At 72.9% G+C, this 915,719-nt stretch carries 852 protein-coding genes, 12 tRNA genes, 1 other RNA gene, 5 pseudogenes and 1 riboswitch; of the genes and pseudogenes, 530 read left to right on the top strand and 340 right to left on the bottom strand.

Going from position 1 to position 915,719, the window contains the following annotated elements:
• The first annotated feature begins 869 nt into the window (after positions 1-869).
• Positions 870-2,059, top strand: a pseudogene (locus ACN27C_RS04350) (alpha/beta hydrolase family protein).
• Here ACN27C_RS04350 and ACN27C_RS04345 read toward each other — a convergent pair.
• Positions 2,032-3,417, bottom strand: a complete 1,386-nt coding sequence (locus tag ACN27C_RS04345) for a helix-turn-helix domain-containing protein (RefSeq protein ID WP_422750481.1) — start codon at positions 3,415-3,417, stop codon at positions 2,032-2,034. The pseudogene ACN27C_RS04350 and the gene ACN27C_RS04345 overlap by 28 nt on opposite strands.
• A gap of 531 nt (positions 3,418-3,948) precedes the next feature.
• Here ACN27C_RS04345 and fxlM point away from each other — a divergent pair.
• The 7 genes from fxlM (at position 3,949) to ACN27C_RS04310 (ending at position 11,106) form a co-directional block, all read left to right on the top strand.
• Positions 3,949-5,190 (top strand): methyltransferase, FxLD system, encoded by a 1,242-nt coding sequence (fxlM, locus tag ACN27C_RS04340; RefSeq protein ID WP_422750480.1) that lies wholly within the window; start codon positions 3,949-3,951, stop codon positions 5,188-5,190.
• A 12-nt stretch (positions 5,191-5,202) separates the two neighbouring features.
• Complete coding sequence (gene fxlA, locus ACN27C_RS04335) at positions 5,203-5,358, top strand: FxLD family lanthipeptide (protein WP_082171195.1); 156 nt, start codon at positions 5,203-5,205, stop codon at positions 5,356-5,358.
• Positions 5,359-5,426: 68 nt separating this feature from the next.
• Positions 5,427-8,174, top strand: a complete 2,748-nt coding sequence (locus tag ACN27C_RS04330) for a lantibiotic dehydratase (protein WP_422750479.1) — start codon at positions 5,427-5,429, stop codon at positions 8,172-8,174.
• A complete protein-coding gene (locus ACN27C_RS04325; protein ID WP_422750478.1) occupies positions 8,171-9,241 on the top strand; it encodes a lanthionine synthetase C family protein in 1,071 nt (356 codons plus the stop codon). Before ACN27C_RS04330 ends, ACN27C_RS04325 begins: the two co-directional genes overlap by 4 nt.
• An 11-nt stretch (positions 9,242-9,252) precedes the next feature.
• On the top strand, positions 9,253-10,035 hold the full coding sequence (locus tag ACN27C_RS04320; RefSeq protein ID WP_120571806.1) for a thiopeptide-type bacteriocin biosynthesis protein: 783 nt from the start codon (positions 9,253-9,255) through the stop codon (positions 10,033-10,035).
• 33 nt (positions 10,036-10,068) lie between these two features.
• A complete protein-coding gene (locus tag ACN27C_RS04315; RefSeq protein WP_120573994.1) occupies positions 10,069-10,503 on the top strand; it encodes an NUDIX hydrolase in 435 nt (144 codons plus the stop codon).
• A gap of 33 nt (positions 10,504-10,536) precedes the next feature.
• Positions 10,537-11,106: a nucleotidyltransferase family protein gene (locus ACN27C_RS04310; protein ID WP_120571805.1), complete on the top strand. Its 570-nt coding sequence runs from the start codon at positions 10,537-10,539 to the stop codon at positions 11,104-11,106.
• Between the two features lie 254 nt (positions 11,107-11,360).
• Here ACN27C_RS04310 and ACN27C_RS04305 read toward each other — a convergent pair whose 3' ends face one another.
• Together ACN27C_RS04305 and ACN27C_RS04300 are read right to left on the bottom strand one after the other, a co-directional pair.
• Positions 11,361-12,965 (bottom strand): UvrD-helicase domain-containing protein, encoded by a 1,605-nt coding sequence (locus ACN27C_RS04305; protein ID WP_422751574.1) that lies wholly within the window; start codon positions 12,963-12,965, stop codon positions 11,361-11,363.
• Positions 12,966-13,018: 53 nt separating this feature from the next.
• The gene (locus ACN27C_RS04300) at positions 13,019-14,941 is read right to left on the bottom strand and encodes an ATP-dependent nuclease (protein ID WP_120571803.1); all 1,923 of its coding nucleotides are present in this window, start codon (positions 14,939-14,941) and stop codon (positions 13,019-13,021) included.
• Between the two features lie 644 nt (positions 14,942-15,585).
• On the opposite strand from ACN27C_RS04300, the gene ACN27C_RS04295 reads away from it, so the two are divergent.
• Positions 15,586-15,658: transfer RNA gene (locus ACN27C_RS04295), tRNA-Arg, on the top strand.
• 225 nt (positions 15,659-15,883) lie between these two features.
• Here the strand turns inward: ACN27C_RS04295 and ACN27C_RS04290 are convergent.
• On the bottom strand, positions 15,884-16,165 hold the full coding sequence (locus tag ACN27C_RS04290) for a hypothetical protein (RefSeq protein WP_422750477.1): 282 nt from the start codon (positions 16,163-16,165) through the stop codon (positions 15,884-15,886).
• A gap of 616 nt (positions 16,166-16,781) precedes the next feature.
• Here ACN27C_RS04290 and ACN27C_RS04285 point away from each other — a divergent pair.
• Positions 16,782-17,123 carry a hypothetical protein gene (locus ACN27C_RS04285; RefSeq protein ID WP_121685159.1) on the top strand — a complete coding sequence of 114 codons (342 nt, stop codon included), beginning with the start codon at positions 16,782-16,784 and terminating at the stop codon, positions 17,121-17,123.
• On the opposite strand, the gene ACN27C_RS04280 is transcribed toward ACN27C_RS04285, so the two are convergent.
• The 6 genes from ACN27C_RS04280 to ACN27C_RS04255 form a co-directional block, all read right to left on the bottom strand.
• Positions 17,111-17,473, bottom strand: coding sequence for a hypothetical protein (locus ACN27C_RS04280; RefSeq protein ID WP_422750476.1), 363 nt, complete (start codon positions 17,471-17,473; stop codon positions 17,111-17,113). The genes ACN27C_RS04285 and ACN27C_RS04280 overlap by 13 nt on opposite strands.
• A gap of 123 nt (positions 17,474-17,596) precedes the next feature.
• Positions 17,597-17,920, bottom strand: coding sequence for a hypothetical protein (locus ACN27C_RS04275; RefSeq protein WP_422750475.1), 324 nt, complete (start codon positions 17,918-17,920; stop codon positions 17,597-17,599).
• Positions 17,911-18,687, bottom strand: a complete 777-nt coding sequence (locus tag ACN27C_RS04270) for an alpha/beta fold hydrolase (protein WP_422750474.1) — start codon at positions 18,685-18,687, stop codon at positions 17,911-17,913. Before ACN27C_RS04270 ends, ACN27C_RS04275 begins: the two co-directional genes overlap by 10 nt.
• Positions 18,688-18,838: 151 nt before the next feature.
• Positions 18,839-19,501, bottom strand: coding sequence for a DUF6882 domain-containing protein (locus ACN27C_RS04265; protein ID WP_422750473.1), 663 nt, complete (start codon positions 19,499-19,501; stop codon positions 18,839-18,841).
• A gap of 74 nt (positions 19,502-19,575) precedes the next feature.
• On the bottom strand, positions 19,576-19,749 hold the full coding sequence (locus ACN27C_RS04260; RefSeq protein ID WP_013283846.1) for a hypothetical protein: 174 nt from the start codon (positions 19,747-19,749) through the stop codon (positions 19,576-19,578).
• Between the two features lie 288 nt (positions 19,750-20,037).
• On the bottom strand, positions 20,038-21,123 hold the full coding sequence (locus tag ACN27C_RS04255; RefSeq protein WP_422750472.1) for a family 43 glycosylhydrolase: 1,086 nt from the start codon (positions 21,121-21,123) through the stop codon (positions 20,038-20,040).
• 229 nt (positions 21,124-21,352) lie between these two features.
• Here ACN27C_RS04255 and ACN27C_RS04250 point away from each other — a divergent pair, with 229 nt between their 5' ends.
• Together ACN27C_RS04250 and ACN27C_RS04245 are read left to right on the top strand one after the other, a co-directional pair.
• A complete protein-coding gene (locus tag ACN27C_RS04250) occupies positions 21,353-22,129 on the top strand; it encodes an HAD-IIB family hydrolase (protein ID WP_064447558.1) in 777 nt (258 codons plus the stop codon).
• Positions 22,130-22,249: 120 nt separating this feature from the next.
• The gene (locus ACN27C_RS04245; protein ID WP_422750471.1) at positions 22,250-24,037 is read left to right on the top strand and encodes an adenylyl cyclase; all 1,788 of its coding nucleotides are present in this window, start codon (positions 22,250-22,252) and stop codon (positions 24,035-24,037) included.
• 47 nt (positions 24,038-24,084) lie between these two features.
• Here ACN27C_RS04245 and ACN27C_RS04240 read toward each other — a convergent pair whose 3' ends face one another.
• The 3 genes from ACN27C_RS04240 to ACN27C_RS04230 all read right to left on the bottom strand — a co-directional run bounded on the left by ACN27C_RS04240 (position 24,085) and on the right by ACN27C_RS04230 (position 26,739).
• The gene (locus tag ACN27C_RS04240; RefSeq protein WP_018788935.1) at positions 24,085-24,675 is read right to left on the bottom strand and encodes an ATP-dependent Clp protease proteolytic subunit; all 591 of its coding nucleotides are present in this window, start codon (positions 24,673-24,675) and stop codon (positions 24,085-24,087) included.
• A 125-nt stretch (positions 24,676-24,800) separates the two neighbouring features.
• On the bottom strand, positions 24,801-25,442 hold the full coding sequence (locus ACN27C_RS04235; RefSeq protein WP_064447751.1) for a helix-turn-helix domain-containing protein: 642 nt from the start codon (positions 25,440-25,442) through the stop codon (positions 24,801-24,803).
• A gap of 106 nt (positions 25,443-25,548) precedes the next feature.
• On the bottom strand, positions 25,549-26,739 hold the full coding sequence (locus ACN27C_RS04230) for a hypothetical protein (RefSeq protein WP_162959174.1): 1,191 nt from the start codon (positions 26,737-26,739) through the stop codon (positions 25,549-25,551).
• Between the two features lie 176 nt (positions 26,740-26,915).
• Between ACN27C_RS04230 and ACN27C_RS04225 the strand changes: the two genes are divergently transcribed.
• Positions 26,916-27,929, top strand: a complete 1,014-nt coding sequence (locus ACN27C_RS04225; protein WP_064447562.1) for a potassium channel family protein — start codon at positions 26,916-26,918, stop codon at positions 27,927-27,929.
• Positions 27,930-27,951: 22 nt separating this feature from the next.
• On the opposite strand, the gene ACN27C_RS04220 is transcribed toward ACN27C_RS04225, so the two are convergent.
• Positions 27,952-28,434, bottom strand: a complete 483-nt coding sequence (locus ACN27C_RS04220) for a MarR family winged helix-turn-helix transcriptional regulator (RefSeq protein WP_231915576.1) — start codon at positions 28,432-28,434, stop codon at positions 27,952-27,954.
• Between the two features lie 86 nt (positions 28,435-28,520).
• Here ACN27C_RS04220 and ACN27C_RS04215 point away from each other — a divergent pair, with 86 nt between their 5' ends.
• Positions 28,521-29,168, top strand: a complete 648-nt coding sequence (locus ACN27C_RS04215; protein ID WP_120571794.1) for an FMN-dependent NADH-azoreductase — start codon at positions 28,521-28,523, stop codon at positions 29,166-29,168.
• A gap of 79 nt (positions 29,169-29,247) precedes the next feature.
• Here ACN27C_RS04215 and ACN27C_RS04210 read toward each other — a convergent pair whose 3' ends face one another.
• From ACN27C_RS04210 to ACN27C_RS04200, 3 genes are all read right to left on the bottom strand, one after another.
• Positions 29,248-30,282, bottom strand: coding sequence for a 2-oxoacid:ferredoxin oxidoreductase subunit beta (locus tag ACN27C_RS04210; protein WP_064447565.1), 1,035 nt, complete (start codon positions 30,280-30,282; stop codon positions 29,248-29,250).
• A complete protein-coding gene (locus ACN27C_RS04205; protein ID WP_064447566.1) occupies positions 30,275-32,122 on the bottom strand; it encodes a 2-oxoacid:acceptor oxidoreductase subunit alpha in 1,848 nt (615 codons plus the stop codon). The genes ACN27C_RS04210 and ACN27C_RS04205 overlap by 8 nt, the downstream gene beginning before the upstream one ends.
• 196 nt (positions 32,123-32,318) lie before the next feature.
• Positions 32,319-33,731: a hypothetical protein gene (locus tag ACN27C_RS04200; protein ID WP_422750470.1), complete on the bottom strand. Its 1,413-nt coding sequence runs from the start codon at positions 33,729-33,731 to the stop codon at positions 32,319-32,321.
• Between the two features lie 124 nt (positions 33,732-33,855).
• Between ACN27C_RS04200 and ACN27C_RS04195 the strand changes: the two genes are divergently transcribed.
• Complete coding sequence (locus ACN27C_RS04195) at positions 33,856-34,233, top strand: NADH-quinone oxidoreductase subunit A (RefSeq protein ID WP_013473888.1); 378 nt, start codon at positions 33,856-33,858, stop codon at positions 34,231-34,233.
• A gap of 18 nt (positions 34,234-34,251) precedes the next feature.
• On the opposite strand, the gene folP is transcribed toward ACN27C_RS04195, so the two are convergent.
• The gene (gene folP / locus ACN27C_RS04190) at positions 34,252-35,121 is read right to left on the bottom strand and encodes a dihydropteroate synthase (protein WP_120573992.1); all 870 of its coding nucleotides are present in this window, start codon (positions 35,119-35,121) and stop codon (positions 34,252-34,254) included.
• A 152-nt stretch (positions 35,122-35,273) separates the two neighbouring features.
• Here folP and ACN27C_RS04185 point away from each other — a divergent pair, with 152 nt between their 5' ends.
• From ACN27C_RS04185 to ACN27C_RS04170, 4 genes are read left to right on the top strand one after another with little or no spacing between them, the layout of a single operon-like run.
• On the top strand, positions 35,274-35,912 hold the full coding sequence (locus ACN27C_RS04185; protein ID WP_421499656.1) for a DivIVA domain-containing protein: 639 nt from the start codon (positions 35,274-35,276) through the stop codon (positions 35,910-35,912).
• Positions 35,909-36,409, top strand: a complete 501-nt coding sequence (locus ACN27C_RS04180) for an SRPBCC family protein (RefSeq protein ID WP_421499657.1) — start codon at positions 35,909-35,911, stop codon at positions 36,407-36,409. The genes ACN27C_RS04185 and ACN27C_RS04180 overlap by 4 nt, the downstream gene beginning before the upstream one ends.
• A gap of 36 nt (positions 36,410-36,445) precedes the next feature.
• Entirely contained in the window at positions 36,446-37,030 is a 585-nt protein-coding gene (locus tag ACN27C_RS04175; RefSeq protein WP_422750469.1) for a DNA-3-methyladenine glycosylase I, read from the top strand.
• Between the two features lie 36 nt (positions 37,031-37,066).
• Entirely contained in the window at positions 37,067-37,690 is a 624-nt protein-coding gene (locus tag ACN27C_RS04170) for a hypothetical protein (RefSeq protein WP_422750468.1), read from the top strand.
• Between the two features lie 22 nt (positions 37,691-37,712).
• Here the strand turns inward: ACN27C_RS04170 and ACN27C_RS04165 are convergent, their stop codons facing one another.
• Positions 37,713-38,504, bottom strand: coding sequence for an enoyl-CoA hydratase/isomerase family protein (locus ACN27C_RS04165; RefSeq protein ID WP_350814541.1), 792 nt, complete (start codon positions 38,502-38,504; stop codon positions 37,713-37,715).
• A 3-nt stretch (positions 38,505-38,507) separates the two neighbouring features.
• Positions 38,508-39,326, bottom strand: coding sequence for a PaaX family transcriptional regulator C-terminal domain-containing protein (locus tag ACN27C_RS04160; RefSeq protein ID WP_121685149.1), 819 nt, complete (start codon positions 39,324-39,326; stop codon positions 38,508-38,510).
• Between the two features lie 190 nt (positions 39,327-39,516).
• Between ACN27C_RS04160 and ACN27C_RS04155 the strand changes: the two genes are divergently transcribed.
• Entirely contained in the window at positions 39,517-39,684 is a 168-nt protein-coding gene (locus ACN27C_RS04155) for a DUF3117 domain-containing protein (protein ID WP_013283866.1), read from the top strand.
• A gap of 145 nt (positions 39,685-39,829) precedes the next feature.
• Complete coding sequence (locus tag ACN27C_RS04150; protein WP_422750467.1) at positions 39,830-41,329, top strand: leucyl aminopeptidase family protein; 1,500 nt, start codon at positions 39,830-39,832, stop codon at positions 41,327-41,329.
• Positions 41,330-41,378: 49 nt separating this feature from the next.
• On the opposite strand, the gene ACN27C_RS04145 is transcribed toward ACN27C_RS04150, so the two are convergent.
• Positions 41,379-42,029, bottom strand: a complete 651-nt coding sequence (locus ACN27C_RS04145; RefSeq protein WP_081636063.1) for an O-methyltransferase — start codon at positions 42,027-42,029, stop codon at positions 41,379-41,381.
• A gap of 212 nt (positions 42,030-42,241) precedes the next feature.
• Between ACN27C_RS04145 and ACN27C_RS04140 the strand changes: the two genes are divergently transcribed.
• Positions 42,242-43,546 carry a S1C family serine protease gene (locus ACN27C_RS04140; protein WP_199733218.1) on the top strand — a complete coding sequence of 435 codons (1,305 nt, stop codon included), beginning with the start codon at positions 42,242-42,244 and terminating at the stop codon, positions 43,544-43,546.
• A gap of 72 nt (positions 43,547-43,618) precedes the next feature.
• Positions 43,619-44,035, top strand: a complete 417-nt coding sequence (locus tag ACN27C_RS04135; RefSeq protein ID WP_252452359.1) for a preprotein translocase subunit TatB — start codon at positions 43,619-43,621, stop codon at positions 44,033-44,035.
• Positions 44,036-44,179: 144 nt separating this feature from the next.
• On the opposite strand, the gene ACN27C_RS04130 is transcribed toward ACN27C_RS04135, so the two are convergent.
• The 3 genes from ACN27C_RS04130 to ACN27C_RS04120 form a co-directional block, all read right to left on the bottom strand.
• Positions 44,180-45,328: an Mrp/NBP35 family ATP-binding protein gene (locus tag ACN27C_RS04130; protein WP_120571781.1), complete on the bottom strand. Its 1,149-nt coding sequence runs from the start codon at positions 45,326-45,328 to the stop codon at positions 44,180-44,182.
• Between the two features lie 72 nt (positions 45,329-45,400).
• Entirely contained in the window at positions 45,401-46,009 is a 609-nt protein-coding gene (locus ACN27C_RS04125) for a DUF1003 domain-containing protein (protein WP_120571780.1), read from the bottom strand.
• On the bottom strand, positions 46,002-47,288 hold the full coding sequence (locus tag ACN27C_RS04120) for a magnesium transporter MgtE N-terminal domain-containing protein (protein WP_120573991.1): 1,287 nt from the start codon (positions 47,286-47,288) through the stop codon (positions 46,002-46,004). Before ACN27C_RS04120 ends, ACN27C_RS04125 begins: the two co-directional genes overlap by 8 nt.
• Before the next feature lie 33 nt (positions 47,289-47,321).
• Here ACN27C_RS04120 and ACN27C_RS04115 point away from each other — a divergent pair, with 33 nt between their 5' ends.
• Together ACN27C_RS04115 and ACN27C_RS04110 are read left to right on the top strand one after the other, a co-directional pair.
• Positions 47,322-48,191, top strand: coding sequence for a PhzF family phenazine biosynthesis protein (locus ACN27C_RS04115; RefSeq protein ID WP_422750466.1), 870 nt, complete (start codon positions 47,322-47,324; stop codon positions 48,189-48,191).
• Between the two features lie 17 nt (positions 48,192-48,208).
• Entirely contained in the window at positions 48,209-48,739 is a 531-nt protein-coding gene (locus tag ACN27C_RS04110; protein WP_422750465.1) for a hypothetical protein, read from the top strand.
• Between the two features lie 100 nt (positions 48,740-48,839).
• Here the strand turns inward: ACN27C_RS04110 and ACN27C_RS04105 are convergent, their stop codons facing one another.
• Positions 48,840-49,535, bottom strand: a complete 696-nt coding sequence (locus tag ACN27C_RS04105) for an HAD family hydrolase (protein WP_422750464.1) — start codon at positions 49,533-49,535, stop codon at positions 48,840-48,842.
• A 108-nt stretch (positions 49,536-49,643) separates the two neighbouring features.
• Between ACN27C_RS04105 and ACN27C_RS04100 the strand changes: the two genes are divergently transcribed.
• Both ACN27C_RS04100 and ACN27C_RS04095 read left to right on the top strand, forming a co-directional pair.
• Complete coding sequence (locus ACN27C_RS04100) at positions 49,644-50,600, top strand: DMT family transporter (RefSeq protein WP_252452354.1); 957 nt, start codon at positions 49,644-49,646, stop codon at positions 50,598-50,600.
• 119 nt (positions 50,601-50,719) lie between these two features.
• Positions 50,720-52,855: an APC family permease gene (locus ACN27C_RS04095; RefSeq protein ID WP_422750463.1), complete on the top strand. Its 2,136-nt coding sequence runs from the start codon at positions 50,720-50,722 to the stop codon at positions 52,853-52,855.
• Positions 52,856-52,858: 3 nt separating this feature from the next.
• Here ACN27C_RS04095 and ACN27C_RS04090 read toward each other — a convergent pair whose 3' ends face one another.
• Positions 52,859-53,146 carry a hypothetical protein gene (locus ACN27C_RS04090; protein ID WP_422750462.1) on the bottom strand — a complete coding sequence of 96 codons (288 nt, stop codon included), beginning with the start codon at positions 53,144-53,146 and terminating at the stop codon, positions 52,859-52,861.
• 17 nt (positions 53,147-53,163) lie between these two features.
• Positions 53,164-53,988 (bottom strand): SDR family NAD(P)-dependent oxidoreductase, encoded by an 825-nt coding sequence (locus tag ACN27C_RS04085; RefSeq protein WP_422750461.1) that lies wholly within the window; start codon positions 53,986-53,988, stop codon positions 53,164-53,166.
• Positions 53,989-54,112: 124 nt separating this feature from the next.
• Here ACN27C_RS04085 and ACN27C_RS04080 point away from each other — a divergent pair, with 124 nt between their 5' ends.
• A complete protein-coding gene (locus ACN27C_RS04080) occupies positions 54,113-55,069 on the top strand; it encodes an HpcH/HpaI aldolase/citrate lyase family protein (protein WP_120571771.1) in 957 nt (318 codons plus the stop codon).
• A 43-nt stretch (positions 55,070-55,112) separates the two neighbouring features.
• Here ACN27C_RS04080 and ACN27C_RS04075 read toward each other — a convergent pair whose 3' ends face one another.
• Positions 55,113-55,655, bottom strand: coding sequence for a DUF4190 domain-containing protein (locus ACN27C_RS04075; protein WP_422750460.1), 543 nt, complete (start codon positions 55,653-55,655; stop codon positions 55,113-55,115).
• A 116-nt stretch (positions 55,656-55,771) separates the two neighbouring features.
• Here ACN27C_RS04075 and ACN27C_RS04070 point away from each other — a divergent pair, with 116 nt between their 5' ends.
• The gene (locus ACN27C_RS04070) at positions 55,772-56,662 is read left to right on the top strand and encodes an SDR family NAD(P)-dependent oxidoreductase (RefSeq protein WP_036311415.1); all 891 of its coding nucleotides are present in this window, start codon (positions 55,772-55,774) and stop codon (positions 56,660-56,662) included.
• A 3-nt stretch (positions 56,663-56,665) separates the two neighbouring features.
• Here ACN27C_RS04070 and ACN27C_RS04065 read toward each other — a convergent pair whose 3' ends face one another.
• Entirely contained in the window at positions 56,666-57,067 is a 402-nt protein-coding gene (locus ACN27C_RS04065; protein ID WP_120571769.1) for a DUF4190 domain-containing protein, read from the bottom strand.
• A gap of 172 nt (positions 57,068-57,239) precedes the next feature.
• Between ACN27C_RS04065 and ACN27C_RS04060 the strand changes: the two genes are divergently transcribed.
• The gene (locus tag ACN27C_RS04060; protein ID WP_120571768.1) at positions 57,240-58,436 is read left to right on the top strand and encodes an acyl-CoA dehydrogenase family protein; all 1,197 of its coding nucleotides are present in this window, start codon (positions 57,240-57,242) and stop codon (positions 58,434-58,436) included.
• A gap of 9 nt (positions 58,437-58,445) precedes the next feature.
• Here ACN27C_RS04060 and ACN27C_RS04055 read toward each other — a convergent pair whose 3' ends face one another.
• Positions 58,446-59,099, bottom strand: coding sequence for a hypothetical protein (locus tag ACN27C_RS04055; RefSeq protein WP_120571767.1), 654 nt, complete (start codon positions 59,097-59,099; stop codon positions 58,446-58,448).
• Between the two features lie 89 nt (positions 59,100-59,188).
• On the opposite strand from ACN27C_RS04055, the gene ACN27C_RS04050 reads away from it, so the two are divergent.
• The gene (locus tag ACN27C_RS04050) at positions 59,189-59,845 is read left to right on the top strand and encodes a TetR/AcrR family transcriptional regulator (RefSeq protein WP_422750459.1); all 657 of its coding nucleotides are present in this window, start codon (positions 59,189-59,191) and stop codon (positions 59,843-59,845) included.
• Here ACN27C_RS04050 and ACN27C_RS04045 read toward each other — a convergent pair.
• From ACN27C_RS04045 to trxA, 3 genes are all read right to left on the bottom strand, one after another.
• Positions 59,802-60,209, bottom strand: a complete 408-nt coding sequence (locus ACN27C_RS04045) for a CoA-binding protein (RefSeq protein ID WP_422750458.1) — start codon at positions 60,207-60,209, stop codon at positions 59,802-59,804. The genes ACN27C_RS04050 and ACN27C_RS04045 overlap by 44 nt on opposite strands.
• A 40-nt stretch (positions 60,210-60,249) precedes the next feature.
• Positions 60,250-62,295 carry an intein-containing Rv2578c family radical SAM protein gene (locus tag ACN27C_RS04040; protein ID WP_422751573.1) on the bottom strand — a complete coding sequence of 682 codons (2,046 nt, stop codon included), beginning with the start codon at positions 62,293-62,295 and terminating at the stop codon, positions 60,250-60,252.
• Between the two features lie 105 nt (positions 62,296-62,400).
• Complete coding sequence (gene trxA / locus ACN27C_RS04035) at positions 62,401-62,763, bottom strand: thioredoxin (protein ID WP_013283893.1); 363 nt, start codon at positions 62,761-62,763, stop codon at positions 62,401-62,403.
• Positions 62,764-63,310: 547 nt separating this feature from the next.
• Here trxA and ACN27C_RS04030 point away from each other — a divergent pair.
• The 11 genes from ACN27C_RS04030 to ACN27C_RS03980 all read left to right on the top strand — a co-directional run bounded on the left by ACN27C_RS04030 (position 63,311) and on the right by ACN27C_RS03980 (position 71,551).
• Complete coding sequence (locus ACN27C_RS04030) at positions 63,311-63,826, top strand: MaoC family dehydratase (protein ID WP_120571765.1); 516 nt, start codon at positions 63,311-63,313, stop codon at positions 63,824-63,826.
• A 94-nt stretch (positions 63,827-63,920) separates the two neighbouring features.
• On the top strand, positions 63,921-64,412 hold the full coding sequence (locus ACN27C_RS04025) for a hypothetical protein (protein ID WP_120573989.1): 492 nt from the start codon (positions 63,921-63,923) through the stop codon (positions 64,410-64,412).
• A gap of 35 nt (positions 64,413-64,447) precedes the next feature.
• Positions 64,448-65,071 (top strand): TrmH family RNA methyltransferase, encoded by a 624-nt coding sequence (locus ACN27C_RS04020; protein WP_252452312.1) that lies wholly within the window; start codon positions 64,448-64,450, stop codon positions 65,069-65,071.
• Positions 65,072-65,162: 91 nt separating this feature from the next.
• Positions 65,163-65,861 (top strand): DUF6758 family protein, encoded by a 699-nt coding sequence (locus ACN27C_RS04015; protein ID WP_422750457.1) that lies wholly within the window; start codon positions 65,163-65,165, stop codon positions 65,859-65,861.
• 118 nt (positions 65,862-65,979) lie between these two features.
• A complete protein-coding gene (locus tag ACN27C_RS04010; protein ID WP_013283898.1) occupies positions 65,980-66,138 on the top strand; it encodes a hypothetical protein in 159 nt (52 codons plus the stop codon).
• 6 nt (positions 66,139-66,144) lie between these two features.
• Positions 66,145-66,996, top strand: coding sequence for a PH domain-containing protein (locus ACN27C_RS04005; RefSeq protein ID WP_120571763.1), 852 nt, complete (start codon positions 66,145-66,147; stop codon positions 66,994-66,996).
• 99 nt (positions 66,997-67,095) lie between these two features.
• Positions 67,096-67,791, top strand: a complete 696-nt coding sequence (locus ACN27C_RS04000) for a SigE family RNA polymerase sigma factor (RefSeq protein ID WP_422750456.1) — start codon at positions 67,096-67,098, stop codon at positions 67,789-67,791.
• Positions 67,792-67,847: 56 nt separating this feature from the next.
• Positions 67,848-69,065 (top strand): hypothetical protein, encoded by a 1,218-nt coding sequence (locus ACN27C_RS03995; RefSeq protein WP_422750455.1) that lies wholly within the window; start codon positions 67,848-67,850, stop codon positions 69,063-69,065.
• Positions 69,066-69,075: 10 nt separating this feature from the next.
• Positions 69,076-69,942, top strand: a complete 867-nt coding sequence (locus ACN27C_RS03990; RefSeq protein ID WP_422750454.1) for a PHP domain-containing protein — start codon at positions 69,076-69,078, stop codon at positions 69,940-69,942.
• Positions 69,943-69,973: 31 nt separating this feature from the next.
• Entirely contained in the window at positions 69,974-70,588 is a 615-nt protein-coding gene (locus ACN27C_RS03985; RefSeq protein ID WP_120571759.1) for a MarC family protein, read from the top strand.
• A gap of 129 nt (positions 70,589-70,717) precedes the next feature.
• Complete coding sequence (locus ACN27C_RS03980) at positions 70,718-71,551, top strand: RecB family exonuclease (protein WP_252452419.1); 834 nt, start codon at positions 70,718-70,720, stop codon at positions 71,549-71,551.
• Between the two features lie 13 nt (positions 71,552-71,564).
• Here ACN27C_RS03980 and ACN27C_RS03975 read toward each other — a convergent pair whose 3' ends face one another.
• Positions 71,565-72,416, bottom strand: a complete 852-nt coding sequence (locus ACN27C_RS03975; protein WP_120571757.1) for an oxygenase MpaB family protein — start codon at positions 72,414-72,416, stop codon at positions 71,565-71,567.
• Positions 72,417-72,481: 65 nt separating this feature from the next.
• Positions 72,482-72,910, bottom strand: coding sequence for a Fur family transcriptional regulator (locus ACN27C_RS03970; RefSeq protein WP_120571756.1), 429 nt, complete (start codon positions 72,908-72,910; stop codon positions 72,482-72,484).
• Positions 72,911-73,071: 161 nt separating this feature from the next.
• On the opposite strand from ACN27C_RS03970, the gene ACN27C_RS03965 reads away from it, so the two are divergent.
• Positions 73,072-73,554 (top strand): DUF2231 domain-containing protein, encoded by a 483-nt coding sequence (locus ACN27C_RS03965; protein WP_121683262.1) that lies wholly within the window; start codon positions 73,072-73,074, stop codon positions 73,552-73,554.
• 1 nt (position 73,555) lies between these two features.
• On the opposite strand, the gene ACN27C_RS03960 is transcribed toward ACN27C_RS03965, so the two are convergent.
• The gene (locus ACN27C_RS03960; RefSeq protein ID WP_422750453.1) at positions 73,556-74,458 is read right to left on the bottom strand and encodes a hypothetical protein; all 903 of its coding nucleotides are present in this window, start codon (positions 74,456-74,458) and stop codon (positions 73,556-73,558) included.
• A gap of 185 nt (positions 74,459-74,643) precedes the next feature.
• Here ACN27C_RS03960 and ACN27C_RS03955 point away from each other — a divergent pair, with 185 nt between their 5' ends.
• The gene (locus ACN27C_RS03955) at positions 74,644-74,817 is read left to right on the top strand and encodes a hypothetical protein (protein WP_422750452.1); all 174 of its coding nucleotides are present in this window, start codon (positions 74,644-74,646) and stop codon (positions 74,815-74,817) included.
• A gap of 233 nt (positions 74,818-75,050) precedes the next feature.
• Here the strand turns inward: ACN27C_RS03955 and ACN27C_RS03950 are convergent, their stop codons facing one another.
• On the bottom strand, positions 75,051-75,527 hold the full coding sequence (locus ACN27C_RS03950) for a flagellar biosynthesis protein FlgA (RefSeq protein WP_421499671.1): 477 nt from the start codon (positions 75,525-75,527) through the stop codon (positions 75,051-75,053).
• Between the two features lie 452 nt (positions 75,528-75,979).
• Here ACN27C_RS03950 and ACN27C_RS03945 point away from each other — a divergent pair, with 452 nt between their 5' ends.
• Positions 75,980-76,165: a hypothetical protein gene (locus ACN27C_RS03945; RefSeq protein ID WP_422751713.1), complete on the top strand. Its 186-nt coding sequence runs from the start codon at positions 75,980-75,982 to the stop codon at positions 76,163-76,165.
• A 219-nt stretch (positions 76,166-76,384) separates the two neighbouring features.
• Here the strand turns inward: ACN27C_RS03945 and ACN27C_RS03940 are convergent, their stop codons facing one another.
• A complete protein-coding gene (locus ACN27C_RS03940; protein WP_393154979.1) occupies positions 76,385-77,032 on the bottom strand; it encodes a 5-formyltetrahydrofolate cyclo-ligase in 648 nt (215 codons plus the stop codon).
• Between the two features lie 82 nt (positions 77,033-77,114).
• Here ACN27C_RS03940 and ACN27C_RS03935 point away from each other — a divergent pair, with 82 nt between their 5' ends.
• The 6 genes from ACN27C_RS03935 (at position 77,115) to ACN27C_RS03910 (ending at position 83,579) form a co-directional block, all read left to right on the top strand.
• The gene (locus ACN27C_RS03935; protein ID WP_422750451.1) at positions 77,115-79,304 is read left to right on the top strand and encodes a diguanylate cyclase; all 2,190 of its coding nucleotides are present in this window, start codon (positions 77,115-77,117) and stop codon (positions 79,302-79,304) included.
• A 9-nt stretch (positions 79,305-79,313) separates the two neighbouring features.
• Positions 79,314-80,303 carry a UTP--glucose-1-phosphate uridylyltransferase gene (locus ACN27C_RS03930; protein WP_422750450.1) on the top strand — a complete coding sequence of 330 codons (990 nt, stop codon included), beginning with the start codon at positions 79,314-79,316 and terminating at the stop codon, positions 80,301-80,303.
• On the top strand, positions 80,300-81,613 hold the full coding sequence (gene glp, locus ACN27C_RS03925) for a gephyrin-like molybdotransferase Glp (RefSeq protein ID WP_120571749.1): 1,314 nt from the start codon (positions 80,300-80,302) through the stop codon (positions 81,611-81,613). The genes ACN27C_RS03930 and glp overlap by 4 nt, the downstream gene beginning before the upstream one ends.
• A gap of 108 nt (positions 81,614-81,721) precedes the next feature.
• Positions 81,722-82,363: a GNAT family N-acetyltransferase gene (locus ACN27C_RS03920; protein WP_091415176.1), complete on the top strand. Its 642-nt coding sequence runs from the start codon at positions 81,722-81,724 to the stop codon at positions 82,361-82,363.
• 169 nt (positions 82,364-82,532) lie between these two features.
• Positions 82,533-83,315: a hypothetical protein gene (locus ACN27C_RS03915; protein WP_175438611.1), complete on the top strand. Its 783-nt coding sequence runs from the start codon at positions 82,533-82,535 to the stop codon at positions 83,313-83,315.
• 190 nt (positions 83,316-83,505) lie between these two features.
• Positions 83,506-83,579: transfer RNA gene (locus tag ACN27C_RS03910), tRNA-Ala, on the top strand.
• 70 nt (positions 83,580-83,649) lie between these two features.
• Here the strand turns inward: ACN27C_RS03910 and ACN27C_RS03905 are convergent.
• The 7 genes from ACN27C_RS03905 to ACN27C_RS03875 form a co-directional block, all read right to left on the bottom strand.
• Entirely contained in the window at positions 83,650-84,345 is a 696-nt protein-coding gene (locus ACN27C_RS03905; protein ID WP_120571748.1) for a proteasome protein, read from the bottom strand.
• 519 nt (positions 84,346-84,864) lie between these two features.
• Positions 84,865-85,374 carry a DUF4760 domain-containing protein gene (locus ACN27C_RS03900; RefSeq protein ID WP_147457827.1) on the bottom strand — a complete coding sequence of 170 codons (510 nt, stop codon included), beginning with the start codon at positions 85,372-85,374 and terminating at the stop codon, positions 84,865-84,867.
• A 520-nt stretch (positions 85,375-85,894) separates the two neighbouring features.
• The gene (locus tag ACN27C_RS03895) at positions 85,895-86,059 is read right to left on the bottom strand and encodes a hypothetical protein (protein ID WP_422750449.1); all 165 of its coding nucleotides are present in this window, start codon (positions 86,057-86,059) and stop codon (positions 85,895-85,897) included.
• 81 nt (positions 86,060-86,140) lie between these two features.
• Positions 86,141-86,923, bottom strand: a complete 783-nt coding sequence (locus tag ACN27C_RS03890; protein ID WP_422750448.1) for a methyltransferase domain-containing protein — start codon at positions 86,921-86,923, stop codon at positions 86,141-86,143.
• Positions 86,924-87,032: 109 nt separating this feature from the next.
• Positions 87,033-87,512, bottom strand: coding sequence for an SRPBCC family protein (locus ACN27C_RS03885; RefSeq protein ID WP_091415186.1), 480 nt, complete (start codon positions 87,510-87,512; stop codon positions 87,033-87,035).
• On the bottom strand, positions 87,509-87,856 hold the full coding sequence (locus ACN27C_RS03880; RefSeq protein WP_013473924.1) for an ArsR/SmtB family transcription factor: 348 nt from the start codon (positions 87,854-87,856) through the stop codon (positions 87,509-87,511). The genes ACN27C_RS03885 and ACN27C_RS03880 overlap by 4 nt, the downstream gene beginning before the upstream one ends.
• A gap of 27 nt (positions 87,857-87,883) precedes the next feature.
• Positions 87,884-88,162 carry a hypothetical protein gene (locus tag ACN27C_RS03875; protein WP_422750447.1) on the bottom strand — a complete coding sequence of 93 codons (279 nt, stop codon included), beginning with the start codon at positions 88,160-88,162 and terminating at the stop codon, positions 87,884-87,886.
• Positions 88,163-88,355: 193 nt separating this feature from the next.
• Here ACN27C_RS03875 and ACN27C_RS03870 point away from each other — a divergent pair, with 193 nt between their 5' ends.
• The gene (locus ACN27C_RS03870; RefSeq protein ID WP_422750446.1) at positions 88,356-89,114 is read left to right on the top strand and encodes a hypothetical protein; all 759 of its coding nucleotides are present in this window, start codon (positions 88,356-88,358) and stop codon (positions 89,112-89,114) included.
• 25 nt (positions 89,115-89,139) lie between these two features.
• Here ACN27C_RS03870 and rox read toward each other — a convergent pair whose 3' ends face one another.
• From rox to ACN27C_RS03855, 3 genes are read right to left on the bottom strand one after another with little or no spacing between them, the layout of a single operon-like run.
• Positions 89,140-90,567, bottom strand: a complete 1,428-nt coding sequence (gene rox, locus ACN27C_RS03865; protein WP_422750445.1) for a rifampin monooxygenase — start codon at positions 90,565-90,567, stop codon at positions 89,140-89,142.
• Positions 90,568-90,587: 20 nt separating this feature from the next.
• Entirely contained in the window at positions 90,588-90,761 is a 174-nt protein-coding gene (locus ACN27C_RS03860) for a hypothetical protein (RefSeq protein WP_422750444.1), read from the bottom strand.
• 51 nt (positions 90,762-90,812) lie between these two features.
• Positions 90,813-91,751: a helix-turn-helix domain-containing protein gene (locus ACN27C_RS03855; RefSeq protein WP_422750443.1), complete on the bottom strand. Its 939-nt coding sequence runs from the start codon at positions 91,749-91,751 to the stop codon at positions 90,813-90,815.
• Between the two features lie 94 nt (positions 91,752-91,845).
• Between ACN27C_RS03855 and ACN27C_RS03850 the strand changes: the two genes are divergently transcribed.
• The 3 genes from ACN27C_RS03850 to ACN27C_RS03840 all read left to right on the top strand — a co-directional run bounded on the left by ACN27C_RS03850 (position 91,846) and on the right by ACN27C_RS03840 (position 96,074).
• The gene (locus tag ACN27C_RS03850) at positions 91,846-92,856 is read left to right on the top strand and encodes a saccharopine dehydrogenase family protein (protein WP_422750442.1); all 1,011 of its coding nucleotides are present in this window, start codon (positions 91,846-91,848) and stop codon (positions 92,854-92,856) included.
• A 124-nt stretch (positions 92,857-92,980) separates the two neighbouring features.
• On the top strand, positions 92,981-95,101 hold the full coding sequence (locus ACN27C_RS03845) for a cellulase family glycosylhydrolase (protein ID WP_120571736.1): 2,121 nt from the start codon (positions 92,981-92,983) through the stop codon (positions 95,099-95,101).
• 109 nt (positions 95,102-95,210) lie between these two features.
• Positions 95,211-96,074: an alpha/beta fold hydrolase gene (locus ACN27C_RS03840; RefSeq protein WP_422750441.1), complete on the top strand. Its 864-nt coding sequence runs from the start codon at positions 95,211-95,213 to the stop codon at positions 96,072-96,074.
• Positions 96,075-96,080: 6 nt separating this feature from the next.
• On the opposite strand, the gene ACN27C_RS03835 is transcribed toward ACN27C_RS03840, so the two are convergent.
• The 5 genes from ACN27C_RS03835 to ACN27C_RS03815 all read right to left on the bottom strand — a co-directional run bounded on the left by ACN27C_RS03835 (position 96,081) and on the right by ACN27C_RS03815 (position 99,711).
• A complete protein-coding gene (locus ACN27C_RS03835) occupies positions 96,081-96,545 on the bottom strand; it encodes a hypothetical protein (protein ID WP_422750440.1) in 465 nt (154 codons plus the stop codon).
• A gap of 114 nt (positions 96,546-96,659) precedes the next feature.
• Positions 96,660-96,851, bottom strand: coding sequence for a general stress protein CsbD (locus ACN27C_RS03830; RefSeq protein WP_120571734.1), 192 nt, complete (start codon positions 96,849-96,851; stop codon positions 96,660-96,662).
• Between the two features lie 125 nt (positions 96,852-96,976).
• Positions 96,977-97,693: a VOC family protein gene (locus ACN27C_RS03825; RefSeq protein ID WP_422750439.1), complete on the bottom strand. Its 717-nt coding sequence runs from the start codon at positions 97,691-97,693 to the stop codon at positions 96,977-96,979.
• Between the two features lie 128 nt (positions 97,694-97,821).
• Complete coding sequence (locus ACN27C_RS03820; RefSeq protein WP_422750438.1) at positions 97,822-98,979, bottom strand: hypothetical protein; 1,158 nt, start codon at positions 98,977-98,979, stop codon at positions 97,822-97,824.
• A 75-nt stretch (positions 98,980-99,054) separates the two neighbouring features.
• Positions 99,055-99,711, bottom strand: a complete 657-nt coding sequence (locus tag ACN27C_RS03815; RefSeq protein WP_357899737.1) for a 4'-phosphopantetheinyl transferase family protein — start codon at positions 99,709-99,711, stop codon at positions 99,055-99,057.
• Positions 99,712-99,838: 127 nt separating this feature from the next.
• On the opposite strand from ACN27C_RS03815, the gene ACN27C_RS03810 reads away from it, so the two are divergent.
• A complete protein-coding gene (locus ACN27C_RS03810; protein ID WP_357899740.1) occupies positions 99,839-100,114 on the top strand; it encodes a hypothetical protein in 276 nt (91 codons plus the stop codon).
• 52 nt (positions 100,115-100,166) lie between these two features.
• On the opposite strand, the gene ACN27C_RS03805 is transcribed toward ACN27C_RS03810, so the two are convergent.
• From ACN27C_RS03805 to ACN27C_RS03795, 3 genes are all read right to left on the bottom strand, one after another.
• Positions 100,167-100,940, bottom strand: coding sequence for a peptidase (locus tag ACN27C_RS03805; RefSeq protein ID WP_121686298.1), 774 nt, complete (start codon positions 100,938-100,940; stop codon positions 100,167-100,169).
• Positions 100,941-100,942: 2 nt separating this feature from the next.
• Entirely contained in the window at positions 100,943-102,235 is a 1,293-nt protein-coding gene (locus ACN27C_RS03800) for a VWA domain-containing protein (protein ID WP_120571729.1), read from the bottom strand.
• 295 nt (positions 102,236-102,530) lie between these two features.
• Positions 102,531-104,201 (bottom strand): dolichyl-phosphate-mannose--protein mannosyltransferase, encoded by a 1,671-nt coding sequence (locus tag ACN27C_RS03795; RefSeq protein WP_120571728.1) that lies wholly within the window; start codon positions 104,199-104,201, stop codon positions 102,531-102,533.
• Between the two features lie 92 nt (positions 104,202-104,293).
• On the opposite strand from ACN27C_RS03795, the gene rsmI reads away from it, so the two are divergent.
• Positions 104,294-105,133 (top strand): 16S rRNA (cytidine(1402)-2'-O)-methyltransferase, encoded by an 840-nt coding sequence (rsmI, locus tag ACN27C_RS03790; RefSeq protein WP_393378243.1) that lies wholly within the window; start codon positions 104,294-104,296, stop codon positions 105,131-105,133.
• A gap of 12 nt (positions 105,134-105,145) precedes the next feature.
• On the opposite strand, the gene ACN27C_RS03785 is transcribed toward rsmI, so the two are convergent.
• A complete protein-coding gene (locus tag ACN27C_RS03785; protein WP_393378245.1) occupies positions 105,146-105,976 on the bottom strand; it encodes a hypothetical protein in 831 nt (276 codons plus the stop codon).
• 127 nt (positions 105,977-106,103) lie between these two features.
• Between ACN27C_RS03785 and metG the strand changes: the two genes are divergently transcribed.
• The gene (metG, locus tag ACN27C_RS03780; RefSeq protein WP_120573982.1) at positions 106,104-107,906 is read left to right on the top strand and encodes a methionine--tRNA ligase; all 1,803 of its coding nucleotides are present in this window, start codon (positions 106,104-106,106) and stop codon (positions 107,904-107,906) included.
• Between the two features lie 57 nt (positions 107,907-107,963).
• Here the strand turns inward: metG and ACN27C_RS03775 are convergent, their stop codons facing one another.
• Positions 107,964-108,815 (bottom strand): alpha/beta fold hydrolase, encoded by an 852-nt coding sequence (locus ACN27C_RS03775; protein ID WP_120571726.1) that lies wholly within the window; start codon positions 108,813-108,815, stop codon positions 107,964-107,966.
• A 61-nt stretch (positions 108,816-108,876) separates the two neighbouring features.
• Complete coding sequence (locus ACN27C_RS03770) at positions 108,877-110,121, bottom strand: hypothetical protein (RefSeq protein WP_422750437.1); 1,245 nt, start codon at positions 110,119-110,121, stop codon at positions 108,877-108,879.
• A gap of 81 nt (positions 110,122-110,202) precedes the next feature.
• Between ACN27C_RS03770 and ACN27C_RS03765 the strand changes: the two genes are divergently transcribed.
• From ACN27C_RS03765 to ACN27C_RS03740, 6 genes are all read left to right on the top strand, one after another.
• Entirely contained in the window at positions 110,203-111,105 is a 903-nt protein-coding gene (locus ACN27C_RS03765; RefSeq protein WP_422751572.1) for a TatD family hydrolase, read from the top strand.
• Between the two features lie 13 nt (positions 111,106-111,118).
• Positions 111,119-111,988 carry a 16S rRNA (adenine(1518)-N(6)/adenine(1519)-N(6))-dimethyltransferase RsmA gene (gene rsmA, locus ACN27C_RS03760; protein ID WP_422750436.1) on the top strand — a complete coding sequence of 290 codons (870 nt, stop codon included), beginning with the start codon at positions 111,119-111,121 and terminating at the stop codon, positions 111,986-111,988.
• Positions 111,989-112,074: 86 nt separating this feature from the next.
• Positions 112,075-113,028 (top strand): 4-(cytidine 5'-diphospho)-2-C-methyl-D-erythritol kinase, encoded by a 954-nt coding sequence (locus ACN27C_RS03755; protein ID WP_422750435.1) that lies wholly within the window; start codon positions 112,075-112,077, stop codon positions 113,026-113,028.
• 65 nt (positions 113,029-113,093) lie between these two features.
• Positions 113,094-114,893 carry an ABC-F family ATP-binding cassette domain-containing protein gene (locus ACN27C_RS03750; protein WP_120571723.1) on the top strand — a complete coding sequence of 600 codons (1,800 nt, stop codon included), beginning with the start codon at positions 113,094-113,096 and terminating at the stop codon, positions 114,891-114,893.
• A 97-nt stretch (positions 114,894-114,990) separates the two neighbouring features.
• Entirely contained in the window at positions 114,991-115,446 is a 456-nt protein-coding gene (locus tag ACN27C_RS03745) for a DUF4383 domain-containing protein (RefSeq protein ID WP_121686220.1), read from the top strand.
• A 115-nt stretch (positions 115,447-115,561) separates the two neighbouring features.
• Positions 115,562-116,035, top strand: coding sequence for a DUF4383 domain-containing protein (locus ACN27C_RS03740; RefSeq protein WP_121686221.1), 474 nt, complete (start codon positions 115,562-115,564; stop codon positions 116,033-116,035).
• 34 nt (positions 116,036-116,069) lie between these two features.
• Here the strand turns inward: ACN27C_RS03740 and ACN27C_RS03735 are convergent, their stop codons facing one another.
• Complete coding sequence (locus tag ACN27C_RS03735) at positions 116,070-116,696, bottom strand: TetR/AcrR family transcriptional regulator (RefSeq protein WP_358176508.1); 627 nt, start codon at positions 116,694-116,696, stop codon at positions 116,070-116,072.
• A gap of 107 nt (positions 116,697-116,803) precedes the next feature.
• Between ACN27C_RS03735 and ACN27C_RS03730 the strand changes: the two genes are divergently transcribed.
• Complete coding sequence (locus ACN27C_RS03730) at positions 116,804-117,262, top strand: ester cyclase (protein ID WP_422750434.1); 459 nt, start codon at positions 116,804-116,806, stop codon at positions 117,260-117,262.
• Positions 117,263-117,296: 34 nt separating this feature from the next.
• On the opposite strand, the gene ACN27C_RS03725 is transcribed toward ACN27C_RS03730, so the two are convergent.
• Positions 117,297-117,962 (bottom strand): TetR/AcrR family transcriptional regulator, encoded by a 666-nt coding sequence (locus ACN27C_RS03725; protein ID WP_121686224.1) that lies wholly within the window; start codon positions 117,960-117,962, stop codon positions 117,297-117,299.
• A 72-nt stretch (positions 117,963-118,034) separates the two neighbouring features.
• On the opposite strand from ACN27C_RS03725, the gene ACN27C_RS03720 reads away from it, so the two are divergent.
• From ACN27C_RS03720 to ACN27C_RS03680, 9 genes and pseudogenes are all read left to right on the top strand, one after another.
• The gene (locus ACN27C_RS03720; protein WP_422750433.1) at positions 118,035-118,901 is read left to right on the top strand and encodes a helix-turn-helix domain-containing protein; all 867 of its coding nucleotides are present in this window, start codon (positions 118,035-118,037) and stop codon (positions 118,899-118,901) included.
• 8 nt (positions 118,902-118,909) lie between these two features.
• Positions 118,910-118,981, top strand: a tRNA-Gln gene (locus tag ACN27C_RS03715).
• Between the two features lie 116 nt (positions 118,982-119,097).
• Positions 119,098-120,621: pseudogene (gene glmU / locus ACN27C_RS03710) on the top strand (bifunctional UDP-N-acetylglucosamine diphosphorylase/glucosamine-1-phosphate N-acetyltransferase GlmU); the annotation flags it as partial.
• A 55-nt stretch (positions 120,622-120,676) separates the two neighbouring features.
• Positions 120,677-121,657: a ribose-phosphate diphosphokinase gene (locus ACN27C_RS03705; RefSeq protein WP_013283956.1), complete on the top strand. Its 981-nt coding sequence runs from the start codon at positions 120,677-120,679 to the stop codon at positions 121,655-121,657.
• A gap of 286 nt (positions 121,658-121,943) precedes the next feature.
• Positions 121,944-122,639 carry a 50S ribosomal protein L25/general stress protein Ctc gene (locus ACN27C_RS03700; RefSeq protein WP_120571717.1) on the top strand — a complete coding sequence of 232 codons (696 nt, stop codon included), beginning with the start codon at positions 121,944-121,946 and terminating at the stop codon, positions 122,637-122,639.
• A gap of 97 nt (positions 122,640-122,736) precedes the next feature.
• A complete protein-coding gene (gene pth, locus ACN27C_RS03695; protein ID WP_116503868.1) occupies positions 122,737-123,327 on the top strand; it encodes an aminoacyl-tRNA hydrolase in 591 nt (196 codons plus the stop codon).
• Positions 123,328-123,392: 65 nt separating this feature from the next.
• On the top strand, positions 123,393-124,226 hold the full coding sequence (locus tag ACN27C_RS03690; protein WP_120571716.1) for an inositol monophosphatase family protein: 834 nt from the start codon (positions 123,393-123,395) through the stop codon (positions 124,224-124,226).
• A gap of 79 nt (positions 124,227-124,305) precedes the next feature.
• Positions 124,306-125,217: a sulfate adenylyltransferase subunit CysD gene (gene cysD, locus ACN27C_RS03685; protein ID WP_120571715.1), complete on the top strand. Its 912-nt coding sequence runs from the start codon at positions 124,306-124,308 to the stop codon at positions 125,215-125,217.
• Positions 125,217-126,518: a sulfate adenylyltransferase subunit 1 gene (locus ACN27C_RS03680; protein WP_120571714.1), complete on the top strand. Its 1,302-nt coding sequence runs from the start codon at positions 125,217-125,219 to the stop codon at positions 126,516-126,518. The genes cysD and ACN27C_RS03680 overlap by 1 nt, the downstream gene beginning before the upstream one ends.
• 48 nt (positions 126,519-126,566) lie before the next feature.
• On the opposite strand, the gene galK is transcribed toward ACN27C_RS03680, so the two are convergent.
• Together galK and galE are read right to left on the bottom strand one after the other, a co-directional pair.
• Positions 126,567-127,721, bottom strand: a complete 1,155-nt coding sequence (gene galK, locus ACN27C_RS03675) for a galactokinase (protein WP_422750432.1) — start codon at positions 127,719-127,721, stop codon at positions 126,567-126,569.
• Positions 127,718-128,704 (bottom strand): UDP-glucose 4-epimerase GalE, encoded by a 987-nt coding sequence (gene galE, locus ACN27C_RS03670; RefSeq protein WP_374668812.1) that lies wholly within the window; start codon positions 128,702-128,704, stop codon positions 127,718-127,720. The genes galK and galE overlap by 4 nt, the downstream gene beginning before the upstream one ends.
• Positions 128,705-128,881: 177 nt before the next feature.
• On the opposite strand from galE, the gene ACN27C_RS03665 reads away from it, so the two are divergent.
• From ACN27C_RS03665 to ACN27C_RS03640, 6 genes are all read left to right on the top strand, one after another.
• Positions 128,882-129,898: a hemolysin family protein gene (locus ACN27C_RS03665; RefSeq protein ID WP_422750431.1), complete on the top strand. Its 1,017-nt coding sequence runs from the start codon at positions 128,882-128,884 to the stop codon at positions 129,896-129,898.
• Between the two features lie 33 nt (positions 129,899-129,931).
• On the top strand, positions 129,932-130,957 hold the full coding sequence (gene trpS, locus ACN27C_RS03660; RefSeq protein WP_120571709.1) for a tryptophan--tRNA ligase: 1,026 nt from the start codon (positions 129,932-129,934) through the stop codon (positions 130,955-130,957).
• Between the two features lie 22 nt (positions 130,958-130,979).
• Positions 130,980-131,567, top strand: coding sequence for a 2'-5' RNA ligase family protein (locus tag ACN27C_RS03655; protein WP_120571708.1), 588 nt, complete (start codon positions 130,980-130,982; stop codon positions 131,565-131,567).
• A 56-nt stretch (positions 131,568-131,623) separates the two neighbouring features.
• The gene (locus tag ACN27C_RS03650; RefSeq protein ID WP_120571707.1) at positions 131,624-132,565 is read left to right on the top strand and encodes a YhjD/YihY/BrkB family envelope integrity protein; all 942 of its coding nucleotides are present in this window, start codon (positions 131,624-131,626) and stop codon (positions 132,563-132,565) included.
• On the top strand, positions 132,562-132,936 hold the full coding sequence (locus ACN27C_RS03645) for a GntR family transcriptional regulator (RefSeq protein WP_120571706.1): 375 nt from the start codon (positions 132,562-132,564) through the stop codon (positions 132,934-132,936). Before ACN27C_RS03650 ends, ACN27C_RS03645 begins: the two co-directional genes overlap by 4 nt.
• A gap of 73 nt (positions 132,937-133,009) precedes the next feature.
• Complete coding sequence (locus ACN27C_RS03640; RefSeq protein ID WP_162959168.1) at positions 133,010-133,453, top strand: hypothetical protein; 444 nt, start codon at positions 133,010-133,012, stop codon at positions 133,451-133,453.
• A 153-nt stretch (positions 133,454-133,606) separates the two neighbouring features.
• Here ACN27C_RS03640 and ACN27C_RS03635 read toward each other — a convergent pair whose 3' ends face one another.
• Both ACN27C_RS03635 and ACN27C_RS03630 read right to left on the bottom strand, forming a co-directional pair.
• Complete coding sequence (locus ACN27C_RS03635) at positions 133,607-135,241, bottom strand: glycoside hydrolase family 13 protein (protein WP_422750430.1); 1,635 nt, start codon at positions 135,239-135,241, stop codon at positions 133,607-133,609.
• 404 nt (positions 135,242-135,645) lie between these two features.
• On the bottom strand, positions 135,646-136,731 hold the full coding sequence (locus tag ACN27C_RS03630) for a LacI family DNA-binding transcriptional regulator (protein ID WP_120571703.1): 1,086 nt from the start codon (positions 136,729-136,731) through the stop codon (positions 135,646-135,648).
• A 199-nt stretch (positions 136,732-136,930) separates the two neighbouring features.
• On the opposite strand from ACN27C_RS03630, the gene ACN27C_RS03625 reads away from it, so the two are divergent.
• The 12 genes from ACN27C_RS03625 (at position 136,931) to ACN27C_RS03570 (ending at position 152,051) form a co-directional block, all read left to right on the top strand.
• Positions 136,931-138,181, top strand: a complete 1,251-nt coding sequence (locus ACN27C_RS03625; RefSeq protein ID WP_120571702.1) for a sugar ABC transporter substrate-binding protein — start codon at positions 136,931-136,933, stop codon at positions 138,179-138,181.
• A complete protein-coding gene (locus ACN27C_RS03620) occupies positions 138,181-139,824 on the top strand; it encodes an ABC transporter permease subunit (RefSeq protein WP_422750429.1) in 1,644 nt (547 codons plus the stop codon). The genes ACN27C_RS03625 and ACN27C_RS03620 overlap by 1 nt, the downstream gene beginning before the upstream one ends.
• Complete coding sequence (locus ACN27C_RS03615; protein WP_422750428.1) at positions 139,821-140,720, top strand: sugar ABC transporter permease; 900 nt, start codon at positions 139,821-139,823, stop codon at positions 140,718-140,720. The genes ACN27C_RS03620 and ACN27C_RS03615 overlap by 4 nt, the downstream gene beginning before the upstream one ends.
• 143 nt (positions 140,721-140,863) lie before the next feature.
• The gene (locus ACN27C_RS03610) at positions 140,864-142,675 is read left to right on the top strand and encodes a glycoside hydrolase family 13 protein (protein ID WP_422750427.1); all 1,812 of its coding nucleotides are present in this window, start codon (positions 140,864-140,866) and stop codon (positions 142,673-142,675) included.
• 219 nt (positions 142,676-142,894) lie between these two features.
• On the top strand, positions 142,895-143,236 hold the full coding sequence (locus tag ACN27C_RS03605; protein ID WP_091415352.1) for a hypothetical protein: 342 nt from the start codon (positions 142,895-142,897) through the stop codon (positions 143,234-143,236).
• A 276-nt stretch (positions 143,237-143,512) separates the two neighbouring features.
• Positions 143,513-144,583 carry a BMP family lipoprotein gene (locus tag ACN27C_RS03600; protein ID WP_162959377.1) on the top strand — a complete coding sequence of 357 codons (1,071 nt, stop codon included), beginning with the start codon at positions 143,513-143,515 and terminating at the stop codon, positions 144,581-144,583.
• A gap of 210 nt (positions 144,584-144,793) precedes the next feature.
• Positions 144,794-146,362, top strand: coding sequence for an ABC transporter ATP-binding protein (locus ACN27C_RS03595; RefSeq protein WP_199733079.1), 1,569 nt, complete (start codon positions 144,794-144,796; stop codon positions 146,360-146,362).
• 173 nt (positions 146,363-146,535) lie between these two features.
• Positions 146,536-147,723, top strand: a complete 1,188-nt coding sequence (locus ACN27C_RS03590; RefSeq protein ID WP_374668855.1) for an ABC transporter permease — start codon at positions 146,536-146,538, stop codon at positions 147,721-147,723.
• A 2-nt stretch (positions 147,724-147,725) separates the two neighbouring features.
• On the top strand, positions 147,726-149,006 hold the full coding sequence (locus ACN27C_RS03585) for an ABC transporter permease (protein ID WP_120571694.1): 1,281 nt from the start codon (positions 147,726-147,728) through the stop codon (positions 149,004-149,006).
• Between the two features lie 105 nt (positions 149,007-149,111).
• Positions 149,112-149,813 (top strand): cytidine deaminase, encoded by a 702-nt coding sequence (locus ACN27C_RS03580; protein WP_120573979.1) that lies wholly within the window; start codon positions 149,112-149,114, stop codon positions 149,811-149,813.
• A gap of 175 nt (positions 149,814-149,988) precedes the next feature.
• On the top strand, positions 149,989-151,269 hold the full coding sequence (locus tag ACN27C_RS03575) for a thymidine phosphorylase (protein WP_358176479.1): 1,281 nt from the start codon (positions 149,989-149,991) through the stop codon (positions 151,267-151,269).
• A gap of 101 nt (positions 151,270-151,370) precedes the next feature.
• Positions 151,371-152,051: a DUF4272 domain-containing protein gene (locus tag ACN27C_RS03570; RefSeq protein WP_128136722.1), complete on the top strand. Its 681-nt coding sequence runs from the start codon at positions 151,371-151,373 to the stop codon at positions 152,049-152,051.
• Positions 152,052-152,057: 6 nt separating this feature from the next.
• Here the strand turns inward: ACN27C_RS03570 and ACN27C_RS03565 are convergent, their stop codons facing one another.
• Complete coding sequence (locus ACN27C_RS03565) at positions 152,058-152,909, bottom strand: putative RNA methyltransferase (RefSeq protein WP_422750426.1); 852 nt, start codon at positions 152,907-152,909, stop codon at positions 152,058-152,060.
• A gap of 3 nt (positions 152,910-152,912) precedes the next feature.
• Positions 152,913-153,401, bottom strand: coding sequence for a MarR family winged helix-turn-helix transcriptional regulator (locus tag ACN27C_RS03560; RefSeq protein WP_121683549.1), 489 nt, complete (start codon positions 153,399-153,401; stop codon positions 152,913-152,915).
• Positions 153,402-153,458: 57 nt separating this feature from the next.
• On the opposite strand from ACN27C_RS03560, the gene ACN27C_RS03555 reads away from it, so the two are divergent.
• Genes ACN27C_RS03555 through ACN27C_RS03540 form a run of 4 tightly spaced genes read left to right on the top strand, consistent with a single transcriptional unit; the run spans position 153,459 to position 156,188 of the window.
• Positions 153,459-154,085, top strand: a complete 627-nt coding sequence (locus tag ACN27C_RS03555; protein WP_422750425.1) for a YczE/YyaS/YitT family protein — start codon at positions 153,459-153,461, stop codon at positions 154,083-154,085.
• The gene (locus tag ACN27C_RS03550; RefSeq protein WP_422750424.1) at positions 154,073-154,642 is read left to right on the top strand and encodes an NADPH-dependent FMN reductase; all 570 of its coding nucleotides are present in this window, start codon (positions 154,073-154,075) and stop codon (positions 154,640-154,642) included. Before ACN27C_RS03555 ends, ACN27C_RS03550 begins: the two co-directional genes overlap by 13 nt.
• Positions 154,639-155,061 carry a PPOX class F420-dependent oxidoreductase gene (locus ACN27C_RS03545; protein ID WP_047892650.1) on the top strand — a complete coding sequence of 141 codons (423 nt, stop codon included), beginning with the start codon at positions 154,639-154,641 and terminating at the stop codon, positions 155,059-155,061. The genes ACN27C_RS03550 and ACN27C_RS03545 overlap by 4 nt, the downstream gene beginning before the upstream one ends.
• Positions 155,062-155,111: 50 nt before the next feature.
• On the top strand, positions 155,112-156,188 hold the full coding sequence (locus ACN27C_RS03540) for an adenosine deaminase (RefSeq protein WP_120571686.1): 1,077 nt from the start codon (positions 155,112-155,114) through the stop codon (positions 156,186-156,188).
• On the opposite strand, the gene ACN27C_RS03535 is transcribed toward ACN27C_RS03540, so the two are convergent.
• Positions 156,189-156,455: a hypothetical protein gene (locus ACN27C_RS03535; RefSeq protein WP_228531240.1), complete on the bottom strand. Its 267-nt coding sequence runs from the start codon at positions 156,453-156,455 to the stop codon at positions 156,189-156,191.
• Positions 156,456-156,987: 532 nt separating this feature from the next.
• Between ACN27C_RS03535 and ACN27C_RS03530 the strand changes: the two genes are divergently transcribed.
• The 4 genes from ACN27C_RS03530 to ACN27C_RS03515 all read left to right on the top strand — a co-directional run bounded on the left by ACN27C_RS03530 (position 156,988) and on the right by ACN27C_RS03515 (position 162,103).
• A complete protein-coding gene (locus tag ACN27C_RS03530; protein WP_120571684.1) occupies positions 156,988-160,632 on the top strand; it encodes a nitrate- and nitrite sensing domain-containing protein in 3,645 nt (1,214 codons plus the stop codon).
• Complete coding sequence (locus ACN27C_RS03525) at positions 160,629-161,033, top strand: roadblock/LC7 domain-containing protein (protein WP_013283992.1); 405 nt, start codon at positions 160,629-160,631, stop codon at positions 161,031-161,033. Before ACN27C_RS03530 ends, ACN27C_RS03525 begins: the two co-directional genes overlap by 4 nt.
• A 100-nt stretch (positions 161,034-161,133) precedes the next feature.
• Positions 161,134-161,508, top strand: coding sequence for a DUF742 domain-containing protein (locus ACN27C_RS03520; protein WP_073827018.1), 375 nt, complete (start codon positions 161,134-161,136; stop codon positions 161,506-161,508).
• Between the two features lies 1 nt (position 161,509).
• Positions 161,510-162,103: a GTP-binding protein gene (locus ACN27C_RS03515; RefSeq protein ID WP_030501201.1), complete on the top strand. Its 594-nt coding sequence runs from the start codon at positions 161,510-161,512 to the stop codon at positions 162,101-162,103.
• A gap of 122 nt (positions 162,104-162,225) precedes the next feature.
• On the opposite strand, the gene ACN27C_RS03510 is transcribed toward ACN27C_RS03515, so the two are convergent.
• From ACN27C_RS03510 to ACN27C_RS03500, 3 genes are all read right to left on the bottom strand, one after another.
• A complete protein-coding gene (locus tag ACN27C_RS03510) occupies positions 162,226-163,446 on the bottom strand; it encodes an ABC transporter substrate-binding protein (protein ID WP_357797910.1) in 1,221 nt (406 codons plus the stop codon).
• Between the two features lie 121 nt (positions 163,447-163,567).
• On the bottom strand, positions 163,568-165,973 hold the full coding sequence (locus ACN27C_RS03505; RefSeq protein WP_422750423.1) for a transposase: 2,406 nt from the start codon (positions 165,971-165,973) through the stop codon (positions 163,568-163,570).
• Between the two features lie 40 nt (positions 165,974-166,013).
• Positions 166,014-166,967, bottom strand: a complete 954-nt coding sequence (locus ACN27C_RS03500; RefSeq protein WP_422750422.1) for a DNA primase — start codon at positions 166,965-166,967, stop codon at positions 166,014-166,016.
• Between the two features lie 145 nt (positions 166,968-167,112).
• Here ACN27C_RS03500 and ACN27C_RS03495 point away from each other — a divergent pair, with 145 nt between their 5' ends.
• Complete coding sequence (locus ACN27C_RS03495) at positions 167,113-167,454, top strand: PadR family transcriptional regulator (protein WP_120571680.1); 342 nt, start codon at positions 167,113-167,115, stop codon at positions 167,452-167,454.
• A 53-nt stretch (positions 167,455-167,507) separates the two neighbouring features.
• Here the strand turns inward: ACN27C_RS03495 and ACN27C_RS03490 are convergent, their stop codons facing one another.
• The 10 genes from ACN27C_RS03490 to deoC form a co-directional block, all read right to left on the bottom strand.
• Complete coding sequence (locus ACN27C_RS03490; protein WP_422750421.1) at positions 167,508-168,191, bottom strand: permease prefix domain 1-containing protein; 684 nt, start codon at positions 168,189-168,191, stop codon at positions 167,508-167,510.
• Between the two features lie 62 nt (positions 168,192-168,253).
• Positions 168,254-170,092, bottom strand: a complete 1,839-nt coding sequence (gene cydC, locus ACN27C_RS03485) for a thiol reductant ABC exporter subunit CydC (RefSeq protein ID WP_422750420.1) — start codon at positions 170,090-170,092, stop codon at positions 168,254-168,256.
• Between the two features lie 34 nt (positions 170,093-170,126).
• Positions 170,127-171,809 (bottom strand): thiol reductant ABC exporter subunit CydD, encoded by a 1,683-nt coding sequence (gene cydD, locus ACN27C_RS03480; protein ID WP_422750419.1) that lies wholly within the window; start codon positions 171,807-171,809, stop codon positions 170,127-170,129.
• Positions 171,806-172,813, bottom strand: a complete 1,008-nt coding sequence (locus tag ACN27C_RS03475; RefSeq protein ID WP_422750418.1) for a cytochrome d ubiquinol oxidase subunit II — start codon at positions 172,811-172,813, stop codon at positions 171,806-171,808. The genes cydD and ACN27C_RS03475 overlap by 4 nt, the downstream gene beginning before the upstream one ends.
• Before the next feature lie 12 nt (positions 172,814-172,825).
• The gene (locus ACN27C_RS03470; RefSeq protein WP_422750417.1) at positions 172,826-174,073 is read right to left on the bottom strand and encodes a cytochrome ubiquinol oxidase subunit I; all 1,248 of its coding nucleotides are present in this window, start codon (positions 174,071-174,073) and stop codon (positions 172,826-172,828) included.
• A 103-nt stretch (positions 174,074-174,176) separates the two neighbouring features.
• Positions 174,177-175,082 carry a M56 family metallopeptidase gene (locus tag ACN27C_RS03465; protein WP_121686509.1) on the bottom strand — a complete coding sequence of 302 codons (906 nt, stop codon included), beginning with the start codon at positions 175,080-175,082 and terminating at the stop codon, positions 174,177-174,179.
• A gap of 10 nt (positions 175,083-175,092) precedes the next feature.
• Positions 175,093-175,539, bottom strand: a complete 447-nt coding sequence (locus ACN27C_RS03460) for a BlaI/MecI/CopY family transcriptional regulator (protein WP_120571673.1) — start codon at positions 175,537-175,539, stop codon at positions 175,093-175,095.
• Between the two features lie 238 nt (positions 175,540-175,777).
• Complete coding sequence (locus ACN27C_RS03455; RefSeq protein WP_422750416.1) at positions 175,778-176,602, bottom strand: aldehyde dehydrogenase family protein; 825 nt, start codon at positions 176,600-176,602, stop codon at positions 175,778-175,780.
• The gene (locus ACN27C_RS03450) at positions 176,595-178,025 is read right to left on the bottom strand and encodes an aldehyde dehydrogenase family protein (RefSeq protein WP_422750415.1); all 1,431 of its coding nucleotides are present in this window, start codon (positions 178,023-178,025) and stop codon (positions 176,595-176,597) included. Before ACN27C_RS03450 ends, ACN27C_RS03455 begins: the two co-directional genes overlap by 8 nt.
• 5 nt (positions 178,026-178,030) lie before the next feature.
• Positions 178,031-178,990 (bottom strand): deoxyribose-phosphate aldolase, encoded by a 960-nt coding sequence (deoC, locus tag ACN27C_RS03445; protein WP_121684342.1) that lies wholly within the window; start codon positions 178,988-178,990, stop codon positions 178,031-178,033.
• A 136-nt stretch (positions 178,991-179,126) separates the two neighbouring features.
• Between deoC and upp the strand changes: the two genes are divergently transcribed.
• Together upp and ACN27C_RS03435 are read left to right on the top strand one after the other, a co-directional pair.
• Positions 179,127-179,759, top strand: coding sequence for a uracil phosphoribosyltransferase (gene upp, locus ACN27C_RS03440; protein WP_120571672.1), 633 nt, complete (start codon positions 179,127-179,129; stop codon positions 179,757-179,759).
• A 158-nt stretch (positions 179,760-179,917) separates the two neighbouring features.
• Complete coding sequence (locus ACN27C_RS03435) at positions 179,918-180,604, top strand: GOLPH3/VPS74 family protein (RefSeq protein ID WP_120571671.1); 687 nt, start codon at positions 179,918-179,920, stop codon at positions 180,602-180,604.
• 55 nt (positions 180,605-180,659) lie between these two features.
• On the opposite strand, the gene ACN27C_RS03430 is transcribed toward ACN27C_RS03435, so the two are convergent.
• Positions 180,660-182,324, bottom strand: coding sequence for a phospho-sugar mutase (locus ACN27C_RS03430; RefSeq protein WP_422750414.1), 1,665 nt, complete (start codon positions 182,322-182,324; stop codon positions 180,660-180,662).
• 49 nt (positions 182,325-182,373) lie between these two features.
• Positions 182,374-184,392 carry a serine/threonine-protein kinase gene (locus tag ACN27C_RS03425; RefSeq protein ID WP_393378277.1) on the bottom strand — a complete coding sequence of 673 codons (2,019 nt, stop codon included), beginning with the start codon at positions 184,390-184,392 and terminating at the stop codon, positions 182,374-182,376.
• Between the two features lie 203 nt (positions 184,393-184,595).
• Between ACN27C_RS03425 and ACN27C_RS03420 the strand changes: the two genes are divergently transcribed.
• Both ACN27C_RS03420 and ACN27C_RS03415 read left to right on the top strand, forming a co-directional pair.
• Positions 184,596-186,179 carry an acyl-CoA mutase large subunit family protein gene (locus tag ACN27C_RS03420; RefSeq protein WP_121684340.1) on the top strand — a complete coding sequence of 528 codons (1,584 nt, stop codon included), beginning with the start codon at positions 184,596-184,598 and terminating at the stop codon, positions 186,177-186,179.
• Positions 186,180-186,650: 471 nt separating this feature from the next.
• On the top strand, positions 186,651-187,910 hold the full coding sequence (locus ACN27C_RS03415; RefSeq protein WP_120571667.1) for an amidohydrolase: 1,260 nt from the start codon (positions 186,651-186,653) through the stop codon (positions 187,908-187,910).
• On the opposite strand, the gene ACN27C_RS03410 is transcribed toward ACN27C_RS03415, so the two are convergent.
• Positions 187,867-188,862: a DUF4349 domain-containing protein gene (locus tag ACN27C_RS03410; RefSeq protein ID WP_121684339.1), complete on the bottom strand. Its 996-nt coding sequence runs from the start codon at positions 188,860-188,862 to the stop codon at positions 187,867-187,869. The two genes, ACN27C_RS03415 and ACN27C_RS03410, sit on opposite strands and share 44 nt — an antisense overlap.
• 124 nt (positions 188,863-188,986) lie before the next feature.
• Here ACN27C_RS03410 and ACN27C_RS03405 point away from each other — a divergent pair, with 124 nt between their 5' ends.
• Genes ACN27C_RS03405 through ACN27C_RS03390 form a run of 4 tightly spaced genes read left to right on the top strand, consistent with a single transcriptional unit; the run spans position 188,987 to position 192,334 of the window.
• Entirely contained in the window at positions 188,987-189,616 is a 630-nt protein-coding gene (locus tag ACN27C_RS03405; RefSeq protein WP_422750413.1) for an MBL fold metallo-hydrolase, read from the top strand.
• 2 nt (positions 189,617-189,618) lie between these two features.
• Positions 189,619-190,545, top strand: coding sequence for a hypothetical protein (locus tag ACN27C_RS03400; protein WP_120571664.1), 927 nt, complete (start codon positions 189,619-189,621; stop codon positions 190,543-190,545).
• 43 nt (positions 190,546-190,588) lie between these two features.
• The gene (locus ACN27C_RS03395; protein ID WP_120571663.1) at positions 190,589-191,329 is read left to right on the top strand and encodes an SCO6745 family protein; all 741 of its coding nucleotides are present in this window, start codon (positions 190,589-190,591) and stop codon (positions 191,327-191,329) included.
• Positions 191,330-191,371: 42 nt separating this feature from the next.
• Positions 191,372-192,334: a GNAT family N-acetyltransferase gene (locus ACN27C_RS03390; protein WP_358169463.1), complete on the top strand. Its 963-nt coding sequence runs from the start codon at positions 191,372-191,374 to the stop codon at positions 192,332-192,334.
• 74 nt (positions 192,335-192,408) lie between these two features.
• Here ACN27C_RS03390 and ACN27C_RS03385 read toward each other — a convergent pair whose 3' ends face one another.
• Positions 192,409-192,864, bottom strand: coding sequence for a gamma-glutamylcyclotransferase (locus ACN27C_RS03385; protein ID WP_013284020.1), 456 nt, complete (start codon positions 192,862-192,864; stop codon positions 192,409-192,411).
• Positions 192,865-193,029: 165 nt separating this feature from the next.
• Here ACN27C_RS03385 and ACN27C_RS03380 point away from each other — a divergent pair, with 165 nt between their 5' ends.
• Positions 193,030-194,433, top strand: coding sequence for an NAD(P)H-quinone dehydrogenase (locus ACN27C_RS03380; protein WP_422750412.1), 1,404 nt, complete (start codon positions 193,030-193,032; stop codon positions 194,431-194,433).
• Positions 194,434-194,459: 26 nt separating this feature from the next.
• Here the strand turns inward: ACN27C_RS03380 and ACN27C_RS03375 are convergent, their stop codons facing one another.
• The 3 genes from ACN27C_RS03375 to ACN27C_RS03365 all read right to left on the bottom strand — a co-directional run bounded on the left by ACN27C_RS03375 (position 194,460) and on the right by ACN27C_RS03365 (position 196,334).
• On the bottom strand, positions 194,460-195,113 hold the full coding sequence (locus tag ACN27C_RS03375; protein ID WP_357898028.1) for a DUF998 domain-containing protein: 654 nt from the start codon (positions 195,111-195,113) through the stop codon (positions 194,460-194,462).
• A gap of 95 nt (positions 195,114-195,208) precedes the next feature.
• The gene (locus ACN27C_RS03370; RefSeq protein ID WP_121684334.1) at positions 195,209-195,541 is read right to left on the bottom strand and encodes a helix-turn-helix domain-containing protein; all 333 of its coding nucleotides are present in this window, start codon (positions 195,539-195,541) and stop codon (positions 195,209-195,211) included.
• Between the two features lie 169 nt (positions 195,542-195,710).
• Complete coding sequence (locus ACN27C_RS03365) at positions 195,711-196,334, bottom strand: DedA family protein (RefSeq protein WP_422750411.1); 624 nt, start codon at positions 196,332-196,334, stop codon at positions 195,711-195,713.
• 501 nt (positions 196,335-196,835) lie between these two features.
• On the opposite strand from ACN27C_RS03365, the gene thrS reads away from it, so the two are divergent.
• Complete coding sequence (gene thrS / locus ACN27C_RS03360; protein WP_422750410.1) at positions 196,836-198,053, top strand: threonine--tRNA ligase; 1,218 nt, start codon at positions 196,836-196,838, stop codon at positions 198,051-198,053.
• A gap of 70 nt (positions 198,054-198,123) precedes the next feature.
• On the opposite strand, the gene ACN27C_RS03355 is transcribed toward thrS, so the two are convergent.
• The 4 genes from ACN27C_RS03355 to ACN27C_RS03340 form a co-directional block, all read right to left on the bottom strand.
• Positions 198,124-200,079 carry an ABC transporter ATP-binding protein gene (locus tag ACN27C_RS03355; RefSeq protein WP_422751571.1) on the bottom strand — a complete coding sequence of 652 codons (1,956 nt, stop codon included), beginning with the start codon at positions 200,077-200,079 and terminating at the stop codon, positions 198,124-198,126.
• A gap of 92 nt (positions 200,080-200,171) precedes the next feature.
• On the bottom strand, positions 200,172-201,905 hold the full coding sequence (locus ACN27C_RS03350; RefSeq protein ID WP_422750409.1) for an ABC transporter ATP-binding protein: 1,734 nt from the start codon (positions 201,903-201,905) through the stop codon (positions 200,172-200,174).
• A complete protein-coding gene (locus tag ACN27C_RS03345; protein ID WP_355111639.1) occupies positions 201,899-202,420 on the bottom strand; it encodes a MarR family winged helix-turn-helix transcriptional regulator in 522 nt (173 codons plus the stop codon). Before ACN27C_RS03345 ends, ACN27C_RS03350 begins: the two co-directional genes overlap by 7 nt.
• 103 nt (positions 202,421-202,523) lie before the next feature.
• A complete protein-coding gene (locus tag ACN27C_RS03340; protein WP_120571655.1) occupies positions 202,524-202,967 on the bottom strand; it encodes a DoxX family protein in 444 nt (147 codons plus the stop codon).
• Between the two features lie 84 nt (positions 202,968-203,051).
• Here ACN27C_RS03340 and ACN27C_RS03335 point away from each other — a divergent pair, with 84 nt between their 5' ends.
• Positions 203,052-203,591 (top strand): TetR/AcrR family transcriptional regulator, encoded by a 540-nt coding sequence (locus tag ACN27C_RS03335; protein WP_120571654.1) that lies wholly within the window; start codon positions 203,052-203,054, stop codon positions 203,589-203,591.
• A gap of 6 nt (positions 203,592-203,597) precedes the next feature.
• Here the strand turns inward: ACN27C_RS03335 and ACN27C_RS03330 are convergent, their stop codons facing one another.
• Entirely contained in the window at positions 203,598-205,037 is a 1,440-nt protein-coding gene (locus ACN27C_RS03330; RefSeq protein ID WP_252453163.1) for a GuaB1 family IMP dehydrogenase-related protein, read from the bottom strand.
• A gap of 70 nt (positions 205,038-205,107) precedes the next feature.
• Positions 205,108-206,859 carry an acetyl/propionyl/methylcrotonyl-CoA carboxylase subunit alpha gene (locus ACN27C_RS03325; protein ID WP_350814608.1) on the bottom strand — a complete coding sequence of 584 codons (1,752 nt, stop codon included), beginning with the start codon at positions 206,857-206,859 and terminating at the stop codon, positions 205,108-205,110.
• Positions 206,860-206,991: 132 nt separating this feature from the next.
• Here ACN27C_RS03325 and ACN27C_RS03320 point away from each other — a divergent pair, with 132 nt between their 5' ends.
• The 4 genes from ACN27C_RS03320 (at position 206,992) to ACN27C_RS03305 (ending at position 210,917) form a co-directional block, all read left to right on the top strand.
• Positions 206,992-207,582, top strand: coding sequence for a PadR family transcriptional regulator (locus tag ACN27C_RS03320; RefSeq protein WP_120571651.1), 591 nt, complete (start codon positions 206,992-206,994; stop codon positions 207,580-207,582).
• A gap of 127 nt (positions 207,583-207,709) precedes the next feature.
• Positions 207,710-208,669, top strand: coding sequence for an ATP-binding cassette domain-containing protein (locus tag ACN27C_RS03315; protein ID WP_120571650.1), 960 nt, complete (start codon positions 207,710-207,712; stop codon positions 208,667-208,669).
• Positions 208,670-208,686: 17 nt separating this feature from the next.
• The gene (locus ACN27C_RS03310; protein ID WP_013284036.1) at positions 208,687-209,442 is read left to right on the top strand and encodes an ABC transporter permease; all 756 of its coding nucleotides are present in this window, start codon (positions 208,687-208,689) and stop codon (positions 209,440-209,442) included.
• 62 nt (positions 209,443-209,504) lie between these two features.
• The gene (locus ACN27C_RS03305; protein WP_421499710.1) at positions 209,505-210,917 is read left to right on the top strand and encodes an MFS transporter; all 1,413 of its coding nucleotides are present in this window, start codon (positions 209,505-209,507) and stop codon (positions 210,915-210,917) included.
• A gap of 77 nt (positions 210,918-210,994) precedes the next feature.
• On the opposite strand, the gene ACN27C_RS03300 is transcribed toward ACN27C_RS03305, so the two are convergent.
• Genes ACN27C_RS03300 through ACN27C_RS03290 form a run of 3 tightly spaced genes read right to left on the bottom strand, consistent with a single transcriptional unit; the run spans position 210,995 to position 213,401 of the window.
• On the bottom strand, positions 210,995-211,648 hold the full coding sequence (locus ACN27C_RS03300) for an O-methyltransferase (RefSeq protein ID WP_422750408.1): 654 nt from the start codon (positions 211,646-211,648) through the stop codon (positions 210,995-210,997).
• 9 nt (positions 211,649-211,657) lie between these two features.
• Positions 211,658-212,314, bottom strand: a complete 657-nt coding sequence (locus ACN27C_RS03295; protein ID WP_128138340.1) for a Maf family protein — start codon at positions 212,312-212,314, stop codon at positions 211,658-211,660.
• 10 nt (positions 212,315-212,324) lie between these two features.
• Positions 212,325-213,401: a S8 family serine peptidase gene (locus ACN27C_RS03290; RefSeq protein ID WP_422751570.1), complete on the bottom strand. Its 1,077-nt coding sequence runs from the start codon at positions 213,399-213,401 to the stop codon at positions 212,325-212,327.
• An 858-nt stretch (positions 213,402-214,259) separates the two neighbouring features.
• Between ACN27C_RS03290 and ACN27C_RS03285 the strand changes: the two genes are divergently transcribed.
• The gene (locus ACN27C_RS03285) at positions 214,260-214,514 is read left to right on the top strand and encodes a hypothetical protein (protein WP_308212780.1); all 255 of its coding nucleotides are present in this window, start codon (positions 214,260-214,262) and stop codon (positions 214,512-214,514) included.
• 292 nt (positions 214,515-214,806) lie between these two features.
• Here the strand turns inward: ACN27C_RS03285 and ACN27C_RS03280 are convergent, their stop codons facing one another.
• Positions 214,807-215,259 carry a hypothetical protein gene (locus ACN27C_RS03280; RefSeq protein WP_121684324.1) on the bottom strand — a complete coding sequence of 151 codons (453 nt, stop codon included), beginning with the start codon at positions 215,257-215,259 and terminating at the stop codon, positions 214,807-214,809.
• A gap of 101 nt (positions 215,260-215,360) precedes the next feature.
• On the bottom strand, positions 215,361-215,573 hold the full coding sequence (locus tag ACN27C_RS03275; RefSeq protein ID WP_422750407.1) for an acyl-CoA carboxylase subunit epsilon: 213 nt from the start codon (positions 215,571-215,573) through the stop codon (positions 215,361-215,363).
• Between the two features lie 92 nt (positions 215,574-215,665).
• Between ACN27C_RS03275 and ACN27C_RS03270 the strand changes: the two genes are divergently transcribed.
• Positions 215,666-217,654, top strand: a complete 1,989-nt coding sequence (locus tag ACN27C_RS03270; protein WP_422750406.1) for a protein kinase domain-containing protein — start codon at positions 215,666-215,668, stop codon at positions 217,652-217,654.
• 88 nt (positions 217,655-217,742) lie between these two features.
• Positions 217,743-217,955 (top strand): hypothetical protein, encoded by a 213-nt coding sequence (locus tag ACN27C_RS03265; protein WP_120571642.1) that lies wholly within the window; start codon positions 217,743-217,745, stop codon positions 217,953-217,955.
• A 64-nt stretch (positions 217,956-218,019) separates the two neighbouring features.
• On the opposite strand, the gene ACN27C_RS03260 is transcribed toward ACN27C_RS03265, so the two are convergent.
• Positions 218,020-218,772, bottom strand: coding sequence for a GH25 family lysozyme (locus ACN27C_RS03260; RefSeq protein ID WP_393155075.1), 753 nt, complete (start codon positions 218,770-218,772; stop codon positions 218,020-218,022).
• Positions 218,773-218,900: 128 nt separating this feature from the next.
• Positions 218,901-219,461, bottom strand: coding sequence for a Uma2 family endonuclease (locus ACN27C_RS03255; protein ID WP_350814615.1), 561 nt, complete (start codon positions 219,459-219,461; stop codon positions 218,901-218,903).
• Positions 219,462-219,560: 99 nt separating this feature from the next.
• On the opposite strand from ACN27C_RS03255, the gene ACN27C_RS03250 reads away from it, so the two are divergent.
• The 4 genes from ACN27C_RS03250 (at position 219,561) to ACN27C_RS03235 (ending at position 222,792) form a co-directional block, all read left to right on the top strand.
• Entirely contained in the window at positions 219,561-220,304 is a 744-nt protein-coding gene (locus ACN27C_RS03250) for a M50 family metallopeptidase (RefSeq protein ID WP_422750405.1), read from the top strand.
• A gap of 61 nt (positions 220,305-220,365) precedes the next feature.
• The gene (locus ACN27C_RS03245; protein WP_422750404.1) at positions 220,366-221,349 is read left to right on the top strand and encodes a ketopantoate reductase family protein; all 984 of its coding nucleotides are present in this window, start codon (positions 220,366-220,368) and stop codon (positions 221,347-221,349) included.
• A 59-nt stretch (positions 221,350-221,408) separates the two neighbouring features.
• Complete coding sequence (locus ACN27C_RS03240; RefSeq protein ID WP_120571637.1) at positions 221,409-221,912, top strand: sigma-70 family RNA polymerase sigma factor; 504 nt, start codon at positions 221,409-221,411, stop codon at positions 221,910-221,912.
• Positions 221,905-222,792, top strand: coding sequence for a hypothetical protein (locus ACN27C_RS03235; RefSeq protein WP_422750403.1), 888 nt, complete (start codon positions 221,905-221,907; stop codon positions 222,790-222,792). The genes ACN27C_RS03240 and ACN27C_RS03235 overlap by 8 nt, the downstream gene beginning before the upstream one ends.
• A 43-nt stretch (positions 222,793-222,835) precedes the next feature.
• Here ACN27C_RS03235 and ACN27C_RS03230 read toward each other — a convergent pair whose 3' ends face one another.
• Entirely contained in the window at positions 222,836-224,419 is a 1,584-nt protein-coding gene (locus ACN27C_RS03230) for an acyl-CoA carboxylase subunit beta (protein WP_120571635.1), read from the bottom strand.
• Between the two features lie 96 nt (positions 224,420-224,515).
• Here ACN27C_RS03230 and ACN27C_RS03225 point away from each other — a divergent pair, with 96 nt between their 5' ends.
• Positions 224,516-225,388 (top strand): biotin--[acetyl-CoA-carboxylase] ligase, encoded by an 873-nt coding sequence (locus tag ACN27C_RS03225; protein WP_120571634.1) that lies wholly within the window; start codon positions 224,516-224,518, stop codon positions 225,386-225,388.
• A gap of 114 nt (positions 225,389-225,502) precedes the next feature.
• Positions 225,503-226,072, top strand: coding sequence for a PH domain-containing protein (locus ACN27C_RS03220; protein ID WP_120571633.1), 570 nt, complete (start codon positions 225,503-225,505; stop codon positions 226,070-226,072).
• A gap of 54 nt (positions 226,073-226,126) precedes the next feature.
• On the opposite strand, the gene ACN27C_RS03215 is transcribed toward ACN27C_RS03220, so the two are convergent.
• Both ACN27C_RS03215 and ACN27C_RS03210 read right to left on the bottom strand, forming a co-directional pair.
• Positions 226,127-226,822 carry a GtrA family protein gene (locus ACN27C_RS03215; RefSeq protein ID WP_120573974.1) on the bottom strand — a complete coding sequence of 232 codons (696 nt, stop codon included), beginning with the start codon at positions 226,820-226,822 and terminating at the stop codon, positions 226,127-226,129.
• Between the two features lie 62 nt (positions 226,823-226,884).
• Positions 226,885-227,421: a GtrA family protein gene (locus tag ACN27C_RS03210; RefSeq protein ID WP_120573973.1), complete on the bottom strand. Its 537-nt coding sequence runs from the start codon at positions 227,419-227,421 to the stop codon at positions 226,885-226,887.
• A gap of 491 nt (positions 227,422-227,912) precedes the next feature.
• Between ACN27C_RS03210 and ACN27C_RS03205 the strand changes: the two genes are divergently transcribed.
• From ACN27C_RS03205 to ACN27C_RS03190, 4 genes are all read left to right on the top strand, one after another.
• Positions 227,913-229,754: a phosphoenolpyruvate carboxykinase (GTP) gene (locus tag ACN27C_RS03205; protein ID WP_120571632.1), complete on the top strand. Its 1,842-nt coding sequence runs from the start codon at positions 227,913-227,915 to the stop codon at positions 229,752-229,754.
• A 40-nt stretch (positions 229,755-229,794) separates the two neighbouring features.
• Complete coding sequence (locus ACN27C_RS03200; RefSeq protein WP_357898010.1) at positions 229,795-230,670, top strand: hypothetical protein; 876 nt, start codon at positions 229,795-229,797, stop codon at positions 230,668-230,670.
• Positions 230,671-230,755: 85 nt separating this feature from the next.
• On the top strand, positions 230,756-231,916 hold the full coding sequence (locus ACN27C_RS03195; protein ID WP_422750402.1) for a geranylgeranyl reductase family protein: 1,161 nt from the start codon (positions 230,756-230,758) through the stop codon (positions 231,914-231,916).
• 31 nt (positions 231,917-231,947) lie between these two features.
• Positions 231,948-232,718, top strand: coding sequence for an isoprenyl transferase (locus ACN27C_RS03190; RefSeq protein ID WP_120571629.1), 771 nt, complete (start codon positions 231,948-231,950; stop codon positions 232,716-232,718).
• Positions 232,719-232,865: 147 nt separating this feature from the next.
• Here ACN27C_RS03190 and otsB read toward each other — a convergent pair whose 3' ends face one another.
• From otsB to ACN27C_RS03175, 3 genes are all read right to left on the bottom strand, one after another.
• Positions 232,866-233,690, bottom strand: a complete 825-nt coding sequence (gene otsB, locus ACN27C_RS03185) for a trehalose-phosphatase (protein ID WP_252453122.1) — start codon at positions 233,688-233,690, stop codon at positions 232,866-232,868.
• A 69-nt stretch (positions 233,691-233,759) separates the two neighbouring features.
• The gene (locus ACN27C_RS03180; RefSeq protein WP_026268070.1) at positions 233,760-234,113 is read right to left on the bottom strand and encodes a hypothetical protein; all 354 of its coding nucleotides are present in this window, start codon (positions 234,111-234,113) and stop codon (positions 233,760-233,762) included.
• A gap of 163 nt (positions 234,114-234,276) precedes the next feature.
• Positions 234,277-234,717, bottom strand: coding sequence for a helix-turn-helix domain-containing protein (locus ACN27C_RS03175; RefSeq protein ID WP_120571627.1), 441 nt, complete (start codon positions 234,715-234,717; stop codon positions 234,277-234,279).
• A gap of 264 nt (positions 234,718-234,981) precedes the next feature.
• Between ACN27C_RS03175 and ACN27C_RS03170 the strand changes: the two genes are divergently transcribed.
• The 6 genes from ACN27C_RS03170 (at position 234,982) to ACN27C_RS03145 (ending at position 240,227) form a co-directional block, all read left to right on the top strand.
• Entirely contained in the window at positions 234,982-235,323 is a 342-nt protein-coding gene (locus ACN27C_RS03170; protein ID WP_064447658.1) for a hypothetical protein, read from the top strand.
• Positions 235,320-235,745 carry a hypothetical protein gene (locus ACN27C_RS03165; RefSeq protein WP_120571626.1) on the top strand — a complete coding sequence of 142 codons (426 nt, stop codon included), beginning with the start codon at positions 235,320-235,322 and terminating at the stop codon, positions 235,743-235,745. The genes ACN27C_RS03170 and ACN27C_RS03165 overlap by 4 nt, the downstream gene beginning before the upstream one ends.
• Positions 235,746-236,062: 317 nt before the next feature.
• Complete coding sequence (locus ACN27C_RS03160) at positions 236,063-237,469, top strand: PhoH family protein (protein ID WP_120571625.1); 1,407 nt, start codon at positions 236,063-236,065, stop codon at positions 237,467-237,469.
• Positions 237,470-237,702: 233 nt separating this feature from the next.
• The gene (locus ACN27C_RS03155; protein ID WP_205775922.1) at positions 237,703-238,395 is read left to right on the top strand and encodes a transglycosylase SLT domain-containing protein; all 693 of its coding nucleotides are present in this window, start codon (positions 237,703-237,705) and stop codon (positions 238,393-238,395) included.
• Positions 238,396-238,498: 103 nt separating this feature from the next.
• Complete coding sequence (locus tag ACN27C_RS03150; protein ID WP_121685217.1) at positions 238,499-239,152, top strand: rhomboid family intramembrane serine protease; 654 nt, start codon at positions 238,499-238,501, stop codon at positions 239,150-239,152.
• Between the two features lie 106 nt (positions 239,153-239,258).
• The gene (locus ACN27C_RS03145; protein ID WP_120571622.1) at positions 239,259-240,227 is read left to right on the top strand and encodes an NAD(P)/FAD-dependent oxidoreductase; all 969 of its coding nucleotides are present in this window, start codon (positions 239,259-239,261) and stop codon (positions 240,225-240,227) included.
• Positions 240,228-240,239: 12 nt separating this feature from the next.
• On the opposite strand, the gene ACN27C_RS03140 is transcribed toward ACN27C_RS03145, so the two are convergent.
• Complete coding sequence (locus ACN27C_RS03140; protein ID WP_422750401.1) at positions 240,240-240,926, bottom strand: TetR/AcrR family transcriptional regulator; 687 nt, start codon at positions 240,924-240,926, stop codon at positions 240,240-240,242.
• A 140-nt stretch (positions 240,927-241,066) separates the two neighbouring features.
• Here ACN27C_RS03140 and ACN27C_RS03135 point away from each other — a divergent pair, with 140 nt between their 5' ends.
• Positions 241,067-242,005: an NAD-dependent epimerase/dehydratase family protein gene (locus ACN27C_RS03135; protein WP_422750400.1), complete on the top strand. Its 939-nt coding sequence runs from the start codon at positions 241,067-241,069 to the stop codon at positions 242,003-242,005.
• Here ACN27C_RS03135 and ACN27C_RS03130 read toward each other — a convergent pair.
• On the bottom strand, positions 242,002-242,886 hold the full coding sequence (locus ACN27C_RS03130; RefSeq protein WP_422751569.1) for a DMT family transporter: 885 nt from the start codon (positions 242,884-242,886) through the stop codon (positions 242,002-242,004). The two genes, ACN27C_RS03135 and ACN27C_RS03130, sit on opposite strands and share 4 nt — an antisense overlap.
• 92 nt (positions 242,887-242,978) lie before the next feature.
• The gene (gene glpX / locus ACN27C_RS03125) at positions 242,979-244,010 is read right to left on the bottom strand and encodes a class II fructose-bisphosphatase (protein ID WP_252453116.1); all 1,032 of its coding nucleotides are present in this window, start codon (positions 244,008-244,010) and stop codon (positions 242,979-242,981) included.
• A 147-nt stretch (positions 244,011-244,157) separates the two neighbouring features.
• Here glpX and ACN27C_RS03120 point away from each other — a divergent pair, with 147 nt between their 5' ends.
• Both ACN27C_RS03120 and ACN27C_RS03115 read left to right on the top strand, forming a co-directional pair.
• On the top strand, positions 244,158-244,847 hold the full coding sequence (locus ACN27C_RS03120; protein WP_422750399.1) for a DUF4245 domain-containing protein: 690 nt from the start codon (positions 244,158-244,160) through the stop codon (positions 244,845-244,847).
• Between the two features lie 92 nt (positions 244,848-244,939).
• Positions 244,940-245,779, top strand: a complete 840-nt coding sequence (locus tag ACN27C_RS03115) for a hypothetical protein (protein ID WP_120571617.1) — start codon at positions 244,940-244,942, stop codon at positions 245,777-245,779.
• A gap of 42 nt (positions 245,780-245,821) precedes the next feature.
• Here ACN27C_RS03115 and ACN27C_RS03110 read toward each other — a convergent pair whose 3' ends face one another.
• Positions 245,822-246,034 (bottom strand): exodeoxyribonuclease VII small subunit, encoded by a 213-nt coding sequence (locus tag ACN27C_RS03110; protein ID WP_422750398.1) that lies wholly within the window; start codon positions 246,032-246,034, stop codon positions 245,822-245,824.
• 13 nt (positions 246,035-246,047) lie between these two features.
• Positions 246,048-247,286 carry an exodeoxyribonuclease VII large subunit gene (gene xseA, locus ACN27C_RS03105; protein WP_422750397.1) on the bottom strand — a complete coding sequence of 413 codons (1,239 nt, stop codon included), beginning with the start codon at positions 247,284-247,286 and terminating at the stop codon, positions 246,048-246,050.
• Between the two features lie 87 nt (positions 247,287-247,373).
• On the opposite strand from xseA, the gene ACN27C_RS03100 reads away from it, so the two are divergent.
• Positions 247,374-248,363 carry a 4-hydroxy-3-methylbut-2-enyl diphosphate reductase gene (locus tag ACN27C_RS03100; RefSeq protein WP_199733183.1) on the top strand — a complete coding sequence of 330 codons (990 nt, stop codon included), beginning with the start codon at positions 247,374-247,376 and terminating at the stop codon, positions 248,361-248,363.
• 38 nt (positions 248,364-248,401) lie between these two features.
• Entirely contained in the window at positions 248,402-248,812 is a 411-nt protein-coding gene (locus tag ACN27C_RS03095; RefSeq protein ID WP_358169503.1) for a hypothetical protein, read from the top strand.
• Between the two features lie 61 nt (positions 248,813-248,873).
• On the opposite strand, the gene ACN27C_RS03090 is transcribed toward ACN27C_RS03095, so the two are convergent.
• Entirely contained in the window at positions 248,874-252,164 is a 3,291-nt protein-coding gene (locus ACN27C_RS03090; RefSeq protein WP_422750396.1) for a S8 family serine peptidase, read from the bottom strand.
• A 149-nt stretch (positions 252,165-252,313) separates the two neighbouring features.
• Positions 252,314-253,492, bottom strand: a complete 1,179-nt coding sequence (locus tag ACN27C_RS03085; RefSeq protein WP_121684786.1) for a DNA recombination protein RmuC — start codon at positions 253,490-253,492, stop codon at positions 252,314-252,316.
• 54 nt (positions 253,493-253,546) lie between these two features.
• On the opposite strand from ACN27C_RS03085, the gene ACN27C_RS03080 reads away from it, so the two are divergent.
• Entirely contained in the window at positions 253,547-254,338 is a 792-nt protein-coding gene (locus tag ACN27C_RS03080; RefSeq protein WP_120571610.1) for a hypothetical protein, read from the top strand.
• A gap of 48 nt (positions 254,339-254,386) precedes the next feature.
• Here ACN27C_RS03080 and ppc read toward each other — a convergent pair whose 3' ends face one another.
• Together ppc and ACN27C_RS03070 are read right to left on the bottom strand one after the other, a co-directional pair.
• Positions 254,387-257,173, bottom strand: a complete 2,787-nt coding sequence (ppc, locus tag ACN27C_RS03075) for a phosphoenolpyruvate carboxylase (protein WP_252453101.1) — start codon at positions 257,171-257,173, stop codon at positions 254,387-254,389.
• Positions 257,174-257,296: 123 nt separating this feature from the next.
• Positions 257,297-258,325 (bottom strand): hypothetical protein, encoded by a 1,029-nt coding sequence (locus ACN27C_RS03070; RefSeq protein ID WP_422750395.1) that lies wholly within the window; start codon positions 258,323-258,325, stop codon positions 257,297-257,299.
• An 84-nt stretch (positions 258,326-258,409) separates the two neighbouring features.
• Here ACN27C_RS03070 and ACN27C_RS03065 point away from each other — a divergent pair, with 84 nt between their 5' ends.
• Positions 258,410-259,450, top strand: coding sequence for a S66 family peptidase (locus tag ACN27C_RS03065; protein ID WP_422750394.1), 1,041 nt, complete (start codon positions 258,410-258,412; stop codon positions 259,448-259,450).
• Positions 259,451-259,543: 93 nt separating this feature from the next.
• On the opposite strand, the gene ACN27C_RS03060 is transcribed toward ACN27C_RS03065, so the two are convergent.
• A complete protein-coding gene (locus tag ACN27C_RS03060; protein WP_422750393.1) occupies positions 259,544-260,452 on the bottom strand; it encodes a cyclase family protein in 909 nt (302 codons plus the stop codon).
• A 156-nt stretch (positions 260,453-260,608) separates the two neighbouring features.
• Between ACN27C_RS03060 and mfd the strand changes: the two genes are divergently transcribed.
• The 4 genes from mfd to ACN27C_RS03040 all read left to right on the top strand — a co-directional run bounded on the left by mfd (position 260,609) and on the right by ACN27C_RS03040 (position 268,073).
• Positions 260,609-264,265, top strand: a complete 3,657-nt coding sequence (gene mfd, locus ACN27C_RS03055) for a transcription-repair coupling factor (protein WP_421499727.1) — start codon at positions 260,609-260,611, stop codon at positions 264,263-264,265.
• Positions 264,266-264,369: 104 nt separating this feature from the next.
• Positions 264,370-265,140, top strand: coding sequence for a hypothetical protein (locus tag ACN27C_RS03050; protein ID WP_422750392.1), 771 nt, complete (start codon positions 264,370-264,372; stop codon positions 265,138-265,140).
• Entirely contained in the window at positions 265,137-266,126 is a 990-nt protein-coding gene (locus ACN27C_RS03045) for a nucleoside triphosphate pyrophosphohydrolase (RefSeq protein WP_422750391.1), read from the top strand. Before ACN27C_RS03050 ends, ACN27C_RS03045 begins: the two co-directional genes overlap by 4 nt.
• 327 nt (positions 266,127-266,453) lie before the next feature.
• Positions 266,454-268,073: a DUF885 domain-containing protein gene (locus ACN27C_RS03040; protein WP_422750390.1), complete on the top strand. Its 1,620-nt coding sequence runs from the start codon at positions 266,454-266,456 to the stop codon at positions 268,071-268,073.
• A gap of 31 nt (positions 268,074-268,104) precedes the next feature.
• Here the strand turns inward: ACN27C_RS03040 and ACN27C_RS03035 are convergent, their stop codons facing one another.
• Both ACN27C_RS03035 and ACN27C_RS03030 read right to left on the bottom strand, forming a co-directional pair.
• Positions 268,105-268,860 carry an NAD(+) diphosphatase gene (locus ACN27C_RS03035; RefSeq protein WP_422750389.1) on the bottom strand — a complete coding sequence of 252 codons (756 nt, stop codon included), beginning with the start codon at positions 268,858-268,860 and terminating at the stop codon, positions 268,105-268,107.
• A 161-nt stretch (positions 268,861-269,021) separates the two neighbouring features.
• Positions 269,022-269,714 (bottom strand): hypothetical protein, encoded by a 693-nt coding sequence (locus ACN27C_RS03030; RefSeq protein ID WP_350814632.1) that lies wholly within the window; start codon positions 269,712-269,714, stop codon positions 269,022-269,024.
• A 212-nt stretch (positions 269,715-269,926) separates the two neighbouring features.
• Between ACN27C_RS03030 and eno the strand changes: the two genes are divergently transcribed.
• The 15 genes from eno to ACN27C_RS02955 all read left to right on the top strand — a co-directional run bounded on the left by eno (position 269,927) and on the right by ACN27C_RS02955 (position 282,836).
• Entirely contained in the window at positions 269,927-271,210 is a 1,284-nt protein-coding gene (gene eno, locus ACN27C_RS03025; RefSeq protein WP_013284093.1) for a phosphopyruvate hydratase, read from the top strand.
• A gap of 28 nt (positions 271,211-271,238) precedes the next feature.
• Positions 271,239-271,874, top strand: coding sequence for an FtsB family cell division protein (locus ACN27C_RS03020; protein WP_358170446.1), 636 nt, complete (start codon positions 271,239-271,241; stop codon positions 271,872-271,874).
• A gap of 23 nt (positions 271,875-271,897) precedes the next feature.
• Complete coding sequence (locus tag ACN27C_RS03015) at positions 271,898-272,455, top strand: DUF501 domain-containing protein (RefSeq protein WP_350814634.1); 558 nt, start codon at positions 271,898-271,900, stop codon at positions 272,453-272,455.
• A gap of 1 nt (position 272,456) precedes the next feature.
• On the top strand, positions 272,457-272,966 hold the full coding sequence (locus ACN27C_RS03010) for an amino-acid N-acetyltransferase (RefSeq protein ID WP_120571601.1): 510 nt from the start codon (positions 272,457-272,459) through the stop codon (positions 272,964-272,966).
• A gap of 42 nt (positions 272,967-273,008) precedes the next feature.
• Entirely contained in the window at positions 273,009-273,938 is a 930-nt protein-coding gene (locus ACN27C_RS03005; protein WP_422751568.1) for an exopolyphosphatase, read from the top strand.
• Positions 273,939-274,099: 161 nt separating this feature from the next.
• Positions 274,100-274,432, top strand: a complete 333-nt coding sequence (locus tag ACN27C_RS03000) for a PadR family transcriptional regulator (RefSeq protein ID WP_041798804.1) — start codon at positions 274,100-274,102, stop codon at positions 274,430-274,432.
• Complete coding sequence (locus ACN27C_RS02995; RefSeq protein ID WP_422750388.1) at positions 274,429-275,376, top strand: HAAS signaling domain-containing protein; 948 nt, start codon at positions 274,429-274,431, stop codon at positions 275,374-275,376. The genes ACN27C_RS03000 and ACN27C_RS02995 overlap by 4 nt, the downstream gene beginning before the upstream one ends.
• Before the next feature lie 235 nt (positions 275,377-275,611).
• Positions 275,612-276,298, top strand: a complete 687-nt coding sequence (locus ACN27C_RS02990) for a dienelactone hydrolase family protein (protein WP_422750387.1) — start codon at positions 275,612-275,614, stop codon at positions 276,296-276,298.
• 19 nt (positions 276,299-276,317) lie between these two features.
• Positions 276,318-277,031, top strand: a complete 714-nt coding sequence (locus tag ACN27C_RS02985; RefSeq protein ID WP_422751567.1) for a uracil-DNA glycosylase — start codon at positions 276,318-276,320, stop codon at positions 277,029-277,031.
• Between the two features lie 20 nt (positions 277,032-277,051).
• Positions 277,052-277,783: a DUF4129 domain-containing protein gene (locus ACN27C_RS02980; protein WP_422750386.1), complete on the top strand. Its 732-nt coding sequence runs from the start codon at positions 277,052-277,054 to the stop codon at positions 277,781-277,783.
• Positions 277,780-278,364 (top strand): hypothetical protein, encoded by a 585-nt coding sequence (locus tag ACN27C_RS02975; protein WP_422750385.1) that lies wholly within the window; start codon positions 277,780-277,782, stop codon positions 278,362-278,364. The genes ACN27C_RS02980 and ACN27C_RS02975 overlap by 4 nt, the downstream gene beginning before the upstream one ends.
• On the top strand, positions 278,364-279,362 hold the full coding sequence (locus tag ACN27C_RS02970) for an AAA family ATPase (protein ID WP_422750384.1): 999 nt from the start codon (positions 278,364-278,366) through the stop codon (positions 279,360-279,362). Before ACN27C_RS02975 ends, ACN27C_RS02970 begins: the two co-directional genes overlap by 1 nt.
• The gene (locus ACN27C_RS02965; RefSeq protein ID WP_421499732.1) at positions 279,362-280,723 is read left to right on the top strand and encodes a DUF58 domain-containing protein; all 1,362 of its coding nucleotides are present in this window, start codon (positions 279,362-279,364) and stop codon (positions 280,721-280,723) included. Before ACN27C_RS02970 ends, ACN27C_RS02965 begins: the two co-directional genes overlap by 1 nt.
• A 114-nt stretch (positions 280,724-280,837) precedes the next feature.
• Positions 280,838-281,401, top strand: a complete 564-nt coding sequence (locus ACN27C_RS02960) for a hypothetical protein (protein ID WP_422750383.1) — start codon at positions 280,838-280,840, stop codon at positions 281,399-281,401.
• A gap of 103 nt (positions 281,402-281,504) precedes the next feature.
• Entirely contained in the window at positions 281,505-282,836 is a 1,332-nt protein-coding gene (locus ACN27C_RS02955; protein WP_047891391.1) for an NAD(P)/FAD-dependent oxidoreductase, read from the top strand.
• A gap of 58 nt (positions 282,837-282,894) precedes the next feature.
• Here ACN27C_RS02955 and ACN27C_RS02950 read toward each other — a convergent pair whose 3' ends face one another.
• A complete protein-coding gene (locus tag ACN27C_RS02950; protein WP_422750382.1) occupies positions 282,895-284,724 on the bottom strand; it encodes a hypothetical protein in 1,830 nt (609 codons plus the stop codon).
• A gap of 90 nt (positions 284,725-284,814) precedes the next feature.
• Here ACN27C_RS02950 and ACN27C_RS02945 point away from each other — a divergent pair.
• The 4 genes from ACN27C_RS02945 to ACN27C_RS02930 all read left to right on the top strand — a co-directional run bounded on the left by ACN27C_RS02945 (position 284,815) and on the right by ACN27C_RS02930 (position 287,119).
• Positions 284,815-284,895 (top strand) — tRNA-Leu (locus tag ACN27C_RS02945).
• Between the two features lie 110 nt (positions 284,896-285,005).
• The gene (locus ACN27C_RS02940; RefSeq protein WP_120571589.1) at positions 285,006-285,863 is read left to right on the top strand and encodes a Bax inhibitor-1/YccA family protein; all 858 of its coding nucleotides are present in this window, start codon (positions 285,006-285,008) and stop codon (positions 285,861-285,863) included.
• Between the two features lie 125 nt (positions 285,864-285,988).
• The gene (locus ACN27C_RS02935; protein ID WP_422750381.1) at positions 285,989-286,747 is read left to right on the top strand and encodes a Bax inhibitor-1/YccA family protein; all 759 of its coding nucleotides are present in this window, start codon (positions 285,989-285,991) and stop codon (positions 286,745-286,747) included.
• 51 nt (positions 286,748-286,798) lie between these two features.
• Entirely contained in the window at positions 286,799-287,119 is a 321-nt protein-coding gene (locus ACN27C_RS02930; RefSeq protein ID WP_393378304.1) for a hypothetical protein, read from the top strand.
• A gap of 102 nt (positions 287,120-287,221) precedes the next feature.
• Here the strand turns inward: ACN27C_RS02930 and ACN27C_RS02925 are convergent, their stop codons facing one another.
• The 4 genes from ACN27C_RS02925 to ACN27C_RS02910 form a co-directional block, all read right to left on the bottom strand.
• Positions 287,222-288,706 carry a CHAD domain-containing protein gene (locus tag ACN27C_RS02925; protein WP_422750380.1) on the bottom strand — a complete coding sequence of 495 codons (1,485 nt, stop codon included), beginning with the start codon at positions 288,704-288,706 and terminating at the stop codon, positions 287,222-287,224.
• A 40-nt stretch (positions 288,707-288,746) separates the two neighbouring features.
• Positions 288,747-290,009, bottom strand: coding sequence for an acetyl-CoA C-acetyltransferase (locus ACN27C_RS02920; RefSeq protein ID WP_422750379.1), 1,263 nt, complete (start codon positions 290,007-290,009; stop codon positions 288,747-288,749).
• A 58-nt stretch (positions 290,010-290,067) separates the two neighbouring features.
• A complete protein-coding gene (locus ACN27C_RS02915; protein ID WP_422750378.1) occupies positions 290,068-290,880 on the bottom strand; it encodes an SGNH/GDSL hydrolase family protein in 813 nt (270 codons plus the stop codon).
• Between the two features lie 111 nt (positions 290,881-290,991).
• Complete coding sequence (locus ACN27C_RS02910) at positions 290,992-292,038, bottom strand: SGNH/GDSL hydrolase family protein (protein WP_422750377.1); 1,047 nt, start codon at positions 292,036-292,038, stop codon at positions 290,992-290,994.
• Positions 292,039-292,178: 140 nt separating this feature from the next.
• Here ACN27C_RS02910 and ACN27C_RS02905 point away from each other — a divergent pair, with 140 nt between their 5' ends.
• Both ACN27C_RS02905 and ACN27C_RS02900 read left to right on the top strand, forming a co-directional pair.
• Entirely contained in the window at positions 292,179-292,535 is a 357-nt protein-coding gene (locus ACN27C_RS02905; RefSeq protein ID WP_120571584.1) for a YkvA family protein, read from the top strand.
• Positions 292,536-292,613: 78 nt separating this feature from the next.
• A complete protein-coding gene (locus tag ACN27C_RS02900) occupies positions 292,614-293,984 on the top strand; it encodes a cystathionine beta-synthase (protein ID WP_422750376.1) in 1,371 nt (456 codons plus the stop codon).
• An 89-nt stretch (positions 293,985-294,073) separates the two neighbouring features.
• Here ACN27C_RS02900 and ACN27C_RS02895 read toward each other — a convergent pair whose 3' ends face one another.
• From ACN27C_RS02895 to ACN27C_RS02875, 5 genes are all read right to left on the bottom strand, one after another.
• Positions 294,074-294,583 carry a GNAT family N-acetyltransferase gene (locus ACN27C_RS02895; RefSeq protein ID WP_396781943.1) on the bottom strand — a complete coding sequence of 170 codons (510 nt, stop codon included), beginning with the start codon at positions 294,581-294,583 and terminating at the stop codon, positions 294,074-294,076.
• Positions 294,580-295,509: a ribonuclease Z gene (locus ACN27C_RS02890; RefSeq protein WP_422750375.1), complete on the bottom strand. Its 930-nt coding sequence runs from the start codon at positions 295,507-295,509 to the stop codon at positions 294,580-294,582. Before ACN27C_RS02890 ends, ACN27C_RS02895 begins: the two co-directional genes overlap by 4 nt.
• 306 nt (positions 295,510-295,815) lie before the next feature.
• Positions 295,816-297,000: an osmoprotectant NAGGN system M42 family peptidase gene (locus ACN27C_RS02885; protein WP_422750374.1), complete on the bottom strand. Its 1,185-nt coding sequence runs from the start codon at positions 296,998-297,000 to the stop codon at positions 295,816-295,818.
• Positions 296,997-298,835 (bottom strand): N-acetylglutaminylglutamine synthetase, encoded by a 1,839-nt coding sequence (gene ngg / locus ACN27C_RS02880; protein WP_120571579.1) that lies wholly within the window; start codon positions 298,833-298,835, stop codon positions 296,997-296,999. Before ngg ends, ACN27C_RS02885 begins: the two co-directional genes overlap by 4 nt.
• Positions 298,836-298,837: 2 nt before the next feature.
• Complete coding sequence (locus ACN27C_RS02875) at positions 298,838-300,628, bottom strand: N-acetylglutaminylglutamine amidotransferase (protein ID WP_252449805.1); 1,791 nt, start codon at positions 300,626-300,628, stop codon at positions 298,838-298,840.
• Positions 300,629-300,833: 205 nt separating this feature from the next.
• Between ACN27C_RS02875 and ACN27C_RS02870 the strand changes: the two genes are divergently transcribed.
• Positions 300,834-301,301 carry a hypothetical protein gene (locus ACN27C_RS02870; RefSeq protein WP_013474063.1) on the top strand — a complete coding sequence of 156 codons (468 nt, stop codon included), beginning with the start codon at positions 300,834-300,836 and terminating at the stop codon, positions 301,299-301,301.
• Complete coding sequence (locus tag ACN27C_RS02865; RefSeq protein ID WP_030271227.1) at positions 301,298-301,651, top strand: hypothetical protein; 354 nt, start codon at positions 301,298-301,300, stop codon at positions 301,649-301,651. Before ACN27C_RS02870 ends, ACN27C_RS02865 begins: the two co-directional genes overlap by 4 nt.
• 66 nt (positions 301,652-301,717) lie before the next feature.
• On the opposite strand, the gene msrA is transcribed toward ACN27C_RS02865, so the two are convergent.
• The 4 genes from msrA to ACN27C_RS02845 form a co-directional block, all read right to left on the bottom strand.
• The gene (gene msrA, locus ACN27C_RS02860; RefSeq protein WP_422750372.1) at positions 301,718-302,377 is read right to left on the bottom strand and encodes a peptide-methionine (S)-S-oxide reductase MsrA; all 660 of its coding nucleotides are present in this window, start codon (positions 302,375-302,377) and stop codon (positions 301,718-301,720) included.
• 76 nt (positions 302,378-302,453) lie between these two features.
• Positions 302,454-302,867, bottom strand: coding sequence for an HIT family protein (locus ACN27C_RS02855; RefSeq protein ID WP_091330180.1), 414 nt, complete (start codon positions 302,865-302,867; stop codon positions 302,454-302,456).
• A 122-nt stretch (positions 302,868-302,989) separates the two neighbouring features.
• Entirely contained in the window at positions 302,990-303,685 is a 696-nt protein-coding gene (locus ACN27C_RS02850; protein WP_422750371.1) for a nucleotidyl transferase AbiEii/AbiGii toxin family protein, read from the bottom strand.
• Entirely contained in the window at positions 303,682-304,011 is a 330-nt protein-coding gene (locus ACN27C_RS02845; protein WP_422750370.1) for a hypothetical protein, read from the bottom strand. Before ACN27C_RS02845 ends, ACN27C_RS02850 begins: the two co-directional genes overlap by 4 nt.
• Positions 304,012-304,106: 95 nt before the next feature.
• Between ACN27C_RS02845 and ACN27C_RS02840 the strand changes: the two genes are divergently transcribed.
• The 4 genes from ACN27C_RS02840 to ilvA all read left to right on the top strand — a co-directional run bounded on the left by ACN27C_RS02840 (position 304,107) and on the right by ilvA (position 308,850).
• Positions 304,107-305,249 carry a cystathionine gamma-synthase gene (locus ACN27C_RS02840; RefSeq protein WP_121684811.1) on the top strand — a complete coding sequence of 381 codons (1,143 nt, stop codon included), beginning with the start codon at positions 304,107-304,109 and terminating at the stop codon, positions 305,247-305,249.
• A gap of 16 nt (positions 305,250-305,265) precedes the next feature.
• A complete protein-coding gene (locus ACN27C_RS02835; protein WP_121684810.1) occupies positions 305,266-306,678 on the top strand; it encodes an amidase in 1,413 nt (470 codons plus the stop codon).
• 148 nt (positions 306,679-306,826) lie between these two features.
• The gene (locus ACN27C_RS02830) at positions 306,827-307,633 is read left to right on the top strand and encodes a DUF4328 domain-containing protein (protein ID WP_358169543.1); all 807 of its coding nucleotides are present in this window, start codon (positions 306,827-306,829) and stop codon (positions 307,631-307,633) included.
• Positions 307,630-308,850, top strand: a complete 1,221-nt coding sequence (gene ilvA, locus ACN27C_RS02825; protein WP_121684808.1) for a threonine ammonia-lyase — start codon at positions 307,630-307,632, stop codon at positions 308,848-308,850. Before ACN27C_RS02830 ends, ilvA begins: the two co-directional genes overlap by 4 nt.
• A 173-nt stretch (positions 308,851-309,023) precedes the next feature.
• On the opposite strand, the gene greA is transcribed toward ilvA, so the two are convergent.
• Together greA and ACN27C_RS02815 are read right to left on the bottom strand one after the other, a co-directional pair.
• Complete coding sequence (gene greA, locus ACN27C_RS02820; protein WP_013284133.1) at positions 309,024-309,524, bottom strand: transcription elongation factor GreA; 501 nt, start codon at positions 309,522-309,524, stop codon at positions 309,024-309,026.
• Between the two features lie 145 nt (positions 309,525-309,669).
• A complete protein-coding gene (locus tag ACN27C_RS02815; RefSeq protein ID WP_121684807.1) occupies positions 309,670-310,104 on the bottom strand; it encodes a DUF4307 domain-containing protein in 435 nt (144 codons plus the stop codon).
• A 242-nt stretch (positions 310,105-310,346) separates the two neighbouring features.
• On the opposite strand from ACN27C_RS02815, the gene mca reads away from it, so the two are divergent.
• From mca to purE, 6 genes are all read left to right on the top strand, one after another.
• Positions 310,347-311,228, top strand: a complete 882-nt coding sequence (gene mca, locus ACN27C_RS02810) for a mycothiol conjugate amidase Mca (RefSeq protein ID WP_120571569.1) — start codon at positions 310,347-310,349, stop codon at positions 311,226-311,228.
• Between the two features lie 48 nt (positions 311,229-311,276).
• Entirely contained in the window at positions 311,277-311,561 is a 285-nt protein-coding gene (locus ACN27C_RS02805) for a hypothetical protein (RefSeq protein ID WP_120571568.1), read from the top strand.
• A gap of 216 nt (positions 311,562-311,777) precedes the next feature.
• Positions 311,778-314,273 (top strand): putative bifunctional diguanylate cyclase/phosphodiesterase, encoded by a 2,496-nt coding sequence (locus ACN27C_RS02800; RefSeq protein ID WP_205776135.1) that lies wholly within the window; start codon positions 311,778-311,780, stop codon positions 314,271-314,273.
• A gap of 50 nt (positions 314,274-314,323) precedes the next feature.
• Positions 314,324-316,360, top strand: coding sequence for a thioredoxin domain-containing protein (locus ACN27C_RS02795; protein WP_422750369.1), 2,037 nt, complete (start codon positions 314,324-314,326; stop codon positions 316,358-316,360).
• 64 nt (positions 316,361-316,424) lie between these two features.
• Entirely contained in the window at positions 316,425-317,585 is a 1,161-nt protein-coding gene (locus ACN27C_RS02790; protein WP_269702106.1) for a 5-(carboxyamino)imidazole ribonucleotide synthase, read from the top strand.
• Positions 317,582-318,073 (top strand): 5-(carboxyamino)imidazole ribonucleotide mutase, encoded by a 492-nt coding sequence (gene purE / locus ACN27C_RS02785; RefSeq protein ID WP_422750368.1) that lies wholly within the window; start codon positions 317,582-317,584, stop codon positions 318,071-318,073. The genes ACN27C_RS02790 and purE overlap by 4 nt, the downstream gene beginning before the upstream one ends.
• A gap of 386 nt (positions 318,074-318,459) precedes the next feature.
• Here the strand turns inward: purE and ACN27C_RS02780 are convergent, their stop codons facing one another.
• Both ACN27C_RS02780 and ACN27C_RS02775 read right to left on the bottom strand, forming a co-directional pair.
• Positions 318,460-323,373 carry an SCO7613 C-terminal domain-containing membrane protein gene (locus ACN27C_RS02780; protein WP_422750367.1) on the bottom strand — a complete coding sequence of 1,638 codons (4,914 nt, stop codon included), beginning with the start codon at positions 323,371-323,373 and terminating at the stop codon, positions 318,460-318,462.
• A gap of 163 nt (positions 323,374-323,536) precedes the next feature.
• Positions 323,537-324,964: a UDP-glucose dehydrogenase family protein gene (locus ACN27C_RS02775; RefSeq protein ID WP_120571563.1), complete on the bottom strand. Its 1,428-nt coding sequence runs from the start codon at positions 324,962-324,964 to the stop codon at positions 323,537-323,539.
• Between the two features lie 246 nt (positions 324,965-325,210).
• On the opposite strand from ACN27C_RS02775, the gene ACN27C_RS02770 reads away from it, so the two are divergent.
• The gene (locus ACN27C_RS02770) at positions 325,211-326,374 is read left to right on the top strand and encodes an acyl-CoA dehydrogenase family protein (RefSeq protein ID WP_120571562.1); all 1,164 of its coding nucleotides are present in this window, start codon (positions 325,211-325,213) and stop codon (positions 326,372-326,374) included.
• Between the two features lie 54 nt (positions 326,375-326,428).
• Here the strand turns inward: ACN27C_RS02770 and ACN27C_RS02765 are convergent, their stop codons facing one another.
• Entirely contained in the window at positions 326,429-327,082 is a 654-nt protein-coding gene (locus ACN27C_RS02765; protein WP_358169552.1) for a hypothetical protein, read from the bottom strand.
• 23 nt (positions 327,083-327,105) lie between these two features.
• Here ACN27C_RS02765 and ACN27C_RS02760 point away from each other — a divergent pair, with 23 nt between their 5' ends.
• Positions 327,106-327,621 carry an acyl-CoA thioesterase gene (locus ACN27C_RS02760; RefSeq protein ID WP_091418577.1) on the top strand — a complete coding sequence of 172 codons (516 nt, stop codon included), beginning with the start codon at positions 327,106-327,108 and terminating at the stop codon, positions 327,619-327,621.
• A gap of 154 nt (positions 327,622-327,775) precedes the next feature.
• Positions 327,776-329,767: an acetoacetate--CoA ligase gene (locus ACN27C_RS02755; RefSeq protein ID WP_422750366.1), complete on the top strand. Its 1,992-nt coding sequence runs from the start codon at positions 327,776-327,778 to the stop codon at positions 329,765-329,767.
• A gap of 89 nt (positions 329,768-329,856) precedes the next feature.
• Here the strand turns inward: ACN27C_RS02755 and ACN27C_RS02750 are convergent, their stop codons facing one another.
• Positions 329,857-330,546 (bottom strand): TIGR03089 family protein, encoded by a 690-nt coding sequence (locus ACN27C_RS02750; RefSeq protein WP_422750365.1) that lies wholly within the window; start codon positions 330,544-330,546, stop codon positions 329,857-329,859.
• Between the two features lie 150 nt (positions 330,547-330,696).
• Between ACN27C_RS02750 and ACN27C_RS02745 the strand changes: the two genes are divergently transcribed.
• Both ACN27C_RS02745 and ACN27C_RS02740 read left to right on the top strand, forming a co-directional pair.
• The gene (locus tag ACN27C_RS02745) at positions 330,697-331,842 is read left to right on the top strand and encodes a glycosyltransferase family 4 protein (RefSeq protein ID WP_091418585.1); all 1,146 of its coding nucleotides are present in this window, start codon (positions 330,697-330,699) and stop codon (positions 331,840-331,842) included.
• A 64-nt stretch (positions 331,843-331,906) separates the two neighbouring features.
• On the top strand, positions 331,907-332,998 hold the full coding sequence (locus ACN27C_RS02740; RefSeq protein WP_252449791.1) for a mannose-1-phosphate guanylyltransferase: 1,092 nt from the start codon (positions 331,907-331,909) through the stop codon (positions 332,996-332,998).
• A 55-nt stretch (positions 332,999-333,053) separates the two neighbouring features.
• On the opposite strand, the gene ACN27C_RS02735 is transcribed toward ACN27C_RS02740, so the two are convergent.
• Positions 333,054-333,623 carry an NUDIX hydrolase gene (locus ACN27C_RS02735; RefSeq protein ID WP_121683628.1) on the bottom strand — a complete coding sequence of 190 codons (570 nt, stop codon included), beginning with the start codon at positions 333,621-333,623 and terminating at the stop codon, positions 333,054-333,056.
• Between the two features lie 39 nt (positions 333,624-333,662).
• Between ACN27C_RS02735 and ACN27C_RS02730 the strand changes: the two genes are divergently transcribed.
• Together ACN27C_RS02730 and ACN27C_RS02725 are read left to right on the top strand one after the other, a co-directional pair.
• Positions 333,663-334,706, top strand: coding sequence for a hypothetical protein (locus ACN27C_RS02730; RefSeq protein WP_422750364.1), 1,044 nt, complete (start codon positions 333,663-333,665; stop codon positions 334,704-334,706).
• A 245-nt stretch (positions 334,707-334,951) separates the two neighbouring features.
• Positions 334,952-335,941, top strand: coding sequence for an ArsR/SmtB family transcription factor (locus tag ACN27C_RS02725; protein ID WP_120571556.1), 990 nt, complete (start codon positions 334,952-334,954; stop codon positions 335,939-335,941).
• Positions 335,942-335,957: 16 nt separating this feature from the next.
• On the opposite strand, the gene ACN27C_RS02720 is transcribed toward ACN27C_RS02725, so the two are convergent.
• The gene (locus ACN27C_RS02720) at positions 335,958-337,043 is read right to left on the bottom strand and encodes a coenzyme F420-0:L-glutamate ligase (protein WP_422750363.1); all 1,086 of its coding nucleotides are present in this window, start codon (positions 337,041-337,043) and stop codon (positions 335,958-335,960) included.
• Positions 337,040-337,987, bottom strand: coding sequence for a 2-phospho-L-lactate transferase (cofD, locus tag ACN27C_RS02715; RefSeq protein ID WP_422750362.1), 948 nt, complete (start codon positions 337,985-337,987; stop codon positions 337,040-337,042). Before cofD ends, ACN27C_RS02720 begins: the two co-directional genes overlap by 4 nt.
• A gap of 99 nt (positions 337,988-338,086) precedes the next feature.
• On the opposite strand from cofD, the gene ACN27C_RS02710 reads away from it, so the two are divergent.
• The 6 genes from ACN27C_RS02710 to ACN27C_RS02685 all read left to right on the top strand — a co-directional run bounded on the left by ACN27C_RS02710 (position 338,087) and on the right by ACN27C_RS02685 (position 344,701).
• Positions 338,087-339,031 carry a hypothetical protein gene (locus ACN27C_RS02710; RefSeq protein ID WP_120571554.1) on the top strand — a complete coding sequence of 315 codons (945 nt, stop codon included), beginning with the start codon at positions 338,087-338,089 and terminating at the stop codon, positions 339,029-339,031.
• Between the two features lie 158 nt (positions 339,032-339,189).
• Complete coding sequence (locus ACN27C_RS02705) at positions 339,190-341,715, top strand: bifunctional FO biosynthesis protein CofGH (RefSeq protein WP_422750361.1); 2,526 nt, start codon at positions 339,190-339,192, stop codon at positions 341,713-341,715.
• A 150-nt stretch (positions 341,716-341,865) separates the two neighbouring features.
• Positions 341,866-342,159 (top strand): hypothetical protein, encoded by a 294-nt coding sequence (locus ACN27C_RS02700; RefSeq protein WP_071096699.1) that lies wholly within the window; start codon positions 341,866-341,868, stop codon positions 342,157-342,159.
• Positions 342,160-342,231: 72 nt separating this feature from the next.
• Positions 342,232-343,629 (top strand): DUF4331 domain-containing protein, encoded by a 1,398-nt coding sequence (locus ACN27C_RS02695; RefSeq protein WP_422750360.1) that lies wholly within the window; start codon positions 342,232-342,234, stop codon positions 343,627-343,629.
• A gap of 13 nt (positions 343,630-343,642) precedes the next feature.
• On the top strand, positions 343,643-343,981 hold the full coding sequence (locus ACN27C_RS02690; RefSeq protein WP_358169561.1) for a phospholipase: 339 nt from the start codon (positions 343,643-343,645) through the stop codon (positions 343,979-343,981).
• Positions 343,982-344,440: 459 nt separating this feature from the next.
• Positions 344,441-344,701: a WhiB family transcriptional regulator gene (locus ACN27C_RS02685; protein ID WP_013284161.1), complete on the top strand. Its 261-nt coding sequence runs from the start codon at positions 344,441-344,443 to the stop codon at positions 344,699-344,701.
• Between the two features lie 102 nt (positions 344,702-344,803).
• Here the strand turns inward: ACN27C_RS02685 and ACN27C_RS02680 are convergent, their stop codons facing one another.
• Positions 344,804-345,253: a metallopeptidase family protein gene (locus ACN27C_RS02680; RefSeq protein ID WP_018787548.1), complete on the bottom strand. Its 450-nt coding sequence runs from the start codon at positions 345,251-345,253 to the stop codon at positions 344,804-344,806.
• A gap of 153 nt (positions 345,254-345,406) precedes the next feature.
• Between ACN27C_RS02680 and ACN27C_RS02675 the strand changes: the two genes are divergently transcribed.
• Positions 345,407-345,775: a DUF3499 domain-containing protein gene (locus ACN27C_RS02675; RefSeq protein ID WP_120571551.1), complete on the top strand. Its 369-nt coding sequence runs from the start codon at positions 345,407-345,409 to the stop codon at positions 345,773-345,775.
• A 299-nt stretch (positions 345,776-346,074) separates the two neighbouring features.
• Here the strand turns inward: ACN27C_RS02675 and ACN27C_RS02670 are convergent, their stop codons facing one another.
• From ACN27C_RS02670 to ACN27C_RS02660, 3 genes are all read right to left on the bottom strand, one after another.
• Positions 346,075-347,454 carry an NAD(P)/FAD-dependent oxidoreductase gene (locus ACN27C_RS02670; protein ID WP_422751566.1) on the bottom strand — a complete coding sequence of 460 codons (1,380 nt, stop codon included), beginning with the start codon at positions 347,452-347,454 and terminating at the stop codon, positions 346,075-346,077.
• A gap of 5 nt (positions 347,455-347,459) precedes the next feature.
• Positions 347,460-348,806, bottom strand: coding sequence for an aspartate aminotransferase family protein (locus tag ACN27C_RS02665; protein WP_135243415.1), 1,347 nt, complete (start codon positions 348,804-348,806; stop codon positions 347,460-347,462).
• Positions 348,807-348,954: 148 nt separating this feature from the next.
• A complete protein-coding gene (locus ACN27C_RS02660; RefSeq protein WP_018787551.1) occupies positions 348,955-349,467 on the bottom strand; it encodes an Lrp/AsnC family transcriptional regulator in 513 nt (170 codons plus the stop codon).
• 205 nt (positions 349,468-349,672) lie between these two features.
• Between ACN27C_RS02660 and ACN27C_RS02655 the strand changes: the two genes are divergently transcribed.
• The 8 genes from ACN27C_RS02655 (at position 349,673) to ACN27C_RS02620 (ending at position 358,586) form a co-directional block, all read left to right on the top strand.
• Complete coding sequence (locus ACN27C_RS02655; protein WP_120571549.1) at positions 349,673-350,857, top strand: polyamine ABC transporter substrate-binding protein; 1,185 nt, start codon at positions 349,673-349,675, stop codon at positions 350,855-350,857.
• Positions 350,854-352,011: an ABC transporter ATP-binding protein gene (locus ACN27C_RS02650; RefSeq protein WP_422750359.1), complete on the top strand. Its 1,158-nt coding sequence runs from the start codon at positions 350,854-350,856 to the stop codon at positions 352,009-352,011. Before ACN27C_RS02655 ends, ACN27C_RS02650 begins: the two co-directional genes overlap by 4 nt.
• A gap of 156 nt (positions 352,012-352,167) precedes the next feature.
• The gene (locus tag ACN27C_RS02645) at positions 352,168-353,076 is read left to right on the top strand and encodes an ABC transporter permease (RefSeq protein WP_350690460.1); all 909 of its coding nucleotides are present in this window, start codon (positions 352,168-352,170) and stop codon (positions 353,074-353,076) included.
• On the top strand, positions 353,076-353,900 hold the full coding sequence (locus tag ACN27C_RS02640) for an ABC transporter permease (RefSeq protein ID WP_422750358.1): 825 nt from the start codon (positions 353,076-353,078) through the stop codon (positions 353,898-353,900). The genes ACN27C_RS02645 and ACN27C_RS02640 overlap by 1 nt, the downstream gene beginning before the upstream one ends.
• Entirely contained in the window at positions 353,897-355,318 is a 1,422-nt protein-coding gene (locus tag ACN27C_RS02635) for an NAD(P)/FAD-dependent oxidoreductase (RefSeq protein WP_422750357.1), read from the top strand. The genes ACN27C_RS02640 and ACN27C_RS02635 overlap by 4 nt, the downstream gene beginning before the upstream one ends.
• On the top strand, positions 355,318-356,520 hold the full coding sequence (locus ACN27C_RS02630) for a saccharopine dehydrogenase family protein (RefSeq protein WP_151012239.1): 1,203 nt from the start codon (positions 355,318-355,320) through the stop codon (positions 356,518-356,520). The genes ACN27C_RS02635 and ACN27C_RS02630 overlap by 1 nt, the downstream gene beginning before the upstream one ends.
• Positions 356,517-357,545, top strand: coding sequence for an agmatinase (speB, locus tag ACN27C_RS02625; protein ID WP_422750356.1), 1,029 nt, complete (start codon positions 356,517-356,519; stop codon positions 357,543-357,545). Before ACN27C_RS02630 ends, speB begins: the two co-directional genes overlap by 4 nt.
• Positions 357,546-357,737: 192 nt before the next feature.
• Positions 357,738-358,586: a DUF559 domain-containing protein gene (locus ACN27C_RS02620; RefSeq protein WP_121682861.1), complete on the top strand. Its 849-nt coding sequence runs from the start codon at positions 357,738-357,740 to the stop codon at positions 358,584-358,586.
• Positions 358,587-358,718: 132 nt separating this feature from the next.
• Here the strand turns inward: ACN27C_RS02620 and ACN27C_RS02615 are convergent, their stop codons facing one another.
• From ACN27C_RS02615 to ACN27C_RS02600, 4 genes are all read right to left on the bottom strand, one after another.
• Positions 358,719-359,168, bottom strand: a complete 450-nt coding sequence (locus ACN27C_RS02615) for a hypothetical protein (protein ID WP_422750355.1) — start codon at positions 359,166-359,168, stop codon at positions 358,719-358,721.
• Between the two features lie 101 nt (positions 359,169-359,269).
• Positions 359,270-359,617: a DUF779 domain-containing protein gene (locus tag ACN27C_RS02610; protein WP_121685212.1), complete on the bottom strand. Its 348-nt coding sequence runs from the start codon at positions 359,615-359,617 to the stop codon at positions 359,270-359,272.
• A complete protein-coding gene (gene adh, locus ACN27C_RS02605) occupies positions 359,617-361,122 on the bottom strand; it encodes an aldehyde dehydrogenase (protein WP_422750354.1) in 1,506 nt (501 codons plus the stop codon). Before adh ends, ACN27C_RS02610 begins: the two co-directional genes overlap by 1 nt.
• A 40-nt stretch (positions 361,123-361,162) precedes the next feature.
• Positions 361,163-362,443: a transcriptional regulator gene (locus ACN27C_RS02600; protein ID WP_357897936.1), complete on the bottom strand. Its 1,281-nt coding sequence runs from the start codon at positions 362,441-362,443 to the stop codon at positions 361,163-361,165.
• Positions 362,444-362,680: 237 nt separating this feature from the next.
• Between ACN27C_RS02600 and ACN27C_RS02595 the strand changes: the two genes are divergently transcribed.
• From ACN27C_RS02595 to ACN27C_RS02570, 6 genes are all read left to right on the top strand, one after another.
• Positions 362,681-363,346 carry a response regulator transcription factor gene (locus tag ACN27C_RS02595; RefSeq protein WP_120571538.1) on the top strand — a complete coding sequence of 222 codons (666 nt, stop codon included), beginning with the start codon at positions 362,681-362,683 and terminating at the stop codon, positions 363,344-363,346.
• On the top strand, positions 363,343-364,395 hold the full coding sequence (locus ACN27C_RS02590; RefSeq protein WP_357897932.1) for a sensor histidine kinase: 1,053 nt from the start codon (positions 363,343-363,345) through the stop codon (positions 364,393-364,395). The genes ACN27C_RS02595 and ACN27C_RS02590 overlap by 4 nt, the downstream gene beginning before the upstream one ends.
• 113 nt (positions 364,396-364,508) lie before the next feature.
• Positions 364,509-366,632: a pyridoxal-phosphate dependent enzyme gene (locus tag ACN27C_RS02585; protein ID WP_422750353.1), complete on the top strand. Its 2,124-nt coding sequence runs from the start codon at positions 364,509-364,511 to the stop codon at positions 366,630-366,632.
• The gene (locus ACN27C_RS02580; protein ID WP_422750352.1) at positions 366,629-367,762 is read left to right on the top strand and encodes a D-alanine--D-alanine ligase family protein; all 1,134 of its coding nucleotides are present in this window, start codon (positions 366,629-366,631) and stop codon (positions 367,760-367,762) included. The genes ACN27C_RS02585 and ACN27C_RS02580 overlap by 4 nt, the downstream gene beginning before the upstream one ends.
• Positions 367,759-368,394, top strand: coding sequence for a M15 family metallopeptidase (locus tag ACN27C_RS02575; RefSeq protein WP_364814853.1), 636 nt, complete (start codon positions 367,759-367,761; stop codon positions 368,392-368,394). The genes ACN27C_RS02580 and ACN27C_RS02575 overlap by 4 nt, the downstream gene beginning before the upstream one ends.
• 75 nt (positions 368,395-368,469) lie before the next feature.
• The gene (locus ACN27C_RS02570) at positions 368,470-369,129 is read left to right on the top strand and encodes a hypothetical protein (RefSeq protein WP_422750351.1); all 660 of its coding nucleotides are present in this window, start codon (positions 368,470-368,472) and stop codon (positions 369,127-369,129) included.
• Positions 369,130-369,196: 67 nt separating this feature from the next.
• On the opposite strand, the gene gabT is transcribed toward ACN27C_RS02570, so the two are convergent.
• Positions 369,197-370,468, bottom strand: a complete 1,272-nt coding sequence (gene gabT / locus ACN27C_RS02565; protein ID WP_422750350.1) for a 4-aminobutyrate--2-oxoglutarate transaminase — start codon at positions 370,466-370,468, stop codon at positions 369,197-369,199.
• 6 nt (positions 370,469-370,474) lie between these two features.
• Complete coding sequence (locus tag ACN27C_RS02560; RefSeq protein WP_350817264.1) at positions 370,475-371,911, bottom strand: gamma-aminobutyraldehyde dehydrogenase; 1,437 nt, start codon at positions 371,909-371,911, stop codon at positions 370,475-370,477.
• Between the two features lie 142 nt (positions 371,912-372,053).
• On the opposite strand from ACN27C_RS02560, the gene ACN27C_RS02555 reads away from it, so the two are divergent.
• Positions 372,054-373,493, top strand: coding sequence for an aldehyde dehydrogenase family protein (locus tag ACN27C_RS02555; protein ID WP_422750349.1), 1,440 nt, complete (start codon positions 372,054-372,056; stop codon positions 373,491-373,493).
• Positions 373,494-373,523: 30 nt separating this feature from the next.
• Here the strand turns inward: ACN27C_RS02555 and ACN27C_RS02550 are convergent, their stop codons facing one another.
• Complete coding sequence (locus tag ACN27C_RS02550) at positions 373,524-374,759, bottom strand: SUKH-3 domain-containing protein (RefSeq protein WP_422750348.1); 1,236 nt, start codon at positions 374,757-374,759, stop codon at positions 373,524-373,526.
• 78 nt (positions 374,760-374,837) lie between these two features.
• On the opposite strand from ACN27C_RS02550, the gene ACN27C_RS02545 reads away from it, so the two are divergent.
• The 14 genes from ACN27C_RS02545 (at position 374,838) to efeB (ending at position 391,294) form a co-directional block, all read left to right on the top strand.
• Entirely contained in the window at positions 374,838-375,251 is a 414-nt protein-coding gene (locus tag ACN27C_RS02545) for a YbaB/EbfC family nucleoid-associated protein (RefSeq protein ID WP_121685202.1), read from the top strand.
• A 3-nt stretch (positions 375,252-375,254) separates the two neighbouring features.
• Positions 375,255-375,611, top strand: a complete 357-nt coding sequence (locus ACN27C_RS02540; RefSeq protein ID WP_121685201.1) for a hypothetical protein — start codon at positions 375,255-375,257, stop codon at positions 375,609-375,611.
• Positions 375,612-375,635: 24 nt separating this feature from the next.
• Positions 375,636-379,853, top strand: coding sequence for a toxin glutamine deamidase domain-containing protein (locus ACN27C_RS02535; protein ID WP_422751565.1), 4,218 nt, complete (start codon positions 375,636-375,638; stop codon positions 379,851-379,853).
• A 4-nt stretch (positions 379,854-379,857) separates the two neighbouring features.
• On the top strand, positions 379,858-380,301 hold the full coding sequence (locus tag ACN27C_RS02530) for a hypothetical protein (protein ID WP_422750347.1): 444 nt from the start codon (positions 379,858-379,860) through the stop codon (positions 380,299-380,301).
• A gap of 17 nt (positions 380,302-380,318) precedes the next feature.
• Complete coding sequence (nfi, locus tag ACN27C_RS02525; RefSeq protein ID WP_358169584.1) at positions 380,319-381,038, top strand: deoxyribonuclease V; 720 nt, start codon at positions 380,319-380,321, stop codon at positions 381,036-381,038.
• 105 nt (positions 381,039-381,143) lie between these two features.
• Positions 381,144-382,136 (top strand): hypothetical protein, encoded by a 993-nt coding sequence (locus tag ACN27C_RS02520; RefSeq protein WP_422750346.1) that lies wholly within the window; start codon positions 381,144-381,146, stop codon positions 382,134-382,136.
• Positions 382,137-382,335: 199 nt separating this feature from the next.
• Complete coding sequence (locus tag ACN27C_RS02515) at positions 382,336-382,542, top strand: Trm112 family protein (protein ID WP_091418686.1); 207 nt, start codon at positions 382,336-382,338, stop codon at positions 382,540-382,542.
• Positions 382,539-383,735, top strand: a complete 1,197-nt coding sequence (locus ACN27C_RS02510; RefSeq protein WP_121685195.1) for an SIS domain-containing protein — start codon at positions 382,539-382,541, stop codon at positions 383,733-383,735. Before ACN27C_RS02515 ends, ACN27C_RS02510 begins: the two co-directional genes overlap by 4 nt.
• A gap of 28 nt (positions 383,736-383,763) precedes the next feature.
• Positions 383,764-384,786, top strand: coding sequence for a cation diffusion facilitator family transporter (locus ACN27C_RS02505; protein WP_422750345.1), 1,023 nt, complete (start codon positions 383,764-383,766; stop codon positions 384,784-384,786).
• Positions 384,787-384,789: 3 nt separating this feature from the next.
• Entirely contained in the window at positions 384,790-385,950 is a 1,161-nt protein-coding gene (gene manA / locus ACN27C_RS02500) for a mannose-6-phosphate isomerase, class I (RefSeq protein ID WP_421499797.1), read from the top strand.
• 288 nt (positions 385,951-386,238) lie between these two features.
• Complete coding sequence (ahcY, locus tag ACN27C_RS02495) at positions 386,239-387,738, top strand: adenosylhomocysteinase (RefSeq protein WP_120571519.1); 1,500 nt, start codon at positions 386,239-386,241, stop codon at positions 387,736-387,738.
• 177 nt (positions 387,739-387,915) lie between these two features.
• Positions 387,916-388,815: an iron uptake transporter permease EfeU gene (efeU, locus tag ACN27C_RS02490; RefSeq protein WP_121685214.1), complete on the top strand. Its 900-nt coding sequence runs from the start codon at positions 387,916-387,918 to the stop codon at positions 388,813-388,815.
• A 29-nt stretch (positions 388,816-388,844) separates the two neighbouring features.
• The gene (efeO, locus tag ACN27C_RS02485) at positions 388,845-389,975 is read left to right on the top strand and encodes an iron uptake system protein EfeO (RefSeq protein ID WP_422750344.1); all 1,131 of its coding nucleotides are present in this window, start codon (positions 388,845-388,847) and stop codon (positions 389,973-389,975) included.
• The gene (gene efeB, locus ACN27C_RS02480) at positions 389,972-391,294 is read left to right on the top strand and encodes an iron uptake transporter deferrochelatase/peroxidase subunit (RefSeq protein WP_120571517.1); all 1,323 of its coding nucleotides are present in this window, start codon (positions 389,972-389,974) and stop codon (positions 391,292-391,294) included. The genes efeO and efeB overlap by 4 nt, the downstream gene beginning before the upstream one ends.
• Before the next feature lie 7 nt (positions 391,295-391,301).
• Here the strand turns inward: efeB and ACN27C_RS02475 are convergent, their stop codons facing one another.
• The gene (locus ACN27C_RS02475) at positions 391,302-392,270 is read right to left on the bottom strand and encodes an RDD family protein (protein WP_244933084.1); all 969 of its coding nucleotides are present in this window, start codon (positions 392,268-392,270) and stop codon (positions 391,302-391,304) included.
• A 41-nt stretch (positions 392,271-392,311) separates the two neighbouring features.
• On the opposite strand from ACN27C_RS02475, the gene ACN27C_RS02470 reads away from it, so the two are divergent.
• The gene (locus ACN27C_RS02470; protein ID WP_120571515.1) at positions 392,312-393,265 is read left to right on the top strand and encodes a stage II sporulation protein M; all 954 of its coding nucleotides are present in this window, start codon (positions 392,312-392,314) and stop codon (positions 393,263-393,265) included.
• Here the strand turns inward: ACN27C_RS02470 and ACN27C_RS02465 are convergent.
• From ACN27C_RS02465 to ACN27C_RS02445, 5 genes are read right to left on the bottom strand one after another with little or no spacing between them, the layout of a single operon-like run.
• The gene (locus ACN27C_RS02465; protein ID WP_422750343.1) at positions 393,243-394,553 is read right to left on the bottom strand and encodes a DUF58 domain-containing protein; all 1,311 of its coding nucleotides are present in this window, start codon (positions 394,551-394,553) and stop codon (positions 393,243-393,245) included. The two genes, ACN27C_RS02470 and ACN27C_RS02465, sit on opposite strands and share 23 nt — an antisense overlap.
• Positions 394,550-395,527 carry an AAA family ATPase gene (locus tag ACN27C_RS02460; protein ID WP_013284206.1) on the bottom strand — a complete coding sequence of 326 codons (978 nt, stop codon included), beginning with the start codon at positions 395,525-395,527 and terminating at the stop codon, positions 394,550-394,552. The genes ACN27C_RS02465 and ACN27C_RS02460 overlap by 4 nt, the downstream gene beginning before the upstream one ends.
• Positions 395,524-396,828: a DUF4350 domain-containing protein gene (locus ACN27C_RS02455; RefSeq protein ID WP_422750342.1), complete on the bottom strand. Its 1,305-nt coding sequence runs from the start codon at positions 396,826-396,828 to the stop codon at positions 395,524-395,526. The genes ACN27C_RS02460 and ACN27C_RS02455 overlap by 4 nt, the downstream gene beginning before the upstream one ends.
• On the bottom strand, positions 396,825-397,424 hold the full coding sequence (locus ACN27C_RS02450) for a DUF4129 domain-containing protein (protein ID WP_350817099.1): 600 nt from the start codon (positions 397,422-397,424) through the stop codon (positions 396,825-396,827). The genes ACN27C_RS02455 and ACN27C_RS02450 overlap by 4 nt, the downstream gene beginning before the upstream one ends.
• Positions 397,421-398,266: a hypothetical protein gene (locus tag ACN27C_RS02445; RefSeq protein ID WP_422750341.1), complete on the bottom strand. Its 846-nt coding sequence runs from the start codon at positions 398,264-398,266 to the stop codon at positions 397,421-397,423. Before ACN27C_RS02445 ends, ACN27C_RS02450 begins: the two co-directional genes overlap by 4 nt.
• Before the next feature lie 215 nt (positions 398,267-398,481).
• Between ACN27C_RS02445 and mtrA the strand changes: the two genes are divergently transcribed.
• The 5 genes from mtrA (at position 398,482) to hpf (ending at position 404,334) form a co-directional block, all read left to right on the top strand.
• Complete coding sequence (gene mtrA, locus ACN27C_RS02440) at positions 398,482-399,171, top strand: MtrAB system response regulator MtrA (RefSeq protein WP_013284210.1); 690 nt, start codon at positions 398,482-398,484, stop codon at positions 399,169-399,171.
• Positions 399,172-399,187: 16 nt separating this feature from the next.
• Entirely contained in the window at positions 399,188-400,933 is a 1,746-nt protein-coding gene (gene mtrB / locus ACN27C_RS02435; RefSeq protein WP_422750340.1) for an MtrAB system histidine kinase MtrB, read from the top strand.
• Positions 400,930-402,729, top strand: a complete 1,800-nt coding sequence (locus ACN27C_RS02430; protein ID WP_120571510.1) for an LpqB family beta-propeller domain-containing protein — start codon at positions 400,930-400,932, stop codon at positions 402,727-402,729. Before mtrB ends, ACN27C_RS02430 begins: the two co-directional genes overlap by 4 nt.
• 4 nt (positions 402,730-402,733) lie before the next feature.
• Positions 402,734-403,438, top strand: a complete 705-nt coding sequence (locus ACN27C_RS02425) for a ComF family protein (RefSeq protein ID WP_422750339.1) — start codon at positions 402,734-402,736, stop codon at positions 403,436-403,438.
• 251 nt (positions 403,439-403,689) lie between these two features.
• Positions 403,690-404,334 (top strand): ribosome hibernation-promoting factor, HPF/YfiA family, encoded by a 645-nt coding sequence (gene hpf / locus ACN27C_RS02420; protein WP_120571508.1) that lies wholly within the window; start codon positions 403,690-403,692, stop codon positions 404,332-404,334.
• A 42-nt stretch (positions 404,335-404,376) separates the two neighbouring features.
• Here hpf and ACN27C_RS02415 read toward each other — a convergent pair whose 3' ends face one another.
• Both ACN27C_RS02415 and ACN27C_RS02410 read right to left on the bottom strand, forming a co-directional pair.
• Positions 404,377-405,483, bottom strand: coding sequence for a GNAT family N-acetyltransferase (locus ACN27C_RS02415; protein WP_422750338.1), 1,107 nt, complete (start codon positions 405,481-405,483; stop codon positions 404,377-404,379).
• Positions 405,480-406,637, bottom strand: coding sequence for a GNAT family N-acetyltransferase (locus ACN27C_RS02410; protein ID WP_422750337.1), 1,158 nt, complete (start codon positions 406,635-406,637; stop codon positions 405,480-405,482). Before ACN27C_RS02410 ends, ACN27C_RS02415 begins: the two co-directional genes overlap by 4 nt.
• Before the next feature lie 169 nt (positions 406,638-406,806).
• Here ACN27C_RS02410 and secA point away from each other — a divergent pair, with 169 nt between their 5' ends.
• The gene (secA, locus tag ACN27C_RS02405) at positions 406,807-409,716 is read left to right on the top strand and encodes a preprotein translocase subunit SecA (protein WP_422750336.1); all 2,910 of its coding nucleotides are present in this window, start codon (positions 406,807-406,809) and stop codon (positions 409,714-409,716) included.
• A 449-nt stretch (positions 409,717-410,165) separates the two neighbouring features.
• Here the strand turns inward: secA and ACN27C_RS02400 are convergent, their stop codons facing one another.
• Both ACN27C_RS02400 and ACN27C_RS02395 read right to left on the bottom strand, forming a co-directional pair.
• The gene (locus tag ACN27C_RS02400) at positions 410,166-410,744 is read right to left on the bottom strand and encodes an Rv3235 family protein (protein WP_120571504.1); all 579 of its coding nucleotides are present in this window, start codon (positions 410,742-410,744) and stop codon (positions 410,166-410,168) included.
• A gap of 95 nt (positions 410,745-410,839) precedes the next feature.
• Complete coding sequence (locus tag ACN27C_RS02395; protein ID WP_422750335.1) at positions 410,840-411,121, bottom strand: helix-turn-helix domain-containing protein; 282 nt, start codon at positions 411,119-411,121, stop codon at positions 410,840-410,842.
• Positions 411,122-411,262: 141 nt separating this feature from the next.
• Between ACN27C_RS02395 and ACN27C_RS02390 the strand changes: the two genes are divergently transcribed.
• The gene (locus ACN27C_RS02390; protein WP_120571502.1) at positions 411,263-411,772 is read left to right on the top strand and encodes a DUF6912 family protein; all 510 of its coding nucleotides are present in this window, start codon (positions 411,263-411,265) and stop codon (positions 411,770-411,772) included.
• 7 nt (positions 411,773-411,779) lie between these two features.
• Here ACN27C_RS02390 and ACN27C_RS02385 read toward each other — a convergent pair whose 3' ends face one another.
• A complete protein-coding gene (locus tag ACN27C_RS02385) occupies positions 411,780-412,805 on the bottom strand; it encodes a hypothetical protein (RefSeq protein WP_422750334.1) in 1,026 nt (341 codons plus the stop codon).
• Between the two features lie 543 nt (positions 412,806-413,348).
• Between ACN27C_RS02385 and pruA the strand changes: the two genes are divergently transcribed.
• From pruA to ACN27C_RS02340, 9 genes are all read left to right on the top strand, one after another.
• Positions 413,349-414,977: an L-glutamate gamma-semialdehyde dehydrogenase gene (gene pruA / locus ACN27C_RS02380; RefSeq protein ID WP_120573959.1), complete on the top strand. Its 1,629-nt coding sequence runs from the start codon at positions 413,349-413,351 to the stop codon at positions 414,975-414,977.
• A gap of 134 nt (positions 414,978-415,111) precedes the next feature.
• Positions 415,112-415,627 carry a PadR family transcriptional regulator gene (locus ACN27C_RS02375; RefSeq protein WP_120571501.1) on the top strand — a complete coding sequence of 172 codons (516 nt, stop codon included), beginning with the start codon at positions 415,112-415,114 and terminating at the stop codon, positions 415,625-415,627.
• Positions 415,628-415,724: 97 nt separating this feature from the next.
• Positions 415,725-416,846, top strand: a complete 1,122-nt coding sequence (gene prfB, locus ACN27C_RS02370) for a peptide chain release factor 2 (protein ID WP_120571500.1) — start codon at positions 415,725-415,727, stop codon at positions 416,844-416,846.
• A 118-nt stretch (positions 416,847-416,964) separates the two neighbouring features.
• Entirely contained in the window at positions 416,965-417,645 is a 681-nt protein-coding gene (gene ftsE / locus ACN27C_RS02365; RefSeq protein ID WP_013284225.1) for a cell division ATP-binding protein FtsE, read from the top strand.
• A gap of 65 nt (positions 417,646-417,710) precedes the next feature.
• On the top strand, positions 417,711-418,586 hold the full coding sequence (gene ftsX / locus ACN27C_RS02360) for a permease-like cell division protein FtsX (RefSeq protein WP_091418746.1): 876 nt from the start codon (positions 417,711-417,713) through the stop codon (positions 418,584-418,586).
• A gap of 133 nt (positions 418,587-418,719) precedes the next feature.
• Positions 418,720-419,199 carry an SsrA-binding protein SmpB gene (smpB, locus tag ACN27C_RS02355; protein ID WP_030271124.1) on the top strand — a complete coding sequence of 160 codons (480 nt, stop codon included), beginning with the start codon at positions 418,720-418,722 and terminating at the stop codon, positions 419,197-419,199.
• Between the two features lie 103 nt (positions 419,200-419,302).
• Positions 419,303-419,678, top strand: a transfer-messenger RNA (tmRNA) gene (gene ssrA / locus ACN27C_RS02350).
• Positions 419,679-419,858: 180 nt separating this feature from the next.
• The gene (locus ACN27C_RS02345; protein WP_357897891.1) at positions 419,859-420,284 is read left to right on the top strand and encodes a hypothetical protein; all 426 of its coding nucleotides are present in this window, start codon (positions 419,859-419,861) and stop codon (positions 420,282-420,284) included.
• A 42-nt stretch (positions 420,285-420,326) separates the two neighbouring features.
• On the top strand, positions 420,327-421,271 hold the full coding sequence (locus tag ACN27C_RS02340; protein WP_422750333.1) for a hypothetical protein: 945 nt from the start codon (positions 420,327-420,329) through the stop codon (positions 421,269-421,271).
• Between the two features lie 3 nt (positions 421,272-421,274).
• Here the strand turns inward: ACN27C_RS02340 and mdlC are convergent, their stop codons facing one another.
• Positions 421,275-422,867 (bottom strand): benzoylformate decarboxylase, encoded by a 1,593-nt coding sequence (gene mdlC, locus ACN27C_RS02335; RefSeq protein ID WP_357897887.1) that lies wholly within the window; start codon positions 422,865-422,867, stop codon positions 421,275-421,277.
• Positions 422,868-422,976: 109 nt separating this feature from the next.
• A complete protein-coding gene (locus ACN27C_RS02330) occupies positions 422,977-423,777 on the bottom strand; it encodes an S-methyl-5'-thioadenosine phosphorylase (RefSeq protein ID WP_422750332.1) in 801 nt (266 codons plus the stop codon).
• Positions 423,778-423,926: 149 nt separating this feature from the next.
• Between ACN27C_RS02330 and ACN27C_RS02325 the strand changes: the two genes are divergently transcribed.
• Both ACN27C_RS02325 and ACN27C_RS02320 read left to right on the top strand, forming a co-directional pair.
• Positions 423,927-424,517, top strand: coding sequence for a YqgE/AlgH family protein (locus ACN27C_RS02325; protein ID WP_091418814.1), 591 nt, complete (start codon positions 423,927-423,929; stop codon positions 424,515-424,517).
• A 90-nt stretch (positions 424,518-424,607) separates the two neighbouring features.
• Positions 424,608-424,680: transfer RNA gene (locus tag ACN27C_RS02320), tRNA-Ala, on the top strand.
• A 112-nt stretch (positions 424,681-424,792) separates the two neighbouring features.
• Here the strand turns inward: ACN27C_RS02320 and ACN27C_RS02315 are convergent.
• Positions 424,793-425,407: a TetR family transcriptional regulator gene (locus ACN27C_RS02315; RefSeq protein ID WP_422750331.1), complete on the bottom strand. Its 615-nt coding sequence runs from the start codon at positions 425,405-425,407 to the stop codon at positions 424,793-424,795.
• Positions 425,408-425,482: 75 nt separating this feature from the next.
• Between ACN27C_RS02315 and ACN27C_RS02310 the strand changes: the two genes are divergently transcribed.
• Complete coding sequence (locus tag ACN27C_RS02310; protein WP_422750330.1) at positions 425,483-425,881, top strand: VOC family protein; 399 nt, start codon at positions 425,483-425,485, stop codon at positions 425,879-425,881.
• 21 nt (positions 425,882-425,902) lie between these two features.
• Here ACN27C_RS02310 and ACN27C_RS02305 read toward each other — a convergent pair whose 3' ends face one another.
• Positions 425,903-426,388, bottom strand: a complete 486-nt coding sequence (locus ACN27C_RS02305; RefSeq protein ID WP_422750329.1) for a DUF1772 domain-containing protein — start codon at positions 426,386-426,388, stop codon at positions 425,903-425,905.
• A gap of 72 nt (positions 426,389-426,460) precedes the next feature.
• Between ACN27C_RS02305 and ACN27C_RS02300 the strand changes: the two genes are divergently transcribed.
• Both ACN27C_RS02300 and ACN27C_RS02295 read left to right on the top strand, forming a co-directional pair.
• Complete coding sequence (locus ACN27C_RS02300) at positions 426,461-427,405, top strand: AraC family transcriptional regulator (protein WP_422750328.1); 945 nt, start codon at positions 426,461-426,463, stop codon at positions 427,403-427,405.
• Positions 427,402-427,743, top strand: coding sequence for a VOC family protein (locus ACN27C_RS02295; RefSeq protein ID WP_120571493.1), 342 nt, complete (start codon positions 427,402-427,404; stop codon positions 427,741-427,743). Before ACN27C_RS02300 ends, ACN27C_RS02295 begins: the two co-directional genes overlap by 4 nt.
• 43 nt (positions 427,744-427,786) lie before the next feature.
• Here ACN27C_RS02295 and ACN27C_RS02290 read toward each other — a convergent pair whose 3' ends face one another.
• Positions 427,787-430,282 (bottom strand): DUF4153 domain-containing protein, encoded by a 2,496-nt coding sequence (locus ACN27C_RS02290; RefSeq protein ID WP_422750327.1) that lies wholly within the window; start codon positions 430,280-430,282, stop codon positions 427,787-427,789.
• 155 nt (positions 430,283-430,437) lie between these two features.
• Between ACN27C_RS02290 and ACN27C_RS02285 the strand changes: the two genes are divergently transcribed.
• Complete coding sequence (locus tag ACN27C_RS02285) at positions 430,438-431,334, top strand: lytic polysaccharide monooxygenase auxiliary activity family 9 protein (RefSeq protein ID WP_421499815.1); 897 nt, start codon at positions 430,438-430,440, stop codon at positions 431,332-431,334.
• 1 nt (position 431,335) lies between these two features.
• On the opposite strand, the gene mgrA is transcribed toward ACN27C_RS02285, so the two are convergent.
• Positions 431,336-432,325, bottom strand: a complete 990-nt coding sequence (mgrA, locus tag ACN27C_RS02280; protein ID WP_121682959.1) for an L-glyceraldehyde 3-phosphate reductase — start codon at positions 432,323-432,325, stop codon at positions 431,336-431,338.
• Positions 432,326-432,382: 57 nt separating this feature from the next.
• On the opposite strand from mgrA, the gene ACN27C_RS02275 reads away from it, so the two are divergent.
• The 5 genes from ACN27C_RS02275 to ACN27C_RS02255 all read left to right on the top strand — a co-directional run bounded on the left by ACN27C_RS02275 (position 432,383) and on the right by ACN27C_RS02255 (position 439,026).
• Entirely contained in the window at positions 432,383-433,351 is a 969-nt protein-coding gene (locus tag ACN27C_RS02275; protein ID WP_422750326.1) for an aldo/keto reductase, read from the top strand.
• 70 nt (positions 433,352-433,421) lie between these two features.
• Positions 433,422-434,927 carry a sigma 54-interacting transcriptional regulator gene (locus ACN27C_RS02270; RefSeq protein WP_422750325.1) on the top strand — a complete coding sequence of 502 codons (1,506 nt, stop codon included), beginning with the start codon at positions 433,422-433,424 and terminating at the stop codon, positions 434,925-434,927.
• A gap of 2 nt (positions 434,928-434,929) precedes the next feature.
• Positions 434,930-436,885 carry a vWA domain-containing protein gene (locus ACN27C_RS02265; RefSeq protein ID WP_422750324.1) on the top strand — a complete coding sequence of 652 codons (1,956 nt, stop codon included), beginning with the start codon at positions 434,930-434,932 and terminating at the stop codon, positions 436,883-436,885.
• A 962-nt stretch (positions 436,886-437,847) separates the two neighbouring features.
• Positions 437,848-438,423, top strand: a complete 576-nt coding sequence (locus ACN27C_RS02260) for a hypothetical protein (RefSeq protein WP_422750323.1) — start codon at positions 437,848-437,850, stop codon at positions 438,421-438,423.
• A gap of 108 nt (positions 438,424-438,531) precedes the next feature.
• Positions 438,532-439,026 (top strand): hypothetical protein, encoded by a 495-nt coding sequence (locus tag ACN27C_RS02255; RefSeq protein WP_013284249.1) that lies wholly within the window; start codon positions 438,532-438,534, stop codon positions 439,024-439,026.
• A 23-nt stretch (positions 439,027-439,049) separates the two neighbouring features.
• Here ACN27C_RS02255 and ACN27C_RS02250 read toward each other — a convergent pair whose 3' ends face one another.
• Positions 439,050-440,105: a GlxA family transcriptional regulator gene (locus tag ACN27C_RS02250; protein WP_422750322.1), complete on the bottom strand. Its 1,056-nt coding sequence runs from the start codon at positions 440,103-440,105 to the stop codon at positions 439,050-439,052.
• Between the two features lie 70 nt (positions 440,106-440,175).
• On the opposite strand from ACN27C_RS02250, the gene ACN27C_RS02245 reads away from it, so the two are divergent.
• Positions 440,176-441,474 carry an MFS transporter gene (locus tag ACN27C_RS02245; RefSeq protein WP_422750321.1) on the top strand — a complete coding sequence of 433 codons (1,299 nt, stop codon included), beginning with the start codon at positions 440,176-440,178 and terminating at the stop codon, positions 441,472-441,474.
• A gap of 4 nt (positions 441,475-441,478) precedes the next feature.
• On the opposite strand, the gene ACN27C_RS02240 is transcribed toward ACN27C_RS02245, so the two are convergent.
• Genes ACN27C_RS02240 through ACN27C_RS02230 form a run of 3 tightly spaced genes read right to left on the bottom strand, consistent with a single transcriptional unit; the run spans position 441,479 to position 443,055 of the window.
• Positions 441,479-442,201 carry an RICIN domain-containing protein gene (locus ACN27C_RS02240; protein ID WP_422750320.1) on the bottom strand — a complete coding sequence of 241 codons (723 nt, stop codon included), beginning with the start codon at positions 442,199-442,201 and terminating at the stop codon, positions 441,479-441,481.
• Between the two features lie 58 nt (positions 442,202-442,259).
• On the bottom strand, positions 442,260-442,544 hold the full coding sequence (locus ACN27C_RS02235; protein WP_422750319.1) for a DUF427 domain-containing protein: 285 nt from the start codon (positions 442,542-442,544) through the stop codon (positions 442,260-442,262).
• Between the two features lie 40 nt (positions 442,545-442,584).
• Complete coding sequence (locus ACN27C_RS02230; RefSeq protein ID WP_422750318.1) at positions 442,585-443,055, bottom strand: aminoacyl-tRNA deacylase; 471 nt, start codon at positions 443,053-443,055, stop codon at positions 442,585-442,587.
• Between the two features lie 91 nt (positions 443,056-443,146).
• Between ACN27C_RS02230 and ACN27C_RS02225 the strand changes: the two genes are divergently transcribed.
• The 8 genes from ACN27C_RS02225 (at position 443,147) to ACN27C_RS02190 (ending at position 450,449) form a co-directional block, all read left to right on the top strand.
• Positions 443,147-444,532 carry an FAD-binding oxidoreductase gene (locus tag ACN27C_RS02225; RefSeq protein WP_422750317.1) on the top strand — a complete coding sequence of 462 codons (1,386 nt, stop codon included), beginning with the start codon at positions 443,147-443,149 and terminating at the stop codon, positions 444,530-444,532.
• Entirely contained in the window at positions 444,529-445,872 is a 1,344-nt protein-coding gene (locus ACN27C_RS02220; protein WP_422750316.1) for a class I SAM-dependent methyltransferase, read from the top strand. Before ACN27C_RS02225 ends, ACN27C_RS02220 begins: the two co-directional genes overlap by 4 nt.
• Positions 445,873-445,963: 91 nt before the next feature.
• On the top strand, positions 445,964-446,524 hold the full coding sequence (locus ACN27C_RS02215; RefSeq protein WP_091418858.1) for a winged helix-turn-helix domain-containing protein: 561 nt from the start codon (positions 445,964-445,966) through the stop codon (positions 446,522-446,524).
• A complete protein-coding gene (locus ACN27C_RS02210) occupies positions 446,517-447,362 on the top strand; it encodes an SRPBCC family protein (RefSeq protein ID WP_252449722.1) in 846 nt (281 codons plus the stop codon). The genes ACN27C_RS02215 and ACN27C_RS02210 overlap by 8 nt, the downstream gene beginning before the upstream one ends.
• Positions 447,363-447,422: 60 nt before the next feature.
• Positions 447,423-447,656 (top strand): zinc-ribbon domain-containing protein, encoded by a 234-nt coding sequence (locus ACN27C_RS02205; protein ID WP_120571482.1) that lies wholly within the window; start codon positions 447,423-447,425, stop codon positions 447,654-447,656.
• A 3-nt stretch (positions 447,657-447,659) separates the two neighbouring features.
• Positions 447,660-447,836 carry a hypothetical protein gene (locus tag ACN27C_RS02200; protein WP_158614778.1) on the top strand — a complete coding sequence of 59 codons (177 nt, stop codon included), beginning with the start codon at positions 447,660-447,662 and terminating at the stop codon, positions 447,834-447,836.
• Positions 447,837-447,867: 31 nt separating this feature from the next.
• The gene (locus ACN27C_RS02195; RefSeq protein ID WP_422750315.1) at positions 447,868-448,947 is read left to right on the top strand and encodes a hypothetical protein; all 1,080 of its coding nucleotides are present in this window, start codon (positions 447,868-447,870) and stop codon (positions 448,945-448,947) included.
• Complete coding sequence (locus ACN27C_RS02190; RefSeq protein WP_422750314.1) at positions 448,944-450,449, top strand: hypothetical protein; 1,506 nt, start codon at positions 448,944-448,946, stop codon at positions 450,447-450,449. The genes ACN27C_RS02195 and ACN27C_RS02190 overlap by 4 nt, the downstream gene beginning before the upstream one ends.
• A gap of 10 nt (positions 450,450-450,459) precedes the next feature.
• Here ACN27C_RS02190 and ACN27C_RS02185 read toward each other — a convergent pair whose 3' ends face one another.
• Positions 450,460-451,413 (bottom strand): S41 family peptidase, encoded by a 954-nt coding sequence (locus ACN27C_RS02185; protein WP_422750313.1) that lies wholly within the window; start codon positions 451,411-451,413, stop codon positions 450,460-450,462.
• Positions 451,414-451,491: 78 nt separating this feature from the next.
• Between ACN27C_RS02185 and ACN27C_RS02180 the strand changes: the two genes are divergently transcribed.
• The 5 genes from ACN27C_RS02180 (at position 451,492) to ACN27C_RS02160 (ending at position 456,339) form a co-directional block, all read left to right on the top strand.
• Positions 451,492-451,989: an ArsR/SmtB family transcription factor gene (locus tag ACN27C_RS02180; protein ID WP_120571478.1), complete on the top strand. Its 498-nt coding sequence runs from the start codon at positions 451,492-451,494 to the stop codon at positions 451,987-451,989.
• A 129-nt stretch (positions 451,990-452,118) separates the two neighbouring features.
• On the top strand, positions 452,119-454,398 hold the full coding sequence (locus ACN27C_RS02175) for a putative bifunctional diguanylate cyclase/phosphodiesterase (RefSeq protein WP_358169666.1): 2,280 nt from the start codon (positions 452,119-452,121) through the stop codon (positions 454,396-454,398).
• A gap of 130 nt (positions 454,399-454,528) precedes the next feature.
• Complete coding sequence (locus ACN27C_RS02170) at positions 454,529-455,161, top strand: hypothetical protein (RefSeq protein WP_120571477.1); 633 nt, start codon at positions 454,529-454,531, stop codon at positions 455,159-455,161.
• A 107-nt stretch (positions 455,162-455,268) separates the two neighbouring features.
• Positions 455,269-456,027 carry a MerR family transcriptional regulator gene (locus ACN27C_RS02165; protein WP_120571476.1) on the top strand — a complete coding sequence of 253 codons (759 nt, stop codon included), beginning with the start codon at positions 455,269-455,271 and terminating at the stop codon, positions 456,025-456,027.
• Positions 456,028-456,054: 27 nt separating this feature from the next.
• Positions 456,055-456,339, top strand: coding sequence for a putative quinol monooxygenase (locus ACN27C_RS02160; RefSeq protein WP_422750312.1), 285 nt, complete (start codon positions 456,055-456,057; stop codon positions 456,337-456,339).
• 7 nt (positions 456,340-456,346) lie between these two features.
• On the opposite strand, the gene ACN27C_RS02155 is transcribed toward ACN27C_RS02160, so the two are convergent.
• Together ACN27C_RS02155 and ACN27C_RS02150 are read right to left on the bottom strand one after the other, a co-directional pair.
• Positions 456,347-457,858 carry an SLC13 family permease gene (locus ACN27C_RS02155; protein WP_120571475.1) on the bottom strand — a complete coding sequence of 504 codons (1,512 nt, stop codon included), beginning with the start codon at positions 457,856-457,858 and terminating at the stop codon, positions 456,347-456,349.
• Positions 457,859-457,904: 46 nt separating this feature from the next.
• A complete protein-coding gene (locus ACN27C_RS02150; RefSeq protein ID WP_422750311.1) occupies positions 457,905-459,446 on the bottom strand; it encodes a gluconokinase in 1,542 nt (513 codons plus the stop codon).
• 266 nt (positions 459,447-459,712) lie between these two features.
• Between ACN27C_RS02150 and ACN27C_RS02145 the strand changes: the two genes are divergently transcribed.
• The gene (locus ACN27C_RS02145; protein WP_422750310.1) at positions 459,713-460,870 is read left to right on the top strand and encodes a hypothetical protein; all 1,158 of its coding nucleotides are present in this window, start codon (positions 459,713-459,715) and stop codon (positions 460,868-460,870) included.
• 6 nt (positions 460,871-460,876) lie between these two features.
• On the opposite strand, the gene ACN27C_RS02140 is transcribed toward ACN27C_RS02145, so the two are convergent.
• Positions 460,877-461,449: a hypothetical protein gene (locus ACN27C_RS02140; RefSeq protein WP_120571472.1), complete on the bottom strand. Its 573-nt coding sequence runs from the start codon at positions 461,447-461,449 to the stop codon at positions 460,877-460,879.
• 108 nt (positions 461,450-461,557) lie between these two features.
• Between ACN27C_RS02140 and ACN27C_RS02135 the strand changes: the two genes are divergently transcribed.
• Positions 461,558-462,772, top strand: coding sequence for a phosphotransferase family protein (locus tag ACN27C_RS02135; RefSeq protein WP_422750309.1), 1,215 nt, complete (start codon positions 461,558-461,560; stop codon positions 462,770-462,772).
• Here the strand turns inward: ACN27C_RS02135 and ACN27C_RS02130 are convergent.
• Positions 462,769-463,629 (bottom strand): AraC family transcriptional regulator, encoded by an 861-nt coding sequence (locus ACN27C_RS02130; protein ID WP_393378373.1) that lies wholly within the window; start codon positions 463,627-463,629, stop codon positions 462,769-462,771. The genes ACN27C_RS02135 and ACN27C_RS02130 overlap by 4 nt on opposite strands.
• 103 nt (positions 463,630-463,732) lie before the next feature.
• Here ACN27C_RS02130 and yidD point away from each other — a divergent pair, with 103 nt between their 5' ends.
• Positions 463,733-464,122, top strand: coding sequence for a membrane protein insertion efficiency factor YidD (yidD, locus tag ACN27C_RS02125; RefSeq protein ID WP_233585732.1), 390 nt, complete (start codon positions 463,733-463,735; stop codon positions 464,120-464,122).
• Between the two features lie 112 nt (positions 464,123-464,234).
• Here yidD and ACN27C_RS02120 read toward each other — a convergent pair whose 3' ends face one another.
• The 4 genes from ACN27C_RS02120 to ACN27C_RS02105 are packed head-to-tail and all read right to left on the bottom strand — an operon-like array spanning position 464,235 to position 466,731.
• Complete coding sequence (locus tag ACN27C_RS02120; RefSeq protein WP_421499833.1) at positions 464,235-464,969, bottom strand: YqjF family protein; 735 nt, start codon at positions 464,967-464,969, stop codon at positions 464,235-464,237.
• 4 nt (positions 464,970-464,973) lie between these two features.
• Complete coding sequence (locus ACN27C_RS02115; RefSeq protein WP_091045928.1) at positions 464,974-465,339, bottom strand: VOC family protein; 366 nt, start codon at positions 465,337-465,339, stop codon at positions 464,974-464,976.
• Positions 465,340-465,385: 46 nt separating this feature from the next.
• Entirely contained in the window at positions 465,386-465,784 is a 399-nt protein-coding gene (locus ACN27C_RS02110; RefSeq protein WP_422750308.1) for a hypothetical protein, read from the bottom strand.
• The gene (locus ACN27C_RS02105) at positions 465,781-466,731 is read right to left on the bottom strand and encodes a hypothetical protein (protein WP_422750307.1); all 951 of its coding nucleotides are present in this window, start codon (positions 466,729-466,731) and stop codon (positions 465,781-465,783) included. The genes ACN27C_RS02110 and ACN27C_RS02105 overlap by 4 nt, the downstream gene beginning before the upstream one ends.
• Before the next feature lie 112 nt (positions 466,732-466,843).
• Here ACN27C_RS02105 and ACN27C_RS02100 point away from each other — a divergent pair, with 112 nt between their 5' ends.
• Positions 466,844-469,003 carry an MMPL family transporter gene (locus tag ACN27C_RS02100; RefSeq protein ID WP_393155249.1) on the top strand — a complete coding sequence of 720 codons (2,160 nt, stop codon included), beginning with the start codon at positions 466,844-466,846 and terminating at the stop codon, positions 469,001-469,003.
• Between the two features lie 22 nt (positions 469,004-469,025).
• Here the strand turns inward: ACN27C_RS02100 and ACN27C_RS02095 are convergent, their stop codons facing one another.
• Positions 469,026-469,688 carry a response regulator gene (locus ACN27C_RS02095; RefSeq protein ID WP_120571467.1) on the bottom strand — a complete coding sequence of 221 codons (663 nt, stop codon included), beginning with the start codon at positions 469,686-469,688 and terminating at the stop codon, positions 469,026-469,028.
• Positions 469,685-470,911, bottom strand: coding sequence for a sensor histidine kinase (locus tag ACN27C_RS02090; RefSeq protein WP_422750306.1), 1,227 nt, complete (start codon positions 470,909-470,911; stop codon positions 469,685-469,687). The genes ACN27C_RS02095 and ACN27C_RS02090 overlap by 4 nt, the downstream gene beginning before the upstream one ends.
• A 227-nt stretch (positions 470,912-471,138) precedes the next feature.
• Between ACN27C_RS02090 and ACN27C_RS02085 the strand changes: the two genes are divergently transcribed.
• Entirely contained in the window at positions 471,139-471,636 is a 498-nt protein-coding gene (locus tag ACN27C_RS02085; RefSeq protein ID WP_422750305.1) for a DUF1772 domain-containing protein, read from the top strand.
• A complete protein-coding gene (locus ACN27C_RS02080) occupies positions 471,633-472,106 on the top strand; it encodes a hypothetical protein (RefSeq protein ID WP_422750304.1) in 474 nt (157 codons plus the stop codon). The genes ACN27C_RS02085 and ACN27C_RS02080 overlap by 4 nt, the downstream gene beginning before the upstream one ends.
• A 25-nt stretch (positions 472,107-472,131) precedes the next feature.
• Here ACN27C_RS02080 and ACN27C_RS02075 read toward each other — a convergent pair whose 3' ends face one another.
• From ACN27C_RS02075 to ACN27C_RS02060, 4 genes are all read right to left on the bottom strand, one after another.
• On the bottom strand, positions 472,132-475,206 hold the full coding sequence (locus ACN27C_RS02075; RefSeq protein WP_422750303.1) for a DUF3427 domain-containing protein: 3,075 nt from the start codon (positions 475,204-475,206) through the stop codon (positions 472,132-472,134).
• Between the two features lie 119 nt (positions 475,207-475,325).
• Positions 475,326-475,874, bottom strand: a complete 549-nt coding sequence (locus ACN27C_RS02070; protein WP_422750302.1) for a GNAT family N-acetyltransferase — start codon at positions 475,872-475,874, stop codon at positions 475,326-475,328.
• A gap of 45 nt (positions 475,875-475,919) precedes the next feature.
• On the bottom strand, positions 475,920-476,819 hold the full coding sequence (locus ACN27C_RS02065) for a phosphotransferase family protein (protein ID WP_422750301.1): 900 nt from the start codon (positions 476,817-476,819) through the stop codon (positions 475,920-475,922).
• Positions 476,816-478,252, bottom strand: a complete 1,437-nt coding sequence (locus ACN27C_RS02060; RefSeq protein WP_422750300.1) for a helix-turn-helix domain-containing protein — start codon at positions 478,250-478,252, stop codon at positions 476,816-476,818. The genes ACN27C_RS02065 and ACN27C_RS02060 overlap by 4 nt, the downstream gene beginning before the upstream one ends.
• 311 nt (positions 478,253-478,563) lie before the next feature.
• Here ACN27C_RS02060 and ACN27C_RS02055 point away from each other — a divergent pair, with 311 nt between their 5' ends.
• The 9 genes from ACN27C_RS02055 to ACN27C_RS02015 all read left to right on the top strand — a co-directional run bounded on the left by ACN27C_RS02055 (position 478,564) and on the right by ACN27C_RS02015 (position 484,676).
• Positions 478,564-478,794 (top strand): hypothetical protein, encoded by a 231-nt coding sequence (locus ACN27C_RS02055; RefSeq protein ID WP_151500045.1) that lies wholly within the window; start codon positions 478,564-478,566, stop codon positions 478,792-478,794.
• On the top strand, positions 478,791-479,033 hold the full coding sequence (locus ACN27C_RS02050; protein WP_422750299.1) for a DivIVA domain-containing protein: 243 nt from the start codon (positions 478,791-478,793) through the stop codon (positions 479,031-479,033). Before ACN27C_RS02055 ends, ACN27C_RS02050 begins: the two co-directional genes overlap by 4 nt.
• A complete protein-coding gene (locus tag ACN27C_RS02045) occupies positions 479,026-479,280 on the top strand; it encodes a hypothetical protein (protein ID WP_422750298.1) in 255 nt (84 codons plus the stop codon). Before ACN27C_RS02050 ends, ACN27C_RS02045 begins: the two co-directional genes overlap by 8 nt.
• Before the next feature lie 140 nt (positions 479,281-479,420).
• Positions 479,421-480,248, top strand: a complete 828-nt coding sequence (locus tag ACN27C_RS02040) for an SAM-dependent methyltransferase (protein ID WP_121684531.1) — start codon at positions 479,421-479,423, stop codon at positions 480,246-480,248.
• A gap of 121 nt (positions 480,249-480,369) precedes the next feature.
• Positions 480,370-481,662 carry an AAA family ATPase gene (locus ACN27C_RS02035; RefSeq protein WP_422750297.1) on the top strand — a complete coding sequence of 431 codons (1,293 nt, stop codon included), beginning with the start codon at positions 480,370-480,372 and terminating at the stop codon, positions 481,660-481,662.
• A gap of 75 nt (positions 481,663-481,737) precedes the next feature.
• On the top strand, positions 481,738-481,992 hold the full coding sequence (locus ACN27C_RS02030; protein ID WP_120571454.1) for a hypothetical protein: 255 nt from the start codon (positions 481,738-481,740) through the stop codon (positions 481,990-481,992).
• Between the two features lie 55 nt (positions 481,993-482,047).
• Positions 482,048-482,353, top strand: coding sequence for a DUF6403 family protein (locus ACN27C_RS02025; RefSeq protein WP_422750296.1), 306 nt, complete (start codon positions 482,048-482,050; stop codon positions 482,351-482,353).
• Positions 482,350-483,699 (top strand): hypothetical protein, encoded by a 1,350-nt coding sequence (locus ACN27C_RS02020; protein ID WP_120573949.1) that lies wholly within the window; start codon positions 482,350-482,352, stop codon positions 483,697-483,699. Before ACN27C_RS02025 ends, ACN27C_RS02020 begins: the two co-directional genes overlap by 4 nt.
• On the top strand, positions 483,696-484,676 hold the full coding sequence (locus tag ACN27C_RS02015; RefSeq protein ID WP_422750295.1) for a hypothetical protein: 981 nt from the start codon (positions 483,696-483,698) through the stop codon (positions 484,674-484,676). The genes ACN27C_RS02020 and ACN27C_RS02015 overlap by 4 nt, the downstream gene beginning before the upstream one ends.
• 27 nt (positions 484,677-484,703) lie before the next feature.
• Here ACN27C_RS02015 and ACN27C_RS02010 read toward each other — a convergent pair whose 3' ends face one another.
• Positions 484,704-485,270, bottom strand: a complete 567-nt coding sequence (locus ACN27C_RS02010) for a snapalysin family zinc-dependent metalloprotease (protein WP_422750294.1) — start codon at positions 485,268-485,270, stop codon at positions 484,704-484,706.
• Positions 485,271-485,337: 67 nt separating this feature from the next.
• The gene (locus ACN27C_RS02005) at positions 485,338-486,108 is read right to left on the bottom strand and encodes an SDR family oxidoreductase (RefSeq protein WP_364808063.1); all 771 of its coding nucleotides are present in this window, start codon (positions 486,106-486,108) and stop codon (positions 485,338-485,340) included.
• A gap of 99 nt (positions 486,109-486,207) precedes the next feature.
• Here ACN27C_RS02005 and ACN27C_RS02000 point away from each other — a divergent pair, with 99 nt between their 5' ends.
• From ACN27C_RS02000 to ACN27C_RS01980, 5 genes are all read left to right on the top strand, one after another.
• Positions 486,208-487,056 carry a helix-turn-helix transcriptional regulator gene (locus tag ACN27C_RS02000; protein ID WP_422750293.1) on the top strand — a complete coding sequence of 283 codons (849 nt, stop codon included), beginning with the start codon at positions 486,208-486,210 and terminating at the stop codon, positions 487,054-487,056.
• 133 nt (positions 487,057-487,189) lie between these two features.
• A complete protein-coding gene (locus ACN27C_RS01995; RefSeq protein ID WP_422750292.1) occupies positions 487,190-487,903 on the top strand; it encodes a hypothetical protein in 714 nt (237 codons plus the stop codon).
• 13 nt (positions 487,904-487,916) lie between these two features.
• Positions 487,917-488,177: a hypothetical protein gene (locus tag ACN27C_RS01990; RefSeq protein ID WP_091418956.1), complete on the top strand. Its 261-nt coding sequence runs from the start codon at positions 487,917-487,919 to the stop codon at positions 488,175-488,177.
• Positions 488,174-488,581: a hypothetical protein gene (locus tag ACN27C_RS01985; protein ID WP_091418959.1), complete on the top strand. Its 408-nt coding sequence runs from the start codon at positions 488,174-488,176 to the stop codon at positions 488,579-488,581. The genes ACN27C_RS01990 and ACN27C_RS01985 overlap by 4 nt, the downstream gene beginning before the upstream one ends.
• Before the next feature lie 44 nt (positions 488,582-488,625).
• Positions 488,626-492,042 (top strand): ATP-binding protein, encoded by a 3,417-nt coding sequence (locus tag ACN27C_RS01980; RefSeq protein WP_422750291.1) that lies wholly within the window; start codon positions 488,626-488,628, stop codon positions 492,040-492,042.
• Between the two features lie 45 nt (positions 492,043-492,087).
• Here ACN27C_RS01980 and ACN27C_RS01975 read toward each other — a convergent pair whose 3' ends face one another.
• The 7 genes from ACN27C_RS01975 to ACN27C_RS01945 form a co-directional block, all read right to left on the bottom strand.
• Positions 492,088-492,942 carry an ABC transporter permease gene (locus ACN27C_RS01975; protein WP_120571449.1) on the bottom strand — a complete coding sequence of 285 codons (855 nt, stop codon included), beginning with the start codon at positions 492,940-492,942 and terminating at the stop codon, positions 492,088-492,090.
• Positions 492,939-493,952: an ATP-binding cassette domain-containing protein gene (locus ACN27C_RS01970; RefSeq protein ID WP_120571448.1), complete on the bottom strand. Its 1,014-nt coding sequence runs from the start codon at positions 493,950-493,952 to the stop codon at positions 492,939-492,941. Before ACN27C_RS01970 ends, ACN27C_RS01975 begins: the two co-directional genes overlap by 4 nt.
• 288 nt (positions 493,953-494,240) lie before the next feature.
• Positions 494,241-495,224, bottom strand: coding sequence for an aldo/keto reductase (locus ACN27C_RS01965; RefSeq protein ID WP_120571446.1), 984 nt, complete (start codon positions 495,222-495,224; stop codon positions 494,241-494,243).
• 109 nt (positions 495,225-495,333) lie between these two features.
• Positions 495,334-496,188, bottom strand: a complete 855-nt coding sequence (locus tag ACN27C_RS01960; protein ID WP_422750290.1) for an aldo/keto reductase — start codon at positions 496,186-496,188, stop codon at positions 495,334-495,336.
• 117 nt (positions 496,189-496,305) lie between these two features.
• Positions 496,306-497,487: an endonuclease gene (locus tag ACN27C_RS01955; RefSeq protein ID WP_422750289.1), complete on the bottom strand. Its 1,182-nt coding sequence runs from the start codon at positions 497,485-497,487 to the stop codon at positions 496,306-496,308.
• A 40-nt stretch (positions 497,488-497,527) separates the two neighbouring features.
• Positions 497,528-498,229: a LysR family substrate-binding domain-containing protein gene (locus tag ACN27C_RS01950; RefSeq protein ID WP_422750288.1), complete on the bottom strand. Its 702-nt coding sequence runs from the start codon at positions 498,227-498,229 to the stop codon at positions 497,528-497,530.
• Entirely contained in the window at positions 498,190-498,504 is a 315-nt protein-coding gene (locus ACN27C_RS01945; RefSeq protein ID WP_422750287.1) for a LysR family transcriptional regulator, read from the bottom strand. The genes ACN27C_RS01950 and ACN27C_RS01945 overlap by 40 nt, the downstream gene beginning before the upstream one ends.
• 38 nt (positions 498,505-498,542) lie before the next feature.
• On the opposite strand from ACN27C_RS01945, the gene ACN27C_RS01940 reads away from it, so the two are divergent.
• Both ACN27C_RS01940 and ACN27C_RS01935 read left to right on the top strand, forming a co-directional pair.
• On the top strand, positions 498,543-499,424 hold the full coding sequence (locus ACN27C_RS01940; RefSeq protein ID WP_422750286.1) for a serine hydrolase: 882 nt from the start codon (positions 498,543-498,545) through the stop codon (positions 499,422-499,424).
• A 141-nt stretch (positions 499,425-499,565) separates the two neighbouring features.
• Positions 499,566-500,567, top strand: a complete 1,002-nt coding sequence (locus tag ACN27C_RS01935) for an MBL fold metallo-hydrolase (protein WP_422750285.1) — start codon at positions 499,566-499,568, stop codon at positions 500,565-500,567.
• Between the two features lie 9 nt (positions 500,568-500,576).
• On the opposite strand, the gene ACN27C_RS01930 is transcribed toward ACN27C_RS01935, so the two are convergent.
• From ACN27C_RS01930 to ACN27C_RS01920, 3 genes are read right to left on the bottom strand one after another with little or no spacing between them, the layout of a single operon-like run.
• The gene (locus tag ACN27C_RS01930; RefSeq protein ID WP_422751710.1) at positions 500,577-501,332 is read right to left on the bottom strand and encodes an FkbM family methyltransferase; all 756 of its coding nucleotides are present in this window, start codon (positions 501,330-501,332) and stop codon (positions 500,577-500,579) included.
• 13 nt (positions 501,333-501,345) lie between these two features.
• Positions 501,346-503,061, bottom strand: coding sequence for a sulfatase (locus tag ACN27C_RS01925; RefSeq protein WP_422750284.1), 1,716 nt, complete (start codon positions 503,059-503,061; stop codon positions 501,346-501,348).
• Complete coding sequence (locus ACN27C_RS01920; protein WP_350814066.1) at positions 503,058-503,873, bottom strand: CDP-alcohol phosphatidyltransferase family protein; 816 nt, start codon at positions 503,871-503,873, stop codon at positions 503,058-503,060. Before ACN27C_RS01920 ends, ACN27C_RS01925 begins: the two co-directional genes overlap by 4 nt.
• Before the next feature lie 158 nt (positions 503,874-504,031).
• Between ACN27C_RS01920 and ACN27C_RS01915 the strand changes: the two genes are divergently transcribed.
• Together ACN27C_RS01915 and ACN27C_RS01910 are read left to right on the top strand one after the other, a co-directional pair.
• Positions 504,032-504,544 (top strand): ArsR/SmtB family transcription factor, encoded by a 513-nt coding sequence (locus ACN27C_RS01915; protein WP_357897798.1) that lies wholly within the window; start codon positions 504,032-504,034, stop codon positions 504,542-504,544.
• A gap of 32 nt (positions 504,545-504,576) precedes the next feature.
• Entirely contained in the window at positions 504,577-505,668 is a 1,092-nt protein-coding gene (locus ACN27C_RS01910; RefSeq protein ID WP_422750283.1) for a serine hydrolase domain-containing protein, read from the top strand.
• 13 nt (positions 505,669-505,681) lie between these two features.
• Here the strand turns inward: ACN27C_RS01910 and ACN27C_RS01905 are convergent, their stop codons facing one another.
• The 4 genes from ACN27C_RS01905 to ACN27C_RS01890 form a co-directional block, all read right to left on the bottom strand.
• Positions 505,682-507,103, bottom strand: coding sequence for an amino acid permease (locus ACN27C_RS01905; RefSeq protein WP_422750282.1), 1,422 nt, complete (start codon positions 507,101-507,103; stop codon positions 505,682-505,684).
• A 120-nt stretch (positions 507,104-507,223) separates the two neighbouring features.
• Positions 507,224-507,928 (bottom strand): YqeB family protein, encoded by a 705-nt coding sequence (locus ACN27C_RS01900; protein WP_120571436.1) that lies wholly within the window; start codon positions 507,926-507,928, stop codon positions 507,224-507,226.
• A 2-nt stretch (positions 507,929-507,930) separates the two neighbouring features.
• Positions 507,931-508,716, bottom strand: a complete 786-nt coding sequence (locus ACN27C_RS01895) for an ABC transporter permease (RefSeq protein ID WP_350814070.1) — start codon at positions 508,714-508,716, stop codon at positions 507,931-507,933.
• Complete coding sequence (locus ACN27C_RS01890) at positions 508,713-509,612, bottom strand: ABC transporter ATP-binding protein (protein WP_121684553.1); 900 nt, start codon at positions 509,610-509,612, stop codon at positions 508,713-508,715. Before ACN27C_RS01890 ends, ACN27C_RS01895 begins: the two co-directional genes overlap by 4 nt.
• 132 nt (positions 509,613-509,744) lie before the next feature.
• On the opposite strand from ACN27C_RS01890, the gene ACN27C_RS01885 reads away from it, so the two are divergent.
• The 3 genes from ACN27C_RS01885 (at position 509,745) to ACN27C_RS01875 (ending at position 512,278) form a co-directional block, all read left to right on the top strand.
• Positions 509,745-510,983, top strand: coding sequence for a sensor histidine kinase (locus tag ACN27C_RS01885; protein ID WP_422750281.1), 1,239 nt, complete (start codon positions 509,745-509,747; stop codon positions 510,981-510,983).
• Positions 510,956-511,651 carry a response regulator gene (locus ACN27C_RS01880; protein WP_422751709.1) on the top strand — a complete coding sequence of 232 codons (696 nt, stop codon included), beginning with the start codon at positions 510,956-510,958 and terminating at the stop codon, positions 511,649-511,651. Before ACN27C_RS01885 ends, ACN27C_RS01880 begins: the two co-directional genes overlap by 28 nt.
• Positions 511,652-511,759: 108 nt before the next feature.
• Complete coding sequence (locus ACN27C_RS01875) at positions 511,760-512,278, top strand: hypothetical protein (protein ID WP_422750280.1); 519 nt, start codon at positions 511,760-511,762, stop codon at positions 512,276-512,278.
• A gap of 182 nt (positions 512,279-512,460) precedes the next feature.
• Here ACN27C_RS01875 and ACN27C_RS01870 read toward each other — a convergent pair whose 3' ends face one another.
• Positions 512,461-513,240, bottom strand: a complete 780-nt coding sequence (locus ACN27C_RS01870) for a D-Ala-D-Ala carboxypeptidase family metallohydrolase (RefSeq protein ID WP_120571431.1) — start codon at positions 513,238-513,240, stop codon at positions 512,461-512,463.
• Positions 513,241-513,497: 257 nt separating this feature from the next.
• On the opposite strand from ACN27C_RS01870, the gene ACN27C_RS01865 reads away from it, so the two are divergent.
• Together ACN27C_RS01865 and ACN27C_RS01860 are read left to right on the top strand one after the other, a co-directional pair.
• Complete coding sequence (locus ACN27C_RS01865) at positions 513,498-514,139, top strand: DUF6642 family protein (protein WP_091419014.1); 642 nt, start codon at positions 513,498-513,500, stop codon at positions 514,137-514,139.
• 32 nt (positions 514,140-514,171) lie between these two features.
• Positions 514,172-514,636, top strand: coding sequence for a PPOX class F420-dependent oxidoreductase (locus ACN27C_RS01860; protein WP_030272926.1), 465 nt, complete (start codon positions 514,172-514,174; stop codon positions 514,634-514,636).
• Positions 514,637-514,652: 16 nt separating this feature from the next.
• On the opposite strand, the gene ACN27C_RS01855 is transcribed toward ACN27C_RS01860, so the two are convergent.
• Entirely contained in the window at positions 514,653-515,294 is a 642-nt protein-coding gene (locus ACN27C_RS01855; RefSeq protein ID WP_120571428.1) for an NAD(P)-dependent oxidoreductase, read from the bottom strand.
• A gap of 55 nt (positions 515,295-515,349) precedes the next feature.
• On the bottom strand, positions 515,350-516,582 hold the full coding sequence (locus ACN27C_RS01850) for a serine hydrolase domain-containing protein (protein ID WP_422750279.1): 1,233 nt from the start codon (positions 516,580-516,582) through the stop codon (positions 515,350-515,352).
• Positions 516,583-516,637: 55 nt separating this feature from the next.
• Between ACN27C_RS01850 and ACN27C_RS01845 the strand changes: the two genes are divergently transcribed.
• The 5 genes from ACN27C_RS01845 (at position 516,638) to ACN27C_RS01825 (ending at position 521,386) form a co-directional block, all read left to right on the top strand.
• On the top strand, positions 516,638-517,231 hold the full coding sequence (locus ACN27C_RS01845; protein ID WP_120571426.1) for a pentapeptide repeat-containing protein: 594 nt from the start codon (positions 516,638-516,640) through the stop codon (positions 517,229-517,231).
• Between the two features lie 54 nt (positions 517,232-517,285).
• Positions 517,286-517,738, top strand: a complete 453-nt coding sequence (locus tag ACN27C_RS01840) for a pyridoxamine 5'-phosphate oxidase family protein (RefSeq protein WP_422750278.1) — start codon at positions 517,286-517,288, stop codon at positions 517,736-517,738.
• 988 nt (positions 517,739-518,726) lie between these two features.
• A complete protein-coding gene (locus tag ACN27C_RS01835) occupies positions 518,727-519,956 on the top strand; it encodes a hypothetical protein (RefSeq protein ID WP_422750277.1) in 1,230 nt (409 codons plus the stop codon).
• A 146-nt stretch (positions 519,957-520,102) separates the two neighbouring features.
• On the top strand, positions 520,103-520,987 hold the full coding sequence (locus ACN27C_RS01830) for a hypothetical protein (protein ID WP_422750276.1): 885 nt from the start codon (positions 520,103-520,105) through the stop codon (positions 520,985-520,987).
• Positions 520,988-521,074: 87 nt separating this feature from the next.
• On the top strand, positions 521,075-521,386 hold the full coding sequence (locus tag ACN27C_RS01825) for a hypothetical protein (protein WP_013284338.1): 312 nt from the start codon (positions 521,075-521,077) through the stop codon (positions 521,384-521,386).
• A 21-nt stretch (positions 521,387-521,407) separates the two neighbouring features.
• On the opposite strand, the gene dacB is transcribed toward ACN27C_RS01825, so the two are convergent.
• On the bottom strand, positions 521,408-522,991 hold the full coding sequence (dacB, locus tag ACN27C_RS01820) for a D-alanyl-D-alanine carboxypeptidase/D-alanyl-D-alanine endopeptidase (protein WP_120571423.1): 1,584 nt from the start codon (positions 522,989-522,991) through the stop codon (positions 521,408-521,410).
• Between the two features lie 316 nt (positions 522,992-523,307).
• Here dacB and ACN27C_RS01815 point away from each other — a divergent pair, with 316 nt between their 5' ends.
• Positions 523,308-523,589: an iron-sulfur cluster biosynthesis family protein gene (locus ACN27C_RS01815; protein WP_422750275.1), complete on the top strand. Its 282-nt coding sequence runs from the start codon at positions 523,308-523,310 to the stop codon at positions 523,587-523,589.
• 2 nt (positions 523,590-523,591) lie between these two features.
• Here ACN27C_RS01815 and ACN27C_RS01810 read toward each other — a convergent pair whose 3' ends face one another.
• The gene (locus ACN27C_RS01810) at positions 523,592-524,608 is read right to left on the bottom strand and encodes a beta family protein (protein ID WP_393155304.1); all 1,017 of its coding nucleotides are present in this window, start codon (positions 524,606-524,608) and stop codon (positions 523,592-523,594) included.
• A 268-nt stretch (positions 524,609-524,876) separates the two neighbouring features.
• Between ACN27C_RS01810 and ACN27C_RS01805 the strand changes: the two genes are divergently transcribed.
• Entirely contained in the window at positions 524,877-525,281 is a 405-nt protein-coding gene (locus ACN27C_RS01805) for a hypothetical protein (RefSeq protein ID WP_121686001.1), read from the top strand.
• A 250-nt stretch (positions 525,282-525,531) separates the two neighbouring features.
• Entirely contained in the window at positions 525,532-525,924 is a 393-nt protein-coding gene (locus ACN27C_RS01800; protein ID WP_013284343.1) for a cupin domain-containing protein, read from the top strand.
• 34 nt (positions 525,925-525,958) lie between these two features.
• On the opposite strand, the gene ACN27C_RS01795 is transcribed toward ACN27C_RS01800, so the two are convergent.
• Together ACN27C_RS01795 and ACN27C_RS01790 are read right to left on the bottom strand one after the other, a co-directional pair.
• Complete coding sequence (locus ACN27C_RS01795; protein ID WP_350814078.1) at positions 525,959-527,140, bottom strand: threonine synthase; 1,182 nt, start codon at positions 527,138-527,140, stop codon at positions 525,959-525,961.
• Between the two features lie 8 nt (positions 527,141-527,148).
• Positions 527,149-528,183 (bottom strand): DNA polymerase ligase N-terminal domain-containing protein, encoded by a 1,035-nt coding sequence (locus ACN27C_RS01790; protein ID WP_357796315.1) that lies wholly within the window; start codon positions 528,181-528,183, stop codon positions 527,149-527,151.
• A gap of 78 nt (positions 528,184-528,261) precedes the next feature.
• Between ACN27C_RS01790 and ACN27C_RS01785 the strand changes: the two genes are divergently transcribed.
• Positions 528,262-529,044, top strand: coding sequence for an aldo/keto reductase (locus tag ACN27C_RS01785; RefSeq protein ID WP_350814080.1), 783 nt, complete (start codon positions 528,262-528,264; stop codon positions 529,042-529,044).
• Positions 529,045-529,104: 60 nt separating this feature from the next.
• Here ACN27C_RS01785 and ACN27C_RS01780 read toward each other — a convergent pair whose 3' ends face one another.
• Entirely contained in the window at positions 529,105-530,253 is a 1,149-nt protein-coding gene (locus ACN27C_RS01780) for a GH12 family glycosyl hydrolase domain-containing protein (RefSeq protein WP_350814081.1), read from the bottom strand.
• 330 nt (positions 530,254-530,583) lie between these two features.
• Here ACN27C_RS01780 and ACN27C_RS01775 point away from each other — a divergent pair, with 330 nt between their 5' ends.
• Both ACN27C_RS01775 and ctaD read left to right on the top strand, forming a co-directional pair.
• On the top strand, positions 530,584-531,690 hold the full coding sequence (locus ACN27C_RS01775) for an FAD-dependent monooxygenase (protein ID WP_120571416.1): 1,107 nt from the start codon (positions 530,584-530,586) through the stop codon (positions 531,688-531,690).
• 127 nt (positions 531,691-531,817) lie between these two features.
• Positions 531,818-533,575, top strand: coding sequence for a cytochrome c oxidase subunit I (gene ctaD / locus ACN27C_RS01770; RefSeq protein ID WP_013284349.1), 1,758 nt, complete (start codon positions 531,818-531,820; stop codon positions 533,573-533,575).
• 683 nt (positions 533,576-534,258) lie between these two features.
• Here the strand turns inward: ctaD and ACN27C_RS01765 are convergent.
• The 4 genes from ACN27C_RS01765 to ACN27C_RS01750 are packed head-to-tail and all read right to left on the bottom strand — an operon-like array spanning position 534,259 to position 540,112.
• The gene (locus ACN27C_RS01765) at positions 534,259-535,500 is read right to left on the bottom strand and encodes an MFS transporter (RefSeq protein WP_422750274.1); all 1,242 of its coding nucleotides are present in this window, start codon (positions 535,498-535,500) and stop codon (positions 534,259-534,261) included.
• A 39-nt stretch (positions 535,501-535,539) separates the two neighbouring features.
• Positions 535,540-536,121: an isochorismatase family protein gene (locus ACN27C_RS01760; RefSeq protein WP_121683031.1), complete on the bottom strand. Its 582-nt coding sequence runs from the start codon at positions 536,119-536,121 to the stop codon at positions 535,540-535,542.
• Between the two features lie 15 nt (positions 536,122-536,136).
• Complete coding sequence (locus ACN27C_RS01755; protein ID WP_422750273.1) at positions 536,137-537,423, bottom strand: nicotinate phosphoribosyltransferase; 1,287 nt, start codon at positions 537,421-537,423, stop codon at positions 536,137-536,139.
• Positions 537,424-537,439: 16 nt separating this feature from the next.
• The gene (locus tag ACN27C_RS01750; RefSeq protein ID WP_422750272.1) at positions 537,440-540,112 is read right to left on the bottom strand and encodes a LuxR C-terminal-related transcriptional regulator; all 2,673 of its coding nucleotides are present in this window, start codon (positions 540,110-540,112) and stop codon (positions 537,440-537,442) included.
• A 193-nt stretch (positions 540,113-540,305) separates the two neighbouring features.
• Between ACN27C_RS01750 and ACN27C_RS01745 the strand changes: the two genes are divergently transcribed.
• From ACN27C_RS01745 to rdgB, 9 genes are all read left to right on the top strand, one after another.
• A complete protein-coding gene (locus tag ACN27C_RS01745; protein WP_422750271.1) occupies positions 540,306-541,847 on the top strand; it encodes a hypothetical protein in 1,542 nt (513 codons plus the stop codon).
• 115 nt (positions 541,848-541,962) lie between these two features.
• Complete coding sequence (clpS, locus tag ACN27C_RS01740) at positions 541,963-542,253, top strand: ATP-dependent Clp protease adapter ClpS (protein WP_018786685.1); 291 nt, start codon at positions 541,963-541,965, stop codon at positions 542,251-542,253.
• Entirely contained in the window at positions 542,250-542,753 is a 504-nt protein-coding gene (locus ACN27C_RS01735; protein ID WP_013284356.1) for a DUF2017 domain-containing protein, read from the top strand. Before clpS ends, ACN27C_RS01735 begins: the two co-directional genes overlap by 4 nt.
• Positions 542,754-542,808: 55 nt before the next feature.
• A complete protein-coding gene (locus tag ACN27C_RS01730) occupies positions 542,809-543,297 on the top strand; it encodes a Mov34/MPN/PAD-1 family protein (protein ID WP_013284357.1) in 489 nt (162 codons plus the stop codon).
• Positions 543,298-543,363: 66 nt separating this feature from the next.
• Positions 543,364-543,702, top strand: coding sequence for a MoaD family protein (locus ACN27C_RS01725; RefSeq protein WP_091329859.1), 339 nt, complete (start codon positions 543,364-543,366; stop codon positions 543,700-543,702).
• Between the two features lie 11 nt (positions 543,703-543,713).
• On the top strand, positions 543,714-544,679 hold the full coding sequence (locus ACN27C_RS01720; RefSeq protein ID WP_091329858.1) for a PLP-dependent cysteine synthase family protein: 966 nt from the start codon (positions 543,714-543,716) through the stop codon (positions 544,677-544,679).
• A gap of 225 nt (positions 544,680-544,904) precedes the next feature.
• Positions 544,905-545,651, top strand: a complete 747-nt coding sequence (locus ACN27C_RS01715; protein ID WP_350814085.1) for an MBL fold metallo-hydrolase — start codon at positions 544,905-544,907, stop codon at positions 545,649-545,651.
• Between the two features lie 73 nt (positions 545,652-545,724).
• Complete coding sequence (rph, locus tag ACN27C_RS01710; RefSeq protein WP_252454143.1) at positions 545,725-546,450, top strand: ribonuclease PH; 726 nt, start codon at positions 545,725-545,727, stop codon at positions 546,448-546,450.
• Complete coding sequence (gene rdgB / locus ACN27C_RS01705; protein ID WP_047892377.1) at positions 546,447-547,064, top strand: RdgB/HAM1 family non-canonical purine NTP pyrophosphatase; 618 nt, start codon at positions 546,447-546,449, stop codon at positions 547,062-547,064. Before rph ends, rdgB begins: the two co-directional genes overlap by 4 nt.
• 64 nt (positions 547,065-547,128) lie before the next feature.
• Here rdgB and hutH read toward each other — a convergent pair whose 3' ends face one another.
• Genes hutH through ACN27C_RS01675 form a run of 6 tightly spaced genes read right to left on the bottom strand, consistent with a single transcriptional unit; the run spans position 547,129 to position 554,900 of the window.
• The gene (hutH, locus tag ACN27C_RS01700) at positions 547,129-548,667 is read right to left on the bottom strand and encodes a histidine ammonia-lyase (protein ID WP_422750270.1); all 1,539 of its coding nucleotides are present in this window, start codon (positions 548,665-548,667) and stop codon (positions 547,129-547,131) included.
• Positions 548,664-549,833, bottom strand: coding sequence for an imidazolonepropionase (gene hutI, locus ACN27C_RS01695; protein WP_422750269.1), 1,170 nt, complete (start codon positions 549,831-549,833; stop codon positions 548,664-548,666). The genes hutH and hutI overlap by 4 nt, the downstream gene beginning before the upstream one ends.
• A complete protein-coding gene (locus ACN27C_RS01690; RefSeq protein WP_422751708.1) occupies positions 549,830-551,194 on the bottom strand; it encodes a formimidoylglutamate deiminase in 1,365 nt (454 codons plus the stop codon). The genes hutI and ACN27C_RS01690 overlap by 4 nt, the downstream gene beginning before the upstream one ends.
• Positions 551,191-552,390: an allantoate amidohydrolase gene (locus ACN27C_RS01685; RefSeq protein ID WP_422750268.1), complete on the bottom strand. Its 1,200-nt coding sequence runs from the start codon at positions 552,388-552,390 to the stop codon at positions 551,191-551,193. The genes ACN27C_RS01690 and ACN27C_RS01685 overlap by 4 nt, the downstream gene beginning before the upstream one ends.
• Positions 552,387-554,042: a urocanate hydratase gene (hutU, locus tag ACN27C_RS01680; RefSeq protein WP_422750267.1), complete on the bottom strand. Its 1,656-nt coding sequence runs from the start codon at positions 554,040-554,042 to the stop codon at positions 552,387-552,389. The genes ACN27C_RS01685 and hutU overlap by 4 nt, the downstream gene beginning before the upstream one ends.
• Before the next feature lie 12 nt (positions 554,043-554,054).
• Positions 554,055-554,900 (bottom strand): MurR/RpiR family transcriptional regulator, encoded by an 846-nt coding sequence (locus ACN27C_RS01675; RefSeq protein WP_121683039.1) that lies wholly within the window; start codon positions 554,898-554,900, stop codon positions 554,055-554,057.
• A 114-nt stretch (positions 554,901-555,014) separates the two neighbouring features.
• On the opposite strand from ACN27C_RS01675, the gene ACN27C_RS01670 reads away from it, so the two are divergent.
• On the top strand, positions 555,015-556,208 hold the full coding sequence (locus ACN27C_RS01670; protein ID WP_422750266.1) for a hypothetical protein: 1,194 nt from the start codon (positions 555,015-555,017) through the stop codon (positions 556,206-556,208).
• A gap of 14 nt (positions 556,209-556,222) precedes the next feature.
• On the opposite strand, the gene ACN27C_RS01665 is transcribed toward ACN27C_RS01670, so the two are convergent.
• Positions 556,223-557,827 carry a hypothetical protein gene (locus ACN27C_RS01665; RefSeq protein WP_162959162.1) on the bottom strand — a complete coding sequence of 535 codons (1,605 nt, stop codon included), beginning with the start codon at positions 557,825-557,827 and terminating at the stop codon, positions 556,223-556,225.
• 161 nt (positions 557,828-557,988) lie between these two features.
• Here ACN27C_RS01665 and ACN27C_RS01660 point away from each other — a divergent pair, with 161 nt between their 5' ends.
• Positions 557,989-559,578, top strand: a complete 1,590-nt coding sequence (locus tag ACN27C_RS01660; protein ID WP_422751707.1) for an O-antigen ligase family protein — start codon at positions 557,989-557,991, stop codon at positions 559,576-559,578.
• Here the strand turns inward: ACN27C_RS01660 and ACN27C_RS01655 are convergent.
• The 8 genes from ACN27C_RS01655 to rfbA all read right to left on the bottom strand — a co-directional run bounded on the left by ACN27C_RS01655 (position 559,575) and on the right by rfbA (position 567,469).
• Positions 559,575-560,867: an acyltransferase family protein gene (locus ACN27C_RS01655; protein ID WP_158614827.1), complete on the bottom strand. Its 1,293-nt coding sequence runs from the start codon at positions 560,865-560,867 to the stop codon at positions 559,575-559,577. The two genes, ACN27C_RS01660 and ACN27C_RS01655, sit on opposite strands and share 4 nt — an antisense overlap.
• A gap of 14 nt (positions 560,868-560,881) precedes the next feature.
• The gene (locus tag ACN27C_RS01650; protein WP_120573943.1) at positions 560,882-561,712 is read right to left on the bottom strand and encodes a glycosyltransferase family 2 protein; all 831 of its coding nucleotides are present in this window, start codon (positions 561,710-561,712) and stop codon (positions 560,882-560,884) included.
• Positions 561,712-562,620 carry a glycosyltransferase family 2 protein gene (locus ACN27C_RS01645; RefSeq protein ID WP_422750265.1) on the bottom strand — a complete coding sequence of 303 codons (909 nt, stop codon included), beginning with the start codon at positions 562,618-562,620 and terminating at the stop codon, positions 561,712-561,714. Before ACN27C_RS01645 ends, ACN27C_RS01650 begins: the two co-directional genes overlap by 1 nt.
• A gap of 65 nt (positions 562,621-562,685) precedes the next feature.
• Positions 562,686-563,762, bottom strand: coding sequence for a glycosyltransferase family 4 protein (locus tag ACN27C_RS01640; RefSeq protein WP_422750264.1), 1,077 nt, complete (start codon positions 563,760-563,762; stop codon positions 562,686-562,688).
• Positions 563,759-564,610 (bottom strand): glycosyltransferase, encoded by an 852-nt coding sequence (locus ACN27C_RS01635; RefSeq protein ID WP_120571398.1) that lies wholly within the window; start codon positions 564,608-564,610, stop codon positions 563,759-563,761. Before ACN27C_RS01635 ends, ACN27C_RS01640 begins: the two co-directional genes overlap by 4 nt.
• A 1-nt stretch (position 564,611) precedes the next feature.
• Positions 564,612-565,880: a hypothetical protein gene (locus ACN27C_RS01630; RefSeq protein ID WP_233586214.1), complete on the bottom strand. Its 1,269-nt coding sequence runs from the start codon at positions 565,878-565,880 to the stop codon at positions 564,612-564,614.
• A 78-nt stretch (positions 565,881-565,958) separates the two neighbouring features.
• A complete protein-coding gene (gene rfbC / locus ACN27C_RS01625) occupies positions 565,959-566,585 on the bottom strand; it encodes a dTDP-4-dehydrorhamnose 3,5-epimerase (RefSeq protein WP_121686464.1) in 627 nt (208 codons plus the stop codon).
• Positions 566,582-567,469, bottom strand: a complete 888-nt coding sequence (gene rfbA, locus ACN27C_RS01620; protein ID WP_120571396.1) for a glucose-1-phosphate thymidylyltransferase RfbA — start codon at positions 567,467-567,469, stop codon at positions 566,582-566,584. The genes rfbC and rfbA overlap by 4 nt, the downstream gene beginning before the upstream one ends.
• Before the next feature lie 86 nt (positions 567,470-567,555).
• Here rfbA and rfbB point away from each other — a divergent pair, with 86 nt between their 5' ends.
• Both rfbB and rfbD read left to right on the top strand, forming a co-directional pair.
• Entirely contained in the window at positions 567,556-568,554 is a 999-nt protein-coding gene (gene rfbB / locus ACN27C_RS01615) for a dTDP-glucose 4,6-dehydratase (RefSeq protein ID WP_422750263.1), read from the top strand.
• The gene (rfbD, locus tag ACN27C_RS01610; RefSeq protein ID WP_422750262.1) at positions 568,554-569,432 is read left to right on the top strand and encodes a dTDP-4-dehydrorhamnose reductase; all 879 of its coding nucleotides are present in this window, start codon (positions 568,554-568,556) and stop codon (positions 569,430-569,432) included. The genes rfbB and rfbD overlap by 1 nt, the downstream gene beginning before the upstream one ends.
• On the opposite strand, the gene ACN27C_RS01605 is transcribed toward rfbD, so the two are convergent.
• Entirely contained in the window at positions 569,401-570,855 is a 1,455-nt protein-coding gene (locus ACN27C_RS01605) for a sugar transferase (protein ID WP_422750261.1), read from the bottom strand. The genes rfbD and ACN27C_RS01605 overlap by 32 nt on opposite strands.
• 109 nt (positions 570,856-570,964) lie before the next feature.
• Positions 570,965-572,032, bottom strand: coding sequence for an LCP family protein (locus tag ACN27C_RS01600; RefSeq protein ID WP_422750260.1), 1,068 nt, complete (start codon positions 572,030-572,032; stop codon positions 570,965-570,967).
• A gap of 165 nt (positions 572,033-572,197) precedes the next feature.
• Here ACN27C_RS01600 and ACN27C_RS01595 point away from each other — a divergent pair, with 165 nt between their 5' ends.
• Together ACN27C_RS01595 and ACN27C_RS01590 are read left to right on the top strand one after the other, a co-directional pair.
• Positions 572,198-572,497: a hypothetical protein gene (locus tag ACN27C_RS01595; RefSeq protein ID WP_357897748.1), complete on the top strand. Its 300-nt coding sequence runs from the start codon at positions 572,198-572,200 to the stop codon at positions 572,495-572,497.
• Between the two features lie 54 nt (positions 572,498-572,551).
• Entirely contained in the window at positions 572,552-573,646 is a 1,095-nt protein-coding gene (locus tag ACN27C_RS01590) for an expansin EXLX1 family cellulose-binding protein (protein ID WP_422750259.1), read from the top strand.
• Between the two features lie 285 nt (positions 573,647-573,931).
• On the opposite strand, the gene ACN27C_RS01585 is transcribed toward ACN27C_RS01590, so the two are convergent.
• The 3 genes from ACN27C_RS01585 to bcp form a co-directional block, all read right to left on the bottom strand.
• A complete protein-coding gene (locus ACN27C_RS01585; RefSeq protein ID WP_422750258.1) occupies positions 573,932-574,459 on the bottom strand; it encodes a GNAT family N-acetyltransferase in 528 nt (175 codons plus the stop codon).
• 64 nt (positions 574,460-574,523) lie between these two features.
• A tRNA-Leu gene (locus tag ACN27C_RS01580) sits at positions 574,524-574,609 on the bottom strand.
• Positions 574,610-574,742: 133 nt separating this feature from the next.
• Positions 574,743-575,213 carry a thioredoxin-dependent thiol peroxidase gene (bcp, locus tag ACN27C_RS01575; protein ID WP_013474255.1) on the bottom strand — a complete coding sequence of 157 codons (471 nt, stop codon included), beginning with the start codon at positions 575,211-575,213 and terminating at the stop codon, positions 574,743-574,745.
• A gap of 123 nt (positions 575,214-575,336) precedes the next feature.
• On the opposite strand from bcp, the gene ACN27C_RS01570 reads away from it, so the two are divergent.
• The 4 genes from ACN27C_RS01570 to ACN27C_RS01555 are packed head-to-tail and all read left to right on the top strand — an operon-like array spanning position 575,337 to position 578,003.
• Entirely contained in the window at positions 575,337-576,056 is a 720-nt protein-coding gene (locus ACN27C_RS01570) for an energy-coupling factor ABC transporter permease (protein ID WP_422750257.1), read from the top strand.
• Positions 576,053-576,472: a PDGLE domain-containing protein gene (locus ACN27C_RS01565; protein ID WP_422750256.1), complete on the top strand. Its 420-nt coding sequence runs from the start codon at positions 576,053-576,055 to the stop codon at positions 576,470-576,472. Before ACN27C_RS01570 ends, ACN27C_RS01565 begins: the two co-directional genes overlap by 4 nt.
• Positions 576,473-576,474: 2 nt before the next feature.
• Complete coding sequence (cbiQ, locus tag ACN27C_RS01560; protein ID WP_421499890.1) at positions 576,475-577,245, top strand: cobalt ECF transporter T component CbiQ; 771 nt, start codon at positions 576,475-576,477, stop codon at positions 577,243-577,245.
• Positions 577,242-578,003 carry an energy-coupling factor ABC transporter ATP-binding protein gene (locus ACN27C_RS01555; RefSeq protein WP_422750255.1) on the top strand — a complete coding sequence of 254 codons (762 nt, stop codon included), beginning with the start codon at positions 577,242-577,244 and terminating at the stop codon, positions 578,001-578,003. Before cbiQ ends, ACN27C_RS01555 begins: the two co-directional genes overlap by 4 nt.
• 412 nt (positions 578,004-578,415) lie before the next feature.
• Here the strand turns inward: ACN27C_RS01555 and ACN27C_RS01550 are convergent, their stop codons facing one another.
• The 4 genes from ACN27C_RS01550 to ACN27C_RS01535 are packed head-to-tail and all read right to left on the bottom strand — an operon-like array spanning position 578,416 to position 581,352.
• Positions 578,416-579,504 carry a hypothetical protein gene (locus tag ACN27C_RS01550; RefSeq protein WP_422750254.1) on the bottom strand — a complete coding sequence of 363 codons (1,089 nt, stop codon included), beginning with the start codon at positions 579,502-579,504 and terminating at the stop codon, positions 578,416-578,418.
• Positions 579,501-580,217: a DsbA family protein gene (locus ACN27C_RS01545; protein ID WP_121684579.1), complete on the bottom strand. Its 717-nt coding sequence runs from the start codon at positions 580,215-580,217 to the stop codon at positions 579,501-579,503. Before ACN27C_RS01545 ends, ACN27C_RS01550 begins: the two co-directional genes overlap by 4 nt.
• Positions 580,210-580,734, bottom strand: coding sequence for a MauE/DoxX family redox-associated membrane protein (locus ACN27C_RS01540; protein WP_120571381.1), 525 nt, complete (start codon positions 580,732-580,734; stop codon positions 580,210-580,212). The genes ACN27C_RS01545 and ACN27C_RS01540 overlap by 8 nt, the downstream gene beginning before the upstream one ends.
• Before the next feature lie 30 nt (positions 580,735-580,764).
• Complete coding sequence (locus tag ACN27C_RS01535) at positions 580,765-581,352, bottom strand: sigma-70 family RNA polymerase sigma factor (protein ID WP_422750253.1); 588 nt, start codon at positions 581,350-581,352, stop codon at positions 580,765-580,767.
• A 222-nt stretch (positions 581,353-581,574) separates the two neighbouring features.
• Here ACN27C_RS01535 and ACN27C_RS01530 point away from each other — a divergent pair, with 222 nt between their 5' ends.
• From ACN27C_RS01530 to ACN27C_RS01520, 3 genes are all read left to right on the top strand, one after another.
• Positions 581,575-583,242 carry a copper resistance CopC/CopD family protein gene (locus ACN27C_RS01530; RefSeq protein ID WP_422750252.1) on the top strand — a complete coding sequence of 556 codons (1,668 nt, stop codon included), beginning with the start codon at positions 581,575-581,577 and terminating at the stop codon, positions 583,240-583,242.
• Positions 583,243-583,258: 16 nt separating this feature from the next.
• Complete coding sequence (locus ACN27C_RS01525) at positions 583,259-583,984, top strand: YcnI family protein (RefSeq protein WP_121684580.1); 726 nt, start codon at positions 583,259-583,261, stop codon at positions 583,982-583,984.
• Positions 583,985-584,124: 140 nt separating this feature from the next.
• Entirely contained in the window at positions 584,125-584,976 is an 852-nt protein-coding gene (locus tag ACN27C_RS01520) for a hypothetical protein (RefSeq protein WP_422750251.1), read from the top strand.
• Between the two features lie 103 nt (positions 584,977-585,079).
• Here the strand turns inward: ACN27C_RS01520 and ACN27C_RS01515 are convergent, their stop codons facing one another.
• On the bottom strand, positions 585,080-586,375 hold the full coding sequence (locus ACN27C_RS01515) for a glycosyltransferase 87 family protein (RefSeq protein WP_120571378.1): 1,296 nt from the start codon (positions 586,373-586,375) through the stop codon (positions 585,080-585,082).
• A gap of 74 nt (positions 586,376-586,449) precedes the next feature.
• Between ACN27C_RS01515 and orn the strand changes: the two genes are divergently transcribed.
• Together orn and ACN27C_RS01505 are read left to right on the top strand one after the other, a co-directional pair.
• A complete protein-coding gene (orn, locus tag ACN27C_RS01510; protein ID WP_013474266.1) occupies positions 586,450-587,040 on the top strand; it encodes an oligoribonuclease in 591 nt (196 codons plus the stop codon).
• Positions 587,041-587,130: 90 nt separating this feature from the next.
• A tRNA-His gene (locus ACN27C_RS01505) sits at positions 587,131-587,206 on the top strand.
• Positions 587,207-587,253: 47 nt separating this feature from the next.
• Here the strand turns inward: ACN27C_RS01505 and ACN27C_RS01500 are convergent.
• Entirely contained in the window at positions 587,254-588,549 is a 1,296-nt protein-coding gene (locus tag ACN27C_RS01500; RefSeq protein WP_120571376.1) for a L,D-transpeptidase, read from the bottom strand.
• Between the two features lie 162 nt (positions 588,550-588,711).
• Positions 588,712-589,986, bottom strand: a complete 1,275-nt coding sequence (locus ACN27C_RS01495) for an Ig-like domain-containing protein (RefSeq protein ID WP_120571375.1) — start codon at positions 589,984-589,986, stop codon at positions 588,712-588,714.
• A 187-nt stretch (positions 589,987-590,173) separates the two neighbouring features.
• On the opposite strand from ACN27C_RS01495, the gene ACN27C_RS01490 reads away from it, so the two are divergent.
• The 8 genes from ACN27C_RS01490 to ACN27C_RS01455 all read left to right on the top strand — a co-directional run bounded on the left by ACN27C_RS01490 (position 590,174) and on the right by ACN27C_RS01455 (position 606,870).
• Positions 590,174-590,249: transfer RNA gene (locus ACN27C_RS01490), tRNA-Lys, on the top strand.
• A 198-nt stretch (positions 590,250-590,447) separates the two neighbouring features.
• A complete protein-coding gene (locus tag ACN27C_RS01485) occupies positions 590,448-590,702 on the top strand; it encodes a hypothetical protein (RefSeq protein ID WP_091329812.1) in 255 nt (84 codons plus the stop codon).
• Positions 590,703-590,740: 38 nt separating this feature from the next.
• Positions 590,741-591,292, top strand: coding sequence for a kinase (locus tag ACN27C_RS01480; protein ID WP_120571374.1), 552 nt, complete (start codon positions 590,741-590,743; stop codon positions 591,290-591,292).
• Positions 591,293-591,339: 47 nt separating this feature from the next.
• Complete coding sequence (locus tag ACN27C_RS01475) at positions 591,340-592,197, top strand: MerR family transcriptional regulator (protein WP_422750250.1); 858 nt, start codon at positions 591,340-591,342, stop codon at positions 592,195-592,197.
• A gap of 694 nt (positions 592,198-592,891) precedes the next feature.
• Positions 592,892-596,086, top strand: a complete 3,195-nt coding sequence (locus ACN27C_RS01470) for a hypothetical protein (protein WP_422750249.1) — start codon at positions 592,892-592,894, stop codon at positions 596,084-596,086.
• Between the two features lie 116 nt (positions 596,087-596,202).
• A complete protein-coding gene (locus tag ACN27C_RS01465; protein ID WP_422751706.1) occupies positions 596,203-599,664 on the top strand; it encodes a LamG-like jellyroll fold domain-containing protein in 3,462 nt (1,153 codons plus the stop codon).
• A gap of 91 nt (positions 599,665-599,755) precedes the next feature.
• A complete protein-coding gene (locus tag ACN27C_RS01460) occupies positions 599,756-606,547 on the top strand; it encodes a polymorphic toxin-type HINT domain-containing protein (protein WP_422750248.1) in 6,792 nt (2,263 codons plus the stop codon).
• A 2-nt stretch (positions 606,548-606,549) separates the two neighbouring features.
• Positions 606,550-606,870: a hypothetical protein gene (locus tag ACN27C_RS01455; RefSeq protein WP_422750247.1), complete on the top strand. Its 321-nt coding sequence runs from the start codon at positions 606,550-606,552 to the stop codon at positions 606,868-606,870.
• Between the two features lie 353 nt (positions 606,871-607,223).
• Here the strand turns inward: ACN27C_RS01455 and ACN27C_RS01450 are convergent.
• The 3 genes and pseudogenes from ACN27C_RS01450 to ACN27C_RS01440 form a co-directional block, all read right to left on the bottom strand.
• A pseudogene (locus ACN27C_RS01450) lies at positions 607,224-607,627 on the bottom strand (GntR family transcriptional regulator); the annotation flags it as partial.
• Positions 607,628-608,390: 763 nt separating this feature from the next.
• Positions 608,391-608,900: an SRPBCC family protein gene (locus tag ACN27C_RS01445; RefSeq protein ID WP_422750246.1), complete on the bottom strand. Its 510-nt coding sequence runs from the start codon at positions 608,898-608,900 to the stop codon at positions 608,391-608,393.
• Complete coding sequence (locus tag ACN27C_RS01440; protein ID WP_162959158.1) at positions 608,890-609,624, bottom strand: class I SAM-dependent methyltransferase; 735 nt, start codon at positions 609,622-609,624, stop codon at positions 608,890-608,892. Before ACN27C_RS01440 ends, ACN27C_RS01445 begins: the two co-directional genes overlap by 11 nt.
• A 281-nt stretch (positions 609,625-609,905) precedes the next feature.
• Between ACN27C_RS01440 and ACN27C_RS01435 the strand changes: the two genes are divergently transcribed.
• Positions 609,906-609,981, top strand: a tRNA-Lys gene (locus tag ACN27C_RS01435).
• A gap of 202 nt (positions 609,982-610,183) precedes the next feature.
• Here ACN27C_RS01435 and ACN27C_RS01430 read toward each other — a convergent pair.
• Entirely contained in the window at positions 610,184-610,906 is a 723-nt protein-coding gene (locus ACN27C_RS01430) for a hypothetical protein (protein WP_244933070.1), read from the bottom strand.
• Between the two features lie 601 nt (positions 610,907-611,507).
• Between ACN27C_RS01430 and ACN27C_RS01425 the strand changes: the two genes are divergently transcribed.
• The 9 genes from ACN27C_RS01425 (at position 611,508) to ACN27C_RS01385 (ending at position 619,960) form a co-directional block, all read left to right on the top strand.
• Positions 611,508-612,866, top strand: a complete 1,359-nt coding sequence (locus ACN27C_RS01425; protein WP_338044221.1) for a hypothetical protein — start codon at positions 611,508-611,510, stop codon at positions 612,864-612,866.
• Positions 612,867-612,873: 7 nt separating this feature from the next.
• Complete coding sequence (locus ACN27C_RS01420) at positions 612,874-613,758, top strand: phosphotransferase (protein ID WP_120571362.1); 885 nt, start codon at positions 612,874-612,876, stop codon at positions 613,756-613,758.
• 442 nt (positions 613,759-614,200) lie between these two features.
• A complete protein-coding gene (gene amcA / locus ACN27C_RS01415; protein WP_162959157.1) occupies positions 614,201-614,365 on the top strand; it encodes a multiple cyclophane-containing RiPP AmcA in 165 nt (54 codons plus the stop codon).
• Positions 614,362-614,703 (top strand): hypothetical protein, encoded by a 342-nt coding sequence (locus ACN27C_RS01410; protein WP_120571361.1) that lies wholly within the window; start codon positions 614,362-614,364, stop codon positions 614,701-614,703. Before amcA (ACN27C_RS01415) ends, ACN27C_RS01410 begins: the two co-directional genes overlap by 4 nt.
• Positions 614,700-615,836 carry a cyclophane-forming radical SAM peptide maturase AmcB gene (gene amcB, locus ACN27C_RS01405; protein WP_120571360.1) on the top strand — a complete coding sequence of 379 codons (1,137 nt, stop codon included), beginning with the start codon at positions 614,700-614,702 and terminating at the stop codon, positions 615,834-615,836. Before ACN27C_RS01410 ends, amcB begins: the two co-directional genes overlap by 4 nt.
• A complete protein-coding gene (gene amcA, locus ACN27C_RS01400; RefSeq protein ID WP_120571359.1) occupies positions 615,833-616,015 on the top strand; it encodes a multiple cyclophane-containing RiPP AmcA in 183 nt (60 codons plus the stop codon). The genes amcB and amcA (ACN27C_RS01400) overlap by 4 nt, the downstream gene beginning before the upstream one ends.
• A gap of 61 nt (positions 616,016-616,076) precedes the next feature.
• Positions 616,077-616,739 (top strand): pentapeptide repeat-containing protein, encoded by a 663-nt coding sequence (locus ACN27C_RS01395; RefSeq protein ID WP_120571358.1) that lies wholly within the window; start codon positions 616,077-616,079, stop codon positions 616,737-616,739.
• A 138-nt stretch (positions 616,740-616,877) separates the two neighbouring features.
• A complete protein-coding gene (locus tag ACN27C_RS01390; protein ID WP_422750245.1) occupies positions 616,878-618,206 on the top strand; it encodes an MFS transporter in 1,329 nt (442 codons plus the stop codon).
• Positions 618,203-619,960, top strand: coding sequence for a glycoside hydrolase family 2 protein (locus ACN27C_RS01385; RefSeq protein WP_422750244.1), 1,758 nt, complete (start codon positions 618,203-618,205; stop codon positions 619,958-619,960). The genes ACN27C_RS01390 and ACN27C_RS01385 overlap by 4 nt, the downstream gene beginning before the upstream one ends.
• Here ACN27C_RS01385 and ACN27C_RS01380 read toward each other — a convergent pair.
• Positions 619,945-620,925 carry a DUF2804 domain-containing protein gene (locus ACN27C_RS01380; protein ID WP_422750243.1) on the bottom strand — a complete coding sequence of 327 codons (981 nt, stop codon included), beginning with the start codon at positions 620,923-620,925 and terminating at the stop codon, positions 619,945-619,947. The two genes, ACN27C_RS01385 and ACN27C_RS01380, sit on opposite strands and share 16 nt — an antisense overlap.
• A gap of 45 nt (positions 620,926-620,970) precedes the next feature.
• Entirely contained in the window at positions 620,971-622,467 is a 1,497-nt protein-coding gene (locus ACN27C_RS01375; protein ID WP_422750242.1) for a sigma-70 family RNA polymerase sigma factor, read from the bottom strand.
• Positions 622,468-622,579: 112 nt separating this feature from the next.
• On the opposite strand from ACN27C_RS01375, the gene ACN27C_RS01370 reads away from it, so the two are divergent.
• Positions 622,580-622,888: a hypothetical protein gene (locus ACN27C_RS01370; RefSeq protein ID WP_252449498.1), complete on the top strand. Its 309-nt coding sequence runs from the start codon at positions 622,580-622,582 to the stop codon at positions 622,886-622,888.
• Positions 622,889-625,543: a DUF4132 domain-containing protein gene (locus ACN27C_RS01365; RefSeq protein WP_422750241.1), complete on the top strand. Its 2,655-nt coding sequence runs from the start codon at positions 622,889-622,891 to the stop codon at positions 625,541-625,543. It abuts the gene before it with no gap.
• Between the two features lie 27 nt (positions 625,544-625,570).
• Here the strand turns inward: ACN27C_RS01365 and ACN27C_RS01360 are convergent, their stop codons facing one another.
• Complete coding sequence (locus ACN27C_RS01360) at positions 625,571-627,280, bottom strand: Na+/H+ antiporter (RefSeq protein WP_120571352.1); 1,710 nt, start codon at positions 627,278-627,280, stop codon at positions 625,571-625,573.
• 64 nt (positions 627,281-627,344) lie between these two features.
• Here ACN27C_RS01360 and ACN27C_RS01355 point away from each other — a divergent pair, with 64 nt between their 5' ends.
• Positions 627,345-628,082 (top strand): Clp protease N-terminal domain-containing protein, encoded by a 738-nt coding sequence (locus ACN27C_RS01355; protein WP_121684623.1) that lies wholly within the window; start codon positions 627,345-627,347, stop codon positions 628,080-628,082.
• A 49-nt stretch (positions 628,083-628,131) separates the two neighbouring features.
• On the opposite strand, the gene ACN27C_RS01350 is transcribed toward ACN27C_RS01355, so the two are convergent.
• Complete coding sequence (locus tag ACN27C_RS01350) at positions 628,132-628,650, bottom strand: hypothetical protein (RefSeq protein ID WP_252449494.1); 519 nt, start codon at positions 628,648-628,650, stop codon at positions 628,132-628,134.
• 108 nt (positions 628,651-628,758) lie between these two features.
• On the bottom strand, positions 628,759-628,944 hold the full coding sequence (locus ACN27C_RS01345) for a DNA repair protein (RefSeq protein ID WP_120573939.1): 186 nt from the start codon (positions 628,942-628,944) through the stop codon (positions 628,759-628,761).
• Between the two features lie 229 nt (positions 628,945-629,173).
• Here ACN27C_RS01345 and ACN27C_RS01340 point away from each other — a divergent pair, with 229 nt between their 5' ends.
• Entirely contained in the window at positions 629,174-629,839 is a 666-nt protein-coding gene (locus tag ACN27C_RS01340) for a GNAT family N-acetyltransferase (protein WP_421499906.1), read from the top strand.
• 182 nt (positions 629,840-630,021) lie between these two features.
• Here ACN27C_RS01340 and ACN27C_RS01335 read toward each other — a convergent pair whose 3' ends face one another.
• From ACN27C_RS01335 to ACN27C_RS01320, 4 genes are all read right to left on the bottom strand, one after another.
• A complete protein-coding gene (locus tag ACN27C_RS01335; protein WP_422750240.1) occupies positions 630,022-630,723 on the bottom strand; it encodes a TetR family transcriptional regulator in 702 nt (233 codons plus the stop codon).
• Positions 630,662-631,144 (bottom strand): thiol-disulfide oxidoreductase DCC family protein, encoded by a 483-nt coding sequence (locus tag ACN27C_RS01330; protein WP_091419207.1) that lies wholly within the window; start codon positions 631,142-631,144, stop codon positions 630,662-630,664. Before ACN27C_RS01330 ends, ACN27C_RS01335 begins: the two co-directional genes overlap by 62 nt.
• Positions 631,141-631,578, bottom strand: a complete 438-nt coding sequence (locus ACN27C_RS01325; RefSeq protein ID WP_422750239.1) for a hypothetical protein — start codon at positions 631,576-631,578, stop codon at positions 631,141-631,143. Before ACN27C_RS01325 ends, ACN27C_RS01330 begins: the two co-directional genes overlap by 4 nt.
• Before the next feature lie 121 nt (positions 631,579-631,699).
• Positions 631,700-633,154 carry a glycoside hydrolase family 3 protein gene (locus tag ACN27C_RS01320; protein WP_422750238.1) on the bottom strand — a complete coding sequence of 485 codons (1,455 nt, stop codon included), beginning with the start codon at positions 633,152-633,154 and terminating at the stop codon, positions 631,700-631,702.
• A gap of 124 nt (positions 633,155-633,278) precedes the next feature.
• Between ACN27C_RS01320 and ACN27C_RS01315 the strand changes: the two genes are divergently transcribed.
• Entirely contained in the window at positions 633,279-634,484 is a 1,206-nt protein-coding gene (locus ACN27C_RS01315; RefSeq protein ID WP_252449490.1) for an ROK family transcriptional regulator, read from the top strand.
• 85 nt (positions 634,485-634,569) lie between these two features.
• Here the strand turns inward: ACN27C_RS01315 and ACN27C_RS01310 are convergent, their stop codons facing one another.
• Positions 634,570-635,580 carry an ABC transporter permease subunit gene (locus ACN27C_RS01310; RefSeq protein ID WP_120571344.1) on the bottom strand — a complete coding sequence of 337 codons (1,011 nt, stop codon included), beginning with the start codon at positions 635,578-635,580 and terminating at the stop codon, positions 634,570-634,572.
• Positions 635,577-636,581: an ABC transporter ATP-binding protein gene (locus tag ACN27C_RS01305; RefSeq protein ID WP_120571343.1), complete on the bottom strand. Its 1,005-nt coding sequence runs from the start codon at positions 636,579-636,581 to the stop codon at positions 635,577-635,579. Before ACN27C_RS01305 ends, ACN27C_RS01310 begins: the two co-directional genes overlap by 4 nt.
• Positions 636,582-636,713: 132 nt before the next feature.
• On the opposite strand from ACN27C_RS01305, the gene ACN27C_RS01300 reads away from it, so the two are divergent.
• Together ACN27C_RS01300 and ACN27C_RS01295 are read left to right on the top strand one after the other, a co-directional pair.
• The gene (locus ACN27C_RS01300) at positions 636,714-637,553 is read left to right on the top strand and encodes an ABC transporter ATP-binding protein (protein ID WP_422750237.1); all 840 of its coding nucleotides are present in this window, start codon (positions 636,714-636,716) and stop codon (positions 637,551-637,553) included.
• Between the two features lie 16 nt (positions 637,554-637,569).
• The gene (locus ACN27C_RS01295; protein WP_120571341.1) at positions 637,570-638,466 is read left to right on the top strand and encodes a ribokinase; all 897 of its coding nucleotides are present in this window, start codon (positions 637,570-637,572) and stop codon (positions 638,464-638,466) included.
• Positions 638,467-638,469: 3 nt separating this feature from the next.
• On the opposite strand, the gene ACN27C_RS01290 is transcribed toward ACN27C_RS01295, so the two are convergent.
• Positions 638,470-639,240, bottom strand: a complete 771-nt coding sequence (locus ACN27C_RS01290; protein WP_121685866.1) for a hypothetical protein — start codon at positions 639,238-639,240, stop codon at positions 638,470-638,472.
• Positions 639,241-639,306: 66 nt separating this feature from the next.
• A complete protein-coding gene (locus ACN27C_RS01285) occupies positions 639,307-639,786 on the bottom strand; it encodes a DUF6232 family protein (protein ID WP_422750236.1) in 480 nt (159 codons plus the stop codon).
• A 59-nt stretch (positions 639,787-639,845) separates the two neighbouring features.
• On the opposite strand from ACN27C_RS01285, the gene ACN27C_RS01280 reads away from it, so the two are divergent.
• Entirely contained in the window at positions 639,846-640,277 is a 432-nt protein-coding gene (locus ACN27C_RS01280; protein ID WP_121685867.1) for a nuclear transport factor 2 family protein, read from the top strand.
• Here the strand turns inward: ACN27C_RS01280 and ACN27C_RS01275 are convergent.
• A complete protein-coding gene (locus ACN27C_RS01275) occupies positions 640,223-640,789 on the bottom strand; it encodes a DUF6232 family protein (RefSeq protein WP_422750235.1) in 567 nt (188 codons plus the stop codon). The two genes, ACN27C_RS01280 and ACN27C_RS01275, sit on opposite strands and share 55 nt — an antisense overlap.
• A 131-nt stretch (positions 640,790-640,920) precedes the next feature.
• On the opposite strand from ACN27C_RS01275, the gene ACN27C_RS01270 reads away from it, so the two are divergent.
• The gene (locus ACN27C_RS01270) at positions 640,921-641,694 is read left to right on the top strand and encodes an enoyl-CoA hydratase/isomerase family protein (RefSeq protein ID WP_120571337.1); all 774 of its coding nucleotides are present in this window, start codon (positions 640,921-640,923) and stop codon (positions 641,692-641,694) included.
• A gap of 70 nt (positions 641,695-641,764) precedes the next feature.
• Positions 641,765-643,387, top strand: a complete 1,623-nt coding sequence (locus ACN27C_RS01265) for an acetolactate synthase (RefSeq protein ID WP_422750234.1) — start codon at positions 641,765-641,767, stop codon at positions 643,385-643,387.
• A 56-nt stretch (positions 643,388-643,443) separates the two neighbouring features.
• Here the strand turns inward: ACN27C_RS01265 and ACN27C_RS01260 are convergent, their stop codons facing one another.
• The 3 genes from ACN27C_RS01260 to ACN27C_RS01250 are packed head-to-tail and all read right to left on the bottom strand — an operon-like array spanning position 643,444 to position 644,554.
• Complete coding sequence (locus ACN27C_RS01260) at positions 643,444-643,845, bottom strand: PLD nuclease N-terminal domain-containing protein (protein ID WP_120571335.1); 402 nt, start codon at positions 643,843-643,845, stop codon at positions 643,444-643,446.
• A gap of 26 nt (positions 643,846-643,871) precedes the next feature.
• On the bottom strand, positions 643,872-644,171 hold the full coding sequence (locus tag ACN27C_RS01255) for a DUF202 domain-containing protein (RefSeq protein ID WP_357799460.1): 300 nt from the start codon (positions 644,169-644,171) through the stop codon (positions 643,872-643,874).
• Positions 644,168-644,554 carry a YidH family protein gene (locus tag ACN27C_RS01250; RefSeq protein ID WP_120571333.1) on the bottom strand — a complete coding sequence of 129 codons (387 nt, stop codon included), beginning with the start codon at positions 644,552-644,554 and terminating at the stop codon, positions 644,168-644,170. The genes ACN27C_RS01255 and ACN27C_RS01250 overlap by 4 nt, the downstream gene beginning before the upstream one ends.
• Before the next feature lie 41 nt (positions 644,555-644,595).
• Here ACN27C_RS01250 and ACN27C_RS01245 point away from each other — a divergent pair, with 41 nt between their 5' ends.
• The 4 genes from ACN27C_RS01245 (at position 644,596) to ACN27C_RS01230 (ending at position 647,727) form a co-directional block, all read left to right on the top strand.
• Complete coding sequence (locus ACN27C_RS01245; protein ID WP_120571332.1) at positions 644,596-645,393, top strand: GNAT family N-acetyltransferase; 798 nt, start codon at positions 644,596-644,598, stop codon at positions 645,391-645,393.
• Positions 645,394-645,395: 2 nt separating this feature from the next.
• Complete coding sequence (locus ACN27C_RS01240) at positions 645,396-645,800, top strand: hypothetical protein (RefSeq protein ID WP_120573938.1); 405 nt, start codon at positions 645,396-645,398, stop codon at positions 645,798-645,800.
• A 176-nt stretch (positions 645,801-645,976) separates the two neighbouring features.
• Complete coding sequence (locus tag ACN27C_RS01235; RefSeq protein ID WP_120571331.1) at positions 645,977-646,756, top strand: electron transfer flavoprotein subunit beta/FixA family protein; 780 nt, start codon at positions 645,977-645,979, stop codon at positions 646,754-646,756.
• An 11-nt stretch (positions 646,757-646,767) separates the two neighbouring features.
• Positions 646,768-647,727 (top strand): electron transfer flavoprotein subunit alpha/FixB family protein, encoded by a 960-nt coding sequence (locus ACN27C_RS01230; RefSeq protein ID WP_120571330.1) that lies wholly within the window; start codon positions 646,768-646,770, stop codon positions 647,725-647,727.
• A 98-nt stretch (positions 647,728-647,825) separates the two neighbouring features.
• Here ACN27C_RS01230 and ACN27C_RS01225 read toward each other — a convergent pair whose 3' ends face one another.
• The gene (locus tag ACN27C_RS01225) at positions 647,826-648,599 is read right to left on the bottom strand and encodes an anti-sigma factor (protein WP_120571329.1); all 774 of its coding nucleotides are present in this window, start codon (positions 648,597-648,599) and stop codon (positions 647,826-647,828) included.
• Positions 648,553-649,158: an RNA polymerase sigma factor gene (locus ACN27C_RS01220; protein WP_120571328.1), complete on the bottom strand. Its 606-nt coding sequence runs from the start codon at positions 649,156-649,158 to the stop codon at positions 648,553-648,555. The genes ACN27C_RS01225 and ACN27C_RS01220 overlap by 47 nt, the downstream gene beginning before the upstream one ends.
• 240 nt (positions 649,159-649,398) lie before the next feature.
• On the opposite strand from ACN27C_RS01220, the gene ACN27C_RS01215 reads away from it, so the two are divergent.
• The 7 genes from ACN27C_RS01215 (at position 649,399) to ACN27C_RS01185 (ending at position 655,786) form a co-directional block, all read left to right on the top strand.
• The gene (locus ACN27C_RS01215) at positions 649,399-650,232 is read left to right on the top strand and encodes a DUF4397 domain-containing protein (RefSeq protein WP_120571327.1); all 834 of its coding nucleotides are present in this window, start codon (positions 649,399-649,401) and stop codon (positions 650,230-650,232) included.
• Entirely contained in the window at positions 650,229-650,894 is a 666-nt protein-coding gene (locus ACN27C_RS01210) for a class F sortase (RefSeq protein ID WP_120571326.1), read from the top strand. Before ACN27C_RS01215 ends, ACN27C_RS01210 begins: the two co-directional genes overlap by 4 nt.
• Before the next feature lie 97 nt (positions 650,895-650,991).
• The gene (locus ACN27C_RS01205; RefSeq protein ID WP_350814137.1) at positions 650,992-652,167 is read left to right on the top strand and encodes a cysteine desulfurase family protein; all 1,176 of its coding nucleotides are present in this window, start codon (positions 650,992-650,994) and stop codon (positions 652,165-652,167) included.
• Positions 652,168-652,204: 37 nt separating this feature from the next.
• Entirely contained in the window at positions 652,205-653,281 is a 1,077-nt protein-coding gene (gene mnmA, locus ACN27C_RS01200) for a tRNA 2-thiouridine(34) synthase MnmA (RefSeq protein ID WP_013284461.1), read from the top strand.
• 30 nt (positions 653,282-653,311) lie between these two features.
• Positions 653,312-654,316: a methionine synthase gene (locus ACN27C_RS01195; protein WP_120571323.1), complete on the top strand. Its 1,005-nt coding sequence runs from the start codon at positions 653,312-653,314 to the stop codon at positions 654,314-654,316.
• Between the two features lie 37 nt (positions 654,317-654,353).
• A complete protein-coding gene (locus ACN27C_RS01190) occupies positions 654,354-654,722 on the top strand; it encodes a VOC family protein (protein WP_205775917.1) in 369 nt (122 codons plus the stop codon).
• 26 nt (positions 654,723-654,748) lie between these two features.
• Positions 654,749-655,786: an ADP-ribosylglycohydrolase family protein gene (locus tag ACN27C_RS01185; RefSeq protein WP_422750233.1), complete on the top strand. Its 1,038-nt coding sequence runs from the start codon at positions 654,749-654,751 to the stop codon at positions 655,784-655,786.
• A 131-nt stretch (positions 655,787-655,917) separates the two neighbouring features.
• On the opposite strand, the gene ACN27C_RS01180 is transcribed toward ACN27C_RS01185, so the two are convergent.
• The gene (locus ACN27C_RS01180; protein WP_120573937.1) at positions 655,918-656,538 is read right to left on the bottom strand and encodes a type II toxin-antitoxin system PemK/MazF family toxin; all 621 of its coding nucleotides are present in this window, start codon (positions 656,536-656,538) and stop codon (positions 655,918-655,920) included.
• Between the two features lie 183 nt (positions 656,539-656,721).
• Between ACN27C_RS01180 and ligA the strand changes: the two genes are divergently transcribed.
• The 7 genes from ligA (at position 656,722) to ACN27C_RS01145 (ending at position 669,007) form a co-directional block, all read left to right on the top strand.
• Positions 656,722-658,875 (top strand): NAD-dependent DNA ligase LigA, encoded by a 2,154-nt coding sequence (ligA, locus tag ACN27C_RS01175; RefSeq protein ID WP_422750232.1) that lies wholly within the window; start codon positions 656,722-656,724, stop codon positions 658,873-658,875.
• A 151-nt stretch (positions 658,876-659,026) separates the two neighbouring features.
• Complete coding sequence (locus ACN27C_RS01170) at positions 659,027-661,591, top strand: putative bifunctional diguanylate cyclase/phosphodiesterase (protein ID WP_422750231.1); 2,565 nt, start codon at positions 659,027-659,029, stop codon at positions 661,589-661,591.
• Positions 661,592-661,696: 105 nt separating this feature from the next.
• A complete protein-coding gene (gene gatC, locus ACN27C_RS01165) occupies positions 661,697-662,002 on the top strand; it encodes an Asp-tRNA(Asn)/Glu-tRNA(Gln) amidotransferase subunit GatC (RefSeq protein ID WP_013284468.1) in 306 nt (101 codons plus the stop codon).
• Positions 662,003-662,078: 76 nt separating this feature from the next.
• Positions 662,079-663,554, top strand: coding sequence for an Asp-tRNA(Asn)/Glu-tRNA(Gln) amidotransferase subunit GatA (gene gatA, locus ACN27C_RS01160; RefSeq protein WP_120571318.1), 1,476 nt, complete (start codon positions 662,079-662,081; stop codon positions 663,552-663,554).
• 253 nt (positions 663,555-663,807) lie between these two features.
• Positions 663,808-664,962 (top strand): putative Ig domain-containing protein, encoded by a 1,155-nt coding sequence (locus tag ACN27C_RS01155; protein ID WP_422750230.1) that lies wholly within the window; start codon positions 663,808-663,810, stop codon positions 664,960-664,962.
• A gap of 97 nt (positions 664,963-665,059) precedes the next feature.
• Entirely contained in the window at positions 665,060-666,553 is a 1,494-nt protein-coding gene (gene gatB, locus ACN27C_RS01150; RefSeq protein WP_422750229.1) for an Asp-tRNA(Asn)/Glu-tRNA(Gln) amidotransferase subunit GatB, read from the top strand.
• A 96-nt stretch (positions 666,554-666,649) separates the two neighbouring features.
• Positions 666,650-669,007, top strand: coding sequence for a transketolase-like TK C-terminal-containing protein (locus ACN27C_RS01145; RefSeq protein WP_422750228.1), 2,358 nt, complete (start codon positions 666,650-666,652; stop codon positions 669,005-669,007).
• A 603-nt stretch (positions 669,008-669,610) separates the two neighbouring features.
• Here the strand turns inward: ACN27C_RS01145 and ACN27C_RS01140 are convergent.
• The 3 genes from ACN27C_RS01140 to ACN27C_RS01130 all read right to left on the bottom strand — a co-directional run bounded on the left by ACN27C_RS01140 (position 669,611) and on the right by ACN27C_RS01130 (position 674,345).
• Positions 669,611-671,224 carry a metallophosphoesterase family protein gene (locus ACN27C_RS01140; protein WP_364804078.1) on the bottom strand — a complete coding sequence of 538 codons (1,614 nt, stop codon included), beginning with the start codon at positions 671,222-671,224 and terminating at the stop codon, positions 669,611-669,613.
• Positions 671,225-671,277: 53 nt separating this feature from the next.
• Positions 671,278-672,453: a PQQ-dependent sugar dehydrogenase gene (locus ACN27C_RS01135; protein WP_120571313.1), complete on the bottom strand. Its 1,176-nt coding sequence runs from the start codon at positions 672,451-672,453 to the stop codon at positions 671,278-671,280.
• Positions 672,454-672,539: 86 nt separating this feature from the next.
• Positions 672,540-674,345: a SpoIIE family protein phosphatase gene (locus ACN27C_RS01130; protein WP_422750227.1), complete on the bottom strand. Its 1,806-nt coding sequence runs from the start codon at positions 674,343-674,345 to the stop codon at positions 672,540-672,542.
• Positions 674,346-674,487: 142 nt separating this feature from the next.
• Between ACN27C_RS01130 and ACN27C_RS01125 the strand changes: the two genes are divergently transcribed.
• Positions 674,488-675,414, top strand: coding sequence for a 2-hydroxyacid dehydrogenase (locus ACN27C_RS01125; RefSeq protein ID WP_422750226.1), 927 nt, complete (start codon positions 674,488-674,490; stop codon positions 675,412-675,414).
• Here the strand turns inward: ACN27C_RS01125 and ACN27C_RS01120 are convergent.
• On the bottom strand, positions 675,408-675,791 hold the full coding sequence (locus tag ACN27C_RS01120) for a PH domain-containing protein (protein ID WP_358170163.1): 384 nt from the start codon (positions 675,789-675,791) through the stop codon (positions 675,408-675,410). The genes ACN27C_RS01125 and ACN27C_RS01120 overlap by 7 nt on opposite strands.
• A 403-nt stretch (positions 675,792-676,194) precedes the next feature.
• On the opposite strand from ACN27C_RS01120, the gene ACN27C_RS01115 reads away from it, so the two are divergent.
• Positions 676,195-678,456 (top strand): EAL domain-containing protein, encoded by a 2,262-nt coding sequence (locus ACN27C_RS01115; protein WP_422751705.1) that lies wholly within the window; start codon positions 676,195-676,197, stop codon positions 678,454-678,456.
• Between the two features lie 11 nt (positions 678,457-678,467).
• On the opposite strand, the gene ACN27C_RS01110 is transcribed toward ACN27C_RS01115, so the two are convergent.
• A complete protein-coding gene (locus tag ACN27C_RS01110; protein ID WP_357796675.1) occupies positions 678,468-679,493 on the bottom strand; it encodes a LacI family DNA-binding transcriptional regulator in 1,026 nt (341 codons plus the stop codon).
• Positions 679,494-679,842: 349 nt separating this feature from the next.
• Between ACN27C_RS01110 and ACN27C_RS01105 the strand changes: the two genes are divergently transcribed.
• The 6 genes from ACN27C_RS01105 (at position 679,843) to ACN27C_RS01080 (ending at position 687,615) form a co-directional block, all read left to right on the top strand.
• Positions 679,843-681,126 (top strand): ABC transporter substrate-binding protein, encoded by a 1,284-nt coding sequence (locus ACN27C_RS01105; protein ID WP_120571309.1) that lies wholly within the window; start codon positions 679,843-679,845, stop codon positions 681,124-681,126.
• Between the two features lie 70 nt (positions 681,127-681,196).
• Positions 681,197-682,210, top strand: a complete 1,014-nt coding sequence (locus ACN27C_RS01100) for a carbohydrate ABC transporter permease (protein ID WP_120571308.1) — start codon at positions 681,197-681,199, stop codon at positions 682,208-682,210.
• Complete coding sequence (locus tag ACN27C_RS01095; RefSeq protein WP_120571307.1) at positions 682,207-683,067, top strand: carbohydrate ABC transporter permease; 861 nt, start codon at positions 682,207-682,209, stop codon at positions 683,065-683,067. Before ACN27C_RS01100 ends, ACN27C_RS01095 begins: the two co-directional genes overlap by 4 nt.
• Complete coding sequence (locus ACN27C_RS01090; protein ID WP_422750225.1) at positions 683,064-685,511, top strand: glycoside hydrolase family 2 protein; 2,448 nt, start codon at positions 683,064-683,066, stop codon at positions 685,509-685,511. The genes ACN27C_RS01095 and ACN27C_RS01090 overlap by 4 nt, the downstream gene beginning before the upstream one ends.
• Before the next feature lie 77 nt (positions 685,512-685,588).
• Complete coding sequence (locus ACN27C_RS01085) at positions 685,589-685,927, top strand: ArsR/SmtB family transcription factor (RefSeq protein ID WP_091419334.1); 339 nt, start codon at positions 685,589-685,591, stop codon at positions 685,925-685,927.
• Positions 685,924-687,615: a SulP family inorganic anion transporter gene (locus ACN27C_RS01080; protein WP_422750224.1), complete on the top strand. Its 1,692-nt coding sequence runs from the start codon at positions 685,924-685,926 to the stop codon at positions 687,613-687,615. The genes ACN27C_RS01085 and ACN27C_RS01080 overlap by 4 nt, the downstream gene beginning before the upstream one ends.
• Here the strand turns inward: ACN27C_RS01080 and ACN27C_RS01075 are convergent.
• Positions 687,612-688,295, bottom strand: coding sequence for a DUF4386 domain-containing protein (locus ACN27C_RS01075; protein ID WP_422750222.1), 684 nt, complete (start codon positions 688,293-688,295; stop codon positions 687,612-687,614). The two genes, ACN27C_RS01080 and ACN27C_RS01075, sit on opposite strands and share 4 nt — an antisense overlap.
• A gap of 87 nt (positions 688,296-688,382) precedes the next feature.
• On the opposite strand from ACN27C_RS01075, the gene ACN27C_RS01070 reads away from it, so the two are divergent.
• Together ACN27C_RS01070 and ACN27C_RS01065 are read left to right on the top strand one after the other, a co-directional pair.
• Entirely contained in the window at positions 688,383-689,078 is a 696-nt protein-coding gene (locus tag ACN27C_RS01070; protein ID WP_422750221.1) for a TetR/AcrR family transcriptional regulator C-terminal domain-containing protein, read from the top strand.
• Between the two features lie 44 nt (positions 689,079-689,122).
• Positions 689,123-689,296, top strand: coding sequence for a hypothetical protein (locus ACN27C_RS01065; protein ID WP_422750220.1), 174 nt, complete (start codon positions 689,123-689,125; stop codon positions 689,294-689,296).
• A 106-nt stretch (positions 689,297-689,402) separates the two neighbouring features.
• Here the strand turns inward: ACN27C_RS01065 and ACN27C_RS01060 are convergent, their stop codons facing one another.
• A complete protein-coding gene (locus tag ACN27C_RS01060) occupies positions 689,403-690,125 on the bottom strand; it encodes a hypothetical protein (RefSeq protein WP_422750219.1) in 723 nt (240 codons plus the stop codon).
• A gap of 61 nt (positions 690,126-690,186) precedes the next feature.
• Positions 690,187-692,073, bottom strand: coding sequence for a dihydroxy-acid dehydratase (gene ilvD, locus ACN27C_RS01055; protein ID WP_120571302.1), 1,887 nt, complete (start codon positions 692,071-692,073; stop codon positions 690,187-690,189).
• Between the two features lie 110 nt (positions 692,074-692,183).
• Here ilvD and ACN27C_RS01050 point away from each other — a divergent pair, with 110 nt between their 5' ends.
• The 5 genes from ACN27C_RS01050 to serA all read left to right on the top strand — a co-directional run bounded on the left by ACN27C_RS01050 (position 692,184) and on the right by serA (position 700,209).
• Entirely contained in the window at positions 692,184-694,631 is a 2,448-nt protein-coding gene (locus tag ACN27C_RS01050) for a putative bifunctional diguanylate cyclase/phosphodiesterase (protein ID WP_422750218.1), read from the top strand.
• Between the two features lie 180 nt (positions 694,632-694,811).
• Positions 694,812-696,707 (top strand): acetolactate synthase large subunit, encoded by a 1,896-nt coding sequence (locus ACN27C_RS01045; RefSeq protein ID WP_422750217.1) that lies wholly within the window; start codon positions 694,812-694,814, stop codon positions 696,705-696,707.
• Complete coding sequence (gene ilvN / locus ACN27C_RS01040; protein WP_030500879.1) at positions 696,707-697,222, top strand: acetolactate synthase small subunit; 516 nt, start codon at positions 696,707-696,709, stop codon at positions 697,220-697,222. Before ACN27C_RS01045 ends, ilvN begins: the two co-directional genes overlap by 1 nt.
• Positions 697,223-697,280: 58 nt before the next feature.
• Entirely contained in the window at positions 697,281-698,294 is a 1,014-nt protein-coding gene (ilvC, locus tag ACN27C_RS01035; RefSeq protein ID WP_120571299.1) for a ketol-acid reductoisomerase, read from the top strand.
• A gap of 316 nt (positions 698,295-698,610) precedes the next feature.
• Complete coding sequence (gene serA / locus ACN27C_RS01030; protein WP_120571297.1) at positions 698,611-700,209, top strand: phosphoglycerate dehydrogenase; 1,599 nt, start codon at positions 698,611-698,613, stop codon at positions 700,207-700,209.
• 60 nt (positions 700,210-700,269) lie between these two features.
• Here serA and ACN27C_RS01025 read toward each other — a convergent pair whose 3' ends face one another.
• Together ACN27C_RS01025 and ACN27C_RS01020 are read right to left on the bottom strand one after the other, a co-directional pair.
• On the bottom strand, positions 700,270-700,626 hold the full coding sequence (locus ACN27C_RS01025) for a hypothetical protein (RefSeq protein WP_205775916.1): 357 nt from the start codon (positions 700,624-700,626) through the stop codon (positions 700,270-700,272).
• 310 nt (positions 700,627-700,936) lie between these two features.
• A complete protein-coding gene (locus ACN27C_RS01020; protein WP_422750216.1) occupies positions 700,937-701,809 on the bottom strand; it encodes an FAD:protein FMN transferase in 873 nt (290 codons plus the stop codon).
• 218 nt (positions 701,810-702,027) lie between these two features.
• Here ACN27C_RS01020 and ACN27C_RS01015 point away from each other — a divergent pair, with 218 nt between their 5' ends.
• Entirely contained in the window at positions 702,028-703,059 is a 1,032-nt protein-coding gene (locus ACN27C_RS01015) for a 3-isopropylmalate dehydrogenase (RefSeq protein ID WP_121686051.1), read from the top strand.
• Between the two features lie 190 nt (positions 703,060-703,249).
• Positions 703,250-704,344, top strand: coding sequence for a branched-chain amino acid aminotransferase (locus ACN27C_RS01010; RefSeq protein WP_121686052.1), 1,095 nt, complete (start codon positions 703,250-703,252; stop codon positions 704,342-704,344).
• Positions 704,345-704,445: 101 nt separating this feature from the next.
• On the opposite strand, the gene ACN27C_RS01005 is transcribed toward ACN27C_RS01010, so the two are convergent.
• From ACN27C_RS01005 to ACN27C_RS00990, 4 genes are all read right to left on the bottom strand, one after another.
• On the bottom strand, positions 704,446-705,186 hold the full coding sequence (locus ACN27C_RS01005; RefSeq protein ID WP_120571232.1) for a tyrosine-protein phosphatase: 741 nt from the start codon (positions 705,184-705,186) through the stop codon (positions 704,446-704,448).
• 51 nt (positions 705,187-705,237) lie between these two features.
• On the bottom strand, positions 705,238-705,702 hold the full coding sequence (locus tag ACN27C_RS01000) for a PRC-barrel domain containing protein (protein WP_120571231.1): 465 nt from the start codon (positions 705,700-705,702) through the stop codon (positions 705,238-705,240).
• A gap of 193 nt (positions 705,703-705,895) precedes the next feature.
• Positions 705,896-706,426, bottom strand: coding sequence for a carboxymuconolactone decarboxylase family protein (locus tag ACN27C_RS00995; protein ID WP_120571230.1), 531 nt, complete (start codon positions 706,424-706,426; stop codon positions 705,896-705,898).
• A gap of 2 nt (positions 706,427-706,428) precedes the next feature.
• On the bottom strand, positions 706,429-706,989 hold the full coding sequence (locus ACN27C_RS00990; protein WP_121686053.1) for a peroxiredoxin: 561 nt from the start codon (positions 706,987-706,989) through the stop codon (positions 706,429-706,431).
• Between the two features lie 315 nt (positions 706,990-707,304).
• Between ACN27C_RS00990 and cimA the strand changes: the two genes are divergently transcribed.
• The gene (gene cimA / locus ACN27C_RS00985) at positions 707,305-708,903 is read left to right on the top strand and encodes a citramalate synthase (RefSeq protein ID WP_120571228.1); all 1,599 of its coding nucleotides are present in this window, start codon (positions 707,305-707,307) and stop codon (positions 708,901-708,903) included.
• A gap of 1 nt (position 708,904) precedes the next feature.
• Here cimA and ACN27C_RS00980 read toward each other — a convergent pair whose 3' ends face one another.
• Positions 708,905-709,897, bottom strand: a complete 993-nt coding sequence (locus ACN27C_RS00980; protein ID WP_422750215.1) for an endonuclease/exonuclease/phosphatase family protein — start codon at positions 709,895-709,897, stop codon at positions 708,905-708,907.
• Between the two features lie 280 nt (positions 709,898-710,177).
• Here ACN27C_RS00980 and ACN27C_RS00975 point away from each other — a divergent pair, with 280 nt between their 5' ends.
• From ACN27C_RS00975 to ACN27C_RS00935, 9 genes are all read left to right on the top strand, one after another.
• Positions 710,178-710,699, top strand: a complete 522-nt coding sequence (locus ACN27C_RS00975) for a hypothetical protein (RefSeq protein WP_120571227.1) — start codon at positions 710,178-710,180, stop codon at positions 710,697-710,699.
• 192 nt (positions 710,700-710,891) lie between these two features.
• Complete coding sequence (locus ACN27C_RS00970) at positions 710,892-711,941, top strand: AAA family ATPase (RefSeq protein ID WP_121686054.1); 1,050 nt, start codon at positions 710,892-710,894, stop codon at positions 711,939-711,941.
• Positions 711,938-712,954: a DUF58 domain-containing protein gene (locus ACN27C_RS00965; protein ID WP_422750214.1), complete on the top strand. Its 1,017-nt coding sequence runs from the start codon at positions 711,938-711,940 to the stop codon at positions 712,952-712,954. The genes ACN27C_RS00970 and ACN27C_RS00965 overlap by 4 nt, the downstream gene beginning before the upstream one ends.
• Positions 712,951-713,910: a VWA domain-containing protein gene (locus ACN27C_RS00960; RefSeq protein ID WP_013284520.1), complete on the top strand. Its 960-nt coding sequence runs from the start codon at positions 712,951-712,953 to the stop codon at positions 713,908-713,910. Before ACN27C_RS00965 ends, ACN27C_RS00960 begins: the two co-directional genes overlap by 4 nt.
• Before the next feature lie 39 nt (positions 713,911-713,949).
• Entirely contained in the window at positions 713,950-714,810 is an 861-nt protein-coding gene (locus tag ACN27C_RS00955) for a S1C family serine protease (protein WP_422750213.1), read from the top strand.
• A 152-nt stretch (positions 714,811-714,962) separates the two neighbouring features.
• The gene (locus tag ACN27C_RS00950) at positions 714,963-715,259 is read left to right on the top strand and encodes a hypothetical protein (RefSeq protein ID WP_013284522.1); all 297 of its coding nucleotides are present in this window, start codon (positions 714,963-714,965) and stop codon (positions 715,257-715,259) included.
• A 9-nt stretch (positions 715,260-715,268) separates the two neighbouring features.
• A complete protein-coding gene (gene arfB / locus ACN27C_RS00945; RefSeq protein ID WP_120571223.1) occupies positions 715,269-715,694 on the top strand; it encodes an alternative ribosome rescue aminoacyl-tRNA hydrolase ArfB in 426 nt (141 codons plus the stop codon).
• A gap of 49 nt (positions 715,695-715,743) precedes the next feature.
• Positions 715,744-716,316, top strand: coding sequence for a GNAT family N-acetyltransferase (locus tag ACN27C_RS00940; RefSeq protein ID WP_422750212.1), 573 nt, complete (start codon positions 715,744-715,746; stop codon positions 716,314-716,316).
• Positions 716,317-716,403: 87 nt separating this feature from the next.
• Positions 716,404-717,543 carry a cellulose binding domain-containing protein gene (locus tag ACN27C_RS00935; protein ID WP_422750211.1) on the top strand — a complete coding sequence of 380 codons (1,140 nt, stop codon included), beginning with the start codon at positions 716,404-716,406 and terminating at the stop codon, positions 717,541-717,543.
• A gap of 24 nt (positions 717,544-717,567) precedes the next feature.
• Here ACN27C_RS00935 and ACN27C_RS00930 read toward each other — a convergent pair whose 3' ends face one another.
• The gene (locus tag ACN27C_RS00930) at positions 717,568-718,452 is read right to left on the bottom strand and encodes a 3-methyladenine DNA glycosylase (protein WP_422750210.1); all 885 of its coding nucleotides are present in this window, start codon (positions 718,450-718,452) and stop codon (positions 717,568-717,570) included.
• Positions 718,453-718,486: 34 nt separating this feature from the next.
• Complete coding sequence (locus ACN27C_RS00925) at positions 718,487-719,956, bottom strand: hypothetical protein (RefSeq protein ID WP_422750209.1); 1,470 nt, start codon at positions 719,954-719,956, stop codon at positions 718,487-718,489.
• Between the two features lie 216 nt (positions 719,957-720,172).
• On the opposite strand from ACN27C_RS00925, the gene ACN27C_RS00920 reads away from it, so the two are divergent.
• The 4 genes from ACN27C_RS00920 (at position 720,173) to ACN27C_RS00905 (ending at position 721,530) form a co-directional block, all read left to right on the top strand.
• Positions 720,173-720,976, top strand: coding sequence for a fumarylacetoacetate hydrolase family protein (locus ACN27C_RS00920; protein WP_120571218.1), 804 nt, complete (start codon positions 720,173-720,175; stop codon positions 720,974-720,976).
• 106 nt (positions 720,977-721,082) lie between these two features.
• Positions 721,083-721,154 (top strand) — tRNA-Gln (locus ACN27C_RS00915).
• A gap of 76 nt (positions 721,155-721,230) precedes the next feature.
• A tRNA-Glu gene (locus ACN27C_RS00910) sits at positions 721,231-721,303 on the top strand.
• A 154-nt stretch (positions 721,304-721,457) separates the two neighbouring features.
• Positions 721,458-721,530: transfer RNA gene (locus ACN27C_RS00905), tRNA-Glu, on the top strand.
• A gap of 194 nt (positions 721,531-721,724) precedes the next feature.
• Here the strand turns inward: ACN27C_RS00905 and ACN27C_RS00900 are convergent.
• Positions 721,725-722,411, bottom strand: coding sequence for an IclR family transcriptional regulator (locus ACN27C_RS00900; RefSeq protein WP_013284529.1), 687 nt, complete (start codon positions 722,409-722,411; stop codon positions 721,725-721,727).
• 49 nt (positions 722,412-722,460) lie between these two features.
• Here ACN27C_RS00900 and leuC point away from each other — a divergent pair, with 49 nt between their 5' ends.
• From leuC to ACN27C_RS00880, 4 genes are all read left to right on the top strand, one after another.
• Positions 722,461-723,903, top strand: a complete 1,443-nt coding sequence (gene leuC, locus ACN27C_RS00895) for a 3-isopropylmalate dehydratase large subunit (RefSeq protein WP_120571217.1) — start codon at positions 722,461-722,463, stop codon at positions 723,901-723,903.
• Positions 723,904-723,919: 16 nt separating this feature from the next.
• Positions 723,920-724,507 (top strand): 3-isopropylmalate dehydratase small subunit, encoded by a 588-nt coding sequence (leuD, locus tag ACN27C_RS00890; protein ID WP_120571216.1) that lies wholly within the window; start codon positions 723,920-723,922, stop codon positions 724,505-724,507.
• 159 nt (positions 724,508-724,666) lie between these two features.
• Positions 724,667-725,272 (top strand): HU family DNA-binding protein, encoded by a 606-nt coding sequence (locus ACN27C_RS00885; protein WP_030270029.1) that lies wholly within the window; start codon positions 724,667-724,669, stop codon positions 725,270-725,272.
• 134 nt (positions 725,273-725,406) lie between these two features.
• The gene (locus ACN27C_RS00880) at positions 725,407-727,386 is read left to right on the top strand and encodes an endonuclease/exonuclease/phosphatase family protein (RefSeq protein WP_422750208.1); all 1,980 of its coding nucleotides are present in this window, start codon (positions 725,407-725,409) and stop codon (positions 727,384-727,386) included.
• Positions 727,387-727,414: 28 nt separating this feature from the next.
• On the opposite strand, the gene ACN27C_RS00875 is transcribed toward ACN27C_RS00880, so the two are convergent.
• From ACN27C_RS00875 to cofC, 3 genes and pseudogenes are all read right to left on the bottom strand, one after another.
• Positions 727,415-728,332, bottom strand: coding sequence for an NUDIX hydrolase (locus ACN27C_RS00875; RefSeq protein ID WP_422750207.1), 918 nt, complete (start codon positions 728,330-728,332; stop codon positions 727,415-727,417).
• Between the two features lie 7 nt (positions 728,333-728,339).
• Entirely contained in the window at positions 728,340-730,646 is a 2,307-nt protein-coding gene (locus ACN27C_RS00870; protein WP_421499947.1) for an RNA degradosome polyphosphate kinase, read from the bottom strand.
• Between the two features lie 276 nt (positions 730,647-730,922).
• Positions 730,923-731,546, bottom strand: a pseudogene (gene cofC, locus ACN27C_RS00865) (2-phospho-L-lactate guanylyltransferase); the annotation flags it as partial.
• Positions 731,547-731,641: 95 nt separating this feature from the next.
• Between cofC and ACN27C_RS00860 the strand changes: the two are divergent.
• From ACN27C_RS00860 to ACN27C_RS00840, 5 genes are all read left to right on the top strand, one after another.
• Entirely contained in the window at positions 731,642-732,367 is a 726-nt protein-coding gene (locus ACN27C_RS00860) for a lysophospholipid acyltransferase family protein (RefSeq protein WP_013474338.1), read from the top strand.
• Complete coding sequence (locus tag ACN27C_RS00855; RefSeq protein WP_120571211.1) at positions 732,364-733,371, top strand: NAD(P)H-dependent glycerol-3-phosphate dehydrogenase; 1,008 nt, start codon at positions 732,364-732,366, stop codon at positions 733,369-733,371. Before ACN27C_RS00860 ends, ACN27C_RS00855 begins: the two co-directional genes overlap by 4 nt.
• 11 nt (positions 733,372-733,382) lie before the next feature.
• Complete coding sequence (locus tag ACN27C_RS00850) at positions 733,383-734,501, top strand: cystathionine gamma-lyase (RefSeq protein ID WP_120573929.1); 1,119 nt, start codon at positions 733,383-733,385, stop codon at positions 734,499-734,501.
• Between the two features lie 172 nt (positions 734,502-734,673).
• Positions 734,674-735,465, top strand: coding sequence for a putative protein N(5)-glutamine methyltransferase (locus tag ACN27C_RS00845; RefSeq protein WP_357827463.1), 792 nt, complete (start codon positions 734,674-734,676; stop codon positions 735,463-735,465).
• A gap of 71 nt (positions 735,466-735,536) precedes the next feature.
• Complete coding sequence (locus ACN27C_RS00840) at positions 735,537-736,586, top strand: ROK family protein (RefSeq protein WP_422750206.1); 1,050 nt, start codon at positions 735,537-735,539, stop codon at positions 736,584-736,586.
• 22 nt (positions 736,587-736,608) lie between these two features.
• Here the strand turns inward: ACN27C_RS00840 and ACN27C_RS00835 are convergent, their stop codons facing one another.
• Entirely contained in the window at positions 736,609-736,809 is a 201-nt protein-coding gene (locus ACN27C_RS00835) for a DUF397 domain-containing protein (RefSeq protein ID WP_121686142.1), read from the bottom strand.
• A 4-nt stretch (positions 736,810-736,813) separates the two neighbouring features.
• Positions 736,814-737,659 carry a helix-turn-helix domain-containing protein gene (locus tag ACN27C_RS00830; RefSeq protein ID WP_013474343.1) on the bottom strand — a complete coding sequence of 282 codons (846 nt, stop codon included), beginning with the start codon at positions 737,657-737,659 and terminating at the stop codon, positions 736,814-736,816.
• A 235-nt stretch (positions 737,660-737,894) separates the two neighbouring features.
• Between ACN27C_RS00830 and ACN27C_RS00825 the strand changes: the two genes are divergently transcribed.
• Together ACN27C_RS00825 and ACN27C_RS00820 are read left to right on the top strand one after the other, a co-directional pair.
• Complete coding sequence (locus ACN27C_RS00825) at positions 737,895-738,119, top strand: hypothetical protein (RefSeq protein ID WP_120571208.1); 225 nt, start codon at positions 737,895-737,897, stop codon at positions 738,117-738,119.
• A 166-nt stretch (positions 738,120-738,285) separates the two neighbouring features.
• On the top strand, positions 738,286-739,389 hold the full coding sequence (locus tag ACN27C_RS00820; RefSeq protein WP_091420221.1) for a D-alanine--D-alanine ligase family protein: 1,104 nt from the start codon (positions 738,286-738,288) through the stop codon (positions 739,387-739,389).
• Between the two features lie 39 nt (positions 739,390-739,428).
• Here the strand turns inward: ACN27C_RS00820 and ACN27C_RS00815 are convergent, their stop codons facing one another.
• Positions 739,429-740,016 (bottom strand): DUF3515 domain-containing protein, encoded by a 588-nt coding sequence (locus tag ACN27C_RS00815; protein WP_120571206.1) that lies wholly within the window; start codon positions 740,014-740,016, stop codon positions 739,429-739,431.
• Positions 740,017-740,250 (bottom strand): Lrp/AsnC ligand binding domain-containing protein, encoded by a 234-nt coding sequence (locus tag ACN27C_RS00810; RefSeq protein WP_013284547.1) that lies wholly within the window; start codon positions 740,248-740,250, stop codon positions 740,017-740,019.
• A 163-nt stretch (positions 740,251-740,413) separates the two neighbouring features.
• On the opposite strand from ACN27C_RS00810, the gene ACN27C_RS00805 reads away from it, so the two are divergent.
• Positions 740,414-741,364 carry a thiamine-phosphate kinase gene (locus ACN27C_RS00805; protein WP_422750205.1) on the top strand — a complete coding sequence of 317 codons (951 nt, stop codon included), beginning with the start codon at positions 740,414-740,416 and terminating at the stop codon, positions 741,362-741,364.
• Positions 741,365-741,452: 88 nt separating this feature from the next.
• Positions 741,453-741,920: a GNAT family N-acetyltransferase gene (locus ACN27C_RS00800; RefSeq protein ID WP_120571204.1), complete on the top strand. Its 468-nt coding sequence runs from the start codon at positions 741,453-741,455 to the stop codon at positions 741,918-741,920.
• Here ACN27C_RS00800 and ACN27C_RS00795 read toward each other — a convergent pair.
• Complete coding sequence (locus ACN27C_RS00795) at positions 741,917-743,173, bottom strand: ATP-grasp domain-containing protein (protein WP_422750204.1); 1,257 nt, start codon at positions 743,171-743,173, stop codon at positions 741,917-741,919. The genes ACN27C_RS00800 and ACN27C_RS00795 overlap by 4 nt on opposite strands.
• Before the next feature lie 209 nt (positions 743,174-743,382).
• Positions 743,383-743,574 (bottom strand): 50S ribosomal protein L28, encoded by a 192-nt coding sequence (gene rpmB / locus ACN27C_RS00790; protein ID WP_013284551.1) that lies wholly within the window; start codon positions 743,572-743,574, stop codon positions 743,383-743,385.
• Between the two features lie 210 nt (positions 743,575-743,784).
• Here rpmB and ACN27C_RS00785 point away from each other — a divergent pair, with 210 nt between their 5' ends.
• From ACN27C_RS00785 to ACN27C_RS00775, 3 genes are all read left to right on the top strand, one after another.
• Complete coding sequence (locus ACN27C_RS00785; protein WP_121686138.1) at positions 743,785-745,398, top strand: DAK2 domain-containing protein; 1,614 nt, start codon at positions 743,785-743,787, stop codon at positions 745,396-745,398.
• Complete coding sequence (recG, locus tag ACN27C_RS00780) at positions 745,395-747,596, top strand: ATP-dependent DNA helicase RecG (RefSeq protein WP_422750203.1); 2,202 nt, start codon at positions 745,395-745,397, stop codon at positions 747,594-747,596. The genes ACN27C_RS00785 and recG overlap by 4 nt, the downstream gene beginning before the upstream one ends.
• A gap of 75 nt (positions 747,597-747,671) precedes the next feature.
• A complete protein-coding gene (locus ACN27C_RS00775; RefSeq protein WP_422750202.1) occupies positions 747,672-748,607 on the top strand; it encodes a serine hydrolase domain-containing protein in 936 nt (311 codons plus the stop codon).
• A 99-nt stretch (positions 748,608-748,706) separates the two neighbouring features.
• Here ACN27C_RS00775 and ACN27C_RS00770 read toward each other — a convergent pair whose 3' ends face one another.
• The gene (locus tag ACN27C_RS00770) at positions 748,707-749,663 is read right to left on the bottom strand and encodes a cell wall anchor protein (protein ID WP_422750201.1); all 957 of its coding nucleotides are present in this window, start codon (positions 749,661-749,663) and stop codon (positions 748,707-748,709) included.
• A gap of 246 nt (positions 749,664-749,909) precedes the next feature.
• Between ACN27C_RS00770 and rsmD the strand changes: the two genes are divergently transcribed.
• From rsmD to ACN27C_RS00720, 10 genes are all read left to right on the top strand, one after another.
• The gene (rsmD, locus tag ACN27C_RS00765; RefSeq protein ID WP_252449427.1) at positions 749,910-750,473 is read left to right on the top strand and encodes a 16S rRNA (guanine(966)-N(2))-methyltransferase RsmD; all 564 of its coding nucleotides are present in this window, start codon (positions 749,910-749,912) and stop codon (positions 750,471-750,473) included.
• A complete protein-coding gene (gene coaD, locus ACN27C_RS00760; protein ID WP_120571198.1) occupies positions 750,470-750,946 on the top strand; it encodes a pantetheine-phosphate adenylyltransferase in 477 nt (158 codons plus the stop codon). The genes rsmD and coaD overlap by 4 nt, the downstream gene beginning before the upstream one ends.
• Positions 750,947-751,194: 248 nt before the next feature.
• A complete protein-coding gene (locus tag ACN27C_RS00755) occupies positions 751,195-751,692 on the top strand; it encodes a hypothetical protein (RefSeq protein ID WP_018786307.1) in 498 nt (165 codons plus the stop codon).
• Between the two features lie 124 nt (positions 751,693-751,816).
• The gene (locus ACN27C_RS00750; protein ID WP_120571197.1) at positions 751,817-752,380 is read left to right on the top strand and encodes a YceD family protein; all 564 of its coding nucleotides are present in this window, start codon (positions 751,817-751,819) and stop codon (positions 752,378-752,380) included.
• 5 nt (positions 752,381-752,385) lie between these two features.
• Positions 752,386-752,559, top strand: coding sequence for a 50S ribosomal protein L32 (rpmF, locus tag ACN27C_RS00745; RefSeq protein WP_030500827.1), 174 nt, complete (start codon positions 752,386-752,388; stop codon positions 752,557-752,559).
• Positions 752,560-752,691: 132 nt separating this feature from the next.
• A complete protein-coding gene (locus ACN27C_RS00740) occupies positions 752,692-753,651 on the top strand; it encodes a phosphate acyltransferase PlsX (protein ID WP_199733247.1) in 960 nt (319 codons plus the stop codon).
• The gene (gene rnc, locus ACN27C_RS00735) at positions 753,648-754,463 is read left to right on the top strand and encodes a ribonuclease III (protein ID WP_120571195.1); all 816 of its coding nucleotides are present in this window, start codon (positions 753,648-753,650) and stop codon (positions 754,461-754,463) included. Before ACN27C_RS00740 ends, rnc begins: the two co-directional genes overlap by 4 nt.
• The gene (gene mutM / locus ACN27C_RS00730; RefSeq protein WP_121685515.1) at positions 754,456-755,313 is read left to right on the top strand and encodes a bifunctional DNA-formamidopyrimidine glycosylase/DNA-(apurinic or apyrimidinic site) lyase; all 858 of its coding nucleotides are present in this window, start codon (positions 754,456-754,458) and stop codon (positions 755,311-755,313) included. Before rnc ends, mutM begins: the two co-directional genes overlap by 8 nt.
• 239 nt (positions 755,314-755,552) lie before the next feature.
• Positions 755,553-757,775, top strand: a complete 2,223-nt coding sequence (locus ACN27C_RS00725) for an MMPL family transporter (RefSeq protein ID WP_422750200.1) — start codon at positions 755,553-755,555, stop codon at positions 757,773-757,775.
• A 188-nt stretch (positions 757,776-757,963) separates the two neighbouring features.
• A complete protein-coding gene (locus ACN27C_RS00720; protein WP_422750199.1) occupies positions 757,964-759,469 on the top strand; it encodes an MFS transporter in 1,506 nt (501 codons plus the stop codon).
• Between the two features lie 48 nt (positions 759,470-759,517).
• Here ACN27C_RS00720 and ACN27C_RS00715 read toward each other — a convergent pair whose 3' ends face one another.
• Positions 759,518-760,387 (bottom strand): endo alpha-1,4 polygalactosaminidase, encoded by an 870-nt coding sequence (locus tag ACN27C_RS00715; protein WP_393379077.1) that lies wholly within the window; start codon positions 760,385-760,387, stop codon positions 759,518-759,520.
• A gap of 77 nt (positions 760,388-760,464) precedes the next feature.
• Positions 760,465-761,700, bottom strand: a complete 1,236-nt coding sequence (locus ACN27C_RS00710; RefSeq protein WP_422750198.1) for a CAP domain-containing protein — start codon at positions 761,698-761,700, stop codon at positions 760,465-760,467.
• A gap of 372 nt (positions 761,701-762,072) precedes the next feature.
• On the opposite strand from ACN27C_RS00710, the gene ACN27C_RS00705 reads away from it, so the two are divergent.
• The 3 genes from ACN27C_RS00705 (at position 762,073) to ACN27C_RS00695 (ending at position 766,796) form a co-directional block, all read left to right on the top strand.
• Positions 762,073-762,267, top strand: coding sequence for a hypothetical protein (locus ACN27C_RS00705; RefSeq protein ID WP_013284566.1), 195 nt, complete (start codon positions 762,073-762,075; stop codon positions 762,265-762,267).
• A 315-nt stretch (positions 762,268-762,582) separates the two neighbouring features.
• On the top strand, positions 762,583-766,182 hold the full coding sequence (smc, locus tag ACN27C_RS00700) for a chromosome segregation protein SMC (RefSeq protein ID WP_252449420.1): 3,600 nt from the start codon (positions 762,583-762,585) through the stop codon (positions 766,180-766,182).
• On the top strand, positions 766,179-766,796 hold the full coding sequence (locus ACN27C_RS00695; RefSeq protein ID WP_120571189.1) for an HAD family hydrolase: 618 nt from the start codon (positions 766,179-766,181) through the stop codon (positions 766,794-766,796). The genes smc and ACN27C_RS00695 overlap by 4 nt, the downstream gene beginning before the upstream one ends.
• Before the next feature lie 6 nt (positions 766,797-766,802).
• Here the strand turns inward: ACN27C_RS00695 and ACN27C_RS00690 are convergent, their stop codons facing one another.
• The 5 genes from ACN27C_RS00690 to ACN27C_RS00670 all read right to left on the bottom strand — a co-directional run bounded on the left by ACN27C_RS00690 (position 766,803) and on the right by ACN27C_RS00670 (position 771,728).
• Positions 766,803-767,333, bottom strand: coding sequence for a DinB family protein (locus tag ACN27C_RS00690; RefSeq protein ID WP_120571188.1), 531 nt, complete (start codon positions 767,331-767,333; stop codon positions 766,803-766,805).
• A 52-nt stretch (positions 767,334-767,385) separates the two neighbouring features.
• Complete coding sequence (locus ACN27C_RS00685) at positions 767,386-767,874, bottom strand: universal stress protein (protein WP_358170202.1); 489 nt, start codon at positions 767,872-767,874, stop codon at positions 767,386-767,388.
• A 2-nt stretch (positions 767,875-767,876) separates the two neighbouring features.
• Positions 767,877-769,466, bottom strand: a complete 1,590-nt coding sequence (locus tag ACN27C_RS00680; RefSeq protein ID WP_121685479.1) for an MDR family MFS transporter — start codon at positions 769,464-769,466, stop codon at positions 767,877-767,879.
• A 110-nt stretch (positions 769,467-769,576) separates the two neighbouring features.
• Positions 769,577-770,002 carry a MarR family winged helix-turn-helix transcriptional regulator gene (locus tag ACN27C_RS00675; protein ID WP_120571185.1) on the bottom strand — a complete coding sequence of 142 codons (426 nt, stop codon included), beginning with the start codon at positions 770,000-770,002 and terminating at the stop codon, positions 769,577-769,579.
• 13 nt (positions 770,003-770,015) lie between these two features.
• Entirely contained in the window at positions 770,016-771,728 is a 1,713-nt protein-coding gene (locus ACN27C_RS00670) for an alkaline phosphatase D family protein (protein ID WP_121685480.1), read from the bottom strand.
• A gap of 148 nt (positions 771,729-771,876) precedes the next feature.
• On the opposite strand from ACN27C_RS00670, the gene ftsY reads away from it, so the two are divergent.
• The 8 genes from ftsY (at position 771,877) to ACN27C_RS00630 (ending at position 781,516) form a co-directional block, all read left to right on the top strand.
• A complete protein-coding gene (gene ftsY / locus ACN27C_RS00665; RefSeq protein WP_120571183.1) occupies positions 771,877-773,067 on the top strand; it encodes a signal recognition particle-docking protein FtsY in 1,191 nt (396 codons plus the stop codon).
• Between the two features lie 8 nt (positions 773,068-773,075).
• Positions 773,076-773,939 carry an aminoglycoside phosphotransferase family protein gene (locus tag ACN27C_RS00660; RefSeq protein WP_174361701.1) on the top strand — a complete coding sequence of 288 codons (864 nt, stop codon included), beginning with the start codon at positions 773,076-773,078 and terminating at the stop codon, positions 773,937-773,939.
• Between the two features lie 166 nt (positions 773,940-774,105).
• Positions 774,106-775,461, top strand: coding sequence for an ammonium transporter (locus tag ACN27C_RS00655; RefSeq protein ID WP_135243751.1), 1,356 nt, complete (start codon positions 774,106-774,108; stop codon positions 775,459-775,461).
• Between the two features lie 25 nt (positions 775,462-775,486).
• Positions 775,487-775,825: a P-II family nitrogen regulator gene (locus ACN27C_RS00650; RefSeq protein ID WP_013284578.1), complete on the top strand. Its 339-nt coding sequence runs from the start codon at positions 775,487-775,489 to the stop codon at positions 775,823-775,825.
• A 17-nt stretch (positions 775,826-775,842) separates the two neighbouring features.
• On the top strand, positions 775,843-778,104 hold the full coding sequence (locus ACN27C_RS00645; RefSeq protein WP_422750197.1) for a [protein-PII] uridylyltransferase: 2,262 nt from the start codon (positions 775,843-775,845) through the stop codon (positions 778,102-778,104).
• A gap of 114 nt (positions 778,105-778,218) precedes the next feature.
• The gene (gene ffh / locus ACN27C_RS00640) at positions 778,219-779,772 is read left to right on the top strand and encodes a signal recognition particle protein (RefSeq protein WP_121685483.1); all 1,554 of its coding nucleotides are present in this window, start codon (positions 778,219-778,221) and stop codon (positions 779,770-779,772) included.
• Positions 779,773-779,839: 67 nt separating this feature from the next.
• Positions 779,840-780,418, top strand: a complete 579-nt coding sequence (locus ACN27C_RS00635) for a Uma2 family endonuclease (RefSeq protein WP_120571180.1) — start codon at positions 779,840-779,842, stop codon at positions 780,416-780,418.
• Between the two features lie 18 nt (positions 780,419-780,436).
• On the top strand, positions 780,437-781,516 hold the full coding sequence (locus ACN27C_RS00630) for an amidohydrolase family protein (protein WP_252449414.1): 1,080 nt from the start codon (positions 780,437-780,439) through the stop codon (positions 781,514-781,516).
• 22 nt (positions 781,517-781,538) lie between these two features.
• On the opposite strand, the gene ACN27C_RS00625 is transcribed toward ACN27C_RS00630, so the two are convergent.
• Positions 781,539-782,132 carry a TetR/AcrR family transcriptional regulator gene (locus ACN27C_RS00625; RefSeq protein ID WP_252449413.1) on the bottom strand — a complete coding sequence of 198 codons (594 nt, stop codon included), beginning with the start codon at positions 782,130-782,132 and terminating at the stop codon, positions 781,539-781,541.
• Positions 782,133-782,157: 25 nt separating this feature from the next.
• Positions 782,158-782,688 carry a hypothetical protein gene (locus ACN27C_RS00620; RefSeq protein ID WP_120571177.1) on the bottom strand — a complete coding sequence of 177 codons (531 nt, stop codon included), beginning with the start codon at positions 782,686-782,688 and terminating at the stop codon, positions 782,158-782,160.
• 69 nt (positions 782,689-782,757) lie between these two features.
• Here ACN27C_RS00620 and proS point away from each other — a divergent pair, with 69 nt between their 5' ends.
• The 12 genes from proS (at position 782,758) to ACN27C_RS00560 (ending at position 791,028) form a co-directional block, all read left to right on the top strand.
• A complete protein-coding gene (gene proS, locus ACN27C_RS00615) occupies positions 782,758-784,164 on the top strand; it encodes a proline--tRNA ligase (protein ID WP_120571176.1) in 1,407 nt (468 codons plus the stop codon).
• Between the two features lies 1 nt (position 784,165).
• The gene (locus ACN27C_RS00610) at positions 784,166-784,834 is read left to right on the top strand and encodes a DUF402 domain-containing protein (RefSeq protein ID WP_422750194.1); all 669 of its coding nucleotides are present in this window, start codon (positions 784,166-784,168) and stop codon (positions 784,832-784,834) included.
• Positions 784,835-785,076: 242 nt separating this feature from the next.
• Entirely contained in the window at positions 785,077-785,523 is a 447-nt protein-coding gene (gene rpsP, locus ACN27C_RS00605; RefSeq protein WP_120571174.1) for a 30S ribosomal protein S16, read from the top strand.
• Positions 785,498-785,758 carry an RNA-binding protein gene (locus ACN27C_RS00600; RefSeq protein WP_026268109.1) on the top strand — a complete coding sequence of 87 codons (261 nt, stop codon included), beginning with the start codon at positions 785,498-785,500 and terminating at the stop codon, positions 785,756-785,758. The genes rpsP and ACN27C_RS00600 overlap by 26 nt, the downstream gene beginning before the upstream one ends.
• Positions 785,758-786,297, top strand: a complete 540-nt coding sequence (gene rimM, locus ACN27C_RS00595) for a ribosome maturation factor RimM (RefSeq protein WP_030269963.1) — start codon at positions 785,758-785,760, stop codon at positions 786,295-786,297. Before ACN27C_RS00600 ends, rimM begins: the two co-directional genes overlap by 1 nt.
• Positions 786,298-786,310: 13 nt before the next feature.
• Entirely contained in the window at positions 786,311-787,099 is a 789-nt protein-coding gene (gene trmD / locus ACN27C_RS00590; RefSeq protein ID WP_030269961.1) for a tRNA (guanosine(37)-N1)-methyltransferase TrmD, read from the top strand.
• Positions 787,100-787,242: 143 nt separating this feature from the next.
• Positions 787,243-787,602, top strand: a complete 360-nt coding sequence (gene rplS, locus ACN27C_RS00585; RefSeq protein ID WP_013284591.1) for a 50S ribosomal protein L19 — start codon at positions 787,243-787,245, stop codon at positions 787,600-787,602.
• Between the two features lie 168 nt (positions 787,603-787,770).
• The gene (gene lepB, locus ACN27C_RS00580) at positions 787,771-788,652 is read left to right on the top strand and encodes a signal peptidase I (RefSeq protein ID WP_151012662.1); all 882 of its coding nucleotides are present in this window, start codon (positions 787,771-787,773) and stop codon (positions 788,650-788,652) included.
• Positions 788,649-789,281, top strand: a complete 633-nt coding sequence (lepB, locus tag ACN27C_RS00575) for a signal peptidase I (RefSeq protein ID WP_030269957.1) — start codon at positions 788,649-788,651, stop codon at positions 789,279-789,281. The genes lepB (ACN27C_RS00580) and lepB (ACN27C_RS00575) overlap by 4 nt, the downstream gene beginning before the upstream one ends.
• Before the next feature lie 90 nt (positions 789,282-789,371).
• Positions 789,372-789,839 (top strand): NUDIX hydrolase, encoded by a 468-nt coding sequence (locus tag ACN27C_RS00570; protein WP_422750190.1) that lies wholly within the window; start codon positions 789,372-789,374, stop codon positions 789,837-789,839.
• Positions 789,833-790,708 carry a ribonuclease HII gene (locus tag ACN27C_RS00565; RefSeq protein ID WP_030269954.1) on the top strand — a complete coding sequence of 292 codons (876 nt, stop codon included), beginning with the start codon at positions 789,833-789,835 and terminating at the stop codon, positions 790,706-790,708. The genes ACN27C_RS00570 and ACN27C_RS00565 overlap by 7 nt, the downstream gene beginning before the upstream one ends.
• Positions 790,705-791,028, top strand: coding sequence for a DUF2469 domain-containing protein (locus ACN27C_RS00560; protein ID WP_011905215.1), 324 nt, complete (start codon positions 790,705-790,707; stop codon positions 791,026-791,028). Before ACN27C_RS00565 ends, ACN27C_RS00560 begins: the two co-directional genes overlap by 4 nt.
• A gap of 24 nt (positions 791,029-791,052) precedes the next feature.
• Here ACN27C_RS00560 and ACN27C_RS00555 read toward each other — a convergent pair whose 3' ends face one another.
• Entirely contained in the window at positions 791,053-792,159 is a 1,107-nt protein-coding gene (locus tag ACN27C_RS00555; protein WP_422750187.1) for a sulfite oxidase, read from the bottom strand.
• Entirely contained in the window at positions 792,156-792,815 is a 660-nt protein-coding gene (locus ACN27C_RS00550; RefSeq protein WP_422750185.1) for a methyltransferase domain-containing protein, read from the bottom strand. Before ACN27C_RS00550 ends, ACN27C_RS00555 begins: the two co-directional genes overlap by 4 nt.
• 228 nt (positions 792,816-793,043) lie before the next feature.
• Here ACN27C_RS00550 and ACN27C_RS00545 point away from each other — a divergent pair, with 228 nt between their 5' ends.
• Positions 793,044-793,691: a murein hydrolase activator EnvC family protein gene (locus tag ACN27C_RS00545; RefSeq protein ID WP_422751704.1), complete on the top strand. Its 648-nt coding sequence runs from the start codon at positions 793,044-793,046 to the stop codon at positions 793,689-793,691.
• Between the two features lie 31 nt (positions 793,692-793,722).
• On the opposite strand, the gene ACN27C_RS00540 is transcribed toward ACN27C_RS00545, so the two are convergent.
• Together ACN27C_RS00540 and ACN27C_RS00535 are read right to left on the bottom strand one after the other, a co-directional pair.
• The gene (locus ACN27C_RS00540) at positions 793,723-794,904 is read right to left on the bottom strand and encodes an aminotransferase class V-fold PLP-dependent enzyme (RefSeq protein WP_121685492.1); all 1,182 of its coding nucleotides are present in this window, start codon (positions 794,902-794,904) and stop codon (positions 793,723-793,725) included.
• An 86-nt stretch (positions 794,905-794,990) separates the two neighbouring features.
• Complete coding sequence (locus ACN27C_RS00535; RefSeq protein ID WP_422751703.1) at positions 794,991-795,980, bottom strand: tyrosine-type recombinase/integrase; 990 nt, start codon at positions 795,978-795,980, stop codon at positions 794,991-794,993.
• Positions 795,981-796,429: 449 nt separating this feature from the next.
• On the opposite strand from ACN27C_RS00535, the gene ACN27C_RS00530 reads away from it, so the two are divergent.
• Complete coding sequence (locus ACN27C_RS00530; RefSeq protein WP_121685494.1) at positions 796,430-796,771, top strand: hypothetical protein; 342 nt, start codon at positions 796,430-796,432, stop codon at positions 796,769-796,771.
• A gap of 5 nt (positions 796,772-796,776) precedes the next feature.
• Here the strand turns inward: ACN27C_RS00530 and ACN27C_RS00525 are convergent, their stop codons facing one another.
• The 3 genes from ACN27C_RS00525 to ACN27C_RS00515 are packed head-to-tail and all read right to left on the bottom strand — an operon-like array spanning position 796,777 to position 799,836.
• Positions 796,777-797,958, bottom strand: coding sequence for a DNA-processing protein DprA (locus ACN27C_RS00525; RefSeq protein WP_422750183.1), 1,182 nt, complete (start codon positions 797,956-797,958; stop codon positions 796,777-796,779).
• Entirely contained in the window at positions 797,955-799,475 is a 1,521-nt protein-coding gene (locus ACN27C_RS00520) for a YifB family Mg chelatase-like AAA ATPase (RefSeq protein ID WP_422750181.1), read from the bottom strand. The genes ACN27C_RS00525 and ACN27C_RS00520 overlap by 4 nt, the downstream gene beginning before the upstream one ends.
• Position 799,476: 1 nt before the next feature.
• Positions 799,477-799,836: a YraN family protein gene (locus ACN27C_RS00515; protein WP_120573924.1), complete on the bottom strand. Its 360-nt coding sequence runs from the start codon at positions 799,834-799,836 to the stop codon at positions 799,477-799,479.
• Between the two features lie 489 nt (positions 799,837-800,325).
• On the opposite strand from ACN27C_RS00515, the gene ACN27C_RS00510 reads away from it, so the two are divergent.
• From ACN27C_RS00510 to ACN27C_RS00460, 11 genes are all read left to right on the top strand, one after another.
• Positions 800,326-803,853 carry a LamG domain-containing protein gene (locus ACN27C_RS00510; protein ID WP_147457910.1) on the top strand — a complete coding sequence of 1,176 codons (3,528 nt, stop codon included), beginning with the start codon at positions 800,326-800,328 and terminating at the stop codon, positions 803,851-803,853.
• A 108-nt stretch (positions 803,854-803,961) separates the two neighbouring features.
• A complete protein-coding gene (locus ACN27C_RS00505; RefSeq protein ID WP_422750178.1) occupies positions 803,962-810,864 on the top strand; it encodes an RHS repeat-associated core domain-containing protein in 6,903 nt (2,300 codons plus the stop codon).
• A complete protein-coding gene (locus ACN27C_RS00500; protein ID WP_199733246.1) occupies positions 810,864-811,361 on the top strand; it encodes a DUF4265 domain-containing protein in 498 nt (165 codons plus the stop codon). Before ACN27C_RS00505 ends, ACN27C_RS00500 begins: the two co-directional genes overlap by 1 nt.
• Positions 811,362-811,758: 397 nt before the next feature.
• The gene (locus tag ACN27C_RS00495; protein ID WP_422750176.1) at positions 811,759-812,823 is read left to right on the top strand and encodes a hypothetical protein; all 1,065 of its coding nucleotides are present in this window, start codon (positions 811,759-811,761) and stop codon (positions 812,821-812,823) included.
• A 373-nt stretch (positions 812,824-813,196) separates the two neighbouring features.
• The gene (gene rpsB, locus ACN27C_RS00490) at positions 813,197-814,072 is read left to right on the top strand and encodes a 30S ribosomal protein S2 (RefSeq protein ID WP_364804239.1); all 876 of its coding nucleotides are present in this window, start codon (positions 813,197-813,199) and stop codon (positions 814,070-814,072) included.
• Positions 814,073-814,199: 127 nt separating this feature from the next.
• The gene (gene tsf / locus ACN27C_RS00485; protein ID WP_013284606.1) at positions 814,200-815,027 is read left to right on the top strand and encodes a translation elongation factor Ts; all 828 of its coding nucleotides are present in this window, start codon (positions 814,200-814,202) and stop codon (positions 815,025-815,027) included.
• A gap of 157 nt (positions 815,028-815,184) precedes the next feature.
• Positions 815,185-815,952: a UMP kinase gene (pyrH, locus tag ACN27C_RS00480; protein ID WP_013284607.1), complete on the top strand. Its 768-nt coding sequence runs from the start codon at positions 815,185-815,187 to the stop codon at positions 815,950-815,952.
• Between the two features lie 86 nt (positions 815,953-816,038).
• A complete protein-coding gene (frr, locus tag ACN27C_RS00475; protein ID WP_013284608.1) occupies positions 816,039-816,596 on the top strand; it encodes a ribosome recycling factor in 558 nt (185 codons plus the stop codon).
• A 255-nt stretch (positions 816,597-816,851) separates the two neighbouring features.
• Positions 816,852-818,207 carry a phosphatidate cytidylyltransferase gene (locus ACN27C_RS00470; protein ID WP_422750172.1) on the top strand — a complete coding sequence of 452 codons (1,356 nt, stop codon included), beginning with the start codon at positions 816,852-816,854 and terminating at the stop codon, positions 818,205-818,207.
• Positions 818,208-818,311: 104 nt separating this feature from the next.
• Positions 818,312-819,457, top strand: a complete 1,146-nt coding sequence (gene rlmN / locus ACN27C_RS00465) for a 23S rRNA (adenine(2503)-C(2))-methyltransferase RlmN (RefSeq protein WP_252449398.1) — start codon at positions 818,312-818,314, stop codon at positions 819,455-819,457.
• Between the two features lie 22 nt (positions 819,458-819,479).
• Positions 819,480-820,709, top strand: coding sequence for a DivIVA domain-containing protein (locus tag ACN27C_RS00460; RefSeq protein WP_252449397.1), 1,230 nt, complete (start codon positions 819,480-819,482; stop codon positions 820,707-820,709).
• Between the two features lie 77 nt (positions 820,710-820,786).
• On the opposite strand, the gene ACN27C_RS00455 is transcribed toward ACN27C_RS00460, so the two are convergent.
• A complete protein-coding gene (locus ACN27C_RS00455) occupies positions 820,787-821,011 on the bottom strand; it encodes a hypothetical protein (protein WP_081635946.1) in 225 nt (74 codons plus the stop codon).
• A gap of 248 nt (positions 821,012-821,259) precedes the next feature.
• Between ACN27C_RS00455 and ACN27C_RS00450 the strand changes: the two genes are divergently transcribed.
• Together ACN27C_RS00450 and ACN27C_RS00445 are read left to right on the top strand one after the other, a co-directional pair.
• Entirely contained in the window at positions 821,260-822,840 is a 1,581-nt protein-coding gene (locus tag ACN27C_RS00450) for a Rieske 2Fe-2S domain-containing protein (RefSeq protein ID WP_358170223.1), read from the top strand.
• A gap of 108 nt (positions 822,841-822,948) precedes the next feature.
• The gene (locus ACN27C_RS00445; protein WP_199733249.1) at positions 822,949-823,587 is read left to right on the top strand and encodes a TMEM175 family protein; all 639 of its coding nucleotides are present in this window, start codon (positions 822,949-822,951) and stop codon (positions 823,585-823,587) included.
• A gap of 4 nt (positions 823,588-823,591) precedes the next feature.
• Here the strand turns inward: ACN27C_RS00445 and ACN27C_RS00440 are convergent, their stop codons facing one another.
• The gene (locus tag ACN27C_RS00440; RefSeq protein ID WP_422751702.1) at positions 823,592-825,190 is read right to left on the bottom strand and encodes a phytoene desaturase family protein; all 1,599 of its coding nucleotides are present in this window, start codon (positions 825,188-825,190) and stop codon (positions 823,592-823,594) included.
• 181 nt (positions 825,191-825,371) lie between these two features.
• Here ACN27C_RS00440 and ACN27C_RS00435 point away from each other — a divergent pair, with 181 nt between their 5' ends.
• Entirely contained in the window at positions 825,372-825,791 is a 420-nt protein-coding gene (locus ACN27C_RS00435) for a 50S ribosomal protein L7/L12 (RefSeq protein ID WP_357827380.1), read from the top strand.
• A gap of 104 nt (positions 825,792-825,895) precedes the next feature.
• A complete protein-coding gene (locus ACN27C_RS00430) occupies positions 825,896-827,065 on the top strand; it encodes an alkaline phosphatase PhoX (protein ID WP_422750168.1) in 1,170 nt (389 codons plus the stop codon).
• Positions 827,066-827,074: 9 nt separating this feature from the next.
• Here ACN27C_RS00430 and ACN27C_RS00425 read toward each other — a convergent pair whose 3' ends face one another.
• On the bottom strand, positions 827,075-827,917 hold the full coding sequence (locus ACN27C_RS00425; protein WP_120571151.1) for a YhjD/YihY/BrkB family envelope integrity protein: 843 nt from the start codon (positions 827,915-827,917) through the stop codon (positions 827,075-827,077).
• Positions 827,918-827,968: 51 nt separating this feature from the next.
• Here ACN27C_RS00425 and ACN27C_RS00420 point away from each other — a divergent pair, with 51 nt between their 5' ends.
• The 7 genes from ACN27C_RS00420 (at position 827,969) to ispG (ending at position 833,323) form a co-directional block, all read left to right on the top strand.
• Positions 827,969-828,514 carry a GNAT family N-acetyltransferase gene (locus ACN27C_RS00420; RefSeq protein WP_422750166.1) on the top strand — a complete coding sequence of 182 codons (546 nt, stop codon included), beginning with the start codon at positions 827,969-827,971 and terminating at the stop codon, positions 828,512-828,514.
• A gap of 136 nt (positions 828,515-828,650) precedes the next feature.
• On the top strand, positions 828,651-828,848 hold the full coding sequence (locus tag ACN27C_RS00415; RefSeq protein WP_120573923.1) for a hypothetical protein: 198 nt from the start codon (positions 828,651-828,653) through the stop codon (positions 828,846-828,848).
• A complete protein-coding gene (locus ACN27C_RS00410; protein WP_422750164.1) occupies positions 828,845-829,249 on the top strand; it encodes a type II toxin-antitoxin system VapC family toxin in 405 nt (134 codons plus the stop codon). The genes ACN27C_RS00415 and ACN27C_RS00410 overlap by 4 nt, the downstream gene beginning before the upstream one ends.
• The gene (locus ACN27C_RS00405; RefSeq protein ID WP_422750162.1) at positions 829,218-829,427 is read left to right on the top strand and encodes a hypothetical protein; all 210 of its coding nucleotides are present in this window, start codon (positions 829,218-829,220) and stop codon (positions 829,425-829,427) included. Before ACN27C_RS00410 ends, ACN27C_RS00405 begins: the two co-directional genes overlap by 32 nt.
• 252 nt (positions 829,428-829,679) lie before the next feature.
• On the top strand, positions 829,680-830,894 hold the full coding sequence (dxr, locus tag ACN27C_RS00400; protein ID WP_357897612.1) for a 1-deoxy-D-xylulose-5-phosphate reductoisomerase: 1,215 nt from the start codon (positions 829,680-829,682) through the stop codon (positions 830,892-830,894).
• The gene (locus ACN27C_RS00395) at positions 830,891-832,138 is read left to right on the top strand and encodes a M50 family metallopeptidase (RefSeq protein WP_358170231.1); all 1,248 of its coding nucleotides are present in this window, start codon (positions 830,891-830,893) and stop codon (positions 832,136-832,138) included. The genes dxr and ACN27C_RS00395 overlap by 4 nt, the downstream gene beginning before the upstream one ends.
• A 9-nt stretch (positions 832,139-832,147) precedes the next feature.
• Positions 832,148-833,323: a flavodoxin-dependent (E)-4-hydroxy-3-methylbut-2-enyl-diphosphate synthase gene (ispG, locus tag ACN27C_RS00390; RefSeq protein WP_030504228.1), complete on the top strand. Its 1,176-nt coding sequence runs from the start codon at positions 832,148-832,150 to the stop codon at positions 833,321-833,323.
• A gap of 115 nt (positions 833,324-833,438) precedes the next feature.
• Here ispG and ACN27C_RS00385 read toward each other — a convergent pair whose 3' ends face one another.
• Positions 833,439-834,026 carry a PadR family transcriptional regulator gene (locus tag ACN27C_RS00385; protein WP_120571145.1) on the bottom strand — a complete coding sequence of 196 codons (588 nt, stop codon included), beginning with the start codon at positions 834,024-834,026 and terminating at the stop codon, positions 833,439-833,441.
• A gap of 119 nt (positions 834,027-834,145) precedes the next feature.
• On the opposite strand from ACN27C_RS00385, the gene ACN27C_RS00380 reads away from it, so the two are divergent.
• From ACN27C_RS00380 to ACN27C_RS00355, 6 genes are all read left to right on the top strand, one after another.
• Positions 834,146-835,372: an MFS transporter gene (locus tag ACN27C_RS00380; RefSeq protein ID WP_422750158.1), complete on the top strand. Its 1,227-nt coding sequence runs from the start codon at positions 834,146-834,148 to the stop codon at positions 835,370-835,372.
• A gap of 64 nt (positions 835,373-835,436) precedes the next feature.
• Positions 835,437-836,276, top strand: coding sequence for a GNAT family N-acetyltransferase (locus tag ACN27C_RS00375; protein WP_422750156.1), 840 nt, complete (start codon positions 835,437-835,439; stop codon positions 836,274-836,276).
• Between the two features lie 93 nt (positions 836,277-836,369).
• Positions 836,370-837,107 (top strand): ATP-binding cassette domain-containing protein, encoded by a 738-nt coding sequence (locus ACN27C_RS00370; protein WP_422750154.1) that lies wholly within the window; start codon positions 836,370-836,372, stop codon positions 837,105-837,107.
• Positions 837,104-839,254 carry a YhgE/Pip family protein gene (locus tag ACN27C_RS00365; protein ID WP_422750152.1) on the top strand — a complete coding sequence of 717 codons (2,151 nt, stop codon included), beginning with the start codon at positions 837,104-837,106 and terminating at the stop codon, positions 839,252-839,254. The genes ACN27C_RS00370 and ACN27C_RS00365 overlap by 4 nt, the downstream gene beginning before the upstream one ends.
• 10 nt (positions 839,255-839,264) lie before the next feature.
• The gene (locus ACN27C_RS00360; protein ID WP_120571140.1) at positions 839,265-839,858 is read left to right on the top strand and encodes a TetR/AcrR family transcriptional regulator; all 594 of its coding nucleotides are present in this window, start codon (positions 839,265-839,267) and stop codon (positions 839,856-839,858) included.
• A gap of 90 nt (positions 839,859-839,948) precedes the next feature.
• Entirely contained in the window at positions 839,949-843,434 is a 3,486-nt protein-coding gene (locus ACN27C_RS00355; protein ID WP_121685511.1) for an ATP-binding cassette domain-containing protein, read from the top strand.
• A 7-nt stretch (positions 843,435-843,441) separates the two neighbouring features.
• On the opposite strand, the gene ACN27C_RS00350 is transcribed toward ACN27C_RS00355, so the two are convergent.
• The 4 genes from ACN27C_RS00350 to ACN27C_RS00335 all read right to left on the bottom strand — a co-directional run bounded on the left by ACN27C_RS00350 (position 843,442) and on the right by ACN27C_RS00335 (position 847,620).
• The gene (locus tag ACN27C_RS00350; RefSeq protein WP_421499981.1) at positions 843,442-844,509 is read right to left on the bottom strand and encodes an NADH:flavin oxidoreductase/NADH oxidase; all 1,068 of its coding nucleotides are present in this window, start codon (positions 844,507-844,509) and stop codon (positions 843,442-843,444) included.
• Between the two features lie 67 nt (positions 844,510-844,576).
• Positions 844,577-845,857 carry a dicarboxylate/amino acid:cation symporter gene (locus ACN27C_RS00345; RefSeq protein WP_181373726.1) on the bottom strand — a complete coding sequence of 427 codons (1,281 nt, stop codon included), beginning with the start codon at positions 845,855-845,857 and terminating at the stop codon, positions 844,577-844,579.
• A gap of 136 nt (positions 845,858-845,993) precedes the next feature.
• Positions 845,994-846,662, bottom strand: coding sequence for a DUF998 domain-containing protein (locus ACN27C_RS00340; RefSeq protein ID WP_422750149.1), 669 nt, complete (start codon positions 846,660-846,662; stop codon positions 845,994-845,996).
• Positions 846,655-847,620, bottom strand: a complete 966-nt coding sequence (locus ACN27C_RS00335) for a glutathione S-transferase family protein (protein ID WP_120571136.1) — start codon at positions 847,618-847,620, stop codon at positions 846,655-846,657. The genes ACN27C_RS00340 and ACN27C_RS00335 overlap by 8 nt, the downstream gene beginning before the upstream one ends.
• Positions 847,621-847,718: 98 nt before the next feature.
• Here ACN27C_RS00335 and pcaF point away from each other — a divergent pair, with 98 nt between their 5' ends.
• From pcaF to ACN27C_RS00305, 6 genes are all read left to right on the top strand, one after another.
• Positions 847,719-848,924 (top strand): 3-oxoadipyl-CoA thiolase, encoded by a 1,206-nt coding sequence (gene pcaF / locus ACN27C_RS00330; protein WP_364814634.1) that lies wholly within the window; start codon positions 847,719-847,721, stop codon positions 848,922-848,924.
• Positions 848,925-849,040: 116 nt separating this feature from the next.
• Positions 849,041-849,859 carry an SAM-dependent methyltransferase gene (locus ACN27C_RS00325; protein ID WP_121686128.1) on the top strand — a complete coding sequence of 273 codons (819 nt, stop codon included), beginning with the start codon at positions 849,041-849,043 and terminating at the stop codon, positions 849,857-849,859.
• A 4-nt stretch (positions 849,860-849,863) separates the two neighbouring features.
• A complete protein-coding gene (locus ACN27C_RS00320; protein ID WP_422750146.1) occupies positions 849,864-852,014 on the top strand; it encodes a putative bifunctional diguanylate cyclase/phosphodiesterase in 2,151 nt (716 codons plus the stop codon).
• Between the two features lie 88 nt (positions 852,015-852,102).
• Positions 852,103-852,603, top strand: a complete 501-nt coding sequence (locus tag ACN27C_RS00315) for a DUF456 domain-containing protein (RefSeq protein ID WP_422750144.1) — start codon at positions 852,103-852,105, stop codon at positions 852,601-852,603.
• Positions 852,604-852,864: 261 nt separating this feature from the next.
• Positions 852,865-854,439 (top strand): amino acid permease, encoded by a 1,575-nt coding sequence (locus ACN27C_RS00310; protein WP_194799766.1) that lies wholly within the window; start codon positions 852,865-852,867, stop codon positions 854,437-854,439.
• Between the two features lie 30 nt (positions 854,440-854,469).
• Positions 854,470-854,847 (top strand): nuclear transport factor 2 family protein, encoded by a 378-nt coding sequence (locus ACN27C_RS00305; RefSeq protein WP_422750142.1) that lies wholly within the window; start codon positions 854,470-854,472, stop codon positions 854,845-854,847.
• Between the two features lie 13 nt (positions 854,848-854,860).
• Here the strand turns inward: ACN27C_RS00305 and ACN27C_RS00300 are convergent, their stop codons facing one another.
• Together ACN27C_RS00300 and ACN27C_RS00295 are read right to left on the bottom strand one after the other, a co-directional pair.
• Complete coding sequence (locus ACN27C_RS00300) at positions 854,861-855,055, bottom strand: DUF397 domain-containing protein (RefSeq protein WP_350814204.1); 195 nt, start codon at positions 855,053-855,055, stop codon at positions 854,861-854,863.
• Positions 855,046-855,846 carry a helix-turn-helix domain-containing protein gene (locus ACN27C_RS00295; protein WP_422750140.1) on the bottom strand — a complete coding sequence of 267 codons (801 nt, stop codon included), beginning with the start codon at positions 855,844-855,846 and terminating at the stop codon, positions 855,046-855,048. The genes ACN27C_RS00300 and ACN27C_RS00295 overlap by 10 nt, the downstream gene beginning before the upstream one ends.
• A 408-nt stretch (positions 855,847-856,254) precedes the next feature.
• Between ACN27C_RS00295 and ACN27C_RS00290 the strand changes: the two genes are divergently transcribed.
• Both ACN27C_RS00290 and ACN27C_RS00285 read left to right on the top strand, forming a co-directional pair.
• A complete protein-coding gene (locus ACN27C_RS00290) occupies positions 856,255-856,548 on the top strand; it encodes a hypothetical protein (RefSeq protein ID WP_422750138.1) in 294 nt (97 codons plus the stop codon).
• A complete protein-coding gene (locus ACN27C_RS00285) occupies positions 856,548-856,796 on the top strand; it encodes a flavin reductase (RefSeq protein WP_422750136.1) in 249 nt (82 codons plus the stop codon). Before ACN27C_RS00290 ends, ACN27C_RS00285 begins: the two co-directional genes overlap by 1 nt.
• Before the next feature lie 31 nt (positions 856,797-856,827).
• On the opposite strand, the gene ACN27C_RS00280 is transcribed toward ACN27C_RS00285, so the two are convergent.
• Positions 856,828-858,006, bottom strand: coding sequence for a PQQ-dependent sugar dehydrogenase (locus tag ACN27C_RS00280; protein WP_422750134.1), 1,179 nt, complete (start codon positions 858,004-858,006; stop codon positions 856,828-856,830).
• 86 nt (positions 858,007-858,092) lie between these two features.
• Here ACN27C_RS00280 and ACN27C_RS00275 point away from each other — a divergent pair, with 86 nt between their 5' ends.
• The 5 genes from ACN27C_RS00275 to ACN27C_RS00255 all read left to right on the top strand — a co-directional run bounded on the left by ACN27C_RS00275 (position 858,093) and on the right by ACN27C_RS00255 (position 866,343).
• Positions 858,093-859,457 (top strand): glutamine synthetase family protein, encoded by a 1,365-nt coding sequence (locus ACN27C_RS00275; protein ID WP_422750132.1) that lies wholly within the window; start codon positions 858,093-858,095, stop codon positions 859,455-859,457.
• 121 nt (positions 859,458-859,578) lie between these two features.
• Complete coding sequence (locus ACN27C_RS00270) at positions 859,579-860,934, top strand: aldehyde dehydrogenase family protein (protein ID WP_422750130.1); 1,356 nt, start codon at positions 859,579-859,581, stop codon at positions 860,932-860,934.
• A gap of 5 nt (positions 860,935-860,939) precedes the next feature.
• The gene (locus ACN27C_RS00265; protein WP_422750128.1) at positions 860,940-861,707 is read left to right on the top strand and encodes a 3-oxoacyl-ACP reductase; all 768 of its coding nucleotides are present in this window, start codon (positions 860,940-860,942) and stop codon (positions 861,705-861,707) included.
• 55 nt (positions 861,708-861,762) lie between these two features.
• Entirely contained in the window at positions 861,763-862,473 is a 711-nt protein-coding gene (locus tag ACN27C_RS00260; RefSeq protein ID WP_422750126.1) for a gamma-glutamyl-gamma-aminobutyrate hydrolase family protein, read from the top strand.
• A gap of 207 nt (positions 862,474-862,680) precedes the next feature.
• Positions 862,681-866,343, top strand: coding sequence for a SpoIIE family protein phosphatase (locus ACN27C_RS00255; protein ID WP_422750124.1), 3,663 nt, complete (start codon positions 862,681-862,683; stop codon positions 866,341-866,343).
• Positions 866,344-866,356: 13 nt separating this feature from the next.
• Here the strand turns inward: ACN27C_RS00255 and ACN27C_RS00250 are convergent, their stop codons facing one another.
• Together ACN27C_RS00250 and ACN27C_RS00245 are read right to left on the bottom strand one after the other, a co-directional pair.
• The gene (locus ACN27C_RS00250) at positions 866,357-866,926 is read right to left on the bottom strand and encodes a GNAT family N-acetyltransferase (protein ID WP_120571125.1); all 570 of its coding nucleotides are present in this window, start codon (positions 866,924-866,926) and stop codon (positions 866,357-866,359) included.
• An 85-nt stretch (positions 866,927-867,011) separates the two neighbouring features.
• Positions 867,012-867,323: an STAS domain-containing protein gene (locus ACN27C_RS00245; RefSeq protein WP_357897583.1), complete on the bottom strand. Its 312-nt coding sequence runs from the start codon at positions 867,321-867,323 to the stop codon at positions 867,012-867,014.
• Between the two features lie 94 nt (positions 867,324-867,417).
• On the opposite strand from ACN27C_RS00245, the gene map reads away from it, so the two are divergent.
• On the top strand, positions 867,418-868,275 hold the full coding sequence (gene map / locus ACN27C_RS00240) for a type I methionyl aminopeptidase (RefSeq protein ID WP_030269849.1): 858 nt from the start codon (positions 867,418-867,420) through the stop codon (positions 868,273-868,275).
• Positions 868,272-868,988 carry a VIT1/CCC1 transporter family protein gene (locus tag ACN27C_RS00235; protein WP_120571123.1) on the top strand — a complete coding sequence of 239 codons (717 nt, stop codon included), beginning with the start codon at positions 868,272-868,274 and terminating at the stop codon, positions 868,986-868,988. The genes map and ACN27C_RS00235 overlap by 4 nt, the downstream gene beginning before the upstream one ends.
• Positions 868,989-869,015: 27 nt before the next feature.
• On the opposite strand, the gene ACN27C_RS00230 is transcribed toward ACN27C_RS00235, so the two are convergent.
• The gene (locus ACN27C_RS00230) at positions 869,016-869,744 is read right to left on the bottom strand and encodes a nucleotidyltransferase domain-containing protein (protein WP_422751701.1); all 729 of its coding nucleotides are present in this window, start codon (positions 869,742-869,744) and stop codon (positions 869,016-869,018) included.
• 67 nt (positions 869,745-869,811) lie between these two features.
• Between ACN27C_RS00230 and ACN27C_RS00225 the strand changes: the two genes are divergently transcribed.
• The gene (locus ACN27C_RS00225; RefSeq protein ID WP_121685890.1) at positions 869,812-870,081 is read left to right on the top strand and encodes a type II toxin-antitoxin system prevent-host-death family antitoxin; all 270 of its coding nucleotides are present in this window, start codon (positions 869,812-869,814) and stop codon (positions 870,079-870,081) included.
• Between the two features lie 32 nt (positions 870,082-870,113).
• The gene (locus ACN27C_RS00220) at positions 870,114-870,359 is read left to right on the top strand and encodes a type II toxin-antitoxin system RelE family toxin (RefSeq protein WP_121685889.1); all 246 of its coding nucleotides are present in this window, start codon (positions 870,114-870,116) and stop codon (positions 870,357-870,359) included.
• A 19-nt stretch (positions 870,360-870,378) separates the two neighbouring features.
• Here the strand turns inward: ACN27C_RS00220 and ACN27C_RS00215 are convergent, their stop codons facing one another.
• The 6 genes from ACN27C_RS00215 to ACN27C_RS00190 all read right to left on the bottom strand — a co-directional run bounded on the left by ACN27C_RS00215 (position 870,379) and on the right by ACN27C_RS00190 (position 876,032).
• On the bottom strand, positions 870,379-870,858 hold the full coding sequence (locus tag ACN27C_RS00215) for a nitroreductase family deazaflavin-dependent oxidoreductase (protein ID WP_121685884.1): 480 nt from the start codon (positions 870,856-870,858) through the stop codon (positions 870,379-870,381).
• A gap of 150 nt (positions 870,859-871,008) precedes the next feature.
• The gene (locus tag ACN27C_RS00210; RefSeq protein ID WP_422750120.1) at positions 871,009-873,690 is read right to left on the bottom strand and encodes an FtsX-like permease family protein; all 2,682 of its coding nucleotides are present in this window, start codon (positions 873,688-873,690) and stop codon (positions 871,009-871,011) included.
• Positions 873,687-874,418, bottom strand: coding sequence for an ABC transporter ATP-binding protein (locus ACN27C_RS00205; RefSeq protein ID WP_121685882.1), 732 nt, complete (start codon positions 874,416-874,418; stop codon positions 873,687-873,689). Before ACN27C_RS00205 ends, ACN27C_RS00210 begins: the two co-directional genes overlap by 4 nt.
• 19 nt (positions 874,419-874,437) lie before the next feature.
• On the bottom strand, positions 874,438-875,019 hold the full coding sequence (locus ACN27C_RS00200) for a PadR family transcriptional regulator (RefSeq protein WP_422750118.1): 582 nt from the start codon (positions 875,017-875,019) through the stop codon (positions 874,438-874,440).
• Between the two features lie 69 nt (positions 875,020-875,088).
• Positions 875,089-875,529, bottom strand: coding sequence for a ferritin-like domain-containing protein (locus ACN27C_RS00195; protein ID WP_302904926.1), 441 nt, complete (start codon positions 875,527-875,529; stop codon positions 875,089-875,091).
• 53 nt (positions 875,530-875,582) lie between these two features.
• Complete coding sequence (locus ACN27C_RS00190; RefSeq protein WP_422751700.1) at positions 875,583-876,032, bottom strand: hypothetical protein; 450 nt, start codon at positions 876,030-876,032, stop codon at positions 875,583-875,585.
• A gap of 264 nt (positions 876,033-876,296) precedes the next feature.
• Between ACN27C_RS00190 and rimP the strand changes: the two genes are divergently transcribed.
• The 12 genes and pseudogenes from rimP to ACN27C_RS00130 all read left to right on the top strand — a co-directional run bounded on the left by rimP (position 876,297) and on the right by ACN27C_RS00130 (position 887,780).
• Positions 876,297-876,947, top strand: a complete 651-nt coding sequence (rimP, locus tag ACN27C_RS00185) for a ribosome maturation factor RimP (protein ID WP_422750116.1) — start codon at positions 876,297-876,299, stop codon at positions 876,945-876,947.
• Complete coding sequence (nusA, locus tag ACN27C_RS00180) at positions 876,944-877,987, top strand: transcription termination factor NusA (RefSeq protein ID WP_120571117.1); 1,044 nt, start codon at positions 876,944-876,946, stop codon at positions 877,985-877,987. Before rimP ends, nusA begins: the two co-directional genes overlap by 4 nt.
• A 15-nt stretch (positions 877,988-878,002) precedes the next feature.
• Positions 878,003-878,339 (top strand): annotated as a pseudogene (locus ACN27C_RS00175) (YlxR family protein).
• Positions 878,340-878,432: 93 nt separating this feature from the next.
• The gene (gene infB / locus ACN27C_RS00170; protein WP_252453937.1) at positions 878,433-881,444 is read left to right on the top strand and encodes a translation initiation factor IF-2; all 3,012 of its coding nucleotides are present in this window, start codon (positions 878,433-878,435) and stop codon (positions 881,442-881,444) included.
• 82 nt (positions 881,445-881,526) lie between these two features.
• Entirely contained in the window at positions 881,527-882,570 is a 1,044-nt protein-coding gene (locus ACN27C_RS00165; RefSeq protein WP_422750113.1) for a TRM11 family SAM-dependent methyltransferase, read from the top strand.
• Between the two features lie 41 nt (positions 882,571-882,611).
• Complete coding sequence (locus ACN27C_RS00160) at positions 882,612-882,905, top strand: DUF503 domain-containing protein (RefSeq protein ID WP_043325814.1); 294 nt, start codon at positions 882,612-882,614, stop codon at positions 882,903-882,905.
• Between the two features lie 181 nt (positions 882,906-883,086).
• A complete protein-coding gene (rbfA, locus tag ACN27C_RS00155; protein ID WP_252453939.1) occupies positions 883,087-883,578 on the top strand; it encodes a 30S ribosome-binding factor RbfA in 492 nt (163 codons plus the stop codon).
• Complete coding sequence (locus ACN27C_RS00150; RefSeq protein WP_358170249.1) at positions 883,575-884,591, top strand: DHH family phosphoesterase; 1,017 nt, start codon at positions 883,575-883,577, stop codon at positions 884,589-884,591. Before rbfA ends, ACN27C_RS00150 begins: the two co-directional genes overlap by 4 nt.
• A 143-nt stretch (positions 884,592-884,734) precedes the next feature.
• Positions 884,735-885,142: a hypothetical protein gene (locus ACN27C_RS00145; RefSeq protein WP_357899785.1), complete on the top strand. Its 408-nt coding sequence runs from the start codon at positions 884,735-884,737 to the stop codon at positions 885,140-885,142.
• Entirely contained in the window at positions 885,142-885,351 is a 210-nt protein-coding gene (locus ACN27C_RS00140; protein WP_030269837.1) for a DUF6186 family protein, read from the top strand. The genes ACN27C_RS00145 and ACN27C_RS00140 overlap by 1 nt, the downstream gene beginning before the upstream one ends.
• Before the next feature lie 549 nt (positions 885,352-885,900).
• Complete coding sequence (locus ACN27C_RS00135; RefSeq protein WP_357899788.1) at positions 885,901-886,410, top strand: adenylate kinase; 510 nt, start codon at positions 885,901-885,903, stop codon at positions 886,408-886,410.
• Positions 886,411-886,457: 47 nt separating this feature from the next.
• Positions 886,458-887,780, top strand: a complete 1,323-nt coding sequence (locus tag ACN27C_RS00130) for an MATE family efflux transporter (protein ID WP_357899791.1) — start codon at positions 886,458-886,460, stop codon at positions 887,778-887,780.
• Between the two features lie 6 nt (positions 887,781-887,786).
• Here the strand turns inward: ACN27C_RS00130 and ACN27C_RS00125 are convergent, their stop codons facing one another.
• Both ACN27C_RS00125 and ACN27C_RS00120 read right to left on the bottom strand, forming a co-directional pair.
• Positions 887,787-888,728: a hypothetical protein gene (locus tag ACN27C_RS00125; RefSeq protein ID WP_422750109.1), complete on the bottom strand. Its 942-nt coding sequence runs from the start codon at positions 888,726-888,728 to the stop codon at positions 887,787-887,789.
• A complete protein-coding gene (locus ACN27C_RS00120; RefSeq protein ID WP_422750107.1) occupies positions 888,722-889,726 on the bottom strand; it encodes a hypothetical protein in 1,005 nt (334 codons plus the stop codon). The genes ACN27C_RS00125 and ACN27C_RS00120 overlap by 7 nt, the downstream gene beginning before the upstream one ends.
• Positions 889,727-889,834: 108 nt before the next feature.
• Between ACN27C_RS00120 and truB the strand changes: the two genes are divergently transcribed.
• The 7 genes from truB (at position 889,835) to ACN27C_RS00085 (ending at position 897,552) form a co-directional block, all read left to right on the top strand.
• Complete coding sequence (gene truB / locus ACN27C_RS00115) at positions 889,835-890,719, top strand: tRNA pseudouridine(55) synthase TruB (RefSeq protein WP_121683007.1); 885 nt, start codon at positions 889,835-889,837, stop codon at positions 890,717-890,719.
• A 29-nt stretch (positions 890,720-890,748) separates the two neighbouring features.
• On the top strand, positions 890,749-891,675 hold the full coding sequence (locus tag ACN27C_RS00110) for a bifunctional riboflavin kinase/FAD synthetase (protein WP_018785906.1): 927 nt from the start codon (positions 890,749-890,751) through the stop codon (positions 891,673-891,675).
• Positions 891,676-891,857: 182 nt separating this feature from the next.
• Positions 891,858-892,127 carry a 30S ribosomal protein S15 gene (rpsO, locus tag ACN27C_RS00105; protein ID WP_013284678.1) on the top strand — a complete coding sequence of 90 codons (270 nt, stop codon included), beginning with the start codon at positions 891,858-891,860 and terminating at the stop codon, positions 892,125-892,127.
• A gap of 219 nt (positions 892,128-892,346) precedes the next feature.
• Positions 892,347-894,713, top strand: a complete 2,367-nt coding sequence (locus ACN27C_RS00100) for a polyribonucleotide nucleotidyltransferase (protein WP_422750105.1) — start codon at positions 892,347-892,349, stop codon at positions 894,711-894,713.
• Positions 894,714-894,867: 154 nt separating this feature from the next.
• Positions 894,868-896,202, top strand: a complete 1,335-nt coding sequence (locus ACN27C_RS00095) for a M16 family metallopeptidase (protein WP_199733035.1) — start codon at positions 894,868-894,870, stop codon at positions 896,200-896,202.
• A 54-nt stretch (positions 896,203-896,256) separates the two neighbouring features.
• Complete coding sequence (gene dapB, locus ACN27C_RS00090) at positions 896,257-897,015, top strand: 4-hydroxy-tetrahydrodipicolinate reductase (protein WP_357799377.1); 759 nt, start codon at positions 896,257-896,259, stop codon at positions 897,013-897,015.
• Between the two features lie 66 nt (positions 897,016-897,081).
• Positions 897,082-897,552, top strand: coding sequence for a GNAT family N-acetyltransferase (locus tag ACN27C_RS00085; RefSeq protein ID WP_393155522.1), 471 nt, complete (start codon positions 897,082-897,084; stop codon positions 897,550-897,552).
• Between the two features lie 214 nt (positions 897,553-897,766).
• On the opposite strand, the gene ACN27C_RS00080 is transcribed toward ACN27C_RS00085, so the two are convergent.
• A complete protein-coding gene (locus ACN27C_RS00080) occupies positions 897,767-898,360 on the bottom strand; it encodes a GNAT family N-acetyltransferase (protein WP_252453954.1) in 594 nt (197 codons plus the stop codon).
• Between the two features lie 35 nt (positions 898,361-898,395).
• Between ACN27C_RS00080 and ACN27C_RS00075 the strand changes: the two genes are divergently transcribed.
• Positions 898,396-899,700, top strand: a complete 1,305-nt coding sequence (locus tag ACN27C_RS00075) for a glycosyltransferase family 87 protein (RefSeq protein ID WP_357899806.1) — start codon at positions 898,396-898,398, stop codon at positions 899,698-899,700.
• Here the strand turns inward: ACN27C_RS00075 and ACN27C_RS00070 are convergent.
• Positions 899,605-900,150: a GNAT family N-acetyltransferase gene (locus ACN27C_RS00070; protein ID WP_422750101.1), complete on the bottom strand. Its 546-nt coding sequence runs from the start codon at positions 900,148-900,150 to the stop codon at positions 899,605-899,607. The genes ACN27C_RS00075 and ACN27C_RS00070 overlap by 96 nt on opposite strands.
• A gap of 97 nt (positions 900,151-900,247) precedes the next feature.
• Here ACN27C_RS00070 and ACN27C_RS00065 point away from each other — a divergent pair, with 97 nt between their 5' ends.
• The 6 genes from ACN27C_RS00065 (at position 900,248) to ACN27C_RS00040 (ending at position 907,447) form a co-directional block, all read left to right on the top strand.
• A complete protein-coding gene (locus ACN27C_RS00065; RefSeq protein WP_422750099.1) occupies positions 900,248-901,477 on the top strand; it encodes a winged helix-turn-helix domain-containing protein in 1,230 nt (409 codons plus the stop codon).
• Entirely contained in the window at positions 901,467-902,150 is a 684-nt protein-coding gene (locus ACN27C_RS00060; protein ID WP_422750097.1) for a DUF2752 domain-containing protein, read from the top strand. Before ACN27C_RS00065 ends, ACN27C_RS00060 begins: the two co-directional genes overlap by 11 nt.
• Before the next feature lie 115 nt (positions 902,151-902,265).
• Complete coding sequence (thyX, locus tag ACN27C_RS00055) at positions 902,266-903,003, top strand: FAD-dependent thymidylate synthase (protein ID WP_120573916.1); 738 nt, start codon at positions 902,266-902,268, stop codon at positions 903,001-903,003.
• Between the two features lie 52 nt (positions 903,004-903,055).
• Positions 903,056-903,982, top strand: coding sequence for a 4-hydroxy-tetrahydrodipicolinate synthase (dapA, locus tag ACN27C_RS00050; protein WP_252453961.1), 927 nt, complete (start codon positions 903,056-903,058; stop codon positions 903,980-903,982).
• Positions 903,983-904,033: 51 nt separating this feature from the next.
• Complete coding sequence (locus ACN27C_RS00045; RefSeq protein WP_120571099.1) at positions 904,034-905,722, top strand: ribonuclease J; 1,689 nt, start codon at positions 904,034-904,036, stop codon at positions 905,720-905,722.
• Positions 905,723-905,896: 174 nt separating this feature from the next.
• On the top strand, positions 905,897-907,447 hold the full coding sequence (locus ACN27C_RS00040; protein ID WP_422750094.1) for a S1 family peptidase: 1,551 nt from the start codon (positions 905,897-905,899) through the stop codon (positions 907,445-907,447).
• A gap of 99 nt (positions 907,448-907,546) precedes the next feature.
• On the opposite strand, the gene ACN27C_RS00035 is transcribed toward ACN27C_RS00040, so the two are convergent.
• Together ACN27C_RS00035 and ACN27C_RS00030 are read right to left on the bottom strand one after the other, a co-directional pair.
• Positions 907,547-909,193 carry a YbjN domain-containing protein gene (locus ACN27C_RS00035; RefSeq protein WP_120571097.1) on the bottom strand — a complete coding sequence of 549 codons (1,647 nt, stop codon included), beginning with the start codon at positions 909,191-909,193 and terminating at the stop codon, positions 907,547-907,549.
• Entirely contained in the window at positions 909,190-909,669 is a 480-nt protein-coding gene (locus ACN27C_RS00030) for a YbjN domain-containing protein (RefSeq protein ID WP_422750092.1), read from the bottom strand. Before ACN27C_RS00030 ends, ACN27C_RS00035 begins: the two co-directional genes overlap by 4 nt.
• 113 nt (positions 909,670-909,782) lie before the next feature.
• Between ACN27C_RS00030 and ACN27C_RS00025 the strand changes: the two genes are divergently transcribed.
• Positions 909,783-912,239 (top strand): FtsK/SpoIIIE family DNA translocase, encoded by a 2,457-nt coding sequence (locus ACN27C_RS00025; RefSeq protein ID WP_120571095.1) that lies wholly within the window; start codon positions 909,783-909,785, stop codon positions 912,237-912,239.
• A gap of 64 nt (positions 912,240-912,303) precedes the next feature.
• Here ACN27C_RS00025 and ACN27C_RS00020 read toward each other — a convergent pair whose 3' ends face one another.
• Together ACN27C_RS00020 and ACN27C_RS00015 are read right to left on the bottom strand one after the other, a co-directional pair.
• Positions 912,304-912,546, bottom strand: a complete 243-nt coding sequence (locus tag ACN27C_RS00020; RefSeq protein WP_120571094.1) for a hypothetical protein — start codon at positions 912,544-912,546, stop codon at positions 912,304-912,306.
• An 86-nt stretch (positions 912,547-912,632) separates the two neighbouring features.
• Positions 912,633-912,947: a DMT family transporter gene (locus tag ACN27C_RS00015; RefSeq protein WP_120571093.1), complete on the bottom strand. Its 315-nt coding sequence runs from the start codon at positions 912,945-912,947 to the stop codon at positions 912,633-912,635.
• A 59-nt stretch (positions 912,948-913,006) separates the two neighbouring features.
• Positions 913,007-913,072, bottom strand: a riboswitch (guanidine-III (ykkC-III) riboswitch).
• Between the two features lie 96 nt (positions 913,073-913,168).
• Between ACN27C_RS00015 and ACN27C_RS00010 the strand changes: the two genes are divergently transcribed.
• Positions 913,169-914,092, top strand: coding sequence for an ornithine cyclodeaminase family protein (locus tag ACN27C_RS00010; RefSeq protein ID WP_422750089.1), 924 nt, complete (start codon positions 913,169-913,171; stop codon positions 914,090-914,092).
• Positions 914,093-914,141: 49 nt separating this feature from the next.
• The gene (gene rimO, locus ACN27C_RS00005) at positions 914,142-915,644 is read left to right on the top strand and encodes a 30S ribosomal protein S12 methylthiotransferase RimO (RefSeq protein WP_422750087.1); all 1,503 of its coding nucleotides are present in this window, start codon (positions 914,142-914,144) and stop codon (positions 915,642-915,644) included.
• Positions 915,645-915,719 lie beyond the last annotated feature (75 nt).

The raw sequence follows: 915,719 nt of genomic DNA, 5'->3' as shown, positions 1-915,719 counted from the left end.
GAACGGGAGCTGTTGTCCGTATCGACTTTGCCCCCAGGGAGAGCGATCGGGCGGAGGCAGTCTGCGGGGCGCGCCCGGGGGCAGGGGCACGGCGCTCGGACGTAGAGTCGACCGTCTAGGCCCGCACACCGGTACGAAAGACCTGGCCGTCCCGGTGTCCCGGCAATCGATTGACTAGACCGCCGTCGTCCGCCCCGCGTGCAGTTGTTCGAGGAGGACCCGTGAGGCCGGCTGACAGGATCGCTGAAGTGTCGGTGGAAGACGCCGTCCGCGCCTCGGTGAGCTACGACCAACTGCGTATGGGTGATGACGCCCTGTACTGGCTGGAGACCCGTCCCGACGCCGGCGGTTGCACGGCGGTGACACGATGGCGGTCCGGCGAGGGCAAGCGTGATGTCAGTCCGAAGGGCTTTGATGTCGCCAGCGGCGTTCACGCCTACGGGGGTGGATCTTTCGCTGCTGCCAAGGGGACGCTGTGGTACGTCGGCCGAGATGGCCTCTACCGGAGTCGTCGTTCCGACGATCAACCCGAATTGATCGCTCATGGATCCTTCGGTGACCTGACGGTCGGCGACGGCGAGTTGCTGGCTGTGCGGGAGTCGGAGCAGGGTGACGAACTCGTCGCGGTGTCGCTCACCGGTGCTCCGACGGTGCGAACTCTCGTCTCATCCCCGGGGTTTCTTGGTGCGCCTCGGCCGGGTCCAGGTTGGTTGGCCTGGACCAGGTGGAGCGAGCGCGACATGCCCTGGGACGCGTGTGAGATATGGGTGGCATCCTACTCGCCGCGTCATCAGGTCGACGGCGCAGTGAGACTGGCCGGCGGTCCGGAGGAGTCTGCGGTAGAGCCGCGGTGGGGACCCGGCGGGGCGTTGTACTTCGTGTCGGACCGCAGCGGTTGGTGGAACCTCTACCGGTGGGACGGCCACAGGGTGGAGGCGGTGGCTCCGATCGCGGGTGAGTGCGCTGCGGAGCCGTGGGAGTTGGGTTACGCGTCGTACGGCTTCCTCGACGATGGTCGGATTGTCTTGGTGGTGCAGGAGGGGCCGCGACACCGCCTTGTCGCCATCGAGCCCGACGGCACTGTCCGCCCGGTCGACCTGCCGTACACGTCGATCAAGCCGTACCTCGCCCCCCGCGGGACGACGGTGGCGTTGATCGGACAATCGCCGACCGTAGCCCCACAGGTCGCGCTCGTAGACCTGGCTGAGGCTGACCCCCAGGTGAAGGTGCTTGCCAGGCCGGAGCACGCCGCACTCGACCGCGCGCGAGTATCGACCCCAACGGAGCTGCGCGTCCGAGTGGCCAGTGGGCGGGAGGTCCATGCCCTGGTGTATCCGCCGACGGGCTCGGCGGCGGACTGGCGGGCACCGGTGATCGTCCGGGCGCATCCCGGGCCGACCGCGTCCTGCCTGCTGCGCCTGGACTGGCAGGCACAATTCTTCACCAGCCGCGGGTTCGCCGTTGTTGATGTCGACTACCTGGGTAGCACCGGGTACGGCCGCGCGTTCCGGGAATCGCTGTACGGCCGGTGGGGCCTGGACGATGTCGGCGACTGCGCGGCGGTGGCGGTTCACCTGCTGTCGACGGGACGGGCGGTGCCGGGGCAGGTGTTCATCCGTGGTGCCAGCGCCGGCGGCTACACCGCGTTGCACGCGGTGGCCCAGGACGGCCCGTTCGCCGCTGCCACGGCCGTGTCGGCGATCGTGGATCCTGACCGGTGGGCGCAGACGGTGCCCCGGTTCCAGCGGGCGCACGCATTGCGGCTGCGAGGTGGTGCCGGCCGGGTCCGTGCCGCTGCTGTCCAACGGCCGGTGCTGCTCATTCATGGCACCGCCGACGAGGTGGCCGTGGTCGAGGATGTCCGTGAACTCGCCGACGAGTTGACGTCTCTCGGCATGGCACCTGAGGTGTTGCTTCTTGCCGATGTCGGCCACTATGTGGCGTCGTCCCGTCGAGCGGGCGCGGCGCTGGAGGCGGAGCTGGGTCACTACCGCTCGGTGATGGCGGATGCGGCCAACGACTAACGGGGGGCTACACGGCGGCCAGCGGTAGTCGGTGACGCAGGTACTCGCCGAACTCGCGGACCTCCGGCTCGCACCGGTAGGGCTCGAGGTCGGCCTGCACCTCGACGATGCGCTGCAGGCAGCGGTGTGAGGTGGTTCGTGCGGCGTGGTCGACTGCCTCGCGTGCGGTGGCGCAGGCTTCGTCGATGCGGCCGGCGGCGGCCAGCGACGAGGCCAGGAGCGCGGTGTCGATGGCGAGTCGCCGGACGTGGGTGGGGCTCAGGGCGGTGAGGGCGTCGCTCAGGTGCCGTTGGGTGTGCTGCGGTCGGCCCAGGTCGTGGAAGCAGTGGGCGATTTCGTCGGCGAGGTACGCCGCGTCGAAGTATCCGATCCACGCCGGCTCGTCCTCGGGCTTGGCACGGGCCAGTTGCCTTTCCGCGATGTCGAGGTGGGTCAGGCAGTCGTCTTCGCGTCCAAGGCGGGCGTGCGTGCGCGCCACCACCGCGTGCAGCGCGGCTGCCACGGCGGGCGTCGTCTGGGTCTCGCTTCCTCTCACCGCCGTCAGCGCCATCCTGCCTGCTGGCTCGGGATGGCCGCAGTGCAGTGCGAGGTGGCCGATGTTCACTGCGAGCAGGTAGCTGCCGTACGGGCGGTCGTCGGCGGCTTCCGTCAGACGTAGAGCGCGGAGGTAGCGGCGCTGGGCGAGGCCATGGGCACCGGTGTCGACCGCCTGGTACCCGCAGAGCTCGAAGAATCCCGCCGCCAGCGTGTAGAGGTGCCGGCCGACAGCCTCGGAGGTGGGAGTGTTCGCCAACAGCCGGTTGAGTTCGCCTTCGACGTACCGCTGCACCTGCGCGTGGACTCGTCCGGCGCCGTGGGTGTGGTCCAACTGCCGGAACATCGCCAGAGCGGTCTCCGCCGCATGAAGATCCTCTTCGTCAACCTGGTCAGGCGATCGGGGTCGTCCGACCACGGGCGGCCGGGGGTCCGCCGCAGCGTTCAGCCAGTCAAGGGCGGCGCGATCGAGGACACCGGGCTGGAAGGGAACACGGACGACCATGCCCGCCACCCCGGGCTTCTCCTCTAAATGGGTGGGCAGCAGGGTGTCTGCGTTGCCAGAACCGCTCGGGGAAGTTGCCCGCATGTTCTCGCTGTTGCGACTTTCCTCGAGAAGAGGTAGCAGGCGGGTTAAGGCCCCTCCGGCTTCCAACGCCCTGTCGCAGGCCTCGACGAATTCCCGGGATGGGAAACGGTCCGCTGTCTCGATCCGACGCACCAGGTCGGCGCTGAAGCGGATCATCGCGCCGAGTCGCGCCTGGGAGAGGTTGGCCCGCTCCCGCAGCCGACGCAGCTCGGCACCGAAGAAGTGGCGCTCGGACAGGGACGGCTGGAGCATCCGCGGGGTCTGGCCCATAGCACCGCCTCCTCGGGACTGTGCGCACCACTATGGCGATGATCAGCGTGACTATCGCGCACATAGGGTCACTCGATGTTCAGCGCGGCGCAACCACGAACACCGAGGTGCGTAGGTACGGGACGCTCACCGGTGCGCACATGCGGACAGCCGCTTCGTCCGCATGCTCGGCATTCACTGCACCGGCTCGACGGGCGAGTGTGGAGACGTGCCGTTGGCTGCTCGTCAGATCCGCCACCGACTTAGCACGGGAGGCTGCAGTGCAGCAGGAGTCCGCTCCGCGCCGCGATCTTGGTACAACGGCTGCGCCCCGGCTTTCCCGCCGCACGAACGATCATGCCCATGGGCATTGGGCGCTTACCCGGGCACCCATGACCGCCAGCAGGACGCGACCTTCGACCGGCACAACATCGACTTGAGATACCCGTGTGACTTGGCGAGTCCAGCGGCTTGACGCTCTGTTGGGCCCGAGAAGAGCGGTACGGCGGACCACCCGATCGGCAGGTCCTGATGGAGAGGGAGAGCACCCGAATGAGTGTCGACACGGCGAGCGGCGAGGACCTCCACGCCGCAATGGTCGATCAGCTAATCGCTGATCACATGGAGAAAGGGCTGGTCATGCGGCCCGAGGTGGAGGCGGCACTACGGTCCGTGCCACGTCATCTGTTCACGCCGGATGCCGCGCTTACGGAGGCGTACCGGGCCGACCAGGCCGTGGTGACCAAGCGGATCGGCGACGAGGCGGTCAGTTCGGTGTCGGCGCCGTGGCTCATCGCGGAGATGCTCGGTCAGGCCGCCGACGCCGTCGACGGTGGGTTGGCCGGTCGGCACGTCCTGGAGATCGGTTCCGGCGGATACAACGCCGCGCTGCTGCGCGAGCTGGTCGGCCCCGAGGGCTCGGTCACGACCATAGACATCGATCGCGAGGTCACTGACCGGGCCACCGCCTGCCTAACCGCGGCGGGTTACGACGACGTGGCCGTGGTGTGCGCGGACGCCGAGCAACCGGTCAACCCGGGCCGCACATACGACCTGATCATCGTCACGGTCGGCGCCTGGGACATCTCACCGGCCTGGACCGCGCAGCTCGCCAAGAACGGAACGCTCGTCGTGCCGCTACGGACGTTCGGGATGACCCGCTCATGGGCGATGCGCCGGACGGGGGACCAGCTGGTCAGCCACAGCCAACGACTGTGCGGGTTCGTATCGATGCAGGGCGCCGGAGCACATCAGGTGCGGTACGTCGACATCGCTGACGGGGCTCACCTGCGCCTCGACGAGCACCAGCAGGTCAACCGCCACGCCGTAGGTGAGCTGTTGGCGGGGCCGCAGACGCAGGCATGGGCCGGGGTGAGCCTGCCCCCTCGTACCGTCCTGGCCGACCTCGACCTGTGGCTGGCGACCCGCATCACCGATGCGGGACAGCAGTTCGTCGTTCTCACGGCCCAGCAGGAGGCCGTGGATGCCGGCGTCGTCGCCCCGGCGTGGCGCTTCGGCACACCGGCCGCCCTCACCGACGCCGCGTTCTGCTACCGCTCGACGCTGCGTTGGAACGACGACGACATGTTTGACCTCGGCGCCTGTGCGCATGGGCCCGACGCCGCGTCGGCGGCCGGTCGGATGGTCGGACAGATGCGCGCGTGGCTGGATTCGGGTAGCCCCGCGCCGGTGCTGCACGTCCTGCCCGCTGGTACTCCCGACGGCGACCTGCCGGCCGGGACGGTGTTGGACAAGCGGCACAGCCGTTTCGTCCTCACCTTCACCCCCGCATAGAAGGGAAAGCACATGAACGACACGGAAACCTCGGAGTTCGTCCTGGACGTCAGCCTGGTCGACGCCGGCCCCACCGCGGGCGGCTACGCCACCGCCACCGACGACGGGTGCGGCTCCGGCAACACCGGCTCCAACGCCTGCACCACGAAGTGCGACGGCGGCAACTGACCCATCCGTTCCTCTCACGATCGGGCCCGGCGTCGCGCACGCCGGGCCCGACGATTCGGTGGTGCCTCATGGTTCCCGCAGATGGTGCGGCGCTGATCAGAATCGCCGCCTACCCCAAGGGCCTCGTTCTGCCGCCCTGGCCCAACATGGCCCACGGTCATCCGGATCAGTGGCGCGAGTGGCTGGACAAGACGTGGACGCTGCCCGGATTCGCGGCAGCCGTTACCGGCGCGGCGCCGCAGCTGGCCGACCAGATCCAACGCGCGCTGAGCGGGGAGCCGGTGCCTCGGCAGCGGCTGCGGCGCCTGGTGCAGTCAGCGGTCCGGTACCTGCTGCGCTGGACCACCCGTGCGACCCCGTTCGGCACGTTCGCCGGTGTCGCCCCGGTCCAGTTCGGCGCTCGCGCGGCGGTCCTCCTGGGCGACGCCCATCGCGCGGTCTCCCGACCCGACGGCCAGTTCATCGCCGAGCACACCGCGCGGGCCGAACACGACCTGGCCACCCTGCGCACCGTCCCCGTCGTGACGAACTCGTTGGGATACCGGCGCGGCGACAGGTGGGTGCTGCCCTGTGCCCACGCCAGCGACGATCGGCGGTGGGACGTCGAGGTCCGCCTAACCAGCCCGATCCGGGCCGCGATCCAGGCGGCGCGGTCCCCGGTCAGGTTCGCCGACCTCGCCGAGACGATCGCTGTACCCGCCAGCATCGCCGACGCCGAGCGGCTGCTGGCCGACCTGGTTCACACCGGGGTGCTGCTGTCGGCTCTCCGCCCGCCCATGACCGCCACCAACCCGGCCGCTCAGGTCGCCCGCCACTGCGTCATTCCGGAGCCGGGCAGCCGGACCGCCGTCGACCTACGTGCCGACATCGCCGTGACCCTGCCCCCGCCGGTCCTGCACGAGGCGGAGCGGGCCGCGTCGACCCTCGTGGCGGTAGCGCCACCACCTACCCCCGGATGGGCCGAGTACCACAACGCATTCATCGAGCGATGGGGTCCAGGAGCGGCTGTCCCCATCCGTGAGGTGCTGAACGTGCTGGGTTTTCCGGCCGGCTACCGGGGATCCACTCGCCGCGCCCCAGCGCTGTTCACCGCCCGCGACCGGGTGCTCGGACAGCTCGCGCAGCAGGCCGCCCTCGACGGCTGCGCCGAAGTGGTGCTCGACGACGCGCTGATCGACCGGCTCCGCGGGAATGACGACCGGCCGCCAATTCCGCACACCGAACTGCGGGCTGCCCTTGCCGCCGACACTCCGCGCGATCTGGACCGCGGCGCGTTCACCCTGACGGTGCTCAGCGGGTCCCGCCACGCCGGGGTCGCCGCGGCCCGGTTCCTGCACCTGCTCACCCCCGCCGAACTCGCCGGATTCCAGCAGGTGTACCGAAATCTGCCGACCGCCCTGCCCGGCGCGGCCCCGCTGCAGCTGTCCGGACCACCCCTTGACACCCGCCTCACCGCAGTAGCCCGGACGCCCGAGCTGCTACCCGTCCTCCCTGTCGGCGACTTCCACCCGGCACCGCCGTACACGCTTGAGGATCTGGCGGTGACCGGCGACGGACGCCGGTTGTGGCTGGTATCGCTGACCACCGGTCAACCCGTCGAGCCGCTGCTGTTCAACAGCGTCCTGCTGCCTACCCTGCAGCAGCCGCTGATGCGGTTCCTGGCCGAGATCTGGACCGCGTGGACGGCACCGTGCAGCCGGTTCGACTGGGGACACGCCAGCGGCCTGCCGTTCCTACCCCGCCTGCGACGGGGACGCACCATCGTGCACCCCGCCCGCTGGATCGTCGACCACACCGCGCTTCCCGCTCAGGGGACAGCATGGGCGCAGTGGTGTGACGCCTGGCGGCGACACCGCCACCAACGGCACATCCCGGAGCAGGTCCTGGTCGGCGAGGACGACATACGCCTACGCCTTGACCTGGACAACCCCGCCCACCTGGCGGTTCTACGCGACCACCTCGACCGGCATCCCCGCACCGTGATCACCGAGGCTCCAGGTCCAGCGGGCTGGATCGACGACCGCCCCGCCGAACTCCTGCTCACACTCACCCACCCCGCGCCGGCCGCTCAATCAGCCCGACCAGCCCGACCAGCCACCACTGTTCAGCACTGGCCAGGGCAGTCACGGTGGATCGAGGCACACCTACACGGTCGGCTCGACGACATCTTGGCCGACCTCGCCGGCCGCCCCGCCAGCCACCTACCAGCCGGCTGGTGGTTCCTGAGGTATCCCCATCCTGAGCCGCACCTGCGGCTACGCATCCCACTTCCGGACACCGACGGGCTCGCCGATACCACCCGCCATCTCGCCGGCTGGGTGCAGCGCCTGCACGATGACGCCGTCGTCCACGATTACAGCCTGCACCCGTACCGCCCCGAAACCCGCCACGGCGCCGCAGCGACCCTCGCCGCCGCCGAGCGGGTGTTCGCCGCCGACTCGCGCGCCGCCCTGCACCGGCTCACCGGCGACCGACAGGCCGCCATCGCCGCCGGGATGATCGCTATCGCCGACAGCTTCACCGGCGACGGGCCGCGCTGGCTCGCAACCCACGTCGCCCACCGGACCGGCCCCCGCCTCGACCCCGCCCAGCTCGAACACGCCCAGCGCCCAGTCCATGACGAGCAACTCGCGGCGGCGCTGGTCGCCTACCGCTCCTTGGTCGCCGATGACGGACTTGACCCCGACGAGGTGCTCGGTGACCTGCTGCACCTGCACCACGCCCGCATGATCGGCGTCGACCCCGCCTCCGAACGGCACTGCCTGCGGCTGGCCCGCACCATCGCCCGCACCACCCTCGCCAGGCTCAAGCCGTGACCACGGGACAGTCCCTCGCCGACGGCGCGGCCGGCATCGCCCTGCTGCACCTCGAAACCGGCAACAGGCCGGCAGCATGCGAGGCACTGCGCGACGCCACCGCCGGTGGCGTGAGCATCAGCGACGGAGCCAGCCTCTTCTACGGCGCTCCCGCACTCGCCTTCGTCCTCGCCATCACCGACCATCCGGGGCTCGCCCAGGCACGAGCGGTCACCGCCGACGGCACCGCCACGGTGGCCCGCCGACGACTCGACACTGCCCACCGTCGCATCGACCGCCACGAGCAGCCGCACTACGCCGAGTACGACCTCATCCGCGGGCTGACCGGGCTCGGCGTCGTCCTGCGCAGGCTCGGCGATCACGACCTGCTCCGTCAGGTCCTGGACTACCTCGTGCGGCTCACCGAACCGTGCGACGAACTGCCCGGCTGGTGGTGCTGGAACGGGTCTGAACGCCGCCAGCCACCGCCCTTCGGTGGTCACGCGAACTTCGGTATGGCGCACGGCATCGCCGGTCCCTTGGCTCTGCTCGCCCTCACCCTCCGCGACGGCATCACCGTCGCCGGACACACCACGGCGATCAACCGCATCAGCCGATGGCTGGACGCCTGGCAGCAGCACACCGACGGCACGATCTGGTGGCCGCAAACCATCACCCTCACCGACCTACACCGCGGAACACCAGCCCAGCGAACCCCGCTGCGGCCGTCCTGGTGCTACGGCACCCCCGGCATAGCCCGCGCTCAGCAACTCGCCGCACAAGCCCTGCACGACACCACTCGGCAGCGCCTCGCCGAGACGGCCTTCACCACCTGCGTCACCGACCCCGAACAACTTCGACGGCTCACCGACCGAAGCCTGTGCCACGGCACCGCCGGACTGCTGGCCACCGCCCGCCGCATCGCTTCCGATGCCCTCACCTTGATACCCCTGGCTGCCGTAGAAGATCTCCACCGGCAGACCGCCCCCACCACCAACGAGCCCGAAGGGCTGCTCGATGGCAGGGCAGGCGCCGACCTCGTCACCGCCGTCGCCACCGCCTGGGACGCCTGTCTCCTCCTCACCTGAAAGAGCCATCCATGGACCACACCCCCTGGTACCAGGTCAACATCAGCTACCCCGGCCAGACCGCCCGGGAGCGCGAGAAACAGGCCGTCGCCCACCTCAGCCGAGTGCTTCCCGCTGCCGAGACTGCCGGCCTGATCTCCTCCTGGTGGTTCATCCGCAAAGGCGCTTGGCGCATCCGTTACCTCCCCGCAGGAAGCCCGGAGAGCGGGGGTCAGTCCCGCCGGCTTCTCACCGAAGGGGTTACCTGGGCCGGTGACATCTACGAACCCGAAACCCACGCGTTCGGCGGCCACGACGCCATGACCACCGCCCACACGCTGTTCCACCACGACAGCCGGCACCTCCTCACCTACCTCCACGAGCACCCCACCACCCGGCGCGAACACTCGCTGATCTTGTGCACCGCCCTGATGCGCGAAGCAGGGCTGGACCTCAACGAGCAAGGCGACGTCTGGGCCCAAGTCGTCGAGCACCGCGCAGCACACCTCAACCAGGCACGCCCAACCGATGCCCCCAGGTGGGAGAGGTTCACCGGAGACGTTCGGAGCCTGCTGCTCGGCGCACCTCGCACCTCCGGCGACTGGCACACCGCATTCGCACACGCCGGCGCAGCTCTACATCGCCAACGGGAAAGGGGCACCCTCACCCGTGGTCTGCGGGCAGTAATCGCCTTGCACGTGATCTTCCACTGGAACAGGCTCGGACTACCCGCCACCACCCAGGCCACCCTCGCCCGAGCGGCTCAGGAAGCCATCTTCGGCCTGCCCGATACGGACCTGCCAGACCCCGGGTAGACGCACCAGAGGAAAGGAGTGGGGGAAGGCGCCGTGCCCGAGAAGGTGTTCACCAAGAAGGTTCTCTGCTATGTCGTGCGGGAAGGTCACTTGCTCGTCTTCCGCCACACCGACTTCAGCTACGAGGAGGTGGGCATCCAGGTGCCCGGCGGCAGCGTTCGCCCCGGTGAGGATCCGGCGGACGCTGCGCTGCGCGAGGCCCGCGAAGAGACCGGACTGACGGGCTTCAGCGTCGTGCGCAAGCTGGGGGAGATCGAGTACGACATCAGCCCGCTCCGCTTTGAGATTCAGCGTCGGCACGTCTTCGAGTTGGCGCTGCACGGGCCGACGCCCGAGCGGTGGGCGAGCCAGGAAGACCACGACGGCGAGCAGGAGCCCACCCGGTTCGAGTGCTTCTGGATACCGTTACGGACCGCGCACGTCCTGCAGTCTGGCCAGGGCGCGCTTGTGGGCCGGTTGTTCGACTGACCAGGAATCCAACAGCGACAATCAGGGGAAACGATGCGAGAAGAAGAACTGCGGGACCTGGTCCTGCGCAGCCCATGGATGATCCGGGCGCTGGGCGTCGTCCGGGACTCCGGCCTGCCGGACGCCTGGATCGGCGCCGGCGCCATCCGCGACCTCGTCTGGGGCGAACGATACGGCGACGGCTTCGACCCGTCATCGGTGCGGGACGTCGACGTCGTCTTCCACGACCCGACGGACCTGAGCCGCGACAACGACGACCGGGCCACCCGGCGGCTGGTGGCGGCCTGGCCGAATCCGCCGTGGGAGGCAAAGAACCAGGCCGCGGTGCACACCTGGTACCCGGCCAAGTTCGGCTGCGGCCCGGTGGCCGCGTTGCACACCATCGCTGACGCGGTCGCCACCTGGCCCGAGTACGCCACCGCCGTGGCCGTACGCCTCGACACGCACGACCAGATCACGGTGTGCGCGCCGCACGGCCTCAACGACCTGCTCGACGGGGTGTGGCGGCGCAACCCGAGCAGGGCCAGCCCCGAGATCTCCTGGCAGCGACTCGCCCGTCACCGCCCCACCGAACGCTGGCCCGGCGTGCGCGTCGTCACCTGAGCCGGCGTTCGAAGCCCGTGGAGGGTTGCCGCCGAGGCCTGCGACCTTGGGTCTGGAGAGTTCCGTACCGAACCCGGTTAGCGTTAGTCGCAACTCCGGCAGCGGCAAGACGACTGCCCGGGTGGACTGTGGCTCGCATGGCACCATCATCGCGGCTAGATGCGCGTACGAGGAAACCCGTTCAACGAGACAAACCGACCCTCGAAACCGTCGGCCTAGCCGGCTGCGGAAGCGCGTGTCGGCGCCCTCCACCGCTAATCCTCCTGAGCAAAGGCCAACAGTCTTGTGTGCGGAGAGCGCCACTCATCCCATCTCCTTGTGGCCGCCTCTGGTCGTTCGCGGCGTTCGGTGTAGGTCATTACGAGATGGCGCTTTGCGCGGGATATCGCCACGAAGAACTCGGACATGACCGTTGTGGTGTCGCTGCCCCAGAAGAGTTGTTCCTCCACACCGAGGACTACGACTTTCTCAAATTCCAAGCCCTTGCATTTGTGGATGGTCAAGAAGCGGATTGCGTCCACTTCAGATAGCCGTCGGAGCGCTTGAACGGCGTCTCCGTCAATGGCAAGTTCTCTGCTGAAAGCATCAAGTGCCTGCTCGATCAGGTCGTCGAGCCGTTTGCCCTGCTGGTACCCGGGTGATAGGGCGGTCAGTACCGGTCGTGACACCAGCTTCAGGAACTCATCGACGAGGTGCCTCCACGCCGCAGGCTGGTCTGCCTTGAACGCGGGATCACGGACGTTCGCGCGGGCTATGTGGAGCGTCCGCTTCAGCTGGCTGTCGAACCGTGCGGCCTCATCCTCGGATGCGCTCATGTGGTTCGCCATCCGCATGAGTTCGGTGTACGCGTCAGGTTGGTGGTCGTCGGCCACTATCCGGATGAAGTTCAATACGAGCGCGGCTGCTGGCTCTGCGGTGAGGTCCTGGCTCTCCTGCTCGTTGCGGAACGGGATACTACGGTTTGTGAGCTCGCCACCAAGTGTCGATGCGACTAGGTGTGGCTGCTGACGCACGAGGACGGCGATCTCGTCCGGTGCTACGCCTTCCTTAAGCCAGCCTTCGATGAGGTCCGCCACGCTCTTTGCTTCGTCGTAGTCGGTGTCGAAGGGGAGTACTTCGATGACGCCGTCGTCGCCAACCAGATCCTCGGCCGGGCTGACCGCCGAGGGATCCATTTGTGCGATCATCCGGTTCTGCATTCGTCGTAGGCGGGGTGCAGATCGGCGATTCTGATAGAGCGGAAGCGGCCTGGCGGAGAAGTCCTCGGCGAAGGTCTTCAGCACTCCGTCCAGCGCACCAGCCCAGACCATGATTCGCTGCTTCGTGTCGCCGACGGCCGTCAGGACAGCCGCTGACTCGCCGAACGCAGCCTTGATTAGTCGATATTGCTGCCCGGTGCAGTCTTGAAACTCGTCGAGGAAGACGTGGCTATATGTCTGGCGGATGCCTCTTCGGGCGTAGGCGTTGGTCTCGACGATCTCCAGCGCTAGCGGCACCAGGTCGGCGAAGGTGATCTGCTTCCGAGCTACGCGGGTGTCAGGATCGATCCGATAGTCCCGGTCCAGAACGTTCTGCCCGGTGAGCGCGGCCCGGAAGTTATCGATCAGACGCTTGGCAAAGGCGTGGAAGGTGAGGCTGTCGAACCGAGCCGCGAATTGTGGGCCGGAACGACCACGGACCCGCTCGCGTAGATTGCGGGCGGCGTCGACCTTGAACGAGACTGCCAGAATGCGGCGCGGGTAGGGGCACTGTCCGGTGCGCAGTACAAAGTCCGCTCGTTGTGCGAGCAGCTCGGTCTTCCCCGCGCCTGGCCCAGCCGTGACAACCACGTTCTCGTCCGACATCGTGGCGGCCGTCATCGCGTTCGGTTCGAGGACCAGGCCGTCGACAGGATGCCACTGCTCGGGCCGCATCATTCCGGCAGCCCGGCAAGGCTCGCGCGCACGTGCTCCACCAGCCGCTGGAGAACCTCGGGCAGCCCCTCCAACAACTCCTCGTCACTCAGATCCGCAAGAGCGGCCAGGTGGGTAGCAGGCTTGCTTGCGAGGTCGAACTTGTCGTGGTAGTCGTCGAAGAGTTGGAGAGCGTCGTCGGGAAGGCGGTTTTCGTTCTTATGGCTCTTTCCGAGCACAGCCACGATGGTCTTCTCGTCCGGGTCGGTCGGATCGATGTCGTAGGCATCGGGGTATGCCTCCAACATCATGAGATCAAGATCAACCGGGTGGGAGAAGAAGACGCCCCGCCGCTCCAGAGACCAGATTGATCCGCGCCCTTCTTTGAAAACGGGGAAGTCGCGGTCGTCGTCCCATTTGGGGAGGGCATCGATCTTGTCCTCGGGGTAGGTCCCTGGCCGAACCTTGTTGAACTGTTTCCGGGCGTTGCGAACCCGACCCCATCCGCCGTGGTAGCGGCCGCTGTCGAGGTCAAGCAGTGTGGCATGTGGGATCTGTAGCTCGTTGAGCAGTCGCCAGAAGTGATTGACGTGCCGGCCACCCAACGGGACCACCGATACGGACGCGTCGTCCTCGGCGATGCCGGCCGCTGCCAGGACTCGGGGCAAGACCACCTGCTCGCTGTCACCCTCGCCGAGCACCACGTACCGAGAGAAGTACAACTCGGGGTATGCCTGAACTGCCTCCCGAACGTACTTGGCGGCGTCCTCGTCGTCGGCGGGAAGGACGATGCGGCGCACGGTCGTTTCCCGGGCCGCGTTCAGCCGCAGGAAACAGATCGAGTGGGGATCGACTCGACGCAGGAGTGTGGGCGCGTGCGTGGCGATGAGTGATTGGACGTCCCCGTGCGAGCTGGCACTGCGCAGTTGACGGATGATCCGACCGAGATACTGCGGTGCGAGGCTGTTCTCGGGTTCCTCTAGGGCGATGACTGTGTGCACAGGCGGACGCAGGCGGTCTGGGTCGAGGGAAGTCTCGGCGCCGCTGAGTACCCGCCTGGCCAGGGACTGCCAGGCGAGCACGAGTGAGATGTAGAGCAAGGACTTCTGTCCGTCGCTCAGCCGCTCGAAGAGTAGCGGCGCTCCGTGGTGTGAGGGCGAGAACGTCACGGTGAGCTGGCGCAGCACCCCCTCCAGATCGCCCTGTCCAAAGGCGATCGACGGATCTTTGAAGTAGGCGCCGTTATGAAGGCCCCGCCACTCGCCGGTCAGCTGAACTCCGACACCGGTCACCGCGGGGTTGGCGGCGAGCGACGCGGTGATCTGATCAGCGAGTTCGCTCAGCGTCTCCCGTTCCGTCGTCCAGTCGGCGGCTCGCAGGATGCGCCCGATGAGCGAGGCCGTCGTGTACGAGATGTGGTCGGCCGGGTCGCGACGGGCAGGCAGATAGTGCACCTCGATGTGCCTGCGGTCATAGCGCGACATCTCGGCTCGCCGGGTGGGCTCACCAGCATCGTCCGCGTCCAGCACGTACTCGATCTTCTCGTCGATGACGCCGTCCGCCGCGAGCGAGGCCGTCAGGCGCACACGGATCCGCGGAACGCCCTCCGCCTTGTCGATCGCCATGTGTGAGAAGTTGGGAGGAACGGAAGCGTGCTGCCCATCGGCCCCCGCTTCTGGAAACTCAACATCGACCTCCAGCCACAGGGCAGGCTCGCCGCTCTGCACCTCGCTCGCGCGTTTGTCGATCGGCACATGAAAGTCCTCGAGGCGAATCTTGCGCTTGGCTTCGAGCGGGCTGAACAAACGTGAAAGCGCTTCAAGGACGGTGGTCTTGCCGGAACCGTTGGGGCCGAGAATATAAGTCAGTTCGCCGAGATCGATCGCCGTCGGTTCCGGACCGAAGGACTGGAAGTTGCTCAACCGCAACGTCGTGATCTTCATCGGCGCTCGTTCGCCTTCCTCGCTGCACCAGTGCTCATGACGGCCCCCGCCGGGTCGCTCTGACGTTGCACGCCGCGCAGCCAAACCGCACGCTCCGCGACGGCGCGCAATATCACCCTGGCATACCGAGCCTTCGATTGCCTTCCGGGGTAGGTGGCCGGGCCACAGCAGTGAGTCGTCGCCGCGCTAGGTCGCGGCTCATCGACCTCGATTCCAGATTCAGTCCGATCAAATTGCCTCGCAAGAACGCCACACCTGGCGCTCCGCTCGACATGACCAAGTGCAGTCAACTCGGCATGAGCGGACGCTCGGCGGGAACCGTTGTAGGCGGTATCACGGCAGAGTCCAAGCGCCCCGGCGTGAGCGCTCCGTGGTCCTCCGGCGGCGACGCCGAAGGTGGGTACATGGACGGAACGTTGTTGATCTCCGATGATGTGCGCGGTGCGTGCTCTCCAGCGGATGCCAACCCGGGTGAACCGGTGCCATCACGGGTCAACGCGGCCGACCGCCAGTCGCAAACCGGGGTTCGTGTGCTCGAGCTGTGGTCCTGGGCTGGGAGAACGGCGGTCCGGGGAACGTGGGTGAACGTGGGCCACTCCCTGCCACCCCAGGTGAACCGCCAGGTCGCTAGACTAGGCGCTCGCGCCCTCGTAGCTCAGGGGATAGAGCATCGGTTTCCTAAACCGTGTGTCGCAGGTTCGAATCCTGCCGGGGGCACCTCGAAGACCAGCCAGAACGCCACCTGAACAGCGGATACGCTCCCGCGTCGATCGATCGGCCGGTTCAGCCGGATGTCACCCGTAGCCGCCGTTTGCAGCCCTCCGTGCAAAATACGTGCAATGATCTTGGGTCCTTGAGCGGCCATGTTTCCCCATCTCAAAGCCGCTGCAACGCGGAAGGGCCGAAGCGTCGCCACGGCCCCGCGCATCCCACCAGCGATCATCATCGGCTCAGCGCCGCCTCGATTCGCTCGTTCATCCTGCTGCGGTCCCCGTCGAGGCACTTCGCGTACACCTTGAGCAGCACGTCGACCGAATGCCTGGCCCGCTGCGCAACCTCCGGCGCCGGCAACCCGGCGTTGAGCCAGAGCTGCCTCCGGCCGGCATCGGCCGGCACGGCGGGCCGATCGTTCGACTGGTCAGCATCGGCGGTGCCATCACCGTAGTTCGGGCGACGTCCGCGGATCGTGAAGGCTCCGGCGTAGCAGGACGGCGTCCAGGGCATCAACGAGGGCGCGCACTTCACTCCCGGCGTGCGGTGGAAGCATCATCACGACGTCTTCGAGCAGGTCGCGGGACCAGCCCGCACCGCAGCAGGAACAGGTGAACTCGGCCTCCCACTGCTTCCACGAACGTCGGATCCGACGTACGTGCACGGACCAGACGTTGATTGCCGCAGCCACGGCCCCTGGCATCAGTCGCGCGCCTTCGAGCTGCCGAATCGCCGCGTTGGTTGCTCCGGACAGGCTGGCAGTGCTGCGATAGCGCACCCACGGTCGTCGCCAGGTCCGCTCCCGCAATCGAAGCGATGCTGGTCTTCTACGCGGCATAGCCCCTTCGAGTAGCGTTCATGTCGACATCCTGTCAGCCGTACACGGCCATCGTCAGGCCGTGACGATCGCGAGGGTGGCTGGACACCGCCGAGGATGGGGCGATCGCTGCCGCGCCGCTTCGCGGTTTGCCATCGGGTACCGGGCGCCAGGTGGGCGGTGAGCCGTACCGCCGGACGACCGCGCGCCCATGCGCAGCCGCGCCAGCTACATGCCAGTAGCCGGTGTTCCAGATGGTCTGCCGGAGGGCATGCGTGTCGACCCGTCAGCGGCCCAGGAGAGAATCGCTCGATGACGATCGTCGAGCCGCCGCAGGTAGTTACAGAGAAGGCCGTCTTGCAACTCCTGCACCTAGCCTTCCTGGAGATCCGGCTCTACACGGCTCCGGTGGACGACGACCAGGCGTTGGAGACCTTGCTGAAGCGGCGTAAACAGATCAACGAACTCGCCGACCTGTGCCATGGGCTACCCGGTTGTGTTGCTCCCGAGCGGCGGCATCTGGTGAGCGACAACTTGAGGTACCTGTGGCGCACCTCCTCTGCTCGGAAGCAGCAGTGGATGCGTTCCCGTTGGGATCACCTCGGCTACGACCACCGTTGGCTCACGGACTCGGATGCACCTCACGAGGACTGAACCTGCGTTTGATGTTTCTGATCCACGCCAATGCACGCGAGGACTGACGCCGCGTCGGCCGCCAGGAGGAGCTGGAAATAGTAGGGAGGGTCGAGCTGCGTCACCCCGCCAAGTCGCACAGGCTGTTCACCAAGCGCATGGAGCGTCTCGACAGCCGCCGCGATCCCGAGCGTCGGAATGCCTCGATCCCTGGTAATCGCCTCCCGCCCTCGGTACGTGGACGCAAGGTTGTTGGCGGGGACCACGCCGTCCCAGATGCGGAACGACGCTCCCCGATCGAGGGCTTCACGACACGCCCTGATGACTGGGCTCTCGTCAGCAAGCAGAGACGTCAACTCATCGCGCTCCACGCAACGACGGTACAGCCGTCCCGTACCGCCGAGCCGTCCCACTGAGTCAGGCCCTGGCCGACAATTGACCAGGAGGAGCGTCATTGCGAGATGACCTGGTGCCGGCTGGCAGAATCTCCGCGGTCAATCTCCGTTGAACAGGATCTGTCGGTGGTGGGGGCGTCGGGGCGCGGCCTCTAGGAGCGATGCGAGCTGAAGTATGGCCTGAGCGGCTGCACGCACGCTGTCATCCGTGGACCGCTCAATGATCGATTGAAGTTCGGTTGTCAGCATGGCCGTCTGGCGGCTGTTGAACCACGTGTCGTCGTAGGGATCGACTCCGCAGAGCAACGGGTAGCGGGACGGCTCCGATGCAGCCAGGGAGCAGAGAGACGCGACGCCGGCGGCGTCCGTAAGTTGCTCTACGACGACACCGCTGTATTCCCGGACCTGCACACTCATTCCCACGGCCTCATCGTGCCGGACAAGAAGGCGCGAACAGTGGCGGCGAACTGTGTTAGGGCGTCGTGATGCACCACATGACCGGCCGGCAGTTCGGCAAGGCGAGCGTGGCCGGCGCGACGGGCGATCATCTCGCGAGCGTGGCCGGCTGCCAGTTCATCGCTACGCGTTCCACGAATCAGGAGAGTCGGGCAGCTCACCGAAACCCAGTCCTTCCAGTGGTCACCGCTGAGTGCCTTCTGAGATCCCACCGTGTCGTCGATGTCGAATGAGAAGCCCCAGCCGTCGTCGGACTGGCGGAAGGAACATTCGAGGTAGGGTGCCGCCGCGCCCAGGGCCGCGGCCAGTGCGTCGCGGGTTGGCGCGTGGCGGGGGAGGCTGGTCGTGAACGACCAATCGACGTCTACGACCGCGCCGGCATCCTCGACGATGAGCGCGGTGACCCGGTCGGGGTACCGCCCGGCGTACTGATAGGCGTTCACTCCGCCGAGCGAGTGGCCCAGCACCGCCGCAGGGCCGACCTTCAAGTGCTGGTGGAACGCGGCGACGTCGGATATGTAGTCGTCACGCTCGTAGCTCTCGGCACGGTCCGACGCTCCGTGTCCGCGCTGATCGAGTGCGATTACCCGCCAGTGGGGTGCCAGCGCCTGGGCCAGCGGGGCGAATGCCGACGCTTCGTTGTAGTGCCCGTGAAGAGCCAGGAGCGGGGCACCCGATCCACCGAAGTCCAGATAGGAGAACCTTCGGCTCTCAATCGCGAAAAACCCACGCATGGCCTGGGATGCTAGCCCCGGTCGTTGTCGGCGGTCGGGGCGGCGTGAGCGGTTGGTCGCTGTGCCCGTTGCGTCCCAGGCGGTAGGTGTGACGGCGGTCAGCTGTTGGGCGTGTGCCAGGTTCGAAGCCTGCCGGGGCGCCGGATTCCGCCTACGGGCTGACCGTTCCCGACAGGTTGCTGACCCGGCCCATCGCGTCGAAGTCGACACGCAGGACCGATCCGCCCCGATCCTGCGCCGTCACCGACATCGGCGCCCGATCCAACCGCCACCCCTGCTGGTGCAGGAACGACTCGACGGCGACGCGGTGTTCCACCGGGAAGGACTGAAGCACCTGCGTCAGTACGGTCAGCACCCGCTCCGGCCGGACCGGCGCGGTGATCTGTGGCGGGGCGTCGTCGAGGTGGAAGAAGACCGCGCCGCCGTCGTACGGCCCGCGGTAGTAGCAGCGGCCGGTCAGGCCGGACGCCAGCAGGGCGAGGCGGTGTCCGTCGGCACGCTGGAGCGGGAACGTGGGCGTGGTGAGTTCGGCGACGCCCTGCCGGTGCCCGTACTCGCGGAGCCAGCCGGCGAGATGGATGAGCGCCGGCGGGAGGTTGCTGGCCCCGTTGGCCCAGGCCCACAGCCAGGTGCCGTCGTCGTGGCTCTCGGTACCGAGGAGCTGGATGCGGTACCGCAGGTCGGTCCCGAACGTCACTGTGCCGTCGGGCAGGTCGAGCTGCCAGTCGCGTTCGCCGAGCAGGTCGGCCAGCGCCAACTGGCGGGCCAGGCCGGTGCCGACATGTTCGGCGAAGAGTCGATCAAACGTCGGCATCGCAGCAGTGTGCCAGACCTTCGGGTACGGGGCGGCCCCGCGTCCGGCCGGAGCCGGAGCGCGGGGCCGGCGGGTCAGCGGACCAGCGCTGCCACCAGCGTCCCGATGCAGGCGACGACGGCGGCGATGATCGGACTGAGCGTCTTGATGTACGCCAGGATGAGCCGGTGCCGGTCGGTCGGCTCGGCAACGGTTTCGTCCTCGTCCTCTGGTGTCTCGAAGTCTGACCCGTGAGGGATTACAGTCAACGTGACTCCTTCCGTTGCAGCGGTGGAGTCGAATGCGGCGTCCGGTGGCAGCCGGGCGCCGCCCTCTGTGTGAGGCGGCGCAGTACCGTTCGACGGTTCGAGCATGCTCCCGGCGGACAGCTAGCACAAGAGTGGGCAATTCACTGTCGGGTACCTGACAAGCAGATGCATCGCATCGAGAAAATTTCGGTGCCATCTCTTGCCAAATGCAATTTTCCGTGAAGCAGTTCAACCGAGCGTGACCACACCGAAGCACATGGTGAGCAGGCGTGCCGTCGGGCGCACCGGCTACGAGACGAGGAAACCGGTGGAGGGGCGGGTCAGGACGCCGGTCATCGGGAAGCGGGTGGAGCCGTTCCACCAGTGCCACACCACGCGCTCGCTTCCGTCGGCGGCGGCGAAGACGTCCATCCCGCCGGGGCCCTGGTGGTTGCCGGGCAGGCCGCGGATCGGGTTGAGGCCGGCGCTGCCGGTGAAGCCGAAGAGGGGCCGGGACACGCCTTCACGGATGGGGGTGCAGCGTGAACCGGGGAGAGGGCTGGCGCCGCAGCGGGCGATGCCGGTGGCGTAGCGCGCGCTGTCCCAGTTGTTGCCCGAGTACATGAGGTACCAGTCCCCGTCGGCGGCCTTCCACATCGACGGGTTCTCCACCACGTGCGTACCGCCGCTGGTCTTGGCGGTGTCCCAGGTGATGTCGGTGCTCTTGAGCATGTCCCGGCGGGTGTCCCAGATCGCGCGGCCCTCGCCGTCGGTGCGGACGGTGGAGATGCCGGTCTCGGCGCCGGAGGCGATGGCGTCGTCCCGGTAGGTGACGTACAGGTTCCCGCCGGCCACGAAGGGGTTGGCGTCGAGCGCCCACCGGCCGGCGTCCGGGCAGGCCCACTCGCCCTGGTTCTGGAAGGGGCCGCGGGCGCTGTCGGAGATCGCTCGTCCGATGCACTTCTGGCCGGTGCCCTTGCGGGAGGCGGTGTAGAACATGAAGAACCGGCTGCCGAACTGCGCGACGCCGGGGGCCCAGACCGCGCCGCCGGGCTCGGCCCAGGCGCCCGGGCCGGACGGCAGGGCGTCGTGCGACGCGCAGTTCGCCATGCCCACGCTGTTGCCGGAGCCGTGGACGAGGACCGGTACGTAAAGCCTGCCGGTCGCGCTGCAGCGCGCGCCGGTCCCGGCGCCGACAGTGGTGCCGTAGGTGACGTACGAGCCGTCCTTCGCCAGCAGGGTGTCCGGGTCGGCCAGCGGGAAGGTGGACGAGTCGGCCAGCGTGGACAGGTCGCCGGTGGGTGCGGCGGCGGCGGGTGCCACCGCCGCCGCGGTGACCACCAGGGAGGCCGCGGCGAGGGTGACGAGCCCTCCGCGCGTTCGAAGGAATTTCACCGGCACTCCTTGATTGATGAAGGTAATTATCAGGGAAACGGTATCGACGGTCAGCGATGCCGTCAACGGGAGAGCGTGGGGGTCTGAGCGCGGGAAGCGGGGTCGCCCGGAGGCCTGCCGCGTTACGCTCCGTCGAGGGGACGTGTCACCCGCCGGGCCCTCAGGCCGGTGCCAGAACCCGTCGGTACCCTGGCAGGTCCTGGCCTGTCCGCGACGACATGAGGTATTCGTGAACGATCTTCGAGTGGTGGCGTTCGATCTCGACGACACCCTGGCGATTTCCAAGTCCCAGATCGATCGTCGGATGGCGGAGTTGCTCGGCCACCTGCTCACCGAGGTGGACGTGCTGGTCATCTCCGGTGGCCGGTTCGAGCAGTTCCAGTCGCAGGTGCTCGCCCACCTCGACCTCACCGAGGAGCAGCGCGACCGGCTGCACCTGATGCCGACCTGCGGCACCCGCTACTACCGCTGGTCCGACGGGGACTGGCGGCAGGTCTACGCGGAGGACCTGACCGAGGCCGACAAGGCCCGTGTCGTCGCCGCGCTGACCGAGTCGGCGCAGGCGCTGGGTCTGTGGGAGGCGAAGACCTGGGGCGACATCATCGAGGACCGGGGCAGCCAGATCACGTTCTCTGCGCTGGGGCAGTCCGCCCCGCCGGCCGAGAAGTACGGCTGGGATCCGGACGGCGACAAGAAGCGGCGGCTGCGGGACGCGGTCGCGGCGAAGCTGCCCGACCTGGAGGTACGCGGCGGCGGGTCGACCTCGATCGACGTGACCCGCAAGGGCGTGGACAAGGCGTACGGCATGCGGAAGCTGCTGGAACACCTGGACCTGAAGATCGACAACGTGCTCTTCGTGGGTGACCGCCTGGACGTGGGTGGCAACGACTACCCGGTCAAGGCGATGGGCATCCGTAGCGTCGCGGTCACCCGCTGGGAGGAGACCGCCGACTACGTCGAGAAGCTCGTCGACGACCTGGTGAGGCAGCGCGCCGAGCGCGCCTGAGCGCAGCTCGACCCAGAGCCCGCCGGTTCCGGAACCGGCGGGCTCTGGCGGTATCGACGGTGATGAGGTAGGAACAGCCGAGAGAGCGCTCTCCCGTCCCATCACCGAACAGGCAGGCAGATGCGATCACCCGACCCCTCCCGCCGCCGTTTCCTCACGCTCACCGCCTCCGCGGCCTCGCTCACCGCCCTCGGCCTCCCGGCCGGCGCCGCCACCGCGTCCCCGGCCGCGCGCCCCGCCCGCGAGCCCGACTTCGGCCCCAACGTCTTCGTGTACGACCCCAGCACGCCGGTCGAGGAGATCCAGTCCACGCTGGACCGGCTGTTCACCGCCCAGGAACGCAACGAGATGGGCTTCGACAGGTACGCCGTGCTGTTCAAGCCCGGCCGCTACGAGGTGGACGCCCGGCTCGGCTACTACACGACAGTCGCCGGTCTCGGCGCGCACCCGGACGACGTGGAGATCCACGGCGCGGTCCGGGTGGTCGGTCAGCCCGACCCGAACTCGCCCGCCGGCATCTCCGCGCTGACCAACTTCTGGCGTTCGGCGGAGAACCTCGCGGTCACCCCGACCGACTGGTCGAACCAATGGGCCGTCTCCCAGGCGTCGCCGATGCGCCGCGTACACGTCAAGGGCGTGCTGTGGCTGGAACCCGGCAACGGCGGCTACTCCAGCGGCGGCTACATCGCCGACTCCAAGGTGGACGGCATCACCATCAACGGCTCCCAGCAGCAGTGGCTCACCCGCGACAGCGAACTCGGCGGCGAGTGGACCAACGGCGTGTGGAACCAGGTCTTCTCCGGCGTGATCGGCGCGCCCGCGCAGGGCTTCCCCGACCCGCCGTACACCACGCTGCCGACCAGCCCGGTGACCCGGGAGAAGCCGTACCTGTTCGTCGACGCCCGCGGGGCCTGGCGGGTGGCCGTACCGCGCCTGCGCCGCGACACCGCCGGCACCACCTGGGCCACCGGGGGCGCGCCGGTGCCGTCGCTGCCGCTGTCCGCGTTCTTCCTGGCCCGGCCCACCGACTCGGCGAAGCGGATCAACGCGGAACTGGCCCGGGGCCGGCACCTGCTGCTCACCCCCGGCGTCTACCACCTGGACCGGGCCCTGCGGGTACGCCGCCCGGACACCGTCGTGCTCGGCCTCGGCATGCCGAGCCTGGTGCCGGACCGCGGGGACGCGGCGCTGCGGATCGAGGACGTGGACGGGGTCCGCATCGCCGGGGTGCTCGTGGACGCCGGGCCGGTCGAGTCGCCGGTGCTGGTCGAGGTCGGTGCGCGGCACTGCCACCGGTCGCACGCCACGAACCCGATCTCGCTCCAGGACGTCTTCTTCCGCATCGGCGGCCCGTACGCCGGGCGCGCGGTGACCAGCCTGGTGGTGAACAGCCGGCACACGCTCGTGGACAACATCTGGGCCTGGCGCGGCGACCACGGCCGGGCCGGCACGATCGGCTGGACCGTGAACACCGCCGCCACCGGCGTGATCGTCAACGGCGACGACGTGACCGCGTACGGGCTGTTCGTCGAGCACTACCAGCGCTGGCAGACGATCTGGAACGGCGAGCGCGGCCGGACCGTGTTCTACCAGAGCGAGCTGCCCTACGACCCGCCGAGCCAGGCGGCCTGGCGCAGCCCGACCGGCAACGGCTGGGCCTCGTACAAGGTGGCCGACCACGTCCGCACGCACGAGGCGTGGGGGCTCGGCGTCTACTCGTACTTCAACCAGGGCGTCGACATCCGCTGCGACCGGGGGATCGAGGCGCCGCGCCGCGCCGGGGTGCGGTTCCACGACGCGATCACCGTGTTCCTGGACGGCAGCGGCGGCATCGAGCGCACGATCAACGAGATCGGCACGCCTGTCGTCGGCTCGTACGGCACCAGCCCGGTGATCAGCTACCCCTGACCGCGAGGGCGGCCCGGCCGGTGCGGGACCGGCCGGGCCGCGCCCGCTCACGCCGCGAGCTGGTCGACGCGGGTGAGCACCTGGTCGACGAGTCCGTACTCGCGGGCCTGCTCGGCGGTGAACCAGCGGTCGCGGTCCCAGTCGCGCTGGATCTCCTCCAGCGTGCGCCCGCTGTGTCGAGCGATCAGCTCCTGCATGGTGCGCTTGACGTGCAGCATGTTCTCGGCCTGGATGGTGATGTCCGCGGCGGTGCCGCCCATCCCGCCGGACGGCTGGTGCATCATGATCCGCGAGTGCGGCAGCGCGAACCGCTTGCCCGCCGCGCCGGCGCAGAGCAGGAACTGTCCCATCGACCCGGCCATCCCGAGCGCCAGCGTCGCCACGTCGTTCTTGACGTACCGCATGGTGTCGTAGACGGCCATGCCCGCGCTGACCGAACCGCCGGGCGAGTTGATGTAGAGGAAGATGTCGCGCTCGGCGTCCTCGGCCGCGAGGAGCAGGATCTGCGCGCAGATCTGGTTGGCCGACGCGTCGGTGACCTCGGTGCCGAGGAAGATGATCCGCTCCTTCAGCAACCGTTCGAAGACCCGGTCGCCGAACGCCGGCTGCCCCTCGTCGAGCATCCAGATGCCACCCATCGCCGCCACCTCCGTGCCGCCGGTGGGCGGGGGACCGCCCGGGAACCCGGCGGTCTCCAGCGTCCGCCGGGCGCACCCGTGCGAACCAGGCTTTCTGCCCGCGGCAGATCCGCCGTGAGCAGAAGCTACGCGGCGACCGGCCGCCGCCGGCCGGCGCGGGCCCGCCGCCGGGCCAGCGTGACGGAGGTACGCGGACGGGGGCGGACGGCCGGGGCGGAGGGAGCCGGCCAGATCCGGATGCCGCCGGCGAACCCGATCGGCGTGGCGGCGTCGAACGCGGGACCGAGCGGCGCCGGCCCGAGATCCACCGGCCGCAGCACGCCGCCCAGCAGCGGCATGGCGGTGACCGGGCGGCGGGCGACGTGCGGCCGGAGCGAGACGGCGGGCCGCCGGGTCACGGGCGGCCGGGGTGACACGGCCGGGCGGCGCGTGACGGACAGCCGGGGAGGGCCGACCCGCAGGTGTGGCCCGGTGCGGGCGGACGGCACCCGGTCGAACCGGGCCGCCGAGATGCCGGGGCCGACCGGGGTCGGACGCTCCCGGCGCAGCTCGTCGCGGGCCTCTTCGAGCAGGTCGGCGAGATGGATGCCGAGCGCGCGGCAGATCGCGGCCAGCACCTCGGAGGAGGCCTCCTTGCGGCCGCGTTCGACCTCGGAGAGATAGGGCAGGGAGACGCCGGCGGCCTGGGCCACCTCGCGCAGCGTGCGGCCCTGGCGCAGGCGGATGCGCCGGAGCACCCCGCCGATCACGCGTCGCAGCAACGACATGCCGGCCTCCTCGCGGTCGGGCGTCCCGGACGTCTCCATCATGCCCCGTCCACGCGCCCGGCACCTGCCCGGTCGGCCCCCGTGGTACCGACCGGGCCGGCGTGGATCAACGCCAGACGACCGCGCGGGAGTGCCAGCTCGGCGAGGTGAAGTAGGCCAGACCGACGATCAGGCCGGGGTCGTTGACGTTGATCGCGATGCTGCTCACCGCCCCGTCCGGCATCGGCAGCAGCTGGGACTCGGCGGTGGGTGAGGGCCAGATCATCGCCCGGCTCGTGGTGCCGTCGGTGCCGATCACCAGGCCCGAGTCGTTCACCGCCTGCGCCGTCGGGGATTCCGCGCCGGTGGCCAGCCGGTGCATCGTCGTACCGTCCCAGAAGAAGGCGGCGAACCGGCCGTCCGCGGTCCAGCTCGTGCCGACCACCTGACCGAGGTCGTTGATGCCGGTCGCGTCGCTCGTGGGTCCGCCCAGGGTGCCCAGCGACCGCAGGACGCCGTCGCGCCAGACGAATGCCTGGTTGACGAAGGGCGGATCGGTCCAGTCCTTGTAGCCGTAGGTGCCCGCGACGGTGCCGGCCTCGTTCACCGCGAGCGCGCTCGCACCCGGCGGGGCGTGGATGGTGATCTCGGTGTTCCCGGTCCGGACGAACGGCCGCCGCCCGGAGAAGCTGTCGGTGACGTGGTAGACGCCGACCACCCGGTCGCCCGCCGTGTCGTACGCGATGGAGAAGATGCCCCCGGTCAGGCCGAGATCCTGGATCTTCCCGTCCACCCAGGCCACGGCATGGCTGCTGCCGTCGGCCGCCTGGGCGGTGCCCACGATGCGCCCCCGCTCGTCGATCGCCTCGGCCTGGCTGTTCGGCCCGCCCAGCGTCCCCAGATCCTCGATCTGCCCGTCCACCCAGCGCACCGCGTGCCAGTAGCCGCTTGCCACCTGCGCCGACCCGACAACCACCCCGGCGCTGTTGACGTCCGACGCCGAGCTGCCCCCGCCGAGTGTCGGCAGCAGCACGGCCGTCCGCTTCGCCGTCGGCATCGGCGCCGGCGTGGTACCGGTGGGCGACGGTGAGGCGGTCGGCGTCGCCGTGGCCGTCGGTGTCGGTACGGCGGTCGGCGTCGGCGAGGCGGTCGGTCGTGGGGAGAAGGTCGGCGAGGGGACGACGGTGGGCTTCGGCCGGGTGGGCCGGGCCGTCCCGGGTGGGCGGTCCCCGGGCCGGTTCGCCACAGCGGGCGGCGCCCCGGCGACCACCATCCCGACTGCCACGGCAAGCGCGGCCAATGCCATGCGTGTACGCATCCGACGTCCCCTCGTCACGATCGGTGAGTCATCAGTCTCACCCGTGGGCGCGTCGATGGATCTGACGAAATCCTTACCGCTCGCGGGCCGCAGCGGCACCCGGCCCAGCCAGCCGTCTCGCGGCGTAACCGCTATCTTGAGGGCGTGCAGGCGACAGTGGCGGAGCAGGACCGACGGTGATCCATTTTCCCGCGCAACGGCGGGGGCCGCTGAGCGCGCTGAGCCTGCGCCTGCTCGCCGCCCTCGGCCTGGTCTTCGCCACCGTGGCGGTGGTCTGGCTGGACCGCGACGGCTACCGCGACGTGGACGAGAGCGGCCTGAGCCTGCTCGACTGCTTCTACTACGTGGTGGTCTCGCTCTCCACCACCGGGTACGGCGACATCACCCCGGTCAGTTCGTCGGCGCGGCTGGCGAACGTCCTGTTCATCACTCCCGCCCGGGTGCTGTTCCTGATCATCCTGGTCGGCACCACCCTGGAAGTCCTGACCGAGCAGTACCGCACCGGCCGTCGCCTGTCGCGGTGGAGGAGAACCGTGAAGGACCACGTCATCATCTGCGGCTACGGCACCAAGGGCCGCAGCGCGGTCTCCGCCCTGCTGGAGAACGGTACGGACAAGTCCAAGATCGTGGTGGTCGAGCGGAGCGGGCCGGCGCTGCGGCAGGCCACCTCCAACGGGCTGGTGACGATCGAGGGCTCGGCGACCCGCTCGTCGGTGCTGGAGCAGGCGCACGTCCGTACCGCGAAGTCGGTCATCATCGCGACCGACAGCGACGACGCCTCGGTGCTGGTGGCGCTCACGGTCCGGCAGCTCACCGCCGGTCAGGTCCGCATCATCGCGGCGGTCCGGGAGGCGGAGAACGCGCCGCTGCTCAAGCAGAGCGGGGCGCACCACGTGATCGTGTCGTCGGCGACGGCCGGGCGGCTGCTCGGCCTGTCGACCTCGGCCCCGCCCCTGATCGACGTGGTGGAGGATCTGCTCACCCCGGGTCAGGGCATGGCGCTGGCCATGCGGTCGGCCGAGCGCGACGAGGTGGGCCGCTCACCGCGTGAGCTGGAGTCGCTCGTCATCGCGCTGGTCCGCCGGGGCAAGGTGGTCACGCTCAACGACCGTGCGGGCGCGGTGATCGAGACCGGCGACATGCTCGTCCACGTCCGGGACGACCGGCCGCAGGCCACCTCCGCGATCTGACCCGGCCCGCCGGGCCGCCCGGTCAGCAGGCGCCCGGACCGCCTTCCGCGATCACTTCGCCGCAGGTCGACGACCGGCCCTGGGTGGCCCGGCGCAGCAGGTCGTAGAGCAGGTCCCGTTCGCCGGGGGCCAGCGCGCCGAGGACGTCCTCCTCCGCGCCGGCGAGCGCGCACTCGGCCTCGCGTAGTCGCTTCGTGCCCGCGTCGGTGAGGCGTACCTCGTGCCGGCGGCGGTCCTCCGGCGAGCGGCGGCGCTCGGCCAGGCCGTCCGACTCCAGGTCGTTGAGCAGCCCGACCACGTTCGTGCTGTCGATCTGGAGCGTGCCGGCCAGCGCCTGCTGGCTGATGCCGCCGGAGTCGCGCAGCACGGTGAGCGCCACCAGGTGGCGGGGGCGCAGGCCCAGCGGGGCCAGCACCGACTCCGAGCGCAGCCGCATCCGCCGGGCCAGGTGGTCGAGCAGGGGCCCGGAACGGCGCTCGGACTCCTCGGCCGGTGCGGCGGACATGTGACCCAGTTTACGCGCTCCGAGGAACATCGACCTGCTATAAATAGTTGGTTCTACACGAACGATCGTCGGAGGAGGAATCACCAATGGCACACCTACTGCACATCGACTCCAGCATCACCGGGGAGCGGTCGATCAGCCGGCGGCTCACCGCCCGCGCCGCCGCCGCCTGGCGCGCCGCCCACCCGGACGGCACTGTCACCTACCGCGACCTGGGTCAGAACCCGCTGCCGCACCTGAACACCGCCAGCGGTCTCGCGCGCATGGTGCCGCCGGATCAGCACACCCCCGAGCAGCAGGCTTCCTGGCAGCTGACCCAGGAGGTGGTGGCCGAGGTGAAGCAGGCCGACACGGTCCTGCTCGGGCTCCCGCTCTACAACTACGGCCCGCCCAGCAGCGTGAAGTCCTGGGTCGACCACCTGATCGCCCCCGGCATCGCGTACGACCCGGTGACGAACGCCGGTCTGCTCGGCGACCGCCAGTTCGTCGTCCTGGTCAGCCGCGGCGGCGGGTACGGCCCGGGCACCCCGCGCGAGGGCTGGGACCACGCCGAACCGTGGCTGCCGCACGGCCTCTCCCTGACCGGGCTGGACCCGCGGTTCATCTGCGCCGAGCTGACCCTGGCCCCGGTCAACCCGGCGATGGCCGAGCTGATCCCGCTGTTCGAGCAGAGCCTCGCCGCGGCCGAGCGGGCCGTCGACGAGCTGTGGGTGCCCGCCTCGGCGGCCGCCTGACCGGGCCGCGTCACACGCGAGGGGCGGGCCGTTCCGCGGGGGAACGGCCCGCCCCTTCGCGTGACAGGTCAGCGGTGGATCAGAGGATCGTCCAGGTGTCGCCGCTGCCGAGCAGCGCCGCGAGCTGCTGCTCCGGGGTCTTGTCCACGCCCGCCTTGGCCGCCGCGACCTGCTCCTGCACCACGCTGTCGTAGGAAGGGCGGTCCACCGACCGGAACACCCCGATCGGGGTGTTGCTCAGGTCCAGGCCGGGCAGCCGGGACAGCGCGAAGGCGTACGCCGGGTCGGCCACGCCCGCGTCGTGCACGACGATCTCCTCGGCCGGCGTGTTCGCGGTCTCCCGGACCTCCAGCCCGAAGCCGCCCGGCGGGTGGACGACGCAGAACTGCCCGTCCTTGCCGAACGTGATCGGCTGCCCGTGCTCCAGCCGGATCAGGAAGTCGTCCCGGGTGGCCGGCTCCTTCAGCGGGTCGAACGCGCCGTCGTTGAAGATGTTGCAGTTCTGGTAGATCTCCACGAACGCCGAACCCTCGTGCTGGGCGGCGGCCCGCAGCACCGACTGGAGGTGCTTGCGGTCCGAGTCGATCGTCCGGGCCACGAACGTGGCCTCGGCGCCGAGCGCCAGCGACAGCGGGTTGAACGGGGCGTCCGCCGAGCCGACCGGCGTCGACTTGGTGATCTTGCCGACCTCGGAGGTCGGCGAGTACTGGCCCTTGGTCAGCCCGTAGATCCGGTTGTTGAACAGCAGGATCTTCAGGTTCACGTTGCGGCGCAGCGCGTGGATCAGGTGGTTGCCGCCGATGGAGAGCGCATCGCCGTCACCGGTGACCACCCAGACCGACAGGTCCGGCCGGGACACCGACAGGCCGGTGGCGATCGCCGGGGCCCGGCCGTGGATCGAGTGCATCCCGTACGTGTTCATGTAGTACGGGAAGCGCGACGAGCAGCCGATGCCCGAGACGAAGACGATGTTCTCCCGGGGGATGTTCAGCTCCGGCATGAAGCCCTGCACGGCCGCCAGGATGGCGTAGTCACCGCAACCGGGGCACCAGCGCACCTCCTGGTCGGACTTGAAGTCCTTGGCGGTGAGCTTGAGGGCGACGGGCTCAGACATTCTTCAGGACCTCTTCCAGCATCGTCTCCAGCTCGGCGGCGGTGAACGGCAGGCCGCGGACCTGGTTGTAGCCGATCGCGTCGACCAGGTACTTCGCCCGGATCACGTGGGCGAGCTGGCCGAGGTTCATCTCCGGCACGACCACCTTGTCGTAGCGGCCCAGCACCTCGCCGAGGTTCGCCGGCATCGGGGCCAGGTGCCGCAGGTGGGCCTGGGCCACCGAGAGCCCGCGCTGGCGCAGGCCACGGCAGGCGGCGCCGATCGGCCCGTACGTCGAGCCCCAGCCGAGCACCAGCACCCGGGCGTCGCCGTCCGGGTCCTCGACCTCGACGTCCGGCACCGGGATGGTCTCGATGCGGGCCGCCCGGGTCCGCACCATGAAGTCGTGGTTGGCCGGGTCGTACGAGATGTCGCCGGTCTTGTCGGCCTTCTCCAGGCCGCCGATCCGGTGCTCCAGACCGGCCGTGCCGGGCACCGCCCACGGGCGGGCCAGCGTCTGCGGATCCCGCAGGTACGGCAGGAACGTGGTGCCGTCCTCACCGTTGGGCTGCGTGGCGAACTCGACCCGCAGGTCGGGCAGCGACTCCACGTCCGGCAGCAGCCACGGCTCCGAGCCGTTGGCGACGTAGTTGTCCGACAGCAGGATCACCGGCGTGCGATAGGTGAGCGCGATCCGGGCCGCCTCCAGCGCCGCGTGGAAGCAGTCCGACGGGGACTTCGGCGCGACCACCGCCACCGGGGCCTCGCCGTGCCGGCCGTACAGCGCCATGTTCAGGTCGGCCTGCTCGGTCTTGGTGGGCATACCCGTCGACGGCCCGGCCCGCTGCACGTCGACGATGACCAGCGGCAGCTCCAGCGCCACCGCCAGGGAGATCGTCTCGCTCTTGAGCGCCACGCCCGGGCCGCTGGTGGTGGTGATGCCGAGCGCGCCGCCGTACGAGGCGCCCAGCGCCGCGCCGACCGCCGCGATCTCGTCCTCGGCCTGCATGGTGACCACGCCGAACTTCTTGTGCTTGCTCAGCTCGTGCAGGATGTCCGAGGCCGGCGTGATCGGGTACGCGCCGAGGAACACCGGCAGCCCGGAACGCACCCCGGCGGCCACCAGGCCCAGCGACAGCGCCGCGTTGCCGGTGATGTTCCGGTAGGTGCCCGGGAGCATCTTGGCCGGCTTGACCTCGTACCGGACGGAGAAGTCCTCGGTGGTCTCGCCGAAGTTCCAGCCGGCCCGGAACGCGGCCACGTTCGCCGCCACCAGCTCGGGACGGGCCGCGAACTTGCGCTCCAGGAAGCGCAGCGTGGACTCGTACGGGCGGGAGTACATCCAGCTCAGCAGCCCGAGCGCGAACATGTTCTTGGCCCGCTCGGCGTCCTTCTTGGACACGTCGAGCTCGGCCAGCGCGCCGATCGTCATCGAGGTGAGCGCCACCGGGTGCACCGCGTACCCGGCGAGCGAGTCGTCGTCGAGCGGGCTGGTCGCGTAGCCGACCTTGGCCAGGTTGCGCCGGGTGAACTCGTCGGTGTTGACGATGATGTCCGCCCCGCGCGGCAGGTCGGCCAGGTTGGCCTTCAACGCGGCCGGGTTCATCGCCACCAGCACGTTCGGCGCGTCACCCGGCGTCAGGATGTCGTAGTCGGCGAAGTGCACCTGGAAGCTCGACACGCCGGGCAGGGTGCCGGCGGGAGCGCGGATCTCGGCGGGGAAGTTGGGCAACGTCGAGATGTCGTTGCCCAGCTGCGCCGTCTCCGAGGTGAACCGGTCGCCGGTGAGCTGCATGCCGTCGCCGGAGTCACCGGCGAACCGGATGACCACCCGGTCCAGCTGACGGATCTGCTTGGTCACACCCGCACCTCGCTTAACTGAGCGCCGTCGCCCTCGCCGGCCCGGCCCGCTCCGATTCTCACGTCAGAGCCTACGTCGCCACGTTAGGGCCACCTTGGTCGAGGTCCGACGTATGGGACTGGATCGGGCCGCTGTATGCCCTGCTTTGCAGCGTTTAGTACCTGGGCCCGTAACCCAGATCACCACATATCCATGATCACCGGTCGGTGATCGGACGGTCCGGTGCGGTGATGTCGCTGCGGCGGCGCAGTGAACGGGTCGCCAGCGTCAGCGCGAGCACGACCAGGAGACCGGACACGGCGATCAACGCGACGGCCGTCCGCCGGGTCGAGGTGCCGTCCCCGTCCCGTTCGCCGGCGGCGACGAGCACGCCCTGCGAGCCGGTCGGGGCCGGCGCCCCGCCGGGCGGGGCGGTGTCCGCCGCCGCCGCGCTGATCCGGAAGCTCATCTGCACCTGCCGGTCCCGCCCGCTGCGCGGGTCGAGCCGGCCGATCACCGCGCCGGACAGGGGCGCCCGCCGCTGGGCCTCCGCCGAGGCGGCGAGCGTCAGCCGTATGGTCGCGGTCCGCCCGGCCGCCAGTACGCCCAGTTCGCAGCGGGTCCGGTCGGGGGAGACCGGGGCGCAGCCGCCCTGGGCGCCGGCCACGGTCACCCCTTCGGGCAGGAGCACCTCGATCCGGCCGGCCGCGTCGACCCTGCCGGTGTTGCCGAGCCGGACGGTGAGCGTGCTGGGCGCGCCGCTGATGTCGAACAGCACCTCGTCGGCGCGCAGCGAGATGCCGGGCACCGGCGGCCCGGGCGGGAACAGCACCGCGAAGCCCTCGTCGTCGTACGCCGCACCGGTCACACCGGGCGCGACGGCGGTGACCTGGACCGATCCGGCCAGCGGCATGGTCCGCCAGGCGTCGCCGTCGATCCGGACCCGGATGGTCGTGCTGAACCGGGCGCCCGGCTCCGCGTCCCACCCGACGCAGCTGTGGTTGCCGCCACCGGCCGGCTCGCAGCCCGGGGTGCCCGCGTCGGTCAGCCCGGGCGGCAGCGTGTAGCCCAGGCTGATCCGCTCCGCCCGCCCGCCGGTGTTGGTCACCGTCACCCGCAGCGTGGCCACCGTGGCGTCGGCGTTCCAGTAGGCCGGCGTGAGGACCACGTCCTCGGTGTTCACGCGTACCCCCAGAGGGCCGCCGGCCGGCTGGGCCGGTGGTGGCGGCGGGGTCTTGACCGGCGGCACGACCGGCGGGGGCGCCGGTGCCGTGGTGGCCGGCGCGGCGGTGGTCGGTGCCGGTTCGGCGGGCGCGCTCGTCGGCGGCGGGGCCGGCGAGGTGGTGACCGGCGCCGGGGGCGTGGTCGGAGGCGGTGGCGGCTCGGTGGGCGGCGGGGCCGGCGCGGTGGTCGTCGGCTCGCCGGTGGGGGCGGGCTGGGTCGGCTCGCCGCCGGGGTCGCCGCCCGGCTCCACGGGTTCGATCACCTGGAGCGCGGCGGCCGGCCCCGGGTGTGCGACGGCTCCGGCCGGCGCCACCGCCACCAGCGCCGCGACGAGCGCGGGCGCCAGCAGCGCGAGGGTACGGCGGAGCGCGACCCGCTGAACGGGCGCAACGCGGGGGCGGGCCATCTGTCCTCCGGACGATCAACGAGATCCCATTATTCGGTGATACTTGCCATCAAGCACTAGTCCTGCGAGGAAACGAATTCGTAACGTGTCCGGGACATCTGGACGGGACCGGTACGCTCCGGTCGTGACCGGATATCTCGGCTCGTACGCCACGCTCGGTCTGCTGCTGCTCGCCGCCGTGCTCTTCTTCGTGACGGCGTTCTCCGCGAACCGGGTGTTACGTCCGAGCCGGCCGGCCGAGCCGTGGGGCAAGCGGGCCACGTACGAGTGCGGTCTCGACCCGGTCGGCGGCGACTGGGCCCAGATGCAGATCCGCTACTACGTCTACGCGTATCTCTACGTGCTCTTCGCGGTCGAGGCGGTCTTCCTGTTCCCCTGGGCGCTGGTCTTCGACCGGCCCGGTTTCGGCGCCACCACCGTCGTGGAGATGGGTGTCTTCGTGGCGATCGTCGCGCTCGGCATCCTCTACGCCTGGCGGCGCGGCGTCCTGCGCTGGACCTGACGGCGTCGGACCGGCCCGTCAGGCGAGCCCGCGCCGGGTCGCCGCCGGCGGCCGGTCGCCCCGGATCGACGCCACCATGTCCAGCACCCGCCGGGTCTCGCGGACCTGGTGGGCGCGGAACACCCGGGCGCCGAGCCAGGCCGACACCGCCGTGGCGGCGAGCGTCCCCTCCAGCCGCTCGGGCACCGGCAGGTCGAGCGTCTCGCCGATGAAGTCCTTGTTCGACAGGGCCACCAGCAGCGGCCAGCCGGTGTCGGTCAGCTCCGCCAGCCGCCGGGTGATCTCCAGGGAGTGCCGGGTGTTCTTGCCGAAGTCGTGCGCCGGATCGATCAGGATGCCGTCCCGGCGCACACCCAGCCCGACCGCGCGTTCGGCCAGCCCGGTCACCGTGCCGACCACGTCGGCCACCACGTCGTCGAAGGCGGCCCGGTGCGGCCGGGTACGCGGGGCGAGCCCGCCCGCGTGCGAGCAGACCAGCCCGGCGCCGGTCGCCGCGGCGACCCGGGCCAGCGCCGGGTCCGCCCCCGACCAGGTGTCGTTGAGCAGGTCCGCGCCGGCCGCGACCGCCTCCACGGCCACCTCGGCACGCCAGGTGTCGATGGAGACGACCACGTCGGGGAAGGCGGACCGGACCGCGGCGATGGTGTCCACCGTCCGCCGGATCTCCTCGGCCACGTCGACCTCGTCGCCCGGCCCGGCCTTCACACCGCCGATGTCGATGATCTCGGCGCCCTCGTCGACCGCGCGTTCCACCGCGCGCAGCGCGCTGTCCTGGGCGAAGGTGGCGCCCCGGTCGAAGAACGAGTCCGGGGTGCGGTTGACGATCGCCATCACCACCAGCTCACCGGGGCCGAACGTCCGTCCGCCCAGCCGCAACGCCCCGGTCATGCCCGCCTCCTCGCCGCCGGACCGCACCGGCCGGTCCGACGCTATCCGGTCCCGCCCGCGCCGCCCGTGCCGGTCCCGTGCGCCGGACGCATTTACGGACCGGACGTCTCGGAGGGCTCGCCCGATCCCGGCCCGCATGCCACGATCTGTGCATGGGTGAGGTTCTGCTCCTCTTGGTCGTCGCGCTGACCGTCGCGGCTGTGGTGTTCGGGGTGACGGTGCTGGTCTCCGGCAAGGATCCGGGCCTCACACCGGCCGAGCCGGACGGGCGGGCCGTGCCGCTGCCCGGCAGCCGTCCGCTCGACGAGTCGGACGTGTCCGACGTCCGCTTCGACACGGCGTTGCGCGGCTACCGGATGAGCCAGGTCGACGCGGCGCTGCGCCGGGCGGCGTACGACATCGGCTACAAGACCGAGCTGATCGGCGTCCTGGAGGCGGAGAACGCGGCTCTGCGGGACGGGCGTACCGAGGACGCCGACGCGCTGCGCCGGGCGCGCGAGGAGGCCGCCGCGACCCGCCCCGAGACCGAGCAGGCGCCCGACCCGTCCACCTCCGAGCCGGTCGTGATCGACCTGTCCGCGCCGGAGCCGCCGGCCCGCACCGGCACCGACCGGCCGGTCCGCGGCGAGGCCGACGGGCAGCCGGGGCGCGCGCCGGCCGAGGCGGGCGTGGCGGAGGCTCCGGCCGCTGCGGCGACCGAGGACACCGTCTCCCCGGCGAACGGGATCGCGGCCGGGCCCGCCGACGACGACCGGGAGCGCGGTTCGGTGGTCCGCTCGGAGTCGGCGTGACCGGCACCGGCCGGCCGGCCGACGACTTCACCGACGCGTCCCGCCGCGGCGCCGCCGAGGTCACCGCCACGGTGATCGTCGACGCCCCGGCCGACCGCGTGTTCGCCGCGCTCACCGCGTGGGAGCGGCAGTCGGACTGGATCCCGCTGACCCGGGTCCGGGTGGTCGAGGGCGACGGCGGCGAGGGCAGCCTGGTCGAGGCGGTCACCGCGCTCGGTCCGGCCGTGCTCCGCGACGAGATGCGGGTGGTCCGGGTCGACGCGCCGTACGAGGTCGGCGTGGTGCACTGCGGCAAGCTGCTGCGCGGCCCCGGCGTGCTGCGCTGCACCCCGATGGACCGCGACCGCACGCAGGTGGTCTGGCACGAGTGGTTCCACCTGCCGGGCGGGCCGGCCGGCCGGGTGGCGTGGCCGGTGCTCTGGCCCGGCTCGAAGTTCAGCCTCACGCAGGCGCTGAAGAAGTTCGCCCGGCTGGTCGAGCAGGGCCGCCTGCCCTGACCGGGGTTGTCGGTGGGCTGGCCTACCGTGGACGCCGTGACTGACCTGGTGACCGGCGCCGACGGGCTGCCGCGCTGCGCGTGGGGGGCGAGCACCCCCGACTATGCCGTCTACCACGACGAGGAGTGGGGCCGGCCGCTGCGCGGCGACGACGCGCTCTACGAGCGGCTGACGCTGGAGGCGTTCCAGTCCGGCCTGTCCTGGCTGACCATCCTGCGCAAGCGGCAGGCGTTCCGGGACGCCTTCGCCGGCTTCCGGATCGACGCGGTGGCCCGCTACGGCGAGGCCGACGTGACCCGGCTGATGGCCGACGCCGGGATCGTCCGCAACCGGGCCAAGATCGAGGCGGCGATCGCGAACGCCCGGGCCGCGTCGGAGCTGCCCGAGGGACTCTCGGCGCTGCTCTGGTCCTTCGCGCCCCCACCCCGGTCGGCACGTCCCCGGTCCTTCACCGAGGTGCCGGCCACCAGCCCGGAGTCGGTGGCGATGGCCAAGGCGCTCAAGAAGCGGGGCTTCCGGTTCGTCGGCCCCACGACCGCCTACGCGCTGATGCAGGCCACCGGCATGGTCGACGACCACCTGGCCGACTGCCACGTGAGCGGTGACCGGGCCGGGGTGTGACGGAGCGCCCCACCTCCGGCGTGATGGGATTGGGGCATGACCGACACCGAGCCGCGTACGAGCGGGACGACAGACGGTGCGACCACGACCGGAGCCTGGGCGGTGCTGCTGCCCGCCGAGCGCTTCGAGGCCGAGCGGCTTGTGCACCACGACGCGCTGGAGCTGACCGGGCTGTCCGAGGCGGCCCGCCCCCGGCCCGGTGACCGGGTGGCGGTGCTCGTCGACGAGCCGCTGCGCCTGGTCGCCCTCGGCCGGGTCGCGCTCGCGTCGTCCGAGACCCGGGAGGACCCGGACGATCCGCAGTCCGACGCGGTGGCCGGGTCGCTCGTGGTCGCGTACACCCGGCGGGTGCTCGACGAGCCGGTGCCGGTCGACGGCCCGGCGCCGGACGGCCCGGTCGTGGCGCTCGACCCGGCCCGCTGGCGGTCGCTGGCCGACCGGCTCGGCCCGCCGCCCGCCCGCAGCACCTGGCTGGTCAGCCTGGACCTGCCGATCGAGGCCGCGTCGCGCGCCGAGGCGGTACGGATCTTCTGGTCCTACGTGCAGGAGCTGGGCCCGCGGGAGCTGCCGGCGTTCGTCTCGCCGTACGGCGACGAGCTGGCCATGCAGGCGTTCGTGCTCGGCGTCGAGGCCAACCAGGATCCGGAGGAGGACGACTGACCTCCGGGCCCGACCGGCGCGGTCAGCGGCCCTCGAAGACCGGCTTCTGCTTGGCGACGAACGCCTTCGTGGCGGCCTGGTGGTCGGCGGTGGCGCCACAGATCGCCTGCGCCTGCGCCTCGGCGGCCAGCGCGTCGGCGAGCGTGCCCGCGTCGGCGATGGAGAGCTGGCGCTTGATCGCCCCGTACGCGACGGTCGGGCCGGCGGCCAGCCGGGCGGCCAGTTCCTGCGCGGTGGGAAGCACCTGCTCGTCGTCGTCCACCAGCTTGGTCAGCAGGCCCAGCCGGCAGGCCTCGTCGGCGCCGACCGGCTCGGCGAGCATCAGCAGCTCGACGGCCTTGGCGTGACCGACCAGCCGGGGCAGCGTCCAGGAGGCGCCGGTGTCGGCGGCGAGGCCCACCCCGGCGAACGCCATCAGGAACCGGGTCTTCGGGCCGCCGATGCGGAAGTCGGCCAGGAACGCCAGCGAGGCGCCCGCCCCGGCGGCCATCCCGCGCACCGCGGCGACCACCGGCTTGGGCAGGTTGGCCAGCCGGGCGGCGATCGGGTTGTAGTGCGCCCGCACCGTGCCCAGCGGGTCGGCGTCCGAGGCCTCCAGCGTCCGCACGTGCTCGCGCAGGTCCTGCCCGGCGCTGAACGAGCCGCCCGCGCCGGCGAGCACGACCGCCCGGCAGGACCGGTCGGTCTCCAGCTCGGCCAGGGTGTCCCGGAGCGCCTCCTTGAGCGCCACGTCGAGCGAGTTCATCGCCGTCGGGCGGTTCAGCGTCAGGGTGACGACGGCGTCGGTGCGGTCGACGAGCAGCGGCTCGGTCACGTTCTAACGACCCTTCTGTCGGGCGAGGCGGTTGCCGGCGTCGAGGCACTGCTCGACGTACCGGTCGGCGGCCGGCCGGAGCCGGGCCGCGTGCCGGTCGAAGAAGCTGGCCGCGCTGGTGCCGGGCCAGCGTTCGGGCAGCAGTGCCGGGGGCAGTTGCGGATCCCGGAACAGGAACGTACGCCATGCGTGCACGAGCCGGAACCGGGCCGCGTACGCGTCCTCGTCGCTGCTGCGCACCGTGACGCCGGAGAGCAGTGGCTTCTGCTCGGCGACGAAGCGCTCGTACGCCCGGCCGATCTCGGCCAGGTCCCAGGCACGGCGGACCACGCCCATGGCGCCCGGTGTGCCGGCCGCGTGCGCGGCGGTGAACCGCTCGTAGCGCACGCCCGCCTCGTCGAGCATCAGGTCGACGTCCTCACCGGGGCGGGTGGCCACCCAGGTGCAGTCGTCGAGCGTGCCGTAGCCGAGGAAGGCGAGGTTCGCGGCGAGCCGCTGCCGGTCCCGGCGGGACGAGGGCGCGGTGAGCACCAGGAGATCGAACCGTCCGTCCCAGCTGTGCCGCCCGGTCCGGTAGATCCGGGACGCCGCCTCGTCGAGTCGACGAGCCGCCTTCGGGGTGATCGAATATCCCGGTCCGGACGCCAGCCGGAGCGGTTCCAGCCAGCCCTGGCGAACCATCCGGGAGACCGCGGTGCGTACCGCCGGTGGGGCGATCCCGAGCGGGGCGAGCAGCTTGACCAGGGCGGCGACCGGTGCGCGGCCACCCCGGGCCCGGAGGTGGTCGCCGTACAGGTCGAAGAGTGCCGACCGTGCCTGCATGACCGCACATTGTGACAGGCCTATCCAAGATAAGCTAGATGCTGTTACATCAATGCTGCTTCGGTTTGGGTCCGGCGGTGTTCATCAGGGAAAATCGTTGGTCGAGCCTTCCGCGACGGTTGCGGATGGCGATGGCGAAGTGGCTGTGGGGCAACTCACCGACCCTGGTGTAGGTCTGAGGGGAGACAACATGGCGGCGATGAAGCCGCGGACGGGCGACGGTCCGCTGGAAGTCACCAAGGAGGGCCGGGGCATCGTCATGCGAGTCCCGCTGGAGGGTGGTGGCCGGCTCGTCGTCGAGATGACTCCCGACGAGGCCACCGCGCTCGGTGACGCGCTGAAGGCGGCCGCGGGCTGATTCGAGGAGTGTCCCGCGTGGCGTCCGCCGCGCGGGCGGTTCGTCCTACCCTGAGCCACCGGCATGCCCGGTGGCTCAGGGTCTTTCCTCTGCGGGTGCGTGGTGAAACGTGCCCGTTCAACCCATTTCGGAGGTACGGTCCAGCGTGCTGGTCATTCGTCTGGTGAGTGGGCCCGCGGGGCCTGACGCTCTCGTCCTGCCCGTCCGCCCCGGAGGGCCGGACTCGCCGGACTCCCTGGCCTCGCCGGACTCCACGGCCTCGCTCGAACCCGGACTGGTCCCGACCGCCGTGCCGATCGGCGACGACGTCCGGGCCGAGGCCGTCGCCGTACTCCCCGCCGCCCGGCTCACCGGCGCGGCCGGTGAGGTGCGCGAACACCTGCGCCCCGGCGGCTCCCCGGCGCGGCTGTGGCTGCTGGGCGTCGGCGACGGCGACGAGCGCGACTGGCGCACCGCCGGAGCGGCGTTGGCCCGCGCGGCGAAGGATGAGACGCAGATCACCATCGCGCTTCCCGGCGAGGCGACGGCGGCGCTGCGTGGCCTCGCCGAAGGGCTGCTGCTCGGCTCGTACCGCTTCCGTCTCACCGAGGCCGGCAAGCGGCCCGCCCTGGCCGAGGTGGCGGTGCTCGTCGACGACCCGGACGCTCTCGCCGGCACGCTCGACGCCGCCCGGGCCACCGCCGAGACGACCCGGCTCGCCCGGGACCTGACCAACATGCCCTCGTCCACCAAGAACCCGGAGTGGTTCGCCGCGCAGGTGGCCGAGGCCGCGTCCGGGCAGCCCGACCTGCACCTGCGGGTACGCGGCCCGGAGGAGCTGGCGGCCGAGGGCTTCGGCGGCCTGCTGGCCGTCGGCGGCGGCTCCGCGACCGGACCGCGCCTGGTGGAGCTGGACTGGCGGCCGGAGGGCGCGCGTACCCACGTGGTGCTCGTCGGCAAGGGCATCACGTTCGACACCGGCGGCATCTCGATCAAGCCGGTGCCGGCCATGAAGCTGATGCGCAAGGACATGGCCGGTGCCGCCGCGGTGATCGCCGCGACGCTCGGCGCCGCCGAACTGCGCCTCCCGGTACGGGTCACCACGCTCGCCCCGCTCGCCGAGAACATGGTCAGCGGCTCGGCGTTCCGCCCCGGCGACGTGATCCGGCACTACGGCGGGCTGACGAGCGAGAGCACCAACTCCGACGCCGAGGGCCGGCTCGTGCTCGCCGACGCGCTGGCGTACGCGGTCCGCGAGCTGAAGCCCGACCTGCTGATCGACCTGGCGACGCTCACCGGCGCGAACGCCGTCGCCCTGGGCAAGCGGCACGCCGCGCTATACAGCGAGAACGACACGCTCGCCGCCGGGCTGCTCGACGCGATCACCGCGGCCGGCGAGCGGGCCTGGCGGATGCCGCTCGCCGACGACTACGTGGAATACCTGGCCAGCGAGATCGCCGACCTGCACAGCTCCCCGGCGCAGGGCGCCGGCTCGGTGGTCGCCGCGCTGTTCCTGCGGGAGTTCACCGGCGACCTGCGGGACCGGTGGGCGCACCTGGACATGTCCGCGCCGTCGTGGTCCGACGACACCCACGGCGAACTGGTCAAGGGCGCTACCGGCTGGGGTGTGCGCGGCCTGCTGCGCTGGCTGGCGACGCTGGGCTGAGCCGGCCGTCGACTGGCCGACTCAGGCGTGCAGGGCACGCCGGCCTGACTCAGGCCTTCACGGCGGCCAGCAGGCCGTGGCCGACCGGCAGCAGCGCGGGCACCCAGTGCTCCGACTCGCGGATCGCCTTGATCGTCTCCCGCACGGTGACCGTCTCGACGTCCCGCGCGGCCGGGTCGCCGATCCGGCCGGCCGCCAGCGCGCCGTTGAGCGCGAGCACGCCGCCGGGGCGCAGCAGCCGCAGCGCCGCGTCCACGTACGCGGCGAAGCCGGTCGACACCGCGTCCACGAAGACCAGGTCGTAGGCGCCGTCCGCGAGCCGCGGCAGCACGTCGAGGGCCCGGCCGGTGATGATCCGGGTACGCCCCGACGGAAAGCCCGCCTCCTGGAACAGCCGCCGGGCGATGCGCTGGTACTCGACCTCGACGTCGATCGTGGTGAGCACACCGTCTGGGCGCATGCCACGCAGCAGCCACACGCCGCTCACCCCGGTGCCGGTGCCGATCTCCACCACCGCCCGGGCGTTGCCGGCGGCGGCGAGCAGCCGCAGCGCGGCACCCGACCCGGGCGTGACCGCCTCCACCCCCACCTCGTGGGCGAGGGCGCGGGCCGTGCGCAGCACGAGATCCTCGGTGACGAAAGACTCGGCGAAGTGGAGCGCCTGGGCCGTCGAACTGCCGTGACCGGCGACCGTGGCGATGGGACACCTCCGAGGGGCGGACTGGTGCGAGGGGCGGTATGCACTGTGAGCGTAGAGGCGGGCCGGTACCGGCGCAGCCGCGAGTCCGCCGTCGAGCGCTCACGGACGGCAACCCCTGACCCCGTTCGCGCCATCCGTGTAATCCTGGATGTGTCCCGCGCATCACTGTCGTCCGGCTCCGCCGGCCGCCGGCGCGGGGCCCGCGGGACTGAGTGGGAGGCACCGACGTGACCGACGGCTGGGACTGGCGGCGGCCCGGCGGATCGCCGGCACCGGGTGGGCCGGCGTCCGGACGACCGCCGCAGGACGCCCCCGGTCAGGCGACGTCGCCGTGGTGGTCCGACGCTCTGGCCGACCCGTGGCGCGACCCGTACGCGCCCGCCGCCGTGGTGATCCCGGCGGCGCCGGCACCAGGGGCGGGGGAGCCGGAACCGGTCACCGACCCGGACCTGCCGACCCGGCCGGGGCTGCGTCAGGTGGTGCTGATCTCCCTGGTCACGGCCCTTCTCGCCGGTTCTCTCGGCAGTGCCCTGACGTACGCCTTCCTGCGCGGCGGTGACGTGCCGACGATCGGCGCGCAGACCGGCCAGGCCCCGGCGCTGGCCCAGCGCAAGCCCGAGTCACTGGCCGGGGTGGCCGAGCGGGTCCTGCCCAGCGTGGTCACCATCCGGGTGGTCAGCCTTGGCGGCACCAGCGAGGGCTCCGGCTTCGTGGTGACCGGCGAGGGCCACATCGTCACCAACGACCACGTGGTCGCCGACGGGACCGGCAAGGCCACTGTCGTGTTCAACGACGGCAGCACCGCCGCCGGCACCGTGGTCGGGCAGGATCCGGAGTCGGACCTCGCCGTGATCAAGGTCTCGCGCAGCGGGCTGACCCCGGTGCAGTTCGGCGACTCCGACGCGCTCGCCGTCGGTGACCCGGTGCTCGCCATCGGGTCGCCGTTGTCGCTCGCCAACACCGTCACCGCCGGCATCGTGAGCGCGCTGGACCGGACCATGCAGGCCGGCGAGCCGGGCGGGCCGACCCGCTACTACGCGGCGATCCAGACCGACGCCGCTGTCAACCACGGCAACTCCGGCGGCCCGCTGGTGGACGGCGCCGGGCGGGTGGTCGGGGTGAACTCGACGATCAAGTCGCTGGTGGCCGACGGGCAGGAGGCCGGCAACATCGGCCTCGCGTTCGCCATCCCGATCAACCAGGCGAAGCGGATCACCGAGGACATCATCGGCACCGGCAAGGCCCGGCGTACGGTGATCGGCGCCCAGGTGGGCGGCACCGGCGCCACGGGCGGCGGGGTACGCCTCAACGCGGTCGAGCCGGCCGGCCCGGCGGCGGCGGCCGGACTGCGTACCGGGGACGTGGTGCTGCGGTTGGGCGGCCGTCCGATGACCGATCCGACCGACCTGGTGGCCCTGGTGCGCAAGTACGCGCCCGGTTCCGTGGTGACAGTCGAGTACCGGCGCGGGTCGGCGCGGCAGAACGCGTCGGTGACGCTCGCCGCTGATGCGAAGTGAGGACCCGTCACCCCCTCCCCGATGGTCACCTGACGTGCGTAGTCTGGCCCTGACACGGACGAGGAGGCGGCGGTGTTCGAGAACCTGAACTGGTGGGAGATCGGCGTCCTGCTGCTCCTGGCGCTGTTGATCTTCGGCGACCGGCTGCCGAACGTGATCAGCGACGGCCTCCGGATGGTCCGCAACCTGCGCAACATGGCGCGCAACGCCACCGGCGACCTGAGCCGCGAGCTGGGCACGGACATCCAGCTGGAGGATCTGCACCCCAAGGCGTTCATCCGCAAGCACCTGCTGAGCGAGGACGACGAGCAGGCGATCCGCAAGCCGCTCCAGAGCATGTACGACAACCTGCGCTCGGACGTCACAGGCGTGCACGACGAGCTGAAGGACGTCGCGAAGGCCGCCGACCTGCGCACCCCCAGCGTGGCCACCAGCACCCCCACCCCGACGCCGCCGGCCCCCCGCCCGTCCTACGACGACGCCACCTGACGCCCTCTCTTTCGCCGTCGATCATGAAGTTGACGGCGCGACACGCCGGTCCGGCGACCGTCAACCTCATGATCGACGCCTGGAAAGGGGACCGCCCCTCGCGCGGAGCGGGAGGGGCGGTGGGGTGTGGTGGAGCGGTAAGGGTCAGCGGCCTGCGGGCTTGAGGCCCAGGGGCTTGCCGAGCAGCGACTCGCGGCGGACCGCCAGGCGGTCGGCGACCTGGAACAGGGCCTTCGCGGCCGGCGCGTCCGGCTGCGCCAGCACGATCGGCTGGCCGGCGTCGCCGCCCTCGCGTACCCGGGTGTCCAGCGGGATCTGTCCCAGCACCGGCACCTGCGCGCCGATCGTCCGGGTCAGCGACTCGGCCACCGCCGCGCCGCCACCGGCCCCGAAGACCTCCATCCGGGAGCCGTCCGGCATCTCCAGCCAGGACATGTTCTCGATGACGCCGACCACCCGCTGGTGGGTCTGCAACGAGATCGCACCGGCCCGCTCGGCCACCTCGGCGGCGGCCGCCTGCGGCGTGGTGACGACCAGGATCTCCGCGTTCGGCAGCAACTGGGCCACCGAGATCGCGATGTCGCCGGTGCCCGGCGGCAGGTCGAGCAGGAGGACGTCCAGGTCACCCCAGTAGACGTCGGCGAGGAACTGCTGGAGCGCCCGGTGCAGCATCGGCCCGCGCCAGACCACGGCGGCGTTGCCGGGGGTGAACATGCCGATCGAGATGACCTTCACGCCGTGCGACTGCGGCGGCATGATCATGTCCTCGACGCGGGTCGGCGCGCCGTCCGCGCCGAGCATCCGGGGCACCGAGTGGCCGTAGATGTCCGCGTCCACCACACCCACCGACAGGCCACGGGACGCGAGTGCGGCGGCCAGGTTGACGGTGACGCTGGACTTGCCGACACCGCCCTTGCCGCTGGCGACCGCGTAGACCCGGGTCCGCGAGCCCGGCTGGGCGAACGGGATCACCGGCTCGGCGGTGGCACCGCCACCGCGCAGCTTCGACTGGAGCTCCTGGCGCTGCTCCGGGCTCATCACCCCGAAGACGATCTCCACACCGCTCACGCCGGGTACCGCGCCCACGGCGGCGGTGATGTCACTGCGCAGCTTGTCCTTCAGCGGGCAGCCGGCCACGGTGAGCAGCAGCTCCACCCGGACCACGCCGTCCTCGTCCCGCTCGGCGGACTGGACCATGCCGAGTTCGGTGATCGGCCGGCGGATCTCCGGGTCGTTGACGGTGGCCAGGGCGGCCTGGATCGCGTCGGAGACGGTGCTGACGGGTGCAGACATGCCCGCAATGCTACGTCGCGGGTCATCGGCCACCGCCGCTGGCGGCGGCGGTGTGAGCGATTCGATGACCGCTCAACCCTCGTAGCGGCCGCCCCGGGCGTAGTCGCCGTCCAGCTCGTCCCGGGGCTCGTCCAGCCGCTCGCCGCCGGCCGCCCGCCGGGCCCCCCGCTCCTGCTGCCGCCGTTCCAGCTTGCGCCGCCGCTCGGCCGCCTCGTCCAGCTCCTCACCGAGCCGGCTCAGCTCGGAACGGAGGAAGTCCCGGGTGGCCACCTCACCCATGGCGATCCGCAACGCGGCGATCTCCCGGGCCAGGTACTCCGTGTCGGCCTTCTGCATGGTCGCCCGCCGCCGGTCCTCCTCCATCGCGATCCGGTCCCGGTCCGCCTGCCGGTTCTGCGCGAGCAGGATCAACGGCGCCGCGTACGACGCCTGGAGCGAGAGGATCAAGGTCAGGAACGTGAAGGTGTACGGGTCGAAGCGCAGATTCGCCGGGGCCAGCGTGTTCCACAGGAACCACGCCACCAGGATCAGCGTCATGTAGACGAGGAAGTTCGCCGTACCCATGCCCCGGGCGATGCCCTCGGCCCAGCGGCCGAACGTCTCCGCGTCGACCCGGGGCAGTTGCAGGTTCCGCGGGGCGCGCGGCTGGTCCAGCCGGTCGCCTCGTCGCTGATCACTCATCGTCGCCGTCCATGGTGCCGTCGTCGGTGGCGGACGAGGGGAATGCCGCGTCCCGGTCCCGCCAGTCCCGCGGCAGGGAATGGTCCAGCACGTCGTCCACCGTCACCGCGCCGACGAGCCGGTTGTTCCGGTCCACCACCGGCATGCCGACCATGTCGTAGGTGGCCATCCGGCGGGTGATCTCGGGCAGCGGCGTCGACGCCCGCAGCGGGTCGATGTCGTTGACCACGATGCCGCCGAGCAGATCCGCCGGAGGCTCGCGGAGCAACCGCTGGAAGTGCACCATACCCAGGTAGCGGCCGGTGGGCGTGGTCAGCGGGGCACGGGCCACGAAGACCTGGGCGGCCACCGTGGGGGACAGCTGCGCCTCGCGGATCCGGGCCAGCGCCTCGGCCACCGTGGCGTCCGGCGGCAGGATCACCGGCTCCGAGGTCATCACGCTGCCGGCGGTGCCGGACGCGTAGCGCAGCAACTGGCGTACCGGGTCGGCCTCGTCTGGCTCCATCAGGTCGAGCAGCACGTCCTGTTCCGGCGGGGGCAGCTCGTTGAGCAGGTCGGCGGCGTCGTCCGGCTCCATCTCCTCCAGCACGTCGGCGGCGCGCTGACGGTCCAGCGCGGCCAGGATCTCCACCTGGTCGTGCTCGGGCAGCTCACTGAGCACGTCGGCCAGACGTTCGTCGTCGAGCGCGGCGGCCACCTCGTTGCGCCGGGCGTCGGGCAGGTCCTGGAGGGCGTTGGCGAGGTCGGCCGGGCGCAGGTCCTCCAGGACGGCGAGCAGGTTCGCCGTACCCCGGTTGTCGCCGACCGCGCCCAGGCCGTGCACCCGGTCCCACTCGACCTGGTGGAGGTGGCCGCGCCGGGTGAGCCGGCCGGTGTGCTCGCGGACGGCGACGCGGCCCAGCGTCCACTCGCCGCCGCGGCTGCACTCCATGGCCACGTCCACCACGGAACCGGCCTGCCCGCCTTCGACCTGGACCCGGCGGTCGAGCAGTTCCTGGAGCACCAGCAGCTCGTTCGGGCGCTTCTCGAAGCGGCGCAGGTTGAGAGTGCCGCTGCCGAGCACGACGCCGTCCGGATCGATGGAGGTGATCCGGTTGATGGACAGGAAGATGCGCCGCCGCATCGGCATCTCGGCGACCAGGCCGACCACCTCCGGCGGTCGCTGGGTCGCGCGCATCCGGGCCACCGCGTCGCGGACGCGGCCGACCTGGTCGCCGTTCGGGTCGAAAACGGCGACTCCGGCGAGTCGAGCGAGGTAGACCCGGTTCGGCGTGCTCACGGCCACCAGCCTAAGGGCCTAGTCTCTAACAACATGTCGACCTTGGGCTACGAGATCGTGGACGTCTTCACCGACCGCCCGTTCGCCGGCAACCCGCTGGCCGTGGTGTTCGGCGCGGAAGGGCTGGCCACCGAGCAGATGCAGGCGCTCGCGCTGGAGTTCAACCTGTCCGAGACGGTCTTCGTGCTCCCGCCGACACAGGTGGGCGCCACCTACCGGGCCCGGATCTTCACCCCGGCCGACGAGCTGCCGTTCGCCGGGCACCCGAGCGTCGGCGCCGCCGTGACCGCGAGCCGCCGCGGCGTCTTCGGCGCGGGCCGGGTCACCCAGGAGTGCGGCGCCGGCGTCCTGCCGATCGAGGTGACCGCCACCGGCGCGACGCTCACCGGCGGCACGCCCACGCTCGGCCCGGAACTCGACCCGGAGCCGCTGCTGGAGATGGTCGGCCTCACCGGCCCCGACCACGTCGGCCCGCCACCGCGGGTCGCCGGGTGCGGCCTCGAATTCCCCTACCTTCCGGTACGCCCGGACGCGGTGGCCCGGGCACGGTTGAACACGACGGCGGCGCAGCGGTACGGAGTGGAGCACGTCAGCCTCTTCTCCTGGGAGCCCGGTTCGCAAACCGCGCACGCCCGGGTCTTCGTGCCGGGACTCGGCGTACCGGAGGACCCGGCGACCGGCTCCGCCGCCCTGGGACTGGGCGTGTGGCTGATCGCCAGCGGCCTGCTGCCCGGCGAGGGGCGCTCCACGTACACGGTCCGGCAGGGCATCGAGATCAACCGCCCGTCGACGCTCGACTGCACGGTGACCGCGTCCGGCGGCCTGGCGATGGGCGCGACAGTGTCCGGCCAGGTCATGCCGGTGGCCCGGGGCGAGATCGCCGTCCCACCGTTCATCGGCTGACCGCGGCCCGGGGCGGGATGGGGGAGGATGGCGGGGTGAGCGACGAGGTGGACGAGCGGGTGACGCCGCCCCTGGTGGACGAGGCGGTGAAGAAGGCCGCCGTGTGCTGGGTGAGCACCGGCGGCCCGGCGTACGCGCTGTGGTGCCTGCCGCTGGAGGGCACCCTGCTCGTGGTCACCGGTCCCGGCGAGCAGACCGCACCCGGGCTGGCCGACAGCGACACGGCCGACGTGACGCTGCGCGGCGACCACGGCGGGCGGATCGTCACCTGGCCGGCGCGGGTGACCCGGCTGCGACCGGGCACCGAGGAGTGGGACACCGTCGCGCCGCTGGTCGCGGCGAAACGGCTCAACGCCTCCGGCTCCGCCGCCGAGCTGGTGCAGCGGTGGGCGGCGCAGGGGTGCGCGCTCAACCGGCTCACGCCCGCCGGCACCGCCGTGAGCGGCGCCGACCTGCCGGACGGCTCGCTGAGCGAGCAGCCCCGCCCGGCCGCCGTGGTACGGGCCGTCCGCAAGCCGTTCCGCCTGCACCGCGTCCGCCGCCGCTGACCGCGAACCCGTCGGCGCCAGGCGGTCGACGCCATGCGGATCGGTCGCCGTCGGCGGAGTCGGTCCAGCCCGACGGGCCGGCCGCGTTCGACGAGCCGGGTCAGGCCACCGGGACCAGGTCGAGCAGGTCGAGCACCTCTGTCAGCGAGGTGAGCGACGGCCCGTCGAACCCGTGGTCGGCGTTGAGGACCACGTGGTCGGCGAGATCCGGCGCGGCCAGCCGGACCGCGCTCAGCCCCGCCCGCTCCGCGCCGGTGAGTTCCTGGCTGTCGCCGTCGCCGACGTATAGGCAGTCGGCCGGGGCCTGGCCGAGCCGGTAACACGCGGCCAGGTAGAGCGCCGGGTCCGGCTTGCAGCGTCCGAGGCGTACCGAGAAGACATGGGCGTCCAGCAGCGGCGCGACGGCGAGCTGCGGCAGGAACGCCGGTAGTTCGTGCGTGCAGTCGCTGACCAGCCCGGTGCGTACGCCCCGGTGGCGCAACGCGGCCAGCACCGGCACCGCCTCGGCACGCAGCCGGGTGTCGGCGCGTACCGCCCGGTGCCGGGTGGCGACGGCGGCGCGTACCGCCGCGTCGGACGGGTGGACGCCGAGCCGGGCGCACACCCAGCGCATCGTCGACTCGGCGTTCCCGAAGGATCCGCTCGCCCGTTCGTAGAAGCTGCCGTTCAACACCTCCACCAGCGCCTCGGCGGAGCAGCCGAGCAGGTCGGCGGTGGCGTGGTGGGCGGCTCCGCGCCGTACGCCGTGGGTGAGGGTGCCGAAGAAGTCGAACAGCACCGCCTGGAACCTGGGCATGAGGGAACGCCTCCGGACGTCGAGGGGGAGGATCGCCGGGACGCGCATGATCGTAACGGAGTGCTGACGTTCCGTGTCTGTCGGGTGTCCGTGTGAGGATTAACGTTCGTGCCGACCGTTCCGCACCGCCCGCCGCTCGACGCGTTGACGGTGGGCGCGCTCGCCCTGGCCGTCGCCTCGGTCTCGTCCTCGGCGCCGCTCGTGGCGTTCGCCGCCGCGTCGGCGCTGGCGGTGGCGTTCTGGCGTACCGCGTTGTCGGTGGCCGTCCTCGGGCCGGTCGCGTTGACCAGGCGGCGCGCCGAACTCCGCGCGCTGACCGTCGGGCCGGGCCGGCGCGAGGGGCTCTACTGCGTACTCTCCGGGGTCGCCCTGGCCGCCCACTTCGCCACCTGGATGCCGAGCGCGCAGCTCACCTCGGTGGCGGCCGCGACCGCGCTCGGCGCGACGCAGCCGGTGTGGCAGGGGCTGATCGCCCGCGGGCAGGGACGGCGGCTGCCGACGGCGGTGTGGGCCGGCATCGCGGTGGCGGTGCTCGGCGCGGTGCTCGCCACCGGCGCCGACTTCGGCGTCTCCGGCCGGGCGTTCGCCGGTGACCTGCTCGCGGTCGTCGGCGGCCTGTTCGCGGCCGTCTACACCGCGTTCGGCGAGCGGGCCCGGGCCAGCATCAGCACCACCACCTACACCACCGTCTGCTACGGCGTCTGCGCGGCGATCCTGCTCGTGGTGTGCCTGGTCGGCGGGGTACGCCTGCACGGCTTCGACGGCGCGACCTGGCTGGCGATCCTCGGCCTGGTGGCGGGCGCCCAGTTGCTCGGCCACTCGATGTTCAACTACGCGCTGCACCGGGTCTCCGCGACCACCGTCAGCGTGCTGATCCTGCTGGAGGCGCCGGGCGCGGCGCTGATCGGCTGGGTGTGGCTGGGGCAGTTGCCCCGGCCGCTGGCGCTGCCGGGCCTGGCGCTGCTGCTGGCCGGCGTGGCGGTGGTGGTGCTCGGCGGCGCGCGGGCCGGCCGCCGCGCCGCGCCGGTCGCGGCACCGGCCGACCCGACGCCGCTCGGCGACTGAACGGCGCGGCCCTCGCGCGTGAGCGCGGCCGTCGAGCATCAGCGGGCCGCCGCGCCGGTCGGGGCGAAGTCGCGCCGTTCCGGCCACCGGGCCGTCCGGTTTGCACGAAAGTGCTCAGGGTGGGGTCGGACCGGGACGACGCGGCGGAGGCGGGCACCGTCGTCACGCCCTCGGCCGAGTTCCCGCCGCTCGGCGACGAGGAACGGGCCGCGCTCGGCCGGATCGGTGAGCGCTGGCGCGGCCCGCGCCGCGCCGACGACCTGCCGGTCGACCCGGCGCTCGGGCGGCACGACCACCACCCGGCGCCCACCCGGTTCGGCCGGCTCGCGCCGATCGACATGTTCACCGTGGCGCAGCCGGACGAGCTGGTCGCCACCGGCGCCGCCGACCTGCCCGCCGACCGGGCCGGCCGGGCCGCCACCCGGCTGCGCCGGGCTCTGATCGGGCCGCCGCTGTCCAGCGCGTCGGTGCTCTACGAGCGGATGCGCAAGCTGGTCGCGCTGCCGGTGCTCTCCTCGGACCTGCTCAGTTCCGTGGCGTACGGGCCGGAGGCGATGCTCGTGGTGCTGGTGCTGGCCGGGAGCGCCGCGCTCGGGCTGGCCCTGCCGCTGGCCGCCGTGCTGGTGGTGCTGATGGTCGCCGTCGGCCTCTCCTACCGGCAGACCATCCCGGCCTACCCGCACGGCGCGGGCTCCTACATCGTCGCGGGCGACAACCTCGGGCGTACGCCGGGACTCGCCGCCGCGGCCGGGCTGATGCTCGACTACGTGCTGACCGTGTCCGTGTCGGTGGCGGCCGGGGTGCACGCGGTCACCTCGGCGCTACCCGGGCTCAGCCCGTGGGCGGTGCCGCTCGGGGTGCTGGTGATCGTCGTGCTGCTCGCCGGCAACCTGCGCGGCGTACGCACCGCCGGGAACATCTTCGTGCTGCCCACGTACGCGTTCGTGGTGGTGCTGGTCGCGGTGCTGGCGGTCGGGTACGCGAAGGCCGCGGCGCGGGGTTTCGCGCCGGTGCCGCCGCCCTCGGTGCCCGCCGCCGAGGGCCTGGGCCTGCTGCTGGTGCTGCGGGCGTTCTCCTCCGGCGCGGTGTCGATGACCGGCATCGAGGCGGTCTCCAACGCGGTGCCCGCGTTCCGTCCGACCGAGTGGCGCAACGCCCGTACCACACTCGGCTGGATGGTCGCCATGCTGGTCACGCTGTTCGCCGGCCTGGTCGGGCTGATCCACCTCGACGGCCTGGTGCCCCGGGCGGACGAGACGCTGCTGTCCCAGCTCGGCCGGGTGACGTTCCCGACCGGGCCCTGGTACGCGATCCTCCAGGCCACCACCGCGTTGATCCTGCTGCTGGCCGCGAACACGGCGTTCAACGACTTCCCCCGGCTGCTGTTCTTCATGGCCCGGGACGGGTACGCGCCGCGCCGGTTCCTGCACATGGGCGACCGGCTGGCGTTCAGCAACGGGCTGGTGGCGCTGGCGCTGACCGCCGCGGTGGTGTTCGTGGCGTTCGGCGGGCACACCGAGCGGCTGATCCCGCTCTACGCGGTGGGCGTGTTCCTCGCCTTCACGCTGTCCCAGACCGGGATGGTGGTGCACTGGCGGCGCCGCCGGGGACCGGGATGGCGCCGCCGGCTCGCGGTCAACGCGGTCGGCGCGGCGCTGTCCGGGCTGGTGCTGCTGACCGCGGCGGTCGCCAAGTTCACCGAGGGCGCCTGGGTGGTGGTGCTCGCCGTGCCGCTGCTGGTGCTGCTGTTCCGCCGGATCCACGGGCACTACGCCCGGCTGCACCACGCGCTGGCGCTGCATCCGCCGCCACCCGCGCCGCCCGCCGAGGGCGACGAGCTGCCCCAGCAGGTACGCCACCTGGTGGTCGTGCCGGTGGCCCGGCTGAACCGGGCGTCGCTGCGCGCGCTGGCGTACGCGACGTCACTCGGGCGGCCGACGCTCGCCGTGCACCTCGCGCCGGAGGAGGCCGAGGCGGACCGGTTCCGCGAGCAGTGGCGGGCCTGGGGCGACCACCTGCGGCTGGAGACGATCGTGTCGCCGTACCGGTCGGTGATCGGGCCGCTGGCGCACTACCTGGAGGCGCTGCACGCCGCGAGCCCGGACCTGACGCTCACCGTGATCGTGCCGGAGGTGGTGCTGCGCCGACGGCGGTACCGGCTGCTGCACAGCCGCGCCGAGCAGCGGCTACGGGTCGCGTTGCGCGCGCTGCCCGGCGTGGTGGTCACGAGCGTCCCGGTGCACGTGTCGCGGTGACGCTCAGACGTCGCGTACCTCAAGCACCCGGGTGGCGGGCGCGGCGTCGCCCAGCTCGGCGCGCAGCGCGACGCGGTCCGGGTCGACCAGGAACGCGTCGAGCCCGGCGCGGGCGGCGAACCGGATCACGTGCACCTCGGTCTCCCCGTCCCCGGTGCGCAGACGGCGTTCCAGCCGGCCGCCGTGCCGGCCGAGCAGCGCCAGCACGGCGTCCTCGTAGCGCCGCCCGGCGTCCACGTCGGCGCTCAGGTCGACGAGCGCGACCAGCAGGACTTCTCGCTCCGCGGTCATGTGTCCCCCCGGTGTCGTCAGGCGTCGACGCCGACCGCTTTCGCGCTGGCCGTCCAGAGCCGGGCGGCCAGCGCCGGGTCGGCCGCCTTGGGCCGGGGCCGGTGCGGCTTGCGGTCGGCGTAGTAGCCGCCGTCGGTCAGCCGGGACGGGTCCTGGCAGGCGAGCCAGACCAGCGTCTCCGCACCCTTCTCCGGGCTGCGGAACGGCAGCAGCCGCATGGCGAGCGCCACGATCCGGCTCTCGTTGCCGAAGCGGGTACGCACCACGCCGGGGTGGAACACGTGCGCCGGCACGTCCGGCCAGCGCCGGGCCGCCTCGGCGGTGAACAGGATGTTCGCCTGCTTGCTGGTGCCGTACGCACGGAACGGCCGGTACGAGCGCAGCGCGGAATTGAGGTCGTCCGGGTCGAGCACGCCGCTGCGGTGCGCGTCCGAGCCGGTGACCACCATCCGCCGGATCCGGTCTCGCAGCAGGTTGCTGAGCAGGAACGGGGCGAGGTGGTTGGCCTGCATGCTCAGTTCGAAGCCGTCGACCGTGGTGATCGGTTCCAGCACGATCGCGCCCGCGTTGTTGGCGAGCACGTCGATCCGGTCGTACCGCTCGCGCAGCCGTTCGGCGAGCCCGCGTACGTCGTCGAGCACCGCGAAGTCGGCGCGGAACAGCTCCGGCTGTTCGCCGCAGCACTCGCGGACCCGCTCGCCCGCGGCGCGCAGCCGGGCCGGGTCACGGCCGACCAGCACCACCTGGTCACCGCGGCGCGCCAGCTCTTCCGCGGCGGCCAGGCCGATGCCGGAGCTCGCCCCGGTCAGCACCACGATCCGACGCTCAGTGAGATCTTCCACAGGTCCATTCACCCCGGTCACGGCACGAGGTTACCGTGGCGTCACCACGCCCTTTGGGATCGTTAAGTTCTCGAAATCCACCGCTGCGCCGGCACCCGCGCCGGACGCTGGAAGGAGCGCACCCATGACCGCTGTCGGTCGTCCCCGCCGATCCTGCCTGGCGGTGCCCGGCTCCAGCGTCAAGATGCTCGGCAAGGCCCAGGGCCTTCCCGCCGACCAGGTCTTCCTGGACCTGGAGGACGCGGTCGCGCCGCTGGCCAAGCCGGACGCGCGCAAGAACATCGTGGCGACGTTGAACGAGGGCGACTGGGCCGGCAAGACCCGGGTGGTCCGGGTGAACGACCTGACCACGCCGTGGACCTACCGGGACGTCATCGAGGTGGTCGAGGGCGCCGGGGCGAACCTGGACTGCATCATGCTGCCGAAGGTGCAGAACGCCGAGCAGGTGCACTGGCTGGACCTGCTGCTCACCCAGATCGAGAAGACGCTCGGCCTGGAGGTGGGCCGGATCGGCATCGAGGCGCAGATCGAGAACGCGGCCGGGCTGGTGAACGTGGACGCCATCGCCGGCGCCTCGTCCCGGGTCGAGACGATCATCTTCGGCCCGGCCGACTTCATGGCCTCGATCAACATGAAGTCGCTGGTGGTCGGTGCGCTGATCCCGGACTACCCGGGCGACCCGTACCACTACATCCTCATGCGCATCCTGATGGCCGCGCGGATGCACGACAAGCAGGCCATCGACGGCCCGTTCCTGCAGATCCGGGACGTGGACGCGTTCCGCGAGGTGGCGAAGCGCTCGGCGGCGCTGGGCTTCGACGGCAAGTGGGTGCTGCACCCCGGCCAGATCGACGCGGCGAACGAGGTGTACTCGCCGGCGCAGGCCGACTACGACCACGCCGAGCTGATCCTCGACGCGTACGACTACTACACGTCGGAGGCGGGCGGGAAGCTCGGCGCGGTGATGCTCGGCGACGAGATGATCGACGAGGCGTCCCGCAAGATGGCGCTGGTGATCGCCGCGAAGGGCCGGGCCGCCGGCATGTCCCGTACCTCTTCGTTCACGCCGCCCGCGTCCTGACCGCGCGCCGGGCCGCCTCCCTGTCGGGGGCGGCCCGATCGCGTCAGTAGCCGCTGGTGCTGCTGGCGTTGCTGGCGCCGACCGCGATCACGATCATCACGATGTAGAAGATGATCACGGCGAGCATCAGAGCGGTCATGATCCAGCCCACGATGATGCCCGCCAGGGCCATGCCGTCGCCCTCTTCACCGGTCTCCCGGATCTGCTTGCGGGCGACGTGGCCCATGATCGCGCCGATCGGCGCGGTGATGCCGCACGAGGCGAAGCCGACCAGCGACAGCACCAGCGCCACGATGGCGAGCGTGTTCGTGCGGGCCGCCGGCATGGCGTAGCCGGGATATGCGCCGGGCGGAGGGTAGGCGCCCGGACCCGGATAGCCCGGCATCGGCGCGGCGTACTGCTCGCCGCCGGGCGGGGGATAGGGCGACTTCGCTCCCGCGTACGGGTCGGCGCCCGGTGCGTACGGGTCCGCGACCGGCGCGTACGGGTCGGCCGGACCCGGCTGACCCGGCACGGCCGGCGGGCTCGACTGCGGTCCGGCAGCCAACGGATCCTGCCAGCCACCGGACGGTGGGGGATAGGTCATCTGATCATCTCCAGGTACGTGGTCGCGCTCAGGGTAGCCATCCGGTGCGCGACACGGACGTCCCCTTTCCGGCCACCGCGTTGCCCGTGGGGTCGGCACCGGGCAGGATCCTCGGCATGGCACTTGACGCGCGTGGGGGTCGGTCGCGACGGGACATGAGCCGGCCGGGGTCGGTGCGGCGCCCACGTGGCGGCGAGCCGGTCGGCGCCGCCGACTCCGAACGGCCGGCGCCGCTGCCGGAACCGGCCACCATGCGGCTGGACGGCCGGGTCGCGCTGGTGACCGGCGCGGGCAGCCCGGACGGCATCGGGTACGCGACCGCGCGCCGCCTGTCCGACCTGGGCGCCCGGGTCGCGATCGTGTCCACCACGAGGCGCATCCACGAACGCGCGGGCGAGCTGGGCGTCACCGGTTTCGTCGCCGACCTCACCGACGAGTCGGAGGTGGGCGCGCTGGCCGACGCGGTGGCCGAGCAGCTCGGCGACGTCGAGGTGCTGGTGAACAACGCGGGTCTGGCCAGCCGGGCCAGCCCGGAGGTGCTGCGGCCGGTGGCGCAGCTGACGTACGACGAGTGGCGCGGCGAGATCGACCGCAACCTGACCACCGCGTTCCTGTGCAGCCGCGCGTTCATCGGCGGCATGGCCGAGCGGGGCTGGGGCCGGATCGTCAACCTGGCCGCCACCGCCGGGCCGGTCAACGCGCTGCCCACCGAGGCGGCCTACGCGGCGGCCAAGGCCGGTGTGGTCGGGCTGACCCGGGCGCTGGCGATGGAGATGATCGCCGACGGGGTGACCGTGAACGCGGTGGCGCCGGGCATCATCCACACCGCGGCGTCCACCATGGCCGAGATCAAGCAGGGGCTCGGTACGCCGGTCGGGCGCCCGGGCACGCCGGACGAGGTGGCGGCGGCGATCGCGTTCCTCTGCTCGCCCGCCGCGTCGTACATCACCGGGCAGATGCTCGTGGTCGACGGCGGCAACAGCGTCCGGGAGGCGCAGTTCCGCTGACCGTCAGTAGCCGCTGGTGTCGGAGTTGGCCCAGAACGCCAGCCCGATCCAGCCGCAGCAGACCAGGATGCCGATGACGGTGAAGATGTAGCTGAGGATCAGACCCCAGTTGGCGAGCTGGTCGCCGTCCTCGCCGGTCTGCCGGATCTGCCGCTTGGCCAGGTGGCCGCAGACGATGCCGGCGGGTGCGAAGACGAACGCGAAGACGAGCGACAGGATGGCGAGCACGTTCGTGCCACGGGGTCCCGGCCCCTGGCCGGGTGGCCCGTACTGGCCGTAGGGCGGCTGCGGGGCGTACGGGGGTTGCTGGCCCCACTGCGGGTGCTGCTGGCCGTACTGCGGTTGCCCGTAGGGCTGACCGTGCGGCGGCGGCTCGTACGGCGACGGTGGCTGCTCGTCACTCACGGGCGCCCCTTCCCCCAGGTCAACGGCCCTCTCTCTTGCGGACGCTACCCGCAGCGGTGAACCTTTTCACAGCGGTTGTGTGGACTGGTCACCTTGGCGCGGCCGGTCCCGGGACCGATACTGACCGAGCGTTCAGTTACCCATGAGTAAGGCGCCGACCCCGGAGGCTGAGATGGCCCGACTCGCCCAGACACCCGGACTGACCGACGTGCAGCGGTCGATCCTGGAAACCGTCCGGGAGTTCGCCGACAAGGAGATCATCCCGCACGCCCAGCGGCTGGAGCACGCCGACGAGTACCCGAGCGACATCCTCGACGGCATGCGCGAGATGGGGCTGTTCGGCCTCACCATCGACGAGGAGTACGGCGGCTTGGGCGAGTCCCTGCTGACCTACGCGCTCGTGGTCGAGGAGCTGTCCCGGGGCTGGATGTCGATCTCCGGCATCGTCAACACCCACTTCATCGTGGCGTACCTGATCTCGCAGCACGGCTCCGCCGATCAGAAGGCCCGGCTGCTGCCCCGGATGGCCACCGGCGAGGTGCGCGGCGCGTTCTCGATGTCGGAGCCCGAGTGCGGCTCGGACGTCTCCGCGATCAAGTCGAAGGCCGTCCGTGACGGCGACAACTACGTCCTCAACGGCCAGAAGATGTGGCTGACCAACGGGGCGTACTCCTCGGTGGTGGCCACCCTGGTCAAGACCGACACCGGGGCCGACTCGGTCTACGGCAACATGAGCACCTTCCTGCTGGAGAAGGAGCCCGGCTTCGGCGAGACCGCGCCCGGCCTCACCATCCCCGGCAAGATCGACAAGATGGGCTACAAGGGCGTCGAGACCACCGAGATGGTGCTCGACGGCGTCACGGTGCCCGGCTCCGCCGTGCTCGGCGGCGAGGAGAAGGTCGGCCGCGGCTTCTACCAGATGATGGACGGCATCGAGGTCGGCCGCGTCAACGTCGCGGCCCGCGCCTGCGGCATCTCGATCCGGGCGTTCGAGCTGGCGGTCGCGTACGCCCAGCAGCGCCACACCTTCGGCCAGCCGCTCGCCAAGCACCAGGCCGTCGCGTTCAAGCTCGCCGAGATGGGTACGAAGATCGAGGCCGCGCACGCGCTCATGGTCAACGCGGCCCGGCTCAAGGACGCCGGCCAGCGCAACGACGTCGAGGCGGGCATGGCGAAGCTGCTCGCGTCCGAGTACTGCGCCGAGGTGGTCCAGGAGGCGTTCCGGATCCACGGCGGCTACGGCTACTCCAAGGAGTACGAGATCGAGCGCCTGATGCGCGAGGCGCCGTTCCTGCTGATCGGCGAGGGCACCTCGGAGATCCAGAAGACGATCATCTCGCGCGGCCTGCTCAAGCAGTACAAGCAGTAAGGGCCCGGCTCACCGCTCGGGCCGGCGCGCGGCCTGCTCGGCGGCGGGCAGGTGCCGCCGCGCGTGCTCGACCAGCGCCGTCGGGTCGTCGGCGTACAGCCGGATCTCCCGCACCGGCTCGCTCGGCCCCTTCGGCAGCCGCACCGACAGCGGCTCGCGCAGCACCACGTCGACCGCCGTCTGGCTGCCGACGCCGAGGTTGAGCACCGCCGGGTCGTCCGCGTCGTACTGGACGGCCCGGCTGGACGGCAGCGACCGGCGGCGGAGCGCCACCCGGGCGACCGCGTGCCACGGGATCGTGACGTCGACCGAGACGCCGTTGCGCACCCGCAGGCCGGCCTCGTCGACGACGTGCGGATGGATCCGGAGGCTGGCCAGCAGCCCGATCATCCACAGCACACCCCAGAGGCCGAGTGCGATCGCCGCGTGCCGCACTGTCGGCTGGTCGACCGTGTGCCGCAGGATCACGTCGAGGACCGGGATCTCGATCGTGGACAGGGCGATGAAGGCCAGCAGGATCGGCTGCACGCCGCCGACGTAGGCGTACGTCTGCGCGCCCGGCGCGACCGGATACGGGCGGCGCAGGATCCACCGGGTGAGGCTGCGCCACATGCCCCACTCGTACGCCACCGCACGCCGCGCCAACCGGATGGCCCGTCCCATCACCGCACCCCCTCTTTTTCAATACAACTGCAATGTAAAACGCGTGTCGGCGACATGTCAATGCAGTCGTATTGTGAAACCATGGGGGTATGCCGAAGCGGGTCGACCACCGGGAGCGTCGCGCGCTGATCGCCGACGCGCTGATGCGGGTCGCGGCCGAGCAGGGACTGGAGGCGGTCAGCCTGCGCCACGTGGCCGCGGCGGCCGAGGTCAGCGCCGGGATGGTGCAGCACTACTTCCGTACCCGGGACGAGATGATGGTCTTCGCGCTCGCCGTGGTGCGCGAGCGCAACGAGGCCCGGGTCCGGAGGGCGGTCGAGGCGCTCGGCGCGACGCCGGCACCCCGGGCGCTGCTGCGGACCATGCTGGCCGAGCTGCTGCCGCTGGACGAGGACCGGCGGGCGGACGGGCGGGTGGCCCTGGCCTTCCTCGCCTACACCGCCGTCCGGCCGGCCGTGGCCGCCGCGCTGCACGACGAGACGGCCGCGCTGCTGGCCTTCGTGGCCGGGCAGATCACCGCCGGCTCACCGCTCGTCGCGGACGGCCGGGTGGACCCGGAGCGGGCCGCGGTCGGGCTGCTCGCCGTGATGGAAGGCCTCGGCATCTACGTGCTCGGCGGTCACTATCCGCCGGAGACCGCGTTGGCCGCGCTCGACGCCCACCTCGACCTGACTTTCGGGCCCGAACCGCCGCCCGGCGAAGTCAGCCGCGACGGGTCAGGCCGGCGGCGGCCCGCTCGACGATGAGGCACCGGTCCTCGACGTAGTCGAGGCCGCCCGCCTCGGCGATCCGGCGCGCCTCGTCCGAGAAGATCCCGAGCTGCAACCACACCGCCGGGGCGCCGATCGCCACCGCCTGCCGGACCACGTCGACCGCGTCGCGGGCCGGGCGGAACACGTCGACCAGGTCGACCGGGTGCGGGATGTCGGCGAGCGTCGGGTACGCCTTCTCGCCGAACAACTCGTCCACTGTCGGGTTGACCGGGATGATCCGCCAGCCGTGCCGCTGCATCTCCAGCGGTACGCGGTGCGCGGCCTTGCCCGGGTCACGGGAGGCGCCCACGACGGCGATCACGGCGGAGTCGGCGAGGATCTGGTGAGCGGAACGCATCCTCCGAGACTAGCCCCGCCGGCGCGGGTTTCCCCGGTCGCTAGAGCAGGGAGAGCTGTTCGGCGGCCAGGGCGGGCGGCGGGGTCTCCGGCAGCCGCCTGTTGTCGCCGGTCTCGCCGCGGTGCAGCCCGTGCCGGCGTGCCGCCATCCGTACCCGCGCGGTCACCTCCCGCTGGTACGCCTGCGGCGCGTACGAGCCGGCCTGGTAGAGCTGCCGGTAGCGGGGCACCAGATGAGGGAACTCGCGGGCCAGCCAGCGGGCGTACCACTCCCGGGCACCGGGCCGCAGGTGCAGCGGCAGCGGCGTCACGCTCGCCGCGCCGGAGGCGGCGACGGCCGCGACCGTGGCGTCGATCGACTCCTCGTCGTCGCTGAGGCCGGGCAGGATCGGCGCCATCAGCACGCCGACGGAGAAACCGGCGTCGGTGAGCCGGCGGACCGCGTCCAGCCGGCGGCGCGGGCTCGGCGTGCCGGGCTCGGCCGCCCGCCAGAGCACCTCGTCGACGAACCCCACCGAGTACGACAGCCCGACCCGGGTCACCTCGGCGGCCTGGCGCAACAGGGGCAGGTCGCGCAGCAGCAGCGTGCCCTTGGTCAGGATGGAGAACGGGTTCGCGAAGTCCCGCAGCGCCTCGATGATCGGCGGCATCAGGCGGTAGCGGCCCTCGGCCCGCTGGTAGCAGTCCACATTGGTGCCCATGGCGACGTGCGCCCCGCGCCAGCGCGGTGCGGCCAGCTCGCGCCGGACCAGCTCGCCCGCGTTGACCTTGACGATCACCTTGCGGTCGAAGTCGGCGCCCGCGTCCAGGTCGAGGTAGGTGTGGGTGTTGCGGGCGAAGCAGTTGTGGCTGACCACGCCGTTGGCGATGAAGTCGCCGGTGCCGGTGGTGATGTCCCACAGCGGAAGCTCCAGGCCGAGATCCTCGACGGCTGTCACCTGGAGTCGCGCCGCGCACTTGAGCGCCATGCCCTCGATCGAGCGCCGGGCGGTGACGGCCGGGTCGGTCAGGTGGAAGAAGCGCAGCCGTTCCGGCAGCCCGCCGGTCAGCCGGAGCTGACTCGCCGCACCCGGGGCGCCCGGCACGTCGAGCGCCCACCGGAAGCCGAACCGCTCCAGCGCGCCGGCCGCGCGGGCACGGCTCTCGTCGTCGGCGACGCTGATCCGGAACACGCCCCGGTGGCAGGTGCCGACGGCGTCGAACATGCCGGCCAGGTAGCCCAGCGCCCAGTCGTCGGTCGTCTCGGCGGGTGGCTCGAACAGCCCGGTGACGGCCTCGGCCGGGCCGGCTGTGCGTACCACTGTGGTCGTCGCCCGGCGGCCGACCCGGGCGACGGTGGCCCGCTCGACGGTGACGCCCGTGTCGGTCAGGTAGCGCTCGGCCCGGTCCAGCGCCTCGGACTCGGCGGTGGCCAGCCGGAACCGGGTGTCTCGTCGGTCGCCGGAGGGGCCGTCGTCGCGGACCAGGGCGTGCAGGTAGCCCCGGCGGTAGTCGGCCGAGCGCTTCGGCGCGACCGCGAACCGGCCGGTGCCCAGCAGGCGGTTGCGGGTGGTCAGGTGGGGACGGCGCCCGCCGCCGCGCATCGTTCCGGTGACGTGCTTCCAGCCGCGTTCGGTCAGGAACCGGTGGTCGCTGCTGGCGACGAGCGTGGTGCCGTCGGCCAGCGTGACCCGGTAGGCCCGCTTCACAGTGGACCACTTGTCGAGCACGGTGGTGACGACGTAGTGGCGGTAGGCGCCGCGCCGCCGGGTGCCGTAGATCCGGTCGCCGGGCTCCAGCTCGCTGATCGCCTTGGTGCGGCCGTCGGCCATCAGGATCGGTGTGTCGCCGCCCAGGCAGTAGACGCAGGCGTGCGAGCAGCCCCGGTAGGGGTTGATCGTCCACTCGAACGGCACGCGCGACTGGCCGGGCACCCGGTTGATGATCGACTTGGCCTGGACCTCGTAGAAGGTCATGCCGGCGAAGTCCGGGGTGTCGAACGTGCGGGTGACGGCGCCGGGCAGCGCCAGCGGCAGGGGTGGAGCCGCCGGCGCCGCCCGATCGGGAGTCCCCTCGTCCGGGGGAGCGGAGAGGTTGTCCCAGCGCATGGCGTTCATTCGAACACGTGTACGAACTAAGCGCAAGCGGGCCGGCACGAGAAACGCCGCCGGCCGGGGCCCGAAGCGGGGCACCGGCCGGCGGCGTGTGGAACGTCAGTGGTTGTGCTCGGCCAGCTTCTTGCGCACGTCGTCCATGTCCAGCGCCTGGACCTGCTCGATGAGGTTCTCCAGCGCGGACTCCGGCAGCGCGCCCGGCTGGGCGAAGACGATCACTCCGTCACGGATCGCCATGATCGTCGGGATGGAGCTGATGTTGAACTTCGCCGCCAGCTCCTGCTGCGCCTCGGTGTCGACCTTGCCGAAGGCGATGTCCGGGTGCTTCTCCGAGGAGCGCTCGTAGACCGGGGCGAAGCGCTTGCACGGGCCGCACCAGTCCGCCCAGAAGTCGAGCAGGACGATCCCGTCGCGCCCGGTCACCTCGTCAAAGTTGGCCGTGGTCAGCTCAACCGTTGCCATTTGCTCTCTCCGATCACCGCGGATTGTCGTACGTCCGGTGGAACCAGGGTCAGTCCGTCCGAATTCCCGTCGCGGGGGTGACGAAACGCTGAGCGCCCGGACGGTGACCCTGGGCACATCGAACACCATCTGTTCGGCCCGGTCGTGCGGAACGCAAATGCACGCCGCACTTGCGTGACGGCACGTGATGGGAGCGTTTCCAAGGAGATCACGCTCAGTTGTGGCTACGTATCGGTAACTTTGGGCTTGACGAGCATCTATCCGGCCTGCAGAGATCGCTTACCGACCGCTTGTAGATTACTTTGAGTAGTGTTACGAAAAGATAAATGTGACCTCCGTCTCTGTCGGTGCCGGGTGTTCGTACGGCAGAATTCTTCGCATCAGAGCGTGGGCGGCGGGTGCCGGGGAGGGCCCCGCCGCTCATTGCGTCCAGACCTCGGTGACCCCCGGTGTGACATTTCCGCCGGGCGAGCGCCCCGCCCCTCGCCTTAACAAGCGATAAGGCATGCTGTGCCGAACTCCATCGCCGCCCGTGAAGGGGACAAGGATGCAGTTCGGCCGCTACTACGAGGAGTTCGAGGTCGGCGCGGTCTACCGGCACTGGCCGGGCAAGACGGTCACCGAGTACGACGACCACCTCTTCTGCCTGCTCACCATGAACCACCACCCGCTGCACATGGACGCGCACTACGCCGAGTCCGCCTCGCAGTTCAAGCGCAACGTGGTGGTCGGCAACTACATCTACTCGCTGCTGCTGGGCATGTCCGTACCGGACGTCAGCGGCAAGGCGATCGCCAACCTGGAGATCGAGTCGCTGCGGCACGTCGCGCCGACGTTCCACGGCGACACCATCTACGGCGAGACGACGGTGCTGGACAAGCGGGAGTCGGCCTCGAAGCCCGACCGCGGCGTGGTCGCGGTCGAGACCCGCGGCTACAACCAGGACGGCACGCTCGTCTGCGTGTTCCGCCGCAAGGTCATGGTCCCCAAGCAGGAGTACGCGGCCGCCGCAGTCCCGGACGGCGTCGACCCGGAGCGCCCCAGCTTCCCCGAGCCGCGCTGACCTGAACATCTCCGGCCACCGGGCCTCGTTCTCCGTTCGGCGGGGACGGGGCCCGGACCTCGTCCGGGGGCATATGCTCGGGCTGGAGGTGCCCATGAGCCACTCCGTAGCCGGAGAGCCGCCTTCCGCCGGTCGCCGCGCCGCACCGCTCACCACCGCCGCCTACTCGGCGGCGGAGTGGGACCTGCTGACCGACCTGCCGGGCCGCGTCCTCGTCGCCGCCGCCTCACCCGGGCCCGGGCGCCCGCCGCGCGGCGTCGCCGCCGGTCTGGCCGGCCTGGACGCGGTGGCCGCCGGCCGGGCCTTCGACAGCGATCTCGTCCGCGCCGTGGTGGCCGCGATCTACGCCCGCCACGACGGAGCCACCGAGCGGGACGAGCGCCTGACCGACCTGGTCGACCTGCTGGCCGCCGCCCGGGCCGCGGTACGGGTGCTGCACCGCCGGGCCGACCCGGCCGACTCGGCGGCGTACCGGCAGTGGGTGGAGTCGGTCGCCGCCCGGGTGTGCCGGGCCGGGCAGACCACGCCGAGCCCCGCCGACACGCGTTTCCTCGACCGGCTGGGCGGCGCGCTCGACCTGCGCTGACCGGGGACGCCGCCGGGCCGTACCCTCTGCAGACCGTGACCGACGACCAGCTCGACGTGGGTGTGGGGCCCTGGCCCGGTGACCCGCCGGACGACCCGCGCTACGACCCGGAGCTGCTCGCGACCGGGGACCGGCGCAACGTGGTGGACCGCTACCGCTACTGGCGGCGCGAGGCCGTGGTGGCCGACCTGGACCGGCGCCGGCACGACTTCCACGTGGCGATCGAGAACTGGCAGCACGACTTCAACATCGGCACCGTGGTCCGCAACGCCAACGCCTTCCTCGCCGCCGAGGTGCACATCGTCGGACGGCGGCGGTGGAACCGGCGGGGCGCCATGGTGACCGACCGCTACCAGCACGTCCGGCACCACCCGACGATCGAGGAGTTCGTCGCGTGGGCGCGTGACGAACAGCTGCCGGTGGTCGGGATCGACAACCTGCCCGGCTCCCGGCCGATGGAGACGGCGGTGCTGCCGCGCCGCTGCGTGCTCCTGTTCGGCCAGGAGGGGCCGGGGCTGTCGGCGGTGGCCCGGTCGGCCTGCGACGCGCTGTTCTCCATCGCCCAGTACGGCTCGACCCGGTCCATCAACGCGGGTGTGGCCAGCGGCATCGCCATGCACGCCTGGATCCGGTCGTACGCCGGGCCGCCGCCGGACTGACACGCCGCGTGGGTCCACCACCGGACGGAAATCCCACGCTCGTCCGCCCGCCCCGCTTGACGCCTCGCCGGTCCGGGGTGACGGTGAGAGTGTGACTGTCGCGGTGAGTTGTCCGAGATGTGCGGGCCCGGTGCGCGAGCCGGACCTGATGCATGCCGAGCACCGGTGCGTACGTTGCGGCCCGGTCGCGCCGCTGCACGTGCCGGAGCGCATCAGCGCCGAGATCATGGCCAGTGTGGTGGACCGGATGGCCGCGGACCCCGACCCGGCCGGCCGGCTCCGGATGCCGCTGTGGTGTCCGTGGCCGCTCCCGCCGGGCTGGACGCTCACCGGCGTGGCGTGGGCGGGTGACGACCGCGCTGGCGTACGGGCGACGCTGGTCGCCTGCGCCGGACCGGCCCCCCTGGACGGTGGGCCGGCCGACCTGATCTTCGTCGCCGAGGAACCCGGCGTGGGCCTCGGATCCCGCTTCGCGGGACTGCCCGGACTCGACCCCGGCCCACAGGTGGAGGAGGCGCTCACCGATCCCGGCCCTGGTCATCCCGAGCGGCTGCCGCACGCGAAGATCCGGGTGGGCGGCCATCCGACTCCACTGTGGCTCGTCCGCTCCGAAACGGATCGAAGCGCGTACGCCGGCGAGGCTCGGGGAATGTGGCTCCATGCGATAGCCTGGCCGGCGAGTGCGGGTCACCTCCTCGCGGAAGAAGTCGTGCTGCACGACCTCACCGAGTGGACACCGCCCGAACTCGTGTACGGCGCACCATCTCCGTACCTGCACGGGCGGGCCTGACCGGCTCGCCACGGCGAGTCGGGGAGCGGACGCAGATATTCACGGTAAGACACCATGCTGATACTCTGGGTGCCGCTGCGGTAAACGGACCCGGCGCCGCGCGAGAGGATGGCCCGCTATGGTCAAGAAGGTCCTCACCTGGGCCGGCATCGCATTCTTGATCTTCTTTGTTGCGTACCGGCCCAACTCCGCCGCCGACGTCTTCAAGTCTCTCGGCGGCGGCATCATGGACATCGCGCAGGGCTTCGGCGACTTCTTCACCAACCTCGTCGCCTAGCCGCCCATGGGAAGCCCCTCCGGTCCACCCTTCGACCCGGACGACCCCGACCGGGCACGCCGGGAGCGCGACACCGAGCCGATCCCCCGGATCGACCCGGACGACCCGGCCGGTTACGGCCCCGGCCCGTACGCCGACGCGGACGACGCCGGCTACGGCAGCGCGTACGCCGGTGAGGGGCGGTCCAGCCGGGCCTGGGCACGTGACCCGGACGGCTTCCCGGACCAGCCGATCTCCGAGGACGAACTGGCCGGGCTGCGGTCCGACGCCACCGGCATGGCACCCCGCCGGGTGCTGCCGCTGGAGGACGAGCCCAGCTCGCTCGTAGCTCGTTACCTCTTCCCCACCGAGCGCTACCGGGGCGAGTGGAAGCGGCACTGGATCCACCTCACCACCCCGATCATCGTCGGCGTGGCGGCCACGTTCGTGCTCGGCTACCTCTCCGGCTTCCTCGCCGGGCGGGACGTCGGCGCGTTGACCACAGTCGCCGTGCTGCTCTGGTTCGCCGTGATGGGCTGGGTCGCGTGGAAGGTCGCCGACTGGTGGTACGACCGGTTCATCCTGACCAACAAGCGGGTGATGGTGGTCAACGGGATCATCACCCGGCAGGTCGCGATGATGCCGCTCACCCGGGTCACCGACATGAAGTACGAGCAGAGCCCGACCGGCCGCGCCCTCAACTACGGCACGTTCGTGCTGGAGTCCGCCGGCCAGGAACAGGCACTCCGGGTGATCAAGAACCTGCCCAACCCGAACGAGCTCTACCTGCGTGTGGTCGAGGAGATGTACGAGCCGCAGGCGGTCGAGGCGCGGCTGGGCAAGGAGGCCGACGAGGCCAAGGCCGACGACGGAGCCTGAAACTTTTCGTCCGAACATCGGATGAACTGCACACCTTCCGCCATCGACCCGACCGGCCCGGCCGTGGCATTCTGCCAGGCAGGACGGGGGGAGATGAGCGTGGCGAGCAGAGATCCGCTGGAGGAGGAGTTCCGCGAATTCGTCGCGGCCCGGTCCGGCGCGCTGCTGCGTACCGCGTACCTGCTCGCCGGTGACTGGGCCACCGCCGAGGACCTGCTCCAGACCGCGCTGACCAAGACCTACCTCGCCTGGAAGCGGCTCGGCGGGATCGACGCCATCGAGCCGTACGCCCGCCGCGTCATGGTCAACACGTCCACCAGCTGGTGGCGGCGCCGCTGGCACGGCGAGCGCCCCACCGAGGTGCTGCCGGAGCGCGCCGGTGTCGACGAGATCGAGCAGCAACTCGACCGGGACGCGCTCTGGCGGCACCTCCAGGCGCTGCCGGCCCGGCAGCGGGCGGTGCTGGTGCTGCGCTTCTACGAGGACATGTCCGAGGCGCAGACCGCCGCGCTGCTGGAGATCTCCCCGGGCACGGTCAAGAGCCAGACCTCCCGGGCGCTGAACACGCTGCGCCGCCGGCTCGGCTCCGAGGCGGCCCTGAGCCTGCCCGCACCGGCCGACGCGCCCGCGGCGAAACCGACCGCGCCCGCCGCGGGCGGCCGGTCCGTCCCGCCGGCCCGGGGCACCGAACCGGCCCGTACCCCCGCGCGGCAGCCCGCCGCCCGGGTGCCGCGACCGGCCCCACCCGCGGCTCCGGTCCGCCCCGCCGTCCCGATCCCGGCGAAGAGCCGATGAGCGGCACCCGGCAGCACGGTGACAACCGGACCGGCAGCCCGGAGCGTCCATTCCCCGTGAGCGACGAGGAGCTGGAGCGGGCGCTGCGGGAGACGCTGACCCGCCGCGTCGCGACGTCCCGCCCGCTGCCCGCCGACCCGGCCGGGGAGATCCTGCGCCGGGCGCGGCGCACGGGCCGGCGGCGTACGCTCACCGGCCTGGCCCTGGCCGGGGTCGCCACCGTGTTCATCACCACCGGGGTGGCGCAGTTCAGCGCGTCGGGCGGCAACGGCGGCACGCCCACTGTCGTGCTCGGCGACCCGCCCGTCCTCTTCCCGTCCCCGGAGCCCTCCGGACCGTCCTCGATCACCCGTTTCGGTCCGGTCCGCGCCGAACTCGACCTGCTCGTCGGTGACCGGCTGGACACCAGCGGCGGCGAACGACGGCAGCTGCCCGGTGTGAGCGGCGTCGAACGGGCCCAGCGGATCCACGACCAGGAGGGCTGGCTGCTCACCTCGGCGGCCACCGTCGCCGGCCGTACCCTCTGGTGGGTGCCGGTCGGTGGCGCCGCGCCGCAGGTCATGCTCGCCGCCGCGGACGCGGTGGCGGTCTCCGCGGACGGCCGCCAGGTGGCCTGGCGGGACGGCACCGACGTGATCGCCGCCGGTGTGGTCGCCGGCCAGCTCATCGCGCCGGTCCGGACCGCCGTGCCGGACGGCGCCGTGCCGGTCGGCTTCGCCGGCGACTCCGTGCTGATCCAGCAGCCCGGCGACGGCGGGATGAGCGTCTGGGACCGCGCGCTGGGCGGGCAGCCGGGACCGGTGAACCCGGACGTACGCGCGGTCTACGGCACCCGGCCCGACGGCCGGGTGGTGGCCCTGGTCGCCGCCGGCCGGGATCAGCAGCGCTGCCTCGCCCTGCTCGACCCGGCCCGGGACCTCGCCCCGGTGCGTACCGGATGCGGCCTGAAGCTGGCCACCGACGGACTCGGCGCCGTCTCCTCCGACGGCCGGTGGCTGCTCGCGAACGGCACCTCGCGCACCGCCCTCCTGGTGGACCTGGCCGACCCGGCCAGCCCGGTCACCCACCCGGCCGGCCCGGTGCTGGCCGCCGGCGTGGCCTGGACCCGGGGCGGCGTGGCGCTGCACGTGGACGCGAGCGGCGGGCTGGTCCGGGTCAAGCCGGAGCGGGTGCTGGCCGGTGACCGGCCCACGGCCGCGAAGGTCGAAGGGCTGGCGCCGGAGGACCACCCGGTGGTGGTGGCCGACGTCCCCACGGTGCCCGAGGGGGCGTAGCGTCGGGCGGGTGAGCGTCCCCGCCCGCATCGACCTGCACACCCACTCCACGGCCAGCGACGGCACCCTGACCCCCGCCGAACTGGTCCGGGCCGCCGCCGACGCGGGGCTCGACGTGGTGGCACTCACCGACCACGACACCACCGCGGGCTGGGCGCCCGCCGTCGCCGCCCTGCCGCCCGGCCTCACCCTGATCCGCGGCGCGGAGATCTCCTGCCGCTGGTTCGGCGCCGAGCCGGCGATCCCGCTGCACCTCCTCGCCTACCTGTTCGACCCGGCCGAGCCGCACCTGGCCGCGGAACTGGCCCGGGTCCGCCGGGCCCGCGAGGAACGCGGCGAGCGCATCGTCCGGCTGCTCCAGGCCGACGGCGTCCCGGTGAGCTGGACGGAGATCCTGGCCGGCGCGGGCGGCGGCACCGTCGGCCGCCCGCACATCGCGCAGGCTCTGATCCGAGCCGGTCTGGTCGCCACCACCACCGAGGCGTTCGGGCCGGACTGGCTCGGCGAGCGGTACCGGCTGCCGAAGGACGACATCGAGGTGTTCCAGGCGGTGGCGCTGGTGCGGGCGGCCGGCGGCGTGCCCGTCTTCGCCCACCCGAAGGCCAGCCGGCGCGGCCGGATCGTGCCGGACGAGCTGGTCGCGGACCTGGCGGCGGCCGGCCTGGCCGGGCTGGAGGCCGACCACGAGGACCACGACCCGGCCGAGCGGGAGCACGTCCGCGGGCTCGCCGCCGACCTGGGACTGCTGGTCACCGGATCGTCCGACTTCCACGGCACGCACAAGACCGTCCGGCTCGGCGCGTACACCACCGGGCCCGAGGCGTACGAGCGGATCGTCGCGCTGGCCCGCGGGGTGACCCCTGTCGCTTCGAGCTGAAGCGCTCCGGCGGCACGGCTACCGTGTCCGCGTGGATCTCAAGCTCTTCGGCGAGGTCTTCGTGACCCTGCTGGTGATCGTCGACCCGCCCGGAATGATGCCCATCTTCCTCGCGCTGACCGGGCCGCTGCCCGCGCGCGACCGGAACCGGGCCGCCTGGCAGGCCGTGGCGCTGGCGCTCGGGGTCATCGTGATCTTCGCGGTGGCGGGGCAGACGATCCTGGCATACCTGCACGTCGACCTGCCCGCGCTCCAGGCCGCCGGCGGTCTGCTGCTGATCCTGGTCGCGCTGGAGCTGCTGACCGGCAAGGCGGACGACCCGAGCCAGCAGGTCACCTCCAACATCGCGCTGGTGCCGCTGGGCACCCCGCTGCTGGCCGGGCCGGGCGCCATCGTGGCCACCATGCTGTTCGTGCAGCAGGCCGGCGGTCCCGTCGACTACCTCGCCATCGCGCTGGCGATCGTCGCGGTGATGGTGACGGTCTGGGTGGTGCTGCGCTTCTCCGGCGGGATCGTCAAGGTGCTGCGCCCCGGCGGCATCGAGGTGCTGACCCGGATCGCCGGCCTGCTGCTGGCCGCCATCGCCGTGCAGCTCATCGCCGACGCGATCGCCGCGTTCGTGACCCAGTACCTGAACAACGCCTGAGCGCTTCGTCCGCTGTCGTACCGGGGTGGCAGGATCTCAGGGGTGCGACGACCGTCAGCAGCCGGCCCCACCGGCTCCCGGGCTCCCCGACCCCGCGCCGAGCAGTCCGAGCAGCTCGGCTTCGAGGGCATGCCGGAACGCCTGTTCGTCTGCACCCCGAGCAAACTCGGCACATACGCGGACTGCCCCCGCCGCTACCGCTACGCCTACGTGGACCGGCCCGCGCCGCCGAAAGGCCCGCCGTGGGCGCACAACTCGCTCGGTGCGAGCGTCCACACCGCGCTGAAGAACTGGTACGCGCTGGCCGCCGACCGCCGCCGCCCCGAGGTGCTCGGCACGCTGCTCAAGGGCACCTGGGTCCGCGAGGGCTACCGCGACGACGAGCAGGAGCGCGACGCCTTCCGGCGGGCGCTGACCTGGCTGGAGAGCTACGTGGCGGGCCTCGACCCGGCCGACGAGCCGGTCGGCGTGGAACGGGTCGTCGCGGTCAAGACCGCTGTGCTCGCGTTCAACGGCCGCACCGACCGGATCGACTCGCGTCCCGGCCCGGACGGGCGGCCCGAGCTGGTCATCGTCGACTACAAGACCGGCCGCACCGGGCTCGACGCCGACGACGCGCGCGGCTCGCAGGCGCTCGCGCTCTACGCGTACGCGGCCGAGCGGGTGTTCCGCAAGCCGTGCCGCCGGGTCGAGCTGCACCACCTGCCCACCGGCACCGTCGCCGCCCACGAGCACACGCCGGAGTCCCTGCACCGGCAGCTCACCCGCGCGGAGGACACCGCCCGCGACATCATGGCCGCCGAACGCGCCGTGGCCGACGGCGCCGACCCTGACGCGGCGTTCCCCACCGAACCGGGGCCGCGGTGCGGCTGGTGCGACTACCGGCGTACGTGCCCGACCGGCGCGCAGACCCCGGGCAAGGAGCCCTGGTCCGCGGTCGAGCGGTTCGCCGGACCGGAGTGAGTGCGCGGCGGCGTCAGGCCGCGGTCAGGCGGGCGGCGCGTTCCTTAGCGGCCTGCTGCAACGGGCCCTCCCGGTAGCGCCGGGGCACCGCCGCCAGCGCCAGCCGCAGCGCCCGCGCGCTCAGGTCCGCCGACAGGGCGGTGGTGGGCAGGCCCAGCCCGCCGTAGAGTCGCAACGCCCACGGCGGCAGCATTCCCAGCGCGGTGGCGGCGATCCCGAAGTACGCCCAGCGCGGCGGACCCAGGTTCAGGCCGACCCGCGCCGGCAGGCTGACCTTCCACGGGATCGGCGGCGCGGTCAGGAACACCGCGGTCTCGGCCGCCTCCCGGGTCATCCGCAACTGCGGGCGTACGTCCCGGTAGTAGTCAGCCACCTCGGCGGCGGTCCCCGGTACGTCGTCCGGGTCCAGCCCGACCAGGGACGCCGACCGGCGCTGCTCGGTGTAGTAGCCGTCCACCTCGTCGTCGGTGAGCGCCAGACCGGCCCGCCGGGCGGTGCTCACGAACGACTCGACCTCGGTCACGTGCACCCAGCGCAGCAGCTCCGGATCGTCGACGCGGAACTCCTCACCGGTGAACGGGTCGGTGGCGCGCATCCGGGCGTGCCGCGTACGCAGCCGTCGCCCGGCCGCCTCCGCCTCGGCCGTCGTGCCGTAGATCGTCGTCGCCACGTACGTCGCCGTGCGGACCAGCCGGCCCCAGGCGTCCGTGCGGTAGTTGCTGTTCTGCGCGACGCCGGCCATCGCGCGCGGGTGCAGCGCCTGGAGGTAGAGCGAGCGCAGGCCGGCGACGATCAGGATCGGTTCCTCGTGCACCTTCCACGTGACCGATCCCGGACCGAAGAGGCCGAGGTCCTCGGTGTCCACCGATCAAGAGTGCCACGCGCCGTCGCCGGGCGTCCCGGTGCGGCGGTCGGTCGACGGTGCGGCGGTCAGTCGTCGGCGGAGCGGCGGGACTGGCAGGACGGGCAGAGGCCCCAGAAGGTCACTTCCGCCTCGTCCAGCTCGAAGCCGTGCGCCACGTTCGGGTCCAGGCAGGGTGCGCTGCCGACCGCGCAGTCCACGTCGGCGATCTCACCGCAGCCCCGGCACACCACGTGGTGGTGGTTGTCGCCGACCCGGGCCTCGTACCGCGCGGGACTGCCGGCCGGCTCGATCCGGCGGGACAGCCCGGCCCGGGACAGGGCACCGAGCACGTCGTAGACGGCCTGGGTGGAGACCGAGTCGATCCGCTGGCGGACCCGCCGGGTGATCTCGTCGACCTCCAGGTGACCGCCGGCGGAGAGCACGTCCAGCACGGCGAGACGCGGCCGGGTGACCCGTAGGCCCCTCGACCGGAGCAGCTCCTCACCTGTGGACATGGATCCATGACAGCACGGGGCAGGCGGGCCGACAAGCGAGCGTTGTTCACCCGTGGCCGGGGCCACAGGTGAACCGGCGGCGCCGCGCTCGCGTGTATCGAGGCAGACGGCGTCACGCCGTACGCTGAGCGCGCCAAACCACCCACTCGCCGGAGGTGTCGGTGTTCAGGGAAATCAACGGTCTGCCCGTCCATGTGCTCGTCATCCACGCGGCGGTGGTGCTGGTGCCGCTGCTGGCACTGCTCGCCGTCGGGTACGGGGTGCTGCCCCGCTGGCGGCCCCGCCTCGGCTGGGCGGTCGCGGCGCTCGCCGTGGTCACCCCGATCGTCGCCTGGGTCGCGACCGAGTCCGGCGAGGAGCTGGAGGAGGCCCTGCGCGCGAAGGGCTACCCGCCGGACCGGCTCCAGCAGATCAGCGAGCACGCCGAGTACGGCGACACGCTGTTCTGGTTCGCGCTCGGGCTCGGCGTCGCCGCGCTGCTGCTCGTGCTGTCGACGAGCCGCCTCGTCGCGGGCCGGAACCTGCCCCGCTGGCTCCCGATCGTGCTCACCGTCGTGGTGGCGGTGCTCGCGGTCTTCGCGCTCGTGTACGTGTACTGGACCGGGGACAGCGGCGCCAAGATGGTCTGGGACGGCGTCGTCTGACTCAGAACAGCACCCGCGAGCAGAGCAGGCAGGTGAGCAGCACCAGCACCACGGCGACGACCGCCCCGATGCCGTAGGTGAGCCGCTGCGCGCGCTGCTCCGCCTGGTCCATCGCGGCCATGTCCTGCGGCGGGAGCCGGCGGGGCGGTGACGGCTGCACGTGTACCGGTGGCCGCCAGCCGGGCGGCGGAGGCGTGCTCGGCGGCGGTCCCGCGTATCCCGAGGGCGGCGGGCCACCACCGGGCGCGCCGCCCCCGAACTGCGGGCCACCACCGGGCGGGCCGGCACCGGGCGCGCCCGGCCACGCGCCGCCGGCCACCGTCCAGCCGCCTGCCGCCTCCGGCCGGGCCCACGGGCTCTCGGTGGCCGCCCCACGCGACCACGGGCTGGCGTTCCCGGCCGCCTCGGGGTTGTCGGCGGCTGCTCCGGTCGTCTCGACGCCCTCGGTGACGGCCCGCTCCGCGGGGAAGGAGGCCGGTTCCACCGGGAGGGCGGTCGGCTCTGCTGTGAGGGCGGTCGGCTCCGCCGGGAGGGCGGCCGGCTCGGGCTGCCCGGCGGCCCCGGCCGGGTCGGCGGTGTGGTCCGGTTCGGCGGTGCGGTCCGACCCATATGCTCCGCCTACGTCACGGGCGTCACGGACGTCACCGGCGTCACCGGCGTCACGGACGTCACCGGCGTCACCGGCGTCACGGGGGTCACCGGCGTCACGGGGGTCACCGGCGTCACCAGCGTCACCGGCGTCACGGGGGTCACCCGGCCGAGGTCCGGGACCGGCCGGGTGGACGTCCGCGCTGTCCGCACCGCCCCGGGGGACCGCCCCGGGGGCGTTCTCCCCGGCTGTGGCCGGTTGCTCCGGGCGTCGCCAGGTCTCGTCGTCGGGGCTGCCACCGCTCGGCGTCGTCACGCCGTCCGACGCTACCAACGCCCCGGCCGGTCGGCCGCCCGACGCGTCGATCACCGCCACCCCGGCCCCTTGCGCCCTGTGGGTGGCGGTCCGGCGGCTTCCGGGCCGGTACGGCCGGGCTCGGGTCGATCCGGCCGGTCCCGGGGATCGAGCCGGCGGCCCGTCCGGCGGTATCGTTGCTGCTCGTGACCGACCCCGCCATCCGGGCACCGCGCGACGACGACCGCGTGGTCGACCTCAGCGACGACTTCGTGGTGCTGCCCGAACAGACCAGCGACGACACCGACCGCGGCTGGGGCGAGCGCCCCGGCGGCAACGACGACTGGCTGCTCGCCGAGCGCCCTCCGCACTGGGCCTGATCGCGCCGCAGCGGCCTGATCGCGCCGCAGCGGCCTGATCGCGCCGCAGCGGCCTGATCGCGCCGCAGCGGCCTGATCGCGCCGCAGCGGCCTGATCGCGCCGCAGCGGCCTGATCGCGCCGCAGTGGCCAGATCGCGCCGCAGTGGCCAGATCGCGCCGCAGTGGCCAGATCGCGCCGAGCGGATCGTCGAGGGCCGATGGCGCCGCGCCGAGGCCTCCCGCCGTGCTCACGTCAGCCGCGTACCACCACGGCGAAGCGACTGCCCTCCGGCAACCCGACCGCCCGCCGGGCCTGCTCCGGCGGCAGCGCCAGGTAGAGCGCCGAGGAGCCGTCGACCGCTCCGGCGGCGCCGACCACGTCGAGCACCAACGCGCGCGGAGCCAGCAGCGTCGGGTCGGGCGAACCGCCGGCCGGCACGACGAGCAGGTCGACCCGTGCACCCGGGCGCAGCACCGCGAGGGCGGCCGGCTCGGCCAGCCGGATCGGTACGCCCACCGCACCGGCCGGCAGGGCGCGGATGCCGCCGGACGGTGACGCGGTCGCCGGGGCGGACGGCAACGCGCGAGGTGGTGGGCAGGACGGCGGCGTCTGGAGCACCGCCGCGGCCAGCCCCAGCAGAACCGCGACGAGCGTCACCCGCAGCAGCGTCCGGCGCCGGGGCAGCCCGCGCCAGCGGACCGGCCGTAACGTCGTCTCGCCATCCGTCACCGCTGCCTCCCGCCGCCGGCCAACCGTCCGACCCGCAGGCTAGGACCGGCCCCCCGACGCGCGCCGCCCCATCGCCCGCCCCTGTGGATAACCCGCCGGCCTGTGGAAAACCGTTCCCCGGAAGGCCCGCCGTCACCAGCGCGGAGGTCCGGTGCGGCGGGGGCCGCCAGCTCGGGGAGATTGCTGCTTCCGGACGAGCGGATGCAGCAACCTCGCCGAGCTGGCGAGCATCCGCCGGCCGGTGCAGCAACCTCCGAACTGGCGAGCATCCGCCGGCCGGTGCAGCAACCTCGCCGAGCCGGCGAGCATCCGCCGCCGGCCGGTGCAGCAACCTCGCCGAGCTGGCGAGCATCCGCCGCGAACGGAACGTGGCCGTCCCCGAGCGGGGACGGCCACGTGTCGCGTGAGAAGCGCGAAGGCTGATTCAGGACGAGCTGGACGCCGCCGGCGCCTTGCTCGCAGTCGACCCCGACCCCGACCCGGAACCGGACGAGGAGGACGACCCGGACGAGGAGGACGACGAGGACGAGGAATCCGACGACGACGAGGACGAGGACGAGGACGACTCGGACTTGGCCGGCTTGCTCGTGGCCGCGGTGCCGTTGTCGGAGCCGGACGAACGGGAGTCCGTGCGGTAGAAGCCGGAGCCCTTGAACACGATGCCCACCGAGTTGAAGAGCTTTCGCAGCCGCCCCTCACACGCCGGGCACTCGGTCAGCGGGTCGTCCGAGAAGGACTGCACCGCCTCGAGCTGGTGGCCGCACGCGGTGCAGGCGTACTGGTACGTGGGCACGTTCTCCTCCGGATCTTTGGGCACGGCCTGTTGGCACTCCTGGTCTTCGAGTGCCAATGGTGCGTCATGACCCCCGGGTTCGTCCAGCGGAAGCGCCCGGGCCCACACCCGGGACCGCCACCAGTCCGTCCGCCGGAGTGATCACACAGTGCACCGGGCGGTCGTGCGGCAGGGCGGGCACCGCCTCGACCAGCTCGCCGTCGTGCAGCAGCGCCACGGTCGGCACGGTGGCGGGCACCCGGGCCAGCGCGCGGTCGTACGAGCCGCCGCCCCGGCCCAGCCGCACGCCCCGGCGGTCCACCGCCACCGCCGGCACCACGACCAGGGCGGCCCCAGCCACTGCGGCACGCCCCCGGGGCGGCGCGGTCGGCTCGCGCAGACCCCGGCCGGCGGCGCGCAACGACTCCGGGCCGGTGTACGGGGCCCAGTCCAGGTCCAGGTCGTCGCGGAGCACCGGCAGCAGCAGCTCGGCGTCGGGCGGCAGCGCGGCGCGCAGCACGTCCGGCAGGTCGTCCCCGCCGGGCTCGGAGGCGACCGGCACGTACGCGCTCATCCTGGCCGGCCGCAGCCGGCGTACCAACGTCACCAGCTCGGCCTGGACGGCGGCCGCGGCCACCGCGCGGTCGGCCGCGGACAGCGACCGGCGCGCGGCGAGTAGCGCGATGCGCATCTCCCGCTTCGCATCGTGCGCTTCATCCGAAAATTCCGGCACGCAACACTCCTGACGCAACGCTTGCCTAATGGTCGCTCTGTGTCAGCATCGCACCAAGGGAGCGGAACTTCCGGGGGGAAGATTGACGCTACGCGGGCGGTTGACGGCGGCTTTCCTCGCGGTGGTCCTCGGCCCCGTCCTGCTCGGCGCGTTCTTCGTCGGGGTCACGCTCAGCGCCGTCGACCACAGCCGCGCCACCGAGCGGCTCGGTCTGGCCGCGGCCGGCGTCCGTACCTCGATCGACGCGCTCTGCCAGCAACTACGCGCGGCGGCGGACGCGGTCGCGCTGGTCGGCGACCCGGCCGCCCGCTCGCGCGCGGCCGACCAGGTGGTCGCCCGGGGCCTGGCCGCCGCCGTGCGGATGGCCGACGCCGCCGGCCGCACCACCTACGCCACGGCCGGCGAGCCGGCCGGACGCTGGCAGGACTGCGCCGGCACGCCCGCCACCGGAGCCGGGGCGCTCTCCGCCCAGGTCGGGCTCCGCGACCCGGCCGGCACCGACCTGGGCGCGGTCGCCGCCGCCCAGCCCGTCGACCGGGCCTTCGTGGCGCGGCTCGCCGCCGTGACCGGCGTCGGGGTCACCCTCCTCGACGACCCCGGCGGCATCACCCACACGACCGAGGCCCAGGGGGTACGCGCAGCGGTGCTGGCCGCCGCCGGCAAGGCGGACGGGAACCGGGTGACCGGCACCGGCGACGGCCGGTACGTGCGGCGCGTCGGTCCGTCTCCCGGTCAGCCGCTGCCGCTGGTGCTGTCGGTGCCGGGGGAACGCGCGCCCGGCCTGTACGGGGCGCTGATCGCCGCGGTCGCGCTCGCCGCCCTGCTGGCAGTGCTCGCGGCCTGGCGCCTGGCCCGGGTGACCACCCGGCCGCTCGGTGAGCTGGCCGGCGCGGTGGACCGGGTGGCGCGCGGTGACCTGAGCGCCCGGGTGCCGGTGCGCAGCCGCGACGAGATCGGGCGGCTGGCCAGCGCGTTCAACCGGATGACCCGGGAGACCGGCACCTACGTGACGGCGCTGACCAGCAGCCGCGACCAGATCCGCAACCACCTCGCGGTGCTCGGCGACACGCTCGCCAGCACGCACGACCTGCAACGCATCCTGCGGGTGATCCTGGACAGCGCGATCGCCGCCACCGGCGCCCGGGCCGGCGCGGTGCTGCTGGTCGACGGCGACGGCGTCCTCGTCGGCCGGTGCGTGGAGGGACTGACCGGGCGCTGGCCCACGGGCGACCCGGCCGACCCGGCGACGCTGCGGGTGCCGGTCGGCGCCGGGGTGCTCGGCGCGGTGGCCGCCACCGGCGAACCGCTGCGCGGGCGGTGGGCGTCGCCGGACACGGAGACGGGGGAGCCGTCCTGCGAGACGTACGTGGCGGTGCCGTTCGCCACCCCCGGCGCCGCCGAGCCGCGCGGCCCGGACCGGCCCGGCCACCCGCCCGCCGACGGCGAACCGCCCGGCTCGGCCTGCGCGGCGCTCGGCGTGCTCGTGCTCTACGACCGGCTCGGCGGGCACGAGTTCCACGACGACGACGTGGTGACGCTGCGGACGTTCGCCGGGCACGCCGCGGTCGCCGTGGAGAACGTCCGGGTCCACGAGGAGGCGCAGCGGCTCTCCCTCACCGACCCGCTCACCGGGCTGTGGAACTACCGCTACCTGCGGGAGTCGATCCGCCGCGAGGTGGAGCGGGCGAACCGGTTCGGCCGCATGCTCAGCGTGCTCGCGCTCGACCTGGACCGGTTCAAGAACGTCAACGACACCTGGGGGCACGCCGCCGGGGATGCCGTGCTGGTCGAGTTCGCGCGCCGGGTACGCGGCGTGATCCGCGAGGTGGACCTGGCGTTCCGGCAGGGCGGCGAGGAGTTCGTGGTGCTGCTGCCGGAGACCGACGCCCGGGGCGCCACGATCGTCGCCGAGCGGCTCGGCGCGGTGGTACGCGACCAGCCGGTGGCGGTCGAGGGGAACGGCGACGAGCCGGTGCGGGTGCCGGTGACCGTCTCCATCGGCATCGCCGTCTATCCGGACCACGCCGCAGACGGCCAGCAGGTGCTCGACGCCGCCGACGACGCGTTGTACGCGGCGAAGGCCGCCGGACGTGACGGCTACCGGCTCGCCCCGGCGCCCGATCCGGTGCCCACCCAGGAGATCCCGGTGGCGGCCGCCGGTGCCGGCCCACCGGACGGGCTGCCCCGGGCCGGCGCGGCGGACCCGGCGGGCACCGTCCAGGGCGGCGCGTCTTCCGGTCCTCACCCGCCGCGGCAGAGCCGTGGCCGATAGTCTCGCGACATGTCGGAGCACTCAGCGAACCCCTCAGCGGCCCCCGGCCGCTCCCGCGCGGTCAAGGCCGTGATCCCGGCCGCCGGCCTGGCCACCCGGTTCCTGCCGGCCACCAAGGCGGTTCCGAAGGAACTGCTGCCGGTCGTCGACCGGCCGGTGCTGCAGTACATCGTCGAGGAGGCCGCGCAGGCCGGCATCGACGACATCCTGCTGATCACCGGTCGCGGCAAGACCTCGATGGTGGACCACTTCGACCGCCGGCCGGACCTGGAGGAACGGCTCGCCAAGAAGCCCGAGCTGCTGGCCGAGGTCAAGCGCACCGAGGAACTGGCCTCGATCTACACGGTCCGCCAGCCGGAACAGCTCGGCCTCGGCCACGCCGTCGGGTACGCCGAGTCGCACGTCGGCGACGCGCCCTTCGCGGTGCTGCTCGGCGACGAGTTCGTCAAGCCGTCCGAGCCGCTGCTGCCGGCCATGCTGGAACTCCAGGCGCGCACCGGCGGTGTGGTGCTCGCGTTCTTCGAGGTCGACCCGGCCGAGACCAGTCGATACGGCATCGCGTCGGTCGAGCCGGCCGAGTCGGAATACGCCGACATCGCCGAGGTCGTCAAGGTCACCGGCATGGTGGAGAAGCCCAGCCCGGAGGACGCCCCCAGCAACCTCGCGGTCCTCGGCCGGTACGTCCTGCCCGGGAAGATCTTCGACGCGATCCGGCGTACCCAGCCGGGCAGCGGCGGCGAGATCCAGCTGACCGACGCGATGGAGCTGCTGCGTACCGAGGGGGTGCCGGTGCACGCCATCGTCTACCGGGGCACCCGCTACGACACCGGCATGCCGCTCGGCTACCTCCAGACCGTGGTGCAGATCGCCGCCGAGCGGGAGGACCTGGGCGCCGAGTTCCGCAAGTGGCTGACCGAGTTCGTCAACAACGGCGACGAGACGGTCACCGCTGCGGTGCTCAACGGCATCCGTGACGCGTCCGGCGGTGCCGATACATGACCGCGACGGCCGACGCCGAGGCGGCCGCGAACGAGTTGACGCCGCTCGCCGACTACCTGGGCAGTGTGCTGCGCAGGTTACGAGCGCTGCCTCCACTCGACCTCGACCTGACCCAGGCGTACGGCAACGTGCTCGCCGAGGACGTGGTCGCCCCGCACTCGTACCCCGCCTTCGACCAGGCGGCGGTGGACGGGTACGCCGCGCGCTGGGAGGACATCTCCGGTGGGAGTCGGGGGCCGGGCTACGTCCCGGCCCCCTCCGGTATGCCCGGCGGCCGCAGCATCCGCCTCAACGTGGTCGGTGACCTGGGCGCGGCGAGCTGGCGGCCGGTGCGGCTCACCCCCGGCGCCTGCTTCTCGGTGGCGGCGGGCGCACCGCTGCCGATCGGCGCCGACGTGGTCGTCCCGGTGGAGTGGACCGACCAGGGCATGGCCGCCGTCGAGATCTTCCGCGCCCCCAAACGGGGGTACGGCCTGCGCCGCGCCGGGGACGAACTGGTCGCCGGCACGCTGCTCGCCCGCGCCGGCGCGTACGTCTCCCCGGCCCTGGTCGCGGTGTTCGCCGCCACCGGCATCGGGCACGTGGTGGTACGGCCCAGCCCGCGCGTGGTCATCGTGGCCACCGGCGACGAGCTGGTGGACGTGGGCCGGGGCAGCCAGCCCGGGCAGGTGGTGGACACCAACTCGCACGCGCTGACCGCGGCGGCGGCGGAGGCGGGCGCGCTCGCGTACCGGGTGGGGATCTGCGACGACGACCCGGAGGCGCTGCGCGGCCTGTTGGAGGACCAGACGCTGCGCGCCGATCTGATCATCACCACCGGCGGCACCGGCACCGGCCCCGGCGACATGGTCCGCCGCATCCTGTCCCGCCGCGACGGCGGCCGGGCCGGGCCGGTCACCTTCACAGAGGTGGCCCTCTATCCCGGAACGGCCCTCGGGTTCGGTACGGTCGGCGCCGAGGAGGTGCCGGTGGTGTGTCTTCCCGGTGAGCCCGGCGCGGCGCTGATCGGCTTCGAGGTGCTGGCCCGCCCGGCCATCCAACTGCTGGCCGGCGCCGAACCGGTGTTCCGGCCGAGCGTCCGCGCACACCTGCTGGAGACGGTCTCGTCCCCGGTGGGGCTGCGCGAGTTCCGGCCCGCGCACGTGGCCGAGCGGCGCGGTGGCGGGTACACGGTGCAGCCGCTGGCCGGTGGCCCGTACACGCTCTCCGGCCTCGCCGAGGCCAACGGCCTGTTGGTGCTCGGCGAGCGGGTCACCACCGCCGCCGCCGGGTCTACGGTGGATGTTCTCCTGCTGGACCGGCGCCGGTGAGCGCGAGGAGTGAGCTTGCGAGCCCCGCAGTCGCGAGCGAAGGGCCGGCTCGGTGAGCGCGAGGAGTGAGCTTGCGAGCCCCGCAGTCGCGAGCGGAAGGCAAGCTCGGTGAGGTTCCGGCGGGCGCCGGGGTGGCCGGCGGTGCTGGTGGACGGTCCGGTGGTGCTGCGGCCGTACCGGCGTTCGGACGCCACCGCATGGTCGGAGATCCGGCGCGCGAACCGGGAGTGGCTGGCGCCGTGGGAGTCCCATGTGCCCGGTGGCTGGTACGAGACGAACTCGCCCGCCGCGTTCCGCCTGGTGCACGCCGACCAGCGCAAGTCGGCGCGTACCGGTGAGGGCATGCCGTTCGCGGTCTGCCTGCGCGAGAACGGGCAGGAGCGGCTGGTCGGTCACGTCAACATCGGCAGCATCGTGCGGCGGGCGTTCTGCTCCGGGTACGTGGGCTACTGGGTGGACTCCAGGGTGGCCGGTCGCGGCGTGATCCCGACCGCTGTGGCGCTCGCCGTGGACCACGCGTTCGGGCCGGGCGGCCTGCACCGGATCGAGGTGAACATCCGGCCGGAGAACATGCCGTCCCGCCGGGTGGTGGAGAAGCTCGGCTTCCGCGAGGAGGCCTATCACGTGCGCTACATGCACATCGACGGCGCGTGGCGCGACCACATCGGATACGCGATGACCGGCGAGGAAGTGGTCGCCGAGGGCGGACTGCTGGCGCGGTGGCACCGCGTACGTGACAACCGCCGCTGAGGCGAACGCCCGGCGCGGCGCACTGTGAACCGGGTCGGCGGCCCGTAACCTCAAGTAACTGCAAGCTGTGGCAAGCGCTGCCCGCCCGCACGAAGTGCGCCGTAAACGACGGTCGACGGAAGAAGTTGCGGCGGTGTGACGCTCGCCCCGAACTTTGGTGACGGGAGGGGTGAGGGTGCCCACGTCGGTGCTCCTCGCCGTCCTCGCCGCCGCCGGTCTGCTCGCCCTCGCTCCGGCGCTGGTCCGCCGGTACGACGCCACCGAGCGGCTGGTGGCGGAGCGGGCGCAGTCGACGGCGCGGGTGCTCCAGCGCCAGCGTCGACGGCGCACCGTGCCCGGGCGGCGACCGCTGCACCCTCCGCGCTCCCTCGTCGTGACCCTCAGTGAAGATTCCGACACGGGCAGTCTCGCCCGCCCGGTCTCCGCGCCACCGCTGCGGCGTCGCTCCGGGCGGCTCCGGCCCGTCTCCGCGGTGCCGGCCCAGTCCCGCCGACGGCACCCGCCCCGGCGGCGGCACACCCCGGCGATCTACCGCCGGCGCCGGGTGCTGGCCGCGCTGCTGCTGCTCAACCTGGTCGAGCTGGGCGGCGTGGTGCTCGTCGGACCCGGGTTCTGGATCAGCGTCTCGGTCACCGGCGCACTGCTCGTGGCGTACGTCGTACACCTGCGGCAGCGCGCCCTGGCCGAGCGCCGACGGCGGCGCGCGGACGCCCGCGAGGCGGCCTGGCTGGCCGCCCGCCAGGCCGAGGTGCGCCGCGAGCAGGCCCGGCGCGCGGCGGCCCGGCGGGAGGCGCAGCGCCGGCTGGCCGCCCAGCGCGAGGCGGTCCGGCGTACGGCGATGGGGCTGGACCGTCCCGCGGACCTGCCGCCGGCCGCGAGCGGCGGTTCGGTGTCCTACCGGCGAGCGGGCGGCCTGCGCGGACGCCCCTACCAGTCCGGCCGGGGCGCCTGACCCCTCACCTGCCTCGCCGGTGCTGCGCTCGATAGCGATCTTGGAAGAATTGGGCCCCTCTGGGGGCCGCTTTCTTCCAAGATCTACGGGGGCGGTGGGTCGGTTCGCGTCGTGGCGGCGCGACCTGTTAGCCTTGTCGCCGGCCCACCCGGTGAAAGCTGGGTGGGACCGACGTCGGTTCGCCGGCGGAGGGGCTGTGGCGCAGACCGGTAGCGCACCTCGTTCGCATCGAGGGGGTCAGGGGTTCAAATCCCCTCAGCTCCACCCAGTTCGAAGGCCGTCTCCCATCGATGGGAGACGGCCTTTTCCGATCTCGAACGGCAGCCGCCGGCGGTCAGTCGAACAGGTCGTCGAGCGCCTTCTGTTCGAGGTCGCGCCAGCGCTCGGCGTCCTTCAGCGCCTTGGCGATCTCCTTCTCGTCGAGGTGGTGCGCGCCCTCCTCGCGGATGCACGCCACGCTGAACGGCCCGCCGACCGACGGCGAGGTCCGCTCCAGCGCTTCCAGCACCCGCACCACGCCCACCACGCCGTACTCGACGGTGCGCGTGGTCATCCGGAAGTGGGACAGCAGCGCGCCGGCCTGCTGGGCCATGGGTGCGCCGGAGCCGATGGCGTGGAAGCCCACGTCCTCGTAGCGGCCGATGAGCCCGTTGGGGTTGATCTCCACGATCCACGGCCCGCCCTGGCTGTAGCCGGCCGCGAGCAGGTACGCCGACACCCCGCCGCCGCTGCCCTCGCCGGGCACGTCCGGAATGTAGTTCTCGTAGTGCTTCTTGAAGACGGGCAGGACGCGCTCCTGCAACTCGTCGCCGATGTCCGGTGCTTCGAGGATGGCGGTGGCCGAGTCCTGGAGAAGGGGGCGCAGGTCGTTGAGGACACCCCGCGCGCCGCTGCCGCCCCAGGCGGCGCAGTCGCCCAGTGGGTGCAGCTTCTGGGCGGGGAAACTCAGACCGCGATCGCTCTCGGTGATCTGGGAGTCCGCGCCGATCACCACCCCGTCTTTGCAGACAACGGCGAGTACGACGGTCATAAGGTCCTCCTGAGCAGGGGTGCGGGGTTGGGCGCGAGGTACCCGACGCCCCGCCTGCCTACACCCCGGCAGGTGTCGGCCCGCTCACTGCCCCGGACGGGAGGCCCTCTCAGCCCGCAGGTGGGGACTCTCGTACGGCAGCTAGGCCAACCACGTACCCACGTGGATGGCGAATCGCGTCGTGTGCCCGCACATTCGCGGCACGAGCATGGCGGCGCGGATGATCGTGTTGCTTGACGTTGTAGTGCTTGCAGAGGGCGGCGAGCGAGGGCAGCCGTTTCTCCAGTTGGAACGGCCATTCTGATCGCGTTGACCGCCGGGGGAGTGGAGCCGACCGCGAGACAACCCGGCTGTGGCGTTGGAATCTGCGCGAGGCGGGCATTCCTAGCTTCTCGTGAGCCGCGCAGCTCGGTGCATAGGGCTCGTCAGCGCCAATGCGGCGAGGGTGGCTCGACCACCACGAATCGTTCTGCGTTCCGCTGGCTGGCCAAAGATGTGAGGCTGTTGGTGGCGCTCCTGTCATCGTCTTCTTCGAAACAATTCACCTGATAGGGCTGAGGCATTCGACGAGCTGATGGTGTCGACCAAATGTTCGAAGGCGTTTAGGAATGAAAGCGGACCGTCGCGCCGCGCCCTCTCGTTCATGACGAACTGCTGAATCGCTGACCAGGTCTTCGGTGCCCTGTAGTGCAACGGCAGTATGGCTAGCCTCTCATCTACGATTCCCAGGGCGACTAGGTATGACACCGTTTGGTAGAAAGTGGCGACCTCTTGGGCATCGTCACGCACGGGCTCCGGAAGGTCGAGGAATGGTAGATCTTTATCCTGCTTCGGCAGCTCAGCCCACAGGTTCTCTTCTCGCCTGAGGAATTCGGCAGTGCGCACCTTCCACAAAAATTCTACCGCCACGGGGAGTTGATTAGCATGCCTAGAAATCCGGATTTGCTGAAGGGCGATTACGGACGAGAGGCACAAAGCTATGAGAGATGCTATGAAGGCAGCCACGTTGAGGGCAGTCGATGTATCCATGTAATACACCTTGCCATCTCCAGCAACGACTTCCAACCCTCAGCGCTGCGAGGGCTGTGTTGTCGACGCACTCGTCTTGAAGGGGGCGGCCGGAACTCCAAGGGAGAGGCCGCGAGCTCCGGTCGCAGCGCATGGGTGCTTGTGTGCCGCACCGGTGCGTGGGCAGGCTCAGGAGGGAGCGCTCTGTTTTAGGCTCTGCTTCGATGTGTGGGCAGCAGTTCCTTCTCGCGCGAGGTCAGTCAGTCCTTTTCAGTAGATGGTTGGTTGACCAGCGCTTCTGCGACGCCCTCGCAGGCGCTGCGTAGCTCCCCGAGCAGACCAGAAGGCACCTAGCCTGCATCGACGAGCCACCGAATCGAATCCTCAGCTCAACCAAGCCCTGAGGCCTTCTCCGCTAGTTGGAGAGGTGGCCTCGATCTTGTGAAGCAGAAAGGGCGGCAGTCCTCAGGAGTCGGTCCACGTGTCACGACCCCTTGTGTCGCCCTCAGTGGCGGACGAGCCGACCTGTGCGCCGAATTCGCTAGGGCGACGGCTCGTGGAAGTAGACGGTGGCCGACCACCAGTCACCGTCGGCAGTAATCTCGTTCTGTACGACGACGTCCTGGACCTCGATGCCCGGCCGCTGTTCGATGCTGTCGGCGATGCGGCGTAGCAACGCCGGGACACTGTCCTGTCCTGGACCCACTGGATTGGCCTGCGAGAAGTGCCTGATGGTCCACGACTCCGGTTCGGGCGGCATGGCGACAGTCTGCCAGTGCCCTCCGTCTCAGGTGACGGTCGCCGCGGTGAGGAAGAACGTGACCGCGTACGTGAACCGGCCCGCGTCGACGGCCTCGTCGAACTGGTCTTCGAACGCGCGGGCCTCGGCGGGTTCGAGTACGCCGCGCTGAGCCGCTGTGGCAGCCCAGCTGCGCAGGCCCAGCACGTTGTCGGCGGCGGCCGGGTTCCGAACCAGCAGCGTCCGGGGCTCGACGGTGACGTCGGCCAGGCCGAGCGTGGCGAGCATGCCGGCGTGCTGGTGGGCCAGAGTGCCGTTGCGGAGGAGGACGTCAGTCCGGAACCGCAACACACGTCGCGCCAGATCCTGGTCGGCGATGTCGAGCACCTGCGTGTCGTAGTCGGGGTCCGCGAGGACGATGCGGCCACCCAGCCGGACGACCCTGACGAGCTCCCCGATCGCGGCGTGGGGATTGGCGAGGTGTTGCACGGTGCGGTCGGACCAGGCGCCGTCGAAGGAGTCGTCGAGGAACGGCAGCCGGTGGGCGTCGGCGACGGCGCATCGCGTCAAGCCGCGCGCCTGCATGGCGGCAGCCATGGTGACGGCGCGGTCCACGGTCACCACGCAGGCGTCGTGTTCGTCTCGGAGTCGGACCGCGCTCGCCCCGGTGCCCGCACCGACCTCGACGTAGCGCCGGCCGGGCACCGGATGGAGCAGTTCGCGGACCCGATGCTGATACGCCTGGTAGAAGGGCTCGTCGGTGAAGCGATCGAGCACGCCGACCCACGAGTCCGGGTCTGACTGCCGGTCGACGTCGGTGAATCCGTGCACGATCTGGAGCCTATTGCGCCGCCGTCGGCTCCTGCGGCAACGGCGTGGGGTGCATCGTGAGGTGGATCAGCCCGTGCTCCTCGTGCACCGTGCGGCCCAGGACTCTGCGCTATCTCGCCTCGGTGAACAGGCCGGCGTAGCGGTTCAGGTACAGCGGCCAGCCCTCATCGTGGCCGACGCCGTCACGAACCGACTCCCAGCCCGGACCGTGCCGGTCCAGGTTGCGGTGCTCCAACTCGACCCGGGTCCGCCCCGGTGTCTCGGCGACGAACCGGACCTCGACCTCGCTGGCGTTCTCCAGATCCTGTTCGAGCTGCCATGCCGGGCTGATGTCCCAGCTGAAGACGAGCCGGTCCGGCGGCTCGAAGACGAGGATCCGGGCCCAGGCGCACTCGCTGCCGTCCTCGGCGCGGTCGTAGATGTGTCCACCGACCTTCGGCTCGAACACCGTCTCCGCGATCGGCGACGACAGCAGGTTGTGCTCCTTCGGCTTGAAGTCGCCGAACCGCTCCGTGAACACCGCGAAGGCGCGCTCGACCGGCGCGTCGACCACGATCTGCCGCCGTACCACCGCATCCGTTCCACTCATGATTCCTCCTCGTCAGGGCGCTCGGCGACGTCCTTGAAGCCGTCCAACGCGCGGCTCCAGTAGGTGTCGAGCTGATCTCGTAGGGCGGCCACGCCGGCGGGATTGAGCCGGTAGACACGCTTCGTGCCCGCCGTGCGGTCCGTCACGAGGCCGGCGTCCTTCAGCACCCGCAGATGCTGCGACACCGCTGGCCGGCTGACCGGCAGCACCGCGGCCAGCTCGCCGACCGCCCGCGGCTGCTCCGCGAGACACGCGATGATCGCCCGCCGCGTCGGGTCGCCCAGGGCGTCCCACCCGTCCTCGGTTCGGTAAGTGCCCACGAACGGTAAGCTACGGCTTACCATCGACCTTCGTCAAGCCTGAGAAGCAGGTCACTGTTGCCACAGGAACGCCGCCGTCGAGCACGGCCGGCAGCGGAATCCGTACCCGCAGCCACCGCCCCCGAAGTTGAAGCCGGTGCGGTGATCGTGGCCCTCCTCAAGCTGGACGACGAACGACATGGGCAGGGCACAGACGGGACAGGTGGGCGTCTGGTCGAACTGAAGCCACGCCGGCAGTCCGCCGAGTTGCCCGAGGACGTCTCGCAGCGGTCGGCCCGACTCACCGCGCCAGCGTTCGCGCGCCTCGCCGTAGCCGTCGGAGTCCCGCATCGGCACGTACGTGACGGCGGACGTCTCGGCCGCCAGGACGGTGTCGCCGGAGGGCACGGCAGGCGGAGCCAGCTCCCCGGAAGGGAAGAGGAACGCGCGATTGCCGCCGGCAGCCGGCCCGCAGCCGGGCGGCCGATTGGAGTCACGCCCGTTGGTAGCCTGACGCGTCCGTACGACAGATGGAGTCTGCCCGGTGCTCAGGATGGTGCTACGGAGGCTGGGCGCGGCGGGCGCGGTCTGCGTGGTGGCCGCGTGCGGACCCTCTACTGCTGATCCAGCGGATCGTTCGGCGGGCGAAGCCGTCCCCTCCACGACCGAGGCGACCGGCACGCGCACCACCCGGAAGCCGTCCGCGATTCCGGCGGCCGGCGGCACCGGCTACTCCGCGTCGTTGTCGGCGCGGCTGGTGACCACGGACGCGCTGCCACCGGGGTTCACTGTGGACATCGCGACGGTCATGGCCCCGGATGCGGGCCGGCAGCGCCCCGGCCCCGAGGTGCCCTGTGCGGACATGATTCCGCTGTTGTCGGCCAACCGGCTGACCGGTACTCCGTCGGCGATGGCCGCTGCCACAGTCAGCTCCGCAGAGGGCCTCGACTACCCGTGGGTGGCGAACGAAGTGCTCAGGACGTACGCCGACGACGGCGCCCGAGGGGCGATGGCGGACCTGCGGACGCTCATCGGCCGGTGCCCTACCGTGGCGTCACCAGGCCAGGACGGAGGCAGCTACCGTTTCGCGGTGGTGCCGGGCCCGCGACTGGGCGACGAGAGCATGCGCATCGACTCCAGCGCGACCTCCGGTTCGACCACGCTCGAATGGGACAGCATCCTCGTCCGGACCGGCACCACCCTGGTGACCGTTCATGAGCAGGGCAACGAGCCCGGCGGCGACGACCACCTCACCCGCCTCGCCGAAGCCGCGCTCCGCAGCTACCAGACGACCGGACCCTGACCGTCCTTCGGCGGTCGGCGGCAGCTCACCGCGTCGCTCCGCCGAACCACCTGGTGAGAGCGTCGTTCAGCGTCCGCTGGTCGTCACCGGTCCAGACCACGTGCCCGTCCGGCCGCAACAGCACCGCCGGCAGGTCCAGCTCGTCGCCGGTGCCGGCGACGAGCCCGACCCGGTCGGCCCAGCCGTCCACCGACAGCTTCCCGGTCCCGTCGAGCAACAACCCACCGCCGGTACGCATCAGCTCGTACAGGCGTCCCTGCGGCAGCGGTACGTCGCGCAGCCGCCGCCCGAGCAGGGCGTGCCCCTCGCCGACGTCGTACCGGACGCCGATCGCCGTGACCTTCTCGATCAGGAAGCGGTTGACCTCGTCGAAGTCCATGAGCTGCGTCAGCACCTCCCGCACGGCCTGCGGTCCGGGCTCGTTCGTGGTGAGCAGCATCTGGGCGCGCGTGTTGGTCAGCACGTCGGCGGCGACCGGCCGCCGCTCGGACTCGTAGGTGTCCAGCAGGCCGTCCGGCGCCCATCCGTTCACGGCCGCCGCCAGCTTCCAGCCCAGGTTGAACGCGTCCTGGATGCCCAGGTTGAGCCCCTGCCCGCCCAGCGGCGGGTGGATGTGCGCGGCGTCGCCGGCCAGGAACACCCGCGCGATCCGGTACCGCTCGGCCAGGCGGGTCGCGTCGCCGAAGCGCGACAGCCAGCGGGGGGAGTGCACGCCGAAGTTGGTGCCCGCGTACGCGGTCAGTTGCCGTTTGAAGTCGTCGAGCGTCGGCGGCACCGAAGTGACGTCGGCCGCCGGTACGACCACCCGGAACACGCCGGGCCTGCCGGACGGCCCGAGCCCGAACCGCTTCTCGGTGCGGCGTACCTCGGTCATGATCGTGGTGATCTCGTCCGGCGAGGCGGTCACCTCCATCTCGCCCAGCAGCGTGTCGACTGTCGACGGCTCGCCGGGGAATCCGACGCCGAGCAGCTTCCGGACGGTGCTGCGCCCGCCGTCGCAGCCGACCGCGAACCGCGCCCGCAACGGCTCCGAGGGCTCGCCGTCGAGGTGGACCGTCACGCCGTCGTCGTCCTGCTCCAGCCCGGTCACCGCACGGCCGCGCCGGATCTCGGCCCCGACCTCGGCGGCGTGGTCGGCGAGCAGCCGGTCGGTGAGCGTCTGCGGGATGCCGAGGACGTACGGGTGTGCGGTGTCCAGGTCGGCGGGCGCGGGCTTGTCGATGCCGGCGAAGAATCCCCGGATCGGATGCTTGCCGCCGTTGTCGAGGAACCGCTCCAGCAGCCCGCGCTGGTCCATCACCTCGATGCTGCGGACGTGCAGGCCGAGTGACCGCACGTACGGCGGCGGCTCGGCGTCCCGCTCCAGCACGAGCACGCCGACGCCCTGAAGGCGCAGCTCGGCGGCCAGCATCATTCCGGTCGGTCCACCGCCGACCACGATCACGTCGAACACATCTTCCCCCGTGTCGAGTGTCAGGCGACCGTCCCCCCGAGCGGCACGACACCACCGGACAGGGAGCGGATGCGTGACACGAGCGCGGCGACGATCGGCCGCTGGTCGAATCGACCATATCCTCCGTGCCGGAACGCGCGGGCCTCTAACTCGCTGCCGCCGGCGCCGTCGTCGGGCACCCGTACCTGGTCCATGGTCTGCTCCGGTGATCGGGTGGCCGACGCTACTACCGCCGGGCAATCGGGTCAGCCGCGGCGGAACGTGCGGCGGTAGGTGTCCGGCGGTACGCCCACGGTGCGCTGGAAGTGCCGGCGCAGTGTCGTCGCCGTACCCATGCCCGACGCCTCGGCGACGGCGTCGATGCTGTCGTCGGTGTTCTCCAGCAGCTCCTGCGCCCGCCGGATGCGCTGCGTCGCCAACCACTGCGAGGGCGTGGCCCCGGTCGCGGCGGTGAAGTGCCGGACCAGGTTGCGGGTGCTCATGGTCGCCTGGCGGGCGAGGTCGGCGACGGTGAGCGGGTGGTCCAGCCGCGCCATCGCCCAGGGGAGCAGCGCGGCGAGCGGGTGGTCCTCGCGGGCCGGGACGGGTGTGGTGACGTACTGGGCCTGGCCGCCCGCGCGGTGCGGCGGCACCACCAGGCGGCGGGCGACGGCGTTGGCGACTGTCGAGCCGTGGTCGCGGCGGATCAGGTGCAGGCACAGGTCGATCGCGGCGGCCTTGCCGGCGGAGGCGAGCACGTCGCCGTTGTCCACGTAGAGCACGTCCGGGTCGACCTGGACGCGCGGGTAGCGGGCGGCGAGCGCGTCGGTGTGCGCCCAGTGGGTGGTGGCGCGCAGCCCGTCGAGGATGCCGGCGGCGGCGAGCACGAACGCGCCGGTGCAGAACGAGACCATCCGGGCGCCCGCCTCGTTGGCGGCGCGGACGGCGTCGACCAGGTCGGGCGGCGGCTCGGCGTCGGTGTCCTCGATCGCCGGGACGATCACCGTGTCGGCGCGGGCCAGGTGGTCCAGCCCGTGGTCGGGCGTGACGGCGAACCGGCCGACGCCGACCGGGCCGGGGCCGCAGACCACGAGGTCGTACCAGGGGTCGGCCAGGCCGGTCGGGTCGCGGACGAAGATCTCGCAGGCCGCCGCCAGCTCGAAGTGCAGCATCCCGTCGGTGGCGGCGAGCGCGATCAGAGTCATGTCCGAAACTGTACGGGCATTGGCGTTTGCGCCACTGTACCGGCCCTCGAATCCCGGCGAGGATCAGTTCAGTCGATCTTCGAGGGAGAGCAACATGCAGGTGGCGGTGTTCGGGGCGTACGGGCACACCGGGCGGTTCGTGGTGGCGGAGCTGCGGGAGCGGGGTTACGAGCCGCTGCCGGTCGGGCGCGACGCGGGCAAGCTGTCGGCCGCGTTCCCGGGGGAGGAGCACCGGGTGGCGTCGGTGGACGACCCGGCCTCGCTGGATCGGGCGCTGGCCGGGGCGGCGGCGGTGGTCAACTGCGCCGGTCCGTTCGCCTCGACCGCGGGTCCGCTGATCGAGGCCGCGGTGCGAGCGGGGATCCCCTACGTCGACGTGGCGGCCGAGATCGAGGCGAACCGGGACACGTTCGCCGACTACGCCGGGCGTGCCGAGGCCGCGGGCGTGGCGGTGGTGCCGGCCATGGCGTTCTTCGGCGGACTCGGCGACCTGCTGGTCACCGCCGCGATGGGGGACTGGACGGCGGCCGACGAGGCGCACGTCGCGTACGGGCTGAGCAGCTGGCACCCGACGGCCGGGACGGTCGCCTCTGGCGTCGTCTCGCGCGAGCGCCGCGACGGCCGGCGGGTCCGCTTCACCGACGGGCGCCTGGTGTACGCCGACGGCGACCTGCCCCGGCTGGACTGGGAGTTCCCGGCGCCGCTCGGTGTCCGGCCGGTGCTCGGCGAGTTCACCATGGCCGACGTGGTGACGGTGCCGAGCCACCTGGACATCCCGGAGGTGTGCATGTACATGACCGTGGACGCGGCAGGGGACCTGGCCGCCGGGGACGCGCCGGCCGCTGTGGACGAGCGTGGCCGGTCCGCGCAGACGTTCACAGTCGACGTGGTGGTGCGGTCGGGTGACGTCCGCCGACGGGTGGTGGCCCACGGGCAGGACATCTACGCGATCAGCGCGCCGCTGGCGGTCGAGGCGGTCCACCGGATCCTGACCGGGCGGACGCGGGCGACCGGTGTCGCCTCGGCCGGCCGGATCTTCGACGCGCCCGATTTCCTGCGCGCACTGTCGGCGCACCTCAGCGTCGAGACGCCGCCGACCGCCTGACGTGCTTCCTGCATCCACGTCTGCCGATTGACAATGTTTAGATTCCAAACTTACTCTCGCGCTGGGCGGGTGCGCGCCCCGCCTTCCCCGTCCACGCGCCCCACCCCACCACGAAGGAACCACCATGTTCCGCTCTCCCCGTACCGCCCGACTGCGGGTCGGCCTGGTCGCCGCGACCGCCGCCACGCTCGTGACCGGCACCGCCGTGATGGCGACGAACGCCCAGGCGGCGGCCGGCTGCCGCGTCACCTACACGACCGCCAGCCAGTGGCCCGGCGGTTTCACCGCGAACGTCGACGTGACCAACCTCGGTGACCCCGTGAACGGCTGGAACCTGCGCTGGACGTTCCCGTCCGGCCAGCGGGTCACCCAGGCGTGGAGCGCCACGGTCACGTCCTCCGGCGCCGACGTCACCGCCACGAACGTCGGCTACAACGGCGCCATCGCCACCAACGGCAGCGTCTCGTTCGGCTTCAACGGCTCCTGGTCCGGCGCGAACACCGCGCCGACAGCGTTCTCGCTCAACGGCGTGGCCTGCACCGGCGGCGTCGGCGGAACCACCCCGCCGCCGACCACCACGCCACCGCCGACCACTCCGCCCCCGACCACCCCGCCGCCCACCACGCCACCGCCCACGACCCCGCCGCCCGCCGGCAACGCGATGGCCGCCGTCGCCGCCATGCAGCCCGGCTGGAACCTCGGCAACTCCTTCGACGCGGTCGGCGCGGACGAAACCGCCTGGGGCAACCCGCGGGTCACCGAGGCACTGCTCGACAACGTCCGGGCGCAGGGCTTCAACAGCATCCGCATCCCGGTGACCTGGAGCAACCACCACGGCGCCGCGCCGAACTACACCATCGACGCGGCCTGGCTCAACCGGGTACGCGAGGTGGTCGGCTGGGCGCTCGCCGACGGCTTCTACGTGGTGCTCAACATCCACCACGACTCGTGGCAGTGGATCAACACGATGCCCACCGACCGCACAGGCGTGCTGAACCGCTACAACGCGCTCTGGACCCAGATCGCCGCCGCGTTCAAGGACTCCTCGCCGAAGCTGACCTTCGAGAGCGTCAACGAGCCGCAGTTCACCGGCAGCTCCGGCGACGCGCAGAACGCCACGCTGCTCAACGAGCTGAACACCTCGTTCCACCGCATCGTCCGCCAGTCCGGCGGGAACAACGCCACCCGGCTGCTCGTCCTGCCGACCCTGCACACCTCCGCCGAGCAGGCCCGGGTGGACGAACTGGTCAGCACGTTCAACACGCTCAACGACCCGAACCTGATCGCCACCGTGCACTTCTACGGGTACTGGCCGTTCAGCGTGAACGTCGCCGGGGGCACCCGGTTCGACGCGACGGTCCAGCAGGATCTGACCGACCAGTTCGACCGCGTCTACAACGCCTTCGTCACCCGCAACATCCCGGTGATCATCGGCGAGTACGGGCTGCTCGGCTTCGACCGCCACACCGGCACCATCGAGCAGGGCGAGAAGCTCAAGTTCTTCGAGTTCCTCGGCCACTACGCGCGCAGCCGCAAGCTGACCACCCAGCTCTGGGACAACGGCCAGCACTTCGACCGGACGTCCTTCGTCTGGAAGGACCCCGAGCTGTTCGCACAGATCAAGTCGAGCTGGACCACCCGCTCCGGCACCGCGTCCAGCGACCAGGTGTACGTGCCGCGGACCGGCTCGATCACCGCCAAGAGCCTGACGCTCAACCTGAACGGCACCACGTTCCAGGGGCTGCGCCAGGGCACCACCGACCTGGTCAACGGCACCGACTACACCGTCTCCGGCACCACCCTGACGCTCACCGCGTCGGCGCTGACCCGGCTCGTCGGCTCCCGCGCGTACGGGGTGAACGCCAACCTCCAGGCCCGCTTCTCCGCGGGCGTGCCGTGGCGGATCAGCATCATCTCGTACGACCCGCCGGTGCTCTCCAACGCGACCGGCACCACCGCCGCGTTCACGCTCCCGGCGCAGTTCCGCGGCGACCAGCTCGCCACGATGGAGGCGAAGTACGCCGACGGCAGCAACGCCGGCCCGCACAACTGGACCTCGTACAAGGAGTTCGACGTGACGTTCGCGCCGAACTACACCGGCAACACGATCGCGCTGAAGCCGGAGTTCTTCGCCGAGGTCAACGACGGCCAGCGGGTGACGCTCACGTTCCACTTCTGGAGCGGCACGAAGCTGACCTACTACGTGACCAAGTCCGGCAGCACCGTCACCGGCACGGTGAGCTGACCGCGACGGCACGGCTCGCGGCGGTGGGCGCCGACACCGCCGCGAGCCGCGCCGGCACACGTTTCCGCAGGACCGATGATTTTCCCGGCCGGCACCGGTCGACAGAGGCATGAAGACGCTCACTCTGCAGACGCCCGAGGTCGACCTCGTCTACGACGTCCACGCCCCCACGGCGGCCGAGGGCGGGCACCGCCCCCTGTTCATGATCGGCCAGCCCATGTGCGCCGACGGCTTCACCACGCTCGCGTCGTACTTCCCGGACCGCACCGTCATCACGTACGACCCGCGCGGGCTCGGCCGGAGCGTCCGCAAGGACGGCCGGAACGACTCGCTGCCCGAGGTGCAGGCCCGGGACGTACGCGACATCGTCGACGCCCTCGGCGTGGGCCCGATCGACATGTTCGCCAGCAGCGGCGGCGCGGTGACCGCGCTCGCCCTGGTGGCCGCGTACCCGGACGTGGTGACCACGCTGGTGGCGCACGAGCCGCCGCTGACCACGCTGCTCCCCGACGCCGAGGCGGCCGGCCGGGCCATGGCCGCCTGCCAGGAGGCGTACCGGAAGAACGGCTGGGGCGCCGGCATGGCGGCGTTCATCGGCCTGACGTCGTGGCGGGGCGAGTTCACCGACGACTACTTCGCCCAGCCCGCGCCGGACCCCGCCGCGTTCGGGATGCCGGCCGAGGACGACGGCAGCCGGGACGACCCGCTGCTCTCCGACCGGTCCGCGGCGGTCACCGTGTACCGGCCGGACGCCGACGCGCTGCGCGCCGCACCGACCCGCGTGGTGATCGCCGTGGGCGAGGAGTCGGCGGACACGCTCACCGCGCGGACGTCGGTGGCCACCGCCGAGCTGCTCGGCGGGCAGCCAGCCGTCTTCCCGAGCCACCACGGCGGGTTCCTCGGCGAGGAGATGGGCCAGGCCGGGCAGCCGGAGGCGTTCGCGCGCCGGCTGCGGGAGATCCTCGACGCCTGATCGGGCTCAGGCCCGGCGCACCTCGGTGAGCATCGCGGGGTAGGGCCCGGCCGGTGTGCCGGGCCCGGCCTGGTCCGCGGGGACGACGTTCTCCATCCGCAGTCGCAGGAGGGCCGGTTCGGCGGTGTCGAGGACGATCCGCCATCCCCAGCCGCCGCCGTACTCGGCGCTCAGTTCGACAGCCGACACCCCGTCCGCCGCGCCGGTGAGCGTCATCGGGGTCGGCTGCTGGTGCCACGAGTCGCCCCACCAGGCGACGAGCGAGCCCGGCCGGTCGCCCGCGGCGATCACCAGCAGGCCGTCCTGCGGGCCGTCGTCGGGGTGGTCCCACGAGTACGACACGGTGGTCAGGTGCCCGCCGGCCGCGGTGGCGACTGTGAGCGCGGCGGGCGACTCGGCGAGCGGGTCGGCGGGCATCAGCCGGAAGCCGTTGGTGCCTGCCCAGGACCCGGTGACGTCGGTGAGAACCATCACCACAGGATAGGAACCACGCCCGACACTGCTTCGACGCCAGGCGGGGAGATCGTGGAAGATTTCGGCCCTCTGTTCCGGCTGTCGGCTACCGGGATCTCCGGCGGCACAGGGTCAGGCGGAGAAGTTGTCGTCGGCGTCGCGGGCGTCCGCCTGGATGTGCTCGCCGGGGCGCTTGCCCCGGATCTCGTCCTGTTCGCGTACCCGGTCCGCTTCGGCGTGTTCGTCCTGGTTCAGGTCACCGAGCCGCGCCCGGGCCGGACCGGCCAGATCCTCCAGGTCGTTCTTCGCGCGCTCGACGCTCATGCCGCCTCCCCGGATCGTCGCGTCGCGGCCCTCGCCGCCTGCCGCGTCGCGTCCCCGCTGGCCCGGCCGGCAAACCGCCACCGGCCCGGGCTCCGCCGCGCGACCAGGGCCGCCGCGCCGGGTGGCTATCCGGGCGGCATGCTCGCGGTCAGGTCATCGGCGTGCCGGAGCGTGTCGGCCAGCGCGTCGCGCGCAGCGTCGTCCAGCGGGACCGATCGGGCCTGCCGCACCAGTTCCCGCGCCGTCTCCGGCTCGCCGAGCTGCAGCGCCAGCTCCGCCCGGTAGACCAGCGCCTCCACCTGGACGGCCGGGTCGTCGGCGGCCTCCGGGCGGGCCAGCGCGCCGTCGAGGATCCGCGCGGCCTGGGCGGGATTGCCGCGCGAGTCGGCCTGCACCACCGCGTTGCCCAGCGTGCGGGCCAGGCCGCCCTTGTCGTCGGCCCGGGGTGGCTCGGCCCGGCCGACGAACCGGATCCAGTTGCCGCCGGGGTCGACGATGCTGAACCCGAAGTGGCCGTCCTGGTTGCGGCGGGGCCGGGGCCGGGTCATCCGGGGGACGCCGGAGACGAGCACCCGGCCGTACGTGGCACGCATGCCGTCGGCGAAGGCCCGGTGGATGTCGACCAGGTCGTCCACCACCACCAGGCAGGAGCCGTACGAGTCGGCGGGATCGAACTCCGGCATCCCGAAGAAGTGCAGATGGAGATCCTCCCGCCGCAGCGTGAGGTACGGGTTCGGGCGCTCCTGCCGGTACGTGGCCTCGAAGCCGAGGGCCTGGTAGAAGGGCGCTACGTCGTCCAGGGAGCGGCACGGCAGCAGTGGGATCGTCGTCTCGTTCGCCATGCTCCGAGCCTGGCGACCGAGGGTCGGCACGCGCACATGGAAATGTCCGATCGGCTCCCGGCGTCACCCGAACGGACACGGGGGCCGGTCCGCTGTGGACCGGCCCCCGTGCGGGGTCTCGCGTGGGGTCAGGGCTTCCAGGACCCGGCGGAACGGAAGCGGTGCTTGTACTCGACGACGCCGTTCTGGTCCTTCACGTCGAAGATGAGCTGGCCGCTGCGCTTGGAACCCTCGGGCAGGTTGTTGCCCGAGGTCATCAGCTTGCCGCAACCGGAGAAGGCGCCGCCGATGCCGCTCTCCTCGGTGCCGTCCGCGGCGACCCAGGTGAAGTAGAACGGGTTGATCGAGCCGGTGCCCTTGGTGATCTCGGCGGTCACGTCGGCGATCAGGAACATGCCGTTCTTCGGGCCGGGCATGACCTCGCTGCAGGCGGCGTTCCTGGTCCGGAAGTTGCCGACGGTGATCTCGATGGTGCCGCTGTCGTCGTTGACGACCAGCTTGTCGCCGGCCGGCATGTTGAACGTCTTGTCGTCGGTGTTGCCCGGCTGCGGCGTGCCGGTGGGAGCGCCCGTCGGGGTGTCACCTGTGGGCTGGCCGTAGGTGACGCCCGGCGTGGGCAGTGAGTCGATCGCCTCCTGGGTCTTCTTCGCGCCGCTGTAGATGGCGAAGATGCCGCCACCGCAGCACAGCAGCAGCAGGATCACCGCGATGATGCCGACCGTGATCCAGACGTTCTTGTTCGACTTCTTCGCCGGCGGCCCGAACGGCGCTCCGGGCGGCGGCGGGTACGCACCACCACCCGGCGGCGGGTAACCGCCCGGCGGCTGGTACGCGGCACCCGGGGGCTGGTACTCGGACCCCGGCGGCTGGTAGGCGGCGCCCGGTGCCTGGTACTCGAACCCCGGCGGCTGGTACGCCCCGGGCGAGGGCTGGTACTCGCTGCCCGGCGGCGGGTAGGGCGCGCCCGAGGTGGGCGGCGCCGGCGGGAACGCCGTGGTGGGAGCGGGCGCGGGCGGGTACTGCTCGCCCGGACCCGGCTGCGGGGGATAGGGCGCCCCGGAGGTCGGCGGCTGCGGCGGACCGGAGACGGGCGGCGCGCCCGAGACGGGCGGCTGCGGCGCGTCCGAAGGCGGCGGATAGGGCGCGCCCGAGGTCGGAGCGGGCGGCGGCGCGTACGGGCTGCCCGGCACCGGCGGCATCGGGGCGGTGGGGAACGCCTGCGTCGGCGGTTCCTGCGGCTGCTGGTTCGGGTCGGGTGACCCGGACGGAGGCTGAGGGTGGCTCACCGTACTCCTTGGGCGCCTTCGGAATTTTCAGTCGGAACGACGGTACAAGCCGGGCACAACCCGCCCGGCAGTGGCTCATCGATGTGGCAGGACGGCCGCGGTGCGGACCAGGTCGTCGTCCACGGCGAACCGTCCGGTCACCGCTGACGGCGGATCGGGTACCGGGGCGGCGGCGATCCGGGCCGGCGCGATCACCGCGTGGAAGGTGCCCGCCTCCGGGTCGAGCACGACGCGCGCGTCGGCGAAGCCCAGCCACGTCCCGACCAGCGGGTGCCAGACCTTGTAGACGGTCTCCTTCGCGCTGAACAGCACGGTCGGCCAGGGCGTGCCGGACGGCAGCCGGGCCAGGTCCGCCTCCTCGTCGGGGCGGCACACCTTCCGCCGTACCCCCGCGGAGAGCGGCCGGTAGCGCTCGGCGTCGATACCGACGGCGCGCACGTCGGTGGCGCGGGCGGCGGCCGCCGCGCAGTAGTCGCGGGTGTGGGTGATCGCGCCGACCACGCCGGGCGGCCAGATCGGGGCCCGGTCGGCGCCGGCCGGTACCGGCGTGGCGGGCAGGCCGAGCGCGCCGAGCGCCCGGCGGGCGCAGACGCGCCCGGCGGTGAAGTCACGGCGGCGGCCGGGCACCGCGCGTTCACCCAGGGCGGCCAGCTCGGCCGGGAGCAGGTCACCGGCCCAGTCGGCGGGTGCGGCCACCGCGACGGCGACCTCGGCCGGAAGCAGATCACGCACGAGAGGTGGATGACGGGGACACGCGGTGAACGTACCGTAACGCTTGGGCGTGCCGCTGCGCTGAAGGAACGTTGCGGGGAGGCAATCGGTCCATCACCACCCATTTCGGACTCGGAAGGAGCGGCCGATGACGCCTGGCGCGGAGGGCTCGGGGAGCACCGGCGGCGAGCACGTGCCGGTGACCCCCCACTGGATCTGCGGCTCGTGCGGTGACGACTGGCCCTGCGCCACGAAACGTCATCACCTGCTGCGCGAGTACCAGGTGGACCGGGCGTCGTTGAGCGTCTATCTCGGATCCTGCCTCGCCGCGGCGACGCAGGATCTGCGCTCCGTGCCGGTCACCGCGCTCCAGGACCGGTTCATCGGCTGGGTGCCGCGCGGCCCGCGTACCGCCGAGGCGTGAGCGCGTCCGGTGGCCGCCGCGTCGGGTTCGCGGCGGCCACCGGCTGCGGTCCTCAGGGGCGGCGGGGCCGCCGGGTGAGCCCGAAGCCGACCACGCCGGCCACGGCGGCGAGCACTCCGCCCACAGTGGTCCACACCCAGCGCGACCCGGCCTCCGGGAGCCAGCCGGTCAGGTCGATCTCCTCGTCGGCCACCGGCTCGGGCGTCGGCTCGGCGGTCAGCACGGTGCCGGCCCGGGTGTTCGGCACCAGCGGCGCGGCCAGTTCGCCGTCGTCGCCGGACGCGCCGCCCTCGTCGGTCGCGCCGACGAGCATCTCCACGTCGATCGGCAGGCCGAGGTCGGGCTCGGGCAGGTCGGTGACGGAGAGCCGGATGTAGTAGGTGCCGGGCAGCGGGTCGCCCGACCAGGGCTCGGCCCACGGCCGTACCCGTCGCAGCGTGCAGCCCAGCGCGACGCTCGTCGCCGACGCGTCGGCGGTGGGGGTCTGCGCGCCCGCTGTGCACGCCTGCCGGCGGCGCAGCCCGTCGAAGACATCGACGGTCCAGGTGGACGCGCCGCTGCGTGACTTCGGGAACGTGACGGTGGCGGTCACCTCGTGCACCTGCCCGGCGTCGGCGCGGAACGACCAGTACAGGTGGTCGCCGGTCGACGCGCCGACCTGCACCGGCTGACCGGCGGTGACGGTCGTGGCGGTGAGGAACGAGGTGCCGGCCTTGGTCACCGTGGTCGCGCCCGGTGACGGGCTGGGCGCGGCCAGGGCCGCCGCCGGGGTGAGCGCGAGTCCGGCGGCGGTGGTCGCCGCTGCGGCGCGGATCAGCGTACGCATGCTCAGTTCGTCCTCCACGTGTGCACCCACCAGCGGGTGAGCAGTCCGGCGAGCAGCCCGGTGAGCAGCCCGGCGAGCGTGAGCAGGAGCAGCAGCACCCAGCCGCGGCCGAGGTCCGGTCCGTCCGGCGCGGGGGAGGCGGCCACCACGTCGACTGTCAGCTCGACCGGCATGCCGGGACGGGCCTGGGTGCCGGGCTTGGCCGCGAACGAGTTGCTGACCACCAGGCAGACGGTCCGTGCGGCCTGCTCCGTGCCCGGCGTCGGCTCGGCGCTCGGGCCGTCCTCCTCCTCTTCGGCGGCCGACCAGCGCAGCCCGGCGGAGACCACGTCGGTACGCCCGCTGCCGGCGTCGACGCCCCGGACCAGTTCCCGCCCGTCCGGCGCGGTGGCGCGCAGCAGCACGCCGTAGTCCGGGTTGACCGGGCGGTCCAGCGCGATGCTCACCGAGGCGCGCAGCTCCTGCCCGGGACGCACCGGCACCCGGTACCAGCGGTGCTCGGAGAACGCCTCCCGGTCGCTGTAGACGCCGGGGGCGAGCAGCGGGGCGCCCTCGCAGGCCGTGCCGCCGCCGACCACCGCGGGGGCGGCCGTGTACGTGTCCCGGGCGCGGTCGACCAGTTGCTTGATCCGGCCGGTCAGCTCGTCGGCGCTCTGCGCGGCGGTGTAGGTGCCACCGGTCGCGCCGGCGATGCAGAGCAGCTGCTTGCGTACCTTCTCGTCCGGCGCGAGGCCGAGCGTGTCCACGACGAGCCGCGTGCCCTGGGCGGCCAGCTCGCGGGCGACCTCGCACGGGTCGGGCGGCGCGCAGGTGTCCTCACCGTCGGTGATCAGCACGATCCGGCGGGCGGTACTGCCGGTGCCCAGGTCCTGCGCGGCGGAGCGCAGCGCCAGCCCGACCGGGGTGAAGCCGGTCGGGCGCAGCCCGGCGACGGCGGCCTTGGCCTGGGTACGGTCCACCGGGCCGACCGGCACGATCTGCTGGGTGTCCAGGCAGCCCTGCTTCTTGTCCTTGCCCCGGTAGGTGGCGCCGAGCACCCGGATGCCGAGCTGTGTCTCGTCCGGCAGGGCGTCGACCACCTCGTTGAACGCCTGCTGGGCGACGGAGATCCGGCTGCGGCCGTCGATGTCGCGGGCCCGCATCGACCCGCTGACGTCGAGGACCAGCTCGACCTTGGGTGGTTCGGCGACGGGCTCGGTGGTCTCGTCGTCGGCCCCGGCGGGGCTCGGCCCGATCATCGCGGCCGCCGCCAGCAGTCCGATGAGGACGGCCGTCGATCGTCTCTTGTTGATCACCGGGCGAAGTGTAGTGAGATCCACTTTGGAAGATCATCCGGGTCGCGGGTGCCCGTTCCCGGCATCCGCCGGGGTCGTCACGGTCGCGCTCGGCCACCCACCGTTAGCTGCACCATGTAAACCTTTCGGCCGGTGGTGCACTCGTCGGAAATCTGACCGGCCCGCACCCGTTGTGCGGTTGCCGGAGTGTGGTTAAGCTCTGTCTTGCGCGCCCCAATCGCCCGCTTCCCCCGTGGCAGGCGATCGGGGCGCGCTTCTTTGTGCCGGGGCGCCGCGCAGTGCCCGGCGCCCCGCCTCAGATCCAGCGGCCGTCCAGCCACATCCGCGCCGACCAGTCCGCGTACGGCAGCACCCGGCCCACGAAGATCGGGTAGAAGTACGCGAAACACAGCGCCACGAGCAACACGTACGCGCCCGCGATGATCCCGCCCACCAGCCGGCGGTCGTGGACCTGTTGCGGGTCCGGTGGCGCGGCCGTGTTCGTCACCGGCGCCGGAGTGGCGATCGCACCGAGCACATAGACCACCGCGAGCACCAGGAACGGCACCGCCGGTGCGGCGTAGAAGGAGAACATCGTCCGGCCGTCGAGGGCGAACCAGAACCAGGGCAGCAGGCCGGCGGCGACGCTGAGCAGGATCGCGCCCGCCCGCCAGTCACGCCGGGCCAGACCGAGCCAGGCGGTCGCGGCGATCGCCGGCAGGAACGACCACCACAGCAGCGGCGTGCCCAGCAGCAGCACCTCCGAGGCGCAGCTCGGCGCGCCGCAACTGCCGTCACCGGACCAGTGGAACGCCACCGGGCGGCCGAGCAGCAGCCACTGCCAGGGCCAGGACTGGTACTTGTGCGGGTCGTCGAGCTGGGTGTGGAAGCCGTACGCGGCCTTGTGGTACTCCCACAGGTTGATCAGCGCACCGACGAACGGGGTGTCGCTCAGCTCCGGGTTGTTCGGGTAGCGCTCCGCCAGGCGGTAGTAGCCGTCCTGCCCGAGCAGCCAGCCCGACCAGGTCGCGACGTAGGTCACGAGCATCAGCACGCCCGCCGCGAGCAGCCACGGCAGCTCGTCGAGCACGGCGTCGCGCCACGGCCGGCGTACCCCGGACGAGCGGCGGACGCCGACCTCCCAGAGCAGCACCAGCAACGCGAACGCCGGCACGAAGTAGAGCGCGCTCCACTTCACCGAGCAGGCGCAGCCGAGCAGCACCCCGGCCGCCAGCCGCCACCACGGCCAGTCCCGCCAGCCCGACGACGGACGGCCGGCCCGCCCCGGCTGGGTCGGGTCGAGCCCGCCCTCCAGCGCCCGGGCCCAGCGCCGCCGCCGGGCGTCCCGGTCGAGCACCAGCGCGCCGAACGCGGCGAGCACGAACAGCAGCAGGAAGATGTCGAGGATGGCCGTGCGGGACAGCACCAGGTGGTAGCCGTCGAGCGCGAGCAGCAGGCCGGCCGCGCAGCCGAGCACCGTGGAGCGGAACATCCGCCGCCCGATGCGGACCAGCAGCAGTACCGACAGCGTGCCGGCCACCGCCGCGCCGAACCGCCAGCCGAACTCCGGCGAGGTGGTCATCAGGTGACCCGGCACCGAGACGCCGCTGTCCGCGTCCTGGTAGCCGAAGGCCCACTCGCCGATGCCGATCATCCACTTGCCCAGCGGTGGATGCACCACGTACGAGGGGCCGTTGTCCTTGTAGTTCCACTCGAAGCCGCGGTCGATCAGCCCGTACGCGTCCTTGGCGTAGTAGGTCTCGTCGAAGATCTTCCCGGGCGGGAAACCGAGCCCCACGAAACGCAGGATGGCCGCGATGGCCACCACCACGGCTGTCGCCAGCCACGCCTGACCCCGGCCGATGCGGTCGTCGACGGTGGCGAGCCGGCGCCGCACGGCGGCGGCGAGCCCGGGCCCGGCGCCGTCGCCCCGGTCGGTGGTGGAAGGGTCCGGGTTCGCGCTCTGTGCTGTCGACGCACTCGTCACCCGGCGATCGTAGGCTGCGAGGGTGCCCGGTGGCGTCCGTCGTCTCCGAAATTGGTACGACCGTCGATGAGGGAGCGCACGCCGTGGGGGAAATGTCCGAGGTAGGACGGCTCGTGTTGCTCGGCGCGCCGCTCGGCAACCCGGCCGACGCGTCCGCCCGGTTCCGCGAGGTGCTGGCCGCCGCCGACGTGGTCGCCGCCGAGGACACCCGGCGGCTGACCCGGCTGGCCCGCGACCTGGACGTGACGGTGCCCGGCCGGATCGTCTCGTACTTCGAGGGCAACGAGGAGCGGCGTACCCCCGAACTGGCCGAGGTGCTCGCCGCCGGCTACACGGTCGCGCTGGTCACCGACGGCGGCATGCCGAGCGTCTCCGACCCCGGGTACCGGCTGGTCCGGGCCGCGCTGGACGCCGGGGTGCCGGTCACCGCGGCGCCCGGGCCGAGCGCTGTCACCACCGCGCTTGCGCTGTCCGGGCTGCCCTGCGACCGGTTCTGCTTCGAGGGCTTCCTGCCGCGTACCCCCGGCGCCCGCCGCTCCCGGCTGCGCGCGCTCGCCGCCGAGGAGCGCACGCTGGTGTTCTTCGAGGCGCCGCACCGCATCGCCGGTGCGCTCGCCGACCTGGCCGAGGCGTTCGGCAAGGATCGTCCAGCCGCGCTCTGCCGGGAGCTGACCAAGACCTACGAGGAGGTCGTCCGCCGGCCGCTCGGCGAGCTGGCCCAGTGGGCCGCCGAGGGCGACCCCCGGGGCGAGATCACGCTCGTCGTGGCCGGCGCCCCGGCCACACCGGCGGTCCGGCCGGACGACGAGACGCTGCGCGCCGCGGTGGCCGAGCGCGAGGCGGCCGGGCTGTCCCGCCGGGACGCGATCACCGAGGTCGCCACCGCGTACGGGCTGCGGCGGCGGGAGGTCTACGCGGTGGTGCACAGCTGAGGTGCCGGGCACCTACCAGGCGGCGGCCAGGAAACCGACCGTGATCAGCAGCGGGCCGGCCAGCGCCAGACCGACCGCCCAGCGCCGCTGCCGTTCCTCGGCGAGCCGGGTCGCCCCGGTCCACCTGGCGATCCCGGCGGCGCAGCCGGCCACCAGGGCCAGCCCCAGCAGCCAGCGCAGGTGCCGTCCGGCGCCGGTGTCCGCGTAGGCGGTGGACCCGTCCGGCCCGGTCATCCGCGCGCGCAGCGAACTGCCGGTGTCGGTGCGCCCGGCCGGTACGCCGCTGACCCGCACCCCGTGGGCCTGGAACCGGTCTCCGTCGGCGGAGAAGATGCCCCGGCAGCGCTGGGTGAGCCCGCCGCCCGCGCACTGCGTGATCATCACGGTGCCGCCGGTCGAGTGCCCCGCGGCCAGCCAGAACGGCCCGGCGCTCACCCAGGCGAAGAACGCGGCGAGCAGGCTCAGCGTCAGCAGTACGGCCAGACCGGCGGGCGGGCTCGGCGGCGTGACCGGGCGGGCGCGTTCCCGCCGGGCGGGCGGCCGGCCGGGACGTGGGCGGGGCTCGTCACGCAGCGGCGTGCCGTCCCAGTGCACCTCCTCGATCGGCGCCCAGCCGCCGGACGTGGCGGCCTCGCGCTGCCAGCGCGGCTGGCGCACCGGCACCCGGTTCGGCACCGCGTCGACCGGTGCGCCGGTGGTCGGCTCCACCTCCACCGGCGGGTCCGCCGGGTCGAGCCGGGGCTGTGGGGCGACGGGCCCGCCGGGCGGCGTGGGCCGCGCCGCCCGCCGGGTGGCGGCCGCCGACGGCTCGGGCGCCGCTGGTCTGCTGGTCACGATGTTCATTTCACACCGGTACGTCCGGCTTGTCGGGCAGCTCACGCCGCGTGTCGGCGACAAATCGGACGTACGGTCGGAGCGCACACCCCATTGGTTCGCGGCGCGCCCACGGCAATCACTAGGCTTGCTGCTCATGAGTCACGTTCTCGCCGCGGTCGCCTGGCCCTACGCCAACGGCCCGCGCCACATCGGCCACGTATCCGGATTCGGCGTTCCCTCCGACGTCTTCTCCCGGTACATGCGGATGGCCGGTCACGACGTGCTCATGGTCTCCGGCACCGACGAACACGGCACCCCGATCCAGGTGCAGGCCGACGCCGAGGGGGTCACCCCGCGCGAGCTGGCCGACCGCTACAACCGGGTGATCGCCGAGGACCTGCGGGCGCTCGGCCTGTCGTACGACCTGTTCACCCGCACCACCACGCGCAACCACTACGCGGTGGTGCAGGAGCTGTTCACCGGCCTGTACCGCAACGGCTACATCGTCCCGAAGGTCACCACCGGGGCGATCTCCCCGTCCACCGGCCGGACGCTGCCCGACCGCTACATCGAGGGCACCTGCCCGATCTGCGGCTACGACAGCGCACGCGGCGACCAGTGCGACAACTGCGGCAACCAGCTCGACCCGATCGACCTGATCGACCCCAAGTCGAAGATCAACGGGGAGACGCCGGAGTTCGTCGAGACCGAGCACTTCTTCCTCGACCTGCCCGCCCTGGCCGACGCGCTGCGGCAGTGGCTGGACACCCGCGAGGGCTGGCGCCCGAACGTGCTGCGGTTCTCCCGCAACCTCCTCGACGACCTCCAGCCCCGGGCCATCACCCGCGACCTGGAGTGGGGCGTGCCGATCCCGCTCGACGACTGGCGCGACCGCCCGGACAAGCGGATCTACGTCTGGTTCGACGCGGTCATCGGTTACCTGTCCGCGTCCATCGAGTGGGCCCGCCGCACCGGCGACCCGGAGGCCTGGCGCAAGTGGTGGTCCGCCGACGGCGAGGGGAAGGACGCCGTCTCGTACTACTTCATGGGCAAGGACAACATCGTCTTCCACTCGGTGATCTGGCCGGCGCTGCTCGGTGGCTACTCCGGTGCGGGCGCCCGCGACGGCGAGCCGGGCGAGCTGGGCCGGCTCAACCTGCCCACCGAGGTCGTCTCCAGCGAATACCTGACCATGGAGGGGCGGAAGTTCTCCTCCTCCCGCAAGGTGGTCATCTACGTCCGGGACTTCCTGGAGCGCTACGACGCCGACGCGCTGCGCTACTTCATCGCGGTGGCCGGGCCGGAGAGCAACGACACCGACTTCACCTGGGCCGAGTTCCTGCGCCGCAACAACGACGAGCTGGTCGCCGGCTGGGGCAACCTGGTCAACCGCTCGGTGTCGATGGCGGCGAAGAACTTCGGCGCGATCCCGCCGGTCGACCCGGCCGGGCTCACCGAGGCCGACCAGGCGCTGCTGGACACCGCGAAGGCCGGCTTCGCCACCGTCGGCGACCTGATCGCCCGGCACCGGCAGAAGCAGGCCATCGGCGAGGCCATGAAGGTCGTCGCCGAGGCCAACAAGTACCTCTCCGAGCAGGCGCCGTGGAAGCTCAAGGGCGAGGACGACAAGCCCCGCATGGGCACCATCCTGCACGTCGCGCTCCAGGTCGTCAGCGACGCCAACACGCTGCTGACCCCGTTCCTGCCGCACTCCGCGCAGAAGATCCACGAGCTGCTCGGCGGCACCGGCGTGCACGCGCCCATGCCGGTGATCGAGGAGGTCGACGACCTCGACGGCGGGCCGTCGTACCCGGTGCTGACCGGTGACTACACGGTCGGGGCGCGCTGGGAGTCCGTACCCCTGGAGGTGGGCCGGCCGCTCGCGGCGCCGAAGCCGGTGTTCCGCAAGCTCGACCCGTCCATCGTCGAGGAGGAGCTGGCCCGCCTGGCCGGCTGACCACGCACGCGTGACCGCGGCCCCGGGGAGACCCCGGGGCCGCGGTCGTCCGCCAGGTCAGGCGGTCGCCATGCTCGGCTTGCCGATGAACTCCATGATGGCCTTGTTGACCTCGGTGGGATGGGTCCACGGCGTGCCGTGCGGCGCACCCTTCAGCGTGACCAGCTTGGCGTCGGACAGCATGTTCACCAGCCGCTGGCCCGTCACCGGGTACGGCAGCACGTTGTCCTTGTCGCCCTGGATGATCAGCACCGGCACGTCGATGTTCGGCAGGTCACCGCGGAAGTCGGTCTGCCAGGCGTCCACCGAGTCGTGGGTGCCCTTGGCCGACGCCTGCGCGCCGATCTGCCAGTGCGCGTGGTACGCCTCGTCGCTGACCAGCTTCCCCCGGTTCTCGCTGGCGTTGAAGAACGCGTCGCAGAACTGGGTCAGGTAGGCGAACCGGTCCTGGATGATCGCCTTCTGGAACCCCTCGAACATGCTCTTGTCGACGCCCTCCGGGTCCTCGGGCGCCTTCAGCAGGTACGGCGCCAACGGGGCCATCATGACCGCGCGGTCCACCCGGTCCGACCCGTACGCGCCCAGGTAGCGGGTCACCTCACCGGTGCCCATGGAGTGCCCGACCAGGATGGCGTTGCGCAGGTCCAGCTCGGTCATCAGCACGTCCAGGTCGGCGGCGAACGTGTCGTAGTCGTAGCCGCTGGCCGGCTGGGCGGAGTTGCCGAACCCTCGCCGGTCGTACGTGATCACCCGGTATCCGGCGTTCAGCAGCGGACCGCTCATCTTCTCCCAGGTCGCCCCGTTGAACGGGAAACCGTGGATCAGCACGACCGGCTGACCGGAACCGTGATCCTCGTAGTACAGGTCGATAGGTGCGGAGTTCTCCGTACCGACGGTGACGAAAGGCATGTCGGGATTCCCCCTCGCGCGGGTTTCTCGGACCCCCCACGCCTTCCCGACCTGCCCCCGTCTATTCGTGGCGGGCCGGATAGGGCAGGTCCACCACCCGGTCCTCGGTCAGCTCGCCGCCGGGCGCCCAGACCTCGTACACGCCGCGTTCCAGACACTGCGCGCCGGTCGCGGCCACCGCGTCGGGATCCGGGCGGCGCAGCCGCAGCCGCAGCCAGCCGCCCTCCTCCCGCAGCACCAGGCACGGCACGCCGCGCCACACCGCCGTGCGCACCCGCCGGGCCGCCGCGTCCACCGGGTACCGGGCCGCCCGGGTCATCGCCAGCACCCGGAACCCGCCCGGCTGGTCGGCCACCGCCTCGTACTCCGATCCGGCGTACGTGCCGACGAGCCGGGTGGAGCGCGGCGCGTCGCCGGTCGGCACGTACTCCTGGTCGGCGGCCAGACCGGGCACCGCGGCGAGCAGGTGCCGCCACTGCGGCCCGGCCAGGCGCAGCCAGCCCCGCTGCTCCGCCTGGTAGGTGTAGAGCACCACCTCCACCCCCTCGGCCGGGTAGGCCAGCAGCGTGGCGTTCGCCGGCATCGGCAGGTCGGCGAACTCGCGGGTGACGAACTCCGGAACGAGCTGCCCGTTGCTCGGCACGAACCCGGTACCCAGCACCGGCGGCCCCAGCCGGTCCCGGGGCGGCAACGCCGTCAGCCCTCGGTGCGCCTCACCCACCGGCACGTCGTAGTCGGCCGGATCGGCGGCCCGCCAGCGCAGCGCGTACGCCACGTCGCCGCCCTCCGAGTCGCCCCGCAGCACCGCCATCCCGGCCGGTGTCCGCAGGTGCGCCACGTCGTGCTCCCGGTAGCAGAAGCCGTGCGGCAGCACGCCCCGCACGTAGCCGGCGAGCTGCCGGGCGGAGAGCACCTTCACCATCCGGGTGCCGGGCCGGATCACCGCCGACTCCCGCACCGCGGCGAGCGTCGGATCGGCCGCCGCGCCCGGCTGCTGGCTGAGCCGGTGCACGTACGCCCAGCCCCGGTCCCGGTGCAATGGCATCAGCAGCGGCGCGTCCGTGTCGTCGCCCGGACCGGCGCCCCCGTGCACCGCGTCCACCTCGGTCGCGTGCACGAACCGGCGCCACGGACAGCCGCTGCCGGGCCGGGGGCACCACTCGAACCCGGGCGCCTCGTCGGCGCTGAACAACTCGTACGCCGCTCCCCGGGCGATCTCCTCGGCCGGGTGCACCCGGCCGCCGTACGTCACGCGCAACCCGGCCCGGTCGGAGGCGGGCCCGCCGGCCTGGTCGGTGACGGTCACTCCGGGACGCTAAGCCCGCCAGATGTGGGGCACGTGAACAGCCGGTGGCGGTCCGGGAACGCCGCACCGGGCCGGTGTGTGATGCTGGCCGCGATGACCGAGCAGACCGAGACCCGCAAGCAGCGCGCCGCCCGCCGGGCCGGGGAGTTCCCGCCCGCCCCCGAGCCGCTGCCCGTACCCGTGCTGGACAGCCACACCCACCTCGACATCACCGTCGGCGAGTTCGGCACGCCGCCCGGCGGCGCCCCCGGCGACGACCCGGTGGCCGCCGCGATCGACGTCGCCGCCCGGGCCGGCGTGGACCGGCTCGTCCAGGTCGGCGTGGACGTCGACTCGTCCCGGTGGAGCGCCGACGTCGCCGACAAGTACGCCCCGGTGCTCGCCACAGTCGCGCTGCACCCGAACGAGGCGCCCCGGCTGGCCGACCTGGACGAGGCGCTGCGCGAGATCGAGACGCTCGCCGGGCGGGACCGCGTCCGGGGGGTCGGCGAGACCGGCATGGACTTCTTCCGTACCGGCGTCGAGGGGCGGGCCGCGCAGGAGGAGAGCTTCCGGGCACACATCGCCATCGCCAAGCGGCACGGCAAGGCGCTCGTCATCCACGACCGGGACGCGCACGCCGACGTGCTGCGCATCGTCGACGACGAGGGCGCCCCGGACACCGTGGTCATGCACTGCTTCTCCGGCGACGCCGACTTCGCCCGCGAGTGCGTCCGGCGCGGCTTCCTGCTCAGCTTCGCCGGCACCGTCACGTTCGGCAGCGCCGCCGCGCTGCGCGAGGCCGCCGCCGTCACCCCGCCCGCGCAGATGCTCGTCGAGACCGACGCGCCCTACCTCACCCCGATGCCGTACCGGGGACGGCCCAACGCGTCGTACCTGATCCCGCTGACGGTCCGCTTCCTCGCCGAGACCACCGGCACCGACCTGGACGAACTCTGCGCCACCATCTCCGCGACCGGCGACCGTGCGTTCGGGCCGTGGTGAGAGGATGCCCGGCGTGACCGGACTCCTCGGCCCGGCGGAGATCCGGGAACTCGCCGCGCGCCTCGGCGTCACGCCGACCAAGAAGCTCGGCCAGAACTTCGTGCACGACCCGAACACCGTGCGCCGGATCGTCACCACCGCCGGGCTCACCCCGGACGACGTGGCGCTGGAGGTCGGCCCCGGGCTCGGCTCGCTCACGCTCGCCCTGCTCCCGGTCGCTGCGCACGTGCACGCGGTGGAACTCGACCCGGCGCTCGCCGCCGCGCTGCCGGAGACCGCCGCCCGCTTCGCCGGTACGGCCGCCGAGCGGCTCACCGTCCACCCGGCCGACGCGCTGCGGATCACCGCCGCCGACCTGGCCGGGCCGGCGCCGACCGCGCTGGTGGCGAACCTGCCCTACAACGTCGCCGTGCCGGTCGTGCTGCACCTGCTCGCCGAACTGCCCACGCTGCGCCACGGCCTGGTGATGGTGCAGAAGGAGGTCGCCGACCGGCTCGTCGCCGGTCCCGGCTCCAAGGTGTACGGCATCCCGTCGGTGAAACTCGCCTGGTACGCCCGCTCCCGCTCGGCCGGCAAGGTTCCGCCGAACGTGTTCTGGCCGGTGCCCAACGTCGACTCCGGCCTGGTCGCGTTCACCCGGCGGGAGCCGCCCCGGCCGGACGTACCCCGGAAGGCCGTCTTCGCGGTCGTCGACGCCGCGTTCGCGCAGCGCCGCAAGACGCTGCGCGCCGCCCTGGCCGGCTGGGCCGGCGGCGCGGACCGGGCCGCCGCCGCGCTCACCGCCGCCGGTGTGGATCCGGGCGCACGGGGCGAATCGCTCACCGTCGAGCAGTTCGCCGCCATCGCCGCGTCGGCCCCGGACGCCCCCGGCGCCGAGCAGTAGGCTGGCGCCGTTGTCCGACCCCTCGCCGAGGAGCTGACCGTGCCGAAGCCGTTCGACATCCGCCCACGTCCGGTGGAGTCCACCCGGTGACCGAGGCATGGCGACCGGAGGACGAGGACGGGCAGCGGCGCGGGTCCAGCGGCCCGGTCAAGGTGCGGGTGCCCGCCAAGGTCAACCTGCACCTCGGGGTCGGGCCGCTGCGGCGTGACGGCTACCACGAGCTGAACACCGTCTACCACGCGATCTCCATCTACGACGAGCTGACCGCCCGTCGCGGCGACACGCTCGCCCTCACCATGGAGGGCGAGGGCGCCGGAGAGCTGGCGCTGGACGACACCAACCTGGCGCTGCGCGCCGCGCACGCGCTCGCCGGCTACGCGGGCGTCGCCCCGCACGCCCGGCTGCACCTGCGCAAGCAGATCCCGCTCGCCGGCGGGCTGGCCGGCGGCAGCGCCGACGCCGCCGCCGCGCTGGTCGCCTGCGACACGCTCTGGGGCACCGGGCTGTCCCGCGACGAACTGGCCGGCATCGCCGCCGACCTCGGCTCCGACGTGCCGTTCCTCATCCACGGCGGCACCGCGCTCGGCACCGGCCGGGGCGAGGCGGTCAGCCCGGTGCTGGCCCGCCCCACCTCCTGGCACTGGGTGGTGGCGATCGCCGACGGCGGCCTGTCCACCCCGGCCGCGTACCGGGAACTGGACCGGCTGCGCGACGCCGGAGCCGCCGGCACGCCGCTGGGCAGCACCGACGCGCTGCTCGCCGCGCTGCGCCAGCGCGACCCGCGGGTGCTCGCCGCCACGCTCGGCAACGACCTCCAGGACGCCGCGCTGACCATGCGCCCGTCGCTGGCCGAGACGCTCAAGGCCGGCGAGGCGGCCGGCGCGCTCGCCGGCATCGTCTCCGGCTCCGGTCCCACCTGCGTCTTCCTCGCCAACGGCGAGGCCGACGCGGTCCGGATCGCCGCCGAGATCACCGCCGCCGGGGTGTGCCGGGAGGCCCGCGTCGCGCACGGCCCGGTCGCCGGCGCCCGCGTGGTCTGACGCCCCGTACCCTTGACTCAGGCGTCCCGGGCCCCCGGGACGCCTGAGTCGTGAAGGGTGGGTCAGTGGCCAACATCGTCAACCTGGACCGGGTGTCCAAGGGGTACGGCGCCGCCGGGCCGCTGCTCACCGACGTCTCGCTCGGCCTCGACGACGCCGACCGGGTCGGTGTGGTCGGCCTCAACGGCGCCGGCAAGTCGACGCTGCTGCGGCTGCTCACCCGCACCGAGGAACCCGACGACGGCCGCGTCACCCACCGCCGCGACCTGCGGGTGGCCTGGCTGCCGCAGCGCCTCGACCTGGCCCCCGACCTCACCGTGCGGGACGTGGTGCTCGGCACCGCCTGGCTCGGCGAGAGCATGGGCGCCGAGCACGAGTGGGCCGGCGACGCGGGGGTGCGCGCCATCCTCGACGGCCTCGGCATGCCCCACCTCGGCCTGGACACGCCGGTCGGCCCGATGTCCGGCGGGGAACGCCGCCGCGTCGCGCTCGCCGCGCTGCTCGTCCGCGACGCCGACCTGCTCGTCCTCGACGAGCCCACCAACCACCTCGACGTCGGCGGCGTCGACTGGCTCGCCCGGCACCTCGTCACCCGCAAGGGCGCGCTCGTCGTGGTCACCCACGACCGCTGGTTCCTCGACGCCGTCTGCACCACCACCTGGGAGGTCGCCGACCAGACCGTCCGGGCGTACGAGGGCGGCTTCGCCGCGTGGACGCTGGCCCGCGTCGAGCGGCAACGCGTCGCCGCCGCCACCGAGGCCCGCCGGCAGAACCTGCTCCGCAAGGAGATCGCCTGGCTGCGCCGGGGCGCTCCGGCACGCACCTCCAAGCCCAAGTTCCGCATCGACGCCGCGAACGCGCTCATCGCCGACGTACCGGAACCCCGCGACACCATGTCGCTGCAACGGCTCGCCACCGCCCGGCTCGGCAAGCAGGTGTACGACCTCGAACACGTGCGGCTGCACGCCGGCCCGAAGGAGATCCTGCACGACACCACCTGGCAGGTCGGTCCCGGCGACCGGGTGGCCATCCTCGGCCGTAACGGCGCCGGCAAGACCACCCTGCTGCGGATGCTCGCCGGGGTGACCGGCCCCGACGGCGGGCGCTTCGCCGCCGGGCAGACCGTCCGGCCGGCGTTCCTGTCCCAGGAACTCGCCGAACTCCCCGGGCACCTGCGCGTGCTGGAAGCCGTCGAGGAGGTGGCCCGGCGCGTGCAGTTCGGCGACCGGGAGATCAGCGCCTCCCAGCTCGCCGAGATCTTCGGCTTCGACGACCGGCGGCTCTGGACCCCGGTGAGCGACCTGTCCGGTGGCGAGCGCCGCCGCCTGCAGATGCTGCGGCTGCTCGCCGGGGAACCCAACGTGCTCCTGCTCGACGAGCCGACGAACGACCTGGACACCGACACGCTCGCCGCGCTGGAGGACCTGCTCGACTCGTGGCCCGGCACGATCGTCGTGGCCAGCCACGACCGCTACCTGATCGAGCGGGTCACCGACGTCGCGTACGGCATGTTCGGTGACGGCCGGCTGGTGCACCTGCCCGGCGGCGTCGACGAGTACCTGGCGCGCGCCGCCGCGGCCGGCGGCCCGGCGCCCGCCGACCTCACCCCGGCCACGGCGGCACCGGCGCGCGAGGGCATGTCCGCCGCCGAGGTACGCGTCGCGAAGAAGGAACTCAACCGGCTGGAACGGCAGATCGCCAAGCTGGAACAGAAGGAGGCGGGCCTGCACGAGCAGCTCGCCGCGAACGCCACCGACTACGCCCGGGTCGCCGAGCTGGACGCCCAGCTCAAGGAGGTACGGGCCGAGCGGGACCGCACCGAGGAGACCTGGCTGGCTCTCGCCGAGGAGCTTCCGGCCGGCTGACCTGCCGCCGGGGTGGGGGGTGTGCGGCGTCACTGACCGGCGTACGGGACAATCACCGGTGGAACCCTCGTCCGAACGGTCTTTTGGAGACGCAGAGATGGCCCACACCCCCGTCAACCACCCCGCGCGGCCGATCTACCGGGCGATCGGCGGGATCGTTGGTCTGTACTTCGTCGTCTTCGGCGGCCTCGGCATCATCGCCAGCGCCGGCAACGACTTCCTCGCCCAGGACGACACCAAGGTCCTCGGCCAGGGCACCAACATGGCGTTCTCGCTGCTGTCGGTGCTGTTCGGCGTCGTGATCCTGGTCGGCACCGCGATCGGCCGCAACCTCGACGTGGCGATCAACCAGTGGCTGGCCTACACGCTGATGGTGATCGGCCTGGCCGCGCTGGCGTTCCTCCAGACCGACGCCAACATCTTCAACTTCTCGATCATGACCGACGTCGTGGTCCTGACCCTGTCCCTGGTGCTCCTGATGGTCGGCATGTACGGCAAGGTCGGCTCCGACGACGAGCACGAGGCCTGGCAGAAGGCCCGCCTGGTGCTCTGATCCCGCCTCGTACCGAAGGCCCGGCGCGCCGCGCCGGGCCTTCGGTGTTTTCCGGACGCGCGCGGACACCCCAGGCGACAATTGCCCCGAATCAGTCACACGGCTGGAGGGCATCATGGCGCACTTCCCGGTGAACCACCCCGCGCGGCCGCTCTACCGGGTGCTGTCCGGGCTCATCGGCCTCTACATCCTGGTCTTCGGCGTCTTCGGCGTCTTCCAGACCTGGGGCGAGGGGCTGTTCGGCCGAGACGGCGACTGGGCGCTCGGCCTGCGCACCAACCTGGCCTTCTCGCTGGTCTCGGTGGTCTTCGGCGCGGTCCTGCTGGTCGGCGCGTCCCGCCGCGACAACCTCGGCCACTACATGAACCTCACCGCCGGGGTGGTCTTCCTGGTCACCGGCATCCTGATGATGTCGGTGCTCCAGACCTCGGCGAACTTCCTCAACTTCTCGATGTCGACTGTCATCGTGTCGCTGCTGTTCGGGCTGGTCCTGCTCGCCACCGGCCTGTACGACAAGGTCGGCACGCCCGAGCACGCCGAGGAGGAACGGCAGCGCCGCTACCACCCCATCGGGGAACGCTCTCGGTGACCGGCGCCCTCGTCGCCACGACGGGCGCCGCGGCTCATTGGAGGGTGGGGCGACCGCCGTCGGCCTGGTCGGTCCGCGGGTCGTGGAGCGCGCGAAGCGCGTCGAGTGCGACAGCGGTGAGAACGCCACGGCCGACACCGGCGCGGCCGAGCAACTCCATCCCCCGGGTGACCGCGACGAAGTAGACCGCCAGTGACTGCACGTTCGCGTCCTCCGGGAGATCCCCGTTCTCCCGGGCGTGTTCCAGGCATCCGGCGTAGACCCCGGCGAGCTGCTCGATGGCGGCCTTCGTGACGGTCGAGAGCGGGTCCTCCTCGCCTGTCGACTCGACGAGCGCGCGCGTGGTGAGTGAGACCCGCCGATCGCTGCTGCTGAACTCGATCGCCATGCGGAGCATGTGCCCCCGGATTCGTTCCAGCGGCGAAGCGCCGTCGTGCCCGAGTGCTTCCGAGACGGCGCGCGTCGCCTCCTCCCGATCCTCGGAGAGGGCCCGGAGGAACAGTTCCCGCTTCCCGCCGAAGGCGTTGTAGAGGCTCTGCTTGCCCAGGCCGGTCGCCCGCACCAGGTCGTCGAGGGTCGCGGCGGCGAGGCCGTGCACGGCGAACACCTCACTGGCGCTGCTGACGACATCGCTCTCGACGAACTTGCGGGGACGGGGCACGGGGGAAGCCTACGTTATTGACCATCCGGTCAAAAACTTGTTAGCGTGGGCGGCGCACATCGACGGGAACTGTTCCCGCGGTGGCACGACAATCGAGGGCGGGCCGAATGAAGAGCAACGAAGAGATCGTTCGCGAGGCGTACCGGCTGGCGGAAGGGGATGTCCTCGACGGGCCCGGCTTCCGCGCCCTGTTCACCGAGGACGGAACGTTCAACGACATGCCCAACGGGCTGACATTCCGCGGGGACCAGATTCCGCAGGCGCTGACCGGCTTCGCCGGCGTCTTTCCCGACGTCCACCGCGAACTGCTCGACGTGCACGCTCTCGGTGACGTCGTCGCCGTCGAACTACGAATTCAGGGCACTCACCTCGGCGGTTTCCCCACGCCGGCCGGCGAGATCCCGCCGACCGGCAACCGGATCGACGTGCCGACCGCTGATCTCTGGCATCTGCGGGACGGAAAGATCGAAAGGTTCGACTGCTACAACGCGGCGAACGTGCTGCTCGCCCAGATCGGTGCCGGCCCCGACCTCGACTCGGCGATCGCGGCCGCCGTGGGGGCGTAGTGCCACCACCGCACCGCACGGCCGAGGATCCGGCTCACGTACCGATCGGCCCCGGCTTCGAGGCCAGGTGCGACAACCCGTTCCAGGCCAGATTCACCAGGTGCGCCGCCACCGTCTCCTTGCGCGGCTTGCGCACCTCCAGCCACCAGCGGCCGGTCAGCGCCACCATGCCCACCAGCGCCTGCGAGTAGAGCTCCGCCAGCTTCGGGTCGTACCCCCGGATGGAGAACTCGCCCGCCAGGATGTGCTCCACCTGGTGCGCCACGTCGTTCATCACGCTGCTGAAGTTGCCCGTCGCGGACATCAGCGGGGACTCCCGGACCAGCACCCGGAAGCCGCTGGTCTCCTCCTCGATGTAGGTCAGCAACGTCAACGCGGCCTGCTCCAGCAACTCCCTCGGATGACCTGCGGTCAGCGCCGTGGTGATCCGGTCCAGCAGCGAGCGGACCTCCCGGTCCACCACCACCGCGTAGAGCCCTTCCTTCCCGCCGAAGTGCTCGTAGACCACCGGCTTGGAGACCTTGGCACGCGCCGCGATCTCCTCGATCGAGGTCGCGTCGAAACCCTTCTCGGCGAAGATCTGCCGGGCGATCGAGATCAGCTGCTCGCGCCGCTGCGTTGCGGACATCCGTACCCGGGAGGGCTTCGTCGCCGGCACGGGCCGCCGACGGGTGCGGTCGTTGCCGGAAACGTCGGTCACCCGTCCATCCTGCCAGGCGCGACGCTCGCGGTCAGACCGACCGCTGTCGTACGCACGTTCTAATCTGCGCCGGTGACCGACCCCCTCGCCGCCGAGGCGCGGCGCCTACGTGTGGACGAGCAGCTCTCCGTCGCCGAGATCCGGGTTCGCCTGGGCATCGGCCGCGACCGGGTGTACGCGCTGCTGCGCGGCATCCCGCCGCCGGAGTGGACCCGCCGGCCGCGAGCCCGCGACGACGCCCGTGCCGAGGCCCTGCGGCTGCGCACGGCGGGCCGGTCGGTAAACGAGATCGCGGCGCGGCTCGGGGTGGCGAAGTCGACTGCCTACCAGTGGGTGCGGCACCTGCCGCTGGACCCGGACGACGAGACGGCCGAGCGGCGCCGCGAGCACTCGAAGGCGATGACGGAGGCGCGCTGGAGCGCGTACCGGGAGACGCGGGATGCCGCGCGGACCGCGGAGCACGCCCGCGCCGCCGGTGTGGTCGGCGGTCTCGGCGAGCGGGACCTGCTGATGCTCGGTGCCGCGATCTACTGGTGCGAGGGAGCCAAGTCCAAGCCCTGGCGGCCCCAGGGCCGGTTGGAGTTCGTCAACACCGATCCGGGTTTGCTGGCCCTCTTCCTCCGGTTCCTGGAAGTCTGCGGCGTGGACCGGACGGTGCCGACCTACCGGGTGAGCATCCACGAGTCGGCGGACGCCGAGGCTGCGGTGCGCTGGTGGGTGGGGCGGCTCGGGCTGCCCGCGGAGAGGTTCCGCCGCACGGTGCTCAAGCGGCACAACCCGACGACGGTACGGCGGAACACCGGCGACACCTATCACGGCTGCCTCGTGATCACTGTGCCCCGCAGCCGCGAGCTCTACTGGCGGATCGAAGGTATGATCGCCGAGCTGTTCCGGATTGCGGACGAGGCGCAGGGGAAGATGTCGATCCGCAGGTCTTGACATGGCGATGGGGTGTGGGGTAACGGCAACCCGCAGGCCTTTGGAGCCTTGAGCTCCTGGTTCGAATCCAGGCACCCCAGCTCATTCGTCGGATCGCTCGCGAGCGGACGGCGTTTGTGTGGCCGGATGCGAATTGTGGCGAGCCGCGTGGTTAGCATGACCGCGAGACTGTCGCCGTCCCGACGGGAGCCACGTCGTGTCCCAGCCCCACCTCCGCACCGTTGTCGTGCTCGCCGCCGGTGAGGGCAAGCGGATGAAGTCGTCCCTGCCCAAGGTGCTGCACCCGCTGCTCGGCCGTACCCTGCTCGGTCACGTCCTCGCCGCGGCCGGCCCGCTGGGTGCGGACCGCACCGTGGTCGTGGTCGGCCACGGCGCCGATCAGGTCCGGGAGCACCTGACCGAGGTCGCCCCGGGTGCCACGCCCGTGCTCCAGGAGCGCCAGCTCGGCACCGGGCACGCGGTCCGCATCGCGCTGGACGCGGTGCCGGACGCGACCGGCACCGTGGTGGTGATCAACGGGGACGTGCCACTGCTGCGGCCGGAGACGGTCCAGGCGCTCGTCGAGGCGCACGAGGACGCCGCCGCGGCGGCGACGGTGCTCGCCGCCGAGGTGCCCGACCCGACCGGTCTGGGCCGGATCGTGCGGGACGTGCAGGGGCGGCTGGAGCAGATCGTCGAGGAGCGCGACGCCACCCCGCAGCAGCGCGCGCTGCGGGAGATCAACGCGGGCATCTACGCGTTCGACGCGGCTCGCCTACGGGAGGCGCTGGGCAAGCTCTCCACCGACAACGACCAGGGCGAGGAGTACCTGACCGACGTCTTCGCGCTGCTGCGCGACGCCGGTGAGCCGGTGGCTGTGCACTGCGCCGCCGACCACGTGGAGACGCTCGGCTGCAACGACCGGGTCGAGCTGGCCGCGCTGCGCCGGCTGCTGCGGGACCGGGTGAACGAGGGCTGGATGCGGACCGGGGTCAGCATCCTCGACCCCCACACCACCTGGATCGACGTGACGGTGACCGTCGAGCGGGACGCGGTGATCGACCAGAACACCCAGCTCCAGGGCGCCACGACGGTCGGCGAGGGCGCGCTCGTCGGCCCGGACACCACGCTCGTGGACACGGCGGTGGGCGCGGGCGCGAGCATCGTGCGCAGTCACGCGCTCGGCGCCGAGGTGGGCCCGCAGGCGAGCGTCGGCCCGTACGCGTACCTGCGGCCGGAGTCGCGGCTGGGCCGCAAGGCGAAGGTCGGCACGTTCGTGGAGACCAAGAAGGCGTCGATCGGTGACGGGTCGAAGGTGCCGCACCTGTCGTACGTGGGGGACGCGACGATCGGCGAGCACAGCAACATCGGCGCGGCGACCGTCTTCGTCAACTACGACGGGGTACGCAAGCACCACACCACCATCGGCAGTCACGCGCGTACCGGGGCGGACAACATGTTCGTGGCGCCGGTGCGGGTGGGCGACGGCGCGTACACCGCTGCGGGTTCGGTGATCACCGGGGACGTGCCGCCGGGTGCGATGGCGGTGGCGCGGGGTCAGCAGCGCAACGTGGAGGGCTGGGTGTTGCGCAAGCGGGCCGGCACGGACGCCGCGGAGGCGGCGCGGCGGGCCGGTGAGGGTGCGTCGGACACGGGCGGCGCCGCAAGCGAAGGTGACTGACTCCACGGCGGCCGCCGGGCCGTGGGTGGATCGCTGAACCGGGGGCATACTGCAACCGAACAGTCCCCGGCCCACCGCCGCCGGGTACCACCGACATACGGGAGCAGACGGGCCCATGGGCAGCATCGTCGCCGAAAACCGCAAGAGCCTGATGCTCTTCTCCGGGAGGGGTTTTCCGGAGCTGGCCAAGGAGATCGGTGAGGTGCTCGGCGTCGCGCCGACGCCGGCCGACGCGTACGACTTCGCCAACGGCGAGATCTTCGTACGGTACAAGGATTCGGTCCGTGGTTCGGACGCCTTCGTGGTGCAGTCCGTGACGCACGGCGTGAACACCTGGGTCATGGAGACCCTGATCATGGTCGACGCGCTGAAGCGCGGCTCGGCCAAGCGGATCACAGTGGTGCTGCCGTTCTACCCGTACTCGCGGCAGGACAAGAAGCACCGCGGCCGGGAGCCGATCTCGGCGCGGCTGATCGCCGACCTGCTGAAGACCGCCGGTGCGAACCGGATCCTGACCGTGGACCTGCACACCGCGCAGATCCAGGGTTTCTTCGACGGCCCGGTGGACCACCTGTTCGCGATGGACGTGCTGGCCGAGTACGTGGAGCACAAGTACGCGGGCCGGCCGATGACCGTGGTCGCGCCGGACTCGGGCCGGGTACGCGTGGCCGAGCGCTGGACCGACCGGCTGGGCGGCTGCCCGCTGGCGTTCATCCACAAGACCCGCGATCCGCTCAAGCCGAACCAGGTGGTGGCGAACCGGGTCGTCGGTGAGGTCGAGGGCCGGGTGTGCCTGATCGTGGACGACATGATCGACACCGGTGGCACGATCACCAAGGCGGCGGACATCCTCAAGGAGCAGGGCGCGGCGGAGATCGTGGTCGCCTCGACCCACGCGCTGCTGTCCGACCCGGCGACGGAGCGGCTGAAGAACAGCCCGATCAGCGAGGTCGTGGTGACGAACACGCTGCCGCTGCCGTCGGAGAAGCAGCTGGACAAGCTGACCGTGCTGTCGATCGCCCCGCTGCTGGCCCGGGCGATCCGGGAGGTCTTCGACGACGGGTCGGTGACCACCCTGTTCGGTGGCCTGAGCTGAGCGCGCCGGTCCGGTCGCCGGGGTGTCTCCGGCGACCGGGCCGATGCCCTGCGCAAGCGGCCGGGCGGTGATATGGGGGACTGCCGGAGAGCCGGGAATTCCCTCGGGTAGACTGGTGCGGTTGCCACGGCGAGGGTGCCCGGCGGGCTGTTGACAAGCACCGCACGGAGGCGCCGTCATCGACGCGGTGCTCCGGGCGGTCGTTCATGACCCTAGCCCCAGCGAGCCCCTCGCCCCAGCACCGCCAGACGACAAGCCGCCGCAGCGAAGCATCAGGAGTTTCCCCGTGTCCGAGGTAAAGATCAGCGCCGAGCCCCGTACCGAGTTCGGCAAGGGTGGTGCCCGTCGTACCCGCCGGGCCGGCAAGGTGCCCGCCGTGCTGTACGGCCACGGCGAGAAGCCCAAGCACATCGCGCTTCCGGCGCGGGAGTTCGCCGCCGCGATCCGTAAGGGCGGCGCGAACCAGCTCTTCGCGATCGAGGTCAGCGACGGCACCCAGGTGCTGGCGCTGCCGAAGGCGATCCAGCGTGACCCGATCAAGGACACCTTCGAGCACGTGGACCTGCTGCTGGTCCGCCGGGGCGAGAAGGTCACCGTCGAGGTCCCGGTCCAGCTGACCGGTGAGGCCGCGAAGGACACCTTGATCGTGCACGACCACGACACGCTGTCGGTGACCGCCGACGCGACCAAGGTGCCGGACCACCTGGAGGCGTCGATCGAGGGCGCCGAGCCGGGCACCACGATCACCGCCGCCGACGTCGAGCTGCCGTCCGGCGTCGAGCTGGCCACCGACGAGGAGACCGCTGTCGCCTCGGTGACCGCCGCTCCGACCGCCGAGCAGCTCGAGGCCACCCTCCCCGAGGTCGAGGAGGCCACCGAGGAGGCCGAGGCCGAGGTCGGCGAGGAGACCGCCGAGGGTGCCGAGGGCGCTCCGGCCGCCGAGGGCGAGGAGGCCCCGGCCGAGGCGAAGACCGAGGCCTGACCGGTCCGCAAGGCTGTGCGACAGGCGTCCCCGGTTCCCGGGGGCGCCTGTCGGCGTATCGGGACTGGTCGGGCGAGCGAGCGGGAAGGGGCGTCGGGTGACGGACGAGGCGGGGCCGTGGCTGGTGGTCGGCCTGGGCAACCCCGGCCGGGAGTACGCGAACAACCGGCACAACGTCGGGTTCATGGTGGCGGACCTGCTGGCGGCCCGGGTGGGCGCGAAGTTCGGGCGGCACAAGCGCGCGATGGCCGAGGCCGCCGAGGGGCGGCTGGGGTTCGGCGGTCCGAAGCTGGTGCTGCTGAAGCCGTTGACGTACATGAACCTCTCCGGTGGTCCGGTGGCCGGGCTGGCGCAGTTCCACAAGATCCCGCCGGCGCACGTGATCGCGGTGCACGACGAGCTGGACATCCCGTACGGGCAGGTGCGGGTGAAGTGCGGCGGCGGCGAGGGCGGGCACAACGGCCTGCGGTCGATGTCGAAGTCGCTCGGCACCAAGGACTACGTGCGGGTGCGGTTCGGCATCGGCCGGCCGCCGGGCCGGCAGGACCCGGCCGACTACGTACTCTCGGATTTCTCCTCGGCGGAGCGCAAGGAGCTGGAGTTCCTGGTGGACCGCGCGGCGGACGTGGTGGAGTCCGTGGTTCTCAAGGGCGTGGAGCCGACGCAGAACCTGTACCACGGGGGTTGACCGGCGGGGCGGAGCGCGGCCGGTAGCCTCGGGCGGCGGGAGCGAAGGCGGGTGACGGGAGCATCATGGGCAGTCCTCCGATGATCGACGGCGGGTTCGCCCGGTGGCTGGCGTCCCGGGCCGGTCAGGCGCTGACGGCCCTGCGCGCGGAGATGGGCTTCGCCGACGCGGGCGCGCTCCGGTCGGCCGGTGACAAGGTCTCGCACGACCTGATCCGCACCGAGCTGGCGAAGTGGCGGCCGGCGGACGCGGTGCTGTCGGAGGAGGACGAGGGTTCGCGGCTGGCCTGGACGGCGGAGGTGACCGACGAGGCGCTGCCGCGTCTGACCGCGGACCGGGTCTGGATCGTCGACCCGCTGGACGGCACCCGGGAGTACGCGGAGGAGGGGCGCGCGGACTGGGCGGTGCACGTGGCGCTCTGGTCGCGCAACGCGTCGACGCCGCACGGTCTGGTGGCGGGCGCGGTGGCCCTGCCGGCCCAGCACCGGGTGCTCGGCACGGACCACCCGCCGGCGTACCCGCCGATGACTGTGGAGGCGGCCATCGGGGGCGGCGCGCGGGTCATCCGGTTGGCGGCCAGCCGTAGCCGTCCGCCGGTTTTCCTGACCGACCTGGCAGAGGACGTCGGCGCTCATCTGGTTCCGATGGGCTCGGCGGGCGCGAAGATCGCCGCCGTGGTGACCGGTGAGGTCGACGCGTACATCCACGCGGGCGGTCAGTACGAGTGGGATTCGGCCGCTCCGGTCGCTGTGGCGACGGCCACCGGTCTGCATGCTTCCCGGATCGACGGTTCTGCGCTGAAATACAACGGGGCCGACCCGCGCCTACCGGATCTGCTGGTCTGCCGCAAGGATCTCGCGAGTCGGTTGCTTGCAGCGTTGCAGCGGCATTCCGGGTAACCTGAGCGTTCTTCTTCACGAGTCCGACCTGAAAGGTCTGGAATCCGATGTACGGATCCGTGCGAATCGAGTTCGTGTCATGACGTCCCCCGCCGCGTACCAGGTGTCGCACCTCGACGCGCTCGAGGCGGAGAGCATCTTCGTGATGCGCGAGGTCGTCGCCGAGATGGAACGGCCGGTGCTGCTGTTCTCCGGCGGCAAGGACTCGATCGTGATGCTCCGGTTGGCCCAGAAGGCGTTCGCGCCGGCCAACATCCCCTTCCCGGTGATGCACGTGGACACCGGGCACAACTTCCCCGAGGTGCTCGACTACCGCGACCGGCGGGTGGCCGAGCTGGGCCTGCAGCTCATCGTGGCGAGCGTGCCGGAGGCGCTGAACAAGGGCCTGGTCCGCGAGTCCGCCGACGGCATGCGCAACCGGATCCAGACGCCGGTGCTGCTGGAGGCGGTGGAGAAGCACCGCTTCGACGCGTTGTTCGGCGGCGCCCGGCGCGACGAGGAGAAGGCGCGGGCCAAGGAGCGGGTGTTCAGCTTCCGCGACGAGTTCGGCCAGTGGGATCCGAAGAACCAGCGTCCGGAGCTGTGGGCGCTCTACAACGGCCGGCACCACCCGGGCGAGTCGATCCGGGTGTTCCCGCTGTCGAACTGGACCGAGCTGGACGTCTGGCACTACATCGCGCGGGAGCAGATCCCGCTGCCGTCGATCTACTACGCGCACGAGCGTGAGGTGATCGAGCGCGACGGGATGCTCTACGCGGTCAACGAGTTCTTCCGGGCCCGCGCCGGTGAGCAGCCGTTCAAGGCCCAGGTGCGGTACCGGACCGTGGGTGACGCCTCCTGCACCGCGGCGGTCAGCTCGGACGCCGACACGGTGGAGAAGGTGATCGAGGAGGTGGCCGCCACGCGGATCACCGAGCGCGGCGCGACCCGCGGTGACGACCGGGTCAGCGAGGCCGCCATGGAGGACCGCAAGCGAGAGGGCTACTTCTGATGAGCGTCGAGACCCTGGCCCCGGCTGAGAGCGAGACCGCCCGGCCGATGGACCTGCTGCGGTTCGCCACCGCGGGCAGCGTCGACGACGGCAAGTCGACGCTGATCGGCCGTCTGCTCTACGACACCAAGTCGCTGTTCAGCGACCAGCTCGCCGCCGTCGAGGCGGTCAGCGCCGCCCGGGGCGACGAGTACACCAACCTGGCGCTGCTCACCGACGGCCTGCGCGCCGAGCGGGAGCAGGGCATCACCATCGACGTGGCGTACCGCTACTTCGCCACGCCGCGGCGGAAGTTCATCATCGCCGACACCCCGGGGCACATCCAGTACACCCGGAACATGGTCACCGGCGCCTCCACCGCCGACCTGGCGCTGATCCTGGTGGACGCGCGCAAGGGCCTGGTGGAGCAGTCCCGCCGGCACGCGTTCCTCTGCTCGCTGCTGCGGGTGCCGCACCTGGTCCTGTGCGTGAACAAGATGGACCTGGTGGACTGGTCGCAGGAGGTCTACGAGCGGATCGCGGACGAGTTCACCGCGTTCGCCGCGAAGCTCGACGTACCGGACCTGACTGTGGTGCCGGTCTCCGCGCTGCAGGGCGACAACATCGTCACCCGCTCGGAGAACATGCCCTGGTACGAGGGCCCGTCGCTGCTGCACCACCTGGAGCGGGTGCACATCGCCTCGGACCGCAACCTGGTCGACGTGCGGTTCCCGGTGCAGTACGTGATCCGGCCGCAGTCCACCACCGTCACCGACTACCGGGGTTACGCCGGTCAGGTGGCCTCGGGCGTGCTCAAGCCCGGCGACGAGGTGATGGTGCTGCCGTCCGGCTTCACCAGCCGGATCGCGGCGGTGGAGACGGCCGACGGCCCGGTGGACGAGGCGTTCCCGCCGATGTCGGTGACGGTCCGGCTGACCGACGAGCTGGACATCTCCCGCGGCGACATGATCTGCCGGCCGAACAACGCCCCGATGGCCGTGCAGGACATCGAGGCGATGGTCTGCTGGATGGACGAGACCCGGCCGTTGCAGGTCGGCGGCAAGTACGCGATCAAGCACACGACCCGTTCGGCGCGGGCGATCGTGCGCGGGCTGCACTACCGGCTGGACATCAACTCGCTGCACCGCGACGAGACGGCCGCCGAGCTGAAGCTCAACGAGATCGGCCGGGTCCGGCTGCGGACCACTGTTCCGCTGCTGGCCGACGAGTACCGCCGTAACCGCACCACCGGCGGCTTCGTGATCATCGACGAGTCGACGAACCGTACGGTCGGCGCCGGCATGATCGTCGAGGCCGGCTGACGCACGTGACGAGAAGGCCCCCGGCGCTGCGCCGGGGGCCTTTCGCGTTCAGTCCAGGCGGGTGACGCCGCCGGCCGGCAGGACGGTGAGCGTGCCGGGGGCGGTGAAGCCGTTCCGGGCGTACGCGTCGGTGACGGCGGCGGCCACCGCGTCGGCGGAGCCGGCGTCGACCAGGGCGAGCACGCAGCCGCCGAAGCCGCCGCCGGTCATCCGCGCGCCGTACGCCCCGGCGGACAGCGCCGCCTCGACCGCGGTGTCGATCTCCGGCACGGTGATCTCGAAGTCGTCGCGCATGGAGGTGTGCGAGGCGGTCAGCAGCGGACCGGTGTCGCGGACCCGGCCGGCGCGCAGCAGCGCGACGGTGTCGAGGACCCGCTGGTTCTCGGTCACCACGTGCCGCACCCGGCGGCGGGTCTCGTCGTCGTCGAGGCGGGCCAGCGCGGCGTCGAGCCCGGCCACCGTCACGTCGCGCAGCGCGGTCACGCCGAGTGTCGCGGCGGCCCGCTCGCAGCTCTCGCGGCGGGCCGCGTACTCGCCGTCCGCGTGCCGGTGCGGCGCCCGGCTGTCGATCACCAGCACGGCCAGCCCGGCGCCGTCCAGGTCGAACGGGATCTGCTCGATCTCCTCGGTGCGGCAGTCGAGGAACAGCGCGTGCCCGGCCCGGCCGCGGATCACCGCGGACTGGTCCATGATCCCGGTGGGCGCGCCGACGTAGTCGTTCTCGGCCCGCTGGGCGAGCCGCGGCCACCGCCCGGCGGGCAGGTCGAGCCCGCCGAGGTCGACCAGGGCGGCCAGCACGGCCGACTCGATCGCCGCCGACGAGGAGAGCCCGGAGCCGACCGGCACGTCGGAGGCGACAGCGAGCCGCGCGCCCGGCACGTCGTGGCCGTCGGCGCGCAGCGCCCACACCACCCCGGCCACGTAGGCGGCCCAGCCGTCGACCCGGCCGGGCTCGTCGGCCTCCGCCGGGCCGAACTCGACCGGCTCGTCGTCCAGCTCCGACCAGACCGTCCAGCGTCCGTCGGGGGTGGGCGCGGCGGCGACCACGGTACGCAGCGGCAGCGCGAAGGGCAGCACGAAGCCGTCGTTGTAGTCGGTGTGCTCGCCGATCAGGTTGACCCGTCCGGGAGCCGCCCAGCGGCCCGCCGGCTCGGTGCCGTACCGCTGCCGGAAGCCGGCCGTGGCGCGGTCGGCGACGTTCATGAGGGCTGCCTCGCGACGTGCGCCCGGTAGAACGCCCAGGCGTCGCCGACCATGTCGTGCAGGGTCGGCTTGGCCGGCGTCCAGCCCAGCTCGTCGCGGGCCAGCGCGGAGGACGCGACCAGCTCGGCCGGGTCGCCCTCGCGGCGGGCGGCCACCTCGACCGGAACCGGCTGCCCGGTGACCTCGCGGACCACGTCGACGACCTGCCGGTTGGTGAAGCCGTTGCCGTTGCCCAGGTTGTAGATCCGGTGCCGGCCCGGCGTGGCCGCGTCCAGCGCGAGCAGGTGGGCGCGGGCCAGGTCTTCGACGTGGATGTAGTCGCGGACGCAGGTGCCGTCGACTGTGGGGTAGTCGTCGCCGAAGAGCTGGAGCTTCTCCCGCCGTCCGGCGGCCACGTCGAGCGCGATGGGGATGAGGTGGGTCTCCGGGTCGTGCCGCTCGCCGATGGCCAGCCCGTCGCGCAGGTACGCCCCGGCGACGTTGAAGTAGCGCAGCGAGACGGCGGCCAGGTCGTGCGCGATCGCCTCGGAGGTGAGCGCCATGTCGACGGCCAGCTTGGTGGCGCCGTAGGTGCTGGTGGGGGCCTTGACGGCGGTCTCCGGGATGGGCAGCTCGGTGGGGTTGCCGTAGACGGCGGCGGTGGAGGAGAAGACCATCCGGGGCACCCGGGCGGCGCGGACCGCGTCGATGAGCGCGATCGAGCCGACCGTGTTGGCGTGCCAGTACAGCTCGGGGCGGATCATCGACTCGCCGGCGGCGATCAGGGCGGCGAAGTGCAGCACGCCGTCGAAGCCCGCGTCGGGGGTGAGCACCCGGGCGGCCTCGTGCACCGGCAGCTCGACGTGGGTGGCGTCGGGGGCGAGGGCCTCCCGGTGACCGGTGCGCAGGTCGTCCAGCACGGTCACCTGGTGGCCGTGGTCGAGCAGCATCCGGGTCACCACGCTGCCGATGTAGCCGGCGCCGCCGGTGACGAGCAGTTTCACGTCGGTCCTCCTGCCTGGGCCGCGTCCCGCGGCGGCCGTCCCGTGATCACCCTAAGGCCGAGGGCTGTGTCGCGGCTGTCGAGTTGAATCCACCTCTACTTCACCATAATCCTCCACGATTGAACAGATCCGAACATCGGGCCGAGCGTCCGGTGGCCGCTGTCTACCATCCTTCTCATGCGGGAGGGTGGTGGTCCCGGGCCCCGGCGGAAACCGTCGGGGCGGCCCCGACGCGAACCCGGCCCGCTGGCCCGCGCCGTGGCCCGTCTCGTGGTGCGCGGCGCCGACGGAGCCACCCGCCTCGTCACCGCCCTGCTCGGGGCCAGCCCCACCGCCGGCCGGGAACGGATCAGCGAGGCCGAACTGCGGGACCTGGTCGCGGCGAACACGCTGCTCGACCCGGACGAACGGCGGATCATCGACGAGGTGCTGGTCGCCGGCGCCCGGCTCGTCCGCGAGGTGATGGTGCCCCGCACCGAGGTGGTCTTCCTCAGCGCGGCGCTCCCGCTGGCGCAGGCCCAGCGGCTGGTCCGGGCCGACCCGCACACCCGCTACCCGGTGGTCGACGGCACCCACGACGACGTGGTCGGCATGGTGCACCTGCGGGACGTGCTGCTGCGCCCGGAAGCGGACCGGCCGCTGCTGGTCGGCGACCTGATCCGGGAGGTCAAGCGCCTGCCGGACAGCAAACGCGTGCTGGCGGCGCTCACCGAGATGCGCCGGGAGGGTCACCACCTGGCCGTCGTCGTCGACGAGTACGGCGGCACCGCCGGCATCGTCACCTGCGAGGACCTGGTCGAGGAACTGGTCGGGGAGATCCGGGACGACGAGCACGGCCCCCTCGAACCGGAACCCGCCGGCCTGCCCGCCGTCGTCGACGGCCGGCTCAACCTGACCGACTTCGCCGAGCGCACCGGCGTGCCGCTGCCCGCCGGGCCGTACGAGACGGTGGGCGGGTTCGTGATGGCCGCCCTGGGCCGGCTGCCGGTGGCCGGCGACGAGGTGCCGGTGGCCGTCGACCCGGCCGCCGGATCGGTTCCCGCCGATCCGGCCGGCTGGCTGCTGCGGGTGCTCACACTCGACGGCCGGCGGGTGTCCCGCCTGGCGGTCTCCGCCGCACGGCTGCCCGAGCCCCGACGTGAGGTGAACGGTCCGCTTCCGCCCGTACCCGCCCGATCCACCGGCCCGTCATGACGGACGCCGGGGCTTGCTGACAGAATTGCCGCCATGTCCGACGTACCCGCCCGCCCGCGCGTCTTCTCCGGCATCCAGCCGACGGCCGACTCGTTCCACCTCGGCAACTACCTGGGCGCGCTGCGGCACTGGGTGGCGTTGCAGGACAGCCACGACGCCTACTACTGCGTCGTCGACCTGCACGCGATCACCGCGGGGCACGACCCGTTGGTGCTCAAGCGCCGCAGCCGGGTGGCCGCCGCGCAGCTGTTCGCGCTCGGCCTGGACCCGGAGCGCAGCACGCTGTTCGTGCAGTCGCAGGTGCCCGAGCACTCGCAACTGGCCTGGGTGCTCGGCTGCATCACCGGCTTCGGCGAGGCCGGCCGGATGACCCAGTTCAAGGACAAGTCGCAGAAGCAGGGCAGCGAGCGGGCCAGCGTCGGCCTGTTCACGTACCCGATCCTCCAGGCCGCCGACATCCTGCTCTACCAGGCGAACGCGGTGCCGGTCGGCGAGGACCAGCGGCAGCACCTGGAGCTCTCCCGCGACCTGGCGCAGCGGTTCAACTCGCTGTTCGGCCGCACCTTCACCGTGCCCTCCCCGCACATCGTGAAGGACACCGCGAAGATCACCGACCTCCAGGATCCGACGGCCAAGATGTCGAAGTCGTCGTCCTCCCCGGCCGGCATCATCGACCTGCTGGAGGACCCGGCCCGCTCGGCCAAGAAGATCCGCTCGGCGGTCACCGACACCGGCCGCGAGATCGTCTTCGACGCCGAGGGCAAGCCGGGTATCACCAACCTGCTCACGATCTACTCCGCGCTCTCCGGCCGGAGCATCGACGACCTGGTCGCCGCGTACGACGGCAAGGGCTACGGCGACCTGAAGAAGGACCTCGCCGAGGTGGTGCGGGAGTTCGTCACGCCGATCCAGGAACGCACGAACGCCTACCTGAACGACCCGGCGCAGCTCGACAAGCTGCTCGTGCGGGGCGCGGAGAAGGCCCGGGTGGTGGCCGCCGGGACGCTGCGGGACGCGTACGAGCGGGTCGGCTTCTTCCCGCCGGTGCGGTTCGAGTAACGGCCCGGACGGGCGGGAACGGGTGACGCAGCCGGTGGCCGGAGGGGTGGCGCGCGACGTGGCGGGCAGTGACACGGCGCCGGGCGGCGCGGACACGATCCAGATCGGGATCGCGGTCGACGTCCCCGAGCCCTGGGGCGGGATGCTCACCCGCCGCCGGGTCGAGGCCGGCGACCCGCTCGCCGTCCCCGCGCACGTCACCCTCCTCGGGCCCACCGAGATTCCGGTACGCGCGCTGCCCGCCGTCGAGGACCACCTGGCCCGGGTCGCCGCCGCGCACCTGCCGTTCACGCTGCACCTGCGCGGCACCGGCACGTTCCGCCCGGTCACCCAGGTGGTGTTCGTGGCGGTGGCGGCCGGGATCAGCGAGTGCGAGCTGCTGGCCGCCGCGATCAACTCGGCCCCCGAGCTGCGGCGCGAGCTGCGCTTCCCGTACCACCCGCACGTCACGGTGGCGCAGGACGTGCCGCCCGAGGTGCTCGACAAGGCGTACGAGGATCTGGCCGACTTCTCCGCGTTGTTCCAGGTGGACGCGTTCACGCTGTTCTCGCACAGCGGGGCGACCCGGTGGCAGCCCCGCCGCGACTTCCGGCTCGGCGGCCGGAGCTGAACATCCGACCGGCCGGGGCCCCTCCGCCACGGGCGGAGATCGGCGAGGATGACCGGGTGAACGTCTTCGGCCGGATCGAGGCGGCGGTGGGGCGCCGCATCGACGCGGCCCGGAGCCGCTCGTCGGTCTTCGACCACGTCTGGCGGGCCGGGACGCTCTACGCCGACCTGCTCGCCGGGCGGCTCGCCGCCGCCATCGCGTACTACGGCTTCTTCGCCGTGTTCGCGCTCGCGCTCGTCGCGTACTGGATCTTCGGCGCGGTGCTGCGGGACAACGAGGAGGTCAGCCGCGGCGCGGCGCACTTCCTGGAGGAGAACCTGCCCTTCCTCGACCCGGCGCAGATCGCCGAGAGCAGCGGCACCGTCGGCGTGGTCGGCCTGGTCATCCTGGTCTTCACCGGCATCGGCTGGGTGGAGGCGATCCGCTCCTCGCAGCGGCTGATGTACGGCTTCAACCAGCAGCCCGGCAACCTGGTGGTGCGGCGCCTGGTCGACCTGGGGGTGCTGGTCGCCGTCTTCGTGCTGCTGTTCGTCTCGGTCGCCGCCGTGGACGCGCTGGAGTCGCTGCTGCGCTTCCTGCTGCGCAGCACCGGCTCGGTGGGCCTGACCACCGTCAGCGCGGTGCTGAGCGTGCTCGTCAACGCCGTGCTCGCCGCCGCGCTGCTGCTCGCAGTGCCCCGGCTGCGGATGAGCCGGCGCCGGCTGCGCCCGGCGATCCTGACCATCGCCGTCGGGATCACCCTGCTCAACACCGTGGGGCGCTACTACGTGGTACGCACCGAGCGGAACCCCGCGTACACGGTGGTCGCCACCGCCGTGGGCCTGCTGCTCTACCTCTACCTGCTCAACCAGCTCGTGCTCTTCGGCGCCGCGCTGGCCGCCACCAGCCGGTACGGCCGGGTGGTGGACCTGGCCGAGGGCGGGGCCCGGGAGGTGGACGTGGAGGCGGACGTGCTCGACGAGGAGACCGAACCGGGCACACCGGGGGGAGCGGGGTGAGCGCGCGGATCCGGATCGACGCCGAGTCGGCGGTGCCGCCGTACGAGCAGGTGCGGGCGCAGTTCGCCGCGCGCATCGGCGACGGGCGACTGCCGGTGGGCACCCGGCTTCCGGCGGTGCGGCAGCTCGCCGCCGACCTGGGGCTCGCGGTGAACACCGTGGCGCGGGCGTACCGGGAACTGGAGGGTGCCGGGCTGGTGGAGACGCGCGGCCGGCACGGCACGGTGGTCGCGCCCGGCCGGGACGACGCCACCGACCGGCTGCACCGGGCCGCCGCCGAGTACGCCGAGCAGGCGCGTCGCCTGGGCGTCCCGCCGGAGCGGGCCGTCGCGCTGGTCCGTGCGGCGCTGGACGCCGGTACGCGTGGCTGAGCGTGGTCCCCGAAGCGGGGAGAGTCCGATGTTTGCGTTCCCCGGGCCGATACGCGACGACCATGATGGGCCGGTGGGCGCACTCGTGACACTGGACCTGCCGGACGACTCCCCGATCCGGGGCCTGCCGTGGATCATCACGTTCGGCCCGCTCGGCGCCGAGGACGACTGGGAGCCGGTGGTCTGCGGCCCGTACGAGCGACCGCACGCGCTGGCGCTGGCCGAGGCGGTGGTGGCCGACGAGCAGTTGATGGCGGTGGTGGAGCCGCTGCTGCCGGCGCTCACGCCGGAGGAGATCCGCAGCGAGATCGCGGCCGCGCAGATCGCCGCCGAGGACGAGGCGGCGCAGGTCGACCAGGCGGACCTCTACGGCGACTTCGAGGACGTCATCGACGAGGAGCTGGAACTGGCCGCCGAACGCGAGCCGGAGCCCGAGCCGGCGAAGGCGCCCGACCGGGAGGAGATCCGGGCCGGGTTCGCCCGGATCGCCGCGCTGCTCACCGCCAAGGGCGGCTGAGGACGCGCGCGCTCCCCGATGGACGCCGGCCCCCCGGGAGCGCACTCCCGAGGGGCCGGGGCCACCTCACCCCCCACCACAAGGGGTCGGCAGCCCAGCCGCCCGTCGGCGCGGGGCACAACGGACGGCCAGGTCGTTGGCGGGTTACCCGGCTCAGCGCCGTTCGAACCACGCAGCCGCGTCCACCGGCAGGACGTACCCGTCGCCCCGCTCGGTGAGGCCGGCGCTGGCGACGAGCGGGCGGCCGTGGCCGCGCACCGTCACGTCGGCGCCGCTGATGTTCACCACGCAGGTCACCTCGGCGTCCCCGGCGCTGCGGCGGAACGCCAGGACACCGGGCTCGGTCTCCAGCCAGGTGATGCCGTCCAGGCCGGCCAGCGCCGGGTGCTCGTGCCGGATGCGCAGCGCGGTCCGGTACAGCTCCAGCGTCGAGCCGGGCACCCCGGTCTGGGCGGCCACCGACAGCGACCGCCAGGTCGCCGGCGCCGGCAGCCAGCTCAGCTCGCTGCCGCCCGGCCCGAAGCCGTACGGGGGCAGCTCGCCGCCCCACGGGATCGGTACGCGGCAGCCGTCCCGGCTCTCCCCGGTACGCCGGAACGCGGGGTCCTGACGCAGCTCGTCGGGGAGGTCCAGCACCTCCGGCAGACCCAGTTCCTCGCCCTGGTAGACGTAGGCGCAGCCGGGCAGCGCGAACATCAGCAGCGCGGCGGCGCGGGCGCGGCGCAGGCCGACCTCGCCGTCGCCGTACCGGGTGACGTGCCGCTGCCGGTCGTGGTTGGAGAGCACCCAGGTGGTCGGCGCGCCCACGATCGTGGACTCGGCCAGCGCCGTGTCGATCACCTTGCGGAACGAGTCGGCCGACCAGGTGGCGTCGAGGAAGTCGAAGCTGAACGCCTGGTGCAGCTCGTCCGGGCCGATGTAGCGGGCCAGCCGCTGCGGCGTCTCGGCCCACGCCTCGGCGACCGCCATCCGGCCGCCCGGGTAGCTGTCCAGGATCGGCCGCCAGGCGCGGTAGATGTCGTGCACCTCGTCCTGGTCGAAGTACGGCAGCCGGCCCTTGCCCAGCAGCTCGGACTGGCGCTGGCCGGTGGTCATCGAGTTGAAGCCGACGTCCGGCAGGCCCTCGGCCTTGATCATCCCGTGCGCCACGTCGATCCGGAAGCCGTCCACGCCCCGGTCCAGCCAGAAGCGCAGCACGTCCTCGAACTCGGCCCGCACCTCCGGGTGGCGCCAGTTCAGGTCGGGCTGCGCCGGGTCGAACAGGTGCAGGTACCACTGGCCGTCGACCACGCGCGTCCACGCCGGGCCGCCGAAGATGCTCTCCCAGTCGTTCGGCGGCAGCTCACCCTGCTCGCCCTTGCCGTCGGCGAACAGGTAGCGCTCGCGCTCCGGAGAGCCCGGCCCGGCGGCGAGCGCGGCGGCGAACCACGGGTGCGCGCTGGAGGTGTGGTTCGGCACCATGTCGACGATGATCCGCAGGCCGAGCGCGTGCGCATCGGTGATCATCTCGTCGAAGTCGGTCAGGTTGCCGAACAGCGGGTCGACGTCGCGGTAGTCGGCCACGTCGTAGCCGGCGTCGACCTGCGGCGAGGTGTAGAACGGCGTCAGCCAGAGCGCGTCCACGCCGAGATCGCGCAGGTAGGGCAGGCGCTGCCGGATGCCCTGGAGGTCACCCACGCCGTCGGAGTTCGCGTCGGCGAAGCTGCGGACGTACACCTGGTAGACGACAGCGGACCGCCACCAGTCGTCGCCGGCGGTGCGTGGGGTGGTGCTGGGGGCGGAGGTCATCGCTGTCGATCCCGTTCTGTGGCGGCTTCTGGTGCGGCGCAGGGTGTCTGAGCAGAATGCCGCCATTGCACTGCAAGAGTCAAGCATTCCTTGCGCAAGAAATGGCAGCCATCACCCTCCGCCACCCCAAAGCCCTCTCCCGAATCCCGAGACACCCACCCCCTCCTGCCCGGACCGACCCGCCCTCAGGCGTTGATCAAGGAGTTTGTGTCCCGAGTGGAGATCAACCCGGACACAAACCCCTTGATCAACGGGGGTCCGTGGGGTGGGCGCGGCCGGGGTGGCTCGCGTGATCATGAGGTTGGCGGCCTTTGCCGTCCGATTTGTCGCCGTCAACTTCATGATCGACGCGTCGGAGGGCGGAGGGCGGGGGGAGGGGGAGGGGGGAGGGGGTGCGGTGGGGGTCAGGCGGGGATGGGGAGGGACGGGGTGGGGGAGGAAGGGGTGGCGGGGCGCTGGCGGCTGGGGGGAGTTGCGGGCTTCGCCACCGCGGTCGACCCTCGTACCACCAGCTCGGGGCGGAACAGGTACTCGGAGTTCGGGGACGGGTGGCCGTTGATCTCGTCGACCAGGGCCCGCACCGCGGCCACGGCCATGGCGGCGACCGGCTGGCGCACCGTGGTCAGCGGCGGGTCGGTGAACGCCATGAGCGGGGAGTCGTCGTACCCGACCACGGAGATGTCGCCGGGCACCGACAGCCCGCGCTGCCGGGCGGCCCGGATCGCGCCGAGCGCCATCAGGTCCGAGCCGCAGACCAGCCCGGTCACGCCGCGCTCGATGAGCCGGCCGGCAGCCGCCTCGCCGCCCTCGACGCCGAACAGGGACAGCTCGGTCAGGTCGGCCAGCTCGTCCTCGGCGATGTCGGTGAGGCGCCCCATCGCGGCCTTGTAGCCGGCGACCTTGCGCTGCACCGGCACGAACCGGTCCGGGCCGGTGATCAGGCCGATCCGGCGGTGCCCGAGCGCGACCAGGTGGGCGACCGCGAGTTCGGCGGACTCCCGGTCGTCGCAGGAGACGAACGGTGCGGGGATGCCGGGCGCGTACCCGTTGATCATGACGATCGGCAGCGGCCGGGCCAGCAGCGTGCGGTAGCGGTCGTGGTCCGCGGCGGTGTCGGCGTGCAGGCCGGAGACGAAGACGATGCCGGATACCTGCCGGTCCAGCAGCATCTCCACGTACTCGTCCTCGCGGACGCCGCCCGGGGTCTGCGTGCAGAGCACCGGCGTGTAGCCGGTGGGGGCGAGCGCGGACTCGATGATCTGGGCGAACGCCGGGAAGATCGGGTTGTCCAGCTCCGGCACGACCAGGCCGACCAGCCCGGCGCTGCGCTTGCGCAGCCGGGCGGGGCGCTCGTAGCCGAGCACATCGAGGGCGGTGAGGACGGCCTGGCGGGTTTCGGGGGCCACGCCGGGGCGGTCGTTGAGCACCCGCGACACCGTGGCCTCGCTGACTTCAGCCTGTTGGGCGATGTCGGACAGTCGAGCGCGCATGTGCGGCACTTTAGCCCAACGGCAAAGTCTTGCGTACACTTCTGCAAGCCCTTCCATTCTCTGCAACCTCTTGCTAACGTCCCCGCAACATGCGAGAGCAGCGGCGCAGCATCTCGGCGCCGGTCAGCAAGAACTTTCAGAGGTTCCCACTGGCGGGCCGCCCTTCCCCCGGCGGGCCGCCATGACGACAGGAGTACCGATGCGCATCCGTACCGCGGGTGTGGTCGCCGTCCTCGGCCTGGCGCTCGCCGCCTCCGGCTGTGGTGACAGCGGCAGCGACAAGCCGGCCGCCGACGAGTCCGCCAAGGCGACCGGCGGCAAGCTGGTCATCTGGGCCGACGACAAGCGCACGGCCGCCCTCAAGCCGTTCGCCGAGGAGTTCGGCAAGGAGAACGGTGTGACCGTCGAGGTCCAGGCCGTCTCCAAGGACCTGCAGACCAACTTCGTCACCGCCTCTCAGCAGGGCAGCGGCCCGGACGTCGTGGTCGGCGCGCACGACTGGATCGGCAACCTGGTCCAGAACGGCGCCATCGACCCGGTGCAGCTCCCCGCCGAGCAGAAGGCCGGCTTCAACGAGACCGCCGTCAAGGCCGTCACGTTCAACGGCCAGCTCTACGGCGTGCCCTACGCCACCGAGAACGTCGCGCTGATCCGCAACACCGAGCTGGCCCCCGAGGCGCCGAAGACGATCGAGGACCTGGTCGCCGCCGGCAAGAAGCTCAAGGCCGAGAAGAAGGCCAGCGAGATCCTGTGCCTCCAGTCCGGCCAGAACGGCGACGCGTACCACATCTACCCGCTCTACACCTCGGGCGGCGGCTACCTGTTCGGCACCGCGGCGAACGGCGACTACGACCCGAAGGACCTGGGCGTGGGCAAGCCGGAGTCGATCGCTGCCTTCCAGAAGATCGCCAAGCTGGGTGAGAAGGGCGAGGGTGCGCTGAAGCGCTCCATCACCGGCGAGAACTCCATCGCCACCTTCACCGGCAAGAAGTGCGCGTTCCTGGTCTCCGGCCCGTGGGCCGTGGCCGACGCCAAGAAGGCCGGCATCTCCTACGACATCTCCCCGGTCCCCGGCTTCGCGGGTGGCAAGGAGGCCCAGCCGTTCGTGGGTGTCCAGGCGTTCTACGTGGCCGCCAAGGGCAAGAACAAGGCCCTGGCCCAGGAGTTCGTCACCAACTACGTGACCAAGCCCGAGCTGGCCGTCGCGCTGTACAAGGCCGAGCCGCGCCCGCCGGCGCTGACCGCCGCCTTCGACCAGGTCAAGGGCGAGGACGCGGACCTGGCCAAGTTCTCCGAGGCCGGTAAGAACGGCCAGGTGCTCCCGGCGATCCCGGCCATGGCCGCGATCTGGGACCCGTTCGGCAAGGCCGAGGCCGCCATCATCGGCGGCGCCGACCCGGCCAAGACGATCACGGCCGCCGGCAAGACCATCCAGGGTCAGATCAAGTAATGAGCGCGCCGCTGTCCGGCCCGGGGTCTGCACCGCAGGCCCCGGGCCGGGAGCCCGTACGCCGTGGGCTCCCGCGCACGTCCCGTACCGCGCGGCAACACGCGCCGATCACCGCGACCGGCCTCGTCGTCAAGGTGGTCCTGCTCGGCCTGGTGGCCGGGATCGCGATCTGGGCGGCCTTCCCGCTCATCGAGGCCGAACACTGGATCGCGCTGGGCGTCCTGGCGGTCACCACCGCCGGGCTGTTCTACCTCTACCTGAGCCGCCGGCACATCCCGGCCAAGTACCTGGTCCCCGGCACGCTCTTCCTGATCGCGTTCCAGGTCTTCCCGGTGCTCTACACCGCGAGCACCGCGTTCACGAACTTCGGCGACGGGCACCGCGGCAGCAAGGACGACGCGATCGTCGCCGTGCAGACCGCCTCGGTGAAGCAGGTGCCCGGCTCGACCGAGTACAACCTCACCATCGCCACCACCGGCGACCCGGCGACCGGCTCCCTGACCTTCCTGCTCAGCGACCCGAAGACCAAGGAGGTCTTCGCCGGGGACGCGGACGGGCTGCGCAAGCTCGACGCCGCCGACGTCGAGGTGAGCAGCCTCAGCGGCAAGATCACCGCCGCGGACGGCTACACCCTGCTGAACATCGGCCAGGCCAGCAGCCGCAGCGACGCGGTCACCGCGCTCATCGTGCCCACCGACGAGGGCGCCATCCGCTCCAACGGCCTGACCCGCGCGTACGAGGGCAAGGCGATCCGGGCGTACGACGCCGCGTGCGACTGCGTCAAGGACAGCGAGACCGGCAAGACGTGGACCGCCGACGAGGATTCCGGCTCCTTCGTCGCCGCCGACGGCGAACGCCTCGCCCAGGGCTGGAAGGTCGGCGTCGGGCTGAAGAACTTCGCCACGGTGCTCACCGACCGCAACATCTCCGGCCCGTTCTTCGGCACGCTGGCCTGGAACTTCGCGTTCGCGATCGGCTCCACCGGGCTGACGTTCCTGCTCGGCATGGCCATCGCGCTCGCCCTGCACTCACCCCGGATGCGCGGCACCAACCTCTACCGGATGGTGCTGATCCTGCCGTACGCCATGCCGTCGTTCGCCATGCTGCTGATCTGGCGGGACATGTTCAACACCGACTTCGGCCTGCTCAACGACCTGTTCGGGCTGAACGTCGACTGGTTCGGCGGCAACTGGTCGGCCCGTATCGCGGTGCTGCTGGTGCAGTTGTGGCTCGGCTACCCGTACATGTTCCTGGTCGCCACCGGCGCGTTGCAGGCCATCCCGCGGGAGCTGACCGAGGCGACCTCGGTCGACGGCGCGTCGCCCTGGCAGTCGTTCCGGGCCGTCACCCTGCCGCTGCTGCTGGTGGCGCTCTCGCCGCTGCTGATCGCGTCGTTCGCGTACAACTTCAACAACGTCAACGCGATCCTCTTCACCACCGAGGGCGGCCCGTTCGCGCCGGACAACCCGACCAACGGCGCCACCGACCTGCTGATCACCTACACGTACCGGCTCGCGTTCGGCGCACAGGGCGCCGAGTTCGGCCTGGCCGCCACCGTCTCGATCTTCATCTTCGCGATCGTGGCGACGGTCTCGGCGATCAGCTTCCGGCGGACCCGCAAGCAGGAGGAGGTGTACTCGTGACCACCATCGCGGACACGCCCACGCCCACCCGCAGGCCGGCCCGCCGCTCGCGCGGCCGCTGGTTCGCGCAGGTGGGCTGGCGGCACCTGGTCGGACTGCTGGCGGTGGCGTTCAGCCTCTTCCCGATCCTGTTCGTGATCTCGGCGGCGTTCAACCCGCTCGGCACGCTCTCCTCCACCGAGCTGCTGCCGACCGGCGCGTCGCTGGAGAACTTCACGAACCTGTTCGACAACACCGCGTTCGGCCACTGGTTCCTCAACTCGCTGCTGCTGGCGGGCGTGGCCAGCTTCGCGTCGATCTTCCTGTCGTCGCTGGCGGCGTACGCGTTCTCCCGGATGCGCTTCGCCGGGCGGCGGGTCGGCCTGCTCGCGCTGCTGCTGATCCAGATGTTCCCGCAGTTCCTGGCGATCGTGGCGATCTTCCTGATCTTCACCACGCTCACCGACCTCTACCCGGCGATCGGGTTCAACACCCCGTGGGGCCTGTTCCTGCTCTACATGGGTGGCGCGCTCGGCGCGAACACCTGGCTGATGAAGGGCTTCTTCGACACGCTGCCGAAGGAGCTGGACGAGTCGGCGACCATGGACGGCGCGTCGCACGTGCAGGTCTTCTTCCGGATCATGCTGCCGCTGGTGGCGCCGATCCTGGCGGTGACCGGCCTGCTCGCGTTCATCGGGTCGATCAACGAGTTCATCATCGCCAACGTGTTCCTCACCGAACCCGAGTCGAAGACCCTCGCGGTCGGCATGTTCGGCCTGGTCGCGGGCGAGCGCAACAACAACTTCGGGATGTTCGCGGCGGGCACGCTGCTCACCGCGATCCCGACGGTGCTGGTGTTCCAGCTGCTCCAGCGCTACATCGTCTCCGGACTCACCTCCGGAGCGGTCAAGGGCTGAGCCTCCTCGGCTCACGCTGCGGCAAGGGCGTCGTGTCGGCGTACACCGGAGCGGTTTGAAGGGCGGACCGCCGCGGTCGGGTGAAACCGGCCGCGGCGGGTGCCCGCCCCTCTCCCTGTCGGTACGACGCGAAAGGCAGCACCATGTCTCTTCAGCCGCACCACGACGGCTCCGCCACCTACGTCCCGGAGCAGGAGCCCGCGCTCGGGCAGACCGTGCCGGTCTTCGTCCGGGTACCGGCCGGATCCGGCGTCTCCCAGGTGCACGTGCGCACCACCGGCGACGGCGAGCCGCGCTTCGCCGAGGCGCGGATCGACCGCACCGACGGCGGCGACGTGTGGTGGCGGGCCGACGTCGAGGTCCGCAACCCGGTCAGCAACTACCGTTTCCTGCTCGACGGCGAGCGCGGCGCCCGCTGGCTCAACGCGGCCGGGCTGGCCGGCCACGACGTACCGGACAACGGCGACTTCAAGCTGGTCGGCTACGCCCCGCCGCCGGCCTGGGCCCGCGACGCCGTGATCTACCAGATCTTCCCGGACCGGTTCGCCCGCTCGGCCGCCGCCGACGGCCGGATCGCCCCGGACTGGGCGATCCCGTGCGACTGGGACACCCCGGTCGTCGGCCACGGCCCGGAGACGCCCCGCCAGTTCTACGGCGGCGACCTCGACGGCGTCACCGAGCACCTGGACCACCTGGACCGGCTCGGCGTCAACACCGTCTACCTCACGCCGGTCTTCCCGGCGCGCTCCAACCACAGGTACGACGCGTCGAGCTTCGACACCGTCGACCCGCTGCTCGGCGGCGACGCGGCGCTGGCCCGGCTCGCCGACGCGGTGCACGCCCGGGGCTGGCGGCTGCTCGGCGACATCACCAGCAACCACACCGGCGACGCCCACCACTGGTTCACCGCCGCCGTCTCCGACGTGCACGCTCCGGAACGCGAGCTGTACTACTTCGACCTGCCCGGCTCGGACTACGAGTCGTGGAACGGGGTGAAGTCGCTGCCGAAGCTGAACTGGGGCAGCGCCGAGTTGCGCCGCCGGTTCGCCACCGCCGAGGACTCGCTGCTGCGCCGCTGGCTGCGCCCGCCGTACGGGCTGGACGGCTGGCGGGTCGACGTGGCGAACATGACCGGGCGGCGCGGCGCGGACGCGTACACCCACGAGGTGGCGCGGCTGCTGCGCGAGGTGGTGGCGCAGACCCGGCCGGACGGGCTGCTGCTCGCCGAGCACGGCCACGACCACACCGGTGACCTGGACCGCGACGGCTGGCACGGGACGATGAACTACGTCGGCTTCACCGACCCGGTCTGGTCCTGGCTGCGCCACGGCGACGACCCGGTGCCGAACTTCCTCGGCACCCCGGGCGGGGTACGGCGGCGCGACGCCGCGGCGATCCTCGCCACCATGAACACCTACCGGTCGCTGGTGTCCTGGCGGTCGTACACGCACTCGTGGCAGCTGCTCGGCTCGCACGACTCGGCCCGGATCCGCACGGTGGTCGGCGACGCGGCCCGGCAGGAGGTGGCGGCCGGGCTGCTCGCCACCATGCCCGGCACGCCTGTGGTCTTCGCCGGGGACGAGCTGGGCCTGACCGGTACGAACGGGGAGGGCTCGCGTACCCCGATGCCGTGGCACCGGCCGGAGAGCTGGGACCGGCGCACGTTCGACGCGTACCGGTCGTTGCTGACGCTGCGCCGCGACGAGCCGGCGCTGCGGCACGGCGGCCTGCGCTGGGTGCACGCGGACGCGGACACGCTGGTCTTCCTGCGCGAGGCGCCCACATCGACGGTGCTGGTGCTGGCGAGACGCGCCCCCGGCACCCCGGTCCGCCTGACCGGCCTGCCAAACGCCGAGAACGTCTACGGCAACGCCCCCGCCCTGCGCCCCGACGCCGAGGGCGCGGTGACCCTCCCCGCCGACGGCCCCACGTTCCAGGTCTGGCGCCTGCCCTGATCCCGTGCCCCCCGTGCCCCCGCCCCCCGCCCCGCCCCGCCCCGTCGATCTTGCGGTTCCGGGCCCGTGTGGCGCGGCTTTCGTCCCGGATGCCGGGGCGGCACCTGCAAGATCGCGGGGGAGGGGGGTGAGGGGGGAGGGCCGGGGGTGGGTCACGGTATGACGGCGGTCGGCGGGGTGACTACTACGTTGCGTCGTTGATGGGGGAGGATGGGGCGCGTGGAAGCTCTTCGACTGATTCTTCTCTACGTCCATCTGATCGGCTTCGCGCTGCTGCTCGGTGGTGCGATCGCCCAGTACGTCACCGGCCGGCTGCGGATCAACGCGGCCATGCTCTGGGGCGCGATCATCCAGATCCTCACCGGCATCGGGCTGTCCGCTCCGCTGCGGGACGGGGACGAGCCGGCCCCGGCGAAACTTGTTACCAAGTTGGTGCTCGCGCTGCTCATCTTCGTCATGGTCTTCTTCTCCCGGAAGCGGGAGAGCGTCAACCGTGGCCACTTCCTCGCGATCGTCGGGTTGACGCTGGTCAACGCGGCCGTCGCGGTGTTCTGGCGTTAGTTCGCCGCAAGTCGGGGAAGCTCGGGAAAACGGACGTTAGCGACACCGCCACGCACGCCTACCGGCCGGATAAGTGACGTGCCCCACGCAAGGGTTACACCGGGGTAACGGACGCTCAACAGTCGTGCACGATTGTCGGCCGGTGGGTGGGCGCGGGCGTACGCTCCCGTCCGTAACGTGGGACGCCGGCGGCACACCGCAGGCCGGCGAAGGGCTGCACGCCGCGCACGACGCGGTGTGCAAGGGGAAGGAGACGTCTTGCGCTCTGTGCGTGGGATGCGGATCGCCTCCGTCATTGCGGCGGGTGGACTCGTGCTGGGCGCTGCCGCGTGTGGTGAGGCTCCGGACGACGACAACAACGCCGGCGGCGACGGCGGCAAGAAGTTCAGCGCCTGCATGGTGACCGACGTCGGCGGCGTCGACGACAAGTCCTTCAACGCCTCGGCCTGGAAGGGCCTGCAGGAGGCGAAGAAGGAGAACGACAAGATCGACATCAAGTACGTCCAGTCGAAGGCCGAGGCGGACTACGAGGTCAACCTGACCGGGTTCGTCAACCAGAAGTGCGACTTCATCCTGGCCGTCGGTGGCCTGATGTCGGACGCCACCAAGGCGGCGGCTGAGAAGAACCCGAACCAGCAGTTCGCCATCGTCGACGCCAACCCGGGTGTGTCGAACGTCTACCCGATGCAGTTCGACACCGCGCAGGCGGGCTTCCAGGCCGGCTACCTGGCCGCCGGGATGAGCAAGTCCGGCAAGGTCGGCACCTACGGCGGCCTGCCGATCCCGCCGGTCACCATCTTCATGGACGGCTTCGCCGACGGCGTGGCGTACTACAACAAGGCCAAGAGCAAGAACGTCCAGGTGCTGGGCTGGGACAAGGCCACCCAGAAGGGCTCCTTCGCCAACTCGTTCGAGAAGCAGGACGAGGGCAAGAAGGTCTCCGACGCGCTCGTCGCGCAGGGCGCCGACATCGTGATGCCGGTCGCCGGTGGCGCCGGTCTCGGCACCACCTCCGCGGCCAAGGCCTCGGGCGGCAAGTACTCGGTCGTCTGGGTGGACATCGACGGCTGCGAGAGCACCCCGGACTGCTCGGCGATCCTGACCACCGTGGTCAAGAACATCCCGGACGCCGTCAAGGAGGCCGCGCTGAAGGCCGCCGGTGGCGAGAAGCTCGAGGCCACCCCGGGCTTCGTCGGCACGCTGGCCAACGACGGCGTCTCGATCGCCCCGTACCACGACTTCGACAGCAAGGTCCCGGCGGACCTGAAGGCCGAGGTCGACAAGATCAAGGCGGACATCGCCGCCGGCACCATCACCGTCACCTCGAAGGCCCAGCCGACCAAGTGACAGCCCCGCCGGCCACCGCGGTGCCATCATCGGCAGCGAGGGCCGGCGGGCACCAGCTCTGACGATCCGGCCGTCCCGGCGCCACGGGGAAGGTACCCCCGGTGCCGGGGCGGCCGATCACCTTGAATCCCCCGGAACATCCCCACCCGGCGTGGTGGCGGCGCGGCAGGTCGCTACGCTGCACCATCGCTCGCACTCCAGGAGGTTGCGCTGAGACTCGAACTGCGCGGCATCACCAAACGGTTCGGTGATCTGGTCGCCAACGACCACATCGACCTGACGGTGGAGCCTGGAGAGATCCACGCCCTGCTCGGCGAGAACGGCGCCGGCAAGTCGACCCTGATGAACGTGCTCTACGGCCTCTACCAGCCGGACGAGGGCGAGATCCTGGTCGACGGCAAGCCGCTGAAGCTGAAGGGCCCGTCGGACGCGATCGCCGCCGGGATCGGGATGGTGCACCAGCACTTCATGCTGGTGCCGGTCTTCACCGTGGCCGAGAACGTGATGCTCGGCGCCGAGCAGGTCAGGGGGCCGTTCGCCGGCATTCTCGACCGGCGGCGCGCCCGGCGCGAGGTCGCCGAGGTCTCCGAGCGGTACAACCTGCGGGTCGACCCGGACGCGGTGATCGAGGACCTGCCGGTCGGCATCCAGCAGCGGGTGGAGATCGTCAAGGCCCTCACCCGCGACGTCGACCTGCTGATCCTCGACGAGCCCACGGCCGTGCTCACGCCGCAGGAGACCGAGGAACTGCTCACCGTCATGCGGTCGCTCAAGGCCGCCGGCAAGTCGATCGTGTTCATCACCCACAAGCTGGGCGAGGTGAAGGCCATCGCCGACCGGATCACCGTGATCCGGCGCGGGAAGACGGTCGGCACCGCCGAGCCGAGCGCCAGCCGGGACGAGCTGGCCGCGCTGATGGTGGGACGCAGCGTCCGGCTGACCGTGGACAAGAAGCCGGCCACCCCTGGTAAGCCGATCCTGGAGGTCGCCGGCCTGGTCGTGGACGACGACCGGCAGGTACGCGCGGTCGACGGCGTCGACCTGACCGTGCACGCCGGTGAGGTGCTCGGCGTGGCGGGCGTGCAGGGCAACGGCCAGACCGAGCTGATCGAGGCGATCATGGGCCTGCGCCCGGTGCTCGCCGGCACGATCAGCCTCGACGGCGAACCGACGCACGGCTGGTCGACCAAGAAGGTGCTCCGCGCCGGCGTCGGCTACGTGCCGGAGGACCGCAGCGTGGACGGCCTGGTCAAGGAGTTCTCCGTGGCGGAGAACCTGGTGCTGGACATCTACGACCGGCCGCCGTTCGGCAAGGGCCTGTCGCTCAAGCCCGACGCCATCGCGAAGTCGGCGCGGGAGCGGATCGAGCAGTTCGACGTCCGCACCTCCTCGGCCGACGCGGCGGTCGGCACGCTCTCCGGCGGCAACCAGCAGAAGGTGATCGTGGCCCGGGAACTGTCCCGGCCGCTGAAGCTCTTCATCGCCGCCCAGCCCACCCGGGGCGTGGACGTCGGCTCGATCGAGTTCATCCACAGCCGGGTCATCCGCGAGCGGGACATCGGCACCGCGGTCATGGTGGTCTCCAGCGAACTGGACGAGGTGATCGGCCTGGCCGACCGGATCGCGGTCATGTACCGCGGCCGGATCATCGGCATCGTCGGCCCGGACACCCCGCGCGAGGAGATCGGCCTGCTGATGGCCGGCATCACCCCGGACGCCGCCACCCCGGACGCCGCCACCGCGACCGAGGACGGCCCTGGCAACGAGGACGAGGCATGACCAACCCGAACCCCGACTCGGGCTCACCGGACAAGGAGCCGGCGACCGAGGCGCAGGAGTCGCTGAGCGAGGCCCGGGCGACGCCGACGCAGCCGGCCGGTGACACCGAGCAGACGGTGCCCGCCACCGCGACCGCGAAGAAGCCGGCTCCGGGCGGAGAGTCCCGCCCGAGCATGGGCCGGATGTTCCTGGACAACCTCTGGGCGTCCAACACGTTCACCGTGACGGTGCTCGCGGTGCTGCTGGCCATGGTGGTCGGCGCGGTGCTGATCATCGTGTCCGACCCGGAGGTGCTCGCCACCTACAGCTACATCACGGCCCGTCCCACGGACGCGCTGAACGCCAGCTGGACGGTGGTCAGCGAGGCGTACGCGAACCTGTTCAAGGGCGCGATCTTCGACCCGGAGGCGGTCGGCTTCACCGCCGCCCTCAGCCCGATCTCGGAGACGCTCACCTACGCCGCGCCGCTCGTCTTCACCGGTCTGTCGGTGGCGCTCGCCTTCCGCGGCGGCCTGTTCAACATCGGCGCCCAGGGCCAGGCGACGATCGCCGTCATCCTGGCCGCCGTGGCCGGCTTCGCGCTGCCGCTGCCGCCCGTCGTGCACCTGCTGGTGGCGCTGATCGCCGGCGCGCTCGGCGGCGCGCTCTGGGGCTTCATCCCCGGCATCCTGAAGGCACGGGCCGGCGCGCACGAGGTGATCAACACGATCATGCTCAACTACGTGGCGGTCTACTTCCTGTCCTGGATCATCGTCCAGAACGGGGTGCAGAACCCGAACCGGTCGGACGCCATCAGCAAGCCGGTCGACTCCTCCGCGCAGTTGCCCCGCCTGCTCGGCGACGACCTGCGGGTGCACGCCGGCATCCTGCTCGCGGTGGCGGCCACCTGGTTCATCGCCTGGCTGCTCAACCGCTCCACGCTCGGCTTCGAGCTGCGGGCCGTGGGCGCGAACCCGGACGCGGCCCGCACCGCCGGCATCAGCGTGACCAAGACGTACGTGCTGGTGATGGTGTTCGCGGGCATGCTGGCCGGCCTGGGCGGCTCGACCATGGTGCTCGGCACCACAGCGACCGCGCTGACCCCGCTGGTGATCGCGCAGATCGGCTTCGACGGCATCCTGGTCGCGCTGCTCGGCCGCGTGAAGCCGTGGGGTGTGCTGCTGGCCGCGCTGCTGTTCGGCGCGCTCCAGGCCGGTGGCAACCGGATGCAGTCGTACTCCGGCATCTCGCTGGAACTGGTCACCGTGCTCCAGGCGCTCATCGTCATCTTCATCGCCGCGCCTGCCCTGGTGAAGACGATCTTCCAGCTCCGGGCGGCCCGCGCCGCCCGGTTGCAGACGAGCCTCGCGAAGGGCTGGTGAGCATGTCCACCACCGCTGTCCCCGAGGTCGCCGTTACCGCGGTCGACGAGGGTTTCTGGACCCGCAACCGGAAGATCGGCGCGGTCCTGCTGGCGCTCGGCGTGCTCGCGGCGGTGCTGTTCGGCGCGCTCGCGACCGACCAGCACGCGCGGTTCACGCTCAGCGAGACCGAGGGCGGGGCCGCCCTGGAGATCAACGGTACGGTCGGCGCGATCCTGTTCGGGCTGATCACCGCCGCGGCCGGAGGGGCGCTGCTGGCCGGTGTGCCGAAGCGCTGGTTCACGCTGCTGCTCGGCGCCGGGCTGGTCGCCTTCGTGCTGAGCTTCCTGTGCTGGCAGGTCTCCGCCGCGCCCGAGGGCCGCAACTTCATGCCGCTGGTGAACGTCGTCCGCGGCACGTTCATCCTGGCCCTGCCGCTGATCTTCGGTGCGCTCGCCGGTGTGCTCTGCGAGCGTTCCGGCGTGGTGAACGTGGCGATCGAGGGCCAGCTCCTGATGGGCGCCTTCTCCGGCGCGCTGTTCGGCAGCATGTCCGGCAGCGTCTGGGTGGGCCTGGTGGCCGCCGCCATCGGCGGCGCGTTCATCTCGTTCCTGCTGGCCGTGTTCTCCATCCGCTACCTGGTCGACCAGGTGGTCATGGGCATCGTGCTCAACCTGCTCGCGGTCGGCATCACCGGCTTCCTCTACGAGCGGCTGATGCAGACCGACGCGGCGAAGTACAACAGCGCGCCCCGGTTCAGCAACTGGGAGATCCCGCTGCTGTCCGACATCCCGCTGCTCGGTCCGGCGCTGTTCCGGGGCAACATCTTCCTCTACCTCGGCCTGCTGCTGGTGCTCGTCATCCACCTGGCGCTGTTCCGTACCCGGTGGGGCCTGCGGACCCGCTCGGTGGGCGAGCACCCGACCGCCGCGGACACGCTGGGCGTGAAGGTGCTGCGGCTGCGCTACCGCAACGTGATCCTGGCCGGTCTGGTGGCCGGTGTCGGCGGCGCCTCGTACACGCTGGCGCTCTACTCGTTCACCAAGAACATGATCGGCGGTAAGGGCTTCATCGCCCTGGCCGCGCTGATCTTCGGCCGGTGGAGCCCGACCGGCGCGCTGCTCGCGGCGCTGTTCTTCGGCTTCGCCGACCAGCTCGCCACCTACCTGGGCGCGATCGGCAGCAGCATCCCGAGCCAGTTCCTGGCGATGCTGCCGTACCTGGCGACGATCCTGGCCGTGGCCGGGCTGGTCGGCAAGGTCCGGGCGCCGGCCGCCGACGGCAAGCCGTACATCAAGGGCTGACCGCCCGCGGCGACACCGTGCCCGGCGGGGCGACCCGCCGGGCATCGTCGTCTCCGGCCGCGCTCGCGACCGATCGGGCGTGAATTGGGCAGAATGGGAGTCGTGATGGAGATCGACTGGGAGCGGTTGCGTACCGCCGCCACCGAGGTGATGCGGCACGCCTACGTGCCGTACTCGAAGTTCCCGGTGGGTGCCGCCGCGCTCGTCGACGACGGCCGGGTCGTCGTCGGCTGCAACGTGGAGAACGCCGGGTACGGCGTCACGCTCTGCGCCGAGTGCGGCGTGGTCTCGCAGCTGCACGCGACCGGCGGGGGCCGGATCGTGGCGCTGTCCTGCGTCGACGCCACCGGTGAGCCGCTGATGCCGTGCGGCCGGTGCCGGCAGCTGCTCTGGGAGCAGGGCGGCCCGGAGTGCCTGGTCGAGGCGAAGGGCGGCCCGCTGCGGATGGCGGAGCTGCTGCCGCACGCCTTCGACGTGGCCGACATCGAGGCGGTGACCGGCGAGCATCCGGTGCCTGTGGTGCCGGACCGGCTGGCCGCCTGGCGGGGCCGGGGCACCGTGTTCGTGCACCCCGACCTGTCCGCCGGGCAGCAGGTCTGGACGACGTACTGGGAGCGGTCGTCCGGTGACACCGCGGACGCCGAGACCGGTGTGCTGGAGGAGGGCTCGACCTGGGACGACCCGGCCGGGGCGATCGAGTGGGGGCTGGCTCGGACGCCGCGCGTGGTGGTGGTGGACGCCTCGGGCACGATCTTCTGGGCTGGTGAGGGTGAGCCTCCTTCGGAGATTCCGGTTCGCTGGGGTTGAGACCGGGTTGCGTCGGGTTAAGTCCGGTTGCGGTGGGGGCCGGGGCCGACCGTGCCCGGCTCCGGGCGGTCAGGCTTGATCCCTCCGCCGGGCACGGTCGGCCCCGGCCGGACCTGGTCACCGTTCGCGGGGGCGTGGCCGTGGCGATTGTTGATCTATTGATGGGAACTCAAAGGTGAGTGCTTTTACGGCGGTTGACGTCATCCGGGCGAAGCGGGACGGGGGTGTGCTGAGCGACGGGCAGATCGACTGGGTGGTCGACGCGTACACCAAGGGTCTGGTCGCCGACGAGCAGATGTCGGCGCTGGCCATGGCGATCCTGCTGCGCGGCATGACCGCGCCGGAGATCGCCCGGTGGACGGCCGCCATGATCGCCAGCGGCGAGCGGCTCGACCTGTCGCCGGTGTCCCGGCCGACCGTGGACAAGCACTCCACCGGCGGCGTCGGTGACAAGATCACCCTGCCGCTGACCCCGCTGGTGGCCGCGTGCGGCGCGGCGGTGCCGCAGCTGTCCGGCCGGGGCCTGGGCCACACCGGCGGCACGCTGGACAAGCTGGAGTCGATCCCGGGCTGGCGGGCGGCGCTCACCAACGACGAGTTCATCGCCCAGCTCCGCGACGTGGGCGCGGTGATCTGCGCGGCCGGCGACGGGCTCGCCCCGGCCGACCGCAAGCTGTACGCGCTGCGCGACGTCACCGGCACTGTCGAGGCGATCCCGCTGATCGCCAGCTCGATCATGAGCAAGAAGATCGCCGAGGGGACCGGCGCGCTGGTGCTCGACGTGAAGGTCGGCTCCGGTGCCTTCATGAAGAACGTCGACGACGCCCGCGAGCTGGCCCGCACCATGGTCGAGCTGGGCGGTGCGCACGGTGTGCGGACCGTCGCCCTGCTCACCGACATGTCCACCCCGCTGGGCCTGGCCGTGGGCAACGCGGTCGAGGTGACCGAGTCGGTGGAGGTGCTCGCCGGTGGCGGTCCGGCCGACGTGGTGGAGCTGACGCTGGCGCTGGCCCGGGAGATGCTCGACGCGGCCGGCCTGCCGGACGCCGACCCGGCCGCGGCGCTGCGGGACGGCCGGGCGATGGACTCCTGGCGCACGATGATCCGGGCGCAGGGCGGTGACCCGGACGCCCCGATGCCCGTCGCGAACGAGGTCGAGGTGGTCACCGCGGCCGAGGACGGGTGGGTCGCCGAGGTCGACGCGTACGCCATCGGGGTCGCGGCCTGGCGGCTCGGCGCGGGCCGGGCCCGCAAGGAGGACCCGGTGAGCATCCCGGCCGGCGTGGTGCTGCACCGGCGTCCCGGTGACCGGGTGCGCGCCGGTGACCCGCTGTTCGAGCTGCGCGCCGAGCACGCCGAGCGGATCCCGGCCGCGCTGGCCGAGGCGCGCCGGGCGGTACGGATCGCGTCGGACGCGCCGGAGACTGCGCCTCTCGTCGTCGAGCGGATCGGCTGACCGGGACCGGCCATGGTGCCGGCCCGGCCGGAGCCGCTATCCTCCCAGGCCAGGGGGGATCGGCCGGCGACGAGCCGAGGTGAGCAGACAGGGGCTTGACCGTGCGCGTACCCGCTCCCGATCCCCGGGCCGTCCGGGAGGCGAGCCTGGACGAGTTGTCCCGGCTGGGTCTTCCGCTGCCGCCGCCGCAGTTCCCGCTGGTGTGGGAGCCGGGCGACGAGATCGAACTGCGTCCGACCCCGGAGATCGAGGCGCGGATCGCGGTGCTGCACGTGATCCTGGCCCGCTGCTTCGGGATGCCCGCGCGGGCGGCGACGGGCTGGCTGCTGGAGTCGCACCTGGTCGACTCGGTGACGCCGCCGGAGTGGCAGTTCGTGATGGGCGGCCGGGGCGACCACAGGTCGTTCGTGCTGCACCACGACGCCTTGTTCTCGCTGGCCTGGGTGCTCGGACTGGCCAAGGAACTGGACCCGACGGTGCCGGTGGACGAGCGGCTGGTCGAGCGGATGCCGAACCTGGTCGCGGGGGAGACGTTCGGCCAGTGGCGGGCCCGGATCCTGGCCGCGCCGCAGCATCCCGGTGACGCCGCGGCCCTGCTCGACCTGCACTACTGCCTGGACTGGGCGTACCTGGAGACCGAGAAGGCCGGCGGCGCGCTGCCGGGGCTGGTGGACGCGAACGCGATCGGGCAGCGCCGGTGGGCGCTGGAGTGGGCGGTGGTGCTGCGTGGGCCGTACCACGACGAACCGCCGGGCTGGGAAGAGGTCGACCTCTCCACCTGAGGCGGGTCAGCGCGGGCGGTGCACGCCGAGCCGGACCGAGAGCGTGACCGGCACCGGCTCGGGCAGCGCGGCGATGCGCGCGGCGAGCCGTCGCGGGTCGGCGTGCCAGGCGCTCGGTCCCATCCCGACGAGCGTGGTCACCTCGGCGCGGGTGAGCGCGAGCCGGGCCCGGTGCCCGGTCGCGGACTCCTCGGCGAAGTGGCCGCCGAGGCTGCCGGCGACCCGGTCGGCCTTGTCCGGGTCCACCCGCAGCAGGTCCAGCGCGTCGACGAGCTCGGTGAGGTGGTCGGCGGCCGGGGTGACCACCAGCAGCGCGCCGCCGGGGTCGAGCACCCGGTGGAACTCGGGGCCGTTGCGCGGCGCGAACACGTTCAGCAGCACGGCGGTGGACCGGTCGGCCAGCGGCAGCCGCTGCCACGTGTCGGCCAGCGCGGCGGCGGCCCGCGGGTGCGCCCGGGCCGCGCGGCGCAGCGCCGGCTTGGAGACGTCCAGGGCCAGGCCGGCGGCGTCCGGCAGCGCCGCCAGCACCGCCGCGAGGTAGTGCCCGGTGCCGGCGCCGGCATCGACCACCAGGGGGTACGGGTCGGAGCCCGCGACGCGTACCGCGGTGCCGGCGAGCGCGGCGGCGACGGTGTCGTAGTGGCCGGCGGCGAGGAAGCCGGCGCGGGCGGCGACCATCTCGGCGCTGTCCCCGGTGTGCGGGGCGCGACCGGCGAGCAGGTTCACGTATCCCTGCCGGGCGATGTCGAAGCTGTGCCCGCGCGGACAGCGCAGCGCGCGGGCGGTGCCGGCGGTGGCCTCGGCGAGCGGTTCGGCGCAGACCGGGCAGCGCAGCCGGGCGAGGACGCGGTCGTCCACGGCTCAGCCCTCCGCTGCTTCCGGGCGGCCGGTGGGACGGCCGGTGAGGTGGTCGATCACCCGTTGGCTGAGCGTGCCGAGCGCGGCCACCTCGGCCGGGGTGAGCCGGTCGATCAGGTGCCGGCGGACGGCGGCCACGTGCCCGGGCGCGGCGGCTTCGACGGCCCGGCGCCCGGCCGGGGTGAGCACGACGACCGAGCCGCGGCCGTCGGTGGCGCACTCCTCCCGGCTGACCAGGCCGCGTTGCTGCATCCGGGAGATGTGGTGGGACAGGCGGCTGCGGGACCAGAGCATCCGGTCGGCGAGTTCGCTGAGCCGGAGTCGTTGTTCAGGGGTCTCGGACAGGTCGCTCAGGACGTCGTAGTCCGGCTCGGAGAGGCCGGCGTCCTGCATCAGCTCCCGGGCCAGTTCCAGGTCGAGCAGGCGGCGCATGCGGCGGTAGCCGCGCCACGCGCGGTTCTCCTGCTCGTCCAGCCAGCGCGGTTCGTCCATGCGCCGATCCTACCGGTGTTGTTGACATGTCACCAAGTTGCGGCCTAGGTTGATGACATGTCAACCAAACTGCCGTCCCGGCTGGTGCGGCTGCTCACCGGCCTGGCTCTGTTCGGCGTCAGCGTCGCGCTGATGGTCCGCGCCGACCTCGGGCTCGCGTCCTGGGACGTGCTGCACCAGGGCCTCGCCGACCGCACCGGCCTGCCGATGGGCCTGCTGGTCAACGGCGTGGCGCTGCTGGTGCTGCTGCTGTGGATCCCGTTGCGGCAGCGTCCGGGCATCGGCACCGTGGCGAACGTCGCGCTCGTCGGCCTGGCTCTCGACGCGACGCTGGCCCTGCTGCCGCCGGTCGACCCGCTCGCCGGCCGGATCGGCCTGCTGGCCGCGGGCGTCCTGCTCAACGGCCTCGCCACCGCGCTCTACCTCGGCGCCCGGCTCGGCCCCGGCCCGCGGGACGGGCTGATGACCGGCCTGGCCGCCCGCGGCCTGCCGCTCGGCCCGGCCCGCACCGGGATCGAGGTGACGGTGCTGGCGGTCGGGTGGCTGCTCGGCGGCGCCGTCGGCCCCGGCACCCTGCTCTACGCGATCGGCATCGGGCCGATCGTCGCCTGGTTCGTTCCCCGACTCACCACGCCGGCCCCGGCCGCCGCCCCGACAGGAGTGACCTCACCATGCCCCGCCTGAACGTCGTCGTCGCCAGCACCCGCCCCGGCCGGGTCGGCCGCCGCATCGGTGACTGGTTCACCGAGGCCGCCGTCCGCCACGCCGGCTTCGACGAGGTACGCCTCCTCGACCTGGCCGAGATCGGGTTGCCCTTCCACGACGAGCCGCACCACCCGTCCGAGCGGGTCTACCTGCACGAGCACACCCGCGCCTGGGGCGCCGAGATCGACGCCGGAGACGCCTTCGTCCTGGTGATGCCGGAGTACAACTACGGCTTCAGCGCCCCGCTGAAGAACGCGATCGACTACCTCTACCACGAGTGGCAGCACAAGCCGGTGGGCTTCGTCAGCTACGGCATGACCTCCGGCGGCCTGCGCGCGGTGCAGATGATCAAGCAGGTGGTGACCACGCTGAACATGACCCCGGTCAACGACCAGGTGGTCGTCTTCCTGCGGCAGGCGCTGGACGAGTCGGGCGAGCTGCGACCCGACCCGGGCCGGGAGGAGGCCGCCGCGCTCATGCTCGACCAGCTCGCCCGGCTGGCCGCCGCGCTCGCGCCGCTGCGGGTGAACGCGTGAGCGCCGTGAGCGCCCGGCTCTGGGAGCTGTTCGGCGAGCGCGGGCGCGGGGTGCTCGTCACGCTGCGCCGGGACGGCCGTCCCCAGCTGTCCAACCTCGACTACCTGGCCGAGCCGGGCCTGATCCGCTGCTCCACCACCGGCGACCGGGCGAAGGTGCGCAACCTGCGCCGCGACCCCCGGGCCAGCTTCCACGTCACCACCGCCGACGGCGGGGCGTACGCGGTCGCCGAGGGCACCGTGACGCTCACCCCGCCGGCCGCCGCCACCGACGACGCGACAGTCGACGAACTGGTCGAGGTGTACCGGCGGATCCGGGGCGAGCACCCGGACTGGGCCGACTACCGGGCCGCCATGGTGGCCGACGGGCGGGTGGTGCTGCGGCTCGCGGTGGAGCGGGTGTACGGCTGGCGGCCCTGACCGGCCCGGTCCACCGCCGCGCCCGTACCGGGGGTGACTAGGGTCTGAGCATGGTCGCAATCTCGTACGAGGACATCGTCAAGGTCCCGAAGGCGCTGCTGCACGATCACCTCGACGGCGGCCTGCGGCCCGCGACGATCGTCGAGCTGGCCGCCGAGGTCGGCCACGAACTGCCCACCACCGACCCGGCGGCGCTCGGCGTCTGGTTCACCGAGGCGGCGAACTCCGGCTCGCTGGAGCGCTACCTGGAGACGTTCGCGCACACGGTGGCGGTCATGCAGACCGCCACCGCGTTGCGCCGGGTCGCCCGCGAGTGCGCGCTGGACCTGGCCGCCGACGGTGTGGTCTACGCCGAGGTGCGGTTCGCGCCGGAGCAGCACCTGGAGCAGAACCTGACCCTGGACGAGGTGGTCGACGCGGTGGTCACCGGGTTCCGGGAGGGCAGCGCGCTGGCGGCCGAGGCGGGCAGCCCGATCCGGATCGGCACGCTGCTGACCGCGATGCGGCACGCGGCCCGCTCGCAGGAGATCGCCGAGCTGGCCGTACGGCACCGCGACACCGGGGTGGTCGGCTTCGACATCGCCGGCGCCGAGGCGGGCTTCCCGCCCACCCGGCACCTGGACGCGTTCGAGTACCTCCAGCGGGAGAACTTCCACTTCACCATCCACGCCGGCGAGGCGTTCGGCCTGCCGTCCATCTGGCAGGCGATCCAGTGGTGCGGCGCCGACCGGCTCGGCCACGGCGTACGCATCGTCGACGACATCACCCCGGGCAACCCGCCGGTGCTGGGCCGGCTGGCCGCGTACGTGCGGGACAAGCGCATCCCGCTGGAGCTGTGCCCGTCGTCGAACGTGCAGACCGGTGCCGCGGCCTCGATCGCCGACCACCCGATCGGGCTGCTGCGCGACCTGCGGTTCCGGGTGACGGTGAACACCGACAACCGGCTGATGAGCGGCACCTCGATGTCGCGGGAGATGGCGCTGCTGGTGGAGGCCTTCGGCTACGGCTGGAAGGAACTCCAGTGGTTCACCATCAACGCGATGAAGAGCGCGTTCATCCCGTTCGACGAGCGGCTGCGGATCATCGACGAGGTGATCAAGCCGGCGTACGCCGAACTGATCGGCTGATCACGACTGGCGGGGGTGGCCGGAGAGCAGTGCGGCCACCCCGCGCAGCACCTGCCCGGCCCGGGCCGCCTCGGCGCCCAGCCCGGTCTGCCGGCGCAGCACGGCCGGCTCGGCGCGCAGCAGCGCGACCCCGCGCCGGAGCAGCACCCGGGGTGCCTTGCGCTGCTCGGCGAGGTCCCGGGCGAGGCGGCGCAGGAACGTCGCTCCGCGCGGGCGGCGCAGCGCGTACGCCCCGGCGAGCAGCCCGAGTCGCCGGCACTCGGCCACGATCTCGGCCGCGAAGATCCCCTCGGCGACGAAGATTGGCGATCCGTCGACATCGAATGGCCGGGTGGCTACCCGACGGTCTGCGCCGATCGCATAAACCGGCACTTCGGCCTTGCCCTCACGAGCCAGTCGGGCGATTGTTTGCACCGCCGTGTCCGCATCCCAGGACAAGGGGGACTCCCAATCCACCTGTCCGTTTCGACGCGGACACGTAGGGTCATCGCCGTCCTTGTAGAAGTCGTCCAGGCAGAGCACTGGAAGTCCGGTTCGCTGGGCTATGTATGACTTTCCCGACCCGGAGGGGCCGGCGAGCAAGACGACGCGGTGCGGGTGTTCCATTACCTTCAGTGACTCCGGCCAGACGGATTGCTATCAAATTGCATCAACATCTCATCACACCTCCGGTGAGGGACAACCTGGTCTTTCTCTTTGCGGAGCGGCGTGATGGAATCTCGGAGGTCCGACCCGCCGGGTCGGTCGCTCGGCGTTGCCCTCAGGGTGGCGCGGGGCGCGGTAATGCGAGGGCGGTGACGTGAGCAAACGGCCAACGACGGCGGGCTCCTTCCTGTCGCGGCTGCGCCGGCCGATGAGTCGGCTGCGCGACATGCCGATCTGGTCCAAGCTCGGTCTGATCATGATCGTGCCGACCATCGCCACGGTCGTGGTGGGCACCAGTGGTCTCGTCGACCACCTGGAGACGCTCAACAATGCCAACCGGGCGGGGGATCTGGCCAATCTGATCGGCTACTCGGGTGACCTGGTCGACAGCGTGCAGGACGAGCGGGTCGGTGCCGTGCTCTTCCTCGGCGCGAAGGAGTTCCAGACCCGGGCGCAGTACCAGGAGGGTTACAACCGCGCCAACCAGCGGGTGGACCAGAGGAAGTCGTCCTACCTGCGGCAGCGTGGCGAGATCGACGACCTGCCCCGCAACTTCGTCGGGCTGCTGGACACGATCGACACCCAGCTCAAGGATCTGCCGGCGACCCGCAGCCAGGTGCTGAACGGCAAGCTCAAGATCAATGACGCCGACCAGGCGTACCGGCAGCTGATCGAGGACCTGCTGGCGATCCGCGACTCGGCCACCCAGCTCGCCGGCGACAACGACCTGAGCGACCGGATGCGCGCGGCGGCCGCCGTGGCCCGGCAGAAGGAATACCTGACCCAGCGCCGGGTCGTGGTCCACCAGGCGCTCACCCAGAACCAGTACACCGCCGCGCTGCGCGAGCAGTTCATCGCCAGCGGCACCGGCCAGTCGCAGTCGCTGGCAACCTTCCAGGCCGTCGCCACCGAGCCCGACAAGCTGTTCTACGAGCAGACCGTCTCCGGGCCGGACCTGCGCAAGGCCGACCGCTTCACCAGTTTCATCTCGGGCAACAACAGCGGCTCGATGGAGAACGCCCCGTTCGGGTCGGACCAGTGGGACCAGACCATGGTCGCCAACGCCGAGCTGATCCGGACCGTGGAGGCCCGGCTCGACGGCAACGTGGTCCGGCAGGCCGACGCACTGCGTTCGGACACCCAGCGCCAGGTGTTCCTGGAGACCGGCCTGCTGCTCACCATGCTGCTGCTGGCCATCCTGTTCGCGTACCTGGTGGCCCGCTCCATGGCCCGCTCGCTGCGCGACCTGCGCCAGGGCGCCCTGGCGGTGGCCCAGTACGGGCTGCCGCAGGCGGTCGCCCGGCTGCGCGACCCGCAGGTGACCGGCCAGCTATCCCCGGTGCAACTGGCGAACCAGATCGCCGAGCCGCTGCCGGTGCGCAGCAAGGACGAGTTCGGCCAGGTGACCGAGGCGTTCAACGCCGTCCACCTGGAGGCCGTCCGGACCGCCGCCGAGCAGGCCGCCCTGCGGGCGTCGGTCGCGACCATGTTCGTCAACCTGGCCCGCCGTTCGCAGATCCTGGTCGACCGGCTGATCGGCCACCTCGACCGGCTGGAGCGCGGCGAGGAGGACCCGGACCGCCTGGCCGAGCTGTTCCAGCTCGACCACCTGGCCACCCGGATGCGCCGCAACGACGAGAACCTGCTGGTCCTCGCCGGCGCGGACTCCACCCGTGTGCAGCGTGAGCCCGCCGCCCTGATCGACGTGCTCCGCGCCGCCCAGTCCGAGGTCGAGCACTACACCCGGATCGAGTTCGGCGTGATCGACCGGGACATCGAGGTCGCCGCCCACGCGGTCAACGACCTGGTGCACCTGGTCGCCGAGCTGTTCGACAACGCCACCGCCTTCTCCCCGCCGGACTCGCAGGTCATGGTGGAGGCCCGGCGGGTCGGTGACCGCGCCTCGCTCTACGTGGAGGACCGGGGCATCGGCATCAGCCCGGAGCAGCTCCGTGACCTCAACGAGCGGCTGGCCACGCCGCCGCAGGTGGACGTCGCGGTCTCCCGGATGATGGGCCTGGTCGTGGTCGCGCGGCTGGCCGCCCGGCACGGGGTCCGGGTCGAGCTGCGACCGGGCGCCGACCGGGGCACCGTCGCCGACGTGACGATGCCGACCTCGGTCCTGGTGCCGCGTGCCCTGGCCGGCCGTGGACCGGGCGCGCCGGCCCTGCCGCCCGCCGCCCCGCAGCAGAGCGGACCGACGCCGGCCTTCGGCGCCCTGGCCGCCTTCGGCAACAACAACCCGCCGGGTCTGCCCCCGGCGCCGCACCCGGGCTCCTCGGGCAACCAGGTCACGCTCGGCGGCCGCGCCTTCGACCCGGCGCCGCGCAACGGCTCGGGCACCCCGGCGAACGCCGGTGGCGGCCGGGCCATGCCGGCCTGGTCCGACCTGACCGGCGCCAACCCGTCCGGTGGGGACGGCGGTTTCGGCTCCCGGCCCTCCAACGGCCAGGGATTCGAGCCGCTGCCGCAGCGGCGCAACCCGGGCGAGGGCGACCCGGGCACCAGCGGCCAGCAGCCGGCGATCCCGCGCCAGCTCCCGAGCAGCCCGGAGGCGCGGCCCTACAGCCCGCCGCCGGTCTCCGCGCCGCCGGTCCCGCCGGTGTCCGCGCCGCCGCTGCCCCCGGTCTCCGGCGCACCGGTCTCCGGCAACCCGTACCGCCCGGTCTCGGCCGCACCGGTCTCCGGCGACCCGTTCTCGGGCCGTCCGGTCTCCGCGGCGCCGGTCTCCGGCGACCCGCTGCCGTACCGTCCGGTCTCGGCCGCCCCGGTCTCCGGGCATCCCGCGTCGGCCGCTCCGATCTCCGGACAGCCCGCCGCCGGTCACCCGGCCTCCGCGCCGCCGGCGAACCAGCCGCAGACGCGCCCGATGCCCGCGCCGGGTGTCAGCGCACCGCCGGTCTGGCCCCCGGTCGCGCCGACGCCCGCGCCGGCGCCGGAACGGCCGACGAGCGGCATGGACATGACCACCGAGCTGCCCCGGGTGCCGCGCACGGAGATGCCGGCCACCCCGCGGCCGACGGCCGGCCAGCCGTCCGCCGCTCCGGCCGCGAGCCGGCCGTCCGAGACCCGGCCCGCCACCCCGGCGGCACCGGCGTCGCGGCCGGCCACGCCGCAGCAGGCGGGCAACCGCCAGCGGTACGCGGACGAGACGATGGAGCTGCCGATCTTCCGGGAGCTGGAGTCGGCGTGGTTCCGCACCCGCCGGCCCGGGCCCAACGAGGAGTCGGCGGCACCGGCCGCGACGACGAACGGCGGCGCCGCCACCCAGCAGTTCGCCAAGGTGGACACGGCCGGCCGGCCCGTGCCGCAGACGACACCCGCAACGACAGGTAACACACCGATGGCACACACTCCGACGGCCGGCGGAGCACCGCGTGACAACGGCGCGGCGAACGGGAACACCCGTCCCGCGTACACCGGCGGGTTGCCCACCCGGCAGCCGTCCGCGTCGCCGCAGGGCTCCTCCCCGTGGCAGACCGCGGCCGACGACGGCTGGCGTGCCGCCTCGGCGGCCACCGAGGTGCCGGTCGCGGAGACCACCCAGAAGGGCCTGCCGAAGCGGACGCCGATGGCGCAGCTCGTGCCGGGCAGCATCGACAAGCCTTCCGCGTCGGTGCAGCGACGTACACCGGAGGGGGTCCGGGGTCTGCTCTCGGCCTACCATCGGGGCGTGCAGCGCGGGCGTAACACCGACAGCAACACGACCGGCCCGGAGGGCACTCCGGGCGGGCAGCAGTCCTCGCAGTCTGACTCAGGCCCGGTGGCCGGGAGCGGGCAGAAGGAGCAACAAGGATGACTACTACGCAGGATCTCGGATGGCTGCTCGCCAACTTCGCCGACCGGGTGCCCGGTGTGGCGCACGCGGTCGCGGTCTCGGCCGACGGCCTGCTTCTCGCCTCGTCCCGTGACCTTCCGCGGGACCGCGCCGACCAGCTCGCCGCGATCGCGTCCGGTCTGGTCAGCCTCACCCAGGGCGCGGCCCGCTGCTTCGAGGGCGGGGCGGTGTTGCAGACAGTCGTCGAGATGGACAACGGCTTCCTGTTCCTGATGTCCATCTCGGACGGATCGTCGTTCGCGGTGCTGGCGGCGCGGAGCTGCGACGTGGGTCAGGTCGGGTACGAGATGGCCCTGCTCGTGGACCGGGTGGGCGATGCCCTGACGCCGCAGCCGCGCACGGCTGTGGGGATGATGGGCTGAATGACGCGCTGGCCGGTGGGTCAGGTGCGGGAACAACAACGACAGCGACGGATGTCACCGGGGCGAGCCGGTGCCGGGTACGAGGGAGGTGAGCGGCTACATGGATCGTGACGAGCCGACCGGCGCGTTGGTCCGGCCGTACGCCGTCACCCGCGGTCGTACCCGTCCCCGGCTCGACATCGCCCTGGAGGCACTCGTCGAGACGACGGTGCGCGGCCGAGCGGTTGCCACTGGCAATGGTGGCCACGGTCGTGAACACCAGTACATCGCCGCGTTGTGTGACGGACGTGTGCAGTCGCTCGCCGAGATCGCGGCGCGGATGCAGCTTCCGCTCGGCGTGGCCCGGGTGCTCATCGCCGACATGGCGACGGACGGCCTGGTCGCGGTCCACGAGCCGACCATTTTGGACGACTCCGACGACGCGGTGGGCACTGAACTGCTGGAGAGGGTGCTGAGTGGACTTCGCAGGCTCTGACATGTCGCACCGGCCGCCGGCCCCGAGCGGCCGAGTGACGTCGGCGAAGATCGTTATCGCCGGTGGGTTCGGCGTCGGCAAGACGACGCTGGTCGGCTCGGTCTCCGAGATCACGCCGCTGACCACCGAGGCGATCATGACCTCCGCCGGTGTCGGCGTCGACGACACCCGGCAGGTGCCGGGCAAGACGACGACCACGGTGGCGATGGACTTCGGTCGTATCTCGATCGACCGGGATCTGATCCTGTACCTGTTCGGTACGCCGGGTCAGACGCGGTTCTGGTTCATGTGGGACGAGTTGGTCCGGGGTGCGATCGGCGCGGTGGTGCTCGTCGACACCCGGCGGCTCGCCGACTGCTTCGCCGCCATCGACTTCTTCGAGCACCGGCGGCTGCCGTACCTGGTGGCCATCAACTGCTTCGACGGCATGCAGTACCACGATCCGCAGGACGTCCGGGACGCGCTGGCGATCTCCCGCGACGTGCCGGTGGTGCCGTGCGACGCCCGTAACCGGGAGTCCACGAAGCACGTGCTGATCTCGCTGGTCGAGTACGTGCTCACCATGCGGCGCTCGCGGGCCGTCGCGCCCGCCTGACCGACGCGGAAGCGCCCGGCGGCCTCAGGGCCACCGGGCGCTTCCTGCCGTCCGGGGTCGGACACGGTACGCGATCAGCCGGTGACCCTCCACGTGGGAAGGTCACCGGCTGTCGTTCGGAGTCAGGCGTAGCGGGTCCAGGTGCCCCGGAACACCTGGTACACGGAGAGCGAGTCGGGCTCCATGCCGCCGTGCCGGTCGGCGCGGAACGCGTACCCGCCGGCGATTCCCTCGACCGTCTGCGCCTGGAGGAGGGCCCGCAGCCGGCCCCGGTCGAGGCTCGTCGCCATCCGCGCCGACGTGGCGACGAGCTGGAGCGCGTCCGAGGCGTACGGGGCGAAGTCCGGGCTGACTCCGTGCCGCTGCGTGTAGCGGTTGACGAAGTCCCGGCGGGCCAGCTGCGCCGTCGTGGTGGCGGTGGCCGCGGAGACGTCCAGGCAGGCCGGGTGCACCGCGTACGCGCCCTCCACGGCGGCGGCGTTCGCCCCCTGGACGGTGTCGTCGGCGACCGCGCCGGCGTCGAAGAAGATCGGGCCACGGTGGCCGGCGGCGCGCAGTTCCCGCGCCGCGACACCGGAGTCGGGTGCGGTACCCCAGACCACCACGCCGTCCCGCTGGCTGCCGGCGACGCGCTCGGCGGCGGCACGGAATCGGCGGCCGGACGCCGGCAGGCGGACCGTGCGGGCCAGGTCGGTGCTGCTGCCGGCGAGCGCCTCCCGCATCGCCCGCACACCCGAGTCGCCGTGCAGCCCGTCGGCGGCGAGCACTGACACCCGCCGGATCCGCTTGGACTCGAACAGCTCCACCAGGCGGCGCGCCATGTCGACGGCGTCCGGGGTGAGCTTGTAGGTGAACGTGCGCTCCTCCAGCGGCAGCGCGATGCGGTCACCGTAGCCGAGCGACAGGAAGGGCGTCTTGACCCGCTGGGCGGCCGCCGCGAGGGCCATCGAGGTCTCGCCGAGCACGCCGCCGATGAGCGCCTGCGCCCCGACCCGGGTGAGGTCGGCGGCGTGGCGTGCGGCGACCTCGGGATTGCTGCCGTTGTCCAGGATCTGGAGCCGGACCGACCGGACCAGGTTCCCGACCGGTAAGCCGGTGCGGTTCAGCGAGTCGGCGGTGAGCTGCAGGGCCTGCCGCTGGGCGACGCCGAGCAGCGCCCCGGCGCCGGTCAGCTCCAGACTCGCGCCGACGATCAGGTCCTGGTCGCTCGGCGCGCTGCTGGACGGGCCGTCCTCCGGCCGCTGGCCCTGAGGCGCGCAGCCGGCGAGCAGCAGGCTCCCGGCAGCGGCGGCGAGAACACCCCGCCGGGTGAGCACAGTGGAGTCGAACGCCGGTGTCGCCAATGGAATCGCCTTCCCACCCCGGCGAACAGGCGCCGCCGCTGGTCCGCCGGGTATGTTCCCGGCCGGTCCAGCCCAGCGTCAAATCGCCCCGGTGTGGGATGAAACACCCCGGTGGGCCCGGTCAGGAGCGGTAGCCCGCCGAGCGGTACTCGTACTCCCGGTCGTCGTCGCGGTCACCGGTGTCGCGGGTGAAGTCCCAGCCGCCGGCCGCCTCACGGCCCGGACGGCCGCCCACGGCGAAGCCGCCGATCTCCTGGCCGCGCCGCCAGCCCCGGAAGTATCCGGTGGTGTTCTCGGCGAGGCTCGCCGCGTTCCGGACGATCCGCAGCGGACGCTCCTCGCGCAGCGGGGAGCCCGGCACCAGGTTGGCCTGCGGCACGCGCTTCGGCAGCCCGGCCTTGGTCTCCGCGCCGACGGCCGGGCGGGCCGCCTGCTCGGCCGCCTGCCAGCCGGTGTCGGCGGTGCTCGACCACTCCAGGTCGGCCTCGTCGCCGTGCCCGACGAACCAGGCGGACTTGGCCTGCGCGAAGATCAGCAGGTCGCCGTCACCCTCGTCGGAGACCGGCGGCGGCCGGTGCTCCTTCGGGGCGGGACGCCGCTCGGGCTCGGCGGGAAGCGGGACGCGACCCGGGCCGCCCTGGTCGACCAGACGCAGCGGGGGCGCCTCCAGACCGGGGTCGGCCGGCCGGCCCATCTCGTCGCGCAGCGCGCGGTCGGCGAGCGGCGGCGGCTCCACCAGCCGCAGCATCGGCGGCTCCTGCGGCAGGTCGTCGGCGAGCCACGGCGGCGTGACCCGGCCGGGGTCGCTCGGCGCGTCCACGCCCCGCCCGTACGAGTAGGTGGTGCCCTCCCGCTCCCGCGCGGTGTCGTCCTCGTTGTTCACCAGCGGCCAGTTCGCCCGGGAGCCCGGCGGCGCCTCCGGCGCGGGCGGACGCGGGGCCGGCACCGGGATGCTGAGGTCGGTGGCGCTGAACCCACCGGTCGGCGGTTCCGGGGTCTGGTTCGTCTTGGGCCGGGGCGGGATGACGGTGCGCTGCCGCTCGGCCCGCGCCTTGTTGATCGCCGCGGTGGTGAGCGTCGGGCGGAACGGCTCGCCGGCCTCGGCCGGCGGCACGGCGCCGCGTGGGGACGGGGCGATCGGCGTGATCCCGGGAGGCGGCGGGGGCGGCGCGGAGATCGGCCGGTTGGTGGGGCCGTCCACCCGCGACGGCAGCGGCGCGCCGGTCGGCTCGGGCCGCGCCGGGGGAGCCGAGGACGGCCGGCCCAGTGCGGCAGCCGGGGCGACGGGCGTGACCGGGGCCGGGGCGACCGGCGGCGGCGTCACCGGCGCGGGTGCGACCGGTGGCGGGCCGAGCGGCCGGGGCGTCGTCGTGGCGGCCGCACCGGACAGCGGCTCCGGACGGCTGCGCCGCCCACCGGGGACCGGCTCGGGGCGGCCGCGACGGCCGGCCGGCTCGGGTGCGCCGGCGGGTTCGGGACGTCCACGGTGGGGCTCGGCGATCGGCTCCGGTGGGATCGAACGCACCGGACGCAGGTCGGTCGCCGACGTCGAAGCCAGCTCGTCGACCTGCTCTCCCCGTCGGGCGGCGGCCCGGCGGCCGGTCGCGGGGGCGGGAGCGGTGCGTTCGGCGAGCGCGCCGACGAGCGCGTCGCAGCCGGCGTCGCAGGTCCGGACCGAGGCGACGGCCTGGCGCACGGTCTCGGCGACGGCCGCGGTGAGCGTGCGGTTGACGGTGGCCCGCCGGGGCGTCTCGGAGATGGCTACGCGCAGCGCGGTCACCGCGTCGGAGACGTCGTCGGCGTCGGCCACGCCCTCGCCGGCCAGTTGCGCGACGACCGCGTCGGCGGCCAGCGCGCCGTCCCGGCCACCACGGCCCGCGGGGCCGGTGAGCATCCCCGGCTCGGGCAGCGCGTCGAGGACGGCCAGGGCGACCCGGTCGGCAGGATCCGGGTAGGCCCGCAGCGCGGCCGGGTAGAGCTCGCGGAGTACCTCGCGCAGCGTCACCGCGGCCGAGTGCCGGCCGCTCGCCAGCGCCGCGTGCGCGGCCAGGACCTGCGTGTATCCGGCGAGTTCACGCGGCGCCGGGAGGGTCACCGCGGAGAGCGCGCCGGCCTGCAGCGCGCGGGCCAGCCCGACCGCGCGGCGCTCGGCGGGCGGGGAGTTCATCTCCTCCAGGGAGTCGTCGTCGGCGAAGCGCTCGGCGAAGTCGTCGACCGAGTCGTCGTCCGCGATCGCCAGCGGCCGGCCGGCGGCGCTGAGCAGCGAGGTGACGATGTGGTCGTCGCTGTCCGCGGCGATGGCCGCGCCGCTCGGACCGCCGGACCGTTCCACCAGCAGCGCGACCAGCCGGGCGTAACCGGCGGGATCGTCACCGATCTCGCAGACGTGCAGCAGACGGCCTGCGTCGTCGACCACAGCGGACGTCAGCGTCGTTCCGGCCGAAGCCGTTCGGTCGGCCGGATCTGCCGAGGCCAGACCGCAGTACACGCGCACGAGCGCCACGGCGTCGTCCTCCTCCCGGGACACAGGTCTTGCTCTGCCAGAGACTGATGCTCCCCGCTTCGGGTCAGTCGCGCCAGTCCACAACCGCAGAGATCTTGCCGACAATGGTGCGCCAACCCAAGCTTGCGGTTTGTGCCCCGATTTTCTTCAGCCGGCGACGACCCAGGAAACCACCGACGCCACCGTTGACGGAAGCGCGCAGCGCCTCGTCCAGGTCGTCCAGGCTGGAGCCGGAGGAGAGCATGTCCAGCACGGCGGGTAGCCGCAGGGCGTACGCCAGGTCACGGGCGATCTCACCGGCTTCGATGAGCAGCTCGTGGTCCCACGCGTCGTGGCCGCCGCGCAGGTTCTCCACCACCAGGTCGAGCTCGTACGTGTCCTCGTCCAGCGGGGCGATGTCGGCCGGCTCCAGCCGTTCGGACAGTTCATTCCAACTGTCCAGCTGGGACAGGTCGTTGGGCGCACCGGAACGGATGAAAGTGACCAATGACTCCGGGGTCTTGAACAGCAGGAGCCGGCCCTTGTGGGTGAGGAAGACCGGCACCTCCTCGTCGCCCGCCTCGTCGTCCTCGTCCTCGTCCTCGGCGTCGTCCTCGGTCTCGGTCTCGGCCTTCTCGTCGTCCGAGGCGCCGGCCTTGTCCTTGCGGCGGGCCTTGGCGTCCTTCTCCTCGTCCTCGTCGTCCTCCTCGGCGGAGAGGGCGGCGAACTCCTCGTCGAGGATCACCACCTCCTCGTCGTCCTCGGTCTCGACGACCTGGCGACGGGCCAGGAACGGGTCGTCCTGGTCGCGCTCGGCGACGTCGGTCGGGGTCAGCTCGCGCGCCTGCCGGTACGCCCGCAGCGTGAATCCGGTGCCGGAGGGCAGGGCGATCTCCACCGGGTCGATCCGCACTTCTTCCCAGAGCGCGCGGTCGGCCGGCGGGCGGTCCTCCTCGACCTCGTCGGCCGCGGCGGCGGCGTCGGTGTCGTCGAGCTCGGGCTCGTCGGCGTCGGGCCGTTGGGGCGACTGGCGGGCCACGCTGACCTCCGTGTGCGTTCGGGTTGCCCACCCGACGGCGTCGCGCCGCCGAGTGACTCTGCGCACATACCCTAGTGGGCGACGGTTCCGACCGGGAGTCGCACCCCTTGGCGTCCCGGCCGCGCGACAAGTAGCGTTGCTACGCATGAAGGCGCAGGCGCTGCACGGACACCTGGACGCGCTGCTGCTCGCCGTGCTGGAACGGGGCGCGCTGCACGGCTACGCGATCATCGAGGCGTTGCGTGCCCGCAGCGGCGGCACGCTGGATCTGCCCACCGGCACCATCTATCCGGCGCTGCGCCGGCTGGAGCGGGCCGGGCTGGTGGCGAGCACCTGGAGCACCGTGAACGGCCGGGAGCGCCGCACCTACGAGCTGACCGATGCCGGCGGCCGGGCGCTGGCGGGGGAGCGGGCCGGCTGGCACGAGTTCAGCGCCACCGTCGGGCGGTTCCTCGGCGCGGACGAGCCGCCCACCGCACCGGCCTGACCGCGCCCGGGGCCGCCCCGGGGCCGCCCGAGGGTCGACCGGCGGCGGGTCGCTCAGCTTGCCAGCCGGCGGTCGGCGAGCACCCAGCAGCGGGCCGCCCGGGCCAGGGCGAACCAGGCCGCCGAGACCACCACCATCCCGATGATCAGGGGAGGCCAGGTGAGCGCGGCGTCCCACAGCCCGATCGACCAGCCGAACAGCGCGCCCCCGGCGACCGCGCCGAGCAGCAGGCTGCCGGTCAGACCGAGACCGATCAGCCGCGCCGAGCGGACGAGCCACGGTGATCCCCACTTGGCGGCGAGCGGGCCGACCAGCAGCGCGATCAGCGCCAACGCGGCGACCACACCCCAGATGCCGTTCAGCGAGGCGGAGAGCAGCAGGTAGCTCCGCGGTGGCGGCGGACCGCCGCTCCAGCTCGACCCCTGCCAGGTCAGGTCACCGGCTGCGATGAGCACCACCGCCACCACGAGCGTGCGCAGCGCCAGCCCGCGTAGCGCGCCGACGGCCAGCTCGGCCTGGAAACCCGGCACGAGCTGGGCGTCGCTGCCGAACTCGGCGACCGCCCGCCGCTGCGCCTCCGCCCGCGGCAGGCCCCCGTCCCGGTACGCCTCGACGGCGTCCTCCAGCGCGTGCCGCGCCTCGGCCAGCAGGTCGGCCTTGAGCCGGTTCGGCCCGTGCAACCGCGCGGACAGTTCGTGCAGCCGGCGGTCGACCACTGCCTCCTCATGCACCAGCATGCGGCCAAGCCTGCCACCGACGGGCGACACCCGCGTCAGGGAAAACCCCGATCGGCCGGGCGTCAGGGCGTGATCGCCAGGTAGCCGCGCTCGGCGGCCTCCTGGCGCAGCCACTGCTCCCGGTACCAGCCGGGGCGTGCCACCAGCTCGTCGTGCCGGCCGCGCTGCACGACCCGGCCGCCTTCGAGCACCACGATCTCGTCCAGCCCGGCCAGGCCGCTGAGCCGGTGGCTGATCAGCACCACCGAGTGCCCGGCCGGGGTGGTGGCGAGCGCGGAGTCCAGCACCGCGTCGGCGGCCGCCGGGTCGAGCCCTTCGGTCGGCTCGTCGAGCACCAGCACCGGCGGGGCGGCCAGCAGCGCCCGGGCCAGCGCGAGCCGCTGCCGCTGCCCGCCGGAGAGCTGCCCGCCCTGCTCGCCGACCACCGTGTCCCAGGCGTCGGGCTGCTCGCGTACCCAGTCGAGCAGGCCGGCCGCCCGGGTCGCGGCGGTCAGGTCCGCCTCGGTGGCGTCCGGACGGCCGAGGAGCAGGTTCTCCCTGACCGTGGCGTGGAAGACGTACGCCTCGGCGAACAGGCCGCCGACCACCCGTGGCAGGTGCTCGGCCGGGATCTCGGACACCGGCACGCCGCCGGCCGTGACCCGGCCGGTGTCGGGGCGTACCGCGCCGGTGAGCACCGCGGCGAGCGTGCTCTTGCCGGCGCCGCTCGGCCCCACCACCGCCACCCGGCGGCCGGCCGGCAGATCGAGGTCGAACCCGGCCAGAGCGGGGGCGGCACCGGCCCGGTAGCGGACCGTCACGTCGGAGAACCGCACGTCGTGGCCGTCGGTCCGGGACTCCGGCGCGGGCTGCGGCGTCGCCGTGGCGGGTTCGGTGAGCAGGTCGGCGACGCGGGCCAGCCCGGCCCGTAGCTGGGTGCGCTGGCGGGCCGCCGCGACGAGCGCGAGCGCCACCTCCACGGCGGCGAGCGAGCCGACCGCGAGGACGCCGACCAGCACGCCGCCGACCTCGGCCCGCAGCGCCACGACCACCACGGCGGCGGCGGTGAGGCCACCGACGAGGACGCCGAGCGCGTCCACCGCGAAGCCGGTCGCGGCGAGCCGGCGTTCCAGCCGGGCCAGCCGTCCGGCCCGCTGGTCGGCGGCGGCGAGCGCGGCGCCGGTCGCCCCGAACGCGGCCAGGTCGGCGGCGCCGTGGGTGAGGTCGACCGCGTCCACGGCGAGCGCGCCCCGCAGCGGGGCCACCTCGTCGGCGGCGCGGCGGGTGATCCGGGTGGCGAGCGCGGGCAGCGCCACGCCCGCCACCAGCAGTCCGAGCGCGAGCACCCCGGCGGCCGGTGGTGAGATCAGCGCGGCGACGCCGACCGCGAGCACGCTGACCAGTGCCGCCGCCGCGCCGGGCACGAGGACGCGCAGCAACAGGTCCTGGGCCGCCTCCACGTCGGAGACCAGGCGGCTCAGCGCGTCCCCGGTACGGCGGCCGGTCTCGCGCCGGGCGGCGAGCGTGGCGAAGACGCGGGCCCGCACGTCGGTGATCATGCGAAGGACGGCGTCGTGCCCGGCGAGCCGTTCGGTGTACCGGAACACGCCCCGGCTGACCGCCAGTGCCCGGACCGCGACGATGGCCACCGTCAGCCGGTCCAGCGGAGGCCGGCCGGCGGCGCTCATCAGCAGCCAGGTGGCGGTGGCCATCAGCGCCAGGCCGGCGAACTCGGTCGCGGCGGCGAGCAGCCCGGCGCCGAGCAGCCGGCTCAGGTACGGCCGGGCCAGTCGCAGCACCGCCCGCTCGGCGCCGGGGCGGGCGGGCGCGGGCGGTTCCGGTGCGCCGGAGGGGGCGACCGGAACCCCGGTCGGCCCGGCCGGCTCGCGGCCCACCGGCGTCACGCCGTCGCCGGCGGTCACCGGGCCACCGCCGGGCAGGCGGGGGAGACGGGGTTCATCGGGACACTCCCGGGCCGGCGGCGGTCGCGTGCAGTTCGGTGACCCGGCCGTCCTCGACGCGCAGGATCCGGTCGGCGTCGGCGAGCAGCGCGGGCCGGTGCGCGACGAGCAGCGCGGTACGTCCGGCGACCAGCCGCCGGGTCGCGTCCAGCACCACCGCCTCGCTGGCGCTGTCCAGCCGCGCGGTCGGCTCGTCGAGGAGCACGACCGGGGCGTCCCGGAGGAACGCGCGAGCCAGCGCGACGCGTTGCCGCTGCCCGCTGGACAGGCCGTGGCCGCGCTCGCCGAGGCGGGTGTCCAGCCCGTCGGGCAGGGCGTCGACCACCTCGTCCAGCGCGGCGCCGGTGACCGCCGCGGCGAGCGCGGCATCCGGGGTGTCCGGTGCGCCGAGGCGGATGTTGTCGGCGAGCGACCCGGCGAACAGGTGCGCCCGCTGCGGCACCCAGGCCAGCTCGCGCCGCCAGGAGTCGAGGTCGACGCCGGTCAGGTCCACCCCGTCGACGGTGACCCGGCCGGAGGTCGGTGCGACGAAGCCGAGCAGCAGGTTGAGCAGCGTGCTCTTGCCCGCGCCGCTGGGTCCGATGATCGCCACCCGGTCGCCGGGCCGGATGGTCAGCGTGACGTCGCGCAGCGCGCTGGTCCGGTCGTACGCGACTGTGACGCCCTCGAACCGGATCTCGCCCCGGCCGCCCGGCGCGGGCCGGCGGGGCTCGGCGGTGGTGGCGGGTGCGTCGGTGGCGGAGAGCGTGAGCGCCTCGTCCAGCGCGGTGAGCCCTTCCATGCTGGCGTGGAACCGGCTGCCCGCGGCGCGCAGCGGCAGGTACGCCTCCGGGGTGAGCAGCAGCACCAGCAGCGCGGTGGAGAGCGTGAGGCCGCCGCCGAGCAGCCGGATGCCGACCGGCACCGCGACCAGCGCGACGGACAGCGTGGCGACCAGTTCCAGCACCAGCGCGGACAGGAACGCGATGCGCAGCGTCTTCATGGTGGCCTGGCGGTGGCCGTCGGCCATCCGGCGTACCACGTCGACCTGCCCCTTGGACCGGCCGAACGCGCGCAGCGTGGGCAGCCCGGCCACCATGTCGAGGAAGTGCCCGCCGAGCAGCGACAGCCGGCGCCACTGCCGTTCGGTGGCGGCCTGCGCCTGCCAGCCGAGCAGCGCGCCGAAGATCGGAATGAGCGGGATGGTGAGCGCGATGATCAGCGCCGAGCTCCAGTCGGCGAACACGATCCGGGCCAGCACCGCCACCGGCACGGTGACGCTCAGGACGAGCTGCGGCAGGTAGCCGGTGAAGTAGGGGTCGAGCGCGTCCAGCCCGCGCCCGGCCAGGGTGGCGAGCTGCCCGGCCCGCTGCCCGGCGACCCAGGTGGGCCCGTGCCGGCCGACCGCGCCGAGCAGGTCGGCGCGCAGCGCCGCCTTGACCGTCGCGGCGGCCCGCGCCGCGACGGTGCCCTGCGCCCAGCTCACCAGCGCCCGCCCGGCGACAGCGGCCACGAAACCGGCCAGCGCCGGCCGGTGCAGCCGCCCGTCGAACGCCGTGGCCAGCAGCGTCGCCAGCGCGGTGGCCTGGGCGATCACCAGCAGCGCGGTGAGCCCGCCCAGCACCGCGAGCACGGCGAGGTCGCGCCGGGCCGCGGGGACCCGACGCAGCAGACGCGGGTCGAACGGGCGGCGGTTCACCAGTACACCGGTGCCCTGCCGTCGATCCGTCCCCGGAAAACCCACCAGCACATCGCCTGAAAGCCTAGTAGGGCCGGCAGGAGCGGTAACGCGAGCCATCCCAACAGGGCCAGCGTCGGGCGGCTGGCGGCCGCCTCGGCCACTGTCAGCGACGCCGCCGGATCGGTGGTGGAGACCAGGATCCGGGGCCAGAGCGCGGCTCCGATCAGCGGCGCCGGAAGCGCCAGCGCCGTCGCGGTCGCCGCGAAGGCGATCCCGGCCCGCCCTCGCCGCAGCGCCGCGCGGGCCGCCAGCAGCGCCGCCACGAGCGCCAACGGCAGGAGTACGGCCGCAGCCGGGCGCGCCACCGCGGCGCGTACCCGATCGGAGAGCAGGCCCAGGACGGTGGCCGAGGCGACGGCGACGAGCGCGGCGGGCACCAGGCCGCTCGCCAGCCGGGCGAGCGCCGGCGCCTCGGCGGCCGGCAGCCGGAGCGTGAGGAACGTCGCACCGTGCACCGCCACCAGCGCGAGCAGCGCCAGCCCGGCGGCGGCGACGAACGGGGTGGCGAGGTGACCGGCACCGACCACGTGGCCGTCGGCGCTCAAGGGCACGCCCTGGAGCAGCCCGGCGAGCACCGCGCCCCAGCCGAGCGCCGCGAGCAGACAGCCGACCACCACCACCCGGTCCCAGCGGGCACGAGCGGCGGCGGAGGCCGGGCGGCTGCGCAACTGCACCCCGGCGGTCACCAGCACCACACCGGCCAGCGCGGCGAGCACGGCCGGGTAGAAGCCGGAGAGCAGTTCGCCCTCCAGCCGCGGGAACGCGCCGAACAGGATGCCGACGGCGGCCACCAGCCAGACCTCGTTGGCGAGGAAGAACGGCCCGAGCGCGGTGAGCGTGGCCCGGCTGCCCGGTGCCGGGCCACGCCGGGCCAGCAGCAGACCGACGCCGTAGTCGTAGCCGCCGAGCACGAGGTAGGTGGCGAAGAAGAGGCCGAGCAGGGCGTACCAGGCGAGTTCCACGGCGGGCTCCCCTCAGACGAACACGGGCTGGTGGTGGGCGCCGGTGTCGGGCGCGGGCGGCCGGCCGAGCGCCGGGTCGTGCGCCCCGCGGGCGGCGTGCCGGGCCAGCAGCACCCAGTTGGTCACCGCGAGCGCGCCGAGCAGCAGGCTGAACCCGATCAGCGAGGTGAGCATCAGCCCGGGTGGGACCGGCGAGACGGCCTGCGCGGTGGGCAGCAGCCCGTACGCGGCCCAGGGCTGGCGGCCGACCTCGCGGGCGATCCAGCCGAGCAGCATCGCCACGAAGGGCAGCGGCAGGCCGAGCAGGATCAGCCAGAGCGGCACCTTCAGCCGGATGATCCAGTCCCGCCAGAGCAGCGGCAGCAGGAGCCAGAGGGCGCCGAGCGTGAAGCCGATCAGGATCATGAAGCCGAGGCCGACGTTGGAGAGCACCGGTGGTTCCCAGTCGCCGGGGCCGAACCGCGCGGTCCAGTCGGCGACGAGCGCGTCGCGATCGGGGCCGCCGCCGAACTTGGTCGGCTGGAGCTGCGCGACCGGGCCGAACTGGGCGAAGCCGAAGCCCTGGAGCATGCTGACCGAGAGCGCCGCGGTGACCAGGCCGAGCCGCAGCGAGGTGCGGAAGAGCGCGTAGTCGGGGGTGCGCCGGAGCAGGTGCCAGGCGCTCACCGCGGCCATCAGCAGGCCGCCGGTGACCAGGCTCGCCGAGACGACGTGGCCGAACGCCATGCCGAACGTGGGGTTGGTGAGCAGCGCGCCGAAGTCGGTGAGGTGGGCGACGCCGTCGTGGACCTCGTACCCGACCGGGTTCTGGAGCCAGGCGTTCGCCACCATGATCCAGAACGCCGAGGCGTACGCGGTGATCGCCACGCCCCAGAGCAGCGCCAGGTGCACGCCGCGCCGCAACCGGTGCCACCCGAAGATCCACATGCCGAGGAACGTGGACTCCAGGAAGAACGCCACGAGCGTCTCGATGGCCAGCGGCGCGCCGAACACGTTCCCGACGTAGCGCGACAGCCCGCTCCAGTTCAGCCCGAACTGGAACTCCATCACGATGCCGGTGGCGATGCCGAGCACGTAGTTGATCACGTAGAGCTGGCCCCAGAACCGGGTCAGCCGCTCGTACACCGGCTTGCCGGTCAGGTAGCTGGCCGTCTGCAACCCGACCAGCAGCGTGACCAGGCCGAGTGTGACCGCCACGAACAGGAAGTGGATCGAGGTGGTGGTGGCGAACTGGAGGCGGGCGAGGAGCAGCGGGTCCACTGTCGTCCTCCCATGGGTTGGCTCTCTTGTCGTAGCCAACCTACACGTAGCCTCTCTACCTATAGGGGTGCGCGAACCCGGAGAAGTCCCGTAGGGGGCGAGGTCAGCTCAGGAACAGGGCGAACGGCAGGGAGACGAGCGTGCCGGCGACGGCCAGCGCCATCGCGCCGAGCACCCGCGGCGGGCGGTCCGCGACGAGCAGCCGCTGCACGCGTACGTCGAGGTCGCGGTCGCCGAGTCCGAGCGTGCCGGCCGGCTGGACCCGGTGCTCGGCGGCGGCGAACCGGCGCAGCGCACCGGCCAGCGGCGCGTCCGCGTGCAGCTCCCGGGCCTTGTCGTCGGCGCGCATCTCGACCAGCAACGCCACCCGCGCGTGCGCGTCCCGCACCCACCGGAACCAGGGCAGCGCCCGGCACAGCGCGGTGAACGGCAGCAGCACCAGGTCGTGCCGCTCCTGGGCGTGCGCGCGCTCGTGGGTCAGCACCGCTGCCAGCTCGGCCGGGTCGAGCAGGTCGAGCGTGCCCGCGCTCACCACCACCCGGGGACGCACCCCGGGCAGGCAGTACGCCGCCGCGCTCGGGTGGTCGAGCACCAGCGCGCCGGGCACCGTCGGGTCACGCCGGGCCACCAGGTGCAGCAGCTCCCGGTGCCGGCGCTGGGCGCGGACCGCCCCGTGCAGGCTGCGTACCGTCGTGGTGAGCAGCACCACGCCGATGCCGAGACCGACGCCGACCAGGCTGAGGTGCACCGCGCCCACCCCGGCGGGCAGCGTGCCGTGGGCCAGGTCGTCGGCCAGGGCCAGCAGCGCGTACCCGGTCGCCCGGTCGTACGCGTCGAGCCCCAGCGCCATCGGCAACCCCATGGCGGACAGGCCGAGCGCCAGCCCGACCGCCTGCCAGCAGAGGATCGCCACCCGGGGCGCCCGCCAGGTCCAGCGCGCGGCGGCGAGGACCTGCGCGGTCAGCCAGCAGGCCAGGATGATCGCGGCGAAGTGCAGGGCGTACGCCACGGCAGCCGCCCTACCGGTCCGTCGCCTCGTCGAGCGCCGGCCGAACGGGCCGGGGGTTCTCGACCCGGCCGGCCGGTCCGTCCTCGACCGTCGCCCCGGCCTCGGCGCCGAGCGCGGCGCGGAGCACGTCCGCCTCCGTGCCGGTCACCGAACGGGCGAAGCGCACGAGTGCGGCGTCCCGGCTGCCGCCGAGGTCGAGGGCTTCGAGCATGAGCTGGGCGATGTGCGCCTCGCGGGTGGCGGCCGGGCGGTAACGCCAGGCGCGCCCCTCCCGCTCGCGCTGCACCATGCCCTTGCCGGCGAGCCGGTCGAGCACGGTCATGACCGTGGTGTAGGCGAGTTCCCGGCCGTCCAGGGCGTCGGCGACCTCGCGCACCGTCACGCCACCCGACGAGGCGGGCGCCGCGTCCCACAGCACGTCCATCACCGCACGCTCAAGGTCCCCCAGCCGAGTCACCCGTCAATCCTACCCCCGGTAGTAGACCCCTTCCGCCGCCCCGGTCCCCGTTCCCCCTCCCGAAGATCAACGCCAGCTCGGGGAGGTGGTGCGCGTCGCCAAGATCTACGCCAGTCCGGGGAGGTGGTGCTGTCCTGGGCTGGTTGATGCAGCCACCTCGGGGAGATGGTGTCGATCTCGGTGGTCGAGGGTGGACGAGGGTGGACCGTGGGGACGAGGCCGGACCGGGCTGCGTCGGTCAGACGCCCTTCGGGTGCCAGACGGTCTTGGTCTCCAGCAGCGTGGTCATCCGGGTGATGCCGGGGTCGGCGTACCAGTCGTGGTCGGCCGGGGCCGGCCGCAGCACCCGCTTGAGGTTCTCCGCGGCCTTGATCTCCAGGTCGGCGGCCAGCTCGGCGTCGGCGACGCCGGTCAGGTCGATCGCGTTGACGTCCATGTGCGCGGCGAGCGTCGGCACGGTCTCGGTCAGCCGGCCGGTGAGGATGTTGACCACCCCGCCGGGCAGGTCGGAGGTCGCGAGCACCTCGGCCAGCGTCACCGCCGCCAGCGGCGCCGCCGGGGAGGCGGCCACCACCACCGTGTTGCCGGTGACGATCGCCGGGGCGATCACGCTCACCAGGCCGAGCAACGCGGGCTCCTCGGGGGCCACCGCCGCCACCACGCCCGTCGGCTCCGGCGCGGACAGGTTGAAGTACGGGCCGGCCACCGGGTTGGCGCCGCCGTACACCTGGGGCAGCTTGTCGGACCAGCCCGCGTACCAGACCCAGCGGTCGATCGCCGCGTCCACCTCGTCGGCCGGGACGCCCAGGGCGACGAACTGCTCGCGCCGGCCCTCCAGCATCTCGGCTGCCCGGTAGAGGATCTGACCCCTGTTGTACGCGGTCGCCCCGGCCCAGCCCTTCACCGCGGCGCGGGCGGCCACGACCGCGTCCCGCGCGTCCTTCCGGGAGGCAAGAGACACGTTCGCGGATTGCACGAGATACGACCGTCCCGACTCGCTGCGCGGGAACTTCCCGCCGATGAAGAGCTTGTACGTCTTGCGTACCGCGACCCGCTCAGACATTGAGGTACCCCTCCAGCCCGTGCCGGCCGCCCTCGCGACCGTAGCCCGACTCCTTGTAACCGCCGAACGGTGAGGTCGGGTCGAACTTGTTGAACGTGTTGGCCCACACCACTCCGGCGCGCAGCCGGTCGGCCAGCCACAGGATCCGGGATCCCTTGTCGGTCCAGATCCCGGCCGACAGCCCGTACGGCGTGTTGTTGGCCTTCTCGACGGCCTCCGCCGGGGTGCGGAACGTCAGCACCGACAGCACCGGGCCGAAGATCTCCTCGCGGGCGATCCGGTGCGCCTGGGTGACGCCGGTGAAGATGGTCGGCGCGAACCAGAAGCCGCGCTCGGGCAGCTCGCACGGCGGCGACCAGCGCTCCGCGCCCTCGGCGGACCCGGCGTCGGACAGCTCCCGGATCCGGGCGAGCTGCTCGGCCGAGTTGATCGCGCCGATGTCGGTGTTCTTGTCCAGCGGGTCGCCGACCCGGAGCTGGGCCATCCGGCGCTTCAGCGACTCCAGCACCCGGTCGGCGACCGACTCCTGGACCAGCAGCCGGGAACCGGCGCAGCAGACGTGCCCCTGGTTGAAGAAGATGCCGTTGACGATGCCCTCGACGGCCTGGTCGATCGGGGCGTCGTCGAAGACGATGTTCGCGGCCTTGCCGCCCAGCTCCAGCGTGAGCTTCTTGCGGGTGCCGGCGACCGAGCGGGCGATGGCGCGGCCGACCTCGGTGGAGCCGGTGAACGCGACCTTGTCCACGCCCGGGTGCTCGACCAGCGCCCGGCCGGTGTCGCCGGCGCCGGTGACGATGTTCACCACGCCGGCCGGCAGGTCGGCCTGCTGGCAGATCTCGGCGAACAGCAGCGCGGTGAGCGGGGTGGTCTCGGCGGGCTTGAGCACCACCGTGTTGCCGGCGGCGAGCGCCGGGGCGATCTTCCACGCCAGCATGAGCAGCGGGAAGTTCCACGGGATGACCTGCGCGGCGACGCCGAGAGGCTTCGGGTCGGGGCCGAACCCGGCGTGCTCCAGCTTGTCGGCCCAGCCCGCGTAGTAGAAGAAGTGCGCGGCGACCAGCGGCAGGTCGACGTCGCGGGACTCCTTGATCGGCTTGCCGTTGTCCAGCGACTCCAGCACCGCCAGCTCGCGCGAGCGCTCCTGGATGATCCGGGCGATCCGGAACAGGTACTTGGCCCGGTCCCGGCCCGGCATCGGACCCCAGACCTTCTCGTACGCGGTCCGGGCGGCGCGGACCGCGCGGTCCACGTCTTCCTCGCCGGCCTCGGCGATCTCGGCCAGCACCTCCTCGGAGGCCGGGTTCACCGACTTGAAGCTGCCGCCGGAGGCCGGGTCGACGAACGCGCCGTCGACGAAGAGCCCGTACGAGGGCTTGATGTCCACCACCGAGCGGGACTCGGGGGCGGGAGCGTATTCGAACATCGCGTTCAGTCCAGGGTGAAGTAGTCGGGGCCGGCGTAGACGCCGGTCGTCAGCTTGGTGCGCTGCATGAGCAGGTCGTTGAGCAGGCTCGACGCGCCGAACCGGAACCAGTCCGGGCTCAGCCAGTCGGCGCCGACCGTCTCGTTGACCATGACCAGGTACTTGATCGCGTCCTTGGTGGTCTTGATGCCACCGGCCGGCTTCACGCCGACCTGACGCCCGGTGGCGGCGCGGAAGTCGCGGACCGCCTCCAGCATGACCAGCGTCACCGGCAGGGTCGCCGCGACCGGGACCTTGCCGGTGGAGGTCTTGATGAAGTCGCCGCCGGCCAGCATGGCGAGCCAGGACGCGCGCCGCACGTTGTCGTACGTGGCCAGCTCGCCGGTCTCCAGGATCACCTTGAGGTGCGCGTCCCCGCACGCCTGCTTGGTGGCGACGATCTCGTCGTAGACCTCGGAGTAGCGCCCGGCCAGGAACGCGCCCCGGTTGATCACCATGTCGATCTCGTCGGCGCCCGCCTCGACCGCCGCCCGCACGTCGGCGAGCTTGATCTCCAGCGGCGCCTGGCCGGACGGGAACGCGGTCGCCACGCTGGCCAGGTGCACGCCGCTGCCGCGCAGCACCTCGGCCACGTACGGAACCATCGACGGGTAGACGCAGACGGCGCCGACGTGCGGGCAGCTCGGGTCGGCCGGGTCGGGGCGCAGCGCCTTGGCGGCCAGCGCCCGCACCTTGCCCGGGGTGTCCGCCCCTTCCAGGGTGGTCAGGTCGACCATCCGGATCGCCAGGTCGATCGCCTCAGCCTTGGCGGTGGTCTTGATGGAGCGGGTGCCGAGTTGCGCCGCCCGCTGCTCCGCGCCGACCTGGTCCACGCCGGGCAGGCCGTGCAGGAAGGTCCGCAGAGCGGTCTCGGATCGTCCCAGCTCGGTGAGGTCCGACCGGGCCGACGTCGTTGTCGCCGTCATGCCCCGAATAGTACGCACCCGCGAGTCGAGTGATCTTGCTCACGATCGACCGGTCGTGAGCGTCATACGTGAGCGGTGTCGCTGGTCGTACCGCACCCGCCCTGCGCCCGGCCGGCGAACGGTAGGTTGAGCGATCGTGGACGTAACCGTCATTGACCATCCGCTCGCCCAGACGCGGCTGACCGCCATGCGGGACGCCCGGACCGACTCGTCGTCGTTCCGGGCCGCGCTGCGCGAACTCACCACCATGCTGGTGTACGAGGCCGCGCGCTCCTTCCCGGTCGAGAAGTACTCGATCCAGACCCCGGTCACCGCCACCGAGGGCAGCCGGCTGGCGAACCCGCCGCTGCTGGTGCCGGTGCTGCGGGCCGGTCTCGGCATGGCCGACGCCGCGCTCGGCCTGCTGCCCGAGTCGTCGATGGGCTTCGTCGGCCTGGCCCGCGACGAGGAGACGTACGAGCCTCGCGCGTACATGGAGTCGCTGCCGCGTGACCTCGCCGGCCTGCCGGTGCTGGTGCTCGACCCGATGCTCGCCACCGGCGGCTCGCTGGAGCACTGCTGCCGGCTGCTCGCCGACCGCGGCTGCACCGACATCACGGTGCTGTGCGTGCTGGCCGCCCCGGTCGGCATCGAGCGGCTGGAGCGCTCCGGCCTGCCGCTGCGCCTGGTCACCGCCTCGATCGACGAGGGCCTGAACGACTCGAAGTTCATCGTCCCCGGCCTGGGTGACGCGGGCGACCGCCAGTTCGGCGGCATGCCCCGCTTCTGACCCGGCCGTCCGGGAAGCCGGTTCGACCCGGCGACCCCGGATCCGGCGATTTGGTGGAGAGGGCTCCTTCCCGCGTGGAAGGGGCCCTCTCGGCGTGAATCGGGCGGCCCCGGCGAGTCGATGCGCGGGGGTGCGGGGAGGCGCTAGCGTTCCGGGCCATGACTGGTGTTGCGCTCGCCGAGGAGCTGCTGCTCCTCGCGTATGACGACGAAACCGGCAAGGCCACCATGCCGCGGATCAGCCTCGACCTGGGCATGGCCGCCGCCGTGCTGGTCGAGCTGGCCCTGGCCGGACGGGTCGCGTACGCGGACGGGAACCTGGCGGTGGTCGACCCGGCCCCGACCGGCGAGCCGATCGCGGACGCCGTCCTCGCCAAGATCGCCGCGGACACCCCGCACACGCCGTCGTCGTGGGTGCAGCGGCTGCGGCACGGGCTGCGCGACCGGATCCTGTCCGACCTCTGCGGCCGGGGCGTGGTGCGGGACGTGGACGAGACCGAGCTGGGCTTCATCCACGTGCACCGCTACCCGGTGGCCGACGCCTCGGTCGAGGCGGACATCCGGCAGCGGCTGGCCGACGCGCTGACCAGCGGACAGCTCCCGGACGAGCGGACCGCCGCGCTGGCCACGCTCGTCGCGGTGCTGCGGATGGAACCCGCGCTGGGGCTGACCGGCCCGGCCGCCGAGGACGCCGGCCGGCGCCTGGAGGAGATCGCCGCCGGCGCCGGGTTCTCCGGCACCGTCAGCCTGGACGACAGCGTGGTTCGCCCGTCGATCAGCCTGGTCATCGCCGCGCTGGGCCAGGCCGTGGACGCCGCCCTCGGCAAGCGGCCCGCCGCGAGCTGAGGCCGTTGACCGGTGCGTCCGTCGCCGCCGGAGCGACGACGGACGCACCGGGCCGTCAGAGCCCCAGGGCGGCGGCGATCTCGTTGCGCAGCTCGGCCACGGCGGCCCGCGCGCGCTGCCGGGCCGCGGGCACGTCGCCGCCGCCCACCGGCTCCACCACCTCCAGGTACGCCTTGAGCTTCGGCTCGGTGCCGGACGGCCGGATCACCACCCGGGCCGCGCCGGTGCGCAGGATCACCACGTCCGCGTCGGGCAGCAGGTCGGACGCCTCGGTCACCGGCTGCCCGAGCAGCGCGGTCGGGGTGGCCGCCCGGATCCGGGCCATCGAGTCCGCGATCACCCGCAGGTCCTCCACCCGGACCGAGAGCTGCTCGGTGTGGTGCACGCCGAACTCGGCGGCGAGCTCGTCCAGCCGGTCGAGGAGCGTACGGCCCTCGGCCTTGAGACCGGCGGCCAGCTCGGCGACCGTCAGCGCGGCGGTGATGCCGTCCTTGTCGCGGACGTGACCCGGCGCGACGCAGTAGCCCAGCGCCTCCTCGTAGCCGTACACCAGCGGCTCCCGGCCCCCGCCGGCCCGGACGATCCACTTGAACCCGGTGAGCGTCTCGTCGTAGGGCAGGCCCCGGGCCGCCGCCATGGCCCGCAGCAGCGCCGAGGACACGATCGTGGTGGCGTACAGGCCGGTCACCCCGCGCCGCATCAGGTGGTCGGCCAGCAGCGCGCCCACCTCGTCGCCGCGCAGCATCCGCCAGGATCCGGCGTCGCGTACGGCCACCGCGCAGCGGTCCGCGTCCGGGTCGTTGGCGATGGCGAGGTCCGCGCCGATGCGGTCGGCGAGCGCGACCAGCAGGTCCACCGCGCCCGGCTCCTCCGGGTTGGGGAAGCTGACGGTCGGGAACGCCGGGTCCGGCTCGGCCTGCTCGGGCACCACGCCGGGAACGCCGAAACCGGCGCGCGCGAACGCGGCGGTCAGCACCGCGGCACCCACCCCGTGCAGCGGCGTGTACGCCACCTTCAGGTCCCGTGGTCCGGCCGGGTCCACCACGGCGGCGGCCTGCTCGACGTACGCGGTCACCAGGTCGTCGCCGAGCACCTGACCGGCCGGGCCGAGCGGTACCGCCGCGAGCGGGCCGACCGCCCGGATGGCCGCCTCGATCCCGGCGTCGGCGGGCGGCACGATCTGCGCGCCCGCGCCCAGCTCACCGCCGAGCTGCGCGCCCAGGTAGACCTTGTAGCCGTTGTCCTGCGGCGGGTTGTGGCTGGCGGTGACCATCACCCCGGCGACCGCGCCGAGCTGCCGGACCGCGAACGCCAGCACGGGCGTGGGCAGCGGCCGGGGCAGCAGCAGCGCCGGGCGACCAGCGCCGGTGGCCACCTGCGCGGTGCGCTCGGCGAACGCACGGGATCCGCGCCGGGCGTCGTACCCGATCACCAGCGGGCCCTCGCCGCCCTGGGCGGCGAGCCAGCCGACCAGCCCGGCGGCGGCCTGGGTGACCACGGCGAGGTTCATGCCGTTGGGCCCGGCCCGCAGCGGACCGCGCAGCCCGGCGGTGCCGAAGGTCAGCGGACCGGCGAACCGGTCGGCCAGGTCGGCCGCCGTGCCGGGCAGCCCGTCGAGGACCGCGCGCAGCTCGACGCGGTCGTCCGGGTCCGGGTCGTCGGCGAGCCAGCGCTCGGCGCGTACGCGAAGGTCGTCAAGGTCAGTGGTTTCCGCCGCCATTGCCTCATGAAAGCACGGCGGCGGATCACCACTGGCCGTCGGCCTCGACTCAGTTGGCCGCCGTGAGCTGGAACGAGTCGACCATCGCGTCGAAGATCGGCTTGCTCTCGGCGAATCGTGCGTCGGTCGTGGAGAGGTAGAACGAGTAGACCTTGCCGTCCTTGACCAGGCCCCGCCAGATGCCGTGCCGCATGGCCTCGCCCTCGCCGCAGGTGTATTCGAGCTGGCCCGCGGTCTGGCCGGCGAGTGGCTGCTCGGAGACTGACAACTCGGTATAGGGGGCCGGGCAGGTCTTGCTGTTCGCGGTCTTGCTCTTCAGGTTCCGCGAGGCGAACTCGGCCCAGCTGATCGAGGTGCCGCCCCACTTCTCGGCGATGACCCGCACCTTGCGGCCCTCGTCGTCCGGGTCGACGTAGTCGACGTAGAGGCCGCCGGTCTGCTGCTGCCAGCCCTTCGGGACCTGGATGGTGACGCCCTTGACGGTCCGCTCCTGCATCTCCGGCGCGGCCGCCGCCGAGGTGGTGGGCAGCGTGCCCACGATCGGCGGGGGAGCGTCGTCGCCGCCGCTGGTCAGCGCGATCACGCTCACCAGCAGCACCACGGCCAGGCCACCGGCGGCGGCGAGCTGGACCTTGCGCGGCCACGCCTTCACCCGGCCGAGCAGGCCCTTGGCGCTGCCGAGCGCGCCGCCACCACCGGCGGCGGCCGGCGCGGTGGCCGGGGTGGTCCACGCCTGGCCGGTGCCGGGCACCGACCACTGGTTGCCGCCGCCGTACACCGGCTGGGTGGCGTCGACGGTACGGCCGTAAGCGGTGGGCACCGCCTGGGTCGCGTCCGCTCCGGCGCCCTGGCCGAGCCGGACCGTGGCGTCCGGCGAGATGCGCTGGGTGGCCTCCGGCGTGCCCGGCCCGGACATCGCGCCGGTCGGGGTGTGCAGCGGGCCGGCCAGCGCGTCGGCGCTGGTCTCGTCGAGCGCGGCGGCACCCGCCGCGGCCTTCTCGGCCTGGGGCCGCTCGCCGCGGCGCAGCGCGGCGAGCCGGTCGGTGAGCGACTCGTCGGGGCCGATCATCGCCCGGCCGCCGATCTGCCCGCTCGGCTTCGGCTCCGCCGCGATCGCCGGCGGCGTGGTCGGGCGCGGCACCGGCACCACCGCGTACGGGTCGGTGACCGAGTTGACGGCGGTGGCGGTGCTGGTCAGCGGACCGGCGAGCAGCTCGCGCAGGTTGGCCCGGGCCCGGTGCACGTCCATCCGGCGGGCCGGGTCCTTCTCCAGCAGCCCCATCAGCACGCCGGTCAGCGGGCCGCTGCGCTGCGGCGTGGCGGGCGGGTCCTCGACCACGGCGTGCATGGTCTCGATCGGGTCGCCCTTGTCGAACGGGGGCCGGCCCTCGACCGCCGTGTAGAGCGTCACGCCCAGCGAGAACAGGTCGCTCGGCGGCCCGAACTCCTGGCCCATGGCCCGCTCGGGCGAGATGAAGTGCGGCGAGCCGAGCACCATGCCTGGCGTGGTGAGCTGCACGTCGGTGGGCATCCGGGCGACGCCGAAGTCGGTCAGCACGCAGCGGCCGTCGGTGCAGATCAGCACGTTGGCCGGCTTGACGTCGCGGTGCAGCACGCCGATCGCGTGCGCCACCTCCAGCGCGCCGAGCAGCGCGATCCCGATCTTGGCGACGGCGCGCGGCGCGACCGGCCCGTCCTCGATCACCATGTCGGCCAGGCTGCGGGCGTCCAGCAGCTCCATCACGATCCACGGGCGGCCACCCTCGGTGACCACGTCGTAGACCTGCACCACCGCCGGGTGCTGGATCGCGGCGGCGGCGCGGGCCTCCCGCAGCGTCCGTTCGTAGAGCGCGTCCCGGTCGCTCGGGGCGAGCCCCGGCGGGAGGACGACCTCCTTGACCGCCACATCACGGCGCAGCAACGTGTCTGTGGCCCGCCAGACCGTGCCCATGCCTCCGTTGCCCACCGGGGAGCGCAGCGAGTAGCGACCACCGATGGTGGTGCCGGGCGCCGCGCGTCCAGTGGGGGGACTGGCCGGTCCGCCGCTCCACGTCGGAATCTGAGTCACAGAAAAGCCACCGGGGGATATCGAGGGGGCTGGGACACAACCCCTCTATCTTGCTGGTTCCGACGCCCGATGCGAAACCCGACGCGGCGGGCGTTTACCTACTCGACGGTATGTGGTCGGCCGCTCACCTCCGGTGGGTCGCCGCCGGGAGGTGTGCGGTATCCCTCACCCACCTGGCGGTCTGCGCGTCCTACCATCCGGTAATGAGCGATGCGCGGTCAAGCGAGTCGGGTTTCCCGATCCAGGGCGTCTACACGGCGGCAGACCTTCCGGCGGACCTGGACGCCCGGCTGGGCGAGCCGGGCGAGTTCCCGTACACCCGCGGGGTCTACCCGACGATGTACACGTCCCGGCCCTGGACCATGCGACAGTACGCCGGGTTCGGCACCGCGACCGAGAGCAACGCGCGCTACCACCAGCTGCTGCGCGCCGGCACCATGGGCCTGTCGGTCGCGTTCGACCTGCCCACCCAGATGGGGTACGACTCGGACGACCCGATCGCGCACGGCGAGGTGGGCAAGGTCGGCGTCGCCATCGACTCCATCGAGGACATGCGCACGCTGTTCGGCGGCATTCCGCTGGACAAGGTCTCCACCTCGATGACCATCAACGCGCCCGGCTCGGTGCTGCTGCTGCTCTATCAGCTCGTGGCCGAGGAGAACGGCGTGCCCGGGGCGGCGCTCAACGGCACGATCCAGAACGACATCCTCAAGGAGTACATCGCCCGGGGGACGTACATCTTCCCGCCGAAGCCCTCGCTGCGGCTGGTCGCGGACACCTTCGCCTACTGCCGGGCCGAGGTGCCGAAGTGGAACACCATCTCCATCTCCGGCTACCACATGGCCGAGGCCGGCGCCTCGCCCGCGCAGGAGGTCGCGTTCACGCTCGCCAACGGCGTGGAGTACGTCCGCGCGGCGCTCGCCGCCGGGCTGGCCGTGGACGACTTCGCGCCCCGCCTGTCGTTCTTCTTCGTGGCCCGCACCACGCTGCTGGAGGAGGTCGCGAAGTTCCGCGCGGCCCGGCGGATCTGGGCCCGGCTGATGCGCGACGAGTTCGGCGCGAAGAACCCGAAGTCGATGATGCTGCGGTTCCACACCCAGACCGCGGGCGTGCAGCTCACCGCCCAGCAGCCGGAGGTGAACCTGGTCCGGGTGGCGGTGCAGGGCCTCGGCGCGGTGCTCGGCGGCACCCAGTCGCTGCACACCAACAGCTTCGACGAGGCCATCGCGCTGCCCACCGAGAAGGCGGCCCGGCTGGCGCTGCGGACCCAGCAGGTGCTGGCGTACGAGACGGACCTGACCGCCACCGTCGACCCGTTCGCCGGGTCGTACGTGGTGGAGGCGATGACCGCCGAGGTGGAGGCGGCCGCCACCGAGCTGATGGACCGGGTCTTCGACCACGGTTCGGCGGTGGACGCGATCGAGGCCGGCTTCCAGAAGCGGGAGATCGAGCAGTCCGCGTACCGGATCGCCCAGGAGATCGACTCGGGCGAGCGGGTGGTGGTCGGGCTCAACCGGTTCCAGATCGACGAGGAGGAGCCGTACGAGCCGCTGCGGGTGGACCCGTCGATCGAGGCGGCGCAGGGCGAGCGGCTGGCCCGGCTGCGTGCCGAGCGGGACTCGGGCGCGGTCGAGCGGGCCCTGGCCGAGCTGCGTGCCGCCGCCGAGGGGGACACCAACGTGCTCTACCCGATGAAGGAGGCGCTGCGCGCCCGCGCCACGGTCGGCGAGGTCTGCGGAACGCTGCGCGAGGTGTGGGGGATCTACCGGCCCAGCGACCGGTTCTGATTCGTCCGGCGGCGGCCCCGCCGCGCACCCTGAGTGCGCGGCGCGGGCCGCCTTCGCGTGTGCGATTCGGCGATTCGGGTAACCGGAACGGGTGAACGGGACGGACAGCGTGTGCGGTCGGCGGTCGGGCGCTCGTGTCACCGTCGGGAGTCTTCCGGCAGCCGACAGTTGTCGTGCAATTGTCGGAGCGGCAGTTAATTGCCGCGACTAATGCGACAATTCGGAACGACGGGTCGGTATTTGTGGCCGTTGAAACGGTTACGCGTTGTAGGAGGTGGGAGGCGGATGACGGCGTTCGACCGCGATCTACCTGCTGTCCCGCAGATATTCGAGCCCTCTCACCAGGGCATTCGTGACGCTGCGCGGTCCGACCGCTACGCGAAAGATGTTGCGCAGCGTCACCGTCGGAGGTCTAGGCTGTCTGCTGTCCGACCCGAAGATCCATCCACTTCTAGTGATCGAGAATTCGACGTGACGAGTGCGTTGACGCTGCCTTCCGGCGGCCTGCTGTCGTCGTCCCGGCCCGAGGCGCCGACCGGTTACCAGCCCCTGCCCTTCGAGCTCGACCATCTGCTCGCGCTGCGCGTACCCGGCCTCATCGCCACCCGCCGTCACATCCACTCCCACCCGGAGCTGTCCGGCGAGGAGTTCGAGACGGCCGCCCTGGTACACCGCGAACTGTCCCTCGCCGGGCTGAAGCCGCGCCTGCTGCCCAAGGGCAACGGCGTCATCTGCGACATCGACGGCCGGCCGGACGGCCCGGTGATCGCGCTCCGCGCCGACATCGACGCGCTGCCGCTGAGCGACCCGAAGGACGTGCCGTACCGCTCGACGGTGGAGGGCGTCTGCCACGCCTGCGGCCACGACGTGCACACGTCGGTGATGCTCGGCGTCGGCATGCTGCTCGCCCAGCTCGCCGACACGGGCCGGCTCGACGGCCGGGTCCGGCTGATCTTCCAGCCCGCCGAGGAGATCCTGCCCTGCGGCTCGCTGGAGGTCATCGAGGCCGGCGGCCTGGACGACGTGGTGCAGATCTTCGCGCTGCACTGCGACCCGAACCTGCCGGTGGGCAAGGTCGGCCTGCGGGTCGGCCCGATCACCGCCGCCGCCGACAACGTCACCGTCCGGCTCACCGGGCCGGGCGGGCACACCGCCCGCCCGCACCTGACGGTCGACCTGGTGGACGCGCTCGGCCGCCTGGTCACCGAGGTGCCGACGCTGATCAGCCGCCGGGTGCCGGCCAACAGCGGGCTGCTGCTGGTGTTCGGCCACGCGTCGGCCGGCACCCGTTACAACGTCATCCCGTCCGAGGCGTGCGCGGCCGGCACCCTGCGGGTGATGGACCGCGACACCTGGGACCAGGCACCCAAGATCGTGGCTCAGGTGGTGCGGGACGTGCTCGCCCCCACCGGCGCCACGGTCGACCTGGAATACCTGCGTGGCCGGCCCCCGGTGACCAACGACGCCGGTGCCATCGGTGTGCTCACCGCGGCCACCGCCGCGGCGCTCGGCCCCGACGGCATCGCCGAGACGCCGCAGAGCATGGGCGGCGAGGACTTCTCCTGGTACCTGGAGCACGTGCCGGGCGCGCTCGCCCGCCTCGGCGTCGGCCGCAGCGGGCCCAACGTGGACCTGCACCGGGCCTCGTTCGACGTGGACGAGCGCGCCATCGAGGCGGGCGTACGCCTCATGGTCCAGACCGCGCTGCGGGCACTGGCGGCGGCGCGCTGACCGGACCGCCGGGCGGTCCCGGCGGCACCGGTGCCGCCGGGTTCGGCCCGGGCGGCGGCGTCCGCCGGGCCCGCACCCGGCGCCGCCACAGGAGCAGCAACCACAGCGGTACGCCGATCACGACCGCGAAGGGCAGCACCGCGCCGAGCACTGTGAGCAGGACCCGGGCCGAGGCCAGGAACGCCGTCCAGCCACCGCCCAGCCCGGCCAGGAAACCCAGGTCGGCCTCCTCCTCGGCGGTGCTGGCGTCCTGACCGAGGAACGTCACGGTGATGGTGGAGAGCGAGGTCAGGTCCGCCAGCCGGCGCTTGCGGGCCTCCAACGAGGCCAGGTCCGCCTGCCGGGTGCCCACCTCGTTCTCCAGCCGCACCAACTCGTCCACCGAGGTGGCCCGGGCGAGCAGCTTCCGGGCGCTCTCCACCCGCGCCCGCTGGGTGGCGATCCGGGCGTCCAGGTCCACCACCTGCTCGGTGACGTCCTCGGTGCGGATCTCCCGGCGCTCCTGCCGGCCGAGGCCGGCGAGCTGGTCGATCACCGCGCTGAACCGGTCCGCCGGCACGCGCAGTGTCAGCGCCGCCCGCGCCTCGGCGGCCCGGCTCGACCGCCGGTCCGCGCCGACGAACCCGCCGGCCGCTGTCACAGCCGTGGTCGCCTCCCGCGCGGCGGCCTCCACATCGTCCACCCGGACCTGCATGGTCCCGGTGTAGATGATGGACCGCTGGTCGACCCGCAGGTCAGCGCCGCCGGTGCCGCCGGGGGCGGCCTGGTCGCGGTCCGCGCCACCGCCGTCCGCGCCGCCCTCGGCGGCCTGCTCGCGTCCCGCGCCCGAGTCGGCGGCCGGCGCGGCCGAGTCGCTGCCACTGTCGCCGCCCGCCCCGCAGGCGCCCACACCCAGCGCCGCTATCAGACCCACAGCCACCAGGGCCACGCCCCGGAGTCGTCGTCCACCCATTCCCCGTACTCCGATCGTCGACGGCCCCGCCCACCGGGACCGATACCTCGGACGTGACGCGTGGTCGCGCCGGTTCCGGCAGACTGCGCTGAGGACATCACGATTCGATAATCGAGGAGTCACGATGCAGGTCACCAAGTACGCCCACTCCTGTCTCCGGCTGGAGCACGACGGTGCGGTGCTCGTCGTCGACCCGGGTGTCTTCAGCGATCCGGCCGCGCTGGACGGGGCGGACGCGGTGCTGGTCACCCACGAACACCCGGACCATGTGGACGTCGGCGCGCTGGCCCGGGCACTGGAGCGGCGGCCGGTGCCGGTGCACGGCCCCGCCTCGCTCGCCGGAGTGCTCGGCGACGCCGCCGAGGCGCTGGTGACGGTCGAGCCCGGACAGTCGTTCACAGTCGCCGGGGTGCCGGTGCGGGCGTACGGCGGGCAGCACGCGGTCATCCACCCGGACATCCCGGTGATCCAGAACATCGGCTACCTCTTCGCCGACGTGGTGTACCACCCGGGTGACGCGTTGTTCGTGCCCGACGACGTGCAGGTGGACACGCTGTTCGCCCCGATCCACGCGCCCTGGTCGAAGTTCTCCGAGGTGGTCGACTTCATCCGCGCGGTCGCGCCGCGCCGGGCGTACGCGCTGCACGACGGGCTGCTCAACGACAACGGCTTCGGCGTGCTGGACCGGCAGTACACGGCGATGTCCAAGACCGACTACCGCCGTCTGGAGCCGGGCACCCGGATCGACGCCTGAACATGGCCGAGGTGCCCGCGGAGGTGATCCGGCAGCTCTACGCCACGCCGCCGGACCGGTTCGTCGCGGCCCGGGACGCCGCCGTCGCGCAGGCGCGGCAGTCCGGCGATCCGCGTACCGCCCGGGAGATCGGCAAGCTGCGCCGCCCCACAGTGGCGGCCTGGCTGGTCAACCTGCTGGCGATCCGCCGGCCCGAGCTGGTCGCCGACCTGAGCCAGCTCGCCGAGTCACTGCGCGCCGCGCAGCGCGACCTGCGCGGCGGCAAGCTCCGGGAACTGTCCGCGCAGCGGCGCGCCGTCGTGGGCGCGCTGGTGGCGGAGGTACGCCGGCTCGCCGCCGCCGAACCCGCCGCGCCCCCGGCCGGGAAGCTGCCGCTGGGCGAGGTGGAGGCGACACTCAACGCCGCGCTCTCCGACACCGAGGTGGCCGGACAGGTACGCGCCGGACGCCTGCTGCGGGCCAGCCACTACGCCGGGTTCGGCGAGGTGCCCCGCCCCCAACTGCGGCTCGTGACAGGGGGCGAGGAGACGCCGGTCGTACCGGATCGGGCGGCCGAGCGGGCCGACGCGCGCCGGGCCCGCGACGAGCGCGCGGCGCGGGCCGAACGGGCCGGGCGGCGGCGGACCGCGACCCGGGAACTGACCCGGGCCCGCGCGGACCTCGACCGGGCCGAGAAGGAGCTGGCCACGGCCGACGCGGCCGAGCGGGACGGCGCCGCGACGCTGGACCGGATCGAGACCGAACTGGCCGAGTTGGAACGTCGCCGGGCCGTGGCCGAGCAGGATCTGAGCCGGGCCCGGCTGGCCCGCCGGGGCGCGGAACGGGCGGTCACCGCGGCCCGGCGCCGGGCCGGTGAGGTGGAGGCCGTGTTGGAGGCGCTGGACGCCGAAGAGGGGGATGCCGACACCGGTGACCACGCGGCAGACTGAGCGTGATGAATGGCAACGGTGGAGTGACGGCGACGGGCGGCCGATGACCCCGGAACAACTCGCCGCCGCCTGCAAACCGCTCGTGCTCGAACTCGGGGAGGCGTTCGCCCGCTGCCCGTCGACGCTGCGCCGGGCGCGGCTGCTCGGCATCTCCGGGTGGGCCTTCTACATCACCGGGCGGGCCGGGGCGCTCGGTGACGTCCGCGCCGAGACGGTCGCCGCGGCGCTCGGCTTCATCGCGCCGGACGCGGTCACCGACGGCTGGGACGCCGCCGCGCGGACCGTCCCGCCGCTGGAGGTGGCCGCCGCCAACCTGGCCGAGTGCTGCCGGTGGGGCACCGCCCGGCTGGGCGACGGCGCCGAGTCGTCCCGGCTCGCCGCGCTGATGGGCCGGGCGGTCGACGCGGCGGACGGCAGCGGCATGCCGCTGTTCGCCGCCTGGCGGGCCATGCCGGTGCCCGATCCGTCGCCCGGTGCGCGGGCGGCTGTGGGCATGCTGCTGCTGCGTGAGCACTTCGCCGGGGCGTACCTGCTGGCGGTGCGCGCGGCCGGGCTGACGCCGCTGGAGGCGGTGCTGGCCGGGCCGGAGGGCGAGACGGGCGCGGCCGCGTGCGGCTGGGTGCCCCCGTACCCGCCGGTCGGGCCACTGGTGCGGCGCCGGCTGTGGGCCGAGGCGGTGACCGACCGGCTGGCGTCGGCGGCGTTCCGTGCGTTGAGCACCGCCGAGGGCGCTGAGCTGCTGAGTCTGCTCGGCGCCGCGCGGCAGCGCGCCCGCGGCGGATAAATGGGAGGCGACGCGGCCGGTCCGGCTGCCAGGATCTGGCCCGTGACGCTCCCCGCCGGCTGGTCGGCCCGCCGCCCGACCCTCGACGACGTGCCCGCGATCCTGGCGGTGGTGCACGCCGCCGACACGTTCGCCGTGGGCTATCCCGACTTCGACGACGAGGACGTGCGGTCCGCACTGACCGCGCCCCACGTCGACCCGGCCCGGGACTCCTGGCTGGTCACCGACCCGGACGGTACGGCGGTCGCCTGGTCGATCCTGGCCAACCCGAGCGGGGTGGGCCGGGAGTGGGTGGACGTCCTCGTCGACCCCGACCGCGGCGCCGACCTGCGCGCGCCGCTGCTGGCGCGGCTGCTGGAGCGCGTCGCCGAACGGGCCGCCGAGCGCGGCCTGCCCGCGCTGACCGCCCGCACCGGCGTGTACGCGCCGGAGACCCGCTGGGCCGGTGAGCTGACCGAGGCCGGGTTCACCCGGATCAAGCGCTACATCCGGATGAGCCGTTCGCTCGCCGGCCTGCCCGCCGAGCCGGCGCCCCCGCCCGGGGTGACCGTCCGGCCGCTGCGCGCCGACGACGAGAGCGACATGCGACTGTTCCACCGGATCTACGACACCGCGTTCCGGGACACCCCGGACCACGACCCGCTCGACTTCGAGCAGTGGCGGGACCTGCTGCCGTCGTACGGGAAGGTCTGGGACGAGTGGTTCCTGGCCGAGGTCGACGGCGAGCCGGCCGGTGCGCTCCAGTCCTCCGACCAGGCACTCGACCAGGACCTGGGGTGGGTGCGGACGCTGTCGGTGCTGCCCGCGTACCGGCGTCGCGGGGTGGGCGCGGCGCTGCTGCGCCGGGCCTTCGCGGTCTACGCGGCGAAGGGCCGCGCCGGGGCCGGGCTCGGCGTCGACCTGGCCAACCCGACCGCGCCGGTCACGCTCTACCGCTCCGTCGGGCTGGTGGAGGAGCGCTGGACCGACATGTACGAGCGGAGTGTGCCCGCCTCGCGGGTGTGACCCGGCACCCCCGTAGCGGGGTCGACGAGCGACCGGCAGGCCGCGCGGCGCACACTGTGGGTGTGGGAGACGCGCTACGCGGACGCGGTGCCGGTGGGGCGGGACCGCAGCTCGGTGACGTAGTCGTCCGGCGCGCCCGCCTTCTCCGCGGCGTTGGCGATCTCCGAGAGGTACCAGGCTGTGGGCAGCCCGCCCTCGTACCCGTCGAACACGTAGACCCACGCGGTCACGTCGCCGTCGAGCGTCGAGACGCGGACGGTCAGCCTGCGGTACGTCTCGGCGGTCACGCCCTCGATCTCGTCGAGCTGCGCGGCGTCGTACGGGTGGATGTCGTAGAGCGCCACGAACACCCGGTCACCGGGGGACTCGACAACGGTGCTGACCGAGCCCTCCCACCCGATGACGTCCTCGCCGGCGAAGGTGAGCCGCCACCCCTCAAGCCAGCCGGTGCCCACCATCGGCGAATGCGGGCAGTAGGCGCGCATGCGGGCGGGGTCCAGGTTCGAGCCGTAAGCAGCGTAGAGACGCACGGCGACGACGATAGCCCGGCTGGCGGGTGGGGGAGAATACGACAGTGCGTGTCGAACCCGACGGGGAGAAGAAAGTCACTGTGAGCACAGACGAGGGGCGACTGCTGTGAGCGCGAGGAGTGCAGCGGAGCGGAGCCCCGCAGTCGCGAACGAAGGGATGGCTCTGTGAGCCAGATCGTGATCATCGGCGGCGGGCCGGCCGGGTACGAGGCGGCTCTGGTCGCCGCGCAGTTGGACGCCGATGTCACAGTGGTCGAGGCGGAGGGGGCCGGCGGCGCCTGTGTGCTCTCCGACTGCGTGCCCTCCAAGACGTTCATCGCCAGCTCCGAGGTGGTCACCGGCTACCGGGACACCGAGGAGTTCGGGGTGCACTCCGACGGCCTGGAGGCGGTCACCGTCGACGCCCGGGTGGTGCACGAGCGGGTCAAGCGGCTCGCGCTGGCCCAGTCCGCCGACATCCACACCAAGCTGGTCAAGGCCGGAGTCGAGTTCGTGGCCGGCACGGCCCGGCTCGGCGAGGACACGCTCGGCCACACCCACCGGGTGATCGTCACCCCGGCCGACGGCGGCGCGGAATACTCGATCGCCGCGTCGACGGTGCTCGTGGCGACCGGCGCGACCCCCCGCCAGTTGCCCACCGCCGTACCGGACGGTGAGCGCATCCTGACCTGGCGTCAGGTGTACGACCTGCCCGACCTGCCCGAGCACCTGATCGTGGTCGGCTCCGGCGTGACCGGCGCCGAGTTCGCCAGCGCGTACCTGGCCATGGGCGTCAAGGTCACGCTCGTGTCCAGCCGCGACCGGGTCATGCCGCACGAGGACGCCGACGCCGCGATGGCGATCGAGCGGGTGTTCCGCAACCGGGGTATGAGCATCCTGAACAACTCCCGCGCCGAGGCGGTCCGCCGCGTCGGTGACGGCGTCGAGGTGGTGCTCTCCGACGGCCGGCAGGTGACCGGATCGCACGCGCTGATCGCGGTCGGCTCGATCCCGAACACCGCCGACCTGGGCCTGGCCGAGTACGGCGTGGAGCTGGCCCGGGGCGGTTACGTCACAGTCGACCGGGTCTCCCGTACCAATGTGCCGGGCATCTACGCGGCGGGTGACTGCACCGGCGTGCTGCCGCTCGCGAGCGTCGCGGCCATGCAGGGCCGGATCGCCATGTGGCACGCGCTGGGTGAGGCGGTGCGGCCGCTGCGGCTGCGTACCGTCGCGGCGAACGTCTTCACCGACCCGGAGCTGGCCACCGTCGGCGTCTCCCAGGACGAGGTGGACGCCGGCAAGACCCCGGCCCGCCAGGTGATGCTGCCGCTGTCCGGCAACGCCCGGGCGAAGATGGACGACCTGGCCGACGGCTTCGTCAAGCTGTTCTGCCGGCCGGCGAGCGGCCAGGTGATCGGCGGCGTGGTGGTGGCGCCGAAGGCGAGCGAGCTGATCCTGCCGATCACGATGGCGGTGGAGAACAACCTCACCGTCAACGAGTTGGCCCACACCATCACCATCTACCCGAGCCTGTCCGGCTCCATCACCGAGGCCGCCCGCCAGCTCATGCTCCACGAGCTGGAGTAGTCCGGTCCCGCACCTTCTTTCGTCGATCATGGAGTTGCGGCCCCCGATCCGACCGGAATGCCCGGTCTGTGCGGGGCCACAACTGCATGATCGACGACCCTGGTCAGGGTGAGGTGCAGGGCCAGGGTGGCCAGCAGGGCCGTCTCGGTCAGGATGAGCAGGCGCTCGATCAGGCCGAGCAGGGCCCGGTCGCCGGGGTAGGCGGACCAGATCATCGCGCCCGCCAGCACCAGGCTGGCCAGGGTCAGTCCGCGCAGCCAGGCGGCGGCTCCGGCGACCGGGTGGCGGGCCAGCAACCAGCCGGCCACCGGCAGGGCCAGGAACGACAGCACCGAGGCGTACCGGTGCACGTACGCGGCGGTGTCCATGGGCGTACCCGGCTCGTTCGTGGGCACCACGGCGGCGGCCAGCAGCCCGGCCGACCAGGCGGTCAGCAGCGCGAGCGGCACCGGGCCCGCACCGGCCCGGCGCAGCGCCGGCAGGAGCACGACACTGGCCGCCGCGAGCACCGCCATCGCGGTGTCGATGACGCCGCCCCGATCGGAGACGGCGAAGTCGCTGACGGTCAGCGACCAGGGATCCAGATCGTCGCTCACCTCCAGGTGACCGATCATCGCGAGCACCGCCGCCAGGACGATCCCGCCGAGGGCCAACAGGCCGCTGCTCCGCGTTCCAGGCATACGGCCAGCCTGTCGCCGGAACCGCCCCAGACGGATCCGGGACCACCACCCACTTCGCTACCCGGGTCGTCCCCTACCGGACCCCCGAGAACGCGTCAGGCCACGTCCAGGCGGATGTTCCCGATTCGGGCGACCACATCGAGGTGGCCGCCCAGGCCGGTTACGTAGGCGCGCAGGATGTCCAGGTTGACACTCTCGCCGTTTTCGATCTGGCTGATCCGTGCCTGAGACAAACCGGCCGCTTCCGCCAGCTGGGCCTGGGTCATGCCCAGCTGCTTGCGGATCTCCGCCAGCTGCGCGCCGCTGACCGAAGCCAGCATCTGCTCTCGGATTTGCCCCCGCCTGGCCACACGCTCGCTGTCGTCCCACGAGGGATCGATACTTCGGGCTTTCGCCTTGACGTCGCGCCAGTTCGCCCCACCACTCATGGCTGTTCTTCCTTCAAGTTGATCAGGCTGACGAGGTCAGCGGTGCTCGGCTCACTCGTGCACAGGCCCAGGAACCAAAGCTCGACCTCAGGATGAAGCCTGATCTCCCACACCCGGTCAATATAAACCGAACTTATATGCGATGGGGGTCAACGCTCCGAACTGCGCGTCAGGTGCCGGCGGAGTCGGCGGTGGCCTCGGCACGGGTCTGCCGGGCGCTGCTGATCCAGGTCATCGCCCACCCGGCCAGCGCGAACCCCGCAGCGGCCACCCCGCCGATCAGCAGCAGCCGCCACGCCGAGTGGGTCAGCGCCGTGCCGCCCAGATGGCCGACGAGCGCGCCGTAGCTGGACCAGGCGAGCGCCGCCGCCGCCTCGTAGGGCAGGAACAGCCGGTACGGGTAGCGGCTGCGTCCGGCCGAGAAGCACGCCGCCATGCGGCCACCGGGCACGAAACGGCAGAGCAGGATCACCAGCGGCCCCGGTTCGCGCAGCCCACGGGTGACGCGAGTGACCGCCCGGCGTGCCCGTCCGGGTGGCGTGGCGCGTGCCGCGCGGCGGGTCGGCGTGCTGCGGCCGATCAGGTAGCAGGCCAGGTCACCGATGAAGACTCCGGCCGTGCCGACCGCGATGGTCAGCGGCAGGCTGAGCCCGCCGTACACGGTCAGCGCCCCGCTGGTGATCATCACGAGCTGGGTCGGCACCACCGGGACGAAGGCGTCGGCGATCAGCAGGATCAGCAGCAGCGCGTACGCCCACATGGGCGACGCGACGTCAGAGATGAGTTCGGCCACGACCGCCACCTCGCCGGGGTTCTCCGTTCGACCGGATCGAGCCTGACGCCGTGTCCGGCGTCACCACCACCGGCCCCACCGCACGGTGACAGCCGACACCGGCAGGCCGTAGATGGGAAACGAGGCGACCTGCCCGCGAGTGACGGGTCACCGGTGCACACGCCCCGGGGCGGGGCGGCGCATCGTCGATTCCCGGCGTACCGTTGGTCGGACGCGGCACCGGAGTCGTCGGGTCCCCCGTTCCTGACGACCGGGCCGCCGCGGGTCGCCGGCAGGTCCCGTGCCGGCGACCCGCACCCACTCTCCGAAACTCAGGTGCGCCGTCGATGTCCGCGTGCCTATCGTTCGGGCATGCGCAGCGCGGTAGTGACCACGACGCCGGGTGTTCCCGGCGCGCCGCACTGACGTTTCGTCGACGAGGCCCCGGGGCGATCCGCTCCGGGGCCTCGCGGCGTTCCGGGCCTGCTCGCCTCCGGGTCGTACCCGATCAAGGAGAGCGACATGATCGACCACCGCAGGCTCGGCCGGGACCTGGAGCTGTTCGTCTCCGACCCGCTCGCGGGCGCCGGGCTGCCGATCTGGCTGCCGGCCGGCGCCGCCGCCCGGCACGCCGTCGAGGAGTACGTCAGGGAGCTGGAGCGCCGGGCCGGCTACCGGCACGTCTACTCCCCACCGCTGGGCAAGCGGGAGCTGTTCGAGCTGTCCGGGCACCTGGGCTACTTCGCCGACGACATGTTCCCGCCGATGCGGCTGAGCGCCGACGACGAGTTCGTGCTGCGCCCGGCGCTCTGCCCGCACCACGCGCTGGTGTTCCGCGCCCGCGGCCGCTCCTACCGGGAACTGCCGCTGCGGGTCGCCGAGCTGGGCGGGATGTACCGGGCGGAGCGTTCCGGGGTGCTGGGCGGGCTGTCCCGGGTGCGCGCCATCTCGCTCAACGACGCGCACAACTTCTGCGCCCTGGAGCAGGTCGGCGACGAGGTCCGCGAGATCCTGCGGCTGATCGGCGAGGCGCACGCCGCGCTCGGCGTCCGTCCCGCCGGGTTGCGGTTGTCGCTGCGCGGGCCGGGCCATCGGTACGTGGGCGACGACGCCGGCTGGGCGCGGGCCGAGGAACTGCTCCGCGCCGCGCTCGACGGGGTGGACGTCGTCGAGGCGCCGGGCGAGGCCGCGTTCTACGGCCCGAAGATCGACATTCAGATCGTGGACGCGGCCGGCCGGGAGTCGACCATCTCCACCGTCCAGCTCGACTTCGACAAGCCGGAGCGGTTCGACCTGTCGTACACCGACTCGGACGGCCGCCGGAAACGGCCGGTGATGGTGCACCGCAGCCTGGTCGGCAGCATGGAGCGGCTGTTCGCGTACCTGATCGAGGTGCACGAGGGCGCCTTCCCCGCCTGGTACGCCCCGGTGCAGTTGCTGCTGCTCCCGGTGGACGCGGCGCAGGCCGACGCGGCCGTCGGGCTGGCCCGCCGGTCCGAGGCGGCCGGGCTGCGGGCCGAGGTGGACCACGCCGGTTCGCTCGGTGCCCGGATCCGGGACGCGTCCCGCCGCCGCGTCCCGTACACCGGGGTGGTCGGCCCCCGGGAGGCGGCCGACGGGTCGGTCTCGCTGCGCCTGCGCGACGGCCGGGTGCTCGACCCGATGCCCGCCGAGCAGGCGCTGGGCCTGGTCGGCGCGGTGGTCGCGAGCCGGTCGGCGGGGCTGCTCCCGCCGGCCTGACCCCGGCCCGTCCGGGTGCCGGGAAGGCACCCGGACGGCGGCCGGTGCCGGACCTGTGGCCGGGTCCATCTCAGTTCCCGACCGGCGTGCCGGCGCCGGCACGCATTCCCGGCGGGCCGGCCGGGGCGGGCGCCGGCACCTCGTCGGAGATCACCGCGCCGCTGAACTGCGCCCGGTAGAGCCGGGCGTACGCGCCACCGGCGGCGACGAGCTGGTCGTGGGTGCCCTGCTCGACGATCCGGCCCAGCTCCATCATCAGGATCAAATCGGCGTCGCGGATGGTGGACAGCCGGTGCGCGATGACGAAGCTCGTCCGGTCCGAGCGCAGCGCCGCCATGGCGCGCTGGAGCAGCACCTCGGTCCGGGTGTCCACCGAGCTGGTCGCCTCGTCCAGGATCAGCAGCGACGGCTCGGCCAGGAACGCCCGGGCGATGGTGATGAGCTGCTTCTCCCCGGCGCTGACGTTGCTGCCCTCCTCGTCGATCACCGTGTCGTAGCCGTCCGGGAGGCTGCGGACGAACCGGTCCACGAAGGTCGCCCGGGCGGCGGCGAGGATCTCGTCCTCGGTGGCGTCCGGCCGGCCGTAGGCGATGTTGTCCCGGATGGTCCCGCCGAACAGCCAGGTGTCCTGGAGCACCATGCCGATCCGGCCGCGCAGGTCGTCGCGGCGCATCGTGGAGATGTCCACCCCGTCCAGCGTGATCCGCCCGGCGTCCAGTTCGTAGAACCGCATGACCAGGTTGACCAGCGTGGTCTTGCCGGCGCCGGTGGGGCCGACGATGGCGACCGTGTGACCGGGCTCGGCGACCAGCGACAGGTCGTCGATGAGCGGCTTCTCCGGGTCGTACCGGAAGGAGACGTGCTCGAACTCGACGCGCCCGTGCGGGTCGGCGACCCGGGCCGGCTCGGCCGGGTCCGGGCTCTGCTCGCCGGCGTCGAGCACCGCGAAGACGCGCTCGGCCGAGGCCACGCCGGACTGCAGCAGGTTGGCCATCGACGCGACCTGGGTGAGCGGCTGGGTGAACTGCCGCGAGTACTGGATGAACGCCTGCACGTCACCGAGGCTCATCGAGCCCGACGCCACCCGCAGGCCGCCGACCACGGCGATCGCGACGTAGCTGAGGTTCCCGATGAAGAACATCGCCGGCATGATCAGCCCGGAGACGAACTGCGCGCCGAAGCCGGCTCGGAACAGCTCCTCGTTCTTGGCGTGGAAGGCGGCCTCGACCTCCTTCTGCCGGCCGAAGACCTTGACCAGCTCGTGCCCGGTGTACGCCTCCTCGATCTGGCCGTTCAGCTCGCCGGTGTGCTTCCACTGGGCAATGAACTTGCCCTGCGACCGCTTGGCGATCTGGCCGGTGACCACCACCGACAGCGGCACCGCGACGAGCGCGACGACAGCCAGCAACGGCGAGATCCAGAACATCATCGCGAGTACGCCGACGACGGTGAGCAGCGACGTGAGCAACTGGCTCAGCGTCTGCTGGAGCGTCTGCGACACGTTGTCGATGTCGTTGGTGACCCGGCTGAGCAGCTCACCCCGGGGCTGCTTGTCGAAGTAGGGCAGCGGCAGCCGGTTGAGCTTGTCCTCCACGTCGGCGCGCAGCGTCAGCACGGTGCGCTGCACCACGCCGTTGAGCACCCAGCCCTGCGCCCACTGGAGCATGCTCGCGCCGACGTAGAGCACGACGGCGAACGCCAGCACCCGGCCCAGCGCGTCGAAGTCGATGCCGGCGCCCGGGATCACGTCCATCCGGGCCAGCATGTCGGCGAAGTTGCCGTTGCCCTCGGCGCGGGCCGCCTCCGCTGCCGCCTCGGTGGTGGTGCCGGGTGGCAGCTGCCGCCCGATCACCCCGCTGAAGATGATGTCGGTGGCGTGGCCGAGCACCTTCGGCCCGATCACGCTGAGCCCGACGCTGGCCAGGGCCAGCGCGAGCACGCCGGTGAGCTGGAGCCGGTACGGCCGCAGCCGCCCCAGCAGCCGGCGTGCCGACGGCCCGAAGTTCATCGCCTTCTCGGCCGGCATGCCCATGCTCATGTGCGGCGGGCCGCCGCCGGGACGCCGCCCGGCCGGAGGCAGCCGGGACGGCTCGTTCTTCTGCTGCGGAACCGACGAGGTCACGCGGCCACCTCCGCCGTCTGCTGCGACGCGACGATCTCGGCGTACGTGGGGCAGCTCTCCAGCAGTTCCTCATGTCGTCCCATCCCGACGACACCCCCGTCCTCGAGCACGATGATCTGGTCGGCGTCGACGATCGTGGAGACCCGCTGGGCCACGATCACCACCGCCGCGTCCGCGGTGACCGGCTTGAGGGCGGCCCGCAGCCGGGCGTCCGTGCCGAGGTCGAGCGCGGAGAAGGAGTCGTCGAAAAGGTAGATCTCCGGTTTGCGGACGAGCGCGCGGGCGATGGCCAGGCGTTGCCGCTGGCCGCCGGAGACGTTCGTGCCGCCCTGCGCGATCGGTGCCTCCAGCCCGCCCGGCATCTCGGCGACGAAGTCGCGCGCCTGGGCGATCTCCAGCGCGGCCCACAGATCGGCGTCGGTGGCGTCCGGGTTGCCGTAGCGCAGGTTGCTGGCGACCGTGCCGGTGAACAGGTACGGCCGCTGGGGCACCAGCCCGATCCGCCGCCACAGTTCGTCCGGGGCCAGGTCCCGTACGTCCACGCCGTCGACCAGGACCGCGCCGGCGGTCGGGTCGACGAGCCGGGGGATGAGCGTCAGCAGCGTGGTCTTGCCGGCGCCGGTGGAGCCGATGATCGCTGTGGTCCGGCCCGGTTCGGCGCAGAACGAGATGTCGTGCAGCACCGGGGCGCTCGCGCCCGGGTACTGGAATCCGGCGCCGCGCAACTCCAGCTCGCCCCGGCCGGTGACCTCGGTGACCGGGTCGGCCGCCGGCACCACCGACGAGTCGGTGTCCAGCACCTCCTCGATGCGTTCGGCGCAGACCGCCGCCCGGGGCACCATCATCAGCATGAAGGTGGCCATCATGACCGCCATCAGGATCTGCATCAGGTACTGCAGGAACGCGGTGAGCGCGCCGACCTGGATCTGACCGGAGTCGACCCGTGCCGCGCCGAACCAGAGCACCGCGACGCTGGAGACGTTCAGCACCAGCATCACGATCGGGAAGATCAGCGCCTGGAGCCGCCCGATCCGCAGCGCGGTGGTGGTCAGGTCGGTGTTCGCGACCCGGAACCGGTCGGTCTCGTACGGCTCGCGGACGAACGCCCGGACCACCCGGATGCCGGTGATCTGCTCGCGCAGCACCCGGTTGACCGTGTCGATCCGGGTCTGCATGAGCCGGAAGCCCGGCACCATCCGGCGGATGATCAGGCCCAGCGCGACGGCGAGCACCGGTACGCAGACCAGCATCAGCCAGGAGAGCCCGACGTCCTCGCGCAGCGCCATCACCACGCCGCCGACGCTCATGATCGGTGCGGCCACCAGCATGGTGCAGCTCAGCAGCACCAGCATCTGCACCTGCTGGACGTCGTTGGTGTTACGGGTGATCAGGGACGGCGCCCCGAACCGGGCGACCTCGCGGGCGGAGAAGCTGTTCACGCGCCGGAAGATCGAGCCGCGTACGTCGCGGCCGAAGGCCATCGCGGTCTTGGCGCCGAAGTAGACGGCGGCGATCGAGCAGGCGATCTGGAGCAGGCTGACCAGCAGCATCCATCCGCCCGTACGCATGATCTGGTCGGTGTCGCCGACGGCGACGCCCCGGTCGATGATGTCGGCGTTCAGGCTCGGCAGGTAGAGCGAGGCGATGGTGCCGACGAACTGGAAGGCCACCACGGCGGCCAGCCATCGTCGGTACGGGTGCAGATGTGTGCGGAGCAGGCGGATCAACACGGATGGCTCCCCGTTGGCGGCTCGGTGTCGGACTCGCTGTCCCGGTTCAACCGACGGAGGTCCCCGTCGGACATGCCGGTGATGATTTCGATCAGGAACTCGCGGATCACCGCCCGGTTGGCCGGGTCGGCGTCGACCGACGTCAACGGCCGGTCGCTGTGGATCATGTCGATGATGGCGCGGGCGTGCTCGCCGCCCTTGTCGGTCAGGGTGAGCCGGACCGTGCGGCGGTCCTCCGGGGCGCGACGGCGGCTGACGAAGCCGTCGCGTTCGAGCGTGTCCACGATGCCGGTGAGCGTGGCGGGCCGGACGAAGCACAGCTCGGCCATTTCCCGGTGGCTCACGTCGCCGGAGCGGAGGAGGATCATCAGGACCCGCATGCCGGCGGACGTGAGCCCGTGGTGTTCGGCCAGGTATCGCCCCCAGTGCTGCTCGACGACGTGACCGGCGATCGAGATCAGCCGGCCGAGTGGCGCGTGGTGCAACGCGTCGGGGAAGCGGACGAGCGGGCCCATGTTCACGAGCGTCAGGTTAGCTCCCGAATCATCAGGGCCCAAACTATTTCTGAGAATCTCCTCAGCCGCACTCGACGCCGGCGCGCCGCCGGGCCGCGGCAGCTCATCCGCCGACGGCCACCGCCAGCGCGGCGGCCACGAAGACGACCTGGAGCACGGTACGGACGCCGAGCGGGGTCACCGGACGGCCGGCGAGCGTGAGGCGACGCCGCGCGGCGGACACGTTCGCCGGGAACATGGCGAGCATCAGCAGCACCAGCCCGGCCGCCGCCGGGCGCGCCGTGGCCGGGAACAGCAGCGCGAGCGCGCCGGCCAGTTCCAGCACGCCGGTCACGGTGACCAGCAGGTCGGGCCGGGGCAGCGACGGCGGGACCATCGCGATCAGGTCGGCCCGGCGGGACGCGAAGTGGGCCACGCCGGTCAGCACGAACATCAGCGCCAGCCCGACCCGCAGCGCGGGGTGCCACCCGTCCAGGGCGTCCACGCCGAGCAGGCCGGCGATCCGGGCCAGCGCGGTGCCGGCGAGGAGTGCGATCAGGGGTGCCATTGTCGATCCCTCCGACGAGCATCTTGTCGATGACAAGATTGCGCGACAGGTGTCATCTTGTCAATGACAAGTTAGGGTGACGGCATGGCCTCGTATCACCACGGCGACCTCCGCCGCGTCCTGCTGAGCACCGCCGCCGAGGCGATCGCCGAGTCCGGGCCGGCCGCGCTGAGCCTGCGTGAGCTGGCCCGCCGCGCCGGCGTCTCGCACGCCGCGCCCGCACACCACTTCGGCGACAAGGCCGGGCTGCTCACCGCGCTCGCCACGCAGGGCTTCGACCTGCTCGCCGACGCGCTGCGGCAGGCCGGGGACGACCTGCTCGACACCGGCGTGGCCTACGTCGGGTTCGCGGTGCGGCACCGGGCGCACTTCGACGTCATGTTCCGGCCCGAGCTGTACCGGGCCGACGACCCGGAGCTGGTCGCCGCCCGCGCGCGGTCGGGGGCACTGCTGCGCGGCGGCGTGGCCCGGCACACCGGGCGGGAGCCGGACACGGACGCGCTGGCCGCCTGGTCGATCGTGCACGGCTTCGCCACGCTCTGGCTCTCCGGCGCGCTGCCGCCCCGGGTGGGCGACGACCCGGAGGCCGCCGCCCGTACCGTGATCGGGCGGTTGTTCAACTGAGCCGCGTCACCAGCTCGTCGGCAGCGGCATCCCCTCGGTGTACCCGGCGGCGCTCTGCACGCCGACGAGCGCCCGCTCGTGGAACTCCTCCAGGCTGCGCGCCCCCGCGTACGTGAACGCGCTGCGCACCCCCGAGATGATCTCGTCGATCAGGTCCTCGACGCCGGGCCGGTTCGGGTCCAGATACATCCGGGCCGAGGAGATGCCCTCCTCGAAGATCGCCTTCCGGGCCCTGTCGAACGCGCTGTCCTCGGCCGTCCGGGCGCTCACCGCACGCGACGACGCCATTCCGAAGCTCTCCTTGTAGCGCCGCCCGTCGGCGTCGGTGTAGAGGTCGCCGGGGGACTCGTAGGTGCCGGCGAACCAGGAGCCGATCATCACGTTCGAGGCACCAGCGGCCAGCGCCAGCGCCACGTCCCGCGGGTGCCGCACGCCGCCGTCGGCCCAGACGTGCCGCCCCAGCGAACGGGCCGCCGCGGCGCAGTCGAGCACCGCGGAGAACTGCGGGCGGCCCACACCGGTCATCATCCGGGTGGTGCACATCGCACCCGGACCGACGCCCACCTTCACGATGTCCGCGCCCGCGTCGACCAGGTCGCGTACGCCGTCGGCGGTCACCACGTTCCCGGCCGCCACCGGCACCGGCGGGTCGAGGCGGCGGACCGCCCGCAGCGCCTGGAGCATCCGCTCCTGGTGCCCGTGCGCGGTGTCCACGACGAGCGTGTCCACCCCCGCCTCCAGCAGCGCGGCGGCCTTGCCGGTGACGTCGCCGTTGATGCCCACGGCGGCGGCGATCCGCAGCCGTCCCCGGTCGTCCACCGCGGGCTTGTAGAGCGTGGCGCGCAGCGCGCCCTGCCGGGTCAGCACCCCCACCAGGCGGCCGTCGCCGTCCACCACCGGGGCGAGCCGCCGGCGGCCCGCCGACAGCCGGTCGAATCCGGTACGCGGGTCCGCGTCCGCCGGAACGGTGTGCAGCTCGGTCGACATCACGTGCCGGAGCTGGGCGAAGCGGTCCACCCCGACGGTGTCCGCCTCGGTCACCACGCCCATCGGTCGCCCGTCCGCGTCGACCACGACCACCGCGCCGTGTGAGCGCTTCGGCAGCAGGTGGATGGCGTCGCCGACGGTGTCGGTCGGGCCGAGCGTGATCGCCGTGTCGTGCACCAGGTGCCGCTGCTTGACCCAGCCGACCACGTTGGCGACGACCTCGATCGGGATGTCCTGCGGGATCACCGCCACCGCGCCGCGCCGGGCCACGGTCTCAGCCATCCGCCGGCCCGCGACGGCTGTCATGTTCGCCACCACCAGCGGGATCGTGGTGCCGGTCCCGTCGGTGGTGGCCAGGTCGACGTCGAGCCGGGAGCCCACCTCGGAACGGTTGGGCGCCATGAAGACGTCGTTGTAGGTCAGGTCGTGCGCGGGGACCGCGCCGTGAAGGAACCGCACCCGGTCATCATTCCCGCCCGGGCGCGGTCCCGCCGCCGGTGGTGGCTCAGACCACCCCCGGCTCGCGTCGTCAGGCGATGGTGCAGATCGCCGCGCCGGCGGTGATCACCGCGCCGACCTCGGCGGCGAGCCCGCTCACCGTGCCGGCCTTGTGCGCGTGCAGCGGCTGCTCCATCTTCATCGCCTCCAGCACCACGACCAGGTCGCCCTCGGCCACCTCGTCGCCGTCCGCGACGGCGATCTTCACGATCGTGCCCTGCATGGGGGAGGTGAGCGTGTCACCGCTGACCGCGGCACCCGCCTTGCCGCCGCCACCCCGGCGGGCCGGCTTCTTCGCGGCGGGCGCGGCTGCCGCCGTACCCGCGCCCAGACCGGCGGGGAGGACGACCTCCAGCCGCTTGCCGCCCACCTCGACCACGACGGTCTCGCGCCCGGCCGGCTCGTCGGCGGCGCCCGCGCCGGCGGTGAAGGCCGGGACGGTGTTGTCCCACTCGGTCTCGATCCACCGGGTGTGCACTGTGAACGGCTCGGCGGTGAACGCCTCGTCGCGGATCACCAGGCGGTGGAAGGGCAGCGCGGTGGCCATGCCGTCGACCACCATCTCGTCGAGCGCGCGGCGGGCCCGCTCCAGCGCCTCGGTACGCGTCTCGCCGACGATGATCACCTTGGCCAGCAGCGAGTCGAAGTTGCCGCCGATCACGTCGCCGGCCGAGATGCCGGTGTCGACCCGCACGCCCGGCCCGGAGGGCAGGCGCAGCGCGGTGACTGTGCCCGGGGCGGGCAGGAAGTTGCGGCCCGGGTCCTCACCGTTGATCCGGAACTCGATGGCGTGCCCGCGCGGCGTCGGGTCCTCGGTGAAGCGCAGCTTCTCCCCGTCGGCGATGCGGAACTGCTCGCGCACCAGGTCGATTCCGGCGGTCTCCTCGGTGACCGGGTGCTCGACCTGCAGTCGCGTGTTGACCTCCAGGAACGAGATCGTGCCGTCCGCACCGACCAGGTATTCCACGGTGCCGGCGCCGTGGTAGCCGGCCTCCCGGCAGATCGCCTTGGCGCTGTCGTGGATCTGGGCCCGCTGGGCGTCGGTGAGGAACGGCGCGGGCGCCTCCTCGACCAGCTTCTGGTGGCGGCGCTGCAACGAGCAGTCCCGGGTGCCCACCACGATCACGTTGCCGTGCTGGTCGGCCAGCACCTGCGCCTCGACGTGGCGCGGCTTGTCCAGGTAGCGCTCGACGAAGCACTCGCCCCGCCCGAACGCGGCGACCGCCTCACGGGTGGCCGACTCGAACAGGTGCGGGATCTCCTCCATGGTGCGGGCGACCTTGAGGCCCCGCCCGCCACCGCCGAACGCGGCCTTGATGGCGACCGGCAGGCCGTGGTCGACGGCGAACGCCATCACCTCGTCCGCGTTGCCGACCGGGTCCGGGGTGCCGGGCACCAGCGGTGCGCCGGCGCGCTGCGCGATGTGCCGGGCGGTCACCTTGTCGCCGAGGTCGCGGATCGCCTGCGGGGTGGGGCCGATCCAGGTCAGCCCGGCGTCGATGACGGCCTGGGCGAAGTCGGCGTTCTCGGAGAGGAAGCCGTAGCCGGGGTGCACCGCGTCCGCGCCGGAGCGGGCCGCCACGTCGATCAGCTTGTCGATGCGCAGGTAGCTGTCGGCGGCGGTGTCGCCGCCGAGGGCGTACGCCTCGTCGGCGAGCGTGGCGTGCAGGGCGTCCCGGTCGGAGTCCGCGTAGACGGCGACGCTGGCCAGCCCGGCGTCGCGGCAGGCGCGGATGACGCGGACGGCGATCTCGCCGCGGTTGGCGATGAGAACCTTGCGCACCTTGTGGCTCCTCCCGGGAGGTCGTTGCCGGGAGTTTAGCGGCCGAGCTGCGGAGCCTAACGATCGCTCAGTGTGGGATGCCGCACTGTAGTCAAACTTGGTTATTACGCTTGTCCCGTGTCGGCAACGCGGATGATGATTCTGGGTCTGGTCAGGTGGATGCAGCCGGTGCACGGCTACGACGTGCGCCGCGAACTGCTGAGCTGGAGTGCGGACAAGTGGGCCAACGTGCAGCCCGGTTCGATCTACCACGCGCTGCGCAAACTCACCGACGAGGGCCTGCTCCGGACCGTCTCGGTCGAGCAGGTGGGCGCCCGCCCGGCCCGCACCACGTACGAGGTGACAGCGAAGGGGGAGGACGAGTTCGAGACGTTGCTGCGGGCGCAGTGGTGGCAGCTCCACGAGCCGCCGGACCCCTTCGTGGCGGCGTTCTCCTTCCTGCCGGCGATGCCGCGCGAGGAGGCCGCCGCGGCGCTGCGCAACCGGGCGAACCTGCTCCGGGCCGGGGTCGAGTCGACGCGCGCCTCGCTGGACTCGGACTGGGTGCGCACCCGAAAGCCGGTGCACGTCGGGTGGATGTTCGAGCTGTGGCTGGCCCGCGCCGAGGCGGAGTCGGCGTGGTGCGAGCGGATCGCGGAGCGGATCGAGTCGGGAGTGTCGTACCTGCCCGATGGGATGGAGCGGGCCGAGGGCTGGTCGGGCTGGTCCGACGGATCGCGGTGACACGACATAATCAACGTTGACCAAAAGAGCTATATCGCGTTAGCCTCGGCGTGAATCGCGGGGGATTCGTGCGTCCTCGCGGACGATCGGCGGCCGCTCAGGTCCGCCCGGACGACCAGGAGCAGAAATGATCGAGACCAGGGGGTTGCGGAAGTCGTACCGCTCCCGCGCGGGTCGCGAGACGAAGACAGTGGACGCGGTCCGCGGCGTCGACCTCGACGTCGCAGCGGGGGAGATCTTCGGCTTCCTCGGGCCCAACGGCGCCGGCAAGACCACCACGCTGCGGATGCTCGCCACGCTCATCGAGCCGGACGGCGGCGAGGCCACGGTGGCCGGTGCCGACCTGCGCAAGGACCCGGCCGAGGTGCGCCGCCGGATCGGGTACGTGGCCCAGGGCGGCAGCACCTGGGACGAGTCGAGCGCCCGCGAGGAGCTGGTGCTCCAGGCCCGCCTCTACGGCATCGGCAAGGCCGACGCGCACCGCCGTGCCGAGCGCGCGCTCGAAGCGTTCCAGCTCGTCGAGTACGCCGACCGCAAGTGCAAGACCTACTCCGGCGGCCAGCGCCGGCGCGTCGAGATCGCGCTCGGCATCATCCACGAGCCGAAGATCGTCTTCCTGGACGAGCCGACCACCGGCCTCGACCCGCAGAGCCGTGCGCACATGTGGGACGAGATCCGCCGACTGCGTACCGAGGGGATGACCGTCTTCATCACCACGCACTACCTGGACGAGGCGGACGCGCTCTGCGACCGGATCGCGATCATGGACCACGGCGAGGTGGTCGCCGAGGGCACACCGGCCGAGCTGAAGCGGGAGATCTCCGGTGAGGTGGTGATCGTCGGCCTGGACGCGCCGAGCACCCCGCGCGCCGCCGAGCTGCTCGACACCGAGGCGTACGTGAGCAAGCTGGAGACCGTCGACGAGGGCGGCCTGCGCCTCTACGTCGACGAGGGCGCCACCGCCATCCCGCAGGTGCTGCGCCGCCTCGACCACGCCGGGCTGGACCTGCGCTCGATCGAGCTGCACCGCCCCAGCCTCGACGACGTCTTCCTCACCAAGACCGGCCGCTCGCTGCGCGAGTCCTGACCCCCGGAGAAGCTGTCATGAAACTCGCCCGCGACACCTGGCTGATCTTCCAGCGCCAGACGCAACTGCTGCTGCGCAACCCGGTGTGGATCTTCGTCGGCGTCTTCCAGCCGGTGATGTACCTGCTCCTGTTCGCCCCGCTGCTCAAGCCGGCGCTGAACGCGCCCACCCAGGCCGCCGCGTACAAGATCTTCGTGCCCGGCCTGCTCGTGCTGCTGGCCATCTTCGGCGGCCTGTTCCAGGGCTTCGGCCTGATCGCCGAGCTGCGCGCCGGCGTGATCGAACGCTCCCGGGTCACCCCGGTCAGCCGGCTCGCCCTGCTGCTCGGCCGCTCGCTCCGCGACGTGGTCTCCCTGATCGCGCAGGCGATCATCATCACGCTGCTGGCGCTCGCGTTCGACCTGCGCGTGTTCATCGGCAACCTGCTCCTGGCGTACCTGATGCTCGCCCTCATCGCACTGATGACCTCGGCCGTCTCCTACGGCATCGCGCTCAAGGTCAAGAGCGAGGACGCGCTCGCCCCGCTGATGAACACAGTCGCGCAGCCGGTGCTGCTGCTCTCCGGCATCCTGCTGCCGCTCACCTTCGCCCCCGGCTGGCTCCAGGGCGTGGCCAAGTGGAACCCGTTCTCCTGGGCGGTCGAGGGCACCCGCGCGCTGTTCAACGGCGACCTCGGCAACGACCGCGTCTGGCAGGGCCTCGGCATCATCGCGGTGCTCGCCGCCGCGGGTGTCTTCTGGGCCGCCCGCCAGTTCGCCCGCAGCGTCCGCTGAGCAGGGGAGACGTACCTCTCAGCAGGCAGGGGGCACCGGTGTCACGCGCGTAGCGTGGGCCGGTGCCCCGCCTCACCCGTGACCGGATCACCTGGCTGACCTACGCCCAGCTCGGTCTCTGGGGCTTCTTCCTCTACGGGTTCGGCCCGGTCGTCCCCCTGCTCCGCGACGAACAGGGCACCAGCGCCGCCGTCGCCGGCCTGCACAGCACCGGCATCGCTGTGGGCGCGCTCGCCGGCGGCGCGCTGTTCGCCCCGGCCGCCCGCCGCCTCGGGCGCGGCCCCGCCATCTGGCTCGGCCTGGCCGGCGTCGCCGTCGGCGTCACCGCGCTCGGCCTGCTCCGCCCGCTACCCGCCACGCTCGCCGCCGTCGCGGTCATCGCCACCTTCGGCATGATGGTCGTCAGCGGCGTCAGCGTGGTGCTCACCGCCCGGCACGGACCCGCCGCCCCCGCCGCACTCACCGAGGCCAACGCGGCCTGCGCCGGCATGGGCATCCTGGCGCCGCTGACCATCGGCGCCACCGTCGACGCCGGTCTCGGCTGGCGACCGCTGATGGCCGTCGAGGTCGGGCTGATCACGCTGGTCGCGCTCGCGGCCCTGACTTTCCGGGTACGCGGGCCGCGACGCGCCCCCGCTGACGCGGCTGCCGGCATGCCGGTCCCCGTCGCCGCCCCGACCCGGGTGCCCGCCGTCCCCGGTTCCGGGGTGGCCGAAGCCGTCGTGCCCGCTACGGCCGTCCCTGCTTCGGCCGTTCCCTCTCCCGCCGTGCCGGCTCCTGCCGTCCCCGCTTCCGTCGTTCCCGCCTCCGGTGTCGCCGAAGCCGCCGTGCCCGCTCACTCCGTCCCGGCTTCGGCCGTTCCTGCCTCCAGGGCGCCCGTTTCCTCCGACTCCGGTGTGGCGGGGCGGCTGCCGCGTGCGTACTGGATCGCCTGGGTCCTGATGTCCGTCACCGGATCGATCGAGGTGTGCCTGTCGTTGTGGACCGCCGACGTGCTGCGGACCCACGCCGGGCTGAGCGCGGGCGGGGCGTCGGCAGCGGTAGCCGCGATCGTCTGCGGCATGTTCGCCGGCCGGATCGCCGGTGGCCGGGCCGCGTTGCGCTGGGCGCCGGTACCGCTGCTGCTCGGCGCGCTCACCGTCTCGCTGGCCGGGTTCGCGCTGTTCTGGGCCAGCACGGTCGGCTGGCTGGCGGTCACCGGGCTGGTCGTGCTCGGGCTCGGCAACGCGCTGCACTACCCGTTGGCGATCTCGATCGCGCTGGCCGTGGCCGGTCCGGCCGCCGACAAGGCGGCGGGCTGGTCCGCGTACTCGATGGGTGTGGGTTTCGGGATCGCGCCGGTGGCGCTCGGGTGGGTGGCCGACGGGGTCGGCCCGCACCCGGCGTTCCTGCTGCTGCCCGTGTTCATCGCGGTCGCGGTGCTGCTCACGGTGCGCCTGGGCCGGGCACTGCGCGTGCCGGTCCGCGCTGCTTGATCGACTCCGGTACGGCGTGGTGGCGGCTTCCGGCGATCAGGGATACCGCCACCACGGCGAGGTCGTGTCCGGCCGGCTCAGAGCACCCGGGCGAGCGTGACGCCGTCGGCGATCGGCAGCATGACCGCCTCGACGCGGACGTCAGCGATCACCGCGTCGTTGAAGGCGGCGATGGCCCGGTCGTCGGCGTTGCGCGGGGCGAGCACGCGGCCGTCGCGCAGCGTGTTGTCGACGGCGATCACCGCGCCGGGACGCATGCGGGGCACGAGCTCGTCCCAGTAGATCGGGTAGCCGACCTTGTCCGCGTCGATGAACGCGAAGTCCAGGTAACGCTCGCGGGGCAGCTCGCGCAGCGTCTGGGCGGCCGGGCCGATGCGCAGCTCGATCCGGTCCTGCACACCGGCGCGCTCCCAGTAGCGCCGGGCCACGCCCGTGTACTCCTCGGAGATGTCGAAGCAGGTCAACCGCCCGCCCTCGGCCAGCCCGCGCGCGATCGCCAGCGAGGAGAGGCCGGTGAACGTGCCCACCTCGACCGCCTGCCGTACGCCGAGCAGCCGGGTCAGGAACGTCAGGAACGCGGCCTGTTCCGGCGCCACCTGCATGACCGCCTCGGAGGGCAGGGCCGCCCGGGTCTCCTCGGCCAGCTCCCGGACGATCTCGTCCGGGGCGGACCCGTGGGCCACCAGGTAGGCGTGCAGTTCCGGGGTGAGCGGCAGCGGCTTCGTGGTCATGTCCGGACGTTAGCCGAGATGTTCGATCTCCTGGCCCCCGGGCGCGACCTTCGTCCACAGGTCGACGATGCTCAGGTCCACCTCGGCGAGCAGCCGGCGCAGCAACGGCAGGGACAACCCCACCACCGTGCCCGGGTCGCCCTCGATCCCGGTCAGGAACGCACCGCCCAGCCCGTCGATGGTGAACGCGCCGGCCACGGCCAGCGGCTCGCCGGTCGCCACGTACGCGGCGATCTCCTCGTCGCTGATGTCGGCGAAGTGCACGGTGGTCGAGGCGACCGCCTCGGCCCGGGACTCGTGGGTCACGTCGATCAGGCAGTGCCCGGTGTGCAGGACGCCGCTGCGCCCACGCATCCGCTGCCACCGCCGGGTCGCGTCCGCCGCGTCGTCAGGCTTGCCGAGGATCTCGCCGTCGAAGGCGAGCACCGAGTCGCAGCCGAGCACCAACGTGCGCTCGTCCGGCGAGGGCCGCAGCCGATCGCGTACGGCCTGCGCCTTCAGCCGGGCCAGTTCCAGGCACAGATCCTCGGCCCGATCGCTCACCACCTGCGACTCGTCCACGCCGCTGACCAGCACGTCGGGCTCGATTCCGGCGGCCTGGAGCAGCTTGCGGCGGGCGGGGGACTGCGAGGCGAGCACGAGGCGCACCGGTACGGAGGTCGACACCCCGCCGACGCTACCGGCTGACCCTCGGCGGCGGGTCGTCGGCGCGTCGGCGGCGCCGCCAGAACAGGTACCCGCCGCCTGCCGCCACCAGCACACCCAGGGTCGCGAGCCCGCGGATCGTACCGGCACTGTCGCCCTTGTCTGGTGCTGCCTCCGCCGACGCCGGTGGGGTGACGTTGGAGGACTCGAAGCCGAGCGGGGGGACGTCGGCGGTGAGCGCGGCGACGAGGTCGATGACGCCGTAGCCGTACTGGTCGTCGCGGCCGGGTGGTCCCTTGTCGACGGCGGTGGCGGTCAGGCGGTGGGCGACTTCCTGGGCGGGCAGGTTGGGGTACTTGGAGCGGATGAGAGCAGCAGCCCCGGCAACGATCGCAGTCGCATCCGACGTGCCGCTACTGCGGCGGTATCGACCTGCGAGGCTGGTGGTGTAGATGTCGACTGCAGGTGCGAGGAGATCCACATCCGTCCCCTCAACCGAGAATTCGGCCTTGTCGCCCTGTCTATCAGCGCCACCTACGGCGACCACGCCCTGCTCGGACGCCGGATAGCTAATCGATGTTTCGCTCGGGAGATTCCCGACGGCTGCCACTACGACGATGTTCGCTTCAAGTGCAGCCCTTATCGCAGATTGCAAGCGAGGGGTTGGGGTGCTGGCCGCAGAGATGCTAATTACGTCTACATGTTTAGCTATCGCATACTCTACGCTGGCTGCTAAATCGTCGGGTTGGCCCAGTCCGTTCGTCGGTGTGTCGAAGATTGGGAGAATCTTGGACTTTGGTGCCACCCCGAGTGCCCCACGAGTGCCTCCGCGTCCGTGCGCCGCGATGAGGCCAGCCATGCCGGTTCCGTGGCTATTCATATCCCGAAGGCCGTCCCCGCTTCCTCCCGTAATTACATCTGTTCCTGGAAGCAAGTTTTTCTCTAGATCCGGGTGAGCTTCGACTCCAGTGTCTGGAACTGCTACAACGATCCCTTCGCCCTGACTGATCTCGTGGGCTTCTGCAGTCCTCAAAAAGCCTAGATGCCACTGGTCGCCCCTTACCCGCTCCGACCCGTCCACGGCGGGTGGCGCGGCCGATGTTGCCAGGCCAGGGCTGAGCGAGATTGCGAGTGACGCGGCTACGCTTCGTGCCACCAGCAGTGCGTGGGGAATCACCGATTGAAGCCTATGGCAGGCCCGGGGTCGATCGGTCCCTCGTCAGGCGGCTCCAATATTGGATCCACACCGCGTTCGACTTCCCAAGGATTGTCCGGATCCCAGCGCCGTTCCAAGTCTCTATCTAAGCCGTTGCTGTTCTGCCTCCCATGGGCAGGAGGCAGGCCGGGAGCACCGCCGAGGGGGGTCAACCCTGGTGTACCAATGTGTGGACCTCTCCCTGTATTCGGTCGAGACCCTGCAGCTCCTGTCGGCGCAGTGCCAGCGGCGCCTCCCCCGATAACTCCACCCGGAGGATTGACGCGCCTAGTGGGGCCGCCCATGGCGGGCTGGCCGAGGGGGACTCCCGGGATCACTCCGTTTGTTCCGGTCGGACGCGGCGGAAGCGGTCGGTTAGCGCTCTTCCCAGCAACTGGATCGTTCCCGATCGGGCTCAAGCTTGTGCCGCGATTGGGTGCCGCGGGAAGGGGGATGCCGGAGGTGCCAGAGGCCGTATTAGGAGTAGAAGGGGATGCCGCTCCAGGTGGCATCGCTTGGACGGGCGTTCCTGAACCGGCATTGCCTAGGATTGGACCCCCGCCTATAACACCGCTCGTAGAAGGGCTGCTTGGCTGAACTGACGGGTTCTTCGCGACATTTGATCGACGCGCGCCGGTCGGCTCGGGTGGCGTAATCGGGACTGCGACGATAGGAGGGATGACTGGTGCCGGATCTGAGCCGAAATACGGGTCAGACGAATGCGGGTCGGCCCGCGGCGCCGGCCGGACAGGCGCGGGCGGGCGCTGGAGCATGACCTGGGCGTGCTGGAGTTCGCCGCTCAATCCCGTCATCAACCCGCGCGCTCGTACGTTCAACTGCTCCAGGTCGTCGTCCGTCACCGGGGGCCGTTCCGGCAACCGGCTGCCCGCCACGGCCTTCGGGTCGGCGATCGTCGCCTCGTACGCCTGCTTCTGCCGCAGCTTCTTCGCGTACTCCTCGTGCAGCGGTTGCAGCTCGGCCCGCGCGCTGCCGATGGCGCGGGCGGCGGCTGCCAGCGCGTCGTAGTTCGCGGCGGCGGCGTCGTGGGTGCGCTGCACGCGGTCGATGAGCTGGTCGAGTTCGCCGATGTACGCCCGCGCGGCGGTGTTGGTCTCCGGCGGCCACGCCTCCGCCAGGCCGCGCCGGTATTCGCGCAGGCGGCTCAGGTGGGCCAGGGCGAGGTCGCAGACCTTGCGCCAGCCGGCGACCTGCTTCCACTGGCCGGCGGTGTCCTGGTCCTGCACGCACGCCCACATGCTGAGGACGTCCATCAGCCGCCAGTCGGTCAGCCCGGAGGTGCGTCCGCTGCCCCGTTCGATCACGGCAGGATCACCCGGCTCTGTTCGGGGGCGGTGGGGTCGGCCAGTGGCGGCATCGGGCGGGCGACGGTGGCGGAGGGGCCGGCGAGCGCTCGTTCCACGTCGGCCACCCGGGCGGAGGAGAACGCGTCGGCGTCGCCGTAGCGGGCGGCGATCCGTCCGGCGGCGTCGGCGAGCCGGCCGGTGGCCGGTGCGAGATCCCAGACCGCGCTCACCGCGGCGGTCTGGGTGTCGTGGTGGGCCTGGAGGAACTGGACCAGCTCGATGAAGGCGTCGGCCGGGTTGGGCACCGGGGCCTTCATGTCGTCGGCGATGTAGGACAGGTGCGGCGAGTAGTTGCGCGTCACCTCGTCCTGGAGGCGGTCGGCGAACTCCCGCATCTGTCGGATGTCGGCCTCGATGCCGCCGTAGCCGCGCAGCCAGCCGGCTGGCTGGTTGTCCTCCGGGATCATCGGAGCCTCCTGCCCGTCACCACACGGTTTCCCTGAGTGAGGTTAATGGCTCGAAGCTGATCCCGGCAGCCCCGCCCCGCCGCCGCGAGCGGGAGGTGAGGTCAGCGGGGGAGGCCGGAGGCCCGCCACGCGCCGGGGCCCGCGACGGGCCCGGCCAGGGCGGGGCGTGCGCTGCGCGCCCACTGCGACACGGGGGCCGGCGCGGCGGCCGGGGCCGGGCGGGTGCGCACCACGATCGCGCCGACCAGAGCGGCCAGCTCCTCGGCGGTGGGCACGCCACGGACGATCCGGAACAGCGGCTCCTCGGCAGACATGACCCCAGGGTACGCGTCGCGAATTCGACCTTCGCCGTACAGTGGCGTGCCGACGGTGTGAGCGTCGCAGCGGCCGGGTACGGTTCTCTGCGATGTCGAACGCGCTCCCCCAACTCGTCGCCGACCGGTACCGGCTTCTCACGCCGCTCGGTCAAGGCGGCATGGGCCGCGTCTGGAAGGCGCGGGACGAGGTGCTGCACCGGGACGTGGCCATCAAGGAACTGGTCCCGCCCCCCGGCCTCACCCCGGAGGAGCGCCGCGAGATGCGCGAGCGCTCGCTGCGTGAGGCGCGGGCGATCGCCCGCCTCAACAACGTCAACGTGGTCCGCATCTTCGACGTGCTGCGCACCGACGGCGACCCGTGGATCGTCATGGAGTACGTGGCGTCGAAGTCGTTGCAGGACACCATCGCCGAGGACGGCCCGGTGTCGGCGGCGAAGGCGGTCGAGATCGGCCTCGGCGTGCTGAACGCGCTGAAGGCCGCGCACAAGGCCGGCATCATGCACCGCGACGTCAAGCCGGGCAACGTGCTGCTCGGCGAGGACGGCCGCGTGGTGCTCACCGACTTCGGCCTGGCCACCATCCCCGGCGACCCGAACGTGACGCGCACCGGCATGGTGCTCGGCTCGCCCGCGTACATCTCGCCGGAGCGCGCCCGCGACGGCACGGCGGGCCCGGAGGCGGACCTCTGGTCGCTCGGCGCCACGCTCTACGCGGCGGTCGAGGGCAAGTCGCCGTACGCGCGCCCGTCGGCGATCGCCACGCTGGCCGCGCTCGCCACCGAGCCGATGCCGCCGCCGCGCAACGCCGGGCCGCTCAAGCCGGTGCTCCAGGGACTGCTGCGCAAGGATCCGGACGAGCGGATCACCGCCGAGGTGGCGGAGCGCATGCTGCGCAAGGCCGCCGGCCGTCGCGCCAAGAGCATCTCGCTGCTGGACGGCGTACGCCGGCCGGGGCCGAACGGTCCGCGCGTGCCGCGCCCGCCGCTGGTGCCCGCGCCGCGCCCGGCCGACCAGGCCGAACGCGCGGCGAGCGCCGCGTCCGGGGTCGCCGCAACCGGCGGTACGGCGGCAGCCGCCGACCCGACGGCGAAGGTGCCGGCGCCCACCTCGGACGCCGGTCCCACCGCGAAGGTGACCCCGCCGGTCGCCGATCCGACGGCGAAGCTCGACCCGGCGCCCTCGGCCGACGAGACGCTTGTGGACGACGAGGCGCGGGTGGACGGCGTCGACCCGGCGCTGGACGAGACGCGGCTCGACGGCGAGCCCGTCACCGACGCCCCGGCGCCGGTCAGCCCGGCCGTGACCGGCTCCGCGCCGGTCAGCCCGGCTCCGGTGCAGGAGGCGCCGTCGACCGGCCGGGCCACCGTGCTGCCGGTCGAGAAGTCCGCGCCGAACCGGCGCAACCTGCTGATCGGCGCGCTGGTCCTGCTGCTGCTCGTCGGTCTGGTGGTGGCTGTGCCGCTGCTGAACAACGGTGACGACGGCGACGGCGGTGAGCCGACGGCCGGCACCTCGGCGTCGGCGGCGCCGCCGCCCGCGCCGAGCGAGAGCGCGTCGCCGAGTGCCCCGGCGACCAGTGCGTCGGCCAGTCCCACGCCGTCGGCCAGTCCGTCGGCCTCGGGGTTCACGCTGCCGGCCGGGTGGCGTCTCTACACCGGCCCGAACGGCTTCAAGGTGCCGATCCCGAACGGCTTCGAGGCGCGGGTCCGCAGCGACAACGTCGTGCTCTACGAGGTCGGCGGCGCTCGGCGGGTGCTGTTCATCCAGTGGACGCCGAACCCGAAGCCCGACGCGTACGCCGACTGGAAGGGCCAGGAGTCGAGCCGGCGTAACTACGTGCGCGACTACAAGCTGGTCGGCATCACCAAGTGCGACGGCTACTACCGCACCTGCGCCGACTGGGACTGGCTGGAGACCCGCGACGACGGCACCCGCTTCCACGTCCGTAACCGGGGTGTGGCGACGGCCAGCAACCGGGGCTTCGCGTTGCGCTGGGAGGTCCCGGCGAAGGACTGGGACGCCAACCTGGCGAACTGGGAGATCATCACCAAGGGCTTCGTGCCGGACCGCAAGAACTGACCGGGAATCCCGCCGGTCACGAAACTCGCTCGCATGGCTTTCCGTCCTCGGGGGTATGAATCCCTCCGACGACGGAAGGAGGCGCGACATGGGTTACCGACGGAGGTACACCGGCCCGCGGCTGGCACTGTGGATGCTCGTTGCGCTCGGCGACGTCGTACTGCTCCTGATCAGCGCCGGCCTGTCCGCGCCGGTCGCGGTCCTCGGCGTGCTGACGCTCACGGTCGTGGGTGTGACGGCGTGGCGTCTGACGCGCCGCACGCCGGTGCCCGTCCCGGCCACCGCGCGCCGCAGAGCCTGACCTCGGGTACGACGACAGCGGGACCGCCTCGTGACGAGGCGGTCCCACTTGTGTCGCACGTACGTCAGGTGTTGTTGGCCAGCGCGATGAGTCGGCTGCGGTCACCGTTCCAGTAGTTGCGGTCGACGTTGCCGCTGATCCCGGAGACGGCGCCGGTGCTGGTGTACTGCCAGAAGCTGTAGAACGGAGCGCCGGCCGGCAGGGTGCCGGGCGAGCTGGCCCAGCGGGCGATCCACAGCGGGTGGTTGGCCCACGGGCCGGTCCAGCTGCCGGTGCACTGGTTCCACCAGCTCGTCGTGGTGTAGATGACCGCGTACCGGCCGGTGCGGCTGCGGTAGGTGTTCAGGAAGTCCTGGACCCAGTTGCGCATGCCGGTGGTGCTCAGGCCGTAGCAGTAGCCGCCGCTGTACGGGTTGCCTTCCAGGTCCAGCGCGGCGGGAAGCGTACGGCTGTCCGCCGACCAGGCGCCACCGTTGCTGGCCAGGTAGTTGGCCTGGGTGGAACCGGCGGAGATGTTCGGCCGGGCGAAGTGGTACGCCCCGCGGATCACCCCGGCGTTGTACGCGTTGACGTAGTTCGCGTTGAAGTTCGGGTCCTTGTAGCTCGTGCCCTCGGTGGCCTTGATGAAGGCGAACTGGATGCCCGCGTTGCGCACGCTGGTCCAGTTGATGCTGCCCTGGTACCGGGAGACGTCGATCCCGGGCGTGGTCGCGGCGGCGGCCGGTCCGGCGGTCGCCACGAGGGCCACGGCCGCGGTGGCGGCGGCGGCCAGGCCGGCGGCGAGAAGCCGGCGTACGGAGAGTCTGGTACGGGCCATGGTTGCCTCCAGAGGGACGTCCGTTGATTGATGCCCATCTTTGGAGGTTAGTGCCCTAGATCGCAATAGGACGAAAGGAAATTTTCATCGACTGTCGTCGTTCGACCAGGTGGCACGTCAGTTGCTGATCAGCGCAGGGTGCTCGGGTCCATCGCCCAGCGGAACGGCTCGGTGACACTGAGCGTCTCGCCCGCCTTGGCGACGGCATCCTCGACGTAGTGCGCGCCGTCGAGCCGGTGCAGCCGCAGCGAGTGGCTGTCACCGTCCTGCTCGACGAGCAGGTACCACGGAATCCGGGCGATCGCGTAGAGCTGCATCTTGACCAGCCGGTCAGCGGCGGCGTTGCCGGGCGAGACGATCTCGCCGACAAGCGCCACGCGATCGGCGTCGAGGATCACGCCGTCGTCGTCGGCGTCGGTGACGACGAGGTCCGGGATCACGATTCGGTCCACGCCCAGCCGCACGTTGATGGCGTCGTAGACGAACAGGCCGGACGGCTCGGCCGCCAGCTCCACGGAGTTCGCCAGTCGTCGCGCCACCCGCTGGTGCCGTCGGCTCGGGGCAGGGCTCACGATCAGGCTCCCGTCGAGCAGTTCGATGCGGTCGTGGCTGTCGCCCAACGCGAGGTAGTCGGCCTCGGTCCACGGACCGACGTGCGAGCTGTAGGGCTCCAAGGGAGCTGCGCTCACCGACCTCACCTCCGCTCCTGCACCTCGTCCGATCAGTCTCACACTCTATGAGACTCGGCCGGTCGAACGACACGGCTCGGGGCGGTAGGCTCCCCGCCCATGCCCCTGATCGACGGTCTCACCACGCTCTGGGACACGCTGACCAGCGCCCAGCCGGACCCGCCGCCGCTGCTCGTGGTGGTCACCGCCGTGGTCGCGCTCGCGGTGGTCGTGGCCCGGCTGCCCTGGCGGATCGCCCGCAACGCGGTGACCATCGCGCACGAGGGCGGCCATGCGCTCGTCGCGTTGCTCACCGGCCGGCGGCTGCACGGCATCCGGCTGCACTCGGACACCTCCGGGCTGACGCTGTCCGCCGGCCGTCCCACCGGGCCCGGCATGATCCTCACGCTGCTCGCCGGGTACGTCGCGCCGTCGCTGCTCGGCCTCGGCGGCGCGTGGCTGCTGGCCGGGAACCGGATCACGCTGCTGCTCTGGCTCGCGGTGGCGCTGCTGCTGGGCATGCTGGTGATGATCCGCAACCTGTTCGGCGCGCTGTCGCTGCTGGTCACCGGCGGTGTGGTGCTCGCCGTCTCCTGGTACACCTCGCCCGAGGTACAGGCCGCGTTCGCCTGGACGTCGGTGTGGTTCCTGCTGATCGGCGGCGTACGGCCGGTGTTCGAGCTGCACCGGCAGCGCGCCCGGGGCCGGATGCCGCAGTCCGACGCCGACCAGCTCGCCCGGATCACGCCGTTCCCGGCGTTGTTCTGGGTGGGCCTGTTCCTGCTGGTGAGCGTGGGCGCACTCGCCGCCGGAGCGCTGCTGCTGGCCGGCCCGATCCTCGCCGACACGGGCCTCACCGGCTGACCGAGCCGAGCCGCATCTCGTCCCGGAGCGGGTCGCCTCGCGGCAGGGCAGAATCGGATCCGTGCGATACGTGATCATCGGAGCGGGCGCGGTCGGCGGCACCATCGGCGTACTCCTGGCCGACGCCGGCCACGACGTGACGCTCGTGGCCCGCGGCGCGCACCTGGACGCGCTGCGGGAACGGGGTCTGACGCTGCGCACGCCGGACCGCGACGTGGCCGGCCGGCTCCCCGCTGTGGCCGGGCCGGACGGGCCGCCGCTGCCGGCGGACACCGTGCTGGTCCTCACCGTGAAGTCGCAGGACACCGTGGCGGCGCTCGACACCTGGGCGGACGCCCCGGTCGAGGGCGGCGGAACGGCGGGCGAACGGCTGCCGGTAGTGCTGGCCCAGAACGGCGTGGCGAACGAGCCGGCCGCGCTGCGCCGCTTCGCCCGCGTACACCCGGTGTGCGTGTGGCTGCCCGCTACCCACCTGGAGCCGGGCGTGGTGGTCGCCAACGGCCATCCGCATCCGGGCATGCTGCACATCGGCCGCTACCCGGGCGGGGCCGACGACACCAGCCGGGCGGTCGCCGCCGACCTGACCGCCGCCGGGTTCGTCGCGCCGGTCCGCGACGACGTGATGCGCTGGAAGTACGGCAAGCTGCTCGCGAACCTCGGCAACGGCCTCCAGGCGCTGCTCGGCCGGGACGTGCCCGAGTCGCTGTCGAAGCGGGTACGCGCCGAGGGAGAGGCGGCGCTCGCCGCGGCGGGCATCGCCCACACCACTGTCGAGGCGGAGGCCGCCGAACGGGGCGACCTGGTGTCGCACCGGCCCGTCGGCGGCGAGGAGCGCTCCGGCGGCTCCACCTGGCAGAGCCTGGCCCGTGGTGCCGGCTCGGTCGAGACCGACCACCTCAACGGCGAGATCGTGCTGCTGGGGCGACTGCACGGCGTGCCCACCCCGGCCAACGCGGCCGTGCAGACCGCGGTACGCCGGGCGGTCCGCGGCCGGATTCCGGCCGGCGGCTTCCCGCTCGGCGAACTGGAGAAATTGGTCGGCTGAGCGGGCAACCCGCGCCGCGCCGCCAGGCGTGTCCCCTCACGAACACGGGGAGGTGGCAGGTGCCCGACAGCGACGGGTTCGACGAGTTCTACCGGGGCAGCCGACAGCGGTTGCTCGGGTTCGTCTACGTGCTCACCGGTGACCTCGCCGAGGCGCAGGACGCCGTGCAGGAGGCGTACATCCGGGCCTGGCAGCGGTGGTCCACAGTGCGCGGGTACGACGACCCGGAGGCATGGGTACGGGTGGTGGCGAGCCGGGTCGCGGTGAGCCGCTGGCGCAGCCTGCGCAGCCGGGCCCGTGCCTACCTGCGCCACGGCGCGGTGGCGGACGTGCCGGCGCCGAGCACCGAGACGCTGGAGGTGGTCGCCGCGCTACGCCGGCTGCCCGAGGCCCAGCGCACCGCGATCGCCATGCACTACCTGCTCGGCATGCCGGTCGCCGAGGTGGCGCGGGAGACCGAGGCGCCGATCGGCACCGTGAAGGCCCGGCTGTCCCGGGGGCGGACCGCGCTCGCCGAGTTGCTCGCCGTGGTGGACCTGGAAGAGGAGGCGGCAGATGCCTGACGACGTCGCGCTCGTGGAGTTGCTGCACCGGGACCTGCGCAACGTCACCTGGCCGGAGCCGGAGGCCCTCCGAGCCACGGCCCGGCGGCGCAGCCGGCGCTCCGCCGCGCTCGCCGCGGTCTCGGTGGTGGTCGTGGCTGCGCTCACCGCGACCCTGGTGGACCGGGCCGGTGCGCCGCCACCGCCCGCCGCCGGTGTCGTCGACGGGCCGGGGGAGATCGTGACCGAGGCGATGCTGGAACCGGCCGACATCCCCGTTGCGACCGGCGAGCGACTCGGCGAGACCGGCCTCGACGAGCCGGTCCGGGTCGACGACCTCCTCCAGGTCTGTGCCCGGGAACAGGGGCGGCCGGCCGAGGAACCGCGCTCGCGCTACTCGCGGTCGCAGACCCTGATGGAACCGCCGACCGAGCCCGCGACCACCATCGGAACGGTCCTCACCCAGGATGTCTACCGGATGACGCCCGGCGCGGCGGGCCGGTTCGTCGCCGACCTGGAAGGCACTGTCGCGGCCTGCGGCGCGTGGCGGACGACGGGCCAGGTCTACACCGAGCGGGGGACGGCCGGCGCCGAGGTCGTGCACCGCTGGTACGTCGCGGCGAGCGGCTTCGCCGGAGATCAGGCGCTGCTGCTGCGGCACGAGGCGAGCGTGGCGCCGGACGGGGCGACCGGCCGGCCGCCCGGCTATGCGCCGTTGTTCGAGGACCGCCTGGTCGTACGGGTGGGTGACCTGGTGACGGTGCTGATCCCGTCCGGCCGGCTGCGGACCGACCTGCCCATGGGCCAGGTGCCCGAGGACAGGGTGACCGAGGAACAGGTGCGGCAGATCGCCCGGGTCGCGGCCGAGCGGATGTGCGTCGCCGCGAACCCGGGCTGCTGACGCCGGTGCCCCCGCCGCTTCGGCGGCGGGGGCATCCGACGTACTACAGCGGGATGTTGCCGTGCTTCTTCGGCGGCAGCGTCTCGCGCTTGGTGCGCAGCACCCGCAGCGCCCGCACGATCTGGGTACGCGTCTCGTGCGGCGGGATCACCCCGTCGACGTAGCCGCGCTCGGCCGCGATGTACGGGTTGGCGAGCGTGTCCTCGTACTCGGCGATCTTCTCGGCCCGGACGGCGGCCGGGTCCTCGGCGTTCGCCAGCTCCGAGCGGTAGAGGATGTTCACCGCGCCCTGCGCGCCCATCACCGCGATCTGCGCGGTCGGCCAGGCGAAGTTCAGGTCCGCGCCGAGGTGCTTGGAGCCCATCACGTCGTACGCGCCGCCGTACGCCTTGCGGGTGATGACTGTGACCTTCGGGACGGTGGCCTCGGCGTACGCGTAGATGAGCTTCGCGCCGCGACGGATGATGCCGTCCCACTCCTGGCCGGTGCCGGGCAGGAAGCCGGGCACGTCCACGAAGGTGAGCACCGGGACGTTGAACGCGTCGCAGGTGCGCACGAACCGGGCCGCCTTCTCCGACGCGGCGATGTCGAGCGTGCCGGCGAACTGCATCGGCTGGTTCGCCACCACTCCAACCGGGCGGCCCTCGACGCGGCCGAAGCCGACCACCATGTTCTGCGCGTACAGCGGCTGCACCTCGAGGAACTCGCCGTCGTCGAGCACGTGCTCGATGACCCGGTGCATGTCGTACGGCTGGTTCGCCGAGTCCGGGATCAGCGTGTCCAGCTCGCGGTCGGAGTCGGTGACGTCGAGGATCGCGGGCGCGTCGAAGACCGGCGGCTCGTCCAGGTTGTTCGACGGCAGGTACGACAGCAGCGCCTTGACGTACTCGATCGCGTCCTCCTCGTCGGTGCCGAGGTAGTGCGCGTTGCCGCTGCGGGCGTTGTGGGTGCGGGCGCCGCCCAGCTCCTCCATGCCGACGTCCTCGCCGGTGACCGTCTTGATCACGTCGGGACCGGTGATGAACATGTGCGAGGTCTGGTCGACCATGACTGTGAAGTCGGTGACCGCCGGGGAGTAGACCGCGCCGCCCGCGCACGGGCCCATGATCAGCGAGATCTGCGGGATGACGCCGCTGGCCCGTACGTTGCGGAAGAAGATCTCGCCGTAGAGGCCGAGGGACGCGACGCCCTCCTGGATCCGCGCGCCGCCGGAGTCGTTGATGCCGACGACCGGGCAGCCGATCTTCATGGCCAGGTCCATCAGCTTGACGATCTTCTCGCCGAAGACCTCGCCGAGGGAGCCGCCGAAGACGGTGAAGTCCTGCGCGAACACGCAGACCTGCCGGCCGTCCACGGTGCCGTAGCCGGTCACCACGCCGTCGCCGTACGGGCGGGTCTTCTCCAGCCCGAAGTTGGTCGAGCGGTGCCGGGCGAACTCGTCCAGCTCGACGAACGAGCCCTCGTCGAGGAGCATCTCGATCCGCTCGCGGGCGGTCTTCTTGCCCCGCGCGTGCTGCTTCTCGACCGCGCGTGCCGACCCGGCGTGCACCGCCTCGTCGAGCCGTCGCTCCAGGTCCGCCAGCTTGCCGGCGGTCGTGTGGATGTTGAACCCGGTCTCGGTAGTCACCCGTGGAATATAACGATGGTTCAGGTGTCTGAGGCTGTGCAGTGCGCCTCACCGCTTCGCGGCGACCGGCGGGCCGGGTGGCCGTAGGCTGGCGGGATGCCCGGCTCGCCGTACACCGATCTGGACCGACCGCCGCTGTCGGCGGCCCGGCTGCGGCGCGCGCTGGTCGCGCCGAACGGGCCCTGGCGCCGATTGGAGCTGCTGGCCGAGACCGGCTCGACGAACGCGGACGCGGTGGCCGCGGCCCGGGCCGGCGAGCCGGAGGGCCTGGTGGTGGTCGCCGAGCGGCAGACCGCCGGCCGCGGCCGCCGGGGCCGCGTCTGGCAGTCGCCGCCGCGCGCGGGTCTCGCGACGAGCGTGCTGCTGCGGCCGGGTGAGGCGGTCGCGGAGCGCGGCTGGTCGCCCGTGCCCGCCACCGGGTACGGCTGGCTGCCGCTGCTCGCCGGCGTCGCGCTGGTCGAGGCGGTACGCCTGCTGGCCGAGCTGGACGCGCGGCTGAAGTGGCCCAACGACCTGCTGGTGGACGGCGCGAAGTGCGCCGGGGTGCTGGCCGAGGCGGTGCCGGGGGAGATCGACAGGCCCCCGGCGATCGTGGTCGGTGTCGGGCTGAACGTGACGCTGCGCGCCGACGAGCTGCCGGAGAACCCGACCGGGCTGCCCGCCACCTCGCTACAGCTCGCCGGCGCCACCGCCACCGACCGGGATCCGCTGCTGCGGGCGCTGCTGCGCTCGCTCGCCGACTGGTACGAGCGCTGGCGTGACGCCGGAGGTGACGCGGAGGCCAGTGGGCTGCGTGAGGCGTACCTGGCGGGGTGCGCGACAGTCGGCCGCCGGGTGCGAGTGCTGCTGCCCGACGGCCGGGAGGCGCACGGCACCGCCACCGGCGTGGACGCCGACGGGCAGCTCCTGGTCGACGCCGACGGGGAGACCTTGCGGCTGGCCGCGGGCGACGTGCTGCACCTGCGCTGAGGCGCCCGGGAAGATCACCGCAACAACCGTCGCCGACCGCCCGCGCGGCCGATGCCGGCCGGATGCGCCGACCGGTTACGGTCAGCGCGTCCGGTTCTGCGAGGAGGTTCCGCCGTGGCGTTCCCCGAAGACGTGCTCACCGAGGACGAGCACGTCGTGTTGCACCTGCACCCGCACTGGAAGGCCCTGATCCGGCCGGTCCTGGTGCTCGTGCTCGCCGTCGCGGCGGTCGTCGCCGGGTGGCTCCTGCTGCCCGACGGCAGCGGCGGCACGATCGCGCTCTACGCGATCGCGGTGGTCGCGCTGGTGCTGGTGTTGTGGCTGGGTCTGTGGCCGTTTCTGGTCTGGCGCACCACGCACTACCTGTTCACGAACGAGCGGGTGCTGCTCCAGCAGGGCGTGCTGTCGCGTAACCGGCGGGATCTGCCGCTGACCCGGATCAACGACCACGCCATGCACCAGCGTTTCGTGGAGCGGCTGCTGGGCTGCGGCACGCTGACCATCGAGTCGGCGGGTGAGCGCGGCCAGTCGGTGCTGCACGACGTGCCGGGCGTGGACCGGGTGCAGACGAGGCTCTACGAGCTGGTCGAGGCGCACCACGACAAGCACAGCCTGGGTGACGGCGAGATGCGCGAGATCCTGGCCGACATGACCGAGGGCAAGTCCCTGCGCGACCAGCCCTGACCCGGCGACGGAAGAGGCCGGCACCCCCTGGCGGGGGTGCCGGCCTCTCGTCGTTCAGCGGCGGGCGCGGCGGGGCTGGAGTTCCGCGGCGAGTTCGGCGTCCAGGTCGGCGCCGAGCGCGCCACCGAGCCCCGCGTCCGCCGGTGCGGGGCGCCCCCGCGGCGGCGGGAAGTCGGCCGCCCGGCCGGCGGCCGCGGGCGGTTCCTCCTCCTCCAGCTCGCTGACCGACTCGGCCAGCTCGGCCACCGGGTCCATCTCGGCGACGTTGTCCCACTCGTCACGCGGCACCGAGTGCCAGGTCTCCTCGGCGTGCTTGGGGACGGGCTGGAAGACGAACGTCCGGTAGGACCAGAAGCGGAACAGCGTGGCCAGCAGGACACCGATCGTCTTGGCGACGTTCAGCGCCAGCAGGCCGTGTACGCCGAGGCCGTACTTGGCCAGGGCCAGGACGCCGAGTTCGATGACCAGGCCCGCACCGTTGAAGAGGAAGAACAGGACGTATTCGCGCCGGAGTGCCGATTTCGGTCGATCACGGTACGTCCAGTGACGATTCATCAGATACGACGTGATCGTGGCGACAATCGTCGCGATCACTGTCGCCTTCAGCTGACCGTCACGGAAAACCGTGAGTGCCAGCGCATTGAACACCGCGTAATTGATGACGGTGTTGATGCCGCCGACGATGCCGAATTTGAGCGCCTCGTGGATGAACTTCTGCCAGCGCTCGGGCAGCAGACGGACTCCAGGCATGCGGAACACCTTAGGCAGTTGGCTGGGCCGGCTGGGCCCGGCGGGTCGGGATGGGCGGTTCGTCACGCCCCGGACTCTCGGTCGTGGCTCGTTGCCGGAACGGGAGGTGTTCCCGCCTCGACGAAGACGAACCGTCGGTACGACCAGAACCGGAAGAGCGTGCCCAGGCCGGTGCCGACGACGAAGCTCGCGATGTTGTCGGCCAGGGGGGTCTGGAACACCGCGGGCCAGATCGCGCCCAACCCGTAGTGGCTGATCGCCAGGCAGGCCACCGCGATGCCGAGGCCGACCGCGTTGAAGAAGAAGAACAGCGCGTACTCGCGGGCCGGGTTCGACCGCTGCCGGTGCCGCCAGGTCCAGAACCGGTTGCCGAGGAAGGCGACGGTCGCGGCGATCACCGTGGAGATGGTCTTCGCGGCCAGCGGGGGCATGTCCCGGCCGCTGGACAGGTAGTTGAAGAGGACGAAGTCCACGACGAAGGCCAGACCGCCGACGGTGGCGAACTTGCTCAGCTCGTGGATGAGGTGACCGAAACGGTCGATCAGTGCTCCGATCGGACCCCGGCGGGTCTGCGGAGCCCCCGGTTGGTCTCCGGTCATCGTCGCGGCCACCCGCCGAGAGTACCGGTTGTGCGGTAACCGGGCGGACTGCAACGGCGAGTCGGCCACGACGGCTTCGCCGCGGCCGTCGCGCTCGGGCCGCGCGGGTCGGAGAGGCGTCGCCCGTTCTCGATGTCCGTGAGCAGAGCGTAACGCGCTGTGCGAATCTGTGGAGCGCATCACGGAATCGTCTTTCGCGACACGTTCGTACGCTTCCCCTCGATCGGGCGTCGGGGTCACTCCGGCGCCGGACCCGGTCGTCGAAGGTTCACCGCAGGATTTGCGTGAAACTGCGCGCGAAAGCGGGTATCAGATCGTGATGCCGCAGCGTGGCCGTACCTTGTGCAGTTCTTCACAACCAGTCCCACTGACTGACGAGGCAGTCCGGTTTACGCTGAGCCCAATCCCAGGTTTCCACGAGGCGGCGTACCAGCCCGCCGGAACTCGTGCACCCCATAGATCGGTCAGCGTCGACCACAAGGAGAAGTGACATGGTTGCTCCGGCTGCTGTTCGGGGTATCGATCAGGCCCCGACGTCCCACCCCAAGCTGCTGGCCTGGGTACGTGAGGTCGCGGAACTGACCACCCCGGACCGCGTGGTCTGGGTGGACGGGTCTGATGAGGAGTGGCGCCGTCTCACCGACGAACTCGTCGCCAACGGCACCCTGATCCGCCTTAATCCCGAGAAGAAGCCCAACTCGTTCTACGCGCGTACCGACCCCACGGATGTCGCCCGGGTGGAGGAGCGCACCTTCATCTGCTCCGTCGACGAGGCGGACGCCGGCCCCACCAACAACTGGATGGCGCCGGCCGAGATGAAGCGGACGATGACGGAGCTGTACCGCGGCAGCATGCGCGGGCGCACCATGTACGTCATCCCGTTCTGCATGGGCCCGGTCGAGGCCGAGAACCCCATGTTCGGCGTGGAGATCACCGACAGCCCGTACGTCGTCGCCTCGATGCGGATCATGACCCGGATGGGGTCTTCGGTCCTGGAGGCGATGGGCGACGACGCCGACTTCGTGCACGCGCTGCACTCCATCGGCGCCCCGCTCGCGCCGGGCCAGCAGGACGTGGCGTGGCCGTGCAACGAGACCAAGTACATCTCGCACTTCCCGGAGAGCCGGGAGATCTGGTCCTACGGCTCCGGCTACGGCGGCAACTCGCTGCTCGGCAAGAAGTGCTACTCGTTGCGTATCGCCAGCGTGATGGGGCGCGACGAGGGCTGGCTGGCCGAGCACATGCTGATCCTCAAGATCACCTCGCCGGAGGGCAAGGTCTACCACATCGCGGGCGCCTTCCCGTCCGCCTGCGGCAAGACCAACCTCGCCATGCTGGAGCCGACCATCCCGGGCTGGAAGGTCGAGACCATCGGCGACGACATCGCCTGGATGCGGTTCGGCCAGGACGGCCGCCTCTACGCGGTCAACCCCGAGTACGGCCTGTTCGGCGTCGCTCCCGGCACCGACTGGAAGACCAACGCCAACGCCATGCGGACGCTGGACCGGGGCAACTCCATCTTCACCAACGTGGCGCTCACCGACGACGGCGACATCTGGTGGGAGGGCATGGGTGAGCCGCCGGCGCACCTGATCGACTGGAAGGGCAACGACTGGACGCCGGAGAGCGAGAACCTCTCCTCGCACGCGAACAGCCGTTTCTGCACGCCGATCACGCAGTGCCCGATCCTGGCCGACGACTACTACGACCCGAACGGCGTGCCGATCGACGCGATCCTGTTCGGTGGCCGCCGCCGGGACACCATCCCGCTGGTCACCGAGGCCCGCGACTGGGTGCACGGCGTCTACATGGGCGCCACGCTCTCCTCGGAGACGACCGCCGCCGCCTCCGGTGCGGTCGGCGTGGTCCGCCGCGACCCGATGGCCATGCTGCCGTTCATCGGCTACAACGCCGGCGACTACTTCCGGCACTGGATCGAGATGGGCAAGGGCGCGGACGGCGACGAGGCCAAGCTGCCCAAGATCTACTACGTGAACTGGTTCCGCAAGGACGCCGAGGGCAACTTCCTCTGGCCGGGCTTCGGCGAGAACTCCCGCGTGCTCAAGTGGGTCATCGAGCGGCTGGAAGGCCGAGCCGAGGCCGTGGAGACGCCGATCGGCATGGTCCCGGCGCAGGACGCGCTCGACGTCGAGGGCCTGGACATGACCCCGGAGGACGTCCGGATCGCGCTGAAGGTCGACGCGGACGAGTGGCGCAACGAGCTGCCGCTGGTCACCGAGTGGTTCGAGAAGTTCGGGGACAAGCTCCCCGGCGTGCTCTGGGCCGAGCTGGACGCGCTGCGCGCCCGGCTCGACGCGGAGCCGCAGAAGTAACAGGTGTGCCTGTTGCCCCGGCCGGGCAACATCGGATGCCATGAGGACGGCCGCTGAACCTGTCGAGGTCCGGCGGCCGTCCGCCGTCCGGGCGCTGACCACGCTGCTCGCCGTGACCGCGGCGGCCACCGTCGTGGTCGAGCTGCTCAACTACTGGTACGCCCCGGAGCAGGAGTTCGGTCTGGCCGTACGTACCGGCTGGGCGATGCTCCGGTCGCTCGGCTTCCTGCTGCTGATCGGCCATGTGAACAAGGGCCGGGTGGGTGCCCGGCCGTTCGGGCTGATCCTGGCGGTGACCACGATCTTCGCGGTCGGGCGGCTGATCGTGCCCCGGCAAGGGGTGCCCGCGCTGCCCGGCCTGATCGGGTTCGCCGTCCTCACCGCGCTCTGCGTCGCCGTGGTGGTGCTGCTCTACCGCTCCGAGGCGATCCGCGCGCACCTGGTCCGGCACCGCAAGGGCCTGGTCGTCGAGGGCGGGACGATCGCCTGGCGGGAGATGACGCCGAAGCGCCCGCAGGCGAACGGGTGGGTGCTCACCGCCCGCGTCGCGGCGTTCACCTACAGCCCGCTGATGCTGGTGCCGGCGCTCGTCGCCACGGGCGCCGTGCTGGACGGGCGGCTGGCCGCCGTACCGGCAGTGATCCTCTGGTTCGGCGCGGGCATCGCGGTCAGCTACGCCGTGCTGTTCTGCACCGCCTTCCTGCTGCGCGACAAGGCGTGGGCGCGGAACGGCCTGGTGGCCGTCACCCTCGGCGTCCTCGCGATCGACCTGCCCCTGTGCTGGTGGCTGCTCGGCACCGACGGCCTGATCCGAGACGGCGCCCCCCTGGTCACAGCCGCCGCCCTCTGCCTCTGGTCCCTGAACCGAGCCACCCGCACCCCCACCCGCACCCCCACCCCACCCCGTCGATCATGAAGTTGGCGGCGATTTCGATCTCCGTTGATGCCGTCAACCTCATGATCGACGCCCGTGGCGGGGCGCGGCGGGGCAGGATGAGGGGGTGTGGGACGTCGTGGTGGTGGGAGCGGGGCCGGCCGGGGCCGCCGCGGCGCTCGGTGCGCGGCGTGCCGGCGCGGCGCGGGTGCTGCTGCTCGACCGGTCCGACTTCCCCCGCGACAAGGCGTGCGGGGACGGCATCGCCGCGCACGCGCTGGACGTCCTCGCCGAACTGGGCGTGACCGGGGCGGTCGACGGCTACCCGCCGCTGCCCGCACTGCGCCTGGTCGGCCCCGGCGGCGGCACCGTCGCGAGGACGCTGCCCCGGCCCGCGTACACGGTGCCCCGCCAGGTGTTCGACGCACGCCTGGTCGCGGCGGCGGTTGCCGCCGGCGCGGAGTTGCGGCGGCACACCGTACGCCGGGTGGAGATCGCCGCCGACCGGGTGCTGCTCGACGGAGAGCTGTCCGCGCGGGCGGTGGTCGGCGCGGACGGCGCCGGATCGGTGGTACGGCGCGCGCTCGGCCACCCGGTCAACCCGGACCGGCATCTGGCCCTAGCCATCCGGGGCTACGCGCCCGCGCCGGCCGGGCCACCCGAACAACTCATCGTCACCTCGGCGGCGCGCTGGCCCGCGTACGCCTGGGCCTTCCCGATCGGCGACGGACGCGCGAACGTCGGGTACGGGGAGGTGCTGCGCGGCGAACCGCTGACCCGCGCGCACCTGCTGGACCGGATGGCCGCCCTGCTGCCGGACGTCGACCCGGCGACGGTCACCGACCTGCGGGCGCACCACCTGCCGCTGTCCACCCACCGCCCGGCGCCCGGCCGGGGCAGGGTGCTGCTGACCGGGGACGCGCTGTCGCTGATCAACCCGTTCACCGGCGAGGGGATCTTCTACGCGCTGCGCTCCGGCGCGCTGGCCGGCGCGGCGGCGGCCGGCTCTCCCGCCGAGGCCGCCCGGGCGTACGCCGCCGCGCTGCGCGCCCGGCTCGGCACCCACCTGCGGCACAGCTCGATGGCCGCGTGGCTGGCCCGGCGGCGCCGGGTGGTCGACGCGGCGGTCGGCGCGGCCCGGCGCGACGAACGCGTCTACCGCACGGTGGTGGAGCTGGGACTCGGCGACGGCCGCCTGGACGCGCGCACCCTGATGGCGATCGGGGCGGACCTGCCGCGACCGCGCCGGACCGTCTCACCCTCAGGTGATATGCCACCGAGACACTGATCTCTCCCGCGGGTCGCTACCCTGCAAGGTGATGACTCTGCGGAAACTCCTCTACTCCGTGTACGAGCGCCGGCTGACGGCGAAGCTCGCGGGCAAGCCCGTACCCGCACACGTCGGCGTGATGTGCGACGGCAACCGCAGATGGGCCCGGGAAATGGGCTTCGTCGACCCGAACGACGGCCACCGGATGGGCGCCGAACGGATCAAGGAGCTGCTCCGCTGGTGCGACGCGGCCGGCGTCGGGCACGTCACACTCTGGCTGCTCTCCACCGACAATCTCTCCCGCCCGGCCGCCGAGCTGGACCCGCTGCTCCAGATCATCGAGGACCTCACGACCGAGCTGGCCGAGGAGGGCAACCCCTGGCGGCTGCGGATGGTCGGCGCGCTCGACGTGCTGCCGGCGCAGCACGCCGCCGCGCTCAAGGCCGCCGAGGAACGCACCCGTGACCGCGACGGCGGGGCTCAGGTCAACATCGCGGTCGGGTACGGCGGGCGGCGCGAGATCGCCGACGCGGTCCGCTCGCTGCTGCTGGAGCACGCGGCCAACGGCGGCACGATCGAGGAGCTGGCCACCTCGCTCGACGTCGACCACATCTCCGAGCACCTCTACACAAAGGGGCTGCCGGACCCGGATCTGATCATCCGGACCAGTGGCGAGCAGCGGCTCTCCGGCTTCATGCTCTGGCAGAGCGCGCACTCGGAGTTCTACTTCTGCGAGCTGAACTGGCCCGACTTCCGCAAGGTCGACTTCCTGCGCGCGCTGCGCTCCTACGCCACCCGCCAGCGCCGCTTCGGCACCTGACCCCCTGCCCACCCGGCCCCGCCTCGCCCCGCCCCGCCCCGGCGATCTTGCACTTTCGGCCCCGAAGGCGCGGCTTATGCCCTTTTTGCCGGGGCAGCAAGTGCAAGATCGCGGAGAGACCGGGCCCCGGAGGCGGGGCCGGGGGCGTCAGCGGAGGTGGGGCAGGGCGGCGGTGAGGAAGTCGGCCAGGGCCGCCGGAGAGTCCAGGGTCAGGTCGGCGGCGTCGGCCACCTCGTGACCGGTCTCCGGGTTGGCGACCGCGACGCAGACACCGAGGAAGTCGGGATCGGCGGCGGCGCGGGCGCGCAGCGCGGCGAACGCCTTGATGTCGGAGACGTCGTCACCGAAGTACCAGGCGCCACCGGCGTCCCGGACCGTCTCGCCGATCACCATGCCCTTGTCCCGGTCGACCGGGGGCTTGAGTTCCAGCACCATCCGGCCCGGCTGGGCGCGCAGGCCCAGCCGCTCGGCCTGGGCGCGGCCCCACTCCTGCACCAGGTCGCCGAGCTGCGGGGCGGTACGCCAGTGCAGCGCGACGGAGAGCCGCTTGTACTCGACGAGCGCGCCGGGCGGCAGTTCCGCGCGGGCCTGCTCGGCCAGCTCGGACATGGTGGGCACCCAGGGCAGGGCGGCCGGCTCGGTGACCGTCTCGCCGCCGGAGTGGCTGTGCTCCAGGCCGTAGAGCCCGTACAGGTCGATGCCGGCGAGGCCGCCGAGGTGGTCGCGGAGGAAGTCCACCGGGCGGGCGGAGACGATGGCGATCCGGCGTACGTGCGGGGCTAACGCCTCCAGCGCGCTGAGCACGTTGGGCGCGGGCCGTACGGCCGTGGGATCGTCGTCGACGGGCGCCAGGGTGCCGTCGAAGTCGAAGAAGAGGACGACGTCACCCGCGCGGTCGGCGGTCGCACGCCAGGCGTGCTCCGCGTTCAACGGGGTCTTCGGCTGCTGGTTGCCCAGATTCAACGGCGGCACGCGCGTCAGCGTACCCCGCGCCGGGCGGCGTATTCGTGGCCGAGATGTGACGTCGGAACGACGTGGGGATCAGCGTTCGGCGGCTCCTCGTCCCCGGCGACCGAACGGCACCACGGCCGCATCCTGCCCGTGGCTGAGCAGGTAGCCCTCCACGAAGCCGGTGTTGCGGTCGCCGGTGTGCGCCTCGATCTCGTTGAGCCGCGCCACCAGGAACTCGGTGAGCGCGCTGACCCGGTCGTTGAGCCGATCGTGCAGCTCGGCGACGACGGCGAGGATCACCGCGGTGCCGGCCGTGGTGAGCGCGAAGAGGTTGACGACCAGGGGAAGCTGCCCGCCGTCCAGTACGCCGACCACCACGTTGCCGGTCACGCACGATGTCAGCGACACCACCGCGACCACGACTGCCAACCATTTCAGGGTCATGGACAGACCCCTCCTTCTGTCCCGCAGGGCTGGGTTCGGCTGTGTCCCGTCCCCCCGCCGATGACGAGCCCCTAGCAGTACAAACGTGGACGCTAGCGGGTCCGTTCCGTCCCCGCGGCGAAACGATCGGGTCCGGCCTTCCGTTCTTTCGCCATCTGAGGAACTAGCCCGCCTGTTTACCCCTATTTCGGACACCGCCCGGCAGAGTCGGGCGATATGCGAGGTAACGAATGGTTTCCCGAATGTGGAACTTCTCCGCGTCGGACACGTTCGGGTCGACCAGCCGGCGCAGCAGCGCCTCCACGTCCGGGTCCATCGGGGGCGGGGCCGGCGCGGTACGCGGCCCGGCGGTCCGGTCCCAGCCCAGAGCGGTGAACGCGGCGGCCGGATCGAGCCCCAGCCCTTCGCAGAAGGCGACCACCCGCTCCGCCTCCGGGTCGCTGGCCCAGTCGCCGCGAACCCATCGGTTGATGGTCTGGCGGGAGACGCCGGTGCGCCGGGAGACCTCGGTGCCGCTCCAGGCCCGCAGCGCGCGGGCGTCGTCGAGCGCGCGCCGGACGAAGGTGGCGAACGCGATCTTCCGTGCGTTGGTCGTCTCGGTCACCCCGTGACGGTACGGCCAGTCGGTCCCGAGAGGGCGGCTCGGCACGCTGCTGTCACGCCGACGTGACGGCAACCGGGGATTTCCGGTAAACGATTCAGTGCTGCTCCTGAAGGGTGTCACCCGGGCAGAATAGATGGACACCAGTACGGCGGCAAAGGCCTGAAAAGCTGATACTGTCACGCTCATGAGACAACTTACGGTGTGTCACGTGCTTGAGACGACGAGTGCTCACATGCGTCACTCCGCGGGTGCCGAGGGGGTCTCGTGACCGAGCTCGCGACCCGCGCCCAGGCCTTCGGGCTGATCGCGGACGGAGTGTCAGCCGGGCTGAGCGCCCCCTGGCGTCTCTATCTCGCCCGCGGGTGCCGGTACCTCTCACTCAGCGTCGGCGACCGGGGGGAGTGGGACGCCTGGCGGACCCACCTCGGCTGCCCCGAGCTGAGCGTGCGGGTCTACGACTCCGGCGGCGAGATCCGCCGGGCGTCGGTGGCCGAGGTGATCCTCGACGGCTGCCGGATCAGCGTCGAGCTGGTGGAGGAGGTCAGCACCGACGACCTGGAGCGGCTGCTGGTGGTCGACCCACTGCCCGGGACGGACGAGCGATGACCCCCTTTCTCGCCGTGGTGCTCGTCCTCGTGCTCGGCTCCACCTGCTACGCGGCCGGCCGCCTGCACGGCCAGCTCAGCTACCGCATCGGTTACCGGTTCGGCTACCGCCAGGGCTACTTCGACGGGGACCGGGGCGCCTGGAACCGCCGTCGGCGCGACGCCCAGGCGGCGATCGCCTCGGCGCTGTCCGGTCCCGGCCCGACCGTGGTGACCTCGGCCGGGCGCTCGGCCGTGCCGTTCGCCGGCACCTCCGTACCCGCGGCGGTCGCCGCCCGGCCCGGCTCGGCCCCGGCCGTCCGCGTCACCGCCACCGGCCGGCTCGGCGCCGTCGGCCGGGTGGGCACCACGTACACCGGATCGTCGTTCGGCGCGGCCGGCGCCGGGCCGCGGGCCGGCACGCTGGTGCGCCGCCAGGGCTGAGGCCCGCGCCGCGTCGCGGCGCCGCAGTGGACGACCGGCCGGGGTGCGCGCAGGGGGCATGCATCCCGGCCGGTTCCGGTCCGCCCGTCACCCGAACAGGTGTACGTCCCGCGAAGACCACGCGATGATCCACGCGCACCTCTAGCCCAGCGGCCCCGCGGCGATTAGCGTCTAGGCATGGCGCGGGGTTTTCCCGGGCCAGCCGGACAGCCCGGACCTGCGTCCTCGCGCACGGGGCCCGCATCCGACCCCGTGTCCTCCGGGCACCGGAAGAGGCGGAACTCGGGTGGCCGGGTGCCCATCCGCGGAGCAGGCCTGTGACCACTCGCCGTACCCCCGCCGGAGCCGAGCAGACCCCGGCCTCGACCGCCCCGACCCGCCGGACCACCCGCAGCCGCCGCGCCGCCGCCGCGGAGGCCGAGGAGCCCCGACCAGCCGGCCCGGCCTTCGTCCTGGACACCTCGGTCCTGCTGTCCGACCCGGCGGCGTTCCACCGCTTCGCCGAGCACGAGGTGGTGCTGCCGCTGGTGGTGATCTCCGAGCTGGAGGGCAAGCGGCACCACCCGGAGCTGGGCTGGTTCGCCCGCCAGTCGCTGCGCATGCTGGACGAGTTGCGCGTGCGGCACGGCCGGCTGGACCGTCCGGTGCCCGCCAACGACCAGGGCGGCACGCTGCGGGTGGAGCTGAACCACACCGACGACGGGGTGCTGCCGCCCGGCTTCCGCAACGAGTCGAACGACGCGCGCATCCTGTCCGTGGCGCTCAACCTGGCCGCCGAGGGGCGTGAGGTCACGCTCGTCAGCAAGGACATGCCGCTGCGGGTGAAGGCGGCCTCGGTGGGCCTGCGCGCCGACGAGTACCGGCACGGCCAGGCGAGCGACCCGACCTGGACCGGGATGGCCGAGCTGGACCTGGCCGAGGAGGAGATCGGCCGGCTGTACGCGGGCGAGACGCTCGACGTCGACGCCGCGGCGGGGATGCCCTGCCACACCGGCCTGGTGCTGCACTCGGGGCGGGGCTCGGCGCTGGGCCGGGTGCTCCCGGACAAGACGATCCGGCTGGTCCGGGGCGACCGGGAGGCGTTCGGCGTGCACGGGCGCTCGGCGGAGCAGCGGGTCGCGCTCGACCTGCTGCTGGACGAGTCCATCGGCATCGTGTCGCTGGGCGGGCGGGCCGGCACCGGCAAGTCCGCGCTGGCGCTCTGCGCCGGCTTGGAGGCGGTGATGGAGCGGCGCCGGCACAAGAAGGTGATCGTGTTCCGTCCCTTGTACGCGGTCGGCGGCCAGGAACTCGGCTACCTGCCCGGGTCGGAGTCGGAGAAGATGTCGCCCTGGGCGCAGGCCGTCTTCGACACGCTCGGCTCGGTGGTGCACGAGAACGTGCTGGAGGAGGTCACCTCGCGCGGGCTGCTGGAGGTGCTGCCGCTGACCCACATCCGCGGCCGCAGCCTGCACGACGCGTTCGTCATCGTGGACGAGGCGCAGTCGCTGGAGCGGGGCGTACTGCTCACCGTGTTGTCGCGCATCGGCCAGGGGTCGCGGGTGGTGCTCACCCACGACGTGGCCCAGCGGGACAATCTGCGGGTCGGCCGGCACGACGGGGTGACGGCGGTGATCGAGGCGTTGAAGGGGCATCCCCTCTTCGCGCACGTCACGCTCAGCCGATCGGAGCGATCTCCGATCGCCGCCATGGTCACCGATCTGCTGGAGGACATCCCCGGCTGACCGCGGCTTTCGCCCTACTTTGTCCGCATTTTTAGGGTGACGCAGATCACTTTTGGGCCTGGTCATTTCCCACCGGCCTCACTGTGCGCAATGGTGTCCATCGAGCGTCACCTACCACTCGGGGGGCCGGACACGGCCCGGAGTCACACCGGTACCGGTGCGCTCACGGCACCGGCGTGACCCGACAGGGCCATGCGCGTGCCGTGTCCCTGCCCCCGACGAAGGGAAACTTCGTGAGTCGGCTCTGGAGCCGGTTCGGCGCCCGTACGGCCGCTGTCGCGCTGCTCTCCGTGGGCGTCGCCGGCGGCTTCTATCTGGGTGAGGATCGACAGACCCAGCAGCAGGGCCTGACCGCGCAGGTCGGCCTGGAGGTCGACCAGGCGGAGCACGCGTACCAGCGCGACCGGCTGTCCGACCACCGCGTGGACTCGTCCCGCCAGCGTGCCGCCGAGTACCAGGCGAAGCTGCGTGCCGCCGCGGCGGCGAAGGAGGCCGCCGAGCGGGCCAAGAAGGCCGAGGCGGCCGCCGCCACCCGCAAGAAGGAGCGGGCCGCGGCGGAGGAGGCGGAGAAGGAGGCGAAGATCAAGCCGTACGACGGCCCGATCCCGTCCTCCTGCGCGGAGTACAGCGGCAACCGGAAGGTCGGTTGCGCCATCATGCTCGACAAGGGCTTCGGCATCGACCAGTTCCCCTGCCTGGACAAGCTCTGGACCAAGGAGAGCGGCTGGAACCCGAAGGCCTCCAACAGCTCGTCCGGGGCGTACGGGATCCCGCAGGCGGTGCCGGGCAGCAAGATGGCCTCGGTCGCCGACGACTGGAAGACCAACCCGGCGACCCAGATCACCTGGGGTCTCGGCTACATCAAGGGCCGGTACGACACCCCCTGCGGCGCCTGGCAGAAGTCGCAGAGTTCGGGCTGGTACTGACATCACCACGACGGCGGGACACGCGGGCAGACCCGGGTGTCCCGCCGTCGTCGTACCGCCGCCCGACTGGCGGCCGACCGCTTTTGCTGATAGCTCTTGGTAGGTGACCTGGTACGGCCCTAGCGGCGACCCCCACCGGTTCGGCACCGACGCGTTCTACGCGGCGCTCGGCCGGGCCTTCGTCGCGATGTGCGCGGTCGTGCCGGTGCTGTTCCTCATCGAGGCGCTCGACGTCGGCCTGCGACTCGGCCTCGACTACACCGCCGGCATCATCCCGCAGCGGCTCCAGGGCCTGGACGGCGTCTTCTTCTCGCCGTTCCTGCACGCCGGCTGGAACCACCTCTACAGCAACAGCATCCCGCTGATCCTGCTCGGCACGTTCGTGCTCGCCGCCGGCACCCGCCGGTTCCTCTGGTCCACCGCCGTCATCATCCTGGTCAGCGGCCTGGGCGTCTGGTTCACCGGCTCGCCCGACTCGGTGGTGGTCGGCGCCAGCGGCGTGATCTTCGGCTACCTCGGCATCCTGCTCACCCGGGGCGTGGTGGAGCGGAGCTGGTGGAACTTCGCCGTCGGCCTGCTGGTCGGGTTGCTCTACGGCTGGCAACTGCTCGGCATCCTCCCGACCGACGAGCGCATCTCCTGGCAGGGCCACCTGTTCGGGCTGCTCGGCGGCGTGGTCGCGGCGATCCTGTTCCGCCGCCGCAACGACACCGGCGAGTCCGACCGCCTCGGCTCACCGAGGATGACGCTGCCCTGACGGCGCGTTGATCGAACCGCGGGACGTGCTTGCCCACGGCCACCCGCCCGCCTACCGTTTCCGCATCAGCACGGGTTGACCCCGAAGCGGAAAGTGACGGTGCGCCATGCGCGAGGTCGATGTCGCCGTGATCGGGGCCGGTCCCGCCGGGCTCTTCGCCGCCTACTACGCCGGTTTCCGTGGACTCTCCGTGTCGGTGATCGACGCACTGCCCGAGCCGGGCGGTCAGGTCACCGCCATGTACCCGGAGAAGCTGATCCTCGACGTCGCCGGCTTCCCCGCGATCAAGGGCCGCGAGCTGGTCACGAACCTGGTCGCCCAGGCCGCGCCGTTCCACCCCGACTACCGGCTCGGCGTACGCGCGGAGAAGCTGTCCTACCTCGACGGCCGGCCGGTGCTCGGTCTCGCCGGCGGTGAGCAGCTCAGCTGCGGCGCGGTGCTGGTCACCGGCGGGCTCGGCAGCTTCACGCCCCGGCCGCTGCCGGTCGCGGAGAGCTTCACCGGCGGCGGGATCGTCTACTTCGTGCCGCAGCCGACCGAGCTGACCGACCGGCACGTGCTCATCGTCGGCGGCGGCGACTCGGCGTTCGACTGGGCGGCCACGCTCGCCCCGCTGGCCCGGTCGGTGACGCTGGTGCACCGGCGGGACCGCTTCCGGGCGCACGCGGCCACCATCGAGCGCGTGCGCGCGCTGCCGGTGCGGATCGTGGTCAACGCCGAGGTGAGCCGCCTGTACGGCGAGGAGGCGGTCACCGGCGCCGAGCTGACCGTACGCGGCGGCGAGGTGGAGACGCTGCCGGTGGACACCGTCGTGGCCGCGCTGGGCTTCACCGCCGACCTCGGCCCGCTCGCCGAGTGGGGGCTGAACCTCGACCGGCGGCACATCGTGGTGGACAGCGCCATGGCCACCAACCTGCCCCGGGTGTTCGCGGCCGGGGACATCACCGAGTACCCGGGCAAGGTCCGCCTGATCGCCACCGGCTTCGGCGAGGCCGCCACCGCCGTGAACAACGCGGCTGTCGTCATCGACCCGACCGCGCACCTGTTCCCCGGTCACTCCTCCGACGGCACCTGACGCCGATCGGCGTCAGGGCAGGCCGACCAGGTCCGCCATCAGGCCGATCTGGTGGTCGAAGTACTCGTCGCGGTGCGGCAGCGCCCGGTTGATCCGGCCGAACAGCTCGAAGCTGATCAGCCCGAACAGCTGGGTCCAGCCGGCCATGCCGCGCGCCAGCAGTGCGGGTGGCACGTCCATGCCGAGCAGCCCGACCAGTTCGGCCACGTCGCCGCGCAGCGGCTCGGGCAGATCCTCGTCGGGCGGGGTGAGCCGGCCGGAGGCCAGTCCGTCGCGCAGGATGCCGACCAGGGTCACCGGAGGGCGCTGGGCCGGTGCGACGGTGTCGTCCGGGGCCGCGTACCCGGGCACCGGGCTGCCGTAGAGCAGCGCGTACTCGGCGGGGTGGTCGAGCGCCCACGCGCGGGCGGCCCGGCAGGCGGCGAGCCAGCGTCCGCGCAGGTCGGCCTGGTCGGCGGCGGCGTCGGCCGCCTCCACCGCGTCGCCGAGCGCGTCGTACGCCTCCAGGATCAGCGCGGTGAGCAGGTCGTCGCGGCTGGGGAAGTAGCGGTAGATCGCCGAGGAGACCATGCCGAGGTCGCGGGCGACCGCGCGCAGGGAGAGGTTCGCGCCGTCGGTGTCCAGGTGGCGGCGGGCGACCGTCTTGATCTCTTCGATCATCCCGGCGCGGACCCGGGCGCGGAGCGAGGGAGCGACCATGCCCTCACTCTGCCACGGATGAGAGCAGCAATCAAAAGAGAGAGCACTGCTCTTGACGCGATCCGCCCGCATGGGTCATGCTCTGTTGCGAGAGCGGTGCTCTCGATTCGGATTACTGCTTCAGTGAAGGTGGACCTGTCATGGCACTGCACGTGATCGTCGGCGCCGGCCCCGTCGGCACCGCCACCGCCCGCCTCCTCGCCGAACGCGGCGAGCGGGTCCGGGTGGTCACCCGGCGCGGCACCGGCCCCGAGCACCCGGCGATCGAGCGGGTGGCCGCCGACGCCGCCGACGCGGACCGGCTCACCGCGCTCAGCGAGGGCGCTGACGCGCTCTACAACTGCGCCAACCCCGAGTACCACACCTGGCCGACGGACTGGCCGCCGCTCGCCGCCGCCCTGCTCACCGCCGCCGAGCGCAGCGGCGCCGTGCTCACCACGGTCGGCAACCTCTACGGGTACGGCCCGGTCGACGCGCCGATGACCGAGGCGACCCCGCTCGCCGCCACCGGCGTCAAGGGCCGGGTCCGCAACCGGATGTGGGCCGACGCCCTGGCCGCCCACCGCGCCGGCCGGGCCCGGATCACCGAGGTACGCGGCTCCGACTACATCGGCCTCGGCGGCAAGTCGCTGCCCATGATGGTGCTGCCCAAGGTGCTCGCCGGGCAGCGGGTGTTCCTGCCGGTCGCCTGGGACGCGCCGCACACGTGGACGTACGTGGGAGACGTCGCCCGTACCCTCGTCGCCGCCGCCACCGACCCGCGGGCCTGGGGACGGGCCTGGCACGTGCCGAGCGCGCCCCCGATGTCGATGCGGGCGCTCGCCGACCGGGCCGCGGAGCGGGCCGGGGCGCCGGCGCCCCGGCTGACCCGGATGCCCTACCCGGTGCTCTGGCTCGGCGGCCTGGCCGACCCGTTCGCCCGGGAGATGCGGGAGACCGCGCACCAGTTCGCCGGGCCGTTCGTGATGGACTCCACCGCCGCGAGCGAGACGTTCGGGATCGAGGGGACGCCGCTGGACCGGGTCGTCGACGAGATGGTCACCGGCCTGCGTGCCGCTGCGCCCGTCGCCGCCCGTTAGGGGCGGCGGGCCGGGCCGAAGGCGGCGACGAGCACGGCGACCATGGTCAGCGCCGCGCCGAGCAGCGTGTCCAGCCCGGGGTGTGAGGCGGCGGTCGGCAGCAGCAGGTCCAGCAGCACCGCGCCGACGATCTGCCCGGCGATCGTGGCCAGGCCGAGCAGCAGCACCCCGGTGAACCGGACGAGGGCGGCGGCCAGCGCGATGAACACGATGCCGAGCGGGCCGCCGAGGTAGAGCCACGGCTCGTCCGGGAACGCGCCGGCCGGCCGGCCACGTACCGCCAGGTCCACCGCGAACGTCACGAGCAGCGCCGCCGTGCCGACCGTGAAGTTCACGAGCGTGGCGGTCATGGCGCTGCCCGAGGCCGCCCGGACCCGCCCGTTGACCGCCTGCTGCCAGGCGATGCCCACCCCCGCCGCCAGCGGCAGCAGGGCCAGCGCCAGCGCCTGCGGGTCACCGAGCCGGTCGCCCACCGCCAGCAGGACGGCGAGCACTGTGAGCACCGCGCCGATCAGCCGGTTCGGGGTGACCGGCTGCCGGCCGGCCGGGCCGATGCCGGCCCGGTCGACGAGCAGGCTGCTGCCGGACTGCCCGGCCACCACCGCGACGGTGAAGACCGCCACGCCGAGCGCGCCGATGGTCAGCCCCTGCGTCGCCACCAGGAACGCGCCGCACACCCCGCCCAGGCACTGCCACGGGCGCAGCGTGCCGGTGCGCAACGCGCCGCGCAGGGCGGACAGTCCCCGCCGGCCACCGGGGGTGGCGGGGACCAGCACCAGCAGGATCAGCAGACCCACGCCGAACGAGACCACCGCGGCGGCGATCCCGTCGGCCAGGCGTACGCCCAGCTCACCGTTGATCCGGGACTGCACGGCGACCATCACGCCCGAGGCGGTGGCCAACCCGACACCGGCGACACGTCGCCCGGTCGACAGCGTCGGCGGTGCCGGTGGTGCCACCGTCCCGGCTCTGCTCACTCCTGCTCGGCCAGCGGGCGTCCGTCGAAGTCGACAGCCGAGTAGAGGGCGAGCTTCTCCAGGCGGTGGTACGAGTCGATCACCCGGATGGTGCCGCTCTTGGAGCGCATCACGATCGACTGCGTGTACGCGCCGCCGGAGCGGTAGCGCACACCGCGCAGCAGGTCGCCGGAGGTGACACCGGTGGCCACGAAGAAGCAGTTGTCGCCGGTGACCAGGTCGTCGGTGAACAGCACCCGGTCCAGGTCGTGCCCGGCGTCCAGCGCCTTGCGACGCTCGTCGGAGTCCTTCGGCCAGAGCTTGGCCTGCATCATGCCGCCCATGCACTTGAGCGCGCACGCGGCGGTGATGCCCTCCGGGGTGCCACCGATGCCCATCAGCACGTCCACGTCCGACTCGCCGCGCGCCGCCGCGATGGCACCCGCGATGTCGCCGTCGGAGATGAACCGGATCCCGGCGCCGGTACGCCGGATCTGCTTGACCAGGTCGTCGTGGCGCGACCGGTCCAGCACGCACACGGTCACCTCGGCGGCGTCGGTGCCCTTGACCTTGGCGATCCGGTTGATGTTCTCGGCCACCCCGGCGTTGATGTCCACCACGTCGGCGTACATCGGGCCGACCGCCAGCTTCTCCATGTAGAAGACCGCGCTCGGGTCGAACATCGCCCCGCGCTCGGCCACCGCGAGCACCGCCAGCGCGTTCGGCATGCCCTTGCTCATCAGCGTGGTGCCGTCGATCGGGTCGACCGCCACGTCCACCTCGGGGCCGGTCCCGTCGCCGACCTCCTCGCCGTTGAACAGCATCGGGGCGTTGTCCTTCTCGCCCTCGCCGATCACCACGACGCCGCGCATCGGAATCGAGTTGATCAGCTTTCGCATGGCGTCGACTGCTGCGCCGTCGCCGCCTTCCTTGTCGCCCCGGCCGACCCAGCGGCCGGCGGCCATCGCCGCGGCCTCGGTGACCCGGACCAGATCGAGGGCGAGGTTGCGGTCGAGATCCTGGGGCGTCCGCGTACTGGTGGTTGTCATGGCGGCCTCCTCGCGACGTTGCGGGGTGGGACCGGCGGTCACCGCCGCCGGTTTTGTCGCTGATCCTCACACGATCTCAGGTTCGCCGTCCCGGCGGGGCGGAGGAGGCCAGGATCACGTCACCCGGTGGGCTGCGACAATGGCCGGGTGGAAGCCGCACAGCCTGCCGACCGCACACCGACCGACGCCACCCCGCCGGAGGGACAGCCGCCGGTCCGACCCGACGGCGGCGCGGCCCCGTCCGAGGGTCAGCCCGCGCTCGTCGCGGACCGGGGCGAGCCGGCCGCCGTGGCGGACGCCCCCGCGCCGCCCGCCGGCAAGGAGAAGGGCCGGTCCGAGCGGTCGCCGAAGGACATGGCGCTGTCCCTGCTGATCCTGCTGGTCCCGATCGCGCTGCTGCTCGCCTTCTACCGGGGCTTCCTCGGCGGCGACTCGCCGGTCACCGTCGACCCGGCGCCCGCGCTGGAGCAGGCCCGCTCCGCGAACGCCTTCCCGGTCGCCGAGCCGACCGGGCTGGGCGACGACTGGCGTACGGTCAACGCCCGCTTCCGGACCGAGGCGGACGGCTCGACGCTGCGGATCGGGTACGTGACCCCGGAGGGCCGGGGCGCGCAGCTCGTGGAGAGCAACGTCCCGGCGGAGAAGCTGCTGCCGGCCGAGCTGACCGAGGGGCAGCCGCAGGGGGCGGCCGACCTGCCCGGCGGGCTGAGCTGGCAGCGCTACACCGCACGCGGCAACGAGCACGCGCTCGTCCTGCTGGAGCCGAACCGCACGGTGATCGTGGTGGGTGACGCGGGCGAGACGGAGCTGCGCAAGCTCGCCACGTCGCTGCGCTGACGTCCTCCCTCCGGGTGAGGCGGGATTGCGGAACCCCGCTTCCGGGAACAGAAGGGACATCGAGCCCGGACGACCCACCTGGAGAGGTTGACGTGAAGATTCGACGCTTCAGCGCCACCGCGTTCGCCGCGGCGCTGCTCATTCCCGGCCTGGCGGCCTGCAACGGCAACGGGACGACGTCCGACGCCTCCGCGACCCCGAGCGCGTCCGGCAGCGTCGCACCGAGCGCCACGGCGTCCAGCAGCGCGGCCAAGCAGGCTCTGCTCGACTCCACGAACGCGATCCGCGAGGGGAACTTCAAGTTCTCCATGACCGGCGCGGGTTCCACCGCCGAGGGGCAGGTGCACGAGCCGAGCCAGAGCGCCGACATGCGGATGACCATCGGCGACCCGTCGTCGGACCTGATGATGAAGCTGGACCTGATCCACGCCAAGCCGGACAGCTGGGTCAAGCTGGAACTCGGCGGCACGGCGGCCTCGCAGATCCCCGGCGTGAAGAACCTCAACACCGGCAAGTACCACCACCTCGACCAGAACCGGATCAAGGGCAACCGGGCGCTGGGCTTCGACTTCGAGAAGCTCGACCCGGCCGGCAGCGCCGTGCTCACCCAGGGCATCACCGAGGTACGGCAGACCGGCGAGGGTGCGTACGAGGGCACCGTCGACGTGTCGAAGGCCGCCGAGGCGGGCTCGCTCGACCCGGCCGTGATCACCGCGCTCGGTGCGCAGGCCCAGTCGGTGCCGTTCACCGCCAAGGTAGACACGCAGGGCCGGCTCAGCGAGATGGTGCTCAAGATCCCGGCCGCCGGCCAGAGCGCCGCGCAGGACCTGAAGATCACCTACACCGATTACGGCAACGCGGCGCCGGCCCAGAAGCCCTCGGCCGACCAGGTCGTCGAGGCCCCCGCCGAGCTGTACAACCTGTTCAACTGACGTCCTCGGTGGGGTTCGGCGCTCGCGCCGAACCCCACACCGTCAGTCCTCGGCGCGCTGGCGGGCGGTGTCGATGCGGGCGCGGGCGCCGTCCAGCCAGCGCTGGCACACCCCGGCGAGCTGCTCGCCGCGCTCCCAGAGGGCCAGCGACTCCTCCAGCGAGGTGCCGCCCGCCTCCAGCTTCTCCACCACCGAGGCCAGCTCGGCGCGGGCCTGCTCGTAGCTGAGCTGTTCGTCCTGCTTCGTCCCGGTCATCGTCTCTCTTTCCTCAGCCGTCGACGGTGGCGGTCAGCTCGCCCTCGGCGAGGCGTACCCGCAGTGGATCGCCCTTGGCCGCCTCGGAGGCCGCGCGGACGACGTGGCCGTCGGCGCGCTGCACGATCGCGTAGCCGCGCTCCAGCGTGGCCGCCGGGGACAGCGCGCGCAGCCGGGCCAGCGTGTGCCGCAGGTCGTCGGTCGCGCCCCGCAGCCGGTGCTCCAGGGACCGGCCGGCGCGGTCGCGCAGCGCGGACACGTCCACGGCCCGCTGCTCGACCATCACCTGCGGCCGGGCCAGCACCGGACGGGACTGCAGCAGGTCGATCCGGTGCTGCTCCCGGTCGACCAGGTGACGAACGGCCCGTTCGAGCCGGGACCGGGCCTGGCCGATCAGCCGGACCTCCTCGGTCAGGTCCGGCACGATGCGCTTCGCCGCGTCGGTCGGGGTGGAGGCGCGGACGTCGGCCACGTAGTCGAGCAGCGGCGCGTCCGTCTCGTGGCCGATCGCGCTGACCACTGGCGTGCGGCAGGCGAACACCGCCCGGCACAGCGCCTCGTCGGAGAAGGGCAGCAGATCCTCGATGCCCCCGCCGCCGCGGGCGACGACGATCACGTCGACGGCCGGGTCGGCGTCGAGCACCTTCAGCGCGCCGACGATGTCCGGCACCGCGCTCGGCCCCTGCACCGCCACGTTGATCGTGCGGAAGTCGACAGCGGGCCAGCGGCGGCGGGCGTTGGTCAGCACGTCCCGCTCGGCCGCCGAGGCGCGGCCGGTGATCAGGCCGACCCGGCCCGGCAGGAACGGCAGCCGCCGCTTGCGGGACCGGTCGAACAGGCCCTCGGCGGCGAGCAGCTTCTTGAGCTTCTCCAGCCGGGCCAGCAGCTCACCGAGACCGACCTGACGGATCTCGTCGGCCCGCAGGCTCAGCGTGCCCCGCGCGGCGTAGAACTCGGGCTTGGCGTGCAGCACCACCCGGGCGCCCTCACGCAGCTCCGGCGCGCCCGCGTCCAGCACGTCCCGGTTGGTGGTGACGGTGAGGCTGAGGTCGGCCGACGGGTCGCGCAGCGTGAGGAAGACGGTGCTCGCTCCGGGACGGCGGCTGATCTGCGCCACCTGACCGTCGACCCAGACCCAGCCCAGGCGGGCGATCCAGGCGCCGACCTTCTGGCTGACCACCCGGACCGGCCACGGCTCCTCGGCCGTGCTCCGCCCGTCCGGTGCCCCCCGGCCGTCCTCTCCCGCGCTCACCCGCCCACCCTACGGCCCGGGACCGACAGCGCCCGCGTGCGCCTCGCGGCCGCTGCCGCGCGGGAGAGCGGCACGTACGATGGGCGGGTGACTGACGCTGAGACGACTCCCCGGACCGGCAAGCGCGTGCTCCTGGCCAACCCCCGCGGCTACTGCGCGGGCGTGGACCGGGCGGTGCAGACCGTCGAGGAGGCGCTGAAGCTCTACGGCGCGCCGATCTACGTGCGCAAGCAGATCGTGCACAACAAGCACGTGGTGCGCACGCTGGAGGCCCAGGGCGCGATCTTCGTGGAGGAGAACGAGGAGGTGCCGGAGGGCGCCACCGTGATCTTCTCCGCCCACGGCGTGGCCCCCGAGGTCTACGAGCAGGCCAAGCAGCGCTCACTGCGGGCGATCGACGCGACCTGCCCGTTGGTCACGAAGGTGCACCACGAGGCCCGCCGGTTCGCCGCGCAGGACTACGACATCCTGCTCATCGGCCACGAGGGGCACGAGGAGGTCATCGGCACCGCCGGTGAGGCGCCCGCCCACATCCAGCTCGTCGACGGCCCGGACGGCGTCGACAAGGTCACCGTGCGCGACCCGGAGAAGGTGGTCTGGCTGTCCCAGACCACGCTGTCGGTGGACGAGACGCTGGAGACCGTGGCCCGGCTCAAGAAGCGGCTGCCGCTGCTCCAGTCGCCGCCCAGCGACGACATCTGCTACGCGACCTCCAACCGCCAGCACGTGGTCAAGGAGATCGCCCCCGAGTGCGACGTGGTGATCGTGGTCGGCTCGCGCAACTCCTCGAACTCGGTCCGGCTGGTCGAGGTGGCGCTCGACGCCGGGGCCCGCGCCGGCTACCTGGTCGACTTCGCGCACGAGATCGAGGACGCCTGGCTGACCGGCGCCCGGACCGTGGGTGTGACCTCCGGCGCGAGCGTGCCGGACGAACTGGTCCAGCAGGTGCTCACGCACCTGGCCGAGCGCGGCTTCGGGGACGTCGAGGAGATCACCACCGCCGACGAGCGGCTGACGTTCTCGCTGCCGCAGGAGCTCAAGCGCGACATGAAGGCCGCCGCCGCGGCCCGCGGCTGACCGGGAACGGATCGGCCGCCCGCCGCGTCCAACCGAGCATGAAGACTCCTCGTACGGTGCTCGTCGCACTGCTCGCCGGTCTCGCGTTGACCGCCTGCGCCGCACCCGGCGACGGGTCCACCGATCCCAGCCCCAGCCCGAGTACGACGGGAGCCGCCCCCGTGACCAGCCAGCCCGACCCCGGCACCAGCCCGAGCCGTCCGAACCCCTCCTGGAAGGGCGGCCCGTCGACCCCGCCGGGTGTCGGCGGCACCGTCATCAGCGGCACCGTGCAGGCCGGCGTGGAGCCGAACTGCCTGCTGCTCGACGGCCACCTGCTCGTCGGCGGCCCGCGCGACGTGCTCAAGGCCGGCGCCCGGGTCGAGGTCACCGGCCACCCCGAACCGGGCATGATGACCACCTGCCAGCAGGGCACCCCGTTCGTGGTCGAGTCCGCCCGCCCCGCCTGACGACGACACGACGGAGCCCCGCCCCCTGCGAGAGGGGACGGGGCTCCGTCGTGTCAGCGGATCAGTTGACCGCGACGACCTCGACCGAACCGCGGCCGACGACCGCGCCCTCGGTGGTGGTCACGGCCAGGTCGCCGTACAGCTCCCGGCCGGCGGCCGGGGTGGACAGGGCGGTCACCGCACCGGTGAGGGTGGCGGTGGCGCCGTTGGCCAGCGACAGCGGCGTGGACGGCGCGGAGAGCGTGCCCAGCTCCGGGGAGGCGAACGAGTCCCGGTAGTCGTACGCGGTGCTCGGGTCGCTCATCGAGTAACCGTCGACCACGACCCGGTAGGTGCCCGGCGTCGGGTTGGTCAGCGTGACCGCCTCCTCCGAGTCACCGTCGGCCGACTGGCCCACCTGGGTGGTGCCGCGGAACACGGTCAGGTCCAGGTCGGCGCTCAGGTCGGACGGGTTGCCGATCCGGGCGGTGAACGAGGTGGCGCCCGCGGGCACCTCCACCACGTACTCCTGGCTGGCGCCCTCGGTGATGCTCGGCCGCTCGGTCCGGACGCTGGCCAGCGGGCCGCCGACGCCGGTCACCTGGACCGGGCCGAACGTGTTGGTCAGGCTCCAGCTCACCGGGGCCGGGGTGCCCGCGGTGACCGACGGGAGCTGGACCACGGCCGGCTCCACCTTGACGCCCTGCACGCGGGCCTGGAGCCGGAACGGGTTGTCCAGCGCCGGCGAGGTGCGACGCGCCTCCACCTCGATCTCCCACACACCCGGCAGCGGGTTCTGGTAGTCCCGCTCCTGCGGCTTGCAGACCGCGGCGTCGGAGAAGTTGGTGTAGCAGGCGGTGCTGGCGGTGCTCTCGACCGGCACGCCGTACGGGTTGATGGCGATGAACCGGGTCTGCGAGCCGGTGGCGATGCCGGACAGGTTGACCTGGAGCGCGCCCGCACCCGGCGGCACCGTCACGAAGTACGACCGGAAGCCGTTGCGCTCGACCGAGCCGTCGGCCGAGAACGAGTACGCCGGAGCGGCGACCGGGTTCGAGGCGATCACGACGGTGGCGACCTCGAAGTCGACAACGGAGGTGGCCGGGTCGTCGACGGTCATGATGGCGCCGTGCGCGCCGGCCGTCATCGGCTTGGCCTTCACCTTGACCGTGACGGTCTTGTTCAGCGGCAGCCACACCACCTTGGGGGCGCTGTAGGTGCCGTCGTTGCCGCGGAAGGCGACCTCGTGCTTGATGCCCTTGTTCGGGCCGCTGGTACGGGTCAGCTTCACCTCGTAGTGGCGGCTCTCCTTGACCTTCTGGCCACCACGGTCGGCGGCGCAGCGGTTGTAGAGGCCGGTGCCGACGTTCGGGTTCGGCACGAACGTGCCGGAGGCCCGGTCGTAGCGGGTCAGGTTCGGCGACAGCTCGGTGCAGACCGGCGCCTCGGAGGTGTAGATGCGGGTCTGAACGCCCTTGGCGAGCAGGCTCCACGCGCCCGGCACGTTGAACATGCCGTAGCCCTGCGCGTACGTCGGGACGCCGGTGATCGGCTGGCCCGAGGTGTAGACGGCCCGGCGCAGCGCGGCCGGGGTGACGCCCTTGCCGGTCGCCTTGGCGGCCGACAGCAGCAGCGCGGCGGCGCCGGTGGCCTGCGGGGCGGCCATCGAGGTGCCGTTGAGCATCTGGTAGCCCGGGGGCAGCGGGTAGCCCGCCTCCGGCACCGGGTTGCCCGGCTGCCAGGTCGGCGCGGTGGAGATGGCCGAGCCGGGGGCGGTGATGTTCGGCTTGAAGCCGCCGTCCTCACGCGGGCCGCGCGAGGAGAAGTTGAACAGCGCGTTGTCCTTGCGGACCACCGAGCCGTAGTTGGCCAGCCAGGTGTCCTTGCTGATGCTCGCCGCGACGCTCACCACGTCGGTGGCGACCGACGGGTCGCCGACCGTGTTCACGCCCGGACCGGAGTTGCCGGCCGAGATGAACAGCTGCACGCCGTACGTGTTGATCAGGTCGTTGTAGAGGACCGCGCGGGCGTTCGAGCCGTCGTTGAGCGCGGGCAGGCCGCCGATCGACATGTTCACCACGTCGACCTTGCGGTTGATCACCAGGTCGGCCATGCCGGTGGTGAGCGCCGCCGCGGTGCAGCCGCCGCCCCACGAGCAGGCGCGGGCGGAGACCAGCTTGGCACCGGGGGCGGCACCGTCGAAGGCGCTGTTGCCCAGCATGTCGTTGGCGGCGGTGATGCCGGCGACGTGCGTGCCGTGGGTGCTCTCGATGATGCCGATGTTGACGTAGTCGACCAGGCCGGGGCCGCCGACCGGGGCGGTGTCCACGTTGCGCCGGTACTCGACCACGAACGGGATCTGCTCGCGTACGGCGGTGGCCGGGTCGTCCGTGCCGAAGTGACCGACCTGGAACTTCTCCTTGTACGGCCGCATCACCTCGTCGTCGGTGAAGTCGTTGTTCTGGTTCGCGTCGACGCGCACGTCACCGGTGGTGGGGTTGTAGAGCACGCCCCAGAAGTCGGTGGTGTCGCCGTCGCGGTTGAGGTCACCCCGTGCGTCGCTGTTCGCGGTGATGTTCTCGCGGAAGACGTTGAACCGGTAGTTGCCGGCCGGCGCCGTCCAGGTGCCCAGCGAGGTGGTGAACGACGGGCCGCTGACCTCGGTCAGCATCGGCCGCCAGGAGGCGTCCTCCAGCGGGTCGGTGGCGGTGACCCAGTCGACGATCTTGCGTTCGCCGGTGGTGGTCGTCTGGAGCGCCGGCTGGTCGAGGTCCACACCGGAGTCCATGATGCCGATGGTGACGCCGCGGCCGTCCCACTGCGGGTTCGCGGCCTTGAAGGCCTCCGCGCCGGTCTCGTTGGTCGGCATGTACGGGTTCACCGCGCCGGTGTCACCGCCCGGCCCGGCCAGCGCCTGGGCCTGGGTGGCGGTCTTCGCGCCCTTCGGTGCCGCCTCGGGCGCCGGGTCGGGGAGCTTGATGGTCTCGTCCAGGTCGACGGCGGCGACACCGGGCAGCGTGGCGGCCTTGAGCGCCTTCGCGGTGGGGACCTTCGCCAGCACGTAGCCGATCTGGTCGTATCGCTGGCTGACGGTGGCGCCGAGGCCGGTCAGGCCGTCGACGACCTTCTTGGCCGAGCCCTTCTTCGCCGCGATGATCATCGTGACGGTCGGCGCGTTCTTCGCCTCGGCCTCGTCGAGCAGCTTGGCGTCGTGTGCGCCCAGTGCCTTCGCGGCGGTCGGCTGCGAGGGTTGGGTGGCGGGGGCGGCGCTCGCGGTACCGGCGCCACCTCCCACGGTCAGGGCACCGGCCGCGAGGACCGAGGCCAGAAGCGCGGCGGACGGACGCCGGCTGCGCGTGCGGGGTTTACTCAACGTTCTCTTCCTCCAGAGAACAGGGCCCTCGAAGGGGCAGGGCACGTGTGACGGTGATCCTGCGTCTCACGACGGCAGGTGTCACTACCCGGCCTGGGTTTGTGATCAGTCCGTGACAAGAATCGGTCTACGTCATCACGTGCGGCGTGTTAGGCGTCGACGTCCGTCGACCTCTCGGCCGATGTGGACGGCGCGCCCAGCAGCTCCGGCGCCTGCGGCTGCCTCGGCGCCAGCTCGACCTGCGCCGGCGCGGCCAGCTCGTCGTCGGAGACACCCAGCTCGGCCAGCTTGCGGGCGCTCACGAGCACCCGCGCCTCCAGTGAGCCCACCGCCCGGTTGTAGGCCGTGACCGCCCCGCTCAGCGAGCTGCCGAGCTTGCCGACGTGGTCGCCCAGTGTGGACAGCCGCCCGTACAGCTCGCGGGCCAGCGAGTGGACGGTGGCCGCGTTGCGCGCCAGCGCCTCCTGCCGCCACGAGTAGGCGACGGTGCGCAGCAGCGCCACCAGCGTGGCCGGCGTGGCGAGCACCACGTTGCGGGCGAACGCGTGCTCCAGCAGGGACGGGTCGCGTTGCAGCGCCACGTCGAGGAACGGGTCCGCCGGCACGAACAGCACCACGAACTCGGGGGTCTGGTCGAACGCCGACCAGTAGGACTTGGCGGCCAGGCCGTCCACGTGCGCACGCAGGTGCCGGGCGTGCGCGTCCAGGTGGGTGTCGCGCCCGCGCTCGTCGCGCGCCTCCATCGCGGTCAGGTACGCGTCGAACGGCGCCTTCGCGTCCACCACCACCGTCCGGCCGCCGTGCAGGCGTACCACCAGGTCGGGGCGTACCCCCTGGTGGTCGGTCGCGGCGGTGACCTGCTCGCTGAAGTCGCAGTGCTCCAGCATGCCGGCGGCCTCGACGATCCGGCGGAGCTGGTGCTCGCCCCAGCGGCCCCGCACCTGCGGCGCGCGCAGCGCGGCGACCAGCTGCTTGGTCTCGGTGCGCAGCTCGCCGGAGACGGCGCTCATCGACCGCACCTGCTCGCGCAGCTCGGCGTACGCGTCGACCCGGTCCCGCTCCAGCTCCGCCACCCGCTGCTCGTAGCGGCGCAGCGTGTCGTGCAGCGGCGCGACCGCGCGGGCCACCGCCTCCTGGGACTGCGCGGTGGCCTCGTAGCTGAGCGCCCGCATGGACTGCTCCAGCCGGCCCTCACCCGCCTGGGTGGCTGCCAGTGTCGCCTCCAGGCGGGCGATGTCCGCCGCGGCGCGCGCCCGGGCGGCCAGCCAGCCAACCGCGCCGCCCGCGGCGAGACAGAGCACCACCACGGCCAGCGTCGCAAAGCTCATGGCCAAGAGCTTGCCAAACGGGTACGACTCGCGCCCGGTGGGTACGTTCGAGTCATGGAGTTCGCGTTGTGGCTGGTCCTGATCCTGCTGCTCGGAGGTGCGTTCGTGTTCTGGCGGTGGGGGAGCAGATCGCGTCGGGCCAACGAGCTGGCCGACGCCCGCGCCGAGGCACAGCGGTGGTACGAGCGGCTCGGCGGCCAGCTGATGAACCTGCACGGCGACGCCCCGGCGGTCCGGCAGGCGCTCGCCGACGCCGGTGAGCGGTACAACGCGGCCGGTTCGCAGCTGGAGCAGGCGACCACGCCGCGCCAGTTCGGGCTGGCCCGGGAGACCGCGCTGGAGGGGCTGGCGTACATCCGGGCGGCGCGGACCGCGATGGGCATCGACCCGGGTCCGGAGCTGCCGCCGCTCGCCGCTGCCCAGGGCGCGGGCGCGCTCACCAAGGAGCGCCAGGTCGACGTGCAGGGGCAGACGTTCCGGGCCGGCCCGCAGCCGGGGAACGCGACGCCCTACTACTACCCGGGTGGCCGGTTCCAGGGGCGGCCGGTGCCGGCCGGCTGGTACTCCACGCCGTGGTGGAAGACCGCGCTCGGCGCGGGCGTCGGTGTGGTCGGTGGTCTCCTGATCGCGGACGCGCTGTTCTCACCCGCGTTCGCCGACCCCGGGTACGACGCCGGCTACCAGGAGGGCTTCGGCGACGGCCAGGACTTCGGCGACCAGGGCGGCGACATGGGCGGAGACATGGGCGGCCAGGGCGACTACGCCGGTGGCGACTTCGGCGGCGGGGACTACGGCGGCTTCGGCGGCGGCGACTTCGGTGGTGACTTCGGCGGAGGCGACTGGTAGCCGGCCCCGGCGGGGCCCTCGCTCGCACGAGTGCCCCGCCCGGGGAGATCAGCCGGTGTTGCGCATGCCGGCGGCGATGCCGTTGACGGTGGTCAGCAGCGCCCGCTCCAGCGCCGTACCGTCGTTCGGGGCACGCCGCCCGCCCGGCGCGGTCACCACCGCCCGCCCGGCGGCGCCGGATTCGCGGTACTGCCGCAGCAACGCCACCTGCAGGTGGTGCAGCGGCTCCAGGTAGGTGTCCCGCACGGCGAGCGTGCGCTGGAGCACCGGCGAGTTGTCCAGCAGCGCCGGTGACGCGGTGACCGCCAGCACCTCCTGCTTGGTCAGCTCGTACTCCTGCTCGATCTTGTCGAAGATCGGGTGCAGCTTCTTCGGCACCAGCGTCTCGACGTACCGCCGGGCGATGGTCAGGTCGGTCTTGGTCAGCATCATCTCGACGTTCGACAGGAACGTGCGGAAGAAGTGCCAGTTCCGGTTCATCTCGGCGAGCACGTCGGCCAGCCCGGCCGCCCGCGCGGCAGCCAGCCCGGAGCCCACGCCGAACCAGCCCGGCACGATCTGCCGGGTCTGCGTCCAGCCGAACACCCACGGGATGGCGCGCAGGCCGGACAGTCCGGCGCCGGTGTTCGGGCGCTTCGCCGGCCGGGAGCCGATGTTGAGCGCGCCGAGCAGCTCGGTCGGGGTGGAGGCCCAGAAGTACGCGGGCAGATCCGGGTCCTCGACCAGCGACCGGTACGACCGGAACGCCGACTCCGAGACCACGTCCATGGCCGCGTCCCAGCGCTCCAGCATCTCGGCCGGCTGCCGGGGCGCGGTGTGCAGCAGCGTGGCCTGGAGCACCGCGGCCACCGTCAGTTCCAGGTTCTCCCGGGCCAGCGCCGGCAGCGTGTACTTGTCGGAGATGACCTCGCCCTGCTCGGTCACCTTGATCGCGCCGTCCAGCGTGCCGTACGGCTGGGCCAGGATCGCGTCGTGCGTGGGGCCGCCACCCCGGCCGACGGTGCCGCCCCGGCCGTGGAACAACCGCAGGTGCACGCCGTGCCGCGCGGCCACGTCCCGCAGCGCGCGCTGCGCCCGGTGGATGGACCACTGGCTGGTGGTGATGCCCGCCTCCTTGTTGGAGTCGGAGTAGCCGAGCATCACCTCCTGCACGTCGCCCCGGGCGGCGACGAGCGCCCGGTACGCGGGCAGCGACAGCAGCTCGTCCAGCAGCTCGCCACCGGCGTTCAGCTCGGCCGGGGTCTCCAGCAGCGGCACGATGCCGATGCGGGCGCGCCCGGAGTGCACGTCCACCAGGCCGGCCTCGCGGGCCAGCACCACGGCGGCCAGCACGTCGTCCACGCCGAGCGTCATCGAGATGATGTACGACTCGATGACCTCGGGGCCGAACCGGTCCTGCGCCTCGCGGATGGCCGCGAACACGTCGAACGTCTTGCGGGCCGACTCGGTGAGCGGGCTGTCCTGGGTGGAGAGCGGCCGTCGGCCGGTCAGCTCGTCGGCGAGCAGCTTGGTGCGTTCCAGCCGGGACAGCGCCGGGTAGTCGGAGACCTCACCGACCGCCTCGTAGAGCTGGGCCAGCACCTCGTGGTGCTTCTCCGCGTGCTCCCGGATGTCCATGGTGGCCAGGTGCAGGCCGAACGCGGACACCGTACGGATGGCCGAGGCGAGCCGGCCCACGGCGGTGAGCTGGCCGGAGTTGCGGGCCAGCGACGCGCGCAGCAGCTCCAGGTCGGCGATCAGCTCGGTCGAGCCCCGGTAGTCCCGCCCGGGCACGTGCGGGGTGCCGGTGCGCAGCCGCTCCCGGGTGTTGGCGAGCTTCGCCTTCACGCACCGCGCCTTGAGCCGGTACGGCTCCTCCGCGTTGACCCGGCGGAACCGGGGCGCCACCTCGGGCAGCGCGTCCAGGTCCTTGGCCAGGCTGGCGGACAGGTCGAGCGACACCGCGCGCAGCCGCCGGGACACGCTGACCTCGGTGATCAGCTCGTCCATCGCCTTCTCGGTGGCGGCGATGCCGTGCTCGTGCTGGATGCGCAGCACCTCGCGGGTGACCACCGGCGTGACGAACGGGTTGCCGTCGCGGTCGCCGCCGATCCAGGTGCCGAAGCTCAGCGGGCGGGACGTCGGCGACGTCTCCACGCCGAGCGTGCGCAGCGTGTCGGCGAGGTCGTCGAGGACCTGCGGCGCGGCCTCGGCGTACAGGTCCCGCAGGTAGTAGATGGCGTTGCGCGCCTCGTCGGTCGGGTCCGGCCGGTCCAGCCGCAGCTCGTCGGTCTGCCACATGAGATCGAGCAGTTCGGCCAGGCGGCGGTTCGCCGGGCCCTCGTCGCTGGCGCCGTAGAGGATCGCGTTGGCGGTCTCGGTGTCCAGCTCGTCGGCCACCGCGCGCAGCTTGGACAGGATGGACCGGCGGGCCGCCTCGGTGGGGTGGGCGGTGAAGACCGGGCGTACGGCCAGCCGCCGGGCCGCGGCGGCGATCTCCTCGGCCGGTACGCCCCGTTCGGCGATCATCTTGGCCGCCTGGTCCAGCCAGCCGCCGTGGGTGGCGCGGCGGCGGCGCAGGTCCCGGGCGCGGTGCACCTGCTCGGTGATGTTCGCCAGGTGGAAGTAGGTGGAGAAGGCGCGGGCCAGTTTCGTGCCGGTGGTGACGTCGAGCCCGGCGAGGCGCTGGGCGGCGGCCGGCACGTCGGAGCGGACCTGGGCGCGGATCTCCTCGACCAGGTCGAGCAGCGGGCGGCCCTCCTGCCGGGCCAGGGTCTGCCCGAGCAGCGTGCCGAGGCGGCGGATGTCGGCCCGGAGAGCGGCGTCGGGGCCGTCGTGGTCGTGCTGGTCGGTCACGGTTGCGCTCCTTACGCGAGGACGAAGGACAGCGCTGTCCGACTCCTCTGGATGGTATCCGCGTGGGCCCGGGGGACAGGAGAGGGACACCGTGATGATCTGCACTCTGGGACGGTTTGCCGGTCAGCCCTGATCGGCGCCGTGCCGCCCCGGTGCGGGTCGCCGGCGGGCGCGGAACATGGTCGCGGTGAGCAGACCGGCCAGGCCGGCGACCACCCAGGCCAGCAGCCCGGTCAGCGCCCAGCCACCACCGCGCCAGTCGAAGTAGATCGCCGACTTGAACAGGTCGGTGGCCAGGCCGGGCACGTTCCAGCGGTGCATCCCGCGCAGGAACGGCGGCAGGAACTCGGGCGCGTAGATGCCGCCGGAGCCGGGGTTGCCGAGCACCACGAGCAGCAGGATCACGATGCCGGTGCCGAGCAGCCCGAGCCAGCCCTGCACGGCGGCGGCCACCATCCCGGCCGCGAACGCGGCGAGCGCCCCGACCACCGCGACCGTCGCCACACGGTCTTCGAACACGCCGAGGACCGGTCCGACCAGGATCGCCCCGATGACGCCCAGCAGGATCGCGTGCACCGCGAGCGTGGCGATCCGCAGCCCGGCCCGGCGCAGGTCGCGCGGGCTCGTGCCGAGCGAGATACCGAGCGCCGTGGACGCCAGGTAGCCGCCGAGCACCACGCCGACGGCCAGGTAGAACGGGACCAGGCCGCGCGGGTCGTCGGCGGAGACCGGCACGTCGTCGGTGACCTCCAGCGGCACCCCGGCCTGCCGGGCCGCCTCGGTGAACACGCCGGTGACGAGTTCGGTGGCGGCGGGCGCGCCCGCGCTGGCGGTGGCGAGCGTCAGGCCGCCGTCCGGGGCGGAGCTGAGCACCGCGTACACCGAACGGTCGTTGAGGCCGTCGAAGGCGGCGCCGCGGCTGTCGTACCCGATCGGTTTGATCGTGTCGGTGCGGGCGCGGACGGCGGACATCACGGCCTGCGCCTGCTGGTCGCTCGTGACGACGGCGACCGGCACGTCGCGCGGGTCGGGCTTGTGCAGCGCGCCGACGTAGGCGGCGATGAACGCGCTGGCCAGCGCGAGGGTGCCGAGGATCAGCGCCGCAGTGCGGGGCAGCCAGTCCCGGGTACGCAGCTCCGGCTCGTCGTCCACGGCCACAGCCTATTGCGGGCATATGCCCGTCTCGTGCGGTTTCGTCGGGCGAAAACCGCTGGTCCCGGCCGATAGCGTCGGCTCATGCAGGTGCCTGTCTATCCCGCCAAACCGCAGCCGGGCGACCGCGTCGCGGTCGTCTCGCCCTCCGCCGGCCTGCCGGGTCTCTTCCCCCACGTGTACGAGCTGGGGCTGCGCCGGCTCCGCGACGAGCTGGGTCTGGAACCGGTGGAGTATCCGACCACCCGGGTCATGGGCGCCGACCCGCGCGACCGGGCACGTGACCTGACCGCCGCGTTCGCCGACCCGACGATCACCGCCGTGCTGGCCACGGTCGGCGGGGACGACCTGATCACCGTCACGCCGTACCTGGACGACGACGTGCTGCGGGCCAACCCGAAGCCGTACTACGGCTACTCGGACAACACCACCGTGCTCAACCACCTGTACCGGCTGGGTGTCGTCGGCTACCACGGCGGGTCGGTGCTGGTGCACCTCGGGCGCTCCGGCAAGCCGCACCCGCTCACGCTCGACTCGCTGCGCGCCGCGCTGTTCACCACCGGCTGGTACGACCTGACCGCCGCGCCCGAGTGGGGCGACGAGCCGTGCGACTGGCGCGACCCGGCCGCGCTCGCCGAGGAACCGCCGATGTACCCGTCCGAGGGCTGGCGCTGGCACGGCCCGGCCCGGGTGGTGCAGGGCCGGACGTGGGGCGGCTGCCTGGAGATCGTGCACTGGCTGATGGCGACCGACCGGGTTCCGTCCGCCGCCGAGCTGGCCGGGTCGGTGCTGGTGCTGGAGACGTCGAACGAGCTGCCGTCCGCGCAGGAGGTCTTCCGGATCGTGCGCAACATGGGCGAGCGGGGTCTGCTCGCCGCCGTCCCGGCGATCGTGGTCGGCCGCCCCAAGGCGTGGGACTTCGACCGGCCGCACTCGGTCGCGGAGCGGCTGGCCTGGGCCGCCGACCAGCGGGCGGCGATCCTGTCGGCGCTCGCCCCCTACGCCGACGACCCGGTGGTGGTCTTCGACGTCGACCTGGGCCACACCGACCCGCAGCTGATCATCCCGTACGGCGGCGAGATCCGGGTGGACGCCGTGGAGCGCCGGATCGCCGTGCGCTACTGACCCCGGACGGGTTCGCCGCCGGTCCGGCGAGGTGGTGGCACCACGGGGACCGTGATCCCGCCACCTCGGCGAAGTGGTGTGGATCTTGCTGGGTCAGGCGCCCACGACGGCGAAGGCGCGGACCGGGAACGTGCCCATGCCGGCCACCCGCGGCGGGGCGGCGGTGAACCGGAAGCCGGTCGGGGGCAGCGCGTCCAGGCCGGTCAGGTGCTCCACGATCGGGATGCCGGCGGCCAGCAGACCGGTGTGCGCCGGGCGTTGACCCGCTGCCGCCGCCGTCATGTCGTCGATGTTGATCGAGTCGATGCCGACCAGCGCCGCGCCCGCCTCGGCCAGCCACTGCGCGCCGTCACCGGTCAGGTAGGGCGCCTCCGCAGCGGCGTACGCGTCGGTGCCGAAGTGCGCGTCCCAGCCGGTGTGCAGCAGCACCGCACACCCGGCCACGTCGTACGGGGCGAGCAGCAGCTTGTCCACCGCGCGGGTACCGGCCGGCACGCGTACCACCAGGCCGGGCAGGCCGGCGAGGCGGTCCAGCGGCACCCCGGTCAGGTCCGGGCCGTCGGCGAAGCGGTGCGACGGCGTGTCCACGTACGTGCCAGTGTTGGCGACCATGTCGATCCGCGCGACGTGGAACTCGACACCCGGCGCGTACCGCTCCCGGGACGCCTCCCGGGTCAGCCAGTCGCTGATCGCCGGGCCGGGCCAGCCGGGCAGCGTGACCAGGCCGTCGGTGATCACGTGACTCAGTTCGACGAGCTTCCGCCCGCCGCCGGCCGGGGCGGCCACCCCTCGCCCGCCCTTGTGCGGCTCCTCGACGACGGTCCGGTTGGTGATCCGTACCTCGCCGACCATGAGCAGCCCCAGGTGCCGGACCAGCAGCGCGGCCACCTCGTCGTCGGTGACGTCCGGGTGCGGCACGTCCAGCCGGAACCCGTCGGTGCGCAGACCACCACCGTTCGCGAAATCCACCTCGGCGTCGAAGACTGCCCGATACTCGACCATCCACCCACCGCACCACGTGCCGTGGCGCAGCGTCAAGATCCGCAAGCTGGGCGGGCCCGGATTGTCGGGACAGGGGGATAGGCTCGAACGGTGCACCCCCCGTCCGGCTGGACGCGGGGTCGTCGTCGTGTGTCGATCCGCTGGAAGTGATCACTGATGCTCACCGGACTCTTCTCCGCCGCCCTGGCCGACCCGGGGCTGGCCCGGGCGCGTGACCTGGCGCGCTCCGGTGCCGCGCAGGTCGACGGGCTCGACCTGACCGCCCCGGCCGCGCTCCGCCCGTTCGCGGTGGCAGCGGTCGCCGCCGACGAGCCGGCCGGCGGCGCGGGCCGCCCCGTGCTCGCGGTCACCGCCACCACCCGGGAGGCCGACGACCTGGCCTCCGCGCTGGGCAGCCTGCTGCCGCCGGAGCAGGTGGCGGTCTTCCCCTCCTGGGAGACGCTGCCGCACGAGCGCCTGTCGCCCCGCTCCGACACGGTCGGGCGGCGCCTCGCCGTGCTGCGCCGGCTCGCCCACCCGGACGCCGCCGACGCGCACGGCCGCACCGGGCCGCTGCGGGTCGTCGTCGCGCCGGTCCGCTCGCTGCTCCAGCCGCAGCTCAAGGGCCTCGGCGACCTGGAGCCGGTGCAGCTCGCCGCCGGGGACGAGGCCGACCTGGAGGAGGTCGCCCGCCGGCTCACCGACATGGCGTACGCCCGGGTCGACCTGGTCACCAAGCGCGGCGAGTTCGCCGTACGCGGCGGCATCCTCGACGTCTTCCCGCCCACCGACGAGCACCCGTCCCGGGTCGAGTTCTGGGGCGACGAGGTGGAGGAGATCCGCACCTTCGCGGTCGCCGACCAGCGCACCATCGAGGGCGTCGCGCAGCTCTGGGCGCCACCGTGCCGGGAGCTGCTGCTGACCCCGGCGGTGCGGGAGCGGGCCGCCGCGCTCGCCGCCGAGCACCCCGAGCTGGCCGAGATCCTGGACAAGCTGGCCGAGGGCATCCCGGTCGAGGGCATGGAGTCCCTCGCCCCCGCGCTGATCGGCGCCGACGCGCTGGAACTGCTCGTCGACTGCATGCCGGCCGGCACCCACGTCCTCCTCTGCGACCCCGAGCGCATCCGCACCCGCGCGCACGACCTGGTCCGTACCTCGGAGGAGTTCCTCCAGGCCAGCTGGGCCGCGGCCGCCGTCGGCGGCCAGGCCCCGGTCGACCTCGGCGCCGCCGCCTTCAAGACCCTGGCCGAGGTACGCACGGCAGCCCGCGCCCTGCGCCAGCCCTGGTGGACGCTCGCGCCGTTCGGCCTGGTCGAGGCGGACGCGGCACCGGCCCGGCAGCCCTGGGAGGACGAGCCGGCCGCTGTCGACGTCACCCCCGACGACGCCATCGCGGTGAGCCTCGCCGCCCAGCCGGCCCCGCTCTACCACGGCGAGACCGCCCGGGTGGTCGACGACCTCAAGCGCTGGGCCGGCGAGGGCTGGTCGATCGCGCTCGTCTTCGAGGGGCACGGTCCCGCCCAGCGGGCCGTCGAGGTGCTCCGCGACGCCGGTCTCGGCGCCCGGCTCACCGAGGAGGTGCCCACCGCGCCCGCACCCGGCGAGCTGCTCGTGTCCTGCGGCTGCCTGACCGCCGGGTTCGTCGACGAGGCGTCGAAGTTCGTGCTGCTCACCGGCAACGACGTCACCGGCGGCCGGGGCACCTCCACCCGCGACATGCGCAAGATGCCCAGCCGGCGGCGCAACACCATCGACCCACTGGAGCTCAAGGCCGGCGACTTCGTGGTGCACGAGCAGCACGGCATCGGCCGGTACGTCGAGCTGGTGCAGCGCACCGTCAACGGCGCCAGCCGCGAATACCTGGTCATCGAGTACGCGCCGAGCAAGCGCGGCCAGCCCGGCGACCGCCTGTTCGTCCCCACCGACCAGCTCGACCAGCTCTCCCGCTACGTCGGCGGCGAGCAGCCCACGCTGCACAAGATGGGCGGCTCGGACTGGCAGAAGTCCAAGGCCCGGGCCCGCAAGGCGGTCCGCGAGATCGCCGCGCAGCTCATCCAGCTCTACGCCGCCCGCAAGGCGTCCAAGGGGCACAACTTCGGCCCCGACACCCCGTGGCAGCGGGAGCTGGAGGACGCGTTCCCCTGGCAGGAGACACCCGACCAGATGGCCGCCATCGAGGAGGTCAAGCGGGACATGGAGCAGACCGTCCCGATGGACCGGCTGATCTGCGGCGACGTCGGCTACGGCAAGACCGAGATCGCGGTACGGGCGGCGTTCAAGGCGGTGCAGGACGGCAAGCAGGTGGCCGTGCTGGTGCCCACCACGTTGCTGGTGCAGCAGCACTACAACACGTTCGCCGAGCGGATGAGCCAGTTCCCGGTGTCGATCCGGCAGCTGTCCCGGTTCCAGACGCCGAAGGAGACCGAGCAGACGCTGGAGATGGTCGCCGCCGGCACCGTCGACATCGTCATCGGCACCCACCGGCTGCTCCAGGCGTCCACCCGGTTCAAGCAGTTGGGCCTGGTGATCATCGACGAGGAGCAGCGGTTCGGCGTCGAACACAAGGAGCACCTGAAGACGCTGCGCGCCTCGGTCGACGTGCTCGCCATGTCGGCCACCCCGATCCCGCGCACGCTGGAGATGGCGATCACCGGCATCCGGGAGATGTCCACCATCGCCACGCCGCCGGAGGAGCGGCACCCGGTGCTCACGTTCGTCGGCGCGTACGACGACCGGCAGGTGGCCGCGTCCATCCACCGTGAGCTGCTGCGCGACGGTCAGGTCTTCTACCTGCACAACCGGGTCGAGTCGATCGAGAAGACGGCCCGCAAGCTCCGGGAGCTGGTGCCGGAGGCCCGCGTCGCGGTGGCGCACGGACAGATGGGCGAGGAAGCGCTGGAGAAGGTGATGGTCGGCTTCTGGGAGAAGGAGTTCGACGTCCTCGTCTGCACCACGATCGTCGAGTCCGGCATCGACATCCCGAACGCCAACACGCTCATCGTGGAGCGGGCCGACCTGCTCGGCCTGGCCCAGCTGCACCAGATCCGCGGCCGGGTCGGCCGGGGCCGGGAGCGGGCGTACGCGTACTTCCTCTACCCGCCGGAGAAGCCGCTCACCGAGAACGCGCACGAGCGGCTGGCGACCATCGCCCAGCACACCGAACTCGGCGCCGGCATGTACGTGGCGATGAAGGACCTGGAGATCCGCGGCGCCGGCAACCTGCTCGGCGGCGAGCAGTCCGGCCACATCGAGGGCGTCGGCTTCGACCTGTACGTCCGGATGGTCGGCGAGGCCGTGTCCGCGTTCAAGGGCGAGAGCACCGAGGAGGAGACGGAGGTCAAGGTCGACCTGCCGATCGACGCGCACCTGCCGCACGACTACGTCGCGGTGGAGCGGCTGCGCCTGGAGATGTACCGCAAGCTCGCCGAGGCCCGCGACGAGGAACGCCTGCGCGAGGTGGTGGCCGAGATGACCGACCGGTACGGCGAGCCGCCCGCGCCGGTGCAGAACCTGGTCGCGGTGGCCCGGTTCCGGCTGCTGGCCCGCCGCTACGGGCTCACCGACGTGTCGATGCAGGGCAAGCACATCCGGTTCGGCCCGCTGCCGCTGCCCGACTCGAAGCAGATGCGGCTCAAGCGGTACCACCCGGACTCGGTCTACAAGCCGGCGCTCGACCAGGTCAGCGTGCCCCGGCCGAGCACCCGGCGGATCGGCGGCGAGCCGTTGCGCGACCAGGCGCTGCTGGAGTGGTGCGGGCAGCTCCTGGCCGACGTCCTCGGCAAGCCCGAGGAGCTGGCCGGTGTTGCCAGCCCCGCAGTGGCGAGCGGACGATGACACACCAAGCCCGAGGAGTTCGCCGGTGTCGCCCGGTCGGCGGCCGGTGCGCGATGAGGTGGGCGGAGTCACAGGTCCGTACTCGCCGTGAGAGAGTGACCCTCATGCGTGCTCGCCGTTCCCTCGTCGCCGTCAGCGTCGCGGCCCTTGCCGCGCTCTCTCTCGCCGCCTGTGGCCGCTCCGCCCCGGACGTCGCCGCGTACGTCGGCGACAGCCGGTACTCCGTCGACCGGGTCGACGCGATCTACGAGGACGCGCAGCGGCAGTACGCGGACGCCGTCCGTAGCCAGTCCCCGCAGACGCCGTCGCCGGCGGAGCTGCGGTCCTCGGTGACCCGGCAGGACGTGCTGAACCTGCTGGTCGCGATCGACCTGGGCAAGCGCGTGGTGGCCGACAAGGGCCTCCAGGTCACCGACCAGATCTCCCCGGAGCAGATCCAGCAGGCGCTCCGCATGCCGGCGACCACCGAGTACACGAAGCTGTGGGGCGAGTGGGTCGACCTCTCCAGCACGCTCCAGCAGAGCCTGCCCCCGGCCGACCTCAGCGACGAGTCCCTGATGGCCGTCTACCACGCCCTGGAGAAGACCGGGGCGATCCAGCCGGGCCTGAGCGTCGACCAGGTCCGGCAGGCGTTCGGCGAGGCCGGGTTCGTCCGCACCGCCACCGCGCTCAGCAGCGCGCTGCAGGAGCAGGCCGAGAAGTCGGACGTCCGCGTCAACCCGCGGTTCGGCGTGACGGGCGTGCCGTCGCTGGTCAACACCGGCCAGTCGTTCGTCTTCTACTCCCTGCCGTACGTCGACCAGGACGGCCCGGTCACCGACATCTCGACGCCGGAGGCGCCGGCCTCCGACTCCCCGGCTCCCGGAGCCGTATGACAGCCCGGATCGTCCTGCTCGTCACCTCACCCCGGCTGCCCGCCGGCCTGCTGACCTCGGCCGCCTGGGACGCCGTACGCTCCGCGCCGGTTCTCGCCGGTGCGGAGAGCGAGCTGACCCGCGCGGTCCGGACAGCCGGCACCGACGTCAGCGTGGTGACCGAGGGTGCGACCCAGGCGCTGCTCGACGCCGCCGCCGCGCGGGGCGGCGCGGTGTGGCTGGCCGGCCCGGCCGGCGACGAGACGCTGGCCCGTGAGCTGGGGCTACGGCTGGCACGCGAGCCCGGCCTGGCCGAACTGGAGCTGATGTACGGCTCGTGGGATCCGCCCGGCGCCCGGCTGCTCGACGCGGTCGAGGTGATGGACCGGCTGGCCTCCCCGGGAGGCGATCCGTGGAAGCGGGCGCAGACCCACCGCACCCTGGCCGGGTTCCTGCTGGAGGAGTGCTACGAGGCGTACGACGCGATCAGCGCCGACGACACCGACGCGCTCCGCGAGGAACTGGGCGACGTGCTGCTCCAGGTGCTGCTGCACGCCCGGCTGGCGGAGAACCTGCCGGAGGGCAAGAGCTGGACCGTCGACGACGTCGCGGGCACGCTGGTCGACAAGATGGTGCGGCGCAACCCGCACGTGTTCTCCGGCGAGCCGGCCGGCTCGATCGAGGAGATCGAGGCGAACTGGGAACGCATCAAACGGGCCGAGAAGACCCGCGAATCGGTGCTGGACGGCATCGCGCTGAGCCAGCCCGCGCTCTCCCTGGCCGCGAAGATCCTGGACCGGGCCGGCCGGGTCGGTCTCGCCGTACCGCCCCCGCTGGCCGAGTCGCAGGTGGACCCGGAGGCCCGGCTCGGCGCGAGCCTGCTGGCCACCGTCGCCGCCGCCCGTCAGGCCGGCATCGACCCCGAGGCCGCGTTGCGGCGGGCCACCTTGGCGTACGCCGAAGCGGTCCGAGCCGCCGAACGCACCACCCCGAACCACCCCACCTGACCCAAGCCGCCCCCACCCCGGCCCGCGATCTTGCACTTGCCGCCCCGTGGATGTCGCGAATGCCCCATCTGCCCGGGCGCAAAGTGCAAGATCGCCGTAGATGGCCGCCCCGCCTCCCGGCACGCGAGACATGCAGTCCACATTCCGGCCTGCCCGGGCCGTGGTGCTCGCCACACGCGCCTCCAGGCGACTCCGAGCGGTGATCAAGGAGTTCGTGTCGGGATTGGACGCTGGCGAGGACACAAACTCCTTGATCAACGCGACGGAGGGAGGGGGAAGGGGAGGCGGCGCGGGGAGGAGGGGTGGGGCGGTCGGTAGGGTCGGGGGATGGAAGCGTTCGGGCCGCTGGCGGAGCGGATCGTGGAGGCGTTGCTGGAGAGCCGGCCCGGGTTGGCCACCTCCGCCGGAGACCACCGGTACGACGACCGGCTGCCCGATCTCTCCGCCGACGCCCTCGCCGCCGACCAGGCGATGCTGAAGGACGCGGCCGACGCGCTCGCGGAGATCGACCCGGACGCGCTCGACCCGGCGGAGAGCGTCGACCACGCGCTGCTCGCCAGCCTCGTCGACCGAGGTCTGTTCGAGGCCACCGAGATCCGCACCCACGAGTGGGATCCGCTGCGCCACAATCCGGGGCCGCTGCTGCACGCCCTGCTGGCCCGTCCCTTCGCCCCGGCCGAGGAGCGCCTGACCAACCTGGCCGGGCGTCTGTCGGCCGTACCCGATGCGCTGTCGACGGCGCGCGCGACGCTGCGGGACATGCCGCGGGTCCACGCGGAGACGGCGGTCGGGCAGTTCACCGGTACGGCGGCGCTGATCCGCGACGAGGTGCCCGGGCTGCTGGCCGAGGCGCCGGCGTTGCGCGACCGGGTCGGCCCGGCGGCCACCGAGGCGATCGCCGCGCTGGAGGAGTTCGTGGCCTGGCTGCGGCAGGGCCTGGCCGCCGACGCCGGCCCGGGGCGTGACCCGCGGCTGGGCCGGCGGCGCTGGGAGGCGCGGCTGTGGCACACGCTCGACACCGAGCTGAGCGCCGCCGAGGTGCAGCGCCGCGCCTGGGCGAACCTCGACCGGGTCACCGAGGAGATCCGCGCGGCGGCGGTCGAGCTGGTCGGTGGTCCGGCCGACGACGAGACGGTACGCCGGGCGCTGGACCTGCTGGCCGCCGAGCGCCCGGACGACGCCACGATCGTCGACCTCGCCTCGGTCACGCTGGACGAGGCGAGTGACTTCGTCCGCCACCACGACCTGGTCAGCATGGTCAGCGACCCGTGTGTCATCCAGGAGATGCCGGAGTTCGCGCGGGGCGTGGCGGTGGCCTACTGCGACTCGCCGGGCCCGCTGGAGACGGCCGACGTGCCGACGTTCTACTGCATCTCGCCCACCCCGGCGGGCTGGCCGGCGCAGCGGGTCGAGTCGTTCTACCGCGAGTACAACGACCACATGATCCGCAACCTGACCGTGCACGAGGCGATGCCCGGGCACTTCCTCCAGCTCGCCCACGCCCGCCGCTACGAGGGCCCGACGCGGGTACGCGCGCTCACCGAGTCGGGCGTGTTCATCGAGGGCTGGGCGGTCTACGCGGAGGAGCTGATGGCCGGGTTCGGCTTCGGCGGGCTGCCGGTGCGTTTGCAGCAGCTCAAGATGCAGCTGCGGATGACCATCAACGCGCTGCTGGACCAGCTCGTGCACTGCGACGACCTGCCCGAGTCCGAGGCGATGGCGCTGATGACCGGGCGCGGCTTCCAGGAGGAGGGCGAGGCGGCCGGCAAGTGGCGGCGGGCGTTGCTCACCTCGACGCAGCTCTCCACGTACTTCGTCGGCTACAGCGAGATGGCCGACATCGCCGCCGCCCGGCCGGACGGGGTGCCGCTGCGGGACTGGCACGACGCCATGCTGGCGCACGACTGCCCGCCGCCGCGCCACCTGCGGACGCTGCTGGGGGTGTGAGGGTCACCGCCGGGCAGCGACCGGCCTGCGGTCACCGCCGGGCGGCGACCGCGTCGATCAGCCAGCGCGACAGGGAGTACGCGGGCGGCAGCTCGGCGGGCAGCGCGCCGGTCGGGAACCAGCGCGCCTCGGTCAGCTCGGTGCCGTCGACGACCGGTTCGGCGGCCGGGTCGGTCACCTCGGCGGTGAACCCGGCGAGCAGCGTGCCCGGTCCGGACAGCGCCCACGGCTGGCTGTCCACGTACACCGGTCGCCGCAGTGTCAGGCCGACCTCCTCGGCGACCTCGCGGTGCACCGCGGCCTCCAGCGACTCGCCCGCCTCGACGAATCCGGCGACGAGCGCCCACAGCTGCGTCGGTCCCTGCGCGTGGCGGACCAGCAGCAGCTCGTCGGGGCCGTCGGCCGGGCCGGGGCGGGTGATCGCGGTCAGCACCGCGACGGACAGCGGCAGGAACACGGTGAGGTCGCACTCCGGGCAGTGCCGCGCGGTCTCGCCCGGCACGTCGGCCAGTTCGGCCCGGCACGCGCCGCACCACCTGTGGGTACGCCGCCAGGTGACTACGGCCAGCGCCCGTCCGGCCAGGTCGGCGCGGGGTGCGGGCAGCTCGGCGGCGAGGCCCCGCCAGCTGCGCCACCGGCCGGGCAGCGACTCCGGATCGGCCACCTCGGCCGCCCACGCGGGGATGCCGTCGAGCGTGCCGACCGGGGTCCAGGCGAGGTCGCCGGGCAGCGCGCCGACCCGTAGCGGATGCTCGTCCGGGCCGGTCAGCAGCTTCCGGCCGGCCACCGGCAGCGCCAGGTCGTCGGGCCGCGGCGGCCGCCCGTGATCGGCAGCGGGCAGGAATCCGGTGCCCGGCGGGCGAGCGTCAACGGCCCGGGTCCCGGCGCCGGGCGAGGAACCGTCGCCGGCCCGACCTGCGGCACCGGCGGCGGCACCGGCGGGCGGGGTCACGACGTGGACGGGCGGCGGTCCACCACGCCGGCGCCGTCCGGCACCGCGAACGCAGCGGCCTCGACGCTCTCGGTGTAGCGGCTCAGCGTCACCTCGGCGGGCTTGCCGTCGAGCGTGCCGGAGAAGCTGGCCAGCACGCCCTCGTTCGTCACGCAGGCGTTGAAGCGCTCCCCGTCGTGGGTGACGTCGACGCAGGTGGCGTGGCGGCCGGCGAGCGTGGTGTCGCTCTGCTCGATGACCGCCTCCGGCGCCAGCGCGGCGTCGGTGAGCAGCCGGATCACCGCGGGCGGCGTGACCAGGCCCTGCTTGCGCGCCTCGTCGTAGACGATCACCGACGGCTTGCCGGCGGTGAGCACGGGCGGCGAGACGGTGCAGGAGGTACGGGCGGCGGTGCTCGCGCACCGGGTCACCGACTCCTGGGTCACCGTGATCTTGCCGCCGGGCCAGGTGTACGTGGACCGCAGCGGCTTCTTGGTCTGCGCGATCGAGGCGGTCCGGCCGCCGTCGATCTGGTAGTCGGCGGCCCAGGTCTGCTCCAGCGCCCGGTCCATCCGCGCGGCGAGGTCGTTGACCAGGTCGGCGCGACCGAGCGCGACGTTCGCGTCGTCCAGGGCCTGACAGCCGGTGACCGAGAGCGACGCGATGACCGAGGCGGCGAGCACGCGGAGAGTCGTCGAGGCGGCAGGCATGATGCCCAGCCTTGTCGATCGACGCAACGTCTCGCAAACCGGTTGCCGGTTGACGACCGGTAATCCGGGAATGTCCGTCTCAGCAAGCGCCTCGGGGGCCGCCCCGAGCGGGGTGCGGCAGGGCGGGGACCGATACGCTGCGTTCAACACCTGCCTCAGCCGCACCGTCGCGGCCCATACGGACCGGAACCACACAAACGAGGAGCGACTCAGTGGCAACCATCGAGGGAATCGTCGCCCGGGAGATCCTGGACTCGCGGGGCAACCCGACGGTCGAGGTCGAGGTCGGGCTCGACGACGGCACGATCGCCCGCGCCGCGGTGCCGTCCGGCGCCTCCACCGGCGCGTTCGAGGCGGTCGAGCTGCGCGACGGTGACAAGGATCGCTACCTGGGCAAGGGTGTCGAGAAGGCGGTCGCCAACATCGAGGACCGGATCGTCGACCAGCTCATCGGCTACGAGGCCAGCGAGCAGCGGCTGATCGACCAGAAGATGATCGACATCGACGGCTCGGACAACAAGGGCGAGTTGGGCGCGAACGCCATCCTCGGCGTCTCCCTGGCCGTGGCCAAGGCCGCCGCCGGCAGCGCCGAGCTGAGCCTGTTCCGCTACCTGGGCGGCCCGAACGCGCACCTGCTCCCGGTGCCGATGATGAACATCCTCAACGGTGGCGCGCACGCCGACTCGAACGTCGACATCCAGGAGTTCATGATCGCGCCGATCGGCGCGCCGACGTTCCGGGACGCGCTGCGCTCGGGCGCCGAGGTCTACCACGCGCTGAAGTCGGTGCTGAAGAAGAAGGACCTGTCGACCGGCCTGGGCGACGAGGGCGGCTTCGCCCCGAACCTGCCCACCAACGCCGCCGCGCTGGACCTGATCGCCGAGGCCGTGGAGAAGGCCGGCTACCGGCTCGGCACCGACATCGTCTTCGCGCTCGACGTGGCCGCCACCGAGTTCTTCGACAACGGCACCTACACGTTCGAGGGCAGCGCCAAGAGCGCCGAGGAGATGAGCAACTACTACACCAAGCTCGCCGGCGACTACCCGATCGTGTCGATCGAGGACCCGCTGGCCGAGGACGACTGGAGCGGCTGGGCCACCCTCACCGCCGCGCTCGGCGACCGCATCCAGATCGTCGGCGACGACCTGTTCGTGACCAACCCGCAGCGCATCGCCCGGGGCATCGCCGAGCAGGCCGCCAACGCGGTCCTGGTGAAGGTCAACCAGATCGGCTCGCTCACCGAGACGCTCGACGCCGTCGACCTGGCCCACCGGGCCGGCTTCAAGTGCATGATGAGCCACCGTTCCGGCGAGACCGAGGACACCACCATCGCCGACCTGGCCGTCGCCACCGGCTGCGGGCAGATCAAGACCGGCGCACCGGCCCGCTCGGACCGGGTGGCCAAGTACAACCAGCTCCTGCGGATCGAGGAGGAGCTGGCCGACGCGGCGCGGTACGCCGGTGCCGGCGCGTTCCCGCGCTACCGTTCGGCCTGAGCGAGCGCTCCGGGGGAGGGGTGTGACGATGCAGCAGCGCCGCACACCGGGTGGCCAGCGGCCCGCCCGTCGGCCGGGGCAGCCCGGCCGGACGGGCGGTGCCCGGGTCCGGTCCACGGCACGCGACAACGGCGTCCGCGCGGAGGCGCGCGCCGCCGGCCGGTCACCCGGCGCGTCTCGTGCCACCGACGGCGTACGCTCCGCGAGCCGCCCCGCCGCGGCCCGGCGTACCGCCGCCGGTGGCCCGGTCAAGCGGCTCACCGCACCCCAACCCCGGCGCTTCACCGGGCGCGCCACAGTGCTGTTCGCGGTGCTGATCGCGCTCGCCCTGGCGTACACCTATCCGGTCCGGGTCTACCTGGACCAGCAGGCCGACATCGAGCGGATGGAGGCGGCGCAGGCCGCCCAGCGGGCCGAGATCGACCGGCTCACCGCCGAGGCGGCCAAGTGGAAGGACCCGGAGTACGTCAAGACGCAGGCCCGGGAGCGGTTCTTCATGGGCAAGCCGGGCGAGACGCTGCTCGTGGTGCTCTCCGACCCGGAGGGCGCCGCGAAGGACGCCGGCAAGGGCGCGAGGCCGGGGGCGCCGAAGCCACCCGAGCCCTGGTACGACACCCTGTGGGGGAGCGTGCGGGCGGCCAACGCCGAGCGCCCCGACAAGTGAGCTTTGATTCGAGAGGCACTTCCTTGAGCGTCGTACCACCGCAGGAGCCGGCGGCGGACTCCGTACCCCCGCCGGAACGCCAGCCGGCCACCGAGGCCGACCTGGCCGCGGTGGCCGCGCAGCTCGGACGCCCGCCGCGCGGCACCCGCGCGGTGGCCCACCGGTGCCCCTGCGGCCTGCCCGACGTGGTGGAGACGACGCCCCGGCTGGCCGACGGCACGCCGTTCCCGACGCTGTTCTACCTGACCTGCCCGCGCGCCACGGCGGCGTGCAGCCGGCTGGAGTCGGCCGGGCTGATGAAGGAGATGGCCGAGCGGCTCGCCGAGGATCCGGAACTGGCGGCGCGGTACCGGGCGGCGCACGAGGACTACCTGACCCGCCGGGAGGCGATCGGCGAGGTGCCGGAGATCGCCGGCATCTCGGCCGGTGGCATGCCGGGGCGGGTGAAGTGCCTGCACGTGCACCTCGGGCACGCGCTCGCGGCCGGGCCGGGGGTCAACCCGTTCGGCGACGAGACGCTGGCGCTGGTGGAGAAGTGGTGGGCGGCCGGGCCCTGCGTGGACGTGCCAGCGGTCGAGTGAGATGAGCGCCGACGAGATCACTGTGCGCCGGGCCCGCACCACCGACGTGCGCGGGATCCGGCGGCTGGTGGACACCTACACCGACGACCGGCGGCTGCTCAGCAAGGCGACTGTGACGCTGTACGAGGACGTGCAGGAGTTCCGCGTCGCGGTGACGTCGGACGGCACTGTGGTCGGCTGCGGCGCGCTGCACGTCATGTGGGAGGACCTGGCGGAGATCCGGACGGTGGCGGTCGACCCGTCCTGCCGGGGCCACCGGATCGGGCACCGGATCGTCGGTGAGCTGATCGACGCGGCGCGGGAGCTGGGCATCGCCCGGATCTTCGTGCTGACGTTCGAGACCGGCTTCTTCGGCTCGTTCGGCTTCCGCGAGATCGACGGCGCACCCGTCCCGCAGCCCGTCTACGAGCAGCTCCTGCGCTCGTACGACGAGGGCGTGGCGGAGTTCCTGGACCTGGAACGCGTCAAGCCCAACACCCTGGGCAACACCCGCATGCTGCTGCGCCTCTGACCCCGCGCGGGCTGCCGTAGGGTGGGCGCCGTGAGTGCGCGTGTGGCCGCCATCGACTGCGGGACCAACTCGATCCGACTGCTGATCGCCGACCTGCCGGAAGCGTCGGCCGGGGAGACGGCGCCGCTGGTGGACGTCAGCCGACGGATGGAGATCGTCCGGCTGGGGCAGGGCGTGGACCAGACCGGCATGCTCGCCCCGGAGGCGATCGAGCGGACCCGGGTGGCGCTCGCCGACTACGCGGCCGAGATCGAGAAGTCCGGCGTCGAGCGGGTACGCATGTGCGCCACCTCGGCCTCCCGCGACGCCTCCAACGCCGCCGACTTCCGCGCCATGGTCGAGCGCACGCTCGGCGTACCGCCCGAGGTGGTGACCGGCGACGAGGAGGCACGCCTGTCGTTCACCGGCGCGGTGCGCGGCCTGCCCGCCGACGCCGAGCCGCCGTACCTGGTGGTCGACATCGGCGGCGGCTCCACCGAGTTCGTCGTCGGCACCCGCGCCGACGGTGTGCGCGGCGCGATCTCCGTGGACATCGGCTGCGTCCGGATGACCGAACGGCACCTGCACGGCGACCCGCCGACAGCGGCGCAGGTCGCCGCCGCCGAGGCCGACATCGCCGCCGCCGTCGACCGCGCGCTCGCCGCCGTGCCCGGCCGGGAGGCCGCCACGCTGGTCGGGCTCGCCGGTTCGGTCACCACAGTGGTCGCCCTGGCGCAAGGGCTCCAGGAGTACGACCCCAGCCGCATCCACCACGCCCGGGTCTCGTACGAGCAGGTGGCCGCGGTGACCGCCGATCTGCTCGGAAAGAGCAGCGAGCAGCGGCTGGCGTACCCGGTGATGCATCCGGGGCGGGCGGACGTGATCGGCGCGGGCGCGCTGGTGCTGCGAGTGATCATGGAACGGGCCGGGATGCCCTCGGTGGTCGCCTCCGAGCACGACATCCTCGACGGCATCGCCTGGAGCCTCGCCTAGCCCTCTCCCTCTCACCGCTGCCTTCTCCGGCGATGATCAAGGAGTTTGTGTCCGATCCGGGCGCCTCCGAGGACGCCAACTCCTTGATCATCGGGCCCCGGCGGGGTGACACGGTGCTGTGTCGTTGACGGTAGTGCGCAATGCGCACTAGTGTGCTGAGCGTGGATACCACGCAGCTCCTCAAGGGCGTGCTCGACCTGGCGGTGCTCGCCGTGCTCAAGGACGAGGACGGATACGGCTACGACATCCTGCGGCGGCTGCGCGAGGCCGGCCTCACCGAGGTCGGCGACGCCTCGGTCTACGGCACGCTGCGCCGGCTGTTCGCCGCAGGCCTGCTCACCACGTACGTGGTGCCGAGCGAGTCCGGGCCGCACCGCAAGTACTACTCGCTGAACACCGCCGGGCGCGACCAGCTCACCCGCTCCGGCAAGACCTGGCGCTCGTTCGCCACCACCATGGACGCACTGCTCGACGATCGGGGGATGGCGGCATGACCGTCACGGGGCAGGAGATCACGGACTACGTCGACCGGGTGCGGGCCGCGCTCGCCGACCTGCCGCCGGAGGTCCGCGACGAGTTGACCGAGGAACTGCCGGAACACCTCGCGGAGGTCGCCGCCGAGGGCGACGGCACGCTGGTCGACCGGCTGGGCGCCCCCGAGGCGTACGCCGCCGAGCTGCGCGCCGTCGCCGGTGCCCAGCCGAGCCGGCGGCCGGCGCGTTTCCACCGCCTCGCCGAGGCCCGGCGGGAGGCGGCCACCCAGCTGCGTCTGCTCGACCGCCAGCTCGGCCCGGTGCTCGGGCACGAGACGGTGAGCGACTTCCTGCGTCCACTGCGCCCGGCCTGGTGGCTGGTGCGCGGATGGCTGGCCGCGCTGATCGTGGCGTGGATGGTGGACGGCCGGTCCGGCCTGGTGCCCCGGCTGGACGGCAACAGCTCGATGGGGCTGCTGCTGCTCATCGGCGCGGTCGTCGCGTCCCTGTGGTGGGGTCGCCGCTCCGCCGGGATCAGCGGATGGCGGCGGCAACTGCACCAGATCGGCACCGCCGCGCTGCTGCTGTTCTCCTTCGCTGTGCTGGCCCAGGTGGACGAGCGCGCCGACACCGACAGCTACGGCAGTTACGAGCAGACGTCGGTGGACCACCGGTACGACCGGATCGAGGACGTCTTCGTCTACGACCAGCAGGGGCGGCTGGTCCGCGACGCGCGGCTCTTCGACCAGAACGGCGTGCCGATCACGCTCGGCTGGCCGAGCTGCATGGCTGACACGGGCGCGGTGCCGGAGATGCGTAACACCTACCCGTACTGCCCGGAGCTGGCCCCGTTCGGCTCGCCGGTCTCGCCGTCGATCGCCCCGCCCGCACCCGCGCCCACCGGCAGCGCCACCCCCACCGCGCCCACCACCAGCGCTTCCCCGGAACCCACGTCAACCCCCTGAGCGCGCTCGACCCGCGAGATCTTGGAAGGAAACGGCCCTCATAGGGGCCGGAATCTTCCAAGATCTCGCCGGGTTGCGGTGCGGGGCGTCCGCCACTGGTCTGTGAGGTCTACAGGAGGTGAATGCCACTGTTGTTCCGTCTTCCCCGGGCCGCTGACCGCGTGGCACGCTACCGGCACATAACAGCCAACTGTGCGACCAGCCAATGATGACTGACCGCAAGGAGGACGGGCCCATGGGCGAGATGGTGAGCTTCACCGGCAACGGGGGGACGAGCGAGGGGTATCTCGCGATACCCTCCGGCGGTGCGGCGAGCCCGGCGGTCATCGTCATCCAGGACTGGTGGGGTCTCGTACCCCACGTACGGGCCGTGGTCGACCGCTTCGCGGAGGCCGGCTTCGTCGCGCTCGCGCCCGACTTCCGGCACGGCGGACCGGCCGTGAAGCCGACCGAGCCGCGGCTGATGCTCAACAGCTCCCAGATGGACGAGGCGGCGAGCGACATCGCCGCTGCCGCCGAATACCTGGCGAGCCGGCCCGAGGTCACCGGCAAGGTGGGCTGCGCCGGGTTCTGCGCGGGTGCCAGCCTGGCCCTGTGGTCGGGCACGTTCTCCGAGCGCATCGTGGCCACCGCCGGCTTCTACCCGCGCCTGCCCTGGGAGGGCATGGCCACCGACTGGGCCGACTACGCGGGGAAGGCCGCGCTCATCCACTGCTCCGAGGCCGACGGCCTGTCCGCCGCCGACGGGGTGCAGAGCGTCCGCCGGTCCATCGAGTCCGCCGGTGGCACCTGCCAGACGTTCGACTACCCGGGCACCGCGCACGCGTTCTTCAACGAGGACCGGCCCGAGCACTTCGACCAGCGGGCCGCCGCGACCGCCTGGGCCCGCACGCTGGAACTGTTCCGGGCGAAGCTTGGCTGAGTCGCGTACCCCGCAGGACGTGGTCGCCCGCGCCGCGCGGGCGGCCGACCTGGCCGACCTCGACGACGCGGTCAGCGACTGTTTCGCCTGCCCGCGCCTGGTGGCGTGGCGGGAGGAGGTCGCCCGGGTCAAGCGGGCGGCCTTCCGCGACCAGGACTACTGGGGACGGCCGGTGCCCGGCCTCGGTCCGCAGGACGCGCGCATCGCGATCCTCGGCCTGGCGCCGGCGGCGCACGGCGGTAATCGCACCGGACGGATCTTCACCGGGGACCGGTCCGGTGACGTCCTGTTCGCCGCGCTGCACCGCGCCGGGCTGGCGAACCAGCCGACGAGCGTCTCCGCGGACGACGGCCTGACGCTGCGCGACACCCGCATCTTCGCGGCCGTGCGGTGCGCGCCGCCGGACAACAAACCCACCCCGGCCGAGCGGGACACCTGCGCGCCGTGGCTGCACCGCGAGGTCGAGTTGATCCGGCCCACGCTGCGCGTCGTGGTCGCGCTGGGCGCGTTCGCGTGGGCCGCGTGGTGGCCGGTGCTACGCCAGGTGTACGGGCAGCGACCGCCCACGCCGCGACCGGCGTTCGGTCATGGGGCACACTGGTCCGGCGAGTCCGTGCCGGACCTGCTGGGCTGCTACCACGTCAGCCAGCAGAACACGTTCACCGGACGGCTCACACCGGCGATGCTGGACGACGTGTTCACCCGGGCGAAGGACCTGGCCGGGGTGGACTGAGGAACACCTGGGGCGGTGGGATGGATTTCGGCGTACTGCGCAGGTGGTGGCCGGTCGCCGCGGTGACGGTGCTGCTCGCGCTCGCCGCGTTAACCGCCGGTCACTCCGCCATCGGGGCCAGCCGGATCCCGCCCGCCGCCGACACCATCCCGTACGTGCCGGAGTACCCGTCGCCCGAGGCGGTGCCGTCGTACCCGGTGGAACCCCGCGACGTGGGTGAACCCACGTCGGGCGGTGTGCCCGACTGGCTGGCCACCGCCGCCGTGGCGTTGCTGCTCGCGGCGGTGCTGGGCGCCGTCGGGTACGTCCTGTGGAACGTGCTCCGGGGCGCGCTGCGGCGGACGACTCGCGCGGTGCCGGTGCGGCGCACCAGGCGTACCGCCGAGGGGACCGCCCGCGAGGTGGTGGCCGCGCTCGACGCCGGACTCGTCGAACTGGACGACCGCTCCACCGATCCGCGGACCGCTGTGATCGCCTGCTGGGTACGCCTGGAGGAGGCCGCCGAGGACGCGGGCGTGCCCCGGCACACCGGCGACACCCCGACCGACCTGGTCGCCCGGTTGCTGCGGGGTGACCCGGAGGCCGGCATCCCGGCGATCGCCAGCGCCGACGTGCTCGACGGTTTCGCGCACGTCTACCGGGAGGCCCGGTACGCCACGCACCCGGTCGACGAGCGCACCCGGGACCAGGCCCGCGCCGCGTTGCGGCGGCTGCGCGGCGAGCTGACCAGCCTTGCGGGGGAGGCGTCGTGAGCACCAGCATCGACGACCTGCTCTCGTTCGGCGAGGAGCCGGCCGGGGAGGCCGAGCGTCCGTCCGGTGGCGGCCGGGCCCGCGCGCTGCTGCGGACCGCCGCGGTCACCGCCGCCGTCGTCGTGGTGATCGTGGTCGGGCTGCGCGCGGTCGGCCTGAAGGTGCCGATCTGGATCATCGTGGCCGGGGTTCTCGCCGTGCTCGCCGTACGCCGGGTCACCACCGCGCTGTCGCCCCCGCCGCCGCCCCGCGCCGGTGCCCGGGCGCCCGCCGGTGAGGAGCCCGGCACCTGGAACTGGTCCGCCCGGGACGCGCTGCGCACCGCGATCAACGGCTGGGAGCGCCCGCTGGACTGGTGCGCCGGCAACCGGGAGCGGTTCACCGAGCGCATCCTGCCCCGCCTCGGCGAGCTGGCCGACGAACGGCTGCGCCAGCGCCACGGCGTCACCCGTGAGTCCGACCCGGCCCGTGCCCGAGCCCTGCTGGGCGAACCACTGTGGACGTTCCTCGCCACCCCCGTCCGCCGCCCTCCGTCGCCGCGCGACCTCGCGGCGATCGTCGCCGAACTGGAGAAGATCTGATGAACGACGTGGACCGGAGCATGGCCCCCGCCGAGGTGGGCCGGCTCGCCCGGACCGTCCTGGAGGCGGTCGGCACCGTCGTGGTCGGCAAGCGGGACGCGTTGGAGCTGGTGCTGGCCGGCATCCTCGCCGGTGGTCACGTGCTGCTGGAGGATCTGCCCGGTCTCGGCAAGACGCTCACCGCGCGCTGCTTCGCGCAGGCGCTCGGGCTGGACTTCCGGCGGCTCCAGTTCACCCCGGACCTGCTGCCCGCCGATGTGACCGGCTCGTTCCTCTACGACCAGAGCAGCGGCGACTTCGCCTTCCGGGCCGGGCCCGTGTTCACCAACCTGCTGCTCGCCGACGAGATCAACCGGACGCCGCCGAAGACGCAGTCGGCGCTGCTGGAGGCGATGCAGGAGAAGCAGGTCTCGGTGGAGGGCGTGACCTACCGGCTGGACGAGCCGTTCCACGTGCTCGCCACCGCCAACCCCATCGAGTACGAGGGCACGTACCCGCTGCCGGAGGCGCAGCTCGACCGGTTCCTGCTGCGGGTGTCGTTCGGCTACCCCACCCACGACGAGGAGTGGGACGTGCTGCGCCGCCGGATCGCCCGCCGCCGCGAGGAGGCGGAGATCAAGCCGGTGGTGGACGCCGCCACGCTGCGCGCCATGCAGGCCGCGCTGGAGGACGTGGTGGTCGAGGACTCGGTCGGCCGGTACATCGTGGCGCTCACCGCCGCCACCCGGGAGCACCCGTCGGTGCTGGTCGGCGCGTCCCCGCGCGGCTCGCTGGCGCTGCTGCTGCTGTCCCGGGTACGGGCGGTGCTCGCCAATCGCGACTACGTCGTTCCGGAGGACGTCAAGGCGGTGGCGGCGCCCGCGCTGGCGCACCGGATCACGCTGCGGCCGGAGATGTGGCTGCGCCGGGTCGACCCGTCGTTCGTGGTCGGCGAGGTGCTGGAGTCGACGCCCGCACCCGCCAGCGGCGCGCTGCCCAGCTACGCCGCCGGACACTGATGGACCGGGCCGACGCGGCGAGCGGCTGGGCGCCCACCTGGGCGCTCGGCCGGGCCGTGCTGCTCACCGGCGTGCTGCTCGTCGCCGCCGTCCTGCTCGGCCGCATCGACCTGGTGGTGCTCGCCACACCGTTCGCGCTCGGGACCGCGTACGCGCTGCGCCGCCGCCCCGCCGCGCTGCCCGAGCTGGAACTCGGTGTCGGGGACACCCACCTGGTCGAGGGCGCGCCGCTGGCCGCCACCGTCGCGGTGGCCAACCCCGACCTGATCGGGTACGACCTGGCGGTGGTCCGGACCCGGATGTCGCGCTGGCTCCGGGTGGAGCAGGTCGGCTTCGGCGGCGCCGGGCTGGACGTGAGCCGCTCCGGCGGCGCCGACCGCCCGTTCGTCACCTCCGTACCCCGGGGCAGCGCCGTCGACCTGGAACTGACCGGCACCGCCCTGCGGTGGGGGCGGCACCCGATCGGCCCGGCCGGGGTCCGGGTCGCCGCCGCCGACGGGCTGCTGGTCTCCCGCGCGGTGATCACCGAGCCGATCCGGGCCCGGGTCTATCCGCGTACCGAGCCGTTCGACGCGGTCGAGGCGATGCCCCGCGCCGCCGGGCTGGTCGGCGCGCACCGGTCGCGGCGGCCGGGCGAGGGCGGCGAGCTGGCCGGCGTACGCGTCTTCGCGCCCGGCGACCGGCTGCGCCGGATCGACTGGCGGGTGTCGCTGCGGGCCCGTCAACTGCACGTCGCGGCGACGCTCTCGGACCGGGACGCCGAGGTGGTGGTGCTGCTGGACGTGCTGGCCGAGGCGGGCCGCTCCGGTGGCGTGAACGGGACCGCGTCGGTGCTGGACACCACGGTCCGGGCCGCCGCCGCGATCGCCGAGCACTACCTGCACCGCGGCGACCGGGTGTCGATGCTGGAGTACGGGCCGGCCGCGCGCCGGCTGCGTCCGGCCACCGGGCGGCGGCAGTACCTGACCGTCCTGGAGTGGCTGCTCGACGTGCAGGCCGAGTCGTCCCCGCACGAGCCGTACGACCAGGTCTTCGGCCCGCAGGTGCTCTCCTCCGACGCGCTCGTGGTGGTGCTCACCCCGCTGCTCGACGAGCGGTCCGCGCAGATGCTGGCCCGGCTGGCCCGTGGCGGGCGGTTCGTGGTGGCGGTGGACACGCTGCCGGCCGAGCTGCCGATGCCGAAGGAACGGGGCTGGGCCGAGGTCGCGTACCGGCTGTGGCGGCTGGACCGGGACACGATGATCGGCCAGCTCCGCGAGCACGGGGTGCCGGTGGTGCGCTGGGCCGGCGCCGGCAGCCTCGACGAGGTGCTGCGCGACGTGGCCCGGCTGGCGACCGCCCCGAAGGCAGGGCTTCGGTGAGCGCGAGGAACGCAGCGAAGCGGAGTCCCGCAGTCGCGAACGAAGAGGCAGCCCGGTGAGCGCGAGGAACGCAGCGAAGCGGAGTCCCGCAGTCGCGAACGAAAGGCCAGCCCAGTGACGGACGCCCTGGTGGAGCGGGTGCGGGCGCTGCGGTACGCCGCCGCCCGGGTCAGCCCGCTGCCGCTGCTCGTACGCGGCGGCATCTTCCTCGTCGTGCTGGCGGGCTTCCTGCTCGCGTACCCGGTGCAGGCCCTGACCGCGCGCTCGCTGCTGGCCCTGACGGTGGCCGCGGTGCTGCCGGCGGTCGGGCCGCGCCGGATCTGGCCGACGTTCACCGCGCTCGTGACCGTCGGCGGCTGGCTGCTGGCCACGCTCGGCTTCGACCGGCCACCGGCGCTGTGGCGGCTGCTCGCCGTGGCGACGCTGCTCTACCTGGCGCACTCGCTGTGCGCGCTCGCCGCGCTGCTGCCCTACGACGGGCTGATCGACCCGGACGTGGTGCTGCGGTGGCTGGGCCGCGCGGGTGGCGTGGTGCTCGCCAGTGCCGTGCTCGGCGTGGTGCTGGCGTGGCTCGGGGGAGCGGGCGGTACGGACGGCTCACAGGCCGCGACAGTCGTGGGACTGCTGGTGGCGGTGGGGCTCAGCGCGCTGCTGGGCTGGCTGCTCCGGCGCAGGTGACGCGGCGCTCCGGAGACGTTGCGCAGGTCACACGGGTTGTGCTCCGTCACAGAAGGGGGTCTCGCGCGGGATTACCCGAAGCACCCGGGGAAAGATAGATGACGTGAACCCGAAGCGGATCCTTGTCGTGGGTGCCGGTCACGTGGGCCTGTACGCCGCTCTGCGCCTGTCCAAGAAGCTGAGCAGGCGTGAGGCCGAGGTCATCGTCGTCGACCCGCAGCCGCACATGACGTACCAGCCGTTCCTCCCGGAGGCATCGGCGGGCAACATCTCCCCTCGGCACGCCGTGGTGCCGCTGCGGCGGGAGTTGCGTAAGTGCACCGTGGTGGCGGGCACCGTCACCCGGATCGACCACGACCGCATGACCGCCGTGGTGCAGCCGATCAGTGGCCCGGCCCGGGAGATCCGGTACGACCACGTGGTCGTCGCCCCCGGCTCGGTCTCCCGCACCCTGCCGATCCCCGGCCTGCACGAGAACGGCATCGGGTTCAAGACCATCGGCGAGGCCATCTTCCTGCGCAACCACGTGCTGGACCGGCTCGACGTGGCGGCCTCCACCACCGACCCGGCGGTCCGCAGCCGCGCGCTGACGTTCGTCTTCGTGGGCGGTGGCTACGCCGGCATCGAGGCGCTCGCCGAGATGGAGGACATGGCCCGTGACGCGCTGCGCTACTACCCGGAGCTGAAGCCGGAGGACATGCGCTGGGTGCTCGTCGAGGCGACCCAGCGGGTGCTGCCCGAGGTCGACCGGGACATGGGCGCCTACACGGTGCAGCAGCTGATGAAGCGGGACATGGACATCCGCCTGGACACCCGGCTGGAGTCCTGCGTCGACGGTGTGGTGAAGCTCTCCGACGGCGACAGCTTCCCGTCCGACACCATCGTCTGGACCGCCGGCGTGAAGCCGTCGCCGATGCTCGACGCGACGGACTTCCCGCGTGACGAGCGTCGCCGGGTCACCTGCCGGCCGACGCTGCAGATCGTGGACGGCGACCGGGTGGTCGAGGGCGCGTGGAGCGCCGGCGACTGCGCCGCCGTACCGGACCTCACCAAGGAGCCGGGCAACTTCTGCTCGCCGAGCGCCCAGCACGCGGTGCGGCAGGCGGCGCGGATGGCCGACAACATCGCGAACGTGATCCGCGGGCGCGAGCCGGTCGACTACAAGCACAAGCACGCCGGCAGCGTGGCCAGCCTCGGCCTGCACAAGGGAGTGGCGCAGGTCTACGGCATCAAGATGACCGGCTGGCCGGCCTGGTTCATGCACCGGACGTACCACATGTCGCGGATCCCCTCGTTCAACCGCAAGGTGCGCGTGGTGGTCGACTGGACGCTGGCGTTCTTCCTCAAGCGTGAGGTGGTCGCGCTGGGCCAGCTGCACGACCCGCGCGAGGAGTTCGCCGAGGCGTCCGCCCCGCCGGTCGCCGCGCGCGTCTGACGAAGCCGGACGAAAGGCCCTTCCCGTACGCGGGAGGGGCCTTTCGCCGTGAACGAGGTCAGAACCGCCAGGTCCAGGCGTCGGCGAGCCGTACCCCCGGCCGCCCGTAGAGCTGCTCCAGGGTCCGGCGCAGCATCTCCGCGTGCGGCGTGTCGTCGGTCACCGCGACGCACGACGCGTGCCAGAACTCGACGTCCCGGGCGGCCTGGCGGCGTTGCCGGTCACCGACCGCCGGCGCCACGCCGCGGCGGGCCACGTCGGCGAGCAGTGCCGAGGTGGGCCGCTGCCAGGTGCCCATGGTGGCCGAGCCGTCCGGGCCGTACGGGCCGATGAAGAAGCCCTCCGGCATGGCGAAGGCGACACCGGTGGCGGTGGCCCAGCGCATCGGCCAGGGATCCTGCGGGGTGGCGGTGGGCACCGGCACCAGCACCCCACCGGGGCGTACGCACTGCCGCCAGTGGCCGCCGGTGACGAACTCGGGCAGCGGCGGCCGGTCCATCGTGGGCAGCGGGGTGGGGAAGATGCTGAGCAGCGCCGCGCCGACCGCGAACGGGACCACCCGGCGGGCCCGGCCGGGTTCGCCGAGCGCCCGGTGCACGGCGAGCGTGAGCACGGTGCCGGCGAGCGGCAGCACCGCCAGCGCGAAACGCATCGGCAGCGCGCCGTCCACTACCGGCAGCCCGGCCAGCAGCGCGTACGGGCCGGGGATCCCGGTCCGCTCACCACCGGCCACCACCTCCGGGCCGAGCGCGAGCGCGGCCATGGCCAGCGCGGCGGCCACGAGCGCCACCACCGGGGCGCGCCGGCCCAGCCAGACCGCGCAGCCCATGGCGACCAGCAGCAGCGGCCAGCCCAGGAACGTGGTGAACTCGGCCGGGCCGGTGGTGAGCCGCACCGCCTCCGGGTTGCCGAACACCGACAGCGCGGAGAGGCGGGTCCAGGCGATCAGGTCGGCGGAGAAGTAGGCGGGCGGGAACATCCCGTGGGCGACGCCCTGCGGGCCGGCGAACTGCACCCACAGCGGGTACGCCAGCACCGGCAGCGCCAGCCCGGCGGCGGCGAGCAGCCCACGGGCGAAGCCGGAACCGGCCCGGCGCAGCAGGTCCCGGTCGGCCAGCCCGTACGCGACGGCGGTCACCGCCAGGGTGAGCGCGGCGAGGAACAGCACCTCCTCGCCGACGAAGACCTGCACGGTGACGACCGCGGCGAGCCCGGCCGCGGAGGTGGCCGTCCGGCGGCGGTCCGGGCCGTCCGGGCGACCGGCCGGATCGGCGGCGCGCAGCAGCCGGACCACGAGCCACACCAGCACCGGGACCAGCCACTGCGCGGTCATGTGCAGGTGGCCGTTGCTCTGCGAGACCATGCCCGGCCCGAAGCCGCACAGCGCCGCACCGAGTGCGGCCGCGAGCCGGCGGGCCCGCAGGACGCGGGTGAACAGCAGGTACCAGGCGAGCGCCGTACCGGCCGTGTTCGCGGCGACGAGCAGGGCGAACGTCACAGGCGCCCCGAATGCCAGCGTGACCGGGCCGAGCAGCACGCCGAGCGCCACGACCGACGTGTTCGCCATCAGGTTGACCCCGTCCGGCGCGTTCAACCGGCCGGTGACCAGGCTCAGTTCGCCGCGCAGGGCGCGCGCGTCCAGCGCCAGGAACCACTCGTACAGCGTCTGGTCCGCCGGGTTGAGCGCGAGCACCCGCGTGCCCGGCGCCGGCCAGAGGCCGTGGGTGAGCCAGCCGGCGAGCGCGACGAACGCCACCCCGACGAGCAGGTCCGCCCGGTGCCGCCGGACGGCGGCCGTCACCCGCCGCGTGACCGCCGCCGGGCGGGCCGCCCGCGCGTGGTCGGGCGCCCGGGTCGTGCGGGCGGCGCTGGTCACGGCCTCGACCATAACGGCCGCATCCGTCGGGGTACGCCGCGTCGCGGCCGAGCCGCTACGGTGAGATCTGCACCGCCGCGTGTCGACGCGCCGGTGTCACCCGCCCGGGTGGTGGAACGGCAGACACGGCCGCCTTAAAAGCGGCTGCCGCAAGGCGTGCGGGTTCGACCCCCGCCCCGGGCACGTGAACTCTCAGCTTTCCCACAGCTGGCGGTAGCACGCGCGTTTGCGCCCACGTCTACCCTGGAGTAGCACGTCTACGTGCGATCGACCCCCTGAGGGAGGCCTGAGAAGTGAAGACCTCGAACCCGGTGCTCGCCCGGCTCGGCCAGGCGGCAGAGCGTGAGCGGGCGGCCGGGTACGCCCAGCCCGGGCCGTACGGTCAGCCCGGATACCCCCAGCAGTACCCGCAGCAGCAGTACCCCCAGCAGCCCTACGCCCAGCCCTACCCGGGCGGCTACGGCCAGCCGGTGGCCCCGCCCACCGTGACCCCGATGACCCTCGACGACGTGGTCGTCAAGACGGTCCTCATGCTCGCCATCCTCGGCGCCTCGGCCGCGGCGGCCTGGGTGCTCGTGCCGGACTCCCTGGTCGGCGTGGCGTGGATCGGCGCCGCCGTGGTCGGCCTGGTGCTCGGTCTGATCATCTCGTTCTCGCGGATGGCCAACCCGGCGCTCGTCGTGGCCTACTCGATCATCGAGGGCGTCTTCGTCGGCATGGTCAGCAAGGCGTTCGAGTCGCTCTACGACGGCATCGTGCTCCAGGCGGTCGTGGCCACGTTCGGCGTCTTCTTCCTGATGGCGATGATCTACAAGGCGCGGATCATCCGGGCCACGCCGAAGTTCGCCCGGATCATGGTGGCGATCATGGCCGGCCTGTTCGGCGTGATGCTGGTCAACCTGGTGCTGGCGCTGTTCGGCGTCAACACGCACCTGCGTGACGGCAGCCCGCTCGCGATCGGCTTCAGCCTGGTCTGCATCGTGGTGGCGTCGCTGAGCTTCGTGCTCAACTTCGCCGACATCGAGGAGGGGGTCCGGATGGGCCTCCCGCAGCGCTACTCGTGGACCGCCGCCTTCGGCATCGTGGTCGGCCTGGTCTGGCTCTACATCGAGATCCTGCGGCTGCTCAGCTACTTCCAGGGCGACGACTGACATCACGCCCTCCCCGACGACGCCCGCCTGCCGCATCCGCGGCGGCGGGCGTCGCCGTTTCCCCGTCCCCGCCGCGCCGCCCGGGGCAGAGTGGGATCCGGGTACGTGGGCGGGAGGTGGTCACGGTGCGCAGTGCCAACCCGGTGCTGGACCGGCTGGTCGACGTCGGCCGCGCCGAGCGGCAGGTGCTCGGGGTCGGCACCGCCGACACGATGACGGTCGCCGACGTGGTCAGCCGGACCGTGGGGCTGCTGCTGGTCACCGGCGTCACGGCGGCGGTGTCCTGGGTGGTGGTGCCGCAGGCCGCGTGGATCTCCGCCGCGCTCGCCGGAAGCGCGCTGGCCGGCCTGGCCCTGGTGCTCGTCATCTCGCTGAAGCAGATCACCAGCCCGCCGGTCATCGTCGGGTACGCGGTGCTCCAGGGGCTGCTGCTCGGGGTGGCCAGCCGCGCCTTCGAGATGGTCTACCCGGGCATCGTGGCGCAGGCCGTGATCGGCACGTTCGGCGTCTTCCTCGGCATGGCGGTGCTCTACCGGGCCCGGCTGGTACGCGCCACCCCGCGCCTGGCCCGGCTGGTCATCGGCACGCTCGTCGGGATCGTGGCGATCGGCCTGGTCAACCTGTTCGCGTACCTGTTCACCGGGCGGCAGGGGGCGGTCGTCTACAGCCTCAGCGACCGGGTGGGCTGGCTGCCGTACCTGTTCTCGGTGGTGGCGATCATCGCGGGCGCGCTCAGTTTCATCCTCGACTTCGACCTGGTCGAGCGGTCGGCCGCGAATCGGCTGCCCCGCCGCTACGCCTGGTACTGCGCCTTCGGTCTGCTGGTCGGGCTGATCTTCCTGTACTGGCAGATCCTCCGCCTGCTCAGCTACGTGCGCCGCTGACAGTTCCGGCCTGCCGCGCCGGGGCCCGGGGCCGCCGTAGACTCGGCGGCGATGAGCGCAGCGGAACTGGACCGGGCGGTGACCCTGCTGGTCCGACAGGTCGGGCACTGGCAGCAGCCGCGCTGGTCGGCCAAGGCCGACGGCGGCAACGTGTCCCGCGCCGATCTGGTGCACAAGCTGGTCCAGGAGATCGCCAACCTGGCCGCCGACGTGGCCGGTGAGCCGCGCCGCGAGGTGCCCCGCCTCCCCAGTGACCTGGCCTTGCCCGACCAGCTCCGCGTGGTCACCGCCGACCTGACCCTCGCCGCGCCCCCCGACCAGATCCTGGCCACCGCCGCCGAAGCGGTGACCCGAACCCGCGCCGCCCTCTAACCCCCGCCCTGGGCCCGTTGATCATGAGGTTGGCGGCGACAAAACGGGCGCCGATCCCCGTCAACTTCATGATCGACCGGGTGGGGGCCGGGAGAGGGCGGGTCAGGGGTTCAGCCAGCGGCGTGCCTTGCGGTGTCTTGAGCGGTCGCGCGCCCGCAGGACGGCCGGGCGGTCGTGGCCGGCGGCCTCCGCCTGCCTCGCGTGCAGCAGGCCGTAGGTGAACGTGTTCTCGCCGTCGGCGTACGCCTGGAGCGCCTGCCGCCGGAGCACCTCCCGGGTGACCACCGAGTCCTGGTGGGTGCCGAGCAGATCCTGGAGCGCCTTGAACCGCTTCACCAGGCGGCCGGCCCGCTTGCCGGCGGCCGGCTCGCGCACCTCGACCGCGTAGCGGGCGGCCTTGAGCTTCTTGCGTGCCTCGTGCAGCGCGGCGTCCCCGTCCGGCCCGGTGGTGGCGAGCGCCCGGTCCAGCCGGGTGTCGGCGCGGCGTACCGCCTTGCGGACCCGGCGGTCCACCCACCGCCGGCCGACGTCGGCGGGCGGGCCGCCGGCCAGCCGGTCCAGGCGGGTCAGCAGGGCGGGATAACGGTCGGCGTCCAGCGCGGACCGCAGCGCGGTGGTCGCCTCGGCCAGGTCTGCGGCGAACCGTTCGCCGATCCGCGCCGCCACCGGGCCGAGCACCAGCTCGTCCGGCAGCTCGTGCACCGCCTCGGTGAGCCGGGCGGCCATCACCTGGGTGTCGCGGACCCGGCCCAGCTCGCCGCCGAGGCGGCGCAGCTCGGCCCGGACCGCCTCGCTCTCCCGGCGGTCCCACAGGCCCCGGAAGGTACGCAACGTCGCCCGCAACCGGCGGGTCGCCACGCGCATGTCGTGGACCGCGTCCTCGTCCCCCTGGTACGCGGCCGCGTGGTTGCCGACGATCGCGTCCCGCTGCGCCCGGACGTACTCCAGGACCGCGCCCGCCGGGCCGTCCGGTTCCCGATCGTCGAAACGCTCGATCCGGCCGGCGACGGCCCGGTGCGACTTGCTGACCGCCACCTCGCGGGCGCCGGCCTCGCGCAGCCGCTCGCCGAGCGCGTCGAGCAGCCCTTCGTCGCCTTCGACCAGCTCGATCTCGATCTCGTGCCAGGTCCGCGCGGTGCCGTCCACCAGATCCTCGGACCGGACGTCGTCCTCGGCCACCTCGGCCAGCACCCGGCCGTCCGCGTCCAGCAGCCGGTGTTCCCGGCGGCGGTTGACGACCCGGGCCGCCGGGGCGACCGGACGACCGCGCGACGCGGCCCGGATCAGCGCGACCAGCTCGGGCGGCGGGCCGTCGTCGGACGCCCCGGCCGGGAACTGGTGCTCGACCCGGGCGCCACCGACCGCGCCCACCTTGAGATGCCAGCCCGCGTCGTGCCCGCCGGTACGGCGGCGCAGCGCGTGCCCGCTGCGCAGTAGGAGCAGGTCGTCGGTGTCCCAGTAGACGGCGTCCAGATCCGAGACGGTGGCGTCGGACATGGTCACGACGCCACCGCATCCGGTCAGGTCGGGCAGCCGGAAACCCTCGTCGCCGGAGTACTTGCGCTCACGTTCCACGACGGTCGCCATGCGGCCTCCCGTACCCGGCCCGTGCTCCGGCGAACCGGTCTCAGCTCAGTCGTTCGAGCACCATCGCCATGCCCTGGCCGCCACCGACGCACATGGTCTCCAGACCGATGGTCTTGTCGTGCCACTCCAGCGCGTTGAGCAGCGTGCCGGTGATCCGAGCGCCGGTCATGCCGAACGGGTGGCCGACAGCGATCGCGCCACCGGCGACGTTCAGCTTCTCCTCCGGGATGCCGAGCTGCCGGTACGAGGGGATCACCTGGGCGGCGAACGCCTCGTTGATCTCGACCAGGTCGACGTCGTCGATGGTCATGCCGGCGCGCTTGAGCGCCTGCTTCGACGCCTCGACCGGGCCCAGGCCCATGATCTCGGGGGAGAGCCCGGTGACGCCGGTGGAGACGATCCGGGCCAGCGGGGTGAGCCCCAGCTCGGACGCGCGCTCGGCGCTCATGATCACCACGGCGGCGGCGCCGTCGTTGAGCGGGCAGCAGTTGCCCGCGGTGATCCGGCCGTCCGGGCGGAACACCGGCTTCAGGCCGGCCACCGCCTCCAGGGTCACCCCGGCACGGGGACCGTCGTCGGTGCTGACGACGGTGCCGTCCGGCGTGGTGACCGGGGTGATCTCGCGGGCCCAGAAGCCGTCCGCGATCGCCTTCTCGGCGAGGTTCTGGCTGCGGACGCCGAACGCGTCCATGTCCTCGCGGGTCACGTCGTACACCTGGGCCAGGTTCTCCGCGGTCTGCCCCATGGCGAGGTAGATGTCGGGGAACTGCCCGGCCTCGCGCGGGTCGGTCCACACCTCGGCGCCGCCCTGGGCGCGGGCCGCGGAACGCTCCCGGGCCTCGGCGAAGCGGGGGTTCTCCCAGCCGCCGCCGACGAGGGCCTGCGCCTCCGGCGGCAGCGTGTCCGAGTTGCCCCGGGCGTACCGGGACACCATCTCCACACCGGCGGAGATGAACACGTCTCCCTCACCGGCCCGGATCGCGTGCATCGCCATCCGGGTGGTCTGGAGCGAGGACGCGCAGTAGCGGGTCAGCGTGGCGCCGGGCAGGCCGTCGAGGCCCATCAGGGTGGCGACCACCCGGGCCATGTTGAAGCCCTGCTCGCCGCCGGGCAGACCGCACCCGAGGTAGAGGTCGTCGATGGTGGTGGGATCGAGCGCCGGGACCTTGTCGAGGGCGGCCTGGACGATGTTGGCGGCGAGGTCGTCCGGGCGGACCTCGCGGAGGGAACCCTTGAACGCGCGGCCGATGGGGGACCGGGCGGTGGCGACGATGACGGCGTCGCGGGGCGACTCAATCGGCATGAGCCAACGTTAACGCGCGAGTAACATGCCCGGGAAGCCGCGAGGCGGGCGGGAAATGTCACCCCGTGGGCGGCTGCCGGTGGTGCCGGAACGCGACGGCCGCCGCCGCCTCGACCGCGGGGAGCAGGGCGTGCGCCCACACCCGGTAGCCGTCGGCCGACGGGTGGAAGCCGTCGTGGCAGAGCGTCCCCGCGTCCGCGCGGAACACCGGGCCGGTCTCGGTGCCCAGGTCGACGACGGTGCCGCCGGCGTCCAGCACGGCCGCCGTCTGGGCCCGCGCCATCCGCCGCCCGGACCAGCCGAGCACCTGACGCAGCGGCGTGGCGACCGCGCGTACCGCGCCGAGATCCGGACACGTGCCCACGACCACCTCGGCGTGCGCCTCCCGCAGACGGCGTACCGCCGAGCCGAGATAGGCCGCCGCGTCACCGGGCCGGGACATCGCGGTGGCGTCGTTCGCCCCGATCAGCACCACCGCCACGTCCGGCCGCTCGCCCAGCAGCGCGCGGGCCACCTGGGTGGCCAGGTCGGTGGCGCGCGAGCCGGAGACCCCCACGCTCGACAACTGCACCCGGCGGCCGGTCGGCCCCTCGGCGAGCAGGTTGGCGAGTTGACCGCCGATGGTGTCCTCGAACCGGTCGACGCCCACGCCGAGCGCCGACGAGTCACCCAGCAGCACCAGCCGCAACGGCGGCGCGTCCGCACGGCCGACCGTCGCGCGCAGCACCAGACCCAGCTCGGGCTGGGCGTACTCGCGGGTGCGGGCGGCGATGGCCTGGCCGGCGAGGACCGCCGCGCCGCCCACCGTGCCGGCCAGCAGCGACAGGGCCGCCGCCCGGCCCCACCGGGTCACCTCGTTCCGTTCGCTCATGACAGCACTCCGCTTCGCTCCGTGCCGCCATGAGGCACCTTCGCGCTGAGCCGGCCGATTCGCTCGCTGCGCTCGCTCATGACAGCACTCCGCTTCGCTCCGTGCGCTCGCTCATGCCGTTCCCTCCAGCGTTGCCGAGTCGGCGGCGCTGCCGGTCGGGGGCACCGCGCCGACGCCGAAGAAGGCCCGCCGGCGAAGCTGCGCCCACCGCCCGCCCGGCCCGCGGTCGCGACCCCGGAGCTGGGCGCCGCTGACCTCCGTGCCGGCGTGCCGGGCCGCCTGGTGGGCGGCCTCCGGGAGCGACCGTACGCCTTCCACGCCGGGCAGGACAGGCCTGCGTTCCGGGACGGCGCCCAGCGCGGACAGCACGGTGGGCAGCAACGCCGCCGCGGCTATCGCGTACCCCTCGGCGGAGGGGTGGAACCGGTCCCAGGCGAACATCCGCCCGGGGTCGGCGGCGAAGCGCGGCCCGAGCATGTCGCCGAGCGAGACGGCACGGCCGCCGGCCTCGACCACGCCCACCGTCTGCGCGGCGGCGAGCTGGCGGCTCCAGCGTCGGGCCAGCCAGCGCAGCGGCGGCTGGATCGGCCGGATGGTGCCCAGGTCGGGACAGGTGCCGACGACCACCTCACAGCCGGCCGCCCGCAGCGTGCGGACCGCGTCGACCAGATAGCGCACCGCCACCGAGAACGGTGAGCGGTTGGTGACGTCGTTGCCGCCGATCAGGATCACCGCGACGTCCGGCTCGACCTCCAGGGCGGACTCGACCTGGGGCTTCAGCCCGGACGACAGCGCGCCGACCACGGCGAACCGGTGCAGCCGGACCGGTCGGTGCAGGCGGCGGGACAGCCCGGTGGCCAGCAGTGAGCCTGGCGTCTCCCGGCGCCTGTGCACGCCGTACCCGGCCGCCGAGGAGTCGCCCAGGATGACCATGGTGATCGGCGGGCCGGGCAGTCTCGCGCCGTAGACGCCGTCGCAGCGCGGCGGCGGGGCCTGAGCCATCGGGATGGTGCGGCGGGCCTGCCGGGCCTGGCCGAGCAGCACCCCGCCGGTGGCGGCGGTGGCCGCCACCGTGGCACCCGTGCCGATCGCCGCGAGGCGGGCGATCTGCCGGGCGCGCTGCCGGCGGACCGACGCGACGGAACCAGCGTCCCCCATGAACCGACAGTATCGCGCCGGTACGACCACTGCTGTCCTTGATCGGATGGCTGGGTCGTGCCCGGATCGGGTACCGATGGGGGCAGCGGACGCGGGCTTGCCACCGGGCCGCACCATGTCGGGCGGAGAGGGGCGACATCATGGGGAAGACGTTGAAGCGCAGCGCCGCGTTCGCCGCGCTGGCCCGGGCGCTGGCGGCGGGTACGCGGGGCGGACCGTCGCTCGGGGCACGGCTGGCGGCGCTGCCGCGGATGATCCGCGCAACCAGCAGGGGCGAGTACGACGGCGGCCTGCGCCTGGCGCTGATGGCCGGGGCGACGGCGTACATCGTCTCGCCGATCGACCTGCTGCCGGAGATCCCGCTGGCGATCTTCGGGCTGGCCGACGACGCGGTCATGGTCACCTGGCTGGCGGGCAGCGTGCTCGCCGAGACCGAGCGGTTCCTGGAGTGGGAGGCACGTCGCAGCTCCGTCATCCCCGGGCATGTGGTGCCCTGACGGCACGTACGCTGGTCGGCGAACTGAGGGCTGACCGGCCGCCGGAACCGACGGCGGCGCGACGAAGGGCACAACGAGGTGCAGTACTACGACAACGTCGTCGAGCTGATCGGCAACACCCCGCTGGTACGCCTGCGCAACGTCACCGAGGGCATCCAGGCCACCGTGCTGGCGAAGGTGGAGTACGTCAACCCGGGCGGCTCGGTCAAGGACCGGATCGCGCTGCGCATGGTCGAGGACGCCGAGAAGGCGGGCATCCTGCGGCCGGGCGGCACGATCGTGGAGCCGACCAGCGGCAACACGGGCGTCGGGCTGGCCCTGGTGGCCCAGCTCAAGGGCTACCGCTGCGTCTTCGTCTGCCCCGACAAGGTCAGCCAGGACAAGCAGGACGTGCTGCGCGCGTACGGCGCCGAGGTGGTGGTCTGCCCGACCGCCGTCGCGCCGGAGGACCCGCGCTCCTACTACAACGTCTCCGACCGGCTGGCCCGGGAGATCCCCGGCGCGTGGAAGCCCAACCAGTACAGCAACCCGGCCAACCCGCGCTCGCACTACAAGACCACCGGTCCGGAGCTGTGGCGGCAGACCGAGGGGAAGATCACCCACTTCGTCGCGGGCGTCGGCACCGGCGGCACCATCTCCGGCATCGGCCGCTACCTCAAGGAGGCGTCCGAGGGCCGGGTCAAGGTGATCGGCGCGGACCCGGAGGGCTCGGTCTACTCGGGCGGCACCGGCCGGCCGTACCTGGTCGAGGGCGTCGGTGAGGACTTCTGGCCGGAGACGTACGACCGGGGGATCGCCGACGAGATCGTCGAGGTGTCGGACAAGGAGTCCTTCGAGATGACCCGCCGGCTGGCCCGCGAGGAGGGTCTGCTGGTCGGCGGCTCCTGCGGCATGGCCGTGGTGGGCGCGCTGGAGGTGGCCCGCAAGGCCGGCCCGGACGACGTGATCGTGGTGCTGCTGCCGGACGGCGGCCGGGGCTACCTGTCGAAGATCTTCAACGACAAGTGGATGGCCCGGTACGGCTTCCTTGACGACTCGGGCACCGAGCCGACCGTCGCCGACGCGCTCACCGGCAAGCCCGGTGGCCTGCCCGAGCTGGTGCACGTGCACCCGACCGAGACGGTCCGCGACGCCATCGACTACATGCGCGAGTACGGGGTCTCCCAGCTCCCGGTGCTCAAGGCCGAGCCGCCGGTGGTGACCGGTGAGGTGGCCGGCTCGATCGCCGAGAAGGACCTGCTCGACGCGCTGTTCACCGGCCAGGCCCACCTGCACGACACGATCGAGCGGCACATGGGCGAGCCGCTGCCGATGATCGGCGGCGGCCAGCCGGTGAGCGAAGCGGTCGGATTGCTGGAGAAGGCGGACGCGGCGCTGGTGCTGGTCGACGGCAAGCCCAAGGGCGTGCTGACCCGCCAGGACCTGCTGGCCCACCTCGGCGCCCGCTGACCCTGCGGTGTAAGGAAGGGCCCCCTTTTAACACTCGGTGTTAAAAGGGGGCCCTTCCTCTACCGGGGGCGTTAAGAAGGGGCCCTTCCTTACAAGCGGCGGGCGTAGCGGAGCTGGGGGACGAGCACCCGGCCGATGTGCTCGTCCCGCTGCTCACCGGTGGCGGTCCAGCCGCCGCGCTCGTAGAACCCCCGCGCGACGGCGTTGTCCCGCAGCACCCACAGCACCGCGCGCGTCCATCCCCGGGCCCGCATCGCGTCGAGCGCGTCCACCATCAGCGCCCGGCCGGTGCCCCGGCCCCGCTCGGACGGCTCCAGGTGGATCGCGTTGAGCAGCCCGGTCGCCGGGTCGCCCTCGTCGTCCGGCCCGAGATAGCTGAAGCCCACCAGCCGGCCGTCCCGCTCGGCCACCGTCATCCGGTGGTCGGCACCCTCCCAGGTCAGCCGCTCCACCCAGTAACGGCCCATCGCCTCCGGCGTCGGGTCGGCGAGCGCCTCGGGCGGCAGGAACGACGAGTACGCCGCCACCCGTGAGCGCTGGTGCAGGGCGCCGACCGCCATCAGGTCGGCCTCGGTCGCGGAACGTAGGGAGATCGTCACCCGGGCGACGGTACCCGCCGGGGCGGCACCTGCACCGTCTGGAGATCCTCGGCGATCACCAGATCACCGGTGAAGTGCTCCCGGGCCTCGTCGTGGAAGCGGCGCGGGTCGGCGTACCGCTGGGAGAAGTGGGTGAGCACGAGCGTGCGTACCCCCGACTCGGCCGCCACCCGCGCGGCCTGGCCGGCGGTGAGGTGCCCGACCTCGGCGGCGAGCGCCGCCTCCGACTTCAGGAACGTCGACTCGATCACCAGCAGGTCGGCGTGCTCGGCCAGCGCGTACACGCCGTCGCAGAGCCCGGTGTCCATCACGAACGCGAACCGCTGCCCCGGCCGGGTCACGCTCACCTCGTCGCGGGTGACGCGGCGTCCGTCGCGGTCCAGGTGGCCGTCGCGCAGCAGTCGCCCCACGTCCGGGCCGGCGATGCCGTACGCGGCCAGCCGCTCCGGCAGCATCCGGCAGCCGTCCGGCTCCACCAGGCGGTACCCGTACGTCTCGATCGGGTGCCGCAGCCGGCGGGCCTCCAGCGTGCCGACGCCCAGCGTGATCCGCTGCCCGTCGGTGTCGATCGGCTCGACGGAAAGCTCGGCGGTCTCGTAGAAGCTGGAGGCGTGGCGCAGCCGGGCGAAGTACTCGGCGCCGCCGGCCGGGAAGTGCACCGCCACCGGGTGCGGTACGCGGTCCAGCGAGAGCCGCTGGATCGTGCCGGGCAGGCCGAGGCAGTGGTCGCCGTGGAAGTGGGTGACGCAGATCCGGGTCAGGTCGGTGGCGGTGATCCCGGTGTGCAGCATCTGCCGCTGGCTGCCCTCGCCCGGGTCGAAGAGGATCACCTCGTCGTCCCAGCGCAGCAGGTAGCCGTTGTGGTTGCGCTGCCGGGTCGGGGCCTGGCTGGCCGTACCGAGCACCACCAGCTCACGCATGGACACGGCATCCTCCGGAGCGCATAAAGCGACCCCCGGGGCTTCCGCGCTCGCGCGCGGGCCGGCTGGACTGGGCCGGCACCCCGGGGGTCGGGTGGCTGTCGTGGTTTCGCCGCACCGCTGCCACACGGTCTCGACGATCCTGCAGGTGCCCGCCTCGCGGCGGGCGAGTTTTCACTGTCGAGGACAGCGGCTAGCGGACAGCCACCTCACGAGTCCGATTGCTATACAAGTCTGGACCACCTCCTTTCCCGTGTACCGCCACGCTATCCACTTCCCGGCGGCCGCGGCAACGGATTTCGATCACAGGCGTCAGTCCAGGCCGATCGGGCCCTCGCGCGGGCCCTCCTCGTTCGCCGGCTGCACTGCGAGCGACGGGAAGTCAACCAGGTCGCCCTCCGGCTCGGCGTCCCACTCGGGGAAGACCAGCGGGCTCTGCAGGTAGAGGCAGAGCAGTTGGGTGAGCTGGTGCAGGCCGTCGAGGTGGGTGCGCTCGTGGCCGTGCGTGGCGTCCACGCCGAACCCGAGCAGCGCGACCCGGGCGTGCGCCCCGGCCTCGACCGCGGCGGCCACGTCCGAGCGGTAGTAGTCGAACACGTCCCGGACCAGGTCGACGCCGTGCTCCTTGGCGATCGAGGCCAGGTTGCGGGTCAGGTGGTAGTCGAACGGGCCCACCCCGTCGCCCATCGCCAGCGTGGCAGCGGTCTCCCGGGACTGCTGGCCCGGCGCGACCACCGCCGCGTCCACCGAGACGATCTCCGCGACGTCCGGGTCCAGCCCGTGGCTGGCGCCGTGGCCGATCTCCTCGGTGACGGTGACCAGCAAATGCGCGGTGACCGCCGGGGTGACCCCGGCGTCGACCATCGCCTTGAACGCGGTCAGCACCGCCGCCACGCCCGCCTTGTCGTCCAGGTGGCGGGACTTGACGTACCCGTTCGGGGTGATGGTCGGGTTGGGCAGGAACGCCACGAAGTCCCCGGCGTCGATGCCCAGTGCCCGCAGCCCGGCCTCGTCGTGCACCGGCTCGTCCACCCGCACCTCGACCAGCTCCCAGCCGACGCCCTGGAGGTCGACCGCCTCGTTGTAGCGGTGCCCGCTCGCCTTCAGCGGCAGCACCTGGCCGGTGACGACCCGCTCCAGGTCGTCGGTGAAGATCCGCACGTGGGCGCCCTCGGCGAAGCGGGCGCTGTGCGTGCCGATCGGGTTGACCTCCAGCCGGCCGTTCTCCTTGAGCCGCTTCACCATGCCGCCGATGGTGTCGGTGTGCACCACGATCGCCCGGTCGGCGCCGGTCGACCGGGGGCCGGGCAGGCAGGCGCTCAGCGCCCCGCGACGGGTCAGCGTGGAGCTGATCCCGATCGCGGAGAGCCGCTCGCCCACGTACTGCTGGATGTGGTCGGTGCGCCCCGACGGGCTGGGGATCTCCAGCAGCTCCACCAGCACCTGGCGGAGGTAGTCGAGGTCGAGCTTGAGCGGTTGGGGTTTGCGTGCGGTCATGCCCCAGAGCCTGCCGCACCGGCAGGCGACCAGAGTCGCTGCGGTGCCCGGGTACCCGGGAAGAGCAGGTCGACGAAGCGTTCGGCGGTCGGCTGCGGCTCGTGGTTGGCCAGTCCGGGGCGCTCGTTCGCCTCGATGAAGACGTGTTCCGGCTGGTCCGGGGCGGGAACCAGCAGGTCCAGCCCGGTGACCGGGATGTCCAGCGCCCGGCTGGCGGTGACGCACGCCTCGGCAATCGCCGGGTGCAGCTCGGCTGTCACGTCGTGGATCGTGCCGCCGGTGTGCAGGTTGGCCGTCCGGCGGACCGCCAGCACCTCGCCCTCCGGCAGCACGTCGTGCATCCGGTACCCGGCCTCCGCCACCACCTCGCGGGTCATGTCGTCGACCGGGATGCGGGACTCGCCGCCGGTCGCGGCCGCCCGGCGGCGGCTCTGCCGCTCGATCAGCTCGGTGATGTCGTGCACGCCGTCGCCGGTGATCTGCGCCGGGCGGCGTACCGCGGCGGCGACCACCTCGTGGTCGATCACCACGACCCGCAGGTCCTCGCCCGCGCGCAGTTCCTCGATCAGCACGTCCGGGCAGAACCGGCGGGCCAGCTCGACGGCCGCGGTCAGGGCCTCCGGCGTACGCACGCCGACCGTGATGCCGTTGCCCTGCTCGCCGCGCGCCGGCTTGACCACCACCGGACCCACGTCGTTCAGGAACGCCACGTCGTCGGGCTCGCCGGTCGCGGTGCGCCCGCGCGGCACCGACAGCCCCGCCTCGGTGAGGATGCGCCGGGTCACCCGCTTGTCGTCGCAGCGGCTCATCGCCACCGCCGAGGTCAGCTCCGACAGCGACTCGCGGGTGTGGATGGTCCGGCCGCCGGTGGTCAGCTTCAGCTCACCCCAGTGCGGGTCGGTCACCTCCACCCGGATGCCGCGCCGCATCGCCTCGTCCGCGACGATCTTCGCGTACGGGTTCAGCTCGTCGTACCCCTGCGGCATCGCGGGCAGGAACAGGCGCTCGTTGATCGGGTTCTTCCGCTTCACGCAGAGCGTGCCGGTGCGGTGGAAGCCGAGACGCTCGTACAGCCGGATCGCACCCGAGTTCTCGGCCAGCACGGACAGGTCCACGAACGCCCGGCCGCGCCCGTCGAGCCGGTCGGCGAGCGCGGTGAGCAGCGCCTGGCCGGTGCCGGGCGGGGCGGTGTTGAAGTCCACGGTCAGGCACCACAGGCTGGCGCCGTTCTCCGGGTCGCCGAACACCGCGACGTGGTCCACGCCGGTGATGGTGCCGACCACCTCACCGGTGGCGTCCTCGGCCACCAGGTGCAGGAACCGGTCCGTGCCGGCGTTGTCCACCAGCACCTCGACCGGGGCGGTGACCATGCCGTTGCGCGCGTAGATCCGGTTCACCGCCTCGGCGTCGGCGGCGTCACGCAGCGGCCGGACGGTCAGCCCGGGCACCTCGCCGCCCTCGGTGGCGGCGGGCCGCTTCTCACCCAGCGGCAGCCGGTAGGTCAGCGACGGGTCGATGAACAGCTCGTCCGGCAGCCGGGACACCAGCACGTGCGGGTCGCGCAGGTAGATGCAGATGTCCCGGGCGCCGACCGCCTCGGACCGCAGCACGTCGGCCACGTGCACCTGGTCGTCGAACGTCTGCCCGAACACCAGCCGGCCCCAGCCGCAGTCGAGCACCACGCCCGAGGCGTCGGTGGAGGCGGTCTCCGGCTGTCGCGGCTCCGGCGTACCCGGTGCGACCGGGTCACCGCCGGGGCCGATGCGTTCCCGGCGGCGCCCCAGCACCCGTTCCCGGTCGGTACGCGCCGTTCCGGTGGCGAGGGTGTCGGTCACGGTCAGTCGATTCCGTGGCTCTGGAGCCACATTTCCAGGAGTCCCAGTTGCCACAGCTTGTTTCCGTTCAACGGGGTCAGTTCGGCATTCGGGTCGGCGAGCAGCGCGTCGACGTAGTCGGCGCGGAACAGGTCACGACGGCGGGCCTCCGGCGAGGTGAGCGCGTCGCGTACCCGGTCGAGGAGCTTGCCCTCCAGGTGGGTGAGACCGGGCACCGGGAAGTAGCCCTTGGGCCGGTCGATGACCTCGTGCGGCAGGACCCGGCGGCCGATCTCCTTGAGCACGCCCTTGCCACCCTGGGCCAGCTTCAGCTCCGGCGGGCAGCTCGCGGCCAGCTCGACGAACTCGTGGTCGAGGAACGGCACCCGGGCCTCCAGCCCGTGCGCCATGGTCATGTTGTCGACCCGCTTCACCGGGTCGTCGGTCAGCATGACCTGGGTGTCGATCCGCAGGCCCGCGTCGACGGCGGTCTGCGCCCCCGCGCGGCCCAGGTGCGCGGCCACGAACTCCCGCGCCGGGTCGCCGTCGGCCAGCCACGCCGGGTTGAGCACCCGGGCCAGTCCGGCCGCGTCGCGGTCGAAGAACGCCTTCGCGTACGTCTCGAGCGCCTGCTCCCGGTCCACCCCGGCCAGCGGCGGGTACCAGTGGTAGCCGCCCAGGATCTCGTCCGCGCCCTGGCCCGACTGCACCACCTTGACGTGCTTCGCGACCTCCTGGCTGAGCAGCCAGAACGCCACGCAGTCGTGGCTGACCATGGGCTCGCTCATGGACGCGACGGCGGCCTCCAGCGGCGGCAGCAGGTCGCCGGTGGGCACGCGGATCTGGTGGTGGTCGGTGCCGAACGTCTTCGCCACCAGGTCGGAGTAGACGAACTCGTCGCCCTCCCGGCCACCCACCGCGTCGAAGCCGATGGAGAACGTGGCCAGGCCGGACTGCGCCTGCCCCTCGCCGGCGAGCAGCGCGACCACCAGGCTGGAGTCGAGGCCGCCGGAGAGCAGCACGCCCACCGGCACGTCGGCCACCATGCGGCGGCGTACGGCGGTGGTCAGCGAGTCGAGCAGCGCGTCCTGCCAGTCCCGCTCGGACCAGCCGGCCCGCTCGGCGGCACGGCTGAACGCCGGATCCCAGTACACCCGCTCGTGGGTGGAGCCGTCCGCCTCGTACACCCGGACCGTGGCCGGGGGCAGCTTGGTGACGCCGGCCAGGATGGTGCGCGGCGGCGGCACGATGCTGTGGAAGCTCAGGTAGTGGGCGAGCGCCACCCGGTCGATGGTGGTGTCGACGCCGCCACCGGCGAGCAGCGCCGGCAGGGTCGAGGCGAACCGCACCACGCCGGGGCTCTCGGCCAGGTAGAGCGGCTTGATGCCGAGGCGGTCCCGGGCCAGCACCAGGCGGCCGGTGTCGCGCTCGCTGATCGCGACGGCGAACATGCCGATCAGGTGGTCGACGAAGTCGAGCCCCCACTCGGCGTACGCCTTGATCACGACCTCGCTGTCGCCCGACGAGAAGAACCGGTGGCCCTTGGCCTGGAGCTCGGCGCGCAGCTCTCGATAGTTGTAGATGCAGCCGTTGAAGACACCGGTGAGCCCGGCGGCGGCGTCCACGATGGGCTGGCCGCTCGCCGCGGACAGGTCGATGATCTTCAGGCGCCGGTGTCCCAGCGCGGTCGGGCCCTGCGACCAGACGCCGCTGTCGTCGGGCCCTCGGTCACTCATCGTGGCCGCCATCCGCTCCACGGCCGAGACGTCGGCGCGTGAACCGTCACGGCGGAACTCTCCCGCAAGTCCGCACATACGAGCCAATGCTGCCAGAGCTTGTTGCAGTTCGCCTGTTGAGACGATGACGAACGTGTGACAGCTTGCTACGATGCGCCGTCACGCAGGGTGGTCACCTGTCACGCCTTCGGTTCCTGCCTCGCTCCACCCGATGTCGGGATTCGACTCCCGCAAGGGTGTGAGGAATGCCGCAGCGCGCTACTTCTGAAGTAGTGTTGATGTCATGTCGATGCCCTTGGAGTCCGTGCCGTTCTCCGAGTTGCTGCGCCAGCCGACGGAAACCGCGGAGCGGCTGGCCCGTACTCGGGCACTGCGGCTACGTCGCCGCGACGCCGCCGACCTGGTGCTGATGTCCGCCGAACGGGCAGAGGCCGAGGGGGAGGTGGTCGACCTGACCGCGCGGCTGCTGGCCGGCCTGGCGCGGCGAGAGCCGGCCCTGGTCCGCGAGACGCTTCCGACCGTGCTGCCCTGGATGCGGTTCCTGCCGCAGGGGGACGCCGAGCAGATGACCGACGAGTTCATCGCCACGGCCGAGGCCGCAGCGGCCGTCGGCAGCACCGCGGCGGTGTCCCAGCTGCTCGCGGAATGGCGGCACACCGCCGAGGTTCACGCCGATCCCGATCTGCATCGGATCCTGGCCGCGCCCAGCGCCGACGACTTCGGGCCGGTCACGCGCCCGACCGACGAGTGAGCGCGAAGCGCGGCGACCGCGCCGCCCCGCCACCCCGGCCAGGTGGGTACACCCTGCGTTTCGCCACCAATGACGCGGCCAAGGGCTGGGAGGAGCTGTGCCGGCAGGCTGCGGCCAACACTCGCGGCGCGTTCGACGCGATCGAGGCGCACCCCTGCCCGTCCCCGCCGACCAGCCGCCAGCACCCCCTCAAGGGTTCCCTCGCCACCGCGGTGCACAACGGCAGGGCCCTGCCGCAGTGGCAGTACGAGGTCACCGCCGGCGGCCGCGTCTGGTACCTGGTCGACGACCAGACCCGGACCTGCTGGATCAAGCATGCCGGCACCGGCCATCCCCGAGCCACCGATTGACCGCAGTGCGTTCGGGCCCTCGTCCCTGGAGGACGAGGGCCCGAGTGGGCAGTGCTTCGGGTCTGGCTACGCGGTGCGGGCCACGCCGACCGGGCAGCTCAGCCCGTTCGGTCCGTGGTTGCAGTAGCCGTTCGGGTTCTTCGTCGGAGCCAGGTACTGCTGGTGGTAGTCCTCGGCGAAGTAGTAGTCGCCGAGCGGGGCGATCTCGGTGGTGATCTCACCCTTGCCGGCCCGCTCCACGATCGGCGCGAACGCGTCCCGCGACGCCTTGGCGGCGGAGAGCTGCTCGTCGGTCGTGGTGTAGATCGCCGAGCGGTACTGGGTGCCCACGTCGTTGCCCTGGCGCATGCCCTGGGTCGGGTCGTGGTTCTCCCAGAACACCTTGAGCAGGTCCTCGTAGGCGATCTTCGACGGGTCGTAGACCACCTGGACCACCTCGGCGTGCCCGGTCATGCCGGAGCAGACCTCCTCGTACGTCGGGTTGGTGGTGTACCCGCCCGCGTAACCGGCGGACGTGGTGATCACGCCGGGGAGGGTCCAGAACAGCCGCTCGGCGCCCCAGAAGCAGCCCATGCCGAAGACGGCGACCTGTGCGCCCTCGGGGAACGGGCCCTTCAGCGAGGACGGCAGCACCTCGTGCCGGTCGGCGATCGGCATCGCGATCGGACGGCCCGGCAGGGCCTGGTCAGGAGAGATCATTTCGGCCTTCATGCGGCGGAGGAACACGGTGGGACTCCTCTCTTGGCTTTCCCAGCGTGTGCAACAGCGTCGCCCCCCGGTTCCTTACCCGCCCACGCCGGCGTCAGGCCAGCGCCGCCGAGATCCGCCCGGCGAACTCCGTCGCCTCGGCGTCGTCGGCGTACCGCGTACGCGGCCAGAAGAAGCCGCGCAGCCCGTCGCCCTTGGTCCGGGGCACCACGTGGGTGTGCAGGTGCGGTACGGACTGGGACACCCGGTTGTTAATCGCCACGAACGTCCCACCGGATCCCAGACCGGACTCCACGGCCACGGCGATGCGCTGCACCAGCCGGAAGTAGCCGGGCAGCGCGTCGGCGGGCAGGTCGGACAGGGTTACCAGGTGGGTGCGGGGCACCACCAGCACGTGGCCCTTGAACACCGGCCGGGTGTCGAGGAACGCGACCCCGTCCGGCTCGTCGGTCACCCGGAAGGCCGGCACCTCGCCCGCCACGATCCCGCAGAACACACACCCGCTCATCCGCCCACCCTAGGCCCGGCCCGGCCGCCCCACCTCCGGGCGAGCGTGATCATGAGGCTGGCGGCGACAAATCGGACCGCCGGCACCGTCAACCTCATGATCAGCGCAAAACCGGGCGGGGGTCAGGAGCGGTCGAGGTAGGCGTCCCAGTCGTCTTCGGGGATGCCGGTGGGGCCGGTCTCGCCGTTGGCGAGGCGCGCCCGGATGTCCGCCTCCCACCGCAGCGCCCATCCGCGCAACTCGTCGACCTGCTGCTCGGTGAGCCCGTACGAACGGAAGGTCCGACCGTCCCGCTCCGTCACACCACCCAGCCGGTCGGCCAGTTCGTCCAACGAGAACCCGGCGGTGTGACGGGCGCCGAGGTGCTCCAACTCCGACCAGGTGAGCCGCTCGGAGGCCGCGCGGACGTCGATGTAGTCCCGGTGCGCAGCACGGTCGTGTAGCGCGCGGACCTTCAGCCCGACCGCGTCCTCGAAGGCCAGCACCGGGCCCAACGCCATGCGGGCCGGCGGCGCGAGTGCCTCCTTGAGCAGATCGACCTCACATGAAGAGGTGTCGTCCGAGATCAGCAGGCGAGCCATGCGCGGCGTCGACTCGATGATCCGGGCGGAGAACCCGGCCGCGGCGTAGGCGGCGGCGAGGCGATCCGCCACGGCACCGAGCGGAATCGCGGCGGCCGTGGCGAAGTCGATGTCCTGAGAGGGCCGGTCGACCAGATCGTGGGCACACATGGCGTAGCCACCGGCGAGCATCAGTCCCAGGTCGTCACCGGCGGTGAAACCGATCTCCAGCAGGCGACGGTGCAGTGCGTCCATCATCCGGCGACGAGGTCGGGCAGTTGCCGCTCCCAGAGCCGGGTCACCCGGCGCGCGGTCAAGCGCCGAATACGTGGCCAGTCCTGGCGGAGCAGCGTGGCGTCGACGTATCTGATGATGTCGTCCCGCTGGCCGCAGTCCAGCAGGAGGCAGTAGAGGGTCAGCCGCTCACCCGGGTCACCCACGTCATAGTCGCCGGGGCCGGACCAGGCGAGGCGCACGGGCAAGCTGACCCGCCCCGACCGCGGGCCGCTCAGGAGACCCAGCGAGGCCGGGATCCGGTCGGCGACGCCGTGCAGGCGGGAAGGGAGCGCCTCGGTCGTACTCACCGGACCAGTATGGCCGACCGCCCCGACACCTCCGCGGTTGTGACTCGCGCCGGGTTGCCGGGAGCGGAACCGGGCGGGGGGCTAACGTCTGCGGCATGAGCCACGGCTTCGAGACACTCGCCATCCACGCCGGTCAGGACCCGGAGGCCCGCACCGGTGCGGTGATCCCGCCGATCTACCAGACCAGCACGTACGCCCAGGACGCCGTCGGAGCGCCCCGCGAGGGCTACGAGTACAGCCGCTCCGGCAACCCGACCCGGGACGCGCTCCAGGAGTGCCTGGCCGCGCTGGAGGGCGGCCCGGTGGCGCTCGCCTTCGCCAGCGGCCTGGCCGCCGAGGACGCGCTGCTGCGGACCGTCTGCAAGCCGGGCGACCACGTGGTGATCCCGGACGACGCCTACGGCGGCACGTACCGGCTGTTCGCCAAGGTGGCCGAGCGCTGGGGCCTGGCGTACACCCCGGCGAAGGTCTCCGACCCGGACGCCGTGCGCGCCGCGATCCGCCCCGGCGCCACCCGGATCGTGTGGGTGGAGACGCCGACCAATCCGCTGCTCGGCATCGCCGACATCGCGGCACTGGCCGCTGTGGCGCACGACGCCGGCGCGCTGCTGGTGGTCGACAACACGTTCGCCTCGCCGTACCTCCAGCAGCCGATCGCGTTCGGCGCGGACGTGGTGGTGCACTCCACCACCAAGTACGTCGGCGGGCACTCCGACGTGGTCGGCGGCGCGCTCGTCGCGGCGGACCGCACGCTCGGCGAGGAGCTGCGCTACCACCAGAACGCGATGGGCGCGGTGAACGGCCCGTTCGACGCCTGGCTCACCCTGCGCGGCATCAAGACCCTCGGGGTACGGATGGACCGGCACTGCGACAACGCCGAGCGGATCGCGGCCTACCTGGACGGACACGCCAAGGTCGCCCAGGTTCTCTACCCGGGCCTGCCGTCGCACCCCGGTCACGAGGTGGCCGCCAAGCAGATGCGCCGGTTCGGCGGCATGATCTCGTTCCGCGCGGCGGGCGGCGAGGAGCACGCTGTGGAGATCTGCAACCGGGCCCGGCTGTTCGTGCTCGCCGAGTCGCTGGGCGGCGTGGAGTCCCTGATCGAGCACCCCGGCCGGATGACACACGCGAGCGCTGCGGGCTCGCCGCTTGAAGTTCCCGGCGATCTCGTGCGACTGTCTGTCGGCATCGAGACGGTCGACGACCTGCTCGCCGATCTGGAGCAGGCCCTGGGCTGACCGCTGGCTGGGGAGGGTGGCAGTGCCGGAGATCTTGCCGACGACCTGGGTCGGGACGACCGCGAAACAGATCGCCCGGGCGGTACGCCGTGGCGACGTCTCCGCCACCCAGGTCGTCGCCGACCACCTGGACCACGTCGCCCGGGTCGACGCCGAGCTGGGCGCGTTCCGCACGGTACGCGGCGGCGAGGCGATCACCGAGGCGGAGAAGGTCGACGAGCAGGAGGAACTGGCGAACCTGCCGCTGGCCGGCGTGCCGGTGGCGGTCAAGGAGAACACGCCGGTGGCCGGCCTGCCCACCTGGAACGGGTCGGCCGCCATGCGTACCGAGGTGGCGGAGGCCGACCACGAGGTGGTCCGGCGGCTGCGCGGCGCGGGCGCTGTCATCCTCGGCGTGACCCGGATGCCGGAGCTGGGCCTGTGGGCCCTCACCGACGACGACACCGCCGTCACCCGCAACCCGTGGGACCTGGCGCGTACCCCCGGCGGCTCGTCCGGCGGCGCGGCCGCCGCGGTGGCCGCCGGGCTGGTGCCGATGGCCCACGGCAACGACGGCCTCGGGTCGATCCGCATTCCGGCGGCCTGCTGCGGCCTGGTCGGGCTCAAGCCCGGCCGGGGCGTGGTGCCCTGCCAGCTCGGTGCGGACGACTGGTTCGGCCTCACCGAGCACGGCATGCTGACCAGCACCGTCGCCGACGCGGTGGTCGGCTTCTCGGTGCTGGCCGGCCGCCGGCCGGACAAGCTGGTCCCGCCGGAGCGGCTGCGGGTGGGCGTCTCGCTGCGGTCGCCGGTACGCGGCGTCTCGCCGGACGCGCCGAACCGGGACGCGGTCGCCGCCGCCGGCCGGCTGCTCGCCGCCGCCGGCCACGACACCGTGCCCGCCGACCCGGTCTACCCGACCCGGCTCGGCCTCCAGGGCATCGCCACCTGGTTCGCGGCCGCCGCCGCCGACGTGCGCGCCGCCGGGGTGGCGCCGCGCCAGCTCCAGCGACGCAGCCGCCGGCACGTCGCGCTCGGCGAGTGGGCGCAGCGCCGGGGGTACGTGCGGGAGGCCGACCGGGCCGCCTGGCGCGAACGGTCCGTGCACTTCTTCGCGGACAACTCGATCGACCTGCTGCTCACCCCGGCGCTGGCCGGGCCGCCGCCGGAGGCCGCCGGGTGGTCCGGCCGCTCCTGGCTCGCGAACATGTCGACCAACATCAGGTACGCCCCGTACGCGGCGCCGTGGAACATCGCCGGGCTCCCGTCGATCGTGGTGCCGGTGGGGCGCCGCCCGGACGGCCTGCCGGTGGGCGTGCAGTTCGTCGGCCCGCCCGGCTCCGAACTGCTGCTGCTCGGGGTGGCCGGCCAGTTCGAGATGCAGGCGCCGTGGGCCCGGCACGCACCCGGCTATCCCCGCGTCGGAACGGGGTCGCCGGCCACCGCGTGATCGTCTAGCGTGTGCGCACCCCTGTCGCGCACACCACCTCGGACGGTCCCCGATGCACTGCCAGACCTGCGGGGACCCCACGTCCCCGGCCCATGAGGAGTGCCTGCGCTGCGGCACCCGCGTCGGTCAGCCCGCCGTGAGTCCCGGCGTGCCCACGTACGGCGTGCGTGGCCTGGCCGTGGCCGGCGCGATCGCGGTCGGCGCCGCCACCCTGTGCTACCTGCTCACGGCGCTGTTCCCGCTCGTGGGTGTGCGGATGGCCCGTTCGGCCGCCGAGCAGCTCGACCGGGACGTGCTGCTCGGCGCGGTGCTGGCCGAGGTGCTGTTCTCGCTGCCCTACCTGCTCGCCCTGCTGACCGCGGGGACGCTCGTGGTGATCTGGACCTGGCGGGCCCGCAAGAACCTGGACGCGTTCCCGGGCGCGGTGCCGAACCTCAGCCCGGCGTGGGCCATCGCCGGCTGGCTGGTGCCGTTCGCCAACTTCGTCGTACCGGCCCGGGTGCTCGCCGACCTGCTCCGTAACAGCGTCTGGCGACGCCGCCAGTCCTGGCTCGTCGGGGTGTGGTGGGCGAGCTGGCTGGTGTTCCTGATCGGTGACCGGTTCGTCGCCCGGGCCGAGCAGCAGCGCTACGACCGGCTGACCGAGCTGCCCCGCAACGACGCGGAGTTCGGCACGTACGTGCGCTTCTACGAGGACGCGCTCGCGCCCCGGCTGGTGCCGGCGGTGGCCTGCCTGGTCGCCGGGATCGCGTTCGTCGTGCTGATCCGCCGGATCTCCGCCGCCCAGCAGGACCGGCTCGCGCGGGCCGTCCCCGCGTGGCCGGGACAGCCGGTCCGGCCCGGCCAGTCCGCCTGGCCCGGTCAACCGGGCTGGCCCGCGCCCGCCGCGCCGATGCCGGTCGCGCCGACGTCGCCGCAGGTTCCGCCCGCCCCGGGTGGCACGATCGGGGCATGACGGAACTGGTCGGTCTCGCCGACGTACAGGCCGCGCGGGAACTGCTCGCCGGTGTCACCCGTACCACCCCGCTGGAGCCGTCCCGGCCGCTCAGCGCCGCGCTCGACGGGCCGGTCTGGCTCAAGTGCGAGAACCTCCAGCGCGCCGGGTCGTACAAGGTGCGCGGCGCGTACGTGCGGATCTCCCGGCTCTCGGCCGAGGAGCGGGCCCGCGGCGTGGTCGCGGCGAGCGCCGGCAACCACGCCCAGGGGGTGGCGCTCGCCGCCGGGCTGGTCGGCGCGCACGCCACCGTCTTCATGCCGGTGAACGCGCCGTTGCCGAAGGTCGCCGCGACGAAGGGGTACGGCGCGCAGATCGAGCTGGTCGGCAACACGGTGGACGAGTCGCTCGTCGCGGCGCAGACCTTCGCCGAGCGGACCGGCGCGGTGTTCATCCACCCGTTCGACCACGCGGACGTCATCGCCGGGCAGGGCACCGTGGCGCTGGAGATCCTCGAACAGTGCCCGGACGTGCGCACCATCGTGACCGGGGTGGGCGGCGGCGGGCTGGTCTCGGGCATGGCGGTGGCGGCCAAGGCGCTGCGTCCCGACGTACGCGTGATCGGGGTCCAGGCGGCGAGCGCCGCCGCCTTCCCGCCCTCGCTGCGGGCCGGCGAGCCGATGCGGCTGCCCTCGTTCGCGACGATCGCCGACGGGATCGCCGTCGGCCGTCCGGGCGAGCTGACCTTCACCCACGTCCGCAAGCTCGTCGACGAGGTCGTCACGGTCTCCGAGGAGGACATCTCCCGGGCGCTGCTGATGCTGCTGGAACGCGGCAAGCAGGTCGTCGAGCCGGCCGGCGCGGTCGGCGTGGCGGCGCTGCTGGCCGGCGCGGTGGAGGTGACCGCGCCGGTCGTCGCGGTGCTGTCCGGCGGCAACATCGACCCGCTGCTCATGCTCCGGGTGATCGAGCACGGCCTGGCGGCGGCCGGCCGGTTCCTGCGGATCACCGTGCGCTGCACGGACCGGCCCGGCCAGCTCGCCTCCCTGCTCGGCGAGATCGCCGAGCACCGGGCCAACGTGGTGGACGTGGTGCACCAGCGCGCCAACCCGCACCTGCGCCTCGGCGAGGTGGAGGTGGCCCTGTCCGTGGAGACCCGCGGGGTGGAGCACTCGGACACGCTGATCAGCGCGTTGCGGGCGAGCGGCTACCAGGTGGTCTTCACCGGCGAGGGCTGAGCCCTCGGCGGAATCGCGACGCCCGAGCGGAACGGGAGCACCACAGCGGAACGCGAACGCCCCGGCCGGATGATCCGGTCGGGGCGTTCGGGTGTGCGGCTCGGGTCCGAGGAGGGCCTGTCAGCCTCGGTCGGGTTCGGGACCCGAGCCATCCGGCGCGGGTCCGGAAGGGGTCAGCCGCTGTACGGCTCGAAGGAGACGATGGTCACCTTGATATCGGCGCCGCTCGGCGCGGTGTAGGTGCAGGTCTGCCCCGCCTTGCCACCGAGGATCGCCTTGCCGAGCGCGGACTCGGGGCTGTAGACCGTGAGGTCGGTGGTGGAGGCGATCTCCCGGGAGCCGAGCAGGAAGGTCTCGCTGTCGTCGGCGTCGTCGTCGAAGTAGATCTTCACGACCATGCCCGGCGACACCGCGTCGGTGTCCGGCGCCTCACCGACCTTGGCGGTGCGCAGCAGCTCCTTGAGGTAGAGAATGCGGCCCTCGGCCTTGCCCTGCTCCTCACGGGCGGCGTGGTAGCCACCGTTCTCCCGCAGGTCGCCCTCCTCGCGACGGGCGTTGATCTCGGCGGCGATGACCGGCCGGTTGGCGATCAGCTCGTCGAGCTCGGCCTGCAGACGGTCGTAGGCGTCCTGGGACAGCCAGGTGGCGGGCGCCTCGTTTCCATTTGTGGACACAGGCGGTCTCCTCGATTGGTGCGGACTGGCTGACAGGTGAACTTGCAAGGCTACCAGTGCGGGTCGCGTCGAGGTGTGATCAATCACCCCGGGTGCCGGTGGCGGGCCGGGGTGCGGTGGCCGGCGGCTCAGCCGGCGGTCCGGCTCAGCCGGCGGGCCGGCAGCGCAGGACCTCGCCGATGAACGGCCGGGCGCTCGTGGGCACCTCCTGCCGGGTGCGGATGTGGCGCTGGCCGGGCTCCGCGGTCACGGTGGTCTCGGCGCTGCCCACCTGGGCCCCGTCGTGGGAGCGGGCCCGCAGCAGACAGGTGGCGGAGCCGCCCGGCGGCACGGTGACCCGGAAGTCGACCACCACCCGGGAGTCGGTGATGTCGGTGTAGCTGATCATCTCGCCCTGGTACTGCGGGTCGCCGTACTGGTAGTAGAGCTTCGCCGCGCCCAGCCCGAGGACGGCGAGGAGGACCGTCACCGTGAGGGCGAGCAGGAGTGGCCGGCGGCGTCCCGGCTCCCGGCGGCGGCCGTAGCGGCCCGGCGGGAAGGCCGGCGCCTCCGCGGCGACTGTGGCGTGCGTCTCGCTCACCGGCGGGTATCTCCTGGCGTTGTTGTCGGCGGCATCGGCAAGAATGGCTAGGTCCATCTTCCCAGCCCGGCGCTGAGTCAAGGATGGCAGGTCGGCCTGGACCGGCGGGCGTGGCCCTGGCCACTCCGGTGGCGGGCCCGGCCGGCCGTCACGGGGGCTTTCGCGGGCGCGGGGGGAGATTCCGGCAGGTCAGCCGGTCGGCCCGGGGGCCGGTCGGCGGGCACAGACGAGGAGCGCCGAAGGTGGCAGAACAGCTGCGTCTCATGGCGGTGCACGCCCATCCCGACGACGAGTCGAGCAAGGGCGCCGCCATGATGGCGAAATACGTCGCCGAGGGGGTGGACGTCCTGGTCGTCACCGCCACCGGTGGCGAGCGGGGCAGCGTGCTCAACCCCAAGATGGACCGCCCCGACGTCTGGGCGAACATCGGTGACATCCGGCGCGCCGAGATGGACGCCGCCCGGGCCATCCTCGGCGTCGAGCAGGCGTGGCTCGGCTTCGTCGACTCCGGGCTGCCCGAGGGCGACCCGCTGCCGCCGCTGCCGGAGGGCTGCTTCGCCCTCCAGGACGTGGACGTCGCCGCCGCGCCGCTGGTGCGCCTGATGCGGCAGTTCCGCCCGCACGTCGTCACCACGTACGACGAGGAGGGCGGCTACCCGCACCCCGACCACATCATGACCCACAAGATCACCGTGGCGGCGTTCGACGCGGCCGGTGACCCGGAGCGCCACCCCGAGCTGGGCGAGCCGTGGCAGCCGCTGAAGCTCTACTACGACGTGGGCTTCTCCCGCGCCAAGATCATGAGCCTGCACGAGGCGGTGCTCGCCGCAGGGCTCGAATCGCCGTACGGCGAGTGGATGAAGCGCTGGGACGAGCGCCCCGACAAGGGCGCCCGGATCACCACCCGGGTCGAGTGCGCCGACTACTTCCCGGTCCGCGACGACGCGCTGCGCGCGCACGCCACCCAGATCGACCCGGACGGCTTCTGGTTCCAGGTGCCGATGGAGCTGCAGAAGCGCGCCTGGCCGACGGAGGACTTCCAACTCGCCCGTTCGCTGGTCGACAGCCCGCTGCCCGAGTCCGACCTGTTCGCGGGCGTACGTGAGGCGTGCCGTGCCCACTGACCGGGCCGGGGGCTACCCTGGTGCTCAGTCGCACATCGGAGGAACACCATGCTGACCACCGTCGAGGTGCTCGCGCAGAACAACTTCGGTGACACCCGCACGGGTGGTCTGGCCGGTCCGATGGGCCTCTTCCTGATCGTCGCGCTGGCCACCGTCACCGTCCTGCTGATCCGCAACATGAACGCCCGGCTGCGCCGGCTGCCCGACCGCTTCCCGCAGCAGGGCGCCCCGGGCCGGGCCGATTCCGCAGTCGCCGATCCGACAGACGGGCTCGTCGAGCAGGATTCACCGACGAACGCGCCCAACGGCTCCCAGCAGCACCGGAACAGCTGAACACCGCGTGAATCACGTCGAAGCCGGTCGTCGCCCCCTGTTGCGACCACCGGCTTTGGCTTAGCCTTCCGCCGGGGGGACCGTCAGGCCCCGGACCCTGCGCGGAAGGGGGACGCCGATGTCGAAGACAGCACCGGCCCCCGACCATGCCCCGGCCCGACCCGTTGACGGGGCGGCCCCGTGACCACCGAGCCGGCCGACCGTTCCCCCGACCGGATCGGCCTGCGCGGGACACCGGTGGGCGTCGTCCTGCTCACCGTCGCGGTCGCGCTGACCGGTCTGCTCGCCGCTGCGCTCGGCCTCACCGTCCCGTCGCACCTGCCGGCCGGCGAGGCACTGCCCGGTCCGGCGCGCTTCGGCATCGCCGCCGCCGCGTTCGCGGTGGCCCAGCTCGCCCGGCTGCGCTTCCGCAGCGCCTCGGGCATGGTGAGCATCACCTGGGGCGAGGCCGCGCTCGTGGTCTGCCTCTGGCTGGTGCCGGCCGGCTGGCTCCCGGCCGCCGCCCTGCTTGGCGTGGGCGCCGCCTGGACCGCGATGTCGGTGGTCTCCGACCGCCGTCCCGCACTGGAACTGGTCGGTATCGCCGGTACGCTCACCGCCGCCACCGCGCTCGCCGCGGCCGTGGCCACCGCGCTCGGCCCGCCGCTGCTCGCCGCGCCGACCCCGGAGCTGGCGCTCACGCTCACCGCCGCCGCGGTCGCGTACCTGCTGACCACCGCCTTCCTGGGCGCCGTCACGCTCGCGCTGCGGCACGGCATCGCGATCGGGCCGCCGCTGCTCGCCGCGCTGCGCGGCAAGCTGCTCATGTTCGTCGGCAACGTGGCGGTCGGCCTGGTGGTCGTCGCGCTGCTCGAACTCGACGCGCGCTGGCTGCTGCTCCTGCCGCCACCGCTCTGGCTGCTCCAGCAGACCTACCGGCACCGGCTCCGCGCCGACCAGGAGCGGCGCACCTGGCGGGCGTTCGCCGAGGCCACCGCCGCGCTCAACCAGCTCGACGAGCGCGGTGTGGCGACCGCCGCGGTGACCGGCGCGCTCACCCTGTTCGGCGCGGAACTGGTCGAGGTCGACGTGGCCCGGGGCGAGGGCCGCTGGCGCCGCTACCGGGCCGACCGTGGCGGGCAGGTCCGCGACCGGGAGGTGGAGCCGTCCGCCGGCGCCGACCCGGGGGAGCACGAACTGGTGCGGCGCCTCGCGGTGGGATCGGCCGAGGTCGGGCACCTGCGGGTGCGGTTCGCCCGGTCCGCCCCGCCGAGCGCGCGGGAACGCGACGGCGTGGCGGCCTTCGGCGACGCCCTGGCCGCCGCCCTGCACGACGCCGCCACACACCGGGAGCTGCGTCTGGTCACCGCCCGTTCGTCGTACGACGCGGTGCACGACCAGCTCACCGGACTGCTCAACCGGGCGGCGCTGCTGGCCAAGGGGGACCAGGCGCTGCGGCAGCGCGCGCACGACCACCCGGTGGCCCTGCTGCTGCTCGACGTGAACCAGTTCAAAGAAGTCAACGACACGCTCGGGCACTCGGCGGGCGACCAGTTGCTGCGGCTCACCTCCAACCGTCTCGCCGCGCTGACCCGGCCGGGCGACCTGCTCGGGCGCCTCGGCGGCGACGAGTTCGCCCTGCTGCTGACCTCGGTTCCGCTGGTCGAGGACCGGACGGCCCCGCTGGCGTACGCGCTGCGCCAGGCCCGGGAGGTCGCCGAGCGCCTCGCCGCTCCGACCGAGGTGGCCGGGGTACGGATGTCCGTCGAGGTGGCGGTGGGCGTGGTGGTCGCCGACGCGGGCGCGGCCGACCTGACCGAGCTGCTGCGGCGTGCCGACATCGCCATGTACCAGGCGAAGGAGGGCGGCGGCAGCGTCGCCGCGTACGACAGTTCCCGCGACGCGGCGAGCACCGACCACCTGGCGTTGCTCGCGGAGATGCGGGAGGCCCTGGCCGCCGACGACCAGCTGGTGCTGGCGTTGCAACCGGCGGTGGACCTGGCGACCGGCGCGCCGACCGGGGTGGAGGCGCTGATCCGGTGGCGGCATCCGCGCCGGGGCTGGCTCGGCCCGGCCGACTTCATCCGCCCGGTGGAGAACAGCGAGCAGCTCGGCAGCTTCACCCGGTACGTGCTGGACAAGGCGCTGGCGGTCGCCTCCGGCTGGGCACGGGACGGCCTGGACGTCCCGATCTCGGTGAACCTGTCCGCGCGCAGCCTGCTCGACCCGCGGCTGCCCGCCGAGATCGAGGAGGCGCTGCGCCGCCACCAGGTGCCCCCGCACCGGCTGGTCCTGGAGATCACCGAGACGGTGGTGATGAGCGAGCTGGAGGTCATCGACGAGGTGCTGGCCACGCTGCGCGGCATGGGCGTGCAGCTCGCGGTGGACGACTTCGGCACCGGGTTCTCGTCGCTGACGTTCCTCACCCGGATCGCCGTGGACGAGTTGAAGGTGGACCGCTCGTTCGTGCTCCGGATGGCCGACTCACCGGAGGCGGCGGCGATCGTCCGGACCACCGTCGGGCTGGCCCACGAGCTGGGGCTGCGGGTGGTGGCCGAGGGCGTCGAGACCGCCGAGCAACGCACCGCGCTGGCCGAGCTGGGCTGCACCGCCGCCCAGGGCTACCACTTCTTCAAGCCGATGCCGGCCGACAAGATCGCCGCGGTGCTGGGGTCGCTGCGCGACGCCGCTGTCGGCAACGTCTTCCCGCTGCGCGCCGACGGCGCCTCCTGACCCCTGCCGCACCGGCGGCGTCGGAAGGCGATGGTGGATAGGGTCAGGTGGTGAACCGACTCGCCAAGGCCACCTCGCCCTATCTGCTCCAGCACGCCGACAACCCGGTCGACTGGTGGCCGTGGTGCGACGAGGCGTTCGCCGAGGCGAAGCGGCGCGACGTGCCGGTGCTGATCTCGGTCGGCTACGCGGCCTGCCACTGGTGCCACGTGATGGCCCACGAGTCGTTCGAGAACGAGGCAGTGGCCCGGCTGATGAACGACGACTTCGTCTGCGTCAAGGTCGACCGCGAGGAGCGCCCCGACGTCGACGCGGTCTACATGACCGCCACCCAGGCGATGACCGGGCAGGGCGGCTGGCCGATGACCGTCTTCGCCACGCCGGACGGCACCCCGTTCTTCTGCGGCACGTACTTCCCCCGCGCCAACTTCGTCCGCCTGCTCGGCTCGGTCGCCACCGCCTGGCGCGACCAGCGCGAGGCGGTGCTGCGGCAGGGTGCCGCCGTGGTCGAGGCGATCGGCGGCGCGCAGGCAGTCGGCGGCGTCACCGCCCCGCTCACCGCCGAACTGCTCGACGCCGCCGCCGGTCAGCTCGCCCGGGAGTACGACGAGACGAACGGCGGTTTCGGCGGCGCGCCGAAGTTCCCGCCGCATATGAACCTGCTGTTCCTGCTCCGGCACCACCAGCGCACCGGCTCGGCGCGCAGCCTGGAGATCGTCCGGCACACCTGCGAGGCGATGGCTCGCGGCGGCCTCAACGACCAGCTCGCGGGCGGCTTCGCCCGCTACTCGGTGGACGGCCACTGGACCGTGCCGCACTTCGAGAAGATGCTCTACGACAACGCGCTGCTGCTGCGGGTCTACACCCAGCTCTGGCGGCTCACCGGCGACCGGCTGGCCCGCCGGGTGGCCCGCGACACCGCCCGGTTCCTCGCCGACGAGCTGCACCGCGCCGGTGAGGGCTTCGCCTCGGCCCTCGACGCGGACACCGAGGGCGTCGAGGGGCTCACCTACGTCTGGACGCCCGACCAACTCGCCGAGGTGCTGGGGGAGGACGACGGCCGGTTCGCCGCGGACCTGTTCGGCGTCACCGCCGACGGCACGTTCGAGCACGGCACCAGCGTGCTGCGGCTGGCGCGGGACGTCGACGACGCCGACCCCGAGGTGCGGGCCCGCTGGCAGGACGTGGTGGGCCGGCTGCTGGCCGCCCGCGACACCCGCCCTCAGCCGGCCCGCGACGACAAGGTGGTGGCCGCCTGGAACGGGCTCGCGATCACCGCCATCGCGGAGTTCCAACAGGTCGCCACGCTTCTCGTGTCGCCCGACGACGAGGACGCGAACCTGATGGACGGCGTCCTCATCGTCTCCGACGGCGCGATGCGGGACGCGGCCGAGCACCTGGTCGCCGCGCACCTGGTGGACGGCCGGCTGCGCCGGGTCTCCCGGGACAAGATCGTGGGTGGGCCGGCCGGCGTGCTGGAGGACTACGGCTGCGTGGCCGAGGCGTTCTGCGCGATGCACCAGCTCACCGGCGAGGGGCGGTGGCTGAGCCTGGCCGGTGAGCTGCTCGACGTGGCGCTGGCCCGGTTCGCCGGCCCGGACGGTGCCTTCTACGACACGGCCGACGACGCCGAGCGCCTGGTCACCCGGCCCGCCGACCCGACCGACAACGCGACCCCGTCGGGCCGGTCGGCGATCGTCGCGGCCCTCGTGGCGTACGCGGCGCTGACCGGGGAGACCCGCTACCGGGAGGCGGCCGAGAAGACGCTGTCGACTGTCGCGCCGATCGTCGACCGGCACGCCCGGTTCACCGGGTACGCGGCCACCGTCGGCGAGGCGCTGCTGTCCGGGCCGTACGAGATCGCGGTGGCGACCGGTGACCCGGAGGGCGACCCGCTGGTGGCCGCGGCGCGGCGCCACGCCCCGCCCGGCGCGGTGGTGGTGGCCGGCGCCCCGGATCAGCCCGGCGTGCCGCTGCTGGCCGGGCGGCCGTTCGTCGACGGGCGGCCCGCCGCGTACGTCTGCCGGGGCTTCGTCTGCCAGCGGCCGGTGACCGGCGTCGACGAGCTGATCGCGCAGCTCGGCTGAGCGGGGCGGCCCGGGCCGCCCTCACGGTCCGGCCCGGTACCGGCCCTTATAGGCTGGCGGCGCTATGGACTCCCGTACCGGTCTCCCCGTCGTGGGCATGGTGGGTGGCGGCCAGCTCGCCCGGATGACCCACCAGGCCGCCATCGCTCTCGGCCAGTCGCTGCGCGTGCTGGCGCAAGCCCCGGACGACGGCGCCGCGCTGGTCGCCGCCGACGTCCAGTACGGCGACCACACCGACCTGGCCGCGCTGCGTACGTTCGCCAAGGGCTGCGACGTGGTCACCTTCGACCACGAGCACGTCCCCAACGAGCACATCCGCGCCCTGACCGACGAGGGCGTGAAGCTGTTCCCGCCGGCCGAGGCGCTGGTGCACGCGCAGGACAAGCGGGTGATGCGGGAACGGCTCGGCGAGCTGGGCGCGCCGAACCCGGCCTGGCGTCCGGTGGAGTCCCCGGCCGACCTGATCGCCTTCGGCGAGGAGACGGGCTGGCCGGTGGTGCTCAAGGCCGCCCGGGGCGGCTACGACGGCCGCGGCGTCTGGATGGTCGACGACGCCGGCCAGGCCGGCGAGCTGGCCGCCACGCTGCTCGCGGGTGGCACCCCGCTGCTGGTCGAGGAGCGGGTGGCGCTGCGCCGGGAGCTGGCCGTGCAGGTTGCCCGCTCGCCGTTCGGGCAGGTCGCCGCGTACCCGGTGGTGGAGACGGTGCAGCGCGACGGCATCTGCGTCGAGGTGCTCGCGCCCGCGCCCGACCTGCCCGAGGAGCAGGCCGTGGCCGCGCAGCAGCTCGCCATCGACCTGGCCACCGCGCTCGGCGTGGTCGGCCTGCTCGCGGTGGAGCTGTTCGACACGCCGTCCGGGCTGGTCGTCAACGAGTTGGCGATGCGGCCGCACAACTCCGGGCACTGGACCATCGAGGGGGCCCGGACCTCGCAGTTCGAGCAGCACCTGCGGGCGGTGCTCGACTACCCGATGGGGGACACCTCGCTGACCGCGCCGGTCGTGGTGATGGCGAACGTGCTCGGCGGCGAGCCGGGCGGAATCTCCATCGACGAGCGGCTGCACCACCTGTTCGCCGCCGAGCCCGGTGCCAAGGTCCACCTGTACGGCAAGCAGGTCCGCCCGGGCCGCAAGATCGGGCACGTCACCGTGCTCGGCAACGACCTCGACGACGTACGGGCCCGGGCCGCGCGTGCCGCCCGCTGGCTCCAGGAGGGGCAGGCATGAGCACCGTCGGGCTGATCATGGGCAGCGACTCGGACTGGCCGGTCATGAAGGCCGCCGCCGAGGCGCTCGACGAGTTCGGCGTGCCGTACGAGGTGGGTGTGGTCTCCGCGCACCGCACCCCGGACAAGATGATCGAGTACGGCCGGACCGCCGCCGGCCGGGGTGTCCAGGTGATCATCGCGGGTGCGGGCGGAGCGGCGCACCTGCCCGGCATGGTCGCCTCGGTCACCCCGCTGCCGGTCATCGGCGTCCCGGTGCCGCTGAAGTACCTGGACGGCATGGACTCGCTGCTGTCCATCGTGCAGATGCCGGCCGGCGTGCCGGTCGCCACCGTGTCGATCGGCAACGCCCGCAACGCCGGCCTGCTGGCGGTACGCATCCTGGGCGCCTCCGACCCCGTGCTGCGCGACAGGATGGCCGCCTACCAGGCGAGCCTGGAGGATCTGGTCGCCGAGAAGGAAGCCGCGCTGCGCGCCTCCCTGATCTGACCACCCGTCACCCTGCGTGCTCAACCCGCCTGGTTGCTCTGCGTGACCAACCTGGCGGGCGAGGATTGGTGCCCTCCGCCTCCTTTGCTCTGCAGCCATCGGCGCAGCGCGGCCACGACCTGCGACGCGGCATTTCGACGCCGACGGCTCGGCGACGGCGATCGTCACGTCGGGTAACTGCTGCGTCGGTGGGTGCAGAGCAAAGGCGGCAGAGGGGAATGCTCGCGCCTCGCCCTGCCGACACGGATTGTGACCGAATTGAGGGCGGTCGCGCACGGGACCTGCGGACCCGGACGCGCGCCGGCTAGGCCGACCAGTCACAGCCAGGCGGGGTCACAGCCCGGGCCAGTCGCAGCCCGGGCCGGTCACAGCCCGGGCCGGACGGCTCACCGCATGCCGCGCAGCGCGGTCTGGAGGCGTTCCTGGGCGCGACGGCGACGTTCGTTGCTCGCACCGAGCACCAGCAGCACGATGCCGACCGGGATCAGCACCAGCCACGGGCCGAGGCTGAACAACGCGTGCACGGCCGCGATCGCGGTCACCGTCGCGCCGACGATCACCGGGGCCTGCTGCCGGCTGGTCGAGCCGAAGATCAGCACCGCGACGGCGCCGAGCAGCAGCAGCACCTGACGCAGCATGCTCGATTCGGTCGCGATGACGATCGCCAGCGTGGGCAGGAACGCGGTGACCAGCGCCGGCCCGTACGCCACCCAGCTCGACAGGTCGGGCCGGTGCCGCAGTTGCAGGACGCCGACCAGCAGGGCGAGCGCGGCGAACGGCAGCGTGTACGCCTCCGGCAGCGCCACGTCGGCCACCCGCATCAGGATCCACCAGGCGCTGATCTCGCAGGCCACCACCGCCCAGAACAGAAGGTTGCGCTCCATCGGCCGGCGTCCCGGACGGCTGGCCGCCACCCCGAGGACCGCGCCCCACGCGGCCAGCAGCGCGGCGATGTGCCGGGGCGAGTCGTACGCCAGCGCCAGCGCGATGAGCGCCGCCCCGAAGCCGCTCCACTCGACTGTGGCCGCCTCCCGGTACGCCTCGGGGCGGCGCAGCCGGGGCAGCGTGGCGGCGAACACCTGCAACGCCGCGCCGACCGCGAGCACCCCGAACGCGGACCAGACGGCCGCCAGCCCGGACTTCAGGCCGATCGTGAGCACGAACAGCTGAGCCATCACCGAGCCGAACAACCAGCCCAGGATGCGCGCCCGCTGGGTGGTGCCGAACAGCGCGGCGACGGCACCCACGCCGACCGCCCCGCCGAGCGTGAACACGGTCAGGTCGCTCGTGGCGAGGCTGCCGGCGAGCCCGGCGCCACCGGCGGCCAGCCCGAGCGCGAAGACCAGCACCCGGGCCACCCGGATCGACCGGCCCGGCTCGGCGATCGCCGGCGGCGGGGTGAGCGCCAGCCCGAGCATCGAGATGGTGAACACCGCGAGCGCGGCCAGCGCGGTCACCGGCCAGCCCTTGCCGAGCGCCACCGGCGTGATCAGCAGCGTGATCGCCGCGCCGGGCAGGATCACCGGCACCGCCCGGGACCGGCGCCCGCCGCTGAACCCGGTGGCGGCGAGTGCCGCGGTCACTGTCAGCAGCAGCGCGGTGAGCACGTGCGTGGGGTTGACCGCCTCCGGCGGCGGGGTCAGCAACTCCGGTGGCGGGCCCTGCCACACCCGGCTCAGCACCGCGAAGGGCGAGAACAGCGCCACCACGAGCGACGGCGCCAGGGTGGCCAGCGCCAGCGCGGTGGGCAGCGCCGCGGCGGCGAGCGCACCGGCGGCCGGGCTGACCCGCCAGCGCAGCTCGGGATCGTCCGGGGCACGCCGCAGCGCGCCGTTGAGCAGCACGGTCCAGCGGCGTACCGGCCGGCCCGAACCGGCGGGCGGGACGGTGGCGGCCCGCACCAGCTCCGCGAGCACGCCGAGCAGCGCGGCGGCGGCGGCGAACACGCCCGCCGGCAGGCCGACAGCGAGCGCCGCGGCGGCGGTGACGGTGGCCGCGCCGACCACCGCGACGCTGGCGTACGGAAGGTACTGCGGCACCTGCCGGCGTACCGCCGCGATCGCGGCCAGACCGATGCTGGCGGCGGCGAGCGCGGCGGTGAGCACCACCTGGGGCGGGCGGCCGTACTCGACTGCCAGCGCGGCCACCGCGCCGGGCAGCGCGAGCACTGCGGCTCCGGCACCCGCGCCGCCCACCTGCACCAGGTGCGGCGGCATGCCCTCGTTGCGGATGTCGTCGACGAGCGACGGCGCGAGCGTGCGGGCCACCGCGGCCACCGTCGCGCCGATCAGCGCGATGCTGCCGAGCGCCAGCGCCGTGGTCCACGGCCGTACCAGCCCGGCCCCGGCCGCGTGCAGCGCCACCACCCCGGCCACGGTGGCCCGGGACAGCGCGGCCCGGGGATCGACAGCGGCCGCGGCGGCCATGCCGTAGACGGTGGCGACCATGCAGCCGACCAGCACCGGGGACCACCAGGGCAGGTCGAACGCGGCGGGTGCGCCCACCGTGGCGAGCACGGCGGCCAGGCCGGAGACGTCGTACTTCCACGGTGGCGGCAGCAGGATGGCCGCTGTCACCGCCAGCAGCGCCAGCGCCACCGGGGCCTGCCAGGTCGAGCCGCCGGTCGGCGCGGCCGGCCAGCCGGTCAGGTCGCCGGCCCAGATCGGGCCGGGCGTGGCGAGCACGCCGAGCCCGCCGCGCAAGGCGCTCCAGGCGGCGATCAACCCGATCAGCGTGCCACCGGCGGCGATGCCGAGGATCGGGCCGCGCCGCCACTCGTCGGGCAACGCCCGGGCGGCCACCGCGACCAGCAGCACCAGTGCGGAGGCCACCACGAGCTGGCCGCCGGGAGCGAGCACCGCGGCGATCCGGGCCAGCGTGGCGACGAGCGCCACCGTGGTGGCGGCCAGCGCCAGGTCGGACCCGTCGAGGGACATGTCGGCCCGGCGCCCGGCGTCGATGCGCGGAGCGAGCGCCAGCAGCGCGGCGGCGACCAGGAGCAGGCTGCCCACCCAGGCGTCGGCCGAGGTCGCGCCCGGCGCGCCGAACGCGGCGGCGGCGACTGCCACCGCGCCGAGCACCGTGCCGAGCGCGTGCGGCATGCTCAGATGCCGCTGCGCCACCTGCACCAGGGCGGCGTAGCCGAGCGTCACGCAGACGGCGAGGAAACTCGCCGCGAGGATCGGCACGGTGATCTCACGCAGGTTCGCCGGTGTGGCGACCGGCGGCGTCGGCACCGTGGCCGCCACGAACGCGGCGACGGCGCCGGGCAGGGCGAACGCCGCGCCACCGGCGGCCCAGGCGCAGACCGTCTCCGTCGCGGCGGCGGCGAGCCGGACCCGGGGGGCGAGGGACACCAGCGCCCCGGCCAGGAACAGCACCGTCAGCGCGGCGGCGGTGAGCGCCGGGCGGGCGAGCGCCGCGCCCGCGCCGATCAGGCCCAGCCCGCCCGCTGTCACCGCGTGCGCCGCCGCGGCCCGTTCGGTGCGTGCGGTCAGCCCGAGCACGCCGACCGCGACAGCGGTCAGCAGCATCGGCCAGCAGGCCGCCGCCCAGCCGAGACCGAGCGACGCGGGTACGGCGAGCGCGGTGAGCGCCGCACCGACCACGGCGAACTCGCGCCGGATCTCGGCCGGCAACGCGATCACGGCGGCGACGGTCAGCAGCAACGCGCTGGCCGCGAGCTGCCAGCCGGTCGGGCCGACCGCCCCGGCCAGCTCGGCGTGCCATTCGCTCAGGTCCGCCGACCACGCGGGCAACGCGGCCCGGACCGGGGCCAGCCCGGCGCGCAACGCGCCACCGGCCACCACCAGGCCGCTGACCGTGAGCGCCACCGCGGAGGCGATCTGCGGACCACGCCGGGCCGTCTCCGGTACGGCCCGGACGGCGAGCCCGGTCAGCGCGATGACGGCGGAGATGAGCAGCAGGGACCGGCCGGGCAGGGCCACCGAGGCGACCCGCCCGAGCGCGCCGATGACCGCCAGCGTGAGGATGCCGGCGCCCACGTCCGGCAGCGGCGGCCGGCGCAGCACCAGCGTCCCGGCCAGCGCGACCAGGGCAGCGAGCAGCAGCACCGTGCCCGCGGCTGCGGCCGGCGGCACCGTGGCGGCGCGCAGCAGGCCGGTGACCGCGTACGCCAGCGCGAACGCGACCGCCACGCCGTGCAGCAGCCAGGTCAGCTCGGGCAGCCAGGGCACCGGTCGGGCGGTGCCGGTGGCGGCCGGACCCGGCGGCGTCTCACCGCCCAGCACCTCGGCGGACTCCTCCGGCGCCGACTCGGGCCGGTCGTCGTCGGCGCGTTGCCGGGGCGGGACGGGCGGGGCCGGCTCGGTGGCGGGCAGGTCACGCCGGACGGGGCGCTCGCGTACCACCGCCGAACGGGCGAGCGCCAGGTCGAGCACGGCCACCACGGTCAGCACCAGCGCCCAGCCGACCGGCCCGGTGATCCGCTCGTACGCCAGCAGGGGAAGCACCGGCTGGGCGGCCAGCACGGTGGCGAAGCGTGGCGCGCGCAGACCGGTCCCGTAGGCGTACCCGAGGGCGACGAGCGTGGTGACCAGGAAGATCGTCCCGGCGAACGCGGCGCCCGACGAGCCGCCGCCGATCCGGTCCACGGCCCAGAGCGCGTACCCGGCCAGCGGCACCAGCAGCAACCCGACCGCCGCGATGGTCTCGGCGGTGGAGGTGAGCCCGCGCCGGGCCAGCACCGGCGGGGCGAGCAGCATCAGCGCCGTCGCCACGAGCAGCACGCCGAGGCGGGCCAGCGCGTCCATCGAGCTGGTGGCGACCGCGGCGAAGACCACGGCGGCGACGCCGAGCAGGAGCGCGCCCAGCCCGAGCGGGATGTTCTGCACCTCGCGCGAGGACGCCTCGGGCGGGTGCTCCGGGTCGTCCGCGTCGAGCCAGCGCGGGCGACCGCGCGGCGGCGACGGGGGCAGGTCCTCCGGTGGGCCGGGCGGCGGGGTGCCCTGGCGGGGCACCCGGGGCGGCGCGCCGGTGGCGGCGGTGGGCGGGCGGCGGCCGGGCCGGCGGCGCAGGACCCGGCGCGGCCGGGTGGCCTGCCGGATCCGTTCCTCACCGGCGTGCGCCAGGATGTCCCGCTGGAAGAGGGCGGCCTGCATCTTGGCGGCGATCTGCCGCTGTTCCCGGGCGATCTCGGCGTCGCGGGCCTTCATCTCGGCGATCGAGCGCTCGATTTCGGCCAGGTGCTCGGCCCACTGGGGCTGGTGCGCGCCGCAGTGCGGGCAGACGACGGCGGGCTTGATGTCCTGCCCGCACGAGGCGCACCTGAAGCTCTCCACGACAGTCTCCCGTCCCGCCCGTGCCCCCGCACTGTGGACCTCCCAGAGGCAGCATGCCTTGAGTGGGCCGGGATTTCGACAGTTGCCGCCGCGTTCCGGACAACAAAAACGGACCGGCCGCCGGGGAGACGTTCCCCGGCGGCCGGTCCGCACGGTCAGCGGGTCAGGGGCGGCCCATGCCGCGGTACTCCCAGCCGGCCTGCGTCCACAGTGTCGAGTCGAGGCAGTTGCGCCCGTCGACCACCTTGCGGCCGTTCGCCAGCTCGCCCAGGGCGACCGGGTCGGCGTTGCGGAACTCGGCCCACTCGGTGAGCACGCAGACCAGGTCGGCGCCGCGGACGGCGTCGTTCATGGTCTCCTCGTACGTCAGCTCGGGCACCGCCCGGCGCGCGTTCTCGATCCCCTGCGGGTCGAACACGTGCACGTCGGCGCCGGCCTTGCCGAGCAGCGAGGCGACCGCGAGCGCCGGCGCGTCGCGTACGTCGTCGGTGTTGGGTTTGAACGTGGCGCCGAGCACCGCGACCCGGGTGCCGGAGAGGTCCGGGCCGGCCGGGCCGGAGCGGCGGCCGAGCAGTTCGGCGGCGAGCTGCACCACGCGGCTGCGGCGGCGCTGGTTGATCAGGTCGACCTCGTGCAGGAAGCGCAGCGCCTCACCGGCGCCCAGCTCCTGCGCCCGGGCCTGGAAGGCGCGGATGTCCTTGGGCAGGCAGGCGCCGCCGAAGCCCAGCCCGGCCTGGAGGAAGCGGTTGCCGATACGCGGGTCGTAGCCGATCGAGCGGGCGAGCTGGGTGACGTCGCCGCCGGCCGCCTCGCAGACCTCGGCCATCGCGTTGATGAAGGAGATCTTGGTGGCGAGGAACGCGTTCGCGGCGACCTTGACCAGCTCGGCGGTGGCGAAGTCGGTGACCACCAGCGGCACCTCGCGGTCCTCGGTGGCGGCGAGGTCGAAGACGCCTTTGTGGGCGGCGAAGAGCATGCCGTTGGCCCACTCGCTCTTGACGCCGACCACGATCCGGTTCGGACGGAGCACGTCGTCGACGGCGAAGCCCTCCTGGAGGAACTCGGGGCTCCACGCCACCTCGACGCCGAGGTCGGCCGGGGTGTGCTTGCCGACGAGCTGCTCCACCCACTCGGCGGTGCCCACCGGCACGGTGGACTTGCCGACGATCAGCGCCTTGCGGGTCAGGTGCTGGGCGAGGCTGGTCACGGACGCCTCGACGTACGACAGGTCGGCGCCCATCCCGTCGGCCCGCTGCGGGGTGCCGACGCAGATGAAGTGGACGTCGCCGAAGTCGGCGGTCTCCTGGATGTCGGTGCTGAACCGCAGCCGCCCGGCGGCCAGGTTGCGCCGCAGCAGCTCGTCGAGGCCCGGCTCGTGGATCGGCACCTCGCCCGCGTTCAGCTTGGCGATCTTGTCCGCGTCGACGTCGAAGCCGAGCACCTCGTAGCCCAGCTCCGCGTAGCAGATGGCGTAGGTCGCACCGAGGTAGCCGGTGCCGAGGAACGTCACCCGCGGGCGGGCGGCGCCGGACGGCGGGGTCACCGCGGCGATGGCGGGCATCGGCTGGGTGTTCGGGTACGGAATCGTCACGCCTGTCTTCTCCGCTCGCACTGGCGGCGCTTCCACGCGTCGCATTCTGCTGGGGCGCCGAGCCGGGCACCGAGGGAACTGGATGTCTGCTGTGAGGGTAATGGGGTCGGGCGGGCGAGGCTCGGGCGCGAGCCTACCCGCCGGTAAGGTTCGGCCGGGGCCGGTGGCTATCCTTCAGTTTGCGGCAGTCGTCGGCCTCCGGGCGGCACAGACTGCGCATGATAGCGGTGAAAGGGGAGGGCCGACATGGCCGCAGAGCAGTCGTTCGACGTCTACCGGTTGCCGGAGGAGCACGAGGCGATCCGGGAGGCGGTCCGTGAGGTCTGTGCGGCCAAGGTGGCTCCGCACGCCGCCGAGGCGGACGAGACAGGTGAGTTCCCCAAGGCGTCCTACGAGGCTCTGCGCGCGGCCGACTTCCACGCCCCGCACATCCCGGTCGAGTACGGCGGCGCCGGCGCCGATGCGCTGGCCACGGCCATCGTGATCGAGGAGGTGGCCCGGGCCTGCGCGTCGTCCTCGCTGATCCCGGCGGTGAACAAGCTGGGCACCATGCCGCTGCTGCTGGCCGGCTCCGAGGAGCTGAAGCGCAAGTACCTCACCCCGGTCGCGGCCGGGGAGGGCATGTTCTCCTACTGCCTCTCCGAGCCGGAGGCGGGCAGCGACGCCGCCTCGATGACCACCAAGGCGGTACGTGACGGAGACCACTGGGTGCTCAACGGCGTGAAGCGGTGGATCACCAACGCGGGCGTGTCCGAGTACTACACCGTGTTCGCCGTGACCGATCCCACAGCCCGGTCGAAGGGCATCTCCGCGTTCGTGGTGGAGAAGTCCGACCCGGGTGTCAGCTTCGGCGCGCCGGAGAAGAAGCTCGGCATCAAGGGCTCGCCCACCCGCGAGGTCTACTTCGACAACGTCCGGATCCCGGCCGACCGCATGATCGGCGCCGAGGGCACCGGCTTCGCCACCGCCATGAAGACGCTGGACCACACCCGGGTCACCATCGCCGCCCAGGCGGTCGGCATCGCGCAGGGCGCGCTGGACTACGCCAAGGGCTACGTCCAGGAGCGCAAGCAGTTCGGCAAGGCGGTCGCCGACTTCCAGGGCATCCAGTTCATGCTCGCCGACATGGGCATGAAGCTGGAGGCGGCGCGGCAGCTCACGTACACCGCCGCCGGCAAGTCCGAGCGCGGCGACGCGGACCTGACCTACTTCGGCGCGGCCGCGAAGTGCTTCGCGTCGGACGCCGCCATGGAGATCACCACGGACGCGGTCCAGCTGCTCGGCGGCTACGGCTACACCCGCGACTACCCGGTCGAGCGGATGATGCGGGACGCCAAGATCACCCAGATCTACGAGGGCACCAACCAGGTGCAGCGCATCGTGATGGCGCGTCAGCTGCTCAAGGGCTGACGGCAGGGCGTTCGGGCGGGCGGGCCGGTTTCGTACCGGCCCGCCCGCGCTCGTTCAACGGCTTTCGGTGCCCTCCGGCCGGCCCGCGCCGCGCGGGGGCGCGGACCACGGCGACTCGCCGCCGGTGCGGCGGGGCAGGGGTTCGGTGGGGGCTTCGGGGTACGCCAGCGTGAGCGGCGGCGTGTCCGGGTCCTTCGCCGGCGCCGGGGGCCAGTCGGCGAGCGCCGGCTTGTGCTCCACCGGTGTGACGGCCGGGGTCAGCTCCGCCTCGGCCGTCGCGGGTGTGGCGGGGCGCCGCCAGCGGCTCGTGCTGAACACGGCCATCAGCAGCAGCACGCCGATGAGGAACAGCGTGCCGTTGTCGAGCGGGTCGCGCAGCGGCAGCGGGTCACCGAGCAGCTTCAGGTCGTCCGGCACCCGGTCCCGCACACTGAACGGCGCGACGAACAGTCCGAGGTACGGGACAGCGAGCAGCAGGCCGGCCACCAGCGGGCCGAACGGCGAGAAGCGCAACGTGCCGAGCAGGCCGAGCAGGATGCCGGCGACGCCCAGATAGACGGCCGGCTCGATCAGGTTCGGCGTGCTGTACGTCCCGATCTCCACCCAGCGGTCGACGGTCCGCTCAGATCCGTCCTGACCGAGCGTGACGAGCACCCAGGTGACGGGTGCCACCGCCAACCCGGCGAGGAAGCTCCAGAGATGTCGCATCCGCGCACCGTACCGTTTCCGGCATGACAGATCATCCCGCGGTCCCGCCGGGTAAGCCGACCTCGTACTCCCGTGTCACGCTCAGTCGCATCATGACCGCGGTCGATGTCAATCTGTACGGGACCGTGCACGGTGGGGTACTGATGAAATTCGTGGACGACGTTGCCGGTGCGGCGGCTGCGCGGCACAGCGGCGGCACCGCGGTGACCGCCTCCATCGACGAGATCGTCTTCTCCGAGCCGGTCCGGGTGGGCGACCTCGTGCACGCGCACGCACAGATCAACTGGACCGGCCAGACCTCGATGGAGGTCGGGGTGCGGGTGGTCGCCGAGCGCTGGGACTCGGCCGAGGAGGAGCCGGTCCGGGTCGCCACCGCGTACCTGGTCTTCGTGGGCGTCGACGTGGGCGGCTCGCCCCGCCCGGTCCGCCCGGTGCTGCCCGAGACGCCGGAGGACGAGCGCCGCTTCCGGGAGGCCGAGATCCGGCGCGCGCACCGGCTCGCCCGGCGCCGCGCGATCCAGGCCCACCGGGCCGGCTGACCGGTGCCCCGCCCACACCGGCCCGGGGTGCGGGGTGTGGGCGGGGCACGCCCCGTACGGCGCACCCGGCGCGGACAATGGCGGCACGAGGTAGGGCAAGATGGCGCCACGGCTCCGGCACACCGTCGTGGCGGGCCCAGGGGAGGGTGGAACAGTGGCTGACGTGCTGTGGACGCCGCCGGCGGACGTGCGGGAGCGGTCCCGGATCGGTGACTACCTGCGCTGGCTGGCCGAGCACCGCGGGCTGGAGTTCGCCGACTACGACGCGCTGTGGCAGTGGTCGGTGACCGACCTGGACGCGTTCTGGCGCTCGATCTGGGACTGGTTCGACGTCGTCGCGCACACCCCGCCGAGCGCCACCCTCACCGACCGGTCCATGCCGGGCGCCCGCTGGTTCCCCGGCGCGACGCTCAACTACGCCGAGAACGTGCTGCGGATGCCGGGGCTGGGCGACGACGACCCGGCGGTGATCGCACACGGGCAGACCCGTGCACCGGAGACGCTCACCGCGGCCGGGCTGCGTGAGCGGGTCCGCCGGGTGGCCGCCGGGCTGCGCCGCCTCGGCGTGGGGCCGGGCGACCGCGTGGCCGCGTACGCGCCGAACATCCCCGAGACGTACGTGCTGCTGCTCGCCACCGCCAGCCTCGGCGCGATCTTCTCCTCCTGCGCGCCCGAGTTCGGCACCCGCAGCGTCACCGACCGCTGGCAGCAGATCGAGCCCACGGTGCTGGTCGCCGTGGACGGCTACCGGTACGGCGACAAGCCGGTCGACCGGCGCGCCGAGGTGGCCGCGATCCGGGCCGCGCTGCCGTCGCTGCGGCACACCGTCGCCGTCGCGTACCTCGATCCGGACGGCCCGGCGCCCGACGGCGCGCTGCCGTGGGCGGAGCTGGCGGCGGACACCGACGAGCCGCTGACGTTCACGCCGGTCGCCTTCGACCACCCGCTGTACGTGCTCTACTCCTCCGGCACCACCGGCCTGCCCAAGCCGATCGTGCACGGCCACGGCGGCATCCTGCTGGAACACCTCAAGATGCTGGCGCTGCACCACGACCTGGGTCCGTCCGACCGGTTCCTGTGGTTCACCACGACCGGCTGGATGATGTGGAACTTCCTGGTCTCCGGCCCGGCGGTGGGCGCGGCGATCGTGCTGTTCGACGGCAACCCGGGCCATCCCGACCTGGGCGCGCTGTGGCGGCTGGCCGCCGACACCGGCACCACGTACTTCGGTACGTCCGCGCCGTTCCTGCTGGCCTGCCGCAAGGCCGGCCTGGTGCCGCGCGAGGTCGCCGACCTGTCCGCGGTGCGCGGCCTCGGCTCGACCGGCGCGCCGCTGCCGGCCGAGGGCTTCACCTGGGTGTACGAGAACGTCAGCGACCGCCTCCAGCTCCAGTCGCTGTCCGGCGGCACCGACGTGTGCACCGGGTTCGTGGGCGGCGTGCCGCTGCTGCCGGTGTACGCCGGTGAGATCGCCTGCCGGGCGCTCGGCGCGAAGGTGGAGGCCCGCTCCGCCGACGGCAGCGCCGTGATCGGGCAACTCGGCGAGCTGGTGATCACCGAGCCGATGCCGAGCATGCCGGTCGGGTTCTGGAACGACCCGGACGGCGCCCGCTACCGGGAGGCGTACTTCGAGGTCTATCCCGGCGTGTGGCGCCACGGCGACTGGATCACCGTGAACGAGCGCGGCGGGTGCGTGATCACCGGCCGGTCCGACGCCACGCTCAACCGGGGCGGCGTACGGCTGGGCACCGCCGAGTTCTACTCCGTGGTCGAGGGACTGGACGAGGTGGTCGACTCGGTGGTCGTGCACCTGGAGGACGACGAGGGCGGCGCGGGCGAGCTGCTGCTGTTCGTGGTGCTCGCCGACGGCCTGGAACTCGACGACGAGATGCGGCGAAAGATCTGCCGGGAGCTGCGTACCGCCCTGTCGCCGCGGCACGTGCCGGACGAGATCCACCAGGTCCGGGCCGTGCCGCGCACGTTGAGCGCGAAGAAGCTGGAGGTGCCGGTGAAGAAGATCCTGACGGGCACCCCGGTGGACAGCGCGGCGGCCAAGGGTGCCCTGGCCAATCCCGAGTCCCTGACGGCGTTCGCCGCCCTGGCCCAGCGCCGGGCCGCCACCGACAGCCCTGTCTCCCCTCGCTGATCTTGCACTTTCCGCCCCGGCGAAAGGGGCGAATCCCCCGCGCCGAGGACCGAAAGTGCAAGATCGACGGGGAGGGGGAGGGCGGCGGCTCAGGCCAGGGTGTGCGTGGTCTTCTCGGTTTCGGCGCGGGAGGCGAGGCGGGTCGGGTCGGGGTGGGCGCAGGCGACCACGCTGGCTCCTGCCGTGAGCGGGGTGAGCAGCCAGTCGACCGGGTCGGGGTGGGCGGACACGTCCACCAGGAGGCGGTCGCCCTGGGTCAGGCCCAGCTCGGTGGCGCGGGCCGCCGCGCGGGCCAGCAGCGCCGCGTCCCCGTCCCCGGCGGCCGGGTCCGGCGTGAAGTGGTCGCCGTGCCCGCGTACCGCCGTGACGAAGTCGGTGCAGCCCGCCGGCACCTGCCGCATCGGCAGCGCGAACGGGTCGAGCGCCAGCGCGTACCGCTCGCCGGCCGGCCACCCGGCCGACTCGTCCACCCGGTCGGCGGCCACGAACAGCGCCTCCACCGGGCCCGGCGTGCCGGCCACCGTCAGCTTCGCCGACCAGCAGCCGAGCAGCACGGCGGCGGTCTGCCAGTGCGGCGGCAGCAGCACCCCGGCCGCGTCGCCGGGCGCGGCGCCCACCTCGTCGGTGAGCAGGTTGGCGGTCTTCGCCACCCAGTTCGCGAGCGTCGCCCCGGACAGTTCGGTGCGCTCGCCGGTGGCGTCGTCGTACCAGGTCAGCAGCGGTCGGGTGGGGTCGGGCGCGATCGCGTCGGCGAACACCCGGGCAATGTTGTCGGCCATCGGCGCGAACGATACGCGCCCCGCGTGCGTACTCGATGACAACGACAAGTCGGCGTACCGTCGGGTCGCGGTCAGCGCCTTGCGTCCGGCCCGGCGTAGGCTTGCCGAGAGTGTTCTTCCCCACAACTGCGCCACCTGAGGAGTCGCCCCGTGACCGCCGGTCGCCCGCCCCGCGTTCTCATCGACGCCACGAGTGTCCCCGCCGACCGTGGCGGCGTCGGTAGATACGTCGACGGACTGCTCGGCGCGCTGGGCCGGGTCTGCGGCACCGGCGTCGACCTGGCCGTGGTGAGTCTCCGCACCGACCTGGAGCGCTACACCCGGATGCTGCCCGGCGCCGAGGTGATTCCCGCCCCGGCGGCGGTGGCGCACCGGCCGGCGCGGCTGGCCTGGGAGCAGACCGGCCTGCCGCTGCTGGCCCAGCAGGTCGGCGCCGAGGTGCTGCACTCGCCGTTCTACACCTGCCCGCTGCGGGCGGGTTGTCCGGTGACTGTCACCGTGCACGACGCGACGTTCTTCACCGAGCCGGAGCACTACGACAAGTCGCGCCGGACGTTCTTCCGCAGCGCGATCAAGACGTCGCTGCGCCGGGCCGGCCGGGTGATCGTGCCGAGCAAGGCCACCCGCGACGAACTGATCCGGCTGCTGGACGCCGACCCGACCCGGATCGACGTCGCCTACCACGGCGTCGACCAGGACGCGTTCCACGCGCCGGGCGACGAGGAGAAGGCACGTGTCCGGGCCCGGCTGGGTCTCGGCGACAGCAGCTACATCGCGTTCCTCGGGGCCAAGGAGCCGCGCAAGAACGTACCCAACCTGATCCGCGGCTGGGCCCGGGCGGTGGCCGACCGGCCGAACCCGCCCGCGCTGGTGGTGGCCGGCGGCCAGGGGCACGACGACGACATCGACCGCGCGGTGGCCGAGGTCCCGTCGCACCTGCGGCTGCTGCGCCCGGGTTACCTGCGCTACGCCGACCTGCCCGGCTTCCTCGGCGGTGCGCTGGTGGCGGCATACCCGTCCTACGGCGAGGGCTTCGGCCTGCCGATCCTGGAGGCGATGGCGTGCGCCGCCCCGGTGCTCACCACGCCGCGCCTGTCCCTGCCCGAGGTGGGCGGCGACGCGGTCGCCTACACCAGCGAGGACCCGGACCAGATCGCCACCGACCTCGGCGCCCTGCTGGACGACGAGCAGCGGCGGCTGTCCCTGGCCAAGGCCGGTTTCGACCGGGCCAAGGAGTTCACCTGGGAGTCCAGCGCGGAGGTCCACATCGCGGCGTGGCGACGGGCCCGGTCCTGAGCGCCGGTCGCCGGTCCCGGGCGACCGACCGTGACGGCTCGCCCGCTTCGGGCATGATGTGCTGATGTTCTACGCCGTCATCCCGGCGGGCGGCAGCGGCACGAGGTTGTGGCCGTTGTCCCGTGCCGGCCATCCCAAGTTCCTCCACCCGCTGACCGGCACCCCCGCCTCGCTGCTGCAGGCCACTGTCGACCGGTTGTCGCCGTTGACCACCCCGGAGCGCACGCTCGTGGTCACCGGGGCCGCGCACGCCGCGGCGGTGGCTCGGCAACTGGCCGGCCTGCCGGAGGAGAACATCCTGGTCGAGCCGTCGCCGCGGGATTCCTGCGCGGCGATCGCGCTGGCCGCCGCGGTGATCGCCGCCCGGACCCCGGACGCGGTGATGGGCTCGTTCGCCGCCGACCACCTGATCGGCGACCCGGCCCGGCTGGCCGAGGTGGTTCGCCAGGCCATCCGGGGCGCGGAGCAGGGGCTGCTGATGACTGTGGGCATCACCCCGACGCGTCCGGAGACCGGCTACGGCTACCTGGAGACCGGCGACCCGGTGGGTGACGGCCCGCTGCGCCCGGTCCGCGAGTTCAAGGAGAAGCCGGCCGCCGAGGTGGCCGAGGTGTACGTCCGCTCCGGCCGGCACCTCTGGAACGCCAGCATGTTCGTCTGGCGGGTGGACGTCTTCCTGTCCGAGCTGGCCCGCCAGCAGCCGGAGCTGCACGCCGGGATCACCGCCATCGCGGCGGCCTGGGGCACCCCGGAGCAGGACGACGTGCTCGGCCGGATCTGGCCGACGCTGCCCCGGATCTCGGTCGACTACGCGGTGATGGAGGGCGCGGCGACGGCCGGCCGGGTGGCCACGGTGCCCGGCGACTTCGGCTGGAACGACGTGGGCGACTTCCACACGCTCGGCGAGGTGCTGCCCGCCGACGGCGCCGGCAACGTGGTGCTGGGCGGGGACGCGAAGCCGGGCGTGCTGCTGCACGACACCACCGGCACCGTGGTGGTGCCGCACTCCGGCCGGCTGGTGGCGACCGTCGGGGTGCACGACCTGATCGTCGTGGACACCCCTGATGCGCTGCTGGTCTGCCCCCGCGACCGCGCGCAGGACGTGAAGAAGATCGTGGACGAGCTGAAGGAACGCGGCGAGGAGGGCCTGGTCTGATCCGCCGGGCCGCCGGAGTGGCGACGCGTCCGGCGGCGCGGCGTGGTACCGCCGCTCAGCCGCCGGCGTGGCGGGCCAGCACCGCGAGCGCCGGCGGCACGAGCTGGGCGGTGGCGTGGGCGAGCGGCTCGGGCAGCCGGTCCGGCGGGAACCAGCCGAGCGCCTCGGACTCCGCGCTGACCCGCTCGACCGCCCCGGCCGGGGCCAGGACGGCGTACCGGACGTCGTAGTGGAACGACCCGCCCTGGCAGGCGACCTGGTGGATGTCCACGTCGATCGGGTCCGGCTCGACGGTCAGGCCGGTGATGCCGGACTCCTCGGTGGCCTCGCGCAGCGCGGCGGCCACCAGGGTCCGGTCGCCGGGCTCGCAGTGCCCGCCGAGCTGCACCCACCTGCGGATCTTGCCGTGCAGGCAGAGCAGCACCCGGCCGTCCGGGTCGAGCACCAGCGCGCTCGCCGTGACGTGCCCGGCCCGGTGCGTCCGGCTCATCGCCACCGGTCCGTCGGCCAGCAGCGCCAGCGTCCGGTCCCGGGCGGCGTCGGCGGCGGGGCTGGTCGCCGTCCAGCGGCTCAGCGTCGCGACGGCATCGGCGTGCAACTCGGTGTACGGGATGAGATCGGGCACCCGGACACTCTACGAGCGCCGCCTCCGTACCCTGGCGCGGTGACCCTGCGACTCGTCGAGTTCCTGGTGGCCGGTAACGAGGCGAGCGACCTCCTGCCGGTGCGGTCGGCCGCGCTGCTGCGGGCGCACGGCGCGCGCCGCGGCTTCTGGACGGTGCTGGACGAGGGGCCGGTCGAGCAGTGCCTGGCGCTGCTGCTGGAGCGCGACGACGGCCACTGGGAGGCGCACCACGTGGCCGCCGACGCCGGCCGGGAGAACGGCCGGACCGAGGACGGCGAGGCGCTGGCCCACCACGACGGCTGGGTGTACGTCTTCGGCTCGCACTTCGGGTCCAAGGGCGGCCCGCTGCGGCCCCGGCGCGCGTTCGTGGCCCGGTTCCGGGAGGACGACGCGGTGGCCGGGCCGCTGCCGGTACGCGTGGTGCGCAACCGCTTCCGGCTGCACCGGGCGGTGAACGACGCGCTCGCCGCCGCTCCGTTGACGCTGCTGCCGCCCGGTGACCGGGTCCGGCAGCGCTTCATCGTGGAGACGCTGGCCCGGGGCACCGCCCGGGCGAAGAGCTGGGTGACCCGGCTGGCCGCGGACGACCTGCCGATCAACGTCGAGGCGGCGGCGTTCACCCCGGCCGGTACGGCGCTGCTGGGCCTGCGTTTCCCGGTGACCGCCGAGGGAGAGCCGGTCTACGTCGAGCTGGCCGGTGTACCGGAGATGTTCGACGATCCGGAGCGGCCGGGTGAGCTGCTGGCGCTCGGGGCGTACGCGCTGACCGGGGTGACGCCGCCCGGGGCGCTGGCCGGCTTCCGCGCGATCACCTCGACGGGCGACGGCGGCTACGCGGCGGTGACCGGGTCGATCGACGCGCTGGGCAAGGGTTCGGTGCTGCTGGACGACCACCCGCACGGCGGCGAGGTGACCTCCCGGCACGTGCGGTTCCGGCACGACGCGGGCGGGGGTGCGCTGGTGGCCGGGGAGGTGGTGGCGGAGCTGGCGCCGTTCCATCACGTGGAGGGGCTGGCCGAGCTGGCGGGGCGCTGCTACTACGTCACCGACGAGGACCATCGGGTGGCGCTCTGGATCGGATGAGCGAGGGCCGGGCGGCACCCCTGCGACTGCTGTCGCAGACCCTCGTGGTGCCACCCGGCCACGCCCGTCAGCCGGCGTCCGGGTCGACGTTGCACCCCGGCGTCGGCGGGCAACAGAGAGTTTGCCGAACCGGCCCGTCCAGCGTCGAGGTTTTTCACCTGACGCTTAAAGATGGAGATTAGTACCGGCGGGTACAGTGCGAGGTGTGGCGGGCACCCCCGCCGTCCGCACGGGAGCAGCAACCCATGTTGAAGATCATTTTCTCGGGCGAGGACGTCCTGCGGACCCGGGTCGCACCGGCCGCGGACCCGCTCTGGGAGCTGGTCCTCAGCCTGCACCTGCTCCAGGGGCGCAGCCGGGATCCGATGATGACCACGTGGCGGCGCACCGTGGCGCACGGCCTGCGGACCGACACCGACGCCGAGCAGTACCGTCTGCTGCTCGCGCTCAACCCGCCGCGCGGCTACTTCCCGGACTTCCTCACCCCGTCCGCCAGTCGCGAGGGCATCGAGGCGGGGCTGGACGCGGTCCGGGGCACCCCTGTGGACATGCTGCGCCGCGACCTGACGCGGCTGGCCGGGGAAACAGCGCTGCCGTCGTCGGCCGGCGCGCTCGCACGCGGTGAGCCCGCGACGCTGCACCACCTCACCGACGCCATGGCCCGCTACCAGTCGCTGGCGGTCACGCCCTACTGGGCCCGGGTGCAGGCGGCGGTCGAGGCGGACCGGGCCCGGCGTGCGCGCGCCATGCTCGACGGTGGCGCCGAAGGGCTGCTGGCCAGCCTGCGGCCGAACATGCGCTGGGTCTCGGGCGTGCTGGAGGTGCTCGACTACCCGGACACCCGCGAACTGCACCTGGACGGCCGGGGGCTGCTGCTCGTGCCGTCGTTCTTCTGCTCGCGTACCCCGGTGGCGCTCGTCGACCCGACGCTTCCCCCGGTGCTGGTCTACCCGGTCGACCGGCTGGCCGGCCTGACGCCCGCGTCCGGCCCCGCCGCGTCACCGCAGGGCGAGGCGCTCGCCGCCCTGCTCGGCCGCACCCGCTCCCGGGTGCTCCAGGCCGCCGACGAGGGCTGCACCACCGGCGAGATGGCCCGCCGGCTGCGCATCTCCGCCGCCGCGGCCAGCCAGCACACCACGGTGCTGCGCAACGCGGGACTGCTGGTCAGCCAGCGTGACCGCAACACCGTCCTGCACACGCTGACCCCGCTGGGCCGGGCCGTCCTCGACGCCTGAGCGTCGCCCGCCGGAGTCAGAGCGCCAGCGTGGCGCTCGCGGCGCTGCCGGACGGGGGTGGGAGCAACGTCGAGTCGATCCCCTCCGCGGCCAGCGCGGCGCGCAGGCGTTGCAGGTCCGCGCCGAACCGGACCAGGTCCGCCGGGTCGACCGGGGCGGGCGCCGCGCCGAGCAGCAGGCCGGTGGCCGAGGCGGGCCAGCCGGGCACCGTGGCGGCGAGCCCGGCGCGTACCTCGTCGTCGGTGACGTGGGTGAAGACGGTGCCCGGGGCGACCACCTGGGCGACCGCGTCGATCGCCCGTCGCACCGCGGCCGGGTCGGCGGGCTCGGGGCCGGTCCGGTCCGCCAGCGTCGCCGCCGCCCGCAGACCGGCCGCGTGCGCCTCGGCCGTGCCGAGCGAGAACAGGTCCATCGAGGCGTCGCGCACCAGCGTGCGGGCGCCCTCGTCGTCGTCCCGGGTGGCGGCGAGGTAACCCCGCACCACGGCGACCGGCACCTGGTCGCACTTGCCCTTGATCAGCTCACCGGCGGCGGCGAGTTCGTCGACCACCGCCATCTGGGTGACGAACAGCTCGTTGCCGTACGGGTCGACCTCGCCCCGGTGGTCGCGGATCGCCGGCATGCCGGCCACCCCGAGCGCCACGTCGGTGAGCCCGTTGCGCCACGGGCGGCCCATGGTGTCGCTGACGATCACGGCGACGTCGAGGCCGTACCGCTCGCGCAGATCGGCGCGCAGCGCCCGGGCGGACGCGTCCGGGTCGACCGGCAGCAGCACCAGCCGGGTCTTGTCCACGTTCGAGGCGTCGATGCCGGCGGAGGCCATCACGAACCCGTGGTGGGTCTGCACGATCCGGGTCGCGCCCCGGGTCGCCACCACCCGGGCGGTCTCCCCGGCCAGGACGCGGTCCCGCTCGGCGAGCCGTTCCGGGCCGTCGGCCGGCACGTCGACCAGCCGGCCCTCCGCCTTCGACACGATCTTGCTGGTGACCACGAGCACGTCGTGGTCGCGCAGCCAGGGCGCCGCGCCGGTGATCAGCGCCGCCAGGTCGTCGCCCTCGGTCACGTCGCCGATGCCCGGCACCGGCAGGATCTCCAGCCTCACATCAACTCCAGCGCGGCGCGCACCATCGCGGCGGTCGCCGCCTCGTCGGTCATCCGCAGCGGCGCCGCGCGGACCGTCACGTCCGGCACCACGGTGCCCTCGTCCTCCGGCGCGACCAGCCAGCCGTCGAGCAGCCCGCCCGCCGTCCGGGCGCCGTAGAGGCCGCCCACGCCGGCCGCGCTGCACTCCACGCCGAGCACGGCGAGGCAGCGGTCGGCCATGCCGCGCACCGGCGCGCCGCCGATGATCGGCGACACCCCGACCACCGGGGCCGGGCCGCCGGTCACCGCGTCGCGCAGACCGGGCACGGCCAGCACCGGGGCGATGCTCACCACCGGGTTGCTCGGCGCGATCAGCACCACGTCCGCGGCCGCGATCGCCTCGACCACGCCGGGCGCGGGCTTCGCCGCGTCGGCGCCCACGAAGACGAACCGGTCGGTGGGTACGTCCGCCCGATGGCGCACCCACCACTCCTGGAAGTGGATCGCCCGCCGGCCCTGCTCGTCGGTGACGACGGCATGGGTCTCCAGGCGGTCGTCGGTGGCCGGCAGCAGCCGTACGCCCGGCTGCCAGCGGGCCGCCAGCGCCTCGGTCACCTGGGACAGCGGGTAGCCGGCGTTGATCATCTGGGTGCGCACCAGGTGGGTGGCGACGTCCTTGTCGCCCAGGCCGAACCAGCTCGGCTCCGCGCCGTACGCGGCCAGCTCGTTCTTCACCGTCCAGGTCTCGCCCGCCCGGCCCCAGCCGCGCTCCGGGTCGGCGCCGCCGCCGAGCGTGTAGAGCACGCTGTCCAGGTCGGGGCAGACCTTCAGCCCGTGCAGCAGCAGATCGTCGCCGACGTTGACCACGGCGGTCACCTCGGCGCCCACCCCGCGGGCGTACGCCCGCACGCCGAGCAGGAAACGGGCGCCCCCGATGCCGCCGGTCAGTACCACGATGCGCATGGCGTCCATCCTTCCGCACGCGCCGCCGTCGATCGTCCGGTGGCCGGAGAGACTACGCTCACTTCGGCAACTGTCCGCTTTCGTCCCCTGGGGGAGTCCGTGACCAGCCCCGCCGAGCCCGCGTCCGGCGACGCCACGCAGGCCAGCCAGTTGATCAAGCCATTGCGCGAACTGGCCGCGCTCGTCCTTCTCGGCGCCAACGCCGTGCTTCTCTTCGTCGGCCTGGTGCGTCTGCTGCCGGTCGACGACTACAGCACGGCCAGCGGCCGGGCCGGGAGTACGTACTTCACCTTCATCGGCCTGGAGTCGACGGTCCTGCCGCTGCTCGCGGTCCTGATCGCCACCGTGATCCTCCCGGTCGTGCCGAAGGCCAAGCTGATCACGCAGGTGGCGTTGGTCGAGTACGCCGTGTCCGCCGTGTTCGGCGCGCTGACGTTCCTGATCTGGCTGGTCGGCCGGCTGGCCGACGGTGAGGTGCTGGACGCGTTCCTCGGCCTGCTGACCCGCGCCGCCTGGCTGGCGATCTTCGCGGTCGCCGCGTTCGTCGTGTTCAAGATCTGGCGCACGCTCTACTACGTGCCGAAGCCCAAGGCGCAACCCGGCGTGTACGGCCAGGCCCAGCCCGGCTGGCCGCAGCAGCCGGGTCAGCCCGGTGGCTACCCCGGTCCGGGCGGCTACCCGCAGCAGCCCGGCCAGGGCTACCCGCAGGCCGGCTCGCCGCCGCCCGGCTGGCCGCAGCAGCCCGGCCCGTACGGCCAGCCGCAGTCGGCGCCGCCGTTCAACACGGCCCCGCCGCACGCCCCGCAGTCCGGCCCGCCGTTCGCCGACCCGCAGTCGGCGCCGCAGTCCGGCGTCCCGTTCGCCGGTCCGCAGCAGGCGCCGCAGTACGGCTCGCCGCAGCCCGCGCCGCCGTTCGGCCAGCCGCCGTCGGCCGACCCGACGCAGGCGATCCCGCGCCAGTCCGCCGAGCCGGGCGCGCCGTCGCCCGCCGACGACGAGCGCACCCAGCGGTTCGACCGCGAGGACCCGAACCAGCCCCGCTGAGACCCGCGCGGCGGGCGACGGAGAGCCGTCGCCCGCCGCCATCTCGGCCCGCTGCCGTCGCGGCGGCCACTGTGCGGCGGCTCACCCGGGCCGTCCCGGTGCCCGGACCGCGACCGGGGGCGGGCATCCGGCGCTCCGGCAGCGCTTAGGCTGGGCGGATGGTTGATCGCAGCGACCCCGAACCGACCGAGGCGAGCATCCGGCGGGCGCTGGGGCGGGCCGCCACCGGCCGGGCGCTCGACGCCGGCGAGGCGGGCGCGCTGCTCGCCGCCCGCGGGCCGATGCTCGACGAGCTGCTCCGGATCGCCTCCGACATCCGCAACGCCGGGCTGCGTGACGCCGGGCGGCCGGGCGTGGTGACGTACTCGAAGAAGGTCTTCATCCCGCTGACCCGGCTCTGCCGGGACCGCTGCCACTACTGCACGTTCGCCACCGTGCCGCACCGGCTGCCCGCCGCCTACCTGGAACGCGACGAGGTGCTGGCGATCGCCCGCGAGGGTGCCGCGCAGGGCTGCAAGGAGGCGCTGTTCACGCTCGGCGACCGGCCCGAGGAGCGGTGGCCGGCGGCCCGCCGGTGGCTGGACGAGCGGGGGTACGACTCGACGCTGGACTACCTGCGCGCCTGCGCGGTGGCGGTGCTGGAGGAGACCGGACTGCTGCCGCACCTGAACCCGGGCGTGCTCACCTGGTCGGAGTTGCAGCGGCTCAAGCCGGTCGCGCCGAGCATGGGCATGATGCTGGAGACCACAGCCACCCGGCTGTGGTCGGAGCCGGGCGGCCCGCACTACGGCTCGCCGGACAAGGAACCCGCGGTACGCCTGCGGGTGCTCGACGACGCCGGCCGGGTCGGGGTGCCGTTCACCACGGGCATCCTGATCGGCATCGGCGAGAACCGGGCCGAGCGGGTCGACGCGATCTTCGCGATCCGCCGGGCGATGCGGGAGTACGGCCACCTCCAGGAGGTGATCGTGCAGAACTTCCGCGCGAAGCCGGACACCGCGATGCGCGGCATGCCCGACGCGGAGCTGCACGACCTGGCCGCCACGGTGGCGGTGGCCCGGGTGCTGCTCGGCCCGAAGGCCCGCATCCAGGCCCCGCCGAACCTCATCGCGGGCGAGTACGACCTGCTGCTGCGCGCCGGCATCGACGACTGGGGCGGCGTCTCCCCGGTCACGCCCGACCACGTCAACCCGGAGCGGCCCTGGCCGCACCTGGACGAGCTGGCCGCGCGTACCGCGAGTGCCGGGTTCACGCTGCGCGAGCGGCTGACCGTCTACCCGGAGTACGTCCGCGCGGGCGAGCCGTGGCTGGACCCGCGCCTGCTGCCGCACGTCACGGCGCTCGCCGACCCGGCCACCGGGCTCGCGGTCGAGGCGGCCCGCCCGGTGGGACGGCCCTGGCAGGAGCCGGAGGAGGTGTACGGCGGCCGCACCGACCTGCACGTCACCATCGACGTCACCGGCCGCACCGACGACCGGCGGGGCGACTTCGACAGCGTCTACGGCGACTGGGCCGAGGTGGCCGGCAAGGTGGCGCCGGAGGCGCGCGCGGGCGTACCCCTGGGTGGTGGCGCGGACGCCGACCTGCGCGCGGGCCTGCGGCTCGCCGCCGACGACCCGGCGGCGCTGCTGACTCCGGCGCACGAGGCGAAGGCGCTGGCGCTGTTCGGCGCGGACGGACCGGCGCTGGACGAGCTGTGCCGGCTGGCCGACGACGCGCGCCGGGACGCGGTCGGCGACGACGTGACCTACGTGGTCAACCGCAACATCAATTTCACGAACGTCTGCTACGTGGGCTGCCGGTTCTGCGCGTTCGCCCAGCGGGAGAGCGACGCCGACGCGTTCCGGCTGTCGCTTTCGCAGGTGGCCGACCGGGCCGAGGAGGCGTGGACGGCCGGCGCGACCGAGGTCTGCCTCCAGGGCGGCATCGACCCGAAGATGCCTGTGACCGGGTACGCCGACATCGTCCGCGCGATCAAGGCGCGGGTGCCGGACATGCACGTGCACGCGTTCTCCCCGATGGAGATCGTCACCGCCGCGGCGAAGGCCGGCGTGCCGGTGCGGGAGTGGCTGCTCCGGCTGCGCGAGGCCGGGCTGGACACCATCCCGGGCACCGCCGCCGAGATCCTCGACGACGACGTGCGCTGGGTGCTCACCAAGGGCAAGCTGCCGGCCGCCGCCTGGGTCGACGTGGTGAGCACGGCCCACGAGCTGGGCATCCGGTCCAGCTCCACGATGATGTACGGCCACGTGGACCACCCGGGCCAGTGGCTCGCCCACTTCCGGGTACTGGCCGGCGTGCAGGACCGTACCGGCGGGTTCACCGAGTTCGTGGCGCTGCCGTTCGTGCACACGAACGCGCCGATCTACCTGGCCGGCATCGCCCGCCCGGGCCCGACCTGGCGGGAGAACCGGGCGGTGCACGCGATGGCCCGGCTGCTGCTGCACGGCCGGATCGACAACATCCAGTGCTCCTGGGTGAAGCTCGGCGACGCGGGCACCGTGGAGATGCTGCGCGGCGGCTGCAACGACCTGGGCGGCACGCTGATGGAGGAGACGATCTCCCGGATGGCCGGCTCGGGCAACGGCTCGGCCCGTACCGAGGAGCAGTTGCGGGCGATCGCCACCGCCGCCGGGCGGCCGTTCCGCAAGCGGACGACCGCGTACGGTCACGCCCGCGCCTGAGGTCGAACCTTTCCCGACCGCACGCCGTACCTGTGGATGCCGGCGGCGGTTTCGGCGAGGACCGCCGCCGGTGACCCCGAACCGGGGCCCGGCGGCGTCCGGGCGCCCGGCCCGCTGCGGCGCTGCGGCGCCGGTCCGGAAAGGCTGCCGATGAGCACTGACGAGACCACCGACGCGCCGAAACGGCGGACCTGGCCGCGGTTGACCCGCAGGCAGACGCTCACCGCCGCGGCGAGCGCGACACTGGGCGCCGCCGCCCTCACCGTGCCGGGCCTGTCCGCCGCGCAGAACGCCCCCACGGCGAGCCGGCGCGACGAGCCGATCGTGGTCCACCTCCGCGACGCCGCCACCGGCGTCATGGACGTCTTCGTCGGCACCACCCGGGTCGAGGTACGCGACCGCGGCCTGGCCGACCGCCTGGTGCGCGCCGCCGGCCGGCGCTGACCCGGCCCTCCGCCGGCGCGGGCTCCCGGCGCCGGTTCCGCTTTCCGTTCCCCCGACGAAGGTGCGTCCGCCATGTCCTCTCACCGCGAGGCCCCGGAGATCGCCAAGGATCCGGTCGCCGACAGTTCCGACCTGTACGCGTTCGTCACGCCGAGCCAGCCGGACACGGTCACGTTGATCGCCAACTACGTGCCGGTGCAGCTTCCCTCCGGCGGCCCGAACTTCTTCGAGTTCGGTGACGACGTCCGGTACGAGATTCACATCGACAACGACGGGGACGGTTATCCCGACGTCACCTATCGTTTCGAATTCACTACCGAGATCACGAACCAGAACAGTTTTCTCTACAACACCGGGCCGATCGAGTCGCTGGAGAGCAAGAACTGGAACCGGCGCCAGTTCTACCGGCTGACCCGGATCGCCGACGGCCGCGCCCGTGTGCTGGCGCACAAACTGCCCTGCCCGCCGTGCAACGTCGGGCCGCTGTCCACGCCGAACTACCAGAACCTGGTCCGGCAGGCGACGTTCAAGCTGTCCACCGGCGAGAAGGTCTTCGCGGGGCAACGGGCCGACGGCTTCTTCGTCGACCTGGGCGCGGTGTTCGACCTGGGTACGCTGCGGCCGTTCCAGCAGCTGCACGTCGCCGGCAAGAAGCTGTTCCGGACCGAGGGGGAGCCGGTGAACGCGCTGGACCGGCTCAACGTGCACAGCCTCGCCGTGCAGGTGCCGCTGAACCAGGTACGCCGCAAGGCGGCCCGCTACGGCTACGCCGACCGCGCCTCGACGATCGGGGTCTGGACCAGCGCGTCCCGCCAGCAGGTGCGGGTGCTCGGCGACCGGGTCGCCGCCGACACCGCCGCCGGGCCCTTCACCCAGGTGTCGCGGCTCGGTAACCCGTTGTTCAACGAGGTCATCGTGCCGATGTCCAGGAAGGACGTCTGGAACACGCTGCCGCCGTCGGAGGACAAGCGGTTCGCCGGGTTCGTCGAGCGGCCCGAGCTGGCCGCCCTGCTGCCCGCGCTCTACCCGGGTGTGTTCCCCAATCTGGACGCGCTCAACAAGTCCAAGAAGCCGCGTGCCGACCTGGTGGCCATCCTGCTCACCGGCGTCCCGGCCGGACTGATCGACGGCTTCGCCAACACCACCGGCGACGTCCAGGCGGACATGCTGCGGCTGAACACGGCGATCCGGCCCAGCCCCAAGCCGGACCGGTTCGGCGTGCTCGGCGGCGACCTGGCCGGCTTCCCCAACGGCCGCCGCGTCGCCGACGACGTGGTGACCATCGCGCTGCGCGCCGTCGCCGGGCTGACCGTGCCGCTGGTCGACAAGACGTTCCAGCCGGACGCCGCCGCCGCGGCGGTGACGCCGGGCCTGAGCGCGGCCGACGTGACAGCGCCGTTCCTGGCCGACTTCCCGTTCCTCGGCACGCCGTACGACGGGTTCGGCAACCCGCAGGCGAAGAAGTCCTGACGGGAGGCGGCCGATGTCACACCATCACGATCTCGGCCCGTCGGAGGTCGGCAGCGTCGTGCTCGACCTCGGCGGCGACCGGGGCGCACTGATCATCCACACCGGGCGTGACCTGCACGGCCGGGAGATCGAGATCAGCCGCGTGGACCTAGACGGCCCGCGGACCCACTCCGCCGTACGCGAGCGGCACGTCCGGGACGGGGTGTTCCACAGTGCCGTCTACCCGGATCTGGAGGCCGGCGTTTATACCGTCTGGTGGGACGAGAGTACGTCCGCCGGCGCGATCTCGGTCACCGGCGGGTCGGTCGCCGAATTCGTCTGGCCCACCAGCTCACCAGTCCGCTTGGACTGAGCCGTCAGTCGCGCCGCAACCCGCGCCCCGTCCACATGATGGACGGGGCGCGGTCGGCGTTGGACGGCTCGACGGGCGGTACCGCGGGAAGCGGGTTACCCTTTGCCCCACCATTCTGATCTTGGTACGAGCGGCCGGCGGGGGCGTCCGGCCGGCCTGTCGGCGATGCGCCACGGCAGAAAACTTCCGGCAACTCGCCGGGGAGGGCGTTACTCGTCCGGGGTCTGAATCGATAGGGCAGGTTGCGAGGCTACGGGCGACCGCGGCGGTCGTCCCGGACGTGTCGGGAGGGCGACTCCATTATCAAGTTTGGCTTGACGGCGCACGCATTACACGCGTGTAATTTGAATGGGGTTGTTCGCACGGAACGCAACAAATGGTGACCGTACGGACAGGCACGCCTTTCGCGTGGGGGGTTGCAGCGGCGAATGACGCCGGTGCGCGACAAGGAGGCAATCGATGGACGGCCAGCTCGAGGTGGCCGACCTGCTCGGGAACGCGCCGGAGTGGCAGGAGCGAGCGCTCTGCTCGCAGACCGACCCGGAGGCGTTCTTTCCCGAGAAGGGCGGCTCGACCCGCGAGGCGAAGCGCATCTGCTCGCGGTGCGAAGTGAAGACGGAATGCCTGGAGTACGCGCTCGGCCACGACGAGCGGTTCGGAATCTGGGGTGGCCTCTCCGAGCGGGAGCGGCGCAAGCTCAAGCGGCGGGTCGCCGCCTGATCCACGTACGGGTCCACGGGCGGTGGGGGCCGCCCCGGACCCGGGTCGCCGTCCGGCCGGAGGGGTCCGGCCGGGTGGCGGCGTCCCGTCCGGCCGAACCGGTCAGGCCAGCTCGTCCGGGTCGACCCCGAGCAGATTCGCCACCTGCTCGATGATCACGTCGTGCACCAGGTCGGCGAGGTCCTCGCGGTCCATCGCGCGGAACTCCAGCGGCCGCCGGTAGAGCACGATCCGCGGCGGCACCTCCTGACGGCCGGGCCGCCCCGGCAGCAGCCGGGCGAGCGGCACCTCGCCGTCCTCCAGCACGTCCGAGTCGTAGACGTTCAGATCCGGCGGGACGTCCTCGACCGCGAACTCCACACCGGCCAGCTCCTTGGCGAACCGGCGTTCGAGCGTCTCCACGGTGTCGAGCACCAGATCGTCGAAGACCTCGGCCTTCGTCCGCGCCAGCGGCACCGTGGCCGGCACCAGTCGCCCGCGCAGCCCGCGACCGTGCCGGTCGCGGTGGGTGCGCCGGCCGGAGCCGGGGCGGCGGTTCTGGGGGCTCGTCATGACGCACAGGGTAGCCCGGGCCGACGGTCCACCCGCCGTCGCGCGGCCGTCCGGCGTGCCGGTGCGCCGGTCGGAGGAATTGTGATCACCATGACGGGCGTGTCGTAACGCGAAGCGGTGCGCCGGACCCGGTAATGGGGATACCCTGCCGCCGTGAGGTCACCACGGCGCTGCTCCCGTAACGGCTGCCCCCGGCAAGCGGTCGCCACATTGACCTATGTCTACAACGAGTCGACGGCGGTGGTGGGCCCGCTCGCGGCGTTCGCCGAACCGCACACGTACGACCTGTGTGAGCCGCACGCCCGCAGCCTGACCGCCCCGCGCGGCTGGGACGTGGTGCGGCACGAGGGCGAGTTCGAGCCGCCGCCGCCCACCACCGACGATCTGGTGGCGCTGGCCGAGGCGGTACGCGAGGCCGCCCGCCCGGCCCCGCCCCGTCCCCCGGAGGACGAGCCCACCAAGCCCCAGACCCCCCAGCAGGGCCGCCGGGGCCACCTACGCGTAATCCCACCCCACCACTGACCGCGCTCCCCGGGGCCCGGCCCCGCCATCGGTCGATCATGAAGGTCGTGCTGGTCGGCCACGTGCGCGGACCATCGGGCGCTCACCGCCGACGTCCGCGCCACCCTCAGCCGACGCACCGCCTCCCCGGTGGCGGCACCCCTTGGACGAAACCAGCCACCTCCCCGACTTGGTGTCGATCACGCAACCCGACCAGACCAAGGTCAACACCAGTACGGGGAAGTGGCGCCATCCACCCCACCCGGACCCCGCCACCACCCCGAACTGGTGTCGATCACAAACCCCCGGCGCACCCGGGGTCAGTGGCCCAGGAAGCGGTTGAAGAGATCGGCTCGGCGGGACGGGCAGGACGTACGGTGCTCGCTCCGGTCGGCTGAGGACATCACCTTCAGACCGGCGTTCATCGCCAGCCAGCGCAGCGGCTCGGGTTCCCAGTGGGGGGAGCGGTGGCCCACCCAGGGCAGCGCAGTGAGGTCGCTGTCCACGCCCCGGATCAGGTCGGCCAGCGTACGCCCGGCGAGGTTGCTGGTGCCGACGCCGTCACCGACGTAGCCGCCCGCCCAGGCCAGCCCGGTACGCCGGTCCAGCCCCACCGACGCGGACCAGTCCCGGGCCACTCCCAGCGGCCCGCCCCAGGCGTGCGTCACCGGCACGTCCGGCCCGAGCACCGGGAACAGTTCCCCGAGCGCCCGGCGCAGCGCCGCGAACACCCGGGGCTCCCGGTCGAAGCCCGGCCGCACCCGGGAGGCGTAGTGGTAGGGCGCGCCCCGCCCGCCGAACGCGAGCCGGCCGTCGGCGGTGCGCTGGCCGTACACGATGACGTGCCGGTAGTCGGAGAACGTCTCCCGCTCCGCCAGCCCGATCCGGGCCCAGGTCTCCTCGGGCAGCGGCGGGGTGGCCACCATCAGCGAGTAGACCGGCGCCACCGCACGCCGCTGGCCGGGCAGCCCCGGCGTGTAGCCCTCGGTCCCGCGGACCACCACCGGCGCCCGGACCACGCCCGCCGCCGTCACCGCCGCGCCCGGCCGCAGCGCGGTCACCGCTGTGCGCTCGTGGATGCGTACGCCCCGGCGCTCCACCGCCCGGGCCAGGCCCCGGACCAGCTTCGCCGGGTGCACGGCGGCGCAGTGCGGGGTGTACGTGCCGCCGCGTACCCCCTCGGCGTTGCACCGCGCGGCGGCCTCGCCGGCGTCGAGCAGCGTCAGGTCGTCGTCGGTCAGCCCGTGCGCGTGGGCCTGCGCGACCTCGGCCCGGGCCCGGTGGAGCTGGGCCTCGCCGCGTGCGAGCGTCACGGTGCCGCCGGCCCGCCAGTCGCAGTCGATGCCCTCGGCGGCGGCGACCCGGCCCACCTCGCCGACCGTGTCGTGCATGGCCCGCTGCATGGCCAGTGCCCGGTCCCGGCCGTGCCGCCGGGCCAGCGCCGGCAGCGAGGTGGGGAACAGCGCCGAGCACCAGCCGCCGTTGCGCCCTGACGCGCCGTACCCGGCGATCTCCCGCTCCAGCACGACGACGCGCAACGTGGGGTCGGCCTCGGCCAGGTACCACGCCGTCCACAGCCCGGTGTACCCGGCGCCCACGATCGCCACGTCGGCGTCCGTCTCGCCGGGCAACCCGGGTCGCGGTGTCAGCGGTTCGTCCAGGCCGGACAGCCAGTACGACAGATGCCGGTAGTCGGTCATCGGCGTCAGAGCCGGGACCACGCCTCGGTCAGCACCCCGCGCAGGATCTGCTCGATCTCGTCGAAGTGCTGCTGGTCGGCGATCAGCGGCGGGGCGAGCTGCACCACCGGGTCGCCCCGGTCGTCGGCCCGGCAGTAGAGCCCGGCGTCGAACAGCGCGGTGGACAGGAAGCCGCGCAGCAGCCGCTCGGACTCGGCCTCGTCGAACGTCTCCCGGGTCGTCTTGTCCTTGACCAGCTCGATGCCGTAGAAGTAGCCGTCGCCGCGCACGTCGCCGACGATCGGCAGGTCGTGCAGCTTCTCCAGGGTGGACCGGAACGCGCCCTCGTTGGCCCGGACGTGCCCGATCAGGTCCTCCCGGGCGAACACCTCCAGGTTGGCCAGCGCGACCGCGCAGGAGACCGGGTGGCCGCCGAACGTCACGCCGTGCGCGAACATGCCGGTCTCGGTGAGGAACGGTTCCATCAGCCGCTCGCTGGCGATCATCGCGCCGAGCGGGGCGTAGCCGGAGGTGATGCCCTTGGCGGTGGTGATGATGTCCGGCTGGTAGCCGTAGCGCACGGCGCCGAAGTACTCGCCGAGCCGGCCCCAGGAGCAGATCACCTCGTCGCTGACCAGCAGCACGTCGTACGCGTCGCAGATCTCGCGTACCCGCTCGAAGTAGCCGGGCGGCGGCGGGAAGCAGCCGCCGGAGTTCTGCACCGGCTCCAGGAAGACGGCGGCGACCGTCTCCGGCCCCTCCCGCTCGATGGCCCGGCCGATCTCCTCGGCGGCCCAGCGGCCGAACGCCTCGGCGTCGTCGCCGTGCTCGGGGGCCCGGTAGAAGTTGGTGTTCGGCACCTTGATGCCGCCCGGCACCAGCGGCTCGAAGTCGGTCTTGATGCCGGGCAGGCCGGTGATCGACAGCGCGCCCATCGAGGTGCCGTGGTAGGCGATGTAGCGGCTGACCACCTTGTGCTTGGTGGGCTTGCCGGTGCGCTTGAAGTAGGCCCGCGCCAGCTTCCACGCCGCCTCGACGGCCTCGGAGCCGCCGGTGGTGAAGAAGACCCGGTTCAGGTCGCCGGGGGTGAGCGTGGCGATCTTCTCAGCCAGCTCGACGGCCTTCGGGTGGGCGTACGACCAGAGCGGGAAGTAAGCCAGCTCGCCGGCCTGCTTGGCGGCCGCCTCGGCCAGCTCGGCGCGGCCGTGGCCGGCGTTGACGACGAACAGCCCGGCCAGCCCGTCCAGGTAGCGGCGGCCCTGGGCGTCCCAGACGTATGCGCCCTCGCCCCGGACGATTGTCGGAACCTCGCCGGCGGGGTAGCTCGCCATGCGGGTGAAGTGCATCCACAGGTGGTCGGTGGCGTTGGCCATGTCAGCCCCATCGGGTCTCGGGCCGGTCAGGGGTGACACCGGCCGCTCTGCCCACGGTTATCCCACAGGCGATGCCGATAAGGCAAGCGAACAAGCTTCAACGCGACGAATTCAGCGCTGTATCACTGCGCCGTCAACGGAATCCGCATCAGGCGGTGCCCCAGCTGTAGGTCTGCTTGCGCAGCTTCAGGTAGACGAACGCCTCGGTGGAGAGCACCCCGGGGACGCCGCGCAGCTTCTGGAGGATCTCCAGCAGATGTGCGTCGTTGCGGCAGACCACCTCGGCCAGCAGGTCGAACGAGCCGGCGGTGATCACCACGTAGTCGATCTCCTCGAACTCGGCCAGCCGGTCCGCGACCGGCTCCAGGTCGCCGTCGGTCCGCAGCCCGATCATGGCCTGGCGGGGGAAGCCGAGCTGGAGCGGATCGGTGACCGCGACGATCTGCATGACCCCCGCGTCCAGCAGCCGCTGCACCCGCTGGCGTACCGCCGCCTCGGAGAGGCCGACCGCCTTGCCGATGCTCGCGTACGGGCGGCGCCCGTCCTCCTGGAGCTGCTCGATGATCTGCTTGGCCACGTCGTCGAGCAGAGCGTGATTGGCGCCTTCACGCACGGTGACCCGGCGGTTGCCGTTCCCGATCTCCTGGTGCCGGTTGACCATCGACGCTCCTCGTGTCCGAATCTCCGTGTTGAGCGTAGTGCCCCGCGCAGTCTGGCGTATTTCGTGGCGACTGGCTATTCCGGCAACGGAATCCCTTGTGAGAGAGGTTTTCTCATGTCAGGATCAGTCGTCCATCGCCACTGACCCTCCCGCCGGCGCGCCGCCCCCGTCCCGCCGCCGACGATGCCCCCCAAGGAGTCGTCACATGCGTAGTCCCCTCCGGACCCTCACCCGGCGTGGTCTGCTCACCGGGACCGTCGGCTCGGCCGCACTGCTCGCCACCGCGGGCACCCTGGCCGGCTGCGGGACCAAGGGCGCCCAGCAGACCGAAGCCGGCTGCAAGAGCGAGGATCTGTCCGCCACCGAGAAGAAGGTCGCCTTCTCGAACTGGCCGCAGTACATGGACACCGACGAGAAGGACGAGTCCAAGCGCCCCACGCTCGACGCGTTCGTCGCCGCCTCCGGCATTCAGGTGACGTACACAGAGGACGTCAACGACAACAACGAGTTCTTCGGCAAGGTCCGCAACCAGCTCGCCGGGTGTCAGAGCACCGGCCGGGACATCATGGTGCTCACCGACTGGATGGCCGCCCGGATGATCCGCCTCGGCTGGGTGCAGAAGCTGGACAAGTCGAAGATGCCCAACGTCGAGGCGAACCTGCTGCCGTCGCTGCGCGGGCGCTCCTTCGACGCCGAGACCCAGCTCGCGGTCCCGTGGCAGTCCGGTCTGGCCGGGCTCGCGTACAACGCGAAGGTCACCAAGGAGATCCGCACCGTCGACGAGCTGCTCACCCGCCCCGATCTCAAGGGCAAGGTGACAGTGCTGTCGGAGATGCGCGACACCATCGGCCTGCTGCTCCAGTCGCTCGGCCACGACCCGGCCAAGTTCACCGCCGCCCAGTTCGACGACGCGCTGAACAAGCTCAAGAAGGCCGTGGACAGCAAGCAGATCCGGCGGTTCACCGGCAACGACTACGCGCCCGACCTGGCCAAGGGCGACATCGCCGCGTGCATCGGCTGGTCCGGCGACGTGGTCCAGCTCGGCTTCGAGGACGAGAAGATCAAGTTCGTGGTGCCCGAGTCCGGCGTGATGCTCTGGTCGGACAACATGCTGGTGCCGAACAAGGCCACCCACAAGGCCAACGCCGAGGCGTTGATGAACCACTACTACGACCCGGCGGTGGCCGCGAAGCTGGCCGCGTACGTCAACTACATCTGCCCGGTGCAGGGCGCGCAGGCCGAGATGGAGAAGATCGACCCGGATCTGGCCACCAACCCGCTGATCTTCCCGGACGACGCGATGCTGTCCAAGGCCAAGGTCTTCATGGCGCTCGACGAAGCGCAGGAGAAGGAGTACGAGACCAAGTTCCAGCAGGTGATCGGCGCGTGAAGGGGCAGCAGACCCCGGCCGGCGACCTGCGACTGGTCGACCTGACCAAGCGGTTCGGCGTCTTCACCGCCGTCGACGACCTCACCCTGACCGTTCCGCAGGGCTCGTTCTTCGCCCTGCTCGGCGCGTCCGGCTGCGGCAAGACCACCACGCTGCGGATGATCGCCGGGCTGGAGCAGCCCACCAGCGGGCAGGTGCTGCTCGGCGACCAGGACATCGCCGGGCTGCGGCCGTACAAGCGGCCGGTCAACACCGTCTTCCAGAGCTACGCCCTGTTCCCGCACCTGGACATCCACGAGAACGTGGCGTTCGGGCTGCGCCGCCGCGGCATCCGCAAGGTGGGCGACCAGGTCGAGCGGATGCTCGCGCTGGTGCAGCTCGAAGGGTACGGCCGGCGCCGCCCGGCCCAGCTCTCCGGCGGCCAGCAGCAGCGCGTCGCGCTGGCCCGGGCGCTCATCAACCACCCGCAGGTGCTCCTGCTCGACGAGCCGCTCGGCGCGCTCGACCTGAAGCTGCGCCGGCAGATGCAGATCGAGCTGAAGCGGATCCAGACCGAGGTGGGCATCACGTTCGTGCACGTCACCCACGACCAGGAGGAGGCCATGACGATGGCCGACACGGTCGCGGTGATGAACGCCGGCCGGATCGAGCAACTCGGCGCGCCCGCCGACATCTACGAGTACCCGGCCACCGCGTTCGTGGCGAACTTCCTCGGCCAGTCCAACCTGCTCGCCGCCGAAGCCGGCGGCCGCGCCGCCGACGACGTGCTGGTCACGGCGCACGGCGCGCGCTTCTCGGTGCCCGCCGGCCGGGCCCGGCTCACCGACGGGCCGGCCTACCTCGGCGTACGTCCCGAGAAGCTGCACCTGGCCGACGGCCCGGACCGGGTGCCGGCCGGGCACCAGCACGTCGGCGGCGTGGTCACCGACACCTCCTACGTCGGGGTGAGCACCCAGTACCTCGTGCGCACCGCGTGGGGCAGCGAGCTGTCCGCGTTCGCCGCGAACAGCGGGCTGGGCGGCCGGCTCGCCGTCGGTACGGCGGTGACCGCGCACTGGGATCCGCGGCACGCGTTCCTGCTGCCCCGGGCCGCCGGTGAGGGCGACCAGACCACGCCGCTGCTCGACGAGCCGCCGGTGGGTGCGTCGGCATGAGCGAGCGCAGCGAGCGAATCGGCAGGCTCAGCGCGAAGGTGCCTCATGGCGGCGCGGAGCGAAGCGGAGTGGCGGCATGAGCGAGCGCAGCGAGCGAATCGGCAGGCTCAGCGCGAAGGTGCCTCATGGCGGCGCGGAGCGAAGCGGAGTGGCGGCATGAGCGCGCTGGCCCACGTACCGACCTCCGCCGGGAAGCCGGTGCCGCCGCCGGTGCGGCGCGGGCGCAGCCGCCTCCTGCCGTACCTGTTGCTGCTGCCCGGCGCGGTCTGGCTGCTCGTCTTCTTCGCGCTCCCGCTGGTGCAGCTCGCCTCCGCCAGCCTCTACGACCCGGCCGGGTCGCTCTCCACCGGGTACGCCATGACCTGGGCGTTCGGCAACTACCCGGACGCGCTGCAGGCGTACTGGCCGCAGTTCTCCCGGTCGTTCCTCTACTCGGCGATCGCGCTGGTGCTCGCGCTGCTGATGGGCTACCCGCTGGCGTACGCGATCGCGCAGAAGGCCGGCCGGTGGAAGAACCTGCTGCTGGTGGCCGTGGTCGCGCCGATGTTCACCAGCTTCCTGGTGCGCACGCTGGCCTGGAAGACCATCCTGTCGGACAACGGCGCGCTGGTCGGGCTGCTGCGTGACGTGCACCTGCTCGGACCGGACGGCCGGCTGCTGGCCACCCCGATCGCCGTGGTGCTCGGCCTGACGTACAACTTCCTGCCGTTCCTGGTGCTGCCGCTGTACGCGAGCCTGGAGCGGCTCGATCCCCGGCTGCTGGAGGCGGCGAGCGACCTGTACGCGAGCCCTCTGCGCGCGTTCGCCAAGGTCACGCTGCCGCTGTCGATGCCCGGCCTGATCGCCGGCACGCTGCTGTTCTTCATCCCGGCCACCGGTGACTACATCAACGCCGAGCTGCTCGGTACGCCGAACGAGTACATGATCGGCAACGTCATCGACTCGGCGTTCCTGGTCCGGCTGGACTATCCGCAGGGCGCGGCGCTGTCGTTCCTGCTGATGGCCGCGATCCTGGCGATCGTCTTCGTCTACCTGCGCCGGGCCGGTACGGAGGAGGTGCTCTGATGAGGCGCTGGCTCGCCGACCGGTGGGTGATGGGCGTGGCCCTGCTCGTCCTCGGCTACCTGACGCTGCCGATCATGGTGGTCGCCGGGCTCTCCTTCAACCGGCCCTCCAGCCGGCTCTCCTACGACTTCAACGAGTTCACGCTCGACAACTGGAAGCAGCCCTGCGCCACCTCGGACATGTGCGACGCCGTGGTGCGCAGCATGCAGATCGGGCTCATCGCCACTGTCGTCTCCACGCTCCTCGGCACGCTGATGGCGTTCGCGCTGGTCCGGCACAGCTTCCGCGGCCGGTCCGGGCTCAACGGCCTGATCTTCCTGCCGATGGCCACCCCGGAACTGGTGATGGGCACCTCGCTGCTCGCCCTCTTCGTCGCCGCCGGGGTGCCGCAGGGCTTCTGGACCATCGTCATCGCGCACGTCATGTTCTGCGTGTCGTTCGTCGTGGTCACCGTGAAGGCCCGGCTCGCCGGCATGGACCGGCGGCTGGAGGAGGCCGCGATGGACCTGTACGCCAGCGAGTGGCAGACGTTCCGCCGGATCACGCTGCCGCTGGTGCTGCCCGGCATCGTGGCCGCCTCGCTGCTGGCGTTCTCGCTGAGCTTCGACGACTTCATCATCACGAACTTCAACGCCGGCACCACTGTCACGTTCCCCATGTACGTCTGGGGCGCCTCCCAGCGGGGCATCCCGCCGCAGGTCAACGTGATCGGCACGGCCATGTTCGTGATCGCGTTGCTGCTGGTCGGTGCCACCTCGCTGCGTGGGCGGCGGGCACGACGGGCCGCCCTCGCGATGGTCTCCACACCGGCGGGCAAACCATGACACTCCCGCATACCGGCCGGGCGCTGGCCGACGCCGCGCCCGTGTCGTACTGGCTGGACCGCCCGGTTCGCCCCGACCCGCTGCCGCCGCTGGCCGGGTCGCACACCGCCGACCTGCTCGTGGTCGGCGGCGGGTACGCCGGGCTGTGGACCGCGCTGCTGGCCAAGGAGGCCGACCCGGACCGCGACGTCCTGCTCGTCGACGCGGGCACGTGCGGCTGGGCGGCGTCCGGGCGCAACGGCGGGTTCTGCGCCGCGTCGCTCACCCACGGGCTCGCCAACGGCGTCGAGCGGTTCCCCGGCGAGATCGGCGAGCTGGAACGGCTGGGCCGGGAGAACCTGGACGCCATCGCCGCCACAGTGGCGAAGTACGACATCGACTGCGACCTCGAACGCACCGGGGAACTGGCGGTGGCGGTCGAGCCGTACCAGCTCGACGGGCTCGCCGCCGACGCCGAGCTGGCCCGCCGGTACGGCCACGACGTGCGGCTGCTCGACCGCGACGAGGTACGCGCCGAGGTGGCGTCGCCGACGTACCTGGGCGGGATGTGGGACGCCGACCGGGTGGCCCTGCTCGACCCGGCGAAGCTCGCCTGGGGACTGCGGCGGGCGGCGCTCGACCTGGGCGTACGCGTGCACGAGCACACCCGCGTCACCGGCCTGGCCCGCGACGGCGCCGGGCTGCGCGCCACCACGGCGGGCGGCGCGGACGCGGCGCCCGGCGTGGTACGGGCGCGGCAGGTCGTGCTGGCCACGAACGCGTTCCCGCCACTTCTGCGCCGGCTGCGCTCCTGGATCGTGCCGGTCTACGACTACGCGCTGACGACCGAGCCGTTGACCGCCGCGCAGCGCGACGCGATCGGCTGGCGGCACCGGCAGGGGCTCGCCGACACCGGCAACCAGTTCCACTACTACCGGCTCACCGCCGACAACCGGATCCTGTTCGGCGGCTACGACGCGATCTACCACTACGGCAACCGGGTGGCGCCCGCGCTGGAGCAGCGCGAGGCCACCTTCACCACGCTCGCGTCGCACTTCTTCGCGACCTTTCCCCAACTCGACGGGCTGCGGTTCAGCCACCGCTGGGGTGGCGTCATCGACACCTGCACCCGGTTCTGCGCGTTCTTCGGCACCGCGTACTCCGGACGCCTGGCGTACGCCGCCGGATTCACCGGGCTCGGCGTCGGCGCGACCCGGTTCGGGGCCCGCGTGACGCTCGACCTGCTCTCCGGCACTGACACCCCGCTGACCCGGCTCGACCTGGTGCGCCGCAAGCCGCTGCCGTTCCCGCCGGAACCGGCCCGGTCCGTGGGCATCAACCTCACCCGATGGTCGCTCGCCCGCGCCGACGCGCGGGACGGACGGCGCAACCTCTGGCTCCGTACTCTCGACCGTCTTGGACTGGGGTTCGACTCCTGATGCGTATCCTCCTCGTCGGCGCCGGTGGCGTCGGCTCCGCCGCCGTATCCATCGCCGCCCGCCGTACCTTCTTCGAGATCATGGTGGTCGCCGACCACGACCCGGCGCGGGCCGCGCGGGCCGTCGCCGGGCACGGCGACCGGTTCGTCGCCGCCACAGTGGACGCCGCCTCCGCCGACGCGGTGGCCGCGCTGTGCCGGGAACACCGGATCACGCACGTGCTCAACGCGGTGGACCCGCGCTTCGTCATGCCGATCTTCGACGGCGCGTTCGCCGCCGGGGCCGACTACCTGGACATGGCGATGTCGCTGTCCCGGCCGCACCCCGAGCACCCCTACGCCGAGACCGGGGTCAAGCTCGGCGACGAGCAGTTCGCCGTCGCGCAGCGGTGGGCCGCCGCCGGACGGCTCGCGCTCTGCGGCATCGGCGTCGAACCGGGCCTGTCCGACGTCTTCGCCCGCTACGCCGCCGACGAACTCTTCGCCGAGATCGACGAGATCGGGGTACGCGACGGCGCGAACCTCACAGTCGCCGGGTACGAGTTCGCGCCCTCGTTCTCCATCTGGACCACCATCGAGGAGTGCCTCAACCCGCCGGTGATCTGGGAGGCCGGGCGCGGCTGGTTCACCACCGAACCGTTCAGCGAGCCGGAGGTGTTCGACTTCCCGGCCGGGATCGGCCCGGTCGAGTGCGTCAACGTCGAGCACGAGGAGGTGCTGCTCATCCCGCGCTGGGTGCCGGCGAAGCGGGTCACCTTCAAGTACGGCCTCGGTGCCGAGTTCATCGAGGTGCTGCGCACGCTGCACAAGCTCGGGCTGGACTCCACCCAGCCGGTGCGGGTACGCGGGGTCGACGTGTCGCCGCGCGACCTGGTGGCCGCCGCGCTGCCCGACCCGGCCACGCTCGGCGACCGGATGAGCGGCAAGACGTGCGCCGGCACGTACGTCACCGGCACCGGGCCGGACGGGCGGCCCCGCCGCGTCTACCTCTACCACGTGGTCGACAACGAGTGGTCGATGGCCGAGTACGGCCACCAGGCGGTGGTCTGGCAGACCGCCGTCAACCCGGTCGTCGCGCTGGAACTGCTCGCCACCGGCGCCTGGTCCGGCACGGGCGTGCTCGGGCCGGAGGCGTTCCCGCCGATCCCCTTCCTGGACCTGCTCACCGGCTACGGTTCGCCGTGGGGGATGGAGGAACGATGACCCGGTACGGCCCGATGTACGGTCCCGACATCACATTCCTCGGCGTGCCACCGTGCACAGTCGAGGAACCGGTCACGTACGCCGACGCGGACGTGGTGATCATCGGGGCGCCGTTCGACGGCGGCACCTCGCACCGGCCGGGCACCCGGTTCGGGCCGTCCGCCATCCGGCAGGCCTGCTACCTGCCGCACGACGGCTCCCGCCCGTCCCTGGCGCTGCGCGTGGACGGGCTGAAGGACCTCTGCGTCTACGACGCCGGGGACGTGGAGATGTTCAGCGGCGACATCGAGCGCTCGCTGGCCGCGCTGGAGACCGCCGTGCACGCGGTCGCCGCCGCCGGGGCGATCCCTGTGGTGCTCGGCGGCGACCACTCCATCGCGCTGCCCGACGCCACAGGCGTGGCCCGGCACCACGGGCTCGGCCGGGTGTCGCTCGTGCACTTCGACGCGCACGCCGACACCGGCGATGTCGAGTTCGGCTCGCTGCACGGCCACGGCCAGCCGATGCGGCGGCTCATCGAGTCCGGCGCGGTGCGCGGCGACCGCTTCCTCCAGATCGGGCTGCGCGGCTACTGGCCGGGCCCGGACACGCTGGCGTGGATGGCGGAACAGCGGATGCGCTCGTACGAGATGACCGAGATCGTGGCGCGCGGCCTCGACACCTGCCTCACCGAGGCGTTCGGCATCGCGACCGACGAGTGCGAGGGCGTGTTCCTCTCCGTCGACGTGGACGTGGTCGACCCGGGCATGGCGCCGGGAACCGGCACGCCGGAGCCGGGCGGGTTCACGTCCCGGCAACTGCTCGACGCGGTGCGCCGGGTCTGTTACGAGCTGCCTGTGGTCGGGCTGGACGTGGTCGAGGTCGCCCCGCCGTACGACCACGCCGACATCACCGCGTACCTGGGCAACCGGGTGGTGCTGGAGGCGCTGTCCGCGATAGCCCGCCGCCGCCACGACGCAAGAACCGGAACCCCATGGAACCCCACCCAGCCCTTGTTGGACGACCGCCGCCCCCCTCCCCGTTGATCTTGCACTTTCGGCTCTGACATTTCGGCCATCCCGGGCGCTTCGAGGGCATTAACTGCAAGATCGCGCGGGTGGAGCTGAGGGCTTAGCACAAGGGCGGGGACGGTGGGGGTTTTGCACATCCCGGGTCTTGTCCACAGGGGAGGTCGGCGGTGAGGGAAGCCGGCCGGAGTGGGGCTGCATGGTTCGGGTATGTCGACGCAGCTGTGGCGGACCCGGGAACTGATGCGGGTGCTCACCGTGAAGCGAGTACGCACGCAGGTCAAACGGGAGGAACTGATCCGGGTGCGGCGCGGTGTCTACGCCTCGACACCCTGCGATGACGAGGACGAGCTGCGGGCACTGCTGTTGTGTCTACCCGACGGCGCGATGCTCGCCATGCGGAGTGCGGCACGCCGCCACGGCTTCGGCGTACTCCGGGAATCCGCGGTGCACGTGCAGTTGCCGCCGGACGTCGCCAAGCCCCGGCTGCCGGGCCTCGTCGTCCATCACTCCGTCCTGCCGGTCCGGCCGGTGCTCGTCGGTGGGCTGCCGTGCGTGCCGGCCGCGCAGTGCGCGATCGACCTGGCCCGAGGTGTCCGCCGGATGGATGCCCTGCCGGTGCTGGACGCCGCGCTCCGCTCGGGCGCCGTGACGGTCGACGACCTCGCGGCCGAGCTGCCCCTGCATCGAGCCCTGCGTGGCGTCCGGCAGGCACGTGACCTCGTGCCACGCGCCGACGGCCGCGCCGAGTGCCGGCAGGAGAGCCAACTGCGGCTACTGCTGCTCGACGACGGGCTGCCGATTCCGGAACCACAAATGTGGGTTCATGACCGGTACGGCATTCCCCGCTTCCGCATCGACCTGGGCTACCGAGAGCGGCGGGTGGGGGTGGAGTACGACGGTCTGTCCCACCTGGACCGGGAACACATGCGGTACGACCGCGACCGGATCAACTGGCTGGACGCCAACGGATGGCGGATGCGCTACTTCACCGACCGCGACCTGTACCGCCGCCCGTCCCACATCCTCACCACCATCCGAGCCGCCCTGACCCCCTAACCTCGCCCCCACCCCCTCCCCTCGCGCGATCTTGCACTTACGTACCCCGCAAACGGGGCGTATCAGACACCTCTCGGGCGCCAAGTGCAAGATCGCGGGGGAGAGGGGGGGAGGGCGGAGGGAGGGCGGGGGTCAGGGGCGGGCGCAGTGGGGGTGCAGGCGGACGCGTTCGGTGGTTTCGGTGAGGGAGTTGGGCTCGACCACCAGGCGCGCGATCGTGGTGGCCGGGCCGGGGCGGAACGCGCCCTGGTCGGCGGGGATCGTCGCGGTCCAGGTGCCGGCGGTGCGCTCGTCGGTGCACGCGCCGATCACGCCGAACCCGAAGCCGGTGACCGTGCCGCGCCGTGCCCGCTGCTCCAGGTGCACCTCGATGTACGCGAGGCCGCGCTCGGCGCCGCAGTCGAACCGCCCGCCGACGGTGGCGGTGTGCGCCCGTACGTCGGCTGCGCCGAACCAGTTGACGGAAATGCGGGGGGAGGCCGCCGGGGCGGCGACGGCGGCGCCCGGCGCGAGCCCGAGCGTGGCGGCGGTGGCGAGGGCGGTGAGGCCGGCGGCGAGCACTGGCTGTCGGACCGGATTCATGCGCGGACTCCTGTCGGGCGGTGGTGGGACGCGGACTCCGAACTGGACGGCGTCAGCATCCCACCGCCGCGATGCCCACGAGCTGCAAGATCTCGGACAGATCAGCGGTTCAGGTGGGAGCGGATGAGGAAGCGCACTCCCTCCGGGGCCTCCAGGGAGAAGCCGCTGCCCCGGCCGGGCACCACGTCGACGGTGAGCCGGGTGTGCTGCCACAGCTCCCACTGGGCCTTCGACATCCAGAACTCCACCGGCTCGGGCACCCCGTCGACGGTGAGCGAGGCGAGCAGCACGTCCGAGCCGCCGGTGCGGAACTCGCCGGCCGGGTAGCACATCGGGGCGCTGCCGTCGCAGCAGCCGCCGGACTGGTGGAACATCAGCGGGCCGTGCTGCCCCCGCAGCGACCGGATCAGGTCGGCCGCCGCGGGGGTCAGGGTCACCGGGTCAGCCATCAGAAGAAGCCCAGCTTCTTCGGCGAGTAGCTGACCAGCAGGTTCTTGGTCTGCTGGTAGTGCTCCAGCATCATCTTGTGGTTCTCCCGGCCGATGCCGGACTGCTTGTAGCCGCCGAACGCCGCGTGCGCCGGGTAGGCGTGGTAGCAGTTCGTCCACACCCGGCCGGCCTGGATCGCCCGCCCGGCCCGGTACGCGGTGTTGAGGTCCCGGGTCCACACGCCCGCGCCGAGCCCGTACAGCGTGTCGTTGGCGATCTTCACGGCGTCGTCCAGGTCGGCGAACGAGGTCACCGAGACCACCGGGCCGAAGATCTCCTCCTGGAAGATCCGCATCGAGTTGTCGCCCTCGAAGACCGTCGGCTGGACGTAGTAGCCGCCGGACAGCTCGCCGCCGAGGTCGGCCCGCTCGCCGCCGGTCAGCACGCGGGCGCCCTCCTGCCGCCCGATGTCCAGGTAGGACAGGATCTTCTCCAGCTGGTCGTTGGACGCCTGCGCGCCGACCATCGTGTCGGTGTCCAGCGGGTGCCCCTGCTTGACCGCCTTCGTCCGCTCGACGGCGGCGGCGAGGAAGTCGGAGTAGTGGCCCTGCTGGATGAGCGCCCGGGACGGGCAGGTGCACACCTCGCCCTGGTTGAGCGCGAACATGGTGAAGCCTTCCAGGGCCTTGTCCAGGAAGTCGTCGGAGGCGGCGCTGACGTCGTCGAAGAAGATGTTCGGGCTCTTGCCGCCCAGTTCCAGCGTGACCGGCTTGATGTTCTCGCTGGCGTACTGCATGATCAGCCGCCCGGTGGTGGTCTCGCCGGTGAACGCCACCTTCGCCACCCGCGACGAGGACGCGAGCGGCTTGCCCGCCTCGACGCCGAAGCCGTTCACCACGTTGAGCACGCCGGCTGGCAGCAGGTCGCCGATCAGCGAGAGCAGATAGTGGATCGAGGCGGGCGTCTGCTCGGCCGGCTTGAGCACGACCGCGTTGCCGGCGGCCAGCGCCGGGGCGAGCTTCCACACCGCCATGAGGATCGGGAAGTTCCACGGGATGATCTGCCCGACCACACCGAGCGGCTCGTGGAAGTGGTAGGCCACCGTGTCGTCGTCGAGTTCGCCGAGCGAACCCTCCTGCGCCCGGATCGCCCCGGCGAAGTAGCGGAAGTGGTCGATCGCGAGCGGGATGTCGGCGGCGAGCGTCTCGCGTACCGGCTTGCCGTTCTCCCACGTCTCGGCGATCGCGAGGGACTCCAGGTTGTCCTGCATGCGGTCGGCGATCCGGTTGAGGATCAGCGAACGCTCGGCGACCGATGTGTGGCCCCACGCGTCGGCCGCGCCGTGCGCCGCGTCGAGCGCCTTCTCCACGTCCTCGGCGGTGCCCCGGGCCACCTCGCAGAAGGTCTGCCCGGTCACCGGGGTCGGGTTCTCGAAGTACTTGCCACCGTGCGGCTTCACGTACTCGCCGCCGATGTAGTGGTCGTAGCGGGACTGCCAGTGGGTGGGGGCGTCGTAGCGCGTCATGGGTACCTCCGCCGTCCGTCTGGGGTGGATGGCGGGCAGGCTAGTTTCCGCGACGTTGCAGGAACGTTGCGCGCGGCAGCGCGTACTCCTCGGCGAGCTGGCGGGCCCGCGCGAGGGCGAGCGGCCGGCGGGGCGCGCCCGGCGGCAGCGCCCGGGCCAGGGCCTGCCACGCGGCGAGGTCGTCGGCCCCGGCCGCCGTCGCGGTCCAGGCCGCGAGCAGCCCCGGGTCGGCGCCGGCCAGCACCGCGGCGCGCAGCTGGCCGTCGACCAGTCGGCGTAGTCGCGCCACTCCCGGCGCGTCCGACCCGGGCAGCAGAGGCCCGGGGTACGCGCGCAGCGCCGCCGCCGGATCGCCACGTTCGAGCAGTTCGGTGACGGTACGGAAGTCGGCGCGCACAGTCGGCCGCAGCCGGTACGGGCGGGAGTCGAGCAACTCCTCGCCCAGCACGCGGCGCAGCCGGGACAGCTCGGCGCGCAACGTGACCGGGTGCCGCCGGTCGTCGCCGTAGAGATCGAGGCCGAGCTGTTCCCCGGTGCGCCCCTCGGGGTGGTCGACGAGCAGCACCAGCAGTTCGCTGTGCCGCCGGCCGAGCCGGATGCGCCGGCCGCCGACGCGCAGCTCCGCCTCGTCGCGCCCGAGCGCCGACACGTACGCCACCTCCGGCGCGGCGGGCGCGGCCCCGGCCAGGAACGCCTCGGCGGCCCGGGCGGTGGCCCGCACCAGCGCGAGGCTCTGCGGGTTGGCCAGGTGGTCCCCGCCGGTGATGTCGACGGCCCCGAGCAGCGCGCCGCTGACCGGGTCGTGGACCGGCGCGGCGGCGCAGGTCCAGCGCTGCACCGGCCGGACGAAGTGCTCGGTGGCGAAGATCTGCACGCCGTGGTCGACGGCGAGGGCGGTGCCGGGGGCGTTCGTGCCGGCGTGCGCCTCGTCCCAGCGGGCGCCGGGTACGAAGTTCATCCGCTCGGCGTGCCGCAGCACCCCGGGATGGCCCTCCACCCAGAGCAGCCGGCCGGCGGCGTCGCAGACCGCCATCAGGTGCGCGCCGTCCTGCGCGATGCCGCCGAGCAGGTCGCGGAAGAGCGGCATCACCCGGGCCAGCGGGTGCGCGGCGCGGTAGGTCTCCAGCGCGTCGTCGGTGAGGTCGACCGGTGCGGTGGCCTCCGGGTCGAGCAGCGCGGACCGCTCCCAGGAACGGGCGACCACGTCCCGGACGCCGCCGGTGGCGCCCCTGGTGAGGAACGCCTCGTGGGCGGCACCGACCTGCGCGATCCGTTCCGCCGGATCCGCGCCGAACTCCAGGGCGAGCCACGGGTCAGCCACCAGCGCCTCCTTCCACCCATCGTGACCCACCTCACCCCCGAGCGCCAATGCGTGATCCGGGTCACTTCAGCTGTGCTCGCGCCGCCCGAGGACCGGACGAACGGCCCAGACGGCTCTGCGCCGGTTGTCGCAGCCCGGCCCGCGTGGAGGATGGCTGCTGCGGACGCTTACGGAACCCTTAACTCCGGCCTGCGAAGGTGTGCCGGACAACCAGGGAAGACACGGGGGAGCGCAAGGGTGCGGGTGCTGGTGGCGGACGACGAGCGGCTCTTGGCGGACACGGTCGCCGAGGGGTTGCGGCGGTTCTCCATGGCGGTGGACGTCTGCTACGACGGCGACGGCGCGCTGGAACGGATCGGGGTCAACCGGTACGACGTGGCGGTGCTGGACCGGGACATGCCCGGTGCCACCGGCGACGAGGTGTGCCGGAGCCTGGCCGGGTCCGATGCCGGCACCCGCGTGCTGCTGCTCACGGCCGCCGCCGGCATCCGGGACCGGGTCGCCGGTCTCGGGCTGGGCGCCGACGACTACCTGACCAAGCCGTTCGCGTTCGCCGAGCTGGTGGCCCGGGTGCAGGCGCTGGGCCGCCGGTCCACCCCGGCGCTCCCGCCGGTGCTGGAGCGGCACGGCGTGGTGCTCGACGTGGCCCGGCACACCGCGACCCGGGACGGCCGCGCGCTCGGGCTGAGCCCGAAGGAGTTCGGCGTCCTGCACGTGCTGATGCGGGCCGGCGGCCGGGTGGTGAGCGCCGAGGAGCTGCTGGAACAGGCGTGGGACGAGTTCGCCGACCCGTTCACCAACGCGGTCCGGGTGACGGTGATGACCCTACGCAAGAAGCTCGGCCAGCCGTCGGTCATCCACACCGTGCCGAAGGCCGGCTACCGGATCGGCGCGCCGGAGTGAGCCCCCGCCGTCGCATCCTGCTGGTCGGGGTGCTTGCCCTGCTCGCCGGGTTCTTCGTGCCCAACATGGTCAAGTCGCTGCTCGAACTGGTGTGGGGGCAGGCCCAGTGGTTCTGCGGCCTGGCCACGATCGGCGCGGTGTGCGAGCCGGGCCGTCCGTTCGTGCCGCTGCTGCCGCTGGTGACCCAGTTGCTGGTGCTGGTGGCCGCCGGATTCGCGGTGTGGGGTGCTGCCCGCTGGTGCCTGCGCCCGGTGCACGACCTGGCCGCCCCGATCGCGAACCTGGGGCCGCAGAACCTCGGCTACCGGATCCGCCGCGGCGGCCGGGACGAGCTGGCCGGGCTCAGCCGCGCGATCGACGACATGCTGGACCGGGTCACCGCCGGGTACGAGGGGCAGCGGCGGTTCGCCGCGAACGCCTCGCACGAGCTGCGTACGCCGCTCGCGGTGCAGCGCACCCTGATCGAGGTCGGCATGGCCCAGTCGCTCACCGGCGAGCAACTGGAACTGCTGACCGCCCAACTGCTCGCCACGAACGAACGCAACGAGCGGCTGATCGAAGGGCTGCTCGCGCTCAGCGAGAGCGACCAGGGCCTGCGGTCCTCCACCCCGCAACGCCTCGAACAGATCGTCACCGGCGTGCTGGCCGCGTACGCCGACCGGGCCGCCGAGGCCGGCGTGACAGTGGAGAGCCGGCTGTCGCCCCGGATCGTGACCGGCGAACGGGTACTGCTGGAACGCCTGGTCACGAACCTGGTGGAGAACGGCATCAAGTACAACCGCGAGGGCGGACGGCTCGTCGTCACAGTCGGCGGCGACCCCGCGCTGACAGTCACCAACAGCGGGCAGAACGTCCCCGCCGAAGCGGTCGACGGGCTGTTCGAGCCGTTCCGGCGCCTCGCCCGGGACCGGACCAACCAGGGCGGCGGTGCCGGGCTCGGCCTGGCCATCGCCCGCTCCATCACCCAGGCGCACGGCGGCATCATCGCCGCCCGCCCGGGTGAGGACGGCGGCCTGCGGGTCGACGTCCACCTGCCCTCCGTGGGCTGACATCTCACACACGACCTCCGGGAGCCGCGTCGCGGCGTCCCGCGATGACACCTGCCCGAGAACGGGACCGCGGCACCGCCGCCCGCCCCGAAGACGGCCGAGAGGAGACCGCAGTGCCGACCCGCACCGAGGGGAACGCACCGCCCGACGGCCGGGTGGTCTGGGCCGACGTGGCCAAGGGCGCCTGCATCGTGCTCGTGGTGCTCTGGCACGTCGTCGTCAAGGACTACCTGCGCATCGACTGGCGGGTCGGCCTGCCGGTGCCGGGCGCGTGGGGGCTGCTCGGCGAGCAGTTGCTGCCGCTGCGGATGCCGTTGTTCTTCGCGATCTCCGGCGTCTTCGCGGCGAACGCCGTGGCCCGCCCGTGGCGGGTGTCCGGGCGGCCCCGGATCGCCCGGAACCTCTACCTCTACGCGGTCTGGCTGCTCATCCACACCGTCCTGCTGGCGCCGGCGCCCGGTTTCCCGACCGACCGGGCCACCGACCCCGGTGAACTGCTGGCCCAGCTCACCGTGACGCCCTCGAACCTGTGGTACCTGTACGCGCTGGCGCTCTACTTCGCGATCGCGAAGGCGCTGCGCCGGGTGCACCCGGCGGTCCTGCTGACCGCCGCGGGCGCGCTGTCCGCGGTGGCCGCCACCGGGCTGCTGGACAGTCCCGGCAACCGGGGGCAGGTCTACCAGAACCTGGTGTTCTTCCTGGCCGGTGTGCACCTGCGGCCGTACCTCACGCGGTGGGCGGACGGCGCGAGCACCCGGCGGCTCGCCGGCACCGGCGCCGCGTACGCGGTCGGGCTGGCCGTCATGGCGTTCGCCGGTGCGCAGAGGTGGCCCGGCGTGTACCTGCTCGTCTCCGTGCTCGCTGTGGCGTTCGGGCTGACCGCCGCCGCCCGGCTGGCCCGGCACCGCGTGGCCGGTCCGGCACTGGCCCGGCTGGGCCGCCGCACGCTTGGTGTCTACGTGATCCACATGCCGGTGCTGGCGCTGCTGGACCGGCTGCTCGCCGCGCCGGTGGCCGGGCTGGCCGGTCCCGCCCGGGCGCTGCTCGTGACCGTCTACCCGGTCCTGCTCACCGCGCTCGTGCTGGCACTGAGCCTCGCCGCGCACCGCTGCCTGACCGCGCTCGGCGCGCACTGGCTGTTCGACCTGCCGCGCCGCCGCGCCCACTCGAATCCCGAAGGAGAGACCATGTCCCGAATCGACGTGCCGGCGCTGCCGGACCGAACACATGTCGAGGAGGCCGCGCGCGCCCTGTCCGGCCGGGTGGTCCGTACTCCCGTGCTGCACAGCCCGGCGATCGACCGCCTGGCCGGCACCCGCGTCCTGCTCAAGGCGGAGAACCTCCAGGACGGCGGCTCGTACAAGATGCGCGGCGCGATGCTGGCGGTGGGCCGGCTCGCCGCCGCCGGGCACACCGGGGTGGTCGCGCAGAGCACCGGCAACCACGCGGTAGCGGTCGCGCTCGCCGCCCGCCGGCACGGTGTCGCCGCCACTGTCGTGCTGCCGGTGGACGCCGCGCCGGTCAAGGTGGACCGGGCACGGGCGGCCGGGGCGCGGGTGGTGCGGGCCGGCACCACTGTGGAGGAGCGTCTGGCCGTCGCCCGGCGGATCGCCGAGGTGGAGGGCCACCCGCTCGTCGACGCGTACGACCACCCGGACGTGGTGGCCGGGCAGGGCAGCGCGAGCCTGGAACTGATCGAGGAGGCGGCGCGGCGCGGCACTCCGCTGGACGCGCTCGTGGTGCCGGTGGGCGGGGGTGGCGGCATCGCCGGGGCCTGCCTGGCCGCGGCCGGAACTCCGATCCAGGTGTACGGCGTGGAGCCGGTCGGGTGCGACTCGCTCGCGCGCAGCCTGGCCGCCGGACGGCCCACACCCGTCGCCCCGGCGCCGAGCCTGGCCGACGGGCTACGTCCCGGGTGCGTCGGCGACCTGCCGTTCGCGGTGGCCCGGACCGCGGTGCGGGGGGTGGTCCGGGTCGACGACGACGCGATCGTCGAGGCGTTCCGGCTGCTCCTGCTGGACCTCAAGGTGCTCGTCGAGCCGTCCGGCGCGGCCGCGCTGGCCGGCGCGCTGCGGCTGGGCGAGATGGCGCGTCCCAGCGGCGGCGGGACCGAAGCCCGGCCGTCGGACGGCGGGCGGCAACTGACGGTCGGCGTGGTGCTGACCGGCGGAAACGTGGAAGCGGACCTGGTGGCCCGGCTGGCGGGCGACCGGATGACTGTGGGAGTTGCGGCATGAGGTCGACAGTGCGGATCGGTGTCCTGTTCGGAGGCCCGTCGGCGGAACACGAGGTCTCCTGCGCCTCGGCGCTCGGCGTGGCCCGCGCCCTCGCGGAGCAGGGGCACCGGGTGGTGGCGCTCGGCATCACGCGTACCGGGGGGATCCGGCTGCTGCCGGAGCCGGTGCTCGCCCAGCACCTCGGGACGGTGGCGGGCGGACGGGCGATCGACGACCGGCTGCCGGTCACCGGCGAGGCGGTGGAGCTGCGGCGCGGGGCAGCCGCCGGCACTGTGGCGGTCAGCGCGGCCGACGCCCCGGCCACTGTGCACGCCGAACTGGACGTGGTGTTCCCGGTGCTGCACGGCCCGTACGGCGAGGACGGCGTGGTGCAGGGGCTGCTGGAATCGCTCGGTGTGCCGTACGTCGGGTGCGGCATCCTCGCCTCCGCCGTCGGCATGGACAAGGTGGCGATGAAGCGGGCGCTGCGCGCCGAGGACGTGCCGACCACGCCGTACGTCTGGTTCGACGAACCGACCTGGCGGGCCGCGTCCGACCCGGAGAAGCTGGTGGTCGGGCTGCGCGGGCCGCTGTTCGTCAAGCCCGCCCGGATGGGCTCCTCGATCGGGATCTCCCGGGTCGCCGAGGGCGACGACCTGGTGGCGGCGGTGGAAGAGGCGTTCCGGCACGACCACGTGGTGCTCGTCGAGCAGGGCGTGACCGGCCGGGAACTGGAGTGCGGCGTGCTCGGCGGCTGGCAGCCGGAGGCGTCGGCGGTCGGCGAGGTCCGCGTCGCGGGCGGCTGGTTCGACTACCGGCAGAAGTACTTCGGCGACGCCGACCCGATGATCGTCCCGGCGCCGCTGCCGGACGAGGTCACCGAGCGGATCCGCGAGCTGTCGGTGCGGGCGTTCACCGCGATCGGCGGCTGGGGCCTGGCCCGGGTCGACTTCCTCTACGACGAGGTGAGCGGCGACCTGTTCGTCAACGAGCTGAACACGCTGCCCGGCTTCACCGCGCACTCGATGTACCCGAAGGTGTGGGCCGAGTCGGGTGTCGCGTACCCCGAGGTGGTGGACCGGCTCGTCGCGCTCGCCTTCACCCGGCACGCGGCCCGGCCGTCGCGCGAACACCCCGGGGGTACGCCGTGATCCTGCTCTCCGACCCCCGGGTCGCCGCGGTGTCCAGCCGGGACGACGGCGAACCCCTGGTGGACCTGCGCGAGTTGCCCGGGCTGCGGGTGGACGGGCGGGCCGCCGATCCCGCCGGGGCGTACGCCCGGGTGCGGCGTGGTGTCGCGGACCGGTTGCTGGCCGCGCAGCGCGCGCTGCCGGCCGGGCTACGCCTGCTCGTGGTGGAGGGTTACCGGCCGTACCGGGCGCAGCTCGACATCTTCACCGGCTACCGGGACGAGTTGCGGCGGCGCCACCCGGACTGGCCGGCGGACCGGCTGCACCGGGAGACGACCAAGTTCGTCTCGCCGGTCGAGGTGGCCCCGCACAGCACCGGCGGCGCAGTCGACCTCACCCTGTGTGACGCCGACGGTGTGGAACTGGACATGGGCACCGCGCTCGACGCCACCCCGGAGGAGAGCGCCGACGCCTGCTTCACCGCGGCCCGGCACATCCCGGTGAGCGCGTGGCGCAACCGGAACCTGCTGGTGGCGGCGCTGAGCGGAGCGGGATTGGTGAACTACCCGACGGAGTGGTGGCACTGGTCCTACGGCGATCGGTACTGGGCGCTGATGACCGGAGCGCCACACACCCGCTACGGTCCGGTGTAGTCCACGAGTCCGGGTGAACGGTCCGGCCCTTCCGTCCGTACCACGCGTCGAACGACAGCGACGACGGGAGAGAACGTGAGGGTGCAGCGTAAGCACGTGCTGGCGGCCACTGTGGCGGTGACCGCCACGGTGGCGGTCTCGGTGGGCACCGGACTGGGATTCGCGGACACCGCGCCGGCCGCGCGGTCGGTCTGCGCCGGGTCGGTGACCTTCTCCGCCGAGGGTGGGCCACCGGCCGCGACCAGCGACCGGTTCCCGGTGGGCACCCGGCTGCGGGTGACGAACCTGGACAACCGCAAGGTGGCCACTGTGACAGTGACCGGGCCGTCCGGGAGCTGCGTGCTGCTGAACGCCGCCGCCATGGACCTGGTACGCGAGCCGGGCAAGAACGTCATCCGCCGCAACGTGGTGGAACGCCTCGACGGCGCCGGCGCCCCGGCGCCCGGCGCGCAACCGGGCGAGACCCGCCCGGGCGCGGCGCAGCCGATCGGCGGCAGCGTCTGCTCCGGCGCGCTCACGTTCTTCGCCGAGGGCGGGGCACCCGCTGCCACCAGCGGCCAGTTCCCGCTCGGCACCCGGCTGCGGGTGACGAACCTGGACAACGACAAGGCCGTGACCGTGACCGTCACCGGACCGTCGGGCAGTTGCGTGCTGCTCAACACGGCGGCCATGGACGCGATCCGGGAACCCGGCAAGAACCTGGTCCGGCGTAACACCGTCGAGCTGCTCCGCTGATCCTCCGGGCGGAACACCATGGGCCGGTCCTGGGGGAGATCGGGCCCATGGTGTTCCACGTCCGGGGTCAGCCGAAGGCGGCCGCCAGGATGTCCAGTCCCCGGCCCAGCTCGTCGTCGGAGATGACCAGCGGGGGCAGGAACCGCAGCACGTTGCCGTAGGTGCCGCAGGTCAGCGTGAGCAGCCCGGCCGCGTGGCAGGCAGCCGAGACCGCCGCCGTGGCGGCCGGGTCCGGGATCAGCGTGCCGGGCTGCACGATCTCCACGGCGAGCATCGCGCCCCGGCCGCGTACCTCGGCCACACGCGGGTCACCGGCGGCGATCGCGTCCAGCCGCTCGCCCATCACCGCACCGATCCGGCGCGCGGCGGCGGCCAGGTCCAGCTCCCGCATCGTCTCCATCGCCGCGAGCGCGGCGGCGCAGGCGATCGGGTTGCCGCCGTACGTGCCGCCCAGGCCGCCGACGTGCACCGCGTCCATCAGCTCCGCCCGGCCGGTCACCGCCGCCAGCGGCAGGCCGCCCGCGATGCCCTTGGCCAGCGTGATCAGATCCGGCTGCACGCCCTCGTGCGCGCAGGCGAACCAGTCGCCGGTGCGGCAGAAGCCGGTCTGGATCTCGTCGGCGACGAACACCACGCCGGCCGCCGTCGCCCACTCGCGCAACGCCGGCAGGAAACCCGGCGCGGGTACGACGAAACCGCCCTCGCCCTGGATCGGCTCGATCAGCAGCGCGGCCACGTTCTCCGCGCCCACCTGCTTCTCGATCATCTCGATCGACCGGGCCGCCGCGGTGGCGCCGTCCAGCCCGCCGTCGCGCAGCGGATACGACATCGGCACCCGGTACACCTCACCGGCGAACGGCCCGAACCGGTGCTTGTACGGCATGTTCTTCGCGGTCAGCGCCATGGTCAGGTTGGTCCGGCCGTGGTACGCGTGGTCGAACACCACCACCGCGGGCCGCCCGGTCGCGTGCCGGGCGATCTTCACCGCGTTCTCCACCGCCTCGGCGCCGGAGTTGAACAACGCCGAGCGCTTCTCGAAACCACCCGGGGTCAGCGCGTTGAGCTGCTCGCAGACCGCCACGTACGACTCGTACGGCGCGACCATGAAGCAGGTGTGGGTGAACCGCTCGACCTGCGCGCGTACCGCCTCGACCACGCGCGGCGCGGAGTTGCCCACGTTGGTGACAGCGATGCCGGCCGCGAAGTCGATCCACTCCCGGCCGTCCACGTCGGTGATCGTGCCGCCGCCCGCCCGGTCCACGTACGCGGGAATCGTGCTTCCCACGCCCCGCGCCACCGCCTCCACCCGGCGCTTGTGCAACTCCTCGCTGGTTGCCATCGCCGATCAGCCCTCGATGTTGTGCATGACGTGCTTGACCCGGGTGTAGTCCTCCAGGCTGTAGACCGACAGGTCCTTGCCGTGGCCGGAGTGCTTGAAGCCGCCGTGCGGCATCTCCGAGACGAACGGGATGTGCGTGTTCACCCAGACGCAGCCGAAGTCCAGCCGCCGCGTCATCCGCATGGCCCGGCCGTGGTCGCGCGTCCACACCGAGGCGGACAGGCCGTAGTCGACGCCGTTCGCCCAGCGCACCGCCTCGTCCTCGTCGGAGAACCGCTGCACGGTGATGACCGGCCCGAACACCTCGTCCTGGATGATCTCGTCGGCCTGGCGTACGCCGGAGACCACCGTCGGGGCGTAGAAGAAGCCGCGCTCGCCCACCCGCGACCCGCCGGTGGTGACGTTCGCGTGGTCCGGCAGGCGGTCCACGAAGCCGCTCACCCGGGCGAGCTGGTTGGCGTTGTTCAGCGGGCCGTAGAGCACGTCGGCGTCGTCCGGCCCGCCGGTGCGGGTGTTGCGGGCCTGCTCGGTCAGCGCGGCCACGAAGTCCTCGTGGATGCCCGGCCCGGTGAGCACGCGGGTCGCCGCCGTGCAGTCCTGACCGGCGTTGAAGTAGCCGCCCATCGCGATCGCCTCGGCCGCCGCCGCCAGATCCGCGTCGTCGAAGATCACCACCGGGGCCTTGCCGCCCAGCTCCAGGTGCGTCCGCTTCAGGTCCGGCGCCGCCGCGGCGGCGACCTCCATGCCCGCGCGGGTCGAGCCGGTGATCGACACGAGCTGCGGGGTCGGGTGGGAGACCAGCGTACGGCCGGTGTCGCGGTCGCCGCAGACCACGTTGAACACGCCCGGCGGCAGGTGCTCGGCGGCGATCTCGGCCAGCAGCAGCGTCGACACCGGCGTGGTGTCCGACGGCTTCAGCACCACCGCGTTACCGGCCGCCAACGCCGGGGCGATCTTCCAGACCGCCATCATCAGCGGGTAGTTCCAGGGCGTCACCTGGGCGCAGACGCCGATCGGCTCGCGCCGCACGTACGAGGTGTGACCGGCCATGTACTCGCCGGCCGAACGCCCCTCCAGCAGGCGGGCCGCCCCGGCGAAGAAGCGCAGCTCGTCCACCGCCGGCGGCAGCTCCTCGTCGGCGGTGAGCTGCCGGGGCTTGCCGGTGTTGCGGACCTCCGCGTCGACCAGTTCGGCGGCCCGCGCCTCCACCGCGTCGGCGAACTTCAGCAGCGCCCGCTGCCGCTCGGCCGGCGTGGTGTCCCGCCAGGTCTCGAACGCGGCGGCGGCGGCCTTCATGGCCGCGTCCACGTCCGCCGCGCCGGAGACCGGGGCCTGGGCGAAGACCTCGCCCGTGCACGGGTCGATCAGGTCGGCGTAGCCGCCGTCCACCGGGTCGACGTACTCGCCGTTGACGAAGTTGCGCAGCTGCTGCTGGTCGCTCATCAGAAGTCTCCGAGAGGGTGGCCGGGGAGAGGGTCAGCGGAGGTTATCGCAATCTGACTGCCATCTTGGCTACTAAATCCGAGGCAGACAAGGGTTTGAGCAACTGTTTCCGCGTGGGCGCCTGTGGTCTAGGCTGCCGATCGTGGAGCCGAGAGCCTTCTACGTCGCCGGTCGCCCCGCCCACGGCGAGGACGAGCTGACAGTCACCCACCCGTACGACGGGCAGCCGGTGGGGCGTACCACGCTCGCCACGGCCGACCAGGTCGAAACCGCCGTCGCGGGCGCCGCCCGGGCGGCCGCGGAGGCCGCGGCCCTGCCCGCGCACGCCCGCGCGGCGGCCCTGGACCACGTCTCCCGCCGGCTCGCCGAGCGGGCCGACGAGGTCGCCGCGCTGATCACCGCCGAGAACGGCAAGCCGGTCAAGTGGGCGAAGGCCGAGGTGGGGCGCGCGATCTCCACGTTCCGCTGGGCCGCCGAGGAGGCCCGCCGTTTCTCCGGCGAACTGCAACGGCTCGACACCGACCCGGCCGCCACCGGGCGGATCGCCCTGGTCCGGCGCGTGCCGCGCGGGCCGGTGCTCGGCATCACCCCGTTCAACTTCCCGCTCAACCTGGTGGCCCACAAGGTCGCCCCGGCGCTCGCCGTCGGCACCCCGATCGTGGTCAAGCCCGCACCGGCCACCCCGCTCACCGCGCTGCTGCTCGGCGAGATCCTCGCCGAGACCGACCTGCCCGAGGGCATGTTCTCGGTGCTGCCGCTACCGAACGAGCGCGCCGTCGAACTGGTCACCGACCCCCGACTGCCGGTCGTGTCGTTCACCGGCTCCGGGCCCGTCGGCGCGGCCATCCGCCGGGCCGCGCCGGACAAGCACGTCACGCTGGAACTCGGCGGCAACGCCGCCGCGGTCATCTGCGAGGACTGGGCGGCGGACGAGGACCTCACCTTCGCCGCGCACCGCATCGCCACGTTCTCCAACTACCAGGCCGGGCAGTCCTGCATCGCGGTGCAGCGGGTCTACGTGCACGAATGGCTCTACGACGGCTTCCTGCCCCGGCTCGTCGCGGCGGTGCAGGCGCTGCGCACCGGCGACCCGCGCTCCGAGTCGACCGACGTCGGCCCGCTGGTGTCGGTCGAGGCGGCACAGCGCGTCGAGACCTGGGTGGACGAGGCGGTCGCCGCCGGCGCGGTCATCGAGACCGGCGGGCGGCGCGACGGCGCGACCTACCCGCCCACCGTGCTCAGCGGCGTTCCGGCCGACGCGAAGGTCTGCGCCGAGGAGGTGTTCGGGCCGGTGCTGGTGGTCGCCCCGGTCACGAACGACCGGGCCGCGTTCGCCGCCGTCAACGACTCCGCGTACGGGCTCCAGGCCGGCGTCTTCACCCACCGGCTCGACGTGGCGTTCGACGCCGCGCGCACGCTCGAAGTGGGCGGCGTGATCGTCGGGGACGTGCCGTCGTACCGGGCCGACCAGATGCCGTACGGCGGCATGAAGGGGTCCGGCGTCGGGCGCGAAGGGCTGCGCAGCGCGATGGACGACTACACCGAGCCGCGTGTCACGGTGCTGACCGGCGTGGCCCTCTGATCACTCGCTCTCTGCTCACTCGCCTTCGGCTCACCAGGTGCCGTCGTCGCGGACCCGGGCGGGGGCGCGGCCGAGCAGCAGGGTGGTGAGGGCGGCGTCGATGTCGGCGCCGAGGAACCACTCGCCGGCCTGGTCGAGGGCGAAGACCCGGCCGTGCTCGTCGACCGCGAGGATGCTCTCCTGACGTTCGCTGCCGAGCGGGAAGAGGCGGGCACCCAGGACGGCGGCGAAGTCGGCGAGAGAGTCGGCGGTGTGTGCGGCCCGCAGCGGATTCGTGGTGAACCGGCTGATCCAGACCTGCTCCCCGGGCCCGCGCCGTCGGCTCAGGACGGCCGGGAACGCGGTGAGCGCCGCCTCGGCGGCGGGGAACGCCTCGTGCCGGTGGTGCTGTCCCGCGATATCCTTCGTCTCGGTCATCGCGCCCATCGCGAGTGCCTCGTTGAACATGCTGATCTGCCAGCCGCCGTCCATGAGGGCGTGGGCGACCTCGTCCGGGAAACGCCCAGGCTCGATGACCTCGCGCGGCTCCGGTCGCCACTCCTCGACGAAGGCCAGGTCGGACCACGGCAGCACCGCGAACCGCACCAGGAACCGGACGCACGAGTCACAGGGAAGATCTGCTTGCCCGCCCTGAGGGTCGCCCGGTTCGCGACTGCGATAGACCTCGATCCGGCTGGTGCCGAGCAGGTCACGCGCGTCCTCCATGGACAGCGGCGGCAGGCCCTCGGCGGCCCGGCGGTGGTCGTGCTCGTACAACGCGTCGGAGACGACGATCATCTCGGCGTGCCGCTCGCCGCCGCGTACCAGATGCCCCGCGGGCAGCTCGTCCAGATAGGACTGGACCAGCGGGTGGTGACGCACCTCGACGTCGCCCTTCGCGCCCTGCGCTACGTGCTGCCGGCCGTCGACAGTGAGGTGCGCCGCCGCGCCGGGCGTGGGCAGGCGGGTCAGTTCACGCAGCAGTTGAGCGGCCGGATCGACGGTACGCGGTGCGCGCGGCTCGGCCGGACGCCGCTGCCGGTACATCCGCTCGACCGCCGCGGCCGGCACCCGCGGCCACATGGACACCTCGCCGGTCTCCTTGTCGATCACGGTGGTCGGCAGGTCGCCGGGTAGCGCGCGGGCCTCGGTGGACACGATGGAACTCACCACGTAGCCCAGGTCGAACTCCTCGACCTCCGGCGTGCACGGAAAACCGAGGCGGTCGGAGTCCCGCCGGGCCCACACGGAGGCGATCTGCTCGGCCTGCTGTCGCTCGATCACCACCTGAAATTACCGGACCCCACGGATTTCGTGGCACCCGGTATGGTCGGCCCTACCCACGGTGACGGAAGGGGAGCGACGGTGGCCGAGAGTGCGGACCGGGATGCGAACCGTGCACTACGCGCGCGATTCGACGAGGTGTACGGCCAATACCAGCGCCTGCGGTCCGGTCTGGACGAACTCCAGACGAAGCTGGCCGAGCTGCGCGTCACCGAACGCTCCGACGACGGCCAGGTGACCGCCGTCGTCGGCGCGCGGGGCGAGCTGATCAGCGTCGAGGTGAGCCCGGCGGCGTTCCACGACCGGGACGCCCGCGCGCTGAGCCGGAAGATCACCGAGACCGTGCTGCGCGCCTCCACCGCGGCGACCACCGCCACCCGCGAGTTGGTGTCCGGCTACCTGCCGCCGGGTTCGCCGTCGATCGAGTTCCTGCGTACCAATGACTTCGGCGCGCTGCTCGGCCGGGCCGACTCCGTGCTGGCCCGCGGCGAGTGACAGGTGGCCGGGGGAGAGATCTGGCTGGACCCGGACCGGGCCCGGCGCGGCGGCGCTGACCTGGCGCTGTCGGGGCGGGCGGTGAGCGCGGCCCGGCGGGAGACGGGCGAGCCGATCGCCGCCGCCGGCGCCCAGCGGCCCTGGGGCCGGGACGACATCGGCGCCGCCTTCGACAAGCACTACCAGGGTTACGCCGAGACGCTGCTACGCGCGTGGGAGCTTCTCGGCCGGTCGCTGGAGGTGCTCGGGTCGGACGTCGTCCGCTCGGTCACGGCCACCGTGGAGACGGACCTCAGCAACGCCCGTGACCTCGGGAAGATCCCACAGCAAGGGCACAACCCCCATCGGCCCCGGCGCTGACCACCGGAGGACCCGCGCGTGAGCATGCTGCCCAGCCCGATCCCGCACCCGCTCGACTTCTGCCCGTGGGACCTGCCCGGCTGGATCTACGAGGCGCTCGACTGGGTGGTCGGCGTCGAATGGCCGGAGGGCAACGAGCGCGCCGTCTGGGATCTGGCCGACCAGTGGTACGGCGTGGCAGGCGTCCTGACCCGCCCGCGCGACGACGCGGTCACCGCCGCCGGTGAGGTGAAGAGCGGGTACGGGGGAGTCGGCCTGGTCGCCGGCGCGTTCGACACGGCCTGGCACAAGCTCGCCGAGGGTGAGGACGCGCCGCTGCACGTCCTCGTCGCGGCCACCGACGAGCTGGCGCGGCTGGTCGACTCCTGCGGCTGCGACATCGAGGGCGCGAAGCTCGAAGCCTGGATCGAGCTGGGCATCCTGGTCATCGAGTTGCTGTCCCTGGCGGTCGCCACAGTGCTCACCCTGGGCGCCGCCTCACCGGCGGCGGCCGCCGCGGTCACCGCCACGCGGGTCGTGGTGCAGCAGATCTTCAAGCGGCTGGTGGCCCAGCTCGCCCGCAAGGCGGTCAAGCAGGGCCTCAAGGAGGCGGGCGAGCGGGCCGCGAAGGAGGTGGCCAAGTCCGGTGTCCGCACGCTGGCGCGGCGGGCCGCGATCGGCGGGCTGCTGGAGGCCGGTCAGGAGGCCGGCACCAGCCTCGGCACGCAGGCGTACCAGAACTCCACCGGCCGGCGGGACGGCCTCGACCTGACCGACGTGAGCACGTCGGCGCTCGGCGGATTCGCCGGCGGCGCGGTCGCCCCGCTGGCCGGGCTGGGCCGGCACGCCAACGGCCGGTTCGCGGAGGTCGGCGAGCGGTTCGGGCGGGAGATGGCCGGAGAGACGCTCGCCGAGACCGCGGCGGGTCTGGCGACCGGCCAGGGCCCGTCGCTGGAGGATCTGGCGCGTGCGGCTGCCTCCGGCGCGACCGGCTCCGCCACCAACCAGGCGGACTCGGCTCTGCAACGTCGCCTCGACGGGCAGCTGAGCGGGTTGACCGTGTCGCCGGTCGGCCTGGACGTGCCGGTCGCCGCCGATCCCGTCGGGCTGATCCCGGCCCAGCGGGCCGCCGAGCCGATCGTCCAGGGCGGCGGCGACACGATCGCCGGTGCCGTTCCCGTGACACCCACACACGTCACACCCCAGCCAGCGAACTCGCACCCGCTCGCCGTGGACCTGCCCCACCCGACGCCGGATCCCACGACGACGCCGCCGCACAGCGATGTCGTCCCGCACGACGTGGCACGTCCGGCGGTCACCACCAGCCCCACGTTGTCCTCGGTGATCACGGACGCGCCCGTCGCCACGCCCCCGTCGACCGCGCCCGGAGTCCACAGCGGCACGGGTCCGGTGGCGACGCCGACCGACCACCCCACGCCGTCCTCGACCAACCCGATTCAGGCGGCAGCCGCACCGGCGACACTCCCTGCACCGCCTACCGACCACCCGCAGATCGCGGCGCCACCAACGGCGGACCGCGCGGCCCCCGTCAGCAACGGAGGTCAGGCGGGACCGCCTCCGGTCTCACCGGTCAGCCCGCAGACGGGGCCGCATCCGGGAGCGCCGACCGTCGGGCCCGAGCCTCGACCGGGGCCGAACCCCCGTTTTCCGCTGCTGGAGGCCTTGGCTCCGCATCGCCCTCCTACCGACTCCCCGGGGCCCCACCCGGGCCCGCCCCATGTCCAGGCGTGGTCCCGTGAGACCGCTGATCAGCGCGCCGCGCGGCTGAAGGCCGATCGGGAGGGTCTGGACCGGCGGCGCTACCAGGGCTATCTGCAGTCCCAGCGTGCCTTGCACGAGGAGAACAGACGGGAGGCGCAGATCAGGGAGCTGCGTGATCTCGCCGAACAGCATTACGAGGCCGCGCGTTGGCTCATCATGCAGGCCCACGAACTGCGCCAGGCCGGGCGGCACGAGCTCGCCGACCGGCACGTGTGGGAGGGTCGGCGGCGAGAACGCCTGCACTATCGAGCCGTCGACGAGGTGGAGGCGGTCCGTGTCGGCCAGCGTCTGCCGCGCGAGGTGATGGTCGAGGACGACCTCGACTTCTACCGCATCAACGACGACGTGGCCGACCTGGCCGTCGGCGCGGTGGAGACGGCCGACCACTCGGCGCTCACCGGTCACGGCCACCCCGAACCGATCGACAGGTCCCGGCCCTACGGCCGCCGGGGAGGGCTCCGGCCTCCGCTCGCGCTGCACCAGACCGACCTCGAACGGCAGATGCCCCGCAATCCGGACGGCAGCGTGACGCGTACCGCCGATCCCCGGCGCGGCGGCTGGTTCCGCCTCGCGAACGACGGCGGACCGGCGGCCGACGCCACCCGGGGGATCAACTGTCTCGACTGCACGCTGTCGCTGTTCGAGACCTGGGTCCACGGACGGCCGCGCGTCGCGGCGCCGCGTACGTTCGACGGCTATCTGCACGGCGACGTGAACCGGCCGGTGGGCGGCGAGGCGGACGGACCGCTTCGCGTCGAGCAGACGACCGGCGGCCGGTTCCAGAACCTCTGCCCGCCGGACCGGCCCGGTGTCACCGGCCGGGAGCGTCAGCTGTTGGTGGACGGCGGTTACCGCGACCTGTACGGGCAGCTCGCGTCGGGTGGCCACGGCAGCTACGCGTTCCTCATCACCAGCTTCGAAGGCGGCGGCTCGCACGCGTGGGTGGCGTTGAACCAGAACGGCACGATCCTCTTCCTCGACCCGCAGACGGGCCTGGTGGCGGACCGGCCGATCTACCACCACAGCGGCCGTCCGGCAGCCGGCAACGTGGTCGGCGTCGACGCGCTGGTGCTCGGCCCCGACGGGCGGCCGATGCCGCTCACCGGCCGCCCGCCCGGCACCTACAACGTCCTGCCCGAGCCGCTGCCCCGTCCGGCGCCGCCACGGCCGCCGGCTCCGCCGCCGATCGTCGACGGCCACGTCCCGGACTTCAACCACGTCCACCTGCTCGGCGAGTCCACCACCATCCACCGCCGAACCGACGGACCGCTGCCGGGCAGCGCGCCACCCGTCGAGCCGGAACCCGACCGGGTACGCCAGGATCACCGGCAGGCGCACGCCGACCGGATCGCCGCCGGGCTCTACGTGCGCGACGCGCTCGCGCAGAGCGGGAACCTCGACGCCGCCTTCGCCGCCGGGGTGACGCCCGTCGAGCTGGCACAGCACGCCGACGTGCCGACGCTGCGGCGGCTCGTACCGGGGCTGGACGAGGACGCCGCGGCCGACCTCACCCGGTTGTTCGCCGACCCGCGTGTGCAGCGGATGCTCGACCAGAGCTGGGAGGCTCCGCCGCGACGGGAGGAGCTGCTGGCCGAGACGTTGGTGCGGCAGCTCGCGGAGCGGCCCGACCTGGTCCGGATGATCCTGGCGACACCGGAGCTCGCCAACTCGCTGACCGCCCGGCCGCTGACCCTGCACCACCTGGCCACCCACCAGCAGGCCATCGACGTGTTGCAGGACGTGCTGGCGGATATTGAGCGAGACGGACCCGAATCGCAGATATCGGCGAGCGAGCTGAACCCGCCTCCCACCCCGCTCACCGCTGACCAGCGCAGGCTGACGCGGGATCTGGCTTCCCGGCGCCAGCCGACCGGACAGGACGGCTTCGATAGGAGCAGGAAGCGTGACTCGGTCTATGTCGCCACGTACATCAACGAACTGCGTGCCGACGCGGCCGTAGCGCAGGCGGAACTGAAAACGATCGCCTCCGCTCTGGCGGGCGAGAGGGGAAAGCCCGGCTGGCGTAACGAGCCCAAGAGTGATGAACGGGTGAGGGACAAACTGGTCGAGTACAGCAATGATGCTTCTCGCCTCAAGGACTTGGCTGCCGCGAAGGTCGAGTTCTCCACGCTCAATGACATCTATGACGCCTTGGGCGGCCTCGTCGATGATCCCGAGTTGACGATTCTGGACGTCAAGGATCGTTTCGTTGCTCCGAGCGGTAGTGGCTACCGCGACATCCTGCTCAATCTGCGCCTTTCGAACGGGCATGTAGGGGAGCTGCGCCTGCACCTCAAAGCCTTGGAAGATGTCGCCGAATGGGAGCATGCGCTGTATGAGGTCCGGCGCGACCTCGACGCCCTGGCAGAGCTGGACGGCTGTTCGCTGACGACGATGGAGACGGCGATCCGGGATGGCCTGCTGTGGCGCGCGCAGAGCATCTACTGGGACGCGGTACAGCAGACATTGGGAGAGGCGTGAAGCAGTGACGCACCCGACCGGCCTCGTGCTACCGAAATTCTTCCTCTACTACGACTCGCCCGTGAAGTTGGTGAGGACGGAGGACGGCGGCATGGCGGGCTGGCGGCTCTCACTCGACACCGGCCGGTGGCAGCCGGCGAGCAATCTCGTGGACAGGGTGCTGTTCGGTAGGGACGACGAGATATTCGAGATCAACGCCGAGGAGTTCGTCTGGTACGTCGAGCAGGAGCGGGGCCTGAGTCTGCGCGGTGACGGGCCGATCTTCGCTCTCTACGAGACCGTTCGGGCGATCCAAGACGCGCTACGGGAAGAGCGTCGATATCCGACGCCCACGGAGCAGGCGCTGATCAAGGGGATCCGGCGGCGGACCTTCGTGATGTTCGAGGAGCAGCTCCAACAGGCCGGCGATCCCGCCGCCGACCCCACCATCGCCTCCACCGCCTCCTGACAGCGGCCGGGAACCTCATGCCCTCCATCGACGGTTCACCCGTGCCCTACGTGCCGCCCGCCGACGTGGCCGAGGCGAGACGCGTACAGGAGGAGTTGCGGTCCCGGGTGGACCTGACCGGGCCCGGTCCCGCCGCGCCCGCGACGGTGGCCGGGCTGGACGTGGCGTACGCGCCCGACGGTGACCTGCTCGCCGCCGCCGTCACGGTCCTGGACGCGGCCACCCTCGACGTGGTGGACGAGGCGGTGTGCGTGGGGCGGCCCGCCTTCCCGTACGTGCCGGGGCTGTTCGCGTTCCGCGAGATGCCGGCGTTGCTCGCCGCGCTGGACCGGCTCACCACCCGTCCGGAGCTGCTGGTCTGTGACGGGCACGGGCTGGCGCACCCGCGCCGGTTCGGGCTGGCCTGTCACCTGGGCCTGGTGACCGGGCTGCCGACGATCGGGGTGGGTAAGACGCCGCTCGTCGGGTCGTGGACGGGGCCCGGCCCCGAGCGTGGGGACAGCGCCGACCTGTGTGACGAGGGCGACGTGGTCGGGCGGGTGCTGCGGACTCGGGACGGTGTGCGGCCGGTCTTCGTGAGCGTCGGGCACCGGATGGGGTTGGACAACGCGGTGGACCGGGTACTGGCACTGACGCCCCGGTACCGGCTGCCGGAGACCACCCGTACGGCCGACCGGCTGTGCCGGCGGGCACTCGCCGAGGCAGGCGCATCGGGCGGTGACCTGGGCGGGCGGTGATCGCGTGGCGCGGCACACATGTGGCGCGCTCGATGCGCGGGTGCCCGGAGGGGCCGGTAGTAACCTGACCGGCGGATCCGGTCCGGACGCAACGGTGAGGTGGAGATGTCGGCAGGGCGGCACGCGGCGCGATGGGCCATGGTCGGCGCGCTGCTGGGTGGCCTGATCGCCGTCCCGGCGTCACCGGCGTCGGCCCGCGACGACCGGGTGGGACTGCGCTCGGCGAAGAGCTTCACCGCCGGTGGCCCGCCGGGCACGGTGGCGGTCGAGGTGCGTAAGCGCACCGACGGCTGCGTGCAGCTGCGTACCGCGGTCGGGCTCCGGTCGGAGGGCCTGCGGGCGGACCAGGTCCGGGTGCAGGTGGCGTCCGGGGGCCGATGGGTGCCGGTGCAGGTCTCCGGGGACGGCGCCGTCGCCACCGCTGCGGTCGCGCCGGTCGACCGGCCGTTGTGCAAGGGCAAGGGCGTCACCGTCCGCTACCGGTTGTCCTTCCTGGCCGGGGCCGTCGGCGGGCGGCTGGAACTGGCCGCCGAGGCGAGCGCCGCGAACGGCGACGTGCTCGGCCGGGCCGGTGGCTCCGCCCGGCTGGTCGGTGCCCCGCGGACGCCGAGCCCCAGCCCGTCCCGAAAGCCCTCGCCGACGCCCAGCGCGAGCGAGACCACGGCGGCCGAGGTGACCGGCACGTCGCCGGTGGCCGCCGCCGTCGCCCCGGCCACCGCCGCGGCCGACGACTCGTCGTTCGGAGGTTCCATGATCATGTGGTTCGGTATCGGGCTGGTGCTCGTCGGCGCCGCCCTCATCGTCCTGCTGCTGCGCCGCAACCGCGCCGACCGGACCGGCGGCGGGAACTCCGCCGACCTCCCGCCGGTCCCGCTGCCGCGCAGCACCACCACCTACCGCTCCGGCGCGCCCGGACCGGCCCCCACGGTGTATGGGGGTGCGACGCCGCCCCGCCCGGCCGGCAACGTGTACGGCGCGCCCGCGGCCGCCCCGGCACCATCGGCACCGGCGAGCGCGGACGCGACCAGCGTTCTGCCTCCGCCCCAGCCCTCGGCGGGCGGGGACGCGACGAGCGTTCTGCCCCGCTTGCCGGACTGAGCCGGAACCCGACCGGCTCCCGGGGTTACCGTGACGGTAGGTGGTCGCGTCGTGACCCGGTAGCCGCCACCTGCCCGGCCGGAGGACGGAACACCGGGGCCGAACGGGGCCCGGTGCCGGGGCCGCTCGGCCGATAAGATCGCGTGCGCCGACCGGCACCGCCGACCGGTGAGACCGCATACGTGGAAGGAGCCGCGCCGTGGCCCTGGACCCGCAGTTGCTCGACATCCTCGCCTGCCCGGACACGCACCACGCCCCGCTCGACTACGACGCGCAGGCGCAGACGCTCACCTGCACCGAGTGCGGTCGCATCTTCGAGGTCCGGGACGACGTCCCGGTGCTCCTGCTGGACGAGGCGCGCGGTGGACCCGCCGCCGACGAGGCGCGGGGCGGGTCGTCCCGGTGATGGAGGGTACGGCCGGGGTCAGCGGCCACCGGCACGCGGACGAGGCCCTGCTGGACGACGCGGCGCAGCTCTCCGAGCGGGATCCGGGCGGCATGCTCCGGCACACCGCGTCGGCGGGCGCCCAGGTGCGCGAGTCGGCGGCGCTGGCCGCCGAGGCGAACCTGTCCGTGCTCGCCGACGACGGACGGCCCCGCGCGGTGGTCATCGCCGGCATCGGCACCGCCGGGCGTACCGGTGACGTGCTGGCCACCGTCGCCGGGCCGCGCTGCCCGGTGCCGGTCATCCCGCACCGCAGCGCCGGCGTGCCCGGCTGGGTGGGCGCGGCGGACGTGGTCATCGCGGTGAGCGCCTCCGGTCGCAGCCCGGAGGCGCTGGGCGCGGCCGAGGCGGCGCACCGGCGCGGTGCCCGGCTGGTCGCCGTCGGCGCGCCCGACTCGCAGCTCCAGTCGGTGGCGGAGCGGGCCCGTGCGCCGTTCATCCCGGTGCCCCGGCGCGCGCCGGCCCGGGCCAGCCTCTGGGCGCTCACCGTGCCGGTTCTGCTGGCCGCCCGTACCCTCGGGCTCGTGAAGGTCAACGAGGCGGATCTGGCCGAGACGGCGGCCCGGCTGGACGCCGACGCCGATCGATGCCGGCCGACCGCCGAGTCCTTCGTCAACCCGGCGAAGTCGCTGGCACTCGGGCTTTCCGGTTCGATCCCGATCGTGTGGGGTTCGTCCCCGCTGGCCACCGTGGCCGCCCGGCGGTTCGGTGACACGCTGTCCGCCAACGCCCGCTACCCGGTGGTCGCCGGTGCGCTGGGCGAGGCGGGCCGGGGCCGCGTCGGCCTGCTCGACGGGGTGTTCGGCGGCCTGGCCGAGGGCGAGCGGGACATCTTCGCCGACCCGGGCGTCGACGAGTCCGACGGCACCCGGCTGCGGCTGGTGCTGCTGCGCGACGGCGGGCTCAACGCCGACGACGACACCGACGAGCCGCTGGCGGTCGAGGAGCGCCGCGCGGACGCGGTGCAGACGCTCGCCGAGCGGCGCGGGGTGCGCTGCGACGTGGTGACCGCTGAGGGCGGTTCCGCGCTGGAGCGGCTCGCGTCGCTGGTCGCGGTCCCCGACTTCGCCTCGATCTACCTCGCCCTGGCACACGGGCTGGACCCGATGGCGGTACCGGCCATCACGGAGATGAAGGAGCTGGCGAACCAGTGACCACACGGGGCATCGAGCGAGGCGGGGAATGAGCGCAAACGGGGGCACCAAGGCGATCGTCGCCGCCCTGGCGGCGAACCTCGGCATCGCCGTCACCAAGTTCGTCGCGTTCGCCCTGACCGGCTCGTCGTCGATGCTTGCCGAGTCGATCCACTCGGTTGCCGACTCGGGCAACCAGGGCCTGCTGCTGATCGGCGGCCGGCGGGCCAAGCGGCGGGCCACGCCGCAGCACCCGTTCGGGTACGGCCGGGAGCGCTACGTCTACGCCTTCATCGTGGCGATCGTGCTGTTCAGCATCGGTGGCCTGTTCGCGCTCTACGAGGCGTACCACAAGGCGTCGGACCCGCACCCGATCGACAGTTGGCAGTGGGTGCCGGTGGCGGTGCTGGTCGCGGCGATCGTGATGGAGAGCTTCTCCTTCCGTACCGCGATCAAGGAGTCCAACCTGGTCCGGGGCAACCAGACCTGGGTCCGGTTCATCCGCCGGGCCAAGGCGCCGGAGCTGCCGGTGGTGCTGCTGGAGGACTTCGGTGCCCTGGTCGGTCTGGTCTTCGCGTTGTTCGGCGTCGGCATGACGCTGATCACCGGCAACGGCATGTGGGACGCGGCGGGCACGGCGATGATCGGCGTCCTGCTCGTGGTCATCGCGGTCACGCTGGCGATCGAGACCAAGAGCCTGCTGCTCGGCGAGGGCGCCGAGGAGGGCGAGCTGACGAAGATCGAGCAGGCCGTGACGAACGGTCCCGAGGTCGAGCGGATCATCCACATGAAGACGCTCTACCTCGGCCCGGAGGAGCTGATGGTGGCCGCGAAGATCGCCGTGCCGGCGTGGGAGACCGCCCAGGACCTGGCGCGCGACATCAACGCGGTCGAGGCGCGGATCCGCCGCGAGGTGCCGACCGCCCGGGTGATCTACCTGGAGCCGGACATCTACTCGCCGGAAGCCGAGCGGGCCGGCACCGGGCAGGCGGCGGACACCGCCGTCCCGGAGGCCGTGACCAGTGGTGGGACGCACGCGGCCGACGAGGTGGCCGGGCGGCCCGGGAGCTGACCGATGGAGTTGTTGCAGGGCCGGATCCGTGACTACGCCTGGGGTTCGCGCACCGCGATCGCCGAGTTGCAGGGGCGGCCGGTGCCGAGCAACGGGCCGGAGGCGGAGCTGTGGCTGGGCGCCCACCCGGGCGCCCCGGCCACCGTGCAGCGCGACGGCCGGCCGGTCAGTCTCACCGAACTGCTGGTGGCCGAGCCGGGCCACTGGCTGGGTGAGCGGCTGGTCGGCCGGTTCGGCACCCGGCTGCCGTTCCTGCTGAAGGTGCTCGCCGCCGACGCGCCGCTGAGCCTCCAGGCCCATCCGGACGCCGAGCAGGCCCGCGCCGGGCACGCCGCCGACGTGGGGCGGGTCAACTACGTCGACCCGTACCACAAGCCGGAGCTGCTGGTGGCGCTCTCGGACTTCGACGCGCTGTGCGGCTTCCGCGATCCGGGGGAGTCGGCGGCGGCGATCGCCGCGTTCGGCGTACCCGCGTTGGAGCCCGTCGTGGCGGCGTTGCGCGACGGGCCGGCGGGGCTGCGGGAGGCGGTGCGTCTGCTGTTGAGCTGGCCCCGGGCGGAGCGCGCCGGGCTGGTGGCGGCCGTGCTGGCGGCGGCGGAGGCCGGGCCGGCCTCGGCGGACGCCGAGCTGGTCCGCACGCTGGCGTCGGGCTATCCGGCCGACCCGGGCGTGGTGGTGGCGTTGCTGCTGCACCACGTCCGGCTGGCGCCCGGCGAGGGCATCTGGATGCCGGCCGGGAACCTGCACGCCTACCTGCGCGGCACCGGCGTCGAGATCATGGCGGCCAGTGACAACGTGCTGCGCGGTGGGCTGACCCCGAAGCGGGTCGACGTGGCCGAGCTGCTGCGGGTGCTCCGGTTCGAGGTGCTGACCCAGCCGGTGCTGCGGCCCGAGCAGGTGGAGCCGGGGGTGCAGACCTGGCCGGTGCCGGTGGAGGACTTCGCGCTGCACCGGGTCGAGGTGGCCGCCGGGTCGCCGGGGGTGCGGCTGACGCTGCCCGGGCCGCGGGTGGTGCTCTGCCGGGCCGGGAAGCTGACCGTGGACGACGGCGTGGGCGTGGTCACGCTGGACGCGGGTCAGGCCGCGGTCGGCACGGCGGCCGGTGGCCCGCTCACGGTGGGCGGCGCGGGCGAGGCGTTCGTCGCCACTTGCGGCATGCACTGATCCGCACAAGTCCGACTTTCCCGAAATAGCTTGACGGTCACGCTGCGTGGTGTGACTCTATGGGTACGCAGCGTTGTCGCGACGAAGGTCCGGTGACGTGCGGGGGAACCAAACCGGGGGGATGCGCGGGGCGGCCGGGCCGTGAGTGGAAAGTCCGCTCACGACCGACCGCCCCGTGCGCTGTCCGCCGACCGGCCGATTGCGCGGTCGGCCAACCGGGCACGGGCCGAGTGGCCCGCGAGCGTAAGGTGGAAGGCTGCGCACCACCATCGTTCGACAGGAGCTTCCATGACCAGCACCCTCCCGGCGGCCTCCAGCGGCGCGTCGTCGCAGGCCCGGCCGAGCACCCTCGCCGAGGGCGACTACAAGGTGGCGGATCTGTCGCTCGCCGCGTTCGGGCGCAAGGAGATCCGGCTCGCCGAGCACGAGATGCCCGGCCTGATGGCGATCCGGCGTGAGTTCGCCGAGGCCCAGCCGCTGGCCGGCGCCCGCATCACCGGTTCGCTGCACATGACCGTTCAGACCGCCGTCCTGATCGAGACCCTGGTCGCGCTCGGCGCGCAGGTCCGCTGGGCGTCCTGCAACATCTTCTCCACCCAGGACCACGCCGCCGCTGCGATGGTGGTCGGCCCCGAGGGCACCCCGGAGGCCCCGGCCGGCGTGCCGGTCTACGCCTGGAAGGGCGAGACGCTGCCGGAGTACTGGTGGTGCACCGAGCAGGTGCTCAACTGGCCGGACGGCCAGGGCCCGAACATGATCCTCGACGACGGTGGCGACGCCACCCTGCTCGTCCACAAGGGCGCCGAGTTCGAGAAGGCCGGCGTCGTGCCGCCGGTCGAGTCCGCCGACTCCGAGGAGTACGCGGTCATCCTCGAACTGCTGCACCGTTCGCTGGCCGAGGACGGCGGGCGCTGGACCCGGATCGCCGCCGGCATCAAGGGCGTCACCGAGGAGACCACCACCGGTGTGCACCGGCTCTACGAGATGCACCGCGCCGGCACGCTGCTCTTCCCGGCCATCAACGTCAACGACTCGGTGACCAAGAGCAAGTTCGACAACAAGTACGGCTGCCGCCACTCGCTCATCGACGGCATCAACCGCGCCACCGACGTGCTGATCGGCGGCAAGATGGCTGTCGTCATGGGCTACGGCGACGTGGGCAAGGGCTGCGCCGAGTCGCTGCGCGGCCAGGGCGCCCGGGTCGTGGTGACCGAGGTCGACCCGATCTGCGCGCTCCAGGCGGCGATGGACGGCTACCAGGTCGCCACGCTCGACGACGTGGTGGAGCAGGCCGACATCTTCATCACCGCGACCGGCTGCTTCGACGTCATCACCAACGAGCACATGGCCCGGATGAAGCACCAGGCCATCGTGGGCAACATCGGCCACTTCGACAACGAGATCGACATGGCCGGCCTGGCCAAGCGCAGCGACGTGACCCGGGAGAACATCAAGCCGCAGGTCGACGTGTGGCGCTTCGACGACGGCCACGCCATCATCGTGCTCTCCGAGGGCCGCCTGCTGAACCTGGGCAACGCGACCGGCCACCCGAGCTTCGTGATGTCGAACTCGTTCGCCAACCAGACGATCGCCCAGATCGAGCTGTTCACCAAGACCGAGGAATACCCGATCGGCGTCTACGTGCTGCCCAAGCACCTGGACGAGAAGGTCGCCCGGCTGCACCTGGACGCGCTCGGCGCGAAGCTGACCACGCTGACCAAGGAGCAGGCCGCCTACCTGGGCGTCTCCCCGGAGGGCCCGTTCAAGTCGGACCACTACCGCTACTGAGTTCCACGTTCGGAGAAGGGACCGGGTTCGGCCGCCGCGCGGCCGTCCCGGTCCTTTTTCGCGTACGGGGGAAGGCCGGCGGATGTCGAACCGGGTGACGTTACCCGGATCAGCTTGACGTTTGCTGTGAACAGGAGCAAGGTATGCCTGCCCTAACTAAGCGACGACGGAGTGCTGATGTTCGCCACGTACCTGATCGGCCTGCGCGAGGGCCTGGAAGCGACGCTCGTGGTCAGCATCCTCGTCGCCTTCCTGGTCAAGTCGCAGCGCCGGGACCGGCTGCCGCAGGTGTGGGCCGGCGTCGGCCTGGCCGTGGCGCTCTCCGTCGGCTTCGGCTCCCTGATCCAATACACGTCCACCTCGCTGCTGCGCACCTCCGAGTCGCGCGAACTGTTCGAGGCGGTCACCTCGGTCGCCGCCGTGGTCTTCGTGACCTGGATGATCTTCTGGATGCGCCGGGCCGCCCGCACCATCGCCGGTGAGCTGCGCGGCAAGCTCACCGACGCGCTCGCGGTCGGTTCCCTGGCCGTGGCCGGCATGGCGTTCCTCGCCGTGATCCGCGAGGGCCTGGAAACCGCGCTGATCTTCTACGCCGCGGCCGAGAGCGCGGCCGGCGGCACCGGTCCCGGCTCCCTGCTCGCCCTGGCCGGCGGCATCGCCACCGCCGTCGTGATCGGATTCCTGCTCTACCGCAGCGCGGTACGGATCAACCTGAGCCGGTTCTTCACCTGGACCGGCGCGCTGCTCATCCTGGTCGCCGCCGGCATCCTCAAGTACGGCGTGCACGACTTCCAGGAGGCGGGCGTGCTGCCCGGCCTGAACGACCTCGCCTTCGACATCTCCACCACGCTCGACCCGGGCTCCTGGTACGGCGCGCTGCTCGCCGGCATGTTCAACGTCACCGCCGCGCCGACGGTGCTGGAGCTGGTCGCCTGGGTCGCGTACGCGGTGCCGGTGCTCGTCCTCTTCCTGCGCAAGCCGTCCCAGCCCGCGAAGTCCGCCGAGCCCGCTCACCCGACGCCGCCCGCCGAGCCGGTGCCGGCCGACGTCGCCGCCGTCCCGTCCCCCCGCTCCTGACCCGCCCGTTCCCGAGGAGACCCCGCACGATGCGTACCACTCGACTCGTCGCGCCCGCCGCCGCCGGGCTGCTCGCCGTCGCCGGACTGGCCGGCTGCGGGGGCGGTGACGACGCCGACGCCTCGAACGGCGGGCCGATCGCCGTCAAGGCCACCGACACCGTCTGCGAGGTCGGCGACACCGAGATCGACGCCGGTCAGGTGACCTTCAAGGTGACGAACACCGGTTCCAAGGTCAACGAGTTCTACGTCTACGCGGCCGGTGACCGGGTGATGGGCGAGGTGGAGAACATCGCCCCCGGCCTCAGCCGCGAGCTGCGGGTCGAGCTGACCGCCGGCACGTACGAGACGGCCTGCAAGCCGGGGATGAGCGGCCGGGGCATCCGGGGCGCGCTGAAGGTCTCCGGCACCGCGGCGACTGTCGCCCCGGACGCCGCGCTGACCCAGGCCACCGAGAGCTACCAGCGGTACGTGCGCAGCCAGACCGCCGCGCTGCTGACGAAGACCGAGGAGTTCGTGGCGGCGGTCAAGGCGAACGACGTGGCGAAGGCCAAGGCGCTGTACCCGGTGGCCCGCACCTACTGGGAGCGGATCGAGCCGGTCGCGGAGAGCTTCGGCGACCTCGACCCGAAGATCGACGGCCGCGAGGAGGTGGTCGAGGAGGGCATGGAGTTCACCGGCTTCCACCGGATCGAGAAGGACCTCTGGACCACCGGGGACGTGAGCTCCGACGGTGCGATCGCCGACCGGCTCCTGGTCGACGTGAAGGCGATCGTCGCCAAGGCGGACGCCGAGAAGCTCACCCCGCTCCAGCTCGCCAACGGTGCCAAGGCGCTGCTCGACGAGGTCGCCAGCGGCAAGATCACCGGCGAGGAGGAGCGCTACTCGCACACCGACCTGTGGGACTTCAACGCCAACCTGGAGGGCTCGAAGGCCGCGATCGCCGCGCTGCGCCCGGCCCTGGAGCAGCGCGCACCCGACCTGGTCAAGCAGCTCGACAGCGAGTTCGCGAATGTGGAGACCACCCTCGGCAGGCACCGGGCCGGGGACGGCTGGAAGCTGCACACCCAGCTCGGCAAGGCCGAGCTGAAGGAGCTGTCGGACGCGGTCAACGCGCTGGCCGAGCCGGTCAGCAAGGTCGCGGCGGCAGTCGCGCGATGACCGGCCCGGCCGGAGGTGACGCGACGAGCGAGCCGAACAACCGGCGGACCGGCCGCGGCCTGTCCCGGCGCCGCGCGATGACCCTGGCCGGCGTCGGCGTGGCAGGCGTCGCCGGGGTGGCGGGCGCCGCCGGTGCCCTGCTCGCCGGCGGGAACGAGGCCTCCGCCACCGGATCGGCGGCCGGTTCCGTGCCGTTCCTCGGCGAGCACCAGGCCGGCATCACCACCCCGGCCCAGGACCGGCTGCACTTCGTCGCGTTCGACGTGGTCACCAAGGACCGGGACCGGCTGGTCGCGATGCTCCAGGAGTGGACCGCCGCCGCGGCCCGGATGACCGCCGGCAAGGACGCCGGGGTCATCGGCGCGGTCGGCGGCATGCCGGAGGCCCCGCCGGACGACACCGGCGAGGCGCTCGGACTGCCCCCGTCGCAGCTCACCCTCACCGTGGGATTCGGGCCGTCGCTGTTCCGCGACGCGCAGGGCCGCGACCGCTTCGGCATCGCCGCCCGGCGTCCGGCCGCCCTCGCCGACCTGCCGCACTTCGCCGGGGACGCGCTGCGGCCGGAGCTGTCCGGCGGCGACCTGTGCGTCCAGGCCTGCGCCAACGATCCGCAGGTGGCGGTGCACGCCATCCGCAACCTGGCCCGGATCGGCATGGGCGTGGTGAGCGTCCGCTGGTCGCAGCTCGGCTTCGGGCGTACCTCGTCGACGTCGCGGGACCAGGCCACACCCCGCAACCTGTTCGGCTTCAAGGACGGCACCGCCAACCTCAAGGCCGAGGACGCCGGCCTGCTCCGCGACCAGCTCTGGGTGCAGTCCGGCGACGGTCCGGACTGGATGACCGGCGGCTCCTACCTGGTCACCCGGAAGATCCGGATGCTGATCGAGACGTGGGACCGCAGCCCGCTGGCCGAGCAGGAGACGATCGTCGGCCGGACCAAGGGCAGCGGCGCGCCGCTGGGCCGCCGCGACGAGTTCGACGAGCCGGACTTCGCCGCGAAGGGCGACGACGGCGAGCCGCTCATCGCCGACACCGCGCACGTACGGCTGGCCCACCCGGACCAGAACGACGGCGCCCGCCTGCTGCGCCGCGGCTACAACTTCGTGGACGGCTCGGACGGGCTGGGCCGGCTCGACGCCGGTCTGTTCTTCATCGCCTACCAGCGGGATCCGCGCCGGCAGTTCGTGCCGATCCAGACCCGGCTGGCCCGCAACGACGCGATGAACGAGTACCTGCGGCACGTCTCCAGCGGCCTGTTCGCCTGCCCGCCCGGCGTACGCGACGCCGCCGACTGGTGGGGGCGGGCGCTGTTCGCCTGAGCCCGGCTCAGCGGCGTACCGGATCGGGGCCCGCGTCCGGGACGGCGGACCGCAACCGGCCGTCGACCGGCGCGGCGGGACGCAGGGCGGCCGGCGCGACGGCGTGCGGCACCGTGGCCGGGGCCGGGACCAGCTCCGGCCAGAGCGCGGCGGTGACCGTCCGGGTCCGGCCCAGCCGGAGCGCGGCGCGGCGCCCCCGCTCGGCCAGCACGGCCGACAGGTAGACCGAGTCCGGCGCGGCCCACGGCGGAGGCGGCGAGGTGACCGCAGCGACCTCCGCCCACAGCGCCCGGCCCAGCCGGAAACGGTCCGGCTCGGCGAGCTGGGGCAGCCGGTCCAGGTACTGCCGGGCGGCCAGCGCCAGCCCGTCGTCCAACCGGGTCAGGTCGAGCGTGGTCGCCCAGGCCAGCAGCGGCGGCGGAGCCGGCGGCAGCGGCCGCCACAGCGCGGCGCCCCGGCTGTGCACCACGAGCGTGCCGGCGACCAGGTCGCCCAGCCGCCGCCCGCGCGGGTCGGTGAGCATCACCGTGACGCTCGCGACCCAGCTCAGCAGCGGCAGCACCAGACCGGGCCACTCCACCGCGACGCCGACGAGCGCCCGGGTCAGCGACTGGCCCACCCCCACCGGGCCGCCGTCGGCCCGCACCACGCGCAGCCTCACGGCCAGCTTGCCCACCGTCCGGCCACCGGCGAAGCGTTCCATCACCACCGGATAGCCGAGCAGGACCAGCACCAGCAGCAGGGTCTGGAGCGCGCCGGCCAGCGCGGTGTCGAGGACGTCGCCCAGCAGGGCGAGCGCGACCATCGCCAGCACCGCGCCGAGCACCAGGAACAGCGCGAGCTGGATCACGGCGTCGATCAGCAGGGCGAGCACCCGGGAGCCCAGCCGGGCCACCCGGACGTCCAGCTCCACCGCCTCGCCGCTGACCAGACCGGCGTCGGCCCAACGGGGCGGTGGGGGAGGTTGCGCACGCACCCCGACAGTGAACACCATGGACGCCGAACGGGGGAGGGTGAGTGGATCTCGACGCGTACGTGGCCGAGCACGGCGCCGAATGGCGGCGGCTGGAACACCTGACCGGCCGGCGTCGCCTCGACGCGGCCGAGGTCGACGAACTGGTGGCGCTCTACCAGCGCAGTGCCACGCACCTCTCCGCGCTGCGCGCCCGGGCGCCCGAGCCGGCGCTGGTGAACCGCCTGTCCCACCTGGTCCTCGCGGCTCGCGCCCGGGTCACCGGCCGTCCCCGGCCGTCCTGGGCGGCGGTGGGCCGGTTCCTGGCCGCCGACCTGCCCGCCGCCCTCTACCGGGCCTGGCCCTGGTGGTGCGGCGTGGCCACGGCGTTCAGCGCCCTGAGCGCCTTCCTCATCTGGTTCGTCGCGGGCAACCCGGACACCGCCGCCGCGTTCGTCGGTCCCGAGGCGGCGCGGCAACTCGTGGACTCCGGTTTCGCCGGCTACTACACCGAGTTCGCCGCGCCCACGTTCGCGTTCCACCTGTGGACGCACAACGCCTGGCTGGCCGCCCAGTGCCTGGCCGCCGGCGTGCTCGTGATCCCGGTGCTCTGGCTGCTGTGGCAGAACGCGCTCAACATCGGCGTGGTCGGCGGCGTGATGATCTCCTACGGCCGGGCGGACGTCTTCTTCGGCATGATCACCCCGCACGGGCTGCTGGAGCTGACCGGCATCTTCGTCGCCGCCGGGGTCGGACTGCGGACCGCCTGGGCGTGGATCGCCCCGCCCGCGCACCTCGGGCGCGGCCGGGCGGTCGCCGAGGCGGGACGGCTCGCCGCCGTGGTCGCGGCCGGCCTGGTCGGCGTCTTCGCGGTCTCCGCGCTGATCGAGGCGTTCGTGACCCCGGCGCCGGTGCCGATCCCGCTGCGGGTGGCCGCCGGCGCCGCCGTGTGGCTGGCGTTCCTGGCGTACGCGCTGGTGCTCGGCCGGCGCGCGGTCAGAGCTGGCCGAGGGACTTGAGCCGCAGATAGGTGTCGGCGACGGCCGGGGCCAGCCGGTGCCCCGGCACGTCCACCACGGTCACCCCGTGGCGCGACAGGGCGGCGCGCACCCGGTCCCGTTCGGCCAGCGCCCGCCACGCCGACGCGGCCGCGTACGGGTCGTCCGGGCCGGCCGGGGTGGCGGTGGCGAGCCGGTTCAGCACCGGGTCACCGGCGGCGGCCAGCACCACCCGGTGACGGGTCGCCAGCCGGGGCAGCACCGGCAGCAGCCCTTCGCCGATCGCGCCCGCCTCCAGCGCGGTGAACAGCACCACCAGGCTGCGCTGCCGCTCCCGGCGCAGCACCTCGGCGGCGATCAGCTCGAAGTCGGTCTCGGCCAGCGCGGGCTGCAACGGCGCCACCGCGTCGACCAGCCGGGCGAGCAGCGCCGGCCGGCCGCTGCCGGTCACCCGGGCCCGGATCTCGGTGTCCGCCGCCAGCAGGTCCACCCGGTCACCGGCCCGGGCGGCGAGCGCGGTGAGCAGCAGCGCCGCGTCGATGGCGGTGTCGAGCCGGGGCTCGTCGCCGAGGCGTACCGCCGACGTGCGGCCGGTGTCCAGGACGCAGACCAGGCGGCGGTCCCGCTCCGGGCGCCACGTGCGCACCAGCACGTCGGCCCGGCGGGCGCTGCCCCGCCAGTCGATCGAGCGGACGTCGTCGCCCACCGCGTACTCGCGGAGCGTGTCGAACTCGGTGCCGTGACCGCGCCCCCGAGTGACCTGCACACCGTCGATGACCCGCAGCCGGGCCAGCTTCTCCGGCAGGTGCCGGCGCGAGTCGAAGCGCGGCAGCACCCGCAGCGTCCACTGTGGTGTGGCGGGTGCCCCGGCGCGCTGCCGGGCGCCCAGGCGCATGGGCCCGAGCGAGCGTACGGTCAGCGCCACCGCCGGCCGGTCGCCGCGCCGGGTCGGGGTGAGCCGGACCGGCAGCGTGGCGGTGCCACCGGGCGGCACGGTGAGCAGGTGATCCGGCGGCACGTCGGGGCGCGCCCCGGCCGAGGGCACCCAGGCGTCGCGTACCTGGGCGTACAGCGTGCGGTCGGTCGGGTTGGCCAGGTGCAGCGTGACGGTGGCGGTGCCGCCGAGGCGGACCGTCCGCTCGCCGGAGCGGGTGATCGTGAGCGCGTCCGGCGGGACCGCCATCGCCCGGTCGAGCAGCACCAGCAGCAGCACCGCCGCGGTCAGCACGGCGACGCCGAGGAACGGCGCCGGCCAGGCCGGCAGGGTCAGCGCGCCCACGCCGAGCAGCAGACCCGCCCGCCAGGTCATCGCGGCGTCGGCACGGTGGCCAGCACCGAGTCCAGCACGGCGTCGACCGTGACGCCCTCCAGTTCCGCCTCCGGACGCGGGCGCAGCCGGTGCCGCAGCGTGGGCCGGGCGACCGCCTTCACGTCGTCCGGGGTGACGTGGTCGCGGCCGGCCAGCCAGGACCACGCCTTCGCGGCGTTGAGCAGCGCGGTGGCGCCCCGCGGGGACGCGCCCAGCTCCAGCGCCGGGGCGGACCGGGTGCCCCGGCACAGGTCCACGATGTAGCCGAGCACCGGCTCGGCCACGTGCACCATCCGCACCTCGGCCCGGGCGGCGGCCAGGTCCGACGCGTCGGCCACCGGGCGTACGCCCGCAGCACGCAGGTCGCGCGGGTCGAAGCCGGCGTGGTGCGCCCGCAGTACGCCCAGCTCCTCCTCCCGCTCCGGCAGCGGCACCGTCAGCTTGAGCAGGAAACGGTCGAGCTGCGCCTCGGGCAGCGGGTAGGTGCCCTCGTACTCGACCGGGTTCTGGGTGGCCGCGACGATGAACGGGTCGGGCAGCGGACGGCGCTCGCCCTCGACGGACACCTGCCGCTCCTCCATCACCTCCAGCAGCGCCGACTGCGTCTTGGGCGGGGTGCGGTTGATCTCGTCGGCGAGCAGCAGGTTGGTGAAGACCGGCCCCTCCCGGAACGTGAACGCGGCGGTGCGCTGGTCGAAGATCAGCGAGCCGGTGACGTCGCCGGGCATCAGGTCGGGGGTGAACTGCACCCGCTTGGCGTCCAGGTCGAGCGCGGCGGCCAGCGTCCGCACCAGCAGCGTCTTGGCCACCCCCGGTACGCCCTCCAGCAGCACGTGCCCCCGGCAGAGCAACGCGATCACCAGGCCGGTGACCACGGCGTCCTGCCCGACGACGGCCTTGGCGACCTCGGCACGCAGCCGGTGCAGGGCGGCGCGGGCGCCGGACGGGGCGGTGGTCGTGACGGGTCCGGTCACCGGGGGTCTCCTTCGCTGGGATGCGGGGCCAGGGTACGGGTCAGGGCGTCCAGTTCGCGGGCCAGCTCCAGCAGCTCGCGGTCCTTCTCCGGGGCGGGGCCGTAGAGCAGGCCGGCCACCCGTTCCGGGTCGGCGCCGGCGCGCTCGGCGACCCGGGCGGCCACCTCGTCGTCGGGCGTGCCCGGGGGCAGGTTGAGCCGGGTCACCAGCCGGTCCAGCGCGGCGGCGCGCAGCGTCCCGGCGACGGTGTCCCGGGCGCCGGCCCGGCGGTAGAGCCGAGCCCGGCCGCGTACCGTCTCGGCGGACCGGACGGTCACCGGCAGCGGCTCCGACACCGGCGGCCCGAGCCGGCGGGCCCGCCACAGCACCACCAGCAGGCCGGCCAGGGCGAGCTGCACCAGGAGGGCCCAGAACCACTGTGGGAAGGCGCCCCAGAGCGGGTTCTCCCGCGGCGGGTCGGCGCGCTCGGGCGGGTCGGGCCGTTCCGACCGGCCGCTGCCGGCCGGGCCGGGCACCTCGGTGAACGGTTCCGGGGACCAGCTCGGGCGCGTCGGGGCCGGCGCCGGCTCGGGCAGGTCGAGCCAGACCAGCGGGCGGTCGCCGCCGAGCAGGCCGGTGGCGAGGGCCTCGTTGCCCCATTCGCCGATCCGATCGTTGCGGAACGGGTCGCTGGCGCCGGCCAGCACCGTCTCGACCCGGCCGGGGACGCGCAGCAGCGCGCCGCCGTAGCAGTGGTCCACCTCGGCAGGTCCGGCGTAACGCTGGAGGTCGATCGCGGCCGTGCCGGCCCGGACCGCCTCGGGCAGCGGGCACGGCGTGCCGCCGGCGTCGGGCGGCACCGCCCGGGCGGCCCAGCGCCCGCCGGCCGGTTCGACCGGGGTGTCCAGCTCGGCGAGCACCCGCCGGGAGGGCTCGACGAGCACCAGCCGGCTGCCGGGCGGCAGGGCGGTCAGCCCGTCGAGCAGCTCCGGGTGCACCAGCCCGGGCGCGGGCACGAACAGCGTGCTCGGCTGCGCCCCGGCGGTACGCAGCGCCGCCGTCAGGTCCGTCTCCCGGCGCACCGCGACGCCCTGCGTCCGTAGCGCCTCGGCGAGCCGGCTGGCGCCGTCGTCGTCGGTGGCGACCGGGGACAGGAAACCGGGCTCGTCCGCGTCGGGCCGGTCGACGGCGCGCAGCACGAGCGTGGTCACGATCAGCAGCACGGCCAGCCCGAGCGGGACGAGCAGCCGGTACGTACGCCGACGCGGCGCAACGGTGGCCGCCGCCGTCGTCGCGGTCTCCGGTACGGCTGTGGCGGTCACCGCGGCTCCTCCCCGGTCAGCTCGCGACTCAGGTCGGTGGCGAGTTCACGCATCCGCCGGTCGTGCGCGGCGGTCGCGGGGCGCTGGGCGTACCAGAGGTCGGAGAAGATCGCCCCGGCCGCGTGCAGCGTCGGCCCGACCTGCGGCCGGGTGCGGGCCGCCGCCTCGGTCAGCTCGACGACCGTGAGCCCGGGGCGGGGTTCCACCACCTGCCGGACGACCAGCAGCCGGACCATCTCGCGCAGCCGCTCCCGGACCGCCTCGGCGTACCGGCCCTCGGCCGCCAGCCGGTCCGCCGGCCCGAGCCCGCCGGCCGGCGCGGGTTCCGGGGTCCGGGGCGCGGGCAGGCGCACGGCCGGCGGTTCGGTGCGGGCCCGGCGGGCACGCCGCCGGAACCGGGGCAGGCGGAACCGGGGCAGCCGTGGGCGCCGCAGCCGGGGGAGACTGAACCGGGGCAGCCGGCGGGGCACCCAGGCCGGGAAGAAATACCAGCCCAGCGCCACCAGCAGCGCGACCGCCAGCAGGATCAGCGCGGCCAGCGGCAGCGGCACCACGTCACCGAGGGCCGCGACCGCCTCGGTCCACCACCGGCTCACCGGTGGGCCGCCAGCAGGACCGGCTCGGGCACGCCGGCCGGCGCGCGGGAGAGCCGGATGTCCAGCCCCTCGGTGCGGATCCGGGTCTCCAGGTGCAGCACCGCGTCGAGGCAGGCGAGCGCCGGGTACGCCAGCGCGTTCACCGCGGTGAAGGCGGCGATCGTCACGGGCAGCGCCCAGGCCGAGACGTCGAACAGGCCCAGCATGTTCAGGCCCTGGTAGAGGCCCAGCCCGATGCCGAGCCGGATCAGCCACCAGCCCAGGTAGCCCAGCAGCCGGATCGCGGCGGCCCGCGCGCTGACCCGGCCGGCCAGGCGTACCGCCCGCCAGGGCGCCAGGTGCCCCGGCACCCCGTCCAGCACCAGCACCGGCACCACCAGGCCGAGCAGCGCGTACGCCAGGAACCAGCCCGGCCCGGTCAGCCCGGCGGCGGTGACGGTCAGCCCGACCAGGACGGCGGCCGGCAGTGCCACGCCGAGCCGGGCGCCGCGCAGCAGCTCCCACGGCGCCGGACGGCGCCCCAGCAGCGCCGCGCCGGCGCCGCGCGCGGCCGGGGCGCCGAGCAGCGCGACGATCGCGGCCTCGGTGCCGGCACCGGCCGCCAGCAGCAGCCAGTACGCGGGAAGGGAGTCGCCGAACTCCGCCGGCCACCAGTACGGCGGTTCGGTCCCGGCGAGCATCCGCAGCGGGTGGAGCACCGCCTGTTCGGCGAGGGCCAGCAGGAGGGCGAGCGGGACGAGCACCCGGGCCTGGTCGCGCAGCAGCAGCACGGCCGCGTCGAGCAGCTCGCCGACGGTCAGCGGACGGCGCGGCAGCACCGCGGTCGGGCCGGCGTCGGGCACGCGTACTCCTGGGCGGGGCGAGCGGAGGTGGCGGGCGGGGCGACGCCCGGGGGATCATGGTTGCACGGCGGGTCCGCATCCGGTGGACCCGTCCGACCCGGCGCGCCACGCTGGGCGGCCACGCCGACTTGCTGTGGTGCACGGGGCCGCTCGGCGCTACGGTGCCGTGGAGACGCCGAACACTCCAGACGAACGGGGATGGAACGATAAACCCCATGAGAGCCCGGGTACTCGTGGTCGATGACGACCCCGCCCTCGCCGAGATGCTCGGCATCGTGCTGCGCAGCGAGGGCTTCGTGCCGTCCTTCGTCGCGGACGGCGAACGGGCGCTGGCCGCGTTCCGCGACAACCGACCCGACATCGTCCTGCTCGACCTGATGCTGCCGGGCATGAGCGGCATCGACGTGGCCCGCGCCATCCGGGGCGAGTCCGGCGTGCCGATCGTGATGCTGACCGCCAAGAGCGACACCGTCGACGTGGTGCTCGGGCTGGAGTCCGGCGCCGACGACTACGTGGTCAAGCCGTTCAAGCCCAAGGAGCTGGTGGCCCGGATGCGGGCCCGGCTGCGCCGGGGCGAGGACGTGGCGCCGGAGATGCTGACCATCGGTCCGCCCGGCAACCAGATCACCATCGACGTGCCTGCCCACACGGTCAGCCGCGACGGCGAGGAGGTGAAGCTGACGCCGCTGGAGTTCGACCTGCTGGTCGCGCTCGCCCGCAAGCCGCGCCAGGTCTTCACCCGCGAGGTGCTGCTGGAGCAGGTCTGGGGCTACCGCCACGCGGCGGACACCCGCCTGGTGAACGTGCACGTCCAGCGGCTGCGCGCCAAGATCGAGCCGGATCCGGAGCGACCCGAAATCATCCTCACCGTGCGGGGCGTGGGCTACAAGGCAGGCACCGGATAGCCTGGTCAGCACTGTGGTGACCACCCCGCTGCCCGACCCGCCGACCGCCGCGTCCCGCCGGCTCCACGCCGTGCGGGCGCTCTGGCTCGCCCTGACGGGCCGGGTCGCCCGGCTGGTGGCCGCGGTGCACCAGGCGTGGCGGCGGTCGCTCCAGGTCCGTGTGGTCACCATCACGCTGGTGGCGTCGAGTCTGCTGGTGGGCGGTTTCGCCTATCTGATCGCCGACAAGATCACGAGCATCCTGCTGGAGAACGCCGAGACCGACGTGCGGCTGCGGCTGAGCAACGGCAGCGAGTACGCGGCCAAGCAGTTCAACCTCTACAGCCAGCCGCAGGAGGCGCAGCTCCAGAACACCATCGACGGCACCGTGAACTACCTGGCCGGCGGGGATCCCACCCAGACCAGCGGCGTGGTGGTGGCGATCACCGCCGACAACTTCGCCGAGTTCATCGAGCCGCGTACCACGCCGGACGTGCCGGTGGGCGCGGTGATCGGCGACGAGCTGCGGGCCACCGTCGCCTCCGGCAAGGTCGCCCACCAGATCCGTACCGGCTCGCTCGGCGGCGAGCGGACGAAATACCTGGTCTACGGCTCCCCGGTGCCCACCAAGTTCGGGCAGGTCGAGCTCTACTACCTCGTACCCCTGGCCCGGCAGGACGCGACGGCGGCCGACGCCCGCGCCACGGTGGTCGCGACCGGCGTCGCGCTCGTGCTGCTGCTCGGCCTGCTGGCCGCGCTGGTCACCCGCCTGGTGGTGACGCCGGTACGGGTGGCCGCGCGCACCGCGCAGCGGCTGTCCGCCGGCCTGCTCGACCAGCGCATGGTGGTCTCCGGCGAGGACGACCTCGCCCTGCTGGCCGCCTCGTTCAACCAGATGGCGACGAACCTGCAACGGCAGATCCTCCGGCTGGAGGAGATGTCCCGGCTGCAACGCCGGTTCACCTCCGACGTCTCGCACGAGCTGCGGACACCGCTGACCACGGTACGGATGGCCGCCGACCTGATCTTCGCCGAGCGCGACGAGTTCGACCCGGCGGTGGCCCGCAGCGCCGAGCTGCTCCAGGCCGAGCTGGACCGGTTCGAGGAACTGCTCACCGACCTGCTGGAGATCAGCCGGTTCGACGCCGGTTTCGCGGTGCTGGACAGCGAGCCGACCGACCTCGTGCCGGTGGTGCACCGGGTGACCGAGCGGCTGGCCGGGCTGGCCGAGCGGGTCGGGGTGACCATCGAGCTGGACCTGCCGGACACTCCGGTGATCGCCGAGGTCGACCCGCGCCGCGTCGAGCGGGTGCTGCGCAACCTGGTCGGCAACGCGGTCGAGCACGGCGAGGCCAAGCCGGTACGGATCACCCTGGGCCAGGACCAGAGCGCGGTGGCGATCACCGTGCGGGACCACGGTGTCGGCCTCAAGCCGGGGGAGGAGAAGCTGGTGTTCAACCGCTTCTGGCGGGCCGACCCGTCGCGCGCCCGGCAGACCGGCGGCACCGGGCTGGGCCTGTCGATCAGCCTGGAGGACGCCCGCCTGCACGGCGGCTGGCTGGAGGCGTGGGGCGCGCCGGGTCAGGGCGCACAGTTCCGCCTCACCCTGCCGGCCCGGGCCGGGGACCGGCTCACCACCTCCCCGCTACGGCTGGTGCCGGCCGACGCCACGGTGCCGTTCGGCGGCCCCCGCGACGGCGGGCTGCCCGCCATCGGGCCCGGCGGCGTCGCGGCGCTGACCGCCGGACCGGCCGGCGGCGACCACGCGGAGGCACGGCCGTGAACCGCCGCGTCCTGGCCCTGCTGCTGACCGGCGCGCTGCTGCCGGCCGCGCTCGCCGGATGCGGCATCCCGCACCAGACCGACGTGCAGGTGGACGGCTCGGTGCCGGCCGCCGAGTCCGGGGCGCTCAACGGCAGCCCGGCCCGGCCGCCCGAACCGGCCGACAGCAGCGAGCCGGTGCCGTTCATCGAGAACTACCTGCGGGCCGCCGCCGCCGGGGAGCGCGACCAGGCGTACGCCCGGGCCCGGAAGTTCCTCGCCGCGGAGGCCCGCGACCTGCTGCCGGGCAAGCCGCAGACCAGCGAGGTCGAGCTGACAGTGGTCCGGCTGCGGGAGAAGCCGGAGAGCACGCCGCCCAACAACCAGGGCACCAGCACCGTGACGCTCAAGGTGCAGCAGGTGGGCGTGCTGCGCGCCGACGGCACGCTCGGCCCGCCGGTGGCGAGCGAGACGCAGTACGTCTTCGAGCTGCGCCGGGCCGAACCGGCCGGCACCGGCCTGCTGATCACCGAGCTGCCGAACGTGCTGCTGGCCAGCGACTCGGCGATGCGCGAGTACTACCGCCCCCGCACCGTCTACTTCTGGAACACCGACCTGACCCGGCTGGTGCCGGACCAGCGTTACCTGCCCTCGTCCGCGCCGACCGAGCGCCGGATCACCGAGGTGATGAAGTGGCTGGCCGACCGCCCGTCGGACTGGCTGGCCCCCGGCGTGACCGGGCTGCCCGACGGCACCCAGCTGATCAACAACGCGACCGGCGCGGACGGCCACTGGGAGATCAACCTCAACATGCCGGGCGCCAACGAGCAGCGGCTGACTCGGCTCGGCACCCAGCTGGCGTGGTCCCTGTCGGACCTGGACGGCCAGGTCGACCTGAAGATCCAGAACCAGAAGCGGCTCACCGTCGACCTGGGGCGCGAGCGCGTTGCCACCGCCGCCTATCCACGCGGCGGTGACCCGATGCGGTTCGCCGTCTACGACGGCGCCGTCCGTCCCCTGGCGTTCGGCAACGAGTCGCGGGCCGCCGTGCCGCTGCCGCCCGCGGAGAACCGCAACGTGGTCTCCGCGTCGCTCGCCCGCGCCGACGACCAGGTGCTCGCCGCGCTCGTGGTGACCGGGCCGGACAACCGCAGGCGGCTCAAGGTGGGCACCGGCCCGGATCCGGTCACCACCCTCAACCCCGGCGACCGTACGTTCCGGACGATGAGCCGTCCCACCTGGCTGCGGTCGCTGAACAAGGCCCGCCCGGCCGGTCTGGTGGCGGCGGACGGCCGGCTCTACCGGTTCGACGGCGCGGGCCGGACGAGCGAGATCCCGCTGTCCGTTCCCGGGCCGGTGACGGCTGTCGCCGGTTCCCTCGACGGGCACCGGATCGCGCTGGCCTCCGGCGGCGCGGTCTTCGTCGCCGCGGTGAGCGTCGACGGCGGCGTGGTCAGCCTCGGGCAGCCCCGCCGCGTGACCACGCTGCTCACCGGCGTGACGGTGGTGGACTGGGTGGCGGAGAACGAGCTGGCGCTGGCCGGTAACGAGGCGGACCGGCGCTCGGCGATCCACCAGCTCACCGTCGACGGCGCCTGGGAGACCCCGCTGGCGGTGGAGATCGGAGCCCCGGTGACCCAGCTCGCCGGGTATCCGGGCGGCGGCGACCGCGGCCTGGCCGCGTTCTCGTTCATGTTCGAGACGGACGGCGCGGCCTGGCGGAACAACCCGTTCGACTACGTCAAGCGGGAGCAGGTGCTCGACGTTCCGTCGGGCAGCCGGGCGACCAACCCGACCGCACCGTTCTTCCTCTACTGAGCCCGTGCGTGACCTGGGCGGGCTCTGGTCGGACTTGACCGACCTGGTGCTGCCCGCCGGGTGCGCGGGCTGCGGCGCGGGGTCGGTACGGCTGCGGCAGGGCTTCTGCCCCGGCTGCGTGCGGGAGCTGGAGTCGCTGCGTCCCGCACCTGCCCGGCCCGATCCGGCTCCGCCCGGCCTGCCGCCCTGCGTCGCGCTCGGCCCGTACGGCGGCGCGTTGCGCGAGGGGCTGCTGGCGTACAAGGAACGGGGCCGGCACGGGCTGGCCCGGCCGTTGGGCGCGCTGCTCGCCGAGGTGGTCGCCGCGGCGGCGGGGCCACCCGGCCCGGTGGCGCTCGTGGCGGTGCCCGACACCGCCCGCGCCGCCCGGGCCCGCTACGGCGACCACCTGGACCGGCTGGTCCGCCCGGCGGCGGCCCGGTTGCGCGCGGCCGGCTGGCCGGTACGCGTGCTGCGCCCGCTCCGCGCGCTGCCCCGCACCGACTCGGTGGCGCTGGACAGCGCCGGACGGGCCGCCGCGGCCGAGGCGGCGTTCCGGTTGCGCCGCCCGCCCGCTGGAGACCGCCCGGGGGAGAACGTCGTGCTGCTCGACGACATCGTCACCACCGGCGCCACGCTGGCGGCGGTGAGCCGGATGTTGCACCGCGCGGGAATGGCGCCAAAGGCCGCGGCGGTGCTCGCCGCAACGCAAAAGCGGCACCGCCGGTGACGCTTCGTGTATCCGTTTCACCCCATGGTGTATGAGCTGTTAAATTTCGCGACCGCCTTCGGCAACCAGGGGTGACGGTTGGCCGTACAGGAGTTAGCGTTTCGGTGTCGGGGGTAGTGAGGATCCAACCTTCCCCCGGCACTGGAAGGAGGCGTAGCCGAACAACACCGGTCGACGCCGAGCGGGGCCCTCCCGGGTGCGTCGACCGGATCTGATCCGGACCGAACGACCGTCCGAACAAGGGAGGTCACGTGGACATCGTGGTCAAGGGCCGTAACGTCGAAGTGCCGGACCATTACCGGGTGCACGTAGCCGAGAAGCTCGCGAAGATCGAACGCTACGACCAGAAGCTCATTCGCGTGGACGTGGAGTTGTTCCACGAGCGCAATCCACGCCAGGCGGACACCTGCCAGCGGGTGGAGATCACGTGCGTGACGCGCGGCCCGGTGATCCGGGCCGAGGCCTGCACGAACGACTTCTACAGCGCGCTCGACGCCGCAATCGCCAAGTTGGACACGCGATTCCGCCGCGCGGCGGACCGTCGCCGGGTGCACCGCGGGCGGCACGCGCCGATCTCCGTGGCCGCCGCGACAGCCGGTCTGCCGGTGGCCGATCTCGACGGCCCGGGGCTGGCGGCGCTCGACGGCCACGGCACCGCCACAGCGGTCGCCGAACGCCCCGACGAGAGCGGCTACACCGAACCCGACGACCAGCCGTGGCACATCGCCCGGGCGAAGGTCCACCCCGCCGAACCGATGACCGTCGACGACGCGCTGTTCCAGATGGAACTGGTCGGCCACGACTTCTACCTGTTCCAGGACAAGGAGTCCGGCCGCCCGAGCGTGGTCTACCGGCGGCACGCGTACGACTACGGGATCATCCAGCTCGGCACGTGACCCCTTGACCGGCGAGGACGGGCCCCGCGCAGGGGTCCGTCCTCAGTTCTCGTCCGTGGCCAGGCGGCCGTAGACCACCGAGTCGACACGGACGCCGTCCGGGCCGGGCAGCCGGCCGCGCAACAGCCCCTCCCGCCGGAAGCCGGCCCGCTCCAGCACCCGCTGCGAGGCGACGTTGTCCGGCCGGGTGCCGGCCCACAGCCGGGCCACCCCGACACCGAACGCCCACCCCGCGACCAGCCGGACCGTCCGGGCCGCCAGCCCGCGACCGCGCGCCTCGGGCAGCAGGCTGTAGCCGACCATGGCCTGCCCGGTGGCCGGCTCGTCGTAGAACAGCGCGCAGCCGCCGACGACAGCACCGGTGGCCGCGTCGAGGATCGTCAGGTCGGCGGCCTCGCCGGCCAGCCAGCGGCTCGCCGCCAGCCGGCAGCGGCGCGCGAGCGCCGCCCGCTGCGGCGCCACCGGCGGCACCCGGTTCGCCACCACCTCCGGCAGCGAGTGCAGCCGGAACAGCGCGTCCGTGTCCGCCGGCTCCACCGGGCGCAGCGTCACCACGCCGTCGGTGAGCCGGCCGTCCGGCAGGTCCGGCAGCAACCGGGCGAGCGGCCCGGGCGGGTCGTCGGCCAGCCGCACCCAGGCGATCAGATCCTGGCGTACGCCGTCGCCGCCCGCGCCCGCCGCCCGGCGTACGCCCTCGTGCCGGTAACCGCAGGCGAGCGCGATGCGCTGGCTCGCCACGTTCTCCGTGCGGGTGAGCAACTCCAACCGGGCCGCCCCGGCGGCGAACGCACGTTCGGTCAGCAGCCGGGTGGCGGCGGTGGCCACGCCCCGGCCGCGCGCCGCCGCTCCCACCCAGTAACCGATCTCGTACGTCGCCCGCTCCGCGCTGAGCCGGGTCAGGCCGATGCTGCCGAGCAGCCGGTCGGTCGCCGGGTCGGCGATCGTGTACGCGGCGCCACCGGCCGCCCACGCCGCGGGCGCGCCCTCGGTGATCCACCAGCGGGCGGCGTCGGCGTCGTACGGGTCGGGCAGCAGGGGCATGAACCGGCGGGTCTCCGGATCGGCGCACCCGGCCACCGTCTCGGGCACGTCCGCGAGGTGGCACGGCCGAAGCCGTACGCCGTACCCCTCGATCGTCTCCGGGGTCATGTCAGGTCGCCCGGCAGCAGCGCGCCGATCCAGACGTCCTGCCGCTCGCCGCGGTGCTGGACGCCGCCGCGCAGCGTGCCCTCGACGGTGAAGCCAGCCTTCTCGGCGGCCCGCCGCGAGGCGGTGTTGCCCACGTTCGCCCGCCACTCGATCCGGGCCAGGCCGAGCGTGGTGAAGCCCCAGGCGCAGACCGCGGCGAGAGCGGCCGGCAGGTAACCCCGGCCGCGCGCGTACGGCGCGGTCATGTACCCCACGTCGGCCACCAGCGGGTCGTTCGGCAGCAGGCGCAGGTCGACCGAGGCGACGTAGCGGTCGTCCGGATCCGCCACGGCGAACGTCACGGCCGTGCCCCGGGCCCAGGCCGGGCGCACCAGGTCGCGCAGGAAGCCCTCGGCGTGCTCCGGCCGGTACGGGTGCGGCACCGTGGTCCAGCGGACGGTCTGCTCGTCCTGGCAGGTGCGGGTCACCTCGGCCAGGTCGCGTTCCTCCAGCGCGCGCAGCCGCAGCTCGGTGTCCCCGGCGGTGGCGAACAGGACCGGCTGCGGGCGGCCGAAGACCGCCGCCCGGCGGGCCTGGAGCGTGTCCGGGCCGTAGGGGACCGGGTCGCCGGGCGCGGCCAGCTCGGCCGGGAGGAGGGAGCCGATCCAGCCCTCCGGGCGGCCGCCAGGGCTGGGGTGGGCCAGCCGCAGCTCACCATCGATCCGGAAGCCGGCGCGCAGCGCGACCAGCCGGGAGGCGTGGTTGCCGATCTCGGCCTGCCAGGTGAGCCGGCACAGCTTGAGAGCGTCGAACGCCCAGCGGGCGAGCGCGCGGGTGGCGCGGACCGCGACGCCCCGGCCCCGCGCCCACGGCGCGGTCCAGTAGCCCACCTCGGCCGAGTCCAGCGCGCGGTCGACGGAGACCAGGCCGATCGAGGCGAGCAGCTCGCCGGTGCCGGCGTCGCAGACCGCGAACTGCGCCGCGGTGCCCTCGGCCCAGCCGGTGGCGCTGATCGTGGTGACGAACTCGGTCGCGTGCTCCGGCAGGTACGGGCGAGGTACGGTGGTCCAGCGCTGGATGTCCGGATCCTGGCAGGCACGGTGCACCGCGTCGGCGTCCTCCGCGCGCCACGGGCGCAGCAGCAGGCCGTCCTCGATGATCTCCACAGGCTCCATTCGAGCCATCGTGCCGGATCGTTCGCGCACGGCGTAACCCGATTAGCGGCCGGTGGCGCACGGTCGCGGCGTTATGTCGGGTTCCGGAGCCCGGACCGCCGCCACCAGTGACCATCGTCGCCTCGGAGCGCCTACGATGGTTCGAGACCGTCTAGGGGAGCGTTGATCCGTGTCGATTCTGGAAAAGTTCCTTCGCGCCGGCGAGGGCCGCATGGTGCGTCGGCTGAAGGCCATCGCTGCCGCCGTCAACTCGATCGAGGACGACTACGTCAACCTCAGCGACGACGAGCTGCGCGGCATGACCGACCAGTTCAAGGAGCGGCTCGAGGATGGCGAGACCCTCGACGACCTGCTGCCCGAGGCGTTCGCGGTGTGCCGGGAAGCCGCCTCGCGGGTGCTCGGCCAGCGCCCCTACGACGTCCAGGTGATGGGTGGCGCGGCGCTGCACTTCGGCAACATCGCCGAGATGAAGACCGGTGAGGGCAAGACGCTCACCTCGGTCATGCCGGTCTACCTGAACGCGCTCGCCGGCAAGGGCGTGCACGTCATCACGGTGAACGACTACCTGGCCGAGCGCGACGCCGCCTGGATGGGCCGCGTCCACGAGTTCCTCGGCCTGCAGGTCGGCGTGGTGCTGCCCAACCGGCCCGCCACCGAGCACCGCGCGGCCTACGAGTGCGACATCACCTACGGCACCAACAACGAGTTCGGCTTCGACTACCTGCGCGACAACATGGCCTGGTCGAAGGATGAGCTGGTCCAGCGCGGCCACTTCTTCGCCGTGGTCGACGAGGTCGACTCGATCCTGATCGACGAGGCGCGTACCCCGCTGATCATCTCCGGTCCGGCCGAGCACTCCGCCCGGTGGTACCAGGAGTTCGCCACCGTGGTGGCCCGGCTCCAGCCCGGCACCGACGGCGAGGGCGACTACGAGGTCGACTACGCCAAGCGCACCATCGCGATCACCGAGCGCGGCGTGGCCAAGGTGGAGGACCGCCTGGGCATCGACAACCTCTACGAGTCGGTGAACACCCCGCTGGTCGGCTACCTGAACAACGCGATCAAGGCCAAGGAGCTCTACAAGCGCGACAAGGACTACATCGTCAACGACGGTGAGGTCCTGATCGTCGACGAGTTCACCGGCCGCATCCTGCACGGCCGCCGCTACAACGAGGGCATGCACCAGGCGATCGAGGCCAAGGAGGGGGTGGAGATCAAGCAGGAGAACCAGACCCTGGCCACCATCACCCTCCAGAACTACTTCCGCCTCTACGAGAAGCTCTCCGGCATGACCGGTACCGCCCAGACCGAGGCCGGCGAGTTCAACAAGGTCTACAAGGTCGGCGTCGTGACCATCCCGACGCACCGGCCGATGGTCCGGCTCGACCGGCCCGACGTCATCTACAAGACCGAGAAGGCCAAGTTCAACGCCGTCGTCGAGGACATCGCCGAGCGGCACGAGCAGGGCCAGCCGGTGCTGGTCGGCACCGTCTCGGTGGAGAACTCCGAGATCCTGTCGCACATGCTGCGCCGCCGCGGCATCCCGCACTCGGTGCTGAACGCGAAGTTCCACGCCAAGGAGGCGGAGATCGTCGCGCAGGCCGGGCGCAAGGGCGCGGTCACCGTCGCGACCAACATGGCCGGCCGCGGTACGGACATCCTGCTCGGCGGCAACCCCGAGTTCCTCGCCGCGAACGAGCTGCGCCAGCGCGGACTCGACCCGGTCGAGCAGCCGGAGGAGTACGCCAAGGCGATGGAGGAGATCCTCCCGACCTGGAAGCAGGCGTGCGACGTCGAGGCGGAGGAGGTCGCCGCCGCCGGTGGGCTCTACGTGCTGGGCACCGAGCGGCACGAGTCCCGCCGGATCGACAACCAGCTCCGCGGTCGCGCCGGCCGGCAGGGTGACCCGGGCGAGTCCCGCTTCTACCTGTCGCTCCAGGACGAGCTGATGAAGCGCTTCCGGGCCGGCGCGGTCGAGGCCGTGATGGACCGCTTCAACATCCCGGAGGACGTGCCCATCGAGTCGAAGATGGTCACCCGCCAGATCAGGAGCGCCCAGGCCCAGATCGAGGGCCAGAACGCCGAGATCCGCAAGAACGTCCTCAAGTACGACGAGGTGCTGAACAAGCAGCGCCAGGTGATCTACGCCGAGCGCCTCCGGGTGCTCAACGGCGAAGACCTGTCCGACCAGGTCCGCAACATGATCGACGACGTGGTGACCGCGTACGTGGTCGGCGCGACGAGCGACGGCTACGCCGAGGACTGGGACCTCGACCAGCTCTGGTCCAGCCTGAAGCAGCTCTACCCGGTCGGCATCACCGTCGAGGAGCTGGAGGAGGAGGTCGGTTCCCGCTCCGGCATCGACCAGGACTTCCTGCTCGCCCGCCTGAAGGAGGACGCGCACGCCGCGTACGACAGGCGTGAGGAGACCCTCGGCGAGGAGGCGGTGCGCCAGCTCGAGCGCATGGTCCTGCTCCAGGTGATCGACCGCAAGTGGCGCGAGCACCTCTACGAGATGGACTACCTCCAGGAGGGCATCAGCCTGCGGGCGTACGCCCAGCGCGACCCGGTCATCGAGTACCAGCGTGAGGGCTTCGACATGTTCGCCTCCATGATGGACGGCATCAAGGAGGAGACGGTCGGCTTCCTCTACAACCTGGAGGTCCAGGTCGAGGAGGCGGAGCCGGAGGCCGAAGAGGTGGCGCTGCTGGAGAAGCCGGTGGAGATCCGGGCCAAGGGTCTCAACCGCGCGCCGCAGCAGCAGGGCCTGCAATACTCCGCACCGTCGGTGGACGGCGAGGCCGGCCGGGGCACCCCGGTGATCGAGCGGCCCGAGCAGCAGGCCCCGGCGCTCGGCATCGGCCAGCAGTCCTCGGAGCGTCCGGCCGCCACCACGCCGCGCCGTACCCCGGGTGCGGCGGCCGGGGCGAGCGGCCAGGCGGTCGCCGCGAGCACCGCCCGGCGGGCCGCGCCGGGCCAGGTCGACGGCGGCGAGGGCCCGTCCCGTAACGCGCCCTGCCCGTGTGGCTCGGGCCGCAAGTACAAGCGCTGCCACGGCTCGCCCAACGGCGGCAACTGACCCCGAACGAGCGCCCCGACGGGCCCCGGCCTTCCGGCCGGGGCCCGTCCCCGTCCCGCCGCCCGTCCCCGCCCGCCCTCCCGCCCGTCCCCACCCGCCCTACCTGCCCCGCGATCTTGCAGTTTCGGCCCTCATCGTGCCCGCTTCATGCCGGTATCGGGGGACCGAAAGTGCAAGATCGGCGCCGTGGAGGCGCGGGCGTGGGCTGGAGATCCTCGTTGGGCTGGTTTTTGCGGCGAGCCTCCCGTTGAGCGAGATTGGCGTTCCGCTTGGTGGGAGCGGCAGAGATCTTGGTACCAAAGGGCCCCTATGAGGGCCGTTTGGTACCAAGATCCCCACCGGGAGTCGGGAGTCGGGAGTCGGGGAGTCCGTTGACTACTACGCCCGGTCACAGGTCGGCGCGGGGGGCCGCGGCGCGTCGAGGCAGGTCGGGGATGTGACGGCCGGGCTCAAAGGACGTCGAGGACCAGGCACAGCCAGGTGCCTCGGCGGCGTTCCAGGCGTATTGCGATCGCCCAGCTCGCGCCTGCGGCGCCGGCGAACACGGCGGTGGCCTCGACCGCGCCGGCGCGGGGCTCGCAGACCCGCAGGCGTCGCAGCAGCAGCGCCGGCCGGGCGGTACGGCGGCGGACCGGGGTCACCCGGCGGGCCGCGCGGGTCAGTTCGGCTGCCACCGGGCCGGCCGACTCGGGCAGGCAGAGCGGCCGGAGCTGACCTGGCGGCCGGAAGCCGTTGACGATCTCCAGGAAGGTGCGCACGAACCGGTGTGCCGCGCGCGCTCCCTCGGGTGTGGCGGAGGCGAGGGCTGACGGCTGCGCGCCGGACCAGCGGGGCCAGGCGGGTGCCGGGTCCGGGGCGCGGCCGGCGGGGCGTGCGGCGGCACGGCGGCGTGGGTCGGCCAGGTCGAGCGTGAGCTGGCCGACGGGAGTCCAGAGCGGTTCCTCGTCGGTGCAGGGCGGATCGAGGGGCGGGGCGGGCCGGAGACGCACCGGCGGGCGGGGTGCTCGGGGACGGCGGGTGTCGACCATCTCGAATCCTTGCGTTTGCCTTCGTTTGCCTCCGACAGGCTCTCATCTTTCCGGACTGAGGTGACCGTCGTCAATGGCGGGCGGTCCCCGGGCGGTCACTCCTCGTCGCGCTCGCCGAGTGGGTTGCCGCGTACCCACTCGGCGGTCTCGGCGTACTTGCGCTCGATGTATTCCTCCAGCCGGGCGCGCTCGACCCGCCACTGGCCCCGGCCGCCGATCTTGATCGCGGGCAGTTCGCCGCTGCGGACCATGTGGTAGACCTGCGAGTCCGAGACGTTCAGCTCGGCGGCGACGTCGGACAGCAGCAGGAACCTCGACTCCACGGTGACTCCCGGGGTTGGTTTCGTTTGCTTCAGTTTGCCATCACCTGGTGACATCGCCACGCGCCCGTTCGGGAGACACACCGGCGGGACACTTCACCCGCGCGGGTGCCGGGTGTATGACGGTCTCGGCGTACGGCATGATCGGCGCCCGGAGTCGGCGCCCGCCGACGATCGGCCTGAGTGTGGGAGTGACCCGTGACCGACGAGCTTGTCCGGGTGTACCTGCCGGCGACCGTCCCCATGCTCGCCCGGCTGCGCGAGGAGGGGCTGAGCGCCGAGGCGGCGCACGCCGTGACCCCGGAGCTGCGCGAGTGGTACGCCGAGGGCGACGAGGAGGAGCTGGAGTACGTGGCCTTCACCCGGGCCGCCCAGGACGCGCTGCTCCTGCTCCGCAACGACCCCACAGCGCCCCGGCGACGGGTGGTCGTCTCGGCCGACCTGCCGGCCCGCGCGGTCGGCCGGGTCGACGGCGAGCTGGGGTCGAGCGTGGTCCGGCCGGCTGGGCCGGTGCCGGTGAAGTCGATCGCCGCGTTGCACGTGGACGGCGCGGACGCGGTCGAGGACGTGGCCGCTGCCGTCGACGTGGTGGTGGAGGCCCAGGCCGGCGACCCGGACGCCCAGTTCACAGTCGACGGCGCCGAGGACCACGAACTGGAGTGGTACGACGTGACGGAGCTGGACCTGCTGCTGCGCGAGGCCGGCTGACGGTCGGTCAGGCCGCCGGCTCGTCCTCGTCGTCGTCCACCGGGCGCGGGCCGAGCGTGCGGCCGAAGACGATGAGCGTGGTCAGCGCGCCCACGAAGAGCACCCAGATCCCGTTGTCCACCCGTGAGGTGCCCAGCGCGGTCTGCGCCACCTCGTCGGCCTCGCTGAGCGCGGCGGCCAGGTCGAGCAGCCCGCGCCCGCCGATCCGGATGATCACCTCGGTGAGCAGCAGGAGCAGGCCCGCGCCCGCGCCGGCGACCAGGTACGCCGGCCAGCGCAGCGGCGACGCCGCGCCGTCGCGGCGCTCCGCCCGGCGGCGGGACCAGGTGAGATAGAGGTACGCGGCCAGGCCGGCGAGCAGCCCCGCGAGCAACGATTCGGTACGCGAGACCCACTTCGCTGCGTCGAGCATCGACTGCTGGGTCTCCCCGGCGCCGAACAGGTCGGACAGCGGGTCGCGGGCGCGGCTGAACAGCACCACGAAGATCTGCGCGGTGAGCGTCGCGAGGGTGATCGCCCCCACCACCCGGGCCTGGCGCGCGCCCGCCATCGCCCCGCCGATGATCGCTGCCGCCGCCGCGGTGCCGGCGATGGTGTTCGTGGTGGCGTTGTCCGCGTACGTCAGGTTGATCGCCACCGCGGTGACGAGCCCGACCAGGAGGCCGGTGCCGACGGCGGCCAGGAAGCGCAGCGTGGCGCGGCCCAGCCGGTTGGTCGCGAGCAGGGCGACAGTGGCGCCGGTGACCAGTGCCGCGGTGATGACGCCGGGCAGCGCGTACGCGGAGAGGCTGATCGCGGTGACGCCGGCCGCCGTCGAGTGGATCGCCTCGCGGGTGGACCAGAGCATGGCGGCCAGCCACCCGATGGAGAGCAGGGCGAGCACGAGCGCGCCCGGGGCGAACTCCGGCCGCCCGGTCGGGACGGCCTCGTCCGTGGCGGTGGCCTCGTCCGTGCTCGCCTCGCCGGCCGACGGCTCGACGGCCTCGGGCTGGTCCGTCTCCGCGGCCGTGGAGCTGCCGGGCTGGTTGCTCATCGTCTTCCCTTCGACGGTCGCCGGATCGCCCCCCGCCGGGCCGGGCAGGTCACCGGTCATCCAGCCTACGCGGCGCGCCGCCGCTCCTCGGGTGGGCCGTGTGCCGCCTGGGCCTTGATCGACTGCGGTTCGCCGATGTGGTGGCATCCCCAGGGCTCGGACACCGCCGTCTCCCCGAGGCGGTGTGGATCAGTGGCCGATATCCGCGAGCCTGCGGTCCGGGGAGGTGGTGCCATCCGGACGCGCGGATACCCGCCACCTCCCTCAGGTGGCGTGGACCGACGCGCAGCGGCGTGCCGACGAATCGTCAACAGAAAAGGCTGTGGCCCGATGTTTCGTCGGGATCGGGCGGGTTGGGGCCGACGGTACGGAGACGGCCGGGCTGTCCGGTGTACCGGGGAGGCACGGTCCGCGGAGGCGTCTCGTGACAGAATCGGGCCAGGTCCCGCCGCCGCTGACCCCGCGGTGTCCGGCGTCCGGCCGCCGGCCGGCGCCCGCGGGTCCGGTTTCGCCGTCGCCGTCGAGATCGCCAGGAGCCTTGTGATGGACGCCGTGTTCTCCGTACCCGAGCCGATCAACGAGCCGGTACACACCTACGAGCCCGGCAGCGCCGACCGGGAACGGCTCCAGCGGCGGCTGGCCGAACTGGCCGCCGAGCGGATCGAGCTGCCGATGACGATCGCCGGCGAGCGCCGGATGGCCGGCGGCGCGTCGATCGACGTGGTGCAGCCGCACAAGCACGCGCACGTCCTCGGCGTGACCGGGCACGCCACCCACGACGACGCCCGCGCCGCCGTCCGGGCCGCCAAGGACGCCGCCCCGATGTGGCGGGCGCTGCCGTTCGAGGAGCGGGCCGCGATCTTCCTGCGCGCCGCCGACCTGCTCGCCGGCCCCTGGCGGGACACGCTCAACGCGGCCACCATGCTCGGCCAGTCCAAGACCGCCGTCCAGGCCGAGATCGACTCGGCGTGCGAGCTGATCGACTTCCTCCGGTTCAACGTGCACTTCGCCCGGCGGCTCCTCGCCGAGCAGCCGCTGTCCTCGCCCGGGGTCTGGAACCGCCTCGACCACCGGCCGCTGGAGGGGTTCGTCTACGCGATCACCCCGTTCAACTTCACCGCGATCGCCGGCAATCTGCCGTCCGCGCCGGCCATGCTCGGCAACACGGTGGTCTGGAAGCCGTCCCCGACGCAGCAGTTCGCGGCGCACTTCACCATGCGCCTGTTCGAGGCCGCCGGCCTGCCGCCCGGTGTGATCAACATGGTCACCGGGCGCGGTGAGGAGGTCTCCGAGGTGGTGCTGGCCGACCCGGACCTGGCCGGCATCCACTTCACCGGCTCGACCAAGGTGTTCCAGCACCTGTGGAAGACCGTCGGCGACAACATCGCCGGTTACCGGGGCTACCCCCGGCTGGTCGGCGAGACCGGCGGCAAGGACTTCGTGGTCGCGCACACCAGCGCCGACGTGGACGCGCTGCACACCGCGCTGATCCGGGGCGCCTACGAGTACCAGGGGCAGAAGTGCTCCGCCGCCTCGCGGGCGTACGTCCCGCGGTCCCTCTGGGAGGGTGGGCTGCGCGACCGGCTCGCCGCCACCGCCGACTCGCTGACCTACGGCGACGTGACCGACTTCAGCAACTTCGGCGGCGCGGTGATCGACGACAAGGCGTTCGGCCGGCACACCGCCGCGCTGGAGCTGATCAAGGGCGACGACTCCTGCCGCATCCTGGCCGGGGGCACCGCCGACGACTCGGTCGGCTACTTCGTCCGGCCGACGCTGTTCGAGTGCTCCGACGCCGCGCACGAGACGTTCACCACCGAGTACTTCGGGCCGATCCTCGGCGTGCACGTCTTCGACGACGCCCGCTTCGACGAGGTGGTCGCCCAGGCCGAGTCGATCGCGCCGTACGCGCTGACCGGGTCGATCTTCGCGACCGACCGCCGGGTGGTCGACCAGGTGGCGGAGAAGATGCGGTACGCCGCCGGCAACTTCTACATCAACGACAAGCCGACCGGCGCGGTGGTCGGGCAGCAGCCGTTCGGCGGTGCCCGGGCCAGCGGCACCAACGACAAGGCGGGCTCCTGGCACAACCTGGTCCGCTGGATGTCGCCCCGGACGATCAAGGAGACGTTCGTTCCGCCGACCGATCACGCCTATCCGCACATGGGCTGAGACGCTTTGAGAGGGCCCGTCCCGGCCGGGGCGGGCCCTCTTCCTCATCCGACAGTGCACATCGGACCCGTCATCGGGTGCCGAAATGAGCAAATCCTGGACGCCAGAGCCGACAAAGTGGCAGCTTAGAGGGCATGGCGGAATCCGGAGTCAACCCGACGGCAGCAGCTCTGCTCGGTCTGCTGCACGACGGCCCGATGACTGGCGGCCAGTTGATGGCCGCCGCTGAGCGCCGGCTGGCGCCGTACTGGTCGATGACCCGCAGTCAGGTCTACCGGGAGCTGCCGGTCCTGGCCGAGAAGGGTCTGGTGCGACTCGGCAAGCCCGGGCCGCGGATGAGCCAGCCGTACGCGCTGACGGCGGCCGGGAAACGGACATTCTCCCGCTGGCTGGCGGAGAATCCCGGCAAGGACACCATCCGTAACCCGATAGCGCTACGGATCGCGTTCGGTGACCTGCACTCGTCGAGCCAGCTCAAGAACCTGTACGCCACGGCGAACGAGTACCACACCGAGGCGCTGGCGGCGGTGCGGGAGCAGGTCAAGAACGCCAAGAAGGAAGGCGACAGCTACGACGCCAGCGCGCTGGAGTTCGCCGTCGCCTACCACAAGGCGGCGCTTTCCTGGCTGAAGAGCGCGCCCGTCGGCTGACCACCTGCGTCGACCAGGACAGGCAGCGCCGACTTTTCGCGCGTGACTGCGGGGCTCGCAAGCTCACTCCTCGCACGCGCCGGTAGTCTTGTCTGTCGTGACCGCTGCCGATTACGCCGAACAGCTCAAGGAACTCGACGCCACGCTGCGCAACATCGAGGCTGTGCTCGACCTCGACAAGCTGCGCGAGCAGAAGGCCCGGCTGGAGCAGGAGGCCTCCGCGCCCGACCTCTGGGACGACCAGGCCAAGGCGCAGCAGGTGACGTCGCAGCTGTCGTACGTCAACGGCGAGATCTCCAAGCTCGGTGACCTGCGCTCCCGGCTCGACGACGCCGGGGTGCTGCTGGAGCTGGCCCAGGCGGAGGACGACCCGGGCGTGCTGACCGAGGTCGAGTCGGAGATCACCGGGCTGACCAAGGCCATCCAGGAGATGGAGGTCCGCACGCTGCTCTCCGGTGAGTACGACTCCCGGGAGGCGCTGGTGGCGATCCGGGCCGGCGCCGGTGGTGTGGACGCCGCGGACTTCGCCGAGATGCTGCTGCGGATGTACCTGCGCTGGGCCGAGCGGCACGGCTACCCGACCGAGGTCTACGAGACCTCGTACGCCGAGGAGGCGGGCCTGAAGTCGGCCACCTTCACGGTGAAGGTGCCCTACGCCTACGGCACGCTGAGCGTGGAGTCCGGCACGCACCGGCTGGTGCGGATCAGCCCGTTCGACAACCAGGGCCGCCGGCAGACCAGCTTCGCCGGCGTCGAGGTGCTGCCGGTCACCGAGCAGACCGACCACATCGACATCCCGGAGAACGAGGTCCGGGTGGACGTCTACCGGTCGTCCGGGCCGGGCGGGCAGAGCGTCAACACCACCGACTCGGCGGTGCGGCTGACCCACATCCCCACCGGCATCGTGGTCACCTGCCAGAACGAGAAGTCCCAGCTGCAGAACAAGGCCTCCGCGATGCGGGTGCTCCAGGCCCGCCTGCTGGAGCGCAAGCGGCAGGAGGAGGAGGAGAAGCTGGCCGGCCTCAAGACCGGCGGCACCAGCTCCTGGGGCGACCAGATGCGCTCGTACGTCCTGCACCCGTATCAGATGGTGAAGGATCTGCGTACGGAACAGGAGACGGGCAATCCGTCCTCGGTCTTCGACGGCGACCTGGACAGCTTCATCGAGGCGGGAATTCGCTGGCGGAAGCAGCAGCAGCTCAGCGCTGACGGTGCGTGATCACGGTCGGACTGAGCGCGTCATCGATCTCGGTCTGACCGGGTAAATCGACGACGCGCACCGCTTCGGCGGGGCTGGGGGCTTGGCTCTGCGGTTACACCGCGTAGACTACCGACCCGTGATTCAGCTTGAGCAAGTGACGAAGACGTACCCGAAGGCGTCCCGGCCTTCGCTCGACAACGTGTCCGTCTCGATCGAGAAGGGCGAGTTCGTCTTCTTCATCGGTCCATCCGGCTCCGGCAAGTCCACCATCATCAAGTTGCTGCTGCACGAGGTCACGCCCAACAAGGGCCGGGTCGTCGTCAACGGCAAGGACGTCACGTCGATGCGTTCCTGGAAGCGACCCCACTTCCGGCGTTCCATCGGCTGCGTCTTCCAGGACTTCCGGTTGCTGCCGAACCGCACCGCGTACGAGAACGTGGCGTTCGCGCTGGAGGTGATCGGCAAGACGAAGGCGGTCGCCCGCCGGGTCGTGCCGGAGGTGCTGGAGCTGGTCGGTCTCGGCGGCAAGGAGCACCGCTACCCGCACGAGCTCTCCGGTGGTGAGCAGCAGCGTGTCGCGGTGGCCCGGGCGTTCGTCAACCGGCCGCTGATCCTGCTGGCCGACGAGCCCACCGGAAACCTGGACCCGGACACCTCGATCGAGATCATGCGCCTGCTGGACCGGATCAACCGCACCGGTACGACCGTCGTGATGGTCACGCACGACTCCAACATCGTGAACCAGATGCGGCGCCGGGTCATCGAGATCGAGAGCGGCCGCATCGTGCGCGACCAGGCCCGCGGCGTCTACGGCTGAGCCGGACGACGTTCCGTAGACCCTGACGACGAAACCTCACGCCGGAGAGCCGGAGGAATATCCCGATGCGGATGAAGTACGTCCTGTCCGAAGTACTGGTCGGGCTGTGGCGCAACGTCACCATGACCATCGCCATGATCATCACAATGGCGGTGTCGCTGTTCATGCTGGGCGGCAGCGGCCTTCTCTACCAGAAGGTCGGCGACATGAAGGACCTCTACTACGAGAACGTCGAGGTCTCGATCTTCCTGAAGACCGATGCCACCAAGGAACAGGTCGACGCGCTGGGCCAGCAGCTCGGCCAGGACCCGCTGGTCAAGGACTCGACGTACGTCAACAAGGAGCAGGCGTACGAGCGCTTCCAGCAGATGTACGCCGACGCCCCGGACCTGGTCAGCGCCGTCAAGCCGGACCAGCTTCCCGAGTCGTACCGGGTCAAGCTGAACGACCCGGAGCAGTACAAGGCGATCTACGACAAGTACAAGGCCACCGAGGGCATCGACACGATCGTCGACCAGAGCAAGCTGCTCGACAAGGTCTTCGGCGTGCTGAGCGGCTTCCAGAACGGAGCGCTCGCGATCGCCACCGTGATGGCCATCGCCGCCCTGCTGCTCGTCGCGAACACCATCCAGGTCGCCGCGTACAGCAAGCGGCGTGAGGTGGCGGTCATGAAGCTGGTCGGCGCGTCGAACTGGTTCATCCAGGCGCCGTTCGTGCTGGAGGCGGTGGTGGCCGGTCTGTTCGGCTCCATCCTCGGCCTGCTCGCGTTGATCGGGGTGAAGGTGGTGGCGGCCGGCAGCTCGATGGCCGCCCTGGAGGGCCTGATCACCCCGATCTCCTGGTCCGAGATCTTCCTGACCTTCCCGCTGATGGCCGCCGTCGGTGGCGTGGTCAGCGCGGTCACCGCCTGGGTCACGCTCCGGTTCTACCTGCGGGTCTAGTCGCCCGTACGGCTCTGCCAAGGGCCCTCCCGCGCCGGAATAAACGGCGCGGGAGGGCCCTTGTGGTTCCGGTAGCATGATCTCCGCTCGCCGGCCGGTGGCCGGTGAGTCGATCAGGAAGGGGGTGGCGCCGATGCCACGGGAGAAGGGTCGCAAGGTGGTCGCCTCCAACAAGAAGGCACGCCACGACTACGCCATCCTCGACACGTACGAGGCGGGCATGGCGCTGACCGGCACCGAGGTCAAGTCCCTGCGGGCCGGGCGGGCGTCGCTCGTGGACGCGTTCGCCCAGGAGCGCGACGGCGAGATCTACCTGCACGCCATGCACATCCCGGAGTACGCGCAGGGCACCTGGACCAACCACGAGCCCCGGCGTACCCGCAAGCTGCTGCTCAACCGGCTGGAGATCGACCGGCTGCTGGGCAAGCTCAAGGAGAGCGGCCTGACGCTGGTGCCGTTGCAGGTCTACTTCTCCGACGGCTGGGCCAAGGTGGAGATCGGCCTGGCCCGGGGTAAGAAGTCGTACGACAAGCGCCAGGACCTCGCCAAGCGGGACGCCGACCGGGAGATCGCCCGGGCGGTGGGCCGGCGCGGCAAGGGCATGGGTGAGTGATACGTCCGGTTCGTCCGGCAGTCCGCGTCGAGCGGGCCTCGGGATGAATCCGGTTGCGCCAGGCGTTAGGCTTGGTGTGCTGCCGACAGGGGCAGCGCTACGAGGGGGTGACTGGTTTCGACTTCGTACGCAGCGACAGGGGAAGCGAGCCGAGGAAGCCGACGTCGTCTCGAGAATCGGTCGTCGGAAACCAATAAGCGCCAAGAACAATCGCGCTGACTTCGCTCTCGCCGCCTGAGGCGAGTAGCAAGTCTGTCGGCCTGGGAGCGCCTTCGACCCAGTCTGCCGGCATCAGCTAGAAGGCTGGCCAACCGGACCCGGTCGCGGGGTCCGTGCGGCGAGATCAATCAGCGACTGGGCCCGTCACACCAACTTGCTCGCGTGAGCGGTGGGGCCGAGTAGAGGCATAGCGAGCTGCGCTCGGAGAAGCCCTGACAAACCGGCGAAGGACCCGGGTTCGATTCCCGGCACCTCCACCACACGACCTGTGCGCCTCGGTCCACCCGGACCGGGGCGCACAGTCGTCTCTGGGGTTGTTGAGACCGGCTGGGGCCTCTGTTGCAGACGGGGCAGATGAGGCGGCGCCGACCGCTGGACAGGCCCTCGAACCGGGTCCACCATCGCCATACGGGTTCGCACCCAGCAGCGGGAGGTGTCCCATGGTCACCAGTCCGATCCAGCAGCCGACCGCCGTGCTCCCGAGCGCCGCCGGTGACCTGCGCGCCCTCGGGCGGGCGCCGGCCACCGGGCCGCGCTGGCGGGAGCGACTTCTCACCGATCTGGACCCCGTCCGGCGGGGTTTCACCGAACACGTCCGCGTCACCGAGGGAGCGGGCGGCCACTACGCCGACCTGGTGCGCGCCGCGCCCCGGCTGGACCGGGGCGTACGCCTGCTGGTCGGCGAGCACGCCGCGATCAGCGCGGCGCTCGCGGCGCTCCAGCACGCCGTACACCTGCCCGGGGTGTCCGCCGCGGAGGTGCGGGCCCGCACCCGCGACCTGTTGCGCGCGCTCGACCGGCACCGCCGGCTTGGCGCCGACCTGCTCTGGGAGGCCTACCAGGCCGACCTCGGCGGCGAGGACTGAGCCCGGGGGGAACCGGCCGGGACCGGCCCGCGTCCAACCGGCATGCGTCGCGTGCTCGCCCTGCTCGGTATCCCGTTGCTGGCCCTCTCCGCCTGCGCCACGCCAGCCGCCGATCCGGGGGTGGCGCCGCCCACCGGCCCGGACCAGCGGCCCGCGTTCACCGAACGGGCCGAGGAGGTCGCCGCGGGCTGGCGTCCCGGGCCGGGCTGGCGCGACGGGTACGTGCCGCTCCAGGACGCCACTGTGCTCACCGGCGACCCGGGCTTCACCGAGGAGACGAAGACGGCGTTCGGCGCCGGCTGGTACCGGGACCAGATCCCGATCCCGGCCGCCGTGCCGAAGGACGGCACGATCCGGTTCCCCGACGGCACGCTGCGCGTGCCGCTGGTCAGCGCAGCCGACGCGTACGCCCAGCTCCGCCAGGGTGACCCGCCGCCCTGCGACGGGCGACCGGCCGCACCGGATCCGGCACCCACCGGCCGACCCGGCCCGAACGACCCGGTGTCGACCTCGGCGCCGACCCCGTGCGTGGCGCTCACCGTGACCGAGGTACGGCTGGGCAGCGCGCCGGTGTGGACCAGCCGGGGCCGCGCCGAGGTGCCTGCCTGGCTGTTCACGGTGGACGAGTTGGCCGTGCCCGTGGCGCGGATCGCTGTCGCGCCGCGCGTGACCGGCCGGGTCCCCGGCGGTGCGGTGCCCGGTGAGCCGCTGCCGAACGGTCTGGTGTCCGCGCAGCAGCTGCGTGCGGTCGAGGGCAACCGCGTCGACTACCTGCTCGGCGTCGGCGCCTGCGACGGCCCGCCCACGCCGCTGGTGCTGGAACGGCCGGACGTCGTGGTGATCGGTGGCGCGGTGGTCTCGCCGACCGGCCCCTGCACCGCCCAGCTCGTGCTGAAGCCGGTGAGCGTCACGCTCGACGCGCCGCTCGGCGGCCGGGCCGTGCTGGACGCCGCGAGCGGCGCCCCGCTGACCGTCCGGCCCGGCTGAGGCTCACAGGATCCGCGGCACGTCGGTGCTGATCGGCACCGGCAGCACGGTCGGCCGGTCCGCCGCGAGCGCGGTGGTCAGCGCCGCACCGAGCCCGTCCAGCGTGGTCACCTCACCGGCGCAGCCGTAGCCGTGCGCCACCGCCGTCACGTCCAGCCCGGGCAGGTCCAGCGCGGGCACGCCCGGAGTGTGTTTCAGCTCGGCGAACGCCTTCAGGATCGCGTACTGCTGATTCACCGGGACCACGACGGCGAGCGGCAGCCGCAGCCGCGCCGCCGTCCACAACGCCTGGACCGAGTAGTGGAACGAGCCGTCCCCGACGACCGCGACCACCGGGCGGCCGCGCCCGGTGTCGCGCTCCGCGAGCGCCATGCCGACCGCCGCCGGCAGCCCGAAGCCGAGACCGCCGCTGGCCATCGTCAGGTACGAGCGCGGCCGCTCGATCGGCAGCCGGCGGCGCAGCGCGGCCAGGTTGGACGGCGACTCCTGCACCAGCACCCCGTCCGCCGGCCACGCGTCCGCCAGCGCGGCGAACAACGCGTCGGCGCTCGGCGGATCGGCCGGTTCGGGCGGGGCCGGCTGCGGGCGCGGTGACGGCGCCGCCCGGCCGGTCGCCGGCAGCAGTTCCCGCAGCGCGGCCATGGTCAGCCCGGCGTCGCCGAGCAGACTCTCCCCGACCGGGGCGCGCGCCGCCTCGTCCGGGTCGTCGGTGACGTGCAGCAGGCGCGCGTCGCCGGGCAGGTAGTCACCCGGCACGTGCGGGTAGTACCGGAACACCGGCGCACCCACCACCAGCACCACGTCGTGGCCGCGCAGCGCCTCCGACAGCGGCCCGATCGCGTACGGCAGCACGCCCCGGAAGTGCGGGTGCCGCTCGGGGAACACGGCCCGCTCCGGCGCCGGGGCGGCCCAGACCGGGGCGGCCAGGTGCTCGGCCAGCGCGACCGCGTCCGGCCAGGCGTCCGACCGGTCCACCGCCGCGCCGAGCACCAGCGCCGGGGCGCGGGCGGCGGCCAGCGCCTCGGCGAAGGTCCGCAGCCGGTCCGGGTCCGGCGCGATCCGGGTGGCGACGGTACGCACCTGCGGCGGCGGGTCGGCCGGACGGTCCCAGTCGTCCATCGGCAGGGAGAGGAAGACCGGCCCGGCCGGTGGCTGCACCGCCGAGGCGTACGCCCGCATGAAGGCCGCCGGGATGTCCTGCGCGCGGGCCGGCTCGTGGGCCCACTTGACGTACGGCTGGGCCAGCTCGACCGCCCGGGGGCTGGCCAGGCGCGGCTCGATCAGCAGCATCTCGCGGGTCTGCTGACCGGCGCTGACGATCAGCGGCGTCCGGTTGTGCCAGGCGGTGACCAGGTTGCCCATGCCGTTGCCGGTGCCCGGCGCGGTGTGCAGGTTGACGTGCGCGGGCCGGCCGGTGCCCTGGGCGTAGCCGTCGGCCATGGCGACCGCCGACGCCTCCTGGAGCGCGTGCACGTAGTGGAAGTCGGCCGGGAAATCCTGGAGGAACGGCTCCTCGGTCGAGCCCGGGTTGCCGAAGACAGTGGTCAGGCCGAGCGCGCGCAGCAGGTCGTAGGTCGCCTCCCGCACCGTCGCCATCGCCGGCTGCCTCCGTTCCGCACGCGGATGCCGGAGCCGGCCCGGTGCCCAGTCTCCCGACCAGCCGAATCTATCGGGCCGAAGGCGACTTTTCGGGCGCTTCCCAGGCTCAGGGCAGCGGGAACGGCAGCTTGATCCCGTCCAGCGCGCTTCCGCACTCGCACTTCCGCTCGGCGGGCAGCGCGGCGACGGCCTCCAGCAGCAGTCCGCGCAGCCGGTCGGTGTTCTCCGCGAAGACCCGGAACACCTCCTCGTGGGTGACCGACTCGCCCGCCTCGACGCCCGCGTCCAGGTCCGTGACCAGCGCGATGGACGTGTAGCAGAGCGCCAGCTCGCGGGCCAGCACCGCCTCCGGGTGACCGGTCATGTTGACGATCGTGCCGCCCATCGAGGCGAACCAGCGCGACTCCGCCCGGGTCGAGAAGCGCGGACCCTCGACCACGACGACGGTCCCGCCGTCCACCGCCGGCACGCCGCGCCCGGCCGCCGTGTCCAGCAGCGTGCGCCGCCCGGCCGGGCAGTACGGGTCGGCGAACGACACGTGCACCGCGCCCCGGTCGTAGTAGGTCTGCGCGCGCCCGCTGGTGCGGTCGATCAACTGGTCCGGCACCACGAACGTCCCCGGGCCCAGCTCCGGCCGCAGGCCGCCGACCGCGCAGGGCGCCAGCACCTGGCGTACGCCCAGCGACCGCAGCGCCCACAGGTTCGCCCGGTACGGGATCAGGTGCGGCGGGTACCGGTGATCGCGCCCGTGCCGGGGCAGGAACGCCACCCGGCGGCCGCTCACCTCGGCGACGGTGATCGGGCCCGAAGGCTCGCCGTACGGGGTGTCCACCACGTGCTCCACGCCGTCGAGCAGGGCGTAGAGACCCGACCCGCCGATCACCGCCAGTTCGGCCTGCGCCGCCATCCGGCCCTCCCTCGATCCGTCGTGATCACCCGCCCGTCAGACCTTAACCAGTGGGCCGGGCGCAGGCTATGGTGCGTGACATGGCGTTGACAGGGTGGACGGTCGACGGCCTCGGGCCCGTACGGGCGCACGGCTGACGGGTGTCGGACATGCAGAGTGAGGGGCAGGCGATCGGTGGCCGAGCCATGGAGTCGATGACCGGACGACTGCTGGTCGCGACACCAGGGCTCAAGGATCCGAACTTCGACCGTACGGTCGTGCTGCTCGTCGCCCACGAACCCGGCGGCGCCCTCGGGGTGGTGCTGAACCGGGCCACCGAGGTCTCCGTGGCCGACGTGCTCGGCGACTGGAGCGACCTGGCCCGCGACCCGGCCGTGCTGTTCGAGGGCGGCCCGGTGCAGCCCGACTCGGCCATCTGCCTGGCACGCATGCGGCACCCCGTCCGGCCGGTCAAGGGCTTCCACCGCGTCTCCGGCGCGGTCGGCACGATCGACCTCTCCGTCGACCCGGAGAAGCTGCGCGAGGCCGTCGGCGGGATCCGGGTCTTCGCCGGTTACTCCGGCTGGGGCGCCGGGCAGGTGGAGCGCGAGATCGAGGAGGGCTCCTGGTTCGTGTTCGACGCCCTGCCCGGTGACGCCTTCGTCGACCGGCCGGATGATCTCTGGCCGATGGTGCTGCGCCGGCAGGGCGGCATGATGGCCGCGGTGGCCCACTTCCCGCCGGATGTGGCGCTGAACTGACCCCCTCGGTGGGGGACCCCCGCGAGATGACCATGCCGGGGGGCGTGTGTATAGTTCTCTCCGTGCCCGGGCGACCGGGTGCGACCGCAAGGGGCCGTGGCGCAGCTGGTAGCGCACCACACTGGCAGTGTGGGGGTCAGGGGTTCGAGTCCCCTCGGCTCCACCCATGCGAGAACGCCCTGGTAGGGACATGATCCCGTACCAGGGCGTTTGTCGTATCCGTGGTGGCGGGCGGCAAGCGCCTTCGTGATCACCTTCGACGGCCGCAGCACCAGCTAACCGTGCCGGACGGGTGCGGTGCGCGGCCCGCGGAGACCCTGAAGCAGGCGCAGCAGATCGGGCCACGTCTCGACCAGTGCGGCGTCCCGGTCCGGGGCCTCGGCGATCCGTAGCACTGCCTCGTTCATCGCGCCGGAGAGCAAGGTGGCAGTTGCCTCGGGCGAGTTGACCTCAAGGTGCCCGGCTGCTGCCAGCGTGGCCACCGCCTCGGCCAGGTGGTGCCCGGAAGCGGCCGCGTCCTGGCTGCGCCACGTGCGCCAACCCATCACCGCGGGCGCGTCGACCAGCAGGATCCGCCGGTGTGTGTCGTCGACACTGGCGGTGAGGAACGCCCGGCAGCCGGCGACCAGGCCGTCCCATGGATCGGCGACCGCCTCGGCGGCGCTTGCGACCGCAGCGGCGACCCGCTGTTGCGCGGCGGCTGCGACGGCTTCGAACAGGTGCTGCTTGCTGCGGTAGTGATGGTAGACCGCACCCCTGGTGACCTGGGCCGCGGCGGCCACTTCCTCCAGGCGGACGGCGGTGTAGCCGCGTTCGGCGAACAGGGCGGTAGCGACGTCCCGGATGCGCCGGCCGGTGATCTCGCTCTGCTCCTTGGTGGCTCGCGCCATGCCGCACCTTCCTTTTACATGCGCCGTGTATGTATATTCCTCTTACCTGCACAGTGTATGTAAAGGGAGTTCGCCATGGCACTCGCCAGCTCGTACCCGGTCCTCATGACGACCGACGTGACCTCGGCCGCGGCCTTCTACCGCGAGCACTTCGGGTTCCAACCGACGTTCGAGACGGAGTGGTACGTGAGCCTGCGCCGCGACAACTGGGAACTGGCGGTGCTGGACAGCAGCCACGAGACCATCCCGGCGGCCTACCGCGGGCCGGTCGCCGGCGGGATGCTGCTCAACCTGGAGGTGGAAGACGTCGACGCCGAGTGGGAGCGCCTGCGGCACCTGGAGGTCGTGCTTCCCGTCCGGACCGAAGAGTTCGGACAGCGGCACTTCATCGTCGCCGGCCCGGACGGTGTCCTGATCGACGTCATCACCAACGTGGAACCTGCGGAGGAGTACGCGGACAGGTTCATCTCCTAGCATCTCGCAGGCGAACGGCGCTCACGCGGCGCGGCCGGTGAGCACCAACGCCCAGCACAGCGCGCCGAACCCGGCCGTGCTCGCCAGCGTCCGGACCACGTTCCAGGTGACCCAGGTGGATTCGAAGCGGTCCCGCGCCGCAGCGGGATCCGCCGTGCCGGCCGCAGCGAGCGCGTCGTTCAGCGGCACGTTCACCGCCACGGTGACGACGAACATCACCAGGTACAGGGCGAGCCCGGCGGCGATCCACGGCAGCGTCGGCCGGGCCGCCCCGCGCCACGCCAGCACCGCCGCGAACGCGGCCAGCACCGGCGTACCCAGGAAGGCCAGCAGGAACCAGCCGTTGACGATGGTGACGTTGATGCGCTGCATGGCGTCCACGAACGTGCGGTCGTCCGCGCCGCGCAGCGCCGGCATCACGGCGTACGCGAACGCGGCGAACAGGCCCGCCATCAGACCGGCCCCGACTGTGGCGCCGACCAGCGTCAGTTGTTGTACGAGTCGCATGTCCTCATCGAACCCGCCGCGCGGTGAGACGGCCCATGGCCAGGACGCGCGATCCTGTGTTCAATCGTCTCCGTGGACGCCGTTTCCGGTCTGCTCGACGGCCCCCGGGCGCGGGGCGCCTTCCTGCTGCGTTCGATCCTCACCCCGCCCTGGTCGATGCTGATCCGGGACGAGGCGCCGCTGACGCTCGTCGCCGTGGTGCGGGGGGACGGCTGGATCGTGCCCGAGGAGGGCGAGGCCGCGCGGCTGACCGGCGGTGACGTGGCGATCGTGCGCGGGCCGGCCCCGTACACGGTGGCGGACGACCCGGCCACGGCGCCGCAGGTGGTCGTGCACCCGGGCCAGCGCTGCACCACGCCGGACGGGCGCGAACTGTTCGCGATGACGCGCTGGGGCGTACGCACCTGGGGCAACGGGCCGGACGGCCGGACCGTGCTGCTCACCGGCACGTACCCGGTGCGGGGGACTGTCGGGAAGCGTTTGCTGGACGCGCTGCCGCCGCTCGCTGTGGTGCGGCGCGAGTCCTGGGACACGCCGCTGGTGCCGCTGCTGGCCGCCGAGATCGTCAAGGACGACCCCGGCCAGGAGGCGGTGCTCGACCGCCTGCTCGACCTGCTGCTCATCGCCGCGCTGCGGGAGTGGTTCGCCCGGCCGGGTGCCGCCGCACCCGCCTGGTACCGGGCGTACGCCGATCCGGTGGTCGGCCGCGCGCTGCGGATGCTGCACCACGACCCGGCCCGGCCGTGGACTGTGGCGTCGCTCGCCGCCGAGGTGGGGATGTCCCGGGCGGCGCTGGCCCGACGCTTTACCGCGCTGGTCGGCGAGCCGCCCGTGGCGTACCTGACGGGCTGGCGGCTGGCGCTCGCGGCCGACCTGCTCCGCGAGCCCGGCGCCACAGTCGGCGCGGTGGCCCGCCGGGTCGGCTACGGCAGCTCGTTCGCCCTGAGCACGGCGTTCAAACGCCGGTACGGCGTGAGCCCGCGCGGGCACGTCGACCCGGATAGATTGGCCGGATGACTGTCGACCTGTTCGCCGGCGTCCCTGTCCGCGACCTCGCGGTGGCGACGGACTGGTACGAGCGGCTGTTCGGCGCCCCGCCGCAGTTCCGGCCGAACGACAGCGAGGCGGTGTGGGAGCTGGCCGAACATCGCTACCTCTACGTCGACGTGCGGCCCGAGCACGCCGGTCACGCCATGCAGACGGTCTTCGTCGACGACCTCGACACCCGCGTCGCGGCGATCGCCGCCCGTGGTCTGACACCGGCCGCGCGGGAGACCTACGACAACGGCGTCCGCAAAGTGATCTTCCACGACCCGGACGGCAACGAGATCGGCTTCGGCGGCGGCCCGGCCTGACGGTCCGGCCGGGCCGCGTGGATTCGCGGCCCGGCCGGTGGCGTCAGCGGGGACGCCGCGTCTTCGGCAGGTCGAACTGGTCGGCCCGGCGGCAGTCCTTCGGGCCACCGACCGCCTGGGGGCCGACCTCCTCCAGGGCCTTTCGGGCGCGCTGGCGGCCCAGGTTCCAGGCGTACCAGGGGTCGGGTTCGGCGAGGTCGTCGGCGATCCAGCTCAGCGTGCACCGGCGTACCGGGTCGGGGAGCTTGGCGAGCGCCGGGGTGGCGTCGGCGGACAGCGCCCGCAGGTACCACGCGTCGATCTTGCCGGTCTGCTCGTACCGCAGCGTGTTGCGGCGGGCGACGTAGTCCTCCGGGTTGAGCACGGCCAGGCCCAGCAGCATTGCCACCGCCAGCGCGAGCGTGGTGCCGGGAATCCACCGGCCCTTCCACCGGACACCGGCCGCGATGATCATCAGGAAGACCGTGCCGAGCAGCATCTCGAACGCCATCACGAAGATCCGCTCGCCGGTGAAGCTGTAGACCTTCTGGTACGTCCACATCCGGGACAGCGCCGACGCCACGATCACCACGCTCAGCGCGCTGATCAGCCCGAGCAGCACGCGTAGCAGGATCCGCTCGGCCGGCCGCTCCCGGCGGGCCCAGCGGCTCACCCCGCCGAGCACCGCCACCGTCAGCAGCGTGACGAACATCAGCTGCCAGAAGCCGCTGCGCGCGTACTCGGCGTAACTGAGCCCGGCGACCCGCTGCACGTGCCGCTGGCCGCCGAAGAGCGTGGTGAACTGCACCACCACGAACCCGGCGAACAGCAGCGCGAGCGCGCCGATGGCCGGCGCCCACTCCAGCAGGCCGAGGCGGCGCTCACCGGCGCGATCCACGGTGGACAGATCCGGCGGCGCGGCGAGCGTGTAGAGCGCGGCGACAGCGATCAGACCGCCCACCACGGCCAGGAACAACCAGCCGAACACCGTGCCGAGGTTGATCTCGGGGACGAGCTGGCCGAGCGCCTCGGAGAACGCCGCGTCGGCCGACGCGAGCAGGCTGCCGAAGACCACGAGCACCACGACCGTGGCGACCACCGAGACGGTCACCTTGCGCACCGTCGCCTCCTGCGGCGAGGCGGTGATGTGCCGGCGTACCCAGGGCAGGCCGCGCAACGCCGCGAACGGCGTGGCCACCAGGCCGAACAGGATCGAGCGCACCAGCCGCCCGCCGATGATCGCGAGGGTGGCGCAGCCGAGCGCGCCGAGCACGCAGAACGTCACGAGCCACCAGGCGTTGCGGAACGCCGGCACGGCGATCAGGGCCAGGGCGGCCGCCGCCCACCCGGCCCGGATGAGCTTGTCGGCGCGCGGCAGGTCCGCGGTCTTCGACCGGACCGCCAGCAGCACCGCGAGCGTGAGCGTCAGCCACCCCAGGAACCAGCCCACGCCGACGCGGCCGAGCGGCACGAACACCGCGCTGCCGACCGCGGCGGCCAGCACCGCGAGCGGTACGGCCCGCCCGGTCGCCGCCTTCGGGCCGGGCCACTTCGCGCCGAGGAACGAGGTCCGCGGCACCTGAGGTCGCGGCGCCCACGTCGGCGCCTGCGGGTGCCCGCTCCACCCCATTCCGGGGTACGGCGGCGCGGGCACCGGCCCACCGCCGTGCGGAGGCGGCGTGCCCGGAGCGCGCTGAGTACCCGGCGCGGGCGGCGGCCCGGAGGCCGGCTGCGCGCCCGGCGCGGCCCATGCTCCGGAGGCAGGCGCCTGCGTGGCGCCGGACGGGCCGGTAACCGCTGGCGTGCCGGGGGAGCCGGCTGTCGGTGGCGTGCCCGGGGGAGCGGCAGATGTCCGCGAGGCTCCCGACGGGCCGGAAGTCGCGGAATCGGCCGCCCGCGGAGCACCGTCGCCGGGGCGCGCGCCGGTCCCGGCTCCACCGGAGTCGGCCGTGGCCGCGTCTGCCGGGCCGGCATCCGGAGTGGACGATGCGGCGTCGCCGGTGGCCGAGGACGTTGCGCCAGCCTGCTCCCGGCGAGTCGCCGGAACGGCGTCCGGCGGGGCGGCGACGGGCTCTCCGCCCGTCGGACGGTCGGCGACGGGCTTCCCAGCCTCGGCTGCTGCCGCCGGACCGCCGTCGACCGGTGTGGACCCGGCCGCGGCGGTCGGGCCGCTCGCGCCGGTGGAAGGGGCCGAGCCCTCAGCCGGTGTGGACAGTGCGGCGGTGGTGCCGCTCGCGCCGGTGGCCGGGGCGGCGCCCTCCGCCGGGGAGCGCTCGGCGGCGGGCGCCGTCGCCTGGGCGGGCACCCCCGCCGTCGGCTGGCCGGGCGCCGGGACCAGCGGGAGGAACAACGCGTATCCCTGGGTGCCGGGCGGCACGATGACCGGAATCGCCCAGCCGGGCTGCCCCTCGGCGCCCGGCCAGGGCACCGGCGTGGGAGCGCCCTCCATGGTGGGCAGCACCAGCAGGTACGGCTGTGCGGGGGCGGGGGCGTCACCCGGCGCGGGCCCGGCCGCCGGGGCGGCGCGGGACGGCTCGGGGGACGGGGCCGGTTCGGTCAAGGGACGCTCCTCGATCACAGGGTTTCGTCACTGTAGGGCCCCTCCGGCGTCCGTCGCCGCCCCGGTTGTCCGTTCGGTCATGTCCCCTGGGCCGATCGGCGCGGATCGAACCTTTCGCGGCTCGCGGCCGTACCAGTGCGCGGGAGGTCGATCACATGGCCGCACGTCGCGCGCTCGCCGCGCTCGCCGCCGTCGCTGCGACGGTGCCGCTGACCGCCGCGCCGGCCGCGGCGCACGGTGCGCCGACCAGCCCGCTGAGCCGGTCCGCCGCGTGCGGGCCGGAGGGCGGCCGGGCGCAGACGCCCGCCTGCCGGGCCGCGATCGCCGCCGGAGCGGCGGTACGCGAGTGGGACAACATCCGGGTGGCCCGGATCGACGGGCGGGACCGGGAACGCATCCCGGACGGGGAACTGTGCAGCGGCGGGCTGTCCGCGTACCGGGGACTGGACCTGCCGCGCGCCGACTGGCCCGCCACCACGCTCACGGCCGGGGCGCGGCACACGTTCCGCTACCGCACCACCATCCCGCACCGGGGCACGTTCCGGTACTACGTCACCACCGGCTCGTACTCGCCGAAGCGTGCGCTGACCTGGGCGGACCTGGAGAAGAAGCCGTTTCTCCAGGTCACCGACCCGCCGATCCGCGCGGGCGCGTACGAGATGCGGGGACGGCTCCCAGCCGGGCGTACGGGCCGGCACCTCGTCTACGTCATCTGGCAGAACTCGGACACCCAGGACACGTACTACTCCTGCTCGGACGTGGTCTTCCGGGCGGCACGCGGTGAGTCGGACGCGTCACCGGCAGCGCCGAAGGCGAGCGCGTCGCCTCCGCGTACCCTCGCCGTGCCGGCGGCCGACGACGAGCCGGCGGTGCCGGTCGCGACGGTGACCGACGGCGGACCGCTGTCCCGGCCGCTCGTGGTCGGCGCGGCGGCGCTCGTCGTCGCGCTGCTCGCGGCGGCGGTGGTCGGACTGCGGCGGACCGGCGGGCCGCCGCCCGGGCGGCCGTGCGGTGTCCGCAACCACCGCGCCGGGCGGCGCCGCATCTGGTGACTCAGCCGAGCAGGCCCTCGATCTCGGCCAGGTCGTTCCCGGCGAGGTCGAGGTTGTCCAGCGCGGCCACGTTGCCCTCCAGCTGCGCCACGCTGCTCGCGCCGATGATGAGGCTGGTCATGCGCGGGTCGCGCAGCGCCCAGGCCAGGGCGAGCTGGGCAAGCGTCTGCCCGCGCCGCTCGGCCACCGCGGCGAGCCCCCGGACCGTCGCCATCGTCTCGTCGTCCAGGTCGCTCTCGTTCAGGAAGACGCTCGTGCGCACCCGGGAGTCGGCCGGGATGCCCTTGAGGTAACGGTCGGTGAGCAGCCCTTGGGCGAGCGGGCTGTACGCGATGCAGCCGGCGCCGACGCGCTCCAGCGTGTCCAGCAGGCCGTCCTCCTCCGTCCAGCGGTTCATCATCGAGTACGACGGCTGGTTGATCAGCAGCGGCGTACCCAGGTCGCGCAGGATCTCGGCGGCCCGCTCGGTCTGCTCCGAGTCGTAGTTGGAGATGCCCACGTAGAGCGCCTTGCCGGAGCGGACGATCGCGTCGAGCGCGCCCATCGTCTCCTCCAGCGGGGTCTCCGGGTCGAACCGGTGCGAGTAGAAGATGTCGACGTAGTCCAGCCCGAGACGGCGCAGCGACTGGTCCAGCGACGAGATCAGGTACTTGCGCGAACCCCACTCGCCGTACGGGCCGGGCCACATCAGATAACCGGCCTTGCTGGAGATCACCAGCTCGTCCCGGTACGGCTTCAGGTCGGTGGCGAGCAGCCGGCCGAAGTTCTCCTCCGCCGAACCGGGCGGCGGACCGTAGTTGTTGGCCAGGTCGAAGTGGGTGATGCCGAGGTCGAAGGCGCGGCGGACGATGTCCCGCTGTCGCTCGAAGGGGCGGTCCGGTCCGAAGTTGTGCCACAGGCCGAGGGAGATGACAGGCAGCTTCAGCCCGCTCCGGCCGCTGCGCCGGTAGATCATCTCGTGGTAACGGTCGTCGCTGGCGAGGTATGTCACCAGGCCATTCTGTCCGCACCGGAGTGCGCACGCAGCGGCGCGGGTACGTTCGGCCTCATGCGTTACGTGCGGCTCGACACCCCCAAGCCCATTTCCAAGATCGGCCTCGGCACCTGGCAGTTCGGCTCCAAGGAGTGGGGCTACGGCCCGGAGTACGAGCGCCGGGCCGCCGAGATCGTCCGGCGGGCGCTCGACCTGGGCGTGACCCTGTTCGACACCGCCGAGCTGTACGGCTTCGGCCGCAGCGAGCGCATCCTCGGCGCCGCGCTGGGCGACGACCGCGCCAAGGTCGTGCTCGCCAGCAAGATCTTCCCGCTGCTGCCGGTCGCGCCGGTGGTGCAGCAGCGGGCGGTCGCCTCCGCCGCCCGGCTCGGCGTCGACGGCATCGACCTCTATCAGGTGCACCAGGCCAACCCGGTGGTCGCCGACACCACCACCATGCGCGGCATGCGCTCGTTGCAGGACGTCGGACTCGTCGGCGAGGTCGGCGTCAGCAACTACGGCCTGCGCCGGTGGCGGTTCGCCGAGGCCGCGCTGGGCCGCCGGGTGCTGAGCAACCAGGTCCGCTACAGCATGATCGACCGCGGCCCCGAGGAAGACCTCATCCCGTACGCGGAGCAGGCCGGCCGCATCGTCATCGCGTACTCGCCGCTGGCGCAGGGTTTCCTCTCCGGCCGCTACGACGCGACGAACCCGCCGGCCGGGGCGGTACGCCGGGCCAACCCGTACTTCCTGCCGGAGAACCTGGAACGCGGCACCCAGCTCATCGCCACGCTACGCGAGGTGGCCGACGCGCACGACGCCACGCCGAGCCAGATCGCGCTCGCGTACGTGCTGCGGCACCCGAACGTGGTGGCCATCCCGGGCGCCTCCGGGGTCGAGCAGATGGAACGCAACGCGGCCGCCGCCGAGATCGACCTCGCCGACGACGAGTACGCCGCGCTGGTCGCCGCCGCGCACGCGTTCCGCCCGGTCACCGGCCTGGCCGCCGTACCCCGGATGGTCCGCGCCCGCCTCGGTAGGTGAGTGGCGTTCCGGCGGCTTCCCTTGTCGCGACATCGACGACGGAGGCCGCCGGTCATCGGAGCGCGCTAGCGTGGGTCGGGTGACCGCTCCCAACCAGGTTTCCCCGGTCCCGCCCGCCGACCTGCCGAGCACGCTCGGCGCGCTGCGCGCGACCGGCCACCAGTACCGCACGGTCAAACAGGAACTCCGAGACAACCTCCTCGCCCGGATGGGCTCCGGCGAGGAGCGCTTCCCCGGCATCGTGGGCTACGAGGACACGGTGCTGCCCGAGGTCGAGCGCGCGCTGCTCGCCGGGCACGACATGGTGCTGCTCGGCGAGCGCGGGCAGGGCAAGACCCGGCTGATCCGCTCGCTCGGCGGGCTGCTGGACGAGTGGACCCCGGTGATCCCCGGCTCGGTGCTCAACGAACACCCGATGCACCCGATCACCCCGGCCTCCCGGGCGCTCGTCGACTCGGCCGGCGACGACCTGCCGATCGGCTGGCTGCACCGCTCGATGCGGTACGGGGAGAAGCTCGCCACGCCGGACACCAGCGTCGGCGACCTGATCGGCGACGTCGACCCGATCCGCCTCGCCCAGGGGCGCACGCTCGGCGACCCGGAGACCATCCACTTCGGGCTCGTACCGCGCACCAACCGGGGCGTCTTCGCCGTCAACGAGCTGCCCGACCTGGCCGAACGCATCCAGGTGGCGCTGCTCAACGTGCTGGAGGAACGCGACATCCAGGTCCGCGGCCACCAGTTGCGGCTGCCGCTGGACCTGCTGCTGGTGGCCAGCGCCAACCCGGAGGACTACACCAACCGGGGCCGCATCATCACGCCGCTGAAGGACCGGTTCGGCGCGGAGATCCGTACCCACTACCCGCTCGACATCGATCTGGAGCTGGCGCTGATCCGGCAGGAGGCCGACCTGGTCGCCGTGGTGCCGGAGCACGTGCTGGAGGTGCTCGCCCGGTTCGCCCGCGACGTGCGGGAGTCCCCGTCGGTGGACCCGCGCTCCGGCGTGTCCGCCCGGTTCGCCATCGCCGCCGCCGAGACGGTGGCCGCCGCCGCGTTGCGTCGTTCCGGTCTGCTGGCGGGTGCCGGTGCCAGTGCCGGTGCCGGTGCCTCTGCCTCGGCTTCGGCCGGCGTTGGGGCGGCGTCCCGTCCGGAGGCGCCGGTGGCCCGGATCGGGGACACCGTGTCGGTGACCTCCACGCTGCGCGGCAAGGTCGAGTTCGAGAGCGGCGAGGAGGGGCGCGAGATCGAGGTGCTCGCGCACCTGCTGCGTACCGCCACCGCCGAGACGTTCCGCGCCCGCCTCGCCGGGCTCGACCTGTCCGGCTTCACCGCGATCGTCGCCGAGGGCGGCGCCGTCGAGACCGGGGAACTGGTCTCCTCGTCCGAGCTGCTGCGCCAGGTCGGCACCGTACCGGGGCTGGCCAAGGTGCTCGACCGGCTCGGGCTCGGCGACGCGCCCAGCCCGGAGGAGGCGGCGGCCGGCATCGAGTTCGTCCTCGAAGGGCTGCACCTGACCCGCCGGCTCGGCAAGGACGTCACCGACTCCGGGCGCACCGTCTACGGGGATCGGGACTGACAGTGGCCGGCGGCAACCGCTTCCGGTACGGGCAGTGGCGCGGCGGACCCGACCCGCTCGCCCCGCCGTACGACGTGCGCGCCGCGGTGGACGCGGTCGGCTCGGACGTGCTCGCCGGCGGCAGCCTGCGCGAATCGCTGCGTGAGCTGCTGCGGCGCGGCCCGCAGGGGCGCGGCGGGCTGGACGACCTGGCCGCCCGCGCCCGTCGCCTGCGCCGGGAGGCGCTGCGCCGCGGCGACCTGGACGGCGCCGTCACCCGGGCCCGGGCCCTGCTCGACCAGGCGCTCGCCGCCGAACGCGACGAGCTGCGCGGCCGCGACGGCGACGACGCCCGGTTCGCCGAGGCCGTGCTCGACAACCTGCCCCGCTCCACCGCCCGCGCGGTGTCGGAGCTCTCCGGGTACGAGTGGGCCAGCGCGGAGGCACGGCAGACGTACCAGCGGATCCTCGACGGGCTGCGCGGCGACGTGCTGGAGCAGCGCTTCGCCGGGCTGCGCGACGCGGCCCGGGCCACCGCCGACCCGGCCGTCCAGCGGCAGCTCGCCGAGATGATGCGCGACCTCAACGACCTGCTCGCCCGGCACGCCCGTTCCGAGGACACCACCGACGCGTTCGCCGAGTTCATGCGCCGCCACGGGGAGTTCTTCCCGGAACGGCCCACTGATGTCGACGAGCTGATCGACGTGCTGGCCCGGCGGGCGGCAGCCGGTGAGCGGCTCATGCGGTCGCTGTCGGACCGGCAGCGCGAGGAACTCGCCGGGCTGATGCGCCAGTCGCTCGGCGACCGGCTCGCCGGTGAGCTTTCCCAGCTCGACGCCCACCTGCGGTCGCTGCGGCCGGACCTGAACTGGCAGCGCGGCGAGCGGGTCCGCGGCGACGAGCCGCTCGGCTACGGCGAGGCCACCGGCGCACTCGACGAGATCGCCGAACTCGACGAGCTGCTGGACTCCCTCGACCAGGACCAGCCCGGTGCCACACTCGACGACGTCGACGTGGAGGCGGTCGCCCGCACGCTGGGCCGGGACGCCGCCGACGACGTACGCCGGTTGCGGGAGCTGGAACGCGAACTGCGCCGCCAGGGCTGGGTCACCCGGGACGCGGAAGGGCTGACGCTCAGTCCGAAGGCGCTGCGCCGGCTCGCCGGCACCGCGCTGCGGCGCGTCTTCGCCGACCTGACGGCCGGCCCGCGCGGCCAGCACGACCTCCGCTCGGCCGGCGCGGCCGGCGAGGTGAGCGGTGCGTCCCGCCCCTGGGAGTACGGCGACGAGCAGCCGCTGGACGTGGTGCGCACGCTCACCCGGGCGGTACGCCGGGCCGGTCCCGGAGTGCCGGTGCCGCTCGCGGTCGAGGACTTCGAGGTGATGGAGACCGAACGGCGGGCGTCGGCGGCTGTGGTGCTCTGCGTCGACCTGTCGTACTCGATGATCTCGCAGGGGCGCTGGGGCCCGATGAAGCAGACCGCGCTGGCCCTGTCGCACCTGATGGCGACCCGGTTCCCGCAGGACGCGTTGCAGATCGTGGGCTTCGGCCGGGAGGCGATGCCGCTCACCCAGCAGGAGCTGGCGGCGGTGGAGCCGGACATGCAGCAGGGCACGAACCTCCAGCACGCGCTGCGGATCGCCGGCCGGCACCTGCGCCGGCACCCGGGTGCCGAGCCGGTGGTGCTGGTGGTCACCGACGGCGAGCCGACAGCTCACCTGGACCCGGAGGACGGCGAGGCGTACTTCCACTGGCCGCCGCTGCCGGAGACCATCTCGGCGACGATCCGGGAGGTCGACCGGCTGACCCGGTACGGCGCCACGCTCAACCTGTTCATGCTCGGCGACGACCCGGGTCTGCGCCGGTTCGTGGACGCGGTGGCGCGACGCTCGGGTGGCCGCATGTTCACCCCGGACCTGGACGACCTGGGCGAGTACGTGGTCTCCGACTACTTACGCTCCCGCCACGGCCGCCGCTGAGTTCCCTCCCGGCACCCTCTCTCGCCCCCCTGTTCGCTCTCTCGTCGATCTTGGAGTTGCGGCGCCCAAGATGCCCGGCTCGCGGCGTTCCCGAGGTGCCACAACTCCAAGATCGACAGCTCGCCGCCCAGGGCCCCTCCGCGCTCGCCGATCTTGCACTTCGGTGCCCCGCAAACCGCGCGAATGGGGCACCCGGAGGGCGCGAACTGCAAGATCGCGTGCGAACTCCCCGGCACTCGCTCCCACCCTCGACCAGCCCTGCCCTGGACGGGTCGATGCCCGTGGTGCAACCCGTGCACGCGATTCAGTGGATGCTGGCGGTGGGTGGGCGCCCTGCTGCCTGCCTCCCCCGCCTCGGCGACCTGAGCCGTCTGTAGATCTTGGTACGAAGTGGCCCCTATAAGGGCAATTTCGTACCAAGATCTACGGCCGCTCCCGGGGTGCGGACCACGTATCTCAGGTGATGGGAGATCACGCTGAGCAGCTTGTCGGTGTGGTGTCCGCTCCAAGCCGGGTGGGCGGAGTGTCCGGTTGGGGGGGTGGTGGGCGGCACTCTGACGGTGGAATCGCTGGCGGGTGGGTGGCGTTGTATCCGGGTGAGCGACCGAGTACCAGCCGAACCCCTGAGAAGGGGCCGCTGGCTGTGGGAACAGTCCCGGGCCGGTGGTCGTTGAGTTCGGTTCTGGCGACGTGAGCCGTGGGGAATGGTCCTGGCGGGCTGGTCGTTGAACACGGTTCCGACGACGTGAACCCCCGCGCCCCCCGGGTGGCGTGCACCGCCTCGGGAATGACGGCGGGTGGCGGGTCGTTGGACATGCTTCCGGCGCCGCGCAGAGGCACCCCCGGTGCCCCGCGAGCAGCCGAGATCCCCCCTTGAAGACTTTCTTGAGCGCCTGACGGTGCTCGCACCCGCGCCGACCCCCGTCGGTGTGGGCGTCGATCCCCCGAATGGAGCCCCCATCATGAACACGATCCTGCGGAAGAGCATCCTGGGTATTGCTGGTCTGGCCTTCACCGGTGGCGTGTTCGCCGGTCCGGTGGCCGCTCACGCGGCGGACACCACCACGCACGCGAAGCCGGTGAGTGTCGCGGTGCAGGGTGACAAGCTGATCCCGCACGGCGTGCAGGGCGACCAGTCCCGCATCGACCTGAACGACGAGCAGACCAAGAACGTGAAGGCGATCATCGCCGCGACGAAGAAGGCCGGCATGGACGAGCGCGCCGCGGTGGTGTCGATCGCGACGGCGTTGCAGGAGTCGAAGCTGGAGAACCTCGGCCACCTCGGTGACCGCAACGACCACGACTCGCAGGGCCTGTTCCAGCAGCGCCCCTCCTCCGGTTGGGGCACGGTGGAGCAGATCACCGACCCCGAGTACTCGACCACGGCGTTCCTGAAGGGTCTGAAGCAGGTCGACGGCTGGCAGGACATGCCGCTGACCAAGGCCGCCCAGACCGTCCAGGTCAGTGCCTACCCGGACCACTACGCCCAGTGGGAACAGCAGGCCGCCGACCTGGTCGCCGAACACTGGAACAAGTAAGACAAGCGCGTGAAGGCCGGCACCCCGAACCAACGGGGTGCCGGCCTTCACGCGTCCGGGTGAACCGGGCGCGGTAGCAGGGGTGGCCCCGGCCGCGGCGAGGGTTGGATGCGGGGCATGGACGAGGTGGACGCCCCGGCACTGCGGCAGGCGTACGAGGAGTTGTTCGCGGAGATCGACGCGGGCGGGTTCGGGCCGCCGCCGGAAGGGCAGTTGAGCGCCGAGCAGATCGTCGCGCACCTCGCCGCCAACGACGAGCTGATGAGCGAGGCGACCGAGGCGGTGCTGGCCGGCTCGCCGTTCGCCTACTACGACCTGGACACCATCCACCGTCCGCAACTCGACGCGCTGGTCTCCGAGTGCGGCGGGCTGGACGGTCTGGCCGCGTTGTTCCGGGCAACCAGCCAGAAGCTGTGCGCGTTGGCGGAGCGGCTCGGCCCGGCGGCGGAGACACCTGTGGACACGGTGCTGCGCGAGGGCTTCGACCTGGACGTGGACGACTCCCTGCCCTGGGGCAGAGCGCTGGACCTGCACATCCGCGTACACCTGCCGCTGCACCTCGCGCAGCTCCGCGCCCTGCGCCGCCAGCCCCACCTCGCCTGACCGCCTGACCGTCAGGCCGTCGATCAAGGAGTTGTGGCGGTGGACAACTCCGACACGTCCGGCCTTCCAGGCGCCACAACTCCAAGATCGACGGAAGTGGAGCGCGGGGCAGGAGACGGGCGGAACGTTCGGCGGTAGGCGGTGGGGGATACACCGACCCGGGCGTGGAAGTGCTGGCGCAGCGCGGCCGTGGTGCCGAAACCCGCGTCCCGGGCGATCCGGTCGACGCTCAGATCCGTCGTCTCCAGCAGCACCCGGGCGTGCTCGGTGCGCTGCTGGAGCAGCCACTGGGCCGGGCTGAGCCCGGTCTCCGAACGGAAGTGCCGGGTGAACGTACGGACGCTCATCCGCGCGTGCGCCGCCATCTCGCGCAGCGCCACCGGCTCGTGCAGCCGCTGCCGCGCCCACTCGCGGGTGGCGGCGGTGCCGTTGTCCGCGCCGCGGGGCACCGGCCGCTCGATGTACTGGGCCTGCCCGCCGTCGCGCCACGGCGGCACCACGCAGCGCCGGGCCGCCCGGTTGGCCACCGCGCTGCCGTGGTCGGTGCGGACGACGTGCAGGCACAGGTCGATGCCGGCGGCCACCCCGGCCGAGGTGAGCACGCGACCGTCGTCGACGAACAGCACGTCGGGGTCGAGCCGTACGCCGGGGTGCAGGTGGCGGAAGCGCGACGCGTACGCCCAGTGGGTGGTGGCCGGACGGCCGTCGAGCAGGCCGGCGGCGGCCAGCACGAACGCGCCGGTGCAGATGGACATGACGCGGGTACCCCTGTCGTACGCCGCCCGCAACGCGTCGGCCACCTCGACCGGAACCGTGCCGTCGGAAAGCGGCGAGCCGGCGTGGATGCCGGGGACGATCACCGTGTCGGCGCTGCCCAGCAGTTCGAGGCCGTGGTCGGGGAGGACCTGGAAGCCGGCGCTGCTGCGTACCGGCTGCCCGCCGGGAGTGCAGGTCGCCACGGCGTACAGCGGGGTGCGGTCGTCGGCGCGGGCGGCGCCGAGGACCTGGGCCGGGGTGCCGAGGTCGAGCGCCACCACGCCGTCGAGGGCGAGGACGGCGACCCGGTGCGGTACGGACATGGCCCGATTATTGCGCACGATGGCTTTCCGGCCACTCGTCGGAGGAGCCGCCCGGCCCGAGACTCGGTTGGTGACCCGATCCCGCCTGCATCCGGCCTGGCTAGTCGCCGCCGTCGCCTTCGTCGCGCTCGTCGGCGCGGCCGGTTTCCGGGCCACCCCGGGCGTGCTGCTGCACCCGCTGCACGGCGAGTTCGGCTGGCCGCTGGCGACCATCTCCGCTGCCGTCTCGGTCAACCTGCTGCTGTACGGCCTCACCGCGCCGTTCGCCGCCGCGCTGATGGACCGGTTCGGCATCCGCCGGGTGGTGGCCGGCGCGCTGGTGCTGGTGGCCGCCGGCAGCGGCCTGACCGTGGGGATGACCGAGAGCTGGCAGCTCATCCTGTGCTGGGGCGTCCTCGTCGGGCTGGGCACCGGCTCGATGGCCCTGGCCTTCGTGGCGACGGTGACCGGGCGCTGGTTCGTCGAGCGTCGCGGCCTGGTGACCGGCGTGCTCACCGCGGGCGGCGCGGCCGGGCAGCTGGTCTTCCTTCCGCTGCTCGCGGTGCTGGTGCGCGACCACGGCTGGCGCACGGCGGCACTCGTCGTGGCCGGGGCCGCTCTGGCGGTCGTACCCCTTGTGGTGTGGTTGTTGCGGGAGCACCCGGCGGACCTGGGGCGGCCCGCCTACGGCGCGACCGAGGTCGTGCCGCCGGCCCGGCCGGAGGGCGGCGCCGCGGCGCGGGCGGTCGGCGCGCTCGCCGCCGCCGCGCGGACGCGGCCGTTCTGGCTGCTCGCCGGCGGGTTCGCGATTTGCGGCGCGACTACGAACGGCCTGGTGGGTACGCACTTCGTGCCCGCCGCGCACGACCACGGCATGCCGGAGACCACAGCCGCCAGCCTGCTCGCCGTGGTCGGGCTCTTCGACATCGCCGGCTCGATCGCCTCCGGCTGGCTCACCGACCGCGTCGACCCCCGGCTGCTGCTCGGCGCCTACTACGCGCTGCGCGGGGCGTCGCTGCTGGTGCTGCCGAGCCTGTTCGCCGGTACGGCCCGGCCGAGCATGCTGGTCTTCATCGTCTTCTACGGGCTGGACTGGGTGGCGACGGTCCCGCCGACAGTGGCGCTGTGCCGGGAGTGGTTCGGCGCATCCGGCGCCGTGGTGTTCGGCTGGGTGTTCGCCGCACACCAGTTCGGCGCCGCGCTGGCGGCCACCGGCGCCGGTCTGGTCCGGGACCGGCTCGGTGACTACGCGCTGGCCTGGTACGTGGCGGGCGCGCTGTCGGTCGGCGCGGCCGGACTGTCGCTGCTGCTGCGCCGCCGCGCCGCCGACGAGCCCACGTTCGCGCTGCCGGTCGCGGCGGGCAGGCGTGCCTGGAGCTACCGGGGCTGACCGGTCAGCCGGCCGCCCACTGCTGCTCGGGAGCGCCGCTGCACGGCGCCTGCTCCAGTTCGCGTCCGGCCTCGGTGCCCGCGTCGTCGACCTGCGCGCACTTGCCGCTGTGCACGGCCACGAGCAGCGCCGCACCGTTGCCGGCCGACTGGAACCGCCACTGCTGGTTGGCCTGCCCGTTGCAGGACCACTGCTGGATGTCGGCGCCGTCGTCGGTCTTCGCCTCGTTGACGTCCAGGCACTTGCTGCTGGCCGCGTTCACGAGCAGGTAGGTGTCGTCGGTGACCGGCGTGACCACCCACTGCTGCTCCGGCCCGCCGGTGCAGTCGGCGAGCGCGGCCTGCGCGCCCTCGGCCTCGTCGCCGGTCACGCCGAGGCAGCGCCCGGACGGCACGCCCCGGATCACCTTCGGCGTCGCCACCGGCGCGGCGGGTGTGCTCGGCGCGGCGCTCGGCGAGGGCGACGACGACGGCGTGGGCTCCGCCGTCGGTTCCGCGCTCGGCTCGCTCGGCTCCGCTGTGGGCACCGCGGCCGCCGGCACCACCGGCCGGTCGCCGCCGCCGCCGAGCACGCCGGTGGCGAAGAAGGCCCCGAGGAGTACGCCCGCCACGCCGACGCCCAGCGCGACCCGCATCAGCGGATCCTGGGGCAGCCGGACGCCACGGGCGCGGCGCGCGCCGCGGGCGCCGTAGACGGTGCCGGACGGGTCGGAGTGCGGGTCGGCCATGGGGGCATCCTGACCCACCGGGGCCGCCGGGTGCCAGTCGCCCCGGCGGCACGGTGACTCAGTCGACGACCCGGACGTCCTTCCAGAACGCCACCCGGTCGCGGACCATCTCCGCCTCCGGCTTGGGGTCGGGGTAGTACCAGACGGCGTCCGGGCTGGTGGCGCCATCGTGTTCGAGCGTGTAGTAGGAGGCCGTGCCCTTCCACGGGCAGACCGTGTGGGTGTCGGACTCCCGGATCAGGTCGTCGCGCAGCGCGGTACGGGGAAAGTAGTGGTTGCCCTCGACCACCACTGTGTCGTCGCTCTCGGCGACGACGAGGTCGTTCCAGACGGCTTTCGGCATGTCCTCCACGCTATGCCCGTGGTCGCGTGCCGGCCACTGCTCAGCGCGTCGGCTCCTCGTCGGTCACGTCGGCGACCGTCGCGCCGAGCGCGGCCAGCACGGTGTCCGCGCCGACAGCGACGGCCAGGCCGTGCTCGCCCGCGCCGAGCGTGATCTCCCGGCCGCGCAGCCGCTCGTCGGCGACCACCGGCCAGGCGGTGGTGGAGCCGAACGGGGTGATGGTGCCGCGCGCGTACCCGGTGGCGGCCTTCGCCGCCTCGGCGTCGGGCATCGACAGCCGGCTCACCCCGAGCAGGGCGCGCAGCTTCGGCCAGGAGATCACCCGGCCGCCGGGCGTCAGCACGAACAGCAGGTCGCCCTCGCCGCGGCGGACCACGATCGTCTTGACCACGTCCGGCACCTCGACGCCGCGCGCCGCGGCCGCCTCGGCGAGGCTCGCGACCGGACCGTGGCGGATCACCCGGTACGGCAGGCCGGCGTGGTCGAGAGCGGTCAGCGCGGGATTCGACATGGCGGTCACGGTAACGCGCGAGTCGACCGCGAGTCGGCGAGGCCACCGTGGACGTCCCACGAATTGTCGTACCCGCGCGTAAGGTGATCTCATGCACGCTGTCCGTGATCATGAACGGGCGGTGGACACGCTGCGGCGCTCCTACGCCGCGGTGCCCGCCGGGGAACCCGTACGGCTGGCCAAACACACCTCGAACCTTTTCCGGCCGCGCTCCGCGCCGCGTGCCCCGGGCCTGGACGTGAGCGGCCTGACCGGGGTGCTCGCCGTCGACCCGGCGGCCCGCACCGCCGACGTGCAGGGCATGTGCACGTACGAGGATCTGGTCGACGCGACGCTGCCGCACGGCCTGATGCCGCTGGTCGTGCCGCAGTTGCGCACCATCACGCTGGGCGGCGCGGTGACCGGGCTGGGCATCGAGTCCACCTCCTTCCGCAACGGTCTGCCGCACGAGTCGGTGCTGGAGATGGACGTGCTCACCGGCGCGGGTGAGATCGTCACGACCCGGCCCCGGGGCGAGCACGCCGACCTGCACCGGGCCTTCCCGAACTCGCTCGGCAGCCTCGGCTACGCCACCCGGCTGCGCATCGAGCTGCAACCGATCCGCCGGTACGTGTCGCTGCGCAACATCCGGTTCACCCGGCTGGAGGAGCTGGTCGACGCGATCGGCGAGGTGGTCGCCAAGGGTGCCTGGGGTGGTGAGCCGGTCGACGCCATGGACGGGGTGGTGTTCAGCCCCGGCGAGGCATGCCTGGTGCTCGGCACGTTCACCGACGAGGCCGACGAGCGTCCGTCCGACTACACCGGCCAGGAGATCTACTACCGCTCGCTGCGCCGGCGCACCCGGGACACGCTCACCGCGTACGACTATCTCTGGCGCTGGGACACCGACTGGTTCTGGTGTTCGGCGGCGTTCGGGGTGCAGCACCCGGTGGTGCGGCGGCTGTGGCCGCGGCGCTACCGGCGCAGCGACGTCTACCACCGGATCGTGCGGCTGGAGCACCGGCACCAGGTGGCCGCCCGCGTCGACAGGTGGCGGGGCCGCCCGGCCCGCGAGCGCGTGGTGCAGGACGTGGAGGTCCCGCTCGACCGCACGCCCGAGTTCCTGCGCTGGTTCGCGGCGAACGTGGGCATGACGCCGGTGTGGCTGTGCCCGCTACGGCTGCGGGAGCCGTCCGGTCCCGGGTCGGCGAAGGCGTGGCCGCTATATCCGCTCCGACCGGGCGAAACGTATGTGAACATCGGCTTCTGGGGAAGCGTGCCCATCGCGGCCGGCGCCGCCGACGGCGACGTCAACCGCCAGATCGAGCGCATGGTGTCGGAGGTGGGCGGCCACAAGTCGCTCTACTCCGACGCGTACTACGACCGGGGCGAGTTCGACCGGCTCTACGGCGGGGACACCTGGCGTGCCGTGAAGGACCGCTACGACCCGGACCACCGACTCACCGGACTGTACGAGAAGGCGGTATCCCGAGCATGAGTCTGACCGACCGAACACCGGGGGCGGCGAGCGCCCCGGCCGGCCCGCCGGCGGGCGGGCGGCGTACCGGACCCACAGTCGCGGACGTGGTCCGCGCGGTCACCACCGGCGACCTGCCCGTCCGGGTCACCGGCTACGACGGCAGCGCGCTGGGCCCGGCCGACGCCGGGATCACCCTGGCGATCCGCACCGAGCGGGGCCTGTCCTACCTGCTCACCGCGCCGGGCGACCTGGGCATGGCCCGGGCCTACGTCAGCGGCGACCTGGGGCTGGAGGGCGTGCACCCGGGCGACCCGTACGAGGCGCTCCGGGTGATCAAGGACGAGGTGCCGCTGCGGCTCCCGGCGATGAGCGAGGCGCTCGCGCTGGTCCGTGGGCTGGGCTGGGAACGGCTGCGTCCGCCGCCGCCCCCGCCGCAGGAGGCGGCGCCGCGCTGGCGGCGGCTGATGACCGGCCTGCGTCACTCGCGTACCCGGGACAGCAGCGCGATCTCCCACCACTACGACGTGTCGAACGCCTTCTACGAGAAGGTGCTCGGGCCGTCCATGACGTACACCTGCGCGGTCTTCCGCAGCCCCGGCGACACGCTCGAAGAGGCGCAGCGGAACAAGTACGACCTGGTCGCCGGCAAGCTGGCGCTCAAGCCGGGGATGCGGCTGCTGGACGTCGGCTGCGGCTGGGGCGGCATGGTCCGGCACGCGGCCCGCGAGTACGGCGTCAAGGCGCTCGGTGTGACGCTGTCGAAGGCGCAGGCCGACTGGGCGCGCGCCGCGATCGAGCGGGAGGGGCTGAGCGAGCTGGCCGAGGTGCGCCACCTGGACTACCGGGACGCGCCGCGCGAGCAGTTCGACGCGATCTCCTCGATCGGGCTGACCGAGCACATCGGGGTGCGCAACTACCCGGCCTACTTCGGTGCGCTGCGTTCCCGGCTGAAGCCGGGCGGGCGGCTGCTCAACCACTGCATCACCCGCGCCGACAACCGGGCGCCGCACCGCTCCGGCGCGTTCATCGACAGGTACGTCTTCCCGGACGGCGAGCTGGCCGGTCCGGGCCGGCTGATCAGCGAGATCCACGACGCCGGGTTCGAGGTGCACCACGAGGAGAACCTGCGCCAGCACTACGCGCTGACGCTCGCCGGCTGGTGCCGCAACCTGGTCGAGCACTGGGACTTCTGCGTCGGCGAGGTCGGGCCGGGCACCGCGAAGGTGTGGGGGCTCTACATGGCCGGCTCCCGGCTGGCGTTCGAGCGCAACGGCATCCAGTTGCACCACGTGCTCGCCACGAACAACGGTCCGGACGGGGTGAACGGGTACCCGCTGCGTCCGGACTGGACGCCCTGACCGGTCGTACCGACGAAAGGCCGCGCGGACCGCGCGGCCTTTCGTCGAAGCCATTGACAAGGAAGTTTTGTACGTACAAACTGATTTTGCCATGAGAGACGTCCTGTATCTGGAACAGCGCGAGCAGGCCGAAGTCCTGCTCAAGCCGCAGCGCATCGAGGTGCTGCGGCAACTGGCCGAGCCCCGCACCTGCACCGAGGTCGCGGCCCGGCTGGAGCAGACGCCGCAGCGCGTCTACTACCACGTCAAGCAGCTCGTCGCGGCCGGGCTGGCCGAGCAGGTGGCGCAGCGGCAGGTACGCGGCATCACCGAGGGCATCTACCAGGCCGTCGCCCGGTCGTACTGGCTCTCGCCCCGCCTGGTCGGCCGCATCGGCGGCACCCGCCGGGCCCGCGACGAGCTCAGCCTGGGCTACCTGCTCGACCTCATGGAGGAGGTCCAGGCCGACATCGCCGCGCTGGACCGCACCGCCCCCGAACTGCCGTCCATCGGCGTCTCCGGCGAGATCCGGGTGCCCGCCGAACGGCGGCAGGAGTTCCTGCACGACCTGCAGACGACGCTGCAGGACCTGTTCACGCGCTACGGCGGCGCCGAGGGGGACGCCTTCAAGCTCGCCGTGGCCTGCTACCCGAAAGGCGACAAGCATGACTGAGCCGATGACCATCCGCGCCCGCCTCGCCGCGCCGGTGGCGACCGTCCGCCGGGCCCTGACCGACCCCGCCGAGCTGCGCGTGTGGCTCGCCGAGCACGCCGAGGTCGAGCTTCCCCGGCGGTACGAGTTCTGGGGCCGCTACACGCCCGAGGGCGACGCGCCACACCAGCGGCTGCTGCACGTCGACGACCGGACGCTGCGCTTCGCGTGGACACTCGACGGGGTGGAGACCACCACCGAGTTCGAGCTGGAGCCCGACGGTGACGGCACCATACTCACGCTGCGGCAGAGCCACTTCAGCTTCGAGGAGGCGATGAGCGGCAGCAGCATCCGCGGCGTGCTCCAGACGTACTGGTACCTGGCGCTCGCCAACCTCAACGACCACCTGGACGGCCGGCCGCTGCTGCCGCGTACCGACTTCACCTCCGCCGACCTGCGCGGCGAGCTGCTGATCGACGCGCCGATGGACAAGGTGTGGACGTCGCTCACCGACTCGGAGCAGGCGGGCGCCTGGTTCGGCTACCCGATCGGCATCGAGCCCTGGGAGGGCGGCCGGTACGCGATGGGCGGCTTCGACGCCGGTCAGGCCGCGAAGGTGTTCGACGTGACGCCGGGACGGGGGCTCTCCATCGACTGGGGACCGACCGGCGTGACCTCCTGGGAGCTGGACGAGTCCGAGGGCCGGACGAAGCTGACGTTCGTGCAGTCCGGCTTCGACGAGGGCAACCCGCCGTACGGCGCCTGGACCGGCATCGTCTCCGGGTTCGCCGAGCTGCGGCGCTTCCACGAGGTGCCCGACTGGCGACCGATCTGGCTGACCGACGAGGTTCCCGCCTGACCTTCCGGTGACCCGCCCGGGGCCCGCTTAACCCGGGCCTCGGGTGGGTAATGCCGGGCGATGTTCTTCATCTTCGGGCTGCGGACCAAGGTCGACAGGTCCGGCGTCGTCACCCAGGTCTGCCGCAACTGCGGCAACCAGGCCGCCCAGGTGATCACCCGCCGGGTCACCAGGTTCAGCCTCTTCTTCATCCCGCTGATCCCGCTGCGCACCCGGTACGCGCAGCAGTGCACGTTCTGCGGCGCCCAGTACGACATCTCGCGGGCCGAGGCCGAGCGCCTCCCGGTCGGCTGACCGGTGACCCGCTTCCTCTGCTGGCTGATCGGCCGGCAGCCGGTCACCCCGCCCGCCGTGCCGGTGCACACCGCCGCCCGACCGCCCTGCACCCCCGGGCGCCGGCACCGCCGCCGCAGCCGCCGGGTCGCGGGAGCGCAGTCGCCCCGCTCGCCCTGGAACCGCTCCGCCGGTCGCTGAGTCCCCGGGTGCGCACACCTATTCTGGGATCATGGGTGGCGTGGAGGAGCGGCTGGCGCAGATCCGGGGTGGTGGGCCGCCCCGGCGGCACAACGCCCGCACCATCGCCGCGCTGACCGGCAACCCCGGCTGCACCCGGCGGGCCGTGCTGGACAGCGCGGGCGCGGACAAGCCGGCGCTCGCCGAGCAGCTCGGCTTCCCGGCCCGGTTCGGCCAGTCCCGCTTCGCGATCACCCGGGGCAACGCCTTCGAGGCCCAGGTCAAGGCCGACGGCGGGGCGGAACTGCTGCGCCTGGTCGCGGAGCGGCTCGGCGTACCGGTTCCGACTGATGCCACCTGGACCGACCTCGGTGCCGACGAGGACCGGCCGGAGCGGTCCCGAGCGGCGCTCACCGCGGGCGGCGACGGCCCGGCGCTGTTCGACCACCCGTTGCTCGGCCTGGACGTGGCTGGTACCCGGGTGCACCTGGAACCGGACCTGGTCGCCGCCCGGCTGGCCGGCCGGTTCCACGTCGTGGAGATCAAGTCGTTTCCGGTGATCGACGGGCAGGCCGACCCGGGCAAGGTCGCCGCCGCCGCGATCCAGTCCGCCGTCTACGTGCTGGCGCTGCGCGAGCTGCTCACGGCCGAGGGACGCGACCCGGAGCTGGTGTCGCACGAGGTGGTGCTGGTCTGCCCGCGCGACTTCGCCAACCAGCCGGTGGCCAGCCTGCTCGACGTGCGCCGGCAACTGCTGGTGCTGCGCCGCCAGCTGGCCCGGATGGCCCGGGTCGAGGAGCTGCTCGCCGCCGTGCCGGCCGGGTTCACCGTCGACCCGGCGGCCGATCCGGCCACGCTCGCCGCCGCGCTGCACCAGGTGCCCGCGCGCTACGCGCCCGACTGCCTGGCCGCCTGCGAGCTGGCGTACTTCTGCCGGCACGAGGCGCGCGGCCGGACCGGCGCGCTGGGCCGGCCGGTCCGCGAGGCGCTGGGTGGCGTCGAGGACGTCGCCGACGTGCTGGCGCTCGCCGAGGGCGTGGTCGCGCCCGAGCCGGAGCAGGCGGAGGCCGCCGCGCTGCTGCGGGCCGCCGCGCGCCTGCGCGCCGACGCCCTCGCCGGGCACCCCGCGTGAGTACGCTTCGCGCGCTCGCCCGGGCGCAGGCGGTCGCCACCGGGCGGGCCCAGCCGGTGGCCACCGTCCGCCACCTGCACCTGTCGGAGCGGCCGCTGGTGCTGGTGCCGCTCGCGCTGGCCGGTGAGGCGAACGCCCCGCTGGCCGCGATGGTGGGCGCCGCGCCCGACGAGGCCCGGCTGCTGGTGGTGCCGCAGCCACGCAACCGGGACCAGCGGTTCGCGTTCGCCGCCGAACTGGCCGGGATCGTGCTGCCGTACCTGGACGAGTTCCGTGACCTGACCGAGGCGGTGCCGGTGGACCGGGGCCGCGACGTCCGCCACCGGTACGTGGACGCGCCGCAACTGCTGGTGCCGAACCCGGCCGGGATCACGTTCCTGCGGTTGTTCGGCCGTTCCACCCGGTTCCGCCGGACCGACGGCGACTATCCGGTGCACCCGTCGGTGCCGCTGCTCGGCCGGTGGCTGACGTTCTTCGCCGAGCGCGCCGAGCAACCCGGCTCGTCGGCGCTGCTGGCGCTGACCGACGCGCTGACGCTGCACTGGGCGACCGGGCAGAGCGTGGTCGAGGACCTGCACCTGCCGGCGGTGCTGGGCTGGCTGGACCCGCCGGCCGGGCTGACCGGCGCCGAGGCGGCGGCCCGCGCCGAGGATCCGGCGCACTGTCCGCCGGCCGGGCCGGCCACCGACCCGGACTTCGACAACCGCCGGCTCGCCCCGGCGATCGAGGCGTACACCCGGGCCGAGGACGACCCGGTGGCCCGCGCGGCCGCGTACGACGAGCTTGCCGGCCTGTTGCGCGACCAGCTCGCGCCCACCTGGGAGCTGATGTGGCGCGGCGTCGGGCTGCTGCGGACGCTGCCGGCCGGCACGCGGGTGGCCGGCCGGTGGGCCGGTGACCGGGACGCGTTCACCGCGCACGCCGAGCACGTCGACGCCGGGGGCGGCCCGCAGCCGCGCCGCGACGGCGCGGTGGCGGCGGCGCTGCGGTTGCAGCGGCTGGAACGGGCGTCGACGGCGTGGGCGGTGCAGCGCGCCTACGACGATCCGCTGGTGATGGCCGAGCACCGGCTGTCCGGGGAGGCGTTCGTCGGCGAGGTGACGCTCGCCGACCCGGCGCGGGTGGACGACTCCGGCAAGCGGCCGGTGCTGCGCCCTCGCATCCAGGTGGTCACCACCGAGCCGGTGCCGATGCCGGTGGGCGCCACGCTGTACTCCCCGGCCCGTCCGGGTCAGAAGGCGAAGATCGTGTTCGTGACGCCCGGCGGCGACGGCAAGACCGAGGTGGTGCTGGAACTGTCCGGCGGGATGGGCCGGGGGCTGACCGCGCCGCCCGGCAGCGTCCCCGAGGTGGGCGAGCGGATCTGCCTGACCGGCCTCTCCGACGGCTTCCTGCCGGGTGGCGCGTTCCCCGCGCCCGAGGAGACGCCGTGGACGCACGGCGGGCCGCCCGGCACGGCCGTCGCGCCGCAGGATCCGGCCCCGGCGGAGGACTGGTCCTGACCGGCGCGGCTCAGCCCAGGGCGGCGAGGGCCGTCCGCGCCTCGGCCGCCGTCGGCCGGTCCGGGTCCGCCGCCAGCAGCGCCTCCAGGCTCCGGCGGTACGCGACGTCATGCGCCCGGTCGGCCGGGGTCTCCACGTCCGGGGCGACGCCGCAGCCCTCCCAGTTCGTGCCGCTCGCCGCGTGCACGGGCCGGGCCACCGGCACCGTCAGTTCCAGGTGCGGGTGCAGCCGGTGCCCGATCCGGGGGTGTGCGCCGCCCCGGGTCGGCTCGCCGACCACAGTGGCCCGGCCGAACTGCTGAAGGTCGTACGCCAGCTCCTCGCCGCCGGAGAACGTCGCCGGACCGGTGAGCACGTGGACCGGCTTGTCCGGCGCGTAGCGGGGGACCGGCAGCCAGGCGGCGCTGAAGAACTGGCGGGTGGCGCCGGAGCGTTCGTGCATGGTGTGCAGGTGCGTCGGCTCGGCGAAGAACCAGCCGCAGATCAGCGCCACCCCGTCCGGGCTGCCGCCCTCGGTGCCGCGCAGGTCGAGCAGGAGCGCGTCGGTGCCGGCGAGCAGCCGCAGCGCGGCGGTCAGCGCGTCGCCGGCCAGGTCGGGCGGGAACACGTACGGCTTGATCTCCAGCAGCCCGACGTTGCCGGGCAGCCGTTGCACCCGGGTCACGCCGCCCATGCCGAGCGCGGCGAGGCGCGCGAAGTGCTCCCCGGTCGGGTCGTCGGCCTTGTCGGACAGCGGCTGCTCGTGGTGCTTGAGCCGCAGGTGCAGGTCGCCGTTGACCGACTGGAGGTCGGCGGTGACGAGCGCGCCGAGCGTGGCGGGATCGCCCGCACCGGCGTACGCGCCGGCGCGCAGCCGCTCGCGCAGGTGGCCGGCGAGCCGGTCGGCGACGTCGGGAAGGACGTACTCGTCGGCGACCAGGCCGGCGGCCCGTTCGACGACGGTGGTGACGTCTTCTGGATCCATCGGTTCCCCGTTCTCGTGGTGGGTGAGAAGTAGAGCAGCCGGTTGACAAAAGCGTCAAGAGAAATAGACGCTTTGGCGGTGACCGACGACCCGCTGGAGATCCGCGAGCCGGCCCAGTTCAAGGCGCTGGCCCACCCGTTCCGGCACCGGCTGCTGTTCGCACTCGGGGCCGGACCCGCCACGCTCAGCCAGCTCGCCGGCCGCCTCGGCGCGGCGAAGGGCACGGTGGCCCACCATCTCGGGGTGCTGACCGAGGCGGGCATGGTCCGCCCGGCACACAGCCGGCAGGTCCGGGGCGGCACCGAGCGCTACCACGAACGCACGTTCCGCCGCCTCGTCGGCACCGACACCGACGCGGGCGCCACCGCGGCCCTGCTGGGCGCGTACGCCGAGGAACTCGCCGGCGACCCCGACCCGCTCGTGCACCTGCGGCACCTGCGGCTCACCCCGGCCCAGGCCGAACGCCTGCGGTCCACGCTGGACGAACTGGTGGGCGAAGCCGAGGAGGCGCCGCCGGGGCAGGCGCGCTACGGCGTCCTGGTCTCCCTCTACCGGCACCCGCCTGCGGTCCGCTGACCGACAGTCGCCGACTCTGGCGGCCGTCCCCGGCGCTGACTAGGCTTGCGCCGTCCGTCGTCCGGTCCTCGTCGTCGAGGGTGCACGTCTGGAAGAGAGCCGGAGCGCATCGTTGTATCCCAGCACGACGTGAGCCTCGCCGCCGCGGCACCGGCCCGTCATCCGCTCGTCGGCCGTGTCGGACTCGTCGCGGCCGCTGTCGTCGTACTCGGCGAGATGGCCTGGCTTGCCGCCCGGCTGCCCGGCGCGGCACTGGTGAGCGACCTCGGCGCGATGGCGGTGTCGAGCTGGGCGGCGGTGCTCTGCGCCGGCGCGGCGCGACGACAGCCGGCCGTGCTGCGCCGGTTCTGGGAACTGCTCGCCGCCACCATGGCCCTCGCCGCGCTCGGCCGTGCGGTGTGGACCGTGGAACGGCTCGGCGGTCTCGGCCTGCCCCACACGCCGCTGGTGGCGGGCCTGTTCGCCGCCGGCATCGTCACCGGCACCGCCGCGCTGCTCTGCTCCCGCACCGGCCCGCGCAGCGTGATCGGCCGGGCCCGCACCCTGCTCGACGGGGTGATCGTCGGGCTGGCCCTCATCCCGATCGGCTGGGTGGTGGTGTTCCACCGGATCACCGACGCCGAGCTGGCCGACCCCATGCGGACGTTCGGGCTGCTCTACCCGATGTTCGACCTGATGCAGCTCACCATCCTGGTGGCGGTCGCCGGTCCGGGCCGGCCGATGTGGCGGGCGCTCACCGTGATCGGTGCGGGCCTGGCGATCCGGTCCGGTGCGGACGCCGTCTACGTCTCGCTGGTCGCACGCGGCGACTACACGCCGGGTCACCCGGTCGACGTCTGCTGGCCGCTGAGCTACCTGCTGGTCGGCCTGGCCACCCGCTACCCGCCGCCGAACGACGGGGACGGCGAGGACGACCTGGTCGACTCGCCGCTGCCGCCGTGGTGGCGGGTCGCGCTGCCGTACCTGCCGGTGGGCGGGGCGATCGTCGCGGTCCTGCTGTCCCGGCAGCCCAGCGGGCAGACCCCGCAGGTGGTCTTCGTCGGCATGATGGGCCTGCTCGGAGTGCTGGCGCTGCGCCAGGGACTGGCCGCGAACGAGAACCTGCGGCTGGTCGGCCGGCTGCGCCGGCTCGCGTACTCCGACCAGCTCACCGGCCTGCCCAACCGGCTGACGTTCGTACGGCGGCTGCGGCGCGCGTTGCGCGCGGGCGGCCCGGTGGCCGTGGTGCTGCTCGACCTCGACGGCTTCAAGCAGGTGAACGACAGGTTCGGGCACGCCGCCGGGGACCGGCTGCTGACCGCCACCGCGGAGCGCATGCGGAACGCGGTCGGCCCGGACGGGATGATCGCCCGGCTCGGCGGCGACGAGTTCGCGGTGCTCGTGGCCGGGGAACGCCAGGTGTCGCCCGAAGGGCTCGCGGTCCGGCTGCTCGCAGCCCTGGAACCGCTGCCCGGCGAGGAGGATCTCGGCGTCCACCCGTCGGCGAGCATCGGCATCGCCGAGTACGGGCCGCAGCACACCTCGCACACCGACCTGCTCCGCGACGCCGACATCGCCATGTACGCGGCGAAGGCGGCCGGCAAGGCCGCGTACCGCACGTGCACGCCGGAGCTGCGCGAGTCGGCGGTCAGCCGGGCCGAGCTGATCGCCGACCTGCGGCGCGCGGTGGACGAGGGCCAGTTGCTGATGGAGTTCCAGCCCATCGTCGACCTGGACACCGGCACGGTACGCAGCGCCGAGGCGCTGGTGCGCTGGCGGCATCCCCGGCTGGGCGTGCTGACCCCGGCGCGGTTCCTGCCGCTGGCCGAGGAGACCGGGCTGATCGTGGCGATCGACAGGTGGGTCATCCACGAGGCGTGCCGGGCCGCGGCGACCTGGCGGGAGCACGCGCCGGACGTGACAGTCGCGGTGAACATCGCCGCCGCCCACCTGTGCCGGCCGGACCTGATCGCCACCGTCACCGGCGCGGTCGGCGCGGCCGGTCTGCCGCCCCGCGCGCTCACCCTGGAACTGACCGAGTCGGCGCTGATCGAGGGCAGCGAGTCGGTGCTGGACCGGCTCTCCCAGCTGCGTGACCTCGGCATCCGCATCGCCATCGACGACTTCGGCACCGGGTACTCGTCGCTGAGCTACCTGCACCGCATCCCGGCCACCGAGCTGAAGATCGACAGGTCGTTCGTGTCCCGGCTGGACGCCGGCGACGCCCGCGCGTACGCCACGGTCGAGATGGTGAACCGGCTGGCCGGCGCGTTCGACCTGGCCGTGGTGGCCGAGGGCGTGGAGACGGTCGCGCAGCACGCGGCGGTCACCGCGATCGGCTGCCGGCAGGGCCAGGGCTGGCGGTACGGCCGTCCGGCCGCCCTGCCGGACCTGCTCCCCGCGTTGTCCGCCGCGGGCACCGGGCGCTGACCGGCCCGGGTCCACGGGGGCCGAAGGTCCCGGACCAGACAGGGGATTCGACCCTGCTCACCGGCGGCCCGCCGCGGCCATGATGGTTCTCGTCAACAAGACGAACACACCCTCCACACGGGAGCTCGATATGAAGCGACGGACGCTCGACCTGCTGTTCAGCATCGGTGGGCTGGGCCTGGCGGTCCTGCTGCTCGTCGTCGGCGTCGTCCTGACGACGAACGCCAACTTCGCCAACGACTACGTACGCGACCAGCTCGGCGCGCAGCACATCACCTTCACCCCGGCGGACAAGCTCTCCGACGAGGAGAAGAAGTCGGACTGCCTGCGCGAGTACGCCGGCCAGAAGATGACCACCGGCAAGCAGGCCGAGTGCTACGCCAACGAGTACATCGGCCTGCACCTGAAGAACATGGCCGGTGGCAAGACCTACGCCGACCTGGGCGAGCCGCAGACCGCGCTGCGTGAGCAGGTGGCCCAGGCCGAGCAGAGCAACGCCGCCAACCTGGCGGACCTGCAGAAGCAGCTCGCCGAGGTGACCGCCCAGCGGGAGACCGTGTTCAAGGGCGAGACGCTGCGCGGCCTGCTGCTCACCTCGTACGGCTTCAGCGAGTTCGGCCGCAAGGCCGAGCAGGGCGCCCTGGCCCTGTACCTCGGCGCGGGCCTGCTCCTGCTGCTCTCGGCCGCCGGCCTGGTGCACGCCTTCCGCACCCCGCCGAACGCGACCTTCGCCGCCCCGGAGAAGGAGAAGGTCACCAACTGACCGCACCGACGACGCCCCCGGCCGATCCTGGTCGGGGGCGTCGTCGTGTCCGGCTTGACCCTCACGCAGCGGGAGGCGGGAGTCTTGGTCGCGGAAGGGAGGGAACCATGGCGTACACGGTGGGTCAGGTGGCGCGGGCGGCCCGGGTGACGGTCCGGACGCTGCACCACTACGACGAGATCGGGCTGCTGCGGCCCAGCGGGCGCACGCCGGCGGGTTACCGCCGCTACGACGAGGCCGACCTGGACCGGTTGCAGCTCATCCGGTACTACCGCGAGCTGGGGTTCCCGCTGGAGGAGATCGCCGAGATCCTGGACGACCCGGACGCCGACCCGGTGGCGCACCTGCGCCGGCAGCACGAGTTGCTGTCCGGGCGGATCGGGAAGCTCCAGGAGATGGTCGCGGCGATCGAACACGCGATGGAGGCGAGGACGTTGGGGATCCAGTTGACGCCGGAGGAGCGGTTCGAGGTGTTCGGGGACTTCGACCCGGACGAGCACGCCGAGGAGGCCGAGCAGCGCTGGGGCGACACCGAGGCGTACCGGCAGTCGCAGGAGCGCGCGGGTCGCTACTCGAAGGAGGACTGGCTGCGCAACAAGGCGGAGAACGAGGACTGGGGGCGGCGGTTCGCCGCGCTCATGGACTCGGGCGCGCCGGCCGACGGTCCGGAGGCGATGGCGCTGGCCGAGGAGCACCGGCAGCTCATCACCAAGTGGTGGTACGACTGCTCGTACGAGATCCACACCGGCCTGGCGGACATGTACGTGGCGGACCCGCGGTTCACCGCGTACTTCGAGACGCTGCGGCCCGGGATGGCCGCGTACCTGAACGAGGCCATCCACGCCAACGCGATCACCCGCGCCTGACCCGGGGCCGGTGGCAGGATGGCCGGCATGCTCATCGTCGCCGGCACCCTCTACGTCGATCCGGCCCGGCGGGACGCCTACCTGACGTCCTGCGAGGCCGCCGTCCGCGCGGCCCGCGCCGCGCCCGGCTGTGTGGACTTCGCGGTCAGCGCGGACCTGGTCGAGCCGGGCCGGATCAACGTCTACGAGCGGTGGGAGTCGGACGAGCAGCTGCTGGCGTTCCGGGGCTCCGGACCGGAGGCCGAGCAGGTGACGGAGATCCTCGGCGCCGAGGTGCACAAGTTCCGCATCTCCGGCGTCGAGGCTCCCTGAGCCGTCGCTAGATGAAGACGTCGAGCAGCAGGACGCCGAGGAAACCGACCACCGAGATGATGGTCTCCATCACCGACCAGCTCTTGATGGTCTGCCCGACGGTCAACCCGAAGTATTCCTTCACCAGCCAGAAGCCGGCGTCGTTGACGTGCGAGAAGAACAGCGACCCGCAGCCGATGGCCAGCGCCAGCAGCGCCACCTCGGGGCCGGCGAGCGTGGCGGCCAGCGGCGCGACGATGCCGGCGGCGGTGATCGTGGCGACGGTGGCCGAGCCGGTGGCGACCCGGATGCCGACCGCGACCAGCCAGCCGAGCAGCAGCGGGGAGAGGTTCGCGCCCTCGGCGGCGTCCGCGACCAGGTTGCCCACGCCGGCGTCGACCAGGACCTGCTTGAAGCCGCCGCCGGCCGCGACGATCAGCAGGATGCCGGCGATCGGCGGCAGCGAGCCGCCGAGGAAACCGGAGACCTGGGTACGGCTGAAGCCGGACCGGTAGCCCAGGAAGATCATGGCGAAGATGACGCCGGCGAGCAGCGCGATGATCGGGGTGCCGACGATGTCCAGCGCCTTGCGGCCGGCGGTGCCCTCGCCGAGCGTCAGCTCGCCGATGGCCCGCAGCAGCATCAGCACCACCGGCAGCAGCACCGTGACCACAGCCGCCCAGAGCGCCGGGGACCGGCGGGAGCGCCGCCCGGCCGGCTCGTCGATCGCGCCGCCGGGCCGTCCGGTGCCCGGGTTGACCAGGTCGTCCTCGGTGACCAGGTCGCCGTCGGCGTCGAGCCGTCCGTCACCGGGCCGGGTCGGGCTGCGGTCGTCGGCGGCGTCGCGCCGGGTCGGCAGCAGCGCGGCCGGGGCGGTGGCCGGCACGTACCGGGCGATGAAGTTGCCGAAGACCGGACCGGCGATGATCACCGTGGGGATCGCCACCAGCAGGCCCAGCGCCAGCGTCTGACCCAGGTTGGCGCCGAGCGCGTCGATCGCCACCAGCGGCCCGGGGTGCGGCGGCACCAGGCCGTGCAGCACCGACAGGCCGGCGAGCGCGGGAATGCCGATCTTGATCAGCGGGACATTGACCCGCAGCGAGACGAGCAGCACGATCGGCACCAGCAGCACCACGCCGACCTCGAAGAACAGCGGCAGGCCGATGAGCGCGGCCACACCGGCCATCGCCCACGGCAGCGCGGTGCCGGAGACCCGGCCGACCACCCGTTCGACGATGCCGTCCGCCCCGCCGGACTCGGCCAGCAGACCGCCGATCATCGCGCCGAGCGCGATCAGCAGGCCCACGCCACCCACTGTGGAGCCGACGCCGCCGCTGAACGAGGTGACGATCTTGTCGACGGGTACGGCGGCGACCACGCCGAGCACCGCGGCACCCAGGATCAGCGCCAGGAAGGGGTGCACCTTGCCCCAGGCGATGAGCACCACCACGGCGGCGATGCCGAGCAGGGCGGCGGCGACGAGCTGGGCGTCACCGGCGTTCGTGAGCGGTTCCGCCGGTGCGGCGAGCAGTGTGACCACGGCAATCACGACCTTCGGTAGTCGTCCGTGCCTCCGGTACGGGCGATCACTGGGGAGGAGCGGTGGGTGGTGGCTCCGGCGGAAGGCTCGGTGCCAGCCGCCGCAGCGACGCGAACGTCGGCACGAGCGCGTCGTACAGCTCGGAGAACAGCGGCAGCAGGGCCGCGTACGTGGCGGCGGAGGCGGGGTCCGGGCGGACCGTCTCCTCGATCCGGACCAGGTCGGCGGCGACCTCGATCGACTCGATGAGGCCGAGTGCCTGCATGCCGAGCAGGGCCGCGCCGAAGCTGGAACCCTCGTGCCCGGCCGGGAAACGCACCGGCATGCCGAGCGCGTCGGCGAGGATCTGCCGCCACAGCGGGCTGCGGGCGAAGCCGCCGCTGGCGCGGATCTCGCGTACCTCGTTGCCGGCCGCCCGGACCGAGGCGAGGACCAGGGCGAGCTGCTGGCAGACCCCCTCCAGCGCGGCCCGGACCAGGTGCGCCCGGCCGTGCCCGTGGGTCAGCCCCACGTACGCGCCGCGGGGCAGCGCGCTCCAGTGCGGCGCCCGCTCGCTCAGCAGGTACGGCAGCATGATCAGCCCGCCGGAGCCGACCGGCGCCGTGGCGGCCAGGTCGAGCAGCTCCTCCTCGGCGTGCTCGCCCAGCTCGGGGGCGAGCGCGTCGCCTGCCCACTGGAGCACGATCCCGCCGTTGTTGATCGCGCCGCCGACCACCCAGCGGTCCTCGGTGAGCGCGTAGCAGAACACGCCGCCGAGGGGGTCGACGCCGGGGCGTTCCACCATCACCCGCATCGCGCCGCTGGTGCCGATCGAGCAGGCCACCACGCCGGGGCGTACCGCGCCGAGCCCGAGGTTCGCCAGCGGCCCGTCACCGGCGCCCACCACGAGCGGGGTGCCCGCCGGCAGCCCGGTGGCACGCGCCGCCTCGGCGGTGAGCCCCGGCAGCACGTGGGTGGTGGGTACGAGCTGGGGAAGCTGCTCCTCGGTGATGCCGGCGACGCGGAGCGCCTCGGTGTCCCAGGCCAGCTTGTGGATGTCCATCAGGCCCGTGGCGGAGGCGACCGAGTGGTCGGTGACGAGCGCGTCGGCGAGCCGCCGCAGCACGAGATCCTTGATGCCGACCCAGTGCGCGACCCGCTCGTGCAGCTTCGGTTCCTGCTCGGCGAACCAGACCAGCTTGGGCAGCGGCGCCATCGGGTGGACCGGGGTGCCGGTGCGCCGGTGCAGGGCGAGCCCGGAGGGCGCGGCCCGCAGGCGCTCGGCCTGCGCGCCGGCCCGCGAGTCGGCCCAGGTGATCGACGGGGTCAGTGGGCTGCCGTCGGCGTCCAGCCCGATCAGGCTGTGCATGGCGGTGCTGAACGACAGCCCGGCGATCGGCCGGCCCAGCTCGTCGACCACCGCACGGATCACGCCGAGGACGGCCTGGTAGATCACGTCCGGATCCTGCTCGGCCCAGCCCGGGTTCGGCTCCTCCAGCGGGTAGCCGATCGAGTGGCTGGCCAGTTGCCGGCCGGTGGTGTCGAACGCGACGGCCTTGGAACTGGTGGTGCCGATGTCCACACCCACCACCACGGCCGGGTCGCCCACCGGTGCACCTCCTCGCCGCCCGGGGGCCGCGGTCCGCCCCGCCGTTGCGGCTGACGTTACCGACGTGTCCACGCGTGCGCATGACGAAGCGGGACCGCCGGGAGCCGGTGGCACGGAACGTGAATCGACGCGGGAGTTTCCGCCGATTGTGTCGGTCAATCAGCCGATCGGTCTAATTGGCGACTTTCGCGTGTCTTCGTACCCCTGCCGCACCGTTGACATGAATGACACCCCGATTGGTGGGCTCGCGCGGCGGAGGAGTCGGCGTGGCGAAGACTGATTCGACGGGTTCCACATGGCGGTACCGGTGGGCGCACCGGCAGAACGAACGGCGGCAGCGGACCTTCCGCGCGGCCGACGAGGCGTGGCGACGCCGCGACGAGGAGCTGCGCCGCCTGCGTACGCTCGCGGTGTCCTTCCACGGCTCGGCCCAGGCGGGCGTCGGCCTGCCGATGGAGCTGGCGCCCGGCGAGGTGGTCTTCTGGGCGCTTCCCGCCGCGCAACTGGTGGAGGTGCGGCACACCGCCGTGCTGCCCGCCCCCGAACTGACTGTCGACCCCGACCCACCCGTGCTGCGCCCGCGCCGCCCCGAGGGCGTCAAGGTGGTCGACGCCGGGCTCGCCGTGCTCACCAACCGCCGTCTGGTGCTGCTCGGCGGACGCGGCCGGCGCGACTGGGCGTACGGCCGGATGACCGGCCTGTCCCACGACCCCGGCGCCCCGGTCACCCTGATCCAGGTGCTGGACCGGCGGCGTACCTCCGGGTTGCTGCTGCCCACCGGCGCGGCGGCCGACTTCCGGTTCACGCTCACGCTGGCGTTCGCCGACGCGATCGAGCAGCGCGCCGCGGTCGTGGCCGAGCTGGACGAGCTGATCGCGGAGCACACCGCCGCGCGGCCCGAACGCCCCGCGGTGCTCACCCCCGCCCAGGCCCGCGTCACCGCCCTGGTGCCCGGCGGCCGGCGCACGGTGGCGGTCGGCGCGGCGCTCGCGCTGATCGTGCCGGCGATGCTCATCGAGTCCAACCCGCCCACCCGGGCCGGCTCGGAGCGGGCCGCCGCCGCGACCCCGGCGGCCAGCGTGACCCCCGCCCCACCGCAGCACGTCGCGCCCGCCGTCCAGGTCCGGCCCAGCACGAGCCCGGAGCCGTCCCGCGCCCGTCCCGCCCCGCCGCGCGGCACGCCGCAGCCGCCGCCCGAGCGCCGCTGCGGCGCCCCGGCGAACCCCTTCGGGTACGACTTCTGCGGCGGCCAGCGGATCCGCAGGCCGGCCGCCGGGGTCTGCGAGTGGTTCGAGTGCGTGCCCGGGTTCTGGTCCGACCGCGGCTGGCTGGTGCAGTGCCGCGACGGCTCGGTCAGCCGCACCGGCGGCCGGCGCGACGTGTGCGCCGGCCACAAGGGGTTCCGCCGTACCGTCTGGCGGTGACGCCGGTCAGGCCACCGGGCGGGGCGTGACGCGCAGCGGCAGCAGCCCGGCCAGCACCAGCGCGGCGCCCACCGGCAGCAGGTTCAGGTTCACCGCGATCGCCAGGAACCCGGCCAGCACCAGCACCGGCGCCCACACCGGCAGCAGCCGTGCCGCCGCCGCCCGGTACAGCAGCACCAGCAGGCCCACCTCGAACAGCAGCGGTCCGCCGAACAACACCAGGCCGGGCGTGCGCACCGCTTCGGCGAAGCTCGGGAACAGGTCGCCGAGGATCACCCAGACGAAGGCGGCGGCGCCGACCAGGCCGGCCAGCGCGGCCACGTCGTCGAGCGTCCGCAACCGCGACGACCGGGTACGCAGCAGGCCGTGCAGCCCGACGATCAGCGCGGCGAAGCCGAGGACGCCGAGCAGGAACAGGGTGTGGCCGGTGTTCCACGCCCAGGCACCCTTGTCGCTGTGCCCGTCCAGGCGGTCGAGCAGGCGTAGCAGGCCGTAGCCGAGCAGCAGCACCGCCGACGCCACGGCGACCGGGCGCAACCACTGGTACGCGGGACGTGTGCGGGAATCGAGAAGGCTCATCGCCTCAGCGTTCCGGGTGCCCGTGCCCGGGACATCGGGGAGCGGTCCCGAACCGGACCCGGATCAATCCGCTCGCCTCCCGTAGGGGTGCCCGGATACCGTCCGGCCGTGTCCCGCACCGTCACGCTGGTCCTGCTCGACTCCGCCGGCCGCCCGCTCGGCGCGCTGCCGCCGTTCGGCGTACCGGAGCCGTGGTGGCAGGAGGCCGGCTCGATCGTCGCCGCCGTCCGGCAGCGCCACGGTCTGGAGGTCGCCGTGCTGCGGCTGCTCGACGCCGACCGCCCTGCGCCACCGGGCGGTCACGTCCGCTACCTGGCCCAGGTCGTCGACGCGCCCGCCGTACCCCTGGAACCGGTGGCCGTGGACCTCGCGCCGCATCCGCTGCGCCAGCCGTGGGCGAAGGCGGGCGGTCCGGCCGACAGCGTCGCGTGGGCGACCGGCGAGCTGCGCCGGCTCGGCCGCCGGGTGACGGCCGTGGCGCAGCAGCGCACCTGGAACCTCTCCGCCATCTGGCGCCTGGACACCGACCAGGGCCCGGCGTGGCTGAAGCAGCTCCCCCCTTTCTCCCGCCACGAGCCCACGGTCCTGGCCTTCCCCGTTGATCGAGGAGTTGGCGTCGGCGTCGATCTCCCTGGTCACCCGAACTCCTTGATCAACGGGCCGGTGGTGCTCGCCGCCGACGGGGAGGGGCGGATGCTGCTGGCGGACGTGCCCGGGGAGGACCGGTACGGGGCCGGGGAGGGGGAGCGGGCTGCCGTCGCAGCCGAGCATCACGCGGTGCAACTGCGGGCCTGTGGGGTCGTCGGCGAGCTGGTCGCGGCCGGGGTGCCCGACCTGCGCGGGGCGAGGCTGGCGGGCTGGATCCGGGAACGGCTGGCCGGGCACGACGTGTCGGCCGCCGCGGGTCTGCTCGACGGGCTCGACCATCGGTTCCGGCAGGTCGGCGACTGCGGCCTGCCCGACACGCTCGTGCACGGTGACCTGCACCCCGGCAACGTGCGCGGTGACGACGGGCGCCGGACGGTGATCGACTGGGCGGACTCGTTCGCCGGCCACCCCGCCTTCGACATCCTGCGCCTCATCGAGGACGTCGACGCGGACGCCGCCGCCCGGCTGATCGACGCGTGGGCGCGGCGGTGGCGGGCCGACGTGCCGGGCAGCGACCCGCACCGGGCCGTCGACCTGCTCCGGCCGGTCGCGCCGCTGCGGCTGGCCGCCGTGTACGCGATGTTCCTCGCCGCGATCGAGCCGAGCGAACACCCGTATCACGTACACGACGTGCCGGCCGCGTTGGCGCGAGCGGCGGCGGTGGCGCGACCCTAGACGCGGCGGACCGGGATCCACAGCTCGGCGTCGGCGGTGCCGCCGCCCTCGGCGACCCGCACCCGCGAGATCTCCGGCCCCGGGCGGGCCTCGTACGGGTTGGACGGGAACCACGACGTGAACACCGCCCGCCACAGGTGTTGCACCGCCACCGGGAACGCGCCGGAGCTGGAGAACACCGCCCAGTCGCCGGCCTCGACCGGCAGGCTGCGCAGGTCGTCCGGCACGTCCGCACCGGTCACCGCCGCGTACCAGTAGTCCAGCTCGGCGCCCTCGTCACGGGAACCGGTCAGCTCGGCGCTGACGTTGACGATCCCGCGCGGCTCCTGGTCGGACAGCGCCTCGATGCGGCGCACGGTGGCCGGGTCGATGCCCCTGACGAACGCCACGATGTGCGGGTTCATCCCCTCGTGCACGAGCGGCACCCGGGCCGTCAACCCGGCGAGCCGGAAGGCGTCCTTGGTCACGATCCGGTAGTCCATGCTGGTGTTCCCTTCGACGACGAGCCGGAAGGACATCCGGGGCTGGGACCGCAGCACCGCACCGGCCTGCCGGGCCTGTGTCGGCCCGACACCGTGCACGGCGCGGAACGCGCGGGCGAACGCCTCGTTCGAGCCGTACCCCCACCGGACCGCCACGTCGAGCAGCGACTCCCGGCCGGCGAGCACGTCGGCGCCGGCCAGCGTCATCCGGCGACGGCGCACGTACTCCGACAGCGGCATTCCGGCCAGCGCCGAGAACAGCCGGCCGAAGTGGTGTTCCGACACGCCCGCGAGCCGGGCCAGCGCGGCCACGTCGAGCGGCTGGTCGAGCCGCTGTTCGAGGTGGTCCAACGCGGCGTTGAGCCGATCCAGCACCCGATGTTCCTTCCTGGTGACGACCTCGACGCTAGGCTCCTGGCCGCCCACCGACCCGATCACACCGGACCCGATCCGGTCGCCTCGTTCGACACTGGCGGGCGTGTCGCATCATGACGTGGTGATCTTCCGGAAGCGGCACCACAAGAAAAAGAAGAGCCGGGACTGGTGCAACTGCGACGTGCCCACCTGTGACGGGCCGGGCTGCTGCGACCTGGGCCTCTTCTCGATGCTGCTCACCCTCGGCTCGGTGACCGCCGGCGTCGTGCGCCGGCCCGCCGTGGACCGCGCCGGCCGGGCCGCCATCCTCGGTTACCGGCGCTGGCTGTCGCACCGCTGGCCGGCGACCTGCCGCTACACGCCCACGTGCAGCGCGTACGGGCTCGCCGCGGTGGAGCGGTACGGGCTGGCGGTGGGCGGTCGGATGGCCGCCGACCGGGTACGCCGATGCCGTCCCGACGTGCCGCACGGCACCCACGACCCGGTGCGCTGACGCCACCCGCCTCCGCGCGCGCGGACGTGCCGGCGCCACCTCGGGGAAGTGGCGGTGTTCCGGTGTGCCGGATGCCGCCACTCCAGCGACCTGGCGTCGACCGACGTGGCGGTCACCCGACCGACGTGGGGCCGCCGAAGACGACCGGGACGCCGGGGGAGTAGAGCACGCTCACCGGCGGCCCGTCCGGCGCCGGCAGGCCACCGGCGGTGACCAGTTCGTCGTCCAGGTGCAGCAGCTCGGCGCGGTGCAGCGGCCACTGTGGATGCCAGTTCGGCACGTGGAGGGTGCGGCCGTACGCGCGGGTGTGCAGGCCCCAGCGCGCGGTGAGGAAGTGCTCCAGCGGCGTCGGCTCGGGGATCGGCGCTCCGACGCGTACCGTCATCCGGCTGGTCGCGCCCGCCGGACCGGGCCAGCGGCGGCGGCACCGGTAGGTGAGCGTGTCACCGGATCGGTCCAGCCGCATCGCCGACCACTTGTACGGCAGGCGCAGGCTCAGTTGCGCCACCAGCACCGGCACCAGCCGGGACGCGTCGAGCGAGCGGAACACCACAGCGCGGCGCCCCGAGCCGTCGACCGAGTAGAGCCGGACGTTCGTCTCCCAGAACGTGCCGAAGTAGGGCACGCCCGGACCACGCCCGAGCCCCAGCCCGACCATCTGGAACCCGATCAGCCCGACGTAGGTGAGCCCGTCGAACGTGTCCGGCCGGGTGCCGGCGGGCAGCAGCGGCGCCACCCGCTCCGGCGGGACCGCCCAGTGCAGGAACGTCAGGTCGTGCCAGCGCTGGGCCAGCCAGGCGAGGCGGATGGCGCGTACCGGGGCGTGCTCGACCGGCTCGATCTCCACGCCCTCACTCCGGGCGGTGGCAGACCGCCTCGACGTTGTTGCCGTCCGGGTCGCGGACGAACGCGCCGTAGTAGCCGGCGTGGTATTCCGGCCATTCCTTCGGCGCGTGCAGCACCTCTGCGCCGGCCGCGACAGCCGCGTCGTGGAACGCCCGGACCGTGGCGCGGTCGGCGGCGGTGAACGCGATGTGCACCGGCACCGGCGTGGCGCCGGAGGGCGCGGGCTCCACCCAGAAGTCGGGCGCGTCGACGCCGTAGCCGATCGGGCCGGGCTCCATCAGCCGCCGCCCGCCCAGCGGGGCGAGGACGGCGTCGTAAAAGGCGCCGCTGGCCGCCAGATCGCGCACCGCTACGGAGAAGTGGTCGAGCACGTCGCCTCCCTGCGATCGTCGATGACCGCCCCAGGCTACGAAACCCCTACGACAATCCGCCGTGGTATTCGACGTACCAGCGAGACCGCTCGGCCACGTCGAACGCTGCCACGTCCTCAGGATCGACAGCCGACAGGTAGGCGAGAACCTCGGCCGCCTCCGCCGTGCCGAGCGTCCGCAGGTGAGCGAGCGTCTGCTCCCGTCCCGCCCCGCACAGCAACTGCCACTCCACCGAGCACGCGGCGTCGAAGCTGGAGTGCTTGGCCTGCCAGATCAGCAGTACGTCGGCCAGGTCACCGTGCAGGAACAACTGCTCGCAGCCCAGGTGGATGAGGGCGCTGTCGTTGTCGGCACCGAGGCGGATCTGCTCGCGCAGCACCGACCGCACCGGCTCGACGTCCGCCGGACGCAGTCCGTGCCGCTCGTACCATTCCTCGTCGTTCACGCGGTCATCCTGCCGGACACCGCGGCCATCGGACCGGCTCGCCGTCGCCGGGCGGTGTCCGCGACGAGCAGCAGGCCGGGCACCGCGCCGAGCAGCCAGATCACGCCCACCGGCCAGTGGATCATCTCGCCCACCGCGCCTCGGATCTCCGGCACGTCGCCCACCACGTAGGACGCGTCCGGGTCGCTCGTGCGGCAGTCGAGCGTCCACGAACCCGGCGTCGGCACCCGCACGGTGGCCACCCAGGCAAAGCTGGCGTAGTCGCCGCCGTAGTCGCCCGGTGGGACGGAGACCGGCTCGGCCGCCCGGACCTCCGAGCCGCCACCGGTGAGGCGGCAGTCCGGGTCCGCCGGGGCGAAACCCACTGCGTAGATCGCGTACGCCCCGGCGGCCGGTGCCGTGAACCGTCCCGTCGGCGTCGGATAGGAACCGACTCCGCCGTACTCCCGGGAGAGTTCTTGGATCGTGCTGTCCTCGGCGCCGAGCCGTACCGCGGACTGCGTCAGCAGCGCGCCGATCACCACGGTGAGCCCGCCGATCAGATAGCCGCGCCGCGACGCCGGACGGGCCCGGTGGGGCAGGCACCCGCCCACGGCGTACCCGATCAGCGCGCCGACCACCGCGAGCGCCGCACCGCCGAGCAGCGCCCACCCCCAGCGGGCCTCGCCGGTCAGCGGCACGACCCACCGGAAGAAGGCCAGCGACATCGCGAGAAACGCCGTGGTGACCAGCGTGGACACGCCCACGGCCGCCGCGGCGCGCCGGGGTTGCCCGGCCGCCAGCACGGCGGCGAGCACCGGCGAGGCGAGCACGGGCCAGCACAGCGCGATGAAGACCGGCTGGTCCTCCTCCCACCTGTGCGTCCACTCGTAGACGACCAGCGGGGCCGGCACCGTCGCCGCCAACCAGGCCGCGAGCACTCCGGGACCGGGCAGCCGCACGCTCATCAGTCGATCCTCGACCATCCGGATCATCGAGGGAAGTCCGCGAGCCGTCCGAAAGGGATTGCTCACACAGCGTAGGATCACGTGCGACACAGCCGAACACACGGGGGAAACGATGTTCGAGCGCCTGGGCAGATTCGTCGTGGGCAAGGCCTGGTGGGTGATCGGCGGCTGGGTAGTCGCCGCGATCGCGATCATCGCCGCCAGTCCTTCGCTGAGCGACATCACCTCCGCGGACCAGGAGAGCTTCCTGCCGCGTTCCTACGAGTCGGTGCAGGCCACCGAGCTGGCCGCGAAGTCGTTCCCGCAGGCCGCCACCGCCACCGCCACGGTCGTGGTCAAGCGCAGCGACGGCAAGCCGCTGACTCCGGCCGACGAGGCGCGCGTGGGGCAGCTCGCCACCGCGCTCAAGGCCCGGAACATCCCGCAGACCTCCGGCTACCTGACCGGCCCGCAGGCCGTCGCGCCGGACAAGTCGGTGCAGGTGGTCACCGTCGGTCTCGACGCCGACAGCCCCGACGACCCGGGCCTGCTCGACGCGGTACGCGACCTGCGCGCCGCCCTCGGGCCGGACCTGGCCGGCAGCGGCCTGACCGCAGGGGTGGCCGGCGACGTGGCGAGCTTCGTCGACAACGAGGACACGTTCAACGAGGCGTTCGCTGTCGTCGGTGTCGCCACCATCGTCCTCATCATCGGGCTGATCCTGATCATCTTCCGCAGCCCGATCGCCGCGCTGCTGCCGGTGGTGGTCATCAGCGTGGTCATGTCCGTCACCACCGGGCTGGTCGCCGCCGCCGGCAAGGCGTTCGACCTCAACGTCAGCCAGGACCTGCAGACCATCCTGCTGATCGTGCTGTTCGGCATCGGCACCGACTACATCCTGTTCCTGCTGTTCCGCTACCGGGAGCGGCTGCGCGCCGGCGACGACAAGCGCACCGCGATGATCGTCTCGGTGCAGCGGGTCGGCGAGGTCATCACGTCCGCCGCCGGTGCGGTCATCGTGGCGTTCCTGGTGCTGCTGCTCGCCTCGCTCGGCTTCTTCGGCTCGCTCGGTCCGGCGCTCGCCATCGCCGTCGGCGTCATGCTCGTCACCTCGCTGACGCTGATCCCGGCGCTCGTGTCGCTGCTCGGCCGGTGGGTGTTCTGGCCGTCGAAGGCGTGGCAGCGTCAGCCCAAGGCCACCCTGTCCCGGCGGCTCGGCGCCGTCGTGGGCCGCCGTCCGGCCGTCGTGGCCGCCGCCTCGGGCGCGCTGCTCGTTGCGCTCGCCGCCGGGGTGCTCGGCTACAAGGCCGACTACGACTTCAGCGCCGGCTTCCCGCAGGACACCGAGTCGGCGCGGGCCGCCCAGGATCTCCAGCGCGGATTCGCCGCCGGGGCGCTCGCGCCCACCGAGGTCTACCTGACCACCGGCAACGGCACCCCGCTCACCGAGCAGCAGGTGAACGACTTCGCCGCCGCGGCGGCACGCGCTCCGGGCGTCGGGCAGGCGCAGCCGCCGGAGCGCAGCACCACCGACCCGAGCGTCGTCCGGATCAACCTGCTGCTGGACGAGAACCCGATGTCCAACGAGGCGATCACGCTCGTGCGCGACGACCTGCGGGACGCGGTGCACGAGGCGGCTCCGCCCGGCACCAGGGCGCTCGTGGGTGGCGCCACGGCGATCTTCGCGGACATCAACTCGGCGAACAACAGGGACCTGTCGGTGATCCTCCCGGTCGCCGCCCTCCTGATCGCGATCATCCTGGCGCTGCTGCTGCGCAGCCTCGTCGCGCCGGTGTACCTGGTGATCGCGGTGCTGCTCAACTTCGCCGCCACGCTCGGCGCCACCGTCTACGTGTTCCAGGGGCTCCAGGGCAACCCCGGCGTGACGTTCCAGTTGCCGATCATCCTCTACCTGTTCGTGGTGGCGATCGGCACCGACTACAACATCCTGATGATCGCCCGGCTCCGCGAGGAGGCGCGCGAAGGCCACGAACCACACCAGGCCGCCGCGATCGGGGTGGAACACGCCGGCCCGACAGTCGCCGCGGCCGGGCTGATCCTGGCCGGCACGTTCGGAGTGCTGATGCTCGCGCCGATCTCGTTCCTCCAGCAGATGGGCTTCGCGGTGGCGATCGGGATCGTGCTGTCCGCGTTCGTCATGTCGATGTTCTTCGTACCGGCACTGACCGGGCTGATCGGCCACAAGGCATGGTGGCCGGGGCACGGCGACGAACGGCGCAACGGCGGCGGCCGGCACGCGGCACCCGAGCCGGCGGACGCGGCGTCGGCCTGACTGTGACCCGCCCCGGCGCGGCTCAGCCCTCGCCGGGGCGGACCAGCCCGCTCTCGTACGCGATCACGACGAGCTGCGCCCGGTCGCGGGCGTTCAGCTTCTGGAGCAGCCGGCTCACGTAGGTGCGGGCGGTGTCCGGGCTCAGGAACAACGCCTGCCCGATCTCCGTGTTGGACCGTCCGGCGCCCACCTGCGCGAGCACGTCCCGTTCCCGGGCGGTCAGTCCGGCCAGCCGCGCCGGGTCGGCCACCGGTGAGCGGGCCGCCGCGGCCAGCACCCGGCGGGTCACGGCGGGGGAGAGCAGCGCGTCACCACCGGCCACCGTCCGGACCGCGTCCCGCAGCGCGTCGGGCGGGGTGTCCTTGAGCAGGAAACCGGCCGCCCCGGCGCGGATCGCCTCGAACAGGTACTCGTCGTCGTCGAACGTGGTCAGCATGACGACCTGCACGCCGTCCAGCGTCGGGTCGGTCAGGATCCGCCGGGTCGCCTCCAGCCCGTCCCCGCCGGGCATCCGGACGTCCATCAGCACGATGTCGGGCCGCTGCTCCCGTACCACGGAGAGGCCGCTGCCGCCGTCGCCGGCCTCGCCCACCACCTCGATGTCCGGCGCCCGGTCGAGCAGCGCGCGCAGGCCGGTGCGGACCAGGTGCTGGTCGTCGACGAGGACGACGCGGATCGGGCTCACGCGGCCACCCCCGCGAGCGGCAGGTGGACCGACACCCGGAAGCCGCCGCTGCCGCTCGTGCCGGTGCCGCCGGTTGTTCTGGTGCCGCCGGTTGCTGTGGTGCCGCCGGTTGCGGCGGTGCCGGTCTGGACGGTGCCGGTTTCGACGGTGCCGCCCAGCAGGGCCACCCGCTCGGCCATGCCGCGCAGCCCTTGGCCCTTCCCGCTCGTCGGCCCGCCGGGTGCGCTGCCGCGACCGTCGTCCACCACCTCCAGCGCGAGGCGGCCGGGCGTGGCGCGGACCGTCACGGTGACCCGGGTGGCCCCGGCGTGGCGCAGGACGTTCGTCAACGCCTCCTGCACGACCCGGTAGACGGTGCTGCCCACCACCGCGGGCAGCGTGTCCACCGGACCCTCGATCCGCAGGTCGACGGCCAGCCCACTCCGGCGTACGCCGTCCACGAGCGCCGCGAGCTGATCGAAGCCGGGAACCGGTTCGCGCGGCCCGGGCTCGCGGCGCAGCGTGCCGAGCGTCGCGCGCAACTCCGCCATCGCGCTGCCGCTCACCGACCGGATCGCGGCCAGCGCGCTCTCCGCCTGCGCCGGATCGCTGTCGGCGAGCGCCTCCCGGGCGACTGCCGACTGCAACGTGATCACCGACATGGTGTGCCCGAGCGTGTCGTGCACCTCCCGGGCGATGCGCAGCCGTTCCGCCTCGACCTGACGGGCCGCCTCCCGGTGCCGCTCCTCGTCGGCCGCGATCGCCTGCCGGACCAGCGCCGCCCGCAGCGACCTGCGGTTGCGTACCGCGTCGCCGAGGGCGATGACGGCGAGCAGCAACGCCGCCTCGGAGCCGAGTTCCGTACCGACGACCACCGCGATGTCGTCGCCCTCGGCCAGCCGGGCGACCACCGACACGGCCAGCAGGCTCCCGGCGACCACGGCGGCCGGGACGACACGCCCGCGCTCGGACACCCGGTAGAGGACTGCGGCGGCCGGGGCGGCCACCCCGACGGGCGGCAGGTCCAGCGCGTAGTAGCCGAGGATGACGACGGCCGTCGCCAGCAGCGCCGGCAGCGGCCACCGCCTGGCGCCCAGCACCAGACCGCCGAGCACCGCGCCGACCACGACGGCGAGCGCCGCGCCGCCGGGCGCGGGCCGGTCGGCCGCCACGGCCACCGTGACCAGGCCGAGCGTGGCCGCCGCGAGCAGCGCGTCGGCGCGGGTGGGCGAGGTGTCGGGCACGCCTTCGAGCCTAGGTCCGCGCGGACCCTCACCGCTGTCGTCCGCAGGCGTCAGGGTCGACCCCCAGGCGTACGCCGAGAAGCGACATCCGGTCGCGCGGCCACGCGGACGACGGCCGAGGGCGGCCGACCTAGCGTCGATGGCGTCCCCGAAACGTGAGGAGAACCCTCGTGGTACGCACAAGACTGACCTGGCTTGCCCTTATTGTCATGGTATGGGCGGCAATGATGTCGTTCGGTGGGGTCGCCGCCGAGACCGTCATGCTCTACCCGAACATCTTCAGCGACGCGCCCGCCTCGCTCGACCGGGCCCGTGAGTTCCTCGTCCACGGCGGCCCGCACGACTACTTCCCGCCGCTCGGCGCGTCGGTGATCCTGAGCAGCGTCGCCGCCACGCTGCTCACCTGGCGCGACCGACGGCTGCGCTGGTGGGTCGCCGGCGCCACGGCCGTGTTCGTCGTCTGCGAGTTCCTGTTCTCCGCTGTCTTCTTCTGGCCGCGCAACGAGATCATGTTCGTCGACCCGCCCGGTACGCACTCCGCCGAGTACCTGCGTCAGGTCGCCGCGGAGTTCGTCGCCGGCCACTGGGTGCGCTTCGCCGGAGGTGCGGTGACGGCCGTCCTGGCGTTCGTCGCGCTGCTGAAGTTCGTGCGCTCGACCGCGCCGGGCTCGGTGTCGGCTCCCGCACCGACGTCGGCTTCGGCCTCGCCGGAGGTGACGCGATGAGCGCGGGTCGCCGTACCCTCGGGTTCCCCTGGCCGGCGTTGGTCGCGCTGGCCGCGCTGGCCGCCCCGCGCGTGGTCCTGCACGACCTGGACGTGGTGCCGGAGGGCACCGCCGTGGCCGCGCTGCTCGCGGTCGGACCGCCGCTGTGCTGGGTGGCCGCCGTGCTGTGGCGGCGACCGCCACGCCCGTTCCTGACGATGGTGGTGATCGGGGCGTTGTACGGGGTGTTCCTGGCTGCCGGTCACCAGGTGTTCTGGGACTCGTCGCTGGGGATGGACGCGCCGGGGCTGGCCGGGCTGGAGCCGGGGGCGCGGGAGGCGTTGTTGCGAGGTGCGGCGGTGATGTCGAGCCTGGTCACGGGCACGATGGTCGGAGTGATCGCGGGTGCGGTGGTGGTGCTGTTGTCCCGAGTGCTGCCCACACCATCCCGACGTCGTGAGCAGGCCGACGCTTCCCGCCCGCTCGCCTGACTCGGCGAGCGGGCGGGACCCCAGGTCAGGCAGCGATCGCCCGGGCGGCGGCGTACATGTCGGCGGGCAGCGGATGCCGCAGCTCCCAGAGGATCCGCATGGGCCGGTCGCCGCTGTGTTCCCGGTACGTCATCGGACCCGCGTACAGGTACGGCGGTGCGCCCAGGTCGCGATCGGCAATCTTGGTCTCGCGGACGAACAGGTGCACCGTCGAGCCCTGCGCGACGTGGTTGACGTACCGCTGCCCGGTGGCCGAGCCCGATGACGTGGTGCTCTGCGACTCCCACTGGAACAACCGATCGGTGATAGCGCGGTCGGCGTACATGGTGGTGGGCGAGTAATGCTCCTCGGACTTGACGAGCGTGACGAAGAACAGATCCGCGCGCTCGTCGGGCAGCCACTTCACGCCCTCGCGCAGCGAGCCGGGGTTGGTCATGCCGAATGCCGCGCACGCCTCGTTGCGGCTGTAGCGGGCGTGCACCCGCAGCGGCACCCGGCCCGGGGCAGGTGGCTCGGTGACCCGATGGATGCGGTCACGCAGCACGTCGACTACCTGCCGCAGCTCGGCGCAGCGCGCCGGTTCCGCCCACAATCGCTTGAGCCGGGCGTCGCGTTCGGCCAGCGGCACCGACGACCCCCACAGGCTGAAGTGCAGCATGTCGAGCAGCCGCCCGACGGTGGAGGGCTGTCCGGCGGCGACCCGAGCGATCAGATCCAACCTGTCGACATCGTCGATGTGGAGCATCCGGCCGATGGCCCGGCTCAGGTCACGGTCGTCCGGGCCACCTTCGGCCGGGTCGAGCGCGGCCAGCCGCCGCAGCCCCGCCCAGCCGCCGATGCTCGCCGATCGGTAGACGTCCTCGATTTCCAGGCCGGTCTCGCGCAGGAAGTCGGACAGACTGACGTCACCGAGCTGCCGCAGCTCGGCCACCAGCGCGTTCTTCGACGTCGGCAGCGCCGACTTGAGGTTGGCGAGGACGATTTCCTTCGCCACCCGGTCCAGCTCGATGTGGCAGCCGCTGGGTAGCGAGGGGAAGTCCTCCCGGACGGCCGCTTCGACCGCCCGCCGGCTGACCCCGGCGAGCGCCCGCCAGCGCATGTCGAACCGGAAGTTCGCGTGCTGACCGCCGATGAAGTCGAGGACCGTCAAGCATGGCTTGTCGTCGTCCAGCCGCAGACCGCGGCCGAGCTGTTGCAGAAAAATCGTCGCGCTCTCAGTGGGGCGCAGCATGAGGATGGTGTCGACCATCGGCAGGTCGACGCCCTCGTTGAACAGGTCGACGGTGAAGAGCACCTTCAGCTCGCGCTTGCGGAAGCGGTCGATCAGCACGTGCTGCTCTGGCCGGTTGACCTGCGATGTCACCGCCGCCGAAGGCACTCCGTGCCGGGTGAACCAGTCGGCCATGAACTCCGCGTGCCCGATGCTGACGCAGAAGCCGAGGGCGCGCATCCGCCCGACGTCAGCGATGCGCCGGACCGCGTGCAGGATGAGCCGCGCCCGAGCGTGGTTGCCCGTGTAGACGCCGTCCAGCTCGCCCTTGTCGTACCCCTGTCCGCGCTTCCACCGCACCCGCGTCAGGTCCACGTCGTCGTGCAGGCCAAAATACTGAAACGGCGCCAGCAACTGCCGTTCGAGGGCCTCCCACAGGTGCAACTCCACCGACGCGCGGCCGTCGAACCACCGGCGCACGTCACGGCCGTCGCTCCGCTCGGGCGTCGCGGTCAGACCCAGGAGTACGCGCGGCCGAAGCCGTTCCAGCAACGCCGTGTAGGTGGCCGCCTCGGCGTGGTGGAATTCGTCGACGATCACCATGTCGTACGCCTCGGGGTCGATCTCCCGCTGGCGCAGCGACTGGATCGACGCGAAGACGTGCTTCCACCCCTGCGGCCGATCGCCGCCCACCAGCGTCTCGCCAAACGTGCCGTCGCCCATGACCTGGCGGAACACTGACCGGCTCTGCCGCAGGATCTGCTCCTGATGTGCGACGAAGAGCAGCGAGTCGACGCGGCCGGCTCGCCGGAGCCGGCGGTAGTCGAGCGCCGCCACCACCGTCTTGCCGGTGCCGGTCGCCATCACCACCAGGTTGCGCCAGCGGCCGTGCACCAGGCGTTCGGCGTCGAGGTCGTCAAGAACCTCCTGCTGGTACGGGAACGGCCGCACGTCCAGGTTCGCGATCTCAGTCGGTGCGTCGTCGGCGCGTTCCCCGCGCAACGCGACACGTAGGCGCTCGCCATCGGCTGCCGGGTCGTAGGTCTCGAACGCCGAGTCGTTCCAGTAGTCGGCGAACGTCGCCTCGAACGTGTCGATGACGTGTGGCTGCTCCAGGTTCGAGATGCGCACGTTCCACTCCACGCCGTCGACGAGCGCGGCCTTGGAGAGGTTCGACGAACCGACGTACGCGGTGGTGGTGCCGTTGTTCCGCCGGAACAGCCATGCCTTGGCGTGCAGGCGGGTGGTCCGCGTCTCGTAGGACACCTTGATCTCGGCACCCAGCTCGGCGAGCCGATCGAGCGCCCGCTGATCGGTGGCGCCCATGTACGTCGTCGTGATGACCCGTACCCGACCCCCTCTGCTGACCAGCTCGGTGATCGCGGGCTCGATGATGCGCAGCCCGTGCCACTTGATGAAGGCGCAGAGCAGGTCCACCTCGTCCGCCGACGCCATTTCGTGGCTGACCTCGTGGCCGATGCGCGGCTGGTGCCGGCCGTTGACCAGGAGCGCGCCGGTGGAAAGCGGCGTCGAGGGGCGGATCGGGAAGACCGGTGCGGCCGGTGGGGTAGGCGGTGAGGCGATGGCGTGCAACAGACGTTGGGCGTCCGCTACCTGGTCGTCGGCGGTGACGGCGCGGGGCTCGGCCTGAGCGATGTGCGCGGCGATTCGGTTCGCCAGGTCGACCTGCCGGGCCAACTTGTTCTCCCCGCCACCGACGCCGAGGAGCGCCCGCCGCGCGAGGCCCGCGATGTGCCGGGCCAGGACGTCATGCGCGTCGGCGGCATCCAGCTTCGCATCCCGGACGAGGGCGCTATCGACATGCTTGAGCTGCGTCGCCAGCTTCTCCGTGATCAGGTGTTCGTAGATGCCCTTCTCAAGATCCCCCACGATGGCAAGCTAGCCGCGATGAACGCCGGGCGGAAGCCGGTGCGATAGGTGTTAGGAGCCTTGTCCGGTGGCCTGTCAGATCATTGACACCTAGAGGTGAAAGGTTGACGCGTTGCCCGTCACCGGCTCGACGCAATGGCTTTGACGCGGACCTCGAACAGCGGTGCTCCCTCCCGCGTGGGCCGGAGCCATCCGGCCGGTTGCCAACCCCAGGAGTCATACGCCTGCTGGGCGGCAACGTTGTCGGGCCGTACGAGCAGCGTGGCCCTTTCCTCCCGCCGCGTGCTCAGGAGCCGATCGTGGAGCGCCCGCGCGATACCCCGGCGTTGCCACGATCGCCGCACCAGCAGTTCGCAGACCGCGTATGTCCGTTGCCCGTCTTCGTCCGTGAAGCCGTCCGGTACCGGCTCGTGGATGCCGTCCCACCAATGCGAATCGGATCCGAGCGGGAAGCCGTACACGTAGCCGGCCAACTCGTCATCGACGTAGGCCGTCACCAGCTCCCAGCCCTCCCGGGGCATGTGCGCGGCGAGCTGCTGTTCGTACCGCTCGGCCGTGTAGCGCGGGCCGTCGTGGGCGTGCGCGTCGAGGTACACGTCCACAAGCTGCTCCACCAGACCGTCGGCCTCCGCTGCGGTCTGGTGCCGTAGTCGCAGATTCTCCAGCACGAGCACAGGATCCCACCGGGGCGGCAGTCGCTCGCCGAGAGGCTCTCAGGCGAGATCGGCGAATGGCTTCCAACGTAGACTGTGGTCGCCTTGGGAAACTGACTGCAATCGCTTGGCAAATTCGGCCGCGACGCTCGCCGAACTCGCGAGAAGCGGCGTGGCGGCAGCGATCATCTTCAACTCGCGGGCTTCCCGCAGAAGCGGCCAGTTGCGGTCGGACATCACGTCGTACCCGTACGCCTCTGCGAGCGCCCGATGCGCTCCCGTCTTTCCGAAGCGGGCCTCGCCCACAGCGACCGCTGCCAGGTCCACCTGCCAAGGGCCAAGACAAGTGGCGTCGAAGTCGCAGAGCAGAATGCTTCCGGACGCATCCCGAAGCAGGTTGCCGACGTGTGCGTCCCCGTGGATGAGCGACTGCTCCACGCGTCGGTTGAGATCGGCGACCTGCGGCTCCAAGCGGTCGCACCACGTCATCAGATTGTCGTGGTCCTCTGCCCTTAAGCCGTCGGCATCCGCCAGGCGCCGGCGCGCATCCCCGATCGGATCCCAGGCGGCCAGCGGGAAGGGCGGGGGTCCGAGCGCATGAAACCGCCGCAGCGCCGAGCCGAGGTCATCCACCGTCGGAGTAGGCCCAGTGGGTGGCACGTAGGCCCATACCGAGGCGGCCAAGTCACCGACCGCAACCGGCTGCGCCACGCCAGGCGCCAGCCGGATCGTGGGCGCGTCCAGCTTGGCGAACCATCGCGCGAGCTGAACGACCTTCGTCACCCGGTCCCGGAGCCGGTGCGTCCGCGCGATGCGGATGACGAGCCCGGAATCCGGCAACGCGAACACGGCGTTGTTGGTCAGCCGCAGGAGGCGGGCATCCTCGGTCGGCACCTCAAGTCCGCTGGCGATCTCCCGCATGGCGCGGGTCATCGCTTCTTCCGAGAACCGTCCGCTCATACCGTGGCCGCAGCTCGTGCGGTGAGTGTCCGATCGAATTCGGCAACGACGGGAAGGTGGCGGTGCCGTCCGAGATCGCGCCGCAGGTTGAGCACTCGATCTACCACTCGACTGGAACTCAGCGCACGCGACTGCTCGATCACGCGCGTGCCGACAGCGACCGCCCGCTCGGGCTCATCGGTGAGGAAGAGCGCGCTGCACAAGCCGACCTCGTTCAGGACCATGCTGCGGACGTTCGCCGGGCCGAAGGCGACGATCGCCTCTTCGACGCTCCGCACCGCCTGTGCCGCGTGCGTGCCGGCCTGCCGGGCCATGTCGCGGTACACGCGGCCGTACTGGGCTAGCAGTTCGCCACGGTCGTAGAAGGCCATCCAGGTCGGCTCGCGTTCGGGATCTATCCGCTCGAACTGGTCACTCGCGCGACCGAGGAGGGTCAGCGCGCTTCGGTGGTCGCCGAGTGCGGCTGTCGAGGCGGCCTCCGCGCCCCAGAGCAGCGCCCTCACCGCCGGGGTCGCCCGCGATCCCAGCTCTGAGTGGGCCAGCCTCAGCGCGGCCAGAGCATCGTGGTTGTGCCGAAGGTGTTGTAGCTGCTTGGCCTGCGAGTAGCGGATCAGGGCCGCCAGCGGGGCATCGTCAGCGGACATCGCGGCCCGCTCGCCGGCGGCGAAATGCCGCTGAGCGTCCGCGTGCCGGCCGGCGTCCAGCGCGGTCCAGCCGGCCAACTGACGCGCCGCCGCGACCGCCGCGACGAGGCGGGGTGTCAGCCCGGGAGCGTGTGACCAGTCGAGCATCCCGTACACCGACTCCGCGAACCGCGCGACCTCCCGATAGAGCAGGCCGCCACCGCATTCGTAGTCGACCGACCGGTAGAGCTCCAGGACCGCGTTCAGCCGAGAGACGTCCGCACTGCCGATACGCCGGGGCCGGGGCTGCTCGGCGACCCCGACCAGCCCGGCTCCTGCGGACACCGCGGCGATGCCGGCCAGGAGGGTTCGCCGGCCCAGGTCTGGTGTTGCGCCGATCCCGTCGGCCGGAGCGCTGGCCGAAGAGTCTGGACCGACTGAGAACCAGAGAGACCCCGGCGGGATGCGGAGCACTGTCGCCCAATGCGTCAGCCGGTCGAGATGCACCAGGGCTGGCCCGTTCTCGATCCGGCTCAACTGTGCCTGCGTGATCCCCAGCCACCCCGCGACGACGCTCTGCGGCAGCGGGCTCCGCCCGTGGTACGGGTGGTGGCGGTACGCCCGGATCACCTGCCCGAGATGTCGCCGGGCCAACGCCGTCCGTACCGGTTCATGGTCCCAGAACGAGTCGGGCACCCCGGGCGGCGTGCTGAGGCGGTCGCGTTCGGCGGCCTGGCAGGGCGCGCAGCGCCCCGTGCCGTTGTCGCGCGCCAGGCGGCCGCCGCAGCGGGGGCAGTTCGCAGGTGTCACCGGCAACCTCGCCGTTCGCGGAGAACCTGTGTCCGAAGTCGAGCCTAGCCATTCAACCCGTTCCGGAGCGGCCCGGTATACGCGCCGTGCATATCGCCGGATGTCCCGTGACAGTGACCGAGCGTATGCGGGGTGTGTATGGCGGCGACGATCACCAGGGCATGCGCCTCCTGCCGAGAGGGACTGAGGGTCAGCGCATGGCCCGGGGCGGGTGCTGGGCTCCGGTGGCACCGCGTCCCCCGATCGCGGCTCCCGCCGTCCCCGCCCGCCCCGGCGCCACTCCACCAGATCCAACCCGGAGGCGCCTGCCGATGTCCGTCGTACTCGCCGACTTCCCCGTCCTCACCCCGGTCACGGACGAGGACGTGCTCGTCGCCGCGCTGGCCGTGCGCGTACACGTACCCGAGCACTGGCCGCAGGGACCGCTGTGCCGCAGCGAGCGCGTCCCGTACCCCTGCCGGCTGGCCCGGTGGGGGAGGGCGACGCTCGCCGCAGCCGGGCTGCCCGACGAGGCCGTGGCGGCCGGGACGGCGGCGTCGTGATCTACATGACCGGGGAGCGGGTGCAGGCGTACCAGGTGCGCAGTGCCTTCTTCGACACCCGCTGGCGTGGGCTGGACCCGGCGCAGGTGCACGACTATCTGTGCCGGGTCGCCGACGAGATGGATCGCCTGCACCGGGAGCTGACCACGGCCCGCACCGAGTCGGAGCGGGTCCGCCAGGCGCTGCGGCAGTGGCAGTCCCGCCACAACGGCTGCCGGCGACGCGGCCACGATGGCTGAGCCGCGCTGGATCGTCCATCTGCCGACCACGCTGACCACCCGGCACGCTGCCGTCGAGCTAGCCGCCGCGCTCGCCCGGTCGCTCGGGCACCTGGATGCCGTCGACTTCGGTGAGACGACGCTCAGCGAGGAGGATGCGCAGCACCTGCGGTACCGGGTCTGGTGTGACATGCGGTTGCCCGGCGGCGGGCGCTGCGGACAGCGGGATGGTCACGACGGATCGTGCGGGGCGATGGAGCTGCGCTGACTTCGGCGTGTCGATCGATGAACGTCCTGGTGGCGGCCGGGTCCGTTGGGAGCGGTCCCAAACGGGGCGACCATCCACCCTGTACGGTCGCTACACTCCCCGAAACGCCCGGAAACGCCACACGGAGTCTGGAGACGCCTGTGACCCGCGACAAGGCCGCACCGCCCGGAATCGACGTCACCATTCCCAGCGTGGCCCGGGTCTACGACTACTTCCTGGGCGGCAAGGACAACTTCGAGGTCGATCGCAAGGTCGCCGAGCACGCCCTGCGGATCACGCCGGACGGGCCGGCCGCCGGTCAGGCGAACCGGGCCTTCCTGCGCCGGGTGATCCGCCACTTGGTGACCGAGGAGGGCATCGACCAGTTCCTCGACATCGGGTCGGGCCTGCCCACCCAGGGCAACGTGCACGAGGTCGCCGTCGAGCACAACCCGGCGGCCCGTGTCGTGTACGTGGACAACGACCCGATCGTCCTGGCGCATGGGCGCGCGCTGCTCGCCGCGGAGGGCACCGCGACGGTGATCCAGGCCGACATCCGGGAACCGGAGGAGATCCTCAACGACCCGGACGTCCGCCGGTTCCTCGACTTCGACCGCCCGATCGGGCTGCTGCTGTTCGCGATCCTGCACCACATCGGCGACGACGAGGACCCGCGATCGGTCGCGGCGGCGCTGATCGACGCCCTGCCGTCGGGCAGCTACGTCGCGATCTCGCACTTCCGTGACCCGGGTGAGCGGGATCCGGAAGGCTCCCGCAAGGCCCGCGAGGTCGAGCGGGTGTTCAACGAGTCGCTCGGTACCGGCCGCTGGCGTACCGACGAGGAGATCCTCGCCTTCGCCGACGGGCTGACGGTGCTGGAGCCGGGCCTGGTGCCGCTGGCCGAGTGGCGTCCGGACCCGGACGCGCCCGCCCAGCAGCAGACCGACACCTACCACACGTTCGTCGGACTGCTCGCCCGCAAGCCGTAGGCGCCTGCCCGCGGGCACCGCGGGCCCCGGGGTGCGAAGGAAGCGCAGGTGCCGGAGCCGCGCCGAGGTGGCGCGTGCTAAGAAAGGGCCCCGCCTTCTTCGAACCCAGGAAGGGCCCGCCGTGCACGAAGCCGAGCAGGTGATCCAGCGTGTACTGCGGGATCTGCGCGACGGCACGCACCGTGGCGTCGTGGTGGACTCGCCGCCCGGTGCCGGGAAGTCGACCCTCGTCGTCCGCGCCGCGATCGAGACCGCCGCCACCGGCGATCCGCTGATGATCGTGGCGCAGACCAACGAGCAGGTCGACGACCTCATCGACCGGCTCGGCCGCAGGGCGCCGGAGCTGCGCGTCGGGCGGCTCTCCGCGACCGACTACCGGCCGACCGAGCGGGTCACCGCCCACCCGGCGGTCCGCGTCGCCGCGAAGGTCGCCGACCTGGGCGGGCCGGCGGTCACCATCGGTACGGCGGCCAAGTGGGCCACTGTCACCGAGGGGAGCTGGCCCTGGGCGATCGTGGACGAGGCGTACCAGATGCGCGCCGACGCGCTGCTGCGCGTGGCGGGACGGTTCGAGCGGGCGCTGTTCGTCGGCGACCCCGGTCAGCTCGATCCGTTCAGCACCGTCGAGACGTTCCGCTGGACCGGCCTGACCTGGGATCCGATGCAGTCGGCGGTGGCCACGCTGCTGCGGCACAACCCGGAGCTGCCGGTGCACCGGTTGCCGGTGTCGTGGCGGCTGCCCGACTCGGCCGCCCCTGTCGTCTCCGCCGCGTTCTACCCGTTCACCGGGTTCCGCGCCGGTACCGGACCGGCCGACCGGGCGCTGACGTTCACCGAGCCCGGCGCGGGTGACGCCTACGACGCCTCGGTGGAGGTGGCCGCCGCCACCGGCTGGGCGTTGCACGAGCTGCCGGCCCGGCACACCGTGCGTACCGATGGAGAAGCCGCCGCGGCCTGCGCGGAGCTGGCCCTGCGGGTGCTGCGGCGCGGCGCGGTCGCGGTCAGCGAGGCCGCGCCCGGCGGCGCGCCGGTCACCGCGGACCGGATCGCCGTCGGGGCCGCGCACCGCGACCAGGTCGCGGCCATCCGGTCCCGGCTGGGCGCGGCCGGGGCGGGCATCACCGTGGACACCGCCAACCGGCTCCAGGGCCGGGAGTACGACGTGATGATCGTGCTGCACCCGCTCTCCGGCCGGCGCGACGCCACCGCGTTCCACCTGGAGTCGGGGCGGCTGTGCGTGCTGGCGTCACGGCACCGGCACGCCTGTGTGGTGGTGGCGCGGGCCGGGATCGGTGAGCTGCTCGACGCGTATCCGTCGACCGAGCGGGTGCACCTGGACGTGCCGGTGAAGTTCCCCGACGGGTGGGAGGCCAACCAGACGGTGCTGACCCACCTCGATGCCCACCGGGCATGACGAGGGGCCGTCGCGGCAGGATCGGCGGACCGTTCGGATCTTCCGGCGTTCGCGGCCGGTGGGCACGATGGCCGGATGCATCCTCACGATCCCTATCAGCAGGATCCGTACCAGCACCAGGCGTACCAACAGCAGGCGTACCCGCAACAGCCGTACTATCCGCCGCCGGCGTACGTGGAGCAGCCGAGCGAGGGGATGGGCCGGTGGGCGATCGTCCTGTGGGTCACGGTGCCGGCGCTGCTGGTGATCCTGTGCTGTGCCGGATGCGTCGTCTCCGGGTTCGCGGGCGGGTTCATGGAGGGCTTCAACGAGGGCTACGAGTCGTCGTAGGTCGCACCGCCGCCCTCGGCGCGCGGCGCTGGCGGCGGTGCGTTAGACAGGGATCATGACCGCGAGCGTGCTGCCCTGGCTGGGCTGGGGTGTGGTGGCGGTGGCCGCCGGTTTCCTCGCCGCGTTGCTGCCCCGGCGCCGCGCCCGGGCCGAGGGCCGTCGGATCGCCTGGTCGTCGGCGCGGGCGGCGATCCACGACGCCACCGTCAGCCGGGACGCGTCCCCGGCTACGGTGCCGGAGGCCGAGCGGCTGCTGGCGCACGCCGAGCTGCTCGCCGCCGGACGCGGCGGCGCCGACGCGGCCTACGCGGCGGCCGAGCACGCCCGCCGCGCCGACGAGCTGTGGCGGGCCGGGCGATGACGAGGGTACGCCGGGAGCTGCTGCGCTGGTCGCTGCTGGCCGCCGCGGCGGCCGTGCTCGTGGTGTTCCTGGTGGCGCAGCGGCAGAGCGTGGAGGTCAGCTACGGGCGTTCCCCGTCGACGGCCGCGCTGCCCGAGGGCTCGGCCGGGGAGCTCAGCGACGCGAGCGTGCCCTCGGTCGAGGAGATGACCGCGCTGGTCGCCGCCGACCCGGTGGTCCGGCTGCCGGGTGCTGTCGCGCGCTGGGACGAGCAGCGGGTCCGGGCCGCCATCGGTGACCGGGGCACGCGCATCCTGGTCGCCCCGCCCGGTCTGGACGAGGCCGAACGCCGGCGGGTGAAGGACGTGGAGAACGCCGAGATCCGGATCGTCGGCACCGAGGTCAGCGGCGGGCTCTACGTGGCCTCGCCGGACGACCTGCCGGGCTGGCGGGCCCGGTTCGCCACCGGCGACGTGACCGGCTCGGTGCTCGCGCTGCTGGCCGCGCTGCACGACCAGCCGACCCCGCCGGACGGCGACGACCTGCGCTGGCGGGAGCCGACCGGCCCGGAGCTGGCCCCGGTGGTCGCGGCGCTGCGCGCCACCGGCCGGTACGTGGGCACCGGCGCCACGCTGCCCGAGCTGCCGGAGAAGGCGGCGAGCGCCGCGTTCCCGGACGGCGCCTGGTTCGTGGTGCTGCCCGCCCAGCCGTACGGGGAGCCGCTGCCCGCGTACGGGCCGGCGCTGCACCGGCTCGCCCCGGACCAGCCGCTCGTGGTGATGTACGGCGACTGGATCGAGTACCACGGTCCGGGCGCGGCGTCGTTCGCCGAGGTGGCCGGCGCGAGCTTCTACGCCCAGTTCGGCAGCCGGCTCGGCCGTTACACCTATCCGCAGCAGAACGTGCTCGGCGCGTATCTGGCCCAGGTCACCGACGTGCGGTACGCGGGGCTGTTCGACCGTCCGCTGCCGTACCGGCCGTTCGACCCGCTGCGGGTGGCGTTGCCGGCGCTGCCCTGGATCTTCGCCGGGTGCGTGGCGGGTTTCGTGGTGCTGTCCATCCGTACCGTGCGGGCCTCCGGCCGCCGCCCGGCCGACGTCGGTCCCGGTGGCACGCCGGCCCGGCTGGCCGGGCTCTCCGCGCTGGCTGTCGAGTTGTCGCTGCTCACCGACGCACGTAGCGACCCGGCGCTGGTCCGGGGCGTGGGCCGGTTGCGGGCGGCCCGGGACGCGTTCGACGAAGGGCTGCCCGACCGGCACGTACGCGAACTGCTGGCCGACGCGGCGGCCGAGCTGGACGACGTGGCCCGGGACGTGCGGATGCCCGGCTACCGGCCGGACGTCTACCTGCGGGCGAGGCTGTCGTGAGCCGCGTCGCGACGCGTCCCGAGCGGGCGGCGGCCGGTCGGGGCGTGGCGGCGGCCGGCCCGCGCCGGCTGCTCGGACGCCTGGTCGGTACCGCGTTCGGCCGGGCGGTGCTCGCCTGCCTGGCGCTGGCCGGCTGGGCTCTGTGGACCGGCGGCGTCCTGGACGGTCCGGCCGCCCGGCAGGTACGCGGCTCCTCGGTCTACGCGGCGCCCGGCGTGGACCTGGACCGGGCGGCCGCCGAGCGGGTCATCGGCAACCGGCGGCTGGTGGTGCTGATCATGGAGCCGGGCGCCGACCTGCGGGAGGCGTGCGACGACACCGAGCGCGCCACGCAGGGCACGCTGGTGCTGGCGATGAGCCGAGACGGCGAGGACTGGGACACGTACGGCTGCTCCCGCCTCGGCGGCGACGGCGCGCGTGACCTCGGGCGGGCCATGGTCGCCGAGACCACGATCAGCCGGGGCGCCGACGCGTTCGTGGACCGGCCGGTCGAGGCGCTGAAGGTGATCGTGCTGAACTACGACCGGCTGGTCCGGGCCGGTCTGGTGCCGGACGGTGCTCGTACCATCAGCCCGTCGCTGCCCCGGTACCTGCTGGCCGGCGGCGCGGTGGCCGGGGTCGTGGCCGGCGCGGCGGTGCTCTGGTTCGGTGGGCGGCGGGCCGGTCGGCTGGCCGACGCCCGCCGGGCCGGGCGGGACGCGCGCGCCGACGAACGGGCCGCGCTCGGCGCCGCCACAGCGGTTCTCGCCCAGCAGATCATCGACCTGGACGAGCGCGTCGGGCCGGTCGCCCCGGCGTACCGGCGGCTGGCCGCCGACTACGTCGGCCTGCTCGACGAGGTGTCCGAGAAGGACGGTAACGCCGAGGCGCCGCGCCGGCTCCGGGAGCGGGTCGAGGAGCTGAGCCGCCGCGCGGCGGACCTCGCCGACGACGCCGCGTCCGGCCGGCGCGGGACGCGCGGACGGGGCCGGCGGTGAGCCGCCGACCCCGTCGTCAGTGCGTCGTCAGCGCTGGGCGCCCACCGTCGAGGCGGCCGGCCAGCTGCCGGTGAAGACCTGGGCGGGCGTCGCGCTGCGGGCGGCGAAGCCGAACAGCGAGTCGACCCGGGCGGCCTCGGTGGAGCTGGGGTACGGGTTGGTGCAGCTCGTGCCGGCGCTGCCACCGGACATCAGGATGGCGCAGTTGCCGTTGTAGTTGTCCGGCAGGCCGAGGATGTGGCCGATCTCGTGCGTCATGATGCGCAGTGCCGAGTACTGCTGGGCCTGGTTGTAGTCGATCACCACGCGGCCGTTGCCGAGGCTGGTGCGCTGGGCGTAAGAGCCGCCGCCGTAGGTGTAGGTGATCCGCAGGTTGGACCCGCACTGGGCCATGTTGATGTTGTTCGTGTAGTTGTTCCAGATCGCCGCCGCCTGCACCGCCGTGTTGGCGAACGGGCCGGCCTGGCTGATGTTGTAGCAGACGTTGCGGACGGCGGCGAAGGCCGGAGCCGGGTTGACGGCTACCGCACCGAGCGCTGCCAGCGTCGCGGCCGCGAGGGTGGCGAGGATCCGGGACAGCTTGAGGTGACGCATGGTTCACACTCCTTGGGATGGGGGGTGAGCGGAACGCCGCCAGCCTATAGATAGCTGTCTATCGATATCAAGAGGTGGACGCGTGCGGATCGGACGCGTTCACGGCGGCGACGACCTCGTCGTAGTCGCCGCGCGCCTCGGCGTGGCGGAGGAACTTCACCCGCTCGACCTGGATCTCCGTCGCGTCCGGCTGCGCCTCCAGCAGCGCCACCACCTCGCTCACGAACTCGTCCAGCGGCATGGCAGTCTCGTTGCTCTCGTGGCCGGGCAGGAGTTCGGTACGCACCGCGGGCGGCACCAGTTCCAGCACCCGCACGCCGGTGCCGGCCAGGTTCAGCCGGATCGACTCGCTGAGCATGTGCACCGCGGCCTTGGAGGCGTTGTAGCTCGGCGTGACCCGCAGCGGCACGAACGCCAGGCCGGACGAGACGGTGACGATCGTGGCGTTCCCGCGCCGCCGCAGGTGTTCGACGAAGGCGGCGATCAGCCGGATCGGGCCGAGCACGTTCGTGGTCACCACCTCCTCGGCCGAGGCGAGGAACGTGTCCGGCGAACGCCAGTCCTCGATCCGCATCACGCCGGCCATCGTCACCAGGACGTTGAGATCCGGGTGCTTCGCCAGCACCTGGTCCGCGGCGGCGGCGATGCTCGCCGGGTCGGCGGTGTCGATCGTGACGGTGGCCAGGCCCGGGTTGGCGGCGGCGATCTCGTCGAGCAACTCGGTACGCCGGCCCCCGACGATCACCGTGTTGCCCCGGTCCCGCAGGGCGAGCGCCAGGGCCAGGCCGATCCCGCTGGTGGCGCCGGGAATGAAGATCGTGTTTCCGGAGATGTCCATGCGGCAAGCCTGCGGCGTCCGGCGGGGCGGGTGAAGAGACCGCTGATCGGGGGATCGCGGATCCCTGGTTCCCGGCGGAGCGCGGCGGATACTCGGATCATGGACCGCCAAGCCCTGGCCGAATTCCTGCGCCGCCGCCGCGAGGCGCTGCGCCCCGGCGACGTCGGACTACCGGAGGGCGCCCGCCGCCGGGCGCCCGGCCTGCGGCGGGAGGAGGTCGCGTCGCTCGCCACCATGTCCACCGACTACTACACGCGGCTGGAGCAGCGGCGCGGCCCGCAGCCGAGTCCGTACATGCTCGGCGAGCTGGCCCGGGCGCTGCGGCTCACCGCGCACGAGCGCGCCTACCTGTTCCGGGTCGCCGGGCACAGCCCGCCCGAGACGGTCGCCACCAGCGGGCACGTCGCGCCGGCACTGCTGCGGGTGCTGGACCGGCTGGCGGACACGCCGGCGCTCATCCTGTCCGACCTCGGCGAGACGCTGGTCCAGAACCGGTTGGCGGCCGCGCTGTTCGGGGACCGCTCCGGCCACACCGGGCTCGCCCGCAGCGAGGTGTACCGCTGGTTCACCGACCCGGCCGAGCGGGAGCACTATCCGGTGGAGGACCGTGACCGGCAGAGCCGGGCTCAGGTCGCCAACCTGCGGGCCGCGTACGGATCGATGGGGCCGCGGTCCCGCGCGGGCGAGCTGGTGCGAGCGCTGCGTGCGGCCAGCAGCGAGTTCGCCGAGTTGTGGGAGCGGCACGAGGTGGCGCAGCGCTTCGCCGACCACAAGACGCTGATCCACCCGGAACTCGGACCGATCGAGCTGGACTGCCAGGTGCTGTTCACCGAGGACCAGTCGCAGGCGCTGCTGGTGCTCACCGCCGCGCCGCGCAGCGAGGCCGAGGAGAAGCTGCGGCTGCTCGCCGTGCTCGGACACGAGCGGTTCCCGTCCACCACCGCGTGAACGCGGCACAGGAACCGTCGTTCACGCCGCCGGGTATCCCCGGTTTTCCTGTCGACCTCCCGTCACGCAGGGTGTTTTTCTGATCGCTTCCGGTCGATAGCGTCGGTCCACTGCCGTCGACGAAGGGCCGACGATGAACGACAACGGACAACCGCTCGACCGTCGGCGACTGCTCGCCGGCGCGGCGGCGGCCTCGGCGGTCACAGTGACCGGCCTGGCCGTCGCCTCCACCACCGGCGCCGCGGCGGCCGCACCGGGCCGCCCCGCGACGCCGCTCGTCACCCGGGACCGCATCGCCACCGCCGCGCTGCGCGCACCCGACGGGTCCGCGCTCCCGGTCGCCGTCCAGGCCGACTTCCACGCCCGGCTCGCCGCCTGGCTGGCGTTCTGGTCGGCGAACTCGCCGTCGGCCTGGAGCGTGCCGGTGCAGGTGGTCGCCCGGATCGAGGCGGGCGGCGACGCGCTGGTGCTGCACGGGATCCGGCACCGCCGCGACGACGAGCTGCGCGCCGGCTTCGCCGCCGGCCGGCGCGACGCCACCCACCTGGCCACGCTGGCCAGCCTGCACCACCACTTCCCGAGCGTGCGGGTCCGCCCGGACGGCACGATCCGGGTCGCCGACGGACCCGCCGGGTTCACCGGCGCGCCGGAACAGGTCGCCTTCGCGGTCGCCGCCTGCCGCGAACTGTGGGGCGACGCGGCGGCGACCGCCGACCGCTGGACGGAGCACGCCGCCCGGGTGCTCGCCCGCGCCGGGCACCGCACCGACGCCGCCTCGCACGCCGGCTGGGCGGCCTTCACCCGCACCAGCCTGCGTCGCGGGCTGGGCACCGAATCGTACGAGTGACCGGAGGTAGCACATGGCCCGCAACGAGTTCCGCTTCGTGGTCGACGGCGTCGACCTGAGCCCCGAGCAGCAGACCCTGATCGCGGCGGAGATCCAGAAGGCCGGCCTGGCCGCGCTGCGTACCGCCGACGCCAGGCTGACCAACCCGCTGACCGTCGGCCACGGCAACATCAAGCTGCGTCCCGAGTGGTACGGGCTCTGGGTCATCGACGGCCCGTTCGCCCAGGACCTCGGGCAGAAGATCAACGACATCGGGTTCTGGATCCAGCGGTGACCGACGCCGCCCGGCCGGCCGGCACGCCGGAGCGGATGTGCCCGAGCACCCCGGCGTCCAACGCCACAGTGTTCCTCGGCATGATCACTCCGGCGGGCCGGGTGGCCTACGTGACTCCGGCCGTACCGGCCGAGGTGGCGCTCGCCGGGCTCGGTGACTCCGACGAGCCGATCGAGTCGCGGGCCCGGCTCGCCGGCCCGTGCGTCACCTCGTCCTGCGGCTTCTGGACCGGCTCGCACTGCGGGCTGGGCGCCCGGATGGCCGCCTCGTACGCCGAGACCGCCCCGCCCGCCGAGGAGACGCTGCCGAAGTGCGCGATCCGGCGTACCTGCCGATGGTTCGCCGAGCAGGGACCGGCCGCCTGCCCGGCGTGCGCGCACGTCGTGACCGACGCGCGGCTCTGAACGCGTCCCTGTTTGTCGGACCCTTCGACTAGCGTCGTGAGGTCATGGAGCCGAGGTTCGGCGAACACATCATCGGGCGGGAGCATCCCGCTGCGCTGCTGCGCGCTGAAGTGGCCCGGCTGGTCGACAGCCACGGCGGTCTCGTCCTGGTCACCGGCGAGCCGGGCATCGGCAAGACCACACTGGTCTCGGCCGCCGCCGACGAGGCCCGCCGCGGCGGAGCGCTGGTGCTCGGCGCCGCCTGCTGGGACTCCGACACCGCCCCCGACTACTGGCCCTGGGTGCAGGTGCTGCGCCGCCTGGCCCGGTCCGCCGACGACCCGCGCGCGGTGCGGGAGGCAGCCGACGCGGGCCTGGCGGCGTTGCTGGGCGAGCACGCGGCGGGCGACGCTCGTCGCGGTGGGCCGGCACCGGGAGGCGACGTGGCGGCCGAGCCGGGCGACATGCGCGCGGCGGGCGACATGACCGGGCCGGGCGACATGACCGGGCCGGGCGACGCGGCCGAGCCGGGTGACGCGGGCCGGGCCGAGTTCGACAGGCACGACGCGGTGACCGCCGCCCTGGTCGCCGTCGCCCAGCACCGGCCGGTCGCCGTGATCCTCGACGACCTGCACTGGGCCGACCCGGCGTCGCTGCGGCTGCTCCAGTTCGTCACCCAGCACGCCTGGTTCGAACGGTTGCTGCTGATCGGCACCTACCGGGACGCCGAAGTCGAATCCGGCGAGCACCCGCTGCGGCAGTTGCTGCTGCCGCTGACCGCCAAGGCCACCACCGTCACACTCGCCGGGCTGGCCCGCGCCGAGGTGGCCGCGCTGATGGCTCGCACCGCCGGCCGGGAGCCCGCGGCGAGCCTGGTCGACGAGGTGCACCGGCGCACCGGCGGTAACCCGTTCTTCGTGGAGCAGACCGCCCGGCTCTGGCACACCCACGGCCTCACCGACACCGTCGCCCCGGGCGTGCGGGAGGTGGTGCGCCGCCGGCTCGACCAACTGCCCGCCCCGGTGGTCGAGGCGCTCACAGTGGCCGCGGTGCTCGGTCGCGAGTTCGACAGGCTGACGCTCGCCGCCTGCGTACCCGCTCCCGTCGCGCAGGTCGACCGGCTGCTCGGCCGCGCCGCCGCGGCCCGGCTGGTGCTGCCCCGCAGTGACGGCCGGTTCGTCTTCGTGCACGACCTGGTCCGCGAGACGCTCTACGACGGGCTCGCCGAGGACGAGCGGCGGGCCCGGCACGCGGCTGTGGTCCGGGCCGTCGACCGGTCGGACGCGCTCGCCGGCCCGCTCAGCCCGGCCCACCTGGCCCGGCACGCCTGGCTGGCCGGCGCCGAGCTGGAGCCGGAACGCGCCGGTGACCTGCTGCTGGCCGCCGCCCGCGACGCCGGGGGCCGGATCGCGATAGACGAGTCGGTACGGCACTACCGGCGCGCGCTCGAACTGACCGGCGAGCCCGGCCTCCGGGTCCGGGTGCTGCTGGAACTGGCCGGGCTGCTGCACCACGCCGGCCCGCCGGCCGAGGTCGAGCGGCTGCTGGCCGAGGCCGCCGCGCTGGCCCGGGAGCTGCCCGATCCCGGCGTGCTGACCCGGGTGGCGCTCATCGCGCACCGGCAGCACTCCGCCACCCGCCGCCGGCTCGACGCCGCCGAACTGGTCCGGGAGGCGTACCGGCGGTTGATCGCGGAGCCGGACCCGGAACGCCCGGTACGCGCGCTGGTCACCGACCTGATCACCGCCACCGAGACGCTCGCCCGGCACGGCCGCGACGACGAGGCGCTCACCTTCAGCCTGTGGGCCCGCCACGACACCACCTGGGGTCTCGGCACCGCGCAGGAACGGGCCGTCGTCACCGCCGAGATCCGGGAGGTGGCCCGCCGCAGCGGCGACCGGGAAACAGAGCTGTGGGCCACGGCGCTGCGCTGGGTCGCGCTGCTGGAGCTGGGCGATCCGGGCTACCGGCAGGAGCTGACCGCGTTCGTGACCGGCGCGCGACGCGACGACGTGGCCCGGCAGCGGGTGGCGGCGATCGCGGACACCGCCATCATTGCCGCCTTCCAGGGCGACCTCGCCGCCGCCGAGGCGGGCTTCGCCGAGGCGGAGAGCTACCGCGAGCCGGGGCACTCCGACCACGCGTTCATGACGCACCACATGCGCTGGTCGATTCTGCTGCTGTACGGCCGCCTCGCCGAGGCCGAGGCGGTGCTCGACCGGGTGGGCACCGGGCACCCGCAGGCCGAGCTGCTCCGGGCGATCACCGCCGCCGAGCGCGGCGACGCGGCCACTGTGCTGCGGCTCACCGCCGCGATCGAGGCTGCGGGCACCGCGTACCCCCGGTCGGTGTCGCCGTTGTGGCTGCGCCTGCGGGCGCAGGCGGCGGCCGTGGACGGCGACCCGGCGCGGTGCGCGGCGGTGCGGGCCGACCTGGCCCCGCACCGCGGGCAGTGGGCGGCGGCGTTGTTCGGCTGCGACATCGGCGGCCCGGTCGACCTGTGGCTGGGCGGTGTGGACGCGGCCGAGGGCCGGTGGGACGCGGCGGTCGACTGCTACGCGGCGGCCCGGGAGGCCGCCGACCGGCTGGGCGCCCGGCCCTGGTCGGTGCTGGCCCGGGCCGGTCTGGTGGGCGCGCTCGCCGGGCGGGACGGTCCGGGCGACGCGGCCGGGGCGCGGCGGCTGCGGGCCGAGACGGTGGCCGAGGCGCGGGCGCTGGGCATGGTCCAGGTGGTGGACCGGCTGGGCGCGGCGGATCCCGCCCCGGCGGCGGCGTCCGCCCTGGTCGCGCCCCCGGCCGCCCGGCTCGGCGCGGGCGCCCCGGCGCTGGTCGCCGCGTCGTCGCCGGCCGGCCGCCGGACCGCGTCGGGTCTGTCCCGGGCGGGTGTGGTCCACGGGCGGTCGTCCGACCCCGGCGCGGGCGGTGCGGACGTGGTCCGGCCCGAGTTCCGGCCGGACGGGCCGGTGTGGCGCCTCGCGTACGACGGCGTCGTGGTGCACCTGCCCGACGCCAAAGGGCTGCACGACCTGCGCCTGCTGCTGAGCCGGCCCGGCGCGGACGTGCCCGCCGTCGAACTGCTCGACCCGGCGGCCGGACCGGAACTCGTCGCCGCGCGCCGCCTCGGGGCCGACCCGGTGCTCGACGACGAGGCGAAGGCCCGCTACCGCCGGCACCTGCGGCGGCTCGACGACGAGATCGACCGCGCGGCGGCCCGCGACGACGGGCGGCGGCTGGCCGAGCTGGACGCCGAGCGCGCGGCGCTGCTCGACCAGTTGCGGGCCGCCGCCGGGCTGGCCGGGCGCACCAGGCGTCTCGGTGACCAGGCGGAACGGGCGCGCAAGGCGGTGACCGGCCGGATCCGGGACACCCTGCGCCGCATCGACGAGCGCCATCCGGCGCTCGCCGCCCACCTGCGCGAGTCGGTCACCACCGGCGGCGCCTGCCGCTACCGGCCGGCCGAGCCGGTGCCCTGGCGGCTCTGACCGCCGAGGTGGCGGGGCCGCGCGGACCCCGCCACCGTCGTCACGTCAGCGGCGGTTGTAGCGGTACATCGTCAGCGTGCCGAACACGACCACGAAGAGGACGCTCCAGAGCAGCATCCACATGGTGCTCGGGCCGTCCATCGAGCCGGCCATCGCCGCGCGCACCGAGGTCACGAGCTGGGTGATCGGGTTGACCTTGACGAACGCCTGCAGCCAACCGGGCATGGTGGACGGGTCGACGAACACGTTGCTCAGGAACGTCAGCGGGAACAGCACCATCATGCTGGTCCCCATCACCGACTTCTCGCTGCGCAGCACCAGGCCGAAGAACGTCCACACCCAGGAGAACGCGAACGAGAAGACCACCAGCAGCCCGATCCCGGCCAGCACCCCGAGCAGCCCGCCGTCGGGACGGAAGCCGAGCACCACGCCCACGGTCAGGATGACCACGGCGGCCAGGACGTAGCGCAGCACGTCGCCGAAGATCATCCCGACCAGCGCCGCGGGCCGCCAGACCGGCAGCGTACGGATCCGGTCGAAGACGCCCTTCTCGATGTCGCTGTTCAGCCCGACCCCGGTGTACATGGTGATCATCACGACGCTCGTGACCATGATGCCGGGCAGGAAGAACTGGAGGTACGCACGCGGGCTGTCGGCGAGCGCGCCACCGAACAGGTACGTGAACATCAGCACCATGATGATCGGGAACGCGGTCACGTCGAACAGCTGCTCCGGCACGTGCTTGATCTTCAGCAGCGCGCGCCAGCCGAACGTCAGCGACGCCGACAGCGCGCTGGGCCGGGCCGGCCGCTCGGCCGGGGCGAGGACAGTGGCCAGCGCCTCGGCGGACGGCATGTAGACGGACGGCGCCCGCCCGGTGGTGATCGCGGTGTCGCTCATCGCGCCGCCTCCAGTTCGTCGTCCCGCTCGTCCGCCGGGACGGCCGGGTGGTCGGTCAGGGCCAGGAAGACCTCGTCCAGGCTGGGCTGGCCGAGGGAGAAGTCGTCCACCACGATGCCGGCGGCGGCCAGCTCGCCGAGCGCCCGCGCGGCCTGCGTACCGGCCTCCAGGTCGGTGCCGTGCTCGCCGACGCGGGCGGTCAGCGCCGCCGGGTCCGCGGCGAGCTGCACCGGTACGCCGAGCGACGTGCGCAGCACCTGCTCGGCCTGCGGACGCTGCCCCGGATCACGCAGCCGGATGTGGACGCTGCCCGCGCCGATCGACGCCTTCAACTCGCCCGGGGTGCCCTCCGCGATCACCCGGCCGTGGTCGACCACAGCGATCCGGCCGGCGAGCTGGTCCGCCTCGTCCAGGTACTGCGTGGTCAGCAGCACAGTGGTGCCGTACGCCACCACCGCCCGCACGATCGCCCACACCTGGTTGCGGCTGCGCGGGTCCAGCCCGGTGGTCGGCTCGTCGAGGAACAGCAGATCCGGGGTGTTGAGGATGCTCGCGGCGATGTCGATGCGCCGCCGCATCCCGCCGGAGTACTTCTTCACCTGCCGTCCCGCCGCCTCGGTCAGCCCGAACGCGGCCAGCAACTGCTCGGCCCGGTCCCGGGCGCCCGCCCGGCCCAGCCCGAGCAGCCGGCCCAGCAGGACCAGGTTCTCCGCCCCGGTCAGGTCCTCGTCCAGCGAGGCGTACTGGCCGGTCAGGCTCACCCTGGCGCGCACCGCGTCGGCGTCACGCACGACGTCGTGCCCGAAGACCCGGGCCGTGCCGCCGTCCGGGCGCAACAGCGTCGCCAGCACCCGTACGGCGGTGGTCTTCCCGGCGCCGTTCGGGCCCAGCACGCCGTAGACGGTGCCGGCGGGAACCCGCAGGTCCAGCCCGTCGAGTGCCCGGGTCGAACCGAAGGACCGGACCAGGCCCTCGGCCTCGACGGCCAGGCCGGTGTTCCGGTTGCTCATGAATCGCTACCTCTCCTCGTCGGTGTCCTCGACAGGCGGCGTGCCGCCAGACCGATCGCCTGTTTCAACGAGGCCGGTAAGCCGTAGTCGTGCCGGCCTCACCCCGGAGGCGCCAGACGGCCTGCCAGATCCGATCTGGCGGTGGCGATTCCCGGCCGACGGTGGCCGGTACGGGAGGAAGGCGGGGTCATTGAAGCCGACAAAGGCCCGTCGTGTCCATCGTCCGAAGAGTGGCCCCGGTCGAGCGGCACGGACCGGGTGGCCGACACGCCACCCGGCCCGTGCCGGTCAGCGTGCCGAGTCCAGCCGGGTCCGCTGCTCGGCGGTCAGCTCCAGGTCGACAGCGGCCAGGCTCTCCTCCAACTGCGCCACCGAGGAGAAGCCGACCAGCGGAATCGACGGCTGGTCCCCGCCCATCAGCCAGGCCAGCACCACCTGGTTCACTGTGGCGCCGGTCTCGGCGGCGACCGCCCGCAGCGCCGCCAGCCGGGCCGGGGTGGCGGGCACCACGTACTCCTCGCCGAGCCGCTCCGGCCGGACGTACGCGCCCTTCAGCAGCGGCGAGTACGCGACCAGCGTGAGCTGCGGTTCCGTACGCAGGTAGCTGAGCAGGTCGGGGCCGACCCAGCCGACGTCGCCGTCCGGGTCCAGCTCGCTCGGCACGTCCAGCCGCCGGGGCAGGTAGCTGCGGTGGTACTGGAGCACCTCGTACCCGGGCAGGCCGGCCGCGGCGGCGAGCGCGCGGGCCCGCTCGACCCGCCAGGCGCGGTGGTTGCTGGCGCCCAGCAACCCGACCGTGCCCTCGGCGACCAGCTCGGCGAAGCCCTCCACGGTCTCCCGCATCGGGATCGTCCGGTCCTCGATGTGGGCGTAGAGCAGGTCGATCCGCTCGACGCCGAGGCGCTCCCGGCTGCGCTCGGCGGACTCGCGGATCACCTTGGCCGACAGCCCTTCCGGGTTGTCGACGTAGCTGGTGCCCGGCGCGAGCGGGCGGGCACCCAGCTTCGTGGCGATGACCACCTCGCCGCCGATGCCGCGGCTGCGCCGCCAGCGGCCGAGCAGCTCCTCGCTCTCGCCACCCTGGCCCCCGTTGTGCCAGAAGGCGTAATTGTCCGAGGTGTCGATGAAGGTGCCGCCCGCCTCGACGTACCGGTCGAGGATGGCGAACGAGGTGGCCTCGTCGGTGGCGGTGCCGAACAGCATCGCGCCGAGACTGAGCACGCTGACCTCGCGGCGGGTGGCCGGGTCCGTGCCGATGGTGCGGTAGCGCATGTCTTCCTCCCCGTCGGAGCTTTGCCGGTCACCCTGCCCCTTCGAGTGCGCGCGAAGTCAACAAGCGGAGGGGCCCCGGTCTCCCGGGGCCCCTCCGACGTGCGACTGCTCAGTTCGGGATGTAGTCGAACTCGTCCGGGTTCGGGCCCGTCCGGCCGGCCTCGCCCTGGTCCAGCGAGGTGAGCCGCTCCATCGCGGCGTCGTCGAGCGTGAAGTCGAAGATCGCGAAGTTCTCCTCGATCCGCTTCGGGGTGGTCGACTTCGGGAAGACGATGTCGCCGCGCTGCACGTGCCAGCGCAGCACCACCTGGGCCGGGGTCCGGCCGACCTGCTCGGCCACGTCGACGACTGTCGGATCGTCGAGCACCTTGCCCTGCGCGATCGGCGACCACGCCTCGGTGAGGATGCCGTGCGCCTTGTCGTACGCCCGCACCTCCTCGTTGCCGAGGTAGGGGTGCGCCTCGATCTGGTTGACCGCCGGCACCACGTCCGCCTCGGCGGCCAGCCGCTCCAGGTGCGCGACCTGGAAGTTGGACACGCCGATCGACCGTACGGTGCCCTCGCGCCGCAGGTCTTCGAGCACCTTCCAGGTGGAGACGAAGTCGCCGTCGTAGCGGGTGGGCAGCGGCCAGTGGATCAGGAACAGGTCGAGGTAGTCGAACTTCAGCTCCCGCAGCGACTGCTCGAACGCCTTGCGGGCGTCGTCCGGGCGGTGGAAGCCGTTGTTCAGCTTGCTGGTGACGAAGACCTCGCCGCGGTCCAGCCCGGAGGCGCGCAGCGCCTGGCCCACCTCGGCCTCGTTGCCGTACATCTGGGCGGTGTCGATGTGCCGGTAGCCGACCTCCAGCGCGGTGCCGACCGCCCGCACGGTGTCCTTCGGCTCGATCTGGAAGACGCCGAAGCCGAGCTGCGGGATGGTGTTGCCGTCATTGAGTGCGATGTCCGGAATGCCGTTCTGGGCCATGAGAGCCTCGTCTCCGATCGTGCGGTGCCCGGGGGCGCGTCCGTGCCGACTGCCCCCGGCCGTGCCAACCGGATGTCTCTACCCGCTCGCCGCGCTTCCTCACATCGGGGACGAGCGTCAACCCCAGATCGAGCGCGCCCACTCGGGGTGGTCGACGAACGGGTTCCGGTTGCCCTGCCAGCGCTCGTAGATGCGCTGGTTGCGGCGCTTCTCGAAGGCGTCCGGCGGATCCTGGTCGTTCCAGGCCAGCAGCTTCGACAGCCGCCCGAGCCGGGGCGCGGAGCCGTTGGAGACCGAGTCGTTCGGTTCCAGGTCCGGCCAGCCGTCGCCGCCCTCGTACCGGATCGCCATGTAGAGGATCATGCGGGCCACGTCGCCCTTCACCGCGTCGCGCGGCTCGAACGAGTCGGCGTCGGTGTAGCAGCCGGGCGCCTCGGCCACCGCGCCGCCGCCGGCGTCGAAGTCCTTGTTGCCGCGCGACGAGTTGACCGACACGTCCTCCGGCCGCAGGTGGTGCACGTCGGTGCCGGGGCCGGTGGCGGTGCCGAAGTCGCCGTGCGACTTGGCCCAGACGTGCTCGCGGTTCCAGTCGTTCGCGCCGCCGCCGTTGCTGGTCTTGCTCTGCGAGCGTCCGCTGTAGAGCAGGATCACGTTGGCCGGGTTGGCCGGATCCTGGTCGGTGTCCTTGAGCGCGTCCCACACCTGGTCGTAGCTGAGCTTCGTCTGCACCTTGATGATGCCGTGCAGCGCGGTGCGCAGCGCCGGCCCGGTCTTGCCGGCCGCGGCGGCGTAGTAGGCGTCGGGCACGGCGGTGCCGGTCGGGCTCGGGGTCGGGGTCGGCGTGGGGCTCGGCGTGGCGCCGCCGCCGAGGCTCATCGCGGTCGGATTCTTCAGCCCGCCGTGGCTGAAGTACGCGGTGAGCGCGCCGGTCGCGGTGACCTGCCGCCCGCGCAGCGACGGGTTGGTGAGCAGCCCGAAGGTGCTCCGCCAGGCGGCTGTCACCTGCACGTAGAGCATCCGGCTCGTGCCGGTCTCGCCGGCCTGGTCGGCGAGGGCGATCGCGGTGTCCGCGGTGAAGCCGGAGGTGAGCACCGTGGTGGTGGCGGTGGGCTGGCCGATGACGTAGCCGGTGACGGTGGCCGTCCGGCCGTCCTGGGCGGCGAGCGCCTGCGCCACGGTCAGGGGCGTCGCGGCCGACGCGGCGCCGGTAACGCCGAGCGGGATCCCGACCGCGACGGCGAGCACGACCGCCGCGATCAACCGCCCGGGTCGCGAGCGGGTGACACGCTTCATATTCATGATCAGCGATGTTAGTCGGATCGAGGTGAACTGCGGGAGGTCAGCGGGCCGACTTTTCGTCCCGGCCGGCCTCGAACAGCACCGGCCACGGCCGGGCCGCCGGGGCGAGGAGCGCCGGCCCGCCCGGTTCGTCGGGCGCGGCGAGCGTCTCGGTGGCGAGGTGGCCGAACATCGGCGCGGCCGGGTGCGCCGCCCGGATCGGCCAGGCCGCGGAGATCCGCCGGACCAGCGGCGTACCGGTGATCGGTCGCCACGCGACACGTGGTTCCCGGCGGGCCAGCGCGGCGGGCTCGACGGCGACCGCGCCGCCGGCCAGGAGCAGACCGAACAGGAACTCCGGGTTGCGCGCGGGGCGGACCCGGGCCGGGGCGAAACCGTGCTGCCGGCACACGGTCAGCAGGTGCTCGTGCCAGCCGGGCGCGGTGACCGGTGGCGCGGTGACCAGATCCATGCCGGCCAGGTCGGCGAGCGCGATCTCCCGCGGCCGGGCCAGCGGAGAGGCCCGGGGCAGCAGCACACCCACCGGCACGTCCACCGGCTCGCCGAAGCGCAGCCCGGCCCCGTCGACCGGATGGTGCAGCAGGCCGACGTCCAGCCGCCCGTCCGCGAGCATCCGGTGCTGCTCGGCGCTCGTCAGTTCGTGCAGGTCGAGGGCGAGCCCGGGTGCGCGGGCCGCGAGCGCGTCGAGCAGCGCGCGCAACGTCACGGCCGGGGTCTCCGGGGGTACGCCGGCACGCAGCACCCGAGCGCGCCCCGCCGGACCCGCTCGGCGAGGTGACGCAGCCGGCGTTCACCGGCCAGCAGTTCGTCGGCCTCGCCGAGCAGCAACTGGCCGGCGGTGGTGAGGCCGACCTGGCGCTGCGACCTGTCGAACAGGGTGACGCCCAGCTCCCGTTCCAACCGCTGGATCGACTGGCTCAGCGGTGGCTGCGCCATGCCCAGCGTCTCGGCGGCCCGGCCGAAGTGCAGTTCCCGGGCGACCACCACGAAATGCCGCAGGTGCCGCAGCAGGTCCATCCGGGCACCCTAGCGTCGCCGCTGGTTACCGTGTCGGCGTGGATGCGGGGGAGCGGGTCGCGGAGATCTTCGGGCGGGCCGGGTTGCGAGGTTGCCTGCACGTCGTGGACGTGGACGACCCAGCCGGCGGTGAGGTGGCGCTGCGCGCCGACGAGCAGATCGTCATCGCGTCCATCTTCAAGATCATGCTGGTGCTGGAGTTCGCCCGGCAGGCCGCCGCCGGGCAGCTCGACCCGACCGAACGGGTGGTGGTCGGTCCCGCCGACCGGCTCGGCGGCTGGGGTGTGGCCGGCTGCGCCGACGACGTCGAGATCTCCCTGCGTGACCTCGCGTACCTGGCCATGTCGGTGAGTGACAACACGGCGGCCGACCTTCTGCTGCGCCGGGTCGGCGCGGACGTGCTGCCGATGCTGGCCGCGGAGCTGGACCTGCCGCGCACCCGGATCGTCGGCGGCCCTCGGCAACTCGTCGAGACGATGCTCTCCGACGTGGGCGCACGCACCGAGGCGGACTTCGCGCGGATCTTCCCCACCCTGTCGCCCGAACGGATCCGCGCGATGCGGGTCTTCGACCCCGAGCACACCAGCTCCAGCACCGCCCGCGAGCTGACCCGGCTGCTCCGTCTGGTGTGGCGGGACGAGGCCGGGCCGGCGCCCGCGTGCGCCATGGTCCGGGAACTGATGGCACGGCAACTCTTCTGGACCCGGCTGGCCGCCGGCTTCCCACCCGGGGTCCGGGTCGCCGGGAAGACCGGCACCCTGCCGGGGCTGCACCTCGAAGCTGGCGTCGCGGAGTACCCCGACGGTCGCAGGTATGCGATCGCGGTGGCGGTACGTACGCAACGGCTGGCCGCCCGCCGGATCGACGTGGACCTGGCGATGGGGGAGGCGGCCCGCACCGCTGTCGAGTCGTTGCGCTGATCCGGCTCGGCGCATCGGCGCTGACCTGCGGTGATATCGGTCCGGATATCGGTCGTTGCGCTCGTCGATCTTGGACATCGGCATCAGTCGGGTGGTGGGCTGGGCCTACCGATCACCGATCCCGAACGGGGAGGACGACACATGCCCGAGAACCGGCCGTCCGGCTACGCCCGCCGTCGATTCCTGCGCGACACCGCCGTCGGCGCCGCCGCCGTCTCCACCGCCGGACTCGTCGCCGCCGCCCCGGCGGAAGCGGCCGGGCCGAGCCCTGCCGCCGTGCCGAGCCGCGCCGCCGGCGGTACGCGACGCGGCGGCGCGGTGACCTTCCGCTGGTGGGGGACCTCCGGCTGGCGGATCGACATCGGGGACCGGACGGTGCTCGTCGACCCGTACCTGAGCCGGTACGACACCGGGCTGTTCCGCAAGGCGTTCGACACCGGCACCCCGCTGACAGTGGCCGCCGACGTGGTCGACCGGCTCGCCGACCGGGCGGAGAACATCTTCGTCACCCACACCCACTGGGACCACTTCAACGACGTGCCGCACATCGCCGCCCGGACCGGTGCCCGGGTCTTCGGCACGCTCACCGCCTATCACCTCGGCCTGGCGTACGGGCTGCCGACCGGGCAACTGGCCCCGGTCAAGGGCGGCGAGGTGCTCGACTTCGACGGGTACACGGTGGAGGTGGTCGGCTCGCTGCACAGCCGCAACGCCACCTGGTCGATGGCCTTCCCCGGGGTACGGGTCAGCCGGCCGCCCCGTCCGGAGACGATCGCCGACCTGCCCGAGGGCGACACGCTGGCGTACCAGATCCGGATCGACGGCGGCCCGTCCGTGTTCTTCATGGGCGCCAGCGACTTCGACGAGCGCAAGCTGAGCGGGCTCGCCCCGGACGTGGCGATGGTCGCGTCGGCGTCCACCACGGCCACCGCCGACTACGTGCCCCGGCTGATGGCCGCGCTGGATCACCCGAAGGTCGTGGTGCCGGTGCACTGGGACAACTTCGAGACGCCGCTCACCAACCCGCCGACTGTCGCCGCGAACGACCGGGAACGCCTCGACGCCCTCGTCGCCGAGGTGCGCCGGGTCTCGCCGCGCAGCCGCGTGCTGGTGCCCGAGTACCACACCGCGTACCGGTTCTGACGGCGTCGCTCAGGAGACCGCCAGCCGGGCGTAGACGTCGCCGGAGCGACCGGCCGGGCGGTACGTCTCCAGCAGGCGAACCAGCTCGGCCGCGTCCAGCCACCGGTCGCTCGCGAACCGCATGGTCTCCACCGGCGAGTAGTTGTAGCGGTAGCCGCCCGCCGTCGCGCCCAGCCGTTCCACGAGATCCAACGCGGCCAGCGCGGAGTCGTGCGCGGGCGGCAGGTACTCGAAGGACAGCCCGCGCACCGGGTGACTCAGGCCGGACAGCACGTCGACCTCGAAGCCCTCGACGTCGACCTTGCAGAACGCCGGTACGCCGTGCCGCGCGATCAGGTCGTCCAGCGTCACCACCGGCACCTCGACCGACCGGTCCCAGCGGACCCCGGCGAAGCTCGGGTCGGCGGTGACCGACTCGATCCACGACGACGACATGGTGGACACCGTCGGCGTCGCGCTGGACAGCTCCAGCCGCGCGCTCCCGGACCGCGCACCGACCGCCGTCGGCTCGATCGTCACGTCGGCGTCCCGCCCGAAGCCCAGGCGCAGCACGCGCAGGCAGTCCGGCTGCGGCTCGACAGCGACCACCCGCGCGCCCAGCCGCCGCCAGGTACGCACCCGGCCGCCCACGTGGGCGCCGATGTCGAAGCCGAGGTCGCCGGGGGAGAGAAACTGCCCGTAGAGCTGCCGGGCACGCCGGTGCTTGGCCGGCTGACCGTGGTAGACGGCCAGGGAACGGGTGATCCCCCAGGCCCGAGCGAGCATCGTCACGACATCCCTAACTGTGAGTGGTGGACTTCGGTCCGTACGCGTTCAGGAACCGGTCGCGGAACGACTCCATCGGCCAGACCGGGGCCTGCGGGCCGGGGTTGAGGCCGTCCTGCCACCCCCACCCGGCGATCCGGTCGAGCACGGCCGGGTCCTTCGCGACGACCGTGATCGGCACGTCCTTGCCGGCGCCCTCGCCGGTGACCGCCCGGGCCGGCTGGTGGTCGCCGAGGAACACGAGCACCAGGTTCTCGTCGCCGTACCGCTGGACGTAGGAGATGAGCGTGCGCAGCGAGTAGACAACCGCGCGCCGGTACGCCTCCCGGGTGCCCTCCGCCGAGCGGTCGGCGCGTGCGGTCCCCTTGTACACCGAGCCGTCGCCGACGTCGTCCCAGTCGACGAGCGGCGGTACCGGCGTCCACGGCACGTGGCTGGACAGCAACGGGATCTCGGCCATCACCGGGGCGTGCCCGGGTCCGCGCTCGCGGCGCTGGAACGTCGACAGCGTGTACTGGTCCGGCGGTGAGGAGAAGCTGAACAGCGGCCCCCGGTAGCCGAGTTCCTTCATGCCGTACACCTGGTCGGGGGAGAAGAAGTCGGCCTCCGGCCAGGCGCGGGTGAGCGCCGGCATGACCAGCGTGGTCCGCCATCCGGCGCGCTTGAACGCGCCGTTGAGGGTCAGGTGGTCGCTGCGGACCAGGTTGGTGTAGCGCAACTGGTTGTCCGCCCGGATGCCGCTCATCAGCGTGGCGTGCGCGAGCCAGCTTCCGCCGCCGGTGGTGGACGAGGTGAGGAACGCGCTGCGGCTGCCGTATCCGGCCGCGCGCAACTGCCGGGTGCCCTCGTCCAGGACGGCGTCCACCTCCGGCGCGAGGTCCGGATCCTCCAGCGCGACCCGGCCGCAGCTCTCCACGAACGTGAACAGCACGTCCTTGCCGCGCAACGCGGTCAGCAACTGCTCGCCCGGCACGTCCTGGAACGGGTCGCCGGCGAGCTGCGTGTTCAGCGTCTCCTGGTCGTTGAGGCCCGCCCGTACCTGCCGGGCCCGGTCGTGGAGACCGGCCGCCACCGTGTCGGCGGCGACCGGGACGCCCGGCACGATCTGCGCGCCGAGCACGGCGCAGACCACCCAGGCGGCGGCGAACGCGGTGGTCGCGCGCGCGGTCACCACCCGGTGGCCGGCCACGACCCGGGTCACCCGCCGCACCGACAGCGTCACCAGCAGCGGTACGGCGAGGACCGCGACCACTGCCAGCGCCACCGCGCCCACCTCGGCGGCGCGACCGTACGACTCGGACAGGAACTCCGCGCCCGCGCCGAGGAACGTCCAGTCGGCGATCAGGTCGAAGGGGCGGTCCAGGACCAACGAGAACCCGAGGTCGGTGACCTTGAGGACGAGGACCAGGCCGAGCAGCGCGCCGAGAACCGTGGCCACGACCCGGCGCGGACGTGCCGGCAGGACCAGCAGCAGGGCGACGGCGATCAGCCCTTCCACCGGGATGCGCAGGAACGCGCCCGGGCTGAACTCGTTGACGTCGCTCGGCGCGACGAGCGCCACCAGCACGAGCGCGGCGGCGAGCGCGGTGACCGTGGCGGCGAGCACCCGCCGGGTGCGCCGCCTCCCCGGCACCAGCGCGTCACCGGTCGTGGTGCCGGTCTCGTTGTCGTCGGTCGTGGTGGCGTCCGGGGCGTCGTCGCCGTCCGCCGGGCGGGGCAGGTCGGTCACCGGTGCCGACCGCCGACCTCGGCGGGCTGGCGCGCGATCCGCACACCCGGCGTCCACTCTGGCCGGTGACCCGCCGGGGCGGGGGAGACCGGCGCGGCCGGGAGCGCGCGCGGCGCCGGGCGTACGCGGTGCCGCCACAGCCAGCCGACGTCACGGCCGAACGACTCGACCAGCAGCGCGAGCGCGCCGAGAAGCACCGCGACGGCGAGCGGCCGGGGCAGGACGCCCGCCGCCACCACCGCCAGCGCGATGCCCTGCGTGGCGGCGACCACCTTGCGCCAGTAGCGCGGCGGCAGCGACCCGCGCATCCACGGCAGCACCCAGCCGGCGGCGACGAAGACGTACCGCATCGCGCCGATCACCAGCACCCAGGCGCCCACCTGGTCGGCGACGTACCCGCAGAGGACCAGGACGAGGAAGGAGTCGACCTCCATGTCGAACCGGGCGCCCAGCGCGCTCACCGTGCCGGTACGGCGGGCCACCTGCCCGTCGACCCAGTCGAGTGACAGCGCCACCGCGCTCAGCGCGACCAGGACCGGCACCACGATCGGCTCGCGGAACGAGTCGACAGTCAACGCGGCCACACCGCCGGTGAGCGTCGCCCGGGTGAGCGTCACCCAGTCCGCCGGCCCGAGCCGGTCCGCGCCCGAACGGCGCAGCCCGTATCCGAGCGCCGCGACCGTCACCACCCCGAAGAGCAGACCGGCCAGCCAGCCGTACGCGCTCAGGCCGACCGTGCCGGCCAGGGCCGCGAGTACGCCGACCTGGAGAATCGCCCCCGCGAATGGATCAGTTCGAAGTGCGGACACCATGCCTCCGAGGTAGACGTCACGAACCACACCTGTGTACGGAGAACATGCCCGAACAGTTCGTTCTGATACCGGAAACGCGCCAGCAGAAGCAGCGGCACCCGCAGCTCCCCGCGTTTGTTCGCTTGAACGTAAGTACGTACTTCCGTACTATCGCTGCCGTGGCAAGCGTGGAGGAACGGCTCGCGGCCCTGGAGGCGCAGGTGGCCCGGCTGGCCGGCGAGCGGGACGCCGGAGCCGGCACGCCGGCCGGCGGGGCCGCGCCGACCGACGCCCTCTGGGCACTCGGCGGCCTGAAGCAGCGAATTCCCGCCGACGGTGCCGGTGCGGTGCTCTACACCGGCACCGTCCGCACCGGGGACCGGAACTACGACTGGCAGTACGGCGCCACAGTCGACGACCTGCTCGACGACGACTGGCCGGCACTGGCCGGCACACTCACCGCGCTGGCGCATCCGGTGCGGCTGCGGCTGCTGCGCGAGATCCTCGGCGGGCGGCGCGGCACCGCCGAACTGGCCGGCCTCGACGGGATCGGCACCACCGGCCAGCTCCATCACCACCTGCGGCAACTCGCCGCCGCCGGCTGGCTGCGCAGCGGCGCCCGCGGGCGCTACGACATACCGCCCGAGCGGGTGGTGCCGCTGCTGGCCATCCTCACCGCCGCCCGCCGTTGACCCGGCCGGCCACTTCGACGGAAGGCAGCCCCATGCGTACCCCGATCGTTCTCGCCGTCGCCGCCGGCCTCGCCGCCTCGGCGGTGGCGGCGGTCCGGAAGCCCCGGCCGCCCCGCCTGGGCCCGCAGCGGACCGGCGACGCGGACCTGGCCGCGACCGTCCGCGCCGCCGTCGACGACCCCGAAGGACTGCGCGGCCTCGCGGTGGCGGTGGTCGAGGGCGACCGGGTCCGCGTCGCGGGCCTCGGCGACCGGGCTCGCGGCGGGCCGGCCGTCGAACCGGGCACGCCGTTCGAGATCGGCTCGCTCGTCAAGCCGCTCACCGGAATGCTCCTGGCCCGGCAGGTGGCGGCCGACGTGGTCGACCCCGACGACCGGCTGGCCGCCGTCCTGCCCGGCGTGACCGGTCCGGCCGGTGAGGTCACGCTCGCCGAACTGGCCAGTCACCGGGCCGGGCTGCCCCGGCTGGCGCTCGACTCCGCGGGTGCGACGATCCGCATGTGGTGGGCGGCGTCCACGGCCGGAAACGCGTACGCCGGCTACGACGTGGACCGGATCGTCGCCGTCGCCGCGAACACCGAGCCGGGCGGAGACCGCGGCACCGTCTCCTACTCGAACTTCGGCGCGGCGCTGCTCGGCCAGGCGCTGGCGGCCCGGGCCGGCGTCCGCTACCCGGAACTGCTGCGCCGGGACGTGCTGCGTCCACTGGAGATGAACGCCACGCTGGCCGCCACCGAGGCCGGGCACCTGCCGGGCGGGCGGGCCGAGGGCGCCACCGCCGCCGGCCGGGCCGCCGACCCGTGGCTGGGCGCGGGCTACGCCCCGGCCGGCGTCGGAATCTGGTCCACGGCCGAGGACCTGGCCCGGCTCACCGCCGCGATGCTCGCCGGCACCGCCCCCGGCGCCGACGCCGCCACGCCCCGCTTCGACGCCGGGGAGGACCGCCGCGTCGGGTACGGCTGGTTCACCAGCCGGTACGGCGACCGGGAGATCGTCTGGCACAACGGGGGCACCAGTGGCTTCCGGGCCTTCCTGGGCTTCGACCGGGCCGCCGACCGAGGTGTGGTGGTGCTCGGCAACACCACACGCGACGTGGACCCGATCGGCCTGCGACTGCTCGTCTGAGGCGGCGCGGCGGTCACCGCGTCCGGTCGGCGGTGTCCTGCTCGCGCCGGGCCAGCGCCGAACGGCGGTAGCCGTACAGCGCGTAGACGACCGCGCCGAGCAGGAACCAGGCGCCGAACCGCAGCCACGTCACCGGGTCGAGGAACGTGATCAGCCAGATCGAGAAGATCACGCCGAGCGCCGGGACCACGGGCATGCCGGGGAGCCGGAACGTCCGCGGGGCGTCCGGGCGGCGGTAGCGCAGCACGATCACCGCCACGCACACCACCACGAACGCCAGCAGGATGCCGATGTTCGTCAGCTCGGCGGCCTGCCGGATCGGCAGGAAACCGGCGATCAGCGCCGAGCCGACGCCGACGATCCAGGTGACCCGGGTCGGTACCCGGCGGACCGGGTGGACCTTGGCGAACCAGCCGGGCAGCAGCCCGTCCCGGCTCATCGAGAACCACACCCGGGTCACGCCGAGCATGAACGTGAACATCACGGTGAGGATGCCGATGATCGCCCCGACCGCGATCACACTGGCCAGCCCGGAGAGCCCGACCGAGGCGAACGCGGAGGAGAAGCCGCTCTCCGGGTCGATGTCCCGGTAGTTCTGCATGCCGGTGAGCACCAGCGTGGCCAGCACGTACAGCACCATCGAGATGACCAGCGACCAGATGATCGCCTTGGGCATGTGCCGGCGGGCGTCTCTTGACTCCTCCGCGGCGGTGCTCATCGCGTCGTACCCGAAGACCGCGAAGAAGACGGTGGCCGCGCCGGTGATCGCGCCGCCGACGCCGAACGGGAAGAACGGCGAGTAGTTGGCCGTCTTCACGTGGAAGAAGCCGACCACGATCACCAGCAGCACGACGGCGACCTTGAGGCCCACCACGAACGTCTCGAACCGCGCGGCGGCCTTGATGCCCCGGGTCAGCAGGAACGCGATGAGCAGGCAGAGCACCACCGCGAACAGATCCACCCGGTGCCCGTCGCCGGTGCCCGGCGCGCCGAGCATCCACGCCGGCAGGTCCGCGCCCAGCTCGTTGACGAGGAAGCCGAAGTAGCCGGAGATGCCGATGGCCACGACGGCGACGATCGCCGTGTACTCCAGCAGCAGGTCCCAGCCGATGAACCAGCCGACCGCCTCGCCCAGCACCGCGTACCCGTAGGTGTAGGCCGACCCGGCCTTGGGGATCATGCCGGCGAACTCCGCGTACGACAGTGCGGCGGCGGCGCTGGCCAGACCGGCGATCAGGAACGACACCAGCACGGCCGGGCCGGCGGTCTCGTTCGCCACCGCCCCGGCCAGCGCGAAGATGCCCGCGCCGATGATGCCGCCGACCCCGATCGCGGTGAGCTGCCACAACCCCAGTTCACGGGAGAGGCCCTCGTCGGTCTCGTCGGCGATCTGCTCGACCGGCTTGCGCCGGAAGATGCCCTGTCCCACCGCCATGCCGGCCCCTCCCCGTCGCCCGCGTCGTACCGCCCCGGGGCCACCGCGTCCGACGAGCCGCGACCCCGCCATGGACGAACGTAGATCCTCGGCGCGAAGATCGCAGCGCGACGGCAGCGATCACCCCGGCGGCGGACCGGCGACCAGCCGCCAGTACTGCCGTTTGCCCTCGTCGCGGACCACGACGCCGAGCCGGGCCAGCTCCCCGTGCAGCTCCCGGGTCTCGGCGTCGTGGCCGCCGTCGAGCGCCCGCTGCCGGGCGCGCAGCAGGGCGTCCGCGCCGGGCGGCAGGCCGGGCAGCCCTTCCACCCAGCGCCGGTACGCGTCCCGGTGCGGGTCCTGGCCGGTCCACGGCCAGCCCTGCCGGGTGAACGCCGCGCGCAACCGCTCGGCGTCCAGGTCGGACTTCTCCCGGGCCAGCTCGCCGCCGGCGGTGTCCAGCAGCACCAGTGCCCTGCCGTCGACGAACACCCCGGCCACGTCGGCGCGGGCGAGGTCACGGCCGTGCCCGTCGCGGTGCAGCCGTACCGACCGGTGGCCGACCGTGACGGTCAGCCGCTCGCGGACCGCCACCACCGCCAGGATCAGGCCGCCGAGCACGCCCACCCCGATCCCGATCGGGTACGACCGCTCGTCCGGCCACCGGGCGAGCAGCTCGAACAGGCCCTGGAACGGGAACCAGGCCAGCCCGGCGATCCAGCCGGACAGCGCGGTCAGCCCGGCTGCCAGTCCCGCCCCGAACAGCGGGAATCCCGCCCAGAACAGCACCAGCTCGCCGCGTCCGCCGTCGACGACGACGTCCTCCCCGGGTTGCCAGGCGGCCACGGTCAGGACACCTCCCGGCGCATGGTGCGGACCAGGCCGGCGGCCAGCGGCAGGAGCACCCAGACGGCCAGCGATACGCCGAGCCGGCCCCACTGCCCGCCGGTCATCTCGGCGCCGAGCAGCGGCTCCATGGTGAGCGAGGTGTCCAGCCAGCGGGCCGGTTCCCGCAGCGCGGAGATCATCGCGGACAGCAGGCTCCACACGGTGGGCAGCAGCAGGTAGGTGACGATCGCCAGCGGCGTGTTCAGCAGCAGCAGGCCGAAACCGGCACCCATCAGCACGTTCACCACCTGGAACACGGCCGCGTGCGGCAGCAGTTGCCAGTCGAACGTCCAGGCTCCCGCCCCGCCGGTGGCGCCGGCGGCGAGCGTGCCGACGGCGGCGACCGCCAGGCTGACGAGCACCGAGGCGAGCGCGGCGAGCACCACCGCGGCGAGTTTGGCGACGATCACCCGCTCCCGGCGGGGCACCAGCGCGAACGTGGTGAGCGCGCTGCGCTGCGACCACTCGCCGGTGATGGAGAGGATGCCGAGCACCGGCAGGAGCAGCCCGACCGGCAGCAGCGACGGCGTGAAGAACGCGGTGAACGTCTGGTCCGGCGCGTCGAGGACGAACAGCTGCACCACCACGATCACGGCCGCGATCAGGCCGATCGCGATCAGCAACCAGCGCCCGGCCCGGGTGTCGGCGAGCTTGCGCAGCTCCACGGCGGTCAGCCGGGCCAGCGTCGGTCCGGCGACGGCGACCTCGGGTCGCGGTGGTGCAGGGCTGCGGGTGGCGGTGGTCATCGGACGGCCTCCTTGGTCGACGCGCCGGCGGTGAGGGTGAGGAAGAGCTGTTCCAGGCCGCCGCTGCCGGCCGGGCGCAGCTCGGTGAGGACCAGTCCGGCGTCCGCCGCGGCTTGGCCGACCTCGCCCGGCTCGGCCCGGACGACGAAGCCGCCGTCGGTGCCGGCGGTGGCCGGCAGCGCGGCCCGCTCCAGCGTCAGGCGCAGGGCGTGCGCGTCGCGGGCGCGGACGAGCGTGCCGGCACCCGCGAGCAGCTCGTCCTTGCCGCCCTGGGCGACCACCCGGCCGCCGCCGATCACCACCAGCCGGTCGGCCACCGCCTCCACCTCGCGCAGCAGGTGCGAGGAGAGCAGCACCGTGCCGCCCCGGTCGGCGAAGTCGCGCAGCAGGCCGCGCATCCAGAAGATCCCCTCCGGGTCGAGGCCGTTGGCCGGCTCGTCCAGGATCAGGACCCGGGGGTCGCCCAGCAGCGCCAGCGCCAGGCCGAGCCGCTGCCGCATGCCCAGGGAGTACGCGCCGACGCGGCGCCGGGCCGCGGTGTCGTTCAGTCCGACCTGGTCGAGTGCCGCCGCCACCCGCCCCCGGTCGACGCCCATGGTGCGGGCGGCGAGCGTGAGCGTCTCCCGTCCGGTCCGCCCGGTGTGCTGCGCCGAGGCGTCGAGCAGCACGCCGATCTCCCGCCCCGGGTTGGGCAGCTGCCGGTACGGGCGGCCGCCAACTGTCGCGCCGCCCGAGGTGGGCGGCGTCATCCCGCAGATCATCCGCATCGTGGTGGACTTCCCGGCGCCGTTCGGCCCGAGGAAACCGGTCACCGAACCCGGTTCGCACCGGAACGTGACGTCCTCGACGGCGGTGTGCGGGCCGTACCGCTTGGTGAGCTGGTCGACTTCGATCATGCCGTCGAGCCTGCCGGGGTCATCCGGTCACGCGCTGCGGCCGGCGGTCTGCGCCGCCGTCGACCTCGGTTCACCGAAGGCGTCGACTTTGGTAGCTGGTAGCCGGTCCGGACGGCTTCCTAGCATGGACGGGTGACCAGCGCCGCCGTACCCGATCATCCCTGGCTCCTGCCGGGTTCCCTGGTGCCCGCCCGGGCCGCCCGTCGGACGCCCCGGGACTGGTTCGTGGACGGCGTGCTGTTCGTGGCCTCGCTGCTCTGGGTGCTGATCACCCACGCCGACGTCACCAGCGCCACCCCGGAGTTCGGCCTCAACGCCGGTCCGGCCTGGCTGGAGGAGGTCGACCTGCTGATCGGCCTGCTGGTCAGCGGCGCGCTCTGGCTGCGCCGGCGCTGGCCGGTCGGGCTGGCGGTGGCCACCGCGCCGCTCGTGTTCTTCTCGGTCACCTCCGGCGTCGCGTTGCTCGTCATCACGTTCACCGTGCTCGTGCACCGGCCGCTGCCGGTGGGTCTGGCCCTGGCGGCGTGGAACGTGCTGAGCCTGCCGGTCTACCTCGCCGTCCGGCCCGACCCGACGATGCCGTTCTGGGGTTCGGTGATCTGGACCGCGCTGTTCATCGGCGTGGTGGTGGCCTGGGCGCTGTTCGTCCGGGCCCGCCGCCAGCTCGTGCTGTCGCTGCGCGACCGCGCCGAGCGGGCCGAGGCCGAGCAGCAACTCCGGCTCGACCAGGCCCGGCAGCTCGAACGCGGCCGGATCGCCCGCGAGATGCACGACGTGCTCGCCCACCGGATCTCCCTGCTCAGCCTGCACGCGGGCGCGCTGGAGTTCCGGCCGGACGCGCCGCCGGAAGAGGTGGCGCGGGCAGCCGGGGTGATCCGGGCCAGCGCGCACGCCGCGCTCCAGGACCTGCGCGAGGTGATCGGCGTGCTGCGGGCCGAGGTCGGCTCCGAGGCCACGCCGGAACGGCCGCAGCCCACCCTCGCCGACGTGCCCGCGCTCGTCGCCGAGAGCCGCGACGCCGGGGTACGGGTCGGCGTGGTCGACGAGGTGGCCGAGCCGGAGGCGGTGCCTGCGGCGATCGGGCGCAGCGCGTACCGGATCGTGCAGGAAGGGCTGACCAACGCCCGCAAGCACGCACCGGGCGCGGTGGTGACGGTCCGGCTCGCCGGCGGCCCGGGGGACGGGCTCGCGGTGGAGATCCACAACCCGTGGCCGGTGGGCGCGTCACCCACCGCGATCCCCGGCACCGGCACCGGGCTGGTCGGGATCGCGGAGCGGGTCACCCTCGCCGGTGGCCGCCTCGAACACGGGCGGGACGCCGACGGCGCGTTCCGGCTGACCGCCTGGCTGCCCTGGGCGGCGGCTCAGTGAGCGCGCCGCTGCGGGTGCTCATCGTCGACGACGACCCGCTGGTCCGCGGCGCGCTGTCGATGATCCTCGGCGGCGTACCCGACCTGGCTGTGGTCGGCGAGGCCGCCGACGGTGCCGAGGTGCCGGCGGCGGTCGCCGCACACGCCCCGGACGTGGTGCTGATGGACATCCGCATGCCCCGCGTCGACGGGCTGGCCGCCACCGAGGCGCTGCGTGCCACAGCGGAACCGCCCGAGGTGCTGGTGCTCACCACCTTCGACGCCGACGAGCAGGTGCTGCGGGCGCTGCGCGCCGGGGCGAGCGGATTCCTGCTCAAGGACACCCCGCCGGCCGAGATCGTGGCCGCGGTACGCCGGGTCGCGGCGGGGGAGGCGACGCTGTCCCCGGCGGTGACCCGCAAGCTCATCGCGCACGTCACCGGCACCGCGCCGGTGCCCGGCGCGGACCCGAAGCGGGAACGGGCGGTACGGCTGCTCGACGGGCTCTCCGAACGGGAACGGGAGGTCGCGGTGCTGCTCGGCCGGGGCCGGACCAACGCGGAGATCTCCGCCGAGCTGTTCATGAGCGTGGCGACCGTGAAGGCGTACGTGTCGCGGCTGCTGACGAAGCTCGATCTGAACAACCGCGTGCAGGTGGCCCTGCTGGTCCAGGACGCCGGCCTGGTCTGACTCGCCGCACGGCGGGATTGAACTGCTGCCGTTCTCCGGCCGTACCAGTGGTCGAGGATGTGGTGCGGCCGTTCCGCCGTACCGCTGCCGAGCTGCGGGAGGCCTGCCGTGCGAGTTGGTGAGCAGTCGACGGACCCCATCGACCAGATCCTGGGCGAGGTGCCGGTACCGGCGCCGTTGACCCCCGAGGACGTCCGCCTCGCGGTCCGGGCGGTGGTGGTGCACGCCGCCGAGGAGTGGCCCGCGGGGCCGAAGTGCCGCAACGACGGGTCGTCGTTCCCCTGCCGGTTGCATCGCTGGGGCCGGCGGGTGCTGGAGACACACGGTCTCAACGACCGTCAGATCGACGCGCTGATCCGGCACGGCAACCCGTTCGTGCACGTGCCCTTCCCGTTCGTGCTGACCGGCCCGTCCGGCGCCCGTCCGGCCGCGGGTCAGGTCGCCCGTCCGGCCGGTCAGGCGGGTCGGCCGGGCGTACCCGGTCAGGTCGCCCGTCCCGGCGCCGCGGCCCAGGCGGCGCGCGGTCCGGTCCCGCGGGCCGCGACGCCGCCGGTGCGGCCCGGTCTGCGCCCTGTCGCCGGGCGGCCGGCTCCCGCCGCCCGGCCCCGCTGGCCCCGGGCGAGCTGACTCCCGCCGCCCGGTTCCGGGCCGACCGCCCCCGGGCCCGCCGGCCCGGGTGAGCTGACGCCCGGCGCCCGGTTCCGGTCGCGTCGACGCCCCGTCGCGGAGCGGCGTCGGTCGTGCCGGAGCATGCCGGCGGCGGCCCGGCCGGGGAGCCCCCACCCCCGTGCCGGGCCGCCGTCACCGTGTCACTTGACGCCGCAGTCCGGGGCGGACCAGTCCCTGGTGTTCGGCGCCTTGTCCCGGTTGTTCTCCCGCCGCGAGTCCACGTGCGTGTGGTCGTCGTGGTCCGGGTAGCCGGGCCCGTAGATGCCGCTGAAGCCCTGGTCGCGGGCGGATCGGGCGATGTCGCAGAGGCTGCGGTGCTTGGCGATCAGGTCGGCCGCGTTGCCGTAGAGGTGCTGGCTGTCCGCGGCGCCGCCGACCTGCCGGTTGCAGGCGATGCTGCGGAATCCGCTGGTCACGTAGAGCGGCTTGTCGCCGAGGCTGCGCCGCAGCGCCTCCAGCTTCCACATGGTGCGCAGCGCGTTCTCCCGGGTGGCCGACGAGGAGAGCGGACCTCCGGCCCACCCGCCCTTGCCGCAGCCGTTGTCCAGCTCGGCGTAGCTGAAGTGCTTGGGCGTGCAGTCGCTGTCCTTCTGCAGGTCGTAGATCTTGGCGAACGTCTGCGGCCCGGCCACGCCGTCGGCGCGCAGCCCGTACGCGGCCTGGAAGCGCTTGACCGCGGCGGCCGTCTCCGGGCCGTACACACCGTCGACCCGGACGATGCCGCCGTACGCGGCCCAGCCGGCCACCCGGATCTGGAGCTGCCGGACCTCGGCGCCGGAGCTTCCCTGGGACAGCGTCCGCTTCCAGGTGTAGCAGCCGTCGGCGTGCGCCGGTGGCGCGGCCACGACTGTCGCCACGGCGGCCCCGGGCAGGGCCAGCGCGAACGCGACCGCCGCCCGCTTCAGGGTGTTGACGCGCACAGAGTCCTCCCGATGTCAGAGCGGAACTGGGATGGGACGGGCACATCGACCGGTACGTCCCGTCTCTCTCACCGTGACAGGTGCGAGGATTCTTCGTGGTGATTAGCCGAAATTGTTCTCACTTCGGCGGTTTGCTGGATATTGCCTGTGAATAGTGCCTGTTTGCGTACGCGCCGCCGGGTGTCGCCCGTCGGAGGTGAGCGGTAACGTCTGCTCCCGGACCCGGGCGGCGACCTCGACGGGCGGGGAGGTGGGCGTTGGCGCGTGGCGGCGTGTTCTGCGTCGAGGGGCAGTGGCACCGCGACCTCAACGAACGAGGATCCGTCCTGCCCACGCTCGACCTGCTCGAACGGCTCGGCCGGATCCGCTACATCCACAAGGACGCGGCCACCCGCGACGAGCTGTTCTACTTCGTCGACCGGTGGTTGCTCAAGCAGTACGCGGATCACCGGGTGGGCTTCTTCGCCATGCACGGCGAACCGAGCCGCCTCTGCCTCACCGACTGGGACTCGGTCGAGCTGTCGGACGTGGCCGAGCGGATGGCCGGCCGCTGCGAGGGCCGCCGCCTCTACTTCGGCAGCTGCTCGGTGCTGCGCGCCTCCGACGCCACGCTGCGCGAGTTCCTCGACGTCACCGGCGCGGCGCTGATCTGCGGCTTCACCCGCGAGGTGGACTGGGTCGAGTCGGCCGCCTTCGAGACCGTGCTGCTCGACGTGCTGGCCAACGGTCAGCGGCACAACGCCGCCGAGGTGCGGATGCGCTCGGCACACTGGGCGCCGCTCGCCGCGTACCTCGGTTTCCGGGTCATCTACGCCAACGGCCGTGCCTGGCGGCCCTCGGCCCGCCCGCGCGTGCCGGAGCAGGTCACCGCGCAGCGGGCCGCCGGACGTCCGCGCTGAGATCGACCGGCGGGCCTGGTAGAACCGAGGGCATGGCACGCAGCATCGCGAAGAACACCCGGGTCGACCGGGACGCCCTGATCGAGTTCCTCCGCCCCCGCCACCACGTCGTGCTCATGACCACCCGCTCCGACGGTCGTCCGCAGTCCTCCCCGGTGGCCTGCGGCGTGGACGCCGAGGGCCGCCTGGTGATCTCCACCTATCCCGAGCGCGCCAAGGTCGCCAACATCCGCCGCGACCCGCGCGTCTCCGCGTGCGTGCTCTCCGACGACTGGAACGGCCCGTGGGTGCAGGTCGACGGCGTGGCCGAGGTGCTCGACCTGCCCGAGGCGCTGGAGCCGCTCGTCGAGTACTTCCGCAGCATCTCCGGCGAGCACCCGGACTGGGACGAGTACCGGTCGGCGATGGTCGCGCAGGGCAAGTCGCTGATCCGCGTCACGATCGAGTCCTGGGGTCCGATCGCCACCGGCGGCTTCCCCGCCCGGCTGGCCGACTGAATCGGTACGCGCCGGATCAGTACGCGACGGTGAACCGGGTGTTGCCGAACCGGGGATTCTCGATCTCGTCGACGATCGCCACCGCCAGGTCCTCGTAGGTGAGCACCGAACGGCCCTGCGCGTCGGTCACCGGGTGGTCGGTGCCGGTGCGGTAGTGACCGGTCCGCTCGCCCGGGTGGAACTCCAGCGGCGGCGGGGAGACGTACGTCCAGGTCACCCCGTCGGCACTGGAGCGGTAGAACTCCAGCGCGTCGGCCTGGCCGTGCGCCGAGTCCCGGTACTCCTCCGGGAAGTCCGGCTCGTCCAGGTAGCGGGTGCCCTTCGGGGTGAGCAGCGTCGAGCCGCCGCCGACGTGGATCACCCGCGGCGGATCCGGCACCTCACGCAGCGTGTCGACCAGCGTCCGCGCGGCGTCGCGCCACAGGTCCCGCTCGCCGCCGCCGATGGCCACCACCAGCACATCCGCATCCTCGGCCAGTTCGCGTACGCTCCGCGCCGAGGTCGCGTCGCCGGTCACCGTGCGTACGCCGGTGGGAAGGTAGCCGACCGCCTCCGGACGGCGCACCGCCGCTGTCACCCGGTGCCCCCGCTCGACCGCCTCGGCGGCGATCCGCGAGCCCGCCGTCCCGCCGGCGCCGAACACGACGATGTCGCTCATGCCTCACAGGCTAGGCAGCCCACCGGCGGGCGGCGGGGAGTTCCGCCGAACCGGCTCAGTCGACGATCGCCGAGTAGACGAGCTGGCGAAGCTGGCTGCGCAGCGGGTACGTACTCGACGGCATCAACTGGGTGAACAGCAGCGCGGTGACCTCCTCCACCGGGTCCACCCAGAACGCCGTGCTGGCCAGGCCGCCCCAGTAGAACTCGCCGACGCTGCTCGGGACGCGCGACGGCACCGGGTCCAGCACCACCGCGAAGCCCAGCCCGAAGCCGATCCCGTCGAGGACCGTCTCGGCGAAGCCCTCCGGCGAGAACGAGGCCAGATCCCGGTCGCCCGGCAGATGGTTGCGGGTCATGAAGCGCACCGTGCGGGGGCCGAGCAGGCGCACCCCGTCCAGCGCGCCGCCGCGCAGCAGGAACTGGGTGAACCGGTGGTAGTCCGCCGCGGTGGAGACCAGCCCGCCGCCGCCGGAGTGCCAGGTCGGCTCCGCCAGCGCGGCCCGGCCCACCCCGTCGGCGCGTACCGCCTGGCCGGTGGCCGGGTGCGGCGCGTAGAGGGCGGCCAGGCGCTTCGCGTCCGCCGCGTCCACCCACCAGCGGGTGTCGGTCATCCCCAACGGGCCGAGGATCCGCTCGGCGAAGAACGCGTCCAGCGACTGCCCGGAGATCACCTCGACCAGGCGGCCCAGCACGTCGGTGGAGACGCCGTAGTTCCAGCTCGTGCCCGGCTGGAACAGCAGCGGCAGCCGGGCCAGCCCGGCCGACGCCGCCGCCAGGTCCGCGCCCGCCGGCACGCCCAGGTCGAAACCCGCCGCCCGGTACAGGCCGTCGACCACCGAGACCTGGGCGAAGCCGTACGTCAGGCCCGCCGTGTGGGTGAGCAGGTGCCAGATCCGGATCGGCTCGACCGCCGGCACGGTGTACGGCTTGAGCACCGAACCCCGGTCGTAGACGCGTACGTCGGCGAACTCCGGCAGCCAGCGGCTGACCGGGTCGTTCAGCTCGAACCGGCCCTCCTCCCAGAGCATCATCGCCGCGACCGAGGTGATCGGCTTGGTCATCGAGTAGATGCGCCAGAGCGTGTCCGGCTCGACCGGCGTACCGGCCTCCCGGTCGCGCAGCCCGTACGTCGAGGAGTGGGCGACCTCGCCGCGGCGGCTGACGACGATCTGCCAGCCGGCGAGCCGGCCGTCGTCGACGTACCGGGCGAAGTGCTCGTCGATCCGCGCCAGCCGGGCGGGATCGAATCCGACACGGCCGGGGTCGGTGCTCACGGTGACACTCACGACGCGAACCTACCCGCAGGTACGGCGGCCGGGAAGTGTCACTACTGTCGGTGGCATGCCTGAGCCGGTCGAGGACGTCACCTACCGCCAGCAGGACTGGTACGCCGAGGAGCTGGCCGACCGGCACTTCGTGCGATGCGAGTTCTTCCACGTCGACCTGACCGAGGCGGTCAGCCGGGGCGCGGTCTTCACCGACTGCGTGTTCGGCAACGTGGCGTTCAACGCCTCCCGGCACACCGACTCGGCGTTCACCAGGTGCTCGTTCAGCAAGTGCAACCTCTTCGAGGCCGAGTTCACCGGCTGCAAGCTGGTCGGCAGCACGTTCGACCGCTGCGACCTGCGCCCGCTGCGGGTCGACCGGGGCGACTGGTCGTTCGTCACGCTCGCCGGGGCCGACCTGCGCGGAGCGCGGATCACCGACGTACGGATGCGGGAGGTCGACCTGACCGGCGCCGACCTCACCGGCGCGACGCTGACCGGCGTGGACCTGTCCGGCGCCCAGTTGCACGCCGCCAAGCTGATCCGGGCCGACCTGCGCGGCAGCGACCTGTCCTCGCTCGACCCGACGGCGGTGCAGCGTGCCGACGCGCGGATCGACGCCGAGCAGGCCGTGGTGCTGGCGCAGGCGCTCGGTTTCCAGGTCGGCTGAGTCCGCCGGGAAATATGCCGCGGGTTGTCAGGTTTTCCGGACACACTCGGGCACATGACATGGTGGTCCGACCTGGTGGCGGCCGAGCCCGAGTTCGCGGCGCGGGTGCGCGCCCGCTTCGCGGTCCGCAAGCACGGCACGATGGCGACAGTGCGGCGGGACGGCTCGCCGCGGATCAGCGGCACCGAGTTCGACTTCGGTGACGACGGGCAGCTCCGGCTGGGCAGCATGGTCGGCGCGGTCAAGGCGCTCGACCTGCGCCGCGATCCCCGGGTGGCGCTGCACAGCCCGACCGAGGACGCCCCGCCGGACGACCCGTCCACCTGGGACGGGGACGCGAAGATCGCCGGCCGGGCGCACGAGGAGCCGCCCGCCGAGGACGGCTCGCACCGCTTCCGGATCGAGCTGACCGAGGTGGTCCTCACCCGGGTAGGCAACCCACCCGACCACCTCCTGATAGAGAGCTGGCACCCCGACCGAGGCCTACAGCAACGCACCCGCCATTGACCACAACCCCCGCAACCCCCCGGCCCCGCACCCCTCCGGCCCGCGTCGATCATGAGGTTAGCGGCGTTCGGCGTCCGATTTGTCGCCGCCAACTTCATGATCGACGGAGCTGTCCAGGGCGGGCTGACGCGGGACGCGCTCGGCGCGTCCAGCGGCGGGGGTGGGCGCCTCAGCCTGGGCGATCATGAAGTTGGCGGTGTTTGGTGTCCGGATTGTCACCGCTAACCTCATGATCGACGAGGCTGGGCTGGGCTGGGCTGGGCCGGGGTGGGTGCTCCGTCGCGCCGGGGCTGGGGAGATCTTGGTATGAAGTGGCCCCTATGGGGGCGTGATTGTTCCAAGATCTCTTCTGCGGGCGGCTCGGGGCCGCTTGGGCGTGGGAATTGCGAGGGCTGATGCCTTCTGCAAGATCGCGGTCTGTGTCATTCTCCCTACGGCGAGCCACGGGGCGGGCCGCTCGCCGCCGGTGGCCGAGGGAGGGTCGGTGGCTGAGGACGACGTCGCACGGACCGGGATCCGAGTCGGGGGCTGGCTGCCCACGCCGGACGAACCGGCCGACGCCCCGGAGCGGTACGCAGGTCCACGTCGCCTGCCCGGTGACACCGATCCCACCGTGCCCCGGACGGTGACCCCCCGGGACTCGGACCGCCAACCGGCCGATCTGGACGATCCGGTGCCTGCGGGGAACCTGGAACCGCCCGGTACCGCTGTCTGGCCGCCTCCGCGCAATTCCGGCCCGGCGAACCACGATCTCCCCGCCGCAGGCGCACTCGCGGCTGGTTCCGTAGCGCCCGACCCCCTTGGGGCGGCTACCGTCGCGCCCGGTCCCCTCGGGCCCGGCACATTCCCGGCCGATCCCGTCGCACCCGGCCCACTCGCGCCAGCGCCGCCCGCCCCGGGCCCGCTCGCGCCAGCGCCGCCCGTGCCGGGCTCGCTCCCGCTGGGGGCGCTCGACCCGGGCCCGCTCGCTTCAGGGACGTCCGCGCCGGTGCCCGAGCCGCGGCCGAGCCTGCCCGGCGGCCGGGTTCCGCTGGTCGGGCCGGCCCCGATCGGCCTGCACCTGTCCGGTCCGTCGCCGGCCCGGCCGGTCACTGTCCACAAGCCGGGCGATCCGGCCGACCTCGGGCCGCTGCAAGAGACGGGTGCGGAGGCGAGACCGGGCCGTCACTCCGCCCGGGAGAGTCTGCGGGCACGTCTGGCCGACCTGACCGGCGGCCTGACCGGCCTGACCGGCGGCCTGACCGGCCTGACCGGTGGGCTCGGCGTCCGGCTGCGCTCCGCAACCCGGGCGGCGAAGACCCGGCTGAGCCGGATCCTCGCCCCGATCGCCGGCCCGCTGCGACCCCCGCCCGACGCCCCGGCCACCCGGGTCGCCGCCGCACGGGCCCGCCGTCGGCGCCGGCGCGCCGTGCTGACGGCAATCACGCTGACCGGGCTGGTGGCGGCGCTGGCATACGCGGCCCGGCCACCCACGCAACTCCCGCTGATCCGGGGAACCGCGCCGGTGGCAGCACCAAGCGAACAGGCACCCGGCGGGCAACCCCCGAACAACCAAGCCCCGAACGAGCAAGGCCCGAACAACCAAGGCCCGAACGGGCAAGCCCCGAGCGGGCAGCCATCGAGCGACCAGGCACCGCGCGATCAGACGCCGGCCACCGGCGACCCGGTCGCCCCCGGCGTACCGCTGCTCGACGTGGACCTGGCACCGTTGCCGGGGGCGCTGTCGCTCACCGCGCTCGGTACGCGGGACTGGCGGCACTGGGGCGGCGCCGGCGCGGACAGCTTCCACCGCAAGGCGAGCGGTACCGGCGAGATCCAGGACCCGGGCGGCGAGCGGCTGGAGCACAACGCGGGCGCCTGTGATCTGCGGTGGACCGACGGCGCGCCGACGGCGCGTCAGGACGGCACCCGGGCGGGTGTCTTCCAGCGGGGCGCCGGGAAGAGCTTCACGCTCAGTGTGGCCGGGAGCGGGGATCTGCGGACGGTCCGGTTGTTCGTCGGCACGTTCTCGGCCGGCGCGCGGCTCGACCTGTCGCTGTCCAGCGGTGGTGATCCCGCCGTCCGCGAGGTCGCCCTCGCCGCGGGCGACCGCTTCTACCAGTACGTCATCCGCTTCCGGGCGGGCCCGGGGGAGCGGCTGCTGATCAGGTGGCACGCCCTGACGGTGACCGGCGGGCAGAACGACGGGGTGGCGTTGCAGGCGATCACGGTAAGCTGAGCGGCCGGTCCGGCGAGCGGTCGCCAGGTAACGAACTGGAAACGCCCGTCACTCGACATATGGCGCAAAGGGCCGTGCGGTGACACCGTGAAGCCCGTCGCACACCTGTCGTATCCGGCGGTGTCGCGACCGAAGTGGAGGGTGTGGTGGGCCAGGAGGACCGTCCGCGTACCGGCCCCGGCTCGCACCGGCACGGCCTTCCGCGTACCCGGTCCGCGTTGCGCCGACTGCGCCGCCGGCGGCGGCTGGTGCTGGAAGGGCTGGCCGCGTTCCTCTGCCTGGCGATGCTGGCGGTCTACCTCGGCGTTGAACGGCACGACACGCCTGGCGAGGAGCATGCCGGAGTGCCGGTGGCGCCGCCCGGCCGGGTCGGGCTGCCGAACGAGGCCGACGACACGGTGGTCAACCCGGGGCTGCGTCCCCGGCAGCGGCCACCGTCGCCGAGTCCGACGCCGTCCACGCCGTCGCCGTCACCGACGCCCGCGCCGCCGCCGACCGTCGCCGTGACCCGCGCCGAGGTGCCCGCCACCGTGGACCTCACCGCCGCCGGCCCCACCGACTGGGTCCACTGGGGCCTGACCGGTGCCGACCGGACGGTCCGCAAGCGGGGCGGCTCCGGCGAGATCCGCGACGAGGGCGGCCGGGGGCGGCGGGAGAGCTTCGACAACAACCCCGAGGCGTACGCCTGGCGTGACGGCAACCCGGTCGCGTCGGCGAGCGGAACCATGTCCGGCGTCTACACCTGTCACCGGGGCAGCGGGTTCAACCTGTCGGTGGCCGCCGACGGGCACCAGCGCACGGTGCGTCTGTACGCCGGGCTCTGGATGGCCCGTGGCCGCCTCGACGTGCGCGTCTCCGGCGGCGGCCCGGTGACCACGCTCCGGATGGAGGACCCGCACACCGCGCTCACCACCGAGTTCACGGTCAGGTTCCGCGCCCCGCGCGGCGCGAAGCTGCTGCTGAACTGGACGGTGGAGGAGTCGCTGGGCGACTGCGGCAACGTGAGCCTCCAGGCGGTGGCGCTGCGCTGAGCGGGGACAGTTTGTCCGTCGCGTGCCGGGCGGGGCGTCGTACGTTTCGGTTGTCCCGTCCGACCATCCTCTGTGGAGGCCCGACCGATGACCGGCCCTGCCCCCGTCGCCCCCGCCCGTCCGCGCACCGACTGTGACGTGCTGCGCGAGATCCCGATGCCGCCGTACGTCACGGTCGAGGACGTCCAGTTCGCGGTGCGGGCGGTGGTGGTGCACGCGCCGCGGGCCTGGTCGGGCGGGACGATCTGCCGCAACGACGCCAGCCCGCACCCGTGCCGGCTGCACGTGTGGGGCCGCCGGGTGCTCACGCTGCGCGGACTGCCGTCGGCCGAGATCGACGCGCTGGTCGAGCGCGGTGACCCCGCGGCCGACCCGCGTCCGTACCGCCCCGGCGCCTGAGCACCGGGGCGGCCGGGCCGGTCAGCAGAGCGCGGGCTTCACCCAGGAGCACTCCCGCCCCTCCGGTACGCGCGGCGACTCGGGCGCGGCGGGCACGGTCCGCCGGGCGGTCGCCGTCTCCTTCTCGGTGTACGAGGCGAGCGCGATCGCGATCTGGTCCTCCAGCCCCTTCACCGACGAGGTGAGGTAGTTGTTCAGCACGATCGAGAAGGCGAGCAGCCGCCCGTCGGCGTCGGTGACGTAGCCGGAGAGCGCCGACGCGCCGGTCAGGCTGCCGGTCTTGGCGTGCACGTTGTTCGCGGCGGCGGTGCCGCCCATCCGGCTGCGCAGCGTTCCGCCCACGAACCGGTCCGGGTTGCCGGCCACCGGCAGCGCGGCGTACCAGGTGTCGAACCACGGTTCGGCGCGGACCGCCGAGAGCAGCGTGACGAACTGGGCCGGCGGGACGAGGTTGCGCCGGGACAGCCCGGACCCGTCGCGCTGGCGCAGCGTGCCGGTGTCCACTCCGGCGTCGCCCACGTACCCGCTGATCGCGGACAGTCCGGCGGCCCAGGTGCCGGACCCGGAGAGCTGCCGGCCCAGTTCCTTGGTGAGCACCTCGGCGTGCCCGTTGTTGGAGAGCTTGAGGAACGGCACCATCAGGTCGGCCAGCGGCATCGAGTCGTGCCGGGCGAGCGGCTTGGCGGTGTCAGGGGTGGCGGTGCCGAGCACGGTCCGGCCGAGCACCCGTACGCCGTGTCGCCGCAGCGCGGAGCGGAACACGTCGGCGGCGTACCCGGTCGGCTCCCACACGGTCACCCAGTCGCTCTCGGCGGCCTGGCCGACCGCGATCTGGCCGGTGACGACCACCGTGTTGCCGCCGTGCTCACGTTCGAAGGAGATGGTGGTCTCGCCGTCGGCGACGGTCTCGGCCCGGTTGTCGATCCGCAGCCAGCCGTTGTCCGGGGTCATGGTGATCTTCGGCCGGGCGCCGGCCCGGGTGCCCGGGGCGGCGTGCACGATCACGGTGCCGGCGTCGTAGTCGGTGTCCGGGGCGACCGTCAGCGCCGACACCTGGGCGGCGTAGTAGTAGGGCTCGTCGTCCCAGGTCCAGTCCGGACCGAGCCGGCCCTTGTCGTACCGGGTGTCGTCGGCGACCAGGTCGCCCGCGACCACGCGTACGCCCGCCGCGGCGACCTGCTCGGCGAGCCGGTCGTAGTCGGCGGCGAGGATGGTGGGGTCGCCGCCGCCGCGCAGGTAGAGGTCGCCGCGGAGCATCCCGGCGCGGCGCGGCCCGTCGGCGCTCACCTCGGTGGTGAAGCGGTGACCCGGTCCGAGCAGTTCCATCGCCGCCGCCGAGGTGAGCAGCTTGGTGTTGGAGGCGGGGATGAGCCGCCGGGTGCCGTTGCGGTCGTAGAGCGTGCGGCCGGTGGCGGTGTCGACGACGACCACGCCCGCCTGCGCCCCGTCGAGACGGCTGTCGGCGAGGACCGCGTCGATTGTGGCGTTCAGCCGGGTCTGCGCCGGGGTGGGCGCTTCGGCCGTGGCGGTGGTGGTGCCGGCGGCGGCCGCGGTGGCGACCAGCGCCAGCACCGCGAGTGCCCGGGGAAATAGGCGACGATGCATGGGAAGATGCTGCCACGGAGATTTCCTGCGGAAAAGACTCCGGAGTGAAAGGTTATTTGCGGCCACCGGCGGTGGCGCCGCAAACCCCCGGTGTTCCCGCTTCGGACCGGGGAAAACTCCTGCTCACCGAGGAGCGGCCGATCATCGGGTTCCGTTTGACGGATGACCGGGCAGCGGGCACGGTGGGGGTGAGGGCCGTGCAACAGCCCTGCTTCCAGTGCGGCGAGATCGTGTCTCGCCCGCTTCCGGGTCGCGAGCCGACCGCGTGGGCCGTGTCGCCCGCGAAACCCGACACCCAGCCATGAGGAGTTCAGCCATGCTGACCATGACCGACAACGCCGTCCTGGTGATCCGTGACCTCGCCGCCCAGCAGGACGTCGCCGACGCGGGTGGGCTGCGCATCGCCGCCGACACCGACGCCGGTTCGCTCTCGATCGAGCTGGTGCCGCAGCCGGTGCAGGGCGACCAGGTGGTGGACACCGAGGGTGCGCGCATCTTCCTCGACTCGGACGCGGCCGAGCTGCTCAGCGACACGTCGGTGGACGCGATGGTCGACGAGGAGGGCGTGGTCCAGTTCGGCTTCACCGAGAAGGAGTGAGTTCAGCCGGCGCGCTGGTCCGGTTCCGGCCGGACCAGCGCGGCCAGCACGTGCGCCAGGTGGTGCGACGTACTCCACGCGATCCAGTTGGCCGGTGAGCCCGCGCCGGCGCCCCGCCGGGCCCGCCGGACGATCTCGTGGTCGCCCCAGGAGAAGCCGGCCCCGGCGGGCGACCAGTGCGGCGCGGCGGTGAGCGTGCGGCACAGGTCGGCGAACCGCTCGTCGCCCCGCCCGCCCCGCCGCGACCAGCGGTAGACCCACCACGCGTCGTCGGCGGCCCAGCGCAGCGTCGGTGTCCGGTCGCCGGGCTCGTCCGCGTCCCGCACCGCGCAGCCCACGCCGTAGTCGCCGTACCCGAGGCGCAGGTCGGCCAGACGCCGCCAGAGCGACCAGTCGTAGCGGTCCACGCGGACCGGTTCGTCCACCGGCAGCCGGGACAGGGCCGGCGGCATCCCACCGGCCGCCGTCGTCACCGAGCGCCAGGCGTGCCGCCGGGCCCACTGCGCGGCACGCCGGATCCGTGGCTCGGCCAGCCGGACGTCGGCCCGGCAGCACACGTCCCCGGCATCGAGCAGCAGGTCGCACTGCTCGGGCAGCAGACCCGTCACCCGCCACACCCGTTCCGCCGCCGCCGTGGCGGCGTCCGGCCCGGCCCGGTCCGGGCCGAGGCGCAGCCGGACGACCGCGTGGTGCGCCCAGGCCCGGGCCGCCGCGCCGTGCGCGGCCAGCCGCCGGTCGCTGTCCGCGAGACCGATCACCGGCACCAGCGGTACGCCCCAACGGACCGGGTCGTGTTCGGTGGCGTCCGGCAGGGCCGACACGTCGACGGCGGGCAGCAGCCCGGCCGGAAGGCGTCTCAGTGCGTCCACGATGGACGGTGTGTCGGCCGGGACGTCGAGGACCGGTGCGAGCAGCGCGGCCGAGGTGTCGTCGAGCCGGGTCAGCGCCTCCAGCTCTCCGCGCCGTGCGGCCAGCACCGGGCGGTAGACCGGCGGTCGACCTCGGAGCGGCTGCACCATACTTCAATGTAGCCAGATGATTGCGCAGCGTCATGGTTTCCGGGCGGCTCCGATGCGGCAGCCGGCCGTCCCAACCGGCGGCCAATGGATGATCAGGTAGACGTTTCCGCAGCTCAGAGCCGTCCAATGTCCTTGATCGGACAGTTCTCCGGGTGGTTGCCGGGCGGTGCGCCGACATAGCGTCGGAATCATCGAGGGTGATCGCCGACGATCGCCCGGAAGCGTACGAACGCCTCCGGCCGGCGTACCGGCGGGAGAGAGGATCACCATGCCCAGCCGTAGAGCAAGGAGGGAGACCACCGGCCAGCCGATCCCGAGCATGCGGGATGCCGCGCGCGCCGACACCGAGATCAACTCGTGTTCGCCGGTCGGGCTGCCGGCCACCGCGCGCATGCTGTTCGCCGTGGTCGACGCCAACGGAAGGCTCGTCCGCGGCCTCGGCGCCACCTCGGCCACCCGGCTCGCCCCCGGGATGTACCAGGTCGCGTTCGACCAGGACGTGGCCGGAGCGGCGTACGTCGGGACGGTCGGCCCCGCGACGGCGAACGGGCTGGTCCCGCAGGGTGTCATCACGGTGGCGCCGCGCTCGGGGATCGCCAACGCGGTGTTCGTCGAGACGCACGGCACGAGCGGGCACGCGGACCGCCCGTTCCACCTGGCCGTGCTGGCCTGACCGGACCCGCAGACGAGCGCACGGCGCCGCACGACCTCCGGTCGTAACGTCGCCGCGCTCCGGCCGTCTCCCACCACCGCAGCCGTACGGCGGTACGCCGGCGGGGACCTGGCTCGACCGGCCCAGCAGTGCGCCGGTCTTGTCGGCAGCACATGCCCCTTCCGAGGGCATCCAAACCGGATCGGCGTGGGGAATTCCACCATCTGCGACTCCCGGCGTGGCGGGCGCGTGATCGGGGTATGAGCGGGCCATGGAGCATTTCACTATCGCGACAGTCGCCGAGAAGAGTCCCGACTTCCGCCGCGTGCTCTGGACCGGGGAGCACACCCAGCTGGTCATCATGACCATTCCGCCGGGCGGCGAGATCGGCGAGGAGGTCCACGAGGGCATCGACCAGATCCTCACGTTCGTCAGCGGCACCGGCGAGGCGCGGGTGGCCGGGGAGAAGAAGGAGGTCGTCTCCGGCGACCTGGTGGTCGTGCCGGCCGGCACGAAGCACAACTTCGTCAACACCGGGCCGAACCCGCTGGTGCTCTACACCGTCTACGGCCCGCCCGAGCACGCCGACGGCGCGGTGCACAAGACGAAGGAGGAGGCGGACGCCGCCGAGGAGGCGGGCGAGGACGAGCCGCCCACCTCCTGACCTCCGGTCGAGCGGGGCGCCACGACCTCGCCTGTCACACGGGCGCCCCGCTGTGCACCAGGCCCGGATACTTGACGCCGGCGCCGGTGTTGAGCACCACCACGCGCTCACCCGGCCGGATCCACCCGCCCGCGCGCAGGTGCCGGGCGGCGGTCAGGCAGGCCGCGCCCTCCGGGCAGAGCAGCAGCCCCTCCCGGGCGGCGAAGTCGCGCAGGTCGGTGAGGATCTCCGCGTCGTCCACGGCGATCGCGGTGCCGGCGCTGTCCCGCAGCGCAGACAGGATCAGCTCGTCGCCGAGCGGGGCGGGCACCGTGATGCCGAACGCGACGGTGTGTGCGTCCTCCCACGGGGTGGCGCGGTCCTCGCCGGCCGCGAACGCCCGCACGATCGGCGCGCACCCGGTGGACTGCACCGCGACCAGCCGGGGCAGCCGGTCCTCCACCCAGCCCAGCTCGCGCAGCTCGTGCAGCGCCTTGTGGATGCCGATCAGCCCGACGCCCCCGCCGGTCGGGTAGACGATCACGTCGGGCACCTGCCAGCCGAGCTGCTCGACGATCTCGTACCCCATGGTCTTCTTGCCCTCCAGGCGGTACGGCTCGCGCAGCGTGCCGGCGTCGAAGATCCCGCCGTCCGACCCGGCGATCAGCTCGGCGATCTCCCGGCCCGCGTCGTTGATCAGGCCGTCGATCAGCCGCAGGTCGGCACCGGCGGCCAGGCACTCCTCGCGGCAGATGGTCGGCGCGGCCAGCGGCATGGCGATGGTCGCGCCCATCCCGGCCCGCGCCGCGTACGTGGCCCAGGCCGCGCCGGCGTTGCCGTTCGTGGGCATGGCGATCCGCCGCACGCCCAGCTCCCGGGCCCGGCTCACGCCCACCGACGCGCCGCGCGCCTTGAACGACCCGGTCGGGGTCAGCCCCTCGTCCTTGACGATCAGGTCCGCGATGCCGATCTCGTGCCCGTACGCGGGCGCGCGCCACATCGGCGTCCAGCCCTCGCCCAGCGTGGTGACGAACCGGGGATCGGCCACCGGCAGCAGCTCCCGGTAGCGCCACAGGTCGGCCGGGCGCAGCCCGAACTGCTCCGGGGCGACCGTGGCGGCCACCGCGGCGAGGTCGTAGCGGGCCAGCAGCGGCGAGCCGCAGCCGCACAGGTTCTGCAACACGTCGGCCGGGTGTTCACGACCGCAGCGCGGGCACTCCAGGTGCGTCAGGTGCACGGTGGTCCTCAGCTCGCGTCGATGCTCAGCCAGTGCCGGCTGCGCCGGCCCGGCTCGTACGGGGAGTCGAGGCGTTTCGCCACCACTCCCGGGAGCCCCTGCTCACGGGCGGCCCGCAGGGCGTCCGCACCGACTCCCGGGAACCACGGCGGAGTCTGCCAGTGCGGACCGGTGAGCGCCAGACCGTCGAGCAGGTCACGGCGTTGCGCGTACGGCACGTCGAGGCTGGACACGCCCTCCAGCCAGAGCAGGTCGACGGCGAGGAACTGCCCGTCGCGCCGGGTCGGCGGACGGACCCGCCCGGCCGGGTCGATCCGCACCAGCACGCCGTCGAGCACCGCCTCGGCCGGGGCCAGCGCCTCGGCCATCGCCCGCGCCCACGGATACTCCCCGGTGATCTCCGTGTCGTCGCCGTCGAGCAGCCGCAGCCGGCCGCCCGAGACGTACGCCATCGCGCGCACGCCCGCCCAGCGCAGCTCGTACCCCCAGGCGGCGGCGTCGCGCGGCAGCCGCCCGCCGTCGGCGGGCCGCATCGGGCGGACCAGCTCGGGCATCGGCGTCCAGCCCTCCGGCGCCGGGTCGGTGCGCCTGATCATCCAGTCCCGGCCCCGGCCGCCGGTGGCGAACAGCACGTACCGGCCCTTCGTGCGCTCGCCGTCGAGCACCACGATCACCTCGTCGTCGCGCCACTTCTCCGCGCGGTAGGTGCCGGTGTCGTGCACGGTCATCCGCCCGCCGCCGTACTCCCCGGCGGGGATCTCCCCGTGGAACGTCAGGTACTCCATCGGGTGGTCCTCGGTGTGCACGGCCAGGTGGTTGCGGCCCGGGTCGCGGGGCAGGCCGCGCGGCACCGCCCAGGAGGCCAGCACGCCGTCGTGCTCCAGCCGCAGGTCCCAGTGCAGGCTGCGGGCGTGGTGCTGCTGGATGACGAAGCGGGGCGCGCGCCGCGCGGACCGCTTCCGCCCGGCAGCCCGCTCGGGCACCGGTTCCGGCGTACGCGCGGCGTCCCGTTTCCGCCGGTACTCCTCCAGCCGGTCCGCCATCCCCGCATCCTCCCCCAGACCCGCCGTGCGCGCCGGGATGCCGGTGTGTGTGCGGCGAACCGGGGTAGAACGGGGGACATGGACAGCGACCAGCCCACCCTCCCGCTCACCGGCGACGTCCGGATCCCGCTGCTCGGCTTCGGCACGTGGCAGGCCACCGGCGAGGCCGGGTTCCAGGCGGTGCTCGCCGCGCTGGACGCCGGCTACCGGCACATCGACACGGCCACCATGTACGGCAACGAGAAGGAGGTCGGGCGGGCGGTCAGGGAGAGCGGGCTGCGCCGCGAGGACGTCTTCATCACCACCAAGCTGCCGCCGGACCGGGTGGGCCGGGAGCGGGAGACCATCGAGGCCAGCCTGGCCGCCCTGGACACCGACTACGTCGACCTGTGGCTGGTGCACTGGCCGCCGTCCGCGCCGGGCGACAGCATCCCGGTGTGGCGGGAGATGCTCGCGGCGCGGGACGAGAACATGGCGCGCACGGTCGGCGTGAGCAACTACTCGATCGGGCAGATCGACGAGCTGATCCAGGCCACCGAGGAGACGCCGGCGGTCAACCAGATCCGCTGGAGCCCGTCGCTGTACGACAGGCAGACGTACGCCGCGCACCGGGACCGGGGCGTGGCGCTGGAGGGGTACAGCCCGTTCAAGACCAGCGACCTGTCCGACCCGGTGCTGGTCCGGATCGCCCAGGCGCACGACGTGTCGCCGGCCCAGGTGGTGCTGCGCTGGCACATCGACCACGAGATCATCGTCATCCCGAAGTCGGTCACGCCGGAGCGGATCCGGGCCAACGTCGACGTGTTCGGGTTCTCGCTCACCGCCGAGGAGATGCGCGACATCGACGCCCTCGCCGGCTGAGGCGTACACGTGCAAGGGGCGCGGTCCGCTGCGGACCGCGCCCCTCACCGTGTGCGGTGGTCAGCCCCGGGCGCAGGTGGAGCCGTTGAGCGTGAAGCTGCTCGGCGCGGAGTAGCTGCCGTTCAGCGTCGCCTGGTAGCCGAAGCTGGTCGACGCCCCGGGCGCCAGCGTGCCGTTGTAGCCGGCGTTGCGGGCGGTCACCGCCGAGCCGCTCTGGCTGACAGTGGCGTTCCACGCGTTGGTGACGGTCTGCCCGGAGGGCAGGTTGTAGTTCAGCGTCCAGCCGTTGATCGTGCCGGAGCCGGTGTTCTTGACCGTCACGTCGGCGGTGAAGCCGTTGTTCCACACGTTCGCCGCCTTGTAGGTGACGGTGCAGGACGCGCCGCCCGACGGCGGGGGCGTGGTCGGGGCCGACGTGGTCGGCGGCGCCGACGTGGGCGGCGGGTTCGAGCCGGTGTTGACGCTCTGCGAGAACGAGTTCACCGCCAGCCCGACGCCGCCCTGCCACGGCTCGAAGCCGGCCTGGATGCTGGTCAGGTACCAGTCGTTGGTGATCGCACCCCGGTTACGGGTGTCGTTGATGAACGCCAGCGCGTCGAAGCTGAGGCTGGGGATGGCCGACGGCGACAGGTACGAGATGACGTTGTTGGAGCCGTTGCTGCCGCGCCAGACCTCCCAGGTGCGGCCCGCGATGCTGGCGGTGCCGACCGGCGAGCCGATGGGCTGGATCGAGCCCTGCCGGTTGAGCCAGATCATGATCTCCATCTGGTTCACGCCGTCGCGCTTGGGCGACGGGTCGAGCCAGATGTCGTACGACGCGTTGAAGATCGCGCCGCTGACGTAGTTGTAGCTGATGCTGGACGGCGCGCTGCTGATGTTCTTCACCTGCACCGGCAGGTTCGTGCCGGGTGAGCAGTTGGTGTAGTGGCAGCCCACGAAGATCGACGGGTACGCGACCGGCGCCCCGTTGGTCGGCGCGGAGCCGTCCGCCCGGGTGATGGAGAAGCCGGTCGAGGTGACGTTGATGCACTGCTGGGCGGTGGTGCCCCAGCGGTTGTTCTGCACCACGTACTTGCCGCCGATGGTGGTCGAGCCGTACTGCTCGCAGATCTGGGTGTCGGCGGAGGCGGTGCCGCCGAGCGCGACGGCGACGAGGGTGCCGGCGGCGAGCAGTCCGGCCGCCGCGAGGGCCCTGAGTGGACGCTTCATGATGCTCCTTGGCTCGGCGCGGGGACGGCGCCGGTTCGGTCGGTGGTACGGGCGGGAGCGCTCCCACGATGCAAGGAACACATTTACATGTCTCGAATCATTGCGCAAATGCGCCGGGCTCGTTAACGCTCCGCGTCCGGCCGGTGGCGCCCGGGGTCGCCGCGAGCGTCCCCTTCCCCCAGATGGAGGCGGGATTCCTGCCGGTGGGACGGGGTGCGCCGCCGACCGGCGTCCCGCGCCGGGGCGCACGGGCACTTCCGTCGCCTGGTTGCGGCGAGTAATGTCTTGCCTCCAACGCGTTCCGATCCCCCTCCGGAGGCGTACCCCGTGATGGGTGGTTCCCCCCTGCGCATCCTCGTCGTCGGCGCGGGCATCGCCGGCCTCGCCGTGGCCCGGGCGCTGCGCCTGGCGGGGTTCCGGCCCGACGTCACCGAGCGGCTGCCACCCACCGAGTCGATCGACTCCGGCCTCTACCTGCCGGGCAACGCCGCCCGCGCGATGCGCCGGCTCGACCTGGACGGGCCGCTGCGCCCGCTCGGCCAGGTGATCCGCCGCCAGCGCTTCCTCGACGCCGCCGGAGCGCCGCTGTGCGAGGTCGACCTCGACGCGCTCTGGGCCGGTGTGGGGGAGTGCCGGGCGCTGCCCCGGGCCGAACTGCACCGGGTGCTGCTCACCGGCGCCGGCGGCGCGGTGCGCCACGGCGCCGAGGTGAGCACAGTCGACCCGCTGCCCGGCCGGGTCGCCGTCGGCTTCACCGACGGCACCAGCAGCGAGTACGACCTGGTCGTCGGCGCCGACGGGCCCCGCTCGGCGGTACGGACGCTCGCCGCGCTCGGCGGACCGCCACGCCCCGCCGGGCAGGTGGTCTACCGCGCCCTGGTGCGCGGCGGCCCCCGCATCGCGGACTGGACCGCCCTGCTCGGCCAGCGGGCCGGGTTCCTGGTGGTGCCGCTCGGCGCCGGGAGGCTCTACTGCTACGCCGACGAGGCCGGCACCGAGCTGCCCGCCGACCCGCTCGCCCGCCTGCACGAACTGTTCGGCTCCTACGGCGGGCCGGTGCCCGAGGTGCTGGCCGCGCTGGAGACCGTGTCCGTCGAGCGCACCGAGGAGGTCGAGCTGGGACGCTGGTTCCACGGCCGGGTGCTGCTCGTCGGTGATGCCGCTCACGCCACCGCGCCGACGCTGTCCCAGGGCGCGGCCATGGCGCTGGAGGACGCCGTCGTGCTCGCCGAGTCGCTGCGGGCCGCCGGCAGCGTCGACGCCGCGCTGATCGCGTACGAGAGCCGTCGCCGCCCGCGTACCCGCTGGGTGCGGGACCGGACCCGGGACCGCAACCGCACCCGCGACGTCCCGCCGGCGCTGCGCGACCCGTTGCTGCGCGGACGCGGCGGGCGGATCTTCCGGGAGCACTACCGGCTCCTGACCGGCCCCCTCTAGAGGGCGGGAGATCGTAGCCGCCCACCCCACGCGGCGGGGCCACCTACCGGGGACTATCCTCCTTGCGGATGACGGCTGCGCCGATGACCAGCGCGCCGAGCGGGACAACCAGAACCGGAGGCCACTCGTGACCACCGTCGCACCCAAGCCGGTCGTGACCCGGCCCTGGCCGGTCCGCGAGCCGGTCAAGGGGTCGGCCATCGCGCGGCTGCTGCGCACCACGGACGCGAAGCAGATCGGGATCATGTACATGGTCACCGCGTTCGTGTTCTTCATGATCGGTGGCCTGATGGCCCTGATCATGCGCGCCGAACTCGCGCGACCGGGCCTGCAGTTCCTGTCGCCCGAGCAGTACAACCAGCTCTTCACGATGCACGGCACGATCATGCTGCTGTTCTTCGCGACGCCGATCGTGTTCGCCTTCGCGAACTACGTGGTGCCGCTGCAGATCGGCGCGCCGGACGTGTCGTTCCCCCGCCTCAACGCGTTCGCCTACTGGCTGTACCTGTTCGGCGGCACGCTCGCCACCGCGGGCTTCATCGCCCCGGGCGGCGCGGCCGACTTCGGCTGGACCGCGTACACGCCGCTGAGCACCGCCGACCACGCCCCGGGTGTGGGCGCCAACATGTGGGTCGTCGGCCTGGCCATCTCCGGTCTGGGCACGATCCTCGGCGCGGTCAACCTGATCACCACGATCCTGACCCTGCGCGCGCCCGGCATGACCATGTTCCGGATGCCGATCTTCACCTGGAACATGCTGGTCACCAGCCTGCTGGCGATCCTGGTCTTCCCGCTGCTGGCCGCCGCGCTGTTCGCGCTCGCTGCGGACCGCCTGATGGGCGCCCACGTGTACGACCCGGCGACCGGCGGGCCGATGCTGTGGCAGCACCTGTTCTGGTTCTTCGGTCACCCCGAGGTGTACATCATCGCGCTGCCGTTCTTCGGCATCATCAGCGAGATCATCCCGGTGTTCTCCCGGAAGCCGATCTTCGGCTACAAGGGCCTGGTGGCTGCCACCATCGCCATCGCCGCCCTGTCGATGAGCGTCTGGGCGCACCACATGTTCGCCACCGGCCAGGTGCTGCTGCCGTTCTTCAGCTTCCTGAGCTACCTGATCGCCGTGCCCACCGGTATGAAGTTCTTCAACTGGATCGGCACCATGTGGCGGGGCCAGATCACCTTCGAGACGCCGATGCTGTTCTCGATCGGCTTCCTGGTGACCTTCCTCTTCGGTGGTCTCACCGGTGTGCTGCTGGCCAGCCCGCCGCTCGACTTCCACCTGCACGACTCGTACTTCGTGGTGGCGCACTTCCACTACGTGCTCTTCGGCACGATCGTGTTCGCCGTGTTCGCCGGCATCTACTTCTGGTTCCCGAAGATGTTCGGCCGGATGCTCGACGAGCGGCTCGGCAAGATCCACTTCTGGCTGACCATGATCGGCTTCCACACCACGTTCCTGGTGCAGCACTGGCTGGGCAACGAGGGCATGCCGCGCCGGTACGCCGACTACCAGGCCGCCGACGGCTTCACCACGCTGAACACGATCTCCACGATCGGCGCGTTCATCACCGGTATCTCGACGCTGCCGTTCATCTGGAACTGCTGGAAGTCGTACAAGACCGGCCCGGTCGTCGAGGTCGACGACCCGTGGGGCCACGGCAACTCGCTCGAGTGGGCCACCAGCTCCCCGCCCCCGCTGCGCAACTTCGACCGCATGCCGCGCATCCGCTCCGAGCGGCCGGCGTTCGACGCGAAGTTCCCCGAGCTGGCCGCCGGGCAGAGCCTGGCCGGTCCGCCCGAGGGTGGTGCCAAGCCGCTGACCAGCGAGGTCAACGGTGGCGCCAGCTACCAGGAGGACACCGCAGGCAACCTCGACCAGCGCTGACGCACTAGTCCAAGGCCGGGCGCCGCACTCCCTGACGGGGGCGCGGCGCCCGCCCTTTTCCCCTGCCCGCCCTGTCCCGCCTGTCCTGTCCCCTCCTCGCCCGACTATCCCGATCCGCCCGTTTCCGTCGATCATGAAGTTGACGGCAGTTCGTGTCCGTTTTGTCGCCGCCAAGCTCATGATCGACGGGGTGAGGGCGGGGGCTCGGCACCAGTTCGGGGAAGTGGTGGTGTCCGGGGCACCTGGACCCAGCCACTTCCCCGTTCTGGCTTCGCTCTGCCTTGGGCGCTCCGGTGATCAAGGAGTTTGGGTCGTCCTGCGGTGCCTGAGGGGACGCCAACTCCTTGGTCAACTTGCGGGGTGGTGAGGTTCGGGGCCGGGGACATCGCGCGGGCACCAGTTCGGGGGAGTGGGGGTGTCCGGGGTGCGTGGACCTAGCCACTTCCCCGTTCTGGCTTCGCTCTGCCTTGGGCGCTCCGGTGATCAAGGAGTTTGGGTCGTCCTGCGGTGCCTGAGGGGACGCCAACTCCTTGGTCAACTTCGGGGAGGGTGGGGTTCCGGCCAGGGAGCATCGCGCAGGCGCCAGTTCGGGGGAGTGGTGGTGTCCGGGTGCGTTGACCTAGCCACTTCCCCGTACTGGCCTCGCCCTCCGCCTCGCGGAGACACGAACTCCGGCCGAGGGGTCAGCGGGGGGCGAGGGCCAGGTCGGGATCCAGGGTCGGGGTGGGGGTCGGGGTGCGGCGGTGGCGCAGCTCGATCGGGAGCACCGCCAGCGCCACCAGCGCGCCGATCGCGCCGGTGACCACGAAGCCCCACACGGGCGCGGTCGCGTCGATCACCGCGCCGGCCAGCGGTGCGCCGAGCGCGATGCCCACTGTCACGGCCGAGCCGTGCAGGCCCATGGCCAGGCCCCGGACCGAGGGCGGGGCCAGCCGGCTGACCGCGTCGGAGGTGGACGCGATGGTGGGGGCGCAGAGCGCACCGGCCGGGATCAGCGCGAGGCAGAGCAGCCACCAGTGCGACCCGCCCAGCCCGACCGGGATGGTGGTGAGGCTCAGCGCGGCCATCAGTGCCAGCGGGGAGAACGAGCGGCGTACCGCGCCGTAGGCGAAGCCACCTGCCAGCGACGCGACCGCCCAGGCGGCCAGCACGGCGCCGGTCCAGCCGACCTCGCCACCGGACCGGAGCACGGCGACCACCGCGACGTCGGTGCCGCCGAGCACCAGCGTGGCGGCGAGACTGACCGCCAGTACGGCGAGCAGGCGCGGGGTGAGCCACTCGCGGCGGTGCACCGGGCGCGGCGGTCCGGCGGGCTCGTCGGCGGCCCGGATCGGAGGGTTGAGCAGCCAGAAGCAGATGCCGGAGGCGACGATCCCGGCGCCGACCGCCCAGAGGGTCAGGCGCGGCGTGACGGCGGTGGCCAGGGCCACGGCGAGCGCCGGGCCGACCATGAACGACAACTCCACCGCCATCGAGTCCAGCGCGTACGCGGGGCGGCGCTTCTCGACCGGCACGAGCGCGGCGATCGACTGGCGGACCATCGAGAAGATCGGCAGGGCGAGCAGCCCGGCGAGGAACGCGGCGGGGAGCAGCACCGGGTACGGCAGCGTGGGCGCGGCGGACCAGAACAGCGCCTCGGCGACTGTGGTGAGCACCAGCACCGGCCGCAGCCCTCGGCCGTCGATGAGCCGCCCGAGCAGCGGGGCGCCGAGTGCCGCGCCGATCGTGGACGCGGCGCCGACCAGGCCGGCGGCGCCGTAGCCGCGGCCCAGGTCGAGCACCACGTAGAAGGTGAGCGTCACCCCGGTGGCGGTCAGCGGCACACGGGCCAGCACCGACACCAGCAGCAACGATCGGAGACCGGGCAGCGCGAGCGCTTCCCGGTAAGGCTTCAGATTCACGACGGACCGTACCTCCGGCGCCATCCTGGGGCCGGGGTACGACACCCGCAACCGATTACCCGGTCAAGCGGTCCTGATCACAGGCTCGCCCACCATGGTCACCCCGGCGCCGTCGAGCGCCCGCAGCGCCACGTCGAGCGTGTCCGGCGCGACAGCGGCGGTCAGGTCGAGCAGCACCGTGGTCCGGAAGCCCTCCCGGGCGGCGTCCAGGGCGGTGGCGCGCACGCAGTGGTCGGTGGCGATGCCGACCACGTCGACCCGGTCCACGTCGTGCCGCCGCAGCCAGTCGGCCAGGCACTCGCCGTCGGGGGCGTGCCCCTCGAAACCGGAGTACGCGGCCGCGTGCTCGCCCTTGTGGAAGATCGTCTCCACCCGGTCGGTCGCCAGTTCGGGGTGGAACTCGGAACCGGAGGTGCCGACCACGCAGTGCCGGGGCCAGGAGTCGACGTAGTCCGGCGGGTCGCCGAAGTGCGCGCCCGGGTCGACGTGGTAGTCCTTCGTCGCGACCACGTGGTCCCACCGGTCCGGCTCGGCGGCGAGCAGCCGGGAGATGCCGGCGGCCACGCCGGCTCCGCCACCGACCGCGAGGGAGCCGCCCTCGCAGAAGTCGTTCTGCACGTCCACGATGATCAGGGCGTTCGCCATCTGACGGGTTCCTCCTCAGCTCGCGGGTACGACGGTCACCGGTACGGCCGGATCTCCGGCGGAGAGCTTGAGCCCCTCCCACGGGATGGAGATCAGGCACTGGCGCAGGTGGTCCCGGGACTCCTCCAGCGTGGGCAGCGTCTCCGGCTCGCCGGACACCACGTACGAGTGCTGGAGCAACCGGTCGTTGGGCTGCCGGTCCGGCACGCCCTGCGGCACGATGACCTCCTCGGTGGCGGTGCCGGTCGGCTTGTGCCGGCGGACCGCGACCTTCCGGCCGCCGATGGTGGCCTTGTGCTCGGAGCGCTTGACCACCGGCCGCCCCTCCACCTCGACCAGCTTGTAGACCAGGCCGGCGGTGGGCGCTCCGGAGCCGGTCACCACGGCGGTGCCGGCGCCGTACATGTCCACCGGTTCGGCGGCGAGCGCGGCGATGGCGTACTCGTCGAGGTCGCCGGAGACGATGATCTTCGTCTCGGTGGCACCGAGCGAGTCGAGCAGCTCGCGGGACTGCTGGGCGATCACCGCGAGGTCGCCGGAGTCGATCCGGACCGCGCGCAGCTCGGGCCCGGCCACCGCGATGGCGTTGCGGATGCCCTGGGCGATGTCGTACGTGTCGACGAGCAGCGTGGTGTCCTTGCCCAGCGTGGCGACCTGGGAGGCGAACGCGGCCCGCTCGTCGTCGTGCAGCAGCGTGAAGGCGTGCGCGGCGGTGCCCGCGGTGGGGATGCCGTAGCGCTGCCCGGCGGCCAGGTTGGAGGTGAACCGGAACCCGGCCAGGTACGCGGACCGCGCCGCGGCGACGGCGGCCTCCTCGTGCGCCCGCCGGGAGCCCATCTCGATCAGCGCCCGGCCCCGGGCCGCGGTGACCATCCGGGCCGCGGCGGCGGCGATGGCGCAGTCGTGGTTGAGCACTGACAGCACCAGCGTCTCCAGCACCACGCACTCGGCGAACGTGCCGGACACGGTGAGGATCGGAGAGCCGGGGAAGAACAGTTCGCCCTCGGCGTAGCCGTCGATGTCGCCGGTGAACCGGTAGTCGGCCAGCCACTGCGCGGCCCGGTCGTCCACCACTCCGGTACGGCGCAGGAAGTCGATCTCCGCCGGGTCGAACCGGAAGTCGCGGATCATCTCGATCAGCCGGCCGGTCCCGGCGACCACGCCGTACCGGCGCCCGGCCGGCAGCCGCCGGCTGAACACCTCGAAGACGCAGCGTCGGTCGGCCGTGCCGTCACGCAGGGCCGCGCTGACCATGGTCAGCTCGTAGTGGTCGGTCAGCAGCGCGGGACGAAGGGTGCTCACCGCCCCAGCCTAGAGTTCAGCCCGGATCCGCGCCGTCGTGCCCCGGCATGGACCGCAGTGCGGCCCGCAACTCGCCGCGCCCGGCGACGCCGAGTTTGCTGTAGACGCGCTGGAGATGGTTCTCCACCGTGCGCGTGGACAGGAACAGCCGTTCGGCGATGGCGCGGCTGGTCACGCCGTCGGCGGCGAGGCGAGCGATCTCCCATTCCCGTTCGCTGAGCGTGGGGCGCAGCAGCCGCAGCGCCGGGGTGGAGATCTCGTCGCAGCGGCGCAGCAGATCGGCCAGGCGTTCCCGGATCGGCCCGGTGGCGCCGCCCCGGACGTGTCGTGTCCGGTGCAGCGCCAGGGCGGTCGCCTCGGCCGCGTACACGGTCAGTTCCCGGTCGGCGAAGCCGTCGGCGACGGCGAGCAGCGCGTCCGGGGAGCCGTCGACTGCGGCCCGGCCGAACCGGGCGACGAGCGGCGGCAGCACGCCGTCGACCTGCTCGGAGAGTTCGGCCAGGCGCTGCGCCACTGTGCGCCGGCCACCGTCGGTGCAGGTCGGGCCGACCGGCGCGGCGGCCTGGTCCAGCCGGACCAGGTCGAGCAGGACGAGCAGCTCGTGCCCGGCCAGGCCGTCCTCGCGCAGCCGGTCGGCGAGCGCGCACAGGTGCTTGGTCGCGGCCGGCAGGTCACCCGTGGCGGCCTGGACCGCGCCCCGGGCCTGCTCCAGCCACGGGTAGAGCACGGCCATCCCGGGTGCGTGCGTCCGGTCCGCCTCGGCCATCGCCTCGGCCGCGTGCGTCGCGTCGCCGCGCAGCGCGGCGGCCTGGGCGCGCTCGGCGTGCGCGAGGCCCGCGTACACCCGGCTGGTGGCGAGCACCGCGCACGCCTCCAGGCTGGTCCGCAGCGCGTCGTCGCCGCGCCCGCGCAGCCGCGCCGCGTACGCCTGGAGGATGGCCAGGTAGCCAGTGCCGAGCCGGAAGTCGCCGGCCCCGGCCAGGTCGGCGAACTCGTCGGCGACGATCGCGTCGATGCCGGGCAGGTCGCCGGAGAGCGTCAGCCGGGTGCCCCGGGCCAGTTCCATGGCGAGCTGGAGGTAGGGCATGTCGGCCCGCCAGCACGCGGCCTCGGCCTGCACCCGGGCGATCGCGGTGGCACTGAGCTGGTATTGCCCCTGCGCGGCCTGCAGGTGGGCGAGCGTGCAGCGGGCCAGCTCCCGGGCGGCCATCGGGGCGGCGGGCCGGTCCAGCACCTCCTGGGCCAGCCGGACCGCCACGTCGACGTCGAGCCGGTGCAGCCGCATGATGGCCTCGAAGGCGCGTACGCGGGCCCGGTCGGCGGGGTCGCTCAGCTCCTCGCCGCGCGCGGCGATCTCCTCCACGGTGGACTCGCGGTTGAGTCCCCAGTAGCTGACCATGCCCCGGACGGTCAGCCACCGGCTGCGCCGCCGTTCGTCGTGGATCTCACCGGCGACCTGGTCGAGCACGCCGAGCGCCTCGTCCGGCCGGTCGCCGAACATCAGGATGGTGGCGAGCAGTTCGGCCGCGTCCGTGCCGCCGCCGGCCTCCAGCGCGGCCCGGGCCAGCCGGGTGGCCAGCGGCACGTCGTACCGGCCGAACGCCTGCACCGCCGCTTCGAGCAGCAGTGCCACGTCCTGCGCCGTACCCGAGTCGAGTCGCCACACCGCGACGCGCAGCAGGTCCTCCCGGCGGCGCTTGCCGACCTGTTCCAGTAGTCCGGCGAGGGTGGCCTGGAGCCGGCGGGTGCGGCTGACCGGGCAGTGGCGGCGCATCACCTCGCCGTAGAGCGGGTGCGCCAGGCGGACGTTGAGCCGCCGGTCGTCGTGGACCAGCGCGATGAGCCCGCGTTCCTCGGCCGTCTCCACGTCCGCCGGGTCGGCCGCGCGTTCCAGCAGTTGCAGGCCCAGCGGCTCGCCGAAGGCGACCAGTTCGACGACCGCCCGGACGCCGGGGGTGAGCTGGCCGATCCGGGTGTCGATCAGTTCGGTGAGGCTGGGTGCCAGCTCCAGCCGCCCGGTCCAGGTCCAGATGCCGTACCTGCGGTTCAGCTCGTCGTCGGCGGCCAGCACCAGCTCCCGCAGCAGCAGCGGGTTGCCCGCGGAGAGCTGGAACAGCCGGTCCGAGGAGCCGGCGTCGACGGGACCGCCCAGGATGGCGGCGAGCAGCCCGGTGGTCTCGCTGCGGCACAGCGGGGCCAGCTCGACCAGGTCGGCCAGGTCGTCGGTCCAGAGTGCGCGGATCGGCAGCGGGACCTGCTCGCCGTTGCGCAGCGTCCCGATGACGTACGCGTTCTCCGAGCGGGCGACCAGGTGCACGAGCGCCGCCGAGGGCGGGTCGAGCAGATGCGCGTCGTCGATGGCGAGCACGATGGGCCGCCCGGCGGCCTGTTCCTGGAGCACGTCCACGGCCCAGCGCAGTATCCCGGCGGGGGACAGGCCCTGCGGCTGCGAGGCGGGCAGCACCTGGACCAGCCCGCCGAACGGCAACGCGGCTGTGGTGGCGCTGGCCGCGATGGACCAGATCGCGTACCGCTCGGGGGAGAGCGCGGCCACCCCCTCGCGCAGCAGCCGGCTCTTGCCGACCCCGGCGTCGCCGCTGAAGAGCAACCCGCGCCCCTCCGGGCCACCGACCGCCGACAACAGACGGTTGAGTTCATCAGTACGGCCGACGAACTCCCACCTACTCATCGATGCAGCATATCGACCGTGTTCCGTCCGCGTACGCACCGTCACGCAGTGAAGTTGAGTAATCTGTTCATTACCCGTGAGTACCGGATGTGTTGGTTGTCGGATGGCCGACACCCCTACTCTTCCGGCAGTCCCTGCAACCAGGGAGAATCCGCGACCGGTACCCCGGTCGCCCGACCGGGAGGCCCGCCTGATGACGCCAGGTCCGCTCCCTTCGGTCGACGTGCCCGACCCAGGCCGGCAGGCCGAGCCACCCGGATCCGCCCCGCTGCCGACCCGGCTCGGGGTGACCGTGCCCGGGCCGGACGAGCCGATGGCGGTGGTCGTCGCCGGTCCGGCCGGCGCGAACCGGCGTGAGCTGATCGCCGGCCTGCTCGGGGTCGAGGCCGCGACGCTCGCCGTGCCGCCGGGAAGCAACCTGCTGGTCCAGCACGCCGCCACCGCGACCCGCGCCGCGTACGTCCCGGGCTACCGCCAGCCGCACGCCTACGGTGCCGACCCGCTCGCCGCCGGTCCGGCGCTGGCCCGGCCGCCGCGCCGGGTCGAACTGAGCCTGCCCGATCCGCTGCTGCGGCACTTCGCGGTGCTCGACACGCCTGATACCGGCACGCTCGGCGTCGCAGGCGGCCGGGTGCTGCGCGACGCCGTCGGCCGGGCCGGCGCGCTGCTCTTCGTGATCTCCGCCGACCAGGCGTTCAGCGCGGCCGAGCTGCACCTGCTCGCCGAGGTGGCGCGTGCCCGGGTCGAGGTGTTCTTCGCCGTCACGCCCGGCGTGACCGGCCCGGCCGCGCCGGCCGACGGCGCGCGGGCCCAGGACCGGGCGGCACCCGGCCGGACCGGGCCCACCCGGCGGCTCGACCCGGTGTCGGTCTCGATCGAGGCGCACCGCGCGGCGCTGCTGGCCGCGGTGCCGGCGCTCACCCCGGCCCGGTGGTTCCCGGCCCGCCGCGCCGAGCTGCCGCAGCTGCGCCGGGCGCTGGTCGGCTGGGCGGCCGACGAGGTGCTGCGTCGCGGCAGCGCCCGCCCGCCGGTGCCGGCCGGCGCGCACGGCCGGGTGCCGGTGCTCGCCGGTGTCGAGCCGGGTGAGCTGGCCGACCGGATCGACCGCCAGGCCCGCGCCTGCGCCCGCCGGATCCGCCAGCACCTCGCCCTGGAACTGGCCAACATCCACCTGCGGGTGGTGCAGGAGATCGTCTTCGGGGTCGGCTGCGCCGGCCTGCCGCAGATGCTCGACCGCGAGCTGGAGGCGCTGTCGCTGCTCGCCACCACCCAGTGCGACGAGGCGGTGCGGGGCCTGGTCGACGAGGCCGCCGCCCGGGTCTTCGGCGCGCCGCTGGCCGAGGGCGTACGCCGGCGGATCATCCACGCGGTGCGCTGGGGCCTGGCCGACCACCCGGACGCCCCCGAGCTGGACCGGGTGCTCCTGGTGACCAGCACGGCCGGGGTCGCCGGGCTGACCGGCGCCGGTGCCCTGGACGCGCTGGCCGGGCTGCCCGGCGCGCAGCGCGACGAGGTGCTCCCGCCGGTCGGCGTCGCCCTCAACGGCGGCTGCTGGCAGCACTGGCGGGCACCCGGCAACAACGACCCGAACGCCGCTCGCTCCTGGGCCCAGCGCGCGTTGCGCGAGGTCGAACTCGAACTGTCCCGCGAGGTGTCCCGCCGCTTCGAGGTGATCCGTCTCTCGCTGGGCGCGGTGCTCGCCGATGCGGTCGACCACGGCATCCTGCTTGCCTGACCACGGCGCCGGCACACGGCGACCCGGGCTCGCGTACGCGGCCCGGGCGGGTGACGACGACCCGCGCGCGGTTCCGGTTCATCGGTTCCCCGGATCCGGTGGCACGATGGGGGGCATGGCGGCTCCACAGGTTGCGCCGGTCGAGACGCCGGACACCGAAGAGGTGCCGGTCTCCGACCGGCCATGGGTGACCATCGTCTGGGACGATCCGGTCAACCTGATGACGTATGTGACCTGGGTGTTCCAGAAGCTCTTCGGGTACAGCCGGGAGAAGGCGGAGCGGCTCATGCTGGACGTGCACCACAAGGGCAAGGCAGTGGTCTCCAGCGGCGCCCGGGAACGGATGGAGCACGACGCGGCGCAACTGCACGCGTACGGGCTCTGGGCGACGGTGGACCGCTCATGAGCATGTTCCGCCGCCGGGGCGACCACTACGTGGCCACGTTCGCGGTCGACGAGGTCCGGGTGCTGCGCAAGGTCGCCAACGAGGTGGTCGGTCTGCTGACCGACGGCTTCGACCACGGCGACCCGGTGGTCGGGCGGCTGTTCCCCGACGTCTACCCGGACGACGACGCCGGCACCGCCGAGTTCCGCCGCTACACCGAGGGCGACCTGAAGACCGGCAAGATCGACCAGGCGGGCGCGGTCCTCGCCGCGCTGCCCGACGGGGACGCCGGCGGCGAGGTGCGGCTGGACGCGGAGGCGGCCGAGGCGTGGCTGCGGGCGCTGAACGACGCCCGGCTGGCGATGGGCGTACGCCTGGAGATCAAGGACGGCACCGACCTGGGCGAGGAGCTCGACGACGCGGTGGCCGCGGACCCGGGTTCGTCCCGGGTGTTCCAACTGTCGGTCTACGCCTATCTCGGATATCTCCAGGAATCCCTGCTCAACGCGCTCATCGACTGAGTGGTGACGGTTGCCACCTCGCCGCCCGGGAGGGCCAGGCGCTAGGCTTGGCGGCGTGCTGAGCATCGACCGGTCGATCATCGACGCGATCGTCGCCCACGCGCGCCGGGACCACCCGGACGAGGCGTGCGGCGTGGTCGCCGGTCCCGTCGGCAGCGACACCCCGACCCGGCACATCCCGATGGACAACGCCGCCCGCTCCATGACGTTCTACGAGTTCGACTCGATGGAGCAGTTGCGGGTGTGGCGCGAGATGGACGACCGCGACGAGGAACCGGTCGTCATCTACCACTCGCACACCGCGACGGAGGCCTACCCGTCGCGTACGGACGTCTCCTTCGCCGGCGAGCCGGGCGCGCACTACCTGCTCGTCTCGACCCGCGAGCCCGACACCGAGGAGATCCGCTCCTTCCGGATCGTCGACGGCGTGGTCACCGAGGAACCGGTGGAGATCGTGGATGCCGCCGTGGACCCGAACGCCGTCCAGTCCTACATGTTCGGGCAGAGCCCGGCGACGGTCGACTACGAGTGTTCCGACCGCTGACCTTCAGCGCCGGCACCTTCCTTTCCCGTCACCTGGCACGATCCCGAACGAGGAGCACGAGACACCATGGCCATCGAGGTTCGCATCCCCACCATCCTGCGCAGCTACACCGGCGGCGCGAAGGTCGTCGAGGGCAGCGGCGACACGCTCGCCGACCTGATCGCCGACCTGGACTCCCGGCACGGCGGCCTGAAGGCCCGCCTGGTCACCGACGCGGGCGCGCTGCACCGGTTCGTCAACGTCTACGTCAACGACGAGGACGTCCGCTTCCTGGGCGCGCTCGACGCCAAGCTCAACGACGGCGACAGCGTGACCGTCCTGCCGGCCGTCGCCGGTGGCGCGTTCGGCTTCGCGGCCGCCGCGGCGATCGCCTCGCACGCGGTCTCCACGCGCGCCGCCCGCTGAGGGGGCCCGCGATGGCGCGGTACGACAGCCTGCTCGACGCCTGCGGCGGCACACCGCTGGTCGGGTTGCCCCGGCTCTCGCCGACGGTGCCCGAGGGCGCGCCGCCGGTGCGGCTCTGGGCCAAGCTGGAGGACCGGAACCCGACCGGCAGCATCAAGGACCGCGCGGCCCTGTTCATGGTCCGCGCGGCCGAGGAGTCCGGCCGGCTGCGTCCGGGTGACACGATCCTGGAGCCGACCAGCGGCAACACCGGCATCTCGCTGGCCATGGTGGCGAAGCTGCGCGGCTACCGGCTGGTCTGCGTGATGCCGGAGAACGTCTCCACCGAGCGGGTGCAGCTGCTCCGCATGTACGGCGCGGAGATCATCTTCTCGCCGGCCGCGGGCGGCTCGAACCAGGCGGTCGCGACCGCGAAGCAGATCTCCGCCGAGCACCCGGACTGGGTGATGCTCTACCAGTACGGCAACGAGGCGAACGCCCGGGCGCACTACGAGACGACCGGGCCGGAGCTGCTCCAGGACCTGCCGGGCATCACCCACTTCGTGGCCGGGCTGGGCACCACCGGCACGCTCATGGGCACCGGGCGCTACCTGCGGGAGAAGGTCGAAGGTATCCAGATCGTGGCGGCCGAGCCGCGCTACGGCGAGCTGGTCTACGGCCTGCGCAACATCGACGAGGGTTACGTGCCCGAGCTGTACGACGCCGGGGTGCTGTCCCGCCGCTTCTCCGTGGGCACCCGGGACGCGGTGCTGCGTACCCGGCAGCTCGTCGAGGTGGAGGGCATCTTCGCCGGGTTCTCCACCGGCGCCATCCTGCACGCCGCGCTCGCGGTGGCGCACGAGGCGGTCCGCGACGGCCGCCGCGCGGACGTGGCGTTCGTGGTCTGCGACGGCGGCTGGAAGTACCTGTCGACCGGCGCGTACGGCGGCACCCTCGCCGACGCGGAGGAGGCCCTGGACGGTCAGCTCTGGGCCTGACGGACCGATGGCCGGTCCGGTCGGTGGCGTGCCCGCCGGCCGGACCGCCGGTCTCGTCCGGAGCGGACGTGTATGGGTGTCACGTTGATGACAACTTCCGGCAGATGATTCTTGCTCGACCGGGGCGACGCGTAGGCTGCGCAGCGTGGCGAGCGCGTCGGTAGAGATCATCGGCGGGGCCGCCGCCGGCGCATCGACTACTCATCGTGAGATCGAGGCCACCGGATGAGACTGACCGTCCTCGGCTGCGCGGGCAGCTTCCCGGGGCCCGAATCCCCCTGTTCGGCCTATCTCATGGAAGCCGACGGCTTCCGGCTTCTGATCGACTTCGGGGCGGGGTCGCTCTCCACGCTCCAGCGTTACGTCGGGCTGCACGCCCCCGACGCCATCCTCCTCACCCATCTGCACTGCGACCACATGTTCGACGCCGTGTCCTACGTGGTGGTACGCCGGTACGCGCCGGACGGCCCGTACCCGCCCCTGCCGATGTACGCCCCCTCCGGCGCGCCCGACCGGCTTGCTGCCGCGTACGGGCAGGAGGAGGGCTCGGTGGAGGACGTCTACCAGTTCTACGGCCTCCAGCCGGGCACGTTCCCGATCGGCCCGTTCTCCGTCACCGTCGACCGGATGAACCACCCGGTCGAGACGTACGGGGTGCGGCTGGAGCACGGCGGCCGGGTGTTCTGCTACTCGGCGGACACCGCGCCCTGCGAGGCGCTGCTGCGCCTGGCCCAGGACGCCGACGTGTTCCTCTGCGAGGCCAGCTACATGGACGGCGTGGAGAACCCGCCGGACCTGCACCTGACCGGCCGGGAGGCCGGCGAGGCGGCCACCAAGGCGGGCGTGGGACGGCTCCTGCTCACCCACCTCGTACCGGCCTGGGGCAGCGAGTCGCAGACCGTGGAGGCGGCGGCCGGGGCGTACGCCGGGCCGCTGGACGTGGTCCGGCCCGGCGCCTGCTACGACGTCTGAGCCCGGCGGCGGCCGGGTCGTGTCGGCGGGCACCGGCGGGCGGTGCGTTCACCGCACCGCATAGGGTGCAGGCATGGCGCGACCTGACGGGCGGCGGCCCGACCAACTCCGACCGGTGACCCTGACCCGGAGCTGGAGCACCCACCCGGAGGGCTCGGTGCTCGTCGAGTTCGGTGCGACCCGGGTCCTCTGCACGGCGAGCGTCACCGAGGGCGTGCCCCGCTGGCGCAAGGGCTCCGGGCTGGGCTGGGTGACCGCGGAGTACGCGATGCTGCCCCGGGCCACGAACACCCGCTCGGACCGGGAGAGCGTCCGCGGCAAGGTCGGCGGGCGCACGCACGAGATCTCCCGGCTGATCGGCCGCAGCCTGCGCGCCTGCGTCGACCTGAAGGCGCTGGGCGAGAACTCGATCGTGCTGGACTGCGACGTGCTCCAGGCCGACGGCGGCACCCGTACCGCCGCGATCACCGGCGCGTACGTCGCACTGCACGACGCGGTGACCTGGCTGGCCGAGCGCAAGGCGCTGGCCGGCAAGGTGGAGAAGGTGATGCACCGCTCGGTGGCCGCGGTGAGCGTCGGCGTGATCGGCGGCGAGCCGATGCTCGACCTCTGCTACGCCGAGGACGTCACCGCCGAGGTCGACATGAACGTGGTCTGCACCGGCACCGGCGACTTCGTCGAGGTGCAGGGTACGGGCGAGGCGGGCGTCTTCGCCCGCGACCAGCTCGACGCGCTGCTCGACCTGGGCGTGGCGGGCTGTCTGGAACTGGCCGACGCGCAGCGGAAGGCGCTCTCGTGAACAAGGTCCTGCTCGCCACCCGGAACCGGAAGAAGCTGGTCGAACTCCAGCGGATCCTGGACGGCGCGCTCGGCGCGCACCGGATCGCCCTGCTCGGCCTAGACGACGTCGAGGAGTACCCGGAGCTGCCGGAGACCGGCCTCACGTTCGGCGAGAACGCGCTGATCAAGGCGCGGGAGGGCTGCCGGCGTACCGGCATGCCGACCATCGCGGACGACTCCGGGCTGGCGGTGGATGCGCTCAACGGCATGCCGGGTGTGTTCAGCGCCCGCTGGTCCGGCCGGCACGGCGACGACCACGCCAACCTCCAGCTCGTGCTGGACCAGGTCGCCGACGTGCCGGACGAGCACCGGGGCGCGGCGTTCGTCTGCACCGTCGCGCTGGTGCTGCCCGGCGGCAAGGAGCACCTGGTCGACGGCCGCCAGTCCGGCCGGCTGTTGCGCGCGCCGCGCGGCGACGGCGGCTTCGGCTACGACCCGATCTTCCTGGGCGACGGCCAGGAGCGCACGAACGCGGAGTTGACGCCGGAGGAGAAGGACGCGGTCAGCCACCGCGGCAAGGCGCTGCGGGAGCTGGCCAAGCTGGTCGCGAAGGTGCTCCCGCCCGCCGCCTGACCCGCTCCCGGACGCCGGCCGGGCACCGCTTGGACGCCCGGCCGGAGGGTCGGTATCGGCCGGCTCAGCCGAGCGGGCCGATCTTCCGTTCGATCGCCGCGCGCAGCTCCGGGCCGCGCACCACGTCCCGCGCGGCCTCCATCAGCGGCGCGAGGAACACGTCCGGCCCCGGCTCGCCGATGGTGCCGCCGAGCGCGTCGAGCGCCGCCCGCCCGGCCGGTGACGGCGTCAGCGGCGCGCGGAGCTGGAGTCCGCGTACGGCCGCCAGCAGTTCCACCGCGAGCAGGCTGGTCAGGTTGTCCAGCACGGTGCGGAGCTTCTTGGTGGCCGCCCAGCCCATCGAGACGTGGTCCTCCTGCATGCCGCTGGTGGGCAGCGAGTCGATCGAGGCGGGCGCGGCGAGCCGGCGGTTCTCCGCCACGATCCCGGCGGCGGTGTACTGGGCGATCATCAGCCCGGAGTTCACCCCGGGGTCCGGGGAGAGGAACGCCGGCAGGTCACGGTTGCGGGCCACGTCGAGCAGCCGGTCCACCCGGCGCTCGGCGATCGCGCCCACCTCGGCGGCGGCGATGGCCAGGTAGTCGGCGGCGAAGCCGAGCGGCGCGCCGTGGAAGTTGCCTGTCGACTCGACCCGCCCGTCCGGCAGCACCACCGGGTTGTCCACCACCGACAGCAGCTCCCGGCCGGCCACCACCTCGACGAAGTCGAGCGTGTCCCGGGCCGCGCCGGCCACCTGCGGGGCGCAGCGCATCGAGTACGCGTCCTGCACCGCGTGCGCCAGGTCGTCGCGGTGCGAGTCCATCACCGCCGAGCCCTGCAACAGCCGGTGGATGTTCGCCGCCGACGCGGCCTGGCCGGGGTGCGGGCGGATCGCGTGCAGCTCGGGCAGGAACGGCCGCTCCGACCCGAGCATCGCCTCGATGGCCAGCGCCGCCGTCACGTCCGCCATGGCGAACAGGTGCCGGGCGTCGGAGACCGCGAGCAGCAGCATGCCGAGCATGCCGTCGGTGCCGTTGATCAGCGCCAGCCCTTCCTTGGCGGCGAGCGACACCGGCTTCAGCCCGACCCGGTGCAGCGCGTCGGCGGCCGGGATGCGGTCACCGGCCGGGCCGAGCACCCAGCCCTCGCCGAGCAGCACCAGCGCGCAGTGCGCCAGCGGCGCCAAGTCGCCGGACGCGCCGAGCGAGCCGTGCTCGGGCACCCACGGGGTGACCTCGTGGTTGAGCAGGTCCACGAGCGCCTCGGCGACCAGCGGGCGGACCCCGGAGCGGCCGAGCGCCAGCGACCGGACCCGCAGCAGCATCATGGCGCGTACCACCTCGCGCGGCATCGGCGCGCCCACCCCGGCGGCGTGCGAGCGGATCAGCGCGTGCTGAAGCTCGGCCCGGCGCTCCGGGGCGACGAACGTGTTGGCGAGGGCGCCGAAGCCGGTGGAGACGCCGTACACCGGGCGGCCGGCCGCCTCGATGCCGTCCACGATGGACCGCGAGGTGGCCATCGCCTCGGTGGCGGCCGGGTCGAGCACGACCTTGGCGGTGCCGCGGGCCACCGCGAGCACGTCGGCGGCTGTGACGCCGGTGGACAGGATGGTCACTGTGGTCATCGCGGTACTCCGTTGTGCAGGACCTGGCGGATCAGTGGCACGCCCGGCCGGTAGGCCAGGTGCAGGTGGGACGGGGCGTCGAGGATGATCAGGTCGGCCCGCGCCCCGGGCGTCAGCCGCCCCACGTCGGTGCGGCGCAGCGCCGCCGCCCCGCCGGCGGTCGCGGCCCACACCGCCTCCGCCGGGGTCATCCGCATCTCGCGTACGGCGAGCGCGACGCAGAACGGCATCGACGACGTGTACGACGAACCGGGGTTGCAGTCGGTGGCCAGCGCGACCGTGACGCCCGCGTCGAGCAGCCGCCGGGCGTCCGGGTACGGCGACCGGGTGGAGAACTCCGCGCCGGGCAGCAGCGTGGCGACAGTCTCCGAATCGGCCAGCGCGTCGACGTCGGCGTCGGTCAGGTGGGTGCAGTGGTCGACGCTGGCCGCTCCCAGCTCCACCCCGAGCCGCACGCCCGGCCCGGGACCGAGCTGGTTGGCGTGCAGCCGTACGCCCAGCCCGGCGGCCTGCCCGCAGGCGAGGATGGCCCGCGCGTGGTCGGCGTCGAACGCGCCCCGCTCGCAGAACACGTCGATCCAGCGGGCGTACGGCGCGGCGGCGGCCAGCATCGGCCCGCACACCAGGCCCACGTAGTCGTCGGGGCGGTCGGCGTACTCGGCGGGGACGACGTGCGCGCCGAGGAACGTGGTGTCGCCGGTGAACTCGGCGGCGATCCGCAGCGAGCGGGCCTCGTCGGCGACGTTGAGGCCGTACCCGCTCTTGATCTCGACGGTGGTGGTGCCCTGCCGCAGCATCTCCGCGCGCAGCCGGCCCACAGTGGCGCGCAGGTCGTCGTCGGAGGCGGCGCGGGTGGCGCCGACTGTGGTGCGGATGCCGCCGCCGGTGTACCGCTCGCCGGCCATCCGGGCGGCGAACTCGGCCGCCCGGTCCCCGGCGAAGACCAGGTGGGCGTGGCTGTCCACGAAGCCGGGCAGCACCGCGGCGCCGCCGGCGTCGATCCGCCGGTCGGCGGCGGGCGCGTGCCGGGCCGGACCGGTCCAGACCACCTCGCCGTCCTCGATCAACAGGGCGGCGTCGCGGCGCACGCCGAGCGGGTCGCCGTCGCGGCCGTCGTTGGTGACCAGCTCGCCGATGTGGTCGACGAGCAGGCTGCCGCGCGTCACGAGTCCTCCTTCGCGGTCACCGCCGCGATGGCGTCCCGCAGCTCGATGGGCACGTCCACGGTCAGGTGCCGGCCGCCGTCCACCACGGGCCGGCCGTCGACCACGACGCTCGTCACGTCGGCGGCGGTGGCGGCGAAGAACGCGCCGACCGGCGGGATCCCGGCGGTGCGGGCGCTGTCCAGCCGTACCGTGACCAGGTCGGCGCGCTGCCCGACGGCGAGCCGGCCGGCGTCGCCCCAGCCCAGCGCGGCGTGCCCGCCGACGGTGGCGGCGGTGACCAGCTCGGCCGGCTTGAAGTGCCCCCGCCGCCGGGTACGCAGCCGCTCGTCCATCTCGACCGCGCGGGCCTCCTCGAACAGGTCCACCACGGCGTGGCTGTCGCTGCCGAGGCTGAGCGGGCTGCCCGCGTCGGCCATGCGGCGCACCGGGCCGATCCCGTCGGCCAGGTCGCGTTCGGTGGTGGGGCAGACGCAGACCCGGGTACGGCTGTCGCCGAGCAGCGCCACGTCGGCGGCGGTCGGGTGGGTGGCGTGCACGGCCGTGGTGTGCGGGCCGAGCACGCCGTGGTCGGCCAGCAGCCGAGTCGGCGTGCACCCGTGCACGGCCCGGCAGGCGTCGTTCTCGGCCGGCTGCTCGGACAGGTGCACGTGCAGCGGCAGCCCGTTGCGGTCGGCCCAGCCCGCCACGGTGGCGAGCTGCCCGGCCGGGACCGCGCGCACCGAGTGGATGGCGGCGCCGAGCCGGACGTGGTCGTCGGCCGGGCGGAACGCGTCCACCCGCTGCGCCCAGCGCAGCGCGTCGCCGTCGCCGAACCGGCGTTGCGGCCCGGCCAGCGGAGTGCCGTCCACGCCCCCGGCCAGGTACGCGGTGTCCAGCAGCGTGAGCCGGATCCCGGCGTGCGCGGCGGCCTCCACGAGCGCGGCGGACATGGCGTTCGGGTCGTCGTACGGGGTGCCGCCGGGACCGTGGTGCAGGTAGTGGAACTCGCCCACGCAGGTGATCCCGGACAGCGCCATCTCCGCGTACACGGCGCGGGCCAGCGCCAGGTAGGTGTCCGGGTCGAGCCGGATCGCGACGGCGTACATCAGGCTGCGCCAGGACCAGAAGTCGCCGCGCCCGTCGTGGGTGCGCCCGCGCAGCGCCCGGTGGAACGCGTGCGAGTGGGCGTTTGCCAGGCCGGGCACCGTCAGGCCGGGCAGCCGGACCGCGTCGCCGAGTACCTCCACCCCGGCGGCCGGCGGACCGTCCACGGTCAGCGGGGTGACAGCGGTGATCCGCCCGTCGGTCGCCTCGATCAGCACGTCCCGGGTGGGCTCGGCGCGGTCGGGCAGCCAGGCGTACTCGGCCAGCCAGCGGGTCAGCGGCATGCCAGCTCCTCCAGCACCCGGGCCAGGGCGGCCACCCCGGCGGCGCAGTCGGCGTCGGTGGCCGCCTCGGCGGGGGAGTGCGACACCCCGGTCGGGTTGCGCACGAACAGCATCGCGGTGGGCAGGTGCGCCGCCAGCACGCCCGCGTCGTGCCCGGCGCCGGTGGGCAGCACCGGCGCGTCGAGCAGCGCGGCCAGCCGGTCGGCCAGCCCGCGGTCGAACGCGACGAGCGGGGTCGCCGACTCCTGCGTGCAGGTCAGCGCGGTGCCGTCGCGGCCGGCCCGGTCGGCGGCCTTGGTGCGTACCGCCTCGACCAGACCGTACAGCGTCTCCGCCTCGGCCGCCCGCGCGTCCAGCCAGCCGGTGACCCGGGACGGGATCGCGTTCGTGGCGTTCGGCTCGACCGACACCCGGCCCACCGTGGCGTGCGCGTCGCGCAGCCGGGCCTCCTTGTTCGCCGCCAGCACTGTGAACGCGTAGGTGAGCATCGGGTCGCGGCGGTCGGCCATCCGGGTCGTACCCGCATGGTTGCCCTCGCCGGTGAAGTCGAACCGCCACCGGCCGTGCGGCCAGATCGCCGACGCCACAGCGACCGGCGCGTCCAGGTCGACGAGCGCGCGGCCCTGCTCGACGTGCAGCTCCACGAAGGCCGCGAAGCGGCCGAGCAGCGCCGGGTCGGCGCCCGCCGGCCGCTCGCCCAGCGCCTCGGCGAAGGTCGTCCCGGCCTGGTCGCGCAGCCCGGCCGCGCGGTCGACGTCGATCTCGCCGGTGAGCAGCCTCGACCCCAGGCAGGGTACGCCGAACCGCGCGCCCTCCTCCTCCACGAACGCGGCCACCACCACCGGCCGGTCCGGGGTGACGCCCGCGGCCCGCAGCTCGTCCACGGCGAGGAACGCGCTGACGATGCCGAGCGGACCGTCGTACGCGCCGCCGTGCGGCACCGAGTCGAAGTGGCTGCCGGTCAGCACCGCGTCCCCGGCCGCCGGGTCGCCCCACCAGCCGAACAGGTTGCCGTTGCCGTCCTGCGACACCGGCATGCCCCGCCGGTCGGCCTGCTCCCGGAACCAGGCGCGCAGCGTGCGCTCCGGCTCGGTGAGCGCGTAGCGCAGGTAGCCGCCGCTGCCGGCGTCCCGCCCGACCGGGGCGATCTCGTCCCACAGCACGCGGAACCGCTCCGCCAGGTCGGTCACAGGTCACCCTCGGCCATGGGGACGCGCACGCCGGTGCGCTCGGCGACCTCGCGGGCGTCGTCGTAGCCGGCGTCGACGTGCCGGATCACGCCCATCGCCGGGTCGTTGGTGAGCACCCGCTCGATCTTCTGCCCGGCCAGCGCGGTCCCGTCGGCCACGCAGACCTGGCCGGCGTGGATGGACCGGCCGATGCCCACGCCGCCGCCGTGGTGGATGGACACCCAGGACGCGCCGCTCGCGGTGTTGACCAGCGCGTTCAGCAGCGGCCAGTCGGCGATCGCGTCGGAGCCGTCGGCCATCGCCTCGGTCTCCCGGTAGGGGCTGGCGACGCTGCCGCAGTCCAGGTGGTCCCGGCCGATCACCACGGGCGCGCTCAGCTCGCCGGAGGCCACCATCTCGTTGAACCGCACCCCGGCGCGGTCGCGCTCGCCGTAGCCGAGCCAGCAGATCCGCGCCGGCAGGCCCTGGAACGCGACCCGCTCGCCGGCCATCCGGATCCATCGGGCGAGCGACTCGTTCTCCGGGAACAGGTCGAGGATGGCCCGGTCGGTGGCCGCGATGTCCTTCGGGTCGCCGGAGAGCGCGGCCCAGCGGAACGGGCCCTTGCCCTCGCAGAACAGCGGCCGGATGTACGCGGGCACGAACCCGGGGAAGTCGAACGCCCGCTCGTACCCGCCGAGCTTGGCCTCGCCCCGGATCGAGTTGCCGTAGTCGAAGACCTCCGCGCCGGCGTCCAGGAAGCCGACCATCGCCTCCACGTGCTTCGCCATCGACGCCCGCGCCCGGTCGGTGAACTCGGCCGGCTTGGCCGCCGCGTAGTCCCGCGCGTCGGCCGGCTCCACGCCCTCCGGCAGGTACGACAGCGGGTCGTGCGCGCTGGTCTGGTCGGTCACGATGTCGACGGCCACACCCCGGCGCAGCAGCTCCGGGAAGACGGTGGCCGCGTTGCCGACCACTCCGACGCTGAGCGCCCGCCGGTCCCGCTTCGCGGCCAGCGCCCGCTCCACCGCGTCGTCGAGCGAGTCGGCGATCTCGTCCAGGTAGCGGTCGTGCGCCCGCCGCTCCAGCCGGGACCGGTCCACGTCCACGATCAGGCAGGCGCCACCGTTCATGGTGACCGCGAGCGGCTGCGCCCCACCCATCCCGCCGCACCCGGCGGTGAGCGTCAACGTGCCGGCGAGCGTGCCCTCGAAGCGCTTGGCGGCGACCGCGGCGAACGTCTCGTACGTGCCCTGGAGGATGCCCTGGGTGCCGATGTAGATCCAGGAACCGGCGGTCATCTGCCCGTACATGGTCAGGCCCAGCGACTCCAGCCGCCGGAACTCGGGCCAGGTGGCCCAGTCGCCGACCAGGTTGGAGTTGGCCAGCAGCACGCGGGGTGCCCACTCGTGGGTGCGCATCACCCCGACCGGGCGCCCCGACTGCACGAGCATCGTCTCGTCGTCGCGCAGGTCGGTCAGCGTCCGCACCAGCGCGTGGTACGACGGCCAGTCCCGGGCCGCCCTGCCGGTGCCCCCGTAGACCACCAGGTCCTCGGGGCGCTCGGCCACCTCCGGGTCGAGATTGTTCATCAGCATCCGCAGGGCGGCCTCCTGCGGCCACCCCTTCGCGGTGCGTGCGGTGCCGCGGGCGGCGCGGACGGGCTGGTGCATCTCGTACTCCTCTCAGCCGAGGAACAACTGGCGGCGGGCGGCGGACGACTCGAACGCCTCGAGCCGGTTCTGGGTCTCGGCCGGTGCGGCGTCGCAGATCGCCTGGAGCACCACCATGGCCAACGTCATCGGTGCGGTGTGCAGGTCGAAGACCAGGTCGGCGCCGACGGCGGCGGGCAGCACCACCTCGGCGTGCTCGGTGGCCGGGCTCACCGGCGAGTCGGTGATCGCCACGACGGTCAGCCCGGCGTCCCGGGCCTCGCGCAGCGCGTCGAGGGTCTCCCGGGGGTAGCGGGGCAGCACGAACGCGAGCATCGCCGTGGCGCCGGCCGCGACGGCCTGGTCCAGGCGGTCGACCAGCATGCTGCCGCCGTCGTCGAGGACCCGCACGTCCGGGTGCACCTTCGCGGCGAAGTACGCGAAGTACGCGGCCAGCGGCGCGGCGGCGCGCAGCCCGAGCACCGGCAGCGGGCGGCTGGCCGCGAGCAGCTTGCCCACCTCGGCGACCCGGCCGGCGTCGGCGAGCTGCGCGGCGAGCCGGTCGAGATTGTCCCGCTCGGCGTGCACCGCCCGTTGCAGGGCGTTGCCGCCGGCCGGTCCGGCCGACCCGGTGACCGTGAGTTCCCGCAGGCGGCGGCGCAGCGCGGGATAGCCGTCGTGCCCGAGCGCCATGGCGAACCGGGTCACCGAGGGTTGGCTGACGCCCGCCAGCTCGGCCACCTCGGCGGCGGACAGGTACGCCGCCGCGCCCGCGTGCCGCACCAGGCAGTGGGCGATGCGGCGCTGGGTCGGGGTGAGCCGTACGCCGTGGAACAGGTCGAGCAGGCGGTCGGGGGAGGCCGCACCGCTTTCATTCACCCCGCGACTCTATGCATGAAAACTTTCAGAGCGCAAGAGTGGCCCGACCGCAGGGAGATCCGATGAGCGTGCTCTCTGTACTATCCGCACGGCGGGTGAGCAGAGGAGTGGGGCATGCAGCCGGAAGGTCCGTACAGGTTCACCGAGGTGCTGGGCGAGTGCCAGGTCGGCAGGGCCTGGGCCGCGCTCGACGGGCAGGACCGCGCGCTCACCGTGGCGGTCCTGGACGGTGCCGCGGCCGGCGACCAGCGCTGGCGCGAGGCGTTCACCAACGCCGCGAACGTGCTGGCCCAGACGCCCGGCGGCCACCGGTACGTCAACTCCGACTTCGCCGCCGGTCAGCCCTGGGTGGCGTACCCGTCCGAAGAGGACGGCGCGGCCGAGCGGCTGTTCCGCAGCCTGGGCATGGACTACCAGCGCATCCCGACGGCCGAGATGCTCCCGCCGCCCCCGGCCGCCGACCCGGTCTCCCCGCCGCCCCAGTTACCGTGGGTTCCGCAGCCCTGGGCGATGGCGGCTCAGCCGATCTCCGGCGCGCCGATGTCTCCGGCCGCCGTCGCCGCGACCTCCGGGGTCCCCGCGACGTCCGCCGTCTCCGCGTCGCCCGCCGTCGGCTCGGCGCCCGTGGCCACCGACCCGCTGGACCCGTCCGGCGGACGCCGGATCGCCCCGGTGCAGCCGGCGCCGAAGCGGCGCGACTGGATCTCGATCGTCGGCGCCCTGGTGCTCACCCTGGTCGCCGGCACCGCCGGGTTCTTCCTGGGCGCAGGACGCGAGAAGGAGGCCGCGACGCCCGCGCCGTCGGCCAGTCCGTCGCTGCCGCCCTACGAGGCCACGCAGCTCGCCATCAACAAGGCCAAGTTCGAGGGGGAGCTGGCCCCGCTGGTCGAGCCCTGGCTGACCCGGATCGGCGGCTGCACCGTCTACGGCCAGCCGGGCGCCCCGAAGCTGCCGACGGACGAGAAGGGGCACGTGTTCTGCCACTACGGCGGCGCGTGGCTGCACTTCACGCTCTACCCGGGACAGAAGCAGAAGGACACCGCGCGGGCGTACCGCCAACAGCTCAACCTCGCCGGCGGCTCGCTGGCGCCGGGGCTGCGCGAGGCCGGCGCCATGAAGGGCGGCGTAACCGGCAAGCCCGGCAGCTACGTCGAGTACGCCTTCGAGGGTGAGGACGGCCGGGCGATCTGCGGCGTCTGGTGGGACCCCGACGACATGCAGGGCGCCTTCTACATCGAGACGCTCTGCAAGGACGGTGTGGACGGCGACTGGGACGCCCTGCGCGACCTGTGGCAGCGCGGCAGCTGACGGCCGCCGGCCCGTCATGCCGTGCTGATCCGGGCGACCGGTTCGACCCCGCCGGTGACCTGTTCGACCCGGTAGGCGGCGAGCGCCTGCCGCCAGGCGTCCACCTCGTCGCCGACGACGTGCGAGCGGATCAGCCAGACGCGCGCCCCGTCGCCGCGCTCGGCCGCCAGCTCGACCGCGTGGCGGAGACTGACCCGCACGGCAGTGGTGTCGTGGCCGGGCACCACCACGACGTCGGGCCGGTCGGGCATGTCGACCCACCAGCCCACCGTGTTCCCGTGCGGCACGACCAGTTTCAGCCGCTCGTGCCGCGAGTAGAACGCGAACCCGTACCAGGCCGCGTTGTTCATGACCACGACGTCGTTCGGGAGGCGGTGCCGGGCCACGTACTCGGTCGCCGAGCGCACGTCGGTGACGGCGATCGCCGTGTAGTAGAGGCCCGGCTCGTTCCCGTCGAACCGGTACCAGCGGCTGTTGCCGGCCGCGTACCCCCCGAGCAGGACCGTGCAGACGGCCGCGGCCAGGACCGCGGGCCGCACCTGGGAGAGGCGGCGGCAGGCCAGGTCGGCCGCGCGGCTCGCCGACCCGGCGACCCCGAGACCGGCCACCGCGGCGGCCGTGACGAGCAGGAAGTGCGAGGTACGCAGCTCCAGCAGCGGATAGACCTTCGCGAGGCCGACGATCGTCGCGACCACGGGCAGGAGCATCACGGCGACAGCGGTGCCGGGCCGGCCGTGCCTGCGGAGCGTCAGCGTGCCGGCCACGAGCAGGGCGACCACCACCAGCCCGGGCGCGCCGACCACCGGCATCAGCGTGTCGATCTGCCGTGCCAGGTAGCCGGGCAGTTCGGTCACCCCGGGGAAGTTGCCGGCCCAGAACTGCTGCATGGGCAGGTTCCGGCCCTGCATCGAGATGCCGAAGTAGACGCCGGTGAGGACCAGCCCGGCGTTGAGCCCGGTCACTGTCACCTCGACCAGACGTAGCCACTGCCGCCGGACCGCCGTGACCAGCAGCAGCCCGCCGAACGCGCACGGCGCCACGATCGCGGTGACGTGGCTGACCAGCATGCCCGCGGCGACCGCGGCGGTGAGCACGTTGAGCCGCCGGCGCGACCACCGTTGCTCGACCCAGGCGACCAGGGCGAGCACGCCCACGGCCACGGCGGCGTCGGCGGTGTACTGCTTGAGGTCGTGGCGCACCTGCTGGGCGGGGAGCAGCAGGACCGCCGCCGCGCAGGCCGCGCCGGCCACCACGCCCCGGCCGGGCGTCGACCACCGCAGCGACCGGCCGAGACCGTACGCCGCCACGACCGCGAGCCCGTGGAACGCCAGGGTGACCAGCCGCAGGTCGTCCGCGTCCGGCACCAGCCGCAGCAGGAAGCTCCAGCCGAGCGGGCTGGACGACGTGGTGACCGGCAGATCGCCCAGCGGGAAGCGGACGGACAGGGCGACCCACGCCTCGTCGAGCCAGTACGGCGCGCTGAGCATGGTCTTGACGTCGTGCAGGATCGGCAGCAGGCACAGCAGCGCGAGGACGGCGGTGCTGTCCCACAGGATCGGGCGGGGCCCCGGCGGTCGGGCCGCCGCCCCGCCGGATCTGTCCACATCGGCTGGTTCCACCCGTGCAACCACGCAGATCCCTATCCCCGCCTGCCGACCGGCCGTCACCCTAACCCACCACTCAGGTGCGTCGACAGGCCCGGACCTGCGGGCCCGCGTTCCCGGCCCAGGGCTGGTGCCGATCGGCCACTGCTGATCCGTACGATCGTGCGGTGCGTGTGATGGCTGACCGGATCATGGGCGTGGAGCGCAGGGCGCGTCTCCTCGGCCTTGGCCTTGTCGTTCTGGCGGCCGGGTTCCTGGTGACGGGCAGGTGGCAGCTGGCGCTCGGGGTCGGCGTCGGCGCCCTGCTCGGCTGGGTGCTGACCGAACCGGTCCGGATCACCTGGGCCGTCTTCGTCATCGCCTTCGCCGTTCCGGTGACCATCGACGTCGGCTATCCGACGAATCCGTCGTACGCGCTGCTGCTGGTGCTGTTCCTCCTCGCCGCGTGGGGGCGGGTGCTGCGCGCCGAACGCGACGGGTGGCCGCCGAAGGCGCTCGCGGCGGCGCTCCTGCTTCCGGCGTGCGCGGTGCTCGCGGGACTCGTCCACTGGCACGGGGTGAAGCCGATCGCGGTCGGCGTCGCGCCTCTGCTGTGCTTCGGCGTGCTGGCCTGGCATTTGGCGGAGGAGGCACGGCACGACCGGCGGACCGTCCGGCGGATCGCGGAGGCCCTCACCTGGTTCAGCGTCGCCGTGGCCGTGTTCGCCAAGTACCAGACCGCTTCCCGGAGCTGGCCGATCTTCGACCAGTTCGCGTACGACTGGACCTACACCTCGGCGTTCGACGCGACCCGGGCGGTGGGACTGTCCGGGCACCCCATCATCTATGGCACGTTCGCCATGGCGATGGTGCTCGTCGCGCTGACCCTCCGGGGCCGGTTCTGGTACGTGCCGGTCACCGCCAACTTCGTCGGCCTGGTGCTCTCCGGCACCCGCAGCGCCTGGGTGGGCACGGTTCTCGCGCTCGGGTTCTGGCTGTTCCTCCAGTGGCGGAAGGTCAGCTGGCGCGGCCTGGGCACCGCCGCCGCGATCGCTGTGGTCACCTGGGCGTTCGTGGCGGTCAGCCCCCCGGCCCTGCGGCCCGACACCACCGCACCCGCCCCGGGTCCGGCCGCTCCGGCGGCGAGTTCGGCGGCGCCGACTCCCGAGTCGCCCGCCGCCACGCCGAGCCCGGCCACGCCGAGCCCGGCCGCTCCGGCGGCGCCGGCGGCGAGTTCCCTGCCGCCGGAGCCCAGCCCGCCGGCCCCGGCCGCGCCCACCGCCAGTGCCGTGGACTCCGTCGACGTGGCGGGATCACGGATCTCCGACCCGGCCAGCGCCGACGCCCGCTTCACGCGCATGAGCGTGGTCTGGGACGGCATCACCCGCGACTGGTCCACGGTCGTCTTCGGCAACGGGCCGGAGGCCAACGTGCGCTTCCTGGAGAACGTCGGCATCGGCGACGGTCAGGCCCAGGTCTTCGACAACACCTACCTGACGTTCTGGTACAACTTCGGCCTGATCGGACTGGCCTGCCTGCTGGCGCTCCTGGTGCTGCTGTACCGGCGCCTCCGGTCGCTGCCGGCCCGCCTCCTGCTGGTCGGGTTCGCGGCCCAGATCTTCTTCTTCGACGTGTGGCTGTGGCTGGGCGCCGTGGCCGTGCTGCTCCTGGCGGTCGCGCTCGGCGCCGGCGACAACCCCTCCCTGGCGGCGCGGGCGCTACCGGTGCCCCGTCGCCGGCAACCGGGCACGGAAGCCGCCGCACCGGCCAGCGCGGGCCCGCGTTAACCAGTGGCCGGCGCGGCAGCCGGATCCGGGTCGGCGTCCGCAGTGCGCCCGGGCACCGCAGGCGCGTCGGGACCGTCCTGGCCCGGCGGATCGTCCGGCGGCTCGCGCAGCGCGGGCGGGGTCCAGTCCTTGAGCTGCAGCGCCGGCCTCTCGACCAGATGCCAGGAGAGCACCGCCAGCCCGAGGCTGAGCACGGCGCTGACCAGGAAGAACCCGGCCACGCCCAGAGCCGGCAGGCCGATCTTGGCGAGCACCTGCTGCGCCACGAACGAGTAGATGTAGACCCCGTACGAGTAGTCGTTGTCGCGGCCGACGCGGTGCAGCATGCGCGGCAGCCGCACGGCGAGCCAGAGGACGGCGTACGCGTAGGCGAGCAGTCCCGGTGCGAAGAACGCCCCGTCGACGGCGTACACCCCCGGGCCGACGAAGTCGCCCCGCGCGGCGAGCCAGCCGACCGTCCCGAGCGCGAGCACGCCGAGCAGGTCGTTGATCGGCAGCCGGTCGCGGTACAGCTCGGCGGCCCCGCCGGCCAGGAACATGAACCCGTACCAGAGCAGGTAGGTCTTCTCCAGCGCGCCGAGCATCGGCAGCGGACCGACCGCGCCGCTGGTCCAGAGCGCCGCCCCGGGCTGGAGGTGGTTCCAGCAGAGGACGCCGAACACCGCCACCACGGCGAGCAGCGTGACCCAGCGGAGCTGCCGGCGCAGGACGGTGAGCGCGGCCAGGACGGCCACCGCCAGATAGCAGTAGATCTCGTAGGCGAGGGTCCACAACGACCCGTTGACGGTGTTCCCGCCCTGCCAGTGCCAGTACGGCGTGTCACCGCGCAGCAGGTCGGCGATGCCGAACTGCCGCAGCCCGCCCCACCAGTTCTGCCGCAGGTAGTCGAGCACCCCGCCCGGGCTGCGCCACAGCCCGTCGAGCGAGCCGTGCCGGTCGAGGTACAGCAGGGGCGCGACGACCAAGCCGGTGAACAGCAGGCAGACCCACAGTCCGGGCCAGATCCGCAGCGCCCGGTGCCACAGGAAACGCGGCACCGAGTGGCGCCGCGCCGAGCCGACGACGAGGAAACCGGAGATCGCGAAGAAGCCCGCCACCGCCAGGGCGCCCAGGTCGACCCGGTGCAGCAGCGGACGCCCGAACCCGAGGGCGGCGGTGTGGGACAGCACCACCGCCAGCGCGAAGGCGAGCCGCAGCGCGCCGAAACCGTTGGCCCGCCCGTGGTACGCCGTCGCCAGCGACTGCGACACGAGCGCACGCCGGACGGCGGTGCTCAGGAGGGGAGACACGCTGACCGACCGGATCAGCCGGCCGTCGGCGGGCGGGGCGCGGGCACCCGTGAACCGATCAGCCCGGCCGCCCGGTGGTGCCGGCGGGCAGCAGGCGGCAGGCCGACCAGGAACTCGGGGAACATGCCGAAGAAGATCCGGGCGCTGCGCAACTCCAGCGTGTGCGCCGGCGACCACCGCACCGAGTTCGTCGCCCGCGCCCAGTGGTGGGTCCACCGCACGTCACCGAGCAGAGCGACCGGGAAACCGCGCTGCCAAGCCCGCAGGCCCAGCTCGTGGTCCTCGTAGTAGAGGAAGAAGCGCTCGTTCCACCCGCCCAGCTCGACGAAGTCCCCGGTGCGTCCGGCGACCGCCGCCCCCATCAGCCAGGCGACGTAGCGGACCTCGCCCGGCTCCGCCACCATCCGGTACGACTCGTGCAGGCGGGACAGCGGCCACAGCTTCCGGTTACCGAGTTTCGCGGTGGCGTACGGGAAGCCACGCCCGTTGGGCTGCGGGGTCCCGTCGGTTGAGAGCAGTTGGGGCGCCACCAGTCCGCCGTGCGCGTCCAGGTGCCGCGCGAGCACGTCCAGCCCGTCCGGGCGGACCTCCAGGTCCGGGTTCGCGAAGAGGAGGTATCTGCCGCCGGCCTCGTGCAGCGCGACGTTGTTGGCCCGGGAGAAGCCCACGTTCTCCGGTAGCCGGACGACCCGGGCGCCCAGCTCCCGGGCCACCGCCGCCGAGTCGTCGGACGACGCGTTGTCCACCACGATCCACTCGTACGGCTTCTCGCCGCGCCAGCAGCGGCGCAGCGTGTCCGCCGAGTTGTAGGTGACAGTCACGACACTCCACGGGTGTCCCGTCATCACGCTCTCCGAACTGTCAGATAGCTGAGCAGGGTCGCAAAGCCGAACCGCTTGCCGGTCCACTGCCGGCGGGCAGCCGGCCCTTGGCGCAGGCCGTGTCCCACGCCGCGCAGGAACGGCCGCAGCAGGCCCTGGCGGACCCGCCGGGCGGCGAGCGCGACGTGCGCCAACGCGAGGACCGGCAGCGCGACGAGCAGCAGCGGCCAGGTGAGCGTGCGCGCCGCGACCAGGAGCCGGTTGCGGGCGAGGAGGAAGGCCCGGAATCCCTGCAGCCGGTCGTCGCCGTCGACGCTGTGCCCACCGGCGTGCGGGAGCATCAGATCCAGCGGGCGGGTGGGCGTACCCGAGGCGTAGAGCCGCAGGGCGAGGTCGGCATCCTCACCCCAGGCGAACAGATGCTCGTAGAACCCGCCGAACCTGCGGTACAGGTCGGTGGGAAAGACCGCCGCGCCGCCGGACGGGCCCAGTGGCGCCCGTGCGGTCGCTGCGGACCGGTCGATGAACAGCGAGACCGGGTTCAGGTCGATGCCCACGTACTCGCCGCCGTGCATGGCCAGGCCGACCGCGACCGGGGTGCTGGGGTCCTCCGCGACGGCGGCGCAGATGCGGGCCAGCGCGCCGTCGGGCAGCCAGACGTCCGGGTTCAGCAGCAGCACATGGCCGGTGGTGGTGGCCGCGACGGCCCGGTTGCAGCCGGCCGCGAAGCCCGGGTTGGACGAGTCGGGAAGGTACCGGTACCGGTCGTGGTCGAGGCAACTGGCGATGATCTCCGCGCAGCCGTCCTCGGGCCAGTTGTCGGCGAAGACGAACCGCACCGGCAGCCCTTCGGCGCTGCGTACCCAGGTGGGCAGCGTCTCGGCGAGCATGCCGGCGGACCGGTAGAGCACCGTGACGACAGTCAGTTCCACGGCACCACTTCCCGGTGTCGGCCGCTCGGGGGACGCCGGACCGTCCCCTGCCGACGGAATCGCGGTCACCGCAGCGACCGGTACAGACGTTGCCAGCGCGTCACGCACCGGTCGAAGGCGTACTCCTGGGCGTACCACTCGGCCACGGCCTGCCGCTCCTCGGCCGGCCCGGCGTGGGCCAGCGCCCGGCGGACCGCGCCGGCCAGCGCGGCGGGGGTGGGGTCGGCCCGGACGGCGAGCGTGCCGGTGGCGTACCGGGTGACCTCGGCCAGCCCGCCGGCCCCGGTGTGCACCACCGGTACGCCCAGGGACAGCGCCTCCAGCGCGCTGAGCCCGAACGACTCGACCCGGGACGGCACCAGGAGGCAGTCGACGCGCCGGAGAAAGTCCGCCGCGGTGACCCGGCCGACGAGTTCCAGGTTCGGCCGGGCCGCGATCGGCAGGGAGCCCGCCCCGGCGACCCGGACGTCCATCTCCGGCAGGTGCGCGGCGGTCTCGGCCAGCAGGTCCGCGCCCTTCTCCCGCTCCAGCCGGCCCAGGTAGCCGACCACGGGCCGCCGGCCGGACGCCGGCGCGTCGGCGGGCTTCGGGGCCGGCCAGTCGGCCGGAAGCGGGTTGGGGATCAGGTGCACGTTCCGGACGCGGCCCCGCTCGCGCAGCTCGGTGGCCTCGAACTCGGACACCGCGACCGTCGCGTGCGGCCGGAGGCGACGCATCGCCAGGTCCAGCGTGATGTTGGACTGGATGGCGGCCCTCTGCTGCCACGACCCGGCGGTGTCCCGGTACTGCCAGAGGCTGTTGTGCAGGGTGACCACGAGCGGGGTGCGATCCAGGCTGAGCGCGGCCCGCGCGTGCATCGCGGCGGAGAGCAGGTGGGCGCAGACCACGTCCGGCTTCATCTCGCGGACGAGACGGCGGATCTCCCGCGCGTAGCCGAGGTCGATCCGGCTTGTCGCGCCGAGCCCGACCCACGGCACCCCGGCCTCGCGCAGCGACCTGCCCACCTCGTCGTCCGAGGTGGCGGCCACCACGTCGACGCCGGTGCGGGCGTGCGCCGGCACCAGCTCGGCGAGCATCCGTTCCGCGCCGCCCAGCTGCCGCCGCCCGGAGCCACCGGTCGTGCAGACGAAGAGCACCCTCACGACGCACGCAGTCCCGCGACAGCCCCGCGCGCTATCGCCCGGCGCACGGAGTCACGGCCCACCGCCGCCCGCAGCAGGATGCCGCAGACGTACGCGGTGGCCGCCACGCGACCACGGCGGCCGCCCAGGTCCCGGCTGGCCCGGATGAACTCCCGGGTACGCCGCTCGGAGATCTCCTCCGCCGACCAGCGGCGTTTGGCCGTCGCGTCGTCCTCGTGCATGATCACGGCGTCCGCCACGTACGCCAGCCGTTTGCCCTGCCGGCGCACCGCCCAGCACAGCCGCATGTCCTCGGAGTAGAAGAACGACGTCTCGTCGACTCCACCGATGGCGTCGAAGGTGCTGCGCCGCAGCGCGACGAACGGCCCGGTCAGCCAGTCCGCCTGCTCGGGGGGCGCGACGATCCGCAGGCGCGGCACGACGAGGCTCAGCCCGGTGGCGTGGCCCAGCCCGACCCCCATGGTCAGGAACCGGCCGCCCTCGGTCTGCGGCACGCCCTCCGGCGTCACCACAGCGGGGAAGGCGGCGCCCACCACCGGGTCCTCCAGGGCCGTCAGCAGCCGGGCCACCGCGTCACCGTGCACGACGATGTCGTTGTTGGAGAGGATGACGTTCGCCCGGCTGGTGTGCCGTACGCCGAGGTTCATGCCGCGGGCGTACCCCAGGTTCGAGCCGGACTGGACGTAGGTGACGCCCTGCTGGGCGCAGAACTCGCTCAGCGCCTCGCGGATCTCCGCCGAGCTGCCGTTGTCCACCACGACGATCTCGGCCTCGGCGGGCAGTGACAGGACGCAGGCGCGGGTGCGGTGGAAGTCCTCCCAGGCGAGAACCACGATCGAGACGTCCATCTCATACCATCCCAGGATTCGGCGGCTGCGCTCGGCGCAGGCTCGCTCTCGACGCGAACGCGTGTACGGCGTAGGCGAGCGAGGAGGCGATCGCCGCCCCGACCACACCGGCCCACGGGATGACGCCGAGGTATGCCGGAATCGCGACCGCCGACGTGACCACGGCGACCACGGTGGTCGCCTTCTCGCCCCGCCGCTTCAGCAGCAGGGCGCTCCAGCTCTTCCCGGCCGCCGTGGCCAGCGAGCCCGGCAGGAGCAGCAGCCCGAGGAGCCAGGCGTGCCGGTACTCCGGCGCCAGGAAGCCCAGCACGCCGAGCCCGGCGATCGCGGCCAGGGCGATCGGCAGGGCCGCCGTCACCACCGACCGCGTCGGGTCCGGCCCGTTCCCGCCGTCCCGGTCGGCCAGGATGCGCTGCGCCCGCACCACGGCGCCGGCCTGCGCGAACTCCAGGGCCGCGACCGCCAGCGCGTAGACGCCGAGCGGACCGGCCCCGGCGAACCGGGCCACCAGGATCTGGTTGAACCGCAGCGTCATCATCTGCGCGAAGATGCCCAGGTGCAGGCTCCCGGCCGCGAGCAGGTCGGCCCGGTAGTCCGAACCGGTCGAGGTGGGCGCCGGGGCCGCGCCGGCCCGCCGCAGCCGCACCAGGACCAGGGCGCACACGGCGAAGGCGCTGAGCCACTGCACCGCGAGCCACACCATGCTCCACAGGCCGCCGTCGAGCCGGCCGGCGGCGTAGAGGGCGGCGTAACCGGCGACCAGGACCGCGCCGCTCGCCGCGCGCATCGCGTAGACCAGCCGGAAGCTGCGCTGCCGCAGGGCGAGCGACGAAACCGTGTTGAACACGGTCAGACCCACCCCGGACCCGACCCCGACCAGATAGGCGCCGACGCCCGCCGCCGCGGTGAGCAGCGCGGCCGCGACACCGGAGAGGAGTACGGCGACGCCGAGGATCGCGATCACGTACGCCCGTCCCCGGGACTGCACCCAGCCGGCCGGGCGCGAGATGAGGAACGTGTCGAGCGACAGCCCGCCGACGGCCGCGCCGAGCGTGGCGCTCACCATGTTCGCCGACAGCTCGCCGCGCTCCGCCGCGGGCAGCGCCACCGACATGACCGCCGCCAGGCCGGTCAGGCCCAGCGCGCCGAGATAGAGGCGCTCGGGCGCGACGAGCCGCCGCAGCAGACCGGCCGCCCGGCGCCCGGACGGTGGTGTCGTGCCGGGTTCCGACGAGGACTGCGCAGCGTCGACCAGCGAACGGCCTGTCACTCGTCTCCCCCAAACGATGCGGCACAGGTGTGGTACGGCGAGTACCACGTCGCTGGCATTTTCTACCCGAATGACCGGTCAGCTGCAATCAGCCTTCGGGCTCCACCTGGCCGGGTCGGGACCGGCCACGAACGACAGGCAGCTGCGGTAGTCGGGCAGGAGCCCGGCCGTACGCGCGTGGGCCAGGCTGGGCGCGGCGGCGTCGCGGGCCGACAGCACCGGCGCCTCGGCCGGCCAGTCGATCGCCAGGTCCGGGTCGAGGGGATGCACCGTGTGCTCGGCGTCCGGGTTGTAGGTGGTGGAGCAGAGATAGCTCAGCGTGGCGTCGTCGGCGAGCGCGCAGAACCCGTGCCCCAGCCCTTCGGCCAGGTAGACGGCCCGCCGGTCGGTGTCGTCGAGGCGTACCGCCTCCCACCGGCCGTACGTCGGCGAGCCGACCCGTACGTCCACCACCACGTCCAGCACCGCCCCGCGTACGCAGGTCACGTACTTGGCCTGGCCGGGCGGTACGTCGGCGAAGTGGATGCCGCGCACCACGTCCCGCGCCGACACGGAGAGGTTGGCCTGCGCGAGCCGCAGCGGATGGCCGACCGCCTCGGCGAGCCGGTCGAAGCGGTACCACTCCAGGAACAGGCCCCGCGGGTCGCCGTGCTGGCGCGGGGTCACCTCCCAGGCGCCCTCGATGCTCAGCGGACGGATCTTCACGACGCGCTCCCCGAAGCGGACCGCTCGGCCAGCAGACCCAGCAGGTATTCACCGTAACCGCTGCGCGTCAGCGGGTGGGCCAGCATCCGCAGCCGCTCGTCGTCGATCAGCCCGGACCGCCAGGCGACCTCCTCGACGCAGCCGATCTTCATGCCCTGGCGTTCCTCGATCACCCGGACGAACTCGGCGGCCTGCATCATCGACGTGAACGTGCCCGTGTCCAGCCACGCGGTGCCCCGGTCGAGCACCGTCACTGTCAGCTCGCCCCACACCCGGTACGTCTCGTTGATGGCGGTGATCTCCAGCTCGCCCCGGGCGCTCGGGGTCAGCTTGCGGGCGATGTCGACCACCCGGTTGTCGTAGAAGTAGAGGCCCGGCACCGCGTACCGGGACCGGGGATGCTCCGGCTTCTCCTCGATCGACAGCACCCGGCCGGCGTCGTCGAACTCCACCACGCCGTAGTCCTGCGGGTTCGCGACCGGGTACGCGAAGACCCGCCCACCGGCCGGTTCGCCGTGCTGGGCGAGCTGCCGGCCGAGCCCGACGCCGTGGAAGATGTTGTCGCCGAGGACCAGCGCCACCGACTCGTCGCCGATGAAGTCGGCGCCGAGCAGGAACGCCTGCGCGATGCCCTCCGGGCGGGGCTGCTCGGCGTACGCCAGGCGTAGCCCCCACTGGCTGCCGTCGCCGAGCAGCCGCTCGAACTGGGCCCGGTCGTCCGGCGTGGTCACCACCAGGATCTCCCGTACCCCGGCCATCACCAGAGTGGAGAGCGGGTAGTAGACCATCGGCTTGTCGAACACCGGCATCAGTTGCTTGGAGACGGCCCGGGTGATCGGCCAGAGCCGGGATCCGGTGCCGCCGGCGAGAAGGATTCCACGCACCCGCGGAGACTACCCGCGCGGCCACCGCCCCCGTGGCCCGTCGACGTCCCGCCCGGGCTGCCGGTACGGCGTAGACTCCACGATCCGTGAGGATCCTCGTCACCGGCGGTGCCGGCTTCATCGGGTCGGAGTACGTGCGGATGCTGCTGGGCGTCCCCGGCGGCGACGCGGCCGGGGTGCCGGTCGAGGGCCCCGACGCGCTCACGGTGCTGGACAAGCTGACCTACTCCGGCAACCTGGCGAACCTGGCCCCGGTACGCGACGACCCCCGGCTGCGCTTCGTCCGCGGCGACATCTGCGATCCGGCGCTGGTCGACGAGGTGGTGCCCGGGCACGACGTGATCGTCCACTTCGCGGCCGAGTCGCACGTGGACCGCTCGATCACCGGCGCCGCTCCGTTCGTCACCACGAACGTGCTCGGCACCCAGACACTGCTGGACGCCGCGCTGCGGCACGGCGTGCGCCGGTTCGTGCACGTCTCCACCGACGAGGTGTACGGCTCGATCGACTCCGGCTCGTGGACGGAGAGCTGGCCGCTGGCGCCGAACTCGCCGTACTCCGCCTCGAAGGCGGGGTCGGACCTGCTGGCGCTGTCCTACCACCGCACCCACGGCCTGGACGTCGTGGTGACGCGCTGCTCCAACAACTACGGGCCCTACCAGTTCCCGGAGAAGATCGTCCCGCTGTTCGTGACCAACCTGCTCGACGGCGGCACCGTGCCGCTCTACGGCGACGGCGGCAACGTCCGCGACTGGCTGCACGTGCACGACCACTGCCGAGGTGTGGCGATGGTGCAGGAGAAGGGGCGGGCCGGCGAGGTCTACCACATCGGCGGCGGCACCGAGCTGACCAACCGGCAGCTCACCGAGCGGCTCCTGGCGGCGTGCGGGGCCGGCTGGGACCGGGTCGTACCGGTCACCGACCGCAAGGGCCACGACCGCCGCTACTCGCTGGACATCAGCAAGATCAGCAACGAGCTGGGGTACGCCCCGAGCATCGACCTCGACCGGGGCCTGGCCGAGACGGTCCGCTGGTACCGGGACAACCGGGCCTGGTGGGAGCCGCTGAAGACGGCCGGCCACTGATGACCCGCGTGCTCGTCACCGGCGCGGGCGGGATGCTCGGGCGGGACCTGCTCGCCGTGCTGCGGACCCGGCCGGACCTGTCGGTCACCGCCGCCGCCCGCGCCGACCTCGACGTCACCGACACCCACGCGGTCCGGCACGCGGTCGGCGGGCACGACGTCGTGCTCAACGCCGCCGCGTGGACCGATGTGGACGGCGCGGAGACGCGCGAGCGGGACGCCACAGCCGTCAACGGCGACGCGGTGGCCGCCCTGGCCCACGCCTGTGCCGGGTCCGGCGCGCGTCTCGTGCACGTCTCCACCGACTACGTGTTCGCGGGCGACGCCACCGAGCCGTACCCGGAGGACGCCCCGACCGACCCGGTCAACGCGTACGGGCGCGGCAAGCTCGCCGGGGAACTGGCGGTGGCCCGGCTGCTGCCCGAGACCGGGTACGTCGTGCGTACCGCCTGGCTCTACGCCACCCACGGGCGCAACTTCGTCACCACCGTGCTGCGGCTGGCAGCCGAACGCGACCGGCTCGACGTGGTGGACGACCAGCACGGGCAACCCACCTGGTCGTACCGGCTCGCGGAGCGTCTCGTGGCGCTCGCCGACGCGGCGCTGGCCGGCGACGCGGCGCCCGGGACGTACCACGGCACCGCCGCCGGCGAGACGACCTGGTACGGCCTGGCCCGCGCCGTCTTCGCCCTGCGTGGCCTCGATCCGGACCGGGTCCGGCCGACCACGAGCGACCGCTTCCCGCGCCCGGCGCCGCGCCCCCGCTACAGCGTGCTGGCGCACGGCCGGTGGGCGGCGGCGAAGCTGCCGCCGCCGGGGGACTGGTACGCGGACCTGGCCGAGGCGCTCAGCGCCCCCCGCCCCGGAACACCTCGGTGACGGTACGCAGCACGATCTTGATGTCGAGCCAGAGCGACCAGTTCTCGACGTAGTAGTTGTCGAACCGGGCCCGGTCCGAGATCGGCGTGTCCCCGCGCAGGCCGCTGACCTGCGCCAGCCCGGTGAGCCCGACCGGCACGCGGTGACGCATCGCGTATCTGGGGTATTCGACGGAGAACTTCTCCACGAAGTACGGCCGCTCCGGCCGGGGCCCCACCACGCTCATCTCGCCGCGCAGGATGTTCCACAGCTGCGGCAGCTCGTCCAGCGAGGTGCGCCGCATGAACCGCCCGATCGGACCGACCCGCTCGTCGTGCGCGATGGACCAGGTGGTCTGCGACTCGTGCTCGTCGGCCGGGCGCATGGACCGGAACTTGATCACGTGGAACGGCTTGCCGTACCGGCCGATTCGCTCCTGGCGGAAGAACACGCCCCGGCCGCCGTCGAGCAACGTGGCGACGGCGCAGAGCAGCAGCAGCGGGCTCAGCAGCACCAGGGCGGTCACCGCGAACACCACGTCGGAGGCGCGCTTGAGCCGCCACCTGGGCCCGGTCAGCGTGGTGTCGCCGATCTTGATGATCGGGATGGCGCCGATGTGGTCGGGGTAGCCGCCCTGCGACCGCGACCCCCACAGGCGCGGCACCGCCCACAGGTCACAGCGGGAACTGGCCGGACGCAGCAGCGCCTCCATCAGGTCGGCCTCGGAGCAGTCCGGGTCGGCGATGATCAGGACCTCGCACTCCAGCATGTCGGCGAGCTTCTCCAGGTCGTCGATCGTGCCGATGAGCGGCAACGCGCCGATCCGCGGCCGTGACGGGGCGTCGACAGCGCCGACGAACCGCAGCCCGTACTGCGGGTATCGGCGCAGCAGCCGGGCCAGTTCACCGCCGATCGGGCCGCCGCCGATCACTATCGCGTTGTGCTCCACCCACCGCCGCTTGCGGGCCAGCAGGATGAGCCGGCTGTTCAGCGCCCGCCCGACGATCACCAGGCCGGCGGAGAGCGCGACGCCACGCATGAACCCGCTGACGTGCGGCACCGAGTCGTGCCGCAGCGCCGCGATGATGGCACCCACCGCGCCGGAGGCCAGCAGCCGGCCGCCGAGGCTCGGCAGCTCGTCCAGGATGCTGATGTGCCGGCGCGGCCGGTAGAGCCCGCCCGCGGCGAACAGGCCCACCGTGAGCACGGCGTTGAACAACGTGCCGCGCCAGTAGTCCTGCGTCAGCAGCAGCGGCGCGAGCAGCGCCGCGACGTCGATGGGCGCGGTCACCATCCAGGCCCGCAACCGGCGGGTACGCGTCGACGCCCGCGAACCCGCGTACGGCAGCACTGTCGTCGTGTCCAGGCCGCCGTCCATCGGCGCGTTCATGGCCACACCGGACGGTGGCGCGGACGGATGCTCGAACGCCGGCAGGCGTGGCATGGTCGATCCTTCCCCGTGGCGCCCCCGGCCCGGATGCAGAGACCGACGGCGATCGCAGGATACGAGCGGCCCCGCCCCGCCGCCAGCACCGGCATGACAGATCGACGTCCTACTTTCCGCTGATGGCGAGGATCTCGGGGACCGAGTCGCGGCGCACCGCGTCGAACAGCGTCTTGGAACGCGCCGGATCGGGGAACACGACGCTCTCACTGCCGACCCGGCCGGTGCCCTTCACCGGGCAGGTGAAGAACGTCAGGTTGCCACCGCGCAGGCCACGCATCTCCATCGCGAGGTCCACCAGCGACAGTGACTTGTCGACCGCCACCGAGTCCGACGTGGCGCGGACGAACGAGTTCAGCTTGGCCGGGTTGGTCAGCACGCCGCCCGAGGCCGCCTTGTCCAGAATGGCCTTGATCACCTGCTGCTGGTGCCGGATCCGCGCGAAGTCGCCGTCGGGGAAGGCGTGCCGCTCCCGCGCGTAGTCCAGCGCGGCGGCCCCGTCCATGGTCTGCCGGCCCTTCTCGAAGGTCCGCGTGCCGATCAGCGAGTACTTCGTGGTGAAGCCCTTCTCTACGTCGATCTCGACCCCGCCGAGCGCGTCGATGATCTCCTTGAAGCCGGCGAAGTCGACCATCGCCACGTTGTCCACCCGTACGCCGCTGAACTTCTCCACCGTCTGCACCATCAGCGGCACGCCGCCCCAGGCGTACGCGGCATTGATCTTCGCGTCGCGACCGCCGCGGCCCTCCTTCGACTTGGGGACGGCCGTCCAGGTGTCCCGGGGGATCGAGATGAGCTGTGCGCTCGATCGGTCCTTCGGCAGGTGGGCCAGGATGATCGTGTCGCTGCGCGAGCCGCCGGTGCTCTCCGGATCGCGGGAGTCGCTGCCCAGGATCATGATGTTCATGGCGCCCTTGGCCTCGACCTGCGGCCGCGACTCCTCCGGTACGCCCTCGAAGGCGTCGACCCGCTCGATGGACTTGTCGACCGAGCGGTAGTAGAGGCCACCGGCCAGCGCGCCGCCACCGGTGAGCAGCACCACCACCAGCAGCACGATCAGGGCGATCCGCCGGCCCCGGCGGCGCCGGGGCGCCTTCTCCTCCACGGACCCGCCCGGCTCCACATGAGAGCCCTGCGTACGCGGGTCGGAATCGGCGAGCTGGTGGCGATCTGACATGCCGCGATGCTACTGATTCGCGTCGCACCGTGTGGACCCGCGCCCGGACGGTGACGCCCCCGGCGGCGGCGCGGCGACGGAGCGGGGTGGCCGCTCCGGGCCTTGCCGCCGGGCCCCCGCCGGATCGATGATGGTGCGGAAGGCCAGGTCGACCGAGGAGTCGAGATGCAGGTCATCCACCAACCGCGGGTGGCGTGGGACGCCGCCCGGGTCATCGGCGGCGCGATCCACGACGAGCACCTGTTCGGCTGGCTGCGCGGCGAACTCGGCGCCCTGATGGGCCCCGCCACGGCAGCGGCCCTCGACGAGACCCGTGAGCGGGTCCGCTGGGCCGGCGACGCCCGGCTGCCCGCCGAGACCGGCGTGTGGCGCGTCCGCCTGGAGGACTCGCTGCGGCAGCACCCCGACCTCGCCGTCGGGCTGGCCGGTGTCGTCTCCACCGCCCGCGGGCAGCGCCCGGTTTAGCTTTCGCTTAGCTCGCTTGTCCGGCGGCACACCGGTCCGGCAGCATCGACCGGCGTGACCGACGGCACCGCACCCCACCCGCCGGCCGCCGGCGACGCGCCCGGACCCGCCACCCCGGACGGTCGACGCCGCGCCGCCACACGCCGTCGCCGCCTGGCCGCCGCCGGTCTGGTGTCCGTCGCCGCCGCGGTCGCGGTGACCCTCGCGGTACGCGGTGGCGCCGCCCCCGCCTGCGCCGCCCCGCCGCGCGCTGCCGTGGCCGCCCTCGCACCCGCGGCCGCCGCTATCCCGCCCGGTGCAGCCCTGCCGGTGGCTGCCGCCCCGCCCGGTGCCGCCCTCCTCGCGCCCGGCGCCGCACTGCCGGGGGCTGCCGCCCCGCCCGTCGGCGCCGCGACGCGCAGCGGCAAGGCGACCTTCTACGACTCCGAGGGTGCCGGCGGCAACTGCTCCCGGCCGGCCGCGCCCGCCGACCGGATGTACGTCGCTCTCGGCCCGGACGAGTACGCCTCCGGCGCCTCCTGCGGCGGCTTCCTCGACGTCACCGGCCCACGCGGCACCGTCCGGGTCTTGGTGATGGACCAGTGCCCGGAGTGCGCGCCGGGTCACCTCGACCTCTCCGCCGAGGCGTTCGCCCGCATCGCCGATCCGGTGCAGGGGGTGGTGAAGGTCAGCTACCGCGCGGTGGTGAACCCGAGGCTGCCCGGACCGCTCACCTTCCGGATGAAGGAGGGCTCGTCGCAGTGGTGGTTCGCCGTCCTGGTCGGTGACCACGGCAACCCGCTGCGCTCGGTCGAGGTGCGGCAGAACGGCTCGTGGCGCGCGGCGCAGCGGCAGGACTACAACTACTGGCTGATCGAGTCAGGGGCCGGTCCCGGCCCGTACGAGATCCGGGTCACCGACGTGTACGGCCACCGCGCGACCGCCACCGGCATCCGGATGCTCCCCGGCCAGGTGCAGCGCAGCAAGACCCGCATGTACGGCACCAACCCCGCCACACCCAGGCCCACCCCGAAGAAGCCGAGCCCCACACCCCCGAGCCCCACCCCCAGCGCTTCCACCCCCGCGCCGCCGCCCACCCCCACCCCAGCGCTCACAGAGCCGGTGGTGCAGGCAGCCGCCGCCCCACCCACCCCACCTCCCTGCTCCTGACCCGCCGCCGCTCCTGCCCCCAGGGGACTGCTCCCTCCTGCCCCGTCGATCTTGCACTCGCGGCCCCTCTGCTGCCGCATAAGCACCTTTCGCCCGGGCCCCAACCGCAAGATCGCCGGGAGCGGGGAGCGGGGAGCGGGGAGCGGGGAGCGGGGCCGGGGCGCCTCGATGCCAGCCCTCGGCGATCTTGCGCTTGCTGCCCTTCAGGTGTCCTGGATGCGGTTTTTGTCGGGGCCGTAAGTGCAAGATCGCCGAGGGTCGGGGGGAGTGCGGGGCTGGGAGGGGTCAGGTCGGGGTGGGGAGGTCCAGCCACATGAGGATCTCGTCTCGGGCGTCGGTGGGGGACAGGCGCAGCGCGGCGGGGAGGCGGCCGATCTCGCGATACCCGAGGCGCTTGTAGAAGCGGTCCAGTCCCAGACCGTCGCGGACCGTCACGTGCAGCGCCGCCAGACCCAGCCGTCGGGCGATCCGTTCGGCCTCGCGCATCAGCGCCGCGCCGTACCCGCGCCCTTGGGTGTCGGGGTGCACCATGACGCGCTTGAGCACCCGCCAGTGCGTCTTGAGGTGGAACCGGTTGTCGGCGATGACCAGGACGGCGACCAGGCGTTCGCCCTCGTAGCCGGCGAGGAGCCGGTCCGGCCCGTCCGCCACCTCGTCGAGCGTCGAGGTGGCGAGCGGGCGTACCTCGTCCGCGGTCACGGGGGCGACGAAGCCGACGGCGCCGCCGGCGTTCGTCACGTCCACCCAGAGCGCGATGATCTGTTCGCGCAGCTCGGGGGTCAGGTCGGGGTCGAGTACGAAACGCAGGTCCACGACGCCATCCTGCGCGTGGCGACCCGGCCCGAACCCGCGTTCGTGATGCGCGTGACAGCGCTGATGGTGCGGGAGGGGGGTTTCGAACCCCCACGTCCTCTCGGACACAGGCTCCTAAGGCCTGCGCGTCTGCCGTTCCGCCACTCCCGCCCGACCCGCCGAGTTTAGAGTGTCGCGCCGGAACCGTGTGCACTCCGGGCCGCGACGGGCCGCGACGGGCCGCGACGGGCCGCGACCGGCCGCGACGAGCCGCGACGCGACGTGGCATGCCCGTCCGGCGGCCTCAGTCGAGGCCGAGGTCCCGGCGCAGCTTGGCGACGTGACCGGTGGCCCGCACGTTGTAGAACGCCTGCTCGATCTTGCCGTCCTCGTCCACCACGAACGTCGAGCGGATCACACCGGTGACGGTACGGCCGTACATCTGCTTCTCGCCGAACGCGCCGTACGCGGTCAGCACCGCCTTGTCCTCGTCGGAGACCAGCGGGAACGTGATGGCGTCCCGGTCGCGGAACTTGGCGAGCTTCGCCGGCTTGTCCGGCGAGATGCCCACCACCTCGTAGCCGGCGGCCTGGAGGGAGGCGAGCGAGTCCCGGAAGTCACACGCCTGCTTCGTGCAGCCGGGCGTCATGGCGGCCGGGTACGCGTACAGGATGACCTTGCGACCACGCAGGCCGGCCAGGGACAGCGTGCCGCCGTCGTCGGTGGGGAGGGTGAACTCGGGGGCGGGGTCGCCGGGCTTGAGGCGGTCGGTCATGGCGGTGACGATACCGCCGGGCCGGTGCGGTCGGCCGACGGCGACCCGCCGGCGCGGTGACGGCCATCATGAGGTTGTTGCCAGATATTGGCAACAGTGCCTTCCTGGAAATACGCTGAGCGCGTGGACACCCTGGCGATGCACATCTCCAACGGGATCATCAACGGTCCGGTCGCCGCGATCTTCGCGGCTCTCGCCCTCGCCGCGCTCGCCTTCTGCGTGCTGCGGGGCCGCGCCGACCTCGACGACCGGCTCGCCCCGATGGCCGGGCTGGTGGCGGCGTTCATCTTCGCCGTGCAGATGCTCAACTTCCCGATCTTCACCGCCGGGGTCAGCGGTCACCTGCTCGGCGGCGCGCTGGCCGCGCTGCTCGTCGGCCCCTGGGTCGGCGCGCTCTGTGTCGCCGTGGTGCTGATCGTGCAGGCGCTGGTCTTCGGTGACGGCGGGGTCGCCATGCTCGGCCTCAACATCACCAACATGGCGCTGCTCGGCACCGCCGCCGCGTACCTGCTGATCGCGCTCCTGCTGCGCGTGCTGCCGCGTACCCCGGCCGGGCTGGCCGTCACCGCCTTCGTCTCCGCGCTGGTCAGCGTGGTGGTCGCGTCCCAGGGCTTCGTCCTCCAGTACTGGCTGGGCGGCACCACCGACCTCGGCGGCAACCTCGCCGGCCTGGCCGGCACCATGGCCTTCGCCCACCTGCTCATCGGCATCGGCGAGGGCCTGATCACCGCGACCACTGTGGTCACCGTCGCGAAGGTCCGGCCCGACCTGGTGTACGCGCTGCGCGCCCTCAAGCCGGCCACGCCGGCTCCCGCCGTCCCGGTCGCCGGAGGTGCCCGATGAGCAAGCGTCACTGGCCGTTCCTGCTCGGCGGCCTGCTGGTGGCCCTGCTGCTGGCCGGCGTGGTCAGCAACTACGCCTCCTCGCACCCGGACGGGCTCGACTCGTCGCTGCTCAAGGGCTGCACCGTGAACGCCGACGACGAGATCACCGGCGGTAGCTGCCCGGCCCAGCAGGCCAAGGACCACGAACTGGCGGACAGCCCGCTGGCCGACTACGGCGTACGCGGGATCGGCAACGACTTCGTCTCCACCGGCCTGTCCGGCGTACTCGGTGTGCTGCTCACCTTCGCGTTCGGCGGGGGCCTGTTCTGGCTGGCCCGCCGCCGCGGCCCGGCGAAGCCCACCGCATCCGCCACGCCCACCACGAGCGCCGACTCGGCGGACGAGGCCGCGACCCCGTCCACCGGCACACGCTGACCATGGGCGCCGGGCACGCGCACGTGCTCTACCGCGAGTCCGGCTCGCCGGTGCACCGCCTCCCGCCGGAGGTGAAGATCGCCGCGATGGTGCTGTTCACAGTCGCGGTGGTGGCCACGCCCCGGGAGGCGTACTGGGCCTTCGGCGGGTACGCCCTCCTGGTCGCCGTGGTGGCCGCGCTGGCCCGGGTCGGCCCGCGCTGGCTGCTCAGCCGGGCGCTGATCGAGCTGCCGTTCGTGCTGTTCGCGTTCGCGCTGCCGTTTCTCGGCGCCGGGGAGCGGGTGGAGGTGGCCGGGTTCGCCCTGTCCGTCGACGGGCTGCACGGCGCGTTCAACATCCTCGCCAAGGGCACGCTCGGCGTACTCGCGTCGCTCCTGCTCGCGGCGACCACGACGACGCGTGACCTGCTGGTCGGCCTGGACCGGCTGCGGTGCCCGCAGATCCTCACCCAGATCGCCACGTTCATGCTGCGCTACCTGGAGGTGCTCGTCGGCGAGGCCCGGCGGATGCGGGTGGCGCGGGTGTCCCGGGGCGACGACCCGCGGTTCCTGTGGCAGTTGCGCGGCTTCGCGGCCGGGGTCGGCGCGCTGTTCCTGCGCGCGTTCGAGCGCGGCGAGCGGGTCTACCTGGCGATGCTCTCCCGCGGTTACACCGGCCGGATGCCGGCGGTGTGGCAGGGGGCCGGCGCGGCCACCGCCGGCCAGTGGGCGGCCGCCGCGACGGTGCCGGCGATCGCGGCCACCATCGCCGCCGTCGCACTCGTCCTGCAATGATCGGGTACGTGCAGCAGCCGCCCTCCCTCGACATCAGCGGCGTCCGGTACGCGTACCCGGACGGTCACGTCGCCCTGCACGGGGTGGACCTGACCGTGCCGCGCGGCGAGCGGGTGGCGCTGCTCGGGCCCAACGGCGCCGGCAAGACCACGCTCGTGCTGCACCTCAACGGCATCCTCACCCCGACCGAGGGCACGGTGAGCGTCGGCGGCCTGACGGTCGGCCGCGACCGGGAGACGCTGGCCGAGGTACGCCGCCGCGTCGGCATCGTCTTCCAGGATCCGGACGACCAGCTGTTCCTGCCCACAGTCGCCGAGGACGTGGCGTTCGGCCCGGCCAACCTGGGCCTGCGCGGGGCCGAGCTGGCCGCCCGCGTCGACGAGGCGCTCGCGGCCGTCGGGATGGGCGAGCACCGGGACCGGGCGCCGCATCACCTGTCGTTCGGGCAGCGGCGCCGGGTGGCGGTGGCGACGGTGCTGGCCATGCGCCCGGAGATCCTGGTGCTGGACGAGCCGTCGTCGAACCTCGACCCGGCCGCCCGCCGCGAGCTGGCGGAGATCCTGCGCTCCCTGCCGGTGACGCTGCTCATGGTCACGCACGACCTGCCGTACGCGGCCGAGCTGTGCCCCCGCTCGGTGATCCTGGACGGCGGCCGCATCGTCGCCGACGCCCCCACACGTGACCTGCTGGCGGACGAGGCGCTGCTGACCGCCCACCGCCTGGAACTCCCGTACGGCTTCGCCCCCCGCCCCACCTGACCCGGCCCTCGCCTCTCCCGCCCTCTCCGCCGTGAGTGCGGCGGGAGTGGAACGTGGTGGGTGTGTCGGGGGCGGTTTGACACCCGTGGTGTTCCACTCGTGCGTGCCCGGGGCGCTCGCAGCGCTCGGTGATCTTGCCATTGGGGCCCTCGAGATGTCGTGAACGCCTTGGATGCCGGGGCGGAATATGCGAGATCGCGGGGGTTCAGGTGGGCACTAGTTCCTCGTTCGGGCTGGTTGTTGTGGCGAGCGTCCTCCCGTTATGCGAGATTGGCGTTTCGCATCGTGGGAGCAGTGGAGATCTTGGTAGGAAAGGGCCCCTATGGGGGCCGTTTGGTACCAAGATCTCGCCGAGGGCCGGGGACGCTTGACAACCTCCACTCACAGATCGCCAGGGCGGGGCGGGGCGGGGTCAGGGCGTGGGGGTTGGGTGGGGGGTGGGGCGGGCTGCCCTCGCGGCGGTGCGCAGGCGCAGCAGTCCTGCCGCGACCGCGCCGGCGCCTGTCGCCAGGCCGACCACCACGAGCACCCGGACCAGGACGGCCGGGCCGGCGGCCGGGGGGATCGAGCGGGACAGCGCGGCCAGGTTCGTCACTCCGGCGAACAGCGTGAGGCAGGCGCCGGCGAGGGCCAGCACGAAGTCGGCGGCCGGGCGGCGGGCCAGCGCGTACCCGCCGGCGGCGAGCGCGCCGAGCCCGGTGAGCAGCGTCCACACCTGGCCGGTGACCAGCTCGGCGAGCGTGCCGCCGAGGCCGGGGGAGCCGGTGTCCAGCGCGCGGGCGACGGTGAGCGCCACCGTGGCGGCGCCGCCCAGGGCGAGCAGCGCGCCCACCGCGCGCAGCGCCCGTACCCCGGCGGCGGTGCCGCCCGGCGCCAGCCCCGCCGCGCCGATCAGCAGGAAGCCCAGCGTGGCGGCCACCCACCAGGGGTACGGGTCGGGTGGCGGCACCCAGTCCAGCGTGCCGCGTACGGCTCCGGTGGCGTCACCGGCGCGCAGCGGGACGGTCCAGTCGCGTACCCGGTGTTCCCGGTCCGGGGCGGCGGCGACGGCGGCCGGCGGAGCGTCCTCCCGCCACAGCGTGCGCTGGTCGTGCCAGCGGGCGGTGGGTCCGTCGTCGATCCGCCGCCAGTCGGGCGCGGCGGCCGGGTTCGCCTCGGCGGGCAGCCGGGTCTCCCCGGCCAGCGTCCGGTTCAGGTACGTGGCGGGGGAGCGGGTGTTCTCGTACACGCCGTCGGGGCCGATGCGCAGGTACGGCTCACCGGAGTAGCCGAGCACCGTGACGTCGGCGCCGGTGTCGTTCGTCAGCTCCAGCCGCGCGCCGGCCTCCACCATGCGGGCGGTGAGCCCGGGGCGGTCCGGGTCGACGCCGCTGATGGTGGCGCGGTAGTCGGTGCCGTCGGGCGCGTCCGCGCCGTGTGCGGCGGCCGGCGCGGCGAGTGTGAGCAGGGCGGTGGCCGCGACGGCGAGCACCAGCGCGGCCCGGCGCAGGGGTGCGATCACTTGCCGGCCGCCTCCACCGCCGACTTGATCCCCTCGGGGCTGCGGTCCTGGAGCTCACTGCCGTTGACCTTGATGGTCGGGGTGCCGGTCACGCCGGACTTGCTCGCCTCGTCGGTGACGTGCTCGGTCCACGACCGGTACGTGCCGTCGGAGACGCAGGAGGCGAACTCGTCGCGGTTGAGGCCGACGCCCGCGCCGATGTCGACGAGTTCGTCGTTGCTGAGCCCGGCGCCGCCCTCCGCCGGCTGCTTGGCGAAGAGCTGGTCGGTGAACTCGCGGAACTTGCCGCCCTGGGCGGCGCAGCCGGAGGCGGCCGAGGAGCGGGTGGAGTATTCGGTGGTGGAGAAGCGGTTCAGGAACGCGACCGGGTGGAACACCAGCTTCGCCTTGCCCTCGTTGACGAGCTGGTTGAGCGTCTCGCCGTTGATCTGCTGGAACTGCTTGCAGGCCGGGCAGAGGTAGTCCTCGTACAGGTCGATGGTGACCGGTCCGGTGCCGAGCACGATGCCGGTGCCGGCGTCGTTGGCCCCGGGCGGGGCAGTGAACTCGTCGGACTTCTGGCTGGAGTAGACGGCCCAGCCGATGCCACCGGCGATGACGAGCACCAGCACCGCGGCGATCGAGGTCCAGAGCGTGCGCTTGCGCCGCTTCTCCCGGGCGATCTGCTCGCGTACGACCCGGGCCGCGTCCCGCCGCCCCTTGCGACTACTCATCGGTGTCCTCCACGGTGTCGTCGCCCGCCAGCCACCCGTCCACGGAGAACGGGGTGCGGGGCCAGATCAGCAGGAACCCGGCGAGTACCAGGAACCCGAGGTCCCGGAGGATCTCCGGGAGGTAGCTGGGTGTCTGGCCGGCGGCGAGCTGCCCGCCGCTGCCGAAACACCCGCAGTCGATGGCCAGGCCCCGGGCCCAGGCCGAGGCGATGCCGGCGATGAAGACCACGAGCAGCGCCGCGGACACGCCCGCGCTGATCCGGGTGGCGAGCCCGGCGAGCAGGAGCAGGCCCAGGGCCAGCTCGACGAACGGCAGCGCCGCGCCGATCACGGTGGCCACGTCGTACGGCATGACCTGGTAGGCGTTCACGGCCCGGCCGGAGGCGGCCAGGTCACCGACCTTGGTGCCGCCGGCGATCAGCCACACGGCGGCGAGCCCGAGGCGGGCCGCGACGCCGAGCCAGGGCCGCAGGGCCTGCCAGCGGCCGGCCCGGGAGGGGGAGGGGGTCACAGTCATTCGTCGTCCGAGCGCCACGAAAGGTTCCCGCTATCCGGCCAGCGTGTCGCCGACGGCGTCGACCAGTTCGTCGCGGGCTCGGGCCACCCGGGAGCGGATCGTGCCCACCGGCACCCCCTCCACGTCGGCGGCCTCGGCGTACGACAGGCCGAGCAGCTGGGTGAGCACGAACGCGGAGCGCCGCTCGGCTGGTAGCCGGCGGACCAGGTCGGTGGCGCCGAGCTGGCCGGCCGGGTCGGGGTACGGGCGGTCGGTGGCGGCCTGGGCGGCGAGCCGCGCGTCGAGCCGGCGGCGGCGCACCACAGTCCGCAGGTGGTCGGCGCAGGCCCGCCGGGCGATCCCGAGCAGCCAGGTACGCACGCTGGAGCGCCCCTCGAAGCCGGACAGCGCCCGGAACGCCCGCAGGTACGTCTCCTGGGTCAGGTCGTCCGCGCTGTCCGGGTCGACGAGCGCGGCGGCGAAGCGCCACACCTCGGCCTGGGTGGCCCGGACGAATGCGCCCTGCGCGTCGCGGTTCCCGTCGCGGGCGGCCAGCGCCCAGCCGGTGGCCGCGTCCCGGGCAGCGTCGGGCGCCGACTCGGGGCGGTCGGCGGCGGTGTCGCGCGGGCCGGGGATCACGTCACCCGAGGTTACGCGGCGTACCTGGAGGGGACAGGGTCCTTCGACCCATTCCGTGGTCCCGCACACGCCGGGAACTTTTTCCGCCCGCCGTCCGACTACCTTCCCATGACCTCCGAGCAGGCCCGGCGTGGCGCGCGCCGCCGCACCGGGTGGGCGCTCGGTCACGCCCGCCGGAGACCGGCTCGCCGGACCCGCCCCGGTTCGGGAACCATGGCGGTCATGACTGCTGCCGTACGCCGCCCGTCCCGGGCCGTCGCCGCCCGTTCCGGGGCCGTCGCCGGGCTGCTGCTCCTGCTGGTCGCCCTGCTGCTCGTCCCGGCCACCCCGGCCGCCGCCCACGCGGTGCTGGTGAGCAGCAGCCCGGCCGCCTCCGCCGTGGTGCCCGAGGCACCCGCGCAGGTGGTGATCACGTTCAGTGAGGGCGTCCGCAAGGTGCCCGGGAAGGTGCGGGTGATCGCCCCCGACGGCTCGCGGGCCGACCGGGGCGAGCCGACGTTCCAGGGCGCCGAGGTCACCATCCCGGTGGACCCCTCAGCCGGGCGCGGCACCTACCTGGTGAGCTACCGGGTCATCTCGGCCGACAGCCACCCGGTCTCCGGCGCCTTCACCTACTCCGTCGGCGCGCCGTCGGAGCCGCCCACCGACAGCGGTACGGACAACCGGGCGAACCCGGTCGCCGAGAACGCGGTGAAGGTGGCGAAGTACGCCGGCTACACCGGTCTGCTGCTGCTCGTCGGCCCGGCGCTGGTGCTGGCCGCGCTCTGGCCGCGCCGGCTGTCCCGCCGGGGGCCGGCACGGCTGGCCTGGACCGGGCTGGGTCTGCTGGCGGCGGCGACGCTGGCCGAGGTGTGGCTCCAGGTGCCGTACGTCAACGGCGGCGGCCTGTTCGACGTGACCGGTTCCGGCCTGGGTGACGTGCTGGGCAGCGCCTACGGCACCACGCACCTGGTCCGGCTGGGCCTGCTCGCCGCGGCGGCGTTCCTGCTCCGGCCGCTGTTCGCCGGTCCGATCGGCCGCACCGACGGGATCATCCTGGCCGTCCTCGGCGGCGCGGCGCTGTTCACCTGGCCGCTGGCCGGGCACGCGGCGGCCTCGCCCGCGCCTGCGGTGTCGGTGGTGGTGGACGCGGTGCACCTGGGCGGCATGGCGGTGTGGCTGGGCGGCCTGGTCATGCTCGCGGTGTTCCTGCTGCGCCGGGCCGACGAGCGCGAGCTGGACGCGATCCTGCCGATCTGGTCCCGCTGGGCGGCGCTCGCGGTGGCCGCGCTGCTGCTGGCCGGCACCGTGCAGGGCCTGATCGAGGTGGCCAGCATCCAGGCGCTGTTCGACACCACGTACGGCCGGCTCCTGCTCGCCAAGATCGTGCTGTTCGCGCTGGTGATCGGCGTGGCCGCGTACTCCCGGGCGCTGGTGCGGCGGCGGGTCGCCGCCGGCCGGCCGGGCGCGATGCGGCGCGCGGTGGTGGCCGAGCTGGTGATCACGGCGGTGGTGCTGGGCGTGTCGGCGACGCTCGTGCAGACCACTCCGGCGCGCACCGCCGCCGCGGACGTCGCGGGCACCGAGCAGGGCTACTTCTCCACCACGCTGAGCAGCCCGATCTACTCGCTGGAGGTCCAGCTGGACCCGGCCGAGACCGGCAACAACTCGATGCACCTGTACGCCTACACCAAGGACAGCCGCCCCCAGCCGGTGCAGGAGTGGAAGGTCACCGCCGCGCTGCCGTCGGCCGGGATCGAGCCGATCACCGTCCCGCTGCTGCCGCTGAGCGACAACCACGCCACCGGTGAGGTCAACCTGCCGGCCCGGGGCGACTGGCAGTTGCGCATCACCGTCCGCACGACCGACATCGACCAGGCCACGGTGACCGCCACCGTGCCGATCAAGTAACGGAAGGTCCCATCTGATGATCCGTCTCCGGCGCTCCGCGACAGTCGCCGCGCTGACCCTCACCGCCGTCGCCACGGCCGTGCTCGGCGTGGCCGGACCGGCCTCGGCGCACGTCACGATCAACCCGGCCGAGGGCAAGCAGGGCGGCTACGGCCGGTTCGCGTTCCGGGTGCCGAACGAGAGCGACACGGCGTCCACGGTCAAGGTCGAGGTGAACCTGCCGGAGAACGCTCCGGTCGGCTCGGTCTCCACCATGCCGGTGGCGGGCTGGACGGTCGCGGTGGAGAAGCGCAAGGTCGATCCGCCGATCGAGGTGCACGGCAGCCAGCTCACCGAGGCGGTCTCCAAGCTGACCTTCACCGCCGCGCCGAACGCCGGCGTGAAGCCGGGCGAGTTCCAGGAGTTCCCGGTGTCGATGGGTCCGCTGCCGCAGGTCGACACGATGGTGTTCAAGGTGCTGCAGACATACTCCGACGGCAACGTCTCCCGGTGGATCGAGGAGCCGACGCCGGGCGCGGAGGAGCCGGAGAACCCGGCGCCGGTGCTCAAGCTCGCCGCCGCGGCGCCCGCGTCGCCGGGCGCGAGCGCGCCGGCCGCCGCGCCGGACGACGACGATGACGACGACGGCTCCGGTGCCGCCACCGCCCTCGGGGTGGCCGGCCTGGTCGCCGGACTGGGCGGCCTGGCCCTCGGCGGCCTGGCGTTTGCGCGTACCCGGCGGGAGCCCGCCGCGAAGTCCTGAACGCGAGCGGTTCACCGGCCCGGCGGAACGATCCGCCGGGCCGGTCGCCGTCCCGGACGGGTGCCGCCGATATCCGGCGATCGGCCGACGCACGTCGGTAAGGTCGGCCGGGTAGTTGGCTACCGAGAGGGACGACGCGAATGCGTTTCGTACGCACGATCGCCGGCGTGGTGCTGCTGGCGTTGGGGATTCCGGCGCTGCTGGCGGGTGGAGGTCTCTGGCTGGCCGCCCGGCACGCCGACCCGGACGGCGGGTTCGGCGCCCGGTTCGAGCCGGTCCGCACGCCGGCCCGCGCGGTGGTGGTGGCCGACGTGGACGCGTTGCTGCGCGCCGACCTGCCGGTGGCGCGCACCGGGCAGGCCCGGCTGCACCTGAGCGCGCGGGACGACGACGGCGAGGTCTTTCTCGGCCTCGCCCCGACCGACCAGGTGCGACAGTGGCTGGTCGACGTCCCGCACAGCACCGTGCGCCGCGTCGCGGTCACCCGGGGCCCGCTGCCGGTCGATCTCGACCCGGCCACCGCCGGCGCCGGTACCGCCGCGCCGATGTCGGCACCCTTCTGGGTACGCGAGGGCGTCGGCTCCCTGGAGTGGAGCCCGGCGGAGCTGTCCGGCCGGTCGTTGAGCCTGGTCGTGATGCGCGTGGACGGCGCGGACGGGCTCGACCTGCGGATGCGTGCCGAGTTGCGGGCCGGGTGGTTCCCCGGGCTGGCGTGGGCGCTGCTGGCCGGCGGGACGCTGCTGGTCGTCCTCGCCGTGGTGGTGCTGCTGCGCCCGCTGCGGCCGCGTGAGGTGGTCTTCGTGGTCGAGCCGGACCAGGTGCCGGTGCTGGCTGGTCGTCTCGGCGTCACCTCGCTGAGCGGGCTGGGCCGGCAGCCGGGCCCGGCGTCGCGACCCGAGCGGCACCTGGTGGCAGTGGGCTCCGGGGCCGGGGGACGTACCCGCGCGGCGATCGCCCCGCCGCCCAGCCGGTGCCGCGACGACCAGGACTGACGAGGAGAACCCGAACGGCCCTCCGCGCTGCCGACGCGGAGGGCCGTCCTTTCACCGGGGGATCGGTGCTACCTGGGAGAAAACTGAGGTAGTTGATACCAGATTAGCGCTGATCGCCGTTTGTTGCGAGGTGTGTCCGTTCAGTCCGAGTCATCGGTTTCTCGTCCGCATGCCGGCGGATCGGCAGCGCCGCGAGCACCAGCAGGCTCAGCAGGACGTACATGTTGCGGACCACGAAGTCGACCGGGTCGTCCGTGTGCACGACGGCGGTGCCCCAGTCCTGGAACGTCACCAACCCGTACACGATCGGCAGGCCGACGACGGCGGCCAGCGCGAAGAGGCCGCCGCGACGGCGGGCCCCGCCGGGCGTCGCCGGATCGGCGTCCAGTGCCGCGTCGACGAGCACCACCACCGCGGGGATGAACCAGTACAGGTGATGGATCCAGGTGATCGGGCTGACCAGCCCGCCCACCAACCCGGTCAGGGTGAGACCCACCAGCGCGTCCCCCGCGCGGGCCGCGCGCGCCGCCCGCCACAGACCGAACGCGGCCACCGCCAGCGCGAGCAGCAGCCACAGCAGCCGGTCCGGCTCGGTCGGCGCGGTCAGGCGGCTGAGCAGCCCGAACAGTGACTGGTTGCCGGTGTAGTCGGGGCGGCCCACCCGGTCGGTCACCCACAGCTCGTGGGTCCAGAAGCGCCACGAGTCGCCCGGCGCGACCGCCGCCGCCAGCAGCGTGGCCACCGCCGCTGTCACCGCCGCCACGGCCGCCGCCCGCCACTTCCGGGCGGCGAGCAGGTAGAGCACGAAGATGCCGGGGAAGAGCTTGAGCGCCGCCGCCAGCCCCACGCCCACGCCGGCCCAGCGCCGGCCCTGCGGTACGGCGAACAGCAGGTCGCCGAGGATCAGCACCACGAGCAGCATGTTGATCTGCCCGAGCGTGATCGTCTCCCGGGTGCTCTCCACGGCGAGCACCAGCAGCACGGCGACGGTGAGGCCGAACCCCCGCGGCAGGTCGTGCCGCCGCAGCACCGGCAGCACCAGCCAGCGCGTGGTCACCACCACCGCGGCCACCGTCAGCACCGCGAAGGCGGCGATGGCCACCCCGAGCCGCAGATACCCGAACGGCGCCAGGAGCAGCGCCGCGAACGGCGGATAGGTGAAGTAGAGCGCGCCCTGCACCCGGTCCGGCTGGACGTAGTCGTAGAGCGGGTGCCCGGCCGCCCACCAGTCCATCGCCGACATGTAGATCTTCTGGTCGTAGTAGTCGTGCCGCAGGTTGCGCAGGTAGGGCGCCGGCAGGATCGCGATCAGCGCCAGCACCACGACCACCCGGAGAGCCGTACGCCCGCCCGCGTCGTCACGGGGGACGGCGGGTGGGGCGACGGGTTCGGCTGGCACGCAGGAAACCCTAGCGGTCCACCTCGGCCGCCGGGCCGAGGCGCGGGCGCGTCGGCGGCGCGTAGTCTGTTCCGGTGGCTGATCTTCTCGTCTGGATCGACTGTGAGATGACCGGGCTCGACCTGCGGCGGGACGCCCTGATCGAGGTCGCCGCGCTCGTCACCGATCCCGACCTCAACGTGCTCGGTGACGGCGTCGACGTGGTGATCCACGCCGACGACGAGGCGCTCGACGGCATGCCGGAGATCGTGCGGACCATGCACGCCAAGTCCGGCCTCACCGAGGAGGTACGCCGCTCCACTGTGACGCTGGCCGAGGCCGAGGACATGGTGCTCGACTACGTGACCAGCTACGTGAAGGACCCGCGTACGGCCCCGCTGTGCGGCAACTCGATCGCCACCGACCGGGGCTTCCTGGCCCGCGACATGACCCGGCTGGACGCGCACCTGCACTACCGGATGATCGACGTGTCCTCGATCAAGGAGCTGTGCCGGCGCTGGTACCCGCGGGTGTACTTCGGGCAGCCGCAGAAGGGCCTGGCCCACCGGGCGCTCGCCGACATCCGGGAGAGCATCCGCGAGCTGGAGTACTACCGCCGGACCGTGTTCGTGCCGCTGCCGGGGCCGGACGTCGAGGCCGCGAAGGCGATCGCCGCCCAGCTCTGACGCCCGCGCCGAACCCGGTGGACGGGGTCGGCCGGAGTGTGGCTATGATTAGTCCGCGCACCGCCCCGGGCGACCGGAGCGGCGAGCATGGTGGCTGTAGCTCAGTTGGCAGAGCACCGGGTTGTGGTCCCGGTTGTCGTGGGTTCAATTCCCATCAGTCACCCCAGACACGAAGCCCCCTCCTCCGGGAGGGGGCTTCGTCGTGTGCGGGGGTCAGGGGGTCGGCTCGACGCTCGGCGTACCGGCGTCCGGCGTGGTGTCGTCCGACGGCGGCTCGTACGGCAGGGCGCTGCCCTTGACGTACTCGTCCCAGCTCATGTTCCAGTCGGTCCAGCCGTTGCCGTTCTGGAGCTTGCGCTCGGTGCCCTTGACGGTGATCGGGTCACCGATGCGGGTGTTGGCGAACAGCCAGTTGCCTTCCTTCATCGAGACGTTGACGCAGCCGTGCGACACGTTCGTGCGGCCCTGCACGCCCTCGGACCAGGGCGCGGCGTGGATGAACTCGCCGCCCCAGGTGAGCCGCTGGGCGTAGTCGATCTCGGTGCGGTAGCCCTCCTCCGGGCCCAGCTCCTCCATGGTGTCGAAGACCGTGTGCCGGAGCTTCTCGATCACCACCATGGTGCCGCTGGAGGAGGGGGTGCTCTTCTTGCCCAGGCTCACCGGGATGGTCTTGACCACCTTGCCGTCGCGGGTGACAGTCATCCGCTTGGTGCGGTTGTCGACGGTCATCACGAACGACGGACCGATCTTGATGTCGACGCTGAGGTCGGCCCGGCCGTACCAGCCGCCGCCCAGCGGCAGCCCGCCCGCCTGCACCTTGTAGCTGACGGTGCTGTTGGCCTTCCAGAACGTCTTGGGCCGGTAGCGCACCTCGGTCGGGCTCACCCAGTGCCAGATGCCCTCCTGGGCCGGCTTCGAGGTGACTGTCATCCGGCGCTGGATGTCGTCGCGGTAGTCCTCCGGGATGGCCCGGCCGAACTTCACGATCAGCGGCATGGCCACGCCCACGACCTGGTTGTCGCCGAGGAAGCTGGTGACCCGGATCTGCTTGGCCGGCTTCGCCATCGTGGTGAACGTGCTGGTGGCGGTGGCGGGCTTGCCGTCGTCGCCGGTCGCGGTCACGGTCGCCGTGTACGTCTGCCCGTACTCCAGGGCCGCTGACGGCAGCCAGCTCCCGCCGTCCGCCGCGAGCGTGCCGTCGACGACCTTGCCGGCGGCGTCCTTCAGCTCGACGGTGGTGTCCTGTGCCTCCTTCGTGGTGAAGGTGATGGCGGTGGACGCGGGCACGTCCTTGGCGTCGGCGGCGGGCTCGCTGATGGTGGCCGCCGCCTTCGGGGCCTTCTCGCCGCCGTCGCCGCCGCCCTGCCAGCTCGACGGCTTGTCGCCGCCGCCGCTGGTGCAGGCGGTCAGGGCCATCGCGGCGGCGAGCAGCCCGGCTGCCAGCGCGCGGCGGCGGCCGACGCGTCGGGCGCTCACGCCCCGGATCGGTTCGTCCTGGCCAGCTCGCATGACTCCCTCACAAGGTGATGCCGTTCCCCGTCGTCTCAGGTCAGACGCGCCGGAGCGGGTACGCGTTGCCGGACGTGAAACGGAACACCCCGCCCGGGTGTAACGATTCCCGTGCCGTCCGGCGCTTCGTCGGAGGTGGCGTGTCCGACCACGTTACGCCGGTCAGAACGGCGCCGGCTGCCCGCCCTGCGGAACGGGCAGCGCGCTGCCGGCGACGAACTGCGACCAGCTCATGCTCCATGCCGTCCAGCCGTTACCAGGGGCCAGGCGGCGCTCGGTGCCCTTCACCGTGATCGGGTCGCCCACCATCGTCTTGCCGAACAGCCACCGGCCGTTGGCCATCGACACGTTCACGCAGCCGTGCGAGACGTTGCGGCGCCCCTGCACACCCTCGGACCAGGGCGCGGCGTGGATGTACTCGCCGCCCCAGGTGATCCGCTGGGCGAAGTCGATCTCGGTGACGTAGCGGTTGGCCGGGTCCGGCTCGCTGCGGGTGTCGAAGACGGTCGACTCCTTCTTCTCCATCACCACCATCGTGCCGCTGGAGGAGGGGGTGCTCTTCTTGCCCAGGCTGACCGGCAGCGTACGGATGACCGAGCCGTTCTCGGAGACCGTCATCTGCTTGGTCGCGTTGTCCACGGTCATCTCGAACGCGCGGCCGATCTTGGCGGTGGCGCTGCGGTCGATGTTGCCGTAGCGGCCGTTGCTCAGCGGGATCCCGGCCAGTGCCAGCCGCACCGTGATCGTGGTGCCGGTCTTCCAGTACTCCGGCGCGCGGTAGTACGCCTGGGTGCCGTTGTCGACCCAGTGCCAGGCGCCGGGCTGCGGCGGGTCGGTCTGCACGAACATCCGCTTCTGCACCGCGGCCCGGTCCTTCTTCGGGATGCCCGGGGAGAACTCGGCGACCACGGGCATGGCGACCCCGTACGTCTTGCCGCTGAACATGTAGAGGCCGGAGCCGATCATCGACTTGGGCTTGGCCATCGTGGTGAACGTGCTGGTGCCCTGGTAGGTCTGGCCGTCCTTGCCGGCGCCGGTGACAGTGGCGGTGTACTTGGTGCCGTACTTCAGCGCGGCCGACGGCACCCAGCTGGAGCCGTCGCGCCGCATCCGCCCGGCGACGCTCGTTCCGTCGGCGGTGGCGAGCACCACCTTCGACACGGTGCCGCCACCGGGGATGCGGGCGCTGATCTCGGTGCTGACCGGCCGGGCGTTCGCGCCGTCGGCCGGGCTCACCGTCAGCGGCGGCGCGGCGGCGCTGTCGCTGGGTGCGACGCTCGGGTCGGGCGCGGAGGACGAGACGCCGCCGACCTGCTGCTGGCCGGGCACGAACTCCGGCTTCTTCCCCTCGTCGCCGCCGCCGCACCCGGTCAGTGCCAGCGACGCCGTCAGGACCAGGGCGCCCACCGTCGCCCCGGCCCGCGCGAACCTGCCCATGCCCACCCCTGTCCTCGCGTGCCTGGCGGACATCGTGCCGTATCGACGCCGTCGGGCCCGCCCCCGCGCCGGATCAGGTGACCGTTTTGGCCGGTTTCGCCGGTTAAGCTCGTCCGAAGGGTGGACCCCGGTATCGGATTGGAACCCGCCTCGGCGGGCGTGCTAATCTTCTTCCCGTTGTCAGAGAGCGCCGCTAGCTCAACTGGCAGAGCAGCGGACTCTTAATCCGCGGGTTCGGGGTTCGAGTCCCTGGCGGCGCACCAACGAGCAAGGCCCTGACCAGGCGTTCCACGCCGGTCGGGGCCTTTTTCGCGTACCTGGGCGCCGGTGCGGCGGGTGATCGTCCGTGAGGCGGGGCGGGAACCCGGCACGGGGTGCGCCTTGTGCCGCCACCCTAAGCTGATCATGGTCGTGCGGCCATGATGGACGGCCGGGCGACGACGATGAGAATGGGAGAAGACATGAAAGCCTTCCGACGGCCGCGGATCCGCAGCCTCGTCGCCGCCACCTCGGTCGCGGGCGCCCTGGTGCTCGGTCTGGGCGCGCCCGCGTACGCGGACTACTCGAGCCCGACCTACTCGACCCTGAAGGCCTGCAACGAAGCCCGGCCCAAGTACCAGTCGTCGTGGACGAAGCCGCAGGCGTGCCGCCCCATGTACAACTGGGACGGCACGAAGGTGATCGGGTACGCGTTCCTGGTGATCACCCGGGCCTGATCGGCATCCGTCTGCGGTACCTGACGCCAGGGGGGATCGTGTCCGGTGAGGCCACCGGCAGCTCGGACACGATCCTCGTCTGCATCCGGGGCAACTCCGGCTCGGGCAAGAGCAGCATCGCCCGCGAACTACGACGCCGGCACGGCCGGGGCTGCGCCCTCGTCGAACAGGACTACCTGCGCCGCATCGTCCTGCGCGAACGGGACAAGGCCGGCGGCGTGGCCCCCGCGTTGATCGAGCAGACCGCCCGGTTCGCCCTCGACCACGGCTACCACGTGGTCCTGGAAGGCATCCTGTACACCGGCCGCTACCGCGACGTGCTGACCTCGCTGCGGGACGGCCACCGGGGGCGGTCGCTGTTCTGTTACCTCGACGTGTCGCTGGCCGAGACGCTGCGCCGGCACCTGACCCGCCCGCAGGCCGGTGAGTTCACCGCCGAGCAGATGAGCGGTTGGTACGCCGCGCGCGACGTCCTGGGCTGGCCCGGCGAACTCGTCCTCCCGGAGACCACCGGCCTGGCCGAGGCGGTCGAGGCGATCGCGGCCGCCTCCGGGCTGCCCCAGACCGGGCGTGACGACGACAGGCGTTAGGCGGCGTCACTTGCCCTTGCTGTTACTGCAAGAGGCAGTCTGGGGTCATGTTGTCGATCAGCGAGTTCAGCCAGATGTGCCACCTGTCGCCGCAGGCGCTGCGCTTCTACCACGCCGAAGGGCTGCTCGTACCCGCCGAGGTCGACGACCGGACCGGCCACCGCTCGTACGCCTTCGACCAGGTGGAACGGGCCATGCTGATCACCTTGCTGCGGGACACCGGAATGAGCGTCAAGCTGGTCCGGCGGGCCCTCGACGAACCGGACCAGGCGGTAGCCCTTCTCGACCGGCACAGCGACGAGGTCAGCCGGCAGCGCCGGGCTCAGGCCGACGCCATCGCTGCCGCCCGCGCCGTCTTCGAGGTGCAGCCCGAACCGCGGCTGCGGCACGTGCCGGCCATGACTGTGGTGGCGCGGCTCGTGCCCGGCACACCGCTCGGTCGTGACGCCCACGAGTGGGACCGGGCCGAGGAGATCATCGCGGCGGCGGCGGCCGAACTGGTCACCACGGTGCGGCAGGCCGGCGTCACCTGCCTGGGTGAGCCGTGGCGGACGCCGGCGCTGGAGACGCCGGAACAGGACCGGCGGGTACTCGACGGAGCCGGGCCGTTCTGGATCGTCAAGGTCGCGGTGGCGGGCGCCCCGGAGGCGCTGCCGTCCCTGCCCGCCGACCTGATCGTGCAGACGCCCGAGGCCCACGACGAGCTGTCCATCTTCATGCCGGGCCGCAACACGATGGCCAAGTACTGCACCGTGATCCTGCGCCTGCTCGACGCCGTCCCGCCCGACGGCGACCGGTTCGTCGACCTGGCGCGTCTTCGCCAGGAGGTCCGCCCCGACGGTGTGCTGAGCAGCGCGCCGGTCGAACGACGACCGGGGTCGCCCGCCCAGGACCATGAGCGCTGAACCCGTCGCAGCCCGGATATCAGAAGGTCGGCCAAGACCTGACGAAACTCGGCACCGCAGTGATTTCGACTGATGAGCGTCGTGCCGATTGTCTCGCTTGGGATGGGCAAGATGATCACCACGTGTCACTCCGTCGACGAGGGTGATCCCAGCCGCCGCATATGTCACGTGGGGCGAATATCTCTGACGGTACGAATCGGTTTTCCACGGTCCCTGTTCGGCGCTGCATGCTGGACCGATGACCTGCCCGAGCGGTTGGCGTGATGCCGCCCGCCGCCATTTCGGTGCGTGAATCGGTCTGAGTGGTCCGGCACTGTCCCCCGATGGACGAGTGCGGCGTCGGCTGATTGTTCAATCAATGACAACTACACGGTGTCATATTCGAAGATGGCAATGCATGAAAATCGTTCGCGATGGTGGAGCGAGTCGCGCGGCGTCAGTTGACTGCGGCAACCATCTACTGATCTGCGGTTTTGAAGATCGGTCCGGCTGCCCGAGGTCACCGCACGTGGGTGTGGCGGTCGCTGAACCTCCCAGTGTGGAGGGCGGACTTGATTACCGAGAGTGTTGAGCGATCGATGGGATGTCCAGTTCGCCGTGATCCGTCCTGACGCAACGTGTCCGACCTTGTGCGCTGAGGCAGGACGCCCTTAGAGTCCCGCTCGCACAACTGAAAGCACACGGGGGAGGGTTTGTGGCACGTCGAGTGACGGCCACTGTCCGTTCGTGCCTGGCTGCGGGCGTCGCCGTACTGACGGCGGCCGCGTTGGCGGGCGTACCGGGAGAACCGGCGGAGTTTCTCGCCGCTGGACCGGACGGCGTGACAGGTGGCGTGGAGAGCCGGACCGATGAAGCGGTGTCCCTTCGGGCCGCCCGCGACTCCGGCAAGCCGGTGCAGGTCAAGAGCCTCACATCGGAGACGACCGAGGTCTTCGCCCTGCCGGACGGTCAGTTCCGGGCCGAGCTCTCGGTCGGCGCGAGCCGGATCCGGCGCGGCGACCAGTGGGTTCCGGTCGATCTGACCCTGCGCAAGGGCGCGGACGGGCGGATTGCCGCCGTCGCCCACCCGTTCGATCTGGTCGTCTCCGGCGCACAGCCGAACGGCACGACGGAGCTGGCCGTCCTCGGCCACGGAGCCGACCGGCTCGCGGTCGGCTGGGCCGGTCGGCTGCCCGAGCCGAAGCTGGACGGCGGACGGGCCACCTATGTGGACACGCTGCCCGGGGTGGACCTGATCGTCGAGGCGACCCGCGCCGGGATGGAGGCGTTCTTCGTCGTCAAGGACCGCAGCGCCGTGAAGCAGGTCGCCCGCCTCACGCTGCCGATCACCGGGCCGAACGCGGCCCGGGCAGTCCGCGACGCCGGCGGCAACACCGCCATCCAGGACACCACCGGCCGGGTGGTCGCGCGCACTCCCGCACTGCGAATGTGGGACGCGCGGGTCGACGCGCTCGGGAATCCGGCCACCGAGACGGCGGTCGCATCCACGATCGCCCCTGCCGCCGCGGCCCGTGGAACCGGCCGGCTCGACCTGACGCTGACCCCGGACATGCGCTGGCTGACCGACTCCGAGCGGCAGTATCCGATCGTCATCGACCCGACGATCAACCCGCTGTACACCACCTTCGACACGTTCATCCAGGCCGGCGACACGGTCAACCGGGGCGGCACCGACGACCTCCGACTCGGCCGGCTCGGTCCGACCGGGCCCGTCACCCGGTCCCTGCTGCGCTGGGACACCGCGGCCCTCGTCGGCAAGCAGATCACCTCCGCCACCGTCTCGTTCTGGAACTGGTGGTCGCCCCAGTGCGAGGGCCGGTCGTGGGAGCTCTGGACCGTGGGCGCGGTGGCCGACGACATGATCTGGGACACCCAGCCGGCGTGGAACAACCAGGAGGCGACCACCCTGGCGACTGCCGGCTACGACGCCAGTTGCAACGACGCCTGGATCGGGATCAGCGGTACCAAGTTCTTCCAGCGCGCGGCGAACGCCGGTGACACCCGTGCCGACATGGGCCTACGGGCCACCGACGAAACCGATTCGAAGGCCTTCAAACAGTTCCGCTCCCGCAACGCGGCCACCAGTACCGAGGTGCCCAAGGCCAGCGTCACGTACAACTCGTACCCGACCGTGACGGCCCGGTCGACCGTCCCTGCCTCCACGTGCGCGACCGGCTCGGGCCGCCCGCTTGTCAACACCTTGACGCCGCAGCTCAAAGCCACAGTCGCCGACGGTGACGGCACCGCGATGACAGTCACCTTCGAGTGGTGGGCGATGAACGCGGAGAAGGCGATCGGTTCGGCGTCGTCCAGCAACGTCGCCTCCGGCGCCACAGTGGCGGCGACCGTTCCCGCCGGCGCCTTCGTGGACGGCGGCATCTACCGCTGGCGGGTGAAGGCCGCGGACGGGGTCAGCGGCAGCGACTCCTGGTCGTCGTTCTGTGAGATGCAGGTGTACACCACGGCCACTCCGGTCACCGGTTGCACCGGCGGAACGGACAGCGACTTCAACGGCGACGGCGTCGCCGACATCGCGATCGCCGACCCGGAGGCCACAGTCAACGGCCAGATCCGTGCCGGCCGCATCAACGTCACGTACGGCGGCAGCACGACGGTGCACACCCTGCACGAGGGCGGGGCGAACATGCCCGGTGCGGCCGAGGCGGGTGACCGCTTCGGCACGTCGATCTCCGCGTACGACGCCAACAACGACGGGTGCACCGACCTGGCGGTCGGCGTGCCGAACCAGGCCGTCAGCGGCCAGGCCCAGGCCGGTGTCGTCTACGTGCTGTTCGGCTCACCCGCCGGCCTCGCGCAGGGCCCGCCCGCCGTCTGGTACCACCAGGACAGCGCCAACGTCCCCGACGCGGCCGAGGCGTACGACTGGTTCGGCTACGCCGTCGCCGGCAGCCGCACCGCCAGCGGTGAGCCGTACCTCGTCATCGGCGCTCCCGGTGAAGGACTGGGCAACCCGTTCACCGGGGTCGTGCACTACCTGCGCGGCGCCGTGAACGTGGTGATGTCCCAGGGCAGCGGCATCCCGGGCTCGGCCGAGACCGACGACCGCACGGGCTATTCGGTGGCCGCCTCCACGTACCACTGGGCGGTCGGTTCCCCGGGCGAGGCGATCGGTACCGAGGCCTTCGCCGGAGCGGTGAACGTGTTCAGCCACACGCTGACCAACGGGCTGCCGACGCTTGCCGCCGGCCTGGAGCAGAACGTCGCCAACGTCTCGAACGACGCCGAGGCCAACGACAACTTCGGCAAGTCGATCTCGATCGCGCCGTACCGGCCCGTCGGTGCTCCCGCCGGCCAGGCCGACTCGCTGGTCGTCGTCGGCGTGCCGGGTGAGGACCTGGTCGTCGCGGCCACCAACACCCCGGCGCCGGACGCCGGGCTGGTGCACCGGTTCCACGTCACTGCCGCGAACACCTTCACCGAACTGCCCGCGATCACGTACGCCTCGGAGGACGGTGACTACCTGGGCGAGAAGGTCGTGGTGGTGAACACCGCGCCGGGCAGCGAGGGCACCAACGCGACGATGTTCGTCGCGATCGGCGTGCCGGGCGAGGACGCGGGCACGTCGGTGGCCGACTCCGGACGGGTACGTATCTTCCCGGCGCTGGCGAATCCGATCGGTACGCCGACCACGCTGCACCGGGAATCGGGCAGCATGCCGGGGACGGCCGGCGTCCAGGAACTGGTCGGCACGTCGCTCTCGGCCACCTCGCAGCGGCTCTACGTCGGCACTCCCTACGGCGCCGACGCCGTGTACGGGTTCACCTGGTCCGACCTGAAGGCGGGCAACACGGTCCCGAGTGTCACCTGGCAGCCGGGACAGGGCGGTCTCCCCACCGGGCACAGCGCGTTCGGGGCGGCGATCAGCTGATGAAGAGCATCGACATGAGTAGTTATCCAGCGGGGGAGGACCAGAGGGTGGCCCGTCGTACGAGAAAACGGGGCCGGGTGTTCACGCTCGGCCTCACGCTCGGCCTCGCCGGCCTGATGTCCACGGCGGTGTTCGTCCAGCCGCCGGAGCCGGCGCCGCGCACCGCCGCGGCCTCGGAGGACCTCGTCCGGGACACCGAGGCCGAGGCGCTGGTGGCCGCGAGGGCACTCAACCAGCCGGTCGAGGTGCTGGCGCACCGCACGGAGTACCGCGACGTCTTCGCGCAGCCGGACGGCACGCTCATCGCCAACGGCCACACCCAGCCGGTGCGGGTCACTCAGGGAGACGCCTGGGTGCCCGCGGACTCGACCCTGGTGGTCCAGCCCGACGGCTCGTACGGCCCGGCGGCCGCGCTGCTCGGCATGCAGCTCTCCCAGGGCGGCACCGCGCCGCTGATGGTGGTCACCCGGGACCAGAAGAGCATGACCCTGACCTGGCCGCACGGGCCGCTTCCCGCTCCCGTGGTCGAGGAGAGCAAGGCGACCTACCCGAACGTGTTCCAGGATGTCGACCTGGTCACGAACGTCACCGTCGAGGGCTTCTCGCACGTACTGGTGGTCAAGACGCCGGAGGCGGCCGATCTGCCGGAGCTCCAGAATCTCCGGCTCGGGGTCGCCGCGGTGGGTCTGACCATCGAGGAGACGGCCGAGGGCGGCGTGGTGGCCCTGGACCCGGTCACCAACAACCCGGTCCTTGAGGCGGACGCGCCGACCATGTGGGACAGCGGAAGCCAGGAGGGGGGAGATGCGGCCGCGGCGCGGTCGATGGACACCTCGTCGACCGACCCGGGCGCGGCCTCGGCCGAGGGACCGGGCGACACGTCGGAGGTGGCTCCGGTCGGCCTCGACTACTCGGACAACACCCTCACCCTCACCCCGGACCGGTCCATGCTGACCGATCCGGAGGCCTCGTTCCCGCTGTACATCGACCCGGTCTGGCAGAGCAGCACCAACAGCGCCTGGGCGATGGTGGACAGCGGCTACCCCAACGAGGAGTACTGGAAGTTCGACGGCAAGCGGCACGAACGGATCGGCCTCTGCCCCAGTTCCTGCAACAACTCGAAGGTCAAGCGCCTGTTCTACCGGCTCGCCACGCCGTACTCGGGCAAGACGATCCTGGAGGCCACCTTCCGGGTCACCCTGCAGCACGTCTACAACTCGACCGCCCGGGCGGCGGCGCTCTACCTGATGCCGGCCGGGATCACCTCCTCCACCAACTGGAGCAACCAGCCCGGCGGCTCGGGCTGGTCCGGGGCGACGCACCTCGCCACCAGCTCACCGACCAAGACGCAGGCCACCTGTACCTCCACCAACCAGAACACGGAGTGGAACGCGAAGGCCGCGGTGCAGCAGGCGGTGACCAAGGGCTGGAGCAACGTGACCCTCGGCCTGCGGTCGGTCAGTGAGAGCGACTCGACGCACACCAAGCGGTTCTGCGACAACGGCGTCCTCTCGGTCCGCTACAACCGGGCGCCGGTGATCGCCAACCTCAACGAACTCACCATGTCCCCCGGCGGGCAGTGTGTCTACGGTTCCGGCGCGCCCTACGTGGACGTGCCGCCGCGGCTGAACGCGGTGCTGCGGGACCCGGACCACTCCTCGGCCCACACCGAGCAGATCAAGGCCGAGTTCAAGGTGACCTGGACGCCGGCCGGCGGGACGTTGCAGACGCGCTCGTACACCACTCCGCTGAAGGCCAGCGGATCGGTCTTCTCGTACACGGTCCCGAGTGACATCGCACAGAACGTCCCCATCTCCTGGGAGGTACGGGCCAGCGACAACACCAGCTGGGGTCCGTGGAGCAGTGAGGGCTCGCGCAACGTCTGTCAGTTCCTCTACGACAAGACCAGCCCCAGCGCGCCCGACGTCGACTCCGCCGTGTACCTGCCGCAGGACGCGGCCGACAACGGGACGGCGAGCGCGTCGAACTGCATCGAGAGCGACGAGTGGCTGGGTTCGATCGGTGTACCCGGCAACTTCGTCTTCGACTCCGCCGCCACGGACGTGGTGGAGTACCGGTACGGCTTCAACACCAACCCGGCGCCGGGCGTGAACGTGCTTCGGCCCACCACCGACGGCGGGCCGGTCACCCTGCCGAACTGGTACCCGGACAAGGAGGGCCCGCGGACGATCAACGTCCAGGCCGTCGACCGGGCCGGCCGGTCGAGCAGCATCGCCTCGTGCACGTTCCGGGTGGGCAAGCGACCGCCGACCGCCCAGTGGTCGCTCGGCGAGGTCGCGGGCGAGGACGGCGCCGGCGACGGGCTCGGTGACAACGACGCGACGGCTGGAAGTGGCGTCACGTTCGGGGTCGAGGGTCCGGGTGGGACGTCCGACACCGCAGCCCGGTTCGACGGTACGGCCGGCGCCCACCTCACGACCAGCAAGCCAGTCCTGACCGACACGTCGGCGAGCTTCGCCGTCACCGGCTGGTTCAAGGTCGACGATGCCGGCCGCCGGCAGGTGGCGGTCAGCCAGGACGGCACCGGTGAGCCCGGGTTCGCGCTGGGGGTCGAGGGAGGAACCTGGTTCTTCCGGATGCCGGTCAACGACGTCAACTCGCTGGGCCGCTGGCAGGTCGACGGTGCGGCGGCCACCACGGGTTGGACGTACGTGTCCGCCATCTTCGACGGTGCGAAGAAGGAGATGTCGCTCCAGGTCGGGAACAACGCCCCGCGCGTCGCCCAGCGCAGGTCGCTGACCAAGTCGCGCGGTCCGCTCCAGATCGGCCGTGTGCTCACCAAGAGCGGCTACGCCGACAACTGGGGAGGGGCGATGGCGGACGTCTCGGTCTTCGACCGGCTGATCATCGCCGACGAGGTCACCGGTCTGCAGAAGACCGCCCCGAGCCGTAAGGCGTACTGGCGGTTGAACGCGGAGACCAACAAGGTCAGCCCCGAGGAGCGCGGCGGAGCGGGACTCACCCTGGGCGCCGGCGCGACGGTCTTCAAGCACCCGGTCCTGTCCCTGCTCGGCGGTGGTCACCTCGCGCTGACCGGTGGCGCGGACAGCTACGCCAGCACGTCGACCAACGCGGACATGGCGGGCAGTTTCTCGATCAGCGCCCGGGTCAAGCTGACCAGCAACTGTGCGGGTACGCCGATGACGGTCTTCTCGCAGAAGGGCACCAACGGCAGTTCGGTCGTCGTGCGCTGCAACGACGCCGGGCAGTGGGAACTGGCGATGGCGAGCACCGACACGGTCGCGCCGGAGTGGACCAGGAAGGCGACCGACGAGGCGCCGAAGCTGGTCGGCAAGGGTGACCACCTGACCCTCGTCTACAACGGCTACGCCCGCGAAGTGACCCTGTACGTCAACGGGTCCTTCACCGAGGCGATCCAGTTGGTGTCGCCGTTCGTCGCCACCGGCGGGGTGCAACTCGGCCGCGCCTGGCTCGACGGCGCCTTCAAGGAGCACCTGTCCGGTGCCATCGACGACGTCCGGGTCTACGACGGCGTCGCCGACAAGGTCCTGATCGAGAAGCTCAACGTCCAGGTCCGCGAACAACTCTCGCTCTGACGTGACAGGCGGTGGGGCCGCCCGCTCCCGGGCGGCCCCACCGGCACGCGAGACCTTTCCCCGTTCTTGTCCCGCAACCCCTGGAGGGGTGATGTTCTCCCGACTCCTGGTCCGGTCCGGCGGCTTCGTCCGCCACACCGTACGACCGGTTTCCTGGGCGATGGCCGGTGTCATGGCCGCCGGCTTCATCCAGATCGCGACCCCACCCGCCTCGGCCGAGGCGAAGCCGAACCGTCCGTCGACCTCGGACGCGTCCAAGGTCCTGCCCAAGCGCGACCCGCTGCCGGCCAAGCCGAAGGCGGCCAACCCGGCGGTGGCTGCCGCCTCGACCGCCCCGGCGAAGGTCACCTGGCCCGCCGCCGGCGCCGCGGACGTCACCGTGCCGGCGCCCGGGGCCGCCCGCTCCAAGGCTCCGGCGGCCACCGCCAAGATCGGTGGCCTGCCGGTCGCGGTGTCGGCCGCACCCGCCGCCGCGTCCGCTGCGGCGGACCCGGCCCGTCCGGCGGCCTCCGCTCCCGGCAAGGTACGCATCGAGGTGCTCGACCGGAAGGCCTCGGAGAAGGCCAAGGTCGACGGCCCGATCGTCCGGCTGAAGCGGGCCGACGGCCAGGCCGCTGCCGGGAACGTCCGCCTCGACCTCGGCTACGGCGGGGTCGCCGGTGCGTTCGGTGGCGACTTCGGCGCCCGGCTGCGGCTGGTCCGCCTGCCCGAGTGTGCGCTGACCACGCCGGAGAAGGCCCAGTGTGCCCCGGTTCCGCTGCCGACGACGAACGACAGCGCCGCCGAGACGCTCTCCGCCGAGGCGGGCACCGGTGCGCTCTTCGCCATGACCGCCACCGACTCCTCCTCGCAGGGCGACTACGGCGCCACGAAGCTGTCCCCGTCGTCCAAGTGGTCGGTGGCCCCCTCCACGGGTGGCTTCTCCTGGAGCTACCCGCTGCGGAGCCCGCCGGTGCCGGGTGGTGGTGCGCCGCCGATCGCGCTGGCCTACTCGTCGCAGTCGGTCGACGGCCGGACCGCGACGACCAACAACCAGGGCTCCTGGATCGGTGAGGGCTTCAACTACGAGCCCGGGCACATCGAGCGCCGGTACAAGCCCTGCTCGGACGACGGACACGACCAGTACGCCGACCAGTGCTGGGCGTACGACAACGCGACCATCCTGCTCAACGGCAAGTCGACGGAACTGGTCAAGACCGGTGACACCTGGCGGTTCGGGACCGACGACGGTTCGAAGGTCGAGCGGCTCACCGGCGCGGTGAACGGCGACAACGACGGCGAGTACTGGCGGGTCACCACCACCGACGGCACCCAGTACCACTTCGGCCTGAACCGGCTTCCCGGCTGGACCTCCGGCAAGGAGGAGACCGGCTCGACCTGGACCGTGCCGATCTACGGCGACGACTCGGGCGAGCCCTGCTACAACGCGACGTTCACGTCGGCGTACTGCGACCAGGCGTGGCGCTGGAGCCTCGACTACGTCAAGGACCGCTACGGCAACGTCACCTCGTACTTCTACGAGAAGGAGATCAACTACTACGCCCGGGGCAAGAAGACCGACGTCAACGGTGTTCCGTACGTCCGGGGCGGCTGGCTCAAGCGGGTCGACTACGGCCAGCGGCACGAGGCCGTCTACACGACCAACGCCCCCGCCCGGGTGCGCTTCGAGACCAAGGAACGGTGCCTGCCGTCCGGCAACGTCGACTGCGACCCGCAGGATCTGAACACCACCACCGCGCCCTACTGGCCGGATGTGCCGTTCGACCGGAACTGCGCCAAGGACACCAAGTGCAAGCTCGACCAGATCACCCCGACGTTCTGGACCCGGGCCCGGTTGACCGGCATCACCACCGAGATCCGCGAGGGCACCGGCTGGACGCCGGTGGACAACTGGAAGCTCGACCACCTGCTCACCGACAACGGTGACGGCTCGCGGACCCTCTGGCTCCACAAGATCACCCACACCGGTCTCTACGGGCCGGGCACCGACATCGCCATGCCGTCGGTCGAACTGGGCGGCCTGCAACTGCCCAACCGGATCGACCGCGACGGCGACAACATCGCCCCGCTGGTCCGCTTCCGGCTGGCGACCGTGTGGACCGACGCCGGCGGCCAGATCGACGTCAACTACGCCACCCCGGACTGCACCAAGAGCACGCTGCCCACGCCGGGCAACAGCACCAGGCGCTGCTACCCGGTGAAGTGGAACCCGCTCGGCAGCGGCGACCCGATCACCGACTGGTTCCACAAGTACGTGGTCGAGCAGGTCGTCGAGACCGACCGCACCGGCGGGGCGCCGGACATGGTGACCCGCTACCAGTACCTGGACGGGGCGGCCTGGCGGCACGCCGACCCGGACGGCATCTCCGACCCGAAGGACCTGACCTGGAGCGACTGGCGCGGTTACGGCCGCGTGATCGTCACGGCCGGCGACGGTCAGGTCCAGACGACCAAGACGGAGTACCGCTACCTGCGCGGCATGCACGGCGACAAGGATCCGGACGGCGGCACGCGTACCGTCAGCGTCGCCGACTCCACCGGCGGGAGCCACACCGACCACAACGAGTTCTCCGGCCACCAGTTGGAGAGCATCGTCTACGACGGCGCCAACGCGGTCAGCAAGAGCATCGCCGTCCCGTGGCGGCACAACACCGCGACGGAGACCCACAGCTGGGGCAGCAAGAAGGCATGGTTCATCAACACCACCACCGCCCGGAGCCTGGTCGCCCTGGCCGCCGGCGGGTGGCGGGAGACGAAGCAGACCTCGACCTTCGAGACCAGCTTCGGCCGGGTGACCGAGACCGAGAACGAGGGTGACGTGGCGGTCACCGGCGACGAGGCATGCAGCCGGACCACGTACGCCGACAACGCGACCGCCCACCTGTACAGCCTGGTGTCGCGGGTCGAGTCGGTGTCCGTGGCGTGCTCGGCCACCCCGGACCGCAGCAAGCAGGTCATCTCCGACACCCGGACGCTCTACGACGGCAAGGCGTTCGGCGTCGCGCCGACGCTGGGCAACCCGACCCGGACCGAGCGGCTGAAGAGCCACAACGGCACGACGGCCACCTACATCCGCGCGTCGGAGGGCACGTTCGACGCGTACGGCCGGCCCTTGACCGCCGTCGACGCGCTGGGCCGGGTCACGAAGACCGTGTACACGGACACCAACGGCCTGACCACCAAGGTCAAGGAGACCAACCCGCTGCAGTTCGTCACCACCACCGACTACGCCCCGGCGTGGGGTGTGCCGGTCGGCCAGGTGGACCAGAACGGCCTCAAGAGCGTCCTGGAGTACGACGCCCTGGGCCGGCTGGCGAAGGTCTGGATGCCGGACCGGACGGGCGCCAGCGGCCTGGAGCCGAGCATCCGCTACAGCTACCTGGTCCGCACCGACAAGCCGGTCGCCATCAAGACCGAGCGGCGGCAGAACGACGGCTCCTACAGCGTCGAGTACAAGCTGCACGACGGTCTGCTCCGGCCCCGCCAGGTGCAGTCGGAGGGCCCGGACGGCACCCGTACCGTGGCCGACACCTTCTACACCGGCACCGGCCAGATGGCGAAGACGTACGCGACGTACACGGTCGCGGGCGCGCCCACCGACGTGATCTACCCGGCCGTCAACGGTGACGTCAACGGCCAGACGCTGTACGTCTACGACGGCGCGGACCGGGTCACGGCGGAGATCTTCGCGGTCGCGGGCAACGAGAAGTGGCGCACCACGACCACCTACGGCGGCGACCGGGTTTCGGTCGACCCGCCGGCCGGCGGCACCCCGACGACCTCGATCACGAACGCCCTGGGCAAGACCACCGAACTGCGGCAGTACAAGGGCAGCGGTCCGTCGGGCGACTTCGACAAGACCGAGTACACCTACACGCACGCCGGGCAGCTGAAGACGGTCAAGGACCCGGCCGGCAACGTCTGGTCCCACGAGTACGACCAGCTGGGCCGCAAGACGAAGTCGATTGACCCGGACGCCGGCACGTCGACGTCCGGCTACGACGACCTGGACCGGCTCACCAGCACCACGAACGCCCTCAACCAGACGATCAGCACGAAGTACGACGAGATCGGCCGCAAAATCGCCGTCTACAAGGGGGCCGCCGACACCGGGGAGCTGCTGAGCAGCTGGACGTACGACCTGGAGATGCTCGGTGAGCTCTCCTCGACGAGCCGCTGGATCGACGGGCACGAGTACGCCACGTACTTCTCGATCTACGACGAGTTCTACCGGCCGCACGCCACGTACTACTCCGTGCCCGAGCACGCCGGTGCCGAACTGGCCGGCTTCTACACCTTCGGCACGGAGTACAACCGGGACGGCAGCATCCAGTCGCTGAGCATGTCGGACGGCGGTGGGCTGCCGTTCGAGACGGTCGCCTACACCTACGACGATCTTGAGCGCCTGACCGCGGCCACCGGTGACGCCCCCTACCTGACCGACGTCGAGTACGCCAGCACCGGCGAGGTGCTGCAGACCGAGGCCCGGGTGGGCACCCGGAAGGTCTGGTCGACCTACGAGTACGAGCAGGGCTCCAAGCGGCTCACCCGGCAACGGCTGGACCGCGAGTCGGCCCCGGTCGTGGACATCGACGCCCGCTACACGTACGACCAGTCCGGCAACATCCTGCGGATCGCCAACAACCCGTCCGGCACGCAGGACACGCAGTGCTTCACGTACGACTACCTGCGCCGGATGGAGCGGGCCTGGACGTCGGCGAGCACCGCGACCGACCCGTGCGCCGGTGGGCCCTCGGTCACCGGGGTGGGCGGCGTGGCCCCTTACCACCACGCCTACACCTTCGACGTCACGGGCAACCGCAAGACCGAGGTCCAGTACGGGACCAACGGCACTCCGCTCATCGAGCGCAGCTACACCTATCCGGCCGCCGGCCAGGCGCAGCCGCACACGCTGAGCCAGATGACGGAGAAGACTCCGCAGGGCGACCGGCTGTACTCGTACGAGTACGACGCGGCCGGCAACACGAAGAAGCGGACGAGGACCGGCGAGGACCAGACCCTGGTCTGGGACGCCGAGGGCAACCTCGAGTCGGTCACCGAAGCCGGCAAGAAGACCAGCTTCCTCTATGACGTCGACGGCTCCCGGATGCTCCGCAAGGAGCCGGCCTCGACCACGCTCTACCTGCCGGGCATGGAGATCCGGCTGAACCACCAGACCCGGTCCACCGACGCCACCCGGTACTACTCGCTTCCGGGCGGGGCGAGCCTGGTCCGCAAGGTGGACGGCCTCCGGTACGTCGCGAACGACCACCACGGCACCGGCCAGGCAGTGGTGGACCAGAGCGGCGCTGTCACGCACCGGCGGATGACCCCGTACGGCGAGAACCGGGGTGCCTCGCCAGGTCAGTGGCCGACGGAGAAGGGCTTCGTCAACGGGAACATCGATTCCACGACAGGCCTGGTCAACATCGGCGCGCGGGAGTACGACACGATCACCGGCCGGTTCATCTCGGTCGACCCGATCATCGACGTCAATGACCCGCAGCAGATGAACGGGTACGCGTACGCCAACAACAACCCGATCTCGTTCTCCGACCCGGACGGCCTCAAGGCCTGTTCCGACGACGCCTGCGGGCCGGGCGCCGACTACGAGGACATGTACGGCACCTACCACAAGGTCAAGGGCCACAACGACGGGTGCGGTGGTTGCTCGGGCGCGTACGACCCGGACGAGCCCACGATCAACGTCCACAACAACCCGCGGGCATCAGCGGAGGAGCGGGCCGCGGCCGCGCGGGCGGCGGCGGAGAAGGAAAGGCAGCGGCGGATCGCCGCGGCCAAGGCGAAGATGCTCAACGCCGCCAAGGCCCTGGCGAAGATCCTGATGGACGAGTTGGGTATCACCGATGCCCTGGACTGCTTCCTCAAGGGCGACATGGGCGGCTGCCTGGCCACAGCAGTCAACGTCGCGGGCGCGGCGATCGGCGGTGCGCTGGGCAAGCTCGCAGTCAGATACGGCGCCCCATGGAAGTGGAAGAAACTCGCCAACCTGACCAGCCGGGTCAAGGGTCTGCTCGGCGACCTGGTCGGCAGCGCCAAGGCATTCATCAAGTGCAAGAACAGCTTCGTGCCCGGCACGTTGGTGGTGATGGCCGACGGGTCGCGCAAGCCGATCGAGGACGTCAAGACCGGCGACATGGTGTTGGTGACCGATCCGGTGACCGGCAAGACGACGATCAAGCCGGTGGTGGCGACCATCATCGGTCAGGGCAGCAAGAACCTGGTTGAGGTCACCATCGATCCTGACGGTGACAGCGGCAACGCCACGGAGCGCGTAGTCGCCACCGACAACCACCCGTTCTGGGTGCCCGGCCTCGACGAGTGGGTCGACGCCGCCGATCTGCGGGCTGGTCAGTGGCTGCGCACCTCGGCCGGCACCCACGTGCAGATCAGCGCGACCCGACAGTGGACGGAACCGGCACAGGTCCACAACCTCACGATCGACGACATCCACACGTACTATGTCGTCGCCGGGGACACGCCGATCCTCGTGCACAACTGCGGTGCGGACAATGACCACATCGTGTATAGGGCACTCGCCGACGGGGAGGACCCTTCGTTGGGCTTGTTTGCTCGCGACCCGGCGGCGGTTGATGTAACTCCGTTGTCTCACGTGGCTGGAAAGAAGGCCACCCCGTGGATTTCGGCGAGTAAGTGTCGCTGTGTGGCAGCAGACAAGTACGATTCAGGCCATGGGTATGTCGCAATTGATACGCGGCTCGTGGGACGAGTCGAGGACATCTCGGACGGCCCATTCCCGACGAGTAGGAGGCATGCCTCGTACGCGAGAAGGGACAAGGAAGTCTTGTTGTTCCAACATGTCCCCGCCGAAGCGATCGTGGGTGTCTGGGGGAGAAGCTAAAGATGGCGGAAGGTGAAGAGTCCCTGATCGCGGCGCTAGACGAGGCATGGGATGACGAAGCTGGCTTCCTCGGGAAGCTTCGGGCGGGAGTGTTTGACGAACGCCAGGGAAACGCGTACGTCGAGCTCCTTCGACGGATTCCTGCTGCAGTGCCGCACAGGGACATGTTGAGTTCGGAACTGGTAAAGCTGGTCTGGTTTGCTCCTCAATTCATCGAGTGGCAGATCGACCGGGCTGCGAAAGACGAGGCGGAGCGGGCGCGATTGCAGAGAATAGCGGACAGGGTGCACGAGGCGGTTTCTGAAGTGCTCGGCATTCCCTAGCCTTTGGTCATTCGTACCCGAAGCGACTTCCGTCGGCCCGGAACCTTGTCGCGACTGATCAATATCTTGGGGTTTCGGGCATGACGGCGGGCGGTTAGGCGGCAGAGAGTGGCGGCTGGCTGCGCATCGTGCGGTGTCGAATCCGGGAGCCGACCGCCCAAGATTGTTGGTGAAGCAAGCGTCACCATCGCTGGCCAGGGGTGGTGCCGACTCTTAACCGCTGGCGCGGTGCTGATGGACGTGCACGCGGGGCCGTAGGTCGTCGGGAGTGCACCCGGCTCTGCCGGGAGCGTTGATCCTGTAGAGCAGTTTAAGCCAGTCGGATCTTGGTCGAGGGCCTTGGTCCGGCTGGCTTACTGCTTTGGTGCGCGGTTGCGGCTGCTGCGGGGACGCTTGGCGGGCGGCGAGGACTGGTCGCCGTCGCTGGGCCTTCGGAGGTGTTCGGGCTGTTGGGCGCAGTTGCCGCGGTCGGCCTGGTATTTGATCACTTCGTCGATGAGGGCGTTGTTGGCGTGGCGCAGCAGGTCGTGCAGGGCTGCGTTCTTGTCGTCTGCGGTGCGGGCGTGGTGGTAGCGGATCGTGATGGCTTGCTGGTCGGCGAGGTAGGCGGCGACTCGGCGTCGGAGGTCGGGGTCGTCGATGGGTTCGCGAGGACGCCGCCGCTTAGCAGGTCGAAGGCGTCGGGGTGGACGAAGGTGCCTTTGTCGGCGACGCTGTAGGTGATGCGCCGGCGTTGGAGTTCGCGTAGTGCGCGTTGGCGGCCGGGCAGGCCGCAAACCCCGCATCCTGTCTCAGGGCGGGTTTGAAACTTGCTCCTAGCCCCGCTCAGCGTCCTCCGGGCAATCGAGAGGATGAAGGGCTCGCAGCCTAGAAGCGTGAAGAGGAGTTCGACCATTCCGGACGATTCAAGCGTGTTGGAAGTCCTTCCGGGGTTCGGCCTTGATCGTGCCCGGTTCGGGGAGAGTCGTTCCAGTCATCGTGAGCGGCTCGGAAGATACAAGGCCTTTGAGCGAGTGCCGGGCGCAGGGCTGGCGGACATCTATGCAGATGGAATGATCATGCTGTCCTACGACGAGCTGGACCGCCTGGTCTTCATAGAGGTCGGAGGCCAAAGCGTCGTGTCACTTGGTGGAACTCAATTAACGGGAAGGCCTCTCGCGGCTGTGCTGGAGGAGCTGACTCAGCGCGGTTTCCCGGTTGAGTTCGACGGCGACTCATCGTACGCAATCTCGTCAACCGGAGTTGAGCTCTTCGCGAGCTCTACGGATGACGCTGATGAACCGGCTGGGGGAGTTTCGATAGCGCCAACCGGGGACAGTGAAGTGCGGAGTCGCGCGCCCCGTTGCGGTCAGATGCTGAGCAGGGCGCAGAGGCGGTGCCCCACGCCTATCCACCACAGCAATTTGATCGATGACCGTCATGAAGGGTCAGGAGAATCCACTGACCACCCCGGCCATCGCCGGAGCGTAGGTCAGGAACCCGTGCCCGCCGTCAACGGATCCAGGGGCTAGGCACGACGGTCAGCGATCCGGCCCGTCGCCGGACTCGGCGAGCCGCTTGAGGTTCAGCAACTGCCGGCGGGCCATCACCAGGTCGCCGAGGCATCCGCCGAGGGCGATCACCGGGTTCGTCCGCATCACCACCTTGAGCAGCAGGCGGGTGGTGTTCCCGGCGTCGGGCACCAGGACGTACGACAGAACCGCGCCCATGATCTCGCCGGTGAGGTGGTGCCCCGGGTCGACCGCGAGGATCCTGCCCCGCCGCCGCCCGCCGGCAGTGGTGAACGCCTCGCCCACCACCGGCTCGGGAAGGTTCACCAACCGTTGCGGTGAACGGCGGCCGAGGTTGTCGATCCAGTCGTACGAGTACGGCGCGAGCCGGATCTGGGCGACCCACCGCCACACGGCGGAAGGTGGCGCGTCCACGCTCACCCCGCGCCACGCCCGCAGGTTGGGCACGGGAACGAAGTCGTCGCACGGGTACCGGCGACGTGTCTCGTCGTCGGAGACACCCCACCGGTCACCGAGCATCGGCCCGGCCCAGCACCAGCGTGGTCCGCAGGTCGAGCACGACGGTGCCGCCGAAGTCGTCCACCAGCCGGTCGAGGGCGGCGATCCCGCGTCGCTGCCGCTCCGGTGTGCGGGACAGGTACGGCCCGAACGTGCGCATCAGCGCCAGGTACCGCTCCTTGTCCAGCGGCAGCTCCCGCCGGAACACCTCGCGGCGTACGTCGTCGAACTGCCCGCTGTCGAGGACGTCCCGGTGGAACCAGTCGACGGGCCGCTCCCGGACGGTCGGGTCGACGGATCGCAGTGCGGCCCGGACGGCGGCCTGCTGGTCGGCGTCGGCGTAGTCGTAGCGGTGCCCGAAGACGGCGAGCGTGCCGCCGGGTGCCAGGGCGCGCCGGGCCAGGGTGTTGCGGGTGGCGGCGTCCAGCCAGTGCCAGGCCATCGCGCAGGCGAGCACGTCCACCCTGCCGGTGGGCGGCGACCATCGCTCGAACGTCGTCGCCTCGACGCGGGCGTCCGGGAATCGCTCGGCCAGCCGGGCCGCCATCAGTGCGTCGGGCTCCACGCAGGTCAGGGGCGCACCGAGGCGGGCCAGCACCTCGGTGCCCTTCCCGGTGCCCGCGCCGACCTCGGCCACCGACGCCGGTGCCCCGCCGTGGTAGGCGCGTATCGACTCGGCGATCTCCGGCGGATATCCCGGCCGCGCGCGCTCGTACAGGTCGGCCACCGTGCCGAAGAGCTCCATCACCAGCACGATACGGCTCCGACCGGTTCCCGACCGGCCGCGAGGAAGCCGGCGTCCGCCTCTCCAGCCCACTCCACGGGTACGCCGCACCTCCCGCCACGTGATCGACAGTGCCGGCGGACCCGGGCCGGCGGTGTTGCCGGCGTTCGGGGCGTACACCCTGGTGGTGGGCCCCTCTGGGGCCGCGACCGGGCGGGTCGGGCCCGGCATTGCGGTGAGGCCGGCCCTGCGTTTTCTGGGTGGTGTTCCGGCGTGCTAACGTCGCGTCCCGTTGTCAGTGAGCGCCGCTAGCTCAACTGGCAGAGCAGCGGACTCTTAATCCGCGGGTTCGGGGTTCGAGTCCCTGGCGGCGCACCAACGAGCAAGGCCCTGGCCTGGTGGTTCACACCGGGTCGGGGCCTTTTTCGCGTACGCCGAGAGTGGGTGGTGGCTCGGTGGGTGCTCGGGAGCCGTTGGACCGGGCCGGTGTTGCCCGGACTGAACGCGGGTCTCGTGTACGTCCGGCGCGCACCGCTGGTTCTTTTCCGGGCTTGATGGGGCCGGGCGTGTCCGGGGCGCGTCAGGCCAGAGCTTCCGGGGCGCGCCGCCGCCACCACGCGCTGAAGAGGGTGACCACGTGCGTCTTGATCTCGTCCGTGATGATCTCGTGCCCGTCGCCCATGAGCGGCCGGACGGCGTGCTTGTAGACCTCTGGATGGTGTTCGACCGAGGGGCAGGTGAAGATGGCCAGCATCCTCAAGACGCGCAGGGTGTCTGTTCCGAGGAGGGGAAAGTGAGCTTCCAGCAGCCTCGCCAGGGCTGACCACACCTTGTCCACGACAAGGCGGATGACGGCGTCGGTCACCAGCCGGGGCAGCCCCGAATCGAACCGCCGCGACAACGCGTCGGTGATGAACTGCTTGGCGGTATCCGTCAGCAGTTCGACGGTCTTGTTGATCTTTTCGATCAACTGGATCAGGGCCACCAGCAGGCCGCACCATGTGTGATCAGCCAGGCGCTTCTTGACCTCCCTGGCGTCAGCCTCATTCCGGACGAGGCTGTCTATGCCGGCTGAGATCTCGTCCCACGGGTTCTCCATGACCTGGTGGGCAAGGGTGTCCATCCGGCCAAGGTCTGATGACATCCATGTTGGCTCAACATCGCGTGGCAGTCGGCCGTTGATTCTGGTTCGGCCGTCGGCGGCCCACAGGTAGTCGGTGATGTCCAGGCGTGCGAGGTCAAAGTAGATTTCCCGGTTGTGGGCGTTGAACTTCTGGCGTCCGGATCGTCTGTCTTCCTCCACCTTCTCCTTGAGTTCACGCCGCCGGTCGTCACGCTTCTCTGGCCGGTCGGCGGCCAGAGATGTCCATCCTTGCCAGCCATGTTGGGAGCCCCCGCAGCCGGAGCATGTGCAGCCCGGCCTCTGGGCGTTTGCGCAGTTGGCTCTGTGGGTGTTGGTCATCATCCGCAAGTCGCCGCCCGGTCGTTTGCGCTCAATGTGACTAGCCAGTGACTCTATGTCAGGCAACGATGGATGCCAATGGATGTGTGACTGGGCCGGGGCAGCTCGACTCGAGGCCTCCACCCCTTGCGGGCGTTCTGCCTGGTGGGAGCCTATAGATCTGCTCCATCTGCTGGGCTGCGACGGATTATTGATAGACGGCTCTTCCCTCATCTGCATCACTCGCTTCCGTCCCAGACCGGCGACAAGGCTCGGGCTGGACAGGTCATGGCGCTCCGGAGCCTGCGCTGATCCCAGGAGGGGACACGCTGAGGGCTCATCGTGGGTCTTCCGGATGCCACCCCGAGCGTCGACTCTGGTTGGGCTGTCGACTCGACCGTCATTGACTTGATGTGTTGGCGCGGATGCGTTGTGCTGTCGGGTGGTCGTCGTCCGATCGGAGGTGGTCGTGGCCGCGCAGGTGGATCCCGAGTGGTGGAGTTCGGGGCTGTGGAACGGCCGACCGATCAGCGAGTTTCTTCAGCGGCGCGACATCACTGCGGTCTTCCGCTTCCTTCACTCCCGAGGCGTGTCCTACGGCAGGATCGCCGCTCTCGTAGGCCTCTCGCCTCACCGCGCTACGGAGATCGCCAAAGGCGTCCGGCAGGTCACGGCGTACGAGGTGCTGGAACGGATCGCCGTGGGTCTTCACATTCCGCGTCCGGCCATGGGGCTTGGCCGCGCCGAGGACAGCACTATGCCGCGTGACGTCAGCATCGAGACCGTGGCCGGTGAAGCGGATCGGTCGCCTGCCCGTATGGGGAGCAACGAGGCCGGAGGTCTGGTCAGACTCCGTCTGGGACTGGACGAGGCTCTGGCGGCGTCGAGTGTCGCCCCTCGGCAGCTTGAGCTGATCGAGCAAAGCGCTGGCGAGCACCTGCGGGTCTATCCCTCGGCTTCGCCACAGACGATGCTGGCGCTGCTGGCCGCCGACTGCCGAGAGGTGCAGATGCTGTCGCTTCGGCGCCAGCCGGCGGCGGTCCAGGCCCGGCTGTCCGGGGTGGCGGCGCTGCTGGCGACGATGTGCGCTGACGCGTTGATGAGGCTTGGGGATGTCGCCGAGGCTCGACGGTGGTACGGCACAGCGATCCACGCGGCGGACGACAGCGGGGAGGCTCGGTTCAGGGTGCTCGTGCGCGCCCAGGCGGCGATGCTGCCGTACTACTTCGGGGATCCCGCCCAGACCGTCGCTCTGGCTGATGCGGCTCTGGCGGCCACGTCGGTCGCGTCGTCGTCGGGTGCCCTGGCGGCTGCGGGCCGGGCTCGTGCCCTGGCCAGAATCGGTGCCACCGAGCAGGCGCGATCGGCCGTCGATCAGGCACGCCGGCTGTTCGATCAGGCCGGCGACGAGGACACCGACGTGGCGTTCAGGTTCCCGGCGAAGCGGCTGCTGTTCTACCTCTCCGGTGCGTACACCTGGCTCGGTGACACGGTGGAGGCGTACCGGGTCCAGGACGAGGCGTTGCGGCTCTACGGCACGGCTCCGGCCGTGCCGATCGATGCGGCGCTCATTGCCCTGGACCGGTCGATGTGCCTCGCGCGGGATCGGCGGGTGACCGAGGCACTGGTAACCGCGCGTGACGCCGTCGCGGACCTGCCCGAGACGCAGCGGACGGAGATCATCCTGACCCGGGCCAGCGACGTGACCACGGCGATTCCTGGAGAGAGCCAGCGGGGTGAGGTCGCCACCTTGACGGACTACATACGGGCCTGCCGCGAGCGCGCCCGTAGGCTGGGGGCCACAGCCGCACTCGGTCCCTAGGAGCCCCATGTTCGTCGAGGCGCGCACCCGACCGGTGCTCGCCGAGGTATGTCGTCTCCTCGGCTACGCCGACTCGAACGCGGCTCTGCTGCGGCACCACACCAACGCCGTCTACGCCGTCGGGGACGTCGTCATCAAGATCGCCCCTGGCGACCAGCACCTGGACCGGGTGCGCGCGATGGTGGCCGTGGTCGACTGGCTGGTGGACCGAGATTTCCCCACGGTCGGCCTTCACCCGAGCCTGTCCCAGCCGTTGGAGGTGGGCGGGCACGCCGTCACTGTCTGGCAGCGTCTGGACCCCGCACACGACCATCCCATCACCGTCTCCGAGCTCGGAAGCCTTCTCCGGGATCTGCATTCCCTGCCTCTTCCGCAGCTGCCATTGCCCGTGCTGCGGCCGATCCATGGCATCGAGCTATCCGTGACCCGTTCGGAGATCCTGAACGGCAAGGAACAGGATCTGCTGCTGGGCCGGCTCGAGGCGCTGGCCGCCGGCTGGGAGGCGATGCGGTTTCCCCGTGGCACGAGCCTGATCCAGTCAGATCCGCAGATTCGCAACGCGCTCCGGCGTTTCGACGGCACGCCCGTACTCGCCGACTGGGACGGCGCCGCCCTTGGGCCCCGCGAGTGGGACATCGCCACGGTCGCTGTCCACTGCCGCCGGTTCGATCCGCCCGGCTCCGATGCCTTCGCCGGCTTCACCGCCGCCTACGGCTGGGATGCCACCTGCTGGCCGGGGTTCGAGGAGCTGTGCCAGCTTCGCGAGCTGCAGATGATCGCTACCAACGCCCGAAAGTCCCGCCCCGGGACCGAGGCCGCCGACGAGGTGCACCACCGGATTGCAGGACTTGTCCACGGCGGGCCGGAACTCCGCCGCTGGCACATCCTCTGAAATGAATCTCGTAAGGACGGCGTAATACCGCCTGTCTTCCTCGCATCGGTCGGGGCCGACCACAGTGAGGCCCACCGTGGCCCACCACGCTGGGTCTGTCTCGGGCCCGTGCCGCCCGCGATCGTGGACGTCAGGAACACGTCGGCGGAACGGTCCAGGACGATCCGGATCCCATGGCGTCGGCGGGTCAGCGGCAATGTCACGCCAGGGAGCCCTAGATGGACGTGTCGATCGGCGACAGGTCGGAATGCGACCCGACGCACCGGCAAGTGCTTGCGCCGGACACTCCGTCGACCGTACGGATGAATCCCCGTTCGCGTACCGCCATGAGGGCTGCGCGGGTGGGTGATCGGCGGTCTGCTCCCAGCCGCCGTGATGCGGCGGCGGGCTCGCCATTCCCCCGGCGAGCCCGCCGCTCATCGTCCCTGGTGGGGGTGGCGGCATGACGGTCTACGTCTCGCGTAACGCCATGGCCAGCCAGTCCCGGCACCCCGAGCCCAGGATGACGGCCTCGCCGGGGCAGGTGTGGCCCGCTGATCCGCCGCTGCTCACCTTCGTGTGGCGTCGGCGGTTCGAGCAGCAGGCCCGCGAGGGCGGTCGCCGATGACCGGGCCGCAGCGCCGTCTCGCGGTCAACCGGCTCGCGCCAGCCGAGGTGGAGCATCTGCCGATGCGCCCGCTATGGCTGTGCCGCCGGTGCGGGCAGCCGTGGCCCTGCGGCGCAGCGAAGCTCGCGCTCCTGGCCGAGTACCGCGAAGTGCCGGTGAGCCTGTTCCTCTACCTGGCCGGCTGCCTGCACGACGCGATCGACGATTTGCACCGGCTGAACCCGAGCGTCACGGGAAGCGCCGGGGACATGTTCGACCGGTTCCTCGGCTGGCCGGCCCGGCACGCCTACCGCGTCAGTACCCCCACGGACTTCAGGATCGAGGAGGCCCCCTCGTGAACGGCATCGGCCTCATCAAGCCCACCGGCCAACCGGCGATCGCCGGCGGCTTCCACACCCTGGTCGTGCAGCCGACGAGCTTCTGTAACCTCGACTGCACCTACTGCTACCTGCCCGACCGACGATCCCTCCGCCTGATGAGCGGCGCGGTCGCGCATGCCTGCGCCGAGTCGATAGCCCAGCAGGACAGCAGTCATCCAGTGAGTGTCGTGTGGCACGGGGGTGAACCCACCGCCACACCCATCGGGCTGTTCCGGGAGCTGCTGACTCCGTTCGAGGAGTTGCGGCGCGCGGGGCTGGTGCGTCACGAGATCCAGACGAACGCGACGCTGATCAACCGCCAGTGGTGCGAGCTGTTCACCGCTTACGGTTTCGAGGTCGGGGTCAGCATCGACGGACCGGGCGCGTTGAACCGTAACCGCCTCGACCGGGCCGGCAACCCGACGGACGCCCGGACTCTGCGCGGCATGCAGATGCTGGCCGACACGGGGCTGAGGTACTCGGTGATCTGTGTGGTCACCCCGGAAACCATCGACCACGCGGACGCCCTCGTCGATTTCTTCACCGGCCTGCCCGGCTGCGAGTCGGTGGGCTTCAACCTCGAAGAGCAGGAGGGTGCCGACCGGGCACCGGTGTCGGAGGACGCCGCGTACCGGTTCTGGCAGCGCCTCATCGCACGTCGCGTCGGCGGCAGCCCACTGCGGATCCGCGACGTGGACCGGCTCGCCGACTACCTCGCCGCCACCCGAGTCGGACACATCGACCAGGCGCCGTACGAGCCGATCCCGACCGTCTCTTGGGACGGGCAGGTGGTGCTGCTGTCACCGGAGCTGCTCGGCATCACCGAGCCGCGATACGGCGACTTCATCGCCGGCAACGTCCTCCATCAACCGATCACCGCCATGCTCGCCCGCGCCGCCGACCTGGACTACGTCGCCGAGTTCGTCACTGCCCTCAACGACTGCGCCGACCACTGCACCTTCTACGACTTCTGCCGTGGCGCCCAGGCCGGCAACCGCTACTTCGAGCACGCCACGTTCACCGCCCGAGAAACGACCTACTGCCGAACCACCCGCCAGGCCCTCGTCCGCGCCGCCGCAGATCACCTCACCCCTCAAGGAGGAGCACCATGACCAACGCACTCGCGGTTCTCGTCAACGCCGCACCCGAGCAACTCGCCCGCCTCGGCGTCGACCCGCAGCGGTCGATAGCGGCGATCGACGCGGCGAGGTTCGACAACCGCCCGACCTGGGCGAACAAGGGTAAGTTCGACAGTCGACCCGGCTGGGACAACTGGAACAAGAAAAAGTAGCCCCAGCCACGGGGCGCGCGGGGTGGCGTGCCCACCCCGCGCCCACACAGGTTGAGGACACATGCGCACCACCACGATCGGCGACCTGAAGATCCTGCTGCCGGACCTCGAACCGGACGACCTCGACACCACCACGGACCTGGCCGACGGCCTCATCGAGGCCCTCGTCAACGGCGCGGCGTGGCGCGGCTCGCACCTTGAGGACGCCAGTATCCGCAGCAGCCTGATCACCGGCGTAGACCTGAGCGAGAGCACCTGGGAAGCCGGCAGCCTCTACGGCTGCGAGATCACCCGCACCGACTTCTCCGGCGCGACCCTGACCGGCATCACCATCGAACGCTGCGCGATCACCGGCTCCCGGTTCACCGGCACCAGACTCACCGACGTACGCCTCAAGGATGTTCTGTTCGACGGCTGCCGCTTCGACTACGCCACACTTCAGCGCGTCACCGCCGCCGCCTCGGTCGCGTTCACCGACTGCGCTCTCACCAACGGCGCGTGGTCTTCCTGCCGACTACCGCGGATCGCGCTGCGGTCATGTGATCTTGCCGGTCTGGAACTGGATTCCTGCCTCCTCGACGGGGCCGACCTGCGGGGCAGCCGGCTCCACGGCCTCAAGGCGCCGCTGGACAACCTGCGCGGTGTCACGCTCGGCGAGGGCCAACTTCCTGACCTCGCCCAGCTGACCATCGCCGCCTTCAACCTCGCCGTCCGCAAAGACTGATGACGAAAGCCAGGGTCCGGCTACTCCGTACCAGGGCCTTTTCGTCGTGCCCGCTCTCCAGCGGCGGCGTGGCAGACCCCGGACCCATCGACGGCCGGACGGAATAGATCATATTCTGATCCGTCGAAGGAGGCCGTCGTGTCCACCACCCGGAGCGTGCTCACCCCGGCCACCTCGGCCGGTCCGGCCGGCCTGCGCCCCCGCACCTGGACCGCGCTGATCCTGCTCGGGCTCGTCGGGCAGATGGCCTGGACCATCGAGAACATCTACCTGAATCTGTTCGTGTACGACACGATCACCGACGACCCCAACGTGATCGCCACGATGGTCGCCGCCAGCGCCGTGACCGCCACTGTCGCCACCCTGCTGCTCGGCGCCCTCTCCGACCGGACGGGGCGGCGCCGGTCGTTCATCGCCGGCGGCTACCTGCTGTGGGGCGTCTCCACCGCCGCCTTCGGCTTCCTCACAGTGGGTTTCGTGGAGGACATCGCGCCCGTGGCGAACGTCGTGCTCGTCACGGCGATCGCGGTCGTCACGCTGGACTGCCTGATGTCCTTCCTCGGCTCCGGGGCCAACGACGCGGCGTTCCAGGCTTGGGTCACCGACGTGACCGAGCCGGCGAACCGCGGCCGGGTCGAGTCGGTGCTCGCCATCATGCCGCTGGTCTCGATGCTGGTGATCTTCGGCGGGTTCGACGGGCTGGCCCGCGCCGGGAACTGGCAGCTGTTCTTCGTGATCATCGGCGCGATCATGGCGGTGGCCGGGGTGCTGGCCTGGTTCCTGGTCGAGGACAGCCCGTCAGTCGTGCGGCACGAGGGCGGGTACCTGCGCGCCGTCGTCCACGGTCTGCGCCCGGCCGCCGTCCGGGCCAACCCGGGGCTCTACCTCGCCCTGGCGGCCTGGTCGATCTGGGGGATCTCCACGCAGGTGTTCCTGCCGTATCTGATCATCTACCTCCAGCGGTACCTGCGGATCGAGGGGTACGCGATCGTCCTGGCCGTCGTCCTCGTCACGGCGTCGGCGGTGAGCGTGGTCGGCGGGCGGCTCATCGACCGCGTCGGCAAGGTGCGCTTCCTGCTGCCGGCGGTAGTGGTCTACGGCACCGGCCTGGCCCTGATGTTCTTCGCCCGCGGCATGGTTCCCGTGATCGCCGCCGGGATCGTGATGATGTCGGGCTTCATGCTGGTCCTCGCCCCGATCGGCGCCATCGTGCGCGACCACTCGCCACCGGACCGGGCCGGTCATGTGCAAGGGCTGCGGATGGTCTTCGCCATCCTCGTCCCGATGCTCATCGGCCCCTACCTCGGCGCCGCCGTGATCACCGGCGCCGGAGAGGTCTACGAGGATCTCGGCGTGGTGAAGCAGGTTCCGACGCCGGGCATCTTCCTCATGGCGCTCGCAGTGCTGGTCCTCATCGCGGTGCCGGCCGTGGCGCTGCGGCGGCGGGAGCGGGAGGCCCGGGCATGACGCTGCTGACCCCGTGGGGTGCCACGCTCGACGCGGAGCGTGTCCTGCCCGAGTATCCCCGCCCGCAGTTCGCCCGGGACAGCTGTCTGAACCTCAACGGCCGGTGGGAGTACGCGATCACCGGTTCCCCCGCCGAGCCGGAACGCTACGACGGGGAGATCATCGTTCCGTTCTCCCCGGAGTCCGCGCTCTCCGGCGTCGGGCGGCAGCTCCAGCCGGGCGAGACGCTCTGGTATCGCCGTCCGCTGACCCTGCCGGCGGGCTTCCACGCTGCCGGCTCTCGGCTGCTGCTGCACTTCGGCGCGGTCGACCAGACCTGCCAGGTCTACCTGAACGACGTCCCGGTCGGCGGCCACACCGGCGGGTATCTGCCGTTCACCTGCGACATCACCGACGCGCTCCGCGAGGACGGCAACGTCCTGGTCGTGGCGGTCCAGGACGACAGCGACACCGGCCACCACTCCCGGGGCAAGCAGCGGTTGCGCCGCGGCGGCATCTGGTACACCGCCCAGTCCGGGATCTGGCAGACGGTGTGGGCCGAGAGCGTGCCCGCCGTACACCTGCGGCACCTCACCCTGACGCCGCTCCTCGACGAGGGGTGCGTCGAGGTGACGGCGCACGCGACGGCGGATGCCGGCGACGCCGGCATCCGGATCCTGGCCGACGGGATCGCGGTGGCCGAGGCCACCGCGCCGGTCGGCGTGGCGGTGCGCATCCCGATCCCCGAGGTACGGCAGTGGAGCCCGGAGGATCCGTTCCTCTACGACGTGACCGCCGAGCTGGGCGCGGACCGGGTCCGCAGCTACTTCGGCATGCGCTCGTTCGGTGTCGGACCGGACCCCGACGGCGTGCCCCGCCTGCTGCTCAACGGCCGGCCGTACTTCCACGCCGGGATCCTCGACCAGGGCTACTGGTCGGACGGCATGTACACGGCGCCCTCCGACGAGGCGATGATCGCCGACATCGCCACCATGAAGCGGCTCGGGTTCACCATGCTGCGCAAGCACATCAAGATCGAGCCGCTGCGCTGGTATTACCACTGCGACCGGCTGGGGATGCTGGTCTGGCAGGACATGGTCAACGGCGGCAGCGGTTACCACCCGCTGGTCGTCACCGCGCCGGCGGTGACGCCGTTGCGGCTGCCCGACCGGGGCCGGTGGCGGCGCTGGTTCGGCCGAGCCGACGCGGGCGGACGGGACCGGTTCCGGGCCGAGCTGCGCGACACCGTCGAGCATCTGCGCAACGTGGTGAGCCTCGCCGTGTGGGTGCCCTTCAACGAGGGCTGGGGGCAGTTCGACGCGGCCCGGATCGCCCGCGACGTCGCCGAACTCGACAGCACCCGCACTGTCGACCACGCCAGCGGATGGCACGACCAGCGCGGGGGCGACCTGCGCAGCCTGCACGTCTACTTCCGCCGCTTCCGCGTGCCGCGGCGACGCGGCGACCGCCGGGTGCTGGTGCTGTCGGAGTACGGCGGCTACAACCTGCGCGTCGACGGGCACGCGTTCAACCGCAAGGATTTCGGCTACCGGCGGTGCCGCAGCGCCGAGGAACTGGCGGAGGCGTTCACGCGGTTGCACACCGAGCAGATCGTGCCCGCGATCCGGGCCGGTCTGAGCGCGACCGTCTACACCCAGCTGTCCGACGTGGAGGACGAACTCAACGGTCTGCTCACCTACGACCGGCGCGTGGTCAAGCTTCCCGAGGACGTGGTGCGGCAGGTCAACGCCCTGCTGCGTCACCAGCGGTTCTGAGCTTCCTCCGCCCAGCCGACCAGGCCGTCCAGAGCCACCCGTTCGCCGTCGTCCGCCTGGGCCCAGCCGGAGAAGTGCCCGAAGCACTGGTGGGTCTCGCTGGCCACGACGCCGAGGTTGGTGCGGGAGACCTTCTCGTGGAACGGGTGGAACTCCACAGCGACCCGATCACCGCTGATCCGCCACGGCCGCAGCCAGTCGTGGCGGTCGTAGCTCCACTGCAGTTCGGCGCCGAGCTTGTGCAGCCGGCCGCCGGTGAACAGCGCGTTCTCGGTCGAGCCGGTGCCGTCGGTCCACTTGCCGCCGAGCTGGATCGACGCGTCCGGTCCGCTGCCCGCCGCCCAGTTCCACGTGATCGCGTACGGCCACTTGCCCCGGCCGTGGTCGAGCACGGCGAACGAGTCGTCCTCGGCCACGGTGTGCGTCGTGCCGTTCACCCGCAGCGAGCCGCGCACCGGGCGGCCGACGTCCTTGACCGTGTACTGGAACCGTCGCGTGCTCCACGGGACCACGACGCCGAGCGACTCGTGGCCGGGCGGGAGCGGCACCACGAGGTCGATCTCGATGCCCGGTGCGGTGGCACGGATCGTACTGCCCTCGGCGGTCTGGCCGATGTCGATCGACAGGCCGTCCCCTCGTGCGCACACGGTGCCCGCGCCGCTGACCGGCGGCATGACGACGCCACGGGCGAACGGGACCACGACGTCCCTGCCGGTCTCGACCTTCGTGGCGCGGTCGAGCACGTAGACGCCGTGCACCCCGGCGTAGTCCAGCGACGACGCGACGAGGCCGACGATGTGGGTCGGCGTCACGATCCCCCAGTACTCCCAGCGCTTGGCTCTTCCCCAGCCGCGCAGGTTCGCTCGGTGCAGCGGCCGGCGGGTCCAGCCGATCGCGGCGGGGTTGAGCCGCCCGTCCGGCATGCACAGGTCGACCGGCTCGACGATCTCCTTCTCGTGCGTCATCGGGGGAGCGTAGCGACCGCCCGCGACGGTGGTCCGAGCCCGCCCTCAGTAGTCGATGTTGATGGCGGCGACCTGGCGGCTGCCGTTGAAGACGATCGCCGGGCCGGCGAAGCGGGAACTGGCGTACGTCAGCGCCGTCTTGTGCCCGGGGCTGTTGAACCAGGCCTCGATCATCTGCTCCGGCGAGGAGTTGCCCGACGAGGCGAACAGCACCTCGTGCCCGCAGTGCTTCAACCCGCTGCCGGCGTTCAGGTTCTGCCGTACGCAGGACTCCGCCTCGCGGTGCTGCGCCGCGCCGAGCTTGACCTCGGTCAGCCCGAGCGCGCGACGCCGCTCGTTGAGCAGCACCAGCAGCCGGCGTTCCGCTGCGGACAGGCCGGTGGACGTGGCGGCGGACCTGGAGGGCGACGACGACGGGGTCGGCTTGGGCGACTTGCTGGGCTTCGCCGACCTGCTGGGGGTGGGGCTCGGGCGGGCAGCGGTCGGGGACGGCTCCACCGCGGCCGGCGAGGGCGTGAGCGCCGGTGCGGCGGTCGCGGCCGAGGGCTGCGCGGCTGCCGCACTCGCCGGCTGCGTCTTCGGCTCGCTGTTGTAGTTGGCGAGGACGAGCGCGCCACCTCCGGCCACCGCGACGGCGGCGACGACGCCGACCAGGACCTTGGACAACGAGAGCCCCGACCGCGCTCCGGCGGTCACGGCGTGGAGGCCGGGCGAGGCGGCCTGCGAGCCGGCGACGGTGTGCATCGTGTGGGTGACGTCCGAGGCGAGTGCGGCCGGGGGCGGCGTGAGCGCCAGGCCGGCCAGCAGCCGCTCGGCGGGTACCAGGTCGTTCGTCGCGTCCGGGCAGTGCGGGCAGTCCCGGACGTGCCGGGCGAACCGCTTGCGCCACACCGGCGCCGGCTGACGGTCCCAGCCGGCGGCCGTGTCGGCCAGGGCGGCGCAACCGGGCCGGGCGGTGAGCGCCCGCACCACCAGCCGGGCGGTGTCCAGTTGCGCCTTCATCCGGGACACCCGGACGGTCACGTGGTGCGGCGCCAGGTTCAGGGCGTCGACCAGATCGGCGCGGGTGAGGTGGCCGGCCTCGACCAGCCACCAGAGCGACAGCAGGTGACGGTGGTCGTCGTCCAGCCAGCGTGTGGCCAGGACGACCTCCCGGCGCTGGTCGGAGAGGCGGAGCTGGGTCAGGGTCAGGTCCTCGAAGTCCGCGCGCGGGTCGATCACGTTGTCGATGTCCTCCGGCGGCGCCGGTGTGGTGTGCCGGCGCTGCGTGTGGGTGCGGATCTCGTTCATGGTGACGGCGACCAGCCACGACCGGAAAAGCTGCGGCTCGCGTACGCCCGGCAGGCCGCGGACGACGCTCAGCATCGTGTTCTGCACCACGTCGTCGACGTCCGCCGACCGGTTCAGCGCCCGGCCCACGATGTTGTAGACCAGCGGCAGACAGTGCGAGACCAGCTCGTCCATCGCCGCCCGGTCGCCGCGGCGAGCCGCGTCCACCACCGCCGACATGCCGGCCCTGCTCGGGTACGCGTGATAGGACACGCTCACAACCTCGCCTTCGCGGAACGATCTCGTACACCGTGGAGACTGTCCGATACGCGCTCAGGTCACACAAATGCGTGCGCTGTCGGAGGAGAGCGCTATCTTCTCCGCCATGCCGATGATCACAATCGCCGATGAAGTGACCGGGGCGCCGAGCGGGCCGGTGTGGACCATGAAGGTCTTCGAGGACGAGGTACGTCTCGACGAGCTGATCCGCCGCCGGGTGTTCCTGGAGATCGCCGAGTCCGGCGTGGACGCCGATCCGGAGGAGCGCACCCGGACGACGCTCGACGCCTTCGGCCGCAACGCCTTCGTGGTGCTCGTCGACGACCGTCAGGTCACCGCCCTGGACGAGAAGGTCCGCCTGCACGCGGGATCCCGCGTCACCTTCCTCAAGCTCGTCCCGCTGGTGGGTGGCTGAATGACGACGTACGACCCCGAGTCGGCCCTGCGCGATGTGGCCGCCACCGCCAAGAAGTGGTGGGGCCCGAGCGCCGAGAACCTCAACGAGACCGGCAAGCAGGAATTCGTCGACCGGGTGGTGGCGGTGTGCTGCTGGGCGCCGGCGGGGACGGCTCCGTCGCTGCTCGCTGCGCTCAAAGATCCGCACGGGCCCTACGATCTCGCTGCGCCGTTGGTCGAGCTGCTGCCGGAGGCCACCCGGAAGGTCGAGTCGGTCGCCGCCGCCGTGGCCGACCTGACCGGCGACGACGCGGATCACGACAGGCGGGTCGCTGCCGCCTCCACCCTGATCGACAGTCTGCCGGACCTGCCGTACCAGCACGAGAAGCCGTTGGACCGGGCCCGGGGCGAGGCGTGGCGCCGGACGACAGAACTCCTTGCCGCACAACCGGCGCCGGTGCGGCAGGTGGTGTTCGACGCGCTCACGGTGCCGGGGGAGAAGAGCGACGGCAGGGGCAAGCTGATCCGTGCCGCGCGCTCCGGCGGCGGGCTCGACGGCGCCGTCTGGCTCGATCGGCTCGGTGGTCAGGCCTGGCTGGGATTCGGTTACTGGAGCTCGCAGCTCCAGGGCTTCACCTGGGAGTCCATCAAGGCGACGGCGGCGGCCGGGCGTACGAATCCGGCGGCGCTGGCGGCCTGGCGCCGGACCCGGCTCGAACGTTCGCTGAGCGACATCAGCGACGAGGCCGACCGGATGTGGCCGATCCCCAACGTCGGTGAGCAGTGGGCCGACCGCGCCGTCGCGGACATCGAGGCGATGCCGGCGGATCGCCGGTCCTCGTGGGAGGCGCTGCTGGCCCACTGTTCGGTCGAGGTGGACAAGGCGAAGCCGACGGCCGGTTGGCGCAAGCAGGCCCGGTCGCTGCTCGACGCGGTGGGCGTCGACGATTTCACCGCCCGGCTCGACGACTGGCTTCCGCTCGTCGGGCAGGCGCGTAGCCTGCCGCTGCGCATGACCACATGCTGCCCCGGCCACATCAAGGACATGCCACCACGGATGATCGACCGCTACAACGTCGGGCTGCTGTGGGGACTGATCTGGATGCGGACGATGTGCCCGCCGTCCGAAGAGGCCCTGCGCAGCCTCGGCCAGATCGCGGAACGGGCCGCCCGCAAGATCTCCGGCCACGGCCCGGCGAGCCCGAAACTGGCGAACGTCGCGGTCGCGGCGCTCGTCGACACCGATCACCCCGCCGCGCTCGCCCAACTGGCCCGGCTGTCCTCGCGGCTGACCTACAAGAGCACCCTGCGCCTGGTGGAGAAGGGGCTGACCAGGCACGCCGAGGCGCGCGGCGTCAGCCGGGAGGACGTCGAGGAGATGGCCCTGCCCGGCTTCGGGCTGCCGCTCGCGGACAAGCTGGGCGACTGCTCGTACGAGCTGGAGGTGCGCGGTGTCGACGCCGTAGTGGTGTGGCGCAACGCGGACGGCAAGGTGGTCAAGACGCCTCCGGCCCAGGTGCGTAGGGATCACGGCGACGAGGTGAAGGAGCTGAAGGCGACTGTCGCCGACGTCGCCGCCACGCTCGTCGCCACCCGCGACCGGTTGGAAGGGCTCCTGCGGCGCGACCGTTCGTGGACCGTCGAGCAGTGGCGCGAGCGGTTCCTGGACCATCCGCTGGCCCGTACGATGGCCCGGCGTCTCATCTGGACCGTCGACGGCGTGGCCTGCTGCTGGGCCGGTGAGGCGCTGCGAACAGTGGACGACACAGTGGTCGAGCCGGCCGACGAGGCGACGGTCCGGCTGTGGCATCCGGTGCTCGACCCCGACGCGGTGGCGCCGTGGCGGGACTTCCTGACCCGGCACGCGATCACCCAGCCGTTCAAGCAGGCGCACCGGGAGCAGTACCTGCTCACCGACGCGGAGCGGGCCACGGGCATGTACTCCAACCGGTTCGCCGCGCACATCGTGCGTCAGCACCGGCTCAACGCGCTGTTGTCCCGGCGCGGCTGGTCGTACGTCCAGCACCGCAACGACGGTGCCTCGTACGACCTGCCCTGGCTGGCCCTCCCGGACTGGGGGCTGCGCGCCGAACTGGGTGTCGCCGGGATCGAGGACCGGGGCGACGACCTCGTGTTCGACACGATGGGGACCGACCAGCTGTTCTTCATCCGGGGGGAGCGCCTGCCGGTTCCGCTGGCGGAGGTGCCGCCGGTCGTGCTGAGCGAGGTGATGCGCGACGTCGACCTGTTCGTGGCCGCGGCCGGGGTGGGCGCCGACCCGAACTGGTACGACGGTGGGCCGCAGGGCCGGCATCGCGACTACTGGGCGCAGAGCAGCTTCGGCGAGCTGACCCCGACCGGCCGGACGCGCCGGGACGTGCTGGCGGAGCTGGTCCCCCGGCTGGCGATCGCCGGTCGCTGCACGCTCACCGACAGGTTCCTGGAAGTACGCGGCGACCTGCACACGTACCGCATCCACTGCGGCTCGGGCAACATCCTGATCGCACCGGACGAGCGGTACCTGTGCATCATCCCGGACTCGGCGAAGGCGAAGGAGCCGGAGATGTACCTGCCCTTCGAGGGTGACAGCCGGCTCGCCGAGATCATCAGCAAGGCGTTGCTGCTGGCCGCCGACAAGAAGATCAAGGATCCGGTGATCCTGCGCCAGCTGTGAGGCGGCCGGCGGGCGCCGGGCCCGGGGTCAGCCCGGCGCCCGCTTCGGCAGCAACAGCTCCTCGTGGTCGAGTTCGCGTTCCAGCACCCGCAGCTCCTCGTCCGGCAGCCGGCCGGAGTCGCGCCACCGCAGCAACTCCTCGCGCTGCGCTTCGAGGACGGTCCGGCGGACCCGCAGCGCCGTCTCGTACTCCGGTGAGGTGGGCAGCTCCGACGAGCCGCTCTGCTGGATCAGGTCGAGCCGTCCCCGGTAGCGGGCCAGCCGGGTCTGCAACTGGGTCCGCGTGGTGTCGACGGCGACCCTGCTGTCCGGCTCCTCGGCGACGACGGTGTCGAGGCGGGCGAGGGCGGCCTCCACAGCGGCCGAGCGGGCCTCGTTGCGTACCCGGGCCTGGTCGGCCTCGTTGGCGCGCAGGCCGAGCATCCGCACGAGCGGCGCGAACGTCAGGCCCTGCCCGACCAGCGTCACCAGGACGACCACGAAGGTGCAGAACAGCAGCAGGTCACGATCGGGGAAGGGGTCGCCGCTGCGGGTGGTCAGCGGCAGCGTGAAGATCGCGGCCAGGCTGATCACACCACGCGTACCGGACCAGCTCAGCGCCACCACCTCACGGGAGGTCAGCCCGCGGGCGTTGCGGTCGACGCCGCCGAGCCGCCGCGCGGCGTCCGGCTCGTCGGTGTCGTCCTGCTCGGCGACGCCACCGAGCCGGGTGTGCAGCGACCGGGGGAGCCACTGGGTCAGGATCAGCCAGGCCGGGCGCAGGAGCAGCACCACGCCGACCGACACGGCGACGGCGATGACGATGGTCGACGTGTCGTACTGGCGCAGGCCCCGCATGACGGCGGGGAGCTGCTGGCCGATCAGCAGGAAGACGAAGCCTTCGAGGAGGAAGTCGACGAGCCGCCACACGGCGTTGGTCTGGAGGCGGGCGGCGCCGGACCCGAACTCCGGCGTCTGGTGGCCGACGATCAGGCCGGCGACCACCACCGCCAGCACACCGGAGACGTGCAGCGCCTCGCCCAGCAGGTACGCCACGAACGGTGTCGCGAGCGAGATCGCGTTCGACAGCAGCGGGTCCGCGGTGAGCGGCCGGACCAGTCGTTTCGCCCGGGCGACGACCACGCCCACCGCGATCCCGCCGGCGGCGGCCAGCACGAACTGCCCGATCGCGGCGTGGAACGAGAACTCGCCGCCCACGGCGGCGGCCACGGCGACGCTGAGCATGGTCAGCGCGGTGGCGTCGTTCAGCAGTCCCTCGCCCTGGATGATCGTGACCATCTTCGGCGGCAGGTTGACCCGCCGGCCCACGGCCAGGGCGGCGACCGGGTCGGGCGGGGCGACGGCGGCGCCGACCGCGATGCCTGCGGCCAGCGTCGCGCCGGCGACGAACAGGTGGAACCCGACGCCCACGAGCAGTCCGGTGAGGAGCACCAGCACCACGGAGAGGCTGACCACGATCCGCAGGTTGCGGCGGATGTCCAGCAGGGACGAGTCCAGCGCGGCGCTGTAGAGCAGCGGCGGCAGCACGACCATGAGCACCAGCTCGGGGTCGAGGCCGATGTTGGGGCCGGGGAGCAGCGCGTACGCGATGCCGATGAGCGGCAGGAGTGCCGCCGCCGGCAGACCGGTACGGGACGCGACCCACCGCACGGCGATGATGACCGCGACGGCGGCGAGCACGAACAGCAGTGTCGAATGGGTGCTCACCCCGACCGACAGTACCGGGGCCGAGATCATCGCGCGCTGACGGTGCCGTCAACCGAGGGTTGACGGGTCGGAAACGTCAACCTATGGTTGACGCATGGAGGAGACCGAACCGCTCAAGATGACCCATCCGGTACGCCTCGACGACCTCATCGACGGCATCAAGAAGGCACACACCGATGCGCTCGACCAACTGGCCGACGCGGTCCTCGTCGCCGACCACCTGGGCGACGTCGCCGACCACCTGATCGGGCACTTCGTCGACCAGGCGCGCCGCTCCGGCGCCTCGTGGACGGAGATCGGCCGCAGCATGGGCGTGACCAAGCAGGCCGCCCAGAAGCGCTCCGCCGCCAAGGCGGAGACCGCCGCCGCGCTCGACCCGAACTCGGGGTTCGGCCGGTTCACCCCGCGCGCCCGCAACGTGGTGCTGGCCTCGCAGGAGGAGGCGCGGGCGGCGGGCAACGCCGAGATCACGCCGGGACACGTCGCGCTCGGGCTGCTCGCCGAGCCGGAAGGGCTCGCGGCCGCGGCGATCGCGGCTCGGGGCGTACCCCTGGAACGGCTGCGGGAGGTCGTCACCGCGACGCTGCCGGCGAAGGCCGGCCAGGTCCCGGACCTGATCCCCTACGACGCGCGGGCCAAGAAGGTCCTGGAGCTGACGTTCCGGGAGGCGCTGCGGATGGGGCACAACTACATCGGTACGGAGCACATCCTGCTCGCCCTGCTGGAGGAGGAGGGCGACGACGGGGTGCTGCGCGGGCTCGGCCTGGAGAAGTCCGAACTGGAGTCGGCGTTCGAGGCGACGCTCGCCGAGATCGCCCGGAAAGGGGCCTGACACCGCGCCGGGCACGCGTCACGGGGGCGCGTGCCCGGTGTGCGGGTGTTCAGCCGGCGACGGGGAAGCCGTACCGGGCGGCGTGCTCCGGGTCGGCCGGGTCGACCTGGCGGATGCCGGCGTCGGCGAGGCGCTTGTTCACCTCGTCGAGGTGCTCCCGGACCAGCCGGGCCTCCTCCTCGGTGACCCGGCCGCGGTGCGGGCGCCCGGCGTGCTCGATGGTGCCGTAGTCGATCTTCTCGGTGGCGCGGCGGGCCTTGGGCGGCTTGACCCGCTCGGCGGTACGCAGCAGCTGCGCCATCGGCACGTCGGTCGCCATCGCGTCGAACTCGCTGGCGGTCAGCACCACCCGGCGCGGCTCACCGTGACCGTGCCGGTCGTGGATCTCCACCACCGCGACGTCGAGCGCCGCGTCGTCGATGCTCTCCACGTCGACCGGGGTGGCGTCCAGCTGCACGGGCCCGGCGACCAGGTCCGGGTGCTCCAGGACGACGACCTTGACCACCTCGTCGTCGGGGCTGAGCACCTGACCGGTGAAGTCGGAGACGTGGATCGTCTTCTTGCCCATGCGCGGAGCTTCTCCTGTCGTAGGCCGGAAATCGGACCACAAGACGCTACCGCACAGGTGTGCGAAGGCCGGTACGCGCGCCCGGCCGGTGTGTCGCCGCCCGCGTTCCTAGAGGGGTGAGAGGCCACGCCAGGCGGCGGCACCGGCCGGTTGCGCGTTCAGTTCGGCCCAGGAGAGCCCTCGGTCGCGGGCCTCGCGGTACGCCGGCTGCGCCGGGAACCGTCGGGCGTCTGCGGCGGCCCGCCAGCCGCGCTCCGCGTCCTGCTGGAATCGGTCATTCGGTTCGTGAGGCATGACCACTACCGTCCCAGAGAAACTTGTCCATGTATGGAAATGAATATGACGCAGGGGCGATGCCTTCGGTTCCGCGAAGCGCCGGGTTTCCTGCGGCCGGTGGCGGGACCAGGAATCGGCGTCCGTCGCTGGCGTGCCGACCCTCTACCCACCTGCCGCGCGTCTCAACCGCGCCGCGATCGGCGAATTCCGCGGGCACGGGCGCGGCGTCCCGGCGTACCATGATCACGTGCTCGACCGGCGGGTCTTCCTTCATCTGGCGACCTGGTTGGGGCAGTGGCCGGCGGGCCCCGGGCTGCACGTGGTCCGGTCCTATCGCCGCGCCCGCCCGGCCTGGGACGGGCGGCTGCGCCCGGCCGTCGCGGTGACCGCGGGCGGCAGCACCGTCCTCTCGGTGGCCGCCGACCGGGTGGAGGCGGTCCGGACGCTGGTACGCGACCGGCCGCTCGGGGAGTGGCTGTCCGACCTGCCGGTCACTGTCGGCATGCCCGAGTTCGTCGCGCACGCCTCGGTCTTCCGCTGGTGCACCGACCCGGCGCCGCTGCCCGAGGTGGGGGAGTGGGTCCCGCCCACGCTGCCCGGGCTGCCGCCGTGGCTGCGGCTGTTCGACCGGGAGGTGCTCGTGGTGCGGGGCGCCGACGGCGCGTACCGGGCCGGCGTGGGGATCAAGCGGCACGACGCGTACGGGCACGAGCTGGCGGTGGGCACGGTGCCGACGGCGCGCGGGCGCGGCCTGGCCCGGCGGCTGGTCGCGCAGGCGGCCCGCCGGGTGCTGGACGAGGGGGCGATCCCCACCTACCTGCACGACCCGGGCAACGCCGCGTCGGCGCGGGTGGCCGAGGCGGCCGGGTTCCCGGAGCGCGGCTTCACCGCGTTCGGCGTCTTCCCCCGCTGACCCGCCCCGCTGGCCGAGTCCGGCGCGGACCGTGGATCCCGGGCCGGATCCACGGTCCGCAGCTCTCCCCCAGGCCCGACATCGGTAACGCTATGTGTCAGCTCCTGTCGGGAGCAAGGGGTGCGTTGCTGTCCGGTTACGGACTCTCACCTGCGCAATCGCTTGCCTTCGCGTCGGCGGGATCAGTGACGCAGCGTGTGGATCAGGGCGAGCGCCTGTCGGGTGACCGGCCGCAGCACGCGCAGCCGGGACAGACCCACCAGCCGGTCCACGAGCGGCACCACGCCGTCGATGAGCTGCCGGGTCTTGACCTGCCCCTCCGAGCGGTCGTGCACCCAGTAGAGCACCACACCCATGTAGCCGAGCCAGAGCAGCTCGGGCAGAGCCTCGCGCAGCTCGTCGTCGAGCTTGACTGTGGACCCGGTCAGCGCCTCGCGGAACAGCGCGATCGACATGTCCCGGGGCGCCGACGACTCGGCGGAGAACGGGCTGAGCGGTGAGGTCGGCTCGGCCGCCGTCTTGAAGAAGGCGCCCGCGAACGCGTGGTACGGGCTCAGCACGTCGATGCCCGCGTGCAGCACCCCGGCCAGTCGCGGGCCGAAGTCCCGCTCCCGGGCGAGCACCGGCGCGGCCGCCTCCCGGTGCTCGCGCTGGGTGCCCGCGTAGAACTCCTGGACCAGGTGTTCCTTGGAGCTGAAGTAGTAGTAGGCGTTGCCCACCGCCACGCCCGCCTCCTGGGCGACGGCGCGCATCGTCGTCCGCGCGTATCCGCGCTCGCGGAACAGCCGCATCGCGGTGTCGAGGATCAGCTGGCGGGTCTGCTCACCCCGGGCCGTCGACCCCTGCCCACCCGCAGCGGTCGTCGGCGCACTCTGCTCGGTCATCGTCGTCACCGTATCCCGGTTCCCGGATCCGTTCGCGGACCGCGGAGGCCGCCGCCACCACCCGCCGGGCCAGCGGCAGCAGGTGCGGGCGGGCCAGCCGCTCGGCCGTGCCGCGATGTTCGGCGAGCGCCCAGAGGCAGGCGAACCAGGCGCCGTCGCCGCGGTAGACCGCACCGGTGTCGGCCACCACGGTCAGGTCGCGCAGTGTGGCGTCGTGGTCGAGCCCGGGGAAGCGCCGCCGGGCCTCGGCGGATCCGGCCGGCACGAACTCCAGCGGTACGAGCTGGGCGCGCGAGGCGAGCCAGCGCCGGGCGGCCCGGCACATCGGGCAGTCCGCGTCGAACAGGACGGTGAACCCGCGGATCCCACCGGCCCCGTGCCCGGTGGGATCCTGCTGGTGCCCGCCCGCGGCGGACGTCACCGGGCCGGCGGGTTCGGGCCCGCCGCCGGTACGGGCCCGCCCTGCGGCGGGAGCATCCGGACCGGCGGCAGCGGCGGGTGGAGGGCCTGCTGGCGCAGGCGGCCGCGCCGGTAGCGGCCGAGCGCGAAGACGTTGAAGAAGTGCAGCGCGCCCAGCACCAGCAGGACGAATCCCACCTTCATGGAGAGCTGCTCCAGCGCCTGGCTGGTGTCGCCGACCGGGCCGGACTCCTTCATCGCCACCGTGACGTAGCCGAGGTTGAGCAGGTAGAAGCCGACCACCAGCAGGCTGTTGACCGCCTCGGCCAGCCGGCTGTCGGCGAACACGTCCTGCAGGAACACCAGCCCGTTGCGGGACAGTGCCCGCGCCACCCAGATGGTGAGGCCGATGCTCACCGTCAGGTAGGCCAGGTACATCCAGACCTTCACGTTCATCCCCGTCGCCTCTCTTGAACGTGTTCAAATCCTGGGCGCCCTGAGCGTACGACAGAATTTGAACACGTTCAAGAGAGTGGCCCGCCGCCCGTCCGGGCGGCGGGCCGGGTAGGTGAGTGGGTCAGGCGGTCAGGCCGAGCACCTCGGCGGCGGCCCGGCCGTTGGCGTGGCTGGCGCCGTGGGTCGCGACGAAGGCGCGCGCGCCCGCCGGCCGCCAGGCGCCCGGCCAGCCCATCTCGACCACGACGACGCGGTGCGTGACGGCCAGCGCCTCGACCAGCTCGCGCGCGCCGGGCAGCCGGTGCAGGTGCCGGCCGACCAGCACGACCGGCCGGTCCCCGGCGAGCCGCCGCAACTGCTCCGGGTCCGTCTCGCCCGCCACCGCGCGGGCCTGCTCGACTCCGGCGGTCAGGTGCGGGCCGAGCCCCCAGGGCACCCGCCCCTCGGCGATGGTGGAGGTGGCGTGCACCTGCACCACCAGGGGCGCGGTGTCGCCGGTGAGGTCGCCCTCGACGCGTACCGCCCGCAGCGCGGCGGCGTAGCCGAGGCCGTCGACGGCCGGCGGCGGGGCGTCGGCGGAGCCGGTGGCGGCGGCGAGCGCGGCGGTCCGGCCGGCGGCCTCCTCGACCCGGGCGCGCGCCAGCCGGCCGTCACCGATGGCCGCGACGATCTCGGCGGCGACCGACTCGACCAGCTCGGCGTCGACCCGGGCGCCGATGCAGAGCAGGTCCGCGCCGGCGGCCAGGGCCCGGACCGCGCCCGCGCCGACCCCGCCGGCGGCGAGCACCGCGCCCTTCATCTCCAGCGCGTCGGTGATGACCGCGCCGGCGAAGCCGTACTCGACGCGCAGCAGGTCGTGCAGGACCGCGCGGCTGAACGTGGCCGGACCGTCGCCGGTCAGCGCCGGCACCCGGATGTGCGCGGTCATCACCGCGCGGACGCCCGCGTCGACCACGGCGGCGAACGGCGGCAGGTCGCGGCCCCGCAGGACCGCTGGCGGCACGTCGACGGTGGGCAGCTCGTGGTGCGAGTCGGCGACCGTGGCGCCGTGCCCGGGGAAGTGCTTGGCGCACGCCGCCACGCCGGTCGACTGGAGGCCGGCGACGGCTGCGGCCGAGTGGACGGCGACCCGCTTCGGGTCCGCCCCGAACGAGCGGGTGCCGATCACCGGGTTCTCGTCCGCGGTGTTCACGTCGACAGTGGGGGCGAGGTCGACGGTGATGCCGAGCGCGGCCAGCTCCGCGCCGATCGCCGCGTACACCTGGCGGGTGAGGTCGGGGTCGTCCACCGCGCCGAGCGCGGCGTTTCCGGGGTACGGGCTGCCGGTCGCGTGCGCCAGCCGGGTGACGTCGCCGCCCTCCTCGTCGATCGCGACGATCACGTCGGGGCGGCCGGCGCGCAGCGCCGCGGTGGACGCGGCCACCTGGGCCGGGTCGTGGATGTTGGTGCCGAACAGGGTGTGCCCGGCGAGCCCGTCGGCGAGCAGGTCGACCGCCCAGTCCGGCGGGACCGGTCCCGGGTACGCGGCCAGCAGCGTGCCCAGCGCGAGCCGGCGCAGTCCTGGATCCAGACCCACGAGTATCCCCTTTCCCTGCCGGGTCGTCCGACCTCTGCGGATGGGGGTGGCCGATACGCTAACGGGCACCCCTCGGCAGGCGTTTTGTGGTTAGAAAACTTTACTGAAAATTGAGGACGTTGGCATGAGTGCGACCCGGCTGCCCGGCACCCCCCGACTCCTGCGGGCGCTCAACGATCGTGCGGCGCTGGAGCTGCTGCTCGAACGCGGCCCGCTGACCCGGGCCCGGATCGGTGAGCTGACCGGGCTGTCCAAGGTCACCGCGTCCCAGCTCGTCGAGCGGCTGGAGGAGCGCGGCCTGGTCGCCCGGGTCGGCGAGCAGGCCGGCGGGCGGGGCCCGAACGCCCAGCTCTACGCCGTCCGGCCGAGCAGCGCGTACGTGGTGGGCGTGGAGGTGGGCGCGGAGCGGGTGGTGGCCGCCTGCGCCGACATCACCGGCACCGTGGCGGGCCGGGTCGAGCAGTCCACCAGGGACACCGACGACCCGGTCGGCGTGGTGCACAACGCCGTGGTCCAGGCGGCCAGCAGCGCCGGGGCGGAGCTGTCCGCCGTCCGGCGCGTCGTGCTCGGCACCCCGGGCCTGGTCGACCCGCAGACCGGCGACATCACGTTCGCGTTCAACCTGCCCCGCTGGCACAGCGGCCTGCTCGCCGCGCTGCGCGAGGACCTGGACACCCCGGTCGTGTTCGAGAACGACGTGAACCTCGCCGCAGTGGCCGAGGCGCAGTCCGGCGCGGCCCGTGGCACCGCCGACTTCGTGCTGGTCTGGGTGGACGCGGGCGTCGGCCTGGCGATCATGCTGGGCGGCCGGCTGCACCACGGCAGCAGCGGCGCGGCGGGGGAGATCGGCTACCTGCCGGTGCCCGGTGCGCCCATCCCGCGCGACGTGTCCAAGCGGGCCAAGCCGGCGTTCCAGCAGCTCGTCGGCGCCGACGCGGTGCGCGCGGTGGCCGCCGAGCACGGTTTCGCCAGCCCGGAGGCGGCCGAGCAGGGCGTCGCGGCGGCCCGGGCGGCCGAGGTGGTACGCGCGGCGATCGCGGCCGGCACCGCGGGCGGGCCGATGCTCGACGAGCTGGCCCGGCGGCTGGCGCTCGGTGTGGCGAGCACCTGCGTGGTGCTGGACCCGCCGCTCGTGGTGCTCGCCGGCGCGGTCGGGCAGGCGGGCGGGGCGGCGCTGGCCGAGCGGGTGCAGCACGAGGTCGCCGCGATCACGCTCGTGCGCCCCCGGGTGGTGACCACCGGGCTGACCGAGGAGCCGATCCTGCGGGGCGCGCTGCGTACCGCGCTGGACGCCGTACGCGACGAGGTGTTCGGCTCGACCGTCGGCTGACCACGTCGTGCACCCTGGCGCCATGTGAAGGAATCCTTCATCATGGCGCCAGGGTTCGCAAGGAGTTGCCGGAGCGTCGCTCCGGTCAGATCAGGTCGCGGCGACGGAACACCGTGAACGCGGCGGCCACCAGCGCACCGGTGAGCCCGAGCAGCACCACCAGGCCCGACGTCCACGTCAACGTGTACGAGCCGTCGCAGTAGCCGGAGATCCCCGGGCCGCAGGCGTTGCTGTCCCACAGCCGCACCTCACCGGACAGCCAGGCCGCCAGATAGCTGGACAGCATGTACCGGTCCGGCCGGCCGACCTCCAGGATCTGGAACACCAGCCGCGCCCCCAGCTCCCACACCACCACGTACGCGGCCACCGTGCCGAGCGCCGCCGACGTGTGCCGGCCCAGCGTGGCGACGGCGAACCCGAGCGCCGCGGCGAGCAGCACCAGCATCAGCCCGCGTACCCAGATCGCCGCCAGCGACGGCCAGAAGTCGCCGCCGGTGCGCCCGACCAGGCCGGACGCCTGGCCGATCAACCAGAACGCCCCGAGATACGCCGCCGACGCCAGCACCGACAGGCCGAGCAGCCCGCCCAGCAGCGTGCCCAGCTTCGCGGCGAGCACAGTGGGCCGCCGTGGCCGCCACAGCAGCAGGTTGACCACCCCGCCCGAGTTCAGGTCGGCCCCGATGTACGAGGCGCCGACCAGGAACCCGAACAGCGTCAGGAACGCGATCAGGAAGTAGAGCAGCGGCTCGGCCTCCTTGGCGAAGACGAAGACGCCGCTGAGGTAGTCGGCCGCGCTCGGCAGCTCCTCGATCTGGGCCGGGTCGATCTGGGCGCAGTCGCGCGGCAGGTAGTCGTTCTCGCCCGGCGGGAGCGAGCCCTCCCGGATCCGCAGGCAGCGGTCGTACGTCATCTCCATCTGGCGCACGCTCTCCGCCGCCTGGGCCTGCGCCCGGCTCAGCTCCGCCGGGCCGGGCCGGTGCGAACCGGCGAGCGTGGTCACCACTGTCACCGCGAAGGCGGCAGCCAGCAGCACCACCATGAGCTGCACGAAGCGCCGGGCGGCCAGCCGCTCCAGCTCGGCACGGACCAGGTTCACGCGTCCACCTCCCGGCTCTCCCGGACGTCGAGGTCGATCACACCGTCGTTCGGCGGCGCGCCGTCGACCTGTCGCGGCACCGCCACGTGCTCGTGGCCGCCGGTCAGCTCCAGGAAGACGCTCTCCAGGTCCGGCCGCAGCGGGACCAGCTCGCGTACCCACATGCCCTGCTCGCCGAGCGTCCGGCTGATCGTCTCCGGATCCTGCACGCCGGTCACCACCAGGTGGTCCGGCGCGACGGTCACCGACAGGCCGGCCCGGCCCAGCAACTGCCCGGCCTGCTCCGGGTCGGCCACCCGGACCCGCCACTGGTGCTGGTCGAAACCGGCCAGCACCTCCTCCACCGGCCCGTACGCGACCCGCCGCCCCCGGCTGACGATCGTCACGTGGTCACAGATCAACTGGATCTCGGCGAGGATGTGACTGGACAGCAGCACCGTCACCCCGGCCTCGGCCAGCGACCGGGTCAGGTCACGCATCTCCCGGATGCCGGCCGGGTCCAGCCCGTTCGCCGGTTCGTCCAGGATCAGCAGCTCCGGGTTCTTCAGCAGGGCCGACGCGACCGCCAGCCGCTGCTTCATGCCCAGCGAGTAGCCCTTGACCCGCTCGTCGCCCCGGTCGCGCAGCCCGACCTGCTCCAGCACCTCGTCCACCCGGGCGGTCGGCACACCACCGGCCAGGGCCAGCAGCCGCAGCGTCCGGTGGGCGGTGAAGTTGGCGAAGAACTGCGGGCTCTCCACGATCGCGCCGACCCGCCCGGCCACGTCCGCCAGATGCTCGGGTGACTCGGCGCCCAGCACGCGCATCCGCCCGGCGTCCGGCCGGACCAGCCCCAGCAACGCGCGCAGCGTGGTGGTCTTCCCGGACCCGTTCGGCCCCAGGAAGCCGTGCACCTGGCCCGCCTCGACCAGCATGTCGAAACCGTCGACGGCGATCCGGCGCCCCTGGCGCAGCGTGTGGAACGTCTTGCGGAGGCCGGCGATCTCGATGACCGCGCTCATCCGCGCGCCTCCCGGCAGCGGTCGGGCATGGGTGTCCTTCCGGAAGCGGTGACCAACGACACGGCGCCCCACCCTATGGCGGTGGCGCCGCCCGTGGGGGGCGCCGGGCCGGGTGCGTGATTGGATGGAGCGGTGACTGGTGACCTGATCCCCGGCGCCCCGGGCGCCCCCGCCCCCTCGACCGTGGACGCGGATCTGGTGGTCAGCCTCGACGGAGTCGTCGTCAGGCGTTCCGGCACCGCGCTGGTGCACGACGTCGACTGGCGGGTCGAGCTGGACGAGCGGTGGGTGGTGCTCGGGCCGAACGGCGCGGGCAAGACCACGCTGCTCAACCTGGCCGCCGGCCGGCTGCACCCGACCAGCGGCGTCGCGCACGTGCTCGGCGAGCGCATCGGCCGTACCGACGTCAACGAGCTGCGGACCCGCATCGGCCTGTCCACCGCGACGCTCGCCGAGCGGATCCCCGCGCAGGAGCGCGTCGTCGACGTGGTGGTGACAGCCGCCTGGTCCGTGGTCGGCCGCTGGCGGGAGAGCTACGACCGCACCGACGTGGCACGCGCCGCCGCGCTGCTGCGCCAGCTCGGCGTCGGCCACCTCACCGACCGCACGTACGGCACGCTGTCCGAGGGCGAACGCAAGCGCGTCCAGATCGCCCGCGCCCTGATGACCGACCCGGAGCTGCTGCTGCTCGACGAGCCCGCCGCCGGGCTCGACCTGGGCGGGCGCGAGGACCTGGTGGCCCGGCTGGCCGAGCTGGCGTACGACCCGGACGCGCCGGCCATGGTGCTGGTCACCCACCACGTCGAGGAGATCCCGCCGGGCTTCACCCACGCGCTGCTGCTGCGCGAGGGCGGCGTGGTGGCGCAAGGGCTGCTCGCCGACGTGCTCACCGCCGACAACCTGTCGAAGACGTTCGGCCTGCCGCTGGTGGTCGCGCGGTCCGGCGACCGCTGGGCCGCCCGCGCCGCCTGAGCGACGGGACGACACAGTGCCGCAGACCCGGATCGCCGTCGTCGGCAGCGCCAACATGGACCTGGTCGGCATCGGCGCCGCGCTGCCCCGGCCCGGCGAGACGGTGCTGGGCGACGACTTCGTCATGCTGCCCGGCGGCAAGGGCGCCAACCAGGCGGTCGCCGCGGTACGTGCCGGCGCGTCCTGCGTCTTCCTCGGCGCGATCGGCTCGGACTCGTTCGGCGTGACGCTGCGGGCCCGGATGACAGCGGCCGGCGTGGACACCGGCCACCTGCGGGTGGTCTACGGCCCGTCCGGCGTCGCGCTGGTCATGGTCGGTGGCGCGGGGGAGAACGCCATCCTGGTCACCCCCGGGGCGAACGCCGCGTTCACGTCGCTGACCGCCGACGAGCTTTCCGCCGTACGCGATGCGGACGTGCTGGTCGCGCAGCTGGAGGTGCCGGTCGAGACGGTGACCGAGGCGGCGCTGGCGGCCCGTTCCGCGGGCACCCGGGTGGTGCTCAACGCCGCACCGGCCCGGCCGGTGCCGGCCGAGCTGCTGGCGGCCACCGACCTGCTCGTGGTGAACGAGCCGGAGGCGCAGGCGCTGACCGGCCGCGGCCGGGACGAGCCGGCGGCGCTGCTGGAGCTGGTGCCCAGGGCGGTGCTCACGCTCGGCGGCGACGGCGCCTGGTACGTCGACCGGGACCGGCCGCCGACGCACGTGCCGGCGGTGCCGGTGGACGTGGTCGACTCGACCGCCGCCGGGGACGCGTTCACCGCCGCGCTCGCCGTGGCCTGGGGCGAGGGGCGGGACCTGGCCGACGCGGTGCGCTGGGCGGCGGCCGCCGGTGCGGCGTGCGTGCGCAAGCTCGGCGCCTCGGTCGCGTTACCGCACCGCGCGGAGATCGACGAGCTGTTCCCGGCCGGCTGAGCCTCAGCCGGCCGGTTCGTCGGTGAGGCGCTCGCCGCGGCGCCGCAGCATGCCGAGCCCGGGGATGCCGGCGACCGCGAGCTTGAGATCGCGTGTGACGTCCAGCAGGTCGTGCAGGTCCGGCCCGACCCGGTCCAGCGTGGCCAGGATCGGCAGCACGTCCGAGGTGAGATGGTCCTTGAGCTTCGGCAACTCGTCCACCAGCCGGATCGCGGCGGTCACCTCCTCCGGGCTGAGCTGCTCCACGAAACGGGCCGCCATCGGCGCGGCCCGGCGCAGCGTCGCCTCGTACGCGGTCAGCAGCTCGGTCGCGACGCCCGTCGCCTTCTCGGCGGTCGCCAGCGTGCCCGCCGCGCGGGCGGTCACCGTCTCCGCCTCGGTCACCACACCGGCCGCCGTCCGGGCCACCCGGTCGGCCTCGCCGACCACGGTGGCCGCCGCCTCGGAGACCCGCTGCGCCTCGCCGACCACCACAGTCGCCGCGGCGGCCACCTCGGTCGCCGTGTCGATCGCCGCGGTGGCGGCGGCGCTGATCACCGCCACCTCGCGGACCGCCGTCTCCGCGTCGGTGAGCACCCGGTCGGTGCGGTCGAGCGTGCCCTCGATCCGGTCCACCACCCCGTCGATCCGCCGGACCAGCGCCTCCACCTGGTCGAGGACGGCGAAGGCGCGAGCGGGTACCGAGGCCACCGTGGCGGCCGAGCCGAGCGCCTGGTCCACTGCGGTACGGGTGAGGCCGAGCAGAGCGCCGGGCCGGGGAAGAGGGATCGCCATGGCATCCAGTGTGCGGCGTCGCGGCCAGTGCCGCCGGATGAGGTGGCCGCCGCGCGCCGGTCCGGCTCACCGCAGGTCGCCCTGCTCGACGGCCCGCTGCACGGCCCGGTAGATCTGCCCGAACCGCAGCGCGTCCGGCGTACGGACCAGCATCGTCTCCCGGCCGTGGTGCTGCACCCACAGCTCGTGCACCCGGTTGCCGCGCTCGTAGGAGCGGTCCAGCCAGCCGAGCGGCACCTCCAGGAACGGGGTGAGCGCCAGACCGGCCACCCCGAACGCGGCCAGGATGATCAGGGCGAGCTTCCACTCGCCGCGGTCCTGCGCGGACCAGGCCAGCGAGAGCACGCAGACCACCGCGACCAGTGGCGGCAGCGACAGCAGCAGGACCAGCACGCCGCGGCCCAGCACCCGCCCCCGGACGGCGAGCGTGGTGGTGCCGCGCGCGTGCCAGACGTACGTGACGTCGGCGAGCGCGACGACCTGCCCGCCCGCGTGGATCGCCTCCGAGGTGACCTGCACGGCGTCGTCCCGGTAATAGAGGACCATGAATCAGCCTAACCGCGCGTGTCGATGTCGGCGCGTCCCGCGACGGTAGGCTGTGGGGCATGGCGGACCGGAACGGGGCCGGAACCAGCGGTGACGAGCAGGCGCGCAACGTCGAGGTGGTCCGGCGTTACCTGCGCACCTTCGTCACGAAGGATCTGGCCGAACTGGCCGAGGTGGTCGACGAGGACGTGGAGATCTACGGCTCGGGCACCGCGGTACGCGGCCGGCGCTACCCGGAGGCGGCCGTCTCCTCACCCGGCCTGACCGTGCTCGACCAGGACATCCGGGAGATCTTCGCGGCCGGGGACCGGGTGGTGGTGTCGATGGCGCAGACGTACCGGCGGGACGCGACCGGTGCGACCACGGTGCAGAGCGCGTGCAAGATGTACCGCCTCGCCGGTGGCCGGATCGTGCAGTTCTGGGGCGAGCAGGACACCTACGGCCTGTTGCGCGGGCTCGGCCTGCTGCCGGACGAGCCGATCACGTTCTGACGCGCGGCACGATCGGGCTGGCGGGCGGCACGATCGGGCGCGGCACGCCCCGGCGCTGGCGGCAGGGCCTCCATGGCCCGCTGCACCGCCCGGTAGACCTGGCCGAAGCGCATCGCGTCGCGGGTGTGCAGCAGCCGCACCGGCCGGCCGCGCCACTGCGCCCACATCTCCATCTCCCGGCTGCCCCGGGCGTAGGAGCGGTCCAGGTGCTCGAAGAGGAAGTCCGCGAGCGGACCGACGGCGAGGCCGAGCAGCACCGAGACCCCGACGATGGCGATGGTGACCACCGCCGAACGCTGGAGCCACACGGCCAGCGCTATGCCCAGCACGGCGGCGACCAGCGGTCCGGCGAGCGCGGCCCCGATCGCGCCGCGCCCGGCGAGCACCCGCCAGGAGCGGTCACCCCGCCGGTGCCACACGGTGGTCAGTTCGGCGAGCGGGTAGCTGCGCCCGTCCACCCGTACCGCGGTGGAGGTGACCTGGACGGAGCGGTCGTCGTAGTAGGTGATCATGGCCTCACTCCCGGTGGCGGGGCGGCGGCGACTCCGGCGGCGACCTGGGGAGTCGCCGACACCACACTGTCTACCCCAACGAGGCGAGTCGTAAGGTTGGCACGCGACTTCGACGAGGAAGTGAGGGCAGCGTGGGCGAGTTCGTCAGGCTGGAAGTGAAGGACGGCATCGGCACCATCCGGCTGGAGCGGCCGCCGATGAACGCGCTCAACACCCAGGTGCAGGAGGAGCTGCGCGCCGCCGCGTCGGCGGCCACCGCCGACGCCGAGGTCCGCGCCGTGATCGTGTACGGCGGCGAGAAGGTCTTCGCGGCCGGTGCGGACATCAAGGAAATGGCCGACATGTCCTACGTGGACATGGCGGAGCGCGCGGCCGACCTGTCCAGCGCGCTCGGCGCGATCGCCCGCATCCCGAAGCCGGTCGTCGCCGCGATCACCGGGTACGCGCTCGGCGGCGGCTGCGAGCTGGCGCTGGCCTGCGACTGGCGGATCGTCGCCGAGGACGCCAAGCTCGGCCAGCCGGAGATCAAGCTCGGCATCATCCCCGGCGCCGGCGGCACCCAGCGGCTGGCCCGCCTGGTCGGCCCGGCCCGCGCCAAGGATCTGATCATGACCGGGCGGATGGTCGACGCCGCCGAGGCGCTGCGGATCGGCCTGGCCGACCGGGTGGTCCCGGCCGCCGAGGTCTACGACGCCGCGGTGGCGTACGTGAAGCCGTTCCTGACCGGGCCGGTGCAGGCGCTGCGCGCGGCGAAGGCAGCTGTCGACGGCGGCCTGGACATGGACCTCACCTCGGGCCTGGCCTGGGAGAGCCAGCTCTTCGCGGCGTTGTTCGCCACCGACGACCGGCGCGAGGGCATGGCCGCGTTCGTGGAGAAGCGCAAGCCGGGCTTCACCGGTCGCTGACGCGAGAGCTGTTCACATCTGCTGTACCGGCCAGTAGCGTGACCCCGGTCGGTCGACGAAGGGGAATGGCATGACGGAGCGGATCGAGGGCCACGGGGGCGATCTGGCACTCGCGGCACTACGCGCGCACGGCGTACGGGAGATGTTCACGCTGTCCGGCGGGCACGTCTTCCCGCTCTACGACGCCGCGCACAAGGCGGGTTTCCCCCTCTACGACGTGCGGCACGAGCAGTCCGCGGTGTTCGCCGCCGAGGCGGTCGCCAAGCTCCAGCGCCGCCCCGGCCTGGCCGTGCTCACCGCCGGCCCCGGCGTCACCAACGGGGTCTCCGGCCTGACCAGCGCGTTCTTCAACGCCTCGCCGGTGCTGGTGCTCGGCGGGCGGGCGCCCCAGTTCCGCTGGGGCTCGGGCAGCCTCCAGGAGATGGACCACCTGCCGCTGGTCGCGCCGGTGACCAAGCACGCCGAGACGGTGTTCAGCGCCGACGACATCCCGCGCGCGGTGTCGGCGGCGCTGACCACCGCGCTCACCCCGCACCGCGGCCCGGTCTTCCTGGACTTCCCGCTGGAGGCGGTCTTCTCGGTAGGCGACGCCGACCTGCCGGCGGTCACGCCGCCGGCGCCGATCGAGCCGGACCCGGACGAGGTGGCCAAGGCGGCCCGCCTGATCGCGGGCGCGTCCCGGCCGGTGATCATCGCCGGTTCCGACGTGTACGCGGGCGATGCCGTCGAGGCGCTGCGTGCCGCCGCCGAGTCGCTGCGGGTGCCGGTGTTCACCAACGGCATGGGCCGGGGCGCGCTGCCGCCGGAGCACCCGCTCGCGTTCGCCAAGGCGCGCCGGGTCGCGCTCAAGGGCGCCGACGTGGTCGTGGTGATCGGCACCCCGCTGGACTTCCGGCTCTCCTTCGGCGACTTCGGCGACGCCCAGGTGGTGCACGTGGTGGACGCACCGAGCCAGCGGGCCGGGCACGTGCAGCCGGCCGCCGCGCCGGCCGGTGACCTGCGGCTGATCCTCGGCGCGTTCGCCGACCACGCCGGTGACCGGGCCGACCACGCCGACTGGATCGCCGAGCTGCGGACCGCCGAGGACGCGGCGAAGTCCCGCGACGCGGAGGAGATGGCCGCCGAGAGCGACCCGATCCGCCCGGCCCGGATCTACGGCGAGCTGCGCAAGGTGCTCGCCCCGGACGCCATCACCATCGGCGACGGCGGCGACTTCGTCTCGTACGCCGGGCGGTACCTGGAGCCCGCCCAGCCGGGCACCTGGCTCGACCCCGGCCCGTACGGATGCCTCGGCACCGGCATGGGCTACGCGATGGGCGCCCGGGTCAGCCACCCGGACCGGCAGATCTGCGTGCTGATGGGCGACGGCGCGGCCGGCTTCTCGCTGATGGACGTGGAGTCGCTGGTCCGGCAGAAGCTGCCGGTGGTGATCGTGGTCGGCAACAACGGCATCTGGGGGCTGGAGAAGCACCCGATGCGGGCGATGTACGGCTACGACGTGGCCGCCGACCTCCAGCCCGGCCTGCGCTACGACAAGGTGGTCGAGGCGCTGGGCGGCGGGGGCGAGACGGTGGAGAAGGCCGCCGACCTCGGGCCCGCGCTGGGGCGCGCGTTCGACTCGGGCGTGCCGTACCTGGTGAACGTGCTGACCGACCCCGCGGACGCGTACCCCCGTTCGTCGAACCTGGCCTGAGACACGGCGCGTGCGGGCCGTCCGCCGGGTGACCGGCGGGCGGCCCGCTGCGCGTGTCAGACCTCGGGGCGGTCCCGGTCGTCCGGACGGCCGCGCAGCTCCTCCTCGCGGCGGCGCAGGTCCTCCTCCCACAACCGCAGCCGTTCCTGGTCCTCGCGGCGGGACCGCTCGTCCAGCGAGGCGAGGAACTCCGGGTCGTCGTCCGGTGCGAGCGGGCGGCGGGCCGCCGGGGCGGCGGGACGGGTCGTGCCGGTGACGCCGGCGGTTCCGGCCGGGCGCTCGCGGCCCACCAGGAACCAGGCGATCGAGCCGACCAGCGGGAAGAAGAGAATGATCAGCACCCAGATCATCCGGGGCAGCGCCTTGACCTTCTCCTCGTCGGCGGAGAGGCAGCTGATCAGCGCGCACACGGCGAGGACGATCTGAACCAGGAAGAGCAGCACGTAGAGGCGGGCCATGCCTCATGATGGCTCACCGCCGCACGTCAGCGCACCCCGCCGAGCACGTGCGCCACACCGAGCACCGCCAGTCCGGCCGCACCGAGCGCGGTCAGCGGCACCGACCAGCTGTCGAACCGCCGCGGCCCGGTGCCGGTGGCCCGGTGCCACGTCACCACCAGCACGGCGAGCCAGACCAGGAGCGCCGCCCCGGTCAGCAGCGCGTCGAGGACGCGGCCGGTGAACGCCTGCCGGAGCTGGAGCAGCAGCACCGCGGTCAGCGTGAGCAGCGTCCGCCGCCAGGCCAGCCGGGTGCGCTCGGGCTGCAGCCCGGGGTCTCGGGTCACCCCGCGCCGCCCAGCAGCACGGCGGCCACCAGCAGCAGCGCGCCGACCGCGACGACGAGCGCCAGCACGGCCGGGAAGCGGGACGCGGGCAGCTCCTCGTTCAGCCGCATGGCGCGTTCGGTGCGCGCCCAGTGGTCGACCGCCCGGATCGAGACGGCCGCGCCGAGCAGCAGCAACGCGATCGCGAGCGCCTCGCGCAGGTGGGCCAGGCGCAGCGGCGGGAGGAACTGGGCGGCGGCCAGCCCGCCCGCGACCAGCGCGAGCCCCGTTCGCAGCCAGGCCAGGAAGGTCCGTTCGTTCGCCAGCGAGAAGCGGTAGTCCGGCGGGGTGCCGACCGAACGCAGCTCACGCGGGTCGAACCAGCTCTTGATCGACTCCCACACGCTGCCGATTATCCGCTTTGCCCCGCGCCTAGCCTGGGGGGATGACCGATCTTGACGCGCGCGAGCTGCGTGACGCCTACGACAGCCAGATCCGACCGGAGCTGCCGGACCCGCTGCCGGACGGGGTGACGGTGGAGCGCGACGGCCCGCTGTTCCGCGTGCTCGGCCTCGACCACCGGGGCTTCCTCACCTACCGGACGCTCGACGGCCTGGCCGGCGCCGAGCTGGACGCGCTCATCGCCCGGCAGGTCGAGGTCTTCCGGGCGCGGGGCGAGTCGGTCGAGTGGAAGCTCGCCGGTCACGACGAGCCGGCCGACCTGGGTGACCGGCTGCGCGCCGCCGGCTTCGTACCGGAGGACCAGGAGACCGTCGTGGTCGGCCCGGTCGCGCCGCTCGCCGCCGCCGTCCCGGTGCTCCCCGAGGGGGTACGCCTGCGCGAGGTCACCAGCCGGGCCGACCTGGAACGGATCGCGGCGATGGAGGAGGAGGTCTGGCGCACCGACCGCAGCCACCTGGTGATCGGCCTGCTCCGGGAGATCGAGGCGGACCCGCAGTCGATCACGGTGGTGGTGGCCGAGGCGGGGGAGACGGTGGTCAGCGCGGGCTGGATCCGCTACCAGCGCGGCACCGGCTTCGCCAGCCTCTGGGGCGGCTCGACGCTGCCGCAGTGGCGGAAGAAGGGCATCTACCGGGCGCTCGTGGCGTACCGGGCGCGGCTGGCACAGCAGCGCGGCAAGGCGCTGCTGCAGGTGGACTGCTCGCCGGACAGCCGGCCCATCCTGGAGCGGCTCGGGCTCGTTGCGGTCACCACCTCCACGCCCTACGTCTACACTCCGTGATCATGGAACGGTTGACGGCGGACGAGCGGCTCACCCTGAAGACCGGCGCGTTCGGTGCCGTGTTCCTGGTCTCCAACGCCGTGCCCGGCGTGCTGGCCATGGTGCGGGAGAGCTTCGCCGCCTCCGGTGCGCTCGCCGAGGTGGGGGGTGTGGTCAAGGAGGCACTGACCACCGGGCCGCTGCCGCAGCTCCCCCGGGACTCGGTCATGGAGATCGAGTCGGTGGTGCTGCCCGCGCTGGGCCGGTCGGTGGAGATCCTGCGCGCCAAGTCGCCGGACGACGTCGAGACGTACCGGTCGGTGGTGCTGGCCGCGGCGGAGCGGGTGGCGCAGGCGCACCGGGGGATCGAGCCGGCCGAGGCGGCGGCGATCGAGAAGATCCGGCAGGCGCTGGCCGAGGCGGCGTGACGGTGGTGAGTTGCGTCACTCCGGGCCGCCGGGGTGGCCATGCTACTTGCGGGTAACATTGCCTCGTGGGGAAGTGCACAGCTGCCCGCGGTTGACCCACGTTGCGTCACGCGGGAGGCTGCGCCCGTGACCGGGCGAGTGATCGCTACACCAAACAGGAGGGTCGTCGAAGCGCGATGAACATCGTCGTACTCGTCAAGCAGGTGCCCGATTCGGGCGCGGACCGCAACCTGCGTTCTGACGACAACACCGTCGACCGCGGTTCGGCGAACAACGTCATCAACGAGATGGACGAGTACGCCATCGAGGAGGCGTTGAAGATCAAGGAGGCGCACGGCGGCGAGGTCACCATCCTGACCATGGGTCCGGACCGGGCGACCGAGTCGATCCGCAAGGCGCTCTCCATGGGCCCGGACAAGGCCGTCCACGTCGTCGACGACGCCCTGCACGGCTCCTGCGCGGTGGCCACCTCGAAGGTGCTGGCCGCCGCCCTCGGGCAGCTCAACGCCGACCTGGTCATCTGCGGCGCCGAGTCGACCGACGGCCGGGTCCAGGTCATGCCGCACATGATCGCCGAGCGGCTGGGCGTGGCCGCCCTGACCGGCGCCCGCAAGCTCACCGTCGACGGCGCGAACCTGACCGTCGAGCGGCAGACCGAGGAGGGCTACGAGGTGGTCACCGCCTCCACCCCGGCCGTGGTCTCCGTCTGGGACACCATCAACGAGCCGCGCTACCCGTCCTTCAAGGGCATCATGGCGGCCAAGAAGAAGCCGGTGCAGACGCTCTCCCTTGGCGACCTGGGCGTGGCCCCGGCCGAGGTGGGCTTCGACGGCGCCACCAGCGCCGTGGTCGAGCACTCCAAGCGCCCGCCGCGCTCCGGCGGCGAGAAGATCACCGACGAGGGCGAGGGCGGCGTGAAGCTGGTCGAGTTCCTCGCCACCGAGAAGTTCGTGTGAGAGGTCTGGACATGGCTGAGGTTCTCGTCGTCGTCGAAGCCACCAAGGAATTCGGCGTCAAGAAGGTCACGTGTGAGATGCTCACCCTCGCCCGCGAGCTGGGCACCCCGAGCGCTGTCGTCCTCGGTGGCGCCGGCGCCGCCGAGGCGCTGAGCGCGAAGCTCGGCGAGTACGGCGCGGAGAAGATCTACGCCGCCGAGGGCGAGGAGATCGACGGCTACCTGGTGGCCCCCAAGGCGACAGTGGTCGCCGAGCTGGTCAAGCGCGTCCAGCCCGCCGCCGTGCTGCTCGCCTCCTCCCAGGAGGGCAAGGAGATCGCCGCCCGCCTGGCGGTCAAGCTGGACAACGGCATCCTGACCGACGTGGTCGGCCTGGCCGCCGACGGCACCGCCACCCAGGTCGCGTTCGCCGGCTCCACCATCGTCAAGTCCAAGGTCACCAAGGGCCTGCCGCTGGTCACCGTCCGGCCGAACTCGCTCAACCCGGCCCCGGCCGCGGCCACCCCGGCCGTCGAGCAGCTCACCGTGTCGGTCACCGACGCGGACAAGCTGGCCAAGGTCGTCGAGCGGGTCGCCGAGCAGAAGGGCTCCCGCCCCGAGCTGACCGAGGCGTCGGTCGTCGTCTCCGGCGGTCGCGGTGTCGGCAACGCCGACAACTTCAAGCTGGTCGAGGAGATGGCCGACCTGCTCGGCGGCGCGGTCGGCGCGTCCCGCGCGGCCGTCGACTCCGGCTACTACCCGCACCAGTTCCAGGTCGGTCAGACCGGCAAGACGGTCTCCCCGCAGCTCTACGTCGCGCTCGGCATCTCCGGCGCGATCCAGCACCGGGCCGGCATGCAGACCTCGAAGACCATCGTCGCGGTGAACAAGGACGCCGAGGCGCCGATCTTCGAGCTGGCCGACTACGGCGTGGTCGGCGACCTGTTCAAGGTCGTCCCGCAGGCCGCCGAGGAGATCCGCAAGCGCAAGTGAGCATCGCGTGAGAAAAGGCCGCCGCCCGGTGCACCGGGCGGCGGCCTTTTCTCGTAGGGAGCTGATCGGCGGGCCGGGGAGCTGAGCCGGCCCGCCGATCAGCCCGTCAGGGTGCCCCTCAGCAGGCTGTCGCCGGAGTGGCCGGGCTTGTTGTCGTACTGCTCCGCGCTGACGTCGACCACGGTGTAGGTGCGCAGGTCGACGTTCGGGGGGATCGGCAGCAGCGCATCCCCCGAGCCGTTGCTCAGCGTACCCACGGAGAACATCTCCATCGTGTTCGGATCGATCAGCCAGACCTCGTAGTACCCCGGAACGCTCGGGAGATTCGCCACGTGCAGATGCAACCGGTTGTCACCGAGCACCCGGGCGTCGCCGGAGGCGTCCTTCGGCGTCGCGCCGAACGCGGCGAGCGGCGCGCTGGCCACCACCGGCGGCTCGGGGTCGGCCGGCTCGCCGCCGCCACCGCCGAGCACCGCGGCCGTGCCGGCCACGCCGATCACCGCGGCGGCGGTGGCGGTGACCGCCGTGGTCGCCCACCCCGGCCAGCGCCGGCTCCGCCGCGGACGACGTGCCACGACGGGTACGGCGGCCGGCTCCACCGGGTCGGCCGGGCGCGGCAGGCGCCGATCGGTCAGCGCCGGCAGCTCCTCGGCGGCCCGGATCTCGGCCACGATGCCCTGCCAGATGTGCTCCGGCGGGTCGGGCAGGTCGGCCAGGCCCTGGGTGCCGGCGCCGAGCCCGGCGACGTGCTGGAGCGACTCCATCTCGCCCCGGCAGTGGTCGCAGGTGTCCAGATGGGTGGCCTCGCCGTCAGCCGCCTCGCTCTCACCGAGCGCCAGAAAGACCAGCCGGTCGTGGTCCAGGTGCTGCACCGTCCACCTCCCATCTGCGTTTCAGGCTCTGCATGCCGCGTCTGATGTGACTCTTGACGGTGCCGAGCGGCACTCCGGTCACCGCCGCGATCTGCTGGTGTGTCAGGTCGTCGTAGAACGCCAGCTCCAGCATCCGGCGTTGTTCGTCGGGGAGCCGGGCCAGCTCGTCGGCGACCACCAGCCGGTCGACCACCGTGTCCGGGTCGGGGCCGGTGGAGACCGGCTCCGGCAGTTGCTTCACCGTCTCGACCACCCGGGTCTCCCGGGCCGCGGCCCGGATCCGGTCGACCACCTTGCGCCGCCCGATCCCGAGCAGCCAGCCGACCAGTGAGCCTTTCGCCGGGTCGAACGTCTCCCGGCCGAGCCAGGCGGCGACGAACGTCGCCTGGGTCACGTCCTCGGCGTCACTGCGGTTCACGAGCGTCGTGGTGGCCAGGTGCAGCACCGCCCGCCCGTACCTGTCGTACGCCTCTCGCAGGGCCGCCTCGTCGCCGTCGCGGAACCGGGTGGCGAGGTCGTCCTCGCCCGGCGGTTCGGGGCCCTGCCTGGCCGCCGTCACCGGGCGGCTCGCCTTCCGTGGGGCATGCCCGACTGTAACTCCCACAGCCCCCGCCCCACTCTCCCGGTGTGTCCGTCACGACCCTCGTCACCTCTCCTTCGTCGCCGCAGGGTCCGGCGGATGCGCCCGGAGACGGGAAAAAGAAATCGGATCCGGGCGCATCCGGGGGCGACGGAGCCGGCGTAACCCGTTCTGCAAGCCAGGCCTGACGAATCAGCATCAACCACCAGGAGGCAGACAATGCAGTACGCGATGTTCCGTCGGGTCGCCGCGGGCGGCGCGGTGGCCGCCCTCACCTTCGCCGGCGTCGGCGCCGCCACCATGAGCCCGGCCTACGCCGCCTCGTCGAAGGTCTCCGTGGTCCACGGCATCCCGGACACCCCGGTCGACGTGTACGTCAACGGCGAGAAGACGCTGAACAACTTCAAGCCCGGCGACGTCGCCGGCCCGCTCACCCTGCCCGAGGGGGAGTACGACATCGCCCTGACCAAGCCCGGCGAGGCGATCGACAAGGCGATCCTGAAGGTGGACGACGCCGAGGTGCCGGGCGGGGCGAACATCAGCCTCGCCGCCCACCTCAGCGCCGCCGGCGAGCCGCAGATCACCCCGTTCGTCAACGACGTGTCCAAGGTGGGCGCCGGCAAGGCCCGGCTGATCGTCCGGCACACCGCCGCCGCCCCGGCCGTCGACGTGCGGGCCGGCGGGAAGCCGGTCTTCGAGAACCTGACCAACCCGAAGGAGGCCAAGGCGGACGTGGCCGCCGGCTCGGTCGAGGCGGACGTGGTGCTCGCCGGCACCGACACCGTCGCCATCGGCCCGGCCGACCTGAACCTGAAGGAGGGCACCGCCACCATCGTCTACGCGATCGGCTCGGCCGAGGCGAAGAACCTGAACGTGGTCGCCCAGACCATCAGCGGCCTGCACTCGGCGCCGGGCGGCGTGCCCAGCGGCACCGGCGGCCAGGCCGGCACCGGCGTGGACACCTGGTGGTACGTGCTGGCCGGGGCCGGCGTGCTGCTCCTGGTCGGCGGCGGGGCGCGGGTGGCGGCAACCGCCCGGGCCGGTCGCCGGTGACGGTGCGCAACCGCGGGGCGCTGGCGGCGATGGCCGCCGGCGCCGCCGCGCTCACCCTGGCGACAGTGGTGGCGTGCGGATCCGAGCCCGCCGAGGACGTCGGCGGCGACGAGGTGACGGCGCTGGCGAGTGCCACGCCCACACCCGCGCCCTCGGCGGCCGGCGGCGGCTCGGTCCCGGTGAACCCGGGCACGCTGCCCGCCGGCGCCGAGATCGTGCCGCCGGTGAAGCTGAGCATCCCGCCGATCCGGGTCACCGCCACCGTCAACCCGGTGGGCGTCAACGAGCGCACCGACGAGTTCGAGGTGCCGCCCAGCGTGGACCAGGTCGGCTGGTACCGCTACGGCCCGGGCCTGGAGGCCGGTGCCGGCTCGGTGGTGATCGCCGGGCACGTGGACAGCGCCGAGCAGGGCAAGGGGGCGTTCTTCCGGCTGCGTGAGCTGGGCCGGGGGGACGAGCTCACCGCCACCGGCTCGGACGGCCGCGAGCGCTCCTACCGGGTGGTGGCCCGGGAGGAGTACCGGAAGTCGAAGATCCCGCTGGAGCGGTACTTCGCGCGCGACGGCAAGCCGCGCCTGACGCTGATCACCTGCGGTGGGCCGTTCGACGCGAAGACCCGCAGCTACCGGGACAACATCGTGGTCACGGCCGTTCCCGCGTGATCATGACGGGCCCGCGTGAGCGGGCCGGACCGCCCCGGGTGGGACGGGGCGGTCCGGCCCCCGGGGCCGGGTACGCAGGCCGTTAGGCTGAACCGTGATGGCATACCTTGATCACGCCGCGACGACCCCGATGCTGGACGAGGCACTCGAGGCGTACGTCGCTGTCGCCCGCGAGGTCGGCAACGCCTCGTCGCTGCACGCGGCGGGTCGCCGGGCCCGGCGGCGGGTGGAGGAGTCCCGCGAGCGGGTGGCCGCCGCGCTCGGCGCCCGCCCCTCCGAGGTGATCTTCACCGGCGGCGGCACGGAGAGCGACAACCTCGCCGTGAAGGGCGTCTTCTGGGCCCGTCGCGCCGCCCGCGCCGACCGGGTCCGGGTGGTCTCCAGCGCGGTCGAGCACCACGCCGTCCTCGACGCGGTGGACTGGCTGGTCGAGCACGAGGGCGCGCAGGCCGGCTGGCTTCCGGTCGACGCGGCCGGGCGGCTCGATCCGGAGCGACTGCGCGCCGAGCTGGCCGAGCACGGCGAGCGCGTCGCGGTGGTCACCGCCATGTGGGCGAACAACGAGGTGGGCACCGTCCAGCCGGTGGCCGAGCTGGCCGCCGTCGCCGCCGAGCACGGGGTGCCGTTCCACACCGACGCCATCCAGGCGGTCGGGCAGGTCCCGGTCGACTTCGCCGCCAGCGGCGTGTCGGCGCTCACCGTGACCGGGCACAAGCTCGGCGGCCCGGCCGGCGTCGGCGCGCTGCTGCTGGCCCGCGACGTGGCGGCCACCCCGCTGCTGCACGGCGGCGGCCAGGAGCGCGACGTACGCTCCGGGACGCTCGACACCGCGGGCATCGTCGCGTTCGCGGTCGCCGTCGAGAGCGCGGTCAAGGGCCAGCAGGAGTACGCCGCCCGCGTCGCCGCGCTCCGCGACGAGCTGGTCGAGCGGGTCCGGCAGGCCGTCCCCGAGGTGATCTTCAACGGCGACCCGGCCGACCGGCTCCCGGGCAACGCGCACTTCTCCTTCCCGGGCTGCGAGGGGGACGCGCTGCTGCTGCTCCTGGACGCCCAGGGCATCGCCTGCTCCACCGGGTCGGCCTGCTCCGCAGGGGTGGCCCAGCCCTCGCACGTCCTGCTGGCCATGGGCGCCGACGACGACCGGGCCCGGTCCTCGCTGCGCTTCACGCTCGGGCACACGAGCACCGGCGCGGACGTGGACGCGCTGATCGCCGCGCTGCCGGCCGCGGTGGAGCGGGCCCGCCGCGCGGCCGCCCTCCGTACTCCCCGCTGACCCGGATACGCTCGGTGAGGACGAGGGGAGTGGGCCGGTGAGGGTTCTGGCGGCGATGTCGGGCGGGGTGGACTCCGCCGTCGCGGCGGCACGGGCGGTGGAGGCCGGGCACGACGTGACGGGCGTGCACCTGGCGCTGGCCCGTAACCCGCAGACGTACCGCACCGGCGCCCGGGGCTGCTGCACGCTGGAGGACTCCCGGGACGCCCGGCGCGCCGCCGACGTGCTCGGCATCCCGTTCTACGTGTGGGACATGGCCGACCGGTTCCACGACGACGTGGTGGACGACTTCGTGGCCGAGTACGCCGCCGGGCGTACCCCGAATCCCTGCCTGCGCTGCAACGAGAAGATCAAGTTTGCGGCGGTGCTGGACCGGGCCGTGGCCCTGGGCTTCGACGCGGTGGTCACCGGCCACCACGCCCGGCTCGGCGCCGACGGCCTGCTGCGGCGCAGCGTGGACGCGGCCAAGGACCAGTCGTACGTGCTGGCGGTGCTGACCCGCGCGCAGCTCGACCGGTCGATCTTCCCGCTCGGCGACTCGACGAAGGCCGAGGTGCGCGCGGAGGCCGCCCGGCGCGGCCTCGCCGTGGCCGACAAGCCGGACTCGCACGACATCTGCTTCATCGCCGACGGCGACACCCGTGGCTTCCTGGCCGAGCGGCTCGGCGAGGCGCCGGGCCAGGTGGTGGACGCGCTCACCGGCGCGGTGGTGGGCAGCCACAGCGGCGCCTACCAGTACACGGTCGGGCAGCGGCGTGGCCTGCACCTGGACCGCCCGGCGCCGGACGGCCGGCCCCGCTACGTCCTGTCCATCACCCCGACCACGAACACCGTGACGGTCGGCCCGGCCGAGGCGCTGGAGGTCTCCGACGTGCGGGCCACCCGCCCGGTGTGGACCGGCGGGCCGCGCCCGGACGGGCCGGTCGAGTGCGAGGTGCAGCTCCGGGCGCACGGCGACGTGGTGCCGGCCGCGGTCGAGGTCGACGCCGACGGGCTGCGCGCGTCGCTGCGCCGCCCGGTGCGGGGTGTCGCCGCCGGCCAGGCGATCGTGGCCTACCGGCCGGACCCGGCCGGCGACGTGGTCCTCGGCTCCGCCACCATCACCGCTGCCTGACCGGCGACGGGCAGCGGATAGGCTGCGGCCGTGACTGAGCAGGCGTGGCCCTGGCCCACCGGCGCGGCGACCGGCATCGGTTCGCTGCCCGGCACCGACATCGCCGAGGCGCAGCGGATCGTGCTCGGCGAGCTGCCCGCCCTGCCGCACCTGCCCGAGCTGCCCGCGCGAGGGCCGGGCGCGGACATCGTCGGCCGCACCGCCGGCCTGCTCGTCGAACTTCCGGTCGAGCTGTACGCGGCCCGCTGGCGGATCGCCCCGCGCCCCGGCCGCGACCTGCGCCGCGCCCGCGACCTGATGGAACGCGACCTCGACCAGCTCGCCGAGCAGGCCGAGGAGTACGCCGGACCGGTCAAGGTCCAGGCGGCCGGCCCGTTCACCCTCGCCGCCGCGCTGGAGCTGCCGATCGGCGGCCGGATGCTGCGCGACCCGGGCGCGGTACGCGACCTCGCCGGCTCGCTCGGCGAGGGGCTGCGCGGGCACGTCGAAGCGGTGACCCGGCGGCTGCCCCGCGCCTCGGTGCTGCTCCAGCTCGACGAGCCGTCCCTGCCGGCGGTGCTGGCCGGCCGGGTGCCCACCGAGAGCGGCTTCGGCACCCACCGACCGGTGGAGACCGAGGTGGCGCGCGGGCTGCTGCACGACGTGATCGAGGCGGCCGGCGTCCCGGCGCTCGTGCACTGCTGCGCGCCGGACGCCCCGCTGGAGCTGATCCGGTCCGCCGGGGCCGTGGGCGTCGCGCTCGACCTGTCGCTCGTCACCGACCTCGACCCGCTCGGCGAGGCGATCGACGCCGGGCTCGGGCTGCTGGCCGGCGCCGCGCCGACGCTGCCGCCGCCGTCCGGCCGGGTGCCGACGTCGGCCGAGGTCGCCGACCGCATCCGGCGGGTCTGGGACCAGCTCGGCTTCCCCCGTCGCCGGCTGGCCGAGCAGGTGGTGGTCACCCCCGCGTGCGGTCTGGCCGGCGCCACCCCGGCGTACGCCCGCGCGGTGCTCACCGCCTGCCGCGACGCCGGCCGGCGGCTCGCCGAGGACTGACGTTTTTCCGTCGTACCCGCCGGGCACGATGACCGGCATGATTGGACGACTGCGTTCCACAGTGATCGACTGCCCCGATCCGCACGCGCTCGCCGCCTTCTACTCCGAGCTGCTCGGCCTGCCCCTGGTGGAGGAGGACTCCGACGGCGACGAGTGGGTGGTGCTCGGCGGCCCGCCCGGGCACCAGCCGCGGGTGGCCTTCCAGCGGGCGCCCGGCCTGCGCGCCCCCGACTGGCCCGACCCGGCCCGGCCGCAGCAGTTCCACCTCGACGTGACGGTCGACGACATCGAGGCGGCCGAGAAGGCGGCGCTGGCGCTCGGCGCGCGACGGCTGCCGGGTGAGGGGGAGGGCTTCCGGGTCTACGCCGACCCGGCCGGTCACCCGTTCTGCCTCTGCTGGGACTGATCTTCCACGACTTGCGCGGCGGGGGCATGATCGCCACCGTGACCGCCTCCACCGCCACCGGCCGCGCCGCCGGTTCGCTGTTCGGCCTGGCCTACGGCGACGCCCTGGGCAAGCCGACCGAGTTCCTCACCGTCACCGAGATCGTCCGGCGCTACGGTCCGGCCGGTCCGCGTGAGCTGACCGGCGACCCGGCCCTGGTCACCGACGACACCCAGATGGCGCTGGCCGTGGCGTGGGCGCTGCACGACGCGCCCGCGTACACGGCCGGGGCGGTGGAGCCGCTGCTGCGGCAGCGCTTCGTCGACTGGTCGGTCAGCCCGGAGAACAACCGCGCCCCCGGCATGACCTGCCTGCGGGCCTGCGCCGAGCTGGCCCGGGGTGCCCGCTGGCAGGAGGCCACGGTCGCCGGTTCCAAGGGCTGCGGCGCGAACATGCGGGTCACCCCGGTCGGGCTGCTCGACGTCGACCTGGACACGATGGCCGGGCTGGCCCAGCTCCAGGCCGGTCTCACCCACGGCCACCCGACCGGGCTGGCGGCGAGCGAGCTGACCGCGTACGCGGTCCGGCTGCTGCGCGACGGTGCGGCGCTGCCGGAGCTGCCCGGCCTGCTCACCGAGCGGGCCCGGGAGCAGCGCACCGTCTACCGGGACGACTGGCTGGGCGACCTGTGGCAGCGGCCCGGCGAGAGCAGCGCGGCCGAGTTCGTCGCCCGGGGTTGGGACGACTGCCTGCGCGTGCTCGGCCGGCTGGAGGCGGCGCTGGCCCGCCCGGACGACGGCGGCGACCCGTGCCGGTTCACCGGCGAGGGGTGGATCGCCGAGGAGGCGCTCGCCACCGCGCTGCTCTGCGCGCTGCGCCACACCGACGACCCGGTCGGCGCGCTGGCCCGGGGCGCCACCACCGCCGGTGACTCGGACTCCATCGCCGCCCTGGCCGGCGCGTTCGTCGGCGCCGCGTACGGCATGGCCGCCTGGCCCGCCGGGTGGGCCGGCCGGATCGAGTACGCCGGTCAGCTCACCGCGCTCGCCGCCGCCTTCGACGGAGGGGCCCAGCCCGCGCACTGAGGTCCGGACAGCCGCACCGGCTCCCTCTCGCGCGGGTGGTGCGGACGCCGCTTCCGGCTCGCGCGGGTGGTTTCGGGCGCCGGTTCGGCTCGCGGGGTGGGCGGGTCCGGGTGCCGGCTGCCGCGGACGGGTCAGCCGGTGAGGTGGTCGAGGCGGCGGATGCCGCGCCACAGGGCCGGGTCGCAGGTGCCGGCCCGGTCGGCGAACGCGCTCAGCGGCACCGGGATCGGCTCGCTGACGTCCAGGTAGCTGTCGTGGTCGGCGTCCGGATCCCAGTCCCGCGTCGGGATCGGCAGGTGGTCGTCCCGGTCCGACTTGTCCTGGCTGGTGATCTTCAGCACCTCGGCGTCCCGGCCGTCGACGCGCAGCACCAGGCAGGGGCGCACCTTGGAACCGGTTCCGTCGGCGTAGGGCACGTCGGCCCACCAGATCTCCCCGGGCCGGGGCTCGTCCCGGTCGGCCCGGGCGCCCCGCGGCCTCGGCGGCGCGCCGACGCGCTCACCTCGCGACCCGCCGCCGGCCCGGTCACCGCGGCGCCCGCCACCGGGCCCGCCGTCGCCACGTCCACCGCCGGGCCGGTCGCCGCCCGGCCCGCTGCTCCGGCTGCCACGGCCGGTGCCCGGCCGCCGTCCGCCGGCCCGGTCGCGCGTCCCGGCGGCGCGTTCGGCCGAGCGGCGACGCCAGTCGTTCCACAGCCAGCCGGCCGCGACGCAGGCCACGATCACCAGCGCCCAGATCACCCCGTCGCGCATCCGTCGCCCGCCTTCCCGACCGTTGTCGCCCAGCACCGCCGACGCGATCGTCGCACGGCCGGGCCGCACCCGCCCGGCGGCGCGACCGGCGCCGGTTCGCCCTGCTCGGCGCGGGTGGCCGGACGACTGTCACCCCCGACCGCTACGGTTCTCGGGTAGCACGAACACGGGAGGTCGACAGCGGTGTCCGAAGGCGGCGGCGTGTCCGAAGAAGCGGTTCCCCCAGCGGTCGACGCGGCCCAGGACGCGGCGGCGGGTGCCGAGCCGACCCCGGCGGCCCGGGAGCGGCACGCCACGCTCAGCCAGGAGCTGACCGAGCACCAGTACCGCTACTACGTGCTCGACGCGCCGACCGTCACCGACGCGGAGTTCGACAGGCAGCTGCGGGAGCTGGAGGCGCTGGAGGCCGAATACCCGGCGCTGCGCACGCCCGACTCGCCCACCCAGCGGGTCGGCGGCACCTTCTCCACCGACTTCACGCCGGTCGCGCACGCCGAGCGGATGCTCTCGCTCGACAACGCCTTCGCCGACGAGGAGCTGGCTGCCTGGTCCGAGCGGGTCGAGCGCGACGCGGGCGGCCCGGTGCCCTACCTGTGCGAGCTGAAGGTCGACGGGCTCGCCATCAACCTGACCTACTCCAAGGGCCGGCTGGTGCGCGCCGCGACCCGGGGCGACGGCCGCACCGGCGAGGACGTCACCGCCAACGTGCGCAGCATCAAGGGCGTGCCGGCCCGGCTGACCCCGGCCGACGACTTCCCCGACGTGCCGGATCTGATCGAGGTGCGCGGCGAGATCTACTTCCCGGTGGCCGCGTTCGCCGACCTGAACGCGAGCCTGGTCGAGCAGGGCAAGGCGCCGTTCGCCAACCCGCGCAACGCCGCCGCCGGCAGCCTGCGGCAGAAGGACCCCAGGGTGACCGCGTCCCGCCCGCTGCGCCTGGTGGTGCACGGCATCGGCGCGCGCACCGGGTTCCGGCCGGCCGCGCAGTCCGAGTCGTACGCCGCGCTCAAGGCGTGGGGGCTGCCCACCAGCGACCGGTGGCGGGTGGTGGACGACCTGGCCGGCGTCGCGGAATACATCGCCTACTACGGCAAGCACCGGCACGACGTCGAGCACGAGATCGACGGCGTGGTGGTCAAGGTCGACCCGGTCTCCATCCAGGGCCGTCTCGGCTCGACCAGCCGGGCACCCCGCTGGGCGATCGCCTTCAAATACCCGCCGGAAGAGGTCAACACCAAGCTGCTCGACATCGACGTCAACGTCGGGCGCACCGGCCGGGTCACCCCGTTCGCCGTCCTCGAACCGGTCCGGGTGGCCGGCTCCACAGTGGCGCTGGCCACGCTGCACAACGCCCGCGAGGTCGAGCGCAAGGGCGTGCTCATCGGCGACACGGTGGTGCTGCGCAAGGCCGGCGACGTGATCCCCGAGGTGCTCGGCCCGGTGGTCGAGCTGCGCCCGGCCGACGCCCGCCCGTTCGTCATGCCGACCACCTGCCCGGCCTGCGGCACGCCGCTCGCGCCGGCCAAGGAGAGCGACGTCGACATCCGCTGCCCCAACGGGCGGGCCTGCCCCGGTCAGATCCGCGAGCGGGTCTTCTACCTGGCCAGCCGCAAGGTGCTCGACATCGAGGTGCTCGGCGAGAAGGGCGCGGCGGCGCTGCTCGACGCCCAGATCATCACCAACGAGGGCGACCTGTTCCAGCTCGACGCCGAGCAGTTGAGCCGATCACCGTTCTTCGTCAACAAGGACGGCAGCCTGGGCAGCAACGCCACCAAGCTGCTCGACAACCTCGCCGAGGCCAAGGAACGCGACCTGTGGCGGGTGCTGGTGGCGCTGTCCATCCGGCACGTCGGCCCGACCGCCGCCCAGGCGCTCGCCCGGCACTTCCGCTCGGTCGCCGCGATCGAGGCCGCGAGCGAGGAGGAGCTGTCCTCGGTGGACGGCGTCGGCCCGACCATCGCGGCGAGCGTGAAGGAGTGGTTCGCCGTCGACTGGCACCGCGACGTGGTGCGCAAGTGGGCCGAGGCGGGCGTACGGATGGCCGAGGAGGCCGCCGACGAGGGGCCGCGACCGCTCGACGGCGTCACTGTGGTGGTCACCGGCACGCTCAGCGGGTTCAGCCGTGACCAGGCGGCCGAGGCGATCCAGGCCCGGGGCGGCAAGGTGACCGGCTCGGTCTCCAAGAAGACCGGCTTCGTGGTGGTCGGCGACAATCCCGGCTCCAAGGCCGACAAGGCCGCCACGCTGAAACTGCCGATCCTCGACGAGGACGGATTCCGCGTCCTGCTGGACTCCGGCCCGGAGGCGGCCCGCGAGGTGGCCCGGGTGGAGGACTGACAGGCTGGTCACAGCTTCCGTCCGGCGGATACCAAGTTAATTACGACTACGACCGATTCGTGACTGTCGTGTCGGGGAAATCGCCTCGGAGGGCGTTTCATTGGCGTACGACGCGTGACGGCGCGCGCCAGGACGTTCCCCGGGAGGTGCGATGGAGACCGGCGACCCGCGTAACTCCGTCCCGCCCGGGCGGAGCGGGCCGTTCTTCGGCTTCGTCGGCGCGATCGGCGTCGTCGCCCTGGCGGTCTCGGCCGGTCCGCTCCTCGCGCTCGCCGACAGGTGGAGCGGACTGCCGGCCGCGTTCTGGACCATGGCGGCGCTCGCCGTCGCCTGCGACGCCCGCCCGTTCGTCCCGCCCGGCCGGCGGCAGACCTCGGCGGTGTTCCCGTCGACCTGCTTCACCTTCGCCATCCTGCTCGGCTGGGGCTTCGGTCCGGCTGTCGCGGTGCAGGCCGTGGCGGTCGCGGTCAGCGGCTGGCGGCTCGGGTACGCCCCCTGGCGCACCGGCTTCAACGCGGCGCAGTACGCGTGCGCGCTGGCCGCCGCGTACGCCGTCACCCGGATCGGCCCGGGTGAGCTGTTCGACGGCGGCCGGTTGCACTGGACCGACGTGGCGGCGGTGGGCGGCGCGACGGTCGCCTGGTTCGTGGTCAACTACGGGCTGGTCAGCTCGGCGGTCCGGTTGCGCTTCGGCGACCGCTGGTGGCCCAGCGTCCGCAGCGGCCTGGCCTACGAGCTGCTCGCCACCGGTTCGCTGCTGCTGCTCGCGCCGGTGCTGGTGGCCGCCGCCCGGGCCAGCGCGGCGCTGATCCCGCTGGTGCTGGTGCCGCTGTTCGCGGTCTACCGGATGGCCCGGCTCTCCGCCGAACGGGAACAGCTCGCCGACGTGGACCCGCTCACCGGGCTGCCCAACCGCAAGGCGCTGCTGACCGAGGTGGCCGAGCAGGTGCATCTGCACGGCGACCGGGCCGCCCGCGGCGCGCCGGACGCCCACCTGGCGCTGCTGCTGCTCGACCTCGACCGGTTCAAGCACGTCAACGACGCGCTCGGGCACGCCGTGGGTGACCGCCTGCTGGTCGAGGTGAGCGCCCGGCTGATGGGCGCTGTGGACGGCGGCGACATGGTGGCGCGGCTCGGTGGCGACGAGTTCGCCATCGTCGTACCCCGGCTCACCGACATCGACCAGGCCCGCGAGCGGGCCGACCGGGTGGTGGCCGCGCTCGCCGAGCCGGTGCCGCTGGACGGGCTGCCGCTGGACGTGGGCGGCGCCATCGGCATCGCGCTCTACCCCGACCACGGCGAGGACTTCGCCACCCTGATGCGTCACGCCGACGTGGCCATGTACGACGCGAAGCACCGCAACGACACGGTGGCGGTCTACGCGCCGGAGTCCGACCACAACTCGGCCGAGCGGCTGAGTCTGCTGGCCGACCTTCGCCGGGTGCTGGAGTCCGGCCCGTCCGCGCAGGGCGGCGAGACGGTCGGCGTACGCGGGGGTGACGGCGCCGCCCTCCAGCCGGCGCTGCCGGTCCGGGCCGACCGCCCGGCCCGCAACCAGCGCCCGGCGCGCGACGGCGGCCGCGGGCGGTCCGGCGACGGGCCGAACCGGTGGCTGCGGCGTCGCCGGGACCGGGCGGAGGAGCGGCACGACGACGACCTGATCGAGCGGATCCTCACCGGCGCCGACCCGATCCGCAGCCGGGCCGCGCGCGCCGGCGGCACCGCAGCGGTGGTGGCGCCGCTCGTGGCCGGTGGCGGGGACGCCGACGCGGAGACCGCGCGCGGGACGGACGCCGGGCACGACGTCGAGGCCGGCACCGGGCACGACGCGCAGGCCGCGGTGAGTACGGGCGCGCCGGGCGTCATCGGCCCGACCGCCGACGGGAGCACGACCGCCGAGCCGGACGACCAGGCCGCGCACCCGGGCGAGATCACCATGTACTACCAGCCGCAGATCGCCATCGCGACCGGCGAAGTGGTCGGCGTCGAGGCGCTGCTGCGCTGGCGGCACCCGCGCCGGGGCATGGTCGACCCGGGCGAGCTGATCCAGGTCGCCGAGCAGAGCGCGGTGATGCGGCTGCTCACCCGCCGCGTGGTGGACGACGTGGTGGAGCAGCTCGCCAAGTGGTCGGCGGCCGGGCTCACGCTGCGGGCCGCGCTCAACGTCAGCGTCCGTGACCTGCACACCGGCGAGATCGCCGACCAGATCGCCGACCGCCTGGCCCGGTACGGCGTGCCGCCGGAGCGCCTCCAGGTGGAGATCACCGAAGGCGCGCTGATGGCCGACCCGCGGCGGGTGCTCGCCAGCATCACCCAGCTGCACCGGATCGGCGTCGGCATCGCGCTCGACGACTTCGGCACCGGCTACTCGTCGCTGCAGCACCTGCGCCGGCTCCCGCTGTCCGAGGTGAAGGTGGACCGGTCGTTCGTCCTCGGGATGGCCGAGGACCCGGACGACGCCGCGATCGTCCGCTCGATGATCGAACTGGCCGGCGCGCTCGGGCTGCGGGTGGTGGCCGAGGGCGTGGAGGACGAGCGCACCTGGCGGCTGCTGCACGCCGCCGGGTGCGACGTCGCGCAGGGCTGGTTCCACGCCCGGCCGATGCCGGCCGAGGATCTGGTGGCCTGGCTGTCCCGCTACCGTCCGGTGCGCCCGGTGGAGGCGGGGAGCCGCAGCGGTCCGGCGCCGGAGGGGGAGTCGAAGGCGTCGTCGTGACGGCGGGACAATAGACTCGCTCCGGTCACCGCGCGTCATCGAGCACGCCCGTACGCGCGGCCGGCCCACCGCAGACGTCTCAGGACAGCCACGAAGGGGGCACTGATGGCCGCCATCTCCCGCGAGGAGGTCGCGCACCTCGCGCGACTGTCGCGGCTCGCCGTCACGGAGGAGGAACTGGACACCTTCGCCGGCCAGCTGGATGTGATCCTCCAGTCGGTCGCGCAGGTCGGCGAGGTCGCCGCGGCGGACATCCCGCCGACGTCCCACTCCGTGCCGCTGACGAACGTGCTCCGCGAGGACGTGGTGCGGCCGGGCCTGACCCCGCAGGAGGCGCTGTCGGGCGCCCCCGACGCCGAGGAGCAGCGGTTCCGCGTCCCGCGGATCCTGGACGAGGATGTGGCCTCATGAGCGAGCGCAGCGAGCGAATCATCGGGCTCAGCGTGGTTGTCGGTCGTGACGGCACGGAGCGAAGCGGAGTGCCGGCATGACCGACCTGACGAAGCTGACCGCCGTTGAGATCGCCGGGCTGGTGGCGAGCGGCGAGACCTCCGCGGTCGAGGTCACCCAGGCCCACCTGGACCGCATCGGCGCCGTCGACGACCGGGTGCACGCGTTCCTGCACGTCGACACCGAGGGGGCGCTCGCCGCCGCCCGGTCCGTGGACGAGCGGCGCGCCGCCGGTGAGGAACTGGGCCCGCTCGCCGGTGTGCCGGTCGCCGTGAAGGACGTCCTGACCACCAAGGGCGTGCCGACCACCGTCGGGTCGAAGATCCTGGAGGGCTGGCGCCCGCCGTACGACTCGACGATCGTCGAGCGGCTGCGCGCGGCCGGCACGGTGATGCTCGGCAAGACGAACATGGACGAGTTCGCGATGGGCTCCTCCACGGAATACTCGGCGTACGGTCCGACCCGCAACCCGTGGGACACCGACCGGATCCCGGGCGGCTCCGGCGGCGGCAGCGCGGCGGCGCTGGCCGCGTACGAGGCGCCGCTGTCGATCGGCTCGGACACCGGCGGCTCGATCCGCCAGCCCGGAGCGGTAACCGGCACCGTCGGCGCGAAGCCCACCTACGGCGGCACCTCCCGCTACGGCCTGGTCGCGTTCTCCTCGTCGCTGGACACGCCCGGCCCGTGCGCGCGTACCGTGCTCGACGCCGCGTTGCTGCACGAGGCGATCGGCGGTCACGACCCGCGCGACTCCACCTCGATCCCGGCCCCGGTGCCGGACGTGGTGGCCGCGGCGCGGCGCGGCGCCACCGGCGACCTGACCGGCGTGAAGCTCGGCGTGGTCACCGAGTTCACCGGTGAGGGCGCGGAGCCGGGCGTGATGGCCGCGTTCCGCGAGTCGGCCGAGGCGCTGGCGAAGCTGGGCGCCGAGATCGTCGAGATCTCCTGCCCGCACTTCAAGTACGCGCTGCCGGCCTACTACCTGATCGCGCCGAGCGAGTGCTCCTCCAACCTGGCCCGGTTCGACGGCGTCCGGTTCGGCCTGCGGGTCGGCGACGACGGCAACCGGTCGCTGGAGGAGGTCATGTCGCTGACCCGCGAGGCCGGCTTCGGCCCCGAGGTCAAGCGCCGCATCATGATCGGCACGTACGCGCTCTCGTCGGGCTACTACGACGCCTACTACGGCCAGGCGCAGAAGGTCCGCACCCTGATCACGCGGGACTTCACCAGCGCGTTCGAGCAGGTCGACGCGCTGATCTCGCCGACCACGCCGTTCGTGGCGTTCCCGATCGGGTCGCGTACCGCCGACCCGTACCAGATGTACCTGGCGGACCTGTTCACCATCCCGACGAACCTGTACGGAGGGCCGGCCATCTCGGTGCCGTGCGGCCTGTCCGAGGGGCTCCCGGTCGGCTTCCAGATCATGGCGCCGACCATGGCCGACGACCGGATGTACCGGGTCGCCGCCGCGCTGGAGAGCGCCGTCGGCACGCTCACCCCGCCGACGCTCTGAACCCGGCGGTACGGAGGCGCTCGCCCGCCTCCGTACCGGGAAACGTCCCGCGCCCGGTGCGGTCACCACGACCGCGCCGGGCGCGGCTGTCGTCGCGGCGACACGGTGATCACCGATCAGTGGATTGTCCGGGGTCGCTGGCACTGGTCGAATAAACTCCGAGTCTGCTGGATCGACTGGACTGTGGCCCGCTGGCGGACGCGAGCGGTTCCGACCGAGAGCTGGATGTGCGATGGGGACACTTCGCCCGGTCATGGCCCTGACGATGGTCGTCGCGTTGCTGCTGGGCGCCGGGCAACCGGCCGCCGCGGAACCGGCCACCGCCGCCACCGAGGCCGTCACCATCACCTCGGGCAAGCCCCGGTCGGTCATGGTCATCGGGCAGGTCTACGCGATCCACACCGTCGAGGCGAGCGGTGGCACCGGGCCGTACCGGTTGTCGGTGGTCTCGGGCGCACTGCCGCCGGGCATGCTCGTGGTGGGGAACTCGCTCGGCGGTGCCCCCACGACGCCTGGCACCTACACCTTCACGCTGCGGATGACCGACCAGAACGACCTCTTCGACGAGCAGACGGCAACAGTCGAGGTACGCGAACCGAAGGTGGTCATCACGTCGGGCAAGCCCCGGTCGCCCCTGTACCTCGGGCGGGTGTACGCGATCCACACCGTCGAGGCGAGCGGTGGCACCGGGCCGTACCGGTTGTCGGTGGTCTCGGGCGCTCTGCCGCCGGGGATGCTCGTGGTGGGGACGTCGCTCGGCGGCGCGCCGACCACCCCTGGCACGTACACGTTCACGCTGCGGATGACCGACAAGAACGACCGCTTCGACGAGCAGAACGCCACAGTCGTCGTCGCCGAGGCGGCGACCGCGTTCACCTCCGGCGAACCGCCCGCCGGCACCGTCGGTAAGCCCTACTCCTTCCGGTTCACCGCCGACGGTGACTCGGACATCGCGTTCGCACTGGCCGCCGGGGCCCTGCCGGACGGCCTCACCCTCGACGAGGAGGGCCGGCTCCGCGGCACCCCGACCAGCGCCGGCACGTTCGCCTTCACGGTCGCGGCGAAGGGGTACAGCACCAGCGCCACGAAGCAGGTGTCGCTGACCGTCGCCGCCCCGGCCCCGGGCACCCCCACGGCGACCCCGGCCGACCCCACGGCCACGCCCACCCCGGCCGACCCGACGGCGACGCCGACGCCGAGCGATCCGGCCGCCACGCCGTCGGAGAGCAGCACCGCGGCGCCCCAGCCGACGCCGTCGCCGTCGAAGGTGAGCGGCGCGTGGCTGCCGATCACCGGGCCGGGTTCGCCGCTCGTCCTGCTGCTGTTGAGCGTCGTGGCCTTCTCCGTCGGCGGCATCCTGCTCGTGCTGGCCTACAACCGTCGGCGGAGCTTCACCACGCCCGAGTGACGCCCGGCCGAGGCCGGGTAGGCGGAGCGGTAGGCTTGGCGGCGTTGTGTCCGGATGCCGCCGTGGGCCGGCTACCGCCTGCAAAGCTGGAGTTCTCATGACCACGACGCTGCCCGCGTACGACGAGGTCGTCGCGCGCTTCGAACCGGTGATCGGCCTGGAGACCCACGTCGAGCTGGGCACGAACACCAAGATGTGGTGCGGCTGCCCGACCGACTTCGGCGGCGAGCCGAACACCCGGGTCTGCCCGGTCTGCCTCGGCCTGCCCGGCTCGCTGCCGGTGGCGAACAAGGCCGCCATCGAGGCGACCATCCGGATCGGGCTGGCGCTGAACTGCTCGATCGCGCAGTGGTGCCGGTTCGCCCGGAAGAACTACTTCTACCCGGACATGCCGAAGAACTTCCAGATCAGCCAGTACGACGAGCCGCTGTGCTTCGACGGCTACCTGGACGTCGAGGTCAACGGCGAGCTGGTGCGCATCGGCATCGAGCGGGTGCACCTGGAGGAGGACACCGGCAAGACGCTGCACGTCGGCGGCGCCACCGGCCGCATCCACGGCGCCACCGAGTCGCTCGTCGACTACAACCGGGCCGGCATCCCGCTCGTCGAGATCGTCACCAAGCCCATCCCCGGCACCGGCGCGCTCGCGCCCGAGGTCGCCCGCGCGTACGTCGCCGAGCTGCGTGACGTGATCCGCTCGCTCGGCGTCTCCGACGTGCGGATGGAGGAGGGCTCGCTGCGCTGCGACGTCAACACGTCGCTGAACCGGCCGGGCGAGGAGTGGGGCACCCGCACCGAGACCAAGAACGTCAACTCGCTGCGCTCGGTCGAGCGGGCGGTGCGCTCGGAGATGCTGCGCCAGGCGTCGGTGCTGGAGGCCGGTGGCCGGATCACGCAGGAGACCCGGCACTTCCACGAGGACACCGGCGACACCACGCCGGGCCGGTCCAAGGAGACCGCCACCGACTACCGGTACTTCCCGGAGCCGGACCTGGTGCCGCTGGCCCCGGACACCGCGTGGGTGGCCGAGCTGAAGGCCGCCCTGCCGGAGCTGCCGCGCCTGCGCCGCAAGCGGATCCAGCAGGACTGGGGCCTCTCCGACCTCGACATGCAGTCCGTGGTCAACGCCGGCGCGGTCGAGCTGATCGAGGCGACGGTGGCCGCCGGTGCCACCCCCGCCGCCGCCCGGAAGTGGTGGCTGGGTGAGCTGTCCCGCCGCGCCAACGAGACCGGCGTGGAGCTGGCCGACGTGGGCGCCACCCCGGCGCAGGTCGCCGAGCTGCAGGGCCTCGTCGACGCGGGCAAGCTCAACGACAAGCTGGCCCGTGCCGTACTGGAGGGCGTGGTCGCCGGCGAGGGCTCGCCGACCGAGATCATGACCAACCGCAACCTGGAGGTCGTCTCGGACACCGGCGCGCTCACCGCCGCCGTGGACGAGGCGATCGCCGCCAACCCGGACGTGGCCGACAAGGTCCGCAGCGGCAAGGTCGCGGCGGCCGGCGCGCTCGTCGGTGCGGTCATGAAGACCACCCGTGGCCAGGCGGACGCGAAGACCGTCCGCGAGCTGATCCTGGCGCGCCTCGGCGCCTGATCCGGTCGTGTGGGCCCTTTCCCGGCAGGGGAGGGGCCCTTCGTCCGCTCCTCACCCCGCAGAGGGCGTCAACGGCGACGCCCGGATGGAGTCACCGTGAACCAGCACGACCTCGACGTCCTCGACGAGATCCAGCGCCGGGTGCTCTGGCTCGCCACCCGCATCGTCGACGCGGCCAACCACGACCGCGACACCGGTGACGGGGTGAAGGTCGGCGGCCACCAGGCGTCCAGCGCCTCCCTCGTCACCGCGATGACCGCCCTCTGGTTCCACCACCTGGACGCCGAGGACCGGGTGGCGGTGAAGCCGCACGCCTCGCCGGTGTTCCACGCGATCCAGTACCTGCTGGGCAACCTCGACAAGTCGTACCTGCCGAAGCTGCGGGCACGCGGCGGGCTCCAGTCGTACCCGTCGCGCACCAAGGACCCGGACGAGGTGGACTTCTCCACCGGCTCGGTCGGCCTGGGCGCGGCCGCGCCGCTGTTCGCCGCCGTCACCCGCCGCTACGTCGACGCCCACTTCGGCCCGCGCCCGCACTCCCGGTTCGTCGCCATCATCGGCGACGCCGAGCTGGACGAGGGCAACATCTGGGAGGCGGTCGCCGACCCGGCCACCACCGGGCTCGGCAACGTGATGTGGCTCGTCGACTTCAACCGCCAGTCGCTGGACCGGGTCGTCCCCGGCATCCGGATCAACCAGTGGCGCGGCCAGTTCGAGGCGGCCGGCTGGCACGTCGTGGAGGTCAAGTACGGCCGGAAGCTCGCCGAGGCGTACGCCCGGCCCGGCGGCGCGGCGCTGCGCGACTGGATCGACCGGATGCCCAACGAGCAGTACCAGTCGCTGTTCGGGCTGGCCGGCCCGGCGCTGCGCAAGCAGTTCCTGGACGGCGCACCGGCCGAGGTGGCCGCGTTCGTCGCCGACATCGGCGACGACGAGCTGGGCCCGCTCGTCACCGACCTGGGCGGGCACGACGCGCAGGCCATGCTCGACGCGTACGCCCAGTGCGACGCGGTCACCGACCGGCCCAGCGTCGTGTTCGCGTACACGGTCAAGGGCTGGGGCCTGCCGATCGCCGGCAACCCGCGCAACCACTCGGCGCTGCTCACCACCGAGCAGGTCGACGCGCTGCGCGCCGCGCACGGCCTGACCGCGGAGACCGAGTGGGACCGCCTCGACCCGGCGTCCCCGGCCGGCATCCGGGCCGGCGAGCGCCGGGAGGCGCTGTCCCGCCCGCCGCGCGAGCGGGCGCTGGGCGTCACCGTTCCGGAGACCACGCGGGTACGCGCGAACAAGCCGGTCTCCACCCAGGAGGTCTTCGGCCGGGTGCTCGTCGACCTGGCCCGCGATCCGCAGGTGGCGCCCTACCTGGTGACCACCGCGCCGGACGTGGCCACCTCGACGAACCTGGCCGGGTTCATCAACAAGACGGGCGTCTTCGCCCCGACCGAGCAGCGGTCCTGGACCGAGGACCGGATGCTGCGCTGGACCGAGAGCCCCGCCGGGCAGCACATCGAGCTGGGCATCTCGGAGATGAACCTGTTCCTGCTGCTGGGCCAGCTCGGCCTGTCGTGGGACCTGTCCGGCCAGCCGCTGCTGCCGGTGGGCACCGTCTACGACCCGTTCGTGCTGCGCGGTCTCGACGCGTTCCTCTACGGCACGTACTCCGGCTCGCGGTTCGTGGTGGCGGGCACCCCGTCCGGCATCACGCTGGCCCCCGAGGGCGGCGCGCACCAGTCCACCATCACCGCCTCGGTCGGCCTGGAGCTGCCCGGGGTGACGTTCCTGGAGCCCGCGTACGCCGGCAGCCTCGACTGGCTGCTCTGCGACGCGCTGGGGCAGATCGCCGGTGGCTCCGCTCCGGCCGCGACCGCCGCGCCGGCCGAGGACGGGGCGTACTACTTCCGGCTCAGCACCCGGCCGATCGACCAGGCGCCGTTCGAGGCGGCCCGGGCGCGACTCGGGGACGCCGTGCTGCGGCGGCAGGTGGTGGCCGGGGCGTACCGGCTCGTCGACGCGCACCAGGCGTACCCCGATCTGGCTGACGCCCCGGTCGTGCAGCTCGCCGCCTCCGGCGCGGTGCTGCCGGAGGTGCTCGCGGCCGCCGCGGAGCTGGCGGAGGAGGGCGTGGCCGCGCACGTGGTGGACGTGACCAGCCTGGACCGGCTGTACCGCGCGTGGCAGCGGACGCTGCGCCAGGGCGTGCGGACCGCGACCGTGCCGAGCGTGCCCGGCGCGCTGCGGTCGGCGTTCGCCGACCGGGTGCCGGTGGTCACCGTGCACGACGCCGCCTCGCACGCGATGGCCTGGCTCGGATCGGCGGTCGGCGCGCCGGCGGTGCCGCTCGGCGTGGACGAGTTCGGCCAGTCCGGCAGCGTCCGGGAGCTTTACGAGCTGCACGACCTCCTGCCCGGCAGCATCGTCAACGCCGCGCTGGCCGCGATCGCGCTGCGCTGACGCGCCTGCGTCGCGCTGACCGCACCGCGCCCCAGTTGCCCTGACCGCACCGCGTCACGGGGCCGGCCGGACCTTCCGGGCGGCCCCTCGCGCCGCGGTGAGGTCCGGCCTCGGTGCGCGCGCCTCGGCCGCTCGGCTCGCCGGCCTCACGGCGCTCTCGGGCCGGTCCGGCCTGCCCTCGGGCACTCGGCTCCGGTGCGTGCTGCGACCGGCTGTCCCGGCTCGACTCCGGAAATGGCGGTCCGCGTCCTGGTCGATCCTGGAGGGTTTGCCTCACGCAAAGTCACCGCCGAGGTGGTTGCGGAGAGTAATCGCCTCCGGCGGCCGAAGGTGTTGCCTCTCGGCCCCTTTGCTCTGCAGCCGTATCCGCAGCACCGCTCTTGAGCTGGGGCGGGGTGGTCCGCGCCGCTGCTCTGCAGCCACCCGCGCGGTTACTCTCGGTGCCTGCTGCGCCGATGGGTGCAGAGCAAAGGCGGCGGCGGGGTATCCCTGCGCCGGACGGCTTCGTGACGCCGAGTGACCGGGTGCCACGCGTGGCGAGCGGCCAGGCGGCACGTGAGGGAGCGCCAGAAGCAGCGAAGAACGGGAGCAGGCGCGGGACGGTCAGCTCGTCGGGGTCGGGCTCAGGGTCGTCGTACCCGGTGACGGCGACTCCGAGGGGCCGCGGGTGGGCGTCGGCGTGACCGGCACCTGGTCGCCCTTGGCCGGGTCGCGGATGACGTGCCGTTCCAGGTTGACCTGCGACTGCCCGGTGCCGCCCACGGTGATCTCGTCGTACGCCTGGAGCAGCTTCTGCTGGTCGAAGTAGAGCACCGTCATGGTCAGCGGGGTCGGCTTCTCGCCCTCCAGACCGCGCAGCCCGGCCCCACCGGTGGAGCCCTGCACCATCAGCGTGGTCGGCTGCTTGCCCTCGACCTGCGGCAGCTTCGACACCTGCCGGGAGTGCGTGTGCCCGGAGAGCACCAGCGGGCAGGTGCCGGAGAGCGGGCCGGCCGAGGCGGGGTCGTGGATGAGCGCGATGTCGACCTTGCGCGGCGACTTCTGGATCGTGCCGGCGAGCTGTTCGCCGGCGCCGATCACCTGGTCGGCGACGGCCGAGGTGAGGCCGCTGCCGGCCGGCGAGGTCTCCTTGTCCGGCGTGAAGCGGGGGTCGCCGATGCCGGCGATGGTCAGCCCGCCCACCGTCGTGACCGAGTTGTTCAGCACGATCGCGTTCGGCTGCTGCGCCACGGCGGCGGCGGTGCGCGGCGAGTCGTGGTTGCCGCGGATGAACACGTACGGCTTCTTGAGCAGGCCGATCGAGCCGACGAACGACGCCTCCGGCTCGCTGCCCCAGTCGGTCATGTCGCCGGTGTCGACCACCACGTCGATGCCGAACTGCTCGACCACGGTACGGATCAGCTGCCACCCGGTCGGGTTCAGGTGGATGTCCGACACGTGCAGCACCCGGGTGGTGCCGGGCGACGGCTGCACCACGGGCAGGGCGGAGACCGTGGTGTAGAGCTTGCTGACGTTGCCGACCAGCCGTTGGAGCTGCTCGGCGTACTTGGTGTAGTCGTTCGCGATCCGCCGCGCGTCACCGACGATCGCGGGCGCGTTGACCAGCAGGCCCTCGTACCGCGGCTCCTCGATCGCCTGCGGGCGCAGGGTGTTCGCGGCCATGCCGAGGCTGCCGGCGGTCACGACGAGCGCCAGGCCGCCGGCCCAGGCGGTACGCCGGACGTCCCGGAAGACGAGCGCGGCCAGCAGCAACGTGGCCAGCACGGCCGAGGCGAGCGTACGCAGCCCGAGCCGCATCACGCCGTCGCGGACGTCCTGGACCGCCGACTGGCTGGCCCGGCTGATGCTGGCCGGGTCGTCGATGAGCGCCTCGGTGCGCCCCTGGTCCAGCGAGCCCACCTCGACGGTGAGGTACGCCGGGCCGTCGTGGCTGTCCAGCAGCAGCGCGCCCAGCGGCGGGATGTCGACGGTGGTGCCGCCGGACAGCGACGGGCTGAGCTTCAGCTCGGCCCGGAACGGGCCGATGTCGGTGCCGACGTGGCCGCCCGCGTACGTGCCGACCACGATGCCGCCGAGCGTGACCGCGAGGACAGCCAGCACGACACCCAGCCGGCGCAGCCGGTCACCGGGCCGCCACGCCGCCCAGCGGCGGGCGCGCCCGCGCTCCGGAGACGTCTCGTCCCCGGTGCGGTGCTGTTCGTTCTCGTGGCCGTCCATGCTGAGATCCTGACCTGCCCCTTGAGCGATCTTGACAAACCCGGTGGGCCGGATCAGCTCCGGCCGGCGCCCCCGTCGGCGAAGACGAGTCGCAGGATGCGGTCGTCCTCGGCGGTGGGCGTACCCCGCCCGTCGCGGTTCGAGGTGCTCACCCAGAGCGAGCCGTCCGGCGCCGCCGCGACGGCCCGTAGCCGACCGTACCGGCCGGTGAGCAGGTCGCGGGGCTGACCGAGGACGGTGCCGTTGCCGGCCAGCTCGACCAGCCAGAGCCGCTGGCCGCGCAGGCAGGCGGCGACGAGCAGACGGTCCGCCGCCGCCAGGCCGGAACAGGAGGCGTCACCGGTGGGCCACTGCGTGATCGGGTTCACGTAGCGCTTGTCGTCGCCGCGCCCCTCCACCCGGGGCCACCCGTAGTTGCCGCCCTTGTTGATCTGGTTGATCTCGTCCCAGGTGTTCTGGCCGAACTCCACCGCGTACATCTTCTTGTCCGGCGTCCAGGCGAAGCCCTGGACGTTGCGGTGACCGGTCGACCAGACCGGCGACCCGGCGGTGGGGTTGCCCGGCGCCGGCTTGCCGTCCGGCGTGATCCGCAGGATCTTGCCGCCGAGACTCTTGGCGTCCTGGGCGTTCTCGGTGCGCCCGGCGTCGCCGGTGCTCGCGTAGAGGTGGCCGTCCGGGCCGAAGCCCAGCCCGCCGCCGTTGTGCGTGCCGGACTTCGGGATGCCGGTCAGGATCGGCTTCGGCGCCTGCCCGAGCTGCATCTTCGCGATCCGGTTGTCGTCCTCGGCCGTGTAGTAGACGAAGACCGTGCGGTCCCGGGCGTACGCGGGAGAGACCGCGATGCCCAGCAGGCCGCCCTCGCCACCGGCGGCCACGTCGGGCACTGTCTGCACCGGCCGGACGGCCAGCCCGTCCGGCCCGGACTCCGGGCCGACCTGGAGGATCCGTCCCTTGTCCCGCTCGGTCACCAGCGCCCCGCCGTCGGGCAGGAACGCGATGCCCCACGGCACCTCCAGGCCCTTGGCCAGCACGGTGGCGACCACCTGCTGGCCGGCCCCGCCGGGACTCGCGGTGCCGGACGGCGTCGGCAGGTTGGGCGGCGCGCCCGCCGGGTCCGGCTCGGGCTCGCCGAGGGCGCAGCCGGCGGTGCCCAGCAACAGCGCCGCGCAGGACGCCGCCAGCGCCGTCCGGAGGCGGCGGACACGGGGGTACGCAAGACGCGGGCTCACCCGCCCCAGCCTAGCCGGGCGGACCCGCGAACCGGGCACGTCGCGCGTACGCCTTCCCGCGTCCGGCCGTTCGGGGGAGTGCCGGTTCAACCGGCCCGCAGCGCGAGCAGGGCCACGTCGTCCTCCCACTGGTGCGCGGCGGCGAGCAGCCGGTCGCAGAGCAGGTCCAGCGGTACGCCCGGCCCGCCGGCCCGGAGGTGGGCGAGCAGATCGGCCTGGCCCTCGTCGATCGGCTGGTCCCGGCGCTCGATCAGCCCGTCGGTGTGCAGCAGCAGCGTGTCGCCGGGGGCGAGGGTCAGCGTCCGGCCGGCGCGCCGGGGCGGCCGGGCCAGGCCGAGCAGCGGTCCGCGACCGTCGGCCACCGAGACCGTGCCGTCGGCCCGCACCAGCAACGGCGGCGGGTGTCCCGCGTTGCACCAGGAGACCGCCAGCCCGTCGGCGGCCGGGCGCACCCGGGCCAGCACGGCGGTGGCGACGGTGGGCACCCGCAGCCCGCCCATGGCCCGGTCGAGGTGGGCCATCAGATCCTCCACCGGATCGTCCCGCCCGTACGCGTTGCCCCGCACCAGGTTGCGCAACTGGCCCATGGTGGCCGCCGCCTCGATGTCGTGCCCGGCGACGTCGCCGATCGCGGCGATCAGCTCGCCGTCGGGCTGGACGAAGGCGTCGTACCAGTCGCCGCCCACCTCCACCCGGTCGGCGGCCGGCAGGTAGCGGGCGGCCAGCTCGATCCCCGGCACGGCCGGCAGGGCGGGCAGCATGCTGTGCTGGAGCACCTCGGCGACGTGGCGCTGCTCGCCGTAGAGGCGGCTGTTGCCGACCGCCTGTCCGGCACGTACCCCGATGTCCTGCGCGGTGCGCAGGTCGCTCGCGTCGAAACCGCGCCGCCCTTGACGGTTGACCAGCGTGACGGCCCCGATCACCCGGTCCCCGGCGGCGGTGATCGGCACGGTCAGGTGGGAACCGACGCCGAGCCGGTCGGCGAGTGGCACCAGGTCCGGGTGCGTGGTGCCGCGCGCCACGTCGTCCAGGCCGGCCACGGCGCGCACCGCCGGCCGTCCGGTGCGCAGCACCGACCGGATCTGCGACTCCGCGCTGAGCCCGGTGGTCAGCAGCTCGGCGAAGCGGGCCAGGTCGGCCTCGCGTTCGGCGTCCCGGTGCACGCCGGTGACCGTGCGCGGCCGGCCGGCCGGGTCGACGAGCGTGACCAGGCACCAGTCGGCGAGCAGCGGCACCATCGCGTGCCCGAGCCGGGCGACGGCAGTGGCCACGTCGAGCGTGCCGCCGAGCATCTCGCTCATCCCGGCCAGCATGGCGAGCCGGTCGTGCGCCTCCTCCGCGCGGCGGCGGGCCTGCTCGGCGCCCCGGACCGCGATGCGCAGCCGCAGCTCCGAGGAGCACGCGGCGGCCAGGTCCGCGAGCGTCCGCAGCTGCTCCTTGCTCCAGGCCCGGGGCTTGCTGTCGATCGCGCAGAGCGAGCCGAGCACCCGCCCGTCCAGGTCGGTCAGCGGCATGCCCGCGTACGCGACCACGCCCAGGTCCTCGATGGCCAGGTTGAGGCGTACCCGGGGGTAGAGGCGGGCGTCGGGCAGCACCAGCGGCATCTCGATGTCGACGACGTGCTGGCAGAACGAGTGGCTCAGCGGCGTCTCCCGGCGTGCCGCCCACGGCTCTGGCAGGCCGGTGGCCCCGGGGAAGAACTGGCGCTCGGCGTCCACCAGGGAGACGAGTGCGACAGGCACGTCCAGCAGGTCGCCGACCAGACGCGCGAACCTGTCGAACGCCTCGTCCGGTACGGCGTCGAGCCGCGTCTCGTCGAGTGAACGTAACCGGTCGGGGTCGGCGAGCGCCGGAATCGGCACGGACACCCGTCCCCGGCCGTGCTCGCTCATCGCCACCGTCCTCAGGAAGCGGAACACCCGACCGGCGTCCCGCACTCGGTTATACCCCGCCGGACCGTCACTCCATTCCCGGCGCGGTGTTCGTCACGGGTCACGCCGCGCCGGCCGGTCCGGGCCGATATCGTCGGCGGTCGTGAAGGCATGGATCCCGCACCCCGAGGGCCGTCGGCTGCTCGGCGAGCTACCGCCCGGCGTCACCGTGGAGCTGCTGGACGACCCGCGGCGGCTCCCGTCGTCCCCGGTCGGTGTGCGGTTCTGGGTGCCGCCGTTCCTGTCCGGCCCGGACGCGGGGGCGCTCCTGGCCGAGCTGCCCGACGTCGAGGTGGTGCAACTGCTCTCCGCCGGGGCGGACGCCTGGGTGGGACGGATCCCCGACGGCGTGACGCTCTGTGACGCCCGGGGCGTGCACGACTCGCCCACCGCCGAATGGGTGGTCGCCGCGATCCTCTCCTCGCTGCGCGGGTTCGCGCCGCTGGCCCGTGCCCAGGCGCGGCGCGAGTGGGCGTACGACGAGGTGGCACCCACCGACGAGCTGGCCGGCAAGCGGGTGCTGATCGTCGGCGCCGGCTCGATCGGCACCGCGGTACGCGACCGGCTCGCCCCGTTCGAGGTGAGCTTCACGCTCGTGGCCCGTACGCCGCGGCCCGACCAGGGCGTGCACGGGGTCGACGAGCTGCCCGCGCTGCTGCCCGAGGCGGACGTGGTGGTGCTGCTGGTGCCGCTGACCGAGCAGACCCGGGGCATGGTCGACGAACGTTTCCTCGCCGCGATGCCTGACGGAGCGCTGCTCGTCAACGCCGCCCGGGGGCCGGTGGCCCGCACCTCGGCGCTGGTCGCCGAGCTGACCTCGGGCCGCCTGCGCGCGGCGATGGACGTCACCGACCCGGAGCCGCTGCCCGCCGAGCATCCCCTGTGGGAGCTGCCGAACGTGCTGCTCACCCCGCACGTCGGCGGCTCGGTACGCGGGCTGCTGCCCCGCGCGTACCGCCTGGTGGGCGAGCAGTTGCGCCGGTACGTGGCGGGGGAGGGGCTGACGAACCGGGTGGTCGACGGCTACTGATCGCCGGCGGTGCCGGAGAGCTCCTGGCCGGTGACGGCGACCAACTGGGGCAGGTCGGTGGCGCGTACCGCCGGCAGCACCACGACCTCGCCGTCGTCGAGCCGGGCCACCGCCCGGCCCCGGGCGTCACCGGCGAGTTCGGCGACCCGGTTCCACGGCACCCGGCGCTGCCCGACGAGCGCCCGCAGCCGCAGCTCCCGGGCGTCGGCGTCGGTGCCGGCCCGCCACGCCCAGACCGCGACGGCGAGCGGTACGAGCAGCACCCAGAGCAGCCACCAGCGGGCGGAGGCCAGCGGCAGCGCGCCGATGAAGGCGACGATCGCAGCGACCAGGATGGCCTGGTTGTGACGGAAACGGACGGTATCGGCGCGGCTCACCCCCCGATGATCCCATCCGGCCAGCTCACCCCACCCCGCGGGCGTCCCCACCCCACCCGACCGCGCCGAGATCTTGGTACGGCTCCGCCCCTCCCGGGGCGGTTCGGTACCAAGATCTCGTGCCGCGAGACGACGCTGCGTCGATCTTGAACGGGATCCGTCGCGATGGCGTCTATTGATGTGACGGACGTCACTGGTGCGGTGACGTCACCGGACGCTTCCGGGATCGTTTCTAGGCGTGGCCGCAGCGGTCCCCGCCGATGCGTCCCGCCCCGCCCCGACCCCGCACGTCGTACCGCGTACCGCAACCGCACCGCCCCCGTGCCCCCTCACGAAGGCGACCGCCGTGCCCGTCCCCCCTCCCGCCGCTCCCCGCCGGCGATCAGTCCTGCCCGATGTCGCCGTGTCGCTCACCGGCGCGGCCTTCCTCCTCGCCGGTGTCGCCGGTGTCCTGCCCGGCCCCGCCGCGGCCGCGCTCGCCGTCGCCGGCGGCTTCGCCCTCGCCTGTGTCCGGCTGGCCTGGCTGGCCGGACCCGGACCGCAGCAGCCCGGACCGCAGCCGGCGGTCACGTTCCGGTGCCACGCGGGCGAGACGACTGACACCGCCCTGGCGCACGGCGCAACGACGACCGGGCGGCGGGCGCGCCGCGCTGCCCTGTCCCGCCGGGTCGCCGCCATCCTCGACAGCGCCGTCCTGGTCGCCGGGCTCACCGTCGCGGTGCTGCCGCTGAGCGACGCCGCCCACCGGCTGCCGGTCGCGCTGGCCGGACTGTGCCTCACCGGGGCGCTGCACGTGACGGCCCTGCTGCGCCTGCCCGGCCGCTCGCGACTGTCCGGCCCGGAGCTGGTGCGCCGGACCGTCGACGTGCTCGCGCTCGGCGTCAGCCTGGTCTTCGCGGGCTGGATGTTGCTGCCGGGCGGCCCGGTCCCGGCCGTCGCCGGGGTCGTCGCGGCTGGTGGTGCGGTGGTGCTCGCCGTGCTCGCGGTGGCGGCCGTCGCCGAACGTCGCCACCGGCCGGGCGCCGCACGCTGCCACGCCGGGGCGGCGCTGACGCTCGGCGGGCTGACGCTGCTCGTGGTGCTGCTGGCCTACGGCGCGCCGGACCGGGCGCTGCCGCTCGCCGCGGCGCCGCTGGTGGCCGGGGCGCTGCTCACCGCCGCCGGGGCCCGGCGTACCTCGGGCGGTGAACGACCGGGCCGGGACGTGGCGCCCGCCGCGTGGCCGCGCCTCACCGCGCCGGCCGGGATCGCCGCGCTGGCCGCCGGGATCCACCTGGGTACGGCGGGGGAGTTCAGCACCGCCGCGATGGCGCTGGGCCTGGCCGTCATTCCGCCGATCATGATGGGTGAGCTGCTCGCCGCCGCCGACCAGCGCCGCCGGGTGCAGCGGCTCGCGGCCCGCGAGGCGTGGCTGCGGCGCCGCCTCGGACCGGACGCCCGGGCCGCCGAGCCCGTGCCGCTGACGCGCGCGGAGCTGGTCCGGGCGATGGCGGAACGCAGTGGCGGCGCGCTGCTCGTCGTCGACCTGCACGGGGTGGGTGGCGCGGTGCCGGAGGGACCGGTGCTCACCGAGGCCGCGCGCCGGCTGCGGGCGGGCTCCGGGACGCACGATCTGGTGGCCCGGCTCGGCGACACGGAGTACGCCGTCCTCACCGACGCGGGGCCGGTGCTCGCGTACGCGCTCGGCCTGCGGCTGCTGGCGGCGCTGGCCGAGCCGTACCCCCGGCCCGGCGGCGTCGCCCGGCTGGGGGTGAGCGTCGGGCTGGCCGAGACCGGCGGCGGCGATCCGGAGGACGTGCTGCGGCAGGCGGACCTGGCCCGCCGCCGGGCGGTGCAGCTCGGCCGGGACCGGGTCGAGTGGTACGACGCCTACCTGGAGGAGCAGCTGGTCCGCCGGCTGGATCTGGAACGGGAGCTGCCCGGCGCGGTGGCGCGCGGTGAGCTGGACCTGGTCTACCAGCCGGTGGTGGCGCTCGCCGACCGGATGCCGGTGGGTACGGAGGCGCTGCTGCGCTGGCGCAGCCCGGCGCTGGGCACCGTGCTCCCGGCCGAGCTGCTGCCGGTGGCGGCCGACCTCGACCTGACCGGTGAGATCGGGCGGTGGGTGCTGGACCGGGCCTGCCGGCAGCTCGCCGCGTGGTCGGAGGGCGGCCGTGAGCTGTGGATGGCGGTCAACGTGACGCCGCGCGAGCTGGCCGCGCCGGACTTCGTGGCGCGTACCGCGACCGCGCTGGCCGCGTACGACGTGGTGCCGGAACGGCTGGTGGTGGAGGTGGCCGAGCCGGTGGTGGGCGGGGAGCTGTCCACAGTGGTGGCCCGGCTGGCCGGGTTGCGGTCGATCGGCGTGCGGATCGCGCTCGACGACTTCCGGGCCGAGCACGCCTCGCTCGCGCAGCTCCGCCGGCTGCCGATCGACCTGCTCAAGGTGGGGCCGCACCTGGTCGGCCCGGGCGGGGACGGTCAGCGTCCGCTGATCGACGTGGTGGCGAACCTGGCCGACCGCCTCGGCGTGGAGCTGGTGGTCGAGGAGCTGGAGTCGGAGGGGCAGGTGGCGGGCGCGCGGCGGGCCGGCTGCCGGTACGGCCAGGGCTTCGCGCTGGCCCGCCCGGCGACCGCCGAGCGGGTCGAGGCGTGGTTCGAGGAGTACCCGTCCACCGCCCGGTGAGCTGAACCGGTTCAGCGGGCCGTCGTACGAGGTGGGGCGGTGCTGCCGCGCGGCGTCAGGTGCGCCGTCTCGTCCTGCACGACGGCGGCCGGTTCGCCGGCGATCACCGCCAGGAGCTGCCGGGCGGCGTGCGCGCCGTACGCCGGGATGTCCCGGCCCAGCGCGGTCAGCGGCGGGTGCACCAGCCGGCAGAGCGGTGAGTCGTCCCAGGCCACGATCGACAGGTCGCCGGGCACGGTCAGGCCCATCTCCTGGGCCACCGAGAGCCCGGCGATCGCCATCACGTCGTTGTCGTAGATCACCGCGGTCGGTCGCCCGGCGGAGCTGAGCAGCCGGCGGGTGGCCCGTGCGCCCTCCTCGCCGGTGTAGTCGGACCAGACGGTCGTCGCCTCGTCCAGCCCGAGCCGCGCGCACACGCCGGTGAACGCCTCGGTGCGGATCTCGGTGTGCAGCAGCGAGGGCAGCCCGCCGACCCGGGCGATGCGCCGGTGGCCGAGCGCGACCAGGTACTCCACCGTCTCGACCAGGGCCGCCGCGTCGTCGGACCAGACGCTCGCCAGGCCGCCGGTGTGCCCGGGGCCGCCGATCACCACGGCCGGCAGTTGCAGTTCCTCCAGCGCCGGCACGCGCCGGTCGTCGGTGCGCAGGTCGCACACGAGCACGCCGTCGACCCGGCGTTCGGCCCACCACCGCCGGTAGACCGCGATCTCGGCCTCCTGGTCGCTGACCACCTGGAGCGTCAGCGCGTACGAGCGGGCCGACAGCTCGGCCTCGACGCCGCTGATCAGCTCCATGAAGAACGGCTCGATGCCGAGTATCCGGGCGGGGCGGCACAGCGCCAGCCCGACCGCCTTGGCGGTGGCGCCGGACAGCGCGCGGGCGGCGCTGCTCGGACGGAACCCGATCTCGGCCGCGATGGCGAGGATGCGCCGGCGGGTCGCCTCGGAGACGCCGGGCTGCCCGTTGAGCGCGTACGACACCGCGCCCTTGGAGACCCCGGCGCGCCGGGCGACGTCGGCGATGGTCGGCCGCTTCACCGGAGCGTTCCTCCACTGTGTCCGGCCCTCGCGGGCGCTTCCGGTCGCCGGATCACCGGCGTCTGGTGACGCTACTGCACGCGTCGCCGGGCCCGGGTGCAGCCGGCGGTGCCGGTGGACCGCGGTCGGCCGCAGGCGCTTGTGCGGTTCAGCTTAGATCCCCGGCTCGCCGACGAGCGTCACCAGCGCCCCGGATCTCGGTCGTGAGCGGCGGGGAGGTTACCGGGCGGGTGCATCGGTAACCGACCGTTGACAGTCATGAATGGGGACCGTACGGTGGCGTCACTTATCCGGTTCAGTCAACGTCTCTCGATATTCGAGAGCGTTCCCATTCGGCGCGGAGGATGAGATGAGACGGTCCTGGACGCACCTGGCGCGCGTGGCCGCCGTCGGTGCCGTCAGCCTGGTCATGGTCGCCGCCTGCAGCGGCAGGAGCACCACCGGCGGCTCGGACTCGGCCGGCGGTCAGGTCACGCTGAAAATCAACTTCTGGGGTGACTTCGGCCTCCAGGACCTCAAGGCCAAGTACGAGGCCGAGCACCCGAACGTCAAGATCCAGCTCAACTCCGGTGAGTACAACGCCCAGCACGAGGACCTGCAGAAGAAGCTGGTCGCGGGCAACGGGGCACCGGACATCGCGGCGATCGACGAGGGCTTCATGGTCCAGTTCCGCAGCCAGTCCGACAAGTTCGTCAACCTGCTCGACAAGGGCGCCGGCTCGTACGAGAGCAAGTACCTGCCCTGGAAGTGGAAGCAGTCGCTGTCGGCCGACGGCAAGACACAGATCGGCCTCGGCACCGACGTCGGCGGCCTGGCCATGTGCTACCGCACCGACCTGTTCAAGGCCGCCGGCCTGCCCACCGAACGCGACCAGGTGTCAGCGCTCTGGCCCACCTGGGACAGGTTCATCGAGGTCGGCCAGCAGTACACCGCCACGACGAAGAAGAAGTTCATCGACGCCGGCACCAACCTGTTCAACCCGATCCTCGGCCAGCAGCCGGTCGGCTTCTACGACGAACAGGACCAGCTCCGGATGGAGCAGGGCCCGAAGGTCGCGTTCGACTACACGGTCAAGGCCGTCGGCGCCGGGCTGTCGGCCAACCTGGTCAGCTTCCAGGCCGACTGGGACAAGGGCTTCACCAGCGGCGCGTTCGCGGTGCTCGCCTGCCCGGCCTGGATGCTCGGCCACATCAAGGACACCGCGCCCGGCACCGAGGGCAAGTGGGACATCGCCGCGGTACCGGGTGGCGGCGGCAACTGGGGCGGCTCCTTCCTGACGCTGCCCAAGCAGGGCAAGAACGTCGACGAGGCGTACAAGCTGCTGACCTGGCTGGTCGCGCCGGAGCAGCAGATCGAGATCTTCAAGAAGGTCGGCAACCTGCCGTCACAGCCGGCGCTCTACGCCGACCCGGCCATCGCCGACTTCAAGAACCCGTTCTTCAACGACGCCCCGGTCGGCCAGATCTTCCCGAAGATGGCGCAGGGCCTCACCCCGCAGTACCTGGGCCGCAAGAACGGCCCGACCCGGGTGGCGGTGGAGAACGTGATCCGGCGGGTGGAGAACAAGTCGCTCAAGTCCGACGCCGCCTGGTCCGAGGCGGTCAAGGAGGCCGAGAAGGCCGCCAAGTCCTGACGTGTCAGCGGTGGCGGGGCGGCCCGGTCCGCCCCGTCGCCGTCCGATCTCCCGGCCCTGGAGTGAACCGATGTCCAGCACCCGTGCCGCGCCCGCGCCGCCCGACCGCCCACCCGCGCGCAAGCCCGGCCGTACCGGGGCAGCCGACCGGCGGATGACCTGGCGCGACCGGCTGTACCGCTTCGACATGCGGTACATGCCGTACCTGATGATCGCGCCGTTCTTCCTGCTCTTCGTGGTGTTCGGGCTGTTCCCGCTGCTGTTCAACGCGGTCGTGTCGCTGCGCAACTACCGCCTCGACGACCCGACGCTGCCGTACTGGGCGGGCGTGGAGAACTTCAGCCGCCTGGTCGCCGACGAGGACTTCTGGAACGCCCTTTACAACACGTTCGGCATCTTCCTGCTCTCCACGGTTCCGCAACTGCTGCTCGCGCTGCTCGTCGCGTCGCTGCTCAACCGCAAGCTGCGGGCGCAGACCTGGTGGCGGGTGGGTGTGCTGCTGCCGTACGTGACACCGATCGTGGCCTCGACGATGGTGTTCAGCGTCTTCTTCTCCCGCGACTTCGGCATGGCGAACTGGGCGCTGGGCCTGCTCGGCATCGGCGGCGCGGACGACCCGATCGACTGGCGGGCGGACAAGCTGCACGCCTGGATCGCCATCGCCACGATGGTCAACTGGAAGTGGATCGGCTACAACGCGCTGCTCTACCTGGCCGCCATGCAGTCCATCCCGCGCGACGTCTACGAGGCCGCGGCGATCGACGGCGCCGGGCAGTGGAAGCAGCTCTGGCGGATCACCGTGCCGATGATCCAGCCGGTGGTCCTGTTCACAGTCATCCTGTCCACCATCGGCGGGTTGCAGCTGTTCACCGAGCCGATGCTGTTCGACCCGAACGCGCAGGCCGCGACCGGCGGGCCGGACGGCGAGTGGCAGACCATCGCCCAGCTCATCTACAAGGTCGGCTGGAAGGACCTCAACCTCGGGTACGCCGCCGCCATGTCCTGGGCGCTGTTCCTGATCATCCTGATCGTGGCCGGTGTCAACTACCTGCTGACCAACCGACTCTCCGGAGGCCGCCGGTGACGACGCGACGCGTGGTGGCCCGGGCGCCACAGGACACCCCGGCCGGGCTCTGGACCTACCTGCTCCTCGCGGTGAGCATGCTGTTCGCCGCGTTCCCGCTCTACTGGATGTTCGTCATCGCCACCAGCGACGACGAGGCGCTGGCGAAGCTGCCCCCGGCGGTGATCCCCGGCGACCGCTTCCTCACCAACGTCGACGAGGTCTTCTCCCTCCAGGACGTCTACTTCGCCGCGTCGCTGGTCAACAGCGTCATCGTCTCCGCCGTGGTGACCGCCTCGGTGCTGTTCTTCTGCTCGCTGGCCGGGTTCGCCTTCGCCAAGCTGCGCTTCACCGGCAGCCGCGTGCTGATGCTGTTCGTGGTGCTCACACTGACCGTCCCCAACCAGCTCGGCATCGTGGCGCTCTACATCGTGATGGGCAAGCTCGGCTGGAACGGCACGCTGCTCGCGGTCATCGCGCCCGGCCTGGTCACCGCGTTCGGCGTGTTCTACATGCGGCAGTTCATCGTGAACACCGTCCCGGACGAGCTGATCGAGTCGGCCCGGGTCGACGGCGCCACCACCATGCGGGTGTACGCGACGATCGTGCTCCCCGCGATCCGCCCGGCCCTGGCGGTGCTCGGCCTGCTCACGTTCGTGGCCACCTGGAACGACTTCCAGTGGCCGCTGATCACGCTCAGCGGCACCGACTACCCGACGTCGATGGTGGCGATCTCGGACCTGGCCAGCGGCAACTACGTGATCTACCGGCGGGTGCTCGCGGGCGCGTTCATCGCCACCGTCCCCCTGCTGGTCATGCTGTTCATCGGTGGACGTCAGATCGTCCGCGGAATCATGGAAGGCGCGGTGAAGTCGTGAGCCGTCGAACGCTGCTGCACGAGGGATGGACGCTGCGGGCCGAGCCCGGCCCGGCGGTGCCGCCGGAGATCGCCGGGGCGGCGGTGCCGGCCACGGTCCCCGGTTGCGTGCACACCGACCTGCTCGCGGCCGGCCTCATCCCCGACCCGTACCTGGACGACAACGAGAACCGCCTTACCTGGATCGGCCGCACCGACTGGGTCTACGAGACCACGTTCGCCTGGCAACCCGGTGACGAGGACCGGATCGACCTGGTCTGCGCCGGACTCGACACGGTCGCCACCGTCACGCTCAACGGCGTCGAGGTCAGCCGCACCGAGAACCAGCACCGCTCGTACCGCTTCGACGTCCGCACGCTGCTGCGTCCGGACACCAACACCCTGGCCGTACGCTTCGACTCCCCGTACCGGTACGCCGAGGCGCACCGGGACCGGCTCGGTGACCGGCCGAACGCGTACCCGGAGCCGTTCCACTTCATCCGCAAGACCGCCTGCAACTTCGGCTGGGACTGGGGACCGACGCTCGTCACCGCCGGCATCTGGCAGGACATCGGGCTGCACGCCTGGTCGACCGCCCGGCTCGCGTCGGTCCGGCCGCTGGTCACGGTGGTCGACGGCACCGGCCGGGTGGAGCTGCGCGCCGAGGTCGAGCGGGCCGGCGACGAGCCGCTGACCGTCCGCGCCACCGTCGCCGGGGTCACCGCCGAGGTCGCCGTACCGGCGGGGGAGCGGACCGCCGTCGTGACGCTCACCGTCGCGGACCCCGCGCTGTGGTGGCCGATCGGGTACGGCGACCAGCCGAGGTACGACCTCGACGTGAGCCTGCACGGCGCCGGCGGCCGGGAGCTGGACGCCGCGTCCCGCCGGATCGGGTTCCGTTCGGTCCGGCTGGACACCACGCCCGACGCGCACGGCACCCCGTTCGCGCTGCACGTCAACGACGTGCCGGTGTTCGTCAAGGGCGTCAACTGGATCCCCGACGACGCGTTCCCCAACCGGGTCACGCGGGAGCGCCTGGAGCAGCGGTTCGCCCAGGCGGCCGGCGCGAACGTCAACCTGCTGCGCGTCTGGGGCGGCGGCCGGTACGAGTCGGACGACTTCTACGACCTGGCCGGCGAGATGGGACTGCTGGTGCAGCAGGACTTCCTGTTCGCCTGCGCGGCGTACCCCGAGGAGGAGCCGTTCCGCACCGAGGTCGAGGCGGAGGCGCGCGAGCAGGTGACGCGCCTCGCCGGGCACCCCTCGCTGGTGCTCTGGACCGGCAACAACGAGAACATCTGGGGCTGGCACGACTGGGACTGGCAGGAACCCCTGGCCGGGCGCACCTGGGGACGCGGCTACTACCTGGAGCTGCTGCCGGAGATCGTCGGCGAGCTGGACCCGACGGTCCCGTACTGGCCGGGTAGCCCTTGGTCCGGCAGCGAGGACGTCCACCCCAACGACCCGGCGCACGGCACCACGCACATCTGGGACGTGTGGAACACCGACGACTACACCCGCTACCGGGACTACGTGCCACGCTTCGTGGCCGAGTTCGGCTACCAGGCGCCGCCCGCGTACGCGACGCTGCGCCGGGCCCTCTCCGACGAACCGCTGGCGCACGACTCGCCGGGCATGGCGCACCACCAGAAGGCGGCCGACGGGGACCGCAAGCTCCGGCGCGGGCTCGACGCGCACCTGCCGCCGCCCGCCGACTTCGACGACTGGCACTACCTCACCCAGCTCAACCAGGCCCGCGCCGTCCAGCTCGGCGTGGAGCACTTCCGCTCGTACCGGCCGGTCTGCGCGGGCACCGTCGTGTGGCAACTCAACGACTGCTGGCCGGTCACGTCCTGGTCGGCGATCGACGGCGACGGGCGCCGCAAACCCCTGTGGTACGCGCTGCGCCGCGCCTATGCCGACCGGCTGCTCACCGTGCAGCCGCGTGACGGCGGGCTGGCGCTGGTGGCGGTGAACGACACCGCCGACGCGTGGAGCGGGCCGGCCACCGTCACCCGGCTGACAGTCACCGGGGAGCCGAGGGCGAAGACCTCGGTCGACCTCGACGTCCCGGCGTACTCCTCGGTCGTGGTGGTGCTGCCGGCGGAGCTGGCGCGGCCGGACGACGGCCGCGCGGAACTGCTCGTCGCGGACGCCGGGGACGCCGCGGAGCGCGCGCTGTGGTTCTTCGCCGAGGACCGCGACGTGCGGTGGCCGGCGGCGGAGTGGGACGCGGCCGTCGAGCCGGCCGACGGCGGCCGGCGCGTCCGGGTGACCGCCCGGACGGTGCTGCGCGACCTGACGCTGTTCCCGGACCGCCTCGATCCGGCCGCGCAAGTGGACCGGGCGCTGGTGACGCTGCTGCCGGGGGAGAGCGCGACGTTCACCGTGCGCGCGCCCGGTCCGCTCGACGCCGACGCGCTCACCCGCCGCCCGGTGCTGCGCTGCGTCAACGACCTGCTCTGAGGCGGTCAGCCCCATCTCCGTCGATTTGAAGATTTCTGCAAGTGCTAAAGTCTTCAGAGTCGTCGGAGGGGTGAGTCGTGTCGGTGCCGCTGTACCAGGCCAAGGCGGAGCTGTTCCGCACCCTCGGGCACCCGGTCCGCATCCGGGTGCTCGAACTGCTCCAGGACGGGCCGTTGCCGGTCCGCGACCTGCTCGCCGCCATCGACGTGGAGGCGTCCAACCTCTCCCAGCAACTCGCCGTGCTGCGCCGCGCCGGCATGGTCACCTCGTACCGGGACGGCCCGCTGGTGATGTACGCGCTCAGCACCCCCGACGTGGCCGACCTGCTCGCCGCCGGGCGGCGCATCCTCGGCGCGGTCCTCACCGACCGGGACGCGCTGCTGGACGAACTGCGGGCCTCCGGGACGGACCGGTGAGCGGGGCGGCCCTTCGCGCCGGTGACCTCGTACGGCAGGCGGGCCGGCTGTTCGGCGGGCTGCTGCCCGGCCGGGCCGACTGGGCGGCAGTGCGCCGCTCGCCCCGGCGCGACCTGCTCGCCGGGCTCACCGTCGCCGTGGTGGCGCTGCCCTTGGCACTGGCCTTCGGCGTCACCTCCGGGCTCGGCGCGCAGGCCGGTCTGGTCACCGCCGTCGTCGCCGGAGCGGCCGCGGCGATCTTCGGCGGCTCCAACCTCCAGGTCTCCGGTCCCACCGGGGCGATGACAGTCGTGCTGGTGCCGGTGGTGCAGCAGTTCGGCGCCGGTGGCGTGCTGATGGTCGGCGCGCTGGCCGGGCTGATCCTGATCGCGCTCGCGCTGGCCCGCCTCGGCCGGTACGTCCGCTACCTGCCGGCCCCGGTGATCGAGGGCTTCACCGCGGGCATCGCCGTGGTCATCGCGCTGCAACAGGTGCCCGCCGCGCTCGGCGTCGCCGGAGCGCACGGCGAGAAGGTGTGGGCGGTGGCCGCCGACGCGGTCGCCCGGTTCGCCGCTCAGCCCCGGCCCGCGGCGATCGCCGTGGCGCTCGGTGTGGCGGCGATGATGCTGCTCGGCGGCCGGTGGCGGCCCGCCGTGCCGTTCTCCCTGGTCGGGGTGGCCGCCGCGACGCTCCTCGCCGAGCTGGCCCCGATCGACCTGGCCCGGATCGGTGAGCTGCCGCAGGGGCTGCCCGCGCCGTCGCTGGACTTCGTGGACCTCGGCTCGCTGGGCGTCCTGCTGCCGAGCGCCCTGGCCGTGGCCGCGCTCGCCGCCCTGGAGAGCCTGCTCTCCGCCACGGTGGCCGACGGCATGACAGTCGGCGAGCGGCACGACCCGGACCGGGAACTGTTCGGCCAGGGCCTGGCCAACCTCGCCTCCCCGGTCTTCGGCGGCATCCCGGCGACCGCCGCCATCGCCCGTACCGCTGTGAACGTCCGCGCCGGGGCGTCCTCGAAACTCGCCGCGCTCACCCACGCGGTCGCCCTCGCCGCGATCGTGCTCGCCGCCGCCCCGCTCGTCGGCCGCATCCCGCTGGCCGCCCTGGCCGGGGTGCTGCTCGCCACCACGGTCCGGATGGTGGAGGCGGCCTCCCTGCTGGCGCTGATGCGGGCCACCCGGGCCGACGCGGTGGTGCTGGTGCTGACGTTCGCCGTCACGGTGATCTGGGACCTGGTCACCGCAGTGGTCGTCGGGCTCGCCGTCGCCGTGGTCCTGGCGCTGCGCGCGGTGGCCCGCAGCGCCAAGCTGGAACAGGTGCCGCTGGACACCGGCGAGCACAGCGACGAGGAGCACGCGCTGCTCGCCGAGCACATCGTCGCGTACCGGCTGGACGGTCCGCTGTTCTTCGCCGCCGCGCACACCTTCCTGCTGGAGCTGGCCGAGGTGGCCGACGTGCGGGTGGTGATCCTGCGGATGTCCCGCGTGTCCACCATCGACGCGACGGGCGCCCAGGTGCTCGGCGACGCCGTCGCCCGGCTGCGCGGCCGGGGGATCACGGTGCTGATCTCCGGCATCACCCCGGGCCACGACCAGGTGCTCAGCACGCTCGGCGTCGCCGACGAGCTGCGCCGCGAGGGCCTGGTGTTCGCGGACACCCCGGCCGCCATCCGGTACGCCAGAGGTGTCGCCCTCGCCGCGAGCCACGCCTAGGCTTTCGTCACCTCGGCGTCCACCTCCTTCTGCTTCCGCACGCCGAAGATGATCAGGTAGCCGAGGATCCAGACCTCGCCCACGGTGGCGGGCACCACCAGCAGGTCGCCCACGGCCCCGGCGCCGGGCGCGAGGTACGCGACGAACGTCATGAGCACGTAGCCGGCGCCACCGGCGACGAGGACCCAGCCCAGCGGCCGGGGTAGCCAGCCCGAGCGGAGCACGCACCAGCCCATCGGCACCAGCCAGAGGCCGAAGAAGAGGCCGCCCACCTCCCACAGGTTCCCGCTGACCAGATAGAGCAACTGGACGGTGCCGGCGTCGCCCGGCCCGCCGGTCGCGACCTGCAGAGCCGTCGCGAGGACGGCGGCGCTGCCGAGGATCGCGACGGCGTTGACCAGCCCGAAGGCGGCGATGCTGCCCGCGGCGGTGCCGTCGACGGTACGGAACAGCCGGTAGAACCAGACGGCGGTGAGCGTCTGGGTGAGGACGACCAGCAGTTCGAGCGCGATGCCGGCGCGAGCCAGCGGCTCGTGGGCCACCAGGTTGGCAAGCGTCGTGCCCGCGTCGTCGGCGTCGAAGATCATCGGCCGGACGGTGAGGAACCCCAGCGCGCCGGTGACGGCGAGCCCGAGGTAGAACAGCCCGGTCACGCGGGCGGTGCGGATCAGCTGGTGCATGGCGGCTCCTTCGGGGGTGGTCGACATGCCGTGGCGGGGGTTGCCTTACGTCGTAAGGCCAACCATACGTTGTAAGGTCAAGGGGAGATGGGAAGCCGGATGGGAGCGCGGAAGCCTCGGGAGCCGCTGAGCCGCGAGCGAGCCCTGGCCAGCGCGATCGCCCTGGTCGACGCCGAAGGGATGGCCGCGCTCACGATGCGCCGGCTCGCCGCCGAACTCGGCGTCGAGGCCATGTCGCTCTACCACCACCTGCCCGGCAAGGCCGGACTGCTCGACGGCCTCGTGGACGCCGTCGCCGCGGAGATCACCTCAGCCGCCGAGCGGGCCGAGGCGGACGCGCCCGGCGCCGACTGGCGAACCCGGCTGCGGCTGCGCTTCCTCGCCGCGCGTGCCGTCATGCTGCGGCACCCGTGGGCGCCGGCGCTGCTCAGCTCCCGCCCGACCGTCCCCGCCGGGGTGTACGCCTACTACGACGGGATCCTCGCCACGCTCGTCGACGGCGGCTTCTCGTACCGGATCGCCCACCGGGCGCTGCACGCCTTCGGCAGCCTGGCGCTCGGCTTCGCGCAGGAGGTGTTCCGCCCGGACGCGGGCGGGGAGGCGGACGCGGCGGAGGCCGAGATGGTGGCGCTGGCCGAACGGCTGCCGCACCTGGCCGCGATGGTCGCCGCCGAGACGCACGACATGGCGGATCCGACGCTCGGGTGGTGCGACAGTCAGACCGAGTTCGAGTTCACCCTCGACCTGCTCTTCGACGGCCTGGAGCGACACCGGCCGCGCTGACGTCCCGGCGGGTTCGGGCGGCGCCCGGCGGGTACCAGGACGGCATGACTGATCCGGTTGAGCTGTCCGAACTGCACGCCGGAGGCGCCGACCCCGACGACGTCACCCCGGACGAGCCGCACGCGGACCTGGACGGGACCGACGAGAACTCACCGGCGGAGTTCGGCCTGCCGACAGACGGCACCGCCCCCGCCGAGGAGGACCCCACCCAGTCCTGACGCGCCCGCCGCCGTCGTCGCCGCGCCGTGGGTGGAACGTCATGGGTGTCTACGGCCCCGTTTGACACCCATGACGTTCCACCGACGGTTGTGAGGGCTGAGAGCGCTAGTTGGGCAGGGCGGCGAGGCCGGCCAGCAGTTCCCACCGCTCGGCCTCGGTGAGCACCGCGTACGCCGGTTCGTCGCGGCGGTCGGTGTCCGCCTCGATCGCCGCGCGTTCCGGGCCGTCCGGCAGCGCGCGGATCTCGTCGGCGGTCAGCCCGGCGGCCCGCCACGCGGCCCGGTGCGCGTCCGCGCGGTGGTGGCGCAGCGAGCCCAGCCGGGTGACGAGCAGCAGCGCCGGGGAGGCGCCCTCCGGCTCGTACGGCGGGGACATCGCCCGGAACACCGGCCCGCCGGTGGCCTGCGCGTGCGTCAGCACCCGGCCGACCAGGTCGGCGAGGCGGGGCACGATGCTCAGACCGGGCAGCACCCCGGGCAGCATGGTCCACAGTTCCTCGGCGGCCTCGCCGGTGGCCCGCTGGGCGAACAGCGTCAGCTCGCGGCCGAGGTCGGTGAGGTGCCACGCGCCCTCGGCGTCCCGGACGACGACGCCCTGCTCCAGTTCCTCGTCCATGCTCCCGGAGGTGTAGACCAGGCCGTCGGCCAGCGCCCCGGCGGGCATCGGCCGGGCCAGCACACTGGAGAAGAAGCTGTTCTCCGCGCCGAGGGTGCAGCCCCGCTCGGCGTAGAACGCCTCCATCCGGGCGCGGGCTCCCCAGCGGGCGCCCACGTAGACCCGGTCGATCGCCGGCCGGACCAGTCGCGCGTAGCTCACCGTCGTCTCCACGCCGCCGGACCCTACCGGCGGCGGGCGTCGCGCGGGGCCCTGTCGCAGAGCCCCGCGCTGCTCACTCGGGGACGCGGCGGTAGGCGCCGTCGCTGGCCGAGGTCGCCATCGACGCGTACGCGCGCAGCGCCGCCGACACCGGACGCTGCCGGTCGACCGGGGTGTACGGGCGGTCCCGCTTCTCCTCGGCCACCCGGCGCGCCTCCAGCTCGTCGGCGGGCACGTTCAGTTCGATCGACCGGCCCGGGATGTCGATGACGATCTCGTCGCCGTCACGGACCAGCGCGATCAGCCCGCCCGAGGCCGCCTCCGGGGAGACGTGCCCGATGGACAGGCCGGAGGTGCCGCCGGAGAACCGGCCGTCGGTCAGCAGCGCGCAGGAACGGCCCAGCCCACGGCCCTTGAGGAACGAGGTGGGGTAGAGCATCTCCTGCATCCCGGGGCCGCCCTTCGGGCCCTCGTACCGGATCACCACCACGTCCCCGGCGACGATCTCCTTGGCGAGGATCGCGGTCACCGCGTCGTCCTGCGACTCGTAGACCTTGGCCGGGCCGCGGAACGTCAGGCACTCCTCGGGCACACCGGCGGTCTTCACCACGCAGCCGGCCGGCGCGAGGTTGCCGTGCAGGATGGCCAGGCCGCCGTCCGCGCTGTACGCGTGCTCCCGGTCGCGGATGCAGCCGCCGGCCGCGTCGGTGTCCAGCGACGACCAGCGGTTGGCGGTGGAGAACGGCTCGGTGGTGCGCACCCCGCCCGGCGCGGCGTGGAACAGCTCGACCGCCTCTCGCGTGGCCGAGCCGCCCCGGACGTCCCAGTCGGCGAGCCACTCGTCGAGGCTGGGGGAGTGCACCGCGCGCACGTCGCGGTGCAGCAGCCCGGCACGGTCCAGTTCGCCGAGGATGGCGGGGATGCCGCCGGCCCGGTGCACGTCCTCCATGTGGTAGTTCGGCGAGTTCGGGGCGACCTTGGCCAGGCACGGCACCCGGCGGGAGATCGCGTCGATGTCGGCGACGCCGAAGTCCAGTTCCGCCTCGCGGGCGGCGGCGAGCAGGTGCAGCACGGTGTTCGTGGAGCCGCCCATCGCCACGTCGAGGGCGATCGCGTTCTCGAACGCCTCCCGGCCGGCGATCGAGCGCGGCAGCACCGAGGCGTCGTCGTTCTCGTACCACTGCTTGGCGATCTCCACGACGGTGCGCCCGGCCTCGACGAACAGCGACCGCCGCGCGGCGTGGGTGGCGAGCGTCGAACCGTTGCCGGGAAGGGCCAGGCCGATGGCCTCGGTGAGGCAGTTCATCGAGTTGGCGGTGAACATGCCGGAGCAGGAGCCGCAGGTCGGGCACGCGGAGCGCTCGATCTCGCCGAGCTGGTCGTCGGTGACCGCCTCGTTCGAGGAGGCGATCATGGCGTCGATCAGGTCGATTTTCCGGATCGAGCTTGCGAGATCCGCATCAGGCTCGGCGTGGACGACTCCGTCCGCGGCGTAGCCGCGCACCTTGCCGGCCTCCATCGGGCCGCCGGAGACGAAGACGGTCGGGATGTTGAGCCGCAGCGCGGCCAGCAGCATGCCCGGGGTGATCTTGTCGCAGTTGGAGATGCAGACCAGGGCGTCCGCGCAGTGCGCGTTGACCATGTACTCCACCGCGTCGGCGATCAGCTCCCGGCTGGGCAGGGAGTAGAGCATGCCGCCGTGGCCCATGGCGATGCCGTCGTCCACGGCGATCGTGTTGAACTCCCGGCCGACGCCGCCGGCCTCGGCCACCGCGTCGGCGACCAGGCCGCCGAGGTCCTTGAGGTGGACGTGACCGGGTACGAACTGGGTGAAACTGTTCGCGATGGCGACGATCGGCTTGCCGAAGTCGTCGTCGGTCATCCCGGTGGCCCGCCAGAGGGCCCGGGCGCCGGCCATCGTCCGACCGTGGGTGGAGGTCCTCGACCGCAGCTCAGGCATGACAACCAGTCTGACACCATCCGCGCGGCCATCCCGCGGCGCGCACCCTGTGTCCCAACAGTTGCACACCCGGTGCCCCACGGGAGGCGCTCATCCGGCAGAGTTGACGCGTGCAGTCGTCCCCGGGGATGGTCACCGTCGCGGTGTTGAGCGGCATCGTCGCGGCCGGTGCCGCCGTGCTGCTCGCCGCGTCGGTGCGGCGCCGCACCGGCCCCCGCCGGCCGGCCCACCTGCTGCTCGCGGTCGCCGCCGGGGCCGCCCTGTTCAGCCTCCTGGTCGGTCTCGGCGGCCTGCTGGCCGCCGGTGACCACTGGGCGCACCGGCAGGGCCAGCGGACCGGGTGGGCGGTCCTCGTCTCCGTCGGTACGACGCTCGCGGCGCTCGGCCTCGGGGCCGCCGTCCTGCGGCTGCCCGGCGCCGCCGCGACCCGGGCCGCCACCGCCCGGCTGCTGCTCGACGGCCTGATCATGGGCAGCGCGCTCTGGTTCGTCGGCTGGGTGGCGTTCAGCGAGCCGACCCGGGTGCTCGGCGACGCCACCCCGGTCGCCTGCCTGCCGATCGTGCTGGCCACCGTCAGTGCGGCGCTCACCACCGGGCTCACGATGATCGTCGTGCTGCGGGTCGCGCCGCCACGCGGGTGGCTGACGCTGCTCGCCGCCGGCGCGATAGCGGTGACGGCCGGCGGGCTGGCCGTGTCCGCCGGGCTCTGCCAGGCCGGCCCGGGCATGGTGCTCACCGGCGCGGTGCTGACCGCCGCCGGTCTGCTGGCTACCGCCGTGGCCGGGCGCCGGGCCGACCTCACGCAGCTCGACGTCGACTTCATCCGCCGCGACGGCGAGTACGCCTTCGTGCCGATGTTCGCCATGGCGGCCTCCGCGATGTACCACCTGGTGCAGGGCGGCGGATTCGACGGGTACGCCATCGTGGCCGGCACCGTCGAGGGGTTCGCGCTGGTGACCCGGCAATACCTCGCCCTCAACGACGTACGCGGCTACGCGATCCGGCTCGCCGAGCGGGAGGCGCACTTCCGCGAGCTGGCGCACACCGACCCGCTGACCGGGCTGGCGAACAGGCGCGGGCTGCTGCGCGCCCTGCACCGCAGTGCCGAGGCCGGCGTGCCGTGCGTGCTGCTCGGGCTCGACCTCGACGGCTTCAAGAACGTCAACGACATGCGCGGGCACGACGTCGGCGACGCGGTGCTGATCGAGGTGGGGCGGCGGCTGCGGGGCAACCTGCGCCCGGGTGACCTGGCCGCCCGGCTCGGCGGCGACGAGTTCGCGGTGCTGATGCACGGGCCGGCCGACCCCGGCCCGGTCGCCGACCGCCTGCTCGGGGTGCTCGGCCGCCCGTACGAGCAGGGGGACGGGCCGGTCTTCCTGTCGGTGAGCATCGGGGTGGCCGCCGGGCACGGTGAGCAGGACGTCGAGCTGCTGCTGCGCAACGCCGACCTGGCGCTGCGCTACGCCAAGCAGCGGGGCAAGAACCGGATCGAGCGCTACGACGCCACGTACGACCAGTTGCTGAGCCGGCGGACCCGGATGGAGCACGAGCTGCGCGGCGCGATCGAGCGCGACGAGCTGCGGCTGGTCTTCCAGCCGGTGGCCTCGCTGCCGTCGGTGCGGCCGGTCGGCGCGGAGGCGCTGCTGCGCTGGCGGCACCCGGAGCTGGGCAACGTCCGGCCGGACGAGTTCATCCCGCTCGCCGAGGAGTGCGGGATGATCGCCAAGCTCGGCGCGTGGGTGCTGCACCAGGCCTGCTACCAGCTCTCCCGCTGGCTGGCCGACGGGCACGACGTCTGGGTGTCGGTGAACGTGTCGCCGCGTGAGCTGCACGCCCCGGAGTACGTGGTCCAGGTCGCCGACGCGCTGCGCGCGCACCACGTGCCGCCGCAGCGGCTGGTGCTGGAGGTGACCGAGCACGCGGTCGCCACCGACCTGGACGAGCTGATCCGGCGGCTCACCGCGCTGCGGCTGACCGGCGTCCGGATCGCGTTGGACGACTTCGGCGCCGGCTACTCGTCGCTCGGCCAGCTCCGGCGGCTGCCGATCGACATCCTCAAGATCGACCACAGTCTGGTCGCCGAGCACGAGCCGGTGCGGCCGGTCGGGCGGGACGGCCCGGCGTTCGCCCCGATGGTCGACATCGTCATGCGCCTGGGCCACCAGTTGGGGCTGGAGGTGATCGCCGAGGGCGTGACCAACCCGACCGAGCTGGCCGCCGTGGTGGCCGCCGGCTGCCGGTTCGGCCAGGGCGCGCTGTTCGGCTGGGGCGTACCGGCCGAGCACCTGGAGGCGATGCTGGAGGCGGCCACCGCCCCCGGCAACCGGCACAGCGCGATGCCGCCGGTGCCGCCGCCCGCGCCGGCGCGCGCCCCGTCGCCGCTGCTGCCGCGGCTGCGCAACAACCCGCCCGCCGCGGTGCCCGCCCAGCGTCCCCCGATGGGGGGATCTTCGCAGGTGGCGGCGGGCGCGGAGGGGCTGCCGACGGCCGACACTCCCACGTCCGTGAACCAAAATGTGGGATCAGTTGACTCATCGCGTGAGATGCGTCAGGCTTAGCCGCATGTCGTCGAACCGGTCGCCGCGAGTACTTACCTGAGCGCACTCTCCCACCGAGAGTGCGCTGGCCCCGTGCATCCTGCACGTGGGCTTTTTTGTTGCCGTCGGACCATCGCCGGGACCTCCCCGTCCCATCCTGAGAAGCGCGTCACCCACTCACTTCCGAAGGCTTGAACCGCCATGACGAGACCCACGCCAGAGACCCTCGCCCACTCCGCCCGCCGTGCCCGTTCCGGCACCGGCGCGGCCGGTGACTCCGACCCCGCCGCCCGCTCCGGCCGTACCGTCCCGGCGGCCACCACCACCGAGACGCCCGTACGGGAGCCCGCCACCGCGCAGGTCTCGGGCGCGGGTTCGCTCGTGCGGTCGCTCGAGGCGCTCGGCGTCGACGTGGTCTTCGGCATTCCGGGCGGCGCGATCCTGCCCGCCTACGACCCGCTCTACGACTCCACGGTCCGGCACATCCTGGTCCGCCACGAGCAGGGCGCCGGGCACGCGGCCACCGGTTACGCGCAGGCCACCGGCCGGGTCGGCGTGTGCATCGCCACCTCCGGCCCGGGCGCGACGAACCTGGTGACCCCGATCGCGGACGCGTACATGGACTCGGTCCCGATGGTGGCGATCACCGGCCAGGTGGCTCGGCCGTCGATCGGCACCGACGCCTTCCAGGAGGCGGACATCCAGGGCATCACGCTGCCCATCACGAAGCACAACTTCCTGGTGCAGACCGCCGACGAGATCCCCCGCGTGCTGGCCGAGGCGTTCCACCTGGCCGCGACCGGCCGCCCGGGCCCGGTGCTCGTCGACATCCCCAAGGACGTGCTCCAGGCGCCGGCGACGTTCTCCTGGCCGCCCACGCTCGACCTGCCCGGCTACCGGCCCACGCTGCACCCGCACGGCAAGCAGATCCGGGAGGCGGCCCGGCTGATGACCTCGGCCCGCCGCCCGGTCCTCTACGTCGGCGGCGGCGTGCTCAAGGCCGGCGCCACCGAAGGGCTGCGCAAGCTGGCCGAGCAGACCGGCATCCCGGTGGTCACCACGCTGATGGCGCTGGGCGCGTTCCCCGACTCGCACCGCCAGCACCTGGGCATGCCCGGCATGCACGGCACCGTCGCCGCGGTCTACGGCCTGCAGAAGGCCGACCTGATCGTGGCGCTGGGCGCCCGCTTCGACGACCGGGTGACCGGCAAGCTCGACTCGTTCGCGCCGGACGCGGCAGTGGTGCACGCCGACATCGACCCGGCCGAGATCGGCAAGAACCGGCACGCCGACGTCCCGATCGTGGGCGACGCGCGGCACGTGATCGACGAGCTGATCGCGGCGGTCACCGCCGAGCAGGCCGCGCACCCGTCGGTGGACCTGACCGACTGGTGGGCGCAGCTCGACGACCTGCGCGAGCGCTACCCGCTCGGCTTCGAGGAGCCGGCCGACGGCACGCTCTCCCCGCAGTACGTGATCAAGCGGCTGGGCGAGATCGCCGGCCCGGACGCGGTCTACGTGGCGGGCGTCGGCCAGCACCAGATGTGGGCCAGCCAGTTCATCTCGTACGAGAAGCCGCACACCTGGCTCAACTCCGGTGGCCTGGGCACCATGGGCTACGCCGTCCCGGCCGCGATGGGCGCCAAGGTCGGCAAGCCGGACACCACCGTGTGGGCGGTCGACGGCGACGGCTGCTTCCAGATGACCAACCAGGAGCTGGCCACCTGCGCGCTGGAGGGCATCCCGATCAAGGTCGCCGTGATCAACAACGGCAACCTCGGCATGGTGCGGCAGTGGCAGACCCTGTTCTACGGGGAGCGCTACTCCAACACCGAGCTGGGCACGCACAAGCACCGCATCCCGGACTTCGTCAAGCTCGCCGAGGCGCTCGGCTGCGTCGGGCTGCGCTGCGAGAACGCCGCCGACGTGGACAAGACCATCGAGGCGGCCATGGCGATCAACGACGCGCCTGTGGTCATCGACTTCGTGGTCGGCAAGGACGCGATGGTCTGGCCGATGGTCGCCGCCGGCACCAGCAACGACGAGATCATGTTCGCCAGGGGTGTGCGCCCCGCGTTCGACGAGGACGAACTCTAATGACTATGCACACGCTGTCCGTGCTGGTGGAGAACAAGCCGGGTGTCCTCGCCCGGGTCTCCGGGCTGTTCTCCCGGCGCGGGTTCAACATCGACAGCCTCGCCGTGGGCGAGACCGAGAACCCGGACGTCTCCCGCATCACCATCGTGGTCAACGCCGAGTCCTCGCCGCTGGAGCAGGTGACCAAGCAGCTCAACAAGCTGGTCAACGTACTCAAGATCGTGGAACTGGACCCGCAGGTGTCGGTGGCGCGGGAGCTGCTGCTGGTCAAGGTCCGCGCGGACCGCACGGCCCGCGCCCAGGTGCTGGAGACGGTCGGCCTGTTCCGCGCCCGGGTGGTCGACGTCGCGCCGGACACGCTGACCGTCGAGGCCACCGGCACGCCGGACAAGCTCGACGCGCTGCTGCGCGACCTGGAGCCGTTCGGCATCAAGGAGATGGTCCAGTCCGGCACCGTGGCCATCGGGCGGGGCTCGCGGGCCATCACCGCCGGCCCGGCCCTGCGCGCCGCCTGATCCGTACCCACAAGTTTTTCGACGGGCCGACGGGCACCGCCGTACGAAAGGGAAGTCAATGAGCGTTGAGGTGTTCTACGACGACGACGCCGACCTGGGCCTGATCCAGGGCCGCAAGGTCGCCGTGATCGGGTACGGCAGCCAGGGCCACGCGCACGCGCTGTCGCTGCGCGACTCCGGCGTCGACGTGGTGATCGGCCTGCCCGCCGGGTCGAAGAGCCGGCCGAAGGCCGAGGAGCAGGGCCTGCGGGTGCTCACGCCCGCCGAGGCGGCGGCCGAGGCCGACGTGATCATGATCCTGGCGCCGGACACCGCCCAGCGGCACATCTACGCCGAGTCCATCGCGCCGAACCTGGCCGCGGGCAAGGCGCTGTTCTTCGGGCACGGCTTCAACATCCGGTACGGCCTGATCAAGCCGCCGGCGGACGTGGACGTGGCGATGGTCGCCCCGAAGGGCCCCGGTCACCTGGTCCGCCGCCAGTACGTCGACGGCAAGGGCGTGCCCTGCCTGGTCGCCGTCGAGCAGGACGCCAGCGGCAACGCGTTCGGCCTGGCCCTGGCGTACGCCAAGGCGATCGGCGGCACCCGGGCCGGCGCGATCCGGACCACCTTCACCGAGGAGACCGAGACCGACCTGTTCGGCGAGCAGGCGGTGCTGTGCGGTGGCGCGGCGGCGCTGGTGCAGACCGGTTTCGAGGTGCTCACCGAGGCCGGCTACGCGCCCGAGGTGGCCTACTTCGAGTGCCTGCACGAGCTGAAGCTCATCGTCGACCTGATGTACGAGGGCGGCATCGCCCGGATGCGCTACAGCATCTCCGACACCGCCGAGTACGGCGACCTGTCCCGCGGCCCGCGCGTCATCGACTCCCGGGTCAAGGACGAGATGCGCAAGATCCTCGGCGAGATCCAGTCCGGCGAGTTCGCCCGCGAGTGGGTGGCCGAGGACGAGGCCGGCCGGCCGAACTTCGCCAAGTGGCGGGCCGAGGGCGCGGCGCACCCGATCGAGGAGACCGGGCAGAAGCTGCGGGCCATGATGAGCTGGGTCGACCGGCCGATCACCGAGACCGCCTGAACCCTCCCCACGTGCGGCCCGCGACCCGACGCTCTCCCCGGCGTCGGGCCGCGGGCCGCCGTCCGTTCACGTCCTGGGACACGGTGAGTAACGCCTCGTCCCGTACCGCCCCCGGTGAACGGGGGATGACAGGCGTGCGACGGGCCTGTGTGAGGGCGCTCACCCCGCAGTCCGGGACACGCCGGGCGGGCGGCCCCCTACCATCCTTGGTGTGGTGCCCGAGCGCACCCGACGGCCGTGGCACGGATCGGCGCAGGGCGCAGCGCGGCGTCCCGGCGCCCCAGGCCGAACCATTACCGAGCGTCTACGAGGACCGATGAATCCTGTCGTACTGATCGCCGAAGAACTTGCCCCCGCCGCCATCGAGGTGCTCGCGCACGACTTCGACGTGCGCCACGTGGACGGCACCGACCGCCCCGCTCTGCTCTCCGCCCTCTCCGAGGCCGACGCGGTGATCGTACGCAGCGCCACCCAGATCGACGCCGAGGCGATCGCCGCCGCGCCGCGGCTGAAGGTGGTCGCCCGGGCCGGTGTCGGCCTGGACAACGTCGAGGTGCCGGCCGCCACCGCGCGGGGCGTCATGGTCGTCAACGCGCCCACCTCGAACATCGTCTCCGCCGCCGAGCAGGCCGTCGCGCTGCTGCTCGCGGTGGCCCGCAACACCGCCAGCGCCAGCGCCGCGCTCAAGGCGGGGGAGTGGAAGCGGTCCAAGTACACCGGCGTCGAGATCCAGGGCAAGACCGTGGGCGTGGTCGGCCTCGGCCGCATCGGGGTGCTCTTCGCGCAGCGCATCGCCGCGTTCGGCACCCGGCTGATCGCGTACGACCCGTACATCCAGCCGGCCCGTGCCGCGCAGCTCGGCGTCCGCCTGGTCGGGCTGGAGGAGCTGCTGCGGGAGAGCGACTTCATCTCGATCCACCTGCCGAAGACGCCGGAGACGGTCGGCCTGATCGGCGAGAAGGAGCTGGCGATCGTCAAGCCGGGCGTCCGGATCGTCAACGCCGCCCGCGGCGGTCTGGTCGACGAGCAGGCGCTCGCCGACGCGATCGCGGAGGGCCGGGTCGCCGGCGCCGGCGTCGACGTGTACGCCAAGGAGCCGTGCACCTCCTCGCCGCTGTTCGCCTTCGACAACGTGGTGGCCACCCCGCACCTGGGCGCCTCCACCAACGAGGCGCAGGACAAGGCCGGCCTCGCGGTGGCCAAGAGCGTCAAGCTCGCGCTCCAGGGCGAGTTCGTCCCGGACGCGGTGAACGTGCAGGCCGGCGGCGTGGTCGCCGAGGACGTCCGCCCGCTGCTGCCGCTGGCCGAGCGGCTGGGCCGGGCGTTCACCGCCCTGGCCGGCGGGGTGGCCGCCAGCGTCACCGTCGAGGTGCGCGGCGAGATCGCCGCCCACGACGTGTCGGTGCTCAAGCTCGCCGCGACCAAGGGCCTGTTCAGCTCCGTGGTGGAGGAGCAGGTCACCTACGTCAACGCGCCGCACCTGGCCGCCGAGCGGGGCGTCGAGGTCACGCTCGCCACGCCGGGCGAGACCGTCGACCACCCGAACCTGGTGACCGTGCGCGGGGCGCTGCCGGACGGGCGCACCGTCCGCGTCTCCGGCACCGTGGCGCACACCGGCACCCGCGACGTGTTCAAGCTGACCGAGGTGGACGGCTTCGACGTGGAGATCGGCGCGGAGGGCATCCTGGTCTTCCTGCGCTACGCCGACCGGCCCGGCGTGGTCGGCACCGTCGGCACGCTGCTCGGCGAGGCCGGCGTGAACATCGCCGCCATGCAGGTGGCCCGCCGCGAGGCCGGTGGTGAGACGCTGATGACGCTCACCGTCGACCAGGCGCTCGGCGCCGACCTGCTGACCTCCGCCGCCGACTCGATCGGCGCGGTCGCGGCCAGCGCGGCCGACCTGCGCGACGTGTAGTCCGAACAGGACACAGCGGGGCCCGGCCGGATCGGCCGGGCCCTTCGTCGTCCCGGTGGGTCAGGAACGGACGCGGGCCGGTGGCGGGTAGACCGAGCCGTCCTGCGCGTCGAAGAGCATCAGGTCGTGCTCGCCGGCCAGCCGCTCGATGTCCAGGAGGACCTGGTCCGGGCAGGTCGGATGCAGGTTCATCTCGATGTGGTCGGCGGCCGTGTGCAGTGGCGCCACCTCCCACGGCGTACCGGGCCGGGCCGGGCGGTCCGGGTAGCTCGCCGTGATCGCCCGGTAGAAGGCGACGAGTCGCGGGTCGGGGTGCTGCTCGCCGTGCCAGCCGTCGCGGCACTGCTGCACCGCCGCGCGCACCTGCTCCGGTGTCGCCCCGTTCGGCAGGGCCCACACGCTCAGATCGAAACTCACGGCGGACAGCGTGCCATCCCGGGCCCGGCCCGTCACCTCTGCCCCACCGTGCGTTCACCGCTGATTGCCGACACCGTTCACCCGGCGTCCGCTGTGGAGACTCTTGCGTCGAGTTGCGTCGATTCGCTAGCGTACCGATGCGGTTTCCGCTGAGTCGATCCCCGGCCCGTCTTCGGGTGGCGTGGTCGGGCGCCCGGCCCCTCGGCCCGCACCCCTCGATTGCGCGAGCCACGCGCACTCGTCGCTGACCGGCCCTCACGGTCGTTGCCGAGACCGTGGGGGCCGATCGCGCTCCGCGCCGGGCAGCGGATCAGCGCCGGTGGTGCGCGAACAGCGGCCGGTAGTCCGAGTCGTGACGGAACCAGGCCAGCCCGGCCGGTCCGGCGGCGTACAGGGCGGTGGCGTAGGCGTCGGCGACGGCGAGGTTCGGGCCGAGCACGGTGGCGGCCACCAGCCGGTCGGTCGGCTCGCCGGTGTGCGGGTCGACGACGTGGCCGCGCCGGCCGGTGACGCCGGACGTGCCGACCGCGCCCGTCGTCATCTCCAGCACGACAGGTGTCCGGCGGGTGTCGGTGGGGTGGTGCACCGCGACGCGCCACGGCCCGCCGTGCGCCGCGTGTCCGCGTACCGTCAGATCGGCGCCGCTGAGCACGGCGTAGTCGTGGATGCCGGCGGCGCGCAACCGGGCCGCGGCCCGCTCCACCGCCCAGCCGCCGAGCAGGCCGCCCGGGTCGAAGCCGCCGGGCACGGCCCAGGCGTCGAACCAGCCGTCGGTGGCCGCCCGCATCGCGGCGCAGAGGTCGATCAGGTCGGCCAGCGGCGGGTACGAGTCGGGGCTGATCTCGTCGCGGCGCAGCCGGGAGACGAGGCTGTCCGGGCGGTTCGGGCCGTAGGTGAGGTCGACGGCGCGCAGTTCGGCGACGGCGTCGCGCAGCGCCTCGCTGACCGCCCGGTGGCCGAACCACTCCGGCGCGTTGAGCAGCATGGTGTAGTCGGCGGTCGAGGTGGCGACGGTGTGGCGGACGCTGATCCGGCCGGACGCGGCGGCGACGGACCGCTCGGCGCGGTGGTTCGTGGCGCCCAGGTGCAGGTCCGGGCGGGCCGGGCGGAACGCGGACTGGTCGACCCAGCGGGTGCGTGGCTGTTCGTCCGCCCAGTGGGCCCGCCGGTGCTCGATCCGCATGACACCTGCCCCCTCGGTGGTCGCCGCCGCGTCGCGGCGGTGCCGGATTCCGGGCCCCCGTCGGCCCGTGACCCCGACCCTAAGCAGTGGAGATGACCGCACCATGAGTGCCGGCTGGGAGCCTCCTGTGATTCGCCGTCCCGGATGATGGAAGATTCGTACCGGGGGGCGGGACGGCGACGTACGGTTGCGCCTAACGACAAGACGAGGAGCGTCAGGTGGCACACATCGCGGTGGTGGCCGGCGACGGCATCGGACCCGAGGTGGTCGCGCAGGCCCGCAAGGTCCTCGACGCGGTGGTGCCCGGTATCGAGGCCACCGAGTACGACCTGGGTGCGGCGCGCTATCACCGCACCGGTGAGGTGCTGCCCGACTCCGTCCTCGACGAGCTGGCCGGTCACGACGCCATCCTGCTCGGCGCGGTGGGCGACCCGACCGTGCCGCCGGGTGTGCTGGAGCGCGGTCTGCTGCTCAAGCTCCGGTTCGCCTTCGACCAGTACGTCAACCTGCGCCCGTCCCGGCTCTGGCCCGGCGTCGCCGGTCCGCTGGCCGCGGTCAAGCCCGGCGAGGTCGACCTCGTGGTGGTCCGCGAGGGCACCGAGGGGCTGTACGCGGGTGCCGGCGGCGCGCTGCACCGGGACACCCCGGCCGAGGTGGCCACCGAGGAGAGCCTGAACACCCGGCACGGCGTCGAGCGGGTGATCCGCGACGCGTTCGCCCGCGCCGCCCGCCGGGAGCGGCGCAAGGTCACGCTCGTGCACAAGACCAACGTGCTCACCCACGCCGGGTCGCTCTGGGCGCGCGCCTTCGCCGCGGTGGCCGCCGAGCACCCGGACGTGACCACCGAATACCAGCACATCGACGCCGCCGCGATGTTCCTGGTGACGAACCCGTCGCGGTACGACGTGGTGGTCACCGACAACCTGTTCGGCGACATCCTCACCGACATCGCCGCGGCCGTGACCGGTGGCATCGGGCTGGCGGCCAGCGGCTGCATCAACCCCGAGGGGCGCTACCCGTCGATGTTCGAGCCGGTGCACGGCTCGGCGCCGGACATCGCCGGCCAGGGCGTCGCCGACCCGGTCGCCGCGGTGCTGTCCGCCGCGCTGCTGCTGGACCAGCTCGGCCACGCCGACGCCGCCGCCCGGGTCACCGCCGCGGTCGGCACCGAGCTGGCCGCCCGTACGCCCGGGACGCCGCTGCGCACCGAGGAGGTCGGCGACCGGCTCGCCGCGCTCTCCGTAGCCTGACCGGGCCGACCCTGCTGGCGGCCCGGTACCGGGCCGCCAGACCCGTCACCGGGCCCACCCCGACCGTCCGGCGCGTCGTCTCCGCCGGGGCGGAGCTATCCGCTGAACGACCGTTCGGGGTAAGTTTTCTGGCACCAGTGACGTCGGCGTGCGATCCCGCATGCCGTCAACCCGCAGGGAGGTCAGCGCGATGAGCGGTGGTGACATGCTCGATTTCGAGATCCGTCCGAATCCCGCGCCGGTATCCGCCGCCGACCGGGCCGCCCTGCTGGCGAACCCGGGCTTCGGCCGGGTCTTCACCGATCACATGGTCACCATCCGGTACGCCGAGGGCAAGGGCTGGTACGACGCCCGCCTGGAGGCGCGCGCGCCGATCCCGATGGATCCGGCCGCTGCGGTGCTGCACTACGCGCAGGAGATCTTCGAGGGGCTGAAGGCGTACCGCACCGGTGACGCGGTGACGATGTTCCGCCCGGAGGCCAACGCGGCCCGGTTCAACGCGTCCGCCCGCCGGCTGGCCATGCCGGAGCTGCCGGAGGAGACGTTCGTGGAGTCGCTGCGCCGGCTGGTCGAGATCGACCAGGCGTGGATTCCCGAGCACGAGGACGCCAGCCTCTACCTGCGGCCGTTCATGTTCGCCAGCGAGGTCTTCCTCGGTGTCCGCCCGGCCAACGAATACCTCTACTGCGTGATCGCCTCGCCGGCCGGCGCGTACTTCGCCGGTGGCGTGAAGCCGGTGACGGTGTGGGTCTCGCCGGACTACACCCGGGCCGCTCCCGGCGGCACCGGCGCGGCCAAGTGCGGCGGCAACTACGCCGCCTCGCTGGCGGCCCAGGCGGAGGCGATCGAGGCCGGATGCGACCAGGTGGTGTTCCTGGACGCGGTGCAGCGGCGGTACGTCGACGAGCTGGGCGGCATGAACGTCTTCTTCGTCTACGACGACGGCAGCATCGTCACCCCGCCGCTGGGAGGCACGATCCTGCCGGGCATCACCCGCGACGCGATCCTCGCGCTGGCCGCCGAGGCCGGGCACGAGGTGCGGGAGGCGCCGGTCGCCTTCGACGACTGGCAGGCGGACGCGGCGAGCGGGCGGCTGCGCGAGGTGTTCGCGTGCGGCACGGCCGCCGTGATCACCCCGATCGGCGGTGTGCGCTTCCCGGACGGCGAGTTCCTGATCGGCGGCGGTGAGCCGGGCCGGGTCACCATGGCCCTGCGCCAGAAGCTGGTGGACATCCAGCGCGGCCGCGCCGAAGACCCCCACGGCTGGGTCACCCGGGTCCTCTGACGGTCCTCCCGCGGTGATCAAGGAGTTTGCGTCCGGTTCCGGCGCGGACGAGGACACCAACTCCTTGATCACCGCTGGGCAGGGCCGGGGCGGGGCGGCGGTCAGTCCAGGAGGTGGGTGCGGAGGGACTCCAGCTGCGCCTCGGTGACGCCGGCGTGGGTCAGGTAGCCCTCGATCGAGCCGTAGCCGCCGCGCAGCTCGGCGAGGAACAGCTCCATCGCCTCGGCCGGGGAGGCCAGGAACGGCGGCGGCGGTTCCTCCGCGTCCGGCAGCGTGGCGCGGACCCACTCGGCGAAGCGCTGCGACGCGGCGCTGCTGAGCGCGTAGTCGGCGACCACGTCCTCGTCGGGCACCCCGAGCACCGCGAGCGTCAGCGCGCAGACGATGCCGGTGCGGTCCTTGCCGGCGACGCAGTGCACCACCACCGGGGCGTTGGCGCTGTCCGCGATCAGCCCGACCGCCTCGGCGAGGCCGGCCGTGCCGGTGCGCGCCAGGTCGGCGTAGCGGTCGGCCAGGTAGCGGGCCAGGCTGACGCCGGAGGAGTCGAACCGGTTCGCGCCCCAGTCGGCATGCTCGGGGTGGATGTGCCGGTAGGTCAGGCCGTCGTAGTCGGGCACCCGCCCGTCGCGTTCCACCTCGGTGGGGCGGCGCAGGTCGATCACAGTACGGATGCCGAGCGCGGTGAACGCGCTCCGGTCGGTGTCGTCGATGCGGTGCAGCGAGTCGGAGCGGTAGAGCCGGCCGCGGCGGACGGTGCGCCCGTCGCGAGCGGCGTATCCGCCGACGTCGCGGAAGTTGAACAGGGCGGGGAAGGGGCTCTCCGGGGCGTCCACATCCGACACGGTAACGGCCGGCGGGGCGCTCGCGCGTCCCCGCCGGCCGTCGCCGAGGTGTCAGATGCGCGGCGGCACGTCCGGCGGCAACGCCGAGTGGTTCTCGCCGTAGTAGCCGCCCAGCCGGTCCCGGTAACCCGGGTCGGCGTGGCTGGACTCGTCGTACTCCGGGGCGGCCTTGATCTGGTCCTTCTCCCGGTCGACGTGCACGGTGCGGGCGTCGTGGTCGACGTGGTTCACGGTGCCGGCCGGGAGCATCACCTTCTTGCCGAAGATCCACGGCCCGGTGTCCACGACCAGGTAGCTGTCGTCCACCTCGTGGCTCGCCCGGTCGATCTTGCCGATGGCGCCGTCGGTGGCCTCGACCTTGTAGCCGGTCAGGTCGGCGCTCGCCACGCCCGCCTCGTCGCGGTAGCGCCACGGGTCGAAGGCGCCCGCCGGAGCGCCCCCGGCGACCGTGCCCCGGCCGTCGTCGAGGATCGGCTCGGTGCCGCCGTGCGTGGCGCGCGGGTCCAGTCCGTCCATGTGCCGCCTCCCGTCCCCAGGGCCGCGGCCGTCGCGGCGCCGTCGTCAGTCGGAAGGGTTACCCACCCTGTCCGGGCACCAACCCGCCGGCGGCCGGCCCGCCGACGCCGAGGGGCCGGCGCCACGGTGGTGACGCCGGCCCCTCGGGTCGTCGGCCCGCGCGGTGCCGGTCGGGCGCGCACGGGCCGGTGGGTCAGGCCAGTGCGGCCTCCGCGTCCAGGGTCACCGCGGCGGCGTGTACGACGGCGGCGATCCGCAGTCCCTCGTGCACCTGCTCACGGCTGAACCCGGCGGCGCGCAGCGTCTTCTCGTGCGACTCCAGGCAGACGCCGCAGCCGGTGATCGCCGAGACGGCGAGGCACCACAGCTCGAAGTCGGTCTTCTCCACGCCGGGGCGGGCGATGATCTGCATCCGCAGCCGGGCCGGCAGCGACGCGTACTGCTCGTCGCCGATCAGGTGCTTGGCCCGGTAGTAGACGTTGTTCATCGCCATGACCGCCGCCGCGCCCTTGGCCGCCTCGACCGCCTCGGGCGTGAGGTGACCGGCCGCCTCGGCGGCGATCTCCCGCAGCACCACCGGGTTGCGGGCCGCCACCGCGCAGGCCAGGGCGGTGCCCCACGCCTGCTCCGGCTTCAGCGTCGAGGTGGTGATGGTGGAGCCGAGGTTGAGCCGGATGTCCTTGGCGTACTCGGGCAGACCCGCCTTGATCACGTCCAGGCCCATGGTCAGGCCCCGGCGCCGGCGAGGAGCGCGTTGGCGTCGAGCGTCGCCCCGCCCTTGTTCCAGTTGCACGGGCACAGCTCGTCGGTCTGGAGCGCGTCGAGCACCCGCAGCACCTCGGAGACGTTGCGGCCGACCGAACCGGCGGTCACCATGGCGAACTGGATCTCGTTGTTCGGGTCCACGATGAAGGTGGCCCGCTGCGCGACACCGTCCTCGCCGAGCACGCCGCAGGCGGAGGTCAGCTCACGCTTGATGTCGCTGAGCATCGGGAAGGGCAGCTCGCGCAGGTCCGGGTGGTCCTTGCGCCAGGCGTAGTGGACGAACTCGTTGTCGACGGAGACGCCGAGCACCTGGGCGTCCCGGTCGGCGAACTCGCCGTTGAGGCGACCGAACTCGGCGATCTCGGTCGGGCAGATGAAGGTGAAGTCCTTCGGCCAGAAGAACACGACGCGCCACTGGCCCTCGTGGGACTTGTGGTTGATCGTCTCGAACGCCTTGTCGGCGTCGAGCGACACGCAGGCGGTGAGTTCGTACTCGGGGAAGTGGTCACCGACAGTGAGCACGGGTCCTCCTTGAGCGTGACCCGGCAGCACCGCCGGGTCAGTAACTGGATCTTTTCAAGATTCTTCCGTAGCCCCGTTTGCGCTCGTGGCGGGCGTGCCCGCGTGTGAAGACGATCACCGGGCCGATCCCCGTCCCGGAATATGGGTTTCGCCTCCCAAAACCGGGGGCGGGGTGGCAGAGTACGGGTCGTGACCAGCTTCGTCCTGATCATTAGCAGCTAGCGCGCCGGCCCTTCCCTCGCCGAGCGCGCAGACCTCCCGCATCCGCGGGGGGTCTTTTTGTTTGCTCCCCCAGGGCACGAGAAGAGGACTCCGATGACGTTCCAGGTGTACGACACGACGCTGCGCGACGGCGCGCAGCGCGAAGGGCTCACGTACTCGGTGGTCGACAAGCTGGCGGTGGCCCGCCTGCTGGACGACCTCGGAGTCGGCTTCATCGAGGGCGGCTGGCCGGGCGCGGTGCCCAAGGACACCGAGTTCTTCCGCCGCGCCCGCACCGAGCTGGAGCTGCGGCACGCGATCCTGGTCGCCTTCGGCGCCACCCGCAAGGCCGGCCTCGCCGTCGAGGACGACCCGCAGGTGCGCGGCCTGCTCGACGCGCAGACCCCGGCCGTGGCCCTGGTCGCCAAGGCGGACCTGCGGCACGTGGAGCGGGCGCTGCGCACCACCGCCGAGGAGAACCTCGCCATGGTCCGGGACACCGTCTCGTACCTGGTGGCGCAGGGGCGGCGCGTCTTCGTCGACGGGGAGCACTGCTACGACGGGTTCCGGTTCGACCCGGGCTACACCGCCGCCGTCGCGGAGACCGCGCTGGCCGCGGGCGCCGAGCGCTTCGTGCTCTGCGACACCAACGGCGGCATGCTGCCCTCCCAGGTCACCGCCGTGATCGAGGGACTGGTGGCGCGGACCGGGATCGCGCCGGAACGGCTCGGCATGCACGCCCAGAACGACACCGCCTGCGCGGTGGCGAACACGATCGCCGCGGTCGAGGCGGGCGTCCGGCACGTGCAGGGCACCGCCAACGGGTACGGCGAGCGCCCCGGCAACGCCGACATCTTCGCGATCGTCGCCAACCTCCAGCTCAAGCTGGGCATGCCCGTCCTACCGGAGGGCTGCCTGGAACAGATGGTGCGGGTCTCGCACGCCATCGCCGAGATCGCCAACATCGCCCCCGACACCCACCAGGCCTACGTCGGGGCCGCCGCCTTCGCTCACAAGGCGGGGCTGCACGCGAGCGCGATCAAGGTCGACCCGTTGCTCTACAACCACGTGGAACCCACTGTGGTGGGCAACGACATGCGGATCCTGGTGACCGAGATGGCCGGCCGGGCCAGCATCGAGCTCAAGAGCCGCGAGCTCGGTCTGGACCTGGCCGGCCATCCGGACGCCCTGTCCCGGGTCACCGGGCGGGTCAAGGAGCTGGAGGCCGACGGCTGGTCGTTCGAGGCCGCCGACGCCTCGTTCGAGCTGCTGGTCCGCTCCGAGCTGCCGGACGCCGCGCCGGCCCGGCCGTTCGCGCTGGAGTCGTACCGGGTGATCGTCGAGCACCGCGAGGACGGCGCCGTGGTCTCCGAGGCGACGGTGAAGATCCGGGTACGCGGCGAGCGGGTGATCGCCACCGCCGAGGGCAACGGCCCGGTCAACGCGCTGGACGAGGCGCTGCGGGTGGGTCTGGCCCGGCACTACCCGGAGCTGCGCGAGTTCGAGCTGGCCGACTACAAGGTCCGCATCCTGGAGGGCAGCCACGGCACCGGCGCGGTGACGCGCGTGCTCGTGGAGACCGCCGGCGCCGGCCGCGACTGGACCACTGTGGGCGTACACCCGAACGTGGTCGAGGCGAGCTGGCACGCCCTGGTCGACGCGCTCACCTACGGCCTGGACCGGGCCCGGGTGCCGGGCGCGACGGCGGCCTGACTCACCCGGCCGGTAGGCGCAGCTCGACCAGCAGCGCGCGGTGGTCGCTCCCAGGCACCGGACGGGTGCCGGCGGCGCGGACCGCGATGCGCCGGTCCACCAGCACGTGGTCGATGGCGACCGGCGGGATCGGGTCGCCGTCGTACGGGCCCCAGGTGCCGCCGAACCCGGCTCCGGCCGCGTCCGCCGCGTCGGTGTAGCCGGTGGCGATCAGGTCCCGCAGCGCCGCGTGGTCGAGCGTGGCGTTGAAGTCGCCGGCCAGCACGCTCAGCCCGCCGTCCGGGGTGGCGGGCGGCTGGGCGCGCTGGTCGGTCCACCAGTCCGGCACCACGTCCGGGGCGTACGGCGCGGCCGGGTGCGCCGACTCCACCCGCAGCGGCGGCGCCCCGGGCACCGTCACCGTCGCGTACGCCTGGGTGAAGAAGAAGCCCTGGTTGCGCCGGTGGCCGGTGTCGCGCAGCGGGTGCCGGGCGTACACGCCGGAGCCGGTCGAGCCGACCTCGGGGGTCAGCGACCGGTACGGCAGCAGCGCGGCCAGGCCGAGCCGGTCCAGCTCGGCGGCCAGCGGCGGGGTGAGTTCCTGCACCGTGAGCACGTCCACCCGGCGCGTCCGGACCAGGTCCACCAGCGCCGCCGGATCGGCCGAGCCGAGACGCAGGTTGGCGGTGAGCAGCCGCAGCGCCGGCCCGTCGGCGGCGGGCCGGTCGCCGGGGACCGCGCGGGGCGCCACCGCGCCGACCAGCGCCAGCGCGGCGAGGGCCGCGACCACCGCCGGGGCGCGGCGCCGCAGGGCGAGCGCCGCCACCGCCACGACCGGGGCCACGGCGGCGGCGTACGGCGTGAACGCGATCGCCAGCACCATCGGACCGCGTTCCAGTCCGGTCAGGCGCACCAGCGCCCACGCGGCGACCGGCGCGACCGCGAGCCAGCACGCGACGGTGGCCGGGCGGCCGCCCCGGGTACCGGCCCGGGGCAGGCGCGGCAGGGTGATCATGACGGTGAGGCTACCCCGATCCGGGCCGGCGCGACGCCCTCCGAAACAATTTCGTGAATTGTTTATCGCAATTTTGGGGCATCTTTGCGGATCGGTCGGACACGCAATAACACTATTGACCGCCCGCATTTTACGGTGCTAGGTTCCACCTGGTTGAGACGTCGCGACTCTCTGTAGTAAGGCCAGCTCACGAGCGGTGCGCTCCCGAGCGGATACCCGATGATCCGCAATTTTGACGCGCGCAGTCGCCGTATCACCACGGTCTACCAAGGGAGAACTCATGGCCACATTCTTCAAGCGAAAGGCGACGGTGGTGGCGCTCGCCGCGCTGTCCCTCAGCCTGGCCGGTGGCGGGATCGCCGCGGCCGCCCAGCCGGAGGCGAAGCCGCAGCCCGGCGCCCGGCACTCCACGGCGCAGCCGCCGGTGACCGCCGTCGAGCGGCAGGCCGCCCGGACCGCGATGCGGGCCACCCTGGCCCCACCGGCCGCCGGCCAGGTCGCCTGGGCCGTCGTGGCGGCCAACGGGACGCTGTTGCAGCACTCCGGCAACGTGGTGTCCTCGTTCCGGTTCACCCCGGGCACCGGCGTCACCGCCGGGCAGTACCAGGTGCTGCTGGACTACAACGTCTCGGCCAAGGCGTACGTGGCGACCATCGGCACGAACGACCCGGCGAACGTGCCGCCCGCCGGTGAGGTGTCGGTCGCGCCCCGCACGCTGACCCCGAACGCGGTCTTCGTGCAGACCCGCAACTCCACCGGCGGCGCCGCCGACCGGCCGTTCCACCTGGTCATCGCCAACTGACCCGTCCGGCCCCGCACCGGCCCCCGCTCCGGCGGGGGCCGGTGTCGTGTTCCGTGCCGGTCCGGTCGGTGCCGCGCCGCTTCGCGCCGTTCCCGCCCGGCTGGGGAGATGCTGCCGGTCCGGCCCGCAGACCACCGTCCACGGGCCGATAATCCGACGTTTGTCGCCGGTCCGGCACGGGAAGCAAGCACCGTGACGGACATCTCGGACACCCCGGCCAGCGTGCTCAGCCCGGTCGACGCCGACGCGAGCGGCGTCGAGCTGGAACAGACCCTCGTCGAGGTCAAACGCGTGATCGTCGGGCAGGATCGGCTCGTCGACCGCCTGCTCACCGCCCTGATCGCGGACGGGCACTGCCTGCTGGAGGGCGTACCGGGGGTGGCCAAGACGCTGGCGGCGCAGACGCTCGCCACAGTGGTCGGTGGCACGTTCTCCCGGATCCAGTTCACCCCCGACCTGGTCCCCTCCGACATCGTCGGCACCCGCATCTACCGCGCCTCCACCGAACAGTTCGACGTGGAGCTGGGGCCGATCATGGCGAACCTGGTGCTCGCCGACGAGATCAACCGGGCCCCGGCCAAGGTGCAGTCGGCGCTGCTCGAGGCGATGGCCGAGCGGCAGGTCTCCATCGCCGGCCGGAGCTGGCCGGTGCCGGACCCGTTCCTGGTCCTGGCCACCCAGAACCCGATCGAGTCCGAGGGCGTCTACCAGCTCCCCGAGGCGCAACGCGACCGCTTCCTGATGAAGGTCGTGGTCGACTACCCGAGCGACGCCGACGAGCTGGCCATCCTCTACCGGATGAGCACCGAGCGGCCCACCGCGCGTACCGTGCTCGACCCGAACCGGCTGCGCGATCTCCAGCGCCGCGCCACCGACGTCTTCGTCCACCACGCGCTCGCCGAGTACGTGGTCCGCCTCATCCTCGCCACCCGCGACCCGGAGCGCTTCGGCCTGCCCGACGTCGCGCCCCTGCTGGCGTACGGGGCCAGCCCCCGGGCCACGCTCGGCCTGGTGGCCGCCGCCCGCGCCCAGGCGCTCATCCACGGCCGGGACTACGTGCTCCCCGAGGACATCCGGGAACTGGCGGTGGACGTGCTGGCGCACCGGCTCGTGCTCTCCTTCGACGCGATCGCCGACGGGATCTCCGGCGAGGACGTGGTGCGCCGCGTGATCGAGGCGGTGCCGCCGCCCCGGCTGGTCAACGGGCCCACGGAGACGGTGAACGACCTGGCGGCGGCATGACCGGCGCAGCCGAACCCGGGCTCGCCGATCTCGCCCCGGACCAGCGGCTGCGCCGGCTGGAGCTGACGGTGACCCGGCGGCTCGACGGCCTGCTGCACGGCCGGTACCGCGGCCTGCTCCCCGGACCCGGTAGCGAGGCGGCCGGCAGCCGGGAGTACCGCCCCGGCGAGGACGAGGTACGCCGGATGGACTGGGCGGTCACCGCCCGGACCACCGTTCCGCACGTCCGCGAGGTCGACGCGGACCGGGAACTGACCACCTGGCTGCTCGTCGACGCCAGCCCCAGCATGGAGTACGGCACGTCCACGCTGGACAAACGGGAGCTGGCGGTGGCGGCTGTGGCGGCGGTCGGCTTCCTCACCGCCGGAGTCGGCAACCGGCTCGGCGCCCAGGTGCTCACGCCGGACGGGCTGCGCCGGTTCCCGGCCCGCAGCGGGCGTACCCATCTGCTCGGGCTGCTCCGCGCGCTGCTCGGCGCCCCGCGTACCGGCGACCTGCCGGACTCCGGCGGCGCGGGCGCGGCCGGCGCGGGCCCTCGGGACGCGGTGCCGGGCCTGGTCGACGGGCTGGACGGCCTCCAGCGCGTCGCCACCCGGCGCGGGCTCGTGGTGATCGTCTCCGACTTCCTCGACGAACTGCCCGACGACCCGGACACCGCGCCGCCGCCCTGGGCCGCGGCGCTGCGCCGCCTCGCGGTACGGCACCAGGTGCTCGCGGTCGAGGTGACCGACCCGCGCGAGCTGGAACTGCCCGACGTCGGCCTGATCACGCTCGTCGACCCGGAGAGCGGCCGGCACCGCGAGGTGTGGACCGGCGACCCGGGCCTGCGCGAGCGGTACGCGCGCGCCGCCGCCGAGCAGCGCGACCAGGTACGCCGCACGCTGCGCCGGGCCGGCGCCACCCACCTGGCGCTGCGCACCGACCGGGACTGGTGCGCGGACGTCGTCCGGTACGTGCACGAGCAGCGCCGGCTGGCCATGGTGCCGGCCGCCGCCCGCGGAGGTGTCGCATGACCTGGCAGTCACCCGCCCGCCTCTGGCTGCTGCTCGCCGTCGTCGCCCTGGTCGCCGGCTATCTGGTGCTGCAACGGCGGCAGAGCAGGTACGCGGTGCGCTTCACCAACCTGCGCCTGCTCGACCGGGTCGCCCCGCGCCGCCCGGCCTGGCGGCGGCACGTCCCGGCGGGCCTGTTCCTCGCCATGCTCGCGCTGCTGGTGGTCGGGTTCGCCCGGCCCGAGGCGGAGGTGCGGGTGCCCCGGGAACGGGCCACGGTGATGGTCGCGGTGGACGTCTCCACCTCGATGCTCGCCGGTGACGTGGACCCGGACCGGTTGACCGCGGCCAAGGAGGCGGGCCGGCGGTTCGTCGACGGGCTGCCGGACGAGTTCAACGTCGGCCTCGTCGCGTTCGCCGGCAGCGCGGCGGTGCTGGTGCCGCCGAGCACCGACCGGGAGGCGCTGCACGACGGCATCGGGCGGCTGGCCGAGGGCATCACCGGCGTGCAGGGCACCGCCATCGGCGAGGCGATCAGCACCTCGCTCGGCGCGGTCAAGAGCCTGGACGCCACCGCCGCCAAGGACCCGCCGCCGGCCCGGATCATCATCCTCTCCGACGGCGCGAACACCTCCGGCATGGACCCGATGGAGGCCGCCGACCAGGCGGTCGCCGCGAAGGTGCCGGTGCACACCATCTCCTTCGGCACGCCCGGCGGCTCGGTCGACAGGGGCGGCCGGGCGATCCAGGTGCCGGTGGACGGCCAGACGCTGCGGGCGGTCGCCGAGCAGACCGGCGGCGGCTTCCACGAGGCGTCCACCACCGCCGAGCTGAAGGACGTCTACGAGGACATCGGCACCTCGGTCGGCTACCGCACCGAGCGGCAGGACATCTCGGCCCGCTTCATCGGCCTCGGGCTGGTCCTGGCGATGGGCGCCGCGGCCGGCTCGCTGCGGTGGTTCTCCCGGCTGCCCTGACCCGCACACCACTACCGCACGACATGTGAGGAGCCAGGCATGGCAGTGCAGACCGGACTCGGCGAGCCACGCGGACCGTGGTTCGTCTCGCCGGAGCTGGACCCGGACGGGCGCGGTCACCGGGACGTACCCGGGGGCGGGCCGGAGGTCGGGCGGCGTAGCCTGCGGCACCGGCTGCTGAGCGTGGCGGCGGTGGTGGCGCTCTCCACCGTCTCCGGCGCGGCGGCCGGCACCTGGGCGGCCGACCGGGGCGCGCCGGGACCGGCAGCGGCGTCCGCCGCGCCGGTGCCGGCGGAGCTGATCACCGCCGCCGGCAAGACGGTGCCCGGGGTGGTGTCGGTGATGGTCGGGGGCCGCTCCGGCGCGTCCGCGTCCGGCTCCGGGTTCGCCATCGACAACGAGCAGCACATCGTCACCAACGACCACATCCTGGCCCGGGGCGGTGCCGGCGCGGTCACGGTGGAGACCTCGGACGGGCGGCGTTTCCCGGCCGAGGTGGTGGGCCGGGAACCGGCCAGCGACCTGGCCGTGCTGAAGGTGCCCGCGTCGGCCGGGTTGCCGCCGTTGCCGCTGGCCAAGGCGAACTCGACCAGGGTGGGGGAGCCGGTGCTCGCGGTCGGGTCGCCGCTCGGGCTCGCCGGGACGGTCACCGCGGGCATCGTCAGCGCGCTCAACCGGCAGGTACGCATCGGCAACGGCCGGCACACGGCGGTGCAGACCGACGCCTCCATCAACCCGGGCAACTCCGGTGGGCCACTGGTGAACGCGCGCGGTGAGGTCGTCGGCGTGAACACCGCGATCGCCACCATCGACGGCAACGGGTCGATCGGCATCGGCTTCGCCATCCCGATCGACCAGGTCCAGCAGACCGCCGACACCATCATCGGCCGGGGCGGCTGAGCCGCCGGCGCGGCCACCCGCGCGGGGTTGCTCCGGCGCCCCGCGCGGCGCTGACCTGCACAAGCGCCGCAAGATCGGTGCGAAGTGTCGGATATCCGGCGTGGGATCATTGGGGCATAGAAATATTACGCTGAGTATGGATACTGGCGGAGGTGGAGCAAGCTGTCATTGCGGCCCTCCTCGTGGTGGGCCTGATCATCGGCGCCGGTGTCGGCGCCTCCTACGCGCGTGCGAAACGCGGCTGGACGGACTACCAGACGATCCGGACCAGCGTCCCCGGCGCCCGGCGCAACGCCTGGCTCGCGATCCGGGGCGTGGTCGTCAAGCTCGCGGTGATCGCCCTGCTGCTCGTCGGCGCGGCCGCGTACGCGGCGTCCGGCGGCGGCGAGGAACGGGCCGGTCCCACGCCGAGCGCCACCCCCACCCCGAGTCACCGCGCCGGGCGCTAGCCTCGGGGAGTGGACGACGGACTGCGGGTCACCGATCGGCTCGTGGTGCCCGCCGCCGAGCTGCGCGAGCGGTTCTCCCGCTCCTCCGGCCCGGGTGGGCAGGGAGTGAACACCACCGACTCCCGGGTCGAGCTGAGCTTCGACCTGGGCGGTTCGCCGAGCGTGCCGGAGGCGCTGCGGGAACGCGCGCTGGCCCGGCTCGCCGGCCGCCTGGTCGGCGGCGTGCTCACCGTCACCGCCAGCGAGCACCGCGCCCAGCTGGCCAACCGGGAGGCGGCCCGCGAGCGGATGGCCGCGCTGCTGCGCGAGGCCGTCGCCCCGCCGCCGAAGGCACGCCGTCCGACCCGCCCCTCCCGTGGCGCGAAGGAGCGCCGTCTGGCCGAGAAGAAGCGCCAGTCCCAGCGCAAACGCGACCGCCGGGTGGACGGCGACTGACCGAAAATCCGTTGAGCCGCCACGCGCGCCGCGCGGAGAATTCCGCCACGTGATCGACCTCTCCGTCAAGCCCACGCTCACCGGCGAGCTCGTCGTGCTGCGCCCGTTCCACGACGACGACTTGCCGGCGCTCGCCGAGATCCTGGCCGACCCGGAGGTGGCCCGGCTGACCGGCAGCCCGGCCGGCGAGACGTTCGAGCCGTCCCGCCTGCGCGCCTGGTACGGCACCCGCAACAGCCAGGACGACCGGCTCGACCTCGCGGTGGTGGACCGGGCCGGCGGTGTCTGCGTCGGTGAGGTGGTCCTCAACGAGTGGGACCGGACCAACGCGAGCTGCAACTTCCGCACCCTCATCGGCCCCGGCGGCCGCGACCGCGGCCTCGGCACCGAGGCGGTCCGGCTCATCGTCGGGTACGGCTTCGAGCAGCTCGGCCTGCACCGCATCGGCCTGGAGGTGTTCGCGTTCAACCCGCGTGCCCGGCGCGCCTACGAGAAGGTGGGCTTCGTCGCCGAGGGGACGCTGCGGCAGGTGCTGCGCGACGGCGACGACTGGGTGGACGCCACAGTCATGTCGATCCTCGCCCCGGAGTGGAACCGGCATCGGGGGCACCCGGAGGCTTGAGCCGGAGGCGTCGAAGCGCTTCAATGCGTACGGGAGCTTCAGGGCCGTCACCGACCACCACGTCACAGTGACAGGAGTCCCTTCCGCATGTCCCGAAACCCGCTGCGCGCCGCGCTGACCGCGCTCGCCGCGCTGCTACCGGTCCTCGCCCTCGGCCTCACCCTCACCGCCACCACGCCCCCGGCCGCCGCGGCGGCCACCCCGGTCCGCGTCATGCCGCTCGGCGACTCCATCACCGGCTCGCCCGGCTGCTGGCGGGCACTGCTCTGGAACCGCCTTCAATCCACCGGCCACACCGACGTCGACTTCGTCGGCACGCTCGGGCCGCAGGGCTGCGGTGTGCCGTACGACGGCGACAACGAGGGGCACGGCGGCTACCTCGCGACGAACGTGGCGAACCAGAACCTGCTGCCCGGCTGGCTCGCCGCCACCCGGCCGGACGTCGTGCTCATGCACTTCGGCACCAACGACGTGTGGAGCAACATCGCGCCCGCCACCATCCTGGCCGCGTACTCGAAGCTGGTGGACCAGATGCGGGCCGCCAACCCGGCCACCACAGTGCTGGTCGCGAAGATCATCCCGATGAACCCGGCGAGCTGCCCCGAGTGCGGCTCGCGGACGGTGGCGCTCAACGCGCTCGTCGACGGCTGGGCGGCCGGGAAGAGCACAGCCGCGTCGCCGATCGTGGTGGTCGACCAGTGGACCGGGTTCAGCACCGCCACCGACACGTACGACGGTGTGCACCCGAACGCCGCCGGGGACCAGAAGATGTCCGACCGGTGGTACCCGGCGCTGGTCGCCGCGCTCGACCGCACCACGCCCGGCCCGACCACGTCCCCGACCGGCGGCCCCACCTCGTCGCCCACCGTCAGCCCCTCACCGACGACCAGCCCGTCGCCCACCGGCGGCCCGACGGCGGCGCCCGGCGGCTGCACCGCCACCTGGCGCCTCGCCGGTCAGTGGCCGGGCGGCTTCCAGGGCGAGGTGACCGTCCGCAACGACGGCGCCGCGCCGATCGGCGGCTGGACCGTACGCTTCCCGCTCGCCGCCGGACAGCGGATCAGCCAGGCGTGGAGCGCGGACGTGACACAGAGCGGAACCACGGTGACCGCCCGGAACGCGAGCTGGAACGGCGCGCTGGCCCAGGCCGCCCAGACCACGTTCGGGTTCCTGGCCGACGGTGCGGTCCCGAGCCCGCCGCCGGCAGTGACCTGCGCCGCGAACTGATCCCCGCGCCGGCCGGCCCCGCGCTCAGCGGCGGTCGGCCGGTGTGGCCCGGTCCAGCGCGGCCAGCAGCCGGGTCCGCAACCCGGCGGCCCGCTCGGCGAACCCGCGCTGGGCCGCGGCGTACTCGGCCCGGCCCTCCGGCGTCTCCACCCGCACCGGCGGGTAGCCCAGGTCGGCCAGGTCGTACGGGCTGGCCCGCATGTCCAGCGCCCGGATCTCCCGGGCCAGCGCGAAACAGTCCGCCACCAGTTCCGACGGCACCAGTGGCGACAGCTTGTACGCCCACTTGTACAGATCCATGTTGGCGTGCAAGCAGCCCGGCTGCTCCAGCGCGTGCTGACCCTCCCGGGTCGGCTGGAGCACGTTGAGCGGCCGGGCCGGCGCGGTGAAGAAGCGGAACGCGTCGAAGTGGCTGCACCGCACGCCGCGCTCCTCGACCACAGCCGCCGTCGCCGCCGGGCTCAACCGCAACGGCCAGGCGTTGTGCCGTACCTGCTCCTGCGTCTGCCGGTAGACCATCGCCCACTCGTGCATGCCGAAACAGCCGAACTGCGCCGGGCGCCCGGCGGTCGCCGCGAGCAGCGTACGGATCCAGACGATCGACTCGGCGCGCCGCGCGCGTACCCGATCCGTGTCGAGAGTGAGCCCGGCGGAGGCCGCTGTGTAGTCCGGGCCGAAACCGGCCGGGTCGGCGTCGCGCAGCACCACGCCGGCACCCGGGTGCCAGCGGCGCAACTGCGCCGGGCGGTGCGAGTAGTAGGTGAACAGGAAGTCCTCGACCGGGTGCTTCACCCCGGTGCGGCGGCGGGCCAGGTGCGGCGTCAGCCAGGCGTCCACCCGAGCCTCGTGGGCGTGCCGGCGCGCCTGCCAGTCGGCCAGGTCGAGCGCGGGGGCGAGGGCGGCGGTCACACACCCCAGGGTACGACCGCCGCCCGTGCCCGGATCACGCCACGTCCACCCGCACGCCTGCGGAGAAGACGCCGCTGCGCAACTCCAGCCGCTTCGGCGGCTCGTCGCCGCGCATGATGAACACCAGCGGCAGCAGCACCCGCCGCCCGGCGGCCACCGGCTGGGAGAAGACGTCCCGGCCCAGGTTCGCCACCCGGGTCGCGTCCTCGTCCGCCGCCACCCAGTTGCCGCTCGGCAGGTACGCCCGCTGCAACTGCCCGTGCCAGGTCTGGTCCTCGTTGGTGAGGTTGCGCACCCCGACCGTGGCCAGGCACGGCCGGCCCCCGCCGGGCGCCGGTGGCAGGACGTCGGCGCCGCAGCTCACCCGGTAGACGGTGAACTCGAACGCGGTCTCGCGCAGCGGCTGGCCCAGCGCGCCGGTGACGCTGCTGCCCACCCACGCGCCGCTCGTCGGCTGCTTGGTGGTGTCCATCGCGGCCACCCGCTGCGTGGCCGACCAGGCTGCCGCGCCGACCACACCGGCGAGCACCGCCGCCGCCACGCCGACCACGAGCCAGACCGGCGGCCGGCGACGACGGCTCGCGGGCGACGGCACTGCCGTACGCGGATAGACGGTGCCCCGCTCGGCCGGCCCGCTGTGGCCCGGCATGCCGTTGCCCGGTCCGCCCTGGCCGGGTCCGGCTCCGCCCGGCATGTCCAGGCCGGGCACGCCGCCTTCGGGGGCGCCGGTGTGCATGGTGCCGCCTCCGGGCGTACCGGTGGGCGTCGCGGCGCTCCGCGCGGCCGTGCGTCGGCGGCGGCGCCACACCGCCCACCACACCACACCGGCGGTGACCACCAGCAGCGCGGTGAACGCGGCGAGCAGCACCGGCGGGCGCCGCCAGGCCGGGGCGGCGGTGACCTGCGCCGCCGGGGCCGTCGCGGCACCCACCCAGGTCGCCGTGGCGCAGTCGAACGGGCGGGTGCCGTCCGTGCCGTACACGCAGGTGGGAGCGGTCACCGAGCGGCCCGGACCGGGGACCGACAGCGCGGTGTGCAGCGTGGTGGTGCTCTTCGCCGGCAGCCGCAGCCGCCAGGTCACCTCACCGGCGCTCATCCCGGCGGGCCGGCTGGCCCGGCCGCCGCCGGTCACCGTGGTGGCCCGCGACCCGTTCGGCAACTCCTGCCGGACCATCGTGTCGACGGGTGCCGAGCCGGCGTTGCGGACCTCGATCCGGTAGCCCGGCGCCGGGGTGCCCGACGCACCCACCGCCACGCTCACCGGGGGCATCGACGGCCGGACCGGGGCCGGGCCGGTGGTCGGCACCGCCGGGGGCACCGCCGGCACGCCGGTCGGGATCGGGGTGGCCGCGGCACCGGGGAAGACCGCCGGTGCCGGGGCCGGATGGGCGGGGGCGGCGGCCGCGCCTGGCGTCGCCGGGGACAGCGCCGGTACGGCGGCGATGACGCCGAGGCAGTTCACGAACACTGCCAGGGCCCTGTGGTGTCGTCTCGATGCAGGCATACCAACGAACCTCCGGACCCGAAGCTATGGTCCGGGGCCCGCCGGGCGGGTACGAAGCCGCCATTCCCGCCCCGTCCGGCGCGATCGCGCGTACCCTGTGCGGCTCCCGCCGGTCCGGTGCCGCCGGCGGCCCGCGAGGGTGTGGTGCGCGACCGCCGGGGCGTGCCGCCTGCCGGTGTCCGCCGGGCGGCCCGCGGGCGGGGATAGATTGGCCGGGTGCGTATCGCTCGTTTCGCTCATGCCAAGGGAATGTCGTTCGGGGTCGTCGAGGGCGAGCCGGAGGCCGGGCCGCAGGGCCTGACCATCGCCGAGATCGAAGGCCACCCGTTCGGGCAGATCCAGTTCTCCGGCGCCCGCTGGGCGCTCTCCGACGTGCGGCTGCTGTCGCCGATCCTGCCCAGCAAGGTGGTGTGTGTCGGCCGTAACTACGCCGAGCACGCCGCCGAGCACGGCAGCGAGGTGCCGAAGGAGCCGCTGCTCTTCCTCAAGCCGTCCACCTCGGTGATCGGCCCGCGCGACGCCATCCGGCTGCCGATCTTCTCCAAGCAGGTCGAGCACGAGGCGGAACTCGCCGTGGTGATCGGCGCCCCGGGCGCCCGCCGGGCCGACCGGGCCGCCGCCGAGCGGGCCATCTTCGGCTACACCTGCGCCAACGACGTCACCGCGCGGGACCTCCAGCGCTCCGACGGGCAGTGGACCCGCGCCAAGGGCTTCGACTCGTTCTGCCCGATCGGGCCGTGGATCACCACCGGGCTCGACGTCAGCGACCTGGAGATCCGGTGTGAGGTGGGTCGCAACCCGGAGGAGATGGAGGTACGCCAGCTCGGCCGGACGAAGGACATGGTGTTCGACGTTGCCGGCCTGGTGTCGTACATCTCGCACGTGATGACGCTGCTGCCCGGCGACGTGGTCCTCACCGGCACGCCGGCGGGGGTTAGCCCGCTCACCGAGGGGGATACGGTCACCGTGCGGATCCAGGGGATCGGGGAGCTGAGCAACCCGGTGGTCCCTGTCGCCTGATCGCTCCGATGCCTCGTTTCCGCTGGTCAGGTGGGTTTCGAGGGGTTGGATTTGGCCTGTCGGCACCGGGAGGGTAAAGTTCATTCCCGGCGCCGCAAGGGGCCAATGGGGTATGGGGTAATTGGCAGCCCGACTGATTCTGGTTCAGTTAGTCTAGGTTCGAGTCCTGGTACCCCAGCGCAGCCGCGGGTTCGCGAGAACCCTCGGACGCTGGAATCCGGCAGCTCACGCTGGCGGAGTGCAATGAAGGTTCTGGCCCCGTCGTCTAGCGGCCCAGGACGCCGCCCTCTCAAGGCGGTAGCGCCGGTTCGAATCCGGTCGGGGCTACAGCACCGACAGCCCGTCCCGTTCTCCGGGGCGGGCTTTCTGCTGTCCTGCCCACGCGCGCAGGGGGTGGACCCCCCCTCCGTGGTGCCGGGCGGGATGCCGCTAGACTACTGCCACACCGCCCGGCAGGGTGGTGAAGCACGAAAAAGTGCCTGGCCCCGTCGTCTAGCGGCCCAGGACGCCGCCCTCTCAAGGCGGTAGCGCCGGTTCGAATCCGGTCGGGGCTACATCCACGAACGGCCCGTCTCGCTCCGCGAGGCGGGCCGTTCCGCATCCCCGCCCCGCCCTCCCGCGCCCTCCCCGCCCTCGCCCGTTGATCATGAAGTTAGCGGCAGTCTGAGAGATCAAAAATGCCGCCAACTTCATGATCAACGGGGGCGGGTGGTGGGTGGGTGGGGTGGGTGGGTGGGGGGTCGGGGGGTTAGAGGCCGGAGAGGCGCTGGCCGGCTCGGACCACGGCCATGGCGTGGCGTTCGCCGGGGCGGCGGCCGAGGCGCTCGATCGGGCCGGAGATGCTGATCGCGGCGATCACCCGCCCGGTCCGGTCGCGGATCGGCGCCGAGACGCTCGCCACACCCGCCTCCCGCTCGGCGACGCTCTGCGCCCAGCCACGCCGCCGCACCTCGGCCAGCGTGCGGCCGGTGAACTTGGAGCGGGGGAGCAGCGGCATGACCGCCTCCGGCGGCTCCCAGGCGAGCAGGATCTGCGCCGCCGAACCGGCGGTCATCGGCAGCACCGAGCCGACCGGGACGGTGTCCCGCAGGCCGCTGGCACGCTCGGCGGCGGCCACGCAGATCCGCTCGTCGGCGCGGCGCAGGTAGAGCTGGGCGCTTTCGCCGGTGGCGTCCCGTAGCGCGGCGAGCAGCGGCTCGGCGGCGGTCAGGAGCACGTCCGGGGCCGCGTTGGCCAGCTCGCCCAGGCGTGGACCCGGGCGCCAGCGCCCCTGGGTGTCCCGGACGAGCATCCGGTGGATCTCCAGCGCCTGTGCCAGCCGGTGCGCGGTGGCCCGGGGCAGCTTGGTGCGTTCAACGAGTTCGGCCAGGCTGGCGCCGTCGACACAGGCGGCCAGGATGACCACCGCCTTGTCGAGAACGCCGACACCGCTCATACTGTGTCCCACAAGCCGAAATTTACCTCCCAGAATTTAGGATGTCCAGATGGTGGGAGTCACTCAACCGAGGACCCTGGCCGAGAAGGTCTGGGACGCACACGTGGTCCGCTCCGCCGCCGGCGAGCCGGACCTGCTCTTCATCGACCTGCACCTGCTGCACGAGGTGACCAGCCCGCAGGCGTTCGACGGTCTGCGTCTGGCCGGGCGCGGGGTCCGCCGTACCGACCTGACGATCGCGACCGAGGACCACAACACCCCGACCGGGTACGACGACCCGGCGTTCCGTTCCCGGCGCGGCGACCTGCTCACGATCGCGGACCCCACCTCCCGCACCCAGATCGAGACGCTGCGTCGCAACTGCGCCGAGTTCGGCGTCCGCCTGCACCCGCTGGGCGACGAGAACCAGGGCATCGTGCACGTCATCGGCCCGCAGCTCGGCCTCACCCAGCCCGGCATGACGATCGTGTGCGGCGACTCGCACACCGCCACCCACGGCGCGTTCGGGGCGCTGGCGTTCGGCATCGGCACCAGTGAGGTCGAACACGTCCTGGCCACGCAGACGCTGCCGCAGGCCCGCCCGAAGACCATGGCCGTGAACGTCGTCGGCGAGCTGGCGCCCGGCGTCACCGCCAAGGATCTGGTGCTCGCGCTGATCGCGCAGGTCGGCACCGGCGGTGGACGCGGTCACATCGTCGAGTACCGGGGCGAGGCGATCCGCGACCTCTCGATGGAGGGGCGGATGACGATCGCCAACATGTCCATCGAGTGGGGCGCCAAGGCCGGCATGATCGCGCCGGACGAGACCACGTTCGCGTACCTGAAGGGGCGGCCCAACGCGCCCCAGGGCGACGACTGGGACGCGGCGCTGGAGTACTGGCGGACGCTGCCCACCGACGAGGGCGCGACCTTCGACACCGAGGTGACGCTGGACGCGAGCCGGATCACGCCGTTCGTCACCTGGGGCACCAACCCCGGGCAGGGCGTGCCGCTGGGCGCCACGGTGCCGGACCCGGAGGAGTTCGTCACCGAGCCGGAGCGGGTCGCCGCCCGCCGGGCGCTGGAGTACATGGACCTCACCCCGGGCACCCCGCTGCGCGACCTCGCGGTGGACGTGGTGTTCGTCGGCTCGTGCACCAACGGCCGCCTGGAGGACCTGCGGGCCGCCGCCGAGGTGCTGCGCGGGCGGCGGGTCGCCGACGGCGTACGCATGCTCGTGGTCCCCGGCTCCGCCGCGGTCCGCGAGGCGGCCGAGATCGAGGGGCTGGACAAGGTCTTCACCGACGCCGGCGCCGAGTGGCGTTTCGCCGGCTGCTCCATGTGCCTGGGCATGAACCCGGACACGCTGAAGCCGGGCGAGCGTTCCGCCTCGACCTCCAACCGCAACTTCGAGGGCCGCCAGGGCCGGGGCGGGCGTACCCACCTGGTGTCACCGCCGGTCGCCGCCGCCACCGCCGTGGTCGGCCGGCTGGCCGCCCCCGCCGACCTGTAAGAAGGGCAGCCGACAGATGGACAAGTTCACCACCCACACCGGCACGGCCGTGCCGCTGCGCCGATCCAACGTGGACACCGACCAGATCATCCCCGCCGTGTACCTCAAGCGGGTGACCCGGACCGGATTCGCCGATGGTCTGTTCAACGCGTGGCGGGAGGACCCGTCATTCGTCCTCAACGATCCCGTCCATTCGGGTGCGTCGATTCTGATCGCCGGCCCCGAGTTCGGCACCGGATCCTCCCGGGAGCACGCCGTGTGGGCGCTGCGGGACTGGGGCTTCCGGGCCGTCATCTCGCCTCGCTTCGGTGACATCTTCCGCGGCAACGCGCTCAAGGAAGGTCTCCTTCCGGTCGAGCTGGAATTGAAAGCCGTGGAAGAACTGTGGGATCTCGTGGAATCCGAGCCGACCACGCCGATCACTGTCGACCTCGCCGCCCGCCAGGTCCACGCCGGTGACGCCACCTGGGCGTTCCCGCTGGACGACCACAGCCGTTGGCGGCTGATGGAGGGCTTGGACGACATTGGACTCACCCTCCGGCACGAGGCCGAGATCAGCGCGTACGAGGCCGACCGGCCGGCGTTCCTGCCCTCGATCGCCTGACTTCCAGCGCTATTCGCCCCCACCGGTGCATCCGGTGGGGGCGAATCCGTTGCGACACAAGGGCTTTTTTCCACCGAATGTTTGTGTCCAGGCAGCACAGGGCATACCGTGCGCGCAGAATGGCTCGCGTCGAGTCAGTTGCACAATCGGGAGGAAGTCGTGAACAAGGCCGAGCTCATCGAGGCGCTCGCCGTTCGCCTGGGGGACCGGAAGACGGCGACGGCCGCGCTCGACGCGGTTCTCGCTGAGGTCCAGGCGGCGGTCACCAAGGGCGAGAAGGTGGCGATCACCGGTTTCGGAGCGTTCGAGAAGCGCGTCCGGGGAGCCCGAACAGCGCGCAATCCGCGTACCGGCGAGGCGGTGAAGGTCAAGAAGACCTCCGTCCCGACGTTCCGGGCGGGCGCGGGCTTCAAGGAGATGGTGGCCAGCGGCAAGGTGCCGAAGGACACCGCCGCCGCGAAGAAGACCACCGGCGCCGCGAAGAAGACCACCGCGGCGAAGACCACCGCCGCCGCGAAGAAGACCACGGCGGCGAAGGCCACCAAGACCACCGCGACGAAGAAGGCCGCGCCGGCGAAGAAGGCCGCCGCGACCAAGACCACGGCGGCGAAGAAGACGACCGCGGCGAAGTCCACCGCGGCGAAGAAGACCACCACCGCCAAGAAGACGACCGCGGCGAAGTCCGCCACGGCCAAGAAGACCACGGCGGCGAAGAAGGCGCCCGCGAAGAAGGCGCCCGCCAAGAAGGCCGCCACCCGGCGCTGACCGGACGGCCCACGAAAGGGCGCCCACCGTTCGCGGTGGGCGCCCTTTCGCATGGGTACGCGTTGACCGCCCGCCGCCGCGCCCCGCAGAATCGCCGTGCCGAAAACCCCCGTCGGTCACGAGAAGAGGCGCCCGTGCGGCACCGTCACCTCTCCACCCTGGCGCTCGCGCTGGGCATCGCGATTCTGCTGGACGTGCTGCGGGTCTGGCTGCCGTCGATCATCACCCTGTTCGGCCAGGCCGCCGAGACGCCGGCCGAACTGCTCGGCGCGTTCGCGCTCGGCTGGTTCCTGCTCGCCCTCGCCGCGCCCACGCTCGTACGCCGGACGGGTGCCGGCCCGGTCGGACTCGTCGCCGCGGGCGTGCTGGCGGTGGCCCGGCTGGCGCTGACCGCGCAACCCGGCGGCCCGGCCCAGCTCTGGCTGGCCTGCGCCGGGCTGCTCGCGGGCCTGGTCTGGCTCGCCGCGATCGCCGCGTCGGTTCCAAGGCCGGTCGCCGGGCTGGCGCTCGGCCTGGCCGGGAACGCGGTCGGGCACGCCCTGCTCGGCACCGAGGACCTGGTGTGGCGCGGCGGCGTGCTCGGCTGGGGCCTGAGCGCCCCGCTGGTAGCGGCGTTCCTGGCCGCGTCGGTGGCACGGCGGGAGCGGACGGCCGCTCCGGTACGCGCCGACGCGGCGCGGCCGGCGGCGGATGCGGCGGACGGCGACGGCGGGCGGCGCGTGCCCACCCCGGGCCGGCGGGCCTGGTCGCTGTGCGGGCCGGCGCTGTTGCTGGCCGGTCAGGTGGCGCTCGCCCCGGCGATCTGGAGCGCCGCCGCCGGCACCGGGTCGCCGGATTTCCCCGGTCTCGCCCGCCCGGCCGGCGGATCGCTGTGGGGCGTGCTCGCGGTGCTGCTGTTCCTCGCGGCGGCACTGTTCCGGGCACCGGCGCGCGTGGCCCGGGTGCTGTGGCCGCTGGCGCTGCTCGCCGGGTCGGTGCTGTTCGTGACCGGGCGTCTCGTCCCGGCGTACCTGCTCACCGCCGCAGGCCTGGGCGGCTGCCTGGCGCTCACCGACACGCCCGCCGACGACGCGGCCGGGAACGGTGACGACGGGCGGGCGGGGGCGCGGCGCGGACGGGCGGCGGTGCTCGGGATGCTGGTGTTCGCGGTGGCCACGGTGGCCTACTACGCCGCCTACGACGTGGGGTACCCCAACGGGTGGGCTCCGGTCGCCACGGCCGTCCTGGTGGCTCTGGTGGCGGTTACCGCGCCTGCCCGCCCCGCCATGACGTCGCCCGCCCCGATGTCGCGCGGCGCGGCAGCGCCCGGCCCGGTGCTGCCCGCCACGGTCCGGGTCGCGGCCCTGGCGGGGCTCACCGCGCTGGCCGGGCTCGCCGCCGCGCTGCACGTGCCGCCCACATCGGCCCGGGCCACCACCGCACCGGCGGCGGTACGTGTGGCCGCGTACAACATCCGGATGGGGTTCGGCCTGGACGGCCGGCTGGACCTGGACGCGCTGGCCCGCGAGTTGCGCGACGCGGACGTCGTGCTGCTCAGCGAGGTGGATCGGGGCTGGTGGCTCAACGGCGGCCACGACACGCTGGCGTTGCTGGCCGGGCGGTTCGGGATGCCGTACGTCTTCGCGCCCGCCGCCGACCCGGTCTGGGGCGACGCGGTGCTCAGCCGCTTCCCGATGCGCTCCGGGCAGACCCGGCGGCTCACCGCGCACGGCGCGCCGACCGGGGCGCAGGCCCTCGGCGTCACGCTCGAGGTCGGCGGCCGCGAGTTGGCGGTGGTGGCCACGCACCTGCAACCGCCGCCCGGCCGGGATCCGGTCGAGCAGGCGGGCGAGGTGGCCGCGTTCGCCGGCCGGTACGCGAACGGCCGTCCACTGGTGCTCGGCGGCGACCTGAACACCGAACCGGACGACCCGGCGTTCGCCGAGTTCACCCGCGCGGGCCTGGTGGACGCGCTGGCTGCGGCCCGGCCGCTGCGGACCAGCCCGGCCGACGAGCCGCGCACCCAGATCGACCACGTCTTCGTGTCGCCGGGCCTGACCGCCGGCGAGGTACGCGCGCCGCGCACCGAGGCCAGCGACCACCTCCCGGTGACGCTCACCGTCACGCTGCCCTGAGCGGCCGCCGCAAGAACCGCGGCCGGCCTCACAACCGGTCGGGAAGGACCAACCGGTCACCGGCGAACGGCAGCAGCCAGCCGCCGCCCTTGGCGGTGGTGAAGTCCTCGTCCACGCGGCCGGTGAGCCGTTCCAGCGCGCCCGGGATCACCTTGCCCTGGCTGCACACCGCTACCGTCCCGACGGCCTGCGCCAGCGCGGTCAGCCGGGCCGCGGCGGCGAGCGCGCACTCCTCGGCCTGCTGGCCCGGCGCCGGCTCGTCGAAGTCGCCGCAGACCTCGATCGGCAGGTCCAGCCGGGCCGCCGCCGGGTCCAGCGTCTGCACGCAGCGGCGGGCCGAGGCGGAGAACAGGCGGGCCGGGCGGACCAGCGCCACCAGCGGGACCAGCAGGCGTGCCTGCGCCCACCCCTGCTCGTCCAGCGGGCGGCCGTGGTCGGGGCCGGTCCAGGTGCCGCGCTTGCCGGCGTGCGCGTGCCGGACCAGCAGCACCGTCGCGGTGACCTGCGGCAGCGCCGCGAACGCGGCGATCACCTCGGCGTCGTGCGGGTAGCTGACCCGGCGTACCGCGTCGTCGACCGGGAACCAGGCCACGTCGTCGACCTCGGTGCCGGGCTGGAAACCGCCGGTGCCGGCCGCCCGCATGGACCAGTAGTCGACCGCCTTGGCGAGACCTTCGCTGCGGTAGCGGACGGTGGGCAGGCGTACCTGCGGCACGGCGCGTACGTCGCTCTCCTCGGCCACCTCGCGGACGGCTGCCACGAGCGGGTGCTCACCGCGGTCCAGCTTGCCCTTCGGCAGCGACCAGTCGCCGTACCGGGGACGGTGCACCAGGCAGACCTCGACGCCGGCCGGACCCGGGCGCCACACCACGCCGCCCGCGGCCCGGATCCGCACCGGTTCGTCGTCGCTCACCCGCTCACCGTATGCCCGCCCGCCACGCGCCACGGCCCGGTCAGTCCGCCCGGCCGCCGACCCGGCGCAGCAACAGATCCTGGAGGTGGGTCAGCGGCACGTCGCCGTCGGCGGTACGCCGGTGCCAGGTGCCGTCGGCGGCCAGCTCGAACGCGTCCACGTCGGGATCGAACGCGGCGGCGAGGACGTGGTCCAGTTCGGCCCGGGCCACCGGGTCGCTCACCTGCACCAGCGCCTCCACCCGGCGGTCCAGGTTGCGGTGCATCAGGTCGGCCGAGCCCATCCAGAACTCGGCGTCGCCGTTGTTGCCGAACCGGAAGATCCGCGAGTGTTCCAGGAACCGGCCGAGGATCGAGCGGACCCGGATGTTCTCCGACAGGCCCGGCACGCCCGGCCGCAGCGTGCACATGCCGCGGATCAGCAGGTCCACGTGCACGCCCGCCCGCGACGCCCGGTAGAGCGCGTCGGTGATCTCCTCGTCCACCAGGGAGTTCACCTTGAACTGCACGAGCCCCGGCATGCCCAGCCGGACGTGTTCGATCTCCCGGTCGATGCGCTCGATCAGGCCGCTGCGGATGCCCTGCGGCGCCACCAGCAGCCGCCGGTACGCGGTCTGCCGGCTGTAGCCGGTGAGCACGTTGAACAGGTCGGTCAGGTCGGCGCCGATCTCCGGGTCGGCGGTGAGCATGCCGAAGTCCTCGTAGAGCCGGGCGGTCTTCGGGTGGTAGTTGCCGGTGCCGATGTGGCAGTAGCGGCGGATCTGGTTGCCCTCCTGGCGCACCACCAGCGCGGTCTTGCAGTGCGTCTTGAGCCCCACCAGGCCGTACACCACGTGACAGCCGGCCCGTTCCAGCGTGCGCGCCCAGCCGATGTTCGCCACCTCGTCGAAACGCGCCTTCAGCTCGACCAGCACCACCACCTGCTTGCCGGCGGCGGCCGCGTCGACGAGCGCGTCGACGATCGGGGAGTCGCCGCTGGTGCGGTAGAGCGTCTGCTTGATGGCGAGCACGTTCGGGTCGGCCGCCGCCTGCTCGACGAAGCGCTGCACGCTCGTCGCGAACGAGTGGTACGGGTGGTGCACCAGCACGTCGCCGTCGCGCAGCGTGGCGAAGACGCTGCGCGGCACCTCACCCTCGGCCAGGCGCGGATGGGTGGCCGGCACGAACGACGGGTCCTTGAGGTCGGGCCGGTCGGCCTCGCCGTAGACCTGCCAGAGCGCGGACAGGTCGAGCAGCCCGCGTACCCGCAGCACGTCGTGGCCGTCCATGTCCAGCTCGCGGACCAGCAGCTCCAGCATGTGGTCGGAGATGGAGGCGGCGACCTCCAGGCGTACCGGCGGGCCGAACCGGCGCCGGGCCAGCTCCCGTTCCAGCGCCTGGAGCAGGTCCTCGTCGCGGTCCTCGTCCACCTCCACCTCGGCGTTGCGGGTCACCCGGAACAGGTGGCACTCGACCACCTGCATCCCGGAGAACAGCTGGCCGAGGTGCACCGAGATGAGGTCCTCCACCGGCAGGAACCGCACGCCCGGCTGGTCGCGGTGGACCCGGACGAACCGGGGCACGTTGTTCGGCACCTTGACCCGCGCGAACAGCTCCGAGCCGCCGTCCGGGTCGCGTACCGACACGGCCAGGTTCAACGACCGGCCGGAGATGTACGGGAACGGGTGCGCCGGGTCGACCGCCAGCGGGGTGAGCACCGGGAAGATGTGCTCCCGGAACCAGGTGCGCAGCCGCTCCCGCTCGGCGTCGTCCAGGTCGCTCCAGCGCAGTATGCGGATGTCCTCGGCGGCGAGCTTCGGCAGCACGTCGTCGACCAGGCAGGCGGCGTGCCGGGCGACCAGGCCGGCCGCCTTGGCGGTGACGAGGTCGAGCTGGGTGCGCAGCGGCAGCCGGTCACCGCCGCGTACCGGCAGGCCGGCGGAGAGCCGCCGCTTCAGCCCGGCGACCCGGACCATGTAGAACTCGTCCAGGTTGCTGGCGAAGATGGCCAGGAACTTGGCCCGTTCCAGCAGCGGGGTGCGCGGGTCCTCGGCGAGCGCCAGCACCCGGGCGTTGAAGTCGAGCCAGGACAGCTCCCGGTTGAGGAAGCGGTCCTCCGGCAGCGGCGGCACGGCCGGCGACGCGGCGTCCGCTGCGGTCTCGTCGGCCGGGCCGGGGCCCTCCACCGGGTCGAGCGGTTCGTCCAGCCCGGCCGCGCCGGCCGCGTCCGGATCGGCGCCGAGGCGCTCCTCCGGGGGGCGGGGCTGGCGGAACCGCCCGTCCGGGCCGCGGGTGGGGCGGCCGTTGCGGGGCGTGCCGGGGTCGAGGATCGGCGGCGGGCCGTCGGGTTGCTCGCGAGGGGTGCTCACCACCTCATGATTCCCCGATAAGGGTGAACGGAAAATGAACTCGGGCCAGGTTGTTCACGCCATCGTCGGCAAGGTCACCCGGACCACCTCGCCGTCGGCGTCCCGCTCGATCCGGACACGCTGCCCCAACCGGAGCAGTCGCAGCCCGGAGGCGTCGAACGCGCGGGCCGGGAACGCCAGCTCGGTGCCGTCGTCGAGCAGCAGCACACCGCTGCGGGTCGACGCGTCGTAGGTCGCCACCGTCCCCTGCATGCCAGCACCGTACTCCACCGCCGCGGCGACCCGGGCCAGCAGCGCGGCCGTGCGCGGCCCCACGCCCAGCCCGGCGGCGTCGGCCAGGTCCGCCGGGGTGTCCACGTCCCGGCGCAGGCTGGGCCAGTCGCCGGCGAGCGGCAGCGCCCCGCTCGCCGCGTGCGCCGCGGCCGAGCCCGGCCCGAACCGCGGCGCCAGCGGCGTACCGGCCGGCGCGGCGAGCAGCACGGTGCCTCCGCCCGGGGCATCCGCCACGAACCCGCGTACCCCGTGGGCGGCCCGCAGCGCGGCGGCCAGGTCGGCCGGTCGCAGCGCCGGCAGGTCGGCGGTCAGGCCGGCCACGGCGGCGCGCGGCCCGGCGACGGCCGCGCCGTGCCGCAACGCCGCGTTCAGCCCGCCGCCGGGGTCGCCGGCGACGCGGGCGCCCGCCGCGCCGGCCGCCGCGCTCACCCGCGGGTCGTCGGTGACCACGAGCACCCCGGCGACCGCCGGGCACGCCCGGACCGCGCGCAGCGTGTCGGCCGCCAGGGCGAGCGCCAGCTCCTCATGGGGTACGCCGGGCAGCGCGCCCCGCAGACGGCTCTTCGCCGCCGGAAGGCGCTTCACCGGCATCACCACGGTCCAGCGGGCCTCAGACACGCCGACCATCCTGCCAGCGAGGGCGGCGGTACCCGCACTGGCCGCAGCGGGGGCGAACAGGCATGATTCTGTGCCGGGGCGCGAGGGCGGATCGAGGAGGCACTGTGGCACGGCGGAGGCTGGGGGTCTGGCGACGGCTCGCCGTGGTGCTGGTGAAGCCGCTGATGACGGTCTGGACCCGGCGCACCTGGCGGGGCATGGAGCACCTGCGCGGCGACGGCGGCGTGATCCTCGTGCCGAACCACATCTCGCACGCCGACCCGCTCGTGGTCGCGCACTACATCTACGACGCCGGGCGCTGGCCGCGCTTCCTCGGCAAGGCCAGCGTGTTCCGGGTGCCGGTGGTCGGCTGGATCCTGCACCGGTGCCAGCAGATCCCGGTCGAGCGGGGCACCGTCGAGGCGGTCAAGTCGCTGGACAAGCTGGTCGCCGCGCTGGCCGAGGGCGGCGCGGTGGTGATCTACCCGGAGGGCACCACCACCCGCGAGCCGGACCTGTGGCCGATGAAGGGCAAGACCGGCGCGGCCCGCCTGGCGCTGGCCACCGGTGCCCCGGTGGTCCCGATCGCCATGGTCGGCCCGGAACGGATGTTCGACCCGCGTACGGCCCGGTTCGGGCTGCGCCCGCGTACCCCGGTGACGGTGATCGCCGGTCCGCCGGTGGACCTGAGCCGCTGGGCCGGCGCCACGCCGACCCGGCCGATCCTGGAGGAGATGACGGACACCATCATGCTGCGCATCCGGGATCTGGTCGCGGAGATCCGCGGCGGCACACCACCGCCGCTCTGGCAGCGGCCCGCCCGCACCGGCACCCGGGAGGTCACCGAATGAGCGGGCACGTCGCCGTGCTGGGCGCCGGTTCCTGGGGGACCGCGTTCGCCAAGATCCTCGCCGACGCCGGGCGGGACGTCACGGTCCTGGCCCGCCGGGCCGCCGTGGCCGAGGCGATCCGGACCGGGCGGCACAACCCGGAGTACCTGCCGGGCGTACGCCTGCCCGAGCGGGTGACCGCCACCGGTGACGCCGCCGAGGCGATCGAGGGGGCCGAGGTGGTGGTGCTCTCGGTGCCCTCGCAGACGCTGCGCGGCAACCTCGCCGACTGGACGCCGTACCTGGCGCCGGACGCCACGCTGGTGTCGCTGATGAAGGGCATCGAGCTGGGCACCACCAAGCGGATGAGCCAGGTGATCACGGAGACCGCCGGGGTGCCCGCCGACCGGGTGGTGGTCGTCTCCGGGCCCAACCTGGCCCCGGAGATCGCCGCCGAGCAGCCGGCCGCCACTGTCGTCGCGGGCACCGACAGCCGCCGTACCGCGCTGGTGCAGGCGTCCATCCGGACGCCGTACTTCCGCCCGTACACCAACGACGACGTGATCGGCTGCGAGCTGGGCGGCGCGGTGAAGAACGTGATCGCGCTGGCGTACGGCATCGCCACCGCGATGGGCTTCGGCGACAACACCCGGGCCATGCTGATGACCCGCGGCCTGGCCGAGACCGCCCGGCTGGGCGTGGCGCTCGGCGCCGACCCGATCACGTTCGCCGGGCTGGCCGGCATGGGTGACCTGGTCGCCTCCTGCTCGTCGCCGATGGCCCGCAACCGGACCTTCGGCGAGCACCTGGGCCGGGGGGAGACGCTGGAACAGGCCCAGGCGGCCACCCGGCAGACAGCCGAGGGCGTCAAGAGCTGCCTGGCCATCCGCGATCTGGCCCGGGCGCACGGGGTGGAGATGCCGATCACCGAGCAGATCGAGCGGATCTGCCACGAGGGGATGGATCCGCGCCTGGCGGTGGACGCGCTGATGAGCCGCACCGCCAAGCCCGAGTCGTACGAGTGAACGGAGCCGGGATGACCGACGAGCACTGGGGTGACGGCACGCGCAGCGTGCACGCCGGCCTGCCGGACGCGGTACCCGGGCAGCCGTTCCTGCCCGGCCCGGTCTTCGCCGCGCCGTACCACCTGGACCCGGAGCGCGGCCCGTCGGCGGCGGTGGACGGGTACGGACGGCCCGACAACCCCACCCGGCGGCTGCTGGAGACCGCGATCGGCGAGCTGGAGGGCGGCGACTGCCGGGTCTTCGCCAGCGGCCAGGCCGCCATCACCGGGCTGCTGCTGACCGTGCTGCGCCCCGGCGACACCGTGCTGCTGCCCGCCGACGGCTACTACTCGGTGCGCGCGTTCGCCTCGGACACGCTGGAACAGCTCGGCGTACGCGTGGTGCTCGTGCCGACGGCCGGGCCGTACCCCTCGTTCGAGGGTGTCCGGCTGGTGCTGCTGGAGACCCCGGCGAACCCCGGCCTGGACGTCGCCGACGTCCGGGCGGTGGCCGCCGCCGCGCACGCCGCCGGTGCGCTGGTGGCGGTGGACAACACCACCGCGACGCCGCTCGGGCAGCGCCCGCTGGACCTCGGCGCGGACGTGGTGGTCGCCTCCGGCACCAAGGCGCTGACCGGCCACTCGGACCTGCTGCTGGGCTACCTGGCCACCCGGGACGCCGGGCTGCGGGACGCGGCGACCACCTGGCGCAACGCCACCGGCGGGGTGCCGGGCGCGTTCGACTGCTGGCTGGCCCACCGCTCGCTGGCCACGCTCGACCTGCGGCTGGCCCGGCAGACCGCGAACGCGCGGGCGCTGGCCGACCTGCTCGCGGCCCGCCCGGATGTCACCGGCGTGCGCTGGCCCGGACGGCCGGACGACCCGGCGTACCCGGTCGCGTCGGCCCAGATGCGGCGCGTACCGGGTGTGCTCTCGTTCGACCTGGGCGACGAGCGCCGGGTGGCCCGGTTCCTCGGCGCCGCCCGGCTGGTGGCCGCGGCCACCTCGTTCGGCGGCCTGCACACCACAGCCGACCGGCGGGCCCAGTGGGGTGACGACACGTCGGCGGGTTTCGTGCGGTTCTCCTGCGGCGTCGAGGACACCGCCGACCTGCTCGCCGACGTGTCGGCGGCGCTCGACGCGGCGGGCTGACGGCGTGTCGGCAGCTGGGCTATCGTGACGGTCAGCCACGGCCCGTGCGGCCCCGACCCGAGGAGGTGAGTCCGATCCACCAGCAGAGGACCGGCGCTCCCTCCGAGTCCGCGTCGCTTCGGGGCTGAGGCGACGCCGGGGGCGCCGACGAGCGCTTCCCGAAAGGCTTGCCATGGCATCCACCGTGTTCACCCCCGACCGTCCCGCCCTCGTCCGGCGGTTGCGCGCCGCCGGTTGCGTCTTCGCCGAGGACGAGGCGGAACTGCTGATCGCCGCCGCCGACTCGGCGCAGTCGCTGACCCGGCTGGTCGACCGTCGCGTCGCCGGCCTGCCGCTGGAGCACCTGCTCGGCTGGGCCGAGTTCTGCGGCCGGCGGATCGCCGTACACCCGGGGGTCTTCGTGCCGCGCGGCCGGACCGCGCTGCTCGTCGACGCGGCGACGGCGCTGGCCGGGCCGGCGCCGGCGGTGCTCGACCTGTGCTGCGGCTCCGGCGCCGCCGCCGTGGTGCTGCACGAACGGCTGGCGCCCCGCTGGCTGGCCGCCGCCGACATCGACCCGGTGGCGGTGGCCTGCGCCCGGCGCAACCTCGAACCGCTCGGCGTCCCGGTCTACCAGGGCGACCTGTTCGACGCGCTGCCGGCCGGGCGGCGCGGAGAGCTGGACCTGGTGGTGGCGAACGCGCCGTACGTGCCGAGCGGTGCGGTGGCCTCGTTGCCGGCCGAGGCGCGTCTCTACGAGGCGCCGGTGGCGCTGGACGGCGGCACGGACGGCCTGGCCGTGCTGCGCCGGGTCGCCTCCGGCGCGGCCGAGTGGCTCGCGCCGGGCGGGCACGTCGTGGTCGAGGCGAGCGCCGCGCAGGCCCCGGAACTGTGCGCCGTGTTCACCGCCGCCGGGCTGGACCCGGCCGTGGTACGCGACGAGGAGCGGGAGGCCACGGCGGTCACCGCCCGTCGTCCCGGCTGAACGCGCCGGGGCGTGGCGGGTGGGCCGGGCGGGAACTAGCCTCGGGTCAGGCGCGGCGGGAGGCGGTGGCGGTGGGCGGCTCAGGTGTGCCGGTGGTGGTGGGGCTGGACAACGGGGGCACGAGCGACAACGCCACGGTGCTCACAGTCGACGGCCGGTTCCTTGTGGACGGGCTGCTGGAGATCCCGAGCGAGGTCGGCGACGGCCCGGAGGCGGCGGTGGAGGCGCTGGCGCGGGCGTTCGACGGCGTCCTGGCCCACACCGGCGTGCCGCGTGACCTGGTCCGCGCGGTCGGGCTGGACACGCCCGGCCCGGCCAGCGCCACCGGCGTCATCTCGTCCCGCGGCTCGACGAACTTCTCCCAGCCCGCCTGGCGGGGCTTCGACGTGCGCACCGCGCTGGAGCGGCGGCTGGGCCTGCCGGTGGTCTACGCCAACGACGGCAACGCCGCCGCGCTCTACGCCCACCACGTGCACTTCGGCGCCGAGGCGATGGCCCGGTCGTCGGTGTCCGCGATCGTCGGCACCGGGCTCGGCGGGGGAGTGGTGGAGTCCGGTCGGGTGATCGGCGGCGCGGCCGGCATGGCCGGCGAGTTCGGGCACGTGCACATCCCGCTGGACGGCCTGGTCGAGCCGGACCAGGCGGCGCCGGTCTGCGCCTGCGGCTTCACCGGGGACGCGGAGAGCGTCGCCTCGCTCACCGCGATCCGGCGCAACCTGCTGCCGTACTGGCTGGCCCGGCACCCGGAGCACCCGCTCGCGGCGGAGGAGCCGGACCGGGCGGCGAAGCTGCTGCGCGGCTACGGCGAACGCGGCGACCCGCTGGCCCGCCTGGTGTTCACCCAGCAGGCCAAGGCGCTGGGCCGGCTGTTCACCATCGCGGCCAACTTCACCGACCCGCACGCGTACTTCGTCGGCGGGGGTGTGGTGGAGGCGGCGCCGGAGTTCCGGGACTGGTTCCTCGCCGCCGTCGCCGAGCACACGGTGCTCCGGGAGGAGCAGCGGGCGGTGGCCACCTTCGCGCTGGTGCCGGACCGGGACATGGCCGGGGCGCGCGGGGTGGCCATCGCGGCGCTGGAGGCGGTACGCGGCATCGTCACCGCCGCCGCCCCACTCGGCTGATCGCCGCCCGCTGACGGGCCGCTCAGGCGTGCGGCGGCGCCGCGGTGAACGCGGCCCACGCCTGCGGCGGGAACACCAGCACCGGGCCGGCCGGGTCCTTGGAGTCGCGGACCGCCACCGCGCCGGGCAGCGGCGCCATCTCCACGCACGCGCCCTCGTCGCCGCTGTGGCTGCTCTTGCGCCAGCGGGCCGGTGTGGGGTTCGTGCGGTTCGTGCCGTTCATCTGGTCACCTCTCGTTCAGCAGGCGGAGGAGCTGGTCCCGACTGGCCGCCGGGCTCAGCGCCACGGTCCGCAGGTGCTCCATGATCTTGGCGCAGGTCCGCAGGTCACCCGGCCGGTCGAGGACCATCTGCCCGGCGACCGTCTCCACCGAGGCGATGATCGGGTCCTCCGGGTCGGCGAACTCCAGGATGTGCAGCGATCCCCGGGTGCCCCGGTGGTAGCCGGCGGCCAGCGGGATCACCTGCACCGTGACGTTCGGCAGCTCGGCCATCTTCAGCAGGTGCTGGAGCTGGCCGGACATGACCGAGCGGTCACCGACCGGGCGCAGCAGCGCGCCCTCGTCGATGATCGCGTCGAGGATCGGCGGCTCGGCGCCGGAGAGCCGCTGCTGGCGGTCCAGCCGTAGCTGGACCCGCTGCTCCACCTGCTCGTCGGTGAGCGTGTGCGGCCCGCCGCGCATCACCCCGCGGATGTAGTCGGCGGTCTGGAGCAGGCCGGGCACCACCGACGGCTCGAAGTTCGCGATGCCGGTGGCCTCGGCCTCCAACGCGATGAAGTCGATGGTGCGCTGGTCCAGCAGGTACGAATAGGACACCCACCAGCCCGGCTTGCGGGCGTCCTTCGCCAGCTGCACCGCCGCGGCGATGTCCGCCGGGCCCACGCCGTAGCTGGTCAGCAGCGCGCGCACGGTGGCGGGACTGACGAGCGTCTGCGCGTTCTCGTAGCGGGACAACGTGCTCCGGGTGCTGTTGATCTCGTCGGCCGCGGCCTCCAGGGTGAGGCCGGCGGCCTCCCGGTGGGTCCGCAGGGCGATGCCGAGCCGTCGGGCCCGGGCGGTCTTCGGCGCCATGCATCGATGGTCGCACATCCCGCGGGAAAGCGGGCATGAGAGAAAGTCGATGAGAGTTGCATTCACGCCGGTGAACCTGTCAATGTGTGACGGCGTCCTCACCATCGGTTGTCGTGGCGACGGTGATGGTGAGCGACCGGAGGGGATGGGGCGCGCGGTGGTCGGATTCTTCACTCCCCCACGATCCGACCGCCGCGTGCCCCTGCCGGTCCACGAGACGGGGAGGGGTTCCGCGGTGACCAGGTTCCTGGTGGTCCTGACCGACGTGCGTCCACCGGACGGCACCCGGCGTGACGAACGGACCAGCCCGGAACGCCGCCGCCAGGTGGTCGGCGCGAGCAGCCGGGAGGCCGCCGACCGGATCGCCGGCGCGTTCATGGCGCTGGGCATGGTGCGGGCCGGCCGGCAACGCGTGAAGGTCATCGCGGTCGGCCGCCGGCCCCGGCACCCGGTCTTCTGAGACACACCGTTCCGTTACTCCCCGTAGATGTCACCTTGACCGTTTGCCACGCGACTCCGCGTCTCCCCGGGTAACGACCACCGCTTGCGGCAACGCACAGTAAGGTCATTCGGGTGAGCGCCACCGGCGAGCACGGCCAGCCGCAGTCGCGAACGATGAGGTGACCATGACCACCCCAGGCAAGACCCGCGTGGCGATCGTCTTCGGCGGCCGCAGCCCCGAGCACGGCATCTCCTGCGTCAGCGCCGGCAGCGTGCTGGCCGCGCTCGACCCGGACGAGTTCGAGGTGGTCCCGGTCGGCATCACCCGGCAGGGCCAGTGGGTGCTCGCCAGCGGTGACCCGAGCGGGCTCGCCATCGCCGACCGCAAGCTCCCCGAGATCACCGCCGGCTCCGGCGCCGAACTGGTGCTGCGCGCCGACCCCGCCGTCGGCGGTCTGATGGTGCTCGACCCGGCCCAGGGGCCGGTCGCACTCGCCGACGTGGACGTGGTCTTTCCGGTGCTGCACGGCGCGTACGGCGAGGACGGCACCATCCAGGGCATGCTGGAGATGGCCGACATCCCCTACGTCGGCGCGAACGTCTTCGCCTCCGCCGCGGCCATGGACAAGGAGTTCACCAAGAAGCTCTGCGCCGCCGAGGGCATCCCGGTCGGCCCGTACGCGGTGCTGCGCGCCGGGATGTCGCTGAGCGAGGAGGACAAGGAGCGCCTCGGGCTGCCCGTCTTCGTCAAGCCGTCCCGGGCCGGCTCCTCGTTCGGCATCACCAAGGTCGACGACTGGGCCGACCTGGACGCCGCGCTCGTCACCGCGCGCGAGATCGACAGCAAGGTGCTCGTCGAAGGCGCGGTGGTCGGCCGCGAGATCGAGTGCGGCGTGCTGGAGGGCGAGGCCGGTGGCGCGCCGGAGGCCTCGGTGCTCGCCGAGGTGCGCATGATCGGCGACCGCGACTGGTACGACTTCGAGGCCAAGTACATCTTCGCCGACGAGGTCTGCGAGTACGACGTACCGGCCGACCTGCCCGAGCCGGTGGCCCGGCAGGTGCGCGACTACGCCACCCGTGCGTTCACCGCGCTCGACTGCTCCGGCCTGGCCCGGGTCGACTTCTTCGTGACCCCGCAGATGGACGTCTACCTCAACGAGATCAACACGATGCCGGGCTTCACCCCGACGTCGATGTTCCCGCGGATGTGGTCGGCCAGCGGGCTGGAGTACCCGAAGCTGGTCAACCGGTTGATCCGTACCGCCCTGCACCGCCGCGCCGGCCGCTGACCGCCTGCACCGCCGCGCCGGCCGCTGAGCCGGCGGGCGTCAGGCGGAGCAGCCCGAGGGGGCCTGCTTCGCCGAGGGGACCGAGCTGACGATCGTGTCGGAGATCGAGGTCACCCACTGCAGCGGCGGCTCGTACGACTTCGGCACCCGAACCCGGATCGGGGTCTCCCGGTCGACGGTGGTCAGGATCGTGGCGTCGGCCTCCTCGGCCGCGTGCCAGCAGACCTTGTTGACCGTCCACACCTCGTCGGTGGGCGGGAACTGCGCCGGGCTGCCGCCGCAGGCCACTGTCAGCGCCGGGTCGCCGTACGCGGCGTTCTGCTCCGGGCCCGCGGTCACCGGGCGCTGCGCCAGGTCACGCACGCTGTCCGGGAGCTGCGACATCAGGGCGCGGCAGAGGATGGTCGGGCGCTCGGCCAGCGCCGGTGCGGGCATCTCGACCGGCGCGCTGGACTGCGTCCGGGGGCTCGCCGACGCGCTCGGCTCGGCGTCCGGCGACTCCGGGGCCAGCTTGGCGAACGTGAACCCGGCCACCGCCAGGGTCACCGGCACCGCGACGAGCGTCGCCCAGAGCGCGGCACGGCGGGTGGCGCCGTCCCGGCGGGGGGAGGTGTCCTTCTCGTCCACTTACAGCCGCACCACCGAACACGTGAGGGTGCGGGTGATGCCGGGCACCATCTGCACCTTGCTGACGATGAGTTTGCCGAGCTCGTCGACGGTGTTCGCCTCGGTGAGCACCACCACGTCGTACGGCCCGGTGACGGCGTCGACCCGTACCACGCCGGCCAGGTCCGCGATCAGACCGGCCACGTCACGCGCCCGGCCGACCTCGGTCTGGATGAGGATGTACGCCTGTACCACGACTCGACCTCCGTCCGTCGCCTCCGGGCGACCCGAAGGGTGAAACTACCGTACTGAGCGGCCGTGATCCCTATCGGTTGCCGGTCGGACGCGGTGAGCGAGCACACGCCGGTACGGACAGGGGTGGGACGTGCGGAACGACGCAGCGGAGCGAGGGAACGGAATGACTGTCACTGATGTCGGCGAGTTCGGCCTGATCGACCGGGTGACCGCCCGGCTGGCGCAGGGACAGAACTGCCTGCTCGGCCCCGGCGACGACGGCGCGGTGGTGGCGGCGCCGGACCGGCGGGTGGTCGCCTCGACCGACGTGCTGGTGGAGGGCCGGCACTTCCGCCGGGACTGGTCGTCGGCGCGGGACGTGGGACACCGGGCGGCGGCGGCGAACCTCGCGGACATCGCCGCCATGGGCGCCACCCCGACCGCGCTGCTCGTCGCGCTCTGCATGCCGGCCGAGCTGGACCCGGCCTGGGCCGAGGAACTGGCCGACGGGCTGGGCGCGGAGGCGGCGCTCGTCGGCGCGAGCGTGGTCGGCGGGGACATGTCCGGCAGCCCGACGCTCACCGTCGCGGTGACGGCGCTCGGCGACCTGGCCGGCCGCGCCCCGGTGGTCCGCTCCGGCGCCCGCCCCGGCGACGTGGTGGCGCTGGCCGGGCGCACCGGCTGGTCGGCGGCCGGCTACACAGTGCTGTCCCGGGGTTTCCGCACGCCCCGGCTGCTGGTCGAGGCGTTCCGCCGCCCCGAGGTGCCGTACGCCGCCGGACCCGCTGCCGCCGCGGCCGGGGCCACCGCCATGATCGACGTGTCGGACGGGCTGCTGGCCGACCTCGGGCACGTGGCGACCGCCAGCGGCGTGGCGATCGACCTGAGCCGTGAGGCGTTCGAGGTGCCCCGGCAGATGCGGGACGCGGCGCAGGCGCTCGGCGTCGACCCGTACACCTGGATCCTGGCCGGCGGCGAGGACCACGCGCTGGCGGCGACGTTCCCGGGGGACGCCGTGCTTCCCGACGGCTGGCGGCCGGTCGGGCGGGTGGCGGCCGGCGCCGGGGTCACCGTCGACGGCGCCGCCTACAGCGGCCCGCGCGGCTGGGACCACTTCCGGCGGACGGCGGAATAGCCGGCGCAGTGGCGGGGCCGGAGTGATCTGCGTCCGACCCCGGACCGCCGGGCCGGGCCGGGGCCGGCGGCGGTCGTAACCTGGCACGGTGAGCGAGATCGAGATCCGGGAGCGGCGCTTCGACGCGCCCGAGTCGCAGGCGCTGATCCGGGCGGCGCTGGCCGACCTCGGCGCCCGGTACGGCGGCAGCGGCGACGAGACCCCGGTCGACGCGGCCGAGTTCACCCCGCCGGACGGCGCGTTCCTCGTCGCCTACCTGGACGGGCGGCCGGTGGGCTGCGGCGGCTGGCGCAGCCACGGCGAGGACGGCGACACGGCCGAGCTGAAGCGGATGTACACCGACCCGGCGGCGCGGGGCCGGGGCGTGGCCCGCTCGGTGCTCGCCGCGGTCGAGCGGTCCGCCCGCGACCACGGCCGCAAGCGGATCGTGCTGGAGTGCGGCGACAAGCAGCCCGAGGCGATCGCCATGTACACCTCGGCGGGCTACGAGCGGATCCCGAACTTCGGCTTCTACAAGGACGCCCCGGGCTGCCTGTCGTACGGCCGCACCCTCTAGCCGACGGTGATGCGGATCTGGCTCGCGGCGCGGCGGGCGGCGTTCGCGGCCTCGTCCGGGGTTGCGCCCCAGGCCATCAGGTGCCCGCTGCGGTGCGCCGAGGAGAGCAGCTCCGGCACGGTCTGCCCGACCTTCGTCTCCACCTGCACGTCGAGCACGCCCGGCACGCGCAGCGCGTCGCGCCTGCCGTCCACGGCGGTGACCCGGCCGGGCGGCGCGATCAGGAACTCGATGGCCGCCGCGCCGGTCGCCCGCGCCGGCAGCGCCGGCCGTTCGCCGCGCAGGATCCGCAGGTACGCCTCGATGACGTCCCGCTCGTAGGCGATCGAGATGAGCGCGGTGATCATGTCGCCGGGCATCCGGGCCGCGCACTCCACCAGCGTCGGCACTCCGTCGGCGAGGATCCACTCGCTGTGCAGCATGCCGCTGCGGAAGCCGGCCGCCTCGGCGAGGCGTACCGCGGCGGAGCGCAGCGCGTCGTGCGCGGCGGCGGGCAGCGCGGACGGCACCGTGTGGCCGGTCTCGACCGGATAGCGGCCTCCGGCGATCCGCTTGTCGGTGACGTTGACGAAGACCACCTCGCCGTCGGCGACGAGCAGCTCCACGCTGTGCTCGGAGCCGACGAGCAGCTCCTCGACCAGCACGCCGGTGGGCAGGCCGCGCTCGGTGGCCTCGGCCGGGTCGGGCGGGGCGGCGCTCGCCGCCCAGCGGGCCGGCACCTCGGCTGCGTCGGTGATCAGTTGAACGCCGAGGCTGCCCGAGCGGCGGGTGGGCTTGAGCACGCACCGGCCGCCGTGCGCCTGCGCGAACTCCACCGCCCGCGCCGGGTCGTCGACCAGCTCGTACGCGGGGTTGGCCAGCCCGATCCGGTCGGCGAGCAGCCGCATCCGGTGCTTGTCGGAGAAGACGTCGGCGGCCTCCACCCCGGCGCCGGGCAGGCCGAGGCGCTCGGCGAGCCGGGCGGTGGCGCCGACCGCGTACTCCAGGCCGGGCAGGACCAGCCGGGCGTCGGCGAGGCCGGGCTCGCGGGCGAGCAGGGCGTCCGGGTCGAAGCCGGTCTGGTACTCGGCCGCGACGAGGCGCCCGATCATCGGCAGCCGATCGGCGAACCGGGCCAGGTCGCGGCGGGCGATCACGTCCGGTTCCTCGACCAGCACCACGCTGCCCGGCGGCAGCTCCTGGTCGAACCAGCTCAGCGAGCCGAACGACGCGCCCACCACCACCAGTTGCTCGCGACCCAGATCGAGGTCCACCGGTCACCCTCCCCACGGCTCGCGCCGGAACCGGACGGCCGGCGCAGCAGCACCCTAACCGGCCGGATCGCGGCGGTCGCCGTACGGTCGGTCAGGGGTGCGGGGGCGGGTCGGTGGATACAACGCCCCGGGTCGCCGGACACGACAGAAGCCGGCGGACCCCGAAGGGATCCGCCGGCGACCGACGATGTTCCGGTGGCGCTACCGCGTCAGGCGCGGGTGACCTTGCCGGCCTTGATGCACGAGGTGCAGACCTGCAACTTCTTGGTGGTGCCACCACCGGCCGGGGTACGCACCGACTGGATGTTCGGGTTCCAGCGGCGGTTGGTCCGCCGGTGCGAGTGGGACACGTTGTGGCCGAAGCCCGGCCCCTTGCCACAGACGTCGCACACGCTAGCCACGGGATACTCCTGGGATTGAAACGTTCATGAGGTCGCCGCCAGGCGCTGCCCGGGCAACCTGGTCAGGTTACCCGATGACAGTCGGTACGCCCAACCGGCCCTTTCGCGAGCCCACCCAGCGTACCGGCGTCCCCGCCGGGCCGTCGGCCGGGGCGGACACGCGGCGGACGACCCCGGCGCGTGTCGGTGTACGCCAGTAGGCTTCCCGACGTGCTGGAGACCCTCGACGCCGCAGCGGTACGCCGCTGGTGCGCGAGCGGGCTGACCGCCCTCCGGGCCCACCAGGGCGAGATCGACGAGCTGAACGTCTACCCGGTGCCCGACGGCGACACCGGCACCAACCTGGTCCTCACACTCACCTCGGCCCAGCAGGCCCTGGCCATGGACCTCGGCACGCTCCCCGACGACGGGCACACCCCGCACGGGCACGCGCTGCGGCTGATGGCCCGGGGCGCGCTGCTCGGGGCGCGCGGCAACTCCGGCGTGATCCTCTCGCAGATCCTGCGCGGTCTCGCCGACACGCTCGCCGCCGCGCCCGCCGTGCGCGGGCGGCAGCTCGCCGACGCCCTGGCCGACGCCACCGCCGCCGCCTACGCCGCTGTGGCCCGGCCGGTCGAGGGCACGTTGCTGAGCGTGGTCGCCGCCGCGGCGCACGCGGCCCGCCGGGCGGACAGCGACGACCTGCGCGCCGTGGCCCGGGCCGCGTCCGAGGCGGCGGCGCACGCGCTGGCGCGTACCCCCGAGCAGCTGCCGGAGCTGGCCCGCGCGGGCGTGGTCGACGCCGGCGGGCGCGGCCTGTGCCTGCTGCTCGACGCGCTGGTCGAGGTGGTCACCGGGGAGAGCCCGGCCCAGCCGGCGCCCGCGCCACCCGCCCGCCGCGTGCCGGCGACCGCGGTGCGGGAGAGCGGCTCCGACGCGTACGCCTACGAGGTGCAGTACCTGCTCGACGCCACCGACGAGGCGGTGACCCGGCTGCGCGCCGAGCTGGACGCGCTCGGCGACTCCCTGGCGATCGTCGGCGACGGCGCCGGCACCTGGAACGTGCACGTGCACGTCAACGACATCGGGGCGGCGGTCGAGGCGGGCGTGGTCGCCGGCCGGCCGCACCGGATCAGCGTGACCCGCTTCGCCGACCAGGTCGCCCCGGCGCCGGGGCCGCAGGTGCCGCTGCCCGAGGGGCGGGCCGCCGTGGTGGTGGCCACCGGTGCGGGCATCGCGGAGCTGTTCGCCGCCGAGGGCGCGGTGGTGGTGCCGGCCAACCCGTCCACCGGTGAGCTGCTCGACGCGATCCGGGCCACCGGCGCCGCCCGGGTGGTGGTGCTGCCGAACGACCCGAACACCCAGTCGGTGGCGAGCGCGGCGGCCAAGGAGGCGCACGGCCTCGGCATCAAGGTGAGCGTGGTGCCCACCCGCTCGCCGGTGCAGGCGCTCGCGGCGCTGGCCGTACGCGATCCGAAGCGGCGCTTCGAGGACGACGTGATCGCGATGGCCGAGGCGGCCGGCGCCTGCCGGTACGCCGAGGTCTGCCACGCCGCCCGGGAGGCCCTCACCGTCGCCGGTCCGGCCCGCCCGGGTGACGTGCTGGCCCTGGTCGAGGGCGAGGTGCACCTGATCGGGCAGGATCTGGTCGACACCTGCACCGCCGTGGTGGACCGGATGCTCGGCGGCGGCGGCGAACTGGTCACGTTGCTCTGCGGCGCGGACGCGCCGGCCGGGCTGGCCGACCGGGTCCGCGCGCACGTCGAGAGGGCCTGGCCGTTCGTCGAGGTGCAGGCGTACGAGGGCGGGCAGCCGCACTATCCGCTCCTGGTGGGGGTCGAATGACGAGCGAGGCGGCCACCGTGGACATGCCGCTGAAGAAGCTGGTCGGCGAGCGCACGGCGAAGGCGCTGGCCGGGCATCTCGACCTGCACACCGCGGGCGACCTGATCTACCACTTCCCGCGCCGGTACGACGAGCGCGGCGAGCACACCGACATCCGCTCGCTCGACGTGGGGGAGCAGGTCACCGTGCTGGCCCAGGTGCAGCGCACCGCGGTCCGCCCGATGCGTCAGCGGCGCGGCAACCTGCTGGAGGTCACCGTCGGCGACGGCTCCGGCGGCGTGCTCACCTGCACGTTCTTCGGCAACCAGGCGTGGCGGGAACGGGAGCTGCGGCCCGGCCGGTGGGGGCTGTTCGCCGGCAAGGTGACCGAGTTCCGCGGGAAGCGCCAGCTCAACGGCCCGGAGTACGTCCTGCTCGGCGAGGGCGGCGAGGGTGAGGCGGCGGCCAACGAGGAGGTCGAGGAGTTCGCCGGGGCGCTGATCCCGGTCTACCCGGCCGCGGCGGCGGTGCCGACCTGGGTGATCGCCCGCTGCGTCCGCGTCGTGCTCGACACGTTCACCCCGCCGGAGGATCCGCTGCCGGCCACCGTGCGGGCCACCCGCAACCTCATCGACATCGGCACCGCGCTTCGCGAGATCCACCGTCCGACCAGCAAGGAGGCGCTCTACCGGGCCCGCCGCCGGCTGAAGTGGGACGAGGCGTTCGCGGTGCAGCTCACGCTGGTGCAGCGCAAGCACCGGGCGGCGGCGTCGCCGGGGCGGGCCCGGCCGGCGAAGGCGGGCGGCCTGCTGGACGCGTTCGACGCCCGGCTGCCGTACGAGCTGACCTCCGGCCAGCAGGTCGTCGGGCGGGAGATCGCCGCCGACCTGGCCCGGGCGCACCCGATGCACCGGCTGCTCCAGGGCGAGGTGGGTAGCGGCAAGACGGTGGTGGCGCTGCGCGCCATGCTCCAGGTGGTCGACGCCGGTGGGCAGGCCGCGCTGCTGGCCCCGACCGAGGTGCTCGCCGCCCAGCACCACCGGGGCATCCTCGACCTGCTCGGCCCGCTCGGCCGGGCCGGTGAGCTGGGCGCCGCCGAGGACGCCACGCGGGTGGAGCTGGTCACCGGCTCGCTCGGCGCGGCGGCCCGGCGCCGGGCACTGACCGAGGTGGCCGAGGGCCGCGCCGGCATCGTGCTCGGCACGCACGCCCTGCTCTACGAGGGCGTCGACTTCCACGACCTCGGCCTGGTGGTGGTGGACGAGCAGCACCGTTTCGGCGTGGAGCAGCGCGACGCGCTGCGCGCCAAGGCCGAGCAGCCGCCGCACGTGCTGGTGATGACCGCCACCCCGATCCCGCGCACCGTGGCGATGACCGTCTACGGCGACCTGGAGACGTCCACGCTGTCCCAGCTTCCGCAGGGCCGCTCGCCGATCGCGTCGCACGTGGTCCCGGCCGCCGAGAAGCCGGCGTTCCTCGACCGGGCCTGGCGCCGGCTGCGCGAGGAGGTCGCGAAGGGCCACCAGGCGTACGTGGTGTGCCCGCGGATCGGCGAGGGCCCGGTGTCGGACGAGGAACCGCCGCGGGAGGACGACAACGGGCGGCGCCCGCCGCTGGCCGTGACCGAGGTGGCCCCGCTGCTGGCCGAGGGGCCGCTGCACGGGCTGCGGATCGGCGTGCTGCACGGGCGGCTGCCGGCGGACGAGAAGGACGCGGTGATGCGCGCGTACGCCGACGGCGAGCTGGACGTGCTGGTCGCGACCACAGTGGTCGAGGTCGGCGTGAACGTGCCGAACGCGACGGTGATGATCGTGCTGGACGCCGACCGGTTCGGCGTCTCCCAGCTGCACCAGTTGCGCGGCCGGGTGGGCCGGGGCTCGGCCGCCGGTCTGTGCCTGCTGGTCACCGAGGCGGCCGAGGGCTCGTCCGCGCGGGAGCGGCTGGACGCGGTCGCCTCCACCACCGACGGCTTCAAGCTCGCCGAACTCGACCTGGAGCAGCGCCGGGAGGGCGACGTGCTGGGCGCGACCCAGTCCGGCCGGCGCTCGCACCTGCGGCTGCTGTCGTTGCTGCGGGACACGGAGCTGATCCGCGACGCGCGGGCCGAGGCGATCGAACTGGTCGAGGAAGACCCGGATCTTTCCCGGCATCCGGCGCTGGCGGCGTCGGTCGCCGCGCTGGTCGACGAGGAGCGCGCCGAATACCTGGAGAAGGGCTGACCCCCCACCAGCTCGGCGGGGCGGTGACGGATCACGGGACTGCGGCGCGCGCGTCGCGTGCCTAGGCTCGCGCAGATGTCGACACCATTCCTCGAACGCGGTGTGCTGCTGCTGGCCCGGGGCGACGAACTGCTTGTGGACCGGGCGGTCGGAGCGGCCGACGAGACGTCCGGCCGGCCGTGCACCGCGGCGACCCGGTTCCAGATCGCGTCGATCAGCAAGCAGATGGCAGCCGTGGCGGTGCTGCTGCTCGCCGAGCGCGGCGTGCTGCGCCTGACCGACCCCGTCACCCGGTGGCTGCCCGGCACGCCGCCGCCCGAATGGTGCGGCATGACGCTGCACCACCTGCTCACCCACACCTCCGGCCTGGGCCACTGGGAGGAGTACCCGGCGATCGACCTGCACGGGCCGGCCGAGCCGGACGAGCTGCTGGACCGGTTCGCGGCGCTGCCGCCGCTGTTCCCGCCCGGATCCGGGTGGCACTACAGCAGCCCCGGTTACGTGCTGCTGGCCCGGACCGTCGAGCGGGCGGCCGATCGGCCGTACGCCGAGTTCCTCGCCGAGGAGGTCTTCGCGCCGCTGGGCATGTCGGGCAGCTTCGCCGGTGCGGGCGACGGCTGGCCGGACCTGGCGGTCGGGCACGAGGGCGGCCGTCCGGTGCCGTCCTGGGACCTGGCGACCGTGAGCATGGGCGCGGGTGACGTCTGGTGCACCGCTGCGGACCTGATGACCTGGCTGGACGTACCGCGCCGGGGCCGGCTGCTCGCCCCGGCCTCGGTGACGGCGCTGACCGCACCGCACGCACCGACCGGGCGGCCGGATGAGGCGTACGGCTACGGGTTCTTCGTCGGGCCGCTGGCCGGGCGGCGGGCGGTGCACCACTCGGGGGACAACGGGGGCTACAAGGCGTTCGCCGCCTGGCTGCCCGACTCGGACGAGCGGCTCGTCCTGCTGGCCAACCAGGCCGAGGTGAGCACGGCCGCTGTCACGTCGGTGCTCGACGCGGTCTGATCCGCCCGCGTCGCACGCACGGCGAGGGCGCGCCGACCGGGTGGTCGGGCGCGCCCTCGACGCGGATCAGCGGGTCAGCGGATCAGCCAGATCGGCGGATCAGGCGGTGAAGCGGATCCGGCGGCGACGGGCCACCACGAACAGCACCGCGCCGGCGGCCAGCAGCAGTGCCGCGCCACCGGCGATGGCGCCTGCGGCCGGGCCGGTCACCGGCAGGCCACCGCCCTGCCCGGAGCAGTCGTCCGGCTGGGCGTACGGAATGGTCTCCGCGTCCTCGACCACGTCGTACTTCACCGTGACCTTGAGGCCCGGGTAGGCGTCGAACCCGACCGAGCTGGTCCTGCCCGGCTCGGAGACGAGCTTCCTGGTGACGCCCTTCTCCGTGGTGAGCGTGGCGGTGAAGGGCACGCCGTCGGCCGGGTTCTCCACGACGAAGGTCATCGAGTCGCAGTCCTGGTCCAGCTTGAAGATCGGCTCCGCGGGCTGGGCGGGAGAGCTGGGCGGGGCGGACGGGCTCGGCGGGACGGACGGGCTCGGCGGGACGGACGCCGAGGGCGTCGGAGTCGGCGAGACGGGCGTGCTCGGCGAAGGGCTGGCGCTCGGCGGCGTGCTGGGCGAGGGCGACGGGCTCTGCGTCGCGCAGTTCCGTCCCGGGCGGGCCGTCACGGTCCGCTCGCCGTCGTGCGACTTGCGTCCCCGCTCCCAGTGCGCCCCGACGGTCAGCTTCAGTTCCGGGACCGGGCCGGCGAACGTGTGGGTCTGGGTGCCGGTCAGCGGGCCCTGGCCGGCCGGCTTCAGCTCCGCGCCGACCGCGAGGCCGCCGCTGATCGCGCCGGGCACCGTGGATTCGATCTTGATGATCCGGCCGGAGATGTCGGTCTCGCTGCTGATCACCGACCAGGTCACGGTCACCGTGCCGTTCTCGGTGGCGCAGTAGCTGCCGGACGGCTCGGGGTGGTGGGCGGCGGCCGGGCCGGCGACGGTGGCGACGCCCGCGAGGCCGAGCAGCGTGCCGGCGGTGAGGACGGCGGCGCGCCGGAGGTGGAGACGGTTCACGCCTACTCCTGACGAGGGGAGGATGGGAGAGGCCGGGCGGAGGGGCCGAAGCCACGCGTCCGCTCGGCAATCGGGCCAGACCCTAGCGAGATCGACAGTGCGGGCGTCACCATGATCGAAGGGTCGTAAAGGGTCCGTTATGCATTCGAGATCATTGATGCACGTCGAGTCACGGATCGTCGCGCCGGGTACCTCGTCCACGCCTCCCGGCGTCGCGTAGCGTCGGGGCATGCGCAGGGAGCGACGGTGACCCGGATCGTGGCCGGCACGCTCGGCGGCCGGCGGATCGCCGCGCCACCGGGTGCCGGCACCCGGCCCACCTCCGACCGGGTCCGCGAGGCGCTGTTCAGCGCCGTGCACTCCCATGTCGACCTGGACGGGGCGCGCTTCGCCGACCTGTACGCCGGTTCCGGCGCGGTCGGTCTGGAGGCGCTGTCCCGGGGCGCGGCCCACGTGCTGCTCGTCGAGTCCGACGCGCGGGCCGCCCGGGTGATCCGGGAGAACATCGCCGCGCTGCGGGCCGCGCCGGCCGCGCGCCTGGTCACCGGCAAGGTCGCCACTGTGCTGGCGGCCGGGCCCACCGACGGGCCGTACGACGTGGTGTTCGCCGATCCGCCGTACGCGGTGCCGGACGCCGAGATCACCGCGATGCTGGCGGCCCTGGTCGACGGCGGCTGGCTCGCCCCGGACGCCCTCGTGATCGTCGAGCGGTCCAGCCGTACCGGACCGGTCACGTGGGTGGAAGGTGTCACTCCGGAGCGCAGCAGACGTTACGGCGAGACCACTCTTTGGTACGGTCGCCGATCATGAGACGTGCGGTCTGCCCGGGCTCGTTCGACCCGGTCACCAACGGACACCTCGACATCATCGGCCGGGCCAGCCGGCTGTTCGACGAGGTGATCGTCGGAGTGCTGGTCAACCAGTCGAAGCAGGGCCTGTTCACGGTCGAGGAGCGGATCGACATGCTCCACGAGGTGACCGCCTCGTACGACAACGTCCGGGTGGAGTCGTTCCGCGGCCTGCTCGTCGACTTCTGCCGGGCGCAGCAGGCGAGTGTGCTGATCAAGGGCCTGCGTGCGGTGAGCGACTTCGACTACGAGCTGCAGATGGCCCAGATGAACATCGGCCTGGCCGGCGTGGAGACGCTGTTCATGCCGACCAACCCGCTCTACTCGTTCATCTCGTCCAGCCTGATCAAGGACGTGGCGAAGTGGGGCGGCGACATCTCCGCCCACGTCCCCGACCTGGTCCGAGCCCAGCTCGCCGCCCGCCTCCGCCCCTGACCCCCCGCCCCCGCCCGCCCCGCCTCTCCGCCCCGCGATCTTGCACTTTCGGCCCGGACATTCCTCCCGCAAGGGACGAGTGCCGGGCCACAAGTGCAAGATCGCGGGGGAGAGGGGCCGGGGGCGACGCGCCGGGTGGGGCGGGTGGGGTGTGGGTGGCCTCGGCGCGACATGATGTCTGCAGCGCCGAGACGGGGCGCGAGGCCGCATGATGGAGGGCGGCCGACGAAGACAGGAGTGAGGTACCGGTGGACCCGCTCGATCGCATCGACGAACTGATCGCCATGGTGGAGCAGGCCCGCTCCGTCCCGATGTCGCGCAACAACTGCATGGTCGACCGGGGCGAGATGATCGCCGCGCTCGACGAGCTGCGCGCGGAGCTTCCCGCGGACCTGCGCCGGGCCGCCGCGCTGCTGGAGGAGCGGGACAAGATCATGGAGGCCGGCAAGCGTGAGGCCGACCGGATCATCAGCGAGGGTGAGGCGGAACACGCCCGGCTGGTCTCGGTCAACGAGATCACCGTCTCGGCCGAGCACGAGGGCGCCCGGATCATCGCCGAGGCACGGGCCGAGGCGCAGCGCCTCCGCGAGGAGGTGGACGACTACGTCGACACCGCGCTGGCCAACTTCGAGCAGTTCCTCACCCGGGCGCTGGCCTCGATAGAGCGTGGCCGGGACAAGATGCACGCGCTGCGTGAGATCGGCACCTTCGCCGGGGACGAGGCGGACCGCCCGCTACCCTTCTGAGCGGCGCGCGGGCCGGTCGCCGACAGCCGGCTGCCGTCGGGCCGGAGGTGAGCCCCCGGTTCGACGGTCCGCCCGTCTGGCAGGTAACCTTCTTTGTCGGCCTCTCAACGGCCGGAGTCTGACTATGCCCAAACACTCGCCAAGCACACTCGACCCCAGGTCGCCGCTGGTCCTCGACACGAGGGAACTGCCGCGCCGACCTGGCGCGTTGCGTACGCACAAGCGGGTCGTGCCGGCACCGGCGGACCTCGGCGTCGAGTTGATCGGCGTGCCGGAGGGCGCGGACCTCGACCTCGACCTGAGGTTGGAGTCGGTGTCCGAGGGCGTGCTCGTCTCCGGGACCGTCACCGGTCCCGTCAAGGGCGAGTGCGGCCGCTGCCTGCGCGAGATCGACGACTCGTTGGCCGTGACGATCCAGGAGCTGTACGCGTACGAGCACAGCACCACGGACGACACGACCGACGAGGACGAGGTGGGCCGGATGCAGGGCGATCTGATCGACCTGGAGCCGGCGTTGCGGGACGCGGTGGTGCTGGCGCTGCCGACGAACCCGCTCTGCCGGGAGGACTGCCCAGGCCTGTGCCCCGAGTGTGGGGTGCACTGGGACGATCTGCCGGCCGACCACAGCCATCAGCAGGTCGACCCGCGTTGGGCGAGCCTGACGCAACTGACCCGTACAGAGGAGTAAGAACCGTGGCCGTCCCCAAGCGCAAGATGTCGCGCAGCAACACCCGCGCCCGCCGGGCGAACTGGAAGGCCTCGGCGGTGGCGACCGTGGCCTGCCCGCAGTGCAAGTCGGCCAAGCTGCCGCACGCCGCCTGCTCCGTCTGCGGCACCTACAACGGCCGTCAGGTCCTCGAGGTCTGACCCGGCCGCCGAGTGACGTCCCCGACCACCGGTCGGGTGACGCGCGCACCAAGGCTCTCGCCCGGTGCCCCGGCTCCCGCCACCGCCGACCGGTTTCAGGCCGGCGGACCGTCGGAGCCGGGCACCGCGCGGATCGCCGTCGACCTCCTCGGCGGGGACGATGCTCCCGCCGTCGTGGTTGACGGCGCTCTGCGAGCGGTACGCACGGATCCCGCCCTGCACCTGCTGCTCGTCGGCCCGATCGAGGTGGCCGACGAGCTGATCGGTGCGCTCGAACCGGCCCAGCGCGCCCGGGTCACGGTCCGCCCGGTGCGGACCGCCGTCGGCATGGCCGACCATCCCACCGCCGCCCGCGGCGAGAGCACGGTACGCACCGCCGTGCAGGCCGTCCGCGACGGACTCGCCGACGCGGTCGTCTCCGCCGGCTCGACCGGCGCCACGGTCACCGCCGCCGCGCTCGGCCTCGGCCGCTGGACCGGGATACGCCGGCCCGCGCTCGCCGCCACGCTGCCCGCCGTCGAAGGGCCGGTGGTGCTGCTCGACGTCGGCGGCACGCTCGAACCCGGCCCGGCCACGCTGGCCCGCCACGCCCTCCTCGGTGCCGCCTACGCGTCGGTGGCCCACGCCGTCACCGCGCCCCGCGTCGGGTTGCTCTCCGTCGGCCTCGAAACGGGCAAGGGCGACCGCCTGCGCCGGATCGCCGCGCCCGCGCTCGCCGCCGCGCCGCTGCCCTGCGACGGCCGCTACGTCGGCCTGGTCGAGGGGTACGACATCTCGCTCGGTGCCCGCGCCGACGTCGTGGTGACCGACGGCTTCACCGGAAACGTCCTGCTGAAGGCCATCGAGGGCGCGTACGCCATGGCCGGCGGCCCACCGTCACGCGGCGGCGCCCCGCGTGCCGCGGCCCTGCTCGGGGTGGGCGGCACCGTGGTCGTGTGCCACGGCGCGGCCGGCTCCGAGGACGTCGCCTCCGGTATCGCGCTGGCCGCCCACCTGTGGCGCCGTGACGCCGCCGGGACGGTCCGCGGCCTGCTCGACGACATCCCGCACGATCTCGCACCTGACCGACACGACACCGAGGTAGCACCATGACCAACGACAAGCGGCGGCGTGCTCCCGTCGGCCACCTGGAGGCGGCCTTCGGGGTGTCGCTCGACCCGGAGCTGCTGGAGCGCGCGCTCACCCACCGCTCGTACGCGTACGAGAACGGTGGCCTGCCCACGAACGAGCGGCTGGAGTTCCTGGGCGACTCGGTCCTCGGCGTGGTGATCACCACAGCGCTGTTCCACAACCACCCCGACCTGCCCGAGGGGCAGTTGGCGAAGCTGCGCGCCAGCGTGGTCAACATGCGGGCGCTCGCCGACGTGGCGCGTGGCCTCGGCCCGGACGGGCTCGGCGCGTACCTGCTGCTGGGCAAGGGCGAGGAGGCCACCGGCGGACGGGACAAGGCGAGCATCCTGGCCGACACGCTGGAGGCGCTGCTGGGCGCGATCTACCTCCAGTACGGCCTGGACACCGCGGCCATCGTGATCCACCGGCTGTTCGACCCGCTGATGGCCGAGTCGGCGGGCCGGGGCGCGGCGCTGGACTGGAAGACCAGCCTCCAGGAGCTGACCGCCGCGCTCGGGCTCGGCGTGCCCGAGTACCGGATCGAGGGCACCGGGCCGGACCACCTCAAGACGTTCACCGCCTGGGTGGTGGTGGCCGGCAACCGCTACGGCGGCGCGGAGGGGCGCAGCAAGAAGGAGGCCGAGCAGCGGGCGGCCGAGTCGGCCTGGCGCACGCTCACCGAGCAGGCCGAGGCGGCGGCACGGGCCGAGGCGGACGCGGCGGCGCAGGCCCAGGACGGGACGAGCCCGCAGGCCGACACGACGGATGTCGAGGCGGGCGCCGGCCGTGCCTGAGCTGCCCGAGGTCGAGACCGTCCGGGTGGGACTCGCCCAGTGGGTGATCGGCCGGCGGATCGCCGCCGTCGAGGTGCGCCACCCGAGGGCGGTACGCCGGCACGCGCCCGGTGGTGCGCACTTCGCCGACGTGCTCGCCGGACGGACGATCACCGGCGTACGGCGCCGGGGCAAGTACCTCTGGCTGCCGCTGGACAGCGGCGACGCGGTGATCGGCCACCTCGGCATGTCCGGCCAGCTGCTGTTGCAGCCGGTCGGCGCGGCCGACGAGCTGCACCTGCGGGTCCGGTTCCGGTTCGCCGACGACGGGCCGGAGCTGCGCTTCGTCGACCAGCGCACGTTCGGCGGGCTGTCCGTCTCCGAAGGCGGGGCGGAGCTGCCCGCCGAGATCGCGCACATCGCCCGCGACCCGATGGACCCGGAGTTCTCCGACGAGGCGTTCGTGGCGGCGCTGCGCCGCAAGCGTACGGAGGTCAAACGCGCGCTGCTCGACCAGACGCTGATCTCCGGGGTGGGCAACATCTACGCCGACGAGGCACTGTGGCGGGCGAAGCTGCACGGCGCCCGCCCGGCCGACGCGCTCACCCGCCCGGCCGCGCTGCGGCTGCTCGGGCACGTCCGGGACGTGCTCGCCGAGGCGATCAAGCAGGGCGGCACCAGCTTCGACGAGCTGTACGTCAACGTCAACGGCGAGAGCGGCTACTTCGACCGGTCGCTCAACGCGTACGGCCGGGAGGGGGAGCCCTGCCCGCGCTGCGGCGCGCCGATCCGGCGCGAGGCGTTCATGAACCGGTCCTCCTACAGCTGCCCGCGATGCCAGCCGCGGCCCCGGGGCACCCTCCGGGGATGACCCCGAGCCGGTTCGGGGTTGCGCCGGTGTGCATCGCCCGACGGTCCCCGGAGACGCGCCGGAGCATACCCGGAGATGCCCTTTTCCGCCCGGTCCGCGCGGCCGGAACCGGCCGCGCGGACCTCGCCGCTCGGATCGGGGACGAGCGGGGGCCGTTCCCCGATGTCGGGGCCCCGCCTGCTGCCTAGCGTCATCCTGGGTCGGCGCAGGGCCGGCATCAGGAGGGTGGAACCCGGGACATGGGCAGGCGACCGGTGACCGTGCGGCTGGCACGGTGGAGTGCGGAGCATCCGTGGCGCGCGATCGCGTTGTGGGTGGTCTTCGTGGCGGTGTGTTTCGTCGGCGGCAGCGCCGCCGGGCTGAACGAGGCCACCGACGAGGATCAGGCGATCGGCGAGTTCGGACGGGCACAGCTGATCGTCGACAGTGGCGGGTTCGACCAGCCGGCCACGGAGAACGTGCTGATCACCGCCCGGTCGGGTCCGCTCGACCAGGCCGCCGCGAAGGCCGCCGCGCAGGACGCGGCGGACCGGCTGCGGCAGGTCGACGGCGTGGCGTCGATCGGTACGCCGATGCCGTCGCGCGACGGCAGCGCGCTGCTGGTGCCGATCACCATGTCGGGCGACCCGGGCACCGCCGGTGACCGGGTGCAGCCGCTGCGGGACACCACCGCGAAGGTGCAGGTCGCGCACCCGCAACTGCGGGTGGAGCAGGTCGGCGGCCCGTCGATCGACAAGGCGCTCGACGACACGCTCGGCAAGGACTTCAAGCGCGCCGAGCTGCTCAGCCTGCCGGTGACGCTGGCCATCCTGATCATCGCGTTCGGCGCGCTGATCGCCGCCGGGGTGCCGGTGCTGCTGGCGCTCTCCTCGGTGGCCGCCGCGATGGGTCTCTCCACACTCGCCTCGCACCTGGTGCCGGCCACCGACACCACCGCGAGCGTGATCCTGCTGATCGGCATGGCGGTCGGTGTGGACTACTCGCTGTTCTACGTGCGGCGGGAACGGGAGGAACGGGCGAAGGGCCGGTCCGGCCTGGACGCCGTGGAGATCGCGGCGGAGACCTCCGGGCACGCCGTGGTGGTCTCCGGCACCGCTGTGATCATCTCGATGGGCGGTCTGCTGCTCGCCCAGGACGCGATCTTCTCCTCGCTGGCGGTCGGCTCGATCCTGGTGGTGGCGGTCGCCGTGATCGGCTCGCTCACAGTGCTGCCGGCGCTGCTGGCGAAGCTGGGCCGCTGGGTGGACCGGCCGCGGGTGCCGCTGCTGTGGCGCCTCACCGCCCCGCGCACCGGGCGGGACGGGCAGCCGGCCCGGCCCCGGTTCTGGCCGGCGGTGCTCAAGCCGGCGCTGCGCGCGCCGGTGGCCACGCTGCTGATCTCGGTCGCGCTGCTGCTCGCGCTCGCCGCGCCCGCGCTCGGCATGAAGCTGAAGTTCCCCGGCCCGGAGGACGTGCCGCGCAACACCGCGGCCATGCAGGCGTACGACCGGCTCACCGCGGCCTTCCCGAGCAACGGCACCAGTCACACGGTGGCCGTGCGGGCGCCCGCCGAGCAGGCCGACCGGGTGCGGGCCGCGCTCACCGACCTGGCCGGCCGTACCACCGCCGACCCGCTCTTCGCGCCGGCCGAGGGGGACGGCCCGGAGATCCAGGTGTCGGCGGACCGGCGGGTGTCGGTGCTGGAGGTGGCCACGCCGCACGCCAGCCGCTCCGACGAGGCGTCCCGGTCGCTGCACGAGCTGCGCGAGGACCTGGTCCCGGCCACGCTCGGCGGCATCCCGGGCGTGGAGTACGCGGTCGGCGGCGGCGTGGCCGCCAGTGAGGACTACGCCGCCCACATCTGGGCGAAGCTGCCGATCGTCGCGGCGTTCGTGCTGGCGCTGACGTTCCTGGTGATGGCGTGGACGTTCCGGTCGGTGGTGGTGGCGCTGACCTCGATCGTGCTGAACCTGCTCTCCGCCGGCGCCGCGTACGGGCTGCTGGTGCTGGTCTTCCAGAGCGACTGGGCGGAGGGGCTGCTCGGCTTCACCTCGATGGACGCGATCGTCACCTGGCTGCCGCTGTTCCTGTTCGTGGTGCTGTTCGGACTGTCCATGGACTACCACGTGTTCGTGGTGAGCCGGATCCGCGAGGCGGTCGACCGGGGGATGCCCAACCGGAAGGCGGTGGCGCACGGCATCACCTCCTCGGCCGGGGTGGTGACCAGCGCGGCGGTGGTGATGGTGGCGGTGTTCTCCATCTTCGCCACGCTCAGCATGATCGACTTCAAGCAGCTCGGCATCGGCCTGGCGGCGGCGATCCTGCTGGACGCCACGATCATCCGCGCGGTCGTGCTCCCGTCGGTGATGACGCTGCTGGGTGACGCGAACTGGTGGGCGCCGCGCTTCATGCGCCGCCGTGCGGCCGCCCCGGCGGTCGAGCCGCCGCCCGCACCGGCGCCGGAACTGGTCGGCGCCCGCTGACCAGGGCGCCCAGGCGGCGTCCGGCCCGCACGGCATGCCCCGGGAGTCACGGCTCCCGGGGCATGCCGGTTCCGGTTCTTCGCCGTGGATTAAGGCCCCGACCAGCGGGGCATCTGGGCCGCCATGGACGAACAGCTATCGCCGGCGGCCCGTCGCGCCCCGGCCTCCGCATCCCGCCGGCGGGCGTCGTGAGCACCGACACCGCGACCGGCACCGTACGGACCAACGTCCCGGCCCGCCTCGACCGGCTGCCGTGGTCCCGCTGGCACTGGATGATCGTCATCGGTCTGGGCACGGTCTGGATCCTCGACGGGCTCGAGGTGACGATCGTCGGGAACCTCTCCGGCAAGCTCGCCGAGCCGGGCAGCGGCCTGGACATCACCCAGAGCCAGGTCACCGGCCTGGCCGCCGCGCTCTACGTCGCGGGCGCCTGTACCGGCGCGCTCCTGTTCGGGTGGCTCACCGACCGGTTCGGCCGCAAGAAGCTGTTCCTGCTGACGCTCGGGCTGTACCTGGTCGCCACCGCGCTCACCGCGCTGTCGTTCGACACCTGGTGGTTCTTCCTGTTCCGGTTCCTCACCGGCATGGGCATCGGCGGTGAGTACGCCGCCATCAACTCGGCGATCGACGAGCTGATCCCGGCCCGCCACCGCGGCCGCATCGACATCATCATCAACGGCACGTTCTGGCTCGGCGCGGCGCTCGGCGCGCTGCTGACCGTACCGCTGCTCAACGGCCTGCCGACCAACCTCGGCTGGCGGGTGGCGTTCGGGCTGGGCGCGGTGCTCGGCGTGGTGATCCTGCTGGTGCGCCGGCACGTACCGGAGAGCCCACGGTGGCTGTTCATCCACGGGCACGCCGACGAGGCCAACCACCTCGTGGACTCGGTCGAGGCCGAGGTGAGACGGGAGACCGGCAGGGACCTCGCCGAGGCGGACGACTACATCGAGATCCGGCAGCGCAGGAGCACGAACTTCCTGGAGATCGCCCGGACGCTGTTCCGCCGCTACCCGAAACGGGCCACGCTGGGCTTCGCGCTCTTCATCGGCCAGGCGTTCCTCTACAACGCGATCACGTTCGGGTTCGCCCAGATCCTGGAGACGTTCTTCGACGTCCCGCCCGGCAACAGCGGCTACTACTTCGCGGTGATCGCGGTCGGCAACCTGCTCGGCCCGCTGCTGCTGGGCCGGCTGTTCGACACCGTCGGCCGGGTGCCGATGATCGCCGGTTCGTACATCGGCTCGGGTGTGCTGCTGCTCGGCACGGCCTGGCTGTTCCACTCCGGCGTGCTGAGCGCCGTGACCATGACCGCCTGCTGGTGCGCGGTGCTGTTCTTCGCCTCGGCCGGCGCGAGCGCGGCGTACCTGACGGTCAGCGAGATCTTCCCGATGGAGACCCGGGCCATGGCGATCGCGTTCTTCTACGCGATCGGCACCGCCGCCGGTGGCATCACCGGTCCGCTGCTCTTCGCCAAGCTGGTCGGCAGCGGCGAGGTCGGGCAGACCGTGCTGGCGTTCGTCATCGGCGCCACCGTCATGATCATCGGCGGGCTGGTGGAGCTGGCGCTCGGCGTCAAGGCCGAGGGCAGGTCGCTGGAGGACCTGGCCACCCCGCTGAGCGCGGAACACGCGGGGGTGCCGTCGCAGCGCGGCGGCGAGACGACCACCCCGGCCGCCGGCGCGCCCACCGGCTGACCGCGTACCCCGGCGCCCCCGCTCCCGACGGGCGGGGGCGCCGGGGCGTCACGGCAGCGCGCACGGCTCCCGCCAGGAGTCCAGCTGGCGGTCCTTGCGGATCGAGGCGAAGCCGTAGCCGACCGAGGTGACGCAGAAGTCCGCCGGCTCGCCGGTGTACTCGACGTGGAAGACCGGCTTGCCGGCGTCGACGAACGGCAGCAGCTTCGCGCACTCGCGGCGGCGTACGCACTCCTGGTTGACCGCGAAGTCGAAGTCGGGGGCCAGCGCGGCCACCTGCGCGACGTCGTCGACCAGGCCGGGGGAGAGGTCCAGCTTGCGGGCCAGCCCGGCCAGCCGGCGGTTGAACAGCAGCTGGTCGTCGAAGTCCAGCGGGAAGCCGGAGCGGTGCCGGTAGACGTCCGCGTCGGCGAACGCCACCGCGCCGAAACCCTTGCCCCGGCACAGCCGGAACCGGTCGGCCAGCACCGGCGCGAGCGCGTCCCAGTTCCGTACGTCCAGGAAGCGGCTTCCCGGCCGCCCCGGCACGGCCGTGCCGCGTACGGCGGCGGGGAAGCGGGTGGCGTCCGGTTCGTCGGCGGCGTACGTGCCGACCCGGACGTGGCAGACCAGCCGGCGGTCCTGCTCGCGCAGCGCGGCGGTCTCGGCCGAGGTGGTCGCCACCGGGTCGAGGAGGAAGACGTCGGCGTCGACGGTGGTGTCCACCGGGGTGGTGAGCTGCCACTGCCACCGCCAGCTGCCGGCCTGGGCGGCCGGCCAGGGCGTGGGCGCGCCGGGCGGCGTGATCGGCCGGCGGCAGGCCGGCACCGGGGCGAGCAGCAGCGCGGTCAGCGCGAGCGCCACGCCCCGGCGCGGGCCACGTCGGCGGACGTGGGCCGGCCGGGAGCGCGGCACGGCCCACACCGGCCGGATCCGCATCGACAGCTCCCCGGACGCGGGCGGCCCGACGCCGCCCCCGACCGGTCAACGAGCGCCGGGCCGGTCACGACGCGCGGTCAGCTCGGGGTGGCGAAGACCTGCGTCCAGTACGGCCCGTTGCTGCGCGCAACGCCCACACCGATCTGGGTGTACGAGCAGTTGAGGATGTTCTTCCGGTGGCCTTCGGAGTTCATCCAGCCCTCCATGACCGCCGCCGGGGTCTGGTAGTTCCAGGCCACGTTCTCGCCCACCATGCGGTAGCTGTAGCCGGCGGCCTTGACCCGGTCCCAGGGCTGGCTGCCGTCGCTGCCCGTGTGGTCCATCTTCTTGTGGTCGGCCTGGTCCTGGCTGTGCCGCTGGGCGGCCAGGTTCAGCTTGGCGTTGACGGTGAGCGCCTTGCAGCCGGCCTTCGCCCGCTCCTGGTTGACGATCGTGACGACCTTCTGGAGTTCGGCGCTGAGCCCGGTCGTGGCGGTGGCCTTGGTGCTCGTGGAGCCGCCGCTCGACCCGTTCGACCCGCCGCCGCTCGGGGCGCTGCTGCGCTCCTGCTGCCGCGACGGTGCGGTGCTGCGGCTCGGCTTCGGGGTGGCCTTCTTCGTCGGGCTCGGCGCGGCGGTGGTCGGTACGGCCGACGGGCTCGCCGACTCGGGTGCGAGCGCGTCGGCCGGCCCCTCCTCGGTGCCGTCGGGCGCCTGCGGCGCGGCGGCCACCGGGGCGTCGGCGGACGTGCGCTTGGTGCCCTGGTCGTCGCCGGGCAGCAGGACGGCGCCCACGCCGAGGCTCACCACGAGCGTCGCCGCGGCGGCGGTCCCGCCGATCACGAGCGGTCGGGACAGGCGCCGCTTCGGGCGCCGGTCGTCGGCGGGGGTGTCGGTCGCCGGCTGCCAGGTCGCGGCGGGCTGCTCCCAGCCGCCGGCCGGCTGCTCGTGCCCCTGCCAGGCGGTGGGCTGCTCATGGCCCTGCCACGCCGCGGGCTGTTCCTGGCCCTGCCACGCCGCGGGCTGTTCCTGGCCCTGCCACGCGGGCTCCTGGCCGTGCCAGGCGGCGGTCGGCTGCTCCTCGCCGTTCCACCGGTCCCGGGGCGGCGGGTAGGAGCCGGCGGGTCCGTAGACCGGGGGCGCGCTCTCGGGGCGGTAGCCCTCGGCGGCCGGCGCGGGTCCGTGACCGGCGGGCGGCTGCTGCGCTCCGTCCCCGAACAGGTACGACGACCGCGGCTCGGGCCGGTCGCTGAGCCACGCCGGACCCTCGTCGGTCGGCGGCTCGGGACGCCGGCGGGCGCCCTCCGGTTCGATCGGGTCGTTCCAGCGGTACACGCCTGTCCCCTCCACGGGTCGGTTGCGGGCCCGGGTGACGCTACGGGTGCGCTCCAAGCTGCGGCAACGTGGCTAAGAAAGAGTTAAGGCGAAGCCGGCGGCAAGGATGAGTCGTTCACACATTTCCGGCGTACAGTAAAGGCGTCCGGACAGAGCGTGTCCGCGCCTTGTGGCAGCCCCCCGGCGAGTGGACCGGCCGACGTGGAGATGATCTACGGCCTTGGTCAACTTGACGAAGGAGGGGGTTTCGGCTCAATATGTAGGTGTCGCCAGTCGCGCCCAGCCATGCCCCGATGCAGTGGGAATGGTAGCCGCGAACATCATGGGCGCGCGTTGGCCGGCCTTTCCGGCAGCGCACATCAAGGAGTCAGCATGGCGAAGGCCCTCTACGGCCACGTAAGTGCAGCGCCCGACCGGCGTCTGCTCGACGAGGTCACCCGACTGCGTGCCAGGGTTCAGGCACTGGAGTTCGAGATCACGCGTCTGCGCGCCGACAACGATCGGCTCGCGGCGGCAGCGGCGGAGGCGGATGACCTCCTCCGTCTGGCTGAGCCCGCACTGACCTGATCTCCAGTTGTCGGAAAACTGAATCGCACCACACCGAAAAGCGCGCCGACACTCAAGTGCCGGCGCGCAGCCATGTTCGTACCCCTTTTCGTCGCTGCCGCCGCAATTATCGATCTTGCGGAACCGCCCGGAATTGCGCCCGGTAATTGTGATCATGCATTTCCGTTCCCTCCGCGGCCACCGGGCCGAAAGCGGACAGCCGGTCCGGCGGGTGGGTCGCGTGGCGGCGGCGCCCCGGTCGCGGGTTAGTCTGCGGGTTCACCAGGTCCGCGCAGCCGGCGACGGTACGGCGGCCACCGGACGAGGATCGAGAAGGTGCATCTCAAGAGCCTGACGGTGAAGGGCTTCAAATCCTTCGCCTCCGCCACGACGTTGAAGCTGGAGCCCGGGATCACCTGCGTGGTGGGCCCGAACGGCTCCGGCAAGTCCAACGTCGTCGACGCCATCGCCTGGGTGCTCGGCGAGCAGGGCGCCAAGGCGCTGCGCGGCGGCAAGATGGAGGACGTCATCTTCGCCGGCACCGCCGGGCGGGCGCCGCTGGGCCGGGCCGAGGTCACCCTCACCATCGACAACACCGACGGCGCGCTGCCGATCGAGTACACCGAGGTCTCCATCACCCGCCGGATGTTCCGCTCCGGCGAGAGCGAGTACGAGATCAACGGCGACTCCTGCCGTCTGCTGGACATCCAGGAGCTGCTGTCCGACTCGGGCATCGGCCGCGAGATGCACATCATCGTCGGGCAGGGCCGGCTCGACGGGATGCTGCACGCCAAGCCGGAGGACCGGCGGGCGTTCATCGAGGAGGCGGCGGGCGTCCTCAAGCACCGCAAGCGCAAGGAGAAGGCGCTGCGGAAGCTCGACGCGATGCAGACCAACCTCAACCGCCTGACCGACCTCACCGCGGAGCTGCGCCGCCAGCTCAAGCCGCTGGGCCGGCAGGCCGAGGTGGCCCGCCGCGCCGCCGGGATCCAGGCCAACCTGCGCGACGCCCGGCTGCGGCTGCTCGCCGACGACCTGCACACGCTGCGGACCACACTGGACAAGGAGATCGCCGACGAGACCGCGCTGCGCGAGCGGCGCGAGCTGATCGAGGCCGAGCACGGCGAGGTGCAGGGCCGCCTCGGCGAGCTGGAGGCGGCGCTGGCCGAGGACGCGCCGCTGCTCGCGGCGGCGCAGGACACCTGGTACCGCCTCTCCGCGCTCCAGGAGCGGTTCCGCTCGATCGAGCAGTTGGCCCGGGAGCGGCTGCGTCACCTCAGCGCCGCCGGCGACGACGAGCGCCCCGGCCGCGACCCGGAGCAGCTGGAGGCGGAGTCGCGGCGCGTACGCGAGCAGGAGGAGGAGCTGCGCGCCGCGCTCACCGAGGACCAGATCCGGCTGGCCGAGGCGGTCGAGCACCGCCAGGAGCTGGAACGGCAGCTCGCCGCGGCCGAGCGGGAACTGGTTGCCGCTGCCAAGGCCATCGCCGACCGGCGGGAGGGGCTGGCCCGCCTGACCGGCCAGGTCAACTCCGCCCGGGCGCGGACCACGAGCGCGGGCGAGGAGATCGAACGGCTGGCCGCCGCGCACACCGACGCGATGGGCCGGGCCGAGAAGGCGCAGGCCGACCTGGACGCGGTCGCCGAACAGTCCACCGAGGCGGACCGGGACAACGCCGACCTGGACGCCCGGCACGACGAGGCGGTGGCCGTGCACGAGCGGGCCCAGGCGGCGGTGCGCAGCCTGGCCGACGGTGAGCGCGCCGCCGAGAAGGACGCCGCCACCTGGAAGGCTCGCGAGGAGGCGCTCGCCATGGGCCTGCGCCGCAAGGACGGCGCCGGTGAGCTGCTCGCCCGCGCCGACCAGGTGCCGGGGCTGCTCGGCAGCCTCGCCGGGCTGCTCACCGTCGCCCCCGGTGACGAGGCGGCGCTCGCCGCCGCGCTGGGCGGCCTGGCCGACGCGGTGGCGGTCAGCGGCGTGGACGAAGCGGTCGAGGCGATGCGGCTGCTCAAGATCTCCGACGCCGGCCGGGCCGGGCTGCTCGTCGGCAGCCCCGCCGGACCGGGCATGGACGGCTCCGCCGACGCGCTGCGCCCGAAGCTGCCCGAGGGCGCCCGCTGGGCCCCCGACCTGGTGGAGTGCTCGGCGGCGATCCGTCCCGCCGTGCACCGGGCGCTGCGCGACGTGGCGCTCGTCGACGACCTGGCCGCCGCGTCCGCGCTCGTTGCCGCGAACCCGGAGCTGCGCGCGGTCACGCCCGACGGCGACGTGGTCGGGGCGTACGCGGCGGCGGGCGGGTCGGCCAAGGCGCCGAGCTTCATCGAGGTGCAGGCCGCCGTCGAGGAGGCGCGCGCCAACCGGGCCACCGCCGAACGCACCGCCGCCGAGCTGCGCGAACAGCTGGCCGAGGCGCGCGCCGAGGTGACCGCCGCCAAGGAGGCGGTGCAGCACGCCGCCGCCGCCAAGCGGGAGGCGGAGAGCCACCGCAACGCCGCCGCGCGCCGCCTCGCCGAACTGGGCGCCGCCGCCCGCTCGGCGAAGGCGGAGACCGACCGTCTCGGCGAGTCCCGGGCCCGCGCCGAGGCGGCCCGGGAACGGGATCTGGCCGCGCTCGCCGAGTTGGAGGAACGGCTCCGGCTGGCCGAGGCCACCCCGATCGACGCCGAGCCGTCCACCGAGGAGCGGGACCAGCTCGCCGCCATGGTGCCGCAGGCACGGCAGAACGAGATGGAGGTCCGGCTCGCGGTGCGTACCGCCGAGGAGCGGGTGGCCTCGATCGCCGGGCGGGCCGACTCGCTGGCCCGGCAGGCCACCGCCGAACGGGCGGCGCGGGAGCGCGCCGCGGCCCGGCGCGCGGCCCGTACGCGCGGCGCCCAGATCGCGCGGGCCGTGGTCGGCGGCGCCCGCGAGGCGCTCACCCGGCTCACCGTCTCGATCGCCCGGGCCGAGGAGCACCGCGACGCCGTCGCCCGCGAGCGCGCCGCCCGCGAGGCCGAGCTGTCCGAGGTACGCGGCGCGGCCAAGCGCCTCGCCGCCGAGCTGGAACGGCTCACCAGCCAGGTGCACCGCGACGAGGTGGCCCGCGCCGAGCAGCGGATGCGCATCGAGCAGCTGGAGGCGAAGGCCGCCGAGGACTTCGGGCTGGACGTGGCCACGCTCGTCGCCGAGTACGGCCCGGACCGGCTGGTCCCGCCCACCGACGCGGACGTGGCGCTGGCCGAGAAGGACGGCCGGCCGGTGCCCGAGCCGGTCCGCTACGAGCGGCCGGTGCAGGAGAAGCGGGCGGCCAAGGCGGAGCGGGAACTGGCCCTGCTGGGCAAGGTGAACCCGCTCGCGCTGGAGGAGTTCGCGGCGCTGGAGGAGCGCTTCAAGTTCCTCTCCGAGCAGCTGGAGGATCTCAAGGCCACCCGGCGCGACCTGCTCACAGTGGTCAAGGACGTGGACGACCGCATCCTGGAGGTCTTCGCCAGCGCGTTCGAAGACACCGCCCGGGAGTTCGAGCAGGTCTTCACCGTGCTGTTCCCCGGCGGCGAGGGCCGGTTGGTGCTCACCGACCCGGAGGACCTGCTCACCACCGGTGTCGAGGTCGAGGCCCGCCCGCCGGGCAAGAAGATCAAGCGGCTCTCGCTGCTCTCCGGCGGGGAGCGGTCGCTGACCGCCGTGGCGATGCTCGTGGCGATCTTCCGCGCCCGGCCCAGCCCGTTCTACATCATGGACGAGGTGGAGGCGGCGCTCGACGACGTGAACCTGGGCCGCCTGATCACGCTGCTGGCGCAGTTGCGGGAGAAGAGCCAGCTCATCGTGATCACGCACCAGAAGCGGACCATGGAGATCGCCGACGCGCTCTACGGGGTGACCATGCGCGCCGGTGTTACCCAGGTGATCAGCCAGCGGCTCAACCGGGCCGACGACGAGGAACAGGTGACGAGCGAGTGAGTCGGGAACGCGCCACGGCGCTCCTGGTGGACTTCGACGGCGTGCTGCGCCGCTGGGATCCGGCGGTGGCCGCCGGTGTCGAGCGGGAGTACGGGCTGACCGAGGGTGTCCTCGGTGAGATCGCGATGTCCTGGGGAATGCTCCAGCCGGTGCTCACCGGCCAGGTCAGCCACGCCCAGTGGATGATGAGCGTCGCCGACGCGCTGACCCCCGCGGTCGGCGTGGATCGGGCGCGTGCGGCCGTTGCGGAGTGGCAGAGCTACCGCGGCGAGGTCGACCCGGAGGTGCTGGCGTTCGTCCGCGAGGTGCGGGCGGCGGGCATCCGGGTGGGGCTGGGCACCAACGCCACCGACCTGCTCGACGCCGACCTGGCCGCGCTGGGCCTGACCGAGGAGCTGGACGTGATCGTCAACTCCTCGGTCATCGGGGTGCACAAGCCGGCGAAGGAGTACTTCCAGGCCGCCTGCGAGGCACTGGGGACGCCGCCGGGGCGGGTGCTGTTCGTCGACGACGAGGACCGCGCGGTGGCCGGTGCCCGGGTGGCGGGCCTGTCCGCGCACCGCTGGAGCGGCCCGGCCGACCTGCGGTACCTGCGGGCGGCGCTGGCGTACTGAGCCGGGTCAGCTTCCGGTCACGCCGTCGACGCGTTCCCGGATCAGGTCCGCGTGGCCGTTGTGCCGGGCGTACTCCTCGATCACGTGCACGTACACCCAGCGGAGGCTGATCTCGCCGGTGCTGCCGTCGGGCAGGCGGTGCCGGAACGTGTGGTCCAGCGGCAGGTCGGCAACGGCTCGGTCGGCCGCCTCGATCTCGGCCCGCAGCGTGGCGAACGCCTCGGCCGGGTCCGCGTCGGCGATGTCGTTGAGGTCGGCGTCCGGGTCGGTGCTGTAGTCGTAGAGGTCCGGCAGGTCCAGGCCGGCGGCGCGGTGGCGGAACCACCACCGTTCGACGTCGGCCAGGTGCCGGACCAGGCCGAGCAGCGTCAGCCCGGAGGGCTCCACGCTCGGTGTGCGCAGTTGCTCGGCGGTCAGCCCGGCGCACTTGTGTTGCAGGGTGTCACGGTGGAGGTCGAGCCAGCCTTGCAGCATGGTGCGCTCGTCGGCGACGTAGGGCTCGTGGCGGCGGTCGATCTCGGGTGCGGTCCAGGTCATCCGAGGGATGCTAGGTGAGCGCCGGGCACGCCGCGACGCGTTAACCGCCGGGTCACGGCACCACGACGACCGGCCAGCGGCCGGTGCGGACCAGCCGGGTGGCGACCGAGCCGACCAGCCTGTGCCCGGCCTGCTCGGAGGAGCCGACCACCACCATGTCGGCCCGGTGCTCGTCGGCGGCCCGGCACAGCTCGGTGTAGGCGTCGCCGCGCCGGCACAGGAACGTCACCGGCAGGTCCAGCTCCTCGGCCCCGCGCCGGCACTCGGCGCGCAGCTCGTCGGCCAGCTCGTCGTGGGTCTGCTGGACCGCCCCGGCCACCACGCCGGAGAGCATCGCGCTGTACGAGGCCGGCGAGCTGACGAACACCGCCACCAGCGTGGCGCCCTGCCGCCGGGCCAGTCCGGCGGCGTACGCGGCGGCGCGCATCGAGGTGCGGCTGCCGTCCACGCCGACGAGGACCACCCGTGGCCCGTCCGTACCCCGTTCGTAGGGCAGCGGACGGGTCCGCGGGCCGTACCGCTCACGTTCCGCGGCGTCCATCGTCAGTCTCCCGCTCGCGCCGGGATCGCGTCGGCCGTCTCCCGCCCGGCGGGGACCGGCTCGGCGTTGGAGCGGCGCAGCGGCACCTCCCGGATGAGGACCACCGCGACGAGGGCGAGTAGCCCGAACGGCGCGGCGGCCAGGAAGATGTCACCGGCGGCGTGGCCGTACGCGGCCTCGACCACGTCCCGGATCGGGCCGGGCAGCGTGTGCACGTCCGGCAGCCCGCCGCCGCCCGACCCGGAGGCCGGGATGCCGAGGCGGCTCAGGCCGTCGGCCATGTAGCCGGTGACCCGGTGCCCGAGCACCGCGCCGAGCGCGCTCACGCCGATCGCGCCGCCGAGGCTGCGGAAGAACGCCACCACCGAGCTGGCCGCGCCGAGTTCGTCCGGGCGGACCGTGTTCTGCACGGCCAGCACCAGGTTCTGCATGCTCATGCCGACGCCGAGGCCGATCAGGGCCATGAAGACGGCGAGGTGCCAGTACGGTGTGTCCGCGCGCATGGTGCCCATCAGCGCGAAGCCGGCGGTGAGCAGCACCGAGCCGATGACCAGCCAGCTCTTCCAGCGGCCGGTGGCGGTGATGATCCGGCCGACCACCGTGGAGGAGACCAGCAGGCCGCCGATCATCGGGAGCGTCATCAGGCCGGACATGGTCGGGCTGGCGCCGCGGCTGATCTGGAAGTACTGCCCGAGGAACACCGAGGCGCCGAACATGCCGACGCCGACCGCGATGCTGGCGACGACGGCGAGCGTGATGGTGCGGTTGCGGAACAGCCGCGGCGGGATCATCGGGTCGGCGGCACGCTTCTCGACCCGGGCGGCGAGCACGCCGAGCGCCGCCGCGCCGGCCACCATCACGCCGCTCTGCCAGGAGATCCAGTCGTACTTGTCGCCGGCCAGCGTGATCCAGACGAGCAGCAGCGAGACGGCGGCGGTGATGAGCGTGGCGCCCCACCAGTCGATCTTCACCTCGCGCTTGACCACCGGCAGGCGCAGCGTCCGCTGGAGCACGACCAGGGCGAGCACGGCGAACGGCACGCCGACGTAGAAGCACCAGCGCCAGCCGAGCCAGGAGGTGTCCACGATCACGCCGCCGATCAGCGGGCCGCCGATGGTGCCGACGGCCATGACCGCGCCGAGGTAGCCGCTGTACCGGCCGCGCTCGCGCGGCGCGATCATCGTCGCCATGATCACCTGGGCGAGGGCGGTGAGGCCGCCCGCGCCGACGCCCTGCACGACCCGGCAGGCGATCAGCTCACCGGTGGTCTGTGCCTGCCCGGCGAGCACCGAGCCCAGCACGAAGACCACCAGGGAGAGCTGGACCAGCAGCTTCTTGCTGAACAGGTCGGAGAGCTTGCCCCAGATGGGCGTGGTCGCGGTGGTCGCCAGCAGCGTCGAGGTGACCACCCAGGTGTACGCGGACTGGCCGCCGCGCAGGTCGGTGATGATCCGCGGCAGCGCGTTGGAGACGACCGTGGAGGAGAGGATCGCGACGAACATGCCCAGCAGCAGCCCGGAGAGCGCCTCCAGGATCTGCCGGTGGGACATGTCGACGGCGGTCGCCCGTGCGGGCGCAGTCGCCTGAGTCATCGTGGATTGCCTCCGGAGCGGGGGAGAAAGGTTGCCTCGGGCAACCGTAGGAGGTGGTTGCCCAAAGCAACAACTTCGCCCGGGCGGGCTTTGTTCCAGGTGGGGCCGGGTCAGAACGACTCGTTGAAGCGGTGCATCAGGCGGGCGAGGTCCGCGACGTCCTCTTGCGGCCAGCTTTCGAGGGAACGCCTTATCTGTCCGAGTCGGGCCGCCCGGGCCGCGTCGAACCGCCGGGTGCCCTCCTCGGTGAGGCTGAGCTGGGCCGCCCGGCGGTCCGTCGGGTCCGGGTCGCGGCGGACCAGGCCCAGTGCCTCCAGCCCGCCGATCTGGCGGCTGAGCGTGCCCTTGCCGATGCCCAGCTTCGCGGCCAGGTCGGTGAGCCGGATCGAGCCCGAGCGGCGCAGCCAGAGCAGCAGGCCGTACGCGTTGGGCTCCAGATTCGGGTGGACCTCGCGGGCGATCTCCCAGGACAGCGCCCGGCCGCGGCGCAGCAACGCGGTCAACTCGTGCTCCACGGCGCGCAGCGTCTCGTCCACGCTCAGAGGGTACTCAGTCCCCGTCGCTGAGTTGCTGTTGCGCCACCGGCCGCAGCTCGCCGTCGCTGGTCGTGCCCTCGATCACCACGGCGGCCTTACGGCCCTGGTGGGTGAGCGTGGCCACCGCGTTGCCGAAATAGGGTCCGGCCAGCTTCCGCCAGCGCACCGGCGGGCGGCGTACCCCGGCCGAACGCGCCAGCGCCCGGGTCGCCCCGGCCGGACCCGGATTCCAGCCGAGCGTCATCAGCGGGCGCATGCCGGCCGGCACCTGGTTGTGGATCGGCGAACAGGTGAGCTGGTGCACGGGCGTGCGGACGTCACGGTCGGCGAACCGGGCCCGGGCCACGTACGAGTGGTGCACGTCACCGGAGAGCACGCTGATCGAGGCCGGTCGCGCGTACGCCGGCCCGGCGCCCACCCGCGCCCCGGTGCGCGGCGCGGTGCCGCTGCCCAGCCGCGCGAACAGCTCGCCCAGCGCCTCGAACGAGCGCCGGAACGCCGCCCAGTGCTCCAGGTCCAGGGCCCGGCGGATCTGCTCGGAGAGCCGGGCCACCCAGGGCCGGCTGGAGTCGGCCAGGCGCTCGTTCCACGCCTCGACGTGGTGGATGCCCGGCGGCAGCAGCCACGGCAGCGAGCTGCCCACCACCAGGTGGTCGTAGGTGCCGTGCGCCTGGTCGAGGAACCACGACCACTCGCCCGGCGGCAGCATCGCCCGGTTGCCCGGCTGGAGCACCCGGCTGGACCGGTTGTCCAGCATGACCAGGCGGGTACGGCCCAGGTCCAGCGCGTAGCTCCACTGGTACTGCACGGCCCGCCAGCGCTCGGTGTCGTGCGCCAGGTCGGCCTCCTTGTCGACCCGCTCGCCGAACTCGTGCAGCACGCTCGTGGCGTCCTCGGCGGCCATCACCTTCGCGTACACCGGGTCGGCGGCGATCTCGTCCGGGCTCAGGTTGCCCAGGTGCTGATAGACCCAGTAGGAGGCGAGGCCGCTGCGGATCCGCTCGGCCCACCACGGCTGCTCGCGCATGTCCGCGCGCCACGACTGCGAGGTGTTCCAGTCGTCGATCACCTCGTGGTCGTCGAAGATCATCACGCTCGGCACGGTGGAGAACAGCCAGCGGATCTCCGGGTCGCGCCACGACTCCAGGTAGAGCTTGGTGTACTCGTCGAAGCTGACCACCTGCGTCGCCGGGGCGTCCTTCGGCCGCCGCCGGCGCCGCTTGAGCAGCCGCCGCACCGTCGGCGAGGTCTCGTCCGCGTACACCTGGTCGCCGAGCAGCACCAGCAGGTCGGGCAGCGCGGCGTCGTCGGGCGCGGCCATCACCCGCCGGGCGTACGCGTCGAGCGCGTCCGGCGGCAGCTTCCGCGCGGTGGAGTGCTGGGTGGTCTCCCGGCAGGAGCCGAACAGCAGCCGCACCGGCTGGTCCGCGTCGTCGAGCGCGCGGGTCCGGATCACGCTGGGCGGGAACGACGAGTCGGGCAGCGGCCACGCCACCTCGTCGTCGATCAGCACCTCGTAGGTCGTGACGCTGTCCGGGGTGAGCCCGGTCACCACCACGATCGCGTAGTGGTGGTCGTACGCGGAGAAGGTCGGTGCGCTGCCGGTGGCGCCGTCGGCCGTGCGGACGGTGACCACCGCGGGCGCGCTCGTCTCGACCCAGACGGTCGCCCGCGTGTCGACGACCCGGCGCAGCAACGGGCCGATGAGCAGGCGGGAACCGGGCACGACATACACCTCCGACAAGATCGTTTCGGCTGTTCCCTACCCGGCCGGCGGTTGCGGTACGCCTTCCGGTGCGAGCGTACCCGCAGGTTGTTCGCGTGCCGAGGCGGTGAGTGGGACGCCGTCGCCGGCATCTGACAGGATTTCGGGCATGACGGAATACCTCCTCGTCGCTCTCGCCCTGCTCGGCGTGCTGATCATCGGCGGCCTGAGCCTCGTGGTGCCCCGGCTGCGCCGGCGCCCGCAGCCGCCGCTGCCGCGTACGGAGGTCGACACCCGGACGGAGGAGGACCTGGCCGGCCCGCCGGTCGAGGCCCCGGAGGCGGAACTCACCACCGGCGTGGTGGTGGAGGCGCCGCCGGCCCCTCCGGTCGAGGTGCCGCAGGTCGAGGTGCCGGAACCCACGGCCGGCCGCCTGGTCCGGCTGCGCTCGCGGCTGTCCCGCTCGCAGAACGTCTTCGGCAAGGGCCTGCTCGGCCTGCTCAGCCGCGACCGGCTGGACGAGGACACCTGGGAGGAGATCGAGGACAGCCTGATCACCGCCGACGTCGGCATCGACGCCACCCGGGAGATCGTCGACCGGCTGCGCGAGCGGACCCGGGTGCTCGGCACCCGTACCGGTGACGAACTGCGGGCGCTGCTCGCCGCCGAGCTGGTCAACGCGCTCGACCCGGGCCTGGACCGCGCGCTGCGCACCGCGCCGAAGGAGGGCGTCCCGGCGGTGGTGCTCGTGGTCGGCGTCAACGGCGCCGGCAAGACCACCACCTGCGGCAAGATCGCCCGGGTGCTGGTCGCGGACGGCCGCAGCGTGCTGCTCGGCGCGGCCGACACGTTCCGGGCCGCCGCCGCCGACCAGCTGGAGACCTGGGGCGGCCGGGTGGGCGCCGAGACGGTCCGCGGGCCCGAGGCCGCCGACCCGGCGAGCGTCGCGTTCGACGCGGTCAAGCGCGGCATCGACACCGGCGTCGACACCGTGCTCATCGACACCGCCGGCCGGCTGCAGAACAAGGTCGGCCTGATGGACGAGCTGGGCAAGGTCAAGCGGGTGGTGGAGAAGCACGGCCCGATCGACGAGACGCTGCTGATCCTCGACGCCACCACCGGCCAGAACGGGCTGGAGCAGGCGCGGGTCTTCACCGAGGCGGTGAACGTCACCGGCGTGGTGCTGACCAAGCTCGACGGCACGGCCAAGGGCGGCATCGTGATCGCCGTGCAGCGCAAGCTCGGCATCCCGGTCAAGCTCGTCGGCCTCGGCGAGGGCAAGGACGACCTGGCCCCGTTCGACCCGGCCCAGTTCGTCGACGCGTTGCTCGGCACCGAGCCGCTCGCCCGGGACGCGTAGCCTCTCCCGTGACGACTGACGATCGCGCCTACGCGGGGTGGCGCGACCCCAGCCACCCGTCGCCACGCCTCGGGAGACCGTACGTGACTTCGCAGGAGATCCCGCTGCACGGCGGGAACGTGAGCACAGTGGTCCGTGTGGGCGACACGGTCCGGCGCAACGCCGGCCCGTGGACGCCCTCCGTGCACGCGCTGCTGCGCCACCTGGAGTACGTCGGATTCACCGGCGCGCCCCGGGCGCTCGGCATGGACGAGCGCAACCGGGAGGTCCTGTCGTACCTGGAGGGGGAGTGCGGGGAGTACCCGCTGGCCCCGCACTGGGTCACCGACGAGGCCCTGGTGACGGTGGCCACCATGCTGCGGATGTTCCACGACGCGCAGTACGGCTTCACCCCGCCGCCCGGCGCGGTCTGGCGCTCGTTCGGGCCGCCCCCGCCGGACACCGAGGTCATCTGCCACCATGACGCCGCGCCGCACAACGTGATCTGGCGGCCGGACGGCACGCTCGGGCTGATCGACTTCGACCTCGCCTCGCCGGGCGCCCGCATCTACGACGTGGCGTACGCGGCCTGGACCTGGGTGCCGATCTTCTCCGACCGCGACTCGATCACGCTCGGCTGGAAGCACCCGGACCGGCCGCGCCGGCTGCGGCTGTTCGCCGACGCGTACGGGCTGATCCCGCGCGACCGGCACCGCCTCATCCGGACCATCCGCAAGCGCATCGTCGACCACGTCGAGGGCATCCGGCGGATGGCCGCCGCCGGTGAGCCGGCGTTCGTCCGGATCGTCCACAAGGGTCACCTGCGTCGCCCTATGCGCGACCTGCGGCTGCTCGACTACGAGCGGCACCAGCTGGAGTACGCGCTCCGCTGACCAAGATCGGCGTTCTTCACACGCCGGAAACAACCCGTCACGCGTCGGAAATCGCGCGGTGTCGCTGAAGGAAACAGCCGGCGACAAAGCTTCCGCGCAACCGGCTGACGGGCGATGCTGCCAGGTCTCAGTCGGAGGGAGGAATACGACAACGAGAGGAGGCAGCGTGGAGATCGACACCGGGAACACTGCCTGGTTGCTTGTCTCGACTGCCCTCGTGCTGCTCATGACCCCCGGTCTCGCGCTGTTCTACGGCGGCCTGAACCGGTCCAAGGGCGTTCTGAACATGATGATGATGAGCTTCTCGTCCATCGGGCTCGTCAGCATCCTGTGGCTTTTCTACGGCTTCACCGTCGCCTTCGGCGAGGGCGGCAGGTTCTGGGGTGACCTGGGCCAGTACCTGGGCACCAAGACCTTCGTCGGCGAGAACGACCTGTGGGGCGAGACCGGCATCCCGATCTACGTCTTCATCGCCTTCCAGATGATGTTCGCGATCATCACCGTGGCGCTGATCAGCGGCGCGCTCTCCGACCGGGTGAAGTTCGCCGGCTGGCTGCTGTTCGCGTTCGGCTGGGCCACCCTGGTCTACTTCCCGGTCGCCCACATGGTCTGGGGCGGCGGGCTGATCGGCGGCGACATCGGCGCGCTGGACTTCGCCGGTGGTACCGCCGTGCACATCAACGCCGGTGCGGCGGCGCTCGCGCTGGTGCTCGTGCTCGGCAAGCGGGTCGGCTGGCCGCGCGAGAGCATGAAGCCGCACAACGTCCCGATGGTCGCCCTCGGCGCCGCGCTGCTGTGGTTCGGCTGGTTCGGCTTCAACGCCGGCTCCGAGCTGACCGCCGACGGGGTCACCGCGCTGGCGTTCATCAACACCCAGGTCGCCACCGCCGCCGCGCTGCTCGGCTGGATCGTGGTGGAGTGGCTGCGCGACGGCAAGCCGACCCTGGTCGGCGCCTCGTCCGGCGCCATCGCCGGCCTGGTCGCGATCACCCCGGCCTGTGCGTTCATCACCCCGGCCGCAGCGGTGCTGCTGGGCGTGGTGGCCGGTGCGGTCTGCGCCCTCGCGGTCGGCCTGAAGTACCGGCTCGGCTACGACGACTCGCTCGACGTGGTCGGCGTGCACTTCGTCGGCGGCTGGATCGGCTGCCTCTGGATCGGCCTGTTCGGCACCGCCTCGGTCAGCTCGCTGGTGGAGACCGACGGCCTGTTCGTCGGCGGCGACGCCTCGCTGCTCGGCAAGCAGGCGATCAGCGCGCTGATCGTGAGCGTCTACTCGTTCGTGGTCGCCTTCGCCCTGGGCTTCGTGATCGACAAGACGATCGGCCTGCGGGTCTCCGCCGAGGCCGAGGTCGACGGCATCGACATCGCCGAGCACGCGGAGAGCGGCTACGACCTGTCGCCCACCACGGGCAGCAGCGGTGGCGCGTTCGCGATGGCCGGGATCGGCGCCGGCAAGCCGGCCGCGGAGCCCGCCGTCGAGTCCGACGAGTCCGCGCCGGTCAGCGAGAAGGTCGCCGGTTAACGTTCCTGGGATGGAGGGGTTGGACATGAAGCTGGTGACCGCGGTCATCAAGCCGTACCAGCTGGACGCGGTGAAGGAGGCCCTGCACGCGCTCGGCGTGGCCGGGCTGACCGTCAGCGAGGTCCAGGGCTACGGCCGGCAGAAGGGGCACACCGAGGTCTACCGGGGTGCCGAGTACACGGTCGAGTTCCTGCCCAAGATCCGGGTCGAGGTGCTCACCGACGAGATGGACGTCGACAAGATCGTGGACGCGATCGTCGGCGCCGCCCGGACCGGCAAGATCGGCGACGGCAAGGTCTGGGTGACCGGCGTCGAGGAGGTCGTCCGGGTGCGTACCGGCGAGCGCGGGCTCGACGCCCTCTGATCGCCGGATCCGCCGACATGACCTCGTTGACCACCGCCACCGGCCCCTCCGAGGGCCAGGCGGTGGTCAACGAGGTCGTCGGCGTACCCGGGGGCATCGGCGCGGCCGCCCGGTCCGCGCGGGCCGACGCGCTCGACGCCTGGCTGTGCCGGGCCTTCCCGGACCGGGACGGCGTCGCGCTCGTCGCGGTGGGCGGGCTGGGCCGCCGCCAGTGCGCCCCCTACGGCGACCTCGACCTGGTGCTGCTGCACGCCGGGGTGCCCGGCATCGACGAGCTGGCCGCGTCGCTCTGGTATCCGATCTGGGACGCCGGACTGCGGCTGGACCACTCGGTGCGCACCGTAGCCGAGGCGCTGTCGGTGGCCCAGGACGACGTCAAGGTCGCCCTCGGCCTGCTCGACGCCCGGCACGTGGCGGGCGACCCGGCGCTCACCGACCAGCTCTCCCGTACCGCCACCGACCACTGGCGGCGGACCGCGATCCGCCAGCTCCCCGGCCTGCGCGAGATCACCGCCGCCCGCTGGGAGGCGCACGGCGAACTGGCCTTCCTGCTCGAAGGCGACCTCAAGGAGGCGGCCGGCGGGCTGCGCGACGTGGGCATCCTGCGCGCCATCGCCACCGCCGGGGTCACCGACGCGCTCCGCCCGGCCGTGTACGCGGCACACCGGCGGCTGCTGGACACCCGCGACGCGCTGCACCAGCAGGTGGGCCGCCGGGTCGACCGCCTGGTCGCCCAGGAACGCGAGGGCGTGGCGCGCCTGCTCGGCGCCGAGGACGGCGACGCGCTGCTGCGGCTGGTGGCCGGCGACGCCCGCACGGTGAGCCACGCCCTCGACGACGCCTGGCGGGCCGCCGACCGGCTCCGCTCCGGGCGGCACCGCGCCGCGCCCGGCCGTCCGCTGCGCCGCCCGGTCGCCCGGGACGTGGTGGAGCAGGACGGGGAACTGGTGCTCGCCCGCACCGCCATCGGGGCCCGCCCCGACCCGAGCCTGTCGCTGCGCGTGGCCGCCGCGGCCGCCACCACCCGGCTGCCGATCGCGCGGGCCACCTGCGAGTGGCTGGCCGCGTACTGCCCGCCGCTGCCCGCGCCCTGGCCACCGGCGGCCCGCGCCGCGCTGATCACCCTGCTCGGCGCCGGTCCGGGCCTGGTGCCCGCATGGGAGACCTGCGACAGGTACGGGCTGATCGACCGCTGGCTGCCCGAGTGGACCCGGATGCGCAGCCTGCCCCAGCACAACCCGGTGCACCGGTTCACGCTCGACCGGCACCTGGTGCAGACCGCGTACGAGGCGAGCCGGCACACCCGCGACGTGGAACGGCCGGACCTGCTGCTGCTCGGCGCGTTCCTGCACGACATCGGCAAGGGACTGCCCGGTGACCATTCGACAGTGGGCGCGCCGCTGGCCGAGGCGGTCGCCACCCGGGTCGGGCTGCCGCCGGACGAGGCGGCGCTCATCGGCACACTGGTCCGGCTGCACCTGCTGCTGCCCGACGTGGCCACCCGGCGCGACCTGTCCGACCCGAAGACCATCGCGGGGGTCGCCGGGCGCGTCGGCGACACCGGCACGCTGGAACTGCTGCACGCCCTGGTCCGCGCCGACGCCGCCGCCACCGGCCCGGCCGCCTGGTCCGGCTGGAAGGGCCGGCTGATCGCCGAACTGGTGAGCCGGGTGCGCACCACGCTGGACACGGGCGTGGTGCCCGCCCCGCCGGCCCCGGACCCGGCGCTGGTGGCGGGGCCGCTGCCGGTCGTACACCTGGGGGAGGACCGGGTGTCGGTGGCCGCGGCCGACCGGCGCGGGCTGCTCGCGACGGTCGCCGGCTGCCTGGCGCTGCACCGCCTGGAGGTGATCTCCGCGGACGCCGCCACCGTCGACGGCCGGGCCCTGGTCGAGTGCCGGGTGCAGCCGCGCTACGGGCTGGCCCCGGAGCCGATCGCGCTCAGCGCCGACCTGCGCCGCGCGGTCGGCGGCGACGTCTCGGTCATCCAGCGGCTGCGCGGGCGGGCGCTCGCCGCGCGCGGCCAGGGTGCCGCGCCCCGGGTGGTCTGGCACCGGGAGGCGGCCACCGACGCGGTCCTGCTGGAGCTGCGGGCCGCCGACGCGGCCGGGCTGCTGTACCGGGTCACCTGTGCGCTGGACGAGGCCGGCGCCCAGGTGCGTGCGGCCCGGATCTCGACGCTCGGCGGCGACGTGGTGGACACGTTCTACCTGGTCGGCGGCGGGCTCTCGGACGAGGAACGGGCCCGGATCGAGGCCGCCGTGCTCGCCGCCGTGTAGCGGAACGGGCTGCCGGGCCGGAGCGGGCGGGTGGGCGGCGGGATACCCTAACGGTGGGCTGGACCACCGGCCCGGCAGCATGTGCCCGCCGAAAACGACAAACGGGATGTTCGCGTGTTTGACACCTTGAGTGACCGCCTGTCCGGGATCTTCACCAAGCTCCGCGGCAAGGGCCGGCTCACCGACGCCGACATCGACGCCACCGCGCGCGAGATCCGGATGGCGTTGCTGGAGGCCGACGTCGCCCTGCCGGTGGTCAAGGGCTTCATCGCGAACGTCAAGGAGCGGGCGCGCAGCGCCGAGGTCTCCCAGGCGCTCAACCCGGCGCAGCAGATCGTCAAGATCGTCAACGAGGAGCTGATCAACGTCCTCGGTGGCGAGGGGCGGCGGCTCCAGTTCGCCAAGAACCCGCCGACGGTGATCATGCTGGCCGGCCTCCAGGGCTCCGGCAAGACGACGCTCGCCGGCAAGCTGGCCCGCTGGCTCAAGAGCCAGGGCCACCAGCCGCTGCTCGTCGCCGCCGACCTCCAGCGTCCCAACGCCGTCGGGCAGCTCCAGGTGCTCGGTGGCCGGGCCGGTGTCGAGGTGTACGCCCCGGCGCCCGGCAACGGCGTCGGCGACCCGGTGCAGGTGGCCCGCGACTCGATCGAGCACGCCCGCCGCGCCGCCCGGGACATCGTCATCGTCGACACCGCCGGCCGGCTCGGTATCGACACCGAGATGATGCAGCAGGCCGCGAACATCCGCGACGCGGTCCAGCCCGACGAGGTCATCTTCGTCATCGACGCCATGGTCGGTCAGGACGCGGTACGCACCGCCGAGGCGTTCCGCGACGGCGTGGGCATCACCGGCGTGGTGCTGTCCAAGCTCGACGGCGACGCCCGCGGTGGCGCCGCGCTCTCCGTCCGCGAGGTGACCGGCCAGCCGATCCTGTTCGCCTCCACCGGCGAGAAGCTGGAGGACTTCGACGTCTTCCACCCGGACCGGATGGCCAGCCGGATCCTCGGCATGGGCGACGTCCTCACTCTGATCGAGCAGGCCGAGGCGGCCTTCGACTCCGATCAGAAGGAGAAGATGACCGCCAAGCTGATGGGCGGGGAGACCTTCACGCTGGAGGACTTCCTCGACCAGCTCATCGCGGTCCGGCGGATGGGCCCGATCGCCAACGTGCTGGCCATGATGCCGGGCATGGGGCAGATGAAGGACCAGCTCGCCGAGCTGGACGACAAGCACTTCGACCGGGTCACCGCGATCATCCGGTCGATGACCCCGGCCGAGCGCACCAACCCGAAGATCATCAACGGCTCCCGCCGGGCCCGGATCGCGGGCGGCTCCGGCGTCACCGTCATGGACGTCAACCAGCTGCTCAACCGCTTCGCCGACGCGCAGAAGATGATGAAGCAGATGGGCGGCATGATGGGCCTGCCCGGCGGTGGCCGGCGCAAGGCGACCAAGTCGCCGAAGAACAAGCGCAAGGGTACGAAGGGCGGCGGGCGGCCGCGTACCGGCGCCGGGATGCCGGGTGGCTTCCCGGGCGGCATGCCGCAGCTTCCGCCGGGCCTGGACCCGGGTGACCTGGCCGGTGGGCAGGGCCTGCCGCCGGGCTTCAAGCTCCCGAAGATCGACTTCAACAAGCTGGGCAAGGGCGGCGACAAGGGCCCCCGCTAGCGTGTCGGTGACGGTGGGCGACATTGCTGTCTCTTAAGGTGATGTCGCCCCCTGGAAGGAGATGTCAATGACCGCGGCCCCGATCCTGCCGGAGCGGCACGAGTGGACGGTCGACGACCTGGGCGAGCTGCCCAAGGACCTTCCGTACGAACTGATCAACGGAAGGTTGATCGTGCCGTCGCCCACTCTGCTGCACCAGGACATGTGTGTCGAGTTGCTGCTCGCGCTCCGCGTCAACTGCCCGAAGGAGTACCAGGTCGGGATCGACCTGTCGATGCGGGTCGACCACCGGAACGAGCCCCGGCCGGACGTCGTCGCGGTCGTGCGGGGTAACGCCAACCGGAGCCCGTTGCCGGTCGAGGACGCGGTGCTCGCCGTCGAGGTCATCTCGCCGACCTCCACCTTCCGCGACATGTACGACAAGGCCAGGGTCTACGCGCACGCCGGTGTCCGCTCCTACTGGGTGCTCGACCCGGTCAAGGAGAAGATCACGCTGACTGAGTACGTGCTTGGCGCCAATCGCGAGTACAAGCAGGTCAGTCAGGCCGAGGACCTGTTCGTCACCGAGCGGCCCTGGAAGGTCTCGGTCGATCTGCCGGCGCTGACCGCGCGCCGCAACGACCTGCTCGCCGGCGAGGAGGACTGATCGGGTAGGACTGTGCACATGGCTCTGCACGTGCGCGGTGTGTTCCTTCCCGACGACGAGGTCCGGGACGTCTGGCTGGTCGGCGACCGGGTCACCTTCGAACCGGTGCCCGGCGCCGAGACGGTGGCCGACGGCGGTTTCGTCCTGCCCGGCCTGACCGACGCGCACTGTCACATCGGCATCGCCCGCGGCGGCAGCCCGATCACGTCGCTCGACCAGGCCCGGGAGCTGGCCCGGATCGACCGGGACGCGGGCGTGCTGGCGATCCGCGACGCCGGCTCGCCGTACCCGTACCCCGAACTGGAGGACGAGCCGGACCTGCCGCGACTGTCCCGCGCGGGCCGGCACGTCGCGCCGCCGAAGCGCTACCTGCGCGACATCGGCGTGGAGGTCGGCGCCGCGGAGGTGGCCGCGACGGTGGCCGCGCAGGCCGCGGCCGGCAACGGCTGGGTCAAGCTGGTCGGCGACTGGATCGACAGGGGGGTGGGGGACCTGGCGCCGGCCTGGGACGCCGACACCATGACCGCGGCGGTCGCCGCCGCGCACGCCGCCGGGGTACGCGCGGCGGTGCACACCTTCTCCGAGTCGGCCGTGGAGATCATGGTGCGGGCCGGGGTGGACTCGGTGGAGCACGGCACCGGGCTGAGCCTCGACCTGATCGACCTGATGGCCCGGCAGGGCACCGCGTTGGTCCCCACGATGATCAACATCCGGACGTTCGGCCACATCGCGGAGCAGGCCCGGCCCAAGTTCCCCGGGTACGCCGACCACATGCTCGCCCTGCGGGACCGCTTCCCCGAGGTGGTGCGCGCCGCGCACGAGGCGGGCGTGCCGATCTACGTCGGCACCGACGCGGGCGGCGGCATCGACCACGGCCTGGCGGCCGAGGAGATGCTGCTGCTGCACGAGCAGGCCGGGATGTCCGCCCCGGACGTGCTGGCGGCCGCCTCCTGGGGGGCCCGCGAGTGGCTCGGCTTCCCCGGACTGGTCGAGGGCGGCCTCGCCGACCTGGTGGTCTACCCCGAGGATCCGCGCCGCGACCTGCGCGTGGTCCGCGCGCCCAGCCGGATCGTGCTGCGCGGCCGGGTCGTCCGCTGAGCGGCCGTCGCGGGCGGCGGGCCTAGCGGGCGGTCGCCGCCATCACGAACAGGCGCACCGCCAGGTCGGCCAGCCGGTCGGCGGTCTCCTCGACCGGGCCGCCGGGCAGCACGATGTGGCTCACCACCAGGCGTACGACGCTGTCCGCCGCGAACGCCAGCGCCGCCGGGTCGGCGTCCGGCAGGCGGTGCCCGGTCCACTCCAGCAGCGCCGCCGCGGCCTCGGCGAGCACCAGTTCGGACCGGGTGGTCAGGTACGGCAGCAGCTCCTCCGAACCGCCCCGGGTGCTGGTCAGCACCGCCCGGACCAGCGGGTTCTCGGCGGCCGAGGCGAGGGTGCGGTGGATCGCCGCGTACGCGGCCGCGCGGACGTCCGAGTCGTGCTCGTCGAGCGCGGACCGGACCTGGCCGACGAACCGGTCCACCTCGTGCCGGGCCAGCGCATCGCCCAGGCCCGCCTTGGTGCCGAACTCGTTGTAGACCGTCTGCCGGCTCACCCCCGCCGCGCTCGCGACGGCGCCCATCCGGACCCCGGCCCAGCCGGTCGTGACGGTCAGCGAACGGGCGGCGTCGACGATCGACTCGCGCACCGGTGTGACATTCCTCGGCTTAGGCATGGTGATCGAAGTCTACGGGCGCTCGTCAGCGCACCTCGAGTTCGTACTCCGCCTCGACCCGGAACGATCCGCCGTCGTGGCCGCCGAAGGTCAGGTGGTGCGTCCCCGGCGCGGGTGGCGGCACCAGACCCCACAGGCCCCAGCAGGAGACGTGCACCGGCCACGGCCACGCGGTGACGACGTTGTTGAAGAACCCCCGTACCGGGAACGAGGCGGGGGAGCCCGCCGGCCGCACCGGCACCGCGACCCCGTCCAGTTCGGCGTGCCCGCCGGCGTGGGGCATCGGCGCGACCGGGCCGTCCCGGCGGCCGACCCGCCAGCAGCAGATCGCCGGGAAGAACAGGGGGCGACCCGCCGGTACCACGCAACGCCGGGCGACCCCGCCGCCCTGCGTGCCGGCGAGGAACCACACGTCGTCCGGCTGGTGGCGCCCGCCGTGCCGGCCGGTGGTGTCCTTGAGCGGGTTGACCGGCTGGCGGTGGGCGGCCACCCAGGCCACCCAGCGGGCGGCGAGCGGGGCCAGCGCCGGTGCCGGGTCGGGGCTGGGGGAGAGCATGACGGCAGATGGTAGTGCGGGCGCGCCCGGCTGCGGCGACCCGTCACTGGACGCATAGGATGTGCGGTCATGGCACGCGTGCTCACTCCCCGTGCGGAGGACTTTCCCCGCTGGTACCAGGACCTGATCGCCAAGGCGAAGCTGGCCGACAACGGCCCGGTCCGGGGGACCATGGTGATCCGACCGGCCGGCTACGCCATCTGGGAGCGGATGCAGGCCGAGATGGACGCCCGGATCAAGGCGGCCGGCGCGGAGAACGCGTACTTCCCGCTGTTCATCCCGGAGAGCTACCTCAAGCGCGAGGCCGAGCACGTCGAGGGCTTCTCGCCGGAGCTGGCGGTGGTCACGCACGGTGGCGGCAAGCAGCTCGCCGAGCCGGTGGTGGTGCGCCCCACGAGCGAGACGGTCATCGGCGAGTTCATGGCCAAGTGGATCGACTCGTACCGCGACCTGCCGCTGCTGCTCAACCAGTGGGCCAACGTGGTCCGGTGGGAGCTGCGCCCGCGGATCTTCCTGCGTACCAGTGAGTTCCTCTGGCAGGAGGGGCACACCGCGCACGCGACCCGCTCCGACGCCCGCGCCTACGCCCGGCGGATCCTGCACGAGGCGTACGAGGACCTGATGGTCAACGTGCTCGGCATCCCGGTGGTGGTCGGCCTGAAGACCGCCCGGGAGCGCTTCGCCGGCGCCACCGCCACGTACACGTGCGAGGGCATGATGGGCGACGGCAAGGCGCTCCAGCTGGGCACCAGCCACGAGCTGGGCCAGAACTTCGCCAAGGCGTTCGACATCAGCTACTCCTCGGCCGAGGGCGGCCGGGAGCACGCGTGGACCACCTCCTGGGGCACGTCCACCCGGATGCTCGGCGGCCTGATCATGTGCCACGGCGACGACAACGGGCTGCGGGTGCCGCCGAAGCTGGCGCCGGTCCAGGCGTACGTGATGATCGTCAAGGACGGCGACGGCGTCGGTGAGGCGGCCCGGAAGCTTCACGACGCACTGCGGGACGCCGGGGTGCGGGTGGCGCTCGACGACCGGACCGACACCGCGTTCGGCCGCCGCGCCGTCGACGCCGAGCTGCGCGGCTACCCGGTGCGCGTCGAGGTCGGCCCGCGTGACCTGGCCGCCGGCAACGCGGTGGTGGTCCGGCGTACGGACGGCTCGAAGGCCCCGACGCCGGTCGCCGACGTGGTCGGTGCGGTGCTGGCCGCGCTGGAGGCCGACCAGCGGGCGCTGCACGACCAGGCGCTGGAGTTCCGCCGGTCCCGCACCGTCGAGGTGTCGACGCTGGCCGAGGCGATCGAGGCGTCCGCCACCGGCTGGGCGCGGGTGCCGTGGTCGGCGGTCGGCGTCGAGGGCGAGGCCGAGGCGAACGGCCAGGGCGTGACGGTCCGTTGCCTGGTGCGCGCCGACGGCTCGGTGCCGGACTCGGAGGACGAGCCCGACCTGGTGGCGATCCTCGCCCGCGCGTACTGAGATGCGGCCCGGCGATCCGGCCGGCCGGTTCGCGCCGGGGCGGCTGATCCTGCACCGGAACGTGCGGCACGGCCGGATCGGCTGGGTCCGGTCGGCCCGCGTGGTCTCCGACGACGAGCGCGGCCTGCTGCTCTGGGTGGCGCGGACGGCGCCGGTCGCGCACGAGGTGACGGAGGCCGGCCTGGGCATGCGGGCCGTGCCGTTCGCCGAGTGGGTGACGGCGTCCTACCGGCTCGCGCAGGGGCTGTGGAACGGTCCCCCGGTGCTGAAGTTCCTGCCCACGGGCGCGGCCCACTCGGTCTGGTGGTTCCGCGACGCGGCAGGGCGCTTCCAGAACTGGTACGTGAACCTGGAGGAGCCCGGCGTCCGCTGGGACGACGGCGCGGTGGCCGGGGTCGACATGGTCGACCAGGACCTCGACGTGGTGGTCCACCCGGACCTGAGCTGGGAGTGGAAGGACGAGGACGAGTTCGCCGAGCGGCTGGCGTTCCCGGAGCACTACTGGGTGACCGACGAGAAGGCGGTACGCGCCGAGGGCGAGCGGGTGATCCGGATCGCCGAGGCGGGCGAGTTCCCGTTCGACGGCACCTGGTGCGACTTCACTCCACCCGCGGAATGGGATGTACCGGACGAACTTCCGCCCGGTTGGGACCGTCCGCCGGCGCGCTGAACCGGTGTCCTCCGTCACGGCCCGCCCCGCCCCGGGCGTGGTGTCCGGGTCCGGTGTGAGAGTTCCGGGCCGGATCTGGCAGAATGGGTCGCTGGTATCCGGCGCGCGTCCGGCGCCCTCTAACCCGGGCGCGTCGCCAGTTCACCGAGCAGTCTCCGGCCCAAACCCCACTGTGCCGGTCGGCGCTCACCCGCCACACCGCCCGTACGGGCCGGTGAGATCGCAACAGGAGCGAAACAACTGTGGCCGTAAAGATCCGGCTCCTGCGGATGGGCAAGATCCGCAACCCGCAGTACCGCATCGTCGTCGCCGACTCGCGCACCAAGCGTGACGGTCGCGCGATCGAGTTCGTCGGTGTGTACCAGCCGAAGGAAGACCCTTCGGTGATCGAGGTCAAGTCGGAGCGGGTCCAGTACTGGCTCTCGGTCGGCGCCCAGCCGAGCGAGGCCGTGCAGCGCCTGCTGGAGCTGACCGGTGACTGGCAGAAGTTCAAGGGCCTGCCGGCCCCGCCGCCGCTGAAGGTCGCCCCCGAGCGGGCCGACCGCAAGGCGGCGTACGAGGCCGAGGCGAAGGCCGCCGCCGGCGTGGCGGACACCCCGGCGAAGCCGGCCAAGAAGGCCGCCAAGCCGGAGGCTGAGGCCCCCAAGGCCGAGGAGCAGACCGGTGCCGAGTCCGGCGAGCAGGCCTGACATGCCGCTGCGTCCCGCTCTGGAGCACCTGGTCAAGGGCATCGTCGACCACCCGGACGACGTCCGGGTGCGCATGGTCGACTCCCGTCGGGGCAAGCGCCTCGAAGTCCGCGTGCACCCCGAGGACCTCGGCACGGTGATCGGGCGGTCCGGCCGGACCGCCAAGGCGCTGCGCCAGGTCATCGGCTCCATCGGCGGGCGTGGGGTACGCGTCGACATCGTCGACTCGTACTGATGCTTCTCGTCGTCGGCCGGATCGGTAAGCCGCACGGCATCCGCGGTGAGGTCACCGTGGAGGTGCGTACCGACGAGCCCGAAGCACGGTTCGCCCCCGGTTCGGTGTTGACCACCGAGCCGGGGGTCACCCCGTCGGAGCCCGGCGCCTGGCGGGTGCCGCCGACACTCACCGTCGAGTCGGCCCGCTGGCATCAGGGCCGCCTGCTCGTCGCCTTCGAGGGCGTGCTGGAGCGCGACGTCGCCGAGGCGCTGCGCAACACGCTGCTCGGCGTGGACAGCGCCGACGTCGCCCCGCCGGAGGACCCGGAGGAGTTCCACGACCACCAGCTGGTCGGGCTCACCGTGGTCACCCGCGACGGCGAGCACGTGGGCGAGGTCGCCCGCATCGACCACGCGCCCGCGTCCGACATGCTGGTGCTGCGGCGCCCCGAGGGGCGTACCGCGCTGGTCCCGTTCGTCAAGGCGATCGTGCCCGAGGTGGATCTGGCCGGCGGTCGCGTCGTCGTCGACCTGCCCGGCGGTCTGCTCGACCTCTAGCTGGAGCCACCGCATGCGCGTCGACATCGTGTCGATCTTCCCCGAGTACTTCGCCCCGCTGGATCTCTCGCTCATCGGCAAGGCCCGGGCGAACGGCACGCTGCGGCTGGCCGTACACGATCTGCGGACCTGGACCCACGACGTGCACCGCACCGTCGACGACACGCCCTACGGCGGCGGTCCGGGCATGGTCATGCGGCCCGAGCCGTGGGGCGAGGCGCTGGACGCGCTGGCGCCCGGCGAGCTGAGCCCGGACGGGCACACGCTGCCCCGGCTGCTCGTGCCGTCGCCCGCGGGCGTCCCGTTCACCCAGGCCCTGGCGCACGAGCTGGCCGCCGAGTCGCACCTGCTGTTCGCCTGCGGCCGGTACGAGGGCATCGACCAGCGGGTGCTGGACCACGCGGCGACCCGGATGCCGGTGACCGAGGTCTCCCTCGGCGACTACGTGCTGTTCGGCGGCGAGGTGGCCGTGCTGGTGATCCTGGAGGCGGTCACCCGGCTGCTGCCCGGCGTGCTCGGCAACGCCGGGTCGCTGGACGAGGAGTCGCACGCGCACGGGCTGCTGGAGGCACCGCTCTACACCAAGCCGGCGAGCTGGCGCGGGCTGGACGTGCCCGAGGTGCTGCGCTCCGGCGACCACGCCAGGATCGACCGCTGGCGGCGGGACGAGTCGCTGCTGCGGACCGCGGCCCGGCGCCCCGACATGATCGGCGCGCTGGCCCCGGAGACGCTCGACAAGCGGGACCGGGCGACGCTGGACCGGGGCGGATTTTCCTCGCCGCCGGGGCATGTGGCAAAGTAGAGGGGTTGCCGCATCCGTCCGCGCCGTGGGCGGCTGCGAGGACCCTCGACCGGGGCCGGTCTCGCCGGTCACCACCCGGGGGTCAGAATCACCCATCCGCGCATCGACTGACGATGCGCCGTGAGCCTCACGAGGACACAGCGATGAACATCCTGGACGCCCTTGACGCCCAGTCGAAGCGTACCGACCTGCCCGACTTCCGTGCCGGTGACACCGTCAAGGTGCACGCGCGGGTCGTCGAGGGCAACCGGTCCCGGGTCCAGATCTTCCAGGGCGTCGTCATCCGCCGCCAGGGTGACGGTCTGCGCGAGACCTTCTCGGTCCGCAAGGTCAGCTTCGGCGTCGGCGTGGAGCGGACCTACCCGCTCAACGGCCCGGGCATCGACCGGATCGAGGTCGTGACCCGCGGTGACGTGCGTCGCGCCAAGCTCTACTACCTGCGTGAGCTGCGCGGCAAGAAGGCCAAGATCAAGGAGCTGCGGGAGAAGCAGCCGGCGAACTGACGTCCGTACGCCACGCCGCCCGAGCTGCGCGGATGTCGTATCGACCAGACCGCATTACCCTGGTCGGTACGGGCGCAGCCGGACGGTGCGAAACGGTCCACTACCGCCCGTGGGGTCTCCGAGGAGACTCCCGGGCGGTAGTGTCGTTTCCGCGGACCGGAGAGTGGCATGGTGCAGATGGTTGACGAGGACGGCGCCGTCGATCCCTGGCGCCGGCGGGCCCGCCGCGGCCGCCGCCAGATGCCGCTCTGGCAGGAGCTGCCGCTGCTGCTGATCGTGGCGTTCTGCCTCGCGGTGCTGATCCGCACCTTCCTGCTCCAGGCGTTCTTCATCCCCTCCGGGTCGATGGAGAACACGCTGCTCGTCGGCGACCGGGTGCTGGTCAACAAGGTCGTCTACGACGTCCGCGACCCGGTCCGCGGCGAGGTGGTGGTGTTCCGGGGCACCGACCGCTGGGTCGCCCAGGAGGCGCCCGCGCCGCCGGCCAACTTCGCCGGCCGGGTCGGCCGCACGCTCGGCGACCTGGTGGGCGTCAGCCGCCCCGGCGAGAAGGACTTCATCAAGCGCGTCATCGGCGTACCGGGCGACAAGGTCTGGTGCTGCGACGACGGCCGGGTGGTGGTCAACGGGGTGCCGCTGGACGAGCAGGCGTACGTCTCCGAGGACTCCCCGGTCGAGCTGCCGCCCAATCCCAAGGAGTGCCGGTCCCGGCAGTTCACCGAGGTGGTGGTGCCGCCGGGGCAGATCTTCGTGATGGGTGACCACCGGCTGGTCTCGCAGGACGCCCGATGTCAGGGGCCGGTGCCGATCGAGAACGTGGTCGGCCGGGCCTTCATGATCGTCTGGCCGTCGCAGCGGTGGACCACTCTGTCCGTACCGGAGACGTTCACCAGCGTGCCCCGCGCGGACGCCGCGCCCGCGGGGCCGCTGCCGGTGGATCCCGACCCGGTCGGCGGCGTCGTGCTGATCCTCCCGCTCGCGGCGACGCTCACCGTTCTGGCGGGTTCGGGGCGACCGCGCCGCACCCTTGGACGTAGGCTCCTCCCGTGATCGACGAGCAGACCGAGAAGCCCCGCAGCTCCTTCTGGAAGGAGCTGCCCATCCTCCTGGGCGTGGCGATCCTGGTCGCGGTGCTGGTGCGTGCCTTCGTGCTGCAGACCTTCTTCATCCCGTCGCAGTCCATGGAGAACACTCTGAAGATCGACGATCGGGTGCTTGTCAACAAGCTGGTCTACGACTTCCGCTCGCCGCACCGGGGCGAGGTGATCGTCTTCAAGGCGCCCACCGAGTGGAGCGGCGACCCCGACGGTGAGGACTTCATCAAGCGGATCATCGGCGTCGGCGGCGATCACGTGGTCTGCTGCGACCGCACCGGCGGGCAGGACCGGCTGGTCATCAACGGCAAGCCGATCGACGAGCCGTTCCTCTTCCCCGGCAACAAGCCCGCCGACCAGGACTTCGACATCACGGTGCCGAAGGGGCGCCTGTGGGTCATGGGTGACCACCGGGAGGCGTCCGGCGACTCGCTGGAGCACTGGCAGCAGTCGGGCGAGGACATCAACGTCGCCACCATCCCCGAGGGCGAGGTCGTCGGCCGGGCCTTCACCATCTTCTGGCCGGTCAGCCGCGCGACCTGGCTCAGCGTCCCCGAGCAGTTCGACGGGATCCCCAATCCCTGAGCCGGCCCGCGCCGCGCTCCGGCACGCCGGCCCCGGCTCGGCGGCGGGAGGGCGTGGTCGTTCGTCGCAGGCGTCTGGCAGGCTGGTGCGGTGACCGTCTACACCCCTCGTCGCGCGGCCCGGGTGCTGCTGGTCGACGCGTCCGACCGGGTGCTGCTCTTCCAGGGCAGTGATCCGGGCCGGCCGGGTCACCGCTACTGGTTCACCCCCGGCGGCGGGCTGGACCCGGGGGAGTCCCCGGCCGACGGCGCCGCCCGCGAACTGGCCGAGGAGACCGGCCTGCGGCTGGCCCCGGCCGAGCTGGGAGCGCCGGTCTGGGCGGAGACCGTCGAGTTCCCGTTCGACGGCGTCTGGTACCGCCAGGAGCAGCAGTTCTACCTGGTCCGGGTGACCGGCTGGGAGGTCGACACGGCCGGCTTCAACGACGTCGAACGGGCGAGCGTGCACGGGCACCGCTGGTGGCCGGTCGCCGAGCTGGCCGCCTCCGCCGAGCGCTACTACCCGCCGGACCTGCCCGGCCGGCTCGGCGCCGTGCTGGCGGGAGGTGGCGCATGCTGACCCCGCCGCGCACCGTGGTGCGCCGCGACGGCGGCCTCTACGCGCTGGAGCGGGCCCTGCAACGGCGCGGCTTCCGGCACGTGGCGGGCGCCGACGAGGCGGGTCGAGGCGCCTGCGCCGGGCCGCTCGTGGCCGCCGCCGCGATCCTGCCCGAGGGCCGGCGCGGCGAGATCGACGAGCTGGCCGACTCGAAGCTGCTCACCCCCGCCGCCCGCGAGCGCGTCTACGACGAGGTGGTGGCACGGGCCCTGGCGTACGCGGTGGTGGTCATCCCGGCCGAGGAGGTCGACGCCCGCGGGCTGCACGTGTGCAACCTCGCCGCGATGCGCCGGGCGCTCGCCTCGCTCACCACCCGCCCGGAGTACGTGCTGACCGACGGCTTCGGCGTCGACGGGCTGGACGTGCCGGGCCTGGCGGTCTGGAAGGGCGACCGGGTGGCCGCGTGCGTGGCGGCGGCGAGCGTACTGGCCAAGGTCACCCGGGACCGGATCATGGTGGAACTGGACGGGCGGTTCCCCGGCTACGGCTTCGCCGAGCACAAGGGCTACATCACCGCCGAGCACAGCGCCGCCCTGCGCGCGCTGGGGCCCTGCCGGGAACACCGCTTCTCGTACGTGAACGTGGCCGCCGTCTCCGGACGGGACGGCCGGCCTCCCCGCGCCCGCCGACCGGTGGGCGCCGACGCGGCTCGGCCCGAGCCCGCGGCCGGGCTGCCGGGTCTCGGGCCCGGAGCGTTCGCCGGCCGCCCGGACGAGCCGATGGGGCACTGCGGCGCGTCAGGGGGTACCGTCGGCGTGGCGTTGGGCGAGCAGCCGCGACCTCCGGCGTCGGTGGGGGAAGATGTGGTCATGGAAGGCGGAGTGCGATGAGCGCGGAAGATCTCGAGAAGTACGAGACCGAGATGGAGCTGCAGCTCTACCGGGAGTACCGGGACATCGTCCGCCAGTTCTCCTACGTGGTGGAGACCGAGCGCCGTTTCTACCTGGCCAACCAGGTCGACCTGCACGTGCGCAACTCCGACGGCGAGGTCTACTTCGAGGTCGAGATGCACGACGCCTGGGTGTGGGACATGTACCGCCCTGCCCGTTTCGTCAAGAATGTTCGAGTAATGACGTTCAAGGACGTCAATGTGGAAGAGCTCGAAAAGCCCGACATCTCGCTTCCCGCAGATTCCGGATTCGGGAGCTGACCGCAGGCGGCTGACCGCCCGGGATCACTCCGCCGGCACGACCACCTCGACCCGCTGCACCAGGTTGTTCGCGAACCCACCCCGGTTCCACGGCTGCTCGACCGGCTGGGTACGCCCCGACGCGTCGGTCGCCCGGGCGCCGAGCACGTACCGCCCTGGCGTCGCCGTCCAGCTCACCGACCACCGGCACCACGCCCACTCGCCACCGGCCAGCTCGTCCAGGACCGTTGGTGTCCACGTCTCGCCGCCGTCGACAGTCACCTCGACCGAGGTCACCGGCGCGTGACCGGACCAGGCCCGGCCGTCCAGAGTGCACGGTCCCGGCCGCAGCACCCGGGTGCGGGACATGAAGTCCGGGAACCCGGGCGGACGCACCAGCGCACGCGGCTCGATCCGGGCCACCGGCACGCCCGGGTCGTCGGCGTCGCGTCGCAACCGGTAGGCCACCGCGTTCTGGTAGCCGTCGAACGGCCCGGTCGTCACGGTGATGTCGCGCAGCCACTTCACGTGCGCCATGCCGTACCAGCCGGGCACGATCAGGCGCAGCGGCGCGCCGTGCTGCGGTAGCAGGGGAGCGCCGTTCATCTCGTACGCCAGCAGCACCTCCTCGCGCAGCGCGTCGGCCACCGGCAGCGCCCGCTGGTAGTCCTGCTCGACACCGCGCTCCACCCCGTGGTCCGCGCCGGTGAACACCACGTCCACCGCGTCGCCGGACAGGCCGGCCTCGCGCAGCAGTGGCGCCAGCGGCGTACCGGTCCACTCGGCGTTGCCCACCGCCTCCACCAGCCACGGCTGGCTGACCGGCCGGGGATGCAGCAGCGCCCGGCCGTTGCCGGCGCACTCCAGCGTGACCCGGTGGGTCACCCGGGGCCGGTCGCGCAGCGCCGCCAGATCCAAGCGAAGTGGACGCTCGACCGCTCCGGACACGCTCAGCGCGTACGCGGCCGGGTCGACGTCCGGGATGTCGTAGTGGATGAGCAGGTAGTGCAGGCCCGCCGGGGTCACGTCGTACCGCAGCGCCTCCAGCGGGATGCCGTGGTTACGCGCGGCGAGCTGAAGCTCCTCGGCACTGATCGCCTCGTCCGGCCCGGCCACCCGGGAGGGCCGGCTGACGTCGTCCACAGTGGTCATGACTGCTCCGTCCGCTCCAGCACGTCGTAGCCCACGAACGTGAACATCCGCGCGCCCGGCGCCAGCGGGCGGGGCGTGCCGGTGAAGCGGTGCGCGCCGACGCCCACACCGTCCGCCGGGCTGCTCACCGCCACCGGCTCGAAGCCCTCCTCGGCGAACCACTCGCAGATGACCGGCACCAGGTCCGGCTCGCGCCGGTGCCGCGTCCACAGCACCGTGCCGCCGGTGGCGCAGAGCGAGGCGCAGTGCCGCACAGTGGCCCGGATGTCGTCGTCGGTGATGTTGCCGAAGATGCCGCAGGCCAGCACCAGATCCGCCGGGGCCAGGTCGGCGTAGCGGTCGGTCAGCGAGGCGTCCCCGGTCACCACCTCCACGCCGGTGAGCCCCGCGTCGGCGGCCGCCCGGCGGGCCAGGTCGGCGTTGCGCGGCTCCAGTTCGACCAGGCGGGCGGTCACGTCGCCGCCCCGGGGGTGGGCGGCCAGCACCGGGATCAGGTCGCGGCCCTGACCCGCGCAGAGGCTCAACGCGCGCAGCGGGCCGGGCGGCGCCACGTCCAGCGCGTCGGCCACACGCTGCCGCACCTCGGCGAGTCGCCGGGCCAGTGCGGACTCGGGCTGGTCGTAGTCGCTGTGCCAGGCGTACCAGTCCTTCGTCACCCGGCCAGCATAGGCGTCCGGGCCGTAGCAGATCGGCCCCGCTTCCGGCGCTCGTCCACAGCCGGTGCGTCGTCCACAGGGCGGTCGTGCGGGGCTCGCGGGACGGTGCCCGTGGTGGGCAGGGTGTCCGGCGTGCGTTCCTCCATCTCTCACGTCGGCCGGGCCGTGCTGCCGGTGTTGGTCCTCGTCGCCTGCCTGCCGGGCGCCTCCGCGCCGTCCCGGGCGGCGCTGTCGTCCTCGGCCGGGCCGCCGTCGCCCTGGACCGGTGCCCATTCGTTCGTGGCCGGGCCGTTCGCCGGGTCCGCGGCGGGCGCCCATTCGTCCGTGGCCGGGCCGTTCGCCGGGCCGTTCGCCGGTGCGGCGGCGGGTGCCTCGGCAGCCGGTGATCCGATGGCGGGTGTCTCGGGGGCGGGAATCCGGGCTGCGCCCGGTGGGCGGTTCCGGTGGCCGCTGCCGGGCGCTCCCCGGGTGGTGCGGCGGTTCGACCCGCCGCCGCAGCCCTGGCTGTCCGGGCACCGGGGCGTCGACCTCGCCGCCGCACCCGGTGCGCCCGTGCTGGCGGCCGGTGCCGGGACCGTCCTGTTCGCCGGGTCGGTCGCCGGCCGGCCGGTGCTCACCGTCGGCCATGTCGACGGGCTGCGCACCACATACGAGCCGGTCCGCTCCCGGCTCACCGCCGGTACCCCCGTGGACGCCGGCACGCCGGTCGGCGACCTGCTCGCCGGGCATCCCGGCTGCACCGAGGCGGCCTGCCTGCACTGGGGCCTGCGGCGCGAGACCGAATACCTCGATCCGCTGGCCCTGCTCGGGCTCGGCCGCGTGCGGTTGCTGCCGCTGCACCCCGTCTCCGACGGTCCCGCGGTTGTCGCCGGCTGATCGGCGGCGGCGCCGGTCGGCGGCGCGCGGCTCAGCCCTGGGCGAGCAGCGTGGGCAGCCGGACGGCCAGCCGGTCGTACTCGTCGGGGGTGTTGTAGACCTGGCCGCACAGCCGCAGGTAGCCGCGCCCGTTCCAGCCGGCGACCGACACCTCGGCGGAGAGCCGGTCGGCGATCCGGGCCCGGAGCTCCCGGGCCGCGTCCAGCGTCGTCGCGACACCGGGCGGCAGCGGCACGAGCCGCATGGCGACCGCCGGTCCGCCGGGCTCCGGCAGCCGCTCCGGCGCCACACCGAGCGCGTCCCCCACGACCCGTTGCCCGTACGCGGCCAGCGCCGCGTTGTGCGCGCGTACCCGGTCCACGCCGAGGCTGCGCAACGTGAACAGACCCACCGGGGCGGCCAGCCAGCCGGTGTAGTCGAGCGTCGCCTGCCACTCCACCCGGACCGGGAACCCGCTGTCCTGCTCCCACGAGACGACGAGCGGCTGGATCTTCTCCCGCCACTGCGGCGTCACCACGAGCACGGCGGTGCCGCGCGGCGCGTACGCCCACTTGTGCAGGTTGCCGACCCAGAAGTCGGCGCCGACGGACGCGACTGTGGCCGGCAGCATGCCCGGCGCGTGGGCGGCGTCCACCAGCACCGGCACGCCCTGCTCCCGGGCCACCGCGACGATCGCCGCGGTGGGGAACAGCCGGGCGGTCGGCGAGGTGAGCTGGTCGACGATCAGCAGCTTGGTACGCCCGGGGCGCAGCCCGTTGCGGACGATCTCGACCACCTCCTCGTCGGTGGCCGTCAGCGGCACCGGCAGGGTGCGGGACACCGCCCCGGTGCGGCCGCACTCGCGGGTGACCGACAGCGCCACCGCCCCGTACCCGTGGTCGGTGGTCACGATCTCGTCGCCGGGGCGCAGCGCCAGCGACTGCAACACGACGGCCGCGCCCGTGGTGGCGTTGCCGACGAGCGTGGTCCCGTCCGGATCGGCGCCGAGGAACGCGGCCAGGTGCCGCCGGGCGTGGGCGATCCGGTCGACCAGGCCCTGCGTGAAGAACCGCAGCGGATTGGCCTCCATCTCGTCGCGCAGGCGCTGCTGGGCGCGTTGCACGGCGATCGGTACGGCGCCGAACGAGCCGTGGTTGAGATGGCTGACGGAGGGATCGAGGGAGAAGAGCAGCCGAGCCCCGGGAATCGGCTCGGGTGGCTGCGGCACCGTCATCCGTCGATCCTAGCCCGAGATGGATCATGCGCTGGGCGGATTCCGCCCGCAGACCGTTCCACCGACGGCCTGCGCGCCCGTGGCGGTCAGGCGCGGGGGTGGGCCTGCCGGTACGCGGCGCGGAGCCGCTCCACCGAGACGTGCGTGTAGATCTGCGTGCTGGCGAGCGACGAGTGCCCCAGCAACTCCTGTACGGCGCGCAGGTCCGCGCCGCCTTCGAGCAGGTGCGTGGCGGCCGAGTGGCGCAGCCCGTGCGGCGTGACCCGCGGCACCCCGGCGGCCCCGGCCCACGCGGCCACGATCCGCCGCGCGGTGGTCGGGTTGAGCCGTCCGCCCCGCGCCCCGAGCAGCAGCGCCCGGCCCGAGCCCGGGGCCAGCAGGGCGGGCCGCCCGTCGCGCAGCCAGGCGTCCAGCGCCCGCTGGGCCGGCACTCCGTAGGGCACCGACCGCTCCCGCCCGCCCTTGCCCAGCACGCGTACCACCCGGCGGGCCTGGTCGACGTCGGTGACGTCCAGGCCGCACGCCTCGCTGATGCGTACCCCGGTGCCGTAGAGCAGTTCCAGCAGCAGCCGGTCGCGCAGCAGCACCGCGTCGGGCGGTCCGTCGCCTGCGGCCTCGGCGGTCGTTCCGTCGTCGCGTCCGAGCCCGGCGCCGTCGGGGTGGGCCGCCGAGCGGTCGGCCCCGGGCGGGCCCGGACGCTGCTGCGACGGCGCCTCCACCAGGGCGGCGGCCTGGTCGGCGCGCAGCACGGTGGGTAGTTCCCGCCGGGCCCGAGGGCTGGCCAGCGGTGCGGCCACGTCGTCGGCGAGCAGGCCGGTCCGGTGCGCCCAGGCGCTGAACGTCCGGGCCGCGGCGGCGCGCCGTGCCATCGTCGTCCGGGCCGCGCCCATGGTCCGCTGCTTCGCCAGCCAGCTACGAACCACGGCGAGGTCCAGCTCCGGCAGTTCGGCGCAGCCCATCCGGACGGCGTGGTCCAGGAGCGACACGAGATCCGTGACGTACGCCCGGACGGTGTGGACGGAGCGGTTGCGGACCCGCGACAGGTGGTCGGCGAAGTCGTCCACCGCCTCGCGCATCGACGCGGGCAGCTCCTCGTGTGCGTCCCGCGTGCCGCGCCGCCGCTGACTCACCGCGGCACCCGGTCCGGGCGTACGCGGTCGCGGCGGCGGAGGCGGACGACGATCACCGTCCCAGCGTAAGGCGGAAGTGCCCTCGTCCGCCGTGCCGCCGTCCCCGCCGTTCACCGAGCCGGCCCGGCCGTCACTCCGCCGTCCGGCGTCGGTCGGTCGGCCGGCGTGTGCCGTCCGCCACGTCGGACGCGCCCTTCCGGCGCCGGATCAGTGCCGACGCGTGGAACGGGGGTGGCAGAAGCGGGTCTGGACAGGGGAAACTCATGCTGCGGCACGCTTCCGGTGCGGCGACCGGCGGGCAGCGTGGCCGAGCCGGCCCCGGCGGAGGGTCGATCCGGCCGCGATCAGGCGAACGCGTCCCCGTGACGGTGACGCCGCTACGAGGAGGGCCGAGAGTGGGAGTGGACGCCGTCCTCTACCGGCAGGTGTCGGCGGGTGACAGTCGCCGCCGGCCCGTGTACGTCTCGATCGAGGTCGTCGCGGACCCGCAGGACGTGCTGCTCGACCTGCTCAAGCGTGTCCGCGGCGGCGGCCGGACCCCGCTGCTGGACCGTGTCGACCCGCTCGGCGAGCTGACAGTGGGCGCCGAGCGGATGTCGCAGCTGCTCGCCGAGCTGCGGTGCCTGGCCGAGGTGGCCGGAGCGCCGGCCGAGGTCGACCACGTCCACCGGCTGGCCCGGCTCGTCCGCCGGTGCGCGGAGCGCCGCGACGCCGAGATCCGGTTTGAGGGCGACTGACGCGCTCACGTCCGGGCCGCCGGTGACGAGGGCGCGAGCGCGTAGCCGCCGTCGCGGCGCACCACCATCCCCAGTTCCTCCAGCATGGACAGCTTGCGCATGGCGGTACGCAGATCCACGCCCGCGCGTGCCGCGACGCTCTCCAGGTCGAGCGCCCGGCGGCGCGGCAACGCCTCCAGCACCTGGGTGGCCTCCTCGTCGAGCCGGTCCCGTGCGCGCTCGGGCGCCCGGGCGGGCGGGGCCAGGTCGTACCCGATGCGCCCCACCTCCTCCAGCACGTGCGCGACGTTCGTGACCAGCCGGGCCTCCGGCCGTTCCCGCAGCACCTCGTGCCCGCCGACGGACATCGCTGAGGTCACCGGTCCGGGCACCACCATCGCCGGCCGGCGCAGGCCGAGCGCCCGGTTGAGCGTCTGGGTGGCGCCGCTGCGGGCGGCGGCCTCGACCAGCACCGTGCCGCTCGTCGCCGCCGCGATCACGCGGTTGCGGATGAGGAACCGTGGCCGCAGCGGCTCCGCGCCCGGAATCCACTCACTCACCAGCAGGCCGGTCTCGGCGATCCGGTCGAACAGCGCGGCGTTGCCCATCGGGTACGGGCGGTCCACCCCGCAGGCGAGCACGGCGACGGTGCGCCCGCCCGCCGTCAACGCGCCCCGATGCGCGGCGGCGTCGATGCCGAACGCCCCACCGGAGACCACCGTCCACTCCCGGTCGGCCAGGCCGTAGCCCAGCTCGGTGGCGATGTGCGCGCCGTAGGGGGTGGCCGCCCGGGCACCGACCACCGCCACCGAGCGCGCCAGCGCCTCACCGAGCGGCCACGCCCCGCGTACCCAGAAGCAGAGCGGCGGATCGGTCTCCACGTCGACCCGCCGGGTGGCCCCGGACAGCGCCAGCCGGCGCAGGTCGCCGACCTGAGCGGGCCATTCGTCGTCCTCGGGGGTGACCAGCCGGGCGCCGAGCCGTTCGCCGCGGGCCAGCGCCTCCGCGGCGACCGCCCGGGCGTCACCGGAGGCGCCGCGCGCCGCGACGGCCGACCGGAGTGCCCGTTCCGGTGCCTCGCCGGACAGCAGCAGGTCGAGCGTGGCGACCGGCCCGATCCGCTCGACCAGGGCGTACACCGACCGGGCGCCGGGCTCGGCGAGCCAGGTGAGCGCCACCCGCGCCAGCCGGCGGTCGTCGGCGCTCACGCGACCTCCCCGGTCCTGAGCTGGATGGCCTCCGCCACGTCGTCGTGGCCGGGCCGGTCCCGCCCGTCCAGGTCGGCGATGGTCCAGGCGAGACGGAGTACGCGGTCGTAGCCGCGCGCGGACAACGAACCGGTGTCGAGCCGGTGGCGCAGATCCCTGGTGACCCGGGCGGGCAGGTGCCACGGCGGCCGGCGCAGGTCCGGGCCGGGGACGTCGGCGTTCACCCGGTGCCCGGTGGCCGCCCAGCGATCGGCGGCGGCGTGCCGCGCGGCGACCACCCGGGCGGCGACGGTGGCCGAGGACTCCTGCGCGGCGTCGGTGCTCAGCAGCTCCGCCGCGCGTACCGCCTGCAGCTTGACCTGCACGTCCACCCGGTCGAGCAGCGGACCCGACAACCGTCCCAGGTAGCGTCGCCGGGCCAGCGGCGGGCACTCGCAGTCGACGTCACCGGAGGGCTTCGCGCACGGGCAGGGATTGGCCGCCAGCACCAGTTGGGTGCGGGCCGGGTACTCAGTGGCGCCGCGGGTACGCGCCACCCGCACCCGGCCGCTCTCCAGCGGCTGCCGCAACGCCTCCAGCGCGCTCTTGCCGAACTCGGGCGCCTCGTCCAGGAACAGGACCCCGCGGTGGGCGAGCGACACCGCGCCGGGCCGGGCCAGCCCGGAACCGCCTCCGACGAGCGCGGGCACCGTGGCGGTGTGGTGCGGCGCCTGGAACGGGGGACGGCGCAGCAGCCCACCGCCGGGCGGCAGCAGGCCGGCGATCGAGTGCAGCGCGGTCACCTCCAGGGCTGCCTCGTCGTCCAGCTCCGGCAGGATCGAGGGCAGCCGCTCGGCGAGCATGGTCTTGCCGGCGCCGGGTGGGCCGAGCAGCGCGAGGTGGTGGCCCCCGGCGGCGGCGATCTCCAGGGCGCGCCGCCCGAGCGGTTGCCCGGCCACGTCGACCAGGTCGGGCCCGGCCGTGCCGCCGGGCGGCACGTGGGCGTGTGGGGCGAGCAGGGGACTGCCGTCGCGGACGTGGGCGACGAGCCGGTGCAGGGTGTCGACCGCGTGCACCCGTACGCCCGGGATGACTGCCGCCTCGGCGGCGTTGCCGGCGGGCACGACGACGCGGGTGTGCCCGGCGCGGGCGGCGGCGGCGACCATGGGCAGCGTGCCGCGGACGGGGCGTACCGCGCCGTCGAGGCCGAGCTCGCCGAGCACGACAGTGGCGTCCAGGGCGACCGGTGGCAGCTCGCCCGAGCCGGCCAGGACGGCGAGCGCGATGGCGAGGTCGAACGCCGAGCCGTACTTGGGCAGGGTGGCGGGAAGCAGGTTGAGGGTGATGCGGCGGTTGGGCCACTTCTGGCCGGAGTTGACGATCGCGGCGCGGACCCGGTCGCGCGCCTCGTGCAGCGCGGTGTCCGGCAGGCCGGAGATGATCACGGCGGGCAGTCCGGGCGCCAGGTCGGCCTCGACCTCGACGAGGTGCCCGGCGACTCCGGCCAGGCCGACGCTCAGCACTTTCGCGTACCCCATGTCAGAACGCGCCGCGGAGGTGCTCGACGCGGGCGGGGCCGGTGAGCGGGAGCCGGACGGAGAGCACGTCGAAGCGGACCTCGTCGGCGGTGGTCCCGGTCTCGGCGAGCCAGCGGGCGGCCAGGCCGCGCAGCCGGCGGGCCTTGGCGTGCACGACGGCCTCGGCGGGGGAGCCGAACTGCTCGCCACGGCGGGTCTTGACCTCGCAGATGGCGAGGACCGGGCCCTCCCAGGCGATGATGTCGATCTCGCCCTCGGGACAGCGCCAGTTGCGGGCGACCGGGCGCAGGCCCGTCTCGATCAGGTGCCGTAGCGCGCACCGCTCGCCGTACGCCCCGACGGCTCGGTTCCGGTTCGTCATGCCGGCCAGGATGCGCCGGGGCGGCCCGGGGCGGCGGGACGGATGCGGCTGCCCTGTGGACAAGCTGACGGTTGTGGACGGAGCCACGATCACCGGATCGACGTGGTAAGGCTGCCAGCCGCACATGCGAGACGCCAGTGGCGGACGGTGACGGCGGTGACGGCCTCGGGAGCATGTGGGCGGTTTGCGCTAACCAGTTGTGACGTCTCTTTACAGGGCGTGTAGCTGATCTTTACTGTCGCATCGCTGAGGAGCAATGAACGGGGGCTGTCATGAACTTGAGCTTGATCTGTAGAACGACCGTCGCGCTGAGCCACTCTCGCCGACCAGTCGTCGATCAACTCGCCCGCTGAGAGCCGCTCGCGCTGACACATGCCGACGTCGGGCGCCGGAGCGACCGCCGTCCGTTACAGGTTCTTGATTTCCACGCCTTGAGTCCCGTGCCCCGCACGGCCCTATGACGTGCCAAACGCAATGAGGAGTGTCTAGGTGAGAGCACCTGGATCGATTTTCGCGTGGCGTCGTCGCGGTTTCGCCGCCGCAGTCGTCACGCTAGCCCTGATCGCGGTCGGCAGCCCGACCCTGCTGCCGTCGCCAGCGGTGGCCGAACCGCCGGCGTCCCCGGACGTACCCGTGCTGGGCGAGGTCGACGCGCTGGCGCAGGCCAGGAAGCTCAAGATGCAGGTCGAGGTCACCAGCCTCAAGAGCGAGAACTCACGTGTGCTCGCCACGCCCCAGGGCAACCTGGTGCTGGAGTCATACGTGGAGCCGCAGTGGACGAAGACTCGTAATAACAACTCGTGGCAACGGATCGATACCCGGCTCGAACGGCGAGCCGACGGTTCGCTGGGGCCCGTGGCGACGCTGGCCGACGTGTCGTTCAGCCAGGGCGGAAGCGCACCGGCGATTCGGCTGCCGGTGGCCGATGGGCAGGTGTCGCTGTCCTGGCCGGGGGAGCTCCCGGCCCCCTCGCTCGACGGCGACACCGCCGTCTACGCCTCGGTGCTGCCGGACGTGGACCTGCGGCTGCGGGCCTTGCGCGACGGGTTCACCTGGGCGCTCGTGGTGAAGTCCGCGCAGGCCGCGGCGAACCCGATGTTGAACGAGTTGCGCTTCTCGCTGCGGACGACGGGGTCGCTGACCAAGCGGTCCAAGGCCGGCGGCGGATTCGAGGTGGTCGACCCGACCGGTAGCCCGATGCTGTCCGCGGGCGGTGCGCTGATGTGGGATTCGGCCGGGGTGGCGCCGAAGGCTCCTGCGGGGACGAGCCGGGCGGCAGCCGACTTCGCCGCCTGGGACCGGCGCGAGTCGTTGCGGGTCGCGCCGGACCACGCGCGCAAGGCGGAGATTCCGACCCGGGTGCAGGGCGACGACCTGGTCATCGTGCCGGACCAGGCGCTGCTGCGCGGCAAGACCACGGTCTTCCCAGTGGTCATCGATCCGTGGAGCACGATCGAGAAGACCCGGTGGGGTTACTCGAGCACCAACAACGCGACCCGCAACGATGGTGTGGCCCGCGTCGGCCGGGACCCCGAGGGGTCCGGCACCTACCGGTCGTACTTCTCGTTCAAGCTCACGTCGCTGTCCGGCAAGACCATCCGCAGCGCCAAGTTCCTGACGGAGATGACGCACTCGTGGGACTGCGGCAACACCCCAGTGAACCTCTGGCGGACGGCCGACATGGCGACCACAGGCAAGCAGACCTGGTCCGGGCCGAGCTTCTCCACTTGGTTGGAGAAGCGGTCCGGGCACGCGCACAAGCCATCCACCGGTGAGGGCTGCTCCGACGACCCCCAGCCGGATCAGCCGATGGAGTTCGCCAGCCCGAACGTCACCGCGGACATCAGTGCCAACCGGGGCCAGGAGATCTACACGCTGGCGCTGTCGACCCGCGAGTCCGACGGCACATCGGAGTCGACGAGCAACTGGTGGAAGAAGTTCGACCCTGTGCAGACCAAGCTGACGGTGGAGTACAACACCAACCCCAACACCCCGACGGCTGCACAACTGTCGACCCACGCCGGCTACACCGCCCCGCCGCAGGCGTGTGTGACCGGTACGTCACGGCCGGCAGTGCGCTCGGACTTCCCGTGGCTGAAGGCGACGGTCAGTGACCCGGACGGCAGCGGTGGTGGCAGCCTCTCCGGCGTCTTCACCCTCCAGAAGCTGGTGGGTGGCACCTGGACGAACGTGTCCGGCTGGCCCAAGACCGACTCCGGGGTCGCGCCCGGAGCCAAGGCCGAGTTGCAGCTGTCCGCGAAGACGGTCAACGGCGAGATCTACCGGTGGCAGGTGCAGACCAAGGACACGCTCGGCGGTTCCTCCACGGCGTCCCCTTGGTGCGAGTTCTCCGTCGACTACTCAGCACCCGAGGCGACCCCCGGAGTTGTCGCCGCCGACGGCCTCTACCTGGAGTCGCCGCCCCGGGGCACGAACCAGGACCTGCGGGGATCGGTCGGTTACACCGGGCGCTTCACCTTCTCGGCCAACGGTGCCGCAGACGTATACGACTACGTCTACCAGATGAACGGTGGTCCAGAGATGGTCGTCCGTGCCAGCAGTCTCGGCGGCACCGCCACCACCGTGGCGACGCCCACCCTGCGGCATGAGAACGTGCTGACCGTCCGCAGCCGCGACCAGGCCGGGAACTCGTCCGCCCCCTACGACTACGCCTTCCTGGCAGGCGACCCGTCCGGTCCGGTCGCGCACTGGGCGATGGATGAGGGAACCGGTCTGATCCTGAACAACAAGGTCGAGGGCGCTCCGGTGGCGACCATGAGCCCGTCCCCGGCCTGGGCGGACTCGCGTGTGCTGGGGACGAGCCGGCGAAGCGGCAAGGACTGGGCGGTCAAGTTCGACGGCGACGATCAGGCCGCGACCACAGGCCCGGTCATCGACACCACCCGCAGCTTCTCCTTTGCGGCCTGGGTCCGCGCCGATGTGGCTGGTGGGGTGGTCATGGCGCAGGTCGGCACGAACAAGAGCCCGTTCGAACTCCAGTACCATCCGGCGAAGCAGCGATGGTGCTGGGTCAGCTACGCATCGGACACGGTGAACGCTCTGGCGACCCCGTCACCCGCGTGCGGTACCGGGCCGGTGCAACCGGGCGTGTGGGTACACCTCGCCGGTGTCTACGATGCCGGCTCGACCAACCAGCTCTCGTTGTACGTGAACGGGGTCCGCAAGGGCGTGGGCATAACCAACGCCTCCGTGTGGTCCGCGTCCGGGCCGCTGATGATCGGTGCCGCGCGCAACGGGGCACCGACCGGTTGGATCAACGGTGCCATCAGCGAGGCCCGGGTCTGGGACCGGGTCATCGACCCGGAGACGGACCTGTCCGAGATCGTGGCGCCCGTCCGGGTCGGCCAGTGGGACATGGACAGTGACGACCAGGACGAGCCGAGGGAATCGGGCGACTCCTCCGACTACCGGACGCCACTGACTCTCGGTCCGGCACCGGCCGCGAACTGGACCACGGAGGGCTTCAACGGATCGACTGCCCTGCGCTTCGACGGAATCTCGGGTGCCGCACAGACCAGCGGTCCGGTGCTGCGCACCGACCAGTCGTACACCGTCTCGGCGTGGGTGCGGTTCGCAGGTGGCGCGGGCGCCCGCACGGTGATCGCCCAGGACGGCGTGAACATCTCCAGTTCGTTCCTGAGCTGTCGTACCGACGCGAACGGGTCGAAGTGGTCGATCATGCTCCGCTCCGGCGACTCGACCGCCGCGCCCGGGTTCTACGTGACCGGCGGCACCTGCCTGGTCAACCAGTGGACGCACCTCACGGCCGTGCAGGATGCCACGAGCCGGACGATGAGCCTCTACGTGGACGGCAATCTGTTGAGTCAGCTCACCCCCACCTTCAACCCGTGGCACGGAACAGGCGGGCTGGCGGTCGGCCGAGGCAAGTGGGGCGCGCCCACCGACTACTTCAACGGTGACATCGACCGTGTCCAGGTGTGGCAGGGCGCGCTGAGCGCCGCAGAGGTCCAGGCGGCGTTCGCCGCAACCGACTGACCCGCGTCTACCCGTCCTGTCCGCAACGCAGGTGCGGCAACCTCTCGTTCTTGAAGGGCAGAAATGAGAATCGATCGAACCGGCCGACCGCAGCCAGGCGGAGGGCGGATGCGGGTCAGCGCCGCGGTGCGGCGGGGCGCCCGTCGCACCCTCGTCGCGGGTTTGGCCGCGGTCCTCGCCGCCACGCTCGGCGGCCAGTTGCCGGCTCGCGCGGAACGGCCGGAGCAAACCCCCCACCTCGACCCGCAGCGGTACTCCTCCGCCCCGCTGCACAAGGCCGCGTCCAGCAAGCGGATTCCCGACAAGGACGCCGCGGCGGCCAAGGTGCGGCGTCCCGCACCGGTCTGGCCGACGGCGGGTTCGGCCGAGGTGTCACTGGCGGCCACCGCCGGCACAGCGGCAACGCCGAGCCGGGCTGGGTCGCTGCCGGTCACGGTCCGGTCGGCTACCGCGTCGTCGACCAGCCGCACCGCGGTGGCCGCGCCCGCCAAGGTCCGGGTCGAGGTCCTGCCGAAGGCCCAGGCCGAAGCGGTCGGCATCAACGGCCTGCTGGTACGCCTCGGACGCGCTGACGGAGTGCGAGCGGCCGTCCCGGTCGAGGTGGGTATCGACTACACCGCCTTCGCGACCGCGTACGGCGGCGACTGGGCGTCGAGACTGCGGTTGGCGCAGTTGCCCGACTGTGCCCTGAGCACCCCGACCGCGGCGGACTGCCACGGCACACCGTTGAACTCGCGTAACGACGTGCGGACCCGGACGGTCACCACCACCGTGTTGGTGCCCGAGGCCCGGTCCGCCGCGGCCTTCGCCCTGGCCGCCGGTCCCTCCGGTGGAGCTGGCAACTTCGCCGCGTCCAGCCTCGCTTCCACGTCGTCGTGGAGCCACAGCGGTGCCACCGGCAGCTTCCAGTGGTCGTACCCGATGCGTGTCCCGCCGGGCCCCGGCGGGCCGGAACCGACTGTCGGTCTCGGCTACTCCTCCCAGTCGGTGGACGGCCGGCACGCGGCGAGCAACAACCAGCCGAGCCTGTTCGGGGAGGGCTTCGAATACTCACCGGGCTTCGTCGAGCGGCGCTATAAGGCGTGCGCCGATGACATGGGCGGCAACGCGAACAACTCGGTCAAGACCGGGGACCTGTGCTGGGGCCCGGAGAACGCTGTCATGTCGCTCAACGGCAGTACCGTCGAGCTGCTCAAGGGCAGCGACGGCACCTGGCATCCCCGCAGCGAAAACGGCACCAAGGTCGAACTGCTCACCGCGTCGGAGTACGCCAACGGCGACAACGACAACGAATACTGGAAGGTCACCGGCACCGACGGCACCCAGTACTGGTTCGGACGCCACCGGCTTCCCGGTTGGACGACCGGTCGCGGAACGACCAACTCGGTACTCACCGTTCCGGTGTACGGCAACAACCCTGGTGAGCCCTGCAACGCCGGCACCTTCGCCGCCTCCGACTGCAACGGGGAGCCGCAGGCCTGGCGGTGGAATCTGGACTACGTCCAGGACATCCACGGCAACACCATGTCCTACTGGTGGGCCAAGGAGACCAACTACTACGCCAAGAACCTGGCGGGCGCGACGCCCATGGTCTACGACCGGGCCGGCTACCTGACCCGTATCGACTACGGCAGCGACAACCGGGACAACAACGAGTACGCCGCCACGTCGCCGTACATCGAGAACGTGCCGGGACGTATCGAGTTCACCAACGTGGACCGGTGTCTGCAGAACTGCACCACGAAGAACGCGACGAACTGGCCGGACACTCCCTGGGACCAGAGTTGCACCGCGTCGACCAACCCGTGCACCAACGGCTCTCCCACGTTCTGGTCCGCCAAGCGCACCACGGAGATCACCACCAAGGCGTGGAAGGCGTCCGCCTCGGCCTACCAGAAGGCGGACTCGTGGACCTTGCGCCACGCGTTTCTCGACCCCGGTGACGGCACGCGCGCCGGTCTCTGGCTCGACGGCATCACCCACAAGGGCCTCAACGGCGGCACGATCACGACCCCGGAGGTGACCTTCTCCGGCATCCAGATGCAGAACCGGGTGGACGCCGCCGGGAGCGACTGGGCCCTGGCGATGAACTGGCACCGGGTCAACCTGATCACCCTGGAGACCGGCGGACAGATCTTCGTCACCTACAAGCAGCCGCAGTGTGTCAGGGGCAGCGTGATGCCCTCGGTCGGCGCGCTGGACAGCAACAAGCTTCTCTGCTACCCCGTCAAGTGGACACCCCCCGGGTATACCGACAAGGTCACCGACTTCTTCCACAAGTACGTGGTCGAGGAGGTCCAGCAGATCGACCCCACCGGTGGGTCGAGGCCGCTGCGCACCGCGTACGAGTACCTCAACAACGACAACGAAGCGTTGTGGCACTACGACGACGACACCGGCATCACCCCGGACGACCGCCGCACCTGGTCGCAGTGGCGTGGCTTTCCCCGGGTGGTGACCTACGTCGGTGAGGGCGCCGCACGGACCAAGACCGAAACCCTCTACTACCGGGGGATGTACGGCGACAAGCTCGCCGGTGGCGGCACCCGCACGACGCAGGTGCAGGGCCTCGAAGGCGGAGCCGTAAACGACTACGACCACTTCAGCGGCTCACCCCGCGAGACGATCAGTTGGCTGGGCGGGAACGTGCTGTCCGCGACCGTCCACACGATGTGGCGTTCCGAGGCGACGGCCACCCGGGCGGGAAGCCCGGTCGCCGAATCCCGGTATACCCGGGTACGCACGGTGAGTTCCCGTACCGCCACGGACTCGGGCTGGCGGCGCAGCACGTCGACCACCGACTTCGACGACTACGGCATGCCGACCACCCAGGAGGACAGCCCCGACGGCAGCCCCACCGGCGACAAGCGGTGCAGCAAGACCGAGTACATCCGCAACACCAGCCGGTGGCTGCTCACGCCGGTCAAGCGGATCAACGGATGGGTCGGGGCCTGCTCCGCCACGCCCACCAGCGAGCAGCAGATCCTCGGCGACGTCCGGTTCAGCTACGACGGGCAGGCGTACGGCACGGCACCGGACAAGGGGCTGCTCACCACGACCGAGAAGATCGTGGCCTTCGCCGGCGGCAACCGCACCTACCAGCAGGTGGGGACGGCCAAGTACGACCTTCGGGGCCGTACGACCGAGGTCACCGACATCGCCGGGAAGAAGACGACGACATCGTACGTCCCGGCCACGGGCGGGCCGGTCATCCAGCGGACGACCACCAACCCGTTGCAGTGGACCACGACTGTCGACCTCGACCCGGCCACCGGCCTCGCGCTCAAGAGCACCGACGTCAACAACTACGTCACCGAGTACACCTACGACGCCTTGGGCCGCGCTCTCCAGGTGTGGTTGCCCAACCGGGCGCGTGCCACCTACCCGAGCGCCCCGTCGACCAGTTACGCCTACACGCTGTCGAAGACGGCGCCGTCGTACGTGGTGACCACCGCGCTGAACGCCCTCGGCGGCAACGACACCTCGTACATGATCTTCGACGCGCTGGGCCGCCAGCGGCAGACACAGGAACCGGCCAACGGCACCGGCCGGATCATGACCGAGACGTTCTATGACGCGGCCGGTCGCATCTACAAGTCCAACTCGGCCTACTACGACTCCGGCGCGATCGAGACCACGACCATCAGGTCGCGGCTCGACCAGGACGTGCCGAGCCAGACCCGGGCTCTCTACGACAACGCCGGCCGTCAGACCCACTCGCTGCTGCTCGGCTCGGTCGCTAGCGTCCAGGTCGAGAAGGCCAGAACCTCGACCACGTACCACGGCGACCACGTGACCGTGGAGCCGCCGGTCGGACAGGCCGCCACCACTGTGTGGACCGACCCGTACGGCCGGACGGAGAAGTTGTGGCAGTACCACGGGCGGACCGCCACCGGGACCTACGACGAGACGAAGTACACCTACCACCCGGTCGGGCAGCTCGCCACGGTCAAGGACCCGTCCGGTAACACCTGGTCCTACACCTATGACATCCAGGGCCGGTTGGTCTCGTCGAGCGACCCGGACGCCGGCACCGCCTCGAAGCAGTACAACACCCTGGGGGAGTTGGAGAGGACCACTGATTCCCGCCCCGACACGCCTGACCTCTGGTACACCTACGACGAGGTCGGACGGCCGCTCACCACCCGTGAGGGCAGCCTGACGGGGCAGAAGCGCACGGAGCTGACCTACGACTCGCCGGTCAAGGGCGTCACCAAGTCGTCGTCACGGTGGATCGGGTCCGAGGAGTACCGCTCCGAGGTCGTGTCGGTCGACAAGATGTACAACCCGACGCAGACCAAGCTCACGCTTCCGTCGTCGCAGGCCGGGTTCTGCGGTATCGGCAAGGTCACCTGTAGCTTCACGTCCAAAGCGACCTTCCTGGGGGACGGCTCACCCAACACCCTCACCGTCCCGGCCGCGGGTGGTCTCGACCAGGAGGTGCTGAACTACAAGTACGACACCACGTACGCGATGTTGGACCGGCTGGCCACCGACTACATCGACGCCACCTACTACGTGGTCGACGCCGGCTACAGCAACCTGCACGAACTGAGCACGATCACCCGTGCCACCGCGTTGACGGGCGCGAAGTCGGTCCAGAGCAAGAACCTGTACGACGACACCACTGGCCGGGTCCGCAGCAGTTCGGTGACCCGCTCGGTCGCACCGTCGTACGTGGTGAACACGTCCTACGACTACGACGCCAGCGGCAACATCACCAAGATCGACGACAACACGGGTGCTCGACCACGCGACACCCAGTGCTTCACCTACGACCACCAGCGCCGGCTCACCGAGGCGTGGACTCCGGCTTCCTTCGACTGCACGGCGAAGCCGCAGACCGAGACGGAACTGGGCGGCCCGGCACCGTACTGGCAGCAGTGGTCGTTCGGCGCGCCAAACGACCCGAAGGGCCGCATCGGTAATCGTCTCACCCAGATCGAGCGCGGGACCGCGACCGGCACTGTGACGACGTCCTACTCCTACCCGGCGACGGGCGCGGCACAGCCGCACCGGCTCAACGGATGGAGCAGGACCGACAGCACCGGCACCACCACCGGCTCGTACACCTACGACGAGACCGGCAACATGAAGAGCCGGCCGGGCAAGTCCGGGCAGCAGGCCCTCACCTGGGACGTCGAGGGGCACCTGGCATCGGTGACCGACAGCACCGGCACCAGCTCCTACATCTACGACGCGGGCGGCAACCGGCTCATCGCCACCGATCCCACCGGAAGCACTCTGTTCCTCGGGGATCAGGAGATCCGCAAGAACGGCACCACGGGGCAGGTGACGGCCACCCGCTACTACTCGTTCGGCGGAGAGGTGGTGGCGCAGCGCACCGTCACCGGCATCACCTGGCTGGCCAGTGACCACCAGGGAACCTCGCAGGTCAGCATCGCCAACGACACGAACCAGACCATCACCCAGCGCCGCCAGACGCCCTACGGGGCGCCACGGGGCGCGGCGGTTACCTGGCCCAACCAGCAGGGATTTCTCGGCGGTTATCAGGATCCCACGGGCCTGACCCACCTCGGAGCCCGCGAGTACGACCCGACCATCGGCCGGTTCATCTCGGTCGACCCGATCAACGACCCGGGCAACCCCCAGCAGTTGGCCGCGTACACCTACGCGTCGAACAACCCGGTCACGTTCAGCGACCCGAGCGGTCTGATCATCCCCGAGTACCTCAACCCGACGGACGATCTCAGCCTCGGCATGTGCAATCACCATGGTCTCGGGGGCTATGCGTGCCAGAACTATACGGAGGGCACGAGCGGCCAAGGCCAGGGCGACACCCGCTACGACGGCAGTGGTGGGCCCGCGAAGAAGACCGGCCGGCAGAAGACGCACGAGTTTCTTGAGGGTTGCGGCCTGTACCTTCCCGTGGGCGCCGGATGCGACGTTGTCAACGGAGTCGTCTACGCCACCGAAGGAAACTGGCGGGAGGCCGCGCTGTCCGGCGTCTCGACCGTGCCCGGACTCGACTGGGCGTGCAAGATCGGCAAGTGGTGCAAGAAGGTTATCGACTGGGGAGCCGACAAGGCCGGCGCAGTCGTGGCGCGCGTGCGGTGGGGCAAGCCTCCGGCGATCAATCCGGCGGCCGAAGCCAGAGAGATGGCCGAGCTAAAGAAGGCGATTCGCGAGACCCCGCGGCCGCCGGCGTCGAAGACGCCTGAACCTCCGAAGAAGGAGCCCGTCGCGCCTGCCAAGGGCAAGACCGGCGGGGACAACGGTGGAGGCGCACCCAGTTCAAAGGGTGGCTGCCCGACCCACAGTTTCTCACCGGACACCCCTGTCCTCATGGCTGACGGGACGACGCAGCCGATCGCCGAGGTGCGGGAGGGCGACCAGGTCCTCGCCCACGACCCCGAGCGCGGGGCTACCAGTGCCCAGACGGTGGAGAAGCTGCACATCAACCAGGACGACGCCCTGACCGACCTGGTCGTCCGCGACGGCAAGGGCGCTGTGTCGACGATCGACACGACGCAGCACCACCCGTTCTGGAGCGTCACCCGCAAGCAGTGGGTCGGCGCGGGTGAGCTCAAGTCCGCCGAAGGGCTGCTCGCAGCGGACGGGTCGACGGTGAACGTCGTCAAGGTCCGCAACTTCAGCGGCAGTGAGGCGATGCGCGACCTGACGGTTTCCGTCGTTCACACGTACTATGTCATCGCCGGTAACACCCCGGTGTTGGTCCACAACTGCGGCCGGGAGGGGTTGGACTTCACTGACGCAGAACGCGAGAAGGTATACGAGGCGAATCTCAAAGCCAACGGCGGCGTTCTCAAGTGCGAGTACTGCGGACGCGATGTGGTCCGTCGGCCATCGCAAAGTGGGGTGCCGGGCAGGCCGGATGATGCGCAAATTGACCATGTTGAACCACGTGCGGCAGGTGGACACGGAGGTGCGCATAACGGCGCAGTTAGCTGCCGGCGCTGCAATCGGGACAAGAGTACTAAGCCTTTAGAAGTATGGGACGGCGAACTCCGTGATCTTCTGGAGGACTAGTGACCGATAGCTTCGCTTCCAGGGAGCGCTTGTTCCAGGTAGTCTTCGACCTTCCGGAGGAGAGTCCAACATGGCCGCCCGTCGGCTACGAGCGACTGTGGGCCGCGAAGACGCAAACCAGGCTGAACCTGGCTCTACGCAATGTGCCCTTCTACTGTCGAGGAGTTGCATACGGAGACATTATCCTCGTCCGTCCCGACAGCGACCGGCGCGAGATTGTATTTGAAAGGCTGATCTCGGAATCGGGGCACTCGACAGTGCAGATTCTTGTCAAATTGCCCGAGTATCGCGTCGACCTGGAGCGGCTCCTGTCTAGTTTTGGCGCGTCGTGGGAGACGGCAAACGGTGAGACTTACTATGCCATCGATATCAAGCCCGAAATTGACTATTCGGCGCTTCGGCCGGAACTAATCGCAGCTAAAGAACGCGAGGACATTGGATTGCGGGAGTCGGCCATCTCTAAGCGTCATCGCGCTCAACTTCCTTCGTTCCCGTAACCGTTCTTGCGGCCGGGTGGCTACCCGTATTTGATGTGCTGCATCTGATCGTGGCCGTGCATGAGGTGGATGCGGAGCGCTGACAGTAGTCCATACAGGTTCGGGGCGGTCACCCAGCGTTGCCGTCGCGGCCGCCGTCAGACGGCATCGTGAAATGCGAGTACATTGAGCCTTTTCCACCGGCCCTGAGGTGCAAGACCAGTGGAAAAGGCTCAATGTGTGGATGGAGTGGCGCCCCAGTCGGAGGTATCGGCCGGGGCGCGCTTCCCGCTGCGGCCGGGCTCCCGCATCACCGCAAGTGACGGGTCGATGATCTGAGAAAGTCCGTTCGAGCTGGGATAACACCCCGGACGGGCCCGGATGGCGCGGCTGGAGCCGGTCGCATACCGTGCCGGTCGTGGACGGACGACGGAGCTACTCCGAGGATGAGCAGGGGTCGCGATGGGGCGACCGGGGATACGAGTCGGACTGGCGCGCCGCGGGCGAGCCCCGCTACCGCGACGACGACTACCGCACGCCCGAGCAGCGCGCCGGTGACAGCCGGTACGCCGAGCCGGGCCGGTACTCCGCCGCCGATCCGCTGGTGGACGACACGAGCAGCTGGCGGTCGCAGCGGCCGGACGACCCGGAGGTCTCCGGTGAGCTGCCCGGATCGCGCGCCGGCCGCCGCGCGGCTCGCGAGTCGGCGGCCCGTGGCGCGGACGACCCGCTCGGCGCGGTGTCCCGCAGCGGCGTCGACGCGCTCGGCACCGCCGCGCACGGGAACCCGCTGTCGAGTTCGCTCGGTACGCCGGCGGCCGCCCCGCTGACCGGCGCCGTCCCGGCCGGCACCGACCCGTACGGCCTCATCGCCCACGGCAGCGACCCGGCCGGCGGCCCCGGCGTCGACGCCCGGAGCGCTGCCGGCGTCGACAAGCCGCGGCTCAGCCCGATCGGCGGCTACCCGGTCGTCGAGCCGGCACCGGGAACCACCGGCCCGGACGGCGGGGCCGAACCGACCGCCGCGGCACGGCTGAACCCGGGCGAGGCCACCCCGCTGCGGATCGGCGAGCGGCCGGGCGGCCCGGCCCAGCCGGCCGCGACCCCGAACCCGCTGGAGATGCCGACCGGCCCGATGCCCGCGGTGCTGCCGCGTCCGGACGGGCCGCCGCCCGGTGACGGCGTCTACCGGACCCGGCGCCCCGCGCTGGCGGTGCTGCTGGCGGTGATGGTGCTGGTGCTGGAGGTGCCGGCGGTGCGGGTGCTGCTGCACGGCCTGTTCGGCGACCCGGTGTCGACGTCGCACGTGGTGGTGGGCATCTTCCTGGTGGTCGGGCTGCCGATCTTCGGCACCGGCCTGTACGGGCTGCGTACCGGAGGGCTGGCGCTCGCCGACGGCAGCCGGGGCTGGCTGCGCCCGCCGACGGCGTACCTGACCGTCGGCCTGGTCCTGTTCCTCGCCGCCGCCCTGGCGGCGGGCTGAGCGGCGAACGCCCGCTGACCCCAGTACGCCGAAGTGGCGGTGTCACCGACAGGTTGACACCGCCACTTCGCCGTAATGGCGTCGATCAAGGCCGGGGTCGATCAAGGCGGAGTCGATCAAGGCCGTCCCCGGGGTCGATCAAGGCGGCCTCCCGCACCCGGGGGCCGGGCAGCGGGGAGGGCGCGTACACTGGTCGACTGGCGACCGCCTCGTGCGGTCGACCTCGCGTGCCCTCTCCACGGTCTCCTCCGTGGGGCGACGGCCTCCCTGGTCCCGATCTGACGTATCGGGCCCACCCTGGCCGGCGACCGGGCGCCAGGCGTCCGGCCGCCGGCCGGACGGACAACCAGGGACAACGTAGGAGTAACCCACCATGGCCGTCGTGACCATGCGTCAGCTGCTGGAAAGCGGTGTGCACTTCGGGCACCAGACCCGGCGCTGGAACCCGAAGATGAAGCGCTTCATCTTCACCGAGCGCAACGGTATCTACATCATCGACCTGCGCCAGACGCTCGACTACATCGAGAAGGCGTACGAGTTCGTCCGCACCACCGTGGCCGGTGGCGGCAGCATCCTGTTCGTCGGCACCAAGAAGCAGGCCCAGGAGGCCATCGCCGAGCAGGCGACCCGGGTCGGCCAGCCGTACGTCAACCACCGCTGGCTCGGTGGCATGCTGACCAACTTCCAGACCGTGTACAAGCGGCTGCAGCGGATGAAGGAGCTGGAGGCCCTGGGTGACCTGAGCGGCACCGCCGCCGGTTACACCAAGAAGGAGACGCTCCAGCTCTCCCGCGAGAAGATCAAGCTCACCAAGACCCTCGGTGGTCTGCGGGACATGCAGAAGCTCCCGGCCGCGGTCTGGATCGTCGACACCAAGAAGGAGCACATCGCCGTCGACGAGGCCCGCAAGCTGGGCATCCCGGTCATCGCGGTGCTCGACACCAACTGCGACCCGGACGAGGTCGACTTCCCGATCCCGGGCAACGACGACGCCATCCGCTCGGCCGAGCTGCTGACCAAGGTCGTCGCCGCCGCCGTCGCCGACGGTCTGATCGCCCGTTCCGGCCGCAACCGGGGCGCGGACGAGAAGCCCGAGGCCGGCCAGGTCGGTGCCGACGAGCCGCTGGCCGAGTGGGAGCGCGAGCTGCTCGAGGAGCCGAAGAAGGCCGACGAGCAGCCCGCCGCCGCGCCGGCCGCCGAGCAGGCCGCGCCGGCCGCCGAGCAGCCGGCGACCGCCTCCGCGGAGTGATCTCGCCGTCGCGTCCCCACCGGCCGGATTCCCGGCGGTGGGGACGCGACGGGTACGCCGGGCAGAACCGGCCCGGAACCGGGTAACCAGCACCCCAGACCACCTCACTGACACCGAAGAGAGAGTCATGTCCAACTTCACCGCCGCGGACGTCAAGAAGCTCCGCGACCTCACCGGCGCCGGCATGATGGACTCCAAGAAGGCGCTGACCGAGGCCGAGGGCGACTTCGACAAGGCCGTCGAGATCCTGCGCGTCAAGGGCGCCAAGGACGTCGGCAAGCGGGCCGGGCGCACCGCCGCCAACGGCCTCATCGCCCACTCCGGCCAGGCGCTGCTCGAGCTCAACTGCGAGACCGACTTCGTCGCCAAGAACGACGCCTTCATCGCGCTGGCCCAGCAGCTGGTCGAGCACGGCGTGGCCAGCGGCGCCACCAACGCCGAGGAGCTGCTCGCCAGCAGCATCGACGGCAAGAGCGTGGCCGACCTGATCCAGGAGCAGTCCGCCAAGATCGGCGAGAAGCTGGTGCTCAACCGCTTCGCCAAGCTGGACGGCACCACCGCGGTCTACATGCACCGCAAGAGCCAGGACCTGCCCCCGGCGGTCGGCGTGCTGGTCGAGTTCACCGGCAAGAGCGACGAGGCGGCCGACGCCGACGCGCGCGCCGTGGCGATGCAGATCGCCGCGATGCGGCCGAAGTACCTCACCCGTGACGAGGTGCCGGCCGAGACTGTCGAGTCCGAGCGGCGCATCGCCGAGCAGACCGCCCGCGAGGAGAACAAGCCCGAGGCGGCGCTGCCGAAGATCGTCGAGGGCCGGGTCAACGCCTTCTTCAAGGACTTCGTCCTGCTGGAGCAGTCGTCGGTCGCCGACAACAAGAAGACCGTCAAGCAGGTGCTGGCCGACGCCGGCATCGAGGTGACCCGCTTCCTGCGGTTCGAGGTCGGCCAGGCCTGAGCCGCCGCACCGGGCCGTCCGGCCCGGGCACAGGGGAGAACGTCGACGAGGAGGCCGCCGGTGTACGCGACAGGCACCGCGGCCTCCTCGTCACATAGGGTCGGCAGGGGCACGTACGCGACGCTCGCGCGATGCGCGGGGAGAAGGGGCGGGGCGGATGACGCAGGTTGTGAGTGACCGGAGCCTGGCGGCGGAGGACCCGACCGCCCCTCCGCCCGGTCGGTCCCGCCGGGTGGTGCTGAAGCTCTCCGGCGAGGTCTTCGGCGGCGGCGCGATCGGCGTCGACCCCGACGTCGTGCAGGGCATCGCCCGCCAGATCGCCACAGTGGTACGCCGCGGCGTGCAGGTCTCGGTGGTGGTCGGCGGCGGCAACTTCTTCCGCGGCGCCGAGCTGCAGAAGCGCGGCATGGACCGCGCCCGCGCCGACTACATGGGCATGCTGGGCACGGTCATGAACTGCCTGGCCCTCCAGGACTTCCTGGAGAAGGAGGGCATCGAGACCCGGGTGCAGAGCGCGATCACCATGGCCCAGGTCGCCGAGCCGTACATCCCGCTGCGCGCGATCCGGCACCTGGAGAAGGGCCGCGTGGTCATCTTCGGCGCCGGCGCCGGCATGCCGTACTTCTCCACCGACACGGTGGCTGCCCAGCGGGCGCTGGAGATCCGCGCGGACGTGGTCCTGATGAGCAAGAACGGCGTGGACGCGGTCTACACCGCCGACCCCCGGATCGACCCGACCGCGAGCAAGCTCGACTCGATCACCTTCTCCGAGGTGCTGCGCCGTAATCTGCGGGTGGCCGACGCCGCCGCGTTCAGCCTCTGCATGGAGAACGGCCTGCCGATGCTGGTCTTCGGCGCCCAGGGCGACGACACCATCGTCCGGGCCGTCGGCGGCGAGAAGATCGGCACCCTGATCACCGCCTGACCGGCCCGCCGGACCGGCAGCGGTCCCTCTGCCACGGCAGCACCCGCACCACACACGACGAGCGACAGAAGGAGGCGAGGAGACCGGTGATCGACGACACCCTCCTCGAGGCGGAGGAGAAGATGGAGCGTGCCATCGAGCACGCCAAGGAGGAGTTCGGCGGCATCCGTACCGGACGCGCCAACGCCGCCATGTTCTCCCGGATCGTCATCGACTACTACGGCAGCCCGACCCCGCTGCCGCAGATGGCGTCCATCGCGGTGCCCGAGCCGCGCATGGTGATCATCAAGCCGTACGACAACTCGCAGCTGGGCGCCATGGAGAAGGCGATCCGCGACTCGGACCTCGGGGCCAACCCGAACAACGAGGGCAACCAGCTCCGCATCGTCCTGCCGCAGATGACCGAGGAGCGGCGCCGCGACATGATCAAGGTCGCCCGGCAGAAGGGCGAGGAGGCCAAGGTCGCCGTCCGCAACATCCGCCGCAAGGCCAAGGAAGAGCTGGACCGCCTGGTCAAGGACGGCGAGGTCGGCGAGGACGAGGGCCGGCGCGCGGAGAAGGAGCTGGACGACCTGACCCAGCGCTTCGTCGCAGGAGTCGACGAGCTGGTCAAGCACAAGGAGAGCGAGCTGCTCGAGGTCTGAGCGCCCGCGTACCTCGCACGGCACCGCGCCGCCGTCGCCCGCCCGGGCGGCGGCCCGGTGCCGTCGTCGTGCCCGGCGGCGCACACCCTCGGGGCCGCGGCGGGTGCAGTAGGCTCGGCACGATTCCCGACCACCACGGGGTGAACGGCGGGAGTCGCCCGGCCCTCGGTCGGTAAAACAGGAAGTCTCACGCCGGTAGGGGATGGTCTTGGTCTTGCGTCATGTGGTGGCTCTCGTACCGGCTGCCGGTGCGTGATGTCCCACCCCGACCCCTACGGCAACACCGAGTCGCGCGGCTGGGACCGCCCGGCCGCCCCGGCCCTGCCCTGGCCGGACACCGATCTGGAGCCCGGCCCGTGGCGACCCGGCCCGGCCGCGCACACCCGCCCCGCCGAGCCGGACACCTACGCCCGTCCCGGCGCAGGCCCGGACCCGTACGCCGGTCCGGACCCGTATGCCGCTCCGGACACCTATGCCGCTCCGGACACGTACGCCGGGCCGTACCCGACGACCTCGCGGCACCACGACGGCCCGGGCCGGTACGACGGACCGCCGGCCGGTGACCGCGCCCGGCCGGACGGGCCGGAGCACGACGGCCCGTGGGGCGAGCCCGCCCGCGACGACGAGTACCCGACCGCGCAGATCGCGCCGGTCCGGGACGAGCCCACCGACCAGATCCCGGCGGTACGCGACGAGCCCGCACCCACGCCCGAGCCCGAGCCGCCGGCCGGCCGCCGCGGGCCGGGACGCCGTCGGGCGAGCGCGGAGCGTCCGCCGACCACCGCACCGAAGGCGTCCCGGGCGGGGCGCAACCTGCCGGCCGCGATCGGCGTCGGGGTGGCCCTCGGCGCGGCGGTCGTGGTGCCGCTGTTCTTCTTCATGCCGGCGTTCCTCGCCGTGCTCGCGGCCGCGGTGGGGATCGGCATCTGGGAGATGGCCCGCGCGGTACGCCGCAGCGGCGCCCACCCGCCGCTGGCGCCGCTCGTCGCCGGTGGCGTGATCACAGTGGGCCTGGCCTGGTACGCGGGCCCCGACGCGCTGTGCCTCGGGCTGCTGGTCACGGTGCTGGGCACGATGATCTGGCGGCTGGGCGACGGGCCCGGCAACTACCAGCGCGACCTGACCGCGGCCACCCTGATCGCGGTGTACGTGCCGTTCCTCGCCGGGTTCGCGGCCATGCTCGCGGCGGCGCCCGACGACGGGGCCCTGCGGGTGCTGGTGACGCTGGCGGCGGTGGTGCTCTCCGACACCGGCGGGTACGCCGCGGGCGTGAGTTTCGGCAAGCACCCGATGGCGCCGACGATCAGCCCGAAGAAGTCCTGGGAGGGCTTCGCCGGCTCGGTGACGGCCGCGGCGGCGGGCAGCGCGGCGCTGCTGTGGGCGTTGTTCGACGTGGCCCCCTGGTGGGGTGCGCTGTTCGGGATGGCGATCTCGGTCTCGGCGGTGCTCGGTGACCTCGCCGAGTCGATGATCAAGCGGGATCTCGGCGTCAAGGACATGAGCAACCTGCTGCCCGGGCACGGCGGCCTGATGGACCGGCTCGACTCGATCCTGTTCGCCGTGCCGGTGGCCTACCTGCTGCTCGCCGTCTTCGTCCCGGTGGTGAGCTGAGGCATGCGTCACGGCGGCGACCCGCTGCGGACCGGGTGGCCGGGGGCGATTCGACACGTACGGACGGGTGCGTCCGGGCGGGAGCGTGTCAGACTGGACGCGCCATGACGAGTCTCCCGCTGATCTCCGTAGACCCCGACGCCCGCGGCCGCCGGCCCGCGATGCCTCCCCGCCACCTCGCCGACCTGGACCTGCCGGGCCGGCAGGCGCTCGTCGCCGAGCTGGGTGAGCCCGCGTTCCGCGCCAAGCAGGTCTCCAACCACTACTTCGGCCGCCTGGTGCGCGACCCGGAGCGGATGACCGACCTGCCGGCGGCGACCCGGGAGCGGCTGGCCGGCGAGCTGCTGCCCAACCTGCTGACCCCGGTACGCGAGCTGGCCTGCGACGACGGCGCGACCCGCAAGGCGCTCTGGCGGCTGCACGACGGCTCGCTGGTGGAGAGCGTGCTGATGGGCTACCCGGACCGGGTGACCGTCTGCATCTCCAGCCAGGCCGGCTGCGGCATGGCCTGCCCGTTCTGCGCCACCGGCCAGGCCGGGCTGACCCGCAACCTGTCCACCGCCGAGATCGTCGACCAGGCGGTCTACCTGGCCGGGGTGGCCGCCTCCGGCGCGGTCGCAGGGTCGCCGCCGCGGCTGTCGCACGTGGTGTTCATGGGCATGGGCGAGCCGCTCGCCAACTACTCGCGGGTGGTGGCGGCGATCCGCCGGCTGGTCGCCCCGGCACCCGAGGGGCTGGGCCTGTCGCAGCGGCACATCACCGTCTCGACGGTGGGCCTGGTGCCGGCGATCCGCCGACTGGCCAGCGAAGACCTCTCGGTGACCCTTGCGTTGTCGCTGCACGCCCCCGATGATGAGCTGCGCGACGAACTCGTCCCGGTCAACCAGCGCTGGAAGGTGTCCGAGGTGCTGGACGCGGCGTGGGACTACGCGGCCACGACGGGGCGTCGCGTGTCCATCGAATACGCGATGATCAAGGACGTGAACGATCAGCCGTGGAGAGCCGATCTGCTCGGGCGGCTACTGGCCGGCAAGCTGGCCCACGTGAACCTGATCCCGCTCAACCCGACTCCGGGCAGCCGCTGGGACGCCAGCCCGAAGCCGGTCGAGCGGGAGTTCGTCCGGCGGTTGCGCGACGCCGGGGTGTCGACCACGGTGCGCGACACCCGGGGACGCGAGATCGACGGGGCCTGTGGGCAGCTCGCCGCCGCCGGGGACACGGACGGCGACTCAGGCGCGGCAACGGCGTAGCGGTACGAGACCAGGAGACATAGTGGCGAGTCAGGGTCAGCGTTTCCGGCGTAAGGCGCTCCGCCGGGGCTACAAGGTCGACGAGGTCGATGCCTTCCTGGACCGGGTCGAGGCGACACTCGACGGCCAGCCGATCGGCGCGCCCGTGGCCTCCCAGGAGGTCCACGACGTCGTCTTCCGGGTCCGGTTCAACGGCTACGACGAGTGGCAGGTCGACCTGCACCTCGACCGGGTCGAGCGGCAGCTCGCCGAGCTGGAGGAGCGCGGTGGCGCACCGGCCGGGCGCGGTGGCGATCCCCGGATGGCCGACCGGCTCGGCCCGCCGATGCGCGACGACCGGGGCATGTCGCCGGTGCCGCAGCCGCCGATGCCGCCCCGGCAGATGCCCGCTCAGCCCGGCCCGCCGGCCGACCGCTACGGCAACCGCTACGACGAGCCGACCGGCGCGTTCGCCGGTGGCTACGACGGCCCGCGCGGTGGCTACGACGGCCCCCGCGGCCCGGGTGGTCCCGGCCCGATGGGTCCGGGTGCGCCGATGGGGCACGGCGGTCCGCCGCCGCGCGGCCTGCCGCCCGGCCCGGGTGGCTACGGTCCGCCGGACAACGGCCCCGGCGGCTACGGCCCGCCCGACAGCGGCCCCGGTGGGTACGGTCCGCCGGACAGCGGCCCGGGTGGCTACGGTCCCCCGGACAGCGGTCCCGGCGGGTACGGCCAGGAGGAGCGGTTCGACGGGTTCGAGGCCGGTCGGCGCGCGCGTGCCGACATGACCGCCGAGATCCGCATGCCCGAGCGCGAGCTGCGTGGTCGTGGTCCCGGCGGCCCGCCGGCGCTGCCGCAGCAGGGCTACGGCGCACCGGAGCCCGGCTACGGGCCGCCCGACCCGGGTTACGGTCCGCCGGACCAGGGCTACGGCCCGGGCCCCTCGATGACCGGCCCGCCGCTCGTGGGTCCGCCGGTCGCCGGGCCGCCGATGGTGGGACCGCCGATGGCCGGTCCGCCCGGCAGTGACCTGCACCGGGTCGACCAGATCCGGCGCAGCTTCCAGGTCCGCCGGTTCGGCAGCGGCTACGACCCGGACCAGGTCGACCGGTTCTTCGAGACGCTGCTCGGCGGCATGCAGGGGCGCAACCCGATGCCGGTGAACCCGAAGGAACTCGACACGCTGCGCTTCGGGCTGGTGCCCGGTGGCTACTTCGAGGCCGAGGTCGACGCCGCGCTCAAGGACGTGCAGGACATCCTGCTCGGCCGCTGACCCCGGCCGCGAGACGACGAAGGGCCCGCCCCCTCACCGGGGGCGGGCCCTTCGCGCACTACCGTGGGCGCCGCGCGTCAGGACCGCAGGCCGTTGCGGCGCAGCACGGCGTCGCCGATGACGATGGCGATCAGCAGTCCGGCGATTCCGAACAGCCAGATGTGCTCCACCCGGCCCTCCTCGATCCCGCAGAACGCCATCAGAACCAAGGCCAACGCCGACAGCACCGCACCGATCCGTCCGGACTTGCGGTGTCCGGGCTTGTGCTGATCTGGCGCGGTTACCGGCTCGTCTCCTGCCACTGTCGGTCCTTCCCTCGCGATCGGATCTCCGATCAGTCTGGCACGCCCCCAACCGGGCCCGGCGCAGGGTCCGACCTCCTGTGCCGGGGATGACCCGGGCGGGCGACACCGGGCGGCCCGGCCGGCCCGGGTCGTTGGTCCCGTACCGGTGGGGGCGGATGGCCACTACCGGCGTCGCGGGACGGCGAGCACACTGCCTCCGGTAGCGTCTTGACGTACACCTTGATGCCTTTTTGAGGAGGACTGCGGTGCGAGTGACCGGTACGGGGCATGCCAGCATGCGGATCGACACGGCCGCGGGCAGCATCCTGTGCGACCCGTGGGTCAACCCCGCCTACTTCGCCTCGTGGTTCCCCTTCCCGGACAACTCCCTCCTCGACTGGGCGACCCTGGGCCAGGTCGACTACCTGTACGTGTCGCACCTGCACCGGGACCACTTCGACGCGAAGCACCTGCGTGACTTCGTGTCCAAGGACGCCACAGTCCTGCTGCCCGAGTTCCCCACCTCGGAGATGGAGGACGAGTTCCGGGAGCTGGGCTTCACCAAGTTCCTCAAGGCCCCGAACGAGCAGGTGGTGGAGCTGCCCGGCGGCCTGAAGATCATGATCCAGGCGCTGACCAGCCCGACCGACGGCCCGATCGGCGACTCCTCGCTCTGGGTCGAGTACGACGGCGTGCGGCTGCTCAACCAGAACGACGCCCGGCCGACCGACCTCAGCGTGTTCGCCGAGCTGGGCCACGTGCACGCGCACATGCTCCAGTTCTCCGGCGCGATCTGGTACCCGATGGTCTACGAGCTGCCGCAGGCGGCGAAGACCGCGTTCGGCAAGCAGAAGCGGGACCGGCAGTTCGACCGCACCTGGCGCTACATCGACGACCTGAAGGCCGACCACGTCTTCCCGATCGCCGGCCCGCCGTGCTTCCTCGACGACGAGCTGTGGCAGTTCAACGACATCTTCGGCGACGAGGGCAACATCTTCCCCGACCAGTCGGTGTTCCTGGCCGAGTACGCCAAGGTCGGCGGCACCAACGGCATCGTGCTGCTGCCGGGCAGCGTCGCGGAGGTCACCACCGAGGGTGCGACCACCACGCACCCGGTGCCGGTGGAGGAGTTCTTCGCGAACAAGGTCGCCCACCTGGAGGAGATGCGGGAGCGTAAGCGCGGCGTGATCGAGGCCGAGAAGGCGTCCTGGCGGCACCCCGAGGTCGACGTGCTGGGCGAGATGAAGCGCCGGATCGAGCCGCTGCTGGACGAGTCGATCTACCTGGCCAAGGGCGTCGGCGGCCCGGTCCGCTTCGACCTGGTCGGCTACGACGGAGAGAGCGTCGAATCCATCGTGGTGGACTTCCCGGGCAAGGAGGTCCGGCCGTACGCGGACGAGAAGGTCCGCTACCGGTTCCGTACCGAGCGGGCGCTGATCGAGCACCTGCTGCACATCGGCGAGGTGGACTGGGTCAACTCGCTGTTCCTGTCCTGCCGGTTCTCCGCGGCCCGCATCGGCCAGTACAACGAGTTCGTCTACGCCTTCTTCAAGTGCCTGTCCGAGGAGCGCCTCCAGTACGCCGAGGGCTGGTACGACGAGCACGAGCGGGCGGTCGACGCCGAGGACATCACGCTCGACGGCTGGGTGGTGCAGCGGCGCTGCCCGCACCTGAAGGCGGACCTGAGCCGGTTCGGCATCGTCGACGGCGACCAGCTCACCTGCCAGCTGCACGGCTGGAAGTTCGACCTGGCCAGCGGTCGCTGCCTGACCAGCGTCGGGCACAAGATCCGCGCGCACCGCGCCGACGCGGAGACCCCGGCGCCGGCCGGGGAAGCGGCCATCTGACGGTTTCCGCCCCGTCCGCCGCCCCCGGCACGCGACCATCGGTCGGGAGGGGGCGGCGTGACGGGTGCGGACAGGGAACCGGCGTACCGGTTCGGGCGCGGCAACGAGATGGCGCGCGACGCCTCCCGGGTGGAGGCGTTCAGCGACGCGGTGATCGCCATCGTGCTCACCCTGATGGCCGTCGAGCTGCTGTCGTTCGACCCGGACACGCCGCAGGACGACGGGCTGCCGGCCGCGCTGCTGCACGAGTGGCGCGCCTACCTGGCGTACGTGATCACGTTCGCCATCGTCGGCCAGGTCTGGCTGACCCACCACAACATGTGGCGGTACGTCCGCCGGGTCGACCAGATGCTGCTGGTGCTTAACCTGCTGCTGCTGATGTTCGTGGCGGCGATCCCGTTCACCGCCGACCTGCTCGCGGACAACCTGCGCGGCACCGTCGACGACCAGCGGCTGACCGCCGCGCTGTACGCGGGCGTGGTGCTCGGTGAGGCGCTGTTCTTCAACCTGAGCTGGTGGTGGGCGCGCCGCCGGGGGCTGCTGCAACCGGGCCTCGACCCGAGGCTGGCGCGGGCGGTGGCCCGCCGGTTCCGCCTCGGTCCGCTGCTCTACCTGGTCGCGTTCGCGATCGTGTTCGTCGACCCGGTGCTGAGCCTGCTGGCGTACCTGCTGCTGGTCGGCGTCTACCTGGTGCGCGGGCCGGGCGACCTCCCGCCGGCCGGCCAGGAGGCGCCCGACACGCCGTGAGGACTCAGCCCAGGTCGGCGAGGATGCGCCGGGCCGCGTTGTGCCCGGCCGCGCCGATCACGCTGCCCGCCGGATGGCAGCCGGCGCTGCCCGCGTACACGCCGTCCACACCCGTCGCGTACGGCATCCGGTCGGTGAACGACACCGTGTTGTCGACGTGGTGGATGTGCCCGCCGGTGATGCCGAAGTGCGCCTCGATGCCGGGCGGCGGCAGCGGCACCGCGTCCGCGACCAGGTCGGCGGCGCCCGGGGCGTACCGCTCGCAGATCCCGAGCAGCCGCTGCACGTACCCGGGCAGCGCCGCGTCCCAGGTGGTGCCGGCCGGCTCGTAGGGGACCGACTGCACGAACAACGCCGACGAGTGGTGCCCCGCGTCGTCGGACAGCGACGGGTCGACTGTGGTGTGCAGGTACCACTCGATCGTCGGCTCGTCCGGCAGCCGTCCGGCCCGCACGTCCGCCCACATGCCGCGCAGCGCCGTCATGGGTGACTCCCCGCCGTCGCCGACGAGCGAGGCCGAGCCGGGCAGCAGGTGGATGGTCGAGCCGAACGGGCTCGGCGCGTCGTCCGGCAGGCAGGAGAAGCGCGGCAGCCCGGTCAGCGCCAGGTTGAGCTTGAGCGTGGTGCCGGTGCGGCGGACCGCCGCCATCCGCGCGCCCAGCTCCGCCGGGAGCGCGCCGTCGGGCAGCAGCTCCATCAGCCGGTACGGGTCACAGGCGCCGAGCACCACGGAGGCGTCGACCTCCCGGCCGTCGGCGAGCGTCACCCCGGCGGCGGCTCCCCCGGTCAGCCGGATGGCGGTGACCGGCGCGTCGGCGACGATCCGCGCCCCGGCCCGCACGGCGGCCTCGGCGAACGTGCGCGATACGGTGCCCATCCCGCCCCGGGTGATCATCCAGGTGCCGTCCGCGCCGGGCAGCCGGCACATGTTGTGCACCAGGAAGTTGTGCCCGGTGCCGGGGTCGTCCGGGCCGGCGTTCAGCCCGGACAGGCCGTCGGTGACCGCGTACATGCTGACCAGCAGCTCGGAGCGGAAGTCGAAGCGGGCCAGGTGGTCGGCCACCGAGCCGCGGACCAGGTCGACGAAGACCTGTCGCAGCGCGGGCCGGACGTAACGCTCGGCGGTCTCCTCGACCGGCAGCGGCTCGGCCAGCCACGCCGGGGCGAGATCCTCCCGCAACCGGGCCAGCTCGGCGTGGAGCGCGTCGTCGGCGGCGACGTCGGCGGGGGAGAACATCTCCGCGAGCTGCCGCCGGCCGGCCGGCACGTCGCTGCCGGCCAGCAGGTACGGCGAGCCGAGCCCGCCCGGCGTGGGCAGGAAGTAGTGCGGGTCGCGGCGCAGCACCGGGATGGTCACGTCGAGCGTGGCCAGCAGTTCCGGCGGCATCAGCCCGAGCAGGTACGACCCGGTGGAGTGACGCAGCCCCGGCACCTTCGGGAACGGGTTCTCGGTGCGGGTCGCCCCGCCGATCACCGCTGATGCCTCCAGCACGAGGACGTCCAGGCCGGCGCGGGCCAGCAGGATCGCCGAGACCAAGCCGTTGTGCCCGGCGCCGACCACGACGACGTCGGCGCGGGACGGCAGCTCACTCGCGTCGCTCATGGGGTGCCGGTTGGGCATGCGCTCACGGCCCTCGCTCCGCTCGGTGCGTTCGCTCATGGGGTGCTGGTTGGGCATGCGCTCACGGCCCTCGCTCCGCTCGGTGCGTTCGCTCATGCCGCGGAGCGTAGCGGCGGCAGGGCCACGAAGGGAGGGTTCGCGCCGGGGCGCTACCGTTCCGGGCATGTCCCCGGCTGTCCAGATCGCGCTCGCGGTGGCGCTCGTCGTGGTGGTGTTCCTGCTCCTGCTCGCGTTGCGGCGCGGCCGTCCCCGGGATCTGGTCGCCCCGGACCGCCCGGCGGGCGACGGGCAGGCCGAGGTGCTCCGGCTGGCCCGCGCGGGGCGTACGGTCGAGGCGGTCAAGGTGCTGCGCGAGCAGACCGGGCTGTCGCTGCTGGACGCGAAGCGGGCGGTGGACGTGCTGGTGTCCGGCGGAACCTGGTCGCCCGGCCCGCCGGCACCGGGAAAGGGCGTCGACGACGCGGTGCGGGCCGAGGCCGCACGGCTGCTCTACCGGGGCAAGAAGATCCAGGCGATCAAGGTGGTGCGGGAGCACACGCACATGTCGCTCGCCGACGCGAAGCGGTACGTCGAAGGCCTCTGACGCCGGACGGCCGTCACCCCGCGTTCACCCTATAGTGGCAGTTGTCGATGCTTTTCCGTCCTACCGTCGACGGGACACCCACCGCCCCCGGGAGGTAATCCCCGATGGATCGTCGTACCGTCCTGCGCGCCACAGCCGCCGGTGGCGCCGCCGCTCTCGCCGGTGGTCTCTGGGCCGCCGCGGCCGCTCCGGCCCAGCCCGCCCAGCCCGGCCCCGGCCCGTACGGCGACCTGCTGGCCGCCGACGCCAACAGCCTCCAGTTGCCGGCCGGCTTCACCAGCCGGGTGATCGCGCGTTCCGGTCAGCGGGTCGCGGGCACCTCGTACACCTGGCACCCGGCGCCCGACGGCGGCGCCTGCTTCCCGGCCGGCGACGGCTGGATCTACGTCTCCAACTCGGAGGTGCCGCTCGTCGGCGGCGCCTCGGCGGTGCGGTTCGCCGCCGACGGCGCGATCGCCGCCGCGTACCGGATCCTCGGTGGCACGAACGTCAACTGCGCGGGCGGGCCGACCCCGTGGGGGACGTGGCTGTCCTGCGAGGAGGTGCCGCTGGGCCGGGTCTTCGAGACCTGGCCGGCCGGTGGCCGGGCCGGCGAGGAGCGGACCCGGATGGGCCGCTTCAAGCACGAGGCGGCGGCCTGCGACCCGGTGCGGCGGGTGGTCTACCTGACCGAGGACGAGGGGGACGGCTGCTTCTACCGGTTCGTCCCGGACACCTGGGGCGACCTGCGCACCGGCCGGGTGCAGGTGCTCTGCGCCCCGGACGGCCAGGTGACCGGGCCGGTGACCTGGCGGGACCTGCCGGACCGCGACGGGTTCCCGGTGCCCACCCGCTACCAGGTGGCCGCGGCGCAGACGTTCGACGGCGGCGAGGGCTGCTGGTACGCCGACGACACCTGCTGGTTCACCACCAAGGGCGACAACCGGGTGTGGGCGTACGACGCGGTGAACCAGCGGCTCGACCTCGCGTACGACGACTCGCTGGTGCCGGCCGGGGCCGCGCCGCTGACCGGCGTCGACAACATCACCGGCACCGCCGGCGGTGACCTCTACGTGGCCGAGGACGGCGGCGACATGGAGATCAACGTGATCACACCGGCCGGTGTGGTGACGCCGTTCCTGCGGCTGCTCGGGCAGTCCGAGTCGGAGATCACCGGGCCTGCGTTCTCGCCGGACGGCAGCCGGCTCTACTTCTCCTCGCAGCGCGGCACCAGCGGCGCCCGGGCCGGCACCGGCGGCATCACGTACGAGGTGCGCGGCCCGTTCCGGCGCTGACCGCAGCCGTCAGGCGCGGGCCGCCTCCCGGGTGGCCCGCCACCGGCTCGCCGCCAGCGTGGCCGAGTAGCCGGACAGCACGATCACGTGGAACAGATAGAGCCAGAGCAGCACCGCCACGCCGCCGCCGATCTCGTCGAACCCGCCGAACGGCACGCCCAGGTCCAGCGGCAGCGAGCAGAACAGTACGAAGCCGTGCACGAAGCCGGACAGGTTCGCCGCCGTGAACGAGCCCAGGACGACTGTGGCGAGCCAGTCCGGCGAGGCCGGGCCGACCACCCGGAACACCCAGATCAGCACCGGCGTGAGCACCAGCCACACCGCCAGGAACGACAGCACCACGCCGAGCGCGCCGACCCAGCCGCCCTGGCGTACCAGACGGGTGGTCATCGGCAGCCCGAGCAGGATCGACAGCAGCAGCGCCGGGGCCGGCGCGAGCAGCGGGAGCAGCAGCAGACGGCCCCGCCAGCCGACCAGCGCACCGGACTCGGCGCGCGGCTCGGCCACCGAGACGAAGGCGCGGCGCAGACCTTCGCCGTAGAGCGAGGCCGGCAGCAGCGAGGCCAGCGCCAGCAGCGGGGTCAGTCCCAGCCCGGCCTCGACCAGCGCGGCCGCCGCCCGGTGCGCGCCGATCTCGGTGGGCAGCGTGTCGATGGCGTACCCGGTCAGCCGCCGCACCCGGTCCGCCCCGGCGAGCAGCCCGGTCAGCCAGATCGCCAGCAGCGCCACCGGCACCACGGCGATCGCGCCGTAGAAGGTGATCGCGGCGGCGTGCAGCGACAGGTCGCGGCCGCGGACCGGCCGGAACGCCGCAGCCGTGATCCGCTTCGTCCGCTCCCACCCGTCGCCCATCGCCCTCTCGTTCCCCGTACGACCCCGCGCCACGCATTACGATCCGGCGGCATGACGATCGCCACGACCGACCGGCTGGTGCTGCGGGACTGGACCGAGTCGCCCGACGACCTGGCCCGGGTCTACGACATCTACTCCCGGGACGAGGTGATGCGCTGGCTGGGCGGCGGCAAGGGGCGGATGACCGACCCGTCCGAGGCGCGTGAACGGGTCCGGATGTGGCGGGAGCGCTGGGGTCCGTACGACGGCCGCTGGGGCCTGTGGGCGATCGAGCCGCGCGACGGCGGACCGGTGGCGGGGAGCATCCTGCTCAAGCCGCTACCCGGCCGCGACGGCGTCACCCTGACCGACGACATCGAGGTCGGCTGGCACCTGCACCCCGACGCCCAGGGCAACGGCTACGCCACCGAGGCGGCCCGCGCGGTGCTGGAACGCGAGTTCGCCACCGGCACCCCGAGGGTGTACGCGGTGGTGATGGCCGGGAACGACCCGTCGATGGCGGTGGCCCGGCGCCTCGGCATGACGCACGCAGGCGTGCGCACCGACTGGTACGGCGGGGTCGAACTGGAGACCTTCGTCCTGGAGCGCCCCGCCTGACCGTTCAGGGTCGGGACGCACAGCGGGTGCGACCGGCGGCCCGAGGAACGTGCGAGCCCCGGCGCGATCGGCAGGTTTCAGCGTCGCCAGGTGAGAGGATGAGGCATCCAGTGAGGTGGAGAAGGTGAGCGCCCCCATGTCGACCGACGCCGAGCGCAACCCGGACTGGCCGGGCACGGTTCACGTGCCGGCCGACGAACTCGCACGGCGCCAGGGCGTCGAGCCGGTCACCAGTCTCGACGACCTTGCCCGTCCGGACCTGATCGAATCGGACGAGGAACTGGACCGCTTCCTCGCCGACCTGTACGCCTCGCGGCGCGAGGGACTGGCTTGAGCATCATCGTCCTGGACACCGACGTGGCATCGGCGATCCTGCGAGGCCGGGTGGACGAGCGGTTGAGAGCGCGGCTGACCGGATCGACCCTCGCCATCACCTTCGTGACGTTGGGAGAGCTGACCAAGTGGACCGTGGTCCGCAGTTGGGGTCCGCGCAAGCTGGCTGACCTCGCGCGCTGGCGCCGGAACCTGGTCCTGCTGCCCCTCGACGAGGCCGTCGCGGTGCGTTGGGGTCGAATTCAGGCCGCGGCCCAGCTTCGTGGACGGCCGCGGCCGGTCAACGACTCGTGGATCGCCGCATGCTGCCTGGTTCACCGGCTTCCGCTCGCGACCTTCAACGGCAAGGACTACGCGGACTTCGCCGACCATGACGATCTCAAGCTCCTCGACCTGGCCTGACCGCGACCCGTCCGGCGGGTCGCTGGATCTGCTCGGCCGCCGGGATCAGCCCTGGACGGCCGCGGCGGCACTCGACCTGTTGCCGCAGAACAACGGCCCGAGAATCGAGGTGCTGAGCGGCTGCGTGATCGTCACGCCGGGCACCGGCGTACGGCGCATCGCCATCTCGCGTACCTGATCGGGAGGGCGGCGCGGGCCGCCGGCCGCCGCGGCCGCCGGTACGACGTTCGTGATGCGGCAGCCGTTCGAGTTCAGCGTCGACCCGGCCGACCTGCTCGATGAGGAGGCGCCGCAGGCGTGATCGACACCGGATCGCCGAAGTGGTGGCATCGCGGCAACCCTGATGCCGCCACCTCGGCGAAGTGGAGTCGATCATGTCGCCGGGCACTCCGGGACGAACCGGGGTGAGGCGCTGGGGAACAATGGTCCGGTGACCACTCCCCGAGATCTCGTACTGCTCGGTTCGACCGGCTCGATCGGCACCCAGGCCATCGACATCGTCAAGCGCAACCCGGACCGCTTCCGGGTGGTGGCCCTCGGCGCGGGTGGCGGCAACGTGGAGTTGCTCGCCGCGCAGGCGCTGGAGCTGGGCGTGGACGCGGTCGGTGTGGCCCGCGCGTCCGCCGCGCAGGATCTCCAGCTCGCGTTCTACGCCGAGGCGAGCAAGCGCGGCTGGGCCAGCGGTGACTTCAAGCTGCCCAAGATCGTGGCCGGGCCGGACGCGATGACCGAGCTGGCGCAGTGGCCGTGCGATGTGGTGCTCAACGGCGTCGTCGGCTCGCTGGGCCTGCCGCCGACGCTGGCCGCGCTGCACGCCGGGCGTACCCTCGCGCTCGCCAACAAGGAGTCCCTGGTGGCCGGCGGCCCGCTGGTCAAGGCCGCCGTCTCCCGACCGGGGCAGATCGTTCCGGTCGACTCCGAGCACTCGGCGCTGGCGCAGTGCCTGCGCGGCGGCGCCCGGGGCGAGGTGCGGCGGCTGGTGGTCACCGCCAGCGGCGGCCCGTTCCGGGGGCGGCGGCGCGACGAGCTGACCGCCGTCACGCCGGAGCAGGCGCTGGCGCACCCCACCTGGAACATGGGCCCGGTCGTCACGATCAACTCCGCCACGATGGTCAACAAGGCGCTGGAGGTGATCGAGGCGCACGAGCTGTTCGACGTGCCGTACGCCGACATCGAGGTGATGGTCCACCCGCAGTCGGTGATCCACTCGATGGTCGAGTTCACCGACGGTTCCACGCTCGCCCAGGCCAGCCCGCCGGACATGCGGCTGCCCATCGCGCTGGGCATCGGCTGGCCGGACCGCGTGCCCGGCGCCGCCGCGGCTGTCGACTGGACCAAGGCCCACACCTGGGAGTTCTTCCCGCTCGACGACGCCGCGTTCCCGGCGGTCGCGCTGGCCAAGGCGGCGGGCGAGGCCGGGCGCTGCCGCCCGGCGATCTACAACGCGGCGAACGAGGAGTGCGTGGCCGCGTTCGTCGCGGGCCGGCTGCCGTTCCTCGGCATCGTCGACACCCTCCAGCGGGTGCTGGAGGACGCTCCCGATTTCGACGAACCAGGTACCGTCGAGGACGTGCTCGCCGCCGAGTCGTGGGCACGGGCGCACGCCCAGGAGATCATCGTCGGGTCGGTGGAAGGAGCTCGATGAGCTATCTGCTCGGGGTGGTGCTGTTCGCCCTGGCGATCCTCATCTCGGTGAGCCTGCACGAGGCGGGGCACATGCTGACCGCCAAGGCGTTCGGGATGAAGGTCACGCGCTACTTCGTCGGCTTCGGCCCGACGCTGTGGTCGTTCAAGCGGGGCGAGACCGAGTACGGCATCAAGGGCATCCCGCTCGGCGGCTTCTGCAAGATCGTCGGCATGACCCCGCAGGACGACGACGTCGAGCCGGGGGACGAGAAGCGCGCGATGTGGCGCTACCCGGTGTGGAAGCGGACGATCGTGATGTCCGCGGGTTCGATCACCCACTTCGCCCTGGCCCTGATCGCGCTCTGGATCATCGCGGTGTCGGTGGGGCTGCCGAACCCGAAGTTCCCCAGCACCGAGGCCGGCTTCCGGGCCGAGCCGGCGGTGATCGCCATCGCGCCGTGCGTGGTGGTGGAGAACGCGGCCCGCGCCTGCGAGTCCGGCGACCCGGCCAGCCCGGCCGAGAAGGCCCAGCTCAAGGACGGCGACCGGATCACCGCGGTGAACGGCAAGCCGGTCTCGACCTGGGGCGACATGCTCGACGTGGTCCGCGCCACCCCGCCCGGCACGGCCACCGTCGCCTTCGTGCGCGACGGCAAGCCGGACGAGGCGCGGGTCGACCTGGCCTCGGTGCAGCGTCCGCCGCTGGACGACCCGAAGGGCGCCACCTCGGCGGTCTCCGCGCTCGGCGTGGCGCTCTCGCCCAGCACCCCGACCCGGGTCGAGTACGGTCCGGTCGCCGCGTTCGGCGCCACCGCCGACTTCACCGGCACCATGGCCGTGCAGACCGCGCACGCCATGCAGCGCATCCCGCAGAAGGTGCCCGCGCTGTGGAACGCGATCACCGGCGGCGAGCGCGACGTGGACACCCCGATCAGCGTGGTCGGCGCCAGCCGGCTCGGCGGCGAGGCCGTGGAGAACAACGCCTGGCTGGTGTTCTTCATGCTGTTCGTGTCGCTGAACTTCTTCATCGGCGTGTTCAACCTGCTGCCGCTGCTCCCGCTGGACGGCGGCCACATCGCCATCGCCTGGTTCGAACGGGCGCGCTCCTGGCTCTACGCGCGCATCGGCCGCGCCGATCCCGGCCGCGTCGACTACCTCAAACTCATGCCCGTCACGTACGCGGTGATCCTGATCGGTGGCGCGTTCACGCTGCTGACAGTCACCGCTGATGTCATCAACCCCATCACGCTCTTCTCAAGGTGAGTGCCTGAAGTGACCGCTGTCAGTCTCGGTATGCCCCCCGTACCGCCGCCGCCGCTGGCCCCGCGCCGGGCCAGCCGCCAGATCATGGTCGGTTCGGTGCCGGTCGGTGGGGGCGCGCCGGTCTCGGTGCAGTCCATGACCACCACCCTCACCGCCGACGTCAACGCCACGCTCCAGCAGATCGCCGAGCTGACCGCGTCCGGCTGCCAGATCGTCCGGGTCGCCGTGCCGTCGCAGGACGACGTGGAGGCGCTGCCCGCGATCGCCAAGAAGTCGCAGATCCCGGTGATCGCGGACATCCACTTCCAGCCGAAGTACGTCTTCGCGGCGATCGACGCCGGCTGCGCCGCGGTGCGGGTGAACCCGGGCAACATCCGGCAGTTCGACGACAAGGTCAAGGAGATCGCGCGGGCCGCCGGCGACGCGGGCGTGCCGATCCGGATCGGCGTCAACGCGGGCTCGCTGGACAAGCGCCTGCTGGCCAAGTACGGCAAGGCCACCGCCGAGGCGCTGGTGGAGTCGGCGCTGTGGGAGTGCTCGCTGTTCGAGGAGCACGGCTTCCGGGACATCAAGATCTCGGTCAAGCACAACGACCCGGTGGTGATGATCCGCGCGTACCGGCTGCTGGCCGAGAAGTGCGACTACCCGCTGCACCTGGGTGTCACCGAGGCGGGCCCGGCGTTCCAGGGCACGATCAAGTCGGCGGTGGCGTTCGGCGCGCTGCTGGCCGAGGGGATCGGCGACACCATCCGGGTCTCGCTGTCCGCCCCGCCGGTCGAGGAGATCAAGGTCGGCGCCGCGATCCTGGAGTCGCTGGGCCTGCGCGAGCGTGGCCTGGAGATCGTCTCCTGCCCGTCCTGCGGCCGGGCGCAGGTCGACGTCTACAAGCTGGCCGAGGAGGTCACCGCCGGTCTGGAGGGCCTGCCGGTGCCGCTGCGCGTCGCGGTCATGGGCTGCGTGGTGAACGGCCCGGGTGAGGCCCGCGAGGCCGACCTGGGTGTGGCCTCCGGCAACGGCAAGGGCCAGATCTTCGTCAAGGGCAAGGTCGTCAAGACAGTGCCGGAGGCGCAGATCGTGGAGACGCTGATCGAGGAGGCGCTGCGCATCGCCGACGAGATGGGCGCCGAGATCCCCGAGGAGCTGCGCGACCTGGTGCCGGGTGGCGCCACCGTCACCGTGCACTGATCTGTTCCCCGCGTCGCCGTGCGGCCGTCCCCGACCTCGGGAACGGCCGAACGCGCGTTTCGCGGACCGGTATGCACGGTGTCACCGGGTGCAGCCGGGTTGCCGCGCCGGGCGTTCACTCGGACTCGGCGAGGATGGCGTAGAGCTTGCGCCGGGTCTCGTCGAGCACCTGGGCGGCCCGGGCGCGCTGGTCGTCGGTGCCGGTGGTCATCACCTGCCGCAGCGCCTGCATGGCCTGGGCGCCGGCGTCGCGGATGTCGTGCCAGCTGTTGACCGTCTGCTCGGCGAACTCCGCCCAGGGCGGGGTCTGCGCCGCGCCGGCCGCCTCGGCCTGGCCCGCATCGGTCAGCGCGAACCGCTTGCGTCCGCCCTCGGAGTCGGGGGCGGTCGCGATGAGCCCCTCGTCCTCCAGCAGTTGCAGCGTCGGGTAGATCGAGCCGGGGCTGGGCCGCCAGGCCCCGCCGGTGCGGGAGTCGATCTCCTGGATCATCTCGTAGCCGTGCATCGGCCGCTCGGTGAGCAGGGCCAGCACGGCGCCGCGCACGTTGGGCCGCCGGCCGCGTCCGCGCCCGCCCCGGCCCCGCCCGTGACCGTGCGGTCCGGGGGAGAAGGGCGGCGGACCCGGGGGTACGGGCGGGAAGCCGAAGCCGCCACGGCGGCGCATCTCGTCGTGCATGGCGTGCATACGTCGATGGAACCCCATCGGTTCTCCTTCTGTCGGTGTATCACTGATGCATCAACGATATATCGGCAATGCATCGCCGACAAGACGTCACCTAAACGGGGCTGAAAACCGTACGTACGTCTTGCTAGAGTGCCGGTGTGCGCCTGCTTCCCGAACCGGGCCCGTCCCGGACCCTCGCCCTCTCCACGCTCGTCAACACCGTCGGGCGGGGCACCTGGCTCACCGCCAGCGCGCTGTTCCTCACCCGGTCGGTCGGGCTGTCGGTCACCCAGGTCGGCGTGGCGCTCACGCTCACCGCGCTGGTCAGCCTGTTGGCGAGCACGCCGATGGGCTACCTCGCCGACCGCCTCGGGCCGCGCGGGCTCCAGATGGCCGCGCTGCTCGCCTCGGCCGGTTGCACGGCCGCCCTGGTGGCGGTGCGCTCGTTCACCGGCTTCCTGGTCGTCGGCGTGCTGATGGCGGTCGCCGACGCGGGCACCCGTGGCGCCCGGGGCGCGCTGATCGCCGGTGCCGTCCCGCCCGACCAGCGGGTCCGCACCCGCGCCTACCTGCGCGCGGTCACCAACGTCGGCATCTCGGTGGGCACGGTCCTGGCCGGGTTCGCGCTCGCCGCCGACACCCGCGGCGCGTACGTCACGCTGATCCTGCTCGACGCCGCCACGTACGTGCTGGCGGCGGCGGTGCTGCTGCGGCTCCCGCCGGTGCCGCCGATGCCCGCCCCGGCGCACGGGCCACGGCTGATCGCGCTGCGGGACCGCCCGTTCCTCGCCTTCACCGTGCTGGACGGGCTCATGTCCATGCACTTCTCGCTGATCAACATCGCCCTGCCGCTCTGGATCGCCGGGCACACCACGGCGCCGAACTGGCTCATCTCCGCCTGCCTGCTCGTCAACACGGTGGTGGTGATCCTGTTCCAGGTCCGCGCCTCGCGGGGCACCGAGGACCTGACCGGCGCGGGCCGGGCCGCCCGCCGGGCGGGTGTCCTGCTCGCGGTCGCCTGCGCGCTGTTCGCGGCCGGTGGCGGCGTACCGGTCGCGGCGGCGGTGCCGCTGCTGCTGGGCGGCGCGCTGGTGCACGTCGTGGGCGAGCTGTGGCACGCGGCGGCCGGCTGGGGCATCTCCTTCGGCCTGGCCCCGGCGCACGCGCACGGGCAGTACCAGGGCGCGTACGGGATGGGCATGCAGCTCGGCTCGATGGTCGCCCCGGTGGTGGTGACCACGCTCGCGATCGGCTGGGGCGTGCCCGGCTGGCTGGTGCTCGGCGTGGTGTTCATGCTGCTCGGCGCGCTGGTGCCGCCGGTGGTGCGATGGGCCGCCCGGACCCGTCCGGCCACGCCCGAGCCGGTGCCGGCGCCGGCCGGCTGAGCGCGGTGCGGCAGGTGCCCGGTCGGCCCGCGCACGCCGGGGTGGATCTGGCAGGCTGGTAGCCGTGCTCACGGTGCCGGTACGCCAACTCGGGGAGTCGGAGCGCCGCGCGGTCGAGCGGCTGCTCGACCTCGACCCGTACGCCGGCGCGCAGGTCGCCGAGCGGGTGGCGGCACGCGGCCTGGCGTGGTGGCGGGCCGAGGCGCGGATCCTCGGGTACGGCTCCCGCCGGCACCTGGAGTCGATCTGCTGGCTGGGCGGCAACCTGACCCCGGTGCTCGCGTCCGAGTCGGCGGTGACCGCGTTCGCCGACCAGTTGAGCGCCGAGGAGCGGCTCTGTTCCTCGATCGTGGGGCGGGCCGACGCGGTGCTCGGGCTCTGGGACCGCCTCTCCGCGCACTGGGGCCCGGCCCGGGACGTACGCCCGAACCAGCCGTTGCTGGCGACGGACGCGCTGCCCGCCGTGGCGCCCGACCCGCACGTGCGGCGGGTGCGCGGCAGCGAGGTCGACCTGCTGTTCCCGGCGGCGGTGGCGATGTACACCGAGGAGGTCGGGGTGTCGCCGCTGGCCGAGGACGGCGGGCGCGGCTACCGGCGGCGGGTGACCGAGCTGGTGCGCGCCGGCCGCGCCTACGCCCGCTTCGTCGACGGGCGGGTGGTCTTCAAGGCCGAGCTCGCAGTGGTGACCCGCCGGACCGCGCAGGTGCAGGGCGTCTGGGTGGCGCCCGAGTGGCGTGGCCGGGGCATCGCCACCGCGGCGATGGCCGCCGTGGTCCGCGACGCGCTGGAGCGGGTCGCGCCCACTTTGAGCCTCTACGTCAACGACTTCAACCTGCCCGCCCGCCGGGTCTACGAGCGCTGCGGCTTCCGCCCGGTCGGCACGCTCGCCACAGTGCTGTTCTGAGGATCACTCCCGCCGGACGTCCCGAACCGGACACCCGACGCTATGCTGGGCATGTTTTTATACTGACTAGTCAGTTCGGAATTCGGGGTCGGGATGAACATCGTCGAGGCCAGGGGCCTGGGGCTGCGCACCCGCCGCGGCTGGGTCTACCGCGACGTCGACCTCACCGCCGCGAGCGGTGAGCTGCACGCCGTCACCGGCCCGCCCGGCAGCGGGCGCACCTCGCTGCTGCTGGCGCTGGCCGGGTGCTTCCCGCACAACCACGGCGAGCTGCGCCGCCGCGGCCCGGCCGCGCTCGGCCAGGTGGCGGGCGTGCACGAACCCGACCCGACGCTCACCGTCGCCGAGCACATCACCGAACGCCTGCTGCTGCTCGGCCCGGTGCCGCGCCGCCGGCGCCGGCTGGTTCCGGTCGCCGCGGTACGGGTCCGCCGCGCCTACCGCCGCGACGCCTACGCCGCCGCCATCGCCGGCGCCGGACTCACCGACGCGCCGCTCGACCCCGACCGGTACGGCCGCGACCTCACCCCGGTCGAGCGCCAGGTGCTCGGGCTCGTGCTGGCCAGCCTCGCCGGCCCCAGCCTGATCGTCGCCGACGACGTGGACGCCGGCGCCGACCGCCCCGAGCGGGCGTGGATGTGGGGCGCGCTGGAACGCCTCGCCGACCAGGGGTACGCGGTCGTCGCCAGCGCCCGCGCCGTCGAACCCGGAGTCGCCGCCACCGTGCACCGCATCGGCGACCCGGCCCTGCCCGTCCCCGCCCTGACCGTTCCCGACGAGCCCGCGTCCGCCCTGACCGTTCCCGACGAGCCCGCCGAGGTGCCCGCATGAGCGTCCTGCGACTGGCCCTGTTCGAGCTGCGCCGGATGACCCGGGGCCGGCTGCCACGCGCCGCGCTCGCGGTGCTCACCATCGTCCCGCTGCTCTACGGCGCGCTCTACCTGTACGCGTTCTGGGATCCCTACGGGAAGATGGACCGGATCCCGGTCGCCCTGGTCAACGCCGACCGCCCGGCCACCGCCGGTGACGGCAGCGAGGTGCACGCCGGCCGCGACCTGACCGAGAAGCTGCTCGACCGGCGGGTGTTCGGCTGGACCGTGACCGACCAGGCCGACGCCACCAACGGGCTGCGCGACGGGCGCTACCACCTGGTCTTCTCCATCCCGCAGGACTTCTCCGCCACGCTCGCCGCCGGCCCGGAACCGGACCGCCCGGCCCGGCAGGGCGAACTGAAGGTCGTCAACGACGACGCCACCAACTACCTTTCCGGCCTGCTCGCCCGGTCGGCGTTCAGCGAGATCCGGGCCGCCGCCGCGCAGAGCACCGCCGCCACGTACTTCGACAGGATGCTGATCGGCTTCACCGACGCCAAGGCCGAGACCGGCCGCGCCGCCGACGGCGCCGGAAAGATCGCCGACGGGCTCGGCAGCTCCCAGCGGGGCGCCGACCAGCTCGCCGACGGGCTCGGTGACGCCGGGGACGGCGCCGGGCAACTCGCCGGTGGACTCAACCAGTCGGTCCAGGGCGCGGACAAGCTCGCCAAGGGCCTCGACCAGCTGCGCACCGGCGCCGCCCAGCTCGCCGACGGCGCCGGGCGCGCCGCCACCGAGACCAAGGCCGCGGCGGCCACCGTGAACGCCGCCGCCGACAGGTACGAGCCGGTGCTGCGCCGCAACGCCGACAAGATCGAGAAGGCGGCCACGCTCGTCGCCGACGGCGCGCAGCAGCTCGCCGCCGGGCTGGACGCGCTGCCGGGTAAGGCCGCCGAGGTGGTCGCGAGCGCCGAGGAGGTCCGCGACCGGCTCGACGCGGTCGCGAAGGAACACCCCGAACTGGCGGACGATCCCGGATTCGCCGCCGCCCGCAAGGCCGCCGACCGGGCCGTCACACAGGCCCGGTCCGTGGTGGCCGCGCTGGACAAGACCGACATGGCCACGCTGCGCAAGCAGATGACCGACGTGGCGAAGACCGCCCGCGAGGTCGCCGCCGCCGCGCCGCACCTGGCCGACGACGTCGCCTCCGCCCGCGCGAAGGTCAACGAGCTGGCCGGCGGGCTCACCACGCTGGCCCAGGGCAGCGCCAAGCTCCGCGACGGGCTGGGCGACGCGTCGACCGGCGCGAACGAGCTGCGCGGCGGCCTCTACCGGCTCGCCACCGGCGCCCGCCAGCTCGACGGCGGCCTGGCCCAGCTCGGCAGCGGCAGCAACCGCCTGGTCGACGGGCTGACCCGGCTGGAGGGCGGCGCCGGCGACCTCGCCGACGGGCTCGCCGCCGGGGAGCGGAAACTACCGGGGTACGACGACGCGGCCACTCGCGCCGGCGTGCTCGGTGACCCGGTCGGCCTGATCCGCGACTCGCAGAACCCGGCCGGCTCGTACGGCGTGGGCTTCGCCCCGTACTTCCTGTCCCTGGCGCTCTGGGTCGGCGCGATGATCACGTACATGCTGTTGCGGCCGGTCAACCGGCGGCACGTCATGTCCGGCGCGCCCGGCTGGCGGGTCGTGCTCGCCGGGTGGCTCCCCGCCGCCGGGATCGGCCTGGCCCAGGTCACTGTGCTCTACACGGTGGTGACGCTCGGCCTCGGGCTCGACCCGAGGCACGGCCCGGCCACGTTCGGGCTGCTCGCCCTCACCTCGCTGGCGTTCACCGCGATCATGCAACTGCTCGGTGTGGCGCTCGGCCCGGCCGGGCGGCTGGCCGCGCTGGCGCTGCTGATGCTCCAGCTCACCTCGTCCGGCGGCACCTACCCGGTGCAGACCTCACCCGGCTTCTTCCAGGCGATCCACCCCTGGCTGCCGATGACGTACGTGGTGGACGGCCTGCGGCACACCATCAACGGCGGTACGACCGCACCCGTGGTCACCGGCGCGCTGGTGCTGCTCGCGTTCGGGCTGGGCGCCATGGCGCTGACCGTCGGCGCGGCCCGCCGCTCCCGGCGGCTGACCCCGGCCAAGCTGCACCCCGAACTGGCCATGTGAGGATGAGCCGGTGACGGACGGACGGACACGCCGGCGCGAGGACACCCGCCAGCGCCTCTTCGTGGCGGCGGTGGACCTCATCGCCGAGCAGGGCTTCTCGGCCACCACCGTGGACGACATCGCGGCCCGGGCCGGCGTGGCGAAGGGGACCGTCTACTACAACTTCGAGTCCAAGACCGTCCTGTTCGAGGAGCTGCTGCGGCACGGCATCGGCCTGCTCACCGCCGAGTTCCGGGCCGCCGTCGACGGGCTGCCGCCGCTGGAGGCGCTCGGCGCGCTGGTCCGCGCCCAGCTGGAGTACATCCGCCGCTACCGCGCCTTCGCCCAGCTCCTGCTCTCGGAGATGTGGCGGACCAACCGGGAGTGGCAGCAGACACTGCGGCTGCTGCGCGGCGAGGCCATCGCGGTGATCGCCGACACCGTGAAGGCCGGCGTGGACAGTGGCGACCTCCCGGCCGACCTGGACGTGCGTACCGCCAGTTCGGCGCTGTTCGGCGTCGGGCTCGTGGTGGCCGTGGACTGGCTGGTCTTCTCGCCGGAGCGGCCGATCGACGAGGTGCAGGAGTCGCTGCTCGGGATCGTCCGGCGGGTCGCCCGCACCTGACCAGCGGTCGGTAATTCGGTTGATTCCGGACCGCCGGAAGGGTGAGGCTGAGGGCACCGCCCCCACCGATCCGAGTCCGGAGGACCTTCCATGCGCCTGCTCCGAGATCTCTGGGCCACGGCGCCCCGCCGGATGGCGGCGGTCCTGCTGCTGATCGTGCTCGGCGCCGGTGGTCAGGCGGCCGCTTCCGCGCTGGCCGGGCCGGTGCTGGTGCACCGCTCGTCCGGCTGGTTCGTCGCGCTCGCCGTGGCGCTCGTCGCCGCTGTCGTCACCGACCTGCTGATCGGCCTGATCATGGCCCGGCTCACCGCCGACTGGTCGGCCGACGTGCGGCGGCGGCTCTGCCGGGTCGCGCTCGGCCAGGACCTGCCCACCCTGGAGACCACACCGGTCGGCGAACTGCTCGACCGGATCGACAACGACGTCTACCAGGTCGCCGCCGAGATGCGGAACACCGGCGTACGGCTGGCGCAGGGCCTCGCGGTCTGCGCCCTCGCGACGGTGAGCGCGCTGATCGTCTGGTGGCCCGCCGGTGTCGGCATGATCGTGCTCACCTCGCTGCTCGCGGTGACGCTGCGCCGACCGACCGCCCGCATCGCCCCCGCCCGGATGGCCGAGGAGGAGGCGTGGTCCGACCTCGCGGCCGTGATGGAGGAGGCGGTGCACGGGCAGGACGACGTGCGCACCAGCCTCGCCCGGCCGTACGTGCTGCGCCTCTACGCCCGCCGCGCGGCCGAGGTGATCACCCGGTGCGTCCGGGTGTTCCGGCTCTCCGCCCGGGTCACCGCGGCCGCCGCCGGCGCGGTCCGGGTCGGCATCGCGGGCGTGGTGCTGGGCGGCGCGTGGGCGCTCGCCACCGGCCGGGTCGACGCCGCGCGGCTGACCGCGATCTGGTTGCTGGCCATCGCGTTCGGCGCGACGGTCGAGCACATCGCCCGCTGGGTGCCGCACCTGCAACAGGCGTTCGGCGCGTGGGGCCGGGTGCAACTGCTCGCCGGGTCGCCGCAGGAGCCCGACGGCGGGGCCACCCCGGTCGACGGGGACCTGACCGTGCGCGGGCTCACCTACCGCTACCCGGCCGGCGGGGACGAGCGCGGGCCGGCGCTGCGCGACGTCCACCTCGACTTCGTCCGCGGCCGCTCGTACGCGCTCGTCGGGCGTACCGGCTCGGGCAAGTCGACGCTGGCCAAGGTGCTCACCCGGGCGGTGGACGTGCCCCGCGGCACAGTCTTCCTCGGCGGCACCGACCTGGTCGACCTGGACGTGGAGGAACTGCGCCGGTGGATCGCCGTGGTGCCGCAGCGCACCGAGATCCTGGCCGGCACGCTCGCCGAGAACGTGGCGCTGTTCGACCCGGAACTGCTGGACGCCGCCGAGCGGGCGCTCACCGAACTGGGCCTGGCCGGCTGGATCGCCGAACTGCCCGACGGCGTGCACACCCGGCTCGGCGACGGCGGCTACGTGCTCTCCGCCGGGCAGGAGCAACTCGTCGCGTTCGCCCGCATCCTGGTCCGCGACCCGCACGTGGTGATCCTCGACGAGGCCACCGCGCGGCTCGACCCGGTCACCGAGAACCGGGTACGCGAAGCCACCGAACGGCTGCTCACCGACCGGATCGGCATCGTCATCGCGCACCGGCTCTCCTCGGTGCGCCGCTGCGACGAGGTGGTCGTGATGGCCGACGGCGCGGTGCTGGAGGCCGGTCCGCTGCGCGAGTCGGCCCGCTTCGCCGAGCTGCTCGCCACCAGCCACGCCGGGGCGTACGCCGGAGTGGGCGCCCGGCGCGGTGGCGTGGACCTGCTCGACGCGCCCGCCTGGGACGACGCGCCCGCCACGCCGGCCGCGCCCGCGACGCGGCCGGCCGCCGTGCCGCGCGCCGACCCGCCACCCGCGCCGCCCACGCCCCCCGCGCGGACCATGCGGGAGATCCTCCGGCTGGGCACCAACGACCCGCGGTACGGCATGGTCTCGGTCGCCCTGTTCATCGTGATGACGGTGCTCGGGATGGACGGGGCGGTGCTGCCCTGGCTCTGGGCCGACCTGGTCGGCGGCGGCGACCCGTGGCTGCCGGCGCTGGGCATCGTGGCGGCGCTGCTCGTGGTGCTGCCGCTGCCGTACCTGACGAACCTGTGGTTCCCGCAGTGGTGGATCCGGCAGATGCTGCGGATCAGCGCCCGGCTGGTGCACGGGCAGACCGGCGCGCGCCGGGTCAGCGGGCACACCCCGGCCGAGGTGGTCGCACAGGGCGGCGACACCGACCGGGTCGTGCACCTCGCCGACAACCTGATGGACCAGTTCATCTCGCTGACCATCGTGATCACCATGACGCTGGTGACCGGCAGTCTCGTACCGGCGCTGTTCTTCGTCGGCACGATGGTGGTCTCCGGGCTGGCGGCGACGCTGTTCGGGCCCCGGTTGGAACGCAACGCGGCCGGCACGGTGAAGGCGCGCGCCGCGTTCGCCACCGCGCTGGTGTCCGCGCTGTCCGCCGCCCGGACGGTGAAGCTGGCCGGCGCGACCCGCCCGGTGCTGCGCCACCTCGCCCGGCTGGACGAGGTACGCAGCGAGCGGCAGCGACGCGAGATCGCCATGCAGGTGTGGGCCCGGTCCACCCCGTCGGTGGCCAGTGGCCTGCTGCCGATCGGCGCGTGGGCGCTCTACCTGGCCGGTGAGCTGTCCGCCGGCGCCACGCTCGTGGCCGTCTCCACCCTGGGCGCGGCCCGCTGGTTCGCGTGGACCACCGCGTCGCTGGTGTCGCAGTACCCGTCGGCGCGCGTGTGGACCAGGCGGACGGTGGCGATGACCGGCGAGGCCGTGTACGCGGCGCCGGTGCCCGGGCTCGACCTGGTCGCCGGCACCGCGCCCGCGCCCGAGCCGCCGCCCCGGCACCCGCTGCGCCGCCTGGAGCTGTCCGGCTTCGGCGCGCTGCACTCCGACGGCACGCTCGCCGTCCGCGACGTCGACCTGGTGGTCGAACGCGGGCAGCTGGTGCTGGTCGTCGGCCCGGTCGGGTCCGGCAAGTCGTCGCTGCTGCGCGCGCTCGCCGGGATCGTGCACCACGTCGGCGAGCTGCGCTGGAACGGCGACCCGGTCACCGAGCCGGAGATGTTCCTGCGCCCCAACCAGGTCGGGTACGTGGGTCAGCTACCCCGGGTGCTCTCCGGCACGGTGGCCGACAACATCGCGCTCGGCCACCAGGTGGACGCCGCCGGGGCGGTCTCGACCGCCCAGCTCGAACACGACCTGGCCGCCGCCGGGGGCGGGCTCGGGCTGCTGATCGGGCACAAGGGCACCCGGCTGTCCGGCGGTCAGCTCCAGCGGCTGGCGCTGGCCCGGGCGCTCGCCCCGCGTACCGAGCTGCTGGTGGCCGACGACGTGTCGTCGGCGCTGGACGTGAGCACCGAGCTGGCGTTGTGGGCGGCACTGCGCGAGCACGGGGTGACAGTGGTCGGCTCGACCGCGAAGCGGGCCGCGCTGGTGCGGGCCGACCGGGTGGTGGTGCTGATCGACGGCACGGTGGCCGACCAGGGCACCTGGACCGACCTGGAACCCCGCTGGAACCACCTGGCCGGCTGACCCCCGGTCAGAAGGCTCGGGTGTACTGGTTGGGCCAGGTGGGGGTGGCGCCGAGCTTGGCGGCGGCGCGGCGCGGCCAGTACGGGTCGCGCAGCAGTTCGCGGCCCAGCAGCACCAGGTCCGCCTCGCCGCCGGCCACGATCTGCTCGGCCTGCTCGGGCTCCACGATCAGGCCCACGGCACCGGTCGGCACCCCGGCGTCGCGGCGGATCCGGGCGGCGAGCGGCACCTGGTAGCCGGGTCCGACCGGGATGGACGCCTGGACCGCCGCGCCTCCGGAGGAGGTGTCGATCAGGTCGACCCCGGCGGCGGCCAGTTCCCCGGCGAGCACCACGCTGTCCTCGACGGTCCAGCCGCCGTCGGCCCAGTCGGTGGCGGAGATCCGGGTCAGCACCGGCACTGATTCGCCGACGGCGGCGCGTACCGCGCGGGCCACGTCAAGGGTGAGCCGCATCCGGGCGGCCCGGTCGCCGCCCCAGCCGTCGGTGCGCCGGTTGGTCAGCGGGGACAGGAACTCGTGCAGCAGGTAGCCGTGCGCGGCGTGGATCTCCACGGCGGCGAACCCGGCGTCGAGCGCCCGTCCGGCGGCGGTGGCGAACGCGTCCACCACGGCCGCGATGCCCGCCTCGTCCAGCGCGGTGGGGGTGCGGTAGTCCGGGACGAACGGCTGGTCACCCGGGCCCACAGGGGTCCAGCCGCCCTCGGCGTCCGGCACACCGCCGCGCGCCGGCGCCCACGGCCGGTAGGTGGACGCCTTGAACCCGGCGTGCGCGAGCTGCACGGCCGGCACCGCGCCCTGACCGGCGACGAACGCGGTGATCGGACGCCACGCGTCGACGTGCGCGCCGGACCAGAGGCCGGTGTCCTGCGGGCTGATCCGGCCCTCGGGCACCACCGCCGTCGCCTCGGTGATCACCAGGCCGGCCCCGCCGACCGCGCGGGAACCGAGGTGCACCCGGTGCCAGTCGGTGGGCAGGCCGTCGGGTCCGGCGCTGTACTGGCACATGGGCGCCAGCGCGATCCGGTTGGGCAGGGTGACGCCGCGCAGGGCGAGCGGGGTGAACAGGGCGCTCATTCTCGGATCCTCCGGTCAGGGCGACGGGTGCGCCTCCTTGTGGGAGACGCACCCGCCGGTGTGTGGATCAGGCGGGTACGGGGTCGAGCCGCTCGGTCTCGACCGGCTCGATCAGGTCGCGCTTGCCGGCCGAGTCGTACGCGGCCCGGTCGAGCGTTCCCTCCCGGGCGGCCACGATGGTCGGCACGACGGCCTGCCCGGCCACGTTCGTGGCGGTACGGATCATGTCCAGGATCGGGTCGATGGCGAGCAGCAGACCGGCTCCGGCCAGCGGCAGGCCCAGCGTGCTCAGGGTCAGCGTGAGCATGACGATCGCGCCGGTCAGGCCGGCGGTCGCGGCCGAGCCGACCACCGAGACGAACGCGATGAGCAGGTAGTCGGTGACGCCCAGGTTCACGCCGAACACCTGCGCCACGAAGATCGCGGCGAGCGCCGGGTAGATGGCGGCGCAGCCGTCCATCTTCGTGGTGGCGCCGAACGGCACCGCGAAGGAGGCGTACTCGCGGGGGACGCCGAGGCGCTCGACCGAGCGCTGGGTCACCGGCATGGTGCCCACCGAGGAGCGGGAGACGAAGGCCAGCTCGATGGCGGGCCAGGCGCCGGCGAAGAAGCGCAGCGGGTTGAGCTTGCCGGCCACCGCGAGCAGCACCGGGTAGACCACGAACAGCACCAGGGCGCAGCCGACGTAGACGGCCGTGGTGAACTTCGCGAGCGGGGCGAGCAGGTCCCAGCCGTACGAGGCGACGGCATTGCCGATCAGGCCCAGCGTGCCGATCGGGGCGAGCCGGATGACCCACCACAGCGCCTTCTGCACGATCGACAGCAGCGAGCGGTTGAGCGACACGAACGGCTCGGCGGCGTCGCCGACCAGCAGCGCGGCGGCACCCACCACCAGGGCGAGGAAGACGATCTGCAGGACGTTGCCCTCGACGAACGCGCCGACCGGGTTGGTCGGGACGATGCCGGTGAGGAAGTCGATCCAGGAGCCGGTGGTCTTCGGCGCGGTGGCGCCGGCCGGGTCCAGGTTGACGCCCCGGCCGGGGTCGGTGAGCAGGCCGAGGCCGATGCCGATGCTCACCGCGATCAGCGCGGTGACGGCGAACCAGAGCAGCGTCTTGACGGCGAGCCGGGCGGCGTTGGCGACGCCGCGCAGGCTGACCACGCTGACCACGATGGCGGTGAAGACCAGCGGCGGCACTGCCAGCTTGAGCAGCTGGACGAAGAGGCCGCCGACGGTGTCGAGCGTGCTGGTCAGCCAGGCGAGGTCGGCGGCGCGGGCGAGGAAACCGAGCGCCACGCCGAGCACGAGGCCGAGCAGGATCTGGACGGAGAAGGGGATTCTGCGCAGGGCGGAGGTCATGAGGACGAATCCAAGGTCTGGAGAGGGAAGGCGGGCGTCGGGGCGTGGAACTACGCCGGACAGACGCCGCTGGCCTGACGCCGGAGATCGACGTACAGGCGCTCGGTGAGGCACCAGACATTGGTCATCGTCGCGACACGTTACTCCCCTCCGTCGCCGGAACGGAAGGACCGTCGCCGGTGAGGCTCCTTACAGCCAGGTAACCGGCGGTGACCAGTCCCCAGGCGGCGACCACGACCAGCAGCACCCGTTCCGACACGCCGAGCAGCGCGCTGCGGCCGACCAGCAGCAGCGCCGCCGCTACCACGGCGGCCACCGGCAGCGCCACCGCCGCGCCGACCGCGGCGATCCGCCGCAGTCCCCGGTCCGCCGCCGGGGAGAACAGCAGCACGAGCATGGCGAGCACCACCGCGGCGGTCGCCGCGATGCTCGCACCGCCGTGCACCAGGTCGGCCACCGTGGTCGCCTCGAACGGCGGCAGCGGGCAGCCCTCGCTGCACGTGACAGCGCCGGAGAGCACCGTGGCGACCGCGCCGACGCCGAGCAGCCCGGCCGCCGCCCGCACCCCCGGCGGCAGCGCCCCGGCGAGCAGCAGCAGCGACGCGGCCACCGAGAAGATCCCCATCCGGTACGCCCCGGCGTACCCGCTGTCGGTGATGCCCGCCTCACTCACGTACGCGATGGGGCCCGGGCCAGGACCGGCGATCACCGCGACAGTTACCGCTGCCGCGCCGGCTGCCAGGCAGACGGCGGCGAACGCGGCGGCGATCCGGCGGCCGGTGTCCTCAACCACGTCCGTGCGGGGTGGTCCAGCCGGACAGGTCCGGGCCCAGCGGCACGATCCGGGTCGGGTTGATCATGTCGTGGGTGGCGTAGTAGTGCCGCTTGATGTGGTCGAAGTCCACCGTCTCGCCGAAGCCAGGCGTCTGGAACAGGTCCCGCGCGTACGCCCAGAGCACCGGCATCTCGGTGAGCTTGCGCCGGTTGCACTTGAAGTGCCCGTGGTATGCCACGTCGAAGCGCACCAGCGTGGTGAACAGGCGCACGTCCGCCTCGGTGATCGTGTCGCCCATCAGGTAGCGCCGCCCGGCCAGCCGCTCGCTGAGCGCGTCGAGGCGGGCGAACAGCGCGGTGAACGCCTCGTCGTACGCCTCCTGGGAGGTGGCGAAGCCGCACCGGTAGACGCCGTTGTTGACGTCCCGGTGGATCTCCGCCATCAGCGCGTCCATCTCCGGGCGCAGCTCGACCGGGTAGAGATCCGGCGCGTCCGGTGCGTGGAACCGCCGCCACTCGGTCGAGAAGTCGAGCGTGAGCTGCGGGTAGTCGTTGGTGACCACCCGTCCGGTGAGCGTGTCCACGAGCGCCGGCACCGTCACCCGGCCGGTGTAGTCCCTGTCGGTGGACAGGTACGCCTCGGAGAGGAAGCCGATGCCGAGCACCGGGTCGAAGCCGTCCGGGTCGAGCGCGAACCGCCAGCCCCGCTCGTCCCGGATCGGGTCGACGGTGCCCAGCGAGATCACCTCGTCCAGCCCGAGCAGGCCGCGCACGATCCGGGCCCGGTGCGCCCACGGGCAGGCCCGGCACCAGATCAGCCGGTACCGGCCCGCCTCCAGGGGCCAGCGCCCCGCCTCGTCCGGCCCGCCGCCCTCCGGTGAGGTGGAGTGCGGGGTGACCCGGCCGGTGAACCGGTTGGGCTGGCGGACGAACGCGCCGCCGCCGCTGGTCTCTGCGCTGAACTGGGCCCCGGACATGCGGCAAACCTATCCGCTCCGGTCACGGATATCCTGGCGCCGGGTACCCCCGCGACCCGCCGACCGACCCCTTCCCACCCCCGAAGGACGTACGCGCGATGACAGTGGCCTATCTCGTTGCCGGAGTCCGCACCCCGATCGGCCGGTACGCCGGCGCGCTGGCCGGGGTCCGCCCCGACGACCTGGCCGCGCACGTCGTCCGCGAGCTGGTGACCCGCCACCCGTCCGTCGACTGGGCCCGCACCGACGACGTGATCCTGGGCTGCGCCAACCAGGCCGGCGAGGACAACCGCAACGTGGCCCGGATGGCCGCGCTGCTCGGCGGCCTGCCGGAGGAGGTGCCGGGCAGCACCGTCAACCGGCTCTGCGGCTCCGGCCTGGACGCGCTCGCCTCCGCCGCCCGCGCGATCGTCGCCGGGGAGGCCGACCTGGTGGTGGCCGGCGGAGTGGAGAGCATGAGCCGCGCGCCGTTCGTCATGCCGAAGGCGGCCACGCCGTTCGCCCGCACCGCCGAGGTGTACGACACCACGATCGGCTGGCGGCTGGTCAACCCGCTGATGCGCAAGGGCTGGGGCATCGACTCGATGCCGGAGACGGCGGAGAACGTGGCGGCCGAGTTCGGCGTGGACCGGGCCGCGCAGGACGCCTTCGCGTACCGGTCGCAGCAGCGGGCCGCGAAGGCGCAGGCCGACGGCCGGCTGGCCGAGGAGATCGTCCCGGTGACGGTGCCCGCCGGCAAGCGGGAGACGAAGCTGGTCGAGGCCGACGAGCACCCGCGCGAGACGACGCTGGAGAAGCTCGCGGCGCTGCCCACCCCGTTCCGCGAGGGCGGCACTGTCACCGCCGGGAACTCCTCCGGGGTCAACGACGGCGCCGTCGCGCTGCTGGTCGCCTCCGCGGCCGCCGTCGAACGCTACGGCCTCACCCCGCTGGCCCGGGTACGCGGTGCCGCGTCGGCAGGCGTACCGCCGCGGATCATGGGCATCGGCCCGGTCCCGGCGACCCGGAAGCTGCTCGACCGGACGGGCCTGTCGCTGGGCGACGTGGACGTGATCGAGCTGAACGAGGCGTTCGCCGCGCAGTCGGTGGCGGTGCTGCGCGAGCTGGGCCTGCCGGAGGACGCCGAGCACGTCAACCCGGGCGGCGGGGCCATCGCGCTGGGTCACCCGCTCGGCGCCAGCGGCGCCCGGCTGGCGCTGACCGCCGCGCTGGAACTGCGCCGCCGGGGCGGCCGGCGGGCGCTCGCCACCATGTGCATCGGCGTCGGGCAGGGCATCTCGCTGCTGCTGGAATCGGCCGACTGACCCGGGCCGGCAGCATCGCCCGCTGTGGATCTCCCGTACCCGGCCGTACCGGCCTAGAGTGGTCTGGACCACATGATCCGCCATCGACGGCGGACGACGACCTGGGGGACCGAGCGATGCAGACGCCGGAGAGCCTGCCCACCGAGATCGACCTGAGCCGGCCGAGCGCCGCCCGGGTCTACGACTACTTCCTCGGTGGGGCGCACAACTTCGAGATCGACCGGCAGCTCGCCGAACAGATCGCGGCCATGACGCCGAACCTGGCCGCCACCATGCGCTCCGGGCGGGAGTTCCTGCGCCGGGCCGTACGCGTGCTGCTCGACGCCGGCATCGACCAGTTCCTCGACATCGGCTCCGGCATCCCCACCGTCGGCAACGTGCACGAGGTCGCCCAGGCCGCCGACCCGGACGCCCGGATCGTGTACGTCGACATCGACCCGGTGGCCGTGGCGCACAGCCACGAACTGCTCGCCGGCAACGACCGGGCCACCGCGGTCCTGGCCGACCTGCGCGAGCCGAAGCTGATCCTGGACCACGCCGCCGCCAGCGGCCTGATCGACTTCGACCGGCCGTTGGGCATCCTGCTGGCCGGCGTGGTGCACTTCGTGCCCGACGCCGACCGCCCGGCCGACATCCTGGCCACCCTGCGCGCCGCCGCCGCGCCCGGCAGCTACCTGGTCATCTCCCACTCCACGTTCGAGGACCAGCCGCAGGAGATGCTGGACGCGCAGCGGCTGTCGGCGCGTACCGCCACCGAGATCACGCTGCGCTCGCGGGCCGAGATCACCGGCTTCTTCGGCGACTGGACGATCCTCGAACCGGGCGTCGTGCACATGCCGCTGTGGCGGCCCGACTCCCCGTCGGACGTGGACGAGCACCCGGAACGGTTCGGAGCCTTCGGCGGCGTCGCCCGGCACGACCGCGCAGCCGGCTGAGCCCATGCGCGCCCCGGACAGCGACGGGGGAGACGTCAGCCGGCCCGGCGCCGCCGCGTACGCCGCCGAGTGGGCTCGCGCGGTGCGCCGCATCGGGTTCGTGCCGCTGAGCGCGGCCGAGACCGAGCGCCTGCTGGTGCCGCTCACCGAGCGGCTCGGCGAGGCCCTGCTCGCCCCCGCCTTCTCCGCCCGTCCCGCGGAGGAGGTGGGGCGTGCCCTCGTCGAGGCGCACCTCACCGAGCCCGGCGTGCTCGACTGGTCGGTGCAGGCACTGGGGGACCGGTTCCTGCCCTGGGTGCTGCCGTCGCGGACCGAGTCGCCGGAGCTGCGCGAGCGGGTCGCGCTGCTCCAGGGCGCGTTCGCCGCCGGGTTCGCCCGCGCGCTGCGCGACCGGGTCTTCAGCCAGCAGGAGCGGATCGCCCGGTCCGCGTGGCAGGCCCGGGACACCGTCGAGCAGGCGCTGCGGGACAGCGAGGCGCGTTTCCGGGCGGTCTTCACCGGCGCCGCCATCGGCATCGGCATCGCCGGTGTGGACGGGCAGATCATCGAGGTCAACCAGGCGTTCGCGGACATGCTCGGCTACACCGTCGCGGAGATGCGGCGGATGAACGTGTCGGCGCTGGCCTATGCCGACGACGCGGCCGGGATGTGGGAGCTGTACAAGGAGTTGATCGAGGGCAAGCGGGACAGCGCCCGGGTGGAGAAGCGCTACTACCGCAAGGACGGCAGCGTGGTCTGGACCGACCTCGCGGTGTCGCTGATCCGGCACGACGACGGTCGGCCCCGGTTCACAGTCGCCATGGTGGAGGACATCACCCAGCGGTACGAGTTGCAGCAGCGGCTGCGCTTCCAGGCGCTGCACGACCCGCTGACCGGCCTGCCCAACCGGACACTGTTCTTCGAGACGCTCGGCGACGTCTTCGACGGCGCCGGCCCGGACCAGCGCGTCGGGCTCTGCTTCATCGACCTGGACGGCTTCAAGGCGGTGAACGACAGCCTCGGCCACGACCTGGGCGACCGGCTGCTCAAGGTGATCGCCCGCCGGCTCAGTGACTGCGTGGCCGGGCGCGGTCACCTGGTGGCCCGGATGGGCGGTGACGAGTTCGTGATCCTGGTCGACTCCGACGGCGGCATCGACGACGCGGTGGAGGTCGCCGAGCTGGCCCTGGCCGCGGTGTCCGCGCCGGTGCACGTCGGCGACCAGCAGCTCGCCGTGTCGGCCAGCATCGGCATCGTGGAGTGCCCGGCGGCGGAGACGAGCGTCGGTGACCTGATGAAGGCCGCCGACACCACGCTCTACTGGGCCAAGGCGGAGGGCCGGGGCCGCTGGGCGGTGTACGACCCGGAGCGCAGCGCCGCCGACATCGCCCGCTCCGCGCTGGCCGCGAACCTGCCCGCCGCGCTGGACCGGGGCGAGTTCGTGCTGCACTACCAGCCGATCGTGTCGCTGCTGGACGGGACGATGGTGGCGGTCGAGGCGCTGGTGCGCTGGCAGCACCCGGAGCTGGGGCTGATCGGGCCGGACCGGTTCATCGGGCTGGCCGAGGAGACCGGCCTGATCGTCCGGCTCGGCGCCTGGGTGCTGCGTCAGGCGTGCCGCGACGCCGAGTCGTGGCGGCGCGCGTACCCGGACACCACGCCGGTGGTCAGCGTCAACCTGGCCGCCCGGCAGGCCGACGACCCGGCCATCGTGGAGACGGTGGCGGAGGCGTTGCAGCACACCGGCCTGCCGGCCGAGCTGTTGCAGCTGGAGCTGACCGAGAGCGCCGTCATGGGCAGCGCCGGCGAGCCGCTGCGCACACTGCACCAGCTCGCCGGCCTCGGGCTGCGGCTGGCCATCGACGACTTCGGCACCGGCTACTCGAACCTCGCGTACCTGCGGCGGCTGCCGATCCACTGCGTGAAGCTGGCCGGCCCGTTCGTCGAGGGGATACGGGGTGACGGCGCGGACGCGGTCGCCGACCACCGGGACGAGCGGATCGTGGACGCGCTGGTCCGGCTGGCGCACGCGCTGGAGCTGTCGGTGACCGCCGAGGCGGTGGAGACCGAGGTGCAGGCCGAACGGCTGCGCGCGCTGCGCTGCGACACCGGGCAGGGCCGGCTGTTCGGCGCACCGATGCCCGCCGACGGCATCCGCGCCCGCCTGGGCGGGTAAGGAAGGGCCCCCTCTTAACGCCTCCGGTAGAGGAGGGGGCCCCGCTTAACACCTCCCGCGCACGCGGCAGGCGAGGAAGGGAGAACCGGTGAGCCTCACCGATTCGCAGGCCGTGGTGTCGGTGGTCGCCGCGCTGGCGATCGTCGCCGGACTGGCCGGGGTGGTGGTGCCCGGGTTACCGGCGCTGCCGCTGTGCTGGGGCGGCGTACTGGTGTGGACGCTGTTCGGCGACGCCGGGCCGGGCCGCTGGGCGGTGCTGGCCGCCGCCACGGTGATCGCCGTCGGCGGCACCGTGCTCAAGTACCTGTGGCCGGGGCGCAACCTGAAGCGGACCGGCGTGCCCACCACCTCGCTGCTGGCCGGCGGGCTGCTCGGCGTGGTCGGCTTCTTCGTGATCCCGGTGATCGGGCTGCCGATCGGCTTCGTCGGCGGGATCTTCGGCGCGGAACGGCTGCGGCTCGGCGACACCCGGCTGGCCTGGCCGGCCACGGTGCAGGCGCTCAAGGCGGCCGGGTTGTCGATGGTCCTGGAGTTCACCGCCGGCCTGATGATCGCCGCGCTGTGGGTCGCGGGGTTGCTGTTCGTCTAGGGTGCGGCGGCGCGGGGCGTCCGGAGGGTACGGCCGATCGCCGTACATCAGTGAGAGAGAGGTGGACGCCGCGCGCCGCCGCGGACCGGGCGTTGCCGAGCGCCCGGTGCCGGCCCGTCGGGTCGGGCCTGGTCACGCCCACAATGATGCCCCCGGTGGGATCCGGCGACAACGCAATTACCGGCGCGCGTATTGACCACCTTGATCGGCCGGGAGCACACTGCGAGCACTCGCACGAGGATCGCCTCGAGGAGGTGTGCAGTGGCCACGACGCCCGCGCCGACCGCCGAGCAGCCGATGGACGACGACGCCCGACGACTGGCCGAACTCGGCTACAAACAGGAGCTGCGCCGCAAGTGGAGCGGCTTCTCCAACTTCGCGATCTCGTTCTCCATCATTTCGATCCTGGCCGGCTGCTTCACCACGTTCGGCCAGGCGTGGAACAACGGCGGCCCGGTGGCGATCTCCTGGGGCTGGCCGCTGATCTCGCTGTTCATCCTGATCATCGGCTTCTGCCTGGCCGAGCTGGTGTCCGCGTACCCGACCGCGGGCGGGATCTACTGGTGGGCGGCGACCATGGGCCGGCCGGTGCACGGCTGGTTCACCGGCTGGCTCAACCTGATCGGGCTGGTCGCGGTGACCGCGTCGGTCGACTACGGCTGCGCCACGTTCCTCAACCTGACGCTGTCGGCGCTGTTCGACGGCTGGGCCGGCACCGGGCACCAGACGTTCGGGCTGTTCGTCGTGATCCTCGCGCTGCACGGGCTGATCAACATCTACGGGCACCGGATCATCGACGTACTCCAGAACGTCTCGGTCTGGTGGCACGTGGCCGGCGCGGCCGCCGTGGTGCTGATCCTGGTCCTGGTCCCGGACAACCACCAGAGCTTCCAGTTCGTGTTCACCGAGCGGTTCAACAACTCCGGCTTCGGTGACGGCGACACCGGCGGGCTGGCGTTCTGGTTCTACGTGCTGCCGCTGGGCTTCCTGCTCACGCAGTACACGATCACCGGCTTCGACGCCTGCGCGCACGTCTCCGAGGAGACCCGGGGCGCGTCCAAGGCCGCCGCGCAGGGGCTGTGGCGGTCGATCTTCTACTCGGCGGTGGGCGGCTGGATCCTGCTGCTGGCGTTCCTGTTCGCGGCCACCGACGTGGACGCGATCAACGAGGCGGGCGGCTTCTCCGGGGCGATCTTCGAGAGCGCGCTGACGCCGTTCTTCTTCAAGGCCGTCATCATCATCTCCACCATCGGGCAGTTCTTCTGCGGCATGAGCTGCGTGACGTCGATGTCGCGGATGGCGTACGCGTTCAGCCGGGACCGCGCGGTGCCCGGCTGGCGGCTGTGGTCGAAGGTCAACCGCAACGGCACGCCGGTCAACGCCATCATCGGCGCGACGCTCGCCGGGCTGGTGCTCACGCTGCCCGCGCTCTACCAGCGCGGCGGCATCCCGGTCGCGTTCTACGCGGTGGTCTCGGTCGCGGTGATCGGGCTGTACCTGTCCTTCATCATCCCGATCTTCCTGCGGCTGCGGATGGGCGACCGGTTCACCCCGGGCCCGTGGACGCTCGGCCGGCGCTACAAGCTGCTCGGCTGGATCGCGGTGGTCGAGATCGCTGTCATCTCGGTCTACTTCGTGCTGCCGATCGTCCCGGCGGGTGTACCAGGCAACCCCGACTTCAGCTGGACGGCGGTGAACTACGCGCCCATCGCGATCGGCGGCGTGCTGCTCGGCGTCGCCATCTGGTGGTACGCCTCGGCCCGCAAGTGGTTCACCGGCCCGCGCCGCACGGTCGACCAGGCCGAACCCGAACCCGAACCCGCCGAGCCGTCGTGACGTGTCGGTGGGGCCTGCCATGATTCGGCCATGAATGCGGAAGCGGTGGTACGCGCGTTGTGGGATCGCATGCAGGCCCGGGACTGGACCGGCGTCGGCGATCTGCTGGCCGACGACGTGGTCGTCGAGTGGCCGGTCAGCGCCGAGCGGATCGTGGGCCGCGACAACTACGTGAAGGTCAACGCCGAGTACCCGGAGGGCTGGTCGATCCGGGTGCTGCGGGTGGTGGCGTCGGGCGACACGGTCGTGTCCGAGGTGGAGGTGCCGCACGAGGAGATGGGCGTGCACCGCGTCGCGTCGTTCTGGACCGTGCGCGACGGGCGGATCGTCGACGGCCGAGAGTACTGGACGAGCCTCGGCCAGGACCCGTCCCCGCAGTGGCGAGCGGCTTGGGTCCAGCCGATGTGAGATGGCCTGTTGGTCAGGCTGCCGGCCCGGCCTGCTTGGCCAGGGCGATGAACGACCGCCACGAGGACGGGGTGACGTGGAGCGTCCCGCCGTCCCGGTCCTTCGAGTCGCGCACCAGCACCACTTCCGGCAGGTTGTCAGCCACCTCGACGCAGTCGGTGTTGCCGCTCCGGGTCGCCTTTCGCCAGGTCGCGCCGCTCAAATCCATGACGTCTCTACCTCTTTCAGAAGTTCGAGAGACTGCCGGCGGGGCAAAGCTTCACTCCGGATCATCTCCCATCTCGACTGAAGCGTAGCCACGTCGGCGTCGCCGTCGATCACGCTCGTGGTGAGCTGGCATTCCATGCTGGCGACCCAACCGCCCTCCGCGCCTCTCGCCAGAGTGAACGGACCGGACAAGCCGATGTGCAACCCGACCTGTAGTGGAAGCACGTGGATACTGATGTGCGGGCGCTCGGCAAAGACGACCAGGTGCTCGATCTGCTGAGCCATCAGGCCGCGGAAGCTCTCTTCGCGGCGGTGCAGCATTCCCTCGTCGAGTACAGCGACGAGCTGGGGCGGAGATGGCTGCCGCAGGACTTCCTGGCGATCCATCCGGGCTGCCACGCGGCTCTCCACGTCGGCCTCGCTGAGTAGGTCGTCACAGCGAATAACCGCTCGGGCGTAGTTCTCCGTCTGGAGCAGGGCTGGAACGAGAGTCGGGTGGAAGCACCGGAGCTGGCGAGCGTTGCGTTCCGCATCGAGCCATGGTCTAAGCCAGGACGGCAAGCCCTCGCGTTCGGCCATCTTGAGCAGGGACACCAGCAGGCCGCCGGAGTTCAGCACCTCGTCGGCACGAGCCAGAAAGAGCCGGTCGTACGGACGGCTGCCGGTCTCGACGGCGGACACCATTGACGGGGAGTAGTGGACCAGCCGACCAAACTCCTCCTGATTGAGACCGGCAACGTTCCGTAGTCGGCGGAGCTGCGCACGGATCAACTCTGCTGTCTGTTCCTCCACAGTTCCTCCACAGTCCGTGCGTGAACTTCATTCGATATCTGCCGACGGTGCCGGAACTTCACTGGTGCGCCGTGACGAGGCTCGATGTCTTCCGACCGTAGTGGTGTCCTCACCAGACTGTCACAGAAGCGGATCCGCTCGTCGCAGGCGAGCACGGGCGGATTCCAGCCCGGGGCCGCCCGGTCCCGACGATGCCGGGCGGCCCCCTCCATACAACGAGGAGGCCGATGTGCGTGTCCGATGGTTCCGGTGCCGTACCCGGGAGCTGCCCACCCTGCCGAAGCGCGACCCCGGCAGCAACCTGCCGGCGTGGATGCGCGAGCCGACCCGGGCGTTTCCCACGGTTCGCCCGGGCAGCCCCGGTCGTCTGACACCGGCGCAGGAGTGGCGGGCGAACGGGGGCCGGTGGTGACGGTTCTGGTCGGTGTGCTCAGCGCCATCGGTCACATCGGGTACGAGCCGGACTGGGTATGCGAGCGCTGCCGGGAGCCGTGGCCGTGTCCCACCCTGCGTCGCATTCCCCGCGACCAGCTCGAACCGGCGGCGCTCATCCGGATGATGGCGTTCCTGGTCCGTGGGGCGATCCGGGATCTGCGCGGTCGCGTCGAAGGACCGGAGCCACCCGAGATCGTCCGGCGGTTCTTCTGGTTCCTTCCGCTCAGCGACGACGAGGCGCGTGCGATCGCCCGAAGGCTGCGGTGATGGGCCGTCGCGTGGTTCCGCACCTGCCAATGCGCCCGCTCTGGCGGTGCCGCAACTGCGGTGCGGAGTGGCCCTGCCAACCGGCCCGTCTGTCGCTGCTCGTCGAGTACCGGGAGGACCGCACCGCGCTGCTGCTCTATCTCGGCGGCCTGATGGCCGAGGCACGGGAACAACTCGCCCAGCTGAATCCGGACCATGCTCCGGACCTGCACGGCCGCTTCCTGGCCTGGGCGCGGGTTCGTGACTGACGCGGGGTGGGCTGTGCGCGTACCCAAGGGGTCAGATCGTGGGGCGGCGGTGGGTGAGCGGGAAGCGGAGGATGCGGTCGTCGCCGGCCGCCGGGGTGCCGCGGCCGTCGCGGTTGCTGGTCGCCACCCACAGCGCGCCGTCCGGCGCCACCTCGACGGTACGCAGGCGGCCGTAGGTGCCGGCCAGCTCCGCCACCGGTACGCCCACGCGGCCGGCGGAATCGACGGGCACCGCCCAGAGCCGGGCGCCCCGCAGCGCGGCGACGTAGAGCGTGCCCCTGGTGAACGCGGCGCCGCTCGGGGACGCCTGCGCGGGCGGCCAGACGACGACCGGGTCGCGGAACCGGGGATCACCGGCGACGCCCTCGACGAGCGGCCAGCCGTAGTTGCCGCCGGGCACGATCCGGTTCACCTCGTCCCAGGTGCTCTGCCCGAACTCGGTGGCGAACAGCCGCCCCTGCCGGTCCCAGGCGAGGCCCTGCACGTTGCGGTGGCCGTAGCTGTAGACGAGCGAGCCGGGGAACGGGTTGCCCGGCGGCACGCCGCCGTCCGGGCGGATGCGCAGGATCTTGCCGTTGCGGCTGGTCAAGTCCTGTGCGCGGGCGGCCACCCCGGCGTCGCCGATCCCGGCGTAGAGCATGCCGTCGGGGCCGAACGCGATCCGGCCGCCGTCGTGCACGGCGCTGCGGGCGATGCCGCTCACCAACACCTGCGGCGCCCGGGACGAGCCGAGTCGGAACCGGACGATCCGGATGTCGGTCGCTGTGGTGTAGGCGGCGTAGACCCACCGGTCCCGGCGGTACCCGGGGGAGACCGCGAGCCCGAGCAGGCCCGCCTCGCCGCCCGCGGCCACGTCGGCGATCCGGGCCACCTGCCGGGCCGGGCGACCCGGGCGTACGCGCAGGATCGTCCCCCGGTCCCGCTGCGCGACCAGGGCGCTGCCGTCGGGCAGGAAGTCCAGCCCCCACGGCGCCTCCAGCCCGGTAGTGACGACGCGGGGGCGGGTCAGGTCGTAGCCGGACCAGCCGGCACGTCCGTCGAAGCCGCGCAGGTCGAGCACGACCGGGCGCTGCTGCGCGCCCGCGGGGACCGGCCGGTCCGGGCCGTCCGCGGGTCGCTCGCCGGTGGGCCGGTCGCCCGCGTGGGCGTCGGTCACGGCGAGCACGATCGCGAGGACGGCGGCGACGACCGCGACGGTACGACGACGCATGTGTGCTCCTCGGTTTCGCCACCGGCCCCGCCGGGGCATTGACGGTGATCCGGTTTGCCAGTAGACCTTGGTGATGGAGGCCCCTGATGAAGCAAACGCCGCTCTCGCTGGAACAGTTGCGGGTCGCCGTCACCGAGGGTGAGATCGACACGGTGGTGCTCGCCCTCACCGACATGCAGGGCCGACTGCAGGGCAAGCGGTTCCACGCGCCCTACTTCCTCGACCAGGTGGTCACGCACGGCAGCGAGGGCTGCAACTACCTGCTCGCCGTGGACGTCGACATGAACACCGTCGACGGATACGCGATGTCGAGCTGGGAACGCGGCTACGGCGACTTCGCCATGCGCCCCGACCTGGACACGCTGCGCCGGACGCCCTGGCAGCCCGGGTCCGCGCTGCTGCTGGCCGACCTGGAGTGGCTGGACGGCTCCGGCCCGGTGGTCGCCTCGCCCCGGCAGATCCTGCGTAGGCAGCTCGACCGGCTGGCCGAGCACGGGCTGACCGCGTACGCCGGCACCGAGTTGGAGTTCGTGCTCTACCGCGACTCGTACGAGGAGGCGTGGCGGCGCGGCTACCGCGACCTGACCCCGGCCAACCAGTACAACGTGGACTACTCGCTGCTCGGCACCGCCCGGGTCGAGCCGCTGCTGCGCCGCATCCGCACCGAGATGGCCGGCGCGGGGCTCACCCCGGAGAGCGCGAAGGGCGAGTGCAACCTCGGCCAGCACGAGATCGCCTTCCGGTACGACGAGGCGGTGCGCTGCGCCGACCACCACGTCATCTACAAGAACGGCGCGAAGGAGATCGCCGCCCAGGAGGGCATGGCGATCACGTTCATGGCGAAGCCGAACGAGCGGGAGGGCAACTCCTGCCACATCCACTTCTCGCTGCGCGACGCCTCCGGCTCGTCGGCGATGCTGGGTGACGGGCCGGCGCACCTGAGCGTCACCGGGCAGCGGGTGCTGGCCGGGCTGCTCGCCACCATGCGCGAGTTCAGCCTGTTCTTCGCGCCGAACATCAACTCCTACAAGCGCTACCAGCCCGGCTCGTTCGCGCCGACCGCGTTGCGCTGGGGCACCGACAACCGCACCTGCGCGCTGCGGCTGGTCGGGCACGGGCAGGGGATGCGGGTGGAGAACCGGGTGCCGGGGGCCGACGTCAACCCCTACCTCGCGATCGCCGCGCTGGTGGCCGGGGCGGTGCACGGCATCGAGAACGAGCTGGAGCTGGCGGACGAGTGCACCGGCAACGCGTACGACGACCCGGACGCCGAGCGGGTGCCCACCACGCTGCGCGACGCGCTGGAGCTGTGGCAGCGCTCGGAGGTGGCCCGGGCGGCGTTCGGCGACGAGGTGGCGGCCCACTACGCCAACCAGGCGAAGGTCGAGCTGACCGCCTTCGACGCCGCGGTGACCGACTGGGAGCTGACCCGTGGCTTCGAACGCCTCTGACCCCGCCCCCCGCCCCGCTGTCGGCGTCGATCTTGCACTTGCGGTCCCCGGTGCGGGCGTTATGCGGCTTTCGCTGGGGCGGCAAGTGCAAGATCGCGGGGGCGAGGGGAGGGGAGCGCGCGTGGGTGAGGTGATCTCGCCTGTCGACGGGGCGGGGATCGGGGTTGTTCCGGGGTGCTCCGTCGAGGACGTGGATGCGGCTGTCTCGCGGGCTTCCGCGGCGTTCGAGACGTGGCGGAACGTGGCGCCGGGGGATCGGGGGCGGCTGCTGCGGCGGTTCGCCGCCCAGGTCGACGCGCACCTGGAGGAGCTGGCCCAGCTGGAGGTGCGCAACGCCGGGCACACCGTCGGCAACGCGCGCTGGGAGGCGGGCAACGTCCGCGACGTGCTCGACTACTACGCGGGCGCGCCGGAACGGCTGACCGGGCACCAGATCCCGGTGCCCGGCGGGCTCGACGTCACGTTCCACGAACCGCTGGGCGTGGTCGGCGTGATCGTGCCGTGGAACTTCCCGATGCCGATCGCCGGCTGGGGATTCGCCCCGGCGCTCGCCGCCGGCAACACGGTGGTGCTCAAGCCCGCCGAGCTGACCCCGCTGACCGCGCTGCGCCTGGCCGAACTGGCCCGCGACGCCGGCCTGCCCGACGGCGTGTTCACAGTGCTGCCCGGCCGGGGCAGCGTGGTCGGCGAACGGTTCGTCACCCACCCGGCCGTCCGCAAGATCTGCTTCACCGGCTCGACCGAGGTCGGCACCCGGATCATGGCCGGCTGCGCGGCCCAGGTGAAGCGGGTGACGCTGGAACTGGGCGGCAAGTCGGCGAACATCGTCTTCGCCGACGCGGACCTGGAGAAGGCGGCGGCCACGGCGCCGTACGCGGTCTTCGACAACGCCGGCCAGGACTGCTGCGCCCGCTCCCGGATCCTGGTCCAGCGCCAGGTGTACGACAGGTTCCTGGAACTGCTCGAACCGGCCGTGCGGGCGTTCCGGGTGGAGGACCCGGCCCGGGACACGGCCGAGATGGGGCCGCTGATCTCCGCCGCGCATCGGGACCGGGTCGTCGGGTACGTCGACGGCGCGGACGTCGCATTCACCGGCTCCTGCCCCGACGGCCCCGGCTTCTGGTACGCCCCCACTGTGCTGCTCGCCGGCTCCCCGGCCGATCGGCACTGGCGGGAGGAGGTCTTCGGCCCGGTCGTCTCGGTGCTCCCGTTCGACGACGAGGCGGACGCGATCCGGCTCGCCAACGACACCGAGTACGGGCTCTCCGGCTCGATCTGGACCCGGGACGTCGGGCGCGCGGTGCGGGTGGCCCGCGCTGTCGAGTCCGGCAACCTCAGCGTCAACTCGCACTCCTCGGTGCGCTACTGGACCCCGTTCGGCGGGATGAAACGCTCCGGCCTGGGCCGGGAGCTGGGCCCGGACGCGCTGCACGCCTTCACCGACGTCAAGAACGTGTTCATCGGCACCGAGGAGTGATCACAGTGCAGGGACGGCTTACCGACCGGGTGGCAGTGGTGACCGGCGCGGGCAGCGGCATCGGGCTGGCCACCGTACGCCGCTTCGCCGCCGAGGGCGCCCGGGTGGTGTGCGTGGACATCGACGCCGACGCCGGCACCCGGGCCGCACAGGAGGTGGACGGAGAGTTCGTCGCCGCCGACGTGGCCGACGAGGCGGCCGTACGCGACCTGTTCGACGGGGTGGTGCAGCGGCACGGCCGGGTGGACGTGTCGTTCCACAACGCCGGCATCTCGCCGCCGGACGACGACTCCATCCTGGAGACCGGCCTGGACGCCTGGGAACGGGTGCTGCGGGTGAACACCACGAGCGTCTACCTGTGCTGCAAGTACGTCATCCCGCACATGCGCCGGCAGGGCAAGGGCTCGATCATCAACACCGCCTCGTTCGTGGCGCTGATGGGCGCGGCGACGTCGCAGATCGCGTACACGGCGAGCAAGGGCGGGGTGCTGGCGATGACCCGGGAGCTGGGCGTGCAGTTCGCCCGGGAGGGCATCCGGGTCAACGCGCTGTGCCCCGGGCCGGTGGCCACGCCGCTGCTGCTGGAGCTGTTCGCCAAGGACCCGGAGCGGGCGGCCCGGCGGCTGGTGCACGTGCCGATGGGCCGGTTCGGCGATCCGACCGAGATCGCCGCCGCTGTGGCGTTCCTCGCCAGCGACGACGCCTCGTTCATGACCGCCGCGCAGTTCGTCGTCGACGGCGGCATCACCGGCGCGTACGTCACCCCACTGTGAGCGCGAGGAGTGAGCCGATCTTGCGAGCCCCGCAGTCGCGAACCGGGCCGGCACTATGAGGCCGGTCATCGGCATCACCGCGTACGTCGAGCCGGCCGGCTGGGCGGTGTGGCGGGACGTGCCGGCGACGCTCGTGCCGCACGCGTACGTCCGGTCGGTCACCGCGGCGGGCGGCCGGGCCGTGGTGCTTCCCCCCGACGACGCCGACGCCGACGTGCTGGGGCTGCTGGACGGGCTGCTGCTGGCCGGCGGCGCGGACGTCGGCCCGGAGCGGTACGGCGAGCCGCCGGACCCGCGTACCGAGAGCCGGCCGGACCGCGACGCCGGGGAGGTGACGCTGCTGACCGCCGCGCTCGCCGCCGACCTGCCGGTGCTGGGCGTGTGCCGGGGGATGCAGTTGCTCGCGGTGGCGTACGGCGGCGTGCTGCACCAGCACCTGCCGGACGTGGTCGGGCACGACGGGCACCGCCCCGCGCCGGGCGTGTACGGGTCGCACCCGGTGCGCTTCGCCCCGGACAGCCTGACCGGGCGGGTCATGCCCGGGGTGGACCGGGTCAACTCGTACCACCATCAGGCGGTGGCCGACCCCGGCGGCCTGACGGTCACCGGCTGGGCCGACGACGGGGTGATCGAGGCGGTGGAGGACCCGGCGCGGCGCTTCGTGCTCGGGGTGCAGTGGCATCCGGAGAACGAGGCCGACCCGCGGCCGGTGGCCGCGCTGGTCCGGGCCGCGATGTCGGCCAGATCACACACCCGCGTTTCGTAGGTGGGGGAAAGGCCGAATCGGCGGTCCCGCCGACCCGGCGGGGACCGCCCGAGTCGCCCCGGACCGTCTGTTACGCCAGGATGAGTCGGAGGTAACCAGCGTCGAACGGTGCGGGTGCGTTACGTTGCTCGTCCGTCGGGGTAGTACGCGGGGACGGTCGGCGGAGAATCGCCGGCCGTCGTGATCATGGCCGGAGCGGGAGGCTGCATGGGCTCGGCCCTGGGGGGCGGGGACGACGGTCGTTCGTCCCCGGCGGCCGGCGAGGCGTCCCTACCGCCACTGCTCGCCGCGGCGTTCGCCGCCGGTGGCGAGATGGGCGAGCGGCTGCGCGGGTTCGACTGGTCGACCACCGCCCTCGGCAGCCCGGACCGCTGGCCCACCGCGCTCTGCCACGCCCTGAGCACCATGCTGTCGTCCCGCGCCCAGATGGTCGTGTTCTGGGGCGAGGAGCACCTGGCCTTCTACAACGACGCCTACCGGCCGACCATCGGCGACAAGCACCCGGCCGTGATCGGACAGCCCGCCCGGCGGCACTGGGCGGAGACCTGGGACGTGCTCGGCCCGCTGCTGGACGGAGTGCGTCGCACCGGCGTGCCGTACCGGGGCGAGAACCATCCGTTCGTGCTCGATCGCCACGGTTTCCTGGAGGACGTCTACTTCGACGTCTCGTACGACCCGATCCGCAGCGCCGACGGCACCATCGGCGGTCTGTTCTGCTTCGTCAACGAGACCACCGGCCGGGTGCTCGGCGAGCGCCGACTGCGCGCCCTCGCCGAGCTGGGCAACGAGCTGGGCGACGTGCCGGGCCTGCTCGAACTGGGCCGGGCCGTCACCCGCGTGCTCTACGCCCACCGCGCCGACGTGCCGTTCAGCGCGCTGTGGTTCCAGGGTGAGGGCGGGTCACTGGTGCCGGCCGGTTGCGCCGGGGTGGATCCGGCCACCGTCGCCGGCCCGCCGCCCGGCCTGCCCGAGGGCGAGCCGTTCACCGAGCCGCGCTGGATCGCCACCGCCGACCTGCCGGGCGCGGTGCCGCCGGACGCCGCCGACCAGGCGCTCCTTCTGCCGCTGACCGCCACCAACGAGCCGGCGGGCGTGCTGCTGCTGGGGGTGTCGCGCCGGCTGCCGTTCACCGACGACTACCGCGACTTCGTCGACCTGGTCGCCGCGCAGGTGTCCCGGGCCGTGGGCAAGCAGCGGGCGTACGAGCAGGAACGCGCCCGCGCCGCCGAGCTGGCCGCGCTGGACCGCGCCAAGACCAACTTCTTCGCCAACGTCAGCCACGAGTTCCGTACCCCGCTGACGCTGGTCCTCGGACCGCTGGAGGAACTGCTCGCCGACCGGGAGCTGCCCGAGCGGTACCTCGACCGGTTGACCGTCATGCACCGCAACGGGCTGCGCCTGCTCAAGCTGGTCAACACGGTGCTCGACTTCTCCCGGCTGGAGTCCGGCCGGCTGGCCGCCCGCTACCAGCCCACCGACCTGTCCGACTACACCTCCCGCCTGGCCAGCACGTTCCGCTCAGCCACCGAGCGGGCCGGGCTGCGCCTGGTGGTGGACTGCCCGCCGCTGCCCGCGCCGGTCTACGTCGACCGGGACATGTGGGAGAAGATCGTCCTCAACCTGGTGTCGAACGCGGTGAAGTTCACCTTCGACGGCGAGATCCGGGTCCGGACGCGTGCCGCCGACGGGGCCGCCGTGCTGGAGGTCACCGACACCGGCGTCGGCATCGCGCCGGAGGAACTGCCGCAGGTCTTCGAGCGGTTCCACCGGGTGGCCGGCGCCCGCTCCCGTACCCACGAGGGCACCGGCATCGGGCTCGCCCTGGTCCGCGAGCTGGTCGAGATGCACGGCGGCACGGTGACCGCGCACAGCGTCGTCGACCGGGGCACCACCTTCACCGTCACCATGCCCTTCGGGTACGCGCACCTGCCGGCCGACCGGGTGTCCGCCCTCTCCCCGATGCCGCTGGGTGAGCCGGCGCAGGCCCGCCTGTACGTCGCCGAGACGGCGCTCTGGACCGACGAGGTGGCCCGGCCCGCCGGGCTGCCCGAGCCGAACGGCGCGACCGGCGGCGCGGGCCGGATCCTGTTCGCCGACGACAACCCCGACCTGCGCGAGCACGTCGTCCGGCTGCTCTCCCCGGCGTACGAGGTGGTGGCCGTGCCGGACGGCGCGGAGGCGCTGCGGCTGGCCGTCGAGACCCCGTTCGACCTGGTGCTGACCGACGTGATGATGCCCCGGCTGGACGGATTCGGGCTGGTCACCGCGTTGCGTTCCGACCCGGCCACCCGGTACGTGCCGATCGTGCTGCTCTCCGCGCGGGCCGGCGCCGCCGAGGAGGTCGCCGGTCTGTCCACCGGCGCCGACGACTACCTGACCAAGCCCTTCTCCAGCCAGGAGCTGGTGGCCCGGGTCCGGGCCAACGTCGAACTGGGCCAGTTGCGCGGGCAGATCATCCGCCGCCTGCGGGCACTCGCCGACGCCGCCGTGGAGATCAACACCGCTCGGTCCACCGCCGAGGTGGTCCGGGTGGCCGCCCGGCACGCGCTGCGCCTGGCCGAGGCCGGACGCGTCCGGGTCACCGCCACCGGGGCCCGCCACGAGGAGGACGCCGGCGGCGACCTGCCCGCCGAGCCGACAGTGGTGCTGCCGCTCACCGGCACGTCCGGCGAGCAGCTCGGCGAGTTGCGGGTGTGGCGCCGGGAGGGCGGCGGCACCGAGGAGGCGGCGCTCACCGAACTGGCCCGGCTGGTCGGCGTGCGGCTGGAGAACGCCCAGCTCTACGAGGCCGAGCACCACATCGCGACCACGCTCCAGCACAGCCTGCTGCCGCGTACGCTGCCGCAGTTGCCCGGCGCGGTGGTGGCCAGCCGCTACCTGCCCGGCAGCGCCGACGTGGAGGTCGGCGGCGACTGGTACGACGTGATGGCCACCGCCGACGACGACCTGGTGCTGGTCATCGGCGACGTGGTCGGGAAGGGCGTGCGGGCCGCCGCGGCGATGGGCCAGCTCCGCAACGCGCTGCGGGCGTACGTCCTGGAGGGCTACGACCCGGGCGAGGCGCTGACCCGGCTCAACCGGCTGGTCCACTCCGCCGGCAGCGGCTCCTTCGCCACAGTGGTCTGCCTCGGCTTCTCCCCGCGCACCGGCCGCATCCGGTACGCCAGCGCGGGCCATCCCTCACCCCTGCTGATCCGAGGAGACGACGTGGCGTTCCTGCACGATCGGGCCCTCGGACCGCCGATCGGGGCCATTCCCGGCGCCGTCTACCCGGCCGTGGAGGGGGAACTCGCCCCGGGCAGCCGGCTCCTGCTCTACACCGACGGCCTGATCGAGGACCGGTCCGCGGGCATCGACGCAGGGCTGGGCCAGTTGCGGGCGGACGCGACGGCGCGCGCCGGGCACGTGGCGGACCTCGTCGACGCCGTCATGGCCCGGGTGGCCGGGCGGTCCCGGCACGACGACGTGGCGGTGCTCGCGCTGGAGGCGGCCGAGCTGAACCGGTTCGCGCTGCGCCTGCCCGCCGACCCGACCCGGCTCAGCGTGCTGCGCAAGCGGCTGGAGGACTTCCTCGTCGCCCACCACGTCGGCGAGACCGACCTGTTCGACCTGACCGTGGCGGTCTCCGAGGCGGCGGCGAACGCGATCGAGCACCCGGTCGACCCGGTGGACCCGACGATCGAGGTCGAGGTGACCATCGCCGACCGTACGGTCACCGCGACCATCCGGGACAGCGGACGCTGGCGGGAGTCGAGCGGGTCGACCTTCCGGGGGCGCGGGCTGGCGCTGATCCAGGCGCTGGGGGAGATGAACGTGACCCGTTCCGCGAACGGCACCGAGCTGACGCTGCGCCGCCGCCTGGCCGACTAGGGGCGCCTACCGGTCACAGCGGTGACGGGTCGTCGCGCAGCCGGCTGTAGAGCCACCCGTCACGCCAGGCGCCGGCCCGGAACTCGCAGGACCGCAGGATCCCCTCCAACTGGAAACCGGCTTTCTCCAGCGACCGCTGCTCGGCGGCGTTCTCCGGATGAGTGCCGGCCTGGATGCGCTGCGCCGGGGTGTGACTGAACAGGTAGTCGCAGAGCAGCGCCTGGGCCCGCCAGCCGAGACCGCGGCCGCGCCACTCGGGCAGCAGCACGATGCCGATCTCCCAGTACGGTGCCCGCCCACCGCTCTCGCGCTGCAGGTAACTGAGGAAGCCCACCGGTACGTCCGGGGGCTCGACCTGGACGATCAGGCCGCCGACCTTCTCGCCGAGATAGCCGTCCTCGGCGAAGCGGCGGGCCGGCGCGGCGGCGTCCTGGAAGCCGGCCCAGTCGAGCCCGACCAGGCCGGGTTCGACGGCGAACCGGCGCAACATCGCGAGGTCGTCCTCGGCCACCGGGCGCAGTCGTACGGTCGAGCCGGGTGCCTCGTGCACGACGCCGGCCATCGACGGGTGGAAGCTGTCCATCCTCCGCACCGTAGCGACGGGCCGGGCCGCTCGCTGTCCCGTGCCGACGGCGTTCACGCGGGGGAGCTGCCCGCCGCGTCGCCGGCTAGTCGGCCAGCCAGTCCTGGTCGCCGAGGCCGGAGATGTCCAGCACGCGCCGGACCTGCGGGGACGGCAGCACGGTGAGCGCGTCCGGGAATCGCTGGGCGAGCCGGACCACCGCGTGGATGGCGGCCGAGTCGAAGAAGGTGACCGCCCGCAGGTCGAGCGCCAGCCGCTTGGCGGGCTCGCGGAGCGCGGTCTGGAACATGGTGTCGGCGGTCGCCATGTCGACCTCGCCGGTCACCTGGACGCGCAGTTGGTCGCCGTCGACCTGGGCGGTCACGGAGAAGACGGGCGCCGCGCCCCCTTGATCCACGGAGCAACAATGGCACAGCGTTTGCGGCACGGCAACAACCTCCCCGGCGGGCCTGTGGCGGGGGGCACACCGGCTCCGGCGATAGGCTTGGACCATGACCGTCCGTGCGCCGCTGACCCCCGGCACGCTCTCCCCGTGGCGAGCGGTTCCCGCCCACATCCCGCGCCCGGAGTACGTGGGTAAGAAGCGCCCGCAGGAGTGGCGCGGCTCGCACGTGCAGACGCCGGAGACCATCGAGAAGATGCGCGTGGCGGGGCGTCTCGCCGCCCAGGCCACCCAGCTCGCCGGTGAGCACTGCAAGCCCGGGGTGACCACCGACGAGATCGACAGGGTCGTGCACGAGTTCCTCTGCGACCACGGCGCCTACCCGTCGACGCTCGGCTACCGGGGTTTCCCCAAGTCGTGCTGCACCAGCCTCAACGAGGTGATCTGCCACGGCATCCCGGACACCACTGTGCTCCAGGACGGCGACATCATCAACGTCGACGTCACCGCGTACCTGAACGGCGTGCACGGCGACACCGACGCCACGTTCTGCGTGGGCGAGGTGAGCGAGGAGGCCCGCCTGCTGGTCGAGCGGACCCACACGGCGATGATGCGCGGCATCAAGGCCATCGCACCGGGGCGGCAGATCAACGTCATCGGCCGGGTGATCGAGTCGTACGCCAAGCGCTTCGGCTACGGCGTGGTCCGCGACTTCACCGGGCACGGCATCGGTGAGGCGTTCCACAGTGGCCTCTACGTGCCGCACTACGACAGCCCGCGCCCCACCGACGTGATGGAACCGGGGATGACGTTCACCGTCGAGCCGATGATCACGCTCGGCACCTACCAGTACGACATGTGGGACGACGGCTGGACGGTGGTCACCAAGGACCGCCGGTGGACGGCCCAGTTCGAGCACACCATCGTCGTGACCGACGACGGCTACGAGATCCTGACGCTGCCGTGACCGACACCCCCGCGGCACTGCGCGAGGCGCACCACGCGGACGTCTCCGGCGGGTGGCTGCGTCCGGCGGTCTTCGGCGCGATGGACGGGCTGGTCACCAACATCGCGCTGATCGCCGGTGTGGGCGGCGGCGGGGTGTCCCCGCGCAGCGTGGTGCTGACCGGCACGGCCGGCCTGGTGGCCGGCGCCATCTCGATGGGCCTCGGCGAGTACACGAGCGTCCGGTCCGCGAACGAGCAGGTCGCCGCCGAGGTGGCCAAGGAGCGGCGGGAGCTGGAACGCCACCCGGAGGCCGAGGCCCGGGAACTGGCCGACGCGTGGGTCGCCCGTGGACTGCCCCGGGATCTGGCGACGCAGGTCGCCGAGGCGGTACGCGCCAACCCCGAGGAGGCGCTGCGCGTGCACGTACGGGAGGAACTGGGCGTCGACCCCGACGACCAGCCCAGCCCGTGGGCCGCCGCGATCTCGTCGTTCATCTGTTTCTCGATCGGCGCGCTGGTGCCGCTGCTGCCGTACCTGCTCGGCTTCACCAGCCTCTGGCTGGCGCTCGCCGTCGGCGGCGTGGGGCTGTTCGTGGCCGGTGCGGTCGTGGCCCGGTTCACCAACCGCGCCTGGTGGCGCAGCGGCCTGCGGCAGTTGCTGCTCGGCGCGCTGGCGGCCGGCGCCACCTACCTGATCGGCGCGCTGATCGGCGTCGGCGGCGGCATCGGCTGACGCCGAGCCGTCCGCGACCGTCAGCGGTCAGCCGGACAGCAGGTCGTCGATGGTGCCGTCGACCGGGCGGCCCCGGGCGGCCAGCTCCTCGGCCTGGCGGGTCAGCGCCGCGCCCACCTCGGTCATGTCCGCCCCGGCCAGCCCGGTACGCCGCACCGCGTCCCCCGGGTCGCGGAAGTAGGTGCGGCTGAACAGCCCCTGCACGGTTGCGGCGGCCAGCCGTGCCTCGCCGAGCATGAGCAGCGCCTGGTCCGTCTCGTACCACTCGGCCAGCCGCAGCGCCCGGGCGTGCGCCGCGCTGCCCCGGTACCACGCCTGCCGCGCCGCGCTCGTGAACTCCGCCGGCCGGGCCCGTGCCAGCCGCGCCAGGTGCTCGTCGCGCAGCTTCCGCAGCCAGCCGGTCGGATCGTGCAGGGCGCGCGTGGTGACGTACCGGTCCGCGGCCAGCGGCCAGCGGGACGTGATCGTCGTCGCCCGGCGCAGGTAGTCGTCCGCCCCGGCCACCGTGAGGTCGACGAGCACACCGTCCAGCCGCCGGGTGGCGGACGGCGGCCCGGCGCCCGGCCGGTAGGTGACGACCAGCAGGCCGACCTCGCGGTCCCCGCCGCCGTCGTCGTCGCCGTGCGCGAGCGGACCGTGTACGGCGACCGCCAGCACGTCGGCCGGGAACCGCCGCAGGACGGCGTCACCGACCCGCTCGGCCACCTGCCACCGTGGATCGTCCAGACGCCGCTCGGCGTCTCGTTCGCCGGCCAAGGCCACCGCCAATCCGCAACGTCGTCAGTTCCAGTTGTACGACTCGTACGAGCTGTACGCTTCAGGTATGACCGAGCCTGCTGCCGAGCTTCCGATCTCCGACGCTCGCGAGAATCTCGCGGACGTCGTCTCACGTGCTCACTACGCCGGCCGCATCACCTACGTCACTCGTCGTGGGCAGCGGCTGGCTGCCATTGTCCCGGCGGACCTCGCCGAGGCGATCGAACGCGCCGAGGACGCGATCGACGTCGAGGCCGCCCGGGCCGCCCTGGCCCGTCTGGATGCGGGCGAGGCGCCCATCTCCCTCACCGACCTACGCAAAGAGCTGGGCCTGTGAGCGGGCAGACACCACCCGGATACACCGTCAAGATCGAACGCGCAGCCGCCAAGCTCCTCCGTAAGCTCGACCGTCCGGTGCAGGCTCGCCTCATCGACGCGATCGCCGCTCTCGCCGCCGAACCTCGGCCTGCCGGCGTCAAGGCGCTCGTCGGGCATCCGGGCCTCCTGCGCATTCGTGTCGGCTCCTACCGCGTGGTGTACACCGTCCGCGACGAGGAACTGATCGTTCTGGTGGTGCAGCTCGGCCACCGCAGCGACGTCTACGACGCGCTCTGACCGTGCGTGGCGAGGGCGCTCAGGTGGCCGGGTTGCCGTTCGGGACCAGGCGGAACACCCGGATCTCGCGGCCACCGGCGCGCTCGACGTACGTGCGGTACGCGGGCCACTCCTGCACCAGCCGCTGGAACAGCCGTTCCCGTTCCTCGCCCGTGACCTGCTCCGCGGTGACCGGGATCCGGCGTCCCTTGACGTCCACCTCGGCACCCGGGTGGGCCATCAGGTTGAACGTCCAGGACGGCTGGTGCTGCTGCCCCCAGTTCGAGCCGATCACCACGTAGGCGTCGCCGTCGGGGACGTACACCAGGGGGTTGCTGCGGGGCTTGCCGGAGCGGCGGCCGGTGGAGGTGAGCACCAGCGTGGGCACGAGCCCGAAGGCGACCACGCGGCCCTTCGTCATCCGCCCGACCAGCCGGTCGGCCGGGACGAGCAGGCGCATGGTGGCGCCGAACCAACGCTGGTGACCTAGGCGGCGGGTGAGGGTTCCCAGGGCTGACATCCGACAAGTGTGCCGCCCACACCGCGCCCCGTCACCCCCTCGGACGGTCAGTCCGCCCCAAGGTCGACTCCATTTCCCCGAAGTGGTGGCATCCACCTCACCGGGATGCCGCCACTCCGGCGAAGTGGTGTGGATCATGGCGGGTGGGGGTCAGTCGAGGCGGCGTTCGATCGGCAGGCGGGAACGGGTGAACAGGGCTGCGCCGCCCATCGCCACCAGTGGCACCACGACCAGCGCGGCGAGCGTCACGCCGGGCACCGTCACCGGGTACGGCGCCTGCACCGGCCAGGCTTCCGCGTACCGCTGGTTGAGCGCGGCCAGGACGACCACGGCGGAGCCGAGCCCGGCGACGATGCCCAGCGCCGAGCCGAGCACCGCGATGACCCCGGCCTGGCAGAGGGACAGCAGGCGGCGTACCCGGGGATCGGCGCCGACCGCGGCCAGCGTGGACAGGTCCCGGCGGCCCTCGGCCGCGGCGAGGCCGGTGGCGACCGCGGCGGCGCCCAGCGTGATCACGCCGGAAGCGACTGCGAGCAGAATCAGCATCGGGCGCTGGTCCGACGGCGGGTCGGCGGTCGCCACCTGCGCGGACATGGGCCCGACGTCGAACAGCTCGTCGGTCAGCATCTCGACCTGCCGATCGGTGGGCGAGCCGGTGGTGTCCAGCAGGTAGCCCAACGGCACGGCGGACAGGCCGAGCGCGTCGGCGGCGGCGGGGGAGAGCACCAGCCGGTCGACCGTGAGACCGCCGCGCAGCGCGTACCCGGGCAGGAGACGCCCGGTGGGCGGGCCGCCGGAGTTGTAGTTGACCTCCACCCGGACCTGTCCATCCGTCACCCGCCGGGGGTCGGTGACCACCACGCCGCCGGCGGCGAGCGTCCGGCGTGCGGCGGCCAGTTCGTCGGCGGGCGCTCCGGTGAGCGCGGCCAGCGCGCCGCCGTCGTCCACGAGCGCCGGCAGGTAGACGTCGACCGGCTCCTGGAAGGGGCTCACGCAGCGCGGATCGCGCCGGGCCGAGTCGGGGATCACCGGGTCGGAGGAGGTGTACGGGCAGCGCTGCTCGGGTGGAACGACCGCGTACGCGGCGCAGTCGTCCTTCTTCCGGGCGCTGCCGGAGCAGCCGGGGACCGCGACGGGTGCCACAGCGGCGTCGGGCAGGACGGTGCGGGCCCGGGTGGCGACGACCTCGGCCGACGGCGGGTCCGCCGGGGTCTCACCGGAGTAGGTGACCAGCACGTTCCCCGGCGGGAGGCCGGGTTGCCAGAGCTCCCGCGATCGGGTCTCGTCGCTCGCCACGTAGACGCCGATCGCGACGCTTCCGGCGACCGCCGCCATCACCGCCGAGATGGCGGGCGCGGCCGACGACCGGTTGCGGCTGGCGTCGCGCAACGCGAGCCGGGGGGTCAGCGGCAGCAGCCGGCCGGCCCGGCCCAGGACGCCGACGAGCGTCGGGGTGCAGAACACCAGCCCCAGCTCGCCCAGGGCGACGCCGGCCAGCACACCGGTCTGCGAGGTGCGGCCGGCGGCGAACGCGGCGATCGCGGTCCCGGCGACGGTGAGCGCCACCCCGATCAGCAGCCAGCGGCGGCGGGGCCGGCTCGCGTCGCGCCGGCCGGCCAGGCCGGTCGCCACGTCCTGCCGGGCCGCCGTCCAGGCCGGCGCCATCGCCGCCAGCACCCCGGCCAGCACCGCCGTCGCGGCGATCGCCACCAGCGCGCTCGGGAAGACCCGGTACGCCCCGAGGCGCTCCCCGAGCAGGTACTGCTCGACGATCGGCCGGCCGGCGAACGCCGCGCCGATGCCGAGCAGCAGGCCGAGGGCGGCCCCGCCGGCGCCGAGCACCACCCCGTCGGCGAGCACGATCCGGCGCAGGTGGGCGGCGTCGCCACCGGCCACCGCGACGAGTGCGAGATCCCGCCTCCGGCGGCGGACGCTCACCGCGAAGGCCGGGCCGACCAGCAGCACCACCTCCAGCAGGCCCAGCCCGCCGACCACGCCGATGACGCCGGCCTCGTCGGCGTCCGGTACGCGCATGCCGCGGGTGAACTCCTCCCGCCCGGGCAGCGGATCACGGACGACGACCTGGATTCCCTGCGCGTTCAGCCGGTCGGCGAGCCCCGGGTCGAGCGGGCCGGGCAGGTCCACCAGCCAGGTGTCGCTGCCGACTGCGGTCTCCGGGGTCACCCCGGCCAGCGTGACCACGTCCCGGAGGTTGTCCGGGTACTCCACCACCCCGACCACCCGGTACGTGGCGCCGTCGATGGTGCGGACCGGGTCGCCGATGCGGGTGTCGAGCCGGCGCAGCGCCGCCGGGCTGACCGCGATCTCGTCCGGGCGTACCGGCGGGCGGCCGTCGAGGACCTCGGCCAGCGGCCGGGTGAGCGGGTCGGTCAGGTCCAGGGCGCGCGCGTCGACCGACTCGACGTGCCGGCCGACCCGCGTCGAGAACGTCATCCACCAGCGCGTGCGGGCGACCCGGCTGCCCTCCGGCAGCAGCGCGCGCACCTCCTCGGCGGTCGCCGGACGGGTCCGGCCGACCCATTCGCCCTGGACCGGCCAGGCCGACTCGCCCCAGGCGTCCTGCGTCACCGGCGTCAGGCTGTCCCAGCGCAGGGCGACGTCGGCGCCGCCGAGCTGGCGCTCGATGCGCTCGGCGCGGGTCAGATCACCCATGTCGTAGCTGACCGCGGCGAAGCTGAGGCCGAGCACCGGCAGCGCGATCATCACCAGCACCAGCAGCGTGCGCCGCCGGGACCGCCGGGCCTCCCGGCGGGCGATCCGCAGCGCGGTCCGCCACGAACCGCGTACGGCGGCGAGGCGGCCGCCGGTCACCGGCTGCTGCCGCTGAGCAGGTGGTCGACGCCGATCAGCGGGGCGGTCGAGTCGACCATCACCCCGTCGCGCAGGAAGACCACCCGGTCCGCCCAGCCGGCGTGCCGGGCCTCGTGGGTGACCAGCACCCCTGCCGCCCCGGCGTCCACCCGGCGGCGCAGCAGGTGCAGCACCGCCTCGCCGGTCTGCGAGTCCAGCGCGCCGGTCGGCTCGTCGGCGAGGACCAGGCGGCGCTCGCCGACGAGGGCCCGGGCGATCGCCACCCGCTGCTGCTGGCCGCCCGACATCTGGTCCGGGAAGCGGTCGGCCAGGTCTTCGAGGTCGACCTCGCGCAGCGCGGCCAGCGCCGACTGGCGGGCCGCCCGTACGCCGGTGCCGTCCAGTTCCAGCGGGAGCGCCACGTTCTCCACGGCGGTCAGGCTGCCGAGCAGGTTCAGGTCCTGGAAGACGTACCCGATCCGGCGGCGGCGCAGCCGGGCCAGCTCGCGGGCGGACAGCCCGACCAGCGCCTCACCCTCGACCACCACCTGGCCGCCGGTGGGCCGGTCGAGGCCACCGGCGAGCGCCAGCAGCGTGGACTTGCCGGACCCGGAGGGGCCCATCACCGCCACCAGCTCGCCGGCCCGCACGGTCAGGCTCACGCCGCGCAGCGCGTGCACGGCGGCCTCGCCGGCGCCGTGGGTCCGGCGTACGTCCCGCAGCTCCAGCACCCCGTCGATCGGGTCCATCAGCGCCTCCCGTGCCGGGTCACCGGCGGGCTTCCTCGCCGGCCCGGTCCACCGCCTCGGGGTGGTCGACCGCCCGGATCGGCGCCGGGCGGTGCCGGACCAGGCTCGTCTCGCAGTGGTCGAGCCACCGCACCTCGGCCTCGGTCTGAAAGATCATCGCGTCCAGCACCAGCCGCCAGGGTAGATCCTCCGGCTTGTCGCTCGTGTACTTCAACCGGGTGAACTCCTGGAGCGCGCGCATGGTGGCGGTGCGCTGGGTCTGCACCACCGACCGCACGTCGACGCCGGGGGTGGTCAGCGCCAGCGCCAGTTTGATGGACAACTCGTCGCGGGGGCGGTCGGCGCGGCTGATCGGCGTGGCGAACCACAGCGCCAGGTCCGCGCGTCCGGCGTCGGTGATCTCGTACGGCCGCTGCCCGCTCTCGTTCTCCGGCAGCGGGCGGACCAGCCCGTCACGTTCCAGCCGCGCCAGCGTGGTGTAGACCTGTCCGATGTTCAGCGGCCAGGTCGACCCGGTGGACTCCTCGAACGCGGCACGGAGCTGGTAGCCGTACATCTGGCCGCGTTCGAGCAGGGCGAGCAGGCCGTGACGGATGGACATGACCGCGAGTATGCATACCTGGTATGCGCTACGCAACCGGAGGGTTCCGCCGGGTGACCGGCGTCGCGCTCAGGCCGGGCGGCCCGGGAACGGAACGGTGACCGGCGTCACCCCCGCCGTACGCCGCCAGCGGGTGGCGCGCAACGCGCAGTCGGTGAGCGCGGCGAGCGCGGTGTTCCGGTCCGCGCCGGTGGTGTGCGGCAGCGCGGCCCGCCAGTGCCCGGCCGTCCGCTCCTCGATCTCCACCGCCAGGCGCAGCGCGCTCGCCCGGTCCGTCACCGGGTAGGGCAGCGCGTACCCGGCCCGGTCGGCGGGCACCTGCCCGGAGCCCTCGGCGAGCTGGAGCAGCAGCGCGTCGCGGCGGGACCGGTGGGCCGCCTCGGCGGCACGGGCCGCCGTACGCGCCGCCTCGGTCAGGTGCACGCCGATCACCCCGTACGCCCAGACGGCCGCGTACTCGGCGGCGAGCGCGTCGGCGAGGGCTGAGGCCGGACCGGTCGTCGGGTTCATGCTGTGCCTGCCGGGCGTGCCCTCACGGCCCTCGCTCCGCTCGGTGCGTTCGTTCACTTCAGGGCCTCCACGTGAGTGGCCCGCGCGGCGGCGATGGAACCGAGCAGTGCGGCCCGCTCGGCCGGGGCCTCGGCGCACGCCCGGGCCGCGTTCGTCCGGCCCTCCTGCTCGGCCCGGCGCAGCTCAGTGAGCACGGCGTCGGGCGCGGGCGCGCTGGCCGAGCCGGCGGCCACCGGGGCACCGGACGGCGCCGGACGGCCGATCACGCGGCGTAGCTCCTCGGCGTGCGCCCGGTGCGCGTCGGCGATCGGGGTGAGCCGTTCGGCCAGCGTCGGCGCGGCGGTGGCGGCGGCCCGGTAGCGGGCCTCCAGCGCGAGCGCCTCGGCGGCCAGCGGTTCCAGCGCGTCCGGCTCCGGTGGCTCCTTGTCGCGGTCGAAAAGATCACAACCGGTCAGCGGCGCGGTGGCGCCGCCGAGCGCCACGAGCCCGCCGGCGCGCAGCAGCCAGCGCCGGGAATGCCCCGCTCTGACCTGGTCGGATGGTGTTCTGCCGATCCCCACCTGACAGAGTCAACACCATCCGCGCCGCCTCGTGGGGCAGGGTCTCGGTGCGCCGCCGGGTCCGTCGGCGGCCACAAGCGTTACGCTCTGCGCAACCACCGGGCGCGGACGCCCCGGTGGCGCGCCGGTATGGCGGGCCGATCGCCCGCACCCGGCCGAGGACAACACGGCTCGCAGGTCGTGGCAACAGCAGGAGAGGTGCGCGCAATGACGCAGCGTGGCCGTGCCACCCGGTCGACGGGGCCCGCCGGGCGGTCCCGCCGGGCCGACGGGCCCCGCGGCACGGACCGGAGCGGCGCACCTCGCGGCGATCTCGCCGCCCGCCGTAACCGGCTGCGCGAGGTGATCGAACCGGTCGTCACGGCGGCCGGTTACGACCTGGAGGACCTCTCCGTCTCCCGCGCCGGCCGGCGGCACGTGGTCCGGGTGATCGTGGACGCCGACGGCGGGATCAACCTGGACGCCGTGGCGGACGTCTCCCGCGCGGTCTCGGCGGCGCTGGACGCGGCCGAGGAGGCCGGCGGCGACATCGTGGCCGGCGAGTACCAGCTGGAGGTCAGCTCGCCCGGCGTGGACCGGCCGCTCACCCTGCCCCGGCACTGGCGGCGCAACGCCGGGCGGCTGGTCAAGGTCACCGTCCGCGGTGACGCGGGGGACCGCCAGCTCACCGGCCGGATCACGGCCGCCGACGACGAACGCGTGGTGCTGGAGACCGACGCCGGCCCCGCCGAACACCCGTACGCCGAACTCGGGCCCGGCCGGGTCCAGGTGGAGTTCAACCGCCTGGACGACCTGGCCGACGAGGACTTCGGTGACGACACCGACGACGACGAAGATCTGGAGGACGAGGAGAGGTGAACATCGACCTCGCGGCGCTGCGCGCCCTGGAGCGCGAGCGGGAGATCCCGTTCGACACGATCCTCGCGGCGATCGAGACCGCGCTGCTGACCGCCTACCGGCACACCGACGGCGCCGAGCCGCACGCCCGGGTGGAGATCGACCGCAAGAGCGGGGCCGCCTCGGTCTACGCGCAGGAACTGGACGCCGACGGCACGGTGACCCGGGAGTGGGACGACACTCCGCACGACTTCGGGCGGATCGCCGCCATGACCGCCAAGCAGGTGATCCTCCAGCGGCTGCGGGAGGCCACCGACGAGGTGCACTTCGGCGAGTACGTCGGCCGCGACGGTGACCTGGTCACCGGCGTGGTGCAGGCGCACGAGACCCGCCGCGAGAAGGGCATCGTCAGCGTCGACCTGGGCAAGCTGGAGGGTGTCCTGCCGCAGTCCGAGCAGGTTCCCGGCGAGCGGTACGAGCACGGCGAGCGGATCCGCTGCGTGGTCGTGCACGTCGCCAAGGGCATGCGCGGCCCGCAGATCACGCTGTCCCGGTCGCACCCCGCGCTGGTGAAGAAGCTGTTCGCGCTGGAGGTGCCGGAGATCGCCGACGGCACCGTGGAGATCGGCGCGATCGCACGTGAGGCAGGTCACCGTACGAAGATCGCCGTGCGCTCGACCACCTCCGGCGTCAACGCCAAGGGCGCCTGCATCGGCCCGATGGGCCAGCGGGTCCGCGCCGTGATGAGCGAACTGCACGGCGAAAAGATCGACATCATCGACTGGTCGGACGACCCGGCGACGTTCGTCGGCAACGCGTTGTCGCCGGCCAAGGCGCTGCGGGTCGAGGTGGTCGACCTGGCCACCCGTACCGCCCGGGTGACCGTCCCGGACTTCCAGCTCTCGCTCGCGATCGGCCGGGAAGGGCAGAACGCCCGCCTCGCGGCCCGCCTGACCGGTTGGCGCATCGACATCCGGTCCGACGCGGAGACCGCGGCCCCGCAGAGCCGGGGCGGAGCTGATCACGTACCGGAGCCGGGCGGCGCGATCTCCGGCGGCTAGGGGTAGACTTACTCAGTGGCACGACGCGCGATTCCGGAGCGCACCTGTGTGGGCTGCCGGAAACGAGCGCCGGCCAGCGAGTTGTTGCGGGTCGTCGCGATCGGTGACGAGGCTGGTCACACCAGTCTCCGGCCCGATCCGGCCCGCAGACTGCCGGGTCGGGGAGCGAACATGCACCCTGATCCGGCCTGCTTCGCGCAGGCGGTGCGGCGTCGCGCCTTCGGGCGGGCACTGCGCCTCACCGGGGTTCCCGACCACGGTGCGCTTGCGGAGCACGTCGACGCGCAACCCCCGACGACCGGTCAAGCCCGACCGGTCGAGGGCCGCTAGCAAGGTAGGACGACCGACATGAGCACACGATGAAGTCCCTGAAATGACCAGGCTTCAAGTGCAGGAGTGAGGTCGCTGCGGGTGCTGCCCGCACGACCTCGGAGTGAGGAGTGCAGTGGCAGGAAAGGCCCGCGTACACGAGCTTGCCAAGGAGCTCGGGGTCGAAAGCAAGACCGTTCTCGCCAAGCTCAAGGAAATGGGCGAGTTCGTGAAGTCCGCGTCCAGCACCGTCGAGGCGCCCGTCGCCCGGCGGCTGCGTAGCGCGTTCGTAGCCGGTTCGTCGGCGCCCGCCGGCCCGCCGGCTGCCGCGCCCAGTGGCCCGGCACCGACCCCGACGCCCACCCCGACCCCGGGCGCCCCCCGGGTCTCGGCCAAGCCGATGCCGCCCCGGCGCCCGGCCGCGCCGGCCCCTGGACCGAAGCCCAAGGGCCCGGTCCCTGGCCCGCCGCAGCCGGCGACCCCGGTCGCCAAGCCGGCGAGCGCGCACGACATCGAAGTGGCGGCCGCCGAAGCGCGTGCCGCCGCGCTCAAGGCTGAGCAGGAGGCCGCGGTCAAGGCCGCCCAGGCCGCCCGCCAGCAGCAGCGCGAGACCGTACGCCGGGAGCCTCCGGCCGAGGGCGGTCCCCGTCCCGGCCCGCGTCCCGGCCCGAACGCCATGCCGCCGCGTCCGGGTTCCCCGGCCGCCGGTCGTCCCGGCGGTCCGGGTCAGGGTCAGGGCCCCGGTGCCCGGCCCGGCGGTCGTCCGCCGGCGCGCGGCGCCGGTAACAACCCGTTCGGTATCCAGGGCGGCCAGCAGCAGCGGCCCCCGGCCGCCGGTGCGGGCGGTCCCCGTCCCAGCCCGGCCGGCATGCCGCCGCGGCCCAGCCCGGCGTCGATGCCGCCGCGGCCGAGCCCGGCCTCGATGCCGAGCCAGCGCCCGACCACCGGCCGCCCCGGCGGCCCCGGTGGCGGTCGTGGTGGACCCGGCGGCGGCGCCGGTCGTCCCGGCGGCGGTGGCGGTGGCTACCGCGGTGGACCCGGCGGCGGTGGCGGCGGTGGCGGTGGCTACCGCGGCGGTCCCGGCGGCGGTGGCGGCGGTGGCGGTGGCTACCGCGGCGGTCCCGGCGGCGGTGGCGGTGCTCCCGGCGGTGGTTTCCGTCCGGGTGGTCCGGTCGGCGGCGGTGGCCGTCCCGGTGGCGGCGGCCGTGGCCGTGGCGGCGGCGCGGCGGGTGCCTTCGGGCGTCCGGGCGGCCGGCCGACCCGCGGTCGCAAGTCCAAGAAGCAGCGCAGACAGGAGTTCGACAACCTGTCGGCCCCGACCATGTCCTCGGGCGCGCCCCGCGGTCAGGGTCAGGTCGTCCGGTTGTCCCGTGGCGCCTCGCTGTCGGACTTCGCCGACAAGATCAACGCCAACCCGGGTTCGCTGGTCCAGGAGATGTTCAACCTGGGCGAGATGGTGACGGCGACCCAGTCGTGCTCCGACGAGACCCTGCAGCTGCTGGGTGAGCACCTCGGCTTCGACGTGCAGATCGTCAGCCCGGAGGACGAGGACCGCGAGCTGCTCGCGCAGTTCAACATCGACCTCGACGCCGAGGTCGCGGCGGACCGCCTGGTCAGCCGTGCGCCGGTGGTGACCGTCATGGGTCACGTCGACCACGGTAAGACCAAGCTGCTCGACGCGATCCGCAAGGCGAACGTGGTGGCCGGCGAGGCGGGTGGCATCACCCAGCACATCGGCGCCTACCAGGTCCACGTCCCGCACGAGGGCGAGGACCGCGCGGTGACGTTCATCGACACCCCGGGTCACGAGGCGTTCACCGCCATGCGTGCCCGTGGTGCCCAGGTCACGGACATCGTGATCCTGGTGGTCGCGGCCGACGACGGCGTCATGCCGCAGACCATCGAGGCGCTCAACCACGCCAAGGCGGCGGACGTGCCGATCGTGGTCGCGGTCAACAAGGTCGACAAGCCCGAGGCGAACCCGGACAAGGTCCGCCAGCAGCTGACCGAGTACGGCCTGGTCGCCGAGGAGTACGGCGGCGACACCATGTTCGTCAACGTGGCGGCCAAGCCCGGCATCGGCATCGAGGAACTGCTCGAGGCCGTGCTGCTGACCGCCGACGCGTCGCTGGAGCTGACCGCTCCGATCGACGGGCCGGCGCAGGGTGTCGCGATCGAGGCGCACCTGGACAAGGGCCGTGGCGCGGTGGCGACCGTGCTGGTGCAGAAGGGCACCCTGCGTGCCGGTGACTCGATCGTCGCCGGTGGGGCGCACGGCCGGGTCCGGGCCATGCTGGACGAGAACGGCAAGCCGGTCGATTCGGCCGGCCCGGCGCGTCCGGTCATGGTGCTGGGTCTGACCACGGTGCCGGGTGCGGGTGACACCTTCCTGGCCGCCGAGGACGACCGCACCGTGCGGCAGATCGCCGAGCAGCGGCAGGCGCGGAGGCGGGCGGCGTCGTTCGCCAACTCCCGTGGCCGGGCCACTCTCGAGACGCTCATGGAGCAGCTCAAGGAGGGCGAGAAGACCTCGCTCAACCTGGTGCTCAAGGGCGACGTCTCCGGTTCCGTGGAGGCGCTCGAGGACGCGCTGTTCAACCTCGACATCCCCGAGGAGGTCCAGCTTCGGATCATCCACCGGGGCGTGGGCGCGATCACCGAGAGCGACGTCATGCTCGCGAGCGCCTCGTCCGAGGCGGTCACGATCATCGGCTTCAACGTGCGGGCCTCGAACAAGGTCCGCGAGATGGCCGACCGCGAGGGCGTGGAGATCCGGTACTACACCGTCATCTACCAGGCCATCGAGGAGATCGACGCCGCGCTCAAGGGTCTGCTCAAGCCGGAGTACGAGGAGGTCGAGCTGGGCACCGCGGAGATCCGCGACGTCTTCCGCTCGTCCAAGATCGGCAACATCTCCGGCTGTATCGTCCGGTCCGGCCTCATCCGCCGCAACGCCAAGGCGCGGCTGCTGCGGGACGGGGCGGTCGTGGCGGACAACCTCACGATCAGCTCCTTGAAGCGGTTCAAGGACGACGCGACCGAGGTCCGCGAGGGCTTCGAGTGTGGTCTGACGCTGGGCGGCTACAACAACGTCCAGGTCGGCGACGTCATCGAGACGTTCGAGATGCGCGAGAAGCCGCGCGCCTGAGAACCACGCGTACGACCGGTCGGCGGCCGGGACCTTCGGGTCCCGGCCGTCGCCGTTTCCGCAGGCTGCGACAATCTCCGGCGTGATCCGGTACGCACTGCTCCTCGCGCCCTCGGCCAACCGCGTCTACGCCGACGCGGCGGCCCGGCTGGCGCGCGCCGAACTGGCGGTGTTCGCCGGTTCCGGCGTGCTCGACGTCGTACCGGCCGGCGCGGAGGTGACCGGGATCGGTGGCGTGGAGTACCTGACGTTCACCGCCGTCGAACCCGGGCTGGGCGAGCGGGACCTGGCCTACCTGGCGAACCTGTCGGCCGCGTACGCGCTGTTCGAGCGCGTCGGCGACGACCTGCTCCGCCCGGTGCCGCTGCGTCCGCTGGCCCGGTACGACTCCGACCTGATCACCATTCCCAAGTACGCCGGCAAGACCAACGAGCAGTTCACCCGGCTGCTGCTCAACGTCACGGTGCTCGCCTCCGCCGCCGCGCCGCGGATGCTGGACGGGCCGGTGGTGGTGCTGGATCCGCTCTGCGGCCGGGGCACCACCCTCAACCAGGCGCTGATGTACGGCTACGACGGCATCGGCATCGAGCGTGACAGTCAGGACGTGGAGGCGTACGCGGCGTTCCTGCGCACCTGGCTGCGCCGCAAGCGGCTCAAGCACACCGCCGAGTCGACGTCGGTGCGCCGGGACCGCAAGCTGGTGGCCCGCCGCTTCGAGGCGGTGCTGGCGCCGTCGCGGGACGAGCACCGGGCCGGGGCCACCCAGCGCGTCACCGTGCTGAACACCGACACCACCCGGGCCCGCGAGGCGCTGCGCGCCCGCTGCGCGGACGTGATCGTCACCGACGCGCCGTACGGGGTGGCGCACGGCAGCCGTACCGGCCAGGGGTTGTCCCGCAGCCCGTTGGAGCTGCTCACCGCCGCCGTGCCGGTGTGGCGGGAGCTGCTGCGTCCGGGCGGCGCGCTCGGGCTGTCCTGGAACACCCACGTGGCGCCGCGGGCGCAGGCGGAGGCGGTGCTGGCCGACGCCGGTCTGCGGGTGCTCGGCGGCCCCGGCTTCGGTGACTTCGCCCACCGGGTCGACCAGGCGATCGAGCGGGACGTGCTGGTGGCGGTCGCGCCTTAATCGCGTGCCGGGGTGCGCCGCCCGGCGTACCGTTGCTCGCCGTGTATACCGGAACCGCGCTGTTCGACCTGTTGCTCCCGGGTGACTCCCGGTCCCTGAAGGCCAAGCGGTCCTACGTCCGGCCGATCGTCGCCGCGCTGCGCAAGTTCGAGGTCTCCGCCGCCGAGGTGGGGGCGCTGGACCTGCACGGCCGGGCCGAGATCGGGGTGGCTGTGGTGGCCGCCGAGCCGGCCCACGTCCGCGAGGTGCTCGACTCCTGCGAGCGGCTGGTCGCCGCCCGCCCGGAGACCGAGCTGCTGTCGGTCCGCCGTCGACTGCACGGCGAGGACGACTGACGGCGCGTCGCGCGGCACTCCGGCCGTGCCGCGCGACGCCCGGCCGGGCGCGGGTAGTGTTCTTCAGCGTTGGGCGGTCGGACCCGGCGGCGCCCACGCGCCCGCCGTCTCCGGCCGACGGCCCGGATCGCCTGGTGGTCCGGTGCCGTCATTGGTACAGGTGATCCCGGAGGTGGGGGACATGTCGGATCCGGCCAAGGTGCGCAGGCACGCGGAGCGCATCCGGGAACTCGTCGCGTCGTTGGTGCGCAGCCAGATCAAGGACCCCCGGCTCGGCATGATCACGATCACCGACGCCCGGATCACGGCCGACCTGCGCGACGCCACCGTCTTCTACACGGTGCTCGGTGACGCGGCGGCCCAGGCGAGCACCGCAGCCGCGCTGGAGAGCGCCAAGGGCATGCTGCGCAGCACCGTCGGCAAGGCGCTCGGGCTGCGGCACTCGCCGACGCTGACCTTCGTCCTCGACGACGTGCAGGACCAGGTCAAGCACATCGACGACCTGCTCGCCGCCGCGCGTACCGCCGACGCCGAGGTGCAGCGGCTGGCCGCCAAGTCCTCGTACGCGGGCGACGCCCAGCCGTACCGGGTCGAGGAGGACGACGAGGACGCCGAGGAAGCCTCCGCGGAGGACGAGGACGACGACGAGCCGCGCGCCGGCGAGCGCCGGTGACCGAGGCGGCCGGGCCCACCGAGACCGCGTGGGCGGCCGCCGTCGCGGCGGTACGCGATCTCCCCGCCGACGCGCGGGTGCTGCTGATCTGCCACGTGAACCCGGACGGGGACGCGCTGGGCAGCATGCTCGGCTTCGCGCTGGGCCTGCGCCGGCTCGGCGTACGCGATCTCCAGGCCACCTTCCCCGGCCCGCCGGAGGTGCCCGAGCCGTTCCGATGGATGCCCGGGGTGGACCTGCTGGTGCCGCAGGACGACGCGTACCCGGCGCCGGACCTGGTGATCTGCTTCGACGCGGCGAGCGAGTCCCGGCTGGGCGACCTGGCGGACCGGCTGGACACGGCGGGCATGTCGCTCGTGCTCGACCACCACGCCTCGAACAGCGGGTTCGGCCGGATCAGCCTGGTCGACCCGCACGCCGCCGCCACCTCCGTGGTCGCGCTGGAACTGCTGGACCGGCTCGGCGTGACGCTGGACGCGGATATCGCGACCGGGCTGTACGTCGCGCTGACCACCGACACCGGCTCGTTCCGCTTCGAGGCGACCACACCGGCCGTGCACGAGATGGCGGCGCGTCTGGTCGCCACCGGCATCCGGCCCGGTGACATCTCCCGGCGGATCTTCGACACCCGCCCGTTCGGCGCCGTCCGCCTGTTCGGCGAGGTGCTGGGCCGGGCCACGCTGGAACCGGCGGCCGCCGCCGGGCACGGCCTCGTCTGGACGTACGCGACCCGCGACGACCTGGTCCGCCACGACCAGCCCGCGTACGTGCTGGAGGCGCTGATCGACTCGGTGCGCTGCACCGCCGAGGCGGACGTGAGCTGTGTGGTCAAGCAGGCCGGCGAGGCCGAGTGGGCGGTGTCGCTGCGCAGCAAGGGCGCTGTCGACGTGAGCCGGGTGGCGGTGACGCTCGGCGGCGGGGGGCACCGGTTCGCCGCCGGCTTCACCGGCCGGGGAGCGCTCGACGAGGTGGTCGGGCGGATCCGCGCCGAGCTGGCCACCGGCACGCTCTAGCCCTTAGGGCTGGGATTGCCCTGATATTTCTGCCGCGCCGAGGTGCGGCGGCGATCTGAAGTGTGAGCTGATCGGCGGCTTTTCCGGGGATTACGAGGCGTGCCAGCCTTTCCGCCGTCCGTGACGCTGGGGACAATCGGGTGATGGATCATCCCCGTGAGCTCACCGTCGAGGCGCCCCGGGCCTGGGACCGGCCGGTCGTCTCCGTGCCGGTGCTGATCTGCCTCTCTCTGGTCGGCGGCCAGATGCCGTCCTTCTCGACCGCCGCGAACCTCTACATCCTCACCACCGGCGGGGGGTTGATCTGGGTCGGCCTGAGCAACCGGGTGCCCCGGCGTCCGGCGCCGCGCCGGCTGTCGTCGGTCGCGCTCTGGTGGCTGGTCCCGGTGACCGTCTTCGGGGTCTTCGAGGGGGCGACGTTCGTGATGGCGGCGGGTGACGACTTCCCCACCTTCTCCCGGCTGGCCGATCCGCTGCTGGAGGACAACCTGATCCGCTCGGCGGCCTGGTTCGCGTGGCTGTCCGCGTTCTGGGGACTGGTGCGCCGATGATGCGGGCACTGGCGATCGGCGGTTTCCTGGTTTCGATCGTGCTGTTCGCCGTCGTCGAGTGGGCCGCGCGCCGGGAGGGGTCGCGGATCCCGTCGCTGGCCGACGTCTGCGCGTTCGTGATGCGGTACGAGGTGGGCCCGGTGCCGGTGGGCCGGATCGGGCTGTTCGGTTTCTGGTGGTGGCTGGGTTGGCACTTCCTGGCCCGTTGACCGCTCTCGCCGGGCCGGGCGACGACATTGATCTGTCCGCATTTCGGGAACAGTGGGCAGTATCTGGAAAGTGAACGTTAATTTGGGTGCGGGACCGGCGCTTCGCGGCGCTGGTCACGGGCGGTGGTGCCGCACCCGGCCTCGCCTCCCTCCAGGGTCAGACCGACCCGGGCTCCCGCTGCCAGGCGAGCCGCTCCGGTGATCCCGGACCGCTGCCGGGCGCTCAGCCGCCGACGACTCCCGGTCGCGGCGCGACCCGTCGTCGCGCCGAGCCGGAGCGCCGGGCGCCCGTAGGACCGCCACGTCCCGGCGGTCCGCACCCTGGAAGGACCTCAGATGCCCAGCAAGCGCAAGCCGCAGACCGAGACCACCACCGACGAGGCGCGCGAGCAGATGCGCCGCGCGCTGCAGACCTCGATGGACACCCGTCAGTGACGTACGCCGTCCGGCGGTGACGCCGGCCGGGCCCGCGGTCCACACCCCGGCCCGACGCCGACGTCACCGCCGCTCGGGACGCATCGCCGCCCCGCGCGCCGTTACCGTCGCCCGGTGAGACGCATCCTCGTGGTCGGCAGCTCCGGCGCCGGCAAGAGCACGCTCGCCGGTGAACTGGCCCGGCGACTCGACCTTCCCCTGATCCACCTCGACCGGCACTACTGGCGCCCCGGCTGGACCGCCTCCGCCCCGGCCGACTTCCGCGCCGAGGTGGCCGCGCTCGCCGCCCGCCCGGCCTGGGTGATGGACGGCAACTACGCGAGCACGCTCGACCTGCGGCTGCCCCGCGCCGACCTGCTGGTGCTCTGCGACACCTCCCGGCTGCGCTGCCTGGTCCGGATCGTCCGCCGCCGGTGGGCACATCGCGCCGCGGCCCGCCCCGACCGGCCCGAGGGCTGCCCGGAGCGGCTCGATCTCGACTTCCTGCCCTACGTCTGGCGTTACCCCCGCGACTCCCGGCCCCGGGTGCTGGCCGCGCTGTCCGAGCACGCCCCCGGGCTGCCGGTGCGCCGCCTTCGCGGGCACCGTGACACGGTCCGGTTCCTGGCCGACGTTAGTAAGTAGTCCCCCGCCTTGCGGACCTTACTGGGCGCGTGCCAGGATCGGCGGCGATGAGCACCACTGCCGCCCCCGCCGTCACCGCCTCGCCGCGGCGGATCGCCGCGCTCGCGCTGCCCGCCCTCGTGGTGCTGGCCGCCGAGCCGCTCTACGTCCTGGTCGACACCGCGGTGGTCGGTCACCTCGGGCGGGTGCCGCTGGCCGCGCTGGCCGTCGGCGGCACCGTCATGACGCTCACCGCCTGGGTCGGCACCGTCGTCGCGTACGGCACCACGGGCCGCTCGGCCCGCCGGTTCGGGGCGGGGGACCGGGCCGCGGCGGTGGCCGAGGGCGTCCAGGCGTCGTGGCTCGCGCTCGCCACCGGAGTGCTGGTGGCGGTCGCCATCGGCATCGGCGGCGGCGCACTGGCGCGTACCCTCGTCGGCGGCCCCGGCGAGGTGGCCGACGCCGCCGCCGGATGGCTGCGGATCGCGGCGCTCGGCGCGCCCGGCCTGCTGCTCGCCGCCGCCGGCAACGGCTGGCTGCGCGGCATCCAGGACACCCGGCGCCCGCTGCTGTTCGTGCTCGGCCCGAACCTGCTCTCCGCGGTGCTCTGCCCGCTGCTGGTCTATCCGGCCGGGCTCGGCCTGGTCGGCTCCGCGGTGGCGAACGCGATCGCGCAGACGCTCTCCGGGGTGCTGTTCGCGGCGGCGCTCGTGCGCGAGCGGGTCTCGCTGCGGCCCCGGCCCCGGGTGATCGGGCAGCAGCTCGTGCTCAGCCGGGACCTGCTCGTGCGGGGCGTCGCGTTCCAGGCCAGCTTCCTGTCCGCCACAGCCGTCGCGGCCCGCTTCGGCGCCGCCGCGGTCGGCGCGCACCAGATCGCCGTACAGCTGTGGTTCTTCACGGTGCTGGTGCTCGACGCGCTGGCCATCGCCGCGCAGTCACTGGTCGGCGCCGCGCTCGGCGCCGGCGACGCGGCCGGCGCGCGGTTCCTGGCCCGCCGCGTCGCGCTGCTCGGCGGCCTGTGCGGCGTGGCCTTCGCGGTGCTGATCGCCGCCGGCGCCGGCGTGGTGCCGTCGTGGTTCAGCTCCGATCCGCAGGTACGCGAGCAGGCGATGACGGCCTGGCCCTGGTTCGTCGCGCTCCAGCCGATCGGCGGCGTGGTGTTCGCGCTCGACGGGGTGCTGATCGGCGCGGGCGACGTGCGCTACCTGCGCAACCTCACGATCGTGTGTGCGTTCGGCGGGTTCCTGCCGGCGATCTGGCTGGCCTACGGGTTCGACCTCGGGCTGGGCGGGATCTGGGCCGGGCTGACGCTGTTCGTGGTGCTGCGGCTGGTCGGCCTGCTGCTGCGGATGCGCTCGGGCGCGTGGGCGGTGGTCGGCGCGGTCCGCTGACGCCGGTCAGCAGGAGACCGGCAGCTCGATCGGGTGCTCCGGGTCGTACAGCGCGTCGGGGTCCTCGGGGGAGCCGATGCCGGCCGGGTCCAGGCCGCCGGGGCGGATCAGCCCGAGCTTCACGGCGTCGCAGTCCACGCCCGACCCGTAGCTCGACATCCGGTGCAACCAGAGCCCCCGGTCCGCCCGGGCCACGTCGCCGGCGTGCGGCAGCCGCCAGACGATCTCGTCGTGCAGCACCACCACCGAGTGACCGGATCGGGAGGCGAGGTCGCGGAACCCGTAGACCCAGACGAAGTTGCTGGTCACCTCCAGCATCCGTACGCCGTCGGCCTGCCGGACGGCGCGGTAGGTGAACCGGCCCTTCGTCCGCGGCTGGTCCGGGGTGAGCCGGGCGTCCGGGGCCAGCCGGGTCGCGTACGTGGCGATCGTCTCGGTGGACCAGTCCTTCCGCACCGACTCCCGGGCAGCCGGCGCGACGTGACGCAGCAGCGGGGCCGGGCTGCCGCCGGTCATGAACGCGCGGTCCAGGCGGGCGGTCAGCATGGCGGCGCGGACCCGCGCCAGCCCGGCGGACACCTCGGCGCCGGTGAAGCCGCCGGTCGGCCGGGCCGGTGGCAGCACGATCCCGGCCGCCCCCGCCGGCCAGTCCGCCGCCGGCGTGCCGGCGAAGACGTCCGGCGGGACAGTCGGTCCCGCGGTCGCCGGAGCGCCGGTGACCGCCGGGGACGGCGCGGCTGCCGGCTGCCGGAGCTGCCGGTAGCCGTAACCGGCGGCACCGGCCGCGGCGGCCAGCAGCAGCACCACGCCGAGTGCGGCCGTCAGCCGGCGGGCGCGCCGCCGGCACCAGATCCGCAGGCGTACGGCGAGACTCGGCCGGATCTCCCGCTCCAACCGGTCCAGCCAGTCGGGGTAGCCGTCCCGCTCGGATCCTCTCGGGCTCAGCACGGGTCCGCGACCTTCAGCGAGCGGTCCAGGTCGTACACGGCGTCCGGGTGTTCCGCGGAGCTGCCGGCGTCCCCGTAGGTCGGCGTGATCTCCAGCTCCAGGAGGCCCTTGCTCAGACCGGCGCACTCCACGTTCGTCACGTAGGAGTTCGCGTCCCGCATCCACAGCCCTCGGGAGCCGGTGACGACGTCCGCCGGGAGGGGTACCTCCCAGATCACCGTGTCGTGCACCAGGATGACGTCCGGGACCGACGGGGCGCGGGTGCTCCGGACGGCGTAGACCCAGACGAAGTTGGTGGTGATCTCCAGGACGCGGATGTCGTACGCGTCCCGGGTCGCGCGGTACGAGATCCGCCCCTGCACGCGGGGCGGGTCGTTCGTCAACCGGGTGCCGGGCCCGAGCCGCGTGGCGTAGTTGGCGGCGCCGCCGGCCGTGAAGTCCTTCCGGATGCTGGCGCGGGTGTCCGGGGCGAACTGGCGCACCAGCCGATCCGGGCTCTTCTCGGTGAAGAACGTGCGGTCCAGCCGGGCGGTGACCAGGGCCTTGCGTACCTTGGCCAGACCGTCGGCCACCTGCTTCTCGGTGAACGGCCCGGTCCGCTTGACCCGGGGCAGCGCGATCCCGGCCGTACCCTCCGGGAAGCCGGCCGCGGGGGTGCCGTCGAACGGGCCGGCGGCCGGCGGGGGCGACGCGGAGCTGACCGCCTGCTCACCGCTCGGCGGGCTCGTCGTCGGGTATGCCGTCGAGATCTCGCGCCAGCGCTGGAAGCCCTGGTAGCCCAGGCCGCCGACGAGCCCGAAGAACGCGAGCAGCGCCAGCACGACCACGCCGCCGAGCAGCTTGCCGGAGTGCCCGCCGAGCGCGATCCGCAGGCGGTCGCCGCGGCCCGGCTCGACCTCGGGCGCGGGCCGGCGCAGCCACTCGGGTACCCGTCCCAGCTCGTCCTCCGGCGAGTGGCCGGTGGGGTAGGGGTCGGGGGCGGGGCGGTGATCGGTCATCGGACTTCCCGGGCAGACGGGTCGGGGGCGCACGATCTTGACACCCCGCCGAAGCTGGGCGGTATCCCCCGCAGGGCCGATCAGCGCCGTCTGGCAGGCTTGGCGGTCGTGAGCACAGACGGTCTGATCGTGGTCGACAAGCCCGGCGGCATGACGTCGCACGACGTCGTGGCCCGCATCCGGCGGCTGGCGCGTACCCGGCGCGTCGGCCACGGCGGCACGCTCGACCCGATGGCCACCGGCGTCCTGGTGATCGGCGTGGGCCGGGCGACCCGGCTGCTCACGTACGTGATCGGCGCCGGCAAGAGCTACGCCGCGACGATCAGGCTGGGACAGTCCACGGTCACCGACGACGCCGAGGGCGAGGTGGTCGCGACCACCCCGGCCGGCGCGGTCACCGACGACGGGGTACGCGCCGCGCTGGCCGCCCTCACCGGCGAGATCGACCAGGTGCCGAGCGCGGTCAGCGCCATCAAGATCGACGGACAGCGGGCGTACAAGCGGGTCCGCGACGGCGAGGCGGTCGAACTGCCCGCCCGGCGGGTCACCGTGTCACGGCTGGAGGTGCTGGCGATCCGCCGGGACGTCCCGGACGTGGTGGACGTGGACGTGGACGTGACCTGCTCGTCCGGGACGTACATCCGGGCCCTGGCCCGCGACGCGGGCGCCGCCCTCGGCGTCGGCGGTCACCTCACCGCGCTGCGCCGGACCGCTGTGGGTGGGTTCACGCTGGCCGAGGCGGCCACGCTCGACCAGCTCGAGGAGCGCGCGCCGGACGTGGTGAACCTGCCGCTGGACGCCGCCGCCGCGCGGTTCTTCCCGCGCCGGGACGCCACCGCCGACGAGACCCGGGTGCTGTCCCACGGCGGGCCGCTGGCGCCGGCCGGCATCACCGGGCCGTACGCCGTCTTCGACCCGGCGGGCGGGCTGATCGCTATCGTCAGCGAGCGGGACGGTCGGGCCCGCGCGGAGATCGTGCTCGCCCCGGCCTGAACGGCGCGGGCGGACAGGGGAGGAACGGCATGCAGCGGTGGCGGGGGTACGAGGCGGCGCCCGGCGGCTGGGGACGCTCGGTGGTAACCATCGGCGTCTTCGACGGCGTGCACCGGGGGCACCAGGCCACCATCGGCCACGCCGTGGCGCGCGCCCGGGAGCTGGGCGTCAAGTCGGTGGTGGTGACGTTCGACCCGCACCCGGCCGAGGTGGTGCGCCCCGGCTCGCACCCGGCGGTGCTCACCGAGCCGGCGCGCAAGGCCGAGCTGATCGAGGCGCTCGGCGTGGACGTGCTCTGTGTGGTGCCGTTCACTGTCGAGTTCTCCCGGCTGCCACCCGAGGCGTTCGTGCACGACGTGCTGGTCGCGCACCTGCACGCCGCGCTGGTGGTGGTCGGCGACAACTTCCGCTTCGGGCACCGGGCCGCGGGTGACGTGCCGCTGCTGGAGCGGCTGGGCCGTACCTTCGGGTTCGCCGTCGAGGGCGCGCCGCTGGTCGCCGAGGCGGGGACCGTCTTCTCCTCCACGTACATCCGGTCCTGCGTCGACGCGGGCGACGTGGGCGCGGCGGCCGCGGCGCTGGGCCGCCCGCACCGCGTCGAGGGCGTGGTGGTCCGCGGCGACCAGCGCGGACGTGAGCTGGGTTACCCCACCGCGAACCTGCTGACCCACAGGTACGCGGCGGTGCCGGCCGACGGCGTCTACGCGGCCCGCCTGGTGCGCCGCGACGGCGAACCGCTGGCGGCGGCGGTGTCGATCGGCACCAACCCGACGTTCTCGGGCCGGGAGCGGCGGGTGGAGGCGTACGCGCTGGACTTCACCGGCGACCTGTACGGCGAGCGGCTGGCCCTGGACTTCGTGGCGCACCTGCGTGAGCAGCGGACATACGACGCGATCGAACCGCTGGTGGCCCAGATCGCCGAGGACGTGGAGCGCACCCGCCGGGCGGTGCTCTGACCCGCGCGGGGCGACCTTGACCGGCCGTCCGGCCCGGGGGCTGGTAGGCTGACGAAGACGTCGGCTGACCGACGGGGGCCTCGCGTGCCTGCACGACGCCGCGGGTGCGAGGAACCGGTCCGTTGCACCGGTCACCACGACCGCTCCGGACCTCATCGAATGACCCACGAAACAGGGAGAACATGGCGCTCGACCAGGAAGCCAAGGCCAAGATCCGCCAGGAGTACGCGACCGCCGAGGGCGACACCGGCTCGCCCGAGGTGCAGGTCGCGGTCCTGACCAAGCGGATCGCTGAGCTCACCGAGCACCTGAAGGTGCACAAGCACGACCACCACAGCCGCCGTGGGCTGCTGCTGCTGGTCGGCCGGCGCCGCCGGCTGCTCAACTACGTCCAGAAGAAGGACATCAACCGCTACCGGTCGCTCATCGAGCGGCTCGGCCTGCGCCGATGACCTGACGGGGGAGTGGCCGCCTGGCCGCTCCCCCGTTGCAGTACCACCGAAGAACCCGGCCGCGCGACACCCGAGAGGGAGCCGGTCAGCACCGGTCTCCGGTAGTGGCCCCCGGGAATCCCGGCACGATGCCGGCCACCCCGGGCGCTTCGATCGAAGACCGGCCGCCTGAGCAGTTCCCGTGTCGTCGGCCGACGACGCGAAGGAGCACCACAGCACATGACCGAGACCAACCTCGGCACCGAATCCCGCACCGCGGTGATCGACAACGGGGCCTTCGGCACCCGCGAAATCACCTTCTCCACCGGCCGCCTGGCCCGCCAGGCCGCCGGCTCCGTCGTCGCCCAGCTCGGCGAGACGGTCGTCCTCTCCGCCACCACCGCCGGCAAGCAGCCGCGCGAGTCGTTCGACTTCTTCCCGCTGACGGTGGACGTCGAGGAGCGGATGTACGCCGCGGGCCGGATCCCCGGCTCGTTCTTCCGCCGCGAGGGCCGGCCCAGCGAGGACGCGATCCTCACCTGCCGGCTGATCGACCGGCCGCTGCGCCCGTCGTTCGTCAAGGGCCTGCGCAACGAGGTCCAGGTCGTCGAGACCGTCCTGGCGCTCGACCCGCAGCACCCGTACGACGTGGTGGCGATCAACGCCGCGTCGATGTCGACCAAGCTCTCCGGCCTGCCGTTCTCCGGCCCGATCGGCGCGACCCGGGTCGCGAACGTCGACGGCCAGTGGGTCGCCTTCCCGACCCTGGAGGAGCTGGAGCGGGCTACCTTCGACATGGTCGTGGCCGGCCGCACCCTGGCGGACGGCGAGGTCGCGATCATGATGGTCGAGGCCGAGGCCACCCCGAACGCGGTGACCCTGATCTCGGGTGGCGCGACCGCGCCGACCGAGGAGATCGTGGCCAGCGGCCTGGAGGCCGCCAAGCCGGCCATCCGCGAGCTGTGCCGGGCGCAGAGCGAGCTGGCCGAGGTGGCCGCCAAGCCGGTCAGCGAGTTCCCGGTGTTCCTGGACTACTCCGACGACGTGTACGACGCGGTGGCCGACGTGGCCCGCGCCGACGTCACCGAGGCGCTGAAGATCGCCGGCAAGGCCGACCGCGAGGAGGCCCTGGACCGGATCAAGGCCAAGGTCGCCGAGGAGCTGACCGGCCGCTTCGAGGGCCGCGAGAAGGAGCTCTCCGCCGCGTTCCGTTCGCTGACCAAGTCCGAGGTCCGCAACCGGGTGCTGCGCGAGCAGGTCCGCATCGACGGCCGCGGCCCGCGTGACATCCGTCCGCTGACCGCCGAGGTCGGCGTGCTGCCGCGGGTGCACGGCTCGGCGCTGTTCGAGCGCGGCGAGACCCAGATCCTGGGCGTCACCACGCTGAACATGCTGCGCATGGAGCAGATGGTGGACACGCTGTCCCCGGAGAACCGCAAGCGCTACATGCACAACTACAACTTCCCGCCGTACTCGACCGGTGAGACCGGCCGGGTGGGCTCGCCGAAGCGGCGCGAGATCGGCCACGGCGCGCTCGCCGAGCGGGCGCTGATCCCGGTGCTGCCCTCGCGCGAGGAGTTCCCGTACGCCATCCGGCAGGTCTCCGAGGCGCTAGGCTCCAACGGCTCCACCTCGATGGGTTCGGTCTGCGCCTCGACGCTGGGCCTGCTCTCGGCCGGTGTGCCGCTGAAGGCGCCGGTCGCCGGCATCGCCATGGGCCTCATCTCCGACGAGGTCGACGGCAAGACCCAGTACGTGACGCTGACCGACATCCTCGGCGCCGAGGACGCGTTCGGCGACATGGACTTCAAGGTCGCCGGCACCCGTGACTTCGTCACCGCGCTCCAGCTCGACACCAAGCTGGACGGCATCCCGTCGGACGTGCTGGCGGCCGCGCTCCAGCAGGCGCACGAGGCCCGGCAGACCATCCTCGACGTGATGCAGCGGGCCATCGAGGCGCCGGCCGAGATGTCGGACTACGCGCCGCGGGTCACCACCGTCAAGATCCCGGTCGACAAGATCGGCATGGTGATCGGCCCGAAGGGCCAGACCATCAACGCGATCCAGGACGAGACCGGCGCCGAGATCTCCATCGAGGACGACGGCACGATCTACGTCGGCGCGACCAACGGGCCGGCGGCCCAGGCCGCTGTGGACCGGATCAACGGGATCGCCAACCCGACGCTGCCCAAGGTCGGGGAGCGGTTCCTCGGCACCGTGGTGAAGACCGCCGCGTTCGGCGCCTTCATCTCGCTGCTGCCGGGCCGCGACGGCCTGCTGCACATCTCCAAGGTGGGCGACGGCAAGCGGGTCGAGAAGGTCGAGGACTTCCTCAACGTCGGCGACAAGGTCGAGGTGGAGATCGCGGACATCGACGCCCGCGGCAAGATCTACCTGGACAAGATCCGCCCGGAGGGCGCCGAGGCACCGGCCGCCGGTGAGGCCGCCGGTGGCGAGCGTCCGTCGGGCGGCCGGGACCGCGGCGGCGACCGCGGCCCGCGTGACCGGGGCGACCGTGAGCGCCGCTCCGAGGGTGGCGAGCGCCGTCCCGAGGGCGGCGAGGGCGGCGGCGAGTCCCGTCCGCGCCGCCGGACCCGGCACAGCTGATCCACCGACCGGCCCGGGTGACGTCCGCGTCACCCGGGCCGGCCCACGGCTCCAGGTCGCCTGCGCGAACTGGAGCCGTCGTACGTCCCGCCGTTCCTCGTCATCCGGAGAGCAGGTTCTCGTGAGTTCGTCAGTCGCCTCGACGGGACGGGGGGTGGCGTCGACCGGTTCGGCGGCCCGCGCGGTCACCCGGACGCTCAGCGACGACCCGCTCGGCGGCACCGTCCGCCGTACCGTGCTGCCCAGCGGGCTGCGGGTGCTCACCGAGGCGATCCCGGCGATGCGCAGCGTGTCGTTCGGCATCTGGGTGGCGGTCGGCTCGCGCGACGAGACCGGCTCGCAGGCCGGCGCCGCGCACTTCCTGGAGCACCTGCTGTTCAAGGGCACCAACAAGCGCAGCGCGCTGGAGATCTCGGCCCAGATCGAGGCCGTGGGCGGCGAGACCAACGCCTTCACCACGAAGGAATACACCTGCTACTACGCGCGGGTGCTGGACGAGGACCTGCCGCTCGCCATCGACGTCATGTGCGACCTGGTCGCCGACTCGGTGCTGGCCGCCGCCGACGTGGAGACCGAACGCGGCGTCATCCTCGAAGAGATCGCCATGCACGACGACGAGCCCGGCGACGAGGTGCACGACCTGTTCGCCCGCGCCGTCTACGGCGACCACCCGCTGGGCCGGCTCATCTCCGGCACGGAGGAGACGGTCACGCCGATGACCCGGCGGCAGATCCAGGGCTTCTACCGCCGCCGCTACACGGCGCCGCAGATCGTGATCGCCGCCGCCGGCAACCTCGACCACGCCGCCGTGGTCAAGCTGGTCCGGCAGGCGCTGCGCGGCACCCCGCTGGACACCGACCCGGCGTCGCCTGCGCCGCACCGCCGGGCCACCCCGACGGTACGCACCAAGCCGGCCACCACGCTGGTCGAGCCGAAGGAGACCGAGCAGGCGCACGTCATCCTCGGCTGCCCGGGGATCGACCGCACCGACGACCGGCGGTTCGCCCTCGGCGTGCTGAACAACGTGCTCGGCGGCGGCATGTCCAGCCGGCTGTTCCAGGAGATCCGGGAGCAGCGCGGCCTGGCGTACTCGGTCTACTCCTACGCCAGCCAGTACGCCGACAGCGGCGTCTTCGCCGTCTACGCCGGCTGCGCGCCGGGCAAGGTGGACGAGGTGCTGGACCTGACCCGCGCGGAGCTGGCGCGGGTCGCCACCGAGGGGATCACCGAGGCGGAGCTGGCCCGGGGCAAGGGGATGAGCAAGGGCTCGTTCGTGCTCGGGCTGGAGGACACCGGTTCGCGGATGAGCCGCCTCGCCAAGGGCGAGCTGCTATACGGCAACCTGATGCCGGTGGACGACCTGCTGGCCCGGGTGGACGCGGTGACGCTCGCGGACGTGAACGCGCTCGCCGCCGAGCTGCTCGGCCGGCCGATGTCGCTGGCCGTGGTCGGCCCGTTCGACGAGGGCAGTTTCACCGTCGGCCGCTGAGCGGCGCCCCGGTCCGCCGGACCGCGCCGCGCGGGCTGGGATAGGTTGTGGCCCGTGACTGAGCAGCAGAACGCGGCCCGGGTCGGTGTGCTGGGCGCCCGGGGCCGGATGGGCATGGAGGTCTGCAAGGCGGTCGACTCCGCCGCCGACCTGGAGCTGGTCGCGGCCGTCGACCAGGGCGACGACCTCGACGCGGTGGCGCAGGCGGGCGCCGGGGTGGTCGTCGACTTCACCACCCCCGACGCGGTCATGGACAACCTGCGCTGGTGCGTCGAGCACGGCGTGCACGCGGTCGTCGGCACCACCGGCTTCACCGAGCAGCGGCTCGCCGAGGTGCGGGGATGGCTCGCCGACCGGCCCGGCGTGGGCGTGGTGATCGCCCCCAACTTCGGCATCGGCGCGGTGCTGATGATGCAGTTCGCGGCGCGCGCCGCCCGCTACTTCGAGTCGGTCGAGATCGTCGAGCAGCACCACCCGCGCAAGCTCGACGCGCCGAGCGGCACCGCCACCCACACCGCCCGGCTGATCGCCGCCGCCCGCGCCGACGCCGGCCTGGGGCCCGCGCCGGACGCCACCCGCGACGAGGTGCCCGGCGCCCGCGGCGCCGACATCGACGGGGTACGCGTGCACGCGGTACGCGCCACCGGCCTGGTCGCCCACCAGGAGGTGCTGTTCGGCACCACCGGTGAGACGCTCACCATCCGGCACGACTCGTACGACCGGGTGTCGTTCATGCCCGGCGTGCTGCTCGCGGTCCGGGAGGTGGGTCGCCGGCCCGGTCTCACCGTCGGCCTGGACGCCCTGCTCGACTGACCCGTGCTCCGGCCTGCTGGCGGAAACCGTTTTGCCTGGTCGGCGGAGCAGTCCTAGGCTTCTTTCATGATCGATTCCGGACATTCCGACCGCGCCGGCCGCCGGGTGACGCTGCGCCCGGTGGACGACGACAACTGGCGGGCGGTGGCGGACGTCGCCCCGCACGACGACCAGCGTGCCTTCGTGGCCGCGCTGGCCGCCCGCTACCTGCTTCTCACCGAACGCTCGGACGTCTGGAACTCGCTGGCGGTCTACGCCGACGAGACGGTCGTCGGGCACGTGATGTGGGGCGTGGACGACGACGGGTCGCGCTGGATCGGCGGCATGGTGATCGACGCCGCCGAACAGGGCCGGGGCCTGGGCCGCGCGACGGTGCGGACGCTCGCCGACTGGCTGGCCGAGGCGGGCGAGCCGATCCGCCTGAGCTACCACCCCGACAACAAACCCGCCGCCGCCCTCTACACGTCCCTGGGTTTCCACCCCACAGGCGCCATGGAGGACGACGAACTGGTAGCCGAACTCCACCCCCCAGCCTGACCGCTCTCTCTCCCCCCCCGGCTAACCGCGAAGCCCGCGAACTGAGCCCGGCGATCATGAAGTTGGCGGCAGTTAAGGAGATCGAAAAGGCCGTCAACTTCATGATCGACGGGGTGGAGGGCGGGTGGGGAGGGCGGGTGGGTGGCGGTCCTGCCCCGTGCCGGGACCGCCGGCCCACCCCCACGAGAGGGTGGACCGGCGGCGGGGCCGGAACTCATCGGTCGGCTGAGGAAATCTCCTCTGCGGTCTCCGGGATCGCCACGTGGAGGCGGATCTGGGGGACCAGCATGTCGTCCACGTCCAGCGCGCGGGCCGCGCCGTCCGGCTCCCAGCCGGTCGAGCCGAGGAACTTCCGGGTCGCCGCGTCGGCGTCGAACGCCCACGCCACCGCCCGGGTCAGACCGTCCGCGCGCCAGTGCTCGACGGCCGCGGCGAGCAGCCGGCTGCCGTGCCCGCGCCGCCCCCACCGGGGCTCGACCAGCAGGTCCGTGACCGCCGCGACGTCCGAGCCGAGCGCCTCGGCCGGCTCCTCCGGGGCGAGCGCGTCGGCATCGGCCGGACCGGAGGCGACGAACCCCACCAGATAGGATTGCGCCGCCTGTTCGACGGCGACCAGCACCCGGTGCGCGCCCGAGGGCGGCTCCTGCACCGCCGCGCCCCACCGCCGCGCGAGGTACGCCTCGTCGAGGTTGTCGAGCACGTGCCGTGGCAGGATCCGGCGGTACGCGACCCGCCAGGTCGCGAGCTGGATGCGTGCGATCTCGCCGGCGTCCTCGGGACGCGCGGGCCGGACGTAGCCTGCAGCCATGGCACGTGAGCCTACGCAGGGCGAGGAGGGTGACGGTGGCGCAGGGTGCCGGGCGGACGATCACGCAGGTCGTCGCCGTGGTGGCGCTCGCCGCGGCGGTCACCGTGTTCCTCTCCGTGGCGGCGGTGCGACACGGCTTCTTCGACCTTCAGGTCTACTACGGCGCGCTGACGTACTGGGCGCGTGACGGCGGGGAGATCTACGACTTCCTGCGCCCCGGCACGCAGTACGGCTTCACCTACCCGCCGTTCGCCGCGCTGGTGATGCTGCCGATGGCGTACCTGCCGTGGAGCGCCGCGATCGTGGTGAGCGTGACCGCGACGGTGCTGGCGAGCGCCGTGGTGATCTGGCGGCTGCTGGACCCGGTGGCCCGCCGGTCCGGCTGGACCCGCTGGTTCGCGCTCGCGGTCGCGCTCTGCCTCGCCGCCGCGTACGAGCCGATGCGCGAGACGGTCAACTTCGGCCAGGTCAACATGCTGCTGCTGTTCCTGGTGGCGGTGGACCTGCTGTGGCTGCTGCCGGCACGCAGCCGCTGGGCGGGCGTGGGCATCGGCCTGGCCACCGCGATCAAGCTGACGCCGGGCATCTTCATCGTCTACCTGCTGGTCACCGGCCGCTGGCGGGCCGCGCTGACCACTGTCGGCACGGCCGCGGTCGCCACGCTCGTGGCCGCCGGTCTCTTCCCCGACGCCTCCCGGGAGTTCTGGACCGAGGCGCTGTGGAACACCGACCGGGTCGGTGAGCTGGCGTTCGTCTCCAACCAGTCGCTGCGCGGGGTGGTGGCCCGGCTCGACCCGCAGCACCCGAGCACGATCGCCTGGCTGGTGCTCGTACTCCTGACGCTCGTGGTGTGGGCGTGGCGTTCGCGGGCGGCGGTGGCCGCCGGCGACGAGGCCACCGGCCTGGCCCTCACCGGCGCCGTGATGTGCCTGGTCAGCCCGGTGACCTGGGTGCACCACCTGGTCTGGCTGCTGCCCGGGCTGATCCTGCTCGTCGACAACGGCATGGCGGCGCCCGCCCGCAGCCGCCGGCGCCGTCTGCTGCTGGCCGCCGCGTTGATCGGGTACGCGCTGCTGTGCAGCCGGATCGTCTGGTCCTGGGAGAAGGACTTCACCGGCGTGGACGGTTTCCTGGGCAGCAACACGTACGTGTGGATCAGCCTGGCGTTGCTGCTCGGGCTGCCGATCCGCCGCTGGCTCACACCGGCCGGCGGCGAGCGTCGCGACGGGGACGCTCCGGCCGGGTCAGCTTCCGGCGGTGTACCGCAGCTCGCGGAGCAGGATCGGGGTGCGGCCCCCGGACAGCGGCACCGGGTAGGTGGACTCCTCACCGTCCGGTAGGTGCCCGGCCCGCTCGTAGAAGCGGCGGGCCCGGGCGTTGTCGGCGAGCACCCAGAGCCGGTACGCGGTCCAGCCCCGCTCGGCCAGACCCTCGCGGGCCGCCGCGAGCAGCGTCCGGCCGGCGCCCGAGCTCCAGTGCGCGGGCTCCAGGTAGATCGCCACCAACTCGCCGTGGGCCGGGTCGAGGTCGTCGCGGTCCTGGTTGTTCCGGTACGGCCCGAACGTGGTGAACCCGACGATCGTGCCGCCGTCCTCGGCGACGAGCGTGGTGAACGGGTGTTCCGGGTCGGCGGTGCCGAGGTCGCGGCGGCGCTGCGCCCAGGCGCGCGGGTTCAGCCGGCTCAGCACCTCCTCGGGCATGATGCCGGCGTAACCGGCCTGCCAGCCGTGGACGTGCACCCGGGCGATCGCCTCGGCGTCGTCCGGTTCCTCCCGGCGAATGGTGAGCACCTGTCCGTTCTATGCCCCGGCGGGCGATCGGTCCAGCCGCCGCTCCCGGCCCGGCGCGTCCACGTGATGTCGTACCGCTGGATTAGGGTCGCCGACGATGGCCGTACCGGAATCGCTCTCCCTCGCCCAGGCCCGCCGGATCACCCTGGCCGCCCAGGGCTTCGCCGACCCGGCGCCCACCGGCGTGCCCACCCGGCGGCACCTGCGCCGGGTGCTCGACCGGGTCGGGCTGATCCAGATGGACTCGGTGAACGTCCTCCAGCGGGCGCACTACCTGCCGCTCTACAGCCGGCTCGGGCCGTACCCGACCGCGCTGCTGGACACCGCGGCCTACCGCCGCCCGCGTGAGCTGTTCGAATACTGGGCGCACGAGGCGTCGCTGGTGCCGGTGGGGCTGCACCCGGTGTTGCGCTGGCGGATGGCCAAGGCCCGCGACGAGTCCTGGGGCGGGATGCGCCGGATCGCCGAGGAGCAGCCCGAGCTGGTCGCCTGGGTCCGCGACGAGGTCGCCGCCCGAGGCCCGCTGACCGCGGCCGAGATCGAGCACGACGCGCCTCGGGAGACCGGCAGCTGGGGCTGGAACTGGTCGGCCGTGAAGCGGGCCCTGGAGTTCCTGTTCTGGGCCGGCGAGGTCACCGCCGCCGATCGCACCAACTCGTTCGCCCGCCGCTACGACCTGCCCGAGCGGGTGCTCCCGGCAGCCGTGCTGGACGCGCCCACCCCGAGCGACGCCGAGGCGCACCGCACGCTCGTCTCGATCGCCGCCCGCTGCCTCGGCGTGGCCGCCGAACCGGAGCTGCGCGACTACTTCCGGCTGCCGGTCGCCGGGGCGCGGCGGGCGGTGGCCGAGCTGGTCGAGGCGGGCGAGCTGACCCCGGTCACGGTCCAGGGCTGGCGGCACCCCGCCTACCTGCACGCCGAAGCCCGGCTGCCCCGCTGGGTACGCGGCAACACGCTGGTCAGCCCGTTCGACCCGCTGGTCTGGGAGCGGGCACGCACCGAGCGGCTGTTCGGGTTCACCTACCGGATCGAGATCTACGTGCCGGCGCCCCAGCGGGTCTACGGCTACTACGTGCTGCCGTTCCGCCAGGGTGAGCGCTTCACCGCCCGCGTCGACCTGAAGGCCGACCGGAAGGCCGGGGCGCTGCTGGTGCCCGCCGCCTGGGTCGAGCCGGGCGCCGACCCGGGGGAGACCGCCGTGGCGCTCGCCGCCGAGCTGTACCGGCTGGCCGGCTGGCTCGGCCTGGACGCGGTCGCCCCGCCCGCCGCCGGCGACCTGGCAGGGCCGCTGGCCGCCGCGCTGGTGGGCGTGGCCGGTGTACGGTGAGCGCGTGACGAGCGTTGACCGGCCTGCCGCCGCGCCCGACCCGCACCCCGAGTCGCACCCGCACGGGCAGCCGGAGTCCGGGCCGCATGGTGAGGCGCACGCTTACGCGTACGCCGGGCAGCCCTCGCACGCCGAGGCGCACGCGCACGCCGGTCCGCACGCTCCTACCGGAGCGCCCGGAGCGCCGTGGCCGGGGGGTCACCCGGCGGCGTACCAGCCGGTCGAGGCCGACCGGTTCACCCGGATGGTGATGCGCCTGCACGCCCGCGCCCCGCGCTGGGCGGTGCCGCTGGCCGCGCTCGGCTGCGTCGGCGTCGGCATCGCGTACGCGCTGGTCAGCGACCCGACCCGGAGCGACCCGGACGCCGCGCCGACCTGCCTGCTCAAGCTCACGACCGGGCTGGACTGCCCGGGCTGCGGCGGCACCCGCGCGCTCTGGTACGTGCTGCACGGCGACCTGCCCGCCGCGGCCCGCCACCACTTCCTGTTCGTCTTCGCGCTGCCGTTCCTGGCCTGGCTCTTCGTGGCCTGGGCGGGCAACCGGGCGTTCGGCTGGAAGCTGCCCGAGGTCCAGTTCAGCCCCAAGGTCGTCGGCATGTTCCTGGCCGCCTGGGGCGTCTTCTCGGTGGTCCGCAACCTGCCCTGGGCCCCCTTCACCTCGCTCTACGTCTGACCGGGGCCGAGCCCTCCGCGAGATCTCGGACACCTGCGCGGAGCGCCCGCCGGTCGGCCGCGTGCCCGATTTCCACGCCGGGCGCGAGCCAACTACAGTCCCAGGAATGCCGGAGATGGTTCAGCCCCAGGTCAAGTTGATCGCGTGGACCCAGTTCCAGGCGCCCGAAGAGGTGCCGTGGTCCACCGACGCCGACGGCGGGCAGGCGCTCGCCGAGTTCGCCGGCCGGGCCTGCTACCAGAGCTGGAAGAAGCCGAACCCGGCCACCGCCACCAACGCCGGTTACCTGGCGCACATCCTGGAGGTCGGCCACCTGAGCGTGCTGGAGCACGGCTCGGTGAGCTTCTACTTCAGCGGCGTCTCCCGCTCGTTCACGCACGAGCTGATCCGGCACCGGCACTTCTCCTACTCGCAGCTCTCCCAGCGCTACGTGCCGGAGCGGGACGCGGCGATGGTCGAGCCGTCGGTGATCGCCGACGACCCGGAGCTGCACAAGAAGTTCGTCGAGGCCACCGACGCGGCGGTGCGGGCGTACACCGAGTTGCTGGAGGGGCTGGAGGCCCGCTTCACCGACGAGCCCAACCCGACGCTGCGCCGCAAGCAGGCCCGCCAGGCGGCCCGGGCGGTGCTGCCGAACGCCACCGAGACGCGGATCGTGGTGACCGGCAACTACCGGGCCTGGCGGCACTTCGTCAAGATGCGCGCCACCGAGCACGCCGACGTGGAGATCCGCGAGCTGGCGGTGGAGTGCCTGCGGCAGCTCAAGGGCGTCGCGCCGAACGTCTTCGCCGATTTCGTGATCTCCACCCTGCCCGACGGCACCGAGGTGGCAGCGTCGCCGCACGCGGAGTGACTCGTCGCCCTTCGCCGCCGGGCCACCGGCGGCCGTCCGCTAGGTTGTGAGCATGACGCACGACCACTCCGCCGCCCCGAGCCGGGGCGCGTCGCGCCCGTTCGGGCGAGTGTTGACGGCCATGGTGACCCCGTTCACGCCGGACGGCGGCCTGGACCTCGACGGCGCCGCCCGGCTCGCCGAATATCTCGTCGACCAGCAGGGCAACGACGCGCTGGTGCTCAACGGCACCACCGGCGAGTCCCCGACCACCACGGAGGCGGAGAAGGAGTCGCTGATCCGTGCCGTGGTCGAGGCGGTCGGCGACCGGGCCCGGATCGTCGCCGGTGTGGGCACCAACGACACCCGGCACACCGTCGAGCTGGCGGCGCAGGCCGAGAAGGCCGGCGCGCACGGCCTGCTGGTGGTCACGCCCTACTACAACAAGCCGCCGCAGGCCGGGCTGCTGCGTCACTTCACCACCGTCGCGGACGCCACCGGCCTGCCGGTCATGCTCTACGACATCCCGCACCGCGCGGGCGTGGCGATCGCCACCGAGACGCTGGTGAAGCTGGCCGAGCACGGCCGGATCGTCGCGGTGAAGGACGCCAAGGGCGACCTGTTCGCAACGTCCGAGGTGCTCAGCCGCACCGACCTGGCCTACTACAGCGGCGAGGACGCGCTCACCCTGCCGATGCTGTCGGTGGGCGCGGTCGGCGTCGTCGGCACCTCCACCCACTTCACCGGCGCGCTGACCAAGCAGATGATCGAGGCGTTCGAGGCGGGCGACAACGCCCGGGCGCTCGCCCTGCACCGGCAGTTGCTGCCGCTCTACACCGGCATCTTCCGCACCCAGGGCACGATCCTGGTCAAGGCGGGCCTGGGGGCGCAGGGCCGCCCGGCCGGTCCGGTGCGGCTGCCGCTCGTCGACGCCACCGGTGACGAACTGGCCCAGCTGCGCGCCGACTGCGCCGCGGCGGGCCTGCCCCTGCCCGAATGAATCAACGACACGACGGACGCCGCGCGACGGCGTCGCAGAATGAGGTGACGCGTGACCGAGGCGCACATCGAGGGTGAACTGCCCCCGCCGCTGCCCGAGGGCGGCCTGCGGATCATCCCGCTCGGCGGACTCGGCGCCATCGGCCGGAACATGACGGTCTTCGAGTACGACGGCAAGCTGCTCATCGTCGACTGCGGGGTGCTGTTCCCCGACGTCGAGCAGCCGGGCGTGGACCTGATCCTGCCCGACTTCGGCCCGATCCTGGACCGGCTGGCCGACGTGCAGGCGATCGTGCTCACGCACGGCCACGAGGACCACATCGGCGCGGTGCCGTACCTGCTCGCGCACAAGCCGGACATTCCGCTCGTCGGTTCCCAGTTCACGCTCGCGCTCGTCGAGGCGAAGCTGGCCGAGCGGCGGATCCAGCCGTACACGCTGACCGTGCGGGAGGGCGGCCGGGAACGGCTGGGCCCGTTCGAGTGCGAGTTCTTCGCGGTGAACCACTCGATCCCGGACGCGCTGGCGGTGGCCATCCGTACCCCGGCCGGCCTGGTGCTGCACACCGGCGACTTCAAGATGGACCAGCTTCCGCTCGACGGGCGGATCACCGACCTGGCCGGGTTCGCCCGGCTCGGCGCCGAGGGCGTCGACCTGCTGCTGTCCGACTCGACGAACGCGGAGATCCCCGGCTTCGTCACGCCGGAGCGGGAGATCGGCCCCGTCCTCGACTCGATCTTCGCGAAGGCCAAGGGGCGGATCATCGTCGCCTCGTTCGCCTCGCACGTGCACCGGGTGCAGCAGGTCTTCGACTCGGCCGTCGAGCACGGCCGCAAGGTGGCGCTGATCGGCCGGTCCATGGTCCGCAACATGGGCATCGCCCGTGACCTGGGTCTGCTCAACATCCCGCCCGGCCTGGTGGTCGGGATCGAGGAGGCCACGAACCTGCCGCCCGAGCAGATCGTGCTGATGTCCACCGGTTCGCAGGGCGAGCCGATGAGCGCGCTGGGCCGGATGGCCAGCGGCGACCACCGGCACATCACCATCGCGCCCGGCGACACGGTGGTGCTGGCGTCCTCGCTGGTGCCCGGCAACGAGACCTCGGTCTACCGGGTGATCAACCGGCTGGCCCGGGCCGGCGCCGTCGTGGTGCACAAGGACGTCGCCAAGGTGCACGTCTCCGGCCACGCGCCGGCCGGCGAGCTGCTCTACCTGCTCAATGTCGTACGCCCGAGCAACCTGATGCCGGTGCACGGCGAGTGGCGGCACCTGCGGGCGCACGCCCGGCTCGGCATCGAGTCCGGCGTCGCGCCGGACCGGGTCGTGCTCTGCGAGGACGGCGACGTGGTCGACCTGGTCGAGGGCCGCGCCAGCCTGGTCGGCCGGGTCAAGAGCCGGTACGTCTACGTCGACGGTCTCGCCGTCGGCGACGTCAGCGAGTCGCTGCTCACCGAGCGCCGGATCCTCGGCGACGGCGGTTTCATCGCCGCGACAGTCGTCGTCGACTCGGTCACCGGCAAGGTGGTCGCCGGGCCGACCGTCTCGGCGAAGGGCTTCTCCGAGGACCCGGCCGCGTTCAACCCGGTGGTTCCGCTGGTCACCGAGGCGCTGAACCGGGCCGCCGCGGACGGCATCACCGACCCGCACCAGCTCCAGCAGATCGTCCGCCGCACGGTGGGCCGCTGGGTCAACGACGCGTACCGCCGTCGGCCCATGATCGTCCCGACCGTCGTCGAGGTCTGACCCGACCGCGCCGCGCGCCGGTCCACCCTCCGGGGTGGGCCGGCGTCGTCGCTTTCCGGGTACGCCCCGACACGCCGCGTCGAAACGTGCCGCCCGCACTCATCCGATCGGCGTCCGTCTCCGTACCTCCCGACGGCCGGCGTGCCCCTGCGCCGGTCGGGAGGAGCGTGGCGGATGGACCGCAGACGGATGACAGCCATCGGCGTACTGGTGGCGGCGGCCGGGTTGACGGCGGCGGTGACCGTACCGTCGTTCGCCGGTGAGGAACCCCGGCGGGCCGCGCCGGCGGCCGACGGCGTCGCCCCGGAGGTCCTGGACGCGATGGGCCGCGACCTCGCGCTGACCCGCGACCAGGCGGTGAAGCGGCTGCGGACCGAGCGGTGGGCGGCCGGCACCGTCACCCGGCTGCGCGGCGAACTCGGCGCCGGCTACGGGGGCAGCTGGCTCAGCGCGGACGGCGCCACGCTCACCGTGGCGGTGGCCGACCCGGCCGGCGAGGCGCGGGTGCGGGCCGCGGGCGCGGTCCCGAAGCGGGTCGCCCGGGGCGTCGGCGAGCTGGACGCGGTGAAGAGCCGGCTGGACGCGGCGGGCGCGGACGCCAGCCCGGACGTCGCCGGCTGGTACGTCGACGTGGCAGACAACGCGGTGGTCGTGATCGCCCGGCCGGGCGCGGAGGCCGACGGCCGCCGGTTCGCCGCAGCCGCCGGGTCGAAGGCCGCCATGGTCCGGGTGCGGACCGCCGACGAGGCCCCCCGCCCGCTGTTCGACGTGCGGGGCGGCGACGCCTTCTTCATCAACAACGCGGGCCGCTGCTCGGTCGGCTTCTCCGTCGTCGGCGGGTTCGTCACCGCCGGGCACTGCGGCCGGCCGGGGGACCGCACCACCGGATCCAACCGGGTCGCCCAGGGCACGTTCGCCGCGTCCTCGTTCCCCGGCGACGACTGGGCGTTCGTGCGGGTCAACGCCGACTGGACGCCGCAGGGCGTGGTGACCGACTTCGCCGACGGCGGCACGGTGGCGGTGAACGGCTCCACCGAGGCGCCGGTCGGCGCGTCGATCTGCCGGTCCGGCTCCACCACCGGCACCCGGTGCGGGCTGATCCAGGCGAAGAACGCGACAGTCAACTACCCGGAGGGCACTGTCACCGGGCTGACCCGGACGAACGTCTGCGCCGAGCCGGGCGACTCCGGCGGCGCGTGGCTCTCCGGTGACCAGGCGCAGGGCGTCACGTCCGGCGGCTCCGGCGACTGCACCCGGGGCGGTACCACGTTCTTCCAGCCGGTCAACGAGATCCTCCAGCGCAACAACCTGACGCTGGTGACCGCCGGCGACCAGCCGGCGCCCACGCAGCCTCCGGCCGGCGGCGGCGAGACCACCCCGCCCGCGACCGCCGAGCCGACCCCGCCCGCGGGCGACACCGACTGCTCCGGCCAGGTGAGCCGGACCGGCCGGATCGCCGCCGGACGGACCCAGGTCCAGCCGGACGGGCGCTTCTTCCGGGTGCCCGACGGCACCCAGGAGGCGTGCCTGTCCGCGCCGGACGGCGCCCGCGTCGTGCTGGAGCTGCAACGCTTCACCGGCGGCGCGTTCCGCACCGTGGCCCGCGCGGCCACCGCCGACGGCACGGCCCGGCTGACCGCCGAGACATCGGCCGGCGCCTACCGGTACCGCGTCATCGGGTTGTCCGGCTCCGGCGAGTACACGCTGGCGTTCTCCGCCCGCTGACCACCGACACCCAGACCGCGGCCCTCGACCGCCACCGCCCGGTGGTCGGGGGCCGCGCCGCGTCGGCGGCACGGTTCGCCGGTCGGTCGGGGCGGCGGCTCAGGGCAGCGCGGCGACCGCTTCGGCGTACGCGGTGCCGGTGCGGACCGCGGCGGCCACCAGCACCGCGAGCTGCGCCGGGGCCACCCCGCAGGACAGGTCGGTGGAGACGCCCGCGGCCAGCACCAGCGTCCCGTCGCCGGGCTCGTGCACGTACGCGGCGGGCAGCAGCCGGTCGTGGTTCCAGGCGTTGCAGAACGCGTACGCCTCGGCGCGCCGATCGGCCGGCAGCCGCCGCTGCGCCACCACCCGGGCGTGCAGCACGTCGCCGTGCCGGCCGAGCAGGCGGAACTGGATCGTGGCCTCGCCCCACCGCCCGGCGAGCGTGCCGTCCGGCTCAGGCGTGTACGGCTCGCCCCGGGCGTCGAGCGCGGCGGCGAGCAGCGCCGCGTCCAGCGGCGCCGGCTCCTCCGGGCCGGGCGGCCCGGGTTCGGCCGGATCGGCTTCCGGCTCCTCGTCGAACTCGGTCTCGGCAGCCAGCGAGACCGGCGCGGCGAGCGGCCGCTCGGCCAGCCAGGAGGCGATCCGGCCGGACTGGTGCCCGGTGCCGTTGCGAGCGTCGAAGCTGCCGGCGAGCGCCGTCGCCAGCGCCTGCAACTGCGTACCCAGCGTCGCCACGTCCACCTCGGCAGCGGGCCGGGAGCCGTGCCCGGGGCGGTGGATGCGCCGCCCGCCCAGCCCGGCCTCGGTGGCCAGGCCGCACAGCAGCGCGCCCGCCGCGGCGAACTCCATCGCGGACAGGTCGTCGGCCGGGCGGTCCAGCTCGGGCAGTTGCTCGGTCAGGATCTCCAGCCCACGATGCAGGTATCCGCCCAGCGCGCAGAAGCGCAGGTGCGCGGCGAGCAGCGGGAACGCGGTCCGCTCGCCGCGGTGCCGGCGGTACGCGTGCACGTGCGCCCGGGCCGCCCGCGTCACCGCGCCGGTACGCAGCCACGGCAGCAGCCCCACCGCGAGCGCCCGTTCCGGCTGATCGGTGCAGGCCGTCGCCCCGGCCGCTGCCGCCTGCCGTTCGCCCCGCCGGGTCGGTGGCGCCTGCGGCTCGACCCAGCCGGTCAGCGCGGGCGCGAGCGCCGCCAGTGCCGCGTCCGGCTCGCCCCACCCGGCCAGCAGGTCGGCCCGTCGCGCCGGGGCGCACCCCGGGCAGCCGCCCACCGGGTCCGTCGGGTCCGCCGCCGACCAGCGCTCGTACGCGCGCCGGGCGGCCGGCTCGTCGCCGAGGTGGTCGGCGAGCCGGCAGCGCAGCTCCGCCACCGGCGCCGCGTCCTCGCCCAGCTCCGCGGCGAGCGCGTCCAACAGGGACCGTGCCTGGTCCAGGCCCACCCGGGGCGTGCCGAACGACGCCTCCACCGCCTGCCGCTGGTGCCGGCGCAACCGGGTCAGCTCGTCGGGGCGGGCGTCCAGCAGCCCGGGGTGCCGGGCCAGCGTGGCCCGCATCCGCCGGACCGGTTCCACCGCGCGCCACCGCTCGCCCCGGTGCAGGTACGCCTCGACCAGCGCGAACCGCGCCGACAGGGCGGTACGCGGGTCGCCGGTGGCGTCCGCCCGGGACGCGATCCGCTCCAGCTCGGCGCAGCGCTCCGCGCCGTCAGGCCGGTCCCGGGCGTCGGCGAGCGCGGCGGCCAGCCCCCGGTCGCGTGCCGTGGTCACCGGAGCGTCCCGCCGGCCAGATCGTCGACGGCGGCGGCGAGCTGGCACCCGGTGGTCACGCCACAGTCGACGAGCCGGTCGAGCTGGTGCGGGGTCACCCCGCGCTCCAGGTCGGTGGTGACCTCGCCGCACACCTGTGCCGACCCGTCGTCGGCGACGTGCACGTACGCCTTCGGCCAGAGCCGGTCGTGGTTCCACGCGTTGCAGAAGGCGTGCAGCTCGGGCACACGCTCGATGCCGAAGTGGTGCGCGACGACTGTGCGTACCTGGAGCAGCTCACCGGCCGCTCCCCGGCGGTGGAACCAGATCAGGTTGCGCTCCCAGCGGCCCACCAGCGCGCCGTCGGGTTCCTCGGCCACCGCGTACCCCCGGTGGCCGAGCACGGCGGCGATCAGCTCGCCGGTCAGCGGGCGCAGTTCCTGCGGGTGTCCGGCCAGCGGACCGTCCGGACCGTCCTCGATCTCCGGCGACGCCATCGGGCATCCCTTCTGAGGCGAATAACACAAACGACGGTCCGACCCGTGCTGCGACGCGCGGACACGACCCGGAAAAGCGGCGATCCACCGGGTGCCGCCGTTACCGTGACTCTATGGCGGGCCGTACCTCTCAGGCGAGCCGGCGGCGCGGCGCGTCGCCGCGTGGCACCACGAACAACCGCGCCCGGCAACCGGCGAAGAAGGCGGCGGCGCGGAAACCGGCGCGGCGGCGCCCGGCCCCCGGGCCGAGCCCGGCCGCGTTCGTCGGCCGGGCCGTGGGCGCCCTCTGGATGGGGCTGGCCCACTCGGTGGGCTGGGCGTTCCGGGCGGCCGGGCGGCAGGCCGCGTCCACCCGGGAACTGGATCCGGAGCACCGCCGCGACGGCGGCGGGCTGCTCCTGTTCGGCCTGGCCATCCTCAGCGCGGTGGGCATCTGGGGCGGCGGCGCCGGGCCGGTGGGCCGGCACCTGGCCGACACCGTACGCCTGTTCATCGGCGCCATCTCGATAATCCTTCCGGTGCTGTTCATGGTCGGCGCGTGGCGGCTGATGCGGAGCCCGGCCGACCCCGAGCACCGCGGTCGCGGCCTGGTCGGCTGGGGCTCGATGATGCTGGCCACCGCCGCGATGCTGCACATCGGGCAGAACCCGGTCGACGAGGTCCAGCGTGACTTCGCCGGCGGCCTGATCGGCGCGGGCGTGGGCGACCTGCTGAAGTCGGCGGTGACCGCCTGGGTGGCCATGCCGCTGCTGCTCCTGCTGCTGGTGTTCGGCCTGCTCGTGGTCACCGCGACGCCGATCAACAAGATCCCGGAGCGGCTCGGCCTGCGCGCCGACCCGGCCGGGCCGGACGTCGACGACGAGCTCGCCGAGGACGAGGCGCCGGTGAAACCGGCCCGCAAGCGCCCGGCGAAGCGGATGCCACCGCCGCTGGAGCCGCTGGACCCGGACGACGAGCTGGCCGGCGTCGACCTCCAGGAGACGCTGGTGCTGCCGCGCAAGCCGCCGAAGGTGCCGGCGAACCGCAAGCCGGTCGAGCCGCCGGAGCACTCGCCGCTGCCCACCCGCGCCGAGCAACTGGCGCTCACCGGGCTGGCCGGCGACTACACGCTGCCGCCGGCGAACCTGCTCGGCAGCGGCGCCAAGCCGAAGAGCCGCAGCAAGGCCAACGACGAGGTGATCGCGGCGCTCACAGGCGTCTTCGAGCAGTTCGACGTGGACGCCGCCGTCACCGGGTTCACCCGCGGCCCGACTGTCACCCGGTACGAGGTGGAGCTGGGCCCGGGCGTCAAGGTCGAGCGGATCACCCAGCTCTCCCGCAACATCGCGTACGCGGTGAAGTCGCCGGACGTCCGCATCCTCAGCCCGATCCCGGGCAAGAGCGCGGTCGGTGTGGAGATCCCGAACACCGACCCGGAGAACGTGTCGCTCGGCGACGTGCTGCGCTCCCGCGAGGCGACCAGCGACCACCACCCGATGGTGGTGGCGCTCGGCAAGGACATCGAGGGCGGCTACGTGGTGGCCAACCTGGCGAAGATGCCACACATCCTGATCGCGGGCGCGACCGGCGCCGGCAAGTCGTCCTGCCTCAACTCACTGCTGGTGTCCATCCTGACCCGGGCCACGCCGGACGAGGTGCGGCTGCTGCTGATCGACCCGAAGCGGGTCGAGATGACCGGCTACGAGGGCATCCCGCACCTGGTCACGCCGATCGTGACCAACCCGAAGAAGGCGGCCGACTCGCTGGAGTGGGTCGTCCGCGAGATGGACATGCGCTACGACGACCTCGCCGCCAACGGGGTCCGGCACATCGACGACTTCAACCGCAAGGTGCGCAACGGCGAGATCAAGGCGCCGCCGGGCAGCGAGCGGGAGATGCGGCCGTACCCGTACCTGCTGGTGATCGTGGACGAGCTGGCCGACCTGATGATGGTCGCGCCGCGTGACGTGGAGGACTCCATCGTCCGGATCACCCAGCTCGCCCGCGCCGCCGGCATCCACCTGGTCCTCGCCACCCAGCGGCCCTCGGTCGACGTGGTCACCGGCCTGATCAAGGCGAACGTGCCGTCCCGGCTCGCGTTCGCCACCTCCTCGCTCGCCGACTCCCGGGTCATCCTGGACCAGCCCGGCGCGGAGAAGCTGCTCGGCCGCGGCGACGGCCTGTTCCTGCCGATGGGCGCGTCGAAGCCGCAGCGCATCCAGGGCGCCTGGGTCACCGAGCGCGAGATCTCCGACGTGGTCAAGTTCTGCAAGGACCAGCGTGAGCCGGAGTTCCGCCCGGACGTGCTCGCCCCGGCGCAGGACAGCAAGAAGAAGATCGACGAGGACATCGGCGACGACCTGGACCTGCTCGTGCAGGCGGTCGAGCTGGTGGTCACCTCACAGTTCGGGTCGACCTCGATGCTCCAGCGCAAGCTGCGGGTCGGCTTCGCCAAGGCGGGCCGGCTGATGGACCTGATGGAGACCCGGGGCGTGGTCGGTCCGTCCGAGGGCTCCAAGGCCCGCGACGTGCTGGTCAAGCCGGACGAGCTGGAGGAGGTCCTGGCCGGCCTGCGCGGCGGCGAGGACTGACGGCCCCGAAACGGACGACGGCGGCCCCCACCATCAGGTGGGAGCCGCCGTCGGCGGTTCCGGGTCAGTTGATCAGCGCGGCGAAGAGCACGGTGCCGAGCACCGCGGCGACCGCGCTCGCGGCGGCGGCGTACCAGCCCAGCGGCTTGTCACCGAGGACGGCGCCGACGATGCCGAGGACGATCCCGAGGATGCCGAAGATGAGCGGGGACACGAAGAGCGCGAGGGCCGCGAAGACGAACGCGACGATCGTGCAGATCCGGGCGGCGTTGCTGCGCGGACGGGCGCTGGCGTGGATGTCGGCCATGGGGTTCCTCCGTGAGTGATCTCGCTGTGGCTACGGAGGATCCGGTACCCCGGGGGTTGCACCGTCCAAACCGGATGACGCACCGATCAGCTGAACAGCTTCAGCCCGATCACGCCGGCCACCACCAGCAGCAGGCAGGCCACCCGTGGCAGGTTGACCGGTTCGCCGAGCGCGAGCATGCCGACCAGCGCGGTACCGAGCGCGCCGATGCCCACCCACACCGCGTAGCCGGTGCCGACCGGGATGTCGCGCAGCGCGTACGCCAGGCCGGCCATGCTCGCCACCAGCGTGACGGCGAAGACGGCGGAGGGGAGGGGGCGGGTGAAGCCGGCGCTGCGGTCCAGCGCGATCGCCCACGCGGTCTCCAGCAGTCCGGAGATCACCAGCACGATCCAGGCCATGGGTATCACCTCTGACGGACGGGCCCGGCGCGGGAGCGGGCCGGGCGACGGTCGGGTCACGCGGGGCGTCTTGGCCTGACCGGGTACGCCCACCACTCGTCCGGGACGGCCCAGGGGCCGTCGTGGCCGACGGTAGCACCGGGCGGGCCGGACCGGCGGCGTGGTGAGAAACGCCACCATGGGTGGAGTTGACGTCAACTTCAAGTTGCAGGATGGATGCCATGACCCTGCTCTTCTCCGACGACGACGTCGCGGCCGCCGTGGACGCCCCGCTCACCGTCGCGGCCATGCGGGACGCGCTGCTGGCCGCGTACGCCGGGCGGCTCATCGCCCCGCCCCGGGCGTCCGCGCCGCTGGACGGGGGCCGGATGGTGCTCACCGCCGGACACCTCACCGGGCAGTGGTACGGCTTCCGCTCGTACGACACGTTCGGCCACCCGGAGAGCGGTCAGCTCGTCGTGCTGCACGACGCGACCACCGGCGCGGTACGCGCCATCGCCGTCGGCGAGGAGCTGGGCTCCCGGCGTACCGGAGGACTCGGTGGCGTGGCGGTCGACGCCCTGGCCCGCGCGGACGCCGCCACGGTCGGCGTGGTGGGGTCCGGCCGGCAGGCCTGGACCCAGGTCTGGGCCGCGGCGGCGGTCCGGCCGCTGCGCGAGGTGACCGTGTACAGCCGCTCGGCGGCCCGGCGGGAGACGTTCGCCGCGCGGGTCCGCGCCGAACTGGACGTGCCGGCCCGCGCCGTCGGCTCGGCCACCGCCGCGGTACGCGACCGGGACGTGGTGGTGCTCGCCACCACCAGCACCGCCCCGGTGCTCGACGCCGCCGACCTGGCCCCCGGCACCCACGTCAACACGGTCGGCTTCAAGCAGACCGACCGGCACGAGTTCGGCACCGACCTGCTCGACGCCGCCGACCTGCTGGTCACCGACTCACCCGGGCAGGCCGCCGCGTACGTGCCGCCGATGCTCGCCGCCGTCGAGCCGTACGCCGGGCGGCTGCGTGACCTGGGCGCGGTGCTGGCCGGCGCGCTTCCCGGCCGGACCACCGCGGACCAGATCTCGGTCTTCTGCTCCACCGGCCTGGCCGGCACGGAGGTGTTCCTCCTCGACCGGCTGGCCCGGGTGGCCGTTCCCGCCCGCTGAACCGGCCGGACGGGTGCGCGGCGGTCCGGAACCGGCCCGGTACCCTCGGATGGTGTCTGCCTCCTCCTCCACCCCGCGATCCGACGGGCGCCGCGTCGCCCTGCTGACCCTCGGCTGTGCCCGCAACGAGGTCGACTCGGAGGAGCTGGCCGCCCGGCTGCACGCCGACGGATGGCAGGTCACCACCGACGGCGAGGGCGCCGACGTGGTGGTGGTGAACACCTGCGGGTTCGTGGAGAAGGCCAAGCAGGACTCGATCCAGACGCTGCTGGCCGCCGCCGACACCGGCGCCAAGGTCGTCGCCGCCGGGTGCATGGCCGAGCGGTACGGCCGTGAGCTGGCCGACAGTCTCCCCGAGGCGCAGGCGGTGCTGAGCTTCGACGACTACCCGGACATCGCCGCCCGGCTCGACTCGGTGCTGGCCGGCGAGGCGATCGGCGCGCACACCCCCCGCGACCGGCGGGAACTGCTGCCGCTGACCCCGGTGAAGCGCCGCGACGCGGCGGTGTCGCTGCCCGGGCACGGCACCCCGACCCGGGTCGCACCGGAGACCGACGCGCACACCCCGGCCCACCTGCGGCAGGTGCTGCGGCACCGGCTCGACACCGGCCCGGTGGCGTCGCTGAAGCTCGCCAGCGGCTGCGACCGGCGGTGCGCGTTCTGCGCCATCCCGGCGTTCCGCGGCGCGTTCGTCTCGCGTACCCCCGACGAGCTGCTCGCCGAGGCCGAGTGGCTGGCCAAGACCGGCGTACGGGAGCTGGTGCTGGTCAGCGAGAACTCCACCTCGTACGGCAAGGACCTGGGCGACCCCCGCGCGCTGGAGAAGCTCCTGCCGCAGCTCGCCGCGATCGACGGGATCGTGCGGGTCCGCGCCAGCTATCTCCAGCCCGCGGAGACCCGGCCCGGCCTGGTCGAGGTGATCGCCACCACGCCGGGCGTGGCCGCGTACTTCGACCTGTCGTTCCAGCACTCCAGCGAGCCGGTGCTGCGCCGGATGCGGCGCTTCGGCTCCACCGACCGGTTCCTGGAGCTGCTCGCCTCCGCCCGCGAGCTGGCGCCGGACGCGGGCGCGCGCAGCAACTTCATCGTCGGCTTCCCCGGCGAGACGAAGCAGGACGTGGCCGAGCTGGTCCGGTTCCTCACCGAGGCGCGGCTGGACGCGATCGGCATGTTCGACTACAGCGACGAGGACGGCACCGAGGCCGCCGGCCTGACCGGCAAGGCCTCCGCCGCCACGATCAAGCGGCGGTACGACAAGCTCAGCGCGCTGGCCGACGAACTCTGCTCGCAGCGCGCCGAGGAACGCCTCGGCGCGACGGTGGACGTGCTCGTGGACTCGACCGCCGACGGCGTGGTGGAGGGGCGGGCCGCCCACCAGGCGCCCGAGGTCGACGGCTCGACCACGCTCGTCGCGCCCGTCGGCGGCGGCGTGGATCTGGCCGCGCTGCGCCCCGGCGACCTGGTCCGGGCCACTGTGACCGCGACCGAGGGTGTCGACCTGGTCGCCGTACCGGATGAGATGATCTCGGCGGCGCCCGGCGCGGTACGGTGACGGCGGGCCCGGACGGAGCGGGGAAGCCACGTGGGGCGATGCGGGACATGACGGGAGCGGAGTCGACGGCGGCTG

Source organism: Micromonospora sp. WMMD1219, assembly GCF_049315215.1.
GTDB classification, from domain to species: Bacteria; Actinomycetota; Actinomycetes; order Mycobacteriales; family Micromonosporaceae; genus Micromonospora; species Micromonospora tulbaghiae.
The sequence above is the reverse complement of the archived record's forward strand: the minus strand, read 5'-3'. Positions and strand labels throughout refer to the sequence as shown.

Bases quoted from the DNA above. Each gene is read 5' to 3' on its own strand.
- ACN27C_RS04345 (WP_422750481.1), bottom strand. From the start codon at position 3,417: ATGGGCCAGACCCCGCGGATGCTCCAGCCGTCCCTGTCCGAGCGCCAC.
- fxlM (WP_422750480.1), top strand. From the start codon at position 3,949: ATGAGTGTCGACACGGCGAGCGGCGAGGACCTCCACGCCGCAATGGTC.
- fxlA (WP_082171195.1), top strand. From the start codon at position 5,203: ATGAACGACACGGAAACCTCGGAGTTCGTCCTGGACGTCAGCCTGGTC.
- ACN27C_RS04330 (WP_422750479.1), top strand. From the start codon at position 5,427: ATGGTTCCCGCAGATGGTGCGGCGCTGATCAGAATCGCCGCCTACCCC.
- ACN27C_RS04320 (WP_120571806.1), top strand. From the start codon at position 9,253: ATGGACCACACCCCCTGGTACCAGGTCAACATCAGCTACCCCGGCCAG.
- ACN27C_RS04310 (WP_120571805.1), top strand. From the start codon at position 10,537: ATGCGAGAAGAAGAACTGCGGGACCTGGTCCTGCGCAGCCCATGGATG.
- ACN27C_RS04305 (WP_422751574.1), bottom strand. From the start codon at position 12,965: ATGACGGCCGCCACGATGTCGGACGAGAACGTGGTTGTCACGGCTGGG.
- ACN27C_RS04300 (WP_120571803.1), bottom strand. From the start codon at position 14,941: ATGAAGATCACGACGTTGCGGTTGAGCAACTTCCAGTCCTTCGGTCCG.
- ACN27C_RS04290 (WP_422750477.1), bottom strand. From the start codon at position 16,165: ATGCCCTGGACGCCGTCCTGCTACGCCGGAGCCTTCACGATCCGCGGA.
- ACN27C_RS04285 (WP_121685159.1), top strand. From the start codon at position 16,782: ATGACGATCGTCGAGCCGCCGCAGGTAGTTACAGAGAAGGCCGTCTTG.
- ACN27C_RS04270 (WP_422750474.1), bottom strand. From the start codon at position 18,687: ATGCGTGGGTTTTTCGCGATTGAGAGCCGAAGGTTCTCCTATCTGGAC.
- ACN27C_RS04265 (WP_422750473.1), bottom strand. From the start codon at position 19,501: ATGCCGACGTTTGATCGACTCTTCGCCGAACATGTCGGCACCGGCCTG.
- ACN27C_RS04245 (WP_422750471.1), top strand. From the start codon at position 22,250: ATGCGATCACCCGACCCCTCCCGCCGCCGTTTCCTCACGCTCACCGCC.
- ACN27C_RS04240 (WP_018788935.1), bottom strand. From the start codon at position 24,675: ATGGGTGGCATCTGGATGCTCGACGAGGGGCAGCCGGCGTTCGGCGAC.
- ACN27C_RS04235 (WP_064447751.1), bottom strand. From the start codon at position 25,442: ATGTCGTTGCTGCGACGCGTGATCGGCGGGGTGCTCCGGCGCATCCGC.
- ACN27C_RS04230 (WP_162959174.1), bottom strand. From the start codon at position 26,739: ATGCGTACACGCATGGCATTGGCCGCGCTTGCCGTGGCAGTCGGGATG.
- ACN27C_RS04220 (WP_231915576.1), bottom strand. From the start codon at position 28,434: ATGTCCGCCGCACCGGCCGAGGAGTCCGAGCGCCGTTCCGGGCCCCTG.
- ACN27C_RS04215 (WP_120571794.1), top strand. From the start codon at position 28,521: ATGGCACACCTACTGCACATCGACTCCAGCATCACCGGGGAGCGGTCG.
- ACN27C_RS04210 (WP_064447565.1), bottom strand. From the start codon at position 30,282: ATGTCTGAGCCCGTCGCCCTCAAGCTCACCGCCAAGGACTTCAAGTCC.
- ACN27C_RS04200 (WP_422750470.1), bottom strand. From the start codon at position 33,731: ATGGCCCGCCCCCGCGTTGCGCCCGTTCAGCGGGTCGCGCTCCGCCGT.
- folP (WP_120573992.1), bottom strand. From the start codon at position 35,121: ATGACCGGGGCGTTGCGGCTGGGCGGACGGACGTTCGGCCCCGGTGAG.
- ACN27C_RS04185 (WP_421499656.1), top strand. From the start codon at position 35,274: ATGGGTGAGGTTCTGCTCCTCTTGGTCGTCGCGCTGACCGTCGCGGCT.
- ACN27C_RS04170 (WP_422750468.1), top strand. From the start codon at position 37,067: ATGACCGACACCGAGCCGCGTACGAGCGGGACGACAGACGGTGCGACC.
- ACN27C_RS04160 (WP_121685149.1), bottom strand. From the start codon at position 39,326: ATGCAGGCACGGTCGGCACTCTTCGACCTGTACGGCGACCACCTCCGG.
- ACN27C_RS04155 (WP_013283866.1), top strand. From the start codon at position 39,517: ATGGCGGCGATGAAGCCGCGGACGGGCGACGGTCCGCTGGAAGTCACC.
- ACN27C_RS04130 (WP_120571781.1), bottom strand. From the start codon at position 45,328: ATGTCTGCACCCGTCAGCACCGTCTCCGACGCGATCCAGGCCGCCCTG.
- ACN27C_RS04125 (WP_120571780.1), bottom strand. From the start codon at position 46,009: ATGAGTGATCAGCGACGAGGCGACCGGCTGGACCAGCCGCGCGCCCCG.
- ACN27C_RS04115 (WP_422750466.1), top strand. From the start codon at position 47,322: ATGTCGACCTTGGGCTACGAGATCGTGGACGTCTTCACCGACCGCCCG.
- ACN27C_RS04110 (WP_422750465.1), top strand. From the start codon at position 48,209: ATGGGGGAGGATGGCGGGGTGAGCGACGAGGTGGACGAGCGGGTGACG.
- ACN27C_RS04105 (WP_422750464.1), bottom strand. From the start codon at position 49,535: ATGCCCAGGTTCCAGGCGGTGCTGTTCGACTTCTTCGGCACCCTCACC.
- ACN27C_RS04090 (WP_422750462.1), bottom strand. From the start codon at position 53,146: ATGACCGCGGAGCGAGAAGTCCTGCTGGTCGCGCTCGTCGACCTGAGC.
- ACN27C_RS04080 (WP_120571771.1), top strand. From the start codon at position 54,113: ATGACCGCTGTCGGTCGTCCCCGCCGATCCTGCCTGGCGGTGCCCGGC.
- ACN27C_RS04075 (WP_422750460.1), bottom strand. From the start codon at position 55,655: ATGACCTATCCCCCACCGTCCGGTGGCTGGCAGGATCCGTTGGCTGCC.
- ACN27C_RS04070 (WP_036311415.1), top strand. From the start codon at position 55,772: ATGGCACTTGACGCGCGTGGGGGTCGGTCGCGACGGGACATGAGCCGG.
- ACN27C_RS04060 (WP_120571768.1), top strand. From the start codon at position 57,240: ATGGCCCGACTCGCCCAGACACCCGGACTGACCGACGTGCAGCGGTCG.
- ACN27C_RS04055 (WP_120571767.1), bottom strand. From the start codon at position 59,099: ATGGGACGGGCCATCCGGTTGGCGCGGCGTGCGGTGGCGTACGAGTGG.
- ACN27C_RS04050 (WP_422750459.1), top strand. From the start codon at position 59,189: ATGCCGAAGCGGGTCGACCACCGGGAGCGTCGCGCGCTGATCGCCGAC.
- ACN27C_RS04045 (WP_422750458.1), bottom strand. From the start codon at position 60,209: ATGCGTTCCGCTCACCAGATCCTCGCCGACTCCGCCGTGATCGCCGTC.
- ACN27C_RS04040 (WP_422751573.1), bottom strand. From the start codon at position 62,295: ATGCGCTGGGACAACCTCTCCGCTCCCCCGGACGAGGGGACTCCCGAT.
- trxA (WP_013283893.1), bottom strand. From the start codon at position 62,763: ATGGCAACGGTTGAGCTGACCACGGCCAACTTTGACGAGGTGACCGGG.
- ACN27C_RS04030 (WP_120571765.1), top strand. From the start codon at position 63,311: ATGCAGTTCGGCCGCTACTACGAGGAGTTCGAGGTCGGCGCGGTCTAC.
- ACN27C_RS04025 (WP_120573989.1), top strand. From the start codon at position 63,921: ATGAGCCACTCCGTAGCCGGAGAGCCGCCTTCCGCCGGTCGCCGCGCC.
- ACN27C_RS04010 (WP_013283898.1), top strand. From the start codon at position 65,980: ATGGTCAAGAAGGTCCTCACCTGGGCCGGCATCGCATTCTTGATCTTC.
- ACN27C_RS04005 (WP_120571763.1), top strand. From the start codon at position 66,145: ATGGGAAGCCCCTCCGGTCCACCCTTCGACCCGGACGACCCCGACCGG.
- ACN27C_RS03980 (WP_252452419.1), top strand. From the start codon at position 70,718: ATGCCGGAACGCCTGTTCGTCTGCACCCCGAGCAAACTCGGCACATAC.
- ACN27C_RS03970 (WP_120571756.1), bottom strand. From the start codon at position 72,910: ATGTCCACAGGTGAGGAGCTGCTCCGGTCGAGGGGCCTACGGGTCACC.
- ACN27C_RS03930 (WP_422750450.1), top strand. From the start codon at position 79,314: ATGTCGGAGCACTCAGCGAACCCCTCAGCGGCCCCCGGCCGCTCCCGC.
- glp (WP_120571749.1), top strand. From the start codon at position 80,300: ATGACCGCGACGGCCGACGCCGAGGCGGCCGCGAACGAGTTGACGCCG.
- ACN27C_RS03905 (WP_120571748.1), bottom strand. From the start codon at position 84,345: ATGACCGTCGTACTCGCCGTTGTCTGCAAAGACGGGGTGGTGATCGGC.
- ACN27C_RS03900 (WP_147457827.1), bottom strand. From the start codon at position 85,374: ATGGATACATCGACTGCCCTCAACGTGGCTGCCTTCATAGCATCTCTC.
- ACN27C_RS03885 (WP_091415186.1), bottom strand. From the start codon at position 87,512: ATGAGTGGAACGGATGCGGTGGTACGGCGGCAGATCGTGGTCGACGCG.
- ACN27C_RS03880 (WP_013473924.1), bottom strand. From the start codon at position 87,856: ATGGTAAGCCGTAGCTTACCGTTCGTGGGCACTTACCGAACCGAGGAC.
- ACN27C_RS03875 (WP_422750447.1), bottom strand. From the start codon at position 88,162: ATGCGGGACTCCGACGGCTACGGCGAGGCGCGCGAACGCTGGCGCGGT.
- ACN27C_RS03860 (WP_422750444.1), bottom strand. From the start codon at position 90,761: ATGGACCAGGTACGGGTGCCCGACGACGGCGCCGGCGGCAGCGAGTTA.
- ACN27C_RS03855 (WP_422750443.1), bottom strand. From the start codon at position 91,751: ATGACTCTGATCGCGCTCGCCGCCACCGACGGGATGCTGCACTTCGAG.
- ACN27C_RS03850 (WP_422750442.1), top strand. From the start codon at position 91,846: ATGCAGGTGGCGGTGTTCGGGGCGTACGGGCACACCGGGCGGTTCGTG.
- ACN27C_RS03845 (WP_120571736.1), top strand. From the start codon at position 92,981: ATGTTCCGCTCTCCCCGTACCGCCCGACTGCGGGTCGGCCTGGTCGCC.
- ACN27C_RS03840 (WP_422750441.1), top strand. From the start codon at position 95,211: ATGAAGACGCTCACTCTGCAGACGCCCGAGGTCGACCTCGTCTACGAC.
- ACN27C_RS03835 (WP_422750440.1), bottom strand. From the start codon at position 96,545: ATGGTTCTCACCGACGTCACCGGGTCCTGGGCAGGCACCAACGGCTTC.
- ACN27C_RS03830 (WP_120571734.1), bottom strand. From the start codon at position 96,851: ATGAGCGTCGAGCGCGCGAAGAACGACCTGGAGGATCTGGCCGGTCCG.
- ACN27C_RS03825 (WP_422750439.1), bottom strand. From the start codon at position 97,693: ATGGCGAACGAGACGACGATCCCACTGCTGCCGTGCCGCTCCCTGGAC.
- ACN27C_RS03810 (WP_357899740.1), top strand. From the start codon at position 99,839: ATGACGCCTGGCGCGGAGGGCTCGGGGAGCACCGGCGGCGAGCACGTG.
- ACN27C_RS03805 (WP_121686298.1), bottom strand. From the start codon at position 100,940: ATGCGTACGCTGATCCGCGCCGCAGCGGCGACCACCGCCGCCGGACTC.
- rsmI (WP_393378243.1), top strand. From the start codon at position 104,294: ATGTCCGAGGTAGGACGGCTCGTGTTGCTCGGCGCGCCGCTCGGCAAC.
- ACN27C_RS03785 (WP_393378245.1), bottom strand. From the start codon at position 105,976: ATGAACATCGTGACCAGCAGACCAGCGGCGCCCGAGCCGTCGGCGGCC.
- metG (WP_120573982.1), top strand. From the start codon at position 106,104: ATGAGTCACGTTCTCGCCGCGGTCGCCTGGCCCTACGCCAACGGCCCG.
- ACN27C_RS03775 (WP_120571726.1), bottom strand. From the start codon at position 108,815: ATGCCTTTCGTCACCGTCGGTACGGAGAACTCCGCACCTATCGACCTG.
- ACN27C_RS03765 (WP_422751572.1), top strand. From the start codon at position 110,203: ATGCTGGCCGCGATGACCGAGCAGACCGAGACCCGCAAGCAGCGCGCC.
- ACN27C_RS03745 (WP_121686220.1), top strand. From the start codon at position 114,991: ATGGCCCACACCCCCGTCAACCACCCCGCGCGGCCGATCTACCGGGCG.
- ACN27C_RS03740 (WP_121686221.1), top strand. From the start codon at position 115,562: ATGGCGCACTTCCCGGTGAACCACCCCGCGCGGCCGCTCTACCGGGTG.
- ACN27C_RS03730 (WP_422750434.1), top strand. From the start codon at position 116,804: ATGAAGAGCAACGAAGAGATCGTTCGCGAGGCGTACCGGCTGGCGGAA.
- ACN27C_RS03705 (WP_013283956.1), top strand. From the start codon at position 120,677: ATGGGCAGCATCGTCGCCGAAAACCGCAAGAGCCTGATGCTCTTCTCC.
- ACN27C_RS03690 (WP_120571716.1), top strand. From the start codon at position 123,393: ATGGGCAGTCCTCCGATGATCGACGGCGGGTTCGCCCGGTGGCTGGCG.
- cysD (WP_120571715.1), top strand. From the start codon at position 124,306: ATGACGTCCCCCGCCGCGTACCAGGTGTCGCACCTCGACGCGCTCGAG.
- ACN27C_RS03680 (WP_120571714.1), top strand. From the start codon at position 125,217: ATGAGCGTCGAGACCCTGGCCCCGGCTGAGAGCGAGACCGCCCGGCCG.
- galK (WP_422750432.1), bottom strand. From the start codon at position 127,721: ATGAACGTCGCCGACCGCGCCACGGCCGGCTTCCGGCAGCGGTACGGC.
- ACN27C_RS03665 (WP_422750431.1), top strand. From the start codon at position 128,882: ATGCGGGAGGGTGGTGGTCCCGGGCCCCGGCGGAAACCGTCGGGGCGG.
- trpS (WP_120571709.1), top strand. From the start codon at position 129,932: ATGTCCGACGTACCCGCCCGCCCGCGCGTCTTCTCCGGCATCCAGCCG.
- ACN27C_RS03635 (WP_422750430.1), bottom strand. From the start codon at position 135,241: ATGACCTCCGCCCCCAGCACCACCCCACGCACCGCCGGCGACGACTGG.
- ACN27C_RS03630 (WP_120571703.1), bottom strand. From the start codon at position 136,731: ATGCGCGCTCGACTGTCCGACATCGCCCAACAGGCTGAAGTCAGCGAG.
- ACN27C_RS03625 (WP_120571702.1), top strand. From the start codon at position 136,931: ATGCGCATCCGTACCGCGGGTGTGGTCGCCGTCCTCGGCCTGGCGCTC.
- ACN27C_RS03620 (WP_422750429.1), top strand. From the start codon at position 138,181: ATGAGCGCGCCGCTGTCCGGCCCGGGGTCTGCACCGCAGGCCCCGGGC.
- ACN27C_RS03610 (WP_422750427.1), top strand. From the start codon at position 140,864: ATGTCTCTTCAGCCGCACCACGACGGCTCCGCCACCTACGTCCCGGAG.
- ACN27C_RS03600 (WP_162959377.1), top strand. From the start codon at position 143,513: ATGCGGATCGCCTCCGTCATTGCGGCGGGTGGACTCGTGCTGGGCGCT.
- ACN27C_RS03590 (WP_374668855.1), top strand. From the start codon at position 146,536: ATGGGCCGGATGTTCCTGGACAACCTCTGGGCGTCCAACACGTTCACC.
- ACN27C_RS03585 (WP_120571694.1), top strand. From the start codon at position 147,726: ATGTCCACCACCGCTGTCCCCGAGGTCGCCGTTACCGCGGTCGACGAG.
- ACN27C_RS03580 (WP_120573979.1), top strand. From the start codon at position 149,112: ATGGAGATCGACTGGGAGCGGTTGCGTACCGCCGCCACCGAGGTGATG.
- ACN27C_RS03560 (WP_121683549.1), bottom strand. From the start codon at position 153,401: ATGGACGAACCGCGCTGGCTGGACGAGCAGGAGAACCGCGCGTGGCGC.
- ACN27C_RS03555 (WP_422750425.1), top strand. From the start codon at position 153,459: ATGTCAACCAAACTGCCGTCCCGGCTGGTGCGGCTGCTCACCGGCCTG.
- ACN27C_RS03550 (WP_422750424.1), top strand. From the start codon at position 154,073: ATGCCCCGCCTGAACGTCGTCGTCGCCAGCACCCGCCCCGGCCGGGTC.
- ACN27C_RS03540 (WP_120571686.1), top strand. From the start codon at position 155,112: ATGGTCGCAATCTCGTACGAGGACATCGTCAAGGTCCCGAAGGCGCTG.
- ACN27C_RS03525 (WP_013283992.1), top strand. From the start codon at position 160,629: ATGACTACTACGCAGGATCTCGGATGGCTGCTCGCCAACTTCGCCGAC.
- ACN27C_RS03520 (WP_073827018.1), top strand. From the start codon at position 161,134: ATGGATCGTGACGAGCCGACCGGCGCGTTGGTCCGGCCGTACGCCGTC.
- ACN27C_RS03515 (WP_030501201.1), top strand. From the start codon at position 161,510: ATGTCGCACCGGCCGCCGGCCCCGAGCGGCCGAGTGACGTCGGCGAAG.
- ACN27C_RS03495 (WP_120571680.1), top strand. From the start codon at position 167,113: ATGAAGGCGCAGGCGCTGCACGGACACCTGGACGCGCTGCTGCTCGCC.
- ACN27C_RS03490 (WP_422750421.1), bottom strand. From the start codon at position 168,191: ATGCTGGTGCATGAGGAGGCAGTGGTCGACCGCCGGCTGCACGAACTG.
- ACN27C_RS03455 (WP_422750416.1), bottom strand. From the start codon at position 176,602: ATGTCTGAGCGGGTCGCGGTACGCAAGACGTACAAGCTCTTCATCGGC.
- ACN27C_RS03450 (WP_422750415.1), bottom strand. From the start codon at position 178,025: ATGTTCGAATACGCTCCCGCCCCCGAGTCCCGCTCGGTGGTGGACATC.
- deoC (WP_121684342.1), bottom strand. From the start codon at position 178,990: ATGACGGCGACAACGACGTCGGCCCGGTCGGACCTCACCGAGCTGGGA.
- ACN27C_RS03435 (WP_120571671.1), top strand. From the start codon at position 179,918: ATGACTGGTGTTGCGCTCGCCGAGGAGCTGCTGCTCCTCGCGTATGAC.
- ACN27C_RS03430 (WP_422750414.1), bottom strand. From the start codon at position 182,324: ATGGCGGCGGAAACCACTGACCTTGACGACCTTCGCGTACGCGCCGAG.
- ACN27C_RS03420 (WP_121684340.1), top strand. From the start codon at position 184,596: ATGAGCGATGCGCGGTCAAGCGAGTCGGGTTTCCCGATCCAGGGCGTC.
- ACN27C_RS03410 (WP_121684339.1), bottom strand. From the start codon at position 188,862: ATGGGTGGACGACGACTCCGGGGCGTGGCCCTGGTGGCTGTGGGTCTG.
- ACN27C_RS03405 (WP_422750413.1), top strand. From the start codon at position 188,987: ATGCAGGTCACCAAGTACGCCCACTCCTGTCTCCGGCTGGAGCACGAC.
- ACN27C_RS03400 (WP_120571664.1), top strand. From the start codon at position 189,619: ATGGCCGAGGTGCCCGCGGAGGTGATCCGGCAGCTCTACGCCACGCCG.
- ACN27C_RS03395 (WP_120571663.1), top strand. From the start codon at position 190,589: ATGACCCCGGAACAACTCGCCGCCGCCTGCAAACCGCTCGTGCTCGAA.
- ACN27C_RS03375 (WP_357898028.1), bottom strand. From the start codon at position 195,113: ATGCCTGGAACGCGGAGCAGCGGCCTGTTGGCCCTCGGCGGGATCGTC.
- ACN27C_RS03370 (WP_121684334.1), bottom strand. From the start codon at position 195,541: ATGAGTGGTGGGGCGAACTGGCGCGACGTCAAGGCGAAAGCCCGAAGT.
- thrS (WP_422750410.1), top strand. From the start codon at position 196,836: ATGATCGACCACCGCAGGCTCGGCCGGGACCTGGAGCTGTTCGTCTCC.
- ACN27C_RS03355 (WP_422751571.1), bottom strand. From the start codon at position 200,079: ATGCCGGCCGAGAAGGCGATGAACTTCGGGCCGTCGGCACGCCGGCTG.
- ACN27C_RS03345 (WP_355111639.1), bottom strand. From the start codon at position 202,420: ATGGGCCCGCTCGTCCGCTTCCCCGACGCGTTGCACCACGCGCCACTC.
- ACN27C_RS03340 (WP_120571655.1), bottom strand. From the start codon at position 202,967: ATGGCACCCCTGATCGCACTCCTCGCCGGCACCGCGCTGGCCCGGATC.
- ACN27C_RS03335 (WP_120571654.1), top strand. From the start codon at position 203,052: ATGGCCTCGTATCACCACGGCGACCTCCGCCGCGTCCTGCTGAGCACC.
- ACN27C_RS03320 (WP_120571651.1), top strand. From the start codon at position 206,992: ATGATGATTCTGGGTCTGGTCAGGTGGATGCAGCCGGTGCACGGCTAC.
- ACN27C_RS03315 (WP_120571650.1), top strand. From the start codon at position 207,710: ATGATCGAGACCAGGGGGTTGCGGAAGTCGTACCGCTCCCGCGCGGGT.
- ACN27C_RS03310 (WP_013284036.1), top strand. From the start codon at position 208,687: ATGAAACTCGCCCGCGACACCTGGCTGATCTTCCAGCGCCAGACGCAA.
- ACN27C_RS03300 (WP_422750408.1), bottom strand. From the start codon at position 211,648: ATGACCACGAAGCCGCTGCCGCTCACCCCGGAACTGCACGCCTACCTG.
- ACN27C_RS03285 (WP_308212780.1), top strand. From the start codon at position 214,260: ATGACCTGGGCGTGCTGGAGTTCGCCGCTCAATCCCGTCATCAACCCG.
- ACN27C_RS03280 (WP_121684324.1), bottom strand. From the start codon at position 215,259: ATGATCCCGGAGGACAACCAGCCAGCCGGCTGGCTGCGCGGCTACGGC.
- ACN27C_RS03275 (WP_422750407.1), bottom strand. From the start codon at position 215,573: ATGTCTGCCGAGGAGCCGCTGTTCCGGATCGTCCGTGGCGTGCCCACC.
- ACN27C_RS03270 (WP_422750406.1), top strand. From the start codon at position 215,666: ATGTCGAACGCGCTCCCCCAACTCGTCGCCGACCGGTACCGGCTTCTC.
- ACN27C_RS03265 (WP_120571642.1), top strand. From the start codon at position 217,743: ATGGGTTACCGACGGAGGTACACCGGCCCGCGGCTGGCACTGTGGATG.
- ACN27C_RS03260 (WP_393155075.1), bottom strand. From the start codon at position 218,772: ATGGCCCGTACCAGACTCTCCGTACGCCGGCTTCTCGCCGCCGGCCTG.
- ACN27C_RS03250 (WP_422750405.1), top strand. From the start codon at position 219,561: ATGCCCCTGATCGACGGTCTCACCACGCTCTGGGACACGCTGACCAGC.
- ACN27C_RS03235 (WP_422750403.1), top strand. From the start codon at position 221,905: ATGCCTGACGACGTCGCGCTCGTGGAGTTGCTGCACCGGGACCTGCGC.
- ACN27C_RS03225 (WP_120571634.1), top strand. From the start codon at position 224,516: ATGCCCGGCTCGCCGTACACCGATCTGGACCGACCGCCGCTGTCGGCG.
- ACN27C_RS03215 (WP_120573974.1), bottom strand. From the start codon at position 226,822: ATGCCTGGAGTCCGTCTGCTGCCCGAGCGCTGGCAGAAGTTCATCCAC.
- ACN27C_RS03210 (WP_120573973.1), bottom strand. From the start codon at position 227,421: ATGACCGGAGACCAACCGGGGGCTCCGCAGACCCGCCGGGGTCCGATC.
- ACN27C_RS03205 (WP_120571632.1), top strand. From the start codon at position 227,913: ATGGTTGCTCCGGCTGCTGTTCGGGGTATCGATCAGGCCCCGACGTCC.
- ACN27C_RS03200 (WP_357898010.1), top strand. From the start codon at position 229,795: ATGAGGACGGCCGCTGAACCTGTCGAGGTCCGGCGGCCGTCCGCCGTC.
- ACN27C_RS03190 (WP_120571629.1), top strand. From the start codon at position 231,948: ATGACTCTGCGGAAACTCCTCTACTCCGTGTACGAGCGCCGGCTGACG.
- ACN27C_RS03180 (WP_026268070.1), bottom strand. From the start codon at position 234,113: ATGACCCTGAAATGGTTGGCAGTCGTGGTCGCGGTGGTGTCGCTGACA.
- ACN27C_RS03165 (WP_120571626.1), top strand. From the start codon at position 235,320: ATGACCCCCTTTCTCGCCGTGGTGCTCGTCCTCGTGCTCGGCTCCACC.
- ACN27C_RS03145 (WP_120571622.1), top strand. From the start codon at position 239,259: ATGCGCGAGGTCGATGTCGCCGTGATCGGGGCCGGTCCCGCCGGGCTC.
- ACN27C_RS03140 (WP_422750401.1), bottom strand. From the start codon at position 240,926: ATGGTCGCTCCCTCGCTCCGCGCCCGGGTCCGCGCCGGGATGATCGAA.
- ACN27C_RS03135 (WP_422750400.1), top strand. From the start codon at position 241,067: ATGGCACTGCACGTGATCGTCGGCGCCGGCCCCGTCGGCACCGCCACC.
- ACN27C_RS03130 (WP_422751569.1), bottom strand. From the start codon at position 242,886: ATGGTCGCCGTGCAGTCCCGGATCAACGGTGAGCTGGGCGTACGCCTG.
- glpX (WP_252453116.1), bottom strand. From the start codon at position 244,010: ATGACAACCACCAGTACGCGGACGCCCCAGGATCTCGACCGCAACCTC.
- ACN27C_RS03110 (WP_422750398.1), bottom strand. From the start codon at position 246,034: ATGACCGGGACGAAGCAGGACGAACAGCTCAGCTACGAGCAGGCCCGC.
- ACN27C_RS03095 (WP_358169503.1), top strand. From the start codon at position 248,402: ATGAAGACTCCTCGTACGGTGCTCGTCGCACTGCTCGCCGGTCTCGCG.
- ACN27C_RS03085 (WP_121684786.1), bottom strand. From the start codon at position 253,492: ATGAGCTTTGCGACGCTGGCCGTGGTGGTGCTCTGTCTCGCCGCGGGC.
- ACN27C_RS03080 (WP_120571610.1), top strand. From the start codon at position 253,547: ATGGAGTTCGCGTTGTGGCTGGTCCTGATCCTGCTGCTCGGAGGTGCG.
- ACN27C_RS03065 (WP_422750394.1), top strand. From the start codon at position 258,410: ATGCAGGTGCCTGTCTATCCCGCCAAACCGCAGCCGGGCGACCGCGTC.
- ACN27C_RS03060 (WP_422750393.1), bottom strand. From the start codon at position 260,452: ATGGTCGAGTATCGGGCAGTCTTCGACGCCGAGGTGGATTTCGCGAAC.
- mfd (WP_421499727.1), top strand. From the start codon at position 260,609: ATGCTCACCGGACTCTTCTCCGCCGCCCTGGCCGACCCGGGGCTGGCC.
- ACN27C_RS03050 (WP_422750392.1), top strand. From the start codon at position 264,370: ATGCGTGCTCGCCGTTCCCTCGTCGCCGTCAGCGTCGCGGCCCTTGCC.
- ACN27C_RS03045 (WP_422750391.1), top strand. From the start codon at position 265,137: ATGACAGCCCGGATCGTCCTGCTCGTCACCTCACCCCGGCTGCCCGCC.
- ACN27C_RS03040 (WP_422750390.1), top strand. From the start codon at position 266,454: ATGGAAGCGTTCGGGCCGCTGGCGGAGCGGATCGTGGAGGCGTTGCTG.
- ACN27C_RS03030 (WP_350814632.1), bottom strand. From the start codon at position 269,714: ATGCCTGCCGCCTCGACGACTCTCCGCGTGCTCGCCGCCTCGGTCATC.
- ACN27C_RS03020 (WP_358170446.1), top strand. From the start codon at position 271,239: ATGCAGCAGCGCCGCACACCGGGTGGCCAGCGGCCCGCCCGTCGGCCG.
- ACN27C_RS03010 (WP_120571601.1), top strand. From the start codon at position 272,457: ATGAGCGCCGACGAGATCACTGTGCGCCGGGCCCGCACCACCGACGTG.
- ACN27C_RS02995 (WP_422750388.1), top strand. From the start codon at position 274,429: ATGACCGTCACGGGGCAGGAGATCACGGACTACGTCGACCGGGTGCGG.
- ACN27C_RS02990 (WP_422750387.1), top strand. From the start codon at position 275,612: ATGGGCGAGATGGTGAGCTTCACCGGCAACGGGGGGACGAGCGAGGGG.
- ACN27C_RS02980 (WP_422750386.1), top strand. From the start codon at position 277,052: ATGGATTTCGGCGTACTGCGCAGGTGGTGGCCGGTCGCCGCGGTGACG.
- ACN27C_RS02970 (WP_422750384.1), top strand. From the start codon at position 278,364: ATGAACGACGTGGACCGGAGCATGGCCCCCGCCGAGGTGGGCCGGCTC.
- ACN27C_RS02965 (WP_421499732.1), top strand. From the start codon at position 279,362: ATGGACCGGGCCGACGCGGCGAGCGGCTGGGCGCCCACCTGGGCGCTC.
- ACN27C_RS02950 (WP_422750382.1), bottom strand. From the start codon at position 284,724: ATGGTCGAGGCCGTGACCAGCGCCGCCCGCACGACCCGGGCGCCCGAC.
- ACN27C_RS02930 (WP_393378304.1), top strand. From the start codon at position 286,799: ATGAGCGCAGCGGAACTGGACCGGGCGGTGACCCTGCTGGTCCGACAG.
- ACN27C_RS02925 (WP_422750380.1), bottom strand. From the start codon at position 288,706: ATGGCGACCGTCGTGGAACGTGAGCGCAAGTACTCCGGCGACGAGGGT.
- ACN27C_RS02920 (WP_422750379.1), bottom strand. From the start codon at position 290,009: ATGCCGATTGAGTCGCCCCGCGACGCCGTCATCGTCGCCACCGCCCGG.
- ACN27C_RS02915 (WP_422750378.1), bottom strand. From the start codon at position 290,880: ATGAGCGAACGGAACGAGGTGACCCGGTGGGGCCGGGCGGCGGCCCTG.
- ACN27C_RS02910 (WP_422750377.1), bottom strand. From the start codon at position 292,038: ATGGGGGACGCTGGTTCCGTCGCGTCGGTCCGCCGGCAGCGCGCCCGG.
- ACN27C_RS02905 (WP_120571584.1), top strand. From the start codon at position 292,179: ATGGGGAAGACGTTGAAGCGCAGCGCCGCGTTCGCCGCGCTGGCCCGG.
- ACN27C_RS02885 (WP_422750374.1), bottom strand. From the start codon at position 297,000: ATGACCGCACGCAAACCCCAACCGCTCAAGCTCGACCTCGACTACCTC.
- ACN27C_RS02875 (WP_252449805.1), bottom strand. From the start codon at position 300,628: ATGTGCGGACTTGCGGGAGAGTTCCGCCGTGACGGTTCACGCGCCGAC.
- ACN27C_RS02870 (WP_013474063.1), top strand. From the start codon at position 300,834: ATGTCGATGCCCTTGGAGTCCGTGCCGTTCTCCGAGTTGCTGCGCCAG.
- ACN27C_RS02855 (WP_091330180.1), bottom strand. From the start codon at position 302,867: ATGAGCGGGTGTGTGTTCTGCGGGATCGTGGCGGGCGAGGTGCCGGCC.
- ACN27C_RS02850 (WP_422750371.1), bottom strand. From the start codon at position 303,685: ATGATGGACGCACTGCACCGTCGCCTGCTGGAGATCGGTTTCACCGCC.
- ACN27C_RS02840 (WP_121684811.1), top strand. From the start codon at position 304,107: ATGAGCCACGGCTTCGAGACACTCGCCATCCACGCCGGTCAGGACCCG.
- ilvA (WP_121684808.1), top strand. From the start codon at position 307,630: ATGACGGAACTGGTCGGTCTCGCCGACGTACAGGCCGCGCGGGAACTG.
- ACN27C_RS02805 (WP_120571568.1), top strand. From the start codon at position 311,277: ATGCTGACCACCGTCGAGGTGCTCGCGCAGAACAACTTCGGTGACACC.
- ACN27C_RS02790 (WP_269702106.1), top strand. From the start codon at position 316,425: ATGGACTCCCGTACCGGTCTCCCCGTCGTGGGCATGGTGGGTGGCGGC.
- purE (WP_422750368.1), top strand. From the start codon at position 317,582: ATGAGCACCGTCGGGCTGATCATGGGCAGCGACTCGGACTGGCCGGTC.
- ACN27C_RS02770 (WP_120571562.1), top strand. From the start codon at position 325,211: ATGGCCGCAGAGCAGTCGTTCGACGTCTACCGGTTGCCGGAGGAGCAC.
- ACN27C_RS02765 (WP_358169552.1), bottom strand. From the start codon at position 327,082: ATGCGACATCTCTGGAGCTTCCTCGCCGGGTTGGCGGTGGCACCCGTC.
- ACN27C_RS02760 (WP_091418577.1), top strand. From the start codon at position 327,106: ATGACAGATCATCCCGCGGTCCCGCCGGGTAAGCCGACCTCGTACTCC.
- ACN27C_RS02750 (WP_422750365.1), bottom strand. From the start codon at position 330,546: ATGGCCGACAACATTGCCCGGGTGTTCGCCGACGCGATCGCGCCCGAC.
- ACN27C_RS02740 (WP_252449791.1), top strand. From the start codon at position 331,907: ATGTTCTACGCCGTCATCCCGGCGGGCGGCAGCGGCACGAGGTTGTGG.
- ACN27C_RS02725 (WP_120571556.1), top strand. From the start codon at position 334,952: ATGTTGAAGATCATTTTCTCGGGCGAGGACGTCCTGCGGACCCGGGTC.
- cofD (WP_422750362.1), bottom strand. From the start codon at position 337,987: ATGCGCATCGTGGTACTGACCGGCGGCATCGGGGGCGCCCGTTTCCTG.
- ACN27C_RS02705 (WP_422750361.1), top strand. From the start codon at position 339,190: ATGGTTGATCGCAGCGACCCCGAACCGACCGAGGCGAGCATCCGGCGG.
- ACN27C_RS02700 (WP_071096699.1), top strand. From the start codon at position 341,866: ATGAGCACTGACGAGACCACCGACGCGCCGAAACGGCGGACCTGGCCG.
- ACN27C_RS02695 (WP_422750360.1), top strand. From the start codon at position 342,232: ATGTCCTCTCACCGCGAGGCCCCGGAGATCGCCAAGGATCCGGTCGCC.
- ACN27C_RS02690 (WP_358169561.1), top strand. From the start codon at position 343,643: ATGTCACACCATCACGATCTCGGCCCGTCGGAGGTCGGCAGCGTCGTG.
- ACN27C_RS02685 (WP_013284161.1), top strand. From the start codon at position 344,441: ATGGACGGCCAGCTCGAGGTGGCCGACCTGCTCGGGAACGCGCCGGAG.
- ACN27C_RS02680 (WP_018787548.1), bottom strand. From the start codon at position 345,253: ATGACGAGCCCCCAGAACCGCCGCCCCGGCTCCGGCCGGCGCACCCAC.
- ACN27C_RS02670 (WP_422751566.1), bottom strand. From the start codon at position 347,454: ATGACCGACTACCGGCATCTGTCGTACTGGCTGTCCGGCCTGGACGAA.
- ACN27C_RS02665 (WP_135243415.1), bottom strand. From the start codon at position 348,806: ATGGCCAACGCCACCGACCACCTGTGGATGCACTTCACCCGCATGGCG.
- ACN27C_RS02660 (WP_018787551.1), bottom strand. From the start codon at position 349,467: ATGGTCAACCGGCACCAGGAGATCGGGAACGGCAACCGCCGGGTCACC.
- ACN27C_RS02655 (WP_120571549.1), top strand. From the start codon at position 349,673: ATGCGTAGTCCCCTCCGGACCCTCACCCGGCGTGGTCTGCTCACCGGG.
- ACN27C_RS02645 (WP_350690460.1), top strand. From the start codon at position 352,168: ATGAGCGCGCTGGCCCACGTACCGACCTCCGCCGGGAAGCCGGTGCCG.
- ACN27C_RS02640 (WP_422750358.1), top strand. From the start codon at position 353,076: ATGAGGCGCTGGCTCGCCGACCGGTGGGTGATGGGCGTGGCCCTGCTC.
- ACN27C_RS02635 (WP_422750357.1), top strand. From the start codon at position 353,897: ATGACACTCCCGCATACCGGCCGGGCGCTGGCCGACGCCGCGCCCGTG.
- ACN27C_RS02630 (WP_151012239.1), top strand. From the start codon at position 355,318: ATGCGTATCCTCCTCGTCGGCGCCGGTGGCGTCGGCTCCGCCGCCGTA.
- speB (WP_422750356.1), top strand. From the start codon at position 356,517: ATGACCCGGTACGGCCCGATGTACGGTCCCGACATCACATTCCTCGGC.
- ACN27C_RS02620 (WP_121682861.1), top strand. From the start codon at position 357,738: ATGTCGACGCAGCTGTGGCGGACCCGGGAACTGATGCGGGTGCTCACC.
- ACN27C_RS02615 (WP_422750355.1), bottom strand. From the start codon at position 359,168: ATGAATCCGGTCCGACAGCCAGTGCTCGCCGCCGGCCTCACCGCCCTC.
- ACN27C_RS02610 (WP_121685212.1), bottom strand. From the start codon at position 359,617: ATGGCTGACCCGGTGACCCTGACCCCCGCGGCGGCCGACCTGATCCGG.
- adh (WP_422750354.1), bottom strand. From the start codon at position 361,122: ATGACGCGCTACGACGCCCCCACCCACTGGCAGTCCCGCTACGACCAC.
- ACN27C_RS02580 (WP_422750352.1), top strand. From the start codon at position 366,629: ATGAGGTCGACAGTGCGGATCGGTGTCCTGTTCGGAGGCCCGTCGGCG.
- gabT (WP_422750350.1), bottom strand. From the start codon at position 370,468: ATGGCAACCAGCGAGGAGTTGCACAAGCGCCGGGTGGAGGCGGTGGCG.
- ACN27C_RS02560 (WP_350817264.1), bottom strand. From the start codon at position 371,911: ATGAGCGACCAGCAGCAGCTGCGCAACTTCGTCAACGGCGAGTACGTC.
- ACN27C_RS02535 (WP_422751565.1), top strand. From the start codon at position 375,636: ATGCTGCCCAGCCCGATCCCGCACCCGCTCGACTTCTGCCCGTGGGAC.
- nfi (WP_358169584.1), top strand. From the start codon at position 380,319: ATGCCCTCCATCGACGGTTCACCCGTGCCCTACGTGCCGCCCGCCGAC.
- ACN27C_RS02520 (WP_422750346.1), top strand. From the start codon at position 381,144: ATGTCGGCAGGGCGGCACGCGGCGCGATGGGCCATGGTCGGCGCGCTG.
- ACN27C_RS02505 (WP_422750345.1), top strand. From the start codon at position 383,764: ATGAGCGCAAACGGGGGCACCAAGGCGATCGTCGCCGCCCTGGCGGCG.
- manA (WP_421499797.1), top strand. From the start codon at position 384,790: ATGGAGTTGTTGCAGGGCCGGATCCGTGACTACGCCTGGGGTTCGCGC.
- ahcY (WP_120571519.1), top strand. From the start codon at position 386,239: ATGACCAGCACCCTCCCGGCGGCCTCCAGCGGCGCGTCGTCGCAGGCC.
- efeU (WP_121685214.1), top strand. From the start codon at position 387,916: ATGTTCGCCACGTACCTGATCGGCCTGCGCGAGGGCCTGGAAGCGACG.
- efeO (WP_422750344.1), top strand. From the start codon at position 388,845: ATGCGTACCACTCGACTCGTCGCGCCCGCCGCCGCCGGGCTGCTCGCC.
- efeB (WP_120571517.1), top strand. From the start codon at position 389,972: ATGACCGGCCCGGCCGGAGGTGACGCGACGAGCGAGCCGAACAACCGG.
- ACN27C_RS02465 (WP_422750343.1), bottom strand. From the start codon at position 394,553: ATGACCTGGCGGGCGGGTCTGCTGCTCGGCGTGGGCGCGCTGACCCTG.
- mtrA (WP_013284210.1), top strand. From the start codon at position 398,482: ATGAGAGCCCGGGTACTCGTGGTCGATGACGACCCCGCCCTCGCCGAG.
- ACN27C_RS02415 (WP_422750338.1), bottom strand. From the start codon at position 405,483: ATGACCCCGGAGACGATCGAGGGGTACGGCGTACGGCTTCGGCCGTGC.
- ACN27C_RS02410 (WP_422750337.1), bottom strand. From the start codon at position 406,637: ATGGAGCCTGTGGAGATCATCGAGGACGGCCTGCTGCTGCGCCCGTGG.
- ACN27C_RS02400 (WP_120571504.1), bottom strand. From the start codon at position 410,744: ATGGTCGACACCCGCCGTCCCCGAGCACCCCGCCCGCCGGTGCGTCTC.
- ACN27C_RS02395 (WP_422750335.1), bottom strand. From the start codon at position 411,121: ATGTCACCAGGTGATGGCAAACTGAAGCAAACGAAACCAACCCCGGGA.
- ACN27C_RS02385 (WP_422750334.1), bottom strand. From the start codon at position 412,805: ATGAGCAACCAGCCCGGCAGCTCCACGGCCGCGGAGACGGACCAGCCC.
- pruA (WP_120573959.1), top strand. From the start codon at position 413,349: ATGGACGCCGTGTTCTCCGTACCCGAGCCGATCAACGAGCCGGTACAC.
- ACN27C_RS02375 (WP_120571501.1), top strand. From the start codon at position 415,112: ATGGCGGAATCCGGAGTCAACCCGACGGCAGCAGCTCTGCTCGGTCTG.
- ftsX (WP_091418746.1), top strand. From the start codon at position 417,711: ATGCGGATGAAGTACGTCCTGTCCGAAGTACTGGTCGGGCTGTGGCGC.
- smpB (WP_030271124.1), top strand. From the start codon at position 418,720: ATGCCACGGGAGAAGGGTCGCAAGGTGGTCGCCTCCAACAAGAAGGCA.
- ACN27C_RS02345 (WP_357897891.1), top strand. From the start codon at position 419,859: ATGGTCACCAGTCCGATCCAGCAGCCGACCGCCGTGCTCCCGAGCGCC.
- ACN27C_RS02340 (WP_422750333.1), top strand. From the start codon at position 420,327: ATGCGTCGCGTGCTCGCCCTGCTCGGTATCCCGTTGCTGGCCCTCTCC.
- mdlC (WP_357897887.1), bottom strand. From the start codon at position 422,867: ATGGCGACGGTGCGGGAGGCGACCTACGACCTGCTGCGCGCGCTCGGC.
- ACN27C_RS02330 (WP_422750332.1), bottom strand. From the start codon at position 423,777: ATGGCGGCGCAGGCCGAACTGGCGGTGATCGGCGGGTCGGGTCTCTAC.
- ACN27C_RS02325 (WP_091418814.1), top strand. From the start codon at position 423,927: ATGCAGAGTGAGGGGCAGGCGATCGGTGGCCGAGCCATGGAGTCGATG.
- ACN27C_RS02315 (WP_422750331.1), bottom strand. From the start codon at position 425,407: ATGGCGCGAGCCACCAAGGAGCAGAGCGAGATCACCGGCCGGCGCATC.
- ACN27C_RS02310 (WP_422750330.1), top strand. From the start codon at position 425,483: ATGGCACTCGCCAGCTCGTACCCGGTCCTCATGACGACCGACGTGACC.
- ACN27C_RS02305 (WP_422750329.1), bottom strand. From the start codon at position 426,388: ATGCGACTCGTACAACAACTGACGCTGGTCGGCGCCACAGTCGGGGCC.
- ACN27C_RS02295 (WP_120571493.1), top strand. From the start codon at position 427,402: ATGACTGTCGACCTGTTCGCCGGCGTCCCTGTCCGCGACCTCGCGGTG.
- ACN27C_RS02285 (WP_421499815.1), top strand. From the start codon at position 430,438: ATGGCCGCACGTCGCGCGCTCGCCGCGCTCGCCGCCGTCGCTGCGACG.
- ACN27C_RS02275 (WP_422750326.1), top strand. From the start codon at position 432,383: ATGCGTTACGTGCGGCTCGACACCCCCAAGCCCATTTCCAAGATCGGC.
- ACN27C_RS02260 (WP_422750323.1), top strand. From the start codon at position 437,848: ATGAACACGATCCTGCGGAAGAGCATCCTGGGTATTGCTGGTCTGGCC.
- ACN27C_RS02255 (WP_013284249.1), top strand. From the start codon at position 438,532: ATGCGGGGCATGGACGAGGTGGACGCCCCGGCACTGCGGCAGGCGTAC.
- ACN27C_RS02250 (WP_422750322.1), bottom strand. From the start codon at position 440,105: ATGTCCGTACCGCACCGGGTCGCCGTCCTCGCCCTCGACGGCGTGGTG.
- ACN27C_RS02240 (WP_422750320.1), bottom strand. From the start codon at position 442,201: ATGGCCGACCCGCACTCCGACCCGTCCGGCACCGTCTACGGCGCCCGC.
- ACN27C_RS02235 (WP_422750319.1), bottom strand. From the start codon at position 442,544: ATGCCGAAAGCCGTCTGGAACGACCTCGTCGTCGCCGAGAGCGACGAC.
- ACN27C_RS02230 (WP_422750318.1), bottom strand. From the start codon at position 443,055: ATGTCGAATCCCGCGCTGACCGCTCTCGACCACGCCGGCCTGCCGTAC.
- ACN27C_RS02225 (WP_422750317.1), top strand. From the start codon at position 443,147: ATGCACGCTGTCCGTGATCATGAACGGGCGGTGGACACGCTGCGGCGC.
- ACN27C_RS02220 (WP_422750316.1), top strand. From the start codon at position 444,529: ATGAGTCTGACCGACCGAACACCGGGGGCGGCGAGCGCCCCGGCCGGC.
- ACN27C_RS02215 (WP_091418858.1), top strand. From the start codon at position 445,964: ATGAGAGACGTCCTGTATCTGGAACAGCGCGAGCAGGCCGAAGTCCTG.
- ACN27C_RS02210 (WP_252449722.1), top strand. From the start codon at position 446,517: ATGACTGAGCCGATGACCATCCGCGCCCGCCTCGCCGCGCCGGTGGCG.
- ACN27C_RS02205 (WP_120571482.1), top strand. From the start codon at position 447,423: ATGTTCTTCATCTTCGGGCTGCGGACCAAGGTCGACAGGTCCGGCGTC.
- ACN27C_RS02195 (WP_422750315.1), top strand. From the start codon at position 447,868: ATGGGTGGCGTGGAGGAGCGGCTGGCGCAGATCCGGGGTGGTGGGCCG.
- ACN27C_RS02185 (WP_422750313.1), bottom strand. From the start codon at position 451,413: ATGGATCCAGAAGACGTCACCACCGTCGTCGAACGGGCCGCCGGCCTG.
- ACN27C_RS02170 (WP_120571477.1), top strand. From the start codon at position 454,529: ATGAAGCGACGGACGCTCGACCTGCTGTTCAGCATCGGTGGGCTGGGC.
- ACN27C_RS02165 (WP_120571476.1), top strand. From the start codon at position 455,269: ATGGCGTACACGGTGGGTCAGGTGGCGCGGGCGGCCCGGGTGACGGTC.
- ACN27C_RS02160 (WP_422750312.1), top strand. From the start codon at position 456,055: ATGCTCATCGTCGCCGGCACCCTCTACGTCGATCCGGCCCGGCGGGAC.
- ACN27C_RS02140 (WP_120571472.1), bottom strand. From the start codon at position 461,449: ATGAGCCTTCTCGATTCCCGCACACGTCCCGCGTACCAGTGGTTGCGC.
- ACN27C_RS02105 (WP_422750307.1), bottom strand. From the start codon at position 466,731: ATGAGCGTGCGGCTGCCCGGTCCCGGAGTGCTCGCGGCCTGGTTGGCG.
- ACN27C_RS02100 (WP_393155249.1), top strand. From the start codon at position 466,844: ATGTTCGAGCGCCTGGGCAGATTCGTCGTGGGCAAGGCCTGGTGGGTG.
- ACN27C_RS02085 (WP_422750305.1), top strand. From the start codon at position 471,139: ATGTCGTTCGGTGGGGTCGCCGCCGAGACCGTCATGCTCTACCCGAAC.
- ACN27C_RS02080 (WP_422750304.1), top strand. From the start codon at position 471,633: ATGAGCGCGGGTCGCCGTACCCTCGGGTTCCCCTGGCCGGCGTTGGTC.
- ACN27C_RS02065 (WP_422750301.1), bottom strand. From the start codon at position 476,819: ATGAGCGGACGGTTCTCGGAAGAAGCGATGACCCGCGCCATGCGGGAG.
- ACN27C_RS02055 (WP_151500045.1), top strand. From the start codon at position 478,564: ATGTCCGTCGTACTCGCCGACTTCCCCGTCCTCACCCCGGTCACGGAC.
- ACN27C_RS02045 (WP_422750298.1), top strand. From the start codon at position 479,026: ATGGCTGAGCCGCGCTGGATCGTCCATCTGCCGACCACGCTGACCACC.
- ACN27C_RS02030 (WP_120571454.1), top strand. From the start codon at position 481,738: ATGCATCCTCACGATCCCTATCAGCAGGATCCGTACCAGCACCAGGCG.
- ACN27C_RS02025 (WP_422750296.1), top strand. From the start codon at position 482,048: ATGACCGCGAGCGTGCTGCCCTGGCTGGGCTGGGGTGTGGTGGCGGTG.
- ACN27C_RS02020 (WP_120573949.1), top strand. From the start codon at position 482,350: ATGACGAGGGTACGCCGGGAGCTGCTGCGCTGGTCGCTGCTGGCCGCC.
- ACN27C_RS02010 (WP_422750294.1), bottom strand. From the start codon at position 485,270: ATGCGTCACCTCAAGCTGTCCCGGATCCTCGCCACCCTCGCGGCCGCG.
- ACN27C_RS02005 (WP_364808063.1), bottom strand. From the start codon at position 486,108: ATGGACATCTCCGGAAACACGATCTTCATTCCCGGCGCCACCAGCGGG.
- ACN27C_RS02000 (WP_422750293.1), top strand. From the start codon at position 486,208: ATGGACCGCCAAGCCCTGGCCGAATTCCTGCGCCGCCGCCGCGAGGCG.
- ACN27C_RS01995 (WP_422750292.1), top strand. From the start codon at position 487,190: ATGAACGACAACGGACAACCGCTCGACCGTCGGCGACTGCTCGCCGGC.
- ACN27C_RS01990 (WP_091418956.1), top strand. From the start codon at position 487,917: ATGGCCCGCAACGAGTTCCGCTTCGTGGTCGACGGCGTCGACCTGAGC.
- ACN27C_RS01980 (WP_422750291.1), top strand. From the start codon at position 488,626: ATGGAGCCGAGGTTCGGCGAACACATCATCGGGCGGGAGCATCCCGCT.
- ACN27C_RS01975 (WP_120571449.1), bottom strand. From the start codon at position 492,942: ATGAGCGACACCGCGATCACCACCGGGCGGGCGCCGTCCGTCTACATG.
- ACN27C_RS01970 (WP_120571448.1), bottom strand. From the start codon at position 493,952: ATGAGCAACCGGAACACCGGCCTGGCCGTCGAGGCCGAGGGCCTGGTC.
- ACN27C_RS01965 (WP_120571446.1), bottom strand. From the start codon at position 495,224: ATGCGCTACCGCACCATCGGCACGGACCCGGCCACCCGCCGCGAGGTC.
- ACN27C_RS01960 (WP_422750290.1), bottom strand. From the start codon at position 496,188: ATGGCCCAGAACGGCATTCCGGACATCGCACTCAATGACGGCAACACC.
- ACN27C_RS01955 (WP_422750289.1), bottom strand. From the start codon at position 497,487: ATGAATATGAAGCGTGTCACCCGCTCGCGACCCGGGCGGTTGATCGCG.
- ACN27C_RS01945 (WP_422750287.1), bottom strand. From the start codon at position 498,504: ATGGACCTGCTGCGGCACCTGCGGCATTTCGTGGTGGTCGCCCGGGAA.
- ACN27C_RS01935 (WP_422750285.1), top strand. From the start codon at position 499,566: ATGCCCGAGAACCGGCCGTCCGGCTACGCCCGCCGTCGATTCCTGCGC.
- ACN27C_RS01930 (WP_422751710.1), bottom strand. From the start codon at position 501,332: ATGCTCGCTCGGGCCTGGGGGATCACCCGTTCCCTGGCCGTCTACCAC.
- ACN27C_RS01920 (WP_350814066.1), bottom strand. From the start codon at position 503,873: ATGGTGTCCGCACTTCGAACTGATCCATTCGCGGGGGCGATTCTCCAG.
- ACN27C_RS01910 (WP_422750283.1), top strand. From the start codon at position 504,577: ATGCGTACCCCGATCGTTCTCGCCGTCGCCGCCGGCCTCGCCGCCTCG.
- ACN27C_RS01905 (WP_422750282.1), bottom strand. From the start codon at position 507,103: ATGGCGGTGGGACAGGGCATCTTCCGGCGCAAGCCGGTCGAGCAGATC.
- ACN27C_RS01895 (WP_350814070.1), bottom strand. From the start codon at position 508,716: ATGACCACCGCCACCCGCAGCCCTGCACCACCGCGACCCGAGGTCGCC.
- ACN27C_RS01890 (WP_121684553.1), bottom strand. From the start codon at position 509,612: ATGATCGAAGTCGACCAGCTCACCAAGCGGTACGGCCCGCACACCGCC.
- ACN27C_RS01860 (WP_030272926.1), top strand. From the start codon at position 514,172: ATGGCACGCAGCATCGCGAAGAACACCCGGGTCGACCGGGACGCCCTG.
- ACN27C_RS01855 (WP_120571428.1), bottom strand. From the start codon at position 515,294: ATGAGCGACATCGTCGTGTTCGGCGCCGGCGGGACGGCGGGCTCGCGG.
- ACN27C_RS01845 (WP_120571426.1), top strand. From the start codon at position 516,638: ATGCCTGAGCCGGTCGAGGACGTCACCTACCGCCAGCAGGACTGGTAC.
- ACN27C_RS01840 (WP_422750278.1), top strand. From the start codon at position 517,286: ATGACATGGTGGTCCGACCTGGTGGCGGCCGAGCCCGAGTTCGCGGCG.
- ACN27C_RS01825 (WP_013284338.1), top strand. From the start codon at position 521,075: ATGACCGGCCCTGCCCCCGTCGCCCCCGCCCGTCCGCGCACCGACTGT.
- dacB (WP_120571423.1), bottom strand. From the start codon at position 522,991: ATGCATCGTCGCCTATTTCCCCGGGCACTCGCGGTGCTGGCGCTGGTC.
- ACN27C_RS01815 (WP_422750275.1), top strand. From the start codon at position 523,308: ATGCTGACCATGACCGACAACGCCGTCCTGGTGATCCGTGACCTCGCC.
- ACN27C_RS01810 (WP_393155304.1), bottom strand. From the start codon at position 524,608: ATGGTGCAGCCGCTCCGAGGTCGACCGCCGGTCTACCGCCCGGTGCTG.
- ACN27C_RS01805 (WP_121686001.1), top strand. From the start codon at position 524,877: ATGCCCAGCCGTAGAGCAAGGAGGGAGACCACCGGCCAGCCGATCCCG.
- ACN27C_RS01800 (WP_013284343.1), top strand. From the start codon at position 525,532: ATGGAGCATTTCACTATCGCGACAGTCGCCGAGAAGAGTCCCGACTTC.
- ACN27C_RS01790 (WP_357796315.1), bottom strand. From the start codon at position 528,183: ATGGCGGACCGGCTGGAGGAGTACCGGCGGAAACGGGACGCCGCGCGT.
- ACN27C_RS01785 (WP_350814080.1), top strand. From the start codon at position 528,262: ATGGACAGCGACCAGCCCACCCTCCCGCTCACCGGCGACGTCCGGATC.
- ACN27C_RS01780 (WP_350814081.1), bottom strand. From the start codon at position 530,253: ATGAAGCGTCCACTCAGGGCCCTCGCGGCGGCCGGACTGCTCGCCGCC.
- ACN27C_RS01775 (WP_120571416.1), top strand. From the start codon at position 530,584: ATGGGTGGTTCCCCCCTGCGCATCCTCGTCGTCGGCGCGGGCATCGCC.
- ACN27C_RS01765 (WP_422750274.1), bottom strand. From the start codon at position 535,500: ATGGCGCCGGAGGTACGGTCCGTCGTGAATCTGAAGCCTTACCGGGAA.
- ACN27C_RS01760 (WP_121683031.1), bottom strand. From the start codon at position 536,121: ATGGCGAACGCCCTGATCATCGTGGACGTGCAGAACGACTTCTGCGAG.
- ACN27C_RS01750 (WP_422750272.1), bottom strand. From the start codon at position 540,112: ATGAGTAGGTGGGAGTTCGTCGGCCGTACTGATGAACTCAACCGTCTG.
- ACN27C_RS01745 (WP_422750271.1), top strand. From the start codon at position 540,306: ATGACGCCAGGTCCGCTCCCTTCGGTCGACGTGCCCGACCCAGGCCGG.
- clpS (WP_018786685.1), top strand. From the start codon at position 541,963: ATGGCGGCTCCACAGGTTGCGCCGGTCGAGACGCCGGACACCGAAGAG.
- ACN27C_RS01735 (WP_013284356.1), top strand. From the start codon at position 542,250: ATGAGCATGTTCCGCCGCCGGGGCGACCACTACGTGGCCACGTTCGCG.
- ACN27C_RS01725 (WP_091329859.1), top strand. From the start codon at position 543,364: ATGGCCATCGAGGTTCGCATCCCCACCATCCTGCGCAGCTACACCGGC.
- ACN27C_RS01720 (WP_091329858.1), top strand. From the start codon at position 543,714: ATGGCGCGGTACGACAGCCTGCTCGACGCCTGCGGCGGCACACCGCTG.
- ACN27C_RS01715 (WP_350814085.1), top strand. From the start codon at position 544,905: ATGAGACTGACCGTCCTCGGCTGCGCGGGCAGCTTCCCGGGGCCCGAA.
- rph (WP_252454143.1), top strand. From the start codon at position 545,725: ATGGCGCGACCTGACGGGCGGCGGCCCGACCAACTCCGACCGGTGACC.
- hutH (WP_422750270.1), bottom strand. From the start codon at position 548,667: ATGACCACAGTGACCATCCTGTCCACCGGCGTCACAGCCGCCGACGTG.
- hutU (WP_422750267.1), bottom strand. From the start codon at position 554,042: ATGCACCAGCCCGTCCGCGCCGCCCGCGGCACCGCACGCACCGCGAAG.
- ACN27C_RS01670 (WP_422750266.1), top strand. From the start codon at position 555,015: ATGCAGCCGGAAGGTCCGTACAGGTTCACCGAGGTGCTGGGCGAGTGC.
- ACN27C_RS01660 (WP_422751707.1), top strand. From the start codon at position 557,989: ATGGCTGACCGGATCATGGGCGTGGAGCGCAGGGCGCGTCTCCTCGGC.
- ACN27C_RS01650 (WP_120573943.1), bottom strand. From the start codon at position 561,712: ATGACGGGACACCCGTGGAGTGTCGTGACTGTCACCTACAACTCGGCG.
- ACN27C_RS01635 (WP_120571398.1), bottom strand. From the start codon at position 564,610: ATGGACGTCTCGATCGTGGTTCTCGCCTGGGAGGACTTCCACCGCACC.
- rfbD (WP_422750262.1), top strand. From the start codon at position 568,554: ATGACCCGCGTGCTCGTCACCGGCGCGGGCGGGATGCTCGGGCGGGAC.
- ACN27C_RS01605 (WP_422750261.1), bottom strand. From the start codon at position 570,855: ATGCCACGCCTGCCGGCGTTCGAGCATCCGTCCGCGCCACCGTCCGGT.
- ACN27C_RS01600 (WP_422750260.1), bottom strand. From the start codon at position 572,032: ATGTCAGATCGCCACCAGCTCGCCGATTCCGACCCGCGTACGCAGGGC.
- ACN27C_RS01595 (WP_357897748.1), top strand. From the start codon at position 572,198: ATGCAGGTCATCCACCAACCGCGGGTGGCGTGGGACGCCGCCCGGGTC.
- bcp (WP_013474255.1), bottom strand. From the start codon at position 575,213: ATGACCGACCGCCTCAAGCCCGGCGACCCCGCCCCCGAGTTCACCCTC.
- ACN27C_RS01565 (WP_422750256.1), top strand. From the start codon at position 576,053: ATGAGCAAGCGTCACTGGCCGTTCCTGCTCGGCGGCCTGCTGGTGGCC.
- cbiQ (WP_421499890.1), top strand. From the start codon at position 576,475: ATGGGCGCCGGGCACGCGCACGTGCTCTACCGCGAGTCCGGCTCGCCG.
- ACN27C_RS01555 (WP_422750255.1), top strand. From the start codon at position 577,242: ATGATCGGGTACGTGCAGCAGCCGCCCTCCCTCGACATCAGCGGCGTC.
- ACN27C_RS01545 (WP_121684579.1), bottom strand. From the start codon at position 580,217: ATGAGTAGTCGCAAGGGGCGGCGGGACGCGGCCCGGGTCGTACGCGAG.
- ACN27C_RS01540 (WP_120571381.1), bottom strand. From the start codon at position 580,734: ATGACTGTGACCCCCTCCCCCTCCCGGGCCGGCCGCTGGCAGGCCCTG.
- ACN27C_RS01530 (WP_422750252.1), top strand. From the start codon at position 581,575: ATGACTGCTGCCGTACGCCGCCCGTCCCGGGCCGTCGCCGCCCGTTCC.
- ACN27C_RS01525 (WP_121684580.1), top strand. From the start codon at position 583,259: ATGATCCGTCTCCGGCGCTCCGCGACAGTCGCCGCGCTGACCCTCACC.
- ACN27C_RS01520 (WP_422750251.1), top strand. From the start codon at position 584,125: ATGCGTTTCGTACGCACGATCGCCGGCGTGGTGCTGCTGGCGTTGGGG.
- ACN27C_RS01500 (WP_120571376.1), bottom strand. From the start codon at position 588,549: ATGCGAGCTGGCCAGGACGAACCGATCCGGGGCGTGAGCGCCCGACGC.
- ACN27C_RS01495 (WP_120571375.1), bottom strand. From the start codon at position 589,986: ATGGGCAGGTTCGCGCGGGCCGGGGCGACGGTGGGCGCCCTGGTCCTG.
- ACN27C_RS01485 (WP_091329812.1), top strand. From the start codon at position 590,448: ATGAAAGCCTTCCGACGGCCGCGGATCCGCAGCCTCGTCGCCGCCACC.
- ACN27C_RS01475 (WP_422750250.1), top strand. From the start codon at position 591,340: ATGTTGTCGATCAGCGAGTTCAGCCAGATGTGCCACCTGTCGCCGCAG.
- ACN27C_RS01465 (WP_422751706.1), top strand. From the start codon at position 596,203: ATGTCCACGGCGGTGTTCGTCCAGCCGCCGGAGCCGGCGCCGCGCACC.
- ACN27C_RS01460 (WP_422750248.1), top strand. From the start codon at position 599,756: ATGTTCTCCCGACTCCTGGTCCGGTCCGGCGGCTTCGTCCGCCACACC.
- ACN27C_RS01455 (WP_422750247.1), top strand. From the start codon at position 606,550: ATGGCGGAAGGTGAAGAGTCCCTGATCGCGGCGCTAGACGAGGCATGG.
- ACN27C_RS01445 (WP_422750246.1), bottom strand. From the start codon at position 608,900: ATGCTCGGTGACCGGTGGGGTGTCTCCGACGACGAGACACGTCGCCGG.
- ACN27C_RS01440 (WP_162959158.1), bottom strand. From the start codon at position 609,624: ATGGAGCTCTTCGGCACGGTGGCCGACCTGTACGAGCGCGCGCGGCCG.
- ACN27C_RS01420 (WP_120571362.1), top strand. From the start codon at position 612,874: ATGTTCGTCGAGGCGCGCACCCGACCGGTGCTCGCCGAGGTATGTCGT.
- amcA (WP_162959157.1), top strand. From the start codon at position 614,201: ATGACGGTCTACGTCTCGCGTAACGCCATGGCCAGCCAGTCCCGGCAC.
- ACN27C_RS01410 (WP_120571361.1), top strand. From the start codon at position 614,362: ATGACCGGGCCGCAGCGCCGTCTCGCGGTCAACCGGCTCGCGCCAGCC.
- amcA (WP_120571359.1), top strand. From the start codon at position 615,833: ATGACCAACGCACTCGCGGTTCTCGTCAACGCCGCACCCGAGCAACTC.
- ACN27C_RS01395 (WP_120571358.1), top strand. From the start codon at position 616,077: ATGCGCACCACCACGATCGGCGACCTGAAGATCCTGCTGCCGGACCTC.
- ACN27C_RS01385 (WP_422750244.1), top strand. From the start codon at position 618,203: ATGACGCTGCTGACCCCGTGGGGTGCCACGCTCGACGCGGAGCGTGTC.
- ACN27C_RS01380 (WP_422750243.1), bottom strand. From the start codon at position 620,925: ATGACGCACGAGAAGGAGATCGTCGAGCCGGTCGACCTGTGCATGCCG.
- ACN27C_RS01370 (WP_252449498.1), top strand. From the start codon at position 622,580: ATGCCGATGATCACAATCGCCGATGAAGTGACCGGGGCGCCGAGCGGG.
- ACN27C_RS01365 (WP_422750241.1), top strand. From the start codon at position 622,889: ATGACGACGTACGACCCCGAGTCGGCCCTGCGCGATGTGGCCGCCACC.
- ACN27C_RS01360 (WP_120571352.1), bottom strand. From the start codon at position 627,280: ATGATCTCGGCCCCGGTACTGTCGGTCGGGGTGAGCACCCATTCGACA.
- ACN27C_RS01355 (WP_121684623.1), top strand. From the start codon at position 627,345: ATGGAGGAGACCGAACCGCTCAAGATGACCCATCCGGTACGCCTCGAC.
- ACN27C_RS01350 (WP_252449494.1), bottom strand. From the start codon at position 628,650: ATGGGCAAGAAGACGATCCACGTCTCCGACTTCACCGGTCAGGTGCTC.
- ACN27C_RS01345 (WP_120573939.1), bottom strand. From the start codon at position 628,944: ATGCCTCACGAACCGAATGACCGATTCCAGCAGGACGCGGAGCGCGGC.
- ACN27C_RS01335 (WP_422750240.1), bottom strand. From the start codon at position 630,723: ATGACCGAGCAGAGTGCGCCGACGACCGCTGCGGGTGGGCAGGGGTCG.
- ACN27C_RS01325 (WP_422750239.1), bottom strand. From the start codon at position 631,578: ATGAACGTGAAGGTCTGGATGTACCTGGCCTACCTGACGGTGAGCATC.
- ACN27C_RS01315 (WP_252449490.1), top strand. From the start codon at position 633,279: ATGAGTGCGACCCGGCTGCCCGGCACCCCCCGACTCCTGCGGGCGCTC.
- ACN27C_RS01305 (WP_120571343.1), bottom strand. From the start codon at position 636,581: ATGAGCGCGGTCATCGAGATCGCCGGCCTCCGCAAGACGTTCCACACG.
- ACN27C_RS01290 (WP_121685866.1), bottom strand. From the start codon at position 639,240: ATGGCGATCCCTCTTCCCCGGCCCGGCGCTCTGCTCGGCCTCACCCGT.
- ACN27C_RS01285 (WP_422750236.1), bottom strand. From the start codon at position 639,786: ATGGTCCTCTATTACCGGGACGACGCCGTGCAGGTCACCTCGGAGGCG.
- ACN27C_RS01280 (WP_121685867.1), top strand. From the start codon at position 639,846: ATGGCGGACCGGAACGGGGCCGGAACCAGCGGTGACGAGCAGGCGCGC.
- ACN27C_RS01275 (WP_422750235.1), bottom strand. From the start codon at position 640,789: ATGATCACCTACTACGACGACCGCTCCGTCCAGGTCACCTCCACCGCG.
- ACN27C_RS01265 (WP_422750234.1), top strand. From the start codon at position 641,765: ATGACGGAGCGGATCGAGGGCCACGGGGGCGATCTGGCACTCGCGGCA.
- ACN27C_RS01260 (WP_120571335.1), bottom strand. From the start codon at position 643,845: ATGGCCCGCCTCTACGTGCTGCTCTTCCTGGTTCAGATCGTCCTCGCC.
- ACN27C_RS01245 (WP_120571332.1), top strand. From the start codon at position 644,596: ATGACCGATCTTGACGCGCGCGAGCTGCGTGACGCCTACGACAGCCAG.
- ACN27C_RS01240 (WP_120573938.1), top strand. From the start codon at position 645,396: ATGGAACGGTTGACGGCGGACGAGCGGCTCACCCTGAAGACCGGCGCG.
- ACN27C_RS01235 (WP_120571331.1), top strand. From the start codon at position 645,977: ATGAACATCGTCGTACTCGTCAAGCAGGTGCCCGATTCGGGCGCGGAC.
- ACN27C_RS01230 (WP_120571330.1), top strand. From the start codon at position 646,768: ATGGCTGAGGTTCTCGTCGTCGTCGAAGCCACCAAGGAATTCGGCGTC.
- ACN27C_RS01215 (WP_120571327.1), top strand. From the start codon at position 649,399: ATGCAGTACGCGATGTTCCGTCGGGTCGCCGCGGGCGGCGCGGTGGCC.
- ACN27C_RS01205 (WP_350814137.1), top strand. From the start codon at position 650,992: ATGGCATACCTTGATCACGCCGCGACGACCCCGATGCTGGACGAGGCA.
- ACN27C_RS01190 (WP_205775917.1), top strand. From the start codon at position 654,354: ATGATTGGACGACTGCGTTCCACAGTGATCGACTGCCCCGATCCGCAC.
- ACN27C_RS01185 (WP_422750233.1), top strand. From the start codon at position 654,749: ATGATCGCCACCGTGACCGCCTCCACCGCCACCGGCCGCGCCGCCGGT.
- ACN27C_RS01180 (WP_120573937.1), bottom strand. From the start codon at position 656,538: ATGCGCGACGGGGTGATCTGGGCGCTGGTGATCGTGGCCTGCGTCGCG.
- ACN27C_RS01170 (WP_422750231.1), top strand. From the start codon at position 659,027: ATGGAGACCGGCGACCCGCGTAACTCCGTCCCGCCCGGGCGGAGCGGG.
- gatC (WP_013284468.1), top strand. From the start codon at position 661,697: ATGGCCGCCATCTCCCGCGAGGAGGTCGCGCACCTCGCGCGACTGTCG.
- gatA (WP_120571318.1), top strand. From the start codon at position 662,079: ATGACCGACCTGACGAAGCTGACCGCCGTTGAGATCGCCGGGCTGGTG.
- ACN27C_RS01155 (WP_422750230.1), top strand. From the start codon at position 663,808: ATGGCCCTGACGATGGTCGTCGCGTTGCTGCTGGGCGCCGGGCAACCG.
- gatB (WP_422750229.1), top strand. From the start codon at position 665,060: ATGACCACGACGCTGCCCGCGTACGACGAGGTCGTCGCGCGCTTCGAA.
- ACN27C_RS01140 (WP_364804078.1), bottom strand. From the start codon at position 671,224: ATGGACGGCCACGAGAACGAACAGCACCGCACCGGGGACGAGACGTCT.
- ACN27C_RS01130 (WP_422750227.1), bottom strand. From the start codon at position 674,345: ATGAGCGAGCACGGCCGGGGACGGGTGTCCGTGCCGATTCCGGCGCTC.
- ACN27C_RS01105 (WP_120571309.1), top strand. From the start codon at position 679,843: ATGAGACGGTCCTGGACGCACCTGGCGCGCGTGGCCGCCGTCGGTGCC.
- ACN27C_RS01100 (WP_120571308.1), top strand. From the start codon at position 681,197: ATGTCCAGCACCCGTGCCGCGCCCGCGCCGCCCGACCGCCCACCCGCG.
- ACN27C_RS01075 (WP_422750222.1), bottom strand. From the start codon at position 688,295: ATGCACCAGCTGATCCGCACCGCCCGCGTGACCGGGCTGTTCTACCTC.
- ACN27C_RS01070 (WP_422750221.1), top strand. From the start codon at position 688,383: ATGGGAAGCCGGATGGGAGCGCGGAAGCCTCGGGAGCCGCTGAGCCGC.
- ACN27C_RS01065 (WP_422750220.1), top strand. From the start codon at position 689,123: ATGACTGATCCGGTTGAGCTGTCCGAACTGCACGCCGGAGGCGCCGAC.
- ilvD (WP_120571302.1), bottom strand. From the start codon at position 692,073: ATGCCTGAGCTGCGGTCGAGGACCTCCACCCACGGTCGGACGATGGCC.
- ACN27C_RS01045 (WP_422750217.1), top strand. From the start codon at position 694,812: ATGACGAGACCCACGCCAGAGACCCTCGCCCACTCCGCCCGCCGTGCC.
- ilvN (WP_030500879.1), top strand. From the start codon at position 696,707: ATGACTATGCACACGCTGTCCGTGCTGGTGGAGAACAAGCCGGGTGTC.
- ilvC (WP_120571299.1), top strand. From the start codon at position 697,281: ATGAGCGTTGAGGTGTTCTACGACGACGACGCCGACCTGGGCCTGATC.
- serA (WP_120571297.1), top strand. From the start codon at position 698,611: ATGAATCCTGTCGTACTGATCGCCGAAGAACTTGCCCCCGCCGCCATC.
- ACN27C_RS01020 (WP_422750216.1), bottom strand. From the start codon at position 701,809: ATGCGGATCGAGCACCGGCGGGCCCACTGGGCGGACGAACAGCCACGC.
- ACN27C_RS01010 (WP_121686052.1), top strand. From the start codon at position 703,250: ATGAGCGGTGGTGACATGCTCGATTTCGAGATCCGTCCGAATCCCGCG.
- ACN27C_RS01000 (WP_120571231.1), bottom strand. From the start codon at position 705,702: ATGGACGGACTGGACCCGCGCGCCACGCACGGCGGCACCGAGCCGATC.
- ACN27C_RS00995 (WP_120571230.1), bottom strand. From the start codon at position 706,426: ATGGGCCTGGACGTGATCAAGGCGGGTCTGCCCGAGTACGCCAAGGAC.
- cimA (WP_120571228.1), top strand. From the start codon at position 707,305: ATGACGTTCCAGGTGTACGACACGACGCTGCGCGACGGCGCGCAGCGC.
- ACN27C_RS00980 (WP_422750215.1), bottom strand. From the start codon at position 709,897: ATGATCACCCTGCCGCGCCTGCCCCGGGCCGGTACCCGGGGCGGCCGC.
- ACN27C_RS00975 (WP_120571227.1), top strand. From the start codon at position 710,178: ATGGCCACATTCTTCAAGCGAAAGGCGACGGTGGTGGCGCTCGCCGCG.
- ACN27C_RS00965 (WP_422750214.1), top strand. From the start codon at position 711,938: ATGACCGGCGCAGCCGAACCCGGGCTCGCCGATCTCGCCCCGGACCAG.
- ACN27C_RS00960 (WP_013284520.1), top strand. From the start codon at position 712,951: ATGACCTGGCAGTCACCCGCCCGCCTCTGGCTGCTGCTCGCCGTCGTC.
- ACN27C_RS00955 (WP_422750213.1), top strand. From the start codon at position 713,950: ATGGCAGTGCAGACCGGACTCGGCGAGCCACGCGGACCGTGGTTCGTC.
- ACN27C_RS00935 (WP_422750211.1), top strand. From the start codon at position 716,404: ATGTCCCGAAACCCGCTGCGCGCCGCGCTGACCGCGCTCGCCGCGCTG.
- ACN27C_RS00925 (WP_422750209.1), bottom strand. From the start codon at position 719,956: ATGCCTGCATCGAGACGACACCACAGGGCCCTGGCAGTGTTCGTGAAC.
- ACN27C_RS00900 (WP_013284529.1), bottom strand. From the start codon at position 722,411: ATGAGCGGTGTCGGCGTTCTCGACAAGGCGGTGGTCATCCTGGCCGCC.
- leuC (WP_120571217.1), top strand. From the start codon at position 722,461: ATGGTGGGAGTCACTCAACCGAGGACCCTGGCCGAGAAGGTCTGGGAC.
- leuD (WP_120571216.1), top strand. From the start codon at position 723,920: ATGGACAAGTTCACCACCCACACCGGCACGGCCGTGCCGCTGCGCCGA.
- ACN27C_RS00855 (WP_120571211.1), top strand. From the start codon at position 732,364: ATGAGCGGGCACGTCGCCGTGCTGGGCGCCGGTTCCTGGGGGACCGCG.
- ACN27C_RS00850 (WP_120573929.1), top strand. From the start codon at position 733,383: ATGACCGACGAGCACTGGGGTGACGGCACGCGCAGCGTGCACGCCGGC.
- ACN27C_RS00845 (WP_357827463.1), top strand. From the start codon at position 734,674: ATGGCATCCACCGTGTTCACCCCCGACCGTCCCGCCCTCGTCCGGCGG.
- ACN27C_RS00835 (WP_121686142.1), bottom strand. From the start codon at position 736,809: ATGAACGGCACGAACCGCACGAACCCCACACCGGCCCGCTGGCGCAAG.
- ACN27C_RS00830 (WP_013474343.1), bottom strand. From the start codon at position 737,659: ATGGCGCCGAAGACCGCCCGGGCCCGACGGCTCGGCATCGCCCTGCGG.
- ACN27C_RS00820 (WP_091420221.1), top strand. From the start codon at position 738,286: ATGACCACCCCAGGCAAGACCCGCGTGGCGATCGTCTTCGGCGGCCGC.
- ACN27C_RS00805 (WP_422750205.1), top strand. From the start codon at position 740,414: ATGACTGTCACTGATGTCGGCGAGTTCGGCCTGATCGACCGGGTGACC.
- recG (WP_422750203.1), top strand. From the start codon at position 745,395: ATGACGAGCGAGGCGGCCACCGTGGACATGCCGCTGAAGAAGCTGGTC.
- ACN27C_RS00775 (WP_422750202.1), top strand. From the start codon at position 747,672: ATGTCGACACCATTCCTCGAACGCGGTGTGCTGCTGCTGGCCCGGGGC.
- coaD (WP_120571198.1), top strand. From the start codon at position 750,470: ATGAGACGTGCGGTCTGCCCGGGCTCGTTCGACCCGGTCACCAACGGA.
- ACN27C_RS00750 (WP_120571197.1), top strand. From the start codon at position 751,817: ATGCCCAAACACTCGCCAAGCACACTCGACCCCAGGTCGCCGCTGGTC.
- rnc (WP_120571195.1), top strand. From the start codon at position 753,648: ATGACCAACGACAAGCGGCGGCGTGCTCCCGTCGGCCACCTGGAGGCG.
- ACN27C_RS00725 (WP_422750200.1), top strand. From the start codon at position 755,553: ATGGGCAGGCGACCGGTGACCGTGCGGCTGGCACGGTGGAGTGCGGAG.
- ACN27C_RS00715 (WP_393379077.1), bottom strand. From the start codon at position 760,387: ATGCGGATCCGGCCGGTGTGGGCCGTGCCGCGCTCCCGGCCGGCCCAC.
- ACN27C_RS00705 (WP_013284566.1), top strand. From the start codon at position 762,073: ATGGCGAAGGCCCTCTACGGCCACGTAAGTGCAGCGCCCGACCGGCGT.
- ACN27C_RS00690 (WP_120571188.1), bottom strand. From the start codon at position 767,333: ATGACCTGGACCGCACCCGAGATCGACCGCCGCCACGAGCCCTACGTC.
- ACN27C_RS00685 (WP_358170202.1), bottom strand. From the start codon at position 767,874: ATGGACGCCGCGGAACGTGAGCGGTACGGCCCGCGGACCCGTCCGCTG.
- ACN27C_RS00680 (WP_121685479.1), bottom strand. From the start codon at position 769,466: ATGACTCAGGCGACTGCGCCCGCACGGGCGACCGCCGTCGACATGTCC.
- ftsY (WP_120571183.1), top strand. From the start codon at position 771,877: ATGACGGAATACCTCCTCGTCGCTCTCGCCCTGCTCGGCGTGCTGATC.
- ACN27C_RS00650 (WP_013284578.1), top strand. From the start codon at position 775,487: ATGAAGCTGGTGACCGCGGTCATCAAGCCGTACCAGCTGGACGCGGTG.
- ACN27C_RS00645 (WP_422750197.1), top strand. From the start codon at position 775,843: ATGACCTCGTTGACCACCGCCACCGGCCCCTCCGAGGGCCAGGCGGTG.
- ACN27C_RS00635 (WP_120571180.1), top strand. From the start codon at position 779,840: ATGACCGCGGCCCCGATCCTGCCGGAGCGGCACGAGTGGACGGTCGAC.
- ACN27C_RS00630 (WP_252449414.1), top strand. From the start codon at position 780,437: ATGGCTCTGCACGTGCGCGGTGTGTTCCTTCCCGACGACGAGGTCCGG.
- ACN27C_RS00625 (WP_252449413.1), bottom strand. From the start codon at position 782,132: ATGCCTAAGCCGAGGAATGTCACACCGGTGCGCGAGTCGATCGTCGAC.
- ACN27C_RS00620 (WP_120571177.1), bottom strand. From the start codon at position 782,688: ATGCTCTCCCCCAGCCCCGACCCGGCACCGGCGCTGGCCCCGCTCGCC.
- proS (WP_120571176.1), top strand. From the start codon at position 782,758: ATGGCACGCGTGCTCACTCCCCGTGCGGAGGACTTTCCCCGCTGGTAC.
- ACN27C_RS00610 (WP_422750194.1), top strand. From the start codon at position 784,166: ATGCGGCCCGGCGATCCGGCCGGCCGGTTCGCGCCGGGGCGGCTGATC.
- rimM (WP_030269963.1), top strand. From the start codon at position 785,758: ATGCTTCTCGTCGTCGGCCGGATCGGTAAGCCGCACGGCATCCGCGGT.
- trmD (WP_030269961.1), top strand. From the start codon at position 786,311: ATGCGCGTCGACATCGTGTCGATCTTCCCCGAGTACTTCGCCCCGCTG.
- rplS (WP_013284591.1), top strand. From the start codon at position 787,243: ATGAACATCCTGGACGCCCTTGACGCCCAGTCGAAGCGTACCGACCTG.
- lepB (WP_151012662.1), top strand. From the start codon at position 787,771: ATGGTGCAGATGGTTGACGAGGACGGCGCCGTCGATCCCTGGCGCCGG.
- ACN27C_RS00565 (WP_030269954.1), top strand. From the start codon at position 789,833: ATGCTGACCCCGCCGCGCACCGTGGTGCGCCGCGACGGCGGCCTCTAC.
- ACN27C_RS00560 (WP_011905215.1), top strand. From the start codon at position 790,705: ATGAGCGCGGAAGATCTCGAGAAGTACGAGACCGAGATGGAGCTGCAG.
- ACN27C_RS00555 (WP_422750187.1), bottom strand. From the start codon at position 792,159: ATGACCACTGTGGACGACGTCAGCCGGCCCTCCCGGGTGGCCGGGCCG.
- ACN27C_RS00540 (WP_121685492.1), bottom strand. From the start codon at position 794,904: ATGACGGTGCCGCAGCCACCCGAGCCGATTCCCGGGGCTCGGCTGCTC.
- ACN27C_RS00535 (WP_422751703.1), bottom strand. From the start codon at position 795,980: ATGCGCGAGGCGGTGGACGACTTCGCCGACCACCTGTCGCGGGTCCGC.
- ACN27C_RS00520 (WP_422750181.1), bottom strand. From the start codon at position 799,475: ATGGGGTACGCGAAAGTGCTGAGCGTCGGCCTGGCCGGAGTCGCCGGG.
- ACN27C_RS00515 (WP_120573924.1), bottom strand. From the start codon at position 799,836: ATGACGAACCGGAACCGAGCCGTCGGGGCGTACGGCGAGCGGTGCGCG.
- ACN27C_RS00505 (WP_422750178.1), top strand. From the start codon at position 803,962: ATGCGGGTCAGCGCCGCGGTGCGGCGGGGCGCCCGTCGCACCCTCGTC.
- rpsB (WP_364804239.1), top strand. From the start codon at position 813,197: ATGGCCGTCGTGACCATGCGTCAGCTGCTGGAAAGCGGTGTGCACTTC.
- tsf (WP_013284606.1), top strand. From the start codon at position 814,200: ATGTCCAACTTCACCGCCGCGGACGTCAAGAAGCTCCGCGACCTCACC.
- pyrH (WP_013284607.1), top strand. From the start codon at position 815,185: ATGACGCAGGTTGTGAGTGACCGGAGCCTGGCGGCGGAGGACCCGACC.
- ACN27C_RS00470 (WP_422750172.1), top strand. From the start codon at position 816,852: ATGTCCCACCCCGACCCCTACGGCAACACCGAGTCGCGCGGCTGGGAC.
- rlmN (WP_252449398.1), top strand. From the start codon at position 818,312: ATGACGAGTCTCCCGCTGATCTCCGTAGACCCCGACGCCCGCGGCCGC.
- ACN27C_RS00445 (WP_199733249.1), top strand. From the start codon at position 822,949: ATGGCGCGCGACGCCTCCCGGGTGGAGGCGTTCAGCGACGCGGTGATC.
- ACN27C_RS00440 (WP_422751702.1), bottom strand. From the start codon at position 825,190: ATGAGCGACGCGAGTGAGCTGCCGTCCCGCGCCGACGTCGTCGTGGTC.
- ACN27C_RS00435 (WP_357827380.1), top strand. From the start codon at position 825,372: ATGTCCCCGGCTGTCCAGATCGCGCTCGCGGTGGCGCTCGTCGTGGTG.
- ACN27C_RS00430 (WP_422750168.1), top strand. From the start codon at position 825,896: ATGGATCGTCGTACCGTCCTGCGCGCCACAGCCGCCGGTGGCGCCGCC.
- ACN27C_RS00425 (WP_120571151.1), bottom strand. From the start codon at position 827,917: ATGGGCGACGGGTGGGAGCGGACGAAGCGGATCACGGCTGCGGCGTTC.
- ACN27C_RS00420 (WP_422750166.1), top strand. From the start codon at position 827,969: ATGACGATCGCCACGACCGACCGGCTGGTGCTGCGGGACTGGACCGAG.
- ACN27C_RS00415 (WP_120573923.1), top strand. From the start codon at position 828,651: ATGTCGACCGACGCCGAGCGCAACCCGGACTGGCCGGGCACGGTTCAC.
- ACN27C_RS00405 (WP_422750162.1), top strand. From the start codon at position 829,218: ATGACGATCTCAAGCTCCTCGACCTGGCCTGACCGCGACCCGTCCGGC.
- ACN27C_RS00395 (WP_358170231.1), top strand. From the start codon at position 830,891: ATGAGCTATCTGCTCGGGGTGGTGCTGTTCGCCCTGGCGATCCTCATC.
- ACN27C_RS00385 (WP_120571145.1), bottom strand. From the start codon at position 834,026: ATGGGGTTCCATCGACGTATGCACGCCATGCACGACGAGATGCGCCGC.
- ACN27C_RS00370 (WP_422750154.1), top strand. From the start codon at position 836,370: ATGAACATCGTCGAGGCCAGGGGCCTGGGGCTGCGCACCCGCCGCGGC.
- ACN27C_RS00365 (WP_422750152.1), top strand. From the start codon at position 837,104: ATGAGCGTCCTGCGACTGGCCCTGTTCGAGCTGCGCCGGATGACCCGG.
- ACN27C_RS00355 (WP_121685511.1), top strand. From the start codon at position 839,949: ATGCGCCTGCTCCGAGATCTCTGGGCCACGGCGCCCCGCCGGATGGCG.
- ACN27C_RS00350 (WP_421499981.1), bottom strand. From the start codon at position 844,509: ATGAGCGCCCTGTTCACCCCGCTCGCCCTGCGCGGCGTCACCCTGCCC.
- ACN27C_RS00335 (WP_120571136.1), bottom strand. From the start codon at position 847,620: ATGTCCGGGGCCCAGTTCAGCGCAGAGACCAGCGGCGGCGGCGCGTTC.
- pcaF (WP_364814634.1), top strand. From the start codon at position 847,719: ATGACAGTGGCCTATCTCGTTGCCGGAGTCCGCACCCCGATCGGCCGG.
- ACN27C_RS00325 (WP_121686128.1), top strand. From the start codon at position 849,041: ATGCAGACGCCGGAGAGCCTGCCCACCGAGATCGACCTGAGCCGGCCG.
- ACN27C_RS00320 (WP_422750146.1), top strand. From the start codon at position 849,864: ATGCGCGCCCCGGACAGCGACGGGGGAGACGTCAGCCGGCCCGGCGCC.
- ACN27C_RS00305 (WP_422750142.1), top strand. From the start codon at position 854,470: ATGAATGCGGAAGCGGTGGTACGCGCGTTGTGGGATCGCATGCAGGCC.
- ACN27C_RS00300 (WP_350814204.1), bottom strand. From the start codon at position 855,055: ATGGATTTGAGCGGCGCGACCTGGCGAAAGGCGACCCGGAGCGGCAAC.
- ACN27C_RS00285 (WP_422750136.1), top strand. From the start codon at position 856,548: ATGGGCCGTCGCGTGGTTCCGCACCTGCCAATGCGCCCGCTCTGGCGG.
- ACN27C_RS00280 (WP_422750134.1), bottom strand. From the start codon at position 858,006: ATGCGTCGTCGTACCGTCGCGGTCGTCGCCGCCGTCCTCGCGATCGTG.
- ACN27C_RS00275 (WP_422750132.1), top strand. From the start codon at position 858,093: ATGAAGCAAACGCCGCTCTCGCTGGAACAGTTGCGGGTCGCCGTCACC.
- ACN27C_RS00260 (WP_422750126.1), top strand. From the start codon at position 861,763: ATGAGGCCGGTCATCGGCATCACCGCGTACGTCGAGCCGGCCGGCTGG.
- ACN27C_RS00255 (WP_422750124.1), top strand. From the start codon at position 862,681: ATGGGCTCGGCCCTGGGGGGCGGGGACGACGGTCGTTCGTCCCCGGCG.
- ACN27C_RS00250 (WP_120571125.1), bottom strand. From the start codon at position 866,926: ATGGACAGCTTCCACCCGTCGATGGCCGGCGTCGTGCACGAGGCACCC.
- map (WP_030269849.1), top strand. From the start codon at position 867,418: ATGACCGTCCGTGCGCCGCTGACCCCCGGCACGCTCTCCCCGTGGCGA.
- ACN27C_RS00225 (WP_121685890.1), top strand. From the start codon at position 869,812: ATGACCGAGCCTGCTGCCGAGCTTCCGATCTCCGACGCTCGCGAGAAT.
- ACN27C_RS00215 (WP_121685884.1), bottom strand. From the start codon at position 870,858: ATGTCAGCCCTGGGAACCCTCACCCGCCGCCTAGGTCACCAGCGTTGG.
- ACN27C_RS00205 (WP_121685882.1), bottom strand. From the start codon at position 874,418: ATGGACCCGATCGACGGGGTGCTGGAGCTGCGGGACGTACGCCGGACC.
- ACN27C_RS00200 (WP_422750118.1), bottom strand. From the start codon at position 875,019: ATGTCCATCCGTCACGGCCTGCTCGCCCTGCTCGAACGCGGCCAGATG.
- ACN27C_RS00195 (WP_302904926.1), bottom strand. From the start codon at position 875,529: ATGAACCCGACGACCGGTCCGGCCTCAGCCCTCGCCGACGCGCTCGCC.
- rimP (WP_422750116.1), top strand. From the start codon at position 876,297: ATGACGCAGCGTGGCCGTGCCACCCGGTCGACGGGGCCCGCCGGGCGG.
- rbfA (WP_252453939.1), top strand. From the start codon at position 883,087: ATGTCGGATCCGGCCAAGGTGCGCAGGCACGCGGAGCGCATCCGGGAA.
- ACN27C_RS00145 (WP_357899785.1), top strand. From the start codon at position 884,735: ATGGATCATCCCCGTGAGCTCACCGTCGAGGCGCCCCGGGCCTGGGAC.
- ACN27C_RS00140 (WP_030269837.1), top strand. From the start codon at position 885,142: ATGCGGGCACTGGCGATCGGCGGTTTCCTGGTTTCGATCGTGCTGTTC.
- ACN27C_RS00130 (WP_357899791.1), top strand. From the start codon at position 886,458: ATGAGCACCACTGCCGCCCCCGCCGTCACCGCCTCGCCGCGGCGGATC.
- ACN27C_RS00120 (WP_422750107.1), bottom strand. From the start codon at position 889,726: ATGACCGATCACCGCCCCGCCCCCGACCCCTACCCCACCGGCCACTCG.
- ACN27C_RS00110 (WP_018785906.1), top strand. From the start codon at position 890,749: ATGCAGCGGTGGCGGGGGTACGAGGCGGCGCCCGGCGGCTGGGGACGC.
- rpsO (WP_013284678.1), top strand. From the start codon at position 891,858: ATGGCGCTCGACCAGGAAGCCAAGGCCAAGATCCGCCAGGAGTACGCG.
- ACN27C_RS00100 (WP_422750105.1), top strand. From the start codon at position 892,347: ATGACCGAGACCAACCTCGGCACCGAATCCCGCACCGCGGTGATCGAC.
- ACN27C_RS00085 (WP_393155522.1), top strand. From the start codon at position 897,082: ATGATCGATTCCGGACATTCCGACCGCGCCGGCCGCCGGGTGACGCTG.
- ACN27C_RS00080 (WP_252453954.1), bottom strand. From the start codon at position 898,360: ATGGCTGCAGGCTACGTCCGGCCCGCGCGTCCCGAGGACGCCGGCGAG.
- ACN27C_RS00065 (WP_422750099.1), top strand. From the start codon at position 900,248: ATGGCCGTACCGGAATCGCTCTCCCTCGCCCAGGCCCGCCGGATCACC.
- thyX (WP_120573916.1), top strand. From the start codon at position 902,266: ATGGTTCAGCCCCAGGTCAAGTTGATCGCGTGGACCCAGTTCCAGGCG.
- dapA (WP_252453961.1), top strand. From the start codon at position 903,056: ATGACGCACGACCACTCCGCCGCCCCGAGCCGGGGCGCGTCGCGCCCG.
- ACN27C_RS00040 (WP_422750094.1), top strand. From the start codon at position 905,897: ATGGACCGCAGACGGATGACAGCCATCGGCGTACTGGTGGCGGCGGCC.
- ACN27C_RS00030 (WP_422750092.1), bottom strand. From the start codon at position 909,669: ATGGCGTCGCCGGAGATCGAGGACGGTCCGGACGGTCCGCTGGCCGGA.
- ACN27C_RS00025 (WP_120571095.1), top strand. From the start codon at position 909,783: ATGGCGGGCCGTACCTCTCAGGCGAGCCGGCGGCGCGGCGCGTCGCCG.
- ACN27C_RS00020 (WP_120571094.1), bottom strand. From the start codon at position 912,546: ATGGCCGACATCCACGCCAGCGCCCGTCCGCGCAGCAACGCCGCCCGG.
- ACN27C_RS00015 (WP_120571093.1), bottom strand. From the start codon at position 912,947: ATGGCCTGGATCGTGCTGGTGATCTCCGGACTGCTGGAGACCGCGTGG.
- ACN27C_RS00010 (WP_422750089.1), top strand. From the start codon at position 913,169: ATGACCCTGCTCTTCTCCGACGACGACGTCGCGGCCGCCGTGGACGCC.
- rimO (WP_422750087.1), top strand. From the start codon at position 914,142: ATGGTGTCTGCCTCCTCCTCCACCCCGCGATCCGACGGGCGCCGCGTC.